The sequence below is a fragment of the Sulfurovum lithotrophicum genome, assembly GCF_000987835.1.
Classification (GTDB): Bacteria; Campylobacterota; Campylobacteria; order Campylobacterales; family Sulfurovaceae; genus Sulfurovum; species Sulfurovum lithotrophicum.
The window spans coordinates 980,416-1,903,161 of record NZ_CP011308.1 but is presented as its reverse complement, the minus strand read 5'-3'; the positions used below and the strand labels follow the sequence as shown (position 1 = coordinate 1,903,161).

921 protein-coding genes, 7 tRNA genes, 3 rRNA genes, 1 other RNA gene, 4 pseudogenes, 1 CRISPR repeat array and 2 riboswitches (1 of these 939 only partly in view) are annotated in these 922,746 nt (G+C 44.5%); of the genes and pseudogenes, 612 read left to right on the top strand and 324 right to left on the bottom strand.

Annotated features, from left to right (window positions below):
* From YH65_RS09390 to waaA, 8 genes are all read left to right on the top strand, one after another.
* A protein-coding gene (locus YH65_RS09390) for a peptidase U32 family protein (RefSeq protein ID WP_046551636.1) crosses the window boundary here: on the top strand, positions 1 to 795 show its 3' portion. Its footprint begins 546 nt before the window's first position; the window shows 795 of its 1,341 coding nt (coding positions 547-1,341); its start codon lies beyond the left edge, outside the window; its stop codon occupies positions 793 to 795.
* Positions 796 to 805: 10 nt separating this feature from the next.
* A complete protein-coding gene (gene purE / locus YH65_RS09385) occupies positions 806 to 1,300 on the top strand; it encodes a 5-(carboxyamino)imidazole ribonucleotide mutase (RefSeq protein WP_046551635.1) in 495 nt (164 codons plus the stop codon).
* A 26-nt stretch (positions 1,301 to 1,326) separates the two neighbouring features.
* Positions 1,327 to 2,691, top strand: coding sequence for an AAA family ATPase (locus YH65_RS09380; RefSeq protein ID WP_046551634.1), 1,365 nt, complete (start codon positions 1,327 to 1,329; stop codon positions 2,689 to 2,691).
* Complete coding sequence (locus tag YH65_RS09375) at positions 2,684 to 3,205, top strand: hypothetical protein (protein ID WP_046551633.1); 522 nt, start codon at positions 2,684 to 2,686, stop codon at positions 3,203 to 3,205. Before YH65_RS09380 ends, YH65_RS09375 begins: the two co-directional genes overlap by 8 nt.
* The gene (gene glyQ / locus YH65_RS09370; RefSeq protein ID WP_046551632.1) at positions 3,199 to 4,083 is read left to right on the top strand and encodes a glycine--tRNA ligase subunit alpha; all 885 of its coding nucleotides are present in this window, start codon (positions 3,199 to 3,201) and stop codon (positions 4,081 to 4,083) included. The genes YH65_RS09375 and glyQ overlap by 7 nt, the downstream gene beginning before the upstream one ends.
* A 100-nt stretch (positions 4,084 to 4,183) precedes the next feature.
* Positions 4,184 to 4,912 carry a Nif3-like dinuclear metal center hexameric protein gene (locus YH65_RS09365; protein WP_046551631.1) on the top strand — a complete coding sequence of 243 codons (729 nt, stop codon included), beginning with the start codon at positions 4,184 to 4,186 and terminating at the stop codon, positions 4,910 to 4,912.
* 31 nt (positions 4,913 to 4,943) lie between these two features.
* Positions 4,944 to 5,663 carry a zinc ribbon domain-containing protein gene (locus YH65_RS09360; protein ID WP_046551630.1) on the top strand — a complete coding sequence of 240 codons (720 nt, stop codon included), beginning with the start codon at positions 4,944 to 4,946 and terminating at the stop codon, positions 5,661 to 5,663.
* Positions 5,664 to 5,743: 80 nt separating this feature from the next.
* A complete protein-coding gene (gene waaA, locus YH65_RS09355; RefSeq protein ID WP_245609192.1) occupies positions 5,744 to 6,925 on the top strand; it encodes a lipid IV(A) 3-deoxy-D-manno-octulosonic acid transferase in 1,182 nt (393 codons plus the stop codon).
* A 22-nt stretch (positions 6,926 to 6,947) separates the two neighbouring features.
* Here waaA and YH65_RS09350 read toward each other — a convergent pair whose 3' ends face one another.
* Positions 6,948 to 7,250 carry a glycine zipper domain-containing protein gene (locus YH65_RS09350; RefSeq protein ID WP_046551628.1) on the bottom strand — a complete coding sequence of 101 codons (303 nt, stop codon included), beginning with the start codon at positions 7,248 to 7,250 and terminating at the stop codon, positions 6,948 to 6,950.
* Positions 7,251 to 7,361: 111 nt separating this feature from the next.
* On the opposite strand from YH65_RS09350, the gene YH65_RS09345 reads away from it, so the two are divergent.
* The 10 genes from YH65_RS09345 (at position 7,362) to YH65_RS09300 (ending at position 13,828) form a co-directional block, all read left to right on the top strand.
* Positions 7,362 to 7,646 carry a DUF167 domain-containing protein gene (locus tag YH65_RS09345; protein ID WP_046551627.1) on the top strand — a complete coding sequence of 95 codons (285 nt, stop codon included), beginning with the start codon at positions 7,362 to 7,364 and terminating at the stop codon, positions 7,644 to 7,646.
* 35 nt (positions 7,647 to 7,681) lie between these two features.
* A complete protein-coding gene (locus YH65_RS09340; protein ID WP_046551626.1) occupies positions 7,682 to 8,419 on the top strand; it encodes an RluA family pseudouridine synthase in 738 nt (245 codons plus the stop codon).
* 51 nt (positions 8,420 to 8,470) lie between these two features.
* Positions 8,471 to 9,829, top strand: a complete 1,359-nt coding sequence (gene ffh / locus YH65_RS09335) for a signal recognition particle protein (protein ID WP_046551625.1) — start codon at positions 8,471 to 8,473, stop codon at positions 9,827 to 9,829.
* Between the two features lie 188 nt (positions 9,830 to 10,017).
* Positions 10,018 to 10,248 (top strand): 30S ribosomal protein S16, encoded by a 231-nt coding sequence (gene rpsP, locus YH65_RS09330; RefSeq protein WP_011980061.1) that lies wholly within the window; start codon positions 10,018 to 10,020, stop codon positions 10,246 to 10,248.
* 5 nt (positions 10,249 to 10,253) lie between these two features.
* On the top strand, positions 10,254 to 10,496 hold the full coding sequence (locus YH65_RS09325) for a KH domain-containing protein (RefSeq protein ID WP_046551624.1): 243 nt from the start codon (positions 10,254 to 10,256) through the stop codon (positions 10,494 to 10,496).
* Positions 10,497 to 10,507: 11 nt separating this feature from the next.
* Positions 10,508 to 11,044, top strand: coding sequence for a ribosome maturation factor RimM (rimM, locus tag YH65_RS09320; protein ID WP_046551623.1), 537 nt, complete (start codon positions 10,508 to 10,510; stop codon positions 11,042 to 11,044).
* Entirely contained in the window at positions 11,044 to 11,727 is a 684-nt protein-coding gene (gene trmD, locus YH65_RS09315; RefSeq protein ID WP_046551622.1) for a tRNA (guanosine(37)-N1)-methyltransferase TrmD, read from the top strand. Before rimM ends, trmD begins: the two co-directional genes overlap by 1 nt.
* A gap of 3 nt (positions 11,728 to 11,730) precedes the next feature.
* Entirely contained in the window at positions 11,731 to 12,090 is a 360-nt protein-coding gene (gene rplS / locus YH65_RS09310; protein ID WP_046551621.1) for a 50S ribosomal protein L19, read from the top strand.
* A 229-nt stretch (positions 12,091 to 12,319) separates the two neighbouring features.
* A complete protein-coding gene (locus YH65_RS09305; RefSeq protein WP_046551620.1) occupies positions 12,320 to 12,895 on the top strand; it encodes a hypothetical protein in 576 nt (191 codons plus the stop codon).
* 6 nt (positions 12,896 to 12,901) lie between these two features.
* Entirely contained in the window at positions 12,902 to 13,828 is a 927-nt protein-coding gene (locus tag YH65_RS09300; RefSeq protein ID WP_046551619.1) for a hypothetical protein, read from the top strand.
* On the opposite strand, the gene smpB is transcribed toward YH65_RS09300, so the two are convergent.
* Positions 13,822 to 14,322, bottom strand: coding sequence for an SsrA-binding protein SmpB (smpB, locus tag YH65_RS09295; protein ID WP_281175055.1), 501 nt, complete (start codon positions 14,320 to 14,322; stop codon positions 13,822 to 13,824). The two genes, YH65_RS09300 and smpB, sit on opposite strands and share 7 nt — an antisense overlap.
* Before the next feature lie 60 nt (positions 14,323 to 14,382).
* Between smpB and YH65_RS09290 the strand changes: the two genes are divergently transcribed.
* The 5 genes from YH65_RS09290 to YH65_RS09270 all read left to right on the top strand — a co-directional run bounded on the left by YH65_RS09290 (position 14,383) and on the right by YH65_RS09270 (position 17,103).
* A complete protein-coding gene (locus YH65_RS09290; protein ID WP_046551617.1) occupies positions 14,383 to 14,607 on the top strand; it encodes a VF530 family protein in 225 nt (74 codons plus the stop codon).
* A gap of 9 nt (positions 14,608 to 14,616) precedes the next feature.
* On the top strand, positions 14,617 to 15,285 hold the full coding sequence (locus tag YH65_RS09285; RefSeq protein WP_052746174.1) for a Crp/Fnr family transcriptional regulator: 669 nt from the start codon (positions 14,617 to 14,619) through the stop codon (positions 15,283 to 15,285).
* 145 nt (positions 15,286 to 15,430) lie between these two features.
* Positions 15,431 to 15,868: an Hsp20/alpha crystallin family protein gene (locus tag YH65_RS09280; protein ID WP_046551616.1), complete on the top strand. Its 438-nt coding sequence runs from the start codon at positions 15,431 to 15,433 to the stop codon at positions 15,866 to 15,868.
* A gap of 146 nt (positions 15,869 to 16,014) precedes the next feature.
* Entirely contained in the window at positions 16,015 to 16,440 is a 426-nt protein-coding gene (locus YH65_RS09275; protein ID WP_052746173.1) for an Hsp20/alpha crystallin family protein, read from the top strand.
* Positions 16,441 to 16,527: 87 nt separating this feature from the next.
* Positions 16,528 to 17,103, top strand: a complete 576-nt coding sequence (locus YH65_RS09270; protein WP_046551615.1) for a hypothetical protein — start codon at positions 16,528 to 16,530, stop codon at positions 17,101 to 17,103.
* On the opposite strand, the gene YH65_RS09265 is transcribed toward YH65_RS09270, so the two are convergent.
* Genes YH65_RS09265 through YH65_RS09255 form a run of 3 tightly spaced genes read right to left on the bottom strand, consistent with a single transcriptional unit; the run spans position 17,100 to position 20,777 of the window.
* Positions 17,100 to 17,867, bottom strand: coding sequence for a 4-(cytidine 5'-diphospho)-2-C-methyl-D-erythritol kinase (locus YH65_RS09265; RefSeq protein ID WP_046551614.1), 768 nt, complete (start codon positions 17,865 to 17,867; stop codon positions 17,100 to 17,102). The genes YH65_RS09270 and YH65_RS09265 overlap by 4 nt on opposite strands.
* Positions 17,837 to 18,697 carry a tRNA pseudouridine(55) synthase TruB gene (gene truB / locus YH65_RS09260; RefSeq protein WP_046551613.1) on the bottom strand — a complete coding sequence of 287 codons (861 nt, stop codon included), beginning with the start codon at positions 18,695 to 18,697 and terminating at the stop codon, positions 17,837 to 17,839. Before truB ends, YH65_RS09265 begins: the two co-directional genes overlap by 31 nt.
* Before the next feature lie 13 nt (positions 18,698 to 18,710).
* A complete protein-coding gene (locus YH65_RS09255; RefSeq protein ID WP_046551612.1) occupies positions 18,711 to 20,777 on the bottom strand; it encodes an ATP-dependent helicase in 2,067 nt (688 codons plus the stop codon).
* 205 nt (positions 20,778 to 20,982) lie between these two features.
* Between YH65_RS09255 and YH65_RS09250 the strand changes: the two genes are divergently transcribed.
* A complete protein-coding gene (locus YH65_RS09250; protein WP_046551611.1) occupies positions 20,983 to 21,885 on the top strand; it encodes a LysR family transcriptional regulator in 903 nt (300 codons plus the stop codon).
* Positions 21,886 to 21,901: 16 nt separating this feature from the next.
* Here YH65_RS09250 and YH65_RS09245 read toward each other — a convergent pair whose 3' ends face one another.
* The 7 genes from YH65_RS09245 to YH65_RS09215 are packed head-to-tail and all read right to left on the bottom strand — an operon-like array spanning position 21,902 to position 27,260.
* Positions 21,902 to 22,369 carry a hypothetical protein gene (locus tag YH65_RS09245; protein ID WP_245609191.1) on the bottom strand — a complete coding sequence of 156 codons (468 nt, stop codon included), beginning with the start codon at positions 22,367 to 22,369 and terminating at the stop codon, positions 21,902 to 21,904.
* 6 nt (positions 22,370 to 22,375) lie between these two features.
* Positions 22,376 to 22,966: an aminotransferase class IV family protein gene (locus tag YH65_RS09240; protein WP_046551609.1), complete on the bottom strand. Its 591-nt coding sequence runs from the start codon at positions 22,964 to 22,966 to the stop codon at positions 22,376 to 22,378.
* Between the two features lie 15 nt (positions 22,967 to 22,981).
* Positions 22,982 to 23,902: a cysteine synthase A gene (gene cysK, locus YH65_RS09235; RefSeq protein WP_046551608.1), complete on the bottom strand. Its 921-nt coding sequence runs from the start codon at positions 23,900 to 23,902 to the stop codon at positions 22,982 to 22,984.
* Between the two features lie 39 nt (positions 23,903 to 23,941).
* Complete coding sequence (locus tag YH65_RS09230) at positions 23,942 to 24,586, bottom strand: carbonic anhydrase (protein WP_046551607.1); 645 nt, start codon at positions 24,584 to 24,586, stop codon at positions 23,942 to 23,944.
* Positions 24,579 to 25,601, bottom strand: coding sequence for a dihydroorotase (gene pyrC / locus YH65_RS09225; protein WP_046551606.1), 1,023 nt, complete (start codon positions 25,599 to 25,601; stop codon positions 24,579 to 24,581). Before pyrC ends, YH65_RS09230 begins: the two co-directional genes overlap by 8 nt.
* Complete coding sequence (gene yidD / locus YH65_RS09220) at positions 25,576 to 25,941, bottom strand: membrane protein insertion efficiency factor YidD (RefSeq protein ID WP_084722065.1); 366 nt, start codon at positions 25,939 to 25,941, stop codon at positions 25,576 to 25,578. The genes pyrC and yidD overlap by 26 nt, the downstream gene beginning before the upstream one ends.
* Positions 25,938 to 27,260, bottom strand: coding sequence for an apolipoprotein N-acyltransferase (locus YH65_RS09215; RefSeq protein WP_046551604.1), 1,323 nt, complete (start codon positions 27,258 to 27,260; stop codon positions 25,938 to 25,940). The genes yidD and YH65_RS09215 overlap by 4 nt, the downstream gene beginning before the upstream one ends.
* 10 nt (positions 27,261 to 27,270) lie before the next feature.
* On the opposite strand from YH65_RS09215, the gene yajC reads away from it, so the two are divergent.
* From yajC to murC, 11 genes are all read left to right on the top strand, one after another.
* A complete protein-coding gene (yajC, locus tag YH65_RS09210; protein WP_046551603.1) occupies positions 27,271 to 27,561 on the top strand; it encodes a preprotein translocase subunit YajC in 291 nt (96 codons plus the stop codon).
* The gene (secD, locus tag YH65_RS09205; protein ID WP_046551602.1) at positions 27,548 to 29,128 is read left to right on the top strand and encodes a protein translocase subunit SecD; all 1,581 of its coding nucleotides are present in this window, start codon (positions 27,548 to 27,550) and stop codon (positions 29,126 to 29,128) included. The genes yajC and secD overlap by 14 nt, the downstream gene beginning before the upstream one ends.
* Complete coding sequence (gene secF / locus YH65_RS09200) at positions 29,128 to 30,099, top strand: protein translocase subunit SecF (RefSeq protein WP_046551601.1); 972 nt, start codon at positions 29,128 to 29,130, stop codon at positions 30,097 to 30,099. Before secD ends, secF begins: the two co-directional genes overlap by 1 nt.
* A gap of 118 nt (positions 30,100 to 30,217) precedes the next feature.
* A complete protein-coding gene (locus YH65_RS09195) occupies positions 30,218 to 30,556 on the top strand; it encodes a DUF6394 family protein (protein WP_046551600.1) in 339 nt (112 codons plus the stop codon).
* A gap of 21 nt (positions 30,557 to 30,577) precedes the next feature.
* The gene (gene ovoA, locus YH65_RS09190) at positions 30,578 to 32,695 is read left to right on the top strand and encodes a 5-histidylcysteine sulfoxide synthase (RefSeq protein ID WP_046551599.1); all 2,118 of its coding nucleotides are present in this window, start codon (positions 30,578 to 30,580) and stop codon (positions 32,693 to 32,695) included.
* Positions 32,692 to 33,849 (top strand): MalY/PatB family protein, encoded by a 1,158-nt coding sequence (locus YH65_RS09185; RefSeq protein WP_046551598.1) that lies wholly within the window; start codon positions 32,692 to 32,694, stop codon positions 33,847 to 33,849. Before ovoA ends, YH65_RS09185 begins: the two co-directional genes overlap by 4 nt.
* Positions 33,750 to 35,588 (top strand): D-alanyl-D-alanine carboxypeptidase/D-alanyl-D-alanine endopeptidase, encoded by a 1,839-nt coding sequence (dacB, locus tag YH65_RS09180; RefSeq protein WP_245609190.1) that lies wholly within the window; start codon positions 33,750 to 33,752, stop codon positions 35,586 to 35,588. Before YH65_RS09185 ends, dacB begins: the two co-directional genes overlap by 100 nt.
* 24 nt (positions 35,589 to 35,612) lie before the next feature.
* Entirely contained in the window at positions 35,613 to 35,888 is a 276-nt protein-coding gene (locus YH65_RS09175) for a hypothetical protein (RefSeq protein ID WP_046551596.1), read from the top strand.
* 232 nt (positions 35,889 to 36,120) lie between these two features.
* Positions 36,121 to 37,260, top strand: a complete 1,140-nt coding sequence (locus YH65_RS09170; RefSeq protein WP_046551595.1) for a succinyldiaminopimelate transaminase — start codon at positions 36,121 to 36,123, stop codon at positions 37,258 to 37,260.
* Positions 37,261 to 37,262: 2 nt separating this feature from the next.
* Positions 37,263 to 37,862, top strand: coding sequence for a hypothetical protein (locus YH65_RS09165; protein WP_046551594.1), 600 nt, complete (start codon positions 37,263 to 37,265; stop codon positions 37,860 to 37,862).
* A 44-nt stretch (positions 37,863 to 37,906) separates the two neighbouring features.
* Complete coding sequence (murC, locus tag YH65_RS09160) at positions 37,907 to 39,220, top strand: UDP-N-acetylmuramate--L-alanine ligase (protein WP_046551593.1); 1,314 nt, start codon at positions 37,907 to 37,909, stop codon at positions 39,218 to 39,220.
* Positions 39,221 to 39,268: 48 nt separating this feature from the next.
* Here the strand turns inward: murC and YH65_RS09155 are convergent, their stop codons facing one another.
* Positions 39,269 to 39,823: an adenylate kinase gene (locus YH65_RS09155; protein ID WP_046551592.1), complete on the bottom strand. Its 555-nt coding sequence runs from the start codon at positions 39,821 to 39,823 to the stop codon at positions 39,269 to 39,271.
* Positions 39,824 to 39,998: 175 nt separating this feature from the next.
* Here YH65_RS09155 and YH65_RS09150 point away from each other — a divergent pair, with 175 nt between their 5' ends.
* The 3 genes from YH65_RS09150 to YH65_RS09140 are packed head-to-tail and all read left to right on the top strand — an operon-like array spanning position 39,999 to position 43,466.
* Entirely contained in the window at positions 39,999 to 40,757 is a 759-nt protein-coding gene (locus tag YH65_RS09150) for a fumarate reductase cytochrome b subunit (RefSeq protein ID WP_046551591.1), read from the top strand.
* A complete protein-coding gene (locus tag YH65_RS09145; RefSeq protein ID WP_046551590.1) occupies positions 40,754 to 42,739 on the top strand; it encodes a fumarate reductase flavoprotein subunit in 1,986 nt (661 codons plus the stop codon). The genes YH65_RS09150 and YH65_RS09145 overlap by 4 nt, the downstream gene beginning before the upstream one ends.
* Positions 42,732 to 43,466: a fumarate reductase iron-sulfur subunit gene (locus YH65_RS09140; RefSeq protein WP_011980107.1), complete on the top strand. Its 735-nt coding sequence runs from the start codon at positions 42,732 to 42,734 to the stop codon at positions 43,464 to 43,466. The genes YH65_RS09145 and YH65_RS09140 overlap by 8 nt, the downstream gene beginning before the upstream one ends.
* Before the next feature lie 3 nt (positions 43,467 to 43,469).
* Here the strand turns inward: YH65_RS09140 and YH65_RS09135 are convergent, their stop codons facing one another.
* Positions 43,470 to 43,859, bottom strand: coding sequence for a diacylglycerol kinase (locus YH65_RS09135; protein WP_046551589.1), 390 nt, complete (start codon positions 43,857 to 43,859; stop codon positions 43,470 to 43,472).
* 37 nt (positions 43,860 to 43,896) lie between these two features.
* Positions 43,897 to 44,256, bottom strand: a complete 360-nt coding sequence (locus YH65_RS09130; RefSeq protein ID WP_052746172.1) for an SGNH/GDSL hydrolase family protein — start codon at positions 44,254 to 44,256, stop codon at positions 43,897 to 43,899.
* Between the two features lie 77 nt (positions 44,257 to 44,333).
* Between YH65_RS09130 and YH65_RS09125 the strand changes: the two genes are divergently transcribed.
* The 8 genes from YH65_RS09125 to YH65_RS09090 all read left to right on the top strand — a co-directional run bounded on the left by YH65_RS09125 (position 44,334) and on the right by YH65_RS09090 (position 51,449).
* Complete coding sequence (locus YH65_RS09125) at positions 44,334 to 46,550, top strand: endonuclease MutS2 (protein ID WP_046551588.1); 2,217 nt, start codon at positions 44,334 to 44,336, stop codon at positions 46,548 to 46,550.
* 72 nt (positions 46,551 to 46,622) lie between these two features.
* Positions 46,623 to 47,201 carry a hypothetical protein gene (locus YH65_RS09120; protein WP_046551587.1) on the top strand — a complete coding sequence of 193 codons (579 nt, stop codon included), beginning with the start codon at positions 46,623 to 46,625 and terminating at the stop codon, positions 47,199 to 47,201.
* Positions 47,201 to 48,211: a PQQ-binding-like beta-propeller repeat protein gene (locus YH65_RS09115; protein ID WP_046551586.1), complete on the top strand. Its 1,011-nt coding sequence runs from the start codon at positions 47,201 to 47,203 to the stop codon at positions 48,209 to 48,211. Before YH65_RS09120 ends, YH65_RS09115 begins: the two co-directional genes overlap by 1 nt.
* 20 nt (positions 48,212 to 48,231) lie before the next feature.
* The gene (locus tag YH65_RS09110) at positions 48,232 to 49,047 is read left to right on the top strand and encodes a tyrosine-type recombinase/integrase (RefSeq protein WP_046551585.1); all 816 of its coding nucleotides are present in this window, start codon (positions 48,232 to 48,234) and stop codon (positions 49,045 to 49,047) included.
* Between the two features lie 19 nt (positions 49,048 to 49,066).
* The gene (locus tag YH65_RS09105; protein WP_046551584.1) at positions 49,067 to 49,399 is read left to right on the top strand and encodes a hypothetical protein; all 333 of its coding nucleotides are present in this window, start codon (positions 49,067 to 49,069) and stop codon (positions 49,397 to 49,399) included.
* 88 nt (positions 49,400 to 49,487) lie between these two features.
* Positions 49,488 to 50,108, top strand: a complete 621-nt coding sequence (locus tag YH65_RS09100; RefSeq protein WP_046551583.1) for a type III pantothenate kinase — start codon at positions 49,488 to 49,490, stop codon at positions 50,106 to 50,108.
* Between the two features lie 23 nt (positions 50,109 to 50,131).
* Entirely contained in the window at positions 50,132 to 50,752 is a 621-nt protein-coding gene (gene hisG / locus YH65_RS09095) for an ATP phosphoribosyltransferase (protein ID WP_046551582.1), read from the top strand.
* Positions 50,745 to 51,449 (top strand): class I SAM-dependent DNA methyltransferase, encoded by a 705-nt coding sequence (locus tag YH65_RS09090; RefSeq protein WP_046551581.1) that lies wholly within the window; start codon positions 50,745 to 50,747, stop codon positions 51,447 to 51,449. Before hisG ends, YH65_RS09090 begins: the two co-directional genes overlap by 8 nt.
* A 125-nt stretch (positions 51,450 to 51,574) precedes the next feature.
* Here YH65_RS09090 and rpsR read toward each other — a convergent pair whose 3' ends face one another.
* From rpsR to YH65_RS09055, 7 genes are all read right to left on the bottom strand, one after another.
* Complete coding sequence (gene rpsR / locus YH65_RS09085) at positions 51,575 to 51,838, bottom strand: 30S ribosomal protein S18 (RefSeq protein ID WP_011980119.1); 264 nt, start codon at positions 51,836 to 51,838, stop codon at positions 51,575 to 51,577.
* Between the two features lie 11 nt (positions 51,839 to 51,849).
* A complete protein-coding gene (locus YH65_RS09080) occupies positions 51,850 to 52,347 on the bottom strand; it encodes a single-stranded DNA-binding protein (protein ID WP_046551580.1) in 498 nt (165 codons plus the stop codon).
* Positions 52,348 to 52,368: 21 nt separating this feature from the next.
* Entirely contained in the window at positions 52,369 to 52,752 is a 384-nt protein-coding gene (rpsF, locus tag YH65_RS09075; RefSeq protein ID WP_046551579.1) for a 30S ribosomal protein S6, read from the bottom strand.
* A 210-nt stretch (positions 52,753 to 52,962) separates the two neighbouring features.
* Complete coding sequence (holA, locus tag YH65_RS09070; protein ID WP_046551578.1) at positions 52,963 to 53,940, bottom strand: DNA polymerase III subunit delta; 978 nt, start codon at positions 53,938 to 53,940, stop codon at positions 52,963 to 52,965.
* Positions 53,940 to 55,922, bottom strand: coding sequence for a VacB/RNase II family 3'-5' exoribonuclease (locus YH65_RS09065; RefSeq protein WP_046551577.1), 1,983 nt, complete (start codon positions 55,920 to 55,922; stop codon positions 53,940 to 53,942). The genes holA and YH65_RS09065 overlap by 1 nt, the downstream gene beginning before the upstream one ends.
* 85 nt (positions 55,923 to 56,007) lie before the next feature.
* Positions 56,008 to 56,841 carry a zinc metalloprotease HtpX gene (gene htpX / locus YH65_RS09060; RefSeq protein ID WP_046551576.1) on the bottom strand — a complete coding sequence of 278 codons (834 nt, stop codon included), beginning with the start codon at positions 56,839 to 56,841 and terminating at the stop codon, positions 56,008 to 56,010.
* Between the two features lie 74 nt (positions 56,842 to 56,915).
* Positions 56,916 to 57,323, bottom strand: a complete 408-nt coding sequence (locus YH65_RS09055) for an Lcl C-terminal domain-containing protein (RefSeq protein WP_052746171.1) — start codon at positions 57,321 to 57,323, stop codon at positions 56,916 to 56,918.
* Between the two features lie 303 nt (positions 57,324 to 57,626).
* Between YH65_RS09055 and YH65_RS09050 the strand changes: the two genes are divergently transcribed.
* From YH65_RS09050 to YH65_RS09030, 5 genes are all read left to right on the top strand, one after another.
* The gene (locus YH65_RS09050) at positions 57,627 to 58,265 is read left to right on the top strand and encodes a M15 family metallopeptidase (RefSeq protein WP_046551575.1); all 639 of its coding nucleotides are present in this window, start codon (positions 57,627 to 57,629) and stop codon (positions 58,263 to 58,265) included.
* A gap of 15 nt (positions 58,266 to 58,280) precedes the next feature.
* A complete protein-coding gene (gene pyk, locus YH65_RS09045) occupies positions 58,281 to 59,747 on the top strand; it encodes a pyruvate kinase (RefSeq protein WP_046551574.1) in 1,467 nt (488 codons plus the stop codon).
* A gap of 364 nt (positions 59,748 to 60,111) precedes the next feature.
* A complete protein-coding gene (locus YH65_RS09040) occupies positions 60,112 to 60,771 on the top strand; it encodes a ferritin family protein (RefSeq protein ID WP_046551573.1) in 660 nt (219 codons plus the stop codon).
* Between the two features lie 26 nt (positions 60,772 to 60,797).
* Positions 60,798 to 62,240: a catalase gene (locus YH65_RS09035; protein ID WP_046551572.1), complete on the top strand. Its 1,443-nt coding sequence runs from the start codon at positions 60,798 to 60,800 to the stop codon at positions 62,238 to 62,240.
* On the top strand, positions 62,237 to 62,725 hold the full coding sequence (locus YH65_RS09030; protein ID WP_046551571.1) for a bacterioferritin: 489 nt from the start codon (positions 62,237 to 62,239) through the stop codon (positions 62,723 to 62,725). The genes YH65_RS09035 and YH65_RS09030 overlap by 4 nt, the downstream gene beginning before the upstream one ends.
* A 43-nt stretch (positions 62,726 to 62,768) precedes the next feature.
* On the opposite strand, the gene YH65_RS09025 is transcribed toward YH65_RS09030, so the two are convergent.
* The gene (locus tag YH65_RS09025) at positions 62,769 to 63,629 is read right to left on the bottom strand and encodes an SPFH domain-containing protein (protein WP_046551570.1); all 861 of its coding nucleotides are present in this window, start codon (positions 63,627 to 63,629) and stop codon (positions 62,769 to 62,771) included.
* Between the two features lie 26 nt (positions 63,630 to 63,655).
* Positions 63,656 to 64,117 carry an NfeD family protein gene (locus tag YH65_RS09020; protein ID WP_046551569.1) on the bottom strand — a complete coding sequence of 154 codons (462 nt, stop codon included), beginning with the start codon at positions 64,115 to 64,117 and terminating at the stop codon, positions 63,656 to 63,658.
* Positions 64,118 to 64,248: 131 nt separating this feature from the next.
* Between YH65_RS09020 and ilvC the strand changes: the two genes are divergently transcribed.
* The 4 genes from ilvC to YH65_RS09000 all read left to right on the top strand — a co-directional run bounded on the left by ilvC (position 64,249) and on the right by YH65_RS09000 (position 67,913).
* Positions 64,249 to 65,274, top strand: coding sequence for a ketol-acid reductoisomerase (gene ilvC, locus YH65_RS09015; RefSeq protein ID WP_046551568.1), 1,026 nt, complete (start codon positions 64,249 to 64,251; stop codon positions 65,272 to 65,274).
* Between the two features lie 248 nt (positions 65,275 to 65,522).
* Positions 65,523 to 65,783, top strand: coding sequence for a hypothetical protein (locus YH65_RS09010; protein WP_154806495.1), 261 nt, complete (start codon positions 65,523 to 65,525; stop codon positions 65,781 to 65,783).
* A 256-nt stretch (positions 65,784 to 66,039) separates the two neighbouring features.
* Entirely contained in the window at positions 66,040 to 67,065 is a 1,026-nt protein-coding gene (locus tag YH65_RS09005; protein WP_245609189.1) for a divergent polysaccharide deacetylase family protein, read from the top strand.
* Positions 67,066 to 67,136: 71 nt separating this feature from the next.
* Positions 67,137 to 67,913 (top strand): DNA-processing protein DprA, encoded by a 777-nt coding sequence (locus YH65_RS09000; protein ID WP_046551565.1) that lies wholly within the window; start codon positions 67,137 to 67,139, stop codon positions 67,911 to 67,913.
* A 61-nt stretch (positions 67,914 to 67,974) separates the two neighbouring features.
* Here the strand turns inward: YH65_RS09000 and YH65_RS08995 are convergent, their stop codons facing one another.
* Positions 67,975 to 68,493 (bottom strand): TlpA family protein disulfide reductase, encoded by a 519-nt coding sequence (locus YH65_RS08995; protein ID WP_046551564.1) that lies wholly within the window; start codon positions 68,491 to 68,493, stop codon positions 67,975 to 67,977.
* A gap of 592 nt (positions 68,494 to 69,085) precedes the next feature.
* On the opposite strand from YH65_RS08995, the gene YH65_RS08990 reads away from it, so the two are divergent.
* Entirely contained in the window at positions 69,086 to 70,171 is a 1,086-nt protein-coding gene (locus tag YH65_RS08990) for a glycoside hydrolase family 3 N-terminal domain-containing protein (RefSeq protein ID WP_046551563.1), read from the top strand.
* A gap of 1 nt (position 70,172) precedes the next feature.
* Here YH65_RS08990 and ruvX read toward each other — a convergent pair whose 3' ends face one another.
* Entirely contained in the window at positions 70,173 to 70,559 is a 387-nt protein-coding gene (ruvX, locus tag YH65_RS08985) for a Holliday junction resolvase RuvX (RefSeq protein ID WP_046551562.1), read from the bottom strand.
* Positions 70,560 to 70,650: 91 nt separating this feature from the next.
* On the opposite strand from ruvX, the gene YH65_RS08980 reads away from it, so the two are divergent.
* A complete protein-coding gene (locus YH65_RS08980; RefSeq protein ID WP_046551561.1) occupies positions 70,651 to 72,843 on the top strand; it encodes a response regulator in 2,193 nt (730 codons plus the stop codon).
* Positions 72,844 to 72,860: 17 nt separating this feature from the next.
* Here the strand turns inward: YH65_RS08980 and YH65_RS11340 are convergent, their stop codons facing one another.
* From YH65_RS11340 to hemW, 6 genes are all read right to left on the bottom strand, one after another.
* On the bottom strand, positions 72,861 to 73,736 hold the full coding sequence (locus YH65_RS11340; protein ID WP_169745673.1) for an NlpC/P60 family protein: 876 nt from the start codon (positions 73,734 to 73,736) through the stop codon (positions 72,861 to 72,863).
* A gap of 81 nt (positions 73,737 to 73,817) precedes the next feature.
* A complete protein-coding gene (locus YH65_RS08970; protein ID WP_046551560.1) occupies positions 73,818 to 74,459 on the bottom strand; it encodes a C40 family peptidase in 642 nt (213 codons plus the stop codon).
* Positions 74,460 to 74,469: 10 nt separating this feature from the next.
* Complete coding sequence (gene queA, locus YH65_RS08965) at positions 74,470 to 75,522, bottom strand: tRNA preQ1(34) S-adenosylmethionine ribosyltransferase-isomerase QueA (protein WP_046551559.1); 1,053 nt, start codon at positions 75,520 to 75,522, stop codon at positions 74,470 to 74,472.
* Entirely contained in the window at positions 75,523 to 76,566 is a 1,044-nt protein-coding gene (gene tatC, locus YH65_RS08960) for a twin-arginine translocase subunit TatC (protein ID WP_046551558.1), read from the bottom strand. It lies immediately after the preceding gene.
* Positions 76,566 to 77,054 (bottom strand): Sec-independent protein translocase protein TatB, encoded by a 489-nt coding sequence (gene tatB / locus YH65_RS08955; protein ID WP_046551557.1) that lies wholly within the window; start codon positions 77,052 to 77,054, stop codon positions 76,566 to 76,568. Before tatB ends, tatC begins: the two co-directional genes overlap by 1 nt.
* A 37-nt stretch (positions 77,055 to 77,091) precedes the next feature.
* On the bottom strand, positions 77,092 to 78,147 hold the full coding sequence (hemW, locus tag YH65_RS08950) for a radical SAM family heme chaperone HemW (protein WP_046551556.1): 1,056 nt from the start codon (positions 78,145 to 78,147) through the stop codon (positions 77,092 to 77,094).
* Between the two features lie 141 nt (positions 78,148 to 78,288).
* On the opposite strand from hemW, the gene YH65_RS08945 reads away from it, so the two are divergent.
* The 9 genes from YH65_RS08945 to YH65_RS08905 all read left to right on the top strand — a co-directional run bounded on the left by YH65_RS08945 (position 78,289) and on the right by YH65_RS08905 (position 86,323).
* Positions 78,289 to 78,762, top strand: a complete 474-nt coding sequence (locus YH65_RS08945; RefSeq protein WP_046551555.1) for an RNA pyrophosphohydrolase — start codon at positions 78,289 to 78,291, stop codon at positions 78,760 to 78,762.
* 54 nt (positions 78,763 to 78,816) lie between these two features.
* Positions 78,817 to 80,022, top strand: a complete 1,206-nt coding sequence (locus YH65_RS08940) for an aspartate kinase (protein WP_046551554.1) — start codon at positions 78,817 to 78,819, stop codon at positions 80,020 to 80,022.
* 6 nt (positions 80,023 to 80,028) lie between these two features.
* On the top strand, positions 80,029 to 80,574 hold the full coding sequence (locus YH65_RS08935; protein ID WP_084722063.1) for a HobA family DNA replication regulator: 546 nt from the start codon (positions 80,029 to 80,031) through the stop codon (positions 80,572 to 80,574).
* Positions 80,575 to 80,576: 2 nt separating this feature from the next.
* A complete protein-coding gene (locus tag YH65_RS08930) occupies positions 80,577 to 81,194 on the top strand; it encodes a DNA polymerase III subunit delta' (protein WP_046551553.1) in 618 nt (205 codons plus the stop codon).
* Positions 81,195 to 81,420: 226 nt separating this feature from the next.
* Entirely contained in the window at positions 81,421 to 82,560 is a 1,140-nt protein-coding gene (gene folP / locus YH65_RS08925) for a dihydropteroate synthase (RefSeq protein WP_046551552.1), read from the top strand.
* Complete coding sequence (locus YH65_RS08920) at positions 82,511 to 82,831, top strand: hypothetical protein (RefSeq protein ID WP_245609188.1); 321 nt, start codon at positions 82,511 to 82,513, stop codon at positions 82,829 to 82,831. The genes folP and YH65_RS08920 overlap by 50 nt, the downstream gene beginning before the upstream one ends.
* Complete coding sequence (gene ligA, locus YH65_RS08915; protein ID WP_046551550.1) at positions 82,828 to 84,774, top strand: NAD-dependent DNA ligase LigA; 1,947 nt, start codon at positions 82,828 to 82,830, stop codon at positions 84,772 to 84,774. The genes YH65_RS08920 and ligA overlap by 4 nt, the downstream gene beginning before the upstream one ends.
* Positions 84,771 to 85,484, top strand: coding sequence for a 23S rRNA (cytidine-2'-O)-methyltransferase TlyA (gene tlyA / locus YH65_RS08910; protein ID WP_046551549.1), 714 nt, complete (start codon positions 84,771 to 84,773; stop codon positions 85,482 to 85,484). Before ligA ends, tlyA begins: the two co-directional genes overlap by 4 nt.
* 32 nt (positions 85,485 to 85,516) lie before the next feature.
* Entirely contained in the window at positions 85,517 to 86,323 is an 807-nt protein-coding gene (locus YH65_RS08905; RefSeq protein ID WP_052746169.1) for a bifunctional riboflavin kinase/FAD synthetase, read from the top strand.
* On the opposite strand, the gene YH65_RS08900 is transcribed toward YH65_RS08905, so the two are convergent.
* A complete protein-coding gene (locus tag YH65_RS08900) occupies positions 86,320 to 88,143 on the bottom strand; it encodes a GGDEF domain-containing response regulator (RefSeq protein ID WP_046551548.1) in 1,824 nt (607 codons plus the stop codon). The two genes, YH65_RS08905 and YH65_RS08900, sit on opposite strands and share 4 nt — an antisense overlap.
* Before the next feature lie 162 nt (positions 88,144 to 88,305).
* Here YH65_RS08900 and cmoA point away from each other — a divergent pair, with 162 nt between their 5' ends.
* Both cmoA and YH65_RS08890 read left to right on the top strand, forming a co-directional pair.
* Positions 88,306 to 89,013, top strand: a complete 708-nt coding sequence (gene cmoA / locus YH65_RS08895; RefSeq protein ID WP_046552139.1) for a carboxy-S-adenosyl-L-methionine synthase CmoA — start codon at positions 88,306 to 88,308, stop codon at positions 89,011 to 89,013.
* Between the two features lie 289 nt (positions 89,014 to 89,302).
* The gene (locus YH65_RS08890; protein WP_179944233.1) at positions 89,303 to 90,652 is read left to right on the top strand and encodes a class II 3-deoxy-7-phosphoheptulonate synthase; all 1,350 of its coding nucleotides are present in this window, start codon (positions 89,303 to 89,305) and stop codon (positions 90,650 to 90,652) included.
* 108 nt (positions 90,653 to 90,760) lie between these two features.
* Here the strand turns inward: YH65_RS08890 and YH65_RS08885 are convergent, their stop codons facing one another.
* The 6 genes from YH65_RS08885 to YH65_RS08860 all read right to left on the bottom strand — a co-directional run bounded on the left by YH65_RS08885 (position 90,761) and on the right by YH65_RS08860 (position 98,897).
* On the bottom strand, positions 90,761 to 91,951 hold the full coding sequence (locus YH65_RS08885) for an ArsS family sensor histidine kinase (RefSeq protein WP_046551546.1): 1,191 nt from the start codon (positions 91,949 to 91,951) through the stop codon (positions 90,761 to 90,763).
* Complete coding sequence (locus YH65_RS08880) at positions 91,944 to 92,597, bottom strand: response regulator transcription factor (RefSeq protein WP_046551545.1); 654 nt, start codon at positions 92,595 to 92,597, stop codon at positions 91,944 to 91,946. Before YH65_RS08880 ends, YH65_RS08885 begins: the two co-directional genes overlap by 8 nt.
* Before the next feature lie 81 nt (positions 92,598 to 92,678).
* Positions 92,679 to 93,476 carry a shikimate dehydrogenase gene (locus YH65_RS08875; protein WP_046551544.1) on the bottom strand — a complete coding sequence of 266 codons (798 nt, stop codon included), beginning with the start codon at positions 93,474 to 93,476 and terminating at the stop codon, positions 92,679 to 92,681.
* Positions 93,477 to 93,479: 3 nt separating this feature from the next.
* On the bottom strand, positions 93,480 to 94,886 hold the full coding sequence (locus YH65_RS08870) for an anthranilate synthase component I family protein (RefSeq protein WP_046551543.1): 1,407 nt from the start codon (positions 94,884 to 94,886) through the stop codon (positions 93,480 to 93,482).
* 3 nt (positions 94,887 to 94,889) lie between these two features.
* A complete protein-coding gene (locus YH65_RS11335) occupies positions 94,890 to 95,657 on the bottom strand; it encodes an SPOR domain-containing protein (protein ID WP_052746168.1) in 768 nt (255 codons plus the stop codon).
* A gap of 147 nt (positions 95,658 to 95,804) precedes the next feature.
* Positions 95,805 to 98,897 (bottom strand): efflux RND transporter permease subunit, encoded by a 3,093-nt coding sequence (locus tag YH65_RS08860; protein ID WP_046551542.1) that lies wholly within the window; start codon positions 98,895 to 98,897, stop codon positions 95,805 to 95,807.
* Between the two features lie 367 nt (positions 98,898 to 99,264).
* On the opposite strand from YH65_RS08860, the gene YH65_RS08855 reads away from it, so the two are divergent.
* From YH65_RS08855 to YH65_RS08835, 5 genes are all read left to right on the top strand, one after another.
* Positions 99,265 to 100,644: an IS5 family transposase gene (locus YH65_RS08855; protein ID WP_281175036.1), complete on the top strand. Its 1,380-nt coding sequence runs from the start codon at positions 99,265 to 99,267 to the stop codon at positions 100,642 to 100,644.
* A gap of 340 nt (positions 100,645 to 100,984) precedes the next feature.
* Positions 100,985 to 102,490, top strand: a complete 1,506-nt coding sequence (locus YH65_RS08850; RefSeq protein ID WP_046551541.1) for an AAA family ATPase — start codon at positions 100,985 to 100,987, stop codon at positions 102,488 to 102,490.
* The gene (locus YH65_RS08845) at positions 102,487 to 103,362 is read left to right on the top strand and encodes a hypothetical protein (protein WP_046551540.1); all 876 of its coding nucleotides are present in this window, start codon (positions 102,487 to 102,489) and stop codon (positions 103,360 to 103,362) included. Before YH65_RS08850 ends, YH65_RS08845 begins: the two co-directional genes overlap by 4 nt.
* A gap of 446 nt (positions 103,363 to 103,808) precedes the next feature.
* A complete protein-coding gene (locus YH65_RS08840; protein ID WP_046551539.1) occupies positions 103,809 to 104,831 on the top strand; it encodes a GSU2403 family nucleotidyltransferase fold protein in 1,023 nt (340 codons plus the stop codon).
* Positions 104,831 to 105,184 (top strand): metallophosphoesterase, encoded by a 354-nt coding sequence (locus tag YH65_RS08835; RefSeq protein WP_046551538.1) that lies wholly within the window; start codon positions 104,831 to 104,833, stop codon positions 105,182 to 105,184. The genes YH65_RS08840 and YH65_RS08835 overlap by 1 nt, the downstream gene beginning before the upstream one ends.
* Positions 105,185 to 105,204: 20 nt before the next feature.
* On the opposite strand, the gene YH65_RS08830 is transcribed toward YH65_RS08835, so the two are convergent.
* The gene (locus YH65_RS08830; protein WP_046551537.1) at positions 105,205 to 105,702 is read right to left on the bottom strand and encodes a DUF1882 domain-containing protein; all 498 of its coding nucleotides are present in this window, start codon (positions 105,700 to 105,702) and stop codon (positions 105,205 to 105,207) included.
* Between the two features lie 146 nt (positions 105,703 to 105,848).
* The gene (locus YH65_RS08825) at positions 105,849 to 107,099 is read right to left on the bottom strand and encodes a serine hydroxymethyltransferase (protein ID WP_046551536.1); all 1,251 of its coding nucleotides are present in this window, start codon (positions 107,097 to 107,099) and stop codon (positions 105,849 to 105,851) included.
* 115 nt (positions 107,100 to 107,214) lie between these two features.
* On the opposite strand from YH65_RS08825, the gene YH65_RS08820 reads away from it, so the two are divergent.
* Together YH65_RS08820 and mltB are read left to right on the top strand one after the other, a co-directional pair.
* Positions 107,215 to 108,432, top strand: coding sequence for a cation:proton antiporter (locus tag YH65_RS08820; protein ID WP_245609187.1), 1,218 nt, complete (start codon positions 107,215 to 107,217; stop codon positions 108,430 to 108,432).
* A gap of 14 nt (positions 108,433 to 108,446) precedes the next feature.
* Positions 108,447 to 109,466, top strand: a complete 1,020-nt coding sequence (mltB, locus tag YH65_RS08815) for a lytic murein transglycosylase B (RefSeq protein ID WP_046551534.1) — start codon at positions 108,447 to 108,449, stop codon at positions 109,464 to 109,466.
* A gap of 91 nt (positions 109,467 to 109,557) precedes the next feature.
* On the opposite strand, the gene lysS is transcribed toward mltB, so the two are convergent.
* From lysS to gatC, 6 genes are all read right to left on the bottom strand, one after another.
* Entirely contained in the window at positions 109,558 to 111,201 is a 1,644-nt protein-coding gene (lysS, locus tag YH65_RS08810) for a lysine--tRNA ligase (RefSeq protein WP_046551533.1), read from the bottom strand.
* 87 nt (positions 111,202 to 111,288) lie between these two features.
* Positions 111,289 to 111,735: a Fur family transcriptional regulator gene (locus YH65_RS08805; protein ID WP_046551532.1), complete on the bottom strand. Its 447-nt coding sequence runs from the start codon at positions 111,733 to 111,735 to the stop codon at positions 111,289 to 111,291.
* A 15-nt stretch (positions 111,736 to 111,750) separates the two neighbouring features.
* Positions 111,751 to 112,371 carry a CvpA family protein gene (locus YH65_RS08800; RefSeq protein ID WP_052746166.1) on the bottom strand — a complete coding sequence of 207 codons (621 nt, stop codon included), beginning with the start codon at positions 112,369 to 112,371 and terminating at the stop codon, positions 111,751 to 111,753.
* Positions 112,372 to 112,425: 54 nt separating this feature from the next.
* Positions 112,426 to 113,484, bottom strand: a complete 1,059-nt coding sequence (locus YH65_RS08795) for a type IV pilus twitching motility protein PilT (protein WP_046551531.1) — start codon at positions 113,482 to 113,484, stop codon at positions 112,426 to 112,428.
* A 12-nt stretch (positions 113,485 to 113,496) separates the two neighbouring features.
* Positions 113,497 to 113,847: an arsenate reductase family protein gene (locus YH65_RS08790; RefSeq protein WP_046551530.1), complete on the bottom strand. Its 351-nt coding sequence runs from the start codon at positions 113,845 to 113,847 to the stop codon at positions 113,497 to 113,499.
* A 4-nt stretch (positions 113,848 to 113,851) separates the two neighbouring features.
* The gene (gatC, locus tag YH65_RS08785; RefSeq protein WP_046551529.1) at positions 113,852 to 114,142 is read right to left on the bottom strand and encodes an Asp-tRNA(Asn)/Glu-tRNA(Gln) amidotransferase subunit GatC; all 291 of its coding nucleotides are present in this window, start codon (positions 114,140 to 114,142) and stop codon (positions 113,852 to 113,854) included.
* 104 nt (positions 114,143 to 114,246) lie between these two features.
* Between gatC and YH65_RS08780 the strand changes: the two genes are divergently transcribed.
* From YH65_RS08780 to YH65_RS08760, 5 genes are all read left to right on the top strand, one after another.
* Positions 114,247 to 114,591 carry a ferredoxin-thioredoxin reductase catalytic domain-containing protein gene (locus YH65_RS08780; protein WP_342666051.1) on the top strand — a complete coding sequence of 115 codons (345 nt, stop codon included), beginning with the start codon at positions 114,247 to 114,249 and terminating at the stop codon, positions 114,589 to 114,591.
* Positions 114,592 to 114,691: 100 nt separating this feature from the next.
* Positions 114,692 to 115,036 carry a rhodanese-like domain-containing protein gene (locus YH65_RS08775; protein WP_046551528.1) on the top strand — a complete coding sequence of 115 codons (345 nt, stop codon included), beginning with the start codon at positions 114,692 to 114,694 and terminating at the stop codon, positions 115,034 to 115,036.
* A 12-nt stretch (positions 115,037 to 115,048) separates the two neighbouring features.
* Positions 115,049 to 116,152 (top strand): succinyl-diaminopimelate desuccinylase, encoded by a 1,104-nt coding sequence (dapE, locus tag YH65_RS08770; protein WP_046551527.1) that lies wholly within the window; start codon positions 115,049 to 115,051, stop codon positions 116,150 to 116,152.
* 3 nt (positions 116,153 to 116,155) lie between these two features.
* Positions 116,156 to 116,560: a thioredoxin family protein gene (locus tag YH65_RS08765; RefSeq protein ID WP_046551526.1), complete on the top strand. Its 405-nt coding sequence runs from the start codon at positions 116,156 to 116,158 to the stop codon at positions 116,558 to 116,560.
* Positions 116,561 to 116,623: 63 nt separating this feature from the next.
* Positions 116,624 to 117,643, top strand: a complete 1,020-nt coding sequence (locus YH65_RS08760) for a sensor histidine kinase (RefSeq protein ID WP_046551525.1) — start codon at positions 116,624 to 116,626, stop codon at positions 117,641 to 117,643.
* Here the strand turns inward: YH65_RS08760 and YH65_RS08755 are convergent, their stop codons facing one another.
* Both YH65_RS08755 and YH65_RS08750 read right to left on the bottom strand, forming a co-directional pair.
* A complete protein-coding gene (locus YH65_RS08755) occupies positions 117,644 to 118,489 on the bottom strand; it encodes a metallophosphoesterase family protein (protein ID WP_046551524.1) in 846 nt (281 codons plus the stop codon).
* 11 nt (positions 118,490 to 118,500) lie between these two features.
* Positions 118,501 to 118,968, bottom strand: a complete 468-nt coding sequence (locus tag YH65_RS08750) for a DsrE family protein (RefSeq protein WP_046551523.1) — start codon at positions 118,966 to 118,968, stop codon at positions 118,501 to 118,503.
* Between the two features lie 121 nt (positions 118,969 to 119,089).
* Between YH65_RS08750 and YH65_RS08745 the strand changes: the two genes are divergently transcribed.
* The 34 genes from YH65_RS08745 to YH65_RS08565 all read left to right on the top strand — a co-directional run bounded on the left by YH65_RS08745 (position 119,090) and on the right by YH65_RS08565 (position 151,891).
* A complete protein-coding gene (locus YH65_RS08745; protein ID WP_046551522.1) occupies positions 119,090 to 120,196 on the top strand; it encodes a cache domain-containing protein in 1,107 nt (368 codons plus the stop codon).
* Positions 120,193 to 120,852 (top strand): response regulator transcription factor, encoded by a 660-nt coding sequence (locus YH65_RS08740; protein WP_046551521.1) that lies wholly within the window; start codon positions 120,193 to 120,195, stop codon positions 120,850 to 120,852. Before YH65_RS08745 ends, YH65_RS08740 begins: the two co-directional genes overlap by 4 nt.
* The gene (locus tag YH65_RS08735) at positions 120,827 to 121,996 is read left to right on the top strand and encodes a sensor histidine kinase (protein WP_245609186.1); all 1,170 of its coding nucleotides are present in this window, start codon (positions 120,827 to 120,829) and stop codon (positions 121,994 to 121,996) included. Before YH65_RS08740 ends, YH65_RS08735 begins: the two co-directional genes overlap by 26 nt.
* Before the next feature lie 90 nt (positions 121,997 to 122,086).
* The gene (gene soxX / locus YH65_RS08730; protein WP_179944232.1) at positions 122,087 to 122,647 is read left to right on the top strand and encodes a sulfur oxidation c-type cytochrome SoxX; all 561 of its coding nucleotides are present in this window, start codon (positions 122,087 to 122,089) and stop codon (positions 122,645 to 122,647) included.
* A 17-nt stretch (positions 122,648 to 122,664) separates the two neighbouring features.
* Complete coding sequence (gene soxY / locus YH65_RS08725; RefSeq protein WP_046551519.1) at positions 122,665 to 123,144, top strand: thiosulfate oxidation carrier protein SoxY; 480 nt, start codon at positions 122,665 to 122,667, stop codon at positions 123,142 to 123,144.
* Positions 123,145 to 123,200: 56 nt separating this feature from the next.
* Entirely contained in the window at positions 123,201 to 123,539 is a 339-nt protein-coding gene (gene soxZ, locus YH65_RS08720) for a thiosulfate oxidation carrier complex protein SoxZ (protein ID WP_046551518.1), read from the top strand.
* Between the two features lie 3 nt (positions 123,540 to 123,542).
* Positions 123,543 to 124,304, top strand: coding sequence for a sulfur oxidation c-type cytochrome SoxA (soxA, locus tag YH65_RS08715; protein WP_046551517.1), 762 nt, complete (start codon positions 123,543 to 123,545; stop codon positions 124,302 to 124,304).
* A 9-nt stretch (positions 124,305 to 124,313) separates the two neighbouring features.
* Positions 124,314 to 126,089, top strand: a complete 1,776-nt coding sequence (soxB, locus tag YH65_RS08710; RefSeq protein ID WP_046551516.1) for a thiosulfohydrolase SoxB — start codon at positions 124,314 to 124,316, stop codon at positions 126,087 to 126,089.
* Positions 126,090 to 126,248: 159 nt separating this feature from the next.
* Entirely contained in the window at positions 126,249 to 127,772 is a 1,524-nt protein-coding gene (locus YH65_RS08705) for a hypothetical protein (protein WP_046551515.1), read from the top strand.
* Between the two features lie 8 nt (positions 127,773 to 127,780).
* Positions 127,781 to 128,695 carry an MBL fold metallo-hydrolase gene (locus YH65_RS08700; RefSeq protein ID WP_046551514.1) on the top strand — a complete coding sequence of 305 codons (915 nt, stop codon included), beginning with the start codon at positions 127,781 to 127,783 and terminating at the stop codon, positions 128,693 to 128,695.
* Positions 128,692 to 129,477, top strand: a complete 786-nt coding sequence (locus tag YH65_RS11330) for a thioredoxin family protein (RefSeq protein ID WP_052746163.1) — start codon at positions 128,692 to 128,694, stop codon at positions 129,475 to 129,477. The genes YH65_RS08700 and YH65_RS11330 overlap by 4 nt, the downstream gene beginning before the upstream one ends.
* Entirely contained in the window at positions 129,474 to 130,286 is an 813-nt protein-coding gene (locus YH65_RS08685) for a thioredoxin family protein (RefSeq protein ID WP_052746162.1), read from the top strand. Before YH65_RS11330 ends, YH65_RS08685 begins: the two co-directional genes overlap by 4 nt.
* Entirely contained in the window at positions 130,283 to 130,720 is a 438-nt protein-coding gene (locus tag YH65_RS08680; protein ID WP_046551513.1) for a DsrE family protein, read from the top strand. The genes YH65_RS08685 and YH65_RS08680 overlap by 4 nt, the downstream gene beginning before the upstream one ends.
* A gap of 71 nt (positions 130,721 to 130,791) precedes the next feature.
* Positions 130,792 to 131,760 carry a DUF302 domain-containing protein gene (locus tag YH65_RS08675; protein ID WP_046551512.1) on the top strand — a complete coding sequence of 323 codons (969 nt, stop codon included), beginning with the start codon at positions 130,792 to 130,794 and terminating at the stop codon, positions 131,758 to 131,760.
* A 272-nt stretch (positions 131,761 to 132,032) separates the two neighbouring features.
* Positions 132,033 to 132,578, top strand: coding sequence for an MBL fold metallo-hydrolase (locus tag YH65_RS08670; protein WP_052746164.1), 546 nt, complete (start codon positions 132,033 to 132,035; stop codon positions 132,576 to 132,578).
* Positions 132,575 to 133,360: a thioredoxin family protein gene (locus YH65_RS11325; RefSeq protein WP_052746163.1), complete on the top strand. Its 786-nt coding sequence runs from the start codon at positions 132,575 to 132,577 to the stop codon at positions 133,358 to 133,360. Before YH65_RS08670 ends, YH65_RS11325 begins: the two co-directional genes overlap by 4 nt.
* Positions 133,357 to 134,169 carry a thioredoxin family protein gene (locus tag YH65_RS08655; protein ID WP_052746162.1) on the top strand — a complete coding sequence of 271 codons (813 nt, stop codon included), beginning with the start codon at positions 133,357 to 133,359 and terminating at the stop codon, positions 134,167 to 134,169. Before YH65_RS11325 ends, YH65_RS08655 begins: the two co-directional genes overlap by 4 nt.
* The gene (locus tag YH65_RS08650) at positions 134,166 to 134,603 is read left to right on the top strand and encodes a DsrE family protein (RefSeq protein WP_046551513.1); all 438 of its coding nucleotides are present in this window, start codon (positions 134,166 to 134,168) and stop codon (positions 134,601 to 134,603) included. Before YH65_RS08655 ends, YH65_RS08650 begins: the two co-directional genes overlap by 4 nt.
* A 71-nt stretch (positions 134,604 to 134,674) precedes the next feature.
* Positions 134,675 to 135,643 (top strand): DUF302 domain-containing protein, encoded by a 969-nt coding sequence (locus YH65_RS08645; protein ID WP_046551512.1) that lies wholly within the window; start codon positions 134,675 to 134,677, stop codon positions 135,641 to 135,643.
* A 272-nt stretch (positions 135,644 to 135,915) separates the two neighbouring features.
* Positions 135,916 to 136,461, top strand: coding sequence for an MBL fold metallo-hydrolase (locus tag YH65_RS08640; protein ID WP_052746164.1), 546 nt, complete (start codon positions 135,916 to 135,918; stop codon positions 136,459 to 136,461).
* Complete coding sequence (locus tag YH65_RS11320; protein ID WP_052746163.1) at positions 136,458 to 137,243, top strand: thioredoxin family protein; 786 nt, start codon at positions 136,458 to 136,460, stop codon at positions 137,241 to 137,243. The genes YH65_RS08640 and YH65_RS11320 overlap by 4 nt, the downstream gene beginning before the upstream one ends.
* On the top strand, positions 137,240 to 138,052 hold the full coding sequence (locus tag YH65_RS08625) for a thioredoxin family protein (protein ID WP_052746162.1): 813 nt from the start codon (positions 137,240 to 137,242) through the stop codon (positions 138,050 to 138,052). The genes YH65_RS11320 and YH65_RS08625 overlap by 4 nt, the downstream gene beginning before the upstream one ends.
* Complete coding sequence (locus tag YH65_RS08620; RefSeq protein ID WP_046551513.1) at positions 138,049 to 138,486, top strand: DsrE family protein; 438 nt, start codon at positions 138,049 to 138,051, stop codon at positions 138,484 to 138,486. Before YH65_RS08625 ends, YH65_RS08620 begins: the two co-directional genes overlap by 4 nt.
* Positions 138,487 to 138,557: 71 nt before the next feature.
* Entirely contained in the window at positions 138,558 to 139,526 is a 969-nt protein-coding gene (locus YH65_RS08615) for a DUF302 domain-containing protein (protein WP_046551512.1), read from the top strand.
* A 272-nt stretch (positions 139,527 to 139,798) separates the two neighbouring features.
* Entirely contained in the window at positions 139,799 to 140,554 is a 756-nt protein-coding gene (locus tag YH65_RS08610; RefSeq protein WP_046551511.1) for a 4Fe-4S dicluster domain-containing protein, read from the top strand.
* The gene (nrfD, locus tag YH65_RS08605) at positions 140,554 to 141,501 is read left to right on the top strand and encodes an NrfD/PsrC family molybdoenzyme membrane anchor subunit (RefSeq protein WP_046551510.1); all 948 of its coding nucleotides are present in this window, start codon (positions 140,554 to 140,556) and stop codon (positions 141,499 to 141,501) included. Before YH65_RS08610 ends, nrfD begins: the two co-directional genes overlap by 1 nt.
* Before the next feature lie 11 nt (positions 141,502 to 141,512).
* Positions 141,513 to 144,866 (top strand): molybdopterin-dependent oxidoreductase, encoded by a 3,354-nt coding sequence (locus YH65_RS08600; protein ID WP_084722062.1) that lies wholly within the window; start codon positions 141,513 to 141,515, stop codon positions 144,864 to 144,866.
* A gap of 150 nt (positions 144,867 to 145,016) precedes the next feature.
* Positions 145,017 to 145,664: a TorD/DmsD family molecular chaperone gene (locus YH65_RS08595; protein WP_046551509.1), complete on the top strand. Its 648-nt coding sequence runs from the start codon at positions 145,017 to 145,019 to the stop codon at positions 145,662 to 145,664.
* Between the two features lie 3 nt (positions 145,665 to 145,667).
* Positions 145,668 to 146,819, top strand: coding sequence for a 4Fe-4S dicluster domain-containing protein (locus tag YH65_RS08590; protein WP_046551508.1), 1,152 nt, complete (start codon positions 145,668 to 145,670; stop codon positions 146,817 to 146,819).
* Positions 146,816 to 147,292 carry a hypothetical protein gene (locus tag YH65_RS08585; RefSeq protein WP_046551507.1) on the top strand — a complete coding sequence of 159 codons (477 nt, stop codon included), beginning with the start codon at positions 146,816 to 146,818 and terminating at the stop codon, positions 147,290 to 147,292. Before YH65_RS08590 ends, YH65_RS08585 begins: the two co-directional genes overlap by 4 nt.
* Complete coding sequence (locus tag YH65_RS08580) at positions 147,289 to 147,750, top strand: hypothetical protein (protein WP_046551506.1); 462 nt, start codon at positions 147,289 to 147,291, stop codon at positions 147,748 to 147,750. The genes YH65_RS08585 and YH65_RS08580 overlap by 4 nt, the downstream gene beginning before the upstream one ends.
* A gap of 74 nt (positions 147,751 to 147,824) precedes the next feature.
* Positions 147,825 to 149,105, top strand: coding sequence for a malic enzyme-like NAD(P)-binding protein (locus tag YH65_RS08575; protein ID WP_046551505.1), 1,281 nt, complete (start codon positions 147,825 to 147,827; stop codon positions 149,103 to 149,105).
* 6 nt (positions 149,106 to 149,111) lie between these two features.
* On the top strand, positions 149,112 to 150,488 hold the full coding sequence (locus YH65_RS08570; protein WP_046551504.1) for a DUF2868 domain-containing protein: 1,377 nt from the start codon (positions 149,112 to 149,114) through the stop codon (positions 150,486 to 150,488).
* Positions 150,434 to 151,891, top strand: a complete 1,458-nt coding sequence (locus YH65_RS08565; protein ID WP_245609185.1) for a DUF3482 domain-containing protein — start codon at positions 150,434 to 150,436, stop codon at positions 151,889 to 151,891. Before YH65_RS08570 ends, YH65_RS08565 begins: the two co-directional genes overlap by 55 nt.
* A 28-nt stretch (positions 151,892 to 151,919) precedes the next feature.
* On the opposite strand, the gene YH65_RS08560 is transcribed toward YH65_RS08565, so the two are convergent.
* From YH65_RS08560 to YH65_RS08545, 4 genes are read right to left on the bottom strand one after another with little or no spacing between them, the layout of a single operon-like run.
* On the bottom strand, positions 151,920 to 152,411 hold the full coding sequence (locus tag YH65_RS08560) for a phosphatidylglycerophosphatase A family protein (protein ID WP_046551503.1): 492 nt from the start codon (positions 152,409 to 152,411) through the stop codon (positions 151,920 to 151,922).
* Between the two features lie 9 nt (positions 152,412 to 152,420).
* Entirely contained in the window at positions 152,421 to 153,602 is a 1,182-nt protein-coding gene (locus YH65_RS08555) for a sulfate adenylyltransferase (RefSeq protein ID WP_046551502.1), read from the bottom strand.
* Between the two features lie 39 nt (positions 153,603 to 153,641).
* Complete coding sequence (locus tag YH65_RS08550; protein ID WP_046551501.1) at positions 153,642 to 154,523, bottom strand: response regulator; 882 nt, start codon at positions 154,521 to 154,523, stop codon at positions 153,642 to 153,644.
* Positions 154,520 to 155,641: a bifunctional 2-C-methyl-D-erythritol 4-phosphate cytidylyltransferase/2-C-methyl-D-erythritol 2,4-cyclodiphosphate synthase gene (locus YH65_RS08545; protein ID WP_046551500.1), complete on the bottom strand. Its 1,122-nt coding sequence runs from the start codon at positions 155,639 to 155,641 to the stop codon at positions 154,520 to 154,522. Before YH65_RS08545 ends, YH65_RS08550 begins: the two co-directional genes overlap by 4 nt.
* Before the next feature lie 193 nt (positions 155,642 to 155,834).
* Between YH65_RS08545 and YH65_RS08540 the strand changes: the two genes are divergently transcribed.
* The 3 genes from YH65_RS08540 to YH65_RS08530 all read left to right on the top strand — a co-directional run bounded on the left by YH65_RS08540 (position 155,835) and on the right by YH65_RS08530 (position 157,470).
* The gene (locus YH65_RS08540) at positions 155,835 to 156,947 is read left to right on the top strand and encodes an Mrp/NBP35 family ATP-binding protein (RefSeq protein ID WP_046551499.1); all 1,113 of its coding nucleotides are present in this window, start codon (positions 155,835 to 155,837) and stop codon (positions 156,945 to 156,947) included.
* Positions 156,948 to 157,055: 108 nt separating this feature from the next.
* A tRNA-Pro gene (locus tag YH65_RS08535) sits at positions 157,056 to 157,133 on the top strand.
* Between the two features lie 73 nt (positions 157,134 to 157,206).
* Positions 157,207 to 157,470: a hypothetical protein gene (locus tag YH65_RS08530; protein WP_011980217.1), complete on the top strand. Its 264-nt coding sequence runs from the start codon at positions 157,207 to 157,209 to the stop codon at positions 157,468 to 157,470.
* 84 nt (positions 157,471 to 157,554) lie between these two features.
* Here the strand turns inward: YH65_RS08530 and metE are convergent, their stop codons facing one another.
* Positions 157,555 to 159,825 carry a 5-methyltetrahydropteroyltriglutamate--homocysteine S-methyltransferase gene (metE, locus tag YH65_RS08525; RefSeq protein ID WP_046551498.1) on the bottom strand — a complete coding sequence of 757 codons (2,271 nt, stop codon included), beginning with the start codon at positions 159,823 to 159,825 and terminating at the stop codon, positions 157,555 to 157,557.
* 613 nt (positions 159,826 to 160,438) lie between these two features.
* Positions 160,439 to 160,546: riboswitch (TPP riboswitch) on the top strand.
* Between the two features lie 104 nt (positions 160,547 to 160,650).
* Here metE and thiC point away from each other — a divergent pair.
* The 11 genes from thiC to YH65_RS08470 all read left to right on the top strand — a co-directional run bounded on the left by thiC (position 160,651) and on the right by YH65_RS08470 (position 172,775).
* Positions 160,651 to 162,543 carry a phosphomethylpyrimidine synthase ThiC gene (gene thiC / locus YH65_RS08520; protein WP_046551497.1) on the top strand — a complete coding sequence of 631 codons (1,893 nt, stop codon included), beginning with the start codon at positions 160,651 to 160,653 and terminating at the stop codon, positions 162,541 to 162,543.
* Positions 162,544 to 162,606: 63 nt separating this feature from the next.
* Positions 162,607 to 163,728 carry an FAD-dependent oxidoreductase gene (locus YH65_RS08515; protein WP_046551496.1) on the top strand — a complete coding sequence of 374 codons (1,122 nt, stop codon included), beginning with the start codon at positions 162,607 to 162,609 and terminating at the stop codon, positions 163,726 to 163,728.
* Positions 163,725 to 163,925 (top strand): sulfur carrier protein ThiS, encoded by a 201-nt coding sequence (gene thiS, locus YH65_RS08510; RefSeq protein ID WP_046551495.1) that lies wholly within the window; start codon positions 163,725 to 163,727, stop codon positions 163,923 to 163,925. The genes YH65_RS08515 and thiS overlap by 4 nt, the downstream gene beginning before the upstream one ends.
* A gap of 220 nt (positions 163,926 to 164,145) precedes the next feature.
* On the top strand, positions 164,146 to 164,958 hold the full coding sequence (locus tag YH65_RS08505; protein ID WP_046551494.1) for a thiazole synthase: 813 nt from the start codon (positions 164,146 to 164,148) through the stop codon (positions 164,956 to 164,958).
* Between the two features lie 70 nt (positions 164,959 to 165,028).
* On the top strand, positions 165,029 to 165,661 hold the full coding sequence (locus tag YH65_RS08500; RefSeq protein WP_046551493.1) for a thiamine phosphate synthase: 633 nt from the start codon (positions 165,029 to 165,031) through the stop codon (positions 165,659 to 165,661).
* On the top strand, positions 165,651 to 166,463 hold the full coding sequence (gene thiD, locus YH65_RS08495) for a bifunctional hydroxymethylpyrimidine kinase/phosphomethylpyrimidine kinase (RefSeq protein WP_046551492.1): 813 nt from the start codon (positions 165,651 to 165,653) through the stop codon (positions 166,461 to 166,463). Before YH65_RS08500 ends, thiD begins: the two co-directional genes overlap by 11 nt.
* Positions 166,464 to 166,525: 62 nt before the next feature.
* Positions 166,526 to 166,624: riboswitch (TPP riboswitch) on the top strand.
* Positions 166,625 to 166,690: 66 nt separating this feature from the next.
* Positions 166,691 to 168,751 (top strand): TonB-dependent receptor, encoded by a 2,061-nt coding sequence (locus YH65_RS08490; protein WP_046551491.1) that lies wholly within the window; start codon positions 166,691 to 166,693, stop codon positions 168,749 to 168,751.
* Between the two features lie 56 nt (positions 168,752 to 168,807).
* On the top strand, positions 168,808 to 169,812 hold the full coding sequence (thiB, locus tag YH65_RS08485; protein WP_052746161.1) for a thiamine ABC transporter substrate binding subunit: 1,005 nt from the start codon (positions 168,808 to 168,810) through the stop codon (positions 169,810 to 169,812).
* A 2-nt stretch (positions 169,813 to 169,814) separates the two neighbouring features.
* On the top strand, positions 169,815 to 171,461 hold the full coding sequence (locus tag YH65_RS08480; RefSeq protein WP_169745672.1) for an ABC transporter permease subunit: 1,647 nt from the start codon (positions 169,815 to 169,817) through the stop codon (positions 171,459 to 171,461).
* Complete coding sequence (locus YH65_RS08475; protein WP_046551490.1) at positions 171,445 to 172,086, top strand: thiamine ABC transporter ATP-binding protein; 642 nt, start codon at positions 171,445 to 171,447, stop codon at positions 172,084 to 172,086. Before YH65_RS08480 ends, YH65_RS08475 begins: the two co-directional genes overlap by 17 nt.
* Positions 172,083 to 172,775 (top strand): choline/ethanolamine kinase family protein, encoded by a 693-nt coding sequence (locus tag YH65_RS08470; RefSeq protein WP_046551489.1) that lies wholly within the window; start codon positions 172,083 to 172,085, stop codon positions 172,773 to 172,775. The genes YH65_RS08475 and YH65_RS08470 overlap by 4 nt, the downstream gene beginning before the upstream one ends.
* Positions 172,776 to 172,909: 134 nt before the next feature.
* On the opposite strand, the gene glmS is transcribed toward YH65_RS08470, so the two are convergent.
* Both glmS and YH65_RS08460 read right to left on the bottom strand, forming a co-directional pair.
* Positions 172,910 to 174,718 carry a glutamine--fructose-6-phosphate transaminase (isomerizing) gene (gene glmS / locus YH65_RS08465; protein WP_046551488.1) on the bottom strand — a complete coding sequence of 603 codons (1,809 nt, stop codon included), beginning with the start codon at positions 174,716 to 174,718 and terminating at the stop codon, positions 172,910 to 172,912.
* Positions 174,719 to 177,196 (bottom strand): [protein-PII] uridylyltransferase family protein, encoded by a 2,478-nt coding sequence (locus YH65_RS08460; RefSeq protein ID WP_046551487.1) that lies wholly within the window; start codon positions 177,194 to 177,196, stop codon positions 174,719 to 174,721.
* A 59-nt stretch (positions 177,197 to 177,255) separates the two neighbouring features.
* Here YH65_RS08460 and mqnE point away from each other — a divergent pair, with 59 nt between their 5' ends.
* The 10 genes from mqnE to argH all read left to right on the top strand — a co-directional run bounded on the left by mqnE (position 177,256) and on the right by argH (position 190,753).
* On the top strand, positions 177,256 to 178,335 hold the full coding sequence (mqnE, locus tag YH65_RS08455; RefSeq protein ID WP_046551486.1) for an aminofutalosine synthase MqnE: 1,080 nt from the start codon (positions 177,256 to 177,258) through the stop codon (positions 178,333 to 178,335).
* 49 nt (positions 178,336 to 178,384) lie between these two features.
* The gene (locus YH65_RS08450; protein ID WP_046551485.1) at positions 178,385 to 178,954 is read left to right on the top strand and encodes an anthranilate synthase component II; all 570 of its coding nucleotides are present in this window, start codon (positions 178,385 to 178,387) and stop codon (positions 178,952 to 178,954) included.
* A gap of 14 nt (positions 178,955 to 178,968) precedes the next feature.
* Positions 178,969 to 180,060 (top strand): hypothetical protein, encoded by a 1,092-nt coding sequence (locus tag YH65_RS08445; RefSeq protein WP_046552125.1) that lies wholly within the window; start codon positions 178,969 to 178,971, stop codon positions 180,058 to 180,060.
* 112 nt (positions 180,061 to 180,172) lie between these two features.
* Complete coding sequence (locus tag YH65_RS08440; RefSeq protein WP_046551484.1) at positions 180,173 to 181,483, top strand: ATP citrate lyase citrate-binding domain-containing protein; 1,311 nt, start codon at positions 180,173 to 180,175, stop codon at positions 181,481 to 181,483.
* Between the two features lie 15 nt (positions 181,484 to 181,498).
* Entirely contained in the window at positions 181,499 to 183,322 is a 1,824-nt protein-coding gene (locus tag YH65_RS08435; protein ID WP_046551483.1) for a citrate/2-methylcitrate synthase, read from the top strand.
* Between the two features lie 474 nt (positions 183,323 to 183,796).
* Positions 183,797 to 185,307, top strand: a 16S ribosomal RNA gene (locus YH65_RS08430).
* Between the two features lie 126 nt (positions 185,308 to 185,433).
* Positions 185,434 to 185,509: transfer RNA gene (locus tag YH65_RS08425), tRNA-Ala, on the top strand.
* A 437-nt stretch (positions 185,510 to 185,946) separates the two neighbouring features.
* Positions 185,947 to 188,825: ribosomal RNA gene (locus tag YH65_RS08420) — 23S ribosomal RNA — on the top strand.
* Positions 188,826 to 188,991: 166 nt separating this feature from the next.
* Positions 188,992 to 189,107, top strand: a 5S ribosomal RNA gene (gene rrf / locus YH65_RS08415).
* The 16S, 23S and 5S rRNA genes sit together here with 1 tRNA gene alongside, the layout of an rRNA operon.
* Before the next feature lie 251 nt (positions 189,108 to 189,358).
* Positions 189,359 to 190,753 (top strand): argininosuccinate lyase, encoded by a 1,395-nt coding sequence (gene argH / locus YH65_RS08410; RefSeq protein WP_046551482.1) that lies wholly within the window; start codon positions 189,359 to 189,361, stop codon positions 190,751 to 190,753.
* A gap of 129 nt (positions 190,754 to 190,882) precedes the next feature.
* Here the strand turns inward: argH and YH65_RS08405 are convergent, their stop codons facing one another.
* A complete protein-coding gene (locus tag YH65_RS08405; RefSeq protein ID WP_046551481.1) occupies positions 190,883 to 191,236 on the bottom strand; it encodes a histidine triad nucleotide-binding protein in 354 nt (117 codons plus the stop codon).
* Positions 191,237 to 191,367: 131 nt separating this feature from the next.
* On the opposite strand from YH65_RS08405, the gene pheS reads away from it, so the two are divergent.
* The 11 genes from pheS (at position 191,368) to efp (ending at position 206,790) form a co-directional block, all read left to right on the top strand.
* Positions 191,368 to 192,360 (top strand): phenylalanine--tRNA ligase subunit alpha, encoded by a 993-nt coding sequence (pheS, locus tag YH65_RS08400; RefSeq protein ID WP_046551480.1) that lies wholly within the window; start codon positions 191,368 to 191,370, stop codon positions 192,358 to 192,360.
* Positions 192,357 to 194,690 carry a phenylalanine--tRNA ligase subunit beta gene (gene pheT / locus YH65_RS08395; protein WP_046551479.1) on the top strand — a complete coding sequence of 778 codons (2,334 nt, stop codon included), beginning with the start codon at positions 192,357 to 192,359 and terminating at the stop codon, positions 194,688 to 194,690. Before pheS ends, pheT begins: the two co-directional genes overlap by 4 nt.
* A 1-nt stretch (position 194,691) precedes the next feature.
* Positions 194,692 to 195,525: a 4-hydroxy-3-methylbut-2-enyl diphosphate reductase gene (locus YH65_RS08390; RefSeq protein ID WP_046551478.1), complete on the top strand. Its 834-nt coding sequence runs from the start codon at positions 194,692 to 194,694 to the stop codon at positions 195,523 to 195,525.
* A 10-nt stretch (positions 195,526 to 195,535) separates the two neighbouring features.
* Positions 195,536 to 196,819: a 3-phosphoshikimate 1-carboxyvinyltransferase gene (aroA, locus tag YH65_RS08385; protein ID WP_046551477.1), complete on the top strand. Its 1,284-nt coding sequence runs from the start codon at positions 195,536 to 195,538 to the stop codon at positions 196,817 to 196,819.
* 186 nt (positions 196,820 to 197,005) lie between these two features.
* Positions 197,006 to 198,664, top strand: coding sequence for a 30S ribosomal protein S1 (locus YH65_RS08380; RefSeq protein ID WP_046551476.1), 1,659 nt, complete (start codon positions 197,006 to 197,008; stop codon positions 198,662 to 198,664).
* An 84-nt stretch (positions 198,665 to 198,748) separates the two neighbouring features.
* Complete coding sequence (serA, locus tag YH65_RS08375; RefSeq protein WP_046551475.1) at positions 198,749 to 200,338, top strand: phosphoglycerate dehydrogenase; 1,590 nt, start codon at positions 198,749 to 198,751, stop codon at positions 200,336 to 200,338.
* Positions 200,339 to 200,544: 206 nt separating this feature from the next.
* On the top strand, positions 200,545 to 201,963 hold the full coding sequence (locus YH65_RS08370) for a TolC family protein (protein WP_052746159.1): 1,419 nt from the start codon (positions 200,545 to 200,547) through the stop codon (positions 201,961 to 201,963).
* Positions 201,960 to 202,754 (top strand): efflux RND transporter periplasmic adaptor subunit, encoded by a 795-nt coding sequence (locus YH65_RS08365; protein ID WP_046551474.1) that lies wholly within the window; start codon positions 201,960 to 201,962, stop codon positions 202,752 to 202,754. Before YH65_RS08370 ends, YH65_RS08365 begins: the two co-directional genes overlap by 4 nt.
* Before the next feature lie 6 nt (positions 202,755 to 202,760).
* On the top strand, positions 202,761 to 204,389 hold the full coding sequence (locus YH65_RS11735; RefSeq protein WP_046551473.1) for an efflux RND transporter permease subunit: 1,629 nt from the start codon (positions 202,761 to 202,763) through the stop codon (positions 204,387 to 204,389).
* A complete protein-coding gene (locus YH65_RS11730; RefSeq protein WP_052746158.1) occupies positions 204,389 to 206,113 on the top strand; it encodes an efflux RND transporter permease subunit in 1,725 nt (574 codons plus the stop codon). The genes YH65_RS11735 and YH65_RS11730 overlap by 1 nt, the downstream gene beginning before the upstream one ends.
* 110 nt (positions 206,114 to 206,223) lie before the next feature.
* Positions 206,224 to 206,790 carry an elongation factor P gene (efp, locus tag YH65_RS08350; RefSeq protein WP_046551472.1) on the top strand — a complete coding sequence of 189 codons (567 nt, stop codon included), beginning with the start codon at positions 206,224 to 206,226 and terminating at the stop codon, positions 206,788 to 206,790.
* 114 nt (positions 206,791 to 206,904) lie between these two features.
* Here efp and YH65_RS11315 read toward each other — a convergent pair whose 3' ends face one another.
* Together YH65_RS11315 and YH65_RS08335 are read right to left on the bottom strand one after the other, a co-directional pair.
* Complete coding sequence (locus tag YH65_RS11315; protein ID WP_052746157.1) at positions 206,905 to 208,992, bottom strand: hypothetical protein; 2,088 nt, start codon at positions 208,990 to 208,992, stop codon at positions 206,905 to 206,907.
* Positions 208,993 to 209,131: 139 nt separating this feature from the next.
* The gene (locus tag YH65_RS08335; RefSeq protein ID WP_046551471.1) at positions 209,132 to 210,217 is read right to left on the bottom strand and encodes a hypothetical protein; all 1,086 of its coding nucleotides are present in this window, start codon (positions 210,215 to 210,217) and stop codon (positions 209,132 to 209,134) included.
* Positions 210,218 to 210,413: 196 nt separating this feature from the next.
* On the opposite strand from YH65_RS08335, the gene YH65_RS08330 reads away from it, so the two are divergent.
* The 33 genes and pseudogenes from YH65_RS08330 to YH65_RS08175 all read left to right on the top strand — a co-directional run bounded on the left by YH65_RS08330 (position 210,414) and on the right by YH65_RS08175 (position 244,421).
* The gene (locus YH65_RS08330) at positions 210,414 to 210,836 is read left to right on the top strand and encodes a hypothetical protein (RefSeq protein ID WP_046551470.1); all 423 of its coding nucleotides are present in this window, start codon (positions 210,414 to 210,416) and stop codon (positions 210,834 to 210,836) included.
* A gap of 97 nt (positions 210,837 to 210,933) precedes the next feature.
* Positions 210,934 to 211,734 (top strand): efflux RND transporter periplasmic adaptor subunit, encoded by an 801-nt coding sequence (locus YH65_RS08325; RefSeq protein ID WP_046551469.1) that lies wholly within the window; start codon positions 210,934 to 210,936, stop codon positions 211,732 to 211,734.
* A 78-nt stretch (positions 211,735 to 211,812) separates the two neighbouring features.
* Positions 211,813 to 212,766, top strand: coding sequence for an NAD(P)-binding domain-containing protein (locus tag YH65_RS08320; protein WP_046551468.1), 954 nt, complete (start codon positions 211,813 to 211,815; stop codon positions 212,764 to 212,766).
* A 1-nt stretch (position 212,767) separates the two neighbouring features.
* A complete protein-coding gene (locus YH65_RS08315; RefSeq protein WP_046551467.1) occupies positions 212,768 to 213,328 on the top strand; it encodes a DJ-1 family glyoxalase III in 561 nt (186 codons plus the stop codon).
* A gap of 100 nt (positions 213,329 to 213,428) precedes the next feature.
* Positions 213,429 to 213,719, top strand: a complete 291-nt coding sequence (locus YH65_RS08310; protein ID WP_046551466.1) for a hypothetical protein — start codon at positions 213,429 to 213,431, stop codon at positions 213,717 to 213,719.
* Positions 213,720 to 213,847: 128 nt separating this feature from the next.
* Entirely contained in the window at positions 213,848 to 217,414 is a 3,567-nt protein-coding gene (gene dnaE / locus YH65_RS08305) for a DNA polymerase III subunit alpha (protein WP_046551465.1), read from the top strand.
* Positions 217,415 to 217,555: 141 nt separating this feature from the next.
* Positions 217,556 to 218,581, top strand: coding sequence for a hypothetical protein (locus YH65_RS08300; protein ID WP_245609184.1), 1,026 nt, complete (start codon positions 217,556 to 217,558; stop codon positions 218,579 to 218,581).
* Positions 218,582 to 218,738: 157 nt separating this feature from the next.
* Entirely contained in the window at positions 218,739 to 220,922 is a 2,184-nt protein-coding gene (locus tag YH65_RS08295; RefSeq protein ID WP_046551463.1) for an NADP-dependent isocitrate dehydrogenase, read from the top strand.
* A gap of 280 nt (positions 220,923 to 221,202) precedes the next feature.
* Entirely contained in the window at positions 221,203 to 222,165 is a 963-nt protein-coding gene (locus tag YH65_RS08290) for a malate dehydrogenase (RefSeq protein ID WP_046551462.1), read from the top strand.
* 4 nt (positions 222,166 to 222,169) lie between these two features.
* Positions 222,170 to 223,114, top strand: a complete 945-nt coding sequence (locus tag YH65_RS08285) for a malate dehydrogenase (protein ID WP_046551461.1) — start codon at positions 222,170 to 222,172, stop codon at positions 223,112 to 223,114.
* Between the two features lie 8 nt (positions 223,115 to 223,122).
* The gene (locus tag YH65_RS08280) at positions 223,123 to 223,974 is read left to right on the top strand and encodes a fumarate hydratase (protein WP_046551460.1); all 852 of its coding nucleotides are present in this window, start codon (positions 223,123 to 223,125) and stop codon (positions 223,972 to 223,974) included.
* Positions 223,975 to 223,985: 11 nt separating this feature from the next.
* Entirely contained in the window at positions 223,986 to 224,543 is a 558-nt protein-coding gene (locus YH65_RS08275; RefSeq protein ID WP_046551459.1) for a Fe-S-containing hydro-lyase, read from the top strand.
* Between the two features lie 159 nt (positions 224,544 to 224,702).
* Positions 224,703 to 226,100, top strand: coding sequence for a class II fumarate hydratase (gene fumC / locus YH65_RS08270; protein WP_046551458.1), 1,398 nt, complete (start codon positions 224,703 to 224,705; stop codon positions 226,098 to 226,100).
* A 221-nt stretch (positions 226,101 to 226,321) separates the two neighbouring features.
* Positions 226,322 to 227,497, top strand: a complete 1,176-nt coding sequence (sucC, locus tag YH65_RS08265) for an ADP-forming succinate--CoA ligase subunit beta (protein WP_046551457.1) — start codon at positions 226,322 to 226,324, stop codon at positions 227,495 to 227,497.
* The gene (gene sucD / locus YH65_RS08260) at positions 227,497 to 228,369 is read left to right on the top strand and encodes a succinate--CoA ligase subunit alpha (RefSeq protein WP_011980270.1); all 873 of its coding nucleotides are present in this window, start codon (positions 227,497 to 227,499) and stop codon (positions 228,367 to 228,369) included. Before sucC ends, sucD begins: the two co-directional genes overlap by 1 nt.
* 229 nt (positions 228,370 to 228,598) lie before the next feature.
* Positions 228,599 to 228,931 carry a 4Fe-4S dicluster domain-containing protein gene (locus tag YH65_RS08255; protein WP_046551456.1) on the top strand — a complete coding sequence of 111 codons (333 nt, stop codon included), beginning with the start codon at positions 228,599 to 228,601 and terminating at the stop codon, positions 228,929 to 228,931.
* Positions 228,931 to 230,070 carry a 2-oxoglutarate synthase subunit alpha gene (locus tag YH65_RS08250; RefSeq protein ID WP_046551455.1) on the top strand — a complete coding sequence of 380 codons (1,140 nt, stop codon included), beginning with the start codon at positions 228,931 to 228,933 and terminating at the stop codon, positions 230,068 to 230,070. Before YH65_RS08255 ends, YH65_RS08250 begins: the two co-directional genes overlap by 1 nt.
* Positions 230,071 to 230,072: 2 nt before the next feature.
* Positions 230,073 to 230,930 carry a 2-oxoglutarate ferredoxin oxidoreductase subunit beta gene (locus YH65_RS08245; protein ID WP_046551454.1) on the top strand — a complete coding sequence of 286 codons (858 nt, stop codon included), beginning with the start codon at positions 230,073 to 230,075 and terminating at the stop codon, positions 230,928 to 230,930.
* A gap of 11 nt (positions 230,931 to 230,941) precedes the next feature.
* On the top strand, positions 230,942 to 231,508 hold the full coding sequence (locus tag YH65_RS08240) for a 2-oxoglutarate:acceptor oxidoreductase subunit OorC (RefSeq protein WP_046551453.1): 567 nt from the start codon (positions 230,942 to 230,944) through the stop codon (positions 231,506 to 231,508).
* Positions 231,509 to 231,686: 178 nt separating this feature from the next.
* Positions 231,687 to 231,977: a DUF2018 family protein gene (locus tag YH65_RS08235; protein ID WP_046551452.1), complete on the top strand. Its 291-nt coding sequence runs from the start codon at positions 231,687 to 231,689 to the stop codon at positions 231,975 to 231,977.
* A 64-nt stretch (positions 231,978 to 232,041) separates the two neighbouring features.
* An RNA gene (gene rnpB, locus YH65_RS11355) (RNase P RNA component class A) lies at positions 232,042 to 232,391 on the top strand.
* A 219-nt stretch (positions 232,392 to 232,610) separates the two neighbouring features.
* Complete coding sequence (locus YH65_RS08230) at positions 232,611 to 233,966, top strand: tetratricopeptide repeat protein (RefSeq protein ID WP_052746155.1); 1,356 nt, start codon at positions 232,611 to 232,613, stop codon at positions 233,964 to 233,966.
* Positions 233,967 to 234,068: 102 nt separating this feature from the next.
* Positions 234,069 to 234,410, top strand: a pseudogene (locus tag YH65_RS08225) (AIM24 family protein); the annotation flags it as partial.
* 11 nt (positions 234,411 to 234,421) lie between these two features.
* The gene (locus YH65_RS08220; protein ID WP_046551451.1) at positions 234,422 to 235,858 is read left to right on the top strand and encodes a TMEM43 family protein; all 1,437 of its coding nucleotides are present in this window, start codon (positions 234,422 to 234,424) and stop codon (positions 235,856 to 235,858) included.
* 20 nt (positions 235,859 to 235,878) lie between these two features.
* Positions 235,879 to 237,456, top strand: a complete 1,578-nt coding sequence (locus YH65_RS08215) for a bifunctional metallophosphatase/5'-nucleotidase (protein ID WP_046551450.1) — start codon at positions 235,879 to 235,881, stop codon at positions 237,454 to 237,456.
* A gap of 10 nt (positions 237,457 to 237,466) precedes the next feature.
* A complete protein-coding gene (locus YH65_RS08210; RefSeq protein WP_046551449.1) occupies positions 237,467 to 238,105 on the top strand; it encodes a hypothetical protein in 639 nt (212 codons plus the stop codon).
* A gap of 63 nt (positions 238,106 to 238,168) precedes the next feature.
* The gene (locus YH65_RS08205) at positions 238,169 to 238,435 is read left to right on the top strand and encodes a hypothetical protein (RefSeq protein ID WP_046551448.1); all 267 of its coding nucleotides are present in this window, start codon (positions 238,169 to 238,171) and stop codon (positions 238,433 to 238,435) included.
* A 184-nt stretch (positions 238,436 to 238,619) separates the two neighbouring features.
* A complete protein-coding gene (locus YH65_RS08200) occupies positions 238,620 to 239,063 on the top strand; it encodes a hypothetical protein (protein ID WP_046551447.1) in 444 nt (147 codons plus the stop codon).
* Positions 239,063 to 239,848, top strand: a complete 786-nt coding sequence (locus YH65_RS08195; protein ID WP_046551446.1) for an XAC2610-related protein — start codon at positions 239,063 to 239,065, stop codon at positions 239,846 to 239,848. Before YH65_RS08200 ends, YH65_RS08195 begins: the two co-directional genes overlap by 1 nt.
* 178 nt (positions 239,849 to 240,026) lie before the next feature.
* On the top strand, positions 240,027 to 240,431 hold the full coding sequence (locus YH65_RS08190) for a hypothetical protein (protein ID WP_046551445.1): 405 nt from the start codon (positions 240,027 to 240,029) through the stop codon (positions 240,429 to 240,431).
* A 91-nt stretch (positions 240,432 to 240,522) separates the two neighbouring features.
* The gene (locus YH65_RS11310; protein ID WP_052746153.1) at positions 240,523 to 241,449 is read left to right on the top strand and encodes a tetratricopeptide repeat protein; all 927 of its coding nucleotides are present in this window, start codon (positions 240,523 to 240,525) and stop codon (positions 241,447 to 241,449) included.
* A 13-nt stretch (positions 241,450 to 241,462) separates the two neighbouring features.
* The gene (locus YH65_RS08180; protein WP_046551444.1) at positions 241,463 to 243,451 is read left to right on the top strand and encodes a DUF2207 family protein; all 1,989 of its coding nucleotides are present in this window, start codon (positions 241,463 to 241,465) and stop codon (positions 243,449 to 243,451) included.
* 31 nt (positions 243,452 to 243,482) lie between these two features.
* Positions 243,483 to 244,421 (top strand): hypothetical protein, encoded by a 939-nt coding sequence (locus tag YH65_RS08175; RefSeq protein ID WP_154806492.1) that lies wholly within the window; start codon positions 243,483 to 243,485, stop codon positions 244,419 to 244,421.
* Positions 244,422 to 244,428: 7 nt separating this feature from the next.
* Here the strand turns inward: YH65_RS08175 and YH65_RS08170 are convergent, their stop codons facing one another.
* Both YH65_RS08170 and YH65_RS08165 read right to left on the bottom strand, forming a co-directional pair.
* A complete protein-coding gene (locus YH65_RS08170; protein ID WP_046551442.1) occupies positions 244,429 to 245,130 on the bottom strand; it encodes a response regulator transcription factor in 702 nt (233 codons plus the stop codon).
* Positions 245,123 to 246,265, bottom strand: coding sequence for a sensor histidine kinase (locus tag YH65_RS08165; protein WP_154806491.1), 1,143 nt, complete (start codon positions 246,263 to 246,265; stop codon positions 245,123 to 245,125). Before YH65_RS08165 ends, YH65_RS08170 begins: the two co-directional genes overlap by 8 nt.
* Before the next feature lie 151 nt (positions 246,266 to 246,416).
* Between YH65_RS08165 and YH65_RS11305 the strand changes: the two genes are divergently transcribed.
* From YH65_RS11305 to YH65_RS08145, 4 genes are all read left to right on the top strand, one after another.
* The gene (locus YH65_RS11305; protein ID WP_052746152.1) at positions 246,417 to 247,955 is read left to right on the top strand and encodes a sensor histidine kinase; all 1,539 of its coding nucleotides are present in this window, start codon (positions 246,417 to 246,419) and stop codon (positions 247,953 to 247,955) included.
* Between the two features lie 156 nt (positions 247,956 to 248,111).
* The gene (locus YH65_RS08155; RefSeq protein WP_154806490.1) at positions 248,112 to 249,272 is read left to right on the top strand and encodes a hypothetical protein; all 1,161 of its coding nucleotides are present in this window, start codon (positions 248,112 to 248,114) and stop codon (positions 249,270 to 249,272) included.
* A gap of 65 nt (positions 249,273 to 249,337) precedes the next feature.
* Entirely contained in the window at positions 249,338 to 250,129 is a 792-nt protein-coding gene (locus tag YH65_RS08150) for an efflux RND transporter periplasmic adaptor subunit (RefSeq protein WP_046551439.1), read from the top strand.
* Positions 250,126 to 251,910: a molybdopterin-dependent oxidoreductase gene (locus tag YH65_RS08145; RefSeq protein WP_046551438.1), complete on the top strand. Its 1,785-nt coding sequence runs from the start codon at positions 250,126 to 250,128 to the stop codon at positions 251,908 to 251,910. Before YH65_RS08150 ends, YH65_RS08145 begins: the two co-directional genes overlap by 4 nt.
* Positions 251,911 to 251,913: 3 nt before the next feature.
* On the opposite strand, the gene YH65_RS08140 is transcribed toward YH65_RS08145, so the two are convergent.
* Entirely contained in the window at positions 251,914 to 252,216 is a 303-nt protein-coding gene (locus YH65_RS08140; protein WP_046551437.1) for a hypothetical protein, read from the bottom strand.
* Positions 252,217 to 252,358: 142 nt separating this feature from the next.
* Between YH65_RS08140 and YH65_RS08135 the strand changes: the two genes are divergently transcribed.
* The 8 genes from YH65_RS08135 (at position 252,359) to YH65_RS08100 (ending at position 261,823) form a co-directional block, all read left to right on the top strand.
* The gene (locus YH65_RS08135) at positions 252,359 to 252,607 is read left to right on the top strand and encodes a hypothetical protein (RefSeq protein WP_046551436.1); all 249 of its coding nucleotides are present in this window, start codon (positions 252,359 to 252,361) and stop codon (positions 252,605 to 252,607) included.
* A complete protein-coding gene (locus YH65_RS08130; protein WP_046551435.1) occupies positions 252,597 to 252,914 on the top strand; it encodes a type II toxin-antitoxin system PemK/MazF family toxin in 318 nt (105 codons plus the stop codon). Before YH65_RS08135 ends, YH65_RS08130 begins: the two co-directional genes overlap by 11 nt.
* A 146-nt stretch (positions 252,915 to 253,060) precedes the next feature.
* Positions 253,061 to 254,935 carry a site-specific DNA-methyltransferase gene (locus YH65_RS08125; RefSeq protein ID WP_052746151.1) on the top strand — a complete coding sequence of 625 codons (1,875 nt, stop codon included), beginning with the start codon at positions 253,061 to 253,063 and terminating at the stop codon, positions 254,933 to 254,935.
* Positions 254,936 to 255,119: 184 nt separating this feature from the next.
* Entirely contained in the window at positions 255,120 to 255,899 is a 780-nt protein-coding gene (locus YH65_RS08120; protein ID WP_169745671.1) for an Abi family protein, read from the top strand.
* The gene (locus YH65_RS08115) at positions 255,890 to 258,442 is read left to right on the top strand and encodes a restriction endonuclease (RefSeq protein WP_046551433.1); all 2,553 of its coding nucleotides are present in this window, start codon (positions 255,890 to 255,892) and stop codon (positions 258,440 to 258,442) included. Before YH65_RS08120 ends, YH65_RS08115 begins: the two co-directional genes overlap by 10 nt.
* Positions 258,443 to 258,491: 49 nt before the next feature.
* Positions 258,492 to 259,676: an aspartate aminotransferase family protein gene (locus YH65_RS08110; protein ID WP_425427555.1), complete on the top strand. Its 1,185-nt coding sequence runs from the start codon at positions 258,492 to 258,494 to the stop codon at positions 259,674 to 259,676.
* A complete protein-coding gene (locus tag YH65_RS08105; RefSeq protein ID WP_046551431.1) occupies positions 259,633 to 260,847 on the top strand; it encodes a TolC family protein in 1,215 nt (404 codons plus the stop codon). The genes YH65_RS08110 and YH65_RS08105 overlap by 44 nt, the downstream gene beginning before the upstream one ends.
* Complete coding sequence (locus tag YH65_RS08100; RefSeq protein ID WP_046551430.1) at positions 260,837 to 261,823, top strand: SAM-dependent methyltransferase; 987 nt, start codon at positions 260,837 to 260,839, stop codon at positions 261,821 to 261,823. The genes YH65_RS08105 and YH65_RS08100 overlap by 11 nt, the downstream gene beginning before the upstream one ends.
* Positions 261,824 to 261,836: 13 nt before the next feature.
* Here YH65_RS08100 and YH65_RS08095 read toward each other — a convergent pair whose 3' ends face one another.
* Genes YH65_RS08095 through radA form a run of 3 tightly spaced genes read right to left on the bottom strand, consistent with a single transcriptional unit; the run spans position 261,837 to position 264,059 of the window.
* Positions 261,837 to 262,244 (bottom strand): hypothetical protein, encoded by a 408-nt coding sequence (locus YH65_RS08095; RefSeq protein WP_046551429.1) that lies wholly within the window; start codon positions 262,242 to 262,244, stop codon positions 261,837 to 261,839.
* Positions 262,245 to 262,297: 53 nt separating this feature from the next.
* On the bottom strand, positions 262,298 to 262,657 hold the full coding sequence (gene acpS / locus YH65_RS08090) for a holo-ACP synthase (protein WP_046551428.1): 360 nt from the start codon (positions 262,655 to 262,657) through the stop codon (positions 262,298 to 262,300).
* A gap of 49 nt (positions 262,658 to 262,706) precedes the next feature.
* Entirely contained in the window at positions 262,707 to 264,059 is a 1,353-nt protein-coding gene (gene radA, locus YH65_RS08085) for a DNA repair protein RadA (RefSeq protein WP_046551427.1), read from the bottom strand.
* A gap of 222 nt (positions 264,060 to 264,281) precedes the next feature.
* Between radA and YH65_RS08080 the strand changes: the two genes are divergently transcribed.
* Positions 264,282 to 264,962 (top strand): lysophospholipid acyltransferase family protein, encoded by a 681-nt coding sequence (locus tag YH65_RS08080; RefSeq protein WP_046551426.1) that lies wholly within the window; start codon positions 264,282 to 264,284, stop codon positions 264,960 to 264,962.
* Here YH65_RS08080 and ftsY read toward each other — a convergent pair.
* A complete protein-coding gene (ftsY, locus tag YH65_RS08075) occupies positions 264,959 to 265,825 on the bottom strand; it encodes a signal recognition particle-docking protein FtsY (RefSeq protein WP_046551425.1) in 867 nt (288 codons plus the stop codon). The two genes, YH65_RS08080 and ftsY, sit on opposite strands and share 4 nt — an antisense overlap.
* A gap of 32 nt (positions 265,826 to 265,857) precedes the next feature.
* Positions 265,858 to 266,508 carry a TlpA family protein disulfide reductase gene (locus YH65_RS08070; RefSeq protein WP_046551424.1) on the bottom strand — a complete coding sequence of 217 codons (651 nt, stop codon included), beginning with the start codon at positions 266,506 to 266,508 and terminating at the stop codon, positions 265,858 to 265,860.
* A gap of 81 nt (positions 266,509 to 266,589) precedes the next feature.
* Here YH65_RS08070 and YH65_RS08065 point away from each other — a divergent pair, with 81 nt between their 5' ends.
* The 5 genes from YH65_RS08065 to cmoB all read left to right on the top strand — a co-directional run bounded on the left by YH65_RS08065 (position 266,590) and on the right by cmoB (position 270,567).
* The gene (locus tag YH65_RS08065) at positions 266,590 to 267,144 is read left to right on the top strand and encodes a 5-formyltetrahydrofolate cyclo-ligase (RefSeq protein ID WP_046551423.1); all 555 of its coding nucleotides are present in this window, start codon (positions 266,590 to 266,592) and stop codon (positions 267,142 to 267,144) included.
* Positions 267,145 to 267,193: 49 nt separating this feature from the next.
* Positions 267,194 to 268,723: a ribonuclease Y gene (gene rny / locus YH65_RS08060; protein ID WP_052746150.1), complete on the top strand. Its 1,530-nt coding sequence runs from the start codon at positions 267,194 to 267,196 to the stop codon at positions 268,721 to 268,723.
* A gap of 74 nt (positions 268,724 to 268,797) precedes the next feature.
* Entirely contained in the window at positions 268,798 to 269,106 is a 309-nt protein-coding gene (locus YH65_RS08055) for a hypothetical protein (RefSeq protein WP_046551422.1), read from the top strand.
* Between the two features lie 18 nt (positions 269,107 to 269,124).
* Entirely contained in the window at positions 269,125 to 269,661 is a 537-nt protein-coding gene (locus YH65_RS08050; RefSeq protein ID WP_046552114.1) for a peptidylprolyl isomerase, read from the top strand.
* Positions 269,662 to 270,567, top strand: a complete 906-nt coding sequence (cmoB, locus tag YH65_RS08045; RefSeq protein ID WP_046551421.1) for a tRNA 5-methoxyuridine(34)/uridine 5-oxyacetic acid(34) synthase CmoB — start codon at positions 269,662 to 269,664, stop codon at positions 270,565 to 270,567. It begins immediately after the preceding gene.
* Here cmoB and abc-f read toward each other — a convergent pair.
* Positions 270,564 to 272,507: a ribosomal protection-like ABC-F family protein gene (abc-f, locus tag YH65_RS08040; RefSeq protein ID WP_046551420.1), complete on the bottom strand. Its 1,944-nt coding sequence runs from the start codon at positions 272,505 to 272,507 to the stop codon at positions 270,564 to 270,566. The genes cmoB and abc-f overlap by 4 nt on opposite strands.
* Before the next feature lie 90 nt (positions 272,508 to 272,597).
* Here abc-f and YH65_RS08035 point away from each other — a divergent pair, with 90 nt between their 5' ends.
* Complete coding sequence (locus tag YH65_RS08035; protein WP_046551419.1) at positions 272,598 to 273,881, top strand: M48 family metallopeptidase; 1,284 nt, start codon at positions 272,598 to 272,600, stop codon at positions 273,879 to 273,881.
* A gap of 6 nt (positions 273,882 to 273,887) precedes the next feature.
* On the opposite strand, the gene YH65_RS11300 is transcribed toward YH65_RS08035, so the two are convergent.
* On the bottom strand, positions 273,888 to 274,430 hold the full coding sequence (locus YH65_RS11300) for a YiiD C-terminal domain-containing protein (RefSeq protein WP_052746149.1): 543 nt from the start codon (positions 274,428 to 274,430) through the stop codon (positions 273,888 to 273,890).
* 221 nt (positions 274,431 to 274,651) lie between these two features.
* Between YH65_RS11300 and prmC the strand changes: the two genes are divergently transcribed.
* From prmC to YH65_RS08010, 4 genes are all read left to right on the top strand, one after another.
* Positions 274,652 to 275,500, top strand: a complete 849-nt coding sequence (prmC, locus tag YH65_RS08025; protein ID WP_084722059.1) for a peptide chain release factor N(5)-glutamine methyltransferase — start codon at positions 274,652 to 274,654, stop codon at positions 275,498 to 275,500.
* 81 nt (positions 275,501 to 275,581) lie between these two features.
* Positions 275,582 to 276,061: a DUF4149 domain-containing protein gene (locus YH65_RS08020; RefSeq protein ID WP_046551418.1), complete on the top strand. Its 480-nt coding sequence runs from the start codon at positions 275,582 to 275,584 to the stop codon at positions 276,059 to 276,061.
* An 88-nt stretch (positions 276,062 to 276,149) separates the two neighbouring features.
* Positions 276,150 to 276,677 (top strand): DNA-deoxyinosine glycosylase, encoded by a 528-nt coding sequence (locus YH65_RS08015; protein WP_046551417.1) that lies wholly within the window; start codon positions 276,150 to 276,152, stop codon positions 276,675 to 276,677.
* 3 nt (positions 276,678 to 276,680) lie between these two features.
* Positions 276,681 to 277,520 carry a symmetrical bis(5'-nucleosyl)-tetraphosphatase gene (locus tag YH65_RS08010; protein WP_046551416.1) on the top strand — a complete coding sequence of 280 codons (840 nt, stop codon included), beginning with the start codon at positions 276,681 to 276,683 and terminating at the stop codon, positions 277,518 to 277,520.
* Here YH65_RS08010 and YH65_RS11665 read toward each other — a convergent pair.
* A pseudogene (locus YH65_RS11665) lies at positions 277,474 to 277,642 on the bottom strand (glutathionylspermidine synthase family protein); the annotation flags it as partial. The gene YH65_RS08010 and the pseudogene YH65_RS11665 overlap by 47 nt on opposite strands.
* Before the next feature lie 106 nt (positions 277,643 to 277,748).
* Between YH65_RS11665 and YH65_RS08005 the strand changes: the two are divergent.
* Positions 277,749 to 279,056, top strand: coding sequence for a MipA/OmpV family protein (locus tag YH65_RS08005; protein WP_052746148.1), 1,308 nt, complete (start codon positions 277,749 to 277,751; stop codon positions 279,054 to 279,056).
* Positions 279,057 to 279,118: 62 nt separating this feature from the next.
* Here the strand turns inward: YH65_RS08005 and YH65_RS08000 are convergent, their stop codons facing one another.
* The 5 genes from YH65_RS08000 to YH65_RS07980 form a co-directional block, all read right to left on the bottom strand.
* On the bottom strand, positions 279,119 to 280,297 hold the full coding sequence (locus YH65_RS08000) for a glutathionylspermidine synthase family protein (RefSeq protein WP_179944231.1): 1,179 nt from the start codon (positions 280,295 to 280,297) through the stop codon (positions 279,119 to 279,121).
* 3 nt (positions 280,298 to 280,300) lie between these two features.
* Positions 280,301 to 280,879 carry a UPF0323 family lipoprotein gene (locus tag YH65_RS07995; RefSeq protein ID WP_046551415.1) on the bottom strand — a complete coding sequence of 193 codons (579 nt, stop codon included), beginning with the start codon at positions 280,877 to 280,879 and terminating at the stop codon, positions 280,301 to 280,303.
* Positions 280,880 to 281,002: 123 nt separating this feature from the next.
* Entirely contained in the window at positions 281,003 to 282,172 is a 1,170-nt protein-coding gene (gene ftsZ, locus YH65_RS07990) for a cell division protein FtsZ (protein ID WP_046551414.1), read from the bottom strand.
* Positions 282,173 to 282,202: 30 nt separating this feature from the next.
* Positions 282,203 to 283,579: a cell division protein FtsA gene (gene ftsA / locus YH65_RS07985; RefSeq protein WP_046551413.1), complete on the bottom strand. Its 1,377-nt coding sequence runs from the start codon at positions 283,577 to 283,579 to the stop codon at positions 282,203 to 282,205.
* Entirely contained in the window at positions 283,576 to 285,051 is a 1,476-nt protein-coding gene (locus YH65_RS07980; RefSeq protein ID WP_046551412.1) for a peptidylprolyl isomerase, read from the bottom strand. Before YH65_RS07980 ends, ftsA begins: the two co-directional genes overlap by 4 nt.
* A gap of 106 nt (positions 285,052 to 285,157) precedes the next feature.
* Between YH65_RS07980 and YH65_RS07975 the strand changes: the two genes are divergently transcribed.
* A complete protein-coding gene (locus YH65_RS07975; protein WP_046551411.1) occupies positions 285,158 to 286,462 on the top strand; it encodes an adenosylmethionine--8-amino-7-oxononanoate transaminase in 1,305 nt (434 codons plus the stop codon).
* A gap of 32 nt (positions 286,463 to 286,494) precedes the next feature.
* Here the strand turns inward: YH65_RS07975 and YH65_RS11295 are convergent, their stop codons facing one another.
* Both YH65_RS11295 and YH65_RS07960 read right to left on the bottom strand, forming a co-directional pair.
* Positions 286,495 to 287,853: a tetratricopeptide repeat protein gene (locus YH65_RS11295; protein ID WP_052746147.1), complete on the bottom strand. Its 1,359-nt coding sequence runs from the start codon at positions 287,851 to 287,853 to the stop codon at positions 286,495 to 286,497.
* 210 nt (positions 287,854 to 288,063) lie between these two features.
* Complete coding sequence (locus YH65_RS07960) at positions 288,064 to 288,636, bottom strand: class II aldolase and adducin N-terminal domain-containing protein (protein ID WP_046551409.1); 573 nt, start codon at positions 288,634 to 288,636, stop codon at positions 288,064 to 288,066.
* Between the two features lie 126 nt (positions 288,637 to 288,762).
* Here YH65_RS07960 and rsmH point away from each other — a divergent pair, with 126 nt between their 5' ends.
* The 9 genes from rsmH to hemC all read left to right on the top strand — a co-directional run bounded on the left by rsmH (position 288,763) and on the right by hemC (position 299,363).
* Positions 288,763 to 289,686 (top strand): 16S rRNA (cytosine(1402)-N(4))-methyltransferase RsmH, encoded by a 924-nt coding sequence (rsmH, locus tag YH65_RS07955; protein WP_046551408.1) that lies wholly within the window; start codon positions 288,763 to 288,765, stop codon positions 289,684 to 289,686.
* A 1-nt stretch (position 289,687) separates the two neighbouring features.
* Positions 289,688 to 289,963 (top strand): hypothetical protein, encoded by a 276-nt coding sequence (locus YH65_RS07950; RefSeq protein WP_046551407.1) that lies wholly within the window; start codon positions 289,688 to 289,690, stop codon positions 289,961 to 289,963.
* Positions 289,964 to 293,128 (top strand): efflux RND transporter permease subunit, encoded by a 3,165-nt coding sequence (locus tag YH65_RS07945; protein ID WP_046551406.1) that lies wholly within the window; start codon positions 289,964 to 289,966, stop codon positions 293,126 to 293,128.
* Positions 293,129 to 293,250: 122 nt separating this feature from the next.
* Complete coding sequence (locus YH65_RS07940; protein WP_046551405.1) at positions 293,251 to 294,147, top strand: polyprenyl synthetase family protein; 897 nt, start codon at positions 293,251 to 293,253, stop codon at positions 294,145 to 294,147.
* On the top strand, positions 294,147 to 295,454 hold the full coding sequence (gene hemA, locus YH65_RS07935; protein ID WP_046551404.1) for a glutamyl-tRNA reductase: 1,308 nt from the start codon (positions 294,147 to 294,149) through the stop codon (positions 295,452 to 295,454). The genes YH65_RS07940 and hemA overlap by 1 nt, the downstream gene beginning before the upstream one ends.
* Entirely contained in the window at positions 295,451 to 297,157 is a 1,707-nt protein-coding gene (locus tag YH65_RS07930) for a proline--tRNA ligase (protein ID WP_046551403.1), read from the top strand. The genes hemA and YH65_RS07930 overlap by 4 nt, the downstream gene beginning before the upstream one ends.
* Before the next feature lies 1 nt (position 297,158).
* Entirely contained in the window at positions 297,159 to 297,590 is a 432-nt protein-coding gene (locus YH65_RS07925) for an FxsA family protein (protein WP_046551402.1), read from the top strand.
* Complete coding sequence (locus YH65_RS07920; protein WP_046551401.1) at positions 297,529 to 298,362, top strand: DsbA family protein; 834 nt, start codon at positions 297,529 to 297,531, stop codon at positions 298,360 to 298,362. The genes YH65_RS07925 and YH65_RS07920 overlap by 62 nt, the downstream gene beginning before the upstream one ends.
* A gap of 29 nt (positions 298,363 to 298,391) precedes the next feature.
* Positions 298,392 to 299,363, top strand: a complete 972-nt coding sequence (gene hemC / locus YH65_RS07915) for a hydroxymethylbilane synthase (protein WP_046551400.1) — start codon at positions 298,392 to 298,394, stop codon at positions 299,361 to 299,363.
* 108 nt (positions 299,364 to 299,471) lie between these two features.
* On the opposite strand, the gene YH65_RS07910 is transcribed toward hemC, so the two are convergent.
* Entirely contained in the window at positions 299,472 to 300,044 is a 573-nt protein-coding gene (locus YH65_RS07910) for a glycoside hydrolase family protein (protein ID WP_046551399.1), read from the bottom strand.
* A 398-nt stretch (positions 300,045 to 300,442) separates the two neighbouring features.
* On the opposite strand from YH65_RS07910, the gene YH65_RS07905 reads away from it, so the two are divergent.
* The 4 genes from YH65_RS07905 to YH65_RS07890 all read left to right on the top strand — a co-directional run bounded on the left by YH65_RS07905 (position 300,443) and on the right by YH65_RS07890 (position 303,961).
* The gene (locus tag YH65_RS07905; RefSeq protein WP_046551398.1) at positions 300,443 to 302,263 is read left to right on the top strand and encodes a menaquinone biosynthesis decarboxylase; all 1,821 of its coding nucleotides are present in this window, start codon (positions 300,443 to 300,445) and stop codon (positions 302,261 to 302,263) included.
* A gap of 104 nt (positions 302,264 to 302,367) precedes the next feature.
* Positions 302,368 to 302,964, top strand: a complete 597-nt coding sequence (locus tag YH65_RS07900; protein WP_046551397.1) for a peroxiredoxin — start codon at positions 302,368 to 302,370, stop codon at positions 302,962 to 302,964.
* Positions 302,965 to 303,104: 140 nt separating this feature from the next.
* Positions 303,105 to 303,527, top strand: a complete 423-nt coding sequence (locus YH65_RS07895) for a Fur family transcriptional regulator (protein ID WP_046551396.1) — start codon at positions 303,105 to 303,107, stop codon at positions 303,525 to 303,527.
* Positions 303,528 to 303,544: 17 nt separating this feature from the next.
* The gene (locus YH65_RS07890; protein ID WP_046551395.1) at positions 303,545 to 303,961 is read left to right on the top strand and encodes a hypothetical protein; all 417 of its coding nucleotides are present in this window, start codon (positions 303,545 to 303,547) and stop codon (positions 303,959 to 303,961) included.
* Positions 303,962 to 303,986: 25 nt separating this feature from the next.
* On the opposite strand, the gene YH65_RS07885 is transcribed toward YH65_RS07890, so the two are convergent.
* On the bottom strand, positions 303,987 to 304,670 hold the full coding sequence (locus YH65_RS07885; protein ID WP_154806489.1) for a YggS family pyridoxal phosphate-dependent enzyme: 684 nt from the start codon (positions 304,668 to 304,670) through the stop codon (positions 303,987 to 303,989).
* Between the two features lie 122 nt (positions 304,671 to 304,792).
* On the bottom strand, positions 304,793 to 305,845 hold the full coding sequence (rseP, locus tag YH65_RS07880; RefSeq protein WP_046551394.1) for an RIP metalloprotease RseP: 1,053 nt from the start codon (positions 305,843 to 305,845) through the stop codon (positions 304,793 to 304,795).
* Between the two features lie 181 nt (positions 305,846 to 306,026).
* Here rseP and YH65_RS07875 point away from each other — a divergent pair, with 181 nt between their 5' ends.
* Positions 306,027 to 307,202: a hypothetical protein gene (locus tag YH65_RS07875; RefSeq protein ID WP_154806488.1), complete on the top strand. Its 1,176-nt coding sequence runs from the start codon at positions 306,027 to 306,029 to the stop codon at positions 307,200 to 307,202.
* A 47-nt stretch (positions 307,203 to 307,249) separates the two neighbouring features.
* Here the strand turns inward: YH65_RS07875 and YH65_RS07870 are convergent, their stop codons facing one another.
* From YH65_RS07870 to YH65_RS11430, 15 genes are all read right to left on the bottom strand, one after another.
* On the bottom strand, positions 307,250 to 307,990 hold the full coding sequence (locus YH65_RS07870) for a metal ABC transporter permease (RefSeq protein WP_046551392.1): 741 nt from the start codon (positions 307,988 to 307,990) through the stop codon (positions 307,250 to 307,252).
* Entirely contained in the window at positions 307,981 to 308,862 is an 882-nt protein-coding gene (locus YH65_RS07865) for a metal ABC transporter substrate-binding protein (protein ID WP_046551391.1), read from the bottom strand. The genes YH65_RS07870 and YH65_RS07865 overlap by 10 nt, the downstream gene beginning before the upstream one ends.
* Before the next feature lie 9 nt (positions 308,863 to 308,871).
* The gene (locus tag YH65_RS07860) at positions 308,872 to 310,236 is read right to left on the bottom strand and encodes a hypothetical protein (protein ID WP_052746146.1); all 1,365 of its coding nucleotides are present in this window, start codon (positions 310,234 to 310,236) and stop codon (positions 308,872 to 308,874) included.
* Between the two features lie 109 nt (positions 310,237 to 310,345).
* Entirely contained in the window at positions 310,346 to 310,627 is a 282-nt protein-coding gene (locus YH65_RS07855; RefSeq protein ID WP_011980454.1) for a hypothetical protein, read from the bottom strand.
* Between the two features lie 343 nt (positions 310,628 to 310,970).
* Positions 310,971 to 312,419, bottom strand: coding sequence for a multicopper oxidase family protein (locus YH65_RS07850; RefSeq protein WP_052746145.1), 1,449 nt, complete (start codon positions 312,417 to 312,419; stop codon positions 310,971 to 310,973).
* A gap of 176 nt (positions 312,420 to 312,595) precedes the next feature.
* The gene (locus YH65_RS11290; protein WP_052746144.1) at positions 312,596 to 313,330 is read right to left on the bottom strand and encodes a hypothetical protein; all 735 of its coding nucleotides are present in this window, start codon (positions 313,328 to 313,330) and stop codon (positions 312,596 to 312,598) included.
* A 99-nt stretch (positions 313,331 to 313,429) separates the two neighbouring features.
* Positions 313,430 to 314,662, bottom strand: a complete 1,233-nt coding sequence (locus tag YH65_RS07840; protein ID WP_046551390.1) for a sensor histidine kinase — start codon at positions 314,660 to 314,662, stop codon at positions 313,430 to 313,432.
* Positions 314,649 to 315,302, bottom strand: a complete 654-nt coding sequence (locus tag YH65_RS07835) for a response regulator transcription factor (RefSeq protein ID WP_046551389.1) — start codon at positions 315,300 to 315,302, stop codon at positions 314,649 to 314,651. Before YH65_RS07835 ends, YH65_RS07840 begins: the two co-directional genes overlap by 14 nt.
* Positions 315,303 to 315,317: 15 nt before the next feature.
* The gene (locus YH65_RS07830) at positions 315,318 to 315,728 is read right to left on the bottom strand and encodes a c-type cytochrome (RefSeq protein WP_084722058.1); all 411 of its coding nucleotides are present in this window, start codon (positions 315,726 to 315,728) and stop codon (positions 315,318 to 315,320) included.
* A 3-nt stretch (positions 315,729 to 315,731) separates the two neighbouring features.
* Positions 315,732 to 316,040, bottom strand: a complete 309-nt coding sequence (locus YH65_RS07825) for a hypothetical protein (protein WP_046551387.1) — start codon at positions 316,038 to 316,040, stop codon at positions 315,732 to 315,734.
* Positions 316,041 to 319,094, bottom strand: a complete 3,054-nt coding sequence (locus YH65_RS07820; protein WP_154806487.1) for an efflux RND transporter permease subunit — start codon at positions 319,092 to 319,094, stop codon at positions 316,041 to 316,043. It lies immediately after the preceding gene.
* 9 nt (positions 319,095 to 319,103) lie between these two features.
* Entirely contained in the window at positions 319,104 to 320,240 is a 1,137-nt protein-coding gene (locus tag YH65_RS07815; protein WP_046551385.1) for an efflux RND transporter periplasmic adaptor subunit, read from the bottom strand.
* Positions 320,233 to 321,408 (bottom strand): TolC family protein, encoded by a 1,176-nt coding sequence (locus YH65_RS07810; protein WP_046551384.1) that lies wholly within the window; start codon positions 321,406 to 321,408, stop codon positions 320,233 to 320,235. Before YH65_RS07810 ends, YH65_RS07815 begins: the two co-directional genes overlap by 8 nt.
* Positions 321,405 to 321,740 carry a PepSY domain-containing protein gene (locus YH65_RS07805; RefSeq protein ID WP_046551383.1) on the bottom strand — a complete coding sequence of 112 codons (336 nt, stop codon included), beginning with the start codon at positions 321,738 to 321,740 and terminating at the stop codon, positions 321,405 to 321,407. The genes YH65_RS07810 and YH65_RS07805 overlap by 4 nt, the downstream gene beginning before the upstream one ends.
* A gap of 63 nt (positions 321,741 to 321,803) precedes the next feature.
* Positions 321,804 to 322,109 (bottom strand): hypothetical protein, encoded by a 306-nt coding sequence (locus tag YH65_RS11430; protein ID WP_084722056.1) that lies wholly within the window; start codon positions 322,107 to 322,109, stop codon positions 321,804 to 321,806.
* Positions 322,110 to 322,270: 161 nt separating this feature from the next.
* Between YH65_RS11430 and YH65_RS07795 the strand changes: the two genes are divergently transcribed.
* A complete protein-coding gene (locus tag YH65_RS07795; RefSeq protein ID WP_046551381.1) occupies positions 322,271 to 323,641 on the top strand; it encodes a protein-disulfide reductase DsbD family protein in 1,371 nt (456 codons plus the stop codon).
* A 13-nt stretch (positions 323,642 to 323,654) separates the two neighbouring features.
* Here the strand turns inward: YH65_RS07795 and YH65_RS07790 are convergent, their stop codons facing one another.
* The 7 genes from YH65_RS07790 to YH65_RS07760 all read right to left on the bottom strand — a co-directional run bounded on the left by YH65_RS07790 (position 323,655) and on the right by YH65_RS07760 (position 329,848).
* Positions 323,655 to 325,544, bottom strand: a complete 1,890-nt coding sequence (locus tag YH65_RS07790) for a heavy metal translocating P-type ATPase (protein ID WP_046551380.1) — start codon at positions 325,542 to 325,544, stop codon at positions 323,655 to 323,657.
* A 348-nt stretch (positions 325,545 to 325,892) separates the two neighbouring features.
* Entirely contained in the window at positions 325,893 to 326,537 is a 645-nt protein-coding gene (locus YH65_RS11550) for a sensor histidine kinase (RefSeq protein WP_169745670.1), read from the bottom strand.
* Between the two features lie 427 nt (positions 326,538 to 326,964).
* Positions 326,965 to 327,603, bottom strand: coding sequence for a response regulator transcription factor (locus YH65_RS07780; RefSeq protein ID WP_046551378.1), 639 nt, complete (start codon positions 327,601 to 327,603; stop codon positions 326,965 to 326,967).
* A gap of 27 nt (positions 327,604 to 327,630) precedes the next feature.
* Positions 327,631 to 328,101, bottom strand: coding sequence for a hypothetical protein (locus YH65_RS07775; RefSeq protein WP_169745651.1), 471 nt, complete (start codon positions 328,099 to 328,101; stop codon positions 327,631 to 327,633).
* Positions 328,001 to 328,207, bottom strand: a complete 207-nt coding sequence (locus tag YH65_RS11780; protein ID WP_084722055.1) for an SHOCT domain-containing protein — start codon at positions 328,205 to 328,207, stop codon at positions 328,001 to 328,003. Before YH65_RS11780 ends, YH65_RS07775 begins: the two co-directional genes overlap by 101 nt.
* A complete protein-coding gene (locus YH65_RS07765; protein ID WP_046551375.1) occupies positions 328,198 to 328,590 on the bottom strand; it encodes a c-type cytochrome in 393 nt (130 codons plus the stop codon). The genes YH65_RS11780 and YH65_RS07765 overlap by 10 nt, the downstream gene beginning before the upstream one ends.
* Positions 328,591 to 328,726: 136 nt before the next feature.
* Entirely contained in the window at positions 328,727 to 329,848 is a 1,122-nt protein-coding gene (locus YH65_RS07760; protein ID WP_046551374.1) for an SO_0444 family Cu/Zn efflux transporter, read from the bottom strand.
* Between the two features lie 82 nt (positions 329,849 to 329,930).
* Here YH65_RS07760 and YH65_RS07755 point away from each other — a divergent pair, with 82 nt between their 5' ends.
* Positions 329,931 to 330,272, top strand: coding sequence for an ArsR/SmtB family transcription factor (locus YH65_RS07755; RefSeq protein ID WP_046551373.1), 342 nt, complete (start codon positions 329,931 to 329,933; stop codon positions 330,270 to 330,272).
* A gap of 86 nt (positions 330,273 to 330,358) precedes the next feature.
* The gene (locus YH65_RS07750) at positions 330,359 to 330,889 is read left to right on the top strand and encodes a carboxymuconolactone decarboxylase family protein (RefSeq protein ID WP_046551372.1); all 531 of its coding nucleotides are present in this window, start codon (positions 330,359 to 330,361) and stop codon (positions 330,887 to 330,889) included.
* A gap of 75 nt (positions 330,890 to 330,964) precedes the next feature.
* On the opposite strand, the gene YH65_RS07745 is transcribed toward YH65_RS07750, so the two are convergent.
* The 4 genes from YH65_RS07745 to YH65_RS07730 form a co-directional block, all read right to left on the bottom strand.
* On the bottom strand, positions 330,965 to 332,113 hold the full coding sequence (locus tag YH65_RS07745) for a sensor histidine kinase (RefSeq protein ID WP_046551371.1): 1,149 nt from the start codon (positions 332,111 to 332,113) through the stop codon (positions 330,965 to 330,967).
* Positions 332,106 to 332,759 (bottom strand): response regulator transcription factor, encoded by a 654-nt coding sequence (locus YH65_RS07740; protein WP_046551370.1) that lies wholly within the window; start codon positions 332,757 to 332,759, stop codon positions 332,106 to 332,108. Before YH65_RS07740 ends, YH65_RS07745 begins: the two co-directional genes overlap by 8 nt.
* Positions 332,760 to 332,907: 148 nt before the next feature.
* Positions 332,908 to 333,261, bottom strand: coding sequence for a DsrE/DsrF/TusD sulfur relay family protein (locus YH65_RS07735; protein WP_046551369.1), 354 nt, complete (start codon positions 333,259 to 333,261; stop codon positions 332,908 to 332,910).
* 2 nt (positions 333,262 to 333,263) lie between these two features.
* Positions 333,264 to 333,722: a rhodanese-like domain-containing protein gene (locus YH65_RS07730; protein ID WP_046551368.1), complete on the bottom strand. Its 459-nt coding sequence runs from the start codon at positions 333,720 to 333,722 to the stop codon at positions 333,264 to 333,266.
* A 91-nt stretch (positions 333,723 to 333,813) separates the two neighbouring features.
* On the opposite strand from YH65_RS07730, the gene YH65_RS07725 reads away from it, so the two are divergent.
* Positions 333,814 to 334,188 (top strand): ArsR/SmtB family transcription factor, encoded by a 375-nt coding sequence (locus tag YH65_RS07725; protein ID WP_046551367.1) that lies wholly within the window; start codon positions 333,814 to 333,816, stop codon positions 334,186 to 334,188.
* A 6-nt stretch (positions 334,189 to 334,194) separates the two neighbouring features.
* Here the strand turns inward: YH65_RS07725 and YH65_RS07720 are convergent, their stop codons facing one another.
* Together YH65_RS07720 and YH65_RS07715 are read right to left on the bottom strand one after the other, a co-directional pair.
* Complete coding sequence (locus YH65_RS07720) at positions 334,195 to 335,574, bottom strand: class I SAM-dependent methyltransferase (RefSeq protein ID WP_046551366.1); 1,380 nt, start codon at positions 335,572 to 335,574, stop codon at positions 334,195 to 334,197.
* Between the two features lies 1 nt (position 335,575).
* The gene (locus YH65_RS07715; RefSeq protein WP_046551365.1) at positions 335,576 to 336,592 is read right to left on the bottom strand and encodes a rhodanese-like domain-containing protein; all 1,017 of its coding nucleotides are present in this window, start codon (positions 336,590 to 336,592) and stop codon (positions 335,576 to 335,578) included.
* Between the two features lie 147 nt (positions 336,593 to 336,739).
* Between YH65_RS07715 and YH65_RS07710 the strand changes: the two genes are divergently transcribed.
* Positions 336,740 to 337,111: an ArsR/SmtB family transcription factor gene (locus YH65_RS07710; protein ID WP_046551364.1), complete on the top strand. Its 372-nt coding sequence runs from the start codon at positions 336,740 to 336,742 to the stop codon at positions 337,109 to 337,111.
* Between the two features lie 54 nt (positions 337,112 to 337,165).
* On the opposite strand, the gene YH65_RS07705 is transcribed toward YH65_RS07710, so the two are convergent.
* Both YH65_RS07705 and YH65_RS07700 read right to left on the bottom strand, forming a co-directional pair.
* Positions 337,166 to 339,541 (bottom strand): heavy metal translocating P-type ATPase, encoded by a 2,376-nt coding sequence (locus YH65_RS07705; protein WP_046551363.1) that lies wholly within the window; start codon positions 339,539 to 339,541, stop codon positions 337,166 to 337,168.
* A gap of 239 nt (positions 339,542 to 339,780) precedes the next feature.
* Positions 339,781 to 340,116 carry a hypothetical protein gene (locus YH65_RS07700; protein WP_046551362.1) on the bottom strand — a complete coding sequence of 112 codons (336 nt, stop codon included), beginning with the start codon at positions 340,114 to 340,116 and terminating at the stop codon, positions 339,781 to 339,783.
* A gap of 418 nt (positions 340,117 to 340,534) precedes the next feature.
* Between YH65_RS07700 and YH65_RS07695 the strand changes: the two genes are divergently transcribed.
* The 10 genes from YH65_RS07695 (at position 340,535) to YH65_RS07645 (ending at position 349,977) form a co-directional block, all read left to right on the top strand.
* Positions 340,535 to 341,980: a multicopper oxidase family protein gene (locus YH65_RS07695; protein ID WP_052746142.1), complete on the top strand. Its 1,446-nt coding sequence runs from the start codon at positions 340,535 to 340,537 to the stop codon at positions 341,978 to 341,980.
* Positions 341,981 to 342,061: 81 nt separating this feature from the next.
* A complete protein-coding gene (locus YH65_RS07690) occupies positions 342,062 to 342,628 on the top strand; it encodes a c-type cytochrome (RefSeq protein WP_052746141.1) in 567 nt (188 codons plus the stop codon).
* Between the two features lie 233 nt (positions 342,629 to 342,861).
* Positions 342,862 to 343,512: a response regulator transcription factor gene (locus YH65_RS07685; protein WP_046551361.1), complete on the top strand. Its 651-nt coding sequence runs from the start codon at positions 342,862 to 342,864 to the stop codon at positions 343,510 to 343,512.
* 587 nt (positions 343,513 to 344,099) lie between these two features.
* Positions 344,100 to 345,053 carry a multicopper oxidase domain-containing protein gene (locus YH65_RS07675; RefSeq protein WP_046551359.1) on the top strand — a complete coding sequence of 318 codons (954 nt, stop codon included), beginning with the start codon at positions 344,100 to 344,102 and terminating at the stop codon, positions 345,051 to 345,053.
* 16 nt (positions 345,054 to 345,069) lie between these two features.
* A complete protein-coding gene (locus YH65_RS07670; RefSeq protein WP_046551358.1) occupies positions 345,070 to 345,996 on the top strand; it encodes a multicopper oxidase family protein in 927 nt (308 codons plus the stop codon).
* Positions 345,997 to 346,354: 358 nt separating this feature from the next.
* Complete coding sequence (locus YH65_RS11595) at positions 346,355 to 346,585, top strand: DUF302 domain-containing protein (RefSeq protein WP_223156728.1); 231 nt, start codon at positions 346,355 to 346,357, stop codon at positions 346,583 to 346,585.
* Positions 346,586 to 346,606: 21 nt separating this feature from the next.
* A complete protein-coding gene (locus YH65_RS07660) occupies positions 346,607 to 346,816 on the top strand; it encodes an SHOCT domain-containing protein (protein ID WP_046551357.1) in 210 nt (69 codons plus the stop codon).
* A 12-nt stretch (positions 346,817 to 346,828) separates the two neighbouring features.
* The gene (locus YH65_RS07655; protein WP_046551356.1) at positions 346,829 to 348,532 is read left to right on the top strand and encodes a copper resistance system multicopper oxidase; all 1,704 of its coding nucleotides are present in this window, start codon (positions 346,829 to 346,831) and stop codon (positions 348,530 to 348,532) included.
* 10 nt (positions 348,533 to 348,542) lie between these two features.
* A complete protein-coding gene (locus tag YH65_RS07650) occupies positions 348,543 to 349,247 on the top strand; it encodes a copper resistance protein B (protein ID WP_052746140.1) in 705 nt (234 codons plus the stop codon).
* Positions 349,248 to 349,590: 343 nt separating this feature from the next.
* Positions 349,591 to 349,977 (top strand): DUF302 domain-containing protein, encoded by a 387-nt coding sequence (locus tag YH65_RS07645; RefSeq protein WP_046551355.1) that lies wholly within the window; start codon positions 349,591 to 349,593, stop codon positions 349,975 to 349,977.
* A gap of 154 nt (positions 349,978 to 350,131) precedes the next feature.
* On the opposite strand, the gene YH65_RS07640 is transcribed toward YH65_RS07645, so the two are convergent.
* The 9 genes from YH65_RS07640 to YH65_RS07600 form a co-directional block, all read right to left on the bottom strand.
* Positions 350,132 to 351,394 (bottom strand): OprD family outer membrane porin, encoded by a 1,263-nt coding sequence (locus YH65_RS07640; protein WP_046551354.1) that lies wholly within the window; start codon positions 351,392 to 351,394, stop codon positions 350,132 to 350,134.
* A gap of 71 nt (positions 351,395 to 351,465) precedes the next feature.
* Positions 351,466 to 351,690, bottom strand: a complete 225-nt coding sequence (locus tag YH65_RS07635) for a FeoA family protein (RefSeq protein WP_046551353.1) — start codon at positions 351,688 to 351,690, stop codon at positions 351,466 to 351,468.
* A gap of 1 nt (position 351,691) precedes the next feature.
* Complete coding sequence (gene feoB / locus YH65_RS07630) at positions 351,692 to 353,815, bottom strand: ferrous iron transport protein B (RefSeq protein WP_046551352.1); 2,124 nt, start codon at positions 353,813 to 353,815, stop codon at positions 351,692 to 351,694.
* Between the two features lie 251 nt (positions 353,816 to 354,066).
* The gene (locus YH65_RS07625) at positions 354,067 to 355,266 is read right to left on the bottom strand and encodes an OprD family porin (protein ID WP_046551351.1); all 1,200 of its coding nucleotides are present in this window, start codon (positions 355,264 to 355,266) and stop codon (positions 354,067 to 354,069) included.
* Between the two features lie 76 nt (positions 355,267 to 355,342).
* A complete protein-coding gene (gene pgsA / locus YH65_RS07620; RefSeq protein ID WP_179944230.1) occupies positions 355,343 to 355,912 on the bottom strand; it encodes a CDP-diacylglycerol--glycerol-3-phosphate 3-phosphatidyltransferase in 570 nt (189 codons plus the stop codon).
* Positions 355,913 to 356,056: 144 nt separating this feature from the next.
* Positions 356,057 to 356,836 (bottom strand): enoyl-ACP reductase, encoded by a 780-nt coding sequence (locus YH65_RS07615; RefSeq protein WP_046551350.1) that lies wholly within the window; start codon positions 356,834 to 356,836, stop codon positions 356,057 to 356,059.
* 1 nt (position 356,837) lies between these two features.
* Positions 356,838 to 357,731: a 4-hydroxy-tetrahydrodipicolinate synthase gene (gene dapA / locus YH65_RS07610; RefSeq protein WP_046551349.1), complete on the bottom strand. Its 894-nt coding sequence runs from the start codon at positions 357,729 to 357,731 to the stop codon at positions 356,838 to 356,840.
* A gap of 22 nt (positions 357,732 to 357,753) precedes the next feature.
* Positions 357,754 to 359,088 (bottom strand): M16 family metallopeptidase, encoded by a 1,335-nt coding sequence (locus YH65_RS07605; RefSeq protein ID WP_084722100.1) that lies wholly within the window; start codon positions 359,086 to 359,088, stop codon positions 357,754 to 357,756.
* Between the two features lie 68 nt (positions 359,089 to 359,156).
* Positions 359,157 to 360,221 carry a quinone-dependent dihydroorotate dehydrogenase gene (locus YH65_RS07600; RefSeq protein ID WP_046551347.1) on the bottom strand — a complete coding sequence of 355 codons (1,065 nt, stop codon included), beginning with the start codon at positions 360,219 to 360,221 and terminating at the stop codon, positions 359,157 to 359,159.
* Between the two features lie 317 nt (positions 360,222 to 360,538).
* Between YH65_RS07600 and YH65_RS07595 the strand changes: the two genes are divergently transcribed.
* From YH65_RS07595 to YH65_RS11490, 3 genes are all read left to right on the top strand, one after another.
* On the top strand, positions 360,539 to 361,837 hold the full coding sequence (locus tag YH65_RS07595; protein ID WP_046551346.1) for a glycosyltransferase: 1,299 nt from the start codon (positions 360,539 to 360,541) through the stop codon (positions 361,835 to 361,837).
* A gap of 50 nt (positions 361,838 to 361,887) precedes the next feature.
* Positions 361,888 to 362,886 carry a glycosyltransferase family 2 protein gene (locus tag YH65_RS07590; RefSeq protein ID WP_046551345.1) on the top strand — a complete coding sequence of 333 codons (999 nt, stop codon included), beginning with the start codon at positions 361,888 to 361,890 and terminating at the stop codon, positions 362,884 to 362,886.
* A 311-nt stretch (positions 362,887 to 363,197) separates the two neighbouring features.
* A complete protein-coding gene (locus YH65_RS11490) occupies positions 363,198 to 363,347 on the top strand; it encodes a hypothetical protein (protein WP_154806486.1) in 150 nt (49 codons plus the stop codon).
* Here the strand turns inward: YH65_RS11490 and YH65_RS07585 are convergent.
* On the bottom strand, positions 363,306 to 363,989 hold the full coding sequence (locus YH65_RS07585) for a transposase (protein ID WP_342666068.1): 684 nt from the start codon (positions 363,987 to 363,989) through the stop codon (positions 363,306 to 363,308). The genes YH65_RS11490 and YH65_RS07585 overlap by 42 nt on opposite strands.
* 199 nt (positions 363,990 to 364,188) lie before the next feature.
* Here YH65_RS07585 and YH65_RS07580 point away from each other — a divergent pair, with 199 nt between their 5' ends.
* Positions 364,189 to 364,851 (top strand): outer membrane protein, encoded by a 663-nt coding sequence (locus tag YH65_RS07580; protein WP_046551344.1) that lies wholly within the window; start codon positions 364,189 to 364,191, stop codon positions 364,849 to 364,851.
* A gap of 212 nt (positions 364,852 to 365,063) precedes the next feature.
* Complete coding sequence (locus YH65_RS07575) at positions 365,064 to 365,846, top strand: transposase (RefSeq protein WP_046551343.1); 783 nt, start codon at positions 365,064 to 365,066, stop codon at positions 365,844 to 365,846.
* Between the two features lie 88 nt (positions 365,847 to 365,934).
* Here YH65_RS07575 and cysS read toward each other — a convergent pair whose 3' ends face one another.
* The 3 genes from cysS to YH65_RS07560 all read right to left on the bottom strand — a co-directional run bounded on the left by cysS (position 365,935) and on the right by YH65_RS07560 (position 369,222).
* Positions 365,935 to 367,332 (bottom strand): cysteine--tRNA ligase, encoded by a 1,398-nt coding sequence (gene cysS / locus YH65_RS07570; RefSeq protein ID WP_046551342.1) that lies wholly within the window; start codon positions 367,330 to 367,332, stop codon positions 365,935 to 365,937.
* 69 nt (positions 367,333 to 367,401) lie between these two features.
* Complete coding sequence (gene murJ / locus YH65_RS07565; RefSeq protein WP_046551341.1) at positions 367,402 to 368,808, bottom strand: murein biosynthesis integral membrane protein MurJ; 1,407 nt, start codon at positions 368,806 to 368,808, stop codon at positions 367,402 to 367,404.
* A 21-nt stretch (positions 368,809 to 368,829) separates the two neighbouring features.
* Positions 368,830 to 369,222 (bottom strand): hypothetical protein, encoded by a 393-nt coding sequence (locus tag YH65_RS07560; protein ID WP_046551340.1) that lies wholly within the window; start codon positions 369,220 to 369,222, stop codon positions 368,830 to 368,832.
* 164 nt (positions 369,223 to 369,386) lie between these two features.
* Between YH65_RS07560 and ruvA the strand changes: the two genes are divergently transcribed.
* Entirely contained in the window at positions 369,387 to 369,944 is a 558-nt protein-coding gene (ruvA, locus tag YH65_RS07555; protein ID WP_046551339.1) for a Holliday junction branch migration protein RuvA, read from the top strand.
* Positions 369,945 to 369,990: 46 nt separating this feature from the next.
* Here the strand turns inward: ruvA and YH65_RS07550 are convergent, their stop codons facing one another.
* From YH65_RS07550 to YH65_RS07540, 3 genes are all read right to left on the bottom strand, one after another.
* Positions 369,991 to 370,566 carry a hypothetical protein gene (locus tag YH65_RS07550; RefSeq protein ID WP_046551338.1) on the bottom strand — a complete coding sequence of 192 codons (576 nt, stop codon included), beginning with the start codon at positions 370,564 to 370,566 and terminating at the stop codon, positions 369,991 to 369,993.
* A gap of 2 nt (positions 370,567 to 370,568) precedes the next feature.
* Complete coding sequence (locus YH65_RS11285) at positions 370,569 to 371,267, bottom strand: C40 family peptidase (protein WP_052746138.1); 699 nt, start codon at positions 371,265 to 371,267, stop codon at positions 370,569 to 370,571.
* Between the two features lie 87 nt (positions 371,268 to 371,354).
* Complete coding sequence (locus YH65_RS07540; protein WP_046551337.1) at positions 371,355 to 371,708, bottom strand: hypothetical protein; 354 nt, start codon at positions 371,706 to 371,708, stop codon at positions 371,355 to 371,357.
* A gap of 151 nt (positions 371,709 to 371,859) precedes the next feature.
* On the opposite strand from YH65_RS07540, the gene YH65_RS07535 reads away from it, so the two are divergent.
* From YH65_RS07535 to YH65_RS07515, 5 genes are all read left to right on the top strand, one after another.
* Positions 371,860 to 373,005, top strand: coding sequence for a BaiN/RdsA family NAD(P)/FAD-dependent oxidoreductase (locus YH65_RS07535; RefSeq protein WP_046552098.1), 1,146 nt, complete (start codon positions 371,860 to 371,862; stop codon positions 373,003 to 373,005).
* A gap of 8 nt (positions 373,006 to 373,013) precedes the next feature.
* On the top strand, positions 373,014 to 374,219 hold the full coding sequence (locus YH65_RS07530; RefSeq protein ID WP_245609183.1) for a L,D-transpeptidase family protein: 1,206 nt from the start codon (positions 373,014 to 373,016) through the stop codon (positions 374,217 to 374,219).
* A 16-nt stretch (positions 374,220 to 374,235) separates the two neighbouring features.
* Entirely contained in the window at positions 374,236 to 375,102 is an 867-nt protein-coding gene (locus tag YH65_RS07525; protein ID WP_052746137.1) for a L,D-transpeptidase family protein, read from the top strand.
* 73 nt (positions 375,103 to 375,175) lie between these two features.
* Entirely contained in the window at positions 375,176 to 375,907 is a 732-nt protein-coding gene (locus tag YH65_RS07520; protein ID WP_046551335.1) for an alpha/beta fold hydrolase, read from the top strand.
* Positions 375,904 to 377,361 carry a Mur ligase family protein gene (locus tag YH65_RS07515; protein WP_046551334.1) on the top strand — a complete coding sequence of 486 codons (1,458 nt, stop codon included), beginning with the start codon at positions 375,904 to 375,906 and terminating at the stop codon, positions 377,359 to 377,361. Before YH65_RS07520 ends, YH65_RS07515 begins: the two co-directional genes overlap by 4 nt.
* Before the next feature lie 117 nt (positions 377,362 to 377,478).
* On the opposite strand, the gene YH65_RS07510 is transcribed toward YH65_RS07515, so the two are convergent.
* A complete protein-coding gene (locus YH65_RS07510) occupies positions 377,479 to 377,943 on the bottom strand; it encodes an META domain-containing protein (RefSeq protein WP_046551333.1) in 465 nt (154 codons plus the stop codon).
* Between the two features lie 56 nt (positions 377,944 to 377,999).
* On the opposite strand from YH65_RS07510, the gene YH65_RS07505 reads away from it, so the two are divergent.
* Both YH65_RS07505 and YH65_RS07500 read left to right on the top strand, forming a co-directional pair.
* Positions 378,000 to 378,794: a hypothetical protein gene (locus YH65_RS07505; protein WP_046551332.1), complete on the top strand. Its 795-nt coding sequence runs from the start codon at positions 378,000 to 378,002 to the stop codon at positions 378,792 to 378,794.
* 73 nt (positions 378,795 to 378,867) lie between these two features.
* Complete coding sequence (locus YH65_RS07500; RefSeq protein ID WP_342666049.1) at positions 378,868 to 380,748, top strand: TRAP transporter large permease subunit; 1,881 nt, start codon at positions 378,868 to 378,870, stop codon at positions 380,746 to 380,748.
* Positions 380,749 to 380,775: 27 nt separating this feature from the next.
* On the opposite strand, the gene YH65_RS07495 is transcribed toward YH65_RS07500, so the two are convergent.
* A complete protein-coding gene (locus tag YH65_RS07495) occupies positions 380,776 to 381,129 on the bottom strand; it encodes a thioredoxin family protein (protein WP_046551331.1) in 354 nt (117 codons plus the stop codon).
* Between the two features lie 61 nt (positions 381,130 to 381,190).
* Here YH65_RS07495 and ade point away from each other — a divergent pair, with 61 nt between their 5' ends.
* From ade to YH65_RS07455, 8 genes are all read left to right on the top strand, one after another.
* Positions 381,191 to 382,792 carry an adenine deaminase gene (ade, locus tag YH65_RS07490; protein ID WP_046551330.1) on the top strand — a complete coding sequence of 534 codons (1,602 nt, stop codon included), beginning with the start codon at positions 381,191 to 381,193 and terminating at the stop codon, positions 382,790 to 382,792.
* A 2-nt stretch (positions 382,793 to 382,794) separates the two neighbouring features.
* The gene (locus tag YH65_RS07485) at positions 382,795 to 384,078 is read left to right on the top strand and encodes an NCS2 family permease (RefSeq protein ID WP_046551329.1); all 1,284 of its coding nucleotides are present in this window, start codon (positions 382,795 to 382,797) and stop codon (positions 384,076 to 384,078) included.
* 83 nt (positions 384,079 to 384,161) lie between these two features.
* Positions 384,162 to 384,785 (top strand): phosphatase PAP2 family protein, encoded by a 624-nt coding sequence (locus tag YH65_RS11280; protein WP_052746136.1) that lies wholly within the window; start codon positions 384,162 to 384,164, stop codon positions 384,783 to 384,785.
* A gap of 126 nt (positions 384,786 to 384,911) precedes the next feature.
* Positions 384,912 to 386,351, top strand: a complete 1,440-nt coding sequence (locus YH65_RS07475) for an ATP-binding protein (RefSeq protein WP_046551328.1) — start codon at positions 384,912 to 384,914, stop codon at positions 386,349 to 386,351.
* On the top strand, positions 386,348 to 386,647 hold the full coding sequence (locus tag YH65_RS07470) for an STAS domain-containing protein (RefSeq protein ID WP_046551327.1): 300 nt from the start codon (positions 386,348 to 386,350) through the stop codon (positions 386,645 to 386,647). The genes YH65_RS07475 and YH65_RS07470 overlap by 4 nt, the downstream gene beginning before the upstream one ends.
* The gene (locus tag YH65_RS07465; protein WP_046551326.1) at positions 386,644 to 387,000 is read left to right on the top strand and encodes an ATP-binding protein; all 357 of its coding nucleotides are present in this window, start codon (positions 386,644 to 386,646) and stop codon (positions 386,998 to 387,000) included. Before YH65_RS07470 ends, YH65_RS07465 begins: the two co-directional genes overlap by 4 nt.
* 151 nt (positions 387,001 to 387,151) lie before the next feature.
* Positions 387,152 to 388,720 carry a SpoIIE family protein phosphatase gene (locus tag YH65_RS07460; protein WP_223156727.1) on the top strand — a complete coding sequence of 523 codons (1,569 nt, stop codon included), beginning with the start codon at positions 387,152 to 387,154 and terminating at the stop codon, positions 388,718 to 388,720.
* A gap of 11 nt (positions 388,721 to 388,731) precedes the next feature.
* A complete protein-coding gene (locus YH65_RS07455) occupies positions 388,732 to 390,354 on the top strand; it encodes a bifunctional metallophosphatase/5'-nucleotidase (RefSeq protein ID WP_046551324.1) in 1,623 nt (540 codons plus the stop codon).
* A gap of 13 nt (positions 390,355 to 390,367) precedes the next feature.
* Here YH65_RS07455 and YH65_RS11545 read toward each other — a convergent pair whose 3' ends face one another.
* Positions 390,368 to 390,550: an AEC family transporter gene (locus YH65_RS11545; protein WP_169745669.1), complete on the bottom strand. Its 183-nt coding sequence runs from the start codon at positions 390,548 to 390,550 to the stop codon at positions 390,368 to 390,370.
* Positions 390,551 to 390,593: 43 nt separating this feature from the next.
* Here YH65_RS11545 and YH65_RS07445 point away from each other — a divergent pair, with 43 nt between their 5' ends.
* The 4 genes from YH65_RS07445 to YH65_RS07430 all read left to right on the top strand — a co-directional run bounded on the left by YH65_RS07445 (position 390,594) and on the right by YH65_RS07430 (position 392,772).
* Positions 390,594 to 391,580: an AAA family ATPase gene (locus YH65_RS07445; RefSeq protein ID WP_046551322.1), complete on the top strand. Its 987-nt coding sequence runs from the start codon at positions 390,594 to 390,596 to the stop codon at positions 391,578 to 391,580.
* Positions 391,580 to 391,795 carry a hypothetical protein gene (locus YH65_RS07440; protein WP_046551321.1) on the top strand — a complete coding sequence of 72 codons (216 nt, stop codon included), beginning with the start codon at positions 391,580 to 391,582 and terminating at the stop codon, positions 391,793 to 391,795. The genes YH65_RS07445 and YH65_RS07440 overlap by 1 nt, the downstream gene beginning before the upstream one ends.
* Before the next feature lie 88 nt (positions 391,796 to 391,883).
* Positions 391,884 to 392,372, top strand: coding sequence for a redoxin domain-containing protein (locus YH65_RS07435; protein ID WP_046551320.1), 489 nt, complete (start codon positions 391,884 to 391,886; stop codon positions 392,370 to 392,372).
* A 55-nt stretch (positions 392,373 to 392,427) separates the two neighbouring features.
* On the top strand, positions 392,428 to 392,772 hold the full coding sequence (locus YH65_RS07430; protein ID WP_046551319.1) for a zinc ribbon domain-containing protein YjdM: 345 nt from the start codon (positions 392,428 to 392,430) through the stop codon (positions 392,770 to 392,772).
* 37 nt (positions 392,773 to 392,809) lie between these two features.
* Here the strand turns inward: YH65_RS07430 and recO are convergent, their stop codons facing one another.
* The gene (gene recO, locus YH65_RS07425; RefSeq protein ID WP_281175052.1) at positions 392,810 to 393,412 is read right to left on the bottom strand and encodes a recombination protein RecO; all 603 of its coding nucleotides are present in this window, start codon (positions 393,410 to 393,412) and stop codon (positions 392,810 to 392,812) included.
* A gap of 215 nt (positions 393,413 to 393,627) precedes the next feature.
* On the opposite strand from recO, the gene gltB reads away from it, so the two are divergent.
* From gltB to accD, 3 genes are all read left to right on the top strand, one after another.
* Entirely contained in the window at positions 393,628 to 398,043 is a 4,416-nt protein-coding gene (gene gltB / locus YH65_RS07420) for a glutamate synthase large subunit (protein WP_046551317.1), read from the top strand.
* 94 nt (positions 398,044 to 398,137) lie between these two features.
* The gene (locus YH65_RS07415) at positions 398,138 to 398,872 is read left to right on the top strand and encodes an inositol monophosphatase family protein (protein WP_046551316.1); all 735 of its coding nucleotides are present in this window, start codon (positions 398,138 to 398,140) and stop codon (positions 398,870 to 398,872) included.
* Positions 398,873 to 398,876: 4 nt separating this feature from the next.
* On the top strand, positions 398,877 to 399,773 hold the full coding sequence (gene accD / locus YH65_RS07410) for an acetyl-CoA carboxylase, carboxyltransferase subunit beta (protein ID WP_046551315.1): 897 nt from the start codon (positions 398,877 to 398,879) through the stop codon (positions 399,771 to 399,773).
* Between the two features lie 36 nt (positions 399,774 to 399,809).
* On the opposite strand, the gene YH65_RS07405 is transcribed toward accD, so the two are convergent.
* Positions 399,810 to 400,151 carry a cupin domain-containing protein gene (locus YH65_RS07405; protein ID WP_046551314.1) on the bottom strand — a complete coding sequence of 114 codons (342 nt, stop codon included), beginning with the start codon at positions 400,149 to 400,151 and terminating at the stop codon, positions 399,810 to 399,812.
* A gap of 136 nt (positions 400,152 to 400,287) precedes the next feature.
* On the opposite strand from YH65_RS07405, the gene YH65_RS07400 reads away from it, so the two are divergent.
* Positions 400,288 to 400,722: a heme-binding domain-containing protein gene (locus YH65_RS07400; protein WP_046551313.1), complete on the top strand. Its 435-nt coding sequence runs from the start codon at positions 400,288 to 400,290 to the stop codon at positions 400,720 to 400,722.
* Positions 400,723 to 400,736: 14 nt separating this feature from the next.
* Here the strand turns inward: YH65_RS07400 and hrpB are convergent, their stop codons facing one another.
* The gene (gene hrpB, locus YH65_RS07395) at positions 400,737 to 403,220 is read right to left on the bottom strand and encodes an ATP-dependent helicase HrpB (RefSeq protein ID WP_046551312.1); all 2,484 of its coding nucleotides are present in this window, start codon (positions 403,218 to 403,220) and stop codon (positions 400,737 to 400,739) included.
* A 235-nt stretch (positions 403,221 to 403,455) separates the two neighbouring features.
* Positions 403,456 to 404,172 carry a c-type cytochrome gene (locus tag YH65_RS07390; protein ID WP_046551311.1) on the bottom strand — a complete coding sequence of 239 codons (717 nt, stop codon included), beginning with the start codon at positions 404,170 to 404,172 and terminating at the stop codon, positions 403,456 to 403,458.
* A gap of 113 nt (positions 404,173 to 404,285) precedes the next feature.
* Between YH65_RS07390 and YH65_RS07385 the strand changes: the two genes are divergently transcribed.
* Positions 404,286 to 406,019 (top strand): AAA family ATPase, encoded by a 1,734-nt coding sequence (locus YH65_RS07385; protein WP_046552094.1) that lies wholly within the window; start codon positions 404,286 to 404,288, stop codon positions 406,017 to 406,019.
* A gap of 71 nt (positions 406,020 to 406,090) precedes the next feature.
* On the opposite strand, the gene YH65_RS07380 is transcribed toward YH65_RS07385, so the two are convergent.
* Together YH65_RS07380 and YH65_RS07375 are read right to left on the bottom strand one after the other, a co-directional pair.
* Positions 406,091 to 406,393 carry a hypothetical protein gene (locus YH65_RS07380; RefSeq protein ID WP_179944229.1) on the bottom strand — a complete coding sequence of 101 codons (303 nt, stop codon included), beginning with the start codon at positions 406,391 to 406,393 and terminating at the stop codon, positions 406,091 to 406,093.
* 3 nt (positions 406,394 to 406,396) lie between these two features.
* Positions 406,397 to 408,220 (bottom strand): Na/Pi cotransporter family protein, encoded by a 1,824-nt coding sequence (locus YH65_RS07375; RefSeq protein WP_245609182.1) that lies wholly within the window; start codon positions 408,218 to 408,220, stop codon positions 406,397 to 406,399.
* Positions 408,221 to 408,379: 159 nt separating this feature from the next.
* Here YH65_RS07375 and YH65_RS07370 point away from each other — a divergent pair, with 159 nt between their 5' ends.
* On the top strand, positions 408,380 to 409,159 hold the full coding sequence (locus YH65_RS07370) for a peptidoglycan-binding domain-containing protein (RefSeq protein ID WP_154806484.1): 780 nt from the start codon (positions 408,380 to 408,382) through the stop codon (positions 409,157 to 409,159).
* 21 nt (positions 409,160 to 409,180) lie between these two features.
* Positions 409,181 to 409,675, top strand: a complete 495-nt coding sequence (locus tag YH65_RS07365; RefSeq protein ID WP_046551310.1) for a L,D-transpeptidase family protein — start codon at positions 409,181 to 409,183, stop codon at positions 409,673 to 409,675.
* Here the strand turns inward: YH65_RS07365 and YH65_RS07360 are convergent.
* From YH65_RS07360 to YH65_RS11485, 14 genes are all read right to left on the bottom strand, one after another.
* Positions 409,669 to 410,094, bottom strand: coding sequence for a hypothetical protein (locus YH65_RS07360; protein ID WP_046551309.1), 426 nt, complete (start codon positions 410,092 to 410,094; stop codon positions 409,669 to 409,671). The two genes, YH65_RS07365 and YH65_RS07360, sit on opposite strands and share 7 nt — an antisense overlap.
* Entirely contained in the window at positions 410,072 to 410,602 is a 531-nt protein-coding gene (locus YH65_RS11275) for a histidine phosphatase family protein (protein WP_052746133.1), read from the bottom strand. The genes YH65_RS07360 and YH65_RS11275 overlap by 23 nt, the downstream gene beginning before the upstream one ends.
* Positions 410,593 to 411,375 (bottom strand): adenosylcobinamide-GDP ribazoletransferase, encoded by a 783-nt coding sequence (locus YH65_RS07350; RefSeq protein WP_052746132.1) that lies wholly within the window; start codon positions 411,373 to 411,375, stop codon positions 410,593 to 410,595. The genes YH65_RS11275 and YH65_RS07350 overlap by 10 nt, the downstream gene beginning before the upstream one ends.
* The gene (locus YH65_RS07345; protein ID WP_046551308.1) at positions 411,372 to 412,163 is read right to left on the bottom strand and encodes a phosphotransferase; all 792 of its coding nucleotides are present in this window, start codon (positions 412,161 to 412,163) and stop codon (positions 411,372 to 411,374) included. Before YH65_RS07345 ends, YH65_RS07350 begins: the two co-directional genes overlap by 4 nt.
* Complete coding sequence (gene cbiB, locus YH65_RS07340; protein ID WP_046551307.1) at positions 412,154 to 413,059, bottom strand: adenosylcobinamide-phosphate synthase CbiB; 906 nt, start codon at positions 413,057 to 413,059, stop codon at positions 412,154 to 412,156. Before cbiB ends, YH65_RS07345 begins: the two co-directional genes overlap by 10 nt.
* Positions 413,049 to 414,377, bottom strand: a complete 1,329-nt coding sequence (locus YH65_RS07335; RefSeq protein WP_046551306.1) for a cobyric acid synthase — start codon at positions 414,375 to 414,377, stop codon at positions 413,049 to 413,051. The genes cbiB and YH65_RS07335 overlap by 11 nt, the downstream gene beginning before the upstream one ends.
* Complete coding sequence (locus tag YH65_RS07330) at positions 414,370 to 415,380, bottom strand: aminotransferase class I/II-fold pyridoxal phosphate-dependent enzyme (RefSeq protein WP_046551305.1); 1,011 nt, start codon at positions 415,378 to 415,380, stop codon at positions 414,370 to 414,372. Before YH65_RS07330 ends, YH65_RS07335 begins: the two co-directional genes overlap by 8 nt.
* The gene (locus YH65_RS07325; RefSeq protein ID WP_046551304.1) at positions 415,377 to 415,871 is read right to left on the bottom strand and encodes a bifunctional adenosylcobinamide kinase/adenosylcobinamide-phosphate guanylyltransferase; all 495 of its coding nucleotides are present in this window, start codon (positions 415,869 to 415,871) and stop codon (positions 415,377 to 415,379) included. The genes YH65_RS07330 and YH65_RS07325 overlap by 4 nt, the downstream gene beginning before the upstream one ends.
* On the bottom strand, positions 415,868 to 417,577 hold the full coding sequence (cobT, locus tag YH65_RS11655) for a nicotinate mononucleotide-dependent phosphoribosyltransferase CobT (protein WP_245609181.1): 1,710 nt from the start codon (positions 417,575 to 417,577) through the stop codon (positions 415,868 to 415,870). The genes YH65_RS07325 and cobT overlap by 4 nt, the downstream gene beginning before the upstream one ends.
* Before the next feature lie 43 nt (positions 417,578 to 417,620).
* Positions 417,621 to 418,562, bottom strand: a complete 942-nt coding sequence (locus tag YH65_RS07310; protein ID WP_052746131.1) for a FecCD family ABC transporter permease — start codon at positions 418,560 to 418,562, stop codon at positions 417,621 to 417,623.
* Entirely contained in the window at positions 418,559 to 419,254 is a 696-nt protein-coding gene (locus YH65_RS07305) for an ATP-binding cassette domain-containing protein (protein WP_046551302.1), read from the bottom strand. The genes YH65_RS07310 and YH65_RS07305 overlap by 4 nt, the downstream gene beginning before the upstream one ends.
* Positions 419,229 to 420,059 (bottom strand): ABC transporter substrate-binding protein, encoded by an 831-nt coding sequence (locus YH65_RS07300; protein ID WP_052746130.1) that lies wholly within the window; start codon positions 420,057 to 420,059, stop codon positions 419,229 to 419,231. The genes YH65_RS07305 and YH65_RS07300 overlap by 26 nt, the downstream gene beginning before the upstream one ends.
* A gap of 40 nt (positions 420,060 to 420,099) precedes the next feature.
* Complete coding sequence (locus YH65_RS07295) at positions 420,100 to 421,962, bottom strand: TonB-dependent receptor plug domain-containing protein (RefSeq protein WP_046551300.1); 1,863 nt, start codon at positions 421,960 to 421,962, stop codon at positions 420,100 to 420,102.
* 141 nt (positions 421,963 to 422,103) lie between these two features.
* Positions 422,104 to 422,262: a hypothetical protein gene (locus YH65_RS11485; protein WP_154806483.1), complete on the bottom strand. Its 159-nt coding sequence runs from the start codon at positions 422,260 to 422,262 to the stop codon at positions 422,104 to 422,106.
* 77 nt (positions 422,263 to 422,339) lie between these two features.
* Between YH65_RS11485 and YH65_RS07290 the strand changes: the two genes are divergently transcribed.
* The 15 genes from YH65_RS07290 to YH65_RS07220 all read left to right on the top strand — a co-directional run bounded on the left by YH65_RS07290 (position 422,340) and on the right by YH65_RS07220 (position 438,380).
* Positions 422,340 to 423,533: a tetrahydrodipicolinate N-succinyltransferase N-terminal domain-containing protein gene (locus YH65_RS07290; RefSeq protein WP_046551299.1), complete on the top strand. Its 1,194-nt coding sequence runs from the start codon at positions 422,340 to 422,342 to the stop codon at positions 423,531 to 423,533.
* Between the two features lie 52 nt (positions 423,534 to 423,585).
* Positions 423,586 to 423,828 (top strand): hypothetical protein, encoded by a 243-nt coding sequence (locus YH65_RS07285; RefSeq protein ID WP_046551298.1) that lies wholly within the window; start codon positions 423,586 to 423,588, stop codon positions 423,826 to 423,828.
* A gap of 3 nt (positions 423,829 to 423,831) precedes the next feature.
* The gene (locus YH65_RS07280; RefSeq protein ID WP_046551297.1) at positions 423,832 to 424,080 is read left to right on the top strand and encodes an RNA-binding S4 domain-containing protein; all 249 of its coding nucleotides are present in this window, start codon (positions 423,832 to 423,834) and stop codon (positions 424,078 to 424,080) included.
* Positions 424,081 to 424,195: 115 nt separating this feature from the next.
* Positions 424,196 to 425,173 (top strand): anthranilate phosphoribosyltransferase, encoded by a 978-nt coding sequence (trpD, locus tag YH65_RS07275; protein ID WP_046551296.1) that lies wholly within the window; start codon positions 424,196 to 424,198, stop codon positions 425,171 to 425,173.
* A gap of 105 nt (positions 425,174 to 425,278) precedes the next feature.
* On the top strand, positions 425,279 to 425,686 hold the full coding sequence (gene tsaE, locus YH65_RS07270; protein WP_046551295.1) for a tRNA (adenosine(37)-N6)-threonylcarbamoyltransferase complex ATPase subunit type 1 TsaE: 408 nt from the start codon (positions 425,279 to 425,281) through the stop codon (positions 425,684 to 425,686).
* Positions 425,687 to 426,409, top strand: coding sequence for an LPS export ABC transporter ATP-binding protein (gene lptB / locus YH65_RS07265; protein WP_046551294.1), 723 nt, complete (start codon positions 425,687 to 425,689; stop codon positions 426,407 to 426,409).
* Between the two features lie 18 nt (positions 426,410 to 426,427).
* On the top strand, positions 426,428 to 427,186 hold the full coding sequence (locus YH65_RS07260) for a TIGR02757 family protein (protein ID WP_046551293.1): 759 nt from the start codon (positions 426,428 to 426,430) through the stop codon (positions 427,184 to 427,186).
* An 80-nt stretch (positions 427,187 to 427,266) separates the two neighbouring features.
* Positions 427,267 to 427,992 carry a F0F1 ATP synthase subunit A gene (locus YH65_RS07255; RefSeq protein WP_046551292.1) on the top strand — a complete coding sequence of 242 codons (726 nt, stop codon included), beginning with the start codon at positions 427,267 to 427,269 and terminating at the stop codon, positions 427,990 to 427,992.
* A gap of 9 nt (positions 427,993 to 428,001) precedes the next feature.
* Complete coding sequence (locus YH65_RS07250; protein ID WP_046551291.1) at positions 428,002 to 428,286, top strand: hypothetical protein; 285 nt, start codon at positions 428,002 to 428,004, stop codon at positions 428,284 to 428,286.
* 60 nt (positions 428,287 to 428,346) lie between these two features.
* Complete coding sequence (gatB, locus tag YH65_RS07245) at positions 428,347 to 429,780, top strand: Asp-tRNA(Asn)/Glu-tRNA(Gln) amidotransferase subunit GatB (RefSeq protein ID WP_046551290.1); 1,434 nt, start codon at positions 428,347 to 428,349, stop codon at positions 429,778 to 429,780.
* Positions 429,781 to 429,808: 28 nt separating this feature from the next.
* Positions 429,809 to 431,344, top strand: coding sequence for an NAD-binding protein (locus YH65_RS07240; RefSeq protein ID WP_046551289.1), 1,536 nt, complete (start codon positions 429,809 to 429,811; stop codon positions 431,342 to 431,344).
* A complete protein-coding gene (locus tag YH65_RS07235) occupies positions 431,344 to 432,048 on the top strand; it encodes a potassium channel family protein (RefSeq protein WP_046551288.1) in 705 nt (234 codons plus the stop codon). Before YH65_RS07240 ends, YH65_RS07235 begins: the two co-directional genes overlap by 1 nt.
* Complete coding sequence (locus YH65_RS07230; protein ID WP_046552086.1) at positions 432,048 to 432,935, top strand: NAD(P)H-dependent glycerol-3-phosphate dehydrogenase; 888 nt, start codon at positions 432,048 to 432,050, stop codon at positions 432,933 to 432,935. Before YH65_RS07235 ends, YH65_RS07230 begins: the two co-directional genes overlap by 1 nt.
* Before the next feature lie 46 nt (positions 432,936 to 432,981).
* Complete coding sequence (locus YH65_RS07225; protein WP_046551287.1) at positions 432,982 to 434,769, top strand: autotransporter assembly complex protein TamA; 1,788 nt, start codon at positions 432,982 to 432,984, stop codon at positions 434,767 to 434,769.
* Entirely contained in the window at positions 434,769 to 438,380 is a 3,612-nt protein-coding gene (locus tag YH65_RS07220) for a translocation/assembly module TamB domain-containing protein (protein ID WP_046551286.1), read from the top strand. Before YH65_RS07225 ends, YH65_RS07220 begins: the two co-directional genes overlap by 1 nt.
* A 2-nt stretch (positions 438,381 to 438,382) precedes the next feature.
* Here YH65_RS07220 and nspC read toward each other — a convergent pair whose 3' ends face one another.
* Positions 438,383 to 439,522, bottom strand: a complete 1,140-nt coding sequence (nspC, locus tag YH65_RS07215; protein WP_046551285.1) for a carboxynorspermidine decarboxylase — start codon at positions 439,520 to 439,522, stop codon at positions 438,383 to 438,385.
* 61 nt (positions 439,523 to 439,583) lie between these two features.
* Between nspC and YH65_RS07210 the strand changes: the two genes are divergently transcribed.
* The 8 genes from YH65_RS07210 to YH65_RS07175 all read left to right on the top strand — a co-directional run bounded on the left by YH65_RS07210 (position 439,584) and on the right by YH65_RS07175 (position 445,680).
* Positions 439,584 to 440,063, top strand: coding sequence for a hypothetical protein (locus YH65_RS07210; RefSeq protein WP_046551284.1), 480 nt, complete (start codon positions 439,584 to 439,586; stop codon positions 440,061 to 440,063).
* 104 nt (positions 440,064 to 440,167) lie between these two features.
* Positions 440,168 to 440,302, top strand: a complete 135-nt coding sequence (gene rpmH, locus YH65_RS07205) for a 50S ribosomal protein L34 (RefSeq protein ID WP_012083326.1) — start codon at positions 440,168 to 440,170, stop codon at positions 440,300 to 440,302.
* A 21-nt stretch (positions 440,303 to 440,323) separates the two neighbouring features.
* Positions 440,324 to 440,668, top strand: a complete 345-nt coding sequence (gene rnpA, locus YH65_RS07200) for a ribonuclease P protein component (RefSeq protein WP_342666067.1) — start codon at positions 440,324 to 440,326, stop codon at positions 440,666 to 440,668.
* A gap of 57 nt (positions 440,669 to 440,725) precedes the next feature.
* On the top strand, positions 440,726 to 442,345 hold the full coding sequence (yidC, locus tag YH65_RS07195) for a membrane protein insertase YidC (protein ID WP_046551282.1): 1,620 nt from the start codon (positions 440,726 to 440,728) through the stop codon (positions 442,343 to 442,345).
* Positions 442,345 to 443,217 (top strand): Jag N-terminal domain-containing protein, encoded by an 873-nt coding sequence (locus YH65_RS07190; protein WP_046551281.1) that lies wholly within the window; start codon positions 442,345 to 442,347, stop codon positions 443,215 to 443,217. The genes yidC and YH65_RS07190 overlap by 1 nt, the downstream gene beginning before the upstream one ends.
* A 95-nt stretch (positions 443,218 to 443,312) precedes the next feature.
* A complete protein-coding gene (gene mnmE, locus YH65_RS07185; RefSeq protein ID WP_046551280.1) occupies positions 443,313 to 444,653 on the top strand; it encodes a tRNA uridine-5-carboxymethylaminomethyl(34) synthesis GTPase MnmE in 1,341 nt (446 codons plus the stop codon).
* A gap of 1 nt (position 444,654) precedes the next feature.
* Entirely contained in the window at positions 444,655 to 444,984 is a 330-nt protein-coding gene (locus tag YH65_RS07180; RefSeq protein WP_046551279.1) for an SEL1-like repeat protein, read from the top strand.
* A 42-nt stretch (positions 444,985 to 445,026) separates the two neighbouring features.
* Positions 445,027 to 445,680, top strand: coding sequence for a hypothetical protein (locus YH65_RS07175; protein WP_046551278.1), 654 nt, complete (start codon positions 445,027 to 445,029; stop codon positions 445,678 to 445,680).
* Positions 445,681 to 445,749: 69 nt separating this feature from the next.
* Here the strand turns inward: YH65_RS07175 and YH65_RS07170 are convergent, their stop codons facing one another.
* Entirely contained in the window at positions 445,750 to 446,430 is a 681-nt protein-coding gene (locus YH65_RS07170; protein ID WP_046551277.1) for a dUTP diphosphatase, read from the bottom strand.
* Positions 446,431 to 446,662: 232 nt separating this feature from the next.
* Here YH65_RS07170 and purL point away from each other — a divergent pair, with 232 nt between their 5' ends.
* The gene (gene purL / locus YH65_RS07165) at positions 446,663 to 448,885 is read left to right on the top strand and encodes a phosphoribosylformylglycinamidine synthase subunit PurL (protein WP_046551276.1); all 2,223 of its coding nucleotides are present in this window, start codon (positions 446,663 to 446,665) and stop codon (positions 448,883 to 448,885) included.
* A 317-nt stretch (positions 448,886 to 449,202) separates the two neighbouring features.
* Positions 449,203 to 450,735, top strand: coding sequence for a bifunctional phosphoribosylaminoimidazolecarboxamide formyltransferase/IMP cyclohydrolase (purH, locus tag YH65_RS07160; RefSeq protein ID WP_046551275.1), 1,533 nt, complete (start codon positions 449,203 to 449,205; stop codon positions 450,733 to 450,735).
* 60 nt (positions 450,736 to 450,795) lie between these two features.
* On the opposite strand, the gene YH65_RS07155 is transcribed toward purH, so the two are convergent.
* Entirely contained in the window at positions 450,796 to 451,572 is a 777-nt protein-coding gene (locus tag YH65_RS07155) for a TrmH family RNA methyltransferase (protein WP_046551274.1), read from the bottom strand.
* Positions 451,573 to 451,956: 384 nt separating this feature from the next.
* Here YH65_RS07155 and YH65_RS07150 point away from each other — a divergent pair, with 384 nt between their 5' ends.
* From YH65_RS07150 to YH65_RS07055, 21 genes are all read left to right on the top strand, one after another.
* Entirely contained in the window at positions 451,957 to 452,835 is an 879-nt protein-coding gene (locus tag YH65_RS07150; RefSeq protein WP_046551273.1) for a DnaJ family protein, read from the top strand.
* A 12-nt stretch (positions 452,836 to 452,847) separates the two neighbouring features.
* Positions 452,848 to 453,219 carry a heat shock protein transcriptional repressor HspR gene (locus tag YH65_RS07145; RefSeq protein WP_281175033.1) on the top strand — a complete coding sequence of 124 codons (372 nt, stop codon included), beginning with the start codon at positions 452,848 to 452,850 and terminating at the stop codon, positions 453,217 to 453,219.
* Between the two features lie 398 nt (positions 453,220 to 453,617).
* Entirely contained in the window at positions 453,618 to 455,930 is a 2,313-nt protein-coding gene (locus tag YH65_RS07140; protein ID WP_046551271.1) for a GumC family protein, read from the top strand.
* Entirely contained in the window at positions 455,930 to 456,661 is a 732-nt protein-coding gene (locus tag YH65_RS07135) for a tyrosine-protein phosphatase (protein ID WP_046551270.1), read from the top strand. The genes YH65_RS07140 and YH65_RS07135 overlap by 1 nt, the downstream gene beginning before the upstream one ends.
* 35 nt (positions 456,662 to 456,696) lie before the next feature.
* Positions 456,697 to 457,455 (top strand): polysaccharide biosynthesis/export family protein, encoded by a 759-nt coding sequence (locus YH65_RS07130; RefSeq protein ID WP_046551269.1) that lies wholly within the window; start codon positions 456,697 to 456,699, stop codon positions 457,453 to 457,455.
* Positions 457,456 to 457,749: 294 nt separating this feature from the next.
* Positions 457,750 to 457,986, top strand: a complete 237-nt coding sequence (locus YH65_RS11480; protein ID WP_154806482.1) for a hypothetical protein — start codon at positions 457,750 to 457,752, stop codon at positions 457,984 to 457,986.
* Positions 457,987 to 457,990: 4 nt separating this feature from the next.
* A complete protein-coding gene (locus YH65_RS07125; protein WP_046551268.1) occupies positions 457,991 to 459,394 on the top strand; it encodes a mannose-1-phosphate guanylyltransferase/mannose-6-phosphate isomerase in 1,404 nt (467 codons plus the stop codon).
* Positions 459,395 to 460,546 carry a GDP-mannose 4,6-dehydratase gene (gene gmd, locus YH65_RS07120; protein WP_046550466.1) on the top strand — a complete coding sequence of 384 codons (1,152 nt, stop codon included), beginning with the start codon at positions 459,395 to 459,397 and terminating at the stop codon, positions 460,544 to 460,546. It abuts the gene before it with no gap.
* A gap of 8 nt (positions 460,547 to 460,554) precedes the next feature.
* A complete protein-coding gene (locus tag YH65_RS07115; protein WP_084722049.1) occupies positions 460,555 to 461,778 on the top strand; it encodes a GDP-L-fucose synthase family protein in 1,224 nt (407 codons plus the stop codon).
* 1 nt (position 461,779) lies between these two features.
* Positions 461,780 to 462,430, top strand: a complete 651-nt coding sequence (locus tag YH65_RS07110) for a dTMP kinase (RefSeq protein WP_046551266.1) — start codon at positions 461,780 to 461,782, stop codon at positions 462,428 to 462,430.
* Positions 462,427 to 463,620, top strand: a complete 1,194-nt coding sequence (locus tag YH65_RS07105; protein WP_046551265.1) for a phosphotransferase — start codon at positions 462,427 to 462,429, stop codon at positions 463,618 to 463,620. The genes YH65_RS07110 and YH65_RS07105 overlap by 4 nt, the downstream gene beginning before the upstream one ends.
* A complete protein-coding gene (locus tag YH65_RS07100; protein ID WP_046551264.1) occupies positions 463,617 to 464,771 on the top strand; it encodes a glycosyltransferase family 4 protein in 1,155 nt (384 codons plus the stop codon). The genes YH65_RS07105 and YH65_RS07100 overlap by 4 nt, the downstream gene beginning before the upstream one ends.
* Positions 464,768 to 466,036, top strand: coding sequence for an oligosaccharide flippase family protein (locus YH65_RS07095; RefSeq protein ID WP_046551263.1), 1,269 nt, complete (start codon positions 464,768 to 464,770; stop codon positions 466,034 to 466,036). The genes YH65_RS07100 and YH65_RS07095 overlap by 4 nt, the downstream gene beginning before the upstream one ends.
* Positions 466,037 to 466,149: 113 nt before the next feature.
* The gene (locus YH65_RS07090) at positions 466,150 to 467,217 is read left to right on the top strand and encodes an O-antigen ligase family protein (RefSeq protein ID WP_169745668.1); all 1,068 of its coding nucleotides are present in this window, start codon (positions 466,150 to 466,152) and stop codon (positions 467,215 to 467,217) included.
* A complete protein-coding gene (locus YH65_RS07085; protein WP_046551261.1) occupies positions 467,214 to 468,314 on the top strand; it encodes a glycosyltransferase family 4 protein in 1,101 nt (366 codons plus the stop codon). The genes YH65_RS07090 and YH65_RS07085 overlap by 4 nt, the downstream gene beginning before the upstream one ends.
* Before the next feature lie 63 nt (positions 468,315 to 468,377).
* A complete protein-coding gene (locus tag YH65_RS07080) occupies positions 468,378 to 469,505 on the top strand; it encodes a nucleotidyltransferase domain-containing protein (protein WP_046551260.1) in 1,128 nt (375 codons plus the stop codon).
* Positions 469,506 to 469,517: 12 nt separating this feature from the next.
* Positions 469,518 to 470,123: an undecaprenyl phosphate N,N'-diacetylbacillosamine 1-phosphate transferase gene (pglC, locus tag YH65_RS07075; protein WP_046551259.1), complete on the top strand. Its 606-nt coding sequence runs from the start codon at positions 469,518 to 469,520 to the stop codon at positions 470,121 to 470,123.
* Complete coding sequence (locus tag YH65_RS07070; RefSeq protein ID WP_046551258.1) at positions 470,113 to 471,069, top strand: ATP-grasp domain-containing protein; 957 nt, start codon at positions 470,113 to 470,115, stop codon at positions 471,067 to 471,069. Before pglC ends, YH65_RS07070 begins: the two co-directional genes overlap by 11 nt.
* Entirely contained in the window at positions 471,053 to 471,679 is a 627-nt protein-coding gene (locus YH65_RS07065; protein WP_052746128.1) for an HAD family hydrolase, read from the top strand. Before YH65_RS07070 ends, YH65_RS07065 begins: the two co-directional genes overlap by 17 nt.
* Entirely contained in the window at positions 471,676 to 472,785 is a 1,110-nt protein-coding gene (locus YH65_RS07060) for an aminotransferase class I/II-fold pyridoxal phosphate-dependent enzyme (protein ID WP_154806481.1), read from the top strand. Before YH65_RS07065 ends, YH65_RS07060 begins: the two co-directional genes overlap by 4 nt.
* Before the next feature lie 472 nt (positions 472,786 to 473,257).
* Positions 473,258 to 474,751: a polysaccharide biosynthesis protein gene (locus YH65_RS07055; protein WP_342666044.1), complete on the top strand. Its 1,494-nt coding sequence runs from the start codon at positions 473,258 to 473,260 to the stop codon at positions 474,749 to 474,751.
* 105 nt (positions 474,752 to 474,856) lie between these two features.
* Here the strand turns inward: YH65_RS07055 and YH65_RS07050 are convergent, their stop codons facing one another.
* Positions 474,857 to 475,189 (bottom strand): hypothetical protein, encoded by a 333-nt coding sequence (locus YH65_RS07050; RefSeq protein WP_169745667.1) that lies wholly within the window; start codon positions 475,187 to 475,189, stop codon positions 474,857 to 474,859.
* Between the two features lie 235 nt (positions 475,190 to 475,424).
* Here YH65_RS07050 and YH65_RS07045 point away from each other — a divergent pair, with 235 nt between their 5' ends.
* The 6 genes from YH65_RS07045 (at position 475,425) to YH65_RS07020 (ending at position 477,628) form a co-directional block, all read left to right on the top strand.
* The gene (locus YH65_RS07045) at positions 475,425 to 475,730 is read left to right on the top strand and encodes a type II toxin-antitoxin system prevent-host-death family antitoxin (RefSeq protein ID WP_046551256.1); all 306 of its coding nucleotides are present in this window, start codon (positions 475,425 to 475,427) and stop codon (positions 475,728 to 475,730) included.
* Complete coding sequence (locus tag YH65_RS07040) at positions 475,720 to 476,043, top strand: hypothetical protein (protein WP_046551255.1); 324 nt, start codon at positions 475,720 to 475,722, stop codon at positions 476,041 to 476,043. The genes YH65_RS07045 and YH65_RS07040 overlap by 11 nt, the downstream gene beginning before the upstream one ends.
* Before the next feature lie 443 nt (positions 476,044 to 476,486).
* Positions 476,487 to 476,762, top strand: a complete 276-nt coding sequence (locus YH65_RS07035) for a ribbon-helix-helix domain-containing protein (RefSeq protein WP_046551254.1) — start codon at positions 476,487 to 476,489, stop codon at positions 476,760 to 476,762.
* A complete protein-coding gene (locus tag YH65_RS07030) occupies positions 476,743 to 477,072 on the top strand; it encodes a type II toxin-antitoxin system RelE family toxin (RefSeq protein ID WP_046551253.1) in 330 nt (109 codons plus the stop codon). The genes YH65_RS07035 and YH65_RS07030 overlap by 20 nt, the downstream gene beginning before the upstream one ends.
* A 36-nt stretch (positions 477,073 to 477,108) precedes the next feature.
* On the top strand, positions 477,109 to 477,363 hold the full coding sequence (locus YH65_RS07025) for a type II toxin-antitoxin system Phd/YefM family antitoxin (protein ID WP_046551252.1): 255 nt from the start codon (positions 477,109 to 477,111) through the stop codon (positions 477,361 to 477,363).
* Entirely contained in the window at positions 477,353 to 477,628 is a 276-nt protein-coding gene (locus tag YH65_RS07020; RefSeq protein WP_046551251.1) for a type II toxin-antitoxin system RelE/ParE family toxin, read from the top strand. Before YH65_RS07025 ends, YH65_RS07020 begins: the two co-directional genes overlap by 11 nt.
* Before the next feature lie 105 nt (positions 477,629 to 477,733).
* Here the strand turns inward: YH65_RS07020 and YH65_RS07015 are convergent, their stop codons facing one another.
* The 4 genes from YH65_RS07015 to YH65_RS07000 form a co-directional block, all read right to left on the bottom strand.
* Positions 477,734 to 478,192 (bottom strand): nucleotidyl transferase AbiEii/AbiGii toxin family protein, encoded by a 459-nt coding sequence (locus YH65_RS07015; protein WP_046551250.1) that lies wholly within the window; start codon positions 478,190 to 478,192, stop codon positions 477,734 to 477,736.
* 5 nt (positions 478,193 to 478,197) lie between these two features.
* Positions 478,198 to 478,500 (bottom strand): hypothetical protein, encoded by a 303-nt coding sequence (locus YH65_RS07010; RefSeq protein WP_046551249.1) that lies wholly within the window; start codon positions 478,498 to 478,500, stop codon positions 478,198 to 478,200.
* Between the two features lie 365 nt (positions 478,501 to 478,865).
* A tRNA-Ile gene (locus YH65_RS07005) sits at positions 478,866 to 478,942 on the bottom strand.
* Position 478,943: 1 nt separating this feature from the next.
* The gene (locus YH65_RS07000; RefSeq protein WP_046551248.1) at positions 478,944 to 480,080 is read right to left on the bottom strand and encodes an FtsW/RodA/SpoVE family cell cycle protein; all 1,137 of its coding nucleotides are present in this window, start codon (positions 480,078 to 480,080) and stop codon (positions 478,944 to 478,946) included.
* 62 nt (positions 480,081 to 480,142) lie between these two features.
* Here YH65_RS07000 and pgeF point away from each other — a divergent pair, with 62 nt between their 5' ends.
* Positions 480,143 to 480,913 carry a peptidoglycan editing factor PgeF gene (gene pgeF / locus YH65_RS06995; RefSeq protein ID WP_046551247.1) on the top strand — a complete coding sequence of 257 codons (771 nt, stop codon included), beginning with the start codon at positions 480,143 to 480,145 and terminating at the stop codon, positions 480,911 to 480,913.
* On the opposite strand, the gene YH65_RS06990 is transcribed toward pgeF, so the two are convergent.
* From YH65_RS06990 to YH65_RS06970, 5 genes are all read right to left on the bottom strand, one after another.
* Positions 480,910 to 481,620, bottom strand: coding sequence for a TIGR02453 family protein (locus tag YH65_RS06990; RefSeq protein ID WP_245609180.1), 711 nt, complete (start codon positions 481,618 to 481,620; stop codon positions 480,910 to 480,912). The two genes, pgeF and YH65_RS06990, sit on opposite strands and share 4 nt — an antisense overlap.
* Complete coding sequence (locus tag YH65_RS06985; RefSeq protein WP_046551246.1) at positions 481,617 to 482,858, bottom strand: saccharopine dehydrogenase family protein; 1,242 nt, start codon at positions 482,856 to 482,858, stop codon at positions 481,617 to 481,619. The genes YH65_RS06990 and YH65_RS06985 overlap by 4 nt, the downstream gene beginning before the upstream one ends.
* 9 nt (positions 482,859 to 482,867) lie before the next feature.
* The gene (locus YH65_RS06980) at positions 482,868 to 483,203 is read right to left on the bottom strand and encodes a type II toxin-antitoxin system RelE/ParE family toxin (RefSeq protein ID WP_046551245.1); all 336 of its coding nucleotides are present in this window, start codon (positions 483,201 to 483,203) and stop codon (positions 482,868 to 482,870) included.
* A 5-nt stretch (positions 483,204 to 483,208) separates the two neighbouring features.
* Positions 483,209 to 483,481, bottom strand: coding sequence for a type II toxin-antitoxin system Phd/YefM family antitoxin (locus YH65_RS06975; RefSeq protein ID WP_046551244.1), 273 nt, complete (start codon positions 483,479 to 483,481; stop codon positions 483,209 to 483,211).
* A gap of 78 nt (positions 483,482 to 483,559) precedes the next feature.
* On the bottom strand, positions 483,560 to 484,474 hold the full coding sequence (locus YH65_RS06970) for an AEC family transporter (protein ID WP_245609179.1): 915 nt from the start codon (positions 484,472 to 484,474) through the stop codon (positions 483,560 to 483,562).
* 62 nt (positions 484,475 to 484,536) lie between these two features.
* On the opposite strand from YH65_RS06970, the gene YH65_RS06965 reads away from it, so the two are divergent.
* Positions 484,537 to 485,091 carry a DedA family protein gene (locus YH65_RS06965; protein ID WP_046551243.1) on the top strand — a complete coding sequence of 185 codons (555 nt, stop codon included), beginning with the start codon at positions 484,537 to 484,539 and terminating at the stop codon, positions 485,089 to 485,091.
* Positions 485,092 to 485,098: 7 nt separating this feature from the next.
* Here the strand turns inward: YH65_RS06965 and YH65_RS06960 are convergent, their stop codons facing one another.
* The 4 genes from YH65_RS06960 to speA all read right to left on the bottom strand — a co-directional run bounded on the left by YH65_RS06960 (position 485,099) and on the right by speA (position 491,133).
* Complete coding sequence (locus YH65_RS06960; protein WP_046551242.1) at positions 485,099 to 487,330, bottom strand: patatin-like phospholipase family protein; 2,232 nt, start codon at positions 487,328 to 487,330, stop codon at positions 485,099 to 485,101.
* The gene (locus YH65_RS06955; RefSeq protein ID WP_046551241.1) at positions 487,308 to 488,477 is read right to left on the bottom strand and encodes a pyridoxal phosphate-dependent aminotransferase; all 1,170 of its coding nucleotides are present in this window, start codon (positions 488,475 to 488,477) and stop codon (positions 487,308 to 487,310) included. Before YH65_RS06955 ends, YH65_RS06960 begins: the two co-directional genes overlap by 23 nt.
* An 83-nt stretch (positions 488,478 to 488,560) precedes the next feature.
* A complete protein-coding gene (gene cysE, locus YH65_RS06950) occupies positions 488,561 to 489,262 on the bottom strand; it encodes a serine O-acetyltransferase (RefSeq protein ID WP_046551240.1) in 702 nt (233 codons plus the stop codon).
* Positions 489,259 to 491,133 (bottom strand): biosynthetic arginine decarboxylase, encoded by a 1,875-nt coding sequence (gene speA / locus YH65_RS06945; protein ID WP_046551239.1) that lies wholly within the window; start codon positions 491,131 to 491,133, stop codon positions 489,259 to 489,261. Before speA ends, cysE begins: the two co-directional genes overlap by 4 nt.
* A 72-nt stretch (positions 491,134 to 491,205) precedes the next feature.
* On the opposite strand from speA, the gene YH65_RS06940 reads away from it, so the two are divergent.
* From YH65_RS06940 to YH65_RS06925, 4 genes are read left to right on the top strand one after another with little or no spacing between them, the layout of a single operon-like run.
* The gene (locus YH65_RS06940; RefSeq protein WP_052746126.1) at positions 491,206 to 492,309 is read left to right on the top strand and encodes an ABC transporter permease; all 1,104 of its coding nucleotides are present in this window, start codon (positions 491,206 to 491,208) and stop codon (positions 492,307 to 492,309) included.
* Positions 492,306 to 493,103: an ABC transporter ATP-binding protein gene (locus YH65_RS06935; RefSeq protein ID WP_046551238.1), complete on the top strand. Its 798-nt coding sequence runs from the start codon at positions 492,306 to 492,308 to the stop codon at positions 493,101 to 493,103. Before YH65_RS06940 ends, YH65_RS06935 begins: the two co-directional genes overlap by 4 nt.
* The gene (locus tag YH65_RS06930) at positions 493,096 to 494,007 is read left to right on the top strand and encodes an MlaD family protein (RefSeq protein WP_046551237.1); all 912 of its coding nucleotides are present in this window, start codon (positions 493,096 to 493,098) and stop codon (positions 494,005 to 494,007) included. The genes YH65_RS06935 and YH65_RS06930 overlap by 8 nt, the downstream gene beginning before the upstream one ends.
* On the top strand, positions 494,004 to 494,579 hold the full coding sequence (locus tag YH65_RS06925) for an ABC-type transport auxiliary lipoprotein family protein (RefSeq protein WP_046551236.1): 576 nt from the start codon (positions 494,004 to 494,006) through the stop codon (positions 494,577 to 494,579). The genes YH65_RS06930 and YH65_RS06925 overlap by 4 nt, the downstream gene beginning before the upstream one ends.
* Here YH65_RS06925 and hisS read toward each other — a convergent pair.
* The 4 genes from hisS to YH65_RS06905 form a co-directional block, all read right to left on the bottom strand.
* The gene (hisS, locus tag YH65_RS06920) at positions 494,576 to 495,787 is read right to left on the bottom strand and encodes a histidine--tRNA ligase (protein WP_046551235.1); all 1,212 of its coding nucleotides are present in this window, start codon (positions 495,785 to 495,787) and stop codon (positions 494,576 to 494,578) included. The genes YH65_RS06925 and hisS overlap by 4 nt on opposite strands.
* Positions 495,788 to 495,861: 74 nt before the next feature.
* On the bottom strand, positions 495,862 to 496,437 hold the full coding sequence (tmk, locus tag YH65_RS06915) for a dTMP kinase (RefSeq protein WP_046551234.1): 576 nt from the start codon (positions 496,435 to 496,437) through the stop codon (positions 495,862 to 495,864).
* Complete coding sequence (gene coaD, locus YH65_RS06910) at positions 496,437 to 496,913, bottom strand: pantetheine-phosphate adenylyltransferase (protein ID WP_046551233.1); 477 nt, start codon at positions 496,911 to 496,913, stop codon at positions 496,437 to 496,439. Before coaD ends, tmk begins: the two co-directional genes overlap by 1 nt.
* Positions 496,914 to 496,931: 18 nt before the next feature.
* Positions 496,932 to 497,453 (bottom strand): UbiX family flavin prenyltransferase, encoded by a 522-nt coding sequence (locus YH65_RS06905; protein WP_046551232.1) that lies wholly within the window; start codon positions 497,451 to 497,453, stop codon positions 496,932 to 496,934.
* A gap of 399 nt (positions 497,454 to 497,852) precedes the next feature.
* On the opposite strand from YH65_RS06905, the gene YH65_RS06900 reads away from it, so the two are divergent.
* From YH65_RS06900 to YH65_RS06890, 3 genes are all read left to right on the top strand, one after another.
* The gene (locus YH65_RS06900) at positions 497,853 to 499,199 is read left to right on the top strand and encodes a PepSY-associated TM helix domain-containing protein (RefSeq protein ID WP_046551231.1); all 1,347 of its coding nucleotides are present in this window, start codon (positions 497,853 to 497,855) and stop codon (positions 499,197 to 499,199) included.
* The gene (locus YH65_RS06895) at positions 499,148 to 499,939 is read left to right on the top strand and encodes a methyltransferase family protein (RefSeq protein ID WP_245609178.1); all 792 of its coding nucleotides are present in this window, start codon (positions 499,148 to 499,150) and stop codon (positions 499,937 to 499,939) included. The genes YH65_RS06900 and YH65_RS06895 overlap by 52 nt, the downstream gene beginning before the upstream one ends.
* 63 nt (positions 499,940 to 500,002) lie before the next feature.
* On the top strand, positions 500,003 to 500,404 hold the full coding sequence (locus tag YH65_RS06890; protein WP_046551229.1) for a rhodanese-like domain-containing protein: 402 nt from the start codon (positions 500,003 to 500,005) through the stop codon (positions 500,402 to 500,404).
* 18 nt (positions 500,405 to 500,422) lie between these two features.
* Here the strand turns inward: YH65_RS06890 and YH65_RS06885 are convergent, their stop codons facing one another.
* The 4 genes from YH65_RS06885 to YH65_RS11270 all read right to left on the bottom strand — a co-directional run bounded on the left by YH65_RS06885 (position 500,423) and on the right by YH65_RS11270 (position 503,085).
* Positions 500,423 to 500,767, bottom strand: coding sequence for a TraR/DksA family transcriptional regulator (locus YH65_RS06885; protein WP_046551228.1), 345 nt, complete (start codon positions 500,765 to 500,767; stop codon positions 500,423 to 500,425).
* Positions 500,768 to 500,807: 40 nt separating this feature from the next.
* Positions 500,808 to 501,440, bottom strand: coding sequence for an NAD(P)H-dependent oxidoreductase (locus YH65_RS06880; protein ID WP_046551227.1), 633 nt, complete (start codon positions 501,438 to 501,440; stop codon positions 500,808 to 500,810).
* 133 nt (positions 501,441 to 501,573) lie between these two features.
* The gene (locus tag YH65_RS06875) at positions 501,574 to 502,170 is read right to left on the bottom strand and encodes a DinB family protein (RefSeq protein WP_046551226.1); all 597 of its coding nucleotides are present in this window, start codon (positions 502,168 to 502,170) and stop codon (positions 501,574 to 501,576) included.
* A gap of 63 nt (positions 502,171 to 502,233) precedes the next feature.
* Complete coding sequence (locus tag YH65_RS11270; RefSeq protein WP_169745666.1) at positions 502,234 to 503,085, bottom strand: helix-turn-helix domain-containing protein; 852 nt, start codon at positions 503,083 to 503,085, stop codon at positions 502,234 to 502,236.
* Between the two features lie 58 nt (positions 503,086 to 503,143).
* Between YH65_RS11270 and YH65_RS06865 the strand changes: the two genes are divergently transcribed.
* The 11 genes from YH65_RS06865 (at position 503,144) to YH65_RS06815 (ending at position 512,440) form a co-directional block, all read left to right on the top strand.
* A complete protein-coding gene (locus YH65_RS06865; RefSeq protein WP_046551225.1) occupies positions 503,144 to 503,830 on the top strand; it encodes a class I SAM-dependent methyltransferase in 687 nt (228 codons plus the stop codon).
* A 47-nt stretch (positions 503,831 to 503,877) separates the two neighbouring features.
* Positions 503,878 to 504,114 carry an EcsC family protein gene (locus tag YH65_RS06860; protein WP_046551224.1) on the top strand — a complete coding sequence of 79 codons (237 nt, stop codon included), beginning with the start codon at positions 503,878 to 503,880 and terminating at the stop codon, positions 504,112 to 504,114.
* A gap of 3 nt (positions 504,115 to 504,117) precedes the next feature.
* The gene (locus YH65_RS06855; protein ID WP_046551223.1) at positions 504,118 to 504,450 is read left to right on the top strand and encodes a hypothetical protein; all 333 of its coding nucleotides are present in this window, start codon (positions 504,118 to 504,120) and stop codon (positions 504,448 to 504,450) included.
* Between the two features lie 66 nt (positions 504,451 to 504,516).
* Complete coding sequence (locus tag YH65_RS06850) at positions 504,517 to 505,176, top strand: 3-keto-alpha-glucoside-1,2-lyase-like domain-containing protein (protein WP_154806479.1); 660 nt, start codon at positions 504,517 to 504,519, stop codon at positions 505,174 to 505,176.
* The gene (locus tag YH65_RS06845; protein WP_052746123.1) at positions 505,173 to 506,177 is read left to right on the top strand and encodes an extracellular solute-binding protein; all 1,005 of its coding nucleotides are present in this window, start codon (positions 505,173 to 505,175) and stop codon (positions 506,175 to 506,177) included. Before YH65_RS06850 ends, YH65_RS06845 begins: the two co-directional genes overlap by 4 nt.
* 2 nt (positions 506,178 to 506,179) lie before the next feature.
* Positions 506,180 to 507,703 (top strand): ABC transporter permease, encoded by a 1,524-nt coding sequence (locus YH65_RS06840; protein ID WP_046551222.1) that lies wholly within the window; start codon positions 506,180 to 506,182, stop codon positions 507,701 to 507,703.
* Positions 507,700 to 508,365: an ABC transporter ATP-binding protein gene (locus YH65_RS06835; RefSeq protein WP_046551221.1), complete on the top strand. Its 666-nt coding sequence runs from the start codon at positions 507,700 to 507,702 to the stop codon at positions 508,363 to 508,365. Before YH65_RS06840 ends, YH65_RS06835 begins: the two co-directional genes overlap by 4 nt.
* Positions 508,366 to 508,463: 98 nt before the next feature.
* Positions 508,464 to 509,891 carry an ATP-binding protein gene (locus YH65_RS06830; RefSeq protein ID WP_052746122.1) on the top strand — a complete coding sequence of 476 codons (1,428 nt, stop codon included), beginning with the start codon at positions 508,464 to 508,466 and terminating at the stop codon, positions 509,889 to 509,891.
* A 44-nt stretch (positions 509,892 to 509,935) separates the two neighbouring features.
* Positions 509,936 to 510,463, top strand: coding sequence for a YbhB/YbcL family Raf kinase inhibitor-like protein (locus YH65_RS06825; protein ID WP_046551220.1), 528 nt, complete (start codon positions 509,936 to 509,938; stop codon positions 510,461 to 510,463).
* A 23-nt stretch (positions 510,464 to 510,486) separates the two neighbouring features.
* Positions 510,487 to 511,926: a CCA tRNA nucleotidyltransferase gene (locus YH65_RS06820; protein WP_046551219.1), complete on the top strand. Its 1,440-nt coding sequence runs from the start codon at positions 510,487 to 510,489 to the stop codon at positions 511,924 to 511,926.
* Positions 511,927 to 512,098: 172 nt separating this feature from the next.
* A complete protein-coding gene (locus tag YH65_RS06815; protein WP_046551218.1) occupies positions 512,099 to 512,440 on the top strand; it encodes a carboxymuconolactone decarboxylase family protein in 342 nt (113 codons plus the stop codon).
* A 1-nt stretch (position 512,441) separates the two neighbouring features.
* Here the strand turns inward: YH65_RS06815 and lipA are convergent, their stop codons facing one another.
* Both lipA and YH65_RS06805 read right to left on the bottom strand, forming a co-directional pair.
* Positions 512,442 to 513,302 carry a lipoyl synthase gene (gene lipA, locus YH65_RS06810; protein WP_046551217.1) on the bottom strand — a complete coding sequence of 287 codons (861 nt, stop codon included), beginning with the start codon at positions 513,300 to 513,302 and terminating at the stop codon, positions 512,442 to 512,444.
* The gene (locus tag YH65_RS06805) at positions 513,277 to 514,080 is read right to left on the bottom strand and encodes a lipoate--protein ligase family protein (protein ID WP_245609176.1); all 804 of its coding nucleotides are present in this window, start codon (positions 514,078 to 514,080) and stop codon (positions 513,277 to 513,279) included. Before YH65_RS06805 ends, lipA begins: the two co-directional genes overlap by 26 nt.
* A gap of 40 nt (positions 514,081 to 514,120) precedes the next feature.
* On the opposite strand from YH65_RS06805, the gene acsA reads away from it, so the two are divergent.
* From acsA to YH65_RS06775, 6 genes are read left to right on the top strand one after another with little or no spacing between them, the layout of a single operon-like run.
* Entirely contained in the window at positions 514,121 to 515,872 is a 1,752-nt protein-coding gene (gene acsA, locus YH65_RS06800; protein WP_046551215.1) for an acetate--CoA ligase, read from the top strand.
* A 9-nt stretch (positions 515,873 to 515,881) separates the two neighbouring features.
* Positions 515,882 to 517,114 (top strand): dihydrolipoamide acetyltransferase family protein, encoded by a 1,233-nt coding sequence (locus YH65_RS06795; protein ID WP_046551214.1) that lies wholly within the window; start codon positions 515,882 to 515,884, stop codon positions 517,112 to 517,114.
* The gene (locus tag YH65_RS06790) at positions 517,111 to 517,359 is read left to right on the top strand and encodes an acyl carrier protein (RefSeq protein ID WP_046551213.1); all 249 of its coding nucleotides are present in this window, start codon (positions 517,111 to 517,113) and stop codon (positions 517,357 to 517,359) included. The genes YH65_RS06795 and YH65_RS06790 overlap by 4 nt, the downstream gene beginning before the upstream one ends.
* A 12-nt stretch (positions 517,360 to 517,371) precedes the next feature.
* A complete protein-coding gene (locus tag YH65_RS06785; protein WP_046551212.1) occupies positions 517,372 to 518,337 on the top strand; it encodes a thiamine pyrophosphate-dependent dehydrogenase E1 component subunit alpha in 966 nt (321 codons plus the stop codon).
* Complete coding sequence (locus tag YH65_RS06780) at positions 518,330 to 518,509, top strand: hypothetical protein (protein ID WP_046551211.1); 180 nt, start codon at positions 518,330 to 518,332, stop codon at positions 518,507 to 518,509. The genes YH65_RS06785 and YH65_RS06780 overlap by 8 nt, the downstream gene beginning before the upstream one ends.
* Entirely contained in the window at positions 518,496 to 519,473 is a 978-nt protein-coding gene (locus YH65_RS06775) for an alpha-ketoacid dehydrogenase subunit beta (RefSeq protein ID WP_046551210.1), read from the top strand. The genes YH65_RS06780 and YH65_RS06775 overlap by 14 nt, the downstream gene beginning before the upstream one ends.
* Here YH65_RS06775 and YH65_RS06770 read toward each other — a convergent pair.
* Positions 519,468 to 520,814 (bottom strand): SLC13 family permease, encoded by a 1,347-nt coding sequence (locus YH65_RS06770; RefSeq protein WP_046551209.1) that lies wholly within the window; start codon positions 520,812 to 520,814, stop codon positions 519,468 to 519,470. The two genes, YH65_RS06775 and YH65_RS06770, sit on opposite strands and share 6 nt — an antisense overlap.
* A 193-nt stretch (positions 520,815 to 521,007) precedes the next feature.
* On the opposite strand from YH65_RS06770, the gene YH65_RS06765 reads away from it, so the two are divergent.
* The 5 genes from YH65_RS06765 to pcm all read left to right on the top strand — a co-directional run bounded on the left by YH65_RS06765 (position 521,008) and on the right by pcm (position 527,122).
* Positions 521,008 to 522,453, top strand: coding sequence for a DASS family sodium-coupled anion symporter (locus YH65_RS06765; RefSeq protein ID WP_245609175.1), 1,446 nt, complete (start codon positions 521,008 to 521,010; stop codon positions 522,451 to 522,453).
* Between the two features lie 41 nt (positions 522,454 to 522,494).
* A complete protein-coding gene (locus tag YH65_RS06760; protein WP_052746121.1) occupies positions 522,495 to 524,372 on the top strand; it encodes a putative bifunctional diguanylate cyclase/phosphodiesterase in 1,878 nt (625 codons plus the stop codon).
* Between the two features lie 181 nt (positions 524,373 to 524,553).
* Positions 524,554 to 525,564 (top strand): AmmeMemoRadiSam system radical SAM enzyme, encoded by a 1,011-nt coding sequence (gene amrS, locus YH65_RS06755; protein WP_084722045.1) that lies wholly within the window; start codon positions 524,554 to 524,556, stop codon positions 525,562 to 525,564.
* Positions 525,565 to 525,702: 138 nt separating this feature from the next.
* A complete protein-coding gene (amrB, locus tag YH65_RS06750; RefSeq protein WP_046551206.1) occupies positions 525,703 to 526,506 on the top strand; it encodes an AmmeMemoRadiSam system protein B in 804 nt (267 codons plus the stop codon).
* Between the two features lies 1 nt (position 526,507).
* Positions 526,508 to 527,122: a protein-L-isoaspartate O-methyltransferase gene (gene pcm, locus YH65_RS06745; protein WP_046551205.1), complete on the top strand. Its 615-nt coding sequence runs from the start codon at positions 526,508 to 526,510 to the stop codon at positions 527,120 to 527,122.
* A gap of 10 nt (positions 527,123 to 527,132) precedes the next feature.
* On the opposite strand, the gene YH65_RS06740 is transcribed toward pcm, so the two are convergent.
* Both YH65_RS06740 and YH65_RS06735 read right to left on the bottom strand, forming a co-directional pair.
* The gene (locus YH65_RS06740; protein WP_046551204.1) at positions 527,133 to 528,119 is read right to left on the bottom strand and encodes a lytic murein transglycosylase; all 987 of its coding nucleotides are present in this window, start codon (positions 528,117 to 528,119) and stop codon (positions 527,133 to 527,135) included.
* The gene (locus YH65_RS06735) at positions 528,106 to 529,023 is read right to left on the bottom strand and encodes an HpcH/HpaI aldolase/citrate lyase family protein (protein ID WP_046551203.1); all 918 of its coding nucleotides are present in this window, start codon (positions 529,021 to 529,023) and stop codon (positions 528,106 to 528,108) included. The genes YH65_RS06740 and YH65_RS06735 overlap by 14 nt, the downstream gene beginning before the upstream one ends.
* 69 nt (positions 529,024 to 529,092) lie before the next feature.
* On the opposite strand from YH65_RS06735, the gene YH65_RS06730 reads away from it, so the two are divergent.
* From YH65_RS06730 to YH65_RS06720, 3 genes are read left to right on the top strand one after another with little or no spacing between them, the layout of a single operon-like run.
* Complete coding sequence (locus YH65_RS06730) at positions 529,093 to 530,061, top strand: ribonuclease T2 family protein (protein WP_245609174.1); 969 nt, start codon at positions 529,093 to 529,095, stop codon at positions 530,059 to 530,061.
* Positions 530,051 to 531,340, top strand: a complete 1,290-nt coding sequence (locus YH65_RS06725; RefSeq protein ID WP_046551201.1) for an ATP-dependent DNA helicase — start codon at positions 530,051 to 530,053, stop codon at positions 531,338 to 531,340. The genes YH65_RS06730 and YH65_RS06725 overlap by 11 nt, the downstream gene beginning before the upstream one ends.
* Before the next feature lie 12 nt (positions 531,341 to 531,352).
* Positions 531,353 to 532,528: an exo-beta-N-acetylmuramidase NamZ family protein gene (locus tag YH65_RS06720; RefSeq protein WP_052746120.1), complete on the top strand. Its 1,176-nt coding sequence runs from the start codon at positions 531,353 to 531,355 to the stop codon at positions 532,526 to 532,528.
* 124 nt (positions 532,529 to 532,652) lie between these two features.
* Here the strand turns inward: YH65_RS06720 and YH65_RS06715 are convergent, their stop codons facing one another.
* Together YH65_RS06715 and YH65_RS06710 are read right to left on the bottom strand one after the other, a co-directional pair.
* Positions 532,653 to 534,281 carry a beta-N-acetylhexosaminidase gene (locus tag YH65_RS06715; RefSeq protein ID WP_046551200.1) on the bottom strand — a complete coding sequence of 543 codons (1,629 nt, stop codon included), beginning with the start codon at positions 534,279 to 534,281 and terminating at the stop codon, positions 532,653 to 532,655.
* Positions 534,278 to 534,985: a diacylglycerol kinase family protein gene (locus tag YH65_RS06710; RefSeq protein WP_046551199.1), complete on the bottom strand. Its 708-nt coding sequence runs from the start codon at positions 534,983 to 534,985 to the stop codon at positions 534,278 to 534,280. Before YH65_RS06710 ends, YH65_RS06715 begins: the two co-directional genes overlap by 4 nt.
* Before the next feature lie 50 nt (positions 534,986 to 535,035).
* Here YH65_RS06710 and YH65_RS06705 point away from each other — a divergent pair, with 50 nt between their 5' ends.
* The 6 genes from YH65_RS06705 to YH65_RS06680 all read left to right on the top strand — a co-directional run bounded on the left by YH65_RS06705 (position 535,036) and on the right by YH65_RS06680 (position 541,434).
* Positions 535,036 to 535,692 (top strand): paraquat-inducible protein A, encoded by a 657-nt coding sequence (locus tag YH65_RS06705; protein WP_046551198.1) that lies wholly within the window; start codon positions 535,036 to 535,038, stop codon positions 535,690 to 535,692.
* Positions 535,689 to 536,315, top strand: coding sequence for a paraquat-inducible protein A (locus YH65_RS06700; RefSeq protein WP_046551197.1), 627 nt, complete (start codon positions 535,689 to 535,691; stop codon positions 536,313 to 536,315). The genes YH65_RS06705 and YH65_RS06700 overlap by 4 nt, the downstream gene beginning before the upstream one ends.
* Complete coding sequence (locus YH65_RS06695; protein ID WP_046551196.1) at positions 536,316 to 537,956, top strand: PqiB family protein; 1,641 nt, start codon at positions 536,316 to 536,318, stop codon at positions 537,954 to 537,956.
* On the top strand, positions 537,956 to 538,519 hold the full coding sequence (locus YH65_RS06690) for a PqiC family protein (protein ID WP_046551195.1): 564 nt from the start codon (positions 537,956 to 537,958) through the stop codon (positions 538,517 to 538,519). Before YH65_RS06695 ends, YH65_RS06690 begins: the two co-directional genes overlap by 1 nt.
* Before the next feature lie 386 nt (positions 538,520 to 538,905).
* On the top strand, positions 538,906 to 539,517 hold the full coding sequence (locus tag YH65_RS06685; RefSeq protein WP_046551194.1) for a porin family protein: 612 nt from the start codon (positions 538,906 to 538,908) through the stop codon (positions 539,515 to 539,517).
* Between the two features lie 12 nt (positions 539,518 to 539,529).
* Positions 539,530 to 541,434 carry a PKD domain-containing protein gene (locus tag YH65_RS06680; RefSeq protein ID WP_046551193.1) on the top strand — a complete coding sequence of 635 codons (1,905 nt, stop codon included), beginning with the start codon at positions 539,530 to 539,532 and terminating at the stop codon, positions 541,432 to 541,434.
* A gap of 87 nt (positions 541,435 to 541,521) precedes the next feature.
* Here YH65_RS06680 and YH65_RS06675 read toward each other — a convergent pair whose 3' ends face one another.
* Positions 541,522 to 542,217: a response regulator gene (locus YH65_RS06675; RefSeq protein ID WP_046551192.1), complete on the bottom strand. Its 696-nt coding sequence runs from the start codon at positions 542,215 to 542,217 to the stop codon at positions 541,522 to 541,524.
* The gene (locus YH65_RS11265) at positions 542,214 to 544,064 is read right to left on the bottom strand and encodes a 7TM diverse intracellular signaling domain-containing protein (RefSeq protein WP_052746119.1); all 1,851 of its coding nucleotides are present in this window, start codon (positions 544,062 to 544,064) and stop codon (positions 542,214 to 542,216) included. Before YH65_RS11265 ends, YH65_RS06675 begins: the two co-directional genes overlap by 4 nt.
* 139 nt (positions 544,065 to 544,203) lie before the next feature.
* Here YH65_RS11265 and YH65_RS11260 point away from each other — a divergent pair, with 139 nt between their 5' ends.
* From YH65_RS11260 to YH65_RS06640, 6 genes are all read left to right on the top strand, one after another.
* Positions 544,204 to 544,815, top strand: coding sequence for an outer membrane protein (locus YH65_RS11260; RefSeq protein ID WP_052746118.1), 612 nt, complete (start codon positions 544,204 to 544,206; stop codon positions 544,813 to 544,815).
* A 13-nt stretch (positions 544,816 to 544,828) separates the two neighbouring features.
* Positions 544,829 to 546,163: an IgGFc-binding protein gene (locus tag YH65_RS06660; protein ID WP_154806477.1), complete on the top strand. Its 1,335-nt coding sequence runs from the start codon at positions 544,829 to 544,831 to the stop codon at positions 546,161 to 546,163.
* A gap of 402 nt (positions 546,164 to 546,565) precedes the next feature.
* Positions 546,566 to 548,044: an NAD(P)/FAD-dependent oxidoreductase gene (locus YH65_RS06655; protein WP_046551191.1), complete on the top strand. Its 1,479-nt coding sequence runs from the start codon at positions 546,566 to 546,568 to the stop codon at positions 548,042 to 548,044.
* A 163-nt stretch (positions 548,045 to 548,207) separates the two neighbouring features.
* A complete protein-coding gene (locus YH65_RS06650; RefSeq protein WP_046551190.1) occupies positions 548,208 to 548,423 on the top strand; it encodes a hypothetical protein in 216 nt (71 codons plus the stop codon).
* A 187-nt stretch (positions 548,424 to 548,610) separates the two neighbouring features.
* Positions 548,611 to 549,210, top strand: a complete 600-nt coding sequence (locus YH65_RS06645) for a hypothetical protein (RefSeq protein WP_046551189.1) — start codon at positions 548,611 to 548,613, stop codon at positions 549,208 to 549,210.
* A 51-nt stretch (positions 549,211 to 549,261) separates the two neighbouring features.
* Complete coding sequence (locus tag YH65_RS06640; protein ID WP_046552072.1) at positions 549,262 to 549,879, top strand: fumarylacetoacetate hydrolase family protein; 618 nt, start codon at positions 549,262 to 549,264, stop codon at positions 549,877 to 549,879.
* Positions 549,880 to 549,906: 27 nt separating this feature from the next.
* Here the strand turns inward: YH65_RS06640 and YH65_RS06635 are convergent, their stop codons facing one another.
* On the bottom strand, positions 549,907 to 550,623 hold the full coding sequence (locus YH65_RS06635; RefSeq protein ID WP_052746116.1) for a leucyl/phenylalanyl-tRNA--protein transferase: 717 nt from the start codon (positions 550,621 to 550,623) through the stop codon (positions 549,907 to 549,909).
* A gap of 71 nt (positions 550,624 to 550,694) precedes the next feature.
* Here YH65_RS06635 and YH65_RS06630 point away from each other — a divergent pair, with 71 nt between their 5' ends.
* From YH65_RS06630 to YH65_RS06605, 6 genes are all read left to right on the top strand, one after another.
* Positions 550,695 to 551,156, top strand: coding sequence for a 23S rRNA (pseudouridine(1915)-N(3))-methyltransferase RlmH (locus tag YH65_RS06630; protein WP_046551188.1), 462 nt, complete (start codon positions 550,695 to 550,697; stop codon positions 551,154 to 551,156).
* Positions 551,157 to 551,168: 12 nt separating this feature from the next.
* Positions 551,169 to 551,525, top strand: a complete 357-nt coding sequence (dksA, locus tag YH65_RS06625) for an RNA polymerase-binding protein DksA (protein WP_046551187.1) — start codon at positions 551,169 to 551,171, stop codon at positions 551,523 to 551,525.
* A 13-nt stretch (positions 551,526 to 551,538) separates the two neighbouring features.
* Positions 551,539 to 552,573, top strand: a complete 1,035-nt coding sequence (locus YH65_RS06620; RefSeq protein WP_046551186.1) for a hypothetical protein — start codon at positions 551,539 to 551,541, stop codon at positions 552,571 to 552,573.
* Positions 552,574 to 552,593: 20 nt separating this feature from the next.
* Entirely contained in the window at positions 552,594 to 553,550 is a 957-nt protein-coding gene (dusB, locus tag YH65_RS06615; RefSeq protein ID WP_046551185.1) for a tRNA dihydrouridine synthase DusB, read from the top strand.
* 74 nt (positions 553,551 to 553,624) lie between these two features.
* Positions 553,625 to 554,047 (top strand): hypothetical protein, encoded by a 423-nt coding sequence (locus tag YH65_RS06610; RefSeq protein WP_179944228.1) that lies wholly within the window; start codon positions 553,625 to 553,627, stop codon positions 554,045 to 554,047.
* 42 nt (positions 554,048 to 554,089) lie between these two features.
* Complete coding sequence (locus YH65_RS06605) at positions 554,090 to 554,833, top strand: sulfite exporter TauE/SafE family protein (protein WP_046551184.1); 744 nt, start codon at positions 554,090 to 554,092, stop codon at positions 554,831 to 554,833.
* 145 nt (positions 554,834 to 554,978) lie between these two features.
* Here the strand turns inward: YH65_RS06605 and YH65_RS06600 are convergent, their stop codons facing one another.
* The 3 genes from YH65_RS06600 to YH65_RS06590 all read right to left on the bottom strand — a co-directional run bounded on the left by YH65_RS06600 (position 554,979) and on the right by YH65_RS06590 (position 556,306).
* The gene (locus tag YH65_RS06600; protein ID WP_179944227.1) at positions 554,979 to 555,230 is read right to left on the bottom strand and encodes a type II toxin-antitoxin system RelE family toxin; all 252 of its coding nucleotides are present in this window, start codon (positions 555,228 to 555,230) and stop codon (positions 554,979 to 554,981) included.
* Entirely contained in the window at positions 555,223 to 555,453 is a 231-nt protein-coding gene (locus tag YH65_RS06595) for a ribbon-helix-helix protein, CopG family (protein ID WP_046551182.1), read from the bottom strand. The genes YH65_RS06600 and YH65_RS06595 overlap by 8 nt, the downstream gene beginning before the upstream one ends.
* A gap of 151 nt (positions 555,454 to 555,604) precedes the next feature.
* Entirely contained in the window at positions 555,605 to 556,306 is a 702-nt protein-coding gene (locus YH65_RS06590) for a hypothetical protein (RefSeq protein WP_046551181.1), read from the bottom strand.
* 542 nt (positions 556,307 to 556,848) lie between these two features.
* Here YH65_RS06590 and YH65_RS11415 point away from each other — a divergent pair.
* The gene (locus tag YH65_RS11415) at positions 556,849 to 556,971 is read left to right on the top strand and encodes a tyrosine-type recombinase/integrase (protein WP_342666066.1); all 123 of its coding nucleotides are present in this window, start codon (positions 556,849 to 556,851) and stop codon (positions 556,969 to 556,971) included.
* Between the two features lie 49 nt (positions 556,972 to 557,020).
* Positions 557,021 to 559,855 carry an excinuclease ABC subunit UvrA gene (gene uvrA, locus YH65_RS06585; RefSeq protein ID WP_046551180.1) on the top strand — a complete coding sequence of 945 codons (2,835 nt, stop codon included), beginning with the start codon at positions 557,021 to 557,023 and terminating at the stop codon, positions 559,853 to 559,855.
* Between the two features lie 56 nt (positions 559,856 to 559,911).
* Here uvrA and YH65_RS11255 read toward each other — a convergent pair whose 3' ends face one another.
* Positions 559,912 to 560,304 (bottom strand): hypothetical protein, encoded by a 393-nt coding sequence (locus YH65_RS11255; RefSeq protein ID WP_052746115.1) that lies wholly within the window; start codon positions 560,302 to 560,304, stop codon positions 559,912 to 559,914.
* Positions 560,305 to 560,440: 136 nt separating this feature from the next.
* Between YH65_RS11255 and polA the strand changes: the two genes are divergently transcribed.
* Positions 560,441 to 563,137: a DNA polymerase I gene (gene polA, locus YH65_RS06575; protein ID WP_046551179.1), complete on the top strand. Its 2,697-nt coding sequence runs from the start codon at positions 560,441 to 560,443 to the stop codon at positions 563,135 to 563,137.
* Here the strand turns inward: polA and YH65_RS06570 are convergent.
* Genes YH65_RS06570 through YH65_RS06560 form a run of 3 tightly spaced genes read right to left on the bottom strand, consistent with a single transcriptional unit; the run spans position 563,130 to position 564,562 of the window.
* Positions 563,130 to 563,675, bottom strand: coding sequence for a methyltransferase family protein (locus YH65_RS06570; RefSeq protein WP_046551178.1), 546 nt, complete (start codon positions 563,673 to 563,675; stop codon positions 563,130 to 563,132). The two genes, polA and YH65_RS06570, sit on opposite strands and share 8 nt — an antisense overlap.
* An 8-nt stretch (positions 563,676 to 563,683) precedes the next feature.
* Positions 563,684 to 564,199: a DUF1858 domain-containing protein gene (locus tag YH65_RS06565; RefSeq protein ID WP_046551177.1), complete on the bottom strand. Its 516-nt coding sequence runs from the start codon at positions 564,197 to 564,199 to the stop codon at positions 563,684 to 563,686.
* Positions 564,200 to 564,211: 12 nt separating this feature from the next.
* On the bottom strand, positions 564,212 to 564,562 hold the full coding sequence (locus YH65_RS06560) for a NifU family protein (protein ID WP_046551176.1): 351 nt from the start codon (positions 564,560 to 564,562) through the stop codon (positions 564,212 to 564,214).
* Between the two features lie 211 nt (positions 564,563 to 564,773).
* Here YH65_RS06560 and YH65_RS06555 point away from each other — a divergent pair, with 211 nt between their 5' ends.
* Both YH65_RS06555 and YH65_RS06550 read left to right on the top strand, forming a co-directional pair.
* Positions 564,774 to 567,887 (top strand): cytochrome c biogenesis protein CcsA, encoded by a 3,114-nt coding sequence (locus tag YH65_RS06555; RefSeq protein WP_046551175.1) that lies wholly within the window; start codon positions 564,774 to 564,776, stop codon positions 567,885 to 567,887.
* A 19-nt stretch (positions 567,888 to 567,906) separates the two neighbouring features.
* Positions 567,907 to 568,791 carry a metallophosphoesterase family protein gene (locus tag YH65_RS06550; RefSeq protein ID WP_046551174.1) on the top strand — a complete coding sequence of 295 codons (885 nt, stop codon included), beginning with the start codon at positions 567,907 to 567,909 and terminating at the stop codon, positions 568,789 to 568,791.
* A gap of 8 nt (positions 568,792 to 568,799) precedes the next feature.
* On the opposite strand, the gene YH65_RS06545 is transcribed toward YH65_RS06550, so the two are convergent.
* Together YH65_RS06545 and surE are read right to left on the bottom strand one after the other, a co-directional pair.
* Positions 568,800 to 569,435 (bottom strand): tRNA threonylcarbamoyladenosine dehydratase, encoded by a 636-nt coding sequence (locus tag YH65_RS06545; RefSeq protein ID WP_046551173.1) that lies wholly within the window; start codon positions 569,433 to 569,435, stop codon positions 568,800 to 568,802.
* 99 nt (positions 569,436 to 569,534) lie between these two features.
* Positions 569,535 to 570,329 (bottom strand): 5'/3'-nucleotidase SurE, encoded by a 795-nt coding sequence (gene surE, locus YH65_RS06540; protein ID WP_046551172.1) that lies wholly within the window; start codon positions 570,327 to 570,329, stop codon positions 569,535 to 569,537.
* A 98-nt stretch (positions 570,330 to 570,427) separates the two neighbouring features.
* Between surE and greA the strand changes: the two genes are divergently transcribed.
* The 4 genes from greA to trxA all read left to right on the top strand — a co-directional run bounded on the left by greA (position 570,428) and on the right by trxA (position 573,195).
* The gene (greA, locus tag YH65_RS06535; RefSeq protein ID WP_046551171.1) at positions 570,428 to 570,916 is read left to right on the top strand and encodes a transcription elongation factor GreA; all 489 of its coding nucleotides are present in this window, start codon (positions 570,428 to 570,430) and stop codon (positions 570,914 to 570,916) included.
* Positions 570,917 to 570,959: 43 nt separating this feature from the next.
* A complete protein-coding gene (argC, locus tag YH65_RS06530) occupies positions 570,960 to 571,967 on the top strand; it encodes an N-acetyl-gamma-glutamyl-phosphate reductase (RefSeq protein ID WP_046551170.1) in 1,008 nt (335 codons plus the stop codon).
* An 88-nt stretch (positions 571,968 to 572,055) separates the two neighbouring features.
* Positions 572,056 to 572,760 carry a UDP-2,3-diacylglucosamine diphosphatase gene (locus YH65_RS06525; protein WP_046551169.1) on the top strand — a complete coding sequence of 235 codons (705 nt, stop codon included), beginning with the start codon at positions 572,056 to 572,058 and terminating at the stop codon, positions 572,758 to 572,760.
* 57 nt (positions 572,761 to 572,817) lie between these two features.
* Positions 572,818 to 573,195 (top strand): thioredoxin, encoded by a 378-nt coding sequence (gene trxA / locus YH65_RS06520; RefSeq protein WP_046551168.1) that lies wholly within the window; start codon positions 572,818 to 572,820, stop codon positions 573,193 to 573,195.
* A 66-nt stretch (positions 573,196 to 573,261) separates the two neighbouring features.
* On the opposite strand, the gene YH65_RS06515 is transcribed toward trxA, so the two are convergent.
* A complete protein-coding gene (locus tag YH65_RS06515; protein WP_046551167.1) occupies positions 573,262 to 574,185 on the bottom strand; it encodes a methylenetetrahydrofolate reductase in 924 nt (307 codons plus the stop codon).
* A gap of 68 nt (positions 574,186 to 574,253) precedes the next feature.
* Between YH65_RS06515 and serB the strand changes: the two genes are divergently transcribed.
* From serB to chrA, 42 genes and pseudogenes are all read left to right on the top strand, one after another.
* On the top strand, positions 574,254 to 574,880 hold the full coding sequence (gene serB / locus YH65_RS06510) for a phosphoserine phosphatase SerB (protein WP_046551166.1): 627 nt from the start codon (positions 574,254 to 574,256) through the stop codon (positions 574,878 to 574,880).
* A gap of 2 nt (positions 574,881 to 574,882) precedes the next feature.
* Positions 574,883 to 576,646, top strand: a complete 1,764-nt coding sequence (locus tag YH65_RS06505; RefSeq protein ID WP_046551165.1) for an ABC transporter ATP-binding protein — start codon at positions 574,883 to 574,885, stop codon at positions 576,644 to 576,646.
* Between the two features lie 78 nt (positions 576,647 to 576,724).
* Positions 576,725 to 577,489 (top strand): undecaprenyl-diphosphate phosphatase, encoded by a 765-nt coding sequence (locus YH65_RS06500; protein WP_046551164.1) that lies wholly within the window; start codon positions 576,725 to 576,727, stop codon positions 577,487 to 577,489.
* Positions 577,490 to 577,633: 144 nt separating this feature from the next.
* Complete coding sequence (locus YH65_RS06495) at positions 577,634 to 579,016, top strand: DEAD/DEAH box helicase (RefSeq protein WP_046551163.1); 1,383 nt, start codon at positions 577,634 to 577,636, stop codon at positions 579,014 to 579,016.
* 139 nt (positions 579,017 to 579,155) lie between these two features.
* Positions 579,156 to 579,392 carry an OadG family protein gene (locus YH65_RS06490; protein WP_046551162.1) on the top strand — a complete coding sequence of 79 codons (237 nt, stop codon included), beginning with the start codon at positions 579,156 to 579,158 and terminating at the stop codon, positions 579,390 to 579,392.
* 37 nt (positions 579,393 to 579,429) lie between these two features.
* Complete coding sequence (locus YH65_RS06485; protein ID WP_046551161.1) at positions 579,430 to 581,217, top strand: biotin/lipoyl-containing protein; 1,788 nt, start codon at positions 579,430 to 579,432, stop codon at positions 581,215 to 581,217.
* A gap of 2 nt (positions 581,218 to 581,219) precedes the next feature.
* The gene (locus YH65_RS06480) at positions 581,220 to 582,569 is read left to right on the top strand and encodes a sodium ion-translocating decarboxylase subunit beta (protein WP_046551160.1); all 1,350 of its coding nucleotides are present in this window, start codon (positions 581,220 to 581,222) and stop codon (positions 582,567 to 582,569) included.
* A gap of 133 nt (positions 582,570 to 582,702) precedes the next feature.
* Positions 582,703 to 584,292, top strand: a complete 1,590-nt coding sequence (gene pckA, locus YH65_RS06475; RefSeq protein WP_046551159.1) for a phosphoenolpyruvate carboxykinase (ATP) — start codon at positions 582,703 to 582,705, stop codon at positions 584,290 to 584,292.
* 290 nt (positions 584,293 to 584,582) lie between these two features.
* Entirely contained in the window at positions 584,583 to 584,840 is a 258-nt protein-coding gene (locus YH65_RS06470; protein ID WP_046551158.1) for a hypothetical protein, read from the top strand.
* A gap of 83 nt (positions 584,841 to 584,923) precedes the next feature.
* Positions 584,924 to 586,030, top strand: coding sequence for an IS21 family transposase (gene istA / locus YH65_RS06465; RefSeq protein ID WP_046551157.1), 1,107 nt, complete (start codon positions 584,924 to 584,926; stop codon positions 586,028 to 586,030).
* Positions 586,021 to 586,818 carry an IS21-like element helper ATPase IstB gene (gene istB / locus YH65_RS06460; protein WP_046551156.1) on the top strand — a complete coding sequence of 266 codons (798 nt, stop codon included), beginning with the start codon at positions 586,021 to 586,023 and terminating at the stop codon, positions 586,816 to 586,818. The genes istA and istB overlap by 10 nt, the downstream gene beginning before the upstream one ends.
* Before the next feature lie 82 nt (positions 586,819 to 586,900).
* Positions 586,901 to 588,055: pseudogene (locus tag YH65_RS06455) on the top strand (IS1380 family transposase); the annotation flags it as partial.
* A 437-nt stretch (positions 588,056 to 588,492) separates the two neighbouring features.
* Entirely contained in the window at positions 588,493 to 588,936 is a 444-nt protein-coding gene (locus YH65_RS06450; RefSeq protein WP_169745665.1) for a hypothetical protein, read from the top strand.
* 252 nt (positions 588,937 to 589,188) lie between these two features.
* A complete protein-coding gene (locus YH65_RS06445; protein ID WP_046551153.1) occupies positions 589,189 to 589,845 on the top strand; it encodes a TetR/AcrR family transcriptional regulator in 657 nt (218 codons plus the stop codon).
* Complete coding sequence (locus YH65_RS06440; protein WP_046551152.1) at positions 589,842 to 591,119, top strand: TolC family protein; 1,278 nt, start codon at positions 589,842 to 589,844, stop codon at positions 591,117 to 591,119. The genes YH65_RS06445 and YH65_RS06440 overlap by 4 nt, the downstream gene beginning before the upstream one ends.
* On the top strand, positions 591,116 to 592,126 hold the full coding sequence (locus YH65_RS06435; RefSeq protein ID WP_046551151.1) for an efflux RND transporter periplasmic adaptor subunit: 1,011 nt from the start codon (positions 591,116 to 591,118) through the stop codon (positions 592,124 to 592,126). The genes YH65_RS06440 and YH65_RS06435 overlap by 4 nt, the downstream gene beginning before the upstream one ends.
* Positions 592,127 to 592,129: 3 nt before the next feature.
* Positions 592,130 to 595,237, top strand: a complete 3,108-nt coding sequence (locus YH65_RS06430; RefSeq protein ID WP_046551150.1) for an efflux RND transporter permease subunit — start codon at positions 592,130 to 592,132, stop codon at positions 595,235 to 595,237.
* The gene (locus YH65_RS06425; RefSeq protein WP_046551149.1) at positions 595,234 to 596,010 is read left to right on the top strand and encodes a DUF4395 domain-containing protein; all 777 of its coding nucleotides are present in this window, start codon (positions 595,234 to 595,236) and stop codon (positions 596,008 to 596,010) included. Before YH65_RS06430 ends, YH65_RS06425 begins: the two co-directional genes overlap by 4 nt.
* A gap of 104 nt (positions 596,011 to 596,114) precedes the next feature.
* A complete protein-coding gene (locus YH65_RS06420) occupies positions 596,115 to 596,477 on the top strand; it encodes a carboxymuconolactone decarboxylase family protein (protein WP_046551148.1) in 363 nt (120 codons plus the stop codon).
* Positions 596,478 to 596,484: 7 nt separating this feature from the next.
* Positions 596,485 to 597,849, top strand: coding sequence for a 4Fe-4S binding protein (locus YH65_RS06415; RefSeq protein WP_052746114.1), 1,365 nt, complete (start codon positions 596,485 to 596,487; stop codon positions 597,847 to 597,849).
* Between the two features lie 105 nt (positions 597,850 to 597,954).
* The gene (locus YH65_RS06410; protein WP_046551147.1) at positions 597,955 to 598,902 is read left to right on the top strand and encodes a permease; all 948 of its coding nucleotides are present in this window, start codon (positions 597,955 to 597,957) and stop codon (positions 598,900 to 598,902) included.
* Positions 598,903 to 598,933: 31 nt separating this feature from the next.
* A complete protein-coding gene (locus YH65_RS11765; RefSeq protein ID WP_084722044.1) occupies positions 598,934 to 599,518 on the top strand; it encodes an MTH895/ArsE family thioredoxin-like protein in 585 nt (194 codons plus the stop codon).
* A gap of 9 nt (positions 599,519 to 599,527) precedes the next feature.
* Positions 599,528 to 599,776 carry a thioredoxin family protein gene (locus tag YH65_RS06400; RefSeq protein WP_011981102.1) on the top strand — a complete coding sequence of 83 codons (249 nt, stop codon included), beginning with the start codon at positions 599,528 to 599,530 and terminating at the stop codon, positions 599,774 to 599,776.
* On the top strand, positions 599,769 to 600,488 hold the full coding sequence (locus tag YH65_RS06395; protein WP_046551146.1) for a formylmethanofuran dehydrogenase subunit E family protein: 720 nt from the start codon (positions 599,769 to 599,771) through the stop codon (positions 600,486 to 600,488). Before YH65_RS06400 ends, YH65_RS06395 begins: the two co-directional genes overlap by 8 nt.
* 2 nt (positions 600,489 to 600,490) lie before the next feature.
* Entirely contained in the window at positions 600,491 to 601,201 is a 711-nt protein-coding gene (locus tag YH65_RS06390) for a cytochrome c biogenesis CcdA family protein (protein ID WP_046551145.1), read from the top strand.
* Positions 601,202 to 601,598: 397 nt separating this feature from the next.
* Positions 601,599 to 601,994, top strand: coding sequence for a rhodanese-like domain-containing protein (locus YH65_RS06385; protein ID WP_046551144.1), 396 nt, complete (start codon positions 601,599 to 601,601; stop codon positions 601,992 to 601,994).
* 34 nt (positions 601,995 to 602,028) lie between these two features.
* Entirely contained in the window at positions 602,029 to 602,901 is an 873-nt protein-coding gene (locus tag YH65_RS06380) for a c-type cytochrome (protein WP_046551143.1), read from the top strand.
* The gene (locus tag YH65_RS06375; protein WP_046551142.1) at positions 602,898 to 603,260 is read left to right on the top strand and encodes a rhodanese-like domain-containing protein; all 363 of its coding nucleotides are present in this window, start codon (positions 602,898 to 602,900) and stop codon (positions 603,258 to 603,260) included. The genes YH65_RS06380 and YH65_RS06375 overlap by 4 nt, the downstream gene beginning before the upstream one ends.
* A 1-nt stretch (position 603,261) precedes the next feature.
* Positions 603,262 to 604,002 carry a sulfite exporter TauE/SafE family protein gene (locus YH65_RS06370; protein WP_046551141.1) on the top strand — a complete coding sequence of 247 codons (741 nt, stop codon included), beginning with the start codon at positions 603,262 to 603,264 and terminating at the stop codon, positions 604,000 to 604,002.
* A gap of 14 nt (positions 604,003 to 604,016) precedes the next feature.
* Positions 604,017 to 604,253: a hypothetical protein gene (locus YH65_RS06365; RefSeq protein WP_245609173.1), complete on the top strand. Its 237-nt coding sequence runs from the start codon at positions 604,017 to 604,019 to the stop codon at positions 604,251 to 604,253.
* 90 nt (positions 604,254 to 604,343) lie between these two features.
* Complete coding sequence (locus tag YH65_RS06360) at positions 604,344 to 605,615, top strand: alginate export family protein (protein WP_046551139.1); 1,272 nt, start codon at positions 604,344 to 604,346, stop codon at positions 605,613 to 605,615.
* 193 nt (positions 605,616 to 605,808) lie between these two features.
* Entirely contained in the window at positions 605,809 to 606,510 is a 702-nt protein-coding gene (locus YH65_RS06355; RefSeq protein WP_052746113.1) for a Bax inhibitor-1/YccA family protein, read from the top strand.
* Between the two features lie 19 nt (positions 606,511 to 606,529).
* Entirely contained in the window at positions 606,530 to 607,423 is an 894-nt protein-coding gene (locus tag YH65_RS06350; RefSeq protein WP_046551137.1) for a cation diffusion facilitator family transporter, read from the top strand.
* Entirely contained in the window at positions 607,423 to 607,755 is a 333-nt protein-coding gene (locus YH65_RS06345; RefSeq protein WP_011981091.1) for a DUF4282 domain-containing protein, read from the top strand. Before YH65_RS06350 ends, YH65_RS06345 begins: the two co-directional genes overlap by 1 nt.
* On the top strand, positions 607,752 to 608,138 hold the full coding sequence (locus tag YH65_RS06340) for a thioredoxin family protein (RefSeq protein WP_046551136.1): 387 nt from the start codon (positions 607,752 to 607,754) through the stop codon (positions 608,136 to 608,138). The genes YH65_RS06345 and YH65_RS06340 overlap by 4 nt, the downstream gene beginning before the upstream one ends.
* Positions 608,139 to 608,160: 22 nt before the next feature.
* A complete protein-coding gene (locus YH65_RS06335; RefSeq protein WP_046551135.1) occupies positions 608,161 to 608,475 on the top strand; it encodes a thioredoxin family protein in 315 nt (104 codons plus the stop codon).
* Position 608,476: 1 nt separating this feature from the next.
* Complete coding sequence (locus tag YH65_RS06330; RefSeq protein WP_046551134.1) at positions 608,477 to 609,058, top strand: ion channel; 582 nt, start codon at positions 608,477 to 608,479, stop codon at positions 609,056 to 609,058.
* Between the two features lie 383 nt (positions 609,059 to 609,441).
* Positions 609,442 to 610,695, top strand: a complete 1,254-nt coding sequence (locus YH65_RS06325) for a TolC family protein (protein ID WP_046552066.1) — start codon at positions 609,442 to 609,444, stop codon at positions 610,693 to 610,695.
* Entirely contained in the window at positions 610,695 to 611,837 is a 1,143-nt protein-coding gene (locus tag YH65_RS06320) for an efflux RND transporter periplasmic adaptor subunit (RefSeq protein ID WP_046551133.1), read from the top strand. The genes YH65_RS06325 and YH65_RS06320 overlap by 1 nt, the downstream gene beginning before the upstream one ends.
* Positions 611,834 to 612,979: an ABC transporter permease gene (locus tag YH65_RS06315; protein WP_046551132.1), complete on the top strand. Its 1,146-nt coding sequence runs from the start codon at positions 611,834 to 611,836 to the stop codon at positions 612,977 to 612,979. The genes YH65_RS06320 and YH65_RS06315 overlap by 4 nt, the downstream gene beginning before the upstream one ends.
* 4 nt (positions 612,980 to 612,983) lie before the next feature.
* On the top strand, positions 612,984 to 613,697 hold the full coding sequence (locus tag YH65_RS06310; protein WP_046551131.1) for an ABC transporter ATP-binding protein: 714 nt from the start codon (positions 612,984 to 612,986) through the stop codon (positions 613,695 to 613,697).
* 22 nt (positions 613,698 to 613,719) lie between these two features.
* Positions 613,720 to 614,973, top strand: coding sequence for a chromate efflux transporter (gene chrA / locus YH65_RS06305; RefSeq protein ID WP_046551130.1), 1,254 nt, complete (start codon positions 613,720 to 613,722; stop codon positions 614,971 to 614,973).
* Between the two features lie 66 nt (positions 614,974 to 615,039).
* Here the strand turns inward: chrA and YH65_RS06300 are convergent, their stop codons facing one another.
* From YH65_RS06300 to YH65_RS06290, 3 genes are read right to left on the bottom strand one after another with little or no spacing between them, the layout of a single operon-like run.
* A complete protein-coding gene (locus YH65_RS06300) occupies positions 615,040 to 615,408 on the bottom strand; it encodes a hypothetical protein (RefSeq protein ID WP_046551129.1) in 369 nt (122 codons plus the stop codon).
* On the bottom strand, positions 615,396 to 616,559 hold the full coding sequence (locus YH65_RS06295) for a sensor histidine kinase (protein ID WP_046551128.1): 1,164 nt from the start codon (positions 616,557 to 616,559) through the stop codon (positions 615,396 to 615,398). Before YH65_RS06295 ends, YH65_RS06300 begins: the two co-directional genes overlap by 13 nt.
* Entirely contained in the window at positions 616,546 to 617,214 is a 669-nt protein-coding gene (locus tag YH65_RS06290) for a response regulator transcription factor (protein ID WP_046551127.1), read from the bottom strand. The genes YH65_RS06295 and YH65_RS06290 overlap by 14 nt, the downstream gene beginning before the upstream one ends.
* Positions 617,215 to 617,594: 380 nt before the next feature.
* Here YH65_RS06290 and msrA point away from each other — a divergent pair, with 380 nt between their 5' ends.
* The 6 genes from msrA to YH65_RS06260 all read left to right on the top strand — a co-directional run bounded on the left by msrA (position 617,595) and on the right by YH65_RS06260 (position 623,855).
* Complete coding sequence (gene msrA / locus YH65_RS06285; protein ID WP_084722043.1) at positions 617,595 to 618,833, top strand: peptide-methionine (S)-S-oxide reductase MsrA; 1,239 nt, start codon at positions 617,595 to 617,597, stop codon at positions 618,831 to 618,833.
* Positions 618,834 to 618,980: 147 nt separating this feature from the next.
* Positions 618,981 to 619,406, top strand: coding sequence for a hypothetical protein (locus YH65_RS06280; protein WP_046551126.1), 426 nt, complete (start codon positions 618,981 to 618,983; stop codon positions 619,404 to 619,406).
* Positions 619,403 to 619,906 (top strand): permease, encoded by a 504-nt coding sequence (locus YH65_RS06275; RefSeq protein ID WP_046551125.1) that lies wholly within the window; start codon positions 619,403 to 619,405, stop codon positions 619,904 to 619,906. The genes YH65_RS06280 and YH65_RS06275 overlap by 4 nt, the downstream gene beginning before the upstream one ends.
* Complete coding sequence (locus tag YH65_RS06270; RefSeq protein ID WP_046551124.1) at positions 619,903 to 620,163, top strand: FeoA family protein; 261 nt, start codon at positions 619,903 to 619,905, stop codon at positions 620,161 to 620,163. Before YH65_RS06275 ends, YH65_RS06270 begins: the two co-directional genes overlap by 4 nt.
* Positions 620,160 to 622,277, top strand: a complete 2,118-nt coding sequence (gene feoB / locus YH65_RS06265) for a ferrous iron transport protein B (protein ID WP_046551123.1) — start codon at positions 620,160 to 620,162, stop codon at positions 622,275 to 622,277. Before YH65_RS06270 ends, feoB (YH65_RS06265) begins: the two co-directional genes overlap by 4 nt.
* A gap of 234 nt (positions 622,278 to 622,511) precedes the next feature.
* Positions 622,512 to 623,855 (top strand): magnesium transporter, encoded by a 1,344-nt coding sequence (locus YH65_RS06260; RefSeq protein WP_046551122.1) that lies wholly within the window; start codon positions 622,512 to 622,514, stop codon positions 623,853 to 623,855.
* Between the two features lie 62 nt (positions 623,856 to 623,917).
* Here YH65_RS06260 and YH65_RS06255 read toward each other — a convergent pair whose 3' ends face one another.
* The 3 genes from YH65_RS06255 to YH65_RS06245 form a co-directional block, all read right to left on the bottom strand.
* The gene (locus tag YH65_RS06255) at positions 623,918 to 624,919 is read right to left on the bottom strand and encodes a GGDEF domain-containing protein (protein WP_052746112.1); all 1,002 of its coding nucleotides are present in this window, start codon (positions 624,917 to 624,919) and stop codon (positions 623,918 to 623,920) included.
* A gap of 206 nt (positions 624,920 to 625,125) precedes the next feature.
* Positions 625,126 to 625,584, bottom strand: coding sequence for a hypothetical protein (locus YH65_RS06250; RefSeq protein ID WP_046551121.1), 459 nt, complete (start codon positions 625,582 to 625,584; stop codon positions 625,126 to 625,128).
* A gap of 90 nt (positions 625,585 to 625,674) precedes the next feature.
* A complete protein-coding gene (locus YH65_RS06245) occupies positions 625,675 to 626,937 on the bottom strand; it encodes an arsenic transporter (RefSeq protein WP_046551120.1) in 1,263 nt (420 codons plus the stop codon).
* Between the two features lie 133 nt (positions 626,938 to 627,070).
* On the opposite strand from YH65_RS06245, the gene YH65_RS06240 reads away from it, so the two are divergent.
* Together YH65_RS06240 and YH65_RS06235 are read left to right on the top strand one after the other, a co-directional pair.
* Positions 627,071 to 627,394, top strand: coding sequence for an ArsR/SmtB family transcription factor (locus YH65_RS06240; protein WP_046551119.1), 324 nt, complete (start codon positions 627,071 to 627,073; stop codon positions 627,392 to 627,394).
* The gene (locus YH65_RS06235; RefSeq protein ID WP_046551118.1) at positions 627,391 to 627,804 is read left to right on the top strand and encodes an arsenate reductase ArsC; all 414 of its coding nucleotides are present in this window, start codon (positions 627,391 to 627,393) and stop codon (positions 627,802 to 627,804) included. Before YH65_RS06240 ends, YH65_RS06235 begins: the two co-directional genes overlap by 4 nt.
* Here the strand turns inward: YH65_RS06235 and YH65_RS06230 are convergent.
* On the bottom strand, positions 627,801 to 628,331 hold the full coding sequence (locus YH65_RS06230) for a putative iron-sulfur cluster-binding metallochaperone (protein WP_046551117.1): 531 nt from the start codon (positions 628,329 to 628,331) through the stop codon (positions 627,801 to 627,803). The two genes, YH65_RS06235 and YH65_RS06230, sit on opposite strands and share 4 nt — an antisense overlap.
* 131 nt (positions 628,332 to 628,462) lie before the next feature.
* Here YH65_RS06230 and YH65_RS06225 point away from each other — a divergent pair, with 131 nt between their 5' ends.
* The 5 genes from YH65_RS06225 (at position 628,463) to YH65_RS06205 (ending at position 635,870) form a co-directional block, all read left to right on the top strand.
* The gene (locus YH65_RS06225) at positions 628,463 to 630,208 is read left to right on the top strand and encodes an AMP-dependent synthetase/ligase (RefSeq protein ID WP_046551116.1); all 1,746 of its coding nucleotides are present in this window, start codon (positions 628,463 to 628,465) and stop codon (positions 630,206 to 630,208) included.
* Positions 630,205 to 631,518, top strand: a complete 1,314-nt coding sequence (locus YH65_RS06220; protein ID WP_046551115.1) for a thiolase family protein — start codon at positions 630,205 to 630,207, stop codon at positions 631,516 to 631,518. Before YH65_RS06225 ends, YH65_RS06220 begins: the two co-directional genes overlap by 4 nt.
* Positions 631,518 to 633,635 carry a 3-hydroxyacyl-CoA dehydrogenase NAD-binding domain-containing protein gene (locus YH65_RS06215; protein ID WP_046551114.1) on the top strand — a complete coding sequence of 706 codons (2,118 nt, stop codon included), beginning with the start codon at positions 631,518 to 631,520 and terminating at the stop codon, positions 633,633 to 633,635. The genes YH65_RS06220 and YH65_RS06215 overlap by 1 nt, the downstream gene beginning before the upstream one ends.
* Positions 633,635 to 634,834 (top strand): NAD(P)/FAD-dependent oxidoreductase, encoded by a 1,200-nt coding sequence (locus YH65_RS06210; protein WP_046551113.1) that lies wholly within the window; start codon positions 633,635 to 633,637, stop codon positions 634,832 to 634,834. Before YH65_RS06215 ends, YH65_RS06210 begins: the two co-directional genes overlap by 1 nt.
* A gap of 229 nt (positions 634,835 to 635,063) precedes the next feature.
* Positions 635,064 to 635,870, top strand: a complete 807-nt coding sequence (locus tag YH65_RS06205; RefSeq protein WP_046551112.1) for a Tle-like phospholipase domain-containing protein — start codon at positions 635,064 to 635,066, stop codon at positions 635,868 to 635,870.
* 46 nt (positions 635,871 to 635,916) lie between these two features.
* On the opposite strand, the gene YH65_RS06200 is transcribed toward YH65_RS06205, so the two are convergent.
* Positions 635,917 to 636,636 carry a DUF434 domain-containing protein gene (locus YH65_RS06200; protein ID WP_169745664.1) on the bottom strand — a complete coding sequence of 240 codons (720 nt, stop codon included), beginning with the start codon at positions 636,634 to 636,636 and terminating at the stop codon, positions 635,917 to 635,919.
* Positions 636,637 to 636,792: 156 nt separating this feature from the next.
* Here YH65_RS06200 and YH65_RS06195 point away from each other — a divergent pair, with 156 nt between their 5' ends.
* The 6 genes from YH65_RS06195 to YH65_RS11245 all read left to right on the top strand — a co-directional run bounded on the left by YH65_RS06195 (position 636,793) and on the right by YH65_RS11245 (position 640,609).
* Positions 636,793 to 637,245, top strand: a complete 453-nt coding sequence (locus YH65_RS06195; RefSeq protein ID WP_046551110.1) for a YbhB/YbcL family Raf kinase inhibitor-like protein — start codon at positions 636,793 to 636,795, stop codon at positions 637,243 to 637,245.
* Positions 637,235 to 637,963 (top strand): DUF72 domain-containing protein, encoded by a 729-nt coding sequence (locus YH65_RS06190; RefSeq protein WP_046551109.1) that lies wholly within the window; start codon positions 637,235 to 637,237, stop codon positions 637,961 to 637,963. Before YH65_RS06195 ends, YH65_RS06190 begins: the two co-directional genes overlap by 11 nt.
* A 127-nt stretch (positions 637,964 to 638,090) precedes the next feature.
* The gene (locus YH65_RS11405; protein ID WP_084722041.1) at positions 638,091 to 638,267 is read left to right on the top strand and encodes a helix-turn-helix domain-containing protein; all 177 of its coding nucleotides are present in this window, start codon (positions 638,091 to 638,093) and stop codon (positions 638,265 to 638,267) included.
* 372 nt (positions 638,268 to 638,639) lie between these two features.
* Positions 638,640 to 639,467: a hypothetical protein gene (locus tag YH65_RS06185; RefSeq protein ID WP_046551108.1), complete on the top strand. Its 828-nt coding sequence runs from the start codon at positions 638,640 to 638,642 to the stop codon at positions 639,465 to 639,467.
* Between the two features lie 261 nt (positions 639,468 to 639,728).
* A complete protein-coding gene (locus YH65_RS11250) occupies positions 639,729 to 640,181 on the top strand; it encodes an Lcl C-terminal domain-containing protein (protein ID WP_052746111.1) in 453 nt (150 codons plus the stop codon).
* Entirely contained in the window at positions 640,178 to 640,609 is a 432-nt protein-coding gene (locus tag YH65_RS11245; RefSeq protein WP_052746110.1) for an Lcl C-terminal domain-containing protein, read from the top strand. The genes YH65_RS11250 and YH65_RS11245 overlap by 4 nt, the downstream gene beginning before the upstream one ends.
* Before the next feature lie 13 nt (positions 640,610 to 640,622).
* On the opposite strand, the gene YH65_RS11400 is transcribed toward YH65_RS11245, so the two are convergent.
* Complete coding sequence (locus tag YH65_RS11400) at positions 640,623 to 640,763, bottom strand: hypothetical protein (protein ID WP_245609172.1); 141 nt, start codon at positions 640,761 to 640,763, stop codon at positions 640,623 to 640,625.
* A 586-nt stretch (positions 640,764 to 641,349) separates the two neighbouring features.
* Between YH65_RS11400 and YH65_RS06170 the strand changes: the two genes are divergently transcribed.
* Positions 641,350 to 641,820 (top strand): THUMP domain-containing protein, encoded by a 471-nt coding sequence (locus tag YH65_RS06170; RefSeq protein WP_169745663.1) that lies wholly within the window; start codon positions 641,350 to 641,352, stop codon positions 641,818 to 641,820.
* A gap of 67 nt (positions 641,821 to 641,887) precedes the next feature.
* Here YH65_RS06170 and YH65_RS06165 read toward each other — a convergent pair whose 3' ends face one another.
* The 5 genes from YH65_RS06165 to YH65_RS06145 all read right to left on the bottom strand — a co-directional run bounded on the left by YH65_RS06165 (position 641,888) and on the right by YH65_RS06145 (position 645,930).
* Positions 641,888 to 642,505 (bottom strand): hypothetical protein, encoded by a 618-nt coding sequence (locus YH65_RS06165; protein ID WP_154806475.1) that lies wholly within the window; start codon positions 642,503 to 642,505, stop codon positions 641,888 to 641,890.
* The gene (locus tag YH65_RS06160) at positions 642,438 to 642,803 is read right to left on the bottom strand and encodes a hypothetical protein (protein ID WP_046551105.1); all 366 of its coding nucleotides are present in this window, start codon (positions 642,801 to 642,803) and stop codon (positions 642,438 to 642,440) included. The genes YH65_RS06165 and YH65_RS06160 overlap by 68 nt, the downstream gene beginning before the upstream one ends.
* Before the next feature lie 206 nt (positions 642,804 to 643,009).
* Complete coding sequence (locus tag YH65_RS06155; protein ID WP_046551104.1) at positions 643,010 to 643,762, bottom strand: TIGR01458 family HAD-type hydrolase; 753 nt, start codon at positions 643,760 to 643,762, stop codon at positions 643,010 to 643,012.
* Positions 643,763 to 643,863: 101 nt separating this feature from the next.
* Positions 643,864 to 645,546 carry a potassium channel family protein gene (locus tag YH65_RS06150; protein WP_046551103.1) on the bottom strand — a complete coding sequence of 561 codons (1,683 nt, stop codon included), beginning with the start codon at positions 645,544 to 645,546 and terminating at the stop codon, positions 643,864 to 643,866.
* Positions 645,547 to 645,549: 3 nt separating this feature from the next.
* The gene (locus YH65_RS06145; protein ID WP_046551102.1) at positions 645,550 to 645,930 is read right to left on the bottom strand and encodes a DUF6394 family protein; all 381 of its coding nucleotides are present in this window, start codon (positions 645,928 to 645,930) and stop codon (positions 645,550 to 645,552) included.
* A 242-nt stretch (positions 645,931 to 646,172) separates the two neighbouring features.
* On the opposite strand from YH65_RS06145, the gene YH65_RS06140 reads away from it, so the two are divergent.
* Both YH65_RS06140 and YH65_RS06135 read left to right on the top strand, forming a co-directional pair.
* Entirely contained in the window at positions 646,173 to 648,503 is a 2,331-nt protein-coding gene (locus YH65_RS06140) for an acyl-CoA dehydrogenase (protein ID WP_154806474.1), read from the top strand.
* Positions 648,500 to 650,617: an alpha/beta fold hydrolase gene (locus YH65_RS06135; RefSeq protein WP_046551100.1), complete on the top strand. Its 2,118-nt coding sequence runs from the start codon at positions 648,500 to 648,502 to the stop codon at positions 650,615 to 650,617. The genes YH65_RS06140 and YH65_RS06135 overlap by 4 nt, the downstream gene beginning before the upstream one ends.
* Here YH65_RS06135 and YH65_RS06130 read toward each other — a convergent pair.
* Positions 650,598 to 651,455, bottom strand: coding sequence for an alpha/beta fold hydrolase (locus YH65_RS06130; RefSeq protein ID WP_046551099.1), 858 nt, complete (start codon positions 651,453 to 651,455; stop codon positions 650,598 to 650,600). The two genes, YH65_RS06135 and YH65_RS06130, sit on opposite strands and share 20 nt — an antisense overlap.
* Before the next feature lie 122 nt (positions 651,456 to 651,577).
* Between YH65_RS06130 and YH65_RS06125 the strand changes: the two genes are divergently transcribed.
* From YH65_RS06125 to YH65_RS06105, 5 genes are all read left to right on the top strand, one after another.
* On the top strand, positions 651,578 to 652,930 hold the full coding sequence (locus tag YH65_RS06125; RefSeq protein WP_046551098.1) for an FAD-dependent oxidoreductase: 1,353 nt from the start codon (positions 651,578 to 651,580) through the stop codon (positions 652,928 to 652,930).
* A 90-nt stretch (positions 652,931 to 653,020) separates the two neighbouring features.
* Positions 653,021 to 653,200, top strand: coding sequence for a YgaP family membrane protein (locus YH65_RS06120; protein ID WP_046551097.1), 180 nt, complete (start codon positions 653,021 to 653,023; stop codon positions 653,198 to 653,200).
* A 122-nt stretch (positions 653,201 to 653,322) separates the two neighbouring features.
* A complete protein-coding gene (gene mgtE, locus YH65_RS06115) occupies positions 653,323 to 654,651 on the top strand; it encodes a magnesium transporter (RefSeq protein ID WP_046551096.1) in 1,329 nt (442 codons plus the stop codon).
* Positions 654,652 to 654,678: 27 nt separating this feature from the next.
* A complete protein-coding gene (locus tag YH65_RS06110; protein WP_084722039.1) occupies positions 654,679 to 655,731 on the top strand; it encodes a CNNM domain-containing protein in 1,053 nt (350 codons plus the stop codon).
* Positions 655,731 to 657,074 (top strand): DEAD/DEAH box helicase, encoded by a 1,344-nt coding sequence (locus YH65_RS06105; RefSeq protein WP_046551095.1) that lies wholly within the window; start codon positions 655,731 to 655,733, stop codon positions 657,072 to 657,074. Before YH65_RS06110 ends, YH65_RS06105 begins: the two co-directional genes overlap by 1 nt.
* Positions 657,075 to 657,104: 30 nt before the next feature.
* Here YH65_RS06105 and YH65_RS06100 read toward each other — a convergent pair whose 3' ends face one another.
* Positions 657,105 to 657,854 carry an endonuclease/exonuclease/phosphatase family protein gene (locus YH65_RS06100; protein ID WP_046551094.1) on the bottom strand — a complete coding sequence of 250 codons (750 nt, stop codon included), beginning with the start codon at positions 657,852 to 657,854 and terminating at the stop codon, positions 657,105 to 657,107.
* Positions 657,855 to 658,019: 165 nt separating this feature from the next.
* On the opposite strand from YH65_RS06100, the gene YH65_RS11540 reads away from it, so the two are divergent.
* Positions 658,020 to 658,193: a hypothetical protein gene (locus tag YH65_RS11540; RefSeq protein WP_169745662.1), complete on the top strand. Its 174-nt coding sequence runs from the start codon at positions 658,020 to 658,022 to the stop codon at positions 658,191 to 658,193.
* A 7-nt stretch (positions 658,194 to 658,200) separates the two neighbouring features.
* On the opposite strand, the gene YH65_RS06095 is transcribed toward YH65_RS11540, so the two are convergent.
* Together YH65_RS06095 and YH65_RS06090 are read right to left on the bottom strand one after the other, a co-directional pair.
* Positions 658,201 to 658,596 carry a hypothetical protein gene (locus YH65_RS06095; RefSeq protein ID WP_046551093.1) on the bottom strand — a complete coding sequence of 132 codons (396 nt, stop codon included), beginning with the start codon at positions 658,594 to 658,596 and terminating at the stop codon, positions 658,201 to 658,203.
* A gap of 59 nt (positions 658,597 to 658,655) precedes the next feature.
* Entirely contained in the window at positions 658,656 to 659,150 is a 495-nt protein-coding gene (locus tag YH65_RS06090) for an asparaginase domain-containing protein (protein ID WP_046551092.1), read from the bottom strand.
* Positions 659,151 to 659,232: 82 nt separating this feature from the next.
* Here YH65_RS06090 and fabI point away from each other — a divergent pair, with 82 nt between their 5' ends.
* From fabI to YH65_RS06055, 7 genes are all read left to right on the top strand, one after another.
* Positions 659,233 to 660,057 (top strand): enoyl-ACP reductase FabI, encoded by an 825-nt coding sequence (fabI, locus tag YH65_RS06085; RefSeq protein WP_046551091.1) that lies wholly within the window; start codon positions 659,233 to 659,235, stop codon positions 660,055 to 660,057.
* Positions 660,054 to 660,809: a 23S rRNA (guanosine(2251)-2'-O)-methyltransferase RlmB gene (gene rlmB, locus YH65_RS06080; RefSeq protein ID WP_046551090.1), complete on the top strand. Its 756-nt coding sequence runs from the start codon at positions 660,054 to 660,056 to the stop codon at positions 660,807 to 660,809. Before fabI ends, rlmB begins: the two co-directional genes overlap by 4 nt.
* Positions 660,810 to 660,823: 14 nt before the next feature.
* Complete coding sequence (locus YH65_RS06075) at positions 660,824 to 662,101, top strand: CAP domain-containing protein (RefSeq protein ID WP_046551089.1); 1,278 nt, start codon at positions 660,824 to 660,826, stop codon at positions 662,099 to 662,101.
* A gap of 384 nt (positions 662,102 to 662,485) precedes the next feature.
* Entirely contained in the window at positions 662,486 to 663,799 is a 1,314-nt protein-coding gene (locus tag YH65_RS06070) for a DUF2130 domain-containing protein (protein WP_046551088.1), read from the top strand.
* Positions 663,792 to 664,760 carry a virulence RhuM family protein/type II toxin-antitoxin system death-on-curing family toxin gene (locus YH65_RS06065; RefSeq protein ID WP_046552060.1) on the top strand — a complete coding sequence of 323 codons (969 nt, stop codon included), beginning with the start codon at positions 663,792 to 663,794 and terminating at the stop codon, positions 664,758 to 664,760. Before YH65_RS06070 ends, YH65_RS06065 begins: the two co-directional genes overlap by 8 nt.
* 65 nt (positions 664,761 to 664,825) lie before the next feature.
* On the top strand, positions 664,826 to 665,221 hold the full coding sequence (locus YH65_RS06060; protein WP_046551087.1) for a hypothetical protein: 396 nt from the start codon (positions 664,826 to 664,828) through the stop codon (positions 665,219 to 665,221).
* A 371-nt stretch (positions 665,222 to 665,592) separates the two neighbouring features.
* Positions 665,593 to 665,946: a DUF6172 family protein gene (locus YH65_RS06055; RefSeq protein WP_046551086.1), complete on the top strand. Its 354-nt coding sequence runs from the start codon at positions 665,593 to 665,595 to the stop codon at positions 665,944 to 665,946.
* 260 nt (positions 665,947 to 666,206) lie between these two features.
* On the opposite strand, the gene YH65_RS06050 is transcribed toward YH65_RS06055, so the two are convergent.
* Positions 666,207 to 666,485 carry a hypothetical protein gene (locus YH65_RS06050; protein WP_046551085.1) on the bottom strand — a complete coding sequence of 93 codons (279 nt, stop codon included), beginning with the start codon at positions 666,483 to 666,485 and terminating at the stop codon, positions 666,207 to 666,209.
* A 245-nt stretch (positions 666,486 to 666,730) separates the two neighbouring features.
* Here YH65_RS06050 and YH65_RS06045 point away from each other — a divergent pair, with 245 nt between their 5' ends.
* Positions 666,731 to 667,762, top strand: a complete 1,032-nt coding sequence (locus YH65_RS06045; protein WP_046551084.1) for a bifunctional 3,4-dihydroxy-2-butanone 4-phosphate synthase/GTP cyclohydrolase II — start codon at positions 666,731 to 666,733, stop codon at positions 667,760 to 667,762.
* A 2-nt stretch (positions 667,763 to 667,764) separates the two neighbouring features.
* On the opposite strand, the gene YH65_RS06040 is transcribed toward YH65_RS06045, so the two are convergent.
* Positions 667,765 to 668,592, bottom strand: coding sequence for a damage-control phosphatase ARMT1 family protein (locus YH65_RS06040; RefSeq protein ID WP_046551083.1), 828 nt, complete (start codon positions 668,590 to 668,592; stop codon positions 667,765 to 667,767).
* Positions 668,593 to 668,597: 5 nt separating this feature from the next.
* A complete protein-coding gene (locus YH65_RS06035) occupies positions 668,598 to 669,350 on the bottom strand; it encodes a DUF481 domain-containing protein (RefSeq protein WP_046551082.1) in 753 nt (250 codons plus the stop codon).
* A gap of 113 nt (positions 669,351 to 669,463) precedes the next feature.
* Here YH65_RS06035 and YH65_RS06030 point away from each other — a divergent pair, with 113 nt between their 5' ends.
* The 12 genes from YH65_RS06030 (at position 669,464) to YH65_RS05980 (ending at position 682,711) form a co-directional block, all read left to right on the top strand.
* Positions 669,464 to 671,152, top strand: coding sequence for a sensor histidine kinase (locus YH65_RS06030; RefSeq protein ID WP_245609171.1), 1,689 nt, complete (start codon positions 669,464 to 669,466; stop codon positions 671,150 to 671,152).
* The gene (locus YH65_RS06025) at positions 671,133 to 671,795 is read left to right on the top strand and encodes a response regulator transcription factor (RefSeq protein ID WP_046551081.1); all 663 of its coding nucleotides are present in this window, start codon (positions 671,133 to 671,135) and stop codon (positions 671,793 to 671,795) included. The genes YH65_RS06030 and YH65_RS06025 overlap by 20 nt, the downstream gene beginning before the upstream one ends.
* A 157-nt stretch (positions 671,796 to 671,952) precedes the next feature.
* Positions 671,953 to 673,392, top strand: a complete 1,440-nt coding sequence (locus YH65_RS06020) for an OprD family outer membrane porin (RefSeq protein WP_052746109.1) — start codon at positions 671,953 to 671,955, stop codon at positions 673,390 to 673,392.
* 13 nt (positions 673,393 to 673,405) lie between these two features.
* Positions 673,406 to 673,720, top strand: a complete 315-nt coding sequence (locus YH65_RS06015) for a DUF485 domain-containing protein (protein ID WP_011980834.1) — start codon at positions 673,406 to 673,408, stop codon at positions 673,718 to 673,720.
* Positions 673,720 to 675,396 (top strand): cation acetate symporter, encoded by a 1,677-nt coding sequence (locus YH65_RS06010; RefSeq protein ID WP_046551080.1) that lies wholly within the window; start codon positions 673,720 to 673,722, stop codon positions 675,394 to 675,396. Before YH65_RS06015 ends, YH65_RS06010 begins: the two co-directional genes overlap by 1 nt.
* Positions 675,397 to 675,775: 379 nt before the next feature.
* Positions 675,776 to 677,602, top strand: a complete 1,827-nt coding sequence (locus tag YH65_RS06005; protein ID WP_046551079.1) for a putative nucleotidyltransferase substrate binding domain-containing protein — start codon at positions 675,776 to 675,778, stop codon at positions 677,600 to 677,602.
* Between the two features lie 11 nt (positions 677,603 to 677,613).
* A complete protein-coding gene (locus YH65_RS06000) occupies positions 677,614 to 678,234 on the top strand; it encodes a 3'-5' exonuclease (protein WP_046551078.1) in 621 nt (206 codons plus the stop codon).
* Positions 678,235 to 678,372: 138 nt separating this feature from the next.
* Positions 678,373 to 680,328, top strand: coding sequence for an acetate--CoA ligase (acs, locus tag YH65_RS05995; protein ID WP_046551077.1), 1,956 nt, complete (start codon positions 678,373 to 678,375; stop codon positions 680,326 to 680,328).
* A 143-nt stretch (positions 680,329 to 680,471) separates the two neighbouring features.
* Positions 680,472 to 680,642: a DUF6471 domain-containing protein gene (locus YH65_RS11775; RefSeq protein ID WP_223156724.1), complete on the top strand. Its 171-nt coding sequence runs from the start codon at positions 680,472 to 680,474 to the stop codon at positions 680,640 to 680,642.
* Between the two features lie 92 nt (positions 680,643 to 680,734).
* Entirely contained in the window at positions 680,735 to 681,094 is a 360-nt protein-coding gene (locus tag YH65_RS05990; protein ID WP_046551076.1) for a hypothetical protein, read from the top strand.
* A gap of 412 nt (positions 681,095 to 681,506) precedes the next feature.
* Positions 681,507 to 682,205: a DUF6843 domain-containing protein gene (locus YH65_RS05985; RefSeq protein WP_154806473.1), complete on the top strand. Its 699-nt coding sequence runs from the start codon at positions 681,507 to 681,509 to the stop codon at positions 682,203 to 682,205.
* Positions 682,206 to 682,270: 65 nt separating this feature from the next.
* The gene (locus YH65_RS05980; protein WP_046551074.1) at positions 682,271 to 682,711 is read left to right on the top strand and encodes a hypothetical protein; all 441 of its coding nucleotides are present in this window, start codon (positions 682,271 to 682,273) and stop codon (positions 682,709 to 682,711) included.
* 195 nt (positions 682,712 to 682,906) lie between these two features.
* Here the strand turns inward: YH65_RS05980 and YH65_RS05975 are convergent, their stop codons facing one another.
* The 3 genes from YH65_RS05975 to YH65_RS05965 are packed head-to-tail and all read right to left on the bottom strand — an operon-like array spanning position 682,907 to position 685,792.
* Positions 682,907 to 683,575 carry a uracil-DNA glycosylase gene (locus YH65_RS05975; RefSeq protein WP_046551073.1) on the bottom strand — a complete coding sequence of 223 codons (669 nt, stop codon included), beginning with the start codon at positions 683,573 to 683,575 and terminating at the stop codon, positions 682,907 to 682,909.
* A gap of 52 nt (positions 683,576 to 683,627) precedes the next feature.
* On the bottom strand, positions 683,628 to 684,437 hold the full coding sequence (locus YH65_RS05970) for a hypothetical protein (RefSeq protein WP_046551072.1): 810 nt from the start codon (positions 684,435 to 684,437) through the stop codon (positions 683,628 to 683,630).
* The gene (locus YH65_RS05965) at positions 684,437 to 685,792 is read right to left on the bottom strand and encodes a hypothetical protein (RefSeq protein ID WP_046551071.1); all 1,356 of its coding nucleotides are present in this window, start codon (positions 685,790 to 685,792) and stop codon (positions 684,437 to 684,439) included. Before YH65_RS05965 ends, YH65_RS05970 begins: the two co-directional genes overlap by 1 nt.
* A 76-nt stretch (positions 685,793 to 685,868) precedes the next feature.
* Between YH65_RS05965 and YH65_RS11475 the strand changes: the two genes are divergently transcribed.
* From YH65_RS11475 to YH65_RS05845, 25 genes are all read left to right on the top strand, one after another.
* Positions 685,869 to 686,009, top strand: coding sequence for a hypothetical protein (locus YH65_RS11475; protein WP_154806472.1), 141 nt, complete (start codon positions 685,869 to 685,871; stop codon positions 686,007 to 686,009).
* Between the two features lie 85 nt (positions 686,010 to 686,094).
* Positions 686,095 to 687,498: an MBL fold metallo-hydrolase RNA specificity domain-containing protein gene (locus YH65_RS05960; protein WP_046551070.1), complete on the top strand. Its 1,404-nt coding sequence runs from the start codon at positions 686,095 to 686,097 to the stop codon at positions 687,496 to 687,498.
* A 63-nt stretch (positions 687,499 to 687,561) separates the two neighbouring features.
* Complete coding sequence (locus YH65_RS05955) at positions 687,562 to 688,815, top strand: Nramp family divalent metal transporter (RefSeq protein WP_046551069.1); 1,254 nt, start codon at positions 687,562 to 687,564, stop codon at positions 688,813 to 688,815.
* A gap of 9 nt (positions 688,816 to 688,824) precedes the next feature.
* Entirely contained in the window at positions 688,825 to 690,381 is a 1,557-nt protein-coding gene (locus YH65_RS05950; protein ID WP_046551068.1) for a cation:proton antiporter, read from the top strand.
* Between the two features lie 3 nt (positions 690,382 to 690,384).
* The gene (locus tag YH65_RS05945) at positions 690,385 to 690,930 is read left to right on the top strand and encodes a DedA family protein (RefSeq protein ID WP_046551067.1); all 546 of its coding nucleotides are present in this window, start codon (positions 690,385 to 690,387) and stop codon (positions 690,928 to 690,930) included.
* On the top strand, positions 690,930 to 691,622 hold the full coding sequence (locus YH65_RS05940; protein WP_046551066.1) for a 2,3-bisphosphoglycerate-dependent phosphoglycerate mutase: 693 nt from the start codon (positions 690,930 to 690,932) through the stop codon (positions 691,620 to 691,622). The genes YH65_RS05945 and YH65_RS05940 overlap by 1 nt, the downstream gene beginning before the upstream one ends.
* A gap of 70 nt (positions 691,623 to 691,692) precedes the next feature.
* Positions 691,693 to 694,314, top strand: a complete 2,622-nt coding sequence (locus YH65_RS05935) for a plasma-membrane proton-efflux P-type ATPase (protein WP_052746108.1) — start codon at positions 691,693 to 691,695, stop codon at positions 694,312 to 694,314.
* Positions 694,298 to 695,686 carry an NAD(P)/FAD-dependent oxidoreductase gene (locus YH65_RS05930; protein WP_046551065.1) on the top strand — a complete coding sequence of 463 codons (1,389 nt, stop codon included), beginning with the start codon at positions 694,298 to 694,300 and terminating at the stop codon, positions 695,684 to 695,686. Before YH65_RS05935 ends, YH65_RS05930 begins: the two co-directional genes overlap by 17 nt.
* Complete coding sequence (gene ppk2 / locus YH65_RS05925; protein ID WP_046551064.1) at positions 695,686 to 696,444, top strand: polyphosphate kinase 2; 759 nt, start codon at positions 695,686 to 695,688, stop codon at positions 696,442 to 696,444. The genes YH65_RS05930 and ppk2 overlap by 1 nt, the downstream gene beginning before the upstream one ends.
* Positions 696,441 to 697,688: an MgtC/SapB family protein gene (locus YH65_RS05920; RefSeq protein WP_046551063.1), complete on the top strand. Its 1,248-nt coding sequence runs from the start codon at positions 696,441 to 696,443 to the stop codon at positions 697,686 to 697,688. Before ppk2 ends, YH65_RS05920 begins: the two co-directional genes overlap by 4 nt.
* Before the next feature lie 82 nt (positions 697,689 to 697,770).
* Positions 697,771 to 698,757, top strand: a complete 987-nt coding sequence (locus tag YH65_RS05915) for a YfdX family protein (RefSeq protein ID WP_046551062.1) — start codon at positions 697,771 to 697,773, stop codon at positions 698,755 to 698,757.
* Positions 698,758 to 698,772: 15 nt separating this feature from the next.
* The gene (locus YH65_RS05910; RefSeq protein ID WP_046551061.1) at positions 698,773 to 699,357 is read left to right on the top strand and encodes an HdeD family acid-resistance protein; all 585 of its coding nucleotides are present in this window, start codon (positions 698,773 to 698,775) and stop codon (positions 699,355 to 699,357) included.
* Positions 699,326 to 699,571 carry a hypothetical protein gene (locus YH65_RS05905; protein WP_046551060.1) on the top strand — a complete coding sequence of 82 codons (246 nt, stop codon included), beginning with the start codon at positions 699,326 to 699,328 and terminating at the stop codon, positions 699,569 to 699,571. The genes YH65_RS05910 and YH65_RS05905 overlap by 32 nt, the downstream gene beginning before the upstream one ends.
* 133 nt (positions 699,572 to 699,704) lie before the next feature.
* Entirely contained in the window at positions 699,705 to 700,349 is a 645-nt protein-coding gene (locus YH65_RS05900; RefSeq protein WP_046551059.1) for a MarC family protein, read from the top strand.
* A 45-nt stretch (positions 700,350 to 700,394) separates the two neighbouring features.
* Positions 700,395 to 700,745 carry a DUF190 domain-containing protein gene (locus tag YH65_RS05895; RefSeq protein WP_046551058.1) on the top strand — a complete coding sequence of 117 codons (351 nt, stop codon included), beginning with the start codon at positions 700,395 to 700,397 and terminating at the stop codon, positions 700,743 to 700,745.
* Positions 700,745 to 701,125: a fluoride efflux transporter CrcB gene (gene crcB, locus YH65_RS05890; protein WP_046551057.1), complete on the top strand. Its 381-nt coding sequence runs from the start codon at positions 700,745 to 700,747 to the stop codon at positions 701,123 to 701,125. The genes YH65_RS05895 and crcB overlap by 1 nt, the downstream gene beginning before the upstream one ends.
* Before the next feature lie 281 nt (positions 701,126 to 701,406).
* Positions 701,407 to 703,821 (top strand): phosphoenolpyruvate synthase, encoded by a 2,415-nt coding sequence (gene ppsA / locus YH65_RS05885; RefSeq protein ID WP_046551056.1) that lies wholly within the window; start codon positions 701,407 to 701,409, stop codon positions 703,819 to 703,821.
* Between the two features lie 13 nt (positions 703,822 to 703,834).
* Positions 703,835 to 705,112, top strand: a complete 1,278-nt coding sequence (gene eno, locus YH65_RS05880; RefSeq protein ID WP_046551055.1) for a phosphopyruvate hydratase — start codon at positions 703,835 to 703,837, stop codon at positions 705,110 to 705,112.
* 12 nt (positions 705,113 to 705,124) lie between these two features.
* A complete protein-coding gene (gap, locus tag YH65_RS05875) occupies positions 705,125 to 706,138 on the top strand; it encodes a type I glyceraldehyde-3-phosphate dehydrogenase (RefSeq protein ID WP_046551054.1) in 1,014 nt (337 codons plus the stop codon).
* Between the two features lie 10 nt (positions 706,139 to 706,148).
* Positions 706,149 to 707,066, top strand: coding sequence for a beta/alpha barrel domain-containing protein (locus YH65_RS05870; protein WP_046551053.1), 918 nt, complete (start codon positions 706,149 to 706,151; stop codon positions 707,064 to 707,066).
* Positions 707,067 to 707,244: 178 nt separating this feature from the next.
* Positions 707,245 to 708,639, top strand: a complete 1,395-nt coding sequence (locus tag YH65_RS05865; RefSeq protein WP_046551052.1) for a dihydrolipoyl dehydrogenase family protein — start codon at positions 707,245 to 707,247, stop codon at positions 708,637 to 708,639.
* Between the two features lie 22 nt (positions 708,640 to 708,661).
* Positions 708,662 to 709,999: a 2-oxo acid dehydrogenase subunit E2 gene (locus tag YH65_RS05860; RefSeq protein ID WP_046551051.1), complete on the top strand. Its 1,338-nt coding sequence runs from the start codon at positions 708,662 to 708,664 to the stop codon at positions 709,997 to 709,999.
* The gene (locus YH65_RS05855) at positions 709,996 to 711,324 is read left to right on the top strand and encodes a dihydrolipoyl dehydrogenase family protein (protein ID WP_046551050.1); all 1,329 of its coding nucleotides are present in this window, start codon (positions 709,996 to 709,998) and stop codon (positions 711,322 to 711,324) included. The genes YH65_RS05860 and YH65_RS05855 overlap by 4 nt, the downstream gene beginning before the upstream one ends.
* A 69-nt stretch (positions 711,325 to 711,393) precedes the next feature.
* Entirely contained in the window at positions 711,394 to 712,152 is a 759-nt protein-coding gene (locus YH65_RS05850; RefSeq protein ID WP_046551049.1) for a DUF6629 family protein, read from the top strand.
* A 74-nt stretch (positions 712,153 to 712,226) separates the two neighbouring features.
* Complete coding sequence (locus YH65_RS05845; RefSeq protein ID WP_046551048.1) at positions 712,227 to 712,424, top strand: ribbon-helix-helix domain-containing protein; 198 nt, start codon at positions 712,227 to 712,229, stop codon at positions 712,422 to 712,424.
* An 84-nt stretch (positions 712,425 to 712,508) separates the two neighbouring features.
* On the opposite strand, the gene YH65_RS05840 is transcribed toward YH65_RS05845, so the two are convergent.
* From YH65_RS05840 to YH65_RS05810, 7 genes are all read right to left on the bottom strand, one after another.
* Positions 712,509 to 714,776, bottom strand: a complete 2,268-nt coding sequence (locus tag YH65_RS05840) for a diguanylate cyclase (RefSeq protein ID WP_052746107.1) — start codon at positions 714,774 to 714,776, stop codon at positions 712,509 to 712,511.
* Positions 714,777 to 715,045: 269 nt separating this feature from the next.
* Positions 715,046 to 715,432 (bottom strand): class II SORL domain-containing protein, encoded by a 387-nt coding sequence (locus YH65_RS05835; RefSeq protein ID WP_046551047.1) that lies wholly within the window; start codon positions 715,430 to 715,432, stop codon positions 715,046 to 715,048.
* 80 nt (positions 715,433 to 715,512) lie between these two features.
* Positions 715,513 to 715,950, bottom strand: coding sequence for a heme-binding domain-containing protein (locus YH65_RS05830; RefSeq protein ID WP_046551046.1), 438 nt, complete (start codon positions 715,948 to 715,950; stop codon positions 715,513 to 715,515).
* Positions 715,951 to 716,072: 122 nt separating this feature from the next.
* Positions 716,073 to 716,957, bottom strand: coding sequence for a CoB--CoM heterodisulfide reductase iron-sulfur subunit B family protein (locus YH65_RS05825; protein ID WP_011980890.1), 885 nt, complete (start codon positions 716,955 to 716,957; stop codon positions 716,073 to 716,075).
* Positions 716,958 to 716,966: 9 nt separating this feature from the next.
* Positions 716,967 to 717,956: a succinate dehydrogenase/fumarate reductase iron-sulfur subunit gene (locus YH65_RS05820; RefSeq protein WP_011980889.1), complete on the bottom strand. Its 990-nt coding sequence runs from the start codon at positions 717,954 to 717,956 to the stop codon at positions 716,967 to 716,969.
* A 10-nt stretch (positions 717,957 to 717,966) separates the two neighbouring features.
* Complete coding sequence (locus YH65_RS05815) at positions 717,967 to 719,694, bottom strand: FAD-binding protein (RefSeq protein WP_011980888.1); 1,728 nt, start codon at positions 719,692 to 719,694, stop codon at positions 717,967 to 717,969.
* Positions 719,695 to 719,850: 156 nt separating this feature from the next.
* Positions 719,851 to 720,906 (bottom strand): hypothetical protein, encoded by a 1,056-nt coding sequence (locus tag YH65_RS05810; protein ID WP_046551045.1) that lies wholly within the window; start codon positions 720,904 to 720,906, stop codon positions 719,851 to 719,853.
* Positions 720,907 to 721,053: 147 nt separating this feature from the next.
* Here YH65_RS05810 and YH65_RS05805 point away from each other — a divergent pair, with 147 nt between their 5' ends.
* On the top strand, positions 721,054 to 721,875 hold the full coding sequence (locus YH65_RS05805; RefSeq protein ID WP_046551044.1) for a thiamine-phosphate kinase: 822 nt from the start codon (positions 721,054 to 721,056) through the stop codon (positions 721,873 to 721,875).
* A gap of 5 nt (positions 721,876 to 721,880) precedes the next feature.
* On the opposite strand, the gene YH65_RS05800 is transcribed toward YH65_RS05805, so the two are convergent.
* The 4 genes from YH65_RS05800 to YH65_RS05785 all read right to left on the bottom strand — a co-directional run bounded on the left by YH65_RS05800 (position 721,881) and on the right by YH65_RS05785 (position 725,245).
* On the bottom strand, positions 721,881 to 722,495 hold the full coding sequence (locus tag YH65_RS05800) for a 3-methyladenine DNA glycosylase (RefSeq protein WP_052746106.1): 615 nt from the start codon (positions 722,493 to 722,495) through the stop codon (positions 721,881 to 721,883).
* Positions 722,495 to 723,955: an FAD-dependent oxidoreductase gene (locus YH65_RS05795; protein WP_046551043.1), complete on the bottom strand. Its 1,461-nt coding sequence runs from the start codon at positions 723,953 to 723,955 to the stop codon at positions 722,495 to 722,497. Before YH65_RS05795 ends, YH65_RS05800 begins: the two co-directional genes overlap by 1 nt.
* Before the next feature lie 2 nt (positions 723,956 to 723,957).
* Positions 723,958 to 724,665, bottom strand: coding sequence for a phosphoglycolate phosphatase (locus tag YH65_RS05790; RefSeq protein ID WP_245609170.1), 708 nt, complete (start codon positions 724,663 to 724,665; stop codon positions 723,958 to 723,960).
* Between the two features lie 109 nt (positions 724,666 to 724,774).
* Positions 724,775 to 725,245, bottom strand: a complete 471-nt coding sequence (locus YH65_RS05785; protein ID WP_046551041.1) for a host attachment protein — start codon at positions 725,243 to 725,245, stop codon at positions 724,775 to 724,777.
* A gap of 128 nt (positions 725,246 to 725,373) precedes the next feature.
* On the opposite strand from YH65_RS05785, the gene truD reads away from it, so the two are divergent.
* Both truD and YH65_RS11240 read left to right on the top strand, forming a co-directional pair.
* Positions 725,374 to 726,441, top strand: coding sequence for a tRNA pseudouridine(13) synthase TruD (truD, locus tag YH65_RS05780; RefSeq protein WP_046551040.1), 1,068 nt, complete (start codon positions 725,374 to 725,376; stop codon positions 726,439 to 726,441).
* An 88-nt stretch (positions 726,442 to 726,529) separates the two neighbouring features.
* Positions 726,530 to 730,198 carry a bifunctional diguanylate cyclase/phosphodiesterase gene (locus YH65_RS11240; protein WP_052746105.1) on the top strand — a complete coding sequence of 1,223 codons (3,669 nt, stop codon included), beginning with the start codon at positions 726,530 to 726,532 and terminating at the stop codon, positions 730,196 to 730,198.
* Positions 730,199 to 730,203: 5 nt separating this feature from the next.
* Here the strand turns inward: YH65_RS11240 and YH65_RS05770 are convergent, their stop codons facing one another.
* Positions 730,204 to 730,668 (bottom strand): CYTH domain-containing protein, encoded by a 465-nt coding sequence (locus tag YH65_RS05770; protein ID WP_046551039.1) that lies wholly within the window; start codon positions 730,666 to 730,668, stop codon positions 730,204 to 730,206.
* Positions 730,669 to 730,674: 6 nt separating this feature from the next.
* A complete protein-coding gene (murA, locus tag YH65_RS05765) occupies positions 730,675 to 731,943 on the bottom strand; it encodes a UDP-N-acetylglucosamine 1-carboxyvinyltransferase (RefSeq protein WP_046551038.1) in 1,269 nt (422 codons plus the stop codon).
* A gap of 256 nt (positions 731,944 to 732,199) precedes the next feature.
* Between murA and YH65_RS05760 the strand changes: the two genes are divergently transcribed.
* The 3 genes from YH65_RS05760 to YH65_RS05750 all read left to right on the top strand — a co-directional run bounded on the left by YH65_RS05760 (position 732,200) and on the right by YH65_RS05750 (position 735,239).
* Positions 732,200 to 732,763, top strand: coding sequence for a hypothetical protein (locus YH65_RS05760; protein ID WP_046551037.1), 564 nt, complete (start codon positions 732,200 to 732,202; stop codon positions 732,761 to 732,763).
* Between the two features lie 67 nt (positions 732,764 to 732,830).
* Positions 732,831 to 733,169, top strand: a complete 339-nt coding sequence (locus YH65_RS05755) for a hypothetical protein (protein WP_046551036.1) — start codon at positions 732,831 to 732,833, stop codon at positions 733,167 to 733,169.
* Entirely contained in the window at positions 733,170 to 735,239 is a 2,070-nt protein-coding gene (locus YH65_RS05750; RefSeq protein ID WP_046551035.1) for an ATP-dependent helicase, read from the top strand. It begins immediately after the preceding gene.
* Here the strand turns inward: YH65_RS05750 and YH65_RS05745 are convergent.
* The 11 genes from YH65_RS05745 to YH65_RS05695 form a co-directional block, all read right to left on the bottom strand.
* Positions 735,236 to 735,685: a nucleoside deaminase gene (locus YH65_RS05745; RefSeq protein ID WP_245609169.1), complete on the bottom strand. Its 450-nt coding sequence runs from the start codon at positions 735,683 to 735,685 to the stop codon at positions 735,236 to 735,238. The two genes, YH65_RS05750 and YH65_RS05745, sit on opposite strands and share 4 nt — an antisense overlap.
* Positions 735,686 to 735,697: 12 nt before the next feature.
* The gene (locus tag YH65_RS05740; protein ID WP_046551033.1) at positions 735,698 to 736,450 is read right to left on the bottom strand and encodes an NYN domain-containing protein; all 753 of its coding nucleotides are present in this window, start codon (positions 736,448 to 736,450) and stop codon (positions 735,698 to 735,700) included.
* Entirely contained in the window at positions 736,447 to 737,058 is a 612-nt protein-coding gene (rsmD, locus tag YH65_RS05735) for a 16S rRNA (guanine(966)-N(2))-methyltransferase RsmD (RefSeq protein WP_046551032.1), read from the bottom strand. Before rsmD ends, YH65_RS05740 begins: the two co-directional genes overlap by 4 nt.
* A gap of 54 nt (positions 737,059 to 737,112) precedes the next feature.
* Complete coding sequence (locus tag YH65_RS05730) at positions 737,113 to 738,450, bottom strand: SH3 domain-containing C40 family peptidase (protein ID WP_046551031.1); 1,338 nt, start codon at positions 738,448 to 738,450, stop codon at positions 737,113 to 737,115.
* A 102-nt stretch (positions 738,451 to 738,552) separates the two neighbouring features.
* Complete coding sequence (locus YH65_RS05725; protein WP_046551030.1) at positions 738,553 to 739,623, bottom strand: diguanylate cyclase domain-containing protein; 1,071 nt, start codon at positions 739,621 to 739,623, stop codon at positions 738,553 to 738,555.
* A 90-nt stretch (positions 739,624 to 739,713) separates the two neighbouring features.
* Positions 739,714 to 740,802 carry a dipeptide epimerase gene (locus tag YH65_RS05720; RefSeq protein WP_046551029.1) on the bottom strand — a complete coding sequence of 363 codons (1,089 nt, stop codon included), beginning with the start codon at positions 740,800 to 740,802 and terminating at the stop codon, positions 739,714 to 739,716.
* Complete coding sequence (locus YH65_RS05715) at positions 740,799 to 741,023, bottom strand: hypothetical protein (RefSeq protein WP_046551028.1); 225 nt, start codon at positions 741,021 to 741,023, stop codon at positions 740,799 to 740,801. Before YH65_RS05715 ends, YH65_RS05720 begins: the two co-directional genes overlap by 4 nt.
* A 16-nt stretch (positions 741,024 to 741,039) precedes the next feature.
* Positions 741,040 to 741,510 (bottom strand): hypothetical protein, encoded by a 471-nt coding sequence (locus YH65_RS11395; protein WP_084722036.1) that lies wholly within the window; start codon positions 741,508 to 741,510, stop codon positions 741,040 to 741,042.
* Between the two features lie 63 nt (positions 741,511 to 741,573).
* Complete coding sequence (locus YH65_RS05705; RefSeq protein WP_046551026.1) at positions 741,574 to 742,737, bottom strand: DUF819 family protein; 1,164 nt, start codon at positions 742,735 to 742,737, stop codon at positions 741,574 to 741,576.
* 15 nt (positions 742,738 to 742,752) lie between these two features.
* Complete coding sequence (locus tag YH65_RS05700; protein ID WP_052746104.1) at positions 742,753 to 743,187, bottom strand: methyltransferase family protein; 435 nt, start codon at positions 743,185 to 743,187, stop codon at positions 742,753 to 742,755.
* The gene (locus tag YH65_RS05695) at positions 743,184 to 743,966 is read right to left on the bottom strand and encodes a patatin-like phospholipase family protein (RefSeq protein ID WP_046551025.1); all 783 of its coding nucleotides are present in this window, start codon (positions 743,964 to 743,966) and stop codon (positions 743,184 to 743,186) included. Before YH65_RS05695 ends, YH65_RS05700 begins: the two co-directional genes overlap by 4 nt.
* Before the next feature lie 69 nt (positions 743,967 to 744,035).
* On the opposite strand from YH65_RS05695, the gene YH65_RS05690 reads away from it, so the two are divergent.
* From YH65_RS05690 to YH65_RS05660, 7 genes are all read left to right on the top strand, one after another.
* Positions 744,036 to 744,851 carry an SDR family NAD(P)-dependent oxidoreductase gene (locus YH65_RS05690; protein WP_046551024.1) on the top strand — a complete coding sequence of 272 codons (816 nt, stop codon included), beginning with the start codon at positions 744,036 to 744,038 and terminating at the stop codon, positions 744,849 to 744,851.
* A gap of 127 nt (positions 744,852 to 744,978) precedes the next feature.
* The gene (locus YH65_RS05685; RefSeq protein WP_046551023.1) at positions 744,979 to 746,118 is read left to right on the top strand and encodes an FIST signal transduction protein; all 1,140 of its coding nucleotides are present in this window, start codon (positions 744,979 to 744,981) and stop codon (positions 746,116 to 746,118) included.
* Positions 746,111 to 746,839 (top strand): GGDEF domain-containing protein, encoded by a 729-nt coding sequence (locus tag YH65_RS05680; RefSeq protein WP_052746103.1) that lies wholly within the window; start codon positions 746,111 to 746,113, stop codon positions 746,837 to 746,839. The genes YH65_RS05685 and YH65_RS05680 overlap by 8 nt, the downstream gene beginning before the upstream one ends.
* A 97-nt stretch (positions 746,840 to 746,936) precedes the next feature.
* Positions 746,937 to 747,470 carry a molybdopterin adenylyltransferase gene (gene mog, locus YH65_RS05675; protein ID WP_046551022.1) on the top strand — a complete coding sequence of 178 codons (534 nt, stop codon included), beginning with the start codon at positions 746,937 to 746,939 and terminating at the stop codon, positions 747,468 to 747,470.
* Between the two features lie 16 nt (positions 747,471 to 747,486).
* Entirely contained in the window at positions 747,487 to 747,696 is a 210-nt protein-coding gene (locus YH65_RS05670; protein ID WP_046551021.1) for a hypothetical protein, read from the top strand.
* Positions 747,693 to 747,908, top strand: a complete 216-nt coding sequence (locus YH65_RS05665; RefSeq protein WP_046551020.1) for a hypothetical protein — start codon at positions 747,693 to 747,695, stop codon at positions 747,906 to 747,908. Before YH65_RS05670 ends, YH65_RS05665 begins: the two co-directional genes overlap by 4 nt.
* A gap of 173 nt (positions 747,909 to 748,081) precedes the next feature.
* The gene (locus YH65_RS05660) at positions 748,082 to 748,828 is read left to right on the top strand and encodes a carbonic anhydrase (protein WP_052746102.1); all 747 of its coding nucleotides are present in this window, start codon (positions 748,082 to 748,084) and stop codon (positions 748,826 to 748,828) included.
* A 19-nt stretch (positions 748,829 to 748,847) separates the two neighbouring features.
* On the opposite strand, the gene YH65_RS05655 is transcribed toward YH65_RS05660, so the two are convergent.
* Positions 748,848 to 749,534: a rhodanese-like domain-containing protein gene (locus YH65_RS05655; RefSeq protein ID WP_046551019.1), complete on the bottom strand. Its 687-nt coding sequence runs from the start codon at positions 749,532 to 749,534 to the stop codon at positions 748,848 to 748,850.
* A 172-nt stretch (positions 749,535 to 749,706) separates the two neighbouring features.
* Positions 749,707 to 751,290 carry a SulP family inorganic anion transporter gene (locus YH65_RS05650; protein ID WP_046551018.1) on the bottom strand — a complete coding sequence of 528 codons (1,584 nt, stop codon included), beginning with the start codon at positions 751,288 to 751,290 and terminating at the stop codon, positions 749,707 to 749,709.
* A 143-nt stretch (positions 751,291 to 751,433) separates the two neighbouring features.
* On the opposite strand from YH65_RS05650, the gene YH65_RS05645 reads away from it, so the two are divergent.
* Entirely contained in the window at positions 751,434 to 751,697 is a 264-nt protein-coding gene (locus YH65_RS05645; RefSeq protein WP_154806471.1) for a hypothetical protein, read from the top strand.
* Here YH65_RS05645 and YH65_RS05640 read toward each other — a convergent pair.
* On the bottom strand, positions 751,694 to 752,947 hold the full coding sequence (locus YH65_RS05640; protein WP_046551016.1) for a BaiN/RdsA family NAD(P)/FAD-dependent oxidoreductase: 1,254 nt from the start codon (positions 752,945 to 752,947) through the stop codon (positions 751,694 to 751,696). The two genes, YH65_RS05645 and YH65_RS05640, sit on opposite strands and share 4 nt — an antisense overlap.
* 63 nt (positions 752,948 to 753,010) lie before the next feature.
* On the opposite strand from YH65_RS05640, the gene YH65_RS05635 reads away from it, so the two are divergent.
* The 3 genes from YH65_RS05635 to YH65_RS05625 all read left to right on the top strand — a co-directional run bounded on the left by YH65_RS05635 (position 753,011) and on the right by YH65_RS05625 (position 755,817).
* Positions 753,011 to 753,919, top strand: coding sequence for a methyltransferase domain-containing protein (locus YH65_RS05635; RefSeq protein WP_245609168.1), 909 nt, complete (start codon positions 753,011 to 753,013; stop codon positions 753,917 to 753,919).
* A gap of 108 nt (positions 753,920 to 754,027) precedes the next feature.
* On the top strand, positions 754,028 to 754,597 hold the full coding sequence (locus YH65_RS11235; protein WP_052746101.1) for a Tll0287-like domain-containing protein: 570 nt from the start codon (positions 754,028 to 754,030) through the stop codon (positions 754,595 to 754,597).
* 314 nt (positions 754,598 to 754,911) lie between these two features.
* Entirely contained in the window at positions 754,912 to 755,817 is a 906-nt protein-coding gene (locus YH65_RS05625; RefSeq protein WP_046551014.1) for a protoglobin domain-containing protein, read from the top strand.
* Between the two features lie 366 nt (positions 755,818 to 756,183).
* On the opposite strand, the gene YH65_RS05620 is transcribed toward YH65_RS05625, so the two are convergent.
* Genes YH65_RS05620 through YH65_RS05610 form a run of 3 tightly spaced genes read right to left on the bottom strand, consistent with a single transcriptional unit; the run spans position 756,184 to position 758,101 of the window.
* A complete protein-coding gene (locus tag YH65_RS05620) occupies positions 756,184 to 756,780 on the bottom strand; it encodes a DUF2238 domain-containing protein (protein ID WP_046551013.1) in 597 nt (198 codons plus the stop codon).
* A gap of 1 nt (position 756,781) precedes the next feature.
* Entirely contained in the window at positions 756,782 to 757,390 is a 609-nt protein-coding gene (locus YH65_RS05615; protein ID WP_046551012.1) for a class I SAM-dependent DNA methyltransferase, read from the bottom strand.
* Between the two features lie 57 nt (positions 757,391 to 757,447).
* On the bottom strand, positions 757,448 to 758,101 hold the full coding sequence (locus tag YH65_RS05610; RefSeq protein ID WP_046551011.1) for a TetR/AcrR family transcriptional regulator: 654 nt from the start codon (positions 758,099 to 758,101) through the stop codon (positions 757,448 to 757,450).
* A 767-nt stretch (positions 758,102 to 758,868) separates the two neighbouring features.
* Here YH65_RS05610 and YH65_RS05605 point away from each other — a divergent pair.
* Complete coding sequence (locus YH65_RS05605; protein ID WP_046551010.1) at positions 758,869 to 760,467, top strand: phosphoethanolamine transferase; 1,599 nt, start codon at positions 758,869 to 758,871, stop codon at positions 760,465 to 760,467.
* 84 nt (positions 760,468 to 760,551) lie between these two features.
* Here YH65_RS05605 and YH65_RS05600 read toward each other — a convergent pair whose 3' ends face one another.
* The 5 genes from YH65_RS05600 to YH65_RS05580 form a co-directional block, all read right to left on the bottom strand.
* Positions 760,552 to 762,483, bottom strand: a complete 1,932-nt coding sequence (locus YH65_RS05600) for an LTA synthase family protein (RefSeq protein WP_046552049.1) — start codon at positions 762,481 to 762,483, stop codon at positions 760,552 to 760,554.
* Between the two features lie 77 nt (positions 762,484 to 762,560).
* Complete coding sequence (locus tag YH65_RS05595; protein WP_046551009.1) at positions 762,561 to 764,609, bottom strand: bifunctional DedA family/phosphatase PAP2 family protein; 2,049 nt, start codon at positions 764,607 to 764,609, stop codon at positions 762,561 to 762,563.
* A gap of 185 nt (positions 764,610 to 764,794) precedes the next feature.
* Entirely contained in the window at positions 764,795 to 765,226 is a 432-nt protein-coding gene (locus tag YH65_RS05590) for a serine acetyltransferase domain-containing protein (RefSeq protein ID WP_046551008.1), read from the bottom strand.
* A gap of 25 nt (positions 765,227 to 765,251) precedes the next feature.
* Entirely contained in the window at positions 765,252 to 765,881 is a 630-nt protein-coding gene (locus YH65_RS11230) for a hypothetical protein (protein WP_052746100.1), read from the bottom strand.
* A 69-nt stretch (positions 765,882 to 765,950) separates the two neighbouring features.
* Complete coding sequence (locus YH65_RS05580; protein ID WP_046551007.1) at positions 765,951 to 766,715, bottom strand: hypothetical protein; 765 nt, start codon at positions 766,713 to 766,715, stop codon at positions 765,951 to 765,953.
* Between the two features lie 85 nt (positions 766,716 to 766,800).
* Between YH65_RS05580 and YH65_RS05575 the strand changes: the two genes are divergently transcribed.
* Entirely contained in the window at positions 766,801 to 767,826 is a 1,026-nt protein-coding gene (locus tag YH65_RS05575) for an aldo/keto reductase (RefSeq protein WP_046551006.1), read from the top strand.
* Between the two features lie 139 nt (positions 767,827 to 767,965).
* Complete coding sequence (locus YH65_RS05570) at positions 767,966 to 769,135, top strand: type IV pilus twitching motility protein PilT (RefSeq protein WP_046551005.1); 1,170 nt, start codon at positions 767,966 to 767,968, stop codon at positions 769,133 to 769,135.
* An 86-nt stretch (positions 769,136 to 769,221) separates the two neighbouring features.
* On the opposite strand, the gene YH65_RS05565 is transcribed toward YH65_RS05570, so the two are convergent.
* Positions 769,222 to 770,595, bottom strand: coding sequence for a DEAD/DEAH box helicase (locus tag YH65_RS05565; RefSeq protein WP_046551004.1), 1,374 nt, complete (start codon positions 770,593 to 770,595; stop codon positions 769,222 to 769,224).
* A 215-nt stretch (positions 770,596 to 770,810) separates the two neighbouring features.
* Positions 770,811 to 771,728: a manganese-dependent inorganic pyrophosphatase gene (locus YH65_RS05560; protein ID WP_046551003.1), complete on the bottom strand. Its 918-nt coding sequence runs from the start codon at positions 771,726 to 771,728 to the stop codon at positions 770,811 to 770,813.
* 126 nt (positions 771,729 to 771,854) lie between these two features.
* On the opposite strand from YH65_RS05560, the gene YH65_RS05555 reads away from it, so the two are divergent.
* Positions 771,855 to 771,930 (top strand) — tRNA-Arg (locus YH65_RS05555).
* Between the two features lie 15 nt (positions 771,931 to 771,945).
* Here YH65_RS05555 and YH65_RS05550 read toward each other — a convergent pair.
* Positions 771,946 to 772,368 (bottom strand): thioredoxin family protein, encoded by a 423-nt coding sequence (locus tag YH65_RS05550; RefSeq protein ID WP_046551002.1) that lies wholly within the window; start codon positions 772,366 to 772,368, stop codon positions 771,946 to 771,948.
* A 121-nt stretch (positions 772,369 to 772,489) separates the two neighbouring features.
* Between YH65_RS05550 and YH65_RS05545 the strand changes: the two genes are divergently transcribed.
* The 4 genes from YH65_RS05545 to YH65_RS05530 are packed head-to-tail and all read left to right on the top strand — an operon-like array spanning position 772,490 to position 774,513.
* Complete coding sequence (locus tag YH65_RS05545; RefSeq protein WP_046551001.1) at positions 772,490 to 772,699, top strand: hypothetical protein; 210 nt, start codon at positions 772,490 to 772,492, stop codon at positions 772,697 to 772,699.
* A gap of 15 nt (positions 772,700 to 772,714) precedes the next feature.
* Positions 772,715 to 772,921 carry a hypothetical protein gene (locus YH65_RS05540; RefSeq protein WP_046551000.1) on the top strand — a complete coding sequence of 69 codons (207 nt, stop codon included), beginning with the start codon at positions 772,715 to 772,717 and terminating at the stop codon, positions 772,919 to 772,921.
* A gap of 25 nt (positions 772,922 to 772,946) precedes the next feature.
* Positions 772,947 to 773,174 carry a hypothetical protein gene (locus tag YH65_RS05535; protein ID WP_046550999.1) on the top strand — a complete coding sequence of 76 codons (228 nt, stop codon included), beginning with the start codon at positions 772,947 to 772,949 and terminating at the stop codon, positions 773,172 to 773,174.
* Between the two features lie 13 nt (positions 773,175 to 773,187).
* Positions 773,188 to 774,513, top strand: coding sequence for an APC family permease (locus tag YH65_RS05530; RefSeq protein WP_046550998.1), 1,326 nt, complete (start codon positions 773,188 to 773,190; stop codon positions 774,511 to 774,513).
* On the opposite strand, the gene YH65_RS05525 is transcribed toward YH65_RS05530, so the two are convergent.
* Genes YH65_RS05525 through YH65_RS05505 form a run of 5 tightly spaced genes read right to left on the bottom strand, consistent with a single transcriptional unit; the run spans position 774,510 to position 778,359 of the window.
* Positions 774,510 to 775,349 carry a M90 family metallopeptidase gene (locus YH65_RS05525; protein WP_046550997.1) on the bottom strand — a complete coding sequence of 280 codons (840 nt, stop codon included), beginning with the start codon at positions 775,347 to 775,349 and terminating at the stop codon, positions 774,510 to 774,512. The genes YH65_RS05530 and YH65_RS05525 overlap by 4 nt on opposite strands.
* 4 nt (positions 775,350 to 775,353) lie before the next feature.
* Positions 775,354 to 776,268, bottom strand: a complete 915-nt coding sequence (locus YH65_RS05520; protein ID WP_046550996.1) for an EI24 domain-containing protein — start codon at positions 776,266 to 776,268, stop codon at positions 775,354 to 775,356.
* An 11-nt stretch (positions 776,269 to 776,279) separates the two neighbouring features.
* Entirely contained in the window at positions 776,280 to 776,459 is a 180-nt protein-coding gene (locus tag YH65_RS05515) for a hypothetical protein (protein WP_046550995.1), read from the bottom strand.
* 3 nt (positions 776,460 to 776,462) lie between these two features.
* A complete protein-coding gene (locus tag YH65_RS05510; protein ID WP_046550994.1) occupies positions 776,463 to 777,815 on the bottom strand; it encodes an APC family permease in 1,353 nt (450 codons plus the stop codon).
* On the bottom strand, positions 777,802 to 778,359 hold the full coding sequence (locus tag YH65_RS05505; RefSeq protein WP_046550993.1) for an HdeD family acid-resistance protein: 558 nt from the start codon (positions 778,357 to 778,359) through the stop codon (positions 777,802 to 777,804). Before YH65_RS05505 ends, YH65_RS05510 begins: the two co-directional genes overlap by 14 nt.
* 112 nt (positions 778,360 to 778,471) lie before the next feature.
* On the opposite strand from YH65_RS05505, the gene YH65_RS05500 reads away from it, so the two are divergent.
* The 4 genes from YH65_RS05500 to YH65_RS05485 all read left to right on the top strand — a co-directional run bounded on the left by YH65_RS05500 (position 778,472) and on the right by YH65_RS05485 (position 783,374).
* Positions 778,472 to 778,888, top strand: a complete 417-nt coding sequence (locus YH65_RS05500) for a hypothetical protein (protein WP_046550992.1) — start codon at positions 778,472 to 778,474, stop codon at positions 778,886 to 778,888.
* Positions 778,889 to 778,958: 70 nt separating this feature from the next.
* Positions 778,959 to 779,285 carry a hypothetical protein gene (locus tag YH65_RS05495; protein ID WP_046550991.1) on the top strand — a complete coding sequence of 109 codons (327 nt, stop codon included), beginning with the start codon at positions 778,959 to 778,961 and terminating at the stop codon, positions 779,283 to 779,285.
* A 13-nt stretch (positions 779,286 to 779,298) separates the two neighbouring features.
* A complete protein-coding gene (locus tag YH65_RS05490; RefSeq protein WP_046550990.1) occupies positions 779,299 to 782,115 on the top strand; it encodes a helicase-related protein in 2,817 nt (938 codons plus the stop codon).
* A 38-nt stretch (positions 782,116 to 782,153) separates the two neighbouring features.
* Complete coding sequence (locus YH65_RS05485) at positions 782,154 to 783,374, top strand: hypothetical protein (protein ID WP_046550989.1); 1,221 nt, start codon at positions 782,154 to 782,156, stop codon at positions 783,372 to 783,374.
* 8 nt (positions 783,375 to 783,382) lie between these two features.
* Here YH65_RS05485 and YH65_RS11385 read toward each other — a convergent pair whose 3' ends face one another.
* Positions 783,383 to 783,574, bottom strand: coding sequence for a tyrosine-type recombinase/integrase (locus YH65_RS11385; protein WP_245609167.1), 192 nt, complete (start codon positions 783,572 to 783,574; stop codon positions 783,383 to 783,385).
* A gap of 260 nt (positions 783,575 to 783,834) precedes the next feature.
* Here YH65_RS11385 and YH65_RS05480 point away from each other — a divergent pair, with 260 nt between their 5' ends.
* The 3 genes from YH65_RS05480 to YH65_RS05470 all read left to right on the top strand — a co-directional run bounded on the left by YH65_RS05480 (position 783,835) and on the right by YH65_RS05470 (position 786,019).
* On the top strand, positions 783,835 to 784,551 hold the full coding sequence (locus YH65_RS05480) for a hypothetical protein (protein ID WP_046550988.1): 717 nt from the start codon (positions 783,835 to 783,837) through the stop codon (positions 784,549 to 784,551).
* A gap of 126 nt (positions 784,552 to 784,677) precedes the next feature.
* Positions 784,678 to 785,445 (top strand): transposase, encoded by a 768-nt coding sequence (locus YH65_RS05475; protein ID WP_046550987.1) that lies wholly within the window; start codon positions 784,678 to 784,680, stop codon positions 785,443 to 785,445.
* A gap of 73 nt (positions 785,446 to 785,518) precedes the next feature.
* Positions 785,519 to 786,019 carry a DUF5086 family protein gene (locus YH65_RS05470; RefSeq protein ID WP_046550986.1) on the top strand — a complete coding sequence of 167 codons (501 nt, stop codon included), beginning with the start codon at positions 785,519 to 785,521 and terminating at the stop codon, positions 786,017 to 786,019.
* 225 nt (positions 786,020 to 786,244) lie between these two features.
* Here YH65_RS05470 and bioV read toward each other — a convergent pair whose 3' ends face one another.
* From bioV to YH65_RS05440, 6 genes are all read right to left on the bottom strand, one after another.
* A complete protein-coding gene (gene bioV, locus YH65_RS05465) occupies positions 786,245 to 786,757 on the bottom strand; it encodes a pimelyl-ACP methyl ester esterase BioV (protein ID WP_046550985.1) in 513 nt (170 codons plus the stop codon).
* A gap of 3 nt (positions 786,758 to 786,760) precedes the next feature.
* Complete coding sequence (locus tag YH65_RS05460) at positions 786,761 to 788,434, bottom strand: AAA family ATPase (protein ID WP_046550984.1); 1,674 nt, start codon at positions 788,432 to 788,434, stop codon at positions 786,761 to 786,763.
* Positions 788,409 to 789,662 (bottom strand): tRNA (N(6)-L-threonylcarbamoyladenosine(37)-C(2))-methylthiotransferase MtaB, encoded by a 1,254-nt coding sequence (mtaB, locus tag YH65_RS05455; RefSeq protein ID WP_046550983.1) that lies wholly within the window; start codon positions 789,660 to 789,662, stop codon positions 788,409 to 788,411. Before mtaB ends, YH65_RS05460 begins: the two co-directional genes overlap by 26 nt.
* On the bottom strand, positions 789,659 to 791,347 hold the full coding sequence (locus YH65_RS05450; protein WP_046550982.1) for a mechanosensitive ion channel domain-containing protein: 1,689 nt from the start codon (positions 791,345 to 791,347) through the stop codon (positions 789,659 to 789,661). Before YH65_RS05450 ends, mtaB begins: the two co-directional genes overlap by 4 nt.
* Positions 791,344 to 792,396 (bottom strand): 3-dehydroquinate synthase, encoded by a 1,053-nt coding sequence (gene aroB / locus YH65_RS05445; protein ID WP_046550981.1) that lies wholly within the window; start codon positions 792,394 to 792,396, stop codon positions 791,344 to 791,346. The genes YH65_RS05450 and aroB overlap by 4 nt, the downstream gene beginning before the upstream one ends.
* 62 nt (positions 792,397 to 792,458) lie before the next feature.
* Entirely contained in the window at positions 792,459 to 793,895 is a 1,437-nt protein-coding gene (locus YH65_RS05440) for a COG3400 family protein (RefSeq protein ID WP_046550980.1), read from the bottom strand.
* A gap of 54 nt (positions 793,896 to 793,949) precedes the next feature.
* Between YH65_RS05440 and tgt the strand changes: the two genes are divergently transcribed.
* Positions 793,950 to 795,071, top strand: coding sequence for a tRNA guanosine(34) transglycosylase Tgt (tgt, locus tag YH65_RS05435; RefSeq protein WP_046550979.1), 1,122 nt, complete (start codon positions 793,950 to 793,952; stop codon positions 795,069 to 795,071).
* 3 nt (positions 795,072 to 795,074) lie between these two features.
* Here the strand turns inward: tgt and YH65_RS05430 are convergent, their stop codons facing one another.
* Together YH65_RS05430 and YH65_RS05425 are read right to left on the bottom strand one after the other, a co-directional pair.
* Positions 795,075 to 795,668, bottom strand: a complete 594-nt coding sequence (locus YH65_RS05430; protein WP_046550978.1) for a transglycosylase SLT domain-containing protein — start codon at positions 795,666 to 795,668, stop codon at positions 795,075 to 795,077.
* Positions 795,669 to 795,835: 167 nt separating this feature from the next.
* Positions 795,836 to 796,726, bottom strand: a complete 891-nt coding sequence (locus tag YH65_RS05425) for a 5'-nucleotidase (RefSeq protein ID WP_046550977.1) — start codon at positions 796,724 to 796,726, stop codon at positions 795,836 to 795,838.
* A 192-nt stretch (positions 796,727 to 796,918) separates the two neighbouring features.
* On the opposite strand from YH65_RS05425, the gene YH65_RS05420 reads away from it, so the two are divergent.
* The 7 genes from YH65_RS05420 to YH65_RS05390 all read left to right on the top strand — a co-directional run bounded on the left by YH65_RS05420 (position 796,919) and on the right by YH65_RS05390 (position 804,033).
* Entirely contained in the window at positions 796,919 to 797,758 is an 840-nt protein-coding gene (locus YH65_RS05420) for a hypothetical protein (protein ID WP_154806470.1), read from the top strand.
* 118 nt (positions 797,759 to 797,876) lie between these two features.
* On the top strand, positions 797,877 to 798,440 hold the full coding sequence (locus YH65_RS05415; protein ID WP_046550975.1) for a LemA family protein: 564 nt from the start codon (positions 797,877 to 797,879) through the stop codon (positions 798,438 to 798,440).
* 11 nt (positions 798,441 to 798,451) lie between these two features.
* Complete coding sequence (locus YH65_RS05410) at positions 798,452 to 800,335, top strand: DUF2207 domain-containing protein (RefSeq protein WP_046550974.1); 1,884 nt, start codon at positions 798,452 to 798,454, stop codon at positions 800,333 to 800,335.
* Between the two features lie 117 nt (positions 800,336 to 800,452).
* Entirely contained in the window at positions 800,453 to 800,794 is a 342-nt protein-coding gene (locus YH65_RS05405) for a hypothetical protein (protein ID WP_046550973.1), read from the top strand.
* A 350-nt stretch (positions 800,795 to 801,144) separates the two neighbouring features.
* Entirely contained in the window at positions 801,145 to 802,359 is a 1,215-nt protein-coding gene (gene mtnK / locus YH65_RS05400) for an S-methyl-5-thioribose kinase (protein ID WP_046550972.1), read from the top strand.
* A 1-nt stretch (position 802,360) separates the two neighbouring features.
* Positions 802,361 to 803,428: an S-methyl-5-thioribose-1-phosphate isomerase gene (gene mtnA / locus YH65_RS05395; RefSeq protein ID WP_046550971.1), complete on the top strand. Its 1,068-nt coding sequence runs from the start codon at positions 802,361 to 802,363 to the stop codon at positions 803,426 to 803,428.
* On the top strand, positions 803,425 to 804,033 hold the full coding sequence (locus YH65_RS05390) for a class II aldolase/adducin family protein (RefSeq protein ID WP_046550970.1): 609 nt from the start codon (positions 803,425 to 803,427) through the stop codon (positions 804,031 to 804,033). Before mtnA ends, YH65_RS05390 begins: the two co-directional genes overlap by 4 nt.
* A gap of 87 nt (positions 804,034 to 804,120) precedes the next feature.
* Here the strand turns inward: YH65_RS05390 and YH65_RS05385 are convergent, their stop codons facing one another.
* Entirely contained in the window at positions 804,121 to 806,154 is a 2,034-nt protein-coding gene (locus YH65_RS05385; protein ID WP_483855306.1) for an ATP-dependent Clp protease ATP-binding subunit, read from the bottom strand.
* 168 nt (positions 806,155 to 806,322) lie between these two features.
* Positions 806,323 to 806,694 (bottom strand): annotated as a pseudogene (locus YH65_RS11785) (Clp protease N-terminal domain-containing protein); the annotation flags it as partial.
* A 147-nt stretch (positions 806,695 to 806,841) separates the two neighbouring features.
* Between YH65_RS11785 and YH65_RS05380 the strand changes: the two are divergent.
* The 9 genes from YH65_RS05380 to YH65_RS11535 all read left to right on the top strand — a co-directional run bounded on the left by YH65_RS05380 (position 806,842) and on the right by YH65_RS11535 (position 812,849).
* Positions 806,842 to 807,426, top strand: a complete 585-nt coding sequence (locus tag YH65_RS05380) for a hypothetical protein (RefSeq protein WP_046550968.1) — start codon at positions 806,842 to 806,844, stop codon at positions 807,424 to 807,426.
* A gap of 118 nt (positions 807,427 to 807,544) precedes the next feature.
* Positions 807,545 to 808,921 (top strand): S41 family peptidase, encoded by a 1,377-nt coding sequence (locus tag YH65_RS05375; protein ID WP_425427568.1) that lies wholly within the window; start codon positions 807,545 to 807,547, stop codon positions 808,919 to 808,921.
* A gap of 14 nt (positions 808,922 to 808,935) precedes the next feature.
* Positions 808,936 to 809,655, top strand: a complete 720-nt coding sequence (purC, locus tag YH65_RS05370; protein WP_046552047.1) for a phosphoribosylaminoimidazolesuccinocarboxamide synthase — start codon at positions 808,936 to 808,938, stop codon at positions 809,653 to 809,655.
* Positions 809,655 to 809,894, top strand: coding sequence for a phosphoribosylformylglycinamidine synthase subunit PurS (purS, locus tag YH65_RS05365; RefSeq protein WP_046550966.1), 240 nt, complete (start codon positions 809,655 to 809,657; stop codon positions 809,892 to 809,894). Before purC ends, purS begins: the two co-directional genes overlap by 1 nt.
* A 1-nt stretch (position 809,895) precedes the next feature.
* Positions 809,896 to 810,567 (top strand): phosphoribosylformylglycinamidine synthase subunit PurQ, encoded by a 672-nt coding sequence (purQ, locus tag YH65_RS05360; protein ID WP_046550965.1) that lies wholly within the window; start codon positions 809,896 to 809,898, stop codon positions 810,565 to 810,567.
* A complete protein-coding gene (locus YH65_RS05355; protein ID WP_046550964.1) occupies positions 810,567 to 811,610 on the top strand; it encodes an SH3 domain-containing protein in 1,044 nt (347 codons plus the stop codon). Before purQ ends, YH65_RS05355 begins: the two co-directional genes overlap by 1 nt.
* On the top strand, positions 811,588 to 812,298 hold the full coding sequence (locus YH65_RS05350) for a lysophospholipid acyltransferase family protein (RefSeq protein WP_046550963.1): 711 nt from the start codon (positions 811,588 to 811,590) through the stop codon (positions 812,296 to 812,298). The genes YH65_RS05355 and YH65_RS05350 overlap by 23 nt, the downstream gene beginning before the upstream one ends.
* A 44-nt stretch (positions 812,299 to 812,342) precedes the next feature.
* The gene (locus YH65_RS05345) at positions 812,343 to 812,603 is read left to right on the top strand and encodes a hypothetical protein (RefSeq protein ID WP_046550962.1); all 261 of its coding nucleotides are present in this window, start codon (positions 812,343 to 812,345) and stop codon (positions 812,601 to 812,603) included.
* A 105-nt stretch (positions 812,604 to 812,708) separates the two neighbouring features.
* Entirely contained in the window at positions 812,709 to 812,849 is a 141-nt protein-coding gene (locus YH65_RS11535; RefSeq protein ID WP_169745661.1) for a hypothetical protein, read from the top strand.
* A 48-nt stretch (positions 812,850 to 812,897) separates the two neighbouring features.
* Here the strand turns inward: YH65_RS11535 and YH65_RS05340 are convergent, their stop codons facing one another.
* The 6 genes from YH65_RS05340 to YH65_RS05315 form a co-directional block, all read right to left on the bottom strand.
* Complete coding sequence (locus YH65_RS05340; protein ID WP_046550961.1) at positions 812,898 to 813,641, bottom strand: Hsp20/alpha crystallin family protein; 744 nt, start codon at positions 813,639 to 813,641, stop codon at positions 812,898 to 812,900.
* 55 nt (positions 813,642 to 813,696) lie between these two features.
* Positions 813,697 to 815,385: an FMN-binding glutamate synthase family protein gene (locus tag YH65_RS05335; protein WP_084722034.1), complete on the bottom strand. Its 1,689-nt coding sequence runs from the start codon at positions 815,383 to 815,385 to the stop codon at positions 813,697 to 813,699.
* Complete coding sequence (locus tag YH65_RS05330) at positions 815,378 to 815,818, bottom strand: DoxX family protein (protein WP_046550960.1); 441 nt, start codon at positions 815,816 to 815,818, stop codon at positions 815,378 to 815,380. Before YH65_RS05330 ends, YH65_RS05335 begins: the two co-directional genes overlap by 8 nt.
* 103 nt (positions 815,819 to 815,921) lie before the next feature.
* Positions 815,922 to 816,110: a hypothetical protein gene (locus tag YH65_RS05325; RefSeq protein ID WP_046550959.1), complete on the bottom strand. Its 189-nt coding sequence runs from the start codon at positions 816,108 to 816,110 to the stop codon at positions 815,922 to 815,924.
* Positions 816,111 to 816,305, bottom strand: coding sequence for a hypothetical protein (locus YH65_RS05320; protein WP_046550958.1), 195 nt, complete (start codon positions 816,303 to 816,305; stop codon positions 816,111 to 816,113). It lies immediately after the preceding gene.
* Positions 816,306 to 816,341: 36 nt separating this feature from the next.
* Entirely contained in the window at positions 816,342 to 817,325 is a 984-nt protein-coding gene (locus YH65_RS05315) for a 6-phosphofructokinase (protein ID WP_046550957.1), read from the bottom strand.
* Between the two features lie 89 nt (positions 817,326 to 817,414).
* Here YH65_RS05315 and YH65_RS05310 point away from each other — a divergent pair, with 89 nt between their 5' ends.
* The 4 genes from YH65_RS05310 to YH65_RS05295 all read left to right on the top strand — a co-directional run bounded on the left by YH65_RS05310 (position 817,415) and on the right by YH65_RS05295 (position 821,800).
* The gene (locus YH65_RS05310; protein WP_046550956.1) at positions 817,415 to 818,266 is read left to right on the top strand and encodes an LOG family protein; all 852 of its coding nucleotides are present in this window, start codon (positions 817,415 to 817,417) and stop codon (positions 818,264 to 818,266) included.
* A 23-nt stretch (positions 818,267 to 818,289) separates the two neighbouring features.
* Positions 818,290 to 818,487: a PLDc N-terminal domain-containing protein gene (locus YH65_RS05305; protein WP_046550955.1), complete on the top strand. Its 198-nt coding sequence runs from the start codon at positions 818,290 to 818,292 to the stop codon at positions 818,485 to 818,487.
* Positions 818,488 to 818,580: 93 nt separating this feature from the next.
* The gene (locus YH65_RS05300) at positions 818,581 to 821,214 is read left to right on the top strand and encodes a valine--tRNA ligase (protein ID WP_046550954.1); all 2,634 of its coding nucleotides are present in this window, start codon (positions 818,581 to 818,583) and stop codon (positions 821,212 to 821,214) included.
* Entirely contained in the window at positions 821,186 to 821,800 is a 615-nt protein-coding gene (locus YH65_RS05295) for a tetratricopeptide repeat protein (RefSeq protein ID WP_342666065.1), read from the top strand. Before YH65_RS05300 ends, YH65_RS05295 begins: the two co-directional genes overlap by 29 nt.
* On the opposite strand, the gene YH65_RS05290 is transcribed toward YH65_RS05295, so the two are convergent.
* The 5 genes from YH65_RS05290 to YH65_RS11225 all read right to left on the bottom strand — a co-directional run bounded on the left by YH65_RS05290 (position 821,797) and on the right by YH65_RS11225 (position 830,688).
* Positions 821,797 to 824,091 carry a putative bifunctional diguanylate cyclase/phosphodiesterase gene (locus tag YH65_RS05290; protein WP_084722033.1) on the bottom strand — a complete coding sequence of 765 codons (2,295 nt, stop codon included), beginning with the start codon at positions 824,089 to 824,091 and terminating at the stop codon, positions 821,797 to 821,799. The two genes, YH65_RS05295 and YH65_RS05290, sit on opposite strands and share 4 nt — an antisense overlap.
* 41 nt (positions 824,092 to 824,132) lie before the next feature.
* Positions 824,133 to 825,401, bottom strand: coding sequence for a Y-family DNA polymerase (locus tag YH65_RS05285; protein WP_046550951.1), 1,269 nt, complete (start codon positions 825,399 to 825,401; stop codon positions 824,133 to 824,135).
* 80 nt (positions 825,402 to 825,481) lie between these two features.
* On the bottom strand, positions 825,482 to 827,572 hold the full coding sequence (locus YH65_RS05280) for a bifunctional diguanylate cyclase/phosphodiesterase (protein ID WP_245609231.1): 2,091 nt from the start codon (positions 827,570 to 827,572) through the stop codon (positions 825,482 to 825,484).
* Positions 827,573 to 827,708: 136 nt separating this feature from the next.
* On the bottom strand, positions 827,709 to 828,152 hold the full coding sequence (locus YH65_RS05275) for a hypothetical protein (RefSeq protein ID WP_046550949.1): 444 nt from the start codon (positions 828,150 to 828,152) through the stop codon (positions 827,709 to 827,711).
* Between the two features lie 94 nt (positions 828,153 to 828,246).
* Positions 828,247 to 830,688, bottom strand: a complete 2,442-nt coding sequence (locus YH65_RS11225) for an EAL domain-containing protein (RefSeq protein WP_052746099.1) — start codon at positions 830,686 to 830,688, stop codon at positions 828,247 to 828,249.
* Positions 830,689 to 830,845: 157 nt separating this feature from the next.
* Here YH65_RS11225 and thiI point away from each other — a divergent pair, with 157 nt between their 5' ends.
* The 6 genes from thiI (at position 830,846) to YH65_RS05240 (ending at position 836,685) form a co-directional block, all read left to right on the top strand.
* Positions 830,846 to 832,306, top strand: a complete 1,461-nt coding sequence (gene thiI / locus YH65_RS05265; RefSeq protein WP_084722031.1) for a tRNA uracil 4-sulfurtransferase ThiI — start codon at positions 830,846 to 830,848, stop codon at positions 832,304 to 832,306.
* 70 nt (positions 832,307 to 832,376) lie between these two features.
* Positions 832,377 to 833,816: a Fe-S cluster assembly protein SufB gene (gene sufB, locus YH65_RS05260; RefSeq protein WP_179944245.1), complete on the top strand. Its 1,440-nt coding sequence runs from the start codon at positions 832,377 to 832,379 to the stop codon at positions 833,814 to 833,816.
* Entirely contained in the window at positions 833,813 to 834,571 is a 759-nt protein-coding gene (gene sufC, locus YH65_RS05255; protein WP_046550947.1) for a Fe-S cluster assembly ATPase SufC, read from the top strand. Before sufB ends, sufC begins: the two co-directional genes overlap by 4 nt.
* Positions 834,568 to 835,761 (top strand): SufD family Fe-S cluster assembly protein, encoded by a 1,194-nt coding sequence (locus tag YH65_RS05250; protein ID WP_046550946.1) that lies wholly within the window; start codon positions 834,568 to 834,570, stop codon positions 835,759 to 835,761. Before sufC ends, YH65_RS05250 begins: the two co-directional genes overlap by 4 nt.
* Complete coding sequence (locus YH65_RS05245; protein ID WP_046550945.1) at positions 835,758 to 836,192, top strand: SufE family protein; 435 nt, start codon at positions 835,758 to 835,760, stop codon at positions 836,190 to 836,192. Before YH65_RS05250 ends, YH65_RS05245 begins: the two co-directional genes overlap by 4 nt.
* The gene (locus tag YH65_RS05240) at positions 836,182 to 836,685 is read left to right on the top strand and encodes a metal-sulfur cluster assembly factor (protein ID WP_052746098.1); all 504 of its coding nucleotides are present in this window, start codon (positions 836,182 to 836,184) and stop codon (positions 836,683 to 836,685) included. The genes YH65_RS05245 and YH65_RS05240 overlap by 11 nt, the downstream gene beginning before the upstream one ends.
* Here YH65_RS05240 and polX read toward each other — a convergent pair.
* Both polX and YH65_RS05230 read right to left on the bottom strand, forming a co-directional pair.
* Positions 836,682 to 838,397 (bottom strand): DNA polymerase/3'-5' exonuclease PolX, encoded by a 1,716-nt coding sequence (gene polX, locus YH65_RS05235; protein ID WP_046550944.1) that lies wholly within the window; start codon positions 838,395 to 838,397, stop codon positions 836,682 to 836,684. The two genes, YH65_RS05240 and polX, sit on opposite strands and share 4 nt — an antisense overlap.
* The gene (locus YH65_RS05230; protein ID WP_046550943.1) at positions 838,394 to 839,578 is read right to left on the bottom strand and encodes a hypothetical protein; all 1,185 of its coding nucleotides are present in this window, start codon (positions 839,576 to 839,578) and stop codon (positions 838,394 to 838,396) included. Before YH65_RS05230 ends, polX begins: the two co-directional genes overlap by 4 nt.
* 320 nt (positions 839,579 to 839,898) lie before the next feature.
* Between YH65_RS05230 and YH65_RS05225 the strand changes: the two genes are divergently transcribed.
* Complete coding sequence (locus YH65_RS05225; protein WP_046550942.1) at positions 839,899 to 841,377, top strand: DEAD/DEAH box helicase; 1,479 nt, start codon at positions 839,899 to 839,901, stop codon at positions 841,375 to 841,377.
* Between the two features lie 83 nt (positions 841,378 to 841,460).
* Here YH65_RS05225 and YH65_RS05220 read toward each other — a convergent pair whose 3' ends face one another.
* On the bottom strand, positions 841,461 to 842,375 hold the full coding sequence (locus YH65_RS05220; RefSeq protein WP_046552042.1) for a DUF302 domain-containing protein: 915 nt from the start codon (positions 842,373 to 842,375) through the stop codon (positions 841,461 to 841,463).
* A 170-nt stretch (positions 842,376 to 842,545) separates the two neighbouring features.
* Here YH65_RS05220 and YH65_RS05215 point away from each other — a divergent pair, with 170 nt between their 5' ends.
* On the top strand, positions 842,546 to 842,941 hold the full coding sequence (locus YH65_RS05215; RefSeq protein WP_046550941.1) for a rhodanese-like domain-containing protein: 396 nt from the start codon (positions 842,546 to 842,548) through the stop codon (positions 842,939 to 842,941).
* 343 nt (positions 842,942 to 843,284) lie between these two features.
* Here YH65_RS05215 and YH65_RS05210 read toward each other — a convergent pair whose 3' ends face one another.
* Complete coding sequence (locus YH65_RS05210; protein ID WP_046550940.1) at positions 843,285 to 845,534, bottom strand: glutamine--tRNA ligase/YqeY domain fusion protein; 2,250 nt, start codon at positions 845,532 to 845,534, stop codon at positions 843,285 to 843,287.
* A gap of 163 nt (positions 845,535 to 845,697) precedes the next feature.
* Here YH65_RS05210 and gltX point away from each other — a divergent pair, with 163 nt between their 5' ends.
* From gltX to YH65_RS05195, 3 genes are read left to right on the top strand one after another with little or no spacing between them, the layout of a single operon-like run.
* Positions 845,698 to 846,984: a glutamate--tRNA ligase gene (gene gltX, locus YH65_RS05205; protein ID WP_046550939.1), complete on the top strand. Its 1,287-nt coding sequence runs from the start codon at positions 845,698 to 845,700 to the stop codon at positions 846,982 to 846,984.
* Positions 846,981 to 847,256: a YggT family protein gene (locus YH65_RS05200; RefSeq protein WP_011980825.1), complete on the top strand. Its 276-nt coding sequence runs from the start codon at positions 846,981 to 846,983 to the stop codon at positions 847,254 to 847,256. Before gltX ends, YH65_RS05200 begins: the two co-directional genes overlap by 4 nt.
* Before the next feature lie 5 nt (positions 847,257 to 847,261).
* Positions 847,262 to 848,548, top strand: coding sequence for a lytic transglycosylase domain-containing protein (locus tag YH65_RS05195; protein WP_046550938.1), 1,287 nt, complete (start codon positions 847,262 to 847,264; stop codon positions 848,546 to 848,548).
* Between the two features lie 6 nt (positions 848,549 to 848,554).
* Here the strand turns inward: YH65_RS05195 and YH65_RS05190 are convergent, their stop codons facing one another.
* Positions 848,555 to 849,085 carry a hypothetical protein gene (locus YH65_RS05190; protein ID WP_046550937.1) on the bottom strand — a complete coding sequence of 177 codons (531 nt, stop codon included), beginning with the start codon at positions 849,083 to 849,085 and terminating at the stop codon, positions 848,555 to 848,557.
* 296 nt (positions 849,086 to 849,381) lie between these two features.
* Here YH65_RS05190 and mobB point away from each other — a divergent pair, with 296 nt between their 5' ends.
* From mobB to YH65_RS05175, 3 genes are read left to right on the top strand one after another with little or no spacing between them, the layout of a single operon-like run.
* On the top strand, positions 849,382 to 849,879 hold the full coding sequence (gene mobB / locus YH65_RS05185) for a molybdopterin-guanine dinucleotide biosynthesis protein B (protein ID WP_179944244.1): 498 nt from the start codon (positions 849,382 to 849,384) through the stop codon (positions 849,877 to 849,879).
* A 13-nt stretch (positions 849,880 to 849,892) separates the two neighbouring features.
* Positions 849,893 to 850,747, top strand: coding sequence for a class 1 fructose-bisphosphatase (locus YH65_RS05180; protein ID WP_046550935.1), 855 nt, complete (start codon positions 849,893 to 849,895; stop codon positions 850,745 to 850,747).
* Positions 850,747 to 850,944, top strand: a complete 198-nt coding sequence (locus YH65_RS05175; protein WP_046550934.1) for a hypothetical protein — start codon at positions 850,747 to 850,749, stop codon at positions 850,942 to 850,944. Before YH65_RS05180 ends, YH65_RS05175 begins: the two co-directional genes overlap by 1 nt.
* 9 nt (positions 850,945 to 850,953) lie before the next feature.
* Here YH65_RS05175 and YH65_RS05170 read toward each other — a convergent pair whose 3' ends face one another.
* The 3 genes from YH65_RS05170 to YH65_RS05160 form a co-directional block, all read right to left on the bottom strand.
* Entirely contained in the window at positions 850,954 to 852,660 is a 1,707-nt protein-coding gene (locus YH65_RS05170; RefSeq protein ID WP_046550933.1) for an AMP-binding protein, read from the bottom strand.
* Between the two features lie 69 nt (positions 852,661 to 852,729).
* Positions 852,730 to 852,966: a GIY-YIG nuclease family protein gene (locus YH65_RS05165; RefSeq protein ID WP_223156732.1), complete on the bottom strand. Its 237-nt coding sequence runs from the start codon at positions 852,964 to 852,966 to the stop codon at positions 852,730 to 852,732.
* Between the two features lie 14 nt (positions 852,967 to 852,980).
* The gene (locus YH65_RS05160; RefSeq protein ID WP_046550931.1) at positions 852,981 to 853,496 is read right to left on the bottom strand and encodes a hypothetical protein; all 516 of its coding nucleotides are present in this window, start codon (positions 853,494 to 853,496) and stop codon (positions 852,981 to 852,983) included.
* Positions 853,497 to 853,660: 164 nt separating this feature from the next.
* Here YH65_RS05160 and metG point away from each other — a divergent pair, with 164 nt between their 5' ends.
* Positions 853,661 to 855,610 (top strand): methionine--tRNA ligase, encoded by a 1,950-nt coding sequence (gene metG / locus YH65_RS05155; RefSeq protein ID WP_046550930.1) that lies wholly within the window; start codon positions 853,661 to 853,663, stop codon positions 855,608 to 855,610.
* On the top strand, positions 855,610 to 856,590 hold the full coding sequence (locus YH65_RS05150; RefSeq protein WP_046550929.1) for a hypothetical protein: 981 nt from the start codon (positions 855,610 to 855,612) through the stop codon (positions 856,588 to 856,590). The genes metG and YH65_RS05150 overlap by 1 nt, the downstream gene beginning before the upstream one ends.
* 29 nt (positions 856,591 to 856,619) lie before the next feature.
* Here YH65_RS05150 and YH65_RS05145 read toward each other — a convergent pair whose 3' ends face one another.
* Entirely contained in the window at positions 856,620 to 857,258 is a 639-nt protein-coding gene (locus YH65_RS05145) for a class I SAM-dependent methyltransferase (RefSeq protein ID WP_046550928.1), read from the bottom strand.
* 257 nt (positions 857,259 to 857,515) lie between these two features.
* Between YH65_RS05145 and YH65_RS05140 the strand changes: the two genes are divergently transcribed.
* From YH65_RS05140 to YH65_RS05125, 4 genes are all read left to right on the top strand, one after another.
* Positions 857,516 to 857,695 carry a hypothetical protein gene (locus YH65_RS05140; protein ID WP_046550927.1) on the top strand — a complete coding sequence of 60 codons (180 nt, stop codon included), beginning with the start codon at positions 857,516 to 857,518 and terminating at the stop codon, positions 857,693 to 857,695.
* A gap of 312 nt (positions 857,696 to 858,007) precedes the next feature.
* Positions 858,008 to 859,720, top strand: coding sequence for an oleate hydratase (locus tag YH65_RS05135; protein WP_046550926.1), 1,713 nt, complete (start codon positions 858,008 to 858,010; stop codon positions 859,718 to 859,720).
* 56 nt (positions 859,721 to 859,776) lie between these two features.
* Positions 859,777 to 860,874: a TRAP transporter substrate-binding protein gene (locus YH65_RS05130; RefSeq protein WP_046550925.1), complete on the top strand. Its 1,098-nt coding sequence runs from the start codon at positions 859,777 to 859,779 to the stop codon at positions 860,872 to 860,874.
* A gap of 66 nt (positions 860,875 to 860,940) precedes the next feature.
* Positions 860,941 to 861,387: a hypothetical protein gene (locus YH65_RS05125; protein ID WP_046550924.1), complete on the top strand. Its 447-nt coding sequence runs from the start codon at positions 860,941 to 860,943 to the stop codon at positions 861,385 to 861,387.
* Positions 861,388 to 861,430: 43 nt separating this feature from the next.
* Here YH65_RS05125 and YH65_RS05120 read toward each other — a convergent pair.
* Positions 861,431 to 861,521, bottom strand: a tRNA-Ser gene (locus YH65_RS05120).
* 102 nt (positions 861,522 to 861,623) lie between these two features.
* Here YH65_RS05120 and YH65_RS11470 point away from each other — a divergent pair.
* Positions 861,624 to 861,767: a hypothetical protein gene (locus YH65_RS11470; RefSeq protein ID WP_154806469.1), complete on the top strand. Its 144-nt coding sequence runs from the start codon at positions 861,624 to 861,626 to the stop codon at positions 861,765 to 861,767.
* Here the strand turns inward: YH65_RS11470 and pyrF are convergent.
* Positions 861,757 to 862,449: an orotidine-5'-phosphate decarboxylase gene (gene pyrF / locus YH65_RS05115; protein WP_046550923.1), complete on the bottom strand. Its 693-nt coding sequence runs from the start codon at positions 862,447 to 862,449 to the stop codon at positions 861,757 to 861,759. The two genes, YH65_RS11470 and pyrF, sit on opposite strands and share 11 nt — an antisense overlap.
* A 68-nt stretch (positions 862,450 to 862,517) precedes the next feature.
* On the opposite strand from pyrF, the gene YH65_RS05110 reads away from it, so the two are divergent.
* The 7 genes from YH65_RS05110 (at position 862,518) to YH65_RS05080 (ending at position 868,285) form a co-directional block, all read left to right on the top strand.
* Complete coding sequence (locus tag YH65_RS05110; RefSeq protein ID WP_046550922.1) at positions 862,518 to 863,045, top strand: peptidylprolyl isomerase; 528 nt, start codon at positions 862,518 to 862,520, stop codon at positions 863,043 to 863,045.
* A 154-nt stretch (positions 863,046 to 863,199) separates the two neighbouring features.
* Positions 863,200 to 865,095 carry an NAD(+) synthase gene (locus YH65_RS05105; protein WP_046550921.1) on the top strand — a complete coding sequence of 632 codons (1,896 nt, stop codon included), beginning with the start codon at positions 863,200 to 863,202 and terminating at the stop codon, positions 865,093 to 865,095.
* A 13-nt stretch (positions 865,096 to 865,108) separates the two neighbouring features.
* Positions 865,109 to 865,753: a PAQR family membrane homeostasis protein TrhA gene (gene trhA / locus YH65_RS05100; protein WP_046550920.1), complete on the top strand. Its 645-nt coding sequence runs from the start codon at positions 865,109 to 865,111 to the stop codon at positions 865,751 to 865,753.
* A gap of 84 nt (positions 865,754 to 865,837) precedes the next feature.
* Positions 865,838 to 866,302, top strand: coding sequence for a hypothetical protein (locus YH65_RS05095; RefSeq protein WP_046550919.1), 465 nt, complete (start codon positions 865,838 to 865,840; stop codon positions 866,300 to 866,302).
* Between the two features lie 90 nt (positions 866,303 to 866,392).
* Complete coding sequence (locus YH65_RS05090; RefSeq protein ID WP_046550918.1) at positions 866,393 to 866,899, top strand: cytochrome c family protein; 507 nt, start codon at positions 866,393 to 866,395, stop codon at positions 866,897 to 866,899.
* A gap of 16 nt (positions 866,900 to 866,915) precedes the next feature.
* On the top strand, positions 866,916 to 867,866 hold the full coding sequence (locus tag YH65_RS05085; protein WP_046550917.1) for a WD40 repeat domain-containing protein: 951 nt from the start codon (positions 866,916 to 866,918) through the stop codon (positions 867,864 to 867,866).
* 200 nt (positions 867,867 to 868,066) lie between these two features.
* Complete coding sequence (locus YH65_RS05080; RefSeq protein WP_046550916.1) at positions 868,067 to 868,285, top strand: cold-shock protein; 219 nt, start codon at positions 868,067 to 868,069, stop codon at positions 868,283 to 868,285.
* A 40-nt stretch (positions 868,286 to 868,325) separates the two neighbouring features.
* On the opposite strand, the gene YH65_RS05075 is transcribed toward YH65_RS05080, so the two are convergent.
* Both YH65_RS05075 and YH65_RS05070 read right to left on the bottom strand, forming a co-directional pair.
* Complete coding sequence (locus YH65_RS05075; protein WP_046550915.1) at positions 868,326 to 869,747, bottom strand: DUF4139 domain-containing protein; 1,422 nt, start codon at positions 869,745 to 869,747, stop codon at positions 868,326 to 868,328.
* A 51-nt stretch (positions 869,748 to 869,798) separates the two neighbouring features.
* Entirely contained in the window at positions 869,799 to 870,164 is a 366-nt protein-coding gene (locus YH65_RS05070) for a c-type cytochrome (RefSeq protein WP_046550914.1), read from the bottom strand.
* A 63-nt stretch (positions 870,165 to 870,227) separates the two neighbouring features.
* Here YH65_RS05070 and folD point away from each other — a divergent pair, with 63 nt between their 5' ends.
* From folD to YH65_RS05035, 7 genes are all read left to right on the top strand, one after another.
* Positions 870,228 to 871,073 carry a bifunctional methylenetetrahydrofolate dehydrogenase/methenyltetrahydrofolate cyclohydrolase FolD gene (gene folD / locus YH65_RS05065; protein ID WP_046550913.1) on the top strand — a complete coding sequence of 282 codons (846 nt, stop codon included), beginning with the start codon at positions 870,228 to 870,230 and terminating at the stop codon, positions 871,071 to 871,073.
* Positions 871,074 to 871,076: 3 nt separating this feature from the next.
* Complete coding sequence (gene lepB / locus YH65_RS05060; protein ID WP_046550912.1) at positions 871,077 to 872,042, top strand: signal peptidase I; 966 nt, start codon at positions 871,077 to 871,079, stop codon at positions 872,040 to 872,042.
* The gene (locus YH65_RS05055; protein ID WP_046550911.1) at positions 872,042 to 872,686 is read left to right on the top strand and encodes a site-2 protease family protein; all 645 of its coding nucleotides are present in this window, start codon (positions 872,042 to 872,044) and stop codon (positions 872,684 to 872,686) included. Before lepB (YH65_RS05060) ends, YH65_RS05055 begins: the two co-directional genes overlap by 1 nt.
* A gap of 23 nt (positions 872,687 to 872,709) precedes the next feature.
* Positions 872,710 to 873,171 carry a ribose 5-phosphate isomerase B gene (gene rpiB / locus YH65_RS05050; protein WP_046550910.1) on the top strand — a complete coding sequence of 154 codons (462 nt, stop codon included), beginning with the start codon at positions 872,710 to 872,712 and terminating at the stop codon, positions 873,169 to 873,171.
* A 365-nt stretch (positions 873,172 to 873,536) separates the two neighbouring features.
* The gene (locus tag YH65_RS05045) at positions 873,537 to 873,773 is read left to right on the top strand and encodes a hypothetical protein (RefSeq protein ID WP_046550909.1); all 237 of its coding nucleotides are present in this window, start codon (positions 873,537 to 873,539) and stop codon (positions 873,771 to 873,773) included.
* A complete protein-coding gene (locus YH65_RS05040) occupies positions 873,751 to 874,035 on the top strand; it encodes a type II toxin-antitoxin system RelE family toxin (RefSeq protein ID WP_245609230.1) in 285 nt (94 codons plus the stop codon). Before YH65_RS05045 ends, YH65_RS05040 begins: the two co-directional genes overlap by 23 nt.
* Before the next feature lie 76 nt (positions 874,036 to 874,111).
* Positions 874,112 to 874,672 carry an adenine phosphoribosyltransferase gene (locus YH65_RS05035; RefSeq protein WP_046550907.1) on the top strand — a complete coding sequence of 187 codons (561 nt, stop codon included), beginning with the start codon at positions 874,112 to 874,114 and terminating at the stop codon, positions 874,670 to 874,672.
* Here the strand turns inward: YH65_RS05035 and lepB (YH65_RS05030) are convergent.
* Positions 874,669 to 875,334 carry a signal peptidase I gene (gene lepB / locus YH65_RS05030; protein ID WP_084722030.1) on the bottom strand — a complete coding sequence of 222 codons (666 nt, stop codon included), beginning with the start codon at positions 875,332 to 875,334 and terminating at the stop codon, positions 874,669 to 874,671. The two genes, YH65_RS05035 and lepB (YH65_RS05030), sit on opposite strands and share 4 nt — an antisense overlap.
* Before the next feature lie 80 nt (positions 875,335 to 875,414).
* Between lepB (YH65_RS05030) and YH65_RS05025 the strand changes: the two genes are divergently transcribed.
* Entirely contained in the window at positions 875,415 to 875,954 is a 540-nt protein-coding gene (locus YH65_RS05025) for a hypothetical protein (protein WP_046550905.1), read from the top strand.
* Here the strand turns inward: YH65_RS05025 and YH65_RS11220 are convergent.
* The gene (locus YH65_RS11220) at positions 875,949 to 876,641 is read right to left on the bottom strand and encodes a glycerophosphodiester phosphodiesterase (protein WP_052746097.1); all 693 of its coding nucleotides are present in this window, start codon (positions 876,639 to 876,641) and stop codon (positions 875,949 to 875,951) included. The genes YH65_RS05025 and YH65_RS11220 overlap by 6 nt on opposite strands.
* 121 nt (positions 876,642 to 876,762) lie before the next feature.
* Between YH65_RS11220 and trpB the strand changes: the two genes are divergently transcribed.
* The 4 genes from trpB (at position 876,763) to YH65_RS05000 (ending at position 880,607) form a co-directional block, all read left to right on the top strand.
* A complete protein-coding gene (gene trpB, locus YH65_RS05015; RefSeq protein ID WP_046550904.1) occupies positions 876,763 to 877,992 on the top strand; it encodes a tryptophan synthase subunit beta in 1,230 nt (409 codons plus the stop codon).
* 123 nt (positions 877,993 to 878,115) lie between these two features.
* The gene (locus YH65_RS05010) at positions 878,116 to 878,529 is read left to right on the top strand and encodes a thioredoxin domain-containing protein (RefSeq protein WP_046550903.1); all 414 of its coding nucleotides are present in this window, start codon (positions 878,116 to 878,118) and stop codon (positions 878,527 to 878,529) included.
* Between the two features lie 77 nt (positions 878,530 to 878,606).
* Entirely contained in the window at positions 878,607 to 880,079 is a 1,473-nt protein-coding gene (locus tag YH65_RS05005; protein ID WP_046550902.1) for a leucyl aminopeptidase, read from the top strand.
* A 66-nt stretch (positions 880,080 to 880,145) separates the two neighbouring features.
* Positions 880,146 to 880,607, top strand: coding sequence for a CZB domain-containing protein (locus YH65_RS05000; protein WP_011980342.1), 462 nt, complete (start codon positions 880,146 to 880,148; stop codon positions 880,605 to 880,607).
* A 9-nt stretch (positions 880,608 to 880,616) separates the two neighbouring features.
* Here YH65_RS05000 and YH65_RS04995 read toward each other — a convergent pair whose 3' ends face one another.
* On the bottom strand, positions 880,617 to 882,245 hold the full coding sequence (locus tag YH65_RS04995; protein WP_046550901.1) for a cation:proton antiporter: 1,629 nt from the start codon (positions 882,243 to 882,245) through the stop codon (positions 880,617 to 880,619).
* A 140-nt stretch (positions 882,246 to 882,385) separates the two neighbouring features.
* Here YH65_RS04995 and ychF point away from each other — a divergent pair, with 140 nt between their 5' ends.
* The 4 genes from ychF to YH65_RS04975 all read left to right on the top strand — a co-directional run bounded on the left by ychF (position 882,386) and on the right by YH65_RS04975 (position 885,167).
* Positions 882,386 to 883,489, top strand: coding sequence for a redox-regulated ATPase YchF (ychF, locus tag YH65_RS04990; RefSeq protein WP_046550900.1), 1,104 nt, complete (start codon positions 882,386 to 882,388; stop codon positions 883,487 to 883,489).
* A gap of 70 nt (positions 883,490 to 883,559) precedes the next feature.
* Positions 883,560 to 884,030, top strand: coding sequence for a DUF302 domain-containing protein (locus YH65_RS04985; protein WP_046550899.1), 471 nt, complete (start codon positions 883,560 to 883,562; stop codon positions 884,028 to 884,030).
* A 27-nt stretch (positions 884,031 to 884,057) separates the two neighbouring features.
* On the top strand, positions 884,058 to 884,687 hold the full coding sequence (locus YH65_RS04980) for a YceI family protein (RefSeq protein WP_046550898.1): 630 nt from the start codon (positions 884,058 to 884,060) through the stop codon (positions 884,685 to 884,687).
* 6 nt (positions 884,688 to 884,693) lie between these two features.
* A complete protein-coding gene (locus tag YH65_RS04975) occupies positions 884,694 to 885,167 on the top strand; it encodes a YehS family protein (RefSeq protein WP_052746096.1) in 474 nt (157 codons plus the stop codon).
* Between the two features lie 3 nt (positions 885,168 to 885,170).
* Here YH65_RS04975 and xth read toward each other — a convergent pair whose 3' ends face one another.
* Positions 885,171 to 885,941, bottom strand: a complete 771-nt coding sequence (gene xth / locus YH65_RS04970) for an exodeoxyribonuclease III (protein WP_046550897.1) — start codon at positions 885,939 to 885,941, stop codon at positions 885,171 to 885,173.
* 50 nt (positions 885,942 to 885,991) lie between these two features.
* Between xth and YH65_RS04965 the strand changes: the two genes are divergently transcribed.
* On the top strand, positions 885,992 to 886,552 hold the full coding sequence (locus tag YH65_RS04965; RefSeq protein ID WP_046550896.1) for a class I SAM-dependent methyltransferase: 561 nt from the start codon (positions 885,992 to 885,994) through the stop codon (positions 886,550 to 886,552).
* Between the two features lie 38 nt (positions 886,553 to 886,590).
* On the opposite strand, the gene YH65_RS04960 is transcribed toward YH65_RS04965, so the two are convergent.
* Positions 886,591 to 887,508 carry a L,D-transpeptidase family protein gene (locus YH65_RS04960; RefSeq protein ID WP_046550895.1) on the bottom strand — a complete coding sequence of 306 codons (918 nt, stop codon included), beginning with the start codon at positions 887,506 to 887,508 and terminating at the stop codon, positions 886,591 to 886,593.
* A gap of 285 nt (positions 887,509 to 887,793) precedes the next feature.
* On the opposite strand from YH65_RS04960, the gene YH65_RS04955 reads away from it, so the two are divergent.
* Positions 887,794 to 888,924, top strand: a complete 1,131-nt coding sequence (locus YH65_RS04955; protein WP_046550894.1) for a hypothetical protein — start codon at positions 887,794 to 887,796, stop codon at positions 888,922 to 888,924.
* A gap of 79 nt (positions 888,925 to 889,003) precedes the next feature.
* Here YH65_RS04955 and YH65_RS04950 read toward each other — a convergent pair whose 3' ends face one another.
* Genes YH65_RS04950 through YH65_RS04930 form a run of 5 tightly spaced genes read right to left on the bottom strand, consistent with a single transcriptional unit; the run spans position 889,004 to position 891,516 of the window.
* Positions 889,004 to 889,957 (bottom strand): MBL fold metallo-hydrolase, encoded by a 954-nt coding sequence (locus YH65_RS04950; RefSeq protein ID WP_046550893.1) that lies wholly within the window; start codon positions 889,955 to 889,957, stop codon positions 889,004 to 889,006.
* A complete protein-coding gene (locus tag YH65_RS04945) occupies positions 889,954 to 890,511 on the bottom strand; it encodes a CDP-alcohol phosphatidyltransferase family protein (protein WP_046550892.1) in 558 nt (185 codons plus the stop codon). The genes YH65_RS04950 and YH65_RS04945 overlap by 4 nt, the downstream gene beginning before the upstream one ends.
* Before the next feature lie 4 nt (positions 890,512 to 890,515).
* Entirely contained in the window at positions 890,516 to 890,740 is a 225-nt protein-coding gene (locus YH65_RS04940) for a DUF2905 domain-containing protein (protein ID WP_046550891.1), read from the bottom strand.
* 3 nt (positions 890,741 to 890,743) lie between these two features.
* Positions 890,744 to 891,169: an NUDIX domain-containing protein gene (locus YH65_RS04935; protein ID WP_046550890.1), complete on the bottom strand. Its 426-nt coding sequence runs from the start codon at positions 891,167 to 891,169 to the stop codon at positions 890,744 to 890,746.
* Positions 891,166 to 891,516, bottom strand: a complete 351-nt coding sequence (locus tag YH65_RS04930) for a TraR/DksA family transcriptional regulator (protein ID WP_046550889.1) — start codon at positions 891,514 to 891,516, stop codon at positions 891,166 to 891,168. The genes YH65_RS04935 and YH65_RS04930 overlap by 4 nt, the downstream gene beginning before the upstream one ends.
* A gap of 120 nt (positions 891,517 to 891,636) precedes the next feature.
* Between YH65_RS04930 and YH65_RS04925 the strand changes: the two genes are divergently transcribed.
* On the top strand, positions 891,637 to 892,563 hold the full coding sequence (locus YH65_RS04925) for an NAD(P)-dependent oxidoreductase (protein WP_046550888.1): 927 nt from the start codon (positions 891,637 to 891,639) through the stop codon (positions 892,561 to 892,563).
* A gap of 19 nt (positions 892,564 to 892,582) precedes the next feature.
* On the opposite strand, the gene metK is transcribed toward YH65_RS04925, so the two are convergent.
* Positions 892,583 to 893,785, bottom strand: coding sequence for a methionine adenosyltransferase (gene metK, locus YH65_RS04920; protein WP_046550887.1), 1,203 nt, complete (start codon positions 893,783 to 893,785; stop codon positions 892,583 to 892,585).
* A gap of 117 nt (positions 893,786 to 893,902) precedes the next feature.
* Here metK and amrS (YH65_RS04915) point away from each other — a divergent pair, with 117 nt between their 5' ends.
* Positions 893,903 to 894,928 carry an AmmeMemoRadiSam system radical SAM enzyme gene (gene amrS, locus YH65_RS04915; RefSeq protein ID WP_046550886.1) on the top strand — a complete coding sequence of 342 codons (1,026 nt, stop codon included), beginning with the start codon at positions 893,903 to 893,905 and terminating at the stop codon, positions 894,926 to 894,928.
* 3 nt (positions 894,929 to 894,931) lie between these two features.
* Here amrS (YH65_RS04915) and YH65_RS04910 read toward each other — a convergent pair whose 3' ends face one another.
* The gene (locus YH65_RS04910) at positions 894,932 to 895,456 is read right to left on the bottom strand and encodes an O-acetyl-ADP-ribose deacetylase (RefSeq protein WP_046550885.1); all 525 of its coding nucleotides are present in this window, start codon (positions 895,454 to 895,456) and stop codon (positions 894,932 to 894,934) included.
* Positions 895,457 to 895,511: 55 nt separating this feature from the next.
* Between YH65_RS04910 and YH65_RS04905 the strand changes: the two genes are divergently transcribed.
* The gene (locus tag YH65_RS04905) at positions 895,512 to 896,102 is read left to right on the top strand and encodes a DUF2238 domain-containing protein (RefSeq protein WP_046550884.1); all 591 of its coding nucleotides are present in this window, start codon (positions 895,512 to 895,514) and stop codon (positions 896,100 to 896,102) included.
* Positions 896,103 to 896,189: 87 nt separating this feature from the next.
* Entirely contained in the window at positions 896,190 to 896,663 is a 474-nt protein-coding gene (locus YH65_RS04900; protein ID WP_046550883.1) for a DUF2231 domain-containing protein, read from the top strand.
* A gap of 72 nt (positions 896,664 to 896,735) precedes the next feature.
* Here YH65_RS04900 and YH65_RS04895 read toward each other — a convergent pair whose 3' ends face one another.
* Both YH65_RS04895 and YH65_RS04890 read right to left on the bottom strand, forming a co-directional pair.
* Entirely contained in the window at positions 896,736 to 897,062 is a 327-nt protein-coding gene (locus YH65_RS04895) for a hypothetical protein (RefSeq protein ID WP_046550882.1), read from the bottom strand.
* 226 nt (positions 897,063 to 897,288) lie between these two features.
* Positions 897,289 to 897,864, bottom strand: a complete 576-nt coding sequence (locus YH65_RS04890; protein WP_046550881.1) for a class I SAM-dependent methyltransferase — start codon at positions 897,862 to 897,864, stop codon at positions 897,289 to 897,291.
* Between the two features lie 290 nt (positions 897,865 to 898,154).
* Here YH65_RS04890 and YH65_RS04885 point away from each other — a divergent pair, with 290 nt between their 5' ends.
* The gene (locus tag YH65_RS04885) at positions 898,155 to 898,733 is read left to right on the top strand and encodes a pseudouridine synthase (protein ID WP_046550880.1); all 579 of its coding nucleotides are present in this window, start codon (positions 898,155 to 898,157) and stop codon (positions 898,731 to 898,733) included.
* Here YH65_RS04885 and YH65_RS04880 read toward each other — a convergent pair.
* The 3 genes from YH65_RS04880 to YH65_RS11215 all read right to left on the bottom strand — a co-directional run bounded on the left by YH65_RS04880 (position 898,730) and on the right by YH65_RS11215 (position 900,939).
* Positions 898,730 to 899,044 (bottom strand): YkvA family protein, encoded by a 315-nt coding sequence (locus YH65_RS04880; RefSeq protein WP_052746095.1) that lies wholly within the window; start codon positions 899,042 to 899,044, stop codon positions 898,730 to 898,732. The two genes, YH65_RS04885 and YH65_RS04880, sit on opposite strands and share 4 nt — an antisense overlap.
* Positions 899,041 to 899,463 carry an alternative ribosome rescue aminoacyl-tRNA hydrolase ArfB gene (arfB, locus tag YH65_RS04875; RefSeq protein WP_046550879.1) on the bottom strand — a complete coding sequence of 141 codons (423 nt, stop codon included), beginning with the start codon at positions 899,461 to 899,463 and terminating at the stop codon, positions 899,041 to 899,043. Before arfB ends, YH65_RS04880 begins: the two co-directional genes overlap by 4 nt.
* 174 nt (positions 899,464 to 899,637) lie before the next feature.
* Complete coding sequence (locus YH65_RS11215; RefSeq protein ID WP_154806468.1) at positions 899,638 to 900,939, bottom strand: right-handed parallel beta-helix repeat-containing protein; 1,302 nt, start codon at positions 900,937 to 900,939, stop codon at positions 899,638 to 899,640.
* Between the two features lie 185 nt (positions 900,940 to 901,124).
* On the opposite strand from YH65_RS11215, the gene hxlA reads away from it, so the two are divergent.
* The 4 genes from hxlA (at position 901,125) to YH65_RS04850 (ending at position 905,822) form a co-directional block, all read left to right on the top strand.
* The gene (gene hxlA, locus YH65_RS04865) at positions 901,125 to 901,754 is read left to right on the top strand and encodes a 3-hexulose-6-phosphate synthase (protein WP_046550878.1); all 630 of its coding nucleotides are present in this window, start codon (positions 901,125 to 901,127) and stop codon (positions 901,752 to 901,754) included.
* 1 nt (position 901,755) lies between these two features.
* Positions 901,756 to 902,304 carry a 6-phospho-3-hexuloisomerase gene (gene hxlB / locus YH65_RS04860; protein WP_046550877.1) on the top strand — a complete coding sequence of 183 codons (549 nt, stop codon included), beginning with the start codon at positions 901,756 to 901,758 and terminating at the stop codon, positions 902,302 to 902,304.
* 250 nt (positions 902,305 to 902,554) lie between these two features.
* Positions 902,555 to 903,673 carry an FIST signal transduction protein gene (locus YH65_RS04855; protein ID WP_046550876.1) on the top strand — a complete coding sequence of 373 codons (1,119 nt, stop codon included), beginning with the start codon at positions 902,555 to 902,557 and terminating at the stop codon, positions 903,671 to 903,673.
* A 208-nt stretch (positions 903,674 to 903,881) separates the two neighbouring features.
* The gene (locus YH65_RS04850; protein ID WP_245609229.1) at positions 903,882 to 905,822 is read left to right on the top strand and encodes a sensor domain-containing protein; all 1,941 of its coding nucleotides are present in this window, start codon (positions 903,882 to 903,884) and stop codon (positions 905,820 to 905,822) included.
* Between the two features lie 400 nt (positions 905,823 to 906,222).
* Positions 906,223 to 907,776: direct repeats of the CRISPR family, unit length 36 nt; unit sequence ATTATAACAGGTGGCGGTTTGGAGGGGTCTTAAAAC.
* A gap of 202 nt (positions 907,777 to 907,978) precedes the next feature.
* Here the strand turns inward: YH65_RS04850 and cas2 are convergent.
* The 4 genes from cas2 to YH65_RS04830 all read right to left on the bottom strand — a co-directional run bounded on the left by cas2 (position 907,979) and on the right by YH65_RS04830 (position 913,623).
* Positions 907,979 to 908,311 carry a CRISPR-associated endonuclease Cas2 gene (cas2, locus tag YH65_RS04845; protein WP_046550875.1) on the bottom strand — a complete coding sequence of 111 codons (333 nt, stop codon included), beginning with the start codon at positions 908,309 to 908,311 and terminating at the stop codon, positions 907,979 to 907,981.
* Entirely contained in the window at positions 908,298 to 909,215 is a 918-nt protein-coding gene (gene cas1, locus YH65_RS04840; protein ID WP_084722028.1) for a type II CRISPR-associated endonuclease Cas1, read from the bottom strand. Before cas1 ends, cas2 begins: the two co-directional genes overlap by 14 nt.
* Complete coding sequence (cas9, locus tag YH65_RS04835) at positions 909,184 to 912,615, bottom strand: type II CRISPR RNA-guided endonuclease Cas9 (protein WP_046550873.1); 3,432 nt, start codon at positions 912,613 to 912,615, stop codon at positions 909,184 to 909,186. Before cas9 ends, cas1 begins: the two co-directional genes overlap by 32 nt.
* A 105-nt stretch (positions 912,616 to 912,720) precedes the next feature.
* Positions 912,721 to 913,623, bottom strand: a complete 903-nt coding sequence (locus YH65_RS04830) for a helix-turn-helix transcriptional regulator (RefSeq protein ID WP_046550872.1) — start codon at positions 913,621 to 913,623, stop codon at positions 912,721 to 912,723.
* A 126-nt stretch (positions 913,624 to 913,749) separates the two neighbouring features.
* On the opposite strand from YH65_RS04830, the gene YH65_RS04825 reads away from it, so the two are divergent.
* Both YH65_RS04825 and YH65_RS04820 read left to right on the top strand, forming a co-directional pair.
* Positions 913,750 to 913,824: transfer RNA gene (locus tag YH65_RS04825), tRNA-Gln, on the top strand.
* Positions 913,825 to 913,885: 61 nt separating this feature from the next.
* Positions 913,886 to 913,962, top strand: a tRNA-Met gene (locus YH65_RS04820).
* 106 nt (positions 913,963 to 914,068) lie between these two features.
* On the opposite strand, the gene YH65_RS04815 is transcribed toward YH65_RS04820, so the two are convergent.
* From YH65_RS04815 to YH65_RS04795, 5 genes are read right to left on the bottom strand one after another with little or no spacing between them, the layout of a single operon-like run.
* Complete coding sequence (locus tag YH65_RS04815; protein ID WP_046550871.1) at positions 914,069 to 914,692, bottom strand: HAD family hydrolase; 624 nt, start codon at positions 914,690 to 914,692, stop codon at positions 914,069 to 914,071.
* A gap of 8 nt (positions 914,693 to 914,700) precedes the next feature.
* Positions 914,701 to 915,609 carry a PDC sensor domain-containing protein gene (locus tag YH65_RS04810; RefSeq protein WP_046550870.1) on the bottom strand — a complete coding sequence of 303 codons (909 nt, stop codon included), beginning with the start codon at positions 915,607 to 915,609 and terminating at the stop codon, positions 914,701 to 914,703.
* 15 nt (positions 915,610 to 915,624) lie between these two features.
* Positions 915,625 to 916,440: a phosphatidylserine decarboxylase gene (locus YH65_RS04805; RefSeq protein ID WP_046550869.1), complete on the bottom strand. Its 816-nt coding sequence runs from the start codon at positions 916,438 to 916,440 to the stop codon at positions 915,625 to 915,627.
* A complete protein-coding gene (locus YH65_RS04800) occupies positions 916,433 to 917,266 on the bottom strand; it encodes a hypothetical protein (protein WP_046550868.1) in 834 nt (277 codons plus the stop codon). The genes YH65_RS04805 and YH65_RS04800 overlap by 8 nt, the downstream gene beginning before the upstream one ends.
* A 1-nt stretch (position 917,267) precedes the next feature.
* Positions 917,268 to 917,726 (bottom strand): iron-sulfur cluster assembly scaffold protein, encoded by a 459-nt coding sequence (locus YH65_RS04795; protein WP_046550867.1) that lies wholly within the window; start codon positions 917,724 to 917,726, stop codon positions 917,268 to 917,270.
* 110 nt (positions 917,727 to 917,836) lie between these two features.
* Between YH65_RS04795 and YH65_RS04790 the strand changes: the two genes are divergently transcribed.
* Complete coding sequence (locus tag YH65_RS04790; RefSeq protein ID WP_046550866.1) at positions 917,837 to 918,571, top strand: exonuclease domain-containing protein; 735 nt, start codon at positions 917,837 to 917,839, stop codon at positions 918,569 to 918,571.
* A gap of 3 nt (positions 918,572 to 918,574) precedes the next feature.
* Here the strand turns inward: YH65_RS04790 and YH65_RS04785 are convergent, their stop codons facing one another.
* Both YH65_RS04785 and YH65_RS04775 read right to left on the bottom strand, forming a co-directional pair.
* Positions 918,575 to 918,955 carry a group III truncated hemoglobin gene (locus YH65_RS04785; RefSeq protein WP_046550865.1) on the bottom strand — a complete coding sequence of 127 codons (381 nt, stop codon included), beginning with the start codon at positions 918,953 to 918,955 and terminating at the stop codon, positions 918,575 to 918,577.
* A gap of 258 nt (positions 918,956 to 919,213) precedes the next feature.
* Positions 919,214 to 919,513, bottom strand: coding sequence for a hypothetical protein (locus YH65_RS04775; protein ID WP_046550863.1), 300 nt, complete (start codon positions 919,511 to 919,513; stop codon positions 919,214 to 919,216).
* Between the two features lie 136 nt (positions 919,514 to 919,649).
* On the opposite strand from YH65_RS04775, the gene YH65_RS04770 reads away from it, so the two are divergent.
* Genes YH65_RS04770 through YH65_RS04755 form a run of 5 tightly spaced genes read left to right on the top strand, consistent with a single transcriptional unit; the run spans position 919,650 to position 922,708 of the window.
* Positions 919,650 to 920,516: a metal ABC transporter solute-binding protein, Zn/Mn family gene (locus YH65_RS04770; protein WP_046552036.1), complete on the top strand. Its 867-nt coding sequence runs from the start codon at positions 919,650 to 919,652 to the stop codon at positions 920,514 to 920,516.
* 7 nt (positions 920,517 to 920,523) lie between these two features.
* A complete protein-coding gene (locus YH65_RS04765; RefSeq protein ID WP_046550862.1) occupies positions 920,524 to 921,327 on the top strand; it encodes a metal ABC transporter ATP-binding protein in 804 nt (267 codons plus the stop codon).
* Positions 921,324 to 922,130, top strand: coding sequence for a metal ABC transporter permease (locus tag YH65_RS04760; protein ID WP_046550861.1), 807 nt, complete (start codon positions 921,324 to 921,326; stop codon positions 922,128 to 922,130). Before YH65_RS04765 ends, YH65_RS04760 begins: the two co-directional genes overlap by 4 nt.
* Entirely contained in the window at positions 922,127 to 922,300 is a 174-nt protein-coding gene (locus tag YH65_RS11465; protein WP_154806467.1) for a hypothetical protein, read from the top strand. The genes YH65_RS04760 and YH65_RS11465 overlap by 4 nt, the downstream gene beginning before the upstream one ends.
* Before the next feature lie 45 nt (positions 922,301 to 922,345).
* Positions 922,346 to 922,708, top strand: coding sequence for a YbbD-related protein (locus tag YH65_RS04755; protein ID WP_046550860.1), 363 nt, complete (start codon positions 922,346 to 922,348; stop codon positions 922,706 to 922,708).
* Positions 922,709 to 922,746 lie beyond the last annotated feature (38 nt).

The following is a 922,746-nucleotide window of genomic DNA, read 5'->3' as shown; positions in this document are numbered from 1 at the left end:
ATCTCGGCTTTGCAGACAGGGCGCGTTCCCAACAGAGGTTCCTGTGCGAACGACTGCCGTTTCCCCTATGAAGTTTATGCCCACAATCCCGAAAGCGGGACGACCTTCAGACTCGATGAGGAAGAGGGGATCGGAACCTATATCATGAATGCCAAAGATATGAACATGGCTTCGCATATCGATGAGATACTTGACAGCGGTGTGATCGACTCTCTTAAGATCGAAGGTCGTACAAAGTCACCCTATTATGCAGGGGTGGTTACAAAGGCGTACCGTCATGCCATCGATGACTACTATACCAAAGACTTTGATGCTTCACGCTACCAGAGAGAGCTGAATACTACACAGAACCGCGGATTTACCGATGCCTACCTGACCTCGCGTCCCTTCGAAAAGAGCGATGCTGAGTCTCATGAATTTTCCATCCAGTACGGAACACATCAGGTGGCCGGGCTTGTTGGAGAAGATGGTACGACATGGCGATGCAAGGACAAGACCTGTGCAGGCGACTCTGTTGAGATCGTTCTGCCTGTGGGAGCAAGTGTGGAACTCGTCGACAATGAATATGGAAAGATAGATGAGGTCAACGGACAGTACTGGCTGACGTTCAAAAAGATCGTCACAGTCGACGGCAAAGAACTGGAATGCGTACACAGCGGTAATCTGAATGCACTGGTTCTGCCTACGCCTTTACCGGGCTATACGATTCTTCGAAGAAAGATCGCCGAGGCACTGGAGAAAAAAGGGCTCATAGAGGAGTCCACTCCTATGAATCTTGAACCAAAATCAACATAAAAGGAAGCAAATGAAATTCGTATCGATCGTAATGGGAAGCAAAAGCGACTACACTATTATGGAAGAGAGTGCAAAGACCCTGGAAAAGTTCGGTGTACCTTATGAGATGATCATCTCTTCGGCACACAGGTCTCCGGAAAGAACAAAGAACTACATCAAAGAAGCTGAAGAAAAGGGTACGCAGGTATTTATTGCGGCAGCGGGAATGGCGGCACACCTTGCGGGTGCTCTTGCAGCAAGTACGATCAAGCCGGTACTGGGCGTACCAATGGAGAGCGGACCGCTTAGAGGAGAAGATGCCCTTCTCAGTACAGTCATGATGCCGGGCGGAATGCCTGTCGGAACTGTAGCCATCGGTAAGGCAGGTGCGGTCAATGCGGCCTACCTTGCTATCCAGATCATGGCACTTCAGGATGATGAGCTCAAAGTCAAGCTTCAGGAAGACCGTATTTCCAAAGCAAAGAAAGTAGAGCTTGACTCTTCCGAGATCGAAACGATACTGTAATTGTATATTGCAAATAAAGGGTAGGTATGGAATTTCAGTTAAAAAATATCGGTATGATTAAGGAAGCTAATGTTAAGTTAGATGGGCTTACTGTAATAGCTGGAGAAAATAATACTGGTAAAAGTACAGTTGGAAAGATAATATTTTCTATCATAAAAGCAAGTAGTAGATATAAAGAAGATTTAGAGGAAGGCAAAGAAGAAAGAATATTTTCTTTAATTGAAAAAAATTATTTTCAATTACGACGAAAAGTTGATTATTCAAAGAATATTGAAATAAGAAAAATTTTTTATCCCCCAGCATTTATAAGAGATATTAAAAGAACTTCTTTAATTAACGCCATTGATGAAAGATTAAAAATCTTAGATACATTGAAACAACAATCATTGTTTGATTCGATAGAAACAAAAGATGCTTCACTAATCATTGAGTCGGAAAAAAAATTATTGGATTTAAAAAAAATTGCATTAACAAAAGAAAATAAAACTGAAATTCAGAAGAGAGCATTTCAAAAAGTTTTGATTTCAGAATTTAAAGGGAAAGTAACTAATCAAAATTTTGATCAAAAATCTTCTTTTATTAAGGGAACAGAGGGCGAGAATATAATTTTTGATGTTGAAATGTCAAAGAATAAAGTTAAACATTTTCATATCTATGATGAGCTTTATTTTACGGATGCTTCTTTTATCGAAACACCGGTCTTGTTGCAGTTATTTGAATCAATAGAAAATTCAAAAACATACTTTGAAGAAGTAGAGAAAGATGACAGAATTTTATTGAACAAAAGACCTAATACAACATTGCATGTTAAAGATTTAATTTCGAAATTAAAAGAGTCAGTTTATATTGAAGATTTTTCAGATTTTGATATGTTTTTTAGTGATGAAACGACAGATGATTTAGTAAATCAATTATTTGGAATTATCAAAGGTAATATTAAGTACAACAAAAAAGCAAAAGACTTTATTTTTATTTCAGCAAATGGAGAAACTTTTAATAGTATTAACACTGCAACAGGGATTAAATCTTTTGGGATTATTCAAATGTTAGTAAAAAGTGGGTTCATTGATGAGAGATCTTTGTTAATTTTAGATGAACCTGAAGTCCATTTGCATCCAAAGTGGCAAATAAAATACGCAGAATTGATTACAAACTTAGTGAAAGCTAATATTACAGTACTGGTTACTTCACATAGCCCTTATATGATTGAAGCTCTGCAACGATATAGTGAAAGAGAAAAGATTACGGCAGATTTTTATTTAGCAGAAAATGGAAATATTAATAAAGTAGATAATAACAATTCAGATACTTTATCAAAAATTTTTGAGAAATTATCTGAGCCATTTGATGTGTTTGATGAAATGGATAGCGAAAAGTTGCAAAATGGCTGATGCTACATTTATTTTTGAGTCTAATTTCTCTGTACAAGTGTCTACTCTTAAAGAGACTAGCTTTGATAATAAAAATAGTATCTATTTGTGTCAAGATGAAAGTCAACTTGTTTATGATTTTGATAAAATTGTTAAAGAGCAATACCCAACAAAACAGCCTGCTTCTTATGATGCTCTTTTAATAGATGGGGAAAAAGTTTATTGTATTGAGTTTAAAAATCAAAAATACAGTGAAATTGATAGGGAACAAATAACTAAAAAGTTAACTAATGGAAAGACCGTACTCGAAGAAATATTCTCTGATAATAGTGTAAATAAAAGAGAGTATAAATTTATTTATTGTGTAGTATATAAAGATGGTGTAGCACGGTGGCGACGTGGAATTGAAAAGAATGAAGTACAGTTCGGTTTAGAGAGATATAAAGGTGAATACTTTGATGAAATATATACGAATGACGTTCAATGGTTTACACATGAATACAAAAAACATTTTAAAAAGGAATTAGCATGCTAACATTTAGTGAACTATTACTAAAACTCCAACAATACTGGGCAGAGCAGGGATGCAATATTGTCCAGCCGTATGATATTCCGGCGGGAGCAGGGACCTTTCACCCTGCTACACTGCTGAGAAGTTTGGATTCAAAGCCGTGGGCAGCTGCCTACGTGGCACCGTCGCGTCGTCCGACCGACGGACGTTACGGAGAAAACCCTAACAGGCTTGGTGCCTACTACCAGTTCCAGGCATTGATCAAGCCGAGTCCGGACAATATCCAGGAGCTTTACCTTAAATCCTTGGAGTATCTTGGCCTCAACCTCAAAGAACATGATATCCGTTTTGTCGAGGATAACTGGGAATCACCGACACTGGGTGCCTGGGGCCTTGGCTGGGAAGTCTGGCTTGACGGTATGGAAGTGACACAATTCACCTACTTTCAGCAGGTAGGAGGGATCACCTGCGATCCGGTAGCCGTGGAGATCACTTACGGTACCGAGAGACTGGCAATGTACCTTCAGGGGGTGGAGTCGGTATTTGACATCGTTTGGAACAGGAATGGTGATGAAGTGACGACTTATGCGGATGTGCACAAAGAGAGCGAATATGAATTTTCCAAATACCACTTTGAAGTTGCAACGGTAGAAAAACTTTTTCAACATTTCGAAGATGCCAGTAATGAGTGCAAGCTCTGTCTTGAAGCAGGACTACCGCTTCCTGCCTATGACCAGTGTATGATCGCATCGCATGCCTTCAATGTACTGGATGCCAGAAAAGCGATCTCTCAGGCGCAGAGACAGAACTACATTCTGAAAGTGCGTGAGCTTTCCATCGGTTGTGCGCAGTTGTATAAAGCGCAGGAAGAGGAGCGTAACCAAAGAGTACGTGGTACATAGATTGCGGATTATTGTAGGGTGCTGTCCCCTGACGGCACCAATGAAATAATATATCAATAGAAAGGTGCTGTGAGGGCACAGCACCCTACGAAGGAATAATATGAAGCTACAGGAAGTATATGATTTTCTGGACAAACTTTCCCCCTTTGAACTCCAGGAGAAATGGGACAACTCCGGACTGATCGTCGGTGAGATGAAACGTGAGGTCCCGCAGATCGTCGTCTCACTGGATATCGACAGTGACATGATAGAAGAAGCCAAAGAAGGTACCCTTTTTGTAGTACATCATCCGCTGATATTCGGTAACCTTACGCAGCTTGATTTTGCCAAGTACCCTTCCAACCTCCTTGAGAAGATGATACTGAAAAAACAGTCACTTATCGCACTGCATACCAACTTTGACCAGACGCACCTGAACCGTTATGTTTTCGAAAAAGTCCTTGGGTTTGAAATGGCATCCCAGGAACCTTTTATCTGTATGACAGAAGGTGAATGGCACTACCATGAACTGCTTGCTTTGCTCAAAGAAAAACTGCGGCTTCCGACTCTTAAAGTGATCGGCAAAAAAGAGAAGATAACATCCATTGCGATGACCACTGGAGCGGGTGCATCACTTATGAATGAGGTTGAGGCAGACTGCTTTTTGACGGGTGATATCAAGTATCATGATGCAATGAAAGCTATGAGTGAAGAGTTGATGATGGTGGACATCGGGCATTATGAAAGCGAGTGCTTTTTTGCCGAAGTACTTTTGGCTGAATTGAAAGTTTTACCTATTTTGGCTATAATTGCGAATTCTAAAAACCCGTTTCATATGGAAACACTTTGAAAAAACCCTCAAAACCCCCAAAGGATAGAGATTGAACAAACATTTACAAGAACTGATAGAGCTTTCAAAAATTGACAAAGCGATCGACAGTTACAATCCGCAGCTTGAAGCCGCTGACAAAAAAGTAGCAAAAGTACAGAAGAAATTGGATGCTGCCCAGTCTGAAGTGGATGCACTTACTTCTGCCATTGAAGATAACGAAGAGAAGATCAAAGCCTTTAACGAGCAACTGACGTTCCTGAATGAACAGTTGGCGTCCAATGTAAAGAAATCCAAAGAGATCTCAACCGAAAAAGAGATGAAAGCACTTTCTCTCGAAGAAGATATCGCCAAAGAGAAGATGACCTTTGCCAATGAAGAGATCGAAAGACTTCAGGCTATCAATGAAACAAAAAAAGAGCTGCTTGCCGAAGCAGAAGCTAAAGTGAAGCTTTTGACTGCTGAACTGTCAGAGATCAACAGTGAAGTTTCCCTTGAAAAAGCAGAGATCGAAAAAAGTAAAAGCGATCTTTTCATTCAGAGAGAAGAACTCAGCAGAAACATTGAGCAGAAGGTACTTTCTTTTTATGAGAAAATCCGTATCTGGGCAGGCAATACCGCAGTTGTTCCTGTAAAGAAACAGGCATGTTACGGATGTTTTATGAAACTCAATGACAAAAGCTATGCAGAAGTGATTAGAGGTGACGAGATCGTCAACTGTCCTCACTGCGGCAGAATTCTTTATATTGAAAAAGTTACTGAAGAGGCATAAGCTACAGTAGGGGTGGGTTTACCTACCTTTGAAATAGCTTCTTATGGTGGATGAATCCATCCTACGCGAATGGAGTTAGAGTGGATAAAATATTTTTCTTTTTTTATTCATTACTCTCCTTCCTCATTTATTTTTTAGCCATTCCCTTTCTGTTTCTTTTTTCCTTCAAAACCAAATACCGACGATCCATTCCTGCACGATTCTTTTTATGGAAAAATAAACCTTTCAAACCAAATGGTGTCTGGTTCCACTCATGTTCTTTCGGGGAAGCAAAAGCGATCAAACCGCTTGTGGATGCATTGCCCGAAGAACTTTTACGTATGAGTACGACAACACAGACAGGTTTTGATGCTATACGCGACTATACTCAAGAGAGCAGGTATCTTCCCTTTGAACCCCTGCTCTTTTTCTGGATGAGACCCCAGAAGGTCCTGCTGGTCATGGAAGCGGAGTTTTGGTATCTTCTTTTTGCCCTTGCAAAGCGAAAAGGGGCTAAAACACTGCTCATCAATGCACGCATGAGTGATCGCTCTTTTCCCAAATATCAAAAGATGGCATGGCTTTACAGACAGATATTCAAACATATCGATGAAGTCTATGCACAGACCTATGAAGACAAAGCACGCCTTGAGTCACTGGGGGCCAAAAATGTAACGGTTACGGGAAACATCAAGCTCTCCAAACTGCCTTCTCCTACGAAGCAGCTGGTGAAACCGGAAGGTCTGCTTCTCTGTGGGGCAAGTACACATGATGGGGAGGAGAGTTTGATCCTTGAAGCCTATGCAGCATTGAAACAGCAGGAAGGGAATGTCAGGCTGCTTCTGGTCCCGAGGCATCCTGAACGTTTTAGGAAGGTGGTACAGATGGCTGAAGCTTTTGCCAAAGCACATGGCCTGAGCATGCAGAAGTATTCAGAAAATAAGACGATAGAGAGTGATATTGTAGTCGTAGACCTGTTAGGTGAGTTGGTCAACCTTTATGCGATTTCAGATATCGTCATATTGGGAGGTGCTTTTGAACCCATAGGCGGACACAATGCGGCAGAAGCGGCACAGTTTGGATGTAAGATCATTTCAGGAAAGCACTACTTCAACCAGAAAGATATTTTTGAAGCAGTGGAAGGTATCGCTGTTGTAGAGGCTTTTAATCTATCGAGAAGGCTTTTGCAGCACGCGGTACTGAAACCTACACACATCAAAATACGTACAAATATTGCACCCATTTACAAAAGTATCGAGGATGCACTTACAAAAGATATGTAGACGGGTAAACCCGCCTGCTTGTTTATTGGTAATAACGTCTACCGTCACTGCCGATGTAGTAGGTGTACCCATACTCATCTCTATAGTATCTTCTGTTTTTCTGTTCCTCATTGGCACCGATGGCAGCACCTGCCAGACCACCGATAGCTGCACCTGCAAGCGTTGAGCGGGTATTATGTCCGACTGCCTGGCCTACCAAAGCACCTCCGGCTGCACCGATCAATGCACCATCCGTTGTTGTACTGGTTCCTGTTGAAGCACAGCCTGTCATTGCGATTACAGCTGCACCAGTGATGCTTAAAAATGCTAAATGAAATTTTTTCATGGGGTTACCTCCGTTTTTTTGGTTATAATTACATATTAATTATAGCATAAAATATGGTGTAATGATAACTCTTTTTTGCTCATAGTAGTAAAAAATTGCAAGGATGAGAGGATGTTCTATGAAGTTCATGATACAAAAGTCAGTCTGCGTATCAAGGCACAGCCTGCGGCAAGCAGAAATGAATTTTGTGAGATCTATGGAGATGATGCGATCAAAATACGTATTAAGGCACCGGCGGTCGAAGGTGCGGCAAATAAAGAATTGGTAAAGTTCCTTGCGAAAAGTTTCAAAGTCAGCAAAGGTGATATCGTTTTCAAGTCAGGACAGAACAGCAAGATAAAAATCGTCGAATTTCCGCGTACAGAGCAGTTTGAAGCGTGGCTTGAAACAATATAAGGGTACAAAACACAACCCTAACAACAAGGATAAAAATGGCTACAGATAAAGCATACAAGGTATTGGCACAACAGCAGGGTATCTCCAACAACAAGGCAAAAGAGCTGATAGACAGAGGACTCGTGTTTGTAGATGACCGAAAGGTCAGGATCGCAAGGGCAGAGATCAATACGGAGACGAGATTCCGTATCGAGTACCCTGAAGATATTGAGATTCTCTATGAGGATGAAGATATCATTGCTGTGAACAAACCGGCACAGGTGGACAGTTACGAAATACAGGATGCCATTGAGGGGGCGGAGTTGCTGCACAGGTTGGATCGTGATACCTCCGGTGTACTGCTGCTTGGGCGTAATGAGGAGTTCATCAAAAAAGCAGTCAAGGAATTCAAAAACAGAAGAGTAGAGAAACATTATGTAGCGTGGGTGGATGGCGTGATCTATGAAAAGATGGAGATCGATGAACCCATTTTCACCGTCAAGAAAGGAAAGGCTTTCTCCATGATCGACCCTATACGCGGCAAAAAAGCACATACGGTCGTACATCCTGAAGAGGTACAGGGGAAGAAGTCCAAAGTCAAGATCGATATCACAACAGGCAGAACACACCAGATCAGAGTGCATCTGGCGCATATCGGCCATCCGGTTGTGGGCGATGAACAGTACGGAAGCCGTACACAGTCCAAGCGTATCCTGCTGCACTCGGCAAAGATGAAGATACTCGATTATGAGTTCAATGCCAAAGAGCCCAAAGATATCGCAAGATACAAATAAGTCCAAATTGGGTAAAATCGCGTCAATATAATTGCATAAATAAGGTAGAAAATGTTCGATACATTAACCGACAGTTTTAAAAATGCCATTGGAAAGATCCGTTTTCACGATGATGAAAAGGCATTGAAAAAAGCCACTGCAGAGCTTAAAAAGTCACTTTTGAAAGCAGATGTACATCACAAAGTGGTCAAGGATCTCATCTCAAGTGTTGAGTTGGAGACCAAAAAGAACGGGGTTGGGAAAGACAATTTCCTTAAAGCACTTCAGGACAAACTGACAGATATTTTGACCATAGAAGGCGCACCGAAAGGTTTTACTTTCGCTTCCAAACCGCCGACCGTTGTATTGATGATCGGTCTTCAGGGATCGGGTAAAACGACCACGACAGGTAAACTGGCCTATTTTCTCAAAGAGCAGAAAAAGAAAAAAGTACTGGTCGTTGCAGCTGACCTTCAGAGACTTGCTGCTGTGGAGCAGTTAAGACAGATCACTTCGCAGATCGATGTGGACCTGGTAGCCGACGAGAATGCCAAGCCGACCGAGATCGTCAAAAGAGGGCTGAAAAAAGCCGAAGACGAACTGTACGATGTAGTACTAATAGATACCGCCGGCCGTCTTGCCATCGATGATGAGCTGATGGATGAGCTGGCTGAGGTCAAAAAGGTAGCTAATCCTGACGAACTCTTTTATGTGGCGGATGCAATGACGGGGCAGGATGCTGTCAGAACGGCACAGACCTTTAAGGATAAGATCGGTATTACCGGTGTGATCCTTACCAAGTTCGACGGTGACTCCAAAGGGGGCGTGGCGCTCGGTCTGACGCAGCAGGTAGGTGTACCACTCCGCTTTATCGGTGCGGGTGAGAAGATGCCTGACCTTGAGCAGTTCATCCCTGACCGTATCGTCAGCCGTCTGATGGGTGCAGGAGATGTGGAGTCTCTTGCGGAGAAAGCTGCCGCGGCGATCGACCCCAAAGAAGCCAAACGTATGACACAGAAGATCAAGAAGGGCCAGTTTAACTTTAATGACTTCCTTGATCAGATGGAGCAGATGAAAAAGCTTGGGAGCATGAAGTCCATCATGGGAATGATCCCGGGTATGGGCAATATGGCCAAGCAGATCGGAGACATGGACCTTGAGAATTCAGATGAGATCAAAATGATCAAAGCGATGGTCTCCTCCATGACGCCAAAAGAGAGAGAAAACCCGGACCTTCTCAACAATACACGTAAAAGACGTTTGGCAGCAGGTTCCGGTCTTAGTCAAATGCAGGTCAACCGCCAACTCAAGCAGTTCAAGTCTGCTGCGAAAATGGCAAAGAAGATGTCAGGCAAGGGTGGTATGAAGCAGATGCAGGATATGATGAAGCAGATGCAGGGCGGTGGCGGTTTCCCGGGAATGACACGTTAAATACCGGGATAAGACCAGTTTAATAAAAACTTTATAATCATTATGGTAAAATCGCGTTCCAAAAGAATTTACAAAGTTTTGATGAGTACTTTACGTCATTAAAAAGTAGTTGTCAGAACTTGTTACAAAAATGTATGTCCTTTCCTCGGGGCGTACATAAAACAAAAGAAAAATATTAAGGATGAAACATGACAATGATCAGAATGACAAGAATGGGTAGAAAAAAGAAGCCGTTTTACAGAATCGTAGTAACAGACAGCAGAAAGAGAAGAGACGGTGGCTGGATCGAAGCGATCGGTCACTACAACCCGGTATCTGAAAACAAAGAGCTTACGCTTGATGAAGAGAGACTGAACTATTGGCTTTCTGTCGGTGCACAGATGAGTCCGACTGTCAAAAGACTAGCAGGTAAAAAATAGTCTCAATGGTCAGAGACTTCCTTCTTTCCTACTGTCGGCTACTTGTGAATAATCCAGAGGATATTTCTCTGGAGATCATGGAAGTGGATGAGGGATTCGATGAGATTACGATCTTTGCCAACAGTGAAGATGTAGGCAAACTCATCGGTAAAGAGGGAAGAATGATTAATTCTATCAAAACAGTCATCTCCGGCTGTAAAGCAAAAGGCGGTAAGAATTACCGTGTCAATGTCAAAGCGGCAGGCTGAAACAGAACTTCATGCAAAAACAAATCAATGAAAAATTTTTTATCGCTCAGATCGGGCGAACTGTAGGGCTCTGGGGTGATCTGAAACTCCATCTTCATACTGATTTTCCCGAACAGTTCAAAGTGGGGAACAGCTATCAGAGCAACCGCGGCGAACTGACGATATCCGATATCAACTTCAAACGCGGGACCATCCGTTTTCAGGGGTATGAAAGTATTGATACGGCTAAAAAACTGACCAATACAAAGCTCTATGCCGATGAAGCACAGACCAAGGAACTATGTCCACTTGAAGAGGGCCAGCACTTTTGGTTCGATGTGATCGGATGTACGGTAAAGCAGAATGATGAGGTACTGGGTGTGGTGGATGACATACAGCGTCTGGCAGATGTCGACTATCTTTCCATCAAAACTGATAAGGCTTTGGTTGATGCAGGTCTTCCCAAGAATTTCCTTGTACCCTATATTGACCGTTATATGATCAATACAGATGAAAAAAGTAAGATCGTTCATGTCAAAGATGCGAAAGACATTTTGGAAGCAAGTTGATGCACTTTTCTTTCGTAACACTTTTCCCCAATATCATTAAGGGGTATTTCTCCGATTCCATTCTCAAACGTGCTATTGATGACGGGAAGATATCTATCGATTTCTACAACCCGCGCGACCTTACAATAGACAAGCACAATCGTGTCGATGCACCGATGATCGGCGGCGGAGCGGGCATGCTGATGACACCGCAGCCGCTGATGGATACACTTGCAAAGATCAAAAGTGAATCCCTTTCAGCCCATATCGTTTTTCTTTCTCCTGTTGCCAAACCTTTCAAGCAGAATGATGCAAAACGACTGGCAAAAAAAGAACATCTTGTTTTTGTCAGCGGACGCTACGAGGGGATCGATGAACGTGTCATAGAAGAACACGCGGATGAACTCTTTTCTATCGGTGATTTCATTCTGACGGGCGGAGAGCTGGCAAGTATGGTTGTATGCGATGCCGTGGCAAGAAATGTGAAAGGGGTACTGGGGAACAGCGTTTCTCTCGAAGTTGAGAGCTTCGAAGCATCATTGCTGGAAGCTCCTTCCTTTACCAAACCGGTGAATTATGAGAATAATGAAGTTGTTTCAGAGTTCTTAAAGGGTAATCATAGTAAAATCACGGACTTAAAAAGAGGGTTGGCTTTGTGCAAAACAAAGTTCTTTCGACCAGACTTATACAAAAAGAAGGTATAACCGATGAGAAACAAATACATTGAAAGCTTTGAAAAAGCACAATTGGAAAACAGAAATATTCCCGAATTCAGAGCGGGTGACACTGTAAGAGTGGCAGTAAGAATCAAAGAAGGTTCCAAAGAAAGAGTACAGAACTTTGAAGGTCTTTGTATCGCGATCAGAGGTCAGGGTACAGGCAGAACTTTCATGGTAAGAAAGATGGGAGCGAACTCTGTAGGCGTAGAGAGAATCTTCCCGCTTTACTCTGACAGCATCGAGAGTATCGAAGTACTCAGAAAAGGTAGAGTAAGAAGAGCGAAACTGTTCTATCTTAGAGAGCTTAAGGGTAAGGCTGCAAGAATCAAAGAACTTCGAAGAAAATAGTTCTTTTGTTCGATTTGCACTCAACTTTGTGGGATGGGTGCAGTCACTTACTATTCGTAAGCTCCTTTACTCAAACCCACAAATCTAAGTACAACTCAAACAAAATAATCTATTTTACATTTTTAAACTACAGCAAACCAAAAAAATCTTCACTTTCTTTAATCTCCAAATTTTAAACAATAAATCAGATATAATATCTTTTTTCAAAACCACTCAGGATATTATTAAGATGCTGTCAACCATTAAACACAAACTCATTACACTGTTGCAACTGCTGCTTGTCATTACCTTTATACTTCTTGAAGAGATAATTTGGGAGGGAGTAGCCTACCCGGTCTATAAGTATGTACATTCGCTGAAGATCCTTCAAAAGGTCGAAGCAAAACTGCATGGGGTCAATCGTTATGTGATCCTGGTCATCTTTGTGATTATGCTGGCTTCTGTTGAAGCGTTTGGACTCTATGCAGGGTATATGTTTGTGAGCGGGCATATTCTTATGGGGCTTGTACTCTATCTTTCCAAGATCCCCATTGCGGCCTTTACTTTCTGGATGTTCCGTGTGACCGAGGAGAAACTGATGCAGTTTGGTTGGTTCAAGTGGATCTACGAAAAGATCATGGCTGCGATAGACTGGCTGAAGTCACTGGAGATATACCAAAGTACGATGTTGAAACTCAAAACGACCAAAGAGAAGATCAGGCAGTTCTGGCGGTCTGTCAAAATAAAATATTTTAGTAAAGAATCTCCTTTTGTCACAAGGATCAAAAAGATCTATTACAACCTCAAGCAAGCGTTGAAGAAGTAAACAGGTATGGGAAAACGACCGGTCTTGTTCTGGGTCTTCACGGCTTTTGTCATCATCATTGGGCTTGCCATAGAGGTCAGGCCCCTTCATGATATGGTGTGGAAATGGGTAGAAGATATGTACCATTTTGCCAAAGAGAATCTCATAGCCATACTAACTGCTTTTTTTCTTGTAAAAGGCAAGTTCATCCTCAAGATATTTTTGAAGAAGATACTGTTCCTCTCTGCTACAGGGCTTGGAAAACGTTATCTGATTGAGCGTGTATTTACTTACCATTTCAAGATACATTTTCTCAACCACATTGCACTGGATCTGAAACGTCTTCTCAGCCATGTCAAAAAGAATTTCATATCATTTCCTCTGACAAAGAAGATCATTACAGCTTTCGCTTTTTTGGGCTCACTGGGTTATGTAGGTAAATTTATGGGTACGATGCTGGCATTGAAAGTATTCATTGCCAAGGTTTGGTCATTTCTTTTGGCCATTGTACTCAAAGCGGGTGCATCCATACTCTATTTCTTCACGGACTATATCTGGGGAAGCTGGCTGGCACCTATTATCGAGGTAGTGATATTTTCATGGCTGCTGGATCTGCTGGAGAAAGTTCCTTTCCTGACAAACAGTATACACTGGATGTATCGCACAGTACGAAAGAGTTTCAGGTGGTTCGAGGAGCGTGTGGGCAGACTTTTTCATTATCCTGTACAAAGGAGCCTGAAGTGGCTGTTGGGAAAGACACGCAGGATGATCTATAAATTCATCGGATATAAAAGGGTGCCTGCCTACAAACAGTTAAGGGAGCTTCGTGCCTTTGAACCTAACAGGCAGCAGCAGTTGAAGCAAAAACGGGAAAAACAAAAAGAGCAAAGAAGCAAACGTATTTCGAGATACGATCGATTCAAAAAAGAAAGAAAAAAATACCAGGCTCAGTAGGAGCGGTTCTTCATCGCCGTTTTGGCTTCCCTGTCAAGTGTTTTGGCTTTCATGTCCGCGCGCTTGTCGTGCAGCTTCTTCCCTTTGGCGATGGCAATGCTCACTTTGGCGTAATTGCGTTCATTGAAATAGATCATCAGGGGCACAATGGTTAGGCCGTCCTTGTGTACTTTGACATAAAGTTTCTCCAGTTCTTTTTTATGCAAAAGCAGTTTCCTTGGGGCACGGGTATCGGGGGTGAAATATTTGTTGGCGGTTTCAAGATGGGCGATATGGGCGTTCATCAGATAGAGTTCACCCTTGATGAAACGGCAGAAAGCATCGGAAAGGTTGGTGCGTTTGGCACGCAGGGCCTTTACTTCTGCCCCTGAAAGGACGATACCCGCCTCGAACTTTTCAAGTATCTCATAATCGTGTCTGGCTTTTTTGTTCTGTGCTACGATATTGATGGCCAATGTCTGCCTTTGCTTTGTTTTTCCGGAATTATAGCATATGGGCACCTCTATAGTTATTAGAGGTACCCATTTTTGAGTCTATTAATGGTATGATGTTACATGGAAAAAAATGAACACAGGAACAATCCGCTGCACGGTATCAACCTCAAACATATAGTGAACGAACTGGTAGAGGAGTTCGGCTGGGATGAGCTGGCGGAACGAATCAATATTCGCTGTTTCAAACATGACCCCTCCATTAACTCCTGCCTGAAGTTTCTCCGCAGAACACCCTGGGCACGTACCAAGGTTGAAAACCTCTATCTTAGAACGATCGCGAAATAGGGAGCCGAGATGTCACAATATACGTTGCTTCCTTTTTCCGGTCTGGACGAGATGACCGTCAGTGAGATCAGCCGTCATACCAGACGCATCATGTTCAAAAAAGGTGAAACACTTTTTACGCAGGGTGAACTGATACGCTATTTCTACGTTGTGATCCGGGGGAAGATCAAGAGCTACCAGCTGAATCTGAACAATGCCAAAGAGCAGACGATCTTTATTTTTCGGGAAGGCGATATGTTCGATACGATCGTGCTGCTTGACGGCAAGGAACATGATGTGATGTATGAGGCGCTTGAAGAAAGTGAAGTGCTGCAGATGCCTATAGAATTCGTCAGGGAGCTTATCTCTACCAACAAAGAGTTCAACAGCAAATTCTTTCCCTATCTGGCCCGCCAGATGCGCCAGATGGAAGAGTTGGCAACGGATCTCTCCTTATTCAGTACCTCAGAGCGGCTTATCAAACTGCTTCTTCAAAACCTTGATCCAAACAATCTGATGAAATATAATCTCATACAGGGCCTTTCCCATACGGAGATCGCCAAACTCATCGGTACGGTACGTCATGTGGTCGAACGCCATCTAAAAGCGCTGAAAGCTGATGGTACCATCGAGACAAAGAACAAGAACATACAGATCGTCGATACGAGAAAACTACTCGATAAGATCAATCTCTTTTAAACCTTTTCAACTTTTCGGGTGTATATTTTTACCGAAAATATAGATAAATGCAACTAAAGTAGCATTCATCTTTCCCTCTTATTTTTTATAATTTATTCAGATTTAGTCCATGAGACTAAAGTTATAAAGAATAAAGGAGTCAAAAATGTTAGTAACAAAATATAACCCATATAACGAAGTGAAAAAAAGTTTCGACTTGTTCAATTCATTGATGCAGAATTTGGATGTGACAAGAGAGGAGGGTGCCATTGCCTCTTTTGTACCAAGAGTAAATACAAGAGAAGGTGAGGATGCCTACCATGTAGAGATTGATCTTCCGGGTATCAAGAAGGAGGATATTGAGATCACTACAGAAGACAATATCCTGACTATCTCCGGTGAGAGAAAAATGAAAGATGAGGTCAAAGAAGAAGACTACTATAAAGTAGAGAGTGCCTACGGAAAATTTTCAAGAAGTTTCACCCTTCCTGAGAAAGTAGATGTAGAGAACATTCATGCGGAGTCCAGGGACGGTGTGCTTGAAGTGGTCATTCCCAAACTCAAAGAAGAAGAGAAAAAACCTAAAAAAATAGAGATCAAGTAAGTTTTAGCGTAGTTCATGCAATACTCCGGCGCCTTGCTAACGGCGAAGCCGCCCCTTCGGGGACAGAGCAAGGCTTGTCGCATTGTATGAACTACTGGTTTAAAATATTAAATAACTATAAAAAAATGTAATGAAAGGAGCCAGCAATGGATGTAGTAAAAACAGCAAAAGATGTAGCCAATACAGTCGAAGAGAAAGTGGAACATGGACTTGAAGTTGCGAAGGAGAGTTTTGCCAATGTGGCCAGCCATCTTCCTTTTGCCAACCTTGCCAAAAAGGGGAGTGACGCTTTCCGTATTGAGATTGATCTTCCCGGGGTTGACAAGAAGGATATCGAGCTGAAAGTGGAAGACAATATACTGACGGTCAAGGCGACGCGCAAAATGAAGAATGAAGTGAAGAAAGAGGATTATTATCTCTGTGAGAGCAATTTCGGCCTTATCTCACGTTCGTTCGTATTGCCAGAAGGCATCGACAAAGACACAGTGGATGCTAAATTTGAAGATGGAAGGCTCTACATCACTCTCGAAAAAGAGGAATCCAGAAAAGCGAAAAGCATTAGCGTAAAGTGATAGGCTCAGGGAGACTGTTCTCCCACCCTATCATCAGCTAAGCTGTACTATACTTTCTACACTACTCTCCCATAAGGACAACTACAGATGCAAAAATGGTTTGAAAACAACAAAGTAATGATGCTGATGAGTGCGGTTGTCTTTATTGGAGGCTATTTCTTTCTTCGTCTCGCCTATCATATGAGCGACAAGATGCCTTTTACCCAGGAGATCATTCTGATAGTCCTGGGGACACTGGCGACCATTCTGATCACGGCGCTCCTGCTGAACAAGCAGACTTCCGTGGAGCTGGAGAAAGAGCAGAGCATCAAGTTCATCGAGCTGAAAACCGAGACCTATCAAAAGCTCATCGATACCATTGAAGAGATGGTGATCCACAAAGACATTACTGCCGATGACCTGACACGCTTGAAGTTCCACACGCACCGTCTAGCCATCTTCGCTTCACCTAGCGTATTGGAAGAATATGAACATTTTCTGGATATTTTCAATAAAATGATCGCAGAAGACAGGCATGTAAGCATGAAAGATGAAGATATGCTCTCAGAAGCCCTGGCAAAACTGACGGTCTATATACGCGCTGATCTGGTCGGTGAACTGGATGAAGAGAGCGGCCATACGGCCAAAGAGATCAGAGATCAGATCATCGCGAACGCGACTTAGTCCTTCACACGAAAGAAAGTGCTACCGCTGCCGCTGAAGAACCACCCTTTGGTATCGAGTTTTTCCAGTTTGGGACAGGTGGAAAGTGCTGCAGGATAGAGGTCATTGAGGGCGATGGGGTCTGCAATGAGCTGTAGGAGCGTTCTTGAATCTATGTTTTCCCATCCGAAGAAGGATTTTGGGTCCAAAGTTCGCAAGAGGTACTTGTGGTAGGCTTGGTAGACTTTGGCTGTGTCACATCCGATATCGGGTGTAAAAAGCTCCAGTTGGAGGGGTCTTTCTCTGAATGGCTCGACGATCTCTCCAAAACCGCGTACATTGGCACTGGGATAGTTGTAGACAAAAAAAGGAACATCCGCCCCGATGCCGCTGCCGAGTTTGGCCAGTGCATCGGTACTGAGAGGGTTTTGTGAAAGTGAATTTATAAGACGCATGAACGCCCCTGCATCAGAGCTGCCTCCGCCAAGTCCCGCCTGTGAGGGGATGGATTTTTCCACCACGACTTTATGCGACTTGAAGAAATCTTCAAGTTTCGGGAAGGGTTCGAGCAGTGCTTCATACGCTTTGTATATCGTATTGGAATGTAGAGGCACCCCTTTACATCCTTCCAGTGTAAAACTGTCAAATGTTCCGGGAACAATAGTGATGGTATCGTAAAGGTCATTCACGCGCATAAAGCGGGAGAGCAGAGTATGATAGCCGTTCTCATGGCCGGTGATCTTCAAAAAAATGTTTACTTTTGCGTATGCTCTGATGCTGTACATGCATCCCCCTCGAATTTAGGTATGCGGTTAAATCGGTATTTCACCGCTTCCCCGATGATTTCAATAATGGAGAAAAAGTTTGAAGTCTCTATGAGGTAAATACCATTCTCTTTAGCCTCAAAATAATCGACAGAGAGTTTTTTCCCAAGTTCAAGATATTCATCATCCCCTGTGTAGATGTTTTTTGGAATGGAAAGGTAGTCAAAAGGGTTAAGCGCTTTTTCATTGTCATAGCAGAATGCCCCTTCATGGATACGGTGCAAAGAGGAGAGTGTGGCATCTACATCCAGTCTGTCTGAGATGAGCGCACCGAGGCTCCGGATATAGGTCCCTTCACTCACCGTTGCTTCAAAATGGATGAAAGGATGGTTATAGGTAATCAGCTTGATCTCATAGATGGTCGATGTGATCTGCTTTAAGTCTATCTCTTTTCCTTCGCGTGCCAGTTCATAGGCCCTCTTTCCGTTGACTTTTTTTGCAGAGAACTTGGGAGGATAGTAGGTCAGTTCGCCTTTGAGGGAGTCCAAAATCATTTCTATAGCTGCCTGATCAAACAGTGGTGCATCCTTTATGGAGTCGACCTTTTCGATATCGAGACTGGGGGAGTTTGCTCCAAGCCATAAAGTGGCTTTGTAGCTTTTAGGTGTCTTATCGAGGTATTGGAAGAGTTTGGTGTACTGTCCCGTAGCCACAATGAGGCAACCCGTGGCAAAAGGATCCAGCGTACCGGAAAACCCTACTTTTTTCGTGTTGTATTTTCTTTTGACATATCCCATGTATCCGTTGGAGGTGCGGAAAATAGGTTTGTTGACGACAAATAACCGATTCATCAAAAGTAACCTTTTATATCGACTGCACAAAAGAACTCAATATCTCTTTCTTGTTCCCGCCGAAATTGATGAGCAGTTTATATTCTTTGCCCGATTTGGTCGCAGCCTGGACCCGTCCGATACCGAAGATCTTGTGTTTGACGAGATCGCCCTTTTTGAAGGCAGCCTGTTTGGTGATCTTGAGTGATGCATCCTGTATGAGGCCTGCCTCTCCGAGAAAACGGCTTTTGTCTATCATTTTCCGCCGGCCTTTGTAGAATCGGCTGTCGACATAACATAGTGTCAGGTCGGATTTGGCACGGGTAATGGCGACATAGCCCAGACGCCGTTCTTCTTCCATATTGTTTCCCTCTCCCAGCAACGGGAAGAACTCTTCTTCAAGTCCGATAACGAAGAGGTGTTCGAACTCCAGCCCTTTGGCAGCATGGATGCTCATAATCGTAACGGCATTCTCCTCTATCTGGTCCTGGTCGCTTTGCAGAGAGATGTCGTTGAGGAATTCATCAAGTGTGAGGTCAGGGTTCTTTATGACAGCGTCACGGAAATAGCCGTAGAATTCGTCGATATTTAGGATGCGGTCAAAACCGTCCACCATAGCGGCATAATGGTCTTTGAGTTTGATGCGCTCTTCAAAAAGGGTGATGAAGTTGCCCATAGAAGTCCGCATCTCTTCACGCAGGATCTCTATGTCCTCCAGCAGTTTTGCCAATGCACCCGATACTTTTTTACTGACCACAACAGGCAGTTCCCCACCGATACTCTGCTCAATATATTCATAGAGCGACAGATGGGAATCGAACGCGGCTTTTTGCAGCTTCTCAATGGAAGCCTTCCCTATGCCGCGTTTGGGTTTGTTGATGATACGGATCAGTGAGAAGTCGTCATGAGGATTCGCCAGTACTCTGAAGTAGGAGATGATATCTTTGATTTCCGCACGTTCGTAGAAACGCATACCGCCAATAAGTTTGAAGGCAAGCCCCTCTTTGCTGAAGCCCTCTTCAAGTGAACGAGAAAGGGCATTGATGCGGTAGAGTACAGCGATCTCATCAGGATCCACTCCTGAATTGATGAGCCCATGTATCTCATGAGCGATGGCTTTGGCTTCCATGGCTTCATCGAGAGAGTGAAGGAGTTTGACTTCTTTACCTTCTCCTTTGTGCGAAATAAGCTTTTTCCCCAGTCTTGTGGAGTTATGCTCGATAAGCGCATTGGCTGCTTTGAGGATTGGTTCGGTAGAGCGGTAGTTCGTCTCCAGCTTGACCGTTTTCGTATTTTCGAAATAATCGGCGAATTCAAGGATATTGCGTATGTTCGCACCTCTCCATCCGTAGATACTCTGGTCATCATCTCCTACGACACAGAGGTTATTGTGTTCGGAGCAGAGATGTTCAAGCAGACGGAACTGCAGTTCGTTGGTATCCTGGTATTCGTCTACCATAATGTATTTGTAGCGGTTGCTGGTCTCTCGTCTCAGCGCCTCGTTCTCGTCGAGTATCTTGTAGGTTAGCATCAGAAGATCGTCAAAATCGACCAGATTGTTCTCTTCGATATTCGCCTGGTACTGTTCATAGATCCTGGCTACTTTCTTGTAGTCGGGTAGTTCCGCTTTCTGTATGACCACTTCAGGGCTAAGCAGGGAGTTCTTATATTTGGAGACCTCAGAAGCGATGAAAGAAAGATTCAGGTCGATCTTCAGCTCTTTGGCGATGGAACGCAACAGCCTTTTTTTGTCATCGCTGTCGATGATCACGAAGTTGTTGCTGCGTCCCAGTTTTTCGATGTGAAACTTTAAAAAAAGCAGACCAAATTTATGGAAGGTACACAGAAGAGGAGGGTAGGAAACCTTTGTCGGCATAAGTCTGAGTGCACGCTCTCGCATTTCAGAAGCCGCTTTGTTCGTAAAGGTGAGGGTGAGTGTATTGGCAGGATCGATGCCGACCTCTCCGACAAGATAGGCAAGTCTGGCAGTGAGTGTTTTGGTCTTCCCGCTGCCGGCACCTGCAAGTATGAGCATAGTACCGTCAATATGTTCTACCGCTTCACGTTGTGAGGGATTGAGTTCATTCAGTATCTGTTCCATTTGATCGTCACTCTCCTATATATAGTATATATTATATCGTTTTATCTTTAAGCATGAGGGTATCATTACGATCGCTCTGTTTACAAAAATGGATGAGAAAAGTTAATATAACATTAATAAGAGGAGCTTATATATTTTAAGGAAACTGCGTTATAATTTCTATATAAAAAATTAATTGAGTAAATTAATACAATAAGGACAGATAATGTTAAAGGATTTTGTAAAACTCGAAACATTCCTCACGGTAGCCCGTGAAAGAAGTTTTTCAAAAGCATCGGCGAAACTGGGCATCTCCCAGCCGGCAGTGACACAGCAGATCAAATTCATTGAAAAGTATTTGGCTGTCAAGATCATTGAAAGAAAAAAGAACGGTATCAAATTGACTCCCGAAGGTGAAGAACTCTACAAGATCGCGTCAAAACTTGAAAAAGAGATCCATGAGGCAGAAAAAGATATTCTGAAGATCATCAATAAAAAGATGACTTTCCGACTGGGAGCTTCCTATACCATAGGAACCTATGTGATTCCGGGAGAGTGTCTCAATGCCATGAGCAAAGCGATTAACAACGATGTAAACCTCAGTATTGATATGAGTGCAAATATTATTGAGAAACTCAAAGAGAGAAAACTCGATGTCGGCCTGATCGAATCGCCTGTGATGGACAGCGATATGATCTACAGAGAGTGGCTTGAAGATGAACTAGTTGTTGTAAGCAATGTACCTATTCCAAAAATACTTAAAACTGAAGAGCTATATAACTACAGATGGGTGTGTCGCGAAGAGAGTTCACACACGAGAAAGGTTGTTTCTGAAGTATTTGATGACCTCGGTGTCTCATGTAAAAGTTTCGATGTTGTCTCCGAAGTGAGCAACACAACTGCAGTATTGCAAACGATCAAGAAGAGCAAAAAAAATGTGGACAAACCTGTGGTTTCCATTATTTCAAGACATGCGATCGCAGACGAAGTGGCCAGTGAAGAACTTTTTGAGTCAAGACTCAGAGGCTATACGATGATACGCAAGTTCTATATTGTATATTCAAAAGAGAACAAGCATAATGCCTATGTGGATAATGTGGTAGACTACATCCTCGCAGGCCGCTGCTAAGGAGAGAGAAGAAGCGTTACTGCTTCTTTTTAAGAAGTTTTTTATTTTCAGGATTGTTTAGTAGCGCTTCCATGGAGTTCTTTGCTTTGGAGTTCTTTGCTTTGTCAGCCTGTTTTGGGACGATCGCAGACTCTGCAAGATTGATCACGATGGGATGCTCGCCGACGAAAATCTGTTTGATCGCAAGCAAGGGCACATGCACGGCCGATCCGAAATTCTCGCTTCCAAACCCCGCTTCAAATATAAAATATTCATCATTGATCTTTGCACTTTCAAAGGTATAGCCGCTTATGACGAAGAGTACGGTTTCGTTGAACGTCTCTTTGATCTCGGCAGGAAGTTCCGGATCGAAGGTGACATGTTTCGTTTCACAGGCAATGGCAAAATCCTGATCCTGTTCAAAAAGATATATAATAGTTTTATGTATATGCTCTTTCATCAGTGTCCGGTATTGCGCTGTCTGGAAAAGGTTCATTGTCATCATATCCCTTTAGTGTTGTATCTCGAGATGGTTTAGAATTTTAAATCCTAGCATAGCATTGATTAAAGCTACATGTGTAAATCTGCCAAGCATCTCTTTTGAGATATCTGCTTCTCTCAGGAATCCCTCACTTATCAGTTTGGCTCTCATGGTACCCTGAAGCAGCGGTTTTGCCGGGGTGAGCCATTTTTTGCCATCGTAAAAAGCAATGTTGGAAATGGTAGTATCAGTCAGCAGGCCCTCTTTTTCAATGATAATCTCATCGACATCACTGTTTTTTCTCAGAAGTATATTGAAAGCTTCCCTGTCGGCATACTTGTAGATATACTCAATGTCTGAAGGAATGACCCGTAATGTATGGATTTTTTTGGGGATATAGGGGATGTAATCGACAGATCGTATATTGGTATCGTAAAGGATACGGCAGCGGTAGAGGCCTTTTGGAGGTGTGTCAATGATCTTTGAGAGATCCAAGGTATCGTCTGTATTGAAAAGTGCTTTTCTGCTGTGATCAAAGCGTGCCTGATGGTAGGGGAGGTTAAAAACTGTTCCATCCTCTGTTTTGATGGTTTCAAGCAGAAGAGGAGAAGCAGTTTGCATGTGTTGTCGTTGCTCTTAGATGTCGAATAACTCTGTAGAGAGGTAGCGTTCCGCTGTGTCACAAAGAATAGTTACGATCGTCTTGCCTTTGTTCTGGGGTCTGGACGCAGCCAGTGAAGCGGCATAAAGGTTGGCACCCGATGAGATACCAACCAGCAGTCCCTCTTTTTTTGCGACTTTCTGTGCCATCATAAAAGCATCTTCATTGCTGACAGAGATGACCTCGTTGTAGATATGGGTGTTGAGTATTTCAGGAACAAAACCTGCACCAATTCCCTGGATCTTATGGGCACCTGCCGGCCTGCCGGAAAGTACGGCAGAGTTTTCCGGCTCGACTGCAATGGCTTCAAGTAAGGGGATCTCCGCCTTGAGGACTTCCGAAGTTCCGGTCAGCGTCCCGCCGGTCCCTACAGCAGCGACAAAGATATCGACCTTTCCTTCCGTATCGTGAAGGATCTCCTTTGCTGTGGTCTTTCTGTGGATATCTGGATTGTCCTTGTTGCTGAACTGCTGCAGTACGATGGCATTGTCGATCTCTTTTTCCAGAGAGAGAGCTTTATCAATAGCGCCGTTCATCCCGTTTGCGGAAGGGGTCAGAATAAGTTCCGCACCAAGATAAGCCAGCAGTTTTCGTCTCTCTATACTCATGGAATCTGGCATGGTAAGAATGAGCTTCAAACCTTTTGCTGCACAGACCGCTGCCAGTCCAATACCGGTATTTCCGCTTGTGGGTTCGATGATCGTACTCTCTTTGGTGATCCTTCCCTGTTTTATAGCCTGGTTGATCATATTGGACGCGATCCTGTCCTTGACCGAAGAGGTAGGGTTCATGAATTCACACTTTCCGAGGATCGTAGTCCCAGTACTCTCAGAAAGAAAGTTTATTTTTACAAGCGGGGTGTTGCCTATGAGGTCTTCAATACTATTCGCGATCATCTGCTCTCCTAATTTATTATGTAAAATTATACATTATTATTACTTTTGGCTTAATGGTTTGAATTCGAAATTTTCATCGTCATAATAGACTATCTCACCATTCTCAATATTGTAATGCCAGCCATGAAGAAAAAGCGTGCCCTCCTCAACCCTTTTTTTGACGCCAGGATAGCTAAGAAGGTTGTCAAGTTGGAAGACAACGGAGATCTTCTCCGTGTAACGCTGTAAGACCTCTTTCCCACTGTTACGGTGGGTAAGAAGGGCCACTTTCTTGGCTTCCTGTCCCAGCTCAAGCCATTTGACCGTATGGATATTCTCCGGTGTCTGCCTGATCTCCTTATAGAGCGCGGCAATGGCACCGCAGTCCGAATGTCCGCAGACAATAATATCGGAGACTTCAAGAATGCTGACCGCATACTCAATAGCGGAAGCGGTAGCATGGAAATCTGCATCCGGATTGAAAGGAGCTACGAAGTTGCCGATATTTCTGACAATAAAGAGGTCTCCGGGTCTGGAACTTGTGATCATGGCAGGCATGACCCTGGAGTCACTGCATCCTATGAAAAGGGCTTTGGGATTCTGTCCTTCCTCGACCAGTTTCCGGAAACGTTCTTTGCTCTTGTTAAAAGCGATCTTTCTGAAGGATTCATGCCCGGTTTCAAATTCCTTGAGACGGTTATCCATGTTTGACCTCTCTGATGGAATAGGCCAATCTCTCTCCTGCATACATAGGTACGACACCTTTGTAGTCTGCCGGGACAGTAAAAGGTTTTTTCTCTAGAATGACCTGCTTCTTAAGAGGGGTTATACCGTAAACCTGCCGGGCATTTCCCGAAATGAATGCCTGTAGGTTGTCAAGTGAATTATGTGTTTCAAAAAGTTCGGTGAGTACCTGCAGGGCAATGGGTGCGGTAAAGACACCTGCCGCACAGCCGCAAGCCTCTTTGGCATGTTTAGGGTGTGGTGCGGAGTCAGACCCGAACATCACTTTGGGATGGGCTTTTAGCGCAATGTTCAGCAGTGCTTCCCTGTCCTCGGGACGCTTGGCGATGGGTTTGCAGAAGAGATGCGGCTGCAGCATGCCTCCTGCTACGTCATCAAGGGTAATGAGAAGGTGGTGCAAGGTGATCGTGGCATAGAGGTTATCGAATCTCTCCAGTGCTTCCACGCTCTCTTTGGTCGTGATATGCTCCATGATAATTTTGAGTTTCGGGAACGCAGTGGCAAGCTTTTCGTAAATGGGAACGAATTGTGCTTCACGGTCCATCACAAATCCGTTGGTCTCGCCGTGGATGCAGAGAGGGATATTTAGATCGCTCATTGCTTCAAGTGTAGGCCGAAGTTCTTCTACATCGAAACCGCTTACCCCTCCTTCGGAGTTGGTCGTGATACCGGCAGGGTAGAGTTTGATGGATGTGAGATCTTCCCTAAGGGATTCGAGAAAAACCCTGTCGTATTCAGGTTTGAAAAAGAGTGTCATGTAGGGAATGAAGCTCTCCTCACCGATGGCTTTCATAATACGTTCTCTATAGGCGACAATCTCCGCTTTGCTGCTGACAGGTGGTACGAGGTTGGGCATGACGACAGCACCGCTGAAAGTCTGCGCACTTTCTTTGGCGATGTTGTTAAGCATCTCACCGTCTCTAAGGTGCAGGTGCATGTCGAGCGGAGCATCAAGTCTCACTGTTGTTGATGGCATCAAAATCCTTTATGACATAGTATTGGGAACGGGTTTCGTCCTTGGGTACGAACCAGTAGATAACTTTCATTTTGCCACAAAAAGCATTAAGTTTGCGTAAAGCATCGTGTCCGGGGGGCACAAACGTAACGACGGGGTAGTCTATGCCCCCGTCAAAGAGCTGATTGCACCTCAAAATGCGTAGGGTGCTGGCCACCAGAGCTTTGTGCGGGGCATTGAACTCGAACTGCCATTTGGCATACTCCGAGCAGCTGGGGTAGTAGCGGCAGTTTGCCGGCAGCATTTTGGAAATATACTGGTATCCCTTGATGGGTGCTGTCCAGAATTTTTTGCTATTTATGGGGTACTCCTTACCTCTCCGTTCTGCACGATATACGATTCTGCCATATTGACAGCATGATAGATAGTCGTATCGTACTTTCTGCTGTAGTATTGTAACAGCAGTTTCTGCAAAGTCGGCTCAATGGAGGGTGTGAACCAGCCGTTGTTGCTTAGTGCGATCATATGTTCCGGTCTGCCCTCATAGAGTTTTTCAGAAGTCGCTTCAAAACAGATGGCATTCCTGTAACGTATACCGTTAATGGTATAGTCGGTCACATTGCTGTCAGCTTTGTAGTCTACTGCCCCGTCATAAAAGACTTTATTGACCCAGTCACTCAGGAAGTCGGGCAGTGGGTTGCTCTCCCCAAAAGGGACCAGCAGGACTTTGTTGGCTATCTGCATGTTATCGTCAGTGAAAATGTAGGTCGAGTTCCTTGGTGTTTTACTATCCCAGTAGAGTCCTCCTGCAACGATGGCTATTTTCTTTGACCTCTCTCTAAGTGCCTGCATTAAAGATACCGAGCGTTTGAGAAATACCGGGAAGACCGACTCGGGCAGGATCACCAGACTTTTGTTCTCATCGATGGCTTTATCTATGGAGGAAAAGAGGGCATTGAACTGTTGAGGATGCAAGGTTTTGTCCCATTTCTCTTCCACGCTGGTGTATGTCGTGACAATGCGAATATCTTGAGGAAGGTGTATTTCTGTCGTGGGTAGAGGCTGCCAGGCGAAAAGCACAAGAAACAGATAGGCATACTGTTTTTTCCATAACGTCAATACAATACCGGCAAGGATAATCGCAAATTGCCACTTCTGTATTCCGAAATAGCTTTCGACGAAGATCAGTTCGGGCTTGAACCAGTCGAAGCCGAAGGGGTGGATGTAGCTTAGTCCCAAAAGGCCGAGGGCTTTTAGGCTCAGAGTGAAGAGTGAAGAATGAAGAGTGAAGAGTGTCGGTTTAAGTTGTATTGCAACACTTTTATTGATAGTTGGGATTTTTTCTGCCAGAAAAGCAATGGCCCAAAAGAGTGTGCCATAAAGCAGTCCCATGACAATCACAACGATCGGAATGGCCCAGGGCATATGGTAGTGCTTGAAGCTCAGGGCGATCCACCAGAACCAGAAAATACCGAGGAAGAATCCCGTGATCAGCCAGATACTTCTGTCTGAGGAGAGGAGCAGGTAAAGAAAGGAGATTCCCAAAATGGTATTGAGCCAGAGTACGGAGAAACCCCAGTGCTCAAGGTAGATAAAGGCAGAACCCAGAAGCGCGATGCTCAAGCCTCTTGTTAGTACAAAGGTGCTAAAATAACTTCGAAAATTTCTCAATTTACTCAAAAGGATTCCTATGGGAGCAGAACAAGGAAGCATGATAGGTTCGTTTCTACCGCTTATCATCTTATTCGCGATTTTCTATTTTTTGATCATTAGACCACAGCAGAAGCAGGTCAAAGCACACAAAGAGATGCTTACAAGCCTTGAAAAAGGTGATAAGATCATTACCAGTGGCGGGCTTATCGCTACTATCATTAAAGTCGAAGAAGATTTTATCAAAATCAAACTAAATGATGACACTGTAGTGAAACTCGACAAAGCCTATGTGGCAAAAAAGGTTGAAACAGGTAATGAAAACGCTTAATTTCAGAGTAATACTCTTTATTTTCGCACTGATCTTCGGTGTGGTATTCTCCATTCCCTCTCTTATGCAAAGCGAGAGCGGGAAGAAGATCACTCTCGGGCTTGACCTGCAGGGAGGACTTCATATGCTCCTTGGGATCAAAAGTGATGTTGCTATTGCCTCCCGTACAAAATCGATAGCCGGAACGGTCAAGTATGTTTTTGACGATGAAGAGATCATTTTTGACGACCTTCGTATGGTTGACGGTGACAAAGTAACTTTCGAACTTCTCGACAGTGACGATGTGACCAAGGCGACTGCGCTTTTGAAAAAAGAGATCCCGGGGATCGTTATAAACCAGAACGGTATGAAGTTCACTGTGCAGATGACGTCCAAAGAGATGGCAAGGACCAAACAGAATGCCATCAAGCAGGCGGTCGATACCATCAGGAACAGACTGAACGAGTTCGGCCTGGCTGAACCGACGGTAGCCAAACAGGGTGAAGACAAGATCCTGGTCGAAGTGCCGGGTATCAAAACGCAGGCGGATGAACAGCGTATCCGTGAACTCATCGCCAGAGCGGCACACCTTCAGCTTATGGCGGTCGATGAGGACCGTGCGGCAAGGGTATCGACCATGAGTGCGGCAGAGGCAAAAAGCTACGGGGATGTCATCCTCAAGGATGTCAATACGAACGAGAAGTATCTTCTTCGCCAGATCCCCGTACTTGACGGCTCCATGCTGACCGATGCTAAAGTAGGCTTCGATAAAAGCAATATGCCGGTGATCAATTTCTCACTCAACGGTCAGGGAGCCAAGATATTCGGTGACTTTACTGCAAAAGCAGTGGGCAAGCGTATGGCTGTCGTGCTGGACAACAAAGTCTATTCGGCACCGGTGATCCGTGAGAGAATCGGCGGCGGACATGTGCAGATCTCGGGTAACTTCAAGCTGGAAGAGGCGCATGATATCGCGATCGCACTGCGTTCCGGGGCTTTGCTTGCTCCGGTCTTCGTGATGGAGAAGCGTTCTGTCGGCCCAAGCCTGGGTGCGGACAGTATCAAGGCGAGTTCTATCGCATTGGCACTCGGTTTCATTCTGGTGATCGCTTTCATGGTCATCTACTACAGTATGGCGGGGGTGATCGCGAACGTAGCGCTTATAGGAAACCTTTTCCTGATCCTTGCGATCATGTCGCTCTTTGGTGCGACCCTGACACTGCCGGGTATGGCGGGTATCGTCCTGACAGTGGGTATGGCAGTGGATGCAAACGTTATCATTAATGAACGTATCCGTGAACTGCTGCATGAAGGAAAATCGATAGCCAAATCGATAGAGGACGGATATGACAATGCCTTTACAGCCATTCTGGATGCCAACGTGACCACGCTGATCGCAGCGGTCGTACTCTATGCCTACGGTACGGGTGCCATCAAGGGTTTTGCTCTTACGATGAGTATCGGTATTTTGGCTTCGATGCTGACGGCGATCGTCGGAACACACGGTATCTACCAGTGGCTGCTTCCGAAAATGCGTAAAGAGAAACTGAACCTCTGGTTCGGTATTAAAACAGAGGGGGCAAAATAATGGAACTGTTCAGACTGAAAAAACCGCTCTCTTTGATGAGCCAAAGCAAACGTTTCGGTATTCTCTCCGTTGTGGTGGTGATCCTCTCTCTGGGGCTGATCTTCACCAAAGGATTCAACTACGGGATCGATTTTGCGGGTGGTACGCTCGTTCAGGTTAAATATGAGGGCAAAGCCCCCATAGAAAAAGTACGTAAAGCTATCAGTGTAGACAAAAACTATGAAGGTGCGAGTGTGACCTACTTCGGAAGTGATGATGAAGTCGTTATCCGCACAAAGATGAGTTCAAAAGCACTGGGTGAAGACATCAGTGACAAGATGACGCAGCTGTTGAAAGATACAGGGAAGTTCGAAGTGAGACGGGTAGACATGGTCGGTGCCAAAGTCGGTTCCGAGCTTCGTGAAAAAGGGATCATGTCGATGTTCCTTGCGATCCTCGGTATTCTCATCTATGTCTCTTTCCGGTTCGAGTGGCGATTTGCCGTTGCTTCGGTCATGGCTCTGGTACACGATGTCACCATTGCCATGGGTGCGGTAGTACTTTTCGGTATCGAGGTGAACCTAGATACGCTTGCAGCGCTTTTGACCATTCTGGGGTATTCCCTGAACGATACGATCATTGTTTTCGACCGAATCCGTGAAGGGATCAGAACGATCAAAAAACCGGAACTGGCATCGATCATTGATGAGTCGGTTACGCAGACCCTCTCAAGAACGACACTGACTTCATTAACGACGTTCTTTGTTGTGCTGACCCTCTTCCTTTTCGGCGGAGAGATCATCAGAGGTTTCAGTTTCACGCTGCTTGTAGGTGTCGTCGTCGGTACCTACTCTTCGATCTTCGTGGCTTCCCCGATCCTGATGTGGCTTGGCTTTGATGTATCAAGCTTCAGGGAGAAAGAGGCGGAAAAGCTCAAGAGAGAGAAAGAGAAAGAGAAGATGCGCCAGATGTATGAAGGCGGAACACTTTAGCGTTAAAGTGCATCTTCTCTTCTGATCAAAAAGCGAAGCTAAAAAAGAGTTAAGAGTGAAAAATGAAGAGTTGTGGTATGCTTTTCTTAAAGAAAAGCTTTTTTAAAGGAGTGGGATAATGCAATGGGGTAAGGTTTTTTATATCTTTTTTACGTTGATGTCACTGACGACATCGGCGGCGTTCTTGTACGAGAATTCAACGGTAGCACTCTTTATCGCCGGGTCGGTAAATGTGGTTTCAACCATTCTGAAGATCGGAGTGCGGAACATCCTCTCAGCGGAACTTCTTGCCGGTTCGCTGGTCGCTGACCTTCACCTGATACCGGCATTTTTCGCACTGCAGTTTTATGATAACGACAGGATCGCTGTTGGCCTGGTCATTGGTGCGGTAATTGCCAACCTCTATACGATATTCGTTTCCATGATCGAGAGTGCGAAAGAGAAAGCCGATTTTTAAGAACATGTCGGGGATCGGTTTATGGAACTTGTAATTCAGATGCCGGCACTTACAGGGGATGACAGTGAGCTGAAACGCTCTGAGATCAAACACTATTTTCAATACTGCTTTAAACGGTACGAATCACTTTTTAAAACTGTAGCCAAAGAAGAGGCTTACTTCATCAAGGCGGATCCTCTCCGCCACCCAATCATTTTTTATTACGGCCATACCGCTACATTTTTCATCAACAAACTCAAACTTGCCAAGATCATTGACAAACGCATCGATGCTGAACTGGAATCCATCTTCGCGGTCGGAGTGGATGAAATGAGCTGGGACGACCTCAACGAACAACACTACAACTGGCCGACCCTTTCACATACACAGGCATACAGGGAGGAGGTCTATACTCTGGTTTCCAAACTTATCGACACCCTTCCTCTGACACTGCCCATTACACAGGATTCGCCCTGGTGGGTGATTCTGATGGGGGTCGAGCATGAGAATATCCATCTTGAGACCTCTTCCGTTCTGATACGTCAGCTTCCTCTTACAATGCTGCAGGAAACAGAACTTTGGAATACTTGTGAAGCATCCGGTGAAGCACCGGAGAATGAGTTGCTTGATGTAGCAGGCGGCAGGGTGCTTCTGGGTAAAGGAAAAAATGCCGACTATTTCGGATGGGACAATGAATACGGCCACCATGAGGCGGATGTCCCCGCATTCAAAGTTTCCAGGTATCTTGTTTCCCATGCCGAGTATCTGGAGTTCGTAAAGACCGGTGGCTATGAGAATGATACTTTCTGGGGTGAAGAGGGTATTGCCTGGAGAAGCTATACCGGAGCAAAGCATCCTCTCTTCTGGATAGAAGACGAGAGCCAGACAAGCGGTTACCGTTTGCGTACCATGCTCTCGGAGATCCCTCTGCCAATGAACTGGCCGGTGGAGGTGAACTGTCTGGAAGCGGAAGCCTTTTGCCGCTGGCTGGGCAAAAAAGAGAAGAAGCTGATCTCCCTGCCAACAGAAGATGAATACATGCGTCTGAGAAGTGTTGCAGACGTACCAGGATATACCGAATGGTCTTTGGGGACAGAGGTGCCGGGGAACATAGACCTGAGAATTACCGCCTCTTCCGTACCGGTCGACCGGTATGCGCATAACGGATTTTATGATGTTGTCGGGAATGTATGGCAGTGGAGCCGTACACCGATCTATCCTTTTGAAGGTTTTGCAGTGCATCCGGTCTATGATGATTTTACGGTACCGACTTTTGACGGGAAACACAATCTCATCAAAGGCGGTTCGTGGATCAGCTGCGGCAATTTGGCGCTTGAAACGAGCCGATATGCTTTCAGGCGGCATTTCTATCAGCATGCAGGATTTCGCTATGTTGAGAGCAGTTATGATGAGAAAGTGACGACCAATCCCTACACAACGGACAGTATCATCTCCCAATACTGCCATTTCGGCTGGGCTGAGAACAGGTTGGGAGTGGAGAACTATCCTGCCAAATGTGCTTCTCTGATTGCTGAATATATGAAAGAGAAACCAAAACGGCGGGCTTTTGATATCGGTTGTGCTATCGGAAGAAGCACCTTTGAACTGGCACGTCACTTCGATGAGGTGATAGGGGTGGATTTCTCCGCGAGGTTTATACAGGAGGCTCAGAAGCTCAAGGAAAGCGGCACGCTTCGCTATGTGATGCCTACAGAAGGTGAACTGGAGTCCTTCCATGAAGTCTCTTTGGCACAGCTTGGTCTGGAGAAGGAACGGCAGAAGGTCGTTTTCTGGCAGGCGGATGCCTGTAATCTTAAACCACTCTTTGATAACTTCGATCTGATCTTTGCAGGGAACCTGCTGGACAGGCTGTATGATCCGAAAAAATTCCTGGATTCCATTGCCCCGCGATTAAATGAAGGCGGTCTCTTCGTTCTGACCTCCCCCTACACCTGGCAGGAGGAGTCCACGCCCAAAGAGAAATGGATAGGCGGCTGTAAAAGAGACGGGGAGAGTGTGAGTACCTTCGAGGGACTTACGGAGATATTGGAAAAAGATTTCAGACTGATAGACAGAAGGGATGTTCCCTTTGTCATACAGGAGACCGCAAGAAAACATCAACACACTATTGCAGAAATGACTGTTTGGGAAAAGCAATGATGTTTGAAGCCGTAGATAGAAGCGGTACCTACGCGACCAAGTATGATGATGCCGTCAGGAAATTTGGCACTGATGATCTTCTGCCCATGTGGGTGGCCGATATGGACCTGGCTTCCCCTGTCTGTGTGCAGGATGCACTGATCAAAAGGGCAAAGCATCCTCTTTACGGCTATACGGTCTATCCGGAACGCTATTATGACGCAATAGAATCCTGGTATGCCAAAAGGTACGGCTGGCAGATAGAGAGAGAATGGATCGTACCCTGTTACGGGGTCGTTCCCTCTATGAATTTTGCCATTGAAGCCTATACGGAAAAAGGGGACGGCATACTCGTCCAGACACCGATCTACCCGCCTTTTGTCTCCTCGGTCAAGCACAGAAAACGCAAAGTGCTTGAGAATGTTTTGCTCTATCAAGATGAAAAATATATGATCGACTTTGCCGATTTTGAAACCAAAGCGAAAGAGGCGAAACTTTTTCTGCTCTGCTCTCCGCACAATCCTACAGGACGAGCATGGGACAGGTTGGAACTTGAACAGATCATCAAACTTTGCGTTGAGAATAATGTAACGATCGTCTCCGATGAGATCCATGCCGATATGGTGTTCCGAAAAGAGCATCATGTCTTAGGCAGTTTTGAAAAGGCCCAAAAACACTGTGTGATACTCAACGCACCATCAAAAACCTTCAATGTGGCAGGACTGAACACTTCCTTTTCCGTCATCCCCAATGCCCGTCTGCGCAGAGCCTACAGACTCGAGCAGGACAAATCGGGTATCACCAATGGAAACCCTTTCGGTATTGAAGCGCTGATGAGTGCTTATGAAAAGGGTGAGGTGTGGCTTGAGGCTTTAAAAGAATATTTGCTGGGGAATATTTATTTTGTGAAAACCTATTTGGAAGAACACCGGATTCCCATCATTCCGGTAGAGACCGAAGCGACCTTTCTGATGTGGCTTGACTGCCGTGCGATGGGAATGACTCATGAAAATCTGGTACAATTTTTCATTCAGAAAGCCAAACTCGGTCTTAATGACGGAAAGAGTTTCGGAGAATGCGGAGACGGTTTCATGCGTTTGAACATTGCGACATCCAGAAAAGTTCTGCAGGAAGCGATGCAGAGATTAGAAAAAGCCTACAGGGAAAAGAAGTGAGTGGAATGAAGAGAAGTATCGTATGGTTCTTTGCCCTGACAATGTATATCTATGCCTTGCCTTCCGGGATAAACCAGATCATAGGCAAATCGGGAATACCGAAAAAAGATATCAGTATCTATATCAAAGAAGCAGGGAGCAGCAAACGTGTGGTCGCTTCACTCAATGCCGACAGATCACGTACACCGGCATCTGTGGTTAAAGTTCTATCTACCTATGCAGCTGTACTGAAGCTTGGTTTCAACTATCGCTGGCCCACGAAATTCTACCGCCGGGGAAAGATCAAAGACGGAGTGCTCTACGGCGATCTTCTCGTCAAAGGCTTTGGTGACCCAACGCTCTCAAACAAAGACCTGCCAACAATCGTTGAGCATATCAAAGCCAAAGGTATACAGAAGATCACCGGCAATATCGTCATTGACCGGAGCTACTTCAAAGTAGGGACCAAAGACAATTCCGGTTTCGACCAGCATACCTACAGCCCCTACAATGCAATGCCTGATGCCATGATGTTCAATGAGCGGGTCAGTACCATCTGTATCACACCCAAAAAAAATGTAGTGACAAAAGAAATTCCGGATGCAAGCTACAGAGTGGTGAATAAGCTCAAGCCAGTCAACAAACCCTGCAGGGGACGCTACTCCTGGCCTTCATTCAAAGTGGATAAGAAACAAAATCCTACGACTGTATTGCTGAAGGGACCTATCTCAAAGCGCTGCGGTACACGCAAGCTTTGCCAGGTCATTACCAAACCCTACAAATCGTTCTATTATGCACTGAAAGATGCTTTGCAGAAATCAAATGTTTTGGTACAAGGTGGTTTCCGGCTCAACAAAATCCCCAAAGATGCCAAAGAGCTCTTTACGCACACCTCCAGACCGCTGGAAAAGATCATTTCAAAAACGGCGAAAAAATCCAACAATCTCTATGCACGGCATATTTTACTTCTGCTGGGTGCCAAGCTGTACGGCGCACCTGCGACACTTTCAAAAGGCAGGCAGGCAGTGGAGTACATTCTCAAAAGCAGGGGAGCGCTCAAGAGCGGTCCTCTGCATATTGATAACGGGTGCGGGCTTTCAAGGTCGTCAAGACTCACGGCAAAACTGCTGGCAGATATACTGGATGATGCTTACAGAAGGTATGGACAGAGATGGATGAACACACTCTCCATCGCCGGAGTGGATGGCACGATCAAAAGACGTTTTCGCGGGACCATTGTACGTAAGCGTGCCTGGATGAAGACAGGGACATTGAAACGTGTGAAGAACATTGCCGGCTATGTCAAAAGCAGAAACGGCAGAGTCTATACAGCAGTGATCCTGGTTAATACCACGAAAGGCAGATGGAAAGCGGCACAGCTGCAGAATAATATCATCAAATGGCTGGTGAGCTACAAGGGACGGGGTGTCTATACGGCAAAAACAGAACCAAAAAGTATGCCACTGCCTGATAAAACAGGACAAAAAAAACCTTCTCCCCAGGCAAAGAGTGTACGTTACAGTATCCAGGCAGGCTCCTTTTCAAAACCGCCTAACGACTACTACCTTTCCAACATATCAAAGCTGGGACTGACATACAGGATAAAGAAAGAGGATGGCTACAAAGTCTTTATCGGCAGCTACACGGGCAAGGATACCGCGGAAGAAGTGCTGAAGAAGGTCAGAGAGAAGATCTCTTCGGGTGCATTTCTTGTGGAAGAGAAGAATGCGGCAGGCCGTAAATCGGCAACGCTTTACTAATTATAGAGAGAAGGCTTAAAGTTCATGAGAAAACGTAGACTCAAACAAAAAGCGGGTATCTATCTCAGTGTTATTTCACTGCTTGTTCTTATCATAGACAGAACAACAGGCCTGATCTCCGCTTTCATCGGCAAGCAGGTTTGCGGTGATCAGTATCTGTGTCCGGTGGGTGGTGTCGTATGTGACCGTTCCTGCGGTTTCAATACCGATATGTATCTGGCTTTTTTTCTCATACTCATGCTGCTCCTCGGGATCGCACTCATTATCTCTTCAAAAAAAAGGATATTGAAGAAGATATAGCTTTAGGGGATCGCTACTGTAATAAAAATGTTATCAATCCATACTACTATTGCAGTATGGAAAATACATCAGAAAGAACCTGAAGATCATCGACCGTCTGGAAGATATTGCTGCAAGGATAGAGTTCGCACGTCTTGGAGGATCGCTTTAGTCACCAAAGGAGCGCAGGTTTCTACGGTTTTCAAATTTTAACCCCATCTTCGGTATAATCTCCTAAAAATACAGAGCATACATGAACTTCGAAACCTATCCCTTTGAAAAACTCAACCAACTTCTTGAGAACGTAACGCCAAACAATGATTTTGCACCATTGAGCCTGACCATAGGTGAACCGCAGTTTGCAACGCCGCAGTTTATTTTGGATGCGCTCTGTGACAATGCATCGCTGCTGAACAAGTACCCCAAAACTGCAGGCGAAGCAGTTCTGCGCGAAGGGATGCTGACCTATCTGCAAAAGCGTTTTGGCTTGAGTCTGGACAACACACAGATCATTCCGACTTTCGGTACCCGTGAAGTACTTTTCAATTTTCCGCAGTTCCTGCTGCATGATGCCGAGAGAGCCCTGATGGTCTTTCCCAATCCTTTCTACCAGATCTACGAGGGAGCGGCAAAAGCGAGCAGGGGAGATGTGGTCTATCTGAACCTGAACAAAGACAACGGTTTTCAGCCGGAGGTGGATGAGTTTATGCTGGCCGAGGCGAATCTGGTCATTCTCAACTCTCCGAACAACCCGACCAGTTCGGTCATGGATATGGAGGAGATGAAAAAGTGGGTCAAACTCGCTCTTAAACATGAATTCGTTCTGCTCAATGATGAATGTTATGCCGATCTTTACCTCAATGACCCCGTACCTTCCCTGCTCAATGCCAGCATCGAAGCGGGCAATGAGGATTTCAGGAATATCCTGGTGATCAACTCCATTTCGAAACGCTCTTCCGCACCGGGTCTTAGAAGCGGCTTTATTGCGGGAGATGCAGAAATACTCAAAGCCTATATGGTGTACCGCACCTATGTGGGGTGCGCTTCTCCCTTGCCGTTGCAGGAGGCTGCTGCGGTAGCATGGGCCGACCAGGAACATGTGGAGGGATTCAGACAGAAATACAGAAAGAATTTTGAGATCGCCAAAGAGGTCCTGGGTGTGGAAGCACCCGAGGCCACCTTCTACATCTGGCTTGAAGTTGATGATGAGATAGATTTTACCGTCAAACTCTATGAAAAGTACAATCTCAAAGTGCTCCCCGGATCGTTCCTTGGACGTGAAGGAGAAGGCAAAGGCTATGTCAGGCTGGCGCTTGTCTATGAAGCGGATAAAACAAGAGAAGCGTTGGAGCGTATTGCAGTCTTGAACGAGGAATTAAAAAATAAAGGATAAAAATGGAAATGCCGGAAATACACGTAGAAGAGCTCAAAAAAGATCCTGAGTTTCTTGCCAATATCAAACGTTTGGAAGAGGAGTGCAAAGCAGAAGAGAGCATTGCCAAAGGATATCAGCTGCTCGATGCACAGCTTGTCATCGAAGCAGATGAAGATGAGATCAATGAGATCTTTACCTATATTGTCAACACTGCTTTTGACAAGCTTTCCCAATATCTTGTTGAACACAGATCTTTCAACATGAACGATGAAGAAGAGAAGGCTATTGCCAGAGCGATCTATGAACATGCCATTCAGCGGTACAGCGAGAATGACCAGAAGGCAGCCAAAGAGATGTTCCTTGTCCTGCATCACACAATGGACCACCCAGGACTCAAGGATGCCATGATGATCCATGCCGCTGCCGTGATGTCAGGGATGGGCTTTGATGACTTCATCGACAATCTGGTGGATGTGGGTGACATAGACCCCAACGATCCTCTGGCGCTTTTCATCCAGAGCTTCGTGCAACCAAACGACATTCTTCTGACGATGTATGCCAAGTATGTCGCGCAGGGGAAAGAGGAATTGAAAGTGCTTGAAAAAGATCAGAACGCGTAGGGTGCTGTATCTCCACAGCAGCAAATGAGAATAGAAGGACTAGGATGAAAATACACTTTATAGGCATAGGCGGTATCGGTCTTTCTGCACTGGCAAAATTCCTATACAATGACGGCCATAAGATCTCCGGATCAGATATCAGGCAGACTGAGATTACCAATGATCTTGCAATGAATTTCGATGCGAAGATCACTATTCCTCATTATGCAGATGCTGTAGAAGGGGCAGACAGGGTCATTTACTCTGCAGCGGTACGTCCGAACAATCCGGAATACCAAAGAGCCAAAGAGTTGGGAATAGAACTGCTTTCCCGTAAAGAGGTACTGAAGTTCATTCTGGATGACAAAGAGGTCTATGCCGTAGGCGGTGCGCATGGGAAAAGTACCACATCCTCTATGCTGGCATCGCTCATCCCGGAGTCCAATGCCCTCATAGGAGCGATCTCAAAAGAGTTCGGTTCCAACGTGCGTAACTTCCCAAACGACAAAGTGGTCTTTGAGGCGGACGAGAGTGACGAGAGCTTTCTGAACTCCAATCCGACTTTGGCTATCGTGACCAATGTGGAACCGGAGCATATGGAGTATTACGAGTATGATGAAGAACGTTTTTACAATGCCTATAAAAATTTCCTCTCATTGGCGAAAACATGTGTCATCAATGCCGAAGATGAATTTCTTGCTTCACTCGATATGGAGAGTATCAAGCTCTATCCTTCCAGAGATATCAGCAACATAGAGTTTGTACTGGTCAACGGTGAACCGCATACACGATTTGAACTGCTGGATCTTGGAGCCTTTGAAGTCTTCGGTTTTGGGGAACATATTGCTCTGGATGCGGCTTTGGCGATTCTGGCTGCGCTGAAAATGGGTGAAGGTATCGAAGCACTGCGCAGCCGTCTTCGCAGCTACAAAGGGATCAAAAAACGGTTTGATATTGTACAGAATACAGAGAACTGTGTGGTCATTGATGACTATGGGCATCATCCTACGGAGATCAAAGTGACCATGCACTCTCTCAAGACCTATGAGGCACTGCGCGGCTTTACGCAGCTCAACGTGATCTGGCAGCCGCATAAGTACTCAAGGACCATTGACAACCTTCCTGCTTTTGTAGAGTGCTTCGAGGGTGCAAATGAACTGGTCATTCTGCCTATCTGGTCTGCGGGAGAACTGGAAGTGGACATTGACCTGAAAGGAGCGTTCAGCCGTTACAAACTGCTGATGGCAGATTCAGTGACCAAAGAAGACGGTATCGTCAAGGTTATCAAGGACGGGCATGTCATTCGTGAGTACAGTGAAGGGCTTGTTGCTGCATTCGGTGCGGGAGATATCACCTATCAGATACGCGGTGAAGCGTAAAACAATAGAGCGTGACCTAATTTTTGGCAGGTCACGCGATAACAGGGCTTAGATCTTATCCTGGATGATCACTTCGATCTGCCTGAAGGTCTCGTCAAGCGGAGCTTCTGCGTCAACCACTTTGAGAAGGTCATGTTCTTTATAGTATTTCTCTACTTCGGCAATAGTCTCTTTGTATGCCTGCAGTTCATTTTCATAGATCTCTTCAGAACCGGTAAATCTTTCTTTTCCTGCAATGTCACTCACTGAGAGCTCGATCACATTGACAAGTTCGATATCTTTATGGGAAAAGAGTACATCTCCAAAGAGTTTTACCTGCTTCTCTTTTCTGGGGAACCCTTCTATGACCACGACATCGGTCGGTGCCGCTTTGATAGCATCAAGTACGACATCAATGATGATGGAAGAAGGTACGAGATGACCTTTATAGAAATAATCACTGATGATCCTTCCGACAGCTGAACCGCTCTGGGTCTCTTGTTTCAACAGTTCACCTGTAGAGTAACTTGTGATCTTCTCAGGATATTTCTGGGCAAGCATTTCTGCTTGGGTGGATTTTCCCGCTCCGGGCGCACCGATGATCAATATGAGTTTTTTTGGCATAACTTCTCCTTTATATTGCAATATTATATCAAATTGTAGTGTTAAAATGGCCTTATTATCAAGAGAAAAAAGCAAAAAAAGAAAAATGGATGAGGAAGAGCATTGTAGCGTATTTTAACGTGCCCATATTCATTATTTAGTTATAATATAATTTATATCACTAGCAAGGAAAATCATGTTGAACCGGGAATATACTACGGAACTCCTGACAGGGAAGGACAGTGGCAAACGAAAAAGCAGAATGCCTGCAAGGATCGATTTTCTGCAAAGTGTTTCAGGGCTCTTTCTGGCACTGTTCATTATGTTTCATCTCCTGTTCGAATCTTCCATCCTTCTGGGGAAAGAGGCAATGTACAGGCTGACCAAACTCTTCGAAGGAGAACCCTTTATCGAAGGGGGAGAACCGCTGATCATTTCTGCACTGGCAGTGATCATCTTTTCACTCTTTGTCGTGCATGCGGGTGTGGCTTTGCGCAAATTCCCCTCTTCTTATCATGAGTATCGCCGCTACATAGAGCATAAAGCACTCCTTGCCCATAATGATACGAATCTTTGGTACATACAGATCACGACGGGGTTTATCATGTTCTTTCTGGGCTCCATTCACCTCTATATGATGATGACGCAGCCGGAGAACATAGGACCCTACGCTTCGTCGGACAGAATTTACAGTGACCTGATGTGGCCGATGTATCTGGTGCTGCTTATCTCAGTCGTGCTGCACGGGGGTATCGGTATGTACCGCCTTATCATTAAATGGGGGTGGTTCGACGGGAAAGATCCGCGGGCCAACAGAAGAAAAAGCCGGGCGATTATCAAGCTTCTTGTCGGAGTCTACCTGCTTCTAGGCCTGGCTTCTTTGGGAACCTACATGAAGATAGGTTACGAACATCAGAATGATTACGGAAAAAGATATGTGGAGCAGAAAAAATGAAGATAATATATACCGATGCATTGATCGTAGGCGGGGGTCTGGCGGGATTGCGTTCCGCCATCGCTGCCAGAGAGAAAGGGCTTGATACTATGGTGCTGAGTATGGTGCCGGTGAAACGTTCTCACTCGGCAGCTGCACAGGGCGGTATGCAGGCGAGTCTCGCCAACTCCATCATGGGAGAAGGAGACAATGAAGATGTCCACTTCGCTGACACGGTAAAAGGAAGCGACTGGGGCTGTGACCAGAGGGTTGCACGTATGTTCGTGACCACCGCACCCAAAGCGATACGTGAACTGGCGGCCTGGGGTGTGCCATGGAGCCGTATTGGCAAGGGTGACCATACCGTGGTCATCAATGGGAAAAAAGAGACGATCACGGAGCGTGAAGAGGCGTACGGTCTCATCAATGCGCGTGATTTCGGCGGAACGAAGAAGTGGCGTACCTGTTACACATCCGATGCTACGGGGCATACGATGCTCTATGCTGTTGCGAACGAAGCGTTGAAGCGGGATGTGACCATCCACGATAAAAAGGAAGCGATCTCTATTATTCATGATCAGGGAGTCTGCCACGGTGTTGTGGTGCGTGACCTGATCAACGGAGAGCTTATCGCCTATGTGGCGCGTGGAACAATGATCGCCACCGGTGGCTACGGTCGTATCTACAAACAGTCGACCAATGCGATCATCTGTAAGGGGATCGGTACGGCCATTGCGCTTGAAACAGGGATCGCCGAACTGGGCAACATGGAAGCGGTACAGTTCCACCCCACACCGATCGTACCTTCGGGCATACTGCTGACAGAAGGGTGCCGCGGGGACGGTGGTGTGCTGCGTGACAAGGACGGGTACCGTTTTATGCCTGACTATGAACCCGAAAAGAAAGAGCTTGCCTCAAGAGACGTGGTGAGCCGCCGGATGATAGAGCATATCAGAAAAGGCAAAGGGGTCAAATCACCCTATGGCGACCATCTGTGGCTCGACATTTCCATTCTGGGGCGTGAACACATAGAGAAAAACCTGCGAGACGTACAGGATATCGCCATCAGTTTCAACGGCATAGACCCTGCGGATGAAGGTGAAAAGGGCTGGATGCCCGTACTGCCTATGCAGCATTACTCCATGGGCGGTATACGGGTCAAGCCAACAGGTGAGAGTACGACGATGAAGGGCCTCTTCAGTGCAGGCGAAGCAGCATGCTGGGACCTGCACGGTTTTAACAGACTGGGAGGAAACTCGGTCAGTGAAGCGGTGGTCTCGGGTATGATCGTAGGTGAGTATTTTGCACAGTATTGCGAAGAGACCCATCTCAATACCAACACTTCCGTGATAGAGGAGCATTTACAGAAACAGGTGAATTACCTGAAAGAGATACTGGAAAGGGACGGTGGTCTGAACATTTTTGACATTAAGGATGAAATGCGTAACATCATGCAGGATAAAGTAGGAATATTCAGGAACGGTGACGACCTGCTCGATGCGGTGCACCAGCTTGAAGAGCTGCTCAAAAAGACCAAAGAGATCACGGTCGAGTCCAAAAGTATGGGGAACAACCCGGGGCTCAACGAGGTCTACCGTGTCACCAAGATGCTCAAACTGGCACTGTGTGTAGCCAAAGGGGCACTGCAGAGAACCGAGAGCCGTGGGGCGCATTACCGGGAAGATTTCCCCAAGCGGGACGATATGCACTGGCTCAAGCGTACCATCACTACCTGGCCGAATGAAGAAGATACGCTTCCGACGATCCACTATGAAGAGATCGACATCATGGAGATGGAGATGCCGCCGGCTTTCAGGGGGTATGGAAGGAAAGATTCTCTTATCGCAAATCCCTTGAGCGCACAGAGAGAAGCCGAGATAGAAGCGATCAAAAAAATACTTGATACTGTCGACCGTTTCACCGTTCAGGAAGCACTGCTCGACTATGAACTGCCGGGGAACCTGAAACATAAAAATGAAAGAGTAGGAGTAGGATATGCCTGAGAATGAAAATTACAGAGAGATAGAGATCACCGTTTTCCGTTACAATCCTCAGGACAAGGATTCCAAACCGGAGTACCAGACCTATACATTGACTGAAACACCGGGTATGACACTCTATATCGCACTGATACAGATATGGTCGAAGATGGACCATGACCTCAGTTTTGACTTTGTATGCCGTGCGGGGATCTGCGGAAGCTGCTCCATGGTGGTCAACGGGAAGCCCAGACTGGCATGTAAGACACGTACGAACGAATTTGAGGATGGAAAGATCACCCTGTTGCCGTTGCCGGTCTTCAAACATATCAAGGATCTCTCGGTCGATACGGGCAACTGGATGAACGATATGAGCGTCAAAGTGGAAAGCTGGATCCATACGCAGGAAGAGACGGACCTTTCACGCATTGAGAAGCCGGTCGATCCCGAAGTGGCTGATGAGGTCTTTGAACTCGACCGTTGCATTGAGTGTGGTATCTGTCTGGCGAGCTGTTCGACGAAGGTCATGCGAGAGGATTTCCTGGGTGCGGTCGGACTGAACCGTACGGCACGTTTTCTGCTCGATCCGCATGACCAGCGGACCGATGCAGACTTCTATGAACTGGTAGGAGATGAGAATGGTGTGTTTGGCTGTATGAGTCTGATGGGCTGTGAAGACCACTGTCCGAAGAACCTTCCTCTCCAGACCAAGATCGCCTATATGCGGCGTAAAATGGTCAAAGTCAAATAGTACTTACAGCGTAATATTGAAAAAAAGCTCGTAGGCTTCTACGGCAAGGACAATGATCCAGGCTACGATCATTATGGTCGTAGCGGCCGCAGAAACATCTTTGATGATCTTTATTTTCGGGTCAAATTCACTTTGCATATAGTCACAGACCGCTTCAATGGCTGTGTTGAAGAGTTCGGCTGAAATCATCATGGCTGTAGCAAGGATAATGACGGAAGTATCTATCCACTGGTGCAGAAAAAGGCTCGGAACGATCACGAAAACGGAGAGAATGATCTTGTAGTTCACGGCTGTGTCCGCCATGGCAAAACGCAGCCCTGAGAGGATCACCTTGAGTTTGAGGATAGGGTGGTAGCCGTCTTTCTGGTTTTTTTGGAACTTGTTTTTTATCATTTCCGTCCTTTATCAAATAACTGTAACATAGATGCTCTTAGAGCCAACCGTATCTCTTCAATGCTTCATATATCTTTTCTGCCATCACTCTGTAGCCTTTGGCATTGGGGTGTATCTGGTCACTTTTGAGGGAGGGATCGTCCAGAAGCGCAGGCAGACGTTTCAGGCCTTCTACAGAAGTGTTGCCGTTCCTGCCGGCATTGACAACATGGCGGCCGCTTAATTTTTGGAGCATAGAAGAATAACTTTGCCTGGGGGACGCTCCAAAACCGTAGGTCAGACTGTCACCCATTGCGAGTATGGCTGCATCTTGCATTAACGGATGCATTTTAGGCTCTCTTCCTGGAAAAAGGGTGAAAAACAGAAGTAGAAGTATGGCTGCAATGACATATTTCATCTCTCTCCTTTGTTTATAGATTCCTATTATAGTATAATCCCATTAACAAAATCAGTGAAACATATGTACGGAGAAGTATGCAGCAGACAAACGAAAAGACCATCATACAGAAACTCGATCTTGACGGGTACATCCAGCAGTTCAAACAGTTTTTCGCCCGTGATAAAAGCGTGGCGATGATGGGTGATATCAATCAGCACTTTCGATACATCAAAGCACTCTCCAATGTACAGTTCCCTGCACCCGCGCCTGTGCCCAACCTTGATCGGGAATTGAACCTTCTCAAAAAACAGGCAGTACTTTCGCTCGAAGAGATCCATGCATTCGTTACAATGATCTCTTACTTCAATACGCTCAAAACCGTCTCTTTTCCAGAGCCTGTCGCCTCCTGGATACAGGGGATAGAGGTCCACGAGGAGATCATAGAGATCCTGGGGTATTTTACCGAAGAGGGAGACATCAACCCCGAGCGTGACCCTGAACTCTACAAACTGGAACGTGCCATCAGGCAAAACAAGACAGATATCAAGGAGACGCTTTACAAGCTGGCGCATTCGAGCAAACTCAGGGATTATTTGGTCGATACGCAGGTACACTTTAACGGTGGAGAAGAGACACTGTTGGTACGCGGCGGTTTCAACAATGCCATCAAAGCAACGGTGGTGGCGCGGAGTTCAGGGGGATTCTTCTATATACTCCCCCAGAGTATTTCTCATCTTAAAGAAAAAGAATCTGCATTGCTAAGCAACAAGGAAGAGCTCATCTACCGCTACTGTAAATCGATCTCAGCCACTTTCTTTAAATGGGAGCGTTTTCTGGCCTACATCAACAAAGAGTATGACAGGTTTGACCACTACCAGGCACGCGTAATGTTCGCCAGGGCCAAAGAGTACGAGTTCATACTGCCCGGCAAACAGAAGCGTATCAAACTGCAGGATTTTGCCCATCCTGCCATAGAAGATCCCGTACCGGTTACTATCAACCTCGACAGGCAGATCATGCTGATCACCGGAGTGAATGCCGGGGGTAAAACAATGCTGCTCAAGTCGATGCTCTCAGCGGTTTATATGAGCAAATATCTGCTGCCTTTCAAGTGTGATGCCTCCAAAACGGAAGTGGGGCACTATAAAAGCATCGAAGCGGTCATCGACGATCCGCAGTCGGTCAAGAACGACATTTCCACCTTTGCAGGACGTATGCAGGAATTTGCCAAGCTGTTTGGCAAAGAGGATGCTATCGTAGGGGTGGATGAGATAGAGCTGGGAACCGATTCGGATGAAGCGGCTTCGCTTTTCAGAGTGATGCTCGATGAACTTAGGAAAAAAGGTATCACTTTCATCGTCACCACACACCACAAGCGTCTGGCTTCCCTGATGGCAAGTGATGATGAGGTCGAACTCATCGCGGCACTCTATGACGAAGAGCGCAGGGTGCCGACCTATACTTTTCTGCAGGGAAGCATCGGAAAGAGTTATGCCTTTGAGACGGCGCAGCGTTATGGAGTACCGGTAGGGATTGTCAACCGTGCCAAGCAGGTTTATGGTGAAGACAAGGAGAATCTCAATGAGCTCATTGAACGTTCCACGTCGCTCGAACGTGAGATGCGTCAGAAGATAGCCAAAGTCGATGAAGAGCTTAAAGCGGTCGAAAAACAGAAGCAGCGACTCGAAGAAGAAGAGGCCAAACTCAAAGAGGCGCACAGAAAAGCGATCGCCACGCTGGAGAACCGTTACAATGCTGCCACCAAAAAAGCACGCGAAGCGCTCAAAGCCAAGGAGTCTACTGAGGGGCGCAGACTGCTGAATATTGCCCATCAGCGCAAGGATTTCAAACAGAAAGAGATCAGGAAAGTACAGGAGGAACCGCTCAAAGAGGGAGACAAGGTCAAGTACCGTTCCCACAAAGGAGAACTGCTCTCCATACGGGGGAAAGATGCCACGATCATCGTGGACGGACTGAAGATGCGTGTACCGCTTTCCCAGCTTAAAAGAAGAGGAGATACATCTCAGATCAAAATGCCGCAGAAACCCAAGGAGGCAAAGGTGAACGTGGAGAAAAGTGGTGCTTCGGTCTCTGTGAAACTGATAGGGATGTACGGCGACGAAGCCATCGATACTGTGGACAAATTTCTTTCCGATGCACTGGTGAACGGTTTGTCCGAAGTACAGATCATCCACGGTACGGGCGGAGGTGTCCTCTCCAAACTGGTCACGGACTATCTCAAGCGACACCCGAAGATCCAGAAATTCTACCGAATGCCGGGCAATCTGGGGATCACCGTTGTAGAGCTTTAGGGCACCTCTAACCCTATTTTTAACTCCAAAAGGTATAATATACACCATATAACTATCCCTGAGGAGAAGGCAGTGAGTATTCAAGATGATGTAAAGTATGTCAAGAGTGAATTGAGTGGTGATGAAAAGATATTGGAGAGCGCCTTCAAGCTTGAGACACTCTACAAAAAATATAAACTTCTGATCTGGGGTGCTGCAGCGGCGGTGCTTTTGTTCTTTGTCGGAACCACTGCGATGGAAGCCATTCGTGATGCCAGGCTGGCAGATGCGAACAATGCATTTTTGACACTGCAGAAAAAACCTGATGATGCTTCCGCACTCAAGACACTTAAAGAGAAAAACCCTGAGCTTTTTGAACTCTTTACTTTTTCTCAGGCTGCCAAGAAACAGAATGTCGCTGCACTGAAGGCATTGACATCAAGCAAGAATGAAGTGCTTGCTGATTCCAGCAGGTATGTAACAGCTACGCTGGAGAAAAAAGAGACAGAAAGCAAGCTCTACAAAGAGATGGCTGAGCTGAATGCTGCCTATCTCGCGCTGAAAGCCGGAAATATCTCCCATGCCAAAGAGAAACTGGAACTGATAGACGAACGTTCTGCTGTTGCACCGATCGCAACACTTCTGAAGCATGCAACACTAAAGGCAAAATAATGAAAGGATTTTCACTTCCGATACTGGCTGCAGCGGCACTGCTTTTTTCGGGATGTAGCTCCAAACAGTATTTTGAACCGGAACAGACTTATTCGGCAGGCAGTGCCGTCACTGCATACGGAAGCAAGATCGTTGACCTGACCCGTGACGGGGCGACACTGGAAAATGGACAGTATATCGGTAAAAAAGGTATTGGCAGGATCAGTCTTGGGGAAGGGTACCGGTTTCTGAGCGAAAGTGCTGGCTATGTACTTGCAGGGAATGAGGAAGGAAAGCTGAAGATCATCAACAAAAAAAGCGGTAAAGTGCTCCGTATTGTTGATTTTGAAGTACCGATCGTTTCGGCCTCCGTTCATAACGGGACCATTGCCTACATTCTCAACAACAATGCTTTTGGTCTCTATCGTATCAATGGTGATAAAAAGATCATAGAGAACCGCTCGGAAGATACCTATGCTATCGATACAAGAGCGGCAAGCCCGATGTTCATCGATTCACTTGTCGTCATGCCGATGCTTGACGGAAAACTGGTCATATTGGATTCCAACGATCCCGTCGATGCAAAGATCATCTATATCAGCAGTGACCAGATATTCAATAATGTGATCTTCCTGTCACGGTTTGGTGATACCCTGGTGGCAGCGACACCCAAGAAGCTGATCACAGTCGGTGTAGACGGTGAGATGGATTACCGTGCGAATATCTCCGATGTGGCTTTGTCAGGAAGTACGATCTATGTATTTACCAAAGAGGGTGAGGTTATCAAGCTCAACAGCAGACTCGAAGAACAGGCAAGAAAGAAGTTCAAATATGCACACTTTGCTGCATCGACCGTTGCAGGCGGAAGGGTAGTTGCGCTTGACCAGACAGGTTCGCTTATCGTTCTTTCTCCTGATCTGAAAAAACAGAGGATCTATGATATCGGTAAAGTGGAAAGTCCTGTATTTATCAGCGGTACCAGACTCTACAAAGACGGGAAGATCATCGATCTTTCCAAACTGAACTATTAATCTTTTTATGCAGAGCGGTCATGAGTGATCTGCTTGTTGCATTTGAAGAGTATATCAGTGTCACCAAGGCACTTGACAGCCTGACCGTCTCCTCTTATCTCAGTGACCTGAGACAGCTTGAATCGTTCACTCAGAAACCGCTTACCAGGCTCGATACGACGGAGGTACTGAAATTCCTCTCCACTTTCGAGAACAAACGCACGCTCAACAGAAAACTCTCATCCATCAATACCTTTTTTCATTTTTGCCACCTGCAGAACTTTACCCATGAGAAGATCAGGATCCCTATGGCAAAGGTACCCAAGAACCTTCCGAAATACCTCTCTCCCGAAGAGATCATGGAAGGTGTGTCGATGATCGACAGAAGCAATATTATAGGACTGCGTGATTATGCGCTGATCCTTTTTCTCTATGCTGGCGGATGTCGTATCTCCGAAGCACTGAATGCGCAGCGTAGCGACATTCTGGAAGGATGGCTGAAGATCCGTTTTGCCAAAGGGGAGAAGGAGCGTGTGGTACCGCTTGCTCCCGTGGCTATAGAAGCACTTGAAGCCTATCTACAGGCACAGAATATGAGCAGTGCCTATCTCTGGCTCAACTACAGAGGTGAACAGCTAAGCCGTATTTCCGCCTACAAGATCGTCAAGAAATATCTGGGGGTCTCACCTCATGTGCTGCGTCACTCCTTTGCCTCATCTCTCATTATCGGAGGGGCAGACCTGCGTGTGGTACAGGAATTGCTCGGGCACAGTTCGCTTGAGACGACACAGATCTATACGCATATACAGAAACAGAACCTGCAGGATACGATGATGCATTACCATCCGTTGAGTTGAATTAGGTTATGATAATAAAATGAAAGATATCGTAGAGTTTTTACAGCATAAAAATATTGTTTTTAAATCTTTGAAAGAGATCCCGCCAAAAGAGCTTGGCAGTCGAAAGAAAATAGCACTCTATGTCGGTGTGGACCTGAAGGACTATTACGCCCTGGTGATGCAGATAGAGAAAAAAAGCCGTATCCTTAGAAAAGAGGCAATGGAATTGATGCAGCTTCATGAGAAGCTCGAGAAGTATATCGATACGAAGATTAGCAAAAAGTACATCATCATCAAAGCACCGCTCTGTTCCAAAGCCAAAGTTTTGCTGGAAGAACATGGATGGAATGTATGGCAGCAGACCGCGTAGGTTGCTGTGCCCTTACGGCACCAATCACATTACACATTCAACAAAAAGTGGTGCTGTCAGGAGAGAGCACCCTGCACGAGGAGGAAGAATGTTGTTAGCCGATATCGGCAATACCCATTTTCATATCTATGACGGTACCCATGTGCTGCATCTTTCTTATGAGGATGCAATCAGGAAATATGCAGATTCAGCGTTAAAATATATTTCTGTCAACAGTGATATAGAAGAGAAGATCGGTGATATACAAAACTGGGAGAATGTTTCAGCAATGATCTCTCTGCCCAATGAATATGAAACAATGGGTGTTGACAGAAAAGCTTTGTGTCTGAGTCATGACAACGGTCTCTTCATCGATGCCGGCTCAGCAATTACGGTGGATGTGATGGAAAGGGGTATCTATAAGGGAGGGTATATCTTACCGGGCATTAAAGCAATGCTGGAAAGCTATAGGCAAATCTCTCCGGCTTTGGATGTTTCCCTGGATGAACACATTGATGTTACCAGGCTTCCCCTTACAACAAAAGAGCAGATAAGCTATGGTATAATCGCGACCATAAAAGCACTCATAGAAAAGCATAAAGACAAAAAAAGACTCTACTTCACGGGTGGAGACGGACAAATGCTTGCCGGATTCTTCAGAGATGCACTCTATGATGAGGCACTTGTTTTTAAAGGCATGCGGCATGCATTGCAGGCAAGTGGAAAATGAGAAATTTAAAATGAGGGTGAACCATGTTAACAGTTGCACTTCCAAAAGGAAGAATTGCAGAGCAGACTTTGGAGATCTTTGCAGAGATCTTTGGCGGAGAATTCAAGTTCGAAGGGCGCGAGCTCATTATGGAAAAAGAGGGTTTCAAATTCCTCAATGTACGTAATCAGGATGTACCGACCTATGTGGAACACGGTGCGGCAGATATAGGTGTGGTCGGTCTTGATGTCATTACCGAAAAAGAGCTCGATATCATCCAGCTTCTCGATATGCAGCTGGGCAAATGCAAAGTGGCTATCGGTATCAGGAATGAAGACGAGCTTGACTGGAATCGCCCGAATATCAAAGTAGCTACAAAAATGGTTAACATAGCCAAAAACTATTTCGCGCAGAAGGCTGTTGGTGTGGAAGTGGTCAAACTCTACGGCTCCATCGAGCTGGCTCCCCTGGTGGGTCTGGCAGATGCCATCGTGGATATTGTCGAGACAGGCAATACGATGAGAGAGAACGGCTTGAAGGTCGCGGAAGACATTATGGACTCCTCAGCACACCTCATTGCCAACAAGAACAGTTTTTACGGAAAAAAAGAGGAGATACTCTCTCTCTATGAAAAGATCAAAGCTGTTGTAGAAAGAAATGCCTAACACTTCAGATTCTCTTGACCTCTACGCGAAAGTAGAGGACCTTCTCGGTGTCAAAGAGGCTGCTCCGGACCTCTACGCACATTACCTTCTTTTTTTCAATACTGTTGAATTCGATTCGCTTTTGGATGTAGGCTGCGGTTCGGGTGATTTTTTGCGTCAGATGCAGGGTGTGTTGGATATTACCAGAGTCAAAGGTATAGACCTCAGTCCTGTCATGGTAGCCCAAACAGTAAAACAAGGCTGCGACGCAGAGTACATAGACTTGTGTGACTTGAATGGCACCTACGATGTCATCACAGCCGTGTTCGATATGCTGAACTACTTGGACAAAGAAGCACTGGAACGTTTTTTGCAGTGTGTGAATGAACACCTAAATCCGGGTGGATATTTCCTTTGTGACATCAACACACTCTACGGATTTGAGAATGTGGCGGTCGGTTCCTACATTGTTGACGATGAAGAGAGGTTCTTGACTGTGGACAGTGATTTTGAAGAGGATGAGTACATTTCTGAATTCACGCTGTTCGAAAAAGAGGATACCTGCTTTAAAAAATCTCAGGAAACGATCCGGCAGTATTATCATACGGTGGATGAGATCATTACGTTGGGTGGTTTGGAACTGGTAAGTTGTGATGATGTTGTACTATACGATATGGATAGTGCCGATAAAAATTTTGTGGTGTTAAGAAAAGTGTAGGGTGCGTATTCACGCACCGAAAATATATACAAGGTTCAAGCCTACGTGGCTTCGCATACGCTACGACCACTTCGGTTTCAATGCTACTATCGTGAAGCAGTTCACGATAGCTTAACGCATCTCATCTATTTAATTAGCTCAAATGGATTTTCAACAACATTCTTTCTATCTACGATATATGGAATAAGTGCTGTTTGTCTTGCTCTTTTGATTGCTACCGTTACCATCTCCTGGTGACGTTTACAGTTACCTGTCAATCTTCTTGGCATGATCTTAAATCTTTCGCTCAAGCTGAACTTGAGTGAATTCAGATCTTTATAGTCGATAAAATCAACTTTCTGCTCACAATATTTACAAAATCTCTTTTTGAATTTTCTTCTTTCTGCCATGGGTGTTTCTCCTAAAACGGTATTTCATCTTCGTTGATGTCTATTTCCGGGATGTTCTGTGCAGGTGCCTGCTGTTGCTGTGGCTGCTGAGGGGCTGCATTTTGAGAAGGCGCCGGCTGGGAGTAAGTGTCCTGCTGCTGGGGTGCGTTGTACCCGCCCTGCGCAGCCATCTGTTCACTCTGGCCTTTTGTATCGAGCATCTGCAGGTTCTCTACAGTGACCGAATGCTTGCTTCTCTTTGTACCGTCCTGTGCTGTCCACTGGTCAAGCTTTAACCTGCCATCCACTAAAACTTTGCTTCCCTTACGTAAATACTGGTTGGCAATTTCAGCAGTTCTCCCGAAGAATGTCAAGTCGACAAAAAGTACTTCCTCTTTCTGCTCGCCCGTCTGAGATTTGAATTTGCGTGAAGTGGCGATTGCCGTACTTCCGATGGCCGAGCCACCCTGCGTATATCGTATCTCTACATCTCTGGTAAGGTTTCCTGCTAAAATTATCTTGTTGTACATAAGGTTTCTCCTGTGGGCCGATTATGCCTCAGTTGTTTCTGCTTTTGGCTCAGCCGGTTCAGCGTCTTTGCTTTTATTTGCTGCTGCTACAAGCTTGTCAAACTGTGCGATCTCTTTGTTTTTCACATATTTTACAGTTAAAAACTTAATGACCTCTTCGTTGATCTTGAGGTTTCTTTCGATCTCTGCGATCGCGTCACCGTTTGCTTTGTAGAAAAGCACAGTGTAGTACCCTCTGTCGTTTTTTTGTACAGGATACGCAAGTTTTCTCATACCCATGTCATCAGTAGCAAGAAGTTCTGCGTCTACTTTGGCAAGAACATCCTTTACTTTTGCGATCTCAGCTGTGATCTCTTCTTCTGTCAGTGTAGGTTTAACTACGAACAGTGTTTCATAACAATTCATGTTGTTCCTTTTGGTTTAATAGCCCATATAAATGCGGATATTTCCTATCCGTCCAAAAATGAGCAAGAATTTTGGAAGCAATATATTACAGTATTTCAGCTTTGTTTTTGTTGAAAACGTATGGGTATACATTTTGGCGTAGGTTTAACCATGTCAAACGTTTTTGTACCATAGCAAATACAAAATAAAATCTTAAATACCAATTTTGTATTACAGGTACCCTTGTATCTTTATGAGCATACTGTAGAGCAGCACTTCTCTTTGTGTCGCAGGGGCTTTTTTCATCTCTATTTCACTCTCCAAAAGGTGTTCGAAGATCTTGAGCAGGGAAGCGGACTTGACACGCAGGGCAAGCTGGGCTTTCTGCTCTTCGATCTGTTTGGGGAGTTTGTATCCCAAGATGGCTGCCGAATCGACATGGCCGTGGAGTTTGATATAGGCATGGAAAAGAAAGATCTGGTTAACGAAGAACTGTGCCGATCTTAAAAGAGATGCTTCATCTTCCCCAAGATCGAGCAGTTTGGTGATGGTCGCTGTGATAGGTTTTTTGTTAAAGAGGTTTATGAGCAGTTGTTCAGTGGCGAGCGGTGCAGTTGAGTAGACAAGTCTGTCGATGTCCTTGCTGGTGACAGGGGTTCGGATGATGGCGAGTTTATCCAGTTCGTTGGAGCAGAGTGCGATATTGTTGTTGAGCAGCAGCATCAGGTGCTGAAGTGCATAGTGGTCGATATCCAACCCGATACGCTGAGCTTTCTGCTGCAGTATGGCCACGCCCTCACGGATGTTCGCTTCAAAAAGGCGTACCCAGACACCACCCTTTTTGTCGGTAAATGCCGACTGCATGCTTTTGGCATCTTTGGCCGTGCCGTCATAGAGATAAAGGAAATAGTTGTCACTGTTCCTGTTTGCAAGAGCCACCAGAGTATCCAGCTCTTTTTTGGGGATCTTCTTGTCGTGTTTGACCACGACCAGGTTTGTACCGCCAAAGAGAGAGGTCTGCGAAAGGAAATTCTTTGCCTGATCAAAATTCCATTCGTCATAATAGAGGTTCAGCGCACTCTCTTTGGCATCGAGCTTGGTTCTATAGAGTTCGACATAATGGTCCATCATATACTCGTTCTCGCCAAAAATCAGTACGGCTTTGGGGAGCCCCTGGTTCAAACGCTGGTCAAATTCTCTTTGATACATTACAGTTCCATCTCTTCTTTGCTCAGCTTATTGACCAGTTCCGCCATAATGACGGCTTGAGGGATGTTCACTTCCGTGATCATGACGCGTATTCTGTCGAAGAGCATGATATTATCTCCTCTGAGATGTACGACAACACCCTGAATATCTCCAAAGAGTCTGGCTTTGGCACCTTTTTCATATTCGGAGGCTTCGGCTTCGATGACCTCGGCTTCGAAGAAGGCGCCGATCTGTGTTTTGGCCCATCTGGCAAATTTTCGGTCCCTGAAATCCCATTCGGCCTTGGTTGCTTCCCTCTCCAGGTCCGATACCCTTACACAGAGCGGCTCAATGTTGCGCAGGAGATATTCTGCCTCTTCCTCGTCGTTAGTGAGCTGTGTCTTGATGAGACGGTGCAGTATGAGGTCGGCATAGCGTCGTATGGGTGAGGTGAAGTGGCTGTAATGACTGAAGCCAAGACCGAAGTGGCCGACGTTATGAGATGAATAACTTGCCTGTCTGAGCGATTTGATGATCATCGCATCCACTTCGGCGGAGAGTCCCATCTTCTCAGCTTCTTTCTGTATGGCCCTGATGAGTGAAGGGGAATCCTCATACTCTTCAACATAGAGTCCGATGGCTGCCAGTTCGGTGAGCAGCGCTTCTATCTTTTGAAGCTGCGGTGGTTCATGGATACGGAAAATACTGTCCCCGTCCCCTTTAAATCGTTTGGCGGAAGCCTGGTTGGCCAGCAGCATACACTCTTCTATGAGAGAATGTGAAGGGGTACCTGTCTCTATCTGGGTACTGACGAGGAGCTGCTCTTCGTTGAGGGTCAGCTTGATCTCTTCGCTTCTGAAATCGAAGCCGTGTTTGAGCCGCTCTTTGCGCAGTCTCTGGGTGATCCTGTAAAGCGGTAAAAGGTAGTGCAGAATCTCTTTGACCTTTCCCGTCGCTTCTTTGCCGTCCGTTTCGATGATCCTGTCGACCGCTTCGTAGTTGAATCGGTGTCTGGAGTGGATGATGGCTTCGAAGAATTCCTCTTTGATCGGTTTGAGCGAACCTTTGTCCAGCGTGATCTTTGCAACGAAAGCCAGCCTGTCTACTTTGGGCTTGAGTGAGCAGATATTCTCGCTCAGCTCACGCGGAAGCATAGGGAAGGATTTGTGCGGCAGATAGGTTGTGAAGCCCCGCTTCTTCGCCTCTTTGTCTATTTCGGTGAAGTAGGGCACATAGTGGCTGACATCGGCGATGGCCACATAAAGCGTATATGCTTCGAGGTCAAAATAGACGGCATCGTCAAAATCTTTTGCCGTGATCGGGTCGATGGTGCAAAAGTCAAGATGGGTAAGGTCGATACGGTCTGTATGCTCTGCTTTTGTCACTTCGGATTCGATCTGAAGCGCTTCTTTCGTGCATTGTAGCGGGAACTCGTCGTGACGATTGTAGAGTGCAAGCGAGATCTTCTCATCCACCCTGGGGTCGTCGAGATGCCCGAAGACCTGGAGAACCTTGTCATCGTCCACATTCACCTTCATCACAGTACCCAGCTTGAAGGCTTTGAGGTCCATCCCTTCCATGACGGCATGGATTGGTTCACCGGTCTTAATATTGAGTACCATAAAATTGCCTGCTTCATCCCTGTGCGTATAGGCAATGGTAAAAAGATGGGCTTTGGTAATGACCATGACCACTTTCCCGCTGGCACGTCCGCGTCTTGCAATGATGCGTTTGACGACTACCGTATCGCCGTTCTTTGTATCTCCGAGATGGTCGGGTTCCACCAGCAGGTCTTTCTGCTCCTTGAACTGCGATTCCACATAGCCTCTTCCGTCTTTGCCGATGTAGAGCTCTCCTGCACGATAGAGTGACCCCAGCTTCCAGAGCCCTTCCTTCTCTTCGAGTGCTCCGATACGCTGCAGTTCCTCAAAAGCATTCCTGTCTTCAAGCTCGATATCCGAGGGAAGACATCCGTTGGTAAGTTGTACGGCGAAAGCGGACATTAAAAATTCCTTCGGAAATTTTTGGGTAGGGTGTGTTTAAACACACCTCGAGTTAATTCTGATTTCATAAAAAGATTATAGCTTATTAGTGTTTTAATGCTTCTAATCTTTCAATTCTCGCTTCGGTACTCGGGTGAGTGGAGAAAAGCTGTTTGAGTGATACATCTTTACCGCTAAAGGGATTGATAATGAACATATGTGCTGTCTGTGGATCGGCTTCTGGCAGAGTGATGCTTCTTGCATAGTTGTCCAGTTTGGCCAAAGCGCTCTGCAGCCATTCAGGGTGTCCCGTCATTCTGGCGGAACCTTCATCTGCCATGAATTCACGGTTACGGCTGACGGTCATTTGGATGATGCTGGCAACCAGGGGCATGATGATCATCAGTGCGATCATCACGATAGGATTTGGCCTGTCCCTGTCCCCGCCGCCGAAGAACATACCGAAGTTCGCCAGCATGGCAATGGCTCCGGCTATGGTCGCGGCCACGGTTCCTATGAGCATGTCGTAGTGCTTGATATGGCTGAGTTCATGGGCGATGACCGCTTCTACTTCTTCATCGGTCATCAGGTCCAGCAGACCTTTGGTCACGGCCACGGCAGCATGTTCATAGTTCCTTCCTGTAGCAAAGGCATTGGGCTGCTGCTCGGGAATGATGTAGAGTGCGGGCATTGGCAGACCGGCTCTTCGTGTCAGTTTTTCAACGATCTGGTAAAGCCCGCTGGCATGTGCTCTGTCCACTGGCTCGGCATGGTAGTGGCTCAGTACCTGCCGGTCACTGTAGTAATAGGCGTAGAAATTCATCCCGGCTGCGGCCACAAAGGCGATGATCATCCCGGCTTTCCCGGCGATCATCCCGCCAAACCAGATAAAAAGCAGGGTAAGCCCGGTCATCAGGGCATAGGTTTTGAATTGTTCCATAATGGTTTATCCTTTTTTTAATGTATATCTTAGTTCAAGAGTGTAAATAGAAGGTAAATATTTTTTCGGGGTAGTCATTGTATGTCTCGTACACAGCGGATATGGCGTTCATAGCTCTTGTAATTACTATATTCATAGCCCCGTTTAAAATTCATCATCCAGGCGAACTCTTCATTTGATTCATTTTCGGAAGAGGACCAGTAGTATCCGGAGCCACCCATATAGTTAAAGCCTTTTTTCATACCTCCATCGCGTGGTTCTGTACTGAGTATATGTTTGAGTTCTTTAATGCTTGGAAGCCTCCAGTCATCGTGCCCGGCCAATCGTAACTGGCGGCAATACAACATGGCCCCATTCCAATCTTTTTGTATATATTTCGCGTCACTGTTGTCTTGCCACATAAGCCCCGTTTTGCTATCGACAAAGACATCGGATGCCAAAGACAGGCTGCCGGCTATAAACATTAAAAAGAGTATTCTCATCTGTTTCTCCTGTTATTTTGTGTTTCCAAGTATACCAAAGTTGGAGACTCTTTTTGTATTTTATTGTTTTTGGTTGATTTTTCACAGGGGTCAGAAAACTATGTTACACTTTGAACCCGGATTATGCATTGGAGATTACAGAACGTTACGCAAACCATTGCACCGTGGGCACTTACGGAGAAACCATCGATGCACCTACGGGTGCACCTCAAGTTTTCCACAAATACTCACAGAGCAAGTGTTTGGCAGATTTCAAGTAATTCTAATGCATAATCCGGGTTGAAAATGAAACAGGATTTTAGAATGAAACATATTGTACTTGTTGTTGGACTTTTTTTTGGGAGTTATGCCATTGCTGATTATCGGGCCAGTATCTCGACGATCACCCCGCAGATCAAAGCACGGATGATTAAAGGAAACTCCTGGCGACAAGGTTGTCCCGTGTCCCTGAATGATCTTCGGTATCTTCGGATGACCTATCGGGATTTCAGTGGTAAAGACAGGCAGGGGGAAATGGTCGTGAACAGAACGGTCGCTGCCGAAGTGACGCGGATATTCGGAGAACTGTATGAAGCGGACTACCCCATAAGAAAGATGAAGCTGGTGAGTGACTATAACGGCAATGACTGGCAGTCCATCGAAGCGGACAATACCTCGGCCTTCAACTGCCGCAAAGCCACGGGTTCCAAACACTGGTCCAGACACTCCTACGGTAAGGCGATCGACCTGAATTCCATTGAGAATCCGTACATTTCACGCTCGGGACGAATCGCCCACAAAGCGTCACTACAGTACAGAAAACGTGTACACAGGAATAACCGTGCTGTAGACAGGGCAGTGCTTCTAAGAAATGACAAAGCTGTGAAGATCTTCAAAAACTATGGTTGGAAGTGGGGCGGTGACTGGTCGGGTGTGAAAGATTACCAGCACTTTTCAAAATAACATGTGGGAGAGAAGATGAAAAAAAGAACCAAGATCATAGCGACCATCGGGCCGGCATCGGATTCCTACGAAAAGATCAAAGCGCTGATGTGTGCCGGGGTCAACCTTTTTCGGCTGAATTTCTCACACGGTACGCACGAATACCATACCGAAGTGCTTGGCCGGATCAGAAAGGCAATAGAGGAGACAGGGCTGATCACGGGTATTCTGCAGGATATCAGCGGCCCGAAGATCAGGGTAGGGATGCTGGAGGAGGACTTCATCCTCAAAAGCGGCGACATACTCGAATTCGTCAAAGAAGAGATCGTGGGGTACAAAGTCAAAGAGGGGGTCTACCGTCTCTGCATCAACGAACCCGATATTCTTGACCAGCTGGAAGTAGGGGAATCCATCTATATGTATGACGGGATCATCCGTGCAGTGGTCAAAGAGAAAAGTGCGGACGTGGTGAAGGTCGAGATAGAGAATAACGGGATGCTCTCTTCCAGAAAAGGGGTCAACTTTCCCAATACCCATCTGGGTATCAATGTACTTACGGAGAAAGATAAAAAAGATATCCTCTGGGGGATCAAGCATGAAGTGGATTTCATGGCGATCTCTTTTGTCCAGCATCAGAAGGACATGACTGCGGCCAGAGAAGTGATCACTTCCAACGGCGGAAGCGTGCAGCTTCTCGCCAAGATAGAAAAGTTCGACGCCATCGAGAATATTGACGCCATTCTCGAAGCGAGTGATGGCATCATGGTCGCCAGGGGGGACCTTGGGATTGAAATTCCCTATTACGATGTGCCTTTGATTCAGAAAATGCTCATCAAGCGGGCGAACAATATGAGCAAACCGGGGATAGTGGCAACACAGATGCTGCTCTCCATGACCACCAAGGAGACTGCATCCCGTGCCGAGATCAGTGATGTGGCCAATGCGGTGCTTGACGGGGCGGATGCGGTGATGCTCTCCGAAGAGAGTGCGATCGGACGTTTTCCGATCAAAGCTGTTGAGACCATGGTGCAGACCATTCAATCGGCAGAACGATATTATCCCTTTCAGAAATTTTCGCAGTTCGATATGCATGACAGAGGAGACAAGATAGATGAGGCTGCGGTGCGGCTTTCCGGGAGTCTGAACTGTGCCGGGATCATCGCGATGACCTCCTCGGGAGGTACAGCCAAAAAAGCAGCGCGCTACCGGCCGAGCCAGCCGATCTATGCCGTGACACATGACAAACGGATAGCACAGTCCTTGACCCTTGTGTGGGGTGTAGTACCGGCATTCTTTGTAGTCAAAAGTGATCTGCGCAGTATGATAGTCGAAGTGATGGACCAGGGATTGGAAAGAGGCATACTGGATATGGACAGTACGTATATTCTTATTACCGGTGACCCGGTGGGAGTACCGGGATCGACAAACCTCATACGTGTAGTGACCCGCTATGAGATGGAATTCTTCTCTTCCCTCCGAAAAGAGAAAGAATGGATAAATTAGGCGTACTATTTTTAAAGATATCCCTCAGCATCCCTTAGATGACGAACCTGGAGTTTTGGCTTTTTGAGATCTATTCGGGTGAGGTGGGGTTGATGGTCTCTGTTTTACCGGCTAATTGCTATCAATACCAATATTATAATCTGAACAGATAGAATTATCTCCTCTTGCATGCAATCCAAAAATACTATAAATTATGAGAGTAGTTATTTATTAGTTAGTGAAGGTTTATTAAAACTTTACAGTAAAAAGATAGTAAATTTAAATAAAAATAATTATTAAATAAAAATAATTATTATCTAAGTATAAAGTAGTTATACTTCCTAAAGGATAAAAATTATCCTTAATTTTATAAAAGGAATAAGAAATGAGACAATACGAAATATATAAATGTAACAAATGTGGTAACAAAATTGAGGTACAAGAGGTTGGTATGGGAACATTGAGCTGCTGTGGCGAAGATATGGTGTGTATTACTGAGAACTTAACAGCGGTAAATCTTATGAAGGCTTTTGCAGGTGAATCACAGGCACGAAATAAGTATGAATTTTTTGCTGATGTGGCTTATGCGGAAGGACTACATAGAATCGCACGACATTTTCAAGAGGCCGCAGATAATGAGAAATACCATGCGATGGCTGAGTTTAAGGCTTACAATAAACTGGTAAATGACATAGAGTTAGACACGACCAGAAAGAACCTTGTCTATGCAGCGGATGGTGAACGTTATGAGCATGAAGAGATGTATCCTAACTTTGAAGCTATTGCAAAAGAAGAGGGACTTAAAGATATCGCCAGACTTTTTAGAGCCATCGGTAAAGTTGAAGTGGAACATGAGAGAGAGTATTTGGCACTAAAAGAGGCACTAGAAGCTGAAGGTTTCTTTGACAGTGAAAACAATGAAGAGTATATCTGTGAAGTGTGTGGACACGTACATAGAGGTAAAAAAGCACCAAAAGCTTGTCCACTATGCAAGGCAGGTCAAGAATACTTTAAAAAAGCATCTGAAGATATAACTGTAGGATAAATGATATATCTTAAAAGGAAAGTATAATGAAAAAGATAGATTTGACAACGGCAAATGGAAGAAAAGTAGATAACAACCAAAATTCGTTAACAGCAGGTTCTCGCGGACCGGTGTTGATGCAAGATGTGTATCTTCAGGAAAAATTAGCACACTTTGACAGAGAAGAGATTCCTGAGAGAATTGTTCATGCCAAAGGTGCAGGTGCTCATGGTACTTTTACGGTCACTAATGACATTACACAGTACACTAAAGCAGCTATCTTTTCTGAGGTAGGAAAACAGACAAGAACTTTTACAAGATTTTCAACAGTTGGGGGTGAACGCGGTTCGGCAGATACGGCTAGAGACCCCAGAGGTTTTGCCACGAAGTTTTATACCGCTGAGGGAAACTGGGATTTAGTAGGAAATAACACACCAGTTTTTTTCATACGAGACCCTTTAAAGTTTCCTGACTTTATCCATACACAAAAAAGAATGCCTGACAGCAACTTGAAATCAGATAATATGATGTGGGATTTCTGGTCAAAATCACCAGAGTCTTTGCATCAGATCACGACCCTCTTTTCAAATCGTGGAACACCGGATGGTTATCGTCATATGAATGGATACAGTTCGCATACTTATAGTTTCATCAATGCAAACAATGAACGATTCTGGGTGAAGTTTCATCTCAAAACGATGCAAGGTATAAAAAACCTTTCAGCAGACGAAGCGACAAAATTAGCAGGAACAAATCCTGACTATGCGACAGAAGACCTTTTTGTCTCAATTAAAAATGGTGAGTTCCCATCATGGAAAGTACATGTACAAATCATGCCTGAAGTTGAAGCTGAAAACTATGCTATAAATCCATTTGATGTGACCAAAGTCTGGCCGCATGCTGATTATCCGCTGATAGAGGTAGGTATTTTGGAGCTTAACAAAAACCCAAAAAACTATTTTAACGAAGTAGAACAAGCAGCCTTTTCACCGTCTAATAAAGTACCGGGTATCGGGCTTTCACCTGATAAGATGCTTCAGGGAAGATTGTTCTCATATCCAGATACACAAAGATACAGATTGGGTGTAAATTATAATGCCTTACCTATCAATAAACCGGATGTAGAAGTCAATAATGGCTTTAGAAATGGTGCCATGCGTTTTGATGACAATGGCGGGGATAGTTTAAACTATGAGCCAAGCCATTATACTGTACCGACTGAGTCACCAGAACTTTCTGAACCACCATTTAAAATAAACGGAGATGCAGACCGTTACGCTTATGACAGTGATGAGAACAGTGACTTTGTGCAAGCGGGGAATCTTTATCGACTGTTGAGTAAAAGTGAGCAAAATGATCTGGTTACCAATATTGTAGGGTCACTTAGTAATGCTACATCAGAGATCCAAGCCTTGCAAATATCTCATTTTAAGAAGGCTGATTTAGGATATGGCAGAACTATAGAAAAGCAATTAAGGGGAAACAAATGAAAGAGAAAAGCATAGACCTGCTCAACAACGCTATAGGAGATGAACTGGCAGCAATCAACCAGTATATGTATTTTCACTTTCACTGTGATGATCAAGGATACGACCTTCTGGGTACACTTTTCAAAAAAACAGCCATCGAAGAGATGCGTCACGTAGAGAGTATTGCTGACAGAATCCTCTTTTTGAAAGGTGATATCGTTATGGAGCCGTCACAAAAAGTCCATTATATATCTGATATCAAAGAGATGCTGGCCTTTGCCGCAGGAAAAGAAGAGAATGCGATCAGGATGTATAATGATTTTGCAAATCAGTGTGCCCAAAACCTCGATAGTGTCACCAAACGGCTTTTTGAGGATATCGTTATAGATGAAGAGCGTCACTTTGATCAGTTTGATAGCGAGATCGATAATCTTGACAGATTTGGAGACCGCTACCTGGCGCTTCAGTCGATCGAAAGAAGCAAAACGCGTTCAGCCATGCCGTAACACGGATGAACAGGAGCCGGGAATTCACCCCCCGGCAATAAAATTACCGTTTAAACACATTCCCCAGCATCCCTTTGATGGCACCCTGCAGGTCTGCAGGGTAGATGACGAATTTGGAGTTCTGGCTTTTTGAGATCTGCTCAAGCGAATTGATGTAGCGGTCTCCCAAAAGGAACATGGCCGGCAGCTCTTTGTCTTTGATGTTGTCAGAGATCAGGCGGATTGCTTCGGCGGATGCATTGGCAAGTGCGACCTGCGCTTCCGCTTCTCTTTTGGCTGCTTCGAGTTTTCCGTCCGCTTCGAGAATAGCAGCGTTCTTGTTACCTTCTGCCGTGGTTTCGATGGCACGTCTTTCACGTTCTGCAGCTGCCTGCCTCTCCATAGAGTCCTGCATGGAAGCAGAAGGGGAGATGTCCTGTATTTCTACCGATTTGACGGTTACACCCCAGTCAGCAACATCATCGATGATCTGGTCTTTGAGTTTGGTTTTGATGTGCTCACGGTTTGAAAGGGCTTCATCGAGGGTCATTTCACCAAGAATAGAACGCAGTGTGGTCATCACGAGCTGCTGTATCGCCAGGTAGAAATCCTCCACACCGTAAATGGCATCCTGCGGACGTGTGACACGTATGAATGTGACGGCATTGGTCAGAATGACGGCATTGTCTCTGGTAATGACCTCCTGCTGCGGAATGTCAAGAATGATATCTCTGGTGGAGACCTTCTGGCGTACCGCATCGAGATAGGGGATGATGATGTTGAGGCCCGGCTTGAGTGTCCGGCTGAACTTCCCCAGTCTCTCTACGACCCATTCTTCGCCCTGTGGAACGATGTTGATCCCTTTGTAGATAGTGATGATGACCCCTGCGGCCAACAATAACATTATGACAAGTGTTTCCTGCATTTCTCTTCCTTTTTAATTGATGATGATTATTCTGAAACAGGCATCACTTTGATGAGCTGCCCGTTTACTGCTTCTATCTTTACCCGTTCGCCCACATCCAGTGTCTGGTTCGCTGAGGCATGCCAGACAGTATTGCCCAGCACGGGTTCGTCAAATCTTACTTTGCCTCTTCCATGCTGCTCGATCCTTTTGGTGACAGTTCCCAGTGTGTCAAGCCCCTGGTCGGACTGGCCCGTATTGGAAACGGTAGGCTGCTTTTTGAAATATTTGAACAAAAAAGCGATGATGGCTACGGAGAGTATGAGCCAGAGTGTGACCTGTACTAGAAAGTTCATGCCGATCAGAAGGTCAAGCAGGCCGACTGTGATCGCAGCGACCCCGAAACCAAGCGTAATGAAAGTACCCGTTCCCATCTCGATAATAATGAAAAGAATACCCAGGATGACCCAGTGCCACCAGCTGATATATTGTGTTAAAAATTCGATCAAAAAGCCTCCTTGAATGTGTATTAAGAAAAATTATAGCATAAAATATTTTTATGCGGACAGGAGTGCCAAAATCAATATAATAAGTATTATTTGGGTATAATCGCGGAAATTTTACTCTATCAAGGATAATTATGTCAACTTTAAACGTATATTATGACAAAGATTGTGATATCAATATCATTAAATCAAAAACAGTAGCAATGATCGGTTTTGGATCACAGGGGCATGCGCACGCAGAGAACCTCAGAGACTCCGGTGTAAATGTAGTCGTCGGTCTCAGAGAGGGCGGTTCTTCCTGGAAAAAAGCTGAGGCCAAAGGTTTTGAAACATTGACAGTTGCCGAAGCAACAGCAAAAGCGGATGTAGTTATGATCCTTCTTCCCGATGAGAACCAGGCTGAGATCTATGAAAACGAGATCGCTCCAAATTTGAAGTCCGGTGCAACGATCGCATTCGGTCACGGGTTCAACATCCATTATGGACGTATCAAGCCGGCAGCAGATATCAATGTTACTATGATCGCACCAAAGGCACCGGGTCATACTGTACGTTCCGAGTTTGTAAGAGGCGGTGGTATTCCTGACCTTATCGCGGTGGGTCAAAACCCAAGCGGTACAACCAAAGAGTTGGCACTTTCTTATGCTTCAGCTATCGGCGGCGGTAGAACAGCAATCATCGAGACAACGTTCAAAGATGAGACTGAAACGGATCTTTTCGGTGAGCAGGCAGTTCTCTGCGGTGGTACAGCGGCATTGGTACAAGCCGGTTTTGAAACATTGACTGAAGCAGGTTACGCACCTGAATTGGCATACTTCGAGTGTCTTCACGAGCTCAAGCTCATCGTTGACCTTATGTTCGAGGGCGGTATCGCAGATATGAGATACTCTATCTCAAATACAGCTGAGTACGGTGACTATGTTTCCGGTAAACGTGTTATCAACGAAGAGTCCAAAAAAGCGATGAAAGAGATCCTTACAGAGATCCAGGACGGTAGATTCGCCAAAGACTTCATCCTTGAAGGTCAGGCAGGATACCCAAGAATGAACGCTGAAAGAAACAATGACAAAGAGATGTTGATCACGAAGACAGGTAACAAGCTTAGAGCGATGATGCCGTGGATCAGTGCGAACAAAATCGTCGATCAGGAAACTAACTAATCTTTTTCGTTGATTTGCACTCATCTTTGAATGATGGGTGCGGTCAGCTACAGTTTGTAGCCTCCCTTACCCAAACATTCAAATCTACGTACAACTCAACAAAAATATTAGCTTTCTTTTTGATTTCTATATGCCTTTCTTTGATCTGATTTCAACGTATTAAAAACCTTATCATAGATTAAACTGATGAATTAATTTACGATGGTTTATTATTTTTTATACAAAAATTTGATATATTATGTTTAAACATGCAAGAGGGAGAGGGAGAGATGACTATTTATCAGGTAGTATATTATAATTACTATGAAGAAAAAGTTGCCGATTTTGGTTTTTATGTAGATAAGCTTGATGCTGAAAGAAGAGCTTTGGAAATTAAGGTTAAGACATCGGATGCAAGTGGAAAAGTCCGGATCGAAGATGTATTTGTTTATGACAGTACAGATGATACACAGGTAAAAAAAGAAGCATCTATACAAGATCAAAAAAATACGGTGTATGATTTTAAATAGCTTGTTAGTCTTCGGTTAAACTACTTGTTTTATAATTTCCCCATAAGAGCATCAGAAGGAACCAGATTTATTCTCCCCTGATAAAATTTTGGTCTCCCTTTTTCATAGATTTTTTTCCTCCTCCTTTTAAAACTTCTTGATGCTCTTTATACTCACTGACCTTATTAGCGAAGCAAGTAACTTTTGATATAATGTTCAAAACAAAAATTATGTGGATGTTATGGCACCTCGATCCGGTAAGAACAGTAAAACTTCAGTGACAAAAAAAAGAAGTACTCCCTCAAAAGCAACAGGCAAAAAACAAAGTACTAAAAAACGGACAGTCCGAAAAAAGAAAAAAAAGAGCAGTTTTAAAAAAGGTCTTGTATTTTTGTTGGTACTTTTTGTTATGGTCTCCCTTGTAGCGTTCGGGTATTACCTTGGTCAGCAGGACAAGGTCTCTTCTGGCGCAAAAAGTACCCAAAAAGTTTCACATAAAAAAGCAGAGCATCATAAAAAAATATCCAGGGTTTTTTCCAACATAAAAACAAAAAAGCCTGTAAAGGCAAAAACAGATGCTCCCGTCAAAAAGGAACAGCTGTCGGCAGTTTCTGAATCGAAAGAAAAAGTAGCTCTGGCCTGCCGTGCAAAAAAACCGAAACTGGTGATCATCATCGATGATGTTTCCAAGCAGAGACAGTTGAACCGTATCAGGGCGCTCAAAATACCTGTAACCCCTTCCATTTTTCCTCCCTCCCATCTTTCAATGTCAAGCCATACCCTTGCCAGGGGACTGAAACATTACATGATACATTTGCCCATGGAGTCGGGAAGCCGACAGTTCAACAAGCAGTACAAGACACTCAGGACCTCATTTTCCAAAGCCCAAATGGAAGCGAGAATGAAAGAGATACGAAGACTTTTTCCTACAGCTGTTTACATAAACAACCATACCGGTTCGGTCTTTACGGACGATTATCAGGCGATGCATACGCTTTACGGCATTATGAAGAAAGAGGGCTTTGTCTTCATTGACAGCCGTACCATAGGCTCAACGAAAGTACGAAAGATCGCACATGAGTACGGAGATACCTATATGGCAAGAGATATTTTCATAGATAATACCCAGCGTATTGATTACATACACGGCCAGTTGAAGAAAGCGGTGAGGATCGCCAAAAAGAAAGGTTATGCCATTGCCATAGGACACCCCCATAAAGTAACGATGCAGGCCCTGTCCACTGCCGGCAATATCTTCAAAGATGTGGAACCGGTCTATATAGACCAGATCTTCCAAAAATGACTTATCTGACAATTTGACATATTTTTCTATTTCCTTTTCCCGGGATGCTATGATTGGAAAAAAGGAAATGCATGAGTGCTTTGGTACCTTTTACTGTCCCGGAACTTGAAAAGATGAAAAAATACCCTCCTGAGCTTTTTTTCAAGGGAGATCTCTCCCTGCTTAAGCGTCCCAAAGTCTCTATTGTCGGAACCAGGCGTCCAAGTAACTATACCAGAGAGTACACCTATATGCTGGCAAATGCTTTGGCAAAAAGAGGGGTGTGTATTGTCAGCGGTGCTGCGATGGGTGTGGATGGGATCGCCCATGAGGGTGCAGGATTTGGAAATACCATTGCCGTTGTCGGGAACGGCCTGGATATACGCTACCCTGTGGTACATAAACAAATGATAGAGGCCATAGAGACTGAGGGTCTGATGCTCAGTCAGTTCAACGATGGTTTCAGGGCTACAGGATGGAGTTTTGTCGTGCGAAATGAACTTGTTGTGGCGCTTGGAGATGTACTTGTGGTGACTGAAGCAGACTTGAAAAGCGGTTCGATGCGCTCAGTGGAGTTCGCTTTGAAAATGGGAAAAGAGATATTTGTCCTTCCCCACAGACTGGGCGAAAGCATAGGAACAAATGCATTGCTTCAGCAGGAAAAGGCAAGGGCGATCACGGATATAGAAGTGTTCGCTTCGCGTTTTGGACAAGCTGTAGAAAGCAATGTGGAAAAAGACGAGTTCTTCTATTTCTGTCAAAATATGCCGACTTTTGACCAGACAGTTGAAAAGTTCGGTGAGCGTGTCTATGAAGCGGAACTTGCAGGGATTATAAGTATAGAGAACGGGCTCGTGAGATTGCAGTAAATGTACTGCGTTTTTGTCCCTGCAAATTCGCAGGAACGAAGAGAAGTTTTACCTTGACTTATTATTTGATGGCATCAAGTTGTCTGATGAGTTCCACAAGAGAAGCTTCCGGAAGCATTCCTGCCTGTACGAACTGTACATTACCTTTTCTGTCCAGTGCAACCATGAAAGGAATACTCCCTCTCCACTGCGCTCTTTGCCCAATATAGTTTGTGAAGTTACCTGCTTTTTCATCTGAAACGACAATATAGTTCATCCCTTTTTCTTTGGCGAACTGTTTAAGCTGTGCATTGTTCAATCCCTGTACTTCAACAGAGATAATAGCCAGTTTGTCTTTGTACTTTTTTTGCAGGTCGATCAGGTGTGGGATCGAAGCGAGACAGGGAGGACATCTGTGCCCGAAGAATTCTATAAAGACGATCTTGCCTTCCAGTCCTTTGATATTCAAGCCCTGATCGGTACCTGTGATCTGGTGCGTGACACCGTTAATGTCTGTGATCTTCATTACTGGTTGGCTGCTTGCCTGAGAAAATGTGGAAAGTGACAATAGCATTAGTACGGACAATATTATTTTTTTCATGAAAAGCCTTTTTTGATTAATTTATGGGTACCTCTAATAACCCTAGATGCTCATAACATCTCTAGCTTTTGTCTAGGCTAGGCACTCTTTTGAAGGCCTAGCCGTAGCTAAGTCAAGAAAGAGTAACGACGCATAGGCAAAAGCTAGTGATGCCCGTAGGGTGGGCTTTGCAAACGTAATCTTTCACAAGATGCTTACTTCGTCTTAGCTTTGGCTAGGACTTGAAAGCCTCTTGCAAAATCTCACATTTGCAAAACCCATTATAAGTATCTAGGGTTATTAGAGGTACCCTTATTTAATTATACACATTATACACTAATGAAGATGTAGAAATTGTGTAATGAAAAGAAATTTTTTGAATGAATAGCTTGGGTAAGTGAGATTTTTGTATGAATAAAGAGCATCTAGAAGTTTTAAAAGGAGGAGGAAAAAAATCTATAAAAAAGGGAGACACAAATTCAAGTCAGGGGAGAATGAAATTTGCTTCCTTCTGATGCTCTTATGGAGGAATTATAAAACAAGTAGTTTAACCGAACACTAATAAGAGAATAGTAGAATATGAAAAGCAAGAACGAGAAATTTAAGGAAAATAATGAAAAAAATATTTTTCATGGTTGCGGTTATAGCTGTAACATCACTTTGGGCCGGGTTTTCCCTGGACCAGAAGATAGGGCAGATGCTCATGGTAGGGTTTCACGGAACCTCTGCACCCAAAAACAGTCAGATCTGTCAGGATATCCGTAAATACCATATCGGTGCGGTCATACTGTTTGATTACAATCCTGTCGATAAAAGCAAACCCAAGAATATCGCAAACAGACAACAGCTGAAAAAACTGACTGCCCAACTGCAAAGGTGCTCTTATGACGGAAAACTTCTGATCGCTGTGGACCAGGAAGGGGGAAAGGTACAGCGTCTCAAAAGCAGATACGGTTTTTACGGCAACTTTCCCAAGGCATCCGATGTGATCAAGATGGATCAAAGGCAGATCAAAAAAACGTATGGGAAAATGGCAAAGGAGCTCAAATCTGTGGGGATCAACTATGACCTTGCTCCGGTGGTCGATCTGGATATCAATTCCAGAAACCATGTGATCCACGGGCTTGGGCGCTCTTTCGGGAAAGACCCAAAAACAGTCGCGGCTTATGCAAGTACCTTCATCGATGCGATGCATCGTTACGGGGTACTGACATCGCTGAAACATTTTCCCGGACACGGCTCTTCCGTGGGTGATACACATAAAGGATTTGTCGATGTGACGAACCTGTGGAAAAAAGCGGAGCTGGAACCCTATAGGCTACTGAACAAAAAAGCCGATACCGTCATGGTCGCGCATGTTTTCAACCAAAAACTAGATGCCAGATACCCGGCAAGCCTTTCGAATAAAACTGTCAATGGCCTTTTGCGGAAAAAACTCGCTTTCAACGGTGTGGTCATCACCGATGATCTGCAGATGGGGGCTATCAGCAAAAAGTACGGTTTGAGAAATACGCTCAAGTTGGCCATCAATGCGGGGGATGATATGTTACTTTTTGGCAACCAGCTTGACCCAAACAAAACGGTGAGTACCAAAAAACTTGTAGAAACAGTTAAGTCACTGGTTAAAAGTGGCGAAGTGAATAAAAAGACTATTGACTATGCGTACGGGCGCATTCATAATCTGAAGCGAAAACTGTAAATTAAATTGATAAATACCGCTCCAGAATGATCTTGGCTGCTACCGAGTCGAGTCGTCCGTCCCTTTTGTGTTTGAAATCGCCTTTGGTCAGCTCTTTGGCTTCAAAGCTGCTGCCCTGTTCATCCTGGTAGACCACGGGAATGTCCAGCTCAAGAAGAGAGACAAAGTGCCGAATACGCCGTTCCATCTCCTCTTCGCCTGCACCACCCTTGGGAAGACCTACTACGAGCATATCTATCTCCCATTCTTTTAAAAAAGCAACAACATCGCGTGCCGCCTGATTTCGATTCTTGCGTAAAATGGCATTCTGGGGCATGACGATCTTCCCGTCCAGACAGATCGCGGTACCGATACGTTTGAGTCCTACATCTATGGCTGCTGATTTCATAGTGTGATTATAGCAAAATAGTAATGCATACAGAGGATATACTGTTTTTTTTTATGATAGAATATATCTAAAAATCAAAAAGGACAGGGAAATGAGGAAAGAGTGGACTATTGTATGGCTGCCAATGTTGTTTACATTAGCGTATGGAAGGGAAGATATACCTTCTGACAATATAAATGCATTATGGATATGGATAGCCCTTTTTGGGATGGCTGCCGTTGGTGTACTGATCCTCTTTGTCTCTTCCCTGCAGCGAAAAAAGATAGGAAAAGTTTATGAAAATATTCTGGACAGGCAGCTTGAAATGGAAAAGGAGCAGGCACTTTTTTTGAGTAATATAAGCGAGAATATCTATGATATGGTGACCAAAACACTCAAAAAGAAGGAAGAAGAACCTGAAAATACAAAAGAATCGGCAGTACAGACAGCCGATACGAAAGAAGATATTGAAGATAAACTGCTTGCCGTTACCACTGATCTTCTGGTATTTCTGCAGCTTAAATCGGACAAGGTTCATATCGAGAATGCCAAGTTCAACTTAAACAATGTTCTCAATGAGGTCTCCGGATATATCTGTAATAAATATAAAGGAAGCAGGGTTGATCTTATTTTTGATATAAACAACAATGTACCGCGTCTGCTGGTTGGAGATTCTCTTCGCCTGGGGCAGGTACTCAACAGTGTCCTTGAATATATGATGTCCAGATTGAACACCGAAGAGCTCAGGCTTGAGATAGAAATGTTCACAACCTATGAAGAAAATCTTGAACTGCAGTTTCAGTTTACCGATACGGGGAAAGGATTGAGCCGGGAAGAGATAGCTACTCTCTTTGATCCGTATTATGATGAAGAAAACAGCAGTTACATGGGGTTGGGACTTTTTATCTCCCATGAACTGGTAAAGATGATGGGTGGGGAGCTGACCATATGGAGTCATGCAGGCAAGGGGACCTCTTTTACAATGACCCTGCCGTTCGAGTTGTATGATAAGCATAATAAACGTATGTACCGCCTTCCGGAAAAAACATTGACGACTAAAAAAGTGTTTATCGTTGAAAATAATTACAATGCGGCCTTGGCGATCAAAAAGACCTTTGCCTACTTCAGACACGAGGTCAGGGTCATGTCAAAAGAGGTATTTTTGCAGCAAATGCCCAACCTTGCACCGTATGACATCGTAGTCCTGTACCATTCTGTATTCTCACATAAACTGGTCAATTATCTTGGCAAGATAAAAAATAATAAAGACCTTAAGGTGATCTCTGTCAATTCCCTTCTGCATGTAGACGAGGCACATTTTTCTGACGAGATCATCGATGTCGATCTTTATACACCGCTTAACCAGGAACGGATTTTTGAAATGATCGTGAATATGTATAATATAACGGTTCCTGATACAGCAGAGGAAAATACCTGGGAAGTTAAGGCACTAAAAACATACAAATCAGAAATACAGGAGAGCAGAGGTATCAGCCAAAGCAGTTTCACAGACTTTAGGGGCAGGCATATTCTGATCGTGGAAGACAATGTGATCAACCAGAAAGTCCTTTCCGCACTTTTGGTCCCGGCAGGAGTCAAGGTCAGTATCGCCAACAATGGACAAAAGGCGGTTGATATGATCAAGGAGAGGAAAGTGACATTCGATCTTGTGCTGATGGATATCAATATGCCTGTTCTGGACGGATATTCTGCTACGGAATTGATACGGAAGGATCATGACTTTGACAGACTCCCGATCGTAGCGTTTACGGCACTGGTGCTTGATAGTGAGATCGAGAAAATGTATGCATGCGGACTCAATGCCTTTTTGGCCAAACCGCTCAATATAGGGAAACTCTATACGGCTTTGGCGATGTTCCTGTCGAAGAATGGTGCAACACATACAGCTTCAAACATTCCTGCAGTTCCCAGAGCAGACCAGATGCTCCTCAAAGGTCTGGATATCAGAAAGGGTATTGAATATGCGAACAGAAGTGATGTTCTTTACAGGGAAGTATTGCATGAATTCTTTGAAGCATACGGGAACAGTGATCTTCTTTTTAAAAAATTGGTGGAGGAGTATCGCTATGAGCAGATCAAAATGCTCTGTATTGATATGAGAGGACTTACCGGAGCCATAGGTGCTTACGATATGCTTGAAGTAGTGAACAGGATACATCAGGCGATCCTCTACAGAAACTTCGGACTGCTGACGGATTACATCGAAGAGTACCATCGCGAGCTTTCGGTCTTGAAAAAAGCTATAGAGGAGTATCTTTCTCCTTCGGCTCAAAAGGCGGCCTGAAAACTTAGAGGTGAACCTTAGAGGATCTCCGCAATGAATGCGCCGGGCTCTATCTCTTGTTTGACCTTTGGCAGGATGCCCAGTGCTGTTGTTTTGTATTTGTACGGGCCTATGAGCAGTTTGGATATCTGTTTACCGTTACGTGGGAATTTTATGATCTTGTAGGTGTATCCCAGTCTTCTGATCTTATAGAGCAGTGCACTTTTTGGGGAGCCGCCAAAAGAGCCCACCTGTACATAGAAAGAACCTTTTTCCCTGCTGTTGTCTATTACCGGTCTTGGTGGTACTGCCTTCCGGTCAACCTTGGTGCCCGTACTTTGTTTAAGCTGCTTTAAGTCGTTGGTCTTCCATGGAGTTGCCTTTTTTGATGTCTGGGCAAGGCTGGTCTGTTTTGTCTGAGGCAGATAGCGTCTGCAGATACGCAAACGTTTCTTGTAATAGGGAGAGGTACGGAGGTTGGAGTAGACTACTTCATTCTTCGTTGTGCTGGCATGTGTGAACCAGCCGTCCCCAAGGTACATGCCGACATGTGTGATCTTCCCGTTGCGGCGTTTGGTGGTATCGAAGAAGATCAGGTCACCGTATTTGAGCTCGGAGGGTTTGATGTACTTACCGACTTTGGCCTGTTCTCTGGCGGTTCTTGGCAGGTTGATCCCCATACTGCCGTACATATAGTAGGTGTAGCCGGAACAGTCGAATTGGTTCGGACCTTCCTCTGCCCAGACATAGGGACTTCCTTTGAGTTCTTTCACCATTTTTTCGAGGCTTTCTTTATGGGCAGGGTATTTTACTTTGGGCTTTTCGATCTCGTAGTGCGGATGTTTGGGATGGGGTGAGGGTTTACATGCCGTGATGACTAAAAGTGAAATGGAAGATAATATAATAATGAGCATTTGCCTGGATATCAGCATTCCATCTGCCTTTGCTAAATTTTTATTAAAATGCATTATAGAGTAAAGGCTTTAAAACAGCCTTTATCCTCTTGACGGTACTGCCTTTTTTGGGATTGTCATCCCCGGCTGCCATGGAGTGGTATCGTAGGTACTCGAGATCTTCATTTTTTTCAACGGTGCACTGCAGTTCATATAAAAGGCTCTTTCATCTTTGCTCATATATCGCTTGCAGATTTTGACACGCTTCCTGTACCGGGGTTCTTTCTCAAAGCTGCTGATCACTACTTTTCGGTGCTTGCTGCTGGCTTGTGCGAACCATCCGCCACCCAGGTACATACCCACATGGTTGATGCGTTTGCTCCGTTTGTTTGTTGAGCCGAAGAAGATGAGATCGCCGTATGTAAGATCCTTGAATGCAACGGTCTTTCCCACTTTTGCCTGTTCACAGGCGGTTCTTGGCAACTGTACCCCCATTGATCCGTAAATATTGTAGGTCAGACCAGAGCAGTCGAAGGCGTAAGGCCCTTCCTCTGCCCAGATATAGGGTTTTCCCAAATACTGGTTAAGCAGTTTCTGAATGTTCTCCCTGTTGGGTTGACATACTTTTTTGGGTTCGATAATATCATAGTTTGGATAGCTGTAGGGTTTGGGTGAACATCCGCTGAAGAGAAATGCCAAAATGAGCAGAAAAGAAAAATAATATAGGTAAGCTGCTGTTTTCATTGAAACTCCTTTAGAGTATGAGCATCGCATCCCCGTACGAGAAAAAACGATAGTTCTTTTCGATAGCCTCTTTATATAATTGTAACGTTTTTTCTCTTCCAATGAAACTACTTACGAGCATAATAAGCGTACTTTTGGGCAGATGGAAATTGGTGAGTAGATGGGTGACTCTTTGAGGCGGATTGTGCGGGTTGAGAAAAAGGTCGCACTCTCCTTCTTTTTTGCCTGTACGGACATAATACTCTATGGTCCTTGTCACAGTGGTACCGATAGCGAGGATCTCTGTGTCGCTGTCAAGTACTTTTGCTGCTTCCGGTGGAATATCGAAGTATTCTGAGTGCATCGGATGGTCCAGTATTTTCTTCGCTTCAACGGGTTTGAAAGTGCCCGCACCGACATGCAGTGTGACCTTGTGTGTTTTGTGCCTCTGCTGTAACGCTTCGAAGAGTTCAGGGGTAAAGTGCAGGGAGGCGGTAGGCGCGGCAACTGCTCCGGCATTTTTGGCAAAGAGGGTCTGATAATCTTTTTCATCTTCAGCATTGTCCTCTCGCTGCATATAGGGAGGCAGGGGAATATGACCGATCTCATCGAGTATTTGTACCAGTTCTTCGAAGCGTATCTCTTTGCCGTGGCGGGTGAAAGTAACGATACGCGAGCCATCTTTGTTGAGGGTTGTGACCGTTGCTGTCAGGCTGTCGTCAAAAAGAAGCTGCGTTCCTTCTTTGACCTTGCCACGTATCAGGACGAGATAACGGTGGGCATCCAGAGGTTTGTTGAAAAGCAGTTCCACTCTGCCTCCCCCCTGACCATCTTTGGAGAGCTTGTGTCCGAAGATGCGTGCTTTGATGACACGTGTGTCATTAAGGAAGATACTGCATGTTTCGGGGAGAAAATCAAGCAGGTGTCTGAAAGTAGTGTGAGTGACCGTATCACTCTTCCTGTCATACACCAGTAGTTTGGCATCGTCTCTGGGGTGCACGGGTTCTGTAGCTATGAACCCCTCCGGGAGTTCATAATCGTAGTTCTTTGTCAGCAGTTCTGCCGAGAGTTCATTGGGGAACATTTACGGTTTGTCTAACTCATCGGGAAGCAACTTTTCGGATGCTGTCTCTTTGCTTTCTGTTTCTTTTTCATCCTCTCCGTCATCTTCGCTTTTCTCCGGATTGACCATACGAACGATGAGAATGGAGATACCGTAAAGGATGACAAGCGGTGCGGCCATCAACAGCTGCGTCAGGATATCCGGCGGTGTCAGGAGCGCGGCAAGCACAAAGATGATGACGATGGCATACTTGAAGAAGTCTATCAGCGTACGGTCCGTTACCAGGCCAAGCAGGGCAAGGAAATAGGCAAAGACAGGCAGTTCGAATGCCACACCGAAGCCCAGCATGATTTTGGTAAAGAAGCCTACGTAATCCTCGATGTTGATGAACGGGGTATAGAGGAAAGACCCGAAGGTGATCAGGAACTGAAAACCGAACGGTGTAACGATATAATAGGCAAACATAACCCCGATGAAGAACATGACCGAACCGCCGACCACAAAGGGAATAACCATTTTTTTCTCATTGCTGTAGAGCCCCGGAGCGATAAAAAGCCAGAGTTGATAGAGAATGAAAGGCATGGCACCCAGAAGCCCGGCAAAGAAAGACACTTTCAGCGCAACGAAGAAGGCACCACCAACCTGATGGGTTGTGATCTTTCCTTCGAAGTTGTGCTGGTTCGGGCGTGCTGATTCAACATCACGTTTTGTGATGATCTTATCGAGTGATTCGGCTGCATCGGCTGCATTCTTGAGCAGGGGAGCCAGTTTAGGGTCGGCTGCTTTGGCTGCTTCGTAGAGGTTGTCCTTCAGTTTTTCAGCTGCCTGTACGGCCGGAGTTTTCGTTACATTGACTTCATCAGACTTCATGGTCCAGGTCGCTTTTTCCTGAGACTCGATGATACGTCCTACTTCAACAAGGGCGTTGTTCAGCGGTTGTGTGATCCAGGAAAGTATCTGGTTATGGAAAGTAAAAGCAATAATGAATGCGATAAAAACGGAAAGGACAGAAAGCCCGAGCCTTTTTCTCAGCTCGACCAGGTGGGGACGGAGATCATCAAACATCAGGCTTTGTCCTCACTCTTCTCGTTTTTGTTCTTTTTTGCAGCTTTGTTTTCACTGCCGGCATCGTTTTCTTTGTCGGTCTTTTTCTTTTTTTTGGATTTTTTCTTGAAGGTCACTGTATCATTGGGGGCTTCTACCGGAGTGACGGGTGCCTCATCTGCCGGAGGAGAGCCTTTGGCAGGTTTGTTTGTCCCGTCGGTATCGGTATCGTGAAGAAGATCATCCATGTCGTCCAGGCCGATGTTCTTGAAGCTTTTAAGCTCATCGGTCGCAGAGTCGAGCTGTTGTTTATAATTGAGCGCTTCCTCTTTCAGGTCGGCAATGCGCATCTCTTCGTCGAGTGCACTTTTTGCATCACCAACGGTCTTTTTGACCCCCTTGATGAATTTTGCTATCTGAACCATTGTTTCAGGAAGTTTATCCGGTCCCAAAAAGAGGATCGCAATGATAGAGATGAGAAGTATTTCGGTAAAACCTATGCCAAACATCGAATGCCTTTAAATTGATTGGGTGTATTTTATCAAATTATTCTAAAATATAGAGCGCCAGCTCGTCGCTGAGGAAAAAATTCTTATTATAGTAGCGGCTTCCATCATATTCAAGTTTTTTTTCTCTATAAAGCAAGTCTGCCCTTTTTTTCATCTCTGAAGTCAGGATCGATCTTTCAATACCGGTATTGCTGCGCAGACCCAAAAATATTTTCTCGGTCAACAACTCTTCCTGACTGAGATGCTCTTCGGTGATCTGCAACGGATCTCTAATATAACTGTCGATATCTGTTTGCGGGTAATAGCGGGTATCCCTGAGAAAACCGACAGCCCCGGCACCGGCACCAAGGTAATTTTCCAGTTTCCAGTAGCCTTTGTTGTGACGGCTCTGATAGGTGCCAAAATTGGAGATCTCATAAGGGGTAAATCCCCGTTTTCTGATCTCGTTAGTCACAAAGAATGCCAGTGTCTCATTCTCCTGTCTCGCTTCGGGAGTAGAAGAGAACTTTGTCCCGCCTTCAATGGTCAGCTCATAGGCAGAAATATGGTCGACAGGCAGTTCAAATGCCTGTCGGATATCGTCCGATAACAGTTCTTTTGTATCTCCCTGATAGTTATAGATAAGATCAAGCGATATGTGTTCAAAACCAAGCTCTTTGGCAGCAAGTACGGCTTTTTTGGCCTGTTTTGGAGTATGGGCACGGTTGAGTGCTTTGAGTTTGTCTGCATCGAAGCTCTGTACACCGAAACTGATGCGGTTGACACCGAGTGATCTCATCCCTGAAAGCCAGGCTTCTGTGGAGGAATTGGGGTTGGCTTCGGTAGTGATCTCCGCATCTTTTCGCAAATAGGGCTTAAGCAGTTCGAAGATCGGCTCGTAAAGTTCCGGTAGGACTGTTGAAGGTGTTCCTCCTCCGATAAAAAGGGTTTCGATACTCCCTTTGTTTGCATCAAAACGTTCCAGTTCAAATGCGAGCTGACTGTAGAGTGCCTGCATATAGTCGCTGCGTGTGTCAAACTTGTCAACATAGGAGTTGAAACTGCAGTAGTGGCATTTGGAGTCGCAGTAGGGAATGTGAATATAGGCTAACAATATTTTATACTCTTTTCAAATGGCTGTAACCGAATTTTAGATAGAATCATATCAGAAATTTTGGAGTTTGTCTCTAAATTGGAGGGGGTCTCATGTCAAGAGACCTCATTTTTAAAAAATTATCGAAGATGAGTTATTAGTATGCAAAACAAAAAGAGCTACAGGCCCAATGTTGCAGCCGTCATACTCTCTTCTAAATATCCGGAAAAGTGTGAGTTTTTCGTCGCACATCGAACCGACATCAGAAATGCGTGGCAGTTCCCCCAGGGCGGCATCGATGAGGGGGAAACGCCTGAAGATGCACTCTATAGAGAGCTGCTTGAGGAAATAGGATGCAACAACGTTGAGATACTGGGGGAATTCCCAGAGTGGATCACATACGATTTTCCTAAAACAGCAAGGGGGAAAGTGTACCCTTTTGACGGCCAGACACAGAAATATTTTCTGGTCCGCCTCAAAGAGGATGCACAGATAAACCTGCAGGCATTTGAGATCCCGGAGTTTAAAGAGTATACGTTTGTCAAGTATGATGAGCTGTTCCAAAAGGTGACCTATTTTAAACGTAAAGTGTATCGCAGAGTAATAGATCACTTCATTAAAGAGGGTTTAATCTAAAGACGTAGAGTACTGTTCTAAAACAGTGTAAATTTGTAGTAAGGAAATATTTTTATGTTGATCGTACAGAAGTATGGTGGTACAAGCGTGGGCGGACTGGACCGCATTGAGAATGTAGCGAACCGTGTGGCCAAAGCTCGGGATGAGGGGCATGACCTGGTTATTGTCGTTTCAGCCATGAGTGGTGAGACGAACAAGCTGATAGAGTATGCGGAACATTTCAGTAAGAGTCCTGCAAAGAAAGAAATGGATATGCTGTTGAGCTCCGGTGAGAGGATCACTGCAGCACTGCTTGCCATTGCACTGCAGGCCAAAGGCTATGATGCCCAGGCCATGACAGGGCGCCAGGCAGGGATTGTTACAGATGATACCCATACCTATGCACGGATCGAATCGATCGACCCCAAAGCGATGCAGAATGCCATCAAAGAGGGGAAGATAATAGTCGTAGCAGGCTTTCAGGGGATCAATAAGAACGGTTCGGTCACGACGCTGGGCCGTGGAGGTTCGGACCTCTCCGCTGTTGCTCTGGCTGCTGCACTGAAGGCAGATCAGTGTGAGATCTATTCGGATGTGGATGGTATCTATACGACCGATCCGCGTATCGAGCCCCATGCCAAAAAACTCGATACCATATCTTATGACGAAATGCTTGAACTTTCCTCGCTGGGGGCCAAAGTATTGCAGAACCGTTCGGTTGAACTGGCGAAGAAGTTGAATGTGAAACTCTATGCAAAAAGCAGTTTCAGTGATGACAAAGGTACATTGATAACGAAGGAGAATGAGAATATGGAAGCAGTCATGGTCAGCGGTGTAGTGCTGGATAAAAATCAGGCAAGGGTAACACTCAGGGGTGTCGTGGACAGACCGGGGATCGCGGCGGAGATCTTCTCTGCACTGGCGGATGCGAACATCAATGTAGATATGATCATTCAGAATGTCGGAACGGACGGTTTGACCAACCTCGGGTTTACCGTTCCCCAAAGTGAACTGGAGAATGCCAAAAAGCTGGTAGAGACCTTTAACCATGAGATCCAGGGTGTGGACTTTGATGAGCATGTCTGTAAGGTTTCTGTGGTCGGTGTGGGTATGAAGTCACACTCGGGTGTTGCGGCTACGGCCTTTACCGTATTGGCGGACAGCAACATCAACATTCAGATGATCTCCACTTCAGAGATCAAGATCTCGATGATCATTGATGAGAAGTATGGCGAACTGGCCATCCGTGCGCTGCATGAAGCCTACGGACTGGATAAATAATATCAGATGATGAAAGAACTGCTGGCCTGGACCCTTGAAACGATACGAAACGAGAAATCTGACTTCTCGTGGATGGAAGAGTATCGTTACGAGTGGGCCCCTCTGGTGAAATCGGCCGTTTCACAGATGCTTGAGGGCAAGACCGTACTGGTCGTGACGGACGAGCATCATAAATGGTTCGGACAGTATATCATCAACAGTGTCAACGATCTTGGCAAGAACAGGCCTTTGCTTCCTGTCTATAGTCTGAATAAGTGTTTTCCCAGTCTCAAATCTCTGAAATCCACAGAAAATATACAGCTGCTTGAAGATATGTTCGAGATCTCCTACCCCAACGGATACTATATCTGGTACATTGGTAAAGGTGACCACCCCTATACGAAGATAGCCTACAGAAATGAGGATAGTTTTCTCTGGATCATGGATGAAGAGGTTCAGAACAGTTTTGCTTTCCGTTCCTCGGACCCGCTTCTGGATATCAAACTGCTGCAGCTCTATAAGCTTTTCGATGCGACACTTTCTGCAGCACTCTTTGGAGATCTGGAACTCTGAAGATGAGATTACACAGCCAGATACTCATCAGTAACGATCTTGAAGGTACGATTCTGGCACTTGAATCTGCCGTGACAACGGAACGTATCGTCAAGATAATCGAAGGTGAAAAAGCTTTCTCTGTCGATGATGCCAGGCTGGTCATAGAAAAAGCCTATATGGCGAGCGAAGAGACAACGGTCATCATTCTTGCCGCCAAGATATTCACCCCCATCGTTCAGAACAAACTGCTCAAGGTCATAGAGGAGCCGCCGGCCAAAAAAGAATTCATTCTTGTCACACCGAGCAAAGCAACCATCCTCTCCACTATTCGTTCCCGTCTGCCCATTGTAGTCCTCAATGAAGAGAGAACCGAGGCAGACCTGGGGCTGGACCTGCCGCAGCTCAGTCTGGCAACGGTTTATGAATTTATTCAGTCCCATAAACGTACCGATGCCAAAGCGATGAAGCTTTTGATAGAGAGCATTTCCAAAGAGGCTATACGGTCGCAGCAGTATGATCTGGATGAAAAGACACTGATACTCTTTTCCAACGCTTTTATAGCGCTTGATGTGGGGTCTCCTTCGCAGTTTGTGTTGACTACGCTGCTGTTGAAACTTTTGGCAAGAAAAAAACGGTAAAATATTTATATTTGTTTTTTTGTATTTCCTTTTATTTGACTTGAGGCGTTGTTTCTCTCTTCATTTTTTTTAGAAAAAAACGAAGCAAAAAAATCGTCATGGCTCTCGAATCGCTTCGCTTTTCTGGAGCTAAATTCCGATACCCTCCGTCGCTAAAGCGTAAGTGGGGTGCAAGGGTGTTCGCCATGACAGAAGGCACACTTCGTGTGATTGATAAAGGGTTGATATGTATATATATAAATTTGGAAATATTGCAGACAAAAAAGCTGCACTGAGAAGACTGGGTGTGGAGAGCGGCGGTATTGCCATTATGGCAAAGAAAATGGAGCTTTTCTATTTCTATATCAAGGACCTCAAAACCCCTGCGGCAAACATTCTAAAGCAGGATGCGCTAAGTATCGGTGCGGAGCTTGCTGTACCCGGCGGTGTGATACTCTGTGAAAAACCTGCCTATGACTGTATTCTCATAGGTAGCAGAAAACATATGGAACTGCTTTCCCGCAAAGAGCTGGCACAGCCTTTCGGGCTCAAAGCCGTTGCGGCTGAGCTTAAAAAGTTTTTGTCTCTTAAAATATATCCCACAAAGATCATGGGTGTTATCAATGCCAATGACGACAGTTTTTTTGCAGGCAGCAGGTTTCAGGAGAGTGAAGCAGTAGAGCGTATTGAACAAATGATAGAAGAAGGGGCGGAACTCATCGATATCGGTGCGGTCTCTTCCCGACCGGGGGCAGAACCGGTAAGTACGTCTGTTGAACTGGAACGTATCAAACCCATCTGTGATGCCATAGCTGCCGAAAAACTTTTTGAAAAAGCCATCTTTTCCATAGACAGCTATACGCCTTTGGTGGTAGAGTATGCACTTGAAAGCGGATTTATACTCATTAACGATATTACAGGTGCCGCCAATGAAGAGATCATCAGACTGGCAGTGCAGTACGGTGCGAAACTCTGCATCATGCATATGAAAGGAACGCCTCAAACCATGCAGAATGATCCGCAGTATGAGGATGTGATGGTTGAAGTCGATACTTTTTTTCAGGAGCGCATTGCCAGGTGTGAAGCGGCAGGGATGAAACGGGAAGATATCATTCTCGATGTAGGTATCGGTTTTGGCAAAACGCTGGAACATAATCTGACTCTTTTGAGGAACCTTGGTCATTTCAGGCATTTTGGCTGTGAAGTGCTCATAGGGGCCAGCCGTAAATCGATGATAGACAAAATTATTCCTGCCAGTACGGAGGAGAGGCTTCCCGGAACACTGGCTATCCATCTTAAAGCAGTGGAGAACGGTGCAAGTATCGTACGATGTCACGATGTCAAAGAGCATTATCAGGCCCTGGCTGTTCAAGAAGCATTGGCATAAGCGTATGGTACGAGCCGAAGCGATTTTTGATCTCAAAAAGTATATAATCATTTCACAAAAGTTCCATCTGGAACGGGCCATTTTCATTGCAAGGGCCAAGGGACAGAATGTGATCGGTTTTGAAACCAGAGCCAAAGAGGGAACCAAAGCGGCATACCGAATGAAAGCCAGAGAGCTTCTGGCAAGGAACAAGGCATTTCATGATGTCTATCTTTTGCATACAGGGGCGAAATTCTATGGAAAAAAAGAGAAAGTACACTACAAACTATGACCTATGATGAATATATAGCCAACGTAAAAACACTGAAAAAATGGGCCTATGCCTATTATGTGGAAGATAATCCTGTTGCTACCGATGAAGAGTATGACAGGCTCTATCATGAAGTGCTCGATTATGAGACAGAGCATCCCGACAAAGTGGTGGAGGATTCCCCGACCAGACGGGTTGGCGGTGTAGTGCGTGACGAGTTCAGCAAGGCAAAGCATATCAAGCGTATGTGGAGTATGGAGGATGTCTTCAGCAAAGAAGAGGTACAGGAGTGGCTGGACCGGGTCGAGAAGAACGTAGGAGAGTGTGACTACTTCTGCGAACCGAAATTCGACGGGGCGAGTATGAATCTGCTCTATGACGATGGTAAGCTTCTGCGCGCCATTACGCGTGGTGACGGGGTTGTGGGGGAGGAGGTGACCGACAATGTGCGTACCATCCGCTCTGTACCGCTTCTCATCGACTATACGGGGCTGATAGAGATACGCGGTGAAGTGGTCATCCGTAAAGATGACTTTGAGAAGATCAATGAAGAGCGTCTCAAAGAAGGGGAGTCCCCTTTTGCCAATCCGCGCAATGCCGCCGCGGGAAGTCTCAGGCAGCTTGACTCTTCTGTGACGGCAAAACGCAGACTCGTCTTCTATCCCTGGGGAGTCGGGGAGAATATGCTTGAATACAAGAGGCTTTCGCAAAAGATGGAATTTGTCTATGCGCAGGGCTTTTTGAGGCCGCCATACCATGAGGCATGCAAAACTATTGACGACATAGAGGAATTCTATCAATTCCTCATCTCCAAACGTGACGAGATCCCCATGATGATGGATGGAATGGTCATAAAGGTTGATGAGATCGAAAAACAGGAAGAGCTCGGGTATACGGTGAAGTTCCCCAGGTGGATGTGTGCCTACAAATTCCCGGCTGTCGAAAAGGTTACGAAAATCAGGGCGATCACGCTCCAGGTCGGCCGTACGGGAGTGATCACCCCTGTGGCTGAGATAGAACCGGTGAACATAGAAGGAGCGCTGGTCAGCCGTGCCACTTTGCATAATTTTGACGAGATCGAGCGTAAAGACATCCGTATCGGTGACCATGTGATCATCATACGAAGCGGAGATGTAATTCCCAAGATCACCAAAGTATTGGTGGAAAGAAGAACCGGGGATGAAATACCGGTCGAACGACCGACGCACTGTCCTACCTGCGGAAGTGAATTGCTGGATGAGGGTGCTCTGATCAAATGCCAGAATCTCTCCTGCCCTGACAGAGTGGTCAACGCCATCATCCATTTTGCCAAGAAAGGCTGTATGGATATCGACGGACTTGGAGCCAAGATCGTCGAACAGCTGGTAAAAGAGGGGAAGATACACGATATGCTGGACCTCTACAGCCTGACCTATGAAGACCTGGCTGATCTTGAGGGTTTCAAAGAGAAGAAGATCAACAATCTGCTCGATGCTATTGCTGCGACGAAAGGGGTACCGCTCCACAGGCTCATCAACGCGATGGGCATTGAGCATATCGGCGAAGTGGCAAGCAGGGCTCTGGCGCTGGAATTCGGTCTTGGTATCGTTGATGCGAAGTATGAAGAGATCGTAGCCATCGACGGTATCGGTAAAGAGATGGCCAATTCCTTATTGGAATTTATGCGGGTCAACAGGGAAAAGGTACTTAAACTTTTTGAAATAATACAGCCTACCGTTGAAGAGAAAGTGGAAGCCAAAGAGAACCCTTTCAAAGGCAAGACTGTAGTGCTGACAGGAACAATGAGTGAGAGCCGTGGGAAGATCAAGGAGATGCTTGAGGAGTTGGGAGCAAAAGTAAGTGGATCTGTATCCAGGAAAACTGATTTTGTGATCTATGGAGAAGATGCCGGGTCAAAATTGGCGAAAGCGGAAAGTCTGGGAGTACCGACCCTGACGGAAGATGAAATGAGGGCAATGCTGTGAGACTGGACAAATATCTGGTAGAAGAGGGCTATTTTGAGAGCCGTAACCGTGCGTTGGAGGCTATTAAAAGCGGACAAGTGACTGTAGACGGCAAAAAGGCGAAACCCTCGGTAAAGATCGATGCGAATTCACAGGTTGAAGTAGCAGATGCAAAGTTCTATGTCAGTCGTGCTGCCAGAAAACTGGAAAGTTTTCTGGCCGAACATCCTGTCAAGATAGCGCAGAAAAATGCACTTGACATCGGTTCGAGTACAGGAGGCTTTGCCCAGATCGTACTGGAGAATGGTGTTGCTTCGCTCACCTGTGTGGATGTGGGGAAAGAGCAATTGCATCTTTCCATACGCAGCGATGAGAGGGTCAGTGTATATGAGGAGACGGATATCCGTGATTTCAACGCAGAAACAGCCTATGAAATGATCACCTGTGATGTTTCATTCATCTCTATTTTGCAGATCATGACCGATATTGACCGTTTGGCAGAAAAGGGTACTGATATCATCATTCTGTACAAACCACAGTTCGAAGTGGGTAAAGATGCCAAAAGAGACAGCAGAGGTGTGGTGCAGGATCTCGATGCTATTGCCAGAAAAAAAGAGGTTTTTGAAGCAGAGGCATTAAGCCTGGGATGGGAAGAAGAGTTTCAGGCACTCTCAACCCTGGCAGGCAAAGAGGGAAACAGGGAGTACCTCTACCATTTCATAAAAGCGTAGGGTGTGCAATTGCACACCAAAAGGGAAATAAATTGAAAATACAAAACAATATCAGATCCATTGCCATCGGCTCCTTTGACGGTATGCATCTGGCGCACAGGCAGGTGACTGCCGATGTGGATGCCATTGTGATCATAGAGCGCAACGGCGGATATCTTACGCCGGGGTACAAACGCTCCCGCTATACGGACAAAATCTGCTGTTTCTACTTTTTTGACAAGATCAGGTCTTTGAGTCCGAGAGATTTCGTTGCAAAACTCAAAGAGGATTTCCCCCACTTGGAGCGTATTGTAGTAGGTTACGATTTTGCTTTCGGAAAAGAAAAGGCGGGCAACGCTGAAACACTGGGAGAGCTTTTTGACAAAGAGGTGGTCATCGTCAATGAGATATCTCTTGAAGGCGTACCGGTGCATTCAAGGACCATCAAAGCCTATCTGCGTGAAGGCAATATCTTCATGGCCAATAAACTGCTTGGAAGGTCTTACGCCATAGAGGGGAGGGTGGTCCCAGGCCAGGGGCTTGGCAGAGAATCTCTGGTTTCTACGCTGAATTTGAAGGTGGAGCATTATCAGCTTCCTTTGGAAGGGGTCTATGCGAGCCGGACAAAGATAGGCAAGTCCTGGCATCCTTCTGTCAGTTTCCTCGGACACCGGGTGAGTACGGATGGTTCATTTGCCGTGGAAACACATATTATCGGTGAGGATATCGGGAGTGTCGAGGGGCAGGTTATGCTGGAGTTCAAAGCACTGTTACGCAGGAATAGAAAGTTCGAAACCCTTGAGAAGCTTAAAGTGCAGATCGAAGAAGATATTGCAAATGCAAAGAAATGCCTGGCTTAGACTAAAGCGTAGGTATTGCTGCAGGTAAAATTCTCATAACTGCCATAGAATGCAATACGGTTCTTCCCCTCCTGTTTGCTTTCGTACATGGCTTTGTCGGCTGCAGTGAGGATCTCTTCGGGAGTCTGGGCATCATCGGGGTAGATGGCTGCACCGATACTGATGCCCACATTCAGCTCAAGACCGTTGATTGTGAAATGTTGATTGACACGTGTACGGATCTTCTCAAGAACGGTTTTGAGGCTCTTAAGAGATTTAAGTTCTTCTATCAGGATTACAAACTCATCACCCCCGAAACGGCAGATGGTGTCGTTCTTGCGTAAAGCCGATTTCATAATACCGGCAATATGTTTGAGCACTTCATCCCCAATGGAGTGACCGTGGGTATCGTTAATGGGTTTGAAGTTATCCAGATCACAGAAAATGAGTGCAAAGTATTTGTCAAAGCGTTTGGCATGTTCGATAGCATGTTCAAGACGATCATTGAGTACCAGTCTGTTCGAGAGTCCTGTCAGTGGGTCATGTGTGGCCAGATATGCCTGATCTTGTGCATCTTTGCGCTGGTGGGTGACATCGGAGAAGATACCGATGTGCTGTTCTATTTTCCCCTCGGAATCTCTGATCGTATTGATGCTGAGCCATTCGATATAGATCTCACCATTCTTCTTACGGTTGATGATCTCTCCCTGCCAATAGCTGTGATTATTGATGCTTCCCCACATTTCATCATAGAATTGTTTGGTATGGTTTCCTGATTTCAGGAGTTTTGGATCTTTTCCTATAACTTCGGATGCCGGATAGCCGGTAATATCTGTAAAAGCGGAGTTGACATGTACAATGCGGTTGTCCGCATTGGTGATAAGTACCCCGTCCATCGTATGTTTGAAGACCATGGAAGACATCTCGAGTGACTGGATATTGCGTTTGTTGTTGATGGCCGACCCAATGATGGAAGAGACGGTACTGAGCATCTCTACATCCGTCTTTTTGAGAGGATCGTTTGCATTGCTGCCTATACCGAGAAAGCCCCACCACTCCTGATTAACGAAGATTGGGAGGATGAGGAGGCATTCGATTCTGAAGGCAGTGAGCAGTTTCTGTTTTGAACGGTCATAGACATTGATACTGCCGTTGACAGGCTGTCCTCGTTCGAGTACCTTTTTCCAGCGCATCAGATGGTGTTTTTTATAGTGAATACGTTTCTTTGCCCGTGCCTTTTTGTTGTCGTTGATCGCAAGGATCTGTGTGGCATACAGCGGATCCTCTTTGTTGTCCGACTCATTCTTATAGACGAAAATAGCTGAGGTTTCAGAAGCGGTTTTTAGGTTACGCATCTCTTCATACAGTGCTTTCATCCAGTCGCTCTGTTGCAGGAAATTGTGTGACATCTGATTGATGGCGTGCAGTATGTTCTGCTGACGTGTCAACTCTGCCTGGATGCGCCGCTTCTCCATTACTTCATCGACAAGGTGCTGCAGTACCTGGGCAAAGAGTTTGGCTTCAAAAGGTTTGGAAAAGAACTGGTTCACTCCATACTGTATGGCTTTGAGCAGGATATCACGGTTCTCGAAGTTTGTGAAAATGGCGATCTTGACATGTTCGTCGATCGCACGGATCTCTCGCACCATTTCAAGACCCCCCATACGGGGCATATTGATGTCGGAGAGAACGATCTCTGGGCGGTGTTCCCTGAAGAGTTGAAGGCCTTCTTCGCCGTCTGCAGCTATGAGTACTTTGTCGGCATAGTTATCGAGCATATGGCTGAGTATGGCAGTCGATACTCTGTCATCATCAACAACAAGAACGGTCAGTTTTTCCATCTCCACCCACTCATTTTATAAATATTTGGTTACATTATATGATTTTTTTCTTAGTCTAAACGTAAAAATAAATAAATTTATATTATTTGTTATTAAAATAATATAAAATGATTTCCTGTATATATCAGAACGATAAAGGAGAGCTTGTGTTAAAATAGCATGATGAAAGATAAAGTATTTGCAAAACCCATAGAGAAAAAATTTGAATTCGATCAGGCGGTTGCCTCTGTATTTGATGATATGCTCAGCCGATCAGTCCCCTTTTACGATGAGGTCAGACACCTTGTGATCTCGCTGATACTGGCTGAACAGAAAGAGGACATGAGGGTCCTCGACCTGGGCGTATCTACAGCAAAATTTCTTCTGGATCTTCACAGTAGGATGGATGCCAGAATGCAGCTCAAAGGCATAGACAATTCTCCCGCTATGCTGGAGAGAGCGAAGCAGAAATGCCGGGCGTTCGGTGCGAGTATCGACCTGGAATTGGCAGATATGATGGCATACAGCTATGAAGAGGAAGATATCATCGTGGCGAACTATACGTTGCAGTTCATCCGTCCCATACAACGTATCGAACTGGTCAAGCGCCTGTATGAAGGATTGAATGAAGACGGGATATTCATCTTTTCGGAAAAAGTGGTCTTTGAGGACAAACGTCTGGACAAGATGATGATCGATATTTACTACGATTACAAAAAAGCGCAGGGATACAGCGAATACGAGATTGCGCAGAAACGTGAAGCGCTGGAAAATGTACTGATTCCCTTTACGATTGAAGAGAATATCCGTATGTGCCGGGAAGCCGGATTTAAAAATATCAATACGGTCTTTCAGTGGGCGAACTTCGTTACATTTGTTGCCAAAAGGTAACACTTTTGTGTTATGGCCCTGAAACACGCGTTGCATTAATTAATATGAGTTGTTCACATCTTATTCACCATGTGAAAAGATAAAAAAGTCGAATAATTTATCTACGTCCCGTATCACCGCGTTGCATTAATTAATATGAGTTGTTCACATCTTATTCACCGGGTGAAAAATATATTTTTTTGTAAATTCTAAAGTATTATTTAAGATATTTTCAGCAATGTAGTCATATCCATATAATTTTCATCATTTTTCAGATATAATCTTTGCAATTTATTTTTAAGGAACTATTATGAGTTGGACACCAGGCAGTTGGAGAGATTTCCCCATTAAGCAACAACCAACCTATCAAGATCAGGAAACACTTAAAAAAGTTGAAACGGAATTAAGCTCTTACCCACCGCTTATTTTTGCGGGTGAAGCAAGAAATCTCAAGCGCAAGCTTGCTGCAGCCGGACGCGGAGAGGCCTTCCTTTTACAGGGTGGTGACTGTGCCGAGAGCTTTGCCGACTTCAATGCCGAGACCATCAAGAATCTCTTCAAACTGATGCTTCAGATGAATATGGTACTGATGTATTCCACAGGTAAGCCGGTTGTAAAGGTAGGCCGTATTGCAGGACAGTTCGCCAAACCGAGATCATCCGATTTTGAAGAGTTCGATGGTGTCAAACTTCCAAGTTACCGTGGAGATATCATCAACGGTATCGAGTTCACCAAAGAAGCAAGGATACCCAACCCGCATAATATGATCCGTGCCTACAACCAGTCGGCAGCTACATTGAACCTGGTGCGTGCTTTTTCAAGAGGCGGATTGGCTGACCTGAACAAAGTACACCAGTGGAACCTCGACTTCATCAAGGACAATCCGCTGGGTAAGCGCTATGATGAGCTGAGTGACAAGATAGATCATGCCATGAAGTTCATGGCGGCCTGTGGCCTGACAAGTGAGACTATGCCTCAATTGCATCAGACGACGCTCTATACTTCGCACGAAGCACTGCTCCTGAATTATGAAGAGGCACTGACGCGTCTGGATACGGAGACGAATGAATGGTATGACTGTTCCGCCCATATGCTCTGGATCGGTGACAGAACAAGAGACCTGAACGAGGCGCACATCGAGTATTTCAGAGGCATCAAAAACCCTATTGGCTGCAAAGTAGGGCCGAGTATGGGTGAAGATGAACTTATTGATCTCATCGAGGCGCTCAACCCGGAGAATGAAGAGGGAAGATTGAACCTGATCGTCCGCATGGGAGCGGAGAAGATCGCAGAGTTCTTCCCCCCGCTGCTTAAAAAAGTACGTGATGCAGGAAAGAATGTCGTCTGGACGATAGATCCGATGCATGGAAATGTCGAGAAGTCTTCGACCGGTTTTAAGACCAGGGATTTTGACAATATTCTCTCAGAAGTGAAGCAGTTCTTCTCTATTCATAAAGAGATGGGTACGGTTGCAGCAGGTATTCATCTGGAGATGACGGGGAACGATGTGACAGAGTGTACGGGAAGTACCTCCTGCGCGATTACTGCGGAAGGGCTTGCAAGCCGTTACCACACGCAGTGTGACCCGAGACTCAATGCTTCCCAGGCGCTTGAGCTTGCTTTCATGCTCTCCGATACGATCAGCGGGGCAGACCAGTAGAATCGTCATAGTTTGGTGCTGTCAGGGGACAGACACCCTACATAGAAGTAAAAAATGTATTGATTTATATACAAGCTGTAGGGTGCTGTGCCCCACAGCACCACCATACTATTTCACCGTAAAGATATTATTTCCCTCTTCATGCCTGTAAACCAGTTCCATATGATGGATATCCAGAATACTTTTCACAATGTAGATCCCCAGTCCCAGTCCGCTTCTTGAGGTATGAAACGGTTTGAAGTAGTTCTCCAGCGGTTCGGCAAGCGCTTTACCCTTGTTGATGATATCTACATGTTCTTCATCTATGGTCACTATCACATGTTTGTCACTACTGTACTTGATGGCATTGTCAATGAGATTCTTTAAAGCCAGTGTGAAGAGTTCGAAATCTACTTTGACGATGTAGTCTTTTTTGACTTCGATGCTGACAAGCCGTTCGGGGTTCTCTGTCATTAAAATATCGATACTTGCTTCTATCAGGTCGGTCATTTTGTAAGGTTTGATGTGCAGTTCGAAGTTTCTTGAAGTGATCTTCTCTATTTTTGCGAATTCATCGATGAGCAGGTTGAGACGCTCGAAAATACTGTGCATACGTGCTTTGCTTTTTTCATCTGGCAGCATTTCACTCATCAGACGGCCTTTGGCAATAGGAGTCTTGAGTTCATGCATGATCGCACGTAAAAAGAGTTGTCTCGACTGTAGCAGTTCGCGTATCATCTTGACCGCATGGTCGAACTCATTGGCAACTTCTGCGATCTCGTCGTCTCTGTTACTGGCGCAGGATATGTCAAGATTGCCTTCCGAGAAGGTCTTGATCTTGTTCTTGAGCTCGGAGAGGGGTTTGAGACTCCTAACGATCCAGAGATAAAGAAAAAGAATGAACATTAGCACGATAGAAAAGACAATGATACGTTTGACCGGATACTTTGGTTTGTTCCTGTTCTCCAGAAAGAGCTTGAATCGGTCATTGTTTATCAGGATGATACGCTGGAGATGAAAGGTGTCGACCGCGTACTTTTTGTACTTGCCTTTCTCTTTGAAATAACGCTCTATTTGTATCTCCTGACCTTTGTCTTTGATCAGTGTGACATTCTGTGATTCGAGGTAGGCTTCATCGATCTTGCCTGTTTTGAGATAATAATCGTAAAGATAATGGGCGATCGCTCTTTCCTGAAGGGCATTGCGTTCTTCGAACTTGGCATGGTCGTATTTTACTGATGCGATAAAAAGTGAGGCGAGCAGAACCAGTGTAATGGAGAAAACAAGATTGATCTTATTTCGCAGGGAGTCTTTAAACAAGCTTGTATCCTACACCGCGGACGGCCTGTATGCGTTTGTTGTCTCCGAGTTTACTTCGGATTTTGGAGATGATGACGTCGAGACTTTTTCCCTGTGAGTCGATACTCATCGTCCCGGAAGTATTGATGATCTGCTCTCTGGATTGTGTGATACCCTGGTGTTTGACCAGCAGTGAGAGAACTTCGAACTCTGCAGGCGTAAGTGAGAGGGCCTGTCCTTTGAAGTAGATGGTATCACCCTTGATCTCAAAATCACTTTTGGGAAGGGCGTTCTGACTTCCCTTCTCTTTCCCTACTCTGTTGAGAATAGACATGATGCGCGCATACATCTCTTTGGGGTCATAGGGCTTTGGCAGGTAGTCGTAGGCGCCCAGCTCAAAACTCTTTACTTTGTCGCTGATATCACTTCTTGCCGAAGAGATGATGACAGGCAGGTCATACTTCCTGACAAGCTCTTCACAGACTTCAAGCCCGTCCATGCCCGGCAGTGTGAGGTCGAGAATGACCAGATCGAATTTCTTCACGCCTGCGCTCAGGCCGAGGAACGGGTCCTCGTAATTGGTGATCTTGATATCGAATTGCGAAAGGTATTCACTGAGCAGTTCTGCAAATTCCGGATCGTCTTCGATCATGAGAATGTTGATCATAGAAAAGACTCCTTCGTATAATGATTTATATGTACTATAGATTTATTATAGTGCGAAAAGGTTAATTGAAATCAAATCGTTTTACAGGGTGAAGGCCTTTTCCATATGGAGTTTTATGTCATCGAAACTGTAGCGCTGATCTGTAAAATATTCAAAAGCGATGATGCCCTGATACAGCAGCATATCACTGCCGTCCTTGGTCGGTTTTCCATGTTGTGTTGCCAGTTTCAGGAACGGTGTCTCTTTGCCGTAAATGACATCGACGCAGGCTTTGGAAGAAGGAATGACACTATCGAGTATTTTTTCAGGAGCCGGAAGTGCGTCATCTTCCAGTCCTGCGGAGGTCATGTTGATAACAAGATCATACACTTCGGGGGAAAAGTTTTCAAAGGTGAAAGTACTGAAGCCTTCTTTCTCAAACTTTTCAAGACGGCCTGCACTGCGGTTGAGTATTGTTACTTCATACCCTTCATCCCTGAGTATGGCAGAAGTGGACTGTGCCGTACCGCCGGCACCCAGAAAAAGGACCTTTTTGACATTTGAAAATTCGGAGATTGCTTTGAGAAATCCAGGCGCATCCGTATTGTATCCGTAGAGTTTTCCCTCTTTCTCGACGATAGTATTGACCGCGCCGACCTTCCGGGCAAAGGGGTCGAGCACGTCACAGGCGGTGTAGGCATGCTCCTTATGCGGCACGGTAATGTTGATGCCTTTGAGCCCCAAAGCAAAAAAGGTCTCTTTGAGTTTTGTGCCGTCTTCGAGTCTGTAGCGGTTGTAGCATCCCTCAAATCCCAGTCCTTTGAAAGCGAGGTTGTGCATGAGAGGAGATTTTGAATGTGAAACGGGGTTGCCGAAGATGGCAAAGAGTTGTCCTGTCATCTTCTAAAGCTTTTCCATCTCTTTAAGAGTAGCCAGAAGGGCACCCAGTTTGTTCTTCACTTCCAGATATTCCAGTTCCGGTATGGAGTCTGCAACCACGCCGGCACCTGCCTGCAGAGTGATGGAATCCGGTTTAATGAGAGAGGTCCGTATGGCGATGGCGGAGTCCATGTTGCCGTTGAATGAAAAGTAGCCGACCGATCCGGAGTAGAATCCTCTTTTAAGGCCCTCAAACTTGGCAATGAGCTCCATTGCCTTGATCTTTGGTGCTCCGGTCATGGTACCTGCGGTAAATGTTGCGGCAAAAAGGTCGAACATGTCCTTGTCGTCCCGGATGACCGCTTCGACATCGGAGACCATATGCATCACGTGAGAGTACTTCTCCACACGCATCATGTCGGTCACTTCCACCGTACCTGTCTTTGCGACACGTCCCACGTCGTTACGGCCAAGGTCAATGAGCATGAGGTGCTCGGCGCACTCTTTGGGGTCATTAAGCATTTCAAGCTCAAGCTCTTTGTCCCTTGCATGGGTTTTACCACGTTTGCGTGTACCTGCAATGGGGCGAAGCAGTATTTCTCCGTCGGTAAGCCGTACCATCACTTCCGGGCTGGAACCACAGATGGAAAAATCTTCATAGTCGAGCAGGAAGAGGTAGGGAGAGGGGTTTTTCGAACGCAACACACGGTAGAAACTCAGCGGATTGATCTTCCCTTTTTGCGTATAGCGGTTGGCAAGCAGTATCTGGAAGATATCCCCTGAACGGATATGCTCTTTGGATTCGATAACAAGAGCCTTGAAACGCTCCTCGTCTATGCTGAAGGTACCTTCACCTTCAAGTTCGACCGCTTTGAGTGCCATAGGGGTAAAGGTCTCATGCAGCATCTCTTCGATCTGTTCAAACCCTTTTTGCATACGCTCGTCATTGAGGATCAGTGTCAGTTTCGCACTTTTGTGTGAGTAGGCGATGATGATCTTGGGGCGTACGAGATCAAGATCGGGTGTATCGAGTGGGTCAAGGAGACCATCCATACTCTCGGAGAGTACCGGCTCGAAAACCCTGACCATATCGTAGGCGATGAAACCTATGAAGCCATCTACGAAAGAGAAACCCGCTTCGAGCGCTCGCTCTTTGTACTTTTCCTGATCAACACTGGCATAGTAGGATTTCATGAAACTGAACGGATCTTTGTCAAGCATCTTTTGGGAGCCGGAACTATCAGTATAATAACTTGTTTTGTTCTTGTATTGCAAACGCTCCTGTGCTCCGATGGTAATGAAAGAGAAGTTCCCGTCACTGGTGTTGACCACACTCTCAAAGAGCATGGTGATCTCGTCAGGAAAAAGGGTTTTGATCTTTCCGTAGAGTGCCACAGGGGTCAGTTGGTCGAAAAGTACTGTTTTCATCATAGCTTACTTCTTTACGATGAACGCACCTTTGTTGATGCGGTCCTTGACTCTTACCAGTGCGTTGTCTGCATCAGTGCGGCTCGGATACGGTCCGATAAGAAGCTTCTTGGTGCCGTTGGCGGTCGGTGCAGTGATCTTGTAGGAGAAGCCATGCTTCTTGATAGTATTGAGGAATCGTGTACTTGGTGTCTGTGAGAACGATCCGACCTGTATATAATACTTCACGTCTGAAGCAGTATGGTCCGTTTTGGGAACGACCACCTTTTCTTTTACAGCCGGCTTTAACGTTTCTTCTTTCACATAATGCTTTTTAGGTACAACGATCTTTTCTGTTTCCTCAGGTTTTGCAGGTTCTTTTTTCACTGCTGTCTTTTTGACAGGTACTTCCTGCTTTGGTGTTGGAACAGCCGCAACAGTTTTTTTGGAGACTGTTACCTTTTCATTGACCACTACGGTTTCTTTTTTTATCTCTTCAGTAGCGGCCGGTGTTTTGGGCTTTTCTTCGATCACGGTCGAGAGTCTGGTCTCATCCCCGGGTGCTTTGACTTTAGGGGTACTCTGAAGAGTCAGCTCCGGACTGATCAGTCCGCTCATATTCTCTTCAAGGGCGATCTCGGTATTTTTGGGTGTGTCGAGTATGGTTCTGGTAAAGACGATCGCCACGATCAGTACGACGATAACAAGTGCAATGATCGTCAGAAAGCTTTTAGCTTTATTGTTTTTTGGCTCAATATTATCGATGATAAGATCATCTAAATTGTGGTCATTCATTGGGGGAAATCTCCAAGTATAATTTTGAACTAATTATACCTTATGGTTCTTTAGGTTTTGAAGAATAAAAGAAGGAGCAGTTATGCCCTGGAAAAAAGAAGCGGAGCTTATTAAAAGGCAGTTATCTAATACAGTGATAACTTTTTGCTACAACCCCAGTCTTTTCCGATTGAGTATGGTGTAGAGTGCCGGCAGGTAGAACAGGTTAAGCACTGTTCCCCATGCCAGCCCGAAGCCAAGTGCTACGGCCATGGGCTGAAAGATGGCGGCCTGGCCTGTGGGAAAGAAGATGAGTGAACCCAAGCCTATCAGTGTAGTGACTGAAGTAAGAATAATAGGTCTGAAACGTCTGGAAGCGTAGTAGAATATCCCCTCGATATCTTTGGCTTTTTTGAGGTTCATCAGCATGATGATCCCGTCGTTGACCACGACTCCGGAAAGTCCCAGCATACCGATGATGGAGGGCATGGAGAGGTTCAGTCCCATGATGAAATGCCCTATGAGAACGCCCAGAAAGGCAAAAGGGATCACCGACATCATCATGAAGGTCTCCCGGAAAGAGTTGAAGAGGTAGAGCAGCGAGAGCATGATGAGCAGCAGTGCCATGGCAGAGGCAAGCATCATGTCATGTTTGAGTTCTTTCTTCTTCTCCTCTTCTCCCTTGAAAATGATTTTGACTCCGTCTTTTCTTGCCTTGTCGAGTATGGGCTTGATGGTGTCGATCGCTTCGGTGGCAGTCAGGATCTTGCTGTTGACATTGGCATAGATGTAGAAGTTGGTCAGGCCGTTGTCTTTGATGAGTTTTTCAAATGAGTGAACGACATGAAAATCGGCGACATCTTCCAGTGAGACCGAACTGCCATCCGGCAGCCGTACCTGGAACTGTTTGAGTGCTTCAAGCGAATCTTTCTGGCTGCTGCGGACTTTGAGTTCCAGCAGATCGGAACTGTCAAAAGCAAAACCGATGCGTTTCTCCAGATAGAAGTTCGAGAGCAGGGCACCGAGTTTTTTCTCGTTGAGCCCCAGGGATTCTCCGTAAGGGTTGACCTCGATCTTGATCTCATCTACACCGTAATGCATGGCATCGTTTACGGAGACGATCCCCTTGAGGGAGGAGAGTTTCTTTTCGATATTTTTGGCATAGTACATGATCTTTTGGCTGTCATCCGAGACCAGTCCGATCTTCAGGTCTGACTTGATGGGGCCGACCTTTTTTTCGACAATGGCCAGGTCGCTCAGGCCGAAACGCTCTTTGTAGTGCTGTTCTTTCAGAAAAGCCCTGAGTTTTTCAGAGATGACCGCCGATTTTTCTTCCCTCGTACGTCCTTCGCTGTCGTAGTAGAAAGAGAGTGTGGGGGTGATGAGCCTGTCAACGAAATTCTGCGCCTTGAGTTTTTGAAGTTCAATGTCGATATTTCCTACATAGGGGTAACTCTCCGAATTTCCCGCACTGTCCCTTCTCCAGCCCGCCACCGAACCGACATGTTCGATGTAGAATTCATTTTTGTGTGCATAGAGGTCTTTTTCAATCGTCCTGAGTGCCTGCATGGTCTCTTCGGTCGTTGTATTGACATTGGCTTTGAGGGTGATACGTATGGTACTGGCATCGAACTTTGGGAACATCTGGAACTTACTGATTTTGATACCGATGACGATCAGCAGCGGTACGAGGATGAGAAAGAGTGTCAGGAAGGTTTTTCTGTAGCGCATCATCGTATGGATCAGTTTGCTGTAGATCCGGTTGGCGCGCTCCCATGATGTGGTCTTCTCTTCTTTATTGAGCAGGTGGGCTGCGTGAATGGGAAGAAACAGGAAAGATTCTATGAGTGAGGCCAGTACGAGTACGGAAACGGCAATGGGAATGAGCTTGATGACCTCTCCCATGTTCCCGCTCATCATCAGGGCGGGAATGAAAGCGAACATTGTTGTCAAAGAGGCGATGGTGACAGGCTGGAACATTTCTTTGGCTCCCTGTACGGCTGCCTCTTTGGGCTCCATTCCCTCTTCGATATGCTGCTGGATGTTCTCGCTGACCACAATGGCATCGTCCACGATGATCCCCAGCGCGATGAGCACCCCTACCAGAGAGATCATATTGATCGTATAGCCTGCCAGATACAGGTAGATCACCCCCATGACAAAGGAGGTTGGGATACCCAGCGTGATGACAAAGGACATACGTTTGTTGATCAGCACCCCGACAAGCAGGAAGATCAGTATCAGTCCCAGCAGGATGTTGGAAATGACGATGTTGAGGCGGTCCTTGATCTTTTCGGAACGGTCGTTATGGATCGTAAAGTAGATCCCCTTGCTGTTCTGGTTCATGCGGGCGACGATCTCCCTGATCTGTTCGGCCAGTTTCAGGGCATTTCCCTCATTGCTCTGTTTGATGCTCACATCCACGGCACGTTTACCGTCGATAGAGTAGAGTGTTGCCGCATCTTCGTAGCGTTTTGAAACGGTAGCGATATCTTTGAGATAGAGTGTTTTCCCTGCGATGTTCAGCCGGCTCTGTAACATTTTCTTGGCATCTTTGGGGCCATTGAATGTAGAGAGGTAGAAGTGCTTGGCATTGCTCTCCTCTACCATCCCTACGGGAAAGATATAGGAGAGGCCGGTCAGCGCGGCAATAACGGAGTCCTCATCCAGTCCGTAGGCACGTATCTTCTGTGTGTCGAGATGAATGTCGTAGTATTTGTCGGAATCTCCGTAGATCTTTACTTCGGCAATGTTCTTCAGCGCAGAGACTTTGTCTTTGAGTCTGTCCGCAGCTTCGATGAGCGCCGCGTGAGAAGCTTTCTGTGATGAGATGGCCACACGCATCAGGTCGCGTTTGACCTCCAGAACGTTGACGACGGGTTCATCCATGTCGGGAGGCAGGTACTGCCTGGTAAGGGCAATGGCATTTTTGACCTTTTCTGCCGTATTGTATTTGTCCACGCGTTTTTCAAGTTCGAGAATAATGTTGAATTTCCCCGCAGAGATAACGGTCGCCATCTTGTCGATACCGTCGATGTTCTTGAGCTCCTGCTCTATCTCCTTGATGGCCATCTTGTTGAGCATATCGATGGAGGCTCCGGCATAGTGTCCGTTCACCGAGACCATGTCCAGTTCAAAAGAGGGGAATATCTCTTTGGGAATTTTGGTGTAAAGTACCGCACCTGTAAGGAAAACAAGGACAAAGAGAAAGTAGTTGAGACGGCTGTTCTCAACAAAGAAACGCAAAAGTTTTTCGAACATTGGTATCCATTACTTTTTTTGTCATTGTAGCGTATATTTTATAGCAGATACTGACATGTTATGAAGAGCTCACTATGGGTAGTGCCCCCTTTGGTACTTTTCCTTATAAAACATGCCAATATAGTACATTTTATAACGTTTTCTATGGGAGAGTAAATATTTATGGGCTACAAACGTCGCTATAGCGATAAACGTTATAAAATATGTTAGATTATAAGGTTTTGTATTGACCGTATTTACTCATGCTTAATTAGTCACCCCTGAAAAACCCAAACACTCCCCTAAAACAGGTACTTTGGAAGCGATAAAAGGGGTATAATAACAACCAATAAACATACTAAAACGGGTCACTTCCTGGTCGAAACAGGTGTTAAAATTGCTTCCACAGTCTTCTAGAAATACTCAACTCAATCTTTTTCATTCTCAGCTTCGAGATATGCTGGATTCAAATGATCCTCTCATTGCCCTTGCAGATATCATAAACTGGGAATTCTTCGATAAATCCTTTGCCAAATATTACAGTGATGAAGGAAGACCGGCAAAGCCAATACGCCTGATGGTCGGACTGCTGCTGTTAAAACAGTTGGAGAATCTCTCTGATGAGAATGTGGTTCTACAATGGAAACGCAATCCTTACTACCAATACTTCTGCGGTATGACAGAATATGTTCCGGCACTGCCTTGTGATGCAACAGAACTGGTCAAGTTCCGTCAGCGTATCGGAACAGAAGGCGTAGAGTCGATCTTTGCAATGAGTGTTGCACTGCACGGTAAAGATGCCCAGGAGAAACAGGTCATCATCGATACCACTGTACAAGAAAAGAACGTCACATACCCCACAGATGGGAAACTGGCTATCAAGATGATCCATCATCTACACAAGATTGCCAAAGAAGAGAAGATACAGTTAAGAAGAACCTATGTCAAGGAAATTAAAGGACACAGGATTTCCCTTCGATTCTTCCGACATCCAAAGAAGATCAAGAAAGCCAGAGCTGCCATGAAAAGACTTGGAACCATTGTTGGTATTCTTATCAGGGATATTTCAAGAAACCTAAATGATGCACAACTTGAAAAACACAAAGAGGCATTTGATCTCTATACAAAAGTGATCAATCAAAAAAGAAAAGACAGCAATAAAGTTTACTCACTTCATGAAAGTCATATCTATGCCATAGCAAAAGGCAAAGACCATAAGAAATATGAGTATGGAACCAAAGCTTCACTTGTCACAACCATGAAGAGTAACGTTATTATCGGTGTTACGGCACACCAAAAGAATGAACATGATTCCAAAACACTCGAAGCTGCACTGGCTCACGCAAACAAACACAGAACAAAACCAATCATAGAAGCAATATGTGACAGAGGATATCGTGGGAAGAAAGAAGTAAACGGTACAGCTATCTGTATCCCTGATAGCCCAAAGAAAAGGGATACCAAATACCAGAAAGAACAAAAGCGCAAGAAGTTTAGAAGACGGGCTGCCATTGAACCGATCATTGGTCATGTAAAATCAGACCACAGGATGCAAAGGAACTATCTGAAAGGCTTCATAGGCGATCAGATCAATCTTTTACTGGCTGCAGCTGCATTCAACCTCAAGAAGTGGATGAACCACTTCTTGATGGTACTTTTTTTAGTCAAAATCACCTATTTCACTTACTTTATGTTGCATATTAGAGCAGAGGAAAGACGAAAATATGCTGATCTTTATCTGAATCTGATGCTTTATAGGTTGTGGTAGAATTGATGGTATAGAATAGTTGGCTTATCTGAGAAGTAGGTTTTTCAGGGTTGACTAATTAAAAATTTTATTAAACTACATCAAGGAATAACTAAAAAGTTGTAGTCTAAATAGATTTATGATTACTTGGTTAACAATAATAAAAACTATATTCAACCTAGAAGGTTTTTATTATGTCGTTATGATTGATAGATTTTTATCTAGAACCTATCCAAAATGTGGCAGAATTAAGAATCTAAAAACTGAAAACAGAATGAGATAATAAAAATTGCATTTATTAGAATATCCTGTATAATTAATTAACAATAATTATGCACTACCAATATGAAAGATAATTATAATGATTAATGAAATTAGTATTGAAAACTTTAAATCTTTTAAAAAATTAGATGACTTGCGAATAAAGCCAATAACCATTTTCTGTGGTACTAATAGCTGTGGAAAAAGTACACTATTACAAAGTATTCTATCAATTAAACAAACCATAGAGTCTCAGGCTAATAACCAAGCATTTTTATCAAATGGTAAGTATGTTCATCTTGGCTCATTTGAGAACTTAGTTTATGAAAAGAAAAAAGATAATATTGTTAAATTTAAATTTATCTATAACCTTGATACATTTCATAATCTTAACTTACAAACAGTATCAGGAATCCCATTTAGATATTTGATAAAGGAAATAGTAGAAAATACTAAAGATGAAGTATTATTTGAAAAAACAAAAATAATAATTTCCCTTTCATTTAAGTCTATAGCATCCAAGAAAAATAAAGTTATTAGACCTATTCGAGTATTAAATTATAGTATTCATTTTGAGACACCACTTAAAACAGCTGGTTTATTTAATGAATCAAATATATTACGACAACATATAACCTTTAGATGGATTAAGGGTAATAGATATTCAATAACTTGGAAAAACATATCGGCACATTTTTCAAAAGATACACAAACAATTTCTGGTAATACAAAAGCAAACTGTGCTTTTAATAATCTAATACCAAAGATTCAATTAACATCTACAACTGATTCAAATAATATAAGTAATTTACATTTTTTCTTTTATCGATATAAAGAACTATTACAAGCATTATTTACAACATATTCATATATTGGGCCTTTAAGGGAAGAGGCGTCTCGAAGATATGTATATGAAGATGAAGTTACAGAAATTGGCTTAAAAGGTGAAAATTCTGCATATTTATATATTACAGAATATGAGAATCAGATAAAAAACCATTATTTCTATAATAATGACCAATCTGATTTTGAAAAGAAAGATTTAACAGTTGGTAAAGCGGTAGATGAATGGCTTAATATAATGGGAATTGAAGGATTTGGTTCTGATGTTAAAGATGAAATGATACACCTAAACCTTAACGCGAATAAATTTGATGAAACTAAAATAAACATTGCAGATGTTGGTTTTGGGATTAGTCAAATTTTCCCAATCGTTTTAGAAGGTTTAAGAATGAGTAAACAACAAACATTATTATTAGAACAACCAGAAATTCATCTACATCCTAAACTACAAATGCAAATGGCAGATTATTTTATATCATTAGCTCTATCCCAAAAAAATGTAATTGTAGAGACACATAGCGAACACATTATCAATAGATTAGTAAGAAGAATAGTGGAAGATGAAAATAATAGAATACAAGATTTCATAGCAATCTATTTTCTGCAACCAGGCGAAAACGGAGCTAAAATTCAGGAGATTGATATTGACCCAATACAAGGTGTAGTTAATTGGCCCAAAGATTTTTTTGACCAAACAGCTTCAGAACAAGAAAAAATTATATTAGCAGGTCTAAATAAAAGACGACAGAAAATACAAAAATGAATTTTGTAATCGATCCAAATATTGTTTATATTGATGAAGTAAGTTGGGAGGATGAAACCCAAAAAGATAAATACTTGCAGTATTTTTTAGATTGCTTAAAGTTTATTGATGAATGTAGAGACTCTATGTTTTTTTGGAGTTATGAATTAGAATCTCTTTTATGGGATAACCCAAGACTTCCACCTTGGCGTACTAATATAGACGCAAGAAATGTATTAGTTCCAATTATTTATAAAAAGTTTCATTCATCTAAAACTTTTATTGATACTAATTGTCCTTATGATGTTTGTCAATTTATACCAGCATTAATAGAATCTGATAGATTTAATGAAAGTTTTAAAGAATTATGTGGAACATTAGTTTTCGAAGATCAAAATTTTTCTATGTTATTAGGCCAAAATCAAGTAATACCTGAGAACTCAGAATATCAATATTCATGTTCTTCTCCCGATAACACTCAACGTGTAAAAGGAGAAAACATATTTTCAAAATGGCTTAAGAATGTTGATTTTATCAACCATATTTGGCCACAAGGTATTAATGAAAAAGAAGCATTTGAAAATATTGTAATATTTTGTACTTATTCAGAAAAAAATACCTATATATTGAAAATTACAGATACTTTTATTAGAAGTATTCTCACCATCGATTTACGTTATAAATTAGCTTTGATAAATGCAATTAAACAAAGGTTATCTATGACACGGAGCCAAGCCGTATCAAGCGCTTTACAAGAAGAAACTATCGGTGAAGAGGTAAGGATTCGTATTACTCCACGACCAACATCTACACGACTTCATTTTACTTTTGAAAATAACTATATAAAGTTGAAAAAGTTTTATGGAGTTGGAGAACATGATGATGGACTCTAAAATGAAAAAAATAATCTATTCTTAAACTTGAAATTGCAATATTATTTAGCCTATTTTATAAAGGCTCATATACTTGTTTACATATTTATAGTTTCTAAATATTACTACAGCGATAAACCTTATAAAATATATAAATTTATAAGGTTTTGGAGCAGGAATGTTTTTGGATAATATGAGTGCGTTAACTTAAATCTCTTTATAGGGCAGTGTAACGATATTATACGCTTCAGGCAGTGAGACGGAGGGAAGGGTTTTCCATTTTTTTCCCAGTTTCTCTTTAAGGGCATCGGAGATCTTTTGCAGTGCATCGTCAGCCTCTTGCAGTGTAAGAGGTTAAAGGGAGCAGGCTACTTTTATATATAAATTACTGCCTTTCAGAATTTTAAATTGTACCAAATTTTAAAAAAATTATATTTTTTGGTACAATATGTAAAAAGCAGGTAAAAATGTCCTTTCATTTTACAGAATATACCGCATCTCAGCGTAAACATTACATCAATACACAGCAGCTTTACGAATACTACATCCAGAAGCGGCAGCGCTATCTTAGAGAGTATCATATCAGCATGTACTGGAAGAAGGTAGGGGGAAAAGAGTATTTGACAAAAAAGCGCTCCTCTACAAACAAGGTTGTCTCACTCGGAGCCAAAAATGCGGAGACTATAAAAATATATGAGGAGTTTAAGCGATCAAAAGCGATGCTCAAAGAGGAAATTGCACAGCTTGAATCCAAACTGGAAAGAGCCCGTAAACTTTCCAAAATAGAACAGCTCACCCGTGTACCCAATGCCCTGGTAAATATATACCGTAAAATAAACGAACTTGGTCTGGATGAGAAGATGATACTCATTGGAACGAATGCATTGTATGCTTATGAATCGTATTGTGGAGTGTTTATAGAAGAGGAAAATTTGGCGACCGATGACATAGACCTGCTAAACAAACATAGTAAAGCATTGTCGGTGGTATTTGATGAAGTGTTGCCACAGGGTAAGCTGACAGAGATGATCAAACTTATAGATAAGAGTTTTGAACCCGATGGGGATGTCCCTTACCGGTTTAGAAACAAAGAGGGGGTACTGCTTGAAGTACTAAGTCCTGTTCAGGAAAAAGATGCATTTGGCGGCGAAGCACTGGCAGATGGTTTTACCAATGTGCTTTCTTTGACCATGGAGGGGATGCAATGGCTGGAAAATTCGCGCATCTTCAAAAGTATGGTTATTGCAGATAATGGTAAGTGCGCCATACTCTCTACCATTCATCCACTGGAGTTTGCCGTCTACAAATACTGGCTCTCAACCGTTAGTGACAGAAACATACTCAAAAAAAACAGAGATGAGGCGCAGGCTCGTCTGGTGACACAGTTGATCAAAGAGTATATGGTCAATATAAACATTTTACAGGAACTTGAATCGATGAAACACTTTAAAAAAGAGCTTGTAGAGATATACATGAAGGAAATGGTGTAGTGAGAACATACATCATAGGAGACGTACACGGGCATTACGATACGCTTTGTACATTGGTGGACAGACTGCCGAAAAATGCCAGACTTGTTTTTGTAGGAGACCTCATAGACAGAGGGCCAAAAAGCAGAGATGTTGTGAGGTTTGTACATGAGGGAGGACATACACCTGTGGAGTTTGGAGTAGAGATAGAAAAGAGTTATGTGAATGTAGATACAGGATGCTACTCAAACACCTATGGTTTTGGAGAGCTTTCAGCTTACTGTGTAGAGACGGGTGAAGTTGTGAAGGTTAATAGACGGCTTGAAGAACTCAGAATGGACGAGAAGACAAATAAGCCTACCAAGACATCCTGAAATTTAATAAGTACGTTAACTTAAATCTCTTTATAGGGGAGCGTAACGATATTATATGCTTCAGGCAGGGAGGCAGAAGGCAGTGTTTTCCACTTCTTCCCCAGTTTCTCTTTGAGGGCATCGGAGATCTTTTGCAGTGCATCGTCAGCCTCTTGCAGTGTAAGCGGTTTGACCTCTATGAAGACCTGGATGGTTTCTTCATGCTTACCCCGGTAGATGTGGTAGTCTTTTATGCCAAATGTTCTGAAGAGCTGTTTGACAAGGTAGTAGAAACGCTGGTGCTCATCGCCTCTGTACTCGAGTACAAGATAGTTGGTGAGCCCCTCTTTGTCCAGAAGCGGTGCGGCGATGGTATACTGTTTGTTGAGGTGCTGGGTAAGCAGAAGCGGGGTGAGGGGCTCTTCTATGCGCTCGAACTTGGCATAGAAGGTACGATTGTCGAAATGGATCTTTTCGACGATCGTATTGTGTTTGATGTAGTAGTGACCGTCGTTGAGATCTAAATCAAATACCTTCAAAAGCGTGACTCTTTAACGCAACAAGTTGCGTGAGCCGACTGCTGACAAGCAACTAAATTGCAGTGCAAGCGAGGTACTAAATACCGAGTCGTAAGTCGACACAGCGTCAGCGTAGCTTTGTTGGACTCTGTTCAAAAAGCGTCCTTTTAGTAGATCGGCTTATCGTAGATCACGAAGTTGGAAGCAAGTTCCTTCATTTCCTCTTTGATCTTTGCATGCAGTTCGCTGTCGTTGACATTGTCGAGTACATCAGCGATCTTGTTGGCGATGATCTCAAACTCCGCTTCTTTCATACCACGGCTTGTCAATGCAGGCGAACCGATACGGATACCTGAAGTCACGAACGGGCTTCTTGTCTCTCCCGGAACCGTGTTCTTGTTCACAGTGATACCCGCAGCTCCGAGTGCCGCATCAGCATCTTTCCCTGAGAATTCTTTATCGAGGAAGGAGACAAGCACAAGGTGGTTGTCTGTTCCGCCGGAAACGACGTCGTAACCTCTGGCTACCAGTACTTCAGCCAGCTTGTTGGCATTGGCTTTTACCTGTTTTGCATAGACTTTCCATTCATCAGAAAGGTTGTGCTTGAAACCGACTGCTTTGGCAGCGATTACATGAACAAGCGGTCCGCCCTGGAGACCCGGGAAGATGGCAGAGTTGATCTTCTTGGCAATGTCTTCATCGTTGGTCATGATCATACCGCCACGAGGTCCTGCAAGTGTTTTGTGTGTCGTTGTCGTGACCACGTCGGCATACGGGAAGGGGCTTGGGTGCTCACCGGCACAGACAAGGCCCGCGATGTGCGCGATGTCCGCAAAGAGGATCGCGCCTACTTCATCGGCGATCTCCCTGAACTTCTTGAAGTCGATCTCTCTGGCATAGGCGGAAGCGCCGCAGACGATGATCTTCGGTTGTACGATCTTTGCAATCTCCATGACTCTGTCATAGTTGATACGCCCGTCAAGCTCGACACCGTAGGTAAAGCTGTGGTAGTTTTTACCGGAAAAACTGGGTTTTGAGCCGTGAGTGAGGTGACCGCCGTGGCTGAGGTCCATACCAAGTATTTTGTCCCCGGCTTTGATCAGCGCCGCATAGACGGCACCGTTCGCCTGTGAGCCGGAGTGGGGCTGTACATTTGCATAGTTGCAGTCAAAGAGTTCGCAGGCCCTGTCGATAGCAAGCTGTTCTACCACATCGGCATATTCGCATCCGCCGTAATATCTCTTGTACGGGTAACCCTCTGCATATTTGTTGGTAAATACAGAACCCATTGCTTCCATGACAGCAGGAATGGTGAAGTTCTCTGATGCGATCATCTCAAGGTGGTTCGTCTGTCTCTCTAGTTCATTTTCGATCGCCTGGAAGATCTCAGGGTCAAACGTTTCTATGGCATATGACATTATGTTCCTTTAGGAATAATTTAAATGTATTTATATCAAAATTCCTCTAAGGGCTATATTAGAGTAGCGTTGTTCCTGGTCTATTTTCAAATAACGCCTTCAGGTACAAACGGTAATGAGTTCTGTTATAATACCCATTATGCAGGCACATGACTTTTTTCTCATTCTATTGTTGATACTGGTAGGCGCGCGCATTTTTGCAGAACTCTTTGGGCGTATCGGTCTTCCGCCCGTACTGGGCGAACTGGCTGCCGGTCTGTTTCTGGGACCGAGCATTCTGGGCTGGGTAAGCCTGAATGACACCATCAAGATGCTTGCCGAGATAGGGATCATACTGCTGCTCTTCGATGTAGGATTGGAGACAGACCTTCGTAGGCTCAAGGAGAGCGGATGGAGCGCTACGCTTGTGGCGATAGGCGGTTTTGTTGTTCCTCTGTTGCTGGGTGCGGCACTCTCTTTTTATCTTTTCGATCTCAATCTGATCACATCTCTTTTCATAGGGGGAACGATCACGGCTACGAGTATCGGTATCACTGTGCGTGTGCTCAAAGACTTGAAAAAGAATCAGAGCAAAGAGGGTGAGATCATACTGGGTGCTGCAGTCCTCGATGATGTTTTCGGTGTGGTCCTGCTTGCGATCCTTTATGACTTTTCTCAAAGCGGTGAAGTGAACCTGCTCGATACCGGGCGGGTCCTTCTCTTTATCACAGCCTTTTTCATCATTGCACCTGTGGCTGCGAAACTTATGGCGGTAGTGATACAGAAATATGATACCCGGACGAATTACCCCGGGCTTATCCCCACGGCGATCATCTCCCTGGTACTCTTTTTTGCCTGGATGGCACATCAGATGGGCGCACCGGAGATCATAGGCGGATTCGCCGCCGGACTCGCACTCTCAAGACGTTTTTTTCTTCCTTTTGGTGCCATGATAGGTGAGGACAGGCATTTTGCCGACAAAATAGAGAAGCAGATTCGTCCCATCGTGCTGCTTTTCACTCCGATCTTCTTTGTAACGGTAGGGCTCTCCATCAACCTGCAGAAGATCGATTGGAGTGAATCGCATATCTGGTTTTTCGGCGGAACGATCCTGCTTGTTTCTGTCATAGGGAAGATGCTGTTTCCTCTGTTGCTGAAAAGTCTGAGCGTTAGAAAGAGGATGATCATCGGCCTCTCCATGGTGCCACGCGGTGAAGTAGGGTTGATCTTTGCAGAGATAGGCCGTGCCAGCGGGATCTTTGAGAATGAGATATATACGGCGCTCATCGTGGTAATCGTGTTGACCACGATGCTGCCGCCACTGCTGATCAAAACAGCCTATGAGAAAATATAGGAGCATTTGCACAGATGAAACGAATAGTTATAGCAGTGTTTGCCGTTCTTTTGTTCAGCTCCACGGTCTGGTCCAAGGATTACACGAAAAAACGTGAAGTCCGTGTCTTCATAGGCAGGATGGTCAAACATTATCACTTCAACCGAAGCTATCTGAACAATCTTTTTTCCCATGTGAAGTTCCAGAGAAGGGCGCTTGCCATCTATGTGCCGCAATACAGAAAGAAGTGGAAATCGCCCAAAAGAAGAAAGAAGCAGGGCTCGTGGGACCGCTATGAAGAGATATTTCTTAAATCTTCCAAGACCGATCTGGGCATAGAATATATGCATAAATACAGAAAAACCTTTCTGCGGGCCTATAAAAAATACGGAGTACAGCCCGAATATATTGCTGCGATCATCGGTATAGAGAGCCATTTTGGAAAAAATACGGGTAAATTCCCTGTGCTGGATACCCTGACGACACTGGCATTTGAAAAGAACAGACGGCAGAGGTTCTACCGTTCCGAACTCAAAGAGTTCCTTCTGATGACACGCAGGGAAAAGGTCAACCCGCAAAATGTCAAAGGCTCTTTTGCCGGCGCGATCGGGCTGGGACAGTTTATGCCGAGTAATTACAGGACCTTTGTTGTCGACTTCAACAAAGATGGCAAAAAAAGAATGAACAGTCCTGAAGATGCCATAGGAAGTGTCGCCTACTACTTTAAAAGTCACGGATGGCGAAGAGGGCAGCCGGTTGCCGTAAGGGTTTCTTACCCCGGAAAACGTTTTACAGGGAAAAGGACAGGGTACAAATACAAATATTCCCGTGCCTCACTTAAAAACATATCTCCCAAATGGAATTTCGATTATCATGGCAAGGTACATTTGATCAGGCTGAAACGGTATGGTTTTGATGAGCTTTGGTACGGTGCGCACAACTTCTATGTGATCACACGATATAACCACAGTAACTATTATGCAATGGCGGTCTACCAGCTGGCGGAAAAATTAAAAAAGGGATATAGGAAGAAGTACGGAAACTATCTCAGGTAAAAAGCCTGTATAAATGATGAATAAATCCACCCTACATTGAAAATACCGATTTAGAAAAACCGCGTAGGGTGCGTAATCACATGCCGAAAAATCAGGCTTTCTTCTCCTGTGCTCTCTTGTTGCAGGCCGCTGCATCTTTACAGAAGAACCCTTTGCCTTTTTTGGCAGGTTTGAGCTCCTCTTCATTGGTGTTACCGCACTTTTTGCAGGCGATCTCCGCTTTGGCCTCTTCAAGTTTTGCTTCTGGCTTCATGGCCGGGAAGAGGATGACGTCACGGATGGAGTGGTTGTTGGTCAGCATCATGACAAGACGGTCGATACCGATACCCTCTCCGGCAGTCGGTGTCATACCGTGCCCCAGTGCCCTTATGAAGTCGAGGTCCATATGCATAGTCTCTTCGTCACCGGTCGCCTCTTTGGCATCAGCCTGTGCCTTAAAACGCTCGAACTGGTCGATCGGGTCGTTGAGCTCGTTGAATCCGTTGGCGATCTCTTTACCTGCCATGAAAAGCTCAAAACGCTCTGCAATGTCAGGATTGTCATCGCTTCTTCTTGAAAGTGGCGAAATATCGATAGGGTAGTCGGTAATGAAGGTCGGGTTGATCAGCTTGCCTTCGACGAACTCGTCAAAAAGCTCTGCCTGAAGGTAGCCCAGCGTAAGGTTCGGATTTACCTCCACACCATGCTCTTTAAGGTAGGCGATCGCTTTTTCCCTGTCGTTGGCAACTTCTTTGGGTACCTCACCGATGCTGGTCAGTGCTTCTACGAAGGGTACTTTGGCAAAAGGTGTTGAACAGTCGATCTCATACTCGCCGTAGGTGATGGTCTTGTCCATCTGAAGCTGGGCAAAAATGTACTCGAAAAGCTCTTCGGTCAGTTGCATCAGGTCAAGGTAGTTGTGGTAGGCCCAGTAGAACTCGATGGAGGTGAATTCCGGGTTGTGTGTCTGGTCCATTCCCTCGTTACGGAAGTTTCGGTTGATCTCGAAAACCGCTTCCATCCCTCCTACCGTCAAACGTTTGAGGTAGAGTTCCGGAGCGATACGCAGGTATCTGTCCACTCCCAGTGCATTGTGATGGGTCACAAAGGGTTTGGCATTTGCACCGCCGGGGATGGGGTGCATCATCGGTGTTTCGACTTCGAGGAAGCTGTGATCTTCAAAGAAGCGTCTGATGAGTGAAACGATCCTGGAACGCATGATGAAAGTCTCTTTGACCTCCGGGTTCATGATCATGTCAAGGTAACGCTGTCGGTAGCGGATCTCATGGTCGGTCAGGCCGTGGAACTTTTCCGGAAGCGGCATAATGGCCTTGGAGACAATCTTGAGATCCCTGCAGTGCAATGTAAGCTCGCCTGTCTGTGTTACGAAAGGATAGCCTGTCGCCTCAATAATATCACCCACTTCGAAAAGTTTCTTCGCTACAGTGTTGTAGTAGCCTTCGGGAAGGTCGTCTCGGTTGTAGTAGATCTGTACAAGGCCGTCAGAATCTTCTATCTTGGCAAAAGCGGCTTTCCCCATGATGCGTATGAATTTGATACGTCCGGTCAATGTAACAATCTGCTGTTCATCTTTTTTCTCGTCTGCCGTTTGTTCTTTTACATAGGCATAGTGCTCAAAAAAATCTGAAGAGGGCATGCCTTTTACAGTATTGGCCGGATAGGGGTTGATTCCCTCTTCTCTGAGTTTTTCTGTTTTTTTGATTCGTTCCTGAATATATTGGTTGTCAAATATCAAGGTCTCTCCTGTAGTAGAATATAATGTTTGTCCTGAATGCCCATCGGAAATGCCCTTGGGGTGCAAGTTCAGGATGACGTATGTAGTTTATTTTTGGTTTCGGCACTTTTCACAAAGGCCAATGATTTTCATGGTATGATCGGTCATCTTGAAGTTGTATTTCTCTGCGATTTTTTCCTGCTGTCTCTCAATGGTGTCATCATAGAATTCAATGATCTTGCCGCAAGAGGTACAGATAAGATGGTCATGATGCTTTTTGAGCCCCAGTTCATATTTTTTTCCCTGTACACCAAAAGAGATGGAACTGGCGATTCCCTCATTCTCCAGCAGGGTAAGTGTTCTATAGACCGTTGTGATTCCTATATTGACATCAGGGTACTCTTTTTTGATGAGCATATAGATATCTTCCGGTGTAAAATGCCCTTCATTTTCATAAAGGAACTTCAAGATCAATTCTCTCTGCTTGGTGAACTTGAGTGAATTGCTCTTTAAGAGTGCTTTGAACTTCTCAAGAAGAATCGGGTAGGTGATCATGACTGTGTATCCCCTTTACTGTGCGGGGGCAGAAGTATTGTTCTCTGCCGAGCTGTTGTTTTCTTTGTCTCTGTTGAGGTTCGCAATATCTTTAAGCATTTTGGTTTTGGAGGCATTGCCCAGTCCCAGAGAGGCAGGGTCAAGATGGATGATCTTGGAGCCTACTTCCAGAAGGTAGGGGTATAACAGGGAGTCTTTGACATATTTGCCAAGGTTCTCCTTGACCAGAGTGACATTGGAGAGTGCCGTTACGATCAGGGCAAAAATGATGAAATATTTTCCACCGCCTGCTATGAAACCGAAAAGCCTGTCGATGAAACTGAGTCCGCTTGCACTTGTCAGTTTGGAGAGAATGGAACCCAGCAGCGTCGCTCCCAGCCAGACAATGATCAGCACTGCGAGGAATCCGAGAAGTTTGAGCAGGGTAGGGTTCTGCATCTGCAGAAAATTGTCATTGATGAAAGTTGCTGCCGTATCGGCAAAGCGTGATCCCAAATAGACCCCTGCAACCAGTCCTGCAAGTCCGAAGATCTCTTTGATGAAACCGTTCATAAAGCCTTTGATACCCAAGAGCAGGACGATGGCACTTATGGTAACATCAAAATAGTTGAAATCGACCATTGAAAAATTTTCCATTACTGTATGTTCCTCTTCCTCACTAAAATTTTCGTATTGTACCCTGTCAAGCTGTTAGAGGGCTTTCGTGAGTTCTTCTGGCTTGTTGGAGAACTGTATGGCTATCTCGCGACTGATCTTTCCGTCTCTGATATATTTAAGGAGCGCCTGGGTCTGTGTTTGCATACCTGTACCTTCCTGACCGAGCTGCATCTGCGAATAGATCTGGTGTACCTTGTCTTCACGGATCAGGTTGGAGATCGCATGGTTGGTCACAAGGATTTCATGTGAAGCAACACGTCCTCCGCCAAGTTTTGGCAGAAGTGACTGAGCGATGACAGCAACAAGCGAGGTGGATATCATAGCTCTGATCTGGGGCTGTTCATCACCGGTGAATACATCGATGATACGGTTGATGGTTCCCGGTGCCGAAGAGGTATGCAGTGTGCCGAAGACGAGGTGGCCTGTCTCCGCCGCGGTCAGTGCCGCTTCGATCGTCTCTTTGTCCCTCATCTCCCCGATCAGGATGACATCCGGATCCTGACGCATGGCAAATTTGAGAGCCGTGGCAAAGCTTTTGGTATCCTCTCCGACCCCTCTGTGAGAGAAGACACACTTTTTATTGGTATGAATGAATTCCACAGGATCTTCAACCGTAATAATATGTTTCTGTTCATTGAGATTGATCTCGTTCAGAAGGGCGGCCAGTGTGGTCGACTTACCCGAACCTGTAGGCCCGGTCACAAGGATGAGCCCTTTTTCACGTTTGATCAGCTTTTTAAAAATCAGGGGTGTACCCAGATCATCGAGGGAAGGGATCTCGATGGGAATGACCCTGAATGCAGCAGCGACATTGCCAAGGGTACGGTAGTAGTTCGCTCTGAAGCGGCCGATCCCCGGCAGGTACAGGGCGAAGTCAAGCTCATCATGCTCTTCAAAATGCTGCTTCTGTTTCTCAGTGATCATCGAATAGCACATCTCTTCGATATCTTCACCGGTCAGTTTGGGAAGATTGACCGGCTTGAGTGCACCGTCGAGTCTTATCTGGGGTTCCGCATCCGTGACCAGGTGAAGGTCGGATGCGCCATGTTTCACAACACTTTGTAACAGTTTTTTGATGTCGAATTCAGCCATGCAGGGATCCTTTTATGTGTGCTTTGATAGTAAATTTTGATACTGTGACTCATTATACCCGATTATAACATGCTTTTCAAATGTAACGACCGGTCTTTTAATGAGCATATTCTCTTTGGCCAGCCACTGGCATTTCTCATCGTCAGAAAGGTTCTTTTCTTTAAGTTTGAGGGTTCTGTAGGTCGTACCCCGTGTATTGAACAGTGTATTGATATCAGAGTATTGAAGCCAGCTGTCGATGGTCTCCGCTGTGACAGGTGTCTCACGAAAATCGATGAATTCATGAGGAATGCCGTGTGACTTGAAAAACTTGCGTGCTTTTCGGACACTGTCACAGTTTTTGATACCGTAAATTTTGATCATTGCTCTATTCTATGATCGCAGGTACGATGAAAAAATCATCTTTGCTTTGGGGTGCACGCGAAAGGATCTCTTTTGCTATCCCGTTTTCTTCCCTGGGGGTATCTTCTCGCAAGGGTGTCCCTCCCTGAAGGGTTGAAAATGCTGCATCGAGATGTTCCGTATCGAGTTCGTTAAGGTTTTCGATGTAGCCGAGAATCTCGCTCAACTGGCCCATCACTTCCTCTTTTTTGGACGTATCGATACGAAGATGGGAGAGTTTTTCGAGTTTTTCCAAAACAGTGTTGTCTATCTGCACAATTTTCCTTTTTATGATTATATTGTAACTATATTATTATATATTAATTTGGTTTAAGATATAACTATAATATTGAAAAAGATTATTATATAGAAGGAAAAAAGATGATGCAGCAACTGGATATGAGTTCCCCCGAATTTTTGGCAGAACTGGAAAAGACTAAAAAATTTACGGATAAAGTATGTGAGCAGTTCGGATTCAAATACCATCCTATGGAGGATGTCAATGAAGGCGTACAGCTTGGATTGGCCAGACACAAAATGCTTTACGGTAAAAGATTCTGCCCCTGTTTCATGGTAGAACCCGATGAGTCCAAGCCGGGTAAATTCAAGAGTTCCGATGACCGTATCTGTCCCTGTCCCCAGGCACTGAACGATGAGATCCCCAATGAAGGGAAGTGTCACTGTGGTATTTTCTGCACACCTGAATACGTGGCAGAAAACAGTTAGCAGGGCCCTGTAATGTTCGGTTGCTTTTAAGAAGATAGGGTACAATACGCGATTATTTTAACGTCATGGGGATTTCCCATGCAATGAAGGAGAGTGTAGCATGCAAGAACTTCTTGAGAAAAACCATGTCAGTTCCGCAGAACTGGAAACACTGTTGAAGGCCAGAGAAGAAGGTAAAGTCGATTTTCTGCTTATCGATGTACGGGAAGATATGGAGTACAACATGGGCCACATCAAAGGTGTGGATATGTTAAGGCCAACATCCACGTTCCAGCAGTGGGCCCAGGAAATTTTTGATTCATACAAAGACAAAACTATCATATTTACCTGTCGGACGGACAACAGAAGCGGACAGGTGCAGCAGGTCTTCGCCCAGAACGGACACAGTAAAACATTGAACCACATCGGCGGGATCGTATCGTATCGCGGTGAAATAGAAAAATAAAAAAGAGCATAAATGAATGTCGTCGATCTTTTAATGAAGCTGTTGAGCTTCAAATCCGTTACACCCGATGATGCAGGTTCCCTGGCATTCATAGAATCCTATCTTAAAGGGTACGAAGCGACGTATGTGAACAAAGAGGGAGTAAAGAATCTCTTTTTGACCAAAAAATTCTCCGAGGGACCCCATCTCTGCTTTGCTGGCCACGTCGATGTCGTTCCTGCCGGTGATGGTTGGCATACCAATCCCTTCGTTCCCGTGATCAAAGAGGGAAAGATCTATGCCCGTGGGGCGCAGGATATGAAAAGCGGTGTCGCCGCATTCCTGCAGGCGGTGAAAGAGTGTGAGGATTTTTCCGGAAGGCTTTCCATACTTTTGACTTCGGATGAGGAGGGTGATGCTACCTACGGTACGCAGATCATGCTTGGGTATCTTAAAGAGATTGGAATGCTTCCCGATGCCTGCATCGTGGCAGAACCGACCTGTGAAAAAATCTTTGGTGATGCGATCAAAGTGGGACGGAGAGGTTCCATCAACGGTGTGATAGAAAAACATGGCATACAGGGGCATGCAGCCTATCCGGAGAAAGCGAAAAATCCCATTCACAAGGTGGCACAGGTACTGCCAATGATGGCGGGAGTGAATTTAGACGAGGGTGACGAGTTTTTTGGACCGAGTCAGTTCGTTATCACTGACCTGCGTGCCGGTATGGAAGTGACCAATGTCACACCGGGCAAACTCAAAATGATGTTCAATGTCCGCAACTCGACTGAAACGACCCTTGAAGATGTGGAGAAATTCGTGCATACCTATTTTAACGGTATGGATTACGATCTGACACTCAACCAGTCTGCCACGCCGTTCCTGACGGATCCCGACCGGCCGATCGTGCATACGCTTGATAGAAGTATTCAAAAGGTCTGCGGTATCACGCCAAAGCACTCTACCGCAGGCGGTACAAGCGATGCGAGGTTTATCGCTGCCTATGGTATTGATGTCATTGAATTCGGCGTGATCAACGACACGATCCACGCACCGAATGAAAGAACGACGATCGAAGAAGTTGAAAAGCTTTATGAAGTTTTCAGGGAGACGATCACCCATTTTAGCCAAGGATAAACCGTGAAAAAAATTTTACTGCTCTCTGTCTTTTTGATGTTTACACAGCTCTTTGCCGATCTCGACTGGCAGAAAGACCTCTCTTCAGCTTTTACAAAAGCGGGGAAAGAGCACAAGATCGTTATGGTCATGGTAGAGGGCGAGCACTGCAAATGGTGCAAAAAAATGCGCTACCGTACACTGGGTGACGAAGGTGTGGAAAAGAAGCTTTCCAACTATGTGACTGTCCGTGTCATGGAGGAAGATAAGAAAGCAGTGAAAACACTGCCTAAGATCGACGGCGTACCGACCATCTTCTTTATGAATGCAGACAAAGAGGTGATCCAGAAACTGGTCGGATATTATGATGTGGATGACTTCCTCAGCTTTATCACTACGGTGGAAGAGAAAAGAGCTGCACAGAAGTGATCTACCCGTGAGATCGGATTTTCCCTGTCTGTTTCAGGTAGTTCTTAAAGGAGGAGGAAACAGGTGTTCAGTAAACCGAAATTTACCGAATATGTCATGGCCAGACTGGTGACACTCGGCGTATTCCTTTTTATCCTATTTTCTGTCCTCATCGTAGTCGTTATGCAGGAACGGGAGGATATACTCCTTTCCATTGTTTTGCTTGGCATCGCTTTCGCTATTTTTATCTTCTCCATTTTCCGCGGTGCCAAACGTATGCAGAACGAGCTTGAAGTGATCAACAGATATCTCAAGAATCTTGACGAGATAGAGAAGATCGATTACGAGACACGCTTCTTTACGCGGGAATTCGAAGAGATCAACGAGAATCTTATCCGTGTCCTCAAAAGTGCCAAAAAACGTGAAGATATCAAACAGCGTTACAATGCCAAACTTAAACTCAAAAACCGCCAACGTGCCGATATGCTCTCAGCCATTGCGCATGAGTTCCGAAACCCCATTGCTTCCATTATGGGTTATTCACAGACATTGCAGGAGGATCCGAACATTCCCAAAGTCCTGCAGGAGAAATTTCTTGGCAAAGTCTATAATAACGGTCAGAAAATAGAAGACCTGCTCTCACGGCTTATCCTGTGGAACAAATTTGAGAGCGGTGAAGCGACACTGCATAAAAGTTCCTTCAGCATCCTTTCTCTGGCCAATGAGGTAAAAATGGTACTGCAGGAAGCCTATAAAGACAGAGAGGTCGAGATCATAGGGGAAGACCGAATGATGAAAGCGGACCGTACGCTCATCGAACTGGTACTGAAGAACCTGATTGAAAATGCGTTGAAGTATTCCAAAGATATCGTCACAGTCAAGATCGAAGATGACCGTATATCCGTTATCGACAAAGGAACAGGGATCAGTGAAAAGGATCTGGGAAAAGTGACGAAGAAATTCTACCGTTCCGGTACTCACAACTGGGACAATTCCATGGGGCTGGGACTCTCCATCGTAAAAACCATTTTGACACTGCACGGCAGCAGACTGGATATTGAGAGTAAACTGGAGGAAGGGTCCACCTTCTCCTTCGGGCTCTGATCAGGCAGTATAGATCAATTTCTCCTGAACCTTTCCAGCATGGATTTCAATATAACGCATTGGATACATATCCATATCCAGGGGTCTTATAAATCCTCTGGTAACCACAACTTTAACATGCTTGATCTGTGTGACGGAATCTATGTGTTTATGCCCTGAGAGCGTAAGTATAAGATTGGGATAGGAGAAGAGAGCCTGCTGTACTTCTTTTGTGTTGTTCAGTACATATTTGTGCAGATCCTTCTCCTCTGTTCCTTTCCAGTAATTGGTGTAGGGATGGTGGTTGAGGATAATTGAGGGTTTTCCGGCATTTAAAACTTTTTTTGCAAAATGAATCGTTTCTTGGGTATAGATTCCGTTATTGGCATTCTCTATGCAGCTGTCCAGGCCCAGTATCTGTACTCCTTTTTTCTCCAGCAGCCAGTCTTTTCCCTGTACGGTCAGTGCTTTGTCATCCATAAATAGGGATTTGAATTCATTTAGATGGATACTGTCATTTGGCTTCGGCGAAGATTCTTTGTTGCCTCGGACCACATAGGAGGGGCAGTGCAGTTTTCCAATGATTTCTTTGAATTTCAACGCATCGGAATTGCCTTTGACATTGTTGTTGAAGTTGTCGCCTCCAAAAAGAACAAAATCCAGATCAGGATAATTCTTATTGACGAATGCCACCATGAGTTCCATGGCTTCTACACTTTCATCGTTGCTGAGATCCATATGTGAATCTGTAATATGGATGAATTTAAGACGGTTGTTTTCCTCCGCTTCGTTTGCAGGGGAGACAAGCGGGAAAGCACTGACTGCCAGTGCCCCTTTCATAAAACCTCTTCTTGTAATTGTTGCCATAATGGCTCCTTTTAGTCACCAATGGGGATATAAGCATATCCTTCATTCTGTTTGTCTATGAGTCCAATGGTGGAATTAGGAATTATTTTAACAAAACTATATATATCTTTTGCTTGCAGTTTATTTTTGGACATACCGGCACCGCACATAAGAAATTCCACATCATAATTCTTCACCATGGATTTGATGCGTTTGGCAAGTGTTTTGTGATTTTCCATAAGGGCATTGTCCCTTTTGAAAATGGAATGGATCGGATCTTTTGTGAAGAACTTATAGGCTCCACCATGGATGACCACGACAACATTAAGCTCTTTGAGCTTGCCTTCATAATGTGCTTTATTGGCAACAACACCTTTAAGTAACTTGCGTTCAAATGTCTTCAGGTTCCCCGTCGTAAGGTCGTAAACAACCTGTGCTGTCTCTTCCTCTGCATGGAGGATGGCACATGCCAAAAGTAATATGATAAGAATCTTTTTCATTGATATCCTTCACAAAATTTATATCAAAAAAGTGTAAAAAAAGTATAAAGAGCTATAAAATCTCTATGGTTATTGCTTGCGTTAAGCCCAAATACAGTGTTTGTTTCGTAGGATTAAAATAATGAAGCACTATAATAAAATATTTATTTGGATTACCTTTTTTATACTGGTCATTCTCTTTTCATCGGTTTTTTTCTTTTTTAAACAGACAAGGGAAGCCAGGCTGGAAACGCTGGGTGACCACATCATATCGAACTTCAGAGCCGGACTTGCTTATGAAATGACAGACCTGTTGTCGCTTTCCCTGGCTCTGGCAGAAGATGCAGCTATTAAAAATGCACTCCTGAACGATAACGAATCCCAGGGATATGAGATTCTGCGGAATATTACCCGACGCTTTAAAAAATATACGCACCTCCAGTCCCTTCGCATACAGCTGCTTACACCAGACTTCTATATTTTTGCACGAAGCTGGAACGAAGGATTTGAAGGTATGCCCATCTGGTGGTTCAGGGATGATTTGCAGGAATTGAAACATAATAAGCAACCCAAAGTGGGAATGGAAATAGGAAGGCTGTTGACATTTAAGGCCACCATCCCCGTACGCAGCGGAAAAAAACTCATAGGGTATCTCGAAGCGATTAAGTTGATTGATGAATTTTCGGTAAAACTCCGCAGAAAAGGCATAGAACTTTTTGCGCTGATGGATGAACGTTTTCTGGAACAGGCTGCATTAATGCGCAATTTTCCAGTGATACATAACCATATTCTGGCTAACCAGAATTATTATCAGCAAGGGAAAGAAAAATTACAGGCAATAGACTGGAACAAACTTGAAAAAAAAACGTATATGCTGCATGAGGGTACTTATTATCTTTTAGAGCCTATGCATAACGGGAAGGGGGATAAAATAGGTGTGTATGTACTTGCACTTTCCCAAAAAGCATTGAAGAATTATGAAAATGAAAAGCAAGGTTTTTCATTCTTTACGCAGTTTTCAGATGAAGATATGCAAAATGTTGTTGCTTCATGGGCACACCCTTTTGGCAGTTTTAGAAACGGATACGACAAAGAACTGATTGAACTGCTTCCCCGACTGAAGAAAGAAGACAAACAGGAGTTTGAATCTGAAGCAAAAAGTATTCTTGGGGAGTACAACAAAGAAGAACTGATCGATATCATACTTTCCAATAAACATAACGAAAAGAAGACTGGGGTGATAAAATGAAAATACTTATACTGGAAGATGAATCAATGCTGGCCTTGAGTATGAAAGAGTTTCTTGAAGACAGTGGGTATGAGGTGAACTGCTTTGCCCACTCTGAGGAAGCTTACGATTCCATCTATGAAACTGTATATGACCTGCTGTTGCTGGATGTAAAGGTATTGGGCGAAAAGAATGGTTTCGAAATACTCGATATGTTGCGAAAAGAGGGGGTGACAGTACCGGCGATTTTCATCACTTCTTTAACAGATATAGAAGATTTAACCCGTGGTTATGAGTGTGGAGCATGTGATTATATACGCAAACCGTTTGACCTTGCCGAACTCAGGTTGCGGGTGGAACAGGTCATTAAAACATACTGCTTCTCTTCCCAAGACGAACGTATCGAACTCCCCTTTGGGTATTGTTATGATCTTAAAAAATTAAAACTCTCTTTTGGAGATGAGGATATCATACTTACAAAAACAGAAGCGAAGATACTCGAACTGCTTATCAAGCAGAAAGGGAATGTCGTATCGTATGAAATGTTCTGGGAAGAGATATGGGGTGAATGGATCGACCCGACCAATATCCGTGTACAGGTCGGTACTCTGCGTAAAAAACTGAAACATGATTTTATCAAAAATATCCGTGGTGTGGGATACAGTATTGATTTTTGATGCCCGTAAATTTGCCCGTAAATATGCAATTATCTATTCGTTGGTATTAGCGGTTTTACTGATCGTACCCCTGATCACTTATGTCGGTCTTTTACTGCAGATCGACGAGGCAAAAGTTAAGCTTTCTCTGGATTCCAAGGCAAAAGAGATCATGCTTTCCATGCAAAACTATAAAAACAGTGACAAAATATACCATTTCCCAAGGTATAAAGAGTATAGTGCGGCACTCTATGATGAAAGGTATAAAACGATCTTTTCAACATTGGATTTTAAGCCAAATACACTTACCGAGGGCTTTCACCATTATGCAAACCGATACTATTATGTCTATCCTCTGCCGAAAGGTTATTATTTTGGAGCATCAATATTGTTGGTTGAAACGGTACATACTTCCAGTAGTATCTATCTGTATGCTTTTTCAGTTCTGATAGCTATTTTCATTGCACTTTTCATTTTCTCTCTTTTGCTGTTGCGTAATTTTTCTGTACCTTTTGAAAAACTGAACAGGCAGTTGGACAACTTTATCAAAGATTCCATGCACGAGATCAATACACCTCTGAGCATCATCAATCTCAATGTAGACCTTTTTGTCGGGAAAAATGGAGACAATAAATACCTCTCTCGCATAAAGTCTGCTTCCAAAACGCTTGCAACCATCTATAATGATATGGATTACCTCATCAAGCAGGGGCGGATAGAGTACACAAAAAAGATGATCGATATGGGAGAGTTCGTTCAAAACAGGGTAGATTATTTTCAAGAAGTTGCCAACCTGAAAAATATTGTGCTTGATATCCATATTGAAAATGGGGTGATGTATCATTGTTCAAAAACGAAACTGCAGCGCATCGTGGACAACACTATCTCCAATGCCATTAAATACAGCAACAACGATACCCGGGTGCTTATCTCGCTGAGGCTTGTAGAGGGCAGGGTCGTATTTGAGGTTGAAGACCATGGCGTTGGCATAAAGAATGTGCAAAAGATCTTTTCCCGATATTACAGGGAAGATGAGGCCAAGGGCGGTTTTGGTATAGGCCTGAATATTGTTAAACAGATTACAGAAGAAGAACATATAGGCCTCGACGTCAAGTCAATACCTGGTAAAGGAACGACCTTTACCTACACATTTCCAAGTCAATAATTTATTTTAATAATCATACATTTAATTTTTTACAGTTTTTTTACACTTCTTTGTTATGATACTTCCGTAACTATAAAAAAAGGAGTGTAAATGCAAAGAAAAATCAAACTTGTTACTGTTGCTGCAATCTTGATTTCATCAACATCACTGGTGAATGCAGTAGATTTGACCAAAGCATATGAAATGCCCGATGCAAGCAAGCTGATAGAAAAAGACAAACTTGCCAAACCGACGAAATATACCATGCCCAAAGGGTGCGTAACAACAGATGCGGCGTCCATCGCAAGAGGAGAGTATATTTTCCATAATCTGAATGGGAAAAAAGCAAAAAAGAAGCCACCAAAAGGATTGGCAAAATTTGTTGAGAAGAATGGCAAAAAAAAGCCTAAACAGTATGGAAACTGTGTGGCGTGCCACAATATAGAAGGTGCCAAAGGTGCCGGAAATATCGGTCCTGACCTGACAGGATACAAAGCAATGTTCATTGATACAAAAACGAGAGATTATCCATTTGTATTTCAAAAGATAGCAGATCCGAGGATAGACAACCCAGATACACACATGACTGTAAATCTTACAACCAAACTGTTCAATGAGCAGGAAATATGTGATCTTACATCGTATGTAGTATCCGAGAAAAAGAAAAAGTAATAAAAGGAAGGTAAAGTATGAAAAGAAGAAGTTTTATAAAAAGTATAGCAGCAGTTTCGGCGGTAGTTGCGACAGTAACTCCTGCAGTACTTATGGCAGAAGAAGCAAAAAAAGCAGTGCCAAAGGGCCCGAATGCCTTATCGGTAGAGGCTGCAATTGATGCAATTACGGGAGGAAAAGGCGCAAAAGAGAGTGACAAAGTAAAACTTACTGTACCTGAGATCGCAGAGAACGGTGCGGTTGTCCCTGTCAAAGTAAATGTCGATTATCCTATGGAAGAGGGAAATTATGTCAAGGCTATTCATGTACTTGCTGCAAAAAACGGTAATTCAAGATGTGTAGATGTGATGCTTACACCAGCCAATGGCAAAGCCTATTTTGCTACGAGAATCAAATTGGGTTCTACGCAGGAAGTGATCGGTGTTGCGGAACTAAGTGACGGTACGTTCATAAAGGCAGCAAAAAGTGTTAAAGTAACGATTGGTGGATGTGGTTGATTTCAGCCGGTCTGGTAATACACAATATAAAAATAACAGTATATAAAGGATAACAAATGGCAGAAGCACGAAAATCAATGATAAAGATCAAACCAAAGAAGTATAAAGCGGGAGATATAGTAAAAGTTGACTTTATTGTCATCCACCCGATGGATACAGGTTTAAAGAAAGACAAGAAAACCGGCAAGGTAAAGCCTGCACACTATATAGACAGCATTACATTCAGTTTTGACGGTAAGCCGTTCACTACGATGAAAGTATGGGAAACTGTTTCAACAAACCCTTACTTTTCTGTTAACTTCAAGGTACCTGGAAAAGGTAAGATTACAGTGGACTATACAGACAATACAGGCGAGAAAAACAGTAAAAGCAAAAAACTTAAACCAAAAGGATAAGCAATGAAAAGAGTGATATTACCATTGGCTCTTTTGGTGACCATGGCAACTGCAGGAGAGCAGTTTGCTATGAGTGATGCTGACAGAGCAATGTATAAAGAAATGTTGGAAAACAACCCTGCTGATATTTATGTGGAAGAGGGTGGAGAGATACTTGAAGAACAACTGGGTGGCGAAGCGGCACTTGCAAAATTTTTGGGAGTGAGTGAAAAAGAGTTGCCTAAAGAGATTGCCTCTTTTCCAAAATATGTGAAAAAGCTTGGAAATGTTGTTGGGCTCGACCAGGTAATGCAGGCAATGCAGGTAGAGCAGGGTAAGAAAAAATTCAAGCTAAAAAGTGGAAAAATGTTCTCTATGCTGGCATATGTGAAATCATTGGCAAATGATGAAGTACCCAATCTTGATTTGAATGAGCCACATGAAAAAGAGGCCTATGAATTGGGTAAAAAGACCTTTATGACAGCAAGAGGCGGTAGAGGACTTTCCTGTAACTCCTGTCATAGTAAAGATATCGTGGGTATGGTGCTTAGAACACAACCTCTTCCTGATCTTGGTGAAGCCGGATCTGGAGTGACATGGCCTGCATATCGTATGACGAAGTCCAGTCTCAGAACATTGCAAAGAAGATTTCAGGGATGTATGAAAAATGCTTTGCTTAAAGTGATTCCGATAGGATCCAAAGAAATGGTAGGCCTTGAAATCTATGTCACTAAACTGGCACAGGACAAGAAAAAAGCTATTGCCATTCCTGGTTTGAAAAGATAAGGGGATACAATGGATATTAACAGACGAGATTTCCTTCAGATTGCAGCAGCATTAGGTTTGTTGGGTGCAACAGGAGGAACGAATCTCTTTGCCGGAGAAGCCGGCAAGGAGCGTATCAAAAAACTTAGTTTTTCTGATATTGTGGATTTTGAACCCAAAGGTAAAGCGACCATCCTGCATATTTGCGACCTGCATGCACATATCAAACCACTCTACTGGAGAGAGCCATCAACATTGATCTCTGCAAAAAACCTGGTAGGAACACCAGGCTTCATCTGTGGAGACAGTTTTGAGAGTTATTACGGTATTAAACCTGGTTCACTGGATCAATATTTTGATACCTATAATGACTTTGAAACACTTGCTGAGAAATTCGGTAAAATGGGTGGGATTGCCCACATAAAACCTATCATTGATCATGTCAAAAAAGAGAGAGGCGAAAAGAATGTCCTCCTTTTGGACAGTGGCGATACCTGGCAGGGAACGGCAGTCGCATTGAAGACGGACGGGGCGGCCATCGTTGAAGCACAGAATTATCTGGGTGTGGACGTGATGGTAGGTCACTGGGAATTTACCTACGGTAAAGAGCGAGTGATGGAGCTTATCAAGATGTTGAAGGGAGAGTTTATCTCTCAAAACGTCATTGACAACGATCCTTTCTCTGATGACTTTGAAGAGTTGATCTTCCCTCCATATACCATTAAAGAAGTTGGTGGAGCGAAGATCGGTATTATCGGACAGTCATTCCCGTTCACTTCTACAGCCAACCCTAAAAAGTTTACTGAAGGATGGAGTTTTGCACTGAGACACGAGTCTCTTCAGGAGTTCATTGATGAGCTTCGTAATGAGAAAAAAGTGGATTGTGTGGTTGTGTTGAGTCATGATGGTTTCTCTGTAGACCAGGAACTGGCGAAAAAGGTGAAAGGTGTTGATTTCATCTTGAGTGGCCACACACATGATCCTAGTCCCAAACCTATTATCGTGAATGATACTGTGATTCTGATTGCAGGCAGTCATGGTAAATATGTAGGCAGACTGGATATCGATATCAAAGACAAGAAAGTGGCAGGCTACAACTTTAAACTGATGCCTGTAGCTTCAAACCTCATACCAGCAGATAAAGCGGGGGATGCACTTGTTGCAAAATCGTATGCACCATTTGACAAGGAGCTTAATGAAGTGTTGGGAACGACGAAAGGGCTCCTTTATAAAAGAGATACTTTCTACTCCACCTTTGATGCACTTATAGGCCAGGCGATCCAGGCAGAGATGGGAAGTGATATCGTATTTACACCTGGGTACAGATGGGGAACCACGCTCCTGCCGGGTGACAAGATACTCAAAGACAATGTCTACGAAATGACAGCGATCACATATCCGGAAGTGTATACTTTCGATCTTAAAGGTGAAGTGATTGCAAATCTTATGGAAGACATTGCTGACAATGTATTCAATGAAAATCCATTGCTTCAACAGGGTGGAGACATGAGTCGTTTGACAGGTGCAAGCTACAGCATTAAAGTTGCAGCCGCATCGGGAAAACGTATTTCAGATTTCAAGATAGGAGGTAAACCGATCGATCTAAAAAAGACATACAGGGTCTCTTCATGGGGAGGAAACTTACAAAATGCAGGTGAAAACCTGGATGAGAAAAAAATACGTGCTGTCTATGAAGTAGTGAGTGATTATATACGTAAACAGAAAGTTGTAGATATCAGTATGGAGTCCAACGTAAAAGTATTGGATTATGATTGCGGATGTCCTGCAAAAGGTGCCAAGTGCTAAAGCTGAATTAAAAACCATACCTCGCCTCTTTTGCCAAAAGAACGTTGCAAGTTTTCTCTAAAGTAGACGGGGTACCCATGGTTGTGATAGTAAATATCACCTTTTAATTATAGCCAAACTTATCTTTTCAAAAAGATGAACAAATAAAAAGGAAGAAAAATGAAACAAGGAACAATAAAATTAGGATTGGTAACGGCAACGTTATTAATGGGAAGTACTGCTTTGATGGCAGGCGGTGATATCGTACCTGGAGAAGCACCGGTAAAAGAAGATGTAGTAAAAAGAACATTAAATGGTAACATGACGTTGAACTACAAAGTTTTACCGGGCGACGTAGATAATATACATGATATGTTTTCGGAAGGTGTTTTTTATGGTCGTTTGAGATCCAATACATTTTATTGGCAGTGGGCGGCAGATGGTGCGAACAATGATGCTAACAAAAATATGGGTATAGGTGGAAGTCTTATCTATAAATCTGCCTCTTTGAATCACTTTAGTTTTACATTGGGATATTACGGATCATTGAACCCGGAGTTCTGGAGACCAGATGACGCAGATGTAGGACTCGCAAAAGCAGGGAAAGATACTTTCAGTCGTTATAAAGTGAAAAAAACAGGACATTTCGGTTTACATGCTTTAGGGCAAGGATATTTGGAATATAATAATGGGACAGTGGATGTAAAAGCCGGTCGTCAACTTTTTGAATCTGTATTCACTAAATCCAATGATACAAAAATGATCCCAAATACCTTTGATGGTGTTTCTGCTGCAGTGAAGATTGCACCGAAAACAAAAGCTAGAATAGCATGGTTTGGCAAACAGAAACTGAGAGACCATGAAGATGCACATGATGTTATTACTTTTAAGGATGAAAATGGTGAAAGTTGGAACAATAATGATGACGCAGGTAAACATAAAGGTTTAAATTATAATAACTTTATTGCTGCAGGAGAAGATCCAAATCATGATATGTATCTTGCTGACATTACAACAAAATATATTAAAAACTTGAAATTAACAGGAAGTTATCTTCAAATCCCTGGCGTATTACAGGATTTTGTCATCGAAGCACACTATAAAATCCCTCTTTCTGATTCAGGATGGGCTGTAAGACCAGGTATTCGTGAATTTATTCAAAATGACGATGGCGGTGGAGCAGTTGCTGGTAACAGTAATGCACTGGGTGCATCTCTTGCAGGGTATGATCCAAGCGTATTGGGTTCATTGGATTCAAGTCTTTTCAATGCCAGATTAGATGTTTTAATGCCAGATAAAAAGGGCTTCTTTAGATTAGGTTACTCAAAAGTAGCTGATGAAGCTGATATTGTTGCACCATGGAGAGGATTCCCTACCGGTGGATTTACCAGAGCGATGGCACAGTACAACTGGTTCTCAAATACTGAAACATTCATGCTGAGAGCAGTGTATAAATTCAACCCGACATGGAAAGCAAGTATCCGTTATGCGATCCAGGATTTTGATGATAACAAGAATGTACCTTCAGACTCTAATGTAATCCACATAGATACCTGGACGAATATTACACAAGATCTTCAAATGAGAATGCGTTATGGTCATGTTTCTGCGGATGATACGACACTCAAACCAGGCAGTCTTACAGAGTATAAAAAAGACTGGTCATATGATGAATTCCGTTTAGAATTCAACTATCTTTTCTAGGCATTGAGATGAAGCATATTGTCCTTATCTCTCTAATGAGTCTTTTTCTGCAGGCATTTGAGTACAACCTTGTACCCAAAAAGGTTGCAGAGGATACATACTGTTTTTTTGGAAAACTGGAAAATATCAGTAAAGAGAATGGTGGCAATATGGTCAATACATGTTTTGTTCACACAAAAGAGGGGTTCGTTGTTATCGACAGCGGCCCCACATACGATTATGCTTCTCAAGCCTATGAGAAGATGCAGCAGATCGCAAAACTTCCCGTAAAATATGTCATTACAACCCATGATCATGACGACCACTGGCTTGGTAACAGCTTTTACAAGAGCAAAGGTGCTTTGTTGATAGGTCCGAAGACTTATGAGCAAAATGTAGTTGCCGGTATGGAGACACGAATGCAGCGTGTGTTGGGAAAAGAGCTTTATGGAAAGACCTCCATTGTAAAACTCGATACGATAGTGGATGACAACCTTACTTTGAAGGCAGGAGACAAAGTATTCATGATCAGTCAGCCTGTAAAGGCGGCACATACCAAAGGGGATCTGATCGTCTTTTTGAAGGGGCAGAAGGTACTGTTTGTCGGAGATCTTGTTTTTAGCGGCAGAATCACTTCTTTGCGGGACGGCTCTTTGGTCGGTTCACTTGAGGCATTGGACATGATAGATGCGTATGGTGCCAAAGTAATCGTTGGCGGGCACGGCTATGAGACTGATGCGACCGTTACTGAACATTTTAGAAGTTATCTGCAAGAGATGAAAAAAGAGGTACAGTATGCCCTGGATGAAGATGTGGGTATGGAAGATATTACGAAAAAAGTCACCATGCCACAGTATAAAAATATGAAACTGTATGATGTTCTTCATGCCCGGAATGTTCTGGATGCCTATAAAGAGTTGGAAATGATAGAGGATGAAGAATGAAAATCATAGGCTTGATAGCCGCTATGTTGCTGAGTGTGTGGGCAGATGAGGGTAAAATGCTGTTTGAAAAGCATTGTCTGTCCTGTCACACACCTTTTGTGCCCATGTTAGAACTTAAAGAGAATTTTGCGGACCATAACAATACCCTGCTAAAACTTAAAGCACCGACACTCAATCAACTCTCCTATCGACTGAAACAGCGTATTGGTGATCCCAAAGGGGATAAGGAGATACACCGCATGGAGGTCATAGCATTCATGAGTAGCTATGTAATGAATCCTGACCGCGATAAAAGTCTCTGTCTTGATGAGGTGATGAGAGCCTTTGATACGATGCCATCACTTAAAGGCAAGGTGAGTGAAGAGGAACTCGAAGAGATAGGCACATATCTGTATGATTTTGACGAAGAGATCGTAAAACAGAAAAGTGTTAAATTCGAAGGATTTGAAAAAGCCTTGCAGCGAGCAAAAAAAGAAGATAAGATCATAATGATCGAAGCGATGAGCCGAACATGCCATTTTTGTAGAAAAATGGAACGGGAAGTGATGATAGATACGGAGGTAATTCGGGCAATAGAGAGAGATTTTATTCCGGTATCCATTGATATTTCTACCCATGCTTTGCCTTTGGGGTTAAAAGCAGAACTTACGCCAAGTTTTATTTTTATAGACAAATATGGCAATGTACTTGGAAATATTCCCGGAGCCTGGGGGAAACAGGATTTTCTTGCATTGCTTAAAGAGGCAAAAGAAGCGGCAAAAAGCAAAAAGGCAAAAAAATGAAATATAGTGCTCTGTATCTATTCAGAAGTGTTGTAGTTGGTATGGCATGTGTTGCATCATTGTATGCCGACAGGGGAGAATCGGTTTATCGGACCATTTGTTCCAAGTGTCACCAACTTCATATCGCAGAAGAGAAACTTGCGGAAAATTTTTTCGAAGCAAACAATACACTGTTGAAGCTCAAAGCCCCTACGATCAGCCAGATCTCACGAAGCATGAAAGAAAAGATCGGAGATCCCCGTTCAGATGAAGAGATACAGCGTTTGGAGGTCAGTTCGTTCATTGCCGATTATATTATTTATCCCGATAAAAGCAAGAGCGTGCTTAATCCAAAGATCGGAAAGTGCTTTAAAACGATGCCCAGTCTCAAAGGAAAGCTGACCACGGAAGACATTGAAGCCATTAGTAATTTTGTGTATGATTATGACAAGAAGATTCATAAAAAAGCAAAAGAGGAAGATGGTTTTTTTGGTACAATACTCAAAAGGGCAAAAGGGGAACATAAAACTATTCTGATCAAGGCAACCGCACCCCATTGCAGATATTGCAAAAAAATGGAGAAACGGGTTTTTTCTGATGCAGAAGTCATTGATCTTCTGAAAAAATCGTTCATCGTACTTCATGTAGATGTCAGCAAGCAACCTCTGCCTCTTGGGTTAAGTGTCAGTATGACCCCGACATTCTTTTTTGTCTTTGCCGACCAGCAAAGTGAAAGTGTAAAGACAAAGCGTATCCCCGGCTCATGGAGCAAAGAGGATTTCCTGGAGATTCTTAAAGAGGCAGAAAAAATAAAAAGGAAAAAACAGTGAAAAAGATACTTTTAGTGTGTATCTGTATGATTCAGTTTGTGTCGGCAGAGACAGAGTTTGCCAATCCCAAGCCAGCCATCGATAATCCAAGAAAATTTATATTCCCCATTACTGTTAGAGACAGAAAAGAAATCAATCATGTCTTGAGTTCCGCAAATAATGTGATGAAATTTTACGGACCGGAGAATGTTGAAGTGGTGATTGTTGCCTATTCTCAAGGGATAGAAGCACTTTTAAAACATGGGGATAGAGACATTAGAAAACGCGTCGAAGCACTCATGACTTATGATGTGGAATTCATCGCATGCGGTAACACCATGCGGACACTGCATATAGAGAAAAAAGATCTTATAGATGGTGTGGAAGTGGTCACTGCAGGGATTGTTGAATTGATAGAAAGGCAGTTGCGGGGATATATCTATATACGACCGTAACGGTAGCAAATTTTACATTATTTTTACACTTAATTGGTATGATACAGCAACTTAAACATAAGGTTGTAAAGATGAAAATAGTAGTTAAAGGAATATTGTGTCTCTCGTTATTTATGGGTACAGTATGGGCAAAAGAAGTGAAATCTGCATCTCCGGCAGCACAAAAGAGTACAGCAGGTGATATTCAGATATTCACTTCAGACAATGCAGGCGGGAAGATTACACCCGCAACTATTGAAGCGGCATTTAAAAAAGAGGGTTTCTTTATCTCTGCAAACAGAGATATGAACGTACCGTTTAAGAAAAAGTTTAAAGAGACAAGTTTTGATGTCTATAATCTTTTTACATTCTTTAGTAAAAAAGAGACACTTGAGCTGGCAAAAAAGTATCCAAGTATCGGTATGTTCTCTCCTATGAGTATGTCAATTTATACCAAAAAAGGTGATAAGAAAATTTCAATCTCTTCTCTCAGAGTAGAGGCGATGGCAAAAATATTGAAGATTCCTGCAGATGATGCGGTACTTGTAAAGATAGGAGCAATGGTAAAAGAGGCTCTGAAAACCGCCATGCCTCAAGGCAAGTTTGAAGCACTCTCCTACAGTGTGCAGGAGCCAAAAGGCTCTTTGGTTTCAAGTTATGAGATGGAGATGGATCCCGAAGAGTGGGAAGATGAAAAGGAAGAGTTTAAGATGGAGTTTGAGGGAACGCTCTCTACCTATGGTTTTGTGATAGCAGGAACCAATGACCTTAATCATGACTTTAAAGAGAACAAATATGAAGGTTATGATTTCTATGATGTCTACTCTATCTGTAAACTTCCAGTCATCTATACGGTTGCAAAAACACATCCTGAAGCAGGGGCGTACGCACCATGTTCACTCTATATGTATAAGAAGAAGGGTGAGAACAGTATGCATTTGGCTTTTCCGAGTGTTTATAACTGGATCTCTTCAATGGATATAAAAAATAAAGAGTCACTTGAGGTTCTTGAAGAGGCACAGGGAAGCATGAATAAAATTTTATCAGAACTTACAGAGTAAAATCCTCAAAAACATTCTCAAAAGCTGGTAGAACATTCATATTGTTCTACCGCATAAAATCCAAATACACTATTACTGATGTTGACTGTCACGACAATTGATCAAAAGCGCTACTTTTGAAACAGTTCGCCCCAAAGCCTCTTTTTATTGAAGATTCTAAAGCATTTTTAATACAAAGTTGAATAGACTTAATCTATGCGTTAACCCGCGAAACCACCGTTTAACGGGTACTTATAATTATTATAAGCATAGCTAAAATTCAAGGAGGTAGTATGAAACTAGGTTTCTTAGTTGACCTGAACCTGTGTATGGGTTGTAAAGGTTGTGAAGTGGCTTGTAAAGTGGAAAATGAAGTTCCGCTCGGCTCTTGGCGTCTGCGTGTAAAGTATATTGATATCATGATCAGTCAGCCTGTAAAGGCGGCACATACCAAAGGGGATCTGATCGTCTTTTTGAAGGGGCAGAAGGTACTGTTTGTCGGAGATCTTGTTTTTAGCGGCAGAATCACTTCTTTGCGGGACGGCTCTTTGGTCGGTTCACTTGAGGCATTGGACATGATAGATGCGTATGGTGCCAAAGTAATCGTTGGCGGGCACGGCTATGAGACTGATGCGACCGTTACTGAACATTTTAGAAGTTATCTGCAAGAGATGAAAAAAGAGGTACAGTATGCCCTGGATGAAGATGTGGGTATGGAAGATATTACGAAAAAAGTCACCATGCCACAGTATAAAAATATGAAACTGTATGATGTTCTTCATGCCCGGAATGTTCTGGATGCCTATAAAGAGTTGGAAATGATAGAGGATGAAGAATGAAAATCATAGGCTTGATAGCCGCTATGTTGCTGAGTGTGTGGGCAGATGAGGGTAAAATGCTGTTTGAAAAGCATTGTCTGTCCTGTCACACACCTTTTGTGCCCATGTTAGAACTTAAAGAGAATTTTGCGGACCATAACAATACCCTGCTAAAACTTAAAGCACCGACACTCAATCAACTCTCCTATCGACTGAAACAGCGTATTGGTGATCCCAAAGGGGATAAGGAGATACACCGCATGGAGGTCATAGCATTCATGAGTAGCTATGTAATGAATCCTGACCGCGATAAAAGTCTCTGTCTTGATGAGGTGATGAGAGCCTTTGATACGATGCCATCACTTAAAGGCAAGGTGAGTGAAGAGGAACTCGAAGAGATAGGCACATATCTGTATGATTTTGACGAAGAGATCGTAAAACAGAAAAGTGTTAAATTCGAAGGATTTGAAAAAGCCTTGCAGCGAGCAAAAAAAGAAGATAAGATCATAATGATCGAAGCGATGAGCCGAACATGCCATTTTTGTAGAAAAATGGAACGGGAAGTGATGATAGATACGGAGGTAATTCGGGCAATAGAGAGAGATTTTATTCCGGTATCCATTGATATTTCTACCCATGCTTTGCCTTTGGGGTTAAAAGCAGAACTTACGCCAAGTTTTATTTTTATAGACAAATATGGCAATGTACTTGGAAATATTCCCGGAGCCTGGGGGAAACAGGATTTTCTTGCATTGCTTAAAGAGGCAAAAGAAGCGGCAAAAAGCAAAAAGGCAAAAAAATGAAATATAGTGCTCTGTATCTATTCAGAAGTGTTGTAGTTGGTATGGCATGTGTTGCATCATTGTATGCCGACAGGGGAGAATCGGTTTATCGGACCATTTGTTCCAAGTGTCACCAACTTCATATCGCAGAAGAGAAACTTGCGGAAAATTTTTTCGAAGCAAACAATACACTGTTGAAGCTCAAAGCCCCTACGATCAGCCAGATCTCACGAAGCATGAAAGAAAAGATCGGAGATCCCCGTTCAGATGAAGAGATACAGCGTTTGGAGGTCAGTTCGTTCATTGCCGATTATATTATTTATCCCGATAAAAGCAAGAGCGTGCTTAATCCAAAGATCGGAAAGTGCTTTAAAACGATGCCCAGTCTCAAAGGAAAGCTGACCACGGAAGACATTGAAGCCATTAGTAATTTTGTGTATGATTATGACAAGAAGATTCATAAAAAAGCAAAAGAGGAAGATGGTTTTTTTGGTACAATACTCAAAAGGGCAAAAGGGGAACATAAAACTATTCTGATCAAGGCAACCGCACCCCATTGCAGATATTGCAAAAAAATGGAGAAACGGGTTTTTTCTGATGCAGAAGTCATTGATCTTCTGAAAAAATCGTTCATCGTACTTCATGTAGATGTCAGCAAGCAACCTCTGCCTCTTGGGTTAAGTGTCAGTATGACCCCGACATTCTTTTTTGTCTTTGCCGACCAGCAAAGTGAAAGTGTAAAGACAAAGCGTATCCCCGGCTCATGGAGCAAAGAGGATTTCCTGGAGATTCTTAAAGAGGCAGAAAAAATAAAAAGGAAAAAACAGTGAAAAAGATACTTTTAGTGTGTATCTGTATGATTCAGTTTGTGTCGGCAGAGACAGAGTTTGCCAATCCCAAGCCAGCCATCGATAATCCAAGAAAATTTATATTCCCCATTACTGTTAGAGACAGAAAAGAAATCAATCATGTCTTGAGTTCCGCAAATAATGTGATGAAATTTTACGGACCGGAGAATGTTGAAGTGGTGATTGTTGCCTATTCTCAAGGGATAGAAGCACTTTTAAAACATGGGGATAGAGACATTAGAAAACGCGTCGAAGCACTCATGACTTATGATGTGGAATTCATCGCATGCGGTAACACCATGCGGACACTGCATATAGAGAAAAAAGATCTTATAGATGGTGTGGAAGTGGTCACTGCAGGGATTGTTGAATTGATAGAAAGGCAGTTGCGGGGATATATCTATATACGACCGTAACGGTAGCAAATTTTACATTATTTTTACACTTAATTGGTATGATACAGCAACTTAAACATAAGGTTGTAAAGATGAAAATAGTAGTTAAAGGAATATTGTGTCTCTCGTTATTTATGGGTACAGTATGGGCAAAAGAAGTGAAATCTGCATCTCCGGCAGCACAAAAGAGTACAGCAGGTGATATTCAGATATTCACTTCAGACAATGCAGGCGGGAAGATTACACCCGCAACTATTGAAGCGGCATTTAAAAAAGAGGGTTTCTTTATCTCTGCAAACAGAGATATGAACGTACCGTTTAAGAAAAAGTTTAAAGAGACAAGTTTTGATGTCTATAATCTTTTTACATTCTTTAGTAAAAAAGAGACACTTGAGCTGGCAAAAAAGTATCCAAGTATCGGTATGTTCTCTCCTATGAGTATGTCAATTTATACCAAAAAAGGTGATAAGAAAATTTCAATCTCTTCTCTCAGAGTAGAGGCGATGGCAAAAATATTGAAGATTCCTGCAGATGATGCGGTACTTGTAAAGATAGGAGCAATGGTAAAAGAGGCTCTGAAAACCGCCATGCCTCAAGGCAAGTTTGAAGCACTCTCCTACAGTGTGCAGGAGCCAAAAGGCTCTTTGGTTTCAAGTTATGAGATGGAGATGGATCCCGAAGAGTGGGAAGATGAAAAGGAAGAGTTTAAGATGGAGTTTGAGGGAACGCTCTCTACCTATGGTTTTGTGATAGCAGGAACCAATGACCTTAATCATGACTTTAAAGAGAACAAATATGAAGGTTATGATTTCTATGATGTCTACTCTATCTGTAAACTTCCAGTCATCTATACGGTTGCAAAAACACATCCTGAAGCAGGGGCGTACGCACCATGTTCACTCTATATGTATAAGAAGAAGGGTGAGAACAGTATGCATTTGGCTTTTCCGAGTGTTTATAACTGGATCTCTTCAATGGATATAAAAAATAAAGAGTCACTTGAGGTTCTTGAAGAGGCACAGGGAAGCATGAATAAAATTTTATCAGAACTTACAGAGTAAAATCCTCAAAAACATTCTCAAAAGCTGGTAGAACATTCATATTGTTCTACCGCATAAAATCCAAATACACTATTACTGATGTTGACTGTCACGACAATTGATCAAAAGCGCTACTTTTGAAACAGTTCGCCCCAAAGCCTCTTTTTATTGAAGATTCTAAAGCATTTTTAATACAAAGTTGAATAGACTTAATCTATGCGTTAACCCGCGAAACCACCGTTTAACGGGTACTTATAATTATTATAAGCATAGCTAAAATTCAAGGAGGTAGTATGAAACTAGGTTTCTTAGTTGACCTGAACCTGTGTATGGGTTGTAAAGGTTGTGAAGTGGCTTGTAAAGTGGAAAATGAAGTTCCGCTCGGCTCTTGGCGTCTGCGTGTAAAGTATATTGATATCATGATCAGTCAGCCTGTAAAGGCGGCACATACCAAAGGGGATCTGATCGTCTTTTTGAAGGGGCAGAAGGTACTGTTTGTCGGAGATCTTGTTTTTAGCGGCAGAATCACTTCTTTGCGGGACGGCTCTTTGGTCGGTTCACTTGAGGCATTGGACATGATAGATGCGTATGGTGCCAAAGTAATCGTTGGCGGGCACGGCTATGAGACTGATGCGACCGTTACTGAACATTTTAGAAGTTATCTGCAAGAGATGAAAAAAGAGGTACAGTATGCCCTGGATGAAGATGTGGGTATGGAAGATATTACGAAAAAAGTCACCATGCCACAGTATAAAAATATGAAACTGTATGATGTTCTTCATGCCCGGAATGTTCTGGATGCCTATAAAGAGTTGGAAATGATAGAGGATGAAGAATGAAAATCATAGGCTTGATAGCCGCTATGTTGCTGAGTGTGTGGGCAGATGAGGGTAAAATGCTGTTTGAAAAGCATTGTCTGTCCTGTCACACACCTTTTGTGCCCATGTTAGAACTTAAAGAGAATTTTGCGGACCATAACAATACCCTGCTAAAACTTAAAGCACCGACACTCAATCAACTCTCCTATCGACTGAAACAGCGTATTGGTGATCCCAAAGGGGATAAGGAGATACACCGCATGGAGGTCATAGCATTCATGAGTAGCTATGTAATGAATCCTGACCGCGATAAAAGTCTCTGTCTTGATGAGGTGATGAGAGCCTTTGATACGATGCCATCACTTAAAGGCAAGGTGAGTGAAGAGGAACTCGAAGAGATAGGCACATATCTGTATGATTTTGACGAAGAGATCGTAAAACAGAAAAGTGTTAAATTCGAAGGATTTGAAAAAGCCTTGCAGCGAGCAAAAAAAGAAGATAAGATCATAATGATCGAAGCGATGAGCCGAACATGCCATTTTTGTAGAAAAATGGAACGGGAAGTGATGATAGATACGGAGGTAATTCGGGCAATAGAGAGAGATTTTATTCCGGTATCCATTGATATTTCTACCCATGCTTTGCCTTTGGGGTTAAAAGCAGAACTTACGCCAAGTTTTATTTTTATAGACAAATATGGCAATGTACTTGGAAATATTCCCGGAGCCTGGGGGAAACAGGATTTTCTTGCATTGCTTAAAGAGGCAAAAGAAGCGGCAAAAAGCAAAAAGGCAAAAAAATGAAATATAGTGCTCTGTATCTATTCAGAAGTGTTGTAGTTGGTATGGCATGTGTTGCATCATTGTATGCCGACAGGGGAGAATCGGTTTATCGGACCATTTGTTCCAAGTGTCACCAACTTCATATCGCAGAAGAGAAACTTGCGGAAAATTTTTTCGAAGCAAACAATACACTGTTGAAGCTCAAAGCCCCTACGATCAGCCAGATCTCACGAAGCATGAAAGAAAAGATCGGAGATCCCCGTTCAGATGAAGAGATACAGCGTTTGGAGGTCAGTTCGTTCATTGCCGATTATATTATTTATCCCGATAAAAGCAAGAGCGTGCTTAATCCAAAGATCGGAAAGTGCTTTAAAACGATGCCCAGTCTCAAAGGAAAGCTGACCACGGAAGACATTGAAGCCATTAGTAATTTTGTGTATGATTATGACAAGAAGATTCATAAAAAAGCAAAAGAGGAAGATGGTTTTTTTGGTACAATACTCAAAAGGGCAAAAGGGGAACATAAAACTATTCTGATCAAGGCAACCGCACCCCATTGCAGATATTGCAAAAAAATGGAGAAACGGGTTTTTTCTGATGCAGAAGTCATTGATCTTCTGAAAAAATCGTTCATCGTACTTCATGTAGATGTCAGCAAGCAACCTCTGCCTCTTGGGTTAAGTGTCAGTATGACCCCGACATTCTTTTTTGTCTTTGCCGACCAGCAAAGTGAAAGTGTAAAGACAAAGCGTATCCCCGGCTCATGGAGCAAAGAGGATTTCCTGGAGATTCTTAAAGAGGCAGAAAAAATAAAAAGGAAAAAACAGTGAAAAAGATACTTTTAGTGTGTATCTGTATGATTCAGTTTGTGTCGGCAGAGACAGAGTTTGCCAATCCCAAGCCAGCCATCGATAATCCAAGAAAATTTATATTCCCCATTACTGTTAGAGACAGAAAAGAAATCAATCATGTCTTGAGTTCCGCAAATAATGTGATGAAATTTTACGGACCGGAGAATGTTGAAGTGGTGATTGTTGCCTATTCTCAAGGGATAGAAGCACTTTTAAAACATGGGGATAGAGACATTAGAAAACGCGTCGAAGCACTCATGACTTATGATGTGGAATTCATCGCATGCGGTAACACCATGCGGACACTGCATATAGAGAAAAAAGATCTTATAGATGGTGTGGAAGTGGTCACTGCAGGGATTGTTGAATTGATAGAAAGGCAGTTGCGGGGATATATCTATATACGACCGTAACGGTAGCAAATTTTACATTATTTTTACACTTAATTGGTATGATACAGCAACTTAAACATAAGGTTGTAAAGATGAAAATAGTAGTTAAAGGAATATTGTGTCTCTCGTTATTTATGGGTACAGTATGGGCAAAAGAAGTGAAATCTGCATCTCCGGCAGCACAAAAGAGTACAGCAGGTGATATTCAGATATTCACTTCAGACAATGCAGGCGGGAAGATTACACCCGCAACTATTGAAGCGGCATTTAAAAAAGAGGGTTTCTTTATCTCTGCAAACAGAGATATGAACGTACCGTTTAAGAAAAAGTTTAAAGAGACAAGTTTTGATGTCTATAATCTTTTTACATTCTTTAGTAAAAAAGAGACACTTGAGCTGGCAAAAAAGTATCCAAGTATCGGTATGTTCTCTCCTATGAGTATGTCAATTTATACCAAAAAAGGTGATAAGAAAATTTCAATCTCTTCTCTCAGAGTAGAGGCGATGGCAAAAATATTGAAGATTCCTGCAGATGATGCGGTACTTGTAAAGATAGGAGCAATGGTAAAAGAGGCTCTGAAAACCGCCATGCCTCAAGGCAAGTTTGAAGCACTCTCCTACAGTGTGCAGGAGCCAAAAGGCTCTTTGGTTTCAAGTTATGAGATGGAGATGGATCCCGAAGAGTGGGAAGATGAAAAGGAAGAGTTTAAGATGGAGTTTGAGGGAACGCTCTCTACCTATGGTTTTGTGATAGCAGGAACCAATGACCTTAATCATGACTTTAAAGAGAACAAATATGAAGGTTATGATTTCTATGATGTCTACTCTATCTGTAAACTTCCAGTCATCTATACGGTTGCAAAAACACATCCTGAAGCAGGGGCGTACGCACCATGTTCACTCTATATGTATAAGAAGAAGGGTGAGAACAGTATGCATTTGGCTTTTCCGAGTGTTTATAACTGGATCTCTTCAATGGATATAAAAAATAAAGAGTCACTTGAGGTTCTTGAAGAGGCACAGGGAAGCATGAATAAAATTTTATCAGAACTTACAGAGTAAAATCCTCAAAAACATTCTCAAAAGCTGGTAGAACATTCATATTGTTCTACCGCATAAAATCCAAATACACTATTACTGATGTTGACTGTCACGACAATTGATCAAAAGCGCTACTTTTGAAACAGTTCGCCCCAAAGCCTCTTTTTATTGAAGATTCTAAAGCATTTTTAATACAAAGTTGAATAGACTTAATCTATGCGTTAACCCGCGAAACCACCGTTTAACGGGTACTTATAATTATTATAAGCATAGCTAAAATTCAAGGAGGTAGTATGAAACTAGGTTTCTTAGTTGACCTGAACCTGTGTATGGGTTGTAAAGGTTGTGAAGTGGCTTGTAAAGTGGAAAATGAAGTTCCGCTCGGCTCTTGGCGTCTGCGTGTAAAGTATATTGATATAGGGACATTCCCTGACACGTCGAGATCTTTTACACCGTTGAGATGTAATCACTGTGAAAGTGCTCCGTGTGAGAGAATCTGTCCGGTATCGGCATTGCATTATTTGGAGAACGGCATCGTGAATGTCGACTCTTCGAGATGTATTGGATGTGCGGGTTGTATGATGGCCTGTCCTTACGGTGCTATCTATATGGACCCTGAAACGAACACGGCTGACAAATGTACCTACTGTGCACACCGTGTCGAAAGCGGTATGATGCCTGCCTGTGTCGTTATCTGTCCTGTACAGGCAAATATTTTCGGTGATATCGATGATGACACCAGCCATATTTCCCAGTATATCATGGAGCATCAGGGTGCTGTTCAGGTACGTAAACCAGAAAAACACACTACCCCGAAACATTTTTATGTAGGTGGTGGTAACCAGACATTGAATCCGCTTGCTCAGCAGCGTCTTGAAGGATATAACCTGTTCAACAACGTGACACACCTGAAGCATATCGGTGATCCGCATCACGGTGTGATAGACAGATTCCTTGCACCGTTCACTTCGCATGAACATCTGGACAATAAAAGTTTTATGGATTTTGACAATTCACATGAATCTCATGAAGAAGAGGGAGGTCACTAATGGTAGAACATGGAATTCACGCAACACAGGCTGTTGTAACATTGGATGTCGCGCTTCCAGGTATTATCTGGGGCTGGATGATCACATTAAACATGTGGGCTAAATCTGTGGGTACAGGTGTGATCCTTGTAGGTGCATTTTTGCTATACAGACACAAGAAAGAAGAGATGCCGAACATTAGATGGATGATGCCGCTTATCTCCTTCATCTTTTTAAATATTTTCCTTCTTTTCACGCTGACGGACCTTCATCAGCCGTACAGAATGATCAATATCTTCCTGCACCCGCATTGGACATCAGCAATCACGGTCGGTGCCTGGATGGCGTCGCTCTTTACCGGCCTTATTACGATCCTGATGGTAATTGGTTACTTTGATGCACACCCAAATGTCAGAAAACACGGTGCCTGCGCCAAAGCGGCTAGAGAACACAGTGCTTTGTATGAGAAACTCTTTCCATTTGTTGTGTTCCTGGCAGTTCCTGTAACACTGTACACAGCGATCATCATGGCGGAAGCTTCTGCGAGAGAGTTGTGGCAAGCGCCTGCGGAAGTCATGCAAATGATGTGGGCAGCGCTCCTGGCAGGTTCGGCAGGTCTTATCTTCATCTCCGGTTCATGGAGCAAAGAAAGCAGAAGAGACCTTGCACTTGTATTGGCGATCGCGACGTTCTTCTCCTTCCTGATGTATATGGGTGAGTATTTCTTCTCATTCAAGTCTGCTGAAGCAGAAGCGACATTAGCATACGTTCACTCCGGCGGAGAGTACAATGCAGAGTTCTGGTTCGCAATGGTGCTTGGATTTATCATTCCATTCTTCCTTGCAGTCAAGAATATGAAAGAAGACAATAAAACAATGCTTAGATTCGCCGCTATTTTGGCATTGATCGGGCTGTATATGGCAAAAGATGTATGGCTTAAAATCCCACAATTGCTAAACTTGAGTTAAGGAGGATATGTATGACAAAATCAATGAAAAATGATACGAATTTTATAGAGAGCAGAAGAAGTTTCCTGAAAGGGACAGCCTATTCTGTAGCCGGTGCAACTCTGGCAGCAGGTGTGTTCGAGACGATCGTAGATACCCCTGCAACAGCTGAAGACAAATCGTTCACGGCGACACCGGAAACACTTTCATTCTATCCACCGTTCGAACAGTGGGACAGCTTTAAAGAGTTGGATGGCGATGACTGGAAAAGAGGTGGTGCCGAAAGAAACGGTATCAGAGGCGAAGACAACCCTGACGGAATCAAAGTCAATGAGTTCATGCTGGTTCCTACCGTATGTTCCAACTGTGAGGCGCAGTGTGGTCTGACTGCATGGGTCGAGATCGGTGAGTATAAAAGAACCAAGAATCCCAAAGATCTTTTTGTGAAGAAATACATGGGTAACCCGCTTCATGCAGGAAGCCGTGGTAGAAACTGTGCCAAAGGGTATGCATCACAAACCCAAATGTATGATCCGGACAGGATCCCTTTCCCTTTGATGAGAGCTCCGGGCTCCAAAAGAGGTGAAGGCAAGTGGGTAAGAACCACTTGGGATGAAGCGATGGCTAAGATCGGTAAAAAGATGCATGATACGCTTAAAAAAGGTGACGAAGTCTCCAAAAAGATGATCATGTACCATGTCGGTCGTCCGAATGAGAACGGTTTCGGTCACCGTGTACCGCACTCAATGGGTCTCGACGGGTATGATTCACACACCAACATCTGTTCGGCAGGTGCTAGGCAGGGTACGATCCAGTGGACGAACGATGACAGAAACTCTCCGGATTGGGCTAATGCAAAACTGGTATTCCTTCAGTCATCCCATGCAGCGGATGCGGGACACTATTTCCAGCAGTCGGCAGGGTATATTGCCGATGCAAGAAGAAAAGGTGCAAAGCTTGTTGTAATGGACCCGAGACTCTCCAACTCAGCGGGTATTGCCGATCTTTGGATACCTGTATGGCCGGGAACAGAAGCAGCACTTTATCTGCATCTTGCAAACAGAATTCTGAATGAAACAGATATTCACGGAAAGTCTCTGGTAAATCATGCCTTCTTCAAGAACTGGGTGAACTGGGATCAATTGATGAACGACAAAGAGCAGTTGTCTCTGATGGTATCCAAAGGCTACATGAAGCAGGTACCTCAGGATGAAAGTTATGAAAGCTTTATCGAGATGCTCAAAGAGATCTATTCACCTTATACGAAAGAATTCGTCATCAAAGAATGTAAAATGGAAGGATATGGCCATAAACTTGATGAACTCTTTGAGATGTTCATTGATGCAGGTGACAGAATTACTACTTACCTTTGGAGAGCCGGTACGATCGGTCACAGAGGTAGCTGGATGAATACACGTTCCGGTTTCTTCCCGTTGGCACTTCGTGGTGCCATGGCAGGAAATATCGGTGGTGTGGGACTGCACCACTGGCATGTTATCTCTGTGAACGGTAAAGGTGATGCAGCAACCGTTGCAGGAGAAAGACCTCCACGAGTCGATGTGTGGAATGAGATCGCATGGCCGCCTGAATATCCGTTAAGTTCATTTGAAATGTCTCATATCATGCCACATTTGCTGCTTGATGATGAGTGGAGAGCGAAGTGGAAGAAAAAAGGGCTTAACTCCATACCAGAAAAACTCGCTGTGTGGATCCCCCGTATGTACAACCCTGTCTGGATCAACCCGGACGGTTTCAGATGGATCGAAGCGCTTAAAAGAGAAGATAAGATTGAAATGGCATTCAACCTCTCTCCTACATGGTCAGAGACCAACTGGTACTGTGATTTTGTATTGCCTGTAGGACTTGCAGGTGAAAGACATGATCAATCATCCGAGCCTACAAAACCGGCAAGATGGTTGAGCTTCAAGAACCCTGCACTCAGAGTTGCGCTTGAAAAACTCGGATGGAAACCTAAAGATCCGGCACGTGCTACCTTGGAAGCACACACTACTGCAGGACTTGGTGAAATTTGGGAAGAAGTGGAATTCTGGGCGAACATCATGGTTCACCATGTCGATCCTGACGGAAGTCTCGGTGTCAGAAAGTTCTGGGCTTCCAAAGAAGATCCAAACAGAGCGGTAACGATCCCTGAATGGTATCAGGCAGCCTTTGACAAGCTTCCTAACCTTAGAAAGACAGCAAAACTCAAGTATCCCAACTCAAAGTATCCCAACTATGAGATGATGAGAGATATGGGTACATGGCTGGAAGAAGACCATATCTTCAGACCGCAGGAGAGACCACTCAAAAGAGAGGGTGACAAATATATCGCTCATGGTCACGAATATGATATCAGTGATGTAGAAAAAGATGAATATGGTACATTGCTTGTTGAAGACCATGTTTTTGGCGGAATGAAGCCAATCGGTGTTGAGGTTGATGGTGAGATCAAGCAAGGATTCCATACACTCAGCGGTAAACTGGAGTTCTATTGTAAATGGCTGACAGAGTGGAAATGGCCTGAGTATGCTATTCCTATTTATCCAAGAAATGCGCAGGAGCGTAAAGATATGGTACATCTCGTTACACAGGTGCACCACGACTTTATGCAAAAGGATAATGACTTTGCACTGAACACGGTATTTAGATTGCCGTATAACATTCATACACGTTCAGTCAACTCGAAGCACTTGATGGAAATTTCACAGAACCATAACCCGGTCTGGATCAATACGGAAGATGCGAAACGTCTCGGTATCAAAAGAGAAGATCCGATCAAAGTAACGATCACCGATACCGTGTCCGGCCTTGAGTCCGGTTACTTCATCGCGATGGCGGTACCGACGGAAGGTACGATGCCTGGTGTTCTTGCCTGTTCACACCATGCAGGTAGATGGAAGCTCAAGAATGCGGTAGAGATCCCAGGATTCGAGCATAAACTAGGTGTTCTCGGTCTTGGTGCTCCACTGTTCGATATGACTATGGATGGCAAGATCGGTACGATGAAACCAAAAGAGGGTATCAATGAAGGTATGCAGGCACGTAGAGATACGTGGCAGTTCAAAGAGTACAACAAGGACCTTGACAACATCTGGTGGGATGGTTTGAGCGGTTCATGGCAAAATGCCGTGGCACCTTCACATCCGGATCCTATCGGTGGTAACCACGCATGGCATCAGAAGGTCAGTATAGAAAAAGCCGGCAAAGATGACAAGATCGGTGATATCTATGTGAACTATGACAACAACTTCAAAGTCTATCAGGCATGGAGAGACAGACTGACACGTCCGTTGGCTCCAGGTGACAAACTGAGAAGACCGGTTCACATTAAGAGACCGGCAGTGCCATTGACACTGAAAGCTTATACTGTAGATATCAAAGCATAACACTCTTACAATATGGGGACAGACATCTGTCTGCCCCTGTTCATACAATTTTCCAAATAATTTTCTTTTGACATGTTTCTTAAGTTAAATTTATTTTGAAAGTGGTATATTACCGCAACAAGTGACTAAGCTAAAAAGGCAGTGAACCATATGCAAGAATTAAAACAGGATTTAGAGAATAGAGTAGCATTGTATGCATTGATATCAAGATTGATGATCACGGAAGTGGATGAAGCTTTTTTGGATACGATAGAAAAAGATGAAAATCTGCTTTCTCTTTTTCCCAATTACAGAAACTGGTCCAAGCGTAAAGATTTTAAGACACAGGAACTGATTGAACAGTATTATAATGTGGATTTTACCAATCTTTTTCTGATGCATCTTGTGCCGTATGAAAGTTTCTATGTCAGAGAGGATCAGATGATCGACAGCGGGAATGGAAATCCGGTGATCGAACTCTATGATGCTTTGGATTTCCGAGTCGAACTGGATAAAGCCAGAGTGGTCAGCGGCGACCATATCGGGGTAGAACTGGAATTCATGTATATGCTCTGTAATGCACAGCTCAAAGCACTTGAAGCCAACGACAAAGAGGGGATATGCGAACTCTTCCAGATCCAGAAAGGCTTTCTGAAAGACCATCTTCTGGAGTGGGGCTCCATGTTCCTCATCAATGCCAAAAGAGAGTCAAGAACGCCGCTCTATCATGACGGTGCGGAATTGACCCTGGAGTTCCTGCTTAGTGATTATGAATATGTCAATGAGAAGCTCGATACCTTCTGCCAGGATATACAGTAATTTATGAAACTGCATTTCGATGTGGCCTCCTGCGTCAGGGCCAAAAGTAAATTCTCCGAGTGCACCAAATGTATGGATATCTGTCCCGATTCCATTTCAATGCAGGACAATCTGCCCACCTTCAAAACGGCTACAGGAGTGGAAGCGGCTGCCTGCGTAGGCGTATGTCCTACCGAAGCTTTTGCTCTGTCGGATTTTTCGACCACAGAGTTCTTTTTCACCTTTCTGGAATCGAAAGTCAGGCTGATCTCACCCAATATCAATGTACCCTGTCTCTCTGTTCTGAGTGTGGAACACCTCATTTCCCTCGCTCTGGCAAGCGAAGAACCCATTACCCTTGACCTGAGCGTCTATGATCCTGATTCGATCCTTTTCGAACATATTGAAAAGACGATAGATGAGGCCAATTTTGTTTTGTCGAGTTTTTCGGATAAACAGCTTGAAACGAATGTCGATGATATGCCGCATCATCCTGAAGATGACTCAGGATCGCAGAAGATCCCGGATCAGGCTGGGAATGACGGGAGTAGCGAAGAGGAAGTTTTATCGAGACGTTCTTTCCTGGGGAATGTGTCTCTCAAAGGGGTTATTAAGCATAAGAAAGCCTTTGATGAAGCAGTGGATGCCGACGAGCTTCAGCGTTTTGACATCGATGTTTCCGTAGTCGAAAAGATCAAAGATAAACAGCTGCCTGACAAACGCAAGATTCTTTTTACTACACTCAAACGTGCAGGTGTACCTGACGTATTAGAAGTACTTCCGGAAGAGGAGATCAGTTTCGTCTCACAGAAATATATCGATGATAACTGTACGAACTGCCAGATCTGCTACCGCATCTGCCCGACGGGTGCACTTTCATCCGATGGTAAATTCTCACTGATCCATTTCGATGCGATGCTCTGCCTGAAGTGCCGTCTCTGCCACGATGCCTGTGAACCCGATGCGATCCATCTGCAGAAAGGCTTCGAGATAAAAGAGTTTTTTGAGCCGACACAGCGGACACTGGCGACCTTCTCTGTCAAACGCTGTAATGAATGCGGAAATTACTTTACCTACACCGGCGGGGAAGTAACCTGCCCGAGATGTATGGTAGAAGAGGAAGAAGCGATGTTCCTTCATGAGAATGCGAAGAAAATGTCTGGAGAGAAAGAATGAGACCTGAAGAGATAAAACCCGATACGGGCTTGTGTACGATCCTTGGGTACAACGCCCAGACCGGGTATATGAGAAAGTACTTTAACCGTATACTCAAACACAACGGTATCAATGCCACAGCGATCGCTTTGAACATCAAAGACGAGCACTTTGACTTCACGATGACAAGTGTAGGACAGTCCAAGGTTGACCGGATGATGCTGGAGAAGGAGTTCCAGGAGAAAGCGCTGCAGTACTGCGATACGCTCGATGAATGTGCACAGAGAGAAAAACATGTCGAGTTCATCGAAGTAGCAGAGGGAAAGGTTCATGGCCATTGTCTCGATGATAAAGCCAAAGCCCTTTTTAACAAGCCTGAATTCCTCGATGAGCAGATACTGTTCGTCGCCAAGATGATGCTGCTTGCCAACCGATGGTTTGGTGCCAGGATAGATGCGGATGAGATACCAACGTTAATAGGAGAAAAACAATGAATGAAAGAAACATGGAAGACCTGAGAAAAGAGTTCGAGAACTTTAATATTAATGAAGAAGCGTGCGTGGACGGCAGCTGTGCCAGTGATGAAGAGACGGACCTGAAAGACTACCCCTCCTACACGGAAGCACTGTATGCCAAACTGGTCTCTCCTGCGGTAAGCGGTATTTATGTTTCACGATGGGACATCAAGGATATCGCGCTTGAAGCAGGCGATTCCATGGCGATCCATCCGAGAAAAAGAATGTTCGAACTGCTGATGAAGTATGCGACAAGCAAAGAGAATATGGAGGCGGTGCTCGATGCACTCGGGAAGCATATGGAAGGAAAGATCGTGATCTATCAGGAGCTGATGCAGGATTTCCCTGCTTCCTCCGAGATATTCCAGCCCAAGATCGACAAAGCCAGAAAAACCATGAAACTCTTCCCTCAGATCATTGAAGAGTATTTTGTATAGTATCCCCCCTGTTAACCTTTCTTGGAGTATAATTACATTATTAGAGGTCCCTATAATTATTAGAAAGGTTTATTATGTCAACAATCACCAAAGAAAAAGCACTTGAATACCACAAGAATGGTAAGATCGGGATTGACCTTACCAAGCCCTGCAACACGCAGTATGAACTTTCGCTTGCCTATACGCCGGGTGTGGCGATCCCCTGCCTTGAAATAGAAAAAGATGAGAATCTTTCGTTTGAATATACCAACCGCGGTAATCTCGTTGGCGTTATTTCTGACGGAACTGCCGTACTGGGGCTTGGAGATATAGGACCGTTGGCAGGTAAGCCGGTCATGGAGGGGAAGTCGGTCCTTTTCAAGAAGTTTGCCAACGTGGATGCATTTGATATAGAACTGGATGTGCACGAGACCGAAGAGATCATTGCGACATGTAAAGCGATCGCACCGACATTCGGGGGGATAAATCTTGAAGATATCAAAGCACCCAAATGTTTCGAGATCGAAAGACGCCTTCAGGAAGCACTGGATATTCCCGTGTTCCATGACGACCAGCACGGGACGGCTATTATCACGACCGCTGGACTTATCAATGTACTGGACCTGACAGGTAAAAAAGTGGATGAGATCAAGATCGTGGTCAACGGAGCAGGCGCGGCGGGTATCTCCTGTGCAAAAATGTATCAGGCATTGGGTGTGAAGAATATCATTATGTGTGATTCCAAAGGGGTGATCTCGACCAGCAGGGATGACCTGAATAAATACAAGGCTGAGTTTGCCGTTGAAACAGAAGATAAGACCCTGGAAGATGCCATTGAAGGGGCTGACATGTTCCTTGGACTCAGTGTGGCGGGTGCCTTGACTAAAGAGATGGTAGCGAAGATGGCACCCGAGCCGATCATTTTCGCGCTGGCAAACCCTGTACCGGAAATTCTGCCTGAAGAGGTCAAGGAGGTCAGGGACGATGCGATCATGGGAACAGGACGCTCCGATTACCCTAATCAGACCAATAATGTACTGGGATTCCCCTTTATCTTTAGAGGCGCACTTGATGTACGGGCAAGAAAGATTACCGAAGGCATGAAGATGGCAGCGGCTGAAGCACTGGCAGGACTGGCAAAGGAACCGGTCCCTTATTATGTCAAGGCAGCGTATCACAATGACAATATAGAGTATGGAAAAGAACATATTATTCCGCTTCCTTTCAACAAAGAGGCACTTATCTGGGTTGCTTCTGCGGTAGCGAAGGCTGCATTCGAAGAGGGTGTGGCAAGAGTTGACAGCTATGACCATGAAGCCTACAGAGAAAAGCTCAGATGCCTTATCTATGGCTGTCCTGATGAGGAAGAAGCGTAAGACTGCATGAATCTGGCATCCTACCTCGATCTCTATGCACTGCTTCAGACTGACAAGAGTACACGCGAAGAGAAACGTGCTTTTGGCCTGGAACATGAGGGAGAGAACCCGTTCAAACTGCTGTTGCTCTGGACGCAGCAGCATCGCGGGTGTCTGAAAAAGCCTTTGCTAAGTGAAACGGTTACGGGATACCTTTATGGGACCACACTGATTTTGGGTGTGGTCGCCTTTTTTCTTGGCCTTTTTTCCGGGCTTGCCCTCCTGAGTTACAGCGGGCATGAACCGGTCAATGTCGTTTACTTTATGGCGATGGTGATACTCTTACCGATTATCACCATGACACTGGCACTTTTTTCCATGTTAAGGGCCAATGCGTCACGCAGTTTCCTGGTACATATCTCCCCGGCATACTGGATGGAGAAGGTCCTGCGTCTGCTTCCCGGGAAAGTGAAGAAGAGCCTTGATGAACTTCAGGTCAATCCTTCTATTCTCAACTGGCTTGTCATCCGACGCTCCCAGTTGCTTGCCCTGATATTTTCTATCGGCCTGCTTGTGGCGCTTCTGGGCATGGTCGTCACCAAAGATATCGCTTTTGCATGGAGTACGACACTGCATGTCAGTGCACAGGAATTCCACGCACTGCTTGAAACGGTCGCTCTGCCATGGAAATCATTTTTTCCTACAGCTGTGCCTTCTCTTGAACTCATAGAGAAGAGCCAATACTTCCGCCTGGGAGAAAAGCTTGACCCGGAAATGGTACGCAATGCTTCAGAACTGGGAGAGTGGTGGAAGTTTCTTGCTTTTGCCACACTTTTCTATGCGATCATTCTACGATTTTTTATGTGGATGATCTCTGTCATTGGCTACCGAAGAGCGCTTAAAAGGTCTTTTCTCAATCTTGACGGAGCGCAGGCACTTTTACGGTCTATGAGCGAACCGCTTATCACGACCTCCTCTCCCAAAACAGAAGAGGTGTTTAAGCCCAAAGGAAACCATTATGTCCGTGAAGTGGAAACGTTTGACAGTTCCTATGACCTGACTTTGGGCTGGGCGATGTCACATGATGACCTTGTCCTGCTCAATGATGCCATGAAGATCACCTCGCCTCTGCTTGAAGATGTAGGTGGGACCAACACGCTCGATGAAGACAGGGAGATCGTTCTCAAAGCAAAGGGAGAGGTACTTTTTTATGTCAAAGCCTGGGAACCGCCTACGATGGACTTCGTTGATTTTCTCGAAGATCTTTCAAAAGTGGCTGACAGGATCATCGTTGCTCCTGTGGGTATACCCCAGAACGGCTATCTGCCCAAACAGAATGAACTTGCAATGTGGGGCAGAAAACTGCAGGGTATGGGAGAAGAGAAAGTGTGGTTGAAGATATGACAGTCTCACATCCCACTTTTGCCGTTGTGGGCCATCCGAATAAAGGAAAAAGCAGCATCGTCTCGACTCTGGCATTCGATGACACCGTACAGATATCGGATACGCCGGGAACGACAACAAAGAAACGCAGTTTTCCTCTTACTGTTGACGGAAAGGTCCTGTATGAACTTTTTGATACCCCTGGTTTTCAGAGGGCACGTTCAGTACTTGCTTGGCTGCAGAAACATGAAGTGACCGCGGACAAAAGACCTGAAGTGGTACAGGCATTCATAAACGAACACAGAGATAACCCGCGTTTCAACGACGAGATTGAACTGCTCGAGCCCATTATGAACGGAGCGGGGATCATCTATGTGGTGGACGGCTCCAAACCCTACGGAGAAGAGTATGAGGCGGAGATGGAGATACTGCGCTGGACAGGACAGCCCTCCATGGCACTGATCAATCTCATAGACGATACGAACTATGTGGAAGAGTGGAAGAGGGCGCTGGGGCAGTACTTCAAGATGGTACGTCTTTTTAACCCGATGAAAGCGACCTTTCCCCAGCATCTTTCCCTGCTTGAAAGCATCGCGCAGCTCAAGGAAGAGTGGATTGCCCCTGTGAATGAATCGATACGGCTTTTCAAAGTCTATCATGAGCAAATGTTCGAACGGACTACGCAGAGTATTACACGCCTGCTGCATCAGTCACTTGCTCATGTAGAGCGCCTGCCGATCAGATCAGAAGAGGCGACAGAAGCAGAAAAAACACTGGTACTCGAGCGCTACAAAGCAAAGCTCAGGACGTATGAAGAGGTTTCACAGCACAGGGTGGAACAGATATGGCATCATGAGAACCTGGAAAAAGCGCAGCAGGCACTGCTTTTCGACGGGATGGACCTCTTCTCAAAAGAGAGTGCTTCGCTTTTTGGTCTGAGCCGGAAAGAGCTGCTGCTCACCGGCGCGACCGGAGGTGCAGTGACCGGTGCGGGAGTCGATCTGCTGCTGGGAGGCAGTACGCTTTTTCTCGGGTCCGCCATCGGTGCGGTAGTGGGCGGCACAAGTGCTTTCTTCGGTTTCAGCGAACTTTCTGACGTCAAAGTGCTGGGGCAGAAACTGGGAAAGAAATATCTGGAAGCCGGCCCCATGAAGAACGTGAACTTCCCCTACATTCTGCTCAACCGTGCTCTTTTTCATGCCGTGAAAATAGCCCAAAGATCCCATGCGATCAGAGACAAAGTCGTATTGGAGATGGGCCGTGATTTTACCGATCTGTGGATGGATGATCCACTGCGGAAGTCTCTGGAGAAATACCATAAACTCTTCCGTTCGGGAGATGAGGTCAAACCGGAAATGCTGAAAGAATATGAACAGCTCATTGAAACAGTACTGAAACGTCTCATTGACAGGAATGTTCTTTGATGCGTTCAGTACAGAAAAGAAACCTAAATTAAAATAACTTTCCAATCCCCATCAGGAGCACTACCGACAAAAGCCCGCCTGCGATCCCCGAAAGCATGTCATCCATCATCACACCCAGCCCGCCTTTTACCTCTCTGTGTATCCAGCCGATGGTGGAGGGTTTCCAGGAATCAAAAAGTCTGAATGCAACAAAGCTGAAGAAGACCGCGAACAGGGTTGCATAGGGGTAGTTCAGGGTCTCGGCAGTGGAGAGTGCGATCATCAGGCTCATCCACATTCCTGCTGCTTCATCGATGACGATCTCTTTAGCGTTATGTTCCCCGCCAGAATTCTCATATTTGTTTATCTCGAAGATACCAATGACGGTGACGGCAAAGGTGAGCATGAAAAGTGTGTCCATTCCAAGATAGTACAGAATAAACATACCGACTATGAGGGCAGCCAGTGTTCCTGCGGCTTTAGGTGCTTTGGGGCTCAGCCCTGTACCCAGGAAAGTCAGAAAAAGTGTTTGTACGGTCATGATGCTCTCCTATGTCAACGATGATGTCTGATACAGTTGGATCAGCTTCATATAGAACTGCTCTTCGCTTTGCTGCTCCAACAGGCCTGATCCGGGCATGAGAGAGTAGTAGAGCTCCTGCAGGTTGTCGAAACGTTCGGGGAAGAGGGCGGCAAGGATGTTGGCGGAAACCTCTTTTCTGACCAGGATCGGTGGAGGTATCACTCCGCTCTGGATCAGCTTCATGATCGATTCTGAATGATAATGGACATGGTGGTGCTGACCATGCGGACAGGTCTGGGTGCTTACAAGCGTTTTACAGGTGTCACAGTAGACATATTCGTCGACAGTCTTTATGTCGATATCGATATTCCTGCAAAGATCGAAGACCGTACTCAGGCGGTTCTTGTCATAGTAAAGCCCCAAACCTCCATGGTTTTTCCCGATGACAAGCTGGTTGCAGCCGTAGTTCTTTGCCAGAAGCGCATCGAGTATCAGTTCGTTGAATCCTGCAAAAATATAGGAGTTCTCGAACGGGATGATGATTACCTTGTTGCGCGGCAGAAAGTTGTCGATGAAGGTATTGAGGGAGTTGTACCGGATGTCGTAGCGCAATCCTTCGGAAGTAAAAGGTTTTCGCAGAAAGATCACCAGAAGATCCGCATCGCTGATGGCCTGGCGTATCATGCGTTCATGGGCACGGTTGAAGGGATTGGCTGCAAGCATCATGGAGGAGATATGTTTTGCCCCGGTCTTTGTGATCATGTTTTGGATACGTTTGGTATTGTCCGTAATGAGCGGGTACTCCACCGTGTACTCACCGCTTACGGCGATTTCTCCGAGACGAGCCATTGTGTTCTTGACGCCCGGATGGGAAAGGTCATTGGTGCCGTAAATGTTATGCAGGCGCTTTTGAATATCGACAGGAAAGGTCTCATTGACGATAAGCTCACCCACTTTTTTGTCATAATTGACCAGGTCGACTATATCGCCTTTTTTCAGGCTTTGAAGTACTTCTTTGTTACGTTTGCCTGTCGGTGACAGGATGAATGAGAAAGGAAAGGGGACCCCTTTGTAAAATTTGCTTTCATCCACCTCTCTGGCTTCTGCTTCGTTCATAAGCCCTTCAACAGGTGAAATCAGTCCTGCTTTTACAAGGGCAAGGGTAGAGAGTGCTTCTGTGTCGATATGGAGAGATTTGTTCTTTTTCATTACATACCTTTCTCAATAATGCCGGTATATCGTATCGGGTTACTTCTTTTTGAAAAGATCATACTTCTTCCTTTTTTCCCAGAGACTTTTTCGAGAGATGCCCAGCTTTTTGGAGAGCTCGGTATCGGGAAACTTGTACTGGAAAGAGTTGACGATGAACTTAACATAATCATCGATGGTCAGAATCTCGTTCTGGTCGTAGAGTTTCGAATCGGTATTGAGTGTGATGGTCGGGAAGGGTGTTTCGAGTTCCGAAGTGCTGCAGAGTATGAAGTCATGCCCTTCGAGCATGGAGAAAAGCTTCTCTCTTTCCGCTTTTTTGATGAGGTGAATTTCCGTGACATAGAGTAGTGACTTTCTGCCGTTCTCCTCTATTTTCTCTTTCCACCCATTGTTTCCAAGCGGCACGAAGGTCAGCAGTGTGTTATTGTGATGTGCATACTCGAAAACGAGTTTGTCCACAAGTCGCTGGTAATTGGTTTGTATGACAAGGGGGTAGGTGAGTTTTTCCATCTCGAAATCGAGCTTGATCTCTTTGAGCAGGTTCTGCATATATTCATGGTAAAGTGCGGTTTTCTTCCTGAGATTCTGATACTCCTGATAGTGCTCTATTTTTCTCAGCAGTTCTTCGATCATGAAAGGTTTGACGATGTAGTCTTTTGCCCCAAGTTTCAACGGTTCGCCGACAGTGTCATTGTTGATGTAGCTGACCATAAGAATAACGATCTTCTCTTTGAATTTTGTGATCAGCGGAGAGGTATTCTGTCCGGGAAGGTTGGTGGAGAGCAGATAGACATCTCCGTTGCTGTTCATCGCTTCCTTGATCGAAGAGAATATTTCGGTATCGAAGCCGTTCTCTACCAGTTTGCTGGCGATACTCTGCGCCAGATAGAGTTCATTTTCTACGATAATTATTTTCATTTTTCTTTCCAGTTATGATAGGTTAAATTTGCTACGGCATGTACCGTAACACCCTCTTTGCGTCCGACGAAACCGAGTTTTTCAGCCGTGGTTGCTTTGATGTTCACCAGATGCGGCCTGATACCCAGCAGCGATGCGATGGAATGCTTCATCTTCTCTTTATAGGGAAGCAGGCGGGGTGCCTGGGCAAGAATGGTCATATCGACATTGCCTATGTCAAATCCGTGTGTTCTGATCTTTCTGACCGTATCGCTCAGAAGCCGTGTCGAGTCTGCTCCGGCATAACTTTCATCGGTGTCCGGGTAAAGTTCCCCAATGTCGCCCATACCCGCAGCACCCAAAAGGGCATCGATGAGTGCATGGATGGCGACATCACCGTCGCTGTGAGCCTTGAATCCGTAGTCCACGTCTATTTGTACGCCGCAGAGAACCATAGGCTTTCTTTCCTCGAAAGGATGGATATCAAGGCCGAAGCCGGTCAGTGTTCTCTTGGAAGGTGCCTTGATACAGGGAAGTTTTTTCAGGTCATCAATGGTGGTCAGTTTGTGCGCTTCATGTGCACCTTCGACAAAATAGACCTTTTCTCCCATGGAAGCAACGGCAGAGCTGTCATCGGTAAATACGTGATCGGTTTGCAATGCCTCTTTGAGCGTTTTGGTAACACTGAGCTGCGGGGTCTGTATAATCCTCACCTGCTCCCTGTCCAAAGGGGTCTGAGCCAGGTAGAGCGTATCGGTAACAGGGAGGACCGGAACAATGCAGCTTGCCTCTTTTCTGGCATCGAGAATACGGCGTATCATTGCTTCTGGCACACAGCATCTGGCGATATCCGAGACAAGAACATACTCAGTCGTAACATCTTCAAGGCCGTTTTTCAGTGACGCCTGCCTTGTCTCTCCGCCCTGAACATAGGTATAGTCCGCATAGTGTTTCATAAGCCCGATATCTTCGGCAGAGGAGACAATGATAATTTTTGCAAAGAGCTCCATGGCTCCGAAACGCTCAGCCACAGAGAGCCATAAAGGGATATCTCCGCTGTAGAGCCACTGTTTTTTCACTTCGCTCTTGAATCGTGTGGAGTTGCCTGCCCCAAGCAGTATTAATGTGATATCAGACACCTGAAAACCTCACTGTGTATCAAATAGTAACGGATTATACCTTATCTTGCTTGATAATTACTGTGAGGAGTTAAAATGTCTGAAATGAATAAATTGGATAATTTTACTCCTAGTTAGTGTAATTTCAATATATTTTAAGATTTGAGTGGTATAACTCTTGCATGAATAATCTCAAATATTAGGAGTCATAAAGATGACAGAAGAAAATGTACTGGAAGCATTGAAAAATGTGACCTATCCCGGTTTCACGAAAGATATCGTGACATTTGGATTTGTAAAAGACATATTGATCAACGATAAAACCATAGGGTTAACGATTGATATCACATCTTCAGCGGATGAAGTAAAAGCACAGCTTAGAGAAGATGCGACCAAAGAGCTTCAAAAACTTGGATTTGAAAATATCAACATCAATATCAAGGCACCGGAAGCGCCAAAGCAGATGTCAAACTCTGTCAGTGGCAAGAATATAGCACCGCATGTTAAAAACTTTGTAATGGTCAGTTCAGGAAAAGGCGGAGTCGGCAAATCAACGACTTCCGTGAACCTGGCGATCGCGATGGCGATGCAGGGTAAAAAAGTGGGTCTTCTCGATGCGGACATTTATGGACCGAACATCCCCCGTATGATGGGTGTAGAAGATCAAAAACCCGAAATCCAGGGGAACAAAGTACTTCCTTTGAAAGCCTACGGTGTAGAAGTGATGTCCATGGGTTCGCTGATGGAGCCGGGACAATCTCTTATCTGGAGAGGTTCCATGATCATGAAGGCTATCGAGCAGTTCCTCAGGGACATTCTCTGGTCAGAACTTGATGTACTGGTCATCGATATGCCTCCGGGAACAGGTGATGCACAGCTTACACTGGCGCAGTCGGTACCGGTCACGGCAGGTATTACGGTTACGACACCTCAGGAAGTGTCACTTGATGACAGCAGACGTTCACTCGACATGTTCCAGAAACTGCATATCCCGACAGCGGGTATCATCGAGAACATGAGCGGATTTATCTGTCCTGAGTGTCATACGGAGTCAGATATCTTCGGTATGGGAACGACGGAACCGGTAGCCAAAGAGTATGATACGCATGTGATCGCTCGTATTCCTATAGAGCCGGAGATCAGAGTGGGCGGAGATACAGGTATGCCTGTAACCTACCACAAGCCTGATTCCGAAACAGCCAAAAGATACCAGGCAGCGGCGACCGACCTGCTTGCATTCATTGACAAAGTGAACGCAGAAGGCGGCGCAGACAACCAGGCGATACAGCCTACGACACCTCCGGGTGTGAGTGCGTGTAGCGTCTAATTCTTCTTTTCCGGCTTTTGCCGGATACTCCTTCATTTTTTACTATGTTTTTTTAGCTTTTCTGGTGTATACTTCCGCACCTCAAAACACTATATACTACTAAATCGTCGGGGTGTAGCGCAGTCTGGCTAGCGTGCTATCTTGGGGTGATAGAGGTCGCAGGTTCAAGTCCTGTCACTCCGACCACTTTTCTTTTTTACTCCCAAAAAATATCAACTTTCGCTACAATACGGAAATATAAAACAGACAGGATACCATAATGACCAATACAGAAAAACTGAAAAACCTTTTGGAGCTTGAGATCATTCCCGATCTTGAAGTAGCCATCGATGAGCTTTTTGCTGCGATAGACAAAGCAAAAAATGCAACTAAAGAGCAGAAAGAAGACCTTGAAGAGATGCGTGAAATGAGAACGGAATGCTTTGCCATTGTAGAGGAGATCAAAAAAGATGAGCTCGACGAGGAGGAAGCAGAAGAGCTTCTCACCGAACTTGTCGATCTGAAAACAGATGAAGATGCGTAGGATGGGATTTTCCACCATCGACAAGTCGTATTTACATAGGAGCATTTTAAGTTGACGGTGGATGAATCCACCCTACATATATATTTAAGCCAACTCTTCCCGTACGATCTGTACAGCCTTCACCATATTTTCCAAACTTGGTTTTACCTCTTCCCATTTACGGGTCTTCAAGCCGCAGTCCGGATTGATCCAGAGCTGTTCTTTTGGTAGGACTTTCAGCAGTTTTTTGATCTGCTCAACGATCTCTTCTACCGATGGAATACGCGGAGAGTGGATGTCATATACTCCGGGTCCGACTTCCTGTTTGTATCCGACCTCTGCGAAGATCTTGAGCAGTTCGTTGCCGCTTCGGGCCGTCTCTATGGAAATGACATCAGCATCCATCGCTTCGATGGTTCGAATGATGTCATTGAACTCAGAATAGCACATATGGGTATGGATCTGTGTTTCCTTCCGTGCAGAACTGACAGCAACCCTGAAGTCTCTGACCGCCCAGTTTTCGTACTCGGGTATATTTTGGCTTCTGAGTGGGTATCCTTCTTTAAAGGCGGCTTCATCTACCTGGATGATCTTGATAGCTGCATTTTGCAGGTCATTTACTTCATCATGGATGGCAAGGGCGATCTGTTTGCTTACTTCACTCCTTGGCAGATCGTCACGTACGAAAGACCAGTTGAGAATAGTGACCGGGCCGGTGAGCATCCCCTTCATAATCTTCTTTGTTCGACTCTGCGCATAGCTGATCCACTCTACGGTCATTGCTTTGGGACGGCTTATGTCACCATAGATGAAGGGTGGTTTGACACATCGGCTGCCGTAGCTCTGTACCCAGCCGTTCTGACTGAAACCGTAGCCTTTGAGCTGTTCACCGAAATACTCGACCATATCGTTACGCTCCGGTTCACCATGCACAAGTATTTCTATACCGCACTCCTCCTGGAATGCAACACACTCATCAATATACTCCTGCATTGTTTTGGTATAGGCTTTTTCGTCTATGGTTCCGTTTTTGAAATTGCGTCGTGCTTTTCTTACCTCTGCAGTTTGAGGAAATGAGCCGATGGTAGTGGTTGCAAGTGGTTTATATTGCAATACATCATGCTGAATAGCGATGCGTTCCTCGTATGTACCTTCACGTTCAAATCTACTGAATGTTGATAGTCGCTCTTGAACAGCTTTGTCATGAATACGTTTGGAACTTCTTCGGCTTTCATTAGCCGATCTGTTCGCATCAAGTGCATTTTTTTCTGTATTGCTGAGTTTCTCTCCAGAGAATAATTTGTTGATCAGGTTGAGTTCATCGAGTTTTTCAACAGCATAGCTGAGCCAGTTTCTGACTTCTTCATCCATCTTCTCCTCATATTTGAGTGTGAAGGGAGTATGTAACAGAGAGGAAGAGGTTGAGACGATGATGTTCTCTTTTTCGATGCTTTGGGCTATCTTTTCAAGCAGTGCCACGGTCGCTTCAATATCATTTTTCCAGATGTTGCGTCCGTCTACGATACCGGCAATGAGCTTCTTGCCGCTCTTGGCAATGGCTTCGAGACTTTCAAAATTCTTTCCACCATAGAGAAAGTCAAGGCCGATCCCCCATACCGGTGTATGTACGAGCACCTTGGTTGCTTCAGTGGCATGCTCAAAGTAGGTGGAAACAATGATATTGACATTGTCTGCCGCATTGCAAATGGTGTCATAACAAGGTTTGATAAGGCTGAGGACTTTTGGCTCTATGTCTTTGACGAAGATCGGCTCATCGATCTGTACGGTCACGTGGTCATCAAGACTGCCTATTTCTTTGATGAGTTGCTCATACAGCGGAAGGATTTTGCTGAAGAGTTCATAGGTATCTCCTCTGTCCGTACGTTTGGAGAGTCCCAGAAAAGTGATGGGGCCGATGAGGTTGACCTTTGTGGTAATGCCCAATGCTTTGGCTTCCCGATACTCTTCAGTAATTTTTGTACTGTTAAGAGCATAGCTGTCTGTCTGGCCCAGTTCAGGTACAATGTAGTGATAGTTGGTGTTGAACCACTTGGTCATCTCCATCGCTACTGCATCCTTGTTTCCTCTTGCCATAGAGAAGTAGAGCTCCTCGTTCTCGAGCCCTTTGAAACGTGCGGGGATCGCTCCGAGCATAATGGCAGTATCAAGCATATTGTCATAGAGTGAAAAATCATTGCTTGAGATGAAGTCGATGCCGGCTTCTTTCTGATAGTTCCAGTGTCTTGCTTTCAGTTGTGCTGCGATGTATTCAACTTCTGAAAAGTCCGTTTCTTTCGCCCAGAATTTTTCCAGTACTTTTTTCAGTTCTCTCTGCTCCCCGATTCTCGGGAACCCTGTTATGTAATTTTTTGACATGTGTGTATCCTTTGTTCATATACAAATAAACCCGGATTATGCATTAGAGATTACAGAACGCTACGCAAACCATTGCACTGTGGGCACTTACGGAGAAACCATCAATGCACCTACGGGTGCACCTCAAATTTTTCGCAAATACCCACAGCACAAGCATTTGGTAGATTTCAAGTAATTCTAATGCATAATCCGGGATAAATAATGAAAACCAGGTAAACGTAGGGTGCGTAGACACGCACTGAAACAGATACCGGCTAAAAAATATTGATTATTGGTTTAGAATGAAAAAAGAGATTTTGGAGGATGCACACCCGTACGCCGAAAGGCGTAAAATGTCGTATAGAATGGACAACGGGGAATGAAGTGGTTTAAAAGTAGTACCAAGCGTGCTTTGCTTTTATAAAAGCAGTTGCACAGACAAACTCGCTGCTGTAAAATGGGAGCAGACTGGACGGCATCAATTAGTCGGTTGATAAGAGGTGTCATGACTGCTCCTTTAAAAATTTTAGTTGAATTATATCAATTTTTTTGCTAATTGTACATATTTCTCCTTTTGCTGTACTTTAAAAATCAATTAAGATTATTTTTATCTGAATTATTCTATAGTAGCACCATCAAACTCTCGGGGTGCCTCACAAGTTGAGGCTGAGAAGGCCGCAAAAGCCTACCCGCTGAACTTGACCCGGATCATACCGGCGTAAGGAAGAGCTTTTGTAACTTACTTCTATTGATGATTTTTTCCTTGATTGGAAATTTCATTACTGCGTATTACACTCTTTCCTACAAAAATTTATGTTTGATATTAAATTTCAAAGGAAAAACATCATGACCAAACCATTTAAAGAAACCATTGCCGCGTCAAATGACATTTTGACAAGGGAGCCTCTGCCTGCTTCGAAGAAGATCTATGTGGAGGGATCCATACACAAAGATATCCGTGTGCCTATGAGGGAGATCTCGCTAAGCAACGATACGACACTCTGCGTCTATGATACTTCCGGACCCTATACCGATCCTTCTGTAGAGGTCGATGTTGAAAAGGGTATTCCCGATATCCGTAAAGAGTGGATATCATCACGCGGGGATGTTGAGGTGTACGAAGGACGTATCGTCAAGCCTGAGGATAACGGATACAATACAGAAGAACAACTGGACTTCGTGGCCGCGGGAAGCAGAGGGCTTTACCGGACACCGCTTCGTGCCAAAAAAGGTAAAAATGTGTCTCAGCTCCACTATGCACGTCAGGGCATCATCACTCCCGAAATGGAATTTGTGGCGATCCGTGAGAATCAGAATCTGGAGATGAGCAAACGTTACCTGAGCGATGAAGAAAGAGAAAAGCGTCTTAAAGGTGAGCGTTTCGGAGCGAATCTTCCTGAAGAGATCACTCCGGAGTTTGTCAGAAAAGAGATCGCCGAAGGCAGGGCGGTCATACCGTGCAACATCAACCACCCTGAAGTAGAGCCAATGATCATCGGGCGTAATTTTCTTGTCAAGGTCAATGCGAACATCGGTAACTCCGCAACGACATCGAGTATTGCTGAAGAAGTAGAGAAGATGGTCTGGTCCACCAGATGGGGTGGCGATACCGTGATGGACCTCTCTACAGGGAAGAACATCCACACCACGCGTGACTGGATTTTACGTAATTCTCCTGTGCCTATCGGAACGGTACCTATCTATCAGGCATTGGAGAAAGTCAACGGTATTGCTGAAGACCTCACATGGGAAGTCTTCAGAGATACACTTATCGAGCAGGCAGAGCAGGGAGTTGACTACTTTACCATCCATGCCGGACTGCTTTTGCATCATGTGCCTATGACTGCAAAACGTGTGACAGGGATCGTCAGCCGTGGTGGGTCCATCATGGCAAAATGGATGATCCATCACCATCAGGAGAACTTTCTCTATACGCATTTTGAAGAGATATGCGAAATTATGAAAGCGTATGATGTGACTTTTTCTCTGGGTGACGGGCTCAGACCCGGTTCGGTCGCAGATGCCAACGATGAAGCGCAGTTCGCCGAGCTCAAGACACTGGGTGAACTCACCAAGATCGCTTGGAAACATGATGTGCAAACCATCATCGAGGGACCCGGACATGTACCGATGCATATGATCAAGGAAAATATGGAGAAGCAGCTGGAGTGGTGTGACGAGGCACCGTTCTATACTCTTGGACCGTTAACCACGGATATCGCACCGGGGTATGATCACATCACATCAGGAATCGGTGCGGCGATGATCGGCTGGTATGGCTGTGCGATGCTTTGTTATGTCACACCAAAAGAGCACCTTGGGCTTCCAAACCGTGAAGATGTCAAAGAGGGGCTCATTACCTATAAACTGGCTGCCCATGCAGCGGACATCGCCAAAGGGCACCCCGGAGCGAGAGCAAGGGATGACGCCATGAGCCTGGCGCGTTTCGAGTTCAGATGGATCGACCAGTTCAACATTGGACTCGACCCGGAAAGAGCCAGAGAGTACCATGACGAGACCATGCCGATGGAAGCGGCCAAAGTGGCGCACTTCTGTTCCATGTGCGGACCGAAATTCTGCTCGATGAAGATCTCGGCGGAAGTAAGAGAGTATGCCGATAATCTTGGAACGGATGTAGAGACGGCCAAGAAGGCAGGAATGGATGAGATGAGTATTAAGTTCCAGGAGCTTGGTGGGGAAGTCTATATTCCACGTGAGGAATTAGAAGCTAGAAACTAAAAAAATGAAGGGGAAAGCACACCTCGTTTACATCGTATGGGAAATAAAAAAAGGAAGCACAAAATGAACATCGCAATAGCCGGTGCCGGACTGGTCGGAAGAGTGGTCGCACTCAACCTGCTTCGTTCCGGTAACCACACCATAACCTTCTTTGACAAAGACTCAAAAGAGGGTGTCACGGCAGCAGGCTTCACGGCAGCAGGGATGCTCGCTCCCTATGCGGAGCTGGAGACGGCAGAGTCGGTCATATTCGATCTTGGCCACCGCTCCATCGATCTATGGCCTGACCTGCTCAGGCAGATCGGGCTTTTTGACGGGTATCAGCAGAAAGGTACGGTCATTACCGCTCATGGACAGGATATGGGTGAGCTGGAACATTTCATCGGAATGCTTCAGCGCAAAGTAAATACGGCAGACAATATCGATCTGCTTGATGCAGGGAAGATGACTGTACTCGAACCGGACCTTTACACGCATCAGAAAGGTTTTTATATCCCCGATGAAGGCCTGGTCGACGCACAGCGTTTTATGGCTTTTTCGGTCAATTACTTTGACCGTTATGAAAATGTGAGTTTTAGAGAGTACACGCCTGTAGAGAAGATCGAAGCGGGGCTGGTACATACCAAAGAGGGTGTAGAAGCATTTGACTGGGTCTTTGATACCAGAGGTCTTGGAGCCAAGGAGCATTTTGACGACCTTCGCGGTGTCCGTGGTGAAGTGATGTGGGTGGAAGCCAATGACATCGACATTTCCCGTCCCACACGTTTGATGCACCCGCGTTACAAACTCTACATCGTCCCCCGCGGGAACGGATGCGAGGGAATAGACCTCGAGTATTGTAAAGACTGCAAGTTGTCTCAGACGGTGGGTTACAAACGTTATCTCATAGGGGCGACGGAGATCGAGAGTGAAGACAGTTCGCCTATTTCGGTACGCTCCTCCATGGAACTGCTCTCTGCGCTCTATACGCTGCACCCCAGCTTTGGAGAGGCACGGGTGGTCAATACCGAGACCAACTGCCGTCCGGCATTTAAAGATAACCTGCCGCGCATAGAGAATGAAAAAGGCCTGACGCGCATCAACGGACTTTACAGACACGGGTATTTGTTGGCACCCGCAGTCGTGGAAAAAGCACTGAAGGAAGGAATGCTTTTGAATGAACACGGTATGAAGGAGAGTGCATGATGATCATAGTCAATGGTGAGAGCAAAGAGGTAGCAGGTCAAATGAGTATTGCAGAACTTATCGCTTTTCTTGGGTTTTCCGAAAAAGTGGGCGCTGTGGCATACAACATGACCTTTGTACCATCGGACAGCTATGAAAAAACACTTTTGAGTGAAGGTGATGAGGTCGAGATACTCGCACCGGTCTGCGGAGGGTAATATAAACCCGGATTATGCATTAGAGATTACAGAATGCCACACAAACCATTGCACCGTGGGCACTTACGGAGAAACCATCGATGCACCTGCGGGTGCACCTTAAGTTTTCCGAAAATACCCACAGCACAAGTGTTTGGCAGATTTCAAGTAATTCTAATGCATAATCCGGGATAAATGTACAATGTAGGGTGCGTAACCACGCACCGATAAAGGAATGAAAATGACACAACATATGAAACAGGAAGAGAAGAGCTGGCAGATCGGTGGTAAGACCCTGAATTCAAGGATGTTCATAGGCTCGGCGCTTTACCCTTCACCTGCAATTATGGAGGCATCGATCAGAGCTTCAGGTTCACAGGTGGTCACTGTTTCCCTGCGCCGACAGGGTGTGAACAAGGAAGCGGGTGAAGGATTCTGGAAGATCATCCGTGATCTGGGGATGGAAGTACTTCCCAATACGGCAGGATGCCACTCTGCCAAAGAAGCGATCACCATTGCAATGATGGCCAGGGAAGTCTTCAAGACCAGTTGGATCAAGCTTGAAGTGATAGGTGACCAGTACAACTTGCAGCCGGATCCTTATGAAACGGTAGAAGCAGCCAAGGTACTCATTCAAGAGGGGTTTGAAGTATTTCCTTATACGACGGACGATCTGGTTTTTGCCAAGAGACTGGTCGATGTTGGGTGTAACATTCTGATGCCGTGGGGATCACCCATCGGGTCGGGGAAAGGGCTGATAAATCCTTACAATCTCAAAGCGATCAGGGAAGCCTTTCCTGAAATGCCGCTCATCATAGATGCAGGTATCGGAAAACCCTCCCATGCTATCCAGGCGATGGAACTGGGGTATGACGGCATTCTTCTCAATTCGGCAGTGGCCCTTGCACAGGACCCTCTAGCCATGGCAAAGGCATTTTCCCTGGCAGTTGAAGCCGGGCGAACAGGGTATGAAGCGGGTGCAATGCAGGAGCGTGAGTTTGCTTCTCCCTCCACACCGACGGTCGGCACACCTTTCTGGCACCAGAATCAGTGACAGAGGTGTGTAACAGTGATCAGAAATTTTGTAGGGTGCGTAGACACGCACCAAAGGAACAGGAAAAAAGATGAGATTTCCAAAATGTAACGAAAGCCCGCTGGGTATCTACCCGGTCGTGGACAGAGCCGATAAACTCAGACCGCTTTACGAATGCGGTATCACGACAGCGCAACTGCGTGTCAAGGATATGGAAGGTAAAGCGCTTGAGCAAGAGATCATAGAAGCGATCAGGATATCTGAAGAATTCAAAGCCAGACTTTTTGTCAATGACTACTGGCAGCTTGCCATCGAGCATGATGCCTACGGTATTCATTTGGGGCAGGAAGACATCCGGGAAGCGGATGTAGCGGCCATATTTGATGCAGGTATCCGTCTGGGCATCAGCACACACACGCCAGAAGAGATCGATATCGCCCTGGGATTTGAACCTTCCTATATCGCGATCGGCCCTGTTTTTGTACCGATCTCCAAGGAGTTGAAGTACAATACGGTGGGCATTGGACTGCTGAAATCGTGGGCGGAAAGTGTGGACTATCCGGTGGTGGCTATCGGCGGGATTACCCTCGATAATATCAAAGAGGTTGCACAGACGAAAGCAGCCAGTGGCATCGCGATGATCTCCGGTGTATTGGAGGCAGACAAGGTCAGTAAGGAAAAAACAAAAGTACTCATAGAGGTATTTGAAACCTATGGGGTCTGAGCATACGCCGACGGTACTGACCATTGCCGGATTTGATCCGTATGGTGGGGCAGGGGTAGTGATGGATGTAAAGACGATCCATGCATTGGGAGGGTATGCTCTCTCTTCGGTTACTGCCGTTACTGCGCAAAATTCAACGGGTGTTAAAAGTGTTCAGAATATTTCACCCGAAATACTCAGAGCACAGCTTGAAGTACTTTTGGATGACATCAGTGTGGATGCAGTGAAGATCGGTATGCTTGCCGACAAAGAGGTGGTTCGAAGTATTGTTGAGGTCATTCAAAAATACGATTTGAAAAATATCGTCTTAGATACGGTATTGGTCAGTTCAAGCGGCAGGCAACTGATCCGAGAGGATGCTGTAGAGGTTATGAAAAAGGAACTTTTCCCTCTGGTCGATCTCATAACACCAAACATTCCGGAGGTCAATACCCTGCAGCATCACACATACAGTGGAAAAGAAAGTGAGACCCAAGAGGTTGCCCAAGCCTTTTTTGATCTGGGTGTGAACGCAGTACTGCTTAAAGGCGGTCATAGTGAAGCTGAAGAGGCGATTGATCATCTTGTACAGCGAGACGATACTATGGAGTCGTTCGCTCACAGAAGAATAGACACCACCCATACACACGGCACAGGCTGTCTTCTCTCTTCAGCAGTAGCAACAGGGCTTGCAAAAGGGCTGGAAATGAATGAAAGCGTGTCGGAAGCCAAAGACTTTCTTTCCCGGAAGCTGGAACATGCTGATGAATTAGACTTGCAATATCATACCAAAAATGAGGAAAAAAGGGAGCCGATCTTTTAAATGAGAGTAAAATAGTCCTATTTAAGGATAATACAATATTATTTTTTGTATAACATACCTACAGATCACTCTCGGGGTGTCTTTTGTAATAAAGGCTGAGAAAACCACCCGCAGAACTTGACCCGGTTCATACCGGCGTAAGGAAGAGTCGAATGTCTACAGCAAGATATTTATCCCGCTTGAAACACTCCTCTTCCACTATGATCAATCATTAGGAGAAAATTATTATGAAATCCAGATTTTTAACATTATCGGTCATGGCGGCTTCGGCACTTGTCTCGACAGCACTTTACGCAGAAGAGGTAAACATTGACCCTATTGTAGTCGGCGCAGACTTCAGGGAAGCAAACCTTTCACAGGTTACCAACAGTATGACGGTCTTCGCCGAAGAGGATCTATATGACAAGGCGACAGAGCCTTTTATAGAAACGCTTACACAGGCACCCAATGTCAACTTTTCTGCAGGAGCATCCAAGGCAAAATATGTGCAGATTAGAGGTATCGGTGAGCGTAGCCAGTTTGAAACACCGATCAATCCTTCGGTCGGTATCATCATTGATGGCATGGACTTTTCACAAAACCCTCTGGGGATTACACTGTTCGACACGAAACAGGTAGAAGTACTCCGTGGACCGCAGGGAACGACATTCGGTGCCAATGGCATGGCCGGTGTGATCGTGGTCCAAAGTAATGAACCTACGGCAGAAACGAACGGCCATTTTGAAGCAACAGTGGGAAACTACAATACCAAAGCGGTCGGTGCGGCAGTCGGTGGCAGCATTATCGATGATACACTGCTTGGACGTATCTCTGTCTACAAGAACAGTAGTGACGGGTATATGGAGAACAGCTATCTCGGGCGTGACGATACGAACAATATCGATGAATTGACAGTAAAAGCAGCACTCAAATGGCTTATTACCGATACCAGTACGATGAATATTAACTACATTCATGCAGATATAGACAATGGTTATGATGCGTTTACACTGGACAATTCACGAGTGTCCCATGCAGACAAACCGGGTAAAGATACACAGCTGACAGATGCATTCTCACTCAAATATACCAATCAGATCAATGATGCAATGCACTTGATCGCCGCAGTAAGTCACAGTGACACTGATTCTGAATACAGTTATGACGAGGACTGGTCGTATGTAGGGGAATTTGATGACTCACTTTGGCCGTACGACTGGTTTGACCGGTATCTTAGAAACAGAAAGCAGACAGATTTTGACATGCGTATGGTCTCGGATAAGGCAGGAAAGATATTTAACGGTACTACTGCCTGGACAGTCGGCATGTATTATAAAGACTACAGTGAAGGGTTGAACAGAAACCATTTCAAGGATGACCACTGGGAAACGTTTACCCATAATTATGATACGACGAATAAAGCAATCTACGGACAAATAGACAGTGATCTGACAGACAAACTTGTTTTCACTTTGGGGCTGAGAGCGGAGAATTGGGATGTGGATTACAGTGATTCCAATGCCTTTACCGAAAATACGGATGAGAATCTGTACGGAGGAAAGATCGGACTTTCTTACAAGGCGGATGAGAATGCTCTCTATTATGCAACTCTTTCCAGAGGCTACAAGCCAGGAGGTGTCAATGCGGACAATACGCTTCCGAGTGAAGACAGAACTTTTGAGACTGAGACCCTCTGGAATCTCGATGTAGGTGTGAATTCAAAATACTTTGATAACACACTTGTCAACCGTCTCAACTTCTTTTACGGTAAACGAAGAGACCAGCAGGTCAAAGCCTATATAGAGAACGATAGAAGTTTTTCCGACTATTTCGACAATGCGGCAAAGGGAACGTATTATGGTCTTGAATCTGAATTGGATTACTACCCCAATGACACTCTGCACCTCTACAGCAAACTGGGGCTGCTCCATGCAGAATTTGATGAGTATACGCCTGAAATGACAGGACGTGCACCGGCACAGTCACCGAAATATCAGTATAATGTGGGATTGGATTACAGCTTTTTGGAGAACTGGAGATTCAAAGCCAATGTAGAGGGAATGGGCAGCTATTATTTCTCCGATACACATGACCAGAAGTCTGACTCATATGCACTTCTCAACAGCAGCATAGAATATGTTTACGGTAACTTCAGTGCAACATTGTGGGGAAGGAATCTCGCAGACAAGGAATATGATGTTCGCGGATTTTATTTTGGTAACGATCCGTCCAAATTCTACGAGCCGGAACTCTATACGCAAAAAGGGACACCAAGAACCTTCGGTCTGACACTGACCTACGATTTTTAATCACTTAAAAAGGTGCGTGGCCAAACGCACCCTACAGCGATATGGTATAATCCCCTATGTTTAAAATCATTCATACTCTTCTTATCACTTTCATGTTTACATCCGTTGCATTCGGGCAGGACATAAAACCCACACTGACCGTCTACACCTACAACTCTTTCACGGCTTCATGGGGTGCGGCTCCCAAGATAAAAGAAGCTTTTGAAAGAGAGTGTAACTGCACGCTGAAGTTTGTTTCTACTTCCAGTTCTATAGGTGCATTGCGGAAAATACAGCTGGAAGGAAAACATACCAAAGCAGACATTTTACTGGGGCTGGATACAAGTATCGCACAAACAGCGAATAAGACCGGGCTTTTTGAAAAGCACGATCTCAATACTTCCATGCTTCTCCTGCCTGTACCTTACAAAGATGAAAATTTTGTACCGTATGACTACAGCTATTTTGCCTTTGTATACGACAGTGATAAGCTCAAAGAGGTACCTGACTCATTTGAAGCGTTGGCATCTATGCCCGAGAATTTTAAAATTCTCATTCAGGACCCGCGTTCTTCTACTTCCGGGCTGGGTCTTCTTTTATGGATCAAAGAGCTCTATGGTGAAAAAGCCGGGGCATACTGGAAACGTCTGGCTCCCCATATTCTGACGATCACCAAAGGGTGGTCTGAATCCTATAGTCTCTTTTTGAAAGGTGAGGCCGATATGGTACTCTCCTACACCACTTCACCCGCATACCATATGATAGAAGAGAAGAAAAACAATATCAAAGCGGCCAGTTTCAAAGAGGGCCATTACGGGCAGATAGAAGTGGCAGCGATGCTGAAATCATCCAAACATAAAGCATTGGCGAGGGAGTTTCTCTCTTTTATGCTTTCCCCTGCCTTTGCAGATATCATCCCTACGACCAACTGGGCATATCCGGTGGTAAAGACCACAAAAGGGTTACCCAATGCTTTTGAACAGTTGATCGTACCATCCAAAATGCTTTTAATGGATGGCAAAAAGGTAGAAGCCAGCCGAAAAGCATACATCGATGAATGGCTGAATGCCTTGAGACGATAATCATGCTAAAGAGATTGTATGGCTTTAAAGGCTCTTTGCTGCCGGGTCTTTTTGTTTCTTTCTTTTTACTGGGCTTCGCACTTTTGCTTTTTATGACACTTTTGGGGGCAGAGGACCCGGTACAGATTACCCGACTTGACGAGAGGGTGTATGGACTTTTGGAATTTACGCTTTATCAGGCGTTTTTGTCCACGCTGCTTTCTCTGGCTGTAGGTATTGTGCTTGCCTGGAGCCTGGCGCATCAGTCAGACTTTAAAGGACGCTCGGTACTGGTCGCTCTTTTTTCTTCCTCACTGGTCTTGCCCACGCTGCTTGTCGCTTTCGGGCTCATCGGTATTTATGGACGTAACGGGTGGATCAACCAGATCAGCATCGCTCTTTTCGATCATTCTTTCGGTTCCTACCTTTACGGCCTGAGCGGGATATTGCTGGCACATACCTACCTGAATGCTTCATTTGCATCACGTTCCCTGCTGCACACTTTCGAAAGTATCCCCAAAGAAAAATACAAGCTTGCCAAAAGTCTGGGGTTTAGCACATTCCAAAGATTCATCTATGTGGAACTGCCTGCTTTGAAGCCCACACTTTTGAGTATTGCTTCAACCATATTCCTTTTATGCTTCAGTTCATTCGCCATTGTGCTTATCCTGGGCGGCTCTCCGGCGTACAATACTCTGGAAGTTGCCATCTATGAAGCGGTAAGGATTGATTTTGACATTGCTATGGCTTTGAAACTGGCACTGATACAGCTTGCTATCTCTACACTGCTGGTGATCTTCTCTTCCAATTTCAGGACAGGGCTGAGCAACCTGAAAACCGCTTCTGTCCGGATACCCTGGAAAGAAGCAGAACATATCGGGTGGATACAGAGAACAGTGATCGCACTTTTCACTCTCTTTTTTGTTTTGCCGCTTCTTGTGATCATTGCCGATGGTTCAGGTGCGGATTTCGGACGTATATTTGCTGAGTCACTCTTTGTAAAATCGTTTCTGACGAGTCTAGTGTTTGCCGTTGCCTCAAGCATACTGACCGTTGTGCTTGCTCTGTTCTTAAGTGATGCAAAACGCCATTTTACCTTAAAGAACCGTTTGGCGGACAGGGTTTTTTCAAAACCTTTGAGTCTGCTGATCTCTTTTTCCGGTAATCTCTACCTCGCCATTCCTTCACTCGTGATGGGGCTGGGATTTTTTCTGCTGTCCCAAAAATATGAGGCTCCTATAGTGGTCTGGGCCTCGGCAGCCGTATTGACGGCAAATGTACTGATGTCTCTGCCTTTTGCACTTTCTGTACTGAGTCCCGTGATGCAGAAAACGGCACAGCGGTATGACAAACTGGTATTTTCACTAAACCTTGGCAAAGTGCAGAGATGGATCTATTGCGAATATCCTTATCTGAAATCCTCCATAGGCTATGTTTTTGCTCTGGCTTTTTGTTTTTCACTGGGGGATTTGGGTATCATAGCACTTTTCGGGTCAGATGAATTCTCGACCCTGCCATGGTATCTCTATCAGCTTATGGGCTCCTATCGAACCAATGACGCCGCAGGGGTTGCGCTGATCCTGTTGGTGATCATACTGAGTGTATTTGTGGCTGTGCCAAGGCTGTTTGAAAGAAAAGTATCCGGAGGCGAAGTTGCTGAGCATAAATGATTTGAAATACCGATATAAAAATGCCGATGATCTCTATACCTATGCCCTCTCCGTGGAGAGGGGAGAGATCGCTGCCATACTTGGACAAAGCGGAAGCGGAAAGTCCACACTGCTGGATATCATTGCAGGTTTTCTCCCGGCATCAGGCGGAAATATTAGCCTGGACGGAAGAGAATTGACCGATCTACCTGTAGAAAAAAGACCGGTAAGCATACTGTTTCAGAATCATAATCTCTTTGAACATCTCTCCGTACAAAAGAACATTCTTTTGGGTGTAAGCAGAACATTGAAAAGCAGTCGGAAGGAGTTTGAAAAAGTAGGGGAGATACTTAAAGAGGTTGGTCTGGAAAAGTATGAATACGCGCCTGTTGCATCCCTTTCCGGCGGCCAACAGCAGCGTGTGGCACTGGCACGTGTCTTGCTGAGGAGAGAACCTATACTTCTGCTGGATGAACCGTTTACCGGGCTGGACAGAGAGACAAAAATTGAAATGCTTGACCTGGTCAAAAAGATCACTACAGAAAACCATTTGCATACGATCATGGTCACGCATGATCTCCTGGATGCTGAGCGTATTGCCGATAAAGTCTATAAGATGCAAAACCATACACTTGTAAAACAATGATAGCACGACTCAAAAAACACCTATTTTTTAAAAATAAAACAATAGACTCATGTACACTTTTGGAAAATCAAGGGTATTGTAATGAAAACTATCTAGTGGTGGCCAATGGGGTTAAATATATTGTCCGTAAACTTTTACAGGAAGATATAGACAGAGACTTTGAGTGGAAAGTGCAAAACGTAACTTACAAGCAAGGTATTGCAGCAGAACCTTTGGTGTTTGACAAAGCCAATGGCTTTATGGTGTTTGCATTTTTAGAGGGGGAACATAAGAGAAAGCTTGATAAAAACGATGTACAATGTTTGGCTGAAACTTTAAAAAAACTGCATAGCATCAGTATAGATGCAAAACCCATAGAACTCCAAATAAAAAATAAAACAGATGAAGTCCAGAAAGCATTCAAAACCATAGAGAACTACCCCAAAGAGTATGTCCTCTGTCATAATGACCTTAACCCGCAAAATATCTTTTTTCCCAATGATGTAAAGTTCATAGATTTTGAATATGCAAGCGTAAATGACAGATATTTTGATCTGGCTTGTGTTTGTGTGGAGTTTGGATTGAACCAGGCAGATGAAGCATATATGCTGGTTTCATATTTTGGTAAAATAGAATGGGAAAAAGAAAAATTGAAGGCTTACAAGGTGATTTACAAAGCCTTATGTAAGCAATGGTTTTATACATGCTAGTTCCCATGCTTTGCGTGGGAATTCATATGAGTGTGTAAATAATATGCAGTTTGTTCTGTAATAAAGCGGTGAAGTATGCATTACCACGTACAACATGGTAACGAGTCAAGATTTATTTTCCTTTTTCACCTTTATTATTCCACAGTCACAGACTTTGCCAAATTCCTCGGCATATCCACGTCATTCCCAAGTCTTACAGAGATCTCCAAGGCAAGCAGTTGTGTGACCACCATCATTTCAAAAAATTCCAACATCGGGTGAGTGTCATACCTGGTCTGGATGAAATCGTCTGCTAACTCAAAAGACTCCGGTGAGATGGCACAGATGGTGGCATCTCTGGCAGAAAGCTCTTCCACATTCGACTTGATCTTGTCGTAATGCATGGTCTTTGGCATGAGTGCGATGGTAAAGAGATCGCTGTCTGCAAGTGCGATAGGACCATGTTTCATCTCGCCCGCCGGGTAGCCTTCCGCATGCAGATAGGAGATCTCTTTGAGCTTGAGCGCACCTTCGAGGGCAAGTGGGAAGAAGATGTCCCTTCCGATGAAGAAAAATCCGTGCCCGTGAAGATAACGTTTGGAAAGCCGGGTCAGTTTGGCATGCAGTCGGTCTGTGACGACAAGGGCTTTGGGTGTATGAAGGATTGCATCGATCTCTTTTGCCAATACATCCGGAGAAACGGTTTGCTTCTCCTGGCCCATATAGAGTGCGAGTATCCAGAGTACCATGGTCTGTGTAGCAAACGCTTTGGTACTGGCGACTCCTTTTTCTATGCCTGCACGTGTCAGGATGGCAGCATTACTCTCCCGTACGATGGAAGAGTTGTCCACGTTACAGATACTCAGGCTTTTGAGTCCCGCACGTTTGGCCATCTTCAAGGCTTCAAGCGTATCGGCCGTTTCACCGCTCTGAGAAATAGTGATAAAGAGGGTATCTTCGCTTAAAAGCGGTTCTTTGTATCGGAACTCTGAAGCGATCTCCACATCGCAGCGGATCTTTGAAATGCGCTCAAACAGATAGGCGGCGGTCAGTGCGGAGTGATAAGAGGTTCCGCAGGCACAGATCTTGATAGCGTTGATGCCTTCAAAGAAATCGTCATCCAGCTCATCCAATATGATCTTATCAGCCAGCACGCGTCCCATAATAGTTTCAGACATGACAGTGCTTTGCTCATAGATCTCTTTCTCCATAAAGAAGCGGTACCCGTCTTTCTGCGCGGAGAGTTTGTCTGCGGTCAAAGGCTGTTTGGTAAAAGTTTTTTCACCTTCCGCATTGAAGAGGTGGACCTCTCCCTCTTTGACATAGCCGTATTCGCCGTCTTCAAGGTAATAGACTTCATTCGCTTTTCCTATGATAGGCGTATCGGAAGAAGCAAAGTAGACCTCTGCTCCGTCAAAACCGATAAGCATAGGAGAACCGTTCTTCGCAAAGAAGATGGTGTCGGGTGCCGCCTCGGTGATGAGCAGGGTCGCATAAGCCCCTTCAAGTCGTCCGATCGTCTTTTCAAAAGCTGCAAACGGATCGTTCATTTTGTTATTGTATATTTCAAAGAGGTGGACGATCGTCTCCGTATCGGTCTGGCTTAGAAAATGGACCCCTTCTTTTTGAAGCTCCTCTTTCAATTCCTGATAATTTTCGATGATCCCGTTGTGTACGACATAGGAGTAGGCCCCCAGATGCGGGTGGGCATTGAGTTCTGTCGGTTTGCCGTGGGTTGCCCAGCGTGTATGTCCGATGGAGATGCCAAAGCCTTCACTGCTATATTCTTTGGTTTTCTCTCTAAGGTTTTCCAGTTTTCCGATGGCTTTGAAACTGTTGAGCTTTTCACCCTCTATGACCGCGATCCCTGCGGAGTCATAGCCTCTGTACTCAAGCTCCTGCAGTCCGTCCAGCAGTATTTCTTTTTTTTCTTTGGGGCCGATATACCCTACGATTCCACACATCTATTTTCCCTCATTCTTTTCAGTAGTCAGTTTTTCTATTATGATCTCAACATTATGACAAAAGTTTCCATTCTTTTCGATAAGGAACATATCCCGTACCCTGTTTTTCAGGGTATGCACCTTTGCTGTGACAATATCGATGCCCAGGTCGTCGAAAAGGTTAATGACATAGGCCAGTAGCCCTTTCTGGTTTTTGCTCTTGAGATGCATAAGCGCATAGGTCTTTGAGTGCTCGCAGTCAATATCAATATCCTCTCTTTCGATATGGGGTACCTTTTTGATACTCTTCTTTGTGGGATCGAAAGCATCAGCGATGATCTCTTCGACAAGATATACTTCATCTGTTCCCACCTTTGTAGCAAAGTCGATCTTGAAATATTTGAGTTCATTGAAAAGCTTGCTGATATCCATATTAACTACTTCAAGATTGGTGAGTTTACCGAGCAGATAGCTCAGATTGAAAGAACCTGTACGGATAATCTCGATGGTCAGGTGTGCTTCATTGCTGATCTGGTACGTAAAATCTTCTGTTTCAAATGCTTTTTTGGCAATGTCTATGATGCGTTCAGGCCGATAACGCAAGAAAAGCAGGTTTGAAGGCATTTGAAGTATCTTCTTCTGTTCGCTTTTTTTAAGTGCCTTGAATGCCGGATGGCGTTTCAGTGCCGCTTCTTTTGTGGCACGTTTTGCCGCTTCGTCAAGCAGTTCGGTCTGCCCAAGGATTTCCAGGGAATGTTTGTAGAGCGTACGGATCAGCTTTGCACTGAAAGAGTTGTAGATATCTCCGCCTACGCCATTCATGTCGGCATAGGTAAGAATATAGATCATATCAAGCAGCTTTGGGATGGGAAAATGTGAGGCGAATCCAAAAATGACTTTTTCGTTGTAGATATCTTCACGCTGGGCGGTGTTGCTCATCAGTGTATGGTACTGGATCAACCGTTCTCCCATTTCAATGAGAGGGGTGCTGATTTGCAGTTTCTGTGCGAAGATCTTGAAAAGTGAGGCACCGACTAGATGATGGTCCCTTTTTCGTCCTTTCCCTGCATCGTGAAGGAAAACAACCAGTTTCAGCATGGCTTTTTCTTCTTTCTCCAATGTTTCATAAAGTTTCAGAACAAGCGGCTCCCCAATATGTTCAAGGTGATAAACACAGCGTAAAGAATGAATATCGACGGCATACTGGTGATATCCGTCAAATTGTGGCATATCAACTACCTTTTTGATGGGCGGTATGGTATAGCGCAGCAGTTTGGTGTAAGAGAGCGTACTCAGAATAGAGTAGGCATACGGCTGATAGAAGATCGTTGCGATCGTTTCGTAGAGCCTGTTGTCAGGCCGTTCGGGCCGTTCGGCATCCAGTAGTTTTTTTAGAAGAGTAGGATGTGCCCTGTAAGGTGTTTTTGCCTCTTTGCAAAGATGTTTCAGCATGGCATTGAAATCTTTACCCTTGGGGTATATATATCGTTTTTCGGAAGGGATCTCCATGTAGTCCCTGGTCAGTTTTTCCAGCCATATCGTACTGTAGAGACGGATAGTCTTCAGGCTTTCAGTCACCTTCATGGCAAACTTGATATGACCGCTTTTACTCTCTTCATAGCCCAACAGTCCGGCAAGAGACGGGATGAGGTCAAGACGCAGTCGGTCCTCTTTTTTGTGTGTGGCAAGATGCAGGGCGGAGCGTACCCGGAAGAGAAACTCCAGTGCAATGCGAAAAGGACGGTACTCTTTCTCTTCCACGATATCTGTAGGAAGATCCTTGATACTGTCTACATTGTAGAGGATCTTCCCGATCCAGAAAACCAGGTTGGCATCCCTGAACCCTCCTGATCCCTCTTTGAGGTTGGGTTCCATGGTAAGAGGGAATTTCTTATGTTTTTGTGCCTGCTCTTCAAGTTTGAGACGGATGAATGTTCCCGGATCGTCATGGCGGATCTTGTAAAGTGCATTCTGTGTTTCGGTCCATAGAAAGTGCGAACCGTCTATAAAACGAGATTCGATCAGTGCGGTCTTGATGGTAATGTCCGTCTTCGAGACATCGTAAAGTTCTTCGACCGTATGGACACGGTGTCCGAGTTTCAACCCGGTATCCCAGAGAATGTAGAGTATTTTCTCGATCATTTCCTTTGTATTGTAACCCGGGATATCCTTATAAACGATCATCAGGTCAATGTCGGAGTAGACGCAGAGCTGTTCACGTCCGTAGGAGCCAAGTGCCACGAGTGCCAGGGGAATAGAATTCTTCATAGGAGCATAGTTGCCGAACATATCCCTGTGTGCGACCTGATAGACCAGTTTGAGGATAGTATCTATCTTTTTGGTGTGTTTGACCAGAAAATCTTTGCCACTTGAAGTAGCAAAGGTCTCTTCGAGCGTGTCAAAATAACGTTTGATCTCCCCTTTGAGTACTTTTGCGATCTCGAAATGGGGGGCGTTTTCATAAAGTAGCTCTTCTATCTTCGCTTTGACTTTCTCCACTGGGTAACTCCTAATATATAAGTGTTATAATACCCAAAAATATTTATGGATGAACAGTGATGGATTTAAAGCAAGAGCAGGATTTAATACAAAAAGTACGCAATAAAGAACGCTTGAGCCAGGAAGAGGGTGAAGCGCTTTATGAACTCGACCTCTATACCCTGGGCGAACTCGCGGATGAGATCCGCCGTGAAAAGTACGGAAACAAAAGCTATTTCAACATCAACCGCCACATCAATCCGACCAATGTCTGTGCCGACATCTGCAAGTTCTGTGCCTATTCTGCCAGTCGCAAAAATCCCAATCAGTACACCATGAGTCACGAAGAGATACTTGAGATCGTCAGAAACTCCGTAGCCAACGGTGCCAAAGAGATGCATATTGTTTCTGCACACAATCCCAATGACGGGGTAGAGTGGTATATGGGAGCCTTTAGAAAGATCAGAGAGGCTTTCCCTGATGTGCACATTAAAGCAATGACCGCCGCGGAGATAGATTTTCTCAAGCGTGAGTATGGTCTCTCTTATGATGAGGTGCTTGATCTGATGATAGAAAATGGTGTGGATTCCATGCCCGGCGGTGGAGCAGAGATTTTTGATGAGGATGTACGTGAGTATCTCTGCAAAGGAAAAGTCACTTCCGATCAATGGCTGGAGATCCATGAAAAGTGGCACCAAAGAGGCAAAGAGTCCAACGCTACGATGCTTTTCGGGCATGTGGAAACACGGGCGCACCGTATTGACCATATGCTTCGACTACGTGATCTACAGGACAGGACCGGCGGTTTCAATGCCTTTATCCCTCTGGTTTACCAAAGAGACAACAACTTTTTAAAGGTCAAAGAGTTCCCTTCAGGACAGGAGATATTAAAGACCTATGCCATCTCACGTATTCTGCTGGACAACATCCCTCACATCAAAGCCTATTGGGTAACCGCCTCTATCAACCTGGCACTGATCGCCCAGGAGTTCGGCGCAGATGATCTTGACGGTACCATAGAAAAAGAGTCCATCCAGTCAGCAGCCGGAGCGGCATCTGCACATGGTATGAACCTGGACGACTTCGTTGCGATGATCAAGAATTCGGGTTTCCAGCCTATAGAGAGAGACAGTCTCTATAATGAACTCAAAGTATATTGATAGTCAAAGCATGATAAAATAGATTATGATAAAAGTTTAGGAAATAATAATGGTACTAATGATAGACAATTACGACAGTTTCACCTACAATGTCGTACAGTATTGCCGTGAACTCGGAGCAGATCTCAAAGTGATCAGAAATGACGAGTTGACTATTGATGAGATCAAAGCGCTGCATCCTGAAAAGATCATTCTCTCTCCCGGACCCTCCACTCCGGATGATGCTGGTGTTACACTGGATGTCATCAAGGAATTTGCAGACACTACGCCAATCTTCGGTATCTGTCTGGGGCATCAGAGTATTGCACAGGCCTTTGGGGGTGAGGTGATCCGTGCCAAACATATGATGCACGGAAAGACATCGCAAGTAGAGGTGGATGCCGATACCCCGATCTTCAATGGCTTACCCGAAGAATTCCGTGCAACGCGTTATCACTCTTTGACGGTCAATAAAGAGAATCTACCAGAAAATATCATCGCTACCTCCCATAGTAAAGACGATGACGAGATCATGTCGTTGCAGATCAAGGACAGGCCCATTTACGGTGTGCAGTTCCATCCCGAATCCATTATGAGTGAATATGGACATGAGATGCTTGACAACTTCCTTAAACTCTAAGTTCTAAATATATGATGAAAAAACAGTATTTTCTTTTGCTTCTGCCATTTTATATTTTTGCTGTTTTTTATCTGGCTATTACCACACCGCTCAGCCCGCACGAGGCAAAACTTCTTTATATTTCACACAATGTGGCATCTGTTCTGATGCACTGGAGTAGTGGACTTCTCCCTGGCTTTATAGGCTTGCGAATCTTCTTTGTTCTGTTGGGTTTTCTGAGTATCTGGTTTTTCTATAAGCTTAGCCGCAGGCATTTTGAAAAACGGGGAGATGCCTATCTCGCCACATTTGTTTTTATGTTGCTGCCGGGGATCATCACGGCGAGTACACTGGCCAATGTCGGTATTATCGTACTGCCGCTTGTGTTACTTTTTATCTTGCTCTATGAAGAGAAAAAAATGATCTTTCTGCCTTTCATCATGCTTGTACTTTTTTTTGTTCATGAAGCATCCATTCTTTTTTTCGTAGCTTTACTCCTGTACGGGATCATATATAAAGACAAGAGGCTTGCCATCGCTGCTTCTGCCTTTCTTCTGGTATTTATCTATCTGGCAAAAGGTATTGCCATTGGCGGCAGGCCGTCAGGACATTTTGCTGAGATTTTTGGACTTTATGCAGCACTCTTTTCACCTCTGGTGTTTTTGTACTTTTTTTACACCATGTACCGAATATTGCTTAGGGGGAAGAAGAATCTTATCTGGTATATCTCATTTACGGCATTTGCATTTTCACTGCTGCTGTCGATCCGACAGCGTATTTATCTGACTGATGTCGCACCTTATGTACTTGGGGCAGTTCTCCTGATGATAGATCAGTACAACCAAAGTCTCAGAGTGAGACTTCCACAGTTTCAGACATGGTACAGACGCGGTTTTTACATTGTTACAGCTTCGTTGATCCTGAGCGCCCTGCTGATTATTTTTCACAAAGTAACCTATGATATGTCCTCAAATCCACAAAAACATTTTGCTAAACGTATCTATCAACCCTACTATCTTGCAAAAGAGCTGAAATCCAAGAATAGACATTGCTACGATACCAAAAATCAACGTGAAAGATATCAGTTGAGATATTACGGTATCCGATCTTGTAGAAATGACCGATAAACTGTTTCTAAAATACACAATATTTTTTTTCTACTTATAGTTTGGATTACCTAATCAAAAGTTAAAACAATCTCATGATAGACTATTGAGAACTAAACAAAAGGAGAACTCGATGGCTCAAAAAGCGATTAGAGAGTACGATGGTAAAGCAATTTTTGCAAGACATTGGAACGAATATTTTGATGGTTTCCATTATGGATTCAAATCAGTATTGGTTAGCAGTGGAGATGAACTGAGAGAGAAGGCAAAAGAACACGGTTTTGAATGGTTGAATCAGGAGCCGTTGGTTGCAAAACCGGACATGCTTTTCGGTAAAAGAGGTAAGAACGACCTCGTACTTTTTAGAGTGGAGAAGCCGGGTGATGTCACACTTGAAGATGCTGCAAAGTGGATCGATGAGAAGCAGTCTCATGATGTAACACTTCTTTCTGGTGAAAAAGGTCATTTGACACACTTCATCGTTGAGCCGTTTACGCCACATACACAGGAGCAGGAATACTATATCTCCGCAACGACTGTGGGTGAAGATGATGTCCTCTTCATGTCCGCAGAAGGTGGTATGGAAGTTGAAGAGGGATGGGACGAAAAGGTCAATGAAGTCCATATCCCTATCAATATGCCTGATGCAGACATGGAAAAGATGGTCAAATCACATATCCCTGCCGATATTCCTGACGAGAACAAAACGGCATTTGCATCCTTTGCAATCCAGTTCTTCAAATTCTACAGAGATATGAACTTCGCTTACCTTGAGATCAACCCGATCGTTATGCTTGACGGCGGTGAAATGGCAATCCTTGACTTGGTTGCAAGACTGGACGATACCGCAGGATTCATGATGAAAGATGCATGGGGTGACATCGAGTTCCCGACTGCATTCGGTATGGAGGATATGTCTGATGAAGAAAAAGCAATCGCAGAAGCGGATAGCAAATCAGGCGCTTCTCTCAAACTGACGATCCTTAACCCGATGGGCCGCATCTGGACAATGGTCGCCGGTGGTGGTGCATCAGTGGTCTATGCTGATACGATTGCCGACTTTGCCGGTGTTGAGGACTTGGCGAACTACGGTGAATACTCAGGCGGGCCGACAACAGGTGAAACGAAGTTCTATGCAGAGACTATCTTTGATCTGATGACAAGATACGATGACCCGAGAGGGAAAGTACTTATCATCGGTGGTGCGATTGCGAACTTTACCGATGTTGCCAAAACATTTACGGGTATCATCCAGGCATTTGAGATCTATGCGGACAAGCTCAAAGAGCATAAGACAAAGATCTATGTAAGACGTGGTGGACCAAACTATGAAAAAGGGCTGAAAGATATTAAAGAAGCCGCTGACAGATTGGGTCTTTATATTGAAGTTTATGGGCCGGAAACACATGTCACTGACATTGTTAGAATGGCATTAGAGAAGTAAGGGTAGGAGAATCAGATGAGCAGTAGATTATATACTAAAGATACACAAGCGATTTTTTGGAACAACAACAAAACAGCGATCCAGAGAATGTTGGATTACGACTATACGATCGGTAGAGAAAAGCCATCCGTAGCAGGGATCGTTGCGCCTACGAGCGGAAATAAGTTTGAGAAATTCTTCTATGGTCCAGATGAGATCATGATTTCTCTTTACAAGTCGACAGCAGATGCTGTCAAAGAACAGCCTCAGGCAGATGTACTTTTGAACTTCGCATCATTCAGAACGGCTTACGATGTAACCATGGAGGCGATCGAAATGGGTGACCAGTTCAAATCCATTATGATCACAGCCGAAGGTATCCCCGAAAGACTGGCTAGAAAAATGAATCAGGCAGCAAGAGATGCCGGTATCATTGTTATTGGACCTGCAACGGTTGGTGCCATTGCTCCAGGCGCATTCAAGATCGCCAATATCGGTGGTACGATTGAGAACATCGTGAACTCCAAACTTCACAGAGCGGGAAGCTGTGGTCTTGTAACACGTTCAGGTGGTCTTTTCAACGAGCTTTCAAACATTATTGCCATCAACGCTGACGGTATTGCAGAAGGTGTAGCGATCGGTGGTGACAGATTTGTCGGTTCCGTATTTATCGATCACCTTCTAAGAATGGAAGAGAATCCGGATGTCAAATACATGATCCTTCTTGGTGAAGTGGGTGGTACGGAAGAGTACAAAGTGATTGAAGCTGTCAAAGACGGCAGGATCAAAAAGCCGATCATTGCATGGTGTATCGGTACGATCGCCAAGCACTTTTCTTCAGGTGTTCAGTTCGGTCACGCAGGTGCTTCTGCAAATGCAGATGCCGAAACAGCTGCTGCGAAGAACAAAGCAATGGCAGAAGCCGGTATCTATGTACCTGAATCATTCAATGACCTTCCTGCTACGATCGCAGAAGTTTATAATGATCTTAAATCAAAAGGTATCATTGGTGAGATCGAAGAGCCTGAGCTCAGAATTGTTCCAAAGGTCAGAAGACCCAAGCAGTTCATCTGTACGATCTCTGATGACAGAGGTGAAGAAGCGACTTATGCCGGCTTCCCTATCTCTTCAGTAGCGACTCCTGATACGGGCAAAGGTATCGGTGATGTCATTTCACTTCTCTGGTTCAAAAAACAGTACCCGAAGTGGGCGACAGAGTTCATTGAAACAGTTATCAAAACTGTTGCAGACCATGGCCCTGCCGTTTCAGGTGCACATAATGCCAAGGTAACGGCAAGAGCGGGAAAATCGGTGGTTGAAGCCTTGGTAACAGGTCTTCTTACTATTGGACCAAGATTCGGTGGTGCCATTGATGGTGCGGCAAAATACTTCAAGTATGCAGATGACAATGATCTGACACCGGCAGAGTTTTTGAACTATATGAAAGGTGAGGGTGTGCCGATTCCGGGAATTGGACACAGAATCAAATCATTGAAGAACCCTGATCTTCGTGTAACGGGTCTTATGAACTTTGCGGCAGAGAATTTCCCTGCAACACCACTGCTGGATTATGCAAGAACAGTTGAAGCGCTCACGACAAGCAAGAAAGAGAATCTCATTCTTAACGTGGATGGTACTATCGGTATTCTTATGGTAGATATGTGGAGAGCACTGGGATACTCTGAAGAAGAGATCAATGAGTTCATCGAGTCAGGTACACTCAATGCCTTCTTCATCGTTGGTAGATCCATCGGATTCATCGGTCACGTACTTGATGAAAAAAGATTGGCTATGCCAATGTATAGACACCCAATGGATGATATCCTTTACGACGTTCAGAAAGCTGAACCTATCGCATAATACAATATTTTTTCAGGACACAAGGGATAGTTTATCCCTTGTGTCATTTTTCTCTATTTTTTATAACCTACATTCTATACTTCATTATCCATTTTTATTACTGTTACTCCGACAACAGGTAAACATCTGAATAGCTACTAATTCAAATTTTCCATAAACAGTATCATTTAAGATAATTTTTTATATATTATATAATGTAAGCAAAGAAAAAAAACAAAAAAAAACACAAATATTTCGCAAAAACCCTTGACAAGGAAGGGATTCGGTGCTATAATACGCGTCCAACAACACATGGAGAGCTAGCGAGTTGCTAGAAAGAGTGTTATTGAGTGATCTTTGACAACCAAATATAAGTAAACAAATCAACGTCTATTTGAGATTTAATTTTTGCACTTTTTAACAAAAAAGTGATATGAATTAACTTAAGTAGAAATAACTTAAGTGATTCTGACAATGGTTCAAACCATTCTATTTTTAATGGAGAGTTTGATCCTGGCTCAGAGTGAACGCTGGCGGCGTGCTTAACACATGCAAGTCGAACGAGAACGGCTCTAGCTTGCTAGAGTGTCAGCTAAGTGGCGGACGGGTGAGTAATGTATAGTTAATTTGCCCCTTGGAGAGGGATAGCCACTGGAAACGGTGATTAATACCTCATACTCCTTCTATGTTAATCATAGTTGGGAAACGTTTTTTCGCCAAGGGATAAGATTATATGGTATCAGGTAGTTGGTGGGGTAAGAGCCTACCAAGCCAATGACGCCTAGCTGGTCTGAGAGGATGATCAGCCACACTGGAACTGAGACACGGTCCAGACTCCTACGGGAGGCAGCAGTGGGGAATATTGCACAATGGAGGAAACTCTGATGCAGCAACGCCGCGTGGAGGATGACGCATTTCGGTGTGTAAACTCCTTTTATATGGGAAGATAATGACGGTACCATATGAATAAGCACCGGCTAACTCCGTGCCAGCAGCCGCGGTAATACGGAGGGTGCAAGCGTTACTCGGAATCACTGGGCGTAAAGCGCGCGCAGGCGGCCTTTTAAGTTGGATGTGAAAGCCTATGGCTCAACCATAGAACTGCATCCAAAACTATTAGGCTAGAGTCTGGGAGGGGAAGATGGAATTAGTTGTGTAGGGGTAAAATCCGTAGAGATAACTAGGAATACCAAAAGCGAAGGCGATCTTCTGGAACAGTACTGACGCTGAGGCGCGAAAGCGTGGGGAGCAAACAGGATTAGATACCCTGGTAGTCCACGCCCTAAACGATGAATGTTAGTCGTCGGAGGCCTAGTGTCTTCGGTGATGCAGCTAACGCATTAAACATTCCGCCTGGGGAGTACGGTCGCAAGATTAAAACTCAAAGGAATAGACGGGGACCCGCACAAGTGGTGGAGCATGTGGTTTAATTCGAAGATACGCGAAGAACCTTACCTAGCCTTGACATTGAGAGAATCCTGTAGAGATACGGGAGTGCCTTCGGGAGCTCGAAAACAGGTGCTGCACGGCTGTCGTCAGCTCGTGTCGTGAGATGTTGGGTTAAGTCCCGCAACGAGCGCAACCCTCGTCACTAGTTACTAACGGTTCGGCCGAGGACTCTAGTGAGACTGCCTTCGCAAGGAGGAGGAAGGTGAGGACGACGTCAAGTCATCATGGCCCTTACGGCTAGGGCAACACACGTGCTACAATGGGCAGGACAATGAGACGCGATACCGCGAGGTGGAGCAAATCTATAAACCTGTTCTCAGTTCGGATTGTAGTCTGCAACTCGACTACATGAAGCTGGAATCACTAGTAATCGTAGATCAGCTATGCTACGGTGAATACGTTCCCGGGTCTTGTACTCACCGCCCGTCACACCATGGGAGTTGATTTCACCCGAAGCGGGGAAGCTAAACTGGCTACCCTCCACGGTGGGATCAGCGACTGGGGTGAAGTCGTAACAAGGTAACCGTAGGAGAACCTGCGGTTGGATCACCTCCTTTCAAGAGTATAGATGATATTTCCTCACAGAGTATCATCACAATCGATAAGACGATGGTTTGTTTGCACTGTTTGTTCAGTAGCTTATGTTTGGTTGATAAAGATCATTGGGATCTTTGACTTAATTTGGGGAATTAGCTCAGCTGGGAGAGCGCCTGCTTTGCACGCAGGAGGTCATCGGTTCGATCCCGTTATTCTCCACCATTTCGGCGTAAAGCACTTTGATAGCTTACACACGTACTTTAGTACGCTTCGTAAACTACCAAAGCACTTTCCACTCGAAATCATGTGGAAGAAAAAACTTAATATAAATATTCATTTCAAGAGTATTTATATTAGGTTTTACACCTAAAGTTATTTAACTTATTATTGTTAAGAGTCTAACGTAATGTTGCAAAACGAGACGCGATTGATTATTTATTTAAGAGATCAAGTCAAATTTTACAGAACAATTACAATTTAACATAAACATATTGTTTGAAAAGAATTTATTCTTTGATAATGATATCTTTCATGTGCAAGAAACTCAATAAAAAAGAAGATGTAAGAATCTTCAAACTTATTAAACAACCAAAAACGAACCAAAGTGGTAAGACACAAACAGTTCATTTTGCATTTAATAAGGTAGTACCTTAGAATTAAGTCAAATTAATCTAAGGGCAGATGGTGGATGCCTAGACCAGGAGAGGCGATGAAGGACGTACTAGGCTGCGATAAGCCGGGGGGAGCTGCCAAGAAGCTTTGATCCCCGGGTTTCCGAATGGGGCAACCCGGCATGGCGTGAGTCATGTCACTCTTAGGAGAGCGAACGCAGGGAAGTGAAACATCTCAGTACCTGCAGGAAAAGAAATCAACCGAGATTCCCAAAGTAGCGGCGAGCGAAATGGGATTAGCCCTAAACTCTGTGGGGTGTTAGTAGAATAAGCTGGAATGCTTGACCGTAGAGGGTGAAAGTCCCGTAAACGAAAACTAACCATGGACTATTCGAGTAGGTCGGGACACGTGTAACCCTGACTGAAAATGGGAGGACCACCTTCCAAGGCTAAATACTACTCCAGGATCGATAGTGAACCAGTACCGTGAGGGAAAGGTGAAAAGAACCGCGGCAAGCGGAGTGAAATAGAACCTGAAACCATCTGCCTACAATCATTCAGAGCCCTATGTTTTATACAGGGTGATGGACTGCCTTTTGCATAATGAGCCTGCGAGTTATGGTGACTAGCAAGGTTAATCAAACGAGAAGCCGTAGCGAAAGCGAGTCTGAATAGGGCGCCAAGTTAGTTGCTGTAGACCCGAAACTAAGTGATCTATCCATGGGCAGGTTGAAGCTGGTGTAAGAGCTAGTGGAGGACCGAACGGGTGAAGGTTTAAAACTTCTCCGATGACCTGTGGATAGGGGTGAAAGGCCAATCAAACTTAGTGATAGCTGGTTCTCTCCGAAATATATTTAGGTATAGCGTCATGTTCGAAACATGAGGGGGTAGAGCACTGATTGGGCTAGGGCCTATACCAAGGTACCAAACCCAGTCAAACTCCGAATACCTCATGTGAATTCATGGCAGTCAGGCGATGGGTGATAAAATCCACCGTCGAAAGGGAAACAGCCCAGACTACCAGCTAAGGTCCCAAAGTTCTATTTAAGTGGAAAAGGATGTGGAGTTGCTTAGACAACCAGGAGGTTGGCTTAGAAGCAGCCATCCTTTAAAGAAAGCGTAACAGCTCACTGGTCTAGCGATTCTGCGCCGAAAATATAACGGGGCTAAAATAGACACCGAAGCTGTAGATTTGAACAATAGTTCAAGTGGTAGGAGAGCGTTCTAGTCAGCATTGAAGCCATACCGGTAAGGAGTGGTGGAGCGGCTAGAAGTGAGCATGCAGGCATGAGTAGCGATAAAACGGGTGAGAATCCCGTTCGCCGTAAACCCAAGGGTTCCTACACGATGCTCGTCAATGTAGGGTTAGTCGGGTCCTAAGCTGAGTCCGAAAGGGGTAGGCGATGGCAAATCGGTTAATATTCCGATACCAACTATTAGTTTAGTACGAAGGGGGGACGCATAGGGTTAAACGAGGTCACTGATGGAATAGTGGCTCGAAGGGTGTAGATAAGCCGGATAGGAAAATCCGCCGGCTGTTTTCGAGACCTGACAGGCTGGCTGCGCTCTTCGGAGTAAAGCCAGAATCGTTGATACCGTCGTGCCAAGAAAAGCCTCTAAGTGTATTAATAGTTGCCCGTACCGTAAACCGACACAGGTGGGTGAGATGAGTATTCTAAGGCGCGTGGAAGAACCCTGGTTAAGGAACTCTGCAAACTAGCACCGTAACTTCGGAATAAGGTGTGCCTCCTTTGGTATAGGACTTCGCGTCCGAAAGCCAAAGAGGTTGCAACAAAGAGTCCCTCCCGACTGTTTATCAAAAACACAGCACTTTGCTAACTCGCAAGAGGATGTATAAGGTGTGACGCCTGCCCGGTGCTTGAAGGTTAATTGATGGGGTTAGTTCTTCGGAACGAAGCTCTTGATCGAAGCCCAAGTAAACGGCGGCCGTAACTATAACGGTCCTAAGGTAGCGAAATTCCTTGTCGGTTAAATACCGACCTGCATGAATGGCGTAACGAGATGGGAGCTGTCTCAACCAGGGATCCAGTGAAATTGTAGTGGAGGTGAAAATTCCTCCTACCCGCGGCAAGACGGAAAGACCCCGTGCACCTTTACTATAGCTTGACACTGCAATTGGGATATATTTGTGCAGGATAGGTGGGAGGCTTTGATGCTGTGGCGCTAGCTGCAGCGGAGCCATCCTTGAGATACCACCCTTATATATTCTGATTGCTAACTTGCGCCGGTTATCCCGGCGGAGGACAATGTCTGGTGGGTAGTTTGACTGGGGCGGTCGCCTCCTAAAAAGTAACGGAGGCTTACAAAGGTTGGCTCATGTCGGTTGGAAATCGACAGCAGAGTATAATGGTACAAGCCAGCTTAACTGCGAGACGTACATGTCGAGCAGAGACGAAAGTCGGTCATAGTGATCCGGTGGTTCTGTGTGGAAGGGCCATCGCTCAAAGGATAAAAGGTACGCCGGGGATAACAGGCTGATCTCCCCCAAGAGCTCACATCGACGGGGAGGTTTGGCACCTCGATGTCGGCTCATCGCATCCTGGGGCTGAAGCAGGTCCCAAGGGTATGGCTGTTCGCCATTTAAAGCGGTACGCGAGCTGGGTTCAGAACGTCGTGAGACAGTTCGGTCCCTATCTGCCGTGGGCGTTGGATGATTGAGGAGAGTTGCCCCTAGTACGAGAGGACCGGGGTGAACGAACCACTGGTGTACCAGTTGTCCTGCCAAGGGCATCGCTGGGTAGCTATGTTCGGATGTGATAACCGCTGAAAGCATCTAAGCGGGAAGCCAACTCCAAGATGAATCATCCCTGAAGATCCGCAGAAGACTACTGCGTTGATAGGCTGGGTGTGTAAGTGATGAAAGTCATTTAGCTGACCAGTACTAATAGATCGTTTGTATTTACTTTATTCTTCAATAGGTACTACCTTGCTAAGTGCAAACTTACAAGATGTATTTCTTAAAGTTGTAATTACCAAAAACAACATTCGATAGGCTCTTAACAATACTAAGCTTCTCAAGCTTTCCATAAGCAAAGAGAATTAAGTACACAAATCAGTGTATTTACTTCTCTTAGTGGTGGGGCTAGAGGGAGGGTCATACCCAGCTCCATTCCGAACCTGGAAGTCAAGCCTCCCATCGCCGATAATACTGCAGGCTACGTCTGTGGGAATGTAGGTCGCTGCCACTTTGAGTTATAACTAACTTCTACTCTTTACAATAATTATAAAATCACTTATTTTTTATTCAAACATTCACACATAACACTTAATTAAACTTTTAATCTATGTCAAACTGCTCACTATTCATGTTAGTGGTGCGATGAAACGGCACCCTACGGCTTCCTAATAACCAATACACCAATAACCAATAACAGCGTTAGCCTTCCCTACATCAACTTTTCGCTAAAATACCTTAATTTATTATTTACAGGATACTGCTATGTCTAAAAAAATCGCATCTGCCAGAATTTCAGAGAAGAGTTCCAAACTTCTTCAGGATCTCAACAACTCACTCCCTTTTGACAAAGTACTCTACAGAGAGGATATTGAGGGGTCACGTGCACACGCTTTCATGCTCAGTGAACAGGGGATCATCTCCAGGGAAGATCAGGAAAAGATCGATGCAGGATTGCAGGATATACTTGCCGATATAGAGTCAGGTCAGTTTAAACTTGAGGGTAATGATGAAGACATTCATATGGCGATAGAGGGTGAACTTACACGACGTATAGGTGATGCTGGGAAGCGTCTGCATACAGCTAGAAGCCGTAATGATCAGGTGGCACTGGATTTCAGACTTTATGTTCAGCGGAATACCAAAACCATTGCAGAACTGCTTTTGAAAAATATTGAAACGTTTGTAAATGTGGCTGAGGAAAATGCGGAAACAATGCTGCCGGGCATGACACATCTACAGCATGCACAGCCGATTAATTTCGGTTATCATATGATGGCTTATGCCAGTATGTTCAAACGTGACTATGAGCGTTTTATGAGCTCTTATGAGCGCAATAACTATTCACCAATTGGGTGTGCAGCGTTGGCTGGCACACCACACCCCATTAATCGTCAGACTACATCTGATAAGTTGGGATTTAATGCGCCCACGCTTAACTGTCTGGACACAGTGAGTGACCGTGATTTTGCACTCGAAATACTCTTTAACATTTCCACTATGATGATGCATATGAGCCGTTTGAGTGAAGAGCTCATCTTATGGTCTGCCGCAGAGTTCAAATGGGTGACACTTAGTGACCGTCATGCGACAGGCTCCTCCATCATGCCGCAAAAGAAAAATCCGGATATCCCTGAACTCCTCAGGGGGAAAACAGGACGTGTCAACGGTAATCTTGTAGCACTGCTTACAGTCATGAAAGGCCTTCCTCTTGCCTACAACAAAGATATGCAGGAGGATAAAGAGGGTGTGTTTGACTCTGTAAGAACAGCTATTCTTTCACTACAGGTACTCGAAGAGATGATTTCCGATATGACGGTGAACAAAGAAGCTATGGAACGTGCCTGTATGGTGGGTCACCTTTCTGCAACTGACCTTGCAGACTACCTTGTCAAAGAACAGGGACTTCCATTCCGTGATGCCTACCATATTACCGGTAATGTGGTGAATCTTGCTGAAGAGAAGGGACTTGATATCTCTGAACTTTCTTTGGAAGATTTGCAAAGTATTGATGAACGCATTGCTGAAGATGTAGTAGCTCTCCTTGATAACCGTGCTTCAATGAATGCCCGTCAGTCTGAGGGTGGTACGGCTACGGTGAGGACTTTGGAGCAGATAGAGGACCTGAAGAAATGGCTTGAAAAACAAGAGGAAAAATGATAAACATATTGCTTCGGGTACAGGAAGTATTAAAATGGATGATGGTTTTGGTGGAGTGTGCTGTTCGTAGGGTGTGCTTTAGCACACCACATGTTTAGCTGGTGCCGTGAATTGCACCTGGTTTGGAATTTAGATACTTTTATGCGGGTCTTCGTGAGAATGGTCCCAAACAAGTTTTGCTCCGCCAAGCATATGGAAATGCAGATGGTTTACCTCCTGTCCTCCATCAGCTCCGTTATTGGTGATCAGTCTGTATCCGGATTGGTCAATACCGACTTTTGTTGCGACTTCCTGGATAAATGGTGTCATATCGGCCATCATTTCGGGTGACACAACCTGAAAACAGTCCACATGCTGTTTTGGGATGATAAGTATATGAACCGGCGCCTTGGGGTAAAGGTCATGAAATGCCAGAAAATGGTCACTCTCATGCACGGTATTGTTCGGTATTTCTCCATTGACGATCTTGCAGAATATGCACATGGTATTATCCTTTTTAAATTAATTATTGATTTTTATATTGTGGATTATATCATAGAAAAATCGCAATAAACCCCACTATTAGTTACTTTTGGATAAAATCACGGCAATTATTATGCGATAAATGGAGCATTATGGAGAATTTGGAAGCAAAGATACTTGAGGCAGATTCGCTTGAAGCATTGGAAAAAGTACGTATAGAACTGTTCGGTAAAAAAGGGCTGCTTGCAGCACAGTTTGCCAAGATGAAAGATATCCCCGGGCCGGAGAAGAAAGCCTTTGCAGAAGGCTTGAACAAGCAAAAAGCAGCACTTCAGGAAGCGTTCGATGCACGATATGAAGTGCTGAAGACCGAAGAAATAGAAAAAATGCTCAAGAGTGAAGCGATCGATATTTCCCTGTATGGAGCAGTGGCACAAAAGGGTGCACTGCATCCGGTCATGGAGACGATGGACAAGATCATTGACTACTTTGTGGCATTGAACTTTGCAGTCGAGACCGGGCCGATGGTCGAAGATGATTTCCATAACTTTGAAGCTTTGAACCTCCCCAAATACCACCCGGCAAGAGATATGCAGGATACGTTCTACTTTAAAGACAGTGGGCTGTTGAGAACACACACTTCACCCGTGCAGATCAGAACGATGCTGGAGACCAAACCTCCCATCAGGATGATCGCTCCGGGTTCTGTTTTCAGACGTGACTATGACCTGACACATACGCCGATGTTCCATCAGGTCGAAGGACTTGTGGTCGACGAAAAGGGTAAAGTGAGTTTTGCAAATCTCAAAGCGATACTGACCGACTTTTTACAGTATATGTTTGGAGATGTCGAGGTACGTTTCAGACCGAGCTTCTTCCCGTTTACCGAGCCTTCTGCGGAAGTAGATATCAGCTGTATTTTCTGTGAAGGCAAGGGGTGTCGTGTCTGTTCACACACTGGATGGCTGGAAGTACTTGGTTGTGGGATCGTCGATCCCAATGTCTTCAAAGCGGTAGGCTATGAAGATGTAAGCGGTTATGCCTTTGGACTGGGCGTAGAACGTTTTGCGATGTTGATGCATAAGATACCGGACCTTAGAAGTCTGTTCGAGGGAGATATTCGTTTGTTGGAGCAGTTTAGATGATAGTAACAAGAAGTTGGTTAAATGAATTTATAGATCTGAGCGAGGTTAGCAACGATACCCTTTATGAAACGTTCAATGCCATTGGACTGGAAGTCGACAGTATCGACCAGGTAGAGATCGACCCCAAAGTTGTGGTAGGGAAGATCATTTCCTGTGAGAAACATCCGGACGCAGACAAGTTGAATGTCTGTCAGATCGATGTGGGGGGCAGGGTCGAGCAGATCGTCTGTGGAGCAGCCAATGTGCTTGATGCAGAGTATGTGGCTGTGGCGACCATCGGTGCCGTGCTGCCGGGTAATTTTGAGATCAAAGATGCAGAACTTCGCGGTGTGAAGAGTGCCGGTATGGTCTGTGCCTCTTCTGAACTCGGATTGCCTGAAATGGGCAAAGGGATCATGATACTCGATGAGAGCATCGGGGAGCTTGAAGTAGGGAAAGCGCTTGGTGAATACCCAACCGTTGCCGATACGGTCATAGAGCTTGAACTCACGGCCAACAGAGGCGACTGTCTTAGTATCTATGGTGTGGCAAGAGATCTCAGTGCAGCGCTCAATATAGAGATGAAACCGTTCGAGTACAAGCAGGCTGAGAGAATGAAGCTTGGTATCGCCAGAGATGCAGAGTTACATACTGAAGGTGAAATAGATGCCGATCTGCGCTATAAGCTGGCAAGCATAGAATATATTGATGACGCCCTCCTGATCCGACTTCGTTTGGCAATGGTCAATGTGGAAGCAGAAGGCAAACTGGACAGAATACTTGCCTATGCCACCCATACGACAGGAGTGATTCTGCGTGCGTATGACTGTGTGCCACTCTGCAATGAAGATGACAAGATCGTGGTGAGTCCCAGAGCCAAAGCTAAAGGTATCATAGAGATATCTGCCCATGAGAAAATATTAAGTATCGTCGGTGTGAATCAGGTAGAGGATCATAAAGCAACGGACAATACAGCAAAACTATTGATCGAAGCAAGTTACATTGATCCTGATCTTTTGGTTGAAGCCGTAGCTGAACATCAATTAAAAACAGATGAGCTTTACTATAAGACATCCAGAGGGTCCAATCCCGATCTTGGTCTTGGTCTGCAGTTCCTGGCTTACCTGATGGATAACTACAGCGATATAAACTGCTATGAAGGCTCGCTTGATGTACGTGTGGAACGTCAGAACAAGAAGATCATTGTGGATTCCGGGGAAGTATCATCCATTATCGGTATGGATGTGGAGATGAACAAGATTGTTACTATCCTGAAAAAGCTGGGGTTTGAGATTACGATGATGGACCATGAACATGTGGCTGTGACTGTACCATTGTTCAGACATGATATCAGGAATATTCAGGATATTACTGAAGAGATTGTTCGTATCATTGGCATTAACAATATTGAAGCCAAACCGTTTGTTTTTGCAGAGAAGAGACGTCTGAATGCCACTTCAGATCGTTTCAAAGCCAAGAAAAGTATTAAAAATCGTGCCGTAGGAAATGGTTTCTATGAGAATGTTTCTTATGTCTTTACTGAAAGAGCAGTATTGGAAAAATACGGCTTTGAAACAGTGGAGACAGCGCTTGACCTTGCCAATCCGATTGCGGAAGAGCTTAATACGCTTAGAAGTACGATTCTGACAAACCTGCTAAATGCTGTCAAGCGTAATGTCAGTTATACCAAAAAGTCTATTCCACTTTTTGAGATCGGTACGGTATTCGGGAGTCAAAGAGAAGAGTCCGAGGTGCTCTCCTTTGTCTTTTCCGGGCAGATAGAAGGGGAAAATGTAAGTAATGCGGGTAAACCGAAAATGGTGGATTTCGCTTCCTTCACACAGAAGATCGGTGCTGTGGTCGGTGACTTTGATCTGGTACCCTGTACCAGGAATAATGCACTACTCCATCCTTACCAGTCTGCCGATATTATTGTGAACGGCAAAGTATGCGGATATATGAGCAAACTGCATCCGACGGTACAGGAGGAGTACGGGATTCCTGTAACATTCATTGCAGAGCTTTCTTTGGATGCCCTGTTGCCAAAACATATCAATGCAACACCTATTTCAAAATTCCAGGGAGTCTATAAAGATCTCAGTATCGTAATAGACAAATCTCTCTCATACTATGAAGTGGCCAAAGTACTGAACGGATTGGATATTCCGACACTTAAAGAGAGCTACCCGGTGGATATTTATGAAGATGAAAAACTGGGGAACAAAAAAAGTCTGACTATCAGGTTCTTCATCCAGTCCATGGAAAAAACACTCGAAGACAGCGATATAGAAGCCGTGATGGCAGAAGTGATGCAGGCACTCGAGACCAACTGCAATGCGGAGTTGAGATAGCATGAAGATACAGCTTGCATCGAGTTACGGTTTCTGTTTCGGGGTGAAGCGCGCCATCAAGATCGCTGAAGAGCATCAGGGAAGCAAGACCTACGGACCGCTTATCCATAACAAAGACGAGATTAACCGCCTCAAAGAAGGGTTTGATATCGGACTGGCCGAAAAACTCGATGATGTGACACCGGAAGATTCCGTGGTTATCCGTACACATGGTATCCCCAAAGATGAACTTTCCCAGCTTAAAGCACAGGAGAACCCGATCATTGATGCGACCTGTCCCTATGTGACGACACCCCAGAATATCGTTGCAAATATGAGTGAAAAAGGTTACAGTATTGTCATTTTCGGTGACAAAGAGCACCCTGAGATCAAAGGTGTTGTCTCTTATGCAAAAGACCTTCGCAACGCTTTCATCGTCAGGCATGAAGATGAACTTGAAGGGCTTCCTATCCTTTCAAAAGTAGCAGTGGTAGCGCAAACTACCCGAAAGCCGGAAGATTTTCTAAAGATCGTCAATGCGCTGATCCTCAACCATAAAGAGGTACGTGTCTTCAATACGATCTGCAATGCGACATTCGAAAACCAGGATGCAGCGGCAGAGCTTGCCAGGGATGCAGATGTCATGATCGTGATAGGAGGGAAACACTCTTCCAATACCAAACAGCTGCACTCTATCTGCAAAAGTTACTGTGATGACAGCTACCTGGTAGAGAATGAATCGGAACTGGATCCCCAATGGTTCGGGGGGAAGAAGCTTTGCGGTATTTCGGCGGGTGCTTCAACACCGGACTGGATCGTTCAAAACGTTATTGATAAAATCGAAGCATTAAAGTAAGCAGAGCAGCATGAACAGCATCACACTCAAGCCGATCAGATACATCGAAGGAGAAGTAAATCTTCCCGGCTCCAAAAGTCTCTCCAACAGAGCGCTGCTGATCGCGGCACTGGCAGAAGGAACAACCAGGATCACCAATCTGCTTGAGAGTGACGATACCCGGCATATGCTCAATGCGCTTAAACTTCTGGGTGTGGAATATACACTTTCGGAAGACAGAACGGAATGTACCGTGGTTGGAAACGGCGGCCCCTTTCATACGAAAAAACCTCTGGAACTCTTTTTGGGAAATGCCGGAACAGCCATGCGCCCGCTATGTGCTGCTTTGACGCTGGGAAGCGGAACCTATGTGCTTACCGGAGAACTGCGTATGAAAGAGCGGCCTATAGGCCATCTGGTGGATGCACTTAGAGAAGCAGGGGCGAAGATCACTTACCTTGAGAATGAAGGGTATCCGCCGTTGAAGATCGAAGCTGACGGACTCAAAGGCGGAGAGGTCAGGATAGACGGTTCGATCTCGAGCCAGTTTTTGACGGCACTCCTGATGGCTGCACCGATGGCTCGGGGAGACATGCAGATTGATATCGTGGGCGAACTTGTATCCAAACCCTACATCGACATAACATTGCATATCATGAAGCAGTTCGGTGTGGAGGTTCGTAATGAGAATTATGAACGTTTCTTTATTAAAGGTGGACAAACCTACCAGGCGCTTGAAACTTTCATGGTCGAAGGAGATGCCTCTTCGGCTTCCTATTTCCTGGCGGCAGCGGCCATTAAGGGCGGGACGGTCAAAGTGACAGGTATAGGGAAAGCATCTATACAGGGAGATGTCGCTTTTGCAGATGTACTTGAGAAGATGGGTGCCAAAGTAGAATGGGGAGATGACTATGTCTCCGTCAGTAGGGGAGAGCTCAATGCGGTCAATATGGATTTCAACCATATCCCCGATGCGGCGATGACCATTGCGACCACGGCACTGTTCGCCGAAGGGACGACTACCCTGCGTAACATCTACAATTGGCGTGTCAAAGAGACGGACAGGCTCCATGCCATGGCAACGGAATTGCGTAAAGTAGGTGCGGAAGTGGAAGAGGGTGAGGATTATCTCACCATTACCCCTCCTGTGCAGCTCAAGCATGCCTCCATCGATACCTATGATGATCATCGCATGGCGATGTGTTTTTCACTACTCGCACTTGACCCGGTCTCCGTGACAATCAACGAACCTGAATGTACGGCTAAGACTTTCCCAACCTATTTTGAGGTATTTGAGAGTATTTCCCGTTATTAATGGTGTAGGTCGGGGTAGCCTTACCCCGACAATTTAGATTTTAAATACAAATAAACATTTTTTACCATTTAATGTCGGGACGAGGGCACCCCGACCTACGGTACCTAAAATTTGTTTCCATCCTAAGCATTCTGATAAAAAATTTAGATATAATATCGCAAAATTTGTGTACACATAAGGATAGGTATGAAGTTCGAAGATATCGAAATAGAAGATGTAGATTTTGAGGCGATGCTTGAGGAATCGTTTAAAAAATCAGAATCAAGAAGTGATTTGGTAACCGGTACGGTCGTTAAGATCGATGAGAAAGACAATTTGGCTGTAGTGGATATCGGTGGCGGTAGAGATGCAAACCTAGCACTCGACGAGATCAAAGATGAAGAGGGAAATATTCTCTTTAATGTCGGTGACAACATTGATGTATTGAACATGGGTAGGGGACGTATCTCTTACAAAGCGGCACTCGGAAGAGCGGCATTGAACGAGTTCATCTCTGAGTATGACGAAGAGCAGGAATATATCATCGAAGGTGTTGTGACCAAGAAGAACAAAGGCGGATACGTCGTTGAGGTGGATGGTCTTGAATTCTTCATGCCACGCACACTTTCATACCTTTCTTCGAAGCCAGGTTTTGAAGCTATTGGCAAAAAAGTCAAAGCAGTTATCGTAAAAGTCGATAAAGACAAAGGGTCAGTTGTTGTTTCAAGAAAAGAACTTATCGAAAGAGATAAGGCGAAAACAGATGAGATCGTTGGAGAACTTCTAGAGAATAAAGAGCCTGTCGTAGGTACGATCAAAAAGATTACATCTTACGGTATGTTTGTAGATGTGGGTGGAATGGACGGTCTTGTTCACTATTCACAGATCTCCCATAAAGGTCCGGTCAATCCTTCCAAATATTTCCAGGAAGGTGACGAGGTCAATGTCATTGCACTTGAATATGATAAGAAAAAAAGACATCTTTCTCTTTCTATCAAAGATGCCAATCCTGATCCTTGGGCAGATATCGATTCTATCATCGGTGTAGGCGATACAGTAACAGCAACAGTTTCCAACATTGAGCCTTACGGTGTATTCGTTGATCTTGGTGAAGATCTTGAAGCGTTCCTTCATGTATCTGAAATTTCTTGGGATAAAAATGTCAAGCACCCCAAAGATTATCTGACAAACGGCGAAGAGATCAATGTTGAAGTGATCGAAGTTGACAAAGAAGGCAGAAGACTCAGAGTAAGCCTCAAGAGCCTTCTTCCTAAACCTATGGATGCATTTGTACAGCAGTACAGAGTCGGTGATGTCGTCAAAGGTAAAGTCACTTCCATTACAGATTTTGGTGCTTTTGTAAAAGTAGGTTCGGTAGAAGGTCTTCTTCATAACCAGGAGATATCATGGGATAAGAGCAAGAATGCCAAGTCTGAACTTGCAGTCGGTGACGAAGTTGAAGTGAAGATCATTAAGATCGACAAAGATGCAGGGAAAATTTCTCTGAGCAAAAAAGCGCTTGAAGATTCTCCGATCAAAGCATTTGCACAGACGCACAAGAACGGTTCTATCGTAACCGGTACTGTCAAGGACAAAAAAGATTTCGGTGTATTTATCGCACTTGACGACAATGTCGATGCACTGATCAGAACGGAAGACCTCCACCCGCTTAAATTCGACGAGATCGAAAAAGGCCAGGAGATCAAAGGTGTGATCTCTTTCATCGACGAGAACAATGACAGGATCAGAGTATCCGTCAAGAGACTTGAGCGACAGGAAGAGAGAGAAGCGATGGAACAACTCAATCTTAACCAGGATGATAGCATGACACTCGGCGATGCTTTCGGTGACAAGTTCAAAAAATAATCGAATAAAAACGGTGTATGCATCTTCTGCATGCACTATCTTCATAGATACACTTAAACACAACCCAAATTAAAAGGTTTTCAGATGTCAAAAAAAACAATTGTTGTTTGTGACCATATTCACCAAAGCGGTTTGGATATACTTGCGAACGATAGCGAGATTGAACTTATCAATGCAGCGGATGAACCCAAAGACAAACTCATTGCGGAGATCATCCCACTGGCGGATGTTGCCATTACGCGTTCATCTACAGATGTAGATGCGGCTTTTCTTGAATCAGCCAAAAAGATCACTGCCATTGTACGTGCGGGTGTAGGTGTGGACAATGTAGATATACCCGGTTCAAGCAAGCAGGGTATCGTAGTCATGAACGTACCTACAGCCAATACGATCGCTGCGGTCGAGCTGACTTTGGCACACATGCTTTCCTGTGTCAGACAATTTCCCTATGCGCACAATAATCTTAAGCTGGACCGTGTCTGGAGAAGACAGGACTGGTACGGTACAGAGCTGAAAGACAAAAAACTGGGTATCATCGGTTTTGGTAACATCGGTTCGCGTGTGGGTAAAAGAGCCAAAGCTTTTGAGATGGATGTACTGGCATATGACCCGTATATCGATCCTAGCAAAGCAACCGATCTTGATATCGGATATACCAAGAATTTTGAAGATATTCTTGCTTGCGACATCATTACGATCCATACACCGAAAACTGAAGAGACCATTGGTATGATCAGTAAGGATGAGATCGCCAAAATGAAAGATGGTGTGATCCTCATCAACTGTGCACGTGGCGGGTTATACAATGAAGAAGCACTTCTTGAAGGCTTGAAATCAGGTAAGATCGCCATGGCAGGTATCGATGTTTTCAACAAAGAGCCGGCTACAGATCATCCTCTATTGGATCTTGATAATGTAACGGTGACACCTCACCTTGGTGCCAATACAAAAGAGTCTCAGCGTAACATTGCCATTCAGGCAGCGGAAAATGCGATTGCGGCGGCAAAAGGTATTGCCTATCCGAATGCACTGAACCTTCCGATCAAAGAAAATGAATTGCCGGACTTTGTACGTCCGTACCTTGAACTGATCCAGAAAATGGGGCATCTCTCTTCACAGGTGACAAAATCTGCAGTCAAGTCTATCAAAGTGACTGCCAAAGGCCCGGTATCGGATTATCTTGCCTCTATGCAGACATTCGCTACCGTAGGTGTACTGACCGAATCGCTTGCAGATCAGGTGAATTACGTGAATGCCGAATTTGTTGCCAAAGAGCGTGGCATCGAACTTGCCAATGAAGTGCTGCCTAACACCAGTGGTTTCACGAACAAAGTGAAGATCAAGCTTACTACGGCTGACAGTACGATCATGATCGCGGGAACTGTTTTTGACGATACTGTACAGCGCATTATCGAGATTGATGACTATATTCTGGATGTTGAACCAAAAGGGACGATGATCTTCTTTAGAAATACGGACACTCCGGGTGTGATCGGTGACGTAGGCCGTATTCTTGCAGAAAATGGTCTGAACATTTCTGACTTCAGACTGGGACGGGACAAGAAACAGCAGGCACTTGCCGTGGTCCGTGTTGACGGTCAGGTTTCCAAAGATGTACTCGATGCGCTCTCTGCGCTTGAGGCATGCATCAGTGTAAGTCACGCAACGCTTTAACAAACTACAGGCATTTGCCTGTAGTTTGTCAACTGAATTTTTTACTTTAACTCTTTATTCATATTCCATTCAAACAAATTGATGAAAAAGATAGTTATTCTTCATTATTTTAAATTAATTCTGATATAATTCGCGCGAATACTACAAAAAAAGCACAATAATGCTACATCTTGTGCTATAATAAACGATTATATTGAGGAGATACAATGATGATGAAAAGAGTGATACTTTTATTATCTCTTTCTTTACCGCTTGTTGCGGGAGTAAAGAACCTGCCACTTCGCGAGGCATTGGATATGGTGAAGCATGATAACCTGGAAGTAAAGGTCGCACGTTTCAATGAACAGATGCAGGCTATGGAAGTAAAGGTGGCAGAAGGTATGAACTACGGTTCTCTTGATGTCACTCTTTCAGGAATGCGCTCCAACGATGCTTTGAATGTTTTTGGTTTTAAGCTGATGGACAGGGAAGCGACATTTGGAGATTTTGGTTTCAGCCAATTCCTTGAACCGATAGGAAATGCATTAATGGCTGCGAATAACGGGCAATTGACACCGCAAATGCTTCAAGGTATGAGCAGTATATTGGAAATTCAGCCACATGACCTGAATTATCCCGGCGCCAGAAACAACTACCAGACAAAACTCTCCTATATGCTACCTATCTATACCGGCGGTAAACTGACAGAGTATAAACATATCATGGAATCAATGTACCGTATGAGCAAATACGATACGCAAAAACTCTTGAATGTTAAAATATATGAAGTAAAAAAAGCTTTTTACGATATTTCTCTGGTGGAACGTTATATTACCAATCTCTCCAAGATCAGGAAGAACATTAATACACTCGAAGATGTGATTAGGAATATGCAGAAGGAAGGCTATGCCAAAGAGATGGATCTGCTTGAAGTACAGGCGAGAAAAGCCGAGGCTGATAGTATGTATAACCAGGCAAAACTTAACAGAGATCTTGCTTACCAGTTTCTTTCTTTCCTGCTTAATAGAGATATAAGTTCCATTCATAAGGTCAGTGCCAGAGCACCAATGCCACATGTGGACAAGCATACGCTTGAATTAAACAATATCGATATTCAAAAAGCCAAGCTTGGATTACAGATTTCTGAAATGGCAGTTAAAGTGGAAAAGTCAAGTTTTTTACCGACGGTGGGTGGTTTTGCAGAGTATGGAAGTGCAGACAATACGCTCTTTAACGATTTTACCGGAAAAGATTCCTATACTTTCGGTGTTCAGGCAAAATGGAACATCTTCAACGGCGGGCAGGACGATGCCAGACTTGAGAAAGCGAAACTCAAACGTCTGCAGGTGCGTGACCAGGTCGAGTTGGCTAAAAAAGGGATCGTACTTAAGGCAAAAAAACTCAAAACAGAGATATTGAGTGCAGATGCGGATATCAAGAGCTATAAGAAACAGCTACAGTTTGCCAAAAGAGTCTATGAAAACTATAGGACACGCTATGAAGAAGGACTTGCTTCTATTACAGATGTGCTGATCCAGCAGTCCAAACAGCTTGAATCACTCTTAAAACTCTTAACGGTGGTCAACAAGAGAAATACCAAAATATTCGAACTTGAAAGTATTATAAACAAAGGAGGAGATGTATGAAAAAGATCATTACACTAATGGCAGCTGCCCTACTGACAACGCTGAGTGCAGTAGAAATTGACTTGAGCGGATCGGTTGTATCTGATAACCAGAAGATGATGACAAGCCGTTATATGGGTTATATTAAAAACATGGCGGTATCGGAAGGTGATATCGTAAAAAAAGGGCAATTGCTTTACGAGATCGACTCCAAAGAGATCGAAGCAGCGGAAAGACAGGTTGATCTTGCGATCTCACAGGCAAGACTGGCACTGCAGATGAACAAAAACCAATATAACAACGTTATACTCAACTTAGCGAGACACAAAAGACTTTATGAGAAGAAGATGGTTTCCAAATATGAGTTGGAAACTCTTCAACTGGCAGCAAAGAACCTTAAAGATATGGTAACTATATCCCAGGAGCAGGTCAACCAGGCCTTGGCAAAAAAAGAAGAAGTGCTTAATCAGTATAATTACCTGAAGATCACCGCTCCCAATGACGGTGTTATTGTTGCAAAAAAGATCAATGAGGGGGAGATGGCCATTCCCGGAATGCCTGCTGTGGTTCTGACAGACCTAAGTCGTCTCAAGATCGTTGCGGAGATCTCTGAAACACAGTTACCCCATATTAGTCTGGGTAAAAAAGTCGAAGTGGAAATACCATCTCTGGCGTTGAAAACGACAGGAAAGATCTCGTCTATCATACCGAGTTCCAATCCTATGACACACAAATTCAAGATCAAGATAGAGTTTGACCACAAAGGCAAGTCGGTTTATCCCGGCATGTATGCCAAAATCATTATCAGGTAAAGTAATATGGCTGAAAAAAATGAATATCAGGTAACGGACTATGCCGGGAAGCTTGCAAAAGGATTTTTACGCAATCCTTTGACCGCGGTACTGGGTGTATTTTTGCTCCTTATGGGATATTTGGCACTCAATATCATGCCAAGAGAGGAAGATCCACAGATCGCAATTTCCGGTGGTGGGGTTGTCGTAGCGATGCCCGGAGCAACGCCTCGTGAGATCGAGAATATCATTATCAATCCCCTGGAGCGTAAACTGCGTGAGGTCAAAGGTATTGAGCATATTTACGGACAGGCATTTAATAACTATGGGGTCGTCAGTGTTATGTACTATATCGGTGAGAACCGTGAAGATTCTAACCTAAAACTCTATGACAAGGTCATGCAGAACATGGACCTGATGCCAAAAGGGGTCATGCAACCTTTGATCAAACCGTTTGATATCGACATCGATATTCCTATTGTCACTGTGGCATTCTACCCAAAAAAAGGGAGTAATGTTGATGATGTTAAACTCTTTGAAATGGTGAGAAAAATACAGCAGAAGATCAATGCCGTGGATAATGTGGCTAAAACAACCCTGAAGGGTGCCAGAAAGGCGCAATACAACATCGAGGTGGATATGAGCAAACTCTCCGCCTATCACCTTTCGATGGGGCAGATCATGAAGGCGGTACAGTCCGTTGCTGTGGATGTTCCCGATGTCAAAGGACGTACTAAAAATAATGAGCTGGTGATCTTCGGTGTCAAAAATGCTATAGAGAATGTTCAGGATGTCGGTTCTGTTATAGTGGCACAGTACATGGGGTCACCGATTTATCTCAGGGACGTTGCCAAAGTAACCGAAGGTATGGACATACAGAACTTTAAAACAGCGACAGTGCGTTTTAAGGAAGATGCCAATGCGACCAAACTCGGCGAAGAGAGAAACCAGGTGACGCTTACTGTGGCAAAACTTGCCGGGACCAATGCGGTCTTCGTTGCCGAAGATGTACTCGAAGTCCTGAAGGAACATGAAAAAGAATTCGCCAAAGAGGGGATAGGTTACATTATTACACGAAACTATGGTGAACGTGCGAATGAAGCGGTTAACGAGTTGATGAATCACCTGATCATCACCATTGTCATCATCGCTTTGATGCTGGTATTTGCTTTGGGATGGAAAGAGTCTCTGATCGTTACCTTTACCGTGCCGGCTATTTTGGCTATCACACTTTTCGTAGCCTATCTCTCCGGACAGACGATCAACAGGATCACCCTCTTTGCCTTCCTGCTCTCGCTGGGACTACTGGTGGATGCGGCGATCATTGTGATCGAAAATATCCACAGGCACCTGCATGCACATGATGTTGATGAGAAAGAGATGGATCAGCTGTTGATCGAAGCGACTGATGAGATCGGTGCACCTACAAACGTTGCGACACTTGCGATCATTCTGACGATGGTACCGATGGCATTTGTCGGGGGCATGATGGGATCGTTCATGAAGCCTATCCCCTATAATGTACCGGTGGCATTGATCGCTTCACTTTTTGTGGCGTATATCTTTACACCGTATTTGAGTTTGAAACTGTTGAAAAAACCGGTACATAAGCACCATCATCATAAAAAAGATAAAAAGAACAAGGAGGTCAAGTAATGAAAGGTTTGGAAAAATTCATTTACGGCATCCTTAGCAGTAAAAGCAAGAAGATGCTGGTCATTGTATTGACAGCAGCGGCTTTCTTCCTCTCTTTGATGATGTTTCCCACCAAAATGGTGCTGGCAAAAATGCTTCCCGGAAAAAGCGACAATACCTTCTCTGTCTATGTGGATACACCGACGGGATCTTCCATAGAACAGACAGACAAGGTCAACCAGTGTGTCATCGATATACTTAAAGATGAAAAAGAGATCATGAACCTTGAGCTCTTCCGCGGGCAGGGTATACCACTTGATTATGCGGGACTTGTCAAAGGTGCAGCGATGAAAAGTACGGAGAATGTTTCAGAAATTTCTGTCAATCTTACGGACAAACATACGAGAGCAGAACCCTCTTTTCTCATGACACAGAGACTTAGACCCATCGTTAAAAAGAAATGTCTGCCTCTGGTCAAGGGAACCAACATCAAATTCGTTGAACAGCCTGCCGGACCTCCGACACTGGCTTCTATTGTACTTGAAGTGCATGGTGAGAACCTGAAGAAAGTCCGTGACATTTCTGTACGTGTTGCAAATATTTTTGCAAAAACCGAAGGTCTTGTCGATATTGACGTGATGATGGACGATATTTTTGATAAATTTGAACTGATTCCAGACAAAGAAAAGGTGGCCAGAAGCGGATTGAGCGTTGAACAGGTAAACAACATTCTTTATCTGGCATTCGAGGGGATGGTCATAGCACACAAGAACTCAAAAGACGTGCCTGACCAGATACCGATATTCCTCATATTACAAAAAGAGAGTAAAACACTGAATGGACGTAATGAAAATGAATTGCGAAGCAAACTTTCTTCTTTGAACCTGATGAACATGAAAGGGATGATGGTACCACTCAGTGAAGTGGTGACGATCAGGAAGGTAAAATCGAGTCCGATGATTATGCACAAAGACCTTTCCCGTATGGTCAATGTTGTTGCCGAAACGGACATGGTCTCTCAGGTCTATCCGCTGCTTGATGCAAGAGAGAAAATGATAGAAGCATTCTCCAAAGATTATGAGATCGAGAAGGCCGGATTTACAACCTATATGTTCGATCTTTACCTGACGGATAAAAAGACCGGAGAAAAGTTCCTGCTTCGCTGGGACGGTGAGATGAAAGTGACACTTGATACCTTCAGGGATCTTGGTGGTGCGTTCATCGCTGCATTGGTACTGATCTTCCTGCTATTGGTGATCTACTATAAGAGCTTTGCCATTTCGGGTATTATCCTGCTTGGATCGTTCCTCTCTCTTATTGGTGTGATCGTAGGGCACTGGGTGGCCAACTTCTTTACGAGTGAGACCTTCTTCCTGACAGCGACCTCGCTGATCGGCTTTATCGCCCTGATGGGTATCAGTTCGAGGAACTCACTGCTTCTGATCGACTTTGCCAAGTCGCTGATGGAATATCACGGTATGGACAAGAAAGAGGCAATTGCCACTGCAACGGCGACCAGAGCGAAACCAATCGCACTGACCGCTGTTGCGATCATCCTTGGTTCGGCACTGCTTGCTTCCGACCCTGTCTTTGGCGGTCTGGGTGTCGCACTGATCTCTGGTACGGTAGCGGCGGTCTTTGTATCGCTGATCTTCGTACCGGTACTGATGCACAATTCAAAAGCGATGGATTTCCATCTTGATGAACACGGTAAACGCAAAGACAGTATTTCTATTACAAAATAACAAACCTTCTTTCTGTGTCGGAGAGTGTTTTTACTCACTCTCCGGTGCTGTCCATTACCCTTTTACCAACTCTTTGCTATAATCACTCAATTTATTTTTAAGGATATATCATGGCAACAATCGGAATGGGTGATATCAAAAAAGGCGTAAGACTTGAACTGGACGGCAACCCGTATAAAGTAACTGAATTCCAACACGTTAAGCCGGGTAAAGGCGCGGCGTTCGTACGTGTCAAGATCAAGAACCTCAAAACAGGTAAGGTGATCGAAAAAACTGTACATGCGGGTGATAAATTTGAAGTGCCTGAACTCGAACAGAAGACAATGCAGTATCTTTACGATGATGGCGAGATGCTTCAGTTTATGGATACGACCACGTTTGACCAGATCGGCCTGACACATGAGCAGGTAGGTAAAGAGACATTCGAATTTATGATAGACGGTATGGAAGCGGATATTTTGTTCCATAACGGTGAAGCGATTTCTGTCGAGATCCCTCAGACAGTGGTACTCAAGATCGTTGAGACACCGCCTAACTTCAAAGGTGACTCACAGGGCGGCAAGAAGCCTGCCACACTCGAGAGCGGTGCGGTAGTTCAGGTACCTTTCCATGTACTTGAAGGAGAAATGATCAAGGTGGATACGGTTGAAGGGAAGTACCTGGAGAAAGCCAAATAATATTTATATTTGACGGGTGACTTTACTCGCCCGTTCCAATCTTACTTTACCTCTGCTTTTTACTTAGAATCAAAGAGTAAAATGTTCAACGCAATACGTTGAACATTCATATTTCTACTTAAACACTTTCCCGCAATCTCTGATGATCGCGCCCGGTACGGTTGCAATGGTCATGAACTCTGACATTTGAAGCAGCGGGTACATGACAGAGATATAATACTTCGGTTCCATGATCTTGGCTTCACCGTTCTCTATGAGGACAGGGTAAGGAAGCAGGGCGGCATTGTTCGTACCGATACGTCCGATGAATTTACCGGTACGTCTGCCAAGTGCTACGCCGATCAGGGTCGCACCGTTATCCAGTTTCTGTACGAAGAGTACTTTCTTGTTGTTCTTGATTTTGGAAAGCAGATTGTCCCCTCTTGCTACCACGACCATATCCTGGTATTTTGGCATGCCGTGCATGAACTGGTAGTTTGGAAGCAGCTGGAACTTCAGTTTGTCTTTGGAATTCAGCAGATTTTCGAAGTTATCTGTGATCTTCTTGAGTGTTGCTTTGGCTGCCTTGTCATCATACTGATCCTGCATGAATGCCTTGGCCATGTATATCGGGTTGGTAATACTGATATGGTTATCTTTTTTGTCGACAAGCAGACGCAGTGAAGCCGCGAAACCACGGTTCTTTTTGCCGGCCATTTTTCTCAGCCCTTTGTCTGTAAAGACGATGGAGACCAGATTTCCTTTTTTATCAAGTGTTGTTTCTCCCAAAATGGTGAAACCGGCTTTTTTGAGTCGTTTTTCAGCTTCTTTAACATCAATGTATTTACCTCTGATATAGGCAGGTACCCTGCCGTGAACTACTTCACCTATATCCGTTGCCGTATTTTTCGCTTTCCCTTTAGCTATTCTTTGTTCCGGGGGAATGTAATTCGGAGGCATACGTTTGGAAAATTTTATTGAGCGGTCCAGTATCTTCTGTTGTGTATGGAACGTTTTTATCTTAACTGGTTTTACAGGCTTTGGCGGTATCGGAAGTGTGATCTCAACTGTCTTATTACTTGTTGGGATATTGATGGTTTTCTTCGTCTCTGTAGTCGCGACTGCTTTTGCTTTTGTTTCTTCTTTTTTAGCTGATGGTTTGGCAGGTACTGTCGGTACTTTTCTCTTCTGTGTTACGGCTGGTTTTGCAATCGGTTTTGGTGAACCGATCAGTGGATTGACATTCGGAGTGGCCTTCATTCCCAGGGAAGTGAGAAGTTCAGGTATCTCCCTGTCAAGCTTCTCTACAAGTTTGACTCTTTTTTCATCGGTGATACCAAGACTGTCGGTCCAGTTATGCAGTCTGTACATACCCACAATGAGTTTGTTGCTCCCTTTGGGAATGAACATATACATGGTACAGGGTGCGAAGAGTCCTGCAAGCGGCTTTGCATTTTCAGTATCGAACATATTGTAGGAGAATTCAAGGTGACAGAGGGAATAGGTCCAGAAAGCATCGTAGTCTTTCAGGACTTCCGTGGCATCGGGTGTGCTCTCCATGAAGTTATGATAGCCGGCTATGAGATATTCTTTCTTGATAAAGGCATCTTCGAATTTGCCTTGAAACTCATCCATGAAGTCTTCAATATCGTCTACGGGTTCGAAGGTGTATTCGTAAGTCAGCATTGTCTGCTTTGGCAGTTTTTTCAGCGGCAGATAGCTTTTCTTGCCTCCCAGTTCCTTTTCGACCATTGCATCGAGCGAGGCAAAGCTGGCCGTGAAAGTATCCCGGATCTTTTGATCTTTGATGCCAAGGATATCCAGCATCACTTTGGGAGAGAGATGCCCCACCTGTGTGAAATCTTCATCCAGCTTCTTGGCAATGAGCATATTGAAAGGGCCGAAACCGGAAATGCGGGGATCGATGTTGAGCAGGGGAAGCATCATTTTGTCATTGACAACGGGCATGAAGCTCAGTACATCCAGAACGGTCGAACCATATTTCTTTTTGTATTGGTCATTGACCCTTTTGTGCGGGTCGGTGAGGTTGAATCCTATGGTCTTTAGTTTCTCTTCCATCATGGCATTGTATTTCTTCTCGGCATCGCCTTTGATCGTATAGATCACTGCAAGTGAATCGTCATTTTTGGTATTAGCAGAAAAAAGAGAGAGAGGGATGATGAACAGCAGGCTTAGAATGAAGAACTTTTTAAAAAGCGACATAGGCATATCCTTAGAATAATTAATAATATAGAATAGCATATTATTTATATATAAAATAAATGAAATTAATGATTTTTGATCAATAGAAGTGAAAAGCTACCAAAAGTTACGGTAGCTTTTCGAAGTGTGGATGGAAAGATTATTTGTGCGCGTCGTTATCGTCAGCCACTTCTTTTACTGATTTTCTTGTCTCTTTTGAGATCGTTTTTGTAGAGTCGTTCGCATTGTCGGAAACGTCTTTTACAGAATCTCTTGAATCGTTGGAGATCGTTTTTGTAGAGTCGTTGACATTGTCTGAAACTCTCTTGACAGAATCTCTGGAATCGTTGGATACTGTTCTTGTTGTATCATCAAGATCGTTGGAAACTTCTTTTACAGAGTCTCTTGTATCGTTGGATACAGTTTGTACAGAATCTCTTGAATCATTTGAAACGGTTTTTACAGAATCTCTTGAATCGTTGGAAACTGTTTTTGTTGTATCATCAAGATCGTTGGAAACGGTTTGAACGGAATCTCTTGTATCGTTTGAAACTGTTTTAACAGAATCTCTGGAATCGTTGGAAACGGTTTTAACGGAATCTCTCGAATCGTTTGAAACAGTTTTGACTGAGTCAGTTGTGTCGTTTGAAACAGTTTTAACAGAATCTCTTGAGTCGTTTGAAACTGTTTTGACTGAGTCTCTTGAGTCGTTGGAAACAGTTTTGACTGAATCAGTTGTATCATTCGAGACAGTTTTTACGGAATCTCTTGAATCATTTGAAACAGTTTTGACTGAGTCTCTTGAGTCGTTTGAAACAGTTTTCGTTGCATCATTGATATCTTTTGAAACGGAAATAGCCGAATCTTTCATATCTTTGGATGCGATCGTAGTAGAGTCTTTAAGATCTTTTGTTGTGTTAGTAATAGAATCTTTTGTATCTTCCGCTACTTCCACTGTTGCATCTCTGACATCTTTACTTGTTGAAACTTGTGCTGTTTTAAGGTCGTCAGATACTTTGACAGATGTATCTTTTGCATCCGCACTTACATTTGTTACGGTTCTTTCAGCACTCTTACTTGTTTCTACTGCACCGTCTTTCATGGACTCGACGCTGTCTTTAGCATCTTTACTCATAGAAATCGCTGCTTCTTTCATATCTTTGAACATGTCTCCAAAGCTGAAATCTGCTTGAGCACTTGTTAAAAGTGCCGCTGCTGCTACACATGAAATTACTGTTTTTTTCATATACCATCCTTTTGTTTGGTTGTTGATTTGTAGGTATCACCTATCAGCATCTTATCAACAAATATTTAAATTAAAACTTAAACTGTATAAAAAAATGTAATTAAACTTGATGATGATAATAAATGTAATTGTTTCATTAAAGATAATTGGTTACAATGTTGTTATCTAATAATATTATCGATAAGGGGATGATAAAATGGTAGAATTATTACGTCGGTTTACACTGTTAACGGCTGTAACAACGGCTTTTGCGATGGCAGAAGGGTATACGCAGGCAGACAGGATTGCAGATATGCAGAAGATGGCACAGGCGATGCAGGATATACAGTCCGGCTTCTTCTATAACAATGTCGATATTATCAAAGCGGGAACAAAAGTGCTTAAGGAGACCATCACAAATGTCAGACCGATCGATTCAGAAGTGAACAATAAAGATATTTATGAAAAATGGTTGAATAATGATCTGAAGATGACACGGAAAATCCAAAAGAAAATCAAGAACAAAGCAAACGATGTTGAAGAGCGTTTCTCTGACGGAGATGCAGTCCAGGCCCTACAGGCATACAGCAAGATCTCAGGACAGTGCATGAAATGCCATGTACGTCTGAGAAAATGGTAACTCTATAGGTGATCATTAACCATAGAAGTTGTAAAATGGCATCCAGCAATATTGAATATTATGTGATGTTGCATTTTATTATGAAAAGAAACACTATATGTTAAGACTACAAAAAATTACCCTTTTTCTGCTTCTTTTGGGAAGTTTTGTACATGCCGGCAGTATTTCACTGACAGGGACAGTGGTTTCCGACGGACAGAAAATGATCGGAAGCCGATATATGGGTTACGTGAAAAAAGTTTATGTCAAACTGGGTGACAAAGTCAAGCGTGAAGATGATCTCTATGAGATGGAGTCAGCTGAATTCGACATTATGAAAACGCAGGCCAACTTGATGCTTGAGCAGTCACAGATAGCGTTGGAATATTGGAAAGACCGTCTGCGTGTGATCAATAAAAAGAAAGAGAACGTCAAAAAGAAGTATGGTATGACCGGGTTTGGTATGGATGATCTTGAAGGACAGATTGAGACCGTCAAAGCGATGCTTGAATCGACCAAGATCATGGTCAAGCATGCTGCGGAGCAGGTCAAACAGATGGCGGTGGTCTTCAATTATCTCAAGATGAAAGCTCCGGCAGACGGTGTCGTAGTACAAAAAAATATCAAAGTAGGTGATATGCTTATGCCCGGTATGTTGGCCATTATGATCGTCGATACAGAGCATCTTGAGATTGATGTTTCTCTATCGGAAGGGATCATAAACCGGGTACATGAAGGACAAAAACTTGCAGTGGTGATCCCTTCCATTGAATATAGAACGATCGGGAAGATCAAAGCGATCATTCCTGATGCCAACCCTATGACACACAAGATCAAAATGCGTGTTTCATTTGATAAAGGGGATAACAATATTTTCCCGGGCATGTATGCCAAAGTAATCATTCCTGATAAAAAATAGCTTTTTGCAAGCAAAGTATGGATTTCTTTTTGAGAAAATGGTACACTTATTCTACTCTACAAGAAGGATGGTGTTCAAATGGAAAAAATATATGATCTCATTATCATCGGCGGCGGTCCGGGGGGCATAGGTTCGGCAGTCGAAGCGAAGGTCCTTGGCCTTGAAAAAGTTCTCATGATAGAAAAAACAGACAATCACTCTCATACCATTCGTAAATTCTACAAAGATATGAAGCGTGTCGACAAGGACTGGCAGGGCCAGGCAGTAGATATGGAAGGCAATGTAGAGTTCACTGACGGCACCAAAGAGAGTACGCTTGATTTCTTTGATTCACTTTTGGATGATGAAAAGATCGATACCCGTTTTAACTGTGCGGTGGAAAAAGTTGAAAAAAAGGATGGTGTTTTTCATGTTGTTTCCGGCTGTGGTGTAGACAGGGCCAAAAATGTCATCGTTGCGATCGGACGGATGGGAAAACCGAATAAACCTTCCTATAAAATTCCCCCTTCATTGAGATCACAGATCAATTTCAATCTTGACAAATGCAGTAACGGAGAACATATACTCGTTGTCGGAGGTGGGGACAGTGCAGTGGAGTATGCCTGTGAACTGAGTGCGACGAACGAAGTGACACTCAACTACAGACGTGAAGATCTGACGCGCCCCAATCCGACCAATCAGGAGATGATCGCAGAATATTGTGACAATGAAGCGGTCAGATTGAAACTGGGTGTAGATATTGAAGGCCTGGAGAGTGAACACGGACAGGTGAAAGTCAATTTTACGGACGGCTCGGAACTTTTTGACAGGGTTATTTATGCCATAGGCGGGACCACCCCGAAAGATTTTCTTAAAAGCTGCGGTATCACCCTGGATGAAACGGGTGAACCTGTTTTCGATGACAACTACGAGAGTGAAGTCCCCGGGCTCTACATCGCAGGCGATATCGTGTTCAACAGTGGCGGGAGTATCGCCATCGCTTTGAACCACGGATACAGGATCGTCAATCATATTTTAAGTAAGGAGAATTAACATGGCAAGCGTATTGATACCATTGGCAAAAGGATTTGAAGAACTCGAAGCGGTTGCACTTATCGATGTGATGCGTCGAGGAGGCATTGAAGTACGTGTGGCATATCTTGAAGATGAAATGCAAAGTGACCTGGTACTGGGTGCCAACGGCATTACCATTAAAGCGGATACATCCATCAAGAATGTCATTTCCGATGACTTCGATATGATGGTACTTCCCGGAGGGTGGGGCGGTACCTATGCACTGGCGGAAAATGCCAGAGTACAGGAACTACTCAGAGAGTTCAAGGAAAAAAAGATCGTCGGTGCCATGTGTGCAGCACCGTTCGCTTTAAAACAAGCCGGTGTATTGGGTGAAAGATATACCGCGTATCCCGGTGCGGTAGAGGAGATAGACCATCCCGGCTATGTAGCGGACGAAAAAGTTGTGGAAGATGGAAATGTCATGACTTCACAGGGGCCTGGAACGGCAGTGTGTTTCGGCCTGGCCATTGTCAAAAGACTGGTAGGTGAAGAGAGTATGCAGGCGGTGAAAGAGGGAATGCTTTTGGGATACTGCTAAGTAGCATAAGTTTAAATTCTTAAAATCATTAGTTTATTTTATATTTATTAAAGTTTCATTCTGATATAGTTTTTGTTAAGAATGCAAAGTGGAGACTATTATGAAACTATCGATAATTGCTGTACTGCTGAGCTTTACTATTGTAATGGGCTTTGGCAGTGAACATAACACTACAAAAGAGAATAACAGTACTATAGATAACAACAAAACCAAAGAAGCAGTAAAAAAAGCGATGGAGCTTGAGAAAAAATATGCCAAAGAGCAGCGTTTCTATCAGGGGAGTGAATATGACCTGAAAAGCAAGGAGTTTGACCCTGAAACTTTAAAAAAGGTACCTGCTATTGAACCTGACTACGATTTCGACATGGATGAAGGGGTCTATAGCGACTGATATGTCTTTCTAAGGATGGTCAAATAAACCATCTACTTTTTCTCCTGTCAAAGTATTTCTTTTCAATCCATTTTTACCTAAACTCTGCTATATTCAAAACACTAATTTTATAATGAGTAAGGTCCTAAATGTCAGAAGAACCAAAAAGCAAACCGCAATTCACCCATCTTCATCTTCATACGGAGTATTCACTGCTTGACGGCGCCAACAAGATCAAAGCCCTGGCAAAAAAGGTCAAAGAGTTGGGAATGACGTCGGTAGCGATGACCGACCACGGAAATATGTTCGGTACTATCGATTTCTACAATACCATGCGAAAAGAAGGTATCAAGCCGATCATCGGTATGGAAGCCTATGTACACAATCAGCCTGAACTGGGAGACAAGTCGGTTCGACAGCGTTTCCACCTCTGTTTGTATGCAAAAAATGAAGCAGGGTACAAGAATCTGATGTTCCTCAGCTCCAAAGCTTACATCGAGGGGTTCTATTATTATCCGCGTATTAACTGGGATCTGCTCAAAGATCATGCGGAAGGGCTTGTCTGTTCTTCTGCCTGTCTTCAGGGGGAAGTGAACTGGCATCTCAACCTTTCTGAGCGCAATCTCAAGTTCGGTGCCAAAGGGTACGAGGAGGCCAAACGTATTGCTCTGAAATACAAAGAGGTTTTCGGGGATGATTTCTACCTTGAACTGATGCGTCACGGCATTGGGGACCAGCACCGTATAGACAAGCAGATCCTTCAGCTCTCGCAGGAGACAGGCATTAAAATAGTTGCAACGAACGATACCCACTACACCAATCCTCAGGATGCGGACGCGCATGAGGCATTTATGTGTATAGCGATGAACAAACTCTATGACGATCCCAACCGTCTGCGCCACTCCGTACATGAGTTCTATGTGAAATCCCCCGAGCAGATGGCCGAACTTTTCGCCGATATTCCCGAAGCATTGGAGGCGACGCAGGAGATCGCGGACAAGTGCAATCTTGAGATCAAACTGGGGAACCCGACACCGCCGAATTTCAAGTTCGCCAGAGAGAAGGCAGATGAGATTGGACTCGAACTGCCGGAACCTGAAGTGGAGTATTCGCTGGAGAACGACAAAACGCTTTTCATCGAAGAGTCGAAAAGAGGATTGGCCGAACGTTTGAAGATCGTTCCCGAAGAGAAGCATCAGGAGTACTGGCACCGTCTGCAGGTAGAGATAGACATCATCAACAATATGAAGTTCCCCGGCTATATGCTGATCGTATGGGAGTTCGTCGATGCGGCTAAGCGTATGGGGATCCCCGTAGGTCCCGGTCGTGGGTCCGCGGCGGGTTCGCTGGTGGCTTATGCCCTTCGTATTACCGATATCGACCCCATGCCTTACGGCCTGCTCTTTGAGCGATTTTTGAACCCGGAACGTATCTCCATGCCGGATATCGATATGGACTTCTGTCAGGCGCGTCGTCAGGAGATACTTGACTACGTGGTGGAAAAGTACGGTCGTGTGAACGTGGCGCAGATCATTACCTTTGGTAAACTGCTTGCCAAAGGGGTCATCCGTGATGTCGCACGTGTGCTTGACATGCCATACTCCAAAGCGGATGCGATGGCAAAACTGATCCCCGATGAACTGGGGATCGACCTGAAAGCGTCATATGAAAAAGAACCCAAGATAAAGGAATTGCTTGAGAGTGATCCCCAGGCCAAACGTACCTGGGAGTATGCACTCGCACTCGAAGGGCTGAACCGGAATGCGGGTACCCATGCTGCCGGTGTTGTTATCTCGAACGAAGCACTTTGGCAGAAGACACCGCTTTTCAAGCCTTCGGGGCTTGATACGCTGGCGACACAGTATTCGGGGAAATATGTGGAAGATGTTGACCTGATTAAGTTTGACTTTTTGGGGCTCAAAACACTCACCGTGATCGAAGAGGCACTGCAACTGGTCGAGAAAAGGCACGGTAAGCGTATCAATTTCGTTGAAGAGAACATCGAGGATCCCAAAGTGTATGATTACATTTCAACGGGTGAGACGCTTGGCCTCTTCCAGATCGAATCGGCCGGAATGCAGGATCTGGCGAAAAAACTGAAACCGTCCGGTTTCGAAGATATTATCGCGATGCTTGCACTTTATCGTCCCGGGCCGATGGAGTCGGGAATGCTCGATGACTTCGTCGAACGTAAACACGGCCGGGCAGAGATTACCTATGCCTTCCCGGAACTTGAACCTATCCTTAAACCGACCTACGGGGTCATTGTCTACCAGGAACAGGTCATGCAGATCGTGCAGACCATCGGCGGTTTCTCACTCGGTGGTGCCGACCTCGTGCGACGGGCAATGGGTAAGAAGATCAAAGAGGAGATGGATAAACTCAAAGACGAGTTTGCCGACGGTGCTGCCAAGAAAGGATTTGACAGAGCCAAAGCGGCGGATCTTTTCGACCTTATCGTGAAATTTGCCGGCTACGGTTTTAACAAATCGCACTCGGCTGCCTATGCGATGGTCACCTTCTATACCTCCTATTTGAAATATTATTATCCTACAGAGTTCATGGCGGCCATTCTGACTCTGGAAAAGAATAATACCGACAAAGTCGTCAAATATGTAGATGAACTGAAACAGATGGGCATCAAACTGCTGCCGCCTGACATCAACAGGTCCGGACTGGTCTTTGAAGCGACGAATATCGATGGTGATGAGGTTGTCATGTTCGGTATGGGTGCGGTCAAAGGTGCCGGGGATATTGCTATTAATTCCATGCTTAAAGCTAGAGAAGAGGGGAAATTCAGCGACTTCTCTGACTTTGTTTCCCGTATTGATTCGAGCAAAGTGAATAAAAAGGTCATAGAATCACTCATTAAAGCAGGGGCGCTGGATAGTTTCGGTTACAGCCGTAAAGCGATGCTCTCACAGATAGAAGATATCATTGATACGGCCAAAAAAGCCGGAGAGGCCAAGAAAATGGCTGTCGGTTCCCTTTTTGGCGAAGGGCAGGAAATGACTTCTGTCACCCTTGAACTCTCCCATATGGAAGAATTTGAACCTATGGAGATCCTTGAGATGGAGAAGGAGTCACTGGGCTTTTATGTCTCTGGTCACCCGCTTGACAAGTACCGTGAAACGCTGGAAGGTATCAACTATACACTCAGTTCTGAGATTGATGATCTGGCAGACGGTTCACAGGCCCTTTTCATTGGAAAAATAGAAAGCATTACCGAGAAGATATCCAAGAAAGGGAATAAGTTCGGAATCGCGAACATTATGGACCTGCATGGGAACATTGAACTGATGCTTTTTGAGAACCGTCTCAAAGAGCTCGATGAAGGTTTCGATACGACCAAGCCGATCGCTTTCAAGGTCAAGATCAGCAAAGATGGTGATTTCACCCGTATGAATATCATCAAGATCGAATCGCTCAAAGATGCCAAGAAAGAGAAAGTCAAGGTCAAAAAAGAGGAGAAGCACACGCTGGAACCGGAACAGCCGCCGCTGATCCTGGCTTTGAACCTGATGCCTGATGCCAAAACGGTGGAGGATCTGATGTGCCTTGTGGAGCGTTACCCGGGCAAGCGTCCTCTGGAACTCCGTATCAAGTCAAAGCTGGCAGATGTGATCATCGAATCAAAATGGAAAGTGAGTGAAATGATCCTTGGAGAGGCGAAGGAACTGGGTGCCTATCTCGAAGAGAATTTGAGTGTTGAATAATAAAATGCTTCTTAGCGCAAATAAAACAAGTGAATTTGTTCTAGTTTGTATAAATATATTTTTATCTTAAATTATCTCTGATAGAATAATATCAGGATTTTTAATAAAAGGATTAATGTGAATTTATATAAAGTTGCAATAATGTTTGCATTGTTTTTTACCTATCTTCAGGCAGATGTATCTTTGGGCCAAACAAAAGCAGAATCTACTGCTGATCCAGGACTTGGGTTCAAGACCCAGGATCCAAAAGTATCTAAAATTATTTCGCTTGAGGAAGAGAATGAGCGTCTTAAAGAAAAAGTAAAGGAACTTGAAGCACAGATAGAAACACTTAAAGAAGATGATGTAACCGTAGAGGTAAAATCTGAACCGTCTGTGAAGGTTGAAGTGCCACCCAAGGTCTTTAAGGGTGCCAAACTTGTCATTGGCGGTAAAGTACCTAAAAAACTCTCTACCTATTATGCGGCACGACTGCAGAATATCGATGATCTCAAGCAAAAACTGGAAGCCAACGGATTCGAGGTCCTGGCAGTAACGCCCATACTGAAAGGCAAGACCGTATTGAGCATTACCAACGATGAACTGCTTCAGACCAATACCTGGATGGCTGCACTGCATCTGCTTGTCAATGAAGGCAATGAAATACGCGTGCAGAACCCATCTTATTTTGGGGCAGCCTATCTTCAGGACAAGTACAAGTATGGGCAGTTCACCAAAACACTTAAGGCACTGCAGGCAGTACTGGGTGATATGTACGAGGTGGATGAGAAGTATGCACTCGATGATCTACCAAAGTATCAGTTCATGTTTGGTATGCCGTACCTGAACGATACCATCAAAGTGGGTGAAGGAGATGACCTTCTTGCCAAAGTTGCAGGTGGAAACGGAAACAAATATGTTGCATATACCTTGAAACTTCCCAACGGAAATGTCCTTGTAGGGCATAAGCTCAGAAACATAACCAACAAGTTTCTTCAGAAGATCGAAGCGGAGCGTGATGCGAATATCCTTCCGTACGAGTCTATGATCAAAGGAAAGAAGGCAGTAATGCTTGATCCGAAATTCTATTTGGCCCTTTCTATTCCGCAGTTGAGTATGTCTGAGTTCATGAAGATCGCTTCAGCACCGGGCGAGATTGAAAAAGATGTCAAAAGAGCCTATCAATAGATCAAATGTAACGTACAGAAAATAGTGCCTGCTATTTTCTGTGTAGAATGGAAACAAATAACTAATATAAGTTTTAAAAAATAGTCAATTTACCTACCTTCATAATCAAATAGTGCTACAATCTTTCCACATAAAATCAATTTATTAAGGAACATACATGTCTAAACCAACTATTATTTGGTCAAAAATCGATGAAGCTCCGGCTTTGGCAACCTATTCACTTCTTCCAATCGTAAGCAAATTTACGAATGCGGCAGGTGTCGATGTAAAAACAAGCGATATCTCTCTTGCAGGAAGAGTACTTGCTGCTATGGGCCTGGCTGAAGATGAACTTTCAAAGTTGGGTGAATTGGTACATAAACCTGAGGCTAACATTATTAAACTCCCAAATATTTCAGCTTCTATCGGCCAGCTCAAAGAGTGTATTGCTGAGCTGCAGTCTCAGGGATTCGATATTCCTGATTTCCCGGAAAACCCTGAAACAGAAGAAGAAAAAGCGGTCAGAGCAAAGTATAACCCTTGTCTCGGGTCTGCCGTTAACCCGGTACTTAGAGAAGGAAACTCTGACAGACGTGCAGCAGCAGCGGTTAAAAAGTATGCACAGCAGCATCCGCACAGACTCAAGCCGTTTGCTGAGAACTCCAAAGCGTATGTTGCGCACATGGAAGGTAACGGAGATTTCTACGGTAATGAGAAGTCAGTAACTATGGATAAGGCACAAACAGTCAAGATCCTGCTGAACGGTAAAGAGCTTAAAACGATCGATGCACTTGAGAGTGAAATTCTTGATGCAACTTTCATGTCAGCCAAAGCACTCAGAGCGTTCATCAAAAAAACGATCGATGATGCAAAAGCGAACGGTGTACTCTGGTCGATCCACCTTAAAGCAACAATGATGAAGATCTCTGACCCGATCATGTTCGGTCATGCCTTCGAAGTATTCTTCCAGGAAGTGTTCGACAAATATGCAGATGTTTTCAAAGAACTCGAAGTCAACCCTAACCTTGGTATGTCAGACCTTGAGAAGAAGATCGCTGGTCATGCAAAAGAAGCTGAGATCAAAGCGGCATTCCAGGCAGTGGTGGATGCCGATGCTCCAAAGATCGCTATGGTCGATTCTGACAAAGGTCAGACGAACTTCAATGCTTCCAACGATGTAATCATCGATGCCTCTATGCCGGTAGTGGTAAGAGAGGGTGGTAAGCAGTGGGACAGAAATGGTGATGCAGTTGAATGTGTAGCGGTCATCCCTGACAGTACCTACGCAATGTTCCATCAGGAAATGGTAGCGGACTGTGTCAAGAATGGACAGTTTGATGTCACGACTATGGGTAATGTTGCAAACGTTGGTCTTATGGCACAAAAAGCGGAAGAGTACGGTTCTCACCCGACTACATTCGAGATCGCTGAAGCCGGGACGGTTGATGTTGTCAACGAGAATGGTGATGTATTGATGAGCCATGAAGTAGAGGCTGGAGATATCTGGAGAATGTCACGTGCCAAAGACATCCCGATCAAAGACTGGGTAAGACTGGCAGTTGAAAGAGCGAGACTTACAGGAAATCCTACAGTATTCTGGTTGGATGAGAACAGAGCACACGATGCAGAAATGATCAAGAAGGTCAATCAGTATCTTAAAGAACATGATACAACAGGTCTTGATATCAAGATCATGGATGTAGCTGCAGCGACAAGATACACCAACGAAAGAGTAAGAGCAGGTAAAGATACCATCTCTGTAACAGGAAACGTTCTCAGAGACCACCTGACAGATATGTATCCGATCCTTGAGCTTGGTACTTCTGCAAAAATGCTTTCTATCGTTCCACTGCTTGCAGGCGGAGGACTTTTTGAAACAGGTGCAGGTGGTTCAGCACCTAAGCACGTAGACCAGTTCCTTGCAGAAGGTCACCTCAGATGGGATTCACTTGGTGAGTTCCTTGCTTTGGCTGAATCACTCAGAATGGAATATCAGAAATCCGAAGACAGCAAAATCGGTGCATTGACGGAAGCACTTGACAAAGCGAACCAGGGATACCTTGACAATGACAAGGCACCATCAAGAAAAGTAGGAGAAGCTGATAACAAAGCATCTCATTACTATGTAGCACTTTACTGGGCAGAAGCACTTGAAACACAGACAGCGGATGCTGAACTGGCTGAGAAATTCGCTCCTGTGGCAGATGCACTCAGAAAGAACGAAGAGAAGATCATTGCTGAATTGCTTGCAGCTGAAGGTTCTGCAAAAGATATCGGTGGTTATTACCATCCGAATGATTCCAAAGCGGAAGCGGCAATGAGACCGTCTGAAACACTTAACAGTATTATTGACGCTATCTAACTAAAGGTTACTATTACCTATCGACACAGATGGGTACTTCACACAGGGCAATGTGCCCCTGTGTAACACTTTTATAATAATTTTCCAGTATTATTATAATTGAACCTTTGAACGCAATTAACGTGTTCAATGTTCTTCAACATAGGATTTATTACCTGATGCGGTAATAACGCTTCACAGGCATTGCAAAACATTATTGATAATCATCTAAGTTATGAGTTATGTTTTGTTTGCAGCTTCCCTGAAGATAATTCTATGATTCTCACACAAAAGGAAATCAATGGCAAAAGGAAAAAAAGTAACGGTAATCGGTACAGGTAATTTTGGTTCAACGGTCGCATTCATTCTTGCAATGAACGGTTCGTGTCACCATGTCATGCTCAGAGGGCGTAACTACGATATCGCTAAAGGTAAAGCGCTCGACATGTCACAGGCAGCCAATGCTGCAAGACAGCATACCATCGTCAAAGCGGCTAAAGGGCCTGAAGATATGGAAGGCTCCGATGTGGTCATCATCACTGCGGGTGCACCAAGAACACCGGGTATGAGCAGGGATGACCTTCTTTTCAAAAATGCAGATATCGTTAAATGCTATGCAAGAGAGATAAAAGAGTATGCTCCCGACGCAATTGTGATCGTTGTATCCAACCCCCTGGATGTTATGACCTATGTGGCACTCAAAGAGACAGGCTTCCCGAGACAGCGTGTACTCGGTATGGCGGGGATACTTGATGCAGCGAGAATGGCACACTTCATTTATGAAAAACTTGAGTACGGTGCCGGTCAGATCCGTGCAACAGTCATGGGAGGACACGGCGATACTATGGTACCGCTTCCAAAGTTCACCACGGTTGCCGGTGTACCTATCGAAGACCTCCTGGACTCGGAAGAGATCGGTGAGATCGTTAGAAAAACAAGGAACGGCGGTGCGGAGATCGTAAATCTTCTGGGTAACGGTTCGGCCTATTATGCACCGGCAAAATCCACGACTGTGATGGTTGAGGCGATCCTGAAAGACACCAACCAGATCCACTCCTGTGCCATCATGCTGAAAAATGATTATGGCTATTCCGATATCGTTTCAGGTGTACCTGTCATGATCGGTGCAGGCGGTGCGGAGAAGGTCATCAATATGGCACTTAAGCCGCTTCAGCAGACACGATTCAAGAATTCGGTTGCTTCGGTACAGGAGATGGTTGATACATTGTATAAAGCAAATTTTTTCGACGATGACAAGAAATAGATAGATGCATAGACGTAAAGTAGGGATCATCGGTACAGGGGCGGTCGGTGCGACAGCAGCATACAGTCTGTGCATGATGGGAACATGTAACGAGATCGTTCTTTTTGACATTGCCGAAGGTGTGGCAAAGGGCAAAGCGATCGATATTGCACAGTCAAGCCATTATGCACCCAACAGTACCATCGTTACTGCAGCAGAGAGTCCGGCAGATGTCAATGACTGTGATATCGTTGTCATTACGGCAGGTGTTCCGCGTAAAGGTGATATGACACGTGAAGATCTGCTGATGATCAATGCAAAGATCATGAAGACAGTGGTGGAAGATGTCAAGACCTATTCCCCCGATGCCGTGATCATCTGTGTCTCAAACCCTCTGGATGTCATGACTTATGTCATTCAGAAGATGACAGGCTGGGAGCGTAACCGTATCATCGGTATGGCAGGTGCACTTGACGGTGCCAGAATGGCCTATCAGATCTACAATAAACTCGGTTACGGTGCAGGACAGATCGGTACTTTGGTGATTGGTGACCATGGGCAAAATATGATCCCCCTGCCTCAGAAAGTACAGGTGGGTGATGTACCGGTGAATGAACTGTTGAGTAAAGCAGAGATGGAAGAGATCATCGAGCGTACACGAACAGGCGGTGCGGAGATCGTCAAGTATCTGGGTACTTCGGGCTATTATGCCCCTGGCCGTGCTATTGCATATATGGTAGAGGCATTACTGAATGACAGCAGGATAGTAGTTTCTTCTTCCGTACTTCTGGATGGTGAATACGGATATAGTGATGTGACAGCAGGCGTGCCTGTAGTACTGGGAAAGAACGGTGTAGAGAAGATCATTGAGATCGATCTGGACAGTGAGACCATAGAAAAGTTTAAAATATCAGTAGATTCCATCAATGAGAATATCGCTATTTTAAAACAGAACAAATTTTTTGACTAAGGAAAAAAATGAGAGAGATTGAATTTGATGAAGTAGTAAAAGCGGTAAGAGATATTATCGTTCACTGCGGTACAGATCTTCCGCAAGATACCTATGACGCGCTCAAAGAGGCAATGGAAACTGAAAAATCACCTGTCAGTAAAGAGGTGATCCGACAGATCCTTGAGAATGCTGATATCGCGAAAGATGAAAAAAGGCCGCTTTGTCAGGATACAGGATTGGCAGTATTCTTTGTCAAGGTAGGTGATGAGGTGAAGATCAAGGGCGGATTGCTCAAAGATGCCATCAATAAAGGGACGGAACAGGGCTATACAGACGCCTACCTCAGGGCATCCACCTGTGAACCGTTCTCCCGTGCGAACCTGAAAGATACAGTGGGGTATAACCTGCCTGCTATCATTCATTTCGATATCGTTGCAGGGGATAAAATAGATATTGAGTACGCAGCCAAAGGCGGCGGTTCCGAAAATGTTTCAAGAGCGAGAGTATTCCCTCCTGCCGCTGGTAAAGAGGGGATCGTCAATTATGTCAAAGAGGTGATTTCAGATGCGGGCGGGAACCCCTGTCCTCCTATTACTGTGGGTGTTGGGATCGGTGGTACTTTCGAGAAAGCCTGTATCTCTTCCAAGCATGCACTGTTCAGAGATATCGGTTCAGTGAATGAAGATCCTGAAATGGCTGAGCTTGAAACGACCATTCTTGAGGAGATCAACAAACTGGGTATCGGTGCCATGGGAATGGGCGGAACCAAAACGGCACTGGCGGTTCATATTGAGTCCAACCCGTGCCATATTGCTTCACTGCCGGTTTCAGTTAATGTACAGTGTCACTCATCAAGACATACACATATTACGATATAAGGGAGAAGAAAATGGCACAATATACATTAACGACACCATTGACATCGGAAGATACAAGACAACTTAAAGCAGGTGATACAGTGCTACTTAACGGTACTATCTTTACTGCACGTGATGCGGCACACAAACGCCTGGTAGAGCTTCTTGAAAAAGGGGAAGAACTACCGTTTGATATTGAGGGGTCTGTCATTTATTTTGTAGGACCGACACCGCCAAAACCCGGAGATCCGATAGGCTCTGCCGGACCGACTACCTCATACAGGATGGACAGCTACTCTCCAACTATGCTTCGGTACGGTTCCAAAGGAATGATCGGTAAAGGAAAACGCAATCAGGTAGTCAAAGATGCCTGTAAAGAGTATGATGGTATTTACTTTGGTGCGACCGGTGGCGCAGGTGCACTGCTTGGTAAAAAGATCACTTCAGCCGAAGTGATCGCCTATCCTGAACTCGGCCCCGAAGCGGTACGCAAGATCACGGTCAAAGATTTCCCGGTCACTGTCATTAATGATACGTACGGAAATGATCTCTACCAGATGGGAAGAGAACAATTCGAGGTAAAGGATTAAAATCCTTCCCTTCCCATTAATATCTCGTAGGGTGCGTAACCACGCACCTCTCTTCATCCTCCAAACATTATTTTTCTTCATTTTCCAAATATTCATTAACCAAACAGTAGTACCATAACCTATTCAGAATAATATATTACAAGATACAAAGGATCAACCATGCAATACAGAATAGAAAAAGATACGATGGGTGAAATGCAGGTACCTGCAGACAAATATTGGGCAGCACAGACACAGCGTTCGGTACAGAACTTTCAGATCGGTGTGGAAAAGATGCCGATGGAAGTGGTTCATGGATTTGCCAACCTGAAAAAAGCCTGTGCCCTGGTAAACAATGAGCTTGGACGCCTTGATGATGAGAAGACAAACGCTATCGTCAAAGCCTGTGATGCTGTGCTTGTCGGTGAACTTGATGACAACTTTCCTTTGGTGGTCTGGCAGACAGGCTCGGGAACACAGTCCAATATGAATATGAATGAAGTAGTTGCCAACAAAGCCACAGAGATCCTGGGTGGCGATTTCACCAAAGAGCACCTTGTTCATCCCAACGATGATGTGAACAAAGGGCAGAGCTCCAACGATACCTATCCCACAGGCATGCGGATCGCCGAAGTAGTTGCTGTAACAGACAATCTCATTCCTGCACTCAAGCAGCTTAAGGGTACACTCGAAGAGAAGTCAAAAGCCTTTGCCGATATCGTGAAGATAGGACGTACGCATTTGCAGGATGCCACACCGCTGACCCTTGGACAGGAGATCAGCGGATACGTCGCAATGCTGGAGACAAACCTGAAGCAGATAGAAGATGCACTGAAATATTGCAGGGAACTTGCCATTGGGGGTACAGCTGTAGGTACAGGGCTTAACTCTCATCCGGAATTTTCACAGAGGGTTGCAATCCAGCTGAACCGTTTCATGGAGAAAAATTACGGTTTTGTTTCCCAGCCTAACAAATTCCATGCCCTGACAGGACATGATGCGGAAGTAGTACTTTCGGGAGCGCTCAAAGCGTTGGCGGCCAATCTCATGAAGATCGCCAATGATGTCAGATGGCTTGCAAGTGGTCCAAGGTGCGGTATTGGTGAGATATCCATCCCAGCCAACGAACCGGGATCATCCATTATGCCGGGCAAGGTCAACCCGACGCAGGCGGAAGCGCTTACTATGGTGGCTGTGCAGGTCATGGGAAATGATGCTGCTGTCGGTTTTGCTGCATCACAGGGGAACTTTGAGCTCAATGTCTTTAAACCGGTGATCGCCTATAATATCCTGCAGTCTGTCCGACTGCTTTCTGATGCCATGAGAAGTTTTGATGTCAACTGTGCTATCGGTATTAAGCCGATCGAAGAGAAGATAGAGAAGTTCCTCAACGACTCCCTTATGCTGGTTACGGCACTCAATCCGTACATCGGGTACGAGAATGCGGCAAAGATCGCCAAAACAGCACATGCCAACGGTACGACACTCAAAGAGGAAGCAGTCGCACTCGGACTGCTTACGGAAGAGGAATTCGACCGTTACGTACAGCCCAAAGAGATGATAGCGCCTAAGGCGTAAAGGCCAATGCAAGTGAGGCACTAAATGCCGAATCGTATAAGGCCTAAATCTTATATTTTTTACAAAAGGTAGCATTTTGCTATCTTTTCCTCCTTTTTTGCTTTAAAACTGTGTAAAAATTTAACACTTTCTTAAAATCACCTCTCATAATAATTCAATTAATAAAATATTATCATTAATAGGCGTATAATAAAGGAACTTATTGTAAAAAAGGAGACTATGTGAACGTACATGAATATCAGGCAAAACAGATCTTTGCCGAATATGGTGTTCCCACACCAAAAGGTATAATGGCGGAAAGCGTTGATGCAGCTGTTGAAGCAGCAAAAGAACTGGGCGGACCTATCTGGGTCGTGAAAGCCCAGATCCATGCAGGCGGACGTGGGCTTGGCGGTGGTGTCAAGCTTGCGAAATCATTGGATGAAGTGAGAGAATTGGCAGATGAAATTCTTGGGATGACTTTGGTGACACACCAGACAGGTCCTGAAGGAAAACTGGTTCAGAAGCTCTACATCGAAGACGGTGCAGACATTAAAGATGAGTTCTACCTTTCTGTCATTCTGGACAGAAAACTGGAAATGCCTTTGATCATGGCTTCTACCGAAGGAGGAATGAACATTGAGGATGTTGCAGAAAATACACCCGAAAAGATCATTACGGTTCCGGTAGATCCGACGATCGGTTTCCAGGGATTCCATGGGCGTGAATTGGCGTTCGGTCTTGGTATTACGGACAAAGCGGAACAGAAGAATATCATTACATTTGCACAGAAGCTTTATAAACTTTACATGGACAAAGATGCAGAGATGATCGAGATCAACCCGCTTGTAAGAACAGGTTCGGGTGAATTCCTGGCACTTGACGGGAAAATGGGCTTCGATAATTCTGCGCTCTACAGACAGCCGGAAATCGCGGCGATGAGAGATCTTAGCGAAGAAGATCCTGATGAAGTTGAAGCGGCAAAGTATGGTCTTTCCTATGTAGCGCTTGACGGTGAGATCGGTTGTATGGTAAATGGTGCCGGTCTTGCAATGGGTACGATGGATACGATCAACCACATGGGTGGTACACCGGCGAACTTCCTTGATGTAGGTGGTTCAGCAAATGCGGAGACCGTTGCAAAAGGTTTCGAGATCATTCTCAAGAATCCAAATGTCAAAGCGATCTTCGTCAATATCTTCGGTGGTATCGTAAGATGTGACAGAATAGCGAATGGTATTATCGAAGCGACGAATATTACGGATGTGCATGTGCCTGTGATCGTACGTCTTGATGGAACGAATGCTCCGGAAGCAGCAGAGATCCTTAAAAATGCGAACATTTCAAACCTGATCGTTGCTGAAGATCTGGGTGACGGCGCTGCAAAAGCAGTTGCTGCGGCGAAAGGAGAGATATAATGTCAATTTTGGTAAATAAAGATACAAAAGTAATCGTTCAGGGCTTTACAGGTAAAGAAGGTTCTTTTCATGCGGAGCAGTGTATTGACTACGGTACGAACATTGTAGGCGGTGTTACACCGAACAAAGGTGGCCAGGTACATTTGGGCAAGCCGGTATTCAATACGGTAGCAGAAGCGGTCAAAGAGACAGGAGCTACAGTGTCTATGATCTTCGTTCCACCTGCATTCGTCGGTGATGCAGTGATGGAAGCGGCAGAAGCGGGCATTGAGCTTGCTGTGATCATTACGGAAGGTGCTCCGGTTAAAGATATGCAGGCAGCCAAAGCGTATGCGACAAAACACGGTATGAAGACTATCGGGCCAAACTGTCCGGGTATTATTACGGCAGAAGAGTGCAAGATCGGTATTATGCCGGGTATGATCTTCAAAAAAGGGAATGTCGGGCTTATCTCGAAATCTGGAACATTGACCTATGAAGGTGCAAACCAGGTGTGTAATGTGGGGTATGGTATCACTACAGCAGTCGGTATCGGCGGAGACCCGATCATCGGTCTCTCCTACAAGCAGATTCTTCCTATGTTCGAAGCGGATCCGGATACGGAATGCATCGTAATGATCGGTGAGATTGGCGGAGACCTTGAAATTCAGGCGGCAAAACTGATCAAAGAGCAGATCACGAAGCCTGTTGTTGCTTTTATTGCGGGTCAAACTGCGCCAAAAGGTAAAACAATGGGACATGCCGGGGCTATCGTAAGCGGCAGTGCCGGTACAGCAAAAGAGAAGATGGAAGCATTAGAAGCAGCCGGTGTAAAAGTAGTTGTTTCTCCTGCGGAGATCGGTAAAGCTGTAAAAGAAGTACTGTCAAAATAACCATTTGGCTTTAACGGTTTAGCGGGGTGTTCTCACCCCGTTCCTCTTTTTCCTACGTCATATAAAATTTCCAAATATTACACTTTTTTTGTTGCTTCAAAAGGTAACAACCCCACTTATACTCCACATAATTACCACTTATTTATAGTTAAATTATTAAAAGTAAGCTATTCTAATTTTAGTGAATAACAAATCTCACTTAATATTTCAAAAATAAAAAGGGGAAAATATGTCAACAATGGCAGCTCCGGAAAATACTCCGGTATGGGTAAACACCGATAGATGTAAAGCCTGTGATATCTGTGTGGATTCATGTCCTGCAGGTGTACTTTCAATGAAACAGGAACCAACATCGGTTCTGGGAGCGATGATCAGCATCGTCGCACCGGAATCATGTATAGGATGTAACGAGTGCGAGCTTGTTTGTCCGGATTTCGCAATTTATGTAGCAGAGAAAAAAGAATTTAAATTCGCAAAACTCACAGATGCTTCAAAAGCGAGACAGGAAGCAATTATCAACAATGGGTGGAGATTACCCGAAGATTATAAGGAGGCTAACTAATGTCAGCAACAAGAGAAGTTATTTCAAGTGGAAATGAACTGTCTGCAATGGCAGCAGTGGATGCCGGATGTATGTTTTTTGCCGGATACCCACTGACACCATCAAGTGAGGTAATGCATGTCAGTTCTGATTTGCTACCTAAAAAAGGTGGAACGGCAATTCAAATGGAAGATGAGATCGCAGGTATTTGTGCAGCAATAGGTGCAAGTATGAGTGGAATAAGATCATTTACTGCTACTTCGGGACCAGGTATCTCCCTGAAAGCGGAGAACCTCGGACTTGCTCAAATGGCAGAAGTTCCTTTGGTAGTAGTGAATGTTATGAGAGGTGGTCCGTCAACAGGTCTTCCGACACGTGTATCCCAAGGGGATGTGTCACAAGCTAAAAACCCCTCACATGGTGACTACAAATCCATTACTTTATGTGCAGGTACTTTGGAAGAATGTTATACAGAGACAGTAAGAGCCTTTAACCTGGCAGACAGATTTATGCAGCCGATTATCGTATTGTTGGATGAAACACTGGGTCATATGCATGCGAAAGCGGTTATCCCGACAGCAGAAGAAGTTGAAAAAGGTATCGTGCCAAGAAAGAAATTTGAAGGCGATCCTGCAGATTACAAACCATACGGTGTAGCACAGGATGAGCCTGCGGTTCTAAACCCTATGTTTACAGGGTACAGATACCACTATACAGGACTTCACCATGATGCCATGGGATTCCCGACAGAAGAGATCGAAACATGTAGAAAACTGATCGACAGACTGTTTAGAAAAGTAGAAGAACATGAAGATGAGCTGGAGAGCTATGAAGAGTATATGCTTGACGATGCGGAGATCCTTCTGATCGGTTACGGTTCTGCATCACTTGCTATCAAAGAAGCAGTAAATATGCTCAGAGAGCAGGGTGTCAAAGTCGGTATGTTCAGACCTATTACGCTATGGCCAAGTCCGGAAGCGAAAATGCATGAACTTGGACAGAAATTTGACAAAGTACTTTCTGTTGAATTGAATATGGGTCAATATCTCGAAGAGATTCAAAGATCTATGGGAAGACTGGATATAGAAAAATTGGTTAAAGTGAATGGCCGTCCATTCTCACCAGCAGATATTATTGAAAAAGTTAAGGAGGTATTTTAACCATGGCATTTAATTACGATGAGTACTTAAGAACGGAGAAGATGCCAACACTATGGTGTTGGGGATGTGGTGATGGTGTTATACTTAAATCATTTATCAGAGCGGTAGATAAATTGGGTATTAACAAAGATGATATGTGTGTCGTGTCAGGAATCGGTTGTTCAGGAAGGTTCTCTTCCTATGTTGATTTCAATACGGTACATACTACACACGGTAGAACTGTAGCATATGCAACAGGTATCAAACTTGCTAATCCGGACAAATATGTAGTCTGTGTCGCCGGTGACGGTGATGCACTTGCAATTGGTGGTAACCATACGATCCACGGATGTAGAAGAAACATTGATATTACAATGATCATCATCCAGAACTTTATTTATGGTCTGACCAACTCGCAGACAAGTCCAACTACACCAAGAGGTATGTGGACTGTTTCCCAGAAGGCAGGTAACATTGATCCAACATTTGATGGCTGTAAGCTTGCTGAAGCAGCAGGAGCTTCCTTTGTCGGTAGAGAAAATGTTACATCGCCCAAGAAACTCGAAAAACTTTTTGTTGCAGCACTCCAGCATAAAGGTTTTGCATATGTTGAAGCCCTTTCAAACTGTCATATCAACCTCGGTAGAAAGAATAAAATGGCAAATGCTATGGAAAACCTTGACTGGATCGACAGCATTACGGTTTCCAAAAAGAAATATGATACTTTGTCTCCTGAAGAACAGATGAACCTGCTTCCAACAGGTATCCTAAAGCAGGATACTGAAGCGGATGAATACTGTGATATGTATAAGGAAGTTCAAGAAGTACATCAAGGTCTGAGAGGTAAGATTACCCAAGATGACTTTGAGAAAAAAATATAAGGAGCCAGAGGATGAGTAGAATAGTAATGAGATTTACCGGTGTCGGTGGTCAAGGTGTTCTTCTGGCTGGCGAGATCTTTGCAGCTGCAAAGATCAAAGCAGGCGGATATGGAGTCAAAACAGCAACATATACATCACAAGTACGTGGTGGTCCAACGGTTGTGGATATTCAGCTGGATGATAAAGAGATATTCTATCCGTATGCGATAGATGGAGAAGTTGACTTTATGCTCTCTGTTGCAGAAGCAAGTTATAAACTCTTTAAAAACGGTGTGAGAGAAGGCGGGACTATTGTTGTAGAGCCAAATTTGGTACACCCGACAGAAGAAGATAGAAAAAAATGGAATATTGTTGAAATACCTATTATTACTATCGCCAAAGAAGAAGTGGGGAATGTAATTACACAATCTGTTGTTGCTCTCGCGATTGCCAATACATTTACAAATGCTTTGGATGAGCAGATACTTATTGATACGATGCTTTCCAAGGTACCTAAAAAGGTACATGAACTTAACCTGAAAGCTTATGAGCTTGGGAAAAAGTATGCGCTTGAAGCAATGGAAAAAGCTTCTGCATGATATATATAGTTAAACACAGTATATACTGTGTTTGACACTCCCCTTTTTACATTCACCATACAATTACTATCGATAGAAACATTTACATAACTTGGTTATAATCATGAGAAATTTCTCTTGTATACAGCAAGATAATTTACAGATAAAACCAAAAATAAATAATAATAAGGAAATACATATGGGTATATTTGAAGACGATGAAGATGATTATGGTATGGACTTTATGGGCCGTACCCCTAAATCCACCTATTTTGAAACAGCAAAAACAGCGAATCAGAACATCGTAGAGCAGGAGCTTGAAAAGATGTTCAGACGTTTGGCTGTAGCAGAAAAGATGCTGGAGGACAGAGGACTGGATGAGGAACTGGAAAGAGAGATCAAAGCCACTATAGTAGATCAGGAAATAGAAGACAGGATCAACACGGTCTTTATCGATCTGGTCTCCTCTATCGTTACTCAATGTGAGTAGATATCTTTTTGGGCACAAACGCTCTGAGGGATGTTTTTTTGCATAATTTATGGTATAATCCGTCCAGGTGCAACAGGTAGTTGCTGGTGACATTTGTGTCACGAGAGGAAAGTCCGGGCTGCAGGTGAGACAGGACTCCATCTAACGGATGGCCAGAGTAATCTGAGGGCAAGTGCAACAGAAAGTAAACCGCCAGGCTTAGCCTGGTAAGGGTGAAAGGGTGGGGTAAGAGCCCACCGGTGAGCATGGTAACACGCTCAGCCAGGTAAACCCTGTCCGCAGCAAGAAGTATATGGTATAAGTCTCACAAGCCGTTCAGTCGGCACTCATACTTCGCTTGAGCGTATGGGCAACTATACGCCTAGATAAATAACTACCCAACGACAAAACCCGGCTTATCGTTGCACCTGACTACTATTTCATCTCTTAACATAATTAATAATAATCCCTATATCTAGGCGCTAAATGCTATTTAAGCTACATGCCAAACAATGAAAATTATTCAAAATCATCTACTTTTTTAAGAAGATCTACTGCATTATTTATCGAAACTTAAATACCACCTTATCTGTTTGACACGTTTTTGACACACATAATTATTATAATAGTTATATATTAGTTTAAAGGAAGAACATGAAGTATATATTGATTGGTATTATGTTAATAAGTAGTATATATGCAGGAACATATAAGGAAGGTGAATCAGCTTATGTGAGTGGAGATTACAAGGTTGCTATGGCAATTCTAAAACCTTTAGCAGATAAAGGAAATTTGGGTGCCCAAGAATTAATGGGACATATGTATTATTTTGGTAAAGGACTTGCAGCAGATGCTCGTATGGCATCTGTTTGGTATACAAAGGCTGCAAACAATGGATCTAAATATGCACAGTATAATTTAGGTGTAATGTATGATGAGGGTCAGGGAGTACCACAGAATTATAGTAAAGCAATAAAATTATATGAAAAAGCAGCAAATCAAGGGCATTTGAATGCTATCAATAATTTAGCACTTCTGTATAGGGATGGGTTAGGTGTTGATAAAGATTATAAAAAAGCAATAGCATTATTTTCAGAAGCATCTAAAAAAGGATCTGCTGTTGCAAAATATAACTTAGGATCCATGTATGAGAATGGTTTAGGTGTTGACAAAGATATCACTTCGGCATTACTATGGTTTACAGAGGCTGGAGTATTGGGATATGTTGATGCACAATATCTTATGGGTCAAAAATATTATTATGGTGAAGATGTGAAAAAAGATCTTAAAGAAGCGGGACAATGGTACACTAAAGCTGCGAATCAAGGGCATGCCGGTGCACAGCTTAAACTGGGCTATATGTATGATAATGCTGAAGGTGGATATGCAAAAAATACAAAATATGCTATAGAACTTTATCTAAAATCTGCAAATCAAGGTAATAAGTATGCGCAACATAATTTGGGTCTCATTTACATGGGTGGTCGTGAAGTTAAACAAGATTATATTGCAGCAGAACGATGGTTTATGAAAGCTATTAAGCAAAATTATGCGCCATCACAGTTTGAGCTTGGAACACTTTATGTTAAAGTGGAAAATTATAAAGGGGCATTTACCTTACTTACTAAAGCTGCTAAACAAGGACATGCTATGGCTCAAAATAATTTGGGTTACATGTATGAATATGGCAAAGGTACAAAAAAAGATTATGTACTGGCAAGAAAATGGTATAAAAAATCTGCACAGCAAGGTTATGTTGAAGCACAATCAAATTTGGCACTTCTTTATGATGGTGGCAAAGGTGGTAAAAAAGATTTTGCAAAAGCAGCAAAATGGTATACAAAAGCAGCAAAACAAGGGCACTCTCAATCACAATATAATATAGGTGCAATGTATTATTATGGTGAAGGTGTCAAAAAAGATAGAAAAAAAGCCAAGCAGTGGATTACGAAAGCTGCAAAGAGTGGTTCTGCAAGTGCAAAAAAGTTTTTAGCTAAAAATAAATTTTAATCATAAAGTTTTAAAGGAGAAATACAATGAGTGTACAGTGGTTTTTAGAATATGATAACGGCACAAAGTATGGTCCTGTAAGCACAGTAGAAGCTTGAAGGTGATGGCATGGCCTTTATACATGCTGGAGGTATGCTTAAAGAGGTAGACTTGGTAGAAGGAGAAGTGTCTCACCTCGATACTGGATGTCTTGTGGCAATGGAGCCGCATATAGAGTTTGAGATAGAACAGGCAGGCGGTATAAAAACCGGGCTCTTTGGTGGAGAGGGATTCTTCTTCGCCAAACTTAGAGGTCCTGGAAAAATATGGATACAGTCGTTGCCATTCTCCAGGCTGGCAGGACGTATGCTCTCAGCGGCACCTCAGTATGGCGGCAGTGACAAAGGTGAAGGCTCGGCACTTGGTATGCTTGGTGACCTTGCTATGGGTGACAGATTTAACTAAAAGGAGAAAAGATGAAATTTAATTTCAACAAAAATTTTGGTAGTAGTAACAGCAGTAACAGTTTTGGCAATGATACATTTACGGAGACAACATACACAAGCTATGGACAAAATATAGGTAACTCATTTAAGGGTATCTTTGTAGGGATATTGCTGCTGATCGGTTCTATTGTACTTTTATGGTGGAATGAAGGTAGAAGTGTCGAACAGGCTACTGCACTTAAAGAGATGCAGGAAAAGATTACCAAACTTCCTGAACCAAAGTTTGATGCTGCGTTGGATGGCAAAGCGGTACTTGTACAGGGGTATGTCAAACCCCTCAGTGAAGTAGTCGATCCTCAGTTCGGTGTTAAAACAGATGGGCTTTTATTACGACGTCATGTAGAGATGTATCAGTGGCAGGAGAACAAGAGTACGGAGACCAAAGATAAGCTTGGCGGAGGTACGGAGACCATCACAACCTATAACTATGTGAAGGTATGGTCTTCCTCTTCGATAGATTCCACTTTTTTCAAAGTACGGGAAAATCACCAGAATCCATCTATGAATTACAAAAGTGAGAGTTTTGGTACGGATGCGATGCTGGGAGAGTTTTATCTAGACAGAAACATGGTGTTCCGTCTGGGTGCATCTCAAAGTTATGCAGGGCTTAACAGTATGCCTGAACGTATCGGTGATGCTTATAATAAGAAGAGCTATCTCTATATTCCAACACAGTTTTATGTACCTCAGACACATACAGGTATACAGATGTCACAGGTCAGTCTGAACACACACAGCATAACCCAAACAGGAACGCAGACTGGAATGCATGGTCCACAGATAGGTGATATCAAGATCACATACACTTATGCACCAGCAGGTGAGTACACTTACGCAGCAAAAGAAGAAGGTAAAAAGCTGGTACCGTATGTCACAGAAAATGGCAAGTCATTTGTCTTTACCCGCAACGGAAAAGTAGAGGCAGTTACGATCTTCAAAGAGGAGCTGGATGCAAACAGTGTTCTGACGTGGATACTCAGAGGGGTTGGTCTGGTGTTGATGTATATTGCCTTTACTATGATGATGGGGATCATCGCAACACTGGCTAAGGTGATACCGATGTTGGGTTCTTTGGTAGGTGGTGTGACAAGCATCATTGCGGGTGTGTTGACTTTGATCCTTGGGTCTATCGTTATCGCATTGGCTTGGTTTGGTTCCAGACCACTGCTTTCACTGGCTATTATCGGTGTAGGTGTAGGTATTGCTATAGCAATGGCTAAGTTTGGAAAGAAAAACAAAGCAACGCAAAACAGTGCAGAGGCTCATACTGCAAGAGAGGCAACACCACCATCAGGACAGAGCAGTGCAACGCCTCCCCCGCGTAAGGAGGAGAGAGAAGAAGCTCAGCAAGGGGAGGCAACACCACCACTGCGCAGTGATGCAACACCTCCACCAAGAGAGTCGTAAATATAGCAAGGAGGGATGTCATGAAGATAAAAAAAGAGTTTATAGTTTCTTTATGTGTAATGTTGTTTTCCTCTGCTTTACTGGCAGAGCAGAAGATGGTAAGCATCATAGGTACAGCGGATCTGCAGGGGATGATGAGTCCTTCTATGCAAAAGTTTGATCTTGATGGAGATGGGAAAAAAGAAGAGGTGATGATGGGTGGTATAGCCAACCTCGCTACTGCCTATAAACAACTGAAAGAAGAGAACCCAAATACAGTCGTTGTTTCCGCAGGGGACGACCTGATGAATAAGTTTTTTCATATCTATAAAGGAGAAGCGATATTCTCCCTGATGTCTGATGCCGGGTATGATCTCTATGTTTTGGGAAATCATGAGTTTGATAAAGGAAGCAAGGTGCTCTCTACGGCCTTGGATGGTATGAAATTCAAGGTGATATGTAGTGATCTGGATGTCTCAAACTCTGCACTGAAGGGGAAATGTACACCATACCTTATCAAAGAGATGGATGGGGTGAAAGTAGGATTTTTCTCTGCGATGACAGAAGATCTGCCACTGGTCACCAGTGAGAGAAATGTGAAGATCACTGCGGACAATGTCACTACGGCAAAGAAGATGGTCAAAACGCTCAAAGGTGAAGGTGTGCATGTGATCGTACTGCTTTCACATATAGGGTACAAAAAAGATGTTGCACTGGCAAAACAGGTTAAGGGTATAGACCTTATCTTTGGTGGACACTCTCATGAGTATGTTGAAAAGATGGGACGTATCCGTGGTACCTCTATTGTCAATGGGGGAGAGCAGGGCGTACAGATCATCAAAGTGGATATCCCGTTGGATGAAAACCTCAAAGTCCTAAGCAAAGAGATGAAGATGACCAAAGTGTCTGTACCTGCTACCAACAGAGCAGATAAGGCTATCATGGCAAAGGTTAAAAAGTATGAAGAAGGTTTTCCCGAAGCTGTTGTGCTTGGAAAGACGGAAACCTCATGGAACCTTGGTTCTGACGCAGTACGTAAAGGTGAGTCAACCGTAGCGAACCTTGTCAACGATCTTATGCGAGAGAAGTTCAAGGTAGATATCGTACTGAACAATGCTGGGGCATTTAGAGGTAAAAAGGTCTACAAAGCAGGAAATATCACCGATGAGATGCTCAAATCCATCGATGAGTTTGGCAACTATGCCTACATCTTGAAGCTCAAAGGAAAATACCTCAAAGAGATACTCGAAAGAAGTGCAGCAAGTTACGGTGAGGGAGGTCTGATGCATGTCTCAGGGCTGAAGTACCGTATCAATCTTCCTGGAAATGTACAGAAAATAGAGGATGCTAAGGTCATCAAACCCGGTACAAGGGTAGAAGAGATCAAAGTACTTCAAGGTGAAAAATGGGTCGATGTAGATCCACAAAAAGAGTATACGGTACTGAGCAACTCTTTTATTGTCAAACATGAGGGAGACGGGTACTACTGGTTCAAAAAGTATGGTACGGAGCTTAAAAACACCTACACGACATTTTACTCTATCATGGCAGAGTTCATTGAAGTACATAAGGTGTTGAGTCCAAAGCCTGAAGATGGACGTTTAGAGATCGTGCATTGAGGAGTAAAAGGTGAAAAATTTTATCGTATTTTTATGGATAGGTATGATGATAGGGGTGCTTTATGCAGAAGAACTGCAGTGTTATAGTTATGATCCACAACACTTTATAGCATCTGGTGAGAGTAAATCTTCAGTGAAGTCTATAGAGGCAGTTTACGTGGTAAAGCTTCCTAAGATTAGGAAAAAGAATTTTCAAAATTATGTTGGAGTGGCAGTAAAAGCAGCAGGAAAAATATATCAAAATCATCATCTTGACTGTGAAGCAGAGAAAGGAAGATACTACTGTAGCGGTGAGTGTGATTCGGGTCAAGTATGGCTGGATAAGAAAAATCGTTTGATGCTTGAGTTTGTCAATTACAGTGAAGTAAGAGACTATGGCAATGGTTTGGGTGGTCCTGTGACACTGCTTGATCTTCGTCCAAAAGATGAAAAAGTATGGATAGAAGGAAAAAAAATAGCCTGTCCTGATGAGGTAAAACAGGGTAATTATATCTGCTACGGGAGTAAAGATGAAAAGCAGTACTACTCTTGTGAACGCAGTATCTCATCGTGCCAGAGTAACGGTAAAAAACATTTTGGAAAATACCCGGATGAATCTTCTACGCGTGCTGCATTGATGCGGTGTTTCAGTAAAAAACCTAAAAAGTAGTGTGATACGTTTATGACACACTTTGAGTCTATAATATATGTATCTAAATAAAAAAGGATTTAAATGAAACATATCGTAGTAGGAACACTTTTGGTGTTGGCAATGGGTGCAGGAGCAGAGGCTAAATGTTTTACTTTTTCAGACAAAAGCGGTGTAGGTGTTTGTGTAGCAGGTGACAGTTCAAGTGCTAGAAAAGAAGCAAAAAAGATCTGTGATAACCAAGAGGGAAACTGTGGTAATATCAAATCTTCTTCTTCAAAATGTCACTCAAACAGTGGTAAGTGTTATGATGAAAACGGCAATGCTTCAAGAAGCTTAAGCGGGTATTGATTTTACTTTATAATTCGGGTTCAAATGAGACAGATACTGTGTCTATAGGGCTCTACTGGGGCGAAGAGCGTGCGGAAGCAAAGGTCTATTTTATCGGAAGGCTGCTTTTGATAGATGTCGGAATTCTGAGTCAAAGTTATAAAAGGAGTGTGAGATAAAACGAATTTGGAAGATATGGATAGCAATGGTACTCTCTTTTGGTCAGCTGTATGGTGTGGAAGATATGATCGCCCAGCAGAGTGTTATCAAGTCAATATTTATCGTTAAGTCTACAAAAAGCTATAGTGAAGCAAAAGAGTTTGCTCAAAAGTTGGCAAAAAAGAGTGGGGTGAGGCTTGATCTGAGAGCTTTGAAGTACAATGAAGAGATCATGATCTCGCATCCCCGTGCAGAGTGTGATGAAAATGGCTATGCGTATCCCTGTTATATTGCCAGAGGGAGGTATGATGATGGTGTCTATCTGAGTGTAGAGCCCTCTGATGCGTATGAGGAATTTACCAAAGGGTATTACATTGTAGTAGCAGCAAGTGGTGAGAAGGTGGATAAAAGCCTTCTTAATCGTATACGACACTATGTACCAGATGCCTACGTGAAGCGTACCACTGTCTATATGGGGTGTATACACTGATGAAAAAGTTATTTTTGAGTGTTTTATTTCTTGTGAGTATGGTGTATGCTGGTAGTGATATAAATACTACAGCATATGACTTCAACCTTACCAAAGATAAAAAAGCCACTGCATATGTAAACTGGGATACACAACATATAGCTGTAGAGATAGGCAAGAAGCGGATTGTGTTGCCTGATATCTCTGAAGACTTTATGGACTATAAGAAATTTGTCTCTGATATCTCTGAGAGTTTGTTTTTTGAAGATCTTAACTTTGATGGGTATGCCGATATCGGCGTAATTGTAGGTGTTGGTTATGGTGGACTCAATGTCTTTGCTGATTACTATTTTTATGATCCTAAAAAGGCTCAGTTTCATAAATACTTTAGCAATGTGTCCAACCTGACTATTATAGGCAATACAGAGGTACTGCATGCACCGATGAAGAGTGGTACGGGGTATTTTCATGACTATTATCAGATAGATAAAGAGGGAAGAGCATTTCTGTTTTTAAGTGCCAGTACTTCGTGGCCAGATGAAGAAGAAGGTAATATGCTAACAGATTATAGCGCCCATAATGTGAAGGTCAAAGTCAAGAAAGCCTACTTTTATGACGGTTGGGACGGTAAAAGACTCAAAAGTTATCTCATTCAAGGTGATAAGATCAGTAAAGTTCTGGATATGGTGAGTAGTGAAGGACATACATGGATCAAAGTACTTTATAGAGGCAAAAAGAGAGATTTTAGGTACTGGGTGAAGATGAATGATCTTGTGTTTGAAGAGATAATTGTCAGAGAGGAGTGATTCATGAAGTATCTATTAGGTTTTTTATTTTCATTTGTATCACGCTGTGCACAGAGTACATTTTGGCAGCTCACATCAACTGAAAGAACTTTATCAAAAAAAAGAAAATGAAATGAATAGTGTTAAATATATGTTAGTCTGGGCATTATTGGCAATGAGTGTGAATGCAGGAGATAGCATGCCAAAAACATTGGAAAAACAAGCCATAGAGATCATAAATATTTTTATCCAAACGATGCAAAACAACAGTTATGAGAAGAGTGCCAAAATGGTAGTGCAACTGATGCATAAGTCTCTTCTGAATAGGGATAAGGCAAGTCTGGACAGTGATACCTATCGATATCAGTTTAAAAAAGCACAGAGTAATGCAAAACATTATGCCTACCCTGTCAAAGTAACATGTATACAGAAGCTGAAAACCACAGAGATAGGGCATCCAAGTGTAGGGACGTATGATAAGGGTGTGGAGTATAAGCTTTGGATCGCAAAAAAATCATCCAGTCAAGGGCTTCCTGCATCGTTGGTACTCTTTTTTAAAGAGGGTACAAATGAAGTAAAATTGAGCTATGTAGGTAGTCTGTGAGTGAGAGGAAGTATCTTGATATGTTTATAAGATAGATAGAATGATTATCTAGGATGGCACCTCAAGTAGGTAGATAAAAGGAGAGAAGAAGATGAAAAAATGGTTGGTAGTTATGTTAATGATGAAACAGGTACTGTTTTTTCTTCTGATGATAGCTCCACTACTACTCTCTGCTGATAGCGTTGAGGCAAATAAGATCGCTTGCGAGAACAATGATTCTAAGGGTTGTTATGAGCTTGCTATACACTTTCAGAGCAGTGCCAAAGTCAAAAAAGAGTATCTGAATGCTGCAGAGCTGTGTGCTAAGTCCTGTATGCTTGGTTATGCAGATGGGTGTACGGATCTTGGTCTGATATTTTATGAGGGTAACGCGGGTATCAAGAAACATATGAAGAGAGCAGCGTATTTTTTTGCCAAAGGGTGTAAGCAGAAGAGTTATCCCGGGTGTAGTAACCTTGCACTGATGTATAGCAATGGTAATGGGGTAAAAAAGGATGAGGTGCGGGCTATCAGACTTGCTAAACTAGCCTGTGACCATAACCTCTCTATAGGGTGTCGAAACCTAGGTGTTTTTTACCATCAAGGGTCAAGTAGGGTTCGTAACTATCAAAAAGCCATTGAGCCTTATGTTAAGGGGTGTAGTGGCGGAGATATGGTGGCGTGCAGTAACTTGGGTGTCATGTATCAGTATGGAAACGGACTGACAAAAGACTACCAAAAGGCGATCACTCTGTATGAAAAAGCTTGCAACTGTGCCTACCCGCAAGGGTGTTCAAATCTGGGCTTTATGTATGAAAAAGGGTTGGGTGTAAAAAGAAGTTATGCCAAGGCTGTACCCTACTACCGTATAGCCAGTGACTATGGTGATCCTCAGGGACAGTACAATCTTGCACTGCTCTATTACACAGGTATTTCTCTTAAAGTAGATGTACCCAAAGCGTTGTCTCTGTTCAAAAAAGCGTGTGAGAGTGGATATGAGCCATCGTGCCGGAACTATAGGTTGATAAAGGGGCAGTGATGGGAAGAGTAAGATGCAGTCACCCAATTTGATTCGGAATCTTATTTTCACCTTTTGGATATTTCTTGGTACGGGTCTGTTCGCTGAGCATATAGAACACTTTGAGGTTAATGTTACACTAGAGCCAAGTGGTGAGTTTGTGGTGACGGAGTCTATCTTGTATGACTTTAAAGAGACACAAAAGCATGGTATCTATAGAGAGATACCTACACACGCATATACATTTGGTGATGTTAATGGTGTGAAGTGGGGAGTAGATGTTGATGTGCAGCTGGAAGATTTTGAAGTCACGATGGATGCGAAAGAGGTAGCATGGATGAAGAAGCTTAGCAGCTCTTCAGGTAAAGAAGTCATTTTTATCAAAATCGGTTCAAAAGATAAAAGAGTATCGGATCAAAGACACTATACCATACAGTATCGTTGTCGTAATGCCATTATGCCTTCATCCTTTCAAGCCGATAAAGATCAGTTGCACTGGAATGCAGTAGGGGATGGATGGAGAGTACCTGTCTTGCAGACAGAAGTAAACCTTTTCTTGCCCTCAAAGCTTCATAAAAACAACCTAGTCGTTGTCTCTCCTGCAAAGTCTGATGAGTATATATGGATAGATGAACATTACTTGCAGATCAACGCCAATCAAAAGAGAGCTTCCGTGAAGATAGTATTTCCCAGAGGTGTGCTAGGGCAGGATACAGTATTGAAGATAGAAAAGGGCAGGAGGCATCTTGAAGCGTTGGCTCAAAAAAGGGAAGAAGAGAAGAAGGCAGATGAAGCATACAGGGACAAGCTTGTAAAAGAGAGGATCTTTCGAGAGGAGAGAAGGGAAGAGTTTGGAGTGTGGAGCTGGATAGTATTTTTGCTGTTGTTGGGTCTCGTATGGCTGAAAAGAGATGCTCTGGGACTCAAAAAAGATACCAGAAGTATTATGGTTCGTTATAATGCCCCTCGGAACCTTTCAGTATTCCAAATGGGGCTGCTTTTTGATAAAAACCTTGATGAAGATGATCTTTATGCTGCGATACTGGAACTCGCATACCTTGGGTATATAGAGATAGAAGAGGAAAGTGAGGATATCATACTTCGAAGGGTAGCCAAGGAGAGAGGATCACTTAGTGATGACCAGTGGCAACTACTCGATGCACTGTTTGACAGCAAAGCATACTTCTCTCCAAAGAAGGCTACTGTTTCAGAATATCATACACTTTTTACAAAAATATCCGCTATCTATAACGCATTGTATGGCTGGGCAAAAAAACAAGGCTATACAGTAGGAGATCTCAGAAAAATAAGACAACGAAGTATCCGAATAATATTTGCAGTATTTGTCCCGATCTTTGTTTTCTCTGTCGTGATTGCTATGAACACAGACTATGGAGGAGAAGAGGTGAGCTATATAGTCTTTTGTGTTTTTAGTGCTTTGTTGCCCTGGATCGTGGTCTTTTTTTTCAATCTCTCTTCTAGGGTGAAAATAGCACTTTTATTTGCAGGTATAGGTATATGGGCTGTGCTGATGGAGCTTGGGATGTTTCCAAGGCAAAACGGTATGGGGGTGATGGATGTTGTAAGCAGTTATATCACAGTGATGGTACTTCTAATCATCTTCTCTATAACGTTTATGTGGAAGTTGGGATGCTATACGCAAAAAGGTACAGATATTCTCAGAGAGCTTAAGGGCTTGGAGATATTTCTAAAATCTGTGAAAGAGGATGAGATAGAAAGAAGACTGAAAGAGGATCCTGACTATATGGAGAAGATGCTTCCTTATGCGATCCTTTTTGGTCAGGTGATACACTGGTTGAAGATGTATGATATCATGAACATACCTTTAGCCAAACAGAAATGTAATACGTTGATGAAGTCTCTGCTGCGCAGTGATATGCTACGAAACCACATAAACAGTAGCAACACGGGAGTTATGGGGTTGTCAAGTAATAGCACGGGAAGTTCTTCTGGAAGTAGTTCTTTTGGTGGTGCTGGCGGAGGCAGCGGTAGTTCATGGTAGTAAGTTGTAGATATATAAAAAAGGAGAAAAAATGAAACTGGTTTATCTGTTAATGTTACCTGTGGTCCTGATCGCATCAAGTGGTGAGTATTGTAGCTCATGTCATAAGGGGAAAATACAACTTTCACATTTGAAGTCTAAGAAGGAGTGGAAACATTTGATGATGGATGGTGGAGAAGCACTCAAAGAGATACATAAAAATAATCTGGATGTAGTCAAGTATATTCAGAGTGACAGCTACAGTAAAGATGAGGTATCTGACTATGTAGATTTCTTCGCCAATAATACAGAGGAGCAGATAGCCTATCTCAATCAGAAAAAATGTGAAAAGTGTCATGGTTGGAGAGTAGGTATGTTACAGACAAAAAGCGAATGGAAGAGCCTTTCTCGTTCACTGGTGCCATTAAAAAAAGTACATGCCAATAATCAAGAGGTATTGGCACTGATAAACTCTGAATCTTTTAAAAAGACACTGCCATACTTTATCAAAAAGATCAGTTTTCATGCAAAAGATTACAGGAGAACGAGTAAGCAAAAAAGAGATAAAGTATCAGATAGCAATCAGTCTGCCTATACCACCTATACATTTAAAACAAAATCTTTGAATTTTATCTATAAAACTAAAAGCGGTACCAAAGAAGACGCCAAGTTAGTTCAGAGATATCTCTTGAAAGCGTTAAAGGAACATACATTTAAAAAGCCTCTTTCGATCACTTTAATTGAAGGTAGATGGGATACCGATGCCGGTAATGCTTTTATGTTCATATTGACACTCTCTTTGGCTCCAGTGAAACGGACAAAGCATATACAACTTATTATAGAGTCAGACAAAAAAATATACACGGCTGAAACAATGATGACAAAAAGTAATGGATGGGCAGTAAAAGATAAGGAGTCACGAAGTATGCAAACAGTCATATCTGAGCTTCTTAAGGAAGCAAATATGCATATCCGAAATTCAAAGAAGTAAAAAGCCTTTAGACCTCACAAACAATTTTGTATCCCAGACCTTTGACATTTTGGATGATATCAGCATCTATCTCTTTTTTGAGTCTTGAAATTTGTGTACGGAGCATTCTATTCTCTTTAGGCTCATCCCAAACGGCCAGAGAGAGTTGTTCTGACGAGACCGTGACATTGGGCTGCTTGCAGAGTGTTTCAAGTATCGCCAGAGACTTACTGCCTAGGGGTAATTCTTTGTTATGCTGAAAGAGCCGTTTCTTCTCCATGTCAAAATAGAGATACTTCGTGATATAGACAGAGGATCTTTTTTTTTGGGTCATTTGTACTGTATTTTCCTGTTTGTTCTCTTTGAGGCGTGCCAGTGTGATCTTGAGTGTGGTGAGGATATTGGTCTCGTCATACGGTTTGATCATGTAGCCGTAACTGTTAGACTCAACCGCATAGTCTATCATCTCATCGTCACTGTATGCAGTGAGGAAGATCACTGCGATATCCGGAGCAGTGTGTTTGAGTGAGAGGGCTACTTCACTGCCGCTGATGTGGTCTTTTAGCATAATATCCATCAGTACGATATCAGGATTGAGCTTGGGGATACGCCTGAGTGCCCTTTCTCCTTTGTCTATGACAGCAAGTACTTCAAAGTGATTGTTCTGAAGTACTTGTTTGAGGTACTCTGCAGCGATGAGTTCATCTTCTACGATTACAATTTTATGCATCTTCCATCCTTATGATATAAGATAATCCGTTCATATAGTATATCTCTAATCTACCCTCTATCTGTTGAGTACTGAGTTCTATGAGTCTCATGCCCAGACCTTTTTGCTGGGTCATTTGATCTGTATCAAGGTACTCTATGCCATTATCTTTATAGTTGAAGAGATAGCCTTCTGAGGTTTGGGTCATAGAGATATCTATCTGCAGACCTTGTGGGTTTTTGGCATATTTGAGTGAGTTTGTGATCATCTCATTGAGTATTAGACCCAGCTGTACCATAGTATCCAGCGGTAGTGCAAGGTCTCTGTCTACATTGAGGTTAAACTGATAGGTATTATCGTGTTTGTAGGCTTTCCCCAAGAGTTTTTCAAGCCGTAGGACATAGTCATAAAAGCGTACCTTGTCAAAACTCTCCTGTCGGTAGAGCATTTCATGAACCGTGGCTATGGCTTCGATGCGTGATTTGCTTTTGAGTATGTGAGGTTGAAGCTCTGAAGACTCCTGTAGGGCTTGTAGACCCAGCATGGATGCGGCGACATTGAGGTTGTTCTTGACACGATGGTGTACTTCACAAAGCAGGATGTCTTTTTGGCTGTTTGAGTAGATAAGACTGGAGAGCGTAGATTCTATCGCCAGATGATAAAAGATACCAAAAAAGACAGTGAGCATGGAGACAAAAGCGATGTTGATCAAGGCTAAAGGGTTGTTGATGATCGGTGTTTCAGGTTGTGCGATAGAGAGATAGTACAATATACCGATGAGCAGTATATAGATAAACCCGTTGATAATGAGTGCTTTTTTGAAAGGGATGAGAAAAAATGTTGCTAGAGGGAGCAAAATAACATAAATGATGACCATGTTGCCAAAGTGGTTAAAGTAGATCAGGATATAAAGAGGGATGACTGCTATAGCGATGATGAGATAGCTTGCAAGCTCTTTTTTGGACCAGAAGTGTAAAAGATAGTAGCTAAATGCAGTCGTAACCAAGGCACTGAAGTTGATACTGGCATTAAAGTAGTTTCCAAAGAGAAGATCTCTGATCACTGCGAGGATAAAGATAAAGAGAAAACTAAAGTGAAAACCATAAAGCAGGATCTCATGATGGTTCATGGTTTTGTATGGGAAGTATTTATACAATATTGAAACCTTCTCTATCTATTTTACAATTTTTAAAATTGTAGCATAACTTTAGTTCTTAAAATGACACGATTATGACATACTAAGGTGTTATAATATTTATAGGTGAAAGCCAAATAGTTCAAGAAACATTTTGATATTAAAAGAGTCTATGAATAAAAACTACAAACTTGTTATTATTATTGTACTGTTACTCATATCACTAATAGTAGTCCTCTCTTTTATAAATTATAAGACAACACTTACACTTGTACACGATCAGATAGAAGAACAGTCTTTGCCTCTTTCTCTCGATAACATCTATACAGATATACAAAAACAGGTATTGCAACCCTATCTGATCACATCGATGATGGCAAATAATACCTTTATCGCTGAGTGGCTTCAGGATAATGAAAAGAGACCTGATAGTGTTAAGAATTATCTCAGTGCTATCAAAAACAAGTATGGACTTCTCAGTGCCATTCTGGTATCTGAAAGAACCAGGGCTTACTATACGCAAGATGGATTTTTGGAAACATTGAATCCTGAGAACAAAGATAACAGCTGGTACTTCAGGTTCAAAGACTCTCCAGATGACAAAGAGATAAATATTGATACCAATGCCAAGATAGATACAGAAGTGATCATGTTTATGAATAACAAGATATTTGACAAAAAAGATAAGCTGATTGGTATCACAAGTACAGGGGTGAAGATCGGTTCAGTCAACAGCATGCTCAATATGTTTAAAAAGAAGTATCGGCTTGAGGTTTCCATTTACGACAAAGATCAAAATATCATTTTGGCACAAAAAGAGAATCAAGCAAAAAATCTTAATGAGATCAGTGAATATACTCCTTTTAGCAAGGCAATAAGCTCTCAGTATGCAACCTCTTTTAGTTTCACAAAAGATGAGCATCAGTACTTTGTCAACATCAAGTATATACCTGAACTTAACTTGCACATACTTGTCAGAGCCAAAGCTAGTGACTTTACGGGCTCTTTGAAGAAAACATACTATATGGATATCTTCATCTCACTGTTTATCACACTTTTTGTAGCGTTGATCATGTCAGCTATCATCAAGTCTTATGTGGATAAGCTTGAATCCTCCAATGCCCAAAAAGACATACTACTCAAAGAGGTTCATCACAGAGTCAAGAACAACCTAAACATTACCACCTCTATGTTGGGACTTCAAGCGATGCAAGAGTCTGAAGATGTCCGGAACCATCTTCTCAAAAGCAAGTCGCGTATCGATGCCATTGCGGCAGTGCATGAGATACTCTATAAGCAGGACAACTTTAGTGAGATCAACTTCTATGCCTATATCAAAAAGCTTGAAGCTTCACTCCTTGGGATGTTTGGCAAGAACAAGACATTCACGCTTGCGGTAGATGTAGATAGATCACTGATCCTGCCACTGGACACCATGATACAGTTTGGACTCATGGTCAATGAGATGCTGACTAACACCATAAAGTATGCACAAAACAAGAAAGGGCTGGAGATCACTATCTCACTGGAAGAGAAAAACGGACATTATACCTTTGTCTACAGGGACAATGGTGAAGAGGTAGTAGATATCGCATCAATGCCTATGGCTAAAGGTCTAGGAAGTACATTCATAGATATCTGTGTCAAGCAGTTGGATGGAACATTGACAAAGAAGTTTGAGGGTGGACTTTGGTATATGCTTGTTTTCTAGAACGTATACGCAAGATAGATGAGTCACGTATCTAGAAGAAATGCACCAAGGATGATAATATTGAGTATCATAGTCTCCTTCTTTCACTTTTTTCACTGATTTGTTTTTAAGTTACTTTTTATTATGATAAATTATATATATTTATGGGAGAGAATAATGAGAAAAGTATTGATAGGAATTATGTGTACGGGTGTGACACTTTTTGCTGCGCAGAATTTGGGGACGTTCAGCAAAGTCTTCGGCGGTGATGAAGATGATGTCGCCAAGGCTGTTGTCAGGACGGAGAATGGCTTTCTGATCGCAGGAAAGACCAAGAGTTTTACGAAGGACAGGGACTTTGATGCCTACCTGATCAATATAGACCGGAACGGCAAAAAGATTTGGTCGAAAGTTTACGGCGGGGAAGATGACGAAGAGGCGAATGCGATCGCGCGCCAGGGAAATGATTATGTCTTTATGGGGTCTACGGAGACTTACGGCAATGAACGCATGAGCTTTTATATGGTGAAAGTGAACAGTGAAGGCAAGCCCTACTGGCAGACCACATTCTACCGGGATGATTCCGACGAATATTACGGTACTGCTGTGGTCTCTGACGGAGAGGAGCTTGTTTTTGCCGGATATGAACGACATTTGCAGTTCTTTGATGAAGACCTTAGCCCATACATCTTTAAAACTGACAAAGACGGTGACAAGCTTTGGGGCGGCTACTATGGCGGTAAGGATGATGACCGTGTTTACGGCCTCATTGCCACAGGGGACGGCTACCTTGCAGCGGGTGATACGGAGAGCTATGGCCACGGTGACAGTGATGCCTATCTGGTGAAACTCGACAAATCGGGTAAAAAAGAATGGTATGCTGCTTTTGGTGGCAAAGATGACGATGCCGCACGTGCTGTGGTAGCGACGAAGGATGGGTATCTGCTTGTAGGGAATACGGACAGTTTTGGACGAAACTACATGAATGCCTATGTGGTAAAGACAGACAAAAAAGGTAAGCTGCTCTGGGAAAAAAGTTACGGAGGAAGCCGTGAGGATGAAGCATTTGCCGTTGCAGCAAGTGCCGATGGCGGATTTGTGGTTGTTGGGCGAAGCGAGAGTTTTACCAGACGTAACGGTTTCGATCTTTACCTTTTCAAGATAGACAGCAACGGCAAGCTGCTTTGGGAGAGAACCTACGGTGGTGAAGCGGATGATGTCGGCTATGATATTATGGCACTTGATGACGGATATCTTATTGTTGGGGACAGGAAAACGGACAGAAGAAGAGACAGTGATGTCTGGGTACTGAAAGTGGATCTCAAGGGCCGTCTTTAACCCCTTATAGAGCAGTCCTTAACGCTATTTGGGTATAATCGGTCAAAAAATAGAGTGAGAGACATATGAAAATACTGCTTTGGTTTTTACTGCCGCTGTTCGTGTTCGCCAAGGTGCACTATGCCAAGGTGGAACCCTATGAGAGTGTGGTACTGAAGTCTGCCGTGAGCGCTTTGGTACTTGAGGCTGACCTTGATGCCGAGGGTACATTGGTGCAAGAGCGCAGAGTGATCCATCTGGATGATGTGATGGACAACATTAACCTCAAAGACAGTCAGGAAAGTGTACAGCTTCTTGAACAGATGATCAGTATCAATCAGGACATAGCCGGCAGTCTGAGCAGCACAGTCAAGAGACAGGAAGGATACTATCAGCGTATCTCGAAACTGAGTACTGCTTCAAAGACCCAGAAAGACAATGCCTACAATAGTTATACTTCTGCAAAGACACAGTATCTTTCGACACGCGAAAAGATCGTCAGTCTGGAGAAACAGCTTATCGACATGAAATACAAAGTAGCGCTTTTGAGCGATACAATAGGAAAAAAATCGATTGTTCTAAAGAAAAAATATCTCTATAAACTGATGGTTCGCGAGGGAGACTTTGTCAATCCGGGTACACCGTTGGCCGAGGTACAGGATATCAGCAAAGCCAAGCTGGTGCTTTTCCTGGAGCCTGAAGAACTTAAAGATGTAAAAAGCAGAACAGTCTATATCGACGGAAAGAAAACGGCGTATAGAATCAATAAGGTATGGAATGTGGCAGATGAAAAATTCATCTCTTCCTACCGTGCGGAGATATACATTCCTGCGCCCAAAAAGAGGTTTTCAAAACTACTGAAGGTTGAACTGAAATGAAAGAGACAGCATGTGGACTTGACTGCTACGATGCCTGCAGGATCATCGTAGAAGATGATAATTTCAAAATAAAAGGGGACAAAGAGCATCCAACAGGCAACGGTGCGCTCTGTGCTCTGCTCAACAAACATATGTTCGAAACACCGCGTATCGAGAAACCGCGTATCGATGGCAGAGAAGTGAGCATGGAAGAGGCGATGCAGGCGGTTGCGGAAGCATTCAAAACAGACAGCTCTCTGCTTTGGAGAGGCTCGGGCAACCTGGGGGTCATGCAGGGGATCACCGATCTTTTCATGGAAAAGATAGACGGTACACTGACCAGGGGAAGTCTCTGTGACGGGGCAGGCGATGCGGGGATCATCATGGGACGCGGTATCAACAGGAACCTTCCGCTTGAGCAGATAGAAAAGGCTGAGACCGTTGTGGTCTGGGGACGGAACGTTACCGTGACCAATTCGCATATCATGCCTTTTCTGGAAGGCAAACACATTGTGGTGATAGACCCGGTAAAGACTGCCATAGCCAAAAAGGCTGACCTGCATATTCAGATACAGCCGAGAACCGACTATTATGTTGCGATCATGCTGGCCCGTTTCATTTTCATGGAAGATACTGAAGATACCGAGTGGATGGATGAATTCGCTCCCGAATATGAAGATTTCTACGATTATACACGTGAACACCGTATCAAAGCCATACTGGCCTATATTGGTGTCGATCTGGGAGATATGGGACGTATTTTGAACTACCTGCGTGACAGAAAAGTGGTCTTTCTTGTGGGTAACGGTGTACAGAAATACTCCACAGGAGCCTACACGATGCATGCCATTGACTCCCTGGCGGCAACGCTTGGGCTTTTCGGAAAAGAGGGCTGTGGGGTGAGTTTCCTTTCAAACTCCAAACTGGGATTTGAGGATCCGTTTGAGGTGGAGTGCAAGCGTGTGCCCAAAGCGACAGCAGAGTTCTCCAAATTCGGGACTGTTCTGGTACAGGGAGGGAACCCTGCCGAGTCCATGCCGGACAGCAAACGTGTCAGAAAAGAGCTCGAAGCGGTCGAGAACCTGATCTATTTCGGCCTGTATGAGAATGAAACGTCCAAAAGGGCAAAGATCGTCATTCCCGCAAAGAACTTCTTTGAAAAAGAAGATGTCAGGCTGAGTTACGGGCATCAGTATGTCCAGAAGATGAATAAAATTCTTGACGCCGACATTGGTATCAGCGAATATGATTTCACCAGCAGACTCTTCGACCTGTTCGGATTTGACGGTTTGCAGTCCGAGGAGTACTACTTGGATGCCTGGCTGTCCCAGTGTGAGAGGGAAGGGGAGCATTACATCTCGCCCGCACATCAGGATGCACCTTATGCCGAAGGCTTCGGAGAAGAAGATGATGAATTCGAGTTCATAGATGAGTTCGAAGATGACTTCATCAATACCAAACGTTTCAGAAAGTACCGAAAAGAGAGCAAGAACAAACCCAAAGACGAAAGCTTCTGGCTGTTGACACCCAAGTCTTCCAAATCGCTCAATACGCAGTTCGTCAGAGAAGAGACCGTACAGCTGCCACCCGATGCCGGCTATGCCGAGGGCGAAAGGGTCAAAGTAAGTTCAGAGCACGGCTCTGGCGAATTTACGGTCAGGATCAATGAAGACCTTAGGCCTGACTGTCTCATCATCACTGCCAATACACGGGGGGTGAACTATCTGACTCCAAGCATTTTAAGTGACGGGGGAGAGAATGCCTGTTATCAGGAGGTTAAAGTACTGGTTGAAAGGGTATAGGGATTATCCGAAAAAGCTTTTGGCAAAGATCATCGAGGCAAAGATGAAGATGGTCATACCGCTGAAAAACTGGATGTAGAAGCGGTTGGAGATCATCATGGAGACGACCACTCCTGCCAATGTCGTAATGATGAGCAGTCCGAACAGTATGAACATCAGTGTTGCTACATGTGTAGGGAATTCCATGGGAGGCTCATCGGGAAGCACAAATGTCTGCAGACCGACTGCAGCGAGCCAGAGATAGATCAATACAGAGAAAAATGCCGTCCAGAAAAGAAACTGTATCTTTCCGCTTCTGTAGATCATTTGGCAGCCTTTCTGTTCCTGGATTTACGAAGAAAGATTATATCGTTTTTATATTGAGAATGGAAGAATTGTGTTGTGTATGATTGACATAAGATAAAAAGTATGATAATATGTATGAAAGTTATACATACAAGGATTTCAGATGATAAGAAAAACAGTTTCGATCGACGAACATCTTTTTTTACAGTTGAAAGAGGAGGGTGTCATGGATCACTTCAAGAACTTTTCAGATCTTGTTTCCTCTTCCCTGAAACAAACGGTCGAATCGATCAAAAAAGAGAATTACAGAAAACAGATCGAACAGATGGCCAATGATCCCATGGTCATTGAAGATATTGAGCAGATACAGGAAGATTTTAAATATGCAGACGGTGAAGTAGATGCATTTTAACATCTACTGGGCAAACCTCAGTCCTGTTGTAGGCAGAGAACAGGCAGGTCACAGGCCGGTTCTTGTCATTTCTAACGATATCGAAAATCAGATGGATATTGTAACGGTCATTCCGGTAACATCACGAAAGACCGGAAGAAAGGTCTATCCGAATGAAGTGTTATTTACACTAAACGGAAAAGAGGCGATACTGCTCTGTCATCAGGTAAGGACGATCTCAAAGCAGCGCCTTGACAAGAAAATTTCCCTGCTTGATCCCAAACTTCAGCAGAAAGTGATCGATGTGCTTTGTATGCGGTTTATGTAGGAATGTGGGAAATGTTTCTAACAGTCCCTGATATTCTTTTTTCTCTCTTATTCCCTGACAGGTTATTATTGTCACCTGGAACATTTTTTATGTATTGATTTTTGATTTTTACGCTAAAATATACCATCTTAATTTAGGATTGCCTTGTGACTTTAGAGAGCCTCGATATCAAACAGCAAAAGCTACGCCAACTCCAACAGATACTTCCTGAGATATTTGAAGATGGGGAGATTATTCCTGAGAAACTGAAAGACGTATTTGCTGATGAAGTCAATGAGTCTCGTGAGCATTACAGCTTTACCTGGGCTGGCAAAAGAGACTGCTACAAGACCATACGCGAAAAGACCAATGCTACACTGAAAGTGGATGAAGACAAAGAAATCCCTGATGGTGATAATGTTTTCATAGAAGGTGACAACCTGGAAGTGCTGAAGCTCCTGCAACTCTCCTACCACAAAAAAGTCAAGATGATTTACATCGATCCTCCGTATAACAAAGACAAAGACTTTGTCTACTCTGACACATGGGGTGACAGCATACAAAACTACCTCATACAGACAGATCAACTCCGTAATAAGGGTTACACCACTACCAAAACCAACAGTACAGGACGCAGACACACCAACTGGCTTAACATGATATACCCAAGGCTTTGGCTAAGCCGTAATCTTCTTAAAGATGATGGGGTCATTTTTGTGAGTATAGATGATGATGAAGTGCATAATCTTCGTAAGGTGATGGATGAGATTTATGGGGAGGAGAATTTTGTAGGACAATTGATCCTGAAAACTGCGACAGATAATAATAAAACTCAAATAAATGTTGAGCATGAGTATATGATTGTTTATGCAAAAAATATAGAGTTACAAGATAATTGGGAACGTAAAAGTGAAAATGCATTAAAGATTCAAAAAAAATATTTAGAATTGAAAGAAAAATTTGACGATGATACAGAAGTTATCCAATTTGAATTACGAAAATGGATTAAAAGTAATAAAAATGAACTTGACAAAGTAACCCACTATGACAATGTAGATGACAAAGGTGTCTTCCATGATGGTGATATTGCTAATACAAAATTTGGCGGATATAAATACGAAGTGCTACATGAAGTAACAAGAAAACCTTGTAAAATACCTGCAAAAGGGTTTCGGTTCCCAGAAAATACAATGAGGAATATGATTAACAATAATGATATACTCTTTGGCAAAGATGAGACAGTTTTAATAAAGCCTAAAAAAAGATTATTGAATGCCAAAGATGTACTTAGAAGTATGATTTATGAGGATGGAAGAACTTCAACTAAAGTCTTTGAGTCAATGATGGGTCGTTCAGTCTTTGATAACCCAAAGTCACATTTTATCCTTAGTCGCTTAATTGGTTTTGTCACTAAAAATGATGACATTATTCTAGATTTCTTCGCAGGAAGTGGGACAACTGCCCATGCAGTTATGGATTTAAATAAAGAAGACGGTGGTAACCGCAAGTACATCTTAGTCCAACTCCCTGAAGCTACTGATGAAAAGAGTGAAGCCTACAAAGCAGGGTACACAAAGATATCTGATATCACCAAAGAACGCATCAAAAGAGCGATGAAAAAGCTGGACTACCAAGAGGGTTTCAAGTCCTTTAGATTGGACAACTCCAACTTCCAAATCTTCAAAGAGGTAAAAAAACGACCAGATATGAGCTACGAAGAGATAGAGAAGATGCTCAAGATGAGTATGTTTCATGAGAATATCCTCACCCAGGGAGCTAAAGCGCTGGACATCGTCTATGAAGTAGGGCTTAAAAATGGGTTTACATTGAGTGCAGAGATCGGTGAAGTAAAAACAGATAACTACAGTTTTATTACGCTTAGTGAAGATGAGAAAATTTTCTACTTTAGTTTTGACAAAGAGATAACAGGTGATATCGTACACGATGTACCTAAAGATGCAAAACTCATCTGTTATGAAAAGGCATTGACCACCAATGTGAAGTTAAACTTGCGTGAGAATTTGGATTTGGAGGTGCTGTAGTGGAAGTTGACATTTTCAGTGCACTGTGCTATAATACTCCCAACATACTTCCTCCACCTCTTTACAATGTGCCAACGGGGAAGTGCTTCTTATGATTTCCCACACTTTCACAAAAAAACACCTTAATTATGATGAACAGATAGCCTTGCTAATATCTCGTGGTCTGGTAGTCACAGATACAGATTTGGTACGTAAAAAACTGGAGCATATCAGCTACTATAGATTGAGTGCCTATTTCTTGCCGTTTCAGTATGAAAAAGATATTTTTAATGCTGATACGAGATTTGAAGAAATTCTTAGAGTGTATTATTTTGATAAAGCACTGCGTAAGATTGTATTTGATGCCATAGAAACTTTGGAGATCAATATCAGGGCAAATATAGCCTATAACCTCTCCAAAGAGACAGGTGCTTTTGGCTATATGAAAAAAGAAAATCTGAATATTGGCTATACAGAGTACATCAATCTCATGCAAACGATACAAAGAGAAACAAACCGTTCGAGAGAAGCCTTTGTGACGCATTTTAAAAAGCAGTATAGCTCTGACATACTTCCTGTATGGATGATGGTAGAGATCATTTCTTTTTCCACACTTTCCAAACTTTTTAAAGCCCTTAAACCAGAGCATGAAACCATGACAGCCAAACTGCTTATACCACCAAAAGTACTCAAAAACTGGCTGCATGTCACCAATCATGTACGTAACATCTGTGCACATCACGGAAGAGTGTGGAACAAACAGTTCGCTATCAAAGCACTCCTCCCTAAAAAAGTAACAGCGTTTCAGGGATTAAAAAATGATAAGATATTTGTCGTGATACTTATGTTGAGCTATATGTTTGACAGGCTTGAAACAGCCGATGGATTTAAAAGCAAAATAGTCTCATTGCTGGAGGAGTATCCTGATATACCTCTGCATAATATGGGATTTAGTGAAGATTGGAAAGAGAGATTATGCAGCTAAAATACACTACTCAACCCCACCAGACCAAAGCCATAACGTCTATAGTAGATCTTTTTCAGGGTCAGAACAGACAGGTATGTGAGTATGATATTTTTGATGGTGAAGCCGTGTGTGGCAATGGATACATTCTGGATGATGTAGCGATACTGGAGAACTTACAGCGGGTACAAAGAGAGAATGGCATAGAAGAATCTTTGATGTTACAGAGTCGTGACTTTTCTGTGGAGATGGAGACAGGAACGGGGAAGACCTATGTGTATATCAAGTCTATACTGGAACTGTATGAAAAGTATGGGTGGAATAAGTACATTATCATTACACCCTCTATCGCTATTCGAGAAGGAGTACTCAGTTCTTTGGCAAGTATGAAAGCACACTTTTCTTCACAGTATAGGTTTCCTTATGATTACTTTGAGTATGACTCTTCCAGGCTAGGGAGTTTGAAGCACTTTATACGTGATGATGGTTTACAGGTCATGGTGATGACTATAGACAGTTTTAAAAGAGCCAATACCATACTAAACATGACACAAGAGGGATTTGCAGGCACACCTAAAGAGAGCTTGCAAAAGACCAACCCCATACTCATACTTGATGAACCACAAAATATGGAAAGTGAACTGAGCAAAACCTCTATAGCAGAGCTCAATCCACTCTTTACGCTTAGATTTTCTGCTACACATAAAAACTACTACAACTTAATCTACACACTTACGCCTAGAGAAGCATTGGCGCAAGGCTTGGTAAAACAGATAGATGTACTAGCCCTTAGTGAAAATCAAACGGTCAATGATACTTATGTGAATGTACTCAAAATAGAGATAGACAAAAAGTCAAAAAGACCCGTGGCAACACTGGAACTCATCATCAAAAATAAAGATGAATTTGTGACAAAATCAGTCAAGATAAAAGGCAATGACAGCCTGAAGGATAAAACAAAGAACCCAATCTACTCTGGGTTTATAGTCAATGAGATAAACGCAAGAGAGATGTTTATACAGTTTGAGAATGGTTTACGCTTAGAATTGAGTCAGATCAATGGTCAGGTGAAACGTCAGATACAAGAACAGCAGATAACAGAAGCTATAGCCATGCATATGGAAAAATACGAAGTACTAAAAGCCAAAAATATCAAGGTGTTGAGTCTTTTTTTTATAGACAGGGTGGCAAACTTTCTTGAAGAAGAGGATGGATGGATGCAAAGACACTTTTGTCAAGAGTTCGATAGACTGAAAGTGAATTATGAAAGTTTTAAAGAGATAGAGGCCAGTGATGTCTATAAGTACTATTTTGCAAAGCGAAAGTCAGGGTATATAGATGACTTGAAAAACAATGACAGTGATAGAAAACTGGCAAAAAAAACCTATGACTTGATTATGAAAGAAAAAGAGAAACTTTTGAGTTTCGAAGAGAAGACAAGTTTTATTTTTTCTCATAGTGCCTTAAAAGAGGGATGGGATAATCCGAATGTATTTTTCATCACCACGCTTAACGATACAAAATCAGAGATGAAAAAACGACAGATACTGGGGCGTGGTGTGCGTCTGGCAGTAGATAAGTTCGGGAATAGAGTAGAGGACAAAGAGATCAACAGGCTTACCGTGGTTGCAAATGAAAGTTTTGATGAGTTTGCCAAAAGTTTACAGCTTGAGTATGAAGCAAGTGGGGTAAGTGACGGTAGCATTCCAAATAATATAAAGAAGAAAAAGGTTGCTACACGAAAATATGCAGAAGTGGAACTTAGTAATGAATTTAGAGCTTTGTGGAAAAAGCTAAAAAGTAAAACGATTTTTGAACTCAAACTGGACGAAGAGAGATACAAAGAAAAAGTCATCAGAAAACTGCAAGAGATAGAAACTAGAGAACAAAAGATTGTAAGACAGTTTGGTACGATAGAAGATGATATTTATGGTTATGTGGCTGAAGAGAAAAGTTATGGCTTGAACTTTGAACAGACATTGCCAGACCTGGTCTCTTTGATAGAACAAGAGATAGGACTTACCAGAAAGATGATTATAGAGATATTGGGTGAAGTTGACCTGAAACCTTTTATCCGTAATAGTGACAGCTACATCAAAAGAGCATTAGAAGCATTTGATGATGCAAAGCATGAAGTACTTACAGAAACAGCCGATGGTATAGCCTATAGAGAAAACGGTGAATATTATGAATTTGTCAATGTATTTCCTGATGTACTAGAGGGGTATGACTTGGAAGATTGCAAAAGAGGCTTATATGATGCAGAGCAGTGGGATTCTGGTATAGAAAAAGACTTTATTGGATGTGCTGATACACACTTCAAATTTTTTGCAAAGCTCCCTAAGCGATTTAAAATCAAAACACCATTAGGAAATTATAGTCCCGATTTTGCAGTTATCAAATATGATGAGAGTGAAGGAGCTTTTGTGGTAGAAACAAAAGGAAGTGATAAACATAGAGATATGCGAAGTAGGGAAGCATGGCAGATATCTTATGCTAAAAAGCATTTTAAGTTCTTGGATGTGAAATACAAAGATAAGATCAAGAGCTGTAATGATGTATAACAACACTCTGCTATAATATCAACAAGAATAATTCATAATGGAAAAGAACATGACACTTGAAGAATTGGACAAAAAATACGTACTGCAGACCTATGCGCGTGATTACACGAACTTTGTAAAGGGTGTGGGGTCTACACTGTATGATGAGAACGGACGTGACTACATAGACTTTGCGTCAGGGATTGCAGTGAACTCTGTGGGGCATGGGAATGAGAGGCTGACATCTGCCATTTGCGAACAGGCAAAGAAGATCATCCACATCTCCAACCTGCAGGTGATAGAACCTCAGGCGAAACTCGCGCAGAGAATGGTGGAACTTTCCGGATATGATATGGGTGTTTTCTTTGCCAACTCGGGCGCCGAGGCGAACGAAGGTGCCATCAAGATAGCACGAAAATACGGCGAGACACAGTTTGAGAACAAACGATACAAGGTCATCACACTGGAACACTCTTTCCACGGACGTACCATCACGACGGTCAAGGCGACAGGGCAGGAGAGTTTTCATACACCGAACTTCTCGCCGTATCCTGCCGGGTTCAGTTATGTGCCGGGGATCGCGGATGTTTATGATGCCATCGATGACGAGACTGTTGCGGTATTGCTCGAACTGGTGCAGGGTGAGGGAGGAGTGCAGCCTTTTGAAAAAGAGGAAGTTCAGAAACTCGCAGCCCATCTCAGGGAGAAGAATGTGCTGCTCATCGTCGATGAGGTGCAGACCGGTGTCTACAGAACGGGTGAGTTCCTCGCATCGAACCTCTATGAAATAGAACCGGACATTGTGACGCTTGCCAAAGGGCTTGGCGGAGGTGTGCCCATCGGTGCGGTGATGACGAAGCACAAAGATGTGCTGAGCGCGGGTGACCACGGCAGTACTTTTGGGGGCAACTACCTGAGTACGGCAGCTGGATTAGCTGTTCTGGACATTCTTTCCGAATTCTATGATGATGGGGGCTTGCATGAAACACTGCTCTATTTTGAAGCAAAGCTTCAGGAGATAGCGGCGAAGTATGAAAACCTTTTCGAAAAAGAGGTCGGACTCGGTCTGATGCGCGGATTGCGTGCCAAGAGTGCGCAGATACAGGGAAATAGTATCAAAAACAGTATGAAAGAAGGTTTGGTAGTACTTAAAGCAGGGCGCAATACGGTACGTTTCCTGCCAAGCCTTACCATTAGCAAAGAAGAGATCGATGAAGGGTTCAAACGTTTTGAAGCGGCTATATCTTCTTTGTAGTCTTCTGTTCATCTCTTCTCTTGGAGCAGATGAGTTGAGCGAGATACTCTCCGGCACCAAAGAGTCTCTTTTTGACTATCAGTTTCAGGGAAATGAGTTGCAGAGCGATATACTTTCCAAAAGCTGGATCAATCCGGTAACGGTAAGCTACGGGAAGAATTATACGACCCAGTTCAGGACAGGAACTGTTGATACCAGTACATTTTCTGTTTCTATAGACCAGCCGATCTTCAAATCGGGCGGGATATATTATGCCATCAAATACTCTGGGGCATTGAGAAATGCGAACAGAACCGACATCACATTGCAGAGACGTCAGATGATCGGTGATGCCGTTGCGGTTCTCTTCAATCTCAAGCGTATCAGGCTTGAAAAGGAGAAGATGCGGTACCAGATAGAGAATGATACTATTGACATACGGCAGAAACGTGACAGTTATGAAGCGGGTATTCTGGACAGCAGTTTTCTTGACCAGGCAATACTGAAGAAGAGCCAGGATGAAACGGCACTGCTTGAGATGCGTCTGAACGAAATGGAGCTCAAGCAGCGTTTTTCTGTTCTGAGTGATAAAAATCCTGACAAGCTGAGGCTTCCAAAACTTAAACTTATAGACAAACAAAACTATACCCGTAAAAATCTCGAACTCAAAAGAGACAGCCTGCATGCACTTGAAATGGACTATAAAGAAAAAACAACCTGGGCAAAATACCTTCCGACCGTTTCGCTTCATGGGCAATACATAGATGGTGACCTTAACCCGCTTTTCCCCAGTCCCAACCTGAATGAAAGCTACTATAATTACGGATTCAGTATCTCGATGCCTATCGATGTGAATGCATTCAGCGATATAGAGTTGAGTAAAGTGGAGAAACTCAGGGCTGCCACAGAAGTGATCGACAGGAAGCATACCGTCAATGAGGAATATGACTGGATACGCAACAGTCTGCATATCCTCGACAAAAAGATCTCTCTGGCCAGAAAAGACGAGAAGATCTACGGTAATCTCTACAAAGTGACGAAGAACCTCGCACAAGCGGGAGAAAAAACTGTATATGATGCCAATGTGATGAAGAATTCGCAACAGATCAGAAGACTCGATCAGCGTATTTACAGTATTGACAAACAGTTACAGCTTCTCAAACTTTATGTACGGATGGAAAATGTACTTTAGCGAATATATGAACGAATGGCTCTACGGAGAGAACGGATATTACAAAAACTTCAAGGCCATAGGAAAGTCGGGGGATTTTTATACGGCAGTGAGTACCAGCAGTTTTTTCGGTGCAAGCATCGCCAACTATTTTTTCAAAATGCTCAAAGAGGGCGAAGCGGACAGGAACGGCTGGCTCATCGAGGTGGGAGCGCATCAGGGATACCTGATCTGCGACATGATACAGTGGCTTTACACCTGCGACCCTTCTCTGGTTCAGACACTCAAATTCGGTATTGTCGAGCGTCAGCCAGAAGTCCGGGAGGCACAGTCGGCATACATCAAAGAGCGTTTCGGGGACGATGTAACCGTAACACACTTTGAAGATCTCTCCGAAGTAAATGCCCAATACGCTTTTGTCGTTGCCAACGAGATCTTCGATGCCTTTCCCTGTGAACTTCTCAAGGATGAACAGATAGCCGTCGTAGAAGATCATACCATATCGTGGGAGCCGGCTCCTTCAAAGATGCTGGAATGGGCCAAAGGGCATTACCTGAAGCAGGGTGAAGTCGCTGTGGGCTATGAGGATTTTGCCAAAGCGATGGCATCCGGCATAAAGAAGTGTGACTTTGTCAGTTTTGACTACGGTGAGAAGTATGTTCGCAATGACTTTTCCATCCGTGTCTACCGGGCACATGAGACTTTCCCTCTTTTTGACGAGGCACTGGATCTTTCAAAGTCTTTTGGGAAAGATGACATTACCTATGATGTGAACTTCAAACATGTCCTTGAAGCCTTTCAGTCAGCGGGTTTCAAAGAAGAGAGTTATGAAACACAGGCAAGGGCTTTGATACGTTTTGGATTGATAGAAATACTCGAACAGTTCGCTTCACAGACGACACAGGAAAGATACATGCGTGAAGCAGACAAGATCAAAACACTGATCGCCCCCACCATGATGGGTGACCGCTTCAAGATGATTCATCTGCGTAAATAGTGCAGGAGGCAGTTTAGCCTTTTTGTATGGATTTTAGAAGTGTACAGCGTTTGATGGATGCTTCTTCGTTTCCGTACATCTGTGTATATTTGTCGAATTTTTCCTGTCCGATCATGGAGATACATTCTGCTCTGCTCATACTCGCAGCCGCTTTTTCTATGGCCTCAGCAGCAGTACTGTCCCCTTTTGCCTCAACAAGCTTGTCTTTTTTGTATTTGTCGTCTGGGTACATATATTCCGGGGAATAGTTGTCATCCTGCACCTCTTTGAGTTTGATATGTTTTTTCGGTGGGGGTGGAGCTACATAGCTTGTGGCATTGGTCTCTTTGGCCTTTACGGGTGCTTTGTTGACTTTTGGACTCTGTTCAATACATCCTGTAAACAGGAGTGCAACAGAGACGATCATGAGTAGATACTTCATTTTTTATCCTTCTAAAGTAGTGTCAATATTGTAATATAATTCCCTGGGGAAATTCAAGCTGTTTCAAAATCGATCGCAGCAATGGCAATGGCAAAACCGCCATCATGGCTGATAGAGACGGAAGCGGAGTGGACAGTGTAGGTTTTGCGTGCTTCCTCGCTCAGAGTAAAATAGGGCGCGCCCCTGTTGTCTTTGGCTATCATAATGTCGTGAAAGGCCAGCTGGGCGCCTATGCCGCAGCCAAAAGCCTTTGCAATGGCCTCTTTGGCCGCCCAGTACCCGGCAAGCGTTTCGACTTTTTTTGCTGTAGCGATCTCTTCTTTACTCAGGTAACGCTGTTTGAATGTGTCACCGTAGCGATCGATGAGTTTTTCAATGCGATCAATTTGAATGATATCTGTTCCGACTTTCATGGAAAGAGTATATCGAAAATGTTGTAAAGTGTCGATTTTTTAACGCTGCTCACATCCATTCCACTACTTTGGAGACTTCGTCGGCTATGAAACATTTGATCTCTGTTTCTTCCATAGGTTTGTTGGGGATGACCGCTTTGCTGAAGCCCTGTGTCTTCATCTCTTTGAGACGTTGAGTCAGTCCTGATATTTCGCGTATCTCTCCGGTGAGGCTCACTTCTCCGAGAAAGAGTGTCTCTGCGCTCAGTTCCCTGTCACGGTAAGAACTGAGTATGGCCGCGATGATGGCAAGGTCGGCGGAGGGTTCGTTGATCTTGATACCGCCGGAGATGTTGATAAAGACATCATAGGTACCCAGAGGCAGATCCAGTTTCTTCTCCAGCAGGGCAAGGAGCATACCCAAACGGTTGTTGTCAAATCCGGTAGAACTTCGCTTCGGATGCCCGTAGGATTCGGAGACGAGTGCCTGTACCTCTATGATGATCGGGCGACTTCCTTCCATAATGACGGTCAGGGCGGAACCCGACTGCAGCTTCTCTTTGTCGAAGAATCTGCCTGCCATGCTTTTGGCATCGTTCAGGCCGCTCTTGTTCATTTCGAAGATACCGACTTCATTGGTGGAGCCGAAACGGTTCTTGAAGCCGCGCAGCAGTCTGAGCTCGGAGTTGCTATCACCTTCAAAGTAGAGTACCGTGTCGACCATATGTTCCAGGACCCTTGGTCCGGCGATGGAACCGTCTTTGGTGATATGGCCTATGATGAAGATAGGAATATGCATACTCTTGGCAACACGCATCAGTTCAAAAGTGATGGTACGCACCTGTGTAACGGAGCCCGGTGCTGAAGGTGTTTCATCGGAGTAGAGTGTTTGAATGGAGTCGATGACGATGAATTCGTAATTTTCATTGGAGATTTCGGAGAGTACGGTACTCAGGCTGATCTCGGGAAGCAGAAAAAGGTTCTCGTGGTTGGCGTCGAGCCTGTTGGCCCTTAGTTTGATTTGTCCGGCAGATTCCTCTCCTGAGACATAGAGTACTTTTTTTCTCTGCTGTGCAAGATTGCCAGCGATCTTCAGCAGAAGCGTCGATTTACCGATACCCGGACTGCCGCCTATGAGGGTCAAAGAACCCGGAACGACACCGCCTCCAAGTACAAGGTCGAGTTCGGAGCTTCCTGACGGGAAGCGGGTAATATTGTCCTCTTCGATCTGTGTGATGGGTTGCGCTTTGGAACGTACCGAACCGCTACTGCTGCTTTTCGATGTTTCATTCAGGAACTTGATCTGGTCTGCCGTAAGTTCGACCATGGTCTCCCACTGGTTGCAGGAGGTACATTTTCCCATCCATCTTGGAGACTGAAATCCGCATGCCTGACATTCAAACAGTGTTTTTTTCTTTGCCATTGCTTTCTCCCGGGTATTTTCAAAAAGTATAGGCGATTCTGGGAAAGATGCCGTTAAATATGTCAAATTGTCATATTTTAATTTAAGCCGGGAATGATTCCCCGACACTGGGGTTGATTCATTGTTGACCTTAAGGAATCATTTATCGTAAGTTACGTCTTACCAATAAATTTAAATCCTTTTGGATATAATATTTCTCTTATTTCACTGCGAGGAAGCGGCGTGACACTCAACAAGATCAAACAGTTCTTTATCGCACTCTACCTGACAAATTCCTACGGACTGAAACTCAAACGTACCGACGACCCCAAAGAGAAGAAGCGTCTGCGTCTGGCATACGCTTTCGATCAGCTCAAGGCACTGAATATCGAGGTGCGTACCGAGCATGTAGAGCGGCTTCCTACGGAGGGGCAGTACCTTCTTGTGAGCAACCACCGTACGATCATTGACCCGCCGCTGATAGAGGTAGTGCTTAAAGATACCGATATCTTCGGTCTCTGGATTGCCAAAAAAGAGCTCTACAACTCCTTCTTCTTCGGCATGTTCGTACGTAATGCCGGCTGTATCCTTCTTGACAGGGAGAAGAGCCAGATGGCGGGATTCTTTGCAGATGTCAAGGCGGGGGTAAAAGCGGGGAGCTCCATCTTCATTTTTCCGGAAGGGACACGTAACAAGAGTGACAGACCGGTAGATACCTTTAAGGAAGGGTCACGTATCATCGCCCTGAAGAACAGGCTGCCGATACTGCCGGTCTATATACGCGGGAATGCGGCAGAGATTCTTAAAGAGGCGATCGACGACAGTGCGGTCAAAAGAGAGATTGTCGTCGAGATCGGTGAGTTGATCGATTTCAGGGAGAAGCGTGATCTCCGGGAAGTCTACATGGAGCGTTTCGGTCTCTAGACGAAGATCTCGTCCAGGATGGTGTTGACGTACTCGTTGGCCTTGAAGCGGATGAGGTCTTTGGGTTGCTCTCCCGTTCCGATGTAAAAAATGGGCATTTGCAGCTCATCGGCAATGCTCAGTACCGATCCGCCTTTGGCGGTACCGTCGAGTTTGGTGATGATGATGCCGTCGATGCCGATCATCTCATCGAACGCTTTGGCCTGATTGACCGAGGAACTTCCCTGTGTACCGTCGAGGATGAGCATTTTACGGTGCGGTGCCCCTTCCATCGCCTTGCCTGCGACACGGATCATCTTCTTGAGCTCTTCACTGAGGTTGGTCTGTGTGTGCAGTCTTCCTGCTGTATCGATAATGACACGGTCGAGTCCTCTGGCCTTGGCGGCTTCAATGGTATCATAGACCACTGCCGAGGGATCATGTCCCTGTCTTGTGGAGACAATGGGCACTTCGAGCTTATCCGCCCATCGTATGAGCTGTTCGATGGCTGCGGCACGAAAAGTGTCTCCCGCTCCTAGAATGACTCCCTTTCCTTCCTGCTGATAACGGTAGGCGAGCTTGGCAATGGTGGTGGTCTTTCCCGCTCCATTGACACCGATGATCATTTCGACATAGGGTTTGGCATCGCTCTCTTTCCAGTCCGCTTTATACTGAAATACCGAGATTAGTGAGTTGAAAGCCTGGAGGCGGTTGATCTTCGCAGGCAGAGCGTCAAGCAGTCTCTCGATCAGTTCATAATTGACATCGGCTTCAAGCAGGATATCTTCGAACTCCTCTTTGCTGATCTCTTTCTTCTTTTCTTCTACGACCTCTTTGATGGCATCATTGGTCTTTCCCAATACTTTTTTGAACAGGTTGAACATCGTATCTATTTCCTTTGATTTTTTCTTGTCGTCTATTTTTCTTTAATGGCGGTTCTGATATCGTGATCGATCATTTCAACGGGAACCGGCCCTTCGTAATGGGTATAGTAGTTACCGTTTTTGTACAGAACAGTCAGGGGAAGGGTGAAGTTCGCATCAAGCTTCAGTGCTTTGATCACTTTTTTCGTGACATAGTTGTTCTCAATGTCGCTGGAGACGAAATAGTCCATATGGTATTTGGTGTAGAACTGTTCGAGTTTGGTGGCATTGGCATCGTCATTGACAAGTATGCCTGTCACAAAAAGCTCTTTTTTGTATTTTTTCTGCAGATCTTCAAAATAGGGGATCTGTCCACGGCAGGGAGGGCACCAGGTACTGAAAAAGTTGACAAGAACGACGGGCTGTTTGACATCGTTGATGATGAAACGGTTTTTGTCCACCATTACACCGTGTGTCTCATCTTTGATACTTTTAAGGATAGTGGTACTCTCAGACATGGTACTGATCTTGGTGAGGTTGCTGTTGTTATTCTCTGAACAGTTTTGCTCTGAAATATTTTGCTCTTTGGGGCCGGTACATGCCTCTATTTGTTCCGTTGGGACCATCTCTTTCTCTTTTTTGTCATTGCATCCTGTGACAAAAAGCAAAATGACACTTAAAAGCAGGGGCTTGATACTGATCACATGATTCCTTGGTTATAATGTCATTGGTGCATTCTGTGTACCGCATAAAAGTCTGAAAGATTATACCAAAAGAGCATTAATATGGAAGTTATACGCAAAGAAAGACGAAAGAAGCAGTTCCGGCAAAGATGCCTGGAGCGCCTCAAGGAGATCAGTCGCAAGAACAACTATGTCAAAGACAAAAAGGTACTCTCCAAACTTTATGAAATCATCGAAGAGATGGATGCCAGAGTGATCATGCTCTACCTTCCGCTGGAGCTGGAAGTGAATCTTTACCCGCTTATAAAAGTACTCAGACGACAAAGGCGTCAGCTCTATGTCCCGTTTATGGAAGGTAAAAGTTTTAGCTTGGTAAAATATAGATATCCGCTGAAAACAAAGCGGTTCGGTATCAAAGAACCAAAATATTCAAGACAGTTTAGAAAGAAAAAAATAGATATAGCTATTGTACCGATCGTTGGCGTAGACCTTACACACAGACGTGTAGGCTTCGGCAAAGGTATGTACGACAGATTTTTTGAAAAAGAGATGAAAAATATAGGAACAACTGTGTTTGTGGCACGCCAATTGTGCTATAGCAGCCAAATAGTGACGGATGGACATGATGTCAGGGCAGACAGGATAGTCGTACCGTAAAAAGCAAGCAGAGCAATACATTTCTTTTTCTTTGAAAAAGGAAAAACATATGATAGGAACTATAACAGGCATTTCCGGCATTGCCGGCGCGGCCGTTGGGGCAGGTGCATGTTACCTGTGGCTCAAAAACAGTACCCGAAAGAAATTCGCACATCTTGAGATGGAAGCGAAAGCGAAGGCCAAAGCCATCAGTAATGAAGTGGAGCTTATGCTGCAGGAATCGCAAATGAAGATCAAGACGAAAGAGCTTGAACATGAAGCGGAGTTGCAGAAGCGTCTTGCACAGGTGGAGGGGCGCAACAGGGCTTTGATCCTGGAGCAGAAAGCTCTGAAAAAAGAGGAAGAGGCTTTGTCGCTGCTTGAACAGCGGATCCTCGAAAAAGAAAAAGCACTTGATACACTCGAAGAAAAAAGACAAAAGCAGATAGCCGAAGTAGTGAACAAACTCCAGCATACTGCCGCTATGACCCGGGAGGAAGCCAAAGCGTATATTCTCGAGAAGGTAGAAGAACAGAGTCGGGCAGAGATCGCTTCCATTGTGCGCAGATATGAGAAGCTTGCCAAAGAAGAGGGCGAAAAGAAGGCAAACTATATACTGGCTCAGGCAACGACACGTTTTGCAGGTGATTTTGCCGGTGAGAGGCTCATCAACCTGGTCAATCTTCCCAGTGACGAACACAAGGGGCGAATCATCGGGAAAGAGGGGCGGAATATCAAAGCACTCGAGATGCTCCTTGGGGTCGATATCGTCATTGATGAGACGCCGGGTGTCATACTGGTCAGTTCTTTCAACCTTTACCGCAGGGCCATTGCCACACGGGTCATAGAGATATTGGTCGAGGACGGCCGCATTCACCCCGGTAGGATCGAAGAGGTGCATGAGAAAGTGGAGAGAGAGTTTGAAGATAAAACCTATGAAGAGGGGGAGAATATCCTCATTGACCTGGGGCTTTTCCCAATGCATGAAGAGCTGGTCAAACTCATAGGCCGTTTGAAATACCGTGCAAGTTACGGGCAGAATGCTTTGGCGCATACCCTGGAAGTGGCCAAGCTGGCTCGGGTTATGGCGGCGGAAATGGGCGGAGACGAGAAGCTTGCCCTGCGTGCGGGACTCCTGCATGATATCGGCAAAGCCCTGACTCAGGATATGGGCGGATCCCACGTAGAGATCGGTGCAGAGCTTTGTAAAAGATACAATGAACACCCCACGGTTATCAATGCCATTTATGCCCACCATGGACATGAAGAGCCCGACTCGGTAGAGTCTGCAGCGGTCTGTGCTGCAGATACGCTCAGTGCGGCACGACCGGGGGCAAGAAGAGAAGTGCTTGAGAGTTTTACCAAAAGGGTCAGGGAGATCGAAGAGATCGCCACGTCCAAAGAGAATGTGGAAAGAGCCTATGCCATCAATGCCGGACGGGAAATAAGGGTCTTTGTCAATGCCAATAGAATGAGTGACAACGAAGCAGTCCTTCTCAGCAAAGAGATCGCCAAAGAGATAAAGGACAAGGTACAGTTTCCTGGTGAGATCAAAGTCAATGTCATTCGGGAGACAAGGGCTGTGAGTATTGCAAAATAGCATGAATACTATGCAAAGTGAAATAATAAAAGCGTTATAATTAGATATAACTATTATGATAAAAAGGTAAAACAGTGGACAGATGCAAAGAAATCATCGCAAATGTGAGAAAAGAGGAGCGTTACACCGGAATGAGTCTGGTATTTGGTGTTAACAGGGAAGATTTAAAAGAAGAGATCAATGCTGCCATTGAGAAAACTTCTCGCATCACCGGTCTTGAACCATTGGTATTTGACAATGCCGATACAGACAAAACCCACCATGAAGCGTTTTATATTGAATTTCATGATGATGTACTGCAAAGAGAGAGTGGAGAATTCATCGAGATACTACTCAAAGAGCTAAAGATAGACAAATGCTCCAATGATGTGATTGAAAACTAAAGAGAGGAAGAGGAGATGATGAAAAAACTATTGATAAGTTTGTTGCTGGTTTGCGGAATAAACCTTTCTGCCGCAGCTAAAAAAGCACCGATCGTCGTGCTGGAAACCAATGTAGGGAAGATAGAGCTCAAGATGTTTCCAAAAGCCGCACCACTTGCTGTGGAGAATTTTGTGACACATGTGAAGAACGGATACTACAACGGCCTGATCTTCCACCGTGTTATCAAAGGTTTCATGATACAGGGTGGTGACCCGACAGGCACAGGAAGAGGCGGTGAGTCGATCTGGCATAAAGAGTTCAAAAATGAATATGCACCGAACCTGATCTTTGACAGACCTTTCCTTCTGGCCATGGCCAACCATGGTCCCAACACCAACGGAAGCCAGTTCTTCATTACAACGGTACCGACACCGCACCTGAACGGAGGCTATACCATCTTCGGTGAAGTAGTTAAAGGGAAAGATGTAGTACGCAAGATCGAAAATGTTACGACAGCAGCAGGCGACAGACCGATGTTCGACCAGGTCATCAAACGCGCATATATCAAAAAATAGATGAATCTCGAAACGCTTCGGCAGGAGCGCCGAAAATGGCTGACCTGGAAAAATATCGTTCCTTACCAGGAGGCGATCAAGGCACTTGGGGAGTATGAAAATGTCAAAGTAAGCCTTGGCGATGTCGTTGATATCCAGATAGAGGATCTCTCTCATGAGGATGCAGAGCAGATCAGAGAGACCGCTCTTCTGATGAAGCCCTGGAGAAAAGGGCCGTTTCGTATCAATGATCTTTTCATTGATTCCGAATGGCAAAGCCAGATCAAATACAATCTGCTTGAACCCCATTTCAATCTTAAAGGCAAAGTAGTAGGGGATATAGGCTGTAATAACGGCTATTACCTTTTCCGGATGCTTTCCCAGAAACCTGAAAAACTCATCGGTTTCGATCCCTCTGCCATCTACTATTCACAGTTTCAGTTCCTTGACCATTTCATTCAAAGCGGGATTGTTTACGAGTTACTGGGTGTTGAGCATGTGGCGTTTTATGAACACAAATTCGACACTCTGTTCTGTCTGGGGGTTCTCTACCACCGTTCAGACCCTGTGGCTATGCTCAAATCACTTTTTAAAGGCCTGAACAAAGGCGGTGAACTGATACTTGATACTTTCATGATAGACGGAGAAGCGGAAATGTGCCTCACGCCAAAGGACAGATACTCCAAGATCCCAAATATTTACTTCGTACCTACGGTGAATGCGCTGAAGAACTGGTGTCTGAGAGCCGGATTTGAAAGTGTCGAGGTACTGGAGATCATGAAGACCGACCTGAATGAACAGCGCAAGACCGAGTGGATAGACACGCAGAGCCTCGAGGATTTTCTTGATCCCAATGACCCTGAAAAAACAGTTGAGGGCTACCCTGCACCCAAGAGGGTATATATCAAGGCGCTCAAAGCCGTTTAGGTTCCAAACGACTCCGCAAGCTCCAGTACTTCCAGATACCTTTCGCTCTTCTCTTCATAGATCTCTTCAAGTTTGGCAAGCTCTTCGCTGAGTTTTGTCAAACCTTTCTCCTGGTAACAATCCGGATCTCCAAGACAGGCATTCAGTTCATCCATCTTGGCCTCAAGTGACTCGATCTCGTCGGGGAGAATGTCGAGGTCCCTCTGGTCTTTGTAGCTGAGTTTGGTCTGTGCCTTTTTGGGAGCGGCAGTTATCTCCTCTTTGGCTTTGGACGAAATATCCTGCTCTATTTTTTCAAGCTCTTTTATCTCTTTTTCTATTTCGAGATAGTCCGAATAACTCTGGTAGGACTCTTCTATAACCCCGTTGCCTTTGAAAATGTACAGTTTGGATGCGATCTTGTCGACAAAATAGCGGTCGTGTGAAACGAAAATGAGCGCACCCGGAAAGTTGAGCAGCTGCTCTTCGAGGATGTTAATGGTCTGGATATCCAGGTCATTGGTCGGTTCATCGAGGATGAGGCAGTCCACATTTTTGGTAAAGAGCAGGGCAAGTGCGACACGGTTCTTCTCCCCGCCGCTCAGCTGTGAAATCTTTTTGCCGAGGAACTCTTCGGGAAAGAGAAAAAGTTTCAGGTAGGCATAGACATGCATGCTCTTTCCTCTGACATCGATATGGTCTCCCCCGTCGGGACAGAAGGTACCGATGAGTGTTTCATCATCATTGAGCATCTCCCTGTGCTGGTCGAAATAACCGATAGTGAAATCCCCTTTCTTGATGCTGCCGCTGTCAGGCTTTATGCGTCCGAGAAGCAGTCTGAGGAGTGTGGATTTTCCCGCACCGTTGACACCGACAATGGCGATCTTGTCCCTTTGGAGTATACGTGTGCTGAAGTCGACGATAAGCCTTTTGTCGGCGATCGTATAATTCAAATTTTCTATCTCGAAGAGCATTTTCTTTTTACCGACACTCTTTTCACGGTTGAAATGTTTCTTCTCACGTTCGAGTTCAAGCTGCATTTTTCGGATGAGGGTAGGGTTGCTTTTTGCCTGGTCGCGCAGTTCGAAGACACGCCTTTTTCTACCCTGGTTCCGTTTCTCTCTTGCTCTTACGCTTTTCCCCAGCCATTCCTCTTCATGTTTGAGCAGTTTGAGCAGGTTTTCGTGCTGTTTTGCCAGTGACTGCATACGTGCCTCTTTCTGCTCCAGGTAGTCGCGGTAACCTCCTCTGTAGGAGACGAGTTTCCGGTTCTCTACTTCTATGACACGTGTAGCGATGGTATCGATGAAATGCCTGTCGTGGGAGATGAAGAGCAGAGTGAACTTCTCTTTGAGAAGGATCTCTTCAAGGAATTCCACCATATAGACATCGAGATGGTTGGTCGGTTCATCCAGCAGCAGGACTTCGGGTTTTTTCAAAATAAGCGAGGCCAGTGCGACACGGCGCTGTTCCCCTCCCGAAAGCGAGATGACAAGACGGTTCTCATACTCTTTGAGTTTGAATTCCTGCAGTACCCGTTCTATCTTGTCGTCCAGGCTCCAGGCATTGTGGTGGTCAAGGTAGGCAGTGATTTTTTCGAACTTTTCCAAAAGCTGTTTGTCTTCAAAGTTCTCAGCAACCTGCAAAGAAAGCATATCATACTGCTCTTTAGCCTCTTTGAGTTCTGTCAGTTCATTCTCTATGGCTTCTTTTACATTGAGGGCAGGGTCAAATACAGGCTGCTGGGAAAGCATCTCTATCTGAATGGAACGGTCGATGATCCTCTTACCGTCCGTAGGTTCTTCTTCTCCCAGTGCGATCTTCATCAGGGTCGATTTCCCGCAGCCGTTCTTCCCGACGATGGCGACCCTCTCGCCTTCATTGAGGTGAAAATCGACATCGTCGAGAAGCATTTTGACATCGTACTGCTTTTTGATATCGAAAAGATCAATGAGTGCCATAGATAAAACCCTTTTTTTGTGAAATTATACTCTTTTAAGGCTTGCTAAAGTCCATCGTGATATATTGTGCTTTTCATATAAAGGAACACTATGCTGGAAATCATTGTCGGACTCTATACACTTTATACGTTCATGAAACTCTATATCTCGTTTATGCAGGTAGGGTACATCAATCAGGAAAAACGAAAAGACCCTGTTCTGATGCCGGCAGGAAAATACCTCGTGGCAGCAAATTATGCCGTAGCAAAAGAGAAGCTCGGGATCATCGAAACCTTTGTGGACTATCTGATGTTCCTCTGGTGGGTATTTGCAGGGTTTGCATGGCTCTCTTCACTGCTTCAGGTAGACGGTGATGTAATGAGTTCAGTCTTTTTCCTTTTTGGTTTCGTTGCAGTGAACTATGCCGTCGGGCTTCCTTTTTCTCTCTATCAGACCTTCAAGATTGATGAAGGTTTCGGTTTCAACAAAATGACGCTGAAAATGTTCATTGTCGATGCCCTCAAGTCGGCAGGGCTTTTCTTCGTGCTTGGTGGGGCTGTATTTGCCGTGCTGGCCTGGATCATCTCTTCATATGAGACATGGTGGCTCTGGGGATTCATTTTGATGTTCACTATTGCGGTAGCCGCCAACCTGCTCATGCCTTTTTTTATGGGGCTTTTCAACAAGTTTTCCCCACTTGAAGAAGGGGAACTCAAAGATGCCATCGTGGATTTAATGAATAAAGCCGGGCTGAAGAGTAACGGGATATTCGTAATGGATGCCAGTAAGCGTGACAGCCGTCTCAATGCTTTCTTCGGCGGATTGGGCAAGAGTAAAAGAGTGGTGCTCTACGATACTCTGCTTGAGAAGCTGAACAAAAAAGAACTGCTTGCCGTTCTTGGGCATGAACTCGGACACTTTTCACACGGTGACATCTGGAAGAATATTGCATTGATGGGACTGCTTCTTTTCATCGCTTTCTATCTTTTTGGGCACTTGCCCGAATCGTTGTTCATACAGATGCATGTTTCTCCCTATCCCGGTGTTCAGATCGCCATGCTGATGCTGCTGCTCCCTTTGCTGAGTTTCGTGTTCACACCGTTCATGTCCTATGTCAGCCGGCATAATGAGTATGCTGCCGATGCATACGGCTCAGAGATGGGAGGCAGAGAGAACCTTGTCTCTGCACTGCTCAAACTGATTACGGAGAATAAAGCATTCCCCAAATCACATCCGCTGGTGATCTTTTTCTACCATACCCATCCGCCTGTTCTCGAGCGTCTAAAAGAGCTTGGGTATGATGCCAGTAATGTAGTGATTGAAGAGGAGAAGAGAGAAGAGCCGTCCTTGCCAAATGACGGGATTTTCACCTATATGGATAAAGAAGAGAAGTAGTTGTAACTACACATTCTCGTCCAGTCGTGCCTGAACAAACCAGGTAATGTACGTTTCGCTGGTCAGCGTATCGTCGATATCTCTGATCTCGACCCTGATCTGAAGCAGAGCTCTTCCTTTTTTCCCGAACTGTGTTTTGAATTTTTCTATGGCTTCCTCTTCTACAAAGGAGTGGGCGGTGATCTTCTTTGCAGCCGGTTTTTTGTATTTGATCTGGGCATCTCTGACAAGAGGAATGACCTTTTGTTCAAGTTCGGGAAATAGACTCTGCAGACGCATGCCGCTCTCTGTCTCGGCCAGAGTGAACTGTGCGGCTGCATGTATGGTCTCGACATGGTTGCAGACATTTTTTTTCAGATCCAGAGAGAGTATCTCTTCTTTCTCTTTGATACCTATAAAACGGACAAAAGGAATGTCTGTTGCCTTAATGAACCCCTCTTCAAGATATCGGATGCTTGCTTTGTCTGTGAGGAATCTTTTTACAAAAGAATCCTTGACCTTCTGCAACAATGCATGCTTTGGAAATTGGGGGAACGTGTAGGAAGTCATGGTGATTGCCTTTGGATGATCACTTCAGGTGACACACACGGAAACCTGTCATTCTTATTATATATTATACCATAGTATTAAAGTTTGCCTGAGCCTAAATCCCGAAATAGAAATTCAGCACGCTTTATATTGTCATCGCATCCTTGAGACAAACCCCACAAATACGAGCACAGCAAAGATTGCAGGAATTCTATTTCGTAATTTGGGCTAAAGGTAAATCAATGTATAACTTCAGAATGAACGGACAAATGACATTGAAAGAGGCCCTGGTATGGGCGAGATCTCAGCTTTTACAGAGCTGCGAACGGCCACAGTTCGAAGCGGAACTGCTTTTGGCATATCATCTCCAAAAAGACCGAATGTATCTTGTGACACATGATAGTCATGAGATGGAGGACCCTGAAGGCTACAGACATCTTGTTGAACGGCGTGCTGCCAACGAGCCCTATGAGTATATCGTAGGCAGTGCCAGTTTTTACGACCTGCATCTTGAAGTAGAGAAGGGTGTACTGATTCCCCGTCCTGAAACGGAGATCCTTATCGATCTGGTTGCCGGGATCATCGAAAGGGAGAAGATCAGCAGAATCGCTGAGATTGGCGTAGGCTCAGGTGCCATTTCCATTGTCCTGGCACGAAAATTTCCGGCACTGGGTATCATCGCTACGGATATCTGTGAAACTCCGATTAGAATGGCAAAAAAGAATATTGAAACGTTTGGACTGGAAAAACAGATCGAGCTGCGTCGATCCAACCTTATAGACGACATCGATGAAACGGTGGAGCTTGTGGTATCGAACCCTCCTTATATCGCAGAGGGTTTTCTGCTTGAATCCAATGTCGTGGACTATGAACCCAGAGAGGCGCTTTTTGGCGGACGTGTCGGCGATGAATTGCTCAAGCAGATCATTAGGGATGTCAAAGAAAAAGGTATCAGATGGCTTGCCTGCGAGATGGGATATGACCAGAAAGAGCCGATTGCTTCCTTTGTTAAAGAAATTGGAGTACAATCCATCAAATTTTACAAAGACCTTGCGGGATTTGACAGAGGATTCATCATCCGATTTGCGTAGGGTGCGTACTACGCACGGCTGAAGGAAATTGGCATACTGTCAAAACTTATGCCGAAAGGCTTAAAACAAAGGAAACCACAAATGAACAAATATTTCAGAATCACCACAATGGCCTATCTCATTTTACTGACTGCCACACTGGGTGCCGGTCTTTTTGCCGGTATCGTCGTGGCACCGGTAACTTTTCATACGGAGCAGTGGCTTGGCAGTGAAGTGCTGAGCCATTACCAGGAAGGGCTCATTATGACGCAGAACTTTGTAAGACTCTCCTATCTGGTGAATTTCATGTTGATCGTTGTTGCGTTGTATGAAGGGTATAAATACAAAAAGTTCGAGAGAGATACCATTACCCAGATAGCGACTTTCTTTGTATTTGCTACCGGTCTGCTCTTCTCACAGTACTATATACCGGACATCCTGACCATGCAGATGGCAGGTGAAGAGATGACCAAGTCGGCAGCCTTTCTCAATACGCATAAAGGCAGTGAGATCAACTTCAAGATCTTCTCATTGGCACTTTTGGTTTTGATAGTACGAAATATGCAGAAAGCTTGTAAATAACATGTAGGGTGCTGTGCCCCCACAGCACCAATAAAAATATGCTAAGCAAAAGGTGCTGTCAGGAGACAGCACCCTACAGGAGATACAATTGAAAGAAGAAATATTGAACCATCCTTTCAAACCCATTGTTTTCAATGACACAAAAACACTGATCCTGGGTTCGTTTCCAAGCATCAAATCATTCGAGAACAATTTTTACTATGCCCATCCGCGTAACCAGTTCTGGAAAATTCTTGAGGCAGTTACATTCTACCCTGTAAACAATCGTGACCAGAAGATATGGCTGCTCAAAGAGTGCAAACTGGGGCTGTGGGATATGATAGGATCCTGCCAGCGTGAGAATTCACTTGACAGTTCACTGGAAGATGAAGTGGTGAATGATATCCCGGTATTACTCTCTGCCTATCCAAGTATAGATAAGATTGCTTTAACCGGCAAGAAAGCACAGGCACTTTTCGAAACGCACTTCTCCTATCTCGAGATCGAAAGAGTCTATCTGCCATCACCGTCACCTGCCTATGCCGCTATGAGCTTTGAAGAAAAAGTTATACAATATGCAGATAAATTGGGAATACGCCCGAACGAAGTGACAAGTACCCTTGGGGTGAGGAAATAAGGCATGGCAGTCTGGGCAATCGGAGATATTCAGGGATGCTACAGTGCATTTATGAAACTTCTTGAGGAGATCGATTTTGATCCAAAAAGAGACAAGCTATGGCTCGCCGGTGATCTGGTGAACCGGGGTGATGCTTCACTGGAAACGCTGGAGTATATCTACAGTATCAAAGAGAGTGTAGAAGTGGTGCTTGGCAATCATGATCTGACACTTATAGCAGCCTATTATGGTATTAAAAAATCCAATCCAACCATCGATCCCATTCTGAACTCTCCACGGGCAAAAGAACTGATAGACTGGCTGAGAGGGCAAAAATTTCTCCATGTGGATTATAAACTGGGATACTGTATGGCTCATGCCGGTATCTCCCCTGAGTTCGATCTTGGGATGGCGATACGTTATGCCAACAGAATAGAGGAGAAACTACAAAACGATGAAAGTGTTGCTGCCTGGCTGAAGAAGATGTTCAAAAGCGGTATCAACCGTTTCAACCGGGATTCGAGTAAGATCGACATCGACCGCTACATCGTCAGTGCCTTCACCCGTATGCGTTTCTGCTACAAAGACCACCGGCTTGATTTTGACCAGAAAGGCCCGCCGACAGAGGCATTGAAGGCAAAGGGATTGAAGCCATGGTTTGAGTGTGAGAACAGGGAAGAGATCGATCTGAAGATCATCTTCGGGCACTGGTCGACACTGGGTTTCTACCAGGATGAACATGTCCTGGCACTTGATACCGGCTGTTTGTGGGGTGGTAAACTCACCGCTGTACGCATCGATCTCCCAGAGCTGCAGATCATACAATATGACTGTGAGGGGTGTATGAAGCCGGGCAGGGACTAATTTTTATTATATGCTGTACAAATTTAGACATATTGTCTAATATTTTGCTGCCTTTTCTGAACCCGAATCCACAGGCTTCATAGACATAGAAAAATACCTGCCTGGTAAGATGAGCCGTGAGAATCTGCAGGCAGTTCGATATAAGCCTGATAGACCATTCATTTTATAGATTGATTTTAATCTAAAGAGACTATAATTGTCTTCACTATTTGGCAGGAAAATCAATCCATGAAACGAATCTCTTTACTATTTTTGACAGTGTACTCTCTCTTTTTTACTGCTCTGCATGCCGATCCTGATGTTCCCGGATACCGTCAGCCCAGATGGGGTGTCGGTGCGGTATGGCGCCATGTCAACGTTCCCTTCAATGAGCGTTTTGCCACCCACAACGGTGAGACTACCGTCAGTTTCATTCCCACCTTCTACTACAACGGTGAGCACCTCTATTTCGATGGTACCGAACTTGGCTATCGTGCCGATATCGCTGATAATCTCAGCCTTGCGGCATTTACCAGGCTCCGCTTGGCTGATTTTCCCGAAAATAGGCAGAATGAATACCAGGACGATGGCTACGATCCGGGGGTAAAACTGCGCTACACCTTTACCAGGGGCCAGTATGCAGACCTTGAGCTGATGACAGACATGAAAGGCAATGCTTACGGCAACTTCACTTATGAGCATACCTTCTACTGGAACGATCTTGACCTGATGCCCTATGCGACCGCCAGCTACAAGAGCAGTGGCTTCAATATGAGATACTACGGGCTGGAGAGGGAGTCTCTTGACTCAGGGATCGACCTTGCACTGGGAATGGATATCTGGTACCATCTCTACAGCAATTTCTACCTCTACGGGAAAATACAGACGAAATTCCTCAATAGCGGAGCGACAAAGAGTACCTATATCGGTGAGGACAGACAGAACGAGTACTGGCTTGGATTTGCTTTCAGGGATGACAAGGACAAGCCGGAGCAGACCCAGCTGCAGAGTAAACCATACTTCAGGCTCGCCTACGGTTTTGCTACCACGGCCAACCTGGGAGAGATATTGGTAGGTGATACGATCCCCGATAAGTTCAACAACACGATGAGCTCGCTCTTTTACGGATATCCGCTCTCAGATACTTTCTTTAACTTTCCTGTCTCCATCTACCTCACACCCGGAGTGGTCTGGCACCATACATCGGAGGTACAGGATACGAGCGAAGAGTTCGTCCTTGCTCTCAAGGCCTACTACACGATCCCGTTGCCGTGGCGTGTCCGCCTTGGTGTTGCAACAGGGATCTCGTATGTCACAAATATCACCTACATAGAGAATGCCGATATGGATCCGGGCATAAAATCGAGCAAACTGCTTGAACACCTGGGCTTCTCTGCAGATATCAGCCTGGAGGACATCTTCGGAGACACGCTCGATGGTCTCTGGCTCGGGTACGACATTCACCACCGCTCCGCAGTCTTCAAGTCCGCTTCGGAGTACGGGAACTTCAAAGGCGGTAGCAACTATAACACCGTCTATCTTCAGTACCACTTTTAGTCTGAACCCAAATCCAGAAACAACAAGAGGGGCTTAGGGGCTCTCTTGCAAATATCGGAACTTTATGTTACGATGTGCCCCACAAATTTGGACATATTGCCCAGTATTTTCCCGCCTTTTCTGAACCCAAGCCCACAAGCTTCATAGGCATAGAAAACTCCTGCCTGGTATGATGATCCCTGAGAATCCGTAGACAGTTCGGTATAGGCCTGATAGACCATTTTATGGTTCCCGTAGTCACCCTCTACCGATTCGATAGGCTGTGCATTGACGTCGAGTATGCTGACATTGCCGCCTTCTCTTCCAAAGAGAGGTTTCTCTACCTGTTTTTTTCCATGTAGAGGCTCAAACGAGGTTTCAAGCAGGAGAGGGTGGCCAGGGTAAAGATCCCAGAGTATCTTGAGCATGCCTTTACTCTGGAACATCAGTGTATAGGCCGGGTTGAAGATGATGGCTTTTTGGTTCTTGATGATATTGGTCAACAGCATGGCAAGGTCTGACTCTTCCAGTGCTATGTCCTCCCATGGGATGAGTTTGAACCAGAGCTCGTAGTTCTCATCGTTGTAGAAGATCCCTTCTTCCGCAGAGAACTCTATCTCGTCTATATAGGCGAACCGGGTTGTGTAGCCCGCTTCCGTTGCGATGTGCTGCAGGAGTCTGACGGTATTTTCTTCTTCGGCATTGCCCCTGATAGAAGTGAAGAGAAACTTCCACCCTTCATAGCGTTCTTCAAAACCGGAGACATCCTCATCGAGAGTGACAAGACGTTTAAAGTTGTCAATCAGTGCTTCATAGAGAGCATTGAACTGTGCTGCCTCTTCCAATCCGTTCTGTTTCAGGATTGCCCACTGTACAACAGCAGTCTCAAAAAGAGCGGTAGGTGTGTCAGCATTGAACTCGAGCAGCTTGATAGGCTTGCCGTCGATACCTCCGGCAAGATCGAAGCGTCCATAGAGGTGCCAGTGTACATCATTCTCCCAGGATTCTTTGATGGCTTCTATAAGATTAAATGGGATGCCTATCTCATGAAAGAGGTTGTTCTCCACTACATATTCGCCGGCTTCAACATACATGTCGTAAAGGGTATTGGCAGCCTCATAATACGCCTTCGCCTCTTCTTCCGAAATGACAACGAGTTCATCAGAGATATAGGCACTCTCATCGCTGTCCGTATGCCAGACAAACCCGAGAGATTCAAGATACTCTGTTGTCAGGGGTGTGGTTTTCTGTAAAGTGATCACGGTCTAACCTCCGAAGAAGCCACCGCTTCTTGTAGAACTCTTTTTGTTACCGAAGAATCCGCTTCGTTTAGTGGTACTTTTTTTTGATTTACTGAAGCTTTTCTGGCTTCTCTGGTAGGTGGAAGGAGATTTGTATCCGGCTTTGCGGTTGTTCTGGTAGTTTTGGTTTCCAAAAAGTTTGTTTCCGATCCATGAACCGATCATTGCCCCGGCGATACTGGAGAGTAGGACAGATCCCAGTCCCATACCCTCTGAGACTTCCGGGTTCTTTTGTGTTAAAGTTGAAGTACCGTTATCGATCTTGGCTGCTTCCTCTTTGACAAGTTTGTCCATCTCCTCTTTGGTGAGTACTCTCTCCGTACCGTTGAGTTCTTTGAGCACAATGCGCGTTTCATCGGCAGGGAACTCATCTTTGATCTTGTATTTGCCCGGGGCTGTCTCCTCAATGATGACAAAAGCGCCCTTAGCCTGTGCTGTTTCCTGCTGGGTGTTGCTGCTGGTACATCCGGTCACGCCTGTAGTGAGCAGTGCACCAAGACCGGTTGCGGCAACTATGGTTGAAAGTCTGTTGATATATTTCATTTGTTGATCCTATAGAAAATATTTGGGAGGGATATAATAGCAAAAGAATACTAAACGGAAGTGTAACAGAGAGGGAGGAGTCTCTCTATTGGGTTTAATAAGGGAAGAGCAGATGAACTTGTTTTAATCCATCTGCTTTCTTAGAAAGGTAGGAACATCGAGAATATCTTCGTTCTCTGTATAATCCTGTCCTACAACGATCCTTTTTCCTCCAAAAGTATGGAGTGGATTTGCCGAGCTTGCGTCATTGTTGTTCAGCATGGTTGTCTGTGTCGGCTTCTTAACAGATGTCGGTTCCGGGATAGCATTTTTGTCTTCAAATCCGGTTGCAACGATCGTAATGCGTACTTCGTCAATCTCCATATTTGGATTGGTCGTTGTACCGAAGATGACGGATGCATCTTCATCGGCACTCTCTTCAACGATGTTCATTGCTTCACCGATCTCCATGATAGGATAGTCAGGGTGGATGTCGAAGTGTACAAGTACACCCATCGCACCGTCAATGGAGATATTGTCAAGCAGCGGAGACTCGATGGCCGCTTTTGCTGCATCGTATGCTGCGTTGGTTCCTGTGCTGTACCCTGCACCCATGAGTGCCAGTCCTCTATGTGACATGACCGTTTTGACATCGGCGAAGTCAAGGTTGATGTCGTTCTCTCCATGGGAGAGGATCACTTTGGAAATACCGCCGACAGCCTGAGCAAGGATGTCATCGACCATTCTAAAGCTCTCTTTGATACCGAGGTTTTTTTCAACAATGGAAAGCAGTTTTTCGTTCGGTACGACAATGATGGAATCACTCTCTCTTTTGAGCTCTTCGAGACCCTCTTTCGCCAGTTTCGTTCTTTTTCTGCCTTCGAACTTGAACGGGCTTGTCACGATGGAAACGGTCAGTGCGCCCACCTCTTTTGCCGCCTGTGCAATGATGGGTGCCGCACCGGTACCCGTACCGCCGCCAAGACCTGCAGAGATAAAGACAATATCGGAACCTTCAAGCATGCTCTTGATATCTTCAAAACTCTCAAGTGCCGCCTCTCTTCCTTTGTCCGGGACCATACCGGCACCCAGACCTCTGGTAGCATTCATACCCAATTGCATTTTATAGGGTGCCAGCGAACTTTCAAGTGCCTGCGCATCTGTATTGGCGACAATAAGGTCGATACTGTTGATCCCCTCCTGTATCATGTGGTTGATCATGTTGCCGCCGCCGCCACCTACACCGATCGCTTTGATCTTTGCTCCGTTTGTCTGGCATTTTGTCTCAACGACATTGATTTCGAACTCTTCCATTTTTTCCTCCCTTGTTGTAATATGTATCTCTTAAAAAAGCTGTTTGGCCCAGTTGGTCAGCTTTTTGATTGGGTTTTGCTTGTCAGCCCCGATATCCGGCAAGTCATCGAAAATGATATTGTCAGAACTTTCATCTTTCTCTTTGGGTTTTTTCACTTCACGCTGTTCTTCTGTCTCCTTGACGGTCTTGTCGATCCTGATATCACCAAGATCGTCTGTATGCATCTCTTTGGAGTGAAGAAGATCCTGCTGGAAGTTGATTTCATACTGTGTATGTTCCCCCGCTTTGTAAAGCAGCAGACCGATCACAGTAGCATATGCAGGATCTTTCAGTTCGTCAAAAAGTCCATCGATCTCCCTTGGCTTCCCGATACGTACCGGAAGTGCAGGGAAGATGGACTGTGCCAATTCTCTGATACCTTTGAGTTTGGTCATCCCTCCTGTTAGAATGATACCCGCACCGATCTGCTCTTTGAGTGCGGATTTGTCAAGTGATTTTGCGAGGATCATCAATGCCTCTTCAACACGTGCGAAGATGACCGAATGGACAATCTCGAGCGAGACGCCGTTACGGTTCTCCTCATCGCCTATAATAGGCAGCTCTATCACTTCATTGCTTGTCTCGACAAGGTTCCCATGGCGGATCTTTACATTTTCCGCGATCTGCAGTGGTGTGTGCAGTGCCATGGATAGGTCGTTTGTAATATGGTTCGAGCCTACACCGAGGAAGTCGTTGTATCTGATGGAGTTGCCTACATGGATGACAAGATTGCTTGTCTGCCCGCCAAGATCTATGACAGCGACGCCCAGTTCTTTCTCGTCCTCATCCATCGTTGCGATAGCGGAAGCGTAACCGCTCAGGACGATACCGTCTATCTCTACACCGGCGGAACGTACCGCTTTTTTAAGGTTGGAAAGATTTGATTTCTGGGTCATGATAATGTTGACATCGACTTCCATGCGGCTGGCATTCATCCCGAAAGGATCTTCTATGAAATCCTGGTCATCCACTCTGAAGTTGTAGGGGAGTACATGGACCACTTCGTACTCGTTGGGGACATTGGCATTGTAGAGTGCAGTCTGCATGACACGGTTGATCTCTTTGATGGAGATGTCTTTGTGCGGAATGTTGACGATACCTGTGGAGTTCAGGCTCTTTGCATATGCATTGGAAATGGAGACTGTTGCTGAAGTGATATTGCTTCCGGCGATGCGCTTGGCATCATTAATGGCTTTTTTGATAGCACGGGAAGAGAGTTCGATGTTGGTAATGGCACCTTTTTTGATCCCCTGGGATTTAGCGATCCCGTGGCCCTGTACCTGAAGTTTACCCTCATCGTCAATTTCAGCTATGATTGCACATACTTTAGTCGAACCAATGTCTATAGCTAAAATTGTATTACTCAATTTTTAAGTCCTCCCATGTAAACTTCCGTAGGATATTTTGCATCCAACATCTTGATGAGGTTGGCTTCAAATGTTCTGCTTTTCATTTGATTGACAGTCTGTTTTACAAAATCTGTTCTGTTTTGTTCAGCTGTTAGGAATTTCTGGTCCATAATTTTGTAAACTACTACTTTATCCGCTATGCTTATAATACCCTTTTCTTTTAAAGATGTAAAGAGTTTTTGTACAAATTGTAAACTTTCTTCTGAATTTAATGTTTTCAGGTTGTCATTTTTCTCTAAAGTAACATATTCGGACACATTTGCATTGTTTTCGTTCAGTGTTTTGAGTGTTGTCTCGGCCAGTTTCATCAGGGTCTCTTTCCTGGCCTGGAGTTTGTATTGTTCTGTGACCTCTTCTCGTGCCTCTTCGAAACTTTTTACTTTGGGTTCGACGACTGCTTCTATCTTGACAGTGGCATATCTGTCTCCGACAACTTTTGGCTTAACGATATCGCCGCTGTCTTTGGCAAGGATGTCGTCCCAGAGTGCTTTGGAGAGTGTTGTGTCATTAGCGGGGAGTGTCACACTTTGGGTACTTTCCAATTTACCTTTTTTAAATGCGATATACTGTTTCTGTGCTGTTTTTTTACTCTTTTTAATCTTCAGGTCTTTACTCGCCTGCTCCTTGGCTTCATCGAAAAGAAGCTGCTTGCCTGTAGCATCGGTATAGTTAAAAGAGTTCTCATCATAGAATGCTTTGATCTCTTCGTCGGTCACGTCAACACCATTGGTTGCTGTCCAGACAATAGAAAGTTTGTACATTCGCGGGGTCATGAAATTCTCTTTCTGTGTCTCCCAGAATGCTTTGAGTTTGGCATCATCTATACTGATATTGACATCGTTGCTTTTAAGCACTTTGTACATCAGCTTGTCTGCGATATTCATTGCCGCCGATACGGTCTCTTCCTCAAGAGGCAGTGCATCGGTATGCAGAAGTGCAAGGGTCTTTTGGATGGTGATCTCATCTTTGAGCGTTGCTTCGAAGGTCTTGGCTTTGAGTCTCTGGCTTCTGAGGTAGGCATTGTAGATATCTTTATTGAATACACCGTCTTTCTGGAAACCTTTGATGCCGGCAAGTGTCCTGGCCACCTCTTTGTCTGAAACAACGATCCCCATCTCCTGTGCGAAGTTAAGCAGTTTGGCCTGTACCTCGATACGTGAGAAGGCCTGCTGAATCAGGCCCATCTCTTTGGCTTTTTTCTCATCGAGCTTACCCTGCATCATCTCATTGTACTGATTGTAGAGGTTGCTGTAAGCCATATTGAGTTGTGTCTGTTTGATCTCAATGTTACCTACTTTGGCAACATTGCCCGCTTTGGAACCGAAACTGTACGTTCCCCAGCCTACGAAACCCGCACCTATAAATGCGATGGTCGCTACCCATATGGTCCATACGAGATATTTATTGTGTTTTTGCATCCAGCTAATCATACTTCATCTACCTTCTATCGAAAAATTTGTATAATATTTTACCCAAATAAGCTTGTGATATTACAAGATATGATAAATCTTGGGCATGAAAGTAAAGAGGTAAAGAATGATCAACAACAATACAATGATGCAGCGTGACCTAGAAGTGATATGGCACCCCTGTACACAGATGAAAGATCATGAAACACTGCCATTGATCCCGATAAAATCAGGCAAAGGGATCTATCTGTACGACTTTGAAGGCAACAGTTACATTGACGCAGTGAGTTCATGGTGGGTAAATCTCTTCGGACATGCCAATGCTTTTATCAATGAAAGAGTGAAAAAACAGATTGACACACTTGAACATGTACTGTTGGCAGGATTTACCCATGAACCGGCTGTGGAGCTGGCACACAGGCTTGTAAACATCACGCCTGAGGGGTTGAAAAAAGTCTTTTATGTCGACAACGGTTCCAGCGCGGTCGAAGCAGCACTGAAAATGAGCTACCACTATCACAGGAACAGAGGCAAAAAGAAGTCACTTTTTCTCTCCCTGACGAACTCCTATCATGGAGAGACGCTGGGTGCACTCTCGGTAGGAGATGTGTCGCTTTACAAAGAGACCTACGAGCCGCTGCTTATTGCCAACAGGCAGGTCCCCGTCCCCAAAGACCAGAGTGTGGAGGCAGCCAGAGAAGCCCTTGATGTACTCAGAGAGGTGCTTGAAGCCAAAGCAGATGAAACCGCTGCACTGATCCTTGAACCGCTGATACAGGGAGCAGGAGGAATGCACATGTATCACCCCGAATACCTTGTGGGTGCAAGAGCATTGACAGCAGCGTACGATGTGCATCTCATCGCGGATGAGATCATGACCGGATTTGGACGTACGGGCAGGATGTTCGCCTGTGACCATGCCGGCATTTCTCCAGATTTCATGACACTCTCTAAGGGCTTGACCGGAGGGTATCTGCCTCTTTCCGTGGTGATGACAAGCAACGAGGTCTACAGCGCTTTCTATTGTGACTATAATGAGTACAAGGCATTCCTGCATTCCCACAGCTATACAGGCAATCCGCTAGCCTGTTCGGCTGCTTTGGCGACGCTGGAACTTTTTGAACAGAACGATGTTTTGGCTGAGAATGAGAAGAAGTCACAATACATTAAAGAGAAACTGGAACGTTTTCTTGCTCTGGAAAATGTCAAAGAGGTCAGACAGCAGGGTATGGTAGCCGCAGTTGAACTTCAAGGGTATGATGTCAAAGAGCGTATCGGGTTGAAGATATATACACATGGTTTGAATGAGGGAGTGCTTTTAAGGCCACTGGGACAGGTGATCTACTTTATGCCTCCCTATATCATCACGTATGAAGAGATAGACAGGATGATGGATGTGGCATATGAGGGGATCAAAAGATTAAAATTGTAGGGTGTGTGTTTACGTACCACAATAATATAGAATTATTTTTTGCCAAAGAATTTTCCAAGAAGTCCTCTGTTGGCTTTTTGTACTCTTTCATAATGGAGAGCGGCTCTTTTAACCCCCTGTTCCATTGCTTCACGGTAGAGCTCCTCTGCTTTTTTTCTGTCTTTTCCTATGCCTATCCCGTTCTCGTAGAACTGTGCAAGATCGCAGATCGCTTCGGGATAGTCGTCGAGGGCAAGACGGTTGATAAGAGTAAAGGCTTCAGGCAGGTTCTTTTCGAGCAGTTCTCCTTTGAAAAGTTCTCTAGCCAGCATGAATTGGGCGAATTTCGATTCTGTTGCAGCACTGATAAGCAGAAGCTGTGCCGCTTCGGCAATACCGTTGCTCTCTTTGAGCTTCAGGATATGTGAAATGATCTCTTCTATCTCCTTCTCTGTGTATCCCCTGTTGCTGATCTTCAGCAGCCAGTTGTCAACTGATACATAACGCTCGCTGCTCTCATGCAATGAAGGGTATTGTGTCAACATGTTCTTGAGTTTCTGGTCAATATAGGGGATGGGTTTGTATACTGCCCCGGTAAGGGTTTCATGTTCGTTCACCATGCTTTCTGCTTTACTTTTGTCTAGTGGTACGGGGGCTGCTTCAGGTACCGCGCAGCGTGTTTCTTTGCCTACAGTTTCAAATAGTGTCTCCTCTTTCACTATACCTGTTTCTTCATGTATCTCTTCTCTATCTGTTTCGGAAAGGTTTGCAAAGCCTCCGTTCTTTTCAGTGTCAAGGGAAGTAGCTGTGTCAAGTCCGTCAACGGTATCGAAAAAATCATCTTTGGGGATGAAGTTGGTGTCTATGTGACTCTCTTTGGTCATAGGGGAATCTTCATCAGGTGTATCGAAGAAGTCATCATGGGGTGTATGACTGATATCGAGTTCAATGTTGCCGGGCATGACATCATCCGCTGTCAGATTCAGCAGATCATCGAAAGTATCGTCTTGCTGTGTCTGTACCGATTCTGGTGCTTCCCAAAACGCTTCTTCAGTACTTTCTTTTGTACTGTTATTATTGGGTTCTTTAACCAGTGTATCGAAATCGAAGAGTTCTGTCTCCTCTTTTTTTGGCTCTTCAGGGGTTGTGACGAAAAGATCAAACTTATCTATGATTTCCTCATCATTCTGGGGTGTTCTCTGGACGATCTCTTCCATCGGAGTTTCGATATATGTGGTAATGAGCGCCTGTGTCTGGGCATAGTTTTGTGCCTGAAGGCCGGAGATGATCTCCTGGAGTTTAGGGTCTGACCTGAGTGCAGAGAGTTTGAGTATCTGCAGCTGTATGGTTTCGATATCGGTAAGGGAAATAGCAATATTGATGATCTGAAGACGCTTTTTGGTTTGATTCATTCTTTGATCCTGGCATAAGAAGTAATTGGGTTTAAAAATTCTTTGATTATAACAAAAATATACTTTACCCGGATATTGACACTTGTGTGTTAGTTATATTAATAATGATGCTATCCGTATACTGGTTATAAGTCAATTGAGTGAGTAGAAGCCGGTAACGGAAAAATGTAGCGAAGGTGATCACGAACTACACGAGGGTGTGATAAAACTTTACAGGTTGGCGGAAAGTGCCAGCAGTCTGCAGGAGTTCTCGAGAATGGCGACCTTTTTTGCCATTTCGGTAATATCTCTGTCATATGAAATCAGCCCGTATCCTTTGATAAGCAGCAGATGGCTGTCATGTTTTTGGAAGAACTGCGGTATCTCATAGGGAGCGCGTTCTATCCAGTCATCGATACTCTGGGGGTCGTATACAATGATCTCCCCAAGGATCTTTTTGCCGTGAAAATCCTGAGGAGAAACCTTTCCGTGTTTTAATGAATAGGCAGTGGCATAGGGTGGCATGGTGAAGCAGATATATTTGGCATTGGGGATGGTCTCATAGATATGTTCATGAATGGGAACATCTATGCTTGCTTCACTCCATCGGTAATCTCTTTTGTGACAGTCAAGTGCGATGAGCCCTTCTTCCGTTATTTCATCGAGGATAGTGTCTTTTTTGTTGATGAGGAAACCGCTTGCCGAGATACGCGCCGAGATCGATCCGTGATAAACGCCAAAGAAGTTCTTGTTGAACATAGAGAGTGAGACATGTTTGATCTCTTCAATGAGATGTTTGTCCATTTGTGGAAACCTTTGTTAGGATTATTTCGCTATTATAACAGTAATATTTAGTGAATAGTGAATAGTGAAGAATGAAGAGTGTTGGTATGGGTTGCTGCACAACACTTTTGAGAAGAAGGGAAACAGGTGGAAATTCCGCATATACCGGTACTTTTGGAAGAAGTGTTAGAGAGTTTCGAGGGAGTACCGAAGGGGTATTTCGTCGATTGTACCCTTGGGTATGCCGGGCATAGTTCGGAAATACTGAAACGCTACGATCATTTGAAACATATCGGTATTGACCGGGATGATGAAGCGTTGGCTTTTTCCAGGAAACGTCTGGAACCTTTCAGTGACAGAAGCACACTTTATAAAGGTACGTTCGCCACGGTACTTCCCACACTGAAGGAAGCACCTGTGACCGCTTTGCTTGCTGATTTTGGTGTCTCCTCTTTGCAGCTCGATAAAAAAGAGAGGGGCTTCTCTTTTGATTCGGAAACACTCGATATGCGTATGGATGCAAATGCGCCACTCTCTGCCTATGAGGTGGTCAACACCTATCCCAAAGAGAAGCTGGAGTATATCTTCGATACCTACGGAGAAGTTCGTTCCTATAAAAAACTGGCATCAGCTGTGGTTGATGCCAGGGCCAAAGCACCCATAGAGAGTGCCAAAGCGCTGAGTGAGATAGCCAAAAGCGTTATCCCCCCGGGAGGAAAAATACACCCGGCGACCCTGATGTTCCAGGCGATCCGCATAGAGGTGAACAATGAACTCGGAGAGATAGAAGGGCTGCTTGATGCCATTGAAGCCAAACATTATGAAGGGGAAGTGGTCTCACTCATTACCTTTCATTCGCTGGAAGACCGACTGGTCAAGAACCGCTTCAGAAAATGGAGTCAGGAGTGTATCTGTGATCCCCATGCGATCCGCTGTACCTGCGGTAAGAAGCATGCATTGGGCAAAGCACTCTCACGCAAACCGGTGACCGCCTCCAAAGAGGAGCTCAGGGTCAACCCCAGAAGCCGATCAGCCAAACTCAGAAGTTTCAGGTTCAAAAGTGACAGCTAAAATGGCAAAAGGCGTGAAGAAAAAAAGACCCGACGGGATCACCTGGAAAATGGTGATGATCATTCTGATCTCCATATCGATTGTACTGATCCTGGCAGGTATCAAGATCTACCTGAGCAATCAGATCTATTATGAGAGCAAAGAGGTCAACAAGATGCAGAGGGAAGTTTCAGCACTCAAAGCCGAAAAGGTCCTTCTTGAGCAAAATATTGAAGCCTTGAAATTTAAGAACAGGGTAACCGATACGATCTTTATACTTGACAATACGGAAGAGTAGATGATCCGTCAATTCGTAACTTTCGCTGTTGACAGGCCGGTCATCAATCATATTCTGATGGCCTTCATGCTGGTACTTTCCATTTTTGCCTACCAGGATATTCCCAAAGAGATCTTCCCGCCTTCGACACTTGATCAGATAACCATTACCGGCGGCTACCCCGGTGCCAGTGCAGATGTATTGGATAAGATGGCGGTCAGGAACATTGAAGATGAAATAAAAAGTATCAGCGAGATCAACAATATAGATACTGTGATACAGAACGGTTTTTTCTCCATCCGTGCAGATATTAAGGAAGGGAGTGAGAACCAGCTTGTCCTGGGAGATGTCAAAGATGTGATTGCCAATATCAGACGGGACCTCCCTGCCGATATGGATGAACCCATCGCCAAGATCACCGTGCATGATTTTCCTTTGCTGCTCGTTGCGATCTCAGGAGATGTCCCTAAAAAGAGACTTCTGAATATCGCTGAAGATCTCAAGAGCAAACTGAGCACCTATAAGAATCTCAGCAGTATCAGTATCCGTGGGGATGCGGACGATGAGGTACTTATACAGATAGACAATGACAAGCTTAATGCTTACGGCCTGTCGAAGGAGGGTGTGTACAAAGCCATCTCCACACTCAGCTCCATCTTTCCCATAGGTACGATTGAACAGAAAGGGAGTCATCTCTATCTTTCTACAATTAACGGGGAAAAGTCAGCCAAAGCTCTGGAAGCTACACTGATCAGTGTTGCCGGTAAAAGGGTACGTCTCGGTGATATTGCCCATGTCCAATTTGGATTGAGCGAAAGCAATGAAATTTCCCACTTCAACGGTGTGCAGAATATCTCTATCAATATCAACAAGACCAAAAAAGGAAATGCCATTGCCCTGAGCCGTGAGATAAAACAGATGCTCAAGGAGGTACAGAAAGAGTATAAGGACGTGGTTTTTGAAGCCTATACCGATACCTCTGTCTGGATCAAAAACCGTTTGAACCTGGTCTCTTCCAATATTCTTTTCGGGCTCATACTGGTGTTTTTGGCGTTGCTGCTGAGTGTCAATTACAAGATCGCACTGGTTGTGGCCATAGGGATACCGACAAGTTTCATGATCACCCTGATCGCGGCGGATATGATAGGCTACAGTCTGAATATGCTGACCCTGCTTGGGGCACTTATAGCCCTGGGGATGCTGGTGGATGAAGCCATTGTCGTGGCGGAGAATATTTACCGGCATTTGGAAATGGGAAAAGCACCGAGGGAAGCTGCTATCGACGGCTCGCTGGAAATGTTCCCGGCTGTATTGACAGCCACGTTGACAACGGTGTTTGCCTTCCTGCCTTTGCTCATTATGAGCGGTGAGATGGGAATGTTCATGAAAGTGCTGCCCGTTATGATTTCCATTTTGCTGCTCTCCTCACTTTTTGAAGCCTTCTATTTTCTGCCTTTGCATTCCAAAGAGTTTTTTTCTACGAAAGATATGAAGAAGGGGCATGACAGGAGTGACTTCTGGATCAAACTTGATGTAATGTATGAAAGGCTGCTTGGAAAACTGCTCAAACGCAAAAAACGTTCACTCTTTCTGCTTGTAACTTTCATCATACTTTCCACCGTGGGGATGCTGGAATTGACCAAGTTTAAACTTTTTCCGGAGTTCGATTCGACACAGATCTACCTGAACGGGAAGATCGATGTCAATTCCAAACTGGAAGATACTGAAAAAGTGGTGACCGAGATAGAAAAAAAACTGCTGGAGTATTATGGGAAAGAAGATACGGAAGTCTCTTCCATTACTTCGGTCATCGGTCTCTACTTCAATGCGGACCAGACCTTCCAGACAGGAAAGAATCTTTTTCATATCTTTATCAACCTGCATGAGAAAGCGCCGGAAAACTTTTTTGACAAATACATCAACCCCATTCTCTCTCTGGAGTATGACGGCTCGGATATGATTAGAGAGAAAAAGGCGCAGGAGATTGCCACGGAAACGCAGAAAGATGTGGTTGAGGCATTCAGGAAGAAGCAACTGCCAAACGGCGAGAAACTATTTTCCGAACTGAACATTTTTGTTCCGCAGACAGGTATCGTGGGGCACGATATCGAGATAGGTCTCAATACTGCAGATGGAAAGAAACAGTTTGAGGCGATCAATCGGCTGAAGAAAGCACTTGGAAGTATCAAAGGGGTTTTTGACATTACGGACAATGCTACCGAAGGTGTCAAAGAACTGAAGTTGCGTATTAACGAATACGGGCAGATGCTTGGCTTCAATGAAGCCTATGTTACTTCTGTGCTCAAAGGTACTTTTCTCAAAGGTGAATACGGAAAGATGTTCGACACCAAAGGGCTCATACGTGTGCGCATAGAAGATCCCCAGAAAGATGAAGATCTCGATGTCTCCTCCATCAAGCTGACAACGCCTGACGGTAGACAGGTAGTGCGCCTGGATGAGATTGCCGACTTTATCTATAAAAAAAGCTATGTCAAGATATTTAAAGAAGATGGTGAGAGGGTACGTACGGTCATTGCCAGAGTAGAGAGCAAAACTGTTTTGGCAACAGAAGTGATGACCAGGATAAAACCTCTGCTGCAGACCTTTGAGAAAGAAGGTATAAAGGTGATCATTAAAGGTGAAGAGAAAGAGAACAAACAGATGAAAAAAGAGATGACACAGGCTGCGATGATCGCGATCTTCCTTATCTTCATCTCGCTGGTATGGATGTTCAACTCACTGGTACTCCCGCTTATCATCGTTTCGACCATACCGCTGTCCATCGTAGGGGCGCTGGCGGGAACCTACATCATGGGGATCAACCTGACTATGCCGGGTGTCATGGGGATGATCGGCCTTGCCGGGGTAGTGGTCAATGACGGGCTCATTATGCTCTCTTTCATTAAAGGCTCGAAAGACCAGCAGGAGATGATGCAGAAAGCCGGATACAGACTGCGCCCGATCCTGCTGACCTCTATTACCACGGTGCTGGGGCTTTCAAGCATGATCTTCTTTGCCAGCGGGCAGGCACTCATTATCCAGCCGATGGCGATCTCACTGGGCTTCGGGATCGCCTGGGCTACGGTACTGAACCTCTATTATGTACCGTTGATGTATGCGGTCATCTACAGGGTCAATCCCGCTGGTCCGGAAGAGAAAAACGGTAAAACTTCCTCATTTTTATGATTTTCTCTGTTTACCGCTTCTTCTTTTCTTTAATATATCTGCTACTTGAATTTAAAATTAACAATTTTTGGTTATAATTATTGACTTTTTAAAAAATGACAGTCTGAAAAGAAGGACAAATTGTGTTAAATTCCGTTGAAAGAAAAATAGAACAATTCATTGCCGAGCTGAATGACAAAGAGGTCCTGGGACTGTATGCCAAACTCCCGCAGGGAAAGAGACTGCGGGCAAAGCTTATTTTGAAGATTGCCGGCAACGGACTGCCCGTTGTGAAGACAGCAGCGATTGTGGAGATGATCCACGCGGCCAGTCTGCTGCATGACGATGTTATAGACGATGCCTATACGAGGCGTTCCAAGCCCTCTCTCAATGCACTGTACGGCAATAAAAGGGCCATTATGCTGGGTGATATCCTCTATTCAAAAGGCTTTTTTGAATTGAACAATATTTCGCCGGTAGTAGCGAAGATCGTCTCCAATGCCGTAACGCAGCTTAGTCTCGGAGAACTCAAAGATGTCTCTCTCTCCAAAACATTCAATACGGATAAAGCGATCTACCTTGAAATGATCTACCAAAAGACAGCATCACTCATAGAAGCCAGTGCCGGTGCGGCAGCGGTGCTTGCCGGCAAACCCAAAGAGGCATATATGACCTACGGCAGGAACCTGGGGATGGCATTCCAGATGATCGATGACCTCCTGGATATTACGCAGGATACGGCAACACTGGGCAAGCCTGCTCTTCATGATTTTGTGGAAGGCAAAACGACACTTCCTTACATCTATCTGTATGAAGCACTGGACGAAAAAGGACAGCAGAAACTTGCCTCTCTTCACGGAAAAGTATTGACTGCGGATGAACAGAACTGGATCAAGACAGAGATGGAGGAGCGACAGGTACTCATGAAGTGCTATGCCCAGGCCAAAGAGCTGATAGAAGAGGCGGTGGAACTGATGAACTCCCATGGTGAAGAGGCGCTCTCTGACATCGCTATGGAAATGATAGAGAGGGAATTCTAATGTATTACCAGGTCATCAGTTTTTCCCACAAGAATTGTGAACAGGTAATGCGTGAGCGTCTGGCCTTTGCCGACGATGATGCCAAGAGGACCTTTCTTGACCAGCTGGTAGGGTTCGAATTCGTTCATGAAGCCTTTATTGTCTCCACCTGCAACAGGGTAGAGATCGTTATGGCCACACGTGACAACTTTTCAAGCTATCATGCCGTTCTGGGCCTGATGAGCCAAAACAAGGATGTGAACTTCTACGAACTGAAAACTTCTGCCAAACGCTATGATGACGAAGAAGCGATCGAACATATCTTCTCGGTAGTTTCTTCACTTGACTCCCTTGTCATAGGTGAATCACAGATCACCGGCCAGGTAAAAGAGGCATTCAGGTTCTCCTATCAGCATGGTACGGCGGGACGCAGGCTTAACCGTGTCATTTCCTATGCGGTCAAATGTGCTGCGGAAGTGCGTAATGCGACCAATATTTCCCAAAACCCCATCTCTATCGCTTCGGTAGCCGTGGCACAGGCCCACAAACTTCTGGGCGACAATATTCAGGGAATGAAAGGTATCGTGGTCGGTGCCGGGGATATGGGCGTGTTGGCGGCCAAACATCTGCTCAGGGTAGGCTGTGATGTCGTACTGATAGGACGGGACCTTGAAAAGGTACAGGCAGTAGCGGATACGCTCGGTGAAGATGTCGAAGCCGATACGATGGAGAACCTTCCAAAGTATCTTAACCGCTACAGACTGCTTTTCTCGGCTACCTCGTCACCCGATCCTGTGATTACCAAAGGTCTTATTGAAAACGAAACACTGCCGCGTCACTGGTTCGATATGGCAATCCCGCGTGACATTGAAGATATGACACTGGAAAAACTGCAGCTTTTCCGTATCGATGATCTGCGTGCTATCTCCCATGACAACCATGCCATGCGTGAAGAACAGGCGGTAAGAGCAACTGAGATCGTTGAGCGCTATACGGAAGAGTTCTATGCGTGGCTCAAAGCACTTTCCATAGAGCCGGTCATCAAACAGATGCGCCAGCATGTCTCGGCAGCCATCGAAAAAGAGATACAGCGTGCACTGAAAAAAGGTTTTGTACCCAAAGAGTATGAATCCAATATGAGAAAGATGGCCGAGCAAATGTTTAACCGTTTTCTGCACGATCCGACGCAGAACCTCCGAGCCTCTTCGACCGAGAGTAAGAATGCCAACTGTATTGAAGCGGTCAAAAAGATGTTCAGCATCGATACGGAACATGTGGACTTCAAGCAGTACAAAAACGATCATCATACCAAAGGATACAGCGCGTGAGATTTTCAAGATTATTGATCCCTACGACCAAAGAGACCCCCAACGATGCAACCCTTGCAAGTCACATCTATCTGATCCGCGGAGGATTTATTCAGTCGGTAGGTGGAAGCGGACTATACAATTTTCTTCCCCTGGGCAAAAAAGTACTCGACAGGGTACGCAGTGTCGTCAAAGAGGAACTGGACAAAGCTGGGTGTCAGGAGGTCAGTCTCTCCTTTGTAACACCGGCATCGCTCTGGGAAGAGAGCGGACGTTACGAGAAGTACGGTAAAGAGCTCCTGCGCTTCAAAGACCGCAAGAACAATGAGTTCGTACTTGGTCCGACGCATGAAGAGATGATGGTGAACCTGGTACGTCAGAGTGTCAAAAGCTACAAGCAGCTGCCTTTAAATCTCTACCAGATCAACCTGAAGTTCCGTGATGAGATCAGACCGCGTTTCGGTCTTATGCGGGGGCGTGAGTTTCTGATGAAAGACGGGTACAGTTTCCATGTGTCCGAAAAAGATATGAAACGTGAATTTGCCTTGATGGAAGAGACTTACAAGAAGATCTTCACCCGTCTGGGACTTGAGTTCAAAGTGGTCGAAGCAGACTCCGGCGCTATCGGCGGAAGCGGAAGCAAAGAGTTCATGGTACTGGCAGACAGCGGAGAAGATACCATCGTGGTCTGCGACAACTGTGACTATGGTGCCAATATTGAAGCGGCGGTACGTCGGGAGAAAGCCTGTGAGGCCAAAGCGCCCGAAACAGAACCAGGCAAGGTTCACACGCCTGATACGACGACCATCGAAGCATTGAGTACTTTCTTCGATGCCGATCCTTATTATCTGGTAAAAACGGTTGCCAAACGTGCACTCTATGATGAAGGAAAGAGTGAAGTGGTACTTTTCGCCCTTCGCGGTTCCGACGAACTCCAGGAAGTCAAAGCATGCAATGCAGTCAATGCCAATGATCTGGTCGATATCAGTGAAGAGGAATTGGAAGCTGCCGGTTTGCTGGCAGGTTACATGGGGCCGACGGTCGTACCTGAAGGGGTCAGAGTGGTACTCGACAACAATCTCAAAGAAGCAGACTCCATGATCTGTGGTGCAAATGAGAAAGATCAGCATCTGGCCGGGGTCAGTTTCGAAGGCATGGCGGGTGACTATCATGATATCGCAGCAGTACAGGAGGGAGATCTCTGTCCGAAATGTGGATCACCGATGCGTTATACCAAAGGGATAGAGGCCGGACACATCTTCCAGCTTGGCACACAGTATTCCGAACCGCTTGGCGCAACCTTCCTCGATGAGAACGGAAAGGCACAGCCGATGGTCATGGGAACCTATGGTATCGGTGTGAGCCGTCTGCTGGCAGCCATTATCGAGCAGAACCATGATGAGAGAGGATGCATCTGGACCAAAGAGTCCGCCCCGTTCGACCTTCAGCTGATTGTTTCCAACATTAAAGACGAAGCACAGGTGGCATTGGGTGAAAAACTCTACGATGCGCTAAGTGCCAAAGGTCTGGATATACTCTTCGATGACAGGAAAGACCGTTTTGGTGCCAAAATGAAGGATTATGAGCTGCTTGGTATTCCCCATGCAGTGGTCATCGGCAAAAAGCTTCAGGATGGGCTGGTCGAGTTCATCAGCAGAGAGGGGCTTGTCAAAGAAGAGGTCTCTGCTGATGATATCCTCGATGTCGTAGGAGAAAGGGTCTGATATGTTTTTACTGATCATGATTCCTTTTATGTTGCTGGAACTGTACCTTTCCCTCTATGTAGGAGAGCGTATAGGCTTCTGGTGGTCAGTGATCTGGATCGTAGCCACGATGATATTAGGGATCAGGCTGCTTCAGTACACTCCCTATACACTGATGGGAAATATTTCTCATGTTTCTATGGGGAAACTGAGTCTTGAAGAGTTTCAGAATGCCAGTACTTCCTACCTGTTAGGTGCGATACTTTTGATCATCCCCGGGGTATTGACAGATATATTGGGGGTTCTGGCATTGAGCTATACAATGTATTTACGTTTTGTTGCTAAAATCACCCCTGAACAAACAAAATTTAACAAAAACAAAGGAGATGACAATGTCATTGATGTCGAAATTATTGACGAGCACAGTGATCGTGACGATCGCATTGAGCGCTAATGCACAGGTAGACAATAAAGCACTGTTGAAGTATATTAAACGAAATATAGTCAAAAACCCGCAGGTCGAGGTCAAGGGTATCAAAGTACTCGAAAAGAAAACACATAAAGATATCCCGGGTTGGGATGTGTATCTGACCTCTATGCAGCTGAAGTACCAAAACAAGGACATAGACGCGCCTGAAATGATTTTCGTGAATAAAGACGGGCTGGCCACGGGGCATCTGGTAAATCTAAAGACGGGAAGAGATTACCGCAACGAGATCAAGCCGACAGTGCCAAATGAAATGTATGACGATGCGCACCTGCTGATGGGGAACAAGAATGCCAAACACAAGATCCTTGTTTTCTCTGATCCGATGTGTCCATTCTGTCGTGATGTCGTTCCTGAAATACTGACATCAGCCAAGAAGAATCCTAACCTGATGGCAGTCTACTACTACCACCTGCCTCTCATGAGGATCCATCCGGTCTCAGGTTCCTTGACACGTATCATGCACGTGGCTCAGAAGGAAGGCAAAACGGATGTAGTGGAGAAAATGTATTCTCTCAAGATCGATCCGAGAGAGACCAACAAAAAGAAGATCATCGCGGCAGTAAAGAAACATACCGGGTATGATATCACCGAAGCAAAGATCAATGCCAAAGAGGTGACAGATGCCATGAAAGCAGATGAAAAAGCTGCGGGTAGGATGATGGTTTCAGGAACACCTACTGTGTATATTGACGGTCAGTGGGACAAGATGAGAGACGGATATAAAAAGCTTAAATAAGCCTTTTTTAATTAATAAAGGGGAGAGATTTGGAAAAACTGGTTATAGCGACACGGGCGAGCAACCTCGCTTTATGGCAGGCATATCATATCAAAGAGCGGATCGAAACAACGTTCCCGGATGTAAAAGTGGAACTCAATGAGATCACGTCAAAGGGTGACAAGATACTTGACAAACCTCTGGCACTGGTCGGGGGTAAAGGGCACTTTACCAAGGAACTCGAAGATGAAATGATCGCGGGCAATGCCCATCTGGCAGTGCATTCACTGAAAGATGTACCTACCTATATCCCCGAAGGGCTGGAACTTTGTGCCATTACCGAGCGTCAGGACCAGAGCGATGTCTTTCTCTCCCACACCTACAAAAGCCTGAGTGAACTTCCTGAAGGTGCGGTGGTGGGTACGACTTCATTGCGACGCCGTATGCAGCTGCTTGAGAAGCGCCCGGACCTGAAAGTAAAAGATCTCCGAGGAAATGTCAATACCCGTCTGAGAAAGCTCAAAGAGGGGCAGTACGATGCGATCATCCTTGCGTACATAGGGCTTTACAGACTCGATCTGCTCAAAGATATCCCTTATGTAGAAAAGCTGGACTTCTTCATCCCTCCTATGGGACAGGCGGCACTGGGCATCGAGATCGTCGCAGACAACGAGAGGGTCAGAGAGATCGCCATGAGTCTCAACCACGAGCCGACCTTTATCTGTACGAAAGTGGAGAGGGACTTCATCTCTGTTATCGGTGCAGGATGCTCCGCGCCTGTTGCGGTCAATGCCATGATGGATAAGAAAGAGGATGATGAAGCTCCCACTATCAGTGTAAGAGCGATGATCGGTTACCCTGACGGTACGCATATTCTTCATGAAAGCCTTACTTCAGCGCTGGATGGAGCGGATATCCTCGGTGATGAACTGGCAGAGAAAATGATAGAGAACGGCGCACTGGAGATCCTCGAGAATGCCGAGAAGATCGCCTTCAAAGATGAGATGCCGGAGAGATTGTAAGTCTTTCCCTTATTCCGCCAGTCCTCTGGTGGGATGTCATATCCTATCAGAATCTTTTTTTAATAATTCACATCGATATGCTTTAGCTATGAGACACGTAAAGAGCAGCTATTTCACTTTATGATCTGGTAGTTTTAGCCTCGCTAAATACTTCATTTCTGGAAATAACGCTTTGTCATTTTTTAGGATAAACTTTTGAAGCTTTTCGGATCCTTCTGTAATATAAACTGATGATAGCCATTTACCTTTTTCTACTTTACCTTTGAGTGTTCCGGCTTTTATTGCCTTTTCGGCCACTTCGCTGTTCATAAATCCAATACCAAGACCATCTGACGTTACACTATATTTCATAAACATGTATCCCGTAGATTTGTTATCTTCTGGATGTGTCCATTTGAGATTTAGGTACTTGTTTCCTTTTAGTGATGATGTGTGACCAAATAACTCTGTAGATTTTAATCTGCCATCTTTTTTCATCTCTATCATGATGAGTCGAATCAATTTTGTTTCTTTATCTAGTCCTATGTGGATGTATCCCAATTCACGGTCATCTTTCCAAAACCAAGTTCCTAAGATAGATGGGTCTATCTGTTCTTTATTGGGTTTAGTGAGTGCATGATCAGCATAAGGAATACAGCCTGATAAAAATAGCATTGATAGCAATATCATAAAATAACGCATAAAATATCCTTTATATTTATTGTTGATTCATACCTAAACAATGTTTTGGAATACATATCCAATTATAGAATATAATACTCAAAAAATTCTCAATCAAGCTTTTATTTTTCTAAACTACTATACAGAAAAAAAGATAAAACCACGGGTAGAAGTCGATACAAAATATAAAACGTGGATATGTAGATGAAGCGAGGCATTGGCGAGGTAGTTCTGCCAGGGATTATGAAGAAATATCGGGTTTGATTGAGGTGGAAATATTTTTGTGACATAGGCTCTCGTACGCATTCCCACCGAGGACGGTTGGGAATAAGTAAATAGAGATATCCGTGACATTCTGTAGGCAATTGCAATGGATTTTTTGCTATAATCTTTAACTATTTAAAGTTTAAAGGTAAAGCATGCAAGATGTCATCCAATGGCTCAAAGATAACGGTAACTTAAAGGTGATAGATAAACCTCTCGATGTGGAGCTTGAAATTCCCCATGTCGCTTACATAGAAGTGAAAAAAGAAGACTCCAGACCGATTCTCTTTACCAAACCCGTCAATAAAGCCAAGGGTATCGAGTATGAGATGCCCGTACTCATGAATATCTTTGCGAACAAAGAGATCACCGAGAAGATCTTCGGCAAGCATCCGGATAATGTGGCTGAGGGTATCGAGGAACTCCTCAAGCTCAAACCGCCCAAAACATTCAAAGCCAAACTGGCGATGATCCCCAAACTCTTTTCTTTGAAAAACGTCTTTCCAAAACGTTTGAAATTCAAAGGGGAATGCCAGGAAGTGATTATTCCCAAAGAGGAGGTCGATCTTGACAGACTGCCCATCCTTAAAACATGGGAAGAGGATGGGGGTCCATTCATTACGATGGGGCAGGTCTATACCCAGAGCCTTGACGGACAGATGCAGAATCTCGGGATGTACAGATTACAGCAGTATGACAAGAACAGACTGGGGATGCACTGGCAGATCCATAAAGACGCTTCGCACTTCTTTGACCAGTACCAAAAAGCAGGAAAGAAGATGCCTGTAACGGTAGCAATAGGTGGTGACCCGCTTTACATTTGGTGCGGGCAGGCACCGATGCCGCACGGAATGTTCGAAATGTTATTGTATGGTTTTGTAAGAAATAAAAATGCCCAGCTTGTGAAGTCTATCAGCAATAATATCTATATTCCAAGAGATGTGGATATCGTCATTGAAGGTTTCGTTGATCCTGAAAAGATGGAGATAGAAGGGCCGTTTGGTGACCATACCGGTTATTATACGCTCAAAGAGCCTTTCCCTGTCATGGAGGTAGAGACGGTCACAATGAAGAAAGAGCCTGTCTTTGCAGCTACAGTGGTGGGAAAGCCGCCGCTGGAGGACAAGTATATGGGGTGGGCGACCGAACGTGTCTTTTTACCAATGCTAAAACCGATGGCACCGGACCTTATAGATTACAATATGCCGGAGAATGGCGTGTTCCATAATCTGATACTGGCTAAAATGAAAGTGATGTACAAAGGACATGCCCAGCAGTTCATGCATGCCTTCTGGGGTGTGGGGCAGATGAGCTTCGTCAAACATGCCCTTTTTGTGGGTGAGAATGCACCGGAGCTCGAGGAGGCAGAAGCTTTGACAGAGCATATCCTTAACAGGCTCAGTAAAGATAAAATACTGATCACCCAGGGGATCGTGGACCATCTGGACCATTCTTCAAGTGAACAGTTCGTAGGCGGAAAACTGGGGGTAGATGCCACTGGTTATGAAGTGGAAGAGGGTATAGGGGAACTCTTGAGCGATGAAATACTGCTTGCCACAATACAGGAGATCGATGCTTCTGTGGTTGGCCTCAAACAGTATATGACCCATACAAAAAATCCTGTCTGTGTCATTGCTGTAAAAAAAGAACGTTCCCAGCAGAAACTCATGAAAAAACTGCGGGTGCTCAAAGCACATATCAGAGTGCTCGTGGTAATCGATGAGGCAAACAATGACCTGAACGATCCCTATATGCTCATCTGGCGTGTGGTAAATAATATTGATGCGCAGCGTGATGTGAAACTGAAATCCATCATTGCTATCGATGCAACCAACAAAAGCGAAGTGGACGGCTTTATGCGTGAATGGCCGGGAGATACCTTCTGTACGAAAGAGGTATTGGACAGTTTACAGGAGAAAGGGCTGATCGATATCGACGAAGCATTTATCAAAAAGTTCGGTTTGTTACCGTTTTAAAACAAAATAGGATATTTTTTATCCTATTTAATGTTTTTTAATAATAGATTAAAGAAACTATGCTAGAATTCTTACGTAATAAAAATTATCTCTAAGGAAAAAATATGTTAGTAACAAAAAAAGCTCCTGATTTTACAGCAACAGCCGTACTCGCAAACGGTCAGATCGTAGAGGATTTCAACCTGATGGACAACCTCGGTGAAAAAGGTGCGGTTCTTTTCTTCTACCCGCTTGACTTTACCTTCGTATGTCCTTCAGAGATCATCGCGTTCTCTCACAGAGCAGATGAGTTCAAAAAAAGAGGGATTAACATCATCGGTGTGTCCGTAGACAGTCAGTTCTCACACTTTGCCTGGAGAGAGACTCCGGTAGAGCAGGGTGGTATCGGCCGTATCAACTTCCCGTTGGTCGCAGACCTTACCAAGCAGATCTCAAGAGATTACGACGTACTTCTTGACGAAGCCGTAGCACTGAGAGGTTCTTTCCTTATCGATGCTGACGGAACGATCAGACACGCGGTCATCAATGACCTCCCTCTCGGAAGAAATGAAGATGAGATGCTCAGAATGGTAGATGCAATGCTCTTTACCAATGAGCATGGTGAAGTATGTCCTGCTGGTTGGCAGCCGGGTGATGAAGGTATGAAGCCGGATGCTGAAGGTGTTGCTTCCTATCTTGAAAAACACGCTGACGAACTGTAAGCTTACAAGACAATGTTCCGGGTTTTTCCCCGGAGCTGTTTGGAAATGATACGCTAGCTCCGTACCCGAACTTCTTCTCCCTCCCTTTTTTGCGAGGGTGCGGGGCTAACGTATCAATTCCTGTCACGGAAAGGAAAACAATGACAGATTATGCAGCACTACTCAAAGAGAGTGGTCTAAAAGCGACATTTCAGCGTATGAATATTCTCGAAGTCATAGAGAAACACGGACATATGTCGGTGGATGACATCTATGCGGAAGTGATCAAAGTGCATCCATCCCTCTCTCTTGCTACGATCTACAAAAACATCATTTTGATGCAGGAGAACGGTATTTTGGTGGAAGTACCCATTGCTGGCAAAAAATCGAAATATGAGCTTGCAAAGACAGACCATATGCATCTTATCTGTATAGAATGTGGTGCGGTAAAAGATATGAGCTGTATGGAGACGACAGACAGAATCTTCCACGAGATGACAGAGAAAGAACATTTCAAGCTGAGTACCCGCCAAGTGAATCTTTACGGTGTTTGCGAAAGCTGTCAGATACAAACCGCTTCATAATACAGACTAAACAGGAAATGAAAAAGACGATTTCACTTTGTATCTGTCTGTTTTTTCTGAGTGCCTGTGGCGACAAGGCCATAGTGAATGTCTATGACAAGAATATCCTGAAAACTCCGCTCCCCTGTTTAAAACTGACAGTTTTCCCTAAAAACGAAATGATACAAAAGACAATGGAAGGATTGTACACCTTCGATAAGAGCTGTCCCTATCATCTTGACATCACTCATAAAAGTGGTATTGCCTGCAACAGTACACAGAATGTTCAGACAAAATGTATCAATGGTTTTCCAAGCTCCTATCTCAATATGGAGGTACGAAAAGGGCTATCGCTGAAGTACAGTTATTATATCGATCTGATGTCAGATGTGACCGAAGAGGATGTGAAGAAGGGATTTGAACGATTAAATGATGATCTGGTCTTGGCCGGATAACTGTATGGGCCAAACTGCCCACAGTCTATTTGAAGAGTGCTGAACCCACACGCACGAGGTTTGATCCGCATTTAATCGCCAGAGGGTAATCCCCGCTCATACCCATTGAGCAGACAGTCGCTCCCTCTTTTCCCAAAGTCTCAAAGATACCGTGTGTGATCTCAAAGCTCTGCTGAATAAGTAAAGTATCGTCGGTGTGTGCACCAATGGTCATAACGCCTTTAAGTGTGATATTGGGGCAGCTCTCTTTGATCTGAAGGTAGATGTCATGGGCCTCTTCGGGTGTCACACCCGATTTGCTCTCTTCTCTTGCAGAGTTGATCTGAAGCAGGCAGTGCATATTGGCCTCTTTGGCTCCAAGTTTCTTGTTGAGCTCTTCAGCCAGGGAAAGAGAGTCAAGAGAGTGCATCAGTGAAGGACGCAGGTCAATGAGATTGTTGATCTTGTTCTTCTGTAACGTACCTATCATATGCCATTCAAGCGGGAGTTCTTCAAGTACTGTCATGCGGGTTTTGAGCTGCTGTACCTGATTCTCACCGAAAGCCCTCTGTCCCAGTTCATAGAGTGTGGCAATGTTCTCCACTTCGGTGTATTTTCCTACCGCGACCAGCTGCACGATATGGTGCTCGCTGACCGAGATGCGCGCCTCTTCTATGTTCCAGATGACTTCATCGAGATTCGCTCTTAAATGTTCTTTGTCCAGTATCATATTAGCATCCTTTGTTAGTGCCGTGAGGGCACGGCACCCTACCGCTATCAAAGCTTTTCGTTAAGAAAAGCATACCAAAATTCATAATTCAACATTCTTAATTCCTTTTGCAAAATAAGAGGTTAGCCCATCAACCGATGGATATCGTTATAAATTCCAAGGAACATCAATCCGCCAAGTAGTACCCACCCTGTTACGGTCATGTAATACATGACATTCTCACTTGGGGCTTTGCCTCTCAGCATCTCATAGAGGTTAAACATGATGTGTCCGCCGTCCAGGGCAGGGATAGGCAGAAGGTTCAGTACTCCCAGGTTCACAGAGATGAGGGCTGTGAAGAAAAAGAGTGCCAGAATGCCGGCATGGCTCGCCTGCGCGGTGACATCAACGATGGTGATGATCCCTCCAAGCTGGTCTGTGCTGACCGCTCCGGTAATGAGCTTCTGTACACTTTTAAAGATCAGGGTACTTGACTTGACTGTTTCATCCCAGGCATATTTGAGACCCTCCGTAAAACCGTAGACCACTGTTGTCTGTTCCGGCAGAGGGGTAATACCGATAATGCGCCGTTTGACCGTTTCTCCGAAAATATTCTTGTCCTCGATCACTTTGGGTTCAAGTATAAGTGTTTTGAGGTGATGATCCCTTTCGATGATCATTGTGAGTTTTCCCTGTGAAGTATTGATCTGTTTGCCGATATCTTCCCAGTATTTGATGTTGACACCGTTGATCTGAAGGATCCTGTCTTTTTTCTGGATGCCTGCCTGATAGGCCGGAGAATCTTTGGTGACCTTGTCCACATACGGAAGCAGCTTGGGTACACCCATGTAGGCGATGGCCAGGTAGAGCAGAAAGGCCATCAGGAAGTTGGCAAAAGGCCCGGCAAGAAGAATGATGATGCGCTGCCAGGGTTTTTTGGTATTGTAACTGTCCTCATCGTAGCTGACCTTTGTCGGGTCGGTGTCATCCTGGCCTTTCATCCTGACATAGCCGCCAAGAGGAATGGCTGAGATGCTCCATTCGGTCTTTCCGATCTTTTTCGTCCAGAGACGTTTGCCGAATCCTATGCTGAAAACATCGATCTGTACACCGAAAAAACGTGCAGCAGTAAAGTGCCCGAGCTCATGAAAGAAGATCAGTACGGAAAGAACCAGCAGTGCGACTAAAATACCCATATTAATCCTATGTATCCCTGTTTTGATTGGGATAAATTTTTAACAGATTATATCCAAGTGTAGTAAAAAATTGATATAGATTAACCTTTTGAGATATTTTTTTGCTAAAATAAAAATAGGTTGCTGCATTGTAGAAGAAAAAAAGGAGGCAGTAGCAAATTTTAAAGGAAGGAGTATGTTGATGAGTGAGCATAAAGAACAAAATGAAGAGCTTGAAGTAAAAGGTGAAAATCTGGAGGAAGCACTGCTTAATCCGGAGGAGAATGAGAAGGTGACTGAACCTGAGAATGAGACAATAGAGGAGACTGAAGTTCCTGAAAAGGATGAAGAAGTTCCGGCCGATGTCGAAAAAACTGAAAAAACGGAAGTTTCCGATGAAACTGAAGAGGCTGAAGAAGTAACAGAAGAAGATCTTGATTCGCAGATCGCCAATCTGAACAATGAGGATGCTGCTGTACTTCTTGTTAAGAAAGCCAAACATATCGTTCATGATGCCGAAGCACAGATGGAAGAGTGTAAGCTCCTGCTTTCGGATGATCTCAAAGATCTTGAGGCTGCCAAAGAATCTCTTGAGAAAGGCGGTATGGACGAGTGTGAAGAGATGTTGGAAACACTGGGCTATAGCGGTACCAAGGAGGGTGGTGAGGAAGAAGAAGCTGTTGTATTTGAAACCAAAGAGGAGGTTCCGCCGGTCCATATCCGTGATGTCTCCAGTGGTAAATTCACCGGTTTCCTGCTTGCCCTGGTCTTTGGAGCGGCTACGTTTATCGGACTTATTTACTTTGCCGCATCAAAAATCGGAACCACGCTTAACCCGAACAATATACTGTCGGTTGAAACATATAAAAATCTTCTGGCAGGTTTGGGTTCTCTTGTAGGAATGGATAATCCAATGGTTGGTGGAGCGATATTGGCAATTGCGGTACTGCTTGTGATGTTTATTGTCTACAAGATCCGTGTCAGCATAAAAGCTGCAGGTAATTTTGCGTTTGCCAAAGAGCAATTGAAAAAAGCCGAAGAGTATGCAGAACTGAAAGGTACCTGTAAAGATGAGATGGACAGTATAGATGCCCATATCAAAGATGCCATTGAGACACTGAAGAATTATGAAGTGATCCTGCATGAGCAGAAAGGAAAACTCAAGCGGATCCATCATCTCGAAAAGAGCGATGATGAATCGGCAGATTACCATGCCAAATCTCTCAAAGAGATGGAGGATACCTATGAACTCATCAAGACCATCAAAGAGTTCCTAAACACGCCTATGTCGGAAGAGGGAAAACTCTCCGGTAAAAGTACGCTTTTCCTCTACAGAGCGAAAAACCGTCTTGACAAGATGATAGAAAGTCTCTATTGATCTGCTAACCTCTCCCTCTTTCCCGGTATTTGAAATGCCGGGAAAATTCATTTTGAAATAATCAACGCACTTACAATTCCTGTTAAAGAAGCAAGAAATACGATAGTATAACCTGTAGGAAGATCATAAATATATGAAATAGTCATAGAAAGCATGATGATGACAGATCCAACGACCCAGGCAAAGACGAGAGGGTTGAACTTATGCTGCAATAATGATAGAAATGCGGGAACAATAAGTAGTACGAAAACCACTAAAACCCCTGCAAGCTGGACTGAAGAAGTAACGGTCAGCGCTAAAAGACCAAAGAAAAACATCTCTTTTTTTATACCTGACAGTGACTTGTGAAAAAGATAAAAAAGCAGAGCGATACTGCTGTAAAGTATCAGCGGCTCCCAGAGGTCCGATGGCATAGTGAAAAGAATATCGGTTGCCTGAAGCTTGTTGAAAAGCTCCGTTCCCTGTGTGGTATTGGAGAGCAGCACAATGATCGCACTTGCCCCCAAGGCGTAAAGCATACCGATAAAAGCTTCGATATGTTTGATGCGATGGGTAGCAATAGAGATGAGCAGTGCCCCGATGAGTGCAAAAAGCAGGGTAAGCACAAAAGCATATTTCCCATCAAAGAAGAGGAGGCTGAGTGCTACGCCGATCGCAGCGAATTGACCAATGGCAAGATCGGTAAAGATCACACCACGCTTGATGATCTCCAGTCCGAAAACAGCATGGATAAAGACCAGCAGTATCGCCAGTGCAAAAGCCGGCCAGAGTAATGTGATCAGCGACATAGTCTCTTCGCTATAAGATTATAGAAGTCTTCAAGTGTATTTGTGCCACTTACAGCGCCGACATCGTGTGGCAGTATAACGACCCTTGCTCCTGTTTTGGCTGCAATGAATTTGGCAGTCTTTTTCTCATGATAGGCATCCTGTAAAATGGTACTGATATGTTCCTGTTTCATTTTTGTGATCAAAGCCATAGTGTGTTTGGAACTTGGAGAAATGCCCGGAAGCGGCTCTATGGTTCCTACGGCTTTGATGTGGTAACGTTTGAGAAGATAGTTGTAGAGTTCATGATACTGTATTACTTTTTTTCCGCTGCATGCTTTCATTTTCCGGTCAAATGTATTGAGGTACTGTTTCCACCGTGCCGTAAAACGGGAAAGATTCTGTGCAAACACTGAGGCGTTCGCCGTATCGAGTTTAGAGAGTTTTTTGGTAATATAGCGTGCAATCGGAAGTACATTGTGGGGGTCGGTAGCGAAATGGGGATTACCCTCCGGGTGTACGTCTCCATAGGCGCGTGAGACTGCTTTTGGTTTGTCTATGAGGTGAATGCTGCGACTGACATCCACAAAGCCTTCTGTCCCGATACGAACTTTGGGGTTATTGGCACGTTTTATCAGGGGTGGCAGCCAGCCTATCTCCAGACCGGCTCCGTTTGCGACAAGTATATCTGCACGGGCAATGGCAGGGATAAGTGAGGGTTTTGGAATGATGAAGTGAGGGTCGAATTTTGCCGAAGCCAGCACCTTGACCTTCACATGGTCTCCTCCGACTGCCTGGACAATCTTGCCAAGATAGGGGTAACTTGCAACTACATTGAGTTTTGCAAACAGCGATATAGAAAAGACAAGGGTCAGTAAAATAATTTTTTTCATGAGGTTCTCCTAAAATGCGTGTGCGCCGTGTGCGCCTGCTTCAATGGTAAATCCGAGGAGTATTTCGGAAACATTCCTGCGCTGCTGTTCTATACCGAATGCTTTTGAATCATCATAGGTATACTGCAGTCTGAATTTGGTGAACTCAAAGGGTTTATACTCCAGCATGGCCGTGTATCGGTCCAGGTCTTCTGGCTGTTCGTCAATGTTTTTGAAGAGCGAGTCATACCGAATGCCGCCTGCCCAGTTCTGGTCATATTGATAGACCAGCTGTGTATAGTATCCGGCCTGTTTTTCATTTCCGGTTTCGGTGTCTTTGTCCCGATAAAGCAGTTCTGACTGCCAGGTCAGAGAGCTATAACTGTCCAGTGCGGTCTTGAGTGTGAGGTCCGCACCGTAGATGTCCGTGTCAAGCCCCTCTTCATTTTTCCCGTGCGCAATGGAAAGACCGCCAAGCAGGGTGCTTGTATCTCCAACATCTATACTGCTTTTGAGATAACCGATATAGAGATTGTTCTTTTCCGTGTCACCGAAACTGATATCATTGCTGCCCTGCATCGCTTCAAGGCCAAGCATCATATAGGTATCGGTAGGGAGTACCCACTGAAGCTGTGCCCCTGCATCGTTTATACCTTCAGGACCAAGCAGTGCTTCATAGACAAGAGGCTGGGAAGTGAATTTCCAGGCATGCTGGTGTATGGCATTGATGCGTCCGAATTCACTTCTGAACTTACCGAGTTTTGCCCGTAAACCATTGGGCAGGCTTCGTGAAGTGATGTAAGCCTCTTCAATTTCGAATTCATCGGGATGCAGGTGGAAGATCGCATCGGCATCAAAGTAGGGTCCCACGGTAGAGTGCAGAGCAAGTTCGGCATAGTTAAAGTTGAATCCCCGGTTTTTATTGAACGGAATTTCAGTCTCCCCGTCAGGATCATAGCTGCTGAACCCCGGGATGGATTGTGTTTCATAGGTACTGTTGTCTACACTGCGTCCCACCGCAGAGCCGTCAAGAATCAGGGCGATATCGGGAAGAAAAGATTTTTGGTCGAATGTCTGCGTATTTTGTTGTAATGACACTGTATCGTCTGTTTCACCATACGCTTCTTCCTCTGCAGACGGTTCGGTTTTGGCCAATTTGGGTTCTTTTCTTTTTACTGTTGCTTGTTTCTTTTCTTTTTGCACAACATGTTGTTCTTTTTCTGTAGTTTCTGCTGCAACATGTGTCTGTTTTTTTTCAAGATCTTCGACACGTTTTTGCAGTGCCTGTGTTGTTTTGATCTGTTGTGCCAGGAGTGCTTTCAGTTCTTCCAGTTCGCTCTGCGCGAAAAGGCTGACGGAAGCTGCCATGGACAATAGAATGATTTTTTTTGTCATAGGGGTATTTTCCTTATATACATTGAATAGGGAGTACAGGCCTGTTATGAATACAGAACATCTGTCTCACACCAGGCATATCAATATTGGTATGGGTTATATGAATTTTTCAGGAAAATAACGGGGGAGCGTGTGCGTCAAAACCTTTAAAAGTTTCGAAAACAAAGAGGGATTGATATAGTGCTATCTTTTGATAAAGAATACTGTCTATAAGGGGCAGGGTAACAGAGTCAGGTGTGTCGCCGTTATGAAGATTTTTGACAACGATACATACTTTACAATTATCATGGGATGCAAGTGCATCGTGATGTATATGTGTTGCCCCAAGATAGGACGAGAAAAGATAGAAAAGAAGAAGAAAATGTACGATACGTTGTTGAAACCGTTTCATACATTTCTCCTTTTTTTATGGAAGTATAGCTTATTTTTGGTTTTTTTTCAAAAGCTATGAGCACAGACATACATGGATACGGCAATAACGATAACGATGAGGTAGCTGTGACAGATACCTTGATGTGTATGAGGTTTGAGGGCTTTTTTTACGAATGTAATATATAGGTAGGTATCATGTATCTGTTCCACTTTTTGCTCTAGAAGTGATTTGATATCAAAATTTTCACTATTGTATGGACAATGGGCTAATATGTCATGGCACTTAGATTTCAGTCTAAGTGCCATTCCTTGTCCAAAGGAGGATATATTATTTGGACTTACCTATAAAAGTGCCAAAAGTTTTAAACTACTGTAAACTGACCCATCATGGCATTATTTTCATGCTCTAAAAAGTGGCAGTGATACATGTATGGTACAGTCGCATCAGCATAGTCGGTCATCTTGACCAGGAGTTTTACGCTTTCTTTGCCTTTCAGGTAGACCACATCTTTGTAGCCTTTTTCATTTTCAAGTACATTTGCAGCACTGCCGTTACGTTCAATGACTCTAAAGTGTGTTGCATGAATATGGAAATTATGATCCATACCCATCATATTGGTTACTTCCCATATCTCAGTATCTCCCAGAGGAACCACTTCATCTATTCTCTTCATATCCATCGCTTTTCCATTGATGGTAAATACCATATTTTGCATACCGAGATTGAATTTTCTTGTATTTGTGACAAGTGACAGGTCTATAGGGTCAAGCTCTGCAAGTGTGTTGGGCAATGAAGTGACTGCTGTAGCATTTTTACTCACATTGACTGTCATAAATGTTTTATTGTTTTTGTATTCATGCAGTGTAAAAGATGCTCCAGAGTCATTGCTTAAATCTACAACAATTTCTGCTCTTTCACCTGGAGAGAGTACGAGGCGTGTCATAGAAACAGGGGCTTCCAAAAGAGAGTTGTCTCCACCTATTTGTTTAAAACTTTTCCCATTTGAGAATCCTAAGTCATAGACTGAAGAGTTTGAACCATTGAGAAGACGGAAACGGATCTCTTTTGCTTCTGCTTCAAAAGTTGGTTCTATCGCACCATTGGTGATAAATACATCTCCTATATATCCTCTGGATATCTGCATCTGTGTCGGACTGTAATCCAAGGCTGTTTTATCTGCTGTAAAGAAACGGTCCTGAAGTACCACAGGAATATCGTCAATACCATATCGGTTTGGAAGGTCTAAAGCTCTGCTCTCATCATCTTCAATAATGATCATCCCTGCCAAGCCCTGATACACATGATGTGGTGTTTTATGATGTGTATGCGGGTGATACCAGTTTGTACAGGCATTCTGATTTACGGTATATTGTGCAGACCATGTTTCTCCTATCGCTATAGTTTGGTGTGGTGTACCGTCCATATTGGCAGGTACATGCATACCATGACCGTGCATAGTGACTTCTTCGGAAAGATTGTTTGTATAGTTCAACGAGACATTATCTCCATTTGTAAGTAACAGTGTAGGTCCAAGGTAGGTACTGCTAATGGAAAAAGTATTGGTCAGGATACCATCAAAAAACTCATGTTGTGCTTTATTTACATTGAGGTCAAAGTGTTTCACACCATTTCTGTCGATGGGTTTAATGAGTGCAGGTATTGGAAGTGCCTTTGGAGTGACTGCCGGTGGAGGGGTAGTAGTACCGCCACCACCCCGTCTTTTCCATCTTCTCGCTTCAGCACCCTCTGTCCCGATAAATAGATACATTGCTGTGATTCCACTAAGTCCTAAAAATTTTCTTCTTTTCATGGTATATCCTTTTTTATATGTTATACAAGAAGTTTAACCCAGCAATATGACGAAAAAGTGATGCCAATATGAAAAAATTATGAACAGATTGTTTCTTGTGCGGATTAAAAAAGCAGGAGAAGAAGTGTAAAAAAGAACAGCTGTAAATCACTGTTCTTTTTTATGATATTCTGATCTTAGGGATCTACAGTTGCATTGTGATCATCATAGTCAGAATATTGGTTCCAGTAATCATCGTCATAGTGATTCCAAGTACCGTCACGGTCATCATCATCCATATAGTCAGGCATGTTATTGTTGTTCTCGTCATCGAGTACGTTGGGTATTCCGTCATGGTCATCATCTTCGTAAGCATTACAGGTACCGTCATCATCTCGGTCGTCATAACTATCCACCATACCGTTCTGGTCACGGTCCATTACCGGTATATCGTTCACCACCATATTGTCCATAGACGTTTTAACATAGAGACAGTCATCAATAACATGGTCTCCGTCCACGTCTTTGACATCACTGTATTGCATAGGAAGCGGAATATGTCCCATATTCATATCTTCTGTAATCTTAAAGGTCTTACCTGTTGTATTTCCTGTGTCAAAACCAACCTGCGAGATGCATCGGTTTGCAGGATCCTTCTCATTGGTCGTCATTATCATCGTACAGTTTGTATTTGTCGGGATGTCGATTTCAAACGGGTGCTGTGATGTTCCATTGTTGTTTGAAGTCACCTGTGCATAATAGCCGTCTTCACAAAATGCTTCGATGAATGTACCCGGTACGGTACCGGAAACAGTTGCCATTGTGGCAGAAGTTGCCGTACCTGCCGGGGTGGAAGATCCTCCTCCGCTGCAGCCGATGATAAATGGCACTACCGCTGAACCTAAGCCAAAAATTTTTATATACCCTTTCATATGAGTCCTTTTTATTGTAGTTGTACAAGCCAGAAGACTTATACTTATGAAAACTATAACTTATAGATATGACGAAAAAGTGATGCCAATATGAAAAAATTATGAATGGAAGGTGATCATAGTGATATATCTGTTTTTATGATGCTCCGTGGTCACTGTAAAATTCAGCTTCTCGGAAAGGCGTTTTATGATCTTTGTGCCGATCCTGGTCGATTTGAAGAGGTTGTCCTCTTTGTCTTTTGGGATATTGCTGATGATAAGTGTTTTCTTTGCCGCATCAATGGCCATATCGATAGTAGTTCCTTTTTTGGTGTGTATCGATACATTTTCATACATCGCCTGTATCACCTGTAAAATGGGTTTCCTGTAGGAGTGAATGGTGAAGTCCTCATGCCAGTCTGCATCGATAGTGATCTGGTTGAGTTCGAGCAGAGGCTGGAATTTTTTCTGCATATCTTCAAAAACGGCTTTCATGGAGATATCGCTTTTGTGGGTGTTTTGTATATCAAGTTCCACCCCTTCGAGAAAAAGGATATCCTGAATGATCTCTTTAATACCCTCTATGTCTGTATTGGTCTCCTTGACATACTCTTTGACGGTATCAGGAGAGGTATCGTTGGTCAGTGAAGAGAGTCTCGCCTGCATAATGGCGATGGGAGACTTCAGCTGATGGGTGATCTCCTTGAACATGTCATGCTTTTTTTCATACAGCAACTTGTTTTTTTTGAGTAGATTGAGGATCGCCATACGCAACTCCTGGATCTCGTAACTGTCTGAAGGGCATTGTGTCGTCGTACCTTTTTCCTGTTCGAGGTTATGACAGGTGTTTACCAGGCATTTGAGCGGAGAGAAGAGCTTTCTGTGTAAAAGATAAATGATGAAAGTAAAGAGAATGGAGACAATAAGAAAGACATAGAACAAAATGTATCTCATATTGTTCAGTTGACTCTCAATGTATTTTTTTGACATGGAAAGCTGTATATAGGAGCCGTCTTTTAAAATCAGTATTTTTTCATATTCTTTGTGCCTTATGTCTTCTTTTCTGGTAAAGTAGTCCACATTCACAGAGGCAAAATCATTGTTGAGGGTACAGAGTGTACACATTTTCTGACTCTGGGTATTGCAGGTATTAAAATTTTTATTTTTTATCTCTTGGCTTGTCAAGTGTTCGAGAGAGCTTGCAATGAATTTCAGGTTGTCTCGGTACTCACTTTTCAAATGGTTCTCATAGACATTCAAAGAGACCGTGGACATCAAAATGAGGGCACCGTAAAGGCTGCCCAAAAGCAGCATAAGGGTTTTGTTTTCCAAAGAGGGTCTAAAAAAGTTCAATCATATATCCTCTCGTCTTAAATGTCTTGATGATATCAACGGGCAGTTTTTTTCTGATCTTGCCGATGGTTACCGTTATGGTGTTGGGCAAAATATCGTCAGGGTGTGCATAAAGTGCATAAATCAACTCCTGTGCTGTGAAGAGTTTGTTGGCATTTTCCAAAAGGAAAAAGAGAAGCGCGTTCTCTTTTTGGCTCAGCAGGATCATATTGCCCTCATAATGGATCTGCTTGTTGGTCATATTGAACTGCAACCCTTTATAGCTGATCTGCTCGGGAAATTTTTTCCGAAGCTGTGCATTGATCCTTGCTGCCAGCTCCCTGACATCAAAAGGCTTCTCGAGATAGTCATTCGCTCCAAGAGAAAGTCCCTTTATTTTATCATCCACTGTACTGTAGGCACTTGTTATGATAATATCTGTATCTATATTGTGGGCATGAATGAGCTCTATTGCCATAAGCCCTATATCTGCATCATTGATATTTCTGTCCAGGATGGCGATATCATAATGATACTGCTTCAGGTATGCTTCAATATCGTTCAATGTGGAGACATGATCGACAAGATAATAATGCTCAAGATACTGCATGACCAGCTTGGCAAGTTTGCCATCATCTTCCAGATATAATATACGTTTCATAATATACCTTTCCCGTTACTTTGGTTTTTTACCATACTCTTCTATGGAGTAGTTGTCATATATCCATTCGGCAACAGTCTGATATTCCTCTTCTCTCATATCTGTAATGGCCGGCATAATATCAAATCTGGCAACTGCCTTGTCATCGCACATATAGTAGGTAAAAGAGGGATGCTTGATATATTCTTTTATAAATGAGACGACCACAAATCTGTGGATGTCTTTGTCATATACTTTTATTCTTTTTTTAAGACGCCTTGAAATTTCATTCATCGGTGGTGCTTTCAGTGAATGTTTCTCTTTGGCAAAGTCATATTTTTTAACCTCATACCTGTGGCAGGAGGCACATTTTTTATCAAAAACAGCCCGGCCGTCCATAGCCGATAAGCCTGAAAGTAATAATCCTGATAAAAATAAATATTTCATGAGTTACCTTTCGGGGTTGCAGGAACCGCATTTTGAACCATGTGAGGTTCCTCCATTACATTTTGTGTCGGAAGTACCACATTTGGAACCATGGGAAATGCCATCTTTTGACTGTTTCAGCATTTCAAATTTAGACTTTTCCAAAGGTTTTGACACACTTTTATTGTGTTCATTTCCGTTTACGGTATAGTTGTCTGCCATACTTAAAACTGAAAAATTTAATGCAAATATTATCAGAAGCATTCTCATTTTTGGCTTCTGTAGTTGTCCAGTGACATTTAATACTTTTATCGTACTTGTTATGCGTATCATTTAGTTTTCCTCCTTTTTAAAAAACAATACATACAACCCTGGTAAAACCAGGAGAGTGAGTAGTGTAGAAGAGATGATTCCACCTGTAACTACTACCGAAAGCGGATACTGTATCTCTGAACCGACACCTGTGGCATAAAGCAGTGGCAAAATACCGAAGAGCGTGGTAAAGGCTGTCATGAGTACCGGTCTGAGACGTAACAGTGTGGCATCTTTTACCATATCCACCATTTTGACATGAGGGAATTTCTTCCGTAATTCATCAATGAAAGAGACCAGTACGATCCCGTTCAATATGGCAATAGCAAAGATGGCAATGAAACCGACAATGGCAGAGACAGACAGGTATTCACCTGAAATAATGAGTCCTGCAATTCCTCCGATCATTCCAAGTGGTACACCAAGCAGAATGAGGAAGGCTTTTTTAAACGAGTTGAAAGCTGTGTAGAGCAACAGCAAGATCAGCAGCAGAGTGATCGGAATGATCATTGCAAGGGTTGCCGTAGCTTCCTGCATATTTTTAAAGTCCCCGGCCCATTTGATGTAGTAACCGTTAGGTATATCTACTTCTTTTTTTATCTTTGCATCTGCTTCTTCAACAAAGGATGCAATGTCTCTTCCTTCAACTTCCATGGAAAGTACCATATAACGGCTCAGATCTTCACGTTTAATAAAGGAAGGCCCCTGTATGACTTTAATGTCACATACTTCATCGAGTCGTACCATTTTTCCTGTATTGCTACGCAGAAGTACGGCTTTAATGCTTGCTATATCTTTCTTCGCTCCCTTTATTTTTGGAACGATACCAAAACGACGGATACCTTCTATTTTTTCGGTGACAGGTTCTTCTCCTATGCCGTTGCGGATGACACGCATCACTTCATCAACATTGATGCCGTAACGGGAAAGTGCCAGATAGTCAGGTTTTATGGTGATCTGTGCCTGTCCCAGCTGTGATTCTATTTCCGGTCTCTCCAACCCTTCTATGCCGGAAACCGCCTGCTGGATCTGGGTGGCGATCCTGTCCATGACTTTCTGATCCTCACCGTAGATCTTTACGGCAAGCTCTGCCTTGACACCTTCAAGAAGTTCTTCGATACGCATGGAAATAGGCTGCGTCGGTATAAATTGTACAAAAGAGAATGTTTTTTGCAGATCTTCTGTCATATTATGTCCCAGTGACTCCATATCTTCGATCCCGGGTTTAAGGGTGAGAAGTACTTCCATATAGTTACCCTGTGCCGTTTCACCTTTTTCACTTCGTCCTATCATCGTAAGCACTGAGCTTATCTCTTTGGAATAGTTTTTAAGTATATATTTTTCAATAGCGTTAGAGGTATCGACACTTTGCCCCAAAGCAGTACCCGGTATGGCGATCACACGGTACATAATGGACTCTTCATTGAGTTCAGGCATGAACTCTCGTCCCTGCTGTGTAAGCATTGCAGCAAGAACGGCAAAGATCGCAAAGGTAACGATGATGACCTTTTTGGCATTATGCATGGCAAAATTCAGCATAGGCGTGTAGAAACCTTTAATGAAATTCATGAGTGGGGAGTTGGAGTGCTTCCCTGTTTTAAGCATCATAAATGAGAGTACGGGTACGAGCAGCAGCGCCACGGCAAGAGAACCCAGCATAACAAAGACGATGTCCAGTGCCATGGGAGAGTAGAGCTTTCCTGCAAGCCCTTCCAGACTAAGCAGAGGTATGAATACCACAGCAATGATCAGTAGGGCAAAAATGACCGGTTTGGCAACTTCTGCCGTTGCCATGGCGATCACCTCTGCCCGTTCAAGTTTGGGGTTGTCATGCAGAAGCCTGAAGCTGTTCTCAACCACAACGATGGTCCCGTCCACGATCATACCGATGGCGATGGCAAGCCCGGAAAGAGACATGAGGTTCGCCGACATACCATACTCCTGCATCATCAAAAATGCGATAAGTAAAGAGAGTGGTAGGGAGATAATGACGATGAATGCCGAACGCAGTTCAAAGAGAAACAAAAAGAGTACGATCGCAACAAGAATAGAACCTGTTAAAAGTGCAGAAGTCATTGTATTGACCGCTTTATGGGTGATCTCGGTCCTGTCATAGATGGTCTCGATGCTCACGCCTTTGGGAAGTGCAGCATTGACAAGCGGGAGTTTTGCCTTGATCGAATCGACGACTTTGGCGGCATTGGTACCGCTTCGCTGCAGTACCATACCGAACATCGCTTCTTTACCGTCAATAGTCACGGCACCAAAACGGGGTGCTGTTCCAGCTTTGACCTCTGCAACATCCGCAATGGTGACCGCTATGGCATCTTTGCTGCGAATGACCGTGTTCCTGATGTCATCGAGTGTCTGGTAAAAGCCTGCACCGCGAATGAGATACTGCTCCTTGTTGAACTCCAGATACTGCCCGCCTGCGGACATGTTGGAACGCTCCAGTGCTTCAATGATCTCATCGTAAGTGGTATTGGTTGCCTGCAGGCGTTTGGGGTCTATGAGTACATCATACTGCTTGGTAAATCCTCCCCAGCTGATGACATCCTCTACACCGTCAACAGATTTCAGCAGCGGTGTAACAATATACTCCTGTATTTCACGTAGTTTGGTTAATGAAAGTTTGCCGCTACTGTCTTTGACTTGATACCAAAAGACTTGTCCCAGTCCTGTTGTATTTGGTCCCATGGTAGGTTTACCCCAGCCTTTTGGTATCTCGATAGTGTTGAGACGCTCGGTGACCAGTTGTCTGAGAAAGTAGGTATCATAACCGTCTTCAAAGAAAATGGAGACATACGAGAGTCCGAAAATAGAATTTGAGAGTATCATCTTGACACCCGGAAGACCGGACATCGCCGCTTCTATAGGGTAAGTAATGAGTTTCTCAATATCTTCAGCCGAGTTTCCGGGACTTTCGGTATAGATGACAACCTGCTTGGGTGTAATGTCGGGAAAGGCATCTACCGGAATGTCCTTGTAGGCCTTGTAACCGAAACTCGCAACAGCAATGAAAAGTGCCAGGATCAGGAATTTATACTGTATTAACAGTTCAAAAAAACGTTTCATAATCTACTCCTAATCCCCATCACCCAGTGAAGATTTCAGCAGCATAGACTTGACGAAATAAACACCGTCAGAGACATACTCTTCACCTTTGTCAAGCCCTTCAATGGCAACATCATCCCCGTAGTAGGCAATGATCTTGACCACTTTGGGTACATAGGGTGCTTCTTCCTCTTCTTCGCCTTCCTCCTCATGCTCTTTTGCCTCTTTGTTATGGCCATGCGGCTTTTCTGCAGCATGTTCCTCGTCTTCATGACGGGCTTCTTCAAAGACGACCCATTCGCCCTGAAAGAGAGAGAGGGCAGATTTTTTTATCATGAGTGCATTTCTGTACGGCTCAAGCGATATCTCCATCTCCGTAAAGGCATTGATGAGTATATTTTCTGGGTAATTCATCATCATGAAAAGTACTTTGGCGCGCTGTGTCTCTTCGTCGATGGTGGGCAGAAGCTGTACGAAGTGCGCAGGATACTTCTTCCCGGCAAATGTAACGAAACCCGTTGTTTTGGCTGTCACTTTCATGGCATCGTTCAAATCCACATAGGCGATGGCATAATAGGCGCTTTGGTTGACAATGGACATGAGAGGATCTTCGGCATTGACATTGGAGTGAAGGGGAACGAATATCTGTCCGACCACGCCGTCGGCATGGGCATAGAGGATGAACTTGTCGGTTGCAGTGGTCAGTTTTTTCGCATCGATCCCCAGTGAATTGAGCTGTGAAGCAAGAGCGTTTTGCTGAGCAAGTATCTCTTCTATCTCGATGATCTTCTGGTTGAGTTCATTCTGGGAGGTCAGGCCTTTCTTATAAAGCTTTTTCGCTGTAGCAAGTTGTTCTTTGGCCGCTTTGGCCTGTTGCTTCAGGGCGACATAGTTCGCAGACATCTTTGAGAGTTCTATGGACTCTATAAGTACTACTTTTTCGCCTTTTCTTACATGCTGTCCGGTGGTGACGAAATATTTCTCGACATGTCCCGGAAGTCTGGAGACGATCTTCTGTTTCTGGTCGGAAAGCTGGGTGATCTGTGCATTGGTACGGACGATCTTTCCCAAAGGTTTTATCTTGGCATGGTCCATCGTTATTTTATTCGTGGCCGTTTCGCCGGCAAAAGCCAGTATCGGCACTATGAGCAGTAAAGTCTTAATCATTGTAGTCTCCTTGTAAAAAACGTAATTCTATTTTTTGATCGTTGATCATTTTTTGTGTCTGAAGCAGGGCTTTTCTTGTCTGAATGAGCTTGTTCTTCGCTGTCATCAGTTGAAAGAGCGAGCCTTTGGCTATCTTGTATCCTTCCTGGAGAAGGGTGGTAAGTTCCTGCTGTTCTTTCTGCAGGCTCCTGAGTGCGTGGTACTGCGCGGAAAGTTCTCTGAGGGCTGCTTTGAGCATCTGTTTTTGCGAACGTATGCTGATAGAGAGCTGCTCATTGTCCAGCTGCGTCTGCTGCATTTTGAGCTTTGCCAGCATTCTCTCTTCGCTTCTGTCATTGTTGACGGAGAGGGGGATGCTCACTCCCACACGTACGATACCCTGGTCGGGTTCCTGCTCCACACTGGTATAGAGATCGAAATTTCGGAAACTGCTCTGGTTGATGCTGTAGTCACTCCGGTAGAGTTTCTCTTTTGCCTTGAGAACCTGCTGCTGCGGACTCAGTTTGGCACTGCTCTTTGTTTTGGAAGAGACAGAATAGATGAAACGTTTCTCCAGAGAGACTTTCTGGCTCAGTCCCGCTATGGCAAGCAGTTGGTAATAGAGCTTGACAAGCTCCTGCTTCGTCGTATATTTCATTGTTTTGAGCGTCAGTGTTTCCGTTCGGGCCTGAAGGTAGGCGACACGGTTTTCAGAGCCGCTCTTGTAGCGTTCTTTTACCATGGCAGTCACTCTGTTGGAGAGTGTGTACTCCTGGTCCAGAAGCGACAGCATCTTGCTCTGGTAGACATACTGTGTGTAGAGGTTTTCGAGTGTTTTGATGTAGCCGGCACGTCCCTGTGTGACAAAAGCTTTGCTCAGCAGTGAATTTGCATTTGCTTTCTCCTGCAGTCCATCCATGTAGCTTCCGGTACGGATGGTCTGGGAAAGTCCGGCTGCGTATTCGATATTGCTTCCTCCGGCGTTCTCGTTGTAATTTGAGAGTTCCAGGTTCATTACCGGGTTCGAAGCCCTCAGCAGTATGTTGTTCTTCTGTTGTGCCGTCTGCAGGGTGAGTGTCTGGCTTTTCAGTATCTTCGAGTTTTTCAGTGTCTTTGCTTTGAATGTTTCGTAACTCATGCCGTAAAGACTGAGTGAAAATATGCAAAAGAGGTAACCCATTCGTTTCATTGTTTTTTCTCCGTGTTGATTTTTTTCGGATCGATGACCGTTCCGTCGAGTGCATTGATGTAAACCGTGCATTTCGTGGTCCTGGCAATATAGTAAAGGTAGGATCCGCGATGTGTCAATGTGAGTTTTACGTCACTGTTCCTGCACACCCTGGCGGCTATCTTCTTCGCCTGGTCTTCGTCTATTTTATGTAATCGATGTGCATTTTTCTCATCCATATGTTTCAGTGACGGACGATGGTTGTATCTGTGCAGATCGAGATGTTCTGATGCTGACATGGTCTGCGCATACATAGATGTGCAAAAACCAAGTATGAATAATGGGTATTTCATTGTAATCCTTGAATTAGGGTTTTAAAGTGCTCTGTAAAGAGAACTATGGTGCCGGTAAAAGGATCAGGCTATAGGGGGTTTGTTTTCGGTTTCTTTGAAAGGTGGGTGGTAGGTGAGCAGTTTCGTATCGGGCTGTTCTGCGTGCTGAATAGTTGGCATATGCTGTATAACAGGTGTGATGATAGCACTCATATGAAAGAAGTGGTGAAAATCACAAAGATCACCACACTTCGTGCCGTGATCCACTTCCTGTACATATTCCTTGGCACTTTCATGTACGCAATGCTCTTCAGAAGCGATGACAACGGCATGGGCAATATTGAAAAATAACGCTGACAATAGTAAAAGTTTCAATATGGCACTTTTCACTGCTTCTCCCTTCTGAAATATTTGTTGTAGTATAACGGAAATATACTTTATTCATTTATTATATTTTATTTTCGTGTAAGGAGTGTGCAGTGGTATCTACACAAACCTTGCACAGGCTTTGATTATACTGCTTATATAATTTCAATACATAGGTAAATAAAATGAAAAAAAATAGATGGATGATTCTGTCAGTATTTGTTTTGCTGTCAGCTACACTGCTTTATGCAGGAGTGGATACGGAGACGGTTTCCGGGAATGAAGGGGTGCTCAGTCTGGCGCTGGGCTCTTTTGTGGCAGGTCTTTTGCTTACTTTTACACCCTGTGTACTTCCGATGGTACCCATTGTATCAAGTATTATCGTAGGGCAGGGAAAGGAAATTACCAAGGCCAAAGCCCTGTATCTTTCTGCTGCCTATGTGCTGGGGACCATACTGACTTACACGGTCATGGGTGCACTGGCAGGTGCTACTGGGGAACAGTTGCAGGCTTATTTTCAAAATGTATGGGCCATAGGGGCCATCTCTCTGATCTTTGTAGCTATGGCACTTTCTATGTTCGGACTGTACGAAATACAGCTTCCTTCATTTATACAGTCAAAACTGAACGCCAGTTCCCAGCATATCAAGGGAGGCAGCGGTCCAATGGTCTTTTTACTCGGTGCCATTTCCGCTTTGATCCTGGGTGCCTGTGTCTCTCCCATACTCATTTCGTTCCTGGGTATCGCTATTGCCAAAGCAGATCCGATGCTCGGTGCGGTCACGATGTTCTTCCTGGCTTTGGGTATGGGTATACCTTTGCTGCTTCTGGGACTGGGTGCGGGACATCTGTTACCAAAAGCCGGTGAGTGGATGAATAAGATTAAATACACATTCGGTGTACTGCTTCTGGCCACAGCCATCTACATTTTCAATGAGCTAGATCTTGTACCGCCGCTTCTTCCCTGGGGTATTTTATTCATCGTCGTGAGTATCTACCTGGGGGCTTTGCGTCCTTTGGGTGAAGAGGCAAGAGGATGGTACAAATTCCTCAAAGGCATAGGGATCGTGGTGCTGGTATGGGGTATGCTCCTGCTTATAGGTGCGGCATATGGTCAGAGAGATATACTTCATCCTCTGCCAAAACTCTCTCTGAATAACGTTTCTGTGATCGATGAGAAGAACTATATTCCTTTTACGCTTGTGAAAGACGAGAGGGAGCTTGATGCCAAAATAAAAGAGGCGATCAAAGCCAGAAAACTCCTGATCATCTATTTCTATAAAGATACCTGCCCTGTCTGCAAGAAGCTGAATGCCACTACATTCCAGGATCCGAAGGTCAGGGCAAAATTGAAGGAGAAGTATGTTGCTGTCAAGGTCAATATTACTGATACTTCCGATGAAAAGAGCCAGGCGATCCGAAAACGCTTTAATATCTTCGGCTCGCCCTCTTTCGTCTTTTTTGATAGAAACGGAAAGGAACTTAAAAATGATCTCTTCTATGGCTATGAAGATCCGAAAGAGTTTTTTGATACTCTGGATATTATTTCGGATTGATCAGACACGTGCATCATATCTTTCCGGACCTCAGTCCGTTGGCAACGGCCAGTAGCTCACTGGCTTCATGTACAAGTACAGCCATGGCGACAGAGATGAGTCCTCCCACTCCCGAAGGAATCAAAATGGCAAGTATAATGATCGCAAATACAATGTTCTGTTTGCTGACACGACGGGCTTTTTGACCTATCTTCATGGCTTCAATGATCTTGTTCAGATCATCTGCCATCAACGCAATATCTGCTGCTTCTATGGCAGCATCCGTACCTGCGGCTCCCATAGCCATGCCGCAGGTGGCTGTTGCAAGTGCAGGTGCATCGTTTACCCCGTCTCCCACCATCAGTGTCGGACCTGATTTCATCAGTTCCTTGATGGCGTTTACTTTGTCATCGGGTTTAAGTGAAGCACGGACATCATCCATACCGAGCTGTTCTGCCACCCTTTGTGCTGTTTTGGAATTGTCCCCGGTCAACATGACAGTTTTTATACCGAGACCGTGAAGTTTTTTAATGACATTCGCTGCATTTTCCCGTATGGTGTCCTGAATAGCAATGAGGCCCAGAAGTTGATCTCTGTTACCAAGAAGTACAACGGTCTTGCCTGCCGATTGCAGATCTTCAATGATGGAAGTATGCGCTTTGAGTTCTATGCCAAGCTCTTCAAAGAGCTTGGGGCTGCCCAGGTACCAAAGCATGTCATCGATGTGTCCCTGTACGCCTGAACCGATCAGTGTTTTTGAAGCATCTGCCGGTAACAGGGGGATATTATTTCCTTTGGCATATATGACGATGGCTTTGGCAAGAGGATGTGTAGAGTACTGTTCAAGAGATGCCGCCTTGCTTAGAAGTGCTCTCTCATCTTCTTGAAAAGTGATGACATCAGTGACTTTCGGTTTACCATAGGTAAGCGTACCGGTCTTGTCAAAAGCGATGGTTTCGATAACACCCAAATGTTCAAGATGTGCACCTCCTTTGATGAGGATCCCCCGTTTGGCTGCACCGCTTATGCCTGCTGCCATAGCGATGGGGAGGGAAATAACAAGTGCACAGGGTGCTGCTGCAACAAGCAGGATCACGGCTTTTTCTATCCAGTAGGCAGAGTCTGCTCCTGTAACAAATGGAACAATCATAAGCAATATGGCACTTAGCAGTACAATGGGACTGTAAACGCGTCCAAAACGTTCCATCCACATCTGCGCATGGCCTTTTTGCTCCTGTGCATTTTCGACAAGTTCGATGATACGAGAGAGTGTATTGTCCGAAAATGCTGTGGTCGCTTCGACAAGAAGGGCTGATTCACCATTGATGGTGGCAGCAAATACCTTCTCCCCGGCTTTCTTCTTCACCGGCATAGATTCACCTGTGACAGGGGATTCATCCAGACTTGATTCTCCTGTGATGATGATACCGTCGGTAGGTACGGATTCTCCAGGAAGAACGTTGAACCTGTCACCGACTTTCAATGTTTCGGCTGGAACGATCTCTTCGGCACCGTTTCGTACGAGCCGTGCCTCTTTGGGTGCAAGGTCGAGCAGGGAGCGGATGGCATTACGTGTTTTACTGAAAGTGTATTCTTCTATCCCCTCGGCAGCACCGTAAAGGACTACAAGAGCCGCCGCTTCATCCCACATTCCAAGGTAGGCTGCCCCGGATGTCGCCCATATCATCAGCATGGATATGCTGATCTCATGCTCAACAATGAGCTCTTCAATCCCCTCCCGGACCCAAAGGTATCCGCCAATGACAATAGCAATGATATACATGGGGGTCGTAATGGTACTGCTGATTTGCAGAAAGTATTCCATACCGAATGTAATCAACGCAATGATGGCTGCTATCAGAGCGTTTCGCAGAGGAGGGTAGGTGATCCATGAATGAAACTGGTTTTCTTTTTTCTTTTTCATATTGTTTCCTTGGTCAGTCATCTGTTTTATCCGTTACTGCTTTTTTTTTGATCTCTTCAGGTGTAAGTATCTTACCGTTAAGTGCATTGATGTAGACCTTGCAGTCTGTTGTCATGCCAAGATAGTAAAGATACTTTTTGTGATGCTTGAGCGTCAGTTTGATATTGTCCTCCTTACACTGTTTTTAGGTAATTTTCATTGCTTCGTTCTCGTCTATCTTATGCATTTGATGTAATTGAGTCTTGTCGGTCTGTTTTGCTGACTCCATATGCAGGTCTATGTGTTCAGAGTCTGACATGGTCTGAGCGTAAATTATTGTACAAAAAGCAAGTGTGAATAGTAAATATTTCATAGGTAATCCTTTGTGTTTGTCTGCCTGGTTTGCTGTGATTGATCCATAATGGCAGATAGGTCAAGTTTGAACACAGACCCTTTATTTATTTTGGATCGGACTTCAATTTTAATATCCATTTTTTTTGCCAATTTGTCAACGATGTGCAGACCGATGCCCAAACCTCTTGATGTTTCTTTGTAAAACCTGTCAAATATTTTTTTAGGGTTTTTGATTCCGATCCCGTTATCTTTGATCGATAATATATTTTGATCCAAGGAAACAGATACATTACCTTCATTGTTACTGTACTTACATGCGTTTGACAAAAGATTGTCAATGATCCGGATCATTGCATTTTTGTAGGTATATATATTTTTTGATTCCATATCTAAATTGAAATATATATGGGGGTAGCTGCCGGAGAAGAATGCTATTCTTTGTTCGATCAGTGATTTGATGTCAAATGCTTCACGTTCTCCCATATCTTCATTGATAAACTCCTTGAGGTTCTTCTGAAGGTTCAAAATCGTATCTACTGCACTGGCTATCCTCTGTTTTATTTTAGGGTTTGATTCTGGTAGGAGCCTGAGGTTTAACCTGATGGTAGAGATGGGTGTATTGAAATCATGCAGTATGTCTTTTATGAATTCATTTGTCATTTTTAACGATTGTTTTAATGGGTAGAGTGCATAAAATGAGAAAAGTACAGAGACAATAAATGCGAGGAATAAGGCTTGAATGATCTCATGTACAATCCCACGTTCGATGATGGCAATGTCATTACGAAAATTTTCTAGCGGGTATGAAACTTTTGTAAAGTATTTTTTTGAGTTGAATATTTCAAAATAGGCATAAAGAGACTTCTTGTTACGAAGAAGTTTATAAAGCTGCTTGTCTTTTGACTTTTCTACAAAATTGATTGTAAATATGCTGCTATGTAAAGTCAGACTGGCAATCTGCATTTGGGAATAAAGCGTGTATTGATGGGTCTGCACTTTGTCACGATAGATATGATTGTAAAGTAGTATTATCAATATGGACAACGAAACAAAAAAGAGAACAATACTTCTCATAAATGAATTTATTTCAACTTTGCTCAAGAATATATCCTCTTCCCCGTATGTTCTTGATCTCTATACCGGTTATTTTGTTAATATTGCTGATATGAAACCTCAATGCATTCGGACCTGGATTGTTCATGCACTCATATAGTTCATTTTTATTGATGACTCTGCCGATATTATGAAGGAAGAGATCAAATATCTGTGTACTGACCTCACCAAGAGATACGAGCTTTTGGTTTCGAAGCAGCTTTTTCTCTTTTGGGAAATATTCCAGATCTTTATATTGGATTTTTTGATCCTTTTCCATGAGCTTCAGGTTGACTTTAATGAGCAGCTCTTCTGAATAAAAAGGCTTCTTTATGAAATCATAAGCTCCTGCATCAAAAGCCTTGAGTACGGTTTTTAAATCTGTCATGGCGCTGATGAAAATAGCTGGTGTCAGATCATCCGCATTACGAAGACTTTTTAAAATATCCAAACCATCAATATCCGGGATATTGATATCGAAGATATACAGGTCATACTGATGATCATAGGTAAGATCTATCGCTGTCTGCCCACTTGTAACATAATCGACTTGATATCCGCCTGCAACAAGCAGGTCTTTAATGGTGTCACCCAGGTTGAAGTCATCTTCAAGAAGCAATATTTGTTTATTCATGGTACTTCAGATAACCTATTTTCAGTATTAGTCACAGGTTGGTACATTGGTCTCAAGTGATTTTGCTGCTTTTGGCTTTTTGCCCACTCCGCATTTCACAGTCCCGCATTTTCCTGTGCCACATTTATTCATCTTCCATGTAGAAGAATTGAGATCTTTTGACGTATGCTCCTTTATATTTTCATCGATGCTTTTATTGTTTTCTGTAGATCTGTTTGTATCTATACTATTATATTTTTGTTGTGATATATCTACTTCCAACTGTTTTAGCAACAGCTTTTTTTCTGTGCCTGAAGCCTTCTTGATCTTATCTATTTTCTCATCAATGGTATTGGTTTGTGCAATACTCCATACAGAAAATCCAAGAAAAAAAAGTGCCAGAGCAGATTTTATTTTTTTAGGTAATATCTTTTTTAATGTCAATATACTCCTCCTTGCTGATTTCACCTTTGGCATATCTTGATTCCAGTATATCCAGGCTGCTGCTTCTTTTTTCATTTGCAAATAGGCTGTAGAAGAAAAACAGTATGGTTAGCAGGAGGAGTAGTGGAATAATACCGATACCTCCTATTGTCCAGCAATCGAACCACATGACTACCACCATCCTTTTTTATTATTCATGGAGGAACCGCATTTCCCCTGTCCACATTTCATATTTTGTGCTTGTGAGAGGACCCATGTTGCCAATGTGTCCAGCTCTTTGTCGCTAAGATGTGAGAAGGATGGCATTCTCGTATTGGAAAACATCGGGTACTTGCCATGACTTCCGTTCTTAATACTGTTTTTTAGTGTGGCCTTTGCAGTGTTGGCATTAATTCTTGAGTTTCTCCATGCAATACCTGCAAAAGGGGGTGCATCTTTCATACCCATGATGTTGTGGCATGACATACATTTGTTTTTTTCTATAAGTGTTTGTGCTGGATCTCCTGCAAATACCGAGGTTGCTATCATAGCTGTAAGACCGAATGTAACTATAACTTTTTTCATTTTGAATCCTTTTTCTTTTTAGATATAACAATTATAGTCAAAGAGCGTTAGTAAAGTGTGAGTGAACATCTGCATTATGATCTATCTTCTTAGAAGAGAGAGGTAGACAAAGTAAGTACTCTCGTTCATGGATCACTTATGATGAACAGCATGAACCACCGCTGCAACTCTCTTTTTTCGTAAAGTAGGGTTTGAGTAGGAAGTATAGTACCAGTCCCCACAGTACGATGGAACTGAGTGTTGCGATGATGCCCCCGTGTTCATCCATATGTATGAGTGATGTCGGATCGATATGTGATGCATCAAAGATGGCATCGAGTCCAAGACCGAAAAGGATACTCCCTATCACGATCGTTCCCAGGTAAATAGCCAGTGACCTGTTGCCAAGCATCTTTTTGACCACTCCGATGGTCACCGTATTGGTTGCAGGACCTGCCGAAAGAAAGACAAATGCCGCTCCGGCACTCACTCCGCTCAGCATCAGTCCGGCTGCAATGGGAAGCGATGCGGTGGCGCAGACATACATCGGTACGGCAATGACAATGACGATGAGGTAGCTTAGCCAGTTGTAGGTTTTGAGTATTTCACTCAGGTTGTCCGGGATCGCCACGGTGATAAGCGCACCAATAATGAGACCCCAGAATAGCGGCTTGGCGATATCTCCGAGCAGTGTGATGAAGGCGTACTTCATGGCAGCCAGGAATGAGAAGCTTTTTTTCTCTGTAGTATCAGTCTCTTCAGTATCTGCTTTTTCAGCTTTTGGAGCATTCATGCTGAAACTGGTCATCTGTTGCGGTGCAGCGGATGAGAATGCCGGTTTCTTTACAGCCGTGGTTTCTGACTGTTCATATTTGTCGAAGATATTCGTAAGTATCCCCGCTGCCGTGGCAATGACCATGGAGGTGACAACGCGGTAGATCGTGAAGATCCACCCGAATATGCCGTAAGTCGCCAGAATGGAATCAACCCCGGTAATGGGTGTTGAGATGAGAAAAGAGAGCGTTGCACCTTTGCTCGCACCTGACTTTTTGATGGAAGTTGCCAGGGGTATGACCCCGCAAGAACAGACGGGCAGGGGGATGCCGAAAAGGGTGGATTTGACCACTGACGTGATATTGTCGTTGCCCAGATGCTTGGTAACGATACTGTCAGGTACGATCTCGTGCAGGATGCCTGCAAAGATCAGACCAAATAAAATATAGGGAGCCATGGCAAGGCTCAGCTGCCAGAGTGCTTCCAAAAAATGTGTAATTTCCATACTGTAAACCTTTTTATGCTATCATTCATATAACGATATTGTTATATATTAGAACTTCGAAAGAGATTAAGGATAACCTTAAATGAAACAACTCATTCAAATCGCCAAGGTTTTTTCAGACGAAAACCGTGTCAGGATCATCGCTCTGCTTATGAGGGACGGGCCGATCTGTGTCTGTGAGATATGTGATACGCTGCAACTTTCACAGCCTCTGGTATCCCGACATCTCAAACAAATGAAAAATGCAAGCGTGATCAGCTCCGTAAAAAAGGGAAAATGGATGCTCTATTCAGTTGAGAAGGAGAGTGGGGAACTTTTCTGCTGGCTTGATGCAGTCAGAAAGTCTGTTCCCGCACTGCCCGAACAGGTCGTATGCAGCCAATATGTCAAAGAAACTGAGAAGTCAACTGAACTTAAATTCTGATAGGAAGAGGCGATAGCCTCTAAGCAGAAATAAAATCTATTAAGTTAAACTTATCTTTAAATTTCATATATGAAAAAGGAACAATAATGGCATATATAGAACTTCCCGAATTTGAAGAAATGAGTCCTGTGATACAGGAGAAAGCCAGGCCAATTATGGAAAAGACCGGAAAACTCGGTGAGATATTCAAGCTGCTTGCGGTAGATGAAAAAATCTATTTTGCAACCGATGCAATGGTACAGGGTTATCTGCTGGATGAAACGCACCTCTCTTATGATATCAAGGAGGCGATCGCACTGCTGATCTCCAGAGAGAACAGCTGCAAGATGTGTGTCGATGTGCACAGAGGGATCGCAAAGATGCTTGGATTAAGAGATGAACGTATTGAAGAGATACTGCGGGGTGTGGAGGAGATCGATACGGATGAAAAAGAGAAAGCACTGCTGAACTTTTGTATCAGGGCTTCTCGCAAAGACAATTACAAGATCCAAAAAGAGGAGATAGATGCACTTAAAGCAATGGGTTGGAGTGACAAAGAGATCCTTGAAGCAGTTGCGATCACCGGCTACTTCAACTATATCAATACACTCTCCAACGTCTTTGGTCTGGGACAGTAGAGCTATGGATAGCCCTACACTGTTTTTTACTCACATTTCACTGCTTCTTGTTCTCTAAAACTTTTGGATTATTGTTTAGGGGAACAATAATCTGAACTCCGTACCGACATTTACCGTAGAGTCCAGTTCTATCTGGATACCGTACTGGTCACAGATGCTCTTAACGATGCTCAAACCTACCCCGAAACCGCCGGAATATTCGGTACCGCGTTTGAATTTTTCAAAGATCTCTTTTTGCTGGTCGGCTTCGATACCGATGCCTTCATCGATGATCTTCAGTGTTCTGTCTTTCAGAATGATCGTGATGGTCGATCTGGGGGATGAGTATTTGATGGCATTGCCGATGAGGTTGCCCAGAAGCAGGGTCAGCTGTGATTTTGGGATGACGCATTTCGTCTCCTGGGCTTCTACTTTGAAGGTGATGCGTTTGATCTCGGCCAGAGGAGTGTAGTAGGCGACACTCTCTTCCAGGACTTCTTTGATATTGAGCGGCTCGGCGATCTCTTTTTTGTCACTGAAGTTCAGATAGGTCAAAGAACGGTAAATGTCATAGAGCTGCTTGGTGCTGATGGAGATATTGTTGAGCATTTTTGGGGAACAGCCGCCTGCTTTCAGTGCCTGGTCGGCAGACATTGTAAGTGAAGTGATGGGGGTGTTGAGCTCATGGGTGACGTCGTTGATGAAACGCTCTATCTGTGTGACACGCTCATGGACCGGTTTCATGAAGAGTTTGGAGAGCATCCATGCAATGGCCATGATTATCAGCAGAACGATCCCCACTACCAGTAGGACAGAATTTTTCAGTCTGTGGAGTTGTCCTTTCAATATGTTGGACTGGACGACCACATAGGAAATGTTCATATGTTCACGTGGTGCATCGGAGATGAGTATATTGTAGTCATCGACCGTAAAATAGCCTGGTTTTATTTCTATGTTTGGTTTGACAAGCTTTCCTTCAACTATTTTCCCCTTGGTATCGATCAGTGCCATCGTGACATCTTTGGGAACTATTGCCTTTTTCATGGATGTACCATGCATATGCGCCATGATGAGTTCCCCTGCCTTCTTGTCGGCAATGTGTTCGAGTTTATAGTGTATTTCATTTTCCAGTGCATGTTTCTGTGCCGTGTAGTACCAGAAGCCTATCAAGGAGATAAAGAGAAAAGAGGAGACGATGTAAAGCCCCAGGAAGGAATAAAAGGATTTTTTTTCCAGATCATTCATACCGGTAGCCCAATCCTCTTTGTGTCACGATCTTGTCGGCACCTATGACTTCCCGCAGGTTCCGTATGTAGGAACGCAGTGTGGCATCACTGGGCAGGGCGTCGAACTCCCAGATATTCTGTATCAGTTCTTCTTGCGATATGAGCCTCTGGGGATGGGCGATGAAGTATTCCAGTATCTCACACTCCTTAGGTCGTAGCGGCATTTCGTTCGTTCCGTCACTGACCAACTGTTTTTTAGGGTAGTAGGTCAGTCTGTCACTGAGTTTGACAGGGGCATCCTGCTCTATATGAAAGAGTATCTTGCTCTTTTCTATGCGCAGTCTCAGCTCTTCAAGCTCAAAAGGTTTGCGTATATAGTCATGTGCCCCGACATCGAAACTCTCTTTGAGATGTTTTGTGTCCTCATAGGCAGTAATGATAATGGCGGGTGTGGTATCGTTGAAACTTCTGAGCTCTTCAAGCAGTTCTATGCCGCTTTTACCCGGGACATTGATGTCGAAGATGAAAAGATCGTAAGATTCATCATCGATGAACTCCTGTGCCTCTGCAGAATCGAACGCCCTGTGTGTCGTATAGAACTGCTGAAGGTAGTCTGTAAGGATGTCTCCAAGAACGGGGTCATCTTCCATAAGTAGTATTTTCATTTTTTATTCCTCTTTACATATTTTACAATAAGATATTTAATAGTGTATATTAATGTAATGACCCCAAAACCATAGACACTTTTTTAAATAAATGGATAATCATATACTCATACACAACCAATCTGATTGTGGGTTTGAGGTTCTGGTTTTAAAATGTCAAAACCTTGTCGCTCTCTATCACCCAATCAGAAAGTATCTGCATTGTTGATGAGACACTCTCATCAAAATACGGTTCATTTTTGAACAGGCCGCAACGGGCATTGCAGGTACCACACACTTGAAGGTTTATTCCCCTGGTATACATTTTTTTCAACATTTCTAGCAGATCATAGTCATATCCTTCTGGCTTCTTGGTCTTGTCTCTGGCAAGATCAACAGCATCATTTATAAGAAAAATATTGACCTCTTCTCCGTTTTTGTGAAGTGTTTTTGCCAAACGCAGTGCATTCCATGTTATATCAGAACCATCATAGGGCTGATGGTTCAGTATAATGGTAGTCATCTTTATTCTCCTGAGAGTTTTGTAACACCTAAACCTGTATCTATAGGGTATCCTTCTTTAGCCCATCCCTTGAGTCCGCCTTTAAGGTTGACGGCATTTTTATAGCCCAGTTTCCTAAGCGTTTGGGCAGCCAGAGCACCGCGACTACCGCCACGACAGTAAGTGACGATCACTGCATCTTTATTTTTGATCTTGTTGAGAACTTTAAACTCAAGGTTTCCGCGGGTAATAGCAAAATAGTCATCCGCATAGATCTGTCCTTCGGCTCTCTGCTCTGCTTCACGCACATCTAAAACAATGACAGGTTCCTCTTTATCCAGCATCGTTTTGAGTTTTTTAGCTGTAATCTCGCCAGATTCTTTCTTTGCTTCTTCAATCAGCTTATCTGTCTGTGGATGACCTGCAAGCAAAGGAGAAACCCCCAACAGTATAATTAGTGATAGCTGTGTCAGTCTGTTCATAGTATTTCCTCATATTATATTAACTACTTAGGCAATTGTGCAAGTAGTTTATGTATGGTATAATACTTTTACTTAAACTACAAGGATTCAAATGCTGGACATGAACCAAAAGATAAAGATCTTTAAAGCGCTGGGGAACGAAACGAGATTTTTAATTTTTAAAAATATTTTTACCGGAGGGTATACCTGTTCTATAGATAAGAAAGATCCCAAAGTCAAAGTAAGTCCACATGCTACCTGTGTCAGTACCATTGCAGAACATTTTGAATTTTCTTTACCTACTATTTCCAAACACTTGAAAGAATTAAGAGAGGCCAATATCGTTACTATGGAAAAAAAAGGTAATAAAATTTACATAGAACCGAACATAGAGACAGTTCGGGAACTGGGAGGATGCTTCACCACTTTGGTCAATAACTTTGAGGAGAACCGTGAACTGTTTTTTGGTGAAGTTGCTATTAATTGAGAGGAATCAGACCTTCTCGATCATAAAAAACCGAAACGACTGCTCTGTCTCTTTCGGTGTTGTATGGATGACTTCTATACTGTCAACCAATTCTAATCCGTCTATTAACTCCGATTTTAATTTCTTATCATCGTATTGAACAATATCCAGTCCGCTGCATTGCAATGGACCCGTTTCACTAAATGTTCCAATAAGTGCAGTTCCGTGTTCTTCCAATGAATCGTGCAAGACTTCAAAATATTTCTTTCTGTCTTTAGCGTCCAGTAAAAAATGAAAAACGGCTCTGTCATGCCAAAATGTATAACGTTTGGAAGTTTCAAAAGTGGTAATGTCTGAACAGACATACGTCACTTTATCAGCCAATGCACCTAATCTTTCTTTCACAATTTCAAGTGCCTGACCTGAAACATCAAGCAAGGTTATATTGCTGTATCCCTCTTGTAACAACTCATCAACCAGGAAAGATGCACCACAACCAATATCAATAATGGCATCTTCCCTGGAATTTATATGTGATTTAATCTGTGCTATGGAAAATTCCGGTGAATTTTGGTGCCATAAAACCTGGGTGTAGTCTTTGGTTTTAAAAATCTTATTCCAGTGTTTTTCTCTTATTTTTACAGCAGGAACCTTGTCGGCTTTAAATGTAGCCCCTTGTGTCGTTTCAGCAGTAGTATAATGGGTAAGTCCTGTACATACGACATCTTTAAATCCTGCTTTTTCAATGATCTCTATCAGTTCATCCTGACGAAGGGTACCTGCCACACAGTTTGCCCAGTCTTCTTCACCTTCATTACTATTTTCACTGTCACAACAGGCACTTTGCTCCACAGAACAGCAGGTACCTTCTTCTACAGAAATATCTATCATATCGGCAAAATAGATCTTCCCGTCAGGTTTAAGTACCCTGTATATTTCAGCAAAGACAGACTCTTTGCAGGAAGTCAGGTTGATAGCACCGTTGGAGATGACAATATCGATCGATTCATCTTCAATATCCAACGCATCAAAACTGTTCTCTAAGACTTCTACATTGTCAAATCCTGCCTCTTTTGCATGCTCTCTTGCCTTTTCTACCATTTTGGGTGTGATGTCCACACCTGTGACCCGGCCACTTTCACCCACAAGGATTGTAGCAACAAGCAGATCAACACCCGCACCACAGCCAAGGTCTAAAACTCTTGCCCCTTCAGGTATGTCTCCTACAGAAAAAGGGTTGCCTACAGCGGCACAGTACTCCCAGACTTCATCTGGAAGCTTTTCGATCCACTCTTCTTTGTAGCTATGTGCCTTTGCATTCTCCAAACCTTTTTCCCAGCCAAAATCTTTCTTGGGATTTTCAGCCAACTCCGAATAGAGTTCAATGATCTGTCTGTTGTCTGCCATTTTATTCATCCTCCACTTTTACAACAATACCCAAACCGGAATCAAAAGGCAAACCTGCTTTTGCCCAGGCTTTAAGACCGCCTTTGAGCGTATAGACATTGTTGTAACCCAGTTTTTTCAGAGTCTCAGCGGCCAGGAGTCCTCTCCCTCCGGTACGACAGTAAGTCACAATGACCGCATCTTTGTTTTTGATCTTGTTCATGATCATGAATTCAAGGTTACCCCGTGTCATTTGTACCGTATCATCTGCATAGATCTCACCCTCAGAACGTTGTGCCACTTCTCTGACATCAAGCAGTATGAATTCATCTTCATTGTCTATCATCTTTTTCAGCACGATCGGAGACATCTCTTCCACTTTGCTTCTGGCATCAGCCATCATTCCGTCAATTGCCGGACGGCCATAACCTGTACAGGCTTTTTGTTTATAAGGTGTAGGATGAAGTTTCTCATTTTGCATATACTTAAATACCGTCAATGCCTTTTCATCTGTCGGCTTTTTTATTATAGGTCTCTTTATTGCCTGTTTAAACGGCTTGGCATTACAGTCTGATTTTGTTTTGCAGGCTGATCCAGTACTGGCAGGTGTGGCATTGGCTGTTTTCTCTTCATTCTTGTTTGCGGTTTCATTTTTTTTACTTATTTTACTATCACAGACACCTGTCGCACAACTTTCTGCACTCGGTGCTGCGTCAAATACCTTGTTTCCCCATTGAGGGAAGGAGAGCATTATTACAGAAAAGACCGTCACGATCGCCAAAAACTTTTTACTTGAGAAAAATCCAACTTTTGCATCACAGTCACAGTCGATCTCTTTTGCAGGTTTCAGTTTGTCGTACCAGGCATATAGCAGAACTAAAACCGTGAACCAGACCAAATAGTTATGATACGGTGTCAACCAGGAAAAAGAGGATGCCAGAGTACTGGAACCGGCAAGTACTGCCAATACAGGTGTAATACAACATAAAGATGCTGCGATCGTTGCGCCAATAGCGGTTAAAATACTTTTATTTATCATTTATAAGCTCCATAGTAATTTAGCTAATATGCTAAATAGGTTTAAGGATTGTATAGAGTATTGGCTTAATATAAAGTTAATTGTCTAAATTGCTAAATAGATTTATTTTGCTATAATCTTATTAAATTACTTTAAGAGGGCTGTACTATGCTGAATATAGAAGATAAGATCAAAATTTTCAAAGCATTGGGAAATGAAACACGATTTAAAATATTTAAAAATATCTTTACCGGTGGTTATGCCTGCTCCATAGATGACAAGAAACCGGAAGATGACATCATCGCGCAGGCAACCTGTGTCACAAGTATTGCCGACCAGTTTGACTTTGCCTTGCCTACCATTTCACGCCATCTTAAAGAACTTAAAGATGCAAAGATCATCACTATGACGAAAAGTAAGAACAAAATCTACATAGAGCCCAATATAGAAACCATGAAAGAGATAGCTGAATGTTTTAGAAAACTTGTCAAAGAGTATGAAGAAGGGGTAGTATATCAGTTTGATAATACCAAATCATAAAATATAAAAAAACTATATATAAGCCTGGTATCTTTACATACCACGCTGCATTTTCTATAATTTTATGTTTTTCAGCCTGAGCGAATTGCTGATGACTGAAACAGAAGAAAAACTCATGGCTGCTGCCGCAATCACCGGTGAAAGTAAAATTCCAAAGAACGGGTAGAGTACACCTGCTGCTACCGGTACGCCCAGAGAATTATAGATAAAGGCAAAGAAAAGGTTCTGCCGTATATTCTTCATTGTAGAACGGCTGAGTCTGATAGCTCTGACGATACCGGTCAGATCTCCTTTGACAAGTGTCACTCCTGCACTCTCCATTGCCACATCCGTACCTGTTCCCATGGCAATACCCACATGCGCTTGTGCCAGGGCAGGGGCATCATTGACACCATCGCCGGCCATTGCTACATGCCTGCCTTCTTTCTGCAGGGCCTGTACGACCTTCGACTTATCTTCCGGAGAGACTTCTGCCTGTACTCTGTCTATATGCAGCCTGGCAGCGACTGCTTTTGCCGTGGTTTCATTGTCTCCGGTGAGCATGACGATTTCGATACCCTCTTCATGAAGTGCCTCGATCGCTTCAGCCGTACTCTCTTTGATCGGGTCCATGACACCTATGATACCGGTGGCTTTGTTGTCAAGCGCTATGAGCATTACGGTCTGTCCTTCTTCCCGGTACTGCTCCGACAAAGCAGGAAGTTTTTCCGCATCGATGCCGAGACTTTCAAAGAGTTTGTCATTGCCTATAGCAACCTTCAGGCCATCCACTTCACCCGTTACACCTTCTCCGGTGACGGAATTGAAGTTGTCTGTTTTGCCAAGTTTCAAGCCTCTGGCTTCGGTACCCTCAACGATCGCTTCAGCCAAGGGATGTTCACTCGATCTCTCCAGTGTGGCAACGGCCCTTAGTAGTGTTTCTTCATCAATACCTTCAAGTACTTCGACAGTGACCAGTTTGGGTGCACCCTCTGTGAGTGTACCAGTCTTGTCAACCACCAGTGTATCTACCTTTTCAAGTATCTCCAGTGCTTCCGCATTTTTGATGAGCACACCCATAGAAGCACCTTTCCCCGTACCGACCATAATGGAGACCGGCGTTGCCAGACCAAGGGCACAGGGGCAGGCGATGATAAGCACTGCTACCGCAGAGACGACAGCATAGGCCAGACGGGGTTCCGGTCCCCAGAAGTACCATCCGATGAAAGCGAGTATCGCTACGATCACTACGATAGGTACAAAGTAGCTCGAGACGACATCTGCAAGTTTCTGAATAGGTGCACGTGAGCGCTGTGCCTGAGCTACCATGTTCACTATCTGTGAGAGCAGGGTATCGGCTCCGACCTTCTGTGCTTCTATCAGCAGGGAACCGGTCGCATTGACCGTGGCACCTATGACTGCATCTCCCGATTTTTTGGGTACGGCAACAGGCTCTCCCGTGACCATCGATTCATCGATATTGCTTTCCCCCTCAATCACGACACCGTCCACCGGTATTTTGTCACCCGGACGGATACGCAGAATGTCTCCCACTTTGACCGCTTCAAGTGCGATATCCTCTTCGCTGCCGTCCTCTCTGACGATACGTGCTGTATTGGGTGCGAGTCCGAGAAGTGCCTGTATGGCAGTGTTGGTCTGTGAACGGGCACGCAATTCAAGCACCTGCCCCAGAAGTACCAGTGCCACAATGACCGCTGCCGCTTCGAAATAGACATGTACCAGTTCGCCTTCAAACTGCATTTTGGGCGGAAAGACATGGGGGAAAAGAAGTGCGACCATACTGTAGAGCCATGCCGCACCCACACCCAGGGCTATCAAGGTGAACATATTCAGATTCCAGGTTTTGACCGACTGATATCCCCTGACAAAGAAAGGCCATCCGCCCCAAAGTACCACAGGTGTTGCCAGTGCAAACTCGATCCACTGCACCATGCGCATAGAGAGCCAGGAGGGTATCAGGTCAGGAGCAAGGTCAGCCACCATTGCCAGGATGAACACAGGGAGTGCCAGCGTTGTACTCACCTTGAACCGGCGTGTCATATCGATCAGCTCTTCATTCTCCGCTTCCTCAGCTTGTACTATTACAGGTTCAAGTGCCATACCGCAAATAGGGCAGTTCCCCGGACCCTCCTGCCGGATCTCGGGGTGCATAGGACAGGTATAGACGGCATGAGGATCATTCTCTTTGTTTTCCATAGTGCCATGATCATGCCGTTGATGTTCATGAGGATGCTCTTCTGTAAAAAGAGGTCGGCAGGTGGCACATTCGGCTTCTTCCTCTGTATGTATATAGCTCTGAGGGTCAGCATCGAATTTATGCTGACAGCTCTCGGAACAGAAATAGTAGGTTGTTCCTTCATAGTTTATATGGAATTTGGAATCGCTAGTGACTTCCATTCCGCAAACGGGATCTTTTATATTTGTTTTCATGATGGATCCTTTCAGGTTCATTCTTATAACGATTATAGTGCGATAATGTGCATGGACTGTGTATGGTGAAAGAGATGTTATGAGCATTTAGGGTTATTGGAGGTGCCCATATGGTAATGGATTGGGAAAAACGGCAGTCCGATACTATCGGACTGCCTAACAAGGAGGGTATTTAGTGGGTGGCGTAATATAAAATGGCCACGGAAGATTCTAAAAACCGTGACTATTGTTTAGTTTTATTATTTACCGGTATTGCATTTACCCATAGCTTTCATATTTTTCATATTGCCTTCTGAACTGCCTGGTTCTGTAGCCAATTTGTTTGCATGCTCAAGCTCAAGTTCCGCTTTGGTCGGCTTTATTGCCGGCTTTGTTGACTTGGTTTTCATTTTACCGCTCTGTTCGGCATTACATTTTCCGGCAGCTTTCATTTTAGACATATCGCCTGTAAAACTGTCAGGTCCTGTGGCTGTTTTGTTCGCATGTTCCAACTCTACCGCTGCTTTATTTTCTGCCTGAGCAAAACCAAATCCTAATCCGAGTGCAAGAATGCTTGCTACAACTACTTTTTTCATGTCGTATCCTTTAAGTGTTTTAGGGCGACTCTGACAATAGACGGTATCCACAACATCTCCAGCTTTTGTTCAGACAAGGCACTCTTTTGAAGGCCTGGCTGAAGCCAAGTCAAAAAAGAGTAACGCAGTATGGGCGAAAGCTGGTGATGCCCGAAGGGTGGGATTTACAAATGCGATCTTGCACAAGATATTCACTTCGTCTTGACTACGGCCAGGACTTGAGAATCTCTTGCACAATTTCACATCTGTTAAACCCATTGTGGGTATCGTCTATTGTTAGAGACGCCCTCCAGAGGTTTCACTCTCTGTACATCCGCATTATAAGAGAACAGTGTGTATGCAGTGTGCATATTGTCTGCACATTTCATGCACACAAGATAATTATGATTTCCCTATCATAATATAAGGATAAAACAAGATGATGAAAAGAAGAAAGTTTATTACGATCAGTTCGGCAGCAGCAGTATGGGTACTTACAGGATGCGGCGGTGGAGGTAACAGCGGCGGTATGGGTAACGATAACCCTGGCAACGGTACACCTGTAGGGGGGACACTCCCGATTCCCGAACTTCTAGAAGGTAAGGATGTTAACGGTGTGCTGCACTATGACTTGGATATTGTCAATGCACAGCATAGTTTCTTTGAAGGTATACAGACGGCAACATATGCCATCAGTGGTACCTACCTGGGACCAACCCTTCTTCTGAAGAACGGTATGGATGTTTCCATCAACTACACCAATAAACTCGATGTTGAAACGACTATGCACGGACACGGTATGCATGTGCCCGGAAAAATGGACGGTACAGCACATCAACCCATTGCAGTTGGTGCCAGATGGTCTGCCAGCTACCGTGTACAACAGAATGCCTGCACCAACTGGTATCATCCTCACTATCTTCATAAAACTGCACCACATGTCTATCAGGGACTTGCCGGAATGATCATTATTGAAGATAGTGAAAGTCAGGCACTGGATATTCCAAAGCGTTATGGTATCGACGATATTCCTTTGGTACTACAAGATAGATTCTTTTCAGCTGACAAAACACAACTTGACTACTCTCCGTCCAATATGCAGCTCAGCAACGGATATATAGGCGATACATTCATCACTAACGGTGCCATAGAACCTACCTTTGATGCCGAAGCCAAAGAGATCAGGTTCCGCCTGCTTAACGGTTCGAATTCAACGGTCTATGAGCTTGGTTTCAGTAATGGGAAAAATTTCAGACAGATCGCTTCGGATAATGCATTTCTGGAAAAACCTGTGAATATGAACCGCATCATACTCTCTCCAGGGGAGCGAGCGGAGATCGTTGTGGACTTTACAGATGATACAGGTGCATCCTTGAGACTTGAGGAATACAGGTACAGCAAAACATTCCTCAAGATCAATATCAACAAAAATGCTACGGCAGTTACCTCTTTACCTGCACAGTTGACAACGCTTGATCCGGTTGCTACGCCGACTAACAGCAGGCAGTTCAGGCTCGGTATGGCAGGGATGGGTGTCTTTACCATCAATGACAAAACGATGGATATGAACCGTATCGATGCGGCACTTTCCCAGGGAGATGTCGAAGAGTGGGAGGTCATCAACGACATGGGCGTCGACCACAATTTCCACATACACGGTACCCACTTCAGGGTTGTTTCACGTAACGGAAGTACTGCACAGGTACTTGAGAACGAAAAAGGCTATAAAGACGTAGTCTATCTCCCGGCAAATGAAACACTCAAGTTCATCGTAGAGATCCCGGCGGACGGAGTGACTGCAGACAGCAACAATCCCTATATGTTCCACTGCCATTTCCTCGAACATGAAGACAACGGGATGATGGGGCAGTTCACTGTTAGTTAATAGATTTGAAAGGTGTGCACAATCTGTACACACTTTTCCTATATACTTTGTTATACAAATTCAAAACAAAAGGATACACCTATGAAGAAAACACTGATCGTAACGGCAGGGCTGCTCTTTTCCACTCTGACGCTTAGCGCAGGCAATAACGGCAATGCCGTTTATGAAGCGAACTGTAAAGCCTGCCATATGCTCAAGCCGATGATGAATAAGCAGAAGATGATGCAGATGAGCAGAGCGGACCGTATGTCGATGAAAGAGAAGATGATGAAGAACATGAAAGCACCGCCAATGGCCAAGGTTTCTGCAAAACTGAAATATGATTTTAAGGGTGACAAGGCACAGATTGTTGCTTTCGTTAAAGACTACATCGTCAATCCAAGCGTTGACAAAGCACATTGTATGCCTATGGCACTGAAACGGTTCGGTGTAATGCCTCCCATCGGCAAATCACTCTCTGCAGAAGACCTCGATACGATTGCGAACTGGGTCGTGGACAACTTCAATGAAAAGTGGGACGAAAATGCGATGAATATGATGTGCAATACCGGTAAAGGCATGATGAAATGCGGTGGTGGTATGGCTTCCCCTGCCCCAAAATCTGGGGGTGGTATGAAATGTGCTCCGGGTAAATGCGGTGGGAAATAGTCTCTTTATCTGAACTTAACAAGTGGTGCAATATTGTGCACCACATTCTTTTTCACAAGATGATCTCCCCCCCCCCTTGGTAACAAAAAAGCTTTATTAAGATAGAAACTATAAAGGGTACAACCGTTCATAAAATAATATAAAGTATAAAGATTATTTTTATATATTAGTAATATACTAAAAAGATGATACTAGGTTTATACGGTATATGAAAATATTTTAAAGGAGAAGGGATGCGGGTCTTTTATCTGGAAGATGATGAAAAGCTTTCGCAGATCGTAAAAGAGTTCTTGCAAGATAAAGTGATCATTGATGCTGTCAATACCTTCGATGAAGCACAGGGACACTTGTTAAGTTATCACTACGATATTGCTTTGCTTGACCGTAATATTCACGGACAGGATATTGGTATGAACCTTATAGATATGATCAAAAAGCAGAGTCAGGAGACGGGCATTATAATTATGAGTGCCTACAGTACCATCAATGACAAGATAGATGGCCTGGAACTGGGTGCAGACGATTATATGGAAAAACCGTTTGACATGAAAGAACTTTATGCTCGCATACAGGCACTTCATCGCAGAAATGTACCCAAAAACATTGAAGTAGGCCCGATGATATTCGACACAACGAACAAACGGATATTTCATAATGAAGAAGAGATATTCCTAACACATAAAGAGAACGATCTCCTTTTCTATCTTTTGATTAATAAAAACAAAGTGATCTCGCATGAACAGCTTTTGCATTCACTCTATGTGCACCCTGAGGAGATAGCATCAAATACCATCAATGTTAGGATCAATGCCATTCGTAAGAAACTTCCGGTTGACCTGATAAAAAACATTAAAACCAGAGGCTACATCATTGAAGCTCAATAACCTTTCACTCCAGACCAGACTGAGCTTTTTCATACTTTCTACATTATTGCTTGCAATGGGCATTATGCTTTATATATCATTGTTTTTTTATAAAAATCATTTTAAAGAAGAGATCTACGAGGATTTTGATTCCATCTCCAAAACAATTATTGTCAACAAACTGTACACGTTCAATAGCCAGGATCAAATAAAAGAAAAGCTTTTGGAAAATGCAAAATGGTGTTTGCCATCTTATAAGCATGTTCTGGAAAATACCAATATTCAAATAGGTAAACAGTCTAAGGATTTTCCCGATGATATCATTTCATACAGTAGTATTTACATTATAGTCTAACTCTGGTTTTGGCTCAAATTTTGGGTAGCAGGTCACTGCATCAGAGGGTGACACATTTACTACAATCATTATATATTTAACACATAGTGCAGCGCTTAATCTACATATAGTTAAGTAAATCTATTGATTTAGTAAAATTTAACTATTTTTTAATTTTCCTGTAATTTTTTTTTAATTTTTATCCTATAAACTTACTTTAACCTGTAAAAGAGTTCCAAGCTTTCTTGCAGAGTTCTACACATAAAGGGATAAAATGAACAGACGTGATTTTTTAAGGAAAGGGGCTGGAGGTTCAATCGCTTTTGCTCTATCTGGATTGATTATGGCTCCGGTCAACGTACAGGCTGCAACAGCAACAAGAACATACGATATAAGCGCTAACAGTCAAGATACAACCATGATCGATGGGAGTACGGTATTTACATGGTCATTGGATGATCCTGCATCTCCCGGTCCGGGACATGTCGGTTCTGGAATGGTAGTGACTGAAGGTGATACCATTGAAGTAAATCTTACAAACAATCTTGACAGAGACATCAATTTTGTTGTACAGGGTGTCTTAGGCTCAACTCCTACGGTTGCACCGGGCGAAACAAAAACCTATACCTTTACTGCACCTGCTGCCGGTACCTATATGTATACCGATGATGCGAATGGGTACATCGCCAAGGCGATGGGACTTTTTGGTGCACTAGTTGTAAATCCTGCAGATGGTTCTGCAGCACTTTATGAAAACGGTCCGACCTATGACCAGCAATATGTCATGGTCATGAGCGATATGGACGGCCGCCTGAACGATGCCATTAAAAACGGTGCGACGAGCTATGACATTAATAATTATGAACCAAACTACTATTTTGCCAACGGTCTTATCTACCCTGATACGAAAAAGTATGATGATACACTTATTACGATGAATGTAGGAGAGGATGTCGCAATTCGCTTCATCAATGCAGGGGTGATCGAATACCCTATGCACTTCCATGGGTACCATGTCAATGCCATCAAGAACAATCGCCAGCTCGTCAGTGGCTTCATCAGCCGTGATACTGTGCTTGTCAGACCAGATACGACAGCTGAGGTTATTCTTCCTGTAGAACAGTCAGGTGCTTATCCATTGCATACGCATTATGTACCAGGAGTAACGGTCAACGGTGTCTATACAAACCCTTACGGTGGTGGTCTTATCATCATGGTAGCGTCTTAAGAAGAAGGAGAAAATTATGGCAAGAACATTTAACTACGAAACAAATGGAACAACTCTTAGAGCAAGAATGAATGGAAATATCACTCTTGATAATGGTGGTTCAGTAAAAACATGGTATTTTGGGAATGGTTTTTCCGGAGACAGGGATTGGGCAGGACCGATTATCGAGGCAACAGAGGGTGACGTGGTCAAGATCACGCTTCGTTCAGGTATGCCGCATACAATTCATCTTCATGGTCTTGATGTAGATCAGGCAAATGATGGCGTGCCTGCAACTTCGGGATATATCGCTGGCAGTAAAAGCAATGGAGAGTTTGGTCGTGTTGACGGATATACATGGTTGGGTAGATCTTATACCTATACTTTTGTAGCACCGCATGCAGGAACGTATCAGTATCACTGCCACGTAGATACGGTACTTCATTACGATATGGGTATGCACGGTACGATTATCATCCGTCCAAAAAGTGGGAATATTGAAGAGGCATGGGATGGCGGACCGACTTTCTCAAAAGAGTACGTCTGGCAGATGGGAACGTTCGATACAACATGGAGAAGTACGAATGTAAGTGGTTCAAAAACCGTTCGTTACCGTCCTGACTGTTTCATGATCAATGGTGTTAACGGCGTAGATGCCAATACGGATTCTACTGTTGCTATCACTGCAAATGCAGGGGAGAAGGTACTTATCCGAACAAACCAAACATCCTACCAGGGAGCCAAGATCGAGTTTGGCGGATTGCCTTTTGAAGTGATCGCAGCAGATGGACGTCCCGCAGCCGAAGCTCAGACTGTGACATCACTCTATATGACACCGGGTGAACGTTATGACATTCTGCTCACTATGCCAAGTGCCGGTACCTATGATGCGAGTATCAGTTACTATGACAGTCGCGGAGTTAATGTTATAGGAAAGGTAACAACCACTGTCACTTCATTGTAATGATGACAATAGATAACATGAATTAAAGAACCCATTTAATTTTACATAACCGTGTCCTGAACTTCTGTAACATGCAAAGTTCAGGACAAGTATATACTTCTACGCATTTTTCAAACTTCATACACAATATATAGCCGCATATGCACACAACATGCACACTATCCGGATATACTTTTTCTAAGATAACATAAAGGATAATAGATGATCTATAAAGTACAAACATCAACCCCCATAACACAGGTTAAAGAAGAGATCGGGGAAAAGGCCAAAGCCGTCGGTTTCGGTGTACTGCAGACATATGAATTCAAAGAAATCCTGAAAGAGAAAGGGTATCCGATAGAAAGAAATATCACTGTTTTTGAACTCTGTAACCCCCCCGGGTGCACAGCAGGCTTTGACACAGCTTCCGGAGATCGCAGCCTATCTGCCATGCCGGATCGTAATTTATGAAGAGAATTATGTAACCAAGCTTTCGACCATCGGACTTGAAGAGATGCTCGCTGCAGTCGAGGTAAATGAAGAATTCAGATCTTACATGACGTTGTTGTTCATGAACCTCAAGCAGGTCATGCACTCTTGGGATAACTAAATTAATAATAAAGGAGACGTTATGTACGGATTTGGACACGGATGGGGAATGGGCTTTGGATGGCTCGTTCCTTTACTGATCATCGGTATTTTATTTTATCTGTTTCAGGATAAAACTAAAAATAAAAGCAGAAGCGAAGCGCAGGATATACTTGACAAAAGGTATGCCAGCGGAGGCATCAGCAAAGAAGAGTATGAAGAGAAATCAAAACTTTTAAGAGAAAATGCATAAAAGGGGATAGTCGTGCAGAGAAGAACATTTATAAAGGGAGTAGCTGCAAGCTCACTTATCGGTATATCAGCGGCAGATCTGCAGGCGGAATCGCCCAAAAGATCGTCAGACAAGAGGCGTACACTGACTGGCAAAGAGTTTTTTCTCGATATTGACTATACATCTGTCAATATCACAGGAAAGAGATCGGTTGCAACGACTATCAACGGACAGATCCCCGGTCCGACTTTGGTATGGCAGGAAGGCGACACTGTTACGATCCATGTAACGAACCATTTGAAAAAATCCTCCTCCATACACTGGCACGGGATCATTCTGCCCTATCAGATGGATGGCGTACCGGGTATCAGCTATAAAGGTATTGCGCCGGGAGAAACTTTTACCTACAGGTTCAAGGTACATCAGCACGGTACTTACTGGTACCACAGCCATTCGGGTTATCAGGAGCAGACGGGGATGTACGGCGCCATCGTCATCAAGCCGAGGAAGAGAGAACCCTTCCGTTATGACAAAGACTACGTGGTCCTTCTTTCGGACTGGAGCGATGAAAAACCGACAAGCATCTACAGAAAGCTCAAACTTTCAAGCGACTACTACAACTTCAACCAGCGAACCGTAGGCGACTTCTTCTCGGAAGTGAAGAAAAAGGGTTTTGGCAAGGCGTTCGATGACCGAAAGATGTGGAACACGATGCGTATGAGCGACAGAGACCTTTCCGATGTCACAGGGTATACCTATACATACCTGATGAACGGACAGAATCCTGCCACGCAGTTCAAAGCGTTGTTCAAAAAAGGTGAGAAGATCCGTCTGCGTTTCATCAACGGTGCGGCAATGAGCTTCTTCGATGTACGCATTCCCGGATTGAAGATGACCGTGGTCTCAGCGGACGGAAACCATATAAAACCTGTCAAAGTGGATGAATTCCGCATAGGGGTGGCCGAGACTTATGATGTTATTGTTGAACCGACCTCGAACAGAGCTTATGCCATCTTTGCCCAGAGTATCGAACGAAGCGGTCATGCCCTTGGGTCATTGACACCTTCTGTCACACTGTTGGCGAAAGCACCGAAAATGGACAAGCCCCAGGCCCTTACGATGACGGATATGGGAATGGATATGTCCAAAATGGGTAAACACAAAGGTATGAAAATGCCAATGAAGAAGTACAGATGGTCAGCGATGGAGGCACAAAAGTATCCTATTACCAAACTGCCTATGGCAAAAGGGGTACAAAGCACCATGATGGCAATGGATCCAAAATACAGACTGGAAGACCCGGGAGTGGGGTTGCGTAATAACGGTAGAAGGGTACTGACCTATGCAGACCTGAAGAACCGCTATTCCACACGCCGACACAAAAAACCTGACAGAGAGATCGTTCTGCATCTTACGGGTAATATGGAACGCTATATGTGGTCCATCAACGGGATAAAGTATTCGGATGCTAAGCCGCTGCAGTTCCATTACGGGGAACGTCTGCGCATCACGTTCATCAATGATACGATGATGAACCATCCCATGCACCTGCATGGGATGTGGAGTGACCTTGAAACCGGTGACGACAACCATCTGGTACGCAAGCATACCATCGTCGTGCAGCCCGGAGCGAAGATCAGCTACCGTGTGACCGTCGATGCTAAAGGTGGCTGGGCCTACCATTGCCATCTTCTCTACCATATGGCGGGGATGTTCAGAAAAGTAGTGGTATCGTAAGGAGATAAAAATGAAACATATTAAAAATAACTGGAAAAAGATATTTCTGCTATTAAGCGGTGCTATGGTCCTCGGGCAGACGCTTCATGCTGCAGGTGCGGATGACCCTATTCGTACCATGTTCATCATGGACAAGTTCGAAATACTGAACAATGACGATAACAGCAGGGAGTGGGAAGGCAGCTTCTACGTCGGGTATGACCTGGATAAACTCTACATCTATTCCCAGGGAGCAGCGACTTCCGATGGTTTGGAATCAAGCCAGAATGACTTGGTCTATTCCAGGGCTATTGCACCGTTCTGGGATATTCAGGCGGGTATTGCCTATGACAAGACCGGTGATGCCTCCAAAACATGGGGAGAGATCGCCATTGCAGGTCTGGCGCCGTATTTTTTCGAAACACGTGCAGCACTGCTGATCAACAGTGACGGCAATGTGGGCCTGCGTCTCGATGCGGAATATGAAGCGTTGATCACCCAGAAGCTTATACTGACCCCTTCCGTGGAAGCAGATTTTTATACCAAGGACGATCCGGAAATGCTGATAGGCTCCGGACTCTCCTCTTTGGAAGCGGGCCTTCGTCTGCGTTATGAGATCGTCCGTGAATTCGCACCTTATGTGGGGGTGACATGGGAAAAGACATTCGGTAATACACGTGATTTCAATCCCGTAGATGAAACATCACTGCTCGTAGGTGTACGCTTCTGGTTTTAGAAGTTGTAATTGGCAACAGGGCCGTTGACCCCCCCCTCATGACCCTATCACTGTGTTTTTTATCGGCTCTATCGGTATCTGGCCTTTTATTGGCTGCTTTGGCGTATAGACAAGCGATGAACGGCTTTTTTACATACCTGCCGCTGTCAAACACTATGACGCAGGCATTGAATTTTTTGGATTTATGCTAAAATAAAATTAGTCAAAATATTACACGTTTGGCTGTAAAATGGAGTAAGATTTTTAGCACACATTATGTTTTAAAAATATATTGGAAACGATAGAAATGGCTTTCGAAGGAAAGTTATAGATTTCCTCAGTATAACTTAAAAAAGGATTGTTAATGATTTATAAAGTACAAACAACACAAGATATAGATATTGTAAAAGAGCAGATTGCAGAGAAAGCAAGAGCCGTTGGCTTTGATGTATTGCAGTCATATGAATTTAAAAAGATACTGCATGATAAAGGCTATCCCATAGAAAAGGATATTACGGTCTTTGAGTTGTGCAATCCTTCTGCTGCACAACAGGCCCTGACGCATATGCCAGAAGTCTCTGTCTCTTTTCCCTGCCGTATCTCAGTCTATAAAGCGAGAGGTGTGACAAAAATAGTAACGATAGGACTTGCATCGATATTGAGTGGGGTAAACGGAAATGATGAATTCAGGTCCTATATGACCATAATTTTTGAGAACCTTAAACATGTTATGCACTCCTGGGATGACTAAACAATACAGAATAGAGAAATCAAAACATTTAAGAGAAAATATATGATATCGGCTTGATGCAGGAAGAAGGATTTGGGAGTATCGTGTGACTTTAACCCCAGTTAACGAAACGTTACCGCCAGGTGGTATACGTTTCCAGTTTTAATTTTAGACTTTAAAAATTGTAATTGGCTACAAGGCGGAACTGCTGGTAATCTTTGAGCAGATCTCCGTTCTCATCGACTTCGGCATCGAAACCGACAGAAGCATAGGCAGCAGTCAGTGTAAGTTTTTCATTCCAGCTGTATTCAAGTACGATGTCAGTTTCTCTTGATTCATAGAGTGAAGTATTTTCGGCTTCGAAATGTCCGTAGGCAATACCGGTGATAAGTCCGTCGACTCCTACAGCTGCGAAGTGGTATCCGGCACCGATCATCCAGGCCTCTCCTTTTATACCCATGGCATCGAGTGTCTGGTCCTCCATGGAGGTAAAGAAGGGTCCGCCGCCAAGGCTGAGCCCTGTGGCACCTGTCTCACCGTTGTCACGGTTGTACGCGGCAAGCAGATGTATGCCTCTTTCTTCATCGGCGAATTCAATACTTACTCCGTAAGTATTGGCATCCTGCTTGCCAAGAAGTGCCTCTCCTGTGTCACGGCTTCCGTCATACTGAAGACCGAATGTCAGGCTTCTCTCTTTGGAGAAGGCATAAGTGTATCCCGCTTCGGCATATACGACATTGGCGACATTGTCATAGTTGTAGTACCAAAGACTCAGAGTCAGATCCTCTATGCCCTCATAGATGGCTGAAGCATAGGCTATCCCGTTCATGTCGTTACCGGTTCCGAGTGTCTCGTATATTTTGACAAACCTGGATGCATCTACACCGTTCTCCCAGCCGGCCATTTTGTTGATATACCCTGCGGAAAGTGTGAGGTTATCAATATCTGTATTGGTAAGGGTATAGGCTTCAAAGTAGTTGGGGATCATCCTGATGTCGTCACTGTCGGCATGGGGAGTGTCGAGTAACTGTCTTCCCAGTTTGATCTCAGTATTTCCCCATTTTCCGTCAAGGTAGGCCTCGGAGAGCAGTATGAAACTATTTCCTTCAGCATTGAAAAAATCCGGATTGACATTGTTTGTATTCTGATTGATGCCAAGATTGAGCACCGTATAGGCAGAAAGGCCTACACTCAGTCCATTCCAGTTTCTTGAATCAAAGTGGTAGTGTCCGCCGAGCGCATAGGCACTGTTACGACTGCCTCCATCCTCTTTGAATGTGATATACCCGGTACGCAGTTGTCCACTGGTATGCTCTATGGGGTTGTTGGCTCCCATGATACCCCTGACCGTTTTGATTTCTACAGATTGATGGAGAATATCAGCACTCTCCTGCGAAGATAGGGTTTGATTATTTTCACCATATATATCAATACTCATTATCACTAAAAAAAGTATGCCTGATCCTATTTTATTCATTCCTGTATTCCCCTTATTGATCTGTTTTTAGTTTATATTTTTTTGACTTCTATCTTTTCGGCTTCTTCTTTACGAAGGGCGATCAAGGTGCTGCCAACCTCTATCTCCATGGTCTGTTTGGCGAGGGAACATCCTTTGACAGTGAGTTCCTCCCCACGCATAACACCAAATGAGTTCAATCGGTCTTTCAGTGCTTTGTCAGCATCTATTCTTATGATCTCGGCTCTGTCGCCTTTTGTCAATTCTGTAAGTTTCATTTCATCCTCCTGTGATCAATAGTGTTACTCTGTAAGCAATAAAGCTCAATATCCACGCACTGGCCGTGGTCATGAAGAAAAGGTAGGCCAGATACTTCCATCCGCCTGCCTCTTTGGCAAAAACAGCCGATGCCGCAAAACAGGGTAGGTAGACCATGACAAAGACAATGAAGGCAATGGCGGAAGCAAAAGGTATCTGTGCGCGTATCTGGGCGATGAGGCTGTTACTCTCCTGATCGACCTGGTCGCCCAGTGAATAGAGGACCCCAAGGGTGGAGACGACCACTTCCTTGGCTGCCAGTCCTGCTTCCAGCGCCACGGACATACGCCAGTCCATACCAATCGGTTCAAAGAACGCTTCACTTGCATGGCCTATCTTTCCAAGGTAGCTTTGCTCAAGAAGTTTTGACTGAAGCTCGTTGTTCAGTTCGGCTTTTTTGGCACTGCTCTGTACCTGCTCTATCTTTGTCTGGTACTGTGCTTCCAAAGTAGGATCTTTGGGGTAGTTGCTTGCAAACCAGACAAGCACTGAAGCTGCAAGAATGAATGTACCTGCTTTGTTGAGGTAGCTCTTTGCCTGACCATAGACTGTATGCCAGATGAGTTTTAAAGAGGGCATACGGTATTTTGGCATTTCCATAACAAACGGTTCATCATCTCCCTTGAAAACGAATGTCTTCAGTGCTTTTGCCATGAAGAGTCCGAGCATCGCTCCGGAAATATAGATGATGAAAAGGATGTTCCCTGCATGCTCCTGTCCGAAGAAAGCACCGGCAAAGAGTACATAGATGGGCAGTCGCGCGCCACAGCTCATAAAGCCGATGATAAAGAGGGTGATGAGCCTGTCTTTTTCATTTTTCAGGATTCTTGCTGCCATGTAGGCAGGTACGGAACATCCGAACCCGGTCACAAGGGGAATGAAACTTTTTCCGTGAAGTCCGAATTTGTGGAAAAAACCGTCAAGCAAAAAAGCGACACGGCTCATATACCCTGTAGTTTCCAGCAGCGCTATACCTACAAAGAGGATGATGATGTTCGGAAGAAACATGATGACCGCACCCACACCGCCTATGATCCCATCTGCAACGAGTGAAGCCATCTCACCGTTTCCGAGCAGCGTTCTTGCCTGGTCGGCAAGCCAGACAAATCCGGCATCGATCCAGTCCATCGGTACGGCACCCAGTTCAAATGTGAGTTGAAACAAGGCCCACATGAAGAAGAGAAAGAGCGGGATACCGAGGATCTTGTTGATAAGCAGATTGTCAATCTTTTGTGTAAGGTTCTTTGCTTTCATGGATTTGACTGATATAACTTCCATTTTTGCCCCTTTGGCAAAAGCGAAGTGTTCATCGGCAAAGATCTCTTCAATGTTTTTGGTTCCCGTGTGAAGGTAGATGTGCTGCAGCGCTTCTCTGATGATGGGCAGCAGTTCTATCCAGATAGGTTCGTCATGCATCTTTTTGTAGACATCTTCATCTTCCTGAAGCAGTTTGACTGCAAGATGACGGTAGGGAAGGTCACTTTTGTAGTTCTTCTCTTTCAGGAAGTCAACGATATGGGCGATCTCCTCTTCGATAGGGTCAGAGTATATCACTTTTGAAGTAGTTTCTTTCTTCTCATAAACCTCTACGATAGCTTTTTTAAGTTCTTCGATACCTTCACCGGTATTGGCAGAAGTCTTGATACATGGGACACCCAGAATGATAGAGAGCTGCTTTTCATCTATCTCGATGCCTTCTTTTTGGGCTTCATCGCTCATGTTGAGCGCTACAACAACCTTTTTACCTGTTTCAAGCAACTGGGTGGTAAAAAGGAGGTTTCTTTGCAGATTGGTGGAGTCCACCACATTGACGATGATGTCATATTCATCGCTCTGAAGGAAACTTTTGGTCACTTTCTCTTCAATAGTATATTCGGTCAGCGAATAGGCACCTGGAAGGTCGATAATGTGTACCTCGTAATCTTCGCATGACTGTTCGTGGCACATCTTGAAGACCACTTCCGTCTTGTCTACCGTGACCCCTGAAAAGTTACCGACTTTGAGTTTGGCATTGGAGATCGCATTAATAAGAGAGGACTTTCCTACATTGGGCTGCCCCGCAAGTGCAACGACTATTTGCTTCATGGATTATGATTCCTTATGTTTATTTAAAAGTAAAATTGAAAACTGTTATCATTTAGTTTTGCTAGGAGTAATTTACTCTTTTTATTCTTAAGTAAAGTTAAAATTGACAGTCGTTATCAATAAAAAGTTTTTAATTTTGAAAAAGTTTGTTCTTGAAGGGAAATTTGGAAAAGTTTTGAAAGTAAAAAGCCCAAACACTCTCCCGGAGGAGAGTGGTGTATTCAAAAAGTTTGGGAGATTACAGGGTAGGATTAAAACTTGTAGTTTGCATAAACTTCAAGAGCGTTGATATCGCTTGTATCAGCACCGTAGTTTGTGTTTGTATAGACAACATTGAGATCCATGTCTTTGATCACGACAATATCAGTGTTTTTGAAGTCATATCCAAGAATGACGTCTATTTCATGACCGTCATTGTTGTTCACAGCACTATCTTTGTATTCATAATAAGCATAGCTTGCAGATGCGCTTATACCGGCAAATTCAGTTGCAGCTTCAACTTTGAAGTTATTTCCTTCAGAACCACCTGTAGCTGTGTTCCATGAACTTGTATAAAGACCGTCCATTACACCAACCCAGCCGGCAACATTGTCAGAAACGTTTACATAAGCAGCCATAAGATCGAAACTACCGAGTGTAGCAGTACCTTTTACACCGAATACATTTGAATCATCAATTGTGTCAGTATTGTAGTTTGTATTAACATACTGTGCAAGAAGTTTTGCAACACCAAAGTCATATCCACCATCAACATAGATCTGTGTATATTTATCTGGACTGACAGCAGCACCGGCATCTACATTATAGAACCAGATGCTTCCAGATATTGTTTTGTTATCATATGCTGCACTAACTGTCCAGTTGTTACCATCATCGATATCTGTCAATTTGATCCAGTTGTCACCAGTATTGTTAACTCTCCATGTTCTTACATATGAACCGATAAGCGTTACATTCTCGATAGAAGAGTTTGCAACTGTATAAGCCTCGAATGAACCAGGTGCAAGCAACCAGTCGAAACCACTCAACATTGGTGTATTAAGGAGTTGACGACCAAGAATGAAAGTTGTGTCCATGAGAGTAGCTGTAATGTTTGCTACGTTGATGAATGCGCCATTGTCCTGACCTTCAAAGTATTCGCCAATATAGTCAAACGGAATATCTCTATTTGTATTCACATAACCAACTGCACCCAGGTTCATAGCGATATTGTCTGTAAACTTATGGTTTACATTCAGTGTTGCTGCCAAACCGAGCTGTGACCAGTCTTTGTCAAACATGTCATATGTAGGTTTCCCATTATCAGCAGTAATGTAGTACCCCGTCAATTTACCGTCGATTGTTGTCTTTGGAGCTTCTTCTACTACTACCGGAGCTGGAGCAATGTCTCCACCTGCTACTGCAGCACTTACAGCCAATGTTGCTACTAGACTTAATTTTGTAAATTTCATTTTGTTTCCTTGTTTTGTTTTGTAAGTGTATGATAACAAAGATGAATGGAAAGTAAATGAGAAAAGTGATTAATTTTTAATCAATTGGATGATGGGACATTTTTTGGAAGAAATCTCTGACATATTCATAGCCGGAGTAGAGTGTAAGGACGACGGCAATCCATAAAAGAACTGTACCTCCGGGCCACTGCATCAGTAAAAAACCAATGGCGATCATCTGCACCACGGTTTTAACCTTGCCCATCCAGGAGGCGGAAATATCCATTCCCTGGCTCATGGCAGAGACACGAAGGCCGGTAATGAAAAGTTCCCTGGTAAGAATGAGAAAGATCGCCCAGGGAGATGCCCAGTCAAGCATCATCAGCCCAAGAAAACCTGCAAGGGTAAGCATTTTGTCCGCCAGAGGGTCGAGAATGGCACCCAGAACGGTTACCTGGTTGAAAGTACGGGCTATGTAGCCGTCGAAGAAGTCCGTTGCCGAGGCGACCACAAAGATGAAGGCAGCAAAATAGTTCAGCCATGATCTGTCAATGCCTTCAAAGATACTGGCATCTTGATTGACGAGGAAGAGGAACATGAGGGGTGCGAGGAGGAGGCGGATGAAGGCAAGGATGTTGGGGATATTGAAAATTTGTGATGATGCCATCATCTGCTCCTATAATATGCGTGATTAATTGAAATGCGTAGGGTGCTGTGCCCTCACAGCACCAAAAGACAATATTTTAGTTGGTGCCGTCAGGGGACAGCACCCTACGCGGGTCGAAGAGAAATAATCCTCCGTTCATTCCACTTAGCGGAATGTCGTTCCGCCATCCACTACAATGGTCTGTCCGGTGATCCAGCTGGCGTCGTCCGTACAGAGGAAGTAGACTGAACCGGCGAGGTCTTCGGGGCTTCCCATTCTGTTGACAGCTGAACGTTTGATGGTCTCGGCTTTGACCTCTTCGTAATTGGTGAATGCTTTGAGGGCATCTGTGTCGATTGGCCCGCCGGAGACGGCATTGACCCTGATACCCATTTCGCCAAGCTCAACAGCTGCATAGCGTGCCATGGCTTCCACTGCGGCTTTGTTCGTACCGTGGCCGGCATAGTTCTCGATATAGATGAGGTTACCCGTAGAGCTAAGCGTTACAATGGCACCGCCGCCTACTTTTTCCATGCGTTTGGCAGCTTCCTGTGAACCGGCTACAAAGGCACCGACTGTGGCAGTATAGATGTTTGCCAGACCTTTTTTGGGTCTGAGTTTCATGAACTTACCGTAACCGCCGACAACAGGGCGTCCGTAGATCATCGCGTTGGAAACGAAGAAATCTACTCTGTCAAAATCTTCGTCGATAGAAGCAAAAAGCGGTTTGAACTGATCGGTATCGAGGATATCGAGGGGATATGCTTTGGCTTTGATACCGTAACTATCCATGAGCTCCTGAGCGATCACATCTGCTGCATCTTTGTTGCTGTTGTAGGTGAATGCGACATTCACTCCGTTCTGAGCGAACTTTTCGGCACAGGCTTTACCTATTCCCTTCGTCGCTCCCGTAATAACAACGGTCTTCCCTTTCATTTCACCCATGTTACACTCCTACGATTTTATATTTTTTCATGACATCTTCTATCTTCTTCATATTCTCGCTGCTTGGCGGTACAAGAGGCAGTCTGTATTCCAGGGTATCGATGAGACCGGCGATGTACATCGCCGCCTTGATCGGAATAGGATTGCTTTCACAGAAGAGAATTTTATTGATCTCAAAGAGTTCATCATTGATTGCTTTGGAGGTTTTGAAATCCCCTCTAAGCGCTGCGTGTGTCAGATCCGCTTTCATGTCAGGCAGCAGATTGGCTGTTACAGAAGTAATTCCTTTTCCACCGCTTGCCAAAATGGGAAAGTCGATCGCATCATCACCGGAGAAGACATAGAGGTCAGGTACTTTTGCCAAGAGTTCCACCGTTCTCTCGATGGAACCTGTCGCTTCTTTGATCCCCATGATATTCCATACATCATCAAAAAGTCTTTTGACCGTATCGGGGAGGATGTCCACACCTGTCCGTCCGGGAACATTGTAAAGCATAAAGGGGACTTCGACTGCCGAGGCGATCGCTTTGTAGTGCTGGTAGAGCCCTTCCTGGCTTGGTTTGTTGTAGTAGGGGCTGACGGAGAAGAGGGCATCGACACCGCAGGCTTCGGCATGTTTGGCGATGTCAATGGCTTCATGTGTTGCATTGCTTCCCGCACCTGCAAGGACTTTTGCCCTGCTGCCTTTGCATACTTCAACAGCGATCTCTATGCATCTTTTATGCTCGTCATGGCTGAGTGTCGCACTCTCCCCCGTGGTACCTACAGGACAGATAGCATCGATGTTGTTGTCGATCTGTCTCTGGATGAGGGCGGCATAGGTCGCTTCATCCAGTGTACCGTTCTTGAATGGTGTAATGATAGCAGTGGTCGCACCGCTTATGTAGTTGTTCATCTTTCTTGTCCTAACGTGATACTTACTGTTTTTTCTCTTCGTGTTTTTTGAGGATCACAGTGGTTGAATAGTCATGGTCAAAATACTTTTTGGCTACCCGACTGATCTCTTTGAGTGTAATTTTATCCAATTTCTCTTCATATTCAAGTAAAGGCTTGAGATTTCCTTTGGCAAGATAGTCTCCGTAAAGGCTTGTCAGTGAGTTGGAGCTCTCCAGCGAGTAAATGAATTCTGCTTTGGTATTGATCTTTACTTTGTCGAGTTCTGCCTGTGTAACATCGCCGTTCTTGATCTTCTCAAGCTCTGAGAGTATCTCTTTTTCAACGGTTTCAGGTTCGACCCCCGGAGAAACAAGTGCCATGATGAGGAATACACCCGGGTCTTTCATCTCCATATTGTAACCGTAGATCTGGTTGACAAGCTGTTTTTCATGGACCAGTTTTTTCTCGAAACGGCTGCTTTTCCCGTTGCTCAGGATGTGGCTGATAGCGGAAAGGACCACCTGGTCGTCATCTTCGAAGTTGGGAATAGAGTAGAGGATGGCAAGGGTATCCACCTGGTTGCTCTCTTTGTGCAGAATGGCTCTTTTGGCTCCGTCCACTTTGGGTTCCATGGCTGTGACTTTGGGGATCTTGTGCTCATTTTTGATCTTTCCGAAATATTTTTTGGCTTCACTGAAGACCGTTTCGGGCTTGATATCTCCGGCAACGACCAGAATGGCATTTTCAGGCTGGTAGTAACGGTGGTAGAACGCTCTGATATCTTCGATCTTCCACGACTGTATGTCTTCCATAAAACCGATGGGCAGCCAGTGGTAGGGGTGGTAGACATAATGTGTGTTGAATGCCCTGAAATAGAGGTATCCCATAGGGTTGTTGTCCGTTCTGAGACGTCTTTCCTCGGCTACGACCTGACGTTCTTTTTGAAACTCTTCGTCTGTGAGTTTGAGATTGTGCATCAGTTCGCTGAACAGGTCGAGTGTCATGGAGAGGTTCTTGCTGGCGGTCTTGATGAAATAATGTGTCTTATCGAAACCTGTTGATGCGTTGTTGACGCCGCCATGCCCTTTGACAATGACGTCAAATTCGCCCTCTTTGAGCTTTTTGGTCGATTTGAAACTCAAATGCTCAAGCATATGTGCCATGCCGCTTTTACCCATAACTTCGTTTCTGCTTCCGACTTTGTAGTAAATGTCGGTGGTAATGACACCCGAATCATTGTCCATAGGTATGACCACGACCTGCAGGCCGTTGTCAAGTGTTTTTGTATAGTGTTTTGGCAGTGAATTGGCCATGAGTACTCCTGATAACAGTATCAATCCCAATACTGTTCTTTTAATGATTGTTTTTAAATTCATATGGTCTCCGTAGGGTGCGAAATCACGCATCGTTAAACATGTGGTGCGTGATTACACACCTTATGCGGTTATTTCCAATCAGCGCCGATGGCTTCTGAAATATGAGTATACCCGTCTTTTTTTAACAGTTTTATAAGTCCCTCGTTAATTTCTCTGATGAGCGCAGGGCCTTTGTATATGAGCATACTGTAAACCTGTACAAGCGAAGCACCTGCTTTGATACGCCTGTAGGCTTCTTCGGCCGAGTCGATGCCGCCTACAGAGATAAGCAGGGTTTTACCGTACAGTTCTTTGCCTATGGCTTTGAAGAGCTGGTAAGACTTTTCTGTGAGCAACGCTCCCGAGATACCGCCGAAATCTTTGGCATGAGGCGTAAGGCTGTAGTCAATGGTGGTATTGGTAGCGATGATCCCCGCTGCACCGGCATCTACGGCAGTGTTGCACAGTGCAATGGCGTCTTCAGCCGTCATATCCGGTGCGATCTTGAGCAGTACGGGCTGGTCGGTAATACGTTTTGCCATGGCAAAAATGTCTTTGATGAACTGTTCATTCTGCAGATCTCTCAGTCCCGGAGTGTTGGGGGAAGAGATGTTGATGACAATGTAGTCACCGTAGTCTTTGAATGCATGGAAAAGTGTTTCATAGTCCTCTAATGCTTTCTCTTCCGGGGTTACCTTGTTCTTTCCGATGTTGATGCCGACAGGGTAGTCGAAGAAGTAGAGTTTGTTGAGCTGCTCAAGCATATAGCCCATCCCTCTGTTGTTAAAGCCCATGGCATTCTGTATGGACCGGTCTTCAAGAAGTCTGAAAAGTCTTGGTTTGGGGTTGCCCGGCTGTGGTTTGGGTGTCACCGTTCCTATTTCGGTAAAACCGAAACCGAGTGCCGGCATGGAAGTGATGTACTGGCCGTTCTTGTCAAAACCGGCACCCAGTCCGACGGGATTTTTGAAGGTTCTTCCAAAGAATTCCTGCTCGATGATCGGGTCGGTCACGAAATACTGTTTTGCCAGAAAGTGCTGAAGCGGGGGAAAGCAGGGCAGTGCTCTCAGGCCGATACCTGCAATGGTATGAGCAGTTTCAGGATCGAAGTTAAAAAGTATTTTTTTGACGGTATCGTATGAAAAAAGTGGCATGGCGTTCTCCATGATAAATTGGTGCTATTATAGCTAAATAAGTTGATAGTAGGTGATTGTCATAATGACGGGTTGAGTTGCTGTTGCCACTTGGAACCTTTTTTGTTTTTTTTGGGGCAGTTTATAGGCAAATTTTGCCAGTTATTCAGAGGGAAAGTTCTATTTTGGAATTTGGAGATGAGGTATTAAGTAGAAATGTTTTATTATTCTAAAATACTTTGCGCTGGTTTTGTTTTATCTTGTCTTATTTAGAATGGATCGAAGCTGTACAGTCAAGTCGTAGAATATTGACAATTATCAAACAGAGGAATGAAGCAATGAGTGATACGACAAACACAAAAACTGACACAAGCTGGTTAATCCTTTCCCATGCAGCTGCTAAACCCGGTAGTGCTGTTTCTAATCATATTGATGACCGTCTTCCATATCTGAAAGCGCATGGTATACAGCCTATTATGCTCTCTTGCTCTACCAGTGGCCAGTATAATGACGTGCCACACTATCGTACGAGTGAGGCTTTGTTGCCATCGTCATTGCGAAGCCGAGTCCGTAACTATTTAAAAAGCCGTATTGCGACAAAATGGATACGGCAGACTTTCCAAGGTTTTGCGCTAATTCCGATACTCCCATTCTACGCACTAGAAAAACTACTGCTGGACATAGATGCAGGTTGGTCTTGGACTTTTTCGGTAGGGAAAAAAGGGATAGCTCTTTGCGAGGAGTATCAGCCAAGCTGTATCTACTCGACAGGTGGTTCGATTAGTGCTCACTTGGCGGCAATGAAGATTGCCCGCCACGCCGGCATACCTTGGATTGCGGAATTTCAGGATCCCTTGGTACATGATGTTTGGCCGTATAGCAGGCGGTCATTATGGCAATATAAATTTATCGAACGGCTGATCTGTCATCGTGCGCAGGCGGTAGTATTTCTTACAAAAGCAGCCATGGAGGCAGCACAACGTCGAACAGACCTGGGGAACCAGGGCCATTATATCTATGCGGGAACATCACCCAAAACTCTTTCGATTAGCCCCTATCACAAGGGTGCTACAATGAACTTTTCTCATTTTGGATCAATGGGGGGAAAACGCCACTTTGGGTATTTGTTTTCCGGTCTTGATATTGTTCTTAAGGAGAACCCTGAATGGGCTAAATTTATTTGCATTCATCAGTATGGATCTATTGACAAAAGTGCCAAGAAGATCATCAACGATTCTATTTGGAAAGATAATGTGACCTATCACGGTCTGGTTAAAAGAGAGATTGCTCTAAAGCATATGGCAGAAACCGACTGCCTTCTACTTATTCAAAATCCTGAATTCTGGGCTCAGGAAACTATTCCCGCTAAAACCTTTGAATATCTGCGTATGGGTCGCCCTATTCTAGGGTTTTTGTATAGAAACCAAGAACTGTTTGAAATGCTTGACAAGCCCCAGAATTCTCTAGCGCAAGTTGATGATCCACAAGCAATAGCAAAGGCTATAAAGAAGCAGATTGTTCGTTGGCTTTCTGATGAGCCTTTTAATGCCCATACCTATACCGAGTGGACGACAAAAGATGCGGTTGATCAGTTAGTGAAAATTGCCAAGGAGATTTCATTTGTACATCATGCATAATTGGCAGAATGTTTCTGTATCACGGATCATCAATTATCTGGTGAAATATAATGCATAACACCCCTTTCCTTTCAGTGATTATTCCGACCTTTACCATTGAAAAGCATATCGAGCAATGTTTGGATTCTGTAGTTCATCAAACTTTCCATAATATGGAAATTATTATTATTGATGATGCATCCAGAGACTCAACTCCGGAGATTATACGTAAGTATGCGAAACGTGATTCACGAATAAAACCGATATTTCATGAAAAAAATATTGGTCCCGGTGCTACGCGAAACGAAGGATTGAATTTAGCAACGGGACGATATGTAACTCTGATGGATCATGACGATTGGCAGGATCTGACAAAGTATGAAAAAATGGTTCAGAAGGCCCAGACGTCCAATGCTGATATTGTATTCTGCAATGCAGTGGAATACAATGAAACAACGCATGAAACATTCACTCTTTACGATCCTCCCTCTATGCTGTGGAGGCCCAAACCTATGAATTTTGATTCTCTCGAAGAGAAGCTGCATTCCTATGGACAATTTATCCCTCCCTGGACAAAAATTGTCAAGCGTGATATGGTTAAGCATTACGATATACGGTTTTCCGAAAGAGAGTATAATAAATTTGATGATGTTCTCTTTCATTATCTCTCTTTGCTGTTTGCGAAACGAATTGAATATATAGATGAGGCATTATACACTCATCGCTTTTTCCCTGAATCAATTTCTGCACAAGCAGAAACAAATACGGATGTATATTTTGACAGCTTTAAAACATGGGATGATTTGGCAGATAACTGTCGGAAAAACGCTATTGAGCCCGAAACTGTTTTTATATATTATGTAAAAGAGCTATCCTCGCCAATGTATGTGGTTGAGAACAGCAAAATGTATGCGAAAATGGCACAAAATATTATTGCAAATATGAAATTGAAAAAAACAGATTTTCCAAAAAAATACCGAAAGTATTACCATAGAATAATGAACTACTCTTCGCTTAAAAAAGCACATATTTCTCTACGTCGTTTCAGAAAACGTATTTTTTCTCAATAGACTTTCGAGTTAGTTAATGTAAGATTACAGGTTGATATCTTCCTCAATTTTCCAAGAAATCAATACAGCAAATTCTCTAGATCGTATATACATTATGCGGAATGAACAAATAATCATAGATAGGGATTTGGCAGAATTGTCGAAATTTGATATAGTAAAGAAAAGTTATCTACGCTTTTTCCCAAACGGTGCCTTCTGCCGTATCCCAAAAATAGAAAAAATAGGGGTCTAAAATCAAAATAGGGGTACAAAATAGGGGTCAGGCGTTGAATATACACTTTTCTGCTATACTTTTAGAAAACAAGTAGTAGATGATGTCAAGAAGACCGCGTATAGATCTGGCAGGGTATCATCATATTGTCAATCGTGGAGTGAACCGTTCGGATACCTTCAGGTCGGATGATGACTATGCAATGTTTTTAAAGATCCTTTGCAAAGCAATAGGCTCTGAGTGTCTTTAGCTGCATAGTTGACTGCAGCACCTGATGTTTGAAAAGTACCATCAGATTGTAGGCAAGCAGTATGAATCTAAAAGAAGCTTCCGTGGTAAAGAAGAAGCTGCTTAGACAGAAATTGTCCGCACCAAAGTCGTATTTGGGCTCTTTGATCCTGTTCTCACAATCAGCCCTGCTGTTGTAGAGATTGTACATCTGATCTACAGGCAGATCCATATTGGTGACATAGGCACTATAACGGTATGCAGGCGCATCAAAGAGAAGTTTTCCTCCGCTGTTGGGATATTTACTGATTCTTTTTCGTATGATGATATAGCGCCTCTTTTTACCATTTTGTGGTTTGAAGTAGAGATTGCAGACATCCAGACCATCATTGATCTTCACCCACTGTTCTATCGCTCCGATCTGATATTTGATGTTCTCATAAAATTTGACCGTAATGATATAGTTGAGTTTTCTTTTCTCAAACCATTCCAGAAAGGCATTGGAGTAAAAACCGCTGTCAGCTCTGACCAATCTGATTTTGTTCTCTTTAAGTACCTGATCGAAGGTTTTATTCAAAAAGGCTTCATAGTTATTATGGTCAGAGGTATTACCGGCTCTCATCCAAGCATTGGCGACCATTTTTGTTTGTGAAATAAAGGCAATGAGCGGATGATGGGACTTTCTTCCTTTTTATCCGAATAAACGATCTTGAACTCACCCATTTGGTGAACCTTTCACTATGATGCTATTTTCGTATTTTAGGGGCTTATCGGAGATTTGTCAATTTTGATTGCAAAATTTGGGTTTTAAGGTTAAAAGTGATAGTATAGAAATGTAAAAAAATTAAATAAAAGGAAGTGTTATGAAAAAATTTTCTCTTTCATTAGCAACAATTTTGGCAATGAGTACATTTTCAATGGCAGGTGGAGACATAGCACCGGTAGAACCGGTTGTAGAAGTTGTAGACACATGGAGTGGTCCATATGCCGGAATCCAGGCGGGTGGCGTTTTTGGAGATGCAGATGTCAGTATTCCGGCATATCCGTCTAATTTCAGTCTTGACCCAAGCGGATTTGCCGGCGGCCTCTATATGGGATACAACTGGCTGCTGGAGGATAACTTGCTGCTTGGCGTTGAAGGTGTGTACAATTGGATGTCTGCAGATGATGATGGTCTTAGCGGTGGAAGTGGTGGCGAAAGATATAAAGTGGAACAGAACTGGGATGCCGCCCTCTTGCTTAGAGCCGGAAAAGTCATGGGAGACATGATGCCCTATATCACCGGTGGAGTAGCCTGGACGGAGCTAGAGACAACATATATTCCTGACAACTGGGGTGGCAGAACCGATACTGTTACAGGCTGGACGATCGGCGCTGGTATTGAAAAGAAGATCAATGAAAATCTTCATGCGAGAATTCAATATCGTTATACAAATTATAACACAGCAGATTTCTTTCATGCAGGCCCGTCGCATGTCGATTACGATTCCAGCAACTTGATGCTTGGGGTCAGTTACCGCTTCTGATACCTGAAGGTTTTCTTCGCTGGAAGGATGTTTTTCATTTCCACGCACAGCGTGGGAGTGAGAACAACTTTTACCTCTTTCTTAATGAATCTTAATGCTGTAATATTACGGCACCAACTAAAGACCTAAATAAAAATAGCCACAAAAAAATAGGAGTCAGGCGTTGAATATACACTTTTTTTGCTATACTTTTAGAAAACAAGGAGTAGATGATGTCAAGGAGACCGCGTATAAACCTGGCAGGGTATCATCATATTATCAATCGTGGAGTGAACCGTTCGGATATCTTCAGATCGGATGATGACTATGCAATGTTTTTAAAGATCCTTTGTAAAGCATGCAGGGCATATAGAGTAGTGGTGCATGATTATTGTCTGTTGCACAATCATTTTCATCTGCTGGTCGAAACAGAACTGGACAATCTTTCACTCTTTATGAAACAGGTTAACAGTAATTACGCGATCTACGCAAATAAAAAACAAAAAAGATCCGGGCACTTCTGGCAGGGAAGATTTTACTCACGATACATCAACAATGAAGCGTATTACTATACACTCATACGTTATATAGAACAAAATCCGATAGAAGCAAATATGGTAGAGAGGGTGGGTGAATACCCCTATACATTGGGAGCGGTGATTGCCAATAAACAAATACCCGTACCCTGTGCAAAAAAATCCAAATTACTGGCAGAACTGGATTATGAAAATATACAGGAACTCATAGGTGTAACTCTGCAAAAAGAGGAACTGAAGATACTTGATACGATCAAAAAACAAAAAGTGATCACTAAAGAAAATAGGCATCAGCCTGCTTATTTGAAAACACTGAAGGAACATTTCGGAGACAGTAAAACTAGGAATGAGAGAAATACCAGTATTATCAATGCCTGTGATGACGGATACACACAAGCCCAGATCGCAAAGCATTTGAGTGTATCCCGTTCACTTGTTTCAAAGATCGTCAAAAGTGTATATTCAACGCCTGACCCTTAGCAGCATAGTAGGGTGTGCAATTGCACACCCTACGTGTACCGAATATGTATGATAAAACAATGTACCTTATAAATGAGAAAAAAAATATCTACGCTTTTTCCCAAACGGTGCCTTCTGCCGTATCCATAATGGAAATGCCTATTGCTGTAAGTTCGTCACGGATGGCGTCGGAGGTGGCGAAGTCTTTGGCTTTTTTGGCTTCGGTGCGTTTTTGAAGCAGTGTTTCTATCTTTTCCTTGAGGGCTTCGTCTACCCCTATCTGGAAGTAGGAGAAAGGCTCTTTGCCGCCAAAGCCAAGCAGAGTGTCGATGAACTCTATGTTGGCGATGGTCTCTTTTTTAAGGGCCTTGTCTTTGGGATTCGCATCGAGCTTCTCATTGGTCTCTGCAACCATTTCGTCTATAACAGCCAGTGCAACAGAAATGTTCAGGTCATCACTCATCGCATCGAGCAGCGCCTGCTTGAATGTTTTGTTGACAGCAGAGGCTTTGCCAGGCAGGACTCTCTTTTTGAGCCGGTAGAGCTTGTCCAGCCTTTTTTTGGCTGTCAGCAGGTCCTCTTCATTGAAGTTGAAGTCATTTCTGTAGTGTACAGAGTTGAGATAATAGCGAAGTATCTCACCGTCATAGACTTCGAGTGCATCTTTGAGGAAGAAAGAGTTGCCCAGTGATTTGCTCATCTTCTCTCCGTCTATCTGTACGAAGCCGTTGTGCATCCAGTATTTGGCAAGTTCATGGCCTGTAGCACAGCGGCTCTGTGCCGCTTCATTCTCATGGTGGGGGAAGAGCAGGTCGGCACCTCCGCCGTGGATGTCGATGCTGTATTGGCCGTTGCCTTTGAAGTACTTCTCTATCATCGCGGAACATTCGATATGCCAGCCCGGACGCCCGGAAGAAAAAGGTGCAGCGAAGCAGATGTCCTCTTCGCCTTTACAGGCTTTCCAGAGGGCAAAATCCTTGGGGTTGTGCTTATCACTGTTGTGTTCTACCCGGCTTTGTGTGTCGTCATCGCTGACCTTGTGCGAGATGTCACCGTAATGGCTGTCTTTTGCAGTGTCGAAGTAGACATCGCCGCCGGAGACGATATAGGCGCAATTTTTGTCAATGAGTCTTTGTATCATCTCTTCGATGGCATCAAGCGATTCGGTCGCTTTGGGCTCGATGTCTGCACGGGCAACTCCCAGAGCGGCCATCTCTTCAAGATAACGGTTAATGTAATAGTCGGTGATCTCCTGCATGCTTTTGCCGGTCTCTTCCACTTTTTTGATTATCTTGTCGTCTATATCGGTGAAATTCTTTGCGAGGGTCACTTTGTAGCCGAGTGTTCTGAGGGTACGGGAGAGCAGGTCGAAAGCCAGAGAAGATCTTGCATGTCCCAGGTGGGCATCGTCATAGACGGTAGGACCGCAGACATAGATGCTGGCTTCACCTTCCCGGATGGGTTTAAATGTCACTTTGGTTTTCTGTACACTGTCGAAGATCTGCATCTGTCCGCCTCTTTGTAATTGATATCGGGATTATAGCTAAAGTATCCTAAACAGTTTTTAGCTTGGTAGCTATCGTATGAGCGTCACTAACCAGCTATTCGCATAGTAGAGTACAGCAGCAAGCAGACACATCATGATCAGAAAATAGAACAGTTTTTTGTGTTTGATGATCTCCATGAATCTTTCTGTCCCTACCTCTTTGACCGTGAAAACGAAAAGGACCCATCCCCCGATACTTCCGGCCAGTGCCAGACCTGATGCGCCCAGAGGATGCATAAGTATAAGAGAAGATGTCACTGAAGCGATGAGTGAATAGACTGCGATGATGGCAGCTTTTTTGTGGCGGTGAGAGGCATAGAGAAAGAGTGAAAAGAGTTTCGCCAGGCCGAAAGGCAGCAGGCCTATCATGTACATACGCAGTACACTGACGGTCTGGAGTGTTTCAGCCTGTGTAAATTTGCCTCTCTCAAAGAGTAGCCATACGATTGGTTCGGCAAGCAGCATACCTCCCAGCATGGCTGCTCCAAGAAGGAAGGAAAGAAGCCAGAAGGCCTGGTTGAGGTTTTTGTAGGCTTCGGTTTCATTGCCATTGTTGAGTGCTTTGGAGACAGTGGGAAAGAGTACGGTTGCCGTCGCGATGGCAATGATGGCAAGGGGAAGCTGGAAGACCCGGTTGGCATAGAAGAGGAACGAGACAGAACCTGTCATCAGGAAGGTAGCCAGTATCGTGTCAATGAATGCGGAAATCTGCGGGGTGGAGTTTCCGAGGATGCCGGGCAGGAAAAGTGACTGAAAATGCTTCTTCTCCTCTTCCACATCTTTACTCTTTCGGTATTTCCATCCGCCTATGAGCAGCTTATGGAGTTTAAAATTATGTAAAGTGACAAGATGTGCAAATACCTGTAAAGCACCGCCGATGAGTACGGCATAACTGACTGCATAGGCTACTGTTTTCGGGTCTTCTTTCATATAGAGCCAGAGTGCGGTGATCATCGAAATGTTCAGCAGTGCAGTGGACATGGCCGTGGTGGCAAAATGCTCTCTGTACTGAAGCAGGGTTGCCAGAAATGTCACAATGAAAATGAGGTCCAGATACCAGAAGTTTATGGCAGTCATCGGTGCGGTTTTGGCTATCTGTTCACTGTCCCAGCCCCAGGCGAGCAGTTTGGTGATAGGTTCTGGGAAAAAGGTGATCAGCAGTGACACAGCCACAAGGAAGATAAGAAATCTCAGGAAGATGGCCGTAGCAAAGACCCCTTTGTGTCTGGAAGCCACAAAAGAGGGCATGAAAGCCTGTGTAAAAGCACCTTCGGCAAAGATACGCCTGAAAAGATTGGGGAGTTTGAATGCGACAAAGAACATATCGCTCCAGACCGAAGCTCCAAGTGCGGAAGCCATCAGGACATCGCGTCCCAGACCCGTTACGCGTGAAAAAAGTATGCCGAAGCTGTTGGTAAATATGGAGCGTAATCTCATGCGTCTCTTTGTTGTCGGCTTCTACTGGCCGGAGTGTGTTTTATAATATTCGTACTCACTGTTGCTGAGTGGTCTGGCACATCCCATTTTACGGTCTCTGATGGCACTTTGGTAGGCGTATGAAAATGCATCGGCCCCGTCGGTACGGTAAGTCTTTTTGAGTTCTACGGCAGTTTTGGGCGAAGTCCAGGTGATATAGCCTTTTTGACAGTCGACTCCGGCCTGCCGATAGTCTTTGACGGTTACATCGCTTTTGACAGGCGCATTGCTGAATTCTGCTCCGTGAGGGACCAGGTAGGGTTTGCCCTGGACAAAGACGATATTCTTGTTATAGATCGACTGTGCAGTGAAAGTACTGCATCCGGTAAAGAGTAGAATGGAGGTACCGATGAACAGAGGGCTTAAAAGTTTCATAAGAAAGGTCCGTTTTTTTTAGTTTGAAAATTATAGCAGTTTTTTTGTGAAAGTCAGGGTTCTGGTGTTTGGCTGGCAGGGTAAAACATGTCAATATGTCATATTTTTTGATAAATCATAGAAACTGTTGATATACTTATAAAAATCGAGCGTAAGGAGCGGAAATGATCGTAGGTATGGAAGGAGCAGTGGAGAGACGTGACCCGACATTTATTCATTTGAATGTGAACGGGATCATCTATGAAGTACAGGTTTCCATCAATACTTCCAATGCCATACAGGAGAAGCGTGTAAAGCTTTTCATTACGCAGGTGATACGGGAAGATGCCAACCTGCTGTTCGGCTTTATGGATACCAACGAGAAGAAAATGTTCGATACCGTTCTGAAGATCAATGGAGTAGGGCCCAAAGTGGGGCTTGCCATCTGTTCGACCTTTACGCCGGAAACCTTTGCAAAAGTGGTCGCTTCCAAAGATGTCAGTATGCTCAAGAGAGTGCCCGGCATCGGCCCCAAGGCAGCCAGCCGCATTTTGGTAGAATTGGCGGACTTCATTGTTGACGGAGATGCAACAGAGGGTAACAGCGGTGCACTGGGTGAAGCGGTTATGGCGCTTGAAAGCCTCGGGTTCAAGAAAGATGCTATTCAGAAAGCACTTTCCGGGTGTTCAGGCGATACAAGCACTCTGGTAAAGGAAGGTTTAAAAAAGCTTCAGAGACTGTGATGCGTGGTATTTGCATGATTATTGCACAGCAGCAGGTGAAAAAGCGTTAGTTTCTTTTTGGGGTGTTCCACAGTTCTTCAAGCAGATTCAACAGCGGAAGATAGAGCATTTCAACTTCCGCTGTTTCAATGTACCCCTGGTTGGGAAAAAAGAAGTGGTTGTTCCTGTTACGCCTTGTACGGATGATAATATAGATCATCTCCGAGATAAGTGCCGCTTTGTCGGAAGGAAAAGAGACCTTTTCAAATAATGTCTCTTCGGCACTTCTGAGCGCTGTACTGATGGTTCCTGTATTGATCTCTGCAATATAGCTTATTTGCAGATCCTCCAGTGTCTGACTGAGCCAGGTATTGCTGTGGGCAGTGACTTTCTTCCCGTATTCGCCATGGGCTCTTTTCCTGAAAAAAGGAATGTGGTGTCTGAGCAGACAGGCTTTCAGGAGTATCTCGGCAGCCAATGAAGCGTTCCGCCAGAAATCTACCGCTTCGAATGCGTCTTCATCAGGAATATCGGCAAGTCTGAAAAGACCGTTTTTGTAGCTGAGTATCTTCTGTTTGGTTGCAAGGTGGATGGCATAGGCATGGTTGTCTTCATCCAGATAGCTAATGTCTATATTTTTCATGCCTATAGTGAAGATATGGTTTGCCTGTCGGGTTCTATCACACGGCGCGCCGAGACGAATTTCCGGGCATAGTATCCGTGGTCGATAGGGGAGATGATGATCCCTTTTTTCCTCGAAGCGGCATGGATGAACTTCCCGTCTCCAAGGTAGATACCGACATGCGTGACGGGGATACCCCGTTTTCTATCGGTCAGGAAGAAAAGCAGGTCACCTTTCCGCAGGTTCTGAATAGCAACGGGTTCACCCTTTTTTGACTGTGCCCATGCCGTGCGGGGGAGGTTGACGTTATGTTTTTTGTAGAGGTACTGTACATAGCCTGAACAGTCAAAGCCTTTGGGTGAAGTCCCGCCCCAGACATACTTTCCCCCTTTGAAGAATTTGGCGTCTTCAAGAAGTTTCTGCCTGTCTACGGCTGATATATGGTACTCTTTACCGGCTTTTTTGGCCAGGATCATCTCTCTGCTGATACGGTTGGCTCTCAGTCTCGCAGCCTCTGCTCTGTGTGCGAGATTCTCTTCACGATGCAATTCATCATAGATCGCCTGCAGGGAGTATTCCGTCTCTTTCTGGTTGAGGCAGTCATTTTCCCTGTGTTCGAGCGTTTTGCTGATGACGATATTCTTGCCCGGATCTGTGATAGTAAAGAGGTTTGCATTGGATGCACTGAAGAGAAGCACAGACAATATCAGTAGTTTGTTCATCCCTTATCCTCTTCTATAAAATTCCTTGATATCCCATAATATCAAAATGAACTTTAAGAGGAAATAAAAGCAGTTAAAGGTAATTTTTTAATGATGTGTTCCGCAAAAGTTTGCATCACATCCATGAACGGCCCCGGAGTCTTTGGAATTTTTCACAAAGAATTTCTTCAGCCGTTTTTTATGGTTCTGGAAGAGTTTGTTCTTCAGGCTGGCCATTCCCTTGGGTTTGTTTTTATGGATTTTCATCATTTTCTTTTCATTGTCGAAAAAGTAAGCCCAGTCGTCACTGTCGAGCTGTTTTGCCATATAAAAAGGGGTACCGTGACAAGAGGTACAAAGCTTTGTGACGATCCTGAATGCCCGTGTATCATATTTTTCGGCTGCATGTGAGAGAGTGAAGAAGCCGCCAATGACCATTGTGCCTATAAGAATTTTTTTCATAATTTTTACCTTCGTATATTCTTTATTGGATAGATCATAGTGTATTTTTGTGCATTGTATGTGTAGTATTTTGAAAATAATCCTGTTTTCCCGGATGTACCGGACAGGGTAATCAAAGCTAAAGAGGAAATCAAAAAGATATAATATGCTTATGAATAAACAGATCGTTATTATAGGTGGAGGAGCCAGTGCGCTGATGCTGGCTTCATTGCTCCCCAAAAAATCTGCTACCGTCATTGAAAAGAATGCTGCACCCGGAGCGAAAATAGTGGTATCGGGCGGAGGAAAGTGCAACATTACCAATGCGGTGATGTCTCCGGACTTTTTTCTGGCAGACACGTCATTTGTTACACCCGCTCTTGAGGCATTTAACGAGAAGGACCTGCTGCGGTGGTTGAAAAGGCGCGGACTTGAACCGGTACTGAAAAAAGGAAGCCAGTACTTCTGTAAAGAGTCTTCCCGTGAACTCCTGTCGCTATTGCAAAAGGAGAGCAGGAAACAGACCTTTTTTTACAGCGAGACAGTTCTCTCTGTCAATAAAAGGGAAGGACATTTTTATATCAAAACCGACAAAAGGATGCTTACCGCCGATGCCGTGATGGTAGCTTCAGGCGGGCTGAGTTTTCCGAGGCTGGGTGCCGGCGGCATTGGTTATGAGATCGCCGGGCATTTTGGGCACAACATTGTGAAAACTGCTCCAGGGCTTGTAGGTTTTACGGTACAAAAAGAGCAATTCTTCTTTAAGGAGCTCAGCGGTGCTTCTACGGAAGTGGTCATTACCGTGAATGGCCAAAAGTGCAAAGGTTCCCTGCTTTTTGCCCATAAAGGCATCAGCGGTCCGGCAGTGCTGGATGCTTCGCTTTACTGGGAAAAAGGAAAGATGGAAATAGACTTCCTGCCCGGTTTTTCCTGGGAAAGTATAAGGAAAAGCCCCAAGCAGCTTTCATCCCTGCTGCCGATGCCCAAACGTGTTACTAAGGCATTTCTGCTACAATTAAAGCTTCATGACAAAACAGGAAACAGGATCACGGACAGGGAACTGCTTATTTTAAAAGGCTTGAACCACTACAGTTTTGCTCCTGCCGGGACATTTGGTTACTCCAAAGCGGAAGTGACCAAAGGCGGGGTTGATACGACAGAGGTGGATAGCCGGACGATGATGAGTAAAAAGTGTGAAGGACTTTTTTTTACAGGGGAAGTACTGGATGTAACAGGCCGACTGGGCGGGTACAACTTCCAGTGGGCCTTTTCAAGTGCAGCAAGTTGTGCACGATTCTTTACTGGGAGGCAAAGATGAATATAGGGATGAAAACAAGAATAGTGTTGGCAGTATTGTTCGCTGCTATACTGAGCGGATGTGTCGGGCCAAGAGATGCCGAAGGATGGAGCTCTTCACAAAAGAGAGAGTTTATGAAAATACTTTCTTCGGACAAGTATGTCTCTTTGTGTAACCAGAAACCGCTGTATGACAAGGTAAGACAGAGCCAAAATTCCAGACTGATGACCAAACTGCTTGTTGGCTACACAGATAATCTTGCCAACAGTTGTATAGACAGCAGTACGCTCGGTAAAGAGTATGATGCCTACTGGCAGAAGGTCGGCACTTCCGATATCCAGATGAAATTGAGGGCAGGACAGAGTATCGAGACCATTCTCAAACCTTATATTCCCGAATATAAGCAGTTTGGACTTTTACTGGCCAAATACAAAGCCCTGCAGAGAACACCGGAAACATCGGCTGAAGCACTGCATAAAGTACGTATGAGTCTTGAGCGTATCAAACTGATGAGACCGGGTCTCGGCAAGACCTATGTGCTTGTGAATATCCCTGAGTTTAAAGTGAGAGTCATCGAGAATGACAGGACATCGGTATCGATGGGTGTGATCACGGGAAAGAAAAAACATCCAACTCCAGTTTTTAGTGAAAGACTGCAGTATATCGTTCTGAACCCGACATGGAATGTGCCTGACAGTATCGCAAGGAATGAAGTAATTCCAAAACTGCTCAGAGATCCGGCTTATCTGAAAAAGCATCGTTTGGTCATGCGCAAAGACTACAATCTTGATTCATCGGCATTGAATCAAGACTCTGTAAATCTTGCCGCTTACAAGGGTGGAAAGGGTGATGTGCCGTTCAAGTTCATTGAAGTACCGTCAAACAGAAATGCCCTGGGGCGTGTCAAGTTTATCTTCCCGAACCACCATTCGGTCTATATGCACGACACGCCGACGAAGTATCTTTTCAAAAGGAAAGTGCGTGCCTACAGCCACGGATGTGTAAGGCTCCAGGATCCCAAACGGATGCTGCAATACCTGACGGAGCATTATACCGATTACAGTTTTGAAGAGGCGATGAAAAAGTATGACAGTCTCAAGACAGCATACATGAAGATCGTCAAACCGCTCTGGGTACATACTGCCTACCTGACCGCTTATGTGGAAGAAGACGGTACACTGAGACTCTTCCCCGATATTTACGGTCTTGACCGCAAACAAAAACTGAACTTCTGATTAACAGAATGAAAAGATGACAAGGGCATGGCTGATACTGGGCGATATCCTTGTCACGCTGTTGCTTCTCGTCTCTTTCATATTTTATTATCTTTATCCGCCCAAAGGAGGGCTAAAACCGGTAAAGATCCATCCTCTGGAACAAAACCTTACACTCCCGCAGTACGGAATAGCGATACCGGAAACAAACTACACCATGACCGTAGAGGATCTTAGGCGTATGGCACAGGAAGTAAATAAAACAGCATACGTACCCATAGAAAGATTCAGGGATGTTCCCCTTGAGGAAGCCCTTGTACTTGCCGGTGCCAAATCGGGAGATCCGGTGTTTATCCGTATCTTCAAACGTGAAGCCATTCTGGATGTTTGGATAAAGGAAGATGGAGCATACCGATTTCTTAAAGCATACAAGGTCTGTGCCTACTCCGGCAGACTAGGTCCCAAGCTTAAAGAGGGTGACAGACAGGCACCTGAAGGCTTCTACAGCGTTACCAGAAGCAGCCTTAATCCCAACAGCAAGTTCCATCTCTCTTTCAATCTTGGTTATCCCAATGCCTACGACAGGGCCTACGGACGGACCGGATCATACCTGATGGTACATGGTAACTGTGTTTCCATAGGCTGTTACGCAATGACCGATGAGAAGATAGAAGAGATTTATTCGCTGGTGGAAGAAGCACTGAAGAAAGGCCAGAAAAAGGTGCAGGTGCACATTTATCCTTTCCGTATGACCAAAGAGAATATGTCAGCCTATTCCCACTACCGCTGGTACAGTTTCTGGGAAAATCTCAAGGAGGGATATGACTATTTCGAAGCAGAACATCTGCCGCCCCATATTGGTGTAAAGAACAAACGCTACAGTATCTACGAAACAGATGAGTAGAAAATAGATGTATATAATGACATTTCTCCATATTAATATGTTAAAATATTCCAATTCAAAACAATGGTGAACTATGGCATCCAAAGAGATAGACTACAAAGGGCATGCTTTTCAACTCTCGTATGAGCTGGCAAATCCTTCACAGGAAGAAGTATTGCTGGTTCTGCACGGCTGGGGAAGCAACAAAGAGATCATGAAACAGGCATTCGGCAAAGAGCTGTCCGGGTACAAACACATTTACCTTGATATGCCCGGGTTCGGGAAGAGCAGCAATGATATGGTGCTTACGACAGAAGACTATGCCGCCATCGTACAGCTTTTTCTCGATGCCTTGAATGTAAAAGTCAAGATCGCCATGGGACACTCTTTCGGCGGGAAGGTTTCGACACTGCTCAACTCTCCCTGTCTGGTACTGCTCTCCTCTTCGGGGATACTCGTTCCCAAACCCATGGATGTAAAAGTCAAGATCGCCCTGACTAAAATGCTCAAGCCTTTTAAATTCGCATGGATACGCAAACTGTTCGCTTCCAAAGATGTGGAGGGAATGAGCCACGAGATGTACGAAACATTCAAAAATGTGGTCAATGAAGAGTTTGAACACAATTTTTCCAGGGTTTCAGGCAAAGCACTGCTCTTCTGGGGCAAGGCAGATACCGCAACACCGCTCTGGACGGCGGAGAAGATACAAGGTATGATCCCCGGCGCACAGCTCTATCCGCTCGAGGGTGACCACTTCTTCTTTCTGAAACATGCACCGTTCATCGCTCAGACCATTACAGACCAATGCAAGGACGGCAACTCATGATCATCGTAAACTATCTTTTTTATGCACTTTTTCTTCTGGCGATGGGTTACTACGCCATCACCAACCTTCAGTGGTACAGCTACAAACTTGAAAGGGTGATGTTCCACCATACCAAGACATGGTGGCATTTTGTCTATTTTCTGATTCCCTATGTGCTGTATATACTGGTAAGTTATGCTGCGCCTCAATTCGGTTTTGTGGTCGTAATCGCCTATCTGGCACTGTTCTACCGATGGTACAAAGGCCTGGACAAGCCTCTGGTATGGACAGGCAGGGTGAAACGCTTTTATGCTTTGATGGTCTTTTTGGCACTCTTTGTCATTTTTGCATTCAACCATTTTGCAGTGCTCATACCCATCTTCCTGGCTTATTTCATCTCTCTCTTCATCGAAAAGATGCTCTTCCACGGCTTTAAGGTCAAAGCACAGAAGAAGATAGACGATATGAAAGATCTCACGGTAATTGGGATCACTGCAAGTTACGGGAAAACCAGCATCAAGAACTACATTGAGCATCTGCTTAAAGCAAAGTACAGGACTTATGCTACCCCGCGTTCGGTCAATACGCTCGGCGGGGTCATGAAAGATATCAATGACGACCTGCCTGAAGATACGGAAGTTTATGTGGTCGAAATGGGTGCGAGAGGCGAGGGTGACATTGCCGAGATCACCACGTTTGTCAACCCGCAGTATGTCGTGGTCGGCAAGATAGGCCCAGCGCATATCGAGTACTTTAGGACCATGGAGAACATCCGAAACACCAAAATGGAGATACTCCGAAGTGGCCGTCTCAAAGAAGCATGGATCCACGAAAGTGCGATGGTAAAACCTGAAAAGAACATCCATGTATTCGGTACCGGGGAGAACCTGGACATGAAAACCGGGCTTCCTGCGCCCGAATATCTCATAGAAGATGTCGAAGCAACCCTGGATGCCACCTCTTTCAGACTGAACGGCGTGCGCTACTCGGCAAGTATACTGGGTGCCTTCAATGCCATGAACCTGGCTGCTGCCGTACTGGTGGCTAAAAAGCTTGGCCTCAGTGATGAAGAGATACAGCAGGGACTCTCCACGCTCAAAGCGGTCGATCACAGGCTGCAGCGTATGGATGCGGGAGGAAAGGTCATTCTCGATGACTCTTTTAACGGAAACATAGACGGGATGATGGCATCTTTTGATCTCGCATCCACCTATGAGGGTAGAAAAGTGGTCATTACACCAGGCCTGGTCGAAGTGGACGACGAGCTGAACGTGCAGGTGGCAAAAAGGGCCAATGAGGTCTTTGACCTGGTAGTAGTGACGGGTGATTTGAACTATGCTATTTTCAAAGAGCATGTCGACCCAGAGAAACTGGTGAAGCTTGCGAGTAAGGGTGAGATGGAGAGTATGCTTGTGGAGCAGACGTTGCCCGGAGATCTGATCCTCTTTGCCAACGACGCCCCTTCTTTCGTGTAATTTTACTGCATCTTCGGCCGAACGGCTTCGTTTTGTTCGGTCACATACTGAAATGTATGCTCCCTCTCTCCACTCACGCCGTTCGACCAAATCTACAGCAAACTTACACGGATGCTTTTATTTCAATCCTGGAATTTTGGTTTTGATATGATCAATAATAGAGCTTTTACCCAGTTTTTTGAAAAAGAGTGTATGGTGTTCGCTTTTGAGAACGATACCCTCTTCATCTTTCATTTTGCCTTTTTGGATGATGAATCCTTCTCCTATGGCTTGGTGGAGGCGTGTGCTGACAAAGCGTTTTGTGGAGTTGAGACATTCGTAACGGTAGGTCTTCAGTTTGGAAGAGTACCGATCGTCCGTATGGAGCTTGAGTTTGCCTTCGATACGGTTGCATCCGTCGTATCCGTCAATCTTTCTGTGTTTGGCATGGAAGTCGAGTATGGCTCTTGCAGACAATACTTTGTATCCGTCCATGGTACGAAGGATCCAGCTTCCTTCAAGGCTGTTGAGTGGTATGGAATCTGCAGAGGCGAAAAAAAGTGTCGATATCAAAGAGATGAAAAGCAGTTTTTTTGGGAACATAAGTACCTCTCTTGATTTTTTCGATAGTATAATAAATCTCGATTAATGGAGTATGTATGAGAACGGTACTGTTTATCTATTTGTTAACCACGGCTCTTTTTTCTTCGGAGATCCATCTGACAAAGCAGCAGGCAGACTACATAGCCAAAAAAGTATGGCAGAATGAAGGGGCGGGCAAGGACAAGTACCTTGTCTGGTGGAACAAAGGTGAGGATTTTGCTTCGCTTGGCATAGGGCATTTCATCTGGTTTCCCAAAGGACATACTGAGCGTTTCAGGGAAGTGTTCCCGATGGTGGTGGCTTTTATGCAGAAAAAGGGTGTGCAGATGCCAAAGTGGCTGAACCCAAATACTGATCTCCCCTGGCAGACAAAGGCTGAATTCTTTGTGGCCAAAAAGCAAAAAACGAAACGGTACACGGAACTTTTTTCTTTCCTCAAGCGAACCATGCCCCAACAGGCAGAGTTTATGACAGAACGCCTCAAACAGGCACTTCCCCAGATGCTTGGCACAATAAAAGACCCGAAAAAAGCAGTGATGATAGAACGCCGCTTCAACCATATGCTCTACAAAAAGAACGGAAAGATAGATGAAAGAGGGCTCTACATCCTGCTTGACTACACCAACTTCAAAGGAGAAGGAACGCTCAAGATCGAACGCTACAAAGGGCAGGGTTGGGGACTGTTTCAGGTGCTGGAACATCTTGACGAGAAGAATCCAAACAAATATAAAGCCTTTGCCGACTCCGCCAAAGCGATGCTCTCCCGCCGCATAAAGAACTCTCCTCCTGCGCGGGGTGAAGAACGTTGGAGAAGAGGGTGGAACGTTCGTCTGGATACGTACTGGAAATAGTTTGAAGTACGGGCACCTCTAATAACCCTAAATACGTTATAATTTCGCTGTTTTAAGAAAGGATATGATCTCTATGATGCAGTTTGATTTTAGTTACTATCTGGATAGAATTTCCAAATACGCAGGACTCATAGCAGCGGTTCTTGTCGTAGCGCTCTCTTTGCTGGTCGCCTACGATGCAATGATGCGCTATCTTTTCTCTGCCGGTTCCATTGCCCTGCAGGAAGTGGAGTGGCATCTTTTCGATATTGTTTTCCTGCTGGGGCTCTCCTATGCACTAAAGCATGACAAGCATGTGCGGGTGGACATCTTCTTCGAACGCTATTCACGTGATACCAAAGCAGTTGTACAGATACTCTCGATGCTGTTGCTGGTCATTCCCTTTTCCTTGCTGTTCGTCTCGGATGCCTTCGATATGGCGTATCAGAGTTTCCTGCAGCATGAAGTCTCTCCCGATCCGGGAGGTTTGGGAAGCCGGTGGGTCATCAAAGCGGTACTTGTTCTCGCATTTGTTCTGCTCATTTTGCAGGCTGTCAGTGAAGTGCTCAAAGCCTGGCATCAGTTGGAGAGCAAAAGCAAACTATGGCGTGTCCTCGCTGTCGTGGCTGTATTGGGAGCTATGGTCTATCTTGCCTGGTACAACCGTATGGCATTCTGGTTCGACCCGGTCTTTTTGATGTTTGCTATGGCACTGGTACTCCTGATGCTTGGTTTTCAGGTCGCTTTTGTCTTTGGTGGTGTGGCGCTCTTTTTTGCGATGATTTCCGATGAAGTGGGTCTGCATGTCCTGGAAATGCTGCCGTATCGGACCTACGGCATTATGGGAAATATTACACTGATGGCTGTACCGCTTTTCATCCTGATGGGGCTGATACTGGAAAAGTCCAAAATGGCGGAGAACCTGCTGAGCTCGATGGGAAAACTTTTTGGTTCCGTACGCGGCGGCTTGGCGATCTCCGTGGTTCTGGTGGGTGCGATATTGGCTGCCAGTACCGGTATCGTAGGGGCATCGGTGGTGATGATGAGTCTCATCGCACTGCCGCTGATGCTGAAGCATAACTATTCACCTGCACTGGCTTCCGGGAGTATCGCTGCTTCGGGAACACTTGGCCAGCTTATTCCTCCTTCCATTGTGCTCATCGTCCTTGGTGATCAAATGCATCTCTCTGTGGGCGATCTTTTCAAGGCAGCTGTTGTTCCCGGTATTCTGCTGATCATTCTTTACATCCTGTACATTCTGATCTTCGCGTTCTTGAGGAAAGAAGCGGCACCCGCCATCATTTCGGATGAACCCTACAAAACAGTGGCCAAAGCGGCTTTCAAAGCCATCCTTCCGCCGCTGCTGCTCATTGCAGCAGTGTTGGGGTCTATCTTTGCCGGTATTGCATCGCCAACCGAGTCTGCAGCCATTGGTGTGCTGGGTGCATTTGCATTGGCAGCCTATAACCGTGTGCTGGATTTTGAGCTGGTACGCTATGCTGCTGTAGAAACTGTCAAACTCACAGCGATGATCTTCATGATCCTCATTGGGGCGACGGCATTTTCTCTGGTCTTCAATGAACTGGGCGGCGGTGATATGGCTTTGCAATTTTTTACCGGAGATGTGGGCAGCAAATGGACCTTTATACTCATTGCAATGATGGTAATCTTCCTGCTTGGATTTTTTATCGATTTCATCGAGATCGCTTTTGTGGTCGTACCGATACTTGTACCCATTGTGGCAAGCTTTGGCATAGACCCTGTCTGGTTCGCCATTCTCATTGCGATGAACCTTCAGGCATCCTTTTTGACACCACCATTCGGTTTCGCACTTTTCTATCTGAAGGGTGCCGCAGGCGATAAAGTGACCACGGCTGCGATCTACCGTGGCGTGGTCCCGTTCATTATCTTGCAGGTCGTGGCACTGGGGATCATCGTTCTCTTTCCCGACCTGATTTACCTTTTTGGAAAGTGATGAGCATATTGATCAATCCGTGGATCGTCAAGTGAACAAACGACTAAAGAACGATCCTCTGCCCGCCAGTTTGTCTATCAGTTCAAAATAATATGTTTCGTTTTTCAGTCCCAGTTCTGGGTACTTGAGTTTCCCGTCAGGCATCACCACAATAGTGAAGGGTACGGACTCTATCTTGAATGCGGAAGCCAGTTTCGGGTTTTTGCTTACATCACACTTTACAACAGGAATTCCGTTTTCCTCCCCATACTTCTCCAGTCTCTCGTCTATCAGCTGCATCAGCATCTGGCATGGCCCGCAGGTAGGGGAGTAGAAGTCAATGAAAACGGGCTTTTCATTGTTCTTGATGATCGTTTCGTAGTTTTTATCTGTAAGTTCCATGGTAAAAGTATAGCTTTCTTTTCATTACATGCTATAATTTATTAAGAGATAAGGAGAGAAGATGGAGATTAAAAGCAATTATGTAGATATTTTCAAACGGGAGATATTCCCTGCAAAGGTCAGAGTTGAAAAAGGAAAGATCGCTTCCGTAGAAAGAATTGATACACCTTGTGATACCTACATACTTCCCGGATTTGTTGATGCGCACATACACATCGAGAGCTCTATGCTTCCTCCCAGTGAATTTGCGCGTCTTGCCGTCTGTCACGGTACGGTTGCTACCATGTCAGATCCGCATGAGATCGCCAATGTTCTTGGTATTCCGGGTGTTAAATATATGCGGGACAACAGTGAAATGACACCGTTCAAATTCTATTTTGGCGCTTCTCCCTGTGTGCCAGCTACAACATTCGAGACCAGCGGTGCGACACTGGGAGCCGACGAGGTAGAAAGCCTGTTGAAAATGCCGCAGATCAAGTATCTTTCCGAAGTGATGAATTTTCCCGGTGTGATCAACGGTGACCCTGATATGCTTGCCAAGATCGCAAAGGCAAAAACACTGCATAAACGCATTGACGGACATGCCCCGGGACTGAGGGGGGATGCGCTGACGAAATATATTGAGGCAGGTATTGAGACTGACCATGAAGCATTCAGTTATGAAGAGGGGCTGGAAAAGCTGCAGAAGGGGATGAAGATACTGATTAGGGAAGGTTCGGCAGCCAAGAATTTTGAAGCGCTTGCACCGCTCATTCCCGACTATCCGGACAAACTGATGTTCTGTTCAGACGATCGGCATCCCAATGATCTTGCCAGAGAGCACATTGACGGGCATGTCAGACGGGCGGTCGCCAAAGGGTATGACCTCTTTGATGTGCTCAAGATCGCTTCGGTCAATCCTGTTGAGCATTACGGGCTTGAAGTCGGGTTGCTGAGACTTGGGGATGCGGCTGATTTCATTGTAGTAGAAGACCTGAAAGATTTTAATGTCCTTCAAACGGTTATCGATGGAGAGATCGTCGCCAGAGGAAAGAAACCGCTGATCGATTCCGTTACTGTGGAAACTCCCAACCATTTTCATACTGGATTGAAACAAGCAAAAGAATTTGCTTTAGATTGGTGTGCACAGACGGAAGTGATCCATGCCATTGACCACTCACTGATGACAGAGGAGGAGATCGTCAATGCCGCTTCAGGAAAAGCCGAAGATATACTGAAGATCACGGTGGTCAACCGTTATGAAGATGCAAAGCCGGCTGTAGCGTACGTGCATGGGTTCGGTCTCAAGAAAGGTGCCATTGCCTCAAGTGTGGCGCATGATTCTCACAATATCATTGCGGTAGGGTGCAGTGATACGCTCATCGCCAAAGCGGTCAATACAATCATCGGGAACCGGGGCGGGATCTGTGCAGTAACAGAAGAAGAAATTGAAGTTCTGAGTCTTCCGATTGCGGGGTTAATGAGTGACAAAGACGGTTTTGAAGTGGCAAATCGTTACGCTGATCTTGACAGGATGGTACGGGAAGATTTCGCTTCGCCTCTAAGCGCACCTTTCATGACACTCTCTTTCATGGCACTTCTGGTCATTCCTGAACTCAAACTAAGCGACAAAGGGTTGTTTGATGGACGCAGCTTTCATTTTATAGATTCCTGCAGGAGATAGATATGGGATTTTTCAAACTCAAAGAGCATGGAACTGATGTTAAAACAGAAGTGATAGCCGGAGTCAGTACGTTTCTTGCCATGCTCTACATCATTCCGGTCAATGCAGCCATCATGAGTGAAGCGGATATACCTTATGATGCTTTGGTGACCGCAACGGCAGTAATGACGATTCTTGCCACACTTATCAATGCTTTCTGGTCCAATACCCCTGTAGCCATGAGTGTCGGGATGGGACTCAATGCCTTCTTCACTTTTGGATTGGTCAAAGGAATGGGGATGACCTGGCAGACGGCGCTGGGTGTGGAAGTGGTCTCCAGTACGCTGTATGTATTGGTGACAATGACCCCGCTTCGGCGCTGGCTCATCGAGACGATGCCGATGGATTTCAAGCGGGCTGTCAGTGCGGGTATCGGTGCGTTTATTTCATTTATCGGGCTGGAACAGCTGCATATCATCGTCAAGAGTGATGCGACACTGGTCACACTCGGGAAGCTAAATGAGGCACCGGTACTGATGGGGATATTTTCCCTGCTTCTGGCACTGTTTCTGCTGTTGCGAAAGGTGCAGGGCGCTTTCATTGTCTCTATCGCGGCTACGACAGTGTTGGCATGGCTGCTGGGTATTTCTGAGTTGCCCAAAAGTTTTATTTCCATGCCGGCATCGATGTCTCCCATTCTGTTCAAAATGGATATCATGGAGGTGCTGAAGTTGTCGATGGTTCCGGTACTGCTAACCTTCCTGATTACCGATATCTTCGATACGATAGGAACATTGACGGGGCTTGGCCTGAGGGCCGGGCTTTTCGAAGGGAAACGCTCTGTGGCACTTGAAAAGAGTATTGAAGCTGATGCGGCAGGAACCTTTCTAAGTGGTTTTGCCGGGGTGACCAGCACAACACCGTTCATCGAGAGTGCCGCCGGAGTAGAAGCAGGAGGCCGTACCGGACTGACGGCATTGGTGACGGCGCTGCTGTTCATCCTGCCCCTGTTTGCCTTGCCGTTCTTCAAAGCCATTCCCTCCTTCGCCATCTACCCGGTTCTGATACTGGTAGGTACGATGATGTTCTCCGAATTGCGCTCCATCAACTACGATGATCCGGCTATGCAGTACAGTACTTTCTTTACCGTCCTGGGGATGCCCATGACCTATTCGATCACGGATGGTTTGATGCTTGGAGCTTTGGTCTATGTAGCAGTGAAAGTAATGAATGGAGAGATGCAAGAGATCAGCAAGGGAATGATAGCCTTGGCGGGAATTGCTATTCTTCTTTTTTTCTTCTTGTAGAAAAGAGAGATTTATCAAGAACTGCTTGGTGTGGTAATACTTTACGATATAGAGAAATATTTTATAGGAAGAGGGAAAGGAAAATGAAAAACACAAGAGAAAAAATTATTTACACCACACTTGCAACGGCTGCACTTTATGTGATCCTGTTTCTATTTTTCGATAGAAATATCGATCTTTGGATGCATCACCATATGCTGGGTAAAGCAGCAGAATCGATTGGGAAGCAGATCTCGGTACTGGCTTCATTGCTCTATGTCAATATTGCTCTTTTGTGTGCTTTTGGATATATCGTCATCGTTGATCCGGGCATAAGGAAAAAAAGCACAAAAAAACTTTTTTATATCATTATTACTGTCACTGTTGCCATTATGATAGGTGAGGGATTCAAGTATCTGCTTGGGCGTTACAGGCCCATAATGTTCTTTGAACATGGTGAATACGGGTTGCACTTTTTTACTACAAAATGGGTATTGAACTCTACACCGTCCGATCATACCATAAGAGCATTTTCTTTTTTTACCGCTTTAGGGTTTTTGTATAAACACACTATGCCTCTTTTTATGTTTCTTGCATTGATGGTCGGCGCAAGCCGGGTGGTTGTGACCGCACATTATCCCAGTGATGTGCTGTTTGGCGCCTTTGTCGGCATCATGACCGCTGTATGGATGCATCGCTATTTTTTTGAAGGGATAAAGGGTGATTGAGGTTGCTGTCAGGTCAATATTGATATCATAAGTATAAATGAGAAGAGGGATAATTCCTTATGAAAAAGATTCTCTATAGATTTGATAAAGAAGGTGCGGAGCTTATCTGGGAAAAGGTGGTACAGAATGTTAAAATTGATCATCCCGAGCTATAAAAAGTTTTTACCCCTGCTGAACAGCTTTGTCAATGTGAGCAGTGAAGTTTTTGACGTCCGGCAGATCCAGGACAAGATCGAGTTGTGTGCCGAAGAAGCATTTGTCTATATACTCCGGAATTCCTACAGGGATGAAGAGGGTGATATAGAGATATCCATAGAGATCAGTGAAAGATACTTTATCCTCTCGTTCATTGACAGCGGTTTGCCTATCGATATAACTTTCCCCCAAACAACAGCAGATGGCCTCAAGTCGATAGATACTCAGACACTAGAGTTGCTTCTGATTAAAAAATTCAGTCATAAGGCTGAGTGGCTTAATCATGGAAAAGAGGGCAGGGAATTCAAACTCTATTTTGAACTGCCCCAGCAGGCGATATACACCCTGCCTGAAACAGAAGAGGATGAGAATTTTGAAGCCTCCATCGATGACATCGTGATCAAACAGTTTGAAGAGAGATGGGCTATGGAGATCTCCCAGATTATTTATGAAGCGTATGGATACAGTTACCCCAATGAGGATCTTTATTTCCCGGAGAGGATCATCTCGCTCAATGAAAGCGGGCAGTTGGTCTCGGTCGTTGCGTACGATACAAAAAGAGACAGGATCGCCGGGCATTATGCGCTGGAAAGAGAAGACCTCGGAAGTGTGGCGGAGATAGGACAGGCAGTTGTAGTGCCAAAGTACAGAGGGCTTGGCTTAATGAAAAAGATACGTGTTAAAACCCAGGAAATTGGCAAAGAACTGGGGCTTGAAGGTATTATGTCCAAGCCTGTGACAGTGCATCTTTTTTCCCAAAAAACCAATGAAGCCCTCGGTGCTGTGCCTGTAGGAATGGGTTTTGGTGTTTCGCCTGTAAAAAAATTCAAAAAGATTGAAGCCGACTCTTCCCAAAGGGGTAGCTGCATGTACTACTACCTGCCGCTGAAGAATAGAAAAAGGGTTTTGTCTGTTCCGGCTAAACATAGAGAGGTGATAGAAGCGATCTATAGAGATTTGAAACTGGACTATTCATTTCAAAAGGAAGAATGCAATCTTAGAGAAAATGGTATAGTTAAAAGTTCATACGCTCCAAATTTTGAACTAGGTTCAATTTTTGTCACAGAGATAGGCAAAGACAATATAAGTTATATCAAGGAAGCATTCTTCAACCTTCTGTTCAGGATGAAAGCGGAAGTGATATTGCTTTATATCGTCATAGAAGATCAGAATGTTGAAAGACTGGTCTTGCAGGCGGAAGATGAAAAGTTTTTCTTCTCCGGCATACTGCCCTCTTTTGTGGAGGGTAAAGATGTGCTGGTGTATGAGTTTTTACCTCAGGATATTGATGAGTCAAAAGTCGAGATCTATGCTGACAGGGCCAAAGCACTGGTGGAGTATATCTCAAATGAAAAAAGGAAAGCAGTATGATAGAGATACAAAAAGATGAGAGCTTTTTTGTCATTTTGAGTCACAGGCTCGATGCCATGAATGCGGATGAGGCAAAAGAAACCGTAGATAAAAAGCTGGTAGATATCGATCGTGATATTGTGATCGATGTCAGTGATCTGGACTATATCAGTTCGGCAGGCCTGCAAGTCATTCTGAAATGTGCAAAACTGGCACAGGAGAACGATAAAGAGTGTTTTTTAAAAGGAGCGCACGGAACGGTAAAAGAGATTTTTCAAGTCTCGGGTTTTTTGACTTTTTTAAAAGAGATAGAATGAATTTCACATCGATCGATGCAGTTGATCGTTATTTGGAAGAGTTCTGTGCGAAACATACACTAAGTGATGATCTGTGCTATAAGGTCAGGCTGGTTACCGAAGAGTTGGTAACCAATATGTTCAAATATACAGAGGCAAAGGAATTTTCATTGACTATCAGGCATTCAAAACAGATAGAGATAGATCTGGAGTATCTGTCTGATAGTTTTGACCTTACTGTAAAGAAACCGGATCAAAAAGATATTGCAGAGTTACGAGAGGGAGGGCTGGGACTGTTTTTGGTTGAGTCAATGACTGAAACGTTTAGTTACCGGCATCAAAATGGCAAAAGTATTTATAAACTCACGATTTAAACTGGACAGGATACAGAAAAAAGTTATTTTCTATATTTTAGTCATTACCATACCACTGTTGCTCTTCTCGTTGTATTTTATTCAAGATGTGGGTGGCAGTGAATTGACAAGGTCTGCGAAGCAGAAGGCCTCCCATATAAATACTGAAATCATGTCAGAAATAAAACAGTATTTGGAAGATGCTTCTGCGTTTACCAAGGAAGCTTCCTATATGCTAAAGCTGCACCCCCATGAATACATAGCTGTTTTACCTTTTTTAAAAAAACATGTCAAAAACAATCCGAATGTATATGGAAGTGCACTGGCGATTGACCCTTCCTCTTCATTAAACGGGCTCTATTGTAAATACTATTATGAAAACAATGCCACAGTCAAAGAAAAGTGGCTGTTGCCTCCGGCATATGACTATCTTCATCAGAACTGGTATACAAAAGTCAGAGAGTCAAAAAAAGGTGAGTGGAGCAAACCTTATTTTGACGAAGGAGGAGGGGAGGTTTTTATGAGTACTTTTTCCTATCCCATGTTAGACAAGTATGATCATTTTTCAGGGGTTATAACGGCAGATATAAAGATAGATGTATTGTCTCTAAAAATTCAAAAAATGACATTTTCCAAAGAACATTTTGTATTTGTATTGGATAAAAACGGATTTTTACTCTCTCACCCCGATGATAAATATGCAATGAAACAAACTGCAATCACCTATGCCAAAAATGTACATTCAGAGACACTTTTAAATGCAATTCCACATATACTTGAAACAGACAGAGGTATTTATACGGTCAATATTGGGGATGAGGAATTTACGCTTTACTATTCGACAATGCCTTACAGTGATTTTAAAATTATGACTTTCCTGAACAATGCTTTTTTGTATCGGTCACTTTTTGAACTTAAACAAAAATTTATCGTTATAGTGATTATTGACATTCTGCTCATACTGCTGATGATCTTCATCATATTGAAACAATTTAAAAAAGATATCGTAAAGAAAACCAAGCTCAGGAACGATCTCGAACTGGCCAGAAAAATACAAATGAGTTTTTTGCCGGTACATAAAAATATTGAAACAGACAGGTTTGAGCTACATTCATATTTAAAAGCGGCAAAAAAAGTTGGAGGAGATCTTTATGGCTATAAAGAGTTGGATAAGAGTATCATTTTCTATGTTGGAGATGTCTCCGGAAAAGGCATCCCTGCCGCTTTGTTCATGATGGCGACACAGATACTTTTGAAAAATGCAATCGACACAACAGATGACCCCGCAGAGATCATAACCCTGACAAACAGTAAGCTTTTGGAGATGAGCAGCAATGGCATGTTCGTTACACTTTTGGTTATCAAATATGATTTCAAGACACATACATTGACGTTCTGTAATGCAGGACACCCTGGCTTCATTGTAAAAACTGATCGGTTGTTTTCCCCCATCAGTAATATCCATCCTCCTGTTAATACTTTTAGTAATACAGTATATGACAACAATATCATGACAATGAAAGATCCATTTCAGCTTATCTGTTTTACCGATGGTGTAACGGAAGCAGAGAACAGTAAGCAGGAGATGTTCGGTATAGATAGGGTGGCGAAAAGTCTGGAGAGGGAATTCAGTTTGAAATATTTATTGGAAAGTATTGGTGGATTTATCGAAAACAATCCACCAAATGATGATATTACTATTTTGGAATTCAGGATTATAAAGAATATCGGTGAAACTTGAAAGGACTATTCATGCCCATATTAAAACAAAAACAACATTTTATGCTCTTTTTTTCAATTATTTTCCTTACATATATCACTTTTTCAGGATCTACTTCTGCAACTTCACAGAAAGATCAAATTACCATTGTAGGAACAGCTGATATACAGGGTTTGATAGAACCGTTTGAACAGGAATACGAGATCAATGGCTCTAAAGTGGAGATAATGGGCGGAGGTATCAGCAGGATAGCCTCTGTTCTAAAGCAGGCCAAATCAGAAAACCCCTCCGGTACCTTTGTTCTTTCAAGCGGAGATGACCTGATGGGGCGGTATTTTCATACATTCAAGGGGAAAGCCATTTATTCGCTAATGAGTGAAAGCGGCTATGGAGTGTATGCCCCTGGTAATCATGAGTTTGACAAGGGTACAGAGGTGTTTGCCAATGCCTTGAAATATGCCTCGTTTGATACGATATGTTCAGACCTGATGGTGGAAAGTACTGCACTGGAAGGGAAGTGTATTCCCTATAAGATCGTCAATGCCAATGGTGCTAAAATAGGTTTTTTCTCTCTGATGACTGAAGATCTTCCCCTTATTACAAGCCCGGGAAAAGTCAAGCTCAGTGCTGACAATACTGTATCGGCCAGGAAGATGGTTGAAATACTGAAAGGTGAACAATGTGATATCATTATAGCTGTAACACATATAGGGTTGGATCAGGACAAATCAATTGCCCAAAAAGTAGAAGGTATCGATGTAATATTCGGAGGCCACTCCCATGAAGTGACCAAACAGCTGGTTCGGGTAGGTGATACACTGATCGTAAATGGCGGAGAAGAGGGATCCTATGTGCTTAAATTGCTTCTTCCTCTTGACAACAATCATCGTATCAAAAAAGAAGAGGCTGAATATTTTCTGATCCCTGTCATTGACCCTATCACTGCAGATAAAAAAGTAGAGGCAATACTTGAAGCCTATAAAGCACAATTGCCAGCAACAGTTATTTTGGGAAAAACAACCGTTGAATGGGACTTGACGACAGATGCATTGAGAAAAGGTGAATCCAGTGTAGCCGACCTGATAAATGACCTGTTGCGCGATAAGTTTTCTGTAGATATTGTCATGAACAATGGAGGTGCTTTCAGAGGCAAAAAGGTTTATCCTCCGGGTAACATTACCGATACCATGCTTCATGAGATCGATGAATTTTCAAACAATGCATATATGATGAACATCGAAGGAAAATATCTGCGCCAGATACTTGAGCACAGCGCGGCTTCCTATGGGCGAGGTGGGTTGATGCAGGTTTCCGGCATACACTATACGATAGATCTCAGTAAACAGCCACAGGTGATCAAACATAATGATGACGGTTCATGGAGCATTGAGCAGGCAGGGGAGCGGGTAAGCAATATAGGTATCGTCATGCCAGACGGGTCACTGGCACCTGTGGAAGATGACAAGGTATATAAAGTGTTATCAAATGCTTATCTTGTCACTCATGCCGGAGACGGTTACTTCTGGTTTGAACAGTACGGTACAGACAAAAAGAATACCTATACGACATTCTATACTGTTATGGCAGGATATCTGGAAAAACATACAGTTATGGATCCAAAGCCGGTGGATGGACGATTGAAGGTGATACACTGAAAATGGTAAGACATTAAAGATTCATCATGAATACAATAGTAAAAAGACTGCCTACAAGTGTAATGAAAACAAGTTTTGCGGCCAGATTGGCATCACAGCCGTAACGTTTGGCAAGAACAACACTGAGCATTGCCGAAGGCATGGCGGCTTCGAGTAGCAGAACCTGAAGCTGCCATGCCTCCAAAGACCTTTTCAACCATTCGTGGTATAATCTCTCTAAACATTTCGTAAGGTAAAAAATGACACCCAGAGAAGCCATAAAATTACTTTTTGACAGAATGAACAAAGAGATCATCGGACAGGAGCATATTGTCGAGCGTTTCATTATGGGAATGCTGGCTGATGGCAATATGCTTGTAGAGGGACTTCCCGGACTGGCAAAGACCCGTGCTGTACGTTCCATGGCCAATGCGATCGAGGCAAAATTCTCCCGCATACAGTTCACTCCAGATCTTGAACCTTCGGACGTAGTGGGGGAAGAGCGTGTCTATGAAGAGAACGGTAAGCGCTACTATGAATTCCATGAAGGCCCCATTTTTGGAAATATTATTTTGGCTGATGAGATCAACAGGGCACCGGCAAAAGTACAGTCAGCCCTGCTTGAGGCCATGGAAGAGAAACAGGTGACCGTTGCGGGTGTTACACGTGATCTTCCTGAGCTCTTTGTCGTTCTTGCGACACAGAATCCACTGGAACAAAAAGGAACCTACCCGTTGCCAGAAGCACAGAAAGACCGTTTCTTGATGCACGTGAAGATAGACTATGTAAAAATGGATGACGAGTATAGAATGGTCAAGCAGGTTCTCAATGAAGGTCATAGAAAAGAGCCCTATGAGAACAGGATACCGCAGCAGTTGATCTTTGGTGCAAGAGAAGAGGTTAAGACAGTCGAGATCAGTGAAGAGATGGGAAAATATATGGTTGAACTTGTATTTGCCACACGATACCCGCTGCGTTACAGCAAACAGCTTGAAGTGATGATCGAAGTGGGGGTAAGCCCCAGGGGCTCTCTGGCACTCACCAAATGTGCGCAGGTACATGCCTGGATGCGAGGAAGACGTGAGGTGACGGGTGAGGATGTCAAGTCTGTGATCCATGATGTGTTCCGACACCGCCTTATCAAGAGTGAACATACGAAGTTCAGCGGAATAGAGAATGACGAGATCATCGATATCATCATAGAACATGTACCGGAACCCGAAGTAGAATTCAAAAGGCCATCATGATGGAACAGATAGAGATTTCACTTAGACAGGATACCGTAGACAATTTGCAGGCTTTTTCTGAACTCCTTGGCAAAGATATCAATATGATGCTTGAAGAGGCATTGCGACACTATTTTGAAGAGGAGCAGAAGAAACTGATAGAAAAAGGTATTGAAGAGGATGCTTCCATGACCAATCTGGACTATGATGAGTTTTGGGAGGGAGTGGAACTCTGAAACGAAAGTGCCGATTTATCGGCGCTATCTTCTTTGGGTCGATGCAGTCATTTGCCGGGAAAACGACACAGGAAGTTGAAAGTATGAAATGAATATTAAAAAATGGATCAAAGAGGTAGCAATAGGGGTGGCAGCCATGTTTATATTATCCAATATAATAAGCTATATACGTCAACCGGATCTGGATTCAGTGCTACTGCCGGCAGCGACGGTACGTCTTGTAAATGGTGATACTTATGCGTTCAGCAAAGGAAAACCGGTCATTATCCATTTTTGGGCAATCTGGTGTCCGACCTGCAAACTGGAAGCGGCAAATATAGAACGTGTTTCCCGAAAGTATGAAGTATTGACAGTCGCTGTCAACTCCGGAGAGGATGAAAAGATAAAACGCTATCTTCAGGAGCGATCTCTTGACTTCAGGGTTTTAAACGACAAAGAGGGAAAGTGGGCACGAACCTTCAGGGTGCAGGCTTTTCCAACCACCTTTATCTACGATGCCAAAGGCACATTGAAATTTACGGAAGTAGGCTATACCACGACAGCAGGTCTGCTTGCCCGAATGGCACTTATCGAGTAAATTAAAAAAATAAGAGTAAAATACGCCCCAAGATTAATATATAAAGGAAAAACATATGGAAAACATCCCTAATTGTCCAAAATGCGGCAGCGAATATACCTACGAGGACGGCAGTCTCTATATCTGCCCGGAGTGTGCCTATGAGTGGAGCAAAGATGCGGCGGCAGAAGCGGAAGAGGGACTGGTGGTCAGAGATGCCAACGGCAATATCCTTGAAGAGGGTGACACGGTCACCGTTATCAAAGACCTCAAGGTCAAAGGAAGCAGCGGCGGTATCAAAGTCGGTACCAAGATCAAAGGTATCCATCTTGTCGAAGGCAGTGACGGACACAATATCGACTGTAAGGTACCTGGTGTCGGTGCGATCAAGCTCAAGCAGGAGTTTGTGAAAAAGGCTTAAGTCTTTTGGGCGCTTGATTATTTCACTATTTTGCGAATCACAACCCTTTTATGACGATATTAAAGAGGTAATCCACCTCATGGTCTTCCATATTAAGGGTTTTTTTTGTTTGAAAAAAATCTAAAACTTTTTTGGTGGGAAGTGCGGAACTGTAGATGCAGGAAGGGTGTGCAGGCTTGAAAGCCTGCATAAGGGCGATCTCTTCTGCAATAGGCTGCTCACAGATATAGCAGTGCTTCTCAGGAGAGAGCCTTCCTTCATACTCCAGTAGTCTGATGTAGCTTTCACAGATGATGCGTTTGGGGTTCTGTTTCTCCCATTTTTTTGCTGCACTCAGCAGCAGGTCATAATAAAAACTGTCGATCTCTTCGGCTTCCTTTAGATGCGGTTCAAAAAGCCTGATGAAGTTGTGCCAGACAAGCAGTCTGTTCTTATCGAAGAGCCAGGGGAAGCCGATGTGGGAGAGTGAACGCAGCCGAGGCAGAAAACGGCCGTCTTCCCCCTCGACCTCGAAATCGATGAGGTTCCCCAACTGTAGAATGGAGTGTCTTGCACCAAAAAAACGGTAGTAGACCCTGACATCTCGTGCAGTAAGTACCATAGCGATGGAGTCTTCGTTCTTCACTTTGCGCACACTCAGTATGAAGCCTTTAATGTGATACCTCTCTTTAAAATAATTGTTTTATATTATAGTAAAAATGTTGTTAAAAAGCAGGCAGTCGCCAAGCCCTGAATGAGGGGACAGGGAGCCATTTTAATTTAAATCTAACGTATATTTAAGTATAATCATCCCCATTTTGAACACTTATAGTTGCGCTATCGGTTGTTCTACTACACTATTTTTAAGGTTGACATATGAGAGATTTATTTACCTCCTTCAAGGACAATTGTGGATTCGGGCTTCTCTGCTCCATCGACAATACACCTACCCATCAAAACTTGGAAGATGCCGTTACATCACTGTCGCGTATGATGCACAGAGGAGCGATTGCAGCGGACGGAAAAACAGGTGATGGTTCCGGACTTCTTCTCTCTCTGCCCAGATCATTCTTCGAGTATGTGGCAGCCAAGGATGGGATGGATCTTCCAGAACAGTATGCCGTGGCCATGGTCTTTTCCCGTAATGAATCAGACTTTGACGTGATTGAAAGGATCTGTGCCAACAATGACCTGAAGGTAATCTATACACGTACAGTACCTGTTGATACCAATGCGCTCGGAGAGCAGGCGCTTGCAACGCTTCCCATGATCAAACAGGTCTTTGTCGTACCGAGAAGCGTGGTTGCAACCGAACGTTTTGAAGCCCTTATCTATCTTTCACGCAAAGAGATTGAGCATGCGCTCAAAGATGACAGAGACTTCTACATTCCTTCTTTTTCAACCAAGGTGGTTTCGTACAAAGGGCTTGTCATGCCTACGCACATCAAAGAGTTCTACAAAGACCTTGCCGACGAGCACTTCAAAATCTCTTTCTGTCTTTTCCACCAGCGTTTCTCTACCAATACACTGCCTGAATGGAGACTGGCACAACCTTTCCGTATGATCGCCCACAACGGTGAGATCAACTCCGTGACCGCCAACCGTTTCAATGTCAAAGCCAAGATGGCGGCAGTGAAATCCGAAGTCTTTACCGAGAAGGAGATGGAACGACTGACAGATGTGATACAGGATGGTATGAGTGACTCTGCCAGTCTGGACAACTTTATGGAATTTCTCAGAGTCAATGGTGTGGACTTCTTCAAGGCGGCACGTTCACTCATTCCTGCGCCGTGGCACAATGCGCCACAGATGGACTCGGACCTCAAAGGTTTCTATGAGTATGCCAGTACCTGTTTCGAACCGTGGGACGGTCCGGCGGCAGTCAGTATGACAGACGGCCGATATGTCGGCTGTGTACTTGACAGGAACGGGTTGAGACCTTCAAAATATATTGTTACCACCGATAACAGACTTCTGATCTCTTCTGAGTACGGTGTACTTGAAATTCCTGAAGAACAGATCGTTCAGCGCGGCCGTCTGCAGTCGGGAGAGATGATGGGAGTTGACCTCAAGTACGGTAAAGTACTGATGTCAGGCGATATAGACAACTACCTCAAATCGATGTTTCCGTATAACAAGTGGATGGGTAAGAATATGAGCTATCTTCAGGAGCATGTACCCAATACATATGTGGAGAAGGTCTCTAGCGACCATACGGTGATGGAAGCAAAACAGCGTTACTTCAATTATACGCTTGAGCTGATGAGAGAAGTCATCAAGCCTATGATGATAGAGGGAAAAGAGACGACAGGTGCCATGGGTGATGACACACCTATCGCCGCATTCTCTACCCAACAGCGAAATTTTACCGATTTCTTCAAACAGAAGTTCGCCCAGGTGACCAACCCGCCGATCGACCCGATCCGTGAAAAGAGTGTGACCAGTCTGAATACCGGTTTTGGTGAGATTAGAAACGTTCTCTCGGATGATGCGGAGCATGCAAAACGTCTCAAGACTGTATTGCCCATCATGTCGGCAGAGAAATTCGCTGTACTCAAAGAGTTCGGTACCCCGGGCAATGAAAAATACGACCCGGCATACAAAGCAGCAAGCTACAGCACGACCTATGTGCATGACCTTAAAGAGAGCCTCAATAAGCTGGTCGAAAAGATTGTTGAGGATGTTCGCAGGAACGGTGTCAGAACCGTTATCCTTGATGACAGGGAGCTTTCGGCAGAGACCAAGGTATTGCCAATACTGATGGTGATAGGACGTCTCAATACCGTACTGCTTGAAGAAAAGCTCAGACATTTGACCAGTATCGTTGCAGTAACGGGTGAAGTGTTCGACCCGCATTCTGCAGCCTGTATGATCGGTTACGGTGTAGCGGCGATATATCCGTACCTGCTTTACTACACAGTGGAACAACTTGCGAACGAAGATGATGATATGGCGATCACACTCAAGCGTATCAGACGTGCTATGGGTGGCGGTTTGCTCAAGATCATGTCCAAAATGGGTATTTCGACTGTCTCTTCCTACAGAAATTCAAAACTCTTCGATGCTATCGGACTGAGTGATGAGATTGTCTCCGAGTGTTTCAGCGGTACTCGAGGACTTCTGAAAGGACTGGGATACAGCGATATCGATGCCAGACTCAACAGCAACCATGAGCGTGCTTTCACGGATGCTTTTGAAGGTAAAAGCAAAGCGCTCTACAAGGGTGGATACTACAAATATAAAAAAGGCGAGGAATTCCACGACTTTTCCAGGCCGACTATTGCTGCTATCCAGCAGTGTGCGTTGAGCGGAAGCAAAGAGGATTACAAAAAACTCGAAGAGTTGGTAGATAAAAGAGACAAGAAGTTCATTCGTGATTTCTTTGAGCTTAATTCTGCAAGGGAACCTGTCAGTATCGATGAGGTCGAACCTGCTTCGGCGATACTTAAACGTTTCTCTTCTGCGGCGATGTCCATGGGATCCATCTCTCCCGAAGCACATGAAGTGCTGGCTGAAGCGATGAATACCATCGGTGCGAAGTCCAACTCGGGTGAGGGTGGGGAAGACCCGAAACGTTACGGAACCATCAAAAATTCCAAGATCAAACAGATTGCTTCAGGACGTTTCGGTGTAACACCGGAATATCTGCGTTCGGCTGAAGAACTTCAGATCAAAGTGGCACAGGGGGCAAAACCGGGTGAGGGAGGCCAGCTTCCCGGAAGCAAAGTCTCCCCGCTCATCGCGTCACTGCGATATACCAAACCGGGTGTCACACTTATTTCACCGCCACCGCATCACGATATCTACTCCATCGAGGATCTGGCCCAGCTTATCTTCGACCTTAAGCAGATCAACCCAAAAGCCAGGATCGCAGTTAAGCTCGTCTCGACAGCCGGTGTAGGAACGATCGCAGCAGGTGTGGCGAAAGCCTATGCGGATAAGATCATCATCTCCGGCGGAGATGGCGGAACGGGCGCGGCACCGATCGGTTCTATCCGTTTTGCGGGTAACCCGTGGGAGCTTGGGCTCCATGAAGCGCACAATTCACTCAAAGCGAACAACCTTAGAGGTAATGTCACTGTCGAAACGGATGGTGGACTCAAGACAGCGCTTGATGTCGTCAAAGCAGCTATCTTTGGTGCTGAAGAGTACGCTTTTGGTACGGGGGCACTGGTCATCGTCGGATGTATCATGCTTCGTGTCTGTCACCTGAACACCTGTGGTGTCGGTGTTGCGACACAGAATCCGCATCTGAGAGAGCGTTTCAAGGGAAATGTCCGGAAAGTGGTCAACTACTTTACGCTCCTTGCAGAAGAGGTACGTGAGATCCTTGCTTCTCTTGGGTACAGATCTCTTGAAGAGATCGTCGGTAAAACAGAACTGCTCAAGATTATAGATGACGAGTATGCCAAAAAATTCGACTTTGAACAGTTCCTGGAAAAAGTGGAGGGTGTCGATACCTGCCAGGTACCGTTCAACGAACCGTACGACCAGAACGAGTATGAAAAAGAGATCATTAAAGAGTTGATGCCGACCATCAAAGATCCGTCAAAGCCGATTGTTCTGAATAAAAAGATCAGCAATCTGAACAGAAGTTTCGGTACAAGGATCTCCGGTGAGATCGCGGAATACCACGGGAATAAAGGACTCCCTGAAGATACGATCACGATCAACCTCAAAGGGGTTGTAGGACAGTCTCTGGGAGCATTCCTCTCTGAAGGTATAACCATTAATGTTGATGGTGCGGGGAATGACTATATCGGTAAAGGAATGAATGGCGGACGTATCGTCATTACCTCTACGAAGTCCGGTTCTGAATTCGCACTGGGCGGGAACACCTGTCTGTACGGTGCCACCGGTGGTACACTCTATATCAGTGGCCAGGTGGGCGAACGTTTTGCGGTACGTAACTCCGGTGCAGTTACAGTGGTTGAAGGTACAGGGGATCATCCTTGTGAATATATGACAGGCGGTACAGTTGTCATCCTGGGCAATACTGGTGTGAATTTTGGAGCGGGTATGACAGGCGGTAAAGCATTTGTCTATGATGAAGAAGGTACCTTTTACGAAAAGCTCAACCCCGAGCTGGTAGAAGCACTGCGTATAGATACCGATGAGCTGGATTTTGAAATGTTTGGACTCAAAAGACTTCTGAAAGACTATATTGAAAAAACCGGCAGTAAAAAAGCGCAGGATATCCTTGACAATGCCAGAGTATGTATGCGTAAATTCTGGCTGGTCGTACCGCGTGGTGCAAGACCGTCACTCGATGCCAGTAAAAAAGGCGAGTAAATCATCGCGTTGCGATGAAGTGAAGAGTGAATAACGAATAGTGAAGAATGTCGGTATGCTTTTCATATGAAAAGCTTCTATCTGGAGGTAAGCATTGAACCCATTTATCGAAGCATGCATCAGGGCTAACGAAGAGATCGCTTCGGCGCTTGAAAAGGGCTTTGATACGTCCTGGTATGAAAAGACCGAAGTAGGTGCAGGTGGGGATGTCAGTTCAAAACTTGATCTCTTTGCGGAACAAATTTTTTTTAAATATCTTTCCTCTTTCGGACATATCGAGTCTGAAGAGTCCGGGATCATGGGAGAGGGTGATGTCAAGATCATCATCGATCCCATAGACGGCTCTTCCAATGCCCTTTCCTTTTTCCCCTATTACGGAACTTCTGTTGCCAGAGTGAATGCAGACGGCCTTCTCGATGCAGCGGTGGTCTGCAATCTTGCCAATGGCGATCTCTTTGTCAAATCAGGAAAAGATGATGTATTGCAGGGACGACTTTTCAGTGCAGAATTTCATCCCGGTCATGTCTCTTCTGCTTCGGAGATAGGGCTTTTTGAGAAAGCCTATGCCCATCCCTTACTGGTTGCGGCACTGGATAAGCTGGGGTTTAAATTCAGGGCTCCGGGCGCCATAGCGCTTTCGCTGGCCTATGCGCATACAGTCGAATACGTCCTTTTTGTCGGACCGTTCCGTATTTATGATTTTGCAGCGGGACTGGCACTTTGTGAAGGCCTTGAAGTGATTGTTGAGGCGGATTATGTTATAGTATCGAAACGAAAAAACGTCGCAGACAAGATAGAACAACTGGTCAAAGACCTGAGAGAGGAATAATAGCATGTTCAGTAACCTGTTTAAAAAAGATGAAGTAAAGAATGAAACACCCAACCAGTGGATAAAATGTCCAAAATGTACCTCCCTGATGTACTATAAAGAAGTAGAGGCCATTCACAATGTCTGTCCCAAGTGTAACCACCATTTCCGTATCAGTGCAGACAAGAGGATATCTTATTTAGCCGATGAAGGAAGCTTCACAGAGCATGATGCCAATCTCGCTCCGGTTGACCCGCTGAAATTTACCGATAAAAAGTCATATAAAAAGCGTATTGACGAGGCGAAGACAAAAACAGGAAAAAACTCTTCTGTCGTAAGCGGAAGCTGTACAATTGACGGTCAGGATGTGGAACTGGTCGTATTTGATTTTGCATTCATGGGAGGGAGTCTCGGTTCGGTTGAAGGTGAGAAGATTGTCCGTGCCGTTGACAGAGCTATTGAGAGAAGATGCGGTGTGATCATCGTGAGTGCTTCAGGCGGTGCTAGAATGCAGGAGAGTACCTATGCGCTGCTGCAAATGAGTAAAACTTCTGCAGCACTTAAGAGACTCAGCGACAAAGGTCTTCCTTTCATCTCTGTACTGACAGATCCTACGATGGGAGGTGTTTCCGCTTCCTTTGCTATGCTTGGTGATATCATTATGGCTGAGCCCGGTGCCCTGATCGGGTTTGCAGGGCAAAGGGTTATCAAGCAGACAGTGGGTGTCGACCTCCCTGAAGGCTTCCAGCGTTCGGAATTCCTGCTTGAGCACGGTCTTATCGACATGGTTGTTGACCGCGGGAATATGAAGCAGACACTTTCTGATCTGTTGAAACTCTTTTCAAAAGAGAACAGTCCGGCTAAACTGGAAGCTATGGACAGCGGAGAGCATGCAGAAGTTGCAGCCGTAGAAGAAGAGTAGTCTGCAGGGTGGATCTCATCCACCCTACGCAGTGCATCAGAGTTTTAATACCCCTTTGACACGTGCAACACTGTCTCCCTTGTGTAGGCTTAAACGCACGACGGACTCTGTGAGGGCCTTGAGCTCATGCATGACATTCCCTTCCAAAGCAATAACATCTCCCTCATTCAGGATCACTTTTTTCTCTCCCACGCCAAACTCGATGGAACCCCTGAGTGTCATGACAGTAATGGGAAATTTGGTTTTGTGCTTTTTCATGATCTGACCTTCTTTGAAGGCTATGCGTATCTCTTTGCCAAAATCACTCTCAAGCATGGGTGTAATGACTACACTCTCCTCTGAAAATTTCAGATCGTTGTAAAATGAAGCTGTTTGCATCTTTATCCTTTATTTTAGGAAATTATATCTATACCTTATAATGTATATGTTGATATCTGTCAATTATTTTTTATTAAAATAATAGATATTATTTTATAAACCTTCGTTTAAGCAAGTAGGCTGTATTATTTTTCCTATGAAAAAATTATTAATACTACTAATACTTGTTTTCGTGGGAATACAATTTGTTCCTATGAATGTACCCGCTGATTTGCCTGTGAAAGAAGGAGATGCTTTAGAGGCTCCCGAAAATGTACAGGCAATACTTAAACGTTCTTGTTTCGACTGCCATTCAAGTCATACGACATTCCCGTGGTACAGCAGTATCGCTCCTGTTTCATGGTTCACAAAAGAGCATGTCAAAGAGGGAAGAGAAAAGATGAACTTCTCTACTTGGAATTCGTATGACGATGAAAAAAAGCTCAAGTATCTTGAGAAGATACCAAAAGCGATTCAGGACAAGATGCCGATGAAAAGCTATCTGATCATGCATAAAGAGGCAAAACTCAGTGATGCCGATAAAGAAGCTTTAAAAGCGTGGACAACAGAAGCTGCCTTTGATCTTGAGTAGTATACCTATTTAACTCACATATTTTTTTTCGTTTTTGAAGTCGCTTTGGCTTCAAGCGGATCATCCGGCCAGTAGTGTTTTTTGTATTTTCCTCTCAACTCTTTTTTGACTTCATCATAGGTGTTTTCCCAAAAACTTTTTAAGTCTCTCGTCACCTGCATAGGACGTGAAGCAGGGGAGAGCAGGTGGAGCATCAGTTTGACTTTGCCTCCGAGTACAGCAGGGGTGTCGTGTGTGCCAAAAAGCTCCTGCAGGCGTACTGCAAGTACTGGTTGTTGAGGATCACTGTAGTCAATGTTGATCTGTGAACCACTGGCAACTTTATGTTTAGCCGGGACGAGGTGGTTGAGTTTTTGGAGCTCTTCGTAGCTGAGAAGTCCCAGAAGGATATTATACAGATTCAGGTTCCGGCAGGCTTTGAGTGTCGTTACATTTTGAAGGTAGGGTGCCAGCCACTTGTCCATAGTGTCAAGCAGGTTTTCATCGGAAAAATCAGGAAAACTTTCATCGTGAAGATGCAGAAAATTTACTCTTTCTCTAAACTTTTTTGCTTCCTTGTTCCAATGTAAAATATTTAAACCCAATGCTTCGATTTCATCCAAAAGTACCTCAAGTACTTCCGGACTGTCGGTACTTTTCAGTTGTGTCTCTTTGAGTGTGAGTTTGCCAAAGCGTTCTACTTTTCGCACCTCTACCCGTGCCTCTTCCTCGTTCCAGGTAACCCTCTCCTGTGTTTCTGTTCCCAGATAGGTTTCTATGTCTGCAAGACTCAGTGCTATGGCTTTGTAGATGGTAGCATTGGTGCTTTTGGCATCCAAGTCCGAAATGGCCAGATACGGACTGTTAAAGAGAGTGTCATCGCTGTGCAGATATGCTCCTTTTCCGTTGGAAAGCAGGTAGGTACCTTTGTTTCTGTGGCGAAGCTGTGCGATGCGGTCAGGGTAGGCAAATGCAAGCAGGATGCCAAGCTGTTCCGTATGGAGTGTGGAGGTTTGGTTCTTTTCAATGCGTCTGGCATTTTCAAGCAGATATCGGCACTGTTTTATATCGACATATTTAGATGAAACATTTGCTTTTTGGGCAACGTCGTGCAGGGTGATGACCCGTTCACGTAGATCGGCAGAGGTGTAAGCGCTACTGTAGATATCTTTCTCCGAGACCAGCACTGCCAAAAGAGACGCTTCATAGGAGAGATCCATCTCTTTGGCTTTGAGCATCATATGGGCAAGTCTGGGGTGAAGTCCGTAGCTGCCCATGGCTTCCCCGTGGGAGGTGATGTGTCCGTTGCTATCGAGTGCCCCGAGTTGTTTGAGGAGTGTCCGGGCATGGTGTATGGCAGTGATAGGCGGGGTGTCCATCCAGGAAAGAGCATTTATGTCATCATTCCCCCATTGTGCCAGTTCCAGAACAAGCTGACTGAGGTCTGCAGAGAGTATTTCGGGTGTATCGTGTTTCTGTAGTATCCTGGACTTGTGCCACAGGTGGTAGGCCTTCCCGGCTGAAAGCCGTCCTGCCCGTCCTGCTCTTTGGATGGCAGCGTCTTTGGAGATGAATTTGCTCTCAAGCTTGTTCATGCCCGAAAAGGGATTAAAGACAGAAACATTCTGAAGTCCGGAATCTATAACGATCTTAATACCCTCAATGGTCAGAGAAGTCTGTGCGATGTTGGTGGAGAGTACCACTTTCCCTGTGCCTTTTGGTGGTGCTTTTATGGCTCTGTCCTGTGCCTCTTTGCTGAGGTTCCCGTAGAGTGTAGAGACGTAGGTATTTTTGATCCTGCTTTCATTGAGCAGTTTTTCCACTGCTTTGATCTGTCGGACTCCAGGAAGAAAGACGAGGATGTTTCCTTCCTCTTCTGCAAGCAATTTGAGCAGAAGTTTATGAATGTAGGAGGGTAGAGTTTTGAGTGTCGGCTGTGGTGTACCGGCATCCAGGTATATACGCTCCACAGGAAAAGCCCGCCCCTGACTTTCAATGACGGGTGCATTGTCCAAAAGTGTGGAGATCGCCGCTGTATTCAGGGTGGCGGACATAACGAGTATTTTCATATCTTCCCGCAACACGGACTGTGACTCCAGAGCCAAAGCCAAAGAGAGGTCAGCATGCAGGGAGCGTTCATGAAACTCGTCAAAGATGATCAGCGCCACACTTTCCAGTGCCGGGTCGTTTTGCAGTTTGCGTGTGAGTATCCCTTCTGTGACGATGAGTATCTTGGTCGCTTTGCTCTGCACCGACTCCATCTTTATCTGATACCCGACACGCTGACCCACCTTTTCTCCCAGAAGTTCCGCCATACGCGCAGCCGAAGAACGCACTGCCAAACGACGCGGCTCGAGCATGATGATCTGTTTGCCTTCCAGCCACGGTTCGTCAAGCAGTGCCAGAGGCAAAGCAGTGGTTTTGCCGGCTCCCGGAGGCGCCTGCAGTACAAGACGGTTATGGTGAATCAGTTTCTCTTTGACTTTGGGAAGGACGTGGGTGATGGGCAAAGTTTGCATAGTGGGATTATACTGTTTTTAGGTTACGGGGGAATAATAAACCCGGATTTTGCAATAGAGATCAGCAATCTCTCACAGATCATTGCCTCATGGACATTCACAAAGAATCATCGCTTAACCTACGGGTTAACTTCAAATTCTTTGTAAACACCCATAAGACAAGCATCAGCAAGATATTTTGTGATTCTATTGCAAAATCCGGGATAAAAGTCCCCATCAGAAGAAGCCGTTCTTGCTACTTCTTCTGTGACAAAATCCACTTTGCAATCCCATCAAGTTGTTTTGGAGTCAAGTCTTTGTAGGCACGCATGGGCATGTGGTAGTTTGGCCATCTGCCTTTGCTGCCGTGGACAATGGCATCTTTGATCGTATTGAGATCGTTACTGGTATATTTGGCGGCGATCTGGCTGAAAAGCGGTCCTACTTTACCGTTCCCGTCGATATGACACAGTTTGCAGTCTTTAAGGGCAAGTACCTGCTCATAAGGCTTCATTGCCGCAATACGGTTTTGCTCTTTCATCATTTCAAGCAATTTTTTCTGATCGTAGGTGAGTAACGCATATCGGGCAATGGCACCAAGTTCTTCTTTGTTGACATTTCCTTTTTGCGAAGGCATCAATCCGTATTGTTGAAGTACCTCTTTAATGCAGTAGGATTTCTCTTTGCTCGGTGAAAGTACATAGGACTGTACAAATGCCACAAAGTTTGCCTCCTTCTCGGAAGTGGTTCCGCCTTTCATCCAGTCACGAAGATGGACGGTGACTGTATACATCGGAGGGGCTTTCTCGTCATCACTTATTTTGGGTGGTATGTCAAGGTTGTGACATGCAGCACATTTTTGTTTTATCAGTGCTTCTCCATCATAATGTTTATGTGTTTTTTCTGTCTTTCCGCATCCTGAAAAGAACAATGCTGCCATAAGCAATATACTATACCATACTATTGATTTCATTATATATCCTTCGTTTTTATTGATTATATCAGATTATAATTAATATAATCTATCCTCATATTGATGGTTGTCTTGCTCATAGATTATACCAACAGTAGGCTATAATGCTCTCCATGAAACAGCAAACAGCACTCAACATACTCAAATCAGGCAAAAATGTCTTTATGACCGGTTCGGCAGGAACAGGGAAGACCTATCTTTTGAATGAATATACACAATACTTGAAAGAACGCAGGATCTATCCGACCGTTGTAGCACCTACGGGCATCGCCGCTTCACATTTGGGCGGGCAGACTATTCACTCATTTTTTGCACTGGGCATTCGTGAAAGCATCGATGAGGGGTATGTGGAATTTTTGCTGGACAAGAAGTACCTGAAGACCCGCTTTTCCAAACTTGACATCCTTATCATCGATGAAGTTTCGATGATCTCTCCGGAGCTTTTTTCTTCGATGGACCTGATACTGCGCGGGTTCAAGGGGACGGATGTGCCGTTTGGCGGGGTGCAGGTGGTGATATCGGGAGATTTCTTTCAGCTGCCTCCGGTGAGCAAAGAACCGAAAGAGAAGCGTTTTGCCTGGCAGTCTCCTGTCTGGAAAGCACTGGATCTGCAGACCTGTTATCTTGAAGAGAAATTCAGACAGGATGATTCTCAACTCATACAGATACTCGATGATATCCGCTCGGGAACCATGACTGCGCATTCGGAGAAATTGTTGGACAGTAGGCTTGAGAAGGCGCTTCCTTCCCATTTTAATCCCACCAAACTCTACACGCACAATGTCGATGTCGACCGTATCAACCTCTCTGAACTCGAAAAGCTTGAAGGCGAGGAAAAACTTTTTGTCTATGAATCAAAGGGGAGCCAAAAGAACATTGAAAAGGTATTCAAGTCCTCTCTGGTGATGGAGGAGTTGACGTTGAAAAAAAGTGCAGTGGTTATTTTTATCAAGAACAATGCTGAGGCAGGGTATGTTAACGGTACTACCGGTACGGTGGAAAGCTTTTCTCCTATAGACAACATGCCCATTGTTCGTACTACAGAAGGCAGAAAGATAAAGCTGGAACCGGAAGAATGGTCTTTGGAAAATGACAGTGGCAAAGTAGTCGCTACGGTTTCACAGGTGCCACTGCGCCTGGCATGGGCGATCACTGTTCATAAGTCGCAGGGAATGACTCTTGATGCTGCCGAGATGGACTTGAGTAAAACCTTTGAAACAGGGCAGGGGTATGTGGCGCTTTCGCGTATAAAAAATATTGAAGGCTTGCGTCTGATGGGACTGAATCCTATGGCACTGCGTGTAGACCCGCTCATTTTGCATATTGACGGACGCATCAAAGCAGCTTCACAGAAAGCGGCTGAACGCATAGAGAGTCTTTCTCCTGAAGCTTTGGAGCAGGAGTTTGAACAACATATTACACGCTTGGGCGGTATTGTCTCCAAAGAGAAGATAGACGAGGAGAAGAAGAATATCAAGGAGGGAAAACCTTCACACTCTGCCTATGTGACTCCTGCGCATATGAAAACCAGACACCTTTTGCCAAAGTGCGGCAGCATCATCAAGCTGGCGCAAAAGAGAGGTGTGAGCAAGGGTACGATCATTAACCATCTGCAACGTATCAAAGAGGAAGAACCGGAAACAGACCTAATCAAATACAAACCGGACGAGGCACTTTTTGAACGTGTAGATACAGTAGTACTGAAACTCGTAACCAAAAAGCTAAAGGAGAATTTTTCCGAGGATGGCAGGTTGAAGCTCAAGGCTGTATTTGATGCCCTCGACGGTGAAGTGGGTTATGATGATATCAGGCTGTGTATGTTGTTTTTAAATACGAAGGAGTCATAATATCAGAAATACTGAGGCTGAACGTCTCTTTTGCCTTGGCCGATATAGTGAAAATATAGAGATTTTTCCCACTACCTATCCGTTATGCATCCATGATCTCTACTCTTTTCTCCTTTTGGGTTTTTTGTGTTGCCGTTCAGCTCTTCCAGGATCTTTTCCGCTTTTTTAATCTGCAGCGTGATGATCGCCAGTTCTTCCTCATAGGCTTTTCTCTCTTTTTTACTCAGCTTTTTCTTTGGTACTTTGTGAAGTATCTCTCTTCTGGATTTCAGTTTTTCCAGCAGACGTTTCAGGGACTTCTTTTTCCCCTTTTTTTCGAACCCCTCCAAGTTTAAAGATTCTTTGACACTTTCTATGAATTTTTTGATATCCATCTCTTATCCTTTCATAAGTTCTTCAACCTCTTCATCGCTGACGGACATTTCTTCATTGAGTTTTTTCAGATCACTTCTGATATCGATGAAAAGGATTTCCGCCATAGCGATGAGCTTTTGGCTGATGTTGTAGGCGTAATCGCTGTCGTTCATCAGAGAAGTGGCCATCTTTTTGGTGATCAGCCCCTTTCGGATCAGTTTGTCAAGCGTGCCGTTTGTGACAATATCATACCGTTTGGCATGGACCTTGGCTTTGGAAAGTAACAGCATAATAACATCTTCCTCCTCCGTTGTGGCTATGGTGTTGATGGTTCTGAGCAGTTCTGCCAGACCTTTTCTGATGTCATTGTACTGCTCCCTGATATAAGGATTGCTGCTGTTTGTATATATTAGCAGGTTCTTTTGCAAATGTTTCGTGTCTTTGATCGCTTCGACAATGTCTCTGCTTGCCAGCTTGAGTTTGTAAAGCTCTTCTATATAGTCAGTAGGCATGTTTGCCTGTGCCTTAGTGGAAAAGTCGATGATCTCGCCGTAGATCCCCTTGATCCAGTGGTTGTAGAACTCGTCGATATCAAAGGAACCGTGAGTATAAACATCTTCGATGACTTCATCGAGGTCCATGGAGGAGAGGAGATTCTTTTTTTTCAGATTCAGACCGTGTGCAATGATATCGACGGCATTCTCATACAGGTGTTTTGTCTCCATGACAATGGCGGAGAGCGCTGTTGAAGGAAGTGCCAGTGCTGCATCATCCAGATATTTTGGTTTGCCTTTTGTTGCACCTTTGGGTATGAAGAGGGTATTGAGGAAGCTGACCAGCGGATGGATGAACGGCGAGACGGCTAATACACCTATCACGTTGAAGATCGTATGGAACAGAGAAAGCTTCATCGCATAATTCTCGACACCGATACCGAGCATGACAGCCAGACGGTCCACGAGTTCGGCAAGCTGATAGATGAAGAGAATGGCGATGACGGCGGTCGTGAGATTGAAAATGAAGTGGGCAACAGCAAGACGTTTACCGTTTTCATTGGATTTCAGGGAACCCAGTGCCGCTGTTACCGTTGTACCGATATTGGCGCCGATGGCCAGGGCCAGTGCGTTGGCATATTCGATCTGTCCTGTGGCCAGTGCGGTGATGATGATAGCCATGGTGGCGGAGCTTGACTGTATGATCACCGTAGCGGCCGCACCGATGAGCACATAGACGAAAATACCTGTATATCCGGCTATGGCGTACTGGGCAAGATCGAGACCCTCTTTCAGCGTTTCGAACCCCTCCTTCATATAGCCGATACCTAGAAAAATGATGCCCAGGCCGATAAGAATGGAAGCGATACCCTTCCAGCTGCCAGACTTCAGGAAGAGAGGGATGAATATACCCAGAACGATCATGGGCATGGCGTAGGCAGATATCTTGATCTTCAGGCCGAAGGCAGAGACCAGCCAGGCTGTTGCCGTGGTCCCGATGTTCGATCCGAATATCACGCCGACTGCCGAGGTCAGGCCCATCAGTTCTGCAGAGAGGAAAGAGATGACGATAATGGAGACCAGACTTGAACTCTGGATGATCGCAGTGACAATAAAACCGGTAAAAATAGCTTTGGGAGTATTGTTGGTGAATCTTTCCAATATTTTCTCAAGCAGAGAGCCGCTGAATGCCTTGAAGCCGTTCTCCATATATTCCATACCAATGAGAAAAAGGGCGACACCTCCGAAGATCGTACTGATGTTGGGATGGTTTTCCAAAAGAAACAGTGCCCCCAATACAAAAAGTACAATAATCGAAGCGGTAAAATTTCTAAAAAGACGATGCATGAACATTGAAAGCACGATCCCCCTCTTGTATGATTTTATCTCACTTTAACTTTTTATTATACTCCTAATATTAATAGAAACAGGAACAAGTTGGCATTTTGCCTGTACTCTGCCTTGACCTTGAACGAAAGAAGCACTATAATAAGCTAAAAAAAGGAAGAAAACATGTTTAGTATGAAAAAAATATCTATTTCAGCAGTCAGTACTTTACTGGCTGTAAATGTAGCTTATGCGAATTTTGGTGATGCCGTGGTCGGAGGAATGGTAGGGGGTGCGGTCGGTTCCGTGATCACTAACGAGGTTTATAACAGTAACCGTGCAAGCAATCGGCCGCCGGCACAGCGTCATTACAAATCGAAGAAGAGACATAAAAAATATGCAATAGTCCCGAAAGATACACCGGAAATGAAGATACAGCGGGCACTGACAAGTCTGGGGTTCTACCATGGCAAGATCGATGGAGAGATCAACTCATATGAGACACGTTCTGCGATCAAAGAGTTGAACAGGACATACGAAATAGGCAACAGCGCCTCTTTGAAACCTGAAACAAGGGATGCATTGATCTATCTGGGTACGCTTTTTGAATTTGACAGAAATCTTATAGCCAGGGGAACAGACAAACGTACCAAAGGGAGGAAGCTTCAGACGGCATTAAAGATACACGGTTTTTATTTTTCCAAAATAGACGGTGCGGTCGGGCCGGGTACCAGAAAGGCGATCGCTGAGTATAAAGCGGCAAACGGCTTGTCGTATGGTTCTGCTCTGGATTATGAGGAAGAGTACCAGCTGATCAGCTCTGCCAAACAGATGAATGACAAGAATATTGATGATACGATCGCTACGCTTAAAGGGAGAGGAACCGGGCAGACACAGGCGCCTACCCAGCCATCTGTACCCCCTGCAGCGCAGGCACCGACCAATAATACGATACTGATAAAATAAGTTTCTGCAAAGGAGAGCGGCATGAGAAAAAGCATAGCACTGTTTTTCATGCTGTTTGTATTTTCATCAGATCTTTTTGCCTACAAGGAGATTGTCATCGATCTTTCCGAACAGCGTGCCTATGCCATAGAGGATGGGCAAATCATGTTTGACGGTCCTGTCTCTTCAGGGGTACGCGGACGCGAAACACCCCAGGGCGAATACCGGATACTGCAGAAGAAGAAATACCACAGATCGAATCTCTGGCCCAAACCCGATGGCGGTGCGAAGATGAACTATATGCTGCGTTTGACCAACAGCGGTATCGCGATGCATCTGGGGCACGTTCCAAAAAGCGGGCCCGCTTCCCATGGATGTATCAGGATGAAAAGCGGTTTCGCGCAGCGTATGTATGAGTGGGCGAGGGTAGGAACCTCTGTCTATGTCGAAGGGGATATAGAGGACTGGTATGCCATGCACCAACGCAGGCGTATCAAAAGTTATTATGATGAGTATGTTATCGTAGATGCTTACTGAGAATGGTTGCTGTTCTTCATTATCTCGAACCAGTTTCGGTTGAATACTTTTCGGATAAAGGGCTCTTTATGCGGTAAAAGGCAGCCGCTGCAGTCCTGATGTACTGCATTGTCTGAAACGAATTTCTTTCCTTCCTTTGCATTGATACTGCATGTACTATAGTAGGTTTTGCCTTCTTTCTTATACAGTCCATTATCATCGAACCTGAAGTAGGGACAGGCACAGAGATAGCAGTTCAGTACTTCCATATCGTGACATTTTTTCTTCTGGGCATAAAGTGGGCAGAACTCCGGCTCTTTTTCAGCCATGTTCTCAAAACGGAAATATTCAATGATCTCTTCATCAGACAGCTCAGTGAGTTTTTTCATGATTTTCCGGTGTTTTTCTCCGTGCTTTTTAAACCAGGTGCTGTAATCCATATTCGATCCTTTTAAATTCTAGATAGTCCATCTTGTTATACGGTAATCCAAGCAGATGGAATATTTTTTGTAATGTTCCGGCATGTGTACATATAAGTATCTCTTTATCATGTGGTAATTGGGTTATAAACTGTTTGATGCGCCGCTCGAAAGTATACTCTGATTCTGCACAGAGGAAGTTATGCCATCTCCCTCTTTCTTCCAGAAGAGAAGCATTGTAGTCCGAAAGACGGCTTACCTCATCAAAATTCTTTCCCTCTATGTGGATTTTGAAACGTACTTCCCTGAGTCTTTTGTCCTGCCGGTACTCTTTTATCCCCATCATTTCAAGTGTTTGGGTACAGCGTAGAAGATCGGAACTGTAGACAAGGTCAAATTTTTGTTTTTGGAGGATGGCGATACGTTGTCTGTCAAACAGGGAGGGAGCTATGGGGAGGTCGGTCCATCCGTTGTAACGACCCTGATACTTTGAAGACAGCGAGGCATGGCGCAAAAAGGTCAAAGCCATAGCAGGACTCCTGTTACAAAAAGAAGTATCTCTACACTCTCAAGTGTTGTTCCCAGAACATCACCGTTGATAAATCCTAGTTTTTTTTGCAGGGTTTTTGTTATAAACCAGGCGATCATCAGACCAAAGGAAAGCAGGAGTATAAAGTGCATTCCTATTGCCAGCAGACTGCCTGTAGTAAAGAGAAAAAATGCAGTAGTAAAATATATCGGAGAAAATGCTTTTTTAAGCTGTGTTAAAAATGTAGATCTGAATGTCTGTGTATAAAAGAGCATCAACAGTGCCAGGCGGCTGACGATAAGTACTGAGAGAAACAGAGAAAAGAGATGGTGTAACAGTAAAAAAGTAATTCCGGAGGTTTTTAAGAATACTACGGCAATTCCCCAGAGTACACCCATAGCTCCTACATCAGGTTTTTTAATTGTCTCATAGGCATTTTTTCCGCTGTGGGAAGCATAAATGGCATCTGCCACATCCATTACAGCTTCAGTATGTAAAAATCCGTAAAGTATCATATAGGTAACGGAAGAGAACACCGCAGCATACCAGCCAAGGGGTGAGAGCAGATAGAACAGCCCGATAACAAGCAGTCCCAGAACCATACCGACAAGCGGAAAGAAAAACAGCATTGCACCTAATGCACCGGAAGAACTTGGATCATCGGCTGTCTTGAGACGCACAGGCAGTATGGAGAAGTAGGAGAAAGCGAACTTCAGCCCTGTATAGAGATCTTTTACAGAAGACTTTCTGCTCTCTGGCTTGTCGTGTTTCATAGGATACCTTTCAGTCGCTGCAGCAGCTCTGTGTAGTTTTGATCGCTGATATATCTGGTCGTAGCATAATAGAGCAGTGCATAGCGTATATAGGTTTTGAAAGCAGTCATATCCAGTGGAGAGCCATAGTACTTCAGCAGTATAGAGACTTTGTGGATGCAGAGTGTGGTACCCTCAAAGCACCATCCTACAGCGACTACGGCCAGATCAAAGTGAAAATCTCCAAGTGCACTGTCGGAAAAATCAAAGACACCGCTTAATCTGTCTTTGTTGAATTTGCAGTTATCGGGGAACAGGTCTCCATGAATGATCCCCTCATTTTTTAAAGAGATATCAATAGTGTGAAAGTAGTGATCCATCAATGGATCCTGTAGTGTATCTATCATTTCTTGAAGTGATGTCCTGCTATATTTTTCCAGGCGGAAGGGGAGTTTGATATGTTGGCTTTTTGTATGAAATGCCTTGAGAAAAAGGGCAATTTCTTTGATATGTCTAGTGCCTGGCTTAACAATACTTGTTCCGGGTATTTGTGTATAGACGATTGCAGGATGAGTGTTGATGGTGAACTGATCGACCACTTTTGGCACAGGGAAACCATCAAGAGCCCAGAGAAGGGCTGTTTCATTTTCTATGGTTGAGTATGAAATTGTATTTTTGAAAATTTTAAGCACATAGAGATGGCTTAAAAGATAGACACTTTCCATAATACCGTTTACTGTAGGGATGAGTTCCAAATGTCTGTATCTGTCTGGCAGGTCTGCATGTGTTATGGCGGTTTTTATACCCATAAAAGTAATCCTGAACATAAAAGGAAAAGTATATTGAAACGTCGTTGAAAAGAGAGTGCCCGGGTAATGTCATTTTCCGTGATCGATTCTCTGCCTTCTCCAAACCATGCTTTCTTTTTGATCTTTCCAAAATAGGAAGCAGGTCCACCAAGTTTAATGCCAAGAGAGAGTGCCATGGCAGCAATAGGGTGTCCGGCATTGGGACTGTCATGCCGTCTGCCATATCGGTAAAATCTGTAGAGGGGTATATTTTTTACTGAATTTTTGTTTTTTGGCATCACAAGTGTAATCAAAATAGCGGTAATTCTTGCAGGGATATAGTTGGCAATATCATCAAGCCGTGCTGAAAATTTACCAAACTTTTCATACCGTTTGTTTTTATAGCCTACCATAGAATCAAGTGTATTGATGGATTTATAGACAAATGCTCCGGGAATTCCAAAAATCAGTAGATATAAAAAGGGAGCAATGACTCCGTCGGAGAGATTTTCCGCATAGGTTTCAATTGCGGCTCTGTGGATATCTGAAGCGCTGAGATGTTTCGTATCACGACTCACAAGATAGTTAATGTCTTGTGGATTGACAATAATATCTTTGACAGAGTCATACAGCATTTTGGAAGCAATGGTTACGGAACCAATGATGCCGGATACAAGTATTTGCAGAGTAGGGTGTAGCCATTCTGACAGCAAATATTGTACCCCGCAGGAGAGAGAAAACACTACCGCCACAAGTGATACGGCAAGCCATATCCCACGAATAACTGAGCTTTGATAAAACCGTTTTTCAAACCATAAAATATAATCTCCCATCAGTACGACAGGATGGCGGATAAAGTTGAATTCACCGAATACCCGGTCGAAAAGATAGGCGATAATGCTGGTGTCAACATACATTTTGTATGATCCTTTCAGTGTCCAGATGTGCTTTCATTTTCTGGGTAAAAGCTTTGATCTGCTCCTGCTCGTACGTCTTGAACCAGTCATCGATGAACAGTCCGTGTGAAAAAGTACCGTAGAGTTTGCCTTTTTTGTATCCGTCCGGATACTTTTTTGAAATACCATGGTGTATCTCGTAGGTATCATTGCAGCGTTCAAGAACCTTTTCTTTCCTGAAAACGATGGTGTCGTCTATAAAACCAAGTGCCTCTTCATTTGCCGATCCATTTGCCTCCACACCCTCTTTATCCTGGATATGTTCAAACATCATCTGATACCCGCCGCAGATACCGATGAGATGTATCTTTCCTTCTTTGTAATGTCGCTGTAGCTGTGAAAAGAGGCTGTTGTGTTTGAGCCATCGGAGATCATCGATGACGCGTTTGGAACCGGGAAGTATAATACACTCAAAACCGGAGAGGTTGACATTGGCCTTTATAAACTCCACACAGGTGTTTGGGTCGGCCAGTAGCGGTTCAAAATCGGTGTAGTTGCTCATGGTTGGGTAGGCGATGACGGCAACGTGTCTAGTGGATCGGGTACAGTCCTGGGTGTACCCTGTCAGACTCTGCGAGTCCTCAAAGCCGAGGTTGAACGGCAGGTAGGGGAGGACACCGAGTACCGGGATACCAAACTCCTTTTCAATGATGTGTATGCCCTCGTCAAAGAGGCTGATATCACCCCTGAACTTATTGATAATGACGCCTATGACATTTTCTTTCAGCTGCTTTGGCAGTAAATTGTAAACCCCGTATATCGAAGCGAAAACACCACCTTTTTCAATGTCGGCTACGAGGATGATGCGGGTATTGAACTCAGTAGCAATGAAGATATTGGAGAGATCCTTATCCATCAGGTTGAGCTCTACCGGGGAACCTGCTCCCTCAGCGATGACTATATCATAACGCGCATCAAGCCATTCAAAGGCTTCTTTGACAACGGGTTTGAGGCTGTCGAGTTCCCGGTAGTAGGCTCTGACATCTTTGTCTGCAATGCTCTTGCCGCTTACAATGAGTGAAGCGGACGAGCCCTGACCGGACTTGAGTAAAATGGGATTGTTGTGCCATGAGGTTGATACCCCGAGTGCTTTTGCCTGAAAATACTGCGCAACGGCTATTTCGGAACCGTCATCCGCAACGTGTGCATTGTTGGAGACATTCTGTGCCTTGAAAGGGGCAATGCTGTAGCCTGCTTCCTGTAAAATTCGTCCGATGACCCAGGTGAGTGTACTTTTCCCTGCATCTGAACTGCTGCCAAAGATACTGAAGTTATGCATGGAGCACCTCTTTCAGCTGTCTGAGTTCTCCAATGCTTTTAACGGCAATGCGTACATGATGGTCGTCCAGTCCGTCGAAGTTCATGCAGTTGCGTACCAATAGCCTGTGCGTGATAAGTTTCTGCTGGAATTCCCCGGTACTGATGTGGAGTCTGACAAGTATGTAGTTCGCTTCTGAGGGGTAGATCTTCTCTACGAGCGGGCTGTTTTCAAGACTGTCGAGAAGGAATGTTCTGGCAAGGTGGTTTTCTCTGTCCGAACGTTCCTTGAAACCGCTGTCTTTCAGGGCAAGCTGTATGTAGGTACTGTCGAAGGCCGAGAGTTTCCACAACGGTTCTTTCGCCCTCAGTCTGGTAATGTTGTCCGGGTGTGAAATGAGTGTGCCCATACGTATGCCTGCCGCACCGAAAAACTTGGTCATTGACTTGAGGATGGTGAGGTTGGGGTACTGTTTCAGGAACCTGGTCGCTGAAGGATGAGACGTGAATTCTATGAATGATTCGTCTATGAGCACGAGGCACTCTTGGGCGTGCCACATCTCAAGCAGGGGTTCCATGTCATAGAATTTTCCATCTGGGGTAGCAGGGTTAACAAAGATTACAAGGCTTTCTCCTGGTATCTTTGTGTCCAGGTGCGTGAACCTGTCGATAAGGTGGAGCCTGTATCCAAAAAGAGTGGCTGCTTTTTTGTATTCGAGATAGGCAGGTGAATAGATTGTGCATACAGATATTGCGGTTGAGAGTTCCCGAAAGAAGGAGAATATGGCACTGCTGCCACCGTTAAAAAGTTCCAGGGTGGTAGACTCTACGCTGTAATGAGATGCAATGGCATTATAGAGCGCATCATAGTTGGGGTAGGGAGCGATTTGCAATGTATTGAAGTCTGTACTGATGTGTGGTTTAACGAAGTTGATGTTAGAAGAGAGGTCGATGACTTCACCCCGAGAGCATCCGCAGGCTCTGGCAAATGCTGCAATGTCTCCACCATGTTGATAGCGTGTCATTTCAGTTTGTGCTCCAGACCCAGTCTCACTTCATAAACAGTATCACACAGCTGTGCAAGCTTCTGTCCTACAATGCCAGAACGGTCCACGTACTCTCTGCTTATGCCGTCGATGGGTATGATGCCCGAGTTTACATCGTTGAGTACGAAGACAATATTTGCTTTTGCCTCGTAGAGTGTTTTCACTTCGGCCAGAACATCTTCAAAGTTCCATGATATCGTATTGAGTATCCACATACTCATACAGTCGATGAGGTAGGTCCCTTCCTGTTGTATATGTATACTTGGGTATAGCGTCTCTTCGATGGTCGTGAACTTCTTTTTACGCTGTTCTTGGTGTGTCGTGATGCGCTTTTGCATCTCGTCATCACCGTAACTATTGTCGTAGGTAGCGATGTAGTAGGGCCTGGTGTTCCCTGCAAGGTTGAGTGCCTTCTGTTCTGCAAGCAGGCTTTTCCCTGATTTCTGTCCGCCAAAGTAAAGGAATTTCATGGGAGCAGTCCCTCCACCTGTCTGGTGATCTCTGCGGGTGTCAACCCGTTTAGCATACCATATACCAAAGCACCACCGGCACCGACCCCCTCTTTTGCCTCTCCTTTGTCATACAGCTTGAGAAGCGGGTGATGGCTTAAAGAGAAAGTAAAATCGGCATAATAGGCATTGATGGGGAAATCAAGCATATGCAAAAGTGCATCGATATCTGAATTTGGATCCTCTGCTACCCATTTGGTGGTACACAGCGCAAGTTGCGAGCTGTCTATTTTTATATCGAGGTGCTTGGCAAGTGTATCGGCCACAAGCAGTACGGCAGCCATTTGTGTCCCTCCGGCAAGGATAAGGGGGAAGCGACTGTTGACCCCCAATATGAACCCTGCAATAAATATAAGCATATTGTCACCCACAGAGCTTAGGATGTCAAAGGGATCGGTCTTTTCTTTTATCTTGGAGAGGGCTTTGTCAATAGTCCTTTTTTTTATATTTTTGGGTACATTTTTGAAGCTCGAAGAGAAGAGTGATCTGGCATGATAGCCTAGTGCTAATGCACTTGCTGCTGCTGTAGTGGTTCCTGAAGGGACAGACTCTCCCAAAATAAGATAATGCTCTTTGCATTGATAACTCCTGCCAAATGCCATACCTTTTTCAAACAGTGTTCTTGCCTCGATATTTGCCCCTTTGTCAATGGAGCCTGAAGGTTTAATATCAAAACGGTATTGTGGGCATTTTAACTTTGGTGGTATTTTCAACCCAAGGTCCATGGCTTCGATGTGTCCGTAAGGGTACAGCAGATGTATGGCACGGCTAATAAGTGCCGGTGTGGGAATACCATTTTTTGTTTTGGGCAGTTTTTTGAGGCTTTTGAGTTTCCCCCGGGAGAGGAACTCCGCATCGAGTGTCGGGGTCAGGTGCAGCAGTCCTGGAAGTCCTGCCTGTGAGATACCTTTTATCTTTGCTGTTTTGGTATTGCTCATGGCAAGCATGAAGGTGGCTTTTTTGTCCACAAGAGGATGCAGGAAGCTTTTGTCCCCTGTAATAGTCTTGATCGCTTCTACCGATCCCCGTTGTGTCCTACCATCCATATGCAGTACGGTTTGACTCCTTTTTTTCTTTTCTTGCCATTTTTTGAGCTTGAGTTCCGGCTCCTTGAGAAATGTACTGACTTTTCCGACACAGAGATAGCCGACCAGTTCATAGGCTTTTCCCATACCAAGCAGTTTGCGTATCTTCTTTGGTGTAAGGATGCTGACCCATCCGATACCGATATTCATGGCACGTGCCATCAGCCACATATTTTGTATGGCGGTGGCTACACTATAGCGTCCGGTATCGGACTGCGAAGTCTGGCCGAGGATATTGCCTCCCTGATTATGATAGAAAACGGCAATATGCACAGAAGTCTCTCTCAGTGCTTCGAGTTTCAGTTCTTTGTACATGGGACGGTATTTGAACTTCTTTTTGCTTTTTTTGTAAGTGTGTTCATAATTTTTGTAGACGGCATCCTGTATGATTTTATCGGTGATGACAATGAATTTCCATGGCTGGGAGTAACCTACGGAAGGTGCATAATGGGCCGCAGAGAGTATAGTATCTATCTCTGCCTGAGTGACCGGCTCACTGGTAAAGTGGTTGCCCCTTACGTCACGTCTGGCCTTGATGATCTCTTCAAGAACCTTGGCATCCTGGAAAGAGAAGCGTTTCATGAGAACCCTTTATACTTGAGACGGTAGTATGGTGATGAGAGGATCATGCTGTATTCCTTTTGAGCAAAATATAGATGAAGAATGGCGCTCCCAGAAAGGAGGTAACCACTCCAATAGGCAGATCAGTGTTACCGAGATTGCGGGCAATGAGGTCGGAAAGGACCAGGAATACACCTCCGTAAAAGAAAACGGGCATGATGATCCTGTCGGTACTTTGGCGATAGATACGCAGCAGTATGTGCGGAATGATAAGTCCGACAAAACCGATAGGGCCTGTCAGGCTGACAGCAACCCCCACGGCCAGAGATACGCCCAGAAGCAGGATGTAGCTGACACGTCTGACATGGATGCCCTGCATGAAAGCAAACTCATAAGAGGTCAGCAGGGCACGCAGTGGCATACGGTAGACAATGACAAGCCATACAAGCAGCAGGGAAGTGAATGCCAGAAGCAGAATGTTGCGGTAGCCGACTACATCGAGGCTTCCCATCGTAAAGCGCATTATCTCGTAGCTCTCCTGGAGTGATGAGAGGTAGAACATCAGCATTAGTGCTGCTGCATAGAAGAACGAAAGGGCAATGCCTACAAGTAGTAAAGAGGTCGGATCGTATCCTTTGAAGCGTGAAGCGACCCCAAAGAGTATCAGTACGGTCAGTACCGCCCCTGCAAAGGCAAACAATGGTGAAAGAAAAGAGAAGCCCATCACAATGGCCGCAGCAGTGAAAAGTGTGGCACCGCTGGCAACACCGAGAGTAAATGGTGTGCTCATGGGATTGCGGAAGACCACCTGGAAGACCATACCGCCCAAAGAGAGAATACCGCCTACGAAGAAGGCCAGCAGTACACGTGGCAGGCGTATTTGGAAAAAGACCTGATGTTCGAGACTGTGAGTGTCCCAAAGGCTTGAGAGTGTAAGCTTGATCTCTCCAAAAAAAGGTGCAAAAAGAAGGATCAGAAAACCTGATACAAGTAGAACTCTTTTCATAATGACACTACCACGTGGTTACCGAGATTCTTGACTGCACCACCGTAGAACGTATCAAGCTGTGGCTGGGAGAAGAAGGCTTTGGCGCTGCCTTCAAAGGCTATCTTGCCCTCATGTAGGAAAAGGATATCAAAGTCCAGGCGGTAGGCAAGGTCAAGATTGTGGGTGATGATGATCTTGCTTTTTAGTGTTGTGTCCTCTTGGAGCAGTGTAAAAAGCAACCGCATCCGTATTGGGTCAAGATTGGCGGTAGGCTCATCGAAGATGGTGAAATCTGCTTGATGCATCAGTGCAGAAGCGATAAGAAGCATCTGTGATTCTCCGGAACTAAGCGTTTTGCACGGTTTGCCCATGAGATGGCTTATGCCGAGCTTCTGCAGTGTAGTGTCAGTGGTGATTTGGGATTCGAACTGTGCCAGGGAAAGAAAGTCTTCCACCAGCAGGTAATCATCATAGATTTCCAGTTTTGCAGGTATGTAATTGATACATTCGGCCCGTTTCTTGCCATAGACTCTGGAGGGAGAAATACCTTCAATGCAGACACTCTCTGTCGGAATGAGCCCGGCAAGAACTTTGGCAAGGGTGGTCTTACCTGTACCGTTGGCACCCAGGATAGTAAGATGTCTGCCCCTCCTGAGTGAAAAGGAGATGTCTCTGAGGATATCACTATTGTAGTTGGTGATTGTTAACATGGGTCAATATCTTTTTAAAATCCTGCAAAAAATAGATCAGACGGTCACTGGGGATACCGGTATACTCTTTGTCAATAATATAAATGTCGCGATTTTTCACTGCGGTAATGGGCAGTTCCAGCCAGGGTTGGATGAGGTCATTCTTACTGAGGCCGCTTTTTTTCATATCGTGTACAAGAAGAATAACGATGTCTGGATTGGCGGCAATGAGATTCTCTATGTTAAGAATGGGCTGTCCTTTGCGTGCAGATTGCAGAGCGTTGGTGTTGCCGGAAGCGTTGATGATATCATTGAGGTAGAGGTTCTGGCCTACCACGAAGATATTTCCGACCAGAGAGGTATTGTGACCGATGACCATAAGTATTCTTTTTCCTGTTACGATACCGTTGAGTGCCTTGAGTGCCCTGTCTATCTGTGTAACGATATAGCGGCTCTTTTCCTCTTTATGAAGTTGCTTCCCCAATTGCAAAATAGCCGTAGTGATGTGAGGGAGGCTGTCGATAGGGATGATCCGTGTCTGTATACCTAGCTTCTCAAGTTGTGCGAGGAGTTTTCGGTTATTGGGCTGCATAAATACGATCGTGGGATGCAATGCAAGTATCTTCTCGAGATCGGGGGAGAAGTACCCGCCAACTTTTGCTACGTGCTTGGAAGCTTCGGGGTAGGTAGAATAGGTAGTGTTTCCCACGACCATATCACCCGCTCCAAGGGCATAGACTATCTCGTTGATGGCAGGAGAGAGTGTGACAATACGCTCCTGTGCTATTGCAAGGACACTAAGACAGGATAGTAGCACATATTTCATCATTTTCCTTTTGGCCAGTGTGTGTCATGGTATATGTGACTTAGATGTTTCCTCTTACACCGATAAAGAAGGCTCGTGGGCTTGTTGCGTAACCATAGACCGTCTGGTAGTATTTATCACCGATATTCTCGATTTTACCATAAACCTGTAGTGCATCGGTGACCTGGTAGTCAGCTGTCATGTTAAACACGGTGTATTTTCCGGTTTGTTCGCCTTGTTCCCCGGCTCTATCGTAGCGTTCACCGATGTACTGTGCATCCGCACCGATATGCAGTTTGTCGATACCGTAGTAATCAACACCAAGATTGAAGGTATCCTTTGCGCGTCTTGCCAGTGTTTTGCCGTCATTGTTTTCGGCTTTGAAAAGATGGGTATAGTTGCTGTTCAGCAGAACCCCCTCATATACTTCTTTCTGGTAAGCTAACTCAAGCCCATCTATTTTTGAAGTGCCTGAAACATTGTCATAGCCACCGCCGATCCAGTTTCCGTTTGCATCATAATTACTGACATAATCAATCATGTCTTTGATTTTGTTGTTGAAGTAGGTGATCTTTAAATCTTTGTAGGCAAGAGTCACATCGTAACTGTCGGTTGTTTCGGGGTTGAGGTTGGTATTACCGCTGAATGGGTCGAAAAGCTGATACATGGTCGGTACGTTGTAGGCCGTTCCATAGTTAAAGGAAGTGACCAGCCCCTCGATGTGACTATGAACATGCTTGATACCGATTTTTCCTGTAGCTTTACTGTCAAAGTCACTGTAGTTATCGTAACGCAGTGATTCAGTCAAGATGGTTGTACCTCCGAGTATTCCTTCAAACGTATTGGCATTGGTAGCAAATATTCCTGTGGAATCATAATTTTTATCAATGTCGTTTTCATAACTGTAGTCTTTTTTATCTACACCGACAAGCAGGAAGTCTTTGCTTCGATAGTCGATCTTGGAATTGATACCAAACTCATCGACTGATCCGTCAAAATGCTTACCAAACAGTGCATCCGGATATGTCCGGCTGAAGTCAGAACGCTGTGCATAGAGATTCAGTGTCTCATAGCTGTCTTTATGGTTGAAATTCGCTTTGGTGAATTTATAGGTACTTTCAAACCTGTATTGTCCATTCGGATCAAAAGAATAGGTTGTACTGTCGTAAGGATCGGCATCACCGTCACCTTTGATCTGACTATAGGAAAGTGAAAGTCTGTTATTTTCGTTAAAATGATACCCTGCCTTCATATTGATGGTTTCATTTTTGTATTCATCGTCCTCATACTGGTCAATGTCGGTACCATAGGGCGCTACGGTAGTGAATCCGTCAGTATCAACCACATTGTAGCTGATGTTGGCATAGTAAATATCAGTTGCGGTAGAAACGCTTGCACCATACTTCCATGTTCCGAAACTTCCACCTTCGATATGGGCTGAAGCATGGGTACCTTTTTTTGCTTTTTTTGTGATAATATTGATAACACCGGCACTGGCATCTGCCCCCCAGATACCTGATTGTGCCCCTTTGACTATCTCGATCTGTGCAATATCATCGACCATCAGATCGGAAAACGGTGCACCGCTGAGAGAGGTGGGGTCGTTGTATCTTACACCATCGATCAGTACAAGAATGTGTTTACTGTCCATACCTCGGAGAAATACAGAAGTGCTGTGTCCGATTCCTCCATTGCTGACAAAGCTGATACCTGCTACCGAACTAAGTGCCTGGGCAACTGTTGTATAGCCTCTATCCTGAATTTCCTGAGCTGTTATCACATCAATATTGGAGGTGACATCATTAAGTGTTTGTGTTGTCTGTGTTGCGGTTGTAACAGTGATCTCTCCTAAACTCTCTTCGGCAAAAGCAGTGTTTGAAAGCAGCAGTGTCGCTGTAATGAGGCTGAGTTGTTTGAATTTCATAATAATGTTTCCTATGGTGTAATATAGTATTGCAGGGTACGCAGACACGTACCTTTTTGTTGGCCTTTTCGGCATATAATTATTGTATACAGATTGTATGATGTGGTGCGTGGTTACGCACCCTACGCGAAATTGTATTATTTACAGAGAAGGAGGAGAAGTTTTGTACTCTTCTATTTTAAAGGCATACCTATGGTACTGGAAATTACTGTCGACCCTGCAGAGTTTGTTTAGGGTCGAGTACATGGCGATGATCGCCAGTGAAAAGTAACGTCTGGTATAGCCCCGTAAGTGTTTCATGCGCGAATTTTACACTATTTTAAATAAAATAAAGTATAATCCAACTCAATTATTTTTATTATATTTTAGGAGATTTCATGGCAATTGAGACAGTAGCATCGACAGATGCATTTAAGGCATTGGTAGCGGAAGTAACTTCACAGGAAGGGTACAGAGAGTCTATGGCATTCGGTATCGCAAGAGTGGACAGAGGTCAGAAGAATGCGGAGAAAGTACTTCAGGCGAACTTCGGCCTGATCAACTGGAAAGAGAATTTCGGTTCTGCTGCCGTTTTTATCAAGGCGCTGCAGGAAGCGAAATGCGATGTTGATTTCAGCGGCAGTGAGTTTGTTGCGACCATCAATGACAATTTTGTCGCCAATGCTATGGCGGCATTTGCTCCGTACCTGGCAGAAGCAACAGGCGATTCACACAAAAATGTTCAAGTCATTAAAACATTGGCCAAAATGGAAGATATCGGTAAGAATTTCCGTATTGTATTTCTTTTTGAAGATGTCAATCCTGAGTCTGTCGAAGCAGTTTATCTGAAGCTCTATGCACTCTCTTTGAGAAAAGCGGAACTCAGAAAGATCAATCTGAACGGTGCCTTCGGTATCCTCTCAAACGTGGCATGGGTTGGTAATACACCGTACGAACTGGATTACCTCAGAGAGAATGAGATAGAGATGAAGCTCAATGGTACGTATCCGACAGTGGACTCTGTGGACAAATTCCCAAGATTCCTCCAGCATGTGATCCCTGATGACAACACACGTATCCTTGAAGCTTCCAAAGTCAGAATGGGTGCGCAATTAGCGGCAGGTACAACGGTCATGCCGGGCGCGTCCTATATCAATTTCAATGCAGGTACACTCGGGCCGGTTATGGTCGAAGGACGTATCTCTTCCTCAGCGATCGTGGGTGCCGGTTCGGATGTCGGCGGGGGTGCGAGTATCCTCGGTGTACTTTCCGGAACGGACGGCAACCCCATCAGCATTGGAGAAAACACACTGCTTGGTGCGAACTCTGTGACTGGCCTTCCTTTGGGAGACGGCTGTATCGTAGATGCGGGTATCACTATTCTGGCAGGTACGAAGATCAAGATCGCTCCCGAAGAGCTTGAGAAGATCAAAGCGGCCAACCCGGATGCAAAGCTTGAGAACAAGACGACCTTCAAAGGCGAAGAACTTCAGGGGCTCAACGGTATCCACTTCAGACAGAATTCCATGACAGGTGAGATCATCGCGAGAAGAAGTACGAGAGAAGTGAAGCTCAACGAAGACTTGCATTAAACAGTGCTGAGAATTACGTGCTACATGTTACGAAAAAGCGATAGGAAATAGAATGAATACTGATGACAAAGAACTGTTGAAGCAGGTAACACTGCTTGGTATTATGAAAAAGAAGCCTGATGAAACGCTTAATGATGTCATGGTGATGCTGGTTGATACAGGGATGTACAGTATGAAAGAGGCAAAACAAATATTTAAAGAGCTCAAAGCCGATAAATATCTGGTGGATGGCTGCTTGACGCTAAAAGGCATTACTGAGGCCAAAGCAGCTGAAGCAATGTTCAAACAGGGGTGACGAATGCGTGTAGATAAATGGCTCAGTGCCGTCAATGTGGTAAAACGCCGGACCATCGCGACCGATATGCTTAAAAGTGGCGTGGTATTCGTCAACGGTATGAAAGCCAAGGCATCCAAAGATCTCAAGGTGGGAGATAAAGTGACCATTGAGTATCTCAAAGGCCCAAAGTCCTATGAAGTGTTACAGATACCTGCGACGAAGACGATCCCCAAGTCCCAGAAAGAGGAATTTGTGAGAAGCGTTGAATAAAGGCAAACTGCTTTGCCTTTATAGCTTCGAAACCGGAATGGTCGTAGTTGTAGGGTGTGCAATTGCACACCAAATAATTGACGGTGTGCAATTGCACACCCTACGGAGATAATAGATGGATATTAAACAAGAATTTGAAAAACTGTTCAACAACGAGATGAATGAGACTGAAGCACGTCAATTTCTCATAGACCTCTATGAAAAAGGGGAGAGCGGTTCAGATATCGCTGCTGCCGCTTCTGTGATGCGTGAACACTCCATCAAAGTCCCTCTTTCCGAGGAACTTCGCCAAAAAGCCATCGATGTAGTTGGTACCGGGGGAGACCAGAGTGGTTCGTTCAACATTTCTACCACGGTTTCCCTGCTGCTTGCGTCCCTGGGATCTGTGGTCGCCAAGCACGGCAACAGGAGCATTACCTCCAATTCCGGTTCTGCCGATGTACTCGAAGCACTGGGGATCAACCTGAACCTCTCGGTGGAAGAACAGGTGAAGATGCTTGAAGAGACCGGTTTCTGTTTTATTTTTGCGATGAACCATCACCCTGCGATGAAACACATCATGCCCATACGAAAGTCCATACCCCACAGGACGATCTTCAATATTCTTGGCCCACTTACCAATCCTGCGGGAGCGAGAAAATATCTTTTGGGCGTGTTCGACCCTGCCTATATCAAACGTATGGCCGAGGCACTGCTTGCACTCGATACCCAAAGAGCCTATGTTGTGAGCAGCCATGATGGAATGGATGAACTCTCCTTGTCAGGGAACAGCTCTTTTGCCTACGTGGAGAGCGGACGTATCAGTGAAGGGGAGATCAGTCCTGAAGCTTTAGGGTTCAAACTGGCGCCCAAAGAAGCCATTTTGGGTGGAGATGCAGTACATAATGCCCAGATCACCAGAGACATTTTTTCCGGTACTGAACGAGGAGCCAAAAGGGATATTGTACTGCTCAATGCAGCCTTTGCCCTTTTTGTTGATGGAAATGTTAGAGATATTGAAGAAGCCATCGCTATGGCAGAAGAGGGTCTTGACAGCGGCAAAGCCGCAACACATTTGAATTTCATGGCAGAGGTGTCACGGAAATTAGCGTAGGGTGTGCAATTGCACACCATGTAATAAAATCGGAATAAAATAAAATTTACGCCGAAAGGCCGAACACAATCAACGGTGTGCAGTTGCACACCCTACGAGGTATTTATGGAAATCATCGCATCAGAGCAGGAATTAAATAAAGTTGTTGAATATCTCGATGAGGTCCTGCCCGAGAACGCTGTTGTTTTTCTCCGCGGTGACCTGGCCGCGGGAAAAACCACATTGACACAGGCCATCGCCAAGGCAAGAGGTGTGGAGGGCGAAGTGACTTCACCGACCTTTTCCCTGCAGCACTGTTACGGGGAAGGGCTGTGCCATTACGACCTCTACCGTCTGGACCATGAGGAGTTCATGCAGATGGGACTCTTTGAAGAGTTCGAGAAGCCGGGCTGGCATATGGTGGAGTGGGGCAGTGATGCGCTTAAAACCTTTTTAGAGGGTGTAGGGTATAATGTGGCCATGATCGGGATAGAACCTTATGAAGAGAAACGAAAATATACAATAGAGTACTGAATGCACACACTTGAAGCCAAACATCTTGCCAAAACCATTAGGAAGACCAGGATCGTTCACGATATCTCTCTGTCTGTCAAAAGTAAGGAGATCGTCGGGCTTCTGGGGCCCAACGGTGCAGGTAAGACCACTTCTTTCTATATGGTCTGCGGATTGACCGGTGCAACGGAGGGAGAGGTTTTTCTCGATGGCGAAGAGCTTACCCGGTTGCCTTTGAGCAAACGTGCACAGATGGGCATAGGCTATCTTCCGCAAGAGTCGAGCATCTTCAAGGACTTGACGGTCGAAGAGAATCTTCTGATTGCCGCAGAAGCACTTGAACTTCCCAAAGAGACGGTACAGCCGCGTATAGAGAAACTTTTGGAGATATTCAATATTGAACCCATCCGTTCACGTATCGGTATCCGTCTGAGCGGAGGGGAGAGAAGAAGGGTGGAGATCGCCAGGGCACTGGTGGGCGAGCCGAAATTCCTGCTCCTTGATGAACCTTTTGCAGGAGTCGACCCCATAGCGGTGCTTGACATACAGAACATCATCCGTCAGCTTGTTGAACTCGATATGGGCATACTTATTACCGACCACAATGTACGTGAAACCCTGGGGATATGTGACAGGGCCTATGTCATGCGAAACGGTGAAATGCTGGCTGCGGGAACAAGCGAAGAGATCACCAATGACGAAAATGTACGAAAGCATTACCTTGGTGAACATTTTACGTTTTGATGCCATGATGGGTACGTAATGAACCTTTCCGAAGTCAAAGTACTTCTCGACGCAGAAGCGGCAAAGCGAAATGATCTTTTCGAACTCTCCTATGACAAACCTGACCCCCTGCTTGTCGCTTCAAAATACAAAGAAGAATCCGTTGCGCTGATCTGTGCACTGTTCGGGTACGGCAATGCCGGGCAGATTGTGAAGTTTCTGGAAAGTCTTGATTTTTCTCTGCTGAAGGCTTCTGAAAAAGAGATACGCAGATCACTCTCCAAATACTACTACCGCTTTCAGAAACCCGAGGACGTGATCGCAATATTCATTGCGCTTAAGCGTTTAAAGGAGTATGACTCTATTGAAAACATCTTTTATCAGGGGTACCGTAAAGAGGAGAATATACTCGATGGACTGTGGCATTTCATAGCAGTACTGAAAAAGAGTTATCCTCACAGCTCATATGGGTATGGCTTCCTGACGGGAAATATGCCAAAGTGTGTGGATGGTGCAGGTACCTACAAACGCTATATGATGTATCTGCGCTGGATGGTCAGAAAAGACGATCTTGATATGGGCTTATGGAGTAAAATAGACAAGAAGGACCTTCTGATGCCTTTGGATACCCATACCTTCAAAATGTCAGGCAAACTGGGCTTGCTCAAGCGAAAAAGTTATGATATGAAAGCTGCCATAGAGCTGACAGAACGTTTCCGAAAATGGGACCCCGCAGATCCTGTCAAATATGATTTTGCGCTTTACCGGCTGGGTCAGGAAAAGTTGGTAGAACTATAAGTTAAAATTCTTACTTTTTTAACCGGCTGTTTAACTCCTTTTTTGTATAATACATGCAAATTATTACAAGAGGATGTTTTATGGAAGGTGTATTTACTTACCTTGGCGGTATTTTAGGCGAGGACAGCCACTCGGCAGTATTGATCGCACACTTGATTTTGGTAGCTGTGATCGTAATGATGGTTGCAAAAATGGCTACAAAGAGTTTCAGAGCGGTTCCAAACGGAGCGCAGAACGTTATGGAAGCTTACCTTGGCGGTGTGATTGCTATGGGTAAAGATGTGATCGGTGAAGAACTTGCAAGAAAGTATCTTCCGCTTGTCGCTGCTGTCGGACTGTTTATTTTTGTTTCGAACGTGATCGGTATCATTCCCGGTTTCGAGTCTCCGACCTCCAACATCAATGTAACGCTTCCGCTGGCACTTATGGTCTTCTTCTACTATAATTATGAAGGTATCAGAAAGCATGGTGTGGTACATTATTTCGCACACTTTGCCGGACCGGTAAAACTGCTTGCTCCATTGATGTTCCCAATTGAGATCGTATCCCACATTTCAAGGATCATTTCACTTTCATTCAGACTTTTCGGTAACATCAAAGGTGATGACCTTTTCCTATGGGTACTTTTGATGCTCGTTCCTTTCATTGCACCGCTGCCTGCCTATCTGCTGCTTACTTTCTCGGCACTCTTGCAGACATTCGTTTTCATGATCCTTATCTACGTATACCTTGCAGGTGCCGTGGCAATCGACGAAGAACATGAAAAAGCGCCTAATCCGGCCATAGATACCATGGGTGCAGTGTAAGCGATCTATATGAGACTGACTGACAAAACACTTGGTTTTGTAATCAATTTTCTCCTGGGTGTCGCATGGGCCTTTGTGCTCATCGGTGCCGTTTCCTCCTTTTATTCTTTTTATCAGACTAGCATCTTTTTTGCCATTGTCTCAGCATTGATCGGTGCCCTTCCCGGTCTGGCCGCCATCCTGGTACTGGAACATATTATCACCGGCAAAGAGAAGCTGGCAGAACTTAGGAAGCAGACCAAACTTCTTGAAGAGATATCAAAAAAAGAGGATGCAATTCACTACGTATCCTAAACTCTCTCAAATGACCAAAACGCTATAATCTGCCTTATTATTTCAGTAAGGAATACCGCTATGTTTGAAACCGTGATCGGTCTTGAAGTCCACGTTCAACTCAACACAAAAACGAAACTTTTCTGCGCCTGCCCTACCTCTTTTGCCGAGCATCAGAACAAAAATACCTGTCCTACCTGTCTGGCACTGCCCGGAGCACTTCCGGTTGTAAACAAGGAAGCTGCCATCAAAGCGATGCGTTTCGGCTATGCGGTCAATGCAGACGTGAACCATATTTCCATCTTTGACAGAAAATCCTATTTCTATCCGGACAGTCCGTCAGCATATCAGATCACGCAGCTGAGTAAAGCGATTGTACAGAACGGTGAACTCTATATCGATCTCAAGGATGGAACGCAGAAGCGTATCGGTATCACACAGGCACACCTTGAAGCGGATGCGGGAAAGAATATACATGAGGGTAACTATTCCAAAGTAGATCTGAATCGTGCGGGTACGCCATTGATGGAGATCGTCTCCGAACCCGATATGCGCTCTTCGGATGAAGCGGTGGACTATCTGAAAAAACTGCACTCTACCGTCCGTTATCTCGATATCAGTGATGCAAATATGCAGGAAGGCTCTTTCCGCTGTGACGTGAACGTCTCTATTCGTCCCAAAGGTCAGGAGGCGTTCGGTACGAGAGTGGAGATCAAGAATATCAACTCTTTCCGTTTCGTGGCACAGGCGATCGCCTATGAGGTGCAGAGACAGATAGAAGCGTATGAAGACGGTGTTTATGCAGAGGAGGTCGTACAGGAGACCAGACTGTTTGATGTGACCAAAGGTGAGACCCGTTCGATGCGCGGAAAAGAAGAGGCGGCGGACTACCGCTATTTTCCGGACCCTGACCTTCGGCCGCTGGTCGTAACGGAGGAGATGATCGAGGAGGCGAAAGTCATGCCGGAACTGCCTGATGCCAAAGTGAAACGCTATGTGGATGAACTTGGTATCAAACATGATGATGCGCTGGTCATTACCTCCAAAAAAGAGTTGGCGTACTACTTCGAAGAGATGATCGCGCAGGGTGCAGTGGCCAAAACAGCAGTGACATGGCTGACCTCCGAACTGTTGGGCCGACTGAACAAAGCAGGACTGGAGATAGAAAATTCCCCTGTAAGTGCTGCAACCCTGGGCGGGCTTGTGGCCAAGATTGCAGACGATACGGTATCAGGGAAAGGTGCCAAAGAGGTGCTTGACTATATGATGGAGAATGAAAGCCGTGACATCGATGCGATCATCGATGAGCTTGGGCTTGCACAGATCAGTGATGACGGTGCCATTCTGGCGATCATCGATGAGATCCTTGCCAATAACCAGGATAAGGTAGAGCAGTACAAAGGCGGCAAAGAGCAACTCCTGGGCTTCTTTGTCGGGCAGACAATGAAAGCAAGCAAAGGCTCCGCCAATCCGGGCAAAGTGAACGCGTTGCTGAAGCAGCGTCTGAGTTCTTAGTTAGTATAGAAAAAAGAGAGGGGAGCTTATGAAGCAGTTGATCTTGTCATGGGCGCTCTTCCTGAACCAATCAAAGCGGTACCGCGAAAGCAAAGAAAAGGTATGTGACGTTCTTACCAATTCCGAAAACCCCTATAAGAGGGTTTTCGATATTTTTATCATATTCCTGATCGTTACCTCTGTTTTTATCCTCATTTATGAAGTGAAGCATCCTGTGCCGGAATGGCTGGATAATTACGATATCTATTTTGTCTCTTTTGTCTTTCTGGTAGAGTATCTGCTTCGTCTGTGGATACACAATGATTTTTCAAAGCATATCGCTGAAGAGTACCACAATGCACAGTTCCTGCATGCAAAATTTGAACTTTGGCCGGTGGTGAAAGCAGGACTGAAAGAGAAGTTCCACTATATGGTCACTCCGGCGGCGATCATTGACCTTTTGGCGATCTTTCCTGCCTACAGACCACTGAGGGTACTGCGTATCTTCGTACTTTTCCGGGTCCTGAAGCTTCTGCGCTATACCAAAAGCATCCATCAGTTCGTCGATGTACTTGTCAACAAGCGCTTTGAACTTTTAACGCTGCTCTTTTTGCTTGTTTTTATTGTGATGACGGCCGGAATCGCCATTTATGTCCTTGAAGAACATATCAACCCAAATATCAACTCCCTTTTTGATTCACTCTATTGGGCGCTGATCACTATTTCGACTGTGGGATATGGCGATATTTCTCCTGTGACCGATCTTGGACGCAGCATCTCTATGCTGGTCATTGTCAGCGGTATTGCGATGATCTCTTTTGCTACCTCTGTCATTGTTTCAGCCTTTTCGGAAAGATTGAATGAACTCAAAGAGAACCGTATTGTCGAGCAGATCAATAAAAGCAGATCTTTTCTCATTATCTGTGGCTATGGGCAGATGACGAAAATGTTCTTCAGGCAGAAAAATGAGAAGATCGACAACTATATTATTCTCGACAATGATCCAAAACGGGTGGAGCAGGCGCACAAGGACGGTTACCGGGCGATCGTTGAAGATGCCAGCCGTTTCGAGACCCTGAAAAAATTCAATGTGGAGCACTCCAATATCACTATATTGTGTCTGACGGGAAGCGATGTGGAGAATATCTATATTACGCTCAATGCCAAGAGTATTTCCCGCAAGATCAGGGTGATCGCCAGAGTGAACGATATGAATATCGTCACCAAATTCAGATATGCCGGTGCTGACCATCTTCTCATGCCTAACCAGGTAGCCAATACGATGATCCGTACGGCAATTACCCAACCGACGATGTACAAGGCGATCCATGCTATTTTGACGGGAAAGAGTGTTGCGCGTATCGATGAAATCCATGTGCATGAGAATCACTCCATGGTAGGCCGTATTGTTGGTGAGCTTGACTTTAAAGCATACAAGCTCCTGCTGATCGGTATAGAACGCAACGGTGAATTCCTTTTCAATCCGTTGCCGGCAGAACGGATAGAGAGCTACGATATCCTTTTGCTGATGGGACAGCAGATCAGTATACGGTACTATAAAGAAATGCATGGGGGGATCCACTGATGGTATCACAGTCTATTCTGCTCTTTGGTTATGGGAGTCACGGCAGGTTCATTGCCAGCGGACTGCATGAAGACGGATTCAAGATCAAGATCGTGGAATCGAACCCGGACTATTATGAGCAGGCGAGGGAAGACGGCTATATCGATGTCGAGTATGCAGATGTGACCAGCGACAGTATACTTCAGGCACTTAATCCGCAACATTTTGATCAGCTGGTCTGCGTGATGGAAGATGAACATCTCAATGTCTTCCTCACTCTCTCTCTGCGTTCGCTTTTCAAGGAGTGTTATATCCTTTCGATTTCAGACTCCATGCATACGACCAAAAAACTGAAGATGGCAGGTGCCGATAAAGTGATCGATCTCTATGAAGTGAGTGCCAACAAGATATACAATATCCTCAGGCGTCCTGTAGCGACCAAGATCCTTGAAGGGATCGTTATGGAAAGAGACGGGGTGGTTTTCCGTGAAATTCCTGTCCCTGAAAGGTCATTTCTTGAAGATGTTATGACGGATGATCTCGATCTGGCCCCTTACGGGATTTTGCTGATCGGTATGATCGACGAAGAGCTGGGGCATACCTTCGTCTTTATCACGGCGGGGATCAATCACAGGGTTGATGCGGGAGATACCCTGGTCTGCATAGGCCCCAAAGATAAATTGGATGAATTTGAAGCGGTGCTGAAAAAGGAGAAAGAATTATGATGAAAATGGCGATAATCGGTGCGGGAAAATGGGGACAGGCACTGTACCATGCCTACAGTGAGAACAATGAGGTGGTGATCCATTCGCGTACCCCAAGGAATATCGAGCATTTTGTTTCTTTGGGTGAGGCGTTGGAGAGGGAGTATCTGGTCATGGCCATTCCTGCACAGTTCGTACGTCACTGGATGGAAGAGAATTTTGTGGACAAAGGCCAGAAAATACTGGTTGCAGCCAAAGGCATAGAGACATCCACCGGTGCATTTCTCAATGACATCTTTACACAGTTCTTACCGCCGGAGCGTCTGGCATACATTTCGGGTCCCTCTTTTGCCGCGGAAGTACAGAAGTCACTCCCCACGGCTCTGATGATCTCTTCGACCAACCTTTCACTGGCGCAGACTTTTGCGGATCATCTGCCTTCCTATATCAAAGGCTATGTGGATGACGATGTGGTGGGTGCGGAAGTCTCCGGAGCCTACAAGAATGTCATAGCCATTGCCAGTGGCGTCTGTGACGGATTGGGGTTGGGAAACAACGCCAGAGCGGCACTGATCTCCCGCGGTCTTGTGGAAATGGCGCGTTTTGGAAAGAGCTTTGGTGCCAGAACGGAGACTTTTCTTTCTCTGGGAGGTGCCGGTGACCTTTTCCTGACTGCTAGTTCCAGACTTTCTCGAAATTACAGGGTCGGACTGGGTCTGGCAGAGGGGAAAGATATGGATACCATTCTGAAAGAACTCGGCGAAGTGGCAGAGGGGGTTCCTACGGCCAAAGCGCTTCACCGTATCGCGCAGGAGAAAGGCATTTATCTTCCCATTGCAGAGGAGGTCTACGCTATGATCGAAGAGGGTAAAGATCCGCATGAAAGCGTACATGACCTTTTGGGATAGGTCTTAATTTTTTTACGATAGAATATCCCTTTAAAGGGAAAGACCGATGTATTTCAAGCACTCATTTTTATTATTACTGCTCTTGAACAGTTTTGCCTCTGCGGGTTTTTTCAGTGACAACAATGAGAGTAAAGAGGTCGGGCTTTCCACGCATATCATCAAGTTTGGCGGAGAAGAGGTTTTTGATGAGTCAGACCTCCTTGACGCTGTCAGTGCCGACCATAAAAGTTTCTACCAATTCTGGAAAGATGACACGGCGCGCATTAAGGATAAACTTCTTCCCACGCTTGGGGCAACACTGCGCAATTACTTTGATGCCGAAGGCTACTATGATGCCGAATTCAAGATCAAACAGACCAAAACAACGGTGAAAGTCAGCGTTAAAGAGAACAAGCCGGTCCTTGTCAACGATATCAATATCAGCAGTGACTACAAGATTGACGATATGATCACCTTTCATAAGGGAGATATCTTCAAGGCAAAGGAGTTCATTGCTGTCAAGGGAAGGATCTCGGAAGAGATGCTCAAGCAGGGATACTGCAGTTACTACCTGGATACCAAGGCTTATGTTGACCTGAATAAACATACTGTCGATATGACATTTGTACTTAAAAAGGGTGATATCTGTACGTTTGGAAATGTAACCGTTCAGGGCAATGAAACCATTGATGAGAATATTATCAAATCACGTGTCAGAGCCAGAAAAGGACAACGGTTCGATCTGGAAAAAGTGAAAGATACCTATGATGCCCTGTATGGCCTGAACTCTTTTGATTCCGTTCTGGTCAATATAGACAGGAAATTCTACAATGTCGTCCCGGTAGATATCACGGTATCGGAAATGGATCAGCCATACCATTTTGAAGTGGGTGCGGGGTATGACAGTTATGTAGGTATGCGTATGCATGGACAGGTTCTCAAGCATAACTTTATGGGAAACGCCCAGAAGCTTCAGCTAGACCTTGCCTGGTCGCAGCTCGAACAGCTTGCGGTATTGAGTTTTTTCAAGCCGGTGGTCTGGGAACCTTTTGGTTTCTGGCTTGACCTTGGGACAAAAGGCGGGTATTCGAATCTCGGATATGACGGATTCCGGGAAAAGAAACTTTTTTTTACAACATACCTGAATCATGCAACGGAACGTTTTGATATCAAACTGGGTCTTACTTTTGAATCTATAGATATTTCAAAACGTGATGACGGTCAACCTGAACTGCCTCCCGGAGCGTATAATACTTTTTTATTGACCTACCCCTACCTGGATGTGACGTATGACGGCAGGGATTCCAAACTCAACCCAAAATACGGATATTACATCAGAGGGTATGGAGAATGGGGTATTCCTACCAATAGCGAAACCAGTGCCTATCAGAAATATCTTTTGGAACTCAGGGGAATTTATACAGTTGCCGATCTTACTTTGGCAACAGTTGGAAAAGTGGGTGTCATCGAGATCGGGAATGAAAGCAACAATCACGGGATTCCGGAATCGAAGAAATTCTTTGCCGGGGGTATGTACTCCAACCGTGCCTACGGCTTCAGAGAGATCGGTGCGATCACCTCTCCGACCACCGATCTCGTGGATGGTGCCCAGACATGGGTTAACCTGAGTATAGAAGCGGATTACCCTATATGGGGAGACCTTTACGGTGCGGTTTTCAGTGACAATACCATGCTGGCCAAAGAGAGTATGGATTTTAACGGTGACATTATAAGCTCTGCAGGTGTAGGTGTACGGTACATGACACCGGTCGGGCCGCTGAAACTCGATGTGGGTTTCAATGTAAATGATACTTCCATTTACGGTATCCAGTTCCAGATAGGGCAGTCATTCTAATGAAGAAGTTTTTTTATGGTATCTTGATCTTTTTTGTCTCACTCATCGTGATCATCGTGGTCGCTGCAAACTCTTCGTTCGTCATCAAAAAAGTGGCAGATGTGTTTGCGCCTGACTATAATATCAGTTACAGTGACATTAAAGGAAATATTTTTACCGGTGTCAAGATAGACGGACTGAAATATGCCGGCAGGAACATCAGCAGGCAGATCCGTTTTTCATGGAATCCCTCCAAAATCCTTTACGGACGTATTGCGATCAATGAGATCGGTATGGAGAATCTCAATATAGATACTGTAAAAGCGCTCATTGCCTCTTTGCCTCCGGGCCAAGAGGACAACAGCAGTTCCTCCAAACCTTTTCCTGTTGTGGTGACTGTTGGCAAGGTCCATGTCAGTGTCGATCCTTTTAAAGAACAGGGGATATTGTTTGAAAAAACGCTTTTGAATGCTAAAGATATTTCCTATGCAAGCGATGAAGTGGAAGTAGGAGATCTTTCTGCGCAGGTCGATACCAATATCACACAGCTGAAACTGCAGGCAGCTCTGGAAGATGGAACAGTGACGGTCAAAGAGTTGCGTATCGATGAAATAGACAGTGAAACACTGCAGGCGATGTTCATGCCGAAAGAGGGCAACACCACAGAAGAAGCAGAGGCCAAAACAGTTGCAGAGAAGAAGAGCGAACCGATGAACCCTCTCATCCCCAAAGAAGCGGTCATAGAGCATTTTTCCGCTTCACTGAAGCCGAGAAGCTATCTTGCTGCCAGCATAGATAAACTCAAAGTGAACATCGATGATCTCAAAGCGGATATCGTCAGGATCCTCGATAATGAACAAAATGCCATCTCTGTCGGAAATTACGCGCTTGAGCTCAAGAGTGATCTGGGTCAGGCCGACATAGCAGGCTTTCTGAAGAAAGATGTACTTACCTTGAAGAAGGTGAATGTCATCAAAGTAGATACCATGGCACTGAAAGCCATGTTCGCTCCGGACAGCAATGAAACGAATACCACAGCTGAACCTGCTGAAGAAATTGCCCAGACAGAAACAAACGAAGAGAACAATACAAGCACTCAGCAAAAGAAAAACAATCTGATCCCGAAAAAAATTGTACTTGAATCATTACATACGGATATCCTGCCTGCCACTTTCGATCCCGTTCATATTCTGGCATTTGCCATGGATGCCAAAGATCTGAAAGTTGATGTGGAGAAGCGTATGGTCGAGAAGGGTATGATCGATCTGAACGGTACGACAAACCTGAGCAATATCAGTGAGCACGGCCACATCAAAAACAATAAGTTTGAGGCTGAGATCATCTTGACCCCGCGCAACAGATTATATAAGATGTATGATCTCCCAATACGTAAAAAAGCGATAGGCAATGTTACCATTGATATTAATGCAAGCAAAGAAAAAGTAGTTGCGGACATAAGTTCACAGGCAAAAAACCTTTTACTTATGCCAAAGAGTAGTGACAGTAATGAATCAAATGCTACAGAATTCAACATCAATGTCGATTTACTCAAAAGTCATGTAACCTTTGGAGTGAAAGAGAAAAAACTCAATGCAGATACAAAGATCATGGTAACAACACCTTATGCCAAAGATATCATGTTGACGAACCATTTTGAAATGGATAAGAATATCTCCTATTCCGGTGAGATCAAAGCAGGAGAGATCATCGGCCTTGATGCGAAGCTGGTCAAACCCGTGAACAATCTTCATGTGACGTACAGCGGCGATCTTAAAAGTATCAAAACCGATATCGATGCCCAGGGACTTAAAGGTTATTTTGTCGCCAAAGACCTGAAAAAACAGGGTGAATTCCATCTGGAGACCAAAGAAGCCGTAGAAGTAGGGAAAATGGTGGCTTTGCCTGCCGAACTCAATGGTACGAAGGTCAATGCCGTTATCGATGTTCCGCTCAATTTTGCCAAACTCACTCCGATCAATGGAAAAGCGAAAATCAGCTCCAATGTGGCAAATGTAGATGCCGATATTGTGTACGGTGACGCTGTGACACTCAAAGCGGTTACAAAGATACCCGATGATTCACTGCTAAAGAATTTCGACAAGAACATTCACTGGAATGCCATTTTTCCTTTGACAGCCAATGCGAAAATGGGTAAAAAAAACATCATTGCTTCACTCAAATCCAGCAAGATATCTGCAACGATGGATATGAAGCCTGCCGACGGTACGGTAAACGGAAAGATACGCCTTGCCGGATTGACAACCACCCTGAAAGGTAAAGTAGGAGAGGATATCGTCATTAAGAGCGATATCGGCTCTTTCAGTACGCTGCTGGGAACGGTCAAGGAGTTCTATACGGTAAAAGACCTTCCAAAAGTGGACGGAAAACTGGACCTTTCACTCGTGATCAATAAAAAGCGGGAAGCAGCACTGAAGATCACCTCTCCTCAAATCATCTATCATGTAGACCGAAAGACCGACCAGATAATAGATGATGTCCAGGTGGTACTTGCTAAAAAGGGCGATACCGTAGAACTGAGCAATTATAAGATAACCTACAGCAAAATGAAATTCTTTGCGACCAAGCCTTCCGTCGTGGAGATGAAAGAAGGTACGCTCACTATTGCGCAACTGTGGCTGAACGATCAGCTGAAAGTGACAGGGCAACTCGATACCAAAACAATGAAGGGTGAGATCCTTGCGGACGCACCGACCTTTCACCTCGCTCACGAGATGGTAGACCTTGACAGCAGGATCAACATCAAGACCAAATTCAACGGTGCAGCTACCGATGTGAACGGAAAGGTCACCTTGCTCGGAGGGAATGTACACTATGACCTTGGTGCCAAGAGTTTTCCGAGTGACAGTGACATACTCATCGTACAGGATATGAAAAAAGAGGAACCAAGCCCCTTTATGGACAATCTTAGCGTCGATATGATTATTAACTCGGAAAAACCTCTGGTTTATAAGCAGGGTGATATAGATATGAAGGCCAATCTTGATATAAAAGTCCTTAAATCGATCCATTCGGACCCCATGGTCCTTGGAGAAGTCAAACTGGTCAAAGGAGGGAGCTACGACTTTCAGGGAAAACGTTTTGTCGTCAAAAAAGGAGATATCTATTTGACCGGTGATCCCAACAAACCGCTTTTGGATATTGAAGTGGAGTACCAGGCGGAGAATTATCTGATTACCATCAATGTGTCGGGAACGCCTGCAGTACCGGTGATCAACTTCTCATCCAAACCGAGTTTGACACGAGAGCAGATACTCTCTGTGATCCTTTTTGATTCTGAGGAGGGAGCAGGCAGCAACAGCAGTGAAGACATGATGAAAATGATGGGCGGTGCCATGGCAAAATCGGCACTTGCCAATGCCGGAGTCAAGATAGACTATCTTGCCATTGGAGCGGACGGCAGTATGGCGATCGGCAAAAAGCTGACAGACAAGATCACCGTGATCTATGAAAATGATGAGGTTTCCAAAGTTATTTTGAAATACAGGCACTCACCACGTACAGAAAGTGTTCTCAAGTTCGATGAAATTTCACAATCCTACGATATCGTCTATAAAAGAGATATGAGTGAGGATGATATTATTAAGTTCGTCGGAGGAGATAAAAAGAAGTAGGCTTATGAGAGCCTTTTTTTGAAATCCTCATAGCTGAATTCTCTTACTACTTCTATGGTGCCATCAAGTCTTTGTATGGCGATGGCCGGCAATTTGACACCGTTGAAGGTAGTCGCTTTGACCATGGTGTAGTGCATCTGGTCTTCAAAGAATATTCTATCGCCTACCTTTAAAGGTTCATCAAAACTGTAGTCTCCCATAATGTCACCGGCAAGACAGGTATTGCCGGCAAGACGGTAGGTATGGGCTTTGTCCCCTGCTTCACCTGCACCGCGTACCTCTGCGCGGTAGGGCATGATGATGGTGTCGGGCATATGTGCTTCTGCCGATGTGTCCAGAATGGCAATGTCAATGCCGTTGTGAATGATGTCGAGTACCGTAGCGATGAGAGGCCCTGTCTCCCAGCCCACAGCCTCTCCCGGTTCCAGATAGACCTCTACATCGTAACGCGCTTTGAAATCACGTATCAGGGTGACGAGCTTCTCAACATCGTACCCTTTTCTGGTAATGTGGTGGCCGCCGCCAAAGTTGATCCATTTCATTTTCGAAAGGTAAGTTCCGAATTTCATGTCAAAATGTTCAAGGACTTTTTCAAGCGAAGAGCTGTCCTGTTCGCAGAGGGCATGGAAGTGTAAGCCCTCGCAAGTCTCAAGGATGGACTCATCAAAGTTTTGGATGGTGGTTCCCAGTCTGGAATGTAGGCCGCAGGGATTGTAGATCTCTTTGGGAGATTCCGAATATTCAGGATTGATACGCAGGCCAAGTGAGAGAGAGGGGTTGGCCTCTTTTGCCTGTGCGGCAAACCTCCTGAACTGGGCGGGGGAGTTGAAAACGAGATGCTGGGAGAGAGAGGCAATCTCGCCGATCTCCTCCTCTTTGAATGCAGGGGAATAGGTATGTACCTCTCTGTTGAACTCTTCCCGTGCAAGTCTGGCTTCGTGCAGGCCGCTTGCACAGCATCCGTCAAGATATTGCCGGATAAGCGGGAAACTTTTCCAGAGGGCATAGCCTTTCAGGGCAAGCAGTATTTTAGCACCGCTTTTTTCTTTGATCTCTTGCAGCAGTTCAAGGTTTTCTATCAGTTTCTCCTCCTCAAGCAGCCAGCAGGGAGAGGGAAGATGGTCTATTTTTGTACTTTTCATAGAAAATTATAACTTTTTTAGTTAAAATAAAAAATGATGAATGTGAAAAGGTTTTATATATATGAAAGTAAGAGAGAACGAACAGAAAAGAGGCAATACCAGATTTACTGCGCATGATATATCAATGATGGCCACGATGCTTGAACAACTCAGTCATACGATCGATATCATGTTCTTTCTTATGGAACGAAAAGAGGAGAGGAATTTTGTTACAATGCTTGTTTCCGCCCAGAATATCGATCTCAAAGCCCTACTTGAAAAAGAGAAAAGGGAGACCGACATGCTGTTTGAGATCGATGCATGCGAGCCGCTTTACGCACTTATCTGCCAGGATACAAAAATAGACGGTGGATACCATTTTGCACAAAGAGTGGTGCGCAATGCTGTTACAGGGGGAGGGAAAGATGTCTACTGTACGGAACTTGAAGTGCGCACCACGTCCCACAAAATAAAATATATCATTTACCGGCTTATGGAACTATTCCTGAAGGCTAAAAAGGCAAACAAACATGGAGAGATTGTCTTTAAAGCATTGAATTGATGATATACCTCCCCTAAAGAGCTTTCCTTAAGCAATTTTAAGGTAAAATCGCGTCCAAATAATGGCCTACTAGTATGTAGCCAAAACAGATAAGGATAATCGGAATGAAAAGAACATACCAACCACATAACACACCAAGAAAAAGAACACACGGTTTCAGAACAAGAATGAAGACAAAGAACGGTAGAAAAGTGATCTCTGCAAGAAGAGCCAAAGGCAGAAAAAGACTGTCAGTATAATACGGCTGCCGGTATAAGACCATTAGCAAGATTAAACATTTTACGCGGATAAAGAGCAGTAAAGAGTTTAACGGAGTGTACAAGCACTCCACAAAAACATGGCACTCACCTTATTTCGTACTCTTCTACAAAAGATCAGAAGAGTACAAAGTTGGATTTGTTGCCAGTAAAAAAATCGGAAATGCAGTTCACCGAAACAGAGCAAAGCGTTTGCTAAGAGCACATTTCATAGAAAATATCGATCAGCTCAAGCCTGGATCATATGTATTGGTTGCAAAACCTGCCCTTCTAAGCAAAAGTTTTTCAGAGAGTCGAAAAGCCTATCTTCACGCCCTTAAAAAGTGTACAGCATTACAAAAACCTTAGCACAATTTAACAGAGTTAAGACTATACTATCACCGATATATCACTAAAGGTAGAATTTTGGAACAACAAGATCTGAATAAACGACTTCTTCTCGCACTTGCCCTCTCATTTTTTGTATTTGTAGGATACAGTTATCTTTTTCCTCCGCAAAAGCAAGTGGCTCAAACAGAACAGAATATCAGTAATACACAAACACCCAAGGCAGTGACGACTCAGAGCACGCCAAAAAGCACACCTGTTAACATGGACAAAGCACAAAATGCTCCGAAGAGTGCCAGTACCGGGAAAGCACTTGCAACAGTGACTTCCAATACTTTCAAGATCACCATTGATGAGTTTGGACGTATTGCCCAGTATGAACTGCTTGAAGCAAAATACAAAGACGCAGAAGGCCACAACCTTCAGATCCTTGGTACGAACGAGGTCAAACCTCTTGAAGTACGTTTTTCCGATGCGAAAATCAATGATGAAGCGTTCAAAACACCCTATACCCTTGACGGATCGGCATCGGTAGATGTAAGCAGTAATGCACAGATACTGATATTGACACAAAAACTCTCAACACTGACAGTGACCAAAAAGATCACTGTCAAACCGGACGGATCGTACGATATTGATGTGACGACCTCTTCGCCTGCACCGTATTTCATCACACCGGGCCACAGACCGATGGCGGACAGTTCCAGATATATGCTGGTTAGAGGTGCTTTGGTCGAAGGAGCGGATGGTGTCATTACCACTATTCCTGACGGCGATGCCAAAGGTACAGAAACATTTAAAAATGCAAAGATCGCTTCCGCTTTTGACCGGTATGTTGCAACAATGTTCTACGATTTTAAGAAGGGTATGAATGTCTCCATTCTCAAAGTGGGCAATGATGATCCCCTGATATTTGTCGAAGGCGGGCAGAACCTGCATCTTGGCGGATATATCGGGCCAAAAGAGTACAACATCCTGAAGAATATCAATCCGGAGTTGACGAATACGATTGAGTTCGGATGGTTCACTTTCCTCTCCAGGCCTTTCTTCAAGGTACTTTTATGGATCCACGGCCTCATAGGCAACTGGGGCTGGGCGATCATTCTCTTTACATTGTTGGTCAAACTGACACTGTTCCCGCTCTCCTATAAAGGTATGATGTCCATGCAGAAGCTTAAAGACCTTGCGCCTAAAATGAAGGACCTTAAAGCAAAATACAAAGGAGATCCGGCAAAGCTCAATGCCCAGATGATGGAACTTTACAAGAAGAACGGGGCCAATCCTATGGGTGGATGTCTGCCTATGATTTTGCAGATCCCGGTATTTTTTGCATTGTACCGTGTACTTCTCAATGCGGATGAACTTCAGGGTGCCACATGGATCTCTGGCTGGATCAGCAACCTTGCCGGTGCGGATCCGTACTATATCCTTCCTGTACTGATGGGTGTCACGATGTGGTTCCAGCAGAGGATCACACCGAACAACTTTACCGATCCATTGCAGGAAAAGATATTTAAGTGGTTCCCTGTACTGATGGCGGGTATGTTCATTATCATGCCTTTCCCTTCGGGACTGGTACTTTACTGGGTCGTGAACAACATCTTTACCATCGGTCAGCAGTATGTGATCAACAAAGCATATGCCAGACATAAAGAAGCGGCTATTGCTGCACATCACAAGAAGGAAAAGGAGAGCTGATGAAAAAAGTTGAAGCACCTACGCTTGAAGAGGCGTACGAGAAAGCTGCAACACAACTCTCCTGTTCTATTGCCGATCTTCGGTATGAAGTGGTGCAATACCCTTCCAAAGGGATCCTGGGTTTACTAAAGAAAAATGCCATTATCGTAGCGACCTGCAAACAACCTTCTACACTTACAGAGGAAGATACTCCTGCCGAGGCTGAAGAAACCAATATAACAGAAACTGAAACAGTTGAATCCTTTGAAACGGTAGAAGAGAGCCTTGCCTCCGAAGTGATTTCTGCCGTAAAAGAAGAGAGCGGAATCGTTCACCGAGGCGTGGAGAAGGATGCCGTACTTGACAGCTTTTTCAACGTAGAAAACAAAGAGGAAGAGACTGAGAGCGTCGAAGAGGAGAGCGTGGTCTATGATGAATTGGCAAGAGTGATAGAGGATGAACTCAAAGAGCTCCTTTCGCATACCTGTTTCGCCATTGATGTAGTGGAGGTGGATGTGGTTGACAATACGGCATTGATCTTCATAGACGGTGACGATGCGGCACTGCTTATCGGAAAAGAGGGCTACCGCTACAATGCGCTCTCCTACATGCTTTTCAACTGGCTGCATACAAAGTATGAACTCTTCATCAAACTCGAGATCGCAGAATTCCTCACTTCACAGCAGGAGATGATCCGAAACTACATCAAACCGGTCATCGAGACCGTAGAGAAGAAGGGGAGAGGTAAAACCCGTACCCTGGACGGTATTCTGGTACAGATCGCGCTTGAACAGCTTCGCGAAGTCTTTCCGAACAAATATGTCGCGATAAAAACCGGGAAGGCGGGCAACAAATTTGTTGTCATCAATGATTTCAATAACAAGCAATCATAAAACAGTACGCATATAGTGCAAAGCCCCATATGCTACGCTAACGCTGAGTTCACTTCAGCAGTGGGCTCAAGTGACTAGTCACTTTGGAGAAAAAGATGCATAATACGATAGCCGCCATAGCCACAGCGCATGGCGTCTCTTCCATTTCTATCATTCGTGTCAGCGGTGATTCCGCTCTGGAAGTTGCAAAAAAGATCTCGCATCTCGAAGAGATAAAACCCCGATATGCCCATTTGACTTCCCTCTATAACGGCCAAAATGATTTGATAGACCAGGCGATCATGATCTACTTCAAAGCCCCTTTCTCCTTTACGGGTGAAGAGATCGTTGAGTTCCAGTGCCACGGGGGTATGATCGTTGCACAGGAGATACTCGATACGGTGCTCTCTTACGGTGTGAGACTGGCGGAACCCGGAGAATTCTCCAAACGGGCCTTTCTCAACGGGAAGATAGACCTCACAGAAGCGGAAGCGATCTCCAAGCTGATCGAAGCCAAAAGTGTGGATGCCGCGAAAATTCTTGCCAGGCAGATGAAGGGCGAGCTGAAATACTTTGTCGATGAGAGCAGGGATGCCCTGCTGAGGTCTCTGGCATACTCCGAAGTAATGATCGATTATGCCGAAGAAGATATCCCTGAAGACATTATGCAAAGTATCGTCACGCAATTGGACAATCTGAATGAACAGATCACGAAGATCGTGGATACCAGCCATAGAAGACGGGGCCTGATAGAAGGATTCAAGGTAGCGATCATCGGCAAGCCCAATGTAGGTAAAAGTTCCCTGCTCAATGCCCTGCTCTCCTATGAGCGTGCGATCGTAAGCGATATCGCCGGTACGACCAGAGATACTATCGAAGAGCAGGTACGCATCGGTTCGCATATTATCAGACTGGTCGATACGGCGGGCATACGCGAGTCGGAAGACACTATCGAGAAGATCGGCATAGAACGTTCCCTGTCCTCGGTGGAAGATGCCGATGTGATCATCGCACTTTTCGATGCTTCAAGGGAGCTCGACAGTGAGGATGAGAAAATAATTTCGATCATCGATGCGCTGCATGACAAGCATGTGATCGTTGCCATCAACAAGTCCGACCTGGAGATGAAACTTGATAAAGAGATGCTTGACCGTTTCGACCCCATAGAGGTCAGTGCGAAAAAAGGCTTTGTGAAGCTGACGACACGGATGGAAGCGCTGCTTGACAGTATTGGTGAAGGGGAGGAGCTTATGCTGATCTCTGCGCGTCAGATCGAAGCGGTGAACAGGGCGAAAAATGCCATTACCGAAGCAAAAGAGCCCCTGATAAAGGGTGAACTCGAATTTTTCTCCTATCACCTTCAGGAGGCGGTGAAGGCCATCTCTTCCATCTCGAAGCCTTATGACAGTGAAGAGATACTGGACAAGATGTTCGGTGAATTCTGTCTGGGGAAATAGTATGCAGTTTATTGAGAAGGTCATGAATATCGAGAACATTGAACTCTACCTGATCGTCTTTCTGGTCTTTTTTACCCTGTGGCTCATTCGCAATACCGTGCATCACTACCGCGGAGAAAAGCGAAAGGTCAAAAACCTGCACCGCTTTGCCAGAGAGGGCGAAAGGGAGGCGCAGCATGACCTTGCACAGCGTTATCAGAAGGGGAACTTTGTGAAGAAGAACTGTGACAGGGCAGCATTCTGGTACCACAGCGCGGCGCTGAAGGGCGACGAGAAAGCCAAAGGCCATCTGGAGAAGTTCCTGCAAAACCATCAAAAGAAAAAGTGTTAATAGTGTATAATGGCACTTATTTATAAACAAGGAAGCTCTTTTATGACGAAAAAACATATATTATTTTCATTTCTTATGGCCATGGCATTCATCTTTTCGGGATGTGTCAACAACCTGGCTTTCCCGGGAATGGGTTCGGGCAAGACACCTTCACAAAGCGGCAATACCTGGGCGGACGATACCAGTATCGATGATGTCTATATCGACGATCTGGACGAGAACATGACTGAATCAGAAACGAGGATCACGGAAGAGAGTACAGCGTCGGTCGTGAGGCGTATTCCTTTCCCTTCAGGTGAGTACAACCGTCTCGCGCGCATCGGAAAAGGTACGGTCAAAGGTACGATCTACGTCACGGACTATTCAGGCAATAAAATTCCCGGAGGAGGCACGAGACTCTACCTCAATCCGGCGACAAGCTATTCGGACCAGTGGTACACAGAGAGCTATCTCGGCGGACAGAAGATGGAGAAAGCCGATTCAAGACTCTTCAACTATCTGCGCTTTACGGCAGCTGACAATGACGGTCACTTTGCCTTCTACGGTGTACCGACGGGCAGCTACTATCTTATCGGGACGGTCAAATGCGGAACGGAATGCGGGTATGATACACCACAGAGTATCCGCATAGCCAAAAAGATTTCCATACGTGGCAACCAGGTCCTCGAAGCGGATCTTGCAAGACCGGTGGATTGATGAAATTTGGGGATGCGTATTGATTCACGGTGTGTGACTACGCACTAAAAATGCATGGCGTATGCCTTCTTATTCGTTTGGGTACGCCTCTTCCAAAGCAGTATAAAGGTCTTCAGGCGTAATCTCATCCTTCTCATCAAGAATATGCTGCATCGTCACATTATCCTCTTTTCCGTCCCATATTTTGATGTAGCTTCCCTCTTTGTACCCATGGTCCTGCCTGAACTGGTTAAGAATGTTCTTTCCGACATAGAGTTTATAGAGGCTGTCGAGATTCAATCCTGACTGCATGGCCACATCGATGAAGGTTTCCATCAGTTCAGTGGTCGAACCATTGCAGAAAAGTACTTTCATCAGTTTTTCGACCACTTCGATCTGTTCATAATAGTTCTTGTCTGTAGGCGTGGTCTTTTCACGAAAACTTTGGTAATTTTTCAGACTGCAAATGGCATCGGCAAGATCTTCGATGTTTCCCAATCCTTTTATTTTGTAATCTTCAAGCCCCTGTGACATGATGAAATGCCAGATGTCCACCGCTTCGATCTTGATGTTCTCGTAGTCCGGTTCTGCATCAATGTTCTTCCAGTGTTTCCATGGGTAACTCTCAATGAGTTCGGCACACTCCAGGTAGGTACAGCGTTTCCAGTCGATAAGCTTACCGTTCCTGGTCACGCCTTTTTCCCAGCCTTCGCCGTTGGTCGCATCATTGAGTTGTTGCTGAAGTTTCAGCATTTGTAATATTTTGTTCATGGATTGCCTTGTGTCAATATGTGTTATTCCTCGTTCCCACGCTGCGTATGGGAACGCATATGTGGTATTTTTACGTAGAGGAAATTTTAAATTAATATATACGTTCCCGCATTTAGCATAGGAACGAGATACCGATGCGTTATTCTACCTTTTCATCACTTATTTAGTACTTTTTAAGTAAAATATACCCCTTATTTAACCCGGGTTCATCCCCAATTAAAGGACACATTTTATGTCACAACCAGTTGAAAATCTAGATGAAGTGTTAAAGAATCACAAGCTCAGCAAAGAGGAGTACGAAGATATTCTTCGTATTCTTGACGGGCGTCATCCCAATATCGTCGAGATCGGGATCTTTTCTGCAATGTGGTCGGAGCACTGTTCCTACAAATCAAGTAAAAAATACCTGAACGGATTCCCGACCAAAGCGCCATGGGTCATCCAGGGGCCGGGTGAGAATGCCGGTGTCATCGACATCGGTGACGGTATGGCGGCTGTTTTCAAGATGGAGAGCCACAACCACCCTTCGTTCATCGAACCTTTTCAGGGTGCGGCGACCGGTGTGGGCGGTATTTTGAGAGACATCTTCACTATGGGAGCAAGACCGGTGGCGAACCTGAACGCACTTCGTTTCGGCAGGGTCAGAGGTGACAGTGACATCAACAAGTACCAGAGACACCTTGTCCGCGGTGTGGTCGACGGTATCGGTTCTTACGGCAACTGTATGGGGGTACCTACCATCGGGGGTGAAGTAAGCTTCGATGAAAGCTATAACGGCAACATTCTTGTCAATGCCTTCTCTCTGGGACTGGTCAAGTCTGACGAGATCTTCCTCGGCGTTGCATCGGGTGTCGGCAACCCGGTCATGTATGTGGGGTCCAAAACGGGACGGGACGGCCTTGGAGGCGCAGTGATGAGTTCTGACTCGTTCACCGAAGAGTCCAAATCACTTCGTCCGACCGTTCAGGTGGGCGACCCGTTCACGGAAAAGCTTCTGCTTGAAGCCTGTCTTGAACTCTTCAAGACAGATCATGTCGTAGGGATTCAGGATATGGGTGCGGCCGGCCTTACCTCTTCGGCATTTGAAATGGCGGGTAAAACAGGTGCAGGACTTATTATGCATCTCGACAAAGTACCTGCAAGAGAAGAGGGGATGACCCCATACGACTTCATGCTTTCAGAGTCCCAGGAGCGTATGCTTATCTGTGCGAAAAGAGGAAGTGAGCAGGCGATCATCGATATCTTTGAAAAATGGGAGCTTGATGTCGCCGTCATCGGTGAAGTGACCGATACGGAAAGAATGGAACTTTTCTGGCACGGTGAGCAGGTGTGTGATATGCCGATCGCTCCGGTCAGTGAAGAGGCGCCTATCCTCGACAGGCCGGTAGCAAGACCGGCCTATCTCGACGAGGTCAATGCCAAAACGGTGGACGATTATGCCAAAGTGGATGATCAGGAAGCGTATGAAAAGCTTCTTGCCCCGCTTGAAGTGGTGGACAAAGCCTGGGTCTACAACCAGTATGACTCTATGGTGCAGACTAACACGACCAAGCATCCGGGAAGCCTCGATGCCTCCTGTATCCGTATCAAAGAGAACGGCAGGGCGCTGGCAATGAGTTCCGACTGTAACCCGCGCTACTGTTACATAGACCCCAAAGGCGGTGCGGCACTGGCGGTTGTTGAGTCGGGAAGGAATGTGGCGATGAGCGGTGCAAGGCCGCTCTCTATCACAGACTGTCTCAACTACGGAAACCCCGAGAACCCTGAAGTGATGTGGCAGTTTGCACAGGGATGCGAAGGGATCAAGGAAGCCTGTCTCGAGCTCAATACCCCGGTCGTTTCAGGGAACGTTTCGCTTTACAACGAAACCAACGGTGTTTCCGTATTCCCGACACCGGCTATTGCAATGGTGGGCTTGAACGATGACCAGAACAAAGTATTGCCGTCCGTTTTCCAGCATGAGGGGAACAACATTGTCCTCATCGGTGAAACCAGGGGAGAGTTCGGCGGTTCACTCTACCTTAAAGAACTCTTTGGAGAGACGGTGGGAACACTGCCTTCTTTTGACTATAAAACAGAATTGAAGCTCTGGGAACTTGTCATCGAAGCAAACAGGGTAGGCCTGTTACAGGCAGCCAAAGATGTGAATGTCGGTGGTATCGCTATTGCGCTTTCCAAAATGGCAGCGGTTTCAGACAAGGGGATCACGGCAAAGGTATCTGTCAAAGAGAGCCGGGATATTTTCGACGAATCTCAGAGCAGGGCACTGCTGGAAGTCAAAGATGAAGATCTTGAAGAGATTCTGCTAATGGCCAAAGGGCTTGGACTCAGAGCCGAAGTGATCGGAAAGGTCGGCGGCGAAGAAGTGAAGGTGAACGATGTGGCACTTCCGCTTGAGAAAGTGAAGGATGTTTATTTCAATACCTTTAAACGGACTATTGAACAGGACTTGTAACATTTATTCATAGGTTTTTTGGGTCACTGAGCACGGGTGTACCGATGTGGAGGCGCGCATATTGCGAAGCAACGTGCCGGGAACATCGAAGTACACTTGCGAAGTGACCGATTTTTGTCTACTTTTTCTAAAAAAGTAGAGAAGAAATCCTGAATGTGAAACTGTTTCTACTTTTTAAAAAAGTAGGGCAAAAGCGTCACTTTTACAATTGTGCGGACGGTGCTCCATCGCCTTGCTTCGCAAATATGGGCGATTACGCACCTGCACAAAAAGTGTAAAAGTAACATAAAAACTATAATTTGATGAAAGAGAGAAAAATGAGAGCATTACTAAGCGTGAGCGACAAAAGCGGCATTGTAGAATTTGCAAGAGGTCTGGAAAAACTGGGGTGGGAGATCATCTCTACGGGAGGTACCTACAAGGCACTGTCAACGGCAGGCATCAACGTCATCGAGATCGATGAAGTGACGAAGTTCCCCGAGTGTTTCGAAGGACGTGTGAAGACACTGAACCCTTATGTACATGGCGGTATCCTTCACAAGCGCGGTGACAAAGCGCATGTAGAGCAGGCCAAAGAGCTTGGTGTGGAAGGTATCGACCTTGTCTGTGTAAACCTCTACCCGTTCAAAGAGACCATCGAGAGAACGGATGATTTCGATGAGATCATTGAAAATATCGACATCGGCGGGCCGACAATGGTACGCTCTGCGGCGAAGAACTTCAACGATGTACTCATCGTGACCGATGTGAATGATTATGAAGAAGTACTTGGCGCGCTGGAGAACGGACGTGACAGTCTGGAGTTCAGAAGAGGATTGATGATCAAGGCTTTCGAGCATACGGCAGCGTACGATTCGATGATCGCCAACTACATGAACGGTCGTTTCAACAACGGATTCGGTGCGTACCAGTTCATTACCGGTAAAAAAGTGTTCCAGACACGTTACGGAGAGAACCCGCATCAGGACGGTGCGCTTTATGAATTCGGCAGCTTTTTCTCTGAGAATTTCAGGCAGATCAAGGGAGAAGCGAGTTTCAACAACCTTACCGATGTGAACGGTGCATTGAAAATAGCGGCGAGTTTTGGTGACGAACCGGCGGTCTGTATCGTCAAACACGGCAATCCCTGCGGATTTGCTATCAAGTCTACGCTGACCGAATCCTATGTGGAAGCGCTTAAGTGCGACCCTGTTTCAGCCTTCGGCGGTGTGGTTGCAGTCAACGGTATCGTGACCAAAGAGATGGCTGAAAAGATGAATGAGATCTTCCTTGAAGTGATCATCGCGGCTGATTTTGAAGAAGATGCCGTGGCTGTCTTCGAAAAGAAAAAACGTATCAAACTTTTCTCTCAGGGCAATGCAAAGCTGCTTATGAGCCATGATTCCCATGACTTCAAACATATCGACGGCGGTTTTGTGTACCAGAACTCTGACTGTATCTGTGACAATGAAGTGCATAATGCACAGAAAAAGTCAAAGCGCTCTGCATCGGAGCAGGAGATGAAAGACCTTGAGATCGCATGGAAAGTGGCAGGTCTTACCAAGTCCAACTGTGTGGTCTATGTCAAAGACTCTGCCATGGTAGCGGTGGGTATGGGTATGACCAGCCGTGTCGATGCGGCGCAGTGTGCGCTTAAAAAAGCCAAAGAGATGGGGCTGGATGTCTCAGGCGCAGCCATGGCTTCCGAAGCCTTCTTCCCGTTCAGAGACAGCATAGATGCTGCAGCCGAAGCCGGTGTCAAGGCCATCATCGAACCGGGCGGTTCCATCCGTGACGACGAAGTCATCGAAGCGGCCAATGAGCATGGCATCTCTCTTTACTTTACTACTGTAAGACACTTCTTGCATTAAAAAAATGGGCTTTGCTCATTTACGTTCGCATTAAAAATGGTGCCGTCAGGGGACAGCACCCTACGCATGTTTGAACTGATACATCATGATCGACGCTGCCACAGCGACATTGAAACTCTTGATCCCCTCTTCCATTTCTATGGTGACCACTTCATCGCAGAGTGCCAGTATTTCGTCTGATATGCCCAGCTGTTCATGCCCCATCAGGAGTACCCATTTGGACGGTACTTTGACTTGTGAGAGCGGGGTGGAGTTTTGGGTGACCTCCGCGGCGAAGATGCGGTAGCCTCTCTTTTTCAATGCCTCTATGGTCTCTTTGATATTGTCGTAGCGGCGGAACTTCAGTTTGCCTATGTGGCCCATGGAGACACGCAGTGCACGTCTGGCATAGGGATGCGGCCCCTGTCCGGGAACAAGGAGTGAGCCTACACCCAGTGCAGCGGCAGAGCGGGCTATGGCACCGACATTGTCCGTATTGCTGATCTCATCCAGCATAATGATGTGATCATCCAGGGCTTCGATGCTGCTCTCTTCGGGGCGAACACCGTGCATCATGACATTATGGTGAAGCCTGTGGCCGACGATCTGTTCGAGTACGGATTTGGGGGCGACATAGGCGATAGGGATGGTATAGTGCTCCAGGAATGTTCTATGGCTCTCAAAATATTCCCGTGTCGCAAAGATACTTTTGATCTCTATACCCGATGCGATCAGCAGATCAACCACTTTGGGACTGTCCGCGATGAAAGAGCCGTCTTTGGAGAATGCGTTTTCCCGCAATCTCTGGTATATCTGTACTTCCGGAAGGTTGATATCGTTCACTTCTATAAAATTCATAGCGTATTGTACAAAATATTTAAATTATTCCAAACTTGATTGACATTGACTAAGGTTTTTTGATATAATACTTTTAAAATTAAGCAGTAATTCAAGGGCACCTCTAATAACCCTGGATGCTCATAACATCTCTAGCTTTTGTCTAGGCTAGGCACTCTTTTGAAGGCCTAGCCGTAGCTAAGTCAAAAAAGAGTAACGACGCATAGGCGAAAGCTAGTGATGCCCAGAGGGTGGGCTTTGCAAACGCAATCTTTCACAAGATGCTTACTTCGTCTTAGCTTTGGCTAGGACTTGAAAGCCTCTTGCAAAATCTCACATTTGCAAAACCCATTATGAGTATTTAGGGTTATTAGAGGTGCCCTTAAGTTAGATAGGAAGTGAACAATGTCAAAAAGTTTATATGAAACATTAGGGGTCAGTGAAAATGCCAGTGCTGACGAAATAAAAAAGGCTTACAGAAAACTGGCGAGAAAATACCACCCGGATATCAACAAAGATGAGAGTGCCGTAGATAAATTCAAAGAGATCAATGCGGCGTATGAAGTCCTGAGCGATGCTGAGAAAAAGGCACAGTATGACCAGTACGGCGACCAGATGTTCGGCGGTCAGAATTTCCATGACTTTGCGCGCGGACAGGGGCAGGGAGTAGACCTTGACGAGATCCTTCGCCAGATGTTCGGTGGTGGCGCTGCTGGCGGAGGCGGCGGTTTCTCCGGCAGCTTTGGCGGCGCGCAGGGCGGTTTCGGAGGTTTCGGTGGCTTTGGCGGCCCGGACCTCAATGTCTCCGCGCGTATCACCGTACCTTTTATGACGGCCATTCAGGGCGGAAAGTACAAGATCAATGTGGAAGGCGAGAGCTTTGACATCAAGATCCCCGCCGGTATCAAAAGCGGTGAAACACTGCGTGTCAGAGGCAAAGGAAAGTCCTACCAGGGGCAGAGAGGCGACCTTCTCATCAAGGTAGAAGTTGCAGAATCTACCGAATACGAAAGAAAAGGAAGCGATCTTTACAAAACGTTCGATGTGCCTCTGAAAGAAGCGCTGTTCGGCGGCAAGGTACAGGTGCAGACACCTGAGAAAGAGGTTTCCCTTAAAGTACCCAAGAACACCAGGAACGGACAAAAGTTCAGACTTAAAGGCAAAGGTGTTCCCGACAGAAAGACCGCTATGAGAGGCGATCTCTATCTCATTGCCAATGTGGTGCTGCCCGATGTGGACAGTCTCGATCCCGAAGTCAGAAAAATACTTGAAGAAAAATTATAGAAGGAGTAATTGATGCATAGCTATGATGAACCCGTCTATCTCATTTCCGTAGTGGCAACGATGCTGGACATCCATCCCCAGACGCTCCGGCAGTACGAGAGAGAAGGATTGGTCGAACCTTCCCGTACGCAGGGGCGTATGCGTCTCTATTCCCAGAGAGATATCGACCGTATGAAACTCATTTTGCGCCTGACACGGCAGATGGGTGTAAACCTTGCAGGGGTCGACATCGTCCTGCAGCTCAAGGAGCAGATAGAGGAAATGCAAAAAGAGATCGAGCAGCTCAGAGACGAGCTCAGCAAGGTCAACCGTAACGGTTCGGTACATGTCAGCAAAGCGCTGGTAACCAAGAATTCGTACGATATTGTTATTTTTGAGGATTGATTCTCTTCCGGTCTATTCAGTGAGCGTGTAAGAATATTCCTACAGATATTCTGGAGGAAAAAAGCTATTATATCACTATAAAATATAATGCAGTGAATATTTAAAATGAAAGAAGAGGAGGGATGAGTATGTTGGGAGTTGTGGAGACTTGCTTGCCGTAGCACCTGTTGTCGAAGAACCGGGCAGCGATAGCAGATGACAGCAGTTTTTATGCCGGTCTTGCATTAACTGTTATCAGTACATGTGATGCCGATGCATTTAACCTGGGTGTAACTGACACGTTCCAATAGTTACCCTTTTCGGTAAGAGGTGAGTTTTGCCGAAAAGGCTTTCTTTGTAGAGGAAGGCAGAGGTAACCTCCACTTACTACAACATATTTTCCAAGGTATGAACTACAGATGAATGATACACAGATTGATGAAGACGAAATAGACCTCAAAGAGGTATTCAGAACGATTTACCGCTACAGATATATGATCATACTCTTTGTGGTCATTTTTACCCTTGCAAGTGCCGGTATCGCCTATTTCAAACCCAACGTCTATAAAGCTTCTTCCACAGTCGAAGTGGGTACTGAGGGTTACGGCAGCTATGGAGGAGGGCAGGATATTCTTTCCATGGCGATGTCACCGGGTGCGGAAAATACCGAAACGGAGATGGAGATCATCAAGTCCAGGTTTCTGGCAGGCAAAGCGGCTGAAGAGGTGGATGTACTGCACCGCTACTATACCACGCGCCTATTCAGGGAGGTGGAACTCTACACGTCCAGTCCGTTCCGGGTAGGGATGCTCAGGGGCTATGATATATCATTCGAGCTTTATCCTGTCGATGAGAAGCGCTACCGTCTGGTACTGCCGGAATACGAGGATGAGAACAAAACCGTTACCGTTGTCAATTATGACAAAGTCCTGCCTTATGGCCAAGAGATAGATACCCCCTATTTCCACCTCAATGTTGTTAAAACAGGAAAGATGACAGACAAAAAGTACCGTTTTGTCGTCTATGATCCCAAAGAGGAAGGTTCCATTGCACAGGAAGGTGTAAGCGTCAGCCAACTTTCCAAATACTCTATGGTCCTGCAGATCTCCTATGAAGACAATGTCGCTCTGCGTGCCCAAGAGTTTGCCAATGCCCTGGCAAAAGCATACTTGCAGCAGAGCATTGAAAAGAAGACTAAAGAGGCGACCCAGAAACTTGAATTCATCGACAAGCAGCTGAAGTTCATCACGGAAAACCTGAAAAGCTCGGCGGTGAAGCTTGAAGAGTTCAAAAAAAGCTCCAGCACCATCAGTCTGAGCGCCAAGGCCGAGACTATTATCAGACAAATGAGCGAAAAGGAGACCCAGCTCTCCGAGATAAGTATAGAAGAAGAGATGCTCACCAAGCTCTACCAGAGTGTCAAATCCGGAAAAAATCTGGAAAGTCTGGCGCTTGTAGGTGTAGACAAGTCAAAGTCTTCACTTGCCGGAATGATCAAGGAGCTCCAGGATGCGATCATCAAGAAAAAGATCCTGCGTGCGGACTACACGGAGATGCACCCGGAAGTCGTGAAACTCAGAAAGACTATCGTCCAGCTTAAAAAAGTGATCATCTCCACGATCAAGAATATGGAGAAGAACATCAAAGAGCGAAAGGTGCTTCTGCAGAAGTCCATAGCACAGTCGCAGAAACTGCTCGACAAGCTGCCTGCAGACGAAAGAATGTTCGGCCAGCTTCAGCGTAAGTTCTCGGTGAATGAAAAGATCTACTCCTACCTGCTGGAGAAACGCTCGGAAACCGCCATCATCAAGGCGGCGACAGTCAGCAAGAACCGTATCATCGATACAGCGCTCTACCCGAAAGACCCCATCAAGCCTAAACGAAAACTCATCGTACTGGTGGGGATGATCCTAGGCTTGATCGTCGGGATCGCCCTGGCATTCCTGAGGGCATTCCTCGATGACCGTATCAAAAGCGAGGAGGATGTCTCTCGTGCAACGAATGTACCGTTGCTGGGGATGATCCCCCATATCAAAAAAGATGCCGAGAAGTTGACGGTGGTCGCTTCACCAAAATCCGCTGTTGCGGAATCGTTCAGGCACCTTCGTACCAATTTGCAATTCATGGAAAAAGAAAAAAGCTCCCATATCATCTCTATTACATCAACGATAGGCGGGGAAGGTAAAAGTACGGTCAGTATGAACCTGGCAGCGATCATGAGTATGGCTGACAAAAAAACGATCCTGCTGAATATGGATATGAGGAAACCGACACTGCATGAAAGGTTTGGGCTGAAGAATACCAAAGGCATGAGTACGCTGCTTTCCAAACATACGGCGTTGTCCGATGTGATCCAGCATTCAGAGTACAGTAACCTCGATGTCATTACTTCCGGTCCGGTTCCTCCCAACCCGAGTGAACTGATCCAGGGGGAGTTGATGAAAAAGGTACTTGAGAAACTGGGTGAAACGTATGATGTCATCATCATGGATACTCCGCCTATCGGTCTTGTAACGGATGCGAGAACATTGATGCACCTTTCAGATACCAGCATCTTTGTACTCAGAGCCGAGTACTCGAAAAAAGGCTTCATCAGAGGGATCGATGAACTCTATAAGCATGAAGAGATCGAAGGACTGGGCATACTGCTCAACGATATAAGCATGGACAGAAACGGCTATGGTTACGGTTACGGATATGGCTACGGCTACTACGAGGATGATCAAAAGTAATGTTCTCTTTCTTTAGAAAAAAAGAGGAGAGGAAGCCTGCCCCGCAGTTGAAGGTAGATTTGCATTCCCACCTTATCCCCGGTATCGATGACGGTTCCCAAAGTATGGAAGAGAGCCTCACTCTGCTCAAAGGTATGGAAGCTCTGGGCTATGAAAAGCTCATTACCACACCGCATATCATGGCCGATGCCTACAAAAATACGCCGAAGATCATCAAGACAGGTCTGGAAGAACTTCGTAACGCTGCCCGAGAGGAGGGCATAGAAATGGAGATCGATGCTGCTGCCGAGTATTACCTCGATGACGGTTTCATTGATCTTCTCGGAGAAGAAGAGGTGATGGCGATTAACGGGACGTATCTGCTTTTTGAAACTTCCTATGTCTCCAAACCGCTGCGAACCGAAGAGATGATCTTTGAAATCACCTTGGCAGGCTACACACCTGTTATGGCACATCCGGAACGGTACCGCTACATCAAAGAGCCTCTAAAAGAGTACGGTCGATTCAAAGAGCTTGGCGTACTGTTTCAGGTCAATCTAAACTCTTTCGGCGGCTATTACGGAAAATCGGCAAAAGTCCTGGCTGAATTTTTAAGCCGGAACGGAATGATCGATTTTCTCGGTTCTGATGTGCATCGTCAAAAACATGTTGACACACTGGAAGCGGTTTTGAAGTCTGATGCTTACAGAGAGATATTCGCGCATAATGAGATTATGAACGATAAACTATAAATGTTAAAATAACACAGGAATAAAAGGAGAGGATAATGATCAAAAAAATCATACTATCAATGGGGGTACTGTTTCTGCTGGCAGGATGCGGGAGTCTCGATTCGGAATACCAGCTTGTACAGAATGAGCAAATGAAGACACAGAGAGAAACAGCGGTGATGAGGGGAAGTATCGAGTACCGCATTCAGCCACAGGACAGACTGAAGGTCGTATTCTATCGTGATCCTCAGCAAAGTGTACAGGTTCCGATCGGTGAACTGGGACAGGAAATGACAACCGATGGAATTCTTGTCGATGTGGCAGGCTACGTAAGGCTGCCACTCATAGGGAAGGTTAAAGTGGCAGGCCTGTCACAGTCACAGGCAGCCGACCGCATTACACAGCGTCTTAGAAAATATGTCAATGCACCTTCGGTCTATGTAGAAGTGCTCAATAAACGAGTGTATGTGTTGGGAGAGGTGAAAAAGCCGGGCGTAGTGAAGCTTGACAGAGAGAAAATGACACTCTTTGAAGCGATAGCCTTTTCCGGTGACTTGACCGACAATGCAGTCAGAGACAACATCATTATTATTTCCAGTGATCCAAGACACGGGTTGCGCATGCGAAGTGTCGACCTGACGAACTTTAAAACAATGAAGTATGCCTCACTGATGCTGCGTCCCAACGATATCGTCTATGTACAGCCGGACGGCTGGAAAGAGTTCAGGGTCAAATCCGACAACTTTACCGCGCCGTTCGAGACCATCACAAAGATTGCTGCACCGTTCGCGACGCTCAAATACCTGAGCGATTAAAGAAGATTGGATGAAAAGTTTTTAAATATATCATTTGGTTATATACGATATCCCGCTTGGTAATCCACTTTGTTTTGAGATAGAAAGGTGGCTTCACCGCTATGCTGACACTCCCGAATGGCTTCCGGAATCTCACCCTGTATGCGGAGGCTTCAGGAGAAGATAAAGCGGGGATATACCCGAATTTAAATCCAACGTGTAAGATTATTCCTACATACATTCTTGAGTAAAAAAGCTATTATTATGAAAAATAAAAGGCAGGGGACAAGGGGATAGTTAAGATGGAACAAAATAATGCATATTCCCATTCCTTTACCTATCCTTGCAATATTAAATAGCTATTGCTGGAACTGGCTACATTGGCCTTTAATGATTTTACCTGAAAACAGGAATTATGACATGCTCGGAGTTACTATGGGGCATAAAATGTTTAAAGAACTTGGAAGAAGTAAGTATGAAAGTATCAGTATAGATGAACCGGTGCTTATCGGTATTAAAGGGATCATGGAAGATCCTACGTGGAGATTATAAATAGATGACTAATATCATATTATGCGGCGGCAGCGGTACCCGGCTGTGGCCACTCAGCCGTACGCTTATGCCCAAACAGTTCGTCAAGCTCTTCGAAGGAGAGTCCCTCTTCCAGAAGACCGTGGAGCGTAACCAGAAAGCCTGCGACTCTCAGTTCATTGTCTCCAACACAGAACAGTACTTTCTGGCAGTAGACCAGATAGAAGAACATAACGACGATCATTCAAAATTAAACATTCAACATTTAACATTCCTGTTGGAGCCGGTAGGGAGGAATACAGCTCCGGCCATCGCGCTTGCCTGTCTAGCGCTTGACCCCGAAGAGACAGTCCTTGTCACACCTTCCGATCATCTCATCAAGGATGAAGTTGCCTACCTGGAAGCTGTAGAGAGAGCAAAAGCTCTGGCAGTGCAGGGCAGTCTCGTTACCTTCGGTATCACTCCACAATATCCCGAAACGGGGTTTGGTTATATTGAAGCAGAAGGTGAAGATGTCCGCTCCTTCAGGGAGAAGCCTGATGCACAGACCGCCCAGTCCTATCTTGATGCAGGAAACTACTACTGGAACTCAGGGATGTTCTGTTTCAAGGCGGGTACGTTCCTTGATGAACTCCAAAGCTACGCACCGGAGATCTTCGAAGCATCGGTAAAGGCTTATGGACAGGCAAAGAAAGATGACATGATCCGTATATCCCATGAAGATATGATGGCCATCCCCGAAGACAGCATCGACTATGCGGTGATGGAGCAGAGCAGCCGTGTCAAAGTCGTGCCTTCGGACATTGCATGGAGCGATCTTGGAAGTTTCGACGCACTATATGAGGAACTGCCGCAGGACAGTAACGGCAATGCTTCTTCTTCCCTGAACTCAGAGATCATCACACAGCAGGCCAGCAACAATCTCATCCTCTCTGAAAAGCTGGTCGCCGCCATTGATGTGGATGACCTGCTCATCGTTGACACCGCCGATGCGCTTCTGGTCTCCCAAAAGGGTAGCTCACAGAAGGTCAAGGAAGTAGTGAAAAAGCTTAAAGAGCGTAACTCCGAGCTGCCCAACATCCATGTCACTGCACACAGACCTTGGGGAACCTATACTATACTGGATGAATCCAATGGATACAAGGTCAAACGTATCGTGGTCAAACCGGGTAAACGCCTTTCTCTGCAGAAACATTTCCACCGTTCTGAACACTGGATCGTTGTCTCAGGTACAGCCACCGTTACACGTGGCAACAAAGAGTATCTCGTACGTGCGAATGAATCGACCTATATCCCTATGGGAGAAATACACCGTCTGGAAAACGTAGGAAAGATCGACCTGGTAATGATCGAAGCGCAGGTAGGCGAGTATGTGGGCGAAGATGATATCGTTCGTCTTGCTGATGATTTTAAAAGAATGGAGAATTAAATGGCAGAACAAAAAGTAGCACTTATCACCGGAGTCACTGGACAGGACGGGTCCTACCTGGCTGAATTCCTTTTAAAGAAAGGGTATATTGTACATGGTATCAAAAGAAGAGCATCTCTTTTTAACACGGACCGTATCGACCACCTCTATCAGGACCCACATGTAGAGCACAGGAACTTCATCCTGCATTATGGCGAGATGACGGATTCCATGAACCTGACGCGTATCATCCAGGAAGTCCAGCCAGACGAGATCTACAACCTCGCCGCCATGTCTCACGTAGCCGTCTCGTTCGAAACACCCGAATACGTGGCCAATGCGGACGGAACGGGAACACTTCGTATCCTCGAAGCGGTCAGACTGCTTGGACTTACAGAGAAGACACGCATCTACCAGGCATCCACTTCAGAGCTTTATGGAAAAGTACAGGAAGTTCCTCAGACAGAGACGACACCGTTCTATCCGCGTTCTCCTTATGCCGTGGCAAAGATGTATGCCTACTGGATCACGGTCAACTACCGTGAAGCGTATGACATGTTTGCCTGTAACGGCATTCTCTTCAACCATGAATCTCCCGTACGTGGTGAAACCTTCGTAACCAGAAAGATCACAAGGGCTGCTTCCAAGATCGCTCTGGGCCTTCAGGACAAACTCTACCTGGGTAATCTCGATGCCAAGCGTGACTGGGGACATGCCAAAGACTACGTGAAGATGATGTGGCTGATCCTTCAGGCGGATGAACCCGAAGACTGGGTCATCGCTACAGGTGTCACCACGGCTGTACGTGACTTTGTACGTATGGCGTTTGGTTATGTGGGTATCGAACTGGAATTCAAAGGCGAAGGTGTCGATGAAGTGGGTATCGTCAAGTCCATCGATGAGACAAAGGCGAAGAATGCCGGGCTTGACGTCCAAAGACTCCAGGAGCTTGCAGGCAAAGCAGTGGTCGCCGTTGATCCGCGCTACTTCCGTCCAACCGAAGTGGACCTGCTTATCGGTGATCCGACAAAAGCGGAACAGAAACTCGGCTGGAAGCGTGAATACAAACTCGAAGAGCTCGTCAATGATATGATGAAGTCAGACCTCCACCTGATGACCAAAGACCAGTACCTCAAAGAGGGCGGTTACACCATCATGAACTATTTCGAATAGGCAGTACAGTGCAAAAAAACAGCAAGATCTACGTTGCCGGTCACAGGGGACTGGTAGGCTCCGCCATTGTCAACAACCTCAAAGCCAAGGGCTATACCAATGTCATAGGCAGGACGCACAGTGAACTGGACCTCTTGGACCAGAATGCCGTCAAGGAATTCTTCGAGACGGAAAAACCAGACTATGTTTTTCTCGCAGCCGCGAAAGTGGGCGGTATTGTGGCGAACAACACCTACCGTGCCGACTTCATTTATGAAAACCTCCAGATCCAGAATAACATCATCCACCAGAGTTACCTTAACGGTGTGAAGAAACTGATGTTCCTGGGGTCCACCTGCATCTACCCCAAAAACTGCCCTCAGCCTATGAAAGAGGAATACCTGCTGACAAGCGAGCTGGAGTACACCAACGAACCTTATGCCATCGCCAAGATCGCGGGTATCAAGATGTGTGAGAGTTACAACCTGCAGTACGGAACCAACTATATCTCCGTCATGCCGACCAACCTTTACGGCCCCAACGACAACTTCGATCTTGAGAAGTCGCATGTATTACCCGCTTTAATCCGTAAGGTTCATCTGGGTAAAGCTCTTGAAGAGAACAATTGGGAAGCTATTAGAAATGATTTAAATAAACTCCCGATTGAAGGTATAGATGGCAGTGCATCTGAAAAAGAGATATTGTCTATTCTAGATAAATATGGAATCAAATCATTAAACATTGAACATTCAAAATTAAACATTAGTATAGAAATTTGGGGTTCGGGGAACCCGAAACGCGAATTTCTATACTCGACCGATATGGCAGATGCCTGTGTCTTTCTCATGGAAAACAGAGATTTCAAAGATATCATCTCTCAACAATTTACAAATACACCAATAACCAATAACCTATCACTATCACAATCCACTATCACACAGCCAATGGCTGATGAAAAGTCCTGCGAAGCACTAACCCAACCACAGTCACTATCACAATCCACTATCACTGAAGTGCGAAACACTCACATCAACATTGGAACAGGAACAGATATTAGTATAAAAGATTTAGCTTATATGATAAAAGATCTCATTTGTTTTAACGGTGAGCTTTATTTTAACACGGACAAACCCGACGGAACCATGAAGAAGCTGACAGATGTTTCCAAGCTTCATAGTCTTGGGTGGAAGCATAGTGTTGAATTAAAAGATGGTATAGAAAAAATCTATACCTGGTATTTGGGGAATTCTTAAAATGCTTGGTAAATTAATTACAATAAGCGGCTTGGATGGCGCAGGTAAAACAACTCAGATTGATTTAATGACCGAATATCTAAACAAAAAAAATATCTCTGTCAAATATATCTGGTCACGAGGCGGATATACACCAGGTTTTCTTTTACTAAAAGACATCATTAGAAAATTAGCAGGTAAAAAAGTACCAAGTGCAGGCCGGACCTCAGAACGGGAAAAGAAGCTTAAAAATCCAAAAATTGCAAAGTTATGGTTGACAATTGCGATTATAGATCTATTCTTTTTATATGCTGTTTATTTTAGACTTTTGATGCTTTTTGGCAGAACCATAATTGCTGACAGGTATATTTGGGATACTTTGATAGATTTCAGATTGAATTTTGAAAATATAAATGTTGAAAAGATGTTTTTATGGAAAGTATTGGTCTTTTGTGCTCCTGTACCTGACGTACCTCTCTATCTGGATATTCCTTTGGATATTTCAGTAGATAGATTGTCAAGGAAAGATGAACCGTTTCCTGACTCAAAAGAGACATTAAGTAACAGACTGGACAATTACAAAGAATTAAATGAACAGGCAAAATGGAAGTCTATTGATGCTATGCAGCCTATCGAGAAAGTTCATAGCGATATAGTTAAAGAATTGATATGAAAATAGAGTTACTTATTGAGCGTGAACCATTTTGGGATATACTATTTCGTACTTTAGATGCGTATTATCACAATATTGACGGTAAGAAGAGAAACATTCAATTAAGAAGCAAGAAAATCAAAGATTTATTTAATAGAAATATTTTTTTAGTGAATAGTAAACTTAATATTATCTTCAATCCACACGTAGACAAAAATATATTTGGTCAAACAAAGAAAGAATTTTCATATCATCCAAAGAGACTAAAACGTTGGATGCAAACTGCCTATGTAAATTTGGCAACGACTTTCCCTTTTTCTTTTTTCTTCGCTGAAAGTGTCCTGGAGATAAACCCTTTGGTTCCCCATGCCAAAGATATTTTAATTCTGGGTGGGAACAATAGATTACGAATTATGGATCTCAAGTCAGATTCGATGATCGTTATTTTGAAGAAGGGTTTTAGCCGATATTTTTTTGACAATGAAGTACTGCTTAGAGAGAAGATGAAAGATATGGATATACCAAAACTTCTCTCATGTAACCCTGCGCACTCTTTTTTTTCAGAAGAGATTATATCTGGAACACCGATAAACAGACTTCAAGACGATCAAACCGCTCAAGAAGCATTAGAAAAAGCAATCTCCAATCTTCAGACACTGTATGGACAAACTATTGAAGAAATAGAGCTGCCAAGTTATGAATCACAACTTCACAGTGAGATAGACGGTCTTCTTGACAATAAGGTTTTTTCATCTATTCGTGACAGGGTATTGTCGCTTTGCGATAAGTTATTTTCTTTCGAGTCAAATAGAGAAACGATCAGTCTTGCTATGACACATGGAGATTTCCAGGCTGCAAATATATTGTTGGACAAAGATAATATCTGGTTGATCGACTGGGAAAATGCAAAAAAACGTTCTGTTGACTATGATGCGTTGACCTTTGTATTAAAGGCAAGATCAATTGAACTGTTTTATGATGCATTTGTTATGTTCTATCAACAAGGGAAAAATAAGGAATATGATCTTTTCAAAAAGAGTATATCCTGCCTTGATGATAATGATGTAGAACGAATGTTAAGAGTCTTTTTAGTAGAAAACCTTATTTTTGCCTTGCAGCAAAATAATAATGAAATGTTTTATTCATTTGATACATATCTTGTTGATTATTTAGAAATCATGGAGAAAATTGTGAAGGATCTGAAGTTATGAAGACATTTGTATTTGTAAATCAGGTGACTGGTCCTTTGTTCATAGATATTCTCAATGACTTTGCAAGCAAAGAGAATTGCAAAGTTATATTATTGACAGGTGAGGTAGAAAAGGCATCGGCTTCACTGGATCCAACCATTGAAGTGCAGTATCTTATAAAGTACAACCGGATGAAGGCCGTATACCGTATTTATACATGGTTGATGTTTACCATTCAGACTTTTTGGAAGCTTTTGTTCCTGGACAAAAACAGTGAACTGTTTTTGGTAAGCAATCCACCTTTTGTTCCTATACTGAGCCTGTTCTTTAAAAAGTTTTTCCATCAAACCTTTCATCTTTTGATATATGATATTTATCCGGATGCTTTGGTCAATTTCGGTTATATCAAAAAAGATTCTTTTATATACAAAATATGGGCGAAGATAAACAAAAAGCTGTTCAATGAAGCGAAAACAGTTTTTACTATCAGTGAAAATATGTCTCAAACGATACTCTACTACGCTCCGGAAGCCAAACCTGTGGTGGTGCATAACTGGGTAGATACATCTTTTATAAAGCCTATGGATAAATCGGAAAACTGGTTTGTTGACAAACATGATCTGAAAGACAAATTTGTTGTGATGTATTCCGGAAACCTGGGGCAAACACATGATCTAGAATCTTTAATCGAGGCTGCGAATCTGCTGAGAGATCATAAAGAGATCCAGTTTCTTATCATAGGGGAAGGGGTTAAGAAAGCTTCACTTATGAAAATGATTGAGGCTTATGACTTGAAAAATGTTCTTATGCTTCCTTTTCAGGCCCCTGAAGTCATTCCGTTTTCCATGACGGCTGCAGATATTGGAGTTGTTACTTTGGGCGTAGGAGCGGAAGCCCTGTCTGTACCGAGTAAAACGTATTATATGCTGAGTGCGGGTAATTGCATTTTAGCGATTGCACTTAGGAATTCGGAACTTGGTAATTTGATCGAAAAATATGATTGCGGTGCTATTTGTAATCCGGGGGATGTTGCTGTAATATCTGATTTTATATTGCAAATGAAAGAGAACCGATCTGAATTTGATAAAAAATGTATAAATGCAAGAAATGCTTCTAATGATTTTACTATGAAAAATGCTATGAAATTTTATGAAAGTGTAAATAGTAAATGAAGGAAAAAAACATTGTTTCTTTCATGATGACTGCCGGGGGAATGGTTTTTTTACAGGCAGTTAACTTCCTTATAGCTATTTTATTGGCAAGGTATCTGAGTGCTGGTGATTTTGGTAAATTTCAATTGCTTTTTACAATGGTTACAACATTGGCGATCATAGCAAAGCTTGGTATGGATGAAGGCTTTATATTTTTTATAGCCAAGTTAAAAAAATATAATGAGAGTACAAAACTCCTTATTTCATATATTCTGTTCTTTGTGACTGTAATGTCCATAATTATTGGTTTGCTTGTTGGAAGTAATCACGCATTGATTAATAAATATTTAATTAGTCAATTCGATTTTGAATACGAATTGAAAATAATTATTTTGTATTTGCCTGCTTTTGTTCTGTTTACAACTATGGCATCGTTGATGAGAGGACTTGAAAAATTTAATGTAAGAGCATTGCTGACTTACTATTTGGCTCCTTCACTATTTTTATTGTTGTTATGGGTTTACATTCTTTATGCAAATTCATTGAAATTGACATTAGTATATGATTTTAGAATTTATACGTTTCTAATATTGGCATTCATTGGTATTGTATATATTTTTTGGTGTCTGCGAAAAGATGAGAAAAAATCTTTAAGTATTACTACTATTAAAAAATACCATAAATTGTCATTTGCTCTTATATTTATTACACTTATTCAGTATATGGCTGAACAACCTGTAATTGACTTATTGTTGTTGTCTCATTTTATGACTGCTGATGAGGTTGGCATATATGCTGTAAATTATCGTCTGGCTATTGTTCCATTGATGATCTATTTGGCTTTTAATGTCATATATGCAACAAAACTTTCCAAACTTCACACTGCGCATGAGTATGATAAACTTCACAGTTTATTTAAAGTGTTACAAAAGAGAATGTTGTATTTGACACTCTTGTTATTTGTCATACTGTTTGTTGGGTATGACTATATCATACTTTTATTTGGTCAGGAATATAGTTCCGGAAAGAATGTCTTTATTACACTACTGGTAGGGTTTTCTTTTGTATCTATGAATGGATTAAATGCAACTATGCTCATAATCAATGAAAAGAAAAAATACGAGTTTTACTTAAATTTATTTTTTGTTTTAATACTTATCTTTGGGGGTTATTTTATCGTAATGCAGTTTGGTATGATAGGCTTAGCTATTTTGAATAGTTTTTTATTATTTATTATAGTAATAATAAGGATTTATTCCTTAAAAAGTATGAAAGTATTGATTTAACTATGAAACTATTAAGATATCTACCCTATTTTTTCCTTGTATTATTTATGATATGGACTGGAATTAGTAATAATTTATCTTTATCTTATGAGCAAATGGTAAATGCATCAAAAATGAAACAGCCTTTACTTGCTGTTTTATTACTAGTTCTTACAATTGCTTTTATTCGATATAAGAAAAAAATTAAAATTAAAATATTTTTTCTATCGCTACTATTTCCTTTTTATTATTTAGTGATATCAATACTATATAAAAATACCTATCATATACAAGTAATAGCCTTATACTTTGCATGGAGTTTTTATGTATTTATATTCTCAAATTATTGGACTATAAATAAAAAGTTTCTTAATAAGTTTATGAATTCTATGATAATTGTATTTTTTATTATTATTTTATTTGGGATTTATGCAATTAGTACAAAGGGAATGGATCTGGCTTATTTTAATAATAGATTCTCTTTTTTATATGAGAACCCTAATTTTTTTGCACAGTATGGGCAAGTAGCATTTTATTCCATTCTATTATTGATAGTTTTTGATGGAATTAAAAAATATAACTTTTTTTGGAAAGTATTAATGCCGTTGATTATTTTTAGTATAGCTTATGCAGCTCACTCTAGAAATGTCATGCTCGCAATGATAATGTTCTATGTAGTATATTATATATATAATTTAAAAATAAAGATCCTTTTAAAATCTTTATTTGTTATTAGTATAATAATATTTTTTGCAGTTGTAGATACAAGCTTTTTAAATACAGCCAGTAGTGGTAGATTGGTAATATGGTCATATGCATTGCAAGATATCTCTACAAACATAGGATTATTTTTTGGAGCAAAAGACAATCCTGATCTTTCTGTATTGGTGCATAGTTATAATAAACTTAATGAAGCAACAGGTGGCCCAGTTAAATTTCATGCCGACAATATGTTTGTAGAATTATTGGTAGAGGGGGGGATAGTTGGAATCTTTATTTTTTCTTTACCATATATATATGTATACAGGAAAATAAAATATATGGAATTTAATCAAAGGAGAGTTCTTACAGCTATATGGGTATCAGCTTTAGCTCAAAGTTTTTTTGTTACCAATTTCACTAGTTTTTTCTCACCAGCTTCATTGTTTTTTGGAAGTATTGTGATGTTACCATTTATGTTTCAAAGGATAAACAGCAAATGAAAAAAACTAAATTATTATTAATTGGTTCATTACCACCTCCATGGCATGGACAATCAATTGCTTTTCAAAGTGTTGTCGATTGCCTGGAGGGCAACGATATGAAAATAATTGAAAGTTCATTCCGATCTAAGGGTTCATTGGGATCCATTGCAAGATTGCTTCTTTATTTTGTAAAAGTACCATATTATTTTATAGTATATAGACCTACTATAGTGTATTTCCTGTGTTCACGATCTAAAATTGGCAGTTTGCGTGATATATATTTATTATTGTTTACATATCTTTCATCTGCGAAGTTTTATAATCATTTGCATGGTTCGGATCTTTCAGAATTTATTTCGGGATTACCTCCAATATTAAGAAAAATTTATATTAAACTATATAAACATGTTGATGCTCATGCTGTTTTAATAAAAGGTATGGAAAGTGAATTTGATTTTCTTGGAAAACCGGACATAGTAAAAGTTATACCAAATTTTTACTCGAATGTTCCAAAAGTAGATTTAACAGTAAAAAGCCATCAGGACAATAAAATACAAATACTATATTTATCAAGTATTATGAAAAGCAAGGGAATATTTGACTTAATAGATGCTGTAGATATATTACAAGAGAAAGAGCATAACATTAAACTGGTTATTGCTGGTGGTTTTGTGGGTGATACTGAATTAAGTCTTTCTGAGGTTGAAAAAACTTTTTATGAGATCATCTCAGATAAAGAATATATTGAATATGTAGGTGTTGTTGATGCGGAAACAAAGTTTAATTTGTTGGCACAGAGTCATGTTTTTGCGTTACCCTCTTATTACAAATCGGAAGCAGTACCACTATCTATTATAGAAGCTATGAGGATGGGATGTTATATCATTGCAACCAAGTATAAATTTTTGCCATCATTAGTCAAAGATAATATTAATGGTGGGTTAGTTGGAATTAAAAGCCCTAGAGATGTTGCTGATAAAATCGAGTCTATAATTGATAATCGTGAATTGTTAAATAAAATATCTATGCACAACATAGCTGAATCAAAAAGAAAATATTCTGAAGAAAGTTACCATGCAAACATCAAAAACTTTCTTGGAATTACTAAAAAATAAAAGGTGAATAAATAAATGAATTATTGTGATTTTGTAAATAATAAGTCGAAAATACAAGAGATAATGTGTCTGGCACTGGCATCTAATACACCAGATGAAAAAAAAGAGAAATTTCTTGAACTATATAATGAAGTTGATGACGAGCAACTTTACAATGAAGCTAAAATTGATGAAGTAGATTCTCATGTTGCATACTTGATGAAAGAGACTGGCATTTCATTGGATGAAAAGTGGAATGCGTCTTTTGATGAAGTTGAGAAAAGAATTACGAACCTGATGGAGGAACTTGAGAGAGTCGCTGCTAAGCTTGATGAATACAATATACCGATCGTTGCACTTAAAAATGCCGGCATAACCAAAGGTATATATAAAAATGTTGCATGCTCTCCCATGGGAGATATTGACCTGTTGATCGAAACAGATCACTTTCACAAAGCACATGAGATCATCATGGAGGAATTGGGCTATACCTTTAAATTTCGATCCGAATATGAGCATGAAGATATAGAAGAAGCATTTCGTGGCGGCGGAACGGAGTATTATCAGGATATCAATGGCTATAAGGTTTGGCTGGAGCTGCAGTGGAGGCCGATTGCAGGAAGATGGATACAGCCTGAGAATGAACCCAATGGCAATGAGCTTGTTAAAAGATCCTATCAGGCGGCAGGTAGTAAGGTCAGAATACTGGCACCAGAAGATAACCTTTTGCAAGTTGCTTTGCATACGACAAAACACTCCTATGTACGGGCACCCGGGTTTAGGCTTCACTCAGATGTTGACAGAATCGTCCGCTATACAGATATTGACTGGGATAAATTTGTTAAACAAGTTGAAGAACTCCAGTTGAAAACTTCAGTATATTTTTCTTTGTGTTTTGCTAAAAATTTGTTAAATACACCTATTCCAGAAAATGTACTGGATGAATTGAAACCCAATATAATACGTGGATCTTTAATTAGGCACTTCATTAAAAAGGCCGATATTTTTGATCAGAAAAAGAAAAAATTTTCCAAGATAGGATATATTCTTTTCAATATGAGTCTTTATGACAGTTTAGGAAATCTTTTCGTTGCCATAGTACCTTCACCACAAACAATCAAGGATTTATATGGTGTTGAGAACAGTATGCTGCTTCCTTTTTTCTACATTAAAAGATTGTCTGATCTGATCATCAAACGAGCCAAACTATAAGGTATTGAGCATATGAATGTAAAACGTGTATTTGATGTTGTTTTGGCATCTGTCCTTATCGTGCTGTTTTCCCCAATATATCTGATCGTATCATTGTTGATATGGCTTAAAATGGGGCGACCCATATTTTTCAGACAGCAAAGACCGGGATTGCATGAAAAGATCTTTGGTATCTATAAATTCAGGACGATGACAAATGATAAAGATGAAAATGGTGAGCTTCTGCCTGATGAACAAAGACTTGTGGGGATCGGTAAGTTTATACGCAGTGCTTCTCTTGATGAACTGCCACAGATCTTCAATGTGCTTAAAGGCGACATGAGCTTTGTAGGACCTCGACCACTTTTAATACAATACCTGCCTCTATATAGCGAAGAGCAAAAGAGAAGACATGATGTAAAACCCGGCATCACCGGATGGGCACAGGTGAACGGACGGAACGCCATAAGCTGGGAGCAGAAATTCGAGTATGATGTCTGGTATGTGGACCACCAGTCTTTTTGGCTTGATATGAAGATACTCTGGATGACATTTCTGAAAGTGGTAAAACGCAGCGATATAAGCCAGGAGGGGCAGGCTACTATGGAAGTATTTAAAGGAACAAGTGATGATAAATAATATATTGATAACGAGTGCAGGAAGAAGAGTCAGTCTGGTCAGAAATTTCCAGGATACACTTAAAGCTTTTAATGAAAACGGAAAAGTATATACTACTGATATGAATCCTGTTTTAAGCAGTGCCTGTCAGATTTCTGATGGCTTTCTGGAGGTACCAAGAGTTACCGATAAAGAATATCTGTCTATATTGAAGAATTACTGTATAGATAAGAATATTTCCATTATTGTGCCCACTATCGATACTGAACTGCACATATTGGCTGATGTCAAAGATGAGTTTTTAAAAGATAATATATTTATAGCGATCTCTTCCAAAGAGATCTGCGATACATTTTACCTGAAAGACTCTACAGAAAAGTTTTTTGTCGATAACGGCTTTGATACGCCAAGAAGTGTTGAGAACATCGAAGAGAGCAGTTATCCTATTTTTGCAAAGCTCAACAACTCTTCATGTTCCATAGGGGCTCAGATTGTAAATTCACTGGATACTGCAAAAGAGTTGGCACAAGATGAAAACTATGTATTTCAGGAGTTTATAGAAGGTGATGAATATACGGTAGATGTGTTCATCGATAAAAAAGGTGAAGTGATCTCGGTAGTGCCGAGACAGAGACTTGAGGTAAGGGCAGGCGAGGTCAGCAAAGCAAAAACAGTCAAAGATGAAAACATCATCAAAGATGTTAAAACACTGTGTAGTTCGTTAGATGGTGCTTATGGGTGTATTACTGTACAACTGTTCAAAACAGATGATAGGGTGGTGTTCATCGAGATCAATCCCCGGTTCGGTGGTGGTTATCCACTTTCTCCATTGTCAGGAGCCAATTTTGCGGAGTATTTGATCAAGGATTATCTTGGTATGGATTTGGAATATGATGAAAGCTGGACTGATGGAAATATAATGTTGAGATATGATGCAGAGGTGATTGTAAATGGTAATAGTCTTTGATCTGGATGATACACTTTATGATGAAGTAGAATTCGTAAAAAGTGGATTTAAAGAAATAGCAGAATACCTGGGTAATGATCAGTATTATGATTTTATGTTTGACACTTTTGTAAAAGATGGAAGTGGTAAAGTATTTAATGACCTGATAGATACATTCGATTTGGATATTTCTTTACAAAAGTTGATAGAAATATACAGATTTCATCAGCCAGACATCAATCTTCCTGCCGAAAGTCAGGAATTGTTGAAATTCAGTCAAACGTATCATACTGCATTGATAAGTGACGGATATTATTTGATGCAGCAAAACAAGTTTAAAGCGTTACGGCTGGAGAATTATATTGATTATCCGATATTTACGGATTTTCATCATACGAAAAAACCCGAGTTGAAGCCATTTGAAATGGTCATGGAGAAATTTAAAGAGGAAAGCAGTTTTGTCTATGTTTCCGACAATCCGAAAAAAGACTTTATCGCACCAAACAGACTGGGTTGGAAAAGTATCAGATATAAAAATCCGGTAGGAATTTACAAAGAATATGATAGTGATGCGATGTATGAAGTCGCTGACAGAACAGAGATAATGAATATTTTAAAGGAAATGAAGTGAAACAAAGACTCTTTTTATCCCCGCCGCATATGGGCGGCAATGAGCAGAAGTATATTGATGAAGTATTTAAAAGCAACTATATCGCTCCGATCGGTGAGTATATCAATAAATTTGAAGCGTCGATCTGCAGCTATACCGGTGCGCAAAATGCCCTTGCTGTAACTTGTGGGACGGCTGCCATTCATTTGGCATTACGCGTTCTTGGAGTAGGGAAAGACGATGATGTTTTGGCATCTACTTTCACCTTCATCGGTTCAGTATCTGCGATCCTGTACCAAAATGCGACTCCGGTTTTCATAGACAGTGAAAGAGAGAGCTGGAATCTTGATCCGGTACTTTTGAAGGAATATCTTGAAAGCTGTGAAAAAAAACCAAAAGCTTTGATAGTCACCCATCTTTATGGACAGTCCGCGCAAATAGAAGAGATAGCTGTAATCTGTAAAGAATATGGTGTTTATCTCATAGAAGATGCGGCAGAGTCACTGGGTGCTACCTATAATGGCAAACATACAGGAACTTTTGGAGATTTCGGTATCTATTCCTTTAACGGTAACAAGATACTGACGACGAGCGGTGGAGGTATGCTTGTGAGTGATAATGCAGAATGGATAAAAAAAGCCGGCTTTTACAGTACGCAGGCTAAAGAGCCGTATCTGCATTATGAACATTTAGAGTATGGATATAACTACCGTATGAGCAATGTACTCGCTGCCATAGGTGTGGGGCAGATGGAAGTGATAGAAGATAGAGTAGAGAAAAAAAGAGAAGTGTTTGAATGGTACAAAGAAGAATTAAAAGATATTGATGTTGAATTCATGCCGGAGTTAGCCGGAAGTCATGGTAACAGATGGCTGACAACACTGCTGTTCAAAAAAGATGTAGATATTGATAAGATCATAGCCGAGCTTGATGAAGATGGTTGTGAAAGCAGGCCTTTATGGAAGCCAATGCATATGCAGCCTCTTTTTAAAGAGAACCAAAGTGTTTTGAATAGAGTATCGGAAGAACTTTTTGAACGAGGTATTTGTCTTCCAAGTGGAACACGGATGGACAGAAATGATGTAAAAAGGGTATGTGACCTGATAAAGAAGGGGATCCAGTCTTGATCAGCTACTGAATGTGGGTATCCTGTTTAGTGAAATATTTTTTGATTAATAAATAAGGACGGATAAAATAATAAAGCCAATAAAGTGAGCTTTTTTCCCTCTTAAAATATTGAATTTTAGATTTAAATTTTGGTTTGTAGGATTATTCTTACAGATTTTTTTTAAAAAAATTGCTATTCTACACTCTAACAAAAATAGATTATATATTATATAAAAAAAGGCTTACTATTTTACTTATTGATAAAAGAATAGCAAACTTTTTAGTGATCGCTCTGTTGACGTTGGGTACGTTCTGGTGGACTTTTTTTATCTTTCATCTGCCTTTTGACATGGATCTGGTACTGATAGTCATAGCTGTACGCATGCTTGCATCACTGCTTTTTTCAAAGATTATTCACTCTCCTGGTCAAAATCTTCTGTCAAAACATTCCTGTTAAAAAGCGTGGTTTATGTCGCGGCATTTATGGTTTATATGCCTTTTTTTTACGGCCATGTCAGTATCTCATTTCTAACATCTGAACTTCTGCTTTATCTTTTTGTCATTAATTTTATGGTCTATTTCTACTATTTTCTGATCAACAGGAGCCATGTTGAGAAGACAAAAAATGTTGTGATATACGGTGCAGGAAAAGCAGGAACGAAACTTGAAGAGGAATTTAGGGACAGTGAGTATAAAGTCAGATATTTTGTCGATGATGACAAGAAGATGCAGAAAAGATCCATAGATGGTATAGATGTCCTCTCCAAAAAGAAATTGGAAAGCAAAATAGATCAGTATGGCCGTTGTGATCTGCTTGTCATCGCTATGCCCAGTGCACCACAGGAAAGAATAAAAGAGGTCTATGAAAGACTGGGTGACTATTTTAAAGAGATAAAGATACTTCCTTCGATGGACGAGATACTCAGGGAGAAAGATTTTGCAAGTCAGTTGAAAAATCTTTCGGTCGCAGATTTGATGGCACGCCACCCGAAGGATCTGGATAAAGAGGTGATTGTCGGGTTCCTAAAAGAAAAAGTTGTCCTGATCACTGGGGCAGGTGGAAGTATAGGAAGTGAGATCGCAAGACAATGCCAAAACTTTGGTGTCCAAAAACTGATCTTGATCGATCATAGTGAATATAATCTTTACAGTATTGAACAGGAACTGGAAAAGCGTAACCATGTGGAGATTGTTCCTGTGCTGCAGTCTGTGGTCAATAGAGAAGATATGGAAAAAACATTTGAGCGCTACAGACCGCAGATCGTCATCCACGCTGCAGCCTATAAACATGTGCCTATGGTGGAAGCGAACATCGAAGAAGGGATCGTTAACAATATTTTAGGAACTAAAAATATTATTGATATGTCTATCAAACATGGTGTCCAAAAGTGCATTCTGGTCTCTACAGACAAAGCAGTACGGCCGACAAATGTCATGGGAGCGACTAAAAGAGTTTGTGAGCTCTATGCCCAAAATTCACTTGGTAACGGAACGGATATCGTTGCTGTACGTTTTGGTAATGTTCTTGGAAGTAGTGGATCTGTGATACCGAAATTTATGGCACAGATCGAAAAGGGGCAGGATATTACTGTAACACACCCTGATATCACCAGATACTTTATGCTGATACCTGAAGCCTGTGAACTGGTACTTCAGGCAGGTGCGATCGGGACAAGAGGAGAGATTTTTATTTTGGATATGGGAGAGCCGGTAAAGATCGTGGACCTTGCCCAAAAAATGATCGATCTTTCAGGTCGTGATGATATCGGGATAGTTTTTACCGGACTTCGACCGGGAGAAAAGCTCTATGAAGAACTGCTGATCGATGATGCGGAAAGCAAAACAAAATATGAATCTATTATGGTGGGTAAAAGAACCTCTTATGATATTGGGAAGTTGAATCATGACATTGAAGAGCTGTTGAATACAGAAAACAAACTCGGCAAACTTAAAGAGATCGTGCCGGAGTTTGATCATAAACCTTAGCCTTGTGGAAAAGTGGAAGGAAAAGGGGTCTGAGTTTAAGATACTCAAATCGATGCGACTTGGACAAGTCGTGGGTGTATCCTAAGGGGATTTCCTTACGGGGCATTAGAAATTGTTGTAAATTAATAATTTGTGATTTAATACTTTTAAAAGTACTTTAAAGGATACTATTGCAATCAGTTTGAGTTTTGCGATGGATTGCAGATCAAGGATATGCAGTTTGCTATTTTTGTAGGGTTGGACCGATGCTGTTTTGACGATCTCTTTTTGTAGTGGTGAGGATGCTGCAAAAAACTCCAGTTTGATTCCATGAAGATTGAATTTCAACATATGTTCATCAGGGAAGAGTCCGGCAAGCCGCAGTGCCATGGCATTGGCATCTTTGAGTTTGGTACCGCCAAGAGCCGTAATAGTCTCTGTGATATGGCGATGAGGCAAGGGTGCGGTACCGGAAAAGGGGTCTGACCCCACTTAGGGAATAAAACTTAAATAATTCTGCTATATTCTTTGTATCTCATAAAGGTGACATAATGGCACGGAAGCATAGAATAATATATCCTGGTATGTATCACATTGTCAATCGATGAGGAACTAGAACAACTGAACTATTTTAATGAACACTTAACATTGTACGTGCTATTATACGTATAATAAAGAATTTAAAAGGATTTTTATGAAAGTCTCTTATACAACAGAAGAGCTGATCCCTTCAACAGAATTTGCAAAAGGATTTGGTGGTTTTATTTCCAAGATCATTAAAGGAAGTGTTGAAAAACTTGCTATTGTAAAGAACAATAAACCAGAAGCCGTTGTGATCAGCATCGCAGAATATGAACGTATTAAAATGCTGGCGAACTTAGCAGAAGATCTTAGTATTCAGCAAATGGTACATGAGCGTATAGGTGATGGCAAAAGAGAACTGCTCGATTATGATGAATATGCAAAACAGAGAAGGTCAAAGATAAAGCATGCCATTTAAGATCCAGTATTATCCGGAAGTTTTTGAAGATCTGGAAGCATTGTCTGATGACGAGTTTTTAGAAGTGGATGCCTACATAGAAAAATTAAAGGTCAATCCTTTTCTTGTAAGTCTTCCCCTTGAAAACCTGGGAGACAATCTACTTTCGGAATGTCGAAAAATATATATTGCAAATGCCACGATAAGAATGGTCATACGTGTCAAAAATAACGAAATACAGATAGTGGAACTGATTGCTGTCGGACCAAGAGCCGGCGGTATCGTTTATGATGAAGCGTATCGCCGCCTGGTTGATAGTGGCATAGGACTATAAAACACGTATCTAAAATATTTGTTTTTGTCATATCAAAGACACTTCTAACCTTTTGGACTAGCATGTTTGGGACAATAAATCTCGAGGAGTTATAAATGGCCATAAAACCTATAAAAGACAAGGGGGCTGACCCTGTTTAAGGAACAAAACTTAATTAAGGATTCAGAGGTGAGTTCGAAGCCTTTAAAACTTCTATGAAGAGCGGAACACCTGCCATAAGTTTTCAGGGAAACTTTGATACATCAACCGTCTTCGCTAGTTTTGAGAGTATTTACAATACAACCAAGATGACGTTTAAGATCTTGGAGTCGATCCGAACAGGCAACGTAGTTACTGTGGATGGGTAGAAGAGGTAGTGCGTGTACAGGGTGAATAGCAAGAGAGTTGACATATGTATATAAATAATATATAATATTGTAAAACAAATAGTAAGGAGTTATGGTATGCTTAGTGTAGAACAGTTGGAAAAGCAGCAAGTTGGATTGAGACTTCCGAAGTACCTCGTAGATGACATAGATGCATTTACAGAAAAATACTCTGTGAATAGAACCGATATCATCACGGAAGCGATAAAGTCATATATTTCCGAGCAGAAATCAAAACTATTTTATGATAATTTTGAAAATGCAGCACAAGAGTTACAAGAAATACGCAGCTCGAAAAAGGATAAAGAGATACAAAGTTTGAATGGTCTGATAGATGAACTTGAAAATCATTAGCCTGGAGAGTTTTGCGAAAGATGTCAAAAAACTGCATAAGAAGTATAAGGGTATAGCGAGTGATCTTCGGATTTTGGAAAGTGAGTTACAAGAGAATCCCAAGTGTGGTGTAAACCTTGGAAATGCCTGTTATAAAATACGTTTGAAAAACTCTTCTGTACCTACAGGGAAGAGTGGCGGATTTAGAGTTGTTTACTACTATGTAGATGATGAGAATAATCTTTACCTCATGGCAATGTACTCCAAAACAGAATTGGAAAACATTTCTGATGAAAGAATAAATGAAATACTTAAGGCATATAATTTATGATATAATACTTTTAAAAGTACTTTAAAGGATACTATTGTGACAATTTCAGCCAATGAAGTAAAACAGAGAGGTGTATCGTTATTTGACAGCCTCCTTAAAAAGTTTGATGAAGTCATCATTAATGTACGAGGTAAAGACAAATACGTTGTCCTTGATATGGAACGATATAAAGAGTTTAGAGCCAATGAATTGGATCTGGCCTATATGCAAACAATGAACGACATAGAAAAAGGTAACTATAAAGCACAGAATGCTGCAGAGCATATAGCTGAGCTTAAAGATGAACTATAAGATCATTGTTACGGATGCGTATAAAAAACGTGTTAAAAAATTTCTTAAAAAACATCCGGATATGTTTACAAGATATGCAAAAGCTATGAGCATACTGGAAGTGGATCCTTTTCACCCCTCTCTCAGGCTGCATAAACTAGAAGGTAACCTCAATGAGTATTTTTCTGTATCGATCAATATGGAGTATAGAGTGGTCATAGACTTTTTAGTAGTAGATAATGAAATCATCCCTATCGATATTGGCAGTCACGATGATGTATATTAAGACTGTCACTTCAAGTAACAAGTGCAATTTTTCCTAGACATGCATTTTTGAACAGGATAAAGATATAAACAGAAATGAAAATATACGAAGAGCGTATGAATATGGCTACAGTAAAACGAAGATATCCAGTTTTGTAGCTTTTTCCCGGTACTTGAGTTTTTTGGAGATGATCTCTTTTGCCGTTTGTACTTTTATATTATCTATGCCGAATACCTGCATATAACTAAATGGATCTTTTGTAAGTGATTCAGAGTAGACAAAATCCATTTTTAATCCATAGTCGGCATCATCGATAATAAAAGTCACACCGGTAGAAGAAGATTGGATCAATAAGGGGTCTATCCCAAGGTTGTTGGCTATCTCTTCTTGAAATCTGATGATTTTCTGTATTTCACTGTAGTCTTCAAGAAAGATATCGATGTCATAAGACATGCGGTGTTGATAGTAGAGCATAGAGAGTGCGGTTCCACCACCAAAGGACCATGAACGAATGTCATAGTCATCAAGGATCTCCAAAGCTATTTGGAAAAGTTCCGATTGGGAAGAAAAGTTATAGGTATTCATTTCGGTTAGAATGGTCTAAGATCAGCACCGAGACGATTCATTGCATGATAAATATGATCAAGCCTGTTTTCTTCGATTCTCTCTTGCTGCATAAAAGAAAAAATAATATCTCTTGGTACTTCATTAAACAGTCTTATGTAGATATGCCCGTAAGTCTCATCAAACCGTCTAAGGAGTTGACTTAATCTCTGCGCATCAATATGCTGACTTTGATCATACGACCAATTTACATAAGTTAATAGTGGATGGCGGATCGATCGCCGAGTAGGTACTGGTGCTGTAGAATTACGCCGTCTGTACTGAAGCATATCCGCCTCCTTTCATTAAGATTGTTTTTGATTATTATAGCATAGTTTTGAGGAAGAGAGAAAAGTGGCTAAATCTATCGCAAACGGTGAGTTTGCTTTTAGCTCAATTTCAACACAAGGAGCAATGATGGCAACACCGATGGAGTACGATGTATTGAGAGAAATGTATAGTTGTGCGATGGCTGCATGAAGTCCAAAGAAAAGACCTTGAGGAGACCGTTGAATACTTTCAGGTAGATTGCACCTACATACAAGTAGGGATAATAGGCTTTAAGCGGTGAAATATTGAACTCTGTAACCAGCTTATCCAGTTTTGTAGGGTTGAGTGCCAAAAGTGTGGGTAACGTAATTTAGGGAGTTATGTGTGGTGGGTCCTCGGGGACTCGAACCCCGGACCACTCGGTTATGAGCCGAGTGCTCTAACCAGCTGAGCTAAAGACCCGTTATTTTTGTTTTGCAGTTTTGGGCTGCATGCTTATTTTTGCGTCAGAAGTATAGCGATTATAGTCTTTGAAGGCAATTAAATTCTGTAAAATCCCGAACATTACGGCAAAAATAATAAATGAGGTCCCTCCGTGGCTGAACATAGGCAGTGGAAGTCCTACAACAGGGGCAAGACCGATGATCATAAAGACATTGACTCCCATGTAGACGAAGAAGAGCCACGCCAGGCCGGAAGAGAAGGTTTTGATAAGATAGTCCCGTTTGTATTTGGCTGAAAGCCAGAGCAGGTGGAGGATCAGCAGGATATAGAGGGAAATGACCGTGACCATGCCTTTAAGGCCGAATCTCTCTCCAAGGTAGGCGAAGATGAAGTCCGTAGAGGAAACGGGCAGGAACTTGAGCTGTGTCTGTGTCGCCTCCTCTTTGCTTTTGCCCTCTATGCCTCCCGAACCGATGGCGATGAGCGCCTGGCGTACCTGATAGCTTGGCTTGTTGATCATATCGTGGATACGTTTCTTCTGATAGGGTTTCAGGCCATGCTCATAGACCACGGGAGCAGCGGCACCGGCAAGCAGAAAGATGGTGACCCATATCTTCCAGTCTATACCGATGATGAAAAGAATACCGTACCCCGTAAGAAGCAGTACCAGGGCCGTTCCCAGATCCGGTTCTTTGGCGATGGCAACGAAGGGGATGATGATGACCAGAGAAAGGACAAAGAAGCCTATGAGACCATAACCGCTCCGTGGAGGCGGTTTTTTGGAAATGAGATAGGCGAGCATCATAATAACGTTCACTTTCATGAACTCTGAAGGCTGAATGGTGATGCCGATGCCTGGGATCTCAATCCATCTTTGTGCGCCAAGAATGGTCTTTCCGACAAATTCAACGGCTACCAGCAGTGCAAGGTTTACCACATAGAAGAGGGGCGCGAACCACCAGAGAATACGTCTCCATGGGATAAGTGCGGCAACAGTGAAAGCAACAGCGGCAATACCGTAGTAGAACATCTGTTTTTGGAAAAGGTGCTGATTGATCTCATAAATAAGGTAGGATGAGATAAAAAAGAGGGGCAGTAGCTGAAGGATCAGAAGATAGGAAAAGTTCTTGAAAATCCGTTTGTCGTAGTCGAACATATACAGCCCTGCAATTTTTAGGGTATTATATCGAAAAGCTTCTAAGGAAGGAATAGTTAGGAATGATCGATTTTTACCGTTTTAAAAATCTCTCAAACGAGCCCGGATGCATGCATGCCGTCACCAAAAAAGACCCGAACGAACCCTATGCCTTGAGCCTGGCGCTGCATACGGGAGAGGCACTGGACGAGATAGTTGCCAACCGCCAGAAGATCATCTCGGAACTTGATCTGAGTGAAAAAGCCTATTTTGTCGTTGCTGATCAGACACACAGTGACCACATCACGGTGATAACGGAAGCTGCGACAAAAGGATGGGAAGCACTTGAAGATGCCGTTGCCGACAGTGACGCACTGATCACCGGCCTGCCCGGTGTCATGCTGGTGATACTGACAGCGGACTGCGTGCCGATACTTCTGTGCGACAGAAAGAAGAAAGTCGTGGCTGCCGTGCATGCGGGATGGAAAGGGACACGCTCACAGATAGCGCTCAAGACCGTAGCAAAAATGGTTGAGGTATTCGGGTCAGACCCTGCCGACATACTGGCAGGGATAGCCCCTTCCATAGGAAAATGCTGTTATGAAGTGGGCAGGAATGTGGCAAAGCACTTTTTTGAAAGTCCTGAAGCGCTGAAGCAAAAAGGGGAGAAGTATATGCTCGACCTGCCTGCCGTCAATCACCATCAGTTGCGAAAAGCGGGTCTCCTGGAGTCCAATATAGAGCTCAGCGGTGTCTGTACCGCCTGCGAAGTGGACTCCTTCTTTTCTTACAGAAAAGAGCAGGGGTGCAGCGGAAGGTTTATGAGCCTGATTGGATTGAAGATGGAGGATTAACGGAACACATCCGCATTTGTGTCACAATGCAGCGTCAGTTCGTAAAGCCACTGCTGAAGATCGGACATATCCTCATAAATTTTAAAATTCCTGTCTATGATAGCCTCTGAGTGGAAAGTCTTGTCGGGAGGGAATGTAGTGTAGGCGTAGATGGCTCCCATAAGGTAGAGATAGCTGTGGGGATCATCGGCATTACACTCTCTTGGCATGCGTTTGTACTTTGCTTCGGGAAGAAGGTAGCCTTTGGCTTTGAGGTCTTCTAGAATAGCGTGAAGCTCGCTGCGCCGTTCGTCGTTCCGGATATATTCTCTGTAAGCCGCAAGGAGGGTCGGTTTGAAGTTGCGTATGCCGGTGGCTACGAAAACTTCATGCGGATCGTAGTGCATGTAAAAACTGCTGCTCTGCATACGGTGTCCGGCTCCCTGCCAGAAGATGATGCCGATACGTGTTTTGATGGGATCATTCAGGTGAAAGCGTGCATCGCGGTAGATACGGAAAAGTGACTTGTTCGTTTTGGGTATGGCATGGATGGTGGGGACGAGTATCTGCAAGTGTTCTCCCATCTCCTTAACGTAGGCCTTGTTCGGTGCTACGATAAAACGTTCATACTCCTCTCTATGGGTATCGAGCCACTCTTTGGAGTTGTTGACAATGATCTGACTGAGAAAGTCAAGACCCTCTTTGGGGAAACCTTTGAAGGGCATCATGCATCCACTCTGCGGTCTTCATCGGCATCAAGTTCCATGACTTTCCACGGAAGTCCCTGTTTGTTCAGCTCTACCATGAAGGGATCGGGGTCGAACTGTTCCATGTTGAAGACCCCTTTACCTTCCCAGATACCGTCAAGCATCAGTTTAGCCCCGATCATTGCGGGGACACCTGTCGTATAGCTTACCGCCTGGGAGAGGACCTCTTCATAGCACTTCTCATGGTTGCTGACCTGGTAAATGTACACACTTTTTTCCTTGCCGTCCTTGACCCCTTTGGCAAAGATACCGATGTTGGTCTTGCCTTTGGTACGCGGCCCGAGGCTTGCGGGGTCAGGAAGCAGGGTCTTGAGGAATTCGATGGGCACGATCTTCTGGCCTTTGTGCTCGACCGGTTCGATACTCAGCATCCCGACATTCTCAAGTGCTTTCATATGCATCAGGTAACTCTCACCGAAAGTCATGAAGAAGCGGATACGCTTGAGTCCTTTAATATGTTTGACCAGACTCTCCATCTCTTCATGGTAGAGCAGGTAGGAGTCTTTGGGTCCTATTTCCGGATAGTCCCAGACCTGCTTGATCTCCATGGGTTCTGTTTCGATCCACGTGCCCTTTCCATTGTCGTCTTTTTGCCAGTAGCGTCCTTTTGCAGAGACCTCGCGCAGGTTGATCTCCGGGTTGAAGTTGGTGGCGAAAGGATAGCCGTGGTCTCCTGCATTGCAGTCGAGGATGTCGATGGTGTGGATCTCATCGAAGTAGTGTTTCTGGGCATAGGCGCAGAAGACATTGGTCACGCCCGGGTCAAAACCGCTTCCCAGTAGCGCCATGATGTTGCTCTTTCGGTACTCGGCATCTCTTGCCCACTGTTCCTTATATTCGAAACTGGCAGTATCTGGGTGTTCGTAATTGGCGGTGTCGAGGTAATCGACCTGGCACTCCAGGCAGGCATCCATGATGGTCAGGTCCTGATAGGGGAGTGCGACATTGATGACGATGTTGGCTCCGGTACGGTTGATAAGCTCAATGAGTTCGGGGACCGAGTCCGCATCGACCTGTGCGGTTTTGATTTCCACACCGGTTTTCTTTTTAACGTTCGCAGCGATATCGTCACACTTGCTTAGCGTTCGGCTCGCCAGTGTAATCTCTCCGAAAGTATCGGCATTCATAGCGCATTTGAAAGCAACAACGTTACCGACACCGCCGGCACCGATGATAAGGGTTTTTTTAGTAGATACCATAGTTGACTCCTATTTAAGTTCTGAATTTATAAAACGCGTTATGAGCTGTTCCTGCATGTCCTGCCTGCTGTCAATGATAAGAAGCAGATAGACATTTTGCGTTTCTATGGTGTACATAATGCGCCACCGTTGATAGATTAGCTCCCTGTAGTCGAGAATCCCCAGTGTTTTCATTTCAGGGACCACTCTCCCTCTCAGGGGGAAATGCTCCAGGGTGGAACAGTGCTCTTTGATAGCAAAGTACACCTCTTTGGCAATTGTATGACTCTCTTCGTAAATGTAGCCAATAATATTCTCCAAGTCAAGAGAAGCCTCTTTGGTCCATAGGACTTCATAATTCTTCATGCGGCTTACTTAAAGTATTTTTCTTCTATTTGATCAAATACCTCTGCCTGTCTGATGAGTTTGCCTTCCCGTATCTGTCGTTCACTTTTGATGATCATTTTCAGCAGGGCAAGGCTGTTCTGCAAATTTTCATAACTTTTGATATCCTGTACAACCGCTTTTGCCTCGCCATTCTGTGTGATGATCATACTTCTCTGGGTCTCTGTGACTGTGTTGATGACATCGGCCGTCTTGGCTTTGAGAAAACTGATCGGTTTAATATCCTGACTTAAGTTCATACAGTACCCTTTCTATAATTAATTTGTTTTATTGTACTGAATTTAGTTTTAATTTGGTATTAAATTATTAGAGGTACCCTAAAGGTAATAATGATCTATGATATAAGTGAGTACAAAAAGTATGGGGATGAAGAGCAGGGTAGTGATGAGTATGAGGGAGGTCACATCTTTGGGTTTGCAGTCATAGAGGGATGCAAGGTTGATGTTGGCTACGGCAAGCGGAGTCATCATCTCCATGAAGATGACGCCCTGAACGAAAAGCGGCAGGTCGGTCAGGTTGAGAATGAATGCTGTGGCTGCCGGGACAAGAATAAACTTCTGGCTGACTGTTCCCAGAAAGAGTTTGGGATGGAGCTCTCTGATACGTATGCCCTGCAGGAAAGTACCCAGCAGAAAGAGTTGAAGCACGATGCCGGCATAAGCACCCATTTTGAAGAATTCTTCGATCTGAGGGGAGAGCTGTATATCATTAATATTTATAAATATAGCAATGATGGATGCAGGGATGATGGGAATTTTGATGATGTTGAACAGAGAGTCTCTGATGCTGAAGGAGCCGCGTGAGTAGATGTAAACTCCGATGATGTAGACGACAAAAACATTGGCGATATTGATGAGGGTGGTGTAGATGACGCTCTGTTCGCCAAAGAGAGCAATGCCAAGGGGAATACCGATATTACCTGTATTGCCCACAAAACCTGCAATAGAGAAGATGGCACGGTCTTTTATATTTTCAAATATTATTCTACCCAGCAGGATGGTTGGAAGCAGTAAAGTAAAGATGATCCCCAGGTAGAGCAGTGGCACATAGACATGTTCCGTATGCAGTTTGGCAGTGCTGAAGCCCCAGATGGTCACAAAGGGCTGCAGAAAATATACCGACATGAGTGTGAGTGTTTTGGTACTCATATCCTCTTTGAAAATACGTTTGGCCATGTAGCCAAGGACGATGAAAACATAGACGAATATAATAGAGAGAAGTGTACTTATCATAGAGATATTATACATTAACATATTTTAGATATCATTCCTGAATTAATTTTAGGATGCATTTTATGGATTTTTCTTCTCTGGAGACTTGGGGATACCTGGCAGTTGCTTTTTTCTCTTTCGGTGGCTCCCTTTTTATCGTAGCGGCGGCGGGTGTGTTCTCCTACATGGGGCATATGGACCTGACCACGGCACTGGTTGTGGCGATGGTGGCAAATTTCATGGGGGACAATTTTCTCTTCTATCTGGGGAAATACCACAAGAAAGACATTCGGCCCTACTTTGCAAAGCATAAACGAAAAATAGCTCTTGCCACGCTCATCATGCGCAAATACGGGGTCGCAGCGATCTTCATTCAGAAGTTCCTTTACGGGGTGAAGACACTGGTGCCGATTTCAATGGCGCTTTCGAAATTTGATTTCAAAAAATTTATATTCTTTAATATATTTGCGACAATACTTTTTATCCTGACAATAGGGCTGAGTGCCTACTATGCAAGTGAAACGATCATTGCTATGTTCAGTTATGTGCAGGCTAAACCCTGGATCGCTCCTCTGGTAGCCGTAGCATTCCTGGGCTCACTCTGGTATGCGATGACACACTTTACAAAGAGACGATAGTCGTTTTTTATCTATTCAGCCAGTAAATAAGGCTTGGTATATTTTTGATACCGAAGAAAAGGTAATCCTGATGATCCCCCTCTGTATATCGTTTTACATAGGTCAAGCGGAAGATCTCCATGAGATCGATATAGGTATTAAAACCATAAAGATCTTCACGGTTATAAAAAGACCCCTGTGTATTGCCGAACAGCGTTAATCCCCCTCCGAGTGTCATGAATTCATTGTAATCGTAGAATGCATTGACATCCAGATGGAGGAAATCATTTTCCCTTTTCTCATGGACAAAGGAAAGTTTGGCCTCTAATCCGTCGAACGGCCCTAAATCCTTATACCAGAAGGCACTGTACCCCAGACTGATGCCGGTACTCAGGGTATTGTCAAAGGCTATTTCGCTGGGCAGGAGCCTTAGAGCCGTATAAAGTGTACTGTTTTTTTCCTCTTCAGGGGCATTAAGAGGAAGAAAGTGGAATCCCTCTTTCTCTTTAACCAGTGTATTCCCTGTCCATACTGCAATACTGGTTGCTTTAGCAATAATACGCGAGGTTCTTGTATTGCTGCCATTTGCATCACGTTCAGTAAGGATCCTTGCCCGTTCGTTCTCCAGGGTGGCTATGCGTGTCACAATATAACGCATAGGGCGTTTGTACCAGTGTTTGATATCTTTTTTGGCGTAGTACAGAAAGTTTTCCTTCTGAGAATGAGGTAACTGTGTGAGATCAAGTTTTGAAAGAAATTGTTCAAACTCTTTGAGTGTATATCTCTTCTTGTCACTTTTCTTCAGGTTGAAAGCTTTATAGATGGCAAGAAACATACTGGGCTTTGAAGGTGTTCTGTGCTGACATTCTGTTTGCACAAAAAGATCATAGGCATTTTTTGCCTGAGGATTTTTATCTATTCCCAGTATCTGTTTGAAGTGGTCCATTAAAGCAATCTGAGAGGTATATTCTTCTGCGTAGCCTTTGCTTCTCAGTGTCTTTGCAAGATGGTAAATGGCATCATAGACACCGACATGGTAGTCATAGATTCGAAAATTTTTGTCAAGAAAGGCACCGAAATGCCCCAGAAACTCACCGGTGATGGGGTGATGGCGGGAAGAGAGTATGAGTGAATAGGAGGGGTCATTTTTGAAATAGCGGTTGATCGCCTCGTAAAGCTTCATAGATTGGAAAATGTCAAGACTGCTGAGCAGTGGCAGACCGTTAGAATGAAAAAAACCTAGAGGGATCTCTTCACGCTCCTCTTCTTTTTTCTTTTTGGATTCCGTACACAGTACGCCGCACTTGTTTTTACAGTTTTCCCCCCTCACATTGTTCGGATCGATAAAGAGGAACTTTTTGGCTCTTTTGTCCAGTTCTATGGCCAGTTGAAGAGGCAGGTTGGTATAAGCTCCGCCGTCAATGAAATAACTTGAATATTTTTTCTTATTATACTCATAGTCCAGTTTGACTTGTTCAAAAGCACCGGGAAATGCAGAAGAGGCAAAGAGTACAGGGATTATCTTAGATATATTGTTTTCAATACCGGGAATGGAAAGGTAGAAATCATTGCTCTTTGGCATATTCTTATTAATAATCTGTATCTTCCCCTGCTTTTCTCTAAAAGTGAAGGGAGCAGAAAAGTGTTGGTTTTTAATCTCTATTCCTTGAAATCTTTCGATCATCGGTTTGGCTTTGGTCAGAGAAAAACCTAAAGGAACTTCACAGCCTTTACGGTAGATGGGCTCCTGTAAATGTGCAACGATCGCTGCAGCTTTTTTATTAAGTTCCTTGCGGGTAAAGAGGGTACTTTTGTTCGTTGCATCTCTGCCTTTGATGATGAGATCTTCAAGCCCCAGGCCAACCCAGGTATTGTAAAAAAGATTGTTGTCAATGGTGTTAAGTTTTGGTTTAGAGGGTTTCTGGCACCAGTAGGCTGCAGAGATCAGTGCATTGATGGAACCGGCGGAAGCACCTGTAAGTGAGCGTAGCTCAGGATGCACACCGATCTTTTTTTCTCTCAATTCACTGAGCATTCGTATCATTGCCCAGTTATAGCCGGCTTCATAAGCACCGAGACTGACACCCCCGCTGATGACCATGGAAAAGTTGACTTCTTTGGTTTTTGCACAGAGGGAAATAGGGTAAAGAAGCAGAAGAGGGAGTATCAAGCGTGAGAGTGTTTTCAGAGGAATACCTTTTATATAGTTGAAGAGTGTCCCGCACTCTTCTTTTGATTTATGCTTTCTTTTGCTGCACAAACTTTTCGATACGTCTGATTCCTTCACGGATGGTTGAAATATCTGTTGCGAAAGAGAACCTGAAGTAACCTTCCGATCCGAATCCAATGCCTGGAACGACTGCGACACCGACATCCTGAAGCAGCTCTTTACAGAAGGTGATAGAGTCGTTGCTGATATCTTTGATGTTCACGAAGAGGTAGAAGGCACCTTCGGGTTTGAGCACGCTCAGGCCATCGATCTCATTCATGAGTTCTGTCGCTTCTTTTGCTCTGGCCTCGAATGCGGTACGCATCATCTCGATCTCATCATCGACTTCACCGTTGAGTGCCGGGATCGCCGCTTTCTGGGTAATGGAGTTGATGTTGGAGGTACTCTGGCTCTGCAGTTTGTTCATGACAGAGATCAGCTTTTTGTTCGGAGATGCAAGGTAGCCGAAACGCCATCCAGTCATGGCAACCGATTTGCTCAGTCCGTTGATGGTTACAGTTCTCTGGAACATATCTTCAGAGATGCTTGCTGTAGCGGTAAATTCAACACCATACACGAGTTTCTCATACATTTCGTCACTGGCTACGATGATCTCGGTGCCTTTGAGCACCTCTCCGATCGCTTCGAGTTCCGACCTGGAGTAGATCGACCCTGTAGGGTTGGACGGTGTGGTCAGGATGAGCATCTTCGTTTTGGGTGTGATCGCCTCTTTGAGCTGTTTTGCGGTGATCTTGAAGTTGTTTGTCTCATCCGTCTCGATGATGACAGGAACCCCCTGGGAATATTTGACCTGCTCGGGATAGGTGACCCAGTAGGGGGCAGGGATGATCACTTCATCCCCTTCATTGATGAGTGCCTGGCAGAGATTGAAAAGTGAATGTTTCGCACCGTTGCTGGCAATAATGTCCGACGGTGCATATTCAAGTCCGTTGTCTCTCTTGAGCTTGCCTGCGATCGCTTCAAGCAGTTCGGGAATACCCGGTACGGCAGTATATTGTGTAAAACCGTCGTTGATGGCTTTGATCGCCTCGTCTTTGATGCGTCTTGGGGTACCGAAATCCGGTTCTCCTGCAGAAAAGCTCAGAACATCCTTGCCCTGTGCTTTGAGGTCTCTTGCCAGTGAAGAGATGGCGATGGTCAATGATGATGACAGTGTCTGTATGCGGTCTGATAACATGTTATAACCCTTAAAAATAAATTCAATTATTATAGCCAAAAGTGGTTTAGAAAGTTCTCAAAAGGGTTGAATGCAGTAACTCTTTATTCCATACTGTGAATGAAGTTGTCATACAGCTCTTCAAGTTTATGGTCTTTCTCTTTGATATCTCTCTGCTTGGTCCTTGGCAGGGCCTCTTCAAGTACTTCGATGCGCTTGAGAAGGTATTCGAAGATCTCTTTGTTGACATCTGGGATCTTGTTGTGGCTCAGTGGAGTCTTGTCATAGCCTCGTTTGAGTACACGCGCCGGGATACCGATGGCCGTAGAATCTGGGGGAACATCTTTGACGACCACGGAGTTGGCTCCTACCTTGGAATTCTCCCCGATAGTAATGTTGCCCAGGACTTTGGAGCCTGCGCCGATGACGACATTGTTCTCCAGTGTAGGGTGGCGCTTACCTTTACTGGTGCTTACGCCGCCCAGTGTGACCTGCTGATAGATGATGACATCGTTTCCGACAACAGTCGTCTCCCCGATGACGACGCCGACACCATGGTCGATGAAGACCCTTCTTCCCAGTTTGGCTGCCGGGTGAATGTCGATTGTAGTAAGAAATAGCCCAACGGCCGAAATGAATCGCGGCAGAAACCTCAGTCCAGTGTTATACAGTGTGTGTGCGAAACGGTAAAAGAAGAGTGCCCAGAGACCAGGATAGTTGAAAAAGAGTTCAAAGGTTGAGTGCAGAGCAGGGTCGTTTCTTTTGACATTGAGAAAATCCTCTTTGATGAGACTGAATATGTTCACTTGGCTTGTCCTTGTTCGTTCTGTGCCTGAATGGTCTTAAGATAACTGTTTTCACTTAAATAAAGATAAAGTTTACCCAAAAGCTCTCTCTTTTCTTCCTGTGAGATGAGATTGGATTCTTCTATCTGGTATTTGAGTGCTTTGTCGATGATGCCGGTATCGTAATCGAGGTCATCGAGTACATCCATAAGGTTTTGCGCTTCGATCAGGTCATCGATACTATAGCTGCCGTCTTGGTTGAAGTTGATCACGCATTCGGTGGGGTGGGTGAAGAGATTGTGCTGCATGCCCAGTACCTCCTGGTAGGCACCGGTCAGGAAAAAGGCAAGAAAATACTCTTCTTTACTGACATCGATATCGTGCAGATAGAGCGGCAGTTCACGGTTGAATCCTATCTCCCCGTCAGAGTCACAGGTAATATCCCATATGCTTGCGGGGTTGGTGGGGGTAGTGTCGAGCCTGTCCAGCGGCATCACGGGGAACTGCTGTGCCAGTCCCCAGAAATCCGGCAGAGACTGAAAGAGAGAGAAGTTGACCAGGTATCTCTCCTGTATACGGTCCTGGAGTTTTTTGAGCTCACCCGAACCTTCGTTTCTGAGCAGGGAGATCGCTTTTTTGATAATGAGGTTCACCAGTATCTCCGTATTGGAGCGGTCTTCAAGGTCAATGTAACCCAGATCGAAAAGGGTCAGCAGGGATTCCATGTGGTCCAGGGCATCATGCAGGTATTCTCTGGCATTTTTCCTGTTGATGGTGTTGAAAAGGTCATGAAGTTCCTGAACCAGTGGCGGATTCTTCTCTTTGAGACGCAGTGCTTTTTTATGATATTCCTGAGAAAAGAGTTCAAGTACCGGCGCGATCAGTACGGAGTGAGATGCGGCGATATAGCGTCCGGACTCGGTGAAGATATCGGGTTCCTCTACCCCTTTGCGTTTGGCGATCTCCTGCATCAGGTAGACTACATCGTTGGCGAATTCACGCAAGGAATAATTCCTCTCTATACTGCTGCCGTGCTGGGAGTATTCGACTGCCAGACCACCGCCGATATTGATGGCGGTGAGGCTGTCCGCACCGCGTCTCTTGAGTTCGGCATAGATGTTCCCCGCTTCCCTGAGCGCTTTTTTTAGAGGTGCGATGTCTCCCATCTGTGACCCGATATGGAAATGGATCATCCAGAGGCGGTCGAGAAGTTTGTGTTGTTTAAGCATCCCGTAGGCTTCGAGAAGTTCGGTCGAGGTAAGGCCAAACTTGGAGGTATATCCGCCGCTTTTTGCCCAAATCCCGATACCGGAACTATGAAGACGTATACGTGCACCGATCTTGGGAGAGACTGGGATGTCGGAATCTTTATTGAACTCCTCATTGACCTCTATGATTGTTTCGAGTTCTCCCAGCCCCTCGATGGTTACGGTAATGTTGTGGCCCATTTTTGCAGCAATGAAACACAGAGAGATCATCTCTTTGTCTTTGAACCCGTTCACGGTAATGGGAGCGCCCAGAGGGGTTTTTGTAATAGCGATGATCAGTTCCGCCTTGCTGCCTGCCTCCAGACCGTAATCGTAGTGTTGAGAGACATCGATGAGTGCATGGATGAAGTTGGGAAACTGGTTGACCTTCAGTGGGAAGACTGCATGAAAATTCCCCCGGTACCCAAATTCTTTTTTGGCTTCTTCAAAAGTGGAGAAGAGTGTGGAGATCTGTTTTTGGATGAGGTGGGGAAAACGCAGCAGCAGAGGACCTTTGTACCCTTTTTCCCTGATCTCCTGAGTGATCTGCAGCAAAGAAGGTTGATTGGCATGGTTGATCTTGACGGTATCACCTTTAATGATGAAGTTGTCATCACTCCAGATATCCAGACCGAAATTTTTCATTGTTTTATCCCATTGCGTTTAAGTGGGGGTAATTATAGCAAAACTTAATCCAATCTTACCTATAATAAGCATATGAACAGGGAGTATGTAACCTACAGGGAAGACCCGCAGCAGATCAGGATCGCATCAAAGGGGGAGTGGACACTTGCTACCGTACCCGAGATCGAAAAAGAATTAAGCGATATATCTGTGGGAAAAAGTGTAGTGTGGGACCTTTCCGGCGTGGAGGAATTTGACAGTGCGGGTGTACTGCTCTTCATGGAGTATTATGACAAACTGAAGCAAACAAATGCTGTTGAGCTTGTTGGATACTCCGAGAGCCAGAAAGAGATGTATGATCTGCTCAGGAAGCATATGATCGAAAAGGTCCCGGAACGTAAAACGAGTTTCTTTGAAGAGCTTGGTAAAAGTACTCTGGTAGTCCTGGGAGATATCAAAGATCTCATTACGTTTCTGGGGCATCTCTTTTTCACATTGTTTAATGTACTGTTCCATCCCAGGAATATTCGTATCAAGGAGATGGTTTATCATATCCACCACTCCGGTTTCAATGCCCTGATGATCATCGGGTTGACCTCTTTTCTTGTTGGGATGGTCATCGCCTATCAGGGAGCGGTGCAGTTGGCGAAGTTCGGTGCAGATATCTTCATCGTCGATACGGTAGGCATCTCCATGGTACGTGAACTTGGTCCCTTGATGACAGCGATCGTTATAGCGGGGCGTAGCGGCTCTGCCTATACGGCTGAGATCGGAGCCATGAAGATCACAGAAGAGATCGCCGCAATGCGTACAATGGGTTTTGATCCTTATACTTTTTTAGTAGTGCCGCGGATATTCGCGCTGATCATCGCTTTGCCTCTTTTGATCTTCTTTTCGGATATCATGGGGATATTCGGAGGTATGGTCGCTTCGCAGATGGAACTGAATATCTCCATGGCACAGTTTGTGGACAGACTCTACGAAGTGCTGGAGGTCAAGCATTACATCCTCGGGATGATCAAGGGGCCGGTTTTTGCCTTTGTCATTGCTGCTATAGGATGTTTCAGAGGCTTCCAGGTTTCGGATAATACCGAGAGTCTCGGTTTGCAGACCACTGCTTCCGTGGTCAATTCCATCTTTCTTGTCATTGCCTTTGATGCACTCTTCTCTGTTATCTATACGGAGCTTAACCTATGAATCAGGGAAATGTGGTCATTGAAGTCAAAGATATTGTCACGCGTTTTGGGCCGCGGACCGTACATGACGGAGTGTCGCTGCAGATCAGAGAGAATGAGATCTTTGCCATTCTTGGAGAGAGTGGTGCGGGAAAATCGGTTCTGATGAAAGAGATGATCATGCTGCTTGAACCTAATGCCGGTGAAGTAACCGTACTGGGGAAACGCCTTAACGGTATCTCTTACCGGGAAGCACAGCAGTTACGAAGGGAGTGGGGAGTGCTATTTCAGTTTGGTGCGCTTTATTCTTCCATGACCATTGCTGAGAATATAGAGGTGCAGCTCAAAGAGTATACGAAAATCAGTAAAGAGATGCGTGACAAACTGGTACGTTCAAAGATCGCACTGGTGGGCCTGGATGAACATGTAGGCTCTCTTTATCCTGCTGAGCTCAGTGGCGGTATGATAAAAAGGGCTGCGCTTGCAAGGGCTCTGGCAATGGAGCCAAAACTGCTTTTTCTTGATGAACCCACTTCGGGACTCGACCCGGTCGGTGCACGTAATTTTGATGCGCTTATTGTCGAACTGCGTGATATGCTGGGGATCACGGTCGTGATGATCACACATGATCTTGACAGTATTTTCAGCATCGTGGACAGGATGGCTATTTTGGCTGACCAACATGTCGTAGCAGAAGGAACTTTAAAAAATGTGTTACAATCTCAACATCCTTTTGTTGAAGATTTCTTTAAAAATGAATATACGAAAGAGAAGTACATGGACAGGTTAGATCAGAACAGGGTGAAAGATGTATAGCAGAGTCAATTACACGATCGTCGGTATTTTCGTACTGCTCTTTGGTGCAGGGCTTGTGGCCTTTACCTTCTGGCTTGCCAAATACGGCATCAAAAATGAATATAATCTTTACAAGCTCGAGATGACAGAGTCCATTTCCGGACTCTCGAAGGACTCGACAGTAAGACTCAGGGGCGTGGATGTGGGACGTGTCAGTGAGATACGCATCAATCCTGACAATATAGAGCAGATAGAGGTTTTTTTAAAGATACGCTCGGATGTACCTATCAAAGAGGATATGAAAGCACATACTGAGATGCTCGGCATCACCGGACTTTTAGCTATTGAGATCGAGGGCGGGACGAATAAATCGAAATTGCTGAAACCCAAAAACGGGGAGATCCCGATCATTCAGACAGAGCCTTCATGGTTAAATAAAACCAGTAAAGGTCTTGGCAATATGGCGGAGAACCTGAGTGTACTTATCGAAAAAGCCGAGAAGATTATGAGCGACAGGAATATTGAAACTTTTGGAAGTATTCTTGAAAATACGGATCAAATGACTGCCAAAGCTGTCGTTACACTGGATGAATTCAATACAACCATGCAGGTCTACAAAAATGCCGCGGTCAAACTCAATGATGATATCCATTCGGCAAGCAGTAATTTTACGCGTATCACGGAAAACACCGTACCTGCACTAAAATCACTGCAGAGAGCAGCAAAAGATTTCAACCGTTTGACACTGCTAGCAGAAAAAAGCCTCAACAGAGGTGACTACAATATCAAAGAAACTTTTGAACCGATGCTGGTGGATATCGGCATCCTTACCGAACAGTTGACGGACCTGACACGGGAACTGCAGCAAAGTCCTAGCAATATACTGTTCAAATCGAGAAAACAAAGAAGAGGGCCGGGAGAATGAGAATTGTATTGTTATTGGGATTTTTACTGTTGAATGGATGCAGCTTTAAAGAGGCACCTGTCATGAAGGTATATACGCTGGTGACTCCTGCCGTATCGGCAGTTCCTTCGGCTCAGTATCGTAACAAGATACTCAAAGTCTCCTACCCTGTGGCATTGAATGAGAAATTGGCTGACGAAATGCATTACTCCTATTCTCTGACAGACAGAGGGAGCTATCTTAACTCACGCTGGTCCAACGATGCAGGAAGGCTGCTTCAGGGCAATATCATTCAGACCCTTTCCCATGCAAAACTCTTTAAAGTAGTCGTCCCCTATATGTCGGATGTTAAGGAAAATCTGCGTCTTGAGGCCACGGTCTTTGACTTTTCACATCATGTGAGAGGAGAAGCCTCCTACGCTGTTGTCTCCATACAGTTCACACTGATGAATGCCGAGACAGGAAAGCTGATAAAGGCGAAAAGATTCAGTTACCGGGAACCTACGCCTACTATTGATGCCAGGGGATATGTTGAAGCGACCAACCGTATCATGGCAAAGCTGAGCAAGGATCTAATACACTGGCTGCGTTAAACTTCACTGAGGGGGATATTCTTTTCCTCTTTTGTTTCCAGGTCCTTTAGCCAGACTGTATCGTTTTTGAGCTCATCTTCACCGATCAGCAGGGCATAACGTGCCTGGGCTCTGTCCACCCCCTTCATATGGCTTTTGAAGCCTTTTGAACTGTACTCGACCGTCACTTTGTCTGTGGTACGTTTTTGGTTGCCGAGCATAATGATCTTTTCGATGGCTTCAGGTACCATGGCACCCATATAATAACCCTCTTTCTTTGTTTTGGGCATCTGCACCAGTTCCATGATACGCTCGATACCGATGGCGAAGCCGACAGCCGGTGTGGGTTTCCCATCGAGGTACTCTACCAGTTTGTCATAACGCCCGCCACCGGCAATGGCCGACTGAGAACCGATCTCGTTACTGACAAACTCGAAAGCGCTCTTGTTGTAGTAGTCCAGGCCTCTGACCAGGTTGGTATCGACTTCATAGGCAATGCCGGCATCATCGAGCAGTGCTGTAAGTTTGTTGAAGTCACTGTCACAGGCTCCGCAGAGATTCTCGATGAGTTTGGGAGAGTCTGTCAAAAGAGACTGGCACTTCCCGTTCTTACAGTCGAGCACGCGGATGGGGTTCGTACCTATTCTTCTGTTGCAGTCCGCACACAGTTCTTCACTGATCTCCGTCAGAAAGCTGACAAGGCTCTTTCTATAGGGAGGCATGCATTCGGGACATCCAAGGGAGTTTATCTTCAGTTCAAAGCCGATGCCGAGCGCTTTGAAGATCTGGCTGATCATTACGATAATGGTGAAATCTTCATAGACAGATGCCTCTCCGAAACTTTCGCAACCGAACTGGTGGAACTCCCTTAAACGTCCTTTCTGCGGCCTTTCGTAACGAAACATCGGTCCGTAGTAGTAGAACTTCTGTTTGACAGGCTGGCGGTCGAGTTTGGCCGAGATGAAAGCACGTACCACACCGGCAGTCCCCTCGGGGCGCATACAGACATCATTGCCGCCTTTGTCCTCGAACTGGTACATCTCTTTGCTGACGATGTCGGAACTGTCACCTACGGAACGTTTGAAGAGTGCCGTCTCTTCAAGAATAGGGGTCTCAATGTAGCTGTAGCCGTAACGTTTGGCTATGCCAATGGCTGTTTTGATGATATATTCAAAACGTTCTGACTCTTCAAAGGTAAGGTCTTTCATGCCACGTAAAGGGTTGATCATAAGGTGTCCTTTAAAACACGAAATTTATATCGTGCAGGGTGGGTTTATCCACCTCCTGTAAAATAATTGATGAATTATACCTTCAAGTAGGTAAGAATGGATTGATGGATGTTCTCGATACTGTCCGTCGCATCGATGAAGAGGTGGGGAATACCGAGTTTGAGGATACTCTCTTTCATATGTTCCTGTACACGTAGCAGATATTCAAGCCCGCGAAGCTCGATACCGTCAAGCTCCTTTTGTGATGTACGTTCCTGTAAAGTTTCCATATTTGTTAAAAAGAGAATGATGCGGTCTGGGAAGTGGCCTTTGAGGGCAAAGCGGTTCAGGGCGACCAGCTCATCAAAGTCGAAATCACCGTTGGCAAGTGCATAACCGATACCCGATATGAAACCTCTGTCGGAGATCACTATTTTATCCCGGTTGGGTGCGACTACTTCTTCATAGTGTTCTGCCCGGTCAGCCAGAAAAAGAAGCAGCTCGGCTCTTTTGGAACGGAGTGAATCACTCAGGAGAATCTCCCTTGCTTTTTGGCCAAATGCCGTGCCGCCGGGTTCATGGGTGGTAATGATATCGGGATACTTTTGTGCAAGCAGTTCTATCTGGGTGCTTTTCCCGCAGGTATCGATGCCTTCAAAGAGTATATACATTATGCTCTGATCTTTTGGATGATACGATGGACTTCAGGGTGAAGGAGATGGTCTACTTTTCCGTTGTAGGCAAGTATGGCCCGTACGACGGATGAGCTGACAAAAGCGTGCTGGAGGTTTGGCATCAGGTAGATGGTCTCCAGGTCGGGGTCGAGTGAAGCGTTGGCATAGCCCATTTGCAATTCATATTCAAAGTCACTGACAGCTCTGAGGCCTCTAACGACGATATTGGCTTCAAGGTCCTGTGCAAGATCGACAAGCAGCTTGTCAAAACCGATCACTTCGATCTTCGGAAAATCCCGGGTAGCAGCCTGAACCATCTGTATGCGTTCTTCCAGTGTGAACATGGGCTTTTTGGCTTCGGATGCCGCTACGGCGACAATGATGCGGTCGAACATCTTGCAGGCACGGGTGATAATGTCGAGATGTCCGTTGGTGATCGGGTCAAAAGTTCCGGGGTAGATGGCTGATCTCATTGAAAACTCCTTAATTCTTCACTTCCAACGGGCATACAGCTCGTTGGGAATTCCTAAAACGTCGTACCATTTGCCTATGATGAACTTCTCCATCTCTTCCATGGAGGAAGCATCTGAGTAGTAACCCATGACAGGAGGGGCTATGATAACGCCCAGTGCTGCCAGTTTCTGCATGTTCTCCAGTGCGATGGCGGAGAAGGGCAGCTCCCTCGGGGCAAGCAGGAGTTTTTTCTGTTCCTTGAGAGCCACGGCTGCGACACGTGTGGTAAGATTGTCGCTGATCCCGCAGGCGATCTTTGCAAGGGTGTTCATGCTGCAGGGAATGATGGCTGTGGCATCGACCCTGAATGAACCGCTTGAAACGGAGGCGGCGATGTCCTTCGAAGTATGCAGTGTCACTTTTTCGTTCTCGAAAGATTCGACGGTAAAGGCATTGTCCGTGACGACCACATGCACATCGATGCCATCAGGCAGATAGTCGACAAATTTTTTCCCCAGTGCAACACCGCTCGCACCGGTAATGGCTACAACAAGTTTCAATTGAAAATACCTTAGTTAGGGGTTAATAGAAGTGATTATATCAAAAGATTGTTAAGACAGGGGAAACCAAAGAGCCTACAAAACAAGGAAGTTTATAATTGAAGTAAGGGGAGGACGGCTCTTTGGTTTTTAAAAGATGACTCTCCAAGAGATAAACAAGGAAGTTTACAATTTTGGACAAGGAGTAAAACAAAATCTCTTGAAAGAGTTTGCCACCTTTCATATGAGAAGTATAACCTATGGGCGTTAATAGAGGGTAATAAAGAATTAACCGTTATATACAATTTGGTAAATGAAAAAATAATCATCTTTCACTCATCCGGGAAATGCCGGTACATAGTTGCTAAAAGCAATTGTTGTTATAATGCTTTGAGATAATTTCTACAGGATGGATTCTGCATGGTAAAACTTTTTAAACTGCATAAATTTTTCGGGCTTCTTGTCGGGCTGTTCCTTTTGGTGTTGGGGCTTACGGGCTTTTTTATCAACAACAGGCAGTGGAACTTTCTCTACACGACAACAGTTGGGAATGTACCCAACACGACATTGACGGAAGACAAAAAACTTTTTGAAGCATACTGGGTAGACAGTGAAGATACCGACCACATCATCGTCGGCGGAAAACGCGGGATCTTTGAAACGTTTGATGAGGGTGAGACGTACAGTCAAATGACTGACCTTCAGTGTCTGGCCATTAAAACAGATGCCAATACAAGCTACGCAGCCACCTCCGACGGTATCTATGTACTCAAAGATGAAAAGTGGAATCCTTATGCTCTTCAGGGAAACTATGTCAACGCATTGTCAGTCACCGATAAATATATGCTTGCAAGTATCGACAAACACAGGCTGCTGCTGATCAAAAGAGATGATGCTTCGGTGGTCAGCGATACTGTCGTCAAAATAGATGCATCACAACTACAGGATGACATAACGCTCAAAAACCTGATCAAAGATCTGCATTTCGGACGTGGACTTCTGGACGGGAAGCTCTCTGCACTGCTCAATGACTACGGGGCACTGGTTTTGATTTTCCTATCGCTTAGCGGTTATCTTGTCTGGTGGTATATACACCTGAAGAAAAAAGCCGAAATGAGCAGGAAACTCATAAAGTGGCACGCAAACAGTGTGGTTGTCCTGGCGTTTATACCTTTGACCATCCTGGCAGTAACAGGAATATTTCTGAACCACTCAGGGGGATTGAAAAAGTTCATGACCGAAACGGTGGTGCCTCACAGTGTTTTACCGCCTGTCTACTCCTCTCTAACCTCCGATATCTGGTCTGTTGATTTTGACGGGACGACTTACCGGATAGGAAACAGGTATGGTGTCTACAAAAGTACTGACCTTAAAAGCTGGAAACAGGAGACAAAAGGTTTCGCCTATCGTATGGCACGGATAGATGGTGTGCTGTATGTAAGTGTGAAAGACGGATCAAACCGTTTTTATGACGGAGTGTGGAAAACCCTGGAAGATGTTCCCTATACGTTCAAGGATGCGTATGACTATGATGATGAGGTCAAGTTTTTTACTTACAAACATTACGAGGGAATGATGCCGGAATTTGAAGATGCCACGCTGTTTTCGACACTTCGGACCATACATGGAGGGGTATTTATGGCTCCCTGGTGGAAATGGATCAATGATTTTGTCGCCATAGCACTGTTGATACTTGGATTTACCGGTATTTCAAGATGGATTCACAAAAAGAGACTGTTTTCAAAAAGAACGCCAAAGCAGGAATGATGGAACATAAAACAGATAAATGGCTCATTTTTTTATACGGTGTCTTTGCCTACATTGTAGGTTTGACAGGACAGATATGGTTCATCCTTTACATCAGTGACTGGAATGTTGTGTCAAACAATGTTGATATGCCGCAGGAAATCTCTTTGGGAATGGCGCTGCTCATTGACATTGCACTGATCCTTCTTTTCGGCCTGCAGCATTCGGGAATGGCGCGCAGAGGGTTCAAGCGTATGGTCACACGAATGATCCCGAAAGTGAGTGAACGCAGTACCTATGTGCTGCTTTCTGGCGTGGTGTTCATTGTCATGTGTCTGTACTATCAGCCCATCGACGGATATGTATGGAAAGTTGAAAATGGCTGGCTCAAATGGCTGCTGGAGGCAGGGTTTGTTTTTGGCTGGGGGTTATCGGTCTATGCCAGTTTCATCATTAACCACTTCGAGCTTTTCGGGCTGGAGCAGGTTTATTTTTACCTGACAGGCAAAGAAGCAAAACCTATTGCATTCAAAGAGAAGCAGCTCTACAGATACCTTCGTCATCCCATTCAGCTGGGTGTACTGATGGGTATGTGGTTCACGCCTGCAATGAGCTATGGACATCTGGTACTTTCCATTGGATTCACCGTTTACATTTTTATCGGCCTTTACTTTGAAGAGAAGGACCTTGTACGGGAAATGGGAGAAGTCTATGCCGACTATAAAAAAAGAGTTGCGATGATGTTCCCGTTTTGGAAATAAAAAAGTGTTTTTCGGGATTAACCTTTTTACAGTACACTGCCAAAAAAACAAAAGGGTTACAGAATGAAAAAAATAGTATTGCTGGCGGCATTTTTAAGTGTGTCGCTTTTTGCAGAGTTTAAAACAGTGGATGCGGACGAGTTCGCCAAACTTCAGGCAAAAGGATATCCTGTCATAGATATCCGTACACCCGACGAATGGAAGACAACAGGTATCATTAAGGGTGCGCACAAGATGATGTTCTTTACACCAAACGGACAGCCGGACCTTGCAGGCTGGTTCTTTGAGCTGGGGCATTTGGTCAAAGACAAAAAAGAGCCTATACTCATTTACTGTGCGCATGCCAACCGCACAAAAGCTCTGGGGCAAGGGCTTGAGCAAATGGGCTTTAAAAATGTCTACGAACTCAAAGGCGGTATAGAGAACGGCTGGATCAAAGCAGGGAAGAAGACCGTTAAACAGTAAGCGGTTTTGTGATGTGTTTTACAACCCAAGTTCATTCATGCAGGCTACACAGTAAAGTGATTCAGGCACAAGCTTGAGTCTTTCTATGGGTATGTCTTCTTCGCACTCTTTGCAAATGCCGTATTCGGGGGTATCGATCTTCAGGTAGGCCTGCTTGAGCCTGTTCAGGCGTTTTGTCGCCTCTTCATAGCGTTGAAAATGAATGCTCTGCTCCTGCTTGAAACTGATGTGGGCGACCTTGTCTGATGTTCCCTCGCCTTTAGTCGGATAGATGGCAGCCCGGATCTCTTCGATCTCACTGCTGAGAGTTTGTATCTGTTCCTCGATGATCTGCTTGAATTGTTGTTTTTGTTCCGCTGTCATGTATATTTCCACTTTAAAATGTTTGATTTAAGTGTCTCGCTTAGTCGATGAATTCCACTATCTCTTCAAAAGGCAGCCTCAACTGTTCACTCTGTTCGTTGACTCTGTAGCCGAATGCAGCCATCACGGCTACCTGATATTTGGAACTGTCTATCCCAAGCAGTTTTTCCACATTCTCTTTCTCGAAACCTTCGATGGGGCAGGAGTCTATCTGTTCGTAAGCTGCTGCTGTCATCATGTTCGCCAGTGCGATGTAGGTCTGTCTCGCCGTCCAGCAGAAGGTCTTCTCATCGGTTGAAAGTGTATCGGCCAGGAAATTCCCGTAGAGGTCGACGTAGGCATCTATCTGCTCCTGCGGGAGAGGACGTCTGGCAAAACGTTTTTCGGGGATGCCGCTTTGGGGCCTGACACTCTCGATGGCTGCCAGAATGACCACAAGGTCTGAACAGGTCGTGATCTGCGGCTGGTTCCAGCATAACGGGCGCAGTTTTGTCTTCATCTCTTCATTCCTGATAACAAGGAACTTCCATGGTTCCATTCCGAAAGAGGAGGGGGAGGTGCGTCCGGCTTCTAGAATGTAGCGCATGGTCTCATCGGGTATCTGCTTTGTTTCGTCAAAGAGTTTGCATGCATGGCGGAATTGCATCGCTTTGGTGAAATCATTTTTTAACATGGCGGATCCTTTTGGTATTTTCTGTCTGTATTCTACCAAAAGTTTGTAAGGTGTAAGCGTATGGTCAGTGATTACGCAAAGCCGGATCGTGAAAAGAAGTAATGGGTGCGGAAGAATAAGAGGACAGAACCTCCTACAGCTCTTTAATGATCGCTTCGATCTGTCTGCGGTGAACGATCTGATGTACCATACCCAGGATAGACCACTGTTTCGGATTGAACTCACCGAACCATGGATGTGCTGAAGTATTGTCTATGTAGATGTTCTTTACATTTTTATTGAGTAATTTTCTGTAAGAAGCCAAAAAAGTTTCGAACTGCTGTACAATATCATCTTCTATCTCCGTGTAGGGTTTGACATCTTCTATCTGGACCTGATCATTGAGTTTTCTCCCTTGTGAGAGGAGGGGAATGCGTGTCTGTAAAGCATTTCCAACTATCAGCAGGTGCTTGATGACCATGGCGACAGAGTAGTAGCGGGAATTGTCCTCGAGGCCAAAGAGTTTCGGTACAAGGACCCTCTCAAAGAGCTTTTCTTTACTCAAAGGAGAGACAAGTGCGATGATCTTTGTACCTTCCCTGTCATAGATGTCCCCGGCTTTCTCCCATGAGATGAAACGGTTCAGCATTGGGAAAATCACATGTTTTGCTATTAGACGTTTGAAAGGCGAGATACCGGCACCTGCCTCTTGCAATGTTTCGATGATTTCTTTTGAATCGACTTCTTTCATTATTTCTCTCTTTTTTTATTGAAGTATAGACTGTTTCTTCATTTCAGAGTATAAGAAAAGGATCTATTTGTATCGGTTTTCTACTCTAAACTCCCTTGGTGTTGTTTTGCAATACTTTTTGAATTGTACGATAAACCAGGAAGAAGTGCTGTAGCCACACTCCGCAGCGATCTCCTTGATGCTTTTCTCGGAAGAGGTCAGAAGGAACATTGCCTTCTCCATACGTTTTTTGTCCAGCCATGTTTTGGGAGATACCCCGAAATGTTTGACGAACTGTGTATGAAAGTGTGAAGGGCCCATACGCAGGAGCGTATGCATATCGGTAACGGTGTAGAGAATGTCGATATTCTCTTCCAGAATATAACGCATACGCTCGTTTGAGGTTTCAGTTACATGCTGGAAGAAAGATGCGAGTTGACGGGGTGCGTGTTGGTAGAATTCCAAAAAAAGTAGTTCCGTTTTGAGTTTGAGCAGGGTTTTGAAATGGGGTTTCTTCTCTCTGGCAGTAACTTGAATGGATTCGATGAGTATTCTGATGGTATCGGATGTACCGTAGGGAATGACTTCAATGCGCTTTGCAGTACCTTGCGGCGCGATCCGGTATTTCTTGAGCAGATTGATTATGTAGGTATCATCAAAAAAGAGAGTGAGTGTTCTGTAATCAGAGGAGTTTTGGTTGCTGAAGTAGTTTCCCTGTGCAAAAAATACGGCATGTTCTTTTTCGATGACAGTACTTTGGGTGTTCATTTCCACCTCTTTGTATCCGGATTCTACGAGCGTGAGACCATGCATCGTATTGCGGACAAGTATCTTTTGGGTATGGGTCCGCATCTGTTCCAGGTAAAGATCGTTGCCAAGATGAACAAGTGTCGGTTCGTTTCTTTCTATCATATAGTTGGGGATCGTGACTGTCATAAGGACGATTATATCGTTTTGTGTGATAGAATGACAAGAAAAAAAGAGTGTACATACCATGAAACTGGAAAACATCATACCTTGGGGACGCAGCAAAAAAGAGTATATGGAGATGTTCGATCTCAGCAAAGAGGATGTGCTGACTAAAAAGATACTCGGATGCGGTGACGGACCATCGAGTTTCAATACGGAAGTGGACTACGACGATGGCACTGTGGTTTCCATCGATCCGCTCTATGCCTACAGCAAGAAGGAGATCATGCAGCGTATCGATGAGGTTGCGGAAGATGTGATGGCGCAGGTGAAAGCGAATGCCGGTAATTTCGTCTGGAAGAACATCCCTGATGTAGAATCACTGGAGCACATACGCATCGAAGCAATGATGGAGTTTCTGATGGACTATGAAGATGGGAAAGAGGAGGGCAGATACATTGCCGCTGAACTGCCGAATCTTCCCTTTGAAAATGACAGCTTTGATCTGGCACTCTCTTCACACTTTCTTTTCCTCTACAGTGACCACCTGGATGAATCTTTTCATAAAGATGCTGTCAGAGAGATGCTTCGGGTATCCAAAGAGGTACGCATTTTCCCGCTGCTGACGCTGACGAACGAACGGTCTCCCTACGTTGAAAGCATAGTAGATATGCTGGAAGCAGATGGCTATAAAGTGGAAATTGTCAAAACCGGGTATGAGTTCCAGAAAGGGGCTGATGAGATGATGAAGATCACAAGAAGAAGTTGTTAGAATTAGAACAGAGGAGTCCTATATGTACGCAGTAGAACCTTTTTCAGATGCCCATACTCATCAAATTCATCAATACCATTGCATCTCGTTTTGGCATTGTGGTCTCCGAAAAGCTGGCAGCACAGACCATTCCGCTTGTAGGTGCGGCAGGCGGTGCGGCGATCAACCTGATGTTCATCGGCCACTTCCAGGATATGGCAGAGGGACATTTTATCGTGAAGCGGCTGGAGAAAAAATATGGCAGCGAGAAGGTAGAAATGCTCTATAACAAAACGGAGTTTTGAACGATGTTGAAAAAAGTGAAAGATGCCGCACTGTCAAAAGGTGCCAAGATAGCCATAAACGCTTACATAAAGGAGTATGGAAAGATGCTGAAACTCAATTTGGATTCCAAAAATAAAAGTATAACCCTGGAAGTGCTGCTCGAAGGAGAGAAAGAACCTCTTGCCGTTGATGTAAGGCGTTATGAGCTGACGGAAGAGAATGGCAGGCACCTCCTGAAAATATACGGCATCCATACTTCCAGAGCCTGGATCAATACGGTTGGAGCTTCCTACCTTGAAGGTAAAGCCTTTGAGATACCCGAAGAATATGCAAAGATGTTGAAGGTGATTGTGTAGATTGGGGCAAAATATCACATATGGAAACGTGGTATAATGCCCAAAAACAAAGAGAGGAGTTCTGTGATGAAGCAGCAGTTGAAGCTTTTATTCTTTTATTCTTTGGTGGTAGTGGGTGTTTCCACATTCGCTTATAGCTCTGTAACAGAGGAGAATTTTGAAAACGTAAAAACAGGCCATCTTCCCAAAACATGGAAAAGTGCAGCTACGAATGCCGAAAGAACAACAGCAGTGTGGGAAGTAGTTGAAACAAAAGAGCCGTTCCGGGGGAAAAAGGTTTTGTCTCTCAGTGCATTTGACGAGGGCTATGGTGGGTCTTTTAATCTTTGTTACACCAATGATGTGTCATTTAAAGATGGTGAGATCTCCGTATGGTTCAAAGCAAATAACGGGAAGATAGATCAGGGTGGCGGGATTATGTGGCGAGTACAGGATAAGGATACATACTATGTTGCAAGGTTCAATCCGCTTGAAGACAATTTCAGGTTTTACTCCGTGATAAACGGTGACCGAAAGAAGTTGTATTCTGCTGATGTGCATCTTGAGAAGGGGTGGCACCTTATGAAGATCATACAGAAAGGCAGTCATTTTGAAGGCTTTTTAAATGGTAAAAAGTTGTTGAGTTACGACAATGATGCTATCAAAAAAAGTGGTGGTGTCGGTGTGTGGACCAAGGCAGATGCGGCTACTTCCTTTGATGACTTCACGGTAAAGGATGATAAATGATGAAATTCATACTTCTTTTGTTTGTATCTCTCATATTTGCATCATGTTCAAAACAAAACGATACACAGAGTGTCACCATATATGTTTCCGAAGATCAGGTATTTTCCGAACCGGTATTGAAAGCCTTTGAAGAGAAAACAGGTATCAGGGTCAATGCCGTGTATGACAGTGAGGAATCCAAAAGTACTGGGGTGATGAACCGCCTGATCGCGGAAAAGAACAATCCCCAGGCGGATGTCTACTGGGCGAATGAACCCATCAGGGCGGAGGTGCTCCGTAAAAAAGATATTTTAGTACCTTATGAAAGCCCCAATGCCAAAGGCATACCGGAAGAGTTCAAACAAAAAGAGCACTATTGGACTGGTTTTTCAGCAAGGGTACGGCTTTTCATTGTCAACAAAAATGCAGAGATGGTTCCCGCTTCCGTCTTTGACTATGCTAAACCTGAATTCAAAGGAAAAGGGGTCATTGCCAATCCGCTCTTTGGTACGACCACTTCCCATATGGCAGCACTTTTTACACTTTTGGGTGATGCAAATGCAAAGCAGTTTTTGGAGCAGATGAAGGCAAATAATGTAGCCATTGCTACAAGCAATGGCGAAAGTGCCGATCTGGTTGCATCGGGCAAATATGATTTCGCTCTAGTGGACAGTGATGATGCCGTAAGCCGCCTCAAGCAGCATGCTCCGGTCAGCATAATCTACCCTGACCAGAAAGAGGGGGAAACGGGTCTGTTTGTCATCCCCAATACCGTGATGCTCATAACCCATGCCAAGCATCCTGAAGCTGCCAAAAAACTGATTGATTTTCTACTCAGCCCTGAAACGGAAGAGATACTGGCTTTTGCAGACTGCGCACAGATACCCCTGCACAAGGGTGTTAAAATACCTGCATCGCTCAAACCGATCTCGGAACTGAAAGTGATGAAGATTGATTATGCCAGAGAGGCAGATGAAATGATAAAAATACAGCCTTATCTCAAAGCCTGGCTGGACAGATAGCGATGCAGCGGCAGATATTCGCCTGGGGAGTGATCCTGCTGTTTCTGCTGATCGGCCTGCTGCCGGTCATCGTGATGATATGGAATGCTTTCAGCGGTATGGATGTACAAACAGTTCGATCGCTTTTCTCGCAGAAAGAGGTCTACGGAAGTTTTGCCAACAGTATACTCCTGAGCTTTGTCGTTGCCTCGATCACAACATTTCTGGGTACGCTTCTGGGGGTACTCTTTGCCAAGACCGATCTGATTGCTTCCCGATTCTTTTTATCTATTTTGATCGTTCCTCTGCTGATCCCGCCTTACATCATAGCGCTGGGGTGGATAGATGTCATCGGTGTCAATAGTGCATTCAGTACTGTCCTTTTTGGTTTTGGAGGAACGGCATGGGTACTTTTTTCAGTCTATCTGCCCATTCCGACTGTACTGACGATGGTCTTCCTGAAGCAGGTGGCTACCGACCTTGAAGATGCGGCAAGACTGTACACGGGCGATATCGGTGTATTGAGGTATATCTCACTGCCGCTGATTATGCCGGCACTGGTACTTTCCTTTTTACTGGTATTCATTCTGACTTTTGGAGAGTACAGCGTGGCGAACGTACTGAGGTACCGTGTCTTCCCACTGGAGAGTTTTGTACGTTTCAGCGCCTTCTACGATTTTAAGGCGGCACTGATGATGGCACTGCCGATGATCATTGTCGCCGCAGGTGTCCTGCTGGTCGAAAGGGTCTATCTGGACAAAAAACTGTTCAAACTCAAAGAACTTGAGCGGATCAACATCATATCACTTCTGAAAAAATATCAGATAGTATTCAGTATAGCGGTGGGATTTATTATTATGGTGATCGTTGTCCTTCCTCTGCTGTCCCTGTTTTTGCGTATTCCTGACTTCGAGACACTCTTTGGTGCCTTTGCAAAAGCTTGGATACCGCTTGTACACAGTTATTTGTATAGTTTCAGCGGGGCAGCCTTATTGACGATACTTGGATTTTTGCTTGCTTACATCATTGCCTACAGAGTACTGCCGTACTGGCGGTTTTTCGATGCCAGTATCGTTTTTCTGTTGACCCTTCCGGCGACCGTGCTGGCTATCGGACTGATACTGCTTTGGAACAGACCCATGCTCGATATCGTTTACACTTCTGCACTGATCGTCATCTTTGGTTATGCCGGCAAATATATGGCGGTAGCGGCAAAAATGAGTGAACGTAAATTGTTGCAGATCCCACCTTCCATGGTAGAAGCGGCACAGGTATCCGGGGCGAACTGGTTTTCTGTTCTGCGTTACATTCTTTTGCCGCAGTCAAAAAAGACACTCCTTGCTGTTTTTGCAGTGAGTTATCTTTTTTGTTTCCGGGAAAGCACAATCACGATGCTGGTCTATCCTCCCGGGTATGAGACGCTGCCGGTCTACATCGTGACACAGATGGCAAACGGGAAACCGGAGATGATCGCTTCGTTTTGTGCCATTATGGTGCTCTCCGTCGTAGTACCGTTTTTTATATTGAACAGGTGGAAAAGAGTATGATAAAGATCAGAAACCTTTCATTTATGTATGAAAACAGAACCATTCTGAACAAGATCGACCTAAGCGTCAAAGCCAATGAACGGCTTGTGCTGCTTGGCAGTTCCGGTTCCGGGAAATCTACCCTGTTGAAACTGATAGCTGGGTTTATAGCACCTGATTCAGGAGATATTGTAATAGGTTCGAAGGTTGTCAGCAAAGAGGGCAGCGTCATCGTGCCACCCCACCGGCGGGCTATCTCCATGGTCTTTCAGGACCTGGCCTTATGGCCGCATATGAATGTAGGCGAGAATATAGCATTTGGCCTCAAGATGCACAAGGTTCCTCCAAAAGAGAGAGCGGAAAAGGTCAAAGCATTTCTGGCACTTGTTGGGCTTCCCGCTTATGAAAAGAAAAAGACCGAGGCCCTTTCGGGTGGAGAACAGCAAAGGGTTGCCTTGGCACGTGCACTGGTACTTTCTCCCAAAGTAGTGTTGATGGATGAACCGCTTTCAAGTCTGGACGAAGCACTCAATATCCGTCTTCGACAGGAGATCATAACTCTACAGGAAAAGCTGGGCTTTACACTGGTGTATGTGACGCATAACAGGGAGGAAGGCCAACAAATAGCACAGAGGATCGTGGAGATACAGAACGGCAGGATTGTTGAACGATCAGTATTTTAGAATGAAGCAGCTATATCATAACACTTTATAAAAACATATTTTTTAGGTAGAATTATCCAAGAAGAGTACAGTTCCTGTACTGAAATCGGGGGATATCTATGACAAAAAAACTGTTTTTTATGATCGGCGCAGCACTTCTGACAGGAGGTTTGGGTTTTTATCTTTTAAGTCTGACTCCGCTTCAGTCCGTTTTTTTGGCCATACTGGCAGGCATCCCGTTTGTACTGATCTCTTCGCGTTCCAATATACCAGTAGTATCCTCTCCAAAGAAAATGGAAGGACCTTCGGTACTCACTGATGAATACCGGCTACTGGAGAAAAAGTTCAAGGCCGTCTCCGAGAAAGCGGAAAAACTCGAATACGAAAAGAAAACGACAGAAATGTTCCTTGCCAGTATGTCACACGAAATACGTACACCTCTCAACGGGATCATCGGACTGACGGAGGTTCTTGACGGGACGGAACTGAGCAAAGAACAGAAAGAGTATGTCTCGATGATACGGGAGAGTTCTAACAATCTCCGTGTCATCGTCAATGATGTACTGGAAGTCTCCAAACTCAATGCCGGGAAGATGGAGCTTGAGAATATTCCGTTTGATCTTGCTTTCAAGGTAAAAGCATCCGTCGGTCTCTTTATGCCAAAAATTGAAGAGAAGGAGATAGCGCTCAATACCTTTGTTGATCCAAAAATACTCCAAAAGATCATAGCTGACCCCACCCGGCTGTCACAGGTACTCAACAACCTGATCAGCAATGCCCTGAAATTCACCCCCAAAGGCGGTAAGATCGATGTGGCTGCAGAACTCATTGGCCGTGAAGGAGATGATGTAACCCTGAAGATATCTGTAAGCGATTCGGGAATAGGGCTGAGCAAAGCGCAGCAGGAAAAGATATTTGAAGCCTATTCACAGGCGACTGTGAGTACGACCCGAAAGTCCGGGGGAACAGGCCTGGGGCTTACGATTTCGAAGAAAATCATTCGCTCCATGGGCGGTGAACTTGCCGTAGAGAGCGAAGAGGGCAAGGGTGCGACATTCTTCTTTGTCATTACGGTGAAGGAAGCACCGGCCGAAGCTGTTGAGCCTGAAGTGCTTCCGGAAGAAATTGCTGAAACACCTGTTGAAGAAGTAAAAGTCGAAGTGCCTGCCGGAGAGCTTCAGGTACTGGTAGCGGAAGACAACCCCATCAACCAGAAGCTCATCCAGATCATTCTGGAAAAGCTCGGTTTGAAGGTCACGCTGGCCGACAATGGTGAGAAAGCGCTGGAAGCGCGCAAAGCCGACCGTTACGATATGATCTTCATGGATATCCAGATGCCGGTAATGGGAGGTGTGGAAGCGACACATGCCATACTGGACTACGAAAAAGAGCAGGGCTTGAAACATATCCCTATTATTGCATTGACGGCCAATGCACTTTCCGGAGACAGGGAAAAATACATGAACGAAGGTATGGATGACTACACGACCAAACCTTTGGATGTCAAAGCGATAGAAGAACTGGTGGATAAATACTGCCGTTCGTAAGGTTATAATATGATATTTTGATCAGATCAAAAAAAGGAGACAGGATGAAAGGTATTTTTAGTGCTATAGTATTTTCCAGTATGTTTGTATTAGCAGGCAATTTTACGCTCACAAGCAGTGACCTTGGCGGACAGCTGACAAAAAAGCAGGAGTTCAACGGTTTTGGCTGTAATGGGAAAAATGTATCGCCTGAACTGAGTTGGAGTGGTGTGCCGAAGGGTACCAAGAGTTTTGCAATTACGGTGTATGATCCTGATGCTCCTACAGGCAGCGGGTGGTGGCACTGGATAGCAGTGAATATTCCGGCGAATGCTACGTCCATTCCTGCGGGAGCTTCGGGGAAATCGATGCCCAAGGGTACACTGGAGACTGTGAACGATTTTGGAAGTATGGGCTTTGGCGGCGCATGCCCTCCAAAGGGTGACAAGCCACACCGATATATCTTTACTGTGTATGCTTTGGATGTGGATAAACTGCCGGTAAAGGCAAGTACGAAACCTCCGGTCGTGGGTTATCAGATAAACGCGCATGCGATCTCAAAAGCAAGTATTGTCTCGTATTATGGCAGATAGATCAGAATCATTATAGTATCTCTATGCAAATACCACAGATATTAGAGACCATTTCAAAAAGAGTTCATGAAGAAGGTGCCAGGGCTATTGTAGTGGGTGGTTCAGTCCGTGATCATTTTCTCAAACTTCCTATCAAAGATTATGACATTGAAGTCTATGGATTGACATCACTTTCGGACCTGGAGAAGATCCTGTCTGAATATGGTTCGGTCAATCATGTGGGAAAAAGTTTTGGCGTATTGAAATTCATCAATGAGGGTGATGAGTATGATTTTTCTTTCCCGCGTCTGGAATCGAAGACCGGCAAAGGTCATAAAGGTTTTGACGTCCGGGTAGACGGAAAACTGGACTTCAAAACGGCAGCAAGACGACGGGATTTTACCATCAATGCCATGGGGTATGAGATAGAGAAGAAACGTTTTCTGGACCCGTTCAATGCGCAGAATGATATAGAACATAAAATAGTGAGGCACATCGATGACAGCTCTTTTGTCGAAGACCCACTTCGTGTCTACAGGGCGGTGCAGTTCTGTGCAAGATTCGGTTTTTCTCTGGCTGAAGAGACCAAGGTACTCTGCAGGCAGATGACTGAAAAGGGTATGCTTGAAGAACTGCCAAAAGAAAGAGTCTATGCAGAGTTCAAAAAACTCCTTTTAAAAGCAAAAAAACCCTCAGTAGGATTTGAACTGATGAGAGAGCTGGGTGTGCTAAGGTATTTCCCGGAACTGGAAGCGACCATCGGTGTACCACAGGATTTGAAGTATCATCCCGAGGGGGATGTGTGGGTGCACACAATGCTGAGTCTTGACGCAATGGTGTCAATACTCAACAAGGAAGAGAAAGTAGAAAGCAGGTCGCGTAGGGTGCTGTCCCCCGACAGCACCACAGATAAATACCGGAATAAAAAAAGAGCACTGAAGCTTTTGTTCGCTGAATTGTGTCATGACTTTGGAAAACCGATGACTACAACGGTAGAAGAGGGGTGTATCAAGGCGATCGGACATGAAAAGGCAGGTACTGAACCCGCAAGGTCATTCATGTATCGATTGACTGAGGAACATGATTTTATCGAGAGTATCCTGCCTCTGGTGGAGCATCATCTCAAACCGTCTCAGTTCTATAAACAGGGAGCCAAAGCGGCTGCCATACGCAGGTTGGCAACCAAAGTGAGCATCGAAGAACTGGTGCTGGTTGCCAAAGCGGATTTTCTGGGGCGTACAACAGCTGAAGCCAGAACAGGTGTCTATACGGCGGGAGAGTGGCTGCTTGAAAAAGCGAAAGAGCTGAAGGTGAAAAACAGGCCGATCGAACCTCTTTTGCAGGGCAGGGATCTCATAGCTCTGGGGATGCAGCCTTCAACAAAATTCGGGGTCATTCTGGATGAGGTGTATGAATTACAGCTGGATGGCGTGGTCTCAAGCAAAGAAGAGGCTTTGACATATGTCAAAAGACACTATGGGTGATACATTGATGATGTTTTATGAATGCCCATAAGGCAATGATCTGTAATAGATCTTTGACTTCTATTGTAAATTTCGGGTTGAAGGTAGCACTCTGTTTTGAGTGGCGGGTACATTTTTCGTTTACTATTTGCATATATAATGATAAAAAACAGTAAGAATGAAGGAGTATGAAATGGGTACCTATACTGAAAAACTCAATGAAATAAAAGCACTGGTAGAACGTCTGCAGAAAGAGTCTCCCAAGCAGACCGCAGCATTCAACCAGTTCATGATGAGTGTTGAAAAACCAGGTGCGCTGGCTTCGAAAGACAAAGACCTTATCAATGTCGCTCTTGCCATAGCAGCACAGTGTGAATGGTGTATCGCCCTGCATGTCAAAGGAGCGCTGACCAACGGTGCAAGCAGGGAAGAGGTCATCGATGCGGCCATGCAGGCAGTACTCATGCATGGCGGCCCGGCACTGATGTATATGATCCCGGTAGAAAAAGCGCTGGATGAGTTTATAGAATCATAAACTAAGACTTTAGATATTCATCCGCCATGTAGCTGCTGCGGGTATAGGGCGAACTTTTGATAAAGTCAAAGCCCATGGCCATACCGACATCATGGAAATGCTCAAAACGTTCCGGCGGAATGAATTCGACGACTTGGGTGTGCTCTGAAGAGGGTGAAAGGTACTGCCCGATGCTTAGCAGTTTGCAGTCGTGGTCCAGAAGGTCCTGCAGCAATGCTGTCACTTCCTCTTCTTTTTCCCCCAATCCAAGCATGATCCCGCTTTTGGTCCTGACAGCAGGATTGAACTGGGAAAGTTTTTTAAGGACACGCAGGGAACGTTCGTATTTCGCCCCTTTGCGGATATGGTAGAGTCTGGGTACCGTTTCCAGATTGTGCCCGATGATCTCGGCACCGCTGTGGACGATGACTTTCAACGCTGCCTCATTCTCCTGCAGGTCGGGGATGAGCAGTTCCACAATGATCGTTTCATCGTACGCTTTGATGGCCTGGACCACTTTGGCAAAATGTTCCGCGCCGCCGTCGGGAAGGTCGTCACGTGTGGGACTGGTGATGACCACATGTCTCAAACCCATCGCTTCAACGGATTCTGCCACATGGTTCGGTTCATCCGGATCGGGCGGAAGCGGTATTTCTTTGGAAACGTTGCAGAATGTGCAGTGGCGGGTACACTCTTTGCCCAGTATCAGAAACGTTGCCTGTTTACGGGAAAAGCACTCACCGATGTTGGGACACATGGCTTCCTGGCAGACGGTATGGAGCTTGCCTTTGGAGATGATGGCCTCAACTTCACGCAGACTGCTCAGCGTGATCTTCTTTCTCAACCATTCCGGCTTTTTATAGATTGTGTTCTGCGTGGACATTCCATCTCTCCTGGCTGTATTTTTTGTCAAAAAGTTTTTGTGCAAGTATCTGTTCCTCATCACGTAAAGGCTCTTCTGTGATTATAGTGTCAAATATATCGCTAAAGGCTTTGATGATCTCTTTTTTCAGGGCTGCTGCTGTCAATCGGCTATTGGTTTCTTTTAATGTTGCTGCCTCCGACAGGCCGGAGTCTCCCAGGAAAAGCTTTTCAAAACGTTCATGATCTATCGTCAAAGGGATCGTCCCGTGCTGCAGCAGCGCATGGTGTGTATGCCGTTGGGCATTGCCGCCGATCTTCCTGCCGTCTGTCATGATGTCGTAGGCTTCCGTACCGGCAAGACAAACAGGGCTTTGTGACTGGGGCAGCTGCAGGTCGTAGGCAAAATCAGCATTGATTCCCAGGTTTTCATAAAGCCGGATCAGAAAAGCGCATAGCTCTCTGTAGCCTTCTTTGACTCCCTTATTTTTTATAAACGAACGCGGAACGATCAGTGAATAGGATATATCGTTACTATGAACCAGAATACCGCCTCCCGTAATACGCCTGACGTAAGGAATATCCTCTGTACGGATCTTTTCCCAGTCGAGCGTCTCTTTTGGCTTTGAAAAACGGCCGAAACTCAATGAGGGTTTTTTCCATTTGTAGAGGCGCAAAATAGGCAGATCCTCTTCCTTGAAAGTATAAAGCAGGGCTTCATCTACGGCCATATTCCATTGTGCCGAAGCCGCTGGGCTGTCGATAAATCTCCATGACCGCATTTTTACTTTATTAACCATTTTGGATTATACTATAGAAAATTAAAGAGAAGGAGAAGAGATGGAAGAAAAACGGATCAAAAAAAATCCTGCTGATTTTTCAGTGCAGCCCAATATGACGGACTATGAATCTACCTACGACAGCTTTGAATGGGAAAGTGTTGCCAAGGAATTCGAAGGGCTGCCTTCAGGCGGCCTGAACATCGCCCATGAAGCGATAGACCGCCATGCCAACGGTGCGCTGGCCGAGAAACTGGCCCTGATATGGTTGGGAGAGAACGGCGAGACGCGTACCTATACCTTTGCACAGATGAAACGGGAGAGTGCGAAGTTCGCCAATGTGCTAAAATCACTGGGCTTTGAAAAGGGTGAACGTATCTATACACTTTCGACACGCCTTCCCGAACTTTACATTGGTGCGATGGGAATACTGAAGAACGGTTCGGTGATGTGTCCGCTCTTCTCCCAGTTCGGTCCCGAACCGATACTGCAGCGGATGCAGCGCGGTGATGCCAGAGGACTGCTGACGACGCAAAGGCTGTATGAGAAAAAGATCGCTCCCCAGATGGACAAGCTTCCCGAACTGCGTACGATTCTGCTGATCGATGCCGAAGAAGACGTGAATGAAAAAGTACTCTCCCTGCCGCGTCTGATGGAAAAGGCATCGGACAGTTTCGAGATCGTGCACACAGAGCCTGAAGATATGTCACTGCTGCACTTTACCAGCGGAACGACAGGTATGCCCAAAGGGGTGATCCATGTCCATAAGGCGATATACACGCACTGGGTAACGGGAGCGTACGTGCTTGACCTGCATCGTAATGATATTTTCTGGTGTACTGCCGATCCGGGTTGGGTGACAGGGACTTCGTACGGCATTATCGCACCCTGGCTGCATGGTGTGACCAATATAGTGAATGAAGCAGAGTTCGATGCCGAAAGGTGGTATGAGATCTTGCAGAAATACAAGGTCAGTGTCTGGTACACCGCACCTACAGCGATCCGCCGTCTCATGCGTCTGGATATCGATCCGCTTAAAAGTTATGATCTGTCCTCTCTGCGTCTGGTACAGAGTGTCGGTGAGCCCCTCAATCCCGAAGCGGTGGTCTGGGGTGTAGAAAAACTTAAAATGCCGATCCATGACAACTGGTGGCAGACGGAGACGGGCGGTATCATGATCGCCAACTATCTTTGTCAGGATGTCAAACCCGGATCCATGGGACGTCCTCTGCCGGGTATCGTGGCGGCGGTCGTACAACAGAATGAAGATGGTACGGTCACGGAGATCACAGAGCCCGGCAAAGAGGGTGATCTGGCACTGAAACCCGGCTGGCCTTCGATGTTCCGTGGCTACCTGCATAATGAAGAGAAATACAAAAAAAGCTTTGTGGACGGCTGGTACATTTCGGGTGACCTTGCCTACAGAGATGCAGACGGCTACTTCTGGTTCGTCGGACGGGCGGATGACATCATCAAGACTTCCGGACACATGGTTGGGCCGTTCGAGGTGGAAAGCGCGCTGATGGAGCATCCGGCAGTTGCGGAAGTCGGTGTCATCGGCAAGCCCGATCCGTTGATAGGGCAGATGGTCAAAGCCTTTGTTTCCCTTAAAAGCGGCTATGAACCCACTGAAAAACTCAAGCGTGAACTGATAGGGTTCGGACGTAAGAAACTTGGGGCCGCGGTTGCGCCAAAAGAGATCGAGTTCCAGGAAAATCTGCCCAAGACCCGGAGCGGGAAGATCATGCGTCGTCTGTTAAAGGCCAGAGAGCTTGGATTGCCAGAGGGTGATACCTCGACACTGGAAAAATAAGGAGCGGATATGAGTATTTTTAAGATGCCGAGTCTCGGTGCTGATATGGAATCGGGCACTTTGATGGAGTGGAAAGTCAAAGAAGGCGAGAAGGTAAAGAAAGGCCAGGTGATCGCAGAGGTAGAGTCCAACAAGGGCGTGATCGAGGTCGAAGTCTTCGAGGACGGTGTTGTTGACAGGCTTCTGGTCGAACCGGGTACGACATGCGATGTCGGAACACCGATCGCCGTGATCGTCGGGGAGAATGAAACAGCGGAAGCACTGGAAAAAGAGCTGGGAACGCAGAGTGGGAAAGAGGCGGCCCCGAAAGTTTCGGCAGAAACAGAGACGACAGAGAAAGCTTCCGAAGCGAAAAAACCCTCAAAGAAAGAGAGTCTCAAAGAAGCAAAAACGACAGTCACAAAGGAAAAACCGAAAAAATCCACCGACCATGAGATTAAGATATCCCCTGCAGCTCGCAAAAAAGCGGAGGAGCTTGGTGTGGACCTGGAAGCACTTGCCGCCAAAACGGAAGGCAAGATCGGTACGGACGAGGTGGAGGCGGCAGCCAAAACGGCCAAGCAGAAGCGGGGCGGTTCCGACAGCATGCGAAAAGCGATCGCTGCGGCAATGAGCCGTTCGAATGCGGAGATCCCCCACTACTACCTTTCTACTTCCATCAACATGACACCGGCACTGGAATGGCTTGCCGAGCAGAATGAGAAACGCAGTATCAAAGAGCGCATCCTTCCTGCGGCCTTGACCATCCGCGCGGTCGTCAAGGCCCTGCAGGCGGTACCGGAGCTCAACGGTTTCTGGCAGGATGATGCCCTGCAGATGAGTGAGGCGATCAATCCCGGTGTGGCCATCGCCAGGCGGACAGGCGGGTTGGTGACGCCGGCGCTGCTCAATGCGCAGGAGATGGATCTTGATGGTACGATGAAAGCCTTTCATGATCTGATCACGCGGACACGTTCTGGCAAGCTGCGCAGTTCCGAGATCACGCAGCAGACGATCGTCATCACCAATCTCGGTGATATCGGTGTGGAAGAGGTATTGGGAGTCATCTACCCGCCGCAGGTGGCACTGGTAGGACTCGGGCGCATTGTCGATGCGCCGTGGGTTGAGGGTGATGCCCTGGCGGTACGGAAGGTCATGCGGGCAACGCTGGCAGGCGACCACCGTGCCACGGACGGACGTACCGGAGCGCTGTTCCTGAACAAACTGGATGAATTTTTACAAAAACCCGAGGAGTTGTTATGACGAAAGATGAGATCAAAAAGAAGATAATCGAGGAGATCTACGAGATCGCTCCGGAACACGAGGGGGAGACGATCCCCGAGGATGAGAATATTCAGCGATCGCTTGAGATAGACTCGTTCGATTTCCTGAATTTGCTGACCGCACTGAACGACGAACTTGGTGTGGAAGTACCCGAGTCCGATTACGGAGAGGTCGATACGGTCGAGCATATGGCTGACTATTTTGCCAAACGTTTATCGAAGTAAGGGAGCAGGAGTATGAATAAACTGCTTGCGGAAGAGATCTATTATGATATGCTGCTGGGACGTGCCTTTGAACTGGCGGCAAAAGAGCACTATATGGCCGGAGATATTGCCGGTTTTCTGCATTTGGACATCGGGCAGGAGGGCTTCAGCGTTTCGGCGATGAAAGCCTTTGGCAAAGGAGATGTTTTTACGACCTACCGTGAACATGTCATGGCGATCGCAAGGGGGATGGACCCCAAGGCTGTCATGGCTGAACTGTTCGGAAAGGCTGCCGGTGTGAGCCGGGGCCGTGGCGGGTCGATGCACCTTTTTGATCCCTCTCATTTCTTTTACGGCGGTGATGCGATCGTAGGCGGACAGATCCCCAATGCGGTGGGCTGTGCCTATGCCCGTAAATTCCTTGGGAATGAGGACGGTGTGATGGTGGTGTTCGGTGACGGTGCGACCAACGGCGGTGCCTTCTTCGAGTCGCTCAACAATGCCAGTACCCAGAAACTGCCCCTGCTGTTCCTGTGTGAGAACAACGGCTATGCGATCGGAACGAAGATCACCCGTGTCGCACCGTTCGAAAAACAGGCCAAAAAGGCAGAGCCTTACATGGTGACCATGGAAGTGGACGGTATGGATGCGATAGCCGTATATGAAGCGGTCAAAGAGGCACAGCATAAGATTCAGGACGGACATGGCCCGGTTTTCCTCGAAGCGATGACCTGCCGTTATGAAGGGCACTCCATGAGTGACCCCGGCACTTATCGCAGCAAGGAAGAGATGGGAATCTGCAAAGCGAAGGACCCCATAGAACGAATGGGGAAAGTGCTTCAAACAAGCTACGGACTGGACTCTGGACAGCTGGAGGCCTTGCAGAAGAAGGCACAGGCAGCAGTAGATGATGCCGTTGCCTTTGCCGCTGATGCTCCCGAACCGGAGCCGGAAGAACTGTATGCGGATATTTTCTGCAAAGGATGTGCAAATGTATAGTGTATCTGAAGTATGTAATAAAGTGATGTTTGAAGCCACGCCAGCGTGGCAGGTACCCCAAGGACACTTCTTTCAGGGCGCCTGCTGCCGAAGCAAACTCAGTGTTAACGCAGTCCAGGGAACCGCTTTCCTGGGCGTTATATCAAAGGTGGGTGCAAATGTTGTATCGTGAAGCATTGAACAAAGCGATAGACGAGGCGATGGCGATCGATGAGACCGTGGTTGCCCTGGGTGAGGATGTCGGACTGTACGGAGGAAGCTACCGCGTGACGGAAGGCCTTGTCGCCAAATACGGGGAAAAGAGGCTGATCGATACACCCATCGCAGAACTCTCCATTGTGGGAAATGCCGTGGGTATGGCAATGGGCGGGCTGCGTCCGATAGCGGAGATCATGACGGCGAACTTCGCTCTGCTTGCCTTTGATCAGATCATCAACCATATGGCGAAGTACCGCTATATGAGTGCCGGAAAGATCACACTGCCGATGGTGGTACGTTTTCCTCAGGGGGTCAGCCGTCAGCTGGCTGCGCAGCATTCCGAGAGTTACGAGCAGATGCTCAGTGCCGTACCCGGCCTGATCGTATTTGCAGCAGGAGATGTGAACTATGCCTACCATGCGCTGAAATATGCCATTATGAGTGACGACCCCGTTGTTTTCATTGAACATGAACTTCTCTATAACAAAAAAGGAGAAGTGGACCTCAATACGAAGATCGATCCTTTCAAGGCACGTGTTCTCAAAGAGGGCAAAGATGTGACCATCGTCAGCTATCTGAAAATGGTCGATGATGTGATGGCCGCAGTGCCGGAGATAGAAAAGCAGCTCGGCAAGAGCTGTGAAGTGATAGATCTCTGTTCTCTTAACCCTGTTGACTATGAAACTCTTGAAGCCTCACTGAAAAAGACAGGTGCGATCGTTGTCGTGGAGGAAGACCATAAAACGGGTGGATACGGAGCGCAGATAGTCAGCTGGGCGGCTGAAGAGATGTTCTACAGTCTCGATGCGGCACCGCTGAGGATCGCGGGTGAGGATGTCCCGATCCCCTACAATCGAAAACTTGAACTTGCTTCGATCCCCACACCTGCTTCTATTAGCGAGAAGATCGTTGCGTGGGCAAAGAACAACGGTCTATAGTACTTTGATCCAGAAGAAATTGGCGATGGTGACGATGAAGATGATCCCCAGGATGTTGAATACAAAACCGTAAGCCGCCATGGTCCTGATGCTGATCACTCCTGAGCTCATGGCGATGGCGTTTGGCGGTGTGGCGATAGGAAGCATGAAAGCGTAGGAGGCACAGATGGTAGCCACCAGCATAATGATCGTCGGATCGATCCCTGTCTGTTTTGCCATTGCATAAAGGATGGGGAGCATAATGGAGATCAGGGCGGTATTGCTGGTGATCTCTGTGGTGAAGGTCACCATGGTTGCGATCAGTAGAATGAAGAGTAACAGAGGCAGGCTGGAGAAACCTGCCAAGAGTGTGGCGATCTCCTGAGCCATGCCGGTCTTGCTGAATGCAGCAGCAATGGCAAAACCTGCACCAAAAAGAAACATGATACGGTAGGGAATGTTGTCTTTGTCCGCCATCCAGTCCAGAATGGAGAACGGAGGGACAAAAAGCAGCAAGCCCGCACCAAGCAGCAGTCCGGGTTCACTCAGGCCAAGCCCGCTGTAGAAAGGTTTTATCGGAGCATTGACCAGGAGCATGGCGATCAGTCCAAATATAACAGCGAGTACTTTTTTCTGCTCAGAGGTCAACACTGTCTTCTCAAGATCGGTCTCTATATGCATATCTTTCAGACCCATACTCAATATAAATCCTACTGCAATGAACATCGTAAGTACCAAAGGAGCGACAAGGTACATCCAAGTGGCAAAAGGGATCGCCTGCATCCCCATCTCTTCCATGATCCCCATCAAAATGAGGTTCGGGGGTGTACCGATAGGGGTGAGGATGCCGCCGATGCTCGCACCGTAGGCGATACCGAGTGCCAGCCGCATTTTCAGTTTGACATCTTCTGTCAAAAAGAGTGCGATAGGCAAGAGAAGCAGGGTGGTCGTCGTGTTAGAAAGTACGGAGCTGAGAAGTCCGGAAGTGATGATGAGGGCAAAGATGATACCCCTGACACTACGGGGAAAGAGTGCCAGCATACGGTTGGCTATGACCTTGTGCAGTCCGGTCTTTTCCACCGCAATGGCGATAAGGAAACCTCCCAGGAAAAGGTAGATGATGGGATTGGCATAATTAATGGTCGTCTCTTTTGTGGTGAGAATACCTGCAGCCGGAAAAAAAACAATTGGCAACAGTGAGACCACTGCCAGAGGGACCCCCTCGTTGGTCCACAGTGTGACCATCAGGACGATCATGGCAACCATCATCGATTGTTCAAAGTTGAAAAAAGGGATCATGCCGGCAAAGGCCAAGCCTCCCAATATGAGACTGATTGCGATCTTTTTAGTCTGTTCCATCATTGTCATAATACAATTTTTCTCCCCGTCTTTAGAATTAGGTATTCTGGTATTTTATATACAGGCTATTCTTCGAATTAATAATACCCGGTTATTTTATTTTGCCACCCTCTGACTTAAAGCCAAATTATGCAAACAACTATATACGGATCATATAAACCTGCTTCACAACTAATTATAGTAAAATAGATTTTCGGTGTTCCAGATCAATAAAGAAGAGGAAATAATGTCACATCATCCTAAAAAGACCATGGAAAAACACTGGCTGCAGGCCGCAGTTCTTCTTTCGGGCCTTATTTTGTGGTTCCTGCCTACACCCTCCGGTCTTGAGACGCAGGCCTGGCATCTGTTCGCCATTTTCATTTCGGCTATCTTTGCGGTGATTATCAATGCCATGCCGATCTTCACTTCTTCTATACTTGCGCTTGCAGCCGTGATATTGACGGGTACCCTTACAACCAAACAGGCCTACAGCGGTTTCTCCGAAGGGTTTATTCTGTTGATCATCGTTGCTTTTCTGATAGCCAGAGGGGTCATCAAATCGGGGCTTGGCAAGCGGATCGCCTTTTTGATCATCAGGAAGTTCGGTACTTCGAGTCTGAAACTGGGGTACTCCATCGTGGCGGCCGATATGTTCATCTCCCCGGCATTCCCGAGCAATACGGCACGGTCCGGGGTACTTTTCCCCATTGTGAATGCTTTGGCGGCGGACAGTGGATCGAAAGTCTCTGACGGGTCACGCAAGAAGATCGGTTCTTTTCTGATGATGACCTCCATGGCCGGCCTGACACTCTCATCCACACTCTGGCTGACCGCTATGGCAGCGAATCCTGCCGGTGCGAAGATGGCCCAGAAGTTGGGAGTGGAGATCTCCTACGGTTCCTGGGCGTTGGCTGCTTCCGTACCGGTGCTTATCCTCTATTTTCTCGTACCCTGGGTAATTTTCAAGATTTACCCTCCCGAACTCAAAGAGACGCCAGAAGCACCGCAGATCGCACAGAAAGCGCTGGATAAGATGGGACCTGTACATAAAAATGAGTGGATCATGGCAGGTGTATTTATCGGTATGGTGATACTTTGGGTAATGTCCGGCAGCTGGGGTCTGGACAAGACGGCCGTTGCCTTTTTGGGATTGGGTATTTTGATGCTGACAAATATTTTCACACTCGATGACCTCAGAGGCGAGGGGAATGCCCTGGGAACGCTGGTCTGGTTCGCTATTTTGTATGCCATGTCCAAATACCTCAATGAACTGGGATTTATGGGGTGGGTGGGTGAACACATTTCGACAAGCGTCGAGGGATTCTCCTGGCCGGTAGTGTATGTCTCTCTAATCGTCGGATATGTGCTGATACACTACTTTTTTGTTTCCCAGACCGCGCAGATGCTGGCACTTTTCTCGGTCTTCCTCGGGGTAGCGTTGAAAGCGGGTGTGCCATCGGAACTGATGGCATACATGCTTCTTTTTGCTACCAATTTCAATGCCATCATCACACCGCAGGGCTCCTCTGCGAATGTGATCTATACGGGAAGCGGCTATATCGAAGCGGGTGAAGTGTATAAGATAGGCGGGATTATCACGGCAGTCAATACGCTGATATTTCTTACGGTAGGTACGGCATGGATTATATTTATAACATAAACTTAATCTAAAATTATAAAAAAAAATACTAAAATAATATTATGAATCGATACAGTACCTATACTCTAAAAAAACATATTCCTCTCATGACGGCACTTTCCCTGCTGCCTGGCCTGGCCTATATAGGTTTGGCATGGCTTCACGGTATTGTCATGCCTGCCCTTGGATGGTACGGCTTGATGCTGCTTGTCTCCCTGTGGGGCTGGTTCCTGTATAAGGGATACAAACCCGAACAGATGAATACAGCGGATCTAAAATCCTGGTATACCAGGCTGATGGTGTTCTTTTACATCATTTTTGCTTTGTGGAGTCTAATATTCATACTCTATGCCAATGAGACCGAGAGCAAGATGCACTACATCGCTATCTTTACACAGTTGGGGGCCGCGGTCGTTGCATCTGCCATTTTGATTGCGGACAAGCGCCTTTTCCTGCCTGTACTGGCAATACTGATGCTGCCGCTGGTGGTCTACTTCTCACTTATCGGGGAATGGTACGGTTATGTGCTTGCCATTTTTTCCATGATACTGTGGGGAGTGCTGTTCTATGCTTCTGACAACAGCTATCAGATGCTTCAGAAAAATTACTATCAGGCACAGCATGATGCGCTTACCGGGCTCTTCAACCGCCGGTACTTTGTTGACTATATGGATCAGCTGATCAAAAGAGTACATTATTCCAATAAGTTTGCCTATATCTTGTTGATTGACCTGGACTACTTCAAAACCATCAATGATACGCTTGGCCATGAAATAGGGGACAAGGTACTGATAGAGGTAGCCAGCAGGATCAAAGAATTTTGTGGAAGTAACCATGTGATCTCCCGTCTTGGAGGAGATGAGTTTACCATAGTGAGTGAAGAGTTCGAGTATAGGGAGCATTGCAGGGAGATCTCCTATACCTTTGCCCAGAAGCTTCTACAGCGTCTGAAAGAACCTTACCTGATCGACCGGCACCACCTTTATCTGAGTGCGAGTATCGGGGTGAACGGTATCGGGCGTACCTCCTCTGAAGCGAGACATTTCATTAAAGAAGCCGATATTGCGATGTATGAGGCTAAAGCACAGGGGCGTGACGGGATCATCGTGTTTAACGAAGCATTGGCGAAAAGGGTGGAGTACCATCTTGAACTGGAGAGAAAACTCTATTTTGCGCTTGAACACAATGAAATAGACTTGCGTTATCAGCCTCAGATGAACCAGGACCGCCAGTTGGTAGGCTGTGAAGTACTGGTACGATGGAAAAATGACAAATTCGGTTTCATACCTCCTTCCGAATTCATAGGGATTGCCGAGAAGACCGGACTTATTATTGAATTGGGACAGTACATTATAGAGGAAGCCTTCAAAACACTGAAGCGGTGGGAGGAGCAGGGTATTGTACTGGAGCAGTTCTCTGTCAATCTCAGTGTACGCCAGTTCTTCCATGTGGATTTTTTGGGACAGGTTGAAGCACTTGTCGAAAAATACCTCACAGAAGATACCAGGAAGAAGGTCATTTTTGAAGTGACCGAGACGATCATGATAGAGGATATGTACAAGATCATCGCTATTATGAACAAACTGAGACGTATCGGAATAGCATTTTCAATGGATGACTTCGGTACCGGATACTCCTCTCTGAGCTCTCTGCGTCAAATGCCCATCGAAGAATTGAAGATAGACCGTTCTTTTGTCAATCATATCAACAAATACGAGTCCGACAGGCTGATGATCAGCACGATCCTGGCGATGGCAAAGATATTCAACCTTACAACCGTAGCAGAGGGCGTAGAGAGTGAAGAGCAGTTCAAGTTCCTTAAAAGCAAGGGATGTGAGGTCTTCCAGGGGTTCTATTTCTCCAAAGCACTGGAACAAAAGGCGTTTGAAACCTTTTATCTCAACAACAGAGAGCAGCATCATTTTGAAATAGGCGAGTAGATATTTCAACTCCCTGTACGGATTGCCGATCCAGTATTCCCCTTCCCATTTTATGGATCACCTTCCTCTCTTTTCCCTGATATACTATTTTTATTCCCGTCTCTTGACTTTTTCAAACCTATATGGTATAGTGAAAGAAAGTTGAGCCTTTCTATATAAAGGTTTAAAAGAAGGAGTCTCTATGACAGCACACGAAAACATGAAATATTATAAAACAGAAGAAGGGAAAGACCGGATAGTCTGTCTGCTCTGTCAGCACTACTGCAAGCTCAAAGAGGGGCAGGTCGGGATCTGCGGGGTCAACAAGAATGAGAACGGGGAGTTGAAGAATCTTGTCTACGGGCATCCCGTGGCACTCAATGTCGATCCGGTCGAGAAGAAACCGCTTTATCACCTGTTGCCGGGAAGCAAAGCGCTTTCGTTCGGTACGGTAGGGTGTAATTTTAAATGTCCTTTCTGCCAGAACTGGGATATCTCGCAGGAGACACATGTCAACAAGCAGATAGAAGTTTCTCCGGAAAAAATGGTGGACCTTGCCTTTGAACACGGAGCCGCTTCGATCGCCTATACCTACAACGAACCCACCATCTTTTACCCTTATGCCAAAGATATCGGTGTGATCGCCAAAGAGAGAGGGCTGAAGAACATTTTTGTCAGCAACGGGTTCGAAACGAAAGAGATCATTGCAGATATGCCGGGTTGGCTTGATGCAGCCAACATCGACCTCAAAAGCTGGGACGATGCCTACTATAAAAAGGTCCTCAAAGGTGGTCTTGAAGGTGTGAAAGAAACCCTTAGAAGAATGGTAGGCGAGGGTATCTGGGTCGAAGTGACCACACTGATCATTCCCGGAGAGAACGACAGCGACAGGGACCTGCAGGAGATGGCGGCGTTCATCGCCGATGAACTGGGAAAACATGTCCCGTGGCACCTGAGCGCTTTCCATCCGGATTACAAGATGCTGGATCATCAGGCCACAGGTCTGGAGACACTGATGCGCGCCAAAAAGATCGGACAGGAAGCCGGCTTGCACTATATCTACCTCGGCAATGTACCGGTGCACGGCGATACCTATTGTCCGGACTGTGGTGAACTGCTGATAGACAGAACGGGGTATTCGGTCACAGTCAACCGGTTGGAGGATGGACACTGTCCGAAATGCAAGAGAGAGATAGAAGGAATCTGGAAATAATGATGGCCTCGTTTGGAACCGTTGGCTTCAGCCTCGGCAAATTCGGAACCATCTACAGGATACACTGTATTGAAGTATCCGATTCCAATCGAAAGTGTAGTATTATACTAAATAATATTAAAATAGGAGAAAAGTAATATGAGTACAAGAGAAACAGCTGTAGCGGGACAGTTCTACCCGTCAGATGCCAATGAGATCAAAGAGATGTTCGAACACTATAACAGGATCATAGAGGAGCATCTTCAGAATGAAGAGCTGCTGCATATGAAACCAAGGGCGGTCATCGTACCGCATGCAGGCTATGTCTATTCAGCCTTTACGGCCAATGTCGCCATGCGTCTGCTGGGAAATACAGAAGCCAAGAGGGTGGTCGTGATCGGCCCAAGCCACAGGGTCTATCTGAAAGGAACGAGTATTTCAGATTATGACAGTTACAATACCCCTTTGGGAGCGTTGCCCATCGACAGAGAACTGGTCAATGAACTAAAAAGCAGGTTCGGCCTTCAGTTCGTTCCGGATGCCCATCATGAACACAGTACGGAAGTGCAGATGCCCTTCGTCAAGACCTACGACACGGATGCATCCGTAGTGGAACTGGTGTACGGTGATGAAGACCCGGCAAGACTGGCGGAAGTGATAGACTATCTGCTGGATGACCCCGATACTGTTGTGGTCATAAGCACGGACCTGAGCCATTACTATGACATAGAGAAGGCGAAGAGGCTTGACAGCATCTGTATGGATGCTGTGCAGAAGCTTGATACGGCAGAACTGCATCAGGGATGCGAGGCCTGTGGAAAGATCGGTGTGGAGGCAATGCTGATCGCAGCCAAGAGAAGAGGGCTGAAACCGCTGCTGCTCGACTACAGGACCAGTGCGGATGCCAGCGGCGATGAATCCCAGGTCGTCGGCTATATGAGTGCCGCTTTTCTGGGAGAGTAAAATGAAGAATATGCAGGAACTGATCGATTCGATGATCGTTGGCGGTGCTTTGCGAACACCCCGGATCATCGAGGCGTTCAAGAAAGTGGACAGAAAAAACTTCATTCCTGAATCATTCGGGGAGTACATTTACATCGATGCCCCTCTGCCCATAGGAAACGACCAGACGATCTCACAACCCTCCACTGTAGCTTTCATGCTCGAACTGTTGGAGCCGCATGAAGGAGACAAAATACTCGATATCGGTTCAGGGTCGGGATGGACAACGGCACTGCTCTGCAGCATCGCAGGAAAAAGCGGAAGTGTTGAGGGGTTGGAGAGGGTAGAGAGTCTTGTTGAGGCGGGAAAGCACAATCTTTCAAAGTTCGACTTCGGTCCCCACTGCAGCATTCAAAAGGCAGGAGAAGCGCTGGGAAAGCCGGGTGAGACCTTCGACAGAATACTGGTCTCCGCCAGCAGCAGTGAGATACCAGAGGAACTTTTTGCGCAGTTGAAGCCGGGAGGAGTGCTGGTCATTCCGGTAAGGAATTCCATTTTCCGTTTCAGAAAGCTTTCTGACGGCCGCATCTCCAAAGAGGAGTACCCGGGGTTCCGTTTCGTACCGCTGATCTATTGATTATCTCGGATTATTTTACCGATTCTGCGATCAGGTAGATCGCTACACCGTAGTTGGCCGAGTTGTTGTAGCGTGTAAGCACTCTGAAGTTGGCTGTTCCCAACCAGAGGTCGTCATGCGTTCTGTTACGTGTTTTGATGAGATAGGCTTTATTCCACGGGAAAGGCCGTGCAGGAGTGACCCCCGTCTTTCTGATGGTACGCATGGGAAGCATACGTTTATGAGAGGTACGCAGCCGCATAAAGCGTTTGCCGCCTTTGTATCTGGCAGGAATGACAGCGGGCATCCTTTTTTTCCACCGGTTCTTGTGCATGAAGGATGCGATCGAGCCTATACAGTCCTCTATATCCCATACACTGGCACCGTCACCGTCGAAGTCCCTGTTGAAACGGCGTGCGACTGAGGGGACCTGCTGCACGCAGCCCATGGCACCGGCAAACGAGCCCTGTAACCTGGTGATGTCGTACTTCTTTTCCCTGGCAAAGAGAAAGAGGTGTTTGAGTTCACTCTTAAAGAACTTCTGCATACGGTTTTTATGAAAGGCAAGCGTGGCAAGGGCATCAAGAATATTATAATCACCCGTATAGTTCCCAAAACGGCTCTCTACGCCCAAAAAACCAACAATGTAGTCCATATCTACCCCGTAAGCCCTTTCGGCCTTTTTCAGGGTCCTGTAGTGCTTTCGTTTAAAGGCTTTTGCCTCCCTGAAGGTTTCAGGATTGACCACATGCAGTTTGAAACGTTCCCAGCTTCCCACAGTCGTGTTCTTCTTGAACTTTCCCGTATAGCGCGCCAGCGTGTCCCTGTCGAGCCTGGCATGTTTGAAGACATTTTTCAGATAACTTTCACTGAAACCGTAGCGCGTGTGCATCATTCTGATGAAACGCTGGACATCAGGTTTGGAGAGGTAGTCGTACCTGACAGGCGGCCGGTCATCGTTGGCCAGCAGGAAGAGGGGGATCATTGTAATGAGAAAGAGCAGTTTAAGCGGTCGCATATTCTTCTCCTATATTATTTAGTATCAATAGAGCATCCCGATAGATCGGCTCATCAATGAATCCATACTTCCCATCCATGAAACCGTTGATGCCCTGGGCAGAATGTTCTTCGAAGACAGATTTGATGTGCCGTGCCCTTTCAATTTCATATTCATTAATACTAAAAACAGTATTGGCGATATTGACCTGCTTGGGGCCCATACATGCTTTGCCTTCAAAGCCCATCTTCTTCTCTTGTTCACACCAGGCTTTGAAGGTTTCCGTATCGTTGTACTCCTGGAACATGAAGGAGATGGGGTGTATGCCGGCTGTTTTGGCATCCACAAGGAATTTGGAGAGAATGTAGTCGATGGTCGGGTTGTCTGGCGTGACGATGGACTGCGGCAGTCCAAGTGAGCTCAGGAGGTCAAGTATACCGAGGTTGGCAGTGGTCAGCCGCTCGTCAATACGCAGGGTATTTAATTTTTCAAACGCTTCTTTGGTCTCCAGAGAGATATGCAGCTCCTTGTTATCTGAAAGCAGGGTAAGTGCCTGTGCGATCTCGGTCTGGTCCTTCACCTTGGCTATGCGGATGGCGTCGAAGCCGAAATCGTTCAGAAAGCTTATCTCTTCCGCTCCGCCTTCATTCAGTGGATTGGTTCGTATGATAATGAAACTATCGCTTCGTTCCATGTAAGAGAGAAAGAGTGCGATGTTATGCAGTGCTTCTTTTTTACGGCTTGGCGCGATGGCATCTTCGAGATTGAGGGTGATCATATCGGCAGGGCTTTTGTCCATTCGGTTGAGATGCTTGAGGTTCAGGGGGTTGAGCATCATGTTGGAGCGCCTGCGTTGATGGGAACAGGGGTTTTTCTTTTTGTTGCCAAAGGTTTTGGGGATTGTTTCAAGGTTTTCAAATATCATGAAGTAATCATATCAAAACTTATCCCAAAACGATATAATACATTCCAAAATAACATAAGGCTTATTTGTATGAAACAAATCTTGTTCCTGCTGATCTTCTCTACACTCTTTATAGAAGCAAGGTATGAAGCCGTACCGGCGAAAAGCTGCTCAGCGTACAACAATATGAAGCATACGCAGAACAGTCATAATGTCCATCTGGACACCCAGCGGGAATATACTATGCTTCAGCAGCACAAGGGACAGATACTCGTCCTGGTCAAAGGTGAGAATCCGGCACAGCGTTGGGTGGATGAGAGCTGTTTTCCTTCGAAAACATCATCATATAACACATATAATAACAATACGATTAAATCGGAACATACTAAAAAATATCAAAATAGTGCCAAGCCGAAATATTCGCTTCTGGCACTCTCCTGGCAGAATGCCTTCTGTGAAACACATCGCAGCAGAAAAGAGTGTCGGCAGCCACTCTTCAGTTTTGGGCAGAAGCGTTACAGCGAGAGCCACTTCGTACTGCATGGACTCTGGCCGCAGCCGCAGAGCAACAGTTACTGCAATGTCGATGCTGGACTGGTCACGCTGGACAGGCACGGGCAGTGGAACAGACTGCCTGAACCGGAACTGGACAGTGAACTGAAAGAGAAACTTTCAAAAGTGATGCCCGGAGTCTCTTCCAACCTGCAACGGCACGAGTGGGTGAAGCACGGAAGCTGCTACGGGACCGATGCACAGAGCTATTTTAAAGATGCCATAATTTTGACGGAGCAGGTGAACGGTTCGAAAGTGAGCCGCTTCTTTGTCAATAATGCGGGGAAGAGAGTGACCCTCAAACAGGTACGATTCCTTTTTGACAACACCTTTGGAAAAGGGTCGGGAAAACGTGTGGAGCTTCGCTGCCAAAACGGGCTCATTACCGAACTCTGGCTGCATATGGGAAATAAAGGGGAAGATCTTTCCACCATGCTTAAAAGCGGAAAACCAACACGAAGCCGGTGCCAGAGCGGTATCATAGACAAGGCAGGCTATGGCTACTAAGATCGACGTACTTGAAGCACTGAAACACTCCAATGTCTTTCTGACCGGAGGTGCGGGGGTAGGGAAAAGCTACATTACCAACGAAGTGATCTCTGACTACAGAAAACGCGGAAAACAGGTAGTGGCACTGGGTTCGACGGGGGTGAGCGCCGTTAACATCAGGGGATTTACCGTACACAGTTTTTTTGCTTTCGGTATTGCTTCGAATTTCGATGAACTTGCCGCCTCGGACAAACGTGCCAAAAAGCGCCTGGCCGACCTGAAAAAAGTCCTCAAGGCTACCGATCTCATCATCATCGACGAGATCTCGATGGTCAGTACCGACCTACTTGACATGATCGCCTACCGGCTTAACAATTACGGCTACCTGGGCAAAGTGCTTTTTGTGGGAGATTTCTTTCAGCTGCCGCCGGTGCAGAAGCAGAACAGCCGCAACGATGTCTTCGGTGAGAAGCTCTATGCCTTCGAGAGTATGGCATGGGAGCGTTTCGACCTGACGGTCATCGAACTGACCGAAATGAAACGGACGCAGGATGCTGAGTTCACACACATCCTCTCCAAAGTACGCAAGGGGATCTGCGACGAAGAGGTCGTGCAGTACATGATGCGCCTCTGGAACAACGAAGATCTGGAGAAGGACCCGACCTGTCTTTATGGCCGAAATCTTGAGGTCGAACAGACCAACCGCGCCAGGATCAACGAGCTTGAGACCGAAGAGACCATTCTTTTTGCCAATATCGAAATGTTCGGCAAGGTACACGAAAAGAAACTGGCAGGCTGGAAGAAACTGCTGCCTATTTCCGAACAGCTGACGCTTAAAGAGGGCGTGCCCATTCTCTTTACCGTGAATAAATGGGGTAAATTCGTCAACGGGGAGCGGGGGATCCTCAAAAAGATAGAGGATGACTACCTCATTGTCGAGAAGGAGGAGGAGTACGTCCGTGTGGAGCGCCATGACTTCGACCTGCTCGACATGGCGGTCAAGGAGGATGGAGCCATCGAAACGATGTCTCTGGCTACCCTCTCGCAGTTCCCGCTGAAGCTCGCCTATGCCGTGACCATACACAAGTCGCAGGGCATGAGTATAGACAACCTCGTCTGCAATGTCGACAATATCTTTGCGCCAAGCCAGTTCTACGTAGCCATCTCAAGGGCCATCGACCCCAAACGGCTGAAGATCGATTTCAGCCGGGGTGACCTTTCACAGTACCTGCAGCGGGTCATCCATGTTGACCAGAGAGTGGTAGCGTATTACCGGGACCTGCCTGTTATGGTATAGGACAGTGTGATCATGGGTATTGTAAAAAAAACTGTACAGATTATGGGGATATACCTCCTTTTTTCAGCTGTACTTTTTGCAGGGAAGATCACACCGGCGGCTGAGCGTCCCGAATTGTATCTGCCGCTTTTAAAAGGGAAGAGCATCGCACTGGTGGTCAACCACGCCTCTCTGATCGGCAGAATACATCTAGTGGATTATTTGTTGAAACACGGCATTAAAATCAAAAAGATCTTTGCGCCGGAGCATGGTTTTCGCGGAACGGCAGATGCAGGTGCGCATCTCGGGAACAGCCGTGACCCCAGGACCGGTCTCCCCATCATCTCTTTGTATGGCAAACATAAAAAGCCTACAAAAAAGGACTTGAAAGGGATCGATCTGATCCTCTTCGATATCCAGGATGCGGGTGTACGGTTCTACACATACCTCTCAACCCTGCATTATGTCATGGAAGCGGGAGCAGAGCAGCGCATTCCGGTCATGGTCCTGGACAGACCCAACCCCAACGGGCATTATGTAGACGGCCCGGTACTGAAGAAGCGGTATCGCAGCTTTGTCGGTCTTGACCCCGTACCGGTCGTGTACGGTATGACCATCGGGGAGTATGCCAAAATGCTCAATGGGGAAAGATGGCTGAAGCATGGTGTACAGGCGAAGCTGACTGTCATACCACTGAAAAACTATACGCATGATTCTTTCTATTCCCTGCCGGTCAAGCCTTCTCCCAATTTGCCAAATGACAGGGCAATTATGCTGTATCCGTCACTGGCTTTTTTTGAGGGGACAGTCATTTCAGCAGGAAGAGGTACTGCCAAGCCTTTCCAGCTCTACGGTGCACCAAAATACAGGGTTAAAAAGTTCTCTTTTATTCCAAAGTCGAGACCGGGGGCCAGATATCCAAAATACAAAGGAAAACGGTGTTACGGGATTGATCTAAGCAGAGTAGATATTGAAAAAGAACGTCGTAGAAAGCAGCTGAACCTCTCTTATCTGAGGGATGCCTATGTCAATTACTCCGACAAAAAGCATTTTTTCCTCGGGAACAGTTTTTTCAACAGGCTGGCAGGAACGGATCAGTTACGAAAACAGATCATTTCCGGAGCTTCCGAGGCATCGATACGAAAAAGCTGGGGGAAAGATCTTAGGAAGTTCAGAAAGATACGTACAAAATATCTTCTCTATCCGTAATATGATTGGGATCGCGTAGGGTGCTGTCCCCTGACAGCACCGATTAAGCCATGCATAAACAACATTTTTTTATGATTGATTTCTGGTGCCGTGGGGACACGGACACCCTACGCGAGAGATTGTATTATGGTCTGTAATGGATATTCTGGATCTGTAACCTCTTAAGGCCTCTATTTTTAACACGTTTCCGAAAGTCTTTCCAATTCCGCCTCTTCTGTTCCGTCCATGCCACTTCCGAGAGAGCGAAGCTCCTTGGCCATGCCAGGTAGTCGGCTATCTTTTCATTAAGCAGTGTTTCCGACCACAGACAGGCCTGTATACCTTTGAGATAGCGGGAGCTTCCGGGCTTGAAACTGTATGCTTTTTGGGTGCTGACAGGGGTGGACCAGGTATGCCCCGGTTCTTTTCTGTTCCGTATGTACTGCTGGTCGAAATAGAGGTACTGTACCGGTGCCATGATGACATTACGTTTTTTCTTTATGGCCCTATAGCCTGATTTGGGGCTTTTCCATGCCATGAAGATATCATCCTGTCTCAGTTCTGGTTTTTCTGAAAGAACCTCCTGCCATGCGATCATCTTTTTACCGTGTTTGGCAAGTATACTGTCCATTTGAGTAAAGAAATAGTTCTGTACCTCTCTAGTACTTTTTAACTTTTTTTTCTTCATCAACTTCTTTACGGCAGGAGATCTGCTCCATGCTCCTTTTGGAACTTCGTCACCCCCCAGATGGATGTATCCGAAGGGGAAGAGCCTGCTGACCTCGGCAATAACATTGTCCAGAAAGATGTAGGTGCTTTCCATTCCAGGGTTGATCGTATTGTTGCTAACCCTCTGTACGGAGAGGTAACGGCTTTTGTCTTTGGGGTCCTGTAATAGTTTGGGATAGGCTGCGATGGCCGCTTTGCTGTGGCCGGGCATGTCTATCTCCGGCAGTATCTCGATAGAACGGGCTCTGGCATAGGTAACGATCTCTCTGATGTCATTTTGGGTGTAATGCCCTGACTGTATCCTGTTCTTAGGCCCGCGCATGGCTGGAAAAGTGGAGAAGGGCAGTTTGGTCCCCGGTCCGCGTTTTGCACCTACCTTCGTGAGCAGCGGATACTTTTTTATCTCGATACGCCACCCCTCGTCATCGGTCAGATGCCAGTGGAAGCGGTTGAGTTTCTGCTGTGCCATACGGTCAATGAATTTTTTGACATAGGTTTTGGAGAAGAAGTTACGCGAGACATCGAGCATCATCCCTCGCCATCTGTAACGAGGGTAGTCCTTGATAGTACAGGAGGGGATTTGCCACTGCCTGATCTTTTTGCCGTTTGCATTACGCCATATAGCCGGATTGATCAGCTGCATCATACTGATGACTGCATAGAAAAAACCGGCTTTGTCCCTTGCTTCGATACTGACCTGCTCTTTGTCTATTCTTAGTCTGTAGGCTTCGGCCTTTTTGATCTTTTGTGAATCATAGCGAAAGCGGATGGTGTTTTTCGAACCACGACGGGCTTTTTGCAGTGTATACCCCGAATTCCGTTTCAGATGATCTTGCAGGTAGCTGATGGCATTGTTTGCAAATACTGTGTTGGAGAGGTAACGGGTCTCTCTGTTCAGTTGGAATGTACCGCTGCTTTTGATGAGCTTCTGTGGTTTGGGGATGATGACATCAATGTCGTTCCCGGCAAAAAGAAAGAAGGGTATGATTATGAATACCCATAAAGTCAGGGGGTATCGTGTGAATTGTTTTAGCGGGGTGTTCACTGTTTCGTCACCACCCGTACATTCCCTGCCTGTCTGATGCGCAGATGCCGCCCTTTGACATTGACGATGTCCCCGTCGAGTTCTATCATATTGTAGTCGTTGTCGAGGTCGAGGTCGACCTCATGGACCTCACCGTAGAAACTTCCGAACTTTTTGATGAAACGCAGGGGCGTGAAGATGAAGAACCGTGTACTGCTCATCAGCATAAAAGGTGTCATGATGACATGTACGGGAAAGAGGAAGATTACAGCAAGGATGTATTTGGCTATGCCATGTTTGAGCCACCCGAAACGAAGAGTTTCCGAGAGAAAGATGTGTTGAAGGTCTCCCATATTCCCGGCAGAAAAGAGGAAAAGCTCGTCATTCATTTTAAAAAGGTGGTGTTTTTGGGTTTTGGGTCTTTCACCTTTTGCAAGGCTGTCGAGGACGGAACCTATCTTTGGTGCACGGTGTATCTTGGCTACGACGTTGAATGAACCCGTGGGATTGAGAATAAAGGTTGGCATCCTGCTGAGGTTGTGAAGCTGGTTAAGAACACGCCTGATGGTCCCGTCACCGCCATTGATAATGACATAGTCATAGGTTTGGATATTGTGAATTTCAGGAAGAGAAGATGAGGAAACAGAGGTGATAGCGAGATCTTCATGTGAAAGCGTTTTTCCTATGGAGAGTATCTTCATCGTTCCCTTTGTATTTGCTGGCATAAATCATTCTTTTAATGGTATTAGAGATGTCGTTGGCTATAATTATAACCATGAAAATTGAAAATGAAGATGCTCTTGACGAACTTGTCCTCTGTCCACAGTGTCATACGCTTCATCGGGAAGTCCCTATTAAAGACGGTTCTAAAGCCTGCTGTTCGGAATGCGGCAGTGTTATGTACCGCTATGACAGCCGTCTGGCAGAACATGGACTGGCTCTGAGTATCACGGCACTCATCTTCTTTTTCGTCGCCAACTTCTTCCCCCTGGTCAAGATAGAACTGCTTGGAAGCGAACAGTTCATTACGATCCCCAAGACGATCATGAGCCTGTTCGATAACGGCTTTTTCATTGTAGGGATGCTGTGTGTTTTTTTGATCTTCATTTTTCCTGTAATGATCTTTGTGCTTTATCTGCTTGTGTTCCTCTTGTTAAAGCTGGGCATAGGCGAACAGTTGAGCAAAGAGCTGCTGGTACTGCTCTCTCATCTGAAACCCTGGAGTATGAGCGATATCTTTCTTGTGAGTATTCTGGTAGCACTGGTCAAACTGATCGGGTATGCACAGATACATATGGGGATCGCTTTCTGGGCGCTGATCGTCTTTGTCCTGCTCGATATTTATATTACACGGAGTATCCATATTGCCGAAATATGGATGTTGCGTAAAAGAGTCTTTTTGAAAGAGAATTCAATGGGGAATACGTTATGATGGAGGTCAAAGAGGAGGATCTGCTACGCTGTCCGACCTGTGAAGCGGTCAATATCAAGAAGGGAGAAAGAAACATCTGCAGGCGCTGCGGTTCCCACATTTATAGGCACAGACGCTACAAAACGGAGAAGAGCTGGGCTTATCTTATTACGGCGATGATCGCCTATATTCCGGCAAACCTCTACCCCATGCTGATCACTTCGCAGTTTGGCAATCAGGAGGGCAGTACGATCATCGGTGGGGTCATCCTTTTGTGGGAGCATGGCTCTTACCCCATAGCCGCAATCATCTTCTTTGCTTCCATTATGATACCCATTGTGAAGTTTCTTGTCTTGATTTATCTCTTAATTAGTGTAAAATACCCCATAGGAAAAGACAGCAAAGTGAATAAGCATAAACTTTATTTTATGACAGAGGCGATCGGTCCCTGGTCGATGATAGATGTTTTCGTCGTGGCGATACTGATGGCACTGATCCACCTTGCGAACATAGAGATCATTGCGGGAACGGCTGCTACCGCCTTTGCACTTTCAGTATTTTTTACTCTGCTGGCAGCACATGCCTTCGATGAAAGCCTGATCCAGGATAATAAAACACTACATACCATGAGGGAGAAGAAATAGATGTCAGAACAGTTACCGCAGGTAGAGGAGTCTACCAAGTTTAATTTTTTCACCTCTATCTGGATCGTTCCTTTCATTGCGCTCATTATCGCAGGATGGCTGGCATACCAGTACTACTCTGAGCTGGGGCCGGAGATCAAAATCATCTTTCCCAACAATGAAGGGCTTAAAGCAGGCCAAAGCCAGATACGGTACAAGGATGTGCCAGTAGGTACGGTCACGAAGATCACACTGCAAGAGAATGGAGAAGGGGTTGCTGTGATCGCCCGCATAGACAAGGTGGCCGAGCCCTATCTGAATGAAGATGCCAAATTCTGGATCGTTAAACCTGAACTCGGTTTTTCCGGTATATCAGGACTCGAGACGATCGTTTCCGGTAACTATATCGGTCTGGCTTCCCAAAAAGGAGGTGCGTTGAAAACAACGTTCGTCGGACTTGAACATGCCTACCGGAGTGACAGGAACGGTGAGTATTTCGTGCTGAGGACAGCACGGGGGGAGAGTTCGGTTAAAGCAGGCACGCCGATCTACCTGAAGAACATCAAAGTAGGACGTGTCGAATATGTGATGCTGGGGCTTGATGATGTTTTTGTAGATGTGATCGTCTTCATCGACAAGGCGTATGTGTCCTATGTGCATACCGATTCGAAATTCTGGGTAAGAAGTACGCTGGATGCCGAACTGGCAAACGGTACGCTCGATGTGACAGTCGCTCCCGTGACGGATCTCCTTCAGGGAGCCATAGAGTTCTCTACGACAGGGAAGGATGCCAACCGTACTGTACCGGACACATTTGCATTTCTCCTGCACAAGAACAGAAGTTCTGTCAATACCAAAAAACTGGGTCATGAAAAAAAAGAGATCGGCTTCTTCTTGCTTCATACGGAAGATTCCATCGCCAGTCTGAAAATAGGCTCACCTGTAAAGTATGACGGTTTCAGGATCGGTACTGTTTCGGAAATTACGCTCTCTTACGACAAAAAGACGCACAAAATGAACGGTACGGTGCTCACCGAGATAGACACCTCCGTTTTCGACGACCTTTCCGATGCGAACGATACAGGGAAAGCAAATCTCTATCATGCGGTAGAGGAGGGGCTGCGCGCACGTATCGACACTATAGACCCCATTACGGGAAGGCTCTATGTCAATCTTCTTTTTACAGATAACGACGGGAACAAAAGCATAGAAAAAACAGGAAACTATGCCCTTATCCCAACCGTGCGATCCGTGAATGGTGATATGATGGCCGGACTCTCGAAGATCATGGACAAGATCAACAGGTTGCCCATCGAAGAACTTGTTGCTTCGCTGAACAAGGTGGTTAAAGAGAGCGAGAAGCCGGTTGCCAACGCCAATGTAGTACTTGAAGAGTTGAAAAAGACAGTGAAGAACCTTAATGCACTTACCAGCAAGAAAACTTTCGCTTCTATGCCAGATGAGATTGATAAGGCACTTAAAGAATTAACACGTACGCTGAAGACAACGAAAAAGGTCGTCAAGGGTTATGGGAGCAATTCTCTGCTCAGCCGTCAGCTTACAGAGACACTGAAGGTTGTTTCACAAACTTCCAGAGAGATGCAGGAGTTCCTCAAGATGCTTAACCGTAAACCAAATTCACTCATTTTCGGAGATAAATAATGTTTAGAACAAAGACCATTTCAACACTGTTACTGCTGCTGACTCTGGGAGGCTGCGGTACTTCCAGCTACTACATCCTCTCCACGGCACCACAGCCCGCCACGACATATAAGTCTTTCAACGGTGTCATCGGTGTAGAGAAGGTCACTGTGCCGAAATATCTCTTCAAAAGGGAGATAGCGGTAGCCAAGTCAAACAGCCAGGTCTCTTTTCTGGGCGGTGCAAGCTGGGCGGAAGATATCGATGAGGGGCTGACACAGAGGCTTATCAGCTATTTGCAGAAGAAGTTCAAGCAGCCAGAAGTCTATGGCTATCCATGGGGTGTCGGTTCCCAGCCGAAAATCAGAGTCAAAGTACAGCTCTCACGTTTCATTGCGCAGGGCAACAGGGTTTACCTTGATGCTTCCATCCAGCTTGAAAACCTGAGAACAGGAAAACGAAAGGCCAGACTCTTCAGTACAAGCGTACCTTCGGGAAGCCAAGCTTCAAGTATTGTAGATGCTATGGACAAAGCATTCGATCAGCTTGAAGAGCAGGTGGCACTTGGTATCAAGTTGTTCTAATTACTTGTTTCATTTATTTTCATGATTTTGGGTTGATGTTTTTTCTTTCTTATTTTAAGTTTAAAGTTTCATTATTGATGATCAGTTTTATGTAGTATACTTCTTCTCTTTGGGTACTCACCTCCATCTCAATTGGGTAAATCCTTTTTTCCTTCGCATCAGGTAAGAATTAAAAAAGTTCTTATGACTATAAAGGTATGGACCGTTCATTTCTCGAAAGTGAAATAAGCAGTATATGGTATTAAAATTTAAAAAATATTGCAAAAAAACTACAAAAACTCATTTTGGCACACCTTTGGCACATCTTTTCACTATACTTGTTATAAGTGGATTAAGTATTTTATATATTGTCTGCTAATAATTAAGAAGTTTGAAAAGGGGAAAAGATGAAGAAAAGTGTTCTTTCTTTTGTGGCCATTCTGTCACTGGGCGGAATGGCTTATGCTGGGGGCGATGTCGCTCCTGTGGAAGAAGTGGTACCGGTACAGGTTATTGTAGATGAGGGTGCCTTCTATATCGGTCTCGGTATGGGTGCTGCCTATATCAATGATGACCAGACCGAAGAAGAGATAAGCTCCACAACGGTTATGTTCCAGGCAGGATATCAGTATAACAGGTATGTAGCATTCGAAGGACGTGCATGGCTGGGGTTCAATACGGACTATGACCCGGGCCTGACAACCAATACAGGCGGAGAGTACGATAACGATATCTCAAGCTGGGGGATCTACGTCAAACCGATGTACCCTGTCACTGAAGTCTTTGATGTCTATGCATTGCTTGGATACGGTGGTGTACAGCTGGGGAACCTCGAGAGCGGAGATGCATACGAAAGCGGGTTCCAGTGGGGACTTGGTGCCCAGTATGAAGTGATGGAGAATGTGCTGATCTTCGCTGATTATGTCAGACTGTACGACGGTACAGGGTTCGACTACAGAGCACAGCTTGAAGATGTGGATGCCGAAGACTGGACAGTTGGTGTCTCTTATAGATTTTAAGGAGGAATGAAAATGAAATATATCAATAGAAAAACAGTAATCGCACTCATATCTGGTGCTGTAGTACTTGGTTTGTCAGGATGTGAAACCGAAGGTATATCATCCGACACACAACTTGTCGGAAGTGCAAAAAATATACCTCCTGTAGCAGTTGCAAAAGTGATCCCAAGTGAAGTTACAATCGGAGATACCGTGACGGCAGATGGAAGTGAGAGTTATGATCCGGACGGGACAATCGTCTCTTATGTATGGAAAATACAGGATATTATCATCGGATCAGGAATGACTGAGGATGTTTCTACTGAGGATCTGGCTGCAGGGACCTATACGGTCACGCTTGTTGTAACGGACAATAACGGGGCAACCGCAACCGATAATACTCAAGTGACACTGGTTGAGCCTGAAGGTCCGACTTGTCTGGAAACAGCGGGGTTCGGAACGATTACTCTTGCAAATGGTCAGGAGTGGCTGGACAGAAACCTTGGAGCAAATAAAGTAGCGGATGATGAAAATGACAGTGACGCAATCGGCGATCTCTATCAGTGGGGTAGAGCTGCTGATGGTCATGAAAAGAGAGACTCAGAGACTACAATGACAAAAGCAACGACAATTGAGTCCAATAGCAGTGACAGCTGGTATGGTAAATTTATAATTGAAGATATAGGAAGTGAAGCAAAAACTGTAGGAACATTTCCACATGCATCTGGGTATGTACAGCGTGCTCCTGACTGGGTAGCATATGATGTTGACAATAACGGTTCTCTCAGATATGTAGGGTGGAAGAGTACAGATAAAGTTTCCTCTACACAGGTCTGTCCGTGTGGTTATGTGGTTCCATCGGCACAGGATTATATGGTACTGACGAGAGCAGATACTGAGACGCTGCACTTTGAAACAGTAGGAGGGCATAGAAATTATGAGGATGGTAGTTTGAGTAGTCCTGATGAATGGGCATACTGGACAAGAAATCCTGACTATGGATCTCCAGATATAAGTCTTGTATTCTGGGGTAATGGTGAAGGGGATATGATCGCAGGACTGCCAAGAGAATATGGTCTTGAAGTACGCTGTATCAACCCGGCGACGAGTAAGCCGTATATTCCTGAAAATGAACCTCCCGTAGCTAAGGCTGGTGATGATCACAACATAAGTATTTGTGAGACATTAATATTGGATGGATCAGAAAGTAACGATCCTGATGGAACAATTGTCAGTTATGAATGGTTTGTTTGGTCTGATGGAAATATGTCTCATATTGATAATGGACCAACTATTCAACTTCCGCCATCAATTAATCGAACAAACGCGAATGAGCATACATTCACTTTAAGGGTTACAGATAATGATGGAGCAACATCCGAAGACAATATAACAATAACTGTCCAGGCTGAAGATTCTGATTATGATTTTTCATATATTATAAATGATCCAGCTGCGCAGCCAACAAGTCCATATCTGACCGTTACCCCTGATAATGCTAATATATATGAAGAATCAGAATTTCATTATTGGGCTACAACAACAACCAATAGTGATTCGGAGACACCTGCTGATCCTGGAAATGTCACATTTGATTTTTCTTTTCCAGGAAACATAGAAATTGCTTATCTCACAGCCAGAATCACAACATTCCATTTTAGTTATAGTGCGGGAACAGCCTATCTTTATACTGCAAATGGAGGTGATTGGAACCAGCTTCTTTATGCTGAAACGCCTGCTATTAATGGCTATAATATTCAAAGATATAATGACTTTTTAGAAAATGCCCGTATAGGAACAAAAAACCTGTCTATACGTGCAGAATTACATGCAGATGGCAGTTCTTATCAATTAACAGCTCAATTTTTGCGATGGAGGGATGATGAAACGTCGTTTAAACTCAATATTTGTTATGAAGATACAGAAAATGGAGATTGATAGCAAATTGAGCCAATAGTATTTCCCTTGTATTCCCACGATCTTCGTGGGAATACATAGTTAGAAGATATTAGTGTAATTAACGTTTTACTGGTTAATGGTCAGTATATATCCCTGCCCGTTAACCGTTTTCACAAACCTGTATTTCAGCTTCTCCCGCAACCTCCTTACCAGTGTTCTGAGTGTATTGGGCGTAGTATCCTTCTCCGGCCAGAGGGTATTTTCAATCGTGTAGGTGGCTACGACCTTGTTCTTGTTGGCGATGAGGATGTCCATAAGGGCACTTTCCTTTTTGGTCAGACGCAGAGGCTCTTCGCAGCAGAAGAGCATGGTGTTTCGTGTGTCGTAGCAGAACTCCTCGTCGAGATAGATATGATGTGGAATATCTTTTTTATTAAACGTTTTCCCCTGTACTTTCTGTGTAGCGATCTTCAAAAAGATACGCAGCTCTTCACGGTTAAACGGTTTTGAAAGGTAGGCGACAGGATCGAGTGTGATAGCACGGTCAACGTTGTAGTCATCTGTGTGTGCGGTCAGGAAGATGATCTCTGTTCTCGGATAGGCTTTTTTAATGAGCTCTGCGGTTTCTACACCATCGAGGTCACCTTTGATACAGATGTCCATCAGGGCAATGTCGATCCTTTCATCTCTCGCAACGGCCAGTGCGTCTTCGGCGTTGGAGCAGATGTCTACGACATGATAGCCGAGTTTTTTGACATAGCTCTCTATCTCCATTGCAACAATGCTCTCATCTTCGACTATCAGTACGTTCATTGTGGTCATATAGCGAACTTTATAATGTATTTGGTATGATCGCTGGTGAACAGTTCCATGTTCCCGCCCAGCTGGTCGTAGACCAGGGTATGTATGAGTTTGAGACCCAGGCTTTTGTTGTTGGCATCGGGCTCAAATCCGTCACCACTGTCTTCAACAATCAAAGTATAATGGTTTTTTTCTTCATGCAGCTTGACATCGATAGACCCTTTGCCGTCAGGGAAAGCATATTTGTAGGAGTTGGTAACAAGTTCGTTGACAATGAGACCGACATAGACAGACTCTTTTATGGGAAGGCCGGCATCGATATCGGTATGTATATCGATACGGTAATGTAAGTAGTTATGGTATTCGGAAATGTCCAGAAGCAGGTTGTCCAAATAGATTTTCATATCGATCTCTTCAAGACTTGCATTTTCCAAAAGCATCGAGTAGGTCGTGGCAATAGCATTGATGCGCGATTCAAGGTCGGAGAGTTTTTGTGAAACTTGTATATCGTCTATTTCATCATTCTGTAGACGGATGATGGAGAGGATAAGCTGAAGGTTGTTCTTGACCCGATGGTGTATCTCTTTGATTAAAAGTTCTTTTGTCTCCAGTGCCTGGTTGAGCTCTTTCGTCTTTTCTAGCACTTCCTGCTCGACTATCGAGGCTCTGTTCTTTGATTCCAGCAGTATACGGGTATCTGCTTTTTCTTTGGCTGCCTGTAAGATCAGATATCTGTCTGCAAACGCAAGAGAGAGAATGAATGCTTCCAGAGCAGTTCCAAACAGCAGCAAACTGTTGAAATATCGCATCAGTGAGACCATGCCCAGTACATCGAGAAGCATGACAATATAAAGGAGGGAGACCAAACCGACACCGACAATGAACAACCTTGCCTGTTTGAGGCCTCTTCTGTAAACATAAATCCCGGCATAGAGGTTGAAGAAAATGTAGACGGTTGAAACCAGTATGGCTGTAAGCAGGTGAGATGCTTTGTACGGATCGAGAATCATGATCTGAATAAACGAAATGCCAATAATAAGGAAATAGATCTTGTGCAGCCATGGATATCGTTTTATTTCAAGGAAATATATGGCAAACAGGGCTGCAGATATCAGAAGAAGGCTGATCTTCATAATGATCATATGTGTATCGAAGACAATAAACCATTTTGGTGTATAGAGCTGTATGAGTCCCAGATAGCTTGACTGCTGGTAAAGCAGCATGAGAAGGTATGAACCATAGAAGAAGTAGCTTCTGTCACTAATGAAATAGGAGAGGAAAAAACTGTAGAACATGAGTGCCATGACCATCCCAATGAACAGCATGTCAACAGCCTGAAGTTTACGGTCATGTTCCAAAAACTTTTCTTTGTCATCTATGGTGAGTGAGAAACCAACGGTTCTGATAGAAGAATGCACTTTCAAGTAGTAATCTTTTGTACTCCGCGGGGCTATTGAAATAGTGAAATAATATGGAATGGTAATATGTGTATCGTCCAGATGCATGATGCCTCTGCTCTGACCTTTGTCAAGGTCATTCTGAACATAGAGCGTGATGTTCTCCAAAAGAGGTGAATGGGCTATGAGTGCTTTAGTGATGGGCTTTTCAGTAGGGTTTAGCAACCTGAAATGTATATAGATGTAACCCTTTGAGATACCGAGATTCAGATAATCATCATGGAATGGTTGGAATTTATTTTCTCTTATGATCGTTTTGAGAGGAAGATCTTTTTTTCCTATAAAAATACTGCTGTGCTCCAGGAGAGAGACTTTTTCATTTTTGGAGATATCTACAGTCTCAGCGTATAACGCTGAACCGGTCAATAGGATAAAAATAATGATAATACTTTTTAAATAGTTGTAAATCATAAAAAATTTTATCTAAAATCATGTAAAAACCTCATTTTGGCACATTTTTGGCACATTTTTATTATAAAATAAAAAATGGTGGGCTGTATAGTTTACATAAAGCCAGCTAAATTAAAAAGTTTTAAAAAAGGGAGAAAAAATGAAGAAATTAACACTTTCTTTGGTCTCGATCATGGCAATGAGTGGATTGGCATATGCGGGAGGGGATATTGCACCTGTAGAGGAACCAGTAGTTGTGCCAGTGGCAGTAGATAACTCTGCATTTTATGTAGGGTTGGGCTTTGGACGGACAATACTGCATGATGATCAGAGTGCTGAAGAGTTCACTTCGTCTCAGGTGATGCTGCAGGCAGGATACCAGTACAATCAATATATAGCATTGGAAGGTAGAGCATCGTTTGGTTTCAATACCGATTATGATCCGGGAAATACAGGAAATCCAAGCAGTGATGCTGCAGATGATATTTCTTACTGGGGAATTTATGTGAAACCGATGTATCCGGTAACTGAAAAGTTCGATATCTATGCACTGCTTGGCTACGGTGGTGTGCAGTTAGGAAACCTTGAAAGTGGTGATGCCTATGAGAGTGGATTCCAGTGGGGACTTGGTGCACAGTATGAAGTGATGGAGAATGTACTTATCTTTGCAGATTATGTCTCTTTGTATGATGATACAGGGTTTGACTACAGAGCACAATTCGAAGATGTAGATTCTAATGCGTGGACACTTGGTGTCTCTTATAGATTTTAGGGAGGAATAAAGCATGAAATATATAAATTTTAAAACATTAATGATATTGTTATCTGCTGCTGCCGTAATGGCATTGACAGGGTGTGAGACTGAGGGTATACCGTCAGATACACAACTTATAGGGGGTACGCCACCACCGCCACCACCGCCACCACCGCCACCGCCACCACCGCCACCACCGCCGCCGTCAAACCAGGGTAAAGTATTCCATACTGGATTTATGGCAAATTATACTGGTGGGGCCACATTGGCATTCAGTATTTCCAGCGAGAAAGATACGGATGTCAATATTACGCTCTCGGATGACAATAGTACTGTGACCGAACATATTACAGCCAATGTGGCACAAGAAGTGATCATTGACAGCAGAATGATGCAGGAAGGTACAGGTATAGAGAACAAAATGATAGAGATAGCTTCCAATGAAAATATTGTTGTGGTTGGATTGAATCGAATCCAATATACAACAGATGCGTTCCTGGCATTGCCGGATCAGGTTTTGTCAACTGAGTATTATGCTGCCGGATATCAAAATCTCTTGGCTGATGAATTTTCTGTTATAGCAATTGAAGATAATACCACAGTGACATATCATACTCCGGAAGGTACTGAAGGAAATGTAACTTTAAATAAAGGGCAAACCTATCAATACCAATACAGTGGTGAGTTGACAGGTACACATATTACCAGTGATAAGAAGATCGCCGTACTTAGTGGAGACCAATGTGCAGATGTGCCTGATACGGAGGCTGCTTGTGATCATCTCGTAGAACAGATGCTGCCTGTCGATACCTGGGAGAAAACATTTGTCACAGTACCTTTGGCTACAAGAGTTGGAGGTGACACGTTCAGGTTTGTGGCTTCTGCTGATGGCACTGAAATACAAGTGGATGGAACAGTCGTTGCAACACTGGATGCCGGACAGTATCATGAAATGATCCTTGATGGTGCAAAGTATGTAGAGGCGAATCATCCGATCATGGTGCTTCAGTATTCAAACGGAACTACGTACGATGACGTAACGTCCGACCCGTTCATGGCTCTGGTCCCTGCCACAAACCAGTATGATACAACGCATATTATTCAAACACCGGTAGGGTTTACAGACTATGTCAACATTATTGTTCCTGCAGCGAATATCGGTGATATTACAATGGATGGTGTAGCGATAGACAGTAGTGAATTTACAGTAGTTACAGGAAATACTTCCTATGCGACTGCACAAATACAGATCGATGAGGGATCACATACCTTTAAAAGCAGTGTGGCATTCGGTCTTTTGGGATATGGATTTGCTGATTATGATTCATATGGATATCCGTCAAGCCTGCATTTGACAAAACATTAATAGCATTGTAGAGAGGGCTGGTGCAGCCCTCTCTATCTTGTTTCAATTCTGAGAGAATTATTCCCCCAGCCCTTGGGTCGTAACCTTGCGATATAATATTATGGTGAGCATGCAGAGGGCATAGCAACATTCAATTTTGCGATCCAGTATTTTTGATACCCAGGCTAAATCCACGCACCTTTGCAAATGAATAGTATTATGACTGTATGTCCAAGATGATACTGAACATGCGTTTTGATATTTGAATCTTTAAGATTAATCTCAATCACCTCATAGGAGTAGAAAGGGATTAAAATTATAATATATTCAAATAAAAATTATAATATTTAACGAAAATTCAGCCTGATTAAATGGTAATAAATTTATAATAATCCTGATTTTTAATTTTACTAAAGGAAGAATATGTCAAACGAAATAAAATCAAGTAAAATTGCATATGATGCATTAACTACTGCGGGTATGAGCAGAAGGGATGCACTGAAGGTCATGGGACTGACAGGCGGTGCAGCAATGATGATGGGTGCGCCTACCCGGGCGGAAGCAGGACCAAGCAGTGACAAAAAAGCAAAGATCGTGATAGTGGGCGGTGGTGCCGGCGGTATTATGGCAGCTGCAAGATTGAGAAAAGCGGCATCCAATGCCGAGATCACACTGATCGCACCCAATGAAACGCATCTCTACCAGCCGGGACAGGTTTTCATGGCGGCAGGACTTTATAAACAAAGTGACATACAGCACAGCAATGCCGATCTTGTACCCGATGGTGTGAACTGGGTAAAAGATGAAGTGACTTCATTCGATCCTGACAACAATAAAGTAACGACAGCGAAAAATGGTGATGTTTCTTATGACTACCTGGTCGTTGCAACAGGGCTTGCCTACAATTATGAAGGTATCGAAGGAATGAGTCCGGATCTTGTGGGCAAGAACGGAATCTCTTCTGTCTATCTTAACAACCCTGTAGATGGAACGGCCAAAGGTGGCGTGGCTACCTGGGAATGGTTTAAGGAGATGAGATCGGCGGCAGAATCGGCTTCTCCGGAAAAACCGATCAAGGTGATCTGTACACAGCCTGATACACCGATCAAGTGTGGTGGTGCACCGCAGAAGATTCTTTACCTGAGTGATGACAACCTGAGAGGGAACGGTCCGGAAGGTGGTGCGGATGTCAGCAAAAATGCACAGTTCAGCTTCTGTAAGAAAGGTACAAAGCTCTTTGGTCTTCCGGGATATAACAAAACACTGGTAGAAGAAGTGACACCGATGTACGGCAATATTACCGATAAATGGAACCATGTCCTCAGAAAGATCGATGCAGAAAAGAAAATAGCGACTTTTGAGCATACCTATCAGACCAAAGGCGAATATGACAAGGACCTCGAAGAATACGATATGATCAACCATACCGAAATGGTAGAGATGGAGTATGACTTCATCCATGTCGTTCCTCCGATGAAACCGGTCGATGCAGTTGCCAGTTCTCCTCTTGGATGGCAGAAGGGTACCGCAAAAGGCTGGCTGGAGTGTGACCAGTATACATTGCAGCATAGACGCTATGAAAACGTATTTGGTATCGGAGATATTCTCGGTATTCCAAAAGGAAAGACAGGTGGGTCTGCTAGACACCATGGACCTGTCCTTACGGAAAATCTTATTGCAGTGATGAACGGAAAAAAACCCGAAGCGAAATTCGATGGTTATACCGTATGCCCTCTTAAAACACAGTATGGTGAGATCATGCTTGCCGAGTTTGACTTTGATGGTGTAGCTCCGTCATTCCCATTCCTGGACCCAACCAAACCAAGATGGATATGGTGGGCGTTCGACCTTTATATGCTCAAGCCTATGTACTGGCATTTAATGATGAAAGGTTTGATGTAGCCCTGAGTATCTCAAAGAAGATGGACAGAGGTCCGTCTTCTCTTATGTTTTATACACTTTTTCTGAAGGATCATTATAACAACCTTCAAATATCCGCTTCTTTCTTAACTCTTTCTGTTATCATTATATCCATATAAATATATTCAGTTTAAAGGAACAACCTATGAAAAAAGAGTTGATGATATTTACAGGAATATTTCTGTTTTTAGCCATAGCAATGCATTTCAAAGAGTGGATCTCCCACCCTGTAGACCATCTTATGGCACTGCCAAATGCAGGTGCTTTTGGTCTGGGCCCGCTGCATCCGCTGATCATCACATTTGTAGTTTACATTATTTTTCTTATCATAAGAGGTATTGCAAAACTGTTTAAAAGGTAAATGCATGGAAGTGTTCGCTTTTTGTTTCTATTTGCAGTACTGCAAGCCCAGAGCTTCTTTTCTCTTACAGGAGTAAAGCCGCCGGTATGGTTTAAAAGAAAATACTATATATGATACAATTTAAAAGAGGGAATGGAGTTATTGTTTTTTCTGTTACAGTAGACCAAACATACAAAAAGGATATATCATGATCAAGAAAATAGTTTTCACGCTGCTTCTCACCTTTGGTTTTTTGTCGAACATCCATGCCGAAATGTCGGCACAGATGCCCAATATGAATGCCCAAATGCAGGAAATGCAAAAGGGAATGGCACTTCTGCCGTTCCTGACCGCTCCCATAGAGAGTAATGACAAACTCTCATCCAAGGATGTAGAGTTGTTCATGGCTTTGATAAAAAAGAAGGACAGTCACTATGCCGACTACAGTGACAAAATGGAAAAAGGGTATGAAAAAGCTGCCGCAGTCCTCAAGAAGGGTGTCAGTTTCGATACATTCGTCAAAAAGGCCATAGAGCTTTCCGGTGTGCAGAACGTATTGGACAAGGATGCCCGGGAGATCGGTTATGACAGTGCTTTGGACCTGACACTGAAAACGACAAGGATCGTAAGGGCAATGATGGCTGTGGAGATGGAGAAGCAGATTGCCCAGGCACCCAAAGAGCAGCAGGAGATGATGCGCAATATGATGTCGGGAATGATGGGAAGTGCCAAAGCAGAGGATATAGCAGTGGTAAAACCCTATGCGGATGAACTCAAGCAGATAATGAAAGAGGGGCAAGGGACCTGAGCATTGCTTATTGCAGGATACTCTATTGAAGCCTTCCCAAAGAAAAAGAAAATGAAAACAGTAAAGTATTTAAATGAGCATCTTCCTGTTTCAAAAGTGGTTTGTATAGGCAGAAACTATATAGAGCATATAGAAGAACTCGGCAACGAGATTCCAAAAAATATGGTGGTATTCAACAAACCGAACTCCGCTATTTCAAACAAGCTGTATTACTTCTCGGAACAGTGTCGTTTTGAAGGGGAGATCTGTTTTCTGATACGTCATGGCGAGATTACTGGTGTGGGCTTTGGTCTTGACCTTACCCATGCTGATATACAGAAGCACTTAAAAAAGAAGGGGTTGCCATGGGAGCGTGCCAAAGCCTTTGACAAGTCTGCAGTATTGAGTGATTTTGTACCTCTGAATGATCCGGTGGAAAGTTTACACATGAAGCTTTATATCAATGATGTTCTGGTCCAGTCCGCAGAATATGACCTGATGATTTATAAACCCCATACGATGCTTGAAGAGATACAGCAGTTCATGACACTCGAAGATAACGACATCATTATGAGCGGTACGCCCAAAGGTGTTTCTACCTACCGTGTAGGGGACAGGTTCCTAGGTCAGATCTATGCAGGGGAGAAACTTCTGATAGAAGTGGAGTGGATTGCAGAGGATGGAAAATAATACTGTGTAGAGAAAGAGATTGTATTTTTATTGCCCTGTAGCTTCAAACCAGCGTTTTAAAAATTCGCCCCGCTCATAGATTTTTGCACCCAGTGCGAACTTGTAGTCCATATAGGGTTGTCCAAGATTCCAGAAAGCAAAACCCTCGGATTCAAGATGCTGTGCAAGCAGGACCAGCTGGGCGGTACCGTAATGGTTATAGGGTTTTTCTTTGCAGCTGAATCCGCTCAGGCTGGTATAGGTTCTGCCTATGATATATCCAATCTCACCGGCTACAAGTTTTTCCCCGTCACTGAGACTTACGGAGATGACCTTGAAGTTCCCATCTTTTCCTTCTGTCTCTTTGAGCATCTTCAGGTAACGTGGTGTCAGCCAGTTGTTCCTGTGTGTCAGCTCTATACCTTGGACAACGGCATCGAGTGCTGTATCGATCTCGATGTGGAGTGGTTTTTTCCTAAGAAGTTTCTGTACTTTTCTATTGATATGAAGGTCCCTGAAGTCGAGCAGGGCATAGGAGAACTGTATCTCTGGCAGGAGGAGATCGTTTTCTTCAAAAGAGTCGGTAACTGCAATGAAACCCGCCTTGGCCTGGGCAATGTAATATTCGGGTGTGAAATCTTCACTCCAGTAATAGTTTTTCCGCATATCCGAATAGATCTTCTCCGTAAGCAGTGCCCGATCGGATAGAAGGTCATAGGGCAGATGATATATGCCGAGCTGAATGGTATCGATGAGGTTATGCAACTCTTATTCCTCTTCTTTTTTGTAATTGTATTGAAAAATGGATACAATTACAAAATTTTTTGGGGTTATGCATGAAAATAAACGTTATTATCATCGATAAAAAGGGTAAAGATCAGCTCTATGCCCCATTGATCGAGCATTATAAAAAAATATCCAAACCTTTTGCCAAAGTCGAAGTGATCGAACTTTTTGACAAAGAGATCGCCAAAGCGCAGGACCTCTCTCCTGAGGTGGCACAGCGATCCTATAGCAAAGTACTGGAGAAATATTTGGGCAGCGGTATCAATATTGCTTTGGATCCTGCTTCAAAAGAGGTGGACAGCTTCGAATTCGCGAAATTGCTTAAGGATAGCGTAACGATAAACTTCTACATTGGCGGCGCATACGGCTTTGAGAGGGATTTTTTAAGCAAATGTGATAATGCCGTATCATTTGGTAAAATAACGCTTTCACATAAACTGGTGAAGGTTGTGTTGATGGAGCAGATATTCAGAGGTCTGAGCATTAATCACAATCACCCATATCATAAATAAACAGGAAGAGAAATGTTAACACAGGAAGAACTGAAAGAGTTTGAAAACAAGTTGCTGGACAGACGTGTTCAGATAGAGAGGAATCTTAACGGGACTGAGCTTGAACTGGAAGGTATGAGAAATCTTGACCTTAATGATGAGGGGGATTATGCCGCTGCTTCTGCGGAAACAGCAGTGGACTCCGCGATTTTGGAGCAACAGCGTAAGGAATTAGCGGAAATTGACCTAGCTTTGGATAAAATAAAAAAAGGAACTTACGGTATTTGTGAAATGTGTGAAGAGCCTATAGGAAAGGCGAGACTCGAGGTGAAGAACTTCGCACGTTTCTGTATCACCTGCCGGGAGATCAACGAAAAAGAACAACAATAAAAAGGATGAGAAGATGAGACTGGGGCTGTATATATTCGCTGCTTTGACATTAATGGCTATTACCGGGGCATTGACCTATACCGTCAATCCCAATAACTATCTTGTAGAATTCATGGGGATCAATTTTAATTTCCCTGTGGCAGTCTGGGTTGTATTGCCTATGGGAGTGTTATTACTCTTTACCGCTATCCATATGATCTTTTACTCTTTGAAAAGCTATTTCAAACTCAAAAGGTGGGCAAAGGACGCTTCTACGCTTGAAGATGCACTTTACTGGTCTTTGGTCAATGAACCCAAAGAACAGAAATATGGCATAGAAGAGATCAGAGGTTCGGCTATTCTCTTGGGTAAATCCCTATTGACCGTCAATGATACGGTTGAAGGGCTTAATGCAAGACTGTCCAAAGTAGTGAATATCCTCAATAAGATCAAAAACGGTGAATATGTCGATCTCAAAGAGAACAAGATGTCAAAGGTTTTCAGCGAGGGGAACCCGCATTTGATCAAGAACAGACTTAACCGGCTTCAGACCGACCCTGAATTTGTCGAAGAGGTTATGAAATCTTCTTCGCAATATTCCAAAATGGTACAGAAGCAGGCACTCGATATCTTTGCGCGCAAAGAGACATTCTTCAAGGCACGCAAGTATGCCAAGATCTTTGATGCTGAAAGTCTGCATGTGATGCTTGCAAGAGCGGTACATGAGGAGGATATGGGGCTAAGTGTCGATATTCTGAATGACTTTGTTGCCGTATTGAAGCTAAGCTGTACCGACTTTGTGAAGATCGCCAATGTCACCAAAAAGGTTCTTTCTCCCAACGAGAACCTTGCACTTTTCAAATCATACCAGAGTAAGTATCCGAAGTCACAGACAGCTTATCTCTATCTTCTTTTTGACTATGAACTGCTAGATGAGGCAAGTGCCTATCTCGATGAGCACGAAGCACACGAATTTCTGAAATTCAGAGCTTTCAATGAATTGAAAAAGAGTCATAGAAAATTCAAACTTGAAGATCTTGTCAGTGTAGATACTATTTGTGTCAAGTAGTATTTTGCATCTTTAAATAAATGGCATCTCTCAATTTTTCAAAACCCCTTTATGCCTTAGCCCCGCTTGCGGGCTTTACAGACCTTCCTTTCCGTTCCGTTGTCAAAAAGTTCGGTGTCGATCTTACCGTTTCTGAAATGATCAGCTCCAATGCCCTGGTCCATAACAGCAAAAAGACCCATAAAATGCTTGAAAAGAGTCCTCTGGAAGACCCGTACTCCATACAGATCGCAGGGTCTGATCTTGAGGTGATCAGACATGCCGTAGAGATCATCAATGAACAGGAAGGTGTGAGCGTGATCGACCTGAACTGCGGCTGTCCCGCTCCCAAGGTGGTGAACAATCTTCAGGGAAGTTCTCTTTTGACGGATCTTCCCCAAATGGGAAGGGTCATAGAGACCATCAAGAAATACTCCAACAAGCCTTATACCAGTATGAAAATGCGACTTGGTTTCAATGAAAAAAACCATATAGAGATCGCAAAGATCGCCGAGGCAAGCGGTGCGGACTACATTGCCGTGCATGGCCGTACCAGAGCAGGGCGCTACAAAGCCCCGGTGGACTATGATGCCATAAGGGAAATCAAGAAGGCAGTGGATATTCCGGTCATTGCCAATGGAGATATTGATTCTCCGGAAAAAGTGCAGTGGGTTCTGGAATATACCGGTGCCGACGGTGTCATGATAGGCCGTGCCGCGGTAGGCAAACCCTGGATATTCAAACAGATCAAAGAGGGAATGTCACAACCGACCTCTTCACTTATCAAAGAGGTGGTTCTGGAGCATTTCGACCAGATGATCGAGTATTATGACAAATACGGGGCGATCATCTTCAGAAAGAATCTTCACTCCTATTCCAAAGCAGGATACCAGGGTGCCTCGATCTTCAGAGACAGGGTCAACCGTATTGAAGATCCCAAAGAGATGCGTGAAGTAGTGGAAGAGTTCTTTTCACAGAAGTTCTTTCACGAAGCATAGGGTTTTTTGATGCATATCAAAGAGATATAAAGCTCATCAGACTATAATCACACAAACTTTTCAAGGTAGAATTCATGACTTTTGTAATCATCAAGACCATCCATCTTTTTGCCGCTTTTATCTATGGCGGTTTTCTTATCACTGACAATCTTTTTCTTAGTAAGATCAAACGCTCCTACAGCGAAGAAGAACATGCAGCCATACGTGAATCCTTTATGAAGTATGTGCGTAAAGTAGTGCCGCCGAGCCTTATTGTAGCCGTACTGACCGGACTCTATCTTATCTCTCAGGTCTATGGTCCCATCGGGCCTGACGGACTGACCTGGTTTCAGTCGCTTCTTTCTTTAAAAGCATTCCTGGGTATCTGGCTTGGACTCAGAGGCGGACTGCAGGTTTACTTCAAGATACAGCCGTTTGTTTTTAAAAGTCATGTACTTCCTTTTGCCTTCGTGATCACGATTATTTTCCTGTCGCAGTTCATGTACCTGCCGGTATAGATAAAAATGCTATAATTTCGCATTCATTTTTGGAGCAGAACTATGTTCATAGAACTTCTACTTGTCGGTATTTTCATCGGGTCTATGTCCGGTTTTTTCGGCATCGGCGGGGGGATGATCCTCGTACCGATACTGCTTGCGATCGGTTTTGAGATCAAAGATGCCATCGGTATCTCCATCATCCAGATGGTCTTCTCTTCGGTCTACGGCTCCTACCTGAACCATAAAAAGGGTTCTCTTATTGTTGGTGAAGGGATCTTTGTCGGTATCGGCGGTTTTGCCGGGGGATATCTTGGAGGATACGTGACCCATTACGTCTCCGATACGGTACTTCAGGTACTCTTTCTCGGCATATTGCTTTTTGCCCTTTTCAGACTGTTCTTCTCAAAGATGCACATAGACGATTCTCACTCGAAAACCCTGAACAAAGGATTGCTCTTTTTTATAGGATTGCTGATCGGTATCTTCTCTATTACCCTGGGGATCGGCGGGTCGATCATCCTTACACCTATTCTGGTCGGCTTGCTGCATTATCCGCTCAAAAAAGCGATCAGTGCCGGGCTTTTCTTTGTTGTCTTCTCGTCCATCGCAGGTATGATAAGCCGCCTGATGATAGGCACGATCGACTTCCAGAACGGGCTCATCGTGGCGGTCGGTTCGCTCATAGGTGTATTCGGAGGTATCTGGCTCAAAGACCACGTACACGATACACACCACAAGTCAGCCTTGATGCTGCTCTATCTTATATCTCTCGCAATACTGGTCAGGAAGATGTTCTTTGTGTAAAGGGAACCTCTAAAGATTTGTTTTTAACATATTAAAAGTTAGAATTGGCATTATATTTAAATTTCTAAATATTATTATAACAATTGATTTCAGCCAATAAATGGCTGTCAGGTAATTTATTGACTATGTATGTTTTGTTATAAGTTCAGTAAACTTCTTTTCTGTGAGCAATTCTAATGACAGAAATAACCAAATAACCATTTTCTTTTAGGTATATGATTCTGTAATTTCCAGCTCTTTTCCTGAACTTGCCTTTGTGTTTGCCTTTGAGCTGTTTATCATTTGAAAAGTTTCCATCTTGCAAGTCTAAGATTTTAGTCGATACAAGTTTTTGTGCTTGTACATCTAATTTTAAAAATTCTTTTTCAGCATCTTTATCAAATGCAATTTTATACATCAATCCCTGCTTTTTTGAAAACTTCTTCTAGTGGGACAAGTGTAGTTTTCCCAGACTTTAAATCATCAATTCTTTTATCAGCAATCATTTCATCTAGTTTGTCAAAATACAATTCAATAGCTTTTTCAACAAGACTTGTTCGTGTTTTATCAAGTTCCTGTGCATATTCATCAAGAGCTTTTACCACATCTTTTTCTAGTCTAATATTTATTGCTTGTTTCATAATACCAAAGCGCCTTTCATTTCAATTTGTATATACAATTGTAGTGCAAATAAAAAACTTTGTCAAGTGCTTACGCTTAAACTCAGTTGACCTGCAATGCAGAGTGCAGCGAAGCGAAACGGCGTATTGCTGGGTCAACTGCAGTGCCTTGTTATAAGCCATTTTTTTGGAATTTAATTGCTTCATTTATAAGTGACTCAGTATCAACAACATGCACAATATCGGAGAGATTACCAATCCGAAGCTCCAATACGCCCTTTTTATTTTTCTGTTTCAGTGCAAGCCTCCATTCGAATTGCCAAGAATACTCATGGAACTTATTGTATATATTAAGCCTACTATGATGATCTGATCTATTTAGGTATGTAACCTTTCTACCAACTATAGAATCATCTTCTAAAGTATATATAGAGGGGTGATTATTAATTGCATTTTCCAAACGCCTATAAAACTTAGCTATATCACTACCACCGATAAAAACCGCTTTATTACCAAATTTTATAAAATCACTAGACAAGTGCAAACCATCATGACCAGCATCAATAATATTTTTATCACTTAGAATTGTCATGCAGTAGACATTAGTTTCTTCGTTATGAATTTCTCTTATGTCTATTTTATCAACTGCATCAGCAATGATATGTCCGTTAATCTCTAACACAACATTTTCAGGTAGATAGCTAGCTGATAACCCCTCGTGAAGATCACCCCTTAATGCTGGGTCTTTATCTTCATACTCTCTAAAATATTGAATATTATTCATGTGAAGAAGCCCTTGATTAACAAAAGAGTCAACATGCGTCTCGTCCATAAACTTAATCAACACCCGATTTCTATCTTCTGGACTTATCAACTCAGCTCTCCTTTGGCTTATAACGGCCGCGCTGATCACCATTCAGTATGATATCAGAATAACCCGAAGGGTATTCTGGTAGCAGACTTGATGTGTGTATCCTGGCATTTGATGGACGTAGCGAAGCGGAGACCAGCAAATGGCAAGGGATTGCGTTCAGTGATCAGCGCGGCCGATGCGATGTTGTAGCGAAGTGGAAACGTCGCATCTATTTATTAGGGGAACACTTTGTCCCACTATTGCTTTATTTTTAATATTAGTAGTATATCAAAAATGTCTTGCTATTGCTAAAAATATGTCAATTTGAAAGATTTTTAACGCTATTTTTATAAATAGTATAGAATCATAAAAATTGCTTATGTCCTTTTAGTCTGATATAAGCCGTTATTTGGACAAAGTATTCCTCTATTTGTTAATTTCCGGTAATAGAGGACATTATGTTTTCCTATTTTTGAGGAGTATTTTATGGAAGTAAAAAAAGAAATAACTAGATGTTGTTCGTGAGAAAATATGATTTAAGCATTACAGCATAAAAAAAGGGCATTGATCTGCGAAGTATACAGGAACTGTTAGGTCATAAAAGTGTTGAAACCACGATGATCTATACCCACATAGTTGCCGAGATGAACAAGGTCAGGGTGGCAAGCCCGTTGGATATGGTGTAAATATGCTATAATTCCAAATTAATTTTTCAGCAAGGCAAAGAATAAAAATATGGCAAAAAAACAAGATATGATCCATGTGTATGGAGCCAAAGAGAATAATTTAAAAAATATTGATATCTCTATACCAAAGAACCAGCTGGTGGTCATTACGGGAATTTCGGGTTCGGGTAAATCGACACTGGCATTCTCTACGCTCTATGCCGAAGGACAGAGACGTTACATCGAGTCTCTCTCCTCTTATGCAAGACAGTTCCTTGGACGTGTGGGGAAACCCGATGTGGACAAGATCGACGGTCTGACCCCTGCGATCGCGATAGATCAGAAGACCACCTCGAAGAACCCGCGTTCAACGGTGGGGACCATTACGGAGATCTACGACTACCTCAGGCTGCTTTTTGCCCGTGTAGGGGTTCAGCACTGCCATAAGTGCGGCAAGCCCATCTCTTCCATGTCGGCTTCTGACATCATCGAAGAGGTACTTAAACTGCCCGAAGGTGCCAAACTGATCATCATGGCGCCGCTGGTCAAGGCGAAGAAAGGTACCTTTGCCGATATGCTCGAATCCCTCCGCCACAAAGGCTACGTTCGTGCGATGATCGACGGCGTGATGGTGCGTCTCGATGATGAGATCGAACTGAGCAAGACAAAGATGCATACCATCAAAGTGGTCATTGACCGTGTGGTCATCAAAGAGGATAACCGTGACCGTATAGGACAGGATGTCGAAAAGGCGCTCAAAGAGAGTTACGGAGAGATGGAGATCGAAGTGCTCAACCATGAAGAGGTAGGGCTCGACCGTAAGGACTTTCACTACTCGGAACACCTGGCCTGTTTTGACTGTAAACTCAGTTTTGAACCGCTGGAGCCTGTCAGCTTCTCATTCAATTCCCCCAAAGGGGCATGTCCGGCCTGTGACGGACTGGGGATCCGCTATGCCATAGACCTTAAAAAAGTGATAGACCCTGACCTCTCCATCGACAAGGGTGCGGTGAAGATCATGTATGGATTCAACAAAAGCTACTACACCAAATTCCTTAACGCCTTTTGTGAACAGAACGGCATCGATATCAAAAAGCCCTACGGTGAATTGGAGACGCATGAACAAAAAGCGATTCTTTACGGCAACGGCTCTACAGTAGATTTTACCTGGAAGCGCCACAAGCTCAAGCGTGAATGGCCCGGCGTGGTCAAATTTGCGCATGATATGTTCAAAGATGAAAAAGACCTCTCGGAGTATATGACGGAAAAGGTCTGTGACAAGTGTAACGGACACAGGCTTCGTCCGCGTTCTCTGGCGGTCAAACTCGAAGGCAAGAACATTGCCGACATCATCGATATGCCCATTGACGATTCCTATGCCTATTTTGCCGACAGAAATAATTTCTCACACTTGACCGATCAGCAGAAAATGATCGCCGAATCGATCCTCAAAGAATTGTATGAACGTCTCTATTTCCTGCATGATGTGGGGCTTGGCTACATTACGCTCAGCCGTGATGCCAGAAGTATCTCCGGAGGGGAAGCACAGCGTATCCGTATCGCTTCGCAGATCGGTTCGGGACTGACAGGAGTAATGTATGTACTTGATGAACCAAGCATCGGACTGCATGAACGTGATACGATGAAATTGATACGTACGCTCAACTCCCTCAAAGAAAAAGGTAATTCCGTGATCGTGGTCGAACATGACAAGGAGACGATCCTTGCGGCGGATTACATTGTCGATATCGGCCCGGGAGCAGGGGAGTATGGCGGGAAGATCGTTTTTGCCGGCGATGCCAAAAAACTGCCTAAAGCCAAAACACTGACAGCTGACTATCTCTTTGGCAGGAAGGAGATCTCCTATTCGCATGACAATCCTCAAAAGAAGTGGATAGAGATCAAAAATGTGACGATCAACAATATCAAGGATCTTGATGCGAAGATTCCGCTGCATAACTTTGTTTGTATTACCGGTGTGAGCGGAAGTGGAAAGAGTTCGCTGATCCTTCAGACGCTGCTGCCTGTGGCGAGGGAACTGCTGAACAACGCCAAGAAGGTCAATAAGGTGGACGGCGTGGAGATCACGGGGCTTGAGCATCTTGACAAAGTTATTTATCTCGACCAGAGCCCCATCGGACGGACACCGCGTTCGAACCCGGCGACCTATACGGGTATCATGGATGAAATACGCAAACTCTTTGCCCAGACCAAAGAGGCAGAACTGCGCGGATACAAGATAGGAAGATTCTCTTTCAATGTAAAAGGCGGACGCTGTGAGAAATGTCAGGGGGACGGACAGATCAAGATAGAGATGCACTTCCTTCCTGATGTGCTGGTCAGCTGTGATACCTGTAACGGTACACGTTACAATGCCCAGACACTAGAAGTTCTCTATAAAGGCAAATCGATCGCTGATGTACTGGCGATGAGTGTGGGGGAAGCACTGGAATTCTTCAAAGCGATCCCTTCCATTGCTGCCAAGCTCAAGACACTGACAGCCGTCGGACTCGACTACATTACACTGGGCCAGAACGCCACAACGCTCTCGGGCGGTGAAGCACAGCGTATCAAACTGAGCAAAGAGCTCAGCCGTAAAGATACGGGTAAAACGCTTTATATCCTGGATGAACCTACTACCGGACTGCATTTTGCCGATGTGGACAGGCTCACAGGAGTACTGCATCATTTAGTGGAACTTGGTAACTCTGTCGTAGTCATCGAGCATAACCTCGACATGGTGAAAAATGCAGACTATATTGTCGATATGGGGCCGGAGGGCGGAAACAAGGGCGGATTGATCATTGCAGAGGGATCGCCCGAAGCATTGGCACAGAATTACAGGAAGACAGGATCTTATACCGGAGAGTATCTGGCCAAGGAATTGTCACCACCCGATGAATAGTCTTCACTGGGTGATGATAAGTTAGCATTATTCGAAAATTTTTCTAACAAAGTGGTTTATCGTAAACGGTCTAAATGCTTTTTGTGTGTATTGTTATGTGTGAAAGAAATGGCACTTTTAATGACCCAAAGAATGATAATCACGGCAAGGATCTCATAGCCGATCGCCCATACCATCAGAAAGGGTGACTCTTTGTTGACGGCAAGAAAGACTTTGAACTTTCCTTCGGCGATATAGAAGAAAAGAAAGAGAAGCCCAAGAATATAAGGCAGCGAAACAAAATAGATGCCCAGAAAGACTTTTTCCAGTCCCTCTGGAAAGAAAAGGGGTGTATCTTGCAATTTTACTTCCTGGTTTTTGAAATTTCCGCCGATACCCTCAGCAGATTTGATCCGCTTTTGTGGGCGTGAGAAAGTGGTTGTGGTTGATGTGCGTCCTCTCTTCTCCATTGGTCCCCACCTTTATATATTAATTGTGTTTATTTTATAAAAAAAGTTATAACAGGATACTTAATATAATTTATTTTGAAATGTTACAGCTGTAATCATAAATAGGTTAAAATACAAAAAAAATCAGGTTCTTCATTTGAAAACAATCACCATTATTGACACATTCGGCTTCTTCTTCAGATCCTATTATGCTTTGCCTCCGCTGCGTAATTCAGAGGGTTTCCCTACGGGACTTCTGACAGGCTTTATCAACCTCGTTGACTCTCTGCACCGTGACCACGGGACGGATTATCTTGTCTTTGCGCTCGACAGCAAAGGGCCGACATTCCGAAACGAGATCTATCCTGAGTACAAAGCAAACAGGGAAGCACCGCCGGAAGACCTGACCAAACAGCTTCCCATTGCGATCAGGTGGGTGGAGAAGATGGGTTTTGCCAACCTTGCCAAAGAGGGCTTCGAAGCGGATGACATCATCACCACAGTGACCAAATTTGCCAGAGAGCAGGATATGAAGGTTAAAGTGGTCTCGCATGACAAAGACCTCTATCAGCTAATAGACGACGGTTTGGTCGTGATGTATGACTCCATTAAAAGAAAAGAGATAGACGAAGCCGCCTGCATCGAGAAATTCGGTGTCAATCCGAAAGATTTTGTTGATTTTCAGGCGATCGTGGGTGATGCTTCTGACAATGTTCCCGGTGTGAAAGGCATTGGTGTGAAGGGAGCGGCCAAGCTCATCAACGAGTTCCATACGCTTGAGAATATTTATGCGAATATAGAAAAGTGCGGTACACCGCGTATACAAAAACTTTTGCTCGAATACAAAGAGAGTGCGTTCCTTTCTCGCGAACTGGTCAAAATGCGAGATGATGTCTATGATGATCTCGACCTGAGCAAGTTTGTTTTTGAAGAGAGAAATTATCTCAGCTGTCTGATCGACGAATTTGAAAAGTATGAAATGAAACGGGCGTTACAGAAAGCAAAAGTTAGGGAGAATGAAGCCGGCTGCCATGACATTACACCGCCAAAACCGAAGACGCCTTTACTTACATTCGAATCGATAACACTCGATACCAAAGAGAAACTGAATGAAGTCATAGACGAACTTTCCAAGGATATACTGGTCGCTTTCGACACCGAGACTACCGGACTCGATACACGAACGGATAAGATGGTCGGTTTTTCTTTCTGTACCTCAAATGAAAAGGCTTACTATGTGCCGGTAGGGCACTCCTACCTCGGTGTGGAGGAGCAAGTCGATCCTGAAGATGCCGTGTTTGCGCTTCAAAAGCTGATGAAACATAAAATCGTGGGTCAGAATCTGAAGTTCGACCTCTCTCTGCTTTACAATCAATACGGGATGGAAGAGGTACTCCCCTTTGCTGACACGATGATCATGGCATGGCTTACCGATCCGGGTTCAAGGGTCGGGTTGGATTCTCTGGCACAGAAATTTTTCAAGTATGATATGAAACCTTTCAAAGAGATGGTCAAAAAAGGGGAAAATTTCTCCCATGTCAATATTGCCGATGCAACCTTCTATGCGGCGGAAGATGCCTGGATGACCTTTCTGCTTTATGGTGCGATCAAGAAGAAGATGGAACTCTCTTCTCTTACGCATCTGCTGAAAGAGGCAAAGGATGTAGAATATCCGTTCATCAATGTACTGATACGCATGGAGCGTCTCGGTATCAAAGTGGACCAGGCCAAGCTGGAAACACTGAAGAAAACACTCAGCGAAGACCTGCACCGGCTTACTTCGGAGATACATGAACTCAGCGGCAGCGAATTCAACATCCGTTCTACGCAGCAGCTCGGTGTGGTGCTTTTCCAGCAGCTTGGGCTCAAAGGCGGCAAGAAAACCAAAACAGGTTACAGTACCAATGAAGCGGTACTTCAGTCACTTAAACATGAGCACCCGGTTATAGGAAAAATACTCGAATATCGTGAATATCACAAAATGCTCTCGACCTATGTGGAACCCCTGCTCAAACTGGCCAAAAAAGATGAAAAAAGCCGTATCTATACCTCTTTCATCCAGACAGGTACGGCAACAGGTCGTTTAAGCTCCAAAGACCCCAACCTGCAGAACATTCCTGTACGTTCCGCTCTGGGACGTTCGGTACGTGAAGCGTTCGTTGCCAAAGAGGGCTATAAGCTGGTCAGTATCGACTATTCTCAAATCGAACTTCGCCTGTTGGCACACTTCTCAAAAGATGCTGCACTGATGGAAGCGTTCAACAAAGGTACCGATATCCACATGGCGACGGCCATCAAACTCTTCGGTGAGGATGAGGCGAAAGCAAAACGTAACTTCGCCAAGTCTGTGAACTTCGGTCTGCTCTACGGCATGGGCCCTAAGAAACTTTCTGACGAACTGGGCATCACCTCTGCAGAAGCCAAAGAGATCATTGCCAACTATTTCGCGAGTTTCCCCACGGTGAAGAATTTCCTCGAAGGTATACAGGAGAGAGTGAAGATAGACGGCTATGTGGAAACACTTCTGAGACGAAGACGCATCTTTGACTATGAGAATGCCAATGGCATGCAAAAAGCCGCCTACATGCGCGAATCGGTCAATACGGTCTTCCAGGGATCGGCAGCCGATCTCATCAAACTCTCAATGAACGATATCGACAGCATGATCATCGATGAAGCGCTGGAAGCGCATATGCTGCTGCAGATACACGATGAACTGATCTTCGAGATCAAGGAGGATCAGGTCGAGAAGATTTCCAAACGTTTCGTCCATGTCATGGAACATATCTGGGAGCTTGAAGTGCCGCTGGTCTGTTCCGTGAGTGTCGGTGACAGTTGGGGTGAACTCAAGTAGCCTTCGTATCTTGCTTGGCGGGTTTTGAGAAGAGCTTTTTAAGGCATACCGCTCTGAAAGAGACCATAGGTACTTTCTGGGCATAGGCTTTGTACTCATCGCCGAATTTTCTTTTGACTTCCATCTCTTCAAATATGGTGACCATGAAAATGATGAAGAGCATTTCGACAGGTGCAATGATACAGATGAACGTAGGGCTTCCCAAAAGCAGGGCCCATCCCAAAGGGAGCAGTGTGAGTCCAAAGAGCATGGGGTGGCGCATACAGCTGTAAATTCCTGTGGTCACAAGGTGGTTCGTTTCGAGCCGGGGAATATCGCCAACTCTTCCTTTGGTCAGCTCTCTTCCTCCGTTTGCAGCGGCGTGAAAGGCCAGCCTGAGAACGATCAGACCTGCAAAAGCAGTAAAGAAATGGAAAAGTGGGCTGGTAAAGAGAGGATCGTTCAGGTCATTCTTTATGCCGATGTACGCGCCGCCGATGAGCATCAGCAGCCATAAGAGAATTCGAACGATGACAGAAGCGGTAGTTTTTACTTTCATCGGGGACTTCAGGCTTTTCTGATCAGCGTGATGAACCGGTCTTCTTTTTCTTCCTTTACTGCGACTTCATGACCTTTTTTGGTGAATTCATCGATGAGGGGTTCGGGCCTGAAGTCCGAGATGATCTCCAGGATTTCTCCGGAAGCGAGGGTTCTGACAGTTTTGTTCGCTTCGGCAAGAGGATTGCCCTCGTTGTCAAGTATCTCGTTGGCATTGAGGGTTGCTTTGGGTGTTTGCTTTGCCCAGTCCGGAAGGGGTTCATGCTCTTTTGTGTCAGTTTCTGATCTTTCAGTCTGCAGAGGTTCCTGTCCTACCGCAGTTCTAAGTTGATTGAGCAGGTCATTGGCATCCATTCCACCGACGATGGCAGCCTGTTTCACGGTTGCCAGTTTGGCAATAGTACGTCTGAGTACAGGGTTGTTCAGTTTTTTGAATTTGGGATTGATCCCTATAAGGATATCTTTCATCCCTTCATAATTCTTAAGCAGATCGGCTATGGTTGTTGCAAGAGTTATCTCTTTCATCATATTTACCTTTTAAAAATATTTTTTAATTTTATCGAAAAGACCTTCTTTGTCTTCGATCTTCTCTTCTTCCGTATCCTCTTCGGTATAACAATCATCCGGCAGTGTATTTTCAGGCGTGCCGTCGACATTGACCACATTGAGTTCCGGGTGTATCAGTTCCCTGAGTTTTTTCTGTACAACCATCTTGGTGGTCATCAGACTCATGGAGCAGCCGTGGCAGGTACCGGTGAGTTCAATGTAAACCGTTCCGTTTTTCACACCGAGTAATTTGATGGCTCCGCCGTGAGACTCGACATATTCATTAACAGAGGGCAGGTGGTGTTTGACTGCCTGGTAAATATCCTGATCGTTAAATGTCATCTATTATCCTTTATAATGAGAATGATTATCTGTTATGATAATATTCCTTTTTTCCTTAAATAGGACTAAAAATATCTTATTTTATTGCAAGAGAGTTTTTTTGCCTTGATTTTTTATCAAAATTATCGAATGATTAATAAAGATGGGCTATAATCACCCCTTATTAACCCGGCTCAAGTATTCGGGATCACATTTTGAAGGTTTTTGTCACATGATAAAACATATTTTTTCTATGAAAATGGCAGTGCTCGTGCTGTTTATTTTCGGTGTCAGCATAGGTATTGCGACATTCATCGAGAATGATTACGGTACACAGACAGCCCAGGCACTTATTTACAAAGCAAAATGGTTTGAACTCTTTTTGGCGTACTTTACGGCCATACTTCTTTACAATATCTTCAAGTACAAGTCGTACAAAACGAAACCGGCTGTATTCCTCTTCCACTTTGCATTTTTCATTATAGCGATCGGGGCATTGATCACTCGATATGTCGGCTATGAGGGAATCATGCACATCCGTGAGGGGCAGACAACGAATATTATGGTTTCTGATACAAAAATACTGCAGGTATTTGCCAAAAGCGGTGACAGGAACGCTTCTCTGGAAAAAGAGCTCTATTTCTCCTCCATGACGAAGAACCATCTCTCTGAAAGCCTCTCCGTCGGAGACAAGAAAGTAAAAATTGATCTGGTCAAGTACCTGCCGACGGCCGATAAAGAAGTTGTAAGTGATCCAAACGGCAAGACCATGCTCGAACTCAAGATATCTGCCGGCGGACAGGGTAAACTGTATTATTTCAGCAAAGGTGACAGAATGGATTTCGGGAATTTTTATGTTGCGTATGAGCCCAAAGAGGAAAAAACGGACAAACCTACTTTTCTGATCAGCGGTGATCCGGATACGCTGAAGGTTCATTTCCCTTTTGTAATTGAAACGCTTAATATGAAAACCAAAAAACCTGCTGAGCTCGATGCAGGTGAAAATAATTTGACTCGCAGAATGCTCTACCGTTTTGCCGACAATGCTGTCGTGTTGAAATCTGTTAAAGAGAAGGTACGTTTGAGAACGGTCTCCCATGACATTAAGACAAAGCCCGGTAAATCCGAGTTTGTGCAGCTGAAGGTCAGTGTCGGTGACAAGAGTAAAATAGAGACATTCCGTCCTTCCAAGGGACAGGTAGGGAAATTGCACAAATTTACACTCAACGGAGTGGATATCAGCATGAGTATCGGTGCCAAGGTCATCAGGCTTCCATTCTCCATAAAACTGGTCGATTTCCAGCTTGAGCGTTACCCGGGGTCAATGACTCCATCGTCATATGCCAGTGAAGTTGTGCTTATTGACAAAGAAGAGAACCTGACCATGCCGTACAGGATCTATATGAACCATATACTTGATCACAGATCATACCGATTTTTCCAGTCATCCTATGATCCTGATGAAAAAGGTACGGTCCTTTCAGTCAACCATGATCCGGGAACCATACCGACTTACATCGGCTATATCCTTCTGGCACTTGGAATGCTCTGGAGTCTCTTCATCCCGAACGGACGTTTCCAGAAACTTCTCAAGGGTGCGAGAAAACTGCAACATGGTGCCATAGCCCTTTTGTTCGCATTTATGCTGGCTGCACCGCAATATGCAAATGCAGCAGCTCCCTCACTTACACCGGAACAACAGACTGCACTCTCAAAGTATGATGCGAAACATGCCGTGAAGTTTGGAGAACTGGTCGTACAGGACCATCAAGGGCGTATGAAACCAATGGATACCATTGCCCATGATGTCGTAGCAAAGATCACAGGGAAAAGCTCCGTGTTCGGTATGGAACCGACACAGGTCTTTATGGGAATGATACTCCAGCCTGAGCTGTATCAGAATATACCGATGATCAAAATAGGGCATAAAAAGATCGCACTTGACCTTGGACTGCCCGAAGATACGAAGTTTGCGAAGTTCACCGATTTCTTCAGTAAAAAAGACAACGGTTACAAGCTCTTCGATGCGGTTTCCGAAGCCAGCAGGAAGAAACCCCTTGAAAAATCACAATATGACAAAGAACTAATCAAAGTAGATGAGCGTGTAAATGTTTCCTTCATGGCGTACCAGGGAACATTAATGCGTATCTTCCCTAAACCCAATGACAGGAATCACAAATGGTACGCACCGATGGAGGCTATGAAAACATTCCCGCCCAAAGAGGCACAAAATGTAAAAATGGCTATGTCAGCGTATTTTATCATGGTAGGGCAAGCACTCAAAACAGGTGACTGGAAAAATGCTGACCTTGCACTGCGCGGGATACATAAATATCAACAAAAATATGGTGCCGATGTACTGCCAAGCAAACGCCATGTGGAAATGGAGATCTGGTACAATAAACTGGGACTTTTTGGCAAACTGGTACCGGTTTATCTCTTGTTGGGGCTTCTCCTGCTTATCTTTGCATTCATTCATGTCATCAAGCAGAACTTCCCTATGAAGTGGATCATGCGCGGTGCATGGACCATACTGATCATCGCGTTCATACTGCATGTGGCCGGTATGGGTATCCGCTGGTATATCGCAGGACATGCACCGTGGTCAAATGCCTATGAATCCATTGTATTCATTGCAGCTTCCACGGTACTGGCAGGGATCATTCTTGCACGCAAGTCACCGTTCGCACTGGCCGGGACCGCGATCCTGGCTGGTGTGACCATGGGCGTGGCGCACATGAACTTCATCAACCCCGAGATCACCAACCTGGTACCGGTACTCAAGTCCTACTGGCTGATGATCCACGTGGCGACGATCATTTCCGGAGACGGTTTCCTCGGTCTTGGCTCCATACTGTCACTTCTGGTACTGATCCTCTTCATAATCAGAGGGAAAGAGGGTAATGCCAATATAGACCGCTCCATCAAAGAGTTGACGAACCTTGCCGAAATGGGACTCATTATCGGCCTGATGCTTCTGACCGTAGGGAACTTTCTGGGCGGTGTCTGGGCCAACGAGAGCTGGGGACGCTACTGGGGCTGGGACCCAAAAGAGACCTGGGCGGCGGTGACCATCCTGATCTATGCGACCGTACTGCATATGCGTTTTGTGCCGAAACTGAACGATACCTTCATCTTCAACGTGGCATCCACCTGGGCATACTCATCGGTGCTTATGACCTATTTCGGGGTGAACTACTACCTCTCCGGGCTGCATTCCTACGCAGCGGGTGATCCTGTACCGATCCCTATGTGGGTCTACTATGGTATTGCAGGGCTTGCGGTACTTACGCTCCTGGCATGGAGGAACAGGAAGATGAAAAAGGCTCCTGTAAAGCCGGTATGATATATCCTGTGGAGAAATGATGCAAAAGTCTCTTCGTATCCTGCATTTCAGTGATATACATGTCAATATACAGATCCGTCACATGCACTGGAAAAAATGGTTCAGCAAACGTGCCATAGGTGCCATAAACCTGTTGCGGGGACGGGCGAGCTATTTTGATGATACAGAGAAGAAGCTTGCTGCACTGGTACGCTTCAAAGAAGAGAATGACATTGACATCGTCATCAATACCGGTGACTATACCGCTTTGGGGCTCAGGAGCGAACTGATCCTTGCAAGACAACTGCTTGACCCGTTTATGACCCCTCCTCAGAACTACATTACCGTGCCGGGCAACCATGATATCTATGTACATGAAGGAAACAGCCATTACCGTTTTAGCGAACAGTTCTGTTCTGTCCTGCAAAATGATCTGCCTGAATACTGCAGGGGAGGCCACTGGCCGCTGATACGCCTTTTGGGGGATAATGCAGCAGTGATCGCAATCGACAGTGCCCGCCCTAATCCCGTGCCCTGGAAATCCAGTGGTGAAATTCCTCCCGAGCAGTTGCAGGCACTCGAGGAGATACTGAAAGATGAAAGAGTGAAGGGGCGTTTTCTCTTTGTGATGACGCACTATGCACCTCGTCTCTCCAATGGAGAACCGGATAAAAAATTGCATGGGCTCATCAATGCGGATGATTTTCTGGAAACCTGCAAGGGGATAGAAAACGGTGCCATTCTTTTTGGACATATTCATAAAACCTACCGTCTGCATGTTCCGGGTGTGAAGAGTGAACTCTTCTGTGCCGGGAGTGCCACAATGCAGGGTCATGAGGGTTGCTGGGTTTATGAAATGGAAGGAAAAAAGATGCAGGCGAAACAGATTGGCTGGGATGGTGAAAATTACTGTTTTGTTGAGTAGGACAGTCTCTATCCAAGTATACGCTTGATCGCTTCCGAACAGACGGTAAGGCCTACTGCACCAGTCACAGCCACGCATGAGCCTTTTTCTTTACACCTGTCCTCTTCTGGGGAAAATACCACAGTGAAATTCCTGTCGAACTTCGCTTTTTTGAGCTCATTGCGTATCTTTCGTGCCAGTGCATCTCCATGCGTTTTCCAGATGGAGGAGACCTCTATCTTGTTCGTATCGTAGCGTTTGGCGGAACCCAGTGCCATGATGAGCTTTTTGTAACACTTTTTAGCCACTTCTATCTTGACTTTGGTGGTATCGGCTGCATCGATGATGATATCATAGGGGTCAAAATCAAATGATGCCACCCAGGCTATATCCATTTTATGGTTTATGATCTTGACACCCGGGTAGAGCTTTTCCAAAGCTTCGACCTTGACTTCTCCTACAGCCTCAGAACCGATCTGCCTGTTTTGGTTGGTCTCGTCAAAGACATCATAGTCGAGTATGGTGATGTCCTGAACACCTGAACGGTAGAGACAGTCAAGCGCATAGGAGCCGACACCACCCACACCGAGTATCAGTATCTTGGTTTTTTGAAGTTTTTCAAAGTCTTCATCTCCAAAGAGCATACGGCAGCGTTCATATCTCATTGTTTTTCTCCGAAAAAGCAATGAGAGTGAAGAGCGAGGAATGAGGAATGTCGGTAAGCATTGTATGAAAAGGCTTTTGTTGATGGATAATTAATTGCGTCATTTGTTGAGCCACTCCTCCAGATTGTGGATATCGCTGTGCGAGGTCATGTCAAGCTGAACGGGAGTTATGGAAATATAACCCTCTTTTACGGCTTCGAAATCGGTGGTATGTCCTGCGGTTTCCACCCATTCCAGCCGCGGAAGACCTATCCAGTAATATTCCAGTCCCCGGGGATTGTAGTGGACTTCCGCATGAAAACCGTAATGCTTGTTCCCCAGCCGGGTACTCTTGAAACCTTTGCATTCGGCAGCAGGAATAGGGGGGATGTTCACATTGAGGAATTTACGGTCCGGCAGAGGGTATGAGCCTTCAAAGATCTTCTGTACCAGTTTGATGATGCTCTGCTGTGCCAGTTCATAGCCGAACTCCCTGATACTCGCTCCACTGTTCATGTAGACCTGTGAGACGGCAATGCCGGGAATGCCCTGAAGTACCGCTTCCATAGCAGCGGATGCTGTACCGGAATAGGTGATATCCTCACCCATATTCGCTCCGACGTTGATACCGGAAATAACAATGTCAGGTTTTTTCTCGTTCGTAAAAAGTTTGGTCAGGGAGAGGAAAATGCAGTCAGTAGGTGTTCCGTCATCGAGTTTATAAAAATGCTCAGCTACTTGAACAAAGTGCAGTGGCCTGGTGAGGGTCAGTGAATGCCCACAGGCAGATTTCTCCGTGGTAGGTGCAACGACGATCACATCGCCAAGTGGTTTAAGTGCTTCGACAAGCGCCAAAAGGCCTTCCGATTCGTATCCATCGTCATTGGTGACCAGTATCTGTTTACGCTTTGACATAAGGGAGGATCCTTGAGTTGATTATTTGAGCGCTATTATAACCTTTTTGGTATAATACTTTAAATTTATAATCAATGAACTATTTTAAAGGATGAATCGTGCAAAAAGAGCCGATGCTGGAAGAGACATACAGAAAACTGTCCGAAGAGTTGGAGCAGTTGAAATCAGTGGAGAGAGGTGTGATAGCCAAAGTCATAGACGAGGCACGTGAACTCGGTGACCTCAAAGAGAACGCAGAGTACCATGCAGCAAAGGACAAACAGGGTCTTATGGAAGCGCGTATTGCTGAGTTGACCGATGTGGTAGGACGTGCACAGGTGGTAGACCCTTCCACCTTTTCGCATGACCGTGTTAGTTTTGGTTCGACCGTAGTACTGGTAGACCAGGATACGGATGAAGAGATACGCTATACCATTGTAGGCGGACAGGAGTCCAACCCGCAAAGAGGTCTTATCTCCATTCAATCGCCTATGGCAAGAGTCCTTATCGGTAAGGAAGAGGGGGATGAAGTGGAGCTTACCCTCCCCTCCGGTAAAAAAACATATGATATCGAAGAGATATTGTATGAAGAGATCGAATTAAATTAAATGAAGGGAGGGTGCGATGTTTCGCACCAAAAAGGATGGCAAAATGGTAAAAGTAGGTGTAGTAGGAGCCAGCGGTTATACGGGGCTTGAACTGGTTAAGATGCTGATAACCCATCCGGGTTTCGAAATAACATACCTGGCGACAACACAGGGTGATACGACCATCGAAGCCCTGCATCCGTCACTTGAAGGTGTTCTGATACTGGAAGTAGAGAAAGCAAATGCAGATGCTGTAGCAAATGCCTGTGAACTTGTTTTCCTGGCGCTGCCACATAAAGCATCGATGGGTTTTGCCAAAGGGCTCCTTGAAAAAGGTGTCAAGGTTGTGGACCTTTCGGCCGACTATCGTCTGGAACTCGACACTTATGAATCGCATTACTGCGAACATGAGGACAAAGCACATCTTGATGGAAGTGTCTATGCGCTGATAGAATACTACCGAGAAGAGCTCAAAGAGGCAGAACTTGCGGCAGGTCCGGGGTGCTACCCTACTGCTACACTGCTTGGTATCCTCCCTTTCATTCCCTACATTGATACCGAAGCGCCGCTTTTTGTCGATGCAAAATCCGGTGTGAGCGGGGCAGGCAAGAAACTTTCGGAGACAACACATTTCGTGACGGTTAATGACAATATATTTGCTTACAATCCCCTCAAGCACCGTCATGCCCCAGAGATCGCGGAAAAGATCGAGAAAGTACACGGGGCAAAGATGAATGTCAATTTTGTACCGCATCTTATTCCGGCTACACGTGGAGAACTTGTATCGGTCTATGCAATGCTGAAGGAAGATATAGATCCCCTGGAAGTTTTAAAGAAGCATTATGCCAATGACAGATTCATCCGTATCAGAGAAAAACCGGTCGATATCAAGAGTACGGCAGGAACGCATTTCTGTGATATTTATGCGGCAAAGAACGGCAATGCGCTTTTTGTCAGCTCTGCCATAGACAACCTGCTGCGCGGTGCAAGTTCTCAGGCGCTGGTCGCAGCCAACCTGATGTGCGGATATGATGAGGGGATGGGAATTCCTACGATAGCTTACGTTCCGTAACCACACACCTTTTATATTACGGTCGAAAAATTGGTAGATGTATATTTTGATAGAGGGTGCGTGCTTACGCCACCCTACGGGAGAATAGATGCTTGAAATTAAAGAACACGCTTTATTGATTGCAGACTCCCACTATCCCCACCATGGCGATGCTTTCCTGACGATCCTGAAAAAACTGCATACCGGTGAGATAAAAGTATCACAGCTTTTCCTGATGGGTGACAACTTCGATCTTCTTTTTGGATACAACGATTATATTCAAACTTTTTCTTCCGAGGCTATCAGTCTGCTGCAAACGCTTTCCCAAAAGATGGAGATACACTATTTTGAAGGAAACCATGACTTCTGCCTGAAAGAATTGTTCCCCGATATCCATGTCTACGACCGAAATGAACAGCCTGTGATCTTTACACTGGGTGAAAAGAAGGTGGGACTTTCGCATGGAGACAGGTTTGCCACAGAGGTTGGGTACGACCTTTATTGCAAAATAATACGCAGCAGGACAATATTGACACTGCTGAGACCATTTGAAAAAATCATCATTGATGACAGAATACAAAAACTTTCAAAAAAGAATATCTGTCATACTTTTACCGGCTTTGATACAAAGGTGAAAGAGATAATGAAGCATTATGAATCATGCGACTTGGTGATCGAAGGACACTACCATCAGGCAAAGGTACTTGGAAAGTATATTTCTCTGCCTTCACTTGCCTGTCAGGGAGCAGTTGCTATGGTTAAGAAAGGTAAAGTGGAATTTGTTCCACTAAAACAGATTGAAATTCCTTTATAGTATTATATTCAGTCCGTTATGTCATAATGTTGTTTACTCAAATATTAAGGATTAAAAATGGCATTAGAAACGTTGACCGCACAGAACTTTAACGAAAAAGTGACCTCCAATGATATCGTGATTATCGACTTTTGGGCTCCGTGGTGCGGACCGTGTAAGCAGTTTGCTCCGATCTTTGAAAAAGTAGCAGGAGAGTATCCCGACATTCTTTTTGGAAAGGTCAATACGGAAGAGGAACAGGAACTGGCCGGACACTTTCAGATAAAGTCTATCCCGACGACAATCATTTTACGGGACAACATCGCTATCTTCCAGCAGCCGGGTCTTATGCCCGAAGAGGGTCTCAAAGACATCATCAGACAGGTACAGGAACTTGACATGGATATGGTACGCAGAGAGATAGAACAGCAGCAGTCAGCTCAGGGTACAGAGTAAAAACTCTCTGAAGATCAAAGCTGCCTTTTCGGCACTATGACAAAACAGTGAGGTTTGGGAAAGATTTTAAACCTCTCCAATCAGTTCGCTGCACAGATCAAAACGGTTATGCGTCATCAGATGTACTTTTCCATGCTTCTTCATCATTGCATCAAAAATTCTTTTTGAAAGAGCAAAACCTACTTCCTGCTCTTTGGCTTCTCCGTCCATAGCGGCAAGATTCATTTCATCGATGATCTCTTTTGGTACGGAGATTCCCGGTACTTTATCATCAATGAAGTTGGCAGTTCTGGCTCTGACGATCGGGAACTGGCCGAGTATCAGATGTGCTTCTTTGGCTGTTTCTCTGACACTCATTGTTTTAGCTTCTTCGAAAAGCTCAAGCAGTTCGGTGGCATTTTCCAGATCGTACACAGGCTGGGTGATGATTGCTCTTGCGCCATAGTCAAGCTTTTTGACAATGCGTTTCTGCAGGCTCTTCATGTTGCGTGCATAGGAGTTGCTTACGGCAAAAGGGTAGATAGGCTTTGGTGCCGGGTTGAGCGGCTTGTTGCTGTAATCCACACCGTTGTTCAAATGGTAGATGATGCTCAGAAGAAGGGTGGAGTCCCGCTCCAGTACCCCCTTGACCTCCGGCTGGTCAGAGAACTTTGCCGGGTCGCCCGTCAGTGCGAGAATACAGCGCAGGTCAAAATCGTTGGCCCCGAGCAGGGTGGACTGCAGAGAGAGTTTGTTCTTGTCTCTCATACTCATCGTAGCGATAACGGGTTTTTTGAAGGTCTGCTGCAGCTTGATGGCGGAGAGAACGCCTGACATTTTGAGCTTTGCCAGAGGGTTGTCTGTACAGGAGAAACCGGTCACTTTCTCATGAAGTTTATATTTTTTAATATCTTCAAGTATTTTATCCAAGGAAGCCCCGTGTGGAGGGTTGACTTCGACGGTAATGAAGTTTTTGTCCCCACAGAGGATGTCACAGAATTTTTCAAACATTTTCGACTCTTTAGTTTTTTGGTTAATTGGCTATAATTCTACCCAAATAATGCATAGAGGTATATGTGATGTCCAAACTGGCTGTATTTGACTTTGATTCGACGCTGATGGATGGTGAGACCATCGATTTCCTGGCTGCACCCCTCGGGATTGAGGAGCAGGTGGCTGCCATTACGGAACGTGCGATGGCAGGAGAGCTGGATTTTTTTAAATCACTGGTCGCCAGGGTGGCCCTTCTGGAAGGGCTGGAAAAGTCAAGGGTCGATGAGATCTGTAACGACCTTCCCATGATGCCTGGTGCGGCAGAAGTGGTTAGGGGGCTCAAAGAAAAAGGCTATACCGTGGTCTGCTTCTCCGGAGGGTTCAGAAATGCGACCAAACCTGCCTGTGAAAGACTCGGTATCGATGCGGACTTCTCCAACTTCCTGCATGACGAGAACGGCATACTCACAGGACGTGTAGGCGGAGAGATGATGTACTCTGAAGCCAAAGGCGATATGATCGTCCGCATGCAGAAACTTCTCGGGGCAGGACGAGCAGATACACTGGTGGTCGGTGACGGCGCCAATGACCTCAGTATGTTCGCCCATGCCGACACACGTGTGGCATTCTGTGCAAAGCCTGTCCTCAAAGAGGCTGCGACTCACTGTGTGGATGCGAAGGACCTCAAAGAGATCCTGAAAATTATCGGGTAACAATGCAGTCCCGATGCAGTATCAAAGGTATTGTCAAACAGCTTCTGTCATACAGAAGAGAGTTAATATTCGGAAATATTATTGCAATACTTTCTGCACTTCTGGTTGTGACCATCCCTCTGTTCATCCCTATCATTGTCGATGAACTGCTTTTAAAGAAAGACCACGGATTCATCACCTTTATTTCGACACATTTCTTTACATCGGATACCAAGGGTTATGTTCTTTTTGTTTTGGTGGTGATACTTGTTCTTCGTGTGCTGAGTACCCTGTTGTCGATACTTCAGACCAAGATATTCGTTTCTATATCAAAAAATATTACTTATAGACTAAGAGAGGCAATGCTGCGTCATCTTAAGCGGGTTTCTCTTAAAGAATATGAGATGATGCGTGTAGGAGCAGTCACGTCAAAACTGGTCACGGATGTGGAAACGATAGACGGTTTTGTGAGCAGTACGATCTCAAAGCTTATCATAGCTGTGCTGATACTCATCTTTTCAGCAGTAGTACTGCTCTGGATCCATTGGCAGCTTGCACTTTTCATTCTGGTGACCAATCCCGTGGTGGTACTCTTTACCGTCAAACTCTCACGGAATATTGGAAAATTGAAAAAAGAGGAGAATAGAGCAGTCGAACTCTTTCAGTCTGCATTGACCGAAACACTGGAACTCTTTCATCAGATACGTGCGGCCAACAAAGAGGAATATTTCTTTGAACAAAGTGAAGCCAAAGCCAGGGAACTTAAAGAACATTCGGTCAACTACGGTTACAAAAGCGATGCGGCAGTAAAGTTCTCCTACCTGGTCTTTCTTTCAGGATATGAGGTTTTCAGGGGAGTGAGTATCCTGGCAGTAGCCTACAGCGACCTGAGCGTGGGCCTGATGCTGGCGATCTTCTCCTACCTCTGGGTCATGGTCTCGCCCATACAGGATATCATCAATTTCCAGTATGTTCTGGCAACGGCGAAGGTAGCCTGCAAGCGTATCAATACCGTATTTGACATGGAGCAGGAACCTGTCGTAGTTCAGAAGAAAAACCCCTTTGAAGGGATTGAAACCATTGGTATAGAGGTGAAGAACCTGTCCTTTTCCTACATACAGAATAAACCAATATTAGAAAATATTAATATGCATATTGAAGCGGGCTCAAAAGTCGCCGTTGTCGGCGCCAGTGGGAGTGGGAAGACGACACTTTCCAATATACTTGTCGGATTCTACCCTTTGGATGAGGGAGAGATCTTTTACGGTGGTGTTTCCAACCATGAGCTGAAACTTTCCACAATCCGTGAAAATATTCATCTTATATTGCAACATCCTAAACTCTTTAATGATACAATGTTGTTTAATCTGACTCTGGGCAAAACCTACAGTGAAGAAGCGGTACACAAAGCATTGCAGATAGCACAGTTGAGTGAGGTCATAGAGAATTTGGATTCAGGACTTGAGACACTGGTCGGCAAGGACGGCATCAAGCTGAGCGGCGGACAGCGCCAGCGGGTAGCCATTGCGAGGATGATCCTGAGTGACCCGCGTGTGGTCATTTTCGATGAGTCTACGTCGGCACTTGATGTACACACGGAAGCGAGACTTTTTGAAGCCCTGAGGGACTTTTTGAAAAAGAAAACAGTGATGACGATAGCACACAGACTCAGTACGATCAAAAGTGCAGAATATATCTATGTACTTGAAGACGGACATGTTGTAGACTGCGGTACACCGCAAGAACTGCTGGAAAAAGATGAGAGCTATTTTTCACAAATGCTGTAGGGTGCTGTCCCCTGACAGTATGCTGTAACAGATCGGTGCCGTGAGGACACAGCACCCTATGGAAATAAAAGGTTTTTTATGGATATATTCCAGGCGATAATCATTGGGATTATCGAGGGATTTACGGAGTTTCTGCCCATCTCCTCAACAGGACATATGATCGTAGCATCGAAATTTCTCGGTGTTGCGGAGACAGATCTTACCAAAGCGTATGAAGTCATCATCCAGTTCGCGGCTATTTTGGCCGTGATGCTGATCTACAGAGAGAAGATCACTTTCAAAAAGATCGATTTGTGGATGAAGCTGCTTTTCGCCTTTCTTCCCCTTGCCATTGTAGGCTTTATCTTCAAAGACCAGATCAAAACACTTTTCAATGTACAGACTGTGGCCTGGATGTTCATCATCGGCGGTATTGTATTTCTAATCGTAGAGTATTTCTACACGGAGCAGGAATACCATGTCAAGGATGTAGAGAAAGTAAGCTGGATACAGGCCTGGTGGGTCGGTTTTGCACAGATATTCTCTCTCGTCCCCGGTACGAGTCGTGCAGGTGCGACGATCATTGGAGGATTACTCTCAGGTATGGATAGAAAGACCTCTGCGGAATTCTCCTTTCTTCTGGCCATCCCCGTTATGGCGGCGGTCAGCGGATATGACCTGCTCAAGCATTATCAGGATTTTGCCAATGCCAACTGGGGCGCTTTTATGATAGGCTTTATTGTCGCCTTTGCAGTGGCCTATGCGACGATCAAACTCTTTCTGGCTTTTCTTCAGCGTTTCACCTTTGTGGCATTCGGTATCTACCGGATTATTTTTGGGATTATTTTGCTGATGATATTGTAGTATGACGGATTGATACAATTGAATTTATAGAGTCTCTGCCCGGAGCCTCCATTAAGTTCAAAAACTATTTTGGACAAATTTTATGTTGGGTAGACCTGAATGTCTGCCTGATGGTTGAGAGATTGGCCATTATGAAGGAAAAAAATGAATTTCAGTCACTTTAATTTTCACCGCGATCTGGCAAAAGGGGTGAAGATAGCAGGATTTAAGGAGCCGAGTCCCATACAGGAGATGGCAATACCGATTATCGAGAGCGGGAAGGACCTGGTAGGACAGGCACATACAGGTACGGGAAAAACTGCCGCATTTGGCCTGCCGATGATGGACAAGCTCGCCAAAGGCGAAATAGAAAGGGCTTTGGTCATCACTCCGACGAGAGAACTGGCGACACAGGTGGCAGATGAGCTCTACCATCTCGGACGTTTTGCGGGCATCAGAACTCTGACCGTCTACGGTGGGGTGGGGTACGGGCGTCAGATCGCGCTTATTCACAAGGGAGTGCAGATCGTCGTAGCCACACCGGGAAGGTTGAAAGACCTTTACCGTAAAGGAAAGATCGATGTGCTCAATCCTGAGATCGTCGTACTCGATGAAGCCGATGAAATGCTCGATATGGGATTCCTAGACGAGATCAAGGAGATATTTGAGTATATACCTCAGAACAGGCAGACACTGCTCTTTTCGGCGACGATGCCCGAACCTATCAAAGAGTTGGCCAACCACATTCTCTACCAGCCTGAATTCATTTCAGTTGTGGGAGACGAAGAGACAACAAACAATGTCATTGAACAGCGCTACTATGTGATCAACGAGAACCAGCGGGACGAAGCGATCGTCAAGCTGCTTGAGACGGAAAAAACGAACAAATGCATTATTTTCTGCCGTATGAAAAGAGAAGTGGACAGACTGACTGAGTATCTTCAAGCCCAGGGTTTCAATGCAGCGGGATTGCATGGAGACCTGGAACAGCAGGAGAGGGAAGTGGTCATCAAAGCTTACAGAAGAGGTGAGACGAAGATCATGGTTGCTACCGATGTGGCAGCGCGCGGACTGGATGTTAAGGATGTTACGCATGTGTTCAATTACCATATTCCTTTTGATCCTCAGTCCTATGTCCATCGTATCGGTCGGACGGGACGTGCGGGAAAAAGCGGGCAGGCGATCACACTGGTGACTACCGAAGAGTTCAGGGAGTTACAGCGTATCCAGAAAGAGGTGGGTGCCGATATGTATCTTGCAACACTGCAGGGAGGAGAAGCCCTGGATGAATCAAGCCTTGAATATCTTGCAGACCAGGTTCGTGATATGTCTGTACACAAGGAAGCGAAACACCTTATAGAGTATCTTGGTGAAATGGACAGGGAGCTGCTTTTGGAAAAGCTGATCTCCTGTTTTCTCGAGAAAGAGCAGCCCAATGTCGGTTCTCAGATAGGTTTTGACCAGAATACTGTGGATTCTATGATGCAAGAGTATAGTTCGGAGAAAAAGGCGGTAAAAAACAATAACCGCAGACGAAAGAGAAGATAAACCTTTTTGAATGATTTTGTGTACTTATGTCATAGAGAAGGTCCAATAATAAAATAAACCGCAGAATATGCGGTTTTTTTAACAAATAACAAGCAAAACTGTTTTAAAATTTGTAATTCACAGTTAGAAAGGTGTCCATATGGAAGTAAACTTGGTAAGCGAAGGTCTGAAGTTCATGGTCCTGGGGATGTTGATCGTATTTATATTCCTGATCGTATTGGTGCAAGTCATGAAACTTCAGGCAAAGATCATCAACAAATACTTTCCTGAAAAAGAGCCGGCAGTTCCTATGCCAAGCACACAGGACAGTAGTGATGAAGATGCACGCCGTACAGCGGCCATCATCGCAGCGGTAACGGAATTTCGTAAAAAATAAATCTCATGATGACAATCATAACAGCAAGGTAGTTTAAATGGCTAAAAAATATATTGATGTAATGGACACAACATTCAGAGACGGTTTTCAATCCGTCTTTGGAGGTCGTGTACTTATGGATGACTTCTTCCCGGCGGTTGAAGCAGCAAAAAAAGCGGGTATAACACACTTTGAATTCGGTGGCGGGGCGCGTTTCCAGTCACTCTATTTCTATCTTCAGGAAGATGCCTTCAAAATGATGGACGGTTTCAGGGAGATCGTGGGTCCCGATGCGAATCTTCAGGTACTTTCACGCGGTATCAACACCGTAATGCTCGATACGGGCAGCCGTGAGATGATAGACCTTTTTGCAAAGATGTTTGCAAAGCACGGTACATCAACGGTAAGGAACTTCGATGCGCTTAATGATGTGCATAATCTTGAGTATTCCGCACAGTGCATTAAAAAGCACGGTATGAACCATGAAGTCGTTGTGACCATGATGGACCTTCCTCCGGGATGCAAGGGGGCACATGATGTACCTTTTTATGAAAAAACACTCCGTAATATCCTCGACAGCGGTATCGAGTTTGATTCTGTCTGTTTCAAGGATGCTTCGGGAACGGCTAATCCTCATAAAGTCTATGAGACGATCGAAATGGCACGAAAACTTCTGGGAGAAAGTGTACATCTCAGACTGCACACGCATGAAACAGCAGGTGTTTCGGTTGCTTCTTACCTTGCAGCGCTTGAAGCCGGTGCCAACGGTATCGATATGGCGGCATCACCGGTAAGCGGCGGTACTGCCCAGCCGGACATCCTTACAATGCTTCATGCCACCAAGGGAACAAACTACAACCTGGGTGACCTTCAACTCGACAAAGTACTGAAGTACGAAGAGAGACTCAAAGAATGCCTGGCTGACTACATGATCCCGCCGGAAGCGACACAGGTTTCTCCACTCATACCATTCTCTCCAATGCCTGGAGGCGCATTGACTGCCAATACTCAGATGATGAGAGACAATGGCGATCTTGACAAATTCGATGAAGTCATCAAAGCGATGAAAGAGGTCGTTGAACGCGGTGGTTTTGGAACTTCGGTCACACCTGTCAGCCAGTTCTACTGGCAGCAGGCATATGCGAATGTTATGTTCGGCCCATGGAAGCAGATTGCTCCGGGATACGGCCGTATGGTCCTCGGTTACTTTGGCAAGACACCGGTAGAGCCGGACAAGGAGATCATGGAGCTGGCGGCACAGAAGCTGAAGCTCGATCCTACAACGGAAAATCCTCTTGATATTGCAGACAGAGATGAGACAAAATCCATTGCACACTGGAAGAAAGTACTTGAAGATGAAGGACTTGAAACGACTGAAGAGAATATCTTCATCGCGGGTGCATGTGATCAGAAGGGTATTGCGTTCCTGAAAGGCGAAAGTCCTCTCATGGTAAGAAAAGGTAAAGAAAACAACAGTGGAGAAGCAGAAATGGCAGGAAATTATACAGTAGTGGTAGACGGCAAGAAGTACAGTGTTCAGGTAGCAGAGGGTGATGCGGATATACAGATCTCCGAAGCGGTACCGGCAACGGCTCCGGCAGCGGCAGCTCCGACTCCGGCCAATGGTGTAGGTTCAGTAGAAATCCATTCGCAGACACCGGGTAATGTCTGGAAGATCCTGAAGAACCCGGGTGATACCGTAGCAGAGGGTGATGTGATCATGATCCTTGAAGCGATGAAAATGGAGATCGATATTGCGGCACCTCAGGCAGGAAAGATCGCATCGATCAATGTGAATGTCAATGATGCTGTTACAGACGGACAGCTTCTTGCAACAATGGAGTAGTTATGAAGATCAAACATCTTTTACTCTCAGTGCTTTTTGCATTTGCCTTTCTGACAAATGCAGCAACAGCGAGTGAGCATGAAGCCGGTGCGCATCATTTCAAAACACAGGAACAGTTGATAGCCGAAGAGAAAGCTACCTATAAGGAAAAAAGTGTCGGGCAGTTGATCGTCAGCTTTTTTCATACTACAGGACTTGACGCGATCTTGAACCCTAAAGAGGGTGTGAAGAATGGTCAGGGGGTAGAAATGTCCACCTTCGCACAGAGTTGGGGGCGTGTGATCATGTTCATTATCATATTCATTCTTTTCTATTTAGCTATTGCCAAGGGGTTTGAGCCGCTTCTTCTGCTTCCTATTGCCTTCGGAGGGCTTTTGGCCAACATTCCTATCGCCAATATGACCGGTCCCCACGGTATGCTGGGAATCATCTACAACATGGGTATTGCCAATGAATTCTTCCCGTTGCTTATCTTTATGGGTGTCGGTGCTATGACCGATTTCGGCCCGCTGCTTGCAAATCCAAAAACGGCACTGCTCGGCGGTGCGGCGCAGTTTGGTATCTTTGGTTCACTGGTCGGTGCAGCGGCACTTTCACAGTATACGGGCATGGTAGACTTTACGCTTAAACAGTCAGCAGCGATCTCGATCATCGGTGGTGCCGATGGCCCGACATCGATCTTCATTGCGTCTGCCCTGGCACCGGAAATGCTGGGTGCGATCGCGGTAGCAGCCTACTCTTATATGGCCCTTGTACCGGTCATACAGCCTCCGATAATGAGAGCATTGACCACACCTGAAGAACGTAAAATCGTTATGAAAACAACAAGAAAAGTCAACAGACTTGAAAAGCTGGTATTCCCTGTTGTAGTGATCATGATGATCGCTTTGGTCCTTCCCGATGCGGCTCCACTGATGGGTGCATTTGCCTTCGGTAACTTTGCCAAAGAGTCCGGTGTGGTAGACAGACTTTCCAATGAAATGCAGAACTCGCTGATCAACATTGTGACCATCTTCCTTGGTTTCGGTGTCGGTATGACGCTACAGGCGGACAAGTTCCTTGTTGCCGAGACCCTAGGGATCATGGTCATTGGTCTTCTTGCCTTTGCTGCCGGCACGGCTGCCGGGGTATTGATGGCAAAAACGATGAACAAGTTCTCCAAAGAGCCTATCAACCCGCTTATCGGTTCTGCCGGAGTTTCGGCTGTTCCGATGGCTGCAAGGGTTTCAAGCAAGGTCGGTTCTGAAGAAAAACCGGGTAATATTCTGCTCATGCATGCCATGGGGCCGAATGTTGCAGGTGTTATCGGTTCAGCAGTTGCAGCAGGGGTGCTGCTCTCTATCTTCAAATAAGATGAACGATCCGGAATCCTCATTGAAGGGTTTCGGTTTGCAGTTTCTGATAAAAACTTTGGAAAAAGTTTTTATTTGAGACATGCAGTGGATAGATCCATACTGCCTTACAAAATTATACAAAGAGGATACTATGAGTACCAGAACGCCCAACGGACTTGACAAGCTCGGATTGAAAAATATCGGAGAAGTGTATTACAATTTGAGTTATGACGAGTTGCAAGCACACGAAATAAACCAGGGAGAGTGTAAGATCTCTACCACAGGTACAGCGATGTGTGATACGGGGATTTTTACAGGAAGAAGTCCCAAAGACAAATATTTTGTTGATCAACCGCCTTCAAATAAGCACATTGCATGGGGGGACGTGAACAGGCCTATCAAAAAAGAGATCTATGAAGAGCTGTTTGATCTTACAAAAGATCAACTTTCAGGTAAAAATATCTATGTGATGGACGTTTATACGGGCGCCAGCAAAGCTAGCAGACGCTCCATCAGATTCATTACAGAGGTTGCATGGCAGGCACATTTTGTCAAGAATATGTTCATTCGTCCTACCGAAGAGGAACTTGAAACGTTCGAACCGGATTTCACAGTCTACAATGCTTGTAAAGCAGTCGATGAAAAATACAAAGAACACGGGCTCAATTCTGATGTATTCGTTGTATTCAATATCGAAGACAATGTTTCGATTATCGGAGGAACATGGTACGGTGGAGAGATGAAAAAAGGTATCTTCTCCATGATGAACTACTGGCTGCCGCTTGAGGGTAAACTCTCCATGCATTGTTCCGCGAATGTCGGCAAAGAGGGTGATGTATGTCTCTTCTTCGGACTTTCAGGTACAGGCAAAACAACACTTTCGACTGATCCAAACCGTGCATTGATCGGGGACGATGAACACGGTTGGGATGATAACGGTGTTTTCAACTTCGAAGGCGGATGTTATGCCAAAGTAATCAACCTCGACCCTAAAAGCGAACCGGAGATCCATGGTGCCATCGTCAAAGATGCATTGCTTGAGAATGTCGTGGCCGATGAGACGGGGAACGTAGACTATACAAACGATTCAAAAACGGAGAATACGCGTGTTTCCTACCCTATAGAGCATATTGAAAACCATAAAGAAGACCTTCAGTCGGGCCACCCCAAAAACATTATCTTCCTCTCAGCCGATGCATTCGGTGTACTGCCTCCAGTCTCCAAATTGACAAAAGAACAGGCAATGTACTACTTCCTGAGCGGATATACCGCAAAAGTAGCAGGAACGGAAAGAGGGATCACAGAACCGGTAGCGACTTTCTCTGCCTGTTTTGGTGAAGCTTTCCTCCCACTTCACCCGACAGTCTATGCCAAACTACTGGGTGAGAAGATCGATGAACACGGTGTGAACGTTTATCTGGTCAATACAGGTTGGACCGGTGGAGCATACGGTGTGGGTAAACGTATGAGCATCAAAAATACCAGAGCGTGTATCAATGGTATTTTAAGTGGGGCTATTTTAGAGAGTGAGTTTGATACACTCGACACTTTCAACCTTGCCATTCCCAAAACACTTGAGGGAGTAGATACTGAAGTGCTCAACCCGAGAAATACCTGGACAGACAAAGCAGAATACGATGCTTCACTGGCAAAACTTGCTAAAATGTTCCAGGAGAATTTCCACCGTTATGATGACAAAGGCGGCGAATTTAACTTTGCCTCTGCCGGCCCTCAGTTGTAATCTTTCTTCAGACTCTCCCGGGCGGGGAGAGACTTTCTTCTTCATTACCATCTATCAAGAATTCCATCAACTTTTTCACTGGTATTTAATAGAGCTTCTAGTACAAACAACAAATAAATATACTTAAATTTTAGATAAGAACGAAGAATTTCTATGTCAAGGAAGTACTCTACAAACTGAGTTACGCGATACAGCGTTATCTGATGTGTTTGATTCAGTGATACCCCACACATTTACCCCACAAATTAATACATGAAGGTAGTTTGTAATTCATTTTACAAGGAAACCCTATGTCTATAAAATACAGAAAGAGAGTGCCATCTGCACTAACACAAATTTTGAACTGTAAAGAGATATACAGAACATTTAAAACACAAGGTGAAGTGGATACACTAAATGCTTTACTAAATGAATGTACTGCTATTGTTAACTCGGGTCTGCCACTCGAAATAACTAAACCTATAGTGCTTGATAAAGGTCTTCAGGAGCACTGTAAACAGCTAAATGTCAACCGCGGTGCTAAAATAGGCAGTATAGAAGACTGCTAAAAGAGTAGTTTTTACAACCAAAAAGCCAAAGAAACAGAGTAAATCTGTTAGAGTCTTTCTTCAATAAAATTGAAGGGAGATTTATGCTTAAAAAAGGTGAAGTAAAAATGATCCACAAGATGATAAAAGAGGGGTTGAGTAAAAGTGCCATTGCACGCAAACTTGGCTTGAGCCGGGATACTGTTTCAAAGTATGCCAAACTGCCGGAGGGACATGTCCCAGCAATAAAAAGAGTAGCACCGGGAACGACAGTGGATGCCTACCTTCCCCATATAGCCAGTATGCTGGAGAAAGCCCATGAACTGGATATACATATCCCTTCCACATCCATTTATGACGAGATAAAAAAGATGGGCTACACGGGTTCTCTTCGATGGATGCAGGAGATCATGCAGAAACATAATCTAAGAGAACGTGTTAAAGAAGATGAGTTTCGCATACGCTTTGAGACCGATCCCGGTCATCAAATGCAGGTGGACTGGGTAGAATTCCCTAAAGACGGGCTCTCTGCCTTTGTTGCGACCATGGGATATTCCAGGGCTTCGTATGTAGAATATGTCACGGATGAGAAAGTAGAAACATGGATTCAATGCCATATGAATGCCTTCAATTACTTTGGCGGTGTACCGACAGAAGGGCTGTGTGACAACATGAAGACCGTGATCATCAAGCGAAATGCCTACGGACGAGGAAAGCATAAGTTCAATGAACAATTCCGCGACTTTGCCAAGCACTGCGGGATGGATCTAAAGGTATGTAAGCCCTATAGGGCACAGACCAAAGGAAAAGTGGAACGTTTCAATCACTATCTGCGTTACAGTTTCCATAATGCTTTTAAAGTGCGTTTGTCGATGATGGGATATAAGATGACCAAAGAGAATGCCAATGCCGAAGTGATGGACTGGCTTGATTACAGTGCAAATGCGAGAATACATCAGACTACCCTGCAAAAGCCGTTTGAATTACTTGCACAGGAGCAGTTGCAGCTGCTTCCCGTACCGAAGCCTTATCTTGGTATCCACCTGTTAAAAGCTACAAGTAGAAGTATAACACAAGCCCATAAAACACAAGTGAAACAACGCGTGCATATCCCACAACGTGATCTCCAAAGCTATGACGAGTTCATTCCTGCAGCTGTTGCCTATCTGCTTACCTACAGCATGATCACCGGAGGTGTGGCATGGCAGTAAATGAACAGATAGTGCTCTTATGCAAAGAACTACAGCTTCCCTCGCTTGCTAATGCCTACCATGAACTGAGCAACCGTGCTGCCAAAGAGAACTGGAAATACAGTGAATACCTCTACGAAGCACTGAAGAGTGAAGCTGAGGGTAAGGCTGAGAGAAGCAAGGCAACACTTACAAAGATGGCAGGTTTCCCTACGATCAAGACACTCGAACAGTTTGACTTCGACTTTACTGTAGGCGTCAATAGAAGACAGATAGAAGAACTCTCCTCGATGGAATTCGTAAAAAGAAAAGAGAATATTATCCTGCTGGGGCAGTCCGGTGTCGGCAAGACACACCTGGCGATAGCACTGGCATATCAAGCTGTTCAGAAGCGTATCAAAGCACGGTTTGTAACGGCAAGCGACCTGATCATGCAAATGAGCCAGGCTAAAAAAGAGAAGCGGTATGATGCCTTTCTTAGACAGGCAGTCCTGGCACCGGCACTGCTGGTCATTGACGAGATAGGCTATTTCCCTATGAGCAAAGAAGATGCCCATCATTTCTTTCAGGTAATCTCCCGAAGATATGAAAGAGGTTCAACCATTGTAACTTCCAATTTGGTCTTCTCTCAATGGAGTGGCATATTCGCCAATGACAAAGTCGTGACTACTGCTATTTTAGACAGACTTTTACATCATTCTCATGTGATAAATATACTTGGAGATTCTTATCGATTAAAAGAAAAAAAGGAGGAAGAAATGAATGGTTCTGATCTTTACGAATTTGAACCTAAAAAGAGTAAAAAATAAGACTAAAAATACACGTGTTGCTTGAGGTTACATTTCGTGAAAAAAACTCACGAAAAACTGCCTAATTTAACTCCGCGGTTGACATATAGAACCATTACTGCTGATGCTTCATAGCGGAGGAAGGGTTCTGGATGACTTACGTATGATTCATAAAGATAAAGCCATCAAAGAGACGTTGAAGATTAAACGTATACCTGTATCAGAGAGTGTAGGAAAATGGATCACACGTCACGGACTACATGGTATCTATGGAATTGAGTCTATTAATCGTAAGTTACTGCAAAGACATTTAAAAACGATAGATGAGCCTTTGGTACTTGATATTGATGCTTCGGTGATATTTTCACAAAAAAGTACAGCAGTGACAACTTATAAAATGCAAAGTGGCTATACACCCATGATAGGACATATCAATGGTGGATATGTGGTCCACAGTGAATTTCGTTCAGGCAATATTGCGCCCGCAGATAATAATCTGACGTTTCTAAAAAGATGTCTGGAACAATTACCCAAAGCAAAATCACTCTCTTTTTTTAGAGCAGATTCTGCTTCTTATCAGGCTGAACTTTTTAACCACTGCAATAATCATCATATCTCCTATACCGTGGGCGCCAACTTAGATCATTCCGTCTACGCCAATATCAAAGAAATTAAAGAGTGGCAATCATTCCAAACCAAAGAAGGTACAGCACATCACCTTAAAGAAGAAGTAGCTGAGTTTATACATACCATGCAGCACACAGACCATGCCTTTAGACTGATTGTTGTTAAGAAGACAGTGACACCGGTACTTCCGGAGATCTGGGATATGTTGAGTATAGACGAAAAACTTGATCTTGCCAGAGAACATTATCATGTTATCGCTACCAATGCAGATGAAAGTATGTCCGCACAAGAGGTTGTTAGATTCTATCGTAAACGTGGAGATACAAGCGAGAACCGGATCAAAGAACTTAAAAATGGTTTCAATCTCAATTATCTTCCTTCATCAAATTTTATCTCCAATGCATTTTACTTTCAGATAGGTGTATTGGCATACAATCTTTTTATCCTTTTTAAACAAATGCTGCAAAATAGTTGGCAAAAACATACGGTTGCCACGGTACGCTATAAGTTTTATCGTTTAGCAGGAAAGGTTGTGAGGCACAGCAGGCAGATCATACTCAAAGTTCAAGAAGAATTTGTAGAAATATTTCATGCTATAAGGGAGCGTATATATAAGGCTTCCCTGGAATGATACGCATATAATGTTCCAAAAAATATCAATTTGACACAAACTTAAAACACTAGAATAGTGCCTGAAAAACAGCATTATTAGTAAAAAATACACAGTATCCTTCAGCGATAGGATACCTTCTTACACAATGAAATAAGCAATCTCATTTTATGATGAATAAAATTGTGAAATCGTTTATTCTTTCATTCTGGAATTAATGTACTTGAGAGCTATTTACGGATTTGGGATTTTATCAAATTGACACTTCTGTTACTAAAGTGCTATAATTAATAATTTTAATTATAGCAAAGGAGTATAAATGAAAATTTCAAAAGTAATGATTTTTGTAGCTGCATTAGTAGCTGCATTCAGTTTTACGGGGTGTGCACCATATGGGGAAGCCTTGGTTGTCCAGAAGGTTGCTATTGGGGATCCATATTATTATGATGGTTACAACTATGGTATTAACAGAGATGCAAATTACAGACGGGGGGTTCGCGACGGATGCAGCTCTAAACGCGGTACATGGCGAAAGGACCGTTATCTTTATCGAAACAGTTATAGTTACAGAAATGGTTGGAATGCCGGCTATAATAGATGTAGAAGACATTATAGTCAAAACTTGTACCAAACAGGATATAATGACGGCTGTTGGTCAAGAAGACATCCTGGTACGAGAAAAAATAGACGTCTCTATAATAATCGCAGAAGTTACAGAAACGGTTGGAATGCAGGTTACAAAGAATGCAGAAGACATCCTGCACATAACTATTATCAAAGAGGATACAGTGATGGATGCTGGTCAAGAAGGCATCGTGGCATCAAAAAAGACTATAATCTTTTTAACAACTATAGAACTTATAGACATGGTTGGAATGCAGGTTACAGTGCTTGCCGAATAAGGTAAAATTGGCAGATGTATCGGGTTTGTTCCCGATCCATCCGAGAATCAAAAGTGATGAATGAGAGCATTTATTCTATCTGTGATAAATTGGTTCCTGACTATTAATTCTAAACTTACTGTCCTCAAACAGTATAATCCTTTTGACTATATTGGCCTTACGTAATGAATCATACAAAATTCCCCCATTTTAATATAAAGTTGAAGCTTTATCTGTTATAATTAACTAACCAGTTAATTAATTAGGATACTTATGTCTAAAAAAATACAGAAACGCAATGCGGAAGCTTCCAAACAGCTCATCATTACCCATGCCATAGAACTTTTTTCCCAAAAAGGCTATGCATCGGCTTCGATGGATGAACTGGCGGAACAATGTGGACTGAATAAGGCGATGGTCTTTTACTACTTCAAGAACAAAAAAGGACTTTACGAAGCGGTCATGCGGGAAGTACTCATTGAGATACAGCAGACGATCGTGGAAGAGAACAAACAGCACAGCAGGCCAAAAGATGAACTCGAAGGGTTCATCCGTACTTACGCGAAATTCGCCTGCGAGCATCCCTACCTGCCTTCTTTGCTGCTCAAAGAGCTCAGTGACAGCGGTGCAGTTATACCAGAGATGCTTTTCGCTTCTATGCGGCAGCTCTTTGCGCTCTTCAGTGATATTTTAAAACGTGGAGAAGCAAAGGGATGCTTTGAAAATGCGGTACCGATGATACTCTACTTTATGGTCCTCGGTACGCTCAACCTGATGATCACGACAAAACCGCTGCGTATCAAAGCGTCACATATGGAAGATATCGATGTGGATACCTGCTCTTCCTGTGATATTGACGAGATTGCTGACTATGTAGTGGAAAAAATATTCCGTATGCTGGGTACAACAAAAAAAGGAGATTCACTATGAAACATAAACTATGGCTGGTCGGTCTGGCTGCAACATTGCAGCTTCAGGCTACATCCATCACCTCGCTACTCAATTCACTTGAGAAACGACCCGAACACAGACTCGATATGCTGGATGTGGAAAAGAGCGCATTGGGCAAACAGGCGTTAAGTGACAAGCTGATGCCGACAGTCGGTCTATATGCCGGATATGAAATATCCAATTCTCCAAACAGTATGTTACCGGTACCTCCAAATGAAATGTTCAAGATGGTACCACATCAGGAAATACCACAGCCTTTCAGCAAGCAGATCATGCGTGAGGGAGTGAATTTTACCTGGCCGCTGTTCGTCAAGTCAGTCTATACACTCAAAGAGAAAGCCGAACTGCTCAATCTGGCGGCCAAAGAAAAGAAGAAACTCAATCTCATACAGAGGGAAGCCGTAGTGGTCGGTTCTGTGGCGCAATTGCGTTACCTTGAAGCACTGAAAAATGCGTTAAAGGCAAAAAAACGTTCCATCTTGCAGACACAGGTCACCGTTAGAGTGAAAGTCAAAGAAGGGCGGGCACCCCAAAGTGCTATTTTCGTTCTCAACAGCCACATCAACGAACTTGATATTGCAATGAACAATATCGACCAGAGTATCAACCTTCTGAGCTCAAAGATCGAAACACTGACAGGGATCCACTTGAAACAGAGTGTCCCCATGCGTGCCAAGGCATCGGTAAACAGAGGTGAGATCTTTGCACTCAGACCGCTTCGAAGCAAAGTCGAAGCAGGTAAAAAAGGTATGCAGGCGGCAGATGAAGCTTATATCCCCAGCATTGTAACCAAAGGGAACTATACGCTTTCCCAGGCAGATGCCTACAATAACGGTAAATCACTGCATGAGAATTTCGGAACAGCCGGTCTGTATCTTTCCATGCCGCTTTTTGATTCCTCCAAAGGAACGGTATCACAGCAGGCAAAAGTGGACTACCTCAAAGAGAAGACGACTTTGGACCAGACAGAACATGCACTCACGGTACAGGCGAAACAGCTGGAACATGAGATCCGGCTGTTGAAAAAGTCTGTAGTGTTGGCAAGAAAAAGTGTTACCGAGCAGAAACGGCTGCTGAAGATCGCCAAAGTCTCATTTTCAAACGGGACGATCACACAGGAAGAATATCTGCGCTATGAAGATGCCCTTGCGGATGCCAAAGCGGCACTCTATAAGGCGGAAGCCAAGGAATGGCAGGATACTGCACAACTGGCGGTAATTTACGGAAATGATTTAAGAAGGATAGTAAAATGAAAAAAGTGTTAAAAATATTATTGTTTTTGGTTGTGATTATTGCATTGGTAGTATTGGGTGCAAAATTGATCCATGATAAACGTGCAAAAGAAGCATCCACTCCTCCTGCAAAGATTTATCCGATCGTTGCAAAGGCCATGATACCCAAGGTCGCACAGGTTAAACTGACACTGCCGTATCTTGCAGAGACACTCAATGAGACGGATGTCACACTCTCTTCACGCATCGCATCGCGTGTCGAACAGATTGTCAAGAGCGGCAGTGAAGTGAAAAAGGGAGAGATTGTTGCCACACTCGATACGACGGATCTCACTGCAAACATCAATGCCCTGAAGATCTCGCTTGATAATCTGCTCAAAAGCCATAAACGTACCAAGGCGCTTTACAGGGTCAAAGGTGCTTCCATCGAGCAGCTGCAGAAAGAGCAGTCCCAGATTGCGTCGATCAAAGCCAAACTCAAAGCGGCAGAGAATCAGTTGAGCTATGCGACCATCACTGCTCCTATAGACGGCATTGTTGCCAAGACGATGGCTGCTGTCGGGGATGTGACCATGCCAGGGAAACCGCTGGTACAGATCAGTGCGGAGACTGGTTTTAGTCTCCTGGTACGTACGCCGCAGGATATCAGTCCAAAATCTGTCCTGTTCAACGGCAAAGAGTATACGTTGCACGGTCTGGGAAGTACACTCCGCGGACTGAAAGAGTACAAAGCCTATATCAGTGACAGCAAAGGGCTCAGCTCCGGCGAACGTGTAGAGGTCAACGTCGTGATCTTCGAGGGGAAAGGGATCGAACTTCCTTTTGACGCTATTCTGGACCGTGAAGGCAAAAGCTATGTACTGCTTGTCAACAAGGACCATGCTTCGGCAAAAGAAGTGCATATTGTCCAGAGTGCAGAGCAGGGAGTGATCGTTTCAGAGGATATCACAGGTAAAAAGATCGTTGTAGCCAAACCGGACATACTCCTGAAACTGACCAGCGGATATGCCCTCAAAGTAAAGGAGTAGCGGATGTTCGAGTTTTTCTATAAACGGCCTTATCTGCTCTATTCGGTGATCGCCGCCTTTTTCATCATGGGGATCATCGCGCTGGTAACATTGCCCAAGAACCTTTTCCCCGATGCAAACCCGCCGCAGGTCATCGTCATTACAAACGTGCCCGGTGCAACGGCGCAGGTAGCGGCTTCGACCGTCTCCAAGCCTATTGAACAGGAGATCTCCCGTTTGGGGCTTGTGACCGATGTCAGTTCCGTGAATGTGGCGAACTACTCTATCGTCAAAGCAGAGTTTGGTTATAAAAAAGGGCTTAATGCCGCAGCGGTCGACGTGGCCAATGCACTGAGCATCGTCAAGGCCAAACTGCCCAAGGGTACGAACCCTGCCATCTATACGGCAGGGGATTTCACCCTGCCTGTTGATGTCATTGCCATGAGTCCGAAGAATGATTCGGTTACGCTTGCAGATATCCGTAAGATCGCAGACAGCTTTATCAAACCGGCTCTCCTCAGTAATAAAACCATCGGTAATGTAGAAGTATTCGGTGGCTATGAGAGCGCGATCAACATCGAGGTCGACCCATTCAAGGCGAAGAAGTACCATGTGAACTTCGAAACTATTGCCAAAGCTATCGCTACGCTTAACCGAGATATGCCCATTGGTTTCATCAAAGGGAAGAATGATTTCTATACGGTCACTTTCTATGGGGAAAAGGACAATGTCCAGCGCCTGAAACAACTTCAGATCATGCCCAATGTACGTCTGGGAGATATCGCGAAGGTCTCATGGAGCTATCAGAAACGTACCAGCGGCTACATAGGCAACGGTAAAGATGCCGTTGCCCTGGCTGTTCAGCGTGCACCCGGCGGCTCTGTACTGGATGTATCCAAAGCGGCACGGGCTGAAATGAAGGACCTTGAGGTGAAATACCCCAATATCCGTTTTCAGATCTCCGATACGCAGCGTGACCTGATCGAACAGGCGAACGACAATATGCTGGAAGCCCTGCGTGACGCCATCATCTATACTCTGCTGGTTATTATGATCTTTCTGGGGAACTTCCGTGCCATCGTGGCTGCCGGGTTTTCCATCCCTATGGTGTTCTTCTCGACCATGGCCATCATTTGGCTAACGGGCGGTGAGCTCAATATTGTTATCTACACGGCGATCATCCTGGCACTGGGAATGCTGACCGACGATGCGGTTGTGGTATTGGAGAATATTGAACGGCACCTGACAGAGGGGCATGAGAATCTTGAAGAGGCCATTGTTAAGGGGACCAAAGAGGTACTCAGTCCGGTATTTGCAGGTACTGTTGCGACCATCGCCATCCTTTTTCCTCTGATGTTCATCGGTGGATTCCCGGAGAAGATATTCAAGCCTCTTATCGAAACACTGATCATTGCGCTTCTGGTGAGCTGGTTCCTTTCCATTACCTTCATTCCGTTACTTTCAAAGTGGCTTTACAAAAACGGTGTAGGCAAAACGAAGATCGAAAACGGTTTTGAATGGTTTTACCAAAATACCATTGGGCGTCTGGTAGGGCCTTATGTTGGGATCATCCGTTTTTCAAACGGCAAATTCTGGTTCTTCAGACGTATGATGCTTACTATTGGTGTTATCATGATCCTGCTTATGAGTATGAAGAACATTATGCCGACCATCGGTAAGGATGCCATGCCGCCAATGGATACCGGTATCATCAAAGCACAGATCGCTTTCAGTTCCAATGATACAGTAGAGAGTGCTGAACGAAAGATACAGCCGTTCCTGAACTGGCTCGATAAACAGAAATGGATCAAAATGAGTTCTGTTGCATTCGGAACGGAACCGGGAGTACTCAGTCTGGGTTCGGGTAACCTGCCTGCCGAAGCGACCATTACCATCAATGCAGTGAACCGTTTTGAAAGAAAACAGAGTATGTGGGAACTTGAAGATGTCATTCGTGAAAAGCTCTCCCATATAGACGGGCTTAAACGTAATGATGTATTCGACTTCGGTGCGACGGCACTCTCGTCCATTAAAGCGACGGTCGATGTACGGCTGAGTTCCCCTTATGTTGACGGACTGCCGAATGCGTCACATGAGGTTGCCAAAGCCATTGAAGATGTCAAAGGACTGACTTCCATCAGTACCAGCTGGGACAAGGATTTCATGGAAGTGGAACTTGACATCGATGAGAACAAAGCGCTCAGCTACGGCATTACACCGTACCAGATCGCTATGCAGCTTCCGATCAAAGGGCAGGTCGTCGGACTCAATGCGGACTTCCAGTCGATGAACACGCAGGTTGTCCGGCTCTATCTGAAAGGAAAATTCTCGCAGAATATCGAGACGCTCAGGCTGCTGCCGATCACGACACCTAACGGAGAGATACCGCTCAGCCAGATCGCGACGCTGAAACGGCACCTGACCTTTGCCAAAATAGAGCGTGACAAAATGCTCTACAGTGTTGATGTCAACGGTTACCGTGCGAAACGTCCGGTCACGCATCTGACTGACGATACGATCGCGGCACTCAAAGATGCTGACATCAGTGATATTCAGATAGACCAGACAGGGGATATTGCCCAGATCAACGACAGCTTCAAGCGTATGCTCAAAGCCATCGGACTGGGTGTGATCATTCTGCTTATGACACTGATTGCGATCTACCGATCGGTCAGACTTGCATTTATTATGATTCTTGTACTGCCGCTCTCGCTTATTGGTGCGGCGTGGGGGATGCTGCTCTTTGACAAGCCGAGCTGTATGCCGAGCCTGTTGGGGATACTGCTGCTCTTTGGTATTATCATCAAGAATGCCGTCCTGCTCATAGATTTTTATCAGGACTACAGGGAAAAAGGCGAGAGTCCGTTCGAAAGTGCACAGGAAGCCGTACGCGTGCGTTTCCGTCCGGTCATGATGACGGCGTTCGGTACCATTGCGGGGATGATTCCTATTGCTCTGGAACAGGCGGTCGGACTGGAACGTCTTTCTCCTTTGGCGGATGTTGCCATCGGCGGTCTGCTGGTAGGTACACTGCTGACACTGGTGTATGTGCCGATGTATGCATACATCTTTGACAAAGGAAACAAAAAGACTAATCCTATCAATGAAGTAGAGAAGGCATTGCTGAAATGAGTATGCGTAGCACGGTAAATGAATTTTTCGCTTACGGCGAGGAGGTAGCTGGTTATGAGGTGCCTGTACTCAATGAGAGAGAAGCGCGTGCAGCGGCAGCCATTCTGTTCGTCGGTGCTTTTTTGGGGTTGATGAACGGTGTGATGCTCGGTACGCCTGTCTTTTCCCAATATTTTGTAACATTTTTTGCGATCGATTTTACCATGAGAGTCGTTCAGCCGCGTTATGCCCCGAGTCTGATGCTGGGGCGATTTTTTGTGCAGAATCAGAAACCCGAGTATGTCGGTGCGGTACAGAAACGTTTTGCCTGGTCACTTGGGTTTATCCTGGCATGGCCGATGTTCTACTATCTGGTCATCGATTTGCAGCCAAATCCGCTGAAGGTCCTGGTCTGTCTTATCTGTATGGCACTTCTCTTTTTTGAAGCGGCATTTTCCATCTGTCTGGGATGCAAGATTTTTGAATGGGTTAAAAAGAATGACCCCAAATACTGTCCGGGCGGTGTCTGTGAGATACAGATCAAAGAGCCCATCCAACGGTTTTCTCCGGCACAGAAGATCATTCTTGTTCTTACCATACTGGTTATGGGATACGGAATCTTCGCCTATTTTACAAAGTTGCCGGATAAAACGATCTTTGTCAAAAAGATGAAGACCCTTATGATGAGTCAGGAGGAATTAGATGCTATGAAGGCGGAACGTGATGCCATTAAAAAAGCAAAAGAACAAGCTGAAGTAGATGCTTTCTTCAAAGATGATGATGAGGACGAGTAATGTGATATGTTTTCTCTTTGAAGCACTCCTTTGCACTCCTTTGGGAGTGTTTTGAAGATAAAACCAAATGTTTTATCAAATAAATTATATTTAAAGGAATAATAATGCATGCACCGACACCGGAACAGGTAGAAGCAATGATGATAGAGAAAATGGGAGCACTGCCCCAAAGTCTGAACAGCGCAAAGGCGATCGATCCGAGATTTCTGGTCGAGCAGGCAATGAGCAGCAAGTTCAGTGTACAGGATGAGAAGAACCCGTTCGATCCAAAAACTTCGATGATGATCGCATTGGCTGCATCCATTACACTTGGAAGTGATGAATGTGTCATGGAACAGACAAGAATGCTTAAAAAAATGGGTATTACCAAAGAAGAACTTGCCTATCTGGTAAGAATTGTCAAGCATGCGCAGGGCAGCGCTGTCATGGGCAATGCCAAAGCGGCGTTCGATACCTTCGAGAGTTAACACAAAAATGGTCGAGACGATAGAGCGTGACAAGAATGATCTCTTTGCCTACAGGTGGGGAGAGCGTTTTTTTAAGAATCCCAAAACGCTTTTTATTGTACGCAGTGTGGCGCTTGGTGTATTCGTCTACGCTCTGGCGTACGGTTTCGTTCATCCCAAGGCCTCTGAGAACCACTTCACTACAGCGGTCTTCTGGTCATTCTTCTGGCCCTTTTTCATGTTTATCTCCCTGCCGACACTGGGTGCGTACTTCTGCTCAGTCTGTCCACTGGCATTCGTCGGTAAGAAGATCATCAAGCGTAAAGGTAAAGCCTTTAAAATGCCCAAAGTATTGAAAAATCCCTACATTAGTCTCGGAGTCGTCCTGGGCGTCTACTGGGGGCTTTTCTATGCTTTCCCTGCCGTTTTTGCTGAACCGGTCGCTGTAGCGTTCTTCTACACGTTCTTTACGCTGCTGGCCTTTCTCTTTTACTTTCTTTTCAAAGACATGAGCTACTGTGCCCATATCTGCCCCATCAGCGCCATACGCAATGCGTTCTCCCGTATCTCTTTCATGTGGCTGGGAAGTTACCGCAGTGCCTGTGATACCTGCACGACTTTCGAGTGTGCCAAGGTGTGTGAGTTCGGGCAGTCTCCGTTCAATTTCGACAAAAACAACAGTATGGGTGACTGTACGCTCTGTATGGACTGTGCCAACGCCTGTGCCGCGATCAGCTACAAGTCCAAAGGATTCGGTTTTTCACTTTCCCAGCCTATCCGTCGTGCCAGAGCGGTAGATGTGTGGACCTATCTTCTGCTCTTTGCCTTCATGACCCTGACCATGAAGCTGACGACCAACTTCAATCACAGTGACTTTGCTGCCTGGCTGCCATGGATGTGGATCTCCAAGTGGCTCAAAGGGGTGTCCCCGCATAGCCCTCTCAATTTTGAAGCAGTACTAACACTGCTTGTCTCTGTCTCTTTTACGCTTTATGTAGTCTATATGGGGTTTAAGAAAGCTGAGGAGAAACTGGGTATAGACAGAAAAACACTTTTTACTGAAGTAGGGTATGCCTATGCGCCGCTGGCACTTGTCTCCTCCATTGGTGTAGCCATCACCAGCTTTTTTACCCGCTATTTCCATAACGTCGTCAACGGGTTTATCGAAGCCTTTCATCTGCCGTTTGGTTTCATTGACCCACTGGTCTCTCCCGATGCAGGGTGGCTCGATCTCTTCGGTGTCTTTGACTTCATTGCCGTGGCATGGACTCTGCTTCTTCTCTCTCGCAGGATCGATCTCATCAGTGAAGGCAAGCCATATGAAGCCAAAAGAAAGGCTTTTTGGTGGTTGGCATTATTGCCTGTATCGTATCTTCTTCTCTGTTTTCTTTAAACCCTCTATAAATAAAAATAACTAAATATCAAGATATCTTGATATAATATAAAAAATATGCTATACTCTCTATCATTTTATAGGCATCTCTAATAAAGGATCCCCATGTGGAAAGAAACAGTAGACCATTTGACTGTCGACCTTCTCGGCCTGACCGGAAGGGTCAACGACACGGTCAATTTTTTTATTTACGATACAGTAAAGATACTTTTTTTGCTGATCGTCATTATTTTTGTGGTCTCCTACTTGAGAACACACTTCAACACAGAGTACGTCAGAGCGCACCTTCAGGGGAAATCAGAACTCTACGGGAACGTCTTGGCTGCACTATTTGGGATCATTACACCCTTTTGCTCCTGCTCGGCCATTCCGCTCTTCTTGGGCTTCATTCAGGCACGTATCCCGCTGGGTGTGACCTTTTCCTACCTGATCTCCGCACCGATGAACAACGAGATCGCCATAGCGATGCTCTTCACGCTCTTTGGCTGGAAGATCACGGCAGTCTACATCGGTTTCGGGCTTTTTGTTGCGATCGTAGGCGGCTATGTCATCGGGAAGCTGGGAATGGAGAAGTATATTCTCATTCCCGTCACGCCGATGGAGGGTGAACTGGGAGAGGTCGAGATAAAAATGACCGTAAAACAGCGGGCTAAAGAGGCATGGGACTACACCTGGGACATCTTCAAAAAGATCTGGCTCTATGTACTCATCGGTGTGGGCGTGGGTGCCTTCATCCACGGCTATGTTCCGGCAGACTTCATTGCCAAATATGCAGGCGGTGACAACTGGTACGGTGTACCGTTAGCGACGATCCTGGGTATCCCGATGTACTCCAATGCCGCGGGTGTCATGCCGCTTGTAGAGGTACTGACGAACAAAGGTATGCTGCTTGGAACGGCGCTGAGTTTCATGATGGCCATTACGGCACTGAGCCTGCCCGAAGCGATGATCCTCAAAAAGATTTTGCATACGAAACTGATCGCGATCTTTTTTGGTATTGTAGGCGTGGGTATCATCGGGGTAGGGTACCTATTCAACTTTATATTGGCATAGGAGACACAGATGAAATATCTAAAGGAATTGCATGAGTACAAATAGAATAGTCAGGATAGTCGTCGGACTGGGTCTGATAGGTTACGGAATTTACGCACAGAACTGGTGGTTCGCGTTGGGGATCATACCTCTGATCACAGGCATCGTCAACTGGTGCCCGCTGGAGATGAAGATGGGCACCTGCGATCCGGCATCGGGTTGCTGTGCTTCTACCCCGGCACAAAACACAAGTGCCTGCTGTACACCTGCGGCACCGACGAAGGTTTCGTCTTTTTCCGCAGCCCAGCCTGCCAAAGCTGAAGCATGCTGTAGCGACGATGACAGCTGCTGCGACACTGCGACGAAGATAGAAGTACTCGGAAGCGGATGCAAACGCTGCGGAGAGCTCGAAGCAGCAGCCAAAGAGGCAGTAAACGGACTGGAGGGTGACTTTGAGATCGCAAAGGTCGAAGACCCGCAGACAATTGCAGCCTACAGGGTAATGCACACACCGGGGCTTGTCATCAACGGCAAGGTCAGAAGTACAGGAAAGGTACTCAAAGCAGAAGAGATCAGAGCACTGCTTGAAAGCGATAACATTATCAAAGAAAAAACAGACGCAGCCTGCTGCGCATAAGGAGAAACAATGAAAATAGAAATACTCGGAACAGGATGTGCTAAATGTGTGGCACTTGAAAAAGTCGTTCAGGAAGCGCTTGCCAAAGTGGGTGGTTTCCATCAGGTGGAAAAGGTCGATGATATCATGGAGATCATGAAGTACAATGTGGTCAGTACACCCGGCCTTGTCATTGACGGTGAAGTGAAGTCTACGGGAAAACTGCTGAGTGTCGATGAAGTGGTAAAGCTCATAGAAGAAGCGCAAAAGAATGCTTAAAAGGGCACTGTTACTGACCTTTGCCGGCGTGGCGGTCTGGGCAGGAGAGGTAGCGCATCTGAACATCGATGACGCTTTTTACGAAAAGTCTGTCAAAAATGCACCCAATGCAAAACCGGTGCTGGTCAAAGACACTGACAGTGCACTGGGGCGCTACAACCTCTACCCAAAAAAGCTCGACATCAAGACACTTGCACGTGCACACGGGCACCTCTGTGACGGGCTGGTACTGGCGTATGTGGAACTCTCCAACACTCTGCCAAAACTCTTTGCCGACGGTGTCATAGACAGGACAGATCTGCGCGTGGTAGCCAAGAACAGTCCCTGCCTGGTCGATACTTCAAGCCTGATGAGCGGTGCACGCATCAACCACAGGACACTCTCACTGGACAACTCTCTTGGAGGCAGTTTCATCGTGCAGAAGATCTCTACAGGTGAGACTTACAAGGTAGAGCTTGCCGATACGGGTTTCATCAAAGCCCTCAAGAAGAAAGAAAAAGAGATCAGAACAAAGCAGAAAAAGGGTGAAAAGATCACTCCCAAAGATATCGATGAAGTGGAAGCACTTGCTTTTGAAGCGATGACAACTATGCTCAACACTGATCCGAAACAGCTTTTGAAGATCACGAAACTGAAGGACTATCAGTACGAATTCAAGATGGATGATATCGGTTCGCGAAGTGATGTCATCAATAAAAACGTCGGCAGGTAAACATGGGTGAACTGCAGCCCTTCATCGCCCATCTTCTGGAGTCGAACTCTCTGCTTACCTATGCGGGTGCTTTTCTTTCAGGCAGCATCACTGCGGCAGCTCCCTGTTCACTGGTGGCCGTCCCGCTGCTTGTGGGCAGTGCAGTTGCATTGAACAAAGATCTTGAGGGCAGAAAAAAGGTAGTCTACACTTACCTTTTTACCGCACTCTTTGCACTGGGTGTGGCGCTGAGTTTCTCCATTCTGGGCTTCATAGTCGCCAAGTTCGGAGGGTTCTTCTCCATTGCACCGATGTGGGCCTACCTGGTTGCAGGGATGGTGAGCATCCTTATCGCGCTCTATGCGTTTGGTGTGCTTGGAGAGGTGGACAAATCGGCCATCATACACCGGCTGATACACTACCGTCTCTTTGGCGGTTTTCTCATTGGTCTGATCTTCGGACTTGTCAGTACACCCTGTGCCTCTGCACCGCTGTTTGCTATTATGTCTTTGGCTGGCAGCAGCGGATATCTGCAGGCCTACGGGCTCATTCTGACCTTCGCGCTGGGACACTCTCTGCTGCTGCTGATCGCCGGTGTCTCTGTGGGCTTTGCACAGAGTATCGCTTCGAGCAGTACTATGGCAAAGATATCTGATTGGATCAACAAAGGCTTCGCGCTGCTTCTGCTTGGATTCGGGATCTACTTTTTCTATGAAGCCTATCTGCAGCTTTAGAGGTTCCCTTTAGTTTGTATGGTTATTTTCTTTGCTAATAGTACTTCTCTGATCATAGGAACACAACTTACTTTCTAGTGCTATGATATATCATATCTTATGAGATCGTCCATTCGGTCTTCTTTGAATCGGGTATAGAGACACCCGAAGAGATATGGAGTACGGTTGGATTCATCCTTGTGATCATTCACGCCGATAGGATCGTGATGGGAGAGAGGCAGATCTCGATGAGGACATACTGACACTGTTTGAAGCACTGAATATCGAGGTAGTATCTCGGTAGATACATCTGGAAGAGAATTGAGATCATATTCTCTTATATCTTTAATAATAGTTTAAGATAAAGAAGAATATAATTAACTAACCGGTTAGTTAATGGAAATTAAAAGGATTATGAATGCAAAGTAAAATAGAAGAGTTTGACAAATACCTCAGAGGTTTTGATTACCAGGAACGACAAGATATGAAAATAAAGCGTGAGGAGCTTTTTGAACAGTATGCAAAAGGTGAATTGCAAATCATAGATATTCGTTTTAATGAGGAGTATGCAGCCTGGAGTTTAGGCTTTGGTGATCACATACCACTTAATGAGTTGCCGGATAGACTTGATGAGATAGATAAAAGCAAAACTATTGTGACAATGTGTCCTCATTATGACCGTGCTGAAATAGCTCGACTTTATCTAAAACTGCAGGGCTTTGATGCAAAATATCTCACAGATGGCATGCTTGGGATAGTTGAAGGTCTGCGTGGTGATAAAGCGCGAGATTATATGAATAAACTAAAAGGCTAAATTAATTAATTCAAAGGAAAAAATAGGAATTCTTATGCATTATATATTTAAAGTTTTATTATTAGTTCTATTGTTTGAAGTCTCTTCTTATGCAATTGAATATCCACCGGGAGTACTAGGTAAAACTGTGAAACTCGGTGAAGATATAATAAATAATACAGACACGCATCCTCTTACAAAAGACTTAGTTCAGAGCAAATTACAGTGTAGAAATTGTCACCTCAAAGGAAAAGACGGCAGAACAGGAACAACGCAAAACATTGGTACCTTTATAGGTACAGCTGGTGCTTTTCCGGCGTATTCGAGTCGTTATAAGCGAGTACAAACACTTCAAGAGAGAATTGATGGTTGTTTTATACGCTGTATGGCCGGTAAGAAATCTATTTTAAATACTAAAGCCGGTATTGCTATGACAAGTTACATTACATGGGTCTCAGAAGGAACAAAAGTAAAAATGAATCCTAAAGGTCCTAGAAGTTTTATGATAACGAAGATCTGGGAAGACAAAAAGAAAAGATTTAAACCAATCATTAGACGAGCAACCCATGCAAATTATCTTGAAGGCGAGAAACTCTTTAAGGCTAAATGTGCAGCATGTCATGGCGTAAATGGTGCAGGAAATAAGATGACGCCGCCATTGTGGGGTAAAGATGCAGATGGAAGATGGCTCTCGTATACAGCTGATGGCAGTATGAGTAAACTTGATAACAGTGCTGTATGGATTCAGTCCAATATGCCACTGCATCAAGCAAATACACTAAGTGACAAAGAAGCTATTGATCTGTCCTTATACATCAATGCACAAGAGAGGGCTAATCTAGGAACTTACAGTATTAAAAATAATTTTGAGCAGTTTGGCTTAGATATAAATAAGATTCGCGGATATAAATTAAAGGAGAACAAATGAATGAATTAGCGAGAAAAATAGTACCGAGTGAAATGAAAAATATGCGTATAGAGATTGAAGATTTTATCTCTTTATATAATGAAGGAAAATGTGAACTTGTTGATGTTCGTGTACCTTTTGAAACAGCTGTATGGCAAGTGAACTTTGGTTTGAAAATTCCGGCAAATGAACTTCCTGAACGCCTGGATGAACTGCCTAAAAACAAACTTATTGTCGTAGCCTGTCCAAAAGCTGACCGCTCGAATATGGCACGAACCTATCTTGCAAGCCAAGGTTTTGAAGTGAAATACCTTGTAGGCGGTCTTTTAGGCTTGATGGATGTACTTAAAGGCGGAAAAGCAAAAGGGATAAAACTCTAAGATGGAATATTATGTCATATACTTTTTCTTGACATTAGCACTTTCCACACTCTTCTCCATGGGTGGAGTAGGATCAGCCATAGGGCTTGTTCCCATATTTTCGATGATGGGTATGCCCTTAAATCTGGCAAAAGCCATAGGATTGTTCATTAACTCCGCTTCAACGATTACTGCGTCGATTATGAATTTCTTCCGCGGTGTTTTAGACATTAAATTTGCCATACCTCTTATTATCTCTATTATGATAGCAACACCTATAGGTGCATGGATGAGTCAGTATGTGCAAAAAGAAATTATTGAATGGGTGCTTGTTGCATTTTTAGTTGTCAGCGCTTTGCTGCTGATATTTTCAAACAGAGAACAAAAAGTAGTCTATGATAAGGCATGGATTTTGTATGTCATAGGTGCAACAGTCGGGCTAATATCTGGGACTATCGGTGTTGGTGGCGGTTCACTCATTATGCCGCTTCTCATCCTCTTGGGCTTTGATGCAAAAAAAGCTGCCTATGCCATCAGTTTTGTCATACCGTTTTCAACGCTTGGAGCATTTGCTACGTACCTTAGTTTTGTAGATATGGACTGGACTCTTTTAGGTGTCGTGACAGTAGCGGCAATAATTGGCGGTTACTTGGGTGACAGAATTATGCACTACCGTTTAACGCCTTCGCAGGTGAAAAAACTTATTGCAGTTGTGTTACTGCTTTTGGCGATAAAAATGATTTATAAACTTATAGGAGCGTAAAGATGTTACATATAATGAAAAAAATAGCTACAAAGATGTTGGAAAATGAGAAAAAGGATGCTTTGGACTGCACTGTTTCAGATGAAGTTGTAGATGAATGGTTAGATACCATAGAAGAGCGAAAGAAAAAAATGCAGGAACATCATAAAACTGACACCGAGCAGTATGATATGCTCTTAGGAATAGAGAATGAGGTTAAAGAAATCAAAGAGATCCGAAAAAAGAAATGTCAAAAAAAACAAGATGACTAACAGGATTTATGTTTACAAGTGATTCAGGTATTTGGAAAAATTGAACTAGGAAAAGCAGTTGGAGCTGCCTTACTACTTACTGGACTCCATATGGTGCATGCCGGGGACTTCACGTTTGTTGGGGATATCAGAGAGCGCTTTGAAACACTTGACGGGATGAACAAAAAAGCGTATGGTACTGAAGCATCCCTCATTGGAAGTCCTTACGACACTTTGCTTGTGAGCCGTATTCAACTGGGATTTGTCTATCGGCTTTCTCCCAATATAAAATTCACTGCAGAAGGATATTATGCAAGTGTTTATGGTTGGTCACTTGACTATAATGATTTCAAAATGATAAGCGGCAATGAAGTATATTGGATGGATCCGCAGGAAGATCTTGATTTTGTTGCGTTGAACCTGGAAGTAAAAAACCTTGCCGGAATTCAGGGTCTTTCCGGCCAAATAGGCCGTGAGTCAAACCGTTATGGAGACAAGAGGATCCTGGGGCCGGGAAGCTGGGGCAACTCCTATGGCTGGCTGTGGGATCTTGCCAAAGTTTCCTATAGGTTCGATGGAAATTTTGTAGATCTGTTTTATGGAGAAACCAAAGACAAAGACAAACGCCGTCTCTCGCTATTTAGAAAGCACGTGTATGAAGGTGCCGGAATCTATTCGCATTTCAAAACAGCTGAAAACGGGGCAGTAGAACCGTTCATCGTATATAAAAATGGTTTATACACCGGTACCGGAAACGGGCAAAACACGGAAAAAAGCTATACATTCGGATTTCGGGCCTATGATACGGATCTTTTTGGATTCAATTACGATCTTACCTATGCAAAAGCGGATGGGACGATCAAGATAAAAGATTATGATGCCTATGGCTATGCGGCAAAGGTCGGCTACCGATTCAAAATGCTCACATGGATGCCAAATGTCGTCATAGGACAGATATATGCCAGTGGTGATGATGACCCGGGTGACAATACAGTAAAGACATTCAGGACACCGTTTGGCGGAACGGACGGTTCGCTGTACGGACGTATGGACATCATGAAATGGAGCAACCTTGTCGAAAATGTTGTTGAATTGCATATGTATCCTGCCGAAAAAATGCACTTGAAACTCTCCTGGCATGATTTCTCTCTGGCAAATGCGAATGATGCATGGACGTATTATAAAAAATACAATAAAAATGGTAATCATGAACGCGAGCTTGGCCAGGAATATGACATAGAGTACAAATGGGATTATGCAAAAGATCTGGAGTTTCAAGTGATCTATGCCTACTTTGATGCTGGTGCATTTGTAACCAAAAATGTATCGGACAATGATGCCCAGAGACTGTTTCTGCAGGTGGAATACAGTTTCAAAGAGTAAAAAAACACTATAATTATAGGAAAAGAGGTTTTATGTCGGATATACTCAGTGTTAACTGATTCATCACAAGTGAACATGACTATATTTCAGAAAAAATTAAAAAAATTAGGGATATAATTAACTAACTAGTTGGTTAATTATGTAATCATTAATAAAGCAACCTGAATTTCGATATAGTTACAAAGGAATGAATATGCAGAACAATACTTTTACGACACATCTCAGCAGGTCAGACAGCAATGTCCTGCTCAATTCGGTCTATCACTGGATGATGATAGGCCTGCTGATCTCCGGGCTCAGTGCATTCATGGTCATACACAGTGCACCGTTGCTGCACCTGCTTTTCGGAAATCCGTATATGATATGGGTACTTTTCCTTATAGAACTGGGTCTGGTCATCGCCATCTCTGCAGGTATCAACAAGATGGATGTCTCCACGGCGAGGATTTTGTTTATCCTCTTTTCCGTCATAGATGGTATGACGCTGGCAAGTATTTTCCTCATATACACGGAAGCGTCTATTGTAACCACCTTTTTCATAGCGGCCGCGACCTTTGGTGTAATGAGTCTTTACGGCTACTTCACGGACACGGATCTGAGTTCATGGGGGAGCCTTCTTTTTGCCGGTCTCATCGGGATCATCATTGCTTTGGTAGTGAACTTTTTTCTTCAAAGCCCCATGTTCGAATGGTGGATCTCGGTGATCGGAGTAATCATCTTCGTCGGACTGACTGCCTATGATACGCAGAAGATAAAAGCCATGGGTGAAGCGATGGCCGGTGATGACGCACAAAGTTTAAGCCGTGTCGCGATCGTTGGTGCATTGGCACTCTATCTCGATTTCATAAACCTTTTTGTTATGATGCTGGAGTTTTTCGGGAACGAACGAAATTAGAAGTCTATAGGAGCGGATCATGAGTGAACATCATCACCATCATAACGTAAGCGGGAAGAACCTCTTTCTAACTATCGTCCTCAATATCATCATCACACTCTCACAGATCGTGGGCGGGATCATGTCAGGTTCTCTGGCACTGCTGAGTGATGCCATGCACAACTTCAGTGATGTACTGGCACTGTTCATCGCCTATGCCGCGAACCGTCTGGCCGCACGTCCCAACGACATTACGAAGACTTTCGGCTACAAACGCGCGGAGATCCTTGCGGCACTGTTCAACGCTTCCGTGCTCATCGGTATCGCGATATTTCTGATCATAGAGGCGTTTCATAAGCTCTATCATCCCGAAGTGATCAATTCGGTATGGGTCATCGGACTGGGTGCACTCAGTATCGTGCTCAATACGGCCTCCGTACTGCTGATCAAAGATGATTCCCATGACAACATGAACGTCAAGGCGGCCTATCTGCATCTTCTCACCGATGTGATGACGAGTGTCGCTGTCGTGGGCGGCGGAGTACTGATGTACTATTTCGGCATCTTCTGGATAGACCCACTTATCTCGGCACTGATCGCGGTTTATCTTATCTGGGCCTCTGCCGGGTTGGTCAGAGAGAGTAGTGGCATACTGATGCAGTTCACCCCCAAAGGACTCGATGTCGATGCCGTCGTCCATGCTATAGAGGAAGAGCCGGAAGTTGAAGATGTACATCATATCCATGTCTGGCAACTCGATGACAATCATATCCATCTTGAAGCGCATTTGGATTTCAAGGAAGACGTAGTTCTTTCTGTCTCCAACCGGGTCATAGAAAGACTGGAAAAAAAGCTGCATGACAGTTTTGACATAGAGCACATGACTTTCCAGTGCGAATACGGAAGAGATGACAGTAAAGAGGTCATTGTATAATGAAGGATATTCTTACATTTAACACTTTCATAACGCAAGACATTTTAGTGTTTTTTTATTATGTCGGTGCAGTGCTCATGCCGGTGGTTCTGTACTTTTTTAAGGACTATCTGATCGAAAATATCTCTTTTGTAAAAACGATATATGACAAATTATATATGTTTTACAGTTCTTTCTCTTCCAAACGAAAGATCGTATTCTGGATGATGTTCATAACCATATTCCTTTGTATGGAATTGTGCTGGCGGATGATGTTCGAAGCGATGATAGGGTATTTTGATATGCATGATTATCTGTATAAAATTGCCAATAAAATAGGAGGAGAAAAATGATGAAAAAAACAATGGTATTGCTGACAGTGTTAATGACGACATATCTTTGGGCGGAAGTCCCAATGCTTCAGGAGACGCCATTTGCTCAGGTCTCAAAGCAGATAGGCAAAGGAAAGAACGTGATGCTTGAAGTGGGTTCAGACAGCTGCCGTAGCTGTCAGGTCATGGGAAGACGGCTCCATATGGTCAAACTGGAGCACCCGGAGTATCCGATATTTTTCGTCAATGTCAAAAAAGAGAGAGAAGCGGCCTACAAACTCAAAATTCAGATGATCCCCACACAGATCATACTCGATGGAAACGGTAAAGAGGTCTACAGACACGTGGGTGTGCTGAAGATGGATGAGCTTGATGCGCTGCTTAAGCAGTATATCGCAAACTGAAAGACCGTAACAAAGGATAATTATGAATGAAGCCTGTCATACCATGGACCATGGTGAAGTACTGAATGCGGATAAAACGGAATATCCTCTGTTTCATGCTGTACTGTACGGAGATAAAATAAGCACGGCAAAATTCTCCAAGCGCCTCAGCTGTGCGATCAAACACCTGCCGCTGCGTGTGGAGTTCACCTACGAGCACGATACGCGCAAAGCAGTGGAAAAAGGTGTCACCAAAGACCCTACACTGGTACTTGACGGAGAGATATTCCTCGAAGGACTGGTGCAGGCAGAGGAGATCACGCAAGCCTTTGAAAAACAGCTCAAAGAGAAGGTGTAGTATGCTGGCAAAATTTCTGCAAAGGGAGAAGCGCTTCATCAAGAGCGAGAGAGTCGCTTTTCTCGTACTTCCGATCGTACTGATACCGCTGATGTTCGAAGTGTTTCTGCACGGCAGATATACCCTGTGGTTCGATATGTATAAAGATGAGATCCTCATCTCCAATATCCTCTATATCGTTTTGGCACGCTTTGCTGTACTCGATGCGGCAGTTTACATCTTCAGCCGTTCGAAGAACCATGTGCATCTGGCTCTGATACAGATCGTGCTGCTCTATCTTGAAGTGACGATTATCACCATTGTCTTTTATGCGGTACTTTTCAATATGTTCGATGTTTTTTCACTTTTTCATCTCAACTCACAGTTTCCTCCAGAGAACCTGAAGATGATACAGGAACATAGTTTTGTCACCTCCATGTACATTTCGACCGTCACTTTTACGACACTGGGATCGGGCGACTGGATACCGCAGACGCTTCCTGCCATGGTCGCGGTCATTTCCGAGGTCATCCTCGGTGTGGTGCAGGGTGGTGTCTTTGTCGCCATCGTGATCTATGCACATCAGAATAAAGGGAACCTCTAAAGAAAAATAGGCAATTCACGTATGATTCATATGACTATGGTAGTATGTTGTGAAAACAGTATGGAGCCGGAGGCTTTTGTTTAAGGGCACCTCTAATAACTCTAAATATTCATAATGGGTTTTGCAAATGTGAGATTTTGTAAGAGGCTTTCAAGTCCTAGCCAAAGCTAAGATGAAGTAAGCATCTTGTGAAAGATCGCGTTTGCAAAGCCCACCCTGTGGGCATCACTAGCTTTGGCCTATGCGTTGTTACTCTTTTTTGACTTAGCTACGGCTAGGCCTTTAAAAGAGTGCCTAGCCTAGACAAAAGCTAGAGATGTTATGAGCATCTAGGGGTATTAGAGGTGCCCATAATATTTAAAAAAAGGATGTGTGTGAAACATATGTTGAAACAGTCGGTATGGATAGTCACCTTATTGGCTGCCACAAGCCTCTCGGCGCAGATGCTGACACTTAAAATAGCTATAGACAGAACACTGGCGCACCATCCGGATGTGAAAACATTCATGCTGCGTATTCAGCAGGCGGAACAGGGTTACAATGCCGCCTATGCCGACTATCTTCCGCAGATCGATCTTTCGGCTACCTACGCGCCCACACAAACATTTACTCTTCCGGCCAACGGTGTCTTTCATGCAGTCGATAAAGAAGCCTGGAATGTGGGTGTGATGCTGCACCAGAAGGTTTGGGATTTTGCAAAGACAAGCTCCCTGGTAGAGGCATCGAAGATCGATGAAGATATCTCAAAGCTCTCCCTTGAAGAGGTCAGGGCACTGCTTGCCTACAAGGTGAAGTCGCTGTATGAATTGCTGGTGGTACAGAAAGAGGCTATCGCAGTCAGACAGAAAGACCTTGAAAGCAAACGTGCTTTTTACGCGCAGTCCAAAGCGTTGGTAAAGCAGGGCCTGAAGACACATGCAGATGCCAGCAGATTCCTCTCTTCCGTTTATGTGGCTGAAAACAATCTTGCCATTGCCAAAGCCTCTTTCGAGAAAGCAAAAGTTTCTCTTTCCCTCTATATGGGTACACCGCTGCAAAACGATCTTAAACTCCAGTCGGGTACATTGAAAAAACATATGGCTTCCGTCAAAACCATAGAGCGTGAAGTTATGGCGAACAACTACAGAATGCAGATGGACAGACGGACGGTCGACAAGAATAAAGCACTTCACCGTGCAAGCGAAGCGGCACACTTCGGTTCTGTGGACCTTGTGGCTTCATATACGAGATTCGACACGCTCAATTCGTACAATTCGGACTACGTAGGCGTGAGCTATAATATACCGCTCTATCACGGCGGCAGGCTGACGGCACAGGAGCAGCAGGCGAAGATTGGCTATCAGATCGCGCAGGAGCAGCGTGCGTCTACGGCACTGGCACTTAAAGAAGAGTTGAGCGGACTGATCATCGATATCAGGCGTTACGACAAGACGATCAAGGCGAAAAAAGAACAGCTTGTATCGGCACAAAAAACGAGACAGGTGCTTGAAGCGCGTTACAAAGAAGGGTTGTCGACCTACATCGAACTCCTCGACAGTACCACACTGGTACTGAACGCGAAACTCGGACTGCTTGAAGCATACTATTCGAGAAGTCTTGCCATAGATAGAATTGAATACCTTAAAGGAAAAATATAATGACTAGATCTGTAAAATATGGTTTGATCGTACTTGTAATAGCGGCGGGATCCGCACTTTTTTACAAGAAGGTCTATATCCCCAAAACGACCTATGAAACGGTTACGCCAAAAGTTGGAGACATGTATACTGAAGTGTTCGGTGTAGGTAATATCGGGGCGAACAATATCTACGCTATCACGGCACAGACCGGCGGAAAAATAGTGCAGATACTAACAGACAAAGGGCATTGGGTCAAAAAAGGCGAGCTGCTGGTAAGCATCGACCCGGTTGACCTGCCGAAACAGCTTGAAGAGGCGAAGATCTCCGTGAACAAGGCTACCCTGGAGCTTGAGGCATCCAAAGAAGAATTGCAGAGTCTGAAGGCGCAAAAAGCATTGGCATTGGTCACGTTCAGGCGCTATGAAAGACTGGAGAAACAGGCGTTCGCTTCTAAAGCAGAATACGACAAGACCAAAGCAGATCTCGATGTCATAGATGCGCAGATCAAGGCAACAAATGCACGCATAGATGCGGCGAAGATTGAGATAGACCGTGCCGGAAAAAATGTGGAAGCCCTGGAAGAGAAGTTTGCACGTTTCACCATTTATGCTCCGGTGGATGGTTATGTGATCGACAGGGAGGCAGAAGTGGCACAGAGTGTCGCTCCTACACAGCCCATTCTCAAGATCGTCGATCCCAAAAGTGTCTGGGTAAAGACCTATATAGACGAGAGACTCAGCGGAACGGTCAAGGTCGGACAGAAAGCAACGATCATTCTGCGCTCACAGGCATACAGGAATTATGAAGGGGTTGTGAAGCGTATCGAGCCTCAGACGGATGCCGTGACGCTTGAAAAAGAGGTTGATGTGGCATTCAAAACGCTGCCAAAGCCTTTTTATATCAATGAGCAGGCTGAAGTGAACATTGTGACAAGCCAACTGAAACAGGTGCTGAAAGTGCCTGCAAATGCCATTGTATATCAAAAGTTGACGCCGGGTGTATGGACCAGCCACGATGGCAAAGCACATTTCATGACGGTAAAAGTTCTGGCACGTGACAATAAATCTGTTGCTGTCTCCGGGATCGATGCCAGAACGGTGATACTGATGGCTGATCCGAAGAAAAAAGCGCTGAAAGAAGGGATGTCGGTACACTTATGATAAATCTGGCTCAAAAAGACGTCCAGCATACCCTTGGCAAGTTCCTTGTAACGGCTATGGGAGTAGGGATGCTTCTGGGGATTGTCCTTATTATGATCGGTGTCTACAGGGGGATGATGGTCGATGCTGAAGTGCTGCTCGGCGATATCAAGGCTGACCTGTGGGTCGTGCAGGAAGGAACGCTGGGACCCTTTGCCGAAGCATCGCGTATTCACGAAGACCTCAGAGATACTCTGCGTGTCATTGATGGCATGGAGACTGCCGAAGCGTTGACCTTTCAGAACCTTCAGCTTCCCAAAAAGCCAAAACCGGTACGTGCAGTAGCGGTGGGGTATGACCCTTTCGGAACGATTAACCCTATCAATCCTGAGCGGATCATAGAGGGACACCCCCTTGGGAAAGACCACTACGAGATCGTGGTTACAGACAAGACCGGCTTCAAACTGGGTGACAGGATTCACTTGGTCCGTAACGACTACACTGTAGTGGGTGTGACGCATGGTACCGTATCTTCCGGAGGAGATCCTCTGGTCTATGTCTCACTGAAAGATGCACAGGATCTGCAGTTTTCCTATACAAACAACCGGATCAGAAGCGACAGGGCGAGAGGGTACAAAAACAGAGATGCTTTCATGGTCAACACGATTGTAGGAAGGGTGAAGCCGGGTTACGACGTCAATACAGTGGCCAGGGAGATCAGACGGTTCAAGCATAACAGCGTTTACACCGCAGCAGAACAAAAGACCATACTGACCAAGAACCTGGTAGAAAGGGCCTCCAAGCAGATCGGGATGTTCACGGCCATACTGGTTGTCGTTTCAACGATCATCATCGCACTGATCATCTATACGATGACCCTGGAGAAGATGAAGGAGATATCGATCATGAAGCTGATTGGTATTCCCAACAGCCTGGTCATCAAAATGATCGCGCAGGAGACACTGCTGCTTGGTTTCCTGGCCTTCATCTTCGGTAATATATTTTCACATCTGATCTACAGTAAATTCCCCAAGCGGGTTGTGCTGGAGATACCTGATGCATGGACACTGTTTATCATCGTTATTATTGCTTCGATCCTGGCTTCCCTGGTGGGGATACGAAAAGTGATCAAGGCTGACCCTGCAGCTGCGATAGGGGGTTAAGGGTATGGAAAAACAGGCTATTAAAGTAGAGAATATTGTTAAACATTTTGGAAAAGACGAGAGTCTGGTAAGGGTCATAGAGGGAGCCTCTTTTCAGGTGGACAAAGGTGAGCTGGTTGCGCTGGTCGCACCGAGTGGTGCAGGGAAGACTACGCTTCTTATGATGATAGGCTGTGTGGAAGAACCTACGAGCGGTACTGTCTGGCTGGGTGATGAAAAAGTTTACGATAACCAGTGGCTGACCAAAGAGACCAGAAAAATACGCCGTGAGAAGATCGGTTTCATTTTTCAGGCGCACTATCTCATCCCTTTTCTGAATGTGATCGAGAATGTGACACTGATACCCCAGACCAACGGTGTTTCTGAAAAAGAAGCCAACAAAACAGCGATGGAACTGCTGGAGTACTTCGAGATCGCTGACAAAGCCCATGCGATGTCTTCGGAACTTTCAGGTGGGCAGAACCAACGTGTGGCCATTGCCCGTGCCCTGGCGAACAAACCACAGATCATTCTTGCAGATGAGCCGACGGCAGCTTTGGATATAGAGCGTTCTGTAAGTGTTGTCAAAATGCTTAAAAAGATCGCACAGGAGCAGAACGTTGCCATCATCATGGTCACCCACGACGGGCGTCTACTGCCGTACTGTGACCGTGTGCTGAAAATTGAGAACAGGGTTGTTGTCTCACAGGAGACTTCATCGCAAGAGAAGATATTGTGAATCATACACAGGTATGGATATAATGAAAGATCAAAACCGGACAAACACAGATACAGGGCAAGATAAAAACAGATCCCCAGCTGTTGTTCCCTCCGTACTGCAGTTGGCCTGGGCCTTTTTGATCATCGGTCTGACTGCGTATAGTGTGGCAATGCTTCAGCAGCTCAAAGCACTTGTTGTCGGCAAAAAATGGCTTTCGCAAAAGGAGATGGATGAAGGGCTGGCCATGGTGCAGCTCTATCCCGGGCCCATCATGTTCAATCTGGCGACCTATGCCGCTTATCGTATCAAAGGATTTGGTGGTGCGCTGATCGCGACATTTTTGTTTGTGCTGCCCTCGTATCTTCTGATGCTGCTGCTCTCCTGGCTCTATCTAAACTATGGAAATGTCGGATGGGTGCATCCGCTTTTCATTGCGTTGGAGGCGATGGTGGTGGGTATCATCGTCCACATTGCCCTCGATTTTTCGAAACGGTATGTGCAGGACGGAAAAACGGCATTTCTTGCAGGCATTGCCTTTATCCTGATGCTGTATAAAATCAATGCTTTCTGGCTTATCCTGCTGGCTATGGTGCTGGGAGTCGCTCTTTTCTGGCGGGATAAAATAGGCACTAACAGTAAAAATAATGTAGAAACAGAGACAGCACCGATACCGGGAAAATGGCAGTGGCGTCTGGCAGCTATTATCCTAAGCGGTTCGGTTTTTATCGCGCTGATGGTGCTGGGCCTGTTGTGGAAAAACGAATCGGGCATTTTGCTTCTCTCCATGTTCAAAGTGGGTGCGGTAGCCTTCGGCAATGGTATGACCATTATGCCGCTGCTTCAGCAGGAAGCGGTCATATCCCACCACTGGCTTACCATGAAGCAGTTTACTGACGGCATTGCCTTCGGGCAGATCACACCCGGACCGTTTCTGATCACCGCAACGTTCATCGGTTACAAGGTAAGTGGACTGACAGGAAGCCTGCTGGCGACGGTCGGTATGTTCTACCCTTCTTTTTTCTACACTATCGTTATGTCGGAACTGTATGAAAAGATCAAAAAGAATGTGCTGATCCAGAAAGCACTCAGGGGTATTCTGGCCGCATTTACCGGGATGCTTTTCTTCGTGGTACTGAGTCTCGGCACGATCAGCCTGGTATCGTCGGCAGCGTATATCTGGGCAGTGGGCGCGCTGATAGCCGTGCGGTATTTTCAGCTGAATATCCTGTGGATTTTTCTGATCGGGATCGGTGCAGAAGCACTCTTGTACCTGGCAGGATTTTCAGTGCTCTGATAGAGATATCTTCTGAAGCGAAAACGGATACCGGATCATAGAGGTGCAATGTACACCCAATGTCAATTATATGGTTTCTTCCGGAACAATATAGATCTTTTGGTCAATATCAAAATGTTTGATGTAACTGTCGATCATGCGATGCAATGTTTCATCGTCAAGTTTTGATACTTCTTTGATAAGAAACTTGTTAAAAAATGGAGCCGGCATGATTGATGTTTTGGGAGAAGGTACTTTTAGATATGCAAATATTTTTTCTCTGATCAATGTTTTGGAAGAGTATTTGAGCAGATATCGACGGTAGATTATCCCGGAAGGGATCTGCTGCTCTGTATGGCAATGTAGACATTCTTTTTGCAGTGCTTTGTCCGTTGTGTTCTCACCGGCACCCAGTGAAATCAGTACAGTTAAAAAAATCAATACTATTTTTCCCATCTGACAGTAACCTCCGTTCCTCTGTTTTTTTGTGAATCTATTGTTATGTTAAAGCTATAAGCCTTTACCACCTGATAGACGATATCGAGTCCTATGCCGAAGCCGCCTTCGCTGCTGTTGGCACGTTTGAAGCGTTTGTGGATCGTAGTGAGTTCTGCCTGATCGATGCCGATACCGCTGTCCTTTATGCTGAAGTTTTTCTCATCCAGAAGAACGTCCAAACGGCCTTCATTTTGGTTATACTTGATGGCATTGGAAATGAGGTTGTCCAGCAGGCGAATGGCATCGTCATGATCGATATGCAGAACAACACCGGGTTTTATGTCTATCGTGAGAGTGAGCTTTTTTGCTTCGATCGCTGTGGAAAAGTATTCCAGTCGTTCCTGAAGAAGTCTGGAAAGGTCAACTGTCTTGATATCGCGATGGTACTGGTGGTTGAGTTTCAGGTAGGTCAGGTCATCGTAGATGCGGCTCAATGTCTTTGATGCGATCTCAATGCGCTGCATCTCCTCTTTTGCATCACATTTATGCAGGGTCTGGATGAGCTCAAGGTTGGTCAGGATGGTGCTGACGGGAGTATTGAGCTCGTGGGTTGTATCCTGGATGAAGCGGTTCATGGTTTCGATGGATTCACGCATGGGCGCTATGAAGAGCCGTCCCAGAAAGTAGCCCAGCAGCAGAAAAAATGCTCCTGCTCCCAGCATGAAAAGAAGTATCATGTTTTGCAGATGGGATATGGCTGTTCCGTCAACCGGTGTCCAGAGCAGAAGGTAGGCGGTACCAAGATAATAGGGGTCAACGGGTTTGATGTAGAGTATATGCCTGTCGACCAGGTGGTACTCCTGCCTGAGATCAATATTCTTTGGAGGCGTAAAATTGGAAAAAATAATGGTATGATCTTTGTCGAGCAGTGCGATCTTATAGGGCTCTTTTACGCGGATGGGAAGTTTTGCTTCAAAGCTTTTGTGAAGACGGATAAGCTGATGCTGTATTTTCTCTCCTTCATGCTTCATCGCTTCTCGCTGCCTATCTAGGAGGTGGTGTTTTTCGAGGGTGTAGAAAATGGCACTTCCGATCGTAAAGAGTATCAGTGTTGAGAGCAGATAGATTGCCAGAAAACGAAAAAGGCTTCTTCTTTCACTTCGATACAAAGCGGTATCCTATATTTTTGACCGTTTCGATACGATCTTTTCCCAGATGGGAACGCAGTGTTTTGATGTAGGTGCGCAGTGAACCGGCACTTGGTTCTTCATCGAACTCCCAGAGTGCGGCATGGATCTTGTCATAGGTGACAAGCTGATCGGGATGTTCGAGCAGGAGCGCAAGCAGTTTGGCTTCTTTTTGCTTTAAAGGAATGGTATTGCCGTCCAATGTCAGTCTGAACTCTTTGGGATAATAATTGAGACCGTTACCCAGATCGACATGGTTGTCTCTGCTGCCATAGCGTTTTCTGAGTTGGGCTTCAATGCGGACAAGAAGTTCCTTCAGGGCAAAAGGTTTCCTGATGTAGTCGTCACATCCGACATCGAAACCTTTGCTGACATCGTCGACACTGTGAAGAGAAGTAATGAAAATGGCAGGAGTATCGTTCCCTTCCTGTCGTACTTCCGAGAGGAGGTTAAATCCGCTTTGATGCGGCACTTTAATGTCCAGCAGCATCAGGTCAACTTCGGTTTCGTAAAGTATCTCTTTGGCCTGATGTCCGTTATAAGCGGGCAGAACAGTATACTGGTGGTGCTCAAGGAACTGTTTGACTGTATCGTTCAGCTGAAGATCATCTTCAAGCAGCAGTATTTTCCTTTGCATCGCCTACCTTTTTCTGTATTGCTGCATTATATCTTTTTAATATCAACCAAATATCAATTGCTTCAACCGACTATCAGCAAGTTAGGGAAATAATAGCATATCTACTTTTTGAAGGTGTGTGATACAAGTCAAACTCAAAATGGCACTCAACCTCAAAGCAAAACTCAAATATCATTTAGGCTTTCTTCTTATGCCGATGGAGAGATGTCTATACAACAATGCGCAATGAAGCAATTTTATTGTCGAAATCGTAAGAGGCATATGCCCTCCTCAAGATAGTACACACTGCTACACAGATGTTTGGATAGACTTGCATATTACTTTATAGAAAAAGGATAGTTTTATGACAAGAATTAAAATTCAGTACAGTGAGGTACTAAATGCCGAATCTTAGAAAAATAATTCTATTTTTAGCTCTTAGTGTTGCTGTTTTAGCCAAGACACAAACCATTGTATTTGCCGCAGGATGTTTCTGGGGTGTCGAGAAACACTTTGAACATCTTGATGGTGTGATAAAGGCAACTTCAGGGTATGCCGGCGGGAACTATGAAAACCCCACATACAGAGAAGTTCTCAAGAGAAGAAACCCAAAAAGAGGCATTATAAACCATGCGGAGTCTGTTGAAGTTGTCTATGATGACAGCAAAATCAGTACAGAGCGTCTCATCAAGTCTTTTTGGGAACTGCATAACCCTACACAGCCTGACGGACAAGGCAACGACAAGGGAAACAACTATCGTTCCGCACTCTACTACACCAATGATGCACAAAAGAAGATAGCATTGGCAACAAAAGAGGTGTATCAGAAGCTGCTTAACAAAGCGGGGTATGGTGCTATCACCACAGAGATCAAGCCGTTAGAGAAGTTTTACAAAGCAGAAGAATATCACCAGAACTACCTGGAAAAAAATCCAAACGGTTACTGCCCCAACCATGCCACAGAGGTGAAGTTTAGCAATGAAAAAATCATGACAGACAGCATCTCTCCACTGGGTGGCAAAGAGATAGTCGTGATAGATGCAGAGCACTGTCGTTTCTGTGAGAAGTTCAAAAAGAATGTTACAGACCATTACAAAGGAACGATACCTCTTAGAACCGTACATCAAGACCAGTTAAAAGGCTTTAAACTCCATACCAAAATAGAAGGTACACCTACGGTTCTCTTCATCATAGATGGAGAAGAGATACTCTCACGTGTAGGATACATGAATGAAAAGCAATTCTATAAAATGGTGGGAAAATTCAAGCTAGGCAAAGACAGCAAAGCGTTTGACGTGGCTTTTCACAAAAGTACCGACAATAGATTTTGTAAAAAATACGATGAGTTCAAACATACAGGGGATGGTGTTTTTAGAGACAAGATCTCGGGAGAGATCCTTTTTGACACCCGAGACAGATTTAATTCCGGTTCAGGATGGTTAAGTTTTTACAAAGCAGTCGATGGCGCTACCATACAAAAAGAGGACAATGCTTGGGGTATGCATAGAGTAGAGATCATCGCCAAAAAATCAGGTGCACATTTGGGGCACGTCTTTAACGATGCACCTGATGGCAGACAGCGTTTTTGCATTAATGCTACTGTTTTGGAATTTGTGCCGCGAGACAAGATAAAGAAATAAGAAGAAAGAGAAAAAGTAATTGGATTTTATCGGGGACCAGTAATTACTTTTTTGCCCTTGACTTTAATATCAACCAAATATCAATTGCTTCAACCGACTATCAGCAAGATAGGGAAATAATAGCATATCTACTTTCGAAGGTGTGTGATGCGGATAAAACTCAAAACTGCACTGAAGCAGACGCTCAAAACTCTGTTGATGATCTCCCCTATGCTTCTTGCGATCATCGGGCTGATAGGTCTGTTTAAAACATTCATCACCCCCGAAATGCTGCATACACTTTTCAACGGTTCAGGGATGCACGATATGCTTGTGGGTGTGGGATTGGGTGGTGTGTCTGTGGGGCAGCCGTTCCTGAGCTATATCATCGGCGGTGAACTTCTGGATGAGGGGGCCTCTTTTTACGGTGTTACGGCGTTCATTCTGGCTTTTGTGACACTGGGGGTTGTGCAGCTTCCTATGGAGTTCTCCATTTTCGGTTTTCGTTTTGCACTGCTTAGAAATCTCTTGAGCCTTGTTTTTGCTTTTATCCTCTCATGGGCCATAGCATTCACCCTGGGGGTGTTGTCATGAAAAAAAGCAGAAGCGGGCTGATCATGCTGGGCATTGTTGTAGTGCTCTATGGCATACTTTATGTTATGAAACCGGATGTAACGCTTGATGCACTGGGTGCGAGTTTGAAAGTACTGAAGATGATCATCCCCATTTTGCTGATCGTCTTTTTTATCATGGCACTGCTGGGTACTTTTATCGATGAAAAAGCCATTTCAAAACATTTGGGTGAGGAGAGTGGTGGTAAAGGGTGGCTTTTGGCACTAGTCGGTGGCATCTTGAGCCATGGGCCGGGTTATGTGTGGTACCCCTTGCTTCAAAACCTCAGAGAGCAGGGCGCAAAAGATGGTCTTGTTATCGCCTTTATCTATGCAAGAGCCATCAAAATACCCTGGCTGCCGCTGATGATAAGCTATTTTGGGTGGGCTTTTACACTGGTCTACACCTTTTACGTGGTTTTGGGTGCCTACTTGCAGGGAGTGATAGTGGAGAGGCTGGATGATAAAGAGAGAGAACAATGAAACTCAGCGAACTTCATCCAAAACAAAAGGCGATCATCAAATCGATTGGTGATATAGGAGAACTTAAGGACCGCTTGATGGAACTTGGTGTGTTGTGTGGTGAGCCCATTCAGGTTGTACGCATTGCACCTTTTGGGGACCCTATCGAGATACGTATAGGAGATGAGCATCTGGCACTGCGCAATGAGGATGCCCAAAAGATAGAAGTTGAAGCCATTTCCCAACTGAGACATCGTGAAAGGAAAGGGCTTTCATGATACACATCCCATTCGTAGGCAATCCCAATACAGGTAAAACGGCACTGATCAATGCGATCGCAAAAAGTGACCTGGAAGTGGGTAACTGGCCAGGGGTGACGGTAGAGAAGAAGGAAGCAAGATTTACCTATGCGGGAGAAGATGTTGTCCTGGTCGATCTCCCAGGAGCCTATACGCTCAGCCCCTATTCGCTTGAAGAGAAGATCACCAGAAACATGCTGGCAGAAGAAAAGTTTGATGGTATCATCGATGTCATCGATACGACTAACCTACGCCGAAATCTCTATCTTACTCTGGAACTGATCGATATGCAGAGACCCATGGTATTAGCGCTCAATATGTTCGATGATTTTACCAAGCGCGGGTATGAACTCGATATTGATAAGTTACAGGAGATTTTTGGAGTACCGGCCATACCCACAATAGCATCCAGAAAACTGGGTACGCAAAAACTGATCGATGCTGCCATCGCTGCAGTGAAGGAACAGACTATCCCCCTCATTCAGCCTTATCAGGAGCATATTGAAAAAGAGATCGCTTTTTTGATACATGCAATGCCTCAGACCGGTCTGTCACCCCGGTTTTTCGCGATACAGCTGATCGCGGACGATCCTTATGCCCATGCTTTGGCTGAGACGTTAAAAGAAAATGATCTCATAGAAAAAGCGGCAAAGGCAAGAGGCAGGCTGGAAGCACACATGAAGCTTCCCATTAAAACGATCATTACGCGTGCCAGATATGAGGTCATCGACCGTTTGCTGGAGGTTGTTCTGAAAAAACCGATCCTGGACAAAGTGCTGCTAAGTGAAAAAATCGATGCCGTTCTTTTACACAAATGGTTGGGGATCCCTTTCTTCTTTCTCATTATGATGCTGATGTTCAAACTGACCTTCGACGGCAGTGGATCTCTGGTGACGTGGGTGTCGAACTTTTTTCAGGATTTTCTGGACAAATATATCTCACTGGGTCTTCAGGATGTAGCTCCTCCTTGGCTTATTTCACTGTTCACGGACGGTATTTTGAGCGGTATGGGACTGGTGCTCTCTTTTTTGCCGCTTCTGTTCCTGCTCTATTTTTTTATGGCGATGCTGGAAGAGAGCGGCTATATGGCACGGGTGAGCTTCCTGCTCGACTGTGCAGGAAGGACTTTGCGCATCAAGGGGAATGCCTTTATTTCCATGATCATCGGTTTCGGGTGCAATGTCCCTGCCGTTTATGCAACACGTGCACTCACGACGAAACGGGAACGCATTATCACGATACTGATGATCCCCCTGATGAGCTGCAGTGCCAGACTTCCGATCTATGCACTGTTCACCGCTATATTCTTTCAAGAGCATCAGGTTCTGGTGATCATGTCACTCTATCTTCTCGGGATCATCGTTGCATTCTTTTTGGGCTGGATCTCCAATCTTATTCTGCCTTCGGAAGAGGGCAAACCTTTTTTTCTGGAACTGCCAACTTATCATATGCCAAATATGAAAGCAGTCTGGGTTTTGATGTGGCCAAAACTCAAAGATTTCATAGTGCGGGCAGGGACGGTGATCGTCATGGCTTCGATCATTTTGTGGGGTATCATCAAACTTCCTGTAGGGACCGATCCTCATAACTCATATCTGGCACAAACGGCTAAATTAGTTACACCGGTATTCAAGCCGGCAGGGTTCGGAGAACATTGGGAACCTGTAGCTGCCATGATCCCCGGGACACTTGCCAAAGAGGTAGTAATAAGTTCCTTAGGGACGATCTACGGAGTGGAAATAAAAAATGAGATGACCAGAAGTACGTTCAAAGAAGATACGATCATGCAGCTCAAAGCTTTGAAAGAAGCCTTTGTAAATGCTTTTTTACACATGTTCAATATTCACATCGAAAGTTTAAACAATGTACAACCCAGTACACTGCAGCAGAAACTCCGGAAGCAGTTTGCCTCTCCACTGGCTGCATTCAGCTATTTGGTCTTCATTTTACTCTATATCCCCTGCGTCTCTACGATGGCAGCGATCAGAACAGAGCTCGGGATGCGATGGATGCTTTTCGAAACAGCCCTTCTGCCGCTTGTAGCCTATGGAATGAGTGTGTTGGTCTATCAGCTCGGATTGAGGTTTTTATAGCCAGAATGTCAGATATATGATTGAACCCGGATTATGCATTAGAGATTACAGAACACTACACAAACCATTGCACCGTGGGCACTTACGGAGAAACCATCGATGCACCTACGGGTGCACCTCAAGTTTTCCGCAAATACCCACAGCACAAGCGTTTGGCAGATTTCAAGCAATTCTAATGCATAATCCGGGTTGAAAAATAGGGTATACTATCCCATTAAGGTAAAGGGATCATTCATGTCGGAAAATATACCCGCAGTTCAACAATTTGAAACACTTTTACAAGGTAATCATGTTGCACCGGACAGCCTTGCCAGAATGCTTCAGGAGCTTGCCTATCAGGATTATGGTCTCTTCTTTACCAACCTATCCAAAGTGCCAAAAGATCTCCTTGCAGAAGTGATCCTGGCACTTCCTCTCTCGCTTTTCAAAGAAGCAGTCAGTATGCTTCCGCACAAAAAGCTGGCCGATGTGATCTCCTATTTGGAAAGTGATAAAGCGACAGATTTTATCCAGAGACTGGAGAGGGTCGAACCGCAGGTAAGAGAGGCGATCTATCCTCTTTTGCACCCAAAGCAACAGGAACAGATAAGCCGTCTTTCACAATATCGTTCGGATGAAGCAGGTGCTTACATGCAGACTGAACTGCTGTGGGCTACCACAGGTGAACATATTGCTGAGATCAAAGAGAAACTCAAAGTTTTCAAAAAACATAAAGCGGAAATGCCTCTCATCAAACTCTTTGTTACCGACAAAGAAGGACATTTGGTTGCTACCGTCCACTTCAGTGATCTGCTGCTTTTTGAAGATGAGAAGACTCTGGCAGAAGTCATAGATGCACTTCCTTCTCACAAGTCTCTATCTGTTCGGGATCATACTCTCATTACGGAAGTAACAAAGCTGTTTCGGGAATTCGATCTGGCTATGGTCGCAGTGGTCGATAGCGAAAACAGATTACAGGGATGTATCGTTTTTGACGATATTTACGATCTGATATTTGCAGAAGAAGAGGCGCAGGCGTTTAAAATGAGCGGTACAAAGCAGGAAGCCGAGGAAGAGAGTCTTTTGAGTGCACAAAGGCATAGACTGAAGTGGATATTCATCAATCTGGGGGCCATTCTGATCGCTGCTTCAGTTGTTAATTTTTTCAGGGAGACCATCGAACAGCTTGTCGCACTTGCCGTACTGATGCCGGTCATTGCAGCGCTGGGGGGAAATGTGGGTAACCAGGCTGTTACGGTTACCGTACGCCGTCTGGCATTGGGAGAGACATCATGGCAATATGCCAAAGAGATTCTTTCCAAAGAGATTTACATTGGGGTGATCAACGGTGTTATTATCGGTCTGATAGTGGGGACAGTAGCTTATTTCTGGTTTCAGATCCCCATGCTGGGAGTCGTCATAGGACTTGCAATCATTATCAACCTTTCGATCGCAGGATTGCTTGGTTCCCTTTTACCGCTTACTTTTAAACATTTTGATATTGATCCTGCCATTGCTTCGCCCCTGCTGTTGACAACGGCAACTGATGCGATCGGTTTTTTTGTCTTTTTGGGGCTTGCAAAAATAATGTTGTTCTAGGTACTGTTAAACAGTAGATACCTTATAAATACTCTTATTGCCCATCGTTCTGTATATCAATATCAATCATAGATCTTATAAGAAAACTGGTTCCTTCCATTCTTTTTGGCATGGTACAGAAGTTTGTCGATCTCGTCATAATGGTAGTTCAGAGAGGATTTTACATCATTGATGCAGTTGATAAGACCCAAGCCGGCTGAAACGGTAATCGAGTGTGAAACGGCTGTGTTTGCGGCTGGAATGTCCAGGTCTTCTATCTCGTTCAATAATTTTTTTGCAGAGTACACTGCCTGTTCTACCTCGGTATAATTGAACAGTACACCGAACTCTTCTCCGCCCAATCGAAAAACGAAATCAATGGGCCTTGAAAATGATCTTCGCAAAACGTTTGAAATATTTTGTAGAACATCATCTCCTTTTTTGTGGCCAAAGGAATCATTGTAGTCTTTAAAAAAGTCTATGTCTATGAGCAGCAGGGCAAAGGGTTGGTGATGATGTATCAGCATACTGGTCTTTCTTTCGAAGATCTCCTGAAAATGTCTCCGGTTATAAAGGAGGGTCAGCGGGTCAGTGATACTGAGGTTATTCAAAACCGTATTCTTCTCGTCCAACTCTTTTATTGCCTTTTTATGTTCGCTGATGTCAAGCATCACTCCGACAATACCAAGAACCTCATTGCTTTGCGAAATAAATGTGGCTTTGTAAAAATTGTAATGACGTACCGTGTTGTCTGCACACTTTACCTCAGCCTCATAGTTCTGCGTACCGGGGGTCTCCAAAAGTTCACGGTCTTTTGCATAATAGATATTGGCAAGTTCCTTTGGAATGCGGTCAGGAAAATCGTACAGTGACTTACCTGTGATTTCATCTTTGTGGAGCCCCAGAATTGTCTTTGAAAAAGCTTCATTACCGTGCCTATAAACACCGTTATTGTCTTTATAAAAAATAGGATTGGGAATGGCGTCAAACAGCATTTCAAGAAAAGATCTATTGAGTTCAATCTCCTCTTCAAGAGATTTGATCTTTTGTACCAGCATTTCATATGTAGGTTTATTCTCATTCACGCATTATCCTTGTTATATAAAGATATTTAATGGTAGATAATAACATATATTGATTAGAAAAGTAAATAGAATATATATTTAAATGAGATTCTGTAGTCTCATAGAGAAGACAGGGCTATTTATTCTAAAAGCCTGAATGATCTATTCTGTCTATGCAAGACTCTCTGTAAAAGTCCTGCTGAAAAACATAAGGTAAATTATAGGTGTTAAAGGTTTAAAAGTGTATTGAAGTTGACTTGGGCAGCTAATATATTCTCTTGAGTCAAAGAAACATTGTTGTTTTGAATTCTTTGGGTTTCAAGAATTTTATCTGCCATGGCATCAATATTATCAGCCATAATTAATATACGATCAGCCATTTCTCCAATTCTGTCTGCCATAGTTCCAATATCTTGAGAGAGCTGTAACATTGCATTCACATAATCTTTATTGGCATTGTCACCTGCATTCAATAATGATTCTGACAGTTTGAGTAAATTTTTTGATGTTTCCAGTAAAGAGGCACTCATGGCAGTAGAATTGTCCAATGAACTGCTTGATGCAATGATCTCTGCTACATTGATGGTGCTGTCAGTACATGTATTATCATCTACAATAGAAAAAGCCATACTATGTGTTGCTAAAATACCTACAACTGAAATTCCTGTGACCAGTTTTTTAAACATTAGTTTTCCTTAATAAAATTATAATAGAATGATATAATAAATTTAATAAATTTTTTCTTATTAAATTAAAATTTGTATAAATATAAACACTTATAGCAATCCCAAAAGTGCGACAAGCAAAACAGGCGGGGTGATGACCAGTCCTACTTTCATATATTCACCCCAGCCGATTTTGACACCTTTTTGTGCCAGTACATGCAGCCAAAGCAGGGTGGCGAGCGATCCGATAGGCGTCATTTTCGGTCCGAGGTTGGAGCCGAGGATATTGGCATAGACCAGTGCTTCGTTACCCACATATCCCACCTTGTCAATGGCGATGTCCATGATCATGATGGTCGGCATATTGTTCATGATCGAAGAGATGACTGCGGAGAGAAAACCGGTACCGATGACCGCAGTGGTCTCGCCCTGGTGCTTGAGCATCTCTATCCAGGCAGCCACTTCATCTGTCAGGCCAGCATTTTTGAGTCCATACACGACGATATAGAGCCCGATACTGAACCAGACTACCTGCCAGGGTGCCGCTTTGATGGTCATAATGGGCTTGGTCGCCTTGTGGTGGTTTGCAATGGCAAGAAAGACAAGTGCACCGCCCAGGGCGAAGACGGAGACAGGGAGATGATAGTGGTCGCCGATGAAATACCCGACCATCAGAAAGGCAAGGAAGAACCAGCTGAGTTTGAACATGGTCCGGTTTTTGATGACCGAAGAGGCTTCAGGAAGCTGATCGACATCGACGGTCAAAGGAATATCTTTTCTGAAATAGAACCATAGCACGGCAATAGAGGCAACGATGCTCAGGAGATTCGGCAGGAACATATTCTTTGCATATTCCACGAAACCGATATCGAAGTAGCCGGCGGTGACGATGTTGGTCAGGTTGGAGATGACCAGAGGGTTGGATGCACTGTCACCGATGAACCCGCCCGCCATCAAAAAGGCGAAGATGGGAAGGGGTTTCATTTTTAGGTATTTCATTTTTGCAAGGAGAATAGGGGTGAGAATGAGCGCTGCACCGTCGTTGGCGAAGAATGCTGCAACGATGGCACCGAGCAAAAGGATATAAACGAACATCTTGTTCCCGCTTCCTCCGCTGAGTTTCGCCATCTTGATGGCTGCCCATTCAAAAAATCCGATCTCATCGAGTACCATGGAGAGCAGGATAATACCGATGAACGCAAGCGTGGCATCCCAGACGATGTCGGTTACGATAATGACGTCATCGAAACTGACGACACCCAGCAGCAGTGCCACGACAGCACCGATCACTGCCGTTGTTCCTATCTGAAGTCCTTTGGGTTGCCAGATAATGAAGAGTAGTGTGACCAAAAAGAGGCCTAATGCAAGAGCCATGAATATCCTTTTATTTTGAATAAGTATTATTTTTGGTGAAGTATAACAGAATTATTACGTTAAATCAAGATATCTTGATATATTAGAAATATTATGCTACACTGTTGAATAAAATAAATAAGGCAGTATGGATATGGAAGATTTTTTAAAGACGGTTTCAGCTCTAAATGATGAAACACGTGTGCTTCTGTTGCGTTTTTTTGATACCTATGGAGAATTATGTGTCTGTGACCTTCAAGCCTCGCTTGACATGATACAGTCACGCCTCTCACGACATCTTAAAATCTTAAAAGAGGCAGGCTTTTTACGTGTGGATCGCAAGGGGACGTGGGCGTATTATTCCATCCGTTCACCGCTTGACAGGTTCAGGTCCGAAGCGATCGAGGAGATCCGTCATCTCGACATCGAACTGCCGCCGCTTCAAAAACTATCACAAACAGGAGAATGTAAAATATGAACAATAAAAAAAAGGTACTTATACTTTGTACAGGAAACAGCTGCCGTTCCATTATGGCTGAAGCGATGATCAACGCAAAACTCGGAGACTGCGTTGAGGCACAGAGTTCGGGTGTCAAAGCCAGCGGGAAGGTGAATCCTCATGCCAAAGCGCTTCTGGAATCCAAAGGAGAATGGAGGAACGAGTATCACTCCAAGGTCATAGAAACGGTACTTGATACACCGTTCGATCTTGTGGTGACGGTATGCGACGCAGCCAAAGAGACCTGCCCGATGTTCCCCAAAGCGGTCAAAACGATCCATGTTGGTTTTGAAGACCCAAGCGGCAAAGCTGATGAGGAGTATGCCAAGACCTACGACCTCATAGAAAAAGAGCTTCTTCCCATCATTAAAAAAGAACTTTGCAGCTAACGGGTTTCGATCTCCTTGATCGCGTTGCCCACATCCCCCAGGCAGCACCCGCCGCTTGGGTTGAGTATCTCACAGGAGCATCCGGGATCTTCCATCCTGGCTTTGATATCCGCAAGGGCATCCGTTTTCCCCGTCTCTTCAAGCTCTTTTTCTATCTTCTCTTTTGTCCAGCCGAAGCAGTAGCATACCGTGGCAGGTGAGGCACCTTCCTTGAGGCCTACGGTCACAGAGACGTCATGCTGTGTCAGTATCTCTTCTCCCCTGAAGTAGATCACTTTGCAGGTGGGTGTCTTGCAGTAGTAAAAACCATCCAGACAGCTCAGGCCTGCCTTGGCTTCGTTGGAAAGGAGATGTTCCAGGGTTTTGCCGAGAACCCCTTTTGCTTTTTCTCCGCAGGATGGACAGGCCACCTTGCCTTTAGGCTGAGGTGTACAACAGTTATGGGCTTCCGTATCACAGGATTCTTCCTTCCGGGTACTGCAGCAACTCTCTGGTTTTTTCTCTTTTGCCGGTTTAAAAGTGAACATCTGAGATCCTTTTTTGAATTTTACCGATTATACATGGTTTTGTGTGAAATATTTGTGTAGGGTTCCGATACACATTAAATGCACACATCTTTTCTATACTGGCACAGTGAGCTTCTTGAAAAGGAGATGCTATGATGAACCGAATTACCCATTTTGGTGAACTTTACCGTTATCTGGAACAGCAGCCTCCCAAGGAAAATTTTCTGCATGACCGTGTCGATGATGCCTATCGGAATATTTCCAAGAAAGACTTCCTTCTCACGGTACGTTATCTCGCTCTGGCTTTTCATCGGAGCGGATGGCAAGGCAAACAGATAGGTATCGCGGTGTCTCCTTCATCCTACTGGCTTATGATAGACTATGCTTTAATGCTCAGTGGTGCGGTCGGTGTGCCTCTTTTTACCAATATTTCTTCAAAAAACCTCTATTATCAGATACTCGATGCCGATATAGAAACTGTTTTCATTGAAAACAGTGCACAGGAAGAGATCATCAACCGTGTAGCCGGGGGTGTAGAGGTTATTTATCTTTCGGATGTCTCCGGATACCATACCCTTGACCAGTTTGTAGAAAATGGCAAAAAAACAGAGAAGGAAAAGCCATCTCTTTTCAATACACTGATCTGTCAGCTGCATCCTTATGATCTGGCAACGATAGTCTATACCTCAGGGACTTCCGGTACACCCAAAGGGGTAGAACTGACGCACAGGAATCTCATCTGCCAGATCCATGCTACAGCGCAGAATTACTATTTTAACAGAGAGGTGGATGTTGCTCTGTCACTGCTGCCGCTTGCGCACATCTTCGAGCGTATGGTAATGCATTTCTACCTTTACCGTGAACTGAGTATCTATTTTGTGGATGATGTCAAAAATGTGGGTGGCCTGCTTAAAGAGGTCAACCCTACGGTCATGACGGTGGTACCGAGACTGCTTGAGAAAGTTTTTTTCAAGATGAAACGCAAGGCCATGGAAGGAAACTTTCTGAAACAATGTATTGTGTTTCTTTCCTTTCACCGTGCAACGAATAGAGATCTATTTGCAAAAGTAACCCTGATGGACAGGGTTTTTGATACCCTGGTCTATAAAAAACTGCGCCGGGCAATGGGATTACGGATGCGCATGATGATAAGCGGAGGCACTGCTCTGTCAGATGCAATGTACCGATTTTATCTCAATATAGGTATTCCGATCTATCAGGGATACGGATTGACAGAATCCAGCCCGGTCATCTGTGCGAACTATCCTGGCAACAACAAGGTCGGTACCTGCGGCAAAGCCTTTCCTGGCGTCGAAGTGAAAGTCAGTGACGAAGGGGAACTGCTGGCACGGGGTCCCAGTATTATGAGGGGCTACCATAATGACCCTGAAACTACCGCCAAAGCGATAGATGCGGACGGTTGGCTGTATACAGGTGACCTTGCATGTATAGACGAAGAGGGGTACGTGAGTATCACCGGAAGAAAAGGCGAACGCTTCAAAACCTCCACAGGAGAATTCGTCTCTTCGGTCTTTATAGAGCAGGCTCTCACCGGAAAAGGATGGTTCGAATACGCGCTTGTCATTGGGGAAGAGAAGCCTTATACGGCGGCGCTGCTGTTCATAGAACATGAGTTTCTGGGCCGTCTGGCAAAAGAGATGAACAAGACACCGCGCAAAGCGCTCGAATCCGAAAAGTTCAAAAAGATGACGGACAGATTCATAGCCAAACTCAACAAAAAGCTCAACCACTGGGAAAAGATACGTGAATACAGGGTGATCTCCGATGTTCTCAGCATAGAAGAAGGACATTTGACCCCTTCGATGAAACTGGGAAAGAAAAAACTGATGAAGTGTTACCGGGATGAGATAAACGAAATGTACAAGGATCATCTATGAGTACTAAAAAAACGAAAGCACAAACGGAACGTATCGCGATCATAACAGGACTGCGTACCCCCATGGCAAGAGCGGGCGGACGGTTTGCGAAGATGCAGGCAGACCGGCTGGGTGCGGTACTGTTCCGTGAACTGATGATGCGTTCTCCCGTTGATGTGAACGAGGTGGATGAGGTCATCATAGGTAATGTCGCACAGCCCATCCATGCAGCGAATATTGCAAGGGTCATCGCACTGCGTGCGGGTTTTCCCGAAGCGACCCCCGCTTTGACCGTACACCGAAACTGTGCCTCGGGTATGGAGTCCATCACCACGGCGGCTTCCCGGATCCATGCGGGAGAGGGCAGGGTATATGTCTGCGGCGGCGTGGAGTCTATGTCCAATATTCCACTGGTCTATAACAAGAAGATGACATCACTGTTCACCAAACTGGCAGCATCCAAAACTCTCTTTGACAAACTGCGTACCCTGATGGGTTTTAGGCCGGCTTACCTCAAGCCGATCGTTGGCCTGATGTCCGGGCTGACCGATCCGGTCAGTGGACTGTTGATGGGTTCTACGGCAGAAGTCCTGGCGCAGGATTTCGGTATCAGCAGGGAGGAACAGGACCTCTTTTCTCTGCTGAGCCATCAAAAAGCGGCAAAGGCCAAAGAGAACGGCCGTTTTGCGCTGGAGAGTATGCCGGTCGTCTATGATGAGTATGCCGGAAAGTATCTGGACTATGACGACGGTATACGCGAAGGACAGACATTGGAAAAACTGGCACGACTGAAGCCTTTCTTCGACCGAAAGAACGGAACGGTGACGGCGGGTAACTCTTCGCAGATCACGGATGCAGCTGCGGGCGTGGTACTGATGGGCGAGAGTGAAGCCAAAAAAAGAGGTTTTGAACCTCTGGGCTACCTGCGCGACCATGCCTACTCCGGACTTGAACCCAAACGCATGGGGCTGGGCCCTGTCTTTTCGACACACAAACTTTTTGCCCAGACAGGTCTAGGTATGAAAGATATCGAAATCATGGAGATCAATGAAGCCTTTGCTGCTCAAGTCATTGCCTGTGAAAGGGCTTTTGCCTCCAAAGCGTTCGCCAAAGCGCATTTTGGCGACAGAAAAGCGGTCGGTGCCATTGACCCCGATATCCTGAATGTCAACGGAGGTGCCGTAGCACTGGGGCATCCAGTCGGAATGACCGGAACAAGGTTGGTGATCACTGTGCTGCATGAGCTCAGACAGCGTGGCCTGCAGCGCGGGCTGGCGACTTTGTGTATCGGCGGCGGGCAGGGTGCTTCACTCTTACTGGAGGTGGAATAATGAAATATTTTAATTTAAACATAGATGAGAGAGGCATAGCTACACTTACATTCGACACCCCTGATTCCTCTCTCAATGTACTCTGTTTCGATGCCCTGTATGAACTGGAACAGCATCTTGTCCGGATGCAGGATGACCGGAGTATCAAAGCCCTCTTCGTAGAGAGTGCCAAAGAGGATATTTTCATCGCCGGTGCGGATATCAAAGAGATCAAGGCATTCAAAGATCCGGGTGAGACTGCGGAGAAACTGCGTCAGGGGCAGGAGATTTTCAACCGTCTGGAAAACCTGCCGTTCCCTACGGTCGCCATGATAGACGGTGCCTGTCTAGGCGGGGGTCTGGAACTTGCCCTGGCCTGTGCTTACCGTGTAGCGACCAATGCAGCGCATACACGTATCGGGCTGGTGGAAGTGGGCCTTGGTATCATTCCCGGGCTTGGCGGAACACAGAGACTTCCTGAACTTGTCGGTTTTGCCAAAGCGATCGAACTCATCACCGCTTCCAAAAGACTCAAAGGGGACAAGGCCCTGAAACTCGGGCTGGTCGATGCCTCCGTACCCAGCGGGTATCTCGGGTTCAAAAAAGAGGAGTTCATCAGAGATATTCTTGCAGGCAAACTTGAAGCGAAGGTGGCCCTGACACGGCAGGGAATAAAATGGTATGAGACGATCACACCTGTCAAAATACTTATTGCCTCTATGGCAAAAAGTGAAGTGCTGAAAAAAACACAGGGGCATTACCCCGCACCGATCGAAACGATCAATGTCATGGAGAAGACACTGACCATGCCGCTTCAGGAAGGTCTGAAAGTGGAGCTTGAAGCCTTCGAGCCTCTGGCGACCGGCCAGATATCCAAAAACCTCATAGAGCTCTTTTTCACCTCCGAAGCACTTAAAAAAGAGAGCTTCTCAAAGGCCAAGCCTCGCAGCATTGAGAGTGCGGCTGTCATGGGTGTGGGTACCATGGGATCAGGCATAGCGTGGGCCCTTGCCAGCCATAACATTCCTGTCAGGCTTGGGGCTCGGAAAATGCAGAGTATCGCGGAAGCACTCTCCAAAATGAGAGCGAACTTTGAAAGTATTAAAAAAAGAGGGCGTCTCACCGAGCGTGAGATTGGCCTGAAAATGGACAGGGTCACCTACACGACAACGATGGAAGGGTTCGCTAAGGTCGACATCATTATTGAAGCGGTCAGTGAAGACGCCGGGGTAAAAAAGGGTATCTACCGGGCACTTGAACAGAGGGTAAGTGAGGAGTGTATCATCGCTACCAATACCTCTTCCCTGGCTATTAGCGGTCTGGTAGAAGAGACGGAACACCCCGGGCGTTTTGTAGGTATGCATTTTTTCAACCCTGTGGCAAAAATGCCGCTGGTGGAAGTAATTGCCGGGAAGAAAACAAAACCAAAGACGATCGCTACTGTGGTCGCTTTGGCAAAAAAACTTGGTAAGACACCCATCAAGGTCAAAGAGAGTGCCGGCTTCCTGGTCAACAGGATCCTGCTTCCCTACCTCAATGAATCGGCGAAAATGTTCGAAGAGGGTGAGAGTGTGGCACGCATAGACAGTGTACTGAGTGACTTCGGTATGCCGATGGGGCCGTTCACGCTTGCGGATGAAGTGGGCATAGATATCGGCGAAAAGGTCTCAGCCATTCTCTATGATGCCTACGGAGAGAGAATGCAACCCTCCGGCATCCTTGCCAAAATGACAGAGATGAAGTGGCTGGGAAAGAAAACGGGTACGGGTTTCTACGTGCATAAAGGTAAAAGACATTCAGTCAATGACGAAATTAAAAGACTTCAGTCACAAAGCATAACGCTTGAAGATCATGTCATTTTGGACAGAGCCATCCTTATTATGGTGAACGAAGCGGCACGATGCCTGGAAGAGAACGTGGTTTCCACTGCACGCTATCTCGATATGGCTATGGTACTGGGAACCGGTTTCCCTGCATTCAGGGGCGGTCTTTTACGTTATGCGGATGCAGAGGGTATTGAAGAGATCGTCGAGAGACTTCATGTCCTGAGCCAGACCTTTGGAAGCCGTTTTGAACCCGCGGCACTGCTTGTGAAGATGGCTCAAAAGCAGCAAACATTCTACAGTGAGGCAGGGTAATGAAGCATCATGTGGTCATTGTGGGGGCTAGTTACGCAGGGCTTTCAGCTATGCGGAGGCTCGCGGATAAACCGGGTATTGGTGTCACACTTGTCGACAGGCACCCGTACCATTTCCTGCAGACCGAAGGGTACGATCTCATCAGCGGAAGCATCCCTTTTGAAGAGACGATCGTCAGTCTGCATGCCTTGTGTGCCTATTATGACAATGTGACTTTTGTTCAGAGTGAAGTACGGGCAGTCGAAAATGAAGCGAAGCGGATCCTCCTTGAAGAAAGTGAAATCACTTACGATTCTCTCGTGGTCGGACTTGGCAGTGTCAGCAGAAAGTTTGAAAGTGACGCCGATATAGAGAATTATGCAAGCGGCCCTAAAAGCCTCAGAGGTGCCTTGCGCCTGAAACAGTTCTTTGAAAATGAGCTGTACAAGCGGCTGGAGTCGGATAAAAAAGCCAAAGAGAATTTCAATATCGTCATCGGTGGGGCAGGGCTTTCCGGCGTGGAGATCGCGGCAGACATGCAGCACTTTTTCAACCGCTACTACCGGAGCAATACGCTCTGCTGCGCCTGCCTGCATATTCATCTTATCGTCAGCAGGGAGACGGTGCTTTTCGGTATGCATCCCGCTGTCATTGCTACGGCGACCAATCGGCTGAAGAGACTGCGTGTCAATCTCCACACCCAATGCCGCATCACTGCAATACACGAGCACGAAGTCTGTCTGAGCGACGGTGCAAAGATCGGGTTCGACTTTATGATCTTCGCGGGAGGTACGGTCGTTGCACCCGTGCTCTCCTCTCTTTCCCTGCCCAGGAACGAAAAAGGCCGCTTCCTTGTCGATGCATACCTGCGCTCTCCCTCAGATGCATCCGTCTATTTTGCAGGCGATGTGGCAGCACTGCATGACAGAAAGGGAAAGGCTCTTCCTCCCACCGCGCAGACAGCCATACAGAGCGGCGATACCGCAGCGTTGAACATTATGCGCACTGTACAGGATGAAAAACCCAAAAAGGCCGACCTGAGGATCGACGGTATCGCCATTGCCCTTGGCGGCAGCTACGCCACAATAGACCTGGGGTGGATACGCATCAACGGATATGCCGCCTACCTGGTCAAAAAACTCATAGAACGCCTCTACAAATGGCCGCTCTGGTGGCGGGCCCGTCAGGGCTTCAGGAAGATGGACCATTGTGAGATCTGACGTATTCAACAACAACGATTTGTCCAATTCAACCTTTAAAGGCGCCATCCTCTATAAAACGTTTTAGGGCATCTCCGGTGATCCAAGTCCCTGGTAGAAATTGATGATAAAAAATAAATAGTATTAGCATCACTATGTTTCTATACACCAACAAAATTGATGTATAATTAAAACATGTCTATGTGTTTAAAAAGGGCATAGAATCTAAAATAAAAGGAGAAAAATCGTTATGTCATCAAAAAACGAAAAAAATGGAATATTCAAAGAAGTAAAAATACCTGAAACACAGAATATTTCCACTTTACTGTCAGATAAAAAATCTTTGGAAAAGTGTAAATGTTCCTACAATACACGCTTTGGTATTTTTAAAGAAGATATCAATATATTAAATACAGTATCTCAAGAATCCTACGTATATGCCATCATGTCATCCAATGCCTACAATAGAAAAGTGCAAATAGATATTCCGGGTTGGAAACGCACCAAAAGAATGATAAACCAACATGGTTTCAGTGCAGATATATATGTTTCGGATGATGAAAAAAGAGTTGTGATTGCTTTTCGGGGAACAGATGATAAAAATGATTGGAAATATGGAAATACAGATATTGATTTAGATGGTCAATATGGAGATGCAGATGAACTTTTCAAATATGTTTTATCTGAGTATCCTGGAAAAACCATTATGACCACAGGACACTCTTTAGGAGGCGGTCTTGCTATGCATATTTCACTTTTAAACAAAGATGTAGATGCTGTTGTGTTTCATCCTTCTCCCCGGGTATTTGCAAACAGAAACTATGATCAATATGAAAACCTTATCACCATCATTTATGAAGCAGGTGAAATTCTCACATTTGTGCGAAAACTATTTAGTACCCTTAAAAAAATAAAACATCAAACATATCGTTATAATTTCCTGGGAGGACTTTCTGTCAAAGAGCACAGTATTGAAGCATTTGCAAGATGTATGTATGCTTCACTACATAAAAAAGAAAGTCAATATGAAGCGCTGTGTAAGAAAAATACTTTATGAGGGGGTCAAAGTAAAGAGTATCATGCCTCATAAGGTGTAAGTATTTTCAACCCTTCAGGTCGATGACCCATGCATCCGGAACTGAACGCATAATGACTTCACGTGCCAGGTTGCACCAGTGTGCCGTGCGGTCGAGTATGGCGGAGTCACAGCTAACGACAATGTGCCTGCTCGCTGTCAACAGTGCATCGGTGCGGTCTGTCGTTTCGGTGGTGAAGGGCCAGTTGTGTGCATCACCCAGATGCTGGACCATTCCGGCAAGTCTGCCGCTGTTGGAGACGGGTCTGTCAAAAAGCCAGTGGACCTGTTCGGGATGATAGCCGGCCAGCAGATCGCCGATGAGCTCAATGGCAGGGAGTGTCTCTTCGACGGGTCTGTAGCTGCCGTAAACGGACGAGAGGTCGCGGTAGCAGCCGTCCAAACAGTCGAAGACAGCACCGCCACCAAGAGCGGTTTCGATGGTGATGATGAGGTTAAATCCGTCAATGAGGACCTCACGCTCCTTCAGCGCCTCCAGGCTGATGCATTTTGCCTGCCGTGCAGCGATCTTTCCGTCGGTACAGGCTATGCGGCCGACGGCAAGCCTCTGTCGTGTAGCAAGCTGGTGATGGTCACCAACGAGTGTCAAGGCGGCTTTCATGCTGTAACCCCGGCCAAGCAACCATGACAGTTCTTTGACAGCGGTTGCAAGTTTAGGCAGCTGGTCTTTGGCAAAATATTCGGTATCTTTGGGATGGACACCGCGATGGCGCAAGGGCATGTACATTCCTTTTTTATTTAGGGTTATTAGAGATGCCCTTATTATATACCGCATCAATTAACAATCGATAAAAATCCATTAGCAGCTTAGGATAATTTTGATATGATTTTTAATAAGCAAAGTGCACTTCAGGGTTAAATCCTGGATGCGAAAGGATCTAAAATGTTTGTACGAAGTCCTGCTTTTGAAAACGGCGATCAGATACCTTTTGAATATGGATGTCACGGGAGTGATATTTCGATTCCTCTGGTTTTTGAAAATGTGCCGGAGGGTACGCGTTCTCTGGCTTTGATCATGGATGATCCGGATGCTCCGGCAGGTATCTTTGTGCATTGGGTAGCTTACAATATACCTTCTGACCTGCATGGATTGCCGGAAAATATTCCCGGTGCACCGGTGCTGGCTGATGGCATCAGACAGGGTATCAACGATTTTGGAAAAACAGGATATGGCGGCCCGTGCCCTCCTGACAGGCCTCACAGATATTTCATCAAACTTTATGCGCTGGATATTCCTCTTGAATTAGATCCGGGTCTCAGCAAAGAGCAGCTGCTTGGGGTCATGAGAGGACATGTGATAGAAGAGGCTGAACTGATGGGGATCTATGCCCGCTAAGGCATATATCGGCACTTCAGGTTTTTACTATCCCCACTGGATCGGTGCATTCTATCCGGAAGGTTTGGCAAAAACCCACTGGCTTGAATATTTTGTGCAGCATTTTGAAACTGTGGAGATGAACAGTACCTTTTACCATCTTCCAAAAGCCAAAACCATAGAACATTGGGCGCAAAGATCACCGGATGATTTTCTTTTTTCTTTCAAGGCCTGGCGGGTCATTACCCATTATAAAAAGTTAAAAAATATAAAAGACGATCTTTACCTCTTTTTGCACCTGATCAAGCCGATCCGTCAAAAGACGGCTGCTATTCTTTTTCAATTGCCGCCTTCTTTACACAAAGATACTGCGCTGCTGGAGAGCTTTCTTCAGCTTTTGCCGTCAGGATATAGATTTGTGATAGAGTTTCGCCACGACAGCTGGTACGATGACGAGATCATTGAGATGCTTCGTCGCTACAGAGTGGCATTGTGCCTGCATGATTTTGGGCAGAAAAAGCCTCTTTTGGTTGCAACCGGTGATTTTGTATATATCAGGCTGCATGGCCCTTCAGGCCATTACCAGGGAAGTTACAGCGACGAAGCTCTGCAGGAGTGGGCAGAAACTATAAAAGGCTTTACAAAGAACGGTAAAGAGACTTATATTTATTTCAATAACGATATGCAGGGTTACGCCGTGGCAGATGCCAAAAGGTTAAAAGTTTTTTTGGCATCCTGAATAACTTTGACTTTTTTCTTCTTGGTATAGTATTAGTATCACCACGTATTTCTCAGAGAGTGTAGTTATAGGTGGTTTAATAAAAAGTGTATTTTCAACGCCTGACCCTTTGCGTTAGCCTGCTTATTTGAAAACACTGAAGGAACATTTCGGAGACAGTAAAACCAGGAATGAGAGAAATACTAGTATTATCAATGCCTGTGATGACGGATACACACAAGCCCAGATCGCAAAGCATTTGAGTGTATCCCGTTCACTTGTTTCAAAGATCGTCAAAAGTGTATATTCAACGCCTGACCCTTAGTATAAGTATAGTTGAACCAGATGGAATAGGACAGCACATGATCGATATCATATTTCCCTTTAGTGAGATTTACAGGTGGCGACTGACCCCAAAACCATAGACACTTTTTTACGCGCTGATTGAATATAATAATACAAAAGCTATGCAAAAGTGCATGGGATAAACAATGTGAAGAATATGGGGAAAGTCTGATTGAGAAGATTCGGAGATGTTTTTTGTAAATTTTGAAATAGCACTTTTAGCTTTCCTACCTAAGACCGACAATATCCATAGATTTAAAAACAATTAAAGATTATTTTTCATATACTACTTCTTATTTTTTAAAATCACTATAAATTATGTTTATTGATTTATAATTAATTAAGGATATTGATGCAGAAATTGATTATAGAGAATATACACGAAACATATAATTATACACTGTTGAAGCAGGTTTACGAAGAGATACTTGTTTCCTGTTTCCCAGACCCGGAAGACCATCTTAACTGGAAGACGATGAAAAGGATGGCAAAGCGGGGACTGGAAGATGAGACAGCGAATGAACGTGTGCTTATCAGTGTCTCTAAACAGATACGGGAAGACGGTATGGTATTTCCCGTAGCCTTTTTCGTCGGTGTTTACTACAGGAGAAGCCGTACCGGTCTGATCTCCTATATGGGAATGCGTGACGGATGCCGCGGGTTTTCGGCTTCGAACATTCAAAAGCAGGTGCTCATTGAAATGAAGAAGGAAGCGGCAAAAGAGAAGGAGGAACTGCGTGCGGTACTGAGTCTTGTCGATCTTCCAGAGCATGCTGATCCAAGATATATTACCCTGCCTCCGACACAGAGAATCATTATTATGGAACGTAATGGTGCGTCCTACATCCCCATCAATTTCCATTACCCGATGTTCAAAAACTCACTGCTTTCATTTATCAGCCCGAAGATCACCTATAAGTATGATGCAGCACTGTTAGGGTATAAGCTGCATGGAAAGCTTACGACAGAGTCACCGGAGGCTATTAAGGATTTTATAGACGATTTTTATGAATCGTATGGTTTGGATCCGAAGTGTGACCCAATGGTGGAGAAGATGAAGCGTGAGATCGATTTTATTCCTCACGGTATTGATATAAAACTCTCCAAACGTTATCGACTCAAAGAGAAGGAGAAAAGGATACAAAATTCTCGAATAGTCGCTGCAGTGTGCAGTGCATAAAGGTGATATGCAACTGTAACCGAAACCTACCCCTTTTATGATATCTGCTTTAATATCTCGAATTTAAATCCAAAATAGAGGTCGAAAATAGGTGGCGACTGACCCTTAGTAGTATGGTAAAGGTTGAAAAACATGTTGATTTGTCATATTTTTTCCCTATGCAGTAAATTAGAAAAGTATGTGATTTGGGCTGTTGTAATGCAAATGCATCATCAAAACAAATCCTGCTATAATAGATAAAATTTACCTATGGAAGATCATATGCAGAAAATGAAAACTCTTTTTATCGCTATGCTGGTGGGTGTAGGCGGTTTTGTTCATGCGCAGGGTATGGCGGATGTGGTGCTGGACAAGAAGAACGGTATCTACTGGCAGGATAATGTTGACTCACAGCAGAGTTCGGAAGACTGGGATGATGCTATGGCGTATTGTGACAAACTGGTGCTTGACGGTATGGCACACTGGCGGCTGCCGTCATTTAGGGAACTGCTTTCTATCGTGGACTACAGACGTATGGACCCGGCGGTAAATGCCGCTTTTGAGTTCGTGGAAGAGGGGACGTACTGGACCTCCACGACTTTCGCACCCAATGTGTCGCGTGCCTGGACGATCGATTTTCGTACAGGAAAGACCTACTACAGTTACAAAAGCACCAACCATGCGGTCCGCTGTGTGAAAGATGTTCCGGCGATATTCCAGAAGGAGAGCAAATGAAGACCGCATTATTATTGATCGTAACGGGTACACTGTTGTTCGGGGCGTCTTCTAAACTGGATGAGAAGACCGGGTTGATCTGGCAGGATAACAAGAGTGTGGCTACGGTGGAGAAGTCATATGTGGAAGCCAGTAACTATTGTAAGCAACTTAGTGTTGACGGTTTTGAGGACTGGAGACTCCCGTCGATAAAAGAGCTCTACACGATCGTCGATCTGAGACGAGAACGTCCAGCCCTCAAAAACGGGTTTTCCATGCGTGTGGATGAGTGGTTCTGGACTGCTACACCGTTTGTGGGAGACCCAAAGAAAGAGGCATGGAAAATTTCGATGCGCTACGGTGAGGCCGAGCCTACAAGGCAGGACCGTATGCTGCATATCAGGTGCGTACGGAGTGTACGCAAACCCCAGAGGAGTCAGAAAGAGTGAGAAAGAGAGAGAATTACCCTATGAATTTCCCGCTGCTTGTTCTCTGTGCATCCATGATCTCTATCTCTCTGGCACCAGATATGACGACTTCGGGATCCACAGTATAATCGATGTTTGCATCTCTTCCTTCATAATTAACACTGTTCAGGATCACCTTGAGCACTTCGGGGTATAGGGGGTATAGGGGTCAGGTGACAATAACAACTTAATACATCTTGAGCTTAGGGGTCTGGTAACAATAACAAGTCACTATCTTCCTTTTTTTAGTCAAAAGAAAAATAGTCAAATACCTAGACCAAATCTCAGAAAAAACAGAAAAAGTAAAATCAGTCCAAAAAGAGAAGATGGAGAGCTTGAAAGCGTTGAAGGCTTCTCTTTTGGACAGGGCTTTTAGGGAGAATTGTAGGGTGTGCAATTGCACACAGATTAAAATAAAAATTACCAAATAAATGTGAAATAACGTGTGGAAGGTGTGCTGTTGCACACCCTACGCGTACCGAATATGTATGATGAAACAATGTACCGATAAAATCCCAACAAAAAACAGATGAACCAGTAATATTCCACGTTTATTCTTTGAAGCAGAAAGGCAGATTGGACAAATTCACAGCCAATGCGCTATACTTGCCTACCTACTGTTTTTGATTATTATATAGTAAGGAGCATAGATGAAAGATTGGAATATAGTTGTCACTGCGCGCGATGAAGGATTTGACCGCACATGCGAGATACTGGGCCGGATGGGGCCGCTCAGACGTACGGATTATATGAATATTATGGTGATGAAGATCCATGATGTGGAGCAGTTTGTCAACAGATTGACCGAAATGTTCAGTAAGGATCCAGGTATCCTCAAATATGACATTGCGCGTATCGTACCGCTTCAGCGCACCTTTACATTCCAGTCTGCCGATGAGTTCGAGTCCCGGGCCAAAGAGATCATACTAGGATGGCTAGAAAAGCTGGCCGGCAAGTCGTTTCATATCCGCATGCACCGCCGGGGATTCAAAGGCAAGATCCATGCGCAGGATGAGGAGAGTGTGCTCGGCGGCCTGCTTTTGGATGCACTCAAGGAGGCCGGGACTCCCGGCTCCATTTCATTCAAAGATCCCGACGCCATCATCGATATAGAGACTGTCTCCAACCGCGCCGGGATATCGATTTGGATGCGCGAAGATCTGGAGCGCTATGCGTTTTTGCACCTGGATTGAAAGCATCGCATGACCCTTTGACTTTCTTCCAATGCTATTGTCTGAAAATTAATGATGATACCGTGAATCACAAAGCTGTAATTTTCGTCATCTTCACCACTTCATGATCGCGGTAGACCTCAAAGCGGTCTGTATCGAATGTGTAGTCAAGCTCAAGCACTTTGGCCCACATGTCTTCTTTAAACATTTTGACAGCCTGTTTCAAATGCGAATATTCCTCGGAGCTGTCCAGCCGTACAGTGTACTCCTCTTTGCGTGCACGCTCCAGGCTCAACTCTTCGAACATTTCAAGCGGCAACAACTTTTCAAGCGTCGCCCGTATGGTTTCGATGCGGTCTGTTTTTGGGATGGTATCGAGCTCCACACCGTGAGTGCCTTCTTCCCACTTCTTCTGCTGTCTGGCAGAGAGCTCGTAAGTGTTGTAGCGCTCAAGCGGGTCTTCGAAGGTAACTGAGCCGTGATGCACCACACTCTCTCCGTGGCTGAAAGCATCGAGTGCCATCTGCAGTTTTTTTGCGAAATTGCTACTGATCTCCCGGCCTGCCGGATCATAGTCGGTCATCGTGACCAGGTACACATCCGGCTCAGACTGAAGGGCGCGAGCCATCTGTGCGATCTCAAAGTTCGGGATCTGCCCGCTGCTGAGGTACACGCTTCCTTCGATCTCGTCGGCGATGAAGTCCAAAGTCCGGCAACTGCTTTTCGCAGAACAGGATGATCGGCAGGTCACGTCGTTCGAGTGCCCTCGATGTGATATCGAGACGCTCGTAGATGTCGACATCGCCTTCGATGAACAGGGTCCACAGGTAAGCTCCGATCGTTTCGGTCACCGCTTCGCTGAAGTCAGCTTCGGTCTGGCCAGGCTTCTGCCATGACTGCATCTGATGCTTGATCTGGTACCAGATGGTCCGGATCGTATTTGCTTCCTCGCCTGTTGCTAAAAATTCATCGACATACCGCCGAACTGCTGCTCTTGATGTCATTATTTTTCTCTTTCAGTTTTATAGTTTAAAAAAACAAAGGGGTCTATCATTAAAATCAGTAAAAGAAAAAGCAATTATTTCAAAACTAATTTTATAAATAATTGTACCTAAAATCCAAATTGATGAAGTTGAGGTTGTGCGTGTGTCAGAGGAGATAACCGATAGGACAATATGTTATAAAACTTTAGAAAAAAACATGTATTGTGCTACAGTACCTCAAGCAGGCCATTGACGGAGTCAAGAATAATGTCGGGTTTGATCTCTCTGTGCAGGTCTTCTTCCTGGAATTTCCCGGTTTTTACCAAAGCGGCCTTTAGTCCTGCATCCTGCGCCCCTTTAATGTCCGCTTCGATATCATCGCCTATCATCAGTACTTCATGTGGCTTCAGTCCCATTGAAGAGATAGCAAGATGAAAGAAGGTCTTGCTTGGTTTGCCTATGATCTCTGCTTTTTTCCCTGTGGCGAACTCCAATGCTGCAATGAACCCTCCCGCATCCATTGAGAGTACGCCGTCATCATCTTTGAAGTATTTGTTCTTTGCCGCGGCAATAAGTTCGGCTCCATCCATCAAGGCACGAAAAGCACGATTGAGATGCGGGTAGTCAAAGTTCGTGTGGGCATCACCTACCACCACGTAATCCGGCTGGGCGGACTGAAGCTCCGCAAAGTATAACTCCGCCTCATTTGTCAACACGGTCAGCGCTGTTGCCTGCTGAGCGTAGAGAAAATCCCTGGTGGCATTGAGCGCAGTAAAAAGCTCCTTTTCTTTTACGTCAAAGCCAAAGCCATTGAGTTTTTGAAGCATTGTGGCGGGCAGTCGTCTTGTGGTATTGGTCACACATCGAACAGGGTAGCGTTTTTGCAAAGTAGTTACAGTCTCTACCGCACCCGTAATTGCGTTGTCACCCACATACAATACCCCACCGATATCAAAAATCAATCCTTTGATCTTCTGCATCCTGCTCTCCAAAAATAAGATAGATAGTGTCTATTCGTTCTCTATATTATAACAAAAATGTGGAATGTATATGTAAAATATCGTTGGAAAGAAACGGGGTACTATTGCATCATCCGGGATAACACAAATTCTTTTTCTTTACCTGTCATCGCATAATAAAGTTCGTAATAATTGTTAGTGATATATTCAAAGTCAGTTTTAGCTTCGGAAGTAGATGCAATGAGAAACTGCATTCCTGGCTTGAGCACGAGATTGTCTTCCGGGAGCAAGTTGACAGAAGCACCATCGATGGCAAGAAGAAAGATCAGTTTCAACGGTTTTTGGTAATTTTCTCTCGAACGTTTCAATGTCTCCAGTGTGATCATTGTCCCCTTTTTTAACTCCTGATAGAGTGCATAGGTCTGTTCTTCGCTGACAGTGATCTCGAAATGTTTCGGATTGTCTCCGATCTTTTTCTGCATTCTTTCTATCAGTGTTTTTCCCCACATGTTATTTTGACTGTGGATCAGCCGTACAAATTTATAGGCAAGAGGACGGGCGATGAAAAGATAGGTAAATTCTGAAAGGATTTGTTCCAGAATATAGATACGGTTGATGCGTGCTGATTTAAAAATACTGAGATCGTCCAGTGTATTTTCTCTCGCAATGGTATAGATATGTTTATTGAATTTTTTTGCGGTGGAGAGAATGGTCAGGTTGATCAGATCGTCTTTGGTAGCGGCGATGATGACCGATGCTTTCTTTACGCCTGCCTGGAGCAGGATGTCATGATCTTCCGCATCCCCGAATATAGCACTTTGTTTTTTACTTTTATAGTCAGAGGATTTGAGGTCGATGTAGGTATAGGGAATATCTGCCTTTTCCAATGATTCACCAAGTGCCTGACCCATCCGGCCGTAACCGCAAAGTATATAATTGCCCTTTGGCAGTATTTCACGGTCCCGTATTTTAAGAATATGCCCGAAGATCCACATTTCCAGAAGCCAAAGATCCGTAGAGGTCAGAGCAAGATGGAAACGGTTTGAAATAAAACGAAAAGGATCCTCTATATAGCGGATGCCGAGATTATGCAGGTGTTCCGTCTGGCTGGGGGTCGTTGATTTGATGACAAGCTTGAGATGTTTGTTCAGCAGGCGGCACATCAGGGCGATCTTGGTATTTTTAAGGTCATTGTCGAAGAGGGAAATGACACCTTCGCAGTTCTTTTTATGGATACCGGCCAGTTTGAGTACCTCCGGCTGTGTCACATCTGCCGTGAGCGCGGGTACTTCGGGAATAAAGTTTTCAAGTTCCAGTGTGTTGATCTTTTCATTATTTTTGTCGATCACCACCACCCGGATGGCGGCCCGGTTGAGCCAGTCTATGATCTTGTGCGTGACATTGTTGTATCCCAGAATGATGATGAAGGGCTCACTGATCTTGGAGATCTTGTTTCGAAAGCGTGCAATGGAAAGTTCGCGTGCCAGTTTTTGGTCCTGTATAAGCGCAATAATGGTGCCGATACCGTAAAACCACCCGATTACTGTGAGATAAATACAAAAAGAGACCCAGAGGCGCTGAGGGTAGGTAAAAGAGTAGGGTGCTTCTCCAAAACCGATGGTCGAAGCCATATAGCTGACAAAATAAAATGCATCAAAAAAGCCCATATGGTACGGTTTTCCCTGATCATCTATTCCCGGGATCAAGGTCAGTCCGAGAATGGAGACGGCAAACGTAACAATGATCACCAAAAAAGGCATCCGCATTCGGCGGATAATGATCCAGATGGTGTTATTCCCTTCCATAGGCTACCGTTTGGACTTGAGGGTATCTCCGATGAAGAGGAGTACAGATACGATGTTGGCAAGCAGTGCCCCGCCGGAAAGAGAGACGACTGCCAGGGTACTTTCGTTGTTCAGTCCGTGTCCGACATAAAGGGCAAGTGCCCAGACACTGGCAGAAGCGACAAGCTGGATGTCGGCGACAAGACTGGTGGCAAGCAAAACCGAGCCCAGCTGGGTTTTATCTCCCAGTTTCAGTACTGTGGCGATCAGGTTAATGATGATAGCAGCGAAAAGTTCATAGGCACTGTGATATTCGATATTGGACGGATCTCCATAAAAGAATCCGAAGTTTATCGTCATGGCGAGGATAAAGAAAAACCCCGATATTACCTTTTCTGTATTCATATGTTTCTCCTGTCATATATGTCGTAAAGTATAGCCAAAAATGATTTTAATAAGAGAGAGATATGCTGATTATGAAAATTAAATTTGAAAATTGGAAGTCACAATTTCTGAGCTCCGGTGCCGAAGAAGTGAAAAGTAAGACCATTGGGTTTGTAAAGCCTGAAGAAACATAATCATAGCTTCCGCTCCACACCCAATCCACACTTTTGATGGTATCATCGTTGAAAGATTGGAGGTGTGATATGACAGTGCTTCTTGTGATCGTCGGGATGGTGGTGCTGGCTTACTTTGCTGCGCCGTTGTGGCTGTGGTTCGCCGGGCTTGCACTTTTGTTGTTTCTCGTCAGTGCACCCCCGGGGTGGTGGATAGTTGCCATCGTGTTCGGGGTGGTATTTCTTGTCAAAGGGGTACGTGTCAGGCTCATAACACAGCCGCTGTTCAATATGCTTCAGTCAAAAGGACTGCTTCCGAAGATCTCCGAGACGGAAAAAATAGCGCTCAGGGCAGGGGATGTCTGGGTCGAAGGTGAGCTTTTTTCGGGGAAGCCCGATTTTAAAAAGATCTTTGACAATCCCTATCCGAAACTGAGCAGGGAAGAGCAGGATTTCATAGACAATGAGGTCAACGAGGTCTGTTCCATGACTTCTGACTGGGAAGTCTTTGAGAGCAGGGAGCTTCCCGAAGCGGTATGGCGCTACCTGAAGGAGAAAAGGTTCTTCGGGATGATTATTCCCAAAGAGTACGGCGGGCTTGGGTTTTCCGCCTATGGACACAGCTGCGTCATTGAAAAGCTTGCTTCCCACTCCCAGGTACTTGCCATTACCGTGATGGTGCCCAATTCGCTGGGGCCTGCTGAGTTGCTGCTGCACTACGGACTGCTAGAACAGAAAAAACACTACCTCCCGCGGCTCGCCGACGGTCGAGATATTCCCTGTTTTGCGCTGACAGAACCCGAAGCGGGTTCCGATGCCGGGTCGATACAGTCCGAAGGTGTGCTCTTCAGAGATGTGGACGATGAGATCAGGATACGACTCAACTTCGAGAAGCGCTACATCACACTTTCAGCCATCGCCACGGTCATCGGCTTGGCTTTTGTGCTCAAAGACCCCGAGGAGATTCTGGGCAGAGAGAAAGAGCGGGGTATTACCTGTGCACTGGTCGATGCCAAAAAGGAGGGGATAGACCAGACACGTCGGCATGACCCGCTGGGTGTCCCCTTTGTCAATGCGCCGCTTGTCGGTAAAGATGTTGTCATCGGCATGGACGATGTCATAGGCGGCAGGGCAGGGCTGGGCAAAGGATGGCAGATGCTGATGGAATCACTGGCCGTCGGACGTGGCATTTCCCTGCCTTCCACCAGTACGGGCGGTTCCAAACTGGCGACCTTCGTGGCTTCCACCTATGCTGTGGTGCGCTACCAGTTCGGTCTAAGTATCGGGAAGTTCGAGGGGATCGCCGAAGTACTGGGAAGACTGGGAGTGAGTACCTATATGCTCGATGCGGCAAAGACCTTTACGCTGGGCGCCATAGACAAAGGTGCCAGACCGGCCGTGGCCAATGCCATCATGAAGTACCAGAGTACCGAAATGTTCAGAAAGAATATGATGGATGCAATGGACATTCAGGGAGGGGCGGCGATTTCAAGAGGCCCGCGCAATCTTTTGGCACATGCGTACTTCGGTGCACCGGTCGCTATTACGGTTGAAGGTGCGAACATCATGACCCGTACACTGATCCTGTTCGGGCAGGGGATGATACGCTGCCACCCCTACGCCTATGCGCAGATAGAAGCTTTGGAAAAAGGGGATGTCAAAGCCTTTGACGGCCTGCTTTTCTCGCATATAGGATATGTCGGCAGGAACAAAGTCAGGGCTTTTGTGCTTGGCCTTACACGCGGTTATCTGCATCCCGCCATAGGCAGTGGTGAAACAAAACGCTATGAACAGAAGCTGGCCTGGGCTTCGGCGAAATTCGCCTTTCTAAGCGATGTGGCTCTGGGACTCATGGGTGCCTCACTGAAAAGAAGAGAGTCCGTTTCCGGCCGCTTCGGGGATATCCTGGCGCAAATGTATTTTATTGCGGCGGCACTGAAACGTTTTGAAGTCGAGGGCAGGCAGAAGGAGGATGCACTCTTTCTGAAAGTTGCAGTTGAAGAAGCGTTCGGGAACATAGATACCGCTTTCAGGGGTATACTTGAAAATCTGCTACCGGGATTCCCGGGCATACCGTTCAGATTATGGTCTTTCTGCAGCAGGCTGAATCCTATGGGCCGGACCATAAAAGATGACGATCTGCACCGTATTGCCAAATCTTTAAGTGAAGATGACAGTGTGCGCCAGAGGATCTGTGCCAATATTTACATGGGGCATCGTCCGACACAGCTTCTCGAAGCTGCTCACAGGATACAGTCGGCCAAAACAGCACTGGAAAAAGAGAAAAGAGACGAGCTTCTTACGGAAGAGGAGGTGATACACCTTGCAGCGGCAAGAGCGCTTCAGCATGAGATCATCACAGTGGATTCCTTCACGCATGAAGCGTATATGAGAAGAACAGGCGGCAAAGGCCGGGTATGAAAGTGACAGTATGGTTCTCCTCTTTTGCCATCGGTATCATACGCAAGCTCTCCGGGGCTAACATCACCGTGTCGGGGGAGGAGATCCCCGACTCTCCCGTCCTCTTCGTTGCCAACCATTTTACCCGCTTTGAGACCTTTGTCGTACCGCATATGCTCTACGAGAAGTACGGCAGGATAAGCCGGTCTCTGGCCGATGACAAAGTACTGGCCGGACTGCTTGGAAAATTCATGCGTTCCATGGGTACACTGTCCAACAGGAACAGGAACCGTGACTGCATCATCATAGAAGACCTGCTCAAAGGCTCTGCTGACTGGGTGATCTACCCTGAAGGGTATATGGTGAAGAACAAGCGGATCACCTTTGAGAACGGCGAGTTCTGTGTCCATTCGCCCGAATATGAGGGGCCGGTGCATACCGGTGCGGCAGTCTTGGCACTCAAAGCCAGGCTGGCACAGTACAGGGCCAGATACGGCAGAACGGACAGACATAAACACTTTTGTTCTTCCATGGGTGTGAATGCAGATGATATCGACAAGAGTCTGGAACTCAAGATCATACCTGTTTCGATCACCTATTATCCCATACGTCCCGGAGAGAACCGTCTTCTTCTGCTGATAGACAGAATATTTCATTTGAGGAATACACGGTTTTTTGAAGAACTGGAGATAGAGATCAATCTGCTGATGGATGCACATATGGACCTGCGTTTTGGCAAAGCTGTCACACTGGACAGTTACCTCGGTGAATTCATGGAAGATGAAAAAGTGCTTTATGACAAAGAAAAACTTGATGCAGCCATCGACACGCAGCGCAAAGTACTTACAGGCGATGTGATGCGCAGGGTCTATTCCAAGATGCAGATACATTTTGACCATATGTTCATACTGAGTCTTGTCACGATGCCCACGGTGAAGGTCTGCCCGTCATATCTCAAAACGCTTATCTATAAAAATGCCCGCTCCCTTCGCAATATGGAAGGCTACAATCTGCACAGCGAACTGCAAAAGGAGCTCTTCAGGCTGATACTCGATGAAAGTTACGAGCCGTTCAGGTCGGCTGTTGATCTCGCGCTGACACAGCATATACTCTATCTGGACAGTGATGGAGAGTATCTCTTTGACCGTTCTTTACTGGAAAAAGAGTATCCTTTCCATAAGGTAAGAGTGAAAAATACACTTCAGGTCATACTGAATGAGATCAAATGGCAGGAGAATATCGTAGAGATGGCAAAAGAGAACAGCAAATTTACAGAACAGGAACTCAGAGAGGATAACTTCCGGCACTTGAGAGAGAGGGAATGGGCTTATTTCAAAGAGGAGTATCAGAGCTATCTGGGGAAAGAGCCTGCACCTGACGACAAGGGTGCTCCCATTATATTCTATGACTCAAAAAACGAGGTGGGAGTGGTTCTGTCCCATGGCTATATGGCAGCCCCGAAAGAGATGCGGAGCCTTGCCGAGTACCTCTTTGAAAGAGGCATCAATGTTTATGTGCTCAGGCTGCGCGGCCACGGTACGGCTCCCGAAGCATTGAAGCATGTCAGTGCCCAGGACTGGGAGACAGATTTTGAGCGTGCCTTTACTGCGATGAGGCAGGTCTGTTCCAAAGTGTTCATCGGCGGTTTTTCCACAGGCGGACTGCTGGCGCTTCTGCATGCGGCGCAGTACAGGGTGGACGGGGTCATCGCTGTGAACTCTGCCATGAAGCTGCATGATCTCCGTGTCTCCTATGTCGTACCGACCCTGCATTTTTTTAACGAAATGATTTCCTATCTCAATGCCAAAGGGATCAAAGAGTGGATAGACAATTCAAATACGGAGCAGCCTGAGGTCAATTATACGAAACATCCTCTCTCTTCCGTAGCCCAGATGGAAAAGGTCATGAGCAAGACACGAAAGGCATTGAAGCAGATCCGGGATCCCATCCTGATCATCCAGGGGGACAATGACCCGGTGGTCAAAAGGGAAAGTGCCAGACTCATCTACGACAGGGTCGGTTCAAAGGATAAAAAGCTTCTCCTGCTTCCCCGAAAGCAACACGGCATACTTTCCGACAAAGGACATCAGGAGGTCTTTGAAGCGATATACCGTTTTATTCAGAGCCATTCTTGATGAACGCCACTATCTCTTTTGCGACGTCCCCGTCATCCAGGATCTTCCTGTGTCCCAGACCTTTTGTCTTTCTGAGGACTGCCCAGGGCCAGAGCTGACACAGCTGTCGTGAATGTTCTATGCCTATCTCCCTGTCGCCGACATCATGAAAGATGAGGGTAGGGACATGAAAGTTTGAGTGGAGGATATCTTTCCAATCCTTTCCGTACTTATGGAAATTCGTTTTATTCTGTGCCCAGGTATAGTCACGCATTTCTTCAACGATCTTCTTAGGGATACCCAGGCGTTCGGCAAAGCGGTCAGCCACCTCTATGATGTCATGTATGGGGGCAACCAGGACAAGTTTTCTGGTATCCAGTCCCAGTTTTGAAGCGACCGTGACCGCGGCAGCGCCAAATGAGTGAGCAATGATGCACTTCACAGGTCCTGTTTCCCTCATGACGGCCCGTACACTGTCCGCCCATCCGGCAAGGTCAGAGGCTTTGCCTTCGCTCTCGCCGTGCTGCACGGCATCATAGGAGATGACCTGAAAGTCGTTTCTGAGGAGCAAGTCCAGGAAGTTGCTCATACTGCGCGAGGTAGTGGACCAGCCATGTACCAGCAGGACAGGAGGATGGTCCGCTTCTCCCCATCTGTATGCCTGCAACTGTATCTTTTCATCGACTTTGATGATGAACCGTTGGGGAGCCGGTACTTTTTTCTCTTTGGCATTTTTTCGTTTGGTATTGACAGGGTGGTGAAAAAGCCTGTATGCGGAGAGCACTGCAAGCGCAGGAAACAAATAGCTTACTATGGCAAAATAGGCACGGATCAGCTTTACTTTCAACGGATGATGCATTGTTTGTCCTTTTACACCTCCATTTTAGCATATTGTTGGTGGGGTAACAGTGCAGTACACAGCTATTCTACACCGAAAAACTATACTTGGATATTCAAACCCGGGTTAAAAAGGAGATAACGATGAAGGATAATGCTTATTATACAGAAGTTGCCGTCATAGGAGCAGGTATTTCAGGCGCATCACTGCTTTTTATGCTTTCACGCTACAGCAATGTGGAATCAATCGCAGTTTTTGAAAAATATGATACTGCCGCAACGCTGAACTCTTCAGCTAAAGCCAATTCCCAGACACTTCATATAGGGGATATAGAGACCAATTACGACCTGGCAAAAGCCACGAAGGTAAAAGCCTCTTCCTCAATGGTAGCGAACTTCATTCACCATTTCAATTATGAAGATGAACTTGGTTTTCGAAAAACAAAAATGGTACTGGCAGTAGGAGAAGAGGAGATCGTGCAGTTAAAAGAGCGTCATGAAACATTTAAAACACTCTTCCCCTACCTTGAACTTTGGGATGAAAAGAAACTCAAAGAGATCGAACCAAATCTTCTTGAGGGGCGGAAAGAACCTATAGTCGCACTGGGGGTCAAAGATAGGATAACTACGGTGGATTTTGGCGCATTGAGCCGGACCTTCATAGCGTTGTCAGAGAAAGAAGAGACATCCATCTCTTTGCATTTCAATACCGAAGTGACACATATCAGCAAAAAATGGGACAAGTTCGTACTGCACACAGAGCAGGGTGAATTCATGGCCCGCTCCATAGTGGTGAATGCCGGAGCGCACTCTTTGATGATCGCCCATGAAATGGGTTATGGCGATGACTATGCGATGCTGCCGATAGGGGGAAGTTTCTATTTTTCTGAAAAGGAGCTTCTCAATGCCAAAGTCTATACCATGCAAAACCCCAAACTTCCCTTTGCTGCCATACACGGAGATCCTGATCTGACAGCGGAGTGGAAAACACGTTTTGGCCCTACGGCCTTTGCCATGCCAAAACTGGAACGCTACCATATGATGGATGTTTCAGAACTTTTTGAAATGTTGGACCTTGACCCTTCTGTACTGGGTGTTTATTATGATCTTATGAGTGATGATGACATCCGTCATTACATCATACGTAATTTTGCACATGAACTGCCGGGTATCGGTAATGAATTCTTCATCAAAGAGGTACAGAAGATCATTCCTGCACTTAATGCGGATGATATTAAGTATGCAGAGGGCTACGGTGGAATGCGGCCACAGATCATTGACAAAAAGAAGAAGACGCTTTTACTGGGTGAAGCGAAGATAGATACAGGTGAAGGGATCATTTTCAACATGACCCCGTCTCCAGGTGCTTCAAGTTGTCTGGGAAACGCTTTTGAAGATGCAAAGATCATTTGTAGTTTTCTGGGAGCCGATCTGCAAAGAAACAAGATAAAAGAAGAGTTGTGTGACGAGAAAGAATATTGTTATATCAACAAGTAACAATATATCGTTCATCATTAGGAGTTTTTTACTCTTATTTGAATCTAAGGTATCTATAGTATAGTTACAAAAAAATTCAAGGAATCTACCATGGATGTAAATAAGATCAGAAAAATATGCAGACCGATCAGAATAGTACTTGGGCTTATACTGATAGGTATAGGTGTTTATACAGGGAATAAGTGGTTCTATCTTGGTGTGATCCCTTTGATCGCGGGATTGTCAAACTTCTGTCCTCTCTGTATCATTACCAAAAAGTGTGATGTATAAACTGTGTACACTGCTATAAAAGCGGAGGCATGGGCCTCCCTTTCTTTGTTCTCCTTTTTTTTCAACCGTTTTGTCGTTAAATAAAGTATAATTTCAGCAATAAAAATGCCAAGGGGTATCGTATGGATAAATTGACACAGTATCTTAAGACACATCCTGCAGATAAACTGCACCCTTCTGAAATCGCCTCGCTTCTCAAAGATCTGAATGAGAAGAATTTTGACGAAGCAGTCAAGCATATCCCCAAAGAACTTATTGCCGATGTGGCACTTGAACTGCCTGACAGGTATTTTGACGATGTCGTTGACTCGTTCACTTCAGAAGAACTGGCACAGTCGGTTGCCGAACTTGAATCCGATGACCAGACGGACTTCATCCAGGAGCTTGAAGAAATCGATGACAGCAAGGCCAAGGAAGTATTCAAGAAGCTGCATAAAGATGACCAGGCGGACATTCTTCAGCTCAAGCAGTATGATGATGACGAAGCCGGTGCCTACATGCAGGTGGAGGTCTATGCCGCCAGACTTGACCATAAAGTAGAAGATATCATCAAAGAGTTCGCCGAGCTGAAACGTAAGGGCGAACTTGAGACTGTCAACTATCTCTTTGTTACCGATGAAGACAATCATCTGCGCTACGGTGTAGGGCTCGATGATCTTCTGGTCTTTGATTTCAAAAAGACGCTCAGAGAGAATATCGGTGAGAATCCCGAAAAGTACAAACCGGTCATAGGGCATGACCATGACGATATCAAAGAGATCGTCAAAAAATTCCAGGAGTACGACCTGAACTCCATGCCGATCGTGGATGAACACGGCTATCTTCTGGGCAGGATCACTTCGGATGATATTTACGATCTTATCTCTGAACATGCGACTGACCAGATGTATAACCTTGCCGGGGTCAATGACGATGCAGAAGAGGATGATGACTTGATCAAGGCTGGAAAGGCAAGGGCGGTCTGGCTGGGTATCAACCTGATCACAGCCATTGCCGCCTCTCTTGTGATCGGTATGTTCGAGGGAACGATTCAGTCCTATGTGGCATTGGCCGTTTTGATGCCGATAGTGGCTTCTATGGGAGGAAATGCGGGGACACAGAGTCTTACAGTCGTTGTCCGTCAGCTGGCTCTGGGAGACATTGCAAAGAACGATGCCTACCGTACCATCAAGAAAGAAGTGATACTCTCTCTTGCCAATGGTCTGCTTTTCGCTATAATCATAGGTGTTATTGCTGCCATATGGTTCGATAAGGGTATGCTGGGTGTAGTGATCGCACTTTCGATGATCATCAACCTTCTCAGTGCAGGGTTTTTCGGCTCGATGATCCCATTGATGCTTAAAAAGCTCAATATCGACCCGGCCATCGGCAGTACGGTCATACTCACGACCATTACGGATGTGGTAGGCTTTTTCAGTTTCCTGGGGCTGGCAAGCCTCATTTTACTATAATACAAAATAAAGGATAATTTTACCTCAATGGACTTACTCGTTTTATACTTTTTAGCGGCAGTGATCGTCTCGTTCATCTGTTCGGTACTCGAATCGGTACTGCTTTCGGTCAATATGCCGTATATCTCGGTCCTGGAAAAAGAACGCCCCAAAGTCGGCGAACTGCTTAAATCGCACAAGATCAACATCAACAAATCGATCGCCTCCATACTGATCTTGAATACCGTCGCCAACACCTTGGGAGCGGCTGCCGTAGGGGTACAGGCGGAGCGTGTGTTCGGATCGGGTGCGGTGTTCTATGTTTCCATTGTACTGACATTTGCCATCCTTTTCTTTGCAGAGATCATTCCAAAGACCATCGGGGCAACTTACTGGAAGGCGCTTGCACCAGTTGCGGCCTATGTCATACGTTTCTTCATATGGATCACCTATCCTGTCATACTGATGACACTTTTCGTGACCAACCGTATCAAAAAAGGTGATGAGGGGCACAGTCTGTCCAAGGAAGAGCTTCTTGAAAGTGCACTGCTGAGTGAAGACGAAGGTGTACTGGATGAGCAGGAATCCGATATTATAGAGAATATCCTGAAGCTGGATGACATCAAGGTGCATGATATTCTGACACCAAGAAGCGTTGTCTTTGCTTTGGACGGGAACAGAATGATCAAGGATATCATCAAGAATGAACCGGATATCTTCAAATATTCACGTATTCCTATTTATGATGAGAGCATAGAGAATGTCACCGGACTGGTACTGATCAAGCAGCTTTTTTCTCAAGCTCTGAACGATGACAGTGTTCTGCTGAAAGATATACAACAGGACATCTACCGTATCAACGAGCAGGTACCTGTTTCCTGGGCGCTGGACCTGTTTATAGAGAAGAAAGCGCATATGTTCCTTGTACTGGACAAGTATGATCAGGTAGAGGGTATCGTGACGCTTGAAGACTGTGTCGAGACCATTCTGGGGGTTGAGATCGTGGATGAGAGTGATGCGCATGTCGACATGCGTGAACTTGCCAAGCTCAAAATGCGTCTGCAGAGAAGACGTCAGAACAAAGACCTGAATTTAGACTGATGTTTTTTGCTTCTCTAAAACTCTCACCTGCACTGACAGACCTTCTTGAAAAAGAGGGCTACGTACGTCCCACGCCTATTCAGAAAAGACTGATCCCGGTACTGCTTGACGGGCAGAATGCCATTGCTTCCGCACAGACAGGAAGTGGAAAGACACTTGCCTACCTGCTGCCTGCACTCCAGCAGATCAACCCTGAGGCTGAAAAGGTCACGCATCACTATCCACGACTCTTCATCCTTTCGCCTACCAAAGAGCTGGCACAGCAGATCTATGAGGTTTCCAGACCTTTCGTCAATGCATTGAATCTGAATGTGGTCCTGCTTCAGGGCGGAGGAAGAAGAACGGTGGAGACCGAGCGCCTGAAAAAAGGGGTGGATGTCATCATCGCTACACCGCAGCGGGCTCTGGAGCACATAGAGGCACAGCACATCGACATCAAAGCGATACGCCACCTGGTGGTCGATGAAGCCGATATGATGTTCGATATGGGTTTTGTCGGCTATCTGGAAAAGATCTTCACCATGATGACGGAACGCTCCCAGAAGATCATTGTTTCCGCGACCATCACGCCAAGGGTGATCAAGCTTGCCAAAACATACATCAAGCCGCTCAAACGTATTGAACTTGACCCTCCGGGAAAGATTGCCGATACGATCACGCAGATGCTTTATCCTGTGCTTCGCAGCAAAAAGGAAGCTCTGCTAGCCTGGCTCATCTCATCGGGAAATTATGAGAAAGTCCTGCTCTTCGTGAGAAAAAAAGAGTTGGCTGACGGTGTGGCAGAGAGTCTGCGTTCATGGGACTACAAGGTGGGTATTCTGCACGGGGAGCGTACCCATCAGGAGCGCAAGAAGTCGCTCAATGCTTTCAGGGAAGGGCGCTACCGGATACTGGTGGCAACGGATATCGCAGCACGAGGGCTGGACATCAGCGATCTCGATGTGGTGATCAATTATGACATTCCCCATGTCAAACATGATTTCATTCACCGCGTGGGACGTACGGGAAGGGCGGGCAGAGAAGGCATTGCCATTACGCTTGTCAGCCCAGATGAGATCGAACAGCTGCATGATCTGCAGAAAGTACTTGGTGGGAAAATCAAAGAGGTGATACTTCCCGAGTATGCACCCAAAGAGGTAAAATCACGGGGCTTTTTGCTGCATGGTCCCCAACGCAGAAAAAAGAGTGCTTCCGTCAAGCGGGAAGCGGTTTCACGGCCCGGCGTCAAAAAAGGAAAGAAACGCAAAACGACCAAACGTGACGGTTTCAAAGCCTTTGATGCGGCCAAAAAGACCAAAGAGACAAAAACGCAGAACAAAAAGCGCGGTAGAGGCAAAAAATAGGGTGCGTAACCACGCACCGATCAAATTTGATCACTTGAGAGTACGGAAAGTGACAAGCAGCGGATGGTGATCGGAAATATCATGATCCAAGATCACTTCTTTGGCTGTACATTCCAGGTCCCGGTAGAGTACGAAATCGAGGGGATACCCCATAAACGATTTTACATTGTCCTCTTCCGTGAATATCACAAGCTCAAGTGAAAGATCTTTTTGTAGCTTATGCAGTGCTTCTCTGCGCTTCTTGTTCCAGGCATTGAAGTCCCCCGCAACGATCATCGGTCCCTCGTGAGCCCTTACTTTTTCGGCAAATATTTCAAGTTCCCGTTCATAACTGCTGTTTTCCCTGAAATTGATGGCATGTATATTGAGCACCAGCAGGGTTTTGTTTCCTGTAAGGGGATAGGTACTTAAAAGCAGGCTTTTATGCGGCCCGACAAGACTCTCCTGAGAGTCCGAGAGATAGGCTTTTGCCGACTTTGATTCTGTTCGGCATGCAGTAAGTACACCATAGAAGGTGTCTTTGACCTGCAGGTTCGCCGCCGCATCGTAGGCACAGTCATCAAAAGTAAAGGTATCTCCTTTGAATTCAGCTTCCTGCAGCATACAGAGGTAGAGCTCTTTTTGTGAGAGCATCTTTTGCAGAAAGGCTCTAAAAGAAGGGTCTGTCTGGTTCTTCTTATGTATATTCCAGCAGAGCAGTGTAAAGGTTTCCGGGAAATAGGGATTACACTGTTTCCCACAGCCTTTATGATGCAGAACGGAGGGTAAAAATCGTATCATGAGAGTGGTACGCCTATAGTGAGCATAATTCGATCCTTCTACATCAAGTATAATTTACAGATATTCAATTATACTGATTTTACATAATTATTATATGGATTCTCTAACACAATATTTATGTTTAAGATGTATAATGCGTTCAAAATTTAATTATAAGGATAAAAAATGGCACAGGTTCCTGAAGATGTAGGATGCAAAAATGAAGAGTGTGTGGAGTCCCCGAACTGTCAAAGAACGGTGATCTATAAAAATGGTACGGCAAGAGAAGTCAAAAGTTTTGGAGGAACACCCCAAAAAGGGTGTGGAAAATTTCTTCCTAAAAAAGACGATAAAAAGTAGAAAAAAATTATCTTCTTTGTTCATATCCGTTGGCAACAAATTCAAACTCATATCGGTGATCGGGATATTTACTGACACCTTCGGCTATGAACTCCTGTTTGGTGATCTGCCCGTCCCAAAGACGGTACATAAGGTTTTTAAACCATGCTTTTCTTTCAGGTGTATCGAGTGCCATTCTATGGTAGTTCGGATCACTCTTTGTGCTCGTCGCCACAGCGACCATGTCTTCATAAAAAAGATTTTGTTTTTCAGGAGAAGCATGTTCATAATCCGTGTGTTCCACTACAGGTGCCTTGGGTGTTTCTACCGGTGCAGAAGGTGAGAATGAAGGAATCATTGTGTTGTTCGTACAGCCGGAAAAGGCCAATGCAGCGATACCTGCTGCCAATAGTCTTAATTTCATATCTGTTTTCCTCCTATATGGTATTGGGCTAATTATATCCAATCATCATAAATGTACCCCTATTTTTTACGTATGAACCTGCCTTTGGATCGGTCTTTTAGAATCTTGTCATAAGAACTGAAGAGGCCGTTCATCGTTATGTAGACACCGTTTTCCGAGAGTAGCTGCATGTACCCCAGTGCAGACGTGAGATTTGCCGTTGCTTCCACGGGATCGATACTGTAGGGGACCATCGCTCCGGTAAGAATGATCTTCTTCTCTATCTCCACCTCTGCAAGATATTCGGCTGTGACATGCATAGTGTCGGTACCATGAATAATGATGATCTTTTCATGCTCTGTCTGGGTCACCACAGAGAGAAGTTCCAGTCTGTCCTGATTTGTCATGGCCAGGCTGTCTTTTCCTATGATACTGATCAGCTCAAATCTGCTCAACCATTTTGATGCTATCTCCCTGACTGCCCTGGATGTCTCTTCAACAATAAGATCCCCTGCGATCGGATCGTAGATCTTATTGAATGTGCCGCCGGTGCTTATGATCAGTATTTTCTGCATATTTACCCTAATTTTGTATAGTCGTTCTACATTTTACCTCAATGATGATAAAATATCGGAATTTAATTCAGGAGTTATATGTATGATCATGAAAGGTAAAAAAGGTGTCATTCTCGGCATCGCCAACAAAAAATCCATCGCTTACGGTATAGCAAAAGCCTGTCAGGAGCAGGGTGCGGAAATGGCCATTACATTTCTCAACGAGCGTTTCGAGAAGAAACTCGCTCCCATTGCAGAAGATCTTGGCTGCGGTGCAAGACTTTACCCATGTGACGTGAGCAGACCTGAAGAGATCAAAGCACTTAAAGAATCACTTGAAAAAGACATGGGCCAGATCGACTTCATCGTCCATTCGATCGCATTCGCTCCAAAAGAGGGGCTGAGCGGACGTTTTGTGGACATTTCCAAGGAAGCTTTCGACGTGGCAATGGACATCTCTGTCTACTCTCTTATAGAGGTCACAAGAGAACTCAAGCCTGTTCTTTCGGACAACTCCTCCGTTCTGACACTCTCCTACTATGGTGGGGAAAAGTACATTCCCAACTACAACCTGATGGGCGTAGCGAAAGCAGCACTTGAAATGACGGTCAAATACCTGGCAGAGGACCTCGGAAAAGACGGCATCAGGGTCAATGCCATCTCTGCGGGCCCCATCAAAACACTTGCGGCAGCAGGCATAGGGGATTTCTCCTTCATGCTCAAGTGGAACGCGGCACACGCGCCGTTAAAGAAAAATGTGACCATCGAAGAGGTAGGGAACTCAGGTATGTATCTGCTTTCAGATCTTTCTTCGGCCGTAACAGGCGAGATCCATTATGTGGACGGCGGATACAACATCATGGGAATGCCTGCGGTAGAGTTCGATGAAAATGGCAAGCCAAAAATTGCCTGGGACGGCAATTCGTGAATGACTCACCCGAGTACTTAGCCAAAAAAGCTTTTTTTGATAAAGTACTTACCATTTACGGACGTAATGCTGTGATGGAAGCACTCAAAGATGAGGATGTTACCATCCACAAACTCCACCTCTCCAAATCGAACAAAGACGCTTCTGTTCTGGAGCAGATGAAAAAGATCGCTTCCAAACGTGGTATAGAAGTACAGTACCATGACAAATCCTCTCTCTCACGTATCTCCAAAAATGCAAAACAGGATCAGGGTGTTGCACTCGATATCATTCTGGAGCATTTTGGAGACGAGAAAGATTTCATATCTAAAAACACAAACTACCGTATCATCGCACTTGATGGTGTAACGAACCCCCAGAACCTGGGGATGATCATACGTTCCTGTGCCGCAGGGAATATCGATGCGATCCTGTTGCCGACCAAAGGTGCCGCGCAGATATCGCCACTGGTCATCAAGGCATCTGTCGGTACACTTTTCAAGATGCCCATCATCAAAACCTCAAACTTGAAAGAGACATTGAAACATTTCAGGAAAGAGGGCGCTTCACTCTATACACTCTCTTCGCATGCAGACAAAAGTTACAAAGAGCAGACTTACAGTGAGAAGACCATTTTTGTACTCGGCAATGAAAGTGAAGGGGTCAGTCCGGCCATTGAAAGACTCTGCAATGCTTCCATTGCCATTCCTATGCAGCGCGGAGTAGAGTCCCTCAATGTAGCGGTTACCGCTTCACTGCTGGCTTTCCTGTAGGGCAGGGAAAACCAATGCGTCTTGTAGCGGTTCTTCTGGCACTTCTGGCTGCTTCTTTTCTTTTCTGGCAAAGTATACAGAACGATCTTGCCGCATCTGCTTCGAATGTCATTGTCAAAAAACAGGCCCATACTATGGATATGGCTTATGAAAAAAATGAAGCACGTGCCTACCTGAACGAAATACGCCAGTCAATGGGTATGTCAATGCTCTCTGAGAATGAAAAACTGGACCGTGCGGCACAGGCGCATGCAGACTACCTGATAGCCAATGACGAATCAGCCCATGAAGAGATCCCGGGACACAAAGGTTTTACCGGGGTTAGCCCAAAAGAACGGGCATTGAAAGCAGGTTACGATGTTTCCTATGTCAGCGAGAATCTTTCTACAAAGAATAACAGCGGTAAAAGTTCCATTGACGGGCTCTTCTCTGCGATCTATCATCGCTTTGGCTTTCTGGATGTAGCCATAGACCAGATCGGTGTAGGTGCTGCCCAGGATCCTTCAGCACGCGAAAAAAGTGCTTTTGTCTACCTTATGGGGAACAGTGAACTTGAAGTGCTTTGTAGTACGCCGGCTTTTAAAGGAAGCGGCAAATATGTCTACAAAGTCTGTCGTGAGCCTGAGCATCGCATCGCCGAAAAGAGATTCAATAGTGCGCTGAACCACAACAGGCAGCTCAACCCAAAGATCATTCTCTACCCATATGACGGGCAGGAGGAAGTGCCGCCTGCCTTCTACAGTGAAGTTCCTGATCCGCTGCCTGATTATGAAGTGAGTGGTTTTCCTGTCTCTGTGGTCTTTAACGACTACTACTTCAAAAAAGTTGACCTTGTATCGTTCAAACTTTTTACGCCGGACGGGAAAGAGGTTGAAAAGGTACGTTTCATGGACAAAAGCAATGATCCTCACCATCGATTCACAGCACACCAGTTTGCGCTTTTCCCTCTTGAACGTCTGGAATACGGTACACGATACCGTGCAGAGATCATTTACCGTACCCCCAAAGGCAGAGAGCATTTAAGCTGGTCTTTCGAGACGCAGAGACCCACGGAAAAACTGCATACCATCACAAAAAGAGAAGAGACGGTCAGCCTTGACCCGATGCAGGCCCATCTGCTCTATTTCCGTCCCCTCGGCCCGCATGATATCATCAGCGATATCCGTTTCCCCGCCGATGTGGACATCTCTTTTGTAGACAATCATACCCTGAAGATTTCAGCCATGCCGGAAGGTACGCAGGATTTCGATATCACAAGCGCTTCACGAACGGTGCACGTGAAGGTACAGTAACAGATCTGCCTGCCTTGTGATATAATAGTCCTAAAAAAGGATACGCTCTATGCCTAAAGAAAAAGAAGAACTGTTCAAAAAGATTGAACATTTTCTTGGGGAAATAGACCACGTGGCCAAGAAACTGGAAAAGTCTGTTGAGGATAAAGATAAAAAATAGCTATAATCCGGGTTAAATCAAGGGACGATTATGCACAAAACATCACAGCACTTTTAGCTAAGAAAACCACCCTCAACCAAACCCAGATCAAAAGTATTCTAATGCTTTTGGACAAAGGTGATACCATTAAGTCTAGATACTGATATGTCAAATTGCCATATTTTTCCTACATCTTCCACTTTTTAGATAAAATAGTTTTAATATTATAGATTTAGGAAATACACATGTCCACAACCAACACCATCAAATGCCCAAACTGCGGTACTGATATTGACATCGATGAAATATTTTACCATCAAATAGAAGAGCAGTACAAGCAAAAAAATTTAGCAGAACAGAAAAAACTACGTGATGAGGTAGAAGCCAAACGTCAAGAGTATAAAAAAGCTTTTGATGACCTCAAAACCCAAAAACGCTCCATGCAAGAGCAAAAAGAGAAGTTTGATGAGAAATTGCGTAAGGCTACGAAAGAACAGTTACGTATAGAACGTACCAAGCTTCAAGATGAGCTTAAGAGGGAACTTGTAGAAGAGCAGAGAGCGTCGATGGCACTGCTTCAAAAAGAGCTGGAAGAGAAATCCAAGCAGGTACAGGAGCTCAACGCCTCTAAAGCCATGATTGAACAGCTCAAACGCGAAAAAGAAGAGCTCGCCTCAGCCGCGAAGATAGAAGCACAAAAGGCTCTGAGCGATGAGCTTAGGGCTGAGAAAGAAAAACTTGCCAAACAAGCGCTGGAAGAGAAAGAATTGCTTACCAAGCAAGTGCTCGAGGCCAACGAACTCAAGCTCAAAGCCAAAGACGAGCAGATCGAACAGATGAGAAGAGACATCGAAAGTGCCAAACGTAAAGCGGAGCAGGGCAGCATGCAGGTACAGGGAGAAGCGCTGGAACTTGCCATAGAGTCATGGCTGGCTTCACAGTTCCCGTTCGATAACATCGAAGAGGTTAAAAAGGGGGCTTTCGGGGCGGACTGCGTACATACTATTCACACCCGGGAATTACAGAACTGCGGTACCATCTGCTATGAGAGTAAGAACACCAAGGCATGGTCGGACGGCTGGATCACAAAACTCAAACAGGATATGCTCAAGGTCAATGCTGACATTGGTGTACTCGTAACTTCGGTCTATCCCAACGGTATGGACAGGATGGGCTTTGTGGAGGGCATCTGGGTATGCAGCCTAGATGAGTTCAAAGGGTCTGCTTCACTTCTGAGAGAAAGTCTCATACGTGTACAAAAGACCGTCCAGAAAGAAGAGAACAAGAGTGACAAAATGAGCCTGCTTTACAGCTACCTGACAGGTAACGAGTTTCAGATGCAGCTCAAAGCCATTGTGGACGGCTTTATGCAGATGCAGACCGAATTGGACAAAGAGCGCCGCTCGCTCATGGCAAGCTGGAAACGCCGCCAAAAGCTTATAGACGGTGTGTTGCAGAACACGACGGAGATGTACGGTTCACTCCAAGGCATTGCTGGGGCTGGAGCGTTAGGGCATATAGAGGCTTTGGAATTGCCTGAGGGTTTGGATGATGAGTGATATAGTTATTTATGAGGATGGAAATGTTGTATTAGATGCTATGGTTGATGCTGAAAGTATCTGGCTTAGTCAAAAGCAAATAGCTGAGCTATTTGATGTTAAAGTGCCTGCTGTTTCAAAACATTTGAAAAATATCTTTAATAGTGGTGAGTTAGATGAAAAAGTGGTTGTTTCCAAAATGGAAATGACCACTAAACATGGTGCTGTATCGGATAAAACACAAACAAAAAATATAAATATTTACAATTTAGATAGTATTATCTCGATAGGATACAGGATTAATAGTAGAAGAGCTACACAATTTAGAATATGGGCTACCAATGTGTTAAAAGATCATCTTATTAAAGGTTATACAATAAACAATGAACGCCTTCAAAAAAATTATGATGAATTTTTACGAGTAGTTGAAGATATGAAAGTGCTATCTCAAAATGCAGATAGTGTCAAAGCAGGGGATGTATTGGAGCTTATCAAGTCCTTTTCGGCTACTTGGTTTGGATTAGACAGTTATGACAGAGAAGAATTACCCCAAGAGGGTATCAGTAAAGTAAATCTTGAGTTTGAAGTTGAAAAGCTTTATAAAGATGTTGCTATTTTCAAGGAGGAGTTGATGAAAAAAGGCGAAGCCTCCGAGATATTTGCCACTGAGAAAACAAAGAAGAGTCTGGAGGGCATAGTCGGTAATGTATTTCAATCGGTTTTTGGTGAAGATGCCTACCCTACAGTAGAGGAAAAGGCGGCACATTTACTTTATTTCATTGTGAAAAACCATCCTTTTAACGACGGTAACAAACGTACGGGTGCTTTTAGTTTTGTCTGGTTGCTGAAAAGAGCAGGATTTGATGTAGAAAAATTTATAAATCCCAATGCTTTGACCGCATTGACCTTGCTCATCGCGGAATCAAATCCGAATGATAAGGATCGTATGGTTGGGTTGGTACTTTTGATGTTGAGGGATTAGATGATGAGTGAGATTGCAAGAGAGAATTATGCTAATATAGCGCTATTAAATACAGGACAACACAAATGGGAATTTTTGCTTTACAATCACTTGTCGGAGGTTTCTTGGATGAAGACCTTAAAAACTTCAACAAAGTTTTTGATGATTGGTGTGTGCAGTTTGAGAGCATTGAAGATGCACAGCTTATGCTGGAGAGTCTTGAAAAAAAGGAACAGATCAAGATCGTGGAGATTACACCGCTGAGTTATCCGAAATACTTTTTCCCGAAATTACAGGGTATCATCCACGCTACACGAGAATACGAAGGAAAGATTATCTGCGTCGTCGAGCCACAGATGGGGGCGAGTTTTCGTATTGCTATATGTGATTTGGAGACGAAACGTGTCAGGGTACTTGGTACGCGATATAAGAGTGCGCTAAGTGCTGAAGGAGCGTTTGCCAATTTATCTTTTACGTTGTAATATTAGAGGTCAGTAACATTGACACCGTACCCATGTTGATGCTCAGGAATTTAGTATAAACTGGATACACTGACAAACATAAGGGCACATCTAAAAACCCCAGATACTCATAATGGGTTTTGCAAATGTGAGATTTTGCAAGAGGCTTCCAAGTCCTAGCCAAAGCTAAGACGAAGTAAGCATCTTGTGAAAGATTGCGTTTGCAAAGCCCACCCTGTGGGCATCACTAGCTTTCGCCTATGCGTCGTTACTCTTTTTCGACTTAACTACGGCTAGGCCTTCAAAAGAGTGCCTAGCCTAGACAAAAGCTAGAGATGTTATGAGCATCCGGGGTTATTAGAGGGGCCCATAACAATAAACAGGAAATAATAGTGAAAAAAGTTTTTCAACTGGCCGACCCCAAGAAGCATACAGATCGCGTACTCGAAGCCGTTAAGCATGACATCAGAAAATATGTCAAACGCGAAAAGAGAAAAGAACTGGCAGACCCGGAAACTACCTACTGGGATTTTGACTGCAAGATAGGCACCACAGCAGAAGAGGCAGAGAATATCGTCTATAAAGAACTTTTGGCGGCACTGGACAGCATACATGCTACAGGTGCCACGCAAGTCTACATAGAGATTATGGCAAAAGCTGCACCCAAACCGTTAAAATCGATCAAAGAAGAAGCAAGTGAAGAAGAGCCAGCCGAAGATAGTGTAAGCAGTGAGCCTGTTGATTAGTGCGGAAGAAGCCTCCTCTCTTTTTGTGAGGCAAGCTAACACCATTGGGCACTCTCTATAGACAGCCCAAAGAAAACAATCCGGCAACAAATAACTGGATGCAGTGTGCTTACAGTGAGTATGACTACTGGGATAAAAAACTCAATACCCTATGACGGAAAAAAGAGTCAAAGAGTTGTATTCTTTCCTTCCGTAAAGATGTCTGATGAAAACGTTTATATTATTACTGATTTTGATGGTATCTGTTTTTGCGTACTGGATCACTCATTGTCACATGCACCCCAGGCATCGGTATAGTTGTAGTCCGGCTCGACGGTCTGTATATCTTTTAGGGTGTCAGGATCGACCTCTACACTTTTGAAGTCATATTCGTCGGCATTGTAGAACTTCTGCTCTTTGGCATACTTTTTTTCTTTTTCCATGGCTTGCCGGACTGCTTTTTGTATCCGTGCTTTTGGGGTGGTGTTACTGTCCGCTTTCTCTGAGGCTGACAGTAGTGAGAGAATGATGGTTGCCAATAGCAGTGATCTTCCAGGCATACTATTCCTTTTCGCAGTCATTTATCCGTGATAGGCAGTGAAAACATATTATACTATAAATGTTCTCATATAATAAACTGCCGGATCGTGTTGAAGGTGTGCTGTTGCACACCCTACGCGTACTGAATATGTATAACAATTTTATATCTGCAATAATATTGTAGGGTGTGCAACAGCACACCAAATCCCAATCTATAGCGATATACGATATAATTCGATTCATATTACAATTTAGGAAAAAAAACATGTCAGACGCAATACAAAGAGTAGAGAAAGCCATCGATGAGATCAAAAGAGGCCGAATGGTCATTATGATGGATGATGAGGATCGTGAAAATGAAGGCGATCTTGTCTATGCCGCTACTTTTTCGACCCCCGAGCTTGTCAACTTCATGGCAAAAGAAGCTAGAGGGCTCATCTGTACGCCCATTACCAAAGAGATAGCGGCCAAGCTTGATCTGATGCCGATGGTCGACAACAATGTCTCCAACCATGAAACGGCTTTTACTGTTTCCATCGACTCTGCCAATGCAGAAACAGGCATCTCGGCTGCTGAGAGAGATGACTGTATCTCAAAACTGTCAAACCCTTTGACTGTAGCAGACGACTTTGTGCGTCCGGGACATATCTTCCCGCTCATAGCCAAAGACGGCGGTGTACTGGTAAGGACAGGGCATACCGAAGGCTCTGTCGACCTTTGTAAGCTGGCGGGCCTGGCACCGGCAGCAGTGATCTGTGAGATCATCAATGATGACGGGAAGATGGCGCGCAAAGACGACCTTGAAGTCTTCTCTGAAAAATACGATATGCCCATCGTCTACATCTCCGATATCGTCGAGTACCGTCTGGCGAATGAAAAACTGGTCAAGCGTGTTTCAACCGAAGAGAGCGAACTTAAAGGCATCAAGATAGAGAAGATTGTCTACAGCGACCATCTTGACCGATGCCACACGGTGATACAGTTCTACAAACTGCATGAGAGCGCCAATGTGAAGTTCCACAATATCGGGCGTGATGTCGACCTCATACTCGATGACAAGCGTTTCAGTGCACTGGACCACGCCATAGAGTACCTTAAGCAGAACGGCGGGATACTGGTATTTCTGGATACGAAGACCATTTCACATGAACAGGCTAAAGAGTTCGGTGTCGGCGCGCAGATACTCAAAGACCTCGGTATCAAGAACATCAACCTGCTTACAAATAACAAAGAAACAGAATTCGTGGGGCTTTCCGGATTTGGGCTTGATGTGGTGGAGAAGATAGAAGTCGTTTGATCTCAATGTCGGGCAAAGATCAGTTCTCCCTCTTTCTGTCCGATCGCTTCTGAGACTACATTGCATTTGACGATGAAAAGGTAGTAGACCGCACGGTCGGTTTCATCGTACAGGCTTTCAAAATTCCCCATGCCTTTGGCCAGTACGATATCTGCCTGTTCGAACAGTGCTTTGGATGATTCGTTGGCATAGCGCAGGTCATAGCCCGGTGTCGGTACGCCTGTGTCGACAATAGTTGCTGCGGGCTGCAGTATTTGTGCCTCTTTGACAGTAACATCATTGATAATAGGCATCCCCCGTACGAAATAGAATATTTCAACATCATACTGCTTTGTGATCGTTTCAATGAGAAGTTTGTCGAAAATATGTTCACCGGTATTGTCACCGATATAGACCAGTGTTTTTGCCGTTTTCAACTCTTTTTCGAATACCTCGAAATCATCAATGCCGAAATGACGATGGAAATGCGTCTGTATGGTTTCGTTGAGATCAAGCTGCTTTTGCGCGCCAAAGTCGATGACATTTCCGATGACAGCGAATTTTACCGCATCATGCAGGGTCTGTACAAAAGCAGTATCGACCTGCAGTGCCATTTGGGTAGCATGTACTTTTGCTTTGGCTACAGGGTCATCCACACCGGTCAGTTCAGCTATTTTTGCGTAAGTCTCTTTTGCGATCTGGGGCGGTGTGTACGTGAGGTCATGCTGCACAAGGATCTCTGCGGTACTGTCCAAAAGCTTTTTGGCAGTAGGATCGTCCACTTCGAGCAGTCTGCACACTTTGAGTGTCTGGTTCATAATACAGGTGATACAGTCCGGTTTGATGTTCATAGTGCTTACTTAAGCTTGTATTTGAGTGAGATCATTGAGCTGATGTCAGTTTTGTCCACCTGATGATAGGGAGTGGCATTGTATTTGTGGCTAAAGTCGAGACCCAGGGAGAGATTTTTGCCAAGAAGCGTGTCAAGCTGGAGTATCTGGTAGATACGATAGTCGGAAAAGTCTTCGACATTGGGCTGATAGAAGCCAAGATAGGTAACGGAGAAATGTTCATTGACTTTTTTGGTAAAGGAGAGGTACGTGTTGAGTTTGATACGATCATAAACAGGGTTCAGGTCTGATACGACATCGGGTTCCATATGGGAGTAGAAAAGTCCCAGACCGACATAGCAGCGGTCAAAGAAGTCTGTAATCTTCCGTCTGATATTGGCTCCCGCAAGGTTTCGTACCTTGATATCCTGAAACTTATTGAATTCAGTTTGTCCGAAGATTTCGTAGTCATACAAAGTATTTCCGATATTGTGTATGTATCGCAGATGAAAGATCCCCTGGTCCTTGTTCTTTTCCCCGTTGGCCTCACCGTAGGTATAGGAAGCGAGTGAATAGAGCATCCAGATAGTTTCATGGTATTCTGCTTTAAGGCCGAAATTCACGGCAGAAGAGTCAGTATTGCCCGAATTGTAGGCACCGCCGAGACTGATTTCTCCGTCCCATCCTTCCTTTTCACCGATGACCGGCGGTTTTACCGATACGAAACCGTAAGAGAGGGATACAGAACAGAGAATGGAAAGCAGGATTTTTGTAAGCATGGAGGCCCCTAAAGAAAATGATCCAAAATCATACACAAAAAGGGATAAAAGAGAAGACATAAAAAATAAAATTCCAAATGGCCAAATACAAAGTTAAACTTTATCAAAAGTTTATGATACACTATCCAAAAAACGGATATCTTTTTATGACACATGCTTTTTTCAAAAATCGATCGATCACTTCTCTCTATATGTGGGGAATGCTGATCATCTTTCTTTTTGTCATTCTTTTCACCACTCTTGTCGTGTATGAGGAGTACAGTGATCTGGAAAAAGAGACAGCGGTTATACGCAAACAGTATATAGAGGAACAGAAAAGTACGATCAGGTACGATATTGACAGGGTTCTGGGTTTCATTGAACATAGTTACGGTAGCTGGAAGAATATACTGGACGAAGAGAAACTCAAATCACAGGTCATCAATGCAATAGAAGAATTGTATGGCCGTCCGGACGGAACAGGATATGTCTTTATCTATGATTTTAACGGTACCAATCTTTCCGACCCGATACATCTCCAAAACAAGGGTAAGAACCTTTATACTTTCAAAGACCCCAATGGCGTGGAGGTCATCAAGGAACTCATAAATGTTTCTCAGGAACCTGACGGCGGTTTCGTAAAATATATGTGGATCAAACCCGGAACCGGTATGGCTGCTTCAAAGCTGTCTTATGCCAGGGCTTTCAAACCTTGGAAGTGGATGGTGGGTACGGGTGTGTATCTTGATGAAGTGGAAAAACTCATTGTCCAGAGAAAAGCAGTACTCAAAGACCTCCTTGTCAAATATATGATGGACATCTTCACCTTGACTGTTATTTTCCTTGGCATAGGCTTTGCGGGCATTGCCATTATCAACAAAATGATCGGCAAAGAGATAGACACTTTCAGGTCCTTCTTCAAAAAGGCAGCAAAAAGCCATACAACGATCGATGAAGAGCAGATACACCTTCGTGAATTCAAACGCATGGTGAAATACATAAACACCATGGTCGATACCATTCACAAACGGAACGAAAAACTTCAAGAGATGAATCTGACACTCGAGAAGAAGGTAGAGGAGAAGACCGAAGACCTAAGAGAAAAGAACAGGCTGCTTGAGAAGGAAAAGGAGTTCAGTGAATCTCTGGTGAAGGCACAGGACAGCTTCATCAAGCACTCTATACACGAGATCAACACGCCCCTTGCAGTGATTATGATGCATATAGACATGCACAAGATCAAGTTTGGGGAAGACAAATACCTCTCCCAGATAGAGGCTGCAAGCAAGATGATCGCCAATATCTATGACGATCTGAGCTATATGGTCAAAAAAGACCGTTTTGAGTACGACAAGAAATGGATCTCTTTTTCTCTTTTCCTTGAAGAGCGCATAGCATTTTTTGCGGAGATCGCCAGGGGAAACAAGCACAGGATCATCTCGAAGATTGAACCGGAGATCACACTTTGGTTTTCCGATATTGAGCTGCAGCGCATCATAGACAACAACCTGTCCAATGCGGTAAAGTATGCCGACAGGAACAGTAATATAGAAGTTACTTTGGACCACAAAGAGGAAGGAAGAACAGTACTCTCCTTCAAAACACATTCCAAGCCGATAGAAGACACCGGCCTGATCTTCGAACCTTTTCACCAGGAAGAATCCGTACACGGTGGTTTTGGTCTGGGGCTGGAGATCGTCAGGTCCATCTGTGAAAAAGAAGGGGTTAAAGTCGAAGTGATATCGGACACTGAGATAACGATATTTAGCTATACTTTCCATAACAGTACCGAAAGGAGTCCCGATGAAGATCCTCTTGCTTGAAGATGAGCTGATGCTGCAGACAGCCATGGTCGAGTACCTTACGGACAGCGGATATGAAGTGGATGCCCATGAGGACGGAAAAGAGGCGCTTGAAAGCTCTCTGCAAAACAGTTATGACCTCTTCATCTTCGATATCAATACCCCATCCATAGACGGACTCACGCTTCTTGACAAGCTGCAGACGGAGAAAATATTCGTCCCCACCATCTTCATCTCGGCGATCACCGAGATAGAGCAGATATCAAAGGCGTATGAACTTGGATGCTACGACTACCTCAAAAAGCCTTTTCATCTCAAGGAACTTACATTACATATAGAACGGCTGCTCAAAATGGCCAACATCGCTCCCAAATGCATCGTCAATATCAGCAAGATGTACAGTTATGACCTGGAGTGTAAAAGACTGCTCTTCGACAATGAGGAGCAGACACTGACCCTCAAACAGGCCCAGATTATCGATCTGTTCGCTTCCAACATCAACAAGATCGTCGATTTTGATATGCTCAGGCATTATGTCTGGGAAGATGCGAATGTGGACAACGCCACTATCAGAGCGGAGATACATAGGGTAAAGAAGGTCCTGAAAGAGGAGCTTGTAGAAAGCCTCAAGGGCATCGGTTACCGCATGACCCAGAAACACTGATCTGACTTTTTTGTTAAATCTTTGGTTACTTTTGGTTACATTTTCATTATTTTTCTTCTTTTTTTTCTTCTAAAACAGTGATGCTATTTTAATGCTATTTTAATGCTATTTTCATCGTCCATACTGTACTCGTAAAAAAATACGAGGAGAAAAAACAATGAAGTTAGTAAAATTAAGTCTTGCTGCTATTTTGGCAATGGGTATTGCTTATGCACATGACGAGGCAAGTACAGATGGAAACGTCAACCATGGATCAGTTGCAGAAGTGATCAATGATGGAGATGACAGCAATGGAGAGATCTTTGGACAGGCAAGGTCTTTCTATGTAGACAGAACATATAGCTATGCAACTAAACCAGATAATAACCGTAACTCTTGGGCTATAGGTGGTTACATTGGGTATAAAACACCGGTAATGAGTGGTTTTTCAGCCGCAGCCGCGGTATATGGAACTTATGGATTTGATATACATGATCAATCACTTGAAGATGATTTCCGTGATGGCTTAGGTGTTACAAGGTATGACCCATCCCTACAAGGATACAATGGTGACAACTATGCATTTATTGGACAGGCATACCTGAACTATAAAACAGATAATACGAACTTAAAAGCAGGTCGCATGAGACTTGATACACCGCTTGCAGGTGCAGATGATGCCAGAATGCTTCCAAACCTTTTTGAAGCAGCCTTGGTAAGTAATACGGACATTGAAAATACGACCTTGATTGCAGGACATGTGTTCAGAGAAACCGTTGGTACTTTTGCTAATGTTTATATGCCGCATGATCGTACAAAAGCAGGCTCAATGCTTGCATTGCATAGTGGTTACGGTTTAGGTGCAGAGTTGGGACTTAGTGGTGATTTTGTCAACATGGGTACGATCGCACTTGGTGATGAAACACAGACAGGATTGGACAACAGTACTGCTGGTGTGACAGCCATTGCAGCTATCTATAGTGGTATTGAAGGGCTTAAACTGCAAGCTTGGGATTATATCGGATGGGATATTCTGAATGCACTATATCTACAGGCTGACTATAACTTCAAAGTAAATGAAGATGTAAATATGTTCGTTGCCGGCCAGTATATTAATGAGAGTGATATCGGTAGCTATCTTGAGCGTTTGACCGGTGCAGGTATCAGCAGTAATTATGGTGCGGCAAAAATCGGTGTGAAGTATGCGGGACTTACTGCATATGCAGCATATTCAATTTCTGGTGATGCAAGTGGTCCTGCCAATCTTGGAACGATCACTCCCTGGGGTGGTATGCCGGCCTTTACTCAAGGAATGGTGACAAGACACCAGTTCTTTGCAGATACGGATGCGTGGAAAGTTGCTGCAACTTATAATTTCAAAGATATGGGATTAAACCTTAAAGCAACGGTATACTATACAAGTTTTGATGTAGGTGCTGATAATGCGTATAGTCCTGGAAACAGCTGGACAGCAACAGAACCGGGGTTTGACTTTATTTATACACCGGAATCTGTTAAAGGACTTCAGTTGAGATTTAGAGGAAACTTCCCAGATGATTTTTCATCTAGTGGAACAGGATGGGATGAGTACAGACTTATCGCAAACTACAATTTTTAATTAAGGATAATCGATGACAAAAGAACAGATCGAACACGTTCGGAACAATCCGAAGTATCAGAAGCTCGTAAAAGAGAGAAGCCGGTTCGCCTGGACGCTCTCCATCATTATGCTGGTCGTCTACTATGCATTCATCCTGACGATCGCATTCGATCCGTCACTGTTGGGTATACGCATGGGTGACGGCGTCATGACCATCGGTATTCCTATCGGTGTGGCAATCATTATTATCGCGTTTATTTTGACGGGTGTCTATGTCAGAAGGGCCAACAGTGAATTTGATGAACTCAGTCATCAGGTCAAAGAAGAGTTGAAGGATATTGCATAATGAAAAAGTTTCTGTTTATATCATTGACACTTCTGTTGAGTGTGGCCGCGGTGGCATCGGGTACGATCGAAGGCGAGGTGCAGAAGCAGCCGTTGAATATCTCGGCCATCATCATGTTCCTTATTTTCGTGAGTGGTACGCTCGGTATTACCTACTGGGCGGCAAAAAGAACGAAGACTGCGAAGGATTTCTATACTGCCGGCGGCGGGATCACCGGCTTTCAGAACGGTATGGCGATCGCGGGTGACTATATGTCGGCGGCTTCGTTCCTGGGTATTTCCGGCCTGGTCTATCTGAAAGGATATGACGGACTGATCTATTCCATCGGTTTCCTTGTCGGCTGGCCTGTCATTCTTTTCCTTATTTCAGAGAGACTGAGAAACCTCGGTAAGTACACTTTCGCCGATGTTGCAGCCTACAGACTCAAGCAGACACCCATCAGAACACTGGCAGCACTCGGTTCCATCGCGACGGTCATCCTCTACCTGATCGCCCAGATGGTTGGTGCGGGTAAACTGATCCAGCTGCTGTTCGGTCTTCCGTATGAGCTGGCGGTTGTTCTCGTCGGTGCACTGATGATCCTCTATGTGACGTTCGGTGGTATGCTGGCGACTACCTGGGTACAGATCATCAAAGCGGGACTGCTGCTTTCGGGTGCGACGTTCATGGCGATCGCAGTTATGGCGCACTTCGGGTTCTCGCTTGAGGCGCTGTTTGCCAAAGCGGTGGAAGTGCATCCGAAACATCAGGCCATCATGGCGCCTGGAGGACTGGTTTCAGACCCTGTTTCGGCGATCTCACTCGGTATTGCGCTGATGTTCGGTACGGCGGGACTTCCTCACATCCTGATGAGATTCTTTACCGTTGCCGATGCCAAAGAGGCGAGAAAATCGGTCTTTTTTGCAACCGGTTTCATTGGGTATTTCTATATCCTGACTTTTATCATCGGTTTTGGTGCGATCGTTATGGTACTCAACAACCCTCAGTATCTCGATGTGGCGAAGCAGGCGATTAGCGGCGGTTCACCGATACTTGGCGGTAACAACATGGCTGCGATCCACCTCTCCCATGCAGTGGGCGGGAACTTCTTCCTCGGGTTCATCTCGGCGGTAGCGTTCGCGACGATCCTTGCGGTCGTTTCAGGCCTGACACTTGCGGGTGCTTCGGCGATCTCGCACGACCTCTACGCCAACGTGTTTAAAAGAGGCGAGGTAGACGAGGTTAAAGAGATGAAAGTCTCCAAGATAGCGACTGTGATCCTTGGTATCATCACGATCATTCTGGGTATCGCATTTGAAAAGCAGAACATCGCTTTCGTGGTCGGTTTGGCATTCGCCATCGCAGCATCGGCGAACTTCCCGGTACTCTTCCTCTCCATGTTCTGGAGCAAGCTGACCACAAGAGGTGCGGTCATCGGTGGAAGTCTCGGACTTGCAACGGCAGTCATGCTTGTGATCCTCGGTCCGATCGTATGGGTGCAGATCTTCGGCTATGAAACACCGGTCTTCCCGTACAAGTATCCGGCACTCTTCTCTGTGACGGTAGCGTTCGTGGGTATCTGGTTCTTCTCCATCACTGACAACAGTGAAAATGCGAAACTGGAGAGAGAAGCCTTCGAAGCGCAGGATATCCGTTCACAGACAGGTATCGGTGCAGAAGGTGCCTCGGCACACTAAACAGCGTTTTTTGCACAAAGCCAAAAAGGCTTTGTGCGGAACTTTCTTTAGGGAACCTCTAAAAATAGGTGATACCCACAACATCTCTAGCTTTTGTCTAGGCTAGGCACTCTTTTGAAACCCTAGCCATAGCTAAGGTGAAAAAGAGTAACAACGCATGGGCGAAAGCTAGTGATGCCCGTAGGGTGGGCTTTGCAAACGCAATCTTGCACAAGATATTTACTGCGTCTTAGCTACGGCTAGGACTTGAAAATCTCTTGCACAATCTCACATTTGCAAAACCCATTGTGGGTATTACCTATTGTTAGAGGTTCCCTTTATAATATCATTACTGTATGATATTATAGAGAGAATTCACACTTGGGAGACAATATAAAAGATGATAGCCTTACTTGAGAGACTCCACGCTCACTTGCCGTTTTCACTTTTGGACCGGCAGGAGTTGCAGACCATAGAGTCAAGTGCAGTGATCGCCTATTACCCTGAGGGCAAAAAGCTCATTTCTGCCCAACGCAGGCCCGAGAGACTCTACTATATCATCAAAGGTGTTGTGGAAGCCAGAAAGAATGATGAACTCATAGACCTCTACCACGAGGACGACAGCTTTGGAGGCATAGAGATCATAGAGGAGCAGGAATCGGCCTATGACTACCGTGTCATTGAAGAGCTGATATGCTATGAGATACCCGGCGAGATAATCCTGAAGCTCTGTGAAAAGAATAGCGACTTCAAGAACTACTTCTTTTCTTCCATCGTTGAACGCATAGAAATGATCAAAGAGCGCCAGGAAAGTGCCAAAATGGCTGACATTATGGTCGCACGTATCGATGAAGCCATACTGCACGATGCCTGCCTGGTGGATGCCGATATACCCATTGTCGAAGCACTTGCCAAACTCGAAAGTGAAAAAGCCGTAGCGCTGCTTGTGAAGAATGAAAAGGGTTACGGTATCGTGACCGATGCGGACCTGCGCAAGTACATTTTGCACAAAGAAGAGCAGAACCTCGAAACGATCTCGCAGATTCAGAGCTACCCGATCATTGCCGTCCATGAGGGAGAGTTGCTCTTTAATGTGCTGCTTCTGATGACGGGGAATTCCATCAAGCACCTCCCCGTGACTGACGGGAACGATGACCCCGTCGGTATACTTACCCTCATCGACCTTTTGAGCTATTTTGCAAACCAGTCCCATATCATAGGCAACCAGATCGAAAAGGCTGAGGATATCGAAAGTGTCGTCGATGCCTCCAAGCGCATCGATGTCATGATAAAGACCCTGCATTACAAAGGAGTGAAGTCACGCTATATCGCCAGACTGGTCTCGGAGATGCACAAAAAGATGTATGCGCGCATTTTTGCACTGATCTTTCCTGCAACATGGCATGAAAGATGTACGCTGCTGCTGCTCGGCAGCGAGGGCAGGGGAGAGCAGATACTCAAGACCGATCAGGACAACGCGATGGTTTTCGAAAAGGGGTTCGAACCTGAAGAGAAAGAGAAGTACCTTCTGAAGTTCACTGAAACGCTCGATGCCATCGGTTTTCCGCGCTGTGAAGGCAATGTTATGGTCATCAACCCCAAATGGGCCAAGAATGCCGGCGCATACAAGGAGGAGATCAGACGCTGGATCGAAATGCCTGACTATCAGGGAGTGATGGACCTTGCCATATTCTATGATGCCTTTGCCGTGGCAGGGAACATAGACCTTTTCAAAGGGCTTAGGGAGATGCTCCTGCATGAAGTGAAAGAGCACACGGCCTTTTTGCCCTATTTTGCAAAATCTGTGGAGAGTTTCGAGTCTCCCATAGGGCTCTTCTCACGTTTTGTCAGCACGGACAAAGCGCATAAAGACGAGATCGACATCAAAAAAGGGGCGATCTTCGCACTGGTACACGGCGTGAGGGCGCTGGCTCTTGAACACGGCATCACCAAGACCAATACCAATGAACGCATCAAAGCCCTGAACGACGTTGGCTACATGGACAAGAAAGATGCCTCCAACCTCATAGAGACGCTTGAAGTACTCAACACGTTCCGTCTGCATGCCAGACTGGAGAAGCTGGAGCACGGCAAAGTCCCGGATAATTACGTTGATTGGAATGTACTGAGTAAACTGGAAAGAGATACGCTCAAAGAAGCGCTCAAAATGGTAGAGTCATTCAAGAAGCGAGTAGCGTACCACTTTCATCTTTCCATAGTGAGTTGAGGGAAGACAGGGTGTTTGGAAGTTTGACAAAAAAATGGAACCGCAAACATCTGACAGATGAGCGCTTTACTTTTCTGTTCGAGGAAGATTCCGGTGGAGAGGTAGTGGTCTTTGACTGTGAAACGACCGGACTTGACCCCAAAAAAGACGGGATTGTCTCCATCGGTGCGGTCAGAATAAAAGAGAACAGGATCCTGACAGATGAAGCAATGCACATTTACGTGAAGCAGGAGAAGCAGATATCGCATGAGAGTATCACGATCCATCAAATACGCCATTGTGATCTCGAAAATGCCGTTCCCATCGAAGAGGCGATAGAGGAATTTCTCTATTTCATAGGCGGCAGGACACTTGCAGGGTACTACCTGGAGTTCGATGTTGCGATGATAAACAAATACATCAAACCGATGTACGGTATTACTTTACCCAATAAACAAGAGGAGGTTTCAGCAATTTATTACGACAAAAAAATATCCACGATTCCTCAGGGAAACATAGACCTGGGATTTGAGACGATCATCGAGGACCTGGCACTGCCGAAACTTCAGGCGCACGATGCCCTGAACGATGCGGTGATGACGGCGATGATCTATCTTAAATTGAAACATACGAAAAGTCTGAGGCGTACATAATATGGTCATATTTTCTCATGATGTTACAATTGGGACTAAAATAGTCCTAATTAAAATATTTTGGGAGAAACCATTTTAAAATATGATGATTTATGTTAAACTAAAACCAATGAAAATAAAATATAAAAAGGAAAATATATGAGCGAAATATACTACCCGAAAAAAGAGATGTTCACTGATCCCCTTATCAAAAACATGTGCGAGTACAATGATCTTGTCGAAGAGTTCGAAAAGGACTATGAAGGCACTTGGGGCAAATATGCCCAGGAGAAAATAGACTGGTTCAAACCGTTCGACCGTGTGCTGAATGAGGATGATGCACCGTTCTACAAGTGGTTCGAAGGCGGAGAGCTGAATGTCGCCTATCAGTGTGTGGGAAGACATCTCAAGACCAAGAAGAACAAAGCAGCGATCATCTTTGAAGGTGACAACGGCGACCAGAGAACACTGACCTACCGTGAACTCTACTACGAGGTAAACAGAACGGCGAACCTCTTCAGGAACAAATTCAACATTAAAAAAGGCGACAGGGTCGTGCTCTATATGCCGATGATCCCCGAAGCGGCGATCTCCATGCTTGCCTGTGCCAAGCTCGGTGCTATCCACTCTGTGGTATTTGGTGGATTCTCGGCTGAAGCGCTCAGAGACCGTATCATCGATGCGGAAGCCAAACTGGTCGTTACCGCTGACGGTGCCTTCAGAAAAGGAAAACCGTATATGCTCAAGCCGGTTGTTGACGAAGCGCTTGAAGAGGGGTGCGACTGTGTCGAGGCGGTCTGTGTTGTCGAGCGTAACGGTGAAGATATCCACTGGGAAGCGGGACGCGACTATGCCTACAATGAACTGGTAGAGAATGAATCCGTTCAATGTGAGCCTGAGATGGTGGACTCCGAGCATCCCCTTTTCCTTCTTTACACTTCGGGAAGTACCGGAAAACCAAAAGGGGTCCAGCATTCAAGTGCAGGGTACATCCTTTGGGCGCAGATGACCATGGAGTGGGTCTTTGATATCAAAGACAACGATACCTACTGGTGTACGGCCGATGTGGGCTGGATCACGGGACATACCTATATTGTCTACGGGCCGCTTGCTGCGGGTGCAACGACGGTGATGTTCGAGGGTGTACCGACCTTCCCCGATGCGGGAAGATGCTGGAAAATGGTAGAAGAATATCAGATAAACCAGTTCTATACGGCGCCGACCGCCATCAGACTCCTTCACAAGATGGGTGTGGACGAGCCGGCAAAATACGACCTGTCTTCACTGCGTATCCTCGGTACCGTGGGTGAGCCTATCGACCCTGCTGCATGGAAATGGTACTATGAAGCGGTGGGCAACTCCAACTGTTCCATTGTTGATACCTACTGGCAGACAGAAACAGGCGGGCATATGATCTCGCCACTGCCTGCGGCAACACCTATCAAGCCTGGCTGTGCGACATTCCCGCTTCCGGGTATCGTAGCTGAGATCATGGAAGAGGACGGCACACCGACACCGGTAGGCGAAAAAGGGTTCATGTGTATCACCAAACCTTGGCCAAGTATGATCAGAACGATCTGGAACGACCCTGAAAGATTCGTGAAGTCCTACTTTGGCGACTGCAAGAAAGACGGCAAAGCGGTCTACTTTACGGGTGACGGTGCGATGATGGATGAAGACGGCTATATCACAATCACGGGTAGAACTGATGATGTCATCAACGTTTCGGGCCATAGAATGGGTACGGCAGAAGTGGAAGCTGCGGTCAAGAAACATGACAATGTCGCGGCAGTTGCCGTGGTCGGTAAGCCGCACGAGATCAAAGGTGAGGGTATCTTTGCCTATATCGTTCTTAAAGATGATGAAGGTGTAGCCGATGAGCTCGAGACCATGAAAGAGATCAATACGATCATCAAGTCCGAGATCGGTGCCATCGCATTGTGTGACGATATGGCATTCGTACCTGACCTTCCAAAAACACGGTCAGGAAAGATCATGAGAAGGATCCTCAGAAGCCTTGTAAAAGGCGAAGCGATCACACAGGACACTTCAACACTTGAAGATCCGAGCATCGTTGGTATCATCGAAGATATCCTCAAGAAAGAGTGCGAATAGGCACATATCCGGGGAAGAAAAAACATCTTTCCCGTCATTCCAGGCAAGACCCGGAATCTCTCTCCTGCATACAAAATCCATTTTGATTCAAAGGGATCCTGTTCTATGGTATATTAACTAATTAACTCAACACTACATAGAGGGTGTTGGGAGGCCCTTTTTTATCCATATTATGCAAATTCTCCATAAAACAAAATATTCTAAGCTATATTAACTCAATAGTTACAAAAGTAAGTAGAGGAACTTTCAGTTTTGCATTCTTTTTGGAATGTATGTATGCCCTTGATACTGATCTAAGAGAATTGGATTTTTAAATAACTTTATTTAATTAAATTTTCCTATTAGGCTATAATTAAGCAAAAAGAGAAAAGTACTCACACGATATCAATTTGAAGAGATATAAATAATGGAACTTTACGAAATAACAAAAATAATATTGGGATTATTACCAATAATTTTTATATTTATAGTGTTTATTGTTGTAAAAAATTTCATATGGTCATATAGATATCCGATTGTGATGATATCTGGTTGGATTGTCATATTTTTCTCGGCATTAGCAATGCAGGAATATTCAATTTATTATGCACCAACAGAAAAAATTGCCGAAGAAGTTGCGAATAGTGATGGAGCAGCAGTAGCTTTTAGCTATTTATTCGGTTGGGTTTATGCTTTGGTTTTAATGTTTATAATGGATGTTAGCCATAAAGCATATTTATATTTTTTAAGAAAAGTTTTTTCTTCTAAAAAAAGCTATAATCAATAAAAAATTGGGAAAGTAAAACTATGTCTGAATGCGGTACTTTTTGTATATTGTTTATTTGGGTAAGTTTTTTGTTTCCCATAATTATATCAATTTGCTGTCTTTTACTTAAAAGACAAATAATTACATCTAAACTAAAATATTTATTTATAAATTCAATAGCAGGGTATTTATGGATCGTTTTTATGAGTTTACTCAAAACCAATAAAGCAATAAATGAAACATTACTAAAAGTCTTAACGGAGTTTCCGAGTAGTATTTGGGTTATTCAAATAGTTTTATATGCTCTCCCTATTCTAATTTTGAGTTATGTTCTTTCAAAAAATAAAATTATAAATTTTGGTAAATCAAAATGAAGAACACTATATTTAAACTTACAGCTGTATATGTTATTTGGATATTGTTCTGGATAGGTATGTCTCAGATAGATCCTGAATATGGTATTAGCGGCTTTTTTTATTTGACGATCACAGGTTTACCCCTATCTGTTTTTGGTTGGGATATACATCCCAATGGTGGAGTCACAAGTCTTTTGATAGTTGGAACACTTGGGTTATTGCAATGGGTTTTCATTATATTGTTTGTGAAAGTCCTGAAAATGAATAAATTCAATAAAATTATATTGGGTTCAACCCTGTTGCTCTTTGTTTCATTTTTTTCTCTATTCATTTACGGAACTTCACCAGAAAAAGGAATTAGATATCTTCTTCCAGAAAAATACAGAGGTTGGGTATGTATTACTTACAATGATGAAAATTTCCCTCCACTAAAAGAAGAGGAAGGTTTTCGGATCATAAAAATACCCCCAAGCGGCATCGTAAAAACTTCTTCTCCAATGGGTTCACATACAAAAGAAGGATATTACATCCCTACATATGATGAATACTATTATTACTCTGACAATGGAACCAGAAAAGCAGAAGAGATAGAACTTGGAGGAGGATATACTTCTCGAAGGGAAGGTAAAAAAGAGATCACTTCTTATTTTTGGATCAGCACAAAAGGTAATGCCAAACATGATTATGAGCAGTATATTAAAGATGTACCGAATATGGATGATAATGGAATTATTGAGCCTGGGTGCGGCCAATGGACAAAAGATGAGAGGAAGTAATGTTCCTACAATGCGAGATACAATAAACCAAAAACAGAAAAATATTTTCACGATAAAGGTGCCTCATGCTTGAAAACATACTGATCTATACCATCGCACTCTTGCTTTTCCTGCTCTTCGTCATAGGGGCTTATTTGGAGTTTTTTCTCATAAGAAAGCTCTACAATGAAATATGTATTTTAAAAAAAGGTGTGAAGACATCACTCTGGAAGGGGTATCGGGCAAGGCTGCGATGTATAAAAGGGTTTGCAACGGTGCAACCTTATGACAAAAAAGTAAAACAGGCAATGTTCTTGGATAAAGCAGTTTCGTGGATGGGAGTTTTCATGATCGTACTCGCTGTGACCTACAAGCTGCTGGGCTACGGGAATAACCCCGGATCGCGTATAGAAGAAAAAGAGAAAATCGACATCACCGTCACAAAAACAGAAGGCAATCAAAGTAGTATTAATAAATATAATTCTATAGGGGATATGTGGAAGAGTTTCAAAAATGAAAAATTTTAGTGTAGTTGTCTGCAGATGACTCGGATGAAGATAGTGCGGAATTGGTCAACATATTGAAGAATTCTACAGTTAATTACTCTTTTACGCAGTTAAAAACTTAACTGTGAAAAAATAAGATTAGAGCGATACTCACCTTTAGTTAATTTCGTAGTTATATCGTAGAATACATGAAACAAGTTCAAGATGACAAATGCTTTAAAAGCTCTTCATCAACTCTTTTACTTTCAAGAGATCTTCAAATACCTCTTTTTTGGCACTGGGATTTCTCAGCAGATAACTTGGATGGTAGGTGGGTATGAGCGTGGCGTTTCCATGTTTGTGGATACTGCCTCTGACCTTGGTGATGCCGGTATCGTCTCCGGTCAGATAGTGGTAGGCGGTCGCCCCGAGCGTGAGGATGAGTTTGGGTTTGATGAGTTCTATCTGCTTGAGCAGGTAGGGTTGGCAGGTGTGTGCCTCTGTAGGAGTAGGGGCTCTGTTGTTGGGTGGACGGCACTTGACGATGTTGGTAATGTAGACCTCTTGTCTTGTGACCCCAAGTACATTCTCAAGCATTTTTGAGAGCAGTTCCCCGGAACGTCCTACAAAGGGTTTTCCCGTACTGTCTTCTGTTGCTCCGGGACCTTCTCCAATGATGAGTATATTTGCATGGGGATTTCCCTCTCCAAAAACAACCTTTTTTCGGCTTTTGCTCAGCTCACAGAGGTGGCAGTTCATTGCCTGTTTCTGCAGCGAGTCCAGTGTGTCAGGCAGGGTAAGGTCGAGCTTCTCTTCCTGATAGGGCGTGATATCGGTATACCTGTATCCCAACTGCTTAAGCTGGTAAAGTTGTTTTAAAAGAAGGGCATTGTGTAGATTTTTCATAGAGGCATTATACCTCTATGGTACTTATGGGCACCTCTAATAACCCTCAATATTACTTGACATCTTCCAGTAGCATCGGTGTACCGATGGCCTGTAGTCTGGCATTGCTTGCTTTAAAGTAGGTTTCCCAGAAAGAGGTGAGGGCTTTGAGTGTTTTGGAGTCCCGGTAGCTGTTCTTCCCGACCATACCTGCACCGATGATGTAGACCCTCGCACCGTCGAAGTCGGCTGTGTAACCGCTCTTTTGCAGTTTGGTCATCTCTTTTTTTGTATCGATCCTTCTGAGCGAACCTTTGGAATAGAAGGTGGTGATGGAAGAGTGTTCCATCATATCCGAGACCAGCAGTACCACTTTCTCTTTGGCTTTGGAAGGTTTGATGATGTGTTCTGCAATATCGTCGAGCGACTTGAGGATGTCTGAGTGTGGCAGTTTCTTGTTCGCACCTTTTAGTGTATGGACCAATGCTTTGGTCGCTTTCTTCTTGGCATATTTGTACTGTCCGTTCATACAGGCCTGGTATTTTCTGAGTTTCTTTTTTGCGATCTCGTGTTTTGCACTTTCGGGCAGCAGCGCTTCGAGGCTTCCGGAGTAGGGTACATCGGTATATTTGCCTTTGGCGTTGGCCGAAAAGGAGGCGATGGTCACGGCATAACCGTTCTTGATGAACTTCATCATGTTTTTGTAGGTATAGATCATCATATTCTTGTCAAGCGGTGTGGTTTGGTCGACAAGAATGAAGAGTTCTTTCTCCACCGCAGGGTTCGGGTTCTCTATCTGCAGGGCTTTGTAGCAGCTTGGCACATCGTTGCGTGCCAGAAGCAGTGTACCGAGTGTCAGAAGGGTTAAAAATAGTCGTTTCATCATTTGTCCTCGAATGTCAGGTACTGTCGGAAAGTTCTCTCTTTGTTGTTGCGCAGCAGGGCGGTCGTTTCGGCATCTGTTCCCGTGTTGTCGTTGATGATGTTCATCTTGTGCTGCAGTTTCTGAAGCTGCTGCTGCGCTACCCTTGCAATGTGTGTTTTGACCCTGTCGTAGTAGGAAAGGAAGGCTTTTTTGGTTGCAAAGCCTCTCAGGCACTCGTAGGCCTCCTTGGATTCGCGTCCTGCAAAGTCCCAGTGCATTCCGAAGAAGATACCCAGTATCTGTATGAATATGAACATCAGTCCCAGTACAATAAAGGTGGCGTCGCCGCCTTTCTGGTTTGTTTCATCTTCGATTGCCGCCGTATTCTTTTCTGCCGGGGTTGTCGCATCTTTTGCGTTATCTCCGAACAGTGAAGAGAGGTCTTCTTTGGCATCTGCTGCAGCGTCATCTCCGAAGAGTGCGCCGATGTCGTCATCGCTGCCGGCATTCTCCGCTCCTGCAAAAGGTGAAGCATCTTCGTTGAAGATATTCATTGCCGTTTCATGGGAACTGGCGATCTCCTGCGTCAGGACCTGGTGTCTGATATAGGTTGCCCCGATGGCAACGGCAAAGATGAAGATCAGTGTCAGAATGGTCTTTGTATAGGTCGTCTTGACCTTATCGTTCACATCGAGACGGTTGAGCATTCTGATGTAGTTGGGAGAACTACTGTCGTCAAAAGTGTTGTCGATGCTGATGAGCTGCTCGTCAGGTTTGAGGTCTCTCCAGTTCGAACCGCCGGCATTGTCGTTCTTGTACCAGCGGCGGATCTTCTTGATGAGCGTGTTTTTGTGCAGTTCCTGTCCTGTCATATGCGTCAGCCAGACCAGCAGGATGGCAAGCATGGCAGCCACGCCGATAGCACCTTTCTGCTGTGTCGCTTCACTGGCTCCGGGGATGGTGAACCCTGCCAGTACATAGGCAAAACCGAAGGCTTCGACAATGACAAGCACAAAGATCATGATCCAGATAAAGGTAGGAGTCGGTTTGCGTCCCAATTCACCTGCGGCATGCAGGTACTCTTTGGCCTCGTCGTACGATTCGCTGTCCTTGTCCACTTTTTCATAGAAGTTGTAGTAGTCTCGGCAGAGACGCTCTTCGGAGTAGAACCATTTGTGTTTTTCATCAAACCCTTCGATATCCTGTGCGAGGCGGGAGATTTTACCGATGATAGGAAAATTGTAGGTAAAGTTCAGCCACCAGAACTTCACTTCCTGCCAGTGTGTGATGATGAAAGCCAGAACGATCGCACCAAAGCCAAGCAGCAGTGTCTCGATCTGGTGCATCATGATGAATGCCCATATTTTTTCCATATACTTCTCCTATAATAAGTGATGATTATTATATCTAAAAATATTTTGCTATAGTTGGTATTATGAAAAACCCTTATTGATATTTATTATTTTGGCACTGCTGATCATTCTTGCAGGATTCGCCTACAAGAAATACGGTGAAACAAAACCGGGCGGCTGCAAACAGGAAAAAGTGGATCCGGATGATTTTGACCCGCAGGAAGGTATAGACTGGTGAATTGTTTGTTTATGACAAAATTAATGTTTACTTAAAAGTGCTATACTGTTCATAGAAGTACCATATCAGCCATAAAGGAGCAAAAATGGCAACAGTAGTATCATACGGAGCAGCGGAAGTCGTGACCGGGTCATGTCACCTGCTTGAACTTGACAGCGGAACACGTATTCTTGTAGATTGCGGGATGTTCCAGGGGCGCGAGGAGCATCGCAATTACGGTCTGTTTGATTTTGATGCGAAGAGTGTTGATTATCTGCTGGTAACCCATGCACACCTCGATCATGTGGGGAGGATACCCAAGCTGGTCAAGGAAGGCTTTAGCGGGACCATTGTTGCTACAGATGCTACGTTTGCCCTGGCAGAAGTCGTGTTGCTTGATAGTGCAAAGATCATGAAAGAGGATTATCATACCCACTATAAGAAAGCACAGAGAAGAGGAAACGAAGGAAAAGTACTTTTACCGCTTTATGAAGAGAAAGATGTTCAGGCTGCATTGGCACTGCCGCATATCATGCCGGAGTATGACAAACCCTTTGAACTTTGTAAAGATGTCACGGTTACTTACCGTAATGCCGGGCATATTCTCGGGTCTGCCTATATAGAGATACGTTACAAAGAAGGGAACGAAGAACGCCATATCGTTTTTTCCGGAGATATCGGAAATGACAATGATATGGTCATCCCCAATCTCGTTCCGTGTAAATCAGCGGATTTCCTTTATGTGGAATCCACCTATGGTGACCGTAACCACAAGGGTGCGCTGGAGAGTGAAGAGGAGTTCCGTTCCGTCATTACCAAAACACTCGAGAACTGGGGAAATGTCATTATCCCTTCTTTTGCCATAGAACGGACACAGGAGCTTCTCTGTATTCTCAAAGAGATGCATGATAAAAAAGAACTGCCTGAATGCAAGATCTTTCTGGACAGTCCCATGGCAACCCGGGCGACCGCTGTCTATAAAGAGTTTGCAGAAGAACTCCTGAGTACCGAATGCCAGACGATCAAGAAGCGTGACGGTACGGTATTTGATTTCGACGGATTGAACTATACGCTTACCGTGGATGAATCCAAAGCGATCAATGATGTTGACGAACGGGCGATCATCATCGCAGGAAGCGGTATGTGTAACGGGGGCAGAATACTGCATCATTTCAAGAACCGTTTGTGGAACCCTAAAAATGCAGTGATTTTTGTCGGCTACCAGGCAGTAGGGACATTGGGACGACGTATCGTGGACGGCGCCAAATGGATCAAGATCTATCATGAAGATATCCGTATCAAGGCAAGTATGTATACGATCAACGGTTTTTCCGCACATGCCGACCAGAACGGCATCATCAAGTGGGTAAAAGATATCGAAGATCTGCAGCGTATTTTCCTCATTCACGGAGAAGAAGAAAAACAGGAAGTTCTTAGAAAAGTCATGGGTGAAAAGTTGCATGAAAAAGCACATATTGTTGCACCGGAAGAGGTGATATACCTCTCCTGACCCGCACTATAAACGGTTCAGATATTAAGTCAAGAGGATAGATAAGCTAAGACAAGGGAAGTGATGCAGTTAAGACTTAAAGAAAAGATACGTTTTGACATTGCCAAAAACCGTGAACGCATAAAGCAGCTCGGGCCGGGTCTCATTACCGGCGGGGCAGGGGACGATCCGGCCGGAATCGTTACCTACACGGTCGTCGGAGCTACGACCGGTTTTTCCCAGTTATGGCTTCTGCTGCTTTCAACACCGATGATGATCGCTATCCAGAACCTGGTGGCGCGCATTGCGATCGTGACAGGGAAAAGCCTGCCGGAGATCACAACAGCATACTATTCAAAAAAACTGACCGTTCTGATGATCATGATACTGGCTCTGGCCAACATCCTGACCATCGGTGCAGACCTTAATGCAATCGCGGCTATTTTCCATACACTCACCGGTTATCGTACCGTGTATTTTCTCATCCCTATTACTGCACTCATCGCCTACTTGATCACCTTTGGTCAATATAAAAAGATAAAATCGATCTTCATTGGCATGACAGCAGTCCTTGTCGTCTATATCATTGCAGCTGTTCTTTCTAAACCGCCGGTACTGCTGCTGCTGAAAAATACACTGGTGCCGCATATAGAGATGAACAGTGCGTGGATCATTGCAGCGCTCGGAATGCTGGGAACGACCATTTCTCCCTACCTGATGTTCTGGCAGGCGGCGGAAGAAAAAGAAGAGAAAAAAAGTATCGTTCAGGCAGATGAAGTCGGTTTCGACACTATCACCGGTATGGTCTACTCGAACCTGCTCGCTTATGCCATGATTATCACCGGGGCAGTGATGCTCTATGGTACCCACAGCAATATAGAAGATGTTATGACACTGACGGAAGCCCTGCGTCCTGCCGCAGGGGATTATGCTTTTGCCCTGTTCGCACTGGGTATTGTTGTTGCCGGTTTTCTGGCGATTCCTGTACTGGCAGGATCGACCGCCTATGCCGTAGCCGATACTTTTGGCTGGCGGGAGGGTATGGATTACAAAGTCAGTGATGCGAAAGGGTTCTATATCGTATTTATCGGTGCGCTGATCATTGGAGATATGATCGATATGTATCCGGGTATTACCGTCGTCGATGCACTGTACTATTCCCAAGTGCTCAACGGAATGCTCATTCCCGTTCTCATAGCTTTCGCCCTGGCGATCGGAAATAACAAAACGATCATGGGTGAGTATGTCGCCACACGGTTTCAAAACGTTTTTTCCCTGTTTGCCATGCTTGTTACACTCGGGCTTACCGTCGTGATGGTCTGGCAATGGATAGGGTAGGAGGAACAGATGTCGTATGAATCGGTAATACTGATACTCTTTGTCATTGCTTCTATTGTTGCGGTCATTACGAGGTATATCAATCTTCCCTATACCATTGCATTGGTGGCTGTAGGGCTTATGCTGGGGGGATTACACCTTTTGCATCCGCCGTCTTTGACACAGGAACTGCTTTACTCTGTCTTTCTGCCGCCGCTCATTTTTGAAGCGGCGATCCATCTGCGGGCTTCAGAACTGTGGCGTGACGGCTGGCCCATTGCCACACTGGTCATTCCCGGGGTGATCGCTTCGACACTGCTTACGGCTGCCGTTATGGTCCCTGTGAGTGTTCATTTTGCCCAGATCAATGCGATCACCTGGCCTGTTGGTATCCTCTTTGGTGCGGCTGTTGCTGCGACCGACCCGGTAGCGGTCGTCTCTCTTTTCAACAAACTGGGTGCACCCAGACGGCTGAGACTGCTCATAGAAAGTGAAAGCCTTCTTAATGACGGTACATCTATTGTTGTCTTTATTCTTGCCATGCAGTATATTTTGGGACATTTGGGAACACCGCAGGATGCTGTAGTTGATTTCTTCAGAATCGTCGGTTTCGGTCTGCTTGTGGGTGCCATAGTCGGGCTTGCTACAGCTGCGGTGATGCACCACCTCGATGATGCGATGATCACGATTACACTGACGACCATCGCAGCATACGGTTCATTTCTTATCGCGGACAGGCTTGGTGTCTCCGGTGTCATGAGTACGGTAGCCGCAGGGCTTATCACCGGAGGAAAAGGTTTGTCAGAGATACTTTTCCCTTCTATACGCCTTGCTACGGAAACTTTTTGGGAATACATCGCATTTGCCATGAACTCTCTTATCTTCCTTTTGATGGGTTTTGCAGTGAATCTGACATTGCTGTGGGAGCTTTCTCCCATTGTTCTGATCGCTTACGGTTCAGTGCTTGCCGCACGTTTTTTTGTCGTGACAGGTACCTGGGCGGTATTCTACCCTACCAATCACAAGTTTCCTTTTTCCTGGGCGGCAGTGATGACGTGGGGAGGGCTTCGCGGCGCACTCTCGATGGTTCTGGCACTCAGTATTCCCGACTCGTTTGCATTGAAAGAGCTGATCGTAACACTGGTGTTCGGTGTGGTCCTCATCTCTATCTTCGTACAGGGGATGACGATGTCGCCGCTGATGAAAATACTGGGGATCCTTTCCCCTGTTTCCCAGCTGAAAAACTATGAACTTCTCAAAACGGAGATTCTGCTTTATCAGGATATAATGGAAAAAATGGACAAATTGCATAAACGGCGTTTTCTGAGTGCAGAGAGTCTTGAGTCTCTGACAAATGAATACCAGACAAAGATCGATGCGCTCTCCGAAGAGCTCAATAAAATAGAAGTGGACAAAGAGACCCTGGTCAAAGAAGAGGTACTCAAGACAAAACGTAGAATGATCATGGAAGAGACAAAGGCTCTACTGGAAAGATATCAGAGTGGAACCATCAGTCTGGAAGTCTACAAGGCAGTGAAACATGAATTTGACAGTCAGCTTTTCGAGCTTGAAAATATGGGGGCGTAAAAAATGATAGATTTTTTCATAGCGCATTTCTCCTACGGAATACTCTTCATCTGGAGCATTCTGGAAGGAGAGATCGGGTTGACACTGGCAGGATACATGGTTAAAGTGGGTAAGTTCGATCTGCCGCAAGTCCTACTTCTCACTATCGGTGGTGCATTGATAGGTGATACGGCAGTATTCCTAACCGGACGTCTGTTCAAGACTAAAACCGAAATCTTACTTAAAAATTATGAGGAAAAGATGCAGAGAATCGAAAGCTGGTTCCTTCACTATGGAAGCTGGATCGTTATTTTTGAACGTTTTGTTTACGGTACACATATCCCGGCACTTCTGATGCTGGGTGTATCGGGTTTCAGTTTTTGGAAGTTTTTGTTACTGGATATTATCGGTGTGGTGCTATGGGCAGTAACCTTTACGACTTTGGGTTATTACTTCGGCCATACGGTCATAGATCTGCTGACGTTTGTGCAGCGGCATCTCACCATTGCACTGCTGGTAATACTGTTTTTCTATATCATTTATCTGCTGCAAAAAGAGGAGGAAGTATAATGGCTGCAACATTGATACTTTTACGACACGGCCAAAGTGTCTACAATAAAGAGAATATCTTCACGGGATGGACAGATATCGAACTGAGCGATCAGGGACGGCAGGAGGCAATAAAAGCGGCAGCGGAACTGAAAAGACTGAAGCTCTATCCCGATGTCTGTTATACTTCATGGCTTAAACGTGCGATCCATACGGCACAGATTGCATTGTTGGAGATGGTATGGGAACATATAGACTGTATCAAGAGTTGGAAGCTCAATGAACGCCACTACGGCGCCTGGCAGCAACGTAACAAAGATGTTGTAAAACAGGAAATAGGGGAGGAAGCCTTCTTGAGCGTCAGGAGAGGCTACAGCACACCGCCGCCCCCACTGGATGAGAACGATCCCCGCGCCGCGAAGTTCGACCCCAAATACAGAGATCTCGACCCGGCACTGCTGCCCAAAAGCGAATCACTGAAAGACACCCACGCGAGAGTGAAAGAATATTATCGCGACGTGCTCATACCCGAGTTGGCGAAGGGAAAAACAGTCCTTGTCAGCGCGCACGGAAATTCACTGCGTGCCCTGGTCATGGAGATAGAGCACTTAAGTACCGATGCCGTCGTTAAACTCGAGATCCCGACAGGGAAACCGCTGGTCTACCGTTATGACACAGGGATGACTGCCATCAAAAAAGTGAAAGTTAATTGATCTTCATTAACTTTTTTGTAAGGTTTGGGAGTATAATAAAAAAATAATTGATACCAAAAAGGAAACCGAGATGCCAAACGATCCAAAAGATACGGAAAACAGCTCTATCCCTGAAGATCAAGAAAAATCAGTAAATACGGATATTAAAGGCCTGACACACGAAGAGGCACAGGAGCGCCTTAAGAAATTCGGCCCCAATGCCATCACAGCCAAAGAAAAGAGTTGGTTACAACGTCTTTTCAAGCGTTTTTGGGGACCCATCCCCTGGATGATCGAAGTGGCAGCTGTTCTCTCTGCAGCGGCGCAACGCTGGGAAGATTTTACGATTATCATAATCCTTTTATTCGTCAATGCCTTTGTCGATTTCTACCAGGAGTCTAAAGCGCTTAACGCCATTGCGGTACTCAAAAAGAAGCTTGCGCGAAAGGCACTGGTACTGCGTGACGGAAAATGGCAGGAGATCGATGCCAAAGAACTGGTTCCTGACGATATCATCAAGGTCAAGATAGGTGATATCGTCCCCGCAGATGTAGCCCTGCTTGCTGGAGGGGATTTTCTTCTGGTCGATCAGTCAGCCCTGACCGGTGAATCACTCCCCGTCCATAAGAAGATCGGAGATGACCTCTATGCCAATGCCATCATCAAACAGGGTGAGATGATAGCAAAAGTCACAGCAACAGCCAAGAATACCTACTTTGGAAAAACCGTAGGACTTGTTGCAAAAGCAGAGCAGGAAGAAGTAAGCCACTTCCAGAAAATGGTGATCAAGGTCGGTAACTTTTTAATTATCCTGACACTCTTTATGATTGCGATTATTGTGTATCACGGTATAGAAACACAGCAGCCGACGGTAGAACTCCTCATTTTTGCACTGGTACTTACCATTTCTGCCATTCCTGTGGCAATGCCCGCCGTCTTAACCGTGACCATGGCTATCGGAGCACAGGTGCTGGCAACCAAACAGGCGATCGTCAGTCGTCTGGCTGCCATCGAAGAAGTCGCAGGAATGGATGTGCTCTGTTCGGACAAAACAGGTACGCTGACACAAAATAAAATGAGTTTGGCAGATCCCTATCTTGCCAATCAATATACGGCTGAAGAACTAATGGTATTTGCCGCGCTTGCCAGCAAAGAAGAGAACAATGATCCTATTGAAAAACCTATTTTTGACTACATACATCAGAATAAGCTGGAAGAGAAACTCAGTAACAAACATCTTAAAAAATTCCTCCCCTTCGATCCTGTCCACAAAAGAACCGAAGGGATCTATGAGGGGGATGACTGTGAACTCATTTACACGAAGGGCGCTCCACAGGTCATCATAGAACAGAGCGACGACAAAGAGTTCGATAAAGCGAAAGCCTACAAGCAGGTTGAGAACTTTGCTTCGAAAGGCTTCAGAACCCTCGGTGTGGCATTTCGAAAATGCGAAGAGGACGCCTATCACTTTGTAGGCCTCATCCCTCTGTTTGATCCTCCGCGTGAGGATTCGGTCGAAGCCATCAGCGAAGCCAAAGATAAAGGTGTATCCGTCAAGATGGTCACCGGTGACAACATTGCTGTCGCCAAATACATCGCTTCGATGCTGAAGATCGGTGACAATATAGAAGATATCCATACGCTCAAGGGCGAGTCGGTCGAGGAGTATCTCTATCTTTCACAGATCCTTTCGCGGGCCATTGCCGAGTCTATGCATCCCGACGCCTCCAAGGATGAAATCGATACTATAGTCAAAAAGATCGTCCAGAAAGTGCAAAAAGAGCTTTACAATATGCCCGTTCCAAAAGGCAGTGTGAAAAAACACGAATCGGAGATCGTCGCACTGATAGAAAAGGCGGACGGATTTGCGCAGGTCTTCCCTGAAGACAAGTATATGATTGTCGATTCGCTGCAAAAAGCAGACCATATCGTCGGTATGACAGGGGATGGTGTGAACGATGCGCCTGCACTCAAAAAGGCTGACTGCGGTATTGCCGTAAGCGGTGCGACCGATGCGGCACGTGCTGCAGCTGACATCGTACTGATGGCTCCGGGGTTGACGGTGATTGTCGATGCGATCAAAGAAGCAAGACAGATCTTTGAACGTATGAAAAGCTATACGATCTTCCGTATCGCAGAGACGATCCGTGTCATTATTTTCATGACACTTGCCATCGTAATCTATGATTTCTATCCTATTACGGCACTGATGATCATCATCCTGGCGCTTTTGAACGATATCCCTATCATGACGATCGCCTATGACAATACGAAGCTGCGGGAGACACCGGTAAGATGGGATATGAAAGAGGTCTTCATCCTGGCTTCCTGGCTCGGACTGGCAGGCGTTCTATCCTCCTTTACACTTTTCTGGATTCTGATCTCCCTGATGCATCTGCCGTTGGATTTTGTTCAATCGGCCTTCTTTGCCAAACTGGTCATAGCTGGGCACGGGACGATCTACAATACCCGTATCGATGACTGGTTCTGGAAGCGCCCGTGGCCGTCCTGGACGCTCTTTAATGCCACCTTCTTCAGCCGTGTCGCCGGTACGATCATTGCCGTGTACGGCTTCGGTCTGATGGAACCGATCGGTTGGGCATGGGGACTCAGCATGTGGGCTTATGCATTGACCTGGTTCGTCTTCAACGATGTAGTGAAAATGGGTGTATTACGTTATTATAGAAGGAAATATCATGAAGATATCATCTAAAGGCAGTACTATGGAAAGAAGGGACGCTCTTAAGGTCATGGGAATAAGCGGTGCCGCACTGTTGGCCGGTGGCGGTACGTCCGCTTCGGCAAAAACAAAACTTTCCACATTCGCAAGTAAGAAAAAAGCCGATATCGTTATCGTCGGAGGCGGTACAGCAGGAATGACCGTTGCAGCCCGTCTGAGACGTTCGGCACCCAATGCGAAGATCACACTGATCGCTCCCAATGAGACGCACCTCTACCAAAGCGGACAGGTCTATGTTGCCGCAGGGCTCTTCAGTGAATTTGACAACAAGCGCCCTACCAGTGAACTCCTTCCGGACAATGTGACTTGGGTGAAGGACAAAGTGACGGCATTCGATCCCGACAAAAACCGGGTACAGACAGCAAAACATAACACAGTTCCCTACGATTATCTTGTTGTAGCCCTTGGATGTGAATATGATTACAATGCAGTGGAGGGACTGGATGTTTCAGATATAGGAAAACACGGTATCGCCAGTGTACACCTTAATGATATAGAGAAGGGAACGTCAACAGGTGCCATCGTATCACGATTATGGCTTAAAGCCATACGCCGTAAAGCCCAAAGGTCAGAGGTCAAGGTTCTGTTTTCCGATCCCCAAACGCCTGTCAAAGGGGAGGGTGCTTCTCTCTCCATGCTCTTTTTGGCCAATGATATGCTCAAAGGAAATGGGCTGAAAATAAAAGGCAAAGACCTTCAGCATAAAGTAAAGTTTACATTGACCAAAGCGGGTAAAGTACTTTTTCCTTCTGCAAAGATCGATGCAGCACTAAAAAGAACAATGAAAAAAACAGACAATGTTTCTGTCTCCTATGGGTATATTCTCAAACGTATCGATAAAGAGAAAAAGGTAGCGGTCTATGCGAATGGAGATGAGGAAGTGAATGTCAGCTATGACTACCTGCATATCACGCCACCTATGAAGGCACCACAGGTCGTACGTGATTCTAAACTTAGTATAAAGGACGGACTGCATAAAGGGTGGCTCGATGTCGATGAAAAAACACTACGCCATCCCAAGTACAGAAACGTTTTCGGTCTGGGTGATGTAGTGGGACTTTCTTCAGGGAAAAGCGGTGGTGCCGTCAGGGAACAGGCGATCGTGCTTCAAGATAATATCGCTGCCATCATGGAGGGGAAAGTAGAGCCAATGAGCTATGAAGGGTATTCCGTTTCACCGATCAAGACACGATACGGCAGGGTAATGCTTGCCGAATACACACCCAAAGGACTCGCGCCAATGTTCCCCCTTGATCCGACTACTCCCAGATGGATATGGTGGGAGATGGATCTGCATCTGATGAGACGTGCCTATTTTGACCTGATGATGAGAGGAATGCTGTAGTGAAAAAAAATATCTATAAAAAAGAGCTTTACAAGTTACAGGTGGAACTGGTCAAATTCCAAAAATATGTGATCGAAGAGAATGTAGCTGTATGTCTGGTCCTGGAAGGGCGTGATACAGCCGGGAAGGATGGGACGATCAAGCGTTTTACCGAGCATCTGAGCCCACGTGAAGCACGTACGGTTGCTTTGGGAGTACCAAGTGACAAAGAGAAGAAGTCCTGGTATTTTCAGCGCTATGTACCGCATCTCCCAAGTGCAGGTGAGATTGTTTTTTTCAACCGAAGCTGGTATAACCGTGCCGGTGTGGAAAAAGTGATGGGTTTTTGTACTAAAAAACAGTATAAGGCTTTTATGGAGGAAGTAGGCAGTTTTGAACAGATGCTGACACACTCGAATATTCGTTTTTTCAAATATTATCTCGATATTACCAAAAAAGAACAGAAAAAGCGCCTGGAAGCACGCAAGACCGATCCACTTAAACAATGGAAGCTCAGTCCTATAGATGCCAAAGCACAAAAAATGTGGGATGCTTACTCCAAGGCAAGAGATGATATGTTCAACAAGACTTCTTTTATCTATGCGCCATGGTATGTCGTCCATACAGATGACAAAAAAGAGGCACGCATCAATATCATGAAACATTTTTTGAGTCTCAATGACTATCCGGATAAAGATAAAGCACTGCTGGTATATGACCATGATGTCATTTGCAAATTTGATCCGGTCTGTTATGAAAAAGAGATGATCGCACCATGAACCTGTCTCCCGATCTCATTCATCTTGTCATTACCTTTGTCTTCAGTTTTCTTGTAGGTATGGAGCTTAAAACCTACCGTCAGCAATACCATTCCAAAGATAATAATCTGTTCTTCGGTACGGCACGTACCTATACCTTCATAGGGATACTTGGGTTTATCTTCTATAAAATCGAACCTGTCCATTTCACTCTCTATATTACGGTATTGATCATGCTGTCCCTTCTCTTTCTGGTCTTTTACAGGCAGAAGGTCGAGAGTGGTAAATCAAGCATCCTGCCGTATGTGGTCATGCTCAGTGTCTATGCATTCGGCCCGATGACCGAACGCTTTGAGCTTTGGATGCCGTCACTTCTCTTTGTGCTGATCATTTTTCTGTTAAATGCCAAACAGTCTCTGCAGCGATTTAGCAATGATGTCAATATGCATGAGTTCGAGACCCTGGGGAAAATGGTACTTCTCTCCGCTGTGATCCTTCCTCTGCTGCCCAATACCAATACCATACCATACCTTCCGATCTCTCCTTTCAAGATGTGGCTGGCAGTCGTCGTCATTTCGGGTATCAGTTACGGCGGCTACCTGGTACAGAAGTATCTTTTCCCTTCCAAAGGGTATTTTCTTACCGGTATTTTCGGCGGGACATACTCTTCTACCGCGACGACGGTTGTGCTGGCACGGAAGGCAAAAGCAGGGGGTAATAACCCGGTAATAGATGCAGCGATCATTGCAGCAACCTCTATGATGTACCTGAGGCTTCTGGTTGTTGCGATGGTCTTCAATTTTTCTGTCGCAAAGTCGCTTGCCCTACCATTCATTGCCCTGTCCGTTGCAGGTATGGTCATCTCTTTTATATATTTGCAGCAAAGAGAGCATAAAACCACCAATACTGACTTTGTCGACGAAAACCCGCTTGAACTAAGAACTGCTTTTGTATTTGCCGGACTTTTCGTGCTGATGATGGTGGTTACACATTTTGTCATTGGTCATTACGGTAACGGAGGCTTACAGGTACTCTCATTTGTAGTTGGATTTACCGATATAGACCCTTTTATATTTTCTCTTTTGACAGGCAAGTATAGCGTAGCGCAGACAGAACTTGTTACAGCCATTATGATTGCAGCAGGCAGTAACAACCTGCTTAAAGCAGTGTATGCTCTATGGTTCGGAGGCTTGAAAGGCGGCAGCCGTTCCGCCGTATGGGTCGCCCTGCTTGGGGTTGCTACGATTGTATGGGCGCTGAAATAAGTAGGAACCCCCTTATTAAAGAACGGTTAGACTAACAGTAATATCATTTAACTATAACAAATTAAATCTATAAGGATAGAAAATGAAAAAAAGATTTTTACTTTCAGCTTTAACATGCGGACTGCTCCTGAGTGCAACAGGACTGCAGGCAAAAACAGAGAAAAAAGAACTGGTCAACAATGTGATACAACAGGAGGTCAAGAACCATAAACAGGCGCCAAAAGAGATTATCTCAGGGATGCAAAATACTTTTGCTGCACTCCAGGCGATGCAGGCAGGGAAAAAGGATGAAGCGAAAAAAGCACTTGAAGCGGCAACGAAGAGTTTTGATGCTGCGCTGAAAGCCGATCCGTCACTCGACATTATTCCTATCGATGAGAGATTTCAGGCCTTTGCTTTTATGGGAACATCCGATGTCATAGACGCAAGACTCAAACTGGCACAGCAGCTTTTGAAAGCGCATGATACACAGGCTGCCACTGCTGTTCTGACACCCCTCAAAGATGAACTGGATATTTCTGTTATCTCCATACCGATGAAGATTTATCCGGTAGCGACGAAAAAAGCGCTGGATGAACTGAACAAAGGAAACGACAAGGCAGCATTTGCAGCCATTGCAGAAGCTATGAACTCGCTTATAGTGGTCAAAGCGATCATCCCGACACCATTGCTGACAGCTCAGGATCTCATTACAGATGCATCCAAACTGGACAAAAGCAAAAAAGAAGAAGCCCAGAAACTGCTGGCTGCAGCCAAAGAAGAGCTCAAGAGAGCGGAACTTCTCGGTTATGTCTCGAGACATGAAGCGGCCTACAAACTGCTCAACGACGACATAGAAAAAATTCAGAAAGAGATCAAGGGCAAAAACGTTGTTGAAAAGCTTTACGATACACTGAAGAATGATTTCAAGAAGATCATTGCCAATACAAAGATCTCAAAAGAGACACCCGAACAGGTAGCAGAACAGAAAGTCAATGCATTTGAAAAGAAAGAGGCCCAAAAAGCGGTGAAGGTCAAAAAGGAATTCAAACAGGATGCACAAAAAGACGAGAAAAAAACGGTACAATAAACCAAAGGAGTCAATATGTGGAACTGGAACAACAATCTCAGTCCTGAGATGAACATTAACAAGAACCTGGTAGACAACTTCAAGAAGTATGCCAAGATAAGCGGGATCATTTTTATCATACTTGGCTCGGCGGGAATCTTTTTTCCTACGTTCATGTCATTTACCACTTTAGCTTTCGTAGCCTACCTGATGCTGTTCGCCGGTATATCTGCCGGATGGCTGACGTGGCAAAGTAACAAGAATGACTGGGCCGGATGGTTGAAAAGCTTCCTGCTTGTCATGGTAGGGCTTTTCATGATCTTCTACCCTATGCAGGGGATCGCCGCACTTGGACTGCTTTTTGCCATCTATTTCTTTACCGATGCCTTCGCCGGTTTCGGCCTGGCATTTTCACTGAAGCCCCAGAAAATGTGGTGGCTGTGGCTTATCAATGCCATCACTTCACTGGTGCTGGGTGTCATCTTTATTATCGGATGGCCGTTCAGTTCCCTCTTTATGGTCGGTCTGCTTGTCGGGATAAGCCTTCTTTTTGATGGTGTAGCACTGCTTTCAGGAGGCATTTTTCTCGATGAGATCGACAAAAAAGAAGACAAAGATTAGCCTTAGATACAAAATAGCACTTTTCACGGTCTATTTTGTACTGTTCATAGCCCTTACGGCCATGATAGACTACTATGCCTATGATCTGATCAATCCGTGGATATTCATTGTGCTTAGTTTTGTTGGAGCAATATGGGCCACGCTGGTCCATGTAAAGAGCAAAGAGAAGTCCAAAGCGGATGAACTGGCTCACGACCTTGAAGAAATCATATAACATCTCTCAAGATTTTTCTGTATAATCTGAAAAGTCCTGTTGTTTATGAAAATCAATACGACAGCATTTAGTAAAAAATAGGAAAGTCCATCAAAATCGTTTTTTTACAGCAAGCTAATAACAAGGTAACAAAATGACAGCATATCTTTCTGTTTTATCGCATGACATCATCGCACTGATCACCATACTCAACCCTATTGCCGCTGCGAGCATTATGGTAGGAATGGTGACACCACCTACACCTAATGTTATCAGGCCTATCGCCTTTAAGGCGACATTGACAATACTTATTGCATCACTGGTAACTCTTTTCAGCGGCGAATTTGTATTCAAACTTTTTGGTATCAATGTCTTGTCTCTGAAAGTTATAGGCGGTATCATCCTGATGATGATCGCCATCAATATGGCCAACGGACAACAGAGCAAATCAAAACATTCCAAAGAAGAGGCTGATGAAGCAGATGAAAAAGAAGATGTATCGATCATCCCTCTCGGTATTCCTATTCTTTTCGGCCCCGGTGTAATCGCTACGATCATCGTACTCAACCACAACCACATACAAAGTTATCCGATGATGATCAGCTATGGACTGATCACAATTGCCATATTTGCTGCGACTTTGGCAGTTTATCTGATACTGCGTTATGCCGGAGCGATCAACAGGGCACTCGGTGTAACAGGAATGAAGATCCTGACCAGAATTATGGGCCTGATCGTCGGTGCGATCGCTGCACAGTTCATCATCAGCGGTATCAAAGGGCTGTGGGGAACAATGTAGGGATATACTGAACAAAGTTAGAATTTCACATATCAAAGGAAAAAGATGCAACGTTATTTGGGAATACGGAAAGAGTTAAAGATTTATATCAGTAATGAAGATACGGTAGATGGCAAACCGCTTTTTGAAGCACTTTTGACTTTGGCAAAAGAGAAAGGGATAGCTGGAGCAACCGTTCTGAAAGCCGTCGCCGGAATGGGAGCACACTCCGAGATACACAGTTTCAATGTCTGGGTCCTCAAGCAGAAAGTACCGCTGATTATCACCATGATAGATACGGAAGAGAACATAAAAGTATTTCTCGATGCTGCGGGGGATATGATAGAAGAGGGGCTTGTGACCATAAGTGACACTGAAGTACTTCATTACCATCATCCCAAATTCGGAAAAGCGTAATGCAGCCTTATTTGTTGCTAGCCGTGGGTACGGGAGGTTTTGTAGGTGCGATCCTTCGTTTTCTCATCAGCGGCTGGGTACAGAGACTTTCGCCGACACTGTTTCCCGTCGGTACGCTGAGTGTGAATGTGTTGGGAAGTTTTATTATCGGTTTTCTGGCACTCTATTTTGAGTCAGTCGTGGCTCCGCACCAAAAAGCACTGGTAATCACCGGTATGCTCGGTGCATTGACGACCTTCTCAACTTTTTCCCTCGAAACAGTAACCATGCTTCAGGGAGGACTGTGGGGACGTGTGACCATGAACATCACGCTTAATGTTTTCCTGTGTGTGGTCGCCACTATGCTGGGTATGATACTTTTTAGACGCCTGTATGGATAAGACACAGAACTTGACTTAAAGAAAGTTCTGTGATTTTTTTGTAGCTCTTAGCGGATATACCATCCCATTACTCATTTATCGTTGAAATTCTATTGGCTTTCCCATATATGAACTTTGCGTTGTCGGTTTCAAATTTATTTGAGATAACTGATTAGAGGGGCTTTCTTCTCAAGCTTAATGTTTAATGCTAACATAACGTAAACAAAAATCGTAGTATACTTATTTAATGTGTAAATTTTAGCTACTTTTAAAATATATGATTAGATTAAAAAGGATATGCAGTGAGTAAAAATATCAAATGGTTCAATGAAATAGGTATAGAGGATGTCGCCGAAGTCGGAGGAAAGAACGCTTCTCTTGGTGAGATGTACCAAAACCTGACGCAGGAGGGTGTCCGTGTTCCCAACGGTTTTGCCGTGACTTCCAGTGCCTACAGACATGTACTGAAAAGCAACGGCGCGTGGGAAAAGCTTCATGCGCTGCTTGATGACCTCGATGTCACCAACGTCGATGCGCTGCAGAAAGCGGGAAAGGCATCGAGAGAGATCGTTTACAACTGTGAACTCCCCGATGATCTCAAGTCGGAGATCCTTTCTGCCTATGCAAAACTCAAAGAGGAGTACGGCGAGAGCCTCTCACTTGCCGTCCGTTCCTCCGCTACAGCCGAAGATTCTCCTGAAGCCTCATTTGCCGGACAGAACGACACTTACCTGAACATTTCGAATGAAGATGAACTGCTCGACGCCTACAAACGCTGTCTGGCTTCCAACTTTACCGACCGTTCCATCCACTACAAATACGATAATGGTTTTGATTACCTGAAAGTCTATCTTTCTGTGGTCGTGATGAAAATGGTGCGCAGTGATATCGGTGCGAGCGGTGTAATGTTCTCTCTCGATACGGAAACAGGGTTCAAAGATGTCGTATTTATCAACGCGGCACTCGGACTTGGTGAGAATGTCGTACAGGGCACTATCAACCCGGATGCTTTCTATGTTCATAAACCTACCTACAACAAGGGGTTCAGAACGGTTCTGAAGCGTTCTCTGGGTTCCAAAGAGAAAAAGATGATCTTCACCGATACGATCAACCTGGACAATATTGCGGTGGAATACACGAAGAATGTTCCGACGACAGTGGAAGAACAGAACCGTTTCTGTATCACCGACGAGGATGTCATGGTACTGGCCGGCTATGCCATCAAAGTGGAGAACCATTACTCACAGAAAGCGGGCTTCCACAAACCGATGGATATGGAGTGGGCAAAGGACGGGATCGACGGGCATCTTTACATGGTACAGGCACGTCCGGAAACAGTGGAGTCACAGAAAAAGGGCAATGTCCTGGAAACCTACCACCTTAAAGAGAAAGGCAAAGTCCTGGTAACCGGACAGGCCATAGGTACCAAAATAGGGCAGGGGAAAGTGCACTACATCGCAAGTGTGAAAGAGCTCGACACCTTTAAAGCCGGCGAAGTACTTGTCGCCGATACGACCAACCCTGACTGGGAACCGATCATGAAGATTGCTTCGGCCATCATCACGAACAAGGGCGGGCGTACCTGCCATGCGGCAATCCTGAGCCGTGAACTCGGCATTCCGGCAGTGGTTGGGTGTGACAATGCAACAGAGATGCTCAAAGATGCAGATGAAGTGACAGTGAGTTGTGCTGAGGGTGAGACGGGTATGGTTTATGAGGGTATTTTGGATTTCGAGGTCATTAAAACGGACCTGAGCAACCTTCCCAAAACAAAAACCGAGATCATGATGAACCTCGGTAATCCGGATATCGCTTTTTCACTCTCCTCGTTGCCGGTCGACGGGATCGGGCTTGCACGTATGGAATTCATCATCAATGAATACATCAAAGCCCACCCGATGGCGCTCAAGCATCCCGAAAAAGTGGATGAAGCTACAAGAGCCAAACTTCAGGAGTTGACACAGGCATATGATTCGATGGAAGACTTCTTTGTCAAAACACTCTCCGAAGGGGTGGCTACCATTGCTTCGGCTGTTTATCCCAAGCCCTGTGTCGTGCGCATGAGTGACTTCAAATCGAATGAATATGCCACGCTTCTGGGCGGTGATACCTTTGAGCTTAAAGAAGACAACCCTATGATCGGTTTCCGCGGGGCATCGCGTTATGCCCATCCCAACTATGAAGAGGGCTTTGCGCTTGAGTGTGCGGCCATGAAGCGTGTACGCGACGAGATGGGATTTGACAATGTCACTTTGATGATACCGTTCTGCCGCAGGGTGGATGAGGGACAGAGGGTCATCGATACGATGGCCAAATACGGACTCAAGCAGGGTGAGAACGGCCTGAAGATCTATGTGATGTGCGAGATTCCGAATAACGTCATCCAGATAGATGCCTTCAGCAAGCTGTTCGATGGTTTCAGCATCGGAAGCAACGACCTTACGCAGCTTACCCTCGGTGTAGACCGTGACAGTCAGGTGGTCGCGTTTGATTACGATGAACGCGACGAGGGTGTCAAGGAAATGATCAGAATGGCGGTCGAGGGATGTCAGCGCAACAAACGGCACAGCGGTATCTGCGGCCAGGCACCGTCTGATTACCCGGAAATGGCCGAATATCTTGTGCGTCTTGGCATCGAGTCTATGAGCCTGAACCCCGACAGTGTGCTGAAGACCATAGAGAACATTGGCAAACTTGAAAAAGAGCTGGGAAGATAGGAAAGGATAAGCAATGACAAAGAGCAGTATAGTATCGATCGACGCCATAGAGATCCTCGATTCACGAGGCAATCCTACCGTACGTGTACTGATGGAACTAGATGACGGTACGGAAGCGAGTGCTTCGGTACCGTCGGGTGCCAGTACCGGAGAGTACGAGGCGCATGAACTGCGTGACGGTGACAAAAAGCGTTACGGAGGTAAGGGCGTGAAAAAGGCCTGTGAGAACATCGTAAAACAGATCGCGCCGACCCTGTTGGGCATGGATGCTTCAGAGCAGGCAAAGATAGACCGTATACTGATCGAACTCGACGGTACGGACGATAAAAGCCGTTTGGGTGCCAATGCTATCCTCGGGGTTTCCATGGCGGCGGCCAAAGCGGCGGCCCAGAGCCACCATATGCCGTTGTACCGCTACCTCGGCGGTGCGGAAGCAAAACGTCTGCCGGTGCCGTGCATGAATATCCTCAATGGCGGCGAACATGCAGATAACAGTGTAGATTTTCAGGAGTTCATGGCGGTACCGCACGGCGCACCCTCTTTTTCCGAAGGACTGCGTTATGTGGCGGAGACCTTCCATACGCTGAAAAAACTGCTGCACGAGAGAGGTCTTGCCACCTCAGTCGGCGATGAAGGCGGTTTCGCTCCCGATCTCGGCAGCAACGAAGAAGCCATTGAGCTCATTGTAGAAGCGATCGAAAAAAGCGGTTACCGTCCCGGAGAAGATATCTCCATAGCTATCGACAGTGCGGCCACTTCGTTCTCGACGGACAAAAAAGGGCACTACGACCTGAAATGGTCCGGTGCGGGGAAAATGCAGAGCATTGACCTCATCGCACTGGCCAAAGAGTGGGTTGACAAGTATCCTATCATACTCTGGGAAGACCCTTTGGCAGAAGAGGACTGGGAGGGATTTGCCCGCTTCACCTCTGCGCTCGGGGACAAGATAGAGGTCGTAGGTGATGATATCTTTGTGACCAACACGAAATTCATCTCCCGCGGTATCAGAGAACATACGGCCAATGCCTCTCTGATAAAACTCAACCAGATAGGCACGGTCAGCGAGACCGTTGCGGCGGTCAGGCTCTGCGAAGAGAACGGGTGGAGAGCGTTTCTCTCCCACCGTTCCGGTGAGACGGCAGATACCTTCCTCGCCGACTTCGCCGTTGCCATGCAGAGCGGCCATCTCAAAAGCGGGTCGGCCTCACGCAGTGAACGCCTCGCCAAATACAACCGTCTCCTTGAGATCGAACACGCGCTTGGTACGGATGCCAAATATTACTGGAAATAGAAAGGAAACTTCATGAAAAAACGTATTGCTATCAACGGACTGGGACGCATAGGCAACCAGGTACTCAGACACTATATACACGCGCTGCCCGAACATTGCGAAATTGTCGCCGCCAATACTTCAAGTGTTGAAGATGCGGCCTATCTGCTCAAATACGACTCGGTACACGGACGGGCAGATTTCGACATCGGTACGGAAGAGAAAAAACTCATTATTGACGGGCATGAGATTGCGATCGTCAGCAGCCATGATCCGCGCGAACTGCCGTGGAAAGAGATGAATATCGATATCGTGCTTGAGTGTACGGGACATTTCACCGAAGGCAGCCTTGCGGCACAGCACCTTGAAGCCGGTGCAAAAAAAGTGATCATTTCTGCTCCGGGAAAAAACGTAGACAAAACGATCGTGCTTGGGGTCAATGAGAACGAATACGATCCCGCGGCGCATCATATCCTCTCCAATGCTTCCTGTACGACCAATTCACTGGCACCTGCCATGAAAGTGCTCGAAGAGAATTTCGGTGTGGAAAATGCGATGATCACAACGACCCATGCCTATACTTCGACACAGACGACGGTGGACAAGCGTGCGAAAAAACGCAGACGCGGCCGTGCGGCAGCGGTGAATATCATCCCGACCACTACCGGTGCGGCGATCGCCACGACAGAGGTGATCCCTGCACTCAAAGGCAAGATGGAAGCGATGGCGCTGCGCGTGCCGGTACCGGACGGTGCGGTGACTGAGATCGTGGCACTGCTGAACAAGCCGGTGACTGTCGAAGAGGTGAACAAGGCATACAGTGCCGCGGCTGCGGGCGAGATGAACGGTATTCTTGATATTACGACGGAAGAGGTCGTCTCCTCCGATATGCTGGGCAACTTGCACTCAAGCATTATCGACGGTCTCTCGACGGCGGTTGTAGGTGAGCGTATGGTCAAAGTACTGGCATGGTATGATAATGAATACGGCTATTCACAGCGCCTACTGGAACTTGCCGATTATGTCGCGAAAAAAATGGAAGCGTAAGGAGAGGATGATGAAAATGACACTCCCGGCAGATGTCCCTGCCGATAAAGAAAAAGCGTTTATTGAGAATTTCGAGAAAACGACCGGCGGAAGCGGACGGCTGATGCTCTTTGCCGGAGACCAGAAAGTCGAGCATCTCAACAATGACTTCTATGGTGAAGGTATTCCGCTCGAAGACAATGACCCCGAACATCTTTTCAAGATCGCCTCAAAAGCCGACATCGGTGTCTTTGCGACACAGTTCGGGCTTATTACCCGTTACGGACGTGACTACAGCGATATTCCCTATCTGGTAAAACTCAATGCCAAGACCAATCTCATCCCCTACGAAGCCAAAGACCCTTACTCACAGCAGTGGCTTGAAGTGGAAGATGTCGTCCGTTTTCAAAAGAGCAGCGGGCTGGATATACGCGGGGTGGGCTATACGCTTTATCTGGGCAGCGAACATGAACATGCCATGCTCCGCGAAGCGGCACGCATCGTGCATGAGGCGCATCGCAACGGCTGGATTGCCGTGCTTTGGATTTATCCTAAAGGCAATTTCGTCAAAGACCAGCATGACAGACATCTCATTTCGGGTGCGGCCGGAGTAGGTGCGGCACTCGGAGCGGACTTTGCCAAACTCAAAGTACCGTACATAGACGGCAAACTCGATACTGAGGGGCTCAAAGAAGTGACAACCGCTGCGGGACGGACTGGTGTGCTGTGTGAAGGCGGAGACAAAACGTCGCCTGAAGCATTCCTGATGGAACTGCATGAGCAGATACACCATGGCGAAAGCCGCGGGAACGGAACGGGGCGCAACATTCACCAGCGTCCACTCGATGAAGCCATTCGTATGGCGGACGCCATTTATGCCGTCACGGTGAAGAACGCTTCTGTCGAGGAAGCTTTGCAGATACTGGAAGGTAATACCAAATCAAATTAAAATCATACACGCAAACAACAAGACTTGCGTACATCTGCAAAATACCAAAGATTCGAGTTGGCTACGGCCAGCCCTTCATCTTTGCCATTTCACATCTGTACACAAGCATATGCCGTTATCGTATATGTTTTAAATTTAATTTGGTATAAGTAATAAACCTGTTATAAAAGGATAAAGAATGAAGAAATATGATCTCGTAGTCATAGGGGCAGGGCCCGGCGGTACACCTGCGGCTATGGCAGCGGCACAGTTCGGTAAAAGTGTATTGCTTGTCGACAAGAGAGATGCACCCGGCGGAGAATGCCTTTTTGAGGGATGTATCCCCTCCAAAGTGCTGGAGAATGCCGCCAACCGGTTTGAGATATTTAAAGAGATGAAAGCCTTTCATATCGATGTCGAAGGAAAAGAACAGATACACTGGGAAGCCGTGCTTGAAGACAAAAAACAGATACTCAAACGCAGGTCGATGGGGGCTATGAAGCAGATGGAGAGGTTTCCGAATCTGGAGTTCAGACAGGGAACGGCACGCTTCACCGATATGCATACCATTGATATAGACGGAGAGCAGATCGCCTTTGACCATGCGATTATCGCAACAGGGGCTGCAGCATTCCTTCCTCCTTTTGAAGGAGAAGGGGTCAAAAATGCCTGGACCAATGCGGAAGTTTTTGAAAAAACGGAACTACCCAAAGAGATCACCTTTATCGGTGCGGGGGCGATCAGTTGTGAGCTGGTACAGATGTTCAACAAACTGGGAACCAAATGCCACATGCTTGAACGTAGTGAAAGAATTCTGAAGCACATCGATGAAGAGTCAGCCATGGTGGTGCAGGAGAAGATGATACGTGAGGGCATCGATGTACAGCTCAATATCACTTTTGGAAAAATAGAGGGTGAGGAGGGGGCGTTCTCTGTCAGCTATACGCAGGACGGTGAAGCAAAAGTCCTTGAAACACCCTATCTGCTCATCGCTACGGGACGTGCTGCCAATGTGGAAGGTCTCGGACTTGAAACTGTAGGCGTGGACTTCGACCGGCACGGTATCCATGTCGATGAAACACTGCAGACCACACAGGAGAACATTTATGCGGTAGGTGACTGTACGGTAGGGCCGAAGTTCGCACACTGGGCCACCTATGAAGCGGGGATAGCCATCCATAATATTTTCGCACCTATGAAGCATAAAACAGATATGTCCAAGCTCAGCTGGGTACTTTTCTCTGATCCACAGATCGCCTCTGTTGGGCTTAGCGAAGCAGATGCACAAAAACTGGGGATGGAAGTATCCGTAGAACGTTATGACTATGCCGTGGATGCCCGTGCCCAGCTCGATAAAGCTGAAGAGGGCTTCCTGAAATTTGTCATAGAAAAGAAAAGCGGGATCATACGCGGTATTCAGATCGTGAGTGAGGACGCTTCTTCGCTCAGCGGCGAAGCTTCACTGATCGTCGCCAATGAACTCAAGGCGATGGATGTAATGAAAACGATCCATCCGCATCCGACGCTGACGGAAAGCTTCGGAAAACTGGCACAGCAGATCTTTTTTAAAAGTATGATGCAGTCAAGAAGATAAATAAAAGGACAGGAGGAGTGCTATGGACTACAAGGTCGTGATGCCCCGTCTATCGGATTCGATGGATGAAGGACAGCTGGTAGAATGGAAGATCCGACCGGGGGATGTGGTCAGGAACGGTGATGTGATCGCAGAGGTAGAAAGCGACAAAGCGGTCATGGAGATACAAACCTTCAAAAGTGGAACAGTAAAAGAACTGCTGATAGATGCGGGCAGTACTGTGCCGGTCGGAACGCCGATGGCGGTGATCGATACGGATACAGACTCCGGAAGCAGCATCAAAACGGAAGAAAAATCCAAAGAGCAAAGCAAGCCTGCCCCCGCGATCGAGAAGCCTGTAGAAACCGTATCTGCAAAAGAAAAGCATTCTCCTGCACCGGAAATGAAAAAAGCACCTGTTGAAACCCGGGCATCTGCACCAAGTACCATCGATATGCTTATGGGAATTTCTGGTACTTCAACAGAAGAGAAGTCCTCCTATACCGGAGGTAATGCATCTCCCAGAGCCAGAGCGCTTGCTGCGAAGTACGGTCTCGATATAGAAACCCTGCAGAATGAAGGCAAACTACCCGTTCCGGCACATTCGGCAGATGTCAAAGGGTATTGGCTGCGTCGCTACTTTACGCCCAAAGCACTTGAACTTATTGCCAGATACAATCTTTCAATCGATCTTTTTGAAGCACGGAAGAAACATAATGAATCCGAGATTAAGGCCTATATCGAATCGCATGAAGTACCTCTGCCCGAACCGATCGACATGCCGCACAAAGCGATGATAGCCATTGTAAACTCTGCGCAGAAACGTCCAGTCTACCATATGACGGACCATATCGATGCTACATTGCTGAACCGCTATGTATCCAAAGATCTGACGATCACGGTCTGGTTGCTCAAACTCTTTGCCGAAGCGATGATGCGGCAGAAATATTTCCGTCTGACCCTTACGGACGATCATATGCAGCTCTGGCCGAATGCTTCTATCTCTGTTGCCATGGCCCATGGCGAATATCTCTATATGCCGGTATTCAAGGCGGTGAACGGAAAGAGACCTGCGGCGATCGCTGAAGAACTGCAGCAGTTCAAGACAAAGATCTCTCAAAAGAGACTGACAAAGGAAGACCTGACAGGTTCGACCTTCGGGATTTCCAATCTGGGGATGACCGGTATCGAACAGTTCGATGCGATGATCAACAAAGATGACTGCGCCATAGCTGCGATCGGTAGTGAGACAGAGGGAAGGATCACAGTTACTCTTACGGTTGACCACAGGATCGTCAACGGATATCAGGCGGCATTGTTCATGCAGGAACTCAAAACACTGGCACAGGATGAAATGTTCTTCAAGGAGGCAGCACAATGATCTACGACTACGATATTCTTTTTCTGGGTGGAGGCCTGAACTATGCGGGTGCCGTAACCGCGGCGAAAGCCGGGCTGAGAACGGCACTGGTAGAAAAAAAGATGGTACATCTGGGAGGGACCTGCCTGCATAACGGGTGTATTCCCTCCAAAATGTATTTGCATGCCGCTGAAACGGTTCTGGCTTCAAGAAAGAACCATTTTACAGGAAAGATAGAACTGGATATGGCAAAACTCGATACCGAGAAGGAGACCATGCTCTCCATGGCGACGGGTGCGATCACCAAACAGTGCAGCGATGTGGAGCTGATAGATGGGGAAGGGGTCCTTATCGCACCATATACCGTGAAAGTCGCTGACCGTACCGTTACGGCCAAACATATCGTCATCGGTACGGGATCCTCTGCATTTATCCCTGAGGGGGTCGACTATGACGGAGAAGATGTCATCAGCAGTGACGATGTGCTCAATATGAAGGAGCTTCCCGAGAAGATCGCGGTCTATGGTGCGGGGGCGATCGGTCTGGAAATGGCAAGCTTTTTTGCGGCTGCAGGCGTAGAGACCGAGCTGATCTGGCGGCATGACAGGCTTTTAAGGAAAGCACATCCGACGATCTCAAAGCATTTGATGAAACAGTTCGAGAATCTTGGTGTGACCCTGATGGGATACCAGACGGTCAAAACAGCGAAGAAGACAAAACGCGGCGTGCATATCGTCTTTGGTGACGGGAAAGAACATTATGTCCCAAAACTGCTGGTAGCGACCGGGCGCCGTGCCAATACGGATGCCGTACAGACAGAGGAAGTGAAGGTCGGTAAAAAAGGGATAGAGACTGACGTGCACTTTGAAACGACGCTGCGTGACCATTACGCCGTCGGTGACTGTAACGGGAAGATACAGCTCGCCCATGCCGCCAGGGCGGAAGTGCTCTATGTGGTTCGGCGTATCCTCGGGAAACAACGTGAAGCGATACGCATGGAAAATATCGTCAAATTCATACATACTCTGCCGTCCTCCTATGCCTATGTCGGTAAGATACGCTCGCAACTGGAAGATGGGGATGTCACCTATCATGAGAGCAGCGTACCGCTGGGAGGCTTGCCCTATCCGCATATCAACGATGCCGATCTCGGGCTCATGGCTGTGTACGGTGATGAGGAGAACTTCATCATAGGTGCCGAGATCTTTGCGCCCCATGCTGAAGAGCTTGTTGCCATCGTTGCCATGGCGATCGCCGGAGAGATGGATGCCACACTCGCCAAACGAACGATACTGGCGCATCCCACCTTCAGCGAGAGCCTGGAAAAGAGTTTTATGCGTCTCTGATCTACGTCAAGTTCAGGGAACCTCTAATATTTAGAGGTTCCCTTCAGAGGATTCAAGTATAATAATCCTATGTTTTCTATTATTTTGAATTTTACTCTTTCGGGGGCACTTTTTGTCGTAGCGATCCTGACTTTTAAGAAAGTCAGTACCCCCAATGAGGTGGTCTTTGCGAGCCTGCCGTTTCTTTTTGCCCTGCATCAGTTCACGCAGGGCTTCGTCTGGCTGGGGATGTACGGTCTTATCGGTCCCCGTCCTCTTGAACTCGCAGAGGGTATCTTCGTATTCTATGCTCAGGGACTGCTGCAGTTCCTCATTCCTTTGTCACTTTGGCTGATTGAACCGGCGGGAACACGCAGAAAACTCATAGGGGTGCTGATGGTCATCGGCGGTATCCTTACAGCGTATACACTCTACGGACTTGCCGAAGAACCTACCTCTGTTTATGTAAAAAATCATATACTGGTCTATGTCAATGAATGGACAGACAAAATCTGGGTAGGGTTCCTGTACGTTCTGACCACATGCGGTGCACTGCTTTTAAGCCGAAGTATCGCCATACAGCTTTTTGGTTTACTGAACTTTTTATTTCTAGTTCTTGTCTATGTTTTCATCCCATACGGTTTGACTTCTGTCTGGTGCCTCTATGCCGCTGCGATCAGTGTCCTGCTCTACTTCTATTTTGTAGAGCGCCGTATCGCTTTCCTGCAGGTACTAAAAAAGAAAGAGGTTGATTTCAACTCCAAGCTGGAAAAAGAGTTGAACACTTTGAAACACCGTTACCCAAACCTGAGAGAAAAATGGCAAAGACGTTTTAGTGTGGACAGATAATTTTTAGTTTCTATTGATTTTTGTTAATGTTCGGGAATACTTCTGTGGTAATATAGTGCCAAAAAAGGATTCATATGGCAGTCAGACCACAGCAGATCACTATCTCTTTCACTGCAGAGCAGGCAGAACATCTCGAAGAATTGAAAAAACTTACCGGAAAAGATGCAACCAATATCATCAGAACGGCGATGTCGGAGTATTATGTAAAAGTAATGAATGATGAAGAGGGTAAAAAGTTAGCGAAGATCAATGCATTTTTGGATGTGCAGTGATGATGAGAAATACCAACCAATGCCAATTAGCCTGGGCTGCTTGAGAATTTACTTATTTAGAGGGAATAATAAATAAACATCTGACTAGGAGGCCACGCTTGCCCTGTTCTTTCCTGCTCTTTTGGACTGGTAGAGAGCCTTGTCTAGTCTCCTGATAAGAGGAGTATCGTCGATGTTTTCCCTGTTGTACTCGGCGATACCGAAACTGGCAGTTACATTCAGTACCTTTTCGAAACGTTCGTTCTCGATAGCTGCCCGGATACGTTCAGAAAATCTAGCAGCTTCTTGCTTACCGGTATCGGGACAGACGATGAGAAACTCTTCGCCTCCCCATCGTCCGACACAGTCTTTTTTTCGGACATTGTTCTTCAATATTATCGAGATATGTTTAAGTATAATATCACCCACATCATGGCCATAGCTGTCGTTGATGTTTTTAAAATTGTCAATATCGATCAAGATAAGGCTGAAACGGCCTTTGGTAGTGATGCGCTTTACTTCGCTATTTATGAGCTGATCGATCTTTCTTCTGTTGAAAAGTTCTGTAAGGGCGTCTATGTTTGAAATGGTCTCAAGTGCATTCTTTTCAGCATGGATTTTCCTAAAGCGATAATAGAAGATAAGAATGAGAAGCAATACAACAAGCAAGATCATCAGAAGCATTGTATGATTTACGCCATTTTCTATTTTGACGCTTGTCCATCGATTTTCGATAGCCTGTATCTTTCCCTCGTTGAGTGTTGTTATTGCTTTATTGAGTATGGATCGTAACTGTGGCTGGTTTTTGCGTACACCGTATCCCAGAACAAGGTTCTGATCAAATTTTGCAGATATCTTCAGGGTACCGACATACTCTTTTTGTATAAGATACCCGATACTCTTAAGGTTGTCGATAAAACCGAAAAGTTGTCCTTTGGCTACCATTTGCATCCCTTTTGTGACACTTTCAACCCCGACCAGCTTGATGCCCGGATTTATCTTTTTGAAAAGTTCCTCATAGGCGTAGCCTTTGGTGATACCGATCTTTTTGTCGGCGAGTTCCCTTAGGTTCGTATAGAAACCTTTATCAATACCAGTTACAAGTACCAGCGGAATATTCAGTATCGGATTGGTAAAAAGAAGGTATTCTTTTCGCTTTGGTGTTTCCATGGCCAAAGTAAGGATATCACACTTGCCTTCTTTGGCAAAACGAAGCGATTCATTCCAGTTTTTAGTCGGAACCAGATGGAAAGGTCTTCCAATTTTTTCAGAAAGGATCGAAAGATAATCGGCATCCATACCAATATGTTTTCCTTGAACAATGGCACTCAGTGGCAGCCAGTCCGGATCGGAACAGTAGGTAATAACATTTTTTGTATTGAGATAGCTCGACTCTTCTTGACTTAAACCGATATCATCTGGAACAGTGTTGTAGATAAACGGATCAAGGTCCAAAGGGGTCGAAGGAGATAGCATCCCAAGGGAAATGAATGTTTGGGAAATCTCCTTGACTCTCTTGGGATCGATACTGCCGACCGGATAGAGTTTTGACAGGATCATATTTTCCATCTGGTCGGCCTCATACTTCAAGGAAGCGTAATCCTTGTGCTGTGTATTGTATTTAGCGAGTATCAGCCTGATCATCTCGTCTTTGTGTTTTAGCGCATATTTCCATCCCTTTATCGTGGCATTTCTAAATGCCGAGACACGCTGAGGATGCTCTCTAAGCTCTTTCTGGGAGGTAAAGAGATTCAGGTCATAAAATCGGACCCCGTATGCGCTGGGGTCGAGAACATTGTATGCAATGCCCCTTTTGTCGAGCTGAAAGGTTTCATTGGTAACGAAGACCGTTACCGCGTCCACTTTTTTGTCGATGAAGTCCTGAAGATTGAAAGTGGGAAGTACCGAGATAAAATCTGATTCATTCATATCGAATTTTTTAAACATCATCATCAGTTTGGCATCATTGATGATGGTATCGGAGACCATCACTTTTTTGCCCCGAAGATCGCTTGGAAGTTTGTACTGTTTTTGTGTGACAAGCACAAGGGGAGACTGCTTGAGAAAATTGGCGAGCATCACAAGAGGATCGCCTTTGAGGTAGCGGTATATCAGAGTAGAATAGGTTATACCGAATGTTACATCGCCGTTGAGAACATCATCTATAATATTTGATACACCATCAAATTCTATGAGATCAACATCCAGTCCTGCCTCTTTGTAAAACCCTTTCTCCTTGGCCGCATAGAAACCGGCAAACTCGAATTGGTGCTTCCATTGAAGCTGGACCGAAACTTTCTCGGGAATATCAGCGGGAAAAGCAAAATTAAGTATTGTTATCAATAACAGAAAATATCTGCTTAAAAATATCATTTAAGATTACCTTCCTGCATCTAATACATATAATAATAGTCAAAATTCAAAACTAACATATTATAACCTAATTGTATAAGACTAAAAATAAATATATTTTAGGAACAACTGCTGAAATAGGACTTTTTAATAAGCAATAATGTCTTTTGTGGAAAAATAAAGAGAGTTATTTGATATGTATCATAAGCAAAGAGAAGAATTAAAGGAGAATATGAATCCGTATGTCTGAATTTTAGAATGCTATAAGGCCCGTAAATACGGGCCGTAGATTAGTCTACTACAGTTACTTCAACCGGAGTAGATTCCCAGATACCGTGTTTTGTACAGTATCCGTGTGCAACAAGGTTAAGTTTGCTTTTCATTGGTCTGATGTTGAATGTGACTTCAGCATGTGATTTTTCGTTACCGAGTGTTCCGGGTACGAATGTAGCCATTGCGAGCTTTGTGTCACCGTCGAAAAGTGTGATAGACTCGATGTAGTGGTCAAAATCGTCAGGGTGAGTGTACTCCTGACCCATTTTAACGTTTACTGCAAGCATTTCACCTTTTTTTGCGTCACCTTCTACTGTAATGAACGGTGAGTGTCTGTCGATAAGGTCTTTTTTTGCTTCTCCTTCTACTGTGTCGATGTCAACATATTTATTGATTTTTGGCATGTTATATCCTTTGAATTTGGTTTTGTAGAATTATTATAACATAAATAATTAACAAATAGGACAAAAATTATCTTATTTGATCAATAATCCTCTTTGATGTTACTTTCCGCCCATTCTTTTATCTGTCTTCTTTGTTCTCTGCTGAGTTTGGCCTCTTTATGCAGGCTAAGATACATTGGCATAGGCATAGAAAAGTTTATGGTCTTTGCAATACCCTTGTAGAGTTTCTGTTTCTTCTCATCATCGTAACGGTCCCATGTCTGAAAGTTCAGCCACTCACGTCCCTCTTTGATATGGCTCTTGACTTCCCATGAGAGAGGCGCTATATTGCCGTACCATGGCATTTTTGTTTCATAGGAGTGGCAGTCATAGCAGGAAGTTTTCAGCATCTTCATGATCTCTGCAGGTGCCTTGATCTCTTCATCTGGAGTGACCTTTTCGGGTTTGGGTATAGATATTTGGATGGCCTGTATAAGGATGAGGGCACCAAAGAGCCAGGCAAGTATTATTTTGAACATGAAATATTCCTAAAATTATATTTTTTGCATTATAGTGGATTAATACTAATCGGAGTTAAATTTGAAATATTTAGTTTGGAGAAAAGCAGATACTTCCGCAGAATACGGAAGTATGTCAGCAGTTATGCCGTAAGGTGCGTGGCTTTCTGAACGTGGTAGTTCAGGCCGATTTCTTTTGGTGTACAGCCGAGTGCAAGCGCAACCATTTGAGGCATGTGAAGAACGGGAAGTTCTATATCGCGTCCGATAACCTTGCCTACATCGTCCTGGTAGGTATCCATCTTGAGATGGCAGAGTGGGCAGGGTGTTACCATGATATCAGCATTGTTGTCGATAGCATCTACCATGGCATTACCTGCAAGTATTTCTGAGGTATGGTTCGCCTGAAGCTCTACGTGGAAACCGCAGCACTTGTTCTTGTGGTCGTAGTTGACCGGATGGCCCTCGAGCGCATCGATGAGCTGGTCGAGTGAGGTAGGGTTGTACGGGTTCTCTCCGCCGTTGCTCGTGTGGTGCAGTTCGGACGGGCGGATGTTGTGACATCCGTAAAATGGCGCAATGTTCAGATGGCTGAGTGGTACCTCCACCTTATCCTTGATGTTTTCAAGACCATACTCGTCGATGAGGCAGTAGAGGAAGTGTTTGATCTCTGAAGTACCCTTGTATTCCAAGCCTACCTCTGCAAGTTTCTCGTTGACCCTCGCTTTGAGATCCGGATCCGTGTCAAGCGCATGTTTTGTCATGGCAGAGTTGAGCTGACAGGTGTTACAGATGGTGATCATGGTAAGACCAAGCTTTTCTGCATAGCAGATGTTCCTTGCATTCAGTACATGTGCCAGGAATTCGTCGAAGTCCTGAAGATGGCTCGCGCCGCAGCAGGAAGCCTCTTCCAGAATGGTGATTTCGATACCCAGTTTATCCGCTACTGCAAGCGTAGATGACAGTAGTTCAGGTGTGGACTGCTTTGCGGTACATCCTGTAAATAGTGCATATTTTAATTTGCTCATCGTTTCTCCTTACAGCTTGTTCGTTTGTGAGATCTCGATGAGTTTCTGGATTTCATCAAGATTTTTGGATTTAGGCACATTGTCCACCCAAGGCAGTCCGTCGTTCCAGTGGATCTTGCCGGCTTTCATCATTTTCATCGCGGTTTTGAGGTGTTTGTACATACCGAGGTACCCCTCTGAATATACCACGATATCCGCTTCGTCAAGGAAACCGTGCTTTTTGATACTTCGTACAAAACCTTCCGCGTGTCTTGTAGCGACATTGCTTTTTGCCACATGCTGCTCAAACTGCATATTGTGCAATTTAGTGATCTTCTCGATAGGATTGATATCTTTGGGGCAGGCTTCGGCACACTCGAAACACTTCACACAGTCCCAGACACCCACACCCGGTTCAGCTGTGAGTTCAAGTCTCTCTTTGCCGGCATGGTCTCTGGTATCGACCGTGAATCGGTATGCTGCATTGAGTGCTGCAGGCCCGAGATAGTCAGGATTCGCTTCAAGTGCAGGACAGGAGTAGTGACAGGCACCACACTGGATACAAAGGTCGGAATCAAGGAATTTGTTGAATTCTGCAATACTCTGCTTTGTTTCATGCTCGGGATGCGGGTCGATATCTGCAACTACATACGGCTGGACCGCCGCATGTTTGTCCCAGAAGTCCTTTTTGTCGATGATCATATCTTTAACCACGCGTTTTTTACTGGAAGGTTCAAATACCAGTTCATTGTTGAACAGATCAAGCAGTTCAATGGCATTCTGTTTACATGCCAGTGTCGCTCTTCCGTTCACCTTGATCGCACAGGCACCGCAGATACCGTGCCTGCATGAACGTCTGTAGGAGAAAGAACCGTCATGTTCCCATTTGATCCTGTTGAGGAGGTCGAGAATGAGTTCATCTTTTCCCACTTCCATCTCATACTCTTTATAGTATGGAAGATAGTCTGTTTCAGCATTGAATCTGAATGCTTTTATCGTTACTTTTCTTGTATCACTCATCATGCCCTCCTTAATATGTTCTTTCTTTAGGTTCAAACTTGCCGAGGACAACGTCTCCCCATTCCGTGGTTATGTTGAAGTCTTCATCCATATAGGCGTACGTATGTTTGAGGAATCTTTCATCATCTCGTGTCGGGAAGTCTTCACGGTAGTGGCCACCGCGGCTCTCTTCTCTGTTGAGCGCGCCTACGACAATGAATTTGGAGAACTCAAGCATATGACCAAGCTCAAGAGCTTCCTGCAATTCGGTGTTAAAAGTATGAGACTTGTCATCAATACGGATGTTATTGAAGCGCTTCAGCAGTCTGTCGATCAGTTTGAGCTGTCTTTCCAGTGATTCTTTAGTCCTGAATACACCTGCATCAGCTGTCATCCCGTTCTGCAGTTCCGTTCTGAGGTCCGCAACCCTCTCTGTTCCATTGGATGTCTTGATCCTCTTGAGCTCATCGAGCATTCTCTGTGCATCTGCTTTGTTCGCTTTACGCAATTCTACACCTTCATCAAGTGCTTTTACCATGTTTTCACCGGCATGACGTCCGAAAAGCAGGGCTTCGAGTACCGAGTTGGCACCCAGTCTGTTTGCTCCGTGTACGGAAACACAGGAACATTCACCCGCAGCATAGAAACCTTCTACGAACTCCGTAGGGCTTTTGCGTACCTGACAGTCGATATTGACCGGAATACCCCCCATGGAGTAGTGTGCCGTTGCAGAGATATGGATAGGCTCTTTAAGCATATCCTGCCCCTGGAAAGCGATGGCGAGTTCACGAAGCTCCGGCAGTCTTGTCAGAATGATCTCTGGGTCGAGGTGCGTCAGGTCGATATTCACGGACTGACCGTCCTTACCCACACCGCGTCCCTGACGGACCTCTTCCATGATCGCACGGCTTACAACATCCCTTGATGCAAGCTCCATAGCATTGGGAGCATACTTGGACATAAATCTTTCACCTTCAGAATTGTAAAGACGACCCCCTTCACCACGTGCTGCTTCAGAGATAAGTACCCCCGAACCACCGAGTCCGCTCGGGTGGAACTGTACGAATTCCATATCTTCAAGCGGAAGGCCGTGTCTTGCAACGATTGAAAGTGAATCACCCGTATTGGCATGCGCATTGGAGTTAAATCTGTACGCTCTTGCATGTCCGCCTGTCGCAAACATGGTTACTTTTGCATTGAAAATAGCCGGCTCTGAATTGCGAATATTGAAAGCAGAGACCCCTGAAACTTTCCCGTCTTCATACAGCAGGTCTGCGCAGTACCACTCGTCGAATACTTCAATACCTTCACGGAATGCCTGCTCGTAGATTGCCTGGAGCAATGCAAGACCGGTTCTGTCTTTCGCATAGCAGGCACGGGGTTTGGACTGGCCGCCGAATGGTCTGATAGCGATATCACCTTCTTCATCTCTGGAGAAGACCGTTCCCATGTGCTCTGCCCACCGGATCGTTTCAGGGGCTTTGGTACACATAAGTTCGACCGCATCCTGGTCCGCAAGGTAGTCAGACCCTTTGACTGTATCAAATTCATGTAGTTCCGTAGAGTCGTCTTTACCCAAAGCGGCATTGATACCACCCTGTGCAGCACCCGAGTGTGACCTCAGGGGATGAAGCTTGGTGATGACCGCAGTCTTTTTCCCCGCAGCTGTCAGTTCTTTGGCAGCAGCGAGACCGGCAAGACCGGCACCGACAATCACAGCATCATATTCGTAGATTTTAACATCTGAGTTCGTATTCATAGTAGCTATGTCCTTTGTTGCAATTTACATTGATTATAGCTATTTAGTCATTAAGTTTAATTAATATGGTGGGAGAATAGGATAATAGAATAGAAGAGTGTTACAGTTTTTCATCTGTGCATTACATTACCTAATGTAATGCATCAGACATTTTTATCAAGCGGCTACTGATTCGTTCATAGCAAGAAAGTTTTCGGTCGTGATCAGCGTGAGTTCTATGTCTCTTCCCATAGTTCTTTCGATCGCAGGAAGGTTTTTTTTGAACATACCGTAGGCCTCGGCATCTTCAACGATCAGAATATCCGCTCCGCTGTCAAGGGCATCCAGCAGTGTAGTACCTGCTTTTTTGAAAGCAAGCTCCTTACGGTCTTCAAGCAGTGTCAGGCCGGAAAGTTTATGGGCTCTTGAGAAGGTGGTCATGGTCGCACCCAACGCAGCGGTCTTTTTTGCGATGGCTTCGGAGTTGTCACTGCCTCCACCATAATAATAGGCGATCTCTTTACCTTCAGTCTCGGAAAGTACGACAGATTCCTTTTTGGATTCAGGCTTTTTAATGAATTTTGCGGTCATTTTGTCTATTAATCCCGGTTCGGTCTTTTTGGGTGGTTTGACCATCAGCTTGAGCGCCTCGATGGCATCCGTATGTTCCTGTACCCTGAAGAGGTTGTTCTCGTATTCGCATTCGAACAGGCCGCTGTGGGTAGTGGAGATCGTATGCAGGATCACTTCGGCATGTTCGCTCTCTTCGGCGATGAGCCTGTGTGCCAATACAAGAATGGCATCCCCGATGTAGTCATGGTCGAATTTCTCTGTTTCAGAAGCATAATGCAGGGCGTAAAGTGTCTTGTAGTACTCCAGGTCTTCTTCTGAGGCATACGGGGCAAGTAACTCATAGGATTGCATGAAGTCATCGTCATTTATGATCAGCCCGTTGTTGGAGCGGTAGGCATTGACAGGATCGATCTGAAGAGCGGTACCCAGTTTCTCTACTACTTCTTTCATAGGCTGGTCACCCTCCACAACAAGGTCGTTGATCCGGAAGACAAGGTTTTCCTCCGGATAGGCAAAGTTTTCATTCTGCTCTTTTATCAGTTCGAGCATGTCAACGGCTTTTGTATCTTCGTCCAGAGTGATCATGAAATGTTTATAATAAGGAAGATAATCCGTTTGTGCATTGAAAAAAAATGCTTTGATATTGAGTGTATATGACATAGATATTCCTTGTTTTTTGATGAAATCATTATAACTTACTTTTTTCTACTGATCCCAATTTCGGACTCTTTTGGTATTAAATATGTAGAAGTATGTTACAATTTTGCCAAATAATCTGCAGAATTTTCTGTATATAAAGTATGTAAAATGGACAAAGAGCACTATCTCATTCATAAACTGAGCTCCAAATATATCGGTGACGATGCCGCTGTGGTAGGGAATACACTCTACAGTATGGATGCCTTCTTTGAAGATACACACTACAAAAGAGCGTGGATGAGCATGACGCAGATAGGGAGGAAGGCCATGCTGGTAAACCTCTCGGATGCCATAGCGATGAATGCAGAGCCCAAATATGCCCTGGTAACGATCTCCCTGCCTCAGGATGTGACCACGGAAGAGATAGACGCGTTGACGCAAAGCCTTGAGGACACGGCTGCCCAGTTCGGCTGTGAGATCATCGGTGGCGATACCGTTGCCGGAGACAAGCTTCACCTCTCCATCGCCATCATTTCACAGAGTGATGCTCCGCTTTTACGTAAGGGGTTGGAAGAGGGTGACCTGCTTGCCTACACCGGAACACTGGGTGAGTGCAAACGAGACCTGGACAGACTTTTAAGCGGAGAGACGATCGCAGAGAATTCTTGCTTCTATGAACCAAAACTGAGAGCCGGTTTCGTCACGAAAGCAAGACCGTTCCTGAGTGCCGGGATGGATATCTCCGACGGGCTGTACTGCGATACGAACAAGTTGCTTGATATGAATAAATATGGATTTGAAATATTAAATAATATAAGCGATGAAATAGGCTTTAGCGGGGAAGAGTATGAAATGCTTGTCGGTTTCAACAAAGCGCATCTGGAGACATTGAAAAGAATTGCCGAAGTATCAGGAACGACACTGACAGTTTTTGCAGAAGTCGTTAAAAACAGTGAACGCTTTCCCTGTAAAAGCCATCACTTTCTCTAGGGAATTTAGGCTTTTAGTTTCATCTTTTTGTTGTACTCCACAATCATGCCGTGAAAGCGGGCGAATATCAGGTTCAGATCTTCTTCGTGGCACTGTTCTCTAATGCCTTTTTCCAGGAATGTTTTGTAGGCAGTGTAGTTTGGAAGTACAATATCATGCTCTCTAAGTACTCTTTTGGTGTAGCTGTCAACGACCATTTCATCCCGGAAGCAGGCATAGCATAGGATGCTGTCCGCCGTTTCGGGGCCGACACCTTTCTGCTTTAGAAGCCATTCACGGCTCACGTCAGTCTGAAACCGCTCAAAGGTCCTAAATTCTGCTTTGATATTTTTAGCAAGGTCAAACAGTCTCGGGGCTTTCTGGTTATAAAATCCGCTGGGATGGATACGTTCCTTGAGCTGCTCTTCACTCAGTTTGAAAAAATTTTCAAGTGTCAGGCATCCTTCAAGGTTCTGCAGAGATCTTTCAACGTTCTTCCAGGTCGTATTCTGTGTAAGGACGGCACCGACAATAACTTCGAAACTGCCGGCACCGGGCCACCAGTATTTTGGTCTGTGCTGCAAAAGATCGAGGGATTCGAGCTCTTTATAGAGGGCATAGCTCTCTTGGATCTTTTTCATCAAAGGTTTGACATCTTCTTGGGCATGGTAAGTTTGGCAAGAGAAGCCGGGTATTCTCTTGAAAGAGCGATCTCTTTTGCATACTCGGCCACTTCTGCTTCTTCCAGTGCATCGATGGAATTTTTGTTCCGTTGGTGCTGCGCGGAGGGCGGGAGGTATCCGCACTTGACCAGGTCTCTTGCGATTGCATCGGCCATATCGAGGACAGAAGAGACCTTCACGATCTCGCAACGGGCGTATCTCGGGGCAGGAAAGGAGACTTCTGCCACCCGCAGAGTAGGGTCGTCACCGGGTATCTGCTGTGCGCCGAAGAGTGGTTTGGAACCCACTTTAGCCTTGGAAAATGCAGGAAGGTACTGTGAGAGATGTCTGATGGCATTTCGTGTGCGTTTCTCTGTTTCTTCAGGTCGCCATGATTTTTCGATCTTTTCGATGAAGTCCTGTTTCAGATGCGGCTGACAGCTGAAAGGTGTATTGGAGACCAGCCCCTCTTCATAAAGTGTGATCTCTTTTGTCATACCGTGAAGCTGAAAATAACCGTCGGGGTAAGGAGTGAACTGCCCCATTCCGTGCGGTGTTCCTCGTTCACCGTGAAAAATGACCTCCGGCCAGAGCGTGTCGCAGCAGCTTTCCCATTGGCTGATATAGGCTGCCTTGAATTCAACCATACGTTTGCACTCCACGCCGATCAGGTCATCGATCTTCCCGGACCGGAAGCCTGCCGCATTGATGAGATAGTCGAAGTATTCTTCTTGGACACGGTCATTCTGAACGTAGGTAACATCCCAGGATCCTGAGGGACAGTTCTCCTGAATATTACTTACAATGGATTCGGATTTCAGGTCTACGTTTGAGAGGCTTTTGAGTGCCAGTGTCACACCTGAAGCCAGACGAAAAAGGTTGAGCCCGTATTCCTGTACCAGAACAAGCGGATACTTCACTTTGTCAAGATCGATCTGTTTGGCCACAGGGATCATCCATTCGTCACTACTTTTGGGTACAGGTACGACAGGCTGCTGCCTGAGAGATTCTATCTCGTCACTGCTGTAGAGCTTGTAGTAGTTACTGCTCTCCCCCAACACTTTGTTCATGGGATCGTTCTGGATGAGTGTTTCATAGGTTTCTGCAAGAAGGTCCAGACGTGGCAGCAGATCCTGGGGTGTTCCTCTGTCCTCTGTAGGAATGGCAATGACAGTCGGACGGTAGTCCACAATAAAGGGATAGTATCGCAGAAAGTCAATGGATTGTTTGAGCAGGGTGATGCACTGTGCATCGGAGATCTCCCTGTAGAGGTTTCCTCCCGCGTGCAAATGACAGAAGGGTGGTCCGCTGATGAGGCTCTTCTCCTTTTCGAACAATGTAACATCCAGCCCGAGCTGGCCGAGGTAAAGTGCAGATGTGGCACCGGCAACACCACCTCCGATAATAGCGATTTTGGCTTTTTCGTTCATATTTTCCATTCCTATATCAAATGCTTTATGATGTCGGCAAAGTCATCGACGATGACATTGGGTCCGTGTACTGCGATATCTTCCCCGTAGTTGTACCCGTAAGTCACACCGATGCTTTGCATACCGGCAGCTTTGGCAGCAATAATGTCATTTTTGGAGTCTCCAACCATCAGGGAGGTCTCCACAGAGAGCCCAAGTGTCCTGCAGGTATGCAGAAGCGGGGCGGGGTTCGGTTTTTTTTGGGGCAGAGAGTCGCCGCCCTGGATCAGCTCAAAGAGGTCATCTAGGCCCAGGTTTTTCAGGATCGGACCAACGAAGGCAAAAGGTTTGTTGGTAATGACGGCAAGTCTGTAGCCGTTATTCTTCAGGCTGCGGAGTGTCTCTTCCACATGAGGGTAGGTGACCGTACTTTCTGCCAAATGCTTTGCATAGAAGTCCAGAAAAAGGGCCATTGCCTTCTCGAATAGTACTTCATCCACCTCTTCATCTGTTTCTCTTGTTCCCAGCAGGGCACGTTTGACCAGCATTTGGGCTCCGTTACCCACCCAGTACCGTACCGTATCCTCAGGGAAAGTTTTTCTGTTAAGTGCGCTGAGCATTTCATTGACCGCAAGCGTGAGGTCAGGTACACTGTCTATAAGTGTACCGTCCAGGTCGAATAGTATGAGTTCTTTGTTATGAAGTTTCAAACGTTGTCCTGTATTATTTTTATTATTCATTGTGATTATACATATTTTTGCGGAAAAGTCAATCCGGTATATTCCAATCGGGAAAAAGAGAAATGGTCTTGTCCAGTTATCTATCAGGACAAGACCGGGAGAGGGCAGACTAGAATTGGTTCGGCAGTTCTGTTTTGTTTACTTTTATAAGATCTTTTTCTATTGTTTTGACCACTTTTGCTTTTGCGTCAGGAGATATACGCTCCACAATACGTTTGCAGATCATATCGGGTAGAGCAAGATATGCTGGAGCGCTCTTTTGAATAATGATATCCGAGATATCTTTAGCGAGTTCTCTCAACACATCTTCTTCAATTTCCTGTTCAATCGTATGCTTCTCTCCGATACTGCCCTGTGTGAATGTACCTCGTCCCTGACTTCCGCCTTTAAAGCGGCCTGCCTGATCAGTCAGTATCTCATGCAGTTTCTTGTGTGACTCACTGTAGCACTTTTCATCGACAAGGTCAAGTTTTACATGTGTGGGTTTCAGTCCTGCTTCCGCTTCAAGGTCGCGCGGCATTGCCTCATATACTTTCAGCTCACCAAGATTGGCCACGATTACAATGTTTCCTACTTTCATTTAACACCTCCTGTTTGGGAAATTCTTTTATACAGGTCGATTATACTTTTAAAAGATTAAGTTGTCAATTCTTTTTCTGTTGGATTATGATAAAATAAATACTTATTACAATACCAGGACTGTGCCCAATGAAACTTGTCTACCCTCTCAATATTAAGAACGACTTTGTCTTCAATTCTACTCCGCGTGATTTTACTGTTGAAGAGATACCTCTGTACGAATTCACAGGGGAGGGTGAGCATTTGGTACTCAAAGTACGAAAAAAAGAGATGACTACCTGGGAAATGCTCGATGCAATCTCCAACCATGTCGGCATCAGAAGACGTGATATGGGCTATGCTGGTTTGAAAGACAAGCATGCCATGACCATTCAGTACATCTCCCTGCCGGCGAAGTTCGAAGAGAAACTGGATGCTTTCAGCCATGAGAAGATCAAGATACTCGATAAAGTACGTCATAACAATAAGATACGTGTAGGGCACCTCAAAGGTAACCGTTTCGAGATACGTTTGAAAAAAGTGCTCGGTGTGCAGAAGGATAAACTGGATTCTGTGCTGAAATGGATCAAGAGTCATGGGGTACCGAACTATTTCGGCAACCAGCGCTTCGGTACGGACGGAAACAACTGGGAAGACGGGAAAAAGCTGATCGAAGGGAAACTGAAGATCCGCGACAGAAAGACCAGAGAGTTCCTGATGGGATCGTATCAGAGTTATCTTTTCAACAGTTGGCTCTGCAGACGAATGGAGCTTACACTATTGCTACAGGAGTTCAGCGAAGCAGATACGGAGAAACTGATGAAGCTGCCTGAGGGTTCACTCAAAGGTAGCAAAGAACAAAAAAACTTTTTTAAACTTGTAGAAGGTGACCTGATGATGCACTACCCGTACGGCAGGCTTTTTGAAGTGGAAGAGCTCAGCAAAGAGGCAGAACGGTTTGAAACAAAAGATATCGCGCCTACAGGCCTCATACCCGGTACAAGGGTAAAAAGGTCCGCTGCAACCGCAAGAATGCTGGAAGAACACTTTGATGAAGAGATCAAAATGAACGGGGCAAGACGCTATGCCTGGATACAGGTAACGGAGATCAAGAAGAACTATGTGGAAGAGAAAGCCCATTATGAACTCTCTTTTGTGCTTCCAAAAGGTGCGTATGCCACGAATGTACTGGATGTGCTCAGAGGTAACGCTTCCTGATTTCAAGCTGCCCGGAAGGATAAACTATTGTGATTTGTTGTCTATTTGACTATAATATGTTATTAATATACGTAATAAAAGTGAAGTGATGAGAACAGTCAATACCTACTATACAGACAAGCAGCATTTTCAGGACTTGGTTATACAGGAGGGTATTGTCGACAATGATCAACTGCTGATACAGGTCTTTACAAGCTATACTGAAAAAGCCGACATTGCGGTAATGACAAAAGAGATTGTTTCACTTTTTCCACGGGCAGTCATTATAGGTTCGACGACCGACGGGGAGATTTGTTCGGGTAAAGTTACTACCCATACCCATGTCATTTCACTGACACAGTTTGACAATACTGTCCTCTATCCTCTCTTTGTGGATGGTGACGGCAAGATGGATAGTTTTAAGATAGGACAGACACTGGCACACGCCATCCTTTCCCAAGACAAAAAAGTACTCATTGCGTTTTTGGACGGCACAGAAAGCAATGGAGAAGAGTTTCTTGGAGGTATCGACGCTGTCTATCCGGAAGTGACCGTAGCCGGTGGAATGGCCGGAGACTATGCGCAGTTTAAAAACACTTATGTATTCACAGGCAAACAGATTACTTCACACGGGGCAGTAGGGGTAGCCTTGTCCAATCCGCACCTGCATATCTATACAGAATACAATTTCAACTGGCAGCCTATCGGCAGGAGCCTTGTTGTAACGAAAGTCGATAGAAACCGTGTCTATACCATTGATGACATGTCGGCCTATGACGTATATAAAAAATATTTTGGTGAAGATGTAGCCAAAAAACTGCCTGCCATCGGCCTTGAGTTTCCCCTGATCATCCGAAAAGGAGATGAACTGACGGCCAGGGCGATCCTGTCGCTACATGAGGACGGCTCCCTCTCTTTTGCGGGGAACTTTCATCAGGGAGACACAGTCTATTTCGGATACGGTGATGCCAAGATGCTTTTGGATCAGTCCGAAAAGATCGACCAGTCTATTGTTTCCCAGCCTGTTGAATCCATTTTTATCTATTCATGTATGGCTAGAAGAAGATTCCTGCCTGAGTTTATTGAACAGGAGATAAAACCATTACAGAGTGTAGCGCCGGTATCGGGATTTTTCACCTATGGTGAATTTTTCTCCTTTTCAGGCAAAAAGGCGCTGCTTAACCAGACAATGACGATTTTGGGCCTCAGTGAATCGTCTCACAAAACAGATAAAAAAATATATAGACAACATATTGTATTGAATGAATATCAGGTATCGGCAAAGGCATTGTCCCATTTTCTGAATGTAAATATGCAAGAGGCCCAAAAAGAGTTTGGAAAACTTGAAGAGAAAACCAGAGTAATAGAAGCACAGAAAGAGGCCCTGAACAGAATACAGGAGATCGGACATTTCGGAAGCTGGGAGATAGACCTGAAGCACAATACTTCACAATGGTCGAAAAGAAGTTATGATATCTACCAGCTGGATCCGGAAAGCACACAGCCGACACTTGACACCTTTCTTTCACGGGTGGTTGAAAAAGACAGGCATATTGCCTATGAGGGACTGAGAAGCCTGCAGGATGGAGAGGTCAAAAGTATTTCGCTTCGTGTCAGGCGTGAAGACGGAGAGATCATTACTGTGCTGATCAATGCCAAAATGCTCTTCGACAAAGAGGGTGAACCGGACAAGATCATTGGAACAACACTCGATATCACTGAACAGCTCAGGCTAAAACAGGAGAACAAAGAACTGGCCGATATCATAGAACACGCCAGCGGTGAAGTACTGATCGTTGAGCTGGGCACCTTCCGCTACCTGTATGCCAATGATGCGGCTATCCGGAAACTGGGTTATACCCGTGAAGAGATATGCAGACTTTCCATTCTGGATATCAACAGAGAGATCACCCATAAGCAGCTTAGGGAATTTGAAAAAGAGATACGGGCTAATGGTACAGTACTTAACAGGACTGTCTACACAAAAAAGGATGGCAGTAAATACCCGGTACAGACCTATGCGCAGTACGGAAAGTACCATGACAGGGATGCTATGATCATCTTCAACCTTGATATCACACATTTGGTAGCCATCGAAAAGAAAGAGATAGAACAGGCACAGATACTCGAACAGATACATGATGCGGTGATCTCGACTGACCTGGACAACAAAATTATTCACTGGAACCATGGGGCAACCGAGTTACTGGGGTATGATGCTTCTGAAATGATCGGGAGGAACATTGATATTCTCTATCCGGAGGATGAGCTTAAGAAGGCACGATGGATTAAAATGCAGACACTTCTGTACGGATCCTATCGAGATCAGATACGCAAACAGACAAAAGAAGGGAAAGTTATCTATACGGATGTATCCGCTTCGGTTCTAAGAGATGAGAAAAACAGGATCGTTGGCATCACACGTTATTCACAGGATATCACACAGAAAAAAGAGATCGAGGAAGCACTGCTTGAACAGACGAAAAAACTGAATTTTCAGGCCTATCACGATCCATTGACCCAGCTTCCCAACAGAACACTTTTCAATGACAGGCTTCAGCAGACGATCGTTTATGCACAAAGGCATCAGGAAAGCTTTGGTGTTTTCTTCATAGATCTGGACAATTTCAAACAGATCAACGACACACTCGGGCATTATATGGGAGATGAAGTGCTGAAGATCGTTGCTAAAAGGCTTATTAAATGCGTCAGGGAAGAAGATACCCTGTCTCGTCTTGGAGGAGATGAATTTACGCTGCTTGTACATGAGCTTGCTACACCAGAATCTGCTGCCAAAGTAGCAGAAAAGATTATGGATGCGATGAAAGAGCCGATAGTGATCGACCATCAGACACTTCATGTCACCGTAAGTATAGGGATAAGTCTATATCCCAGAGATGCCATCAATATGCATGACCTGCTTAAATATGCGGATATTGCTATGTACAAAGCCAAAGAGGAAGGAAGGAACAATTATCAGTTCTATTCATCGAAGATGATGAATATCGCACTGAAAAAGGCGACGATGGAGAAAGAGCTTCGCAGAGCGATAGAGGAGAATGAACTGCTGGTCTATTACCAGCCTCAGATCGATGCCCGGAACAGAAGTCTGGTCGGCGTGGAAGCGCTTGTCAGGTGGGATCATCCCGAAAAAGGCCTGGTGCCGCCGGATGCATTTATTCCGCTGGCAGAGGAGACAGGACTCATCAAAGATCTCGACCACTATGTCATGTGTCAGGCAATGAGCGATATGGTAGAGTGGCAGCAAATGGGACTCGCCCCGGGCATTCTTTCTCTGAATCTTTCGATTTCACAGCTTATGAAGAACGATTTCTTTTTCAAGCTGCAGAAAACACTTCTGGAAACAGGTTTTAAAGTCAAATGGCTGACCTTTGAGATCACCGAGAACCAGGTAATGCTCAACCCGAAACGTTCCATCAAGAAACTGACGATGCTCAACCAGATGGGCGTCAAAATATCCATAGACGACTTTGGTACAGGATACTCCTCTCTGGCCTACCTGAAACGCTTTCCCGTGGACAAACTGAAAATTGACAAATCCTTCATTCACGATCTTCCCTACAATGCTGAGGATTGTGCCATTACCAATGCTGTCATTGCTTTGGCAGAGAGTCTGCAGCTTGAGATCATTGCAGAGGGCGTGGAACAACGCGACCAGGTACGATATCTGCTTGAACAGGGCTGTTACATCATACAGGGATACCACTACTCGCGGCCTTTGCCTAAAAAAGAGATGACGGAATATCTACAACGTTAAAAAATTTACCACCTGGAATAGGGATGGGTAATGAGATTGGCATTACGGTATCGCGGGTCGAATGAAACTTCCTGCGAGACCCATGGTGGCTTTTCAAAGGCTTCATTTTCATCGTCCAGTTCTATCTCAGCCACGATGAGACCTGCATTATCCCCTTCGAAGAGATCAAGCTCCCAGGTATGACCCCTGTAGAGGATAAGGTAACGTTTTTTCTCTATCAGGGGAGGGACACAAAGCTCCTGAAGCATTTTTTCCGCATCTTCCAATGGAACCGGGTATTCGAACTCAGAACGCGTCAGGCCGGTTGCCCTGCCTTTGAGCGTCAGAAAGGCTTTGTTGTTACTGATGCGTATACGGACGGTAGCAGTCCCCTGTGTGGGGATATAGCCCTGTCTGATCACATGGGGATTTTCAAGAACAGGGAGCAGTTCCGGATTGACTAGGAATTTACGCTCGATCTCTTTAGGCATCTTGACCTACGCTTCTGCCTGTTTTCTGACGATATCGGCACCGAGCGCAGCGAGTTTCCCCTCAAGGTTATCATATCCACGATCCAAATGGTAGATACGGCGGACATTGGTCGTTCCCTCTGCCACAAGCCCGGCAAGTACCAGGGCGGAACTGGCCCGCAGATCAGTTGCCATGACATCCGCACCATGAAGCGTTTTGACCCCCTTTACCGCAGCAACACTCCCTTTGAGCCAGATGTCGGCCCCCAGACGGTTGAGTTCGCTCACATGCATGAAACGGTTTTCAAAAAGACGCTCTTCTATCAGGCTCTCACCCTCTGCTACGACAGCAACTGCCATGAACTGCGCCTGCATATCGGTAGGGAAACCGGGATACTCTGTCGTGATGAGACTGACGGGCTTGATAAGAGCTGCAGGATGAATAGTGATACTGTCATCGTCAATATCAAAAGTGAATCCCATATTCTCAAGCTTGTCTATTGAGGCACGTATATGCTCTGCATTGACCTTTTTCAGGGTGATCTCAGACTTGGTAATGGCACCGGCACAGAGATAAGTCCCTGCTTCGATCCGGTCAGGAATGATCTCGACTGGCTTAAAGGTAAGTGGTATACCGTCTGTTCCCTCAATGATGAGCTCATTAGTACCGATGCCTTCTATTTTCACTCCGGCATCTGCGATCATTTTGCACAACTGTACGATCTCGGGTTCTTTGGCTGCATTGATGATAGTGGTCGTTCCTTTCGCAAGAGCTGCGGCCATAATGATGTTTTCCGTCCCGCCTACTGTGATCTTGTCAAAGATTATCTTTGCTCCGTGCAGTCCCTTGGGCGCAACGGCATGGACATAACCGCTTTCTATTGTGATCTGGGCCCCCATGGCTTCAAGCGCTTTTAGATGAAGGTCTATAGGGCGCTGTCCAATGGCGCACCCTCCGGGCAGAGAGACTTCACACTCGCCAAAGCGGGTGAGGAGAGGACCTAATACCAGGATAGAAGCTCTCATTTGAGAAACGATCTCATAGACTGCTTTATGTGAATTGATACTTCCGTTGTCTATCTTGGCAATGGTACCTTCATGTTCGACTTTGCCGCCAAGCATCGTAAGGAGTTTGAGCAGGGTACGGATATCTACTACATCAGGGAGATTGGTCAACGTGACCTCTTTGTCACTCAGGATCGTTGCTGCAATCACGGGAAGTGCCGCATTTTTTGCACCGCTTATCGTTACGCTGCCCCTTAGGTTTTTTCCGCCTCTTATTTCCAAGTACTGCACTTTCCCTTACCCCTGTTGTTTTATATTATTTAATGTATGGTATGGGATTTTATCCAAAGATTGGTTAAGAGCTCTTAAGCAGTAGGAGAGCATTTGAAATATTAAATGATATCAAGACAGTACATTTTTTTACATTAAAAAATAGAAAAATTGATATTATTCACTATTATTTAATCTTCATATTATAAAATGTGCAGTACTATATTATCTAATATTTACTTGAAGGGTGCATGTACACCCTGTTTAAAGGGAATGTATGTCGAGCAGCTTAGACAAACTCAAGGCACTTACCAGCCGTCTGGAAGAAGAACTATCTCAAAAAGATGTACTTCCTGCCGTTGATAAAAAACCACAGAGTCAAAAGAAGACAACACCTGCAAGTGTAGCGGTAAAAGAACAAAGACCGGCAGAAAAAAGTGCCAATTTTGAACAGGTTAGAGAAGACAACATCCAAAGAGTGAAAAACCTCTATGAAAAGCTGAAGATCTTTGAAAAATCCCCTGATTTTGACGATATCTTTCATTATAAGGCAATGAACCTTTCGGGTATCGGTCTCAAAGAAGAAGATTTTGGAGAGGTGCGTGAAGGTAAATATATACAGATCATTGCCATTACCTATGAGCCTGACAAGAACGGAAAGAAAAAAGCGAAAAATGTCTCTCTTGGCTATTTTGGAAAAGCTGAAACACTTGATCCGACATTGAAGAACGAGATCATAGAATTCGTATTGCGCTGGCGCTATGAAAAAGCTTTTCAGAACGTGGAACACTACAAAGATCTCATAGCGAGGATCGGAGCCCCAAAAGAGACATTGTTTTAAACTCTCTTCTCTTTCCTAACCTCTTTTTTGCTACAATCTGATTTCAATTTACATCATTAGGAAGCATATGCATCTCAATCTAACACCCGAAGCACTTTTGACACAACTTGGCTATACACAGAACCCTCAGACCCTCAAACAAATCAACGATATCATTGCAAATACAGTAGGTTTTGAAAAGTTCTCTCCCCATATACCCTCTTTCAACGATGCTCTGGCAGTAGAAAAAGGGTATATCGCTATGTCCAACTCGGAAAACTACCTCAAGATCAAATGTAACGAGGACAGTTCTGCGGACAATCTCACTGCCTTTAACAAGATCGTGAAGCACTGGGCGGACAAATACAAGCTTGATCTGAAAAAAGTTGACAACAAGAATACGTACTACATCCTTGGGCACAAATAATTGCCACTCAGCACACTCAACGATGAACAGCTCAGCGCTGCCACTGCACCTCTGGGACAGAATCTCATTATTGCCAGTGCAGGGACAGGGAAAACTTCGACCATTGTCGGACGTATTGCCCATCTTTTGAATGAAGGGATGGACCCCTCGAAGATCCTACTGCTGACCTTTACCAATAAAGCCGCAGGAGAGATGATCGCCCGTCTGGAACGCTATTTTCCCAAAAAAGTCGTATCGCGTATTGAGTCAGGTACGTTTCATGCCGTCTCCTACCGATGGCTCAAAGAACTGCACCCCCACCTTGCGCTCAAACAGCCTTCAGAACTTAAAACACTTTTCAGGAGTATTTACGAAAAACGAAATTTTGAGCGTATGAACCTGCCTTTGTCACCATTTTCAGCCACCTACCTCTACGAGATGTACTCCCTATACCAGAATGCCTCTCTTGAGGGATTTGATGAGTGGTTTTTGGAAAAGTACCCAGAACATGAAGTGATCATGGATGCCTATATGGATATTGTGCAGGAGTTTGAGCAGGAGAAGATCGATTACGGTTTTGCTTCGTTCAATGACCTGCTGCTGCGTATGAAAAGCCATCTTGAGGAGAACACCATACACTTTGAAGAGGTGCTGGTAGATGAATACCAGGATACCAACACGCTTCAGGGTGCGCTCATCGATACGCTCAAACCACGTTCGCTTTTTTGCGTCGGGGATTATGATCAGAGTATTTACGCCTTTAATGGTGCGAATATAGAAAATATCGCTACCTTTTCCAAGCGATACCCCGATGCCAATGTTTTTACGCTCAAAACGAATTACCGCTCTACTGCCCCCATTCTTTCTCTTGCCAACAGGGTTATAGAACGCAACGAACGCATTTACCCCAAAAAACTTGAAGTAGGGCGTCACGGAAAGACACATCCACCAAGGCTGCTGATGTACAAAGACCTCTTTGAACAGTATCAGGCTATTGCACAGAGTATCAAACATACCCATGTCCCCAATGACAGTATTGCAGTGGTCTTCCGCAACAACTCTTCTGCCGACGGGATCGAAGCAAGCCTCAGAGAAGTAGGGATCCCATGCAAACGAAAGGGTGGAACAAGTTTTTTCGATGCCAAAGAGATCAAATTTCTCCTCGATCTACTCTCCCTGCTGGTCAATCCCAAGGATATGATGGCGTTCATACATATTTTTGAATACGCTTCGGGCGTTGGTTCCGCACTCTCAAAAGAGTTTTTTCAGTGTTTTCTTCATTTTGGCAATGGTGATTTTATGCAGGGCGTGCTCTACCCGATCAATTCGGAGCTGCCCAAACTCAATCCGAACAAGAATGTCCAGCTTGGGCTCTTTGACGATGACCATGATATCGGTTCGGCCACGCGTTTCAAACATCTTGACCTGCCGCACTATGTTTACGGCCATCCGCTGCTAAAGCACCCGAAGATCATTCAGGACGGTGTAAAGTTCTTCAATGATTTCTACAGACTGATGAATGAGATCAAGTCCGAGAAGAATCCTGCCAAGATTCTCCGGACAGCCATTTCATCCAAACTCTACAACGGGATAATTGAAATGCTCTCGATACAGAGAGGGCGTCTTAAAACAGGGGAAGTGGATGAAGAGAAAAAAAAGGTTGCAAGAGAGCGCATTTACCGTAAAGCCAACCTGCTGCTTGACCTCTCGCGACAATACAGGGAATTGGGACGATTTGTCAATGCCATGGTGCTTGGAGGAGGGGAACTCAGCGAAGGGGAAGGGGTAAATCTGCTTACGGTACACGCAAGTAAGGGCCTGGAATTCCCGGAAGTTTATGTGGTCGACCTGGTGGACGGCCGTTTCCCCAACAGAAAGATGATGAGCAGCATTGAAGAAGAGCGAAGGCTGTTTTATGTGGCTGTCACACGGGCAAAAGATAAACTTTACCTTTCTCTGGCCCAATACGACAAAGTCAAAAAGATCGACTACAAGCCTTCGCAGTTCCTGCATGAAGCAGGCTTGATCAAAGGGGAGTTCGTTGAACCGGAGCCTAAAAAGAAGGGAGTGAAGAAAACAGTGGAAGCTTAATAAGCTATTTTATCCGGATCCTCATACCACTCTGTAAAAAGTGCCTTGCATTGCTGATCAGCAGTATGAATGAAAGAGACCGGATCTTTTTTCTTCCCTAGAATGATCTCGGTGATCAGGCTGTCGTCAAAACCGATGCGGGCAGCATCTTCTTTTGTGTTGCAGTAGTAGACCCTGTCTATATGTGCCCAGTGGATCGCGGAGAAACACATGGGACAGGGTTCTCCTGTCACATAGAGTGAGCATCCTTCAAGCTTGAAGTTTTGGAGTTTTGCAGAGGCTTTGCGTATGACACTCATTTCGGCATGCGCGGTGGGATCGTTGGTTTTGACCACTTCATTGTGCCCAGACGCAATGATCTTTCCGTCTTTGACAATAACGGCACCGAAAGGACCGCCGTCTCCTGCTTCTATCCCTCTTTTTGCTTCAAGGAAGGCTTCCCGCATAAAAGGGTCCATTTAATTCTTCCAGCGTTTGTCTCTGATACTCAGCTGTTTGGTGTGCTCATCGTAGGCGATATCAAAAAGGTCTATTTCCTTGACAAGATTGCTCAGTTTCTTGTAACCGTAGTTGATGGGTGAAAAGGAAGTGGAGTTGTTGATGTAGGTCCCCACATCGGCAAGGTTTGCCCAGCCGTATTCATCCATAGTGTGGTCCACGGCATTTCGCAATACATTGACCAGCCAGGTATCCTGACGCATCTCTTTACCGCTTTTGCGTACAGGTGTTGTTGCTTCAGCGTTCGGTATATCTTCATGCTTGACGACCGATGTCGCCATCAGTTTTTCGGTGAAAATGAACTGTGAACAGGCTGCCATAAAGGGTTTGGGAGTCTTTTTCTCCCCAAAACCGAATACCTTGATACCTTCGGCCTGTACACGCATGACCACTGGTGTAAAGTCCGAATCACTTGTAGCAAATGCAAATGCATCGATATCTTTGGTATGCAGCAGGTCGATAGCATCGATGGTCATGAGAATGTCCGTGGCATTCTTGTTCTTCGAGTAGTCGAACTGCTGTATGGGCTTTATGGCAAACTCGAGAAGTTTGTCCTCCCAGTTCTTGAGGTTGTCTTTTGTCCAGTTCCCGTAAGCCTGGCGGATATTCACTACGCCGTACTTGCTCAGTTCATTGATGATCCCTTCTATCGATCTGTGTGATATATTGTCACAGTCTATAAAAAGAGCGATATGATCTTCTTTTTTTGTCATGCTTCACCTTTTGGACGATAGTAGGTCAGTGTACTGCGTCCGAATTTTTTCTTTTTAAGCTTTTCAAGAGCACCTATTGTTTCGGGCATCGTCAGGTTGGTCATATGTTCAACCGCGACCATTTCACATATATCAGGTTCTATCTGCTCGATAAGGGTAATGGTCTTGTCGTAAACCTCATCCATACCGTCACGGGTAGAAAAGGGCGGATCGAAATAGAAGTATGTTTTTACTCCCTGACGTTTCAGCAAGCCGTATACGGTGGCAAAATTCTCGAAACTGTCTCCGTAAAAGGCGTGGCAGCGGCTGGGGTCGGTCTGCTTGATGTTGTTCTCAAGAGAACGGAATGCGGTCTTGTTGTACTCCATGAAGTAGCACTGCGCCGCGCCGCGGCTTAGTGCTTCCAGCCCTACTGAACCGCTGCCTGCAAAGACTTCAACAAAATTCCTGTCGATAATGTCGAACTGAACGGTATTGAAGAAGGATTCTTTCAGTATCGACTTGGAGCTTCTTGTGGTTGAGATATCGGGTATCTCTATCTGTTTGCCCTTAAATTCCCCGGCAATGATTGTAGTGGTGAATAGTTTAATACGTTCTTTTCTTTTCATAGCGTGTATTTTACCTTCTTTACTTGAGTGTATGGGATAAACCCGGATTATGCATTAAAACTTCACAATTGTTTTCAGTGTATTGATAAGCCTGCTGCTTTCTTTGGTATCTTTTCTTTCCTTGCCTGGTTCAGTAGAAGTGATGATGGTACGTCCGGTTATCAGTTTTGAACCATCTTTTTTGCGTATACCCCAGTAAGTATGCATAACGACCGGCTCTCCTTTGTACTCTCCCAAATAGAGTACAATATGCCCCGGTACGTAGAGCAGGGAACGGAAAGGGTCCGCTTCCCGGATGATTTTCTTCTTTTTTGCCTGTTTTGGCATGTTTTTTATGGGAATGGACTGTCCATCCTTTGCCTGTTTGCTTGAGTTACGTCTGAGAAAGATACCGAAAACACCCAGAAAATCCCTGGTTGTAGCAGAACAGTCACGACAGCCGTAGCCACCGCCCCAGCCATAGGGTTCATTATAGAACTCTTTGGCCACCCTTGCGACATTTTTGGCAGTGAAAGGAAGCGGTTTTTTTGCAATGGTCTTTGAATTGGCAACAGAAACCTTTTCTATCTGCGCTTTGCCGTTACGGTCCCGTTTTGCCGCCAGGTAGTGCTTGCCGTCTTTTGCCATGGGGAACAGAGTACCCAGTTTTACGAAACTGACCTCTTTGCCCTTCTCGTTATAGAGTCTGAGGTCATCTTTGACCGTCATGGCATATTTTCCGTTTCGGAAGGTGCGAATGAATTTATTGTCAACAAAGGCTATATCATGCACCTTGACCCAGCCAAAAGCGTAAGAGGCGCGTACAAATGCCCACTTGCCGTCTTTTGAGAAGTGCGACACGAAAACCGGTACATTCATATGCAGGGCTGAATTCTGGTTATAGTTGAAAGGAAATCCTTCTCCCACACGGTGCGGGTCGAGGTAGAAAGGGGTAGAAGTAGGTAAAGCCCTGACATTGGTACGCTCCGTGGTAATGGCTTTGTAACGTCTTGCATTTTTGTGTTTATAATTGGCATTCTCTATCCACTTTTTATAGATCGATGCCGGTATCTGTTTCCCCTTTTCCGTGTATATTCTGTTCTTGGTCACGAAACGCACTTCCCAGCCAAAATCCTTCATAGGAATATCCAGTTTCTTCAGATGCCACGGCTTGAAATATTTGCGGTTAAACAGCCCATCTGCACGTTTTTGTCTGGCTTTGGGCCAAGGCTTGATCTGTTTGGCATAATAGGCAGGATCTTGGGGAATTCTTCGCATATCTGCCACTTTATGCTTTGGCATATGGTCTATCTTACTTGGTTTTCGGGTACTCTCTTTGAGCAAATACTGGGCAGGAAGAAGTGTGGAAAAGGAAAATAGTATCAATAGAATAAGTTGAATCTTTCTGTACATCTGCGTATGCTTTCTTTTGGTTTCCGCTATTCTAATACAGATAAGTTAATAGAGAGTGTATGTCTGATGCCGGTGAAGAGAAATTACTGTATTGTTGTTGGCTCAAACAATATCATCAGGGTGTTTGTCAGCGGAAATATCTTTATAGAAAACATGATAGGCATCTTCTCTTTTCTTCGCAGCGTACATGGCAATATCTGCATATTTTCCCAGCAATGCAGACATTTTGGTATCATCAGGATACAAACTGATACCAATACTCAATTCAATATGCAGGCTTTTCCCATCCACTGTATGGTAGCCGATCACAGCCCCTTCAAGCTTTTCAATTAATTTTGGCAAAAACACTTTTTTCTTTCGGGAGATAATAGCAAACTCGTCTCCGCCGAACCTTGCCAGAAAGTCCTCTTCATTCAATTGGGAAAGAAGTCTTCTTGCAACTTCCTTCAGCACTTCATCTCCAATATCATGCCCATGGGTATCGTTGATCGTTTTGAACTTGTTCAGGTCTATAAAAATAAGTGCAAAAAACGACTTTTCCTTAAAAGCATTTTTCAACTCTTCTGTATATGTCTTTCTGTTTGCCAAGCCGGTCAGGCTATCATGATAGGCATCTTCTGAAACGATCGAGAGTTGTTCGGAGAGCGTATCCATCACTTCGTAAGCTTTTATGATATAGTTGAGATAGAGTAAAGATATCAGGTAGGTAGTGACTGCAAACACAGCAACGATATCGAAGTGTTCGGCCCAATAGGGTGAATAGAATAGCAAAACAATCCAGGAAACTGAAGTTGTGATAAGGCTTATATAAAAATACTGCATACCAAAGTAGAGACCGGTCTGCATATTGATGATGATATAAAGAGGAAACAGGTACAACCCCTCTTTCTCAAAGAGAGCTATCAGAAAAGTCAATATAGCCAGGTCCAAAAGAAGTAAAAAGGTTTTTCTCAGTGCAGCTATTTTGTCAGGATAACGAAGAATAAAAAAATAGTGAATGAGCGAAACAATACCAAGTGCGGTCAATAAAAGGCCTGCATATAATATTTTTTGAGACAAAGTATCTGCTGCCTGCTGCCAAAAAGCAATAATGAAAAATGTAATCATGAAGAGTACAAGCAGTCTTTGTTTGCTGTATTTTACTTCATTCAAATAGTCTATAGTGTCATCCACAATCTACTCCATTTGTACGTCGTCCTCCGTTAAAGACCTTGGATAATTATATCTTTTTTATATAGAAGTTGTATTGTCCAAAAAAGAAAATTATAAAAATTGAAGCTCGCCAACTCCAAAAATACCCAGACCCAGATCATCTGAAAGGGCAATTTGACTTTGATCATACTGAACAGAAGTTTCAACAGGGTGGGAGGCCAGCAGACTGACTGCATCCAGATCAAGCATAGTGATAACGTCTGCCTTGGCTGAGGCGACATGTACGCCTGCCGTTACAGATATGGGACCCTCCAGCATACAGCCTATCATACATTTGACGCCGAAATCACTGGAAAGATCGGCAAGAGCAAGTGCTTCTGAAATCCCTCCTGTCTTTGCCAGCTTGATATTGACATAATCTATGGCTTCAAGTTCAAGCAGTCTGCGGGCATCTTTGAGTGAAAAGATCGACTCATCGGCAAGCAGAGGGGTCTGTACTCTCTCTTTAATATATTTCAGCCCTTCAATATCATCCGCCGCTACAGGCTGCTCAATGAATTCAGCGATGATGCCCCGTTTTTCAATGCCTTGCAGGAGTTCAACGCTCTGCTTTGCCGTCCATCCCTGATTAGCATCCAGTCTCAGTCGGATACTGTCGTCCAGAGCTTCATGTATAGCGATAATGCGTTCAATGTCTTTTTGGGGATCATCCCCGATTTTGATCTTGAGTGAGTTATAACCCAGAGAGACCGCATCGAGACAGTCAGCAATCATCTTGTCTATCTCTCCCATACTGATGGTAAGATCAGTCTCAAACACTCTCTTTTCACCACCAAGCATTCTGTAGAGCGGCAGGGAGAGGGATTTGGCTTTAAGATCGTACAGTGCGATCTCGAGCGCGGATTTGGCAGTCGTATTTTTGATGATATGGGAATGGACATGATCGAGAAGGGTATCAAACTCTTCTATCTCTCTACCGACAAGGAACGGCTCCATCAATGCAATAGCTGCTCTCATGGAACCGATGGTCTCACCGGTGATAACAGGGGTAGGGGCACCTTCCCCGTAACCGATGGATCCGTCATCACATTCGATAATGACGACAAGGTCCTCCAAAGCATCTACACGCCGCAAAGATGTGACAAAAGGGTTTTTAAGAGGTGCTTTGAGCAGAGCCGTTCTGATACCGCTTATTTTCACGTCTGATTTTCCTCTGCTCTGAGCTGGTCTATTTTTGAGGAAAGCGTTTTGATATGTCGGGAAAGTCTTTCTCGTTTCTTTTTGATCAATCCCTCTTCGACACTATCCGCCGCATACGCAAGTTCCAATTTCAGATCATGATAATCTGTCAGGAGTTCTGCTTTGTACTTTTCATACGCTATAAGCTGTTCATCTGCTGTCAAAGCCTTGTTTTCTTTCACCTTTTAATTCCTCTTACTATCGATGGTAACTACGTGCTCTTTGTGTGGGTACAGCTCTGTTATTGCGTATTGCTGCTGCATGACTCCTGTTACCTGACCTGTTGTATCTTCTGTCTCTATGGTTTCTGTATCTTTTATAGTCATTTTTGTTTCTGTAGTAGCCATACCTTCCAGGTTGAGCTCGGTAGCGCCGGCCGTTGTAGTATCTGTACCCGTGATAATAGAAGTATCCGCCTCTGTATCGATAGCCGCGATAATAGTAATACCCGTTACGGTAATATCCGCCATAATAGTATCTTCCGCCGTAATAGTAATACGGATATCCGTAGTAACGCGGATAGCTGTATGAAGAGAGTGCTACACCGGCTACTGCACCCATGGCAGCTCCGGATGCGAAAGCCTGATCTTCCGGGGTACATCCTGAAAAAAGCAGCGCTGAGGAGAGTACACCGATCGCACCCAAATGCTTCAGTTTTTTTCTTAACATTTAAAATCCTTTTGTATTTTGATTTTTTATTTTATACAATAATTGTGAACAAATCGTGACAGCCTAAGCTGCGATTATTTCAAGGACCTTTCCTACCATCAATCCACCAAAGGTACCCAGGATATACCCCATCATGGCCATGAGCACACCTATGGGAATCAATGCTTTTGAATAGGCAGAGGCAAGTATGGGCGCTGAAGCTACACCGCCTATGTTGGCAAGAGATGCGACTCCTAGAGAAAAAAGGTCAAGCCTGAATGTTTTTGCAAAAAATATCATGATAATTGCATGTATAGCAATAATGACAAAACCGGCCACAATATAGAGCGGTGCTTCCGTCAGTTCAGCAAAATTGGCACGTGAGGCAATGAGTGCAACGATGAGATAGAGCATGATACTCGCCAGTTCGGAAGAGCCTGAAAGCCTTGCAACAGGTGTCATGGCAAAGAGTATGCCTGCAACAGTAGCTATGATGACTACCCAGGTCGTCATGGTAAGAAAATCCGTTGTTGGCAGCAGTGCACCTGCATACTGTGAGAATGCCGAAACGAGCAGTGCTGAGCCCAGCAGCAGGAAAAGTGAGGGGAAAGTGATCGCTTTGCGCTGGGCATCCTTGAGTGCGAGATGCTTCCCGACTTTATCTATGACAGAAGTATCTGCTTTGCTCCAGGCATTGAAGCGTTTGGCGAAGGGTACCAGGGCAAGCAGTACCATGACCCAGACGGCATAATCAACAGAATCGATGAGCAGCGTGTACCCCAATGCGGCATCAGGGAGGTCCAAAGCACCCTGAATAGCCACCATATTCCCCGTACCGCCCATCCAGGAACCTGAAAGCGCAGCGAATGCTTTCCATGAATCAGACGCAAAGGAACTGTGGAAGAGGGTGAACATACCTATGAAGCCTATGGCGATGCTTACCGATGCCAGAAGGAAGGTCAACAGCATCTTTTTGCCCAGTTTTATGATCTCCCGTATATCTGCATGCAGCAGCATCAAAAAGATCATTGCCGGGAGCAGGTCGGATTTGAATGTTTTATAGGTAGCCGTGATCGACTCGCTTTTCTGCCAGAGCCCGAATGTGGAGAAAAGCATGACGACAAAGTAGATGATAACGATAGCAGGAAGATATGCGAAGATCTTTGCTTTCGTCTTCTTCTCGGCAAATACAATAGATGCTGCAATGGCCATCAGTAAAGCTAGATAGCTAAATCCGTCAGTGATCATAGAAAGCCTTTCATGTTATAAAATATATGGTATGAAATATTTTGTTTTTCCCCTGTATTCGAGGTAACATGGATCGTGTGAAAGCCAGAGGGATTCTTCTCTTTGTGCTTTCAGCAGTAGTACATTGACAAGAAAAAGCCAGAGCAGCCATTGAACCGCACTAGGATCCATCAAAGCCACTCCAAGCATCATCAGAGTCACGGAGGCATACATGGGGTGGCGTATCCAGCGATAGATTCCTGTAGTAACCAGCTCACAGTTCTCTCTGAGCTCGGGTTCGATGTTGAAATTACCCAGCCTGTTGTGAGTCAATGCCCACAGGCCCACAACAGCCCCGATACTGAATACCAGAATGGACAGAAGATCAAAACGGTAATGCGCCAGCAGGAGCATCACACCTATGGTACTGAACTGTAAGAATACCAGCAGTTTCGAGTAAAGATTCTTCATGTCAGCAGTCCCAGTCCCAGTTGACGTATCTCTTCATACTTGTGGAATGAGAAGGTTTTGTATCCTTTGGTCTCTGGTTCTATGAGCAGAATTTCTTTTGTAGAACAGGCTATGTGTGACTTGCTCTGGTTATAAATGAGTAGACGGACAGACTTCTCGAACATTTCCATGACATTGGCTGTTTTGAAAAAGTTGTCAGGCATCTCTTTTTCAAAAGAGTTCTCTCCAAGAACATCGACTGCCAGTACGGTTTTACAGGAAGCTTCGTTCACTCCGAGATTCTCACACAAAAAACCGTCACCGTATGTTTGGCCCTCGACCACATGCTCTTCAAATATGCCTGGTATGGCCATGGTACAGAGAATGGCATCTTTGATAGTTACATCATCTTTGGCAGTAAATACACGTTTATGTCCGTTAAAAAGGTTGGTCGCGATAAGCTTGAGGGGCGTTTTTGTATCCTTCATTTTTCTCTTCCCAAAGAGCCCTTCAAAGATCAGAGCGATCTTGTCGTTGTCTATCATGGCATTACCGGAGAGTGAGAACTTCATCCAATTGTATATTTTACTGAAGTTTTTAATATGTTCATAGATCTCGGCCTCTTTCATACCGATAGCCACACAGGCACCAACAATGCCACCCATACTCGTACCGATGATCTCGATAGGGTAAAGTCCCTCTTTTTCAAGGTCATGCAGTATACCAAGATGTGAGATACCAAGAGCACCGCCACCGGAAAGTACCAACGAAAAATCGTTTTGCCGTAGTTTTTCAATCATGGAAGTATTGTAGCATATCCATTAGCCATTCTAAGATAAAATATGGGGAACACTAACAAAGGATTGCATATGTCAAATATCGTGATCACTGGCTGCAGTATGGGTATTGGCCTGGAGACAGCCAGGTATCTCAAAGAGAGATACATTACAGTCTATCCGACGGCAAGAGATCCCAAAGATGTGGAGATGCTCAGGTCAATGGGCTTTGAAAATGCCATGCAGCTCGATGTGACCAAACCTGAACAGGTAGAAAGCGTGATCGAAAACGTACTTGCAAAAGAGGGCAGCATCGATGTCTGGTTCAACAATGCAGGATACGGACAGCCCGGAGCGATTGAAGACATACGCACCGATGTGCTCAGAGAGCAGTTCGAGACCAATGTGTTCGGTCTGCATGAGTGTACCCGCCAGATCATACCGGTGATGAAAAAGCAGGGATACGGAAAGATCATACAGCACTCTTCGGTGCTTGGGCTCATCTCCCTCTTTGGCAGGGGTGCCTACAATGCCAGCAAATATGCCATCGAAGGACTGACCGATACGCTTCGGCTTGAACTGCGGGGTACTAATATACATGCCGTCGTGCTCAATACCGGACCGATCACCAGCCATTTCAGACAGACTGCCATGCAGAAACTACAGGCAAATGTCGATATTGAACATTCAGACCACAAAGAGAAGTACCTTAAGAGTCTGAAGGCAAAGAAAAGTGCTGTTCCTTTTAATGAAGAGGCGGTCTCTGTCGCATGTGTGGTGCACAGGATCATCTTATCAGATCGTCCGAAACCAAGGTACTACATTACCAAAGCGACGTATCTGCTGGCTTTTCTCAAGCGTCTACTGAGTACGTTGTTGCTGGACAGGTTATTATTGAAAATAGGGTAGCCCATCCGTCATCCCGGAAGATCGTCAATCGTAAAAATCATGGAATTAAGTTGATTTTTAATCAAGGTGGCGTATCATAAAATGAGGGTGGGGTGTAAGACCATGCAAACTAATAAAAGGTTTTTCAATGGAAGTAGCAACTTATCTTTATCAAGAGGAGCAATGGGATAGGCCATTTGAGACAACATTAGATTCTCAAAACACTTTGATTTTGATTTTTGCATCTCTAGAAGAAAAGAAGGTAAGAGAGGAGCTTTCTAACATCGTAAAACTCTTTCCTCTGTCAATTATTGCTGGTGCATCTACAAGCGGAGAAATCTTAGATGATGAAGTGTATGACGATACCATTGTTGTATCAATTGCAAAATTTCAATCTACTATACTTAAAAACCATATATGTAAATCAATAGGCAATGAAGCATCTTATGAGGATGGTATCGATATTGCAAAAGAACTGTTTCATGATAATTTAAAATCAATATTTGTTTTGTCAGACGGCTTAAAAACAAATGGTTCACAACTTACCAAAGGCATTGCGTCTGTTGTACATGCGGATGTTGTGGTAAGTGGTGGATTGGCTGGAGATAAAGACAGGTTTGAAAAAACATGGATTATTGAAAATGGAGTGTTGCAAGAGGGTATTGTAAGCGCAGTTGGTTTTTATAGTGATAATATCCATTTTGAAGTGGCATCAAAAGGGGGATGGGATTCTCTGGGATTACAAAGACTTGTCACTAAAAGCAAAGATAATGTTTTATATGAACTCGATGGGAAACCCGCACTTGAGATATATAAACGCTACTTGGGCGACAAAGCAAAAGAGCTACCTGCAAGTGGTTTGCTGTTTCCTTTGGAACTTAAAGAAAAAGAGGGCGAGGAAAGTAAAGTGCGTACCGTTTTAGCGGTGGATGAGGAAAATCAATCTATCACTTTTGCAGGAGATATACCCCAAGATTCACATGTAACCTTTATGAAGGCAAACTTTGATCGTTTGGTTAACGGTGCGGAAGAATCAGCACAGATGCTAAACTTGTCAAAATATCAGAATGAATCTCTGCTTTGTATTGCTATAAGCTGTGTCGGCAGGAAACTGGTTTTAAAAAGTCGAATTGATGAAGAGATCGAAGCAGTAAAAGAGGTTTTACCGCAAAATGCAAATCTTGTTGGGTTTTACTCTTACGGGGAGATTTCACCGCTTGCTTCCGGCATTTGTTCTTTGCACAATCAAACAATGACCTTAACGGCCATTTGGGAAAGTGATGCATAAAGTTTTACAAAAACAGCTTAAAAAACTCGGATTTAAAGATGGAGGATTTCCTGATGGTAATTTAGAAAAGTTTATTGACCTTGTAAATATTGCATACAATGAAGCAGATGAAGAGAGAATCTTTCTGGAACATACCTTGGAAACTTCATCACAAGAGATGCGTGAACTTTATGAAGAACTCAAACAAAAGTCAGAAACTGCCTTGGCAAAGAGTGAGCAAAGATATAAAGAGTTAGCTACAAAAGATATGCTCACAGGCATACTCAACAGATTTACTTTTGAACATGAGCTTGATAGGGCTATATCTAACGCAAAAAGAACCGGTACAACATTTGCACTGCTCTTTTTGGATTTAGATAATTTTAAAGAGGTAAATGACACCTATGGGCATAATGTAGGAGACAAACTGCTTCAAGAAGTAGCAAAAAGAGTATTGCCACATATAAGAATTGAAGATATTTTTGCCCGTTTTGGTGGAGATGAGTTTTTTCTTCTGTTTACAAATATAAACCAAAAAAGTCTTTCTGCATTAGCAGAGAAAATAATAAGTCTTTTTAGAAAAGCATGGATTGTTGATGGTATTAAATTGAATGTGACTGCAAGTATTGGTATTGTTGTTTTTCCTGATGATGCTGACGATGCAATCAAGCTTATGAAAAAAGCTGATACTGCTATGTACAAATCAAAAGAGTTGGGACGTAATCAGGTGGTTTATTTTTGAAAAAGAGCCAAAAAGCTAATTTTTTACGCTGAGAGGAGCGCAAGAGTTTTCTTAACGATTTTAAGCTATAGTATCTCAATTTTTTTTAGGATGAACAATGGACAAGATAAAGATCGGCGTAGTAACGACAAGTGACAGGGCAAGCAAGGGTATCTACGAGGATATCTCCGGAGTAGCCATTATGGATACAATGAAGGAATACCTGCTCAATGAGTGCGAATATGAATACAGATGCATTCCTGACGAGCAAAGTCTCATCGAGACAACACTGGTTGAACTTTCGCGTGATGCGAACTGTGACCTGATCGTCACTACAGGAGGAACAGGGCCGGCGATGCGTGATGTAACGACAGAAGCAACAGAGAATGTCTGTCAGAAACTGCTTCCCGGTTTTGGGGAACAGATGAGGGCGGTCAGTCTGCAGTATGTTCCAACAGCCATCCTTTCGCGCCAGACTGCAGGTATCTGTAACGGTTCGCTTATCATCAATCTTCCGGGAAAACCAAAATCCATCCGTGAATGCCTTGATGCGGTATTTCCTGCCGTGCCGTACTGTATCGACCTCATTGGCGGTGCATACATGGAAGCGAACGAAGAAGTCATCAAAATTTTCAGACCCAAAACAAAATAGGAACATACTAAATAATATGAATATTGAATTTATTGAAGAGAAGATCAACGAGATCATTGCAGAACTTGAAAAAGAGGTTATGGAACTGGTAACCGATGAGACGATAGACAAGCAGAACACCAACCTGCGTATGAAACCGCTTGCCTCTACCAAACAGATCCTTGTCAATGCGCTTGACAGCATCAAGATGGTGGACAGACTCAACAGGGAGGATATGGAAAAATGATCAAACCATTACTGCTCTTCACTCTTTTATCATTATTCCTGTTTGCGGGAGAGAAACTTCCCGTACCCTCATCGGTGATCGTTGGTGGAGCGCTCTTGAGCATTATCCTGTTTTTTTGGGGCATCTACAAAGCAGTCAGGACACAAAAAACGGTCTATGCACTTGCATTTCTGCCATTCCTCATTTTGATCGTATGGATGTTCGTAAGCTGAGAAGATATTTCAGCTTCAATTCTACTGTCAAAAATAAGCAATATTTTTGACCTATATTAAACATCTGATTATTTTTTATGATATTTCCCAGCCTTATGGAAATTTTTTGATACTTTTTAACCTGAATGGGTCTATACTTATAAAACAAACAAAACAAAACAAAAGGATCAAGAATGAAAAAAACACTCTCACTACTTGCAGCTGTAGCACTTATGGGATCAGCTTCATATGCAAGCGGTCATGGAGCAGAATGGGGATACACGGGACATAATACGCCTGAAACATGGGGGCATCTTTCAGAAAAATACCATATGTGCAGCGAAGGATTGAACCAGTCGCCTATCAATATTACACACTCAATCTCCGATCCCAACCATGCACCGTTGAACCTTGACTATAAAAAAGGTTCCAAAGAGGTGGTCAACAACGGCCATACCATTCAGGTCAATGTAGAAGCCGGAGACAAGCTTGTGGTTGACGGAGACACTTTTGAACTCAAGCAGTTCCACTTCCATTCACCAAGCGAGAACCGCATCAACGGGAAAGCATTCCCGCTCGAAGCACACTTTGTACACCTTGATAAAGACGGGAACATTGCTGTTGTAGCTGTCATGTTTGAAGAGGGTGCAGAAAACAAGGATCTTGCAAAGATCTGGGCAAAGATGCCACAAAAAGCGGGAGAGAAGAATGACTTAAAAATAGCCGATATTGCTGCGAACCTCATTCCTGAAAAACAGCACTATTACAGATTTAACGGTTCTCTGACAACACCTCCGTGTACTGAAGGAGTGAGATGGTTCGTACTTGAAAAACCGCTGACGATCTCAAAAAAACAGGTTGAAGCATTCGAGCATGTCATGCATCATCCGAACAACAGACCGGTTCAACCGCTTGATGCAAGGGTTGTTGTAGAAGAATAAGCCTATCCCAAATAAATCTCTACTTGCGGGTAGAGGTCATTCCCGCACCCAGCCAGTCCTGCATACCACCGCGGTACCACTTCAACTTTTCTGCCGGATAGCCTATCTTCAGCAGAGCAAAGATCATTTCGGGGGACTGGGTACACCAGGGACCGTTACAAAAAAGCAGCAGGGTTTTGGCTTCAGTAAAATCATATTCTCCATTCGCATCTTTTTTCACTCCAAGATATTTTAGTGCGTATTCAAAATGAAACTCATACTCCTTATGTTTTTTGAAATAGATAAACGGCATATTGACAGCACCGGGAATGGTCATATAGTCGAACCAGGGTTTCGTACGACTGTCTATGAGCAGCATATTTTTGTCTTTTTGCATCTCTTTTAGAAAGATGAGGACTTCCAGCTCACCAAAGGTCTCCAGTCCTTCCTCCAGATGCATCGGCAGCAGTTTTCCTTTGGTGTGCACAAAGGTCGATTTGCAGACAGCAGGAACTTTTGGGTTGGCGAAATTCCCCGTCCATAGCATCTCATTGGTAATGGATACTTTTTTACAGATGTCTGGTATCTTTCGTTTTACATGGTAGGTTATCTTTTTCTTGTCTGGCAGAGTGGTCGTTACCTTGACACCACGATGTTCAATACTCTGCACAAGAGCAAAGAGGGACGTAGCGGCAAAAAGAGGTAGAAGTAAGGGAAAAAATCTCATAATATGCTCCATATAATATTTATTACTTATATAATAGCATAATAAAGAAAGGATTTTATAAATAGGAGGCGATCCTAAATCTTGAAATAGAATACTTGCAATGATTGTGAAGAGTGTTGTATTTCTATTTCAAGTTTGCGATGAGTACGCTCTATGTCATACCCAAAGAAGGTTAAACGTCGTGTGCAACCTTGTAGGTAGGGTCATCCTCTTCATAGGTGCAGAACGGCCCGGCTGTTCGCAGCATCTTTTTACAGTCTTCGGAAAGGTGTCTGAGCGTGAGTTTCTTGCCTGCTTTTCTATACTTTTCGGTCAGTGCATCGATGGCTTCGGCTCCTGAAGAATCCATGACTCTTGCCTTTTTGAAATCGATGACCACTTCTTCAGGATCATTCTCCACATCGAACTGTTCATTGAATGAGGTAACCGAACCAAAAAAGAGAGGACCGTCAAGTTCATAGATCTTTTTATCCCCTTCCATTTTGGTATGGGAAAAGATCTTTGCATGTTTCCAGGCAAAGACAAGCGCGGAAATGATGATACCCGCTATAACCGCTACGGCAAGGTCAAAGAAGATGGTGATGATGGTCACGACTACCAGCACGAAGGCATCCGATCTTGGCATGTGGCTGATACGTTTGATCGAGGAGAACTCGAATGTACCGATACTCACCATGAACATGATCCCGACAAGAACAGCCATAGGAATGGCAGCGATCACATCCGAGAAACTTACTACAAGAATGATCAGCAGGGTTGCTGCAGTAAAGGAGGAAAGTCTCCCAAGACCGCCTGACGTAAAGTTGATGACGGACTGTCCGATCATCGCACAACCTGCCATACCGCCAAAGAGTCCTGATGTAGCGTTTCCGACACCCAATGCGACACACTCTTGGTTCCCGGAGCCTCTTTTCCCTCCCATTTCATCCAGAACGGAGAGTGTAAGAAGGGACTCGATGAGACCAACCAGCGCAACGATAACCGCAGTTGGAAGAATGATCTTCAGTGATTCCCAGCTGAAAAGCAATGACCAGTCCGGCATGGTAAAATGAGGGAAAGAGACATTGGAGAGGTCTGCAAGGTCGCCTACGGTCCTGGTATCGATATGCCCAAAGTAGACCACAAGCGTGACCGCAATGATTGCCACAAGGCCTGCAGGCACGGCTTTGCTTACTTTTGGAAGGTACTGCATGGTCGCCATCGTAATGATGATGATAATGTACATGATGTAGTTCTCGGAGAGACTGGCTTTGATAATGTCAATCCAGGAACCGTACTGACCTATATTGGCTGGAGCAAGGAAAGGAAGCTGTGCCAGTGCGATGACTATGGCCAGACCGTTCACGAAACCAAAAAGGGCAGGCTGGGGTACGAGACGAATGAACTTACCCATTTTCAGCAGACCGATGGCTACCTGTATGAGTCCTGCAATAATGGAGGTGACCAGTATGTAGTGCAATACCATCATGGAAAGTGCTTCCGCATCGAGATCCGGGTACATATATTTGACCGAAAGGCCAAGTGAGACAAATACCACGGCCACAGAACCCGTAGCACCCGAGATCATACCGGGTTTACCGCCAATGAGCGCTGTAATGAGCCCGATGATGAAGGCTCCGTAAAGGCCGACCACCGGAGAGACACCGGCAATGAACGAAAATGCGATCGCTTCGGGTACAAGTGCGACGGCTACAAGCGCACCGGAAAGAATATCATTTTTGATATTCTGTTTTGAGTAGTTTTGAATGTTGAACACACCAAATCCTTACATAAATAAAAGTGTGGAATTTTAGCATAATAGTATTAGATGCGGCTATGGAAAAAATCATTTTCTCTTTTATGAAAATACGTGAAAATTTGGCTATAGTTTTCATAATGATATTTTCAAAAGGTGCCCGTATGACAAAACTATATAAATTCCTGCTACTCATTACCATCATTGTACTGGGAACCATCTGGTATTTTGCAGTGAAGAAAGACAACTTCAGGACAGAAGAAGTAAGCCATATAGGGATGAAGCTGAAAGCTGATACCATGCGTAACTGTCTGCACAAAGCAGGTTTTAGAACAGCCGAAGAAGCTGACCCGGAAACCCTTAAAAAGTGCCGGATTCTTGCCGATGAAAAGTGGCAGGAGGCAAAAGAGCTTAATGAAAATCTTTAGAGATCTTCTTTAGGGTTGCCTGCCGTATACCCGCTGGCAAAGGACCACTGCAGATTGTATCCGCCGCAGGGGCCGTCCAGGTTCATCACTTCTCCGCAAAAATACAACCCTTCCACCTTTCGGCTCTGCATCGTGTAGGGATCGATCTCTTTTAGCGACACTCCGCCGCGTGTGATCATCGCCATTTTAAAACCGTCGTGACCATTGATGGTCAGGGGAGTGGCTACAAGAAGTTTGATGAGCCTGTCCCTTATCTGACCTTTGAGTTTCCCCAACGCAGTGTTGGGATCGGCTTCTGCGAGTTTACAGAGTTCACGACTGACAGACCCTGGAAGCAGGGTGGAAACGATCTCCAAAGTATTTCTGTGCGGGTTTTTTCCCAACTCCTTTTTGATATGACTACGAATCTGCTCCTCATTCATCCCTTTGGTCAGGTTCATCAGGACAGGCACTTCCTCATATTTGCTTAAAAGCGGGGTGATCTCCCGGGAAAAATCCAATACGACAGGACCACGGATACCGCTTTTGGTAAAGATGAGATCACCCTGGGCCTTTAATTTTTTATATTTTTTCATATCAACGGTTATAATGACCTTTGCAATAGTGTCAGCCGTACAGTTCGCCACCCATTTTTCCTTTGTCTTTAATGGCATCATGGCAGGGTAGACCTCAGTCACCTTGTGTCCGACAGACTCTGCCAATTGATAGCCGTCACCCTCTGCTCCCAGCACAGGGTAGCCCTTGCCGCCGGTGGCGACTATGACATGGTCTGCGGCAAAACTGTCTGTCTCGGTCTCCACGCCGGTAACCTGGCCGTCATCATGGGAGAGTCCCGTTACTTTTTGCGAACAGCGCACCTCTACTCCCAACCGCTGCATCTCCTTCTCCATGGCATTGATAATGGTCGATGAGCTGTGTGTCACAGGAAAGACCCTGTATCCATCAGGGGCATGACTTTCCACACCGATTTCTTTGAAGAAAGCCATCAGTGCCTTATGGTCAAATGCCTCAAGTGCAGGCATCATGAACTTTCCGTCACGACCGAAACGTGACATAAAGGTCTCGTTGTCCAGAGTGTTGGTAAGGTTGCAGCGACCGCCACCAGTTGCCTTCAACTTGGCACCTATCTTGGAGAGCTTTTCGAGAAGTAGGACTTTTTTACCCTTACGTGCGGCAGTAATGGCGGCCATCATCCCCGCTGCTCCTGAACCTATGACAATGAGGTCATACTTCTTTTCACTGTTTTTCATGCTAAAATACTACCCAAATATGACAAAAAAAGAGATACAGCCATGATATTCACTACACAGAGCATGCAGGAGATTCTCCTCTTACTTCAACAGCATCTTGAAATACACGACACCATCTCTTTCTCTGTACTCCACCCTGATCTGGCAGAAGGGTATGCTGGTACTCTCCTGCATATAGATGGAGAAACGTACCTCTATCGCAGTCTGAAAGCATGGAGCGACCTGGCCGAACTGCTTCACTGCAGGATGCTCATGCCAAAAGAAGGGGCTTACCCGATGGTGACAATCACATTCAAAAAACTTGAAACAGAGAGTTCTTTTCATTTGGACACCCCTGGCGATAAAGAAGAAAAATACGGTGTCACCTCCAAATTTTTCACCATCCATAAAATGGAAGAGCCATCATTTTATTATTATTACCAACAGGCTTTGGAAAATGTGACACTCGAAAAGAGACACAGGGTATTAGACCTTGGTGTGAACCGAGGAGATGAGTTTGAAGTGATCAGAAAACAGTTGAATATTCATAAATATGAAAGTATGGACTTCGTAGGGATCGACCATTCAGCCACAGCCATAGAGTACGCTGATGGGTGCTTTCCGGAAGAAAATGTCACCTTCTATGCTTATGATATTAATAAATTGGATGATCTGAACCTGGGTACTTTTGACCTGCTTATCAGCATAGGAACATTGCAAAGTCCTGGTATCAACTTCAAACCTTTCTTCATGTCACTTGTTCAGAATTATCTGGAAAAAGATGCTGCGGTGATACTTGGCTTTCCAAATTCAAGATGGATCGGTGGAGAGATGGTTTACGGAGCAAAGGCCCCCAACTATGCCATGAGTGAGATGAGCCTGCTCTTCAATGATGTCATGTTCGTCAAGAAGTATCTGCAGCAGAAAAAGTACAGAGTTACCATTACCGGCAAGCATTATCTTTTTTTAACTGCAACCAAAATAAGGGTATAGCCTAAAATATATGGAAGAAAAAATAGAAATGAACATTATCCTGTGTTTTTCTATTTATGGTTAAACCAATTTTACTATAATTGAAAATAAAAAAATAAGGACAAAAGTATGAAACTAAGTTTATTTGCAGCATCTTTGCTGATCGCCACTTCCGCTATGGCAGCCGATGCGGCACAGACACAGAATGTTAAACAGGAAGGTGTCAAATACATCAAAATGCTGGGCGGTGCCCTCAAATCACAGCTTCAGGCCAAAATGAAAGAAGACAAAACGGGATTGACCGCACTTGCTTTCTGTACAGGCAGTGCCGATGATATCACCAATGAAGTGAATAAGAAACTTCCTCCTTATGCAAAAGTAAGAAGAACGTCCCTCAAAGTAAGAAACGGCAAAGTCAATACACCGGATGCCACAGACCGGAAGGTTATGGAGGAATATGTTGCGTCGATCAAAGCCAAAAAATTCAGCCCGAAAGATATCAAAGTGGTAGAAGAGGGTGATGCAACAAGAGTCTACAAACCTCTCGTTGCCAAAGCAGTCTGCCTCAAGTGCCACGGTAGCAATCTCTCACCCAAGATCTCTGACGCCATCAAGACCGCTTATCCGAACGACAAAGCAACAGGTTTCAAAGAGGGTGATCTCAGAGGCGTCATTGTTGCGGAGATCAAAAAGCACTGATCGCACCACTCGCAATACAAAACGATTTTCCCCTTAAAAATAGCAGGACATCATGTCCTCTTTTGCCTGAAATCAACAAATAGGGGAACAGTTTGTCCGTATATTGGCTTATTTCCGGCTAAAAGGACATAAGAAATTTTTATGATCGTAGAGTTTCTAAAGAGAAACTGCTGAAATATGGCAAATCGCTATCTTTCTTGAAATAGCAGGACATTTTTTGTATACTCCTAACATAAATAAAGGGACATATTGTTCCTCTAATAAATAGATATAGCTCATAGTAAAATATGTAAAATTATAATCAAGGAGCATAAATGCAACATTATAGAGACTTAAAAGAGCACTATCAATTTACTGAAGAAGAAGCTCAATTATTAAAAGAACTTCAACCTCGCATGGAAAAACTTGCTGATGAATTTATAGATGGCTTTTATGATTACATATGGGGTTTTGGTAAAACCGCTCAATTTCTAAAGAACAAAGATATTATCGCTTACCATAGGAAAAAAATCAAAGAGTGGTTTATTAACCTATTTTGTGGACAGTATGATATGCCTTATTTTATGTATCTTTACAAAATAGGTGAAATACATGTCAAGATCGGATTGCCTACACACTATGTCAATTCTGCATTTACCTATGTTAGAACTTTCATACTTTCAAGCATAGAAGAAAACTTCAAAGACAAACAACATCATGTACAGGAAATAAAGGCAGTTGAAAAAATAATTGATATGAATCTTGATGTACTCACAAGTTCTTATAGAGAAGAAGAGTTGAGCAAATTTTTGTCTCTTTCTAAAATAGAAAAAAATATTTTATCAGGTTTGAAAAACTTCAATTCATATATCAACTACTTTTTGGCAGGGGCATTGGCAGTAGTAGCATTTTTTGCCATAGGACTTTTCGTATACGATATTTATCTACTCTTTTTTACTGATATAAAAATAGAAAAAGGAATACTCACAGTTCTTGGTAGTTTACTTGTGTTGTGGGCATCTATAGAATTAATTCATGAGGAAATCAACCATTTGCAAGGCAAAGGATTTGCAATTGGTGCATTTATTATGCTTGCAATGGCGGCACTGATTAGAAAAGTATTAATATATTCTCTCTCTTCTGAAAAAGGAGAAGAATTATTGATTATTGCTGCTGTTATTGTTGGTTTGGCTATTTCATATTGGCTTGTAGGAGCAAAGAAAAGAACAACTATAGCCTAAATAGCCATAACAACACTTCGTAGCCAATAAATGACCATTAGGTAGATACAAAAAGATACATTATGAAAAAAGCAATAAATATTTGTATGGACAAAACATTATTATCTGACTTAGACTCTTATGCTTATGAGCTGGAGCATTCACGAACTTAGATCATTGAAAAGGCAGTCAGTACATATTTTGATACTTTAGATGAAATAATCTCAGACAAAAGAATAGATGAAATAAAAGCAGGGAAGAGTGAAGTTTATTCCCTTGAAGAGGTAGCTGATCGCTTAGGTCTCAACTGATGTTCAAAATAATCATTCCCAAAGCTGCTTTTAAAGAATTGGAAAAATGGGAACATTATTGTTCAGAAGAATTGTGTTACTGTATTGCCCGCAATTGCCTGTCATGCCAGCGGGCGAGCAGAAGCAGGGCAGTTATGCCGCCGATGAGCGCATACATCATATCTGACTGCGTATCCCAGACATAGCCCTGTGTACCAAGAAATGCTTCTGCATCATCGCCCGTTGCCAGGGCAACCCACCACTCGACCAGTTCATAAAAAGCGGAAAACGCCAGGACGATACTGAGAACGATGTAGTTCAGCCAGATACGTGACCCATGAACGATCTCTTTTCTTATCAGTATCTCTCTGGCAAGTATGGCAGGCTCAAAGCCCTGCATGAAATGTCCGACTTTGTCGTAATTGTTCCTGCTCTGATGCAGTACTTCCCTGATCCAGTCAAAAAGAGGTACTTCCGCATAGGTATAGTGGCCGCCAACCATTAAAATGATCATATGTACTAATATCAATGTATAGAGCAGGGGTGTGAGCGGGAACTTTCTATAAGTGACTACGATCAGTACGAAGCCGATCAGTGCGGGGAAGACTTCCAGAAACCAGGTAAATTGGTCTTTCGGATCTATAGCCGACCAGACCAGAACAGCAAAAAAGATACTTAGCCACAGGTATTTCATACTATTTCACAGCAGTCATTAAAAAGACAGTAAAGTCACGGTGTGGTTTGTTGATCGTATTGGCCAGATCAAAGCGGATATCTTTAAATCCGGCCTCTTTGGCGATCTTTTCGAGTGCCTGTCTGTCAAAACCATGATGAAAGACACCGGTGTTGTCACTGTGAAAGCTGCCATCCTCACTGTCAAGATCGGCTATGGCAATGAAACCACCCTCATTGAGCATATCGTAGAACTTGGAGAAGAGGGCCTTTTGATCTTCAACATGATGAATGGTCATGGAGGAGATGATACCGTCAAATTTTCTTTCGAGCGTATCGATACTGAGGTCTTTTTCAACCACCTCGATCTCACAACCGAACTCGTCACACTTTTTCGTGAACTCAAGAAGCATGGAAGGGGAATTGTCTACCGCTACGATTCTGCCTACATGAGGTGCAACAAAGTAACTCAACAATCCTGTTCCTGCACCAAAGTCCATGATCTCCATAGAAGGGGAGAGTTCTATATTATTTACTATTAAATTTGCAATACCTTTGGCATTCTGTACTCTTTTCGAGTTCATATCCCATGATTTTGACTTGTGTGCGAAGTGATCTATTTTGTTTTCCATGTTTAATATTCCTTAATATAATAATATCTGTAATTATTGATATTATTTAGTATTTATCTAAAAAAGCGTCTCTTGTTTCTCTATTTTAATGTTATCCCAGAAGAAATCAACATGTTTTTCAAACAGAGATACCACTGAAGAGGTCGATTTTTTATCTAATTTTAGCAAAGAAACCTGCATCTGATAGAAGAACAGGGGAGAAAAGAACTCATTTGCCAACAAAAGGGGGTCTGAGGACTCGATCATCCCATCCTGCATCATCGCAAAGAAGAAACCGGAGAGCTTTTTGACGTTCTCCTGGTAGAAATGCTCGTTATATATCTCCCGTATACGCTCGTTACGGTAGATCTCCTGCATCAAAAGCTTTAAAAGCGCCTCATTTTGGCTGTCAAAGCCTATAAGCTTAAAGGTAGTGGCAAGGTTCATGAGAAGTGATTTCCCTTGTTTATGGAGCTCCTGGCCCTCTTTATCGTCAAATAAAGTAACAATGGCTGACGAGGTCAGGTTGCTTATAAGTGTTTCCAGTATCTCGTCTTTGTTCTTGAAGTGGTTATAGAGCGCACTCTGCTTCACTCCCATCGCCCCTGCTATATCTCTTACCGTTGTTGCCTTGTACCCTTTAGATGAAAAGAGTTTCAGGGCATTCTTCAGTATTTTCTCTTTAGTCCTTCCCCCTTTGGATAGGGGAGTTTTAACGCTCTGCTCGTTCATTACGGCTCCTTTGACGATATTATAATGAACAATTGTTCATATGTCAAGAGTGGACTACAAATATAAGTGAACATTTGTTCTCTTATATCTTTTTGGATATTATTCTTTATGAACAATTGTTCATATATTTATATCCATTAATAATTATTTATGAACATTTGTTCCTTAAATTGTCTCTGCTGCCCAGAAATACGCTATCTATTGGATCGGTATTGTAAATATAGAGATATCATTAGGGGAAGAGGTAATTATTATATTTATTAGTATTAATTCTCCTCGGTTTTGATCCTTTTTTACACACCAGAAGGAACAAATAGCAATATTAAATAGTATAAAATCTATCACTTTACTGTTCGTTTTTGAATTTTCAATATACATGAATGATGTACACCATATTAGAAATTACATTTACTCAAAAAAGGCAGATACTGAATAATTGAAAAAATGATTAAAACAAGTTTCTTACTTATGACAAAAATTTCAGATGGATTATTGTTGATCTGATAAATGTGCAAAATATACAATAGGTTAGATTTTATCTATTATTGATATTATTTTTATATTTTAGTGAAAATAGTACTTTTTAAATTCATCTTTTCTCTTGCATATTTATATGAGGAAGTAGAGAGTTACATTTTTAATAGAATTTATATTATGTTAATCAATTGGTATTTTTTATCATATATTCTTTCTTGATCACGACAACCATTCTTTTCATTTTAAAAATGTATAATGCTGATGGATGATCATTATAACAAGGATATGATATTAGACAGTTATCTCAGCAAAAACTCATTGTATTTACGAGTATATTTTTAGTCGTCTTTGACAATTATGCATTTTTTAGCAAAACATTAAAAGTTTATCCTTTCAGTTTAGGCAATATCGGATTTTTATTATCCCTGGTTGTCGTATTAACATCATTGATAGTTTTCCTATTTGCATTGGTAAGTTCCAAATATACTACAAAGCCGATCATCATTATTGTTTTGCTCATATCGTCATTTACAAGCTACTTTATGAACAGCTATCATGTGGTTATCAATGATGAGATGATACGAAATATCATTCAAACAAATTTAAATGAATCCATGGATCTGTTAAGTGTCAAACTGGTTTTGTACTTTTTATTTCTTGGTGCTCTACCCTCCTATATTGTGTATAGAACAAATATACAATACAAAGGGTTTAAAAATGAAATGTGGTCTAAAATTAAAGTAATGGGTATCTCACTACTGCTTATTCTTGTGTGTATATTTTTATTCAGTAAGCACTATACCTCATTTTTCAGGGAGCATAAACCACTCAGATACTCTACAAACCCTATATATTGGGTATATAGCACAGGTGTCTATCTGCATCAATCATTCAATAGTGGTCCGGTTATTATAAAACCTATTGGTACAGATGCGAAGATCATAGAAACTGACAGCAATGAAAAGCATAAAGAACTGGTCATTATGGTCGTAGGAGAAGCTGCACGGGCTGACCATTTTTCTTTAAACGGATACCAAAGAGAGACCAATCCGTTATTGAAAAAAGAAGATATCATCAATTTTCCCAATATGTATTCATGCGGAACCAGTACAGCAGAGTCCGTCCCCTGCATGTTCTCCGTTTTTGACAAAGCTGATTACAGTTACAAGAAAAGTATATCGACTGAAAATGTTTTAGATGTATTGAATCATACAGGTGAAGTAGATATTTTATGGCGGGATAATAATTCTGACAGTAAAGGGGTAGCACTAAGGGTTCCTTACGAAGACTATAAAATACCCAAAAACAATAGTATCTGTGAGAATGGTGAGTGTAGAGATGAAGGAATGCTGATAGGACTTGATCAATATATTGCAAAACATAAAGGAAAGGATATTTTGATCATACTGCATCAAATGGGGAATCATGGTCCGGCATATTATAAAAGATATCCAAAAGAATTTGAAAAATTCATTCCGGTATGCAAAACCAACGAGTTGGGAGAGTGCAGCAAAAAAGAGATAACAAATGCATATGATAATGCGATTTTATATACAGATTATTTTTTATCAAAGGTAATCAAGTTGTTAAAAAAATATGACAATTCATACAATACAGCCATGATATATATGAGTGATCATGGCGAGAGTTTGGGAGAACATGGTGTGTATCTCCATGGCCTGCCCTACTTTATGGCTCCTGAAGCCCAAACGCATATTGCTTCTTTGATGTGGTTTGGTAAGAATATGAAGAAGGAGATAAATATAGACAAGATAAAGAGTCGGAAAAATAAAAAATATTCGCAAGATAATCTTTTTCATTCACTGTTGGGTATTTTTGAAGTAAAAACAGATATCTATAAACAAAAAGAGGACATTTTTCATGAGTAGTTATAGGTTTATCATTTTTGTTTCATTTTTAATATCTACAAGAATATTTTTACAGGGTATTATCATCAAGTATCGCTTATCGTTCTATTTTTTACCAAATACTCTTAGCAGGTTATGCTTATACAGATAACTCACACTCTGATAGTAGGTAACCGTATCGTTTGCATCTTCCTCTGATGGTTTTTCTTCAGCATATTCCACACTGTAGAGTGTCTGTTTCTTCACTTTGTAATTCTGTACTGTTTTGTCCGGCGAGAGTACGGTCAGGGTATTGTTTCTGAAAAGCCCCAGTTTTTGGTAGTTGCCTATGAATGCCCTTTCCCTGTGGTCCGGTCTTAAAATATCATCTCCATAAAATTTGGCCTCATAGCTCTGTCCGAGGATCCCCAAAAGCGTAGGTACGATATCTACCTGTGAAGCAAGCTTGCTGACAACTTTCGGCTTGATAAGTTTTGGTGCATAGATAAAAAGTGGTATCTTGTAGCGCCATACCGGTAGTGCTGTTTTGCCCGCACTTCCCCCGTTGTGGTCTGCAACGACTACGAAGATCGTATTGTCAAACCATGGTTTTTTGGATGCCTCTTTAAAAAATTTATCAATGGCATAATCGGTGTATTTTACCCCGCCGCTGCGTCCTGTATGGGAAGGAATGTCGATCTTGCCATCAGGATAGGTATAGGGTCTGTGGTTCGAGGTGGTCATGACAAAACTGAAAAAAGGTTTCTGTTCCGCAAAAGATTTGTCTGCCTCTTTGCTGACCTTGTTCAGAAGATCTTCATCACAGACACCCCATACATTGGAGAATGTCACTTCATTATCCTTGAAATCAAATCTGTCCACCACTTCAAACCCGTTATTGGAAAAAAAGTAGTTCATATTGTCAAAGTAACCGTGACCAGCATAGATAAATTTATTTTCATAGCCCAGGTTTTGAAAGACAAAACCTGCAGAGTTCATGTGCTGGCAATCGGGTCTTTTAACAATACTTCTACCTGGTGTCGGTGGCAGAGAGAGCGTGACCGCTTCCATACCCCTGACTGTTCTTGTACCTGTCGCATACAGATTGTTGAAAAAGAGTGATTTTTTCGCCAATGCATCCAGGTGCGGGGTCAGCCCTCTTTTGTCACCGAACGCTCCAAGGTATTCCGCACTGAGACTCTCCACCATGATCAGGACGATATTGTAACGATGTGCCGGTCCGTCATTGTTAACCACTCTGGTAATATCATGGATATCGTTCGTTTTAAAGGTCGCATTCTCTCTTTGTAGAAGAACATGCAGGCGTCTGAACACACTTTCATTATCCAGTGTTTTGTAAAATTCATCATAGTCCAGTTCATTGTGTCTGAAGGCACTGAAAAGTGAATAGAAACCATTCTTTGCCAACTCCTGGTCGAACTTGTTCGGAACATTTTCTGTCAGAGTCTGCTTGTCCAGGAATACAAAGAAAAGCAGCGGCAGTGCAAGATAGATACTCCCAATTTTCAGTCGTTTAGAAAACGGCATGTCACATTGAAATGCAGCCTTGTGCAGGTCACTCTTTTTATGGTTGACATAGAAGATCCCTCCCGTAATGAGCAGAATGATCACTACAAGAAGCGGTATAGGGTATGATTCCAGAATATTATGTATCACTTCATGTGTATAGACCAGATAATCCACCGCGATGAAGTTAAAACGTTTCCCAAATTCTTCCCAGAAAAAATATTCACTGAAACCATTGAACACCACCGTATAGATCACAGCAAAATAGATCAGCAGACTGATGATCTTGTGAAGGGTTGAGTTGAAGATCTTCCGGGGCACGATAATAAGATAGGTAACAAATGGTATCAGATAGTAGGAAACAGCTACGAAATCATAGAATACCCCTATGAAAAAGACTTTTATCAGCTCAACAATACCCGTATCTGCCTGATCATAAGTCATTGCCAGTAACACGATCCTTGTAATGAAACTTACAAAAATGAAAACAGCAATGAAGTTGGCTGCAAACCTGAACCTTCCTTTATTCATTTGATAGACTCCTGCCATTCGTTTTTCCTATACTATCATACTCTGAAAATGAAAACCTTATATTCGTACGTATCCAATCAGTTAAATGATTTTATCCTATTTTTCCAAAAAGACAACATCTCTGCCTTTCCATCACTAAAATAGGAATGTCCGAAGAGATTTTCTTTGATAAAAGGTTCATTTATCTGAACGGGTTTATCCCTTTTGACATGAGCCTTTACTTGAAGGTCTTTCACTACAAAATCCCTGGCATGGTCAAGATCTTTTATGAAAACCGGTATGATACCCCAGTATTTACCAGTGATGGCATTGGCACCGGCAACATATATCTGCTTGCCTTTATAGAATGCATCTGTATCCCATATTCTCAATATATACAGTCTGTTTTCTTTCTTCATATGTAAACTGCATATCGGCTCTTTTGCCTGCCAGAAGAGAGGGATACCGAGTTTTTTATCAGTGTTCAAATTTTTCCAGCCGGCTTTTTTCAAGACAGGACAAATCTCTTCTTTGTGCTTTGCTGCCATGATGATATTTATCGGCTGGGAGTCGAGGCCGAAGATATTTTGGGCAAATCTGTTGGAACTTTTGTTAAATAACGTTTTTAGGCTGTCTAGTTTAACTGTTTTTGTTGCGGGATGGATGGCAGGTTTATAATGAAAATTCAAACCAAATAACAGATAAAGACCTACTGCTATGGACGCCACTGTGATACTGATCGTTTTTGCTTTTCCAAATGGATTTTTCTGAGTAAAATTTTTTTTGTAAGTAAGCCAGTGAAGCAAGGCAATAGCCGTGATCACCCACAATGTACCTATCAGGTATCCGCTATAGATATCACTGATATAATGCTCTCCCAGGTAAATACGGCTTAAGCCTATCAGCAGAATCAATATCGTTGTGCCAAAAAATATATTGACCTTTGTTTTTAAAGTGTGTGCATACCGTATGAGCAAATATCCTAAAAATCCATAAAAAGCTACTGCAAGTGTAGCGTGTCCACTTGGAAATGAATAGGAAGATTCAAAATAAAGTGCTGTTTCCGGCCGTGGGCGGTGGAAAGCAAGTTTACCAAGAGACATGAAAATGGCTGATCCTCCAAGAGAAAGATAGAGTGCAACAAGGTCATTATATTTTTTATACAAAAGCAAAATAACAGTAGCCGCTGCAAGAAAAAGTACTAAGATCTCTTTCATACCAAGATAGGTGATCCAGGTAAAGAAAGTGGTCATCTCCGGTGTTCTCCAGCCCACCATGAGATTTGCAACGATATGATCCACGTAGACGATCGGATCCTGGGTGAGGAAATCTTCGACAATACCTGCAAAAAGTGCCAAAACCGATATAAATGCCACACTAAGCAGTGTAAGAGGAAGTCCGTAAAATGTAGTTTGGTCAAAACGGCTTTTGATGAATGCTGTGGATTTTGGATGGGTCTTTATTATTCCTGATACAAAAGGATTTTGCAAAAAAGAGTGCCATAATGAAAGAAGTATTATTTTCGCTGAGTGTGCATTGTGTACGATAAACTGTTTTAAAATATAGAGCAAAATCAAAAGAAAAATGAGTATAGCAAGGACAGTAACCGTACGGCTCAGCCATACCTGTGCAAGGGCAAGTGATGCAGAGAAAAGGTAGCCTATACCTATAAACTCCAGACTCCAGCCGACAGCTCCAAAGAAATCCCAAAAAAGAAATTTGCTTCTCTGCATTTTCAAAGAGCCTGCAAGAAAAGGTACACTCTCTTTTAATCCGGGTAAAAAACGGGCTAGAAAAACAGATTTTGATCCATGTGTATTGAGAAACTTATGTGCTCCACTGAGCTGCTCATTGGAAAAAGGTATCCATGATTTGCCCAATAATGCAGTACCGTAATGTTTACCGATGTGATAGTTGGTGATATCCCCCAGATAAGCACCCACTACTGCAGATAACAACAATGTGGAAATATCAAAATATCCTTGTCCGGCCAGGACTCCAAGAAAAAGCAGGAATGTTGAACCGGGCAATAAAAAACCCAAACCGATCAGCGTCTCACCGAATGCTGCAAAGAAGGCCACCCACACTGCATAATGTTGAAAATGTTCAACAAAAGGTAAAATGGAATGATTCAGTATATCTGTCATTTGATTGATCCGTGTGGTAGGTTTAGATTTATTATAGGCAATATAGATGAAATTAAAATGAAAGCTTCTTTTATCCTCATGTTATTTTTCAGAGTACATGGTACAAGATCTTAAGAGAAAAATTGTACTTTATCGTAAGGATTCAGGAGTATTTTTTATTATGTCAAAGACAGACCGATCGGACTCTATCCGATCAGCTGACTGTTGAGTTTGGCAATAGCATGTAAATGATTTAACATGCTTTTGTCCAAAGAGCTTTTTCTAATCTTCGATGCCATACTGACCAGGTAGTCGTATGAGTCCAGTTGTATCTCTTTTCTGTGCAGCACCATGGTACTGAGATGTTCCATGATCTCATCATGCGAGAGGACAGAGCTAAGGTTTTCAACCATTTGTGTTAAATGTTCTTCATCATCACCTACCGAAGAAGCAGCGATCTCTTCCGCAGCATCTTCATCCAGCCCTCTTTTATGGAGGATGGATGCAATGCTGTTGGAGAGTTTTTTGGCTGAGTTAAGTCTTGTCTGTATGTTGTTCTGAAATTCTACTGCGAGTAGAGGGTTCAGGGCCAATACAGAGACAAGTATTGTTACACCTATGAAATTATGTCTGTTCATGCTATCTCTCCAAGTTATTGTTTGATTAATGTGTCTGGATCTTACCGGCGCCCTGCTTCATTCCCATACCGCATTTTCCGCTGCCGCATTTCATTTTCATACCTTTGCCCTGACCCATTCTTTTTTTCATCATTTTGCCTTGCATACCATGCATCGTATTCTTGTTAGCAAGCAGGAAAAGAAGCTGGTCTTTGGTCAAAATGTCTTTGGTCTTTTCAATACAGTTCAGATGCACCATTGTCGCCTCTGCCTCCATAGAAGCAAGTTTGTCCACTTTCTCTTTGAGGTCAGCAGCCTTTGTACCGGAAGTACTTGCCTGTACGATCTCTTTTTTAAGTGCCATGACTTCAGGTTTGAGTCTCATGACGGCACCCATGGTCTCTTTTCTGACCGCTGTCAGCTTCTCTTTCTGCTCTGCAGTCAATCCGAAAGCCACATTGTCCCAATTCATCATTACATTTTTTGTCAAATGCGGAAGACCATGCTTTATGAGAAAGGGAGAGTTCATTTTCTTTCTCATCATTTTCTGTTTCATTTCCATCATGCTGCCCTGCTTCATACATTTACAGTCGTATTTCATCCCGGCTCCTATCATACCCGGTCCTGCAAAAAGTATGGAGAGTGTTGCTATCGATGCTAGTGCTATTTTTTTCATATTTTTTCCCTTGAAATAAAATGTTATCAATTTTACTTGTCTATAGTAAACAGTATGTTAATACCCTGCTCACAAAAAGAGCTCCCAGAATTCAGCAAACTCTTGTTCAAACTCTTTCAGTCTGAACTCCAGGCTTTCTTTGATGATTTCACTTTTACACAGCAGGAAAAAGACTCTTGGTGAATAGGGTTTGTGTTTGATGGCAAGAACGTGATGGTACTCCTTCTTCAGACTGTTAAGCAGCACATTTATCTGCTCATAATGCGGAAAACAGCGTCCCAGGTGCTGGTAGACAATGCACACTTCAAGATACGGCAGTCTGTAAAAGTAGCTGATCTCGTCGGCAAAGATATATTTATGCGGGTAAACCTTCTGCGTATAGTGCGAGAGTGTCAGGAATTCAAAGGCATGCTCTGCTCTTTTGCATTTAAGTGCCATACCATTATCGGGTGCGACAGCGACTATCTGTGACCTGCTTGAAAATGTCAATGCCCTGTTGAGCCACAAATAGCGGTCTTCAAGCGCTTTGGGTACTTTGTCATAGAAAAAACGGGCATGTTTCAACAGCTTGAGCTTTTCAAGTTCCACTACCTCACGTTTGTTACGCATCAGAATACCCATCAGTGACTCCTCCAGATACTCGTCACTGCCCATCATTCTTTCAAAATAGTCGATATGCTTTCCATCATTGTTCATTTCACCTTCACCTTCATGCATGAACCATATCTGGGAAAGTGTTTTCCCTGACATCGGACTCTTCTCATGATCAAAAAGGTACCGGAAAAGCTGGAATTTCCCGAAATCGCCTACATCTGCCACATAACGGTCCTGCATCCATAGGCTCCTTTCTCTGGAATAAATTACTATTATTATACCATTAAGATGTGATAGAATTAGAAAAACATTCAGGAGTACACAAATGCAGTACAGATATATAGGAAGAACCGGACTGCGTGTCTCACCTATCTGCATGGGGACGATGACCTTCGGTACACAATGCGACAAAAAAGAAGCCTTCATGATCATGGACAAAGCCTATGATCACGGAGTGAACTTCTATGATACCGCAGAGCTCTATCCTGTTCCACCTGAAGCCAAACTGGCCGGAATCACTGAGCAGTGGGTAGGAGAGTGGATGCAGACAAAGCCCCGGGAGTCCATCATACTGGCAACTAAAGTTGCCGGCGCCGCCAGCGGATGGTTTGTTCCTCCTATTCGTCACGGACTGACTGCGATAGACCGTTTTCACATAGAACGTGCAGTTGAAGGCAGTCTGAAAAGACTGGGTACCGATTACATCGATCTTTACCAGATGCACTGGCCCGACACAATCGTACCCATTGAAGAGTCGCTTGAAGCGTTCGACAGGCTGGTAAAAGCCGGAAAGGTTCGTTACATCGGCACATCCAATGACACGGCTTACGGTACATCCAAAGCCCTAATGACCTCACAGTACAAAAATTTGGCACGCTTTGAATCGATACAGAACAATTTTTCCCTGCTTAACCGGCGCTTTCTCGATGAACTATCAACGCTTTGCGAAAAGGAGCAGGTATCCCTTCTGCCCTACTCCCCCCTGGCCGGAGGTGTACTCAGTGGGAAATACAATCAGGTGATGAAGCCCGAAGAGGCCAAAGGAAGGTTCTCTGATTACCTGAAGTCGCCCAATCAGCGGCAGCGTGCCATGGCACAACGGTTCATGAATGACCGGACACTCGCTTCGACACAACAATACCTCAAGATCGCCACAGAGGCAGGTCTGCACCCTGTCACCCTTGCTACAGCATGGTCAAAACAGTTCGACTTTGTAGCGTCGACCATTATCGGCGCTACCCATACGGAGCAACTTGATGCCTCACTGGCTGCCATGAACTTAACGCTCGGTGATGATGTGCTGCGTGCCTGCGACAGTGTACATGAAAAGATACTTTATCCTATGGGATAGAAATCTGTATGTTGTGGCAGAGTTCTTTTTCTACACTATATTATGATTATGAAGTAAATGTATCACTTTCGCTATGGGGTTGCATTATATAATATGAAAAGTGTATAATAGAATTATATTAGTTTAAAAGGGAGATAAAATGGCGGTAGACATGACTACAGCGATGGAAAAACTGAACAGTTGGTTAAATATGCTGATTGAAGTGGAAGGTGCAGACCTTCATATTAAAACGGACAGTTCTATTCGGGCACGTGTGAAAGATGATATTGTCATGCTCTCAACTGAAGAACCTACAGCGGAAATGATGGATGGTATCATCAGGGGGCTGAGTAGTAAAGATTATGAGGATTTTCTGGAGACTAAAGAGTATGACGGGGCCTATTCACTTGATGATGATCACCGTTTCAGGGTTAACATTTTCATGCATATCGGAGGCACTGCCATTTCTATGAGACTTATTCCTCCCCAGATCAGGACTATTGAAGAATTAAATCTTCCTTCCTCACTACACAAACTCTCGGAACTACGGCGTGGATTGGTCCTTGTTACCGGTACGACAGGTAGTGGTAAATCAACCACTCTGGCTAGTATTATTGAAGAGATCAACAGGAAATATCCTTACCATATCATTACTATTGAAGATCCGATAGAGTATATCCATAAAGACAAAAAATGTATCATTGAACAGCGTGAACTTGGTTTGCATACACGAAGCTTCTCCCGTGCTCTGCGTGCTGCCATGAGAGAGGATCCGGATGTCATCGTCGTCGGTGAAATACGAGATATGGCTACGGCGGAGAGTATTCTCCAGGCAGTCAATACAGGACACCTTGTTTTCTCGACTATCCATACACTCGATGCAAGAGAAACCATAGACAGACTGATCGCCATTTTCCCTACCTCAGAACAGAACAGAGTTAGAGATACACTGGCAGCCACACTTGAAGCCGTCATTTCTCAGCGTCTGATCCTCGGAGCAGACGAGGACACGATGATTCCCGCTGCGGAAGTACTGTTTAAAAGTCCACAGATCCAGGAACTAATCAGGGCCAAACGTGACCATGAAATTCCAGATGCCCTTGAAAAAGAGAATATCAGTTATGAGTCTCAAACCTTCAATCGTGCACTCTTTGAACTGGCGCTCAATGGCAAGATTACAGAGAAGCAGGCCTTCGAATATGCATCATCACCTGCCGACTTGAAATTGATGTTCACTTTGAGTCCGGAATATGAAGAGAAAGTTCATCGTAATGAGAAAGTAAAAGAAGTATGGCTAAAAGAAGATGCTGAAGAAAAAGAAGAGAAGTAGCCTTCTCTTCCCAAAAACGTAAATTGAGAATATACGCCATTAAAGATCTTCTCATTTCATTTCTGTAGACTTATACAGCATTTTTACTATCTTCTTCTTTGCCTGTTCGGATTCGTATCCCGCTTTTCCAGTTTGTCCAGTTTTGCCTGAATATCGTTACCTATCTGGGCTGCAGCACTGTTTTTGCTGTTTGCTTTTTTGGCGGAATTCTCTTTATGCTGTCTGTTTGATGCATTGGCATTCCTAGACCTGTTGCGTCCGTTTCCACCTCCTCGTTTCTGTCCACCGCCTCTTCCGTTCTGAATGGGTTCCGCTTTAATGTTCGGGTCTGGAGTGAAAGCCTCTATATGTACTTTTTTAATCTCTGATTTTATGAACTTCTCTATGTCGAAAAGCAGTTTGTGTTCATCCACACATACCAGAGAAACGGCTTCACCACTTTGCCCTGCCCGTCCTGTACGTCCGATACGGTGAACATAGTCCTCCGGCACGTTCGGTAGTTCATAATTGACTACATGCGGCAGCTGATCGATATCTATACCCCTGGCGGCAATATCCGTGGCCACCAGCACACGGATATCGTTGGCCTTGAAGGAGGCAAGCGCTTTTGTTCTTGCACCCTGGCTTTTGTTACCGTGAATGGCTGCGGCGGAGATGCCTGCTTCTTCAAGCTGTTTCGTCAGCCTGTTCGCACCATGCTTGGTACGCGTAAAAACGAGAACCTGTCTCCAGTCCTTAGTTTTGATGAGTTGCGAAAGCAGCTCTCTTTTGCGTGATTTATCCACAAAGTGGACAACCTGGCTGATCTGCTCTGCGGTGGTGTTCTCTCTTGCCACTTCTACAAGCACAGGGTTTTTTAAAAGTCCTGAAGCCAGCTTTTTAATCTCGGGAGAGAATGTTGCAGAGAAGAGCAGTGTCTGTCTTTGCTTTGGCATCATCTTCATCAGTTTTTTAATGTCATGAATGAAACCCATATCAAGCATTCTGTCTGCTTCGTCGAGGACAAGTGTCTCCAACGCAGAGAAATCTATGCCCTGCTGACCTGCAATGTCCAGAAGCCTTCCCGGTGTTGCAATAACAATGTCGACACCTTTACGTATGGTCGCCAATTGTGGATTTATCCCCACACCGCCAAAGATGACCGTAGAGCTGTACTTCATGTACTTTCCGTAAGTTTTGATGCTCTCTGCTACCTGTGCGGCAAGTTCACGTGTAGGTGTCAGTACCAGTACACGTATCTGTTTTTTACCCATTTTTGGGTGTGTTTCTGAAAGTCTCTCAAGCAGAGGTAGGGTAAAACCTGCGGTTTTTCCCGTACCGGTCTGCGCCGCGGCAAGGACATCCTTGCCTTCTATGACTACAGGTATTGCCTGCTTCTGAATGGGTGTTGGAGAGGTGTAGCCCTGATCTTTGATTGCTTTGAGAAGGGATTCGTTTAATCCCAGGTTTGTAAATGACATAAATATCCTAATGTATATCTCTTGTTAGAGAGTAGTTCCGAGCCTACCGTATTGGTAAATAGGTCGGTCTTAGGCTGAGTTGTTTGTGTGTTGTGCCACCCGAAGTATGGGTTTAAAAAGAAAGTCGTTGACCGATATACGCTTAAATTGTCCGGCATTATAGCGTAATTATCGGTAATGTGGTGTTAACTTTTTGAAAACACCTCTTTTTCGTGTTAAAACTGCTCTTCAAGGAAAGGAATGATCTGTTTTTTACGGCTCATAACGCCTTTGAGCCAGACTTCGCCGTTCTCGAGTTTCACATTGAAAGCATTTTCGATCTTTTCAGGCTCATCACTGACGACCAGCAGCTGTGATCCTTCCTGCATGATGTCAGTAAGCAGAAGCAGAACTGAGTGTCTGCCACCCTCTTCTTTCAGCTTCTTCATATCGTCCATCAGGTCTGCTTTCATGTTGTCGAACACAGAAAGGTCAACCACTTCAAGTTGTCCTACACCAATGAGATTGCCACCCATGTTGAAGTCCTTGAAGTCTCTTGTCACCAATGCTCTTGGTGTTGCACCCAGTACATTGGACTTGACGGTGAACATTTCCATACCTATTGCTTTGTAATCCTCTATCCCGGCGATCTGGGCAAGCTCTTTACAAGCCTTGGTGTCTTCTTTGGTACAGGTAGGTGACTTGAAGATGACCGTGTCACTGAGAATGGCACACATCATGATCCCGGCAAGGTTTTTGGGTATCTCCACATCATAATAGTCGAACATCTGCTTGACGATAGTATTGGAACAACCGATAGGTCGTACCCACATCTCAAGCGGTGTATTGGTTGTAAGGTCACCGAGCTTATGATGGTCCACGATTCCGAGAATGGTCGCTTCATCGATGTCTTTCGGGCTTTGGGAACGTTCCATGAAGTCTATCAGGTAGACCTTCTCTCCTGCATAGGATGTTTTGAGTTCTGGTGCTTCAAAACCGAATTTCTCAAGTATCCACTTCGTTTCAGGGTTGATCTCCCCCTGTCGTGTCGGTACACAATCCTCACCAAGCTGATTTTTGAGGTATGAAAGTGATATCGCTCCGACGATGGAGTCCGAGTCTGGTGTTGTATGTCCAAAAATATAGGTAGCCATATTATATCCTGTAAATTTTTTCGTAATTATAGCTTATTAGGTTGAGAAAGCCAAAAGTTATCCGCCTGCAAGTAAAAACTTTGGAAAATCAAAAAATCTTTTGCTATAATGCCGTCTGTACTATCTGTCCTCGTCGCTTAACCGGATAAAGCAGGGCCCTCCTAAGGCCTAGCTGGGGGTTCGAGTCCTCCCGGGGACACCACTACTGGAAACTGTTTTACCTATACAGCTCGTCACGTGTTTTAAGCGATTCCTTCAGATCATTCAAAAAACATTTCTTTCCTATATAGCCGACATTTTCATATACACTTTTTTCAGAATTCTGGTCTATATAAAAAGTTGAAGGGAAAAAGTCTTCTTTAAAAACATTTGGATACCTGTCATTTTTGTCAATAATCAATGTCACATAATTTTTGAGCGCCTCTTTCACCTCAGGTTCGACAAGGGTTCCGTACACCATTTTGTCGCACCATCTGCATCCTTTTTTCACGATCACCATCACCAGCATTTTCTTTTCAGATCTGGCTTTTTTGAGTGCCGCGGCAAAGTTATTCTCTACGCCCAATTTTTCGGCTGCTTCTTTTGCATCTGTTGCGAACAGTGTACCTATAAACAGTACTGATATCAAAAACAGTTTCAAGAGATCTCCTTGTGGTTCGATATATCGAGTGATATAATACCTTAAATTTATTACTGTACCAATATATAAACCATTAATGTAAAAGTGATAGAATGTCACTGTAAATCATAAGGAAAGTAACATGACACCACAAGAAAAAGAGATGGAAATGATGAAGTCTGAGATCACTAAAGAGATCAGAGGTATATTCAAAACCAACATGAAGATCTTTGACTGGGATATTCCCGAAAATGACGACAGGAAATCCGCAGAACTGATCATCAATGTAATGCAGGAAGCCATTGACGGGCTCAAAAAAGAAATATCTGATGGAACATACGACCAATATTAAAAAAAGGAAAAAAATATGAGCGAAAGTAATTTGAAACATTTGGAAAGAATCAAGGAAAATATCAATAAATCTAATGCCTTGAGTGAAGAAGAGAAAAGCAACTCTATGAAACATATCGAGGAGTGGTATGCCGAAGACCAGGCATGGGGTACATTCATCAATGAACTGGCAAAGATATCTCCAAAGGTCGAAGCGATACTTGCCGAACTCGGCCTGATCTAAACACACTGAAACAGAAGGATAAAAAATGATGGAATTTATGAAAAAAGCGATGGACTGGGTGCTTGAAAAAGAGCAGGATGCGGCAAAAGACTGCCATGCCAATCCTGATGATATTGAAAAACAGATCAAGCTGATAGAAGAAAAAAAATCCATTCTGGAAAAGAAATATCAGGATGATATCGGAGAATTTGAACATATACTCAATCGTCTGCATGCCATCAAGGCCCAGAGCCTGAAGTGTAAGACCAAATAGCCTGCATAAAAGTATGAAAGAAAAGAAGATCGGCTTCATTGAAGCTTTCAGTATCGGTGTGGGCGGTATGGTGGGCGGCGGCATCTTCGCCGTTCTCGGACTTACTATCGATCTGGCAAAAGGTGCCGCGCCCATAGCTTTTGCCGTGGCAGGTTTCATCGCACTGGTCACCGCCTATTCCTATGTCAAACTCTCTCTGCGCTACCCAAGTGAAGGCGGGAGTATCGAGTTCATCGTCCAGGCTTTCGGCAACGGCCTCTTCTCCTCCATCATCAATAACCTGCTGCTGATATCCTATGTCATTATGCTGGCGCTTTATGCCTATGCTTTCGGCAGTTACGGTTCGGCACTTATAATGGGAGACGATGTCATGTGGGTGCATAAGGCTCTGGCAGCGGGTATTATCCTATTCTTCATGACGATCAATATGATGGGTGCCTTTCTGACAGGGCGCGCTGAGGACATCATGGTCTTTGCCAAACTTGCCATACTTGCCGTCTTTGCCGCAGTCGGAACTTCGACCATAGATATGACCCATATGGCACCACAGGAGTGGATGCCCATGCCTTCTGTCCTTACCGGAGGGCTTATCATCTTTTTGGCTTATGAAGGATTCGAACTGATCGCCAACACGGCCAGAGATGTTGAAAACCCGGAAAAAACACTTCCAAAAGCCTATTATTCCGCCGTGATATTCGTCATTATCCTTTACATATGGATCGCAATGGTCACAGTAGGCAATGTCTCTTTTGAAGAGGCAAAGAAGGCACAGGATTATGTGCTTGCAGTGGCAGCAGAGCCCTTTTTCGGAAAGGCAGGCTTCATCGTTATCGGTATCGCTGCCCTGCTCTCAACCGCTTCGGCGATCAATGCCACACTGTATGGCGGAGGCCGTACCAGTTATCTGATCGCAAGATACGGAGAACTTCCCAACCATTTTAAAAGGAAGTTCAAAAATGGCTATGAAGGGATGATCATCATTGCCCTGCTGGGGATCATCTTTGCAACCTCTTTCAGCCTTGACAACATTTCGGTAGCAGGAAGTTTCGGTTTTCTTGTTGTCTTTTCACTGGTGAACTTCGCCAACTTCAAACTCTACAAAGAAACCGGTGGCAACCGTTTGATATCAGGATTCGGTACTCTGCTCGGCCTTAGCGCCACAGGAGTACTCATAGGCTACAATATGATTCATTCCCCCGCTTCGCTCATTACAAGCGGTATCGTAATTTTTGCGGTATTTGTTTTTAGTTTTACCTATTATCATCTCAAGAAGAAACGACTTGCTCCATACCTTGATAAGGCATTGGAAATAGAAGAAAAAAGTGGCGAAAAGCATTAGGCTTCCTTCGCTGCAAGATCTATACCGTAGAAATCTTTGAGTTCATTGTAAAGGTCAGGGAATTTCTTTTTCAGACTGCCCGGTGATTCGAAGAAACGTTCACTGATCACAGCGAAGAATTCCGCTTCGTTCGTCGCCGCATATTCCCCTATGAATTTATAATCACCCCAGTCCCTGTTCTTCATGGCAACCTTGTTTAGCTTTTCGAACTCTTTGTAAAGTACATTCGTCCACTCATGGTATTTGGAACGTTCCATCGGCGGAACACCGTCTATCTCTCCGTCCATGAAGTCGATCTCATGGGCAAATTCATGCACAATGACATTCTCTTTTCGGGGATGGTATGCTTCACGTTTGGCATTATGCCAGATAATGACAACGGTATCGTTCGCAGACTGTCCGTCAATGAGGAATTGCTCTTTTGAGAAGATGCCACCGTTATTCTGTACTCTGTTTATCATGACAGGATGATTGTAGATAATGATATTCTTTAAATTATCGTAGCAGTTCTCTGTGTCAATATGCAGCAAAAGCAGGCAGGCATAAAAAGAAATGACCACTTTCATCTCTTCTGTAACTTCCAGCTTTGCACCGATAAAATTTTTGGTGTTCATAAAACGGAGTATGGAGCGTTCGATCTTCTCTTTTTCTTCAGAGTTGAGATACCGGTATTGTTTGATGCGGGAGAGGATGCTTCTGTCCTCTTCCTCAAAAGGCATTGCGGCAATACGCTGCAATTCCTGCTTTTGACGATACCATTTGATAAGCCAATAGCCCAGAATCGTCAGGCCCAGAAGGCTGACAAAAAGGAGAAGATTGAGATAGTATGACGCCAAATCACTAATCTTTCAGCGTCTTGAAATAATGGAACATTGTGATAAGGCCGAAGAACGGACCGAAGATGTTAAAGACCGGTATAAAGTTGAAAAGAACCGTCACGAAAGCAACAAACCAGATAGTCCTACTGTGTTCTTTCAGAATAGATTTGTCCACATTCTCATGTGTTAATGCTGCGGCATCGTAACTCATCGTGTCTTTTATCAACCAGATCCATAGGAGAATCTGAATTATAAAATTCAATATAGGAACAAAAAGAAGCGGAAATGCCAATATGGAAAGCCCAATGAAGATCGCACTGTCCTTGATAGTGTACCGTGTTGTTTTAAACACATTGTCTCGAATGACTTTATCTTCGGGAAAATGTTCTATCTCGATCAGTTCGATCAGTGGTTCACTGAAAATGCTTGCAAGAAAGACCAGACTCATGACTATTGCATTGTAAATGATATAGAATCCTATCAGAAAGGCAATACCCTTCTCTACTGTTTCAAATGGCAGCCAGGTAAGCAGTTGCAGGAACTGATCGTAAATATAGCTTCCTTTAAAGAACCATATCAGACCCCAGAAAAGTGCAGAGCCGACAAGCATCAGTATGGAAAAAGTACTATATTTCTCTTTAGATATCTTACGCAGTATAAGGTTGCCGAAAAATGCGAAGATGAGTGCAAAGGTGATCAGTGTCATCTGAAACCACAGGAAGGTCGAAAGCATCCATGCACCGTTTGAACGAAGCATGGAAAACGGTACCATATCTATGATCTTGCTGCTGAAATTAATAAGGTTGTCCCATAAAAGTATACCGATCCCCAGCCAGAGCAGTGAGACGATAACGCCGCTGATAGTGATATACTTCATGGTACGCCAGGTAAGTATCTCTTTGAATCCGAAGAGGATCGAGTTCATTACATTATTCATAAAACATTCCTTTATATTCTAAACATGAACATATTGAAGATCCCGCCAAAAATAGTCGACATGAGTGCAAAAAATCCAAATATCACTATCATGGCAGGAATCGATGCCAAAGCCAGTTTTATTAATAATACCACTAAATCCATAAAAGGTATGTCAATTCCTGAAATAACTACTTTTTTTTCTTCTTCCATTGTTTAATCTCCTATGATTTTTTTAAACTTGTTTTTTATGTTTTGTTCAAATTTTTCGATCAATTTGGCATCTGTCTGAATTTTAATGACACGTTTTGTGGTCATACGCAAGAGTATTTCAATGGCAAATGCCAGTACAAAAGCACCAAACATGTAAAATGCGATCATAGGCATTTCTTTCATACTTGTATAGTAAAGTGTCAAGCCGGCTATAGCGAACATACTCAGTGCCGCACCAAGTACCACATAGAAATTGGCACCGGTCTCTTTGATGCGGAGCAGATGACCCACATGGGTCAATCCCTGTATGACCAGCACAACCAATGCCGCGATCGTAGTAACCTGTGAAAGATTCAGAAAAAGGATCATCGGTATAACCAGAAGCCCTGAAATAATGAGTCCTTCAAATGAATGAAATACGTTGTAAGTATAATTCTCCGGCAGATCTCCGTCTTTTGCCAGTGTATAACCGATCTCCGTTGCGGCATAGAGTGTCGCATTGATCGCGGAAGCGGTTGCCAACAGTGCCGTAGCAGCCATAACCTTGAAGCCTATGGCACCGAAGATCGGTTCAGCAGCCTGTGCCAGTGCATAATCTTTTGTCCTGATCACTTCTGCAAGCGGAAGATTTCCCAGTACTGCAATACTTGTCAGGATATACAGTATCCCAACGATCAGAATGGTAATGATCATAGCACGCATCATCGTTTTTTTAGGATCCTGCATATCTTCTACCGTGTTGGTAATGACGCTGAAACCCTGATAGGCGAAAAAGGTCAACCCTATCGCAAAAAGCATACTCTTGAACGGTGGCATATTTTCAGTGTCCAAAAGTTTTGGATCTATGTAAAAAAGGGCTACACCGGCAAAAGTGATCAGTATAGTCACCTTGATCACTACGATCACATTCTCGGATCTGGCAACCAGTGAAGCACCGATCAGGTTGATAAGAATAAACAGCCCCACAACTCCAAGCGCAAAAATGTTTTCCGATATCGTTCCGCCATGCACAAAGGTACCTGCATAGGCACCGAACGACTTGCCTACAGCCGCAATGGCGATAAGCTGGGAAAAATAAAAGAGCACCCCTGCACTCCCTGAGAATACACCCTCGCCAAAGCTCTGCACCAGGTATTCCACAATACCTCCGCGTGAAGGATATCTGACTGCAAGTTTGGCTAGGGAGTAACCGCTAAGCAGAGCCGCTGCACCGCCAAAGACAAAAGAGAGCCAGACCAGATTACCGGCGATGGCACCTGCCTGTCCGATGACAATGAAAATACCGGCACCCACCATGGAGCCGATACCGAGAAATACTGCGGACCAAAGTCCGAAAGCTTTTTTATTGTTGTTCATCTTTCCACATTTTATCAAATAGATTTGCACCCATTAGCAGAGCCAGCCCGTCAAAGAAGAGGCTAAAACCTACCAGCAGACCGATAAGCAGCACAGAGGTCTGCGGCCACCCGATGACGAATATCATTGCCATCAGCAGTGAAAGAATGGCATTGAAGGTCCAGATCCCCCATCCTTTATTGGGGTAAAAAGAGGCAGCCAGAGTAAATCCGCTGAAAGCATCCATGAAAAAGTAAATGGAAAAGAGAAGTCCCAGAGTAGCGATACCTCCGGCTGGGTTGACGAGCATATAGACACCTACCCCAAAGAAGATCAGTGTTTTAAGCCATCCTCTCCAGTCTCCTGCATCGGTTATGTAAGTGAAGTACCCGACAATAAATGCACTTATCAACAGCATCCATGCCACGAAGACCACAGTGGTCAATGATGCCGCCACAGGGAACATCGCTCCTAGAAAACCGATGACCATCAAAATGACACCGACGGTCTTTGCATTTTTTTTGAACACTTCAAGCTGTTCGATCTCTTTGGGTACTTTCCACATATTTATCCTTTAAATACTGTAATGTTGACATTATAGGACTCAATGTTAAACATAAAGTAAATATATGTAAACTATTATTAGAGAGATAAATCTGGTGAAAAGGAGAGTCGAAATGAAATATATCGCAGTGATCATCATAGCATTCGTAGTATGGCTTACATCACCATTTTGGATGGTGAACCATTCAACGGGACCCAGCGAAACGAAAATAGATAAATTTATCGAAAAGAAAAGTGAGGAATCAGCTAAAATGACTGCCCAGGAAGAGGAAGCACTGCGCAAGTATGTAGAGAAGTTCGGAGAGAAGCCGAAGATAAGATACAGTACGGGTACACCTATCCTGGTACAGAACTACTGGAAGAAGCACTTCAAGCACCCCGAAGCCGTCATAGAGTTAAGATGTACCCCGTTAAAACAGACAGACAAAGGATGGATGACCGTGTGTGACTACAGAGCCAAAGAGGACTCGGCCGGATTGAGTATCTATCAGGACGTCTATTACATCAATAATGGTATTGTGAGCAAATAATATGACAATATGACATATTTTTACCCTGGTGTCCATAAATAGAATACTATATGAAAAAACGGAGGGAAAAATGGAAGGAATGATCAAAGTAAGCTATACCGTAATGTGCAAGAATGACGTCTATATTGAACTGGAGCTGAAACAACTCCTTGAAAACGAAAAAGTGCTCAAGGCGATCAAAGGCGAATTTGCCAAGGGACTGCGTAACATCGATGTACAGAGCAAGGAGAATACGGAGATTCTCATCAAAAGTCATAAAACTGTTTATGAGTTCACTGCCAGCAAGAACGATTTTGCAGACCTGCTGGAGCTGGCCGAAGAGGATGCACGCAAACATAAACGTCTGAAAAAAGAGTGTGACGGTGTGGAACTGGTGGACATTGTTACAGTAGATTAGCTATACTGCCACTATGGCAAAGAAAAAGAAAAAATACCTGATAAAACTCAACAACAAAATACGAAACTACTTTAACGGCCTTCCCTTTGACGAGGGGGTAGCCACGCTTGATACGGACAAGCTCATTGAACTGGTCATGCTCCTTGAGCTCGATCTCGATTCGCATGAAAAAGAGGATATGGTACGCGCTTTGAGGCGTGTCTGGAGTGAAGAAGGTGCCGGGACCCGTGAACTGATCGTCTCCTACCTGACACAAAACCACAAAGCCGTACACAGGAGCAGACGCAGTGCTCCGCTTGACAAAGTAGAAAAAATACTGCAGATTCTTGACGAAACGGAACACAGCAGGGAAGAAGAAAACCAGATACTCGATGCTTTCATCAATGTCAGAAACGCAAAGATCACTCCCGACAAAGTCGTAGGGAAACTGCATTATCTGCGTATGAAAGGGAGACTTACTGCGCTTGAACGCTCTCTGGATGTCGAATTCAACTCACTCAATGAAATGGAATTCTACCACTCTTTCATTTTCAAACTTAAAGCCTTCGACTTCAACAAACTACTGCAATGCACTACATCTCCCCTGCCTTTGGATGAGATGTGGGAGATGTCCGATGAGAAGATACTTGAAAGACTCAAAGAGATCAAAGAAGAGACCATTGCCAAACGTACTCAGGAGATAGAGCAGTTCTTTACTTCCATTCGTGAACAGGAACACCCCTACCTGAACGAAGAGCAGATGGCCGAGGCTCTCAAACGCATGCCGCCAGAACGGGAACTCTACCATGCACCGCTGCCGCTTTCGCTCATAGAGGGCCTGCTGCACGGTATCAGTGAAAAGTATGAGGTTTTCGAGAGTACGGACCATATCATCATTGAAAAAGAGAAGTTTCATGACCTCTTCGGTACCACCCTCTTCTACAATACTTCGGTCTCTTATGAAAAACCTTTCCTCTATTCTCTCATCTGGCGCGGTGCCCAACTGCCTGTCAAAGAAGATCTCAACCGTGTCAACGATGACCTCCTGGCACATTTCAAGGTGGCCATAGGTGACTTGCTCGAAGAAATGAAGGTGATGAGTACAAAACTTTCCATAGAAAAAGAGGTCCTGCATGAGTTCATCGTACGTTTCATCGAACCCCAGGTACGTTCCTCCCATACCCTGAAATTCAAGGAAAAAAGCAGACGGCGCGTACTCTTCCATTTTGCCGAGTATATCAAACCGCTTCTGGAGAAACAGAAACGCGAAGAGCTTCTGGCTAAGACCATCCGTGATTTCAAGAACCTTTTCCCTCTGGCACGCGAACTCAAACGCAAGATCGTCTTTCATGTGGGTCCCACCAATTCAGGAAAGACCTATGCAGCGCTACAAGAGCTGAAAGAAGCCACAACAGGCTACTATCTCGCACCGCTACGCCTGCTTGCGCTTGAGGGCTATGAGAATCTCAAAAAAGAAGGGGTACATGTCTCTCTCGTAACAGGGGAAGAGGAGATCATAGACGAGGAGTCCACCCATATCTCTTCAACCATAGAGATGATGAACAGTTCGGTAGATGTCGATGTCTGCGTCATTGACGAGATTCAGATGATCTCGGATCGCGACCGCGGCTGGGCCTGGGCGAACGCCCTCATCGGGGCACCGGCCAAAAAAGTGATACTCACCGGTTCTGTCAATGCACTGCATGCCGTGGAAGCACTCTGTGAGTACCTTGGGGAAGAGCTGGAGGTCATCCATTTTGAACGCAAGAATGAGTTGGCCATGATGAAGCATCCCGTCTCTATGAAAAAGATAGAGCCGCAGACCGCTGTTGTCGCCTTCTCACGAAGGGAAGTACTCTCGCTTAAACAGCAGCTCTCTGAAAGATACTCTGTCTCGGTGGTGTACGGTAACCTTTCACCAGAGGTAAGACGCGAAGAGGCAAGACGCTTCAGAGAAGGAGAAAGTCAGATACTGGTCTCGACCGATGCCATCGCTATGGGACTGAACCTGCCTATCAAGACCCTGCTCTTTGCCAAGGACAACAAGTTTGACGGTCTGCGCCGTCGTGAGCTTCTCCCCACTGAGGTACAGCAGATCGCCGGGCGGGCGGGACGCTACGGTTTTGAAGAAAAAGGCTATGTCGGTGCTCTCGATACTGCCGCACTCGATACTGTCAGTAAAGCCTTCCATGCGCCGCTTGCAGACATCGAACTGCCTGTCTCAGTCATGGCAAGCCTCGAGCATGTCATGCTCATAGGAGAGATCCTTGAGACAGAGAATATTACCACCATCCTGGGCTTCTTTGCGGACAATATGGAGTTTGACGGTCCCTTCATGGCAGCCAATATCGACTCTATGCTGGAGATCGCCGCCATCGTGGACGAGTATGACCTTGACCTGAAAACACGTTTCTACCTCTCCTGTGCTCCGGCGAGCATTTCCTCGCCCTACATCGAGTCGGTTTTTCATCGCTATATCAAACAGATCGAAGCGGGCAAAAAGGTACGCTATATACCGCCAAGGGACTTGCCAAAATTTGCCCAGACGAACGATATGCTGCTCAATGCCGAAGACCGGGTACGGGAGATCTCACTCTATCTCTGGCTGAGCTTCAAGTTCCCCGATATGTTTGAAGATACTGAAAAGGCTATACAGGCACGTGTCAGATTGAACAATTACATAGAAAACTCTCTGCGCCAGGGTCACTTCACCAAACAATGCCGAAAATGCGGAAAGGTCCTCGACTTCTCCTACAGGTTCTCCATTTGTGACAGCTGTCACGCACAGGGGAAAAGAGGTTCCTCTTCTCATTCCCACAGAGGGGGATACCGGGGAAGAAGAAAAAGATAGGAAGAGATATAATATATTAAATAATATTAGGAGTAGATATGCATAAAATTCTTATTTTTCTGGCTACAGCCAGTCTCTTGCAGGCTGACTGGAAATCTGATATGCTCAAACAGGGTACCGAACTCTATGAAACTACCAGGAACAAAACGGTAGAACTCTACAAAGAGCTCAAACCTTCCGAGTTGAGCAAGGAAGAGAGCAAAGCAGAACACATGAATACACTCTGGGATGAATTGCTGCCAGACCTTGAAAAAGGACTGGAGTATACAGATAAGCTCGAAAAAGCCCCCGACTCTTCCTGGATCGGTTCAGACAAGAAAGATATTCAGGAAGATCTCGACAAGGTATTCAACAAGATCATCGATACCCTCATCGAAGATGATTTTCTCTCCTACAAAAAAGAGATCAACTCTCTTCGACAGGATATTGCCGCCAACAAGAACACTATCGCATTTTACAGAGAAAAGAAGATCTCTGCACCTCTGCAGAGCAAGATCAAAACTACCAAATCGGAATATGCCGAGAAGATAGAATCTCTGCAGGAGGAGAACAAAAGCAATGAACTGCGTATCGGGCAGGTCAAACAAAAGCTTATACAGCAATTCTCCGACATTGGTGTGAACCTGACACCAGAGCAGATCAATGTCCTTTTGACGCGTGTGGACGGGGATGACATCATTCAGATGGCACTGATGATGGATGTGCTCAAACACATTACCCAGCAGATCATGGTACTGATGAAAGAGAACAGTGAAGACCTGAACTATGCCAAGAAATACTACGGCCTGCACCTGGTCTCACTGGAACTGGTCGTCTATATTCAACAAAACTACATCAATAAAGTGGATAATCTCTACATCCCAAAGATAGACAATATCATGTTTGAGGCAAAAAAAATGGTTGCAGAGACCAAAAGACTTGCCGCATCGGAAGCGAGTGAGAGACGCAGAAGTATTTACGAAAAGAATGTACAGGCACAGGAACTGACGGCCCATGTAGCCGAACTTTACAGGCAGGACCTCATTACCTCAAAGGTCAGTATGATCAATGCACAAAAGATCACAAAAAAGAACCTGCAGCTGGCACGCAATACCTACAAAACTGTAGTGCTGAGTGCGGACCTTTACGAACTGATCTCGGAGAGTCAGCACATGTTCTCGGAAGTCAGCAAAATACAGGTTCCCAACATCGTACCCTTCGAGAATATGCAGATACAGAAAAAATACTATGAATTAACGAAACTGATAGAAAAAAAGTAGCCGCACTATCACATCATATCCAAAGGGCTTGCCACCCTGCCCTTGTTCATTTCGGCTACTACGTCCGTATAGATCATGGTAGTTTCTACACTTTTATGACCTAACAGTTCCTGTATACTTCGAAGATCAATGCCGCTTTGCAAAAGATGCGTAGTAAAATAGTTATTAGGAACACTCTCAATCTTTAAGCATAATGACACAATATACAGAAGTTCATCAAAAATATGACAAAATGTGCCATGAACATAGAGAGAAAATGCCCTTGGGGTGCATACTTTTGATTTTTAACAGTCATTCTTAGTGTATGTTATTTGTTTAATATCTTAGCTGTTTGTGCTATACTGTTCATTGAATAAATAGATGCGACGTTTCCGCTTCGCTACAACATCGCATCGGCCGCGCTGATCACTGAACGCGATCCCTTGTCGACCGTTATACAGACACCAACCATAGGATAAATATGCTTCAAGCTATTCACTTTAAAAATATTGTAGAAAATGTTGAAAATAAATTCAAAACACTACCGATTACTATTTCAATGTTAGACTCTGTGGACACAGCTTCCAGAGATGCTATGGCAAAGATGAATAAGGGAATTAAAAAGCATTCTCTTATTGGAGTATTATTTTGTAGTCCAAATACAAATTTTTGTAAAAATGAGATTTTAGATAATTTAAATTTCTTTCATCACAGTTCAGCTGATGCTATTGATTTTTATTGTTGTGGATATGGAGCCAATTGGCCAGAACAAGAATATTTAGACCAGAAAGTCGTAACGAAGATTAATGGTACTGATTGGCAATATAGCGACGAAGCCCTAGTCGATGTAATCCAAGAGTTCGAAACATCTACAGAATGGAAATATAGTGGTGAAGCTGAGCTTCTTTTACTGGATGTTTCTCCATCTAACAACTCATCATTAAATATTAATAATGCAATAGTCTGCAATTTAGAGAAAATGCAGAAGGACAAAGCTTTTTCATCAGTTCGTGCATTTATTCAGAACCTTATTAGATATGCTTCTTCTGATGATAATGCTAACGCTTGGAAGTTAAGTGACAAACAAGGGGGTACTATAGCAGTAGATTTTTTGAAAGATACGCTTATTGGACTTCTTCCAAAAACTTTACAATCAAGTTATCGTAAAGCCGAAAACTTTGCAATAAGAAAAATATAACTGATAAATTAAAGTTGCAGACATACTTAAATGTATAACAAGTTCATGGGGCATAGGGGTCAGGTGACAATAACAACTTAATACATCTTATGCTATACTCCTCCAAATAACTAAAAAGGAGTGGTGGTGGCAAGACGACCCCGTATCGAACTGGCTGGGTATTACCATATCATCAACAGAGGTGTGGCTCAAATGCCCATTTTTAAAGAAGCTGCCGATTATGAACAGTTTGAAGAGCTGATGTGCTCCACCATGAAGAATTATGGGATCACTTTGCATAACTACTGCCTGATGTCCAATCACTATCATCTGCTCATAGAGACAAGCCGGGAAAACCTCTCCAAGTTCATGAGACAACTGGGTATGAACTACGCCATCTACTTTAACAAAAAATATCATTGCTCAGGACACCTCTGGCAAGGCCGCTTCAAATCCTGGTATGTCACTGATGAGGCTTACCTCTATACACTGATGCTCTACATAGAACAAAACCCGCTGAAAGCCAATATGGTAAAAAGTCTGGAAGATTACCCTTACAGCTCTTATCATTACTTTTTAGAAAAGCAAATACCGGAGTGTCTGCAAAATGCATGGATAGTACAAAATCATGGTAAGGACAGTGATGCCATTAAAGAGATGTTGAACAGTAAAGTAGACAGTAGTGTACTGCAAGAGCTCAAAACAGCATCTTCTTTGGTGGAAGCTCCCAATATAGACAAGAAACCTGATATCAATAAACTTACAAAAATATTTTCAGAGATACAGGATAAAAAAGAGAGAAACAGGCAAATCGTAAAAGCATATGACAAAGACTATTCTCAGCATATGATCGCTAAAGTATTGGGTATATCACAACAGGCTGTGTATGGGATAATTAAGAGGAACAGGAAATGAGTTGTTGTTGTCACACGACCCCTACACTTCGACCCATACACTTCTGTCACCCCACCCTTACGAGGAGAAACTTATGATGCAAAGAATGAAACATCTCATACCATTAATATTTCTATTATTTATTAATTCTGCTTTCTGCGCTTCCGATGTTGATCTTCGGAAACATAAAAAAGGTATATGGTCCATAAAAGGAACCCCAAAAAAGAACATATGGATTGTTATTCACAATTTAAAAGAGGCGAAAGAAACTGGTATTTATCACATTGAAGTCTTGGCAAGAGGTGTCAATGATCCCCTATGGAAAGTCGAGCATATGATCAAGCACATGGCAATCACTCAATCTGCTTTAGCTTCTAGTGTATTAAAGCCTTTAGATAAGGGAGCCGTTTACCCAGAAACCTTCGAAGACGCATATAATTATTGGCAAGAACAAAATTCAGGCAAGGGTGGATTTGTTTGTACTTCCCGTTTAAGTGATTGTATGCAAGAAATATTGCATAACAATGTTAATTCAGCTAACTCAAAAAACCATACAACGGCGAAAGGAGAGAAGAAAAACTTTGGAGATAGATAGTTGGAATGACCCCTGTTTTGTATCGGCTTTTGCCCATGGTTTTATCTTTTTTCTGTATGATAGTTTAGATAAACAAGAGAGTGGGAAAATATGACATATGTGCAAGTGTGGATTCCGTTTCACTCCATGTCATGTTTTTAGATTGCAGTATGCGTTCCCACCGAGGACGGATGGGAACGAGGAAAGGAAACAAAAATTATGAAAAATGGCATTGTTTACGGTCAACTATTTCAACAGCAGATGCCCGGCACCTTTCAGCCGGTAACAGGTTGTGATATCGGAAAAAAATGCAAATGCTTTCTCTGCATCGATGATTTTGTCATCCGAGCCCAGAAAAACCTCAATTTGTGTGCCTCTTTTGAGGATCTCCTCTATTTTCTCTTTCTCCCATCGGTACGTCAGTAGTGCTTCAAGCTCCTCTTGGGTTCCTGTATGCAAAAACGAGTTAAGATCAACAGCGGAAGGGTAAGCAGCATTTTGAAGGAATTGTGTCGTGTATGCACTTTTGTCTGCTTCAAAGTAGCGTAACTGTGCACGAATGAAACTGGACTTCTGCATCTGGAAGAATGCCGGAGAGAGAAGAATGAGTCTGTCCACTCTTTTGGAAGCAGTATAGACATACTCCAATGCCTGTTGTGCACCGTAACTGAACCCGGCTACACAGAGGTCGCTGTCTGGAAGCCAGTCATCGAAGAAGTGTTCTTCTCCTTTGAGAGAGAAACCATTGAAATAGCGCATATGCTAAAAGATCCCCCGAAGTATTTCCTGACACGCTTCCTGGGTAATATTCTCATGCTTCAAAAGATACGCCGAGACATCGGAAAGAGGCTCCTCCAGCATACCGAGTAGAGCAGTCACTTCCGAAACCGTTTGCCTCATCAGTTCTTCTTCCTGACGTGGAGTGACGATGAAGTCTTCGCTCATCCAATACTCATAGATCACTTTGTTGAGCAACTCCTTGGCCAGTCTTATGTCAGTGCCGGCATTGCTGAACTGTTCTTTGTAGTGAAGCTTTGTCGCAATGCTGCCCGCAAGATAGACTTTGACACGGTTGATCAGTTTGGAGCGTGAAAGTATCTCGTGTTCCTGAACAGTCAGCCTGGTAGTGACGATCCCGATCTTCTCGAACTCCACATCCAGCCAGGTGGCAACGACCGCTTTGGCCCCCTGATAGACAGCCTGTATCTTGCGCTCCTCTTCAGTGAAACTGAGTATCTTGCGTTTGCCCAAGAGTACTTTCTCCTTGACCGCTTCGAAGTCACTGTTCTCAACGACCTTTCGCCCCTCTCTCATGGCATAGATCGCTGCTTCATTCGTCAGGGTATCAAGCGCGGCCGAATTGAAACCGACAGTCATACGTGCCACATTCTCTATGTCCACACTGTTTGGCTTGTTTGCAAGGTAGAGTTCAAGCGTTCTCATTCTCTCTTCAAGGTCCGGCAGCGAGATATGAATACGTCTGTCAAAACGCCCTGCCCGGAGCAAGGCTTCATCCAGCACATCGATCTTGTTAGTTGCACCGATGACGATGACACCGGAACTCTCCTCAAAGCCGTCCATTTCAGTCAAAAGCTGGTTGAGCGTCGCTTCACGTTCGTCATTTCTGAACTCTCCCCTGCTTTTTCCCACGGCGTCTATTTCATCGATGAAGATGATACTCGGTGCCATCTGCTTGGCTTTTTTGAAAAGTTCACTGACACGTTTCGCACCCATTCCCACATAGATATGGACAAAAGAGGCACCGCTCTGGTAAAAGAACGGCACACCCGCTTCACCCGCGACAGCCTTGGAAATGAGCGTCTTACCCACCCCGGGAGGTCCGACAAGCAGTACACCTTTGGGCAGACGTATATCCATGTCACGGTATTTCATGGGTTCACGGAGGAAATCGATGATCTCTTCAAGCTCCTCTTTAACATCCTTGATCCCTGCAACATCCTTGAAGGTCACGTTGGATTTGAGTGCCTGCACCGGCTCATAGAGTTCCGTATTCTCTTCTCTTGCTCCGCGTATCTGTTGGATCTGCTGCAAACGGCTCACTTTCATCATTCTGAAAAGATAGCCGATGGAACCAAGGAGTATGAGGATGAGTAGAAGGTCGTAAAGATAAGCCTTGTCCTCTTTCACCTCTACAGGATATTTACTGAAAAATGCAGCGGTATTGATGGCATCCTTATAGATCTTGTAACTTCCTTCATCGGTGATAAGACGGATGTATTTACCGTCTACCACCAATCTTTTGATCTTGTCCTTGCTGTAGAGTGCATTTGCCTGTTTGTGGGTGATCAGTGTGTCGGTATTGCGCAGTGCGGTATAGGCGAGCAGGAGTATGACCACCCCTGTAAGTGAAAGAATGATCTTCAGGTTCTTTTTGTCTAAAAACCTGGCTTTAAAGTTTCGCTTTGTTGCTTTCACTGCTTACCTCCACCTCGTTCAAGAGTACCCAGTTTGCACTGAGGTCCTCTGCACTTTCCACCTCCACACGATTGAAGTACTGATCAAAGCCGCTGTATATGCCGTTTCTGCCGCTCTCAAGTAACACTTCGAGGTTTGTCTGATGTTCACGTCTGAACAGATAGTTCTTTGCTTTGACCAGCTCCGTGAGCTCACGGTGACGCTCTTTGGCAATGTTGCCGCGTATTTCAGGTTTCATCACTGCAGATGCCGTATTGTCCCGCTTGGAGTAGGAGAAGGCATGCACATGAGTCAAAGGAAGTTCTTTGACACGTGCAATAGCCTCCTGCCACTCCTTTTCATCTTCCCCGGGATGCCCCACAATGTAGTCTGTCCCCAAAGCGTAGCCTTTCTGGGCGATCTTATGGAAAAGCTCCAAATCCGTTGCAAAACGGTTACGGCGGTTCATGATCTCAAGCATTTTGTCCGAGGTATGCTGCAGGGCGATGTGCAAATGCTTTGCCATCCAGGGTTCATCGAGCAGTTCCATGAACTCTTCATCGATCTGGATGGGTTCAAGGCTTCCGATACGGATGCGTCGTACGCCGCGTATCATGCTCATCTTTTTAAGGAGTTTGGCCATGGAAGTGTCGTGGTCCTGACCGTAGGAGCCGACATTGGTCCCTGTGAGTATGAACTCTCCAAAACCGTTGGCAGCCAGCTTCCTGATCTGCTCAAGGATGGTCTCTTCCCTGTGGGAGCGTGCATCTCCCCGCACTGCAGGAATGATACAGTAAGAACATCTGAAGTCACACCCCTCCTGTATCTTGATGAACGCCCTGCTCTTTCCGACGAACTCTTCAACAATGGTAGAGTCGATATGCTCCAGGTCACCGATCTCGTAGAAACGTTTCTCTTTTTTGAGGATCTCGTTGATATTCTCTTTCTCAGAGTGTCCCATGACACCAAAGACCTTCTCATCCTCGAAAAGTGCTTCCCCTTTTGAGTGGGAACCGCAGCCTGCCAGAATGACCCTGGCATCAGGGTTCTTCCGCTGTATGGAGGAGATATAGTTCCGTACGGAAGAGTCCGCACCATTCGTAACGGTACAGGAGTTCACTACGATGATATCACTTTGCGTATCGTCCTGGGTAAGTTCGAACTCCTTGAGTTTTGACATCATGACCTGGGTATCGAACTGGTTGGTACGACATCCGAAGGTTTTGAAAAAGACTTTTTTATTGCTCATGCCAGTGTATCCCCATCATTCTGTATCTCTTCCGGAGGCAGAGGCTTACGTACATCCTTGTCAATATAGATAGACTGTGTCGGGAAGGCGAGGAAAATGTCATCTTCCGCCTGCAGTCGCTCTATGATCTCCATGGAGATCGTACTTCTCAGTGTCAGTGTTGCATAGGCATTGGTATGGTACCAGGCGGAGATCTTGATACCGTACGGCTCTATGAAGGTATAGATGCGTGGCTCGACATTGGTATTTTTCATACTGTACTGGCTTCTCAGCTTATTCAGCTGTTTTCTGGTGATCTCAGTATATCCTTTGGCATATTTTTTGGTGATCTCTTTTGCGATGGAAGAGGCTTTGGAAACATTGGAATCGAAGGTGATCATAAAATCGATGCCGTCCCATACAGTTTTCAGGCCTGCATGCGAATAGTTGGCGACCATATCGGTAAAAATAAAATTATTGGGTACAAATATGATCCGACCTGCTCTTCTGTTGTGCATATAGGTCGTTAAGGTAATGTCTTCTTGAATGGTCATACGTAGCAAAGAGATATCGACGACATCTCCCACATATTCTACACCTTCACGTACGAATTTCACTCTGTCTCCAACATGAATAGCACCGCCGATGATAATGACGAACCAGCCCATAATGGACATGAACCAGTCCTTCATGGCAATGGCGATACCTGCAGAGGCAAACCCCAGAATGGTTACGATATAGTTCACATTCTCGATATAGGCAAAAAGCAGTGTCAGCAGCATCAGGGTTACAAAAGTGAGGTTCAATGCTTTATTTATGGTATAAAAACGGTCATTGTCCGACATGTAGCGGCGTACAAGATATTTGATCAGCAGGGTAAAAAGAATGAAAAAGAGGATGACCATACCTATGCTGGTGGCCTTCTCCATCTCTCTTTTGATATCTGCACGAAGATTGAGTGTCAGTTCATCGATCTTTTTGGTATATACATTCTGCGTGGTCTTGAATATCTCCACGACCGGCGTGAATGTTTTGATCTTGTCCTGGGTATCTAAAAGTTCCTTTTTGTATTTGGTGTTGTTCGTATCGTACTGGAGTATCTTTTTGAGAATCAACTCCCTCTCTTTGAGTTTCTCCATGACATTTTTAATAGACTCGTATCGGCTCTCGTACTCTGTTTCATCCGTTTTGAGTTTCTTGATGTAAGAAATGGCCGAGATGATCGCCAAAGGATTTCCGACGGTTGGCACATCGGTGATCTCCGGCGGTTGCAGGAATTTTTTGAAAGGGTCGCTCTCATACTCTTTCAGCAGCTGCAGCTTCCCGTTGATAATGGAGCGTTTGCTCTTGAGTATTTCAAAAGCCTTCTCTTCCTCTTCCGTTCGTTTGTACTTGTTATCAAGAATGCTTATCTGCTCATCCAGATGCTCTTTTTGTTTTTTCAATTCCACATAGGTATGATAGTTGCTGTATATCTTCGACCAGATATTGTTCTCAAGCAGTTCTTTGTCAAGCGCCTGCTTCTCCCGGACCAGATCATTGATACGGCTGGCCTTCCTCTGTTCTTCTTTTAGTAGTGCCTGTTTCTGTACAATGCTCTGGTTGTTCTCCTGAACTTTATGAGGTACGACAGGTGCCGTAACCGGCTCTGCAAAAAGAAGTGTACCGCACAGCAGCAGTAATCCAGAGAGACGTTTATGCATCATGCCTCATCTCCAAACTTTTTTAGAACATTTTTCACTACCGTCTCATCAACATCACTTACGATTTTGTGTCCGCCTATCCCCTGGGGAAGAATAAATTTTATACTGTTGTTCGCACTCTTCTTGTCCAGAAAGAAGTGCTCATAGAAGTCATCTACATCTTTGATCTTGTAACGCGTTGGCAAAGACGCTTTTTCCAGTAAAGCCTTAATACGCTCTGCTTCCGATTCACTCAACAGTCCAAGTTCCACAGCTAGTGCATTCGCCATGACCATGCCGATAGCAACGGCTTCACCGTGCAGATAAGTGGTATAGCAGGTCTCATTCTCGACCACATGGCCAAAGGTATGCCCGTAGTTAAGCACGGCACGTATCCCTGCTTCCTTCTCGTCCTGATTGACCACCCAGGCTTTGAGTTCGACGCTTCTTCGTATGGTCTCCTTGAGTACCTTTTCCTCTGTCAGGTCGGCAGTCGTAAGAAATTCAAAATAGTCCTTGTCGAACATTACCGCCATCTTTACGATCTCTGCAACACCGGCAGCAAACTCTCTTGCAGGCAGTGTTTTTAGAAATGATGGATCAATATAGACCGCTTTAGGCTGGTAGAACGCACCGATGAGATTTTTGCCGTATTGGTTGTTTACTCCAGTCTTACCCCCGACACTGGCATCGACCTGCGAAAGCAGTGTCGTAGGTATTTGTATGAAATCGATCCCGCGCTGGTAAAGACTTGCGGTAAATCCTGTCATATCACCGATGACCCCACCACCAAATGCGATCAAAAGTGATTTTCTGTCGAATTTATGTTCAAAAAGCTCGTTAAGGATCGTCTCTACTGTCTCAAGTGTCTTGTATTCTTCTCCGTCGGGTACAGTAATTACTTCAAGCTGCGGTGCTTTGATATGGGCAAGGAGTGTCTGAAGGTGATACCCAGCTACAGTAGGGTTTGTTATCACCGCAACCTTGGTATTGAAGGTCAGTTGTGGGAGTGCATCGATAATGATATCATAGGTAATATTTTTTGTATTGGACAATTCAATAGGAACGATCATGTAGAGTAACCTCGGGCTTTTAATAATTTGCTTTATTTTATCTTATATGCCCTTAATATGCCCTATTGGCCCTCGCTTAGAGCGAAAGGTACCAGCAGTTTTGGGTGTTTTCTTGTCGTGAGGAGGAAGTCCCTTACCCGGGTTGAGATCAGTCGCATGAAATGATACGTATTCAATTCTTTTTCAAAAGCGACGATCTGCATCACATCAATCATTCGATCCAACTCTCTTATCGGGTTGGCGATCTTCTGTTCTATATGAATATCCATCCCAAAAATATGCGTCAGTGTCTCATAATGCTCTATGATAATCTTCTTGCTGTCAAAATCACCTTCCGGATCAAAATCACAGAGTGATAGCTTCAGGTCAAGCGATTCGGAAATGTCGAATGCCGTCGAAGAGATCGACTCCATCTTCTCCTGTTCGTTCTCCATCAAAACAATGGCTTCCTTGATATTGTAGAGCAGATCGTCACCAAAGAGGTAAACTATTTTTCTAAGTTCATACAGTGTCTCTTTTAGGTCTTCAGATTCAAAACGTTCTATACTGTTGAGTACCAGTCCAATATCGTACTGCTGTATATCGTATTCAATGAGCATTTTGATATCTTTGTCATCATAGCAGGTAGCAATGATAATGTGTTCTGTCTCGTAAGCCTTAAGCTCTTCTACAAGCTTGAAGTCATTGGGGTAAAGGATGCGTACATAGAGTTTTTTATCTTCGAGTTTCTCCAGAAGGTAGATACTTTCTTTAAGATAGATCAGGGCATTGTCATGATCGAAGCGGAGATCCAGTATCAGGAAGAGGTCCCGTCCAAACGGTTCCGGGAAAAGGCCGATACGCTTGTTGATGGTTTTGTAGACACCGTTGAGCACGATGGGTTTCCCCAGTATCAAGAGCGTATCGTTGGGACGGATCATCGTAGCATTGTTCGGAAGGATCTGTTTGTCATTACGGTAGATCGCGGCGATCTTCCATTTTCTCTGCAGAATGGAGCCGACATGCCTGAAAGCATAGGTACTGCCAAAAGGTACATGCACTTCCATGATCTCTCCCTGCCCCAGACCGACATTCTGTGCAACGACAGGTACATTGGGAAGATGGTCATACAGATGCGATGCTACCAGATCATCGGCATGCAGAAGTGTCACATTTTCCAGTCCTTCTCCTACAGTTTCATTATCCCACTGGTTCACCAGTACTATTCTGGCTTTATCGTCAAGAAGCTGTATATTGTTCAGGGCATATTTCGCATCGTCGATATCCTGCATGACAATGAAAATAAGCGTGTAACTCACCTCCATCATGATCTTGTCAAGTTTGGAGAAGCTGGTGGGATCTGCCTCGATCAGGGTAATATTCTTTCCCAGTTTTTCAGGAAGAACTTCCTCGTGATAATAGGTGACATAATAGTGGTTCTCTGCCACCCTCTTCTTGTCGACCCACTCCAGGAAATGTTTGGCAATACTTCCGTCGGCAAGTATAAGGATATTCTTCATTTTTGACCTATTTGGGTATAATCACACCATTAATTTGGGAGATATTATAACACAATGCATTTTCAGATAGATAAAACCGACGGCAAAGCCAGAGCCTGTACCATTCAAACCGCTCACTCAACCATACAAACCCCCGTTTTTATGCCGGTAGGTACCGTTGGGGCCGTCAAAGCACTCGATGCAACGGATCTTGCCACATTCATCAAACCCGAGATCATCCTGGGCAATACCTATCATCTCTACATACGTCCGGGCGACGAAGTCATCAAAACCATGGGCAAGCTCCACGGTTTCACCAAATATCCCAAAAGTTTTCTGACCGATTCGGGAGGATTTCAGGCATTTTCACTCTCGGACAATGTCAAGATCGATGAAGGCGGGATCACTTTTCGAAGCCATCTTGACGGATCCAAGCACTACTTCACCCCAAAAAAGGTCATAGACATACAGAACAATCTCGGTTCTGACATCATGATGATCCTCGATGACCTTGTAGCCCTGCCCGCAACGCAGGAGCGTATCAAAGCCAGTATTGAGCGGACCACCCGCTGGGCGGAAGAGTCCATTGCCTACCACAGGGAGAACCAGGAAAAAGGCATCGGTGTCGAGCAGAATATTTTCGCGATCATTCAGGGAGGTACGGACAAAGCGTTCCGGGAGAAGTCCGCCAGAGAACTCTGCAGGCTTGACTATGACGGTTTTGCCATCGGTGGATTGAGTGTGGGTGAAGCAAACCAGGATATGTACGATACTGTGGAGTGGACCACCCAGTTTATGCCTGAAACAAAGCCACGCTACCTGATGGGTGTGGGAACACCCGAGGACCTTGTGGAGAATGTATCCAGAGGTGTTGATATGTTCGACTGTGTCATGCCCACCAGAAATGCAAGAAACGGCACGCTTTTTACCTCTTTTGGAAAAGTGAACATTAAAAAGGCAGAATATACGACTGATGCAGCTCCCATTGACCCGGAGTGTGGCTGCATGGTCTGCCAGACCTACTCACGCGCCTACCTGAGGCACCTGTTCCGTTCCAGAGAGATCACCTATTTCAGGCTGGCGACCATTCATAACCTGTATTATTATCTGAATTTGATGAAAGAGATGAGGGAAGCGATTCTTGAAGAACGTTTTGATGATTTCAAAAAAACATTCTACAAGAAAAGAGAGCGTTAAAGCTTAGGCGAATTTTTTCTTCCAGTAGTTCACCCATACTACTCTCAGCTTGCTTCTATGGACCCTGCTCAATCTTTTTGGCAGATTGTGTCTGAGGTTCCTTTCAAGCTTCTTGCTGAGTTTTTTTCTTTTCATAATCGCATTGAAACCGCCTGCGCCCTGCTGATGCGTACCATAAATGGAAAAAGCATTCACTTTCAGCCCGTTATGCTTCAAACTGCGGATATTGTCTGCCATGATCGCTTCAAATATCCTGTCCTGGTTTCTGGGCTGTTTCCATTTAGTGTAAGGAATATGCAGTTTTTTAGCATAAGCTCTGGCCGTCTTTGGCATGATCTGATAGCGTCCGTAAGCCCCGCTTTTTTTATTTCTTGCAGTGTAGCTGCCTGTAGTGCTTTCCACTTGTACCACTTTTTTGACGATCTTCTTCAAGGTGGACGGTTTCATGCCAGCTGTTTTTGCCAATTTAGAGTAGGCATTGGACGATGTAGTCGCAATGAAGAGTGTCATGAGAATGACCAAGAGTCTGTTGCTGAATAATTTGCTTGATAATTTTGAAAGAAAGGGTTTGTTCTGTTTGTGTTTAATAGTGTACATCGTTACTCCGATAGTTGATCCTTTTAGAGTGAATGTAAAATGTTAACCGGTCTCCCGCTAACGTTTTTGATATCGGAATATTACATAAAATTAATTAATCAAAAAATAACAAATACTTAATTTAAATTTAATCTGTACAAATATACATACTATAATATTAAAAAGTATCAATGCTTGTATGGGACTTTGGCAGAAGGTGTCTCTTTGGCAGTATGCTCCAAATGTGTATCCTGGTCATCGAAGAAAATATCTGCGCCAAAGGCTTTTACAACCTCAAATTTCTGAACGCCACCCTGAAAAAAAGCTTCATCCACACGAACACCCCAGCCTTCAAGTGTACCCAGTACCCGTTCATGCGTGGAGAAGTTTCGTGCCGTGACCAGTGCCGTACGTATAGGTGAAGCCTCCATAGGGAACTTGTCCTGTATTTCTGAAATAGTTTTAAGGAACTTGAAGAATGGTCCTTTACTGAGCGGGTTTTTGGCATTACGGCGTTCATATTTGATGAAAGCTTCCAGCCCCTTTTCCTGATAGATGCGTTCACTCTCATCCCCAAAAATGACCGCATCGCCATCGAAGGCGATCTTGACGATATCACTCTCCTGGGAAGAAACAGGTGTATGCGGCAGTATGGTGGCCGCAGCCACACCAGAACTGACTGCCTCTTCCACATCCGGTGTATAGACAGACAGAAAGAGATCGACTTTAAAAGCATTGAGATAACGCGCAACAGGCGTACCGGCCGTCCAGCCAGTACGTTCGATATCCAGAGCGTAGTGTTCTATGGATCGGCCTATACGAAGGCCTGTGGCTGCATTGTTTCGTGAGAGGATAATCACTTCAATGAGTTTGTTATCGAACTTTTTGTTGATGGCAAGCAGGTTCTGCACAAACCTGAAAGCTGATCCTTTAGCCAGAGGAGCATCAAGATGTTCGAGCTGATGCCTGTAATAGCTCTCCAGTCCTTCCCTGTCGAAAATGGCATTCTCCTCCTCCAGGTCGAACAGTGCACGGGAGGAGATTGCAATGACGAGTTTATCCTGAAGATCGTAGGCCATATTTACTCTTTTTTGATGAAGTATAGCACATTTTTAACATAAATATTTTTCTCCTTCGATTTAATGATCACTTAAATTTAAACATAAACAGTTGTTTTTTAGCTTATATTTTATATTATATATACCAATAAAGTATCGTAGTAAAAAAGTAAAGTTTTATTACTGTACGTGATCAGTGGGGGTATAACTTTAATGAACTTTTTTATTACAAAGGCTTACTTCAGAGTATTTATAGCTGTGGTTCTTGCAACAGTATTATGTTCGGCAGAAGAAGAAAATTCTATCTACATTGAAACAAGTAACAATATAAATTTAAAAGGTCAAACTTCTCATCCATATGGAGATAACTTCAATACGGGTACTCTGAAATTAAAATATACGACCGATACATATGCTTATTCAGTAAATATGACGGCATACACACAGAAATATTCCGAACTTGACTCTATTCTGACAAGCAAAAGAAGAATAGATACATTGGAGTTTGAAGTTACAAAGAAAGTTAAAATCATTCAGGGGAAAAACTATAGATGTAATATTAATATTGGTACACAACTATTACTAAGTGGTGATTTCGGTGGAGCAAAACTTCAAAATACTATTCATGAACACACTGATTCAGATGAAGTAGAAATTCCATATAGCGACGACAAACATAATGTGATAGGAATACAGGGAGAAATCAATTACCTTTACAATATAAATAAGTATATTAATATATATAGTGATTTAAAAAGTAAAATATACTCTGACACTTCCAATATTACCTCTGCAGAAATAGGAACACTTTTAACATATAGATTTATAGATTTTAAATTATCTCTTGGAGCTAAACATATTAAACCCATACAACAAGAATTGGTTAAGATTTTAACAATAAATAAAAATCCACATTATATTATAGGTGAAGTAGATATACAACTACCTAAAGGAATATCTGTGAACATAGGGACATTATTGGACGGGGACCATCCTTATGGCAACAATAGCAATGATCCTTATTCATATTTTAGAATCGCGTATAAATTTTAAAATAAATAAACTCCAAAGAAGCGACTAAAATAGACCATTTTTCACTGATGTGTAACACATTTTTGACACAAAAACTTGGTATAATGATTTAGATTGAATCAATATTGGGAGGAAAAATATGAGTTTTGGAAATATACTGCTGCTTATCATCGTGGGTATCGGGGCTTACCTGGTTGCGATATACAACAAGTTCGTTTCACTGAGAGCGGGTATCGATGCCGCATGGTCCGATATCGATATACAGCTTAAACGACGTTACGACCTCATACCGGCACTGGTTGATACGGTCAAAGGGTACAAAGAATACGAGGCAGATACACTTGAGAAAGTCATCAAGGCACGCCAGGTTGGCCTTACAGCTGCATCTGTAGATGAAAAAGCTGCTGCGGCCAATATGCTTTCAGGTGCTTTGGGCAAACTCTTCGCACTGGCAGAAGCCTATCCTGACCTGAAAGCCAACGAGAACTTTCTACATCTTCAGGGTGAACTGAGCCGTCTGGAAGAGAGCATTCAAAATGCAAGACGTTACTACAATGCTATCGTCAGAGACTACAATGCGAAACTGGAATCCTTCCCTGACCTCTTTGTCGCACAGAAGTTCAACTTCAAACCCCGTGAGTACTTCCAGCTGGACGAGAGCGAAGCCGAAGCGGTAAAAAAAATGCCGAAGATCGACCTTTAAGCAGTTTTTTCATGCTGAAAAAAACCTTTCTCACTCTGCTTCTTCTGTGTGCGACACAGCTTTGGGCAGAGCGCATCAGCGCCTATACCATCGACATCACGGTTGAACAGAGCGGTGAACTCGCCATCAAAGAATCCATTGACTATGACTTTGAAAATGCGTCAAAACACGGTATTTTCCGTGATATTCCCTTTACCATCAAGTACAGCGGCGTCATCAAAGATCTCGGTCTGCACGCTTTTTCTGTTCAAATGGACGGAAAGCCGGTGATCTGGCAGCAGTCTGTCATGGACTCCGCAAAGGCCGGCAAGGTCATACGTCTCAAGATCGGTAATACCGGCACTTTTGTTACGGGCAAGCACCTTTACACCATCTCCTACCGTGTCAAGAAAGGGGTCCTGCCAGCCGCACAGAATGAATATGACGATGCCATACGCTGGAACATCATTGGAACAGGCTGGGCCGTTTCCATTCGGAATGTGACAGCCAATATTTACCTCCCTCCTTCGCTGAACCAGCAGATGGTCGCAGTCTCGACCTATACAGGACGGTATGGAGAGACCGCATCGGGCGCAACGAGCAGATGGATCGACCCGCAGCATCTTCAGGTAAAGGTACCCTCTTTGCAGCCTTACGAGGGTGCCACGGTCGAACTCGCCTATCCTGCCGATACGCTGGGCCAGAACGGCTGGGACAATGTCAAGGCCTCTTTTACTGAATGGTTTCTTGCCCACTGGCACTGGGGTGCGCTTGTTGGCTATCTGTTCTATTTTTACCGGGCGCTCAAGCTGCATACCGGCTTTGAGGACCGCCGCTCCGTTGCTGTACGCTACGGACCACCAGAAGGTCTCAGTCTTTTGCAGTCAGGGCTTATTCTTGATAAATTCGCCGATGACAAAGATTTTGCTGCAGCAATTTTGGAACTGGCACAGCTCGGATATCTTGAAATATATCATGAATCAAAAAAGACAGACCCCCTGCTCAAAAGAATAGAAAAAGATACCAAAGGACTTACTGCAGACCAGAAATACCTACTTGAGAAAATACTATTCAACGGTACCAGCAGTTTTGTCCTCTCCAAACAATCGGAAACAAAGGCAAAAAAACTTCGCAAAGGCTTTGATGCTATCAATGAACAACTCTACCTATGGTCTGTCATGCAGGGATATATGGGAGAGAACCCCCAAAAAACGAGAAACAGCTTTCTTGTCAAGAGTATTCTCTGGCTGCTTCCCGCTTTTGCTCTGCTGATCTATACCTTTTATCTTACTTATGGCATAGACGTTATCTTCCTGCTGCTCTTTCCCATTGTCTTCATCGGTGCTGGGCTCAGTATCGCGTTCTCGAATAAAGGCTGGTCCTATAAGCTTTACGGACTCATTTTTGCAGTGGCGGGTTCGGGGCCACTGCTCAGTCTGCTTCAATCGGATACGTCGCTGAGCGGACTGCTGACCGGTCCACTCGGCGTTTTCATCGTCTTGCTTCTTGCACTGTTCTATACGTATAAAAAAATAGGGAAATACACCCAGAAAGGTGCCTATGCCCACAAGCAGCTTCTCGGCTTCAAGGAGTTCATAGCACGCGTTAAAGAAGATGAGCTCAAAAGACGACTGGCACTCGACCCTCTCTATCTTGAAAAGACCCTGCCCTATGCTGTTCTCTTTGGTGAGACTAAACACTGGCTCTCTTTTTTCCCTCTGCTGGAGGTTACTTCACCCAACTGGTACCACGGAGATCTCGATGATATAGATGACTTCATTTCCAATGTCACAACAACATCCACATCGCCTTCAAACAGCGATATGAGCAGCGGTATGAGCGGCGGTGGCGGTTTTTCAGGGGGAGGAGGGTTCTCCGGCGGCGGTGGTGGTGGCGGTGGCGGCGGAAGCTGGTAATTTTCGGATGTTTCCCTACTGCACCAATCAAGCTTGTGATACATTTGTAAAAGGGTTAAAATATGACAATTTGACATATTACTGCCCTTTTGGTTCCATATTTACTACAATTCCCCTATGTATCAAAAGAAAAAAGAACGTCTTTACATTACAGAACTTTTGGAAGATCCGGCTGTGTCCTATCCTTCCTTTTATATACTGAGCAGTTCCATGTTCAAAAACGAGATGCTGCATTCTGCAATCATCGCTCTGCACAGTTTTGATTTTTCCTGGTATGAAATACCAAAAACATATGAAGATATCTTTGCCATGTTCCATTCCGGGACCTTTCCCCTCTATAAAGAGAAATATGTTGTCGGGTATTTTGGAAACAAGATGATGTATCTTGAAAGCAACGGATGGAAGGGAATGCCCGCTACAACGGACATTTTCAAGCTTGAGAACTGGCTGGTATGCTAATTTTTCAAAAAAGATAAAAATTATTCATTCAATTAAGACAAATTTTATCTTAATTAGTTATACTTCCACATATCTTAGGGATCGGAAAGACATTTTTTATTCTTCCTCCTTTTTTAAAAACGTCAATGTGCTAACTACCCATTACCACATACCTCCTCCTAAACCTCCGGTTCCTAAGATTACTACCACACACACTTTAAACCACAGAATCTTTTTTTACTCCTACTCTGGGAAAACAAGTAAAGCCAATATTTATAAAAAAGAAGTACCAAGCTCACAGTTGAACAACCGTTTCTTTTAGCAAACCAACTCTTTGCTATAATTACCCCAACCAATAAATGGAGCTGACCATGGCCTATACGATTCTCGATACTTCGAACCTCGAAGCCTATCTCTTTTCACTACCCCAGATAAAATCTTTTTTCAATACCGACGCACTCCTCATCAATGAGATCGGCGACGGGAACCTGAACTTCGTTTTTCTGGTGACATCCGCCGATGATGCTTCCAAACAGCTCATCCTCAAGCAGGCAGTACCATACCTGCGCTGTGTGGGAGAAAGCTATCCTCTCTCAAAGGAGAGGATGACCTATGAGATCCGGTCCATGGAACGTTTCAGCGAACTCAGCCCGCATATTCCCAAAATTTACCACTTTGACGAAGAGATGAGCATGATAATCATGGAGTACCTTGGAGAACATATCATCATGCGTAAAGGGATGATAGATGGGGTCAAATACCCGAAATTTGCAGAGCACATCAGCTCTTTTCTGGCAGAAACACTTTTCAAGACCTCTTCACTCTATCTTTCAAGCAGTGAGAAAAGAGAGCTGACTGCACAGTTCATAGGCAATAGCGAACTCTGTAAGCTTACGGAAGATTTCGTCTTTACAGCACCGTTTATGGAGCATGAGACGAATGCCGAACTCCCCGAACTCTCGGATGAAGCGGAGCGCATCACCAAAGACCTTGAACTGAAAACAAAGATACTGCAGCTCAAACACAAATTCATAAACCGGTGCGATGCCCTGATACACGGCGATCTGCATACGGGTTCCATTATGATCAACGAAGAAGAAACTTATGTGATAGACTCCGAATTTGCTTTTGTCGGTCCCATGGGCTTTGATGTGGGAGCACTCATTGCCAATCTGGCGATGTCGTGGGTCTCCCATACCGTACTCGATGAAACATCCGACTATGCTGACTGGATACTCCGGACCATTGAAGAGGTGTGGCAGAAGTTTGAAAAGAAATTCCTGCAACTCTGGGATGAAACGAAAGAGAGCGCTCTCTTTGCCAAGGGGTTTGCCGACACTCAGATACGCAAAGCATATCAGGAAGAGTACATGCTTGCCCTACTTCGGGAAAGCATCGGTTTTGCAGGATGCAAGATCATACGAAGGCAGTTCGGCATTGCGGGCGTTGACGATATCAGAGGGATAGAAGATGCCCAAAAGCGTGAAGCAGCGAATCGTCTTGCCATCAAGATCGGTGAAAGATTCATCAAAGAACATAATATATTAAATAATATAAACAATGCGATGACATTGATAAAGGCGTAATATGCAGGGACAATACAGGCCACTATGGCTCAATGAAAATAGTGCTCTCGAAGTACTCGACCAGCGGTATCTTCCCCATGAAAAAAGAGTACGCGTACTCAAAAGCGGTGCGGATGCGATAGAAGCCATCAGCGACATGACCGTCCGGGGTGCCGGGGTCATCGGCAATGTTGCGGCGATGGGTGTCTACCTGCTTGCCCGTGAATTCGGAGACGACAAAAAGCGTATCAGGGAAGAAGCCATGAAGCTGCGCGCCTCCCGGCCTACGGCAGTGAACTTGATGTGGGCGGTGGACAGGATGCTGAATGTCATAGAAAAGAGTGATGATGTGCTTGCTGACGCAAAAGCGGAAGCCATTGCCATCTGTGATGAAGATGTCAAGCGCAGCGAAGCAATCGGTAAGATAGGCTGCAACATCATCGAGAAGATCATGGAGGAGAAGAAGCTTGAAAAGATCAATATACTCACCCATTGCAATGCAGGCTGGCTTGCCATCATAGACAGCGGGACCGCGCTGGCACCCATCTACGAGGCCCACAAAAGAGGTATCGATATGCATGTCTGGGTCGATGAGACCCGTCCCCGGAACCAGGGAGCGAACCTGACCTCCTGGGAACTCTCCGATGCAGGCATAGACCACACCATCATCGCCGACAACACCGGTGGACATCTCATGCAGCACGATATGGTTGACATGGTCATCACCGGAGCAGACAGGGTCACCCGCTGCGGTGATGCCGCGAATAAGATAGGCACATACCTCAAAGCACTGGCTGCCAATGATAACGGTATCCCCTTCTATATCGCCCTGCCCCTGAGTACTTTCGATCCGGAAAGTTGTAACGGTGTGGAGGAGATCGAGATAGAGATGAGAAGCGAAGACGAGATCCACATCATGAGAGGGATAGACAAAGAGGGCAAAGCACAGGAACTGCGTATTACTCCTATAGGAAGCAAAGGAGCCAACTACGGTTTCGATGTCACCCCCGCCCGGCTCATCACGGGACTCATTACCGAGGAGGGCATCATAGAGCCGAATGAAACGGCGATCAGAGAGATCATCTTATGATAGACGGTATCATCAAGTACAGTATAGATCATGAGATCGCAGACACTCCTCTCTTTTCAGACTATGGGGAACTTGAAGCATTGCGCAGACGTCTCTTTGCTCTGGGTCTCATAGGAGAGAAGGACGGTATAGGCTATGGAAATATCTCCATGCGTTATGACGACACGGACACATTCTTCATCACGGCAACACAGACAGGAAAGATGCCGGTCCTTCCTCCCGAGTACTACTCATTTGTCCATGCCTACGATTTCGGCACATTCAAGATCGACTCCAAAGGCAGGCATGAACCGAGCAGCGAAGCGCTCAGCCATGCGATGATCTACGCGATAGATAAGCGGATCAAAGCAGTGATCCACGTACACTCTATGGCACTCTGGAACCTTATGAAAAGCAAAGAATACCTCGCCACTACGGCAGAGTACGGCACGGCAGAAATGGCCGAAGAGATCGCTGGACTCTACAAAGAGCACGATCCCCTCGAAAACAATGCATTTGTCATGAAAGGCCATGAGGAAGGCATCATCACCTTTGGCAGAAGAGTGGAAGAAGCAGAGTTGGCGCTTTATAGCATTTTAAAAGCCTGTTTGGAAGAGGCAGTATAGATAAAGATATTTATCTCGGATATGGAAATATTTGGAATGTAGTATGGGATTAAGTAAAAAAGAGACCCGAAAGGGTCTCTTGAAGGTTTAGGATATGTGGACTTCGATCTCACCATTTTGGACATCGAACTCGATATTGCTGCCTTCAACGACTTTGTCTTCGAGGATGAGTTCGGCCAGTCTGTCCTCGACCACTTCATAGAGTGCTCTTTTGAGTGGTCTTGCACCGTAAACAGGATCGAAGCCTGCTTCTGCGATGTAGGCTTTGGCAGCCGGTGTAAGCGTGATGGTAATGTCACGCTCTGCCAGCTTCGCCTGAATACTCTTAAAGAGAATATCTACAATATTGGTGATCGCATCGAGATCGAGCGGATTGAAGATAACGATGTCATCGAGACGGTTGAGGAACTCCGGCTTGAAATGGAGTTTCAACTCGTCGTTGACCGCTTTTCTTCTGTCCTCGGGATCCTTGAACTCCATAATCTTGCTTGACGCAATGTTGGAGGTCATGATGATGATGGTATTCTTAAAGTCCACCGTCACCCCTTTGTTGTCTGTCAGACGTCCGTCGTCAAGTACCTGAAGCAGTGTATTGAACACATCAGGATGCGCCTTTTCGATCTCGTCGAAGAGTACGACCGAGTAAGGCTTTCTTCTCACCGCTTCGGTCAATTGTCCGCCCTCTTCATACCCGACATATCCCGGAGGTGCACCGACCAGTCTGCTGGCGGCATGTTTCTCCATATATTCACTCATATCGATACGGATGAGCGACTTCTCAGAGTCGAAGAGGAACTTCGCAAGCGTTTTGGCCACCTGGGTTTTACCGACCCCTGTAGGCCCGAGAAACATGAAACTTCCGATAGGTCTGTTCACATCGCTGAGTCCCGCTTTGTTACGCTTGATGGCTCGTGCAACCGCTTTCAGCGCCTCTTCCTGTCCGACGACCTCCTCTTTGAGGACATCTTCGATGTGCAGGATTTTGTCCTTCTCGCTTTGTAGCATCTTGTTAACCGGAATGCCTGTCCAGCGGCTGATGATACTGGCGATCATCTCTTCGTCAACTGAGTTCTTGAGAAGTGTACCCTCTGACATCATTTGGGTCCACTTGTCCTCAAGCGCTTTGAGCTCTTCCTGTTTTGCAGGGATCTGTCCATATTCGATCTCGGCAGCTTTGTTGAAGTCACCTTCACGCTTGACCTGCTCCGCCTGCACCCTGAGAGACTCGATGGCACTTTTTACTTCTGCGATCTGGTTGAAGACCTCTTTTTCGTTCTCGAACTTGTTCTGCAGTGAAACACGGCGTTCTTCGAGATCTGCAAGCTCTTTTTCTATCTCTTCGAGACGTGCGGTGTTCTTTTCGCTCTCTTCCATCTTGAGAGCCTCTCTCTCTACCTGAAGCGTAGATATCTCACGTTTGATCTTTGCAAGTTCTGTCGGCTCACTTTCGATCTGCATCTTCAGTTCCGCCGCCGCTTCGTCGATCAGGTCAATCGCCTTGTCAGGCAGGAACCTGTCAGTGATGTAACGGTCTGAGAGTTTTGCAGCCGCAACAAGCGCACTGTCGGTAATAACGACATTGTGATGTGTCTCGAGACGGTCTTTGATCCCTCTAAGGATCTGTAATGCTTCGTTGATGCTAGGCTCATCGACTTTAACCGGCTGGAAACGTCTCTGGAGCGCCGCATCTTTCTCAAAGTACTTTCTGTACTCTTTCAGGGTCGTCGCACCGATGGTATGCAGTTCACCACGTGCCAGTGCAGGCTTGAGAATGTTGGCAGCGTCCATACTTCCCTCACTCGCACCCGCACCGACAATAGTATGGATCTCATCGATGAAAAGGATGACATTACCCGCTTCCTTGACTTCGTCAACAACCGCTTTGAGCCTGTCCTCAAATTCACCTCTGTATTTCGCACCGGCAATCAGACGGCTCATGTCGAGTGAAATCACACGCATGTTTTGCAGACTCAACGGCACTTCTTTGTTGACGATACGCTGTGCCAAGCCTTCAACGATGGCTGTTTTACCTGTTCCCGGCTCTCCGATAAGGATAGGGTTGTTCTTGGTCTTTCTGATGAGGATCTGCATGACACGCTGTACCTCTTCATCTCTTCCAATGACCGGATCAAGCTCGCCGTCCAGTGCTTTCTGGTTCAGGTCAATCCCGTACTGTCCCAGTGCTTCAAGTGTCTCGTCACCGGATTGTGACTCGATCTGCTTGCCACCGCGGATGGACTCCAGTGTTTTCTTGAATTCCGAGATATCGACATACTTGCCCAGTATATCTCTGATGAAACTCTCATCTGCATTGGCGAGCAGCCATGCATCGACTGCCAGGTACTGATCTCCGTTGGCCGCCATGACACCCTCTGCGTTCTGTAGTGAACGCACGAGGTTCTGCCCCAGCTTGATGTTCTCTTTGGTCACCGTTGAGACTGTCGGCAGTTTGTTCGCCACGGATTTGGCTTCCAGTTCAACTGCAGCCCTCTCGACGTTCATTTTATTCAGCGCCTGGTTCAGAATGGAATTGCTGTTGGTCAACAATGCCCATATAAGATGGATAGGTTCCACTTCCTGGTTTTTATTGTGTAATGCGAGTGATACTCCCGATTCGATAGTACCCTGCATTTGGTTGGTTAATTTCTCTAAAATACTCATAACACTCTCCTGATAATTAATTTTACGTATTATACAACTTTAGTCACTCTATGTCAAGTTTATTTACTAATATTATTTAATTTCTTCTAACATATATATTTTGCTATACTTTTCCAAAATAAAACTCTCTAATAAGGATGAACAATTATGAAAAAATTGATCTGCACCGCTGTTATTTTCACTCTGCTTGGTACTTTCCTGCAAGCAGAACAAGCAAAAGAGATGGAGCCCATAGATATGTTTGAATATATGAAAAGCGCGCTCAAGGGCGAATGGAAACTCTCTCCGGCAGACAAACAGACAGATACGACCGGTGCCTACAAGAACCCATATGTCCTTCCTCTGGTAGGTACAGATGCGACAGGCGTTGCCTACAAGTTCATCGGTTTTGGTTCAACGCTGCAGGAAGACTTGCTGCCCAATACAAAAAAACAGATGGTCACTATGTATCACTGTGATGACTATGTGGACTGTACACAGATCCTTGCAACACACTACTGCACCAAAATGAATCAGCCGCAGTTCATTATGGATTTGAAACATTCCAACAAAGAGAAAATTATTTTTAACTGCGATATGAAGACGAAACTCTGTAACTCCAACGAAGACCACATTCATAAGATCATCCTGGAGTTTTCCAACAATGGTAATCATCTCAAATCCTCCTATCTTGGCTGGACAGACCAAAAACCCAATAAAAAAAATTCTATCTATCATTTCGACAAAAAATAGAAGGTATGCCACCCTGCACTGCAGAGCGGTTTAATTACCGTTTACCCTGCTCCTTTATAGTGTTAGACAGCAACCTCTTAGAGAGATTTCTATAAAATAACACACTAATTTACGGAGCATATTATCCATGATCAAAAAAAGTAAAAAAATCATTGCTGCTGGACTCATTTCTACTCTGACAGCCGCCTATCTTTTCGGGGGTTATGCCCAGGCAAAGAATATCAAGACCGAATCTACCGCAAAAGAAAAGCTTGAAGCGTACATCAAATTCACCCAGATCCTCAACGTGATAGAAAAAGAGTACGTCGATGAAACAAACACGACCGACCTTATAGACAAAGCGCTTAAAGGCCTGATGAGCAACCTGGACTCACACTCTTCCTTTATGAATACCAAAGAGTACAAAGACCTTACCGTGCAGACCAAAGGTGAATTTGGGGGCTTGGGTATCTCTGTGGGTATGAAAGATGGTGCACTTACTGTTATTGCCCCACTGGAGGGTACGCCCGCCATGAAAGCCGGTGTCAAAGCCGGAGATATCATCCTCAAGATCAATGACAAAGCGACCATCGGCATGAGCATCGATGAGTCGGTCAAGCTGATGAGAGGTAAGCCGGGAACGGACATCGAACTGACCGTGGTCAGAAAAGATGCTCCCAAGCCGATTGTCATCAAGATCACAAGAGATATCATCAAGATACAGTCCGTCTATGCCAAGAAATTCAAAACAGACAAGAACCTTCTCTATCTGTATGTCACATCATTCGATCAAAAGGTCGTAGAAAACACCAAGAAAGCCATCAAGGAACACAAAAATACCGAAGGGATCATTCTCGACCTGAGAAACAATCCCGGTGGACTGCTTGACCAGGCTGTCGGGCTTGTAGATATGTTCGTGGACCACGGTGTTATTGTCAGCCAGAGAGGTCGTGTCAAAACAGAAAATGTCGAATACAAAGCGACCAAACCCAATACCGATACCCAAACACCGATGGTCGTGCTTGTCAACGGCGGTTCGGCAAGTGCCAGTGAGATCGTCTCAGGTGCACTGCAGGATTTCAACCGTTCCATCGTGGTAGGAGAAAAAACCTTCGGCAAAGGTTCCGTACAGGTGGTCATGCCCGTAGGAGCCAATGAAGCGCTCAAGTTGACAGTGGCCCGATACTACCTGCCAAGCGGCCGTACTATTCAGGCGAAAGGCGTGACACCTGACATTATAGTACACTCCGGTGAGATCCCCAGAAAACAGGACTCTCTCTACCTGAAAGAGTCCAACCTTAAAAAGCACCTTGAAGTCGAACTTGCAAAGATCGACGCGAATGCGACGAAGAAATCGATCAGAGTGGACATCAATGCCACTGACGGCAATACCACAGTATCGGCAGATGACAACAAAACAATCATCTCTGAAGATATGCTCTACAAAGATGCACAGCTGAAGATCGGTGTGGATATTCTCAAAGCACTGGTAATTACAAAAAAAGGAAAGAAATAATGGTATCTGATCCCATGGTCAAAGAGGCACTTGTCTATGAAGGGAAAGCGAAAAAGATCTGGTCGACTGAATATCCGGACCTTTACATTTCGGAATTCAAAGATGATCTTACTGCATTCAACGGTGAAAAAAAATCAAGTGAAGAGGGTAAAGGGGCTCTGAACAACAAGATATCCACAGAACTTTTCAAATACCTCAATAAAAAAGGTATTCCTACCCACTTTGTGGAAATGCTTGATGACAACCATATGCTTCATAAAAAAGCAGACGTCATCCTCATCGAAGTGATCGTAAGAAACATCGCCACAGGAAGTCTCAGCAGAAATCTTGGCATCGAAGACGGAAAAGTACTTCCTTTCACTCTGGTCGAATTCGACTACAAGAATGATGAACTCGGTGATCCGAAACTCAATGACCAGCACTGCCTCATACTGAACCTCGTCAATGATACTTCCGAACTTGACTACATTCGCTATATGGCAAGACGCATCAATGACCTGCTCAAGGCATTCTATGCCCAGCGCAATTTGACATTGGTTGACTTCAAGCTTGAGTTCGGCCGTGATATGGACGGTAATATCATTCTCATTGATGAGCTCAGTCCGGACAACTTCAGGCTCTGGGATTCCGAGAGCGGAGAGAGCATGGACAAAGACCGTTTCCGACAGGGTCTCGGCGGACTCAAAGTAGCGTACGAAGAAGTACTTAACAGAATTTTAGGGGAGATGAAATAATGACAACAGCAATCATAAATGTATTTTTGAAAGAGGGTGTACTCGACCCGCAGGGAAAAGCGGCACACCACGCCTTGGATTCACTCGGATTCAAAGGCGTTAAGGATGTACGTATCGGCAAGCAGATCGTACTGCAGCTCGATGTAGACAAGGAAAAAGCGGAAGCAGAAGTAAAAGAGATGTGCGAAACCCTGCTGGCCAACACGGTCATCGAAGATTATACGATAGAGATCAAGTAAGATGAAAGTAGCAGTATTACGATTTCCGGGAACGAACTGCGAGTTTGATACCCAGTACGCTTTCGAAAAGCTGGGGCACGAAACAGCGTTAGTATGGCATGAAGATGAAACTCTGCCTGAGGCGACAGACCTTGTCGTCGTACCTGGAGGATTCTCATACGGAGACTACCTCCGTTCCGGTTCCATCGCACGATTCTCTCCTGTTATGAAAGCAGTGAAGGCCTATGCAGACAATGGCGGGAAAGTGCTCGGTATCTGTAACGGCTTCCAGATATTGACCGAAGCGGGCATGCTGCCCGGAGCACTGAAGCGAAACAATAATCTTCACTTCATTTCCAAATATCAGAACCTCTGTGTGGTTAACAATGACAATGCTTTTTTAAACCAGTGTGAAAAAGATGAAGTGCTCAATATACCTATCGCTCATGCAGACGGGAACTACTATATCGATGATGAAAGACTGGAAAAACTTGAAGCCAACGGACAGGTTCTCCTCAGATACTCAGACGCCGAGGGCAACAGAGTGGTCGTGAATGGTTCTGTTACTTCCATTGCCGGTGTCTGTAACGCATCTAAGAATGTCTTTGGACTTATGCCCCACCCGGAACGTGCCCTCGAAGCGATCCTTGGAAGCGAAGACGGTATCCGTATGCTCAAAGGTTTTGAAGCCTAATGCCGTTGCTGCGTTCACTCGGCTTTATGCTTATGGTAGTATTTACCTTCACTACCCTATTGAACGCACAGGCGGAATACAAATACAGCTATATCCCCAAAAAAGTCTATGAGCACCAGCTTTTTCCTGTCACGGTGATCGATGTAGCAAGTGAAAAAGATGACAACCCCCAGTTCCAGTTCGATCCCACCAGTCCCATTCAGCCTATATTCAAAGACCCCCTGGTCGTTCGTAACGGCAACGACAGCTTTTACACCTTCTATTTCAAGGCTGACACGGTCGATATCAAGATACCGAGGCTTTTCATTGTTTCACCTAGTGTAGATACTTCTCTGGAGCCACAGTTCATTCCGATGGCACACCTCAAACCCAGAGAGGACTTTTGCGGTGTACTTGCTGCAGATATGAAGATAAAGGGTTCGCAGGTTTCCAACTATGACGAAAAAAATCACCTCGTCACACTCTCTATAGAAGCTTTCGAAGCGAACCTTGAAGATATGCATCTTAAAAGTGCCGAAGAGTCGGGTATTGAAGATCTTCAAAGAGATTTTGCCAAAGTAAAAGCAGAATTCTATGTTGTCGTGCCGCTTGAACAGAAAAGCATCAGGTTCACCTACTTCAACACTATCAAGAACCAGTATGTCTTTCTTGAAGCATCGGCAGAACTTGCAGATGATACCGTCGTCACCCAGTCCGATCTGAACCCCAAAGAGGACAGTTATGAAAAACTGAAGAAATATACCTTCATATTTCTCGTAGGATTTTTCTTTCTGATGTTCCTCATTAAAAGGGATTTTTTCTTTCTTGTGTTGGGGGTCGTCTCACTCATTACCCTTTTGACTTTCTACATACCGCACAGAAAGATCTGCGTCAAACAGGGTGCTCCGCTCTATTTGCTGCCTACATATAACAGCTCCATAGGTACCAAAATAGACGAAGACCTGAAAACACCTCTGCTGGGAGAGCGCGGGGAATTTCTCAAAATAGAATACAAAAACGGAATTATAGGATGGGTCAAAAATGAAGATCTTTGCGAAAATTAGATTTGGATGGAATGCCTTTGTCATTGCCGTAAACACCGGCCTGATCATGATACCTGCGATCATACTCTTCCCAAAGTATAAAGGTCCCATTATGCACCACCTGAACCGCCTTTCGCTCTTTTTGATGGGTGCCCAAGCCGTTCAGGAAGGCGAAATGGACCCTGAAGCCGATATGATCGTAATGAACCATCAGGGTATTGTCGATATTATCGGTATGGAAGCTTTGCAGAACAACCATCTCAGATGGGTTGCCAAAAAAGAACTCTTCAGCATGCCTCTCTACGGATATCTGTTGCGCTTTGGAGACATGATCTCACTTGACAGAAGCAGCAAGGCCGGCCTGATCAAACTGATGAAGGATGTCAAAGAGTCTATAGAGGAAAAACACCGTGCCGTTGCCATCTTCCCTGAAGGGACCAGAGCCAAAGACCAGAAAGTCCTTCCCTTCAAGCAGGGAACCAAAATGATCGCCGAGAAACTTAAACTGAAAGTACAGCCGGTCGTGATCACCGGAAGCAAACAGGTCGTGAACGAACATGAAAAAACTGGTCACGGTGGTACAATTCACTACAAATTCCTACCGACCGTTGATGTGGAAAAAGAGGACAAAGAATGGTTCGACAAAATTCACGATCAGATGCAAAAAGAGATAGACAACGAATACACAAAGCACCATCGCAGCCGTTAATACCATAAAGGATACGGCCAATCCACAAAATAACAGGAAAAACATTGTCAATATTAAAAAAAGAGATAGAAAAACATATAAAAAAACTGGTCCATCCACTCAAAGAAGAAAAGGAACTGCTTTTGGCACTCAAAGCAAAACTGACGAAGAAAGAGCTTAAGCTACTGAAAGCCTGGACTGAAGAGACCCCTCTTGAAGAGATAAAGGCAAAGCTCCACCTTGACGAGCAGCACTACGCTGATCTTTCCACCAAGCTCATCAAAAAGCTCAATCAGGAGAAGATCAAACAGGCAATCTGCCTTTAAACAATTCAGGCTATCCCATACCTTTAAGTCTTTTTGCACTATTATATAATTTAAGGAAAGATTATTAATCATATAATCTTCCCAAAACACTTCAAAGGATCTAAAATGCTAAAAAAGAAGAAGATCAAGAAGATCATCAAAAAAGAGTTCGAAAACAGATATAGAAAAGAGTTGAAACAGGAGATAAAAAAACACATCAAAGACTACAAGAAAAAAGAGAGAGCCGAAAAAAAGAAAAAGAAGTGATCCTGACGCTATTTCAACTGTTGAGCAAGCCGAATGGCCTGCTCCACTTTAACTCATTGTAGGAATATCACTTTTTATTTTCATAGGTTTAATCGTAACATTACCTTCTTTCTGAGGTGTGTTTTTCTGCTCTTTTTTCTCTTCTGTAATCTCTGAGCTTCCCTGTTTTTTCACCTCTTTCTTTTCATAGTTTGGTTTAGGCACCACTACCTTCGCATTGGTTTTCTCACGTTTCATTAACGTTGGTACCGTACCGACTTTATTGGTTTTTACAGCTGATTTTTTCTTACCTATACTTATAAGCAATTTTCCATTTTTATAGGCTGTACTAATCACTGATTCATCAGCATCGACAGGAAGGGAAGTACTTTGCTGGTACATTCTGACCGAGCGAGACTGGCTTACACCATATTGATTCTTCTCTTCTTTCTTCTGCACGATCTTCGCAGTAATGTTCATCATACCATTGGCAGTATTGATATCGATATGGTTCTCTTTACTTTCAGGGATACTGGTCACAAGTTCATAATGATCACCTTTATCCACAAGCTGGTTCTGTACGGCCATTTTGTAGGTTCCCAGTGGGCTTACAAGGCCTGATGAACGCTGATTCATGCGATGCTGCATTCTCTCGAACATTTTGTCCATATTTTTTTGCATCTGCATCATCTCTTTGAATATATCATCTCCGAACGGATCATTGAAGAATGGATCATTGAACGGATCACTTGCATGAAGGGAGAGTGCAGTTACGACCGGTAAGGCCAAAAGTAATAATTTTTTCTTTAACATGAATTGCTCCTTATAACTGTTTTTCACATTATAGAAAGTAAAGTTTAACGGTTTTTTAACGCTGGTTCAGATCATTCATGGAAAGTTCATTGACACTGCTCTTACCCATGACCGCAAGGAGTGAACGTATGCCGTATAGCAGTTCATGATGATAATTGGCAACACTTTTGGCTTTTTGAAGTACCAGGTACTTGCTCCGCTTTCCTTCATCCATCGTAGCAAGCCCGACAGGACAGTTTCGCCCTCCCGCTCCGGAACATTCTCTGGCACGAATACACCCGGCAGAGATCATAAATCCTCTGGCAATATTGATAAAGTCTGCCCCGTAGCACAAAAGTTCAATCACATCATCGGGAGTAAGGACTTTTTCCGCAGCGATAACCCTGATATTATCCCGAAGACCATACGTTTCCAACACCTCGATCACGATCTGCAGGGCTGCACGTATGGGAAGTCCGATCTTGCTCATCATCTCCAGCGGAGCAGTTGCAGAGCCACCATCACCTCCGTCTATGGTAAGGAAATCGACAATGCTTTTACCGGCATCTTTTCTCTCTTTGAGTACCTCGGCATAGCGTTCAAAGTCTTCTCTGGTCGAAATAACTATCTTGAAACCTACCGGTTTATCAGAGAGTTCCTGCAGTTCAGAGATGAAATCAAAAAAAGTATCCATATCTTTGGCATAAGGAAAACGGTTGGGGCTTATGAGGTCCTTGTGCGCAGGTATACCCCTGTAATAGGCAATATCATCACTCACTTTCACTGCCAGAAGTTTTCCGCCTGTCTGCTTGGCCCCCTGTGCGAGTTTCACCTCGGTCATACGGCAGAATCGCATCACTTTCCGGTAGCGTTCGGCATCGAATTCACCTTTTTCATCACGTACTCCGTACAGGCCGGAACCCATCTGAAAGGTGATATCCGGTACGGAATGCGGTACTTCTGTTGGGAAATAGGAGAGATCCTGCGTCCAGTCTATACGGAAATAGAGCAGTTTTTTGTTGTCAAATATAAAAGTACCCCTGTCTTTCTGTCTTACGACCATCTTTCTGTAGACACGCTGGGCTATCTCTTTGTTGCTGAAAAAACATAAAAGCCTATAGACAGACCTTGCAAAGACCGTCCCTTTTCTGATCTCGAGGTAGTCGGTACAGTTACAATCCTCCACGTTCAAAGAGGCCAGAAAATTCGACGTGAGCCCGCCCTCTCCGGTGTTGATGGGAAATTGTCCTTTATAGGCACCGATGGAAAAAGCCCGTGTCCCCTCCGGCGAGATAGCACCGTCACTCATGGCCGAACGTCCTATGATACTTCGACTGATATAGGGAATTTTTCTCTTCTCTCCGAATGTAACGGAAAAAGCTTCCTGCACTTCATCTACCTCTTTGACAAAATTGGCATGTTTGAACAGTATCATCTGATTGGCATAGGGTTTGGTCGGTGAAAAAGAGAGGTAGGGGCTCTCTTTCTTTGCGACCTTGTTGATCCAAAGCAGCTTTTCGAAAGAATCATAAAAAGTCTCATCCCCGAAGTACTGACGCATGGGGCCGCGCAGCATATAGAAGAAGTAACATAATCGTCCGATAAGCGGGTAGTTGATGAGAAGCTGATTCTTTCTCTGTATGAACCTGTCATAAATGGCCACCATGATAAATATAATAAGAATAGTGACAATGGAAAGCTTGATCAATACGCTCCAGTCAGATGCAAAAAGAGGGAAATGTTCCATCAGATGCTCTTTATTCATCTGTACCATCCTTGAAGATCACTCTGTCCAGACTGTATTTTCCTGCACCGTAGGAGGCAAGGAAAATCAGGAAAATAAAATAATAGAGAGGTATTTCAAAACCGTTGTCGGCGACAGAGAACCCATACTGCAGATGGACGAAAAGAATGGCACCCAGCATCACACAGGCCAGCAGTACCGAAACCATGCGGGTATAAAGCCCCAGTATGAGAAAGACAATTCCCATGAGCTCTATGCCGGAGACAAGATAAGCCGACAAAAGCGGGAAGGGTATGGAGATACTCTCAAACCACTGTACCGTCTCTTTCAAATTGTTTATTTTCATCAGTGCCGGTTTGGCAAAGCCATAGGCCAGCACCAGCCGGACCAGTAAACGTACCAGGTTCTGCGGGTAAGATAACAATACCGCCGCTTCAGCAAAGAAATCTTTCATACTGCTCCCCTAAGGTTTTTCATTGGGATTATTATAGGATTTGACTGTGTAAAGCGTGTGCATTCAGGTAGTTTCCGCAGTTACCTGTTAAGAGAGGTTCTTTTTAAGCTTCCAGGCGAAAGCGGCACGTACCCAGTGTGACGGTCTTGCCTTTTTTGATCTCCGAGAGAATATACTGAAGCGTTGATTTAGGATCTGTTTCCGGCATTTCTTCAGTAATCATTTTTAAAGCATCTTTTTCACTCGTTCTCACCCATTTTTTCTCATAGGTGTACTGGGTATAGAATGTCAATTACACCAATCCCATCTCAGCGAAGATCGGTTCGACCTCCATCCACCAGTTCTCGAATCTAACGGCAATATCGTTAATGGCATTGTCTTCTTCCCTCCACTCTTTGAGCTTCTGTATGATCAAAGGTTTGTCTTCTGGGGTCACCTTATCTGATTTTTCTACTTTTTCTATTACCTTATCAATTTTTTCTTTCATTATATGTATCCTTTTTTCTTAATGGTTTATTTGGAATTATACCTGTTTATGCTGTGGTGATTCAAATTCTTTTCCCAACGCTAACAGGTCCTCATCTATCATGTACTTTTTGAAGGCGACATCCTTTATGTCTTTGCAGAGAAACATACCGTCATCATAACAGACCACTGTGCTTTTGATTCCCTCACGCAGCGCATCAATGGCAGTGGTAACAAAATGAAAAGCCATCAGGCGGTCATGCACGGTCGGAATGCCTCCTCGCTGGATGTGTCCCAACACTGTCATGCGTGACTCTATAGCGATCTCCTCTTCGAACCATTGGACGATCTGTTCGGTATTTTTCAATGCTTCGGAAACGATAGCGATAAAGTAGGACCTGCCCTGCTCTTTCTCTTCGAGGAACTCTTCTTTATAGACTTCAAGATTATAGGGAACCTCAGGTATCAGGCACATCTCTGCACCTGAGGTAAGGGCCGAGACAAGTGCCAGATAGCCGCACTCCCTCCCCATTACTTCAATGACAAATGCCCGACCGAATGAGGAGGCGGTATCGCGGATGGAATCGATCGCCACCCTGATGGCATTCAGTGCCGTATCGACTCCGAGACAGTACTGTGTGCCGGCAATATCATTATCAATAGTTGAAGGAATCCCTATAAAACCGATGTCGTTACATTCTTCTGAAAGCTTCTGCATACCTTTGAAAGAACCGTCACCTCCCAGGACTACAAGGCCGGTTATACCGTGTTCACGGAGATTTTCCAGTGCTATTTGCCTGTAGGATGATTCCTTGAAACGTTCAGATCTTGAAGTCCGTATTTTAGTGCCTCCAATGGAAATGATACCGGCTACATCACTGTAGGCAGCTGCACTTATCTTGTTGTCGATCAAGCCTTCATAGCCATTCTCGACAAAAAAAGGTCTCATTCCCTGATCGAAAGCATAGTCGACAAACCTTTTCAATGCCGCATTCATCCCGGAAACATCCCCTCCTGAACAAAGTATCGCAATATTTTTCATTTTTTCTCTTTACTGTATTATCTATTTTTCACTTACTTTTTCACTTACTTCTATGATAATTATAACATGATTGACTGTATAATATTTGCATGAAGAAAAATAACAAAAAAACACTGAAGAATAATCATACTATTATACATAGATATACAAAAGAGGATGAAGCATTCCTCTATTCCAATGATGCCCGGGGGGTAAGGCTGGAGCTTGACTATCTCAAAGCGGAAACAAAACTCAAAAATGATGGCATAGAACATACCATTGTCGTTTTTGGAAGTGCGCGTGTCATCCCTTTTGATGAAGCACTCAAAAAACTGGAGAAGATCAAGAAAAAATTCAAATCAAAACCCAATTCAGAAGCACTGCTTGCCCAGCTTCGTTCGGCAGAAAGGATCGTGGAGAAGAGCCATTACTATGAAGAAGCACGCCATTTTGGAAAATTGGTGGGCAAAGCAGGCAAAGGTCCTGATGACACCTATGTCACATTGATGACCGGCGGAGGGCCCGGCATTATGGAAGCAGCAAACCGCGGTGCGCATGAAGTCGGTGCCAAATCTATCGGACTGAACATCGAACTTCCTCATGAACAGGAGCCAAATCCCTATATCACACCTGAACTAAGCTTTCATTTCCGCTATTTTGCCATACGAAAGCTGCATTTTATGCAGCGTGCAAAGGCACTTGTAGTATTTCCGGGAGGCTTTGGAACTCTCGACGAACTCTTCGATCTGCTTACCCTGATACAAACAGGAAAGAACCCTCCCATCCCAGTGGTACTGGTTTGCCGTTCCTATTGGGAGAGGATCATCGATTTTGAATTCTTATATGAAGAAGGTGTCATCGCAAAAGAGGACCTCGATATTTTTTCCTATGCAGAAACAGCTGAGGAAGCATGGAAAAGCATCCTCAAATGGCACAAACAAAACAAAACACCGCTGTTTTAGACAGTGACATACAGGAGTAAACCATGGAAGCAATAGGTGCAATGATAGGAATGCTGATCGGCCTGGCAGTTTTCATCTTCTGGCTGTGGGCATTGATAGATATAGTTAAAAGTGACTTTAAAGACTCTGCAACAAAGATCATCTGGTTTATCCTTGTCTTTTTTCTCTACTTTCTCGGCGCAGCCATTTACTACTTTTTTGGCAAAGACCAAAAGATATGAATGACTGCCCATAAAAGAAAAAGCACCATTTAGATATAATCGCGGCAAATATAGAGCTAAACGTTTAGCGTTTAGTGTTTAGAAGGATCGTTAGTGAGTGAAACAAAAAAGAACGTCTACAATCCAAAAGAGATCGAAGAGAACTACTACAAAATCTGGGAAGAACGCGGATATTTTGAGACAGGTGGCAACCGGGAGATACAGGAAAAGGGAAAGAACTTCTGTATCATGATGCCTCCTCCCAATGTTACCGGGCACCTTCACATCGGCCACGGACTGACATTTACCCTTCAGGACATCATCGTGCGTTACAAGAGAATGGACGGGTTCAAAACACTCTGGCAGCCCGGTACGGACCATGCAGGGATCGCGACACAGAATGTCGTTGAGAAACAGCTTCTGGCAGAAGGAACCACCAAAGAGGAGATAGGCAGAGAAGCCTTTCTCAAAAGAGCGTGGCAGCAAAAAGACAGTTCAGGGAATGCCATTACCAAACAGCTCAGAAAACTCGGTGTATCACCTGCCTGGAGCCGTGAGCGTTTCACGATGGATGAAGGACTGGCCAATGCCGTCAAAAAATCTTTCAAGCAGATGTACGACAACGGCGATATTGTCCGCGGGAACTACATGATCAACTGGTGTACCCATGACGGTGCCCTCTCCGACATTGAAGTGGAACATGAAGACCATATGGGGCATCTTTACCATCTCAGATATCCGCTGACGGACGGTTCAGGCTTTGTTATCGTGGCAACCACACGTCCGGAGACCTATTTTGGAGATACTGCCGTGATGGTCAATCCCAACGATGAACGCTACAAACACCTCATTGGAAAGAGCGTCACACTTCCACTTATCGGACGTGAAGTGAAGATCATCGCCGATGAACACGTCGATATGGAGTTCGGTACGGGAGTCGTAAAAGTTACACCGGCACATGACCCAAACGACTACGAAGTAGGCAAAAGACATAACCTCGACTTCATCACTATCTTCGATGAGAAAGGTATTCTCAACGAAGAGTGCGGAGAGTTCGCGGGTATGGAGCGTCTCGAAGCAAGAGAACCCATTATGGCAAAACTCGAAGAAGAAGGTTTCGTGGAAAAAGTGGAAGAGCATGCCCATCAGGTCGGGCACTGCTACCGCTGCAAGAACATTGTGGAACCCTATATCTCCAAACAGTGGTTCGTCAAAAAAGAGTTTGCCAAAGCATCCATCGAAAAAGTCAACAACGGTGAAGCGGAGTTCTTTCCTTCTCACTGGATCAACTCTTACAATGCATGGATGAGTGAACTGCGTGACTGGTGTATCTCCCGTCAGCTCTGGTGGGGACACCAGATACCGGTCATGTACTGCGACGACTGCGGTGCAGAGTTTGCCTTTGACGGGGAAACACCTATAAAATGTATCAAATGCGGATCGACCAATATCCATCAGGATGAAGATGTGCTCGATACCTGGTTCTCTTCCGGACTCTGGCCTTTCTCAACACTTGGCTGGGGTAACGGTGAAGCCTTTAAGAACGAAAAGTGGTTCGAGGAGGATATGAAAGAGTTCTACCCCAACCAGCTTCTTATTACCGGATTTGACATTCTCTTCTTCTGGGTTGCCAGAATGTTGATGATGGGCGAGAACATTACCGGAGAACTCCCTTTCAAAGACATTTATCTGCATGCACTGGTCAAAGATGAAAAAGGCGAAAAGATGTCTAAATCCAAAGGGAATGTCATCGACCCGCTTGTTATGATAGAGAAGTATTCTACTGACGCACTCAGGTTTACGCTTGCCGTACTTGCCGTACAGGGACGCGACATCAAGCTGAGCGAAGAGAAGCTCGAGCAGAGCCGTAACTTCACCAACAAGCTTTTCAATGCGGCCAATTATCTGCAACTCAACCAGGATACTTTTACAGACCTGGACCAAAGGAATATCAACACACCGCTGGGACGCTACATGCTCTCCCGTTTCAACCTTGCGGTCAAAGAGACCAGAGACTACATCGACCAATACCACTTCAACGATGCGGCAACCACACTCTACCGCTTCATGTGGGGTGAGTTCTGTGACTGGGGCATTGAGCTGAGCAAAGCAAGCAAAGAGAGTGTGGCAGAACTGGGAAGCATCTTCAAAGAGTCGCTGAAGCTGCTTCACCCTTTTATGCCGTTCATCACTGAAAACCTCTATCAGAGACTTTCCGGAACTGAACTTAGTGACGCTACTTCCATTATGGTCATGCCTTACCCGAAAGTGACCGAGATCGATGAAGAAATCGCCGAGCAGTTCAACCTTGCCATTGAGGCGATCGTCTCAGTCAGACGTTGCAAAACACTCATCGAGAAAGGGAATCAGAAGATCGAAAAGGCGGCTATCAAGTTCAACAAAGAAGCTGATAGAGCCCTGCTCAAGCCCTTCATAGAGAAGCTCGGAAAAGTGGAAGAGATCACTTTTGTAGATGAAAAGCTGCCAAACTGTGTTACCGATGTCTCTGACAGCTTGGAGACGATGATCTCCACGGAAGATATCGACATGTCTGCGATCATCGGCAAGCTTTCCAAGCAGAAAGAGAAACTTGAAAAGGAAATACAAAAGCTTTCGGGTATGCTGAACAATGAAAAATTCGTTGCCAACGCACCCGAGCAGGTCATTGCGGAGAATAAAAAAGCCCTTGAAGAGGCTCAAAACAAAATAACAAAGGTCAATGCGGAGCTTGAAGGGTTCGGTGCCTGAGATGACTGCGCAGCTACAGGAAGCATTCAATGCACTGAATGCCAAAGAATACGATAAGGCCTTTGTACTCTATTCTGCTCTGGCCGAAGAGAAAGAACCTACTTCGTTCTACTATCTGGGATTCCTTTATTTCAGGGGATTCGGTGTCCAGCAGGATTCAAAAAAAGCCTTTGAGAACTACCTCGAAGCGGCAACAAGGGAAGTACCCATTGCACAGTTCGAAGCAGCCCTGATGCTTGAAGAGGGTGAAGGATGCGAACAGAATTTCTCAGAAGCTGCATTCTGGTACGAAGAGGCAGCCAAAAGAGGAAACATCGATGCTTTCAACAACCTTGCAGCCATGTTCAAAGAGGGACGTGGCGTAGAACAGGATTACAATAAAGCCTATGTTCTTTTTAAAAAAGCTGCCATGGCGGGCAATGCTTCGGCACAATTCAACCTTGGTGCACTCTACGACATGGGACTGGGGTGCGAGGAAGATAAGGAAAAAGCTATCGAATGGTGTAGAAAAGCCTCTTTCCAGGGCCATCAAAAGGCCAAAGAGATCATGATGCGTATGCAGAACGACGGACAGATCGTTTTTTAAACCAGGAACTTCTCTGTAAATTCCTCCTCTGGAAGAGGCGGACTGATAACATATCCCTGATAACTCAGAGTATTGTCTATCTCCCTGAGGATATCTCTTTGTGTGGCATTCTCTATCCCTTCTATAATCACATTGTAATGAAGCTGTTTTCCTATACTGATCATGGTACGCATCAGGGCGATACTCTCCTCATCATCGACAAGACCGGACATGAACTCCCTGTCGATCTTCAAAACGGAGAAAGAAAGTTTTTTAAGATAGGAGAGTGACGAATACCCCGTACCGAAATCATCAATAACACACCTGATACCACTCTGCTGTAATTCCACTATGACATCCTGGGTCATTTCAAAATTATCGATTAGAGAAGTTTCCGTGATCTCTATTTTGATATCGGAACTATTGACTCCGTATTCTGTAAGTTTGTCAAGGAAGGTCTGGGCAAAATTGTTTTTCAGCAGCTGCTTTGCATTGATATTGATGGAGATATAATTCACTTTCCATCTGCCCACCTCTTTCCACTCTTTTATCTGCCGGCACACCGTCTCAAGCACCCACCAGCCTACCTCTACAATGATGCCAGATTCAATCGCCACAGGAATGAAATCTTCAGGCATGACCAGTCCCTGTACAGGGTGTTCCCAGCGAATGAGTGCCTCTGCTGCATGCAATGAGTCGTCTTTGATTTTGACTATAGGCTGGTAGTAAAGCTCCAACGCATTGTCATGCAGGGCAGAAATGAGTTCATGCTGTAGATTAAAAACTTTTTTACGTTCTTCATCCAATGCTTTGTTGTAATAGGATATAAAATCATGGCCGTGTTTCTTCGCCTGGTACATGGAAACATCCGCATGTCTGACGATCTCTTCGATATCATTGAAACCTGGTTCGATGATAACTACTCCTATACTTGTTCTCACATGCAGGAGGACATCATCCAGTATAAAAGGTTCATTGAAGCTTTTCTCTATCTTTTTAACGTATTCTTCTGCTCTATTTTTTGTTTTATCTGGCAACTCATCTATGAAAGGAGCAACTATAATGAACTCGTCTCCTCCCATTCTTGTGAGATTGTTATGCGCATCTACAAGTTGCTTGAGTCGTTCCGCTACTGCTACAAGCAGTTTGTCTCCAAAAGAATGGCCCAGGGAGTCATTGATGTATTTAAACTGGTTGAGATCCATATAGAAAAGGATGGAATAATATCTCTGATGCTCTGCCATGGAAACCATCTTTTCCATGAAATCTATAAATCCTCTTCGGTTATTCAGCGATGTCAAAGAGTCATGCATGGCATTATATTCCAACTCTTTGATAGCATTATGCTCTTTTGTCTTATCCTCTATCAGGATAAGACCTCCGATTACTTTTTTTTCCCTGCTGTAAAGAGGAGCAGACTTCGCTTCTATCCAGTAATTGAAACCTTTTATTGACATATAAGGTCCCACATAGGTTTGAGGCCCTTCTGTGAGTGCTTTTTTCGCAGGCCTAACAGGGCTGTTGTCGGGAAGCTGACTCAGACTTCTTCCGATGATCTCTTCTTTTTGAAGAGCAAAAAGATCAAGAAAAGCCTGATTGCAATCCGTAATGACAAGATCGGTATTATATGTGAATATCCCGATGGGAGCCTGTTCGAAAAAGAGTGCCAGCATCTCCTGCTTGGTTTGGAGCTCAGACTGTACCTTTGCGATCTCTTCATTCTTTCTATCCATCAGAAGATTGGTATCATAGCCATGGAACACCATATTTGTCAATGTAATGAAATAGAGTATCAGTAATAGTCCGATGATGACCGTATTCCATGTCTGCAACAGAAGCATTTCTACCGCAACAGGCAATAGCAGTATCATGATATAGCCTATGGCCATGCGGTGGTCCGAGGAGAGGGATACGACCGCCCCACCACTGATGCCTATAAGGATCATAAATACGAAAAGCTGATAATACTCACTTAAGTTCGGAATAGTAAACAGAGCCAGACATCCCAATAAAAAAGCAGTTCCCCAAGCTTTAATAATGAATTGTTTATGCCAATATTCCAAAGAGTGTTTTTTTAGGTTTCCCCTATACTGGTAGCCGTCATAGAGCCGCGATATGGAAAGAGAAAAGATCGCGACATACCACAAGTACATTATTTTTCCCATAGAGGGAAGAAGCATGAAAAGCAGGATCGTTTCAAGCATGATAAGAGGAATTACTGTCCTTCCTATGGACGAAAAAAGGTTTTGAAGTACTTCCGGTTTGAGTTCCCGATACGTTTTAAAGTATAAAAGTTTTTTTAAAAAATTCATGATGTATTATACTATAGGACACCTCTAATATTAGAGGTGTCCTATAGTTCATCTGCTGTTTTGACGATATCAAGTCCAAACCTCTCTCTAAGAGAGTGGATATGACAGGAGAGTACATTGGCAGAGATATCATCGTTCAAATCGAACAGGGAAAGCGTTCTGGCATGATGTATCGTAAAGTTTGATACATTAAGCGTCAGCTTTATCGCTCCCCTACCCGGCAGCATCATCTCCTCATACATTCTGGAAAGTGCACTTTTGAAGAGCTGTTCACTGAAGAGCCTGTTGACCGTCTCACTCTTTTTTACTCTGATGCCATACTCGTAGTTAATTTTCAGATGGTAAGTCGTCGGGTTGACTTCGATCGCCATGACCATATAGCTGATATGACGAGCCATGACCATGATACGCCTTTTGATTTCATTACTCTCATGGATCGGGTCGAAAGTTCTGCTGATCCCGATGGACTTCCTCTCTCCCCTGCCTTCAATACCTTCATTACATGTACCTGTCACTCTGTGGTAGAGTTGTATGCCCGGCTTTTTCCAGGAGTAGAAAAGCGGCTTGTTCCGCTTTACGTCCCCCAGCGTTTTAATGTATCGTTCCTCCAGACGCTTCTGGAAACCTTTGCCTATACCAGGAAACGCTTTAATGGGAATATTTTCAATGTAGGCATCAATATCTTTGACTTCATAGACCCCAAAAGGTTTTGCCGACTCCGTAGCAAGTTTTGCGATCCATTTAGCCTGTGAAATACCTATGGATACTGGGATGTCGAACTGCTCAATCATCTTCATTTTAAGATCTATGGCAAATGCATAGACATCCTCATCTGCTATCCATCCGCTGACATCGGCAAAGAACTCGTCTATGCTGAACTGTTCTACCAGTGGCATCTCCTGCAGCATCAAAGTATGTATCTTATGCGAAAGCCTGTGATAAAGGGGATAATGGGAAGGTACCACCACCATCAAAGGGCAAAGATGCAAAGCCTGGGCAATGGGCATGCCTGTCTTGACACCGTACTTCCTCGCTTCATAGCTGGCCGTAGTAATGATGCCCCGTATTTTATTTTTTCCATCTATTTTGTCTATGAAGTAGGAGTCAAAGATCTTTTTTCTGTCACTGTAGAAGACCGGTGTTACAAAAGCACCGCTGTTATTATTCATCAGTCTGATATTGGTACGTTTCCGGTTGAAAATCTCAAGATTGCTCCGGTTTCCTACCGCCATAGGTATACCTTTCAGGGAAGGATCTACCGTACGTTCGGCAGAAGCGAAAAAACTGTCGATATCTATATGCAGGAACATCTATACTATTCACTTTTTTATTCACTATATCACAAAAAAAAAGATAGATATAAAAATATGGCATATTGCCATTTTTACCATTATTGGTGTTTTTGAAGAAAATACCTCACCTGTTCTGAAGTAATGGGTCGACTATAGTAAAACCCCTGTATTTTGGTACAGCCGTTCTTGACCAAAAAATCTTTCTGGGCATCTGTTTCAACCCCTTCGGCAATAATATCGAGTTTCAGGCTGTCCGCCAGTGCGATAATCGCTTTGACAATAGCCATATCTTCTTCATCGCCTGGTATATCCATTATAAAAGACTTGTCGATCTTCAAACGGTTGATAGGCAGACGTTTCAAAAGGGAAAGCGAGGAGTATCCTGTACCGAAATCATCTATCGATATACCTATGCCCATGGCACTGAGTTTCTCGAGTCTTGTAATCATCTCGGTATGATTCTTCATGACCTGCCCTTCAGCGATCTCCAACTCCAGCCATGCCGGCTTGAAAGCAAAGTCATTAAGAGCCCTTTCTATCTCTTCCATGAAGTGATGCCCTTCAAGCTGCTTGATGGAGATGTTCAAAGCAAGTATATCAGAGAGTAATGCCTCCCCGTGCCAGGCAGAAACCTGTTTCATAGCTGTTCGCATCACCCACCTGTCAATATCGACGATCAACCCTGTCTCTTCTGCCAGGCCGATAAATACTTCAGGATAGAGCAGGCCTCTTGTGGGGTGCTGCCATCTGACAAGTGCCTCAAGACCGATTATCTTCTCTGTTCTTGCATCAATCTGAGGCTGGTAATGAATACAGAGTTCCTCTTTTCCTATCGCTTCTTTCAGACTTGTTTTCATTGCCATACGTTCCAGAGCATACTCCGTCATCTCAGAGGCATAGAACTCGAAGGTATTTCGGCCATTCTCCTTGGCCTTGTACATAGCCGTATCAGCATATTTCAACAGGCTTTCCGCATCCATGGCATCCTGTGGATAGAGACTGATACCGATACTCCCTGAAATATACAATGTATATTCATCAATGTACATAGGCTTTTGCAGGACTAAGAGGATTTTCTCAGCCAAAACAGAAGCATTTTCAGGATACCCCAGATCTTCCATGATCACTGTAAATTCGTCACCGCTCAAACGCGCAAGTGTGTCCTCCTGCCGGATGGTCTCTTCTATGCGTTTTGCCGTAGCCCTGAGAACCCTGTCACCGATACTGTGTCCCAAAGAATCATTGATATGCTTGAATTTGTCCAGGTCGATGAAGAAAAGTGCAAAATCCTTTTTAGATCGCTCTGTCTTTCGAATGCTTTGTTCCAACCTGTCGAAAAAAAGTACGCGATTTGGAAGGCGTGTTAATGCATCGTGGTGTGCCTGGTAACGCAAAATATTCTTTTGTTCCAGTAATACCGCTTCAGCCTTTTTTTGTTCTGTGATATCATGGGCATAACTAACAATTCCCGTTGTCTCTTCATTCTCATCCTTTAAAAGCGAGAATGAAAGTACGGCATAGAGAGGTTCTCCTGATTTTTTCTGCAAGAGCATCTCTGCTTTGTACTCCCCATTCTCCTTTAGCTCGGATATCCCTTTTTCATACGTGTCTGTGGTATTGTCCGGAAACAGAACGGAGAAGTTTTTACCGATTATCTCATCAGCTCGATACTCAAAAAGTATCTCTGAGCCCTTGTTCCAGCTTCTGATGAACCCGTTCATGTCAAGCGATATCACCGCATCATGTATCTGTTCCAATATCTGTGCTTGCTGAAAGTACTTGAGCTGCAGTTCTTTTTCTTCGGTAATATCGGTATGCGTACCCACCATCCGGATCGCATCCCCCTCTTTATCATAGATGATACGTGCTCTTCCAAGCACCCATATCCAGTGTCCGTCCTTATGTTGCAGACGATGGTTGTTCTCAAATACTTTACGATGTTCCCTTATATGCTCTTTGAGTGACTTCATAACAGTCACTATGTCCCCTGGATATGCCAGTTTCTTCCATGTACCTTCAGTATTGGGAAGTTCCTTGTCCCTATAGCCAAGCATCTCTTTCCAACTTGGAGAAATATAGAGTGTATGATTCACCATATCCCAATCTAGAATGGATGTTTTACTGCCACAGAGCGCAAGTTCAAAACGCTCTTTTAGTCTTTCATCCATTTCAATTTTTCCCGAAGTCATCATATTTCTCTTTGATCTATATTTTTGCCCATCCATCATATTTATAATCAATAATAGTTATATTATAATAAATTTTATCATCAGAAATCAATAAACCGGTACTATTTTTGTCACTACAGCCTAAAATGTTACAAGACTAGTCAAAATATTCGCAATCTTCTCTCTTGATATCGAAACGGAACAATTCCTTTTTGCTTTTTGCACTTCGGTAGATATAGGCAATATTGATATGGGCATCCAAAAAGCGTTTTGAACTATGGCATATACCATTAGTCACCGCTTTTTGCATCCGTGTTCTATCCTCTTTCTGCACAGCTTCATCACTTTTCGCACCGGTGTTGATCTCAAAAACATATATTAACGTTTCATCTTTCGCTTCAACCTGCGTCAATGTAGTGTAGTCATCCACTTTTTGAGGCAGGTTCTCATTCAGCCCTTCAGCTGCCATTTTTACAATGGTCTTGTTCTGCTTTTGCATCTGCGTAAGCGGCAATTCTTTTTGTATGATCTTAGGCTCCTCAGCCAATAGCATCTGACTCAGTAAAAGTGTGCTTGCCAAGAAGAAAACTGTTTTTTTCATCTATATTCTCCAAATTCTGTAGTTTATCTTTTATTTTAACGTTAATATCGGTCCAAAACTTTGATATAGGTCATTGCACCGTTTAAGTTCTCTCTTAACAGATATCAAAACACTTTATTTCTATCTGCTTTGCCGTCATCGGTCTGCCGTAGTAATATCCCTGCATAAAAATACACCCGTTGTAGACGAGAAACGCCTTTTGTGCTTCATTTTCAACACCTTCAGCAATGATCTGAAGATTAAGGCTTTTTGCCAGAGCAATGGTTGCTTTGACGATGGCGGCATTTTCTCTGTCTTCCGGGATCCCGTGAATAAAACTCTGGTCTATCTTGAGTCTACTGACGGGTAGACGTTTCAGATAACTTAGGGAAGAGTAGCCCGTACCGAAATCGTCAATAGCAACACTGATACCCATTGCTTTGATCTCGTCAAGTATTGCTACTGCCTCATCAGGATTTTTCATCATCTGTCCCTCGGTCACTTCCAGCTCCAGCCATACGGACTTAAACGACATCGTATCAAGACACTCTTTCAGTACATCGATGAAACGGCCATCTTTTAACTGCCGCATGGAAAGATTCAGTGAAAGCACACCGGGGTCAAGTCCGCGTGCATACCATTGGCGTACCTGTCTCATCGCCGTGCGCATCACCCACCTGTCTATCTCCAAAATCAACCCAGTCTCTTCGGCGAGTGGAATGAACTTGTCAGGAAGAATCATGCCCAGATGCGGGTGTTTCCAGCGTATCAGCGCTTCCATTCCGATCATCCTGCTGGTTTGGGCATTGACCTGTGGCTGATAATAAAGAAGGAATTCTTCATTTTTGATCGCCTGGCGAAGGCTCGCTTCCATGACTACACGTTCATAGGCCAGTGTTGTCATTTCCGAAGAGTAAAACTGGAAATTGTTACGCCCCTCCTCTTTGGCTTTGTACATCGCTGCATCGGCATATTTTAGAAGGTCATTGGCATCCTGTGCATCCTGCGGATAAAAAGAGATTCCGATACTGCAGGAGATATAGAGCGTGTGCCCCTCTATATGCATCGGCTGGGTCAATACTGTCTGTATTTTCTGTGCCAGACCGGAAACTTCCTGAATTTCATTGAAATTTTCCATGATAATAGTGAATTCGTCACCACCCAGCCTGGCAAGGGTATCTTCTTTGCGTATCTTTGCCTTCAGTCGTTCCGAAACGACTTTAAGCACCTTATCACCTATGTGGTGCCCGAGCGAATCGTTGATCTGCTTGAAGTTGTCCAGATCAATAAAGAAGAGGGCCACTTTACTGAGTTGTCTTTCTGCCAGTTTAAGCCCATGTTCAAGCCGGTCGGAAAAAAGTATCCGGTTTGGCAGCCCGGTAAGGGCATCATGATGTGCCTGATGATGCAGTATATCTTTTTGTCTGAGCAGTTCCATCTGGGCTTTTTTCTTCTCTGAAATATCTCTTACCACTGTATAGATGACATGTTTTTCCTCCAGCAGAATAGGGGTCAACGTCACTTCGGCCAGGAACTTTTCTCCATTGGCTCTCAAGTAGACACATTCAAACTGGTATCCTTTGTATCTCCTGGCCAGATCTACCATCTCTTTTGATTTTTCATAGGAGTTCCTTCCATCGGGCTGAAACTTGGGAACCATATCGCTATAGTGCATATTAAGCAGTTCCTTTTTTGAACCGTACTTAAGTATCTCAACCATTTTTTCATTACATTCGATAAAGGTTGGACCATCCACGATAAGAATACCGTCCGATGATTTCTCAAACAACGTTTCAAAAGTCTCTTTCTGCCTGCTGATTTCACGTGTCTTTTTCGCAATATCCTCTTCCAGCCTTGCAAGATACTCCTCTTCCTTCCGGTGTATGCGTTTAATCAGAAGATAGATGACCACAAGAAGCAGCACATAGATCAGTATTGCTGCCAGAAGAGAACTCAGGAAGTTGCCATAGAGTCCGGTAAAAAGATCGCGTTCTTTGATCTTAATATGCATCACACCGCGTATTTCACCCAGTTTATAGTCATAGGCTTTGTCATATCGTTTTCGGATGCTGGGCACAGCCTCTTCACGTTTTCCGTGGCAACGCAGACAGCTCTTTTCGATATAAAGCGGTTTGATGTAACTGTAGGTCTCCTCATTTTCCACGAATTTGTATTTTTCTTTGGGATGGGATTTGAAATAGTTTATCATCTGTGCTTCAAAACGGTCCACTTTGTTGAGAGGGTTCCTGGGACGGTCAGAGACCGTACGTACGACGATCTCCCCGTTGATCTTTGAACTGAAATGTTCGCTGATCTCGGTAATGGTCTTGACCGGGAGTAGATTAAGCGTAGAATCGGTGATCTTTATATGTTCACGAAGAAAGACATCCTGATAGGTCTGGCGGAAGGAAGAGATGAATTCGGCAAGCGATTTACTCTCATGCAGAACGATGAGTTTTTGTACCTTGCTGATCTCCTGATATTGTTCATAGGTACGGTAAAAGAGTACAACGAACAGGAGTACTGCGAAAAGAATGAAGAATTTCAAACGTTTCATGATGGTTTTCCTTCCGTCATTCAGTAATGTGAAGACAGTTTTATATTCTAACATATATTTTTCTTATTTTATATATTCCCGTCTAAATTCACTAAAAAATACTTCGAAGAAGTTCTTGTGATATAATACGATTCATTTTATTTCAAGGCAGAATGTCGTGACAGAAACTAACGTCAAAACACAGAAATTCATCCTCAAACTCTTCCCGGAGATCATGGTCAAAGGCTCTTCGGCCAAAAAGCAGATGGTCCAGCAGCTTTACAGCAATCTCCAAACCCTGCTCAGCAGAATAGATGAGCAGATAGCCATCAGAAAATTCTCCGATAAAATCGAGGTGGTCACTCCTCTCGACGCTTTGGAAGAGGTACGCAACACACTCCTGCATACACCGGGCATCGAGCAGGTACTCGAAGCACTGCAGTTCGACCAGATGGACAGCCTCGATAAAATCAAAGAGAAGGTCTGCGAGACCGTCGCACCAACCATCGAGGGCAAAAGCTTCGTCGTGCGTGCCAAACGCACAGGAAGCCACCCTTTCAACTCTTCGGAAATGGAGCGTGTCATCGGCGGCTATACCCTGGCACACAGTAACGCGGCAGGTGTGGACCTGCATAACCCTGAAGAGACGGTGCGTATAGAGCTCATCAACAACCAGCTCAACATCATTACAGACAAACACATGGGACTTGGCGGTTTTCCCATAGGCACACAGGGAGACGTACTCTCGTTGATGTCCGGTGGGTTCGACTCCACCGTGGCAAGCTACCTGACCATGAAACGGGGTATCAAGACCCACTTCATCTTCTTTAACCTCGGCGGCGCGGCACATGAGATAGGCGTAAAGCAGGTCTCTCTTTACCTCTGGAGCCGTTACGGAGCTTCACACCCTGTGCAGTTCGTCACCGTACCGTTCGACACTGTCATCGAAGAGATCTTCCGTTCCACAGCGGAGACCTACATGGGTGTGACCCTTAAACGCCTCATGCTGATGGCGGCAGAAAAGATCGCCAACGAGATGGGTATCGATGCTCTTGTTACGGGAGAGAGCGTCGCACAGGTCTCCAGCCAGACCCTGAGAAACCTCGCACTCATCGACCAGGTGACCAACAAACTGGTACTCCGCCCGCTTGCCACATTCAATAAACCCGAGATCATCGACATCGCCACCAGGATCGGCACACGCTACTTCGCCGAGAATATGCCCGAATACTGCGGTGTCATCTCCAAGAACCCCATCATTCACGGCTCCTACAAACGCATGGGGAAAGAGGCAAAACGCTTCAACTATGAAGTGCTCGACAAAGCTGTTCAGGATGCCGTCAGCCTCGATATCCGTGATATCGTGGATGATGTCAGCCAGAGTGCGCCGGTAGAGGTAATCAATGACCTTGGCAGCGGTGACTACACCATCATCGACATCCGTACCGACGCTCCATGCATCGAGGCAGAATGTAAAAGCATACAGATCCCCTTTCACAAACTCAAGACCGAGTTCAAGAAGCTTCCGCAGGACAGGGAGTACCTTCTCTACTGTGACAAAGGGATCATGAGCCAGCTACACGCCCAGTATCTGCGTGACTCGGAGAACAGAGAGAATGTGAGGGTTTACAGACCGTAGCTAACCTCTTATTAATCTATCTGTGCTATAAATATAAATAAGACAAATTTCCTCCTAAAGGAGTATGCCGATGGCAAACGAAGAACTCGACAAAGCTGTCTCGGGTGAATACAACCTTGGTTTCGAGATCGATATCGAGACCGATGTCGTACCTCCAGGACTTAATGAAGATACGATACGCTTCATTTCAAAAAAGAAAGAAGAGCCGGAATGGATGCTTGAGCTCAGACTCAAAGCCCTCAGAAAATGGCTGACGATGGAAGAGCCCCATTGGGCACATCTTGAATATGAGCCTATCGACTATCAGTCCATCTCCTACTACGCTGCTCCAAAGCAGGGGATCGAAAGTCTCGACGAAGTCGACCCCAAGATTCTTGCCGCCTATGAGAAACTGGGGATCCCCCTGGAGGAACAGAAGCAGCTTGCCGGCGTCAAAGTAGCTGTCGATGCGGTCGTGGACTCGGTCTCAGTCAAGACCACCTACTCCGAAGAGCTTCAGAAGCACGGCGTGATCTTCTGCTCCATCTCCGATGCAATACGTGACTATCCGGAGCTTATTAAGAAATATATGTTTTCTGTCGTTCCCATGGCGGACAATTATTTTGCGGCACTCAACTCGGCTGTCTTCACTGACGGAACTTTTGTATATATTCCCAAAGGAGTACGCTGTCCGATGGAGCTTAGCACCTATTTCCGTATCAACGCGCTCAATACGGGGCAGTTCGAACGGACACTTATCGTAGCCGATGAAGACGCTTATGTCAGTTACAATGAAGGATGCTCTGCACCGACACGCGATGAGAACCAGCTTCATGCCGCCGTGGTAGAACTTGTGACCATGAAAGATGCCGAGATCAAGTACTCCACCATCCAGAACTGGTACCCCGGAGACGAGAACGGCAAAGGCGGTATCTACAACTTCGTGACCAAGCGCGGACTCTGCAAGGGGGACAACTCAAAGATCTCCTGGACGCAGGTGGAAACAGGTTCTGCCATTACATGGAAATACCCAAGCTGCATCCTCAAAGGTGACAACTCAGTAGGCGAATTCTACTCGGTCGCCGTGACCACCCTCGCCCAGCAGGCTGATACGGGTACCAAGATGATCCACCTCGGGAAGAACACCTCTTCGACCATCATCTCCAAAGGTATCTCGGCGATGAAGGGGCAGAACACTTACCGGGGCCTGGTGAAAATAGGTTCGGATGCCGAAGGTTCAAGAAACTACTCGGAATGTGACTCCCTGCTCATCGGCGACAGGTGCGGGGCACACACTTTCCCCTACCTCGAATCAAAAGATACGCAGGGGCAGATAGAACATGAAGCCACCACTTCGAAGATCAGCGATGAACAGCTCTTCTACCTCAGACAGAGAGGGATCAATGAAGAGGATGCCGTCTCGATGATCGTTCACGGGTTCTGCAAAGAGGTATTTTCACAACTCCCTATGGAGTACGCGGTAGAAGCAAAAGCATTATTGGAATTAACATTGGAAGGAAGCGTAGGATGACAACATTAGAGATAGAGAACATACATGCAAAGATCGGAGAGAAAGAGATACTCAAGGGCTTGAACCTTGCATTGGAACCCGGAAAGGTCCATGCCATCATGGGGCCCAACGGTGCGGGTAAATCGACACTCTCCAAAACCATTGTGGGACACTATGACGTGGAAGTGACGGAAGGCGACATCCGCTACAAAGGCAAAAGCATCATAGAAATGGAGCCTGAGGAGAGAGCACTCGAGGGTATCTTCCTTAGTTTTCAGCATCCTGTGGAGATCCCCGGTGTGAACAATGCCTATTTCCTCAGAACTGCACTCAATGCCAAACGCAAACATGAAGGAAAAGAGGAGCTCAATGCAGCCGAATTCCTCAGGCTGATGAAGAGCCATCTCGAAATGCTCGGTATGAAATCGGACATGATCAGCCGTTCGCTCAACGAAGGCTTCTCCGGCGGAGAGAAGAAACGCAACGAGATCCTGCAGATGCTCATCCTGGAACCTGAAGTGATCATCCTCGACGAGATCGACTCCGGGCTGGACATCGATGCGCTCAGGGCGGTCTCTGAGGGTATCAACAAGATGAAGGACGGCAAGCGTTCCTTTCTCGTCATTACCCACTACAGCCGTATTCTGGACTACATCGAACCTGACTATATCCATGTTCTTAAGGACGGGCGCATCATCAAAACGGCAGGTCCTGAGCTGGTTGCTCAGCTGGAAGAGGAAGGGTATGAATCCATCATCGAGGATATAGAGTCATGATACTCGACACACTGAGAAACAAAACAGCGGGGGAGTTGGGTCAGCTACTACAGGCTGATGAGCATACAGCTATCCTTGAAAGGCTTCATACGCTTGGCATACCCACTAAAAAAGGTGAAGCCTACCGCTATTTTGACATTGAATCACTCTTTGCCAAAGAGTACGATACCCTTACCTATGTACCCAGAGAGATCAAAGAAAGCGAAGACATAGTCATTGTGAACGGAACAGTCCTTTCCGCCCCCAAGGGGATGCGCATCTTCTATGAAGCCTGCAAAGAGATCGATATGGCACACTTCGATCCGCTCTACTACCTCGGTCATCTGCTCGTACCGCATGTCATCAAGATAGAGATCGACGGCGATGCCCATGTGGAGATCGTGCACCGTTTCACGAAAAGCAATACACTGATCAACTACCGTATCGTGCTGGAGAACCAGAGCAACAGACATGCTACGGTGTATGAGACTTTCGAAGAGGAAGATATCTCCGGATCGCTGGTGCTTTACGGCCACGATATACGCATTGCGCCAGACAGTACGCTCAGAATGCTCAAAACACAGACGCTGAACCCCAAGGACTATGCCATCGTCGCATCCCACAGCATTCAGGTCGGCAGAAATGCCAATGCCATTTTCAAATCATTCGATTTTGGCGGCGGCCTTGGTCTGCAGCTTCTCAAAATGGAACTGGATGAGCATGCCCATGGACAGGCGGGACACCTGCTCTACCTGAACAGCGATGCCAGAAGAGGTACCGTGTCGCAGATCGTGCATAAAGGGATGCACTCCACTTCCTCACAGGAAGCCAAGAATATTCTGGACGGCTCTGCCAGGGGGATCTTCGATGCGTTGATCAAGGTGGAGCATTCGGCCAAATATACCAAAGCACACCAGAACTCCAAAGCGATCCTCCTGGATGAAAGAGCTTACATGGCGGCAAAGCCCCAGTTGGAAATATACATAGACGAGCTGGAAGCCTCACACGGTTCCACAACGGGGCAGCTGGACAAAAAACAGCTCTTCTACCTCCAGTCACGTGGTATTTCCGCTACTGAAGCCCGAAAGATGCTGGTCATCGCCTTTGCCAATACACTTATCGAGAAGGTCAAGGACAGCCGGCAGCAGGAGCGCATCAAAGAGGCATTTGACAATGCTTTTTATACCCTTCACGAAAAGGAGGCATCATGAGCATGGAAGAGACCATTTTCCGTTACAAAGAAGATTTCGATCTTTTCCCAACGGCCAACGACAAACTCGAATATATCTTCGACCTGGGGAAGAAACATACCACGCTTCCCCAAGAGGAGAAGAACGACGAGACCTTTGTAGAAGGATGTGCCTCCGCCGCATGGCTTGTCGGTGAATGCAAAGACGGTAAACTCGTTCTGCGTGGAGAAGGTACTTCAGAAATGGCCAAAGGGATGCTGACGCTCCTGCTAGACATTTTTAATAACCGTACGCCTGACGAGATCCTGAATTTCGATCCGGCAAAACTGCATGGGATGGGTGTCATAGAACTACTCTCACCTGTGAGACAGCAGAGTCTGGAAGCCTTTTTGAACAAGGTGTATGCCTATGCGAAAAGATGCAAAGAAAAGGAGATTTCAAATGAATCCTGAAGATATAAAAATAGACGACATCCCTACCACGGCTGAAGAGATGAAAGCCTACGAAGAGAAGTTTGGAAAGAAAGAAGAAACACCAAAATCTGAAGTCAAAAGACCTTCCGAAACAGAGATCAGAGAACGGATGGATGAGAACAAACGTGCCTTTCTTGACAAGACACCGAGTGACGAGGAGATGAAAGAGATCGTCATCGAGGAACTCAGAAAAATCTATGACCCGGAACTACCTGTCAATATCTACGACCTTGGCCTCATCTACAATGTAGAATGCTGGACCAACGAGGTCTCCCTGATGAAATGGTGCAAGATCACTATGACCCTGACCTCTGCTACCTGCTCCATGTCCGACGTCATTGTCGATCTGGTCAAAAGCATCAGCAAGCGTGTCGAGTATCTTGAGAATGTGGATGTCGACATCGTCTTCGATCCACCCTGGGACCAGAGCAAAATGAGCGACGAGGCCAAACTGGCAATGGGAATGCTTTAACCCAAAAGCTTTTTCAGTTTTAAAAGGGAAAGGGTGTTGATGACATCCTTCTCTTCCAGCCACCCCCTTCTTGCCTGATACACCCCGTACTTCATGTAGTCCAAAGATGCCGCGTTGTGTGAATCTGTCGAAATGGCAAAACGCACACCTGCCTCTTTGGCACGCTTGGCGTAGATATCGTTCAGGTCAAGCCGTTTGGGCTGTGCGTTTATCTCAAGGAAACAGCCATTGTCCGTTACCCCTTTGAACAATTGTTTCATATTCACCTTGTAGGGTTCCCTTTCACCGATAAGCCTACCCGTAGGGTGTACTAGTATTTTTACATAGGGATTTTCCAGGGCCTTTAAAATCCGTCTGGTCTGCATCTTCTGTGTCAGCCCGAAGTGGTCGTGTACCGCAGCGACCACAAGGTCCATCTCTTTGAGTACGCTGTCCGGCAGTGCCAGACTTCCATCTTCAAGAATGTCCAATTCAACACTCTTAAGTATGCTGATACCCTTCAATTCTGCATTGATCCGGTCAATCTCCGCCATCTGTTCCCGCGCCCGTTTCTCATCCATACCGCGTACGATACTCATATGCTTGGAATGGTCGGTAATGGCGATATATTCGTATCCGTGTTCTTTTGCTGCCAGCGCCATTTCTTCAATGCTGTTATGCCCGTCACTGTAATGGGTATGCATATGCAGGTCGCCCCTTATCCGCGTCTGTTTTACGAGCTTTGGAAGCCTGTTCTCCCGTGCAGCGGTATGCTCCCCCCTGCTCTCTCTGAGCTCAGGCTCGATATAGCGAAGACCCACACCCTCATACATCTCTGCCTCTGTGGCACCAGCGATCCTTTTTCCGTCTTTGAAAAGGCCGTATTCGTTGACCTTCATCCCCATATCCCTTGCCATGATCCGTACAGCGATATTGTGCGATTTCGAACCGGTGAAGTAGTGCAGTGCCGCTCCGTAGCTCTCGGCTTGCACACAGCGGAGATCGACCTGAAGGTCGCTGTTGAGAATGACCGTGGAGCGTGTATCACCGTGTGAAACGATCTCTTTGATCCCGGGGTAGTCAACGAAATAGTCTATGAGTTTTGCCGGATCTTTCGAAGTTGCCAGAATGTCCAGGTCGCCAACGGTCTCTTTTCTCCTTCTAAAACTCCCCGCAACAGTGACCTGTTCTGCTCCGGAGAATTTTTTCAGGTATGTCTCAAGTGCCTCTGCATGAGGTTCCGCCACAGAGTAGAGAAAACGTTTTCCCTCTTTCTTGGCCAGCATCGTACCCTTGAGTATCTTCTGCTCCATCTTCTCACTGAAACCTCTGAGCTGACTGATCTTGTGTGCTTCGGCTGCTTTTCTCAAGGCATCCAGAGAGCCAATGTGTAATTCCTGGTAAAGGATTTTAGCTCTTTTGGGTCCGATACCTTCTATCTTGAGAATATCAAGAAGATGTGGAGGGAATGAATGTTTGAGATATTCAAGCTTCGCAAGTCTGCCGGTCTGAACGATCTCTCTGATCTTGTTGGCTATGCGCTCTCCGATCGTGGGGATCTTTGAGATATCCTCACCGGCTTCGACCATTTTTGAAAGGTCTTTTCCCAGGTTCTCAATGGTACGTGCGGCATTCCTGTACGCCCTCGTTCTGAACGGATCCTCTCCTCTGATCTCCAGTAGATCGGCCATCTGAGTAAAGATGGAAGCGATCTCTGCATTGCTGACGGTCATGACCCCTCTCCCCATTCTATACGCAGGTAGCCGTCCGGCATCAGGCTTGTAGCCAGCATTACCGCATTGATATCGAGATGTTCTATCCAGGTATTGCTTTTTTGATTTTCATCGTCCAGCCAGAATGCTTCGATGTACTCCTGCAGAGCACTGTACTCTCCAAGTGTTCCAAGTAATGATCTCAACAATTTCTCATTGGCAACAGCCAGTTTATGTTCATCAAGCAGATGCTTGATGATCTTTACCGCATGTAGTCCTATGCTCAACCCAAGTTCACGAAATGCCAGACGGTATTGTGCCGGGTACTTCACTGTTTCTTCAGCAAGGAAATATCCGATCCCCTGCCAGGCATGGTCCAGTATGGAAAACAGCATATTGGATGTTGATTCACTGTTTTCAACAATATCCAGCTGCGCCAAAATGCAGGCATCACTCAGCAATCCGCCCAGACCGAGAGGATCTGTCGTATCCATCCCCATCGAACTGGCCATCTGGTACAGTCCTTCTATTTGAGGAGAGATATCAAGTTCACCGGAAAAATTTCCATAGCGTTCCGCTGTCTTTTGCAATGCAAGATAAGTGATGTACCCATCGAGTGCATCATGCTGTCCCATGGAAGATACCAGAGGATAGCTCAGGTCAATGCTCATTTTCCAGAACATACGTCTTGCTCCGTAAGGCGTCAGATACGTAAATTTTTCATAAGCTGTTTTCGCAAGTTCAAGAGCCCAACGATTATACTTCGGATCCTCTGTCACTTCGGTCACAATATTCAATGCATGCATCCATTTGGTCAGATAATGGAAGTACTGTCCATCCTGCTCCCACTCCAGACGTTCATCCTGAGGATCATTCTCTTTTCTCTCATTCAGAGCTTTACCGATCCGCAGGCCACCAATGGTTGGATGCATCTCAGCTTCCCTGTCATCAAGGCCGCTGATCCAGCCGCTTCGGCTGTCGTCACTGCGATGTCTGCCAAGTACATGATGCACCTGATCGACAAGCAGCAGTGCATCTTCCCTGTAGCGTTCCAATCCTGTCTGACGGTAAAGCTCCAAAAAACTGCAGACAGCAAAAGCATCGGTCCATAGATAACGCTTCGGCACACAGCCACCTTCTCTGATACAGGTACGCTTTGCAAAACTTGTCATGATGGTCTCAACGATAGCCACTTTATTCATTACATACTCCTAAAGGAATCTCTTATTAAATAATACCTAATTTTTATCATATTTTTTTCAATTTTGGGAAAAATCGTTCTCTCCCTATCTTTTTACTGATAAACCTGCTATAATTGCGAACTTTTCTGCAAGAGAGTATCAAACTCCTTATTCGAGATACGACATATCTCCTCTATTTTCCACGAACAAAAGCGTGTGACACAAAGTTTGGTATCGGTTGCATGAAACAGGGTTTTAGGCCTTATGTACCATATGAAACAAACTTCCTATGCATCGCAAGACAACTACAACACCGACCATTTTAACACAAAGACATACACATGAAATTTACAGATTTTAACCTCAAAGACACCATTCAGGCTGCCGTAGCGGAAGCCGGATTCAAAGAACCAAGCCCCGTACAGAAAGACGCCATTCCTCTCGTTCTCGAAGGGCATGACATGATCGCACAGGCACAGACAGGTACAGGAAAGACCGCTGCATTCGGCCTGCCTATCATGAGCATGATGAAAGCGGACGGTTCTGTTGAAGGCCTCGTCATCGTCCCAACACGTGAACTTGCCATGCAGGTGAGCGACGAACTTTTCCGTTTCGGAAAACTCTCGGGACTCAAAACGGCTACCGTTTACGGCGGTACAGCTTACGGTAAGCAGATCGAGCGTATCAAGCAGGCATCCATTGTGGTTGCGACCCCGGGTAGACTGCAGGACCTTCTGATGAGTGGCAAGATCAAGCTCAACCCACATTTCGTCGTTCTCGATGAAGCAGATGAAATGCTCGACATGGGTTTCCTCGACGAGATCAAGAACATCTTCACCTTCCTCCCAAAAGAGCGTCAGACACTGATGTTCTCAGCGACCATGCCCAATGGCATCAGAAAACTTGCAGAGCAGATCCTTAACAATCCCAAAACGGTTTCCATCACAAAAAGTGAGAGTACCAACTCAAAGATCACACAGTACTACTATGTGGTTCAGGAGAGAGAAAGGGACGATGCACTTGTCAGACTCATCGACTACAAGAACCCGGAAAAATGTATCATCTTCTGCCGTATGAAAAAAGAGGTTGACAGACTCGTCGCGCACCTGACAGCCCAGGGTTTCAAGGTAAGCGGCCTTCACGGTGACATGGAACAAAAACAGAGAGAAGTAACTATCAGGGCTTTCAAACAGGGTGGCATAGACATTTTCGTGGCAACTGACGTTGCGGCACGCGGTCTGGATGTCAACGATGTCACACACGTTTTCAACTACCATATCCCGTTCGATTCCGAGTCTTACGTTCACCGTATCGGCCGTACAGGACGTGCCGGAAAAACAGGTGAGGCCATTACTTTGGTAAGCCCAAACGAACTTCGAACCATCAAACGTATCGAGAAAGATGTAGGGACAAAAATGACCACGCAAGTCATCCCTACCCGTATAGAAGTGCAGAACAACCGTAACGATGAGCTCATTGCCAAAATCGCCCAGACTCAGATCACCGACAAGGCGATCGAACTGGTCAAAACATTGCAGCATGACCTCGATATCGTAACCATTGCACACCTGCTGGCCTCTATGGTACAGTCGGAGATCTCCGTCAAAGGAAAAGACAACATCGGGCTTGGCCTTGAAGAAATCGAACTGCTCATTGAAAGAGCCATGCAGAACAGAGGCGGCGGTGGTGGCGGCCGTAACCGTGGACGCAGCGGATACCGTGGTAACAACAAAAGAAGGTCCGGCGGCGGAGACCGCAACAAACACGGACGCAACGGAAGAAGCGGACGCAACGGCGGTCAGGGAAACAACAGAGGGTAGTTCTCTTCCAAAAAAACAGTATCCTTGTTTTTGAAATATTGCAAGGGTGCATTTTTATACAACCCCTGAACCATCAGGTAAAATTATTCCGTAAGTTCTTCAAGAATATTTTTAATCTTTTCCTGGGTTTCTTTAACAGCCTTCACAGTCTCTTTATCGGTAATATCAAGATCAGTAATCCAGTTATCGATAGAGGGGTATGCTATATGTACGGTATCATCACCTTTTTTCTTGTAAATAACAAGTGAAAAAGGCGCATATGCTCCGGCATCCGGATGATTTTTATATACGGGATAGATCGCATTGAATCTGATGATCGAATAGGTATCGAAGAAGTCATAATTGTCATGTTTCAGTTTATACGACTTTGGTATCAGGAATCCGACCGGTCCCAATTCACTTTCAAACTCCTCTTCAAAGCTCTCTTTGGCATCTGTGATGGTATCACCGTCTTCAACTTCAAATTCTGTTGTAAACACGGTAACCAGCGGCTTTGAAGATTTGAGAGTGTGGTTTACCGGTAAATACTTGCCCTTTGGCAATGCTTTGTGAAGTGCTGCATCCACCGACTTGGCATAGGCTGTCAAATCAGGATCTGTCATAGGGATCTTCGTGATTCTGGACATGCCTGCCAGTGACAAGGTAGCGATATTGATAGTCTTATCATCTTCATAAATTGACATCGATAAAGGTGTTATCAAACCGATTGTTGGATATTTTTTCATCAGCTTTGTAACCCGTGCTGGATTGGTAAAGATCGCCAGGTTGTAGTTTTTATGATACACCTTGCCATATCTTTTTGAAAAAATAGAATTCATGTCGTTATTGACATCGACAATAACACCACTGTCGTTAAAAGCTTTTTCTATGCTCTTGGCGTTGATCGAGCCATTTGAGTTGTCTGTACTGAATATTTGAATATTCTGGTTTTCTGCTGCAAAAATATTTGCTCCCAGTACTAAAAATGCACCTATAAAGACCTTTAAAATCTTTCCCATGTTTGTCCTTTTGAATTGAAGTGAAGATATTATATCCTCTTTATTATTACGCTCTATCAACGTTTCATAAAATATAATAAACATCAAAAACTTCCTAAATGCGACTTTTGTTACATTTTCATTAACTGTAGTTATATATAATATAAGTATAAAAAATACAGGAGAGTGAAATGTCAGACAAAACAAAAGAAAAGATAGATGTAATTATTGAACTTAATAAAGGAAAAGAGAATCTTGGAATGGTGAATCTTCATCAGACCAGAGAACTCTTGATGGATGCAGGAGCGATACTGCTCGATGTACGCCCACCGGCAAAAGTAAACGGTGAGAATGCGCAGGAAGCAAACATTGCCAATACGTACTATACACCTTACCCTGAATTTGCGAGTTATCTTGATGAACTGCCGTCAGAGCATACCAACCCGATCGTCATCGCCTGTGTAAAAGGATGGTTCGCCAACCGTGTGATGGGATATTTGGAAATGATGGGTTACGAGAATGTATATGTCCTAGATACCAACATTGAGGATCTCATTGAAGTGCATCATGCACATGCGGATCAATAACTGATCCGGCAAACATGTCTCCGTATCTTTTCGATACGGAACACAAGAAAATCCTTCCTAAATATAATCTTTCTGATGGGCACCTCTAATAACCCCAGATACCCATAATGGGTTTTGCAAATGTGAGATTTTGCAAGAGGCTTTCAAGTCCTAGCCAAAGCTAAGACGAAGTAAGCATCTTGTGAAAGATCGCGTTTGCAAAGCCCACCCTACGGGTACCACTAGCTTTCACCTATGCGTCGTTACTCTTTTTTGACTTAGCTACGGCTAGGCCTTCAAAAGAGTGCCTAGCCTAGACAAAAGCTAGAGATGTTATGAGCATCTGGGGTTATTAGATGTGCCCTTACTTCAGCTTTTTGGCTACAAGCTCATTCACCACTTTAGGGTTTGCTTTTCCCCCTGTGCTTTTGAGTACCTGCCCCACAAAAAAGCCTAACAGCTTGGTGTTCCCGGCTTTGAATTTGGCGACATTGTCCGGATTTTTTGCCATGACCTCTTCAATGATAGGCAGAATTTGAGCAGGATCACTGATCTGCACAAGGCCTTTTTCTTCGACAATCTTTTCAGGATCCTTTCCGGAAACTGTCATCTCCTCAAAAACCTGTTTTGCGATTTTGCTTGAGATTGTCCCTTCTTCAACCATTTTCACAAGCCCTGCAATCTGCTTTGGTGTAAATTTCAGCGCATCGATCTCTTTTTCCTTCAGCTCCCTGGCAACCTCATTGGCCACGATATTTGCAAGTGATACAGGACTCTGAAGCACAGAAAGTGCTTCTTCATAGAAATGGGAGAGTTTCTCGTCACGGGCCAGTGTATTGGCCACTTCGGTGCCCAGTTTCAATTCATCTGTGTACTTGTCAAAGCGTGCCTGCTCGGCTTCGTTCATTGGAGCTACTTCACCGTCTATCTGCACTTTTTTGGGTTGAGGCTTGGGTGCTTTTTCAGGGGCTTTTCTCTTTTTGCTCCAGGAGTCCTTAAGCGCGACGATCTTGTTGAACACTGGGTGCTCATCACTGTAGTCGACAGGGTCGGCATAAAAATAGCCCTGTCTTTCGAACTGGAACCTTTCATCGGGTCTTTCAGTGATGACTGCCGGTTCGACAAGCGCATGCTCTATCACCTTCAAAGAGTCAGGGTTGAGATCTTCCATCCCTTTGGGGGCTTCTTCTTTAAAGAGCCTGTCGTAGAGTCTGACTTCCGCTTTCTTTGCACCCTTCGCATCAACCCAGTGGATCGCACTTTTGACCTTGATGCCACTGGTGTCCTGCCCGCTTTTGGAGTCGGGATGGTACTCCGCTTTGATCTCTACAACATTGCCATCGGCATCTTTCACCACCTCTTTACAGGTGATGATATAGGCATGTTTCAGTCTTACCGGCTGTTCCGGGGTGAGTCTGAAATACCCTTTTGGCGGGTTCTCGTCAAAGTCATCACGCTCAATATATATCTCTTTTGAAAAAGGCAGTTTTCTTGAAGCCTCTTTGGGTACATCATGCGGATAGTAGGAGGCATCGATCTCTTCGGAACCTTCATAGTTTTCAATGGTGACCTTCAGGGGGTCAAGCACACACATCACACGCGGCACTTTTGTATTGAGGTCGTCCCTGATGGCAAATTCAAGCTGTGCGACATCCACCGTCGAATTCGCTTTTGCGATACCTATCTGGTCGCAGAAATTCAGGATGGATTCCTTTGTATACCCTCTTCTTCTGTATCCGGCGATGGTTGGCATACGGGGATCATCCCAACCGTTGACCTTTCCTTCATTGACCAGTTCTAAAAGTTTTCTTTTGCTCATCACCGTGTAAGTGATAGCAAGTCTTGCAAATTCATACTGATAGGGACGCGGCGGTTCAAGCTCCAGCGTATCCAGAACCCAGTCATAAATAGCACGGTTGTTCTCAAACTCCAGGGTACAAAAAGAGTGCGTGATACCTTCAATATAGTCAGACAGACAGTGAGCAAAGTCATACATGGGATAGATAGACCATGTATCTCCTGTCCTGTGATGATGTACATGCCTGATACGATAGAGGAGTGGATCGCGCAGCTGCATATTGGCCGCACCCATATCGATCTTTGCACGAAGAACATGCTCTCCCTCTTTGAACTCACCATTTTTCATTCTTTCAAAAAGGTCAAGGTTCTCTTCAACACTGCGTTGGGCATATTTACTGCGTCTTCCAGGCTCTGTTACGGTCCCCCGATACTCACGTATCTCCTCTTCGTTCAGGCTGTCGACATATGCCTTGCCCATTTTAATGAGTTGAACGGCATAGTCATACAACCTGGGGAAATAGTCGGAGGTATGGCGTATCCCGTCATCCCACTCGAAGCCGAGCCAATGTACGGCATCCTTGAGAGCTTCAACATACCTGGTATCTTCTGTGATCGGATTGGTATCATCCATTCTGAGGTTGCAGCGTCCATGATAGTCACGCGCAATACCAAAGTTTATAACGATAGATTTAGCGTGTCCGATATGAGGGAAACCATTGGGCTCGGGAGGAAATCTTGTATGAACCTCTTGAAACTTGCCTGATGCCAGGTCCTCTTCCACTATGGTACGTAAAAAATCTTTGCTCTCATTCATTCTTGCCAACCTTTATTTAAAAGCTGTATTTTATCGAATTAGAGCTTATGCATCTTGTAAGCTACGGATATTTTGGAAGTGGAGGGCATTTCTAATAATAAACTCACTATAATAACAGCCATAATAAAGGTGCTATAAAGTCACGACTTTTGGAGTAAGATGAATGCTTAGATTTGCCCCGTCACCTACGGGTGACATGCGTACAGAACAGCTGCGTATAGCGATATTCAACTACATCGTGGCCAAACAGAAAGAAACCAACTTCATCGTGCGTATTGAAGATACAGACAAAGAGCGCAATATTACAGGAAAAGATACCGAGATCCTGCAGATATTGGAAAAGTTCGCTATCACACACGATTCGGTCTTTCATCAGAGCGAACATCTCAACATCCACCAGACCCTTGCCATCAGATTGCTCGAAGAGGGAAAGGCCTTTGTCTGTACCTGTACACCCGAAGCGCTTGAATCAGACAAGACACCATCCCGTTACAATGGAAAGTGTTTTGATGTCGACAAAGAGGAACTTAAAAGGCTCAAATCGCAGAAGCTCCCTTTTGTCATCCGTCTAAAAAAGCCCGAAGATGATATTGTCATCTATGACCTCTACAAAGGCGAGAGCATCACTCCTGCAGATGAAGTGGACTCCTTTGTCATTCTGAGAGCAGACGCTACACCGACCGAGAATTTCGCTTCGGCCTGTGACGATATGCTCTCGGGTATCGACTTCATCATCCGCAGCGAGGAGCACCTCCACGAGACACCAAAGCAGGAATATATCAAAAAGCAGCTTGGCTACAAGGAAGAGACGACTTACGCTCACCTGCCCATCATTCTCAACGAAGAGGGCCAAAAGATGAGCGAAAGTGACAATGCTTTTACAGTCAAATGGCTCTTTGAAGAAGGTTACATCCCCGATGCCATCGCCAACTACCTCATTTTGCCGGGCAACACCACACCTACTGATATCTTTACCCTGCCTGAGGCGATCAAGTGGTTCGACATCAGCAAACTCTCCGGATCGCCAGTAAAATTCGATATTGAAGAATTGCGTCTTCTAAACCGTAAACACCTTGAAAGGATAGACGATAAAAGACTCTCCTCACTCTTCGGGTTCGCCGATGCAGATATCGGGAAACTGGCCAAACTCTACATGAAAGAGGCTGCCACCATCAATGAACTTGATGCCAGGATCAAAGCAATCTTCTCGCCAAAGGACTTTGACGGAAAGTGGGGAGAGCAGATGCGTATACTCGAAAAGATCATCGCAGAGGCGCCGATGTTCGCTACTTTTGAGGCGTTCGAATCCCACCTCATGAAAGAGAGCGGCCTGAGTGGCGAGCACTTCTCCAAACCGCTCAGAGTACTGCTGACCGGTGCCGAACAGGGCCCTGAGCTGAGCGACATTTACCCATACATCAAATCTTATCTACTGGAGGTAGCATCATGAATGCACTTATCTATTCTATCGTACAACTGATCCATACGGTGATCAATCTCTATATCTGGATCGTCATTATCGCCGCACTACTGAGTTTCGTACGGCCCGACCCTAGAAATCCGATCGTTCAGATCCTTTACAGACTGACAGAACCGGTCTATGATGTTCTTCGCAGGAAAATGCCGTTTTTGATCATTGGCGGGATTGACCTCTCTCCTCTTGTCATTATCCTCGGACTGCAATTCATCGATACCTTCATGATGCGCGCATTGCTGGGATAGAATAAATGTTCAAGACACTGCTTTCGATACTTGTTATCCTGTTGGCACTGGGAACCACTTCTATCGAAGCAAAGACATTTTCCTATTCCCAGGTACACAATATGCCAAGAAGTGTGGAAAAGGACTACTATATCTGGCGTTTCCTCCAACAGAGAAGCACAACTGCTTCACAGGCGCGTGCCATCATCAAAGATGTAGACAATATCAACAAAAAACTGCGTATCGCCTACAAGAAGAAAACCGGTGCCAATCCACCGAACATCACGCATAAACCCTATGTCACAGAACAGCAGGTAGAGGACTGGAAACACCAGGCAGAGGGGAACAGGCTCTTCGATGCAGGTATCAAACAGGTCCAGCGGAAAAAACTTCAAAAAGCGATCACCTATTTTCATAAAGCACACGATGTTTACCTGAAACGCTGGGAGAAGGACAAGTCACTTTTCTGGCTCTATCTGCTGACCAAGGAGAAGAAATACCTTTATAAGATCAAACGGAACAGTACCCACATCAATATGTACACCCTGCTTGCAGCAGACATCACACACAGCCAATACCCCAAAAGTATCATTACGCCCCGCGTCAGTAAAAAAAGTGTAAGCAATATCGATGTGACCAACCCTATCCACTGGGCAAAGCTTAAGATCAAGGTAAAGAAACCCAATGCCGATCTTGAAGCCCTTGCCGAAGACTGCGAATCTCAGGCAACCATCGGAATGAATACTTATATCAAGGCCAAGGCATGCAACTACAGAAAATCCTATTTTCCCATGCCTTACCGGTCTGCTATGCAAGGCTACCCTGTAGAGCGCCAGGCGCTTATTTATTCCATTGCCAGACAGGAGAGCCGTTTCGTTCCCGCATCGGTATCAAGATCCTTTGCGCTGGGAATGATGCAGTTCATGCCTTTCCTCATTGACCACATCGCCAAGCAGAAGGGAATACGCATGGACTATGACGACATGTTCGATCCCATCGTCGCCATCCGTTTTGCCGACTATCATCTGAACTATCTTAACAAATACCTTTACCATCCTCTCTTTGTCGCCTACGCCTACAACGGCGGTATCGGGTTTACCAAGAAGCTGATCAAAAATCGGAATTATTTCAGGAACGGTCCTTTTGAGCCTTACCTGAGTATGGAGAAAATGACCAATGTGCAAGCACGGGAATATGGAAAACGTGTACTGACGAACTACGTCATCTATATGAACAAGCTGGGGAAATCCACCAGATTGCTGCCATACATAAAATCATTGACCGATCCCTCTAAAACAGATAAATTTAGATGATCCGTTCTAAAAAGCTTCTTTGGTAAAGACATACTTTGCCTTCTTGGCGAAGTGAAGTTTTTTCACCCCATAGGTCTCACTGTTGAATACCAGGTCGAACTTCATGCTCAAAGTGTAAGGGAAGACCACTTCAAAGTAATCACCCCAGTCTGTAATGAACGGGATATTTTTTAAACGTTTATCTGCTTTCTTGAGTATTTTTACGCTTTTGGGCGTTTCACCATTCAGTGTCAGATTGAAGTCTCCGGCAGTAAAACGTGCTACCTCTTCATCTTCCATATAAAGTCCGATAATAAAAACTTCATCTCTTTTGTCCTTCTCTTTGGGCACATCGGTCTGCGAATAAAGGTAGGTAGCCGTCAGCAGGACCTTGGTCTCATTAGCATCGTAAAGTTGAGCTTTTTCCGTATGTAGCAGCTTTTTGTAATACACTTTCTCTTTGTTGTAGACCTGCAGGAGCGCCTTCTCCTCTTTGGAGCTGCATCCGCCAAGAAGAAGGGAGAAGAGACAGAATGCCATTACAGTTTCTCTATGCATACTTCTCCCCCCTTTTAATAATAAGGAGTTTAACATACATTCAATAAAGATTTAAGTATAATTCTTTCAATTAATCAACCCGGATGATTTAACCCGGATTATGCATTAGAATTACTTGAAATCTGCCAAATGCTTGTACTGTGGGTATTTGCGGAAAACTTGAGGTGCACCCGTAGGTGCATTGATTGTTTCTCCGTAAGTGCCCACGGTACAATGGTTTGCGTAGCGTTCTGTAATTTCTCATGCATAATCAGGGTTTAAAATATCGCTCTAAATCCGGGATAAAGGTTTTATCCGTGAATAAAAGAGTAGCCGTAGCATTCACCGGTCCTTCAGGGAGCGGGAAAACGACACTGGTGGAGAAAGTCTCAAGAGAACTCATCAAGACACAGAAGGTCGCTATCATCAAAAATGATCCCAAGAGCAAGGCCGTCTTCGATGTGGAAGGAAAAGACAGTTACAAGTTCTATCAGACCGGTGCGGAAGTGGTCGTTACATCTCCTACCCGTACTACCTACTTCTCACAGAGAGAGAAAAGTCTTGATGAGATCGTTGCCATGATCAATGAATTCGACATATTGCTTGTTGAGGGACTCAAAACACTGCCACTGCCGCGTATCGCCATTTTCAGGAATAAGATCGATAAGGACTACTTTGACTGCTCCGAAGCTATCGCCATCGACCACACCGTAAACCCTGCAGACTATACGATACCCAGTAACATTGACATTCTCGACCTGAACAACCTTGAACAGATCATTGACTGGATCAAGAACAACGCCACCACCATATAAAAGAGGTACACTCATGCTTACAATTTTTGAAACCATTGAAATGATCGCATTCAAGATCGACCACGCCATCAAGACCGAAGATCTCGGCTACTCCCAAAGCGAGAACTCTTCAGGAGAGGACCAGCTCAAGCTCGACGTCAAGAGCGACTACATCATCGAAGAGGCATTTAGGTCGGTCTCTCTGGTCAAAGACCTGATCAGCGAGGAAAAAGAAGGGGTAATGCCACTGCACAACGACGGAAAGTATACTGTCTGCTACGATCCGCTTGACGGTTCGAGCCTTGCAGATGTCAATCTCTCTGTAGGTTCCATCTTCGGGATATACGATGGCGAACCCAAAGGTGAGAACCTTGTGGCATCTGCCTACGTGGTCTACGGACCGCGCATCGAGATCATGCGTGCCGTCAAAGGTGAGAGGCCAAAGCACTACCGTGCACAGGACGGTTTTTTCAACCTAGTGTCCAAAGAAGTTGTGCTCAAAGAAAAAGGAAAGCTCAACGCTCCCGGGGGCACCCAGCAGAACTGGTGCGACTATCACAAGAATTTTGTGGACGATCTCTTTGCCGAAGGTTACAGGCTGCGCTATTCGGGAGGCATGGTCCCTGACCTGCACCAGATCCTGCTCAAAGGCGGCGGACTCTTCTCCTACCCAGGTACATCGGACAAACCTCATGGCAAACTCAGACAGCTCTTCGAAGTGATCCCTTTTGCTTTCATCTATGAGCAGGCAGGCGGCCAGGCGATCGATGCTAAAGGGAAAAGGCTTATGGAACTCGTCCCTGCACATCCGCATGACACCAGTCCATGCTTCTTTGGATCCAATTATGAGATCGAAGCACTTAAAAAAGCGTATGGGATTAAAAACTGATGTCCGATACAGTTCTCGATGAATGGCAGATTGCCCTCAAGCAGAAAAAAACGGAGCTTGAGAAGTGCCAGAAGGAACATCATGTAGAGAGCTGCCTAAAGTGTGAAAAACTGCTTAATTGCGAAATGAGAGAGACGTATGTCAAAGCGGTCTACGACAGCATGAGCAAAGGCAAAGGCGGAGGATTTGAATTCTAACCCTCTTCCCTATACATAGAGATAACGCTTGATCTTTTTCGTCGGTGTCTTGACAAAAGGCTCCTTCTGTTCTATCACTCTTCTGAGACGGGAGAAAGATGACACTTTCTCATTGACCTCTTTGCGTATCTCTTCAAGTACGTTTGCCACCTCTTTGTGTACCTCAGTTTCGGATTTCTTTTTGACACCCAGTTCTTCGTCAAGTTTGTCATAATCCAGATTGATACGTGCACTTAAAATGCCGTTGTCATCAAAAACCAGTGAATCGGCTACAAAACTATTGGCATTGATGAACGCTTCTATCTGTTCAGGGTAGATATTTTCTCCGCTTGGCCCTACAATGATATTCTTGGCACGCCCACTCATGAAGAAGTACCCGTCACTGTCTATATAGCCAATATCCTCTGTATTGAACCATCCATTCTCATCCATCACTTCAGCCGTCTTCTCCGGATCTTTGTAGTACCCCTTCATTACAATAGGGCCTTTTGCCCATAGTGTTCCTATACCTTCGGCATTCTCGTCTCTCAGCTCTATTTCAACACCGGGGACCACCGGACCGATTGCTTTGTATTTTGTCTTTTCAGGGTTGGTACCTGCAAGGAAAGGCGAGGTTTCGGTCAATCCATACCCGATGCAGTAGGGAAAGTTCGCTTCCCTGAGAAACTTTTCTACAAGTGGAGAGAGCCCTGCTCCTCCTATACCAAAGAAGCGCATCTCTCCACCAAAGGTCTCCATCAGTTTCTTTCCTGCGACCCTATTCAGAAGTTTACGTATGGGCGGTATGGCATAAAGTGTTTTAATGAGAAAGTTCTTTTCAAAATTGGGCTGTATCCTGTTCTTGTATATCTTTTCTATGATCAGCGGAACGGACAGCATAAAGGTCGGTCTTACCTTTGCCAGTGCTTTGACCAGTATGGTCGGTGTCGGCGGTTTTTGGATATAGTAGATCGAAGCGCCATTGAGTAGGGGGATAATCATCCCGACCGTACACTCGAAGGTATGTGCAAGCGGAAGCACGGAAAGAAAACGGTCCTCAGGAAAGATGTCCACCACATGCTGTGCTGCTGTGGCATCAAAAGTAATATTCCTGTGGGTGAGCATTACCCCTTTGGAACTCCCTGTCGTTCCAGAAGTATAAATGATCGCAGCGAGATCATCTTCTTTGATGATATGCTCTTCCTTCTCTTTTTTCTCTTTCCCAAGCCTTTCCATTGCTTTGGTGAACTGCTCTCCACCCTTTTTAAGCATTGTGTCCATCTTTGAGGGGGTAGAGAGCTTTGTCAGGATGTTCAGTTTGTCGGCTATGACCAGCAGACACATATCGGGCGGCTGTTTTTCATCCAGAAGCGTTTCAAAGAGCTTTTGGGAGATGAAAGCTGCTTTACACTCCGCATGATGTGCTATATGCATCGCTTCGGAAGTATGAAAATCGGGTAGAATAGGTACAATGACCGCTCCCATACTCACCACTGCAAAATAGATCGCCGACCAGTTGGGCATATTCTCACTGTAGAGCGCCACCCTGTCTCCCGGACGTATATCATAGGCATACAATATCTCCTGTATCTTGGAGACCTTTGCTTTAAGCGCTTCGTAGGTCATGACATTACCATCCACGAACTGGACAGCCGGACGATCGCCATACGTGTTTGTACTATATTCAAAAAGTGCTTTGAGCGTCAATTCGGGCAATTGGATGAATGGCTTGCTCATACAGGGCCTTTAAAGTTGAATTTATGCATTGCAAGTATACAAAAAATGCCTAAGAGAAGAGAGCCTCATTTAAGATTTTGTCCTCACAAGTTGAAGTTTCTCTTTTCTACTCATTTTTTTCTTTATTTCATACTCCCGTCTGGAAGCGCTACTTCTGTCGCTGTACTCTTCAGTATAAACCAGTTTCACCGGTCTTCTTGTACGGGTATACTTGGCCCCTTTGGGAGAATGGTTATGTTCTTCAAGACGGCGATCAAGATCGGTTGCGATACCTGTATAGAGCGTTCCGTCGGCACACTCGAGCATATAGACAAAATACACTATTGTCTCGGTGTATATGCATCTTCAAGCGCAAAAGGCTTGAAATAGACCCTGATTGCATCTTTGGAAATGAATATTTTGTCTGAATTCGGCTCTATCTTGAGCAGCACGTCTCTTTTCTTCATCTCTCCAAAGGTCCTGTAGTAGAGCGGTACAATTGAGGGGCGGTTGGTGAACTTCTCGCAGGTATCTACTTCAAGGAAATATTCCCGCTCCATATCTTTAAGTTTGAAATAGTTCTTGTTTCCGAATATATACACCTTTTTATTGAGAAATCGGATACGTTTCATCTCTTTGCGATGCTCGTCTCTGATACGCTTGTCGTTCAGCTCCTGCAGTATACGGTTTTTTTCTTCTTCCGTATAGGTACTTCTCTGAGATCTAGAAGGCTGTTCAAAGCGCTGCCGCTCCAGCCTTTCACGATTGAGTCTATCAAGAATGAACTTTTTTTCCTCTTCACTATAGATCTCTTTCTTTTCGATGTTCTCTATATGAGATTTATCCTGATGATCCATACTTTTTCCTTGCTCTGCATTATTCTTATAATTATAATATAATTTAATAAATCCGTAGCATACCCATGTCACAGCACAATTTCGCTAATATATCTCCTATAATTTTACACCACTGTGTAACAATAATAAATACAATAAACTCATTTGTTTAAGGATTATATTTCATGTCATCATCTTGCCACAAAGCATACATCACCACCCCCATCTACTATGTCAACGACATTGCCCACATCGGTCATGCCTACACAACCATCATCGCAGACACACTTGCGCGATACTCCCGCATGAGCGGTCTGGATACTTTCTTTCTTACCGGAACGGACGAACACGGACAGAAAATAGAGGAATCCGCCAAAGCCAGAGGCAAAACGTCACAGGAGTATGCAGACGAGATCTCCGCGACTTTCAAAAATCTTTGGGACGATTTTGGTATCTCCTACGACAAGTTCATCAGAACGACCGATGCAGACCATATGAAAGGCGTTCAGAAAGCTTTCAAGGTCATGTACGACAACGGTGACATCTACAAAGATGTCTACAAAGGCCACTACTGTATCTCCTGTGAGACCTTTTTCCCGGAGTCTCAGCTGGTAGACGGTGAATTCTGTCCGGAATGCGGCAAACCCACAACCATTGTGGAAGAAGAGAGCTATTTCTTTAAACTCTCTGCCTACCAGGACAAACTGCTTGCATGGTACAACGACAATCCCGACTGTATCCTTCCTAAAAGCAAACGGAACGAAGTGATCCGTTTTGTCGAAGGCGGTCTTGAAGACCTCTCCATCACCAGAACCTCTTTCGACTGGGGTGTCAAGCTTCCCGAAGAGCTCAATGATCCCAAGCATGTTATGTATGTATGGCTTGATGCACTGATGAACTATGTGACCGCTCTGGGTTACGGTACAGATGAGGCCAAAATGGATTTCTGGCCGGCACGTGTACACCTTATAGGAAAAGACATCCTGCGTTTTCATGCTATCTACTGGCCGGCATTCCTGATGAGTCTTGGCCTTGAAATGCCCAAGCACATCGCGGCACACGGCTGGTGGACGCGTGACGGAGAGAAGATGAGCAAGTCCAAAGGCAACGTCGTCAACCCCAGAGAAGTGGCAGATGCCTACGGACTGGACAACTTCCGTTACTTCATGCTGAGAGAAGTCCCCTTCGGCGGTGACGGCGACTTCTCACAGAAAGCACTCATCGACCGTATCAACTCCGATCTGGGAAATGACCTGGGCAACCTGCTCAACCGTCTCATCGGTATGAGCGGCAAATACTTCGAAGGCAGGGTAGATTCTGCCAATGTGTCCAAATACTACCAGACCGAACTCGATGAAGTATCTGCTTCACTGGAAAAACTTGAACCGCTGCTTTTTGATATGCAGATACACCGTTATCTTGAAGAACTCTGGAGACCGCTGAGCGTTGCCAACAAAGCTATCGACAAATATCAGCCATGGACGCTCATGAAAGAAGGCAGAGAAGAGGAAGCAATGGCACTCAACGGCCTCATTGCAAACATCCTTGCCAAAGTATCGGTCATGCTCTACCCTGTCATGCCGGTGATCTGCCCGAAGATCGCAACTGCTCTGAGCTTCAGCATCGACAATGCAAGCTGGCACAGTCTGATCAAAGAGAAGAAACTGCTGGAGACCTTTACCATCGAAAAGATCCCGCCACTCTTCCCTCGTGTCGAAGAACCGCTGCTTAAGCAGGCTATTCCTGAAGATACAAAAACCGAAAAGAAAAAAGAGACCAAAAAAGAGGAGAAGAAGGACGAAGGTGTTGCTCTCATAGGCATCGACCAGTTCTTCCAGACCTCACTGAAAGTTGGTACCGTTGTAGCGGCTGAAGAGGTACCCAAGAGTAAAAAACTGCTCCTGCTCCAGGTCGACATCGGTGAAGAGACGCCGAGACAGGTCGTGGCAGGTATCAAAGAGTGGTACTCTGCAGACGACATGCTGGGCACACAGGTTTGTGTCGTAGCAAACCTTAAACCGGCTAAGCTCATGGGCCTAAAAAGTGAAGGCATGCTTCTTGCGGCCAAAGACGAGAACGGACTGTGCATGATCCGTCCTGAAAAACCTAAAACACCGGGGACACCGATCAGCTGATGAAAATAGAAGATATTGTAAACCTCACAGAGGGAACCCTTGCCAATACACCAAAAGTCCAGGCCATAGAGGCAGCGACCGTTTACCCTTCCAAAGTGGAACACGGTGACCTTTTCTTCTCCTCCAAGCAGGAAGAGATAGACAAAGCCGTCGAGAACGGTGCCTATGCCATCATCTACGATGACGACAGCATCGAGAGGAAGGATGACGAGATCGCCTGGATCAAAGTTTCCGACATCCAGCTGGCCGCTTTCAAGCTTATCCGCTATGTGATCATCAAGAAGGAGGCAAAATTTTTCCTGCTCAATGAGCATGAAATGTCTTTTCTGAAAATGATACTCACACACAAAGGGAATATTTCTTTCATCGCCAACGACTGGCGCAAGGCTTTCGAGCAGATACTAAACTCCGACGATGCCCTTTTCGTAGGTACGGACAAAGAGCTGATGAAACTCATCAAGCCGGACATCAAAAGACTTGAAAGGGACGTAGAGGGCTATCCGGTCTTTGACACCCTCTTCAGAACGACCTTCAAGGTCGGCGGCTATGTCTATCAGGAGAAAGAACTCATTCCTTTCCACCTTGACCATCTCCTCCGCGTGGTTGCATTCTGTGAAGCCGAAGACCTTCCCTACTCGCTGGACCGCCTCAAGTACACCAAACATTTCATACCAGTCTTCATAGATGGACAGCTCAAAAGCACACAGGCAGGCAAAAGCGACAAGGTGGCCATTTTCACGGACAACATAGAAGACATCGTGGAAGCCAGGGAATACATCAAGCGAAGCAACACCTGGGTCAAAGGAATTGTACTCACCCCGCCCAAGACCAAAGTACCGGGAATCGACCGTCCTCACTGGTTCGAGAGTGAAGAAGAGGTCAGGGAAATTCTCAAAAGTACCCTCTTCAACTATGCTTTCATCTACAATGCGGACAAAAGCATCCTTAACACGATCAAGGAAGAGTACAGCCTCTTTTAACGCTTCTTGTGTGGGGGGATTTATCTTCCCTACGCTTTCCTTATCACAACCATATTCTTCCCATTATCACCTACAAATTCACAACCATACATTTCTGCCAATACCCTGAACGTTTTCGCCCTGAAAAAAACGATATGCGTCGGGTCCTGATGGTAATACCACTTTTTAAATGCCGTTTCATCATTGGGATGGAACTGTGTCTGAAGCGCAAGATATCCACCATCTTCAAGCCTCTCAAGAAGTGAATAAAATACTTCTTTTGGCTGATGTAAATGCTCAAAAACTTCCGTAGATACAATAAGTTCATATTTTTTACTATTATCAAGATTAGCCGGATGATACAGAGGATCGTAGTAATCACCGTGTACCCCCTTCTCTTCCAGAAGCGACGCCAGAAGCGTGCTTCTGCCACAGCCGAAATCAAGTGCCGTTTTCGGTGTACCGACCAGTGGCAGCACAAAGTTAAGAAAACGTTGAAAGTAAGCCCTGTAGCCTGGATGGTCCTCATCGTTCTCATGCAGGTCGTAACGGCTTTTCTGTTCTTCTATACTCTGGTAACACTCAGAAGACTTGAAAATATATTCGCAGGATTTACAGTGGCAGTATGTAATCTTTGTCTTTTCATCCACAAAGCACTCTGCAGGTTTGTTGCAAATATGACAGGTCATTGTTCACTCCTTTGTGTGTGCTATGGTACAGTGTGCTTGATTAAAGCTACATATCCCGTACTTGACAATAAAAATATAATTAAGGTATGCTTTCTATACATATAAGGCAGTTAAGGCAGTCCATCATAAAAGTATGGATTGAGGAAAGACTAAAAGAAGAAGTTAGAAATGCACGCAAGTTAATAACCATAGTAGCCAATAAGAAAAAAAGGTAGCGAGTTTAGCAAAAATTGGAATCAACGAGAAAAAGGTTTTCCATGCAGAAAAAAGAACCAAAAACCTGTGTAAAATGCGGGGAGCATTACTTCGGTGACCACTGTATAGGCTGTCACAGCAACCAGTATGCCCACTACAATGCAGATACTCCGATTAAAACCAAAATACTGATAGCCTTTACTTTTTTGATTATTATCGGACTTATCCTGCTCAACAGGTGACTGATGCCCCTATTTCTCGACGATATCTATTACTCCTCCGGCAAATAACACCACATAGCAACAACCATACATTCATAAAACCCAAATCTCGAAATAGAATTCTTGTAATCTTTGCCATGCTCGTGTCCATGGGGTTTGTTTTCATGTTTGAGGCGCACCCGTAGGTGCGGTGATGAATATGAAGCAAAGTCCATGGATGCGATGATGGCGAGAAGTGCTGAATTTCTATTTCGGGATTTGGGTAAAAGACCATCTTGATAATCCGGGTTGATATGGCTACAATATTGGTAAGCAAAATACAAAAGGCCAATCATGAACAATTATCAACGGATCAACACACGCAAACCGGAAGGAATCGAGAACAAAAGAGCCTTCCTCATAGGCTCGGGGATAGCCTCATTGGCCGCAGCGGAGTACCTGATGCGTGATGGGCATATGCAGGGAAATCAGATCACCATTTTCGAAGAAGGCAGCCTGGCCGGTGGTGCCATGGACGGTGCCGGCAATCCCGAGGATGGCTTCATCGCACGTGGCGGAAGGGAGATGGAAGCGCATTACGAATGTCTGTGGGACCTCTTTTCACAGGTACCTTCCATCGAAGAAGAGGAACGTACCATTCTGGATGAGTTCAGAGAACTCAATGAGATCGACCCGAACTTTTCCAAGGTAAGGGTCATTTACAACCGGGGTGAAAAACATCGCAGAACCGATCTGGGGCTCCATGAAAAAAATACGCATGAACTGACCAGGCTGCTGCTTACAAAAGAAGAAGATCTTGGTGCCGCAACCGTTGAAGAGTATTTCGGCAAGTCGTTTTTTGAGACAGACATGTGGCTCTACTGGAGAAGCATGTTCGCATTTGAGACCTGGCACAGTGTCGTGGAAATGAAACGATATATGCACCGTTTTATCCATCTGATGCCCGGTATGAGTACGATGAAAGGTCTTGTTTTCACCAAATACAACCAGTATGACTCTCTGATACTCCCGCTGAAGAGACTGCTGGAATCCAAAGGGGTCAGTTTTGTTTTCAACACCACGGTGACCGACCTGGATATCGATATCAATGAAGATAAAAAAACGGTGACGGCTATACATCTGAACAAAAACGGCAGTGAGGAAGTGATGCAAACATCCGCCGAAGACCTCGTCTTCTTCACCAATGGCTCCATGACCGAGAACTCTTCGCTTGGCAATATGGACAATGCACCGGTCCTGGACAGAAGCGAAGGCGCAGTATGGGGTCTGTGGAAGAAGGTGGCGGCAAAAGATGAGGCTTTTGGCAAACCGGAAGTCTTCTGCAGCGACATCGACAAAACAAAGTGGGAATCGTTCACTATCACGGCAAAGGGAACGAAAATACGCGCACTCCTGGAAGATTTTGCCGAACGGAAGTTCCTTCCCCACCGCACCGCGACAGGCGGCATCATCACCGTCAAAGATTCCAGCTGGCTGCTCAGTATCACGGTCAACAGACAGCCGCAGTTCAAGAACCAGCCTGCCGACACCACCGTGGCATGGGCCTATGCCCTCTTCCCCGACAATAAGGGAGATTTCATGGACAAAAAGATGAGCGAGTGTTCCGGCAGGGAATTGCTGGAGGAACTGTTGTATCACCTCGGCATCGATGCGAACGAGATGCAGGCCTATCTCGATGAGTGTATCGTTATCCCCGCAATGATGCCCTATATTACTAGCCAGTTCATGCCCAGGGTTAAAGGCGACAGGCCGAAAGTCATCCCGGAAGGCAGTGTGAACCTTGCATTTTTGGGCCAGTTCTGTGAGATAGAGGGTGACTGTGTCTTCACCGTAGAGTATTCTGTCCGCTCCGCCATCATGGCTGTATACCATTTTCTAAATCTGGAGAAGCCGGTCCCGGAGATCTACCCAAGCCAATACGATATACGCGCTCTGGCTGCTGCGGTCAAAACGATGAAACCCGATGATGAGGGTATTGTTCAGAGACTGATAGAGAATGTTATCAGGAAAAAACTGGCCAATACCACGTTTGAGGGCTTGCTGTAAAACCCGGATCTTTTACCCTCTTTCGCTATAATAGCCAAAAAACAGAGGCATTTTCCATGAAACGAAGAGACTTCCTTACCACTGCTGCCGTGGGTGCGGGCGCCCTTGCCTTCACCGGCTGCCACAGGGCTGAAGAGACAGCAAGCAAAGGCTCTGCCAACATCAATAAAGGTAAAAAAGTTACCTTGAAACTGGCAACCTCATGGCCGGCGCATTTTCCCATTATGGGAACAGGCGTGGACACTTTTGCAAAACGATGCGGAGAACTCAGTGGCGGTACATTGGAAATAAAGGTCTTCGCCAAAAACATACTGGTACCGGCTATGCAGGTCTTCGATGCCACATCCGCCGCACAGATAGATGCTTTTCACTCCGGTGTTTACTACTGGAAAGGTAAAAACTCCGCTTTTTCCATCTTTGGCGGTATGCCGTTGGGTCTGACCAGTGAAGAGATGATCACCTGGCTGAAGTTCGGCGGAGGGTATGAACTCTGGCGGGAACTCTATGGAAAATTCAACCTTTACCCGCTTATAGGCGGAACTACCGGACCACAGATGGGCGGCTGGTTCAAAAAAGAGATCAAAAGCCTTGCTGACCTCAAAGGTCTCAAGATGCGTATCCCCGGCCTTGGCGGTGAGGTCATGAAACGGCTTGGAGTCAATCCGGTACTGCTTCCCGCAGGAGAGATCTACACGGCACTCGAACGCGGGACCATCGACGCAACTGAATGGGTCGGACCTGCACTTGACAGTATGATGGGCTTTGCCAAAGCTGCTCCATACTACTACACCGGATGGCACGAACCGGGTTCCATTCTTGAGATCACTTTCAACAAAGCCCGCTGGGAGAAACTCAGTGACGAGCACAGAGCCATCATTACTGCAGCCAGTGAAGAGATGACGGGCAATATGCTGCAGGAGTTCCGCTACAAAAATGCCAAAGCATTGGCGGAACTGCCGGACACGGTACAGATCAAAACTTTTCCAAAAGAGATGATGGAAGCGGCCAAAGTGGCGCTGAACGATGTCCTGATGGACGAAAGTGCCAAAAGTGACGACTTCAAATGCGTTCTTAAAAGCTATGAAGCTTTTTACAAACTCAACAAACCATGGGATGACATCAGCACAAAGAATTTCCTTGAAATAAGAAGTTGATCTGTTGTATTTTCTTTTATGAAGATATCATGTATAATGATTGGAAATGAAATACGAAGGAGAGAAATGCTGAACTTTTTAAAAAAGATTTTTTCGAGAAAAGAAGAAACAGTCGAACCTGAGTACCCGGGTCGAACCTTCAACCGTATCATCACTTCCAAATACTTCGGCTATAATGAAGAGAACAGTAGTACGGATACTGATCAGATCGCCAAAATAAAACAAAGCAAGATAGATCAGATAAATGAATTTGAACTTCTACCTAAATTTCTATACTATGCCTACTCCCCGAACGGTACCGAGATTGAATCTGCCTATGTCATTTTTCAAAAAGAGGCAATTTCTCAAAGAGGTAGCATGATACATGTCACCGAACTTGCCTTTACCGTCAGACAACAGGATTTCAATGAGTTTGAAAAAATGGCAAATGTCAGCCTTAAAAATGACTTCCGTGATCTTACCGATCATAAATACAATGGTGAAGAGAGACGAAAAGGTAAGAGAGGTCTGTAAAAAATCAGGGAAGTTTTTTGAAACGGTATATTTATAGATTGAATGGCGGACAGTGAGGGATTCGAACCCTCGGTACCCTTACGAGTACGCATCCTTAGCAGGGATGTGGTTTCAGCCAACTCACCCAACTGTCCAGTAGTAGTTTTTGTGATGGGATTATAATCTACTTGCCTTAAACTCAAGCTTAAAAACGGCTATTTTATAGTATGATTTTAAAAATTAATTCAGGATGTAAAATGTTCCAAAAAATAGCACCGCTTATCGTTCTGGCCATGTTTGCCATCGGGGCATACTTTATGGTTCAGGGAATGAAAAACGCCACAGAGATGGCAGACCCCTCAAAGGTTAAAAAGAAGCAAAGCAGCGAAACTAAAAAGTAGAGATCACTTTCAGGATCTCTTCCACTTTTCCTTTAGGATCGCTGTCTTTGTATATAGGCCTTCCCACCACAGGGAAATCCACCCCCTCTTCATTTGCGAGTTCCAGTGTCGCGACACGCTGCTGGTCCCCCGCATCTTCTCCAAAAGGTCTGATACCCGGACAGAGCGTTAAAAACTCTTTACTTGTGGCATTCTTGATCGCCCTGCTCTCAAAGGTCGAACAGACCACACCGTCCAGGCCGTTCTCAAAACTCATTCTGGCGAACTGTTCCGCCTTCTCATCGATGCCTTTTTCATAGATCATTCGGAAATTCTCTTCATTGAACGATGTCAGGGCGGTCACCGCAAGGACCAAGGGGCGCTTTTCATACGAAGAAAGTCTTTCCATTACCATCTTCATGGCAACTGCTCCGGCACTGGCATGGATGTTGAACATATCCACGCCGAGTTTGGCTATCTCTTCAGCCGCATCGGCCATGGTATTGGGTATGTCATAGAGTTTGAGATCGAGGAATATCCTGAAGTCCGGATTAATAGCTTTGAGCGCTTCGATGAACGGTTTACCGTCACGTATGTAGGCCCTGAAACCCACTTTCATCCATACGTTATACGCTTTGAGTGATTCCGCCAGTGCAAGATTCTCTTTGGCTGAAGGCAGATCCAGTGCGACACACAGTTCCATGGTAATGACCCCTAATATTAATATTGGTATAATAATAGCCTAAAATAACTAATTAAGGACTAAACGACATGTTTGGAAAACAATCAAAAAGATATGACATCCCGCAGGATGTAATGGAAACATACCAATATGCAAAGATCAAGACAAGCAAGGGAGACATCTGGGTCAAACTTTTCCCGGAGGATGCTCCCAACACGGTTGCGAACTTCGCACACTTGGCGAATGAAGGATTCTATGACAACCTGAAGTTCCACAGAGTGATCCCCGGTTTCATGGCTCAGGGCGGATGTCCTCACTCTGGTCCCACTGGTAACCCCGCAATGGCCGGAACAGGCGGACCGGACTGGCAGATAGACTGTGAGACGGATACAAGCAACCACCCGCACAGAAGAGGTTCTCTTTCCATGGCACATGCCGGTCCCAATACGGGCGGAAGCCAGTTCTTCCTCTGCTTTGCTCCATGCCCCCACCTGAACGGTGTTCACACGGTATTCGGTGCAATAGACGAAGACGATACAGAGAGTTTCATGGTACTTGACAAGATCGAGCAGAATGACGATATTCTGGGGATCGAAATTCACGCTGAAAAAGACTGATATTTTGCTGTTAAATTTCCTAATCATTTGAATTGAGGCGTTATTCTCTCTTCATTTTTTTAGAAAAAACGAAGCAAAAAATCGTCGTGGTTCTCGAATCGCTTCGCTTTCAAGGGCGTTCGCCACGACATTATTTTATTTAATGGAGTGTTAGATGTTTGGATTTTACAGAGTTGCCTCAGCAGTCAACAAAACCACGGTTGCCAACCCTCAGAAAAATGCTGAAGAAATACTCACACTCGTTAAAGAAGCAGCCGACAAAGAGGTCAGTGTCGTTGTATTCCCGGAACTTACCCTTACCGGATACACTGCCAGTGATCTTTTTCTTAACCAGACGCTGCTTGCTTCACAGAATGAATCTATTCAATATATATTAAATAATATTAAAGAACTCGATACCATTGTGATCCTCGGCATCGCTTTGCTTGAGGCAGACAGGCTCTACAACTGTGCTGCTGTCCTGCAGGGAGGGGAGATACTGGGCATTATCCCGAAATCCTACTTGCCGAACAACAAAGAGTTCTATGAGAAGCGGCAGTTTGTCAGCGGCCGGGATATTGTACGGACCGCCACTGAACTCCTCGGAAAAGAGGTACCGTTCGGTGTAGACCTGCTCTTTACCGACGGTCGGGATATGACTTTCGGCGTAGAGATATGTGAAGACCTCTGGGCAGTGACCCCGCCAAGCAACCATATGGCAAGCAATGGAGCCAACCTGCTCTTCAACCTGAGTGCCAGCAATGAACTCATAGGCAAGCACGAATACCGTGAAGAGCTGGTCCGTACACAGAGTGCAAGATGTATGGCTGCTTATGTTTACAGCTCTGCAGGTGTGGGTGAGTCGACCACCGATACCGTCTATGGAGGACATGCCATCATCTCCGAGTACGGGGCTACCCTTGCACAGAATGAACGCTTCAGCCTTGAAAGTTCACTGATAACCGCCGACATCGACCTGGAACGTATGCGATGGCTGCGTATCAATGAATCAAGCTACAGTGACGGCAGACGTAAAAAAACGCGTCTCATCAAACTAAAATCTTTGCCAATGATGTCTGAACTGCAACGGGACATCACACCTGCGCCGTTCGTTCCTTCCCGATATGCAGACAAAAAGCTCCGATGTGACGAGATTATCCATATCCAGGCACACGGCCTGATCAAGCGTATGACGCATGCCCACATCATAAAGGCACTCATAGGCATTTCAGGCGGACTTGACTCAACCCTTGCCCTGCTCTCGACACACAGGGCTTTTGAGATGATGGGATGGGATAGCAGGAACATCATTGCCGTGACCATGCCCGGCTTCGGTACGACAAGCAGAACCAAGTCCAATGCAGTCAAGCTTTGTGAAGCATTGGGAGTGACACTCAAAGAGGTGGACATTACGGATATTTCACTTCAGGAATTCAAAGCCATAGGACATGACACCGAAGAGCTGAGTGTAACCTATGAGAATGTACAGGCACGGGCACGTACTTCCATACTGATGAACATGGCGAACCAGGAAGGCGGACTGGTCATCGGTACCGGCGACCTGAGCGAGATCGCCCTTGGTTGGAGCACCTACAACGGTGATCATATGAGTATGTATGCACTGAACTCCGGCATCCCGAAAACACTCATCAAATATGTGATCGAATACTACAAGTCCAATAAAGCCATCGCAGATATCATCGATGATATTCTCGATACGCCCATCAGTCCTGAACTGCTGCCGCACAGTGATGACAAGATCGTTCAGGAGACAGAGGAGATCGTTGGGCCTTACGAACTGCATGACTTCTTTCTGTACCACTTCATCAAGTATGGTGCAAAGCCTGACAAGATCCGATTTCTTGCGATGAGAGCGTTTGATATTAAATACGATGAAGAAACGATCACCAAGTGGCTGAAGATCTTTCTGCAACGTTTCTTCAATCAGCAATTCAAACGATCCTGTATGCCGGACGGCCCTAAAGTAGGAACCATTTCTCTCAGTCCAAGAGCTGACTGGAAGATGCCGAGTGATGCCGATGTAGATGTCTGGCTTCGTATGCTGGAATAGGTAGAATGAAATTATGAGCAATGAAGTCAATAATTTTGCTCTCATCGAAGAGATATGGCATGCCGTAACACACGGTATCGGTTTTACCTTGAGCATCGCTGCCCTGGTACTACTTGTCACGTTTGCGGTAATGCACGGACACGGTGCCCTGCATATAACTTCCGCAGCGATCTACGGTTCATCACTCATGGTACTATACGGCAGTTCAACCCTCTACCATGCCCTCACCCATAACAAAGCCAAACATCTTTTTCAGATTTTTGACCATGCCTCTATCTACATACTGATCGCAGGTTCCTATACACCTATTGCACTTCTTACCATCGGTGGTACGACAGGATGGGTGCTCTTCGGACTTGAATGGGGTATCGCCGTTATAGGCATCGCACTGAAATTCATCTATGTTGGCCGTTTTGAACTGCTCTCCCTGATCGCCTATCTTGTCATGGGCTGGCTGATCGTTCTTGACTTTTCTACCTTTAAAGCACATATCGATCCCATAGGGTTTTGGCTTATCGTTGCAGGTGGTTTGGCATACAGTAGCGGTGTTTACTTTTATATTAAGGACAGTATTACCCATTTCCATACCATCTGGCATCTCTTTGTAATGCTGGGGTCTATCTTGCATTTTTTTGCTATTTTACTTTATGTTGTGTAAGCCCAAATTTCTATGTCTGGATTTGAGGTAACAGTTAACAATAGCATGTTATAATAAGGAAGATTTCAATTATTAGGAGAAACCATGAAAAAAGAATATGAGGAATTCATTGAAACAGCTAAGAAAAGTATCGATGTACTTGAGGAGAAAATAGAAGATATGAGCGAGGATTTTTCCGAGGATGCCAAATTGGTGTGGAAAGATCTTAAATCATATTTTGCAAAAGTAAAAGAGAAATTAGAAGAAACTGGAGAAGAAGCTGAGGTACAGGGTGACCTGGCACTGATGGAAGCACGTGATATCCTTGAAAATGTCCGTGACAGTGCGGAAGGTTTCCTTTTAACCATTTCGAGAAATACCGCACAGGAGTTCGATCTGGCAGAGATCAAAGCACATCTGGCCAAACTGGACCTTGAAGACACACTCGAAGCGGCAGAAAAAGAGTTCTGGCATCTTTACGGAGAATCCAAGGCCGAAGCAAAGATAATGTCGAAAAAGGCCGGTGAAGAGATCAATGACATTATGCTGAAGCTGTCACAGATCGTTTAATAACAAAACAAGCTGTATTTCTTGCAGTTCCCATAGCATGCAATGTGATGCTATGGCAGCTGCTGTGACATTTAAATTAAGATACCATTTATGAAAAATCTCTTCCTCCCTTTGCTTGTGATCGCTATATTGCTTTATGCTCTCTATCTTTCCCGATTCTCCACTCCAAAAAAAAAGTATGTCGATACAACTGTCAATCCTAACTATACAATGCATGTCAGAGAGCATCAACATGATCATCTGGAAGAGGAACTTTCACGCATAGACAGTACTGCCTATGCCAAAGAGTACATTATCACTGTGATCAACCATGGCTCCAGTCAGTTGCATTTTAAAAAGAATGAGATTATGGAGGGAGGATTTGTTTCCAAAGAAGATGCACCGAAGGTCGCATGTTATGTGCTAGAGCTTTCAGGAAGAGAATGCAAAGAGCCTCACCCCAAAGATGCCGCCATGTTCTACACCAGTGTCTGCGGAGGCTGCCATGGTGATGACGGGAAAGGTCTAGGAGGCAGCTACCCTGACCTGACAAGAAAACCCCTGCTTGGCATAGAGAAACGGGAAGAGTTCCTCAAGTCCATGCTCCTCACACAATAAGATGTTATAATCTCTCATGTTCAGATTTGCCACCCTGCTTTTTTTACTGTTATCTACGACCTGGGCCAAAGATATCTCGCCGGTCGCTACCATAGAGGTTTCCGGTCTCGTAAGTGATTTCGTGGAAGATCATGGCTATCTCTATGTCGCTACCGATGCAGGCATAGTGGATGTGATCGACCTGAGCAGCCAAAAGATCGTCAGGCAGATCATCCTGCCTCCTCTTGAAACAGTACAGAATGGCAAAGTTCCTTCACGCATACATGCCATCGATAGATACCAAAACAAAACCCTGTTGGTCACCTCTGCTTCCAACGCCTATAGGGAAGTATGGATCGAACAGAATGGGCATCTCAGGAAGATCATCGGTTCGGATCAGCATATCATGCCAAAGAACGCCTTTTTCAACAAAGAAGGGAAGATCATCTTCGGTACTTTCGGGTCGGATGTTATCCTCTATGACAATCTTGAGAGCTACCGCATATATGAACAACATATCTCGGAAAGTACCATGGGCGGCATGGTACTCAGCGATGATAAGAACAAAATGGTCATTTCCGATGAGAGCGGTGCCGTGAGGATTATCGATGTCAATACCTCAAAGATCGACCAGGTGTACGACAAAGAACACGTGGATAACATCTATAAAGTAGCTTACGCCAACGGGGTCATTCTTACGGCAGGTCAGGACAGACGTGTCGGGGTTTATTTTACAGACAGTGACAACTCCTACCATCTCAAGAGCGATTTCCTTGTCTATTGTGTGGGATTAAGCCCCAAGGCAACTACAGGTGTCTACTCCAGTGGCATAGAACATCATTTGCAGCTTTTCAATCCGGCAACAAAAAGTAAGGGTGATCGTCTTGTAGGCCACTATGCCACACCCACCAAGATCCTCTTCATCAATGAAAAAGCTATGATCTCATCGGGCGATGAAGACAAAGTTTTTTTCTGGCTTTTGCCATAAATATAATAAAAATATCAAAAATCATAAAATTTTTTGATAAAATCAGCTTAACTCTAAGAAAAGAAGCTACAATATACCCGATGAAAGATGAGGATCGAGTTCATCTTTTGAGTGTTATGTTAGTGTTAAGGCCCTGCAAGACCCCCGAAAGACTCTCTATTTAAATGTTTTCACAAATTTAAATTACCAAAGGTATAACAATGGCAGAATTAGTAAATGGAACAGTAAAATGGTTCAACGATGAAAAAGGTTACGGATTTATTCAACAAGAGAATGGTGGAAGCGATGTATTCGTACATTTCCGTCAAGTGAACAATGAAAATGGCGGTCGTGTGACTCTTGCAGAAGGTCAGGCAGTAACATTCGAAATCGGTGAAGGTCAAAAAGGCCCACAGGCTGAGAACGTAACACCTCGCTAAGACTTAGATGCAGGCATCCCGCCTGCACTTTCAAACTCTCCTAATAACTTATTTTCAAATCTTTATCGTAAGATATCTCGAACAGTACTTCTATCTTCTTCGTTTCATGCGGATCAAGTGACACATTCATTTCCACTTCACCATCCTTCAGCACTTTATAGTCTACTTTTTTCTTTGACTTGACATCCAGAAGTTTCACTTTTATCTCTTTTGTTGTAGAGGTCGGTATACGTTCCGTGACGATCAGCATCTTTTTTTTATCAGATTTATTGGTCAACGTAAGTGTGTATCCGTCTTTCTTTCGCACCGTACTTCCAAAGATACCGGTCGTTCTCTCTTTTTTGACCAGATGTTTTCTTACAATTTTCACATCGAGATCCACCTTCGTATAGAGACGGTAAGCCTCTTTGTCGTACTCTCCAACAGCACGGTCGTTTAAAATGGTGTCTCCCTTTTTTACCTTCCATAGGTTATGCTCTATCTGTGTTTTGGGCTTGAACAAACAGACATGGAAAGCGGTAGTCATGCGATAGGGATATGCGCGCACTTCACACTGTAACGGTGCACGCCATGAAGTCACTTTTACATTGACCGGTTCACCCGTTGAAGGCAGAGACAAATTTTTGACCCGGTATTCTCTTGCAGAAAGGTACTGTGCCACCGGTGCCGGGGCATTCACTTCGGCAACTGCTGAAAGCATTGCTTCATCACTTTTCACCATTCCTTTGAGAGCTCTTTTGACAAACACAGGTTTGGGACGTGGTATATATTTGCTTACGATCCAGGGGGAGAAATGTACAGGCGATACTCTACGGTGTGCAGCTCTGTAGTAGAACATCGCATCTTCCGCTTCCATATCTATACCGCTGCGGTTCGTTACCGAAAGATACTGCGTTACTTCGATCTCTTTGTCCTTTTCCATCTGTGCCTCATAATAGGTTGAAAAGGCAACCTGTCCATATGGCAGTTCAAGGGTAAGATCATTTGTACACTCTTTTGAGAGATAAAGTGCATTCTGTACCGGTGCCTGTTTTCTGAAAGCCTGTGACTGTAGCTGAAGCGTATTTTTAAGACGTGTATCATCCATAGAGAGCTTAGCCTGCTCCTCACTGACACGTTTTGCAGCTTCTATCCATTTTTGGGCATCGAGAGAAGCAGGTTGAGGCAGAGAAACGAATGTGTTAAGCAAAGCAATATTGGTTTGTACCGCTTTGAGTTCCTGTGCCGTCTTTTTCATACTTTTGAGCTCTTTGCAGAGTCTGTCCTCCGGAGGACAGTTTATTTGGGTCAGAAGTGCGGTTTCATATCCTTTGCATTTGGCTTTGACATTCTTGGCAAAACCGATGAAGGTATTTTTGGGAATATAACCGTAAACGGCACTATCCTGATAGACTGCCAGAGAAGAGGCCAAAGCCATAGTGGCTGTCAAAGAGAGTGTAATGAGTGTTCTGTGAAGATGCATATCAAAGTCCTTCTATAAATTTTTAGAGGTTCACTAAAGGATTATTATAACCTATTTCGTTGTATTCCCCTCTTCACTCTCATCGAGATATTCACTGTTTTTTTTCTGCAGATAATCGTAGATCGCCTTTACCTCTTCATCAGTCAGGTAATAGCGGGGCATAATCTTATGGTAGCTGTTGACGGAGTTGATCATGGAGGCCAGGCTCTCTTTTCGGATGTCAGGGCCTCTGAGGACCTTTTTCCCGTGAATATCCCTGAACTCGACAATGACTTTCCCCTCACCGCTCTCACCGTGACACTCGGCGCAGTTCACACCACGGGGCTGGTTATAGAGCATTTCGCCATACTCATAATGAGAGATAAAATCTTCATCCGCACAGAGCAGGAACGGTAGGAGAAATAGGAGTCGTTTCATCTCGTGCAGTACCTCTATAAAGTATTTTCGATATAATACCGTAAAAAAATATAAGGGCGCGCTATGCAACTTATCGATGGTAAAAGCCTGGCACATAAAGTACAGGAAAATGTGGCGAAAGAGGTAGAAGAACTCAAACAGGTGAAGAACATAGTTCCAGGCCTTGCAGTACTGCTCATCGGAGACGACCCGGCAAGCCATGCCTATGTCAATATGAAAGCCAAGGCCTGCGAAAGAGTCGGTTTCTACTCTATCACTCACAATATGCCAGACACTATCTCCCAGGATGAGATCATCGCTACCATTGAAATGATGAATGCCAATCCGCGCATCGACGGTATTTTGGTACAGCTTCCTTTGCCAAAACACATCGATACAGACAGAATACTTGAAGTGATCGACCCCAAAAAGGACGTAGACGGCTTTCATGCCTACAACGTCGGCCGTCTGGTGACAGGACTTGACAGTTTCGTTGCCTGTACACCGCTTGGCGTCATGAAAATGTTCGAAGAATACGACATTGACCTTCAGGGCAAAGATGTCTGTGTCGTAGGTGCCAGTAACATTGTGGGCAAACCCATGGCCAGCCTCCTGCTCAACGCCAATGCCACCGTGACCATCACCCATATCTTCACCAAAGACCTTAAAGCCCACACCAGCCAGGCAGATATCGTAGTGGTCGGCGTAGGCGTTCCCGGACTCATCAAGGAAGATATGGTCAAAGAGGGTGCCATCGTTATCGATATCGGTATCAATCGTATCGAGGACGGCTCACTTGTCGGTGATGTGGACTTCAAGAATGTCGCACCGAAATGTTCCTACATCACCCCCGTTCCGGGTGGCGTAGGACCGATGACCATTGCCATGCTTCTCTCCAACACACTCAAATCCGCCAAACAAAGGGCATAAACATTGAAAAAAGTTCTCTCTTCAGCCTATAAGTTCTCCAGCTCATGGACCGGAACGATCATCATCGTTCTTTTCCTCATCTTTTTTGTTGCACAGTCTTTCGTCATTCCCAGCGGATCGATGAAACGGACCTTGTTGATCGGAGACTTCCTCTTTGCAAAGAAGTTCTCTTACGGCATCGCTACTCCGCATCTTCCCTGGCTTGAGATACCGCTTCTGCCGGATTTCAACGGGAATGGGCACCTCATTGAGGGACCAAAGCCCCAAAGAGAAGATATCGTGATCTTCCGTTATCCGAAAAATGAAAAGATCCACTATGTTAAACGCTGTGTGGCTGTCGGTGGTGATGAGCTCATCTATGCCGACAAAAAACTGCTGATCCATTTCCATGAGGGAGATGCGTATATCAAGAAGAACTATCCGCAAGAGAAGATCAAACAGCTCAGAGGAAAGCTCTGGGTGGAGAACCCCTATATGGACAAGTACCCTGGTATACAGTACCAGCCTGAAGGCATGAATATCTTTGAAGCCCTGCTGCAGTACTACACCTACAACAAAGAGATCGATATGACCCCGATCATGGTCGACGGGCTTGACAGTATGGTATATGAAATAGGAAACAACACGATCAACGCACTTTACAAAAAAGTAGAACCCGACCATTTCTACATGATAGGCGATAACCGTGACAACTCCAATGACAGTCGTTTCTGGGGTTCTGTACCCTACAGACTGATCGTCGGAAAGCCCTGGCTGATCTACATGAGTCTTGAGCACCGTTCCTATGACCAGGTACTGAATGGTCATGGCGGAGGAAGAGACCATGCCGGCCTCAAGAGAGTCTGCGGAAACATAGCCATCGACTCCAAGGAGTGTGAAGCACTCTGGAACAAGCAACGCTTTACCGTCCGCTGGGGACGTGTGGGAAGGCTGATCGATTCTATCCAGCATGAGCAGCCCATACAATAATGAGTGAAGCAGAGATCATAAAGATCATCAGTATGATCATCGCCCTGATGATCGCCATCATCGGGCATGAGATCATGCACGGATGGGTCGCCTATAAGTATGGAGATAATACAGCCAAAAGCCTCGGACGCCTCAAGATAAACCCTCTTGTACACATCGATCCTGTAGGCAGTATTCTCGTTCCCGGAATGCTCTTTTTCTCCGGGGCACCTTTCATCTTCGGCTGGGCAAAACCTGTTCCCATCAACATAAACACGGTCATGAGGAATGGTGGCGCAGGTGCAGCAGTCGCCGTTTCCCTTGCCGGGATCACCTTTAACTTTGCACTGGCCGCTTTCTGCGCCGTACTTTTCCCAATGTTCGCACATCCAACTTCCGCATTTGAAGCTTTCATCGCCCTGCTGCTCTATCAGAGTGTCGTCATCAACGTACTGCTCGGTGTTTTCAACCTCTGGCCCATCCCACCACTGGACGGGGCCAATGCCATCCGCTATCTCGCTGAAGGCATGCACTGGAAATCTTTTACGGCATTTTATGATAAAATATATCCCTATGGGATGCTGATACTCGTAGCGGTGCTTTTTACACCAGTTTCAAATTATCTGTTCCAGCCCGTTACATGGATCGTAAAATGGTTACTCTAAATAATTCAAACAAAGGAAACTAAATGTCAAAGAAATTCTACATCGCTACAGACCATGCAGGTTATGCTGTCAAAGCCTATGTCAAAGAACTCGTCACAAACCTCGGACATAAGATCATCGATCTTGGGCCGGACTCGGCCGACAGAGTGGACTACCCCGACTTCGCAAAGAAATGTACGGAGGCTGTTATTGCCGATCAGGGCAGTTTCGGTATCCTGATCTGCGGAACAGGCATCGGTATGTCCATAGCTGCCAACAAAGTATCAGGTATCCGCGCAGCCCTCTGCCACGACCACTACACTGCACAATTGACAAGACAGCACAATGACGCCAACGTACTCTGCTTCGGTGAACGCGTAGTCGGTAAAGGCGTCATCGAAGACATCGTAGAAGCATTCGCCTCCACAGAATTCGAAGGCGGACGTCACGCTACAAGAATAGGCAAAATAGAGGCCGGATGCTCCTTCGGTGCTGATCTGGGGTAAAATAAGGCAACTTTTCTTGTTCCTACGCTAAGCGTGGGCACGAGAAGAAGATGTAATGTTTTATTCATCCAACATAAGACTTTTCTGTTTTTATACCGTAATGCTTAAATCGTATTTTGTCGCGAACAATATCAAGTAATTTTTTCTTTACTTCCATAAAATACTCCTCAAAAATAGGAGGACATAATGTCCTCCTATTAGCAGAAATTTAGAGTTAAAGTAAGAAAACGGGTTGCTAAAAACCTAAGCAAACCTCGGTAGTATGGGGCTTAAAAAAGGTTTTTCTACAGATGGGTTGTAAAAAAGAGTTGACAAAATGAATAAATTTGAATACAATAGTATAAATAAGTATTCAAAGGACTTCCATGAAAACAGTAACCATGAGAGTTGATGACTCAGTTTACAATATGATAAAACTTGCAGCAGAAGGTCAAAAAAGGAATCTTTCTAATTTCATAGAGTTTGCGACATTGCAATATTTAACTTCATCACAGTTTGTAGAACAAGATGAAATGAATGAGATATTAGAAGATAAAGAACTTGTTGAAAATCTTATGAATGGATTAGAAGATTTCAAAAATGGTGACTACACCATTGTCTAAATACCAAATTGCTGAAACTAAAACTTTTGAAAAAGTTAAAAAGAAAATAGATAAAAAACTCTATTCAAAAATTGAAAGTTTTGTTTATCCTCAACTTAGAGAAAACCCTTTTTATGGAACTAATATTAAAAAACTAAAAGATAATTTTGAGGGCTATTACCGATACAGAATTGGAAACTATAGACTTTTTTATCTTGTTGAAGGTGATAAGCTTATTGTAGCTATTGTTGATTTTAGACATAGACAGCAAGCCTATGACTAAACATATAACCGTTAACAACCTTCAAACAACCTACGCTAAAATACAGTATAACTCCATACATCACAAAGGAAGCACCATGACACTCACCCCCGAAGACAAAACCATCATCCTCGACAGCATCAGAGACATCCCGGACTTTCCCAAACCCGGCATCGTATTCAAAGACATCACTACCCTCCTCAACAACCCAAGGGCGCTAAGCACGCTGATGAACCATCTGACAGAGCGTTATCTGGGGTATGATCTCGACTACATTGCCGGTATCGATGCAAGAGGTTTCATCTTCGGTTCCATTCTGGCTGACAGGCTTGGGGTGGGTTTCGTACCTGTGCGTAAAAAAGGTAAACTCCCCTACACTACCGTTGCGGAGAAATACTCTCTTGAGTACGGTTTTGATGAAGTGGAGATACACATAGACGCTTTTGGAGAAAACGGCTGTTCTCTTGAAGGAGAAAAGTCCAAAGTACTGCTCATAGACGATCTCATCGCGACCGGCGGTACGGCAAAAGCAGCCGCAAACCTGATTGACAAAGTGGGAGCGCACTGTGTGGAAGCCTGCTTCATCATGGAACTTGGTTTTCTCAAAGGCAGAGAAGGCTTCTCCGCTCCGGTCTACTCCGTACTGGAAATCGACTAACCTTTAAATGAAGACGGGGTAAGCCCGCCATTCTTCTTTACCTCTTTCTCGCTGCTGTCTGCCTCTTTGATCTCCAGCAGCGTCATCCAGTCCCTTGGCTTTTTAAGTACGTAAATCACTTTCGACATCACCCAGTCTCGCGGTACGGCCCCAAAGAAACGGCTGTCAGCAGAATTGTCCCTGTAGTCACCAAGGACGTAATAATGATCATCTTCAACGGTCATCATGGGAAGTTTGCTTAGTTCACCCGGCACTTTTAGGTTCCAGTTATGCACGACACCGTAATATTTCAGATAGGGATTTTTAAGAAAATACCCGTCCTTGGTCGATACGACCTCAAGGTCATATTGAAGTGCCAATTGATACGTTTTACTTGAGTCACCATCGATCTGAAGGTAGAAAAACCGCTCTTTCTGGAAAAACCTGTCTCCCGGCAGTGCCGCACAGCGTTTGACATAGAGCCTGCCTTTGGGATCGAGCGGATGTCTGACCACCAGCATGTCACCACGCTTGATGGTATCGACCTGACGCTTGCACAGCACTACGTCACCTTCCACCATTCCATAGTTCATGCTGGTACCGTCTATCTTGTAGATACGGAACATAGAGAACAGTACAAGCAAACCGACAATAATTCCTAAATAGGTCAATACTCTTTTCATAAGGTATTATAGCTTTATTTACCTACACCATAATTACACATTGTGTATGATAAAATATATTCAAACAAGGAGACAACTATATGTTTACAAGAAAAATAATGCTTGGCACAACATTTTTGGCATGGATACTTTTGACAGGGTGTACACCCGATACATTGACACCGGTAAGCAATGCTGACCGATCTTACTACAAAGGTGATGCATTGATTCTTATTGCCGTTGACGGTGACGGGAAAAGGGCCGTGAGGCATATCGAAGTGGTTACAAAAGAAGAGCCGCTTGGCTATGAGATCTATTTTCATGACAGGAAACCAGACAAAGGGTTCATTGAGTTGAAGATACCGACACCCAGCAGCAATGTACGTCTAAAAGAGTATTCTCTAAGCGGGCATTACGGGTGCAGTCGGGGGAAAGCCGGTTACGGGTCCGGAAGTAAGATCATTGCAAAAATAAGCAGTGGAAAGACTTACTTTCTGGGTACCATCAATACCGATATGAACACCGTCTACAATGAAATGCCCAAAGCACTTGTCAAAGAGGCAAAGAAGAAGTACAACTATACCGCAAAGGGTGAAGACATTCCGAAAACATCACGTTTTCAAAGCAATCTGTCACTATAGGGGACCTCTATAGCGGTACGCCTCTCTCATATCATCCATCATGACGCCGTAGAGTCCGGCTTCTATCTCTTTTGTCAGGTCCTCTTTCGCGACTGTCCAGAGTATGACCTCATATTTATCCAAAAGCCCCCTTTTCAGGGCTTCTTCTCTTAAAGCCATGTTTATATCAAGATAATACAGGTAGTCATTATGGCTATTTTCGGACATAGTAGCCAGTACAGAAGAAGTATCAATGATCTTATGCAGCCTGACCGAGGGATTGAGCCGATGTATATACTCCAGTACGTTATCTTCAAAACAGGAAACTTCCACCCAATCCAGTTTGTCTGCTATCATTTGTGCAACGGACTCACAAACTTTTTTGTATGTCTCCGGTACATATTTGATCTCCAATATTAGTATCGCATCCCCATGCACAAGCGACAGTAGTGATTCCAGTGTGGGTATGCTTTCACCCTCCCCAATTTTTAATTCTTGCAGTCTCTCAAGCGTAAAGGATTCCACTTTTCCTTTGATACCGGCCAAGTACAGCAGATCATCGTCATGAAAGAGTACGATATGACCGTCACGTGTCAATCTAAGATCAGTCTCTATGCCGTCCGCTCCGGCCTCAAGCGCTTTTTGAAAGGCTAAAAGCGTGTTCTCGGGATAAAGAGCACTGAACCCACGATGTGCGAATACTTTCATGCATCTCCTTTTATATGCCTATTATTAGAGGTTCCCTTATATCATATGTCATTCCTGTCATTATAACACTATAACCTCCCATACGATATAATCTCTTCAATTTTTATACGAAAGAATCACGATGGATCTACATAAAGAAGTCTATATACCAAAACCAAGTCCGTTCGACCCGGACGAGAACGGACATTTCGGCAAGTTCGGCGGACGTTTTGTCCCTGAAACACTCATGCCGGCTCTTGAACAGCTGCGTAAAGACTATGAAGCGGTACGTTTCGACAAAGATTTCTGGGCAGAGGTGGACTACTACTACAAAAACTATGTGGGTCGTCCCTCTGCACTCTACTATGCCGAGAACCTTTCCAAAGAACTCGATGCAAAGATCTACCTTAAACGTGAGGACCTGAACCATACAGGAGCACACAAGATCAACCACTGTGTCGCACAGGCTGTACTGGCAAAGCGTCTCGGAAAGAAAAAGATCATTGCGGAGACCGGTGCGGGACAGCATGGTGTGGCAACAGCGACCGTGGCAGCGCTTTTCGGACTGGAATGCGAAGTCTTCATGGGTGCCAAAGATGTGGCACGTCAGGAACTCAATGTTTTCCGCATGAAACTGCTCGGTGCCAAAGTGCATGCGGTAGAGAGTGGTTCAAAAACCCTGAAAGATGCCATGAACGATGCCATCCGCCACTGGGTAACGAATGCAAGAGATACTTACTACCTGATAGGTACAGTTGCCGGTCCTCACCCCTACCCTATGATGGTACGTGACATTCAGTCCATCATCGGATGGGAAGCCAAAGAACAATTGAAGGCGGCTGAAGGATGTCTGCCTGACAAGATCATTGCCTGTATCGGCGGCGGTTCAAATGCATTGGGTATCTTCAGCCACTTTTTGGAAGATGAAAGTGTTGAGTGTATCGGTATAGAGGCCGGAGGGGAAGGACTGGAATGCAAGCATGGATGTTCTTTGGAAAAAGGCAGCCCCGGCGTACTGCACGGACAGCTCAGCTACCTGCTGCAGGATGAGGACGGCCAGGTACAGGAGGCACATTCCATCTCGGCAGGACTGGACTACCCGGGGATCGGGCCTGAACATGCTTTCCTTAAAGACAAAGGTATCGTCACTTACAGCCACATTACCGACGTTGAAGCGCTTGATGCTTTTGTCTGGCTTTCCCAATCAGAGGGGATCATCCCTGCACTTGAGAGTTCCCATGCCATCGCATACCTCAAAAAGATGAAGCCTGAAGAGATAAAAGGAAAGATCATCCTTGTAAATCTCTCCGGACGGGGTGACAAGGATATGATCCAGGTAAAAGATATACTCAAAGAGCAGTTTCAGGACTGATTCGTTCCCACATTATGCGTGGGAACACATGTCTTACCAATAAAAAACAAAATACTTCAAAATACTTACTTTCATTTACTTACTATAATCAAATATGATATACTTATATAAAAAGGATATACTATGAAAGCCTTTATATTTTCTTTACTTTTTGTATGCAATCTGATGGCTATCACTGTTGAGGATGCAGCATGGGTACTCGATGCCCAGACCAGCATGGGAAAGGCGTATCAGAAAGCAAAGGCGGAAAAGAAAGATCTCCTCATGCTTCTCATCATCGAAAGCAGCTGTGAGTGGTGTGAGAAGATGATCCACAGAACACTCAGAGACGAGAATATAAGATCGGCACTGTCTGATATGGTTATCGTGGTTGCAGACTTCAACTCTCCGGAAGCAAAAGAACACAACGCTACATTAACACCCTCGATATATTTCATTGACACCAAGACAAAGAAGACCGTCTATTCAGTGATCGGCTATGAAAAACCGGGAAGCTTCATGATCGATATCGTATCCGCGAAAGATAAGGTTGAATAGTCAAATAGTAGAGACTATTTTCCTATTACCAATATTTGGTTATACTCCGAAACATAAACTATCACAAAAGGTAAACAATGAATTTCAATATAAACAATGCAAATATAAAAGATATCAAGGCCGATCTTGAGATCATCATCGTCATCGACAAAAACCTCAAACACAAATCGGTCAAAGACAAAAAACTGCTCAAAAAAGCCGGTTTTTCCGGAAGCCAGGATGAAGTGTGCCACCTTGTAGAGAAAAAAAGACTCTATGTGGGAGCGGAGACGCTCAAAGGAAGAGGCATCAGACCGGCAGTGGCAACAGCCATTCGTTCACTCATTGGGAAAAAAACCTATAAGACCATTAAGATCGCTACTTACGTAAGTCACCCGAGATGTTCAGCTTCCATCAGAGCCATGGTCGAGGGCCTGGTACTTGGAAGCTATACATTCAACCAGTACAAAAGCAAAAAAGTAAAATGTCCTGTCAAGAACGTTGAAATATCACTTGAAGGTTACGAGGCACATGAGATCACCATGGAAGTGGCAGCACGTGCCCTGAACAATGGAGTGATCGCTGCAGAGGCAACCAACTTTACACGTGACATCGTCAACACCACACCTGATGACTGCTACCCTGAGATCATGGCCAACATTGCGGAAGAACTTGCCAAAGAGAATAAGCTCAAATGCAAGATACTCAAACCCAAAGAACTCAAAAAAGAGAAAATGGAAACCCTCCTTGCCGTAGCACGGGCTTCAAGACACAAACCAAGAGTAATCCACCTTTCTCACAAGCCAAAGAACCCCAAAGCCGTCATCACACTGGTAGGAAAAGGTCTTACCTATGATTCAGGTGGGCTGAGCCTCAAGCCTGCCGATTATATGGTGACCATGAAGTCTGACAAGAGCGGCGGTTCTGCCGTATTGGGACTGATGAAAGCCATCTCCGAGATGAACCTGCCCGTGGAAGTGCACGGCTTTGTCGGTGCAGTGGAGAATATGATAGGCGGAGATGCCTATAAACCAGACGATGTACTGGTTTCCAAGAACGGAAAGACCATCGAGATTCGCAATACGGATGCGGAAGGCCGACTCGTTCTTGCAGACACCCTCGCCTATGCACAGCAGGAGGTCAAAGCGGACTACCTCTTTGACTTCGCTACACTTACAGGTGCCTGCGTAGTAGGTGTTGGACACTATACATCAGGTGTGTTGGGTTTCAACGAAGAGGTGAAAACAATGGTGACAAAGCAGGCAAAGATCGCCGGAGAACTTGCGACAGCACTTGACTTCAACCCCTACCTGCACAAGACCATCAAAAGCAGCATTGCCGATGTCTGCAATATTTCAAACACCCGTTACGGCGGAGCCATTACTGCGGGTCAGTTCCTCTCCGAGTTCATCGATGAGGAGCATAAAGAGAAATGGGCACATATAGACATTGCCGGACCAGCTTTTGTGGAACACACATGGGGCGAGAACCCGCATGGTGCTTCCGGTGCCGGGGTACGAATGATGCTCAGACTCATTGAGGGCCTTGCCAGAAAAAAAGAAGCGCATTAATATTATTATCGATCTAAAAGATAGATAATGATAAAATATTCTTATTAAATTTTAGGAGTTTTAATTATGGAAAAAAATACAATCCTTGAACAATTAAGGGCGGCAAAAGCTGCCCATATCAACTGGGTTCAGCGTGCTAAAATGCTGATTTCCGGTTTTAAAATGGAAGAAGATGCCATACCGGTCAACTCTACACAATGCAAGTTTGGCCAATGGTTCTACTCTGATGCTCAAAGGCTTAACGGCCTGAGAAACAATCCACTTGACTGTATGTCGGAAATAGAGAAGCTTCACTTTGAACTTCATGATATTTATCTGAATATCTACAAAATTTATTATGACTTGGAGCCACAGGGCTTTTTCAGCAAGCTGTTTGGCAAAAAGAAAAAGATAACAGATGACTCTGTTAAACTTGCAAAAGAGTATTTTGCTTCTATGGAAGAGGTTTCCAAAAAACTTGTCAATGAGATCAATCTTATGGAAAGGCGTATTGTCGCATTGCCGGATACTGACCTTGAAACACTTTAAAATTCCTCTTTAACTTTCCTTTATGGAAAGCTGGCAGGCCAACACTTCCTGCTCCATGATATCCGCGACGATATTTCTTGCGTTGACCACATGCTTGATACCAAGGCTCGATATCGTTTCTCCTTCCGCATTGTTCATCACTTTGACGATACTGTTGATATGCGGTCCGAATGAAGCGATATTCTCACAGATAAGCTGTTTTTGTATCTCATTGTCGATGGTCACGATGATGGCACAGCACTGATCGACATTGAAGTGTTCCAGTACCATCTTCTGGGCGGCATTGGCAAAAAAGATCGACTCTTCTCCTTTGGCTATGACTGCATCAACGACTTTGACATCATGCTCCAATATAACATACAGCAGGTTTTTTTCTTTAAAGGACTTCACCAGTCTCTGTCCAAGCGGTCCATAACCGCAGACAATAATGTGGTCTTTGTACGTTCCCCCTATTATCGCCCGTTCACGAAGTGTATCAGGCTCTTTTATAAAATAATCGACGATCGCTTTGATATTTTTGAGTACAAATGGAGTAATGATCATCGAGAGGACCACTGTGATAATAAGGATCTGGTTGAGCCCCGAGTCTATCAGCCCTTTGGAGTTTGCCAGAGCGAAGATGGCCAGAGAGAACTCTCCTACTTCAAAAAGGGCCAAAGCGGTTTTAAGCGCAGTTCTCCTCTGTACGAAGAACTGCAGTATCCCAAAGATCAACAGACCTTTGAGCAGCATTACCCCCACAAGCAGGCCAAGAATGATGTGTCCGTATGTAATGATGGAATGCCAGTCTATCAGCATCCCTATCGTCACAAAGAATACTCCCAGAAGGATGTCCCTGAAAGGTACAAGGTCAGCTTCTATTCGGTAACGGTATTTGGTCTCAGAAAGCATCATACCCGCGATGAATGCACCCAGCGAGTAGGAAAACCCGAACACTTCCGCCAGAACGGATGCGGAGATGACCCCCAACAGAACGGCAACAAGAAAGATCTCTTCCGAATCCGTGTCCATGATCAGGTCAAAAAAACGTTCAAGAAAGTATTTGCCTACAATAAAGAGTATGACAAAAACGAGAATGGCGCTGACCAGCGTGTTGAGCAGCATTACACTGACCGAATCGGTCTGTGAAGTAAAAATGGAGACCATCAGAAGTATCGGAATGACCGCAAGGTCCTGAAAGATCAGTATGCCTACACTGCTTCGTCCGTAACCCGAATGTATCTCATTCCTCTCGTTGAGTATCTTGAGTACGATCGCAGTGGAAGAGAGTGAGAGCGCAAAGCCGATCACAATGGCGCTTTTCAGTTCCTGATGAAATAGCAGATGGGAAATAATGGAGAACAAAAGTCCCGACAGCATCACCTGAAGACCGCCAAAGAGGAACACCTCTTTTTTCATGTGTTTGAGATGTTTAACCGAAAACTCAAGCCCGATCGTGAACATCAGAAAGACAATACCGAATTCTGCCAGATGCGAAAGCACCTCCCTTGAATCTTCTGCAAAATGATAAAAGGAGGAGATAGCGAAGCCGGAAAGGATATAGCCTATGACCGTAGGAATATCGAACTTTTTCAAAATGACATTGAGTACCGTTGCAATGGCAATCGTAACGATCAGAACGATGAGAACATTTTCCATTAAAATCCATTCTCCTGGGTTATTTAATGATTATTATACATCAAAATATACACACTAACCCCTCCTTCACCAAGATTTCGATAAAATCGCGTATTATTTATGGGGTGAAGCACCTCAAATCATTATGCTAAGGAAATACCATGGGATTAGGCATTGGACTTGTAGGACTGCCGAATGTAGGAAAATCTACGACTTTTAACGCACTGACAAAGGCACAGAATGCAGAGAGTGCGAACTATCCGTTCTGTACGATCGAACCGAACAAGGCGGTTGTTCCCGTACCGGACAAAAGGCTGGATGAGCTTTCCAAGATCGTCAACCCTGAACGTATTCAGCACTCTACACTGGACTTTGTGGACATTGCCGGTCTGGTCAAAGGTGCAAGCAAAGGTGAAGGCCTGGGGAACAAATTTCTGGGGAACATTCGCGAGACGGAAGTGATACTGCATATCGTCAGATGTTTCGAAGACCCCAATGTGGTACACACGGAAGGTTCCATCGATCCTATCCGTGACGTGGAGATCATCGAGCAGGAACTTCTCTTTGCCGATATCGATGCGGTACTCAAGCGTATCGATATGCTGAAGAAGAAAGCCAAAGGGAACGACAAGGATGCCAAGATGCAGCTTGAAGTTGCAGAAGCCCTGCTCGCACATATTGAGGAAGGAAACCCTGTCTCAACTTTTGAGGGTATTGAGAGTGACGGTTTCAAAGCCATCAACAAAGACCTGCGTCTTTTGACAAGCAAAGAGATCATCTACGGTGCGAACGTTGATGAAGACGGCCTGAGCGAAGACAATGAATTTGTCCAGCAGCTTAAAACCTATGCGGACGAGAGAAACAGAGAAGTCATCAAGCTCTGTGCCAAAGTAGAAGAAGAAATGGTCGATTTCGAAGATGAAGAAAGAGAAGAGATGCTCACGGACCTTGGGGTCACAGAGTCAGGACTTGAGCAGATCATCCACAAAGGCTTCGACAAACTTGGTCTTCAAAGCTACTTTACCGCCGGAGTCAAAGAGGTACGTGCATGGACTATCAGGAAAGGAACGACCGCTCCAAAAGCTGCGGCAGTCATCCACAACGACTTTGAAAAAGGATTCATCCGCGCAGAAGTCATCAGTTATGAAGACTTCATTCAGTATGGCGGCGAGCAGGGAGCCAAAGAGGCAGGGAAGAACAGGCTTGAAGGGAAAGAGTATATCGTGCAGGACGGCGATGTCATGCATTTCAGGTTCAATGTTTAAACTGTAGGGTGTGTAGTCACACACCCATTTCAATGTGGTGCGTGATGACGCACCCTGTAAAGGATTTAGAGTGAAAAGAATCATTATAACTTGTATGGCAGGGTTGCTCACATTGGCAATGACGGGATGCGAAAACAAAAAAGGGGCTTTCCTTGAAACAGTAGAGACGAACAACACGGTCCCTGTCGCAATCGAGAAGCTGATGACGGCTTTACCCCAAAAGGGGCTTTCACATTTCAATACGATAGACCATACCAAAGCAGCAAAATCTGTAGGTATGAGGCTCGAACCCGAGACAGTGGTGATATTTGGAAACCCAAAAATAGGTACGAAACTCATGCAGTGTAACCCAAGCATGGGACTGGAGCTTCCTCTCCGTATGCTCTTCACCGTAGAAGAAGATGGCATCACCACCATCACCTATACTAATCCGGAATACTGGACCCTCAAGCACAACATCAAAGATAAAACTTGTTTGGCTATCATACAGCAAGCGCATATTGCTTTGCAGGAATTGGCCGAAAAAGCTGCTGCCAAATAGAAAATAGATATTTAAAAGGATATTCTTATGAAACGAACACTTCTTTCGCTGCTTGCCATAGCCTCAATGGCTTATGCCGCATCACCTACGGGCTGTGTACTCGTACAGCCTGCCGATATGAACGTCACATGGAAAGCCTACAAGACACCAGCCAAGATCGGTGTGAACGGGCAATTTACTGCGGTAAAATACACTCCCAACTCACTCGAAGGAAAGAACTTCCGGGAACTCTTTGTCGGTTCAAAAGTGAACATCGATACAAGCAAACTGACTACGGGGAACCCGGGAAGAGATGAAAAACTGGTCAAATTCTTCTTCTCTATTATGAGTTCCAATACCATCGAAGCGAAGATCATCGACATCAAAAGGTCCGATAAACATGAAAAAGGGAAACCGCGTACCGGTACAGTCAGCATAGAGATCACCATGAACGGAAAAACGAAGACCGTTCCCATGAAGTACATCTACGACAAGGGGCAGTTTAATGCTACAGGCACCATTGACCTTGTCGACTTTGCGGCAGGCAAAGCATTGGCCTCCATCAACAAAGCTTGCTATGAACTGCATAAAGGCAAAACATGGAGTGACGTGACCATCGGTTTTTCTACAACGGTCAAAGCAACACTCTGCCATGTGAATATCGCACAGAAAAAGTAGATAACCTTGAAAACAAACGATATTCTTTATAAAACAGTAAAAGCACTAAACATGAGTGAGGCCGATATACTTGAAGCCTATACACTTGAGGGCTATGAGATGAACCCAAAACATCTCGAATCCCTGCTCAAAAAACGCGTGGATAAAGATTTTGTACTCTGCTCCTATGAAGAGTTGGGGATGTTTCTCGATGGACTCGTGACACTCAAGCGAGGTCCTTCCCCAAAAAAACCCGGCGATGACGAAGCCGTAGAGCTCACTAACAACCTCATCCTGAAAAAACTCCGTATCGCCCTGGAGCTCAAAGAGCCTGAAACCGAGATCATTTTCGGTCTGGGCGATGTCACATTGAGCAAGCAGGAACTTAAATCACTCTTCAGAAAAGAAGGACATAAGAATTTCAAGGCCTGTTCGGATGAACTGCTCATAGCTTTCCTCGATGGTCTTGACGAATTCTACTATACCGGAGAAGAAGTCTAAATATCAGATATCCAATACCAGCTTTACAGGGCAGTGGTCACTGCCCATGATGTGGTCCAGAATATCCGCATCGACGATCTTCTCTTTGATATCATCTGAAACGAAGAAGTAGTCAATACGCCATCCCACATTCCTTTCCCTCGCCTTTGTCCTGTAAGACCACCAGCTGTAACGATCCGGTTCATCCCCGTGTATATACCGAAAAGTATCGATATATCCGTTATCAAGAAGTTTGTCCATCCATGCTCTTTCTACAGGCAGGAACCCCGATGTATTTTCATTGGACTTGGGACGGGCAAGATCTATCTCTTTATGGGCCGTGTTGACATCACCGCAGATAATGATCGACTTTCCCTCTGTCCGGACTTCATTGATATAATCCAGAAAACGCTCATAAAATGCCAGTTTATAGGCTAAACGCTCTTCGCTTCTCTGTCCATTGGGAAAATAGACATTAAAAAGAACATAACTGCCGAAATGATATTCATTGATACGTCCTTCATTGAGGATATCAATATGGTCTCCACCGGATGCTGTACCCTTGATATTGGTAAACAAAGCAACACCGGACTGCCCTTTCCGGGAAGAGGAGTTGATACTTTGGAATTTGTAATGTTTTTCAAAAATACTATCCGGGATCTGGTTCGCTTCCGCTTTGATCTCCTGAAGTCCCAAAAAATCAATATCACTTTCATCGATCCATTTTAATGCATTTTTTTTCTCAACTGCACGTATGCCATTCACATTCCATGATATAAAAGTTGTTTTTGCCATGTTGATCCTTGGATTATTTGGGTAGAATAATAGCAAAAAAGGCTGTAAAGATGGCAGAGGAAGACAGAGAGCACTGGAATGAAAAATACCTCACCATCCCTGCTCCGGATAAACCCGTTGAACTTATTACCCGTTATGCTAAACTGGCTACGGGAAATCGCGCACTCGACATTGCCTGTGGAATGGGAAGGAACAGCAAATATCTTGCTTCCATCGGTTTCGAGGTCGATGCCTTGGACATCAGTTCGGTTGCCATCGAATCACTCAAAGGGCTTGCACACATTCATCCCAAAGAGGTCGATCTCGATACGCATGAATTCCCAGAGAAAACTTATGACCTGATCATCTGTACTTTTTTCCTCAAACGCGAGCTCTTTCCAAAAATCACCAAAGCATTGAAACCGGACAGACTTTTTCTCTATGAAACCTTTGTCTATCATCCAGACAATGAAAATACACCAGGCAATAAAAGCTTTCTGCTCGAAGAAGGAGAACTTGAAGCAATATTCGACCATGAATATGACATTATGCATCTAAGAGAGTATTGGGATGTTGACATGCACGGGAAAAAGAGTCTGAAGGCACAGATGGTCGCCAAAAGAAGAAGCTGAGATCTAAAAGATGATGATTTTTGGACCTAAGCCAAAAATTAATTTATAACACTGACCTTCGTTCCTTTTTTTACTTTGGAGAAGACGATGGAAGCTACCTTGAACGGCAATCTTACACAACCGTTGCTTCCTGGATGTCTTTTGATATATTTGCTGGCATGAAGCCCTACACCGCCACTTGTCAGTCTCATCCAGTGATGCATGGTATGTCCGACATACTTCGCACGGGGACCCCTATATTTCCTTCTATCTCCATGATATACTTTTTTGCCGTTCCTGTACATTTCACCAAAGATGGTCGATTTTTTGGCGGCTATCTTTTCTTTGATCCTAAAAGTGCCCAGTGGTGTATGTTTGTCTCTATATGTTTTTGTATTCGGTTCGAATTTACGTTTCGCTCCGGTAGTGCATGGAGCACAAAGTGCTACCTTGCCATTTACATAAAGTTTGAGCCTCTGTTCACTTACATCGATCTTGATATGGGTATTTTTACCGTTGGCTTTTGAAAGAAGTTTGTTGTTTTTAAATACTTTGTAGCTTTTCTGAAGATCGACATGTTTCTTGAAGTCCGCATAACAAGTGTAGGATCTGTTCGTCATTTTGTTCGCTGCAGCTGTTCTTACTGGAGGTAGTTTCACATTTTTGGCTACTCTCTCAAGTACCCTTTTTGTTTTGGCACCAACATAGCCTTCAGCCGGAAAAATATGATAATGCTTCTGAAACTTTTGTACAGCTTCTTTCGTATTCTTTCCCCATTTCCCGTCCGTTTTTAAATGAAGATGGAGATATTTATCCGCATTCAGTGCGATCTGAAGGTTCTTGACCTGAAGCGGATCATTCACACACTTCTGGTTATCGGTCTTTTCACATATATCATTGTAATGTTTAAAAGAGTGTTTTGCATGCGCAGCAGAAAAGAGTACAAGTACTGTAAAGAGCAGTCGGGTCAGGATCATACAGCCTCCAAAATTTAAATTCATTTATTTTATCGTTTTAGCCTGATATAAAAATAAAACTCTGCTTTATTTATGCTTACGGATCAATATACGACACTATTGAAAGATATTTCTGAGAATTGCTTTAAAAAACTTAAAATTTGATTTTTTAGATGTTATAATAGCTGAAACTGGATAGATTCTTTGGGTTTTTCTATGTTTTTATAGTTGTGAGGATGATTATAGTATTCTTGTTTTACCCAATCTCTACCAACTATTTTACTTTATACAACAAGGCAGTATATCTTGATAAAAAAACAAACAAACACTTCCGGTAAAATTATTGAACTGATAGGTATTGCGGTATTTTATATATTCCTCTTATCTGGTGTAGGCAATGCAGAATCAAATGTAAATGTAAACATCACAAACATACAAAAAAAGCCTATTACCGGGCTTATTGCAATGGGAAGTCCTATTGGCGCTCTCAAACATAAAGATCCCCTTAGGGAGGTCAAGGCACACCCTGACGTTTATTCTGCAGTTGTCATTGATACTATTTGGATGTACATGGAATCCAAGAAAGGGATGTATGATTTCTCATCCATTGACCAGGCCCTCAAAGAAATAGAAACATATAATCAACAGCACACGAAGCATCCACTATCTGCAAAATTAAGAATATTCGGTGGACCTGTTGCTCCTTTTTATGTAAAAAAGATGAACGGCGGACCTATCGCCATAAAGAAAAAACGTTATCCGACTGTAAAGATCGGACTTTTCTGGACCAAAGAATATGGTGACAGGTTTGCCGCACTTTTAAAGCATCTGGCACTTCGGTACGATCATAATAAATTGATCAGAGAAGTCTGTGTAGGTACCGCTGCGTCCCTGACTGCCGAACCATTCGTAGCCCCTCTTGATAGGAAGAACAATCCAAAGATAAGGGCTTATGGATTTACTGATGCCAAATACAAAAAAGCGATCGAACGGGCATTAGATGATTATAGCGTCTGGAAATTGACGGTTGTAGATTTTCCTTTTAATGTGTTCATTTCCACCGACCACGAATGGACACCGGATGCAGTATTCTCGAACGATCTCATGAAAAAGTTCAGAAGCAGATACGGACATCGCGGCGTTATTTCGAATCATGGACTGGTCGACCCTTTATCACAAAACGCTAAACTGATATACCCAACGATCAAAGAACTGGGAGCACCTATCGCTTTTCAAACACGTGGACCAAAAGTTAATTTTGATAATGCCCTCAAACTTGGATTTGAATATGGAATGACAGAGTTTGAAGTGTGGGATACAAAGGATGCAGGTGGCTATGCAGAGGTATCATACAGTACATTAAAAAGATGGGCCCACATGTTTCAAGATCAAACAATCACTGCAAAACAGGGTAAAACAAAAGAAACATCACATTGAATCATCTACCCATAATCTCTAGAAACAGTAGATGTGATTGGAATAGGCAAATCCAATTTACATTCGTTCCTGTTTTACTCTATACTTTTCTAACCACCCTGTCCTTTCCAACCATATATACATCAAAATCATTGGCGATGAATAGCCTGCCGCTGTACCCCTCTCTGATTTCGTTATAAATCATCTCTATACCCAGTTTGCTGTTCTTACTGTATCTTGGGTTTATGTGGGTAGCGATGAGATTTTTGACGCCCTTTTCCTCTGCTGCTTCCCCGAGATCTTTTGCCGTAGTGTGCAGTACTTTTTCAGGTAGGTGGTCATAGATACCCTGTGTGTAGGTGCACTCATGCACAAGCAGGTCTAGGTTGTCCAGATAATTTCCAAGAACAGAGGGGCGACTATTGTCACCTGCGATGATCAGTGAGCGCCCCTGTACCGGATCAAGCATGAATGCTTCAGGTTCCAGTTTTTTTCCCTGAAAAACGATGCTTTTTCCCCTTTTTAGTTCACCGTAAAGTGGAGAGGGCTCCAAGCCTTCCGCCCTCAACTTCGCTTCATTGAGTCTGTTGCTCGTGTTATTCTCTTTGATATAGAAGGCGACACTTTCCACGGAATGCACAAGCGGAAGTACTTTGACCGTAAATCTGTCGAAGATGAAGGTTTCACCCGCTTCATATTCGATGATCTTCAGATGATAGCCGAGATGCTCGAAGGAAAGGTCGGCAAAAGCACACCCAATAAACGTTCTGATACCTTTGGGTCCGTAAATGGTCAAAGGGTTGAAGGCTTTGTCGAGTTTTTTGCTTGAGAGCAGACCCAAAAGTCCATAGTAGTGGTCTCCATGAAGATGGGTGATGAAAATGGTGCCGAGTTTCCCGACTCTCAAGCTGCTTCTCATGATCTGGTGCTGCGTTGCTTCCCCACAGTCAAAGAGATACCATTTGTTGTCCTGATCAAATTCCAATCCGAGTGCAGAGACATTCCTCTCTGTGGTAGGTTTGCCGGCACTGGTTCCCAGAAAGGTCAGTTTCATCTCCTCTCCTTCAATAGATGCCAGACGGAATGTACGTTGATCTCAGGCTTCGGAAGAAGGAAAGTAATGGTGATATTCTCTATCGCTTCGAGTATGACAAAACAGATCGAGAGATGAAAGAGTCTGTTGTCATGAAAACCGAACAAAAGCACGATACCAATGCTTATCAATACTGCCGAGATCTTCGCGCTCCAGGTGTGGTAACTGGCTATCCTGCCGAATTTTGCAAATGAAAAAAAAGCAGGCAGCAGATAGACGCCGACCACTGTAATGATATAGGGGAGTTCCTCTTTAATGATATCCGGCCAAAGCCACCAGGCAGCCAGCGGAGTGGTGAGATAAACTGTCATATCCCCATAGCTATCAAGTTTTGCACCAAATTCACTTGTCTGACCCGTTTTGCGAGCGACATATCCATCGGCAGCATCTGAAAGCAGCATCAGACCAAAAAGTGTGAAAAAACCTGCCGGCAGTCCAAACCATCCTGTTAACAGCAGGAACGGTGCTGCCACAATACGAAAAAGACTCAGGATGTTCGGGACATTCAGCGACATGGCATTACCTGAAGAACTTTCCGAATAGATAGAAAAGAAACGACAGGACCACACTGAGGATGATCGAAGTCGTGATCGGGAAATAGAAAGAGAAATTCTCTTTTTTATAGACAATATCACCGGGTAGTTTTCCCAAAGAAAAAGGGAGTTTATCGCCAAACGTAAGCAGTACGCCTATCACTACGATTACAAGACCCATGATAATAATGTTTTTACCTATCTCTTCCATTAGTTATGTATTATCCTCCCTGTTCCTGAGAAAATCCCCAACAATCTTTGCATGATCGAAAACAAGTTTTTCCATCGGTATCTTATCGGGAAGATAGATAAAACACTTTTTCGCATCATCCGCTGCTTCAGGTTCTCCATATGCTTTGCAGATATAGACCACCGAAACCGTATGGAATCTCGGGTCTCTTTGGGGATCCGAATAGACACCAAGCAGCCTGATGATCTGCACGTCAAGGGATATTTCCTCTTTCATTTCCCGGACAACAGCACTTTCACAGCTCTCACCTACATCGACAAAACCTCCCGGCAGAGCCATGCCAAACGGTGGATTTTTACGTTCTATCAGGACGATACCTTTAAAAACTTCTTTACTGTCATAAAGCATCACTATACCGTCAACGGCGACATAAGGTGTTTTAATGCTCAATTCTGATCCTCTGCTCCCACAATATATCTTGCAATAGGATTGACTTCAAGTCTTTCAACCGGTATGGATCTACCTGTCTTTTCACATATGCCATAAGTGCCGTTCTTTATTTTCGCGAGAGCATGCAGCGTCTCCTTAAGTTCCTCTTCCTGTCGTTCCAAAAGGGTATTGTCCTTGGAACTAATATTCTTCAGAGATGCAAGATCTTCCACATCATTTATCCCATCATCACTGCCTACAACATCCAGCTCTGATTTCAGTTGCGCTATATTCTCTTCCAGCTGCACCTCTCTCTCTTTTAATATCTTTTCAAATTTATCAAGGTCAAGATCATCTCTTTTTTGCATAATGTACTCCTTGTTTTTTTATATTATATCACTTTCCCGTAAATTAAAAAATCATTTTAAAACTATTTATCCAAACTTGTTACAATAAAGAAAATAGATAACAATACAGAAAGGACAGGTATGAAGATCGCATTTTTCGAAATAAAAAAAGAAGAAAGAATTTTTTTTGAATCACATTTAAATGGTCATGAACTTTTCTTTTTTGAAAAGCCTATCCAGGATATTGTATTGCAACCTGAAGAATATGAGGCAGTTTCAGTCTTTGTAGGGTCACGCATTACAGATGATATTTTAGACAGACTCCCAAAGCTTCGATATCTTCAAACCCGTTCTACCGGTTTTGACCATATCAAGTGTAAAACACTTTATCAAAAAGATATGAAAGTAAGCAATGTAGCAGGATATGCAGGCCCTGCTGTAGCGGAGTTTGCTTTCTCTCTTCTTTTGAATGCTACCAGAAAAACTCATATTGCTTTGGATCGCAGCAAAAAAGGTGACTTGGACTACCTTGACCTCAAAGGCATAGAACTCTTTGGTAAAACCATAGGAATTCTCGGGTTGGGAACCATAGGTTTACAGATGGCGAAGATAGCCAAAGGCTTTGGAATGAAAGTACTGGGATACAGTCGGACACATAAAGCTGTTTTTGATGAACTGGAAATTGACTTTGTCTCCCTGGAAAGCATATTGGAAAATGCCGATATACTCATGCCTGCCCTGCCTCTGACCCCTGCTACACAGGGACTTGTTAACAAAAGAAATGCTCCATTGATCAAAAAAGATTGTATCATCATCAATACTGCAAGATGTGAGATCATAGAAGAAACACTCTATCATTCACTGTCGAATATCATCGCCTCCGATGTATGCAGTGATGTTTCTCTTGCACAAAAAGAAAATTTCCTTTATACACCGCACATGGCCTACTATACAAAAGAGGCTTTAGCCCGTATCATGGATATCTCTTTACGGAACATGGAACAGTTCCTAAATGGCGAGATACCACAAAACTGTCTTAAACTCACATGTGAAAAAGAATATGATTAAATAATATCTATGAGATATTTTACTGTTTCAGGCTCTTGAACCAGTCCAATTCATTCAACTGTTCCCATGGATATTCTGCATATCCTATCTGTCCTTTTGCAGCGACTTCTGCATATAGAAAGTTCTCTTTGCCCGGTTTGTCCAGAGCAAACTTTTCCATGATCCACCTGGGACTTAGTACAAACTTATCCGCGATCATTTGGGAAAGTTCTTCATCTTTCATATCTGTCAGAGCAGTCTGTTGTGTATCAACGGTAACAGAAATGGGTCTGGGTTCTGCGATCACATAGGAGAGCTGTACCAGAGCCTTTTTGGCGAGCCCTGCCGCCACGATATGTTTTGCCAGCCATCTGGCGGCATAGAGCGCCGACCGGTCCACTTTGCTGTAGTCTTTGGAACTTTGGGCCCCTCCCCCAATGGGAGCATACCCGCCATAGGTATCACATACTACTTTTCTGCCAGTAAGACCCGAATCTGCGATGGAAGAATGGGTGACGTATCTGCCAGTGTTATTGATGTAGAATACCGTTTTATCTGCATCGAAATGCCCTGCTTCGAACTGTACCTCTTCTTTGATGATCTTCTTGACCCGCACCTCTACTTCATCCGGCTCTACTGAACTGATGCAGGGGATCGCCACGATGATCTTTGCAATATGTTCAGGCCTGCAACTGTCAAAATTCTCTTTGCTGCCATAATCCATCACCACTTCCGTTTTGATGTCCACACCGAAAGTATCAGGATGTTCAAGGGCATAGGCATAGAGAGCATCTCTGATCTCCCGGGCATAGGCAAAAGCCGAGGGCATGTAGTCATCACGCTCGCAGGTCGCATAGCCGAACATCATTCCCTGGTCACCGGCACCTATCTCATTACCCTCTTTGACCACACCCATGGTAATGTCGGGAGACTGCTTGCTGATATAGATTTCTATCTCGGCCTCATCCGGGAAAAATGTCTCTCCTCTTTTAAACCCTCTTTCAGGATATCCTATCTTTTCCAGTGCTTTTTGGGTACACTCTTCATAAAAAGCATTATCTACGGCAGTGCTTGTTTTAACCTCTCCGCCAATGATAATATGTTTTCCGCTGATGAACACTTCAGTAGCTACTTTGGCATTGGGATCAAGCTGCAATAATCTGTCCACGATAGAATCTGCAATGATATCGGCACATTTATCCGGATGCCCTGCCGACACGGATTCAGAAGTAAAAAGATACATATTCGAAGCCTCCTCTTTCACTGACAATTATATTATTATCATAACATAATTTATAGCTCTTCCAAAAAAGAGTATAATAAATTAAATTCCGATAACAAATATATAAAGGAGAACAAAATGTCAGCAACAGCATGGCTAAGCAAAAAACTTGGCAGCGGCAAGATCCTCTGTCAGGCCTGCGCACAATCCTGTAAACTCAATGAAGGAGAATACGGGATCTGCGGCATCAGAAAAGTCGAGGACGGCGAGCTCAAACTGTTGGTGTATGGACTTGCATCCGTGGTAAATATCGACCCTGTAGAGAAAAAACCCATGTTCAATTTTCTGCCCGGAAGCAGAGCTTTCTCGTTTGGGACTGTAGGGTGTAACTTTTCATGTAAATTTTGTCAGAACTTTGACATTTCCCAGTATCCAAAGGAACACAACCACCAGATATTCGGCAAAGAGTACCCGCCGGAACGCATTATTGAACTTGCAATAGAGAACGGGTGTAAATCAATTGCCTATACCTACAATGAGCCCATTGTCTTTTTTGAGTATACCTATGATACAGCAAAACTTGCGCATGAAAAAGGACTGAAGAACATCTATGTCACCAGCGGATTTGAAACACACAAAGCCTTGGACCTGCTGGCACCTTATATCGATGGTATGAACATTGACATCAAAGGATTTACCGAAGAGTTCTACAAGGAGATCTGCGGTGCAAGGCTCAAACCGGTACTCGAATGTGTCAAATATGCCCATGAAAAAGGTATATGGATCGAGATCACGACACTGTTGATCCCCGGCAAGAACGATTCTGACGAAGAGATAAGAAATATCGCCAAATTCATTGCGGAAGTCGACCCAACCATGCCGTGGCACCTCTCCGCATTCTACCCCATGTACAAAATGCTCGACGTACCGCCTACACCGGGATCAACACTGCGCAGAGCCTACGAAATAGGCAAAGAAGAAGGGCTGAAGTACATTTATGTAGGCAATATCGAGGATGAAGAGCATGAATCGACCTACTGTCCTCAATGTGGTGAGAGAGTAATAGACAGAACAGGACATATAGGACAGTATGTTACCAATGAACTTGACGAGAACGGAATTTGTCCCCATTGCGGCTACTCGCTTGAAGGAGTATGGCACTGAGTCTTACTGCCCGACCACTTTCTCAAAGAACTGTTTGTTTTCATTACTGTGAAATACAAAATAGACTTTGATATCGTGTCCTTTGGATAGAAAGGCTTTTACCGTTTTATAGGCGATACGTGCCGCTGCCTCCTTCGGATAACCGTAAATTCCTGTGGAGATAGCAGGAAAAGCTACATCTTTACACCCCAGCTTCATCGCCTGTTTCAGTGAATTTTCATAGGCTGCAGCCAGCAGAGAATCACAGCGGTTGCCGCAGTTGTGATATACAGGCCCTACGGTATGAATCACATACTTTGCAGGCAGGTTGCCAGCCGTTGTTGCAACTGCCTCACCTGTGGGAAGTCCATCAGGGTACTGCGTCTGGCGTATCTTTTTACAGGCTTCCAGAATGGCAGGTCCCCCTGCTCTGTGTATGGCACCGTCTACACCACCTCCACCCATGAGTGAACTGTTCGCTGCATCGACAATCGCACAGACATTCTCATTGGTAATCTCGCCTGTTTTTATAATGATATTTTCATTCATAGCATACCTTTTAACTTCAATTTTAGTGTATAATACTTTTTATGAGGAGAAGTTTATGCCGCGCTCACATAAAATAGTCTATGCCATTTATATCGTAATATGGGCAATACTGGCGATCAATCCCAAGTACCGTGAAGACTGGTTACTTGAAAATATTCTGGTATTCATCGTTTTTCCGACAGTTATCTGGCTGGATAAAAAATATCATTTTACTTTGACAAGCATTATTTTTCTTCTTATCTTTGCCAGCCTGCATTCTCTGGGCGCACATTTTACCTATGCCGAAATGAAATTTTTCGATCCTATTACACAGTTCTTCGGATTTGAAAGAAATAATTTTGACCGGGTGGTACATTTTCTTTTCGGTCTTCTGGCTTTCAGGGCAATTTTTGAACTGGTCGCACCGGGTATCACCCATGTCAAGAAAGCACTTTTCTTTACTTTCACGGTAGTTGTAACTATATCAGCATTCTATGAGTTACTCGAATGGCTCGCTGCGATCATCTTCCACCCCGAACTGGGTATAGCGTTTCTGGGAACACAGGGAGATGTATGGGATTCACACAAGGATGTCACCGCTGCAATATTTGGTGCCTTGATAAACCTGGCTTTTTACAGAAGCTATGCAAAACTCAAGCCCTTTTAATATTAATTTAATTTATTACATAATATAATAGATATACTTATAATAAATGGAAACATCTCAATAGATCATAAATATCAGGAGTCCTACATGAATGTTCTGCATCCACCTTTCGTACACTTTGTCATTGCCCTGCCACTTGCAGCGCTCTTTTCTCAACTCACCTATGTTGCATCAGGCAATAAAACATACTCTAATGCCGCTCTCCGGATCATGGCTTTTGCATTACTGGTATCATTTTTTGCTGTTTTTAGCGGGATCCTTGATGCAAAAAAGATCGTGGACGGACACAATATACTGCAAAATGGCCTTCTGGTCCTGCAAGAGCATAGAACATTCGGTTTTGTCGTAGTCGCCATACTGTTCGCCACCACCCTGATAAAATGGATTGCCCTTTCCAAAGACTCACTGACTCTCGAAAAACTATCTATTCTACTGATCATTCTTTCCATTGCTGCTTCACTTTACCAGGGCAAAAAAGGCGGTTCCCTCATCTATAAATATGCCGGAGGCATTGACAAGCAGATTATTATGAAGAGAGTAGCAGAACAAAAGGGAGAGTAAAACTCTACTCTCTTTCCAGCACTCCCTTTTTGGAAGCGGTCATGCAGTTTCAGGAAGGCAAATACCCCGAGATCACTTCTGAGAACTTTCAACAGTTCCGTTAAGTGTATCGGGCTCTTTACTGCCCAGTGACCCTTCCTCTGCATTAGACTGAAAAGCACTCGGCCTGCTTTTATGGGAGAACTTCAGGATCATCGTTGTAAGCACAGCACCACCCGGAATGATCCAGACAATGGTCAATCCCGTCATTTTGAAAAGATCGACCACCTGAGCCCCGGCTTTTTTGTACTCCTTACGTCTGATCAGCGACGGGATCTCGATGGTCTCTTTGAATTCTACATTCAGACCTTTGCCGATGTTCTTACTGAAGACAGTGAATTTTTTAATGTGTTTTTTCATGTTTGCGTATCTTTACCTATTTTCTTTTGTGATGAATACTACAAATGAGATTATAACCAAAGATCAACATTTATTAACCAAACAATACTATAATTGTACTTTATATTAATAATAAGGATATTTTATCATGAAATACGCTGCACCTTTAAAGATGAACAAATCAGATTACCGCTGAAAACTTCCATCAATTCCACTAAAAACGGTTGAGGGCACTACCAAGTACCCTTTACCCACCAAGCATCACGGTAAAATCTCCCTCCATGTACCCCTCTTTTATCTGCACTTTTGCACCAAGAGATCGGCAAAGCTCCCTGATCTCATGAGGAAGCCAGTAACTAAACTCTCCTTCCCGCTCCCTTCCTTCCAAAAGATTAAAAACAAATCCTTTACGGCTTTTGTCAAAACATCGCTGAATGAATAGTCTCGTCTCAAACCGTGTCAAAAGGTTCATAGATCCGCTTGCCACATACCAGTCTGCCACAGGCAGTGTCTGACACAATATATCCCGATGCATTATCTTGCAGCCTGTACGCACCTGAGCCTCTTTGACCATCGGTTCACACAGATCCAGTCCGGTATAGGTTTTTGGCAGATTGTTCTTTTCCCTGAGGTAGAGGTAGAAGTCCCCAAAACCGCATCCGGCATCGACAAGGGTATCCTGCATCACATTCCCAAGACAGGAGGCAATAGCCGAAAAACGGCGTCTCTGTGTCTGCAAGGAATCCCAAGCTACACCTTCCGCAGATACCCCATAGGTGTCGTAATTATTCTGATAAAAGTTTTTTTGATCGATACGTGCCATACATTAGTACTTTCTGTTTGTGTAAATCGGTAGATCTGCCTTACTAAAGATTATAGCTAAATTAGGATATATCCGGGAGACAATGATGCGAATACGGTTCGACTGCCCTGGTAATATCGAGCATCTCATTCAGTATCTCAGCAAGTTTTCTGTGTCGCTACTCAATGTTAGGGGATATTGCAGTATATAAAATGAGTTTTAAGTGGGAATATGCCAAATTGTCATATGTTTATAGAAATTTGTGGTATTTTACCTGTAAATTGATTTTTACTGGCCCAAGGAAAACATCCATGCATAGCACAATGAGCGATTCGAAAAAACTGTTAGTACTCAACAAGCCCAAGGGCTATGTGGTCACGCGTTCTGATGAACTTGGGCGCAAAAAGGTATATGATCTTTTACCTGATTGGACTTTTAATGACGGGTGGATGCCCATCGGACGCCTTGATCTGGAATCAAAGGGGCTTCTACTGTTCACCACCGACGGCAAGATCAGCGATGCCTTGACCAGGCCCGGAAACTGTATAAAGGTATACGAGATCTGGGTCAGAGGTCATGTGACAGATGAACATATAGCAGAAGCCAAGAGAGGTGTAGAAAGTAAACACGGCTTACTCAAAGCGCTTGTCGTAGAGAAAATAGGAACAGGTGGCGCAAAAACCAAACTCAAGATAGTCATCGATGAGGGAAAGAACCGCCATATCCGTCGACTCTTCGGAGCACTGAAAGACCCGAAGTTTGGAACTCCGTTAAAGGTGTTAGAACTGAAACGTATCAGTATCGGCAGCTTTGAACCTGACATAGAAAGTGGTAAGTGGCGTTACCTTACAGTGGAAGAAGAGAGCATGCTGCTTGATGCTTTTAGTTAGTTTCCAGTATTGTTATTCTGACTTTTCTGTTCCTCTTTGAAATGTTTGTACTTTTCCAGATCGGCATATATCAATTTCAGACAAATGGCAAGGACAATGATATCATCTATCTGTCCCAACACCGGTATAAATCCTATCGGTGAAAACAACATGTAAGAGAATGTGACGCTGATGATCACAATAGTCATCCATGAAATATCTCTATACTCATTCTTCCAGTAAGCTCTGATTAAACCGGCCAGTGCACGAATATCATTCCAGAATCTGATAATTATCGTTATTTTTGAGTTGTGGTCCGATTGGTTTTTCATTCCCTCTCCACTTTCCCCCGCAGTCGTTTCTTGCCGGCATGTTTCTTTTTTGAGTTCAATCTTCTATTGACAGAGCCTTTTGTCGGCTTGGTCGGCACTCGCTTTTTTTGAGTGACAGCCACACTTTTTATGAGTTCTACCAGACGTTCAAGTGCCTCTTCTCTGTTCTGTTCCTGGCTTCGGTGCTGTTGGGACTTTATCACAACGATACCGTCTTTGCTAATGCGTTTATCTTTCAGTGAGAGTAGCTTCTCTTTGTAAAACTCGGGAAGTGAAGAGGCAGAAATGTCAAAACGAAGATGAATCGCCGCAGAAACCTTGTTGACTTTCTGCCCACCGGAGCCTTGTGCCCTAATGGCAGTGATCTCTATCTCATTTTCATCCAGCGTAGCGGTATTTGATATCTTTAAGTTTGCCATATTATCTCACCTTCTATAATACATTTACCATTTCTCAAAACCCCGTCCCAACCGTAAAAAAAGTAGTCAGCATCGAAGTTAAGGAAATCTGCAGTGCCAATTTGACTCCACAGAATTAAAGTATCCCCTTTTGTATAAAGGGCACCTCTAAAATTAAAACTTTAGTGCAAATCTCTATTCAGTCGTTCTGACCGCATTCTCGTCACCTCGTGCCGACCCGTTCCCCTGGTCGTTGACGGGTTCAACACCCGGCTCGATAATGATCGCGTTGGTCGTTCTGTACTGGAGGGTGACATTATCCGGTTCCACAGGATCAGAATTGAAAAGATTCTCTTTAACGGTCAGATACTTGACATAGCCGTGCCCTTCATTCGCATCAACCGTATTGTACGGGTCACAGTCAATGCTCTTGTCAGCCTTGAACCCCTTATGTGCATACCCGCCCAGGAGCAGGTCGCCATAGTAACTCTCTTCCGCACTGTTTCCTGTCATAGTGATCTGCCTGGAGACCATGCAGTTCTCCGCACCTACTTCATACCCCCATGCCGTGTTCTGTACGACATTGTCCCTGATCTGTATATGATGCCCTCCATCCACATAGATCGCCGCAGCCCAGCTCTCTTTGCTGCCATAGGCAGGATTGTCCGTGGTATGCATATTCTCCACAAAGTTATCTTCGATGAAACCGTATCTTGCCGCATCCAGTTTCCCGGGAAGAACTCTCCCCTCGCTGTTCGTACGTGACGGTGAAGTTCCCTCACCGCCTATGGCATCGATGGCGATATTGTTGATATCATAAATATCGTTGTTACGGATCTCCCACTTCTTTACATTCCCGTTCACCACGATACTCTCACTCGATCCCGTCCGCATGTCATACACAGTATTCCCTTCGATGATGACATTGGCGATCGAACGTTTGTTGCTCTCTGCCGTTCCGTACACAGCAATACCGTGTGCATTGGAATTACTGTTGAAGTCATGGATTCTGTTATTGCGTATGAGGATATTCTTAATGTTCTCTCCCTCTACGATGATACCGTAGATCCCGTGATTCCCCGCACTGTGTCCCTGAATATCAAGCCCTTCGATCACAACACGTTTCGTATTATCACCGATATAGATGAAAGTTCCATTCTTCGAACTTGTCAAGGGAGACATATTCGCTTTTCCCTGCAGTTTTGTGTTGGAGCGGAAGATCTCCAGAGGCAGTCCTGAAGCACTGTCCCCTACTTCAACCACACAATACCCGTTCTTCCCCACCACATCATCACAGGATTCTATTGCATCTGCAATTGAACCAGCAGCAACAATATCGGGGGTAGAAGAAAATTTTTCTATCCACGCTCTGGCAGGTCTGTACTTGTCCTCCAGAGGTGTCGCTCCCCATGATGCCTGTATCTGTGTCGTTGCCAATAAAAAGGTTATGGCACATATTCCACCAATATATCCTGCTCTCAAACTAAAATTTCCCATTATTCTCTCCAATAATTGATATCTATATCATATCATAAAAACATACGGAATTTAGTTTCAAAAAATATGTGTTATAATAATTATATGCATATTAAAGGTGAGTATTCGACGCTTGATCATTTGTTTTAATTCTATTTTATGATAGAACTAGAGTATTATCATCCAAATTTTTCTAAGGAGCATGCATGAAACTACAATTGGCAATCGATGTACTTACTACGGACGAAGCTTTTGCTTTAGTACAGGAAACAAGAAAATATATAGATATTATAGAAATTGGAACTCCTTTGATCAAACATGAGGGCATTAAATTAGTCAAATCCATGAGAACTCTTTTCCCGGAAAAAACCTTGTTAGTAGATCTCAAAACCATGGATGTGGGGGAGTATGAGGCAAATTACTGTTTTGAAGCGGGTGCTGATATTGTTACTGTTTTGGGTGTTGCTGATATCAATACGATCAAAGGCACGATAAAAAGTGCCAAAAAACATGGCAAGAAAGCTTTAGTTGATATGATCAATGTTCCGAATAAAACTGCTTTAGCCAAAAAGGTAAACAAACTGGGAGCAGATTTTGTAGGTATTCATTCCGGTATCGATCAGCAAAATGCCGGTCAAAGTCCATTGTCTGACCTTAAAGAGGTTTCCAAAAATGTAAAAATCCCTTTGGCTGTCGCAGGGGGGATCAACCTTGATACCATTGATGATATCGTAAAACTCAAACCTGAGATTATTGTTGTCGGGGGTGCAATCACAGGGACTAAAGATCCTAAAAAAGCAGCGAAGGCTATTGCCAAAAGAATCAAAGGCAAATAGAATGGTCGCTAAAAGACTTATACAACAACTCAAGTACGGTCTAAAAAATGCTGACGAAAATAATTTCAATGAATTTATAGAATTTTTTCTGCAAAATAAAAGAATTTTCGTTACCGGTGAGGGAAGAAGCGGTCTTGTAGGAAAATTTTTTGCAATGCGTTTGATGCATCTGGGAAACGATGTTTTTGTACTGGGAGAGATCAACACACCTTCCATTCAAAAAGGAGATATCCTTGTATGTATTTCAGCATCAGGAACAACGAGTAGTGTAGTCAATTCTGCAACAACTGCAAAAAAACATGGAGCTACCATCCTTGCCATTACTGCCAATCCAAAAGGTCTTCTTAAAAATCTAGCCGATTTCACGGTTATGATCGATACCAGAAACAAGAAAAAACGAAAGAAACAGAACATTAATGACAGAAAACCCCCACTTGGGACACTTTTTGAACTTAGCAGTTTATTATATCTGGAGACACTTATCTCAGAAATCATGTATATCTGTAAGATAGATGAAGAGACAATGAGGGCCCGTCACGTAAATATCTAATTATGCTCATTCAAAAATTATCACTATGAGTGATGCTAATGCTATTCTCTTTACCATCAATCCTTTCTCTTCCTAACAGACAGAACATCGACTGAGCCCTATTCCTCAATAAAGGAATATGTTGATATCTTAAGTAATTAGCCTCGATGTAAGATTATTCCTACATTAATTCAGAATAAAAAATGATATTATTAATATAAAAAAGTCCTGAATTAGTTTTATATTACATATATGTATCAAAAGGTAGAGTATGGCTGATATTATTTTTGATCCGACAGGTTCAATAGAAAGTTTTACCAGCAACATGAATATACTCAGCTCTGAAAATGAGTCTGTTATGATCTTGGCATGTGATGCCAATGGCTTTAAGAAAGAATTGGTCGATCCTATCCTTCTGAAGCATACTGTATCTATCATAGGCGGTATTTTCCCTTCTGTTATTTATAATGATAAAAAGTATGATAAAGGTACGATTTTTATCGGCCTAAATGATAAAATACAAGTCAATGTTATTCAAGGTATCAGTCAAAAAAATGATGATGAGTTGGATGCTGATATGGAAAAACAGATAGGTGATTTCGATGAATCAGTCAAAACCATGTTCGTTTATATAGATGGGTTGACAAAACATATCGGTAAATGTATCAATGTCCTGTTTGACAATTACGGACTGGGTATCAACTATATAGGAGGAGGTAGCGGATCATTAAGTTTTGAACAGAAACCTTCGCTCTTTACCAACCATGGACTCATACAGGATGCCTTGGTCTACGCCTACTCGAAACGCCAAAGTTCCATAGGTGTCAGTCATGGCTGGAAAAGTATCAGCGGACCTTACCAGGTGACCAAGTCGGAAGCTACCATACTTAAAGAACTCGATTACAAACCGGCATTTGAGGTTTATAAAAATATCGTAGACCAATACTCCTCTGAACCTATCAATGCAGATAACTTTTTTAATGTTGCCAAATCATTTCCTTGTGGAATCAACACGCTTTCGGATGAAAAGATAGTACGTGACCCTATCATCTTAAACGGTACGGAAATAATCTGTGTCGGAAATATAGAAGAGGGTAATTATGTCGATATCTTAAGCGGTGACAACGACTCATTGATAAAGGCCGCAAGGCATGCTGCATATATCAGTAAAGAAAATATGCATTTTAAAAATGATTTTACCCTGTTTATAGACTGTATATCACGTGTACTGTTTTTGAAAGAGGATTTTTGTGATGAGATCAAAGTGGTATGCAAGAACAATATGCCTCTTGTTGGAGCAATGACTTTTGGTGAGATCGCCAATGACGGTAAAAATTATCTGGAATTTTTTAATAAAACATCTGTAGTAGGGCATATTGGTCATGGATAAAAATCCTCTGCTATGGGCACTTTATGAAATTTCAATGTCCATAGGGAACACGCTTGAGCTTAAAAAAATGCTCGGTGAAGTTACCACTATGGTGTTGAGTCGACTAAACTGTTCTTCAGTATCCATATACCAGAAGAAGGACAACAAGTTTGAATTGCTCTATGCTAAGCCAAAAGTATTGGTCAGGAATAAAGATTATGTCAGTGTTGTGAAAGAACTTGAAGAAAAATATTATCATGGCTGTAGTCATACTCCTATTCTGTTTGAGAAGTCTAATAATCAATATTATTTTTTCGAACTGAATAATTTCGGTTATCTCATCTTGACAAAATCAGCTAATCCGCTTGATGAGCTGATAGTCAAGTCTCTGGAAAAAATAAATCTAAAACTTCTCCATGCTATTCAAGCCTGTATAGATCATGCGGAGCAGAAGCATCTTGAGCAGGAAATCCAAAAAGAGAGTGCTTTACTGAAAACTGTTATTGACACTGTACCCATTAGGATATTTTGGAAAGATCTTGAATCACGATACCTGGGTGCTAACAAGCTTTTTGCCGAGGATGCAAATCTGCAGGATGTAGATCAGCTTATTGGAAAGAATGATTATGACATGCCGTGGAAAAATGAGGCTGACCTGTATCGTAAAATGGATAAAGATATCATAGATACAGGTATTGCGGAATTAAATATTGAAGAACCTCTTACCGATAAAGAGGGAAAACATAAATGGGTTTCCAAATTCAAAGTACCCTTGATCGATAAAAACGGAAAAACCTTTGGTATTTTAGGTGCTTATATGGATATAACACATAAAAAAGAGAATGAAAAGAATCTGAAACTGCAGCGTGATGCCTTGGAACATCAAGCTTATCATGATACTTTGACCGGACTTCCCAACCGTTTACTCTTTTTGGACAGACTGAATCAATATATCCACAAAGCCCATCGTAATAAACAGAAAGTTGCTGTCCTGTTCATCGATATGGACAGATTTAAAGAGATCAATGATTCACTTGGACATGTATTTGGAGATGAAGCCATCAAAGAAGTTGCACAGAGGATAGAGGGTCAGATACGTGAAACAGATACCATAGGCCGTTTTGGCGGTGACGAGTTCATCATGATCTTTAATGATATAAGCGATCCAATTGTTGTTGTGAATATCGTACAAAAAATAATGCAGAGTATGCATGATCCCATTATGATTGGTGGACATAGTATCTACGTGACATTAAGTATCGGTATCAGCATCTATCCTGAGGATGCCGAGACGGCTGATGATCTTTTGAAAAATGCTGATGCAGCAATGTATAGAGCGAAAGAGGATGGACGTAATACCTATAAATTCTATACGGAAGATATGACACAAAAAGTGTTTGAACGTATAGCATTGGAATCAAAGTTACGCCAATCCATAAAAGATGAAAACTTCATGCTTTATTTTCAGCCGCAAATTAATGGGAAAGATAACAGGATCATGGGGATAGAAACTTTGATACGCTGGGAAGATGGACATAAAAACTTTATTTCTCCTGCAACATTCATTCCTGTTGCAGAAGAAACGGGACTGATCATTCCTTTGGGTCAATGGATATTGAGAAGTGGTATGCAACAGATAGTAAAATGGCACGCTGATGGATTATACCCGGGAAGATTGGCGATTAACATTTCCATGCTGCAACTTCAAAAACATGATTTTATTTCAATATTGGAGATGCTGCTGGAAGAGACGGGATGTCAGCCACAATGGCTTGAAATAGAAGTGACGGAAAGTCAAATAATGAAAAATCCTGAACAAATGATTTTGATACTTCAAAAGATAAACAAATTGGGCATCAGTCTATCTATTGATGATTTTGGTACGGGGTACTCCTCCCTGTCTTATCTCAAACGTTTCCCCATCGATACACTTAAAATTGATCAATCTTTTGTAAAAGATCTCTCTGACAATGAGGAAGATAAAGCCATAACCAAAGCAGTAATTGCTCTTGCAGAAAGTTTAAACCTGCGTGTTATTGCCGAAGGGGTTGAGACAGAGGAACAAAAATCATTTTTGGTGAGCAATGGATGTATCAACATTCAGGGATATTTATATGCCAAGCCAATGCCGGCTGATGAGATGGAGAAAATGCTTAGAGGATCTTTATAAAAGGATTTGTGTCGGTTCAAGGTGTCGAAAAAAAGTCGAACTAACAATAAAACTGGATTTAAATTAAATACAACTCTTGTGTCGGTTCGGAGTCGCTCAGAATTGTCTATGGTTTTGGGGTCATTCCACTGTTATCTTCCAAGCTGCCTATGCGGCAGTTTACGTAATGGACGCGGCAGACTGGACGGTGCAGAACTTTCAAGCTGCCTATGGTCATTGTCACGTGGTACCTACGATTTTACCTTTTTGTAGGGTGGTGCTTCAGCCCACCATATATCGTAATTTGGATACCATCAAACATTCACCGAAATGGTTATAATAATGTTGAACCTTGTTGAATAGTTGTTATTGTCACCTGACCCTTATGCCTCTTATGCCTCAGACTTTACAGATGATCTTTATTATAACAGGTGGCGGTTTGGAGGGGTCTTAAAACTCTGATGTCATGTTGTCGATTATTTTCTTTATTATAACAGGTGGCGGTTTGGAGGGGTCTTAAAACCATATTATACAGTATATCAATCTCTTTTTCATTATAACAGGTGGCGGTTTGGAGGGGTCTTAAAACGTAGTAGTCATTGCCAAATTCAGTAGTGCCATTATAACAGGTGGCGGTTTGGAGGGGTCTTAAAACATGATTATTTTTGACATTATCCCATCACCGATTATAACAGGTGGCGGTTTGGAGGGGTCTTAAAACGCCATTCTATATCTCCTTAATAATTAAAGTATTATAACAGGTGGCGGTTTGGAGGGGTCTTAAAACGAAATGGTGGACCGCGTTTATGAAAACATGATTATAACAGGTGGCGGTTTGGAGGGGTCTTAAAACAGGACCGCTTCGGGAACCTCATTAACGATCATTATAACAGGTGGCGGTTTGGAGGGGTCTTAAAACAGCATAGCGAACGCGATACCCACCGCGTGAATTATAACAGGTGGCGGTTTGGAGGGGTCTTAAAACACGGTTTCTGCGCTGTCCCCGCTAACATCTATTATAACAGGTGGCGGTTTGGAGGGGTCTTAAAACAGCATAGCGAACGCGATACCCACCGCGTGAATTATAACAGGTGGCGGTTTGGAGGGGTCTTAAAACAATCTTGACGGTACGGCAACACCGGATATCATTATAACAGGTGGCGGTTTGGAGGGGTCTTAAAACAACTGGAAGTACCTAACGCGGTATTCTACGATTATAACAGGTGGCGGTTTGGAGGGGTCTTAAAACGATTTGGGCGCGGGCTAGTCGTGATTATAGATTATAACAGGTGGCGGTTTGGAGGGGTCTTAAAACCCTGTTTTTGTTATGCTCCTCTATCTCCAAATTATAACAGGTGGCGGTTTGGAGGGGTCTTAAAACCCTGCGCGGGTGACTATTCCATCGTTTACTATTATAACAGGTGGCGGTTTGGAGGGGTCTTAAAACACAACCCGCCAGAAAGTAGTGTCAAAATGAATTATAACAGGTGGCGGTTTGGAGGGGTCTTAAAACGATATAAGGTCTATCCATCCGTTGTCTTTGATTATAACAGGTGGCGGTTTGGAGGGGTCTTAAAACCTCTTTTTCGTACTGATCGACTTTGTTTCTATTATAACAGGTGGCGGTTTGGAGGGGTCTTAAAACAACCTACAGCAACTGCCCCAGATGGGGTATATTATAACAGGTGGCGGTTTGGAGGGGTCTTAAAACTCAGATGTCATGTTGTCGATAATTTTCTTTATTATAACAGGTGGCGGTTTGGAGGGGTCTTAAAACTGGCAGGATAACCGCCTTGGAGCATGTCACATTATAACAGGTGGCGGTTTGGAGGGGTCTTAAAACATAGCCGGCAAGAGATATCACCTTAAAATCATTATAACAGGTGGCGGTTTGGAGGGGTCTTAAAACTCAACCAACGACATAGGGGCGGGCACATCTATTATAACAGGTGGCGGTTTGGAGGGGTCTTAAAACTATTAAAAATTTTCTAAGTTTCTAAAAAATTATCTATTTTTCTTAAATCTATTGTCTTTTTATGAAATTTTTGATAAAATGAAGGTTGTTATAACAGGTGGCGGTTTAAGAGGGGTCTTAAAATCAAGTTGCTGTTATAGCAACCATTATAAAGTTTATCTTCGGATAGACTTCCTCTTTTTATAATAATTCTGAAGTTTTATCAAAAATCAAAAAGTGTTGGCTGTACTATCTCTTCTTGAGATGACTGTTCTCCTATAATTATCTCCATTTTCCCAAACTGTGCATCGGTAAACATCAATATCCTGACATTACCTTTTTTGACATTGGTATTAAGAAAATTACGTAATCGTTTTTTTCCATAATTGGCAGACTCTATACTGTTGAATACTTTGGCATAAATGGAATACTGTAAACGTATATAACTCTCTGTATCAAGATGCTTGGAGAACCATCGATAACGCTTACGATCTTTTTTGGTCTGTGTTGGCAGATCAAACATTACTATAAGCCACATGATCCTAAAGGCACTCATCTAATTTCTTTATATCAAAAACCGGGAAACTCAACAACTCAGCATCACCCTGCTCTACAGATCGTTTGAAAAACTGTACATAAAGCCTGGAGACATTTCGCAGACTCGAACTACCTTTTTCATATTCTATATATACAATATCAAGTAGATTGATAAGTTCTTTTTTCATTTGTGGAGTAAGCACCTCTTCATCAGGATGAAATTCAAGTATACGGTAAACACCGATATCAAGTATTGGACGGAATGGCTCTATCAAATCATCGCTGAGATTAAAAGCGTTGTATTTGTTGTCATGCCAGATACCAAGTGCAGGTAAAAACCCTGCTGCACTCAGATCACGTGTAAGCAGGCTGCGTACCAGTGCATAAGCATAGTTAAGTGCCTGATTTCGTATATCAAATGAGTCAGGCTCTCTTACCAACTGATCAAAAAGCCTGTTCCAGTAGTATTTGGCACTTTTTGCTTCTGCTCCGTATTTGTCTGCTTCACGTACCTGTGTAATGTAAAGTTTCAGTTTTTCGGCCTCTTTTCCGAGGATTTCAAGTACCTCTCTTTGCTGTCCTATCTTGGCAATGATGATCCTCTGCCATAATTTGTCAGCATAAGATGGTGTCACTGCAAGCTGTGCTTTAAGTGTTTTTGTAGCAAGAGAGCTTTGGTGATAGGGATGCAGAATGGCGGAAGGCAAATAGTATTCATCACAAAACAGTGTAGCAATCTTATAGTGACTCAATGCCGAAAGTACTTTGGCACTGATCATAAACCTGTCTCCCTCAAAAACAATACTGTCTGTATCCTCCAATGAAAGTTTAAATCTTAATTCATCATCCTCAACCAATAGATTCCCGTTATCGATTCTAAGCCTGCACGGCTTAGTGATTCGTATCGTCTTCCACGATGCCATAACCAGACTCTTTGAGAAATTGCGCTTCAAGTTCCTTAGGAATGAAACCAAACTTTTGATAACTTTTCATTTTTCCGTTTAAATCCAAATGAACTTTTATTACCCCCGTTGTACTTCCAATACTTATACTTTTAATACTTTTTCCATCTGTAAATTTTTTTGGCTGTGATGAAGGATTTGCAGGAAAACGAGGATTAAATAATGAAATATACCTAGCTCCGCTACTTAAAATCTTAAAGCTTCTCAATGCTCCATAATGAATGATCTTCTTTTTGTTAAATAGATAGATCACTTCGTTCAGATAAACGATCATTGCATTTTCCTTTTTTAACCGATGCAATGAATTGACATCAACTTTACTGATATTGAGTTTCTCTTTTTCTCCTTTTTCAAACATTACAGCCAAAAAGTTATCATCAGTTCTCACCAAAACCTTATTACTCTCACCTCTCTCTATTTCTATCGGAAGGAAAGTATCATCCACAAATACAGTTTTATACACAGGTTTACCTGCTGCCGTAATCGGCTTTTGAAGTAATGAGCGAATTACTTCCTGATACACCTCATCCACCGCTTTATCATGCTGAGGATCTTTATAAATATAAATTTCTATGAGATTCCCTATGGTATTAGCTCTTTCTTCTATGGCACGATAAACAGGATCGTTGGTGTTATCTAAACGATAGAGCCAAAGCTTTTGGCGTATCTCTTTGTCATAAACTTTTAAAAACTCTTCTTTATTCCACTTATGTCTGTTTTTAAGTATATCAAGTCCATTAAACGCACCTAAAATTGATTTTCGAACTGTCGGCACCACCTTATCAGGATTATTTGGATTACGATGCCTGGAGGAGTAAACAGTATCTTTATGTGAAGAAGCACTAAGTGGCTTTTTGCTGACCCAGTATGATACACTTCGGATACTACCAAACATATCACGATACCATAAGCTCTCTTCCCCTTTTGACATAAAACGCTCATAGGCTTCTTTTATGTAGCCGGCTATTGCCACCCCTTCTATATGCGGTGTATATTTTTGCCAAAGTAATTGAAGTTCCTCTTCACTTTTTCCGTAATTCTCTTTGAGCATACGGTGCAGTCTATTTTGCCAGCCTCTATTCAGTGTTGCCAAGATAAGTGCGTCTTCGGCATGATGGAAGTTGGTATCACGACTTTTGGATTTGATACCGAGCCAGGAACGTGTTTTAGAAGTTGTCTTACCCGGTACATTTCGTACAGCTACACCATTTTTTCTGTGTTCTTTATTTGGAAATGGATAATACATTTTCAGCACTTCACTTACTAATGATTCAAGGTAGCTTGTTGCCCTGAGTGCTTTGGTATCCTGTACCTCCACATATATCTCATCCAGTGAAGTTGCCAATAGGTTCTTGCGTTTCTTCCAATTTATTTTATGTCCATTAAACAGCATTTCGACCCTCTTGACATATTCAATATCCCCACTCAGCCAATCCATAGGCAAGCGATTGGATTTTTGCATATTGGTATCACTATTGGCAATAATCAGGTTGTAATCGGTACTGAGTCCACCTAATGAGCGTGGAACGACATGCTCTATATCTGCTCTGCCATTAAAAAGATCACTTATATTGATCACTTCACCACTATAAATATCAATGAATTTTTGAGATTCAAGCAGCTTAATCTTTCTTGCCATCTTACGATCCATAGACGGAAACTCTTTTTTATAGCTCTCTATAATCTTGTCTATTTCTTTCCCCCTTTCTTTCATAGACTTTTCAATAGCATCTTTGATGACCTGTGGCAAAACATCTCTAGCACTCTCTATAATAATTTCATCAAATGATCCATATCTCCAACTAAGATCAGCGATATTTTGCAATGCCCACGATGCTAAAGATTTGACTGCATGATTATTGATGGCATTTTGTGTTTTCTCAAAAAGATTGTCTTTTCCAAGATGTAAATATTTAAGCGATTTCGGATAAGTATTATAATCCTCGGAAGGACTGATACCGAGTATTTCTTTAACAAAACTCTCATCTTTTCCTTCATTAAAGTATGGCAAAGCATCCAAAATAAATCGATGAGAGATAGAGAGTGTTCCGGCACTCTTACTTTTGATAAGAGCCAAAAGTTCTGTAGCCTCTACTTCAATACCATAAGGTTCCAACAATTCATGCAGTGCTGCTAATGCTAGTTTAGGTGTTTTATGGAAACGTACAACTTCAGCTAATTGTGCAAATATATTCAATGCCTCTGTATGAGAAAGTATCTTTTGCATCAATGTTGGAAATTTGCCTATCTCATTCAAAAAGAAAAATTTGATCAGGGTTCTTTGAGAAGATTTTCCTTTAATAACAACCTGATCATCTTTGCCATAGAGTTTCTGTTCATTGGACAACCCGAGTATCTTTCTGATATCTTTGTAATAAACCTGTTTAAGATTTTTTCCTTTTGCAATTTTCTGTATAACAAAATCAACAATTTTATCTCTATCTTCCTGTGTTAAATCATAATAATCTATTTTCAGGTCAGCTAAAGTTTTATAAAGCCTGTATATATCATATAGATAGCTATACCGAGGTGCTGCTTTTTCATTTGCGTAGTAACTACACTGACCAAAAAGAGACTCATCATTCTCAGGCATAATTTGATCTGTGATCGCTTCATGCAGTACTTCAATAAACTGTAAACATCTTTCACCGTCAAATGCAAATGCTCCCAATTCACATTGTTTCTTAATAATTGTTTCAATCTCATACTCTATATCTTCACGTCTAACCATCTTTTCATAATCATCATGGTTACGATAAGAACGAAATTTACCTTCTTGTATCGCTTTGTGTATCACCTGTGCGATCGTATCGACTTTATAGGTCTCCTTTAGACGCTTGAGTCTTCCGAGCGCTGCATAAACCTGTCGTTTTTCATCTGTTTTACTATCTTCCTCTTCTGTTTGCTCTTCAACAAGTCCAAGTTCCAACTCTAACTCATAAAGCAGATCTTCGGTAGCAATCGATTTATATCCCCTGTGTTTGGCCATATGTGCCATGATAGCAAACAGCTCTTGAGGACTCAAGATTCTATAAAGAGCATCTTCAGCTCTTAGTTTCCACTTATCTGTAATAGTATTATTCTTCTGTACTTGCATACATTCATCATAAGACAATACCCCAAAGGAGTTAAAAGTTTTTGCAACCTCTTTAATTCGCTGTCTTCTCTTTTCACCCAATGATCTTTGGCTGGCCTGTTCCCTGCGTGATGTCTGTTTTGATTTACCATCTTTATCATAGGGTGCATCTCTCATAATGACACTATTGTCTATGTTTATGTAACTATTTTCCTCTACTTCTTTAAGTACACTGAAACCAAAAGAAGTGATTCCCAAATCAACTGCTAATATTTTTTTACTCATTTTTTCTCTTCCTTATCAAACATTAAACATTTAAAATATTCTATCTGAAATCTATAAAGTCTTATAATATATCATTCTGACATCTTAACACAATTCAGTAGACACTTAGATGTCCATATTATCCATTTCAGCCAAATACTTCTCCACATCTTTCTTCAAAACATCTCTAAACTCTTTTGGTTCTATGACCTGGATGTGCGGTATCCAGTTCTTGATCTCGGGGAGGAGTTCCATGTTATGTGTTATTTGATAGGTAAAAGTGGCCGTACCGTCTGTATGCGGAGACTCCAGGGTCTGGCTTTTGTGCAGTGGTACTTCCATCAGGTAGCGTTTGGCGTAGGCAGAAACATGCAGACGTACCTCAAAAGGCTTCTGCCCGGCACTCGCCCAGATGGAAGCCCTTTCATTTACCTCTTCTATCTCTGAGCGGGTCAGGTCATTGGGTACACCGGGAAGAATCTCGAACTGCCTGATCTTGAGAAAATCAAACGGTCTTACCTCTTTGCTTGTATCGTCTTTGGCAAGCAGGTACCATTTTCCTTTTGCTGTATAGAGCTTGATGGGAGAAACCGTTCTGAGACTGGAGATACCCCGGTTATTGGTGTAGTCAAACCGGCACTTGCACTCTTTTTCCATACTCTGTATGATCTGCTCGGCGATCTGCTTGGGAATACCGTCGTAAGCAATGGCAAAAGAGATAACCGGGATGGCAGAGGTCGAACCGCCCAGACACTCTATGCTCATTCCCGCATTGGAAGCAAAAGAGTGGAGCATTGCCGAAGGCAGTCTGCTTAAATGCAGCATTTTTTCCGTATCTACATGGTAGACACCTCTGCCGGAGAGCAACGGAATGATCTCGCTTATCTTTTTCATATCTCTACCGATCGTTTTGGTACTGACCTCGTACTCTTTGGATATCTCACTGGCACGAAGCCTCTCAAATGCGTAAAGCCGCCTGACAATATCGACGATCCGTTTAACCGGCTGTGGGTGTTTTTTATGACTCATAAGATGATTATACACAAATAATTTTCCATACCGGAGAAAATTTTACAGTTTTTTAAAAAAACCTCTTGACAAGAGAAACATTTGGTGCTATAATGCCGTCCACATAAGCAATAAAGCTTATTTGGTTGGGGTATCGCCAAGCGGTAAGGCACCAGTTTTTGGTACTGGTATTCGGGGGTTCGAATCCCTCTACCCCATCCACCGAAGATTTAAGTTTGAATATATTTATTCAAGCTATAATCTCATACTTTCTTATAAATGTCGCGGGATAGAGCAGTTTGGTAGCTCGTCGGGCTCATAACCCGAAGGTCGTTGGTTCAAATCCTTCTCCCGCAACCAATTCAAACCACATTAAAACATCATCTCATATTTTCACATGATTATTACGTACCACTTATAATAGTATTTTGCAACGAACAGGTAAAGTTGTTGGTGGAAACCAGTATTAAACCCTCAGTAAAATCTTTTCAAGCTCTTTGACCGACCTGACCGCGTCAGTATGCTCCGTAAATCCCCAGTCGACCATGGTATAGGGAATACCCGCTTTCTGGCTTGCCATCTCGTCTCGGGGGCCGTCACCGACAAAATGTGCTTTCTCTTTTTCTGTGTTGGTCTCTTCAAGTAATTTGTAGAGCATATCGGGGTGGGGTTTCCCCTGTGCGACATCATCGTAGCAGGCTATGGCGTCAAAATGATCATGGACACCCAGGTGTGTCAGTGACTCTATGGTCGAACCCCGGTAAGCATTCGTGGCAACCCCGAGTGCATGCCCCTTCTCTTTCAATGCGTCGAGAAGCTCTCTGATCCCGTCATAAAGTACCAGCTCTTTTTCATGATTCTTCGTGTAATACTCCGAGAACCATCTTTCATGGTCAGGGTCAAAGCGTTTGGAATGGTAGAAGAATTGTGCTGGATTGATGGTATGGTCATTGACATGCTTGAGGATATACTCCTGTTCCATCGGCTCGAAGCCGAGGTTCTGGCGTACATAGTTGATGGCGTTGGCAATGGTGAGTGATGAGTTCACCAAAGTACCGTCCATATCGAATATGATCAGTTTGGACTTCATTATCTCTCTTATTTATTTTTCTGGTTGACTTTCAGATAAACTGAAAGAGAAAGAATGAGTACACCGATACCGACAAGAAGATAAACCGCATAAAGCAGTTTTCCCGGATCGGTCAAGGCAAACTTGAAGACCAGCATCAGTGCTTCGATGGAAAGCGCTATGATAATGGAGCCCAGGAATCGTACCATCGTCTGATGGGTATCATCCGTAGACTCCTTCTTTTTGACCCGTCCGAGAACCTCCTCTTCGAAGATAGCTTTGGTCAGATCGACGATCGCCAGAGAGAGTGTCAGAAGAATGGTAGACTTGAAGATTTTGTTGATATCGATATCAGCAAAGTTCACTCCAAAATGAAGAAAATCTGCAACTCCCTTAAAGAAAAGCAGCAGTGCTACGGCAAAAAGTGCTGCGGCAAAAGCTGTATAGATCCATTTGCTAAGTATCCCGAAATTCGAATCGATCGAACTGGGATGTACCATTTTCAAAATATTCTTCAGTGTGATATCGACACAGATGATCGCCAGAAGATTGTCGTCTTTGTCATACAGGGGGAATGTTGCTGTTACAACCAGTGCATTGCTGACAAGTGAAGGGTACGGGTCAGTCAGCACACATCGGTGCTCCTGAAGCGTTTTGTAGTAATAGGCACGGTCACTCCGGTCTTCACCTTTTCCAAAGCCTCTCAGTTTCGAATTTTTGGAAATGTTGTCTATGATCTGTATGCCGTTACCGTCAATGGCATAGATCACTTCACTCTGCGGCAGGGCTTCCTGCAGATGCTCTATTTTTTTTATGACACTTTCAAGTGTACCGCTCTCCATATTCTGGGAGATGTTTCGACTCATGATATAGCAGAGGTAGGCCCTTGCTTTGGTACGTATCTGCGCATATTCCTGTATCTCTTTGACCATTAGCATCCTATTTCTCCTTTTTTAACAAATTCTGCCCAGGGCATCACCATATGAGACCTTCTGGTTGATGGCGACTTCAGGGACGATACTCCCTTTTTCAGAGAAGGTCAGAATGGTAGAACCCATTTCGAACCATCCGTAGAACTCTCCTCTCTCCACCCATAGATCTTCATAGGTATAATGGACCGGCTCTCTTATCTCGGAATTCGTTCTTACTTTCTCTTCGAAGGTAACGACCATCTGACCCACATTGAGCGCTGCTACAAGTACAAGAACCTGCATTCTTCCCTTCGCATCCTCACATTCAATGACCACTCTTTCATTTTCTATGAAAAGGTCCTTCATGTTGCGAAGCAGGGGAAAGTTCACAGGGTAGTGTTTCCCCGGTATATGCGTCAGGCTGTTCACTTTCAGACGCATCGGAATGTGATATCGGTGATAATCTTTAGGAGAGAGATAAAAGTTTATAAACTCCCCTCCTTCCACTTTTGCCGCGGCTTCCTGATGATACGCTCCGAAAAGTTCCTCTATGCCGTAACTCATCCCTTTGATCTGGTAGGCTTTACCTTCTTTGATCGTTCCTGCATCGGTAATGAGCGCATCTACCCCTGAAATCAATATGTTTTCATCTTCCGGAAGTGCCCGCGGCTTTTCGAGTGCCCTGGTAAAAAGTTTATTGAGTGTTTTGTAGCTGCACGGCTCTCTGAACTCACTCATGTCCAGCCCCATCAGTTTGACATAGGCAGTATTGATGAAACACTGTACCGATGGGGGGAATTCTTTTGAAGCGAATTTCCCGAAATAGTGTGAAATGACGGAAGTGAAATGCTTAGCCATTCGCTGCCTTCGCATAGTGGGCCAACGCATCCGTCATCAGTGAGATATGGTAGTTCTCCTGATGGTTGATGAAGTCAAAGAATTTTGCCAACTCATCACTGTCTTTTGCTACCGCTTCAGAGAGCTTTTTACACTCTTCTTTGGCAGCAAGCTCTTCGTTAATGCCGTCTTTGAGGAACTGTACCACATCTGTAACCTGATACAACTCTTTCATCACGACACGCGGCACTGCAAGGATACCCATCTTCGCACCCATATCTCCAAAACTTTTGAGATGGAAGAAACTTTCCTCGATGAGTATTTGGAAGATCCTATTCATATAGGCGTCGTTACTGTGTGCTTTCAGATAGTTGTAGATCATAATGAGTTCATACTCTTTATAAGTCTCTTCAAACAAAAAGAGCGTAAGCGCATCCGTCGCTTCCTCTGTTAGTTCAATCCCGGGAAATTTGCGTTCCATACTGAATGCCGTGACAGTCTCATCATCCATTTTTTTCAAGACTCCCCTCATATAATGAATATCGCTGGATATCCTGGCATCGAGGTCCTTGTCCGGAGAACTGAGAAGCTGCAGGTCTATTTCATCGAGTCTTTTTACGATGTCATGTAACATATCACTCAGTTTTTCCACCTTTATCGGTATGATATCCCTGTCATAACTATACGATTCGTTCAATGTTATCATTTCATTTTCAAGCCAGGTAAAGTGCCGGAAAAGGATGTCTGAGAAGTCGAAAAGAACCTGCTTGTTCTCTGTTTTGCTCATAAATCCTGCCATCAGTGTAGCAAGCCATGCTTCATGTGTTTTTATCGCCACTGTTTTCATTTTACTTTCCTTCTTCTTTGTTTTCTTCTTTGGGCACACAGGAGTTTGCCACCTGATAGGTGATCACCGGATATGACGGGTCTTCCTGTCGTTTCACATAGGTATCGACTGCGGCTTTGATCGCCAGGGCGACCATTTCGGAACAGGCGGCATCTTCGGCGGGAAGCTTCTCGAGCAGCTTCATCGTTGCATCTACAAGATTGTAGGCACCGTTGAGATTAAGCCCCCTGGCCTCTTCGGTCAGCATGGAGCCGGCCACTACAGTCGTCGTACAGCCTATGGCCTGAAATTTGATATCGCCGATATAAGGCTCATCCTCATCGGTCTCGATCCTGAGGTATACAGCCACCTTTTCACCGTTCTCCGGGTTCTTTCCCATACCTTCGGCATTCGCACCGGGCAGAGCACCGTAATTTTTCGGGTTCATCATATGTTCTATAACTTGTGCATCCATTGTCATGCATTGTGCTCCTGTGTAAGAATGGGAATTATTATACCATGTGTGATTTAGAGTTGGGGGTTGTCAGATAAAATCTGATATGATTCTTCACTTATATAATAGGACTCAAAATGGCAAAATACGTACTGTTCGACACAGAGACCACAGGCAACCAGGAAGCGGACCGCATCATACAGATCGGAGCGATGATCGTACACTCAAAGGATGAAATAGAGGTTTTTGACGAACTCTGTTCCACACAGGTACCTATCAGCATCGAAGCGATGGAGGTACACAATATCACACCTGATGTCATTGCAGACAAACCCGCCTACAGTGAAACAGCCTTTGCCAGAAGAGTGCAGGAACTCAACACAACGGAAAACTACCTGATCGCCCACAATATCTCGTTTGACCTCGGTATGCTTGAGAAAGAAGGGTTTGTCAACCACTATACGCTGATAGACACCGTACGCTGCGCCAAACATCTTCTGCCGGACAGCCCCTACCATAGACTTCAGTACCTGCGCTACTCATTGGGACTCTACAAAACAGAAGCCCAGGAAGCACAGAAACTCGGCATCACCATCAAAGCACACGATGCCATCGGCGATGTACTGGTGATGAAACTGCTGCTCTCCAAACTGGTTACACTGACCCAGGAACGTTTTCCGGGAATCAACCCCATGCAGAAAATGGCGGAACTTACTCAAACGCCTGTTCTTATGAAAACGTTCAAATTCGGGAAATACAAAGACCGCGAGATCGAAGAGATCGCCCGTGAAGACAGAGGTTATCTCCAGTGGATGAGAAACAACCTCGATCTCGATGAAGATATGAAATATACGTTGGACCAGTATCTGTAAAGATTATCTAATCCCCAGATTTCTCATGAAGTTCCCTGCGATAATAGTGCTTCGCTCTTTAAACTGATTTGCAAGACGGGGAATAAATACTTCATCGAGTGTGGCATAGAAGAGTTTGAGCCACTGCTCAAACGTTTCTCTTTTCAATTCTCCAAGATACATGTGCGGCGCAAAAGGGTTCCCTCTGTAGGTAGTGTCACCCAAAGCGATGGAAGCCCAGAAATCCACCAGCAGTTTCAGGTGCACCCTCCACTCTTCGCTGTTCATGTCACTGCCGAGTTTGGCTATGAAGAAGGGTCCGACTGTTTCATCCTGAATCACTTTCCCGTAAAAGCGCATGACCATGATCTCAATGTTCTCTCTGTTTATCGTGTTAGCCTGCATTTTCGTTCCTGATACGGTTTATTTTTCGGAATTATAGCCAAAACTATGGATCATGTTGAAAACTTCGCCCGGTTTGAGTATTTTTACTGTATCAGAATGCGTTTGCCTCCCAATTGCACAAGAAAGGAGGCATGTGAAAGCCAGCAGATCGCGTCAAGGTCTTTTAGTGCTATAAACTTAACACTGCTTACTTTAAAATTTTTGAGTGTGTAAACAGTGATTCTGCCTTTGCGCCTGTCGAAGATATTACCAGAATCATCACGAATCAGCAATACAGGAAAAGGATACTTCCTCATTTTGGGCAGTGCAAACATGGAAGTGATGAAAGATGGCATGGTGTTGACTTAAAAAAGTGTTTCCTTTGCTTTTGAGGTAATCACTCAGTCCAATGGAAACATCTTTTTCAAAAGCCATAAGAATGAGCCTGTCATGCCTGGAAAGCATATGTGCTTTGCCGAACTGGTCCTGCAGTGTCATTTTTGGGAAAGCATCTCCCACTTTTATGTCCGCGAACAATGTCACAGAGAGCATCAGGGCGGCAAGCAGATATTTTTTCATAAATATACCTTCCATTGCAGGATCGAATCAAAGTATATCATTTTCTATTTATTCTATGAAGGCACTTAGTAAATATATCTATCAAAAGTTTGGGTATTTTGTTGTTGCGATAATATTATTTGGCTATAATCTGTTTATGAAAAAAATCATCCTTTTACTTGTACTTTTGAGTACTTATATATTTTCTAATATTAATATAGTCGTCAGCATCCTGCCGGAAAAGAGTTTTGTCAAAGCCGTCGGCGGAAAGAAGGTCAATGTCTCTGTGATGGTACTGCCCGGCAACTCCCCACATACCTATGAACCAAAGCCCTCGCAGATGAAGGAGATCGCCAAGGCGAACCTCTATTTTGCCATAGGCGTTGAGTTCGAGAAGATATGGCTTCCAAGGTTCAAAGACCTCAATGGTAAAATGCAGATCATAGACCTGACACAGGGCATAACGAAACTGCCCATGCAGGCACATGAACACCATGGGGAACACACAGGTCATAAACATGAAGAGATGGGTTACAGCAGTTTGGACCCTCACGTTTGGACCTCCCCTGCCAATGTCAGGATCATCGCCAAAAATATTTACAATGCACTGGCCAAAGCAGATCCGGAAAATAAAGAATATTACCGACAGAACCTTGATTCCTTCATTTCAAAGATCAATGAGACGGACAGAAAGATAAGAGCCATACTGGCTAAAATACCCAAAGGCAGCAAATTCATGGTATTCCATCCCTCCTGGGGCTACTTCGCCCATGAATACGGCTTGGTACAGCTTCCCGTAGAAGTGGAAGGCAAGAGCCCCAAACCAAGAGAACTCATAGCACTCATCAAAGAAGCCAGAGCAGAAAAGATCAAAGCGATCTTCACGCAGCCCGAATTCTCCGATGCCGCAGCACAGACCATGGCAAAAGAGTTGAAGATAAGCGTGATAAAGGTATCACCTTTGAGCAAGAAATGGTCGGAGAACCTTCTGAATATCGCACGTGCCATTGCAGGAAATAAGTAGAACGTAAATGAATGTCATCGAAATACGGAACCTCACCTTCGCCTATGACAAAGATATTGTTCTGGAGAATGTGAACCTCGATGTTGAAGAGAAGGATTTCCTTGCCATTATCGGCCCCAACGGCGGAGGAAAATCGACCCTTCTCAAACTGATACTCGGTGTGAACAAGGTCCAGAAAGGCAGCATAAAGGTCTTTGGTGAAGCACCGCACAAGAACCTCTCTTCCATCGGCTATGTCCCGCAAAATACAAACATAAACACGGACTTCCCTATCAAGGTCATTGAAGTGGTCCTCATGGGGCATGTAGGCGAGAAGAGGCCGCTTTTCGGTTACGGGAAAGATGAGATAGCCTGTGCTATGGGAGCACTTTCCCAGGTAGGTATGCAACATTATGCCCAGAACAAGATCGGCTCTCTCTCCGGTGGGCAGCGACAAAGGGTCATGATCGCCAGAGCGCTCTGCGCACACCCCAGAATACTTATTTTGGATGAACCCACAGCCAGCATTGACACCAAAGGACAGAAGGAGATATACGAACTGCTCAGGCTACTCAACAAAGAGATTACCGTTATTGTGGTCAGTCATGATATCTCGGTCATTCTGGAGTATGCCAACAAAGCCGCCCATGTCAACAGAACACTCTCCTTCCACGATATCAGCGATAAAAAGAAAACCTTCCATACCCACGGCGACCAGGATCATTTCTGTGAAATAGAACTGCTTGAAATGCTGGGTGCGGACAGTTGCAACACCTGCAATCCCGATACAGATCCGCTCGAACCGGCAGGGAAATGGAGGGAAGCCAAATGATAGAAGCTTTGTCGTTCGATTTTGTCCAGCATGCCATTATGGCAGGTATACTGGTTAGTTTTGCCGCAGGGATCATCGGTTCGCTCATCGTGGTCAACCGGATGGTCTTTCTTGCCGGAGGGATCGCCCATACATCCTACGGAGGGATCGGCCTTGCCGTCTATTTTGGACTGCCCATTTTTCTGGGTGCCTCCCTCTTTGCCGTAGGTGCCGCCCTGCTCATCGCTGTACTGACTATGAAAAATAGACACCGTATTGATACATTCATTGGACTCATCTGGGCTGTGGGTATGGCTATCGGTGTGATCTTTGTTGACCTGACACCCGGTTACAATGTCGACCTGATGAGCTATCTCTTCGGCTCCATACTCGCCGTGAACACGGAAGATCTCTATTTCATGGGAGGACTGCTTGCAGTTATTCTCTTTGTGATCACCTTCGGCTACAGGCATATCCTTGCCGTCTCTTATGACAGCGAATATGCTGCGCTGAGAGGGGTAAATGTCAGGTTCTACTATACACTTATCCTGATCCTCTCGGCATTGACCGTTGTCGTTGCCATCAAGGTGGTCGGGCTCATCCTGGTCATCGCTATGCTCACCATTCCTGTCTACATCGCGGAAAAGCTCTCAAGCAGCCTTTTTTCCATGATGCTGCTCTCCGGTACCCTTGCGACGCTTTTTACACTTGTAGGTCTCTGGTTCTCTTACACATACAATCTGACCTCAGGCGCTTCTATCATTCTAGTGTCGGCTGCTTTTCTGGGTCTGTTCCTCATTTTCTACAGGGGAAAAACATTATGAAGCATCTCTTTTTCACTTTGGCTGTTCTGTCTCTTTTAACAGGCTGTTCATCTGGTGTCGGTTTCGGAGTCGGAGGGGTTGTAGGCGGAAGCAACGGTGGTACGGAAGTGATCGCCACACAGGACGGCATACATGGCCAAATTGTAGCCGGAGGCGATATCACACTGTGAGATACAAATCTTATCTATTTAATTAAACACAAAAGGAAAAAACTTATGAAAAAAATCATCATTGCAATGCTGCTCTTCTTTGTTGCAGTCTTTTTTATGCTGAAATATTATTTTTCAGATACACTTATCAACAAATACTCCGATACAGCATCCGTAAAAGAGGATAAGGCGATCAAGAATGGATGGGTACCTGCCCTCCTGCCGGACTCTGCCTATGACATTGAAGAGACACATGACATGGACACCAACCAGCTTTTCGGCAGGTTTTACTACAAAGAGCGGGATGAAGCCGTAATAGTACAAAAACTTGCACCCGTTCCCGATATGAACCAAACTTATGAATGGGGAAATTTTCTTTTCAGGATCAACAAAGAGAAGAATGAGGTCAGGTACCGGAATAAACCTTGACACAACTCAAGTATTCTTCATTCCTATTTGCCTATACT

Excerpts from the sequence above, each read along its gene's own strand:
- purE (WP_046551635.1), top strand. The coding sequence starts at position 806 with ATGAAATTCGTATCGATCGTAATGGGAAGCAAAAGCGACTACACTATT.
- YH65_RS09380 (WP_046551634.1), top strand. The coding sequence starts at position 1,327 with ATGGAATTTCAGTTAAAAAATATCGGTATGATTAAGGAAGCTAATGTT.
- YH65_RS09375 (WP_046551633.1), top strand. The coding sequence starts at position 2,684 with ATGGCTGATGCTACATTTATTTTTGAGTCTAATTTCTCTGTACAAGTG.
- glyQ (WP_046551632.1), top strand. The coding sequence starts at position 3,199 with ATGCTAACATTTAGTGAACTATTACTAAAACTCCAACAATACTGGGCA.
- YH65_RS09365 (WP_046551631.1), top strand. The coding sequence starts at position 4,184 with ATGAAGCTACAGGAAGTATATGATTTTCTGGACAAACTTTCCCCCTTT.
- YH65_RS09350 (WP_046551628.1), bottom strand. The coding sequence starts at position 7,250 with ATGAAAAAATTTCATTTAGCATTTTTAAGCATCACTGGTGCAGCTGTA.
- YH65_RS09345 (WP_046551627.1), top strand. The coding sequence starts at position 7,362 with ATGTTCTATGAAGTTCATGATACAAAAGTCAGTCTGCGTATCAAGGCA.
- YH65_RS09340 (WP_046551626.1), top strand. The coding sequence starts at position 7,682 with ATGGCTACAGATAAAGCATACAAGGTATTGGCACAACAGCAGGGTATC.
- ffh (WP_046551625.1), top strand. The coding sequence starts at position 8,471 with ATGTTCGATACATTAACCGACAGTTTTAAAAATGCCATTGGAAAGATC.
- rpsP (WP_011980061.1), top strand. The coding sequence starts at position 10,018 with ATGACAATGATCAGAATGACAAGAATGGGTAGAAAAAAGAAGCCGTTT.
- YH65_RS09325 (WP_046551624.1), top strand. The coding sequence starts at position 10,254 with ATGGTCAGAGACTTCCTTCTTTCCTACTGTCGGCTACTTGTGAATAAT.
- rimM (WP_046551623.1), top strand. The coding sequence starts at position 10,508 with ATGCAAAAACAAATCAATGAAAAATTTTTTATCGCTCAGATCGGGCGA.
- trmD (WP_046551622.1), top strand. The coding sequence starts at position 11,044 with ATGCACTTTTCTTTCGTAACACTTTTCCCCAATATCATTAAGGGGTAT.
- rplS (WP_046551621.1), top strand. The coding sequence starts at position 11,731 with ATGAGAAACAAATACATTGAAAGCTTTGAAAAAGCACAATTGGAAAAC.
- YH65_RS09305 (WP_046551620.1), top strand. The coding sequence starts at position 12,320 with ATGCTGTCAACCATTAAACACAAACTCATTACACTGTTGCAACTGCTG.
- YH65_RS09300 (WP_046551619.1), top strand. The coding sequence starts at position 12,902 with ATGGGAAAACGACCGGTCTTGTTCTGGGTCTTCACGGCTTTTGTCATC.
- YH65_RS09290 (WP_046551617.1), top strand. The coding sequence starts at position 14,383 with ATGGAAAAAAATGAACACAGGAACAATCCGCTGCACGGTATCAACCTC.
- YH65_RS09285 (WP_052746174.1), top strand. The coding sequence starts at position 14,617 with ATGTCACAATATACGTTGCTTCCTTTTTCCGGTCTGGACGAGATGACC.
- YH65_RS09280 (WP_046551616.1), top strand. The coding sequence starts at position 15,431 with ATGTTAGTAACAAAATATAACCCATATAACGAAGTGAAAAAAAGTTTC.
- YH65_RS09275 (WP_052746173.1), top strand. The coding sequence starts at position 16,015 with ATGGATGTAGTAAAAACAGCAAAAGATGTAGCCAATACAGTCGAAGAG.
- YH65_RS09270 (WP_046551615.1), top strand. The coding sequence starts at position 16,528 with ATGCAAAAATGGTTTGAAAACAACAAAGTAATGATGCTGATGAGTGCG.
- YH65_RS09265 (WP_046551614.1), bottom strand. The coding sequence starts at position 17,867 with ATGTACAGCATCAGAGCATACGCAAAAGTAAACATTTTTTTGAAGATC.
- truB (WP_046551613.1), bottom strand. The coding sequence starts at position 18,697 with ATGAATCGGTTATTTGTCGTCAACAAACCTATTTTCCGCACCTCCAAC.
- YH65_RS09255 (WP_046551612.1), bottom strand. The coding sequence starts at position 20,777 with ATGGAACAGATACTGAATGAACTCAATCCCTCACAACGTGAAGCGGTA.
- YH65_RS09250 (WP_046551611.1), top strand. The coding sequence starts at position 20,983 with ATGTTAAAGGATTTTGTAAAACTCGAAACATTCCTCACGGTAGCCCGT.
- YH65_RS09245 (WP_245609191.1), bottom strand. The coding sequence starts at position 22,369 with ATGATGACAATGAACCTTTTCCAGACAGCGCAATACCGGACACTGATG.
- YH65_RS09240 (WP_046551609.1), bottom strand. The coding sequence starts at position 22,966 with ATGCAAACTGCTTCTCCTCTTCTGCTTGAAACCATCAAAACAGAGGAT.
- cysK (WP_046551608.1), bottom strand. The coding sequence starts at position 23,902 with ATGATCGCGAATAGTATTGAAGACCTCATAGGCAACACCCCGCTTGTA.
- YH65_RS09230 (WP_046551607.1), bottom strand. The coding sequence starts at position 24,586 with ATGGATAACCGTCTCAAGGAATTTGAAACCGGGCATGAATCCTTCAGA.
- pyrC (WP_046551606.1), bottom strand. The coding sequence starts at position 25,601 with ATGCCATCAACAACAGTGAGACTTGATGCTCCGCTCGACATGCACCTG.
- yajC (WP_046551603.1), top strand. The coding sequence starts at position 27,271 with ATGGGAGCAGAACAAGGAAGCATGATAGGTTCGTTTCTACCGCTTATC.
- secD (WP_046551602.1), top strand. The coding sequence starts at position 27,548 with ATGAAAACGCTTAATTTCAGAGTAATACTCTTTATTTTCGCACTGATC.
- secF (WP_046551601.1), top strand. The coding sequence starts at position 29,128 with ATGGAACTGTTCAGACTGAAAAAACCGCTCTCTTTGATGAGCCAAAGC.
- YH65_RS09195 (WP_046551600.1), top strand. The coding sequence starts at position 30,218 with ATGCAATGGGGTAAGGTTTTTTATATCTTTTTTACGTTGATGTCACTG.
- ovoA (WP_046551599.1), top strand. The coding sequence starts at position 30,578 with ATGGAACTTGTAATTCAGATGCCGGCACTTACAGGGGATGACAGTGAG.
- YH65_RS09185 (WP_046551598.1), top strand. The coding sequence starts at position 32,692 with ATGATGTTTGAAGCCGTAGATAGAAGCGGTACCTACGCGACCAAGTAT.
- dacB (WP_245609190.1), top strand. The coding sequence starts at position 33,750 with ATGCGGAGACGGTTTCATGCGTTTGAACATTGCGACATCCAGAAAAGT.
- YH65_RS09175 (WP_046551596.1), top strand. The coding sequence starts at position 35,613 with ATGAGAAAACGTAGACTCAAACAAAAAGCGGGTATCTATCTCAGTGTT.
- YH65_RS09170 (WP_046551595.1), top strand. The coding sequence starts at position 36,121 with ATGAACTTCGAAACCTATCCCTTTGAAAAACTCAACCAACTTCTTGAG.
- YH65_RS09165 (WP_046551594.1), top strand. The coding sequence starts at position 37,263 with ATGGAAATGCCGGAAATACACGTAGAAGAGCTCAAAAAAGATCCTGAG.
- murC (WP_046551593.1), top strand. The coding sequence starts at position 37,907 with ATGAAAATACACTTTATAGGCATAGGCGGTATCGGTCTTTCTGCACTG.
- YH65_RS09155 (WP_046551592.1), bottom strand. The coding sequence starts at position 39,823 with ATGCCAAAAAAACTCATATTGATCATCGGTGCGCCCGGAGCGGGAAAA.
- YH65_RS09150 (WP_046551591.1), top strand. The coding sequence starts at position 39,999 with ATGTTGAACCGGGAATATACTACGGAACTCCTGACAGGGAAGGACAGT.
- YH65_RS09145 (WP_046551590.1), top strand. The coding sequence starts at position 40,754 with ATGAAGATAATATATACCGATGCATTGATCGTAGGCGGGGGTCTGGCG.
- YH65_RS09140 (WP_011980107.1), top strand. The coding sequence starts at position 42,732 with ATGCCTGAGAATGAAAATTACAGAGAGATAGAGATCACCGTTTTCCGT.
- YH65_RS09135 (WP_046551589.1), bottom strand. The coding sequence starts at position 43,859 with ATGATAAAAAACAAGTTCCAAAAAAACCAGAAAGACGGCTACCACCCT.
- YH65_RS09130 (WP_052746172.1), bottom strand. The coding sequence starts at position 44,256 with ATGAAATATGTCATTGCAGCCATACTTCTACTTCTGTTTTTCACCCTT.
- YH65_RS09125 (WP_046551588.1), top strand. The coding sequence starts at position 44,334 with ATGCAGCAGACAAACGAAAAGACCATCATACAGAAACTCGATCTTGAC.
- YH65_RS09115 (WP_046551586.1), top strand. The coding sequence starts at position 47,201 with ATGAAAGGATTTTCACTTCCGATACTGGCTGCAGCGGCACTGCTTTTT.
- YH65_RS09110 (WP_046551585.1), top strand. The coding sequence starts at position 48,232 with ATGAGTGATCTGCTTGTTGCATTTGAAGAGTATATCAGTGTCACCAAG.
- YH65_RS09105 (WP_046551584.1), top strand. The coding sequence starts at position 49,067 with ATGAAAGATATCGTAGAGTTTTTACAGCATAAAAATATTGTTTTTAAA.
- YH65_RS09100 (WP_046551583.1), top strand. The coding sequence starts at position 49,488 with ATGTTGTTAGCCGATATCGGCAATACCCATTTTCATATCTATGACGGT.
- hisG (WP_046551582.1), top strand. The coding sequence starts at position 50,132 with ATGTTAACAGTTGCACTTCCAAAAGGAAGAATTGCAGAGCAGACTTTG.
- YH65_RS09090 (WP_046551581.1), top strand. The coding sequence starts at position 50,745 with ATGCCTAACACTTCAGATTCTCTTGACCTCTACGCGAAAGTAGAGGAC.
- rpsR (WP_011980119.1), bottom strand. The coding sequence starts at position 51,838 with ATGGCAGAAAGAAGAAAATTCAAAAAGAGATTTTGTAAATATTGTGAG.
- YH65_RS09080 (WP_046551580.1), bottom strand. The coding sequence starts at position 52,347 with ATGTACAACAAGATAATTTTAGCAGGAAACCTTACCAGAGATGTAGAG.
- rpsF (WP_046551579.1), bottom strand. The coding sequence starts at position 52,752 with ATGAATTGTTATGAAACACTGTTCGTAGTTAAACCTACACTGACAGAA.
- holA (WP_046551578.1), bottom strand. The coding sequence starts at position 53,940 with ATGTATCAAAGAGAATTTGACCAGCGTTTGAACCAGGGGCTCCCCAAA.
- YH65_RS09065 (WP_046551577.1), bottom strand. The coding sequence starts at position 55,922 with ATGTCCGCTTTCGCCGTACAACTTACCAACGGATGTCTTCCCTCGGAT.
- htpX (WP_046551576.1), bottom strand. The coding sequence starts at position 56,841 with ATGGAACAATTCAAAACCTATGCCCTGATGACCGGGCTTACCCTGCTT.
- YH65_RS09055 (WP_052746171.1), bottom strand. The coding sequence starts at position 57,323 with ATGAGAATACTCTTTTTAATGTTTATAGCCGGCAGCCTGTCTTTGGCA.
- YH65_RS09050 (WP_046551575.1), top strand. The coding sequence starts at position 57,627 with ATGAAACATATTGTACTTGTTGTTGGACTTTTTTTTGGGAGTTATGCC.
- pyk (WP_046551574.1), top strand. The coding sequence starts at position 58,281 with ATGAAAAAAAGAACCAAGATCATAGCGACCATCGGGCCGGCATCGGAT.
- YH65_RS09040 (WP_046551573.1), top strand. The coding sequence starts at position 60,112 with ATGAGACAATACGAAATATATAAATGTAACAAATGTGGTAACAAAATT.
- YH65_RS09035 (WP_046551572.1), top strand. The coding sequence starts at position 60,798 with ATGAAAAAGATAGATTTGACAACGGCAAATGGAAGAAAAGTAGATAAC.
- YH65_RS09030 (WP_046551571.1), top strand. The coding sequence starts at position 62,237 with ATGAAAGAGAAAAGCATAGACCTGCTCAACAACGCTATAGGAGATGAA.
- YH65_RS09025 (WP_046551570.1), bottom strand. The coding sequence starts at position 63,629 with ATGCAGGAAACACTTGTCATAATGTTATTGTTGGCCGCAGGGGTCATC.
- ilvC (WP_046551568.1), top strand. The coding sequence starts at position 64,249 with ATGTCAACTTTAAACGTATATTATGACAAAGATTGTGATATCAATATC.
- YH65_RS09010 (WP_154806495.1), top strand. The coding sequence starts at position 65,523 with ATGCAAGAGGGAGAGGGAGAGATGACTATTTATCAGGTAGTATATTAT.
- YH65_RS09000 (WP_046551565.1), top strand. The coding sequence starts at position 67,137 with ATGAGTGCTTTGGTACCTTTTACTGTCCCGGAACTTGAAAAGATGAAA.
- YH65_RS08995 (WP_046551564.1), bottom strand. The coding sequence starts at position 68,493 with ATGAAAAAAATAATATTGTCCGTACTAATGCTATTGTCACTTTCCACA.
- YH65_RS08990 (WP_046551563.1), top strand. The coding sequence starts at position 69,086 with ATGAAAAAAATATTTTTCATGGTTGCGGTTATAGCTGTAACATCACTT.
- ruvX (WP_046551562.1), bottom strand. The coding sequence starts at position 70,559 with ATGAAATCAGCAGCCATAGATGTAGGACTCAAACGTATCGGTACCGCG.
- YH65_RS08980 (WP_046551561.1), top strand. The coding sequence starts at position 70,651 with ATGAGGAAAGAGTGGACTATTGTATGGCTGCCAATGTTGTTTACATTA.
- YH65_RS11340 (WP_169745673.1), bottom strand. The coding sequence starts at position 73,736 with ATGCTCATTATTATATTATCTTCCATTTCACTTTTAGTCATCACGGCA.
- YH65_RS08970 (WP_046551560.1), bottom strand. The coding sequence starts at position 74,459 with ATGAAAACAGCAGCTTACCTATATTATTTTTCTTTTCTGCTCATTTTG.
- queA (WP_046551559.1), bottom strand. The coding sequence starts at position 75,522 with ATGTTCCCCAATGAACTCTCGGCAGAACTGCTGACAAAGAACTACGAT.
- tatC (WP_046551558.1), bottom strand. The coding sequence starts at position 76,566 with ATGTTTGATGATCTCCGTCCCCACCTGGTCGAGCTGAGAAAAAGGCTC.
- tatB (WP_046551557.1), bottom strand. The coding sequence starts at position 77,054 with ATGTTTGGCATAGGTTTTACCGAAATACTTCTCATCTCTATCATTGCG.
- YH65_RS08945 (WP_046551555.1), top strand. The coding sequence starts at position 78,289 with ATGCAAAACAAAAAGAGCTACAGGCCCAATGTTGCAGCCGTCATACTC.
- YH65_RS08940 (WP_046551554.1), top strand. The coding sequence starts at position 78,817 with ATGTTGATCGTACAGAAGTATGGTGGTACAAGCGTGGGCGGACTGGAC.
- YH65_RS08935 (WP_084722063.1), top strand. The coding sequence starts at position 80,029 with ATGATGAAAGAACTGCTGGCCTGGACCCTTGAAACGATACGAAACGAG.
- YH65_RS08930 (WP_046551553.1), top strand. The coding sequence starts at position 80,577 with ATGAGATTACACAGCCAGATACTCATCAGTAACGATCTTGAAGGTACG.
- folP (WP_046551552.1), top strand. The coding sequence starts at position 81,421 with ATGTATATATATAAATTTGGAAATATTGCAGACAAAAAAGCTGCACTG.
- YH65_RS08920 (WP_245609188.1), top strand. The coding sequence starts at position 82,511 with ATGTCAAAGAGCATTATCAGGCCCTGGCTGTTCAAGAAGCATTGGCAT.
- ligA (WP_046551550.1), top strand. The coding sequence starts at position 82,828 with ATGACCTATGATGAATATATAGCCAACGTAAAAACACTGAAAAAATGG.
- YH65_RS08900 (WP_046551548.1), bottom strand. The coding sequence starts at position 88,143 with ATGGAAAAACTGACCGTTCTTGTTGTTGATGATGACAGAGTATCGACT.
- cmoA (WP_046552139.1), top strand. The coding sequence starts at position 88,306 with ATGAAAGATAAAGTATTTGCAAAACCCATAGAGAAAAAATTTGAATTC.
- YH65_RS08890 (WP_179944233.1), top strand. The coding sequence starts at position 89,303 with ATGAGTTGGACACCAGGCAGTTGGAGAGATTTCCCCATTAAGCAACAA.
- YH65_RS08880 (WP_046551545.1), bottom strand. The coding sequence starts at position 92,597 with ATGATCAACATTCTCATGATCGAAGACGATCCGGAATTTGCAGAACTG.
- YH65_RS08875 (WP_046551544.1), bottom strand. The coding sequence starts at position 93,476 with ATGACAGGACAACTCTTTGCCATCTTCGGCAACCCCGTTTCACATTCA.
- YH65_RS08870 (WP_046551543.1), bottom strand. The coding sequence starts at position 94,886 with ATGATGAAAACAGTACTTTTCGACCAACTGACCCCTGTGGCACTCTAC.
- YH65_RS11335 (WP_052746168.1), bottom strand. The coding sequence starts at position 95,657 with ATGAATGACCACAATTTAGATGATCTTATCATCGATAATATTGAGCCA.
- YH65_RS08860 (WP_046551542.1), bottom strand. The coding sequence starts at position 98,897 with ATGTTCGAAAAACTTTTGCGTTTCTTTGTTGAGAACAGCCGTCTCAAC.
- YH65_RS08850 (WP_046551541.1), top strand. The coding sequence starts at position 100,985 with ATGATTAATGAAATTAGTATTGAAAACTTTAAATCTTTTAAAAAATTA.
- YH65_RS08845 (WP_046551540.1), top strand. The coding sequence starts at position 102,487 with ATGAATTTTGTAATCGATCCAAATATTGTTTATATTGATGAAGTAAGT.
- YH65_RS08840 (WP_046551539.1), top strand. The coding sequence starts at position 103,809 with ATGTCCTTTCATTTTACAGAATATACCGCATCTCAGCGTAAACATTAC.
- YH65_RS08825 (WP_046551536.1), bottom strand. The coding sequence starts at position 107,099 with ATGTCATATGCCATAGAAACGTTTGACCCTGAGATCTTCCAGGCGATC.
- YH65_RS08820 (WP_245609187.1), top strand. The coding sequence starts at position 107,215 with ATGAGTTCTGTTATAATACCCATTATGCAGGCACATGACTTTTTTCTC.
- mltB (WP_046551534.1), top strand. The coding sequence starts at position 108,447 with ATGAAACGAATAGTTATAGCAGTGTTTGCCGTTCTTTTGTTCAGCTCC.
- YH65_RS08805 (WP_046551532.1), bottom strand. The coding sequence starts at position 111,735 with ATGATCACCTACCCGATTCTTCTTGAGAAGTTCAAAGCACTCTTAAAG.
- YH65_RS08800 (WP_052746166.1), bottom strand. The coding sequence starts at position 112,371 with ATGGAAAATTTTTCAATGGTCGATTTCAACTATTTTGATGTTACCATA.
- YH65_RS08795 (WP_046551531.1), bottom strand. The coding sequence starts at position 113,484 with ATGGCTGAATTCGACATCAAAAAACTGTTACAAAGTGTTGTGAAACAT.
- YH65_RS08790 (WP_046551530.1), bottom strand. The coding sequence starts at position 113,847 with ATGATCAAAATTTACGGTATCAAAAACTGTGACAGTGTCCGAAAAGCA.
- YH65_RS08780 (WP_342666051.1), top strand. The coding sequence starts at position 114,247 with ATGATGCAGCAACTGGATATGAGTTCCCCCGAATTTTTGGCAGAACTG.
- YH65_RS08775 (WP_046551528.1), top strand. The coding sequence starts at position 114,692 with ATGCAAGAACTTCTTGAGAAAAACCATGTCAGTTCCGCAGAACTGGAA.
- dapE (WP_046551527.1), top strand. The coding sequence starts at position 115,049 with ATGAATGTCGTCGATCTTTTAATGAAGCTGTTGAGCTTCAAATCCGTT.
- YH65_RS08755 (WP_046551524.1), bottom strand. The coding sequence starts at position 118,489 with ATGGCAACAATTACAAGAAGAGGTTTTATGAAAGGGGCACTGGCAGTC.
- YH65_RS08750 (WP_046551523.1), bottom strand. The coding sequence starts at position 118,968 with ATGAAAAAGATTCTTATCATATTACTTTTGGCATGTGCCATCCTCCAT.
- YH65_RS08745 (WP_046551522.1), top strand. The coding sequence starts at position 119,090 with ATGAAGCACTATAATAAAATATTTATTTGGATTACCTTTTTTATACTG.
- YH65_RS08740 (WP_046551521.1), top strand. The coding sequence starts at position 120,193 with ATGAAAATACTTATACTGGAAGATGAATCAATGCTGGCCTTGAGTATG.
- soxX (WP_179944232.1), top strand. The coding sequence starts at position 122,087 with ATGCAAAGAAAAATCAAACTTGTTACTGTTGCTGCAATCTTGATTTCA.
- soxY (WP_046551519.1), top strand. The coding sequence starts at position 122,665 with ATGAAAAGAAGAAGTTTTATAAAAAGTATAGCAGCAGTTTCGGCGGTA.
- soxZ (WP_046551518.1), top strand. The coding sequence starts at position 123,201 with ATGGCAGAAGCACGAAAATCAATGATAAAGATCAAACCAAAGAAGTAT.
- soxA (WP_046551517.1), top strand. The coding sequence starts at position 123,543 with ATGAAAAGAGTGATATTACCATTGGCTCTTTTGGTGACCATGGCAACT.
- soxB (WP_046551516.1), top strand. The coding sequence starts at position 124,314 with ATGGATATTAACAGACGAGATTTCCTTCAGATTGCAGCAGCATTAGGT.
- YH65_RS08705 (WP_046551515.1), top strand. The coding sequence starts at position 126,249 with ATGAAACAAGGAACAATAAAATTAGGATTGGTAACGGCAACGTTATTA.
- YH65_RS08700 (WP_046551514.1), top strand. The coding sequence starts at position 127,781 with ATGAAGCATATTGTCCTTATCTCTCTAATGAGTCTTTTTCTGCAGGCA.
- YH65_RS11330 (WP_052746163.1), top strand. The coding sequence starts at position 128,692 with ATGAAAATCATAGGCTTGATAGCCGCTATGTTGCTGAGTGTGTGGGCA.
- YH65_RS08685 (WP_052746162.1), top strand. The coding sequence starts at position 129,474 with ATGAAATATAGTGCTCTGTATCTATTCAGAAGTGTTGTAGTTGGTATG.
- YH65_RS08675 (WP_046551512.1), top strand. The coding sequence starts at position 130,792 with ATGAAAATAGTAGTTAAAGGAATATTGTGTCTCTCGTTATTTATGGGT.
- YH65_RS08670 (WP_052746164.1), top strand. The coding sequence starts at position 132,033 with ATGAAACTAGGTTTCTTAGTTGACCTGAACCTGTGTATGGGTTGTAAA.
- YH65_RS11325 (WP_052746163.1), top strand. The coding sequence starts at position 132,575 with ATGAAAATCATAGGCTTGATAGCCGCTATGTTGCTGAGTGTGTGGGCA.
- YH65_RS08655 (WP_052746162.1), top strand. The coding sequence starts at position 133,357 with ATGAAATATAGTGCTCTGTATCTATTCAGAAGTGTTGTAGTTGGTATG.
- YH65_RS08645 (WP_046551512.1), top strand. The coding sequence starts at position 134,675 with ATGAAAATAGTAGTTAAAGGAATATTGTGTCTCTCGTTATTTATGGGT.
- YH65_RS08640 (WP_052746164.1), top strand. The coding sequence starts at position 135,916 with ATGAAACTAGGTTTCTTAGTTGACCTGAACCTGTGTATGGGTTGTAAA.
- YH65_RS11320 (WP_052746163.1), top strand. The coding sequence starts at position 136,458 with ATGAAAATCATAGGCTTGATAGCCGCTATGTTGCTGAGTGTGTGGGCA.
- YH65_RS08625 (WP_052746162.1), top strand. The coding sequence starts at position 137,240 with ATGAAATATAGTGCTCTGTATCTATTCAGAAGTGTTGTAGTTGGTATG.
- YH65_RS08615 (WP_046551512.1), top strand. The coding sequence starts at position 138,558 with ATGAAAATAGTAGTTAAAGGAATATTGTGTCTCTCGTTATTTATGGGT.
- YH65_RS08610 (WP_046551511.1), top strand. The coding sequence starts at position 139,799 with ATGAAACTAGGTTTCTTAGTTGACCTGAACCTGTGTATGGGTTGTAAA.
- nrfD (WP_046551510.1), top strand. The coding sequence starts at position 140,554 with ATGGTAGAACATGGAATTCACGCAACACAGGCTGTTGTAACATTGGAT.
- YH65_RS08600 (WP_084722062.1), top strand. The coding sequence starts at position 141,513 with ATGACAAAATCAATGAAAAATGATACGAATTTTATAGAGAGCAGAAGA.
- YH65_RS08595 (WP_046551509.1), top strand. The coding sequence starts at position 145,017 with ATGCAAGAATTAAAACAGGATTTAGAGAATAGAGTAGCATTGTATGCA.
- YH65_RS08590 (WP_046551508.1), top strand. The coding sequence starts at position 145,668 with ATGAAACTGCATTTCGATGTGGCCTCCTGCGTCAGGGCCAAAAGTAAA.
- YH65_RS08585 (WP_046551507.1), top strand. The coding sequence starts at position 146,816 with ATGAGACCTGAAGAGATAAAACCCGATACGGGCTTGTGTACGATCCTT.
- YH65_RS08580 (WP_046551506.1), top strand. The coding sequence starts at position 147,289 with ATGAATGAAAGAAACATGGAAGACCTGAGAAAAGAGTTCGAGAACTTT.
- YH65_RS08575 (WP_046551505.1), top strand. The coding sequence starts at position 147,825 with ATGTCAACAATCACCAAAGAAAAAGCACTTGAATACCACAAGAATGGT.
- YH65_RS08570 (WP_046551504.1), top strand. The coding sequence starts at position 149,112 with ATGAATCTGGCATCCTACCTCGATCTCTATGCACTGCTTCAGACTGAC.
- YH65_RS08560 (WP_046551503.1), bottom strand. The coding sequence starts at position 152,411 with ATGACCGTACAAACACTTTTTCTGACTTTCCTGGGTACAGGGCTGAGC.
- YH65_RS08555 (WP_046551502.1), bottom strand. The coding sequence starts at position 153,602 with ATGAAAAAGAACAAATCTCTCCATATCGACACAGAAGCACTCTCTACC.
- YH65_RS08550 (WP_046551501.1), bottom strand. The coding sequence starts at position 154,523 with ATGAAAATAATTATCGTAGAAAATGAACTCTATCTGGCGCAGAGTATC.
- YH65_RS08540 (WP_046551499.1), top strand. The coding sequence starts at position 155,835 with ATGACAGAAGAAAATGTACTGGAAGCATTGAAAAATGTGACCTATCCC.
- YH65_RS08530 (WP_011980217.1), top strand. The coding sequence starts at position 157,207 with ATGACCAATACAGAAAAACTGAAAAACCTTTTGGAGCTTGAGATCATT.
- metE (WP_046551498.1), bottom strand. The coding sequence starts at position 159,825 with ATGTCAAAAAATTACATAACAGGGTTCCCGAGAATCGGGGAGCAGAGA.
- thiC (WP_046551497.1), top strand. The coding sequence starts at position 160,651 with ATGACCAAACCATTTAAAGAAACCATTGCCGCGTCAAATGACATTTTG.
- YH65_RS08515 (WP_046551496.1), top strand. The coding sequence starts at position 162,607 with ATGAACATCGCAATAGCCGGTGCCGGACTGGTCGGAAGAGTGGTCGCA.
- thiS (WP_046551495.1), top strand. The coding sequence starts at position 163,725 with ATGATGATCATAGTCAATGGTGAGAGCAAAGAGGTAGCAGGTCAAATG.
- YH65_RS08505 (WP_046551494.1), top strand. The coding sequence starts at position 164,146 with ATGACACAACATATGAAACAGGAAGAGAAGAGCTGGCAGATCGGTGGT.
- YH65_RS08500 (WP_046551493.1), top strand. The coding sequence starts at position 165,029 with ATGAGATTTCCAAAATGTAACGAAAGCCCGCTGGGTATCTACCCGGTC.
- thiD (WP_046551492.1), top strand. The coding sequence starts at position 165,651 with ATGGGGTCTGAGCATACGCCGACGGTACTGACCATTGCCGGATTTGAT.
- YH65_RS08490 (WP_046551491.1), top strand. The coding sequence starts at position 166,691 with ATGAAATCCAGATTTTTAACATTATCGGTCATGGCGGCTTCGGCACTT.
- thiB (WP_052746161.1), top strand. The coding sequence starts at position 168,808 with ATGTTTAAAATCATTCATACTCTTCTTATCACTTTCATGTTTACATCC.
- YH65_RS08480 (WP_169745672.1), top strand. The coding sequence starts at position 169,815 with ATGCTAAAGAGATTGTATGGCTTTAAAGGCTCTTTGCTGCCGGGTCTT.
- YH65_RS08470 (WP_046551489.1), top strand. The coding sequence starts at position 172,083 with ATGATAGCACGACTCAAAAAACACCTATTTTTTAAAAATAAAACAATA.
- glmS (WP_046551488.1), bottom strand. The coding sequence starts at position 174,718 with ATGTGTGGAATCGTAGGGTATATCGGCCCCAAAGAAAAAAAAGAAATA.
- mqnE (WP_046551486.1), top strand. The coding sequence starts at position 177,256 with ATGGATTTAAAGCAAGAGCAGGATTTAATACAAAAAGTACGCAATAAA.
- YH65_RS08450 (WP_046551485.1), top strand. The coding sequence starts at position 178,385 with ATGGTACTAATGATAGACAATTACGACAGTTTCACCTACAATGTCGTA.
- YH65_RS08445 (WP_046552125.1), top strand. The coding sequence starts at position 178,969 with ATGAAAAAACAGTATTTTCTTTTGCTTCTGCCATTTTATATTTTTGCT.
- YH65_RS08440 (WP_046551484.1), top strand. The coding sequence starts at position 180,173 with ATGGCTCAAAAAGCGATTAGAGAGTACGATGGTAAAGCAATTTTTGCA.
- YH65_RS08435 (WP_046551483.1), top strand. The coding sequence starts at position 181,499 with ATGAGCAGTAGATTATATACTAAAGATACACAAGCGATTTTTTGGAAC.
- argH (WP_046551482.1), top strand. The coding sequence starts at position 189,359 with ATGTCTAAAAAAATCGCATCTGCCAGAATTTCAGAGAAGAGTTCCAAA.
- YH65_RS08405 (WP_046551481.1), bottom strand. The coding sequence starts at position 191,236 with ATGTGCATATTCTGCAAGATCGTCAATGGAGAAATACCGAACAATACC.
- pheS (WP_046551480.1), top strand. The coding sequence starts at position 191,368 with ATGGAGAATTTGGAAGCAAAGATACTTGAGGCAGATTCGCTTGAAGCA.
- pheT (WP_046551479.1), top strand. The coding sequence starts at position 192,357 with ATGATAGTAACAAGAAGTTGGTTAAATGAATTTATAGATCTGAGCGAG.
- YH65_RS08390 (WP_046551478.1), top strand. The coding sequence starts at position 194,692 with ATGAAGATACAGCTTGCATCGAGTTACGGTTTCTGTTTCGGGGTGAAG.
- aroA (WP_046551477.1), top strand. The coding sequence starts at position 195,536 with ATGAACAGCATCACACTCAAGCCGATCAGATACATCGAAGGAGAAGTA.
- YH65_RS08380 (WP_046551476.1), top strand. The coding sequence starts at position 197,006 with ATGAAGTTCGAAGATATCGAAATAGAAGATGTAGATTTTGAGGCGATG.
- serA (WP_046551475.1), top strand. The coding sequence starts at position 198,749 with ATGTCAAAAAAAACAATTGTTGTTTGTGACCATATTCACCAAAGCGGT.
- YH65_RS08370 (WP_052746159.1), top strand. The coding sequence starts at position 200,545 with ATGATGATGAAAAGAGTGATACTTTTATTATCTCTTTCTTTACCGCTT.
- YH65_RS08365 (WP_046551474.1), top strand. The coding sequence starts at position 201,960 with ATGAAAAAGATCATTACACTAATGGCAGCTGCCCTACTGACAACGCTG.
- YH65_RS11735 (WP_046551473.1), top strand. The coding sequence starts at position 202,761 with ATGGCTGAAAAAAATGAATATCAGGTAACGGACTATGCCGGGAAGCTT.
- YH65_RS11730 (WP_052746158.1), top strand. The coding sequence starts at position 204,389 with ATGAAAGGTTTGGAAAAATTCATTTACGGCATCCTTAGCAGTAAAAGC.
- efp (WP_046551472.1), top strand. The coding sequence starts at position 206,224 with ATGGCAACAATCGGAATGGGTGATATCAAAAAAGGCGTAAGACTTGAA.
- YH65_RS11315 (WP_052746157.1), bottom strand. The coding sequence starts at position 208,992 with ATGTCGCTTTTTAAAAAGTTCTTCATTCTAAGCCTGCTGTTCATCATC.
- YH65_RS08335 (WP_046551471.1), bottom strand. The coding sequence starts at position 210,217 with ATGAAAAAAACAGTAATTTCATGTGTAGCAGCAGCGGCACTTTTAACA.
- YH65_RS08330 (WP_046551470.1), top strand. The coding sequence starts at position 210,414 with ATGGTAGAATTATTACGTCGGTTTACACTGTTAACGGCTGTAACAACG.
- YH65_RS08325 (WP_046551469.1), top strand. The coding sequence starts at position 210,934 with ATGTTAAGACTACAAAAAATTACCCTTTTTCTGCTTCTTTTGGGAAGT.
- YH65_RS08320 (WP_046551468.1), top strand. The coding sequence starts at position 211,813 with ATGGAAAAAATATATGATCTCATTATCATCGGCGGCGGTCCGGGGGGC.
- YH65_RS08315 (WP_046551467.1), top strand. The coding sequence starts at position 212,768 with ATGGCAAGCGTATTGATACCATTGGCAAAAGGATTTGAAGAACTCGAA.
- YH65_RS08310 (WP_046551466.1), top strand. The coding sequence starts at position 213,429 with ATGAAACTATCGATAATTGCTGTACTGCTGAGCTTTACTATTGTAATG.
- dnaE (WP_046551465.1), top strand. The coding sequence starts at position 213,848 with ATGTCAGAAGAACCAAAAAGCAAACCGCAATTCACCCATCTTCATCTT.
- YH65_RS08300 (WP_245609184.1), top strand. The coding sequence starts at position 217,556 with ATGTTTGCATTGTTTTTTACCTATCTTCAGGCAGATGTATCTTTGGGC.
- YH65_RS08295 (WP_046551463.1), top strand. The coding sequence starts at position 218,739 with ATGTCTAAACCAACTATTATTTGGTCAAAAATCGATGAAGCTCCGGCT.
- YH65_RS08290 (WP_046551462.1), top strand. The coding sequence starts at position 221,203 with ATGGCAAAAGGAAAAAAAGTAACGGTAATCGGTACAGGTAATTTTGGT.
- YH65_RS08285 (WP_046551461.1), top strand. The coding sequence starts at position 222,170 with ATGCATAGACGTAAAGTAGGGATCATCGGTACAGGGGCGGTCGGTGCG.
- YH65_RS08280 (WP_046551460.1), top strand. The coding sequence starts at position 223,123 with ATGAGAGAGATTGAATTTGATGAAGTAGTAAAAGCGGTAAGAGATATT.
- YH65_RS08275 (WP_046551459.1), top strand. The coding sequence starts at position 223,986 with ATGGCACAATATACATTAACGACACCATTGACATCGGAAGATACAAGA.
- fumC (WP_046551458.1), top strand. The coding sequence starts at position 224,703 with ATGCAATACAGAATAGAAAAAGATACGATGGGTGAAATGCAGGTACCT.
- sucD (WP_011980270.1), top strand. The coding sequence starts at position 227,497 with ATGTCAATTTTGGTAAATAAAGATACAAAAGTAATCGTTCAGGGCTTT.
- YH65_RS08255 (WP_046551456.1), top strand. The coding sequence starts at position 228,599 with ATGTCAACAATGGCAGCTCCGGAAAATACTCCGGTATGGGTAAACACC.
- YH65_RS08250 (WP_046551455.1), top strand. The coding sequence starts at position 228,931 with ATGTCAGCAACAAGAGAAGTTATTTCAAGTGGAAATGAACTGTCTGCA.
- YH65_RS08245 (WP_046551454.1), top strand. The coding sequence starts at position 230,073 with ATGGCATTTAATTACGATGAGTACTTAAGAACGGAGAAGATGCCAACA.
- YH65_RS08240 (WP_046551453.1), top strand. The coding sequence starts at position 230,942 with ATGAGTAGAATAGTAATGAGATTTACCGGTGTCGGTGGTCAAGGTGTT.
- YH65_RS08235 (WP_046551452.1), top strand. The coding sequence starts at position 231,687 with ATGGGTATATTTGAAGACGATGAAGATGATTATGGTATGGACTTTATG.
- YH65_RS08230 (WP_052746155.1), top strand. The coding sequence starts at position 232,611 with ATGAAGTATATATTGATTGGTATTATGTTAATAAGTAGTATATATGCA.
- YH65_RS08220 (WP_046551451.1), top strand. The coding sequence starts at position 234,422 with ATGAAATTTAATTTCAACAAAAATTTTGGTAGTAGTAACAGCAGTAAC.
- YH65_RS08215 (WP_046551450.1), top strand. The coding sequence starts at position 235,879 with ATGAAGATAAAAAAAGAGTTTATAGTTTCTTTATGTGTAATGTTGTTT.
- YH65_RS08205 (WP_046551448.1), top strand. The coding sequence starts at position 238,169 with ATGAAACATATCGTAGTAGGAACACTTTTGGTGTTGGCAATGGGTGCA.
- YH65_RS08200 (WP_046551447.1), top strand. The coding sequence starts at position 238,620 with ATGGTACTCTCTTTTGGTCAGCTGTATGGTGTGGAAGATATGATCGCC.
- YH65_RS08195 (WP_046551446.1), top strand. The coding sequence starts at position 239,063 with ATGAAAAAGTTATTTTTGAGTGTTTTATTTCTTGTGAGTATGGTGTAT.
- YH65_RS08190 (WP_046551445.1), top strand. The coding sequence starts at position 240,027 with ATGCCAAAAACATTGGAAAAACAAGCCATAGAGATCATAAATATTTTT.
- YH65_RS11310 (WP_052746153.1), top strand. The coding sequence starts at position 240,523 with ATGAAAAAATGGTTGGTAGTTATGTTAATGATGAAACAGGTACTGTTT.
- YH65_RS08180 (WP_046551444.1), top strand. The coding sequence starts at position 241,463 with ATGCAGTCACCCAATTTGATTCGGAATCTTATTTTCACCTTTTGGATA.
- YH65_RS08175 (WP_154806492.1), top strand. The coding sequence starts at position 243,483 with ATGAAACTGGTTTATCTGTTAATGTTACCTGTGGTCCTGATCGCATCA.
- YH65_RS08170 (WP_046551442.1), bottom strand. The coding sequence starts at position 245,130 with ATGCATAAAATTGTAATCGTAGAAGATGAACTCATCGCTGCAGAGTAC.
- YH65_RS11305 (WP_052746152.1), top strand. The coding sequence starts at position 246,417 with ATGAATAAAAACTACAAACTTGTTATTATTATTGTACTGTTACTCATA.
- YH65_RS08155 (WP_154806490.1), top strand. The coding sequence starts at position 248,112 with ATGAGAAAAGTATTGATAGGAATTATGTGTACGGGTGTGACACTTTTT.
- YH65_RS08150 (WP_046551439.1), top strand. The coding sequence starts at position 249,338 with ATGAAAATACTGCTTTGGTTTTTACTGCCGCTGTTCGTGTTCGCCAAG.
- YH65_RS08145 (WP_046551438.1), top strand. The coding sequence starts at position 250,126 with ATGAAAGAGACAGCATGTGGACTTGACTGCTACGATGCCTGCAGGATC.
- YH65_RS08140 (WP_046551437.1), bottom strand. The coding sequence starts at position 252,216 with ATGATCTACAGAAGCGGAAAGATACAGTTTCTTTTCTGGACGGCATTT.
- YH65_RS08135 (WP_046551436.1), top strand. The coding sequence starts at position 252,359 with ATGATAAGAAAAACAGTTTCGATCGACGAACATCTTTTTTTACAGTTG.
- YH65_RS08130 (WP_046551435.1), top strand. The coding sequence starts at position 252,597 with ATGCATTTTAACATCTACTGGGCAAACCTCAGTCCTGTTGTAGGCAGA.
- YH65_RS08115 (WP_046551433.1), top strand. The coding sequence starts at position 255,890 with ATGCAGCTAAAATACACTACTCAACCCCACCAGACCAAAGCCATAACG.
- YH65_RS08110 (WP_425427555.1), top strand. The coding sequence starts at position 258,492 with ATGACACTTGAAGAATTGGACAAAAAATACGTACTGCAGACCTATGCG.
- YH65_RS08105 (WP_046551431.1), top strand. The coding sequence starts at position 259,633 with ATGAAGGGTTCAAACGTTTTGAAGCGGCTATATCTTCTTTGTAGTCTT.
- YH65_RS08100 (WP_046551430.1), top strand. The coding sequence starts at position 260,837 with ATGTACTTTAGCGAATATATGAACGAATGGCTCTACGGAGAGAACGGA.
- YH65_RS08095 (WP_046551429.1), bottom strand. The coding sequence starts at position 262,244 with ATGAAGTATCTACTCATGATCGTCTCTGTTGCACTCCTGTTTACAGGA.
- acpS (WP_046551428.1), bottom strand. The coding sequence starts at position 262,657 with ATGAAAGTCGGAACAGATATCATTCAAATTGATCGCATTGAAAAACTC.
- radA (WP_046551427.1), bottom strand. The coding sequence starts at position 264,059 with ATGGCAAAGAAAAAAACACTGTTTGAATGTCAGGCATGCGGATTTCAG.
- ftsY (WP_046551425.1), bottom strand. The coding sequence starts at position 265,825 with ATGTTCAACCTGTTCAAAAAAGTATTGGGAAAGACCAATGATGCCATC.
- YH65_RS08065 (WP_046551423.1), top strand. The coding sequence starts at position 266,590 with ATGGAAGTTATACGCAAAGAAAGACGAAAGAAGCAGTTCCGGCAAAGA.
- rny (WP_052746150.1), top strand. The coding sequence starts at position 267,194 with ATGATAGGAACTATAACAGGCATTTCCGGCATTGCCGGCGCGGCCGTT.
- YH65_RS08050 (WP_046552114.1), top strand. The coding sequence starts at position 269,125 with ATGAAAAAACTATTGATAAGTTTGTTGCTGGTTTGCGGAATAAACCTT.
- cmoB (WP_046551421.1), top strand. The coding sequence starts at position 269,662 with ATGAATCTCGAAACGCTTCGGCAGGAGCGCCGAAAATGGCTGACCTGG.
- abc-f (WP_046551420.1), bottom strand. The coding sequence starts at position 272,507 with ATGGCACTCATTGATCTTTTCGATATCAAAAAGCAGTACGATGTCAAA.
- YH65_RS08035 (WP_046551419.1), top strand. The coding sequence starts at position 272,598 with ATGCTGGAAATCATTGTCGGACTCTATACACTTTATACGTTCATGAAA.
- YH65_RS11300 (WP_052746149.1), bottom strand. The coding sequence starts at position 274,430 with ATGACTTCCTACACGTTCCCCCAATTTCCAAAGCATGCATTGTTGCAG.
- prmC (WP_084722059.1), top strand. The coding sequence starts at position 274,652 with ATGTATAACTTCAGAATGAACGGACAAATGACATTGAAAGAGGCCCTG.
- YH65_RS08020 (WP_046551418.1), top strand. The coding sequence starts at position 275,582 with ATGAACAAATATTTCAGAATCACCACAATGGCCTATCTCATTTTACTG.
- YH65_RS08010 (WP_046551416.1), top strand. The coding sequence starts at position 276,681 with ATGGCAGTCTGGGCAATCGGAGATATTCAGGGATGCTACAGTGCATTT.
- YH65_RS08005 (WP_052746148.1), top strand. The coding sequence starts at position 277,749 with ATGAAACGAATCTCTTTACTATTTTTGACAGTGTACTCTCTCTTTTTT.
- YH65_RS07995 (WP_046551415.1), bottom strand. The coding sequence starts at position 280,879 with ATGAAATATATCAACAGACTTTCAACCATAGTTGCCGCAACCGGTCTT.
- ftsZ (WP_046551414.1), bottom strand. The coding sequence starts at position 282,172 with ATGGAAGAGTTCGAAATCAATGTCGTTGAGACAAAATGCCAGACAAAC.
- YH65_RS07980 (WP_046551412.1), bottom strand. The coding sequence starts at position 285,051 with ATGATTAGCTGGATGCAAAAACACAATAAATATCTCGTATGGACCATA.
- YH65_RS07975 (WP_046551411.1), top strand. The coding sequence starts at position 285,158 with ATGATCAACAACAATACAATGATGCAGCGTGACCTAGAAGTGATATGG.
- YH65_RS11295 (WP_052746147.1), bottom strand. The coding sequence starts at position 287,853 with ATGAATCAAACCAAAAAGCGTCTTCAGATCATCAATATTGCTATTTCC.
- YH65_RS07960 (WP_046551409.1), bottom strand. The coding sequence starts at position 288,636 with ATGGACAAACATCTCATTGAAGAGATCAAACATGTCTCACTCTCTATG.
- YH65_RS07950 (WP_046551407.1), top strand. The coding sequence starts at position 289,688 with ATGGCAAAAGGCGTGAAGAAAAAAAGACCCGACGGGATCACCTGGAAA.
- YH65_RS07945 (WP_046551406.1), top strand. The coding sequence starts at position 289,964 with ATGATCCGTCAATTCGTAACTTTCGCTGTTGACAGGCCGGTCATCAAT.
- hemA (WP_046551404.1), top strand. The coding sequence starts at position 294,147 with ATGTATTACCAGGTCATCAGTTTTTCCCACAAGAATTGTGAACAGGTA.
- YH65_RS07925 (WP_046551402.1), top strand. The coding sequence starts at position 297,159 with ATGTTTTTACTGATCATGATTCCTTTTATGTTGCTGGAACTGTACCTT.
- YH65_RS07920 (WP_046551401.1), top strand. The coding sequence starts at position 297,529 with ATGTCATTGATGTCGAAATTATTGACGAGCACAGTGATCGTGACGATC.
- YH65_RS07910 (WP_046551399.1), bottom strand. The coding sequence starts at position 300,044 with ATGCGTTATTTTATGATATTGCTATCAATGCTATTTTTATCAGGCTGT.
- YH65_RS07905 (WP_046551398.1), top strand. The coding sequence starts at position 300,443 with ATGCAAGATGTCATCCAATGGCTCAAAGATAACGGTAACTTAAAGGTG.
- YH65_RS07900 (WP_046551397.1), top strand. The coding sequence starts at position 302,368 with ATGTTAGTAACAAAAAAAGCTCCTGATTTTACAGCAACAGCCGTACTC.
- YH65_RS07895 (WP_046551396.1), top strand. The coding sequence starts at position 303,105 with ATGACAGATTATGCAGCACTACTCAAAGAGAGTGGTCTAAAAGCGACA.
- YH65_RS07890 (WP_046551395.1), top strand. The coding sequence starts at position 303,545 with ATGAAAAAGACGATTTCACTTTGTATCTGTCTGTTTTTTCTGAGTGCC.
- YH65_RS07885 (WP_154806489.1), bottom strand. The coding sequence starts at position 304,670 with ATGATACTGGACAAAGAACATTTAAGAGCGAATCTCGATGAAGTCATC.
- rseP (WP_046551394.1), bottom strand. The coding sequence starts at position 305,845 with ATGGGTATTTTAGTCGCACTGCTGGTTCTTTCCGTACTGATCTTCTTT.
- YH65_RS07875 (WP_154806488.1), top strand. The coding sequence starts at position 306,027 with ATGAGTGAGCATAAAGAACAAAATGAAGAGCTTGAAGTAAAAGGTGAA.
- YH65_RS07870 (WP_046551392.1), bottom strand. The coding sequence starts at position 307,990 with ATGTCGCTGATCACATTACTCTGGCCGGCTTTTGCACTGGCGATACTG.
- YH65_RS07865 (WP_046551391.1), bottom strand. The coding sequence starts at position 308,862 with ATGAAAAAAATTATTTTACTGACCCTTGTCTTTTCTATATCGCTGTTT.
- YH65_RS07860 (WP_052746146.1), bottom strand. The coding sequence starts at position 310,236 with ATGACAAAAAAAATCATTCTATTGTCCATGGCAGCTTCCGTCAGCCTT.
- YH65_RS07855 (WP_011980454.1), bottom strand. The coding sequence starts at position 310,627 with ATGAAACGGTTTCAACAACGTATCGTACATTTTCTTCTTCTTTTCTAT.
- YH65_RS07850 (WP_052746145.1), bottom strand. The coding sequence starts at position 312,419 with ATGAAAAGAAGAAAATTTTTAGGACTTAGTGGAATCACAGCAATGTAT.
- YH65_RS11290 (WP_052746144.1), bottom strand. The coding sequence starts at position 313,330 with ATGAAAGGGTATATAAAAATTTTTGGCTTAGGTTCAGCGGTAGTGCCA.
- YH65_RS07835 (WP_046551389.1), bottom strand. The coding sequence starts at position 315,302 with ATGAAACGTATATTATATCTGGAAGATGATGGCAAACTTGCCAAGCTG.
- YH65_RS07830 (WP_084722058.1), bottom strand. The coding sequence starts at position 315,728 with ATGAAATATTTATTTTTATCAGGATTATTACTTTCAGGCTTATCGGCT.
- YH65_RS07825 (WP_046551387.1), bottom strand. The coding sequence starts at position 316,040 with ATGATACGCATAACAAGTACGATAAAAGTATTAAATGTCACTGGACAA.
- YH65_RS07820 (WP_154806487.1), bottom strand. The coding sequence starts at position 319,094 with ATGAAACGTTTTTTTGAACTGTTAATACAGTATAAATTCCTGATCCTG.
- YH65_RS07815 (WP_046551385.1), bottom strand. The coding sequence starts at position 320,240 with ATGATTAAGACTTTACTGCTCATAGTGCCGATACTGGCTTTTGCCGGC.
- YH65_RS07810 (WP_046551384.1), bottom strand. The coding sequence starts at position 321,408 with ATGAAACGAATGGGTTACCTCTTTTGCATATTTTCACTCAGTCTTTAC.
- YH65_RS07805 (WP_046551383.1), bottom strand. The coding sequence starts at position 321,740 with ATGAAATACCCATTATTCATACTTGGTTTTTGCACATCTATGTATGCG.
- YH65_RS07795 (WP_046551381.1), top strand. The coding sequence starts at position 322,271 with ATGAAAAAAAATAGATGGATGATTCTGTCAGTATTTGTTTTGCTGTCA.
- YH65_RS07790 (WP_046551380.1), bottom strand. The coding sequence starts at position 325,544 with ATGAAAAAGAAAAAAGAAAACCAGTTTCATTCATGGATCACCTACCCT.
- YH65_RS11550 (WP_169745670.1), bottom strand. The coding sequence starts at position 326,537 with ATGACAAATGAATTCATAAAAGACATACTGCATGATTTCAATACACCC.
- YH65_RS07780 (WP_046551378.1), bottom strand. The coding sequence starts at position 327,603 with ATGAATAAACAAATATTGCTTCTTGAAGATGACTTCAACCTGGGTGAC.
- YH65_RS07775 (WP_169745651.1), bottom strand. The coding sequence starts at position 328,101 with ATGAAAAAAGAAGCAGCAGCCTGGATATACTGGAATCAAGATATGCCA.
- YH65_RS11780 (WP_084722055.1), bottom strand. The coding sequence starts at position 328,207 with ATGGTGGTAGTCATGTGGTTCGATTGCTGGACAATAGGAGGTATCGGT.
- YH65_RS07765 (WP_046551375.1), bottom strand. The coding sequence starts at position 328,590 with ATGAAAAAAGTTATAGTTACATTCGGTCTTACAGCTATGATAGCAACC.
- YH65_RS07760 (WP_046551374.1), bottom strand. The coding sequence starts at position 329,848 with ATGGAAATTACACATTTTTTGGAAGCACTCTGGCAGCTGAGCCTTGCC.
- YH65_RS07755 (WP_046551373.1), top strand. The coding sequence starts at position 329,931 with ATGAAACAACTCATTCAAATCGCCAAGGTTTTTTCAGACGAAAACCGT.
- YH65_RS07750 (WP_046551372.1), top strand. The coding sequence starts at position 330,359 with ATGGCATATATAGAACTTCCCGAATTTGAAGAAATGAGTCCTGTGATA.
- YH65_RS07745 (WP_046551371.1), bottom strand. The coding sequence starts at position 332,113 with ATGAATGATCTGGAAAAAAAATCCTTTTATTCCTTCCTGGGGCTTTAC.
- YH65_RS07740 (WP_046551370.1), bottom strand. The coding sequence starts at position 332,759 with ATGAAAATACTACTTATGGAAGATGACCCCGTTCTTGGAGACATCCTT.
- YH65_RS07735 (WP_046551369.1), bottom strand. The coding sequence starts at position 333,261 with ATGACTACCATTATACTGAACCATCAGCCCTATGATGGTTCTGATATA.
- YH65_RS07730 (WP_046551368.1), bottom strand. The coding sequence starts at position 333,722 with ATGAACAGACTGACACAGCTATCACTAATTATACTGTTGGGGGTTTCT.
- YH65_RS07725 (WP_046551367.1), top strand. The coding sequence starts at position 333,814 with ATGCTGGACATGAACCAAAAGATAAAGATCTTTAAAGCGCTGGGGAAC.
- YH65_RS07720 (WP_046551366.1), bottom strand. The coding sequence starts at position 335,574 with ATGGCAGACAACAGACAGATCATTGAACTCTATTCGGAGTTGGCTGAA.
- YH65_RS07715 (WP_046551365.1), bottom strand. The coding sequence starts at position 336,592 with ATGATAAATAAAAGTATTTTAACCGCTATTGGCGCAACGATCGCAGCA.
- YH65_RS07710 (WP_046551364.1), top strand. The coding sequence starts at position 336,740 with ATGCTGAATATAGAAGATAAGATCAAAATTTTCAAAGCATTGGGAAAT.
- YH65_RS07705 (WP_046551363.1), bottom strand. The coding sequence starts at position 339,541 with ATGAAAACAAATATAAAAGATCCCGTTTGCGGAATGGAAGTCACTAGC.
- YH65_RS07700 (WP_046551362.1), bottom strand. The coding sequence starts at position 340,116 with ATGAAAAAAGTAGTTGTAGCAAGCATTCTTGCACTCGGATTAGGATTT.
- YH65_RS07695 (WP_052746142.1), top strand. The coding sequence starts at position 340,535 with ATGATGAAAAGAAGAAAGTTTATTACGATCAGTTCGGCAGCAGCAGTA.
- YH65_RS07690 (WP_052746141.1), top strand. The coding sequence starts at position 342,062 with ATGAAGAAAACACTGATCGTAACGGCAGGGCTGCTCTTTTCCACTCTG.
- YH65_RS07685 (WP_046551361.1), top strand. The coding sequence starts at position 342,862 with ATGCGGGTCTTTTATCTGGAAGATGATGAAAAGCTTTCGCAGATCGTA.
- YH65_RS07675 (WP_046551359.1), top strand. The coding sequence starts at position 344,100 with ATGAACAGACGTGATTTTTTAAGGAAAGGGGCTGGAGGTTCAATCGCT.
- YH65_RS07670 (WP_046551358.1), top strand. The coding sequence starts at position 345,070 with ATGGCAAGAACATTTAACTACGAAACAAATGGAACAACTCTTAGAGCA.
- YH65_RS07660 (WP_046551357.1), top strand. The coding sequence starts at position 346,607 with ATGTACGGATTTGGACACGGATGGGGAATGGGCTTTGGATGGCTCGTT.
- YH65_RS07650 (WP_052746140.1), top strand. The coding sequence starts at position 348,543 with ATGAAACATATTAAAAATAACTGGAAAAAGATATTTCTGCTATTAAGC.
- YH65_RS07645 (WP_046551355.1), top strand. The coding sequence starts at position 349,591 with ATGATTTATAAAGTACAAACAACACAAGATATAGATATTGTAAAAGAG.
- YH65_RS07640 (WP_046551354.1), bottom strand. The coding sequence starts at position 351,394 with ATGAGTATTGATATATATGGTGAAAATAATCAAACCCTATCTTCGCAG.
- YH65_RS07635 (WP_046551353.1), bottom strand. The coding sequence starts at position 351,690 with ATGAAACTTACAGAATTGACAAAAGGCGACAGAGCCGAGATCATAAGA.
- feoB (WP_046551352.1), bottom strand. The coding sequence starts at position 353,815 with ATGAAGCAAATAGTCGTTGCACTTGCGGGGCAGCCCAATGTAGGAAAG.
- YH65_RS07625 (WP_046551351.1), bottom strand. The coding sequence starts at position 355,266 with ATGAAATTTACAAAATTAAGTCTAGTAGCAACATTGGCTGTAAGTGCT.
- pgsA (WP_179944230.1), bottom strand. The coding sequence starts at position 355,912 with ATGGCATCATCACAAATTTTCAATATCCCCAACATCCTTGCCTTCATC.
- YH65_RS07615 (WP_046551350.1), bottom strand. The coding sequence starts at position 356,836 with ATGGGTGAAATGAAAGGGAAGACCGTTGTTATTACGGGAGCGACGAAG.
- dapA (WP_046551349.1), bottom strand. The coding sequence starts at position 357,731 with ATGAACAACTACATAAGCGGTGCGACCACTGCTATCATTACACCATTC.
- YH65_RS07605 (WP_084722100.1), bottom strand. The coding sequence starts at position 359,088 with ATGAATTTAAAAACAATCATTAAAAGAACAGTATTGGGATTGATACTG.
- YH65_RS07600 (WP_046551347.1), bottom strand. The coding sequence starts at position 360,221 with ATGCCACTTTTTTCATACGATACCGTCAAAAAAATACTTTTTAACTTC.
- YH65_RS07595 (WP_046551346.1), top strand. The coding sequence starts at position 360,539 with ATGAGTGATACGACAAACACAAAAACTGACACAAGCTGGTTAATCCTT.
- YH65_RS07590 (WP_046551345.1), top strand. The coding sequence starts at position 361,888 with ATGCATAACACCCCTTTCCTTTCAGTGATTATTCCGACCTTTACCATT.
- YH65_RS11490 (WP_154806486.1), top strand. The coding sequence starts at position 363,198 with ATGATGTCAAGAAGACCGCGTATAGATCTGGCAGGGTATCATCATATT.
- YH65_RS07580 (WP_046551344.1), top strand. The coding sequence starts at position 364,189 with ATGAAAAAATTTTCTCTTTCATTAGCAACAATTTTGGCAATGAGTACA.
- YH65_RS07575 (WP_046551343.1), top strand. The coding sequence starts at position 365,064 with ATGTCAAGGAGACCGCGTATAAACCTGGCAGGGTATCATCATATTATC.
- cysS (WP_046551342.1), bottom strand. The coding sequence starts at position 367,332 with ATGCAGATCTTCGACAGTGTACAGAAAACCAAAGTGACATTTAAACCC.
- murJ (WP_046551341.1), bottom strand. The coding sequence starts at position 368,808 with ATGAGATTACGCTCCATATTTACCAACAGCTTCGGCATACTTTTTTCA.
- YH65_RS07560 (WP_046551340.1), bottom strand. The coding sequence starts at position 369,222 with ATGAAACTTTTAAGCCCTCTGTTCATCGGTACCTCCATTCTACTCTTT.
- ruvA (WP_046551339.1), top strand. The coding sequence starts at position 369,387 with ATGATCGTAGGTATGGAAGGAGCAGTGGAGAGACGTGACCCGACATTT.
- YH65_RS07550 (WP_046551338.1), bottom strand. The coding sequence starts at position 370,566 with ATGAAAAATATAGACATTAGCTATCTGGATGAAGACAACCATGCCTAT.
- YH65_RS11285 (WP_052746138.1), bottom strand. The coding sequence starts at position 371,267 with ATGAACAAACTACTGATATTGTCTGTGCTTCTCTTCAGTGCATCCAAT.
- YH65_RS07540 (WP_046551337.1), bottom strand. The coding sequence starts at position 371,708 with ATGAAAAAAATTCTTATAGGCACAATGGTCATTGGCGGCTTCTTCACT.
- YH65_RS07535 (WP_046552098.1), top strand. The coding sequence starts at position 371,860 with ATGAATAAACAGATCGTTATTATAGGTGGAGGAGCCAGTGCGCTGATG.
- YH65_RS07530 (WP_245609183.1), top strand. The coding sequence starts at position 373,014 with ATGAAAACAAGAATAGTGTTGGCAGTATTGTTCGCTGCTATACTGAGC.
- YH65_RS07525 (WP_052746137.1), top strand. The coding sequence starts at position 374,236 with ATGACAAGGGCATGGCTGATACTGGGCGATATCCTTGTCACGCTGTTG.
- YH65_RS07520 (WP_046551335.1), top strand. The coding sequence starts at position 375,176 with ATGGCATCCAAAGAGATAGACTACAAAGGGCATGCTTTTCAACTCTCG.
- YH65_RS07515 (WP_046551334.1), top strand. The coding sequence starts at position 375,904 with ATGATCATCGTAAACTATCTTTTTTATGCACTTTTTCTTCTGGCGATG.
- YH65_RS07510 (WP_046551333.1), bottom strand. The coding sequence starts at position 377,943 with ATGTTCCCAAAAAAACTGCTTTTCATCTCTTTGATATCGACACTTTTT.
- YH65_RS07505 (WP_046551332.1), top strand. The coding sequence starts at position 378,000 with ATGAGAACGGTACTGTTTATCTATTTGTTAACCACGGCTCTTTTTTCT.
- YH65_RS07500 (WP_342666049.1), top strand. The coding sequence starts at position 378,868 with ATGATGCAGTTTGATTTTAGTTACTATCTGGATAGAATTTCCAAATAC.
- YH65_RS07495 (WP_046551331.1), bottom strand. The coding sequence starts at position 381,129 with ATGGAACTTACAGATAAAAACTACGAAACGATCATCAAGAACAATGAA.
- ade (WP_046551330.1), top strand. The coding sequence starts at position 381,191 with ATGGAGATTAAAAGCAATTATGTAGATATTTTCAAACGGGAGATATTC.
- YH65_RS07485 (WP_046551329.1), top strand. The coding sequence starts at position 382,795 with ATGGGATTTTTCAAACTCAAAGAGCATGGAACTGATGTTAAAACAGAA.
- YH65_RS11280 (WP_052746136.1), top strand. The coding sequence starts at position 384,162 with ATGAAAAACACAAGAGAAAAAATTATTTACACCACACTTGCAACGGCT.
- YH65_RS07475 (WP_046551328.1), top strand. The coding sequence starts at position 384,912 with ATGTTAAAATTGATCATCCCGAGCTATAAAAAGTTTTTACCCCTGCTG.
- YH65_RS07470 (WP_046551327.1), top strand. The coding sequence starts at position 386,348 with ATGATAGAGATACAAAAAGATGAGAGCTTTTTTGTCATTTTGAGTCAC.
- YH65_RS07465 (WP_046551326.1), top strand. The coding sequence starts at position 386,644 with ATGAATTTCACATCGATCGATGCAGTTGATCGTTATTTGGAAGAGTTC.
- YH65_RS07460 (WP_223156727.1), top strand. The coding sequence starts at position 387,152 with ATGTCAGAAATAAAACAGTATTTGGAAGATGCTTCTGCGTTTACCAAG.
- YH65_RS07455 (WP_046551324.1), top strand. The coding sequence starts at position 388,732 with ATGCCCATATTAAAACAAAAACAACATTTTATGCTCTTTTTTTCAATT.
- YH65_RS07445 (WP_046551322.1), top strand. The coding sequence starts at position 390,594 with ATGACACCCAGAGAAGCCATAAAATTACTTTTTGACAGAATGAACAAA.
- YH65_RS07440 (WP_046551321.1), top strand. The coding sequence starts at position 391,580 with ATGGAACAGATAGAGATTTCACTTAGACAGGATACCGTAGACAATTTG.
- YH65_RS07435 (WP_046551320.1), top strand. The coding sequence starts at position 391,884 with ATGAATATTAAAAAATGGATCAAAGAGGTAGCAATAGGGGTGGCAGCC.
- YH65_RS07430 (WP_046551319.1), top strand. The coding sequence starts at position 392,428 with ATGGAAAACATCCCTAATTGTCCAAAATGCGGCAGCGAATATACCTAC.
- gltB (WP_046551317.1), top strand. The coding sequence starts at position 393,628 with ATGAGAGATTTATTTACCTCCTTCAAGGACAATTGTGGATTCGGGCTT.
- accD (WP_046551315.1), top strand. The coding sequence starts at position 398,877 with ATGTTCAGTAACCTGTTTAAAAAAGATGAAGTAAAGAATGAAACACCC.
- YH65_RS07405 (WP_046551314.1), bottom strand. The coding sequence starts at position 400,151 with ATGCAAACAGCTTCATTTTACAACGATCTGAAATTTTCAGAGGAGAGT.
- YH65_RS07400 (WP_046551313.1), top strand. The coding sequence starts at position 400,288 with ATGAAAAAATTATTAATACTACTAATACTTGTTTTCGTGGGAATACAA.
- hrpB (WP_046551312.1), bottom strand. The coding sequence starts at position 403,220 with ATGCAAACTTTGCCCATCACCCACGTCCTTCCCAAAGTCAAAGAGAAA.
- YH65_RS07390 (WP_046551311.1), bottom strand. The coding sequence starts at position 404,172 with ATGAAATCAATAGTATGGTATAGTATATTGCTTATGGCAGCATTGTTC.
- YH65_RS07385 (WP_046552094.1), top strand. The coding sequence starts at position 404,286 with ATGAAACAGCAAACAGCACTCAACATACTCAAATCAGGCAAAAATGTC.
- YH65_RS07380 (WP_179944229.1), bottom strand. The coding sequence starts at position 406,393 with ATGGATATCAAAAAATTCATAGAAAGTGTCAAAGAATCTTTAAACTTG.
- YH65_RS07375 (WP_245609182.1), bottom strand. The coding sequence starts at position 408,220 with ATGTTCATGCATCGTCTTTTTAGAAATTTTACCGCTTCGATTATTGTA.
- YH65_RS07370 (WP_154806484.1), top strand. The coding sequence starts at position 408,380 with ATGTTTAGTATGAAAAAAATATCTATTTCAGCAGTCAGTACTTTACTG.
- YH65_RS07365 (WP_046551310.1), top strand. The coding sequence starts at position 409,181 with ATGAGAAAAAGCATAGCACTGTTTTTCATGCTGTTTGTATTTTCATCA.
- YH65_RS07360 (WP_046551309.1), bottom strand. The coding sequence starts at position 410,094 with ATGGATTACAGCACCTGGTTTAAAAAGCACGGAGAAAAACACCGGAAA.
- YH65_RS11275 (WP_052746133.1), bottom strand. The coding sequence starts at position 410,602 with ATGGCTTTGACCTTTTTGCGCCATGCCTCGCTGTCTTCAAAGTATCAG.
- YH65_RS07350 (WP_052746132.1), bottom strand. The coding sequence starts at position 411,375 with ATGAAACACGACAAGCCAGAGAGCAGAAAGTCTTCTGTAAAAGATCTC.
- YH65_RS07345 (WP_046551308.1), bottom strand. The coding sequence starts at position 412,163 with ATGGGTATAAAAACCGCCATAACACATGCAGACCTGCCAGACAGATAC.
- cbiB (WP_046551307.1), bottom strand. The coding sequence starts at position 413,059 with ATGTATGTTGACACCAGCATTATCGCCTATCTTTTCGACCGGGTATTC.
- YH65_RS07335 (WP_046551306.1), bottom strand. The coding sequence starts at position 414,377 with ATGCATAACTTCAGTATCTTTGGCAGCAGTTCAGATGCAGGGAAAAGT.
- YH65_RS07330 (WP_046551305.1), bottom strand. The coding sequence starts at position 415,380 with ATGACACGCTATCAACATGGTGGAGACATTGCAGCATTTGCCAGAGCC.
- YH65_RS07325 (WP_046551304.1), bottom strand. The coding sequence starts at position 415,871 with ATGAAATTCCTTTACTTTGGCGGACAGAAATCAGGGAAAAGCCTGCTT.
- cobT (WP_245609181.1), bottom strand. The coding sequence starts at position 417,577 with ATGAAACGCTTCTCTTTCCAGGATGCCAAGGTTCTTGAAGAGATCATC.
- YH65_RS07310 (WP_052746131.1), bottom strand. The coding sequence starts at position 418,562 with ATGAAAAGAGTTCTACTTGTATCAGGTTTTCTGATCCTTCTTTTTGCA.
- YH65_RS07305 (WP_046551302.1), bottom strand. The coding sequence starts at position 419,254 with ATGTTAACAATCACCAACTACAATAGTGATATCCTCAGAGACATCTCC.
- YH65_RS07300 (WP_052746130.1), bottom strand. The coding sequence starts at position 420,059 with ATGAAATATGTGCTACTATCCTGTCTTAGTGTCCTTGCAATAGCACAG.
- YH65_RS07295 (WP_046551300.1), bottom strand. The coding sequence starts at position 421,962 with ATGAAATTCAAACAACTCAGCCTCATTACAGCGACACTGCTGCTTTCA.
- YH65_RS11485 (WP_154806483.1), bottom strand. The coding sequence starts at position 422,262 with ATGAAACACTTACGGGGCTATACCAGACGTTACTTTTCACTGGCGATC.
- YH65_RS07290 (WP_046551299.1), top strand. The coding sequence starts at position 422,340 with ATGGCAATTGAGACAGTAGCATCGACAGATGCATTTAAGGCATTGGTA.
- YH65_RS07285 (WP_046551298.1), top strand. The coding sequence starts at position 423,586 with ATGAATACTGATGACAAAGAACTGTTGAAGCAGGTAACACTGCTTGGT.
- YH65_RS07280 (WP_046551297.1), top strand. The coding sequence starts at position 423,832 with ATGCGTGTAGATAAATGGCTCAGTGCCGTCAATGTGGTAAAACGCCGG.
- trpD (WP_046551296.1), top strand. The coding sequence starts at position 424,196 with ATGGATATTAAACAAGAATTTGAAAAACTGTTCAACAACGAGATGAAT.
- tsaE (WP_046551295.1), top strand. The coding sequence starts at position 425,279 with ATGGAAATCATCGCATCAGAGCAGGAATTAAATAAAGTTGTTGAATAT.
- lptB (WP_046551294.1), top strand. The coding sequence starts at position 425,687 with ATGCACACACTTGAAGCCAAACATCTTGCCAAAACCATTAGGAAGACC.
- YH65_RS07260 (WP_046551293.1), top strand. The coding sequence starts at position 426,428 with ATGAACCTTTCCGAAGTCAAAGTACTTCTCGACGCAGAAGCGGCAAAG.
- YH65_RS07255 (WP_046551292.1), top strand. The coding sequence starts at position 427,267 with ATGGAAGGTGTATTTACTTACCTTGGCGGTATTTTAGGCGAGGACAGC.
- YH65_RS07250 (WP_046551291.1), top strand. The coding sequence starts at position 428,002 with ATGAGACTGACTGACAAAACACTTGGTTTTGTAATCAATTTTCTCCTG.
- gatB (WP_046551290.1), top strand. The coding sequence starts at position 428,347 with ATGTTTGAAACCGTGATCGGTCTTGAAGTCCACGTTCAACTCAACACA.
- YH65_RS07240 (WP_046551289.1), top strand. The coding sequence starts at position 429,809 with ATGAAGCAGTTGATCTTGTCATGGGCGCTCTTCCTGAACCAATCAAAG.
- YH65_RS07235 (WP_046551288.1), top strand. The coding sequence starts at position 431,344 with ATGGTATCACAGTCTATTCTGCTCTTTGGTTATGGGAGTCACGGCAGG.
- YH65_RS07230 (WP_046552086.1), top strand. The coding sequence starts at position 432,048 with ATGAAAATGGCGATAATCGGTGCGGGAAAATGGGGACAGGCACTGTAC.
- YH65_RS07225 (WP_046551287.1), top strand. The coding sequence starts at position 432,982 with ATGTATTTCAAGCACTCATTTTTATTATTACTGCTCTTGAACAGTTTT.
- YH65_RS07220 (WP_046551286.1), top strand. The coding sequence starts at position 434,769 with ATGAAGAAGTTTTTTTATGGTATCTTGATCTTTTTTGTCTCACTCATC.
- nspC (WP_046551285.1), bottom strand. The coding sequence starts at position 439,522 with ATGAAAAGTACAAAAATAGACCATCTTCCCTCTCCCTGCTGGCTGCTT.
- YH65_RS07210 (WP_046551284.1), top strand. The coding sequence starts at position 439,584 with ATGAAAGTAAGAGAGAACGAACAGAAAAGAGGCAATACCAGATTTACT.
- rpmH (WP_012083326.1), top strand. The coding sequence starts at position 440,168 with ATGAAAAGAACATACCAACCACATAACACACCAAGAAAAAGAACACAC.
- YH65_RS07190 (WP_046551281.1), top strand. The coding sequence starts at position 442,345 with ATGAAAAAAGTTGAAGCACCTACGCTTGAAGAGGCGTACGAGAAAGCT.
- mnmE (WP_046551280.1), top strand. The coding sequence starts at position 443,313 with ATGCATAATACGATAGCCGCCATAGCCACAGCGCATGGCGTCTCTTCC.
- YH65_RS07180 (WP_046551279.1), top strand. The coding sequence starts at position 444,655 with ATGCAGTTTATTGAGAAGGTCATGAATATCGAGAACATTGAACTCTAC.
- YH65_RS07175 (WP_046551278.1), top strand. The coding sequence starts at position 445,027 with ATGACGAAAAAACATATATTATTTTCATTTCTTATGGCCATGGCATTC.
- YH65_RS07170 (WP_046551277.1), bottom strand. The coding sequence starts at position 446,430 with ATGAACAAAATATTACAAATGCTGAAACTTCAGCAACAACTCAATGAT.
- purL (WP_046551276.1), top strand. The coding sequence starts at position 446,663 with ATGTCACAACCAGTTGAAAATCTAGATGAAGTGTTAAAGAATCACAAG.
- purH (WP_046551275.1), top strand. The coding sequence starts at position 449,203 with ATGAGAGCATTACTAAGCGTGAGCGACAAAAGCGGCATTGTAGAATTT.
- YH65_RS07155 (WP_046551274.1), bottom strand. The coding sequence starts at position 451,572 with ATGAATTTTATAGAAGTGAACGATATCAACCTTCCGGAAGTACAGATA.
- YH65_RS07150 (WP_046551273.1), top strand. The coding sequence starts at position 451,957 with ATGTCAAAAAGTTTATATGAAACATTAGGGGTCAGTGAAAATGCCAGT.
- YH65_RS07145 (WP_281175033.1), top strand. The coding sequence starts at position 452,848 with ATGCATAGCTATGATGAACCCGTCTATCTCATTTCCGTAGTGGCAACG.
- YH65_RS07140 (WP_046551271.1), top strand. The coding sequence starts at position 453,618 with ATGAATGATACACAGATTGATGAAGACGAAATAGACCTCAAAGAGGTA.
- YH65_RS07135 (WP_046551270.1), top strand. The coding sequence starts at position 455,930 with ATGTTCTCTTTCTTTAGAAAAAAAGAGGAGAGGAAGCCTGCCCCGCAG.
- YH65_RS07130 (WP_046551269.1), top strand. The coding sequence starts at position 456,697 with ATGATCAAAAAAATCATACTATCAATGGGGGTACTGTTTCTGCTGGCA.
- YH65_RS11480 (WP_154806482.1), top strand. The coding sequence starts at position 457,750 with ATGCATATTCCCATTCCTTTACCTATCCTTGCAATATTAAATAGCTAT.
- YH65_RS07125 (WP_046551268.1), top strand. The coding sequence starts at position 457,991 with ATGACTAATATCATATTATGCGGCGGCAGCGGTACCCGGCTGTGGCCA.
- gmd (WP_046550466.1), top strand. The coding sequence starts at position 459,395 with ATGGCAGAACAAAAAGTAGCACTTATCACCGGAGTCACTGGACAGGAC.
- YH65_RS07110 (WP_046551266.1), top strand. The coding sequence starts at position 461,780 with ATGCTTGGTAAATTAATTACAATAAGCGGCTTGGATGGCGCAGGTAAA.
- YH65_RS07105 (WP_046551265.1), top strand. The coding sequence starts at position 462,427 with ATGAAAATAGAGTTACTTATTGAGCGTGAACCATTTTGGGATATACTA.
- YH65_RS07100 (WP_046551264.1), top strand. The coding sequence starts at position 463,617 with ATGAAGACATTTGTATTTGTAAATCAGGTGACTGGTCCTTTGTTCATA.
- YH65_RS07095 (WP_046551263.1), top strand. The coding sequence starts at position 464,768 with ATGAAGGAAAAAAACATTGTTTCTTTCATGATGACTGCCGGGGGAATG.
- YH65_RS07090 (WP_169745668.1), top strand. The coding sequence starts at position 466,150 with ATGAAACAGCCTTTACTTGCTGTTTTATTACTAGTTCTTACAATTGCT.
- YH65_RS07085 (WP_046551261.1), top strand. The coding sequence starts at position 467,214 with ATGAAAAAAACTAAATTATTATTAATTGGTTCATTACCACCTCCATGG.
- YH65_RS07080 (WP_046551260.1), top strand. The coding sequence starts at position 468,378 with ATGTGTCTGGCACTGGCATCTAATACACCAGATGAAAAAAAAGAGAAA.
- pglC (WP_046551259.1), top strand. The coding sequence starts at position 469,518 with ATGAATGTAAAACGTGTATTTGATGTTGTTTTGGCATCTGTCCTTATC.
- YH65_RS07070 (WP_046551258.1), top strand. The coding sequence starts at position 470,113 with ATGATAAATAATATATTGATAACGAGTGCAGGAAGAAGAGTCAGTCTG.
- YH65_RS07065 (WP_052746128.1), top strand. The coding sequence starts at position 471,053 with ATGGTAATAGTCTTTGATCTGGATGATACACTTTATGATGAAGTAGAA.
- YH65_RS07055 (WP_342666044.1), top strand. The coding sequence starts at position 473,258 with ATGCCTTTTTTTTACGGCCATGTCAGTATCTCATTTCTAACATCTGAA.
- YH65_RS07045 (WP_046551256.1), top strand. The coding sequence starts at position 475,425 with ATGAAAGTCTCTTATACAACAGAAGAGCTGATCCCTTCAACAGAATTT.
- YH65_RS07040 (WP_046551255.1), top strand. The coding sequence starts at position 475,720 with ATGCCATTTAAGATCCAGTATTATCCGGAAGTTTTTGAAGATCTGGAA.
- YH65_RS07035 (WP_046551254.1), top strand. The coding sequence starts at position 476,487 with ATGCTTAGTGTAGAACAGTTGGAAAAGCAGCAAGTTGGATTGAGACTT.
- YH65_RS07030 (WP_046551253.1), top strand. The coding sequence starts at position 476,743 with ATGAACTTGAAAATCATTAGCCTGGAGAGTTTTGCGAAAGATGTCAAA.
- YH65_RS07020 (WP_046551251.1), top strand. The coding sequence starts at position 477,353 with ATGAACTATAAGATCATTGTTACGGATGCGTATAAAAAACGTGTTAAA.
- YH65_RS07015 (WP_046551250.1), bottom strand. The coding sequence starts at position 478,192 with ATGAATACCTATAACTTTTCTTCCCAATCGGAACTTTTCCAAATAGCT.
- YH65_RS07010 (WP_046551249.1), bottom strand. The coding sequence starts at position 478,500 with ATGCTTCAGTACAGACGGCGTAATTCTACAGCACCAGTACCTACTCGG.
- YH65_RS07000 (WP_046551248.1), bottom strand. The coding sequence starts at position 480,080 with ATGTTCGACTACGACAAACGGATTTTCAAGAACTTTTCCTATCTTCTG.
- pgeF (WP_046551247.1), top strand. The coding sequence starts at position 480,143 with ATGATCGATTTTTACCGTTTTAAAAATCTCTCAAACGAGCCCGGATGC.
- YH65_RS06990 (WP_245609180.1), bottom strand. The coding sequence starts at position 481,620 with ATGATGCCCTTCAAAGGTTTCCCCAAAGAGGGTCTTGACTTTCTCAGT.
- YH65_RS06985 (WP_046551246.1), bottom strand. The coding sequence starts at position 482,858 with ATGGTATCTACTAAAAAAACCCTTATCATCGGTGCCGGCGGTGTCGGT.
- YH65_RS06980 (WP_046551245.1), bottom strand. The coding sequence starts at position 483,203 with ATGAAGAATTATGAAGTCCTATGGACCAAAGAGGCTTCTCTTGACTTG.
- YH65_RS06975 (WP_046551244.1), bottom strand. The coding sequence starts at position 483,481 with ATGAACTTAAGTCAGGATATTAAACCGATCAGTTTTCTCAAAGCCAAG.
- YH65_RS06970 (WP_245609179.1), bottom strand. The coding sequence starts at position 484,474 with ATGATAAGTACACTTCTCTCTATTATATTCGTCTATGTTTTCATCGTC.
- YH65_RS06965 (WP_046551243.1), top strand. The coding sequence starts at position 484,537 with ATGGATTTTTCTTCTCTGGAGACTTGGGGATACCTGGCAGTTGCTTTT.
- YH65_RS06955 (WP_046551241.1), bottom strand. The coding sequence starts at position 488,477 with ATGTTATCAGACCGCATACAGACACTGTCATCATCATTGACCATCGCC.
- speA (WP_046551239.1), bottom strand. The coding sequence starts at position 491,133 with ATGAAAAATTTCGGTCTGGATATCTGGAGTGATGACAACTTCATCATT.
- YH65_RS06940 (WP_052746126.1), top strand. The coding sequence starts at position 491,206 with ATGAACAGGGAGTATGTAACCTACAGGGAAGACCCGCAGCAGATCAGG.
- YH65_RS06935 (WP_046551238.1), top strand. The coding sequence starts at position 492,306 with ATGAATCAGGGAAATGTGGTCATTGAAGTCAAAGATATTGTCACGCGT.
- YH65_RS06930 (WP_046551237.1), top strand. The coding sequence starts at position 493,096 with ATGTATAGCAGAGTCAATTACACGATCGTCGGTATTTTCGTACTGCTC.
- YH65_RS06925 (WP_046551236.1), top strand. The coding sequence starts at position 494,004 with ATGAGAATTGTATTGTTATTGGGATTTTTACTGTTGAATGGATGCAGC.
- hisS (WP_046551235.1), bottom strand. The coding sequence starts at position 495,787 with ATGATCAACCCTTTACGTGGCATGAAAGACCTTACCTTTGAAGAGTCA.
- tmk (WP_046551234.1), bottom strand. The coding sequence starts at position 496,437 with ATGTATATACTCTTTGAAGGCATCGATACCTGCGGGAAAAGCACCCAG.
- coaD (WP_046551233.1), bottom strand. The coding sequence starts at position 496,913 with ATGAGATCAGCCATCTACCCCGGAACTTTTGACCCGATCACCAACGGA.
- YH65_RS06900 (WP_046551231.1), top strand. The coding sequence starts at position 497,853 with ATGGTAAAACTTTTTAAACTGCATAAATTTTTCGGGCTTCTTGTCGGG.
- YH65_RS06895 (WP_245609178.1), top strand. The coding sequence starts at position 499,148 with ATGGATTCACAAAAAGAGACTGTTTTCAAAAAGAACGCCAAAGCAGGA.
- YH65_RS06890 (WP_046551229.1), top strand. The coding sequence starts at position 500,003 with ATGAAAAAAATAGTATTGCTGGCGGCATTTTTAAGTGTGTCGCTTTTT.
- YH65_RS06885 (WP_046551228.1), bottom strand. The coding sequence starts at position 500,767 with ATGACAGCGGAACAAAAACAACAATTCAAGCAGATCATCGAGGAACAG.
- YH65_RS06880 (WP_046551227.1), bottom strand. The coding sequence starts at position 501,440 with ATGTTAAAAAATGATTTCACCAAAGCGATGCAATTCCGCCATGCATGC.
- YH65_RS06875 (WP_046551226.1), bottom strand. The coding sequence starts at position 502,170 with ATGAAAGAAGTCGATTCAAAAGAAATCATCGAAACATTGCAAGAGGCA.
- YH65_RS11270 (WP_169745666.1), bottom strand. The coding sequence starts at position 503,085 with ATGACAGTCACGATCCCCAACTATATGATAGAAAGAAACGAACCGACA.
- YH65_RS06865 (WP_046551225.1), top strand. The coding sequence starts at position 503,144 with ATGAAACTGGAAAACATCATACCTTGGGGACGCAGCAAAAAAGAGTAT.
- YH65_RS06860 (WP_046551224.1), top strand. The coding sequence starts at position 503,878 with ATGCCCATACTCATCAAATTCATCAATACCATTGCATCTCGTTTTGGC.
- YH65_RS06855 (WP_046551223.1), top strand. The coding sequence starts at position 504,118 with ATGTTGAAAAAAGTGAAAGATGCCGCACTGTCAAAAGGTGCCAAGATA.
- YH65_RS06850 (WP_154806479.1), top strand. The coding sequence starts at position 504,517 with ATGAAGCAGCAGTTGAAGCTTTTATTCTTTTATTCTTTGGTGGTAGTG.
- YH65_RS06845 (WP_052746123.1), top strand. The coding sequence starts at position 505,173 with ATGATGAAATTCATACTTCTTTTGTTTGTATCTCTCATATTTGCATCA.
- YH65_RS06840 (WP_046551222.1), top strand. The coding sequence starts at position 506,180 with ATGCAGCGGCAGATATTCGCCTGGGGAGTGATCCTGCTGTTTCTGCTG.
- YH65_RS06835 (WP_046551221.1), top strand. The coding sequence starts at position 507,700 with ATGATAAAGATCAGAAACCTTTCATTTATGTATGAAAACAGAACCATT.
- YH65_RS06830 (WP_052746122.1), top strand. The coding sequence starts at position 508,464 with ATGACAAAAAAACTGTTTTTTATGATCGGCGCAGCACTTCTGACAGGA.
- YH65_RS06825 (WP_046551220.1), top strand. The coding sequence starts at position 509,936 with ATGAAAGGTATTTTTAGTGCTATAGTATTTTCCAGTATGTTTGTATTA.
- YH65_RS06820 (WP_046551219.1), top strand. The coding sequence starts at position 510,487 with ATGCAAATACCACAGATATTAGAGACCATTTCAAAAAGAGTTCATGAA.
- YH65_RS06815 (WP_046551218.1), top strand. The coding sequence starts at position 512,099 with ATGGGTACCTATACTGAAAAACTCAATGAAATAAAAGCACTGGTAGAA.
- lipA (WP_046551217.1), bottom strand. The coding sequence starts at position 513,302 with ATGTCCACGCAGAACACAATCTATAAAAAGCCGGAATGGTTGAGAAAG.
- YH65_RS06805 (WP_245609176.1), bottom strand. The coding sequence starts at position 514,080 with ATGGTTAATAAAGTAAAAATGCGGTCATGGAGATTTATCGACAGCCCA.
- acsA (WP_046551215.1), top strand. The coding sequence starts at position 514,121 with ATGGAAGAAAAACGGATCAAAAAAAATCCTGCTGATTTTTCAGTGCAG.
- YH65_RS06795 (WP_046551214.1), top strand. The coding sequence starts at position 515,882 with ATGAGTATTTTTAAGATGCCGAGTCTCGGTGCTGATATGGAATCGGGC.
- YH65_RS06790 (WP_046551213.1), top strand. The coding sequence starts at position 517,111 with ATGACGAAAGATGAGATCAAAAAGAAGATAATCGAGGAGATCTACGAG.
- YH65_RS06785 (WP_046551212.1), top strand. The coding sequence starts at position 517,372 with ATGAATAAACTGCTTGCGGAAGAGATCTATTATGATATGCTGCTGGGA.
- YH65_RS06780 (WP_046551211.1), top strand. The coding sequence starts at position 518,330 with ATGTATAGTGTATCTGAAGTATGTAATAAAGTGATGTTTGAAGCCACG.
- YH65_RS06775 (WP_046551210.1), top strand. The coding sequence starts at position 518,496 with ATGTTGTATCGTGAAGCATTGAACAAAGCGATAGACGAGGCGATGGCG.
- YH65_RS06770 (WP_046551209.1), bottom strand. The coding sequence starts at position 520,814 with ATGATGGAACAGACTAAAAAGATCGCAATCAGTCTCATATTGGGAGGC.
- YH65_RS06760 (WP_052746121.1), top strand. The coding sequence starts at position 522,495 with ATGAATCGATACAGTACCTATACTCTAAAAAAACATATTCCTCTCATG.
- amrS (WP_084722045.1), top strand. The coding sequence starts at position 524,554 with ATGACAGCACACGAAAACATGAAATATTATAAAACAGAAGAAGGGAAA.
- amrB (WP_046551206.1), top strand. The coding sequence starts at position 525,703 with ATGAGTACAAGAGAAACAGCTGTAGCGGGACAGTTCTACCCGTCAGAT.
- pcm (WP_046551205.1), top strand. The coding sequence starts at position 526,508 with ATGAAGAATATGCAGGAACTGATCGATTCGATGATCGTTGGCGGTGCT.
- YH65_RS06740 (WP_046551204.1), bottom strand. The coding sequence starts at position 528,119 with ATGCGACCGCTTAAACTGCTCTTTCTCATTACAATGATCCCCCTCTTC.
- YH65_RS06735 (WP_046551203.1), bottom strand. The coding sequence starts at position 529,023 with ATGATATTTGAAAACCTTGAAACAATCCCCAAAACCTTTGGCAACAAA.
- YH65_RS06730 (WP_245609174.1), top strand. The coding sequence starts at position 529,093 with ATGAAACAAATCTTGTTCCTGCTGATCTTCTCTACACTCTTTATAGAA.
- YH65_RS06725 (WP_046551201.1), top strand. The coding sequence starts at position 530,051 with ATGGCTACTAAGATCGACGTACTTGAAGCACTGAAACACTCCAATGTC.
- YH65_RS06720 (WP_052746120.1), top strand. The coding sequence starts at position 531,353 with ATGGGTATTGTAAAAAAAACTGTACAGATTATGGGGATATACCTCCTT.
- YH65_RS06710 (WP_046551199.1), bottom strand. The coding sequence starts at position 534,985 with ATGCCAGCAAATACAAAGGGAACGATGAAGATACTCTCCATAGGAAAA.
- YH65_RS06705 (WP_046551198.1), top strand. The coding sequence starts at position 535,036 with ATGAAAATTGAAAATGAAGATGCTCTTGACGAACTTGTCCTCTGTCCA.
- YH65_RS06700 (WP_046551197.1), top strand. The coding sequence starts at position 535,689 with ATGATGGAGGTCAAAGAGGAGGATCTGCTACGCTGTCCGACCTGTGAA.
- YH65_RS06695 (WP_046551196.1), top strand. The coding sequence starts at position 536,316 with ATGTCAGAACAGTTACCGCAGGTAGAGGAGTCTACCAAGTTTAATTTT.
- YH65_RS06690 (WP_046551195.1), top strand. The coding sequence starts at position 537,956 with ATGTTTAGAACAAAGACCATTTCAACACTGTTACTGCTGCTGACTCTG.
- YH65_RS06685 (WP_046551194.1), top strand. The coding sequence starts at position 538,906 with ATGAAGAAAAGTGTTCTTTCTTTTGTGGCCATTCTGTCACTGGGCGGA.
- YH65_RS06680 (WP_046551193.1), top strand. The coding sequence starts at position 539,530 with ATGAAATATATCAATAGAAAAACAGTAATCGCACTCATATCTGGTGCT.
- YH65_RS06675 (WP_046551192.1), bottom strand. The coding sequence starts at position 542,217 with ATGACCACAATGAACGTACTGATAGTCGAAGATGAGAGCATTGTTGCA.
- YH65_RS11265 (WP_052746119.1), bottom strand. The coding sequence starts at position 544,064 with ATGATTTACAACTATTTAAAAAGTATTATCATTATTTTTATCCTATTG.
- YH65_RS11260 (WP_052746118.1), top strand. The coding sequence starts at position 544,204 with ATGAAGAAATTAACACTTTCTTTGGTCTCGATCATGGCAATGAGTGGA.
- YH65_RS06660 (WP_154806477.1), top strand. The coding sequence starts at position 544,829 with ATGAAATATATAAATTTTAAAACATTAATGATATTGTTATCTGCTGCT.
- YH65_RS06655 (WP_046551191.1), top strand. The coding sequence starts at position 546,566 with ATGTCAAACGAAATAAAATCAAGTAAAATTGCATATGATGCATTAACT.
- YH65_RS06650 (WP_046551190.1), top strand. The coding sequence starts at position 548,208 with ATGAAAAAAGAGTTGATGATATTTACAGGAATATTTCTGTTTTTAGCC.
- YH65_RS06645 (WP_046551189.1), top strand. The coding sequence starts at position 548,611 with ATGATCAAGAAAATAGTTTTCACGCTGCTTCTCACCTTTGGTTTTTTG.
- YH65_RS06640 (WP_046552072.1), top strand. The coding sequence starts at position 549,262 with ATGAAAACAGTAAAGTATTTAAATGAGCATCTTCCTGTTTCAAAAGTG.
- YH65_RS06630 (WP_046551188.1), top strand. The coding sequence starts at position 550,695 with ATGAAAATAAACGTTATTATCATCGATAAAAAGGGTAAAGATCAGCTC.
- dksA (WP_046551187.1), top strand. The coding sequence starts at position 551,169 with ATGTTAACACAGGAAGAACTGAAAGAGTTTGAAAACAAGTTGCTGGAC.
- YH65_RS06620 (WP_046551186.1), top strand. The coding sequence starts at position 551,539 with ATGAGACTGGGGCTGTATATATTCGCTGCTTTGACATTAATGGCTATT.
- dusB (WP_046551185.1), top strand. The coding sequence starts at position 552,594 with ATGGCATCTCTCAATTTTTCAAAACCCCTTTATGCCTTAGCCCCGCTT.
- YH65_RS06610 (WP_179944228.1), top strand. The coding sequence starts at position 553,625 with ATGACTTTTGTAATCATCAAGACCATCCATCTTTTTGCCGCTTTTATC.
- YH65_RS06605 (WP_046551184.1), top strand. The coding sequence starts at position 554,090 with ATGTTCATAGAACTTCTACTTGTCGGTATTTTCATCGGGTCTATGTCC.
- YH65_RS06600 (WP_179944227.1), bottom strand. The coding sequence starts at position 555,230 with ATGTATAAAATTGCATTTGATAAAGATGCTGAAAAAGAATTTTTAAAA.
- YH65_RS06595 (WP_046551182.1), bottom strand. The coding sequence starts at position 555,453 with ATGAAACAAGCAATAAATATTAGACTAGAAAAAGATGTGGTAAAAGCT.
- uvrA (WP_046551180.1), top strand. The coding sequence starts at position 557,021 with ATGGCAAAAAAACAAGATATGATCCATGTGTATGGAGCCAAAGAGAAT.
- YH65_RS11255 (WP_052746115.1), bottom strand. The coding sequence starts at position 560,304 with ATGGAGAAGAGAGGACGCACATCAACCACAACCACTTTCTCACGCCCA.
- YH65_RS06570 (WP_046551178.1), bottom strand. The coding sequence starts at position 563,675 with ATGAAAGTAAAAACTACCGCTTCTGTCATCGTTCGAATTCTCTTATGG.
- YH65_RS06565 (WP_046551177.1), bottom strand. The coding sequence starts at position 564,199 with ATGAAAGAGATAACTCTTGCAACAACCATAGCCGATCTGCTTAAGAAT.
- YH65_RS06560 (WP_046551176.1), bottom strand. The coding sequence starts at position 564,562 with ATGACATTTAACGATCAGGATATTTACCAGGCAGTCAAACACCACCTG.
- YH65_RS06555 (WP_046551175.1), top strand. The coding sequence starts at position 564,774 with ATGATAAAACATATTTTTTCTATGAAAATGGCAGTGCTCGTGCTGTTT.
- YH65_RS06550 (WP_046551174.1), top strand. The coding sequence starts at position 567,907 with ATGCAAAAGTCTCTTCGTATCCTGCATTTCAGTGATATACATGTCAAT.
- YH65_RS06545 (WP_046551173.1), bottom strand. The coding sequence starts at position 569,435 with ATGAGATATGAACGCTGCCGTATGCTCTTTGGAGATGAAGACTTTGAA.
- surE (WP_046551172.1), bottom strand. The coding sequence starts at position 570,329 with ATGTCAAAGCGTAAACAGATACTGGTCACCAATGACGATGGATACGAA.
- argC (WP_046551170.1), top strand. The coding sequence starts at position 570,960 with ATGGTAAAAGTAGGTGTAGTAGGAGCCAGCGGTTATACGGGGCTTGAA.
- YH65_RS06525 (WP_046551169.1), top strand. The coding sequence starts at position 572,056 with ATGCTTGAAATTAAAGAACACGCTTTATTGATTGCAGACTCCCACTAT.
- trxA (WP_046551168.1), top strand. The coding sequence starts at position 572,818 with ATGGCATTAGAAACGTTGACCGCACAGAACTTTAACGAAAAAGTGACC.
- YH65_RS06515 (WP_046551167.1), bottom strand. The coding sequence starts at position 574,185 with ATGTTTGAAAAATTCTGTGACATCCTCTGTGGGGACAAAAACTTCATT.
- serB (WP_046551166.1), top strand. The coding sequence starts at position 574,254 with ATGTCCAAACTGGCTGTATTTGACTTTGATTCGACGCTGATGGATGGT.
- YH65_RS06505 (WP_046551165.1), top strand. The coding sequence starts at position 574,883 with ATGCAGTCCCGATGCAGTATCAAAGGTATTGTCAAACAGCTTCTGTCA.
- YH65_RS06500 (WP_046551164.1), top strand. The coding sequence starts at position 576,725 with ATGGATATATTCCAGGCGATAATCATTGGGATTATCGAGGGATTTACG.
- YH65_RS06495 (WP_046551163.1), top strand. The coding sequence starts at position 577,634 with ATGAATTTCAGTCACTTTAATTTTCACCGCGATCTGGCAAAAGGGGTG.
- YH65_RS06490 (WP_046551162.1), top strand. The coding sequence starts at position 579,156 with ATGGAAGTAAACTTGGTAAGCGAAGGTCTGAAGTTCATGGTCCTGGGG.
- YH65_RS06485 (WP_046551161.1), top strand. The coding sequence starts at position 579,430 with ATGGCTAAAAAATATATTGATGTAATGGACACAACATTCAGAGACGGT.
- YH65_RS06480 (WP_046551160.1), top strand. The coding sequence starts at position 581,220 with ATGAAGATCAAACATCTTTTACTCTCAGTGCTTTTTGCATTTGCCTTT.
- pckA (WP_046551159.1), top strand. The coding sequence starts at position 582,703 with ATGAGTACCAGAACGCCCAACGGACTTGACAAGCTCGGATTGAAAAAT.
- YH65_RS06470 (WP_046551158.1), top strand. The coding sequence starts at position 584,583 with ATGTCTATAAAATACAGAAAGAGAGTGCCATCTGCACTAACACAAATT.
- istA (WP_046551157.1), top strand. The coding sequence starts at position 584,924 with ATGCTTAAAAAAGGTGAAGTAAAAATGATCCACAAGATGATAAAAGAG.
- istB (WP_046551156.1), top strand. The coding sequence starts at position 586,021 with ATGGCAGTAAATGAACAGATAGTGCTCTTATGCAAAGAACTACAGCTT.
- YH65_RS06450 (WP_169745665.1), top strand. The coding sequence starts at position 588,493 with ATGGTATTAACAGAGATGCAAATTACAGACGGGGGGTTCGCGACGGAT.
- YH65_RS06445 (WP_046551153.1), top strand. The coding sequence starts at position 589,189 with ATGTCTAAAAAAATACAGAAACGCAATGCGGAAGCTTCCAAACAGCTC.
- YH65_RS06440 (WP_046551152.1), top strand. The coding sequence starts at position 589,842 with ATGAAACATAAACTATGGCTGGTCGGTCTGGCTGCAACATTGCAGCTT.
- YH65_RS06435 (WP_046551151.1), top strand. The coding sequence starts at position 591,116 with ATGAAAAAAGTGTTAAAAATATTATTGTTTTTGGTTGTGATTATTGCA.
- YH65_RS06430 (WP_046551150.1), top strand. The coding sequence starts at position 592,130 with ATGTTCGAGTTTTTCTATAAACGGCCTTATCTGCTCTATTCGGTGATC.
- YH65_RS06425 (WP_046551149.1), top strand. The coding sequence starts at position 595,234 with ATGAGTATGCGTAGCACGGTAAATGAATTTTTCGCTTACGGCGAGGAG.
- YH65_RS06420 (WP_046551148.1), top strand. The coding sequence starts at position 596,115 with ATGCATGCACCGACACCGGAACAGGTAGAAGCAATGATGATAGAGAAA.
- YH65_RS06415 (WP_052746114.1), top strand. The coding sequence starts at position 596,485 with ATGGTCGAGACGATAGAGCGTGACAAGAATGATCTCTTTGCCTACAGG.
- YH65_RS06410 (WP_046551147.1), top strand. The coding sequence starts at position 597,955 with ATGTGGAAAGAAACAGTAGACCATTTGACTGTCGACCTTCTCGGCCTG.
- YH65_RS11765 (WP_084722044.1), top strand. The coding sequence starts at position 598,934 with ATGAGTACAAATAGAATAGTCAGGATAGTCGTCGGACTGGGTCTGATA.
- YH65_RS06400 (WP_011981102.1), top strand. The coding sequence starts at position 599,528 with ATGAAAATAGAAATACTCGGAACAGGATGTGCTAAATGTGTGGCACTT.
- YH65_RS06395 (WP_046551146.1), top strand. The coding sequence starts at position 599,769 with ATGCTTAAAAGGGCACTGTTACTGACCTTTGCCGGCGTGGCGGTCTGG.
- YH65_RS06390 (WP_046551145.1), top strand. The coding sequence starts at position 600,491 with ATGGGTGAACTGCAGCCCTTCATCGCCCATCTTCTGGAGTCGAACTCT.
- YH65_RS06385 (WP_046551144.1), top strand. The coding sequence starts at position 601,599 with ATGCAAAGTAAAATAGAAGAGTTTGACAAATACCTCAGAGGTTTTGAT.
- YH65_RS06380 (WP_046551143.1), top strand. The coding sequence starts at position 602,029 with ATGCATTATATATTTAAAGTTTTATTATTAGTTCTATTGTTTGAAGTC.
- YH65_RS06375 (WP_046551142.1), top strand. The coding sequence starts at position 602,898 with ATGAATGAATTAGCGAGAAAAATAGTACCGAGTGAAATGAAAAATATG.
- YH65_RS06370 (WP_046551141.1), top strand. The coding sequence starts at position 603,262 with ATGGAATATTATGTCATATACTTTTTCTTGACATTAGCACTTTCCACA.
- YH65_RS06365 (WP_245609173.1), top strand. The coding sequence starts at position 604,017 with ATGAAAAAAATAGCTACAAAGATGTTGGAAAATGAGAAAAAGGATGCT.
- YH65_RS06360 (WP_046551139.1), top strand. The coding sequence starts at position 604,344 with ATGGTGCATGCCGGGGACTTCACGTTTGTTGGGGATATCAGAGAGCGC.
- YH65_RS06355 (WP_052746113.1), top strand. The coding sequence starts at position 605,809 with ATGCAGAACAATACTTTTACGACACATCTCAGCAGGTCAGACAGCAAT.
- YH65_RS06350 (WP_046551137.1), top strand. The coding sequence starts at position 606,530 with ATGAGTGAACATCATCACCATCATAACGTAAGCGGGAAGAACCTCTTT.
- YH65_RS06345 (WP_011981091.1), top strand. The coding sequence starts at position 607,423 with ATGAAGGATATTCTTACATTTAACACTTTCATAACGCAAGACATTTTA.
- YH65_RS06340 (WP_046551136.1), top strand. The coding sequence starts at position 607,752 with ATGATGAAAAAAACAATGGTATTGCTGACAGTGTTAATGACGACATAT.
- YH65_RS06335 (WP_046551135.1), top strand. The coding sequence starts at position 608,161 with ATGAATGAAGCCTGTCATACCATGGACCATGGTGAAGTACTGAATGCG.
- YH65_RS06330 (WP_046551134.1), top strand. The coding sequence starts at position 608,477 with ATGCTGGCAAAATTTCTGCAAAGGGAGAAGCGCTTCATCAAGAGCGAG.
- YH65_RS06325 (WP_046552066.1), top strand. The coding sequence starts at position 609,442 with ATGTTGAAACAGTCGGTATGGATAGTCACCTTATTGGCTGCCACAAGC.
- YH65_RS06320 (WP_046551133.1), top strand. The coding sequence starts at position 610,695 with ATGACTAGATCTGTAAAATATGGTTTGATCGTACTTGTAATAGCGGCG.
- YH65_RS06315 (WP_046551132.1), top strand. The coding sequence starts at position 611,834 with ATGATAAATCTGGCTCAAAAAGACGTCCAGCATACCCTTGGCAAGTTC.
- YH65_RS06310 (WP_046551131.1), top strand. The coding sequence starts at position 612,984 with ATGGAAAAACAGGCTATTAAAGTAGAGAATATTGTTAAACATTTTGGA.
- chrA (WP_046551130.1), top strand. The coding sequence starts at position 613,720 with ATGAAAGATCAAAACCGGACAAACACAGATACAGGGCAAGATAAAAAC.
- YH65_RS06300 (WP_046551129.1), bottom strand. The coding sequence starts at position 615,408 with ATGGGAAAAATAGTATTGATTTTTTTAACTGTACTGATTTCACTGGGT.
- YH65_RS06290 (WP_046551127.1), bottom strand. The coding sequence starts at position 617,214 with ATGCAAAGGAAAATACTGCTGCTTGAAGATGATCTTCAGCTGAACGAT.
- msrA (WP_084722043.1), top strand. The coding sequence starts at position 617,595 with ATGCCGAATCTTAGAAAAATAATTCTATTTTTAGCTCTTAGTGTTGCT.
- YH65_RS06280 (WP_046551126.1), top strand. The coding sequence starts at position 618,981 with ATGCGGATAAAACTCAAAACTGCACTGAAGCAGACGCTCAAAACTCTG.
- YH65_RS06275 (WP_046551125.1), top strand. The coding sequence starts at position 619,403 with ATGAAAAAAAGCAGAAGCGGGCTGATCATGCTGGGCATTGTTGTAGTG.
- YH65_RS06270 (WP_046551124.1), top strand. The coding sequence starts at position 619,903 with ATGAAACTCAGCGAACTTCATCCAAAACAAAAGGCGATCATCAAATCG.
- feoB (WP_046551123.1), top strand. The coding sequence starts at position 620,160 with ATGATACACATCCCATTCGTAGGCAATCCCAATACAGGTAAAACGGCA.
- YH65_RS06260 (WP_046551122.1), top strand. The coding sequence starts at position 622,512 with ATGTCGGAAAATATACCCGCAGTTCAACAATTTGAAACACTTTTACAA.
- YH65_RS06250 (WP_046551121.1), bottom strand. The coding sequence starts at position 625,584 with ATGTTTAAAAAACTGGTCACAGGAATTTCAGTTGTAGGTATTTTAGCA.
- YH65_RS06245 (WP_046551120.1), bottom strand. The coding sequence starts at position 626,937 with ATGGCTCTTGCATTAGGCCTCTTTTTGGTCACACTACTCTTCATTATC.
- YH65_RS06240 (WP_046551119.1), top strand. The coding sequence starts at position 627,071 with ATGGAAGATTTTTTAAAGACGGTTTCAGCTCTAAATGATGAAACACGT.
- YH65_RS06235 (WP_046551118.1), top strand. The coding sequence starts at position 627,391 with ATGAACAATAAAAAAAAGGTACTTATACTTTGTACAGGAAACAGCTGC.
- YH65_RS06230 (WP_046551117.1), bottom strand. The coding sequence starts at position 628,331 with ATGTTCACTTTTAAACCGGCAAAAGAGAAAAAACCAGAGAGTTGCTGC.
- YH65_RS06225 (WP_046551116.1), top strand. The coding sequence starts at position 628,463 with ATGATGAACCGAATTACCCATTTTGGTGAACTTTACCGTTATCTGGAA.
- YH65_RS06220 (WP_046551115.1), top strand. The coding sequence starts at position 630,205 with ATGAGTACTAAAAAAACGAAAGCACAAACGGAACGTATCGCGATCATA.
- YH65_RS06215 (WP_046551114.1), top strand. The coding sequence starts at position 631,518 with ATGAAATATTTTAATTTAAACATAGATGAGAGAGGCATAGCTACACTT.
- YH65_RS06210 (WP_046551113.1), top strand. The coding sequence starts at position 633,635 with ATGAAGCATCATGTGGTCATTGTGGGGGCTAGTTACGCAGGGCTTTCA.
- YH65_RS06205 (WP_046551112.1), top strand. The coding sequence starts at position 635,064 with ATGTCATCAAAAAACGAAAAAAATGGAATATTCAAAGAAGTAAAAATA.
- YH65_RS06200 (WP_169745664.1), bottom strand. The coding sequence starts at position 636,636 with ATGTACATGCCCTTGCGCCATCGCGGTGTCCATCCCAAAGATACCGAA.
- YH65_RS06195 (WP_046551110.1), top strand. The coding sequence starts at position 636,793 with ATGTTTGTACGAAGTCCTGCTTTTGAAAACGGCGATCAGATACCTTTT.
- YH65_RS06190 (WP_046551109.1), top strand. The coding sequence starts at position 637,235 with ATGCCCGCTAAGGCATATATCGGCACTTCAGGTTTTTACTATCCCCAC.
- YH65_RS06185 (WP_046551108.1), top strand. The coding sequence starts at position 638,640 with ATGCAGAAATTGATTATAGAGAATATACACGAAACATATAATTATACA.
- YH65_RS11250 (WP_052746111.1), top strand. The coding sequence starts at position 639,729 with ATGCAGAAAATGAAAACTCTTTTTATCGCTATGCTGGTGGGTGTAGGC.
- YH65_RS11245 (WP_052746110.1), top strand. The coding sequence starts at position 640,178 with ATGAAGACCGCATTATTATTGATCGTAACGGGTACACTGTTGTTCGGG.
- YH65_RS06170 (WP_169745663.1), top strand. The coding sequence starts at position 641,350 with ATGGGGCCGCTCAGACGTACGGATTATATGAATATTATGGTGATGAAG.
- YH65_RS06160 (WP_046551105.1), bottom strand. The coding sequence starts at position 642,803 with ATGACATCAAGAGCAGCAGTTCGGCGGTATGTCGATGAATTTTTAGCA.
- YH65_RS06155 (WP_046551104.1), bottom strand. The coding sequence starts at position 643,762 with ATGCAGAAGATCAAAGGATTGATTTTTGATATCGGTGGGGTATTGTAT.
- YH65_RS06150 (WP_046551103.1), bottom strand. The coding sequence starts at position 645,546 with ATGGAAGGGAATAACACCATCTGGATCATTATCCGCCGAATGCGGATG.
- YH65_RS06145 (WP_046551102.1), bottom strand. The coding sequence starts at position 645,930 with ATGAATACAGAAAAGGTAATATCGGGGTTTTTCTTTATCCTCGCCATG.
- YH65_RS06140 (WP_154806474.1), top strand. The coding sequence starts at position 646,173 with ATGACAGTGCTTCTTGTGATCGTCGGGATGGTGGTGCTGGCTTACTTT.
- YH65_RS06135 (WP_046551100.1), top strand. The coding sequence starts at position 648,500 with ATGAAAGTGACAGTATGGTTCTCCTCTTTTGCCATCGGTATCATACGC.
- YH65_RS06130 (WP_046551099.1), bottom strand. The coding sequence starts at position 651,455 with ATGCATCATCCGTTGAAAGTAAAGCTGATCCGTGCCTATTTTGCCATA.
- YH65_RS06125 (WP_046551098.1), top strand. The coding sequence starts at position 651,578 with ATGAAGGATAATGCTTATTATACAGAAGTTGCCGTCATAGGAGCAGGT.
- YH65_RS06120 (WP_046551097.1), top strand. The coding sequence starts at position 653,021 with ATGGATGTAAATAAGATCAGAAAAATATGCAGACCGATCAGAATAGTA.
- mgtE (WP_046551096.1), top strand. The coding sequence starts at position 653,323 with ATGGATAAATTGACACAGTATCTTAAGACACATCCTGCAGATAAACTG.
- YH65_RS06110 (WP_084722039.1), top strand. The coding sequence starts at position 654,679 with ATGGACTTACTCGTTTTATACTTTTTAGCGGCAGTGATCGTCTCGTTC.
- YH65_RS06105 (WP_046551095.1), top strand. The coding sequence starts at position 655,731 with ATGTTTTTTGCTTCTCTAAAACTCTCACCTGCACTGACAGACCTTCTT.
- YH65_RS06100 (WP_046551094.1), bottom strand. The coding sequence starts at position 657,854 with ATGATACGATTTTTACCCTCCGTTCTGCATCATAAAGGCTGTGGGAAA.
- YH65_RS11540 (WP_169745662.1), top strand. The coding sequence starts at position 658,020 with ATGGCACAGGTTCCTGAAGATGTAGGATGCAAAAATGAAGAGTGTGTG.
- YH65_RS06095 (WP_046551093.1), bottom strand. The coding sequence starts at position 658,596 with ATGAAATTAAGACTATTGGCAGCAGGTATCGCTGCATTGGCCTTTTCC.
- YH65_RS06090 (WP_046551092.1), bottom strand. The coding sequence starts at position 659,150 with ATGCAGAAAATACTGATCATAAGCACCGGCGGCACATTCAATAAGATC.
- fabI (WP_046551091.1), top strand. The coding sequence starts at position 659,233 with ATGATCATGAAAGGTAAAAAAGGTGTCATTCTCGGCATCGCCAACAAA.
- YH65_RS06075 (WP_046551089.1), top strand. The coding sequence starts at position 660,824 with ATGCGTCTTGTAGCGGTTCTTCTGGCACTTCTGGCTGCTTCTTTTCTT.
- YH65_RS06070 (WP_046551088.1), top strand. The coding sequence starts at position 662,486 with ATGTCCACAACCAACACCATCAAATGCCCAAACTGCGGTACTGATATT.
- YH65_RS06065 (WP_046552060.1), top strand. The coding sequence starts at position 663,792 with ATGAGTGATATAGTTATTTATGAGGATGGAAATGTTGTATTAGATGCT.
- YH65_RS06060 (WP_046551087.1), top strand. The coding sequence starts at position 664,826 with ATGGGAATTTTTGCTTTACAATCACTTGTCGGAGGTTTCTTGGATGAA.
- YH65_RS06050 (WP_046551085.1), bottom strand. The coding sequence starts at position 666,485 with ATGCCTGGAAGATCACTGCTATTGGCAACCATCATTCTCTCACTACTG.
- YH65_RS06045 (WP_046551084.1), top strand. The coding sequence starts at position 666,731 with ATGTCAGACGCAATACAAAGAGTAGAGAAAGCCATCGATGAGATCAAA.
- YH65_RS06040 (WP_046551083.1), bottom strand. The coding sequence starts at position 668,592 with ATGAACATCAAACCGGACTGTATCACCTGTATTATGAACCAGACACTC.
- YH65_RS06035 (WP_046551082.1), bottom strand. The coding sequence starts at position 669,350 with ATGCTTACAAAAATCCTGCTTTCCATTCTCTGTTCTGTATCCCTCTCT.
- YH65_RS06030 (WP_245609171.1), top strand. The coding sequence starts at position 669,464 with ATGATACACTATCCAAAAAACGGATATCTTTTTATGACACATGCTTTT.
- YH65_RS06025 (WP_046551081.1), top strand. The coding sequence starts at position 671,133 with ATGAAGATCCTCTTGCTTGAAGATGAGCTGATGCTGCAGACAGCCATG.
- YH65_RS06020 (WP_052746109.1), top strand. The coding sequence starts at position 671,953 with ATGAAGTTAGTAAAATTAAGTCTTGCTGCTATTTTGGCAATGGGTATT.
- YH65_RS06015 (WP_011980834.1), top strand. The coding sequence starts at position 673,406 with ATGACAAAAGAACAGATCGAACACGTTCGGAACAATCCGAAGTATCAG.
- YH65_RS06010 (WP_046551080.1), top strand. The coding sequence starts at position 673,720 with ATGAAAAAGTTTCTGTTTATATCATTGACACTTCTGTTGAGTGTGGCC.
- YH65_RS06005 (WP_046551079.1), top strand. The coding sequence starts at position 675,776 with ATGATAGCCTTACTTGAGAGACTCCACGCTCACTTGCCGTTTTCACTT.
- acs (WP_046551077.1), top strand. The coding sequence starts at position 678,373 with ATGAGCGAAATATACTACCCGAAAAAAGAGATGTTCACTGATCCCCTT.
- YH65_RS05990 (WP_046551076.1), top strand. The coding sequence starts at position 680,735 with ATGGAACTTTACGAAATAACAAAAATAATATTGGGATTATTACCAATA.
- YH65_RS05985 (WP_154806473.1), top strand. The coding sequence starts at position 681,507 with ATGTCTCAGATAGATCCTGAATATGGTATTAGCGGCTTTTTTTATTTG.
- YH65_RS05980 (WP_046551074.1), top strand. The coding sequence starts at position 682,271 with ATGCTTGAAAACATACTGATCTATACCATCGCACTCTTGCTTTTCCTG.
- YH65_RS05975 (WP_046551073.1), bottom strand. The coding sequence starts at position 683,575 with ATGAAAAATCTACACAATGCCCTTCTTTTAAAACAACTTTACCAGCTT.
- YH65_RS05970 (WP_046551072.1), bottom strand. The coding sequence starts at position 684,437 with ATGAAACGACTATTTTTAACCCTTCTGACACTCGGTACACTGCTTCTG.
- YH65_RS05965 (WP_046551071.1), bottom strand. The coding sequence starts at position 685,792 with ATGGAAAAAATATGGGCATTCATCATGATGCACCAGATCGAGACACTG.
- YH65_RS05960 (WP_046551070.1), top strand. The coding sequence starts at position 686,095 with ATGGCAACAGTAGTATCATACGGAGCAGCGGAAGTCGTGACCGGGTCA.
- YH65_RS05955 (WP_046551069.1), top strand. The coding sequence starts at position 687,562 with ATGCAGTTAAGACTTAAAGAAAAGATACGTTTTGACATTGCCAAAAAC.
- YH65_RS05950 (WP_046551068.1), top strand. The coding sequence starts at position 688,825 with ATGTCGTATGAATCGGTAATACTGATACTCTTTGTCATTGCTTCTATT.
- YH65_RS05945 (WP_046551067.1), top strand. The coding sequence starts at position 690,385 with ATGATAGATTTTTTCATAGCGCATTTCTCCTACGGAATACTCTTCATC.
- YH65_RS05940 (WP_046551066.1), top strand. The coding sequence starts at position 690,930 with ATGGCTGCAACATTGATACTTTTACGACACGGCCAAAGTGTCTACAAT.
- YH65_RS05935 (WP_052746108.1), top strand. The coding sequence starts at position 691,693 with ATGCCAAACGATCCAAAAGATACGGAAAACAGCTCTATCCCTGAAGAT.
- YH65_RS05930 (WP_046551065.1), top strand. The coding sequence starts at position 694,298 with ATGAAGATATCATCTAAAGGCAGTACTATGGAAAGAAGGGACGCTCTT.
- YH65_RS05920 (WP_046551063.1), top strand. The coding sequence starts at position 696,441 with ATGAACCTGTCTCCCGATCTCATTCATCTTGTCATTACCTTTGTCTTC.
- YH65_RS05915 (WP_046551062.1), top strand. The coding sequence starts at position 697,771 with ATGAAAAAAAGATTTTTACTTTCAGCTTTAACATGCGGACTGCTCCTG.
- YH65_RS05910 (WP_046551061.1), top strand. The coding sequence starts at position 698,773 with ATGTGGAACTGGAACAACAATCTCAGTCCTGAGATGAACATTAACAAG.
- YH65_RS05905 (WP_046551060.1), top strand. The coding sequence starts at position 699,326 with ATGAGATCGACAAAAAAGAAGACAAAGATTAGCCTTAGATACAAAATA.
- YH65_RS05900 (WP_046551059.1), top strand. The coding sequence starts at position 699,705 with ATGACAGCATATCTTTCTGTTTTATCGCATGACATCATCGCACTGATC.
- YH65_RS05895 (WP_046551058.1), top strand. The coding sequence starts at position 700,395 with ATGCAACGTTATTTGGGAATACGGAAAGAGTTAAAGATTTATATCAGT.
- crcB (WP_046551057.1), top strand. The coding sequence starts at position 700,745 with ATGCAGCCTTATTTGTTGCTAGCCGTGGGTACGGGAGGTTTTGTAGGT.
- eno (WP_046551055.1), top strand. The coding sequence starts at position 703,835 with ATGACAAAGAGCAGTATAGTATCGATCGACGCCATAGAGATCCTCGAT.
- gap (WP_046551054.1), top strand. The coding sequence starts at position 705,125 with ATGAAAAAACGTATTGCTATCAACGGACTGGGACGCATAGGCAACCAG.
- YH65_RS05870 (WP_046551053.1), top strand. The coding sequence starts at position 706,149 with ATGAAAATGACACTCCCGGCAGATGTCCCTGCCGATAAAGAAAAAGCG.
- YH65_RS05865 (WP_046551052.1), top strand. The coding sequence starts at position 707,245 with ATGAAGAAATATGATCTCGTAGTCATAGGGGCAGGGCCCGGCGGTACA.
- YH65_RS05860 (WP_046551051.1), top strand. The coding sequence starts at position 708,662 with ATGGACTACAAGGTCGTGATGCCCCGTCTATCGGATTCGATGGATGAA.
- YH65_RS05855 (WP_046551050.1), top strand. The coding sequence starts at position 709,996 with ATGATCTACGACTACGATATTCTTTTTCTGGGTGGAGGCCTGAACTAT.
- YH65_RS05850 (WP_046551049.1), top strand. The coding sequence starts at position 711,394 with ATGTTTTCTATTATTTTGAATTTTACTCTTTCGGGGGCACTTTTTGTC.
- YH65_RS05845 (WP_046551048.1), top strand. The coding sequence starts at position 712,227 with ATGGCAGTCAGACCACAGCAGATCACTATCTCTTTCACTGCAGAGCAG.
- YH65_RS05840 (WP_052746107.1), bottom strand. The coding sequence starts at position 714,776 with ATGATATTTTTAAGCAGATATTTTCTGTTATTGATAACAATACTTAAT.
- YH65_RS05835 (WP_046551047.1), bottom strand. The coding sequence starts at position 715,432 with ATGCCAAAAATCAATAAATATGTTGACATCGACACAGTAGAAGGAGAA.
- YH65_RS05830 (WP_046551046.1), bottom strand. The coding sequence starts at position 715,950 with ATGTTCAAAATAATACTTGCCTGGCTCTTTGGTGCCCTCATCCTTATA.
- YH65_RS05825 (WP_011980890.1), bottom strand. The coding sequence starts at position 716,957 with ATGAGCAAATTAAAATATGCACTATTTACAGGATGTACCGCAAAGCAG.
- YH65_RS05820 (WP_011980889.1), bottom strand. The coding sequence starts at position 717,956 with ATGAGTGATACAAGAAAAGTAACGATAAAAGCATTCAGATTCAATGCT.
- YH65_RS05815 (WP_011980888.1), bottom strand. The coding sequence starts at position 719,694 with ATGAATACGAACTCAGATGTTAAAATCTACGAATATGATGCTGTGATT.
- YH65_RS05810 (WP_046551045.1), bottom strand. The coding sequence starts at position 720,906 with ATGTCATATACACTCAATATCAAAGCATTTTTTTTCAATGCACAAACG.
- YH65_RS05805 (WP_046551044.1), top strand. The coding sequence starts at position 721,054 with ATGGACAAAGAGCACTATCTCATTCATAAACTGAGCTCCAAATATATC.
- YH65_RS05800 (WP_052746106.1), bottom strand. The coding sequence starts at position 722,495 with ATGAAAAAGATCCAAGAGAGCTATGCCCTCTATAAAGAGCTCGAATCC.
- YH65_RS05795 (WP_046551043.1), bottom strand. The coding sequence starts at position 723,955 with ATGGAAAATATGAACGAAAAAGCCAAAATCGCTATTATCGGAGGTGGT.
- YH65_RS05790 (WP_245609170.1), bottom strand. The coding sequence starts at position 724,665 with ATGAATAATAAAAATAATACAGGACAACGTTTGAAACTTCATAACAAA.
- YH65_RS05785 (WP_046551041.1), bottom strand. The coding sequence starts at position 725,245 with ATGAAAGTAGGAAACATTGTAATCGTGGCCAATCTTGGTGAGCTGAAA.
- truD (WP_046551040.1), top strand. The coding sequence starts at position 725,374 with ATGAAACTTGTCTACCCTCTCAATATTAAGAACGACTTTGTCTTCAAT.
- YH65_RS11240 (WP_052746105.1), top strand. The coding sequence starts at position 726,530 with ATGAGAACAGTCAATACCTACTATACAGACAAGCAGCATTTTCAGGAC.
- YH65_RS05770 (WP_046551039.1), bottom strand. The coding sequence starts at position 730,668 with ATGCCTAAAGAGATCGAGCGTAAATTCCTAGTCAATCCGGAACTGCTC.
- YH65_RS05760 (WP_046551037.1), top strand. The coding sequence starts at position 732,200 with ATGTCGAGCAGCTTAGACAAACTCAAGGCACTTACCAGCCGTCTGGAA.
- YH65_RS05755 (WP_046551036.1), top strand. The coding sequence starts at position 732,831 with ATGCATCTCAATCTAACACCCGAAGCACTTTTGACACAACTTGGCTAT.
- YH65_RS05745 (WP_245609169.1), bottom strand. The coding sequence starts at position 735,685 with ATGCGGGAAGCCTTCCTTGAAGCAAAAAGAGGGATAGAAGCAGGAGAC.
- YH65_RS05740 (WP_046551033.1), bottom strand. The coding sequence starts at position 736,450 with ATGACAAAAAAAGAAGATCATATCGCTCTTTTTATAGACTGTGACAAT.
- rsmD (WP_046551032.1), bottom strand. The coding sequence starts at position 737,058 with ATGAAAAGAAAAGAACGTATTAAACTATTCACCACTACAATCATTGCC.
- YH65_RS05730 (WP_046551031.1), bottom strand. The coding sequence starts at position 738,450 with ATGTACAGAAAGATTCAACTTATTCTATTGATACTATTTTCCTTTTCC.
- YH65_RS11395 (WP_084722036.1), bottom strand. The coding sequence starts at position 741,510 with ATGTTAAGAAAAAAACTGAAGCATTTGGGTGCGATCGGTGTACTCTCC.
- YH65_RS05705 (WP_046551026.1), bottom strand. The coding sequence starts at position 742,737 with ATGATCACTGACGGATTTAGCTATCTAGCTTTACTGATGGCCATTGCA.
- YH65_RS05700 (WP_052746104.1), bottom strand. The coding sequence starts at position 743,187 with ATGAAGAATCTTTACTCGAAACTGCTGGTATTCTTACAGTTCAGTACC.
- YH65_RS05695 (WP_046551025.1), bottom strand. The coding sequence starts at position 743,966 with ATGATTGAAAAACTACGGCAAAACGATTTTTCGTTGGTACTTTCCGGT.
- YH65_RS05690 (WP_046551024.1), top strand. The coding sequence starts at position 744,036 with ATGTCAAATATCGTGATCACTGGCTGCAGTATGGGTATTGGCCTGGAG.
- YH65_RS05685 (WP_046551023.1), top strand. The coding sequence starts at position 744,979 with ATGGAAGTAGCAACTTATCTTTATCAAGAGGAGCAATGGGATAGGCCA.
- YH65_RS05680 (WP_052746103.1), top strand. The coding sequence starts at position 746,111 with ATGCATAAAGTTTTACAAAAACAGCTTAAAAAACTCGGATTTAAAGAT.
- mog (WP_046551022.1), top strand. The coding sequence starts at position 746,937 with ATGGACAAGATAAAGATCGGCGTAGTAACGACAAGTGACAGGGCAAGC.
- YH65_RS05670 (WP_046551021.1), top strand. The coding sequence starts at position 747,487 with ATGAATATTGAATTTATTGAAGAGAAGATCAACGAGATCATTGCAGAA.
- YH65_RS05665 (WP_046551020.1), top strand. The coding sequence starts at position 747,693 with ATGATCAAACCATTACTGCTCTTCACTCTTTTATCATTATTCCTGTTT.
- YH65_RS05660 (WP_052746102.1), top strand. The coding sequence starts at position 748,082 with ATGAAAAAAACACTCTCACTACTTGCAGCTGTAGCACTTATGGGATCA.
- YH65_RS05655 (WP_046551019.1), bottom strand. The coding sequence starts at position 749,534 with ATGAGATTTTTTCCCTTACTTCTACCTCTTTTTGCCGCTACGTCCCTC.
- YH65_RS05645 (WP_154806471.1), top strand. The coding sequence starts at position 751,434 with ATGACAAAACTATATAAATTCCTGCTACTCATTACCATCATTGTACTG.
- YH65_RS05640 (WP_046551016.1), bottom strand. The coding sequence starts at position 752,947 with ATGAAAAACAGTGAAAAGAAGTATGACCTCATTGTCATAGGTTCAGGA.
- YH65_RS05635 (WP_245609168.1), top strand. The coding sequence starts at position 753,011 with ATGCAGGAGATTCTCCTCTTACTTCAACAGCATCTTGAAATACACGAC.
- YH65_RS11235 (WP_052746101.1), top strand. The coding sequence starts at position 754,028 with ATGAAACTAAGTTTATTTGCAGCATCTTTGCTGATCGCCACTTCCGCT.
- YH65_RS05625 (WP_046551014.1), top strand. The coding sequence starts at position 754,912 with ATGCAACATTATAGAGACTTAAAAGAGCACTATCAATTTACTGAAGAA.
- YH65_RS05620 (WP_046551013.1), bottom strand. The coding sequence starts at position 756,780 with ATGAAATACCTGTGGCTAAGTATCTTTTTTGCTGTTCTGGTCTGGTCG.
- YH65_RS05615 (WP_046551012.1), bottom strand. The coding sequence starts at position 757,390 with ATGGAAAACAAAATAGATCACTTCGCACACAAGTCAAAATCATGGGAT.
- YH65_RS05610 (WP_046551011.1), bottom strand. The coding sequence starts at position 758,101 with ATGAACGAGCAGAGCGTTAAAACTCCCCTATCCAAAGGGGGAAGGACT.
- YH65_RS05600 (WP_046552049.1), bottom strand. The coding sequence starts at position 762,483 with ATGAATAAAGGAAGGTTCAGGTTTGCAGCCAACTTCATTGCTGTTTTC.
- YH65_RS05595 (WP_046551009.1), bottom strand. The coding sequence starts at position 764,609 with ATGACAGATATACTGAATCATTCCATTTTACCTTTTGTTGAACATTTT.
- YH65_RS05590 (WP_046551008.1), bottom strand. The coding sequence starts at position 765,226 with ATGAACAGACATAATTTCATAGGTGTAACAATACTTGTCTCTGTATTG.
- YH65_RS11230 (WP_052746100.1), bottom strand. The coding sequence starts at position 765,881 with ATGAAAAAAATAGCACTAGCATCGATAGCAACACTCTCCATACTTTTT.
- YH65_RS05580 (WP_046551007.1), bottom strand. The coding sequence starts at position 766,715 with ATGCAGGACCGTTATGTGGCAGATGTAGGCGATTTCGGGAAATTCCAG.
- YH65_RS05575 (WP_046551006.1), top strand. The coding sequence starts at position 766,801 with ATGCAGTACAGATATATAGGAAGAACCGGACTGCGTGTCTCACCTATC.
- YH65_RS05570 (WP_046551005.1), top strand. The coding sequence starts at position 767,966 with ATGGCGGTAGACATGACTACAGCGATGGAAAAACTGAACAGTTGGTTA.
- YH65_RS05565 (WP_046551004.1), bottom strand. The coding sequence starts at position 770,595 with ATGTCATTTACAAACCTGGGATTAAACGAATCCCTTCTCAAAGCAATC.
- YH65_RS05560 (WP_046551003.1), bottom strand. The coding sequence starts at position 771,728 with ATGGCTACCTATATTTTTGGACATACAACACCAGACTCGGACTCCATC.
- YH65_RS05545 (WP_046551001.1), top strand. The coding sequence starts at position 772,490 with ATGACACCACAAGAAAAAGAGATGGAAATGATGAAGTCTGAGATCACT.
- YH65_RS05540 (WP_046551000.1), top strand. The coding sequence starts at position 772,715 with ATGAGCGAAAGTAATTTGAAACATTTGGAAAGAATCAAGGAAAATATC.
- YH65_RS05535 (WP_046550999.1), top strand. The coding sequence starts at position 772,947 with ATGATGGAATTTATGAAAAAAGCGATGGACTGGGTGCTTGAAAAAGAG.
- YH65_RS05530 (WP_046550998.1), top strand. The coding sequence starts at position 773,188 with ATGAAAGAAAAGAAGATCGGCTTCATTGAAGCTTTCAGTATCGGTGTG.
- YH65_RS05520 (WP_046550996.1), bottom strand. The coding sequence starts at position 776,268 with ATGAATAATGTAATGAACTCGATCCTCTTCGGATTCAAAGAGATACTT.
- YH65_RS05515 (WP_046550995.1), bottom strand. The coding sequence starts at position 776,459 with ATGGAAGAAGAAAAAAAAGTAGTTATTTCAGGAATTGACATACCTTTT.
- YH65_RS05510 (WP_046550994.1), bottom strand. The coding sequence starts at position 777,815 with ATGAACAACAATAAAAAAGCTTTCGGACTTTGGTCCGCAGTATTTCTC.
- YH65_RS05505 (WP_046550993.1), bottom strand. The coding sequence starts at position 778,359 with ATGTGGAAAGTACCCAAAGAGATCGAACAGCTTGAAGTGTTCAAAAAA.
- YH65_RS05500 (WP_046550992.1), top strand. The coding sequence starts at position 778,472 with ATGAAATATATCGCAGTGATCATCATAGCATTCGTAGTATGGCTTACA.
- YH65_RS05495 (WP_046550991.1), top strand. The coding sequence starts at position 778,959 with ATGGAAGGAATGATCAAAGTAAGCTATACCGTAATGTGCAAGAATGAC.
- YH65_RS05490 (WP_046550990.1), top strand. The coding sequence starts at position 779,299 with ATGGCAAAGAAAAAGAAAAAATACCTGATAAAACTCAACAACAAAATA.
- YH65_RS05485 (WP_046550989.1), top strand. The coding sequence starts at position 782,154 with ATGCATAAAATTCTTATTTTTCTGGCTACAGCCAGTCTCTTGCAGGCT.
- YH65_RS05480 (WP_046550988.1), top strand. The coding sequence starts at position 783,835 with ATGCTTCAAGCTATTCACTTTAAAAATATTGTAGAAAATGTTGAAAAT.
- YH65_RS05470 (WP_046550986.1), top strand. The coding sequence starts at position 785,519 with ATGATGCAAAGAATGAAACATCTCATACCATTAATATTTCTATTATTT.
- bioV (WP_046550985.1), bottom strand. The coding sequence starts at position 786,757 with ATGCGCTATTTCAATGGTTTCTCTCTCAAAGGAGAAGAACACTTCTTC.
- mtaB (WP_046550983.1), bottom strand. The coding sequence starts at position 789,662 with ATGAGCAATAAAAAAGTCTTTTTCAAAACCTTCGGATGTCGTACCAAC.
- YH65_RS05450 (WP_046550982.1), bottom strand. The coding sequence starts at position 791,347 with ATGATGCATAAACGTCTCTCTGGATTACTGCTGCTGTGCGGTACACTT.
- aroB (WP_046550981.1), bottom strand. The coding sequence starts at position 792,396 with ATGATCGTTCCTATTGAATTGTCCAATACAAAAAATATTACCTATGAT.
- YH65_RS05440 (WP_046550980.1), bottom strand. The coding sequence starts at position 793,895 with ATGAAGAATATCCTTATACTTGCCGACGGAAGTATTGCCAAACATTTC.
- tgt (WP_046550979.1), top strand. The coding sequence starts at position 793,950 with ATGCATTTTCAGATAGATAAAACCGACGGCAAAGCCAGAGCCTGTACC.
- YH65_RS05430 (WP_046550978.1), bottom strand. The coding sequence starts at position 795,668 with ATGTACACTATTAAACACAAACAGAACAAACCCTTTCTTTCAAAATTA.
- YH65_RS05425 (WP_046550977.1), bottom strand. The coding sequence starts at position 796,726 with ATGGCCTACGATCTTCAGGATAAACTCGTCATTGCAATCTCCTCCCGT.
- YH65_RS05420 (WP_154806470.1), top strand. The coding sequence starts at position 796,919 with ATGAACTTTTTTATTACAAAGGCTTACTTCAGAGTATTTATAGCTGTG.
- YH65_RS05415 (WP_046550975.1), top strand. The coding sequence starts at position 797,877 with ATGAGTTTTGGAAATATACTGCTGCTTATCATCGTGGGTATCGGGGCT.
- YH65_RS05410 (WP_046550974.1), top strand. The coding sequence starts at position 798,452 with ATGCTGAAAAAAACCTTTCTCACTCTGCTTCTTCTGTGTGCGACACAG.
- YH65_RS05405 (WP_046550973.1), top strand. The coding sequence starts at position 800,453 with ATGTATCAAAAGAAAAAAGAACGTCTTTACATTACAGAACTTTTGGAA.
- mtnK (WP_046550972.1), top strand. The coding sequence starts at position 801,145 with ATGGCCTATACGATTCTCGATACTTCGAACCTCGAAGCCTATCTCTTT.
- mtnA (WP_046550971.1), top strand. The coding sequence starts at position 802,361 with ATGCAGGGACAATACAGGCCACTATGGCTCAATGAAAATAGTGCTCTC.
- YH65_RS05390 (WP_046550970.1), top strand. The coding sequence starts at position 803,425 with ATGATAGACGGTATCATCAAGTACAGTATAGATCATGAGATCGCAGAC.
- YH65_RS05380 (WP_046550968.1), top strand. The coding sequence starts at position 806,842 with ATGAAAAAATTGATCTGCACCGCTGTTATTTTCACTCTGCTTGGTACT.
- purC (WP_046552047.1), top strand. The coding sequence starts at position 808,936 with ATGGTCAAAGAGGCACTTGTCTATGAAGGGAAAGCGAAAAAGATCTGG.
- purS (WP_046550966.1), top strand. The coding sequence starts at position 809,655 with ATGACAACAGCAATCATAAATGTATTTTTGAAAGAGGGTGTACTCGAC.
- purQ (WP_046550965.1), top strand. The coding sequence starts at position 809,896 with ATGAAAGTAGCAGTATTACGATTTCCGGGAACGAACTGCGAGTTTGAT.
- YH65_RS05355 (WP_046550964.1), top strand. The coding sequence starts at position 810,567 with ATGCCGTTGCTGCGTTCACTCGGCTTTATGCTTATGGTAGTATTTACC.
- YH65_RS05350 (WP_046550963.1), top strand. The coding sequence starts at position 811,588 with ATGAAGATCTTTGCGAAAATTAGATTTGGATGGAATGCCTTTGTCATT.
- YH65_RS11535 (WP_169745661.1), top strand. The coding sequence starts at position 812,709 with ATGCTAAAAAAGAAGAAGATCAAGAAGATCATCAAAAAAGAGTTCGAA.
- YH65_RS05340 (WP_046550961.1), bottom strand. The coding sequence starts at position 813,641 with ATGTTAAAGAAAAAATTATTACTTTTGGCCTTACCGGTCGTAACTGCA.
- YH65_RS05335 (WP_084722034.1), bottom strand. The coding sequence starts at position 815,385 with ATGAATAAAGAGCATCTGATGGAACATTTCCCTCTTTTTGCATCTGAC.
- YH65_RS05330 (WP_046550960.1), bottom strand. The coding sequence starts at position 815,818 with ATGAAAGATTTCTTTGCTGAAGCGGCGGTATTGTTATCTTACCCGCAG.
- YH65_RS05320 (WP_046550958.1), bottom strand. The coding sequence starts at position 816,305 with ATGAAAGAAAAAATTGATAAGGTAATAGAAAAAGTAGAAAAATCAGAT.
- YH65_RS05315 (WP_046550957.1), bottom strand. The coding sequence starts at position 817,325 with ATGAAAAATATTGCGATACTTTGTTCAGGAGGGGATGTTTCCGGGATG.
- YH65_RS05310 (WP_046550956.1), top strand. The coding sequence starts at position 817,415 with ATGAAGAAAAATAACAAAAAAACACTGAAGAATAATCATACTATTATA.
- YH65_RS05305 (WP_046550955.1), top strand. The coding sequence starts at position 818,290 with ATGGAAGCAATAGGTGCAATGATAGGAATGCTGATCGGCCTGGCAGTT.
- YH65_RS05295 (WP_342666065.1), top strand. The coding sequence starts at position 821,186 with ATGCGGAGCTTGAAGGGTTCGGTGCCTGAGATGACTGCGCAGCTACAG.
- YH65_RS05290 (WP_084722033.1), bottom strand. The coding sequence starts at position 824,091 with ATGAATTTTTTAAAAAAACTTTTATACTTTAAAACGTATCGGGAACTC.
- YH65_RS05285 (WP_046550951.1), bottom strand. The coding sequence starts at position 825,401 with ATGTTCCTGCATATAGATATCGACAGTTTTTTCGCTTCTGCCGAACGT.
- YH65_RS05280 (WP_245609231.1), bottom strand. The coding sequence starts at position 827,572 with ATGACTTCGGGAAAAATTGAAATGGATGAAAGACTAAAAGAGCGTTTT.
- YH65_RS05275 (WP_046550949.1), bottom strand. The coding sequence starts at position 828,152 with ATGAAAAAAACAGTTTTCTTCTTGGCAAGCACACTTTTACTGAGTCAG.
- YH65_RS11225 (WP_052746099.1), bottom strand. The coding sequence starts at position 830,688 with ATGAAACGTTTGAAATTCTTCATTCTTTTCGCAGTACTCCTGTTCGTT.
- sufB (WP_179944245.1), top strand. The coding sequence starts at position 832,377 with ATGGCAAACGAAGAACTCGACAAAGCTGTCTCGGGTGAATACAACCTT.
- sufC (WP_046550947.1), top strand. The coding sequence starts at position 833,813 with ATGACAACATTAGAGATAGAGAACATACATGCAAAGATCGGAGAGAAA.
- YH65_RS05250 (WP_046550946.1), top strand. The coding sequence starts at position 834,568 with ATGATACTCGACACACTGAGAAACAAAACAGCGGGGGAGTTGGGTCAG.
- YH65_RS05245 (WP_046550945.1), top strand. The coding sequence starts at position 835,758 with ATGAGCATGGAAGAGACCATTTTCCGTTACAAAGAAGATTTCGATCTT.
- YH65_RS05240 (WP_052746098.1), top strand. The coding sequence starts at position 836,182 with ATGAATCCTGAAGATATAAAAATAGACGACATCCCTACCACGGCTGAA.
- polX (WP_046550944.1), bottom strand. The coding sequence starts at position 838,397 with ATGACCGTCAGCAATGCAGAGATCGCTTCCATCTTTACTCAGATGGCC.
- YH65_RS05230 (WP_046550943.1), bottom strand. The coding sequence starts at position 839,578 with ATGAATAAAGTGGCTATCGTTGAGACCATCATGACAAGTTTTGCAAAG.
- YH65_RS05225 (WP_046550942.1), top strand. The coding sequence starts at position 839,899 with ATGAAATTTACAGATTTTAACCTCAAAGACACCATTCAGGCTGCCGTA.
- YH65_RS05220 (WP_046552042.1), bottom strand. The coding sequence starts at position 842,375 with ATGGGAAAGATTTTAAAGGTCTTTATAGGTGCATTTTTAGTACTGGGA.
- YH65_RS05215 (WP_046550941.1), top strand. The coding sequence starts at position 842,546 with ATGTCAGACAAAACAAAAGAAAAGATAGATGTAATTATTGAACTTAAT.
- YH65_RS05210 (WP_046550940.1), bottom strand. The coding sequence starts at position 845,534 with ATGAATGAGAGCAAAGATTTTTTACGTACCATAGTGGAAGAGGACCTG.
- gltX (WP_046550939.1), top strand. The coding sequence starts at position 845,698 with ATGCTTAGATTTGCCCCGTCACCTACGGGTGACATGCGTACAGAACAG.
- YH65_RS05200 (WP_011980825.1), top strand. The coding sequence starts at position 846,981 with ATGAATGCACTTATCTATTCTATCGTACAACTGATCCATACGGTGATC.
- YH65_RS05195 (WP_046550938.1), top strand. The coding sequence starts at position 847,262 with ATGTTCAAGACACTGCTTTCGATACTTGTTATCCTGTTGGCACTGGGA.
- YH65_RS05190 (WP_046550937.1), bottom strand. The coding sequence starts at position 849,085 with ATGCATAGAGAAACTGTAATGGCATTCTGTCTCTTCTCCCTTCTTCTT.
- YH65_RS05180 (WP_046550935.1), top strand. The coding sequence starts at position 849,893 with ATGCTTACAATTTTTGAAACCATTGAAATGATCGCATTCAAGATCGAC.
- YH65_RS05175 (WP_046550934.1), top strand. The coding sequence starts at position 850,747 with ATGTCCGATACAGTTCTCGATGAATGGCAGATTGCCCTCAAGCAGAAA.
- YH65_RS05170 (WP_046550933.1), bottom strand. The coding sequence starts at position 852,660 with ATGAGCAAGCCATTCATCCAATTGCCCGAATTGACGCTCAAAGCACTT.
- YH65_RS05165 (WP_223156732.1), bottom strand. The coding sequence starts at position 852,966 with ATGCTCGAGTGTGCCGACGGAACGCTCTATACAGGTATCGCAACCGAT.
- YH65_RS05160 (WP_046550931.1), bottom strand. The coding sequence starts at position 853,496 with ATGGATCATCAGGATAAATCTCATATAGAGAACATCGAAAAGAAAGAG.
- metG (WP_046550930.1), top strand. The coding sequence starts at position 853,661 with ATGTCATCATCTTGCCACAAAGCATACATCACCACCCCCATCTACTAT.
- YH65_RS05150 (WP_046550929.1), top strand. The coding sequence starts at position 855,610 with ATGAAAATAGAAGATATTGTAAACCTCACAGAGGGAACCCTTGCCAAT.
- YH65_RS05145 (WP_046550928.1), bottom strand. The coding sequence starts at position 857,258 with ATGACCTGTCATATTTGCAACAAACCTGCAGAGTGCTTTGTGGATGAA.
- YH65_RS05140 (WP_046550927.1), top strand. The coding sequence starts at position 857,516 with ATGCAGAAAAAAGAACCAAAAACCTGTGTAAAATGCGGGGAGCATTAC.
- YH65_RS05135 (WP_046550926.1), top strand. The coding sequence starts at position 858,008 with ATGAACAATTATCAACGGATCAACACACGCAAACCGGAAGGAATCGAG.
- YH65_RS05130 (WP_046550925.1), top strand. The coding sequence starts at position 859,777 with ATGAAACGAAGAGACTTCCTTACCACTGCTGCCGTGGGTGCGGGCGCC.
- YH65_RS05125 (WP_046550924.1), top strand. The coding sequence starts at position 860,941 with ATGCTGAACTTTTTAAAAAAGATTTTTTCGAGAAAAGAAGAAACAGTC.
- YH65_RS11470 (WP_154806469.1), top strand. The coding sequence starts at position 861,624 with ATGTTCCAAAAAATAGCACCGCTTATCGTTCTGGCCATGTTTGCCATC.
- pyrF (WP_046550923.1), bottom strand. The coding sequence starts at position 862,449 with ATGGAACTGTGTGTCGCACTGGATCTGCCTTCAGCCAAAGAGAATCTT.
- YH65_RS05110 (WP_046550922.1), top strand. The coding sequence starts at position 862,518 with ATGTTTGGAAAACAATCAAAAAGATATGACATCCCGCAGGATGTAATG.
- YH65_RS05105 (WP_046550921.1), top strand. The coding sequence starts at position 863,200 with ATGTTTGGATTTTACAGAGTTGCCTCAGCAGTCAACAAAACCACGGTT.
- trhA (WP_046550920.1), top strand. The coding sequence starts at position 865,109 with ATGAGCAATGAAGTCAATAATTTTGCTCTCATCGAAGAGATATGGCAT.
- YH65_RS05095 (WP_046550919.1), top strand. The coding sequence starts at position 865,838 with ATGAAAAAAGAATATGAGGAATTCATTGAAACAGCTAAGAAAAGTATC.
- YH65_RS05090 (WP_046550918.1), top strand. The coding sequence starts at position 866,393 with ATGAAAAATCTCTTCCTCCCTTTGCTTGTGATCGCTATATTGCTTTAT.
- YH65_RS05085 (WP_046550917.1), top strand. The coding sequence starts at position 866,916 with ATGTTCAGATTTGCCACCCTGCTTTTTTTACTGTTATCTACGACCTGG.
- YH65_RS05080 (WP_046550916.1), top strand. The coding sequence starts at position 868,067 with ATGGCAGAATTAGTAAATGGAACAGTAAAATGGTTCAACGATGAAAAA.
- YH65_RS05075 (WP_046550915.1), bottom strand. The coding sequence starts at position 869,747 with ATGCATCTTCACAGAACACTCATTACACTCTCTTTGACAGCCACTATG.
- YH65_RS05070 (WP_046550914.1), bottom strand. The coding sequence starts at position 870,164 with ATGAAACGACTCCTATTTCTCCTACCGTTCCTGCTCTGTGCGGATGAA.
- folD (WP_046550913.1), top strand. The coding sequence starts at position 870,228 with ATGCAACTTATCGATGGTAAAAGCCTGGCACATAAAGTACAGGAAAAT.
- YH65_RS05055 (WP_046550911.1), top strand. The coding sequence starts at position 872,042 with ATGAGTGAAGCAGAGATCATAAAGATCATCAGTATGATCATCGCCCTG.
- rpiB (WP_046550910.1), top strand. The coding sequence starts at position 872,710 with ATGTCAAAGAAATTCTACATCGCTACAGACCATGCAGGTTATGCTGTC.
- YH65_RS05045 (WP_046550909.1), top strand. The coding sequence starts at position 873,537 with ATGAAAACAGTAACCATGAGAGTTGATGACTCAGTTTACAATATGATA.
- YH65_RS05040 (WP_245609230.1), top strand. The coding sequence starts at position 873,751 with ATGGTGACTACACCATTGTCTAAATACCAAATTGCTGAAACTAAAACT.
- YH65_RS05035 (WP_046550907.1), top strand. The coding sequence starts at position 874,112 with ATGACACTCACCCCCGAAGACAAAACCATCATCCTCGACAGCATCAGA.
- lepB (WP_084722030.1), bottom strand. The coding sequence starts at position 875,334 with ATGAAAAGAGTATTGACCTATTTAGGAATTATTGTCGGTTTGCTTGTA.
- YH65_RS05025 (WP_046550905.1), top strand. The coding sequence starts at position 875,415 with ATGTTTACAAGAAAAATAATGCTTGGCACAACATTTTTGGCATGGATA.
- YH65_RS11220 (WP_052746097.1), bottom strand. The coding sequence starts at position 876,641 with ATGAAAGTATTCGCACATCGTGGGTTCAGTGCTCTTTATCCCGAGAAC.
- trpB (WP_046550904.1), top strand. The coding sequence starts at position 876,763 with ATGGATCTACATAAAGAAGTCTATATACCAAAACCAAGTCCGTTCGAC.
- YH65_RS05010 (WP_046550903.1), top strand. The coding sequence starts at position 878,116 with ATGAAAGCCTTTATATTTTCTTTACTTTTTGTATGCAATCTGATGGCT.
- YH65_RS05005 (WP_046550902.1), top strand. The coding sequence starts at position 878,607 with ATGAATTTCAATATAAACAATGCAAATATAAAAGATATCAAGGCCGAT.
- YH65_RS05000 (WP_011980342.1), top strand. The coding sequence starts at position 880,146 with ATGGAAAAAAATACAATCCTTGAACAATTAAGGGCGGCAAAAGCTGCC.
- YH65_RS04995 (WP_046550901.1), bottom strand. The coding sequence starts at position 882,245 with ATGGAAAATGTTCTCATCGTTCTGATCGTTACGATTGCCATTGCAACG.
- ychF (WP_046550900.1), top strand. The coding sequence starts at position 882,386 with ATGGGATTAGGCATTGGACTTGTAGGACTGCCGAATGTAGGAAAATCT.
- YH65_RS04980 (WP_046550898.1), top strand. The coding sequence starts at position 884,058 with ATGAAACGAACACTTCTTTCGCTGCTTGCCATAGCCTCAATGGCTTAT.
- xth (WP_046550897.1), bottom strand. The coding sequence starts at position 885,941 with ATGGCAAAAACAACTTTTATATCATGGAATGTGAATGGCATACGTGCA.
- YH65_RS04965 (WP_046550896.1), top strand. The coding sequence starts at position 885,992 with ATGGCAGAGGAAGACAGAGAGCACTGGAATGAAAAATACCTCACCATC.
- YH65_RS04960 (WP_046550895.1), bottom strand. The coding sequence starts at position 887,508 with ATGATCCTGACCCGACTGCTCTTTACAGTACTTGTACTCTTTTCTGCT.
- YH65_RS04950 (WP_046550893.1), bottom strand. The coding sequence starts at position 889,957 with ATGAAACTGACCTTTCTGGGAACCAGTGCCGGCAAACCTACCACAGAG.
- YH65_RS04945 (WP_046550892.1), bottom strand. The coding sequence starts at position 890,511 with ATGTCGCTGAATGTCCCGAACATCCTGAGTCTTTTTCGTATTGTGGCA.
- YH65_RS04940 (WP_046550891.1), bottom strand. The coding sequence starts at position 890,740 with ATGGAAGAGATAGGTAAAAACATTATTATCATGGGTCTTGTAATCGTA.
- YH65_RS04930 (WP_046550889.1), bottom strand. The coding sequence starts at position 891,516 with ATGCAAAAAAGAGATGATCTTGACCTTGATAAATTTGAAAAGATATTA.
- YH65_RS04925 (WP_046550888.1), top strand. The coding sequence starts at position 891,637 with ATGAAGATCGCATTTTTCGAAATAAAAAAAGAAGAAAGAATTTTTTTT.
- metK (WP_046550887.1), bottom strand. The coding sequence starts at position 893,785 with ATGTATCTTTTTACTTCTGAATCCGTGTCGGCAGGGCATCCGGATAAA.
- amrS (WP_046550886.1), top strand. The coding sequence starts at position 893,903 with ATGTCAGCAACAGCATGGCTAAGCAAAAAACTTGGCAGCGGCAAGATC.
- YH65_RS04910 (WP_046550885.1), bottom strand. The coding sequence starts at position 895,456 with ATGAATGAAAATATCATTATAAAAACAGGCGAGATTACCAATGAGAAT.
- YH65_RS04905 (WP_046550884.1), top strand. The coding sequence starts at position 895,512 with ATGCCGCGCTCACATAAAATAGTCTATGCCATTTATATCGTAATATGG.
- YH65_RS04900 (WP_046550883.1), top strand. The coding sequence starts at position 896,190 with ATGAATGTTCTGCATCCACCTTTCGTACACTTTGTCATTGCCCTGCCA.
- YH65_RS04895 (WP_046550882.1), bottom strand. The coding sequence starts at position 897,062 with ATGAAAAAACACATTAAAAAATTCACTGTCTTCAGTAAGAACATCGGC.
- YH65_RS04890 (WP_046550881.1), bottom strand. The coding sequence starts at position 897,864 with ATGGCACGTATCGATCAAAAAAACTTTTATCAGAATAATTACGACACC.
- YH65_RS04885 (WP_046550880.1), top strand. The coding sequence starts at position 898,155 with ATGCATAGCACAATGAGCGATTCGAAAAAACTGTTAGTACTCAACAAG.
- YH65_RS04880 (WP_052746095.1), bottom strand. The coding sequence starts at position 899,044 with ATGAAAAACCAATCGGACCACAACTCAAAAATAACGATAATTATCAGA.
- arfB (WP_046550879.1), bottom strand. The coding sequence starts at position 899,463 with ATGGCAAACTTAAAGATATCAAATACCGCTACGCTGGATGAAAATGAG.
- YH65_RS11215 (WP_154806468.1), bottom strand. The coding sequence starts at position 900,939 with ATGGGAAATTTTAGTTTGAGAGCAGGATATATTGGTGGAATATGTGCC.
- hxlA (WP_046550878.1), top strand. The coding sequence starts at position 901,125 with ATGAAACTACAATTGGCAATCGATGTACTTACTACGGACGAAGCTTTT.
- hxlB (WP_046550877.1), top strand. The coding sequence starts at position 901,756 with ATGGTCGCTAAAAGACTTATACAACAACTCAAGTACGGTCTAAAAAAT.
- YH65_RS04855 (WP_046550876.1), top strand. The coding sequence starts at position 902,555 with ATGGCTGATATTATTTTTGATCCGACAGGTTCAATAGAAAGTTTTACC.
- cas2 (WP_046550875.1), bottom strand. The coding sequence starts at position 908,311 with ATGAGTGCCTTTAGGATCATGTGGCTTATAGTAATGTTTGATCTGCCA.
- cas1 (WP_084722028.1), bottom strand. The coding sequence starts at position 909,215 with ATGGCATCGTGGAAGACGATACGAATCACTAAGCCGTGCAGGCTTAGA.
- cas9 (WP_046550873.1), bottom strand. The coding sequence starts at position 912,615 with ATGAGTAAAAAAATATTAGCAGTTGATTTGGGAATCACTTCTTTTGGT.
- YH65_RS04830 (WP_046550872.1), bottom strand. The coding sequence starts at position 913,623 with ATGAGTCATAAAAAACACCCACAGCCGGTTAAACGGATCGTCGATATT.
- YH65_RS04815 (WP_046550871.1), bottom strand. The coding sequence starts at position 914,692 with ATGAAGTCCAAACTGATCATATTCGATATGGACGGTACTTTGGTGAAC.
- YH65_RS04810 (WP_046550870.1), bottom strand. The coding sequence starts at position 915,609 with ATGCTAATGGTCAAAGAGATACAGGAATATGCGCAGATACGTACCAAA.
- YH65_RS04805 (WP_046550869.1), bottom strand. The coding sequence starts at position 916,440 with ATGGCTAAGCATTTCACTTCCGTCATTTCACACTATTTCGGGAAATTC.
- YH65_RS04800 (WP_046550868.1), bottom strand. The coding sequence starts at position 917,266 with ATGAAAACAGTGGCGATAAAAACACATGAAGCATGGCTTGCTACACTG.
- YH65_RS04795 (WP_046550867.1), bottom strand. The coding sequence starts at position 917,726 with ATGACAATGGATGCACAAGTTATAGAACATATGATGAACCCGAAAAAT.
- YH65_RS04790 (WP_046550866.1), top strand. The coding sequence starts at position 917,837 with ATGGCAAAATACGTACTGTTCGACACAGAGACCACAGGCAACCAGGAA.
- YH65_RS04785 (WP_046550865.1), bottom strand. The coding sequence starts at position 918,955 with ATGCAGGCTAACACGATAAACAGAGAGAACATTGAGATCATGGTCATG.
- YH65_RS04775 (WP_046550863.1), bottom strand. The coding sequence starts at position 919,513 with ATGAAAAAATATCTGCTTGCCGCCCTGATGCTCTCTGTGACATTGTTC.
- YH65_RS04770 (WP_046552036.1), top strand. The coding sequence starts at position 919,650 with ATGAAAAAAATCATCCTTTTACTTGTACTTTTGAGTACTTATATATTT.
- YH65_RS04765 (WP_046550862.1), top strand. The coding sequence starts at position 920,524 with ATGAATGTCATCGAAATACGGAACCTCACCTTCGCCTATGACAAAGAT.
- YH65_RS04760 (WP_046550861.1), top strand. The coding sequence starts at position 921,324 with ATGATAGAAGCTTTGTCGTTCGATTTTGTCCAGCATGCCATTATGGCA.
- YH65_RS11465 (WP_154806467.1), top strand. The coding sequence starts at position 922,127 with ATGAAGCATCTCTTTTTCACTTTGGCTGTTCTGTCTCTTTTAACAGGC.
- YH65_RS04755 (WP_046550860.1), top strand. The coding sequence starts at position 922,346 with ATGAAAAAAATCATCATTGCAATGCTGCTCTTCTTTGTTGCAGTCTTT.